The sequence below is a fragment of the Nocardia salmonicida genome (genome assembly GCF_036142455.1).
GTDB lineage: Bacteria > Actinomycetota > Actinomycetes > Mycobacteriales > Mycobacteriaceae > Nocardia > Nocardia salmonicida.
Map to the genome: position 1 here is coordinate 2,118,661 of NZ_CP108014.1, position 922,746 is coordinate 3,041,406.

Annotated in this window: 874 protein-coding genes, 1 tRNA gene, 10 pseudogenes and 2 riboswitches (2 of these 887 cut by a window edge); of the genes and pseudogenes, 433 read left to right on the forward strand and 452 right to left on the reverse strand. The window is 66.4% G+C overall.

The features are described 5' to 3' along the window. A protein-coding gene (locus tag OHS03_RS10045) for a cation:proton antiporter (protein WP_328664158.1) crosses the window boundary here: on the forward strand, positions 1-540 show its 3' end. 738 nt of this gene lie to the left of the window's left edge; 540 of the gene's 1,278 nt are visible here — the last part of the coding sequence; the start codon falls outside the window, past its left edge; it ends in the stop codon at positions 538-540. Between the two features lie 63 nt (positions 541-603). On the opposite strand, the gene OHS03_RS10050 is transcribed toward OHS03_RS10045, so the two are convergent. Beyond that, the gene (locus OHS03_RS10050; protein ID WP_328662479.1) at positions 604-1,212 is read right to left on the reverse strand and encodes a TIGR03086 family metal-binding protein; all 609 of its coding nucleotides are present in this window, start codon (positions 1,210-1,212) and stop codon (positions 604-606) included. A 74-nt stretch (positions 1,213-1,286) separates the two neighbouring features. Here OHS03_RS10050 and OHS03_RS10055 point away from each other — a divergent pair, with 74 nt between their 5' ends. Together OHS03_RS10055 and OHS03_RS10060 are read left to right on the forward strand one after the other, a co-directional pair. Next, on the forward strand, positions 1,287-1,730 hold the full coding sequence (locus OHS03_RS10055) for a MarR family winged helix-turn-helix transcriptional regulator (protein WP_328662480.1): 444 nt from the start codon (positions 1,287-1,289) through the stop codon (positions 1,728-1,730). A 129-nt stretch (positions 1,731-1,859) separates the two neighbouring features. Next, complete coding sequence (locus OHS03_RS10060) at positions 1,860-2,135, forward strand: zinc-binding dehydrogenase (RefSeq protein WP_328662481.1); 276 nt, start codon at positions 1,860-1,862, stop codon at positions 2,133-2,135. Between the two features lie 146 nt (positions 2,136-2,281). On the opposite strand, the gene OHS03_RS10065 is transcribed toward OHS03_RS10060, so the two are convergent. Beyond that, positions 2,282-2,914: an HAD family acid phosphatase gene (locus OHS03_RS10065; RefSeq protein WP_328662482.1), complete on the reverse strand. Its 633-nt coding sequence runs from the start codon at positions 2,912-2,914 to the stop codon at positions 2,282-2,284. A gap of 1,216 nt (positions 2,915-4,130) precedes the next feature. Then, positions 4,131-4,385, reverse strand: a complete 255-nt coding sequence (locus OHS03_RS10070) for a DUF1214 domain-containing protein (protein WP_328664160.1) — start codon at positions 4,383-4,385, stop codon at positions 4,131-4,133. Positions 4,386-4,567: 182 nt separating this feature from the next. Here OHS03_RS10070 and OHS03_RS10075 point away from each other — a divergent pair, with 182 nt between their 5' ends. After that, positions 4,568-5,233: a TNT domain-containing protein gene (locus tag OHS03_RS10075; protein ID WP_328662483.1), complete on the forward strand. Its 666-nt coding sequence runs from the start codon at positions 4,568-4,570 to the stop codon at positions 5,231-5,233. Between the two features lie 14 nt (positions 5,234-5,247). Beyond that, positions 5,248-5,496, forward strand: coding sequence for a hypothetical protein (locus OHS03_RS10080; protein WP_328662484.1), 249 nt, complete (start codon positions 5,248-5,250; stop codon positions 5,494-5,496). 89 nt (positions 5,497-5,585) lie between these two features. Here the strand turns inward: OHS03_RS10080 and OHS03_RS10085 are convergent, their stop codons facing one another. The 4 genes from OHS03_RS10085 to OHS03_RS10100 form a co-directional block, all read right to left on the reverse strand. Beyond that, entirely contained in the window at positions 5,586-7,706 is a 2,121-nt protein-coding gene (locus tag OHS03_RS10085; protein ID WP_328662485.1) for an acyltransferase family protein, read from the reverse strand. 209 nt (positions 7,707-7,915) lie between these two features. Beyond that, a complete protein-coding gene (locus OHS03_RS10090) occupies positions 7,916-8,329 on the reverse strand; it encodes a hypothetical protein (protein ID WP_328662486.1) in 414 nt (137 codons plus the stop codon). 55 nt (positions 8,330-8,384) lie between these two features. Further along, complete coding sequence (locus tag OHS03_RS10095) at positions 8,385-9,209, reverse strand: SAM-dependent methyltransferase (RefSeq protein WP_056819487.1); 825 nt, start codon at positions 9,207-9,209, stop codon at positions 8,385-8,387. 32 nt (positions 9,210-9,241) lie between these two features. Next, positions 9,242-10,135: a helix-turn-helix domain-containing protein gene (locus OHS03_RS10100; protein ID WP_328662487.1), complete on the reverse strand. Its 894-nt coding sequence runs from the start codon at positions 10,133-10,135 to the stop codon at positions 9,242-9,244. A 157-nt stretch (positions 10,136-10,292) separates the two neighbouring features. Between OHS03_RS10100 and OHS03_RS10105 the strand changes: the two genes are divergently transcribed. From OHS03_RS10105 to OHS03_RS10130, 6 genes are all read left to right on the forward strand, one after another. Beyond that, entirely contained in the window at positions 10,293-11,741 is a 1,449-nt protein-coding gene (locus OHS03_RS10105; RefSeq protein WP_328662488.1) for a helix-turn-helix domain-containing protein, read from the forward strand. A 184-nt stretch (positions 11,742-11,925) separates the two neighbouring features. Next, positions 11,926-12,468 (forward strand): hypothetical protein, encoded by a 543-nt coding sequence (locus OHS03_RS10110; protein ID WP_131817036.1) that lies wholly within the window; start codon positions 11,926-11,928, stop codon positions 12,466-12,468. 231 nt (positions 12,469-12,699) lie between these two features. Next, the gene (locus OHS03_RS10115; protein WP_056819493.1) at positions 12,700-13,506 is read left to right on the forward strand and encodes an LppX_LprAFG lipoprotein; all 807 of its coding nucleotides are present in this window, start codon (positions 12,700-12,702) and stop codon (positions 13,504-13,506) included. A 252-nt stretch (positions 13,507-13,758) separates the two neighbouring features. Beyond that, entirely contained in the window at positions 13,759-15,225 is a 1,467-nt protein-coding gene (locus OHS03_RS10120) for a fatty acid desaturase (protein ID WP_084465292.1), read from the forward strand. A 45-nt stretch (positions 15,226-15,270) separates the two neighbouring features. Continuing rightward, a complete protein-coding gene (locus tag OHS03_RS10125; protein ID WP_328662489.1) occupies positions 15,271-16,440 on the forward strand; it encodes a type III polyketide synthase in 1,170 nt (389 codons plus the stop codon). 12 nt (positions 16,441-16,452) lie between these two features. Continuing rightward, positions 16,453-18,288: an ATP-binding cassette domain-containing protein gene (locus tag OHS03_RS10130; protein ID WP_328662490.1), complete on the forward strand. Its 1,836-nt coding sequence runs from the start codon at positions 16,453-16,455 to the stop codon at positions 18,286-18,288. A 41-nt stretch (positions 18,289-18,329) separates the two neighbouring features. Here OHS03_RS10130 and OHS03_RS10135 read toward each other — a convergent pair whose 3' ends face one another. Then, positions 18,330-19,199, reverse strand: coding sequence for a glucosyl-3-phosphoglycerate synthase (locus OHS03_RS10135; protein ID WP_328662491.1), 870 nt, complete (start codon positions 19,197-19,199; stop codon positions 18,330-18,332). A 184-nt stretch (positions 19,200-19,383) separates the two neighbouring features. Here OHS03_RS10135 and OHS03_RS10140 point away from each other — a divergent pair, with 184 nt between their 5' ends. Next, the gene (locus OHS03_RS10140; protein ID WP_328662492.1) at positions 19,384-20,712 is read left to right on the forward strand and encodes a TerD family protein; all 1,329 of its coding nucleotides are present in this window, start codon (positions 19,384-19,386) and stop codon (positions 20,710-20,712) included. Between the two features lie 44 nt (positions 20,713-20,756). Here the strand turns inward: OHS03_RS10140 and OHS03_RS10145 are convergent, their stop codons facing one another. Continuing rightward, entirely contained in the window at positions 20,757-21,467 is a 711-nt protein-coding gene (locus OHS03_RS10145) for a hypothetical protein (protein ID WP_328662493.1), read from the reverse strand. 195 nt (positions 21,468-21,662) lie between these two features. Here OHS03_RS10145 and OHS03_RS10150 point away from each other — a divergent pair. The 3 genes and pseudogenes from OHS03_RS10150 to OHS03_RS10160 all read left to right on the forward strand — a co-directional run. Further along, positions 21,663-21,884 (forward strand): annotated as a pseudogene (locus OHS03_RS10150) (MerR family transcriptional regulator); the annotation flags it as partial. Positions 21,885-21,973: 89 nt separating this feature from the next. Continuing rightward, positions 21,974-22,585 carry a class I SAM-dependent methyltransferase gene (locus tag OHS03_RS10155; RefSeq protein WP_328664161.1) on the forward strand — a complete coding sequence of 204 codons (612 nt, stop codon included), beginning with the start codon at positions 21,974-21,976 and terminating at the stop codon, positions 22,583-22,585. Positions 22,586-22,621: 36 nt separating this feature from the next. Next, positions 22,622-24,181 carry an alpha/beta fold hydrolase gene (locus tag OHS03_RS10160; protein WP_328662494.1) on the forward strand — a complete coding sequence of 520 codons (1,560 nt, stop codon included), beginning with the start codon at positions 22,622-22,624 and terminating at the stop codon, positions 24,179-24,181. Here the strand turns inward: OHS03_RS10160 and OHS03_RS10165 are convergent. Then, positions 24,121-24,819: a response regulator gene (locus tag OHS03_RS10165; RefSeq protein ID WP_328662495.1), complete on the reverse strand. Its 699-nt coding sequence runs from the start codon at positions 24,817-24,819 to the stop codon at positions 24,121-24,123. The two genes, OHS03_RS10160 and OHS03_RS10165, sit on opposite strands and share 61 nt — an antisense overlap. After that, positions 24,816-25,988, reverse strand: a complete 1,173-nt coding sequence (locus OHS03_RS10170) for a sensor histidine kinase (RefSeq protein WP_328662496.1) — start codon at positions 25,986-25,988, stop codon at positions 24,816-24,818. Before OHS03_RS10170 ends, OHS03_RS10165 begins: the two co-directional genes overlap by 4 nt. Before the next feature lie 289 nt (positions 25,989-26,277). Between OHS03_RS10170 and OHS03_RS10175 the strand changes: the two genes are divergently transcribed. Both OHS03_RS10175 and OHS03_RS10180 read left to right on the forward strand, forming a co-directional pair. Continuing rightward, positions 26,278-27,105 carry a CPBP family intramembrane glutamic endopeptidase gene (locus OHS03_RS10175; protein ID WP_328662497.1) on the forward strand — a complete coding sequence of 276 codons (828 nt, stop codon included), beginning with the start codon at positions 26,278-26,280 and terminating at the stop codon, positions 27,103-27,105. Between the two features lie 270 nt (positions 27,106-27,375). Further along, positions 27,376-27,879 (forward strand): hypothetical protein, encoded by a 504-nt coding sequence (locus OHS03_RS10180; protein ID WP_328662498.1) that lies wholly within the window; start codon positions 27,376-27,378, stop codon positions 27,877-27,879. A 392-nt stretch (positions 27,880-28,271) separates the two neighbouring features. On the opposite strand, the gene OHS03_RS10185 is transcribed toward OHS03_RS10180, so the two are convergent. Continuing rightward, the gene (locus OHS03_RS10185) at positions 28,272-28,943 is read right to left on the reverse strand and encodes a class I SAM-dependent DNA methyltransferase (RefSeq protein ID WP_328662499.1); all 672 of its coding nucleotides are present in this window, start codon (positions 28,941-28,943) and stop codon (positions 28,272-28,274) included. Positions 28,944-29,333: 390 nt separating this feature from the next. Between OHS03_RS10185 and OHS03_RS10190 the strand changes: the two genes are divergently transcribed. The 8 genes from OHS03_RS10190 (at position 29,334) to OHS03_RS10225 (ending at position 39,815) form a co-directional block, all read left to right on the forward strand. Further along, positions 29,334-30,485: a phosphoribosylaminoimidazolecarboxamide formyltransferase gene (locus tag OHS03_RS10190; protein WP_328662500.1), complete on the forward strand. Its 1,152-nt coding sequence runs from the start codon at positions 29,334-29,336 to the stop codon at positions 30,483-30,485. Between the two features lie 397 nt (positions 30,486-30,882). Further along, positions 30,883-32,433, forward strand: coding sequence for an ABC transporter substrate-binding protein (locus OHS03_RS10195; RefSeq protein WP_328662501.1), 1,551 nt, complete (start codon positions 30,883-30,885; stop codon positions 32,431-32,433). 8 nt (positions 32,434-32,441) lie between these two features. After that, the gene (locus OHS03_RS10200) at positions 32,442-33,380 is read left to right on the forward strand and encodes an ABC transporter permease (protein WP_328662502.1); all 939 of its coding nucleotides are present in this window, start codon (positions 32,442-32,444) and stop codon (positions 33,378-33,380) included. Further along, positions 33,380-34,285 carry an ABC transporter permease gene (locus OHS03_RS10205; RefSeq protein WP_328662503.1) on the forward strand — a complete coding sequence of 302 codons (906 nt, stop codon included), beginning with the start codon at positions 33,380-33,382 and terminating at the stop codon, positions 34,283-34,285. The genes OHS03_RS10200 and OHS03_RS10205 overlap by 1 nt, the downstream gene beginning before the upstream one ends. Further along, positions 34,272-35,942 (forward strand): dipeptide ABC transporter ATP-binding protein, encoded by a 1,671-nt coding sequence (locus tag OHS03_RS10210; protein ID WP_328662504.1) that lies wholly within the window; start codon positions 34,272-34,274, stop codon positions 35,940-35,942. Before OHS03_RS10205 ends, OHS03_RS10210 begins: the two co-directional genes overlap by 14 nt. Before the next feature lie 19 nt (positions 35,943-35,961). Then, positions 35,962-37,410, forward strand: a complete 1,449-nt coding sequence (locus OHS03_RS10215) for an LLM class flavin-dependent oxidoreductase (protein ID WP_328662505.1) — start codon at positions 35,962-35,964, stop codon at positions 37,408-37,410. Positions 37,411-37,428: 18 nt separating this feature from the next. Continuing rightward, on the forward strand, positions 37,429-38,802 hold the full coding sequence (locus OHS03_RS10220; protein WP_328662506.1) for an NtaA/DmoA family FMN-dependent monooxygenase: 1,374 nt from the start codon (positions 37,429-37,431) through the stop codon (positions 38,800-38,802). After that, on the forward strand, positions 38,802-39,815 hold the full coding sequence (locus OHS03_RS10225; protein WP_328662507.1) for an aldo/keto reductase: 1,014 nt from the start codon (positions 38,802-38,804) through the stop codon (positions 39,813-39,815). The genes OHS03_RS10220 and OHS03_RS10225 overlap by 1 nt, the downstream gene beginning before the upstream one ends. A gap of 63 nt (positions 39,816-39,878) precedes the next feature. On the opposite strand, the gene OHS03_RS10230 is transcribed toward OHS03_RS10225, so the two are convergent. Both OHS03_RS10230 and OHS03_RS10235 read right to left on the reverse strand, forming a co-directional pair. Further along, positions 39,879-40,727, reverse strand: a complete 849-nt coding sequence (locus OHS03_RS10230; protein ID WP_328662508.1) for a sulfurtransferase — start codon at positions 40,725-40,727, stop codon at positions 39,879-39,881. 247 nt (positions 40,728-40,974) lie between these two features. After that, on the reverse strand, positions 40,975-41,304 hold the full coding sequence (locus OHS03_RS10235) for a hypothetical protein (protein WP_328662509.1): 330 nt from the start codon (positions 41,302-41,304) through the stop codon (positions 40,975-40,977). Between the two features lie 474 nt (positions 41,305-41,778). On the opposite strand from OHS03_RS10235, the gene OHS03_RS10240 reads away from it, so the two are divergent. Next, positions 41,779-42,000: a hypothetical protein gene (locus tag OHS03_RS10240; RefSeq protein ID WP_328662510.1), complete on the forward strand. Its 222-nt coding sequence runs from the start codon at positions 41,779-41,781 to the stop codon at positions 41,998-42,000. A gap of 298 nt (positions 42,001-42,298) precedes the next feature. Here the strand turns inward: OHS03_RS10240 and OHS03_RS10245 are convergent, their stop codons facing one another. After that, entirely contained in the window at positions 42,299-43,321 is a 1,023-nt protein-coding gene (locus OHS03_RS10245) for a MerR family transcriptional regulator (protein WP_328662511.1), read from the reverse strand. Further along, positions 43,315-43,977, reverse strand: a complete 663-nt coding sequence (locus OHS03_RS10250) for a HEAT repeat domain-containing protein (protein WP_328662512.1) — start codon at positions 43,975-43,977, stop codon at positions 43,315-43,317. Before OHS03_RS10250 ends, OHS03_RS10245 begins: the two co-directional genes overlap by 7 nt. Positions 43,978-44,152: 175 nt before the next feature. On the opposite strand from OHS03_RS10250, the gene OHS03_RS10255 reads away from it, so the two are divergent. Together OHS03_RS10255 and OHS03_RS10260 are read left to right on the forward strand one after the other, a co-directional pair. Then, the gene (locus OHS03_RS10255; RefSeq protein WP_328662513.1) at positions 44,153-44,695 is read left to right on the forward strand and encodes an MOSC domain-containing protein; all 543 of its coding nucleotides are present in this window, start codon (positions 44,153-44,155) and stop codon (positions 44,693-44,695) included. A 150-nt stretch (positions 44,696-44,845) separates the two neighbouring features. Next, positions 44,846-45,601, forward strand: coding sequence for a MerR family transcriptional regulator (locus tag OHS03_RS10260; RefSeq protein ID WP_328662514.1), 756 nt, complete (start codon positions 44,846-44,848; stop codon positions 45,599-45,601). 109 nt (positions 45,602-45,710) lie between these two features. Here the strand turns inward: OHS03_RS10260 and OHS03_RS10265 are convergent, their stop codons facing one another. The 6 genes from OHS03_RS10265 to OHS03_RS10290 form a co-directional block, all read right to left on the reverse strand. Further along, on the reverse strand, positions 45,711-47,081 hold the full coding sequence (locus OHS03_RS10265) for a lipase family protein (RefSeq protein WP_328662515.1): 1,371 nt from the start codon (positions 47,079-47,081) through the stop codon (positions 45,711-45,713). Next, entirely contained in the window at positions 47,078-48,733 is a 1,656-nt protein-coding gene (locus OHS03_RS10270) for an AMP-binding protein (RefSeq protein WP_328662516.1), read from the reverse strand. Before OHS03_RS10270 ends, OHS03_RS10265 begins: the two co-directional genes overlap by 4 nt. Next, entirely contained in the window at positions 48,723-49,721 is a 999-nt protein-coding gene (locus OHS03_RS10275; RefSeq protein WP_328662517.1) for an SDR family NAD(P)-dependent oxidoreductase, read from the reverse strand. Before OHS03_RS10275 ends, OHS03_RS10270 begins: the two co-directional genes overlap by 11 nt. 6 nt (positions 49,722-49,727) lie before the next feature. Then, positions 49,728-50,399 (reverse strand): TetR/AcrR family transcriptional regulator, encoded by a 672-nt coding sequence (locus tag OHS03_RS10280; protein ID WP_328662518.1) that lies wholly within the window; start codon positions 50,397-50,399, stop codon positions 49,728-49,730. A 119-nt stretch (positions 50,400-50,518) separates the two neighbouring features. Continuing rightward, positions 50,519-50,902 carry a histidine phosphatase family protein gene (locus tag OHS03_RS10285; RefSeq protein ID WP_328664163.1) on the reverse strand — a complete coding sequence of 128 codons (384 nt, stop codon included), beginning with the start codon at positions 50,900-50,902 and terminating at the stop codon, positions 50,519-50,521. Between the two features lie 122 nt (positions 50,903-51,024). After that, positions 51,025-51,903, reverse strand: coding sequence for a sulfurtransferase (locus OHS03_RS10290; protein ID WP_328662519.1), 879 nt, complete (start codon positions 51,901-51,903; stop codon positions 51,025-51,027). A 708-nt stretch (positions 51,904-52,611) separates the two neighbouring features. Between OHS03_RS10290 and OHS03_RS10295 the strand changes: the two genes are divergently transcribed. The 16 genes from OHS03_RS10295 to fabD all read left to right on the forward strand — a co-directional run bounded on the left by OHS03_RS10295 (position 52,612) and on the right by fabD (position 70,460). Beyond that, on the forward strand, positions 52,612-53,850 hold the full coding sequence (locus OHS03_RS10295) for a helix-turn-helix transcriptional regulator (protein WP_328662520.1): 1,239 nt from the start codon (positions 52,612-52,614) through the stop codon (positions 53,848-53,850). 286 nt (positions 53,851-54,136) lie between these two features. Then, complete coding sequence (locus tag OHS03_RS10300; protein ID WP_328662521.1) at positions 54,137-55,312, forward strand: acyl-CoA dehydrogenase family protein; 1,176 nt, start codon at positions 54,137-54,139, stop codon at positions 55,310-55,312. A gap of 29 nt (positions 55,313-55,341) precedes the next feature. Beyond that, a complete protein-coding gene (locus OHS03_RS10305) occupies positions 55,342-57,090 on the forward strand; it encodes an acetyl/propionyl/methylcrotonyl-CoA carboxylase subunit alpha (RefSeq protein ID WP_328664164.1) in 1,749 nt (582 codons plus the stop codon). Positions 57,091-57,110: 20 nt separating this feature from the next. Then, positions 57,111-58,565, forward strand: coding sequence for an FAD-dependent monooxygenase (locus OHS03_RS10310; protein ID WP_328662522.1), 1,455 nt, complete (start codon positions 57,111-57,113; stop codon positions 58,563-58,565). A gap of 23 nt (positions 58,566-58,588) precedes the next feature. Then, positions 58,589-58,915 (forward strand): TcmI family type II polyketide cyclase, encoded by a 327-nt coding sequence (locus tag OHS03_RS10315; RefSeq protein ID WP_056819517.1) that lies wholly within the window; start codon positions 58,589-58,591, stop codon positions 58,913-58,915. Next, on the forward strand, positions 58,912-60,189 hold the full coding sequence (locus tag OHS03_RS10320; protein ID WP_328662523.1) for a beta-ketoacyl-[acyl-carrier-protein] synthase family protein: 1,278 nt from the start codon (positions 58,912-58,914) through the stop codon (positions 60,187-60,189). The genes OHS03_RS10315 and OHS03_RS10320 overlap by 4 nt, the downstream gene beginning before the upstream one ends. Then, entirely contained in the window at positions 60,186-61,409 is a 1,224-nt protein-coding gene (locus OHS03_RS10325) for a ketosynthase chain-length factor (RefSeq protein ID WP_328662524.1), read from the forward strand. Before OHS03_RS10320 ends, OHS03_RS10325 begins: the two co-directional genes overlap by 4 nt. 14 nt (positions 61,410-61,423) lie before the next feature. Further along, positions 61,424-61,687, forward strand: coding sequence for an acyl carrier protein (locus OHS03_RS10330; RefSeq protein ID WP_056819520.1), 264 nt, complete (start codon positions 61,424-61,426; stop codon positions 61,685-61,687). Between the two features lie 33 nt (positions 61,688-61,720). Further along, positions 61,721-62,503: a 3-oxoacyl-ACP reductase FabG gene (fabG, locus tag OHS03_RS10335; RefSeq protein ID WP_301907172.1), complete on the forward strand. Its 783-nt coding sequence runs from the start codon at positions 61,721-61,723 to the stop codon at positions 62,501-62,503. Positions 62,504-62,533: 30 nt separating this feature from the next. Then, positions 62,534-63,481, forward strand: coding sequence for an aromatase/cyclase (locus OHS03_RS10340; RefSeq protein ID WP_328662525.1), 948 nt, complete (start codon positions 62,534-62,536; stop codon positions 63,479-63,481). Beyond that, positions 63,462-65,417, forward strand: coding sequence for an SDR family oxidoreductase (locus OHS03_RS10345; protein WP_328662526.1), 1,956 nt, complete (start codon positions 63,462-63,464; stop codon positions 65,415-65,417). The genes OHS03_RS10340 and OHS03_RS10345 overlap by 20 nt, the downstream gene beginning before the upstream one ends. Positions 65,418-65,453: 36 nt before the next feature. Then, positions 65,454-67,025: an acyl-CoA carboxylase subunit beta gene (locus tag OHS03_RS10350; protein WP_328662527.1), complete on the forward strand. Its 1,572-nt coding sequence runs from the start codon at positions 65,454-65,456 to the stop codon at positions 67,023-67,025. Beyond that, positions 67,022-67,231, forward strand: coding sequence for an acyl-CoA carboxylase epsilon subunit (locus OHS03_RS10355; RefSeq protein WP_328662528.1), 210 nt, complete (start codon positions 67,022-67,024; stop codon positions 67,229-67,231). Before OHS03_RS10350 ends, OHS03_RS10355 begins: the two co-directional genes overlap by 4 nt. Before the next feature lie 14 nt (positions 67,232-67,245). Then, positions 67,246-68,265 (forward strand): LLM class flavin-dependent oxidoreductase, encoded by a 1,020-nt coding sequence (locus tag OHS03_RS10360; protein WP_328662529.1) that lies wholly within the window; start codon positions 67,246-67,248, stop codon positions 68,263-68,265. Next, a complete protein-coding gene (locus tag OHS03_RS10365; RefSeq protein ID WP_328662530.1) occupies positions 68,258-69,475 on the forward strand; it encodes an MFS transporter in 1,218 nt (405 codons plus the stop codon). The genes OHS03_RS10360 and OHS03_RS10365 overlap by 8 nt, the downstream gene beginning before the upstream one ends. A gap of 31 nt (positions 69,476-69,506) precedes the next feature. After that, positions 69,507-70,460 (forward strand): ACP S-malonyltransferase, encoded by a 954-nt coding sequence (gene fabD, locus OHS03_RS10370; RefSeq protein ID WP_328662531.1) that lies wholly within the window; start codon positions 69,507-69,509, stop codon positions 70,458-70,460. Positions 70,461-70,489: 29 nt separating this feature from the next. Here fabD and OHS03_RS10375 read toward each other — a convergent pair whose 3' ends face one another. Together OHS03_RS10375 and OHS03_RS10380 are read right to left on the reverse strand one after the other, a co-directional pair. Continuing rightward, positions 70,490-71,299: an SDR family oxidoreductase gene (locus tag OHS03_RS10375; protein WP_328662532.1), complete on the reverse strand. Its 810-nt coding sequence runs from the start codon at positions 71,297-71,299 to the stop codon at positions 70,490-70,492. Beyond that, complete coding sequence (locus OHS03_RS10380) at positions 71,296-71,973, reverse strand: hypothetical protein (protein ID WP_328662533.1); 678 nt, start codon at positions 71,971-71,973, stop codon at positions 71,296-71,298. Before OHS03_RS10380 ends, OHS03_RS10375 begins: the two co-directional genes overlap by 4 nt. 111 nt (positions 71,974-72,084) lie before the next feature. Between OHS03_RS10380 and OHS03_RS10385 the strand changes: the two genes are divergently transcribed. Beyond that, positions 72,085-72,762, forward strand: coding sequence for a TetR/AcrR family transcriptional regulator (locus OHS03_RS10385; RefSeq protein WP_407942473.1), 678 nt, complete (start codon positions 72,085-72,087; stop codon positions 72,760-72,762). A 24-nt stretch (positions 72,763-72,786) separates the two neighbouring features. Here OHS03_RS10385 and OHS03_RS10390 read toward each other — a convergent pair whose 3' ends face one another. From OHS03_RS10390 to OHS03_RS10415, 6 genes are all read right to left on the reverse strand, one after another. Next, positions 72,787-73,731: a PDR/VanB family oxidoreductase gene (locus OHS03_RS10390; protein WP_328662535.1), complete on the reverse strand. Its 945-nt coding sequence runs from the start codon at positions 73,729-73,731 to the stop codon at positions 72,787-72,789. Between the two features lie 13 nt (positions 73,732-73,744). After that, entirely contained in the window at positions 73,745-75,037 is a 1,293-nt protein-coding gene (locus OHS03_RS10395) for a Rieske 2Fe-2S domain-containing protein (RefSeq protein WP_328662536.1), read from the reverse strand. 40 nt (positions 75,038-75,077) lie between these two features. Continuing rightward, positions 75,078-75,965 (reverse strand): TIGR03621 family F420-dependent LLM class oxidoreductase, encoded by an 888-nt coding sequence (locus OHS03_RS10400; protein WP_328662537.1) that lies wholly within the window; start codon positions 75,963-75,965, stop codon positions 75,078-75,080. Between the two features lie 16 nt (positions 75,966-75,981). Beyond that, positions 75,982-76,407 (reverse strand): MarR family winged helix-turn-helix transcriptional regulator, encoded by a 426-nt coding sequence (locus OHS03_RS10405; RefSeq protein ID WP_328662538.1) that lies wholly within the window; start codon positions 76,405-76,407, stop codon positions 75,982-75,984. A 28-nt stretch (positions 76,408-76,435) separates the two neighbouring features. Further along, positions 76,436-76,927, reverse strand: coding sequence for a nuclear transport factor 2 family protein (locus OHS03_RS10410; protein WP_328662539.1), 492 nt, complete (start codon positions 76,925-76,927; stop codon positions 76,436-76,438). Positions 76,928-77,291: 364 nt separating this feature from the next. Then, a complete protein-coding gene (locus OHS03_RS10415; protein ID WP_301907190.1) occupies positions 77,292-77,774 on the reverse strand; it encodes a nuclear transport factor 2 family protein in 483 nt (160 codons plus the stop codon). 243 nt (positions 77,775-78,017) lie between these two features. Here OHS03_RS10415 and OHS03_RS10420 point away from each other — a divergent pair, with 243 nt between their 5' ends. The 4 genes from OHS03_RS10420 (at position 78,018) to OHS03_RS10435 (ending at position 83,121) form a co-directional block, all read left to right on the forward strand. After that, positions 78,018-79,634, forward strand: a complete 1,617-nt coding sequence (locus OHS03_RS10420; RefSeq protein WP_328662540.1) for an ABC transporter substrate-binding protein — start codon at positions 78,018-78,020, stop codon at positions 79,632-79,634. A gap of 6 nt (positions 79,635-79,640) precedes the next feature. Then, complete coding sequence (locus tag OHS03_RS10425) at positions 79,641-80,594, forward strand: ABC transporter permease (protein ID WP_328662541.1); 954 nt, start codon at positions 79,641-79,643, stop codon at positions 80,592-80,594. A gap of 89 nt (positions 80,595-80,683) precedes the next feature. Then, positions 80,684-81,499 (forward strand): ABC transporter permease, encoded by an 816-nt coding sequence (locus OHS03_RS10430; RefSeq protein ID WP_327153393.1) that lies wholly within the window; start codon positions 80,684-80,686, stop codon positions 81,497-81,499. Further along, the gene (locus tag OHS03_RS10435) at positions 81,496-83,121 is read left to right on the forward strand and encodes a dipeptide ABC transporter ATP-binding protein (protein ID WP_328662542.1); all 1,626 of its coding nucleotides are present in this window, start codon (positions 81,496-81,498) and stop codon (positions 83,119-83,121) included. The genes OHS03_RS10430 and OHS03_RS10435 overlap by 4 nt, the downstream gene beginning before the upstream one ends. On the opposite strand, the gene OHS03_RS10440 is transcribed toward OHS03_RS10435, so the two are convergent. Next, positions 83,110-83,952 (reverse strand): LLM class flavin-dependent oxidoreductase, encoded by an 843-nt coding sequence (locus OHS03_RS10440; protein WP_328662543.1) that lies wholly within the window; start codon positions 83,950-83,952, stop codon positions 83,110-83,112. The two genes, OHS03_RS10435 and OHS03_RS10440, sit on opposite strands and share 12 nt — an antisense overlap. After that, a complete protein-coding gene (locus tag OHS03_RS10445) occupies positions 83,949-84,605 on the reverse strand; it encodes a TetR/AcrR family transcriptional regulator (RefSeq protein ID WP_328662544.1) in 657 nt (218 codons plus the stop codon). Before OHS03_RS10445 ends, OHS03_RS10440 begins: the two co-directional genes overlap by 4 nt. A 139-nt stretch (positions 84,606-84,744) precedes the next feature. On the opposite strand from OHS03_RS10445, the gene OHS03_RS10450 reads away from it, so the two are divergent. Together OHS03_RS10450 and OHS03_RS10455 are read left to right on the forward strand one after the other, a co-directional pair. Beyond that, positions 84,745-85,254: a helix-turn-helix domain-containing protein gene (locus OHS03_RS10450; RefSeq protein WP_328664166.1), complete on the forward strand. Its 510-nt coding sequence runs from the start codon at positions 84,745-84,747 to the stop codon at positions 85,252-85,254. Next, positions 85,254-86,696 (forward strand): MFS transporter, encoded by a 1,443-nt coding sequence (locus OHS03_RS10455; protein ID WP_328662545.1) that lies wholly within the window; start codon positions 85,254-85,256, stop codon positions 86,694-86,696. Before OHS03_RS10450 ends, OHS03_RS10455 begins: the two co-directional genes overlap by 1 nt. Positions 86,697-86,722: 26 nt before the next feature. Here OHS03_RS10455 and OHS03_RS10460 read toward each other — a convergent pair whose 3' ends face one another. Then, positions 86,723-87,697: a LysR family transcriptional regulator gene (locus OHS03_RS10460; RefSeq protein ID WP_328662546.1), complete on the reverse strand. Its 975-nt coding sequence runs from the start codon at positions 87,695-87,697 to the stop codon at positions 86,723-86,725. 99 nt (positions 87,698-87,796) lie between these two features. Here OHS03_RS10460 and OHS03_RS10465 point away from each other — a divergent pair, with 99 nt between their 5' ends. Both OHS03_RS10465 and OHS03_RS10470 read left to right on the forward strand, forming a co-directional pair. Beyond that, a complete protein-coding gene (locus tag OHS03_RS10465; protein ID WP_328662547.1) occupies positions 87,797-89,170 on the forward strand; it encodes an MFS transporter in 1,374 nt (457 codons plus the stop codon). Next, positions 89,167-89,913 carry a 3-hydroxybutyrate dehydrogenase gene (locus tag OHS03_RS10470; protein WP_328662548.1) on the forward strand — a complete coding sequence of 249 codons (747 nt, stop codon included), beginning with the start codon at positions 89,167-89,169 and terminating at the stop codon, positions 89,911-89,913. Before OHS03_RS10465 ends, OHS03_RS10470 begins: the two co-directional genes overlap by 4 nt. A gap of 106 nt (positions 89,914-90,019) precedes the next feature. On the opposite strand, the gene OHS03_RS10475 is transcribed toward OHS03_RS10470, so the two are convergent. Further along, positions 90,020-90,502, reverse strand: coding sequence for a P-loop NTPase family protein (locus OHS03_RS10475; protein WP_328662549.1), 483 nt, complete (start codon positions 90,500-90,502; stop codon positions 90,020-90,022). A 322-nt stretch (positions 90,503-90,824) separates the two neighbouring features. Here OHS03_RS10475 and OHS03_RS10480 point away from each other — a divergent pair, with 322 nt between their 5' ends. Next, entirely contained in the window at positions 90,825-91,025 is a 201-nt protein-coding gene (locus tag OHS03_RS10480) for a hypothetical protein (RefSeq protein ID WP_328662550.1), read from the forward strand. A gap of 178 nt (positions 91,026-91,203) precedes the next feature. On the opposite strand, the gene OHS03_RS10485 is transcribed toward OHS03_RS10480, so the two are convergent. Continuing rightward, positions 91,204-92,334, reverse strand: coding sequence for a GDSL-type esterase/lipase family protein (locus OHS03_RS10485; RefSeq protein WP_328662551.1), 1,131 nt, complete (start codon positions 92,332-92,334; stop codon positions 91,204-91,206). 106 nt (positions 92,335-92,440) lie between these two features. On the opposite strand from OHS03_RS10485, the gene OHS03_RS10490 reads away from it, so the two are divergent. After that, positions 92,441-92,920: a MarR family winged helix-turn-helix transcriptional regulator gene (locus OHS03_RS10490; RefSeq protein ID WP_328662552.1), complete on the forward strand. Its 480-nt coding sequence runs from the start codon at positions 92,441-92,443 to the stop codon at positions 92,918-92,920. A 51-nt stretch (positions 92,921-92,971) separates the two neighbouring features. Here the strand turns inward: OHS03_RS10490 and OHS03_RS10495 are convergent, their stop codons facing one another. Then, entirely contained in the window at positions 92,972-93,739 is a 768-nt protein-coding gene (locus tag OHS03_RS10495) for an AraC family transcriptional regulator (protein WP_328662553.1), read from the reverse strand. Between the two features lie 270 nt (positions 93,740-94,009). Further along, positions 94,010-94,222, reverse strand: coding sequence for a hypothetical protein (locus OHS03_RS10500; RefSeq protein WP_328662554.1), 213 nt, complete (start codon positions 94,220-94,222; stop codon positions 94,010-94,012). A gap of 158 nt (positions 94,223-94,380) precedes the next feature. Next, positions 94,381-94,573: riboswitch (cobalamin riboswitch) on the forward strand. A 149-nt stretch (positions 94,574-94,722) separates the two neighbouring features. Here OHS03_RS10500 and OHS03_RS10505 point away from each other — a divergent pair. From OHS03_RS10505 to OHS03_RS10545, 9 genes are all read left to right on the forward strand, one after another. After that, entirely contained in the window at positions 94,723-95,640 is a 918-nt protein-coding gene (locus OHS03_RS10505) for an ABC transporter substrate-binding protein (protein WP_328662555.1), read from the forward strand. Further along, positions 95,637-96,635: a FecCD family ABC transporter permease gene (locus OHS03_RS10510; RefSeq protein ID WP_328662556.1), complete on the forward strand. Its 999-nt coding sequence runs from the start codon at positions 95,637-95,639 to the stop codon at positions 96,633-96,635. Before OHS03_RS10505 ends, OHS03_RS10510 begins: the two co-directional genes overlap by 4 nt. Beyond that, positions 96,632-97,699 (forward strand): FecCD family ABC transporter permease, encoded by a 1,068-nt coding sequence (locus OHS03_RS10515; protein WP_328662557.1) that lies wholly within the window; start codon positions 96,632-96,634, stop codon positions 97,697-97,699. Before OHS03_RS10510 ends, OHS03_RS10515 begins: the two co-directional genes overlap by 4 nt. Beyond that, positions 97,696-98,484, forward strand: a complete 789-nt coding sequence (locus OHS03_RS10520; RefSeq protein ID WP_328662558.1) for an ABC transporter ATP-binding protein — start codon at positions 97,696-97,698, stop codon at positions 98,482-98,484. The genes OHS03_RS10515 and OHS03_RS10520 overlap by 4 nt, the downstream gene beginning before the upstream one ends. Further along, complete coding sequence (locus OHS03_RS10525) at positions 98,481-99,116, forward strand: (2Fe-2S) ferredoxin domain-containing protein (RefSeq protein WP_328662559.1); 636 nt, start codon at positions 98,481-98,483, stop codon at positions 99,114-99,116. The genes OHS03_RS10520 and OHS03_RS10525 overlap by 4 nt, the downstream gene beginning before the upstream one ends. A 58-nt stretch (positions 99,117-99,174) precedes the next feature. Continuing rightward, on the forward strand, positions 99,175-99,768 hold the full coding sequence (locus OHS03_RS10530; protein ID WP_328662560.1) for a hypothetical protein: 594 nt from the start codon (positions 99,175-99,177) through the stop codon (positions 99,766-99,768). Between the two features lie 665 nt (positions 99,769-100,433). Then, positions 100,434-101,654, forward strand: a complete 1,221-nt coding sequence (locus OHS03_RS10535; RefSeq protein WP_328662561.1) for a serine hydrolase domain-containing protein — start codon at positions 100,434-100,436, stop codon at positions 101,652-101,654. A gap of 154 nt (positions 101,655-101,808) precedes the next feature. Then, positions 101,809-103,632, forward strand: coding sequence for an exonuclease domain-containing protein (locus tag OHS03_RS10540; protein ID WP_328662562.1), 1,824 nt, complete (start codon positions 101,809-101,811; stop codon positions 103,630-103,632). Between the two features lie 196 nt (positions 103,633-103,828). After that, positions 103,829-104,542 carry a hypothetical protein gene (locus OHS03_RS10545; RefSeq protein WP_328662563.1) on the forward strand — a complete coding sequence of 238 codons (714 nt, stop codon included), beginning with the start codon at positions 103,829-103,831 and terminating at the stop codon, positions 104,540-104,542. Positions 104,543-104,557: 15 nt separating this feature from the next. Here OHS03_RS10545 and OHS03_RS10550 read toward each other — a convergent pair whose 3' ends face one another. Genes OHS03_RS10550 through cysD form a run of 5 tightly spaced genes read right to left on the reverse strand, consistent with a single transcriptional unit; the run spans position 104,558 to position 110,480 of the window. Next, entirely contained in the window at positions 104,558-105,691 is a 1,134-nt protein-coding gene (locus OHS03_RS10550) for a sulfotransferase family protein (RefSeq protein WP_328662564.1), read from the reverse strand. Positions 105,692-105,704: 13 nt separating this feature from the next. Further along, positions 105,705-106,490, reverse strand: coding sequence for an SDR family oxidoreductase (locus OHS03_RS10555; RefSeq protein ID WP_056819617.1), 786 nt, complete (start codon positions 106,488-106,490; stop codon positions 105,705-105,707). Continuing rightward, complete coding sequence (locus tag OHS03_RS10560) at positions 106,487-107,704, reverse strand: hypothetical protein (protein WP_328662565.1); 1,218 nt, start codon at positions 107,702-107,704, stop codon at positions 106,487-106,489. The genes OHS03_RS10555 and OHS03_RS10560 overlap by 4 nt, the downstream gene beginning before the upstream one ends. Further along, positions 107,701-109,575 carry an adenylyl-sulfate kinase gene (cysC, locus tag OHS03_RS10565; protein WP_328662566.1) on the reverse strand — a complete coding sequence of 625 codons (1,875 nt, stop codon included), beginning with the start codon at positions 109,573-109,575 and terminating at the stop codon, positions 107,701-107,703. Before cysC ends, OHS03_RS10560 begins: the two co-directional genes overlap by 4 nt. Further along, the gene (cysD, locus tag OHS03_RS10570) at positions 109,575-110,480 is read right to left on the reverse strand and encodes a sulfate adenylyltransferase subunit CysD (RefSeq protein ID WP_328662567.1); all 906 of its coding nucleotides are present in this window, start codon (positions 110,478-110,480) and stop codon (positions 109,575-109,577) included. The genes cysC and cysD overlap by 1 nt, the downstream gene beginning before the upstream one ends. Before the next feature lie 87 nt (positions 110,481-110,567). Here cysD and OHS03_RS10575 point away from each other — a divergent pair, with 87 nt between their 5' ends. The 6 genes from OHS03_RS10575 to OHS03_RS10600 all read left to right on the forward strand — a co-directional run bounded on the left by OHS03_RS10575 (position 110,568) and on the right by OHS03_RS10600 (position 117,397). Continuing rightward, positions 110,568-111,497 (forward strand): IclR family transcriptional regulator, encoded by a 930-nt coding sequence (locus OHS03_RS10575; RefSeq protein WP_328662568.1) that lies wholly within the window; start codon positions 110,568-110,570, stop codon positions 111,495-111,497. 177 nt (positions 111,498-111,674) lie between these two features. Continuing rightward, positions 111,675-112,961 (forward strand): DUF8017 domain-containing protein, encoded by a 1,287-nt coding sequence (locus OHS03_RS10580; RefSeq protein WP_328662569.1) that lies wholly within the window; start codon positions 111,675-111,677, stop codon positions 112,959-112,961. A gap of 42 nt (positions 112,962-113,003) precedes the next feature. Beyond that, complete coding sequence (locus OHS03_RS10585; protein ID WP_328662570.1) at positions 113,004-113,675, forward strand: GntR family transcriptional regulator; 672 nt, start codon at positions 113,004-113,006, stop codon at positions 113,673-113,675. Positions 113,676-113,732: 57 nt separating this feature from the next. Then, positions 113,733-115,118 carry an allophanate hydrolase gene (locus OHS03_RS10590; protein WP_328662571.1) on the forward strand — a complete coding sequence of 462 codons (1,386 nt, stop codon included), beginning with the start codon at positions 113,733-113,735 and terminating at the stop codon, positions 115,116-115,118. Further along, complete coding sequence (locus OHS03_RS10595) at positions 115,115-115,798, forward strand: cysteine hydrolase family protein (RefSeq protein ID WP_328662572.1); 684 nt, start codon at positions 115,115-115,117, stop codon at positions 115,796-115,798. Before OHS03_RS10590 ends, OHS03_RS10595 begins: the two co-directional genes overlap by 4 nt. A gap of 15 nt (positions 115,799-115,813) precedes the next feature. Beyond that, complete coding sequence (locus tag OHS03_RS10600; protein ID WP_328662573.1) at positions 115,814-117,397, forward strand: regulator; 1,584 nt, start codon at positions 115,814-115,816, stop codon at positions 117,395-117,397. A 34-nt stretch (positions 117,398-117,431) separates the two neighbouring features. On the opposite strand, the gene OHS03_RS10605 is transcribed toward OHS03_RS10600, so the two are convergent. After that, positions 117,432-118,280, reverse strand: a complete 849-nt coding sequence (locus tag OHS03_RS10605) for an SDR family oxidoreductase (RefSeq protein WP_328662574.1) — start codon at positions 118,278-118,280, stop codon at positions 117,432-117,434. A gap of 147 nt (positions 118,281-118,427) precedes the next feature. Here OHS03_RS10605 and OHS03_RS10610 point away from each other — a divergent pair, with 147 nt between their 5' ends. Further along, positions 118,428-119,270: a DUF5995 family protein gene (locus tag OHS03_RS10610; protein ID WP_328662575.1), complete on the forward strand. Its 843-nt coding sequence runs from the start codon at positions 118,428-118,430 to the stop codon at positions 119,268-119,270. A gap of 14 nt (positions 119,271-119,284) precedes the next feature. On the opposite strand, the gene OHS03_RS10615 is transcribed toward OHS03_RS10610, so the two are convergent. Both OHS03_RS10615 and OHS03_RS10620 read right to left on the reverse strand, forming a co-directional pair. Further along, positions 119,285-119,419, reverse strand: a complete 135-nt coding sequence (locus OHS03_RS10615) for a hypothetical protein (protein ID WP_255284391.1) — start codon at positions 119,417-119,419, stop codon at positions 119,285-119,287. Between the two features lie 216 nt (positions 119,420-119,635). Further along, entirely contained in the window at positions 119,636-121,363 is a 1,728-nt protein-coding gene (locus OHS03_RS10620; RefSeq protein WP_328662576.1) for a GMC oxidoreductase, read from the reverse strand. Between the two features lie 99 nt (positions 121,364-121,462). Between OHS03_RS10620 and OHS03_RS10625 the strand changes: the two genes are divergently transcribed. The 4 genes from OHS03_RS10625 to OHS03_RS10640 all read left to right on the forward strand — a co-directional run bounded on the left by OHS03_RS10625 (position 121,463) and on the right by OHS03_RS10640 (position 124,726). Next, entirely contained in the window at positions 121,463-122,179 is a 717-nt protein-coding gene (locus tag OHS03_RS10625; protein ID WP_328662577.1) for a MerR family transcriptional regulator, read from the forward strand. Positions 122,180-122,186: 7 nt separating this feature from the next. Then, entirely contained in the window at positions 122,187-122,927 is a 741-nt protein-coding gene (locus OHS03_RS10630) for a TetR/AcrR family transcriptional regulator (RefSeq protein ID WP_328662578.1), read from the forward strand. A gap of 84 nt (positions 122,928-123,011) precedes the next feature. Then, on the forward strand, positions 123,012-123,605 hold the full coding sequence (locus OHS03_RS10635; RefSeq protein WP_328662579.1) for a hypothetical protein: 594 nt from the start codon (positions 123,012-123,014) through the stop codon (positions 123,603-123,605). A gap of 122 nt (positions 123,606-123,727) precedes the next feature. Then, the gene (locus tag OHS03_RS10640) at positions 123,728-124,726 is read left to right on the forward strand and encodes an AurF N-oxygenase family protein (protein ID WP_062981301.1); all 999 of its coding nucleotides are present in this window, start codon (positions 123,728-123,730) and stop codon (positions 124,724-124,726) included. Between the two features lie 17 nt (positions 124,727-124,743). Here OHS03_RS10640 and OHS03_RS10645 read toward each other — a convergent pair whose 3' ends face one another. Next, the gene (locus tag OHS03_RS10645; protein ID WP_328662580.1) at positions 124,744-125,466 is read right to left on the reverse strand and encodes a TetR/AcrR family transcriptional regulator; all 723 of its coding nucleotides are present in this window, start codon (positions 125,464-125,466) and stop codon (positions 124,744-124,746) included. 38 nt (positions 125,467-125,504) lie between these two features. After that, positions 125,505-126,827, reverse strand: a complete 1,323-nt coding sequence (locus OHS03_RS10650) for a family 1 glycosylhydrolase (protein ID WP_328662581.1) — start codon at positions 126,825-126,827, stop codon at positions 125,505-125,507. Positions 126,828-127,268: 441 nt separating this feature from the next. Between OHS03_RS10650 and OHS03_RS10655 the strand changes: the two genes are divergently transcribed. From OHS03_RS10655 to OHS03_RS10665, 3 genes are all read left to right on the forward strand, one after another. Further along, positions 127,269-127,751: a nitroreductase family deazaflavin-dependent oxidoreductase gene (locus tag OHS03_RS10655; protein WP_328662582.1), complete on the forward strand. Its 483-nt coding sequence runs from the start codon at positions 127,269-127,271 to the stop codon at positions 127,749-127,751. A gap of 67 nt (positions 127,752-127,818) precedes the next feature. Further along, a complete protein-coding gene (locus tag OHS03_RS10660; RefSeq protein WP_328662583.1) occupies positions 127,819-128,808 on the forward strand; it encodes a LacI family DNA-binding transcriptional regulator in 990 nt (329 codons plus the stop codon). A 235-nt stretch (positions 128,809-129,043) separates the two neighbouring features. After that, positions 129,044-129,886: an SGNH/GDSL hydrolase family protein gene (locus OHS03_RS10665; RefSeq protein WP_328662584.1), complete on the forward strand. Its 843-nt coding sequence runs from the start codon at positions 129,044-129,046 to the stop codon at positions 129,884-129,886. A gap of 45 nt (positions 129,887-129,931) precedes the next feature. On the opposite strand, the gene OHS03_RS10670 is transcribed toward OHS03_RS10665, so the two are convergent. Together OHS03_RS10670 and OHS03_RS10675 are read right to left on the reverse strand one after the other, a co-directional pair. Continuing rightward, positions 129,932-131,134, reverse strand: a complete 1,203-nt coding sequence (locus tag OHS03_RS10670; protein WP_328662585.1) for a site-specific integrase — start codon at positions 131,132-131,134, stop codon at positions 129,932-129,934. Between the two features lie 108 nt (positions 131,135-131,242). Then, positions 131,243-131,482 (reverse strand): hypothetical protein, encoded by a 240-nt coding sequence (locus OHS03_RS10675; protein WP_328662586.1) that lies wholly within the window; start codon positions 131,480-131,482, stop codon positions 131,243-131,245. Positions 131,483-131,689: 207 nt separating this feature from the next. On the opposite strand from OHS03_RS10675, the gene OHS03_RS10680 reads away from it, so the two are divergent. After that, positions 131,690-132,190, forward strand: a complete 501-nt coding sequence (locus tag OHS03_RS10680; protein ID WP_328662587.1) for a hypothetical protein — start codon at positions 131,690-131,692, stop codon at positions 132,188-132,190. On the opposite strand, the gene OHS03_RS10685 is transcribed toward OHS03_RS10680, so the two are convergent. Further along, on the reverse strand, positions 132,160-132,858 hold the full coding sequence (locus tag OHS03_RS10685; RefSeq protein WP_328662588.1) for a winged helix-turn-helix transcriptional regulator: 699 nt from the start codon (positions 132,856-132,858) through the stop codon (positions 132,160-132,162). The two genes, OHS03_RS10680 and OHS03_RS10685, sit on opposite strands and share 31 nt — an antisense overlap. Positions 132,859-132,948: 90 nt before the next feature. On the opposite strand from OHS03_RS10685, the gene OHS03_RS10690 reads away from it, so the two are divergent. Beyond that, complete coding sequence (locus OHS03_RS10690; RefSeq protein ID WP_328662589.1) at positions 132,949-134,070, forward strand: acyl-CoA dehydrogenase family protein; 1,122 nt, start codon at positions 132,949-132,951, stop codon at positions 134,068-134,070. Positions 134,071-134,105: 35 nt separating this feature from the next. On the opposite strand, the gene OHS03_RS10695 is transcribed toward OHS03_RS10690, so the two are convergent. Further along, positions 134,106-134,546, reverse strand: a complete 441-nt coding sequence (locus OHS03_RS10695) for a hypothetical protein (protein WP_056819686.1) — start codon at positions 134,544-134,546, stop codon at positions 134,106-134,108. A gap of 199 nt (positions 134,547-134,745) precedes the next feature. On the opposite strand from OHS03_RS10695, the gene OHS03_RS10700 reads away from it, so the two are divergent. Together OHS03_RS10700 and OHS03_RS10705 are read left to right on the forward strand one after the other, a co-directional pair. Further along, entirely contained in the window at positions 134,746-135,381 is a 636-nt protein-coding gene (locus OHS03_RS10700) for a hypothetical protein (RefSeq protein WP_328662590.1), read from the forward strand. A gap of 33 nt (positions 135,382-135,414) precedes the next feature. Then, positions 135,415-135,948 carry an NUDIX hydrolase gene (locus OHS03_RS10705; RefSeq protein ID WP_063003130.1) on the forward strand — a complete coding sequence of 178 codons (534 nt, stop codon included), beginning with the start codon at positions 135,415-135,417 and terminating at the stop codon, positions 135,946-135,948. On the opposite strand, the gene OHS03_RS10710 is transcribed toward OHS03_RS10705, so the two are convergent. Further along, positions 135,924-137,231: an NsdA family TPR-like regulatory protein gene (locus OHS03_RS10710; RefSeq protein ID WP_328662591.1), complete on the reverse strand. Its 1,308-nt coding sequence runs from the start codon at positions 137,229-137,231 to the stop codon at positions 135,924-135,926. The two genes, OHS03_RS10705 and OHS03_RS10710, sit on opposite strands and share 25 nt — an antisense overlap. Before the next feature lie 400 nt (positions 137,232-137,631). Here OHS03_RS10710 and OHS03_RS10715 point away from each other — a divergent pair, with 400 nt between their 5' ends. Next, a complete protein-coding gene (locus OHS03_RS10715) occupies positions 137,632-137,844 on the forward strand; it encodes a hypothetical protein (protein WP_328662592.1) in 213 nt (70 codons plus the stop codon). Between the two features lie 18 nt (positions 137,845-137,862). On the opposite strand, the gene OHS03_RS10720 is transcribed toward OHS03_RS10715, so the two are convergent. Further along, complete coding sequence (locus tag OHS03_RS10720) at positions 137,863-138,351, reverse strand: MarR family winged helix-turn-helix transcriptional regulator (RefSeq protein WP_328662593.1); 489 nt, start codon at positions 138,349-138,351, stop codon at positions 137,863-137,865. 102 nt (positions 138,352-138,453) lie between these two features. On the opposite strand from OHS03_RS10720, the gene OHS03_RS10725 reads away from it, so the two are divergent. The 3 genes from OHS03_RS10725 (at position 138,454) to OHS03_RS10735 (ending at position 140,908) form a co-directional block, all read left to right on the forward strand. Continuing rightward, positions 138,454-139,530, forward strand: a complete 1,077-nt coding sequence (locus tag OHS03_RS10725; RefSeq protein ID WP_328662594.1) for an epoxide hydrolase family protein — start codon at positions 138,454-138,456, stop codon at positions 139,528-139,530. A gap of 90 nt (positions 139,531-139,620) precedes the next feature. Beyond that, positions 139,621-140,139, forward strand: coding sequence for a pyridoxamine 5'-phosphate oxidase family protein (locus OHS03_RS10730; RefSeq protein ID WP_328662595.1), 519 nt, complete (start codon positions 139,621-139,623; stop codon positions 140,137-140,139). 124 nt (positions 140,140-140,263) lie between these two features. After that, positions 140,264-140,908, forward strand: coding sequence for a DUF4097 family beta strand repeat-containing protein (locus tag OHS03_RS10735; protein ID WP_328662596.1), 645 nt, complete (start codon positions 140,264-140,266; stop codon positions 140,906-140,908). Positions 140,909-141,087: 179 nt separating this feature from the next. Here OHS03_RS10735 and OHS03_RS10740 read toward each other — a convergent pair whose 3' ends face one another. Next, positions 141,088-141,570 (reverse strand): TetR-like C-terminal domain-containing protein, encoded by a 483-nt coding sequence (locus tag OHS03_RS10740; RefSeq protein WP_328662597.1) that lies wholly within the window; start codon positions 141,568-141,570, stop codon positions 141,088-141,090. 150 nt (positions 141,571-141,720) lie between these two features. On the opposite strand from OHS03_RS10740, the gene OHS03_RS10745 reads away from it, so the two are divergent. From OHS03_RS10745 to OHS03_RS10760, 4 genes are all read left to right on the forward strand, one after another. Then, on the forward strand, positions 141,721-142,329 hold the full coding sequence (locus OHS03_RS10745) for a CatB-related O-acetyltransferase (RefSeq protein ID WP_328664169.1): 609 nt from the start codon (positions 141,721-141,723) through the stop codon (positions 142,327-142,329). A 10-nt stretch (positions 142,330-142,339) separates the two neighbouring features. Beyond that, a complete protein-coding gene (locus tag OHS03_RS10750; RefSeq protein ID WP_328662598.1) occupies positions 142,340-142,567 on the forward strand; it encodes a hypothetical protein in 228 nt (75 codons plus the stop codon). A 90-nt stretch (positions 142,568-142,657) separates the two neighbouring features. Beyond that, complete coding sequence (locus OHS03_RS10755; protein WP_328662599.1) at positions 142,658-144,115, forward strand: amidase; 1,458 nt, start codon at positions 142,658-142,660, stop codon at positions 144,113-144,115. A gap of 10 nt (positions 144,116-144,125) precedes the next feature. Beyond that, entirely contained in the window at positions 144,126-144,995 is an 870-nt protein-coding gene (locus tag OHS03_RS10760) for a class I SAM-dependent methyltransferase (RefSeq protein WP_328662600.1), read from the forward strand. On the opposite strand, the gene OHS03_RS10765 is transcribed toward OHS03_RS10760, so the two are convergent. Then, a complete protein-coding gene (locus tag OHS03_RS10765) occupies positions 144,961-146,196 on the reverse strand; it encodes an MFS transporter (RefSeq protein ID WP_328662601.1) in 1,236 nt (411 codons plus the stop codon). The genes OHS03_RS10760 and OHS03_RS10765 overlap by 35 nt on opposite strands. A gap of 69 nt (positions 146,197-146,265) precedes the next feature. Further along, on the reverse strand, positions 146,266-147,015 hold the full coding sequence (locus tag OHS03_RS10770) for a ferritin-like domain-containing protein (protein WP_328662602.1): 750 nt from the start codon (positions 147,013-147,015) through the stop codon (positions 146,266-146,268). 175 nt (positions 147,016-147,190) lie between these two features. Here OHS03_RS10770 and OHS03_RS10775 point away from each other — a divergent pair, with 175 nt between their 5' ends. Next, on the forward strand, positions 147,191-147,997 hold the full coding sequence (locus OHS03_RS10775) for an alpha/beta fold hydrolase (RefSeq protein WP_407942474.1): 807 nt from the start codon (positions 147,191-147,193) through the stop codon (positions 147,995-147,997). A gap of 28 nt (positions 147,998-148,025) precedes the next feature. Here OHS03_RS10775 and OHS03_RS10780 read toward each other — a convergent pair whose 3' ends face one another. Beyond that, a complete protein-coding gene (locus OHS03_RS10780; protein WP_328662603.1) occupies positions 148,026-149,468 on the reverse strand; it encodes an amidase in 1,443 nt (480 codons plus the stop codon). Positions 149,469-149,629: 161 nt separating this feature from the next. Here OHS03_RS10780 and OHS03_RS10785 point away from each other — a divergent pair, with 161 nt between their 5' ends. From OHS03_RS10785 to OHS03_RS10795, 3 genes are all read left to right on the forward strand, one after another. After that, positions 149,630-150,493, forward strand: coding sequence for an alpha/beta fold hydrolase (locus OHS03_RS10785; RefSeq protein WP_328662604.1), 864 nt, complete (start codon positions 149,630-149,632; stop codon positions 150,491-150,493). Between the two features lie 526 nt (positions 150,494-151,019). Beyond that, positions 151,020-152,177 carry a coiled-coil domain-containing protein gene (locus tag OHS03_RS10790; protein ID WP_328662605.1) on the forward strand — a complete coding sequence of 386 codons (1,158 nt, stop codon included), beginning with the start codon at positions 151,020-151,022 and terminating at the stop codon, positions 152,175-152,177. A 10-nt stretch (positions 152,178-152,187) separates the two neighbouring features. Further along, positions 152,188-152,373, forward strand: a complete 186-nt coding sequence (locus OHS03_RS10795) for a hypothetical protein (protein WP_056819732.1) — start codon at positions 152,188-152,190, stop codon at positions 152,371-152,373. Between the two features lie 4 nt (positions 152,374-152,377). Here OHS03_RS10795 and OHS03_RS34690 read toward each other — a convergent pair whose 3' ends face one another. Then, positions 152,378-153,280 (reverse strand): LGFP repeat-containing protein, encoded by a 903-nt coding sequence (locus tag OHS03_RS34690; RefSeq protein WP_407942507.1) that lies wholly within the window; start codon positions 153,278-153,280, stop codon positions 152,378-152,380. A gap of 156 nt (positions 153,281-153,436) precedes the next feature. Continuing rightward, positions 153,437-154,090, reverse strand: a pseudogene (locus OHS03_RS34695) (DUF1906 domain-containing protein); the annotation flags it as partial. Positions 154,091-154,322: 232 nt separating this feature from the next. Between OHS03_RS34695 and OHS03_RS10805 the strand changes: the two are divergent. The 11 genes from OHS03_RS10805 (at position 154,323) to OHS03_RS10855 (ending at position 165,886) form a co-directional block, all read left to right on the forward strand. Continuing rightward, positions 154,323-155,078 carry a prolipoprotein diacylglyceryl transferase gene (locus OHS03_RS10805; protein WP_328662607.1) on the forward strand — a complete coding sequence of 252 codons (756 nt, stop codon included), beginning with the start codon at positions 154,323-154,325 and terminating at the stop codon, positions 155,076-155,078. Continuing rightward, positions 155,075-155,473 carry a hypothetical protein gene (locus OHS03_RS10810; RefSeq protein WP_063893698.1) on the forward strand — a complete coding sequence of 133 codons (399 nt, stop codon included), beginning with the start codon at positions 155,075-155,077 and terminating at the stop codon, positions 155,471-155,473. Before OHS03_RS10805 ends, OHS03_RS10810 begins: the two co-directional genes overlap by 4 nt. Positions 155,474-155,478: 5 nt before the next feature. Next, positions 155,479-157,029, forward strand: a complete 1,551-nt coding sequence (locus OHS03_RS10815) for a radical SAM protein (RefSeq protein WP_407942508.1) — start codon at positions 155,479-155,481, stop codon at positions 157,027-157,029. Next, entirely contained in the window at positions 157,026-157,298 is a 273-nt protein-coding gene (locus tag OHS03_RS10820) for a hypothetical protein (protein WP_328662609.1), read from the forward strand. The genes OHS03_RS10815 and OHS03_RS10820 overlap by 4 nt, the downstream gene beginning before the upstream one ends. A gap of 69 nt (positions 157,299-157,367) precedes the next feature. Beyond that, positions 157,368-158,816 carry a S8 family peptidase gene (locus OHS03_RS10825; protein ID WP_328662610.1) on the forward strand — a complete coding sequence of 483 codons (1,449 nt, stop codon included), beginning with the start codon at positions 157,368-157,370 and terminating at the stop codon, positions 158,814-158,816. 8 nt (positions 158,817-158,824) lie between these two features. Next, positions 158,825-159,436: a maltokinase N-terminal cap-like domain-containing protein gene (locus OHS03_RS10830; protein WP_063003110.1), complete on the forward strand. Its 612-nt coding sequence runs from the start codon at positions 158,825-158,827 to the stop codon at positions 159,434-159,436. A gap of 80 nt (positions 159,437-159,516) precedes the next feature. Then, a complete protein-coding gene (locus OHS03_RS10835; RefSeq protein ID WP_328662611.1) occupies positions 159,517-160,722 on the forward strand; it encodes a GNAT family N-acetyltransferase in 1,206 nt (401 codons plus the stop codon). Between the two features lie 140 nt (positions 160,723-160,862). Then, positions 160,863-163,172: an ATP-binding cassette domain-containing protein gene (locus OHS03_RS10840; RefSeq protein WP_328664174.1), complete on the forward strand. Its 2,310-nt coding sequence runs from the start codon at positions 160,863-160,865 to the stop codon at positions 163,170-163,172. Beyond that, positions 163,169-163,756, forward strand: coding sequence for a hypothetical protein (locus OHS03_RS10845; protein ID WP_062981231.1), 588 nt, complete (start codon positions 163,169-163,171; stop codon positions 163,754-163,756). The genes OHS03_RS10840 and OHS03_RS10845 overlap by 4 nt, the downstream gene beginning before the upstream one ends. 228 nt (positions 163,757-163,984) lie before the next feature. Further along, complete coding sequence (locus OHS03_RS10850) at positions 163,985-165,406, forward strand: three-helix bundle dimerization domain-containing protein (protein WP_328662612.1); 1,422 nt, start codon at positions 163,985-163,987, stop codon at positions 165,404-165,406. Positions 165,407-165,685: 279 nt separating this feature from the next. Beyond that, on the forward strand, positions 165,686-165,886 hold the full coding sequence (locus OHS03_RS10855) for a hypothetical protein (RefSeq protein WP_328662613.1): 201 nt from the start codon (positions 165,686-165,688) through the stop codon (positions 165,884-165,886). Between the two features lie 71 nt (positions 165,887-165,957). On the opposite strand, the gene OHS03_RS10860 is transcribed toward OHS03_RS10855, so the two are convergent. Next, entirely contained in the window at positions 165,958-166,551 is a 594-nt protein-coding gene (locus OHS03_RS10860) for a hypothetical protein (RefSeq protein ID WP_328662614.1), read from the reverse strand. A gap of 332 nt (positions 166,552-166,883) precedes the next feature. Here OHS03_RS10860 and OHS03_RS10865 point away from each other — a divergent pair, with 332 nt between their 5' ends. The 3 genes from OHS03_RS10865 (at position 166,884) to OHS03_RS10875 (ending at position 169,419) form a co-directional block, all read left to right on the forward strand. Then, positions 166,884-167,711 (forward strand): alpha/beta fold hydrolase, encoded by an 828-nt coding sequence (locus tag OHS03_RS10865; RefSeq protein ID WP_328662615.1) that lies wholly within the window; start codon positions 166,884-166,886, stop codon positions 167,709-167,711. Positions 167,712-167,757: 46 nt separating this feature from the next. Further along, positions 167,758-168,186 (forward strand): nitroreductase/quinone reductase family protein, encoded by a 429-nt coding sequence (locus OHS03_RS10870; RefSeq protein ID WP_328662616.1) that lies wholly within the window; start codon positions 167,758-167,760, stop codon positions 168,184-168,186. A gap of 117 nt (positions 168,187-168,303) precedes the next feature. Continuing rightward, positions 168,304-169,419: a serine hydrolase domain-containing protein gene (locus tag OHS03_RS10875; RefSeq protein WP_328662617.1), complete on the forward strand. Its 1,116-nt coding sequence runs from the start codon at positions 168,304-168,306 to the stop codon at positions 169,417-169,419. A gap of 10 nt (positions 169,420-169,429) precedes the next feature. On the opposite strand, the gene OHS03_RS10880 is transcribed toward OHS03_RS10875, so the two are convergent. Continuing rightward, the gene (locus OHS03_RS10880) at positions 169,430-170,422 is read right to left on the reverse strand and encodes a helix-turn-helix transcriptional regulator (RefSeq protein WP_328662618.1); all 993 of its coding nucleotides are present in this window, start codon (positions 170,420-170,422) and stop codon (positions 169,430-169,432) included. A 62-nt stretch (positions 170,423-170,484) separates the two neighbouring features. Between OHS03_RS10880 and OHS03_RS10885 the strand changes: the two genes are divergently transcribed. Further along, positions 170,485-171,621, forward strand: a complete 1,137-nt coding sequence (locus OHS03_RS10885) for an epoxide hydrolase family protein (RefSeq protein ID WP_328662619.1) — start codon at positions 170,485-170,487, stop codon at positions 171,619-171,621. Positions 171,622-171,641: 20 nt separating this feature from the next. Here OHS03_RS10885 and OHS03_RS10890 read toward each other — a convergent pair whose 3' ends face one another. After that, the gene (locus OHS03_RS10890) at positions 171,642-172,652 is read right to left on the reverse strand and encodes a saccharopine dehydrogenase family protein (RefSeq protein ID WP_328662620.1); all 1,011 of its coding nucleotides are present in this window, start codon (positions 172,650-172,652) and stop codon (positions 171,642-171,644) included. Between the two features lie 83 nt (positions 172,653-172,735). On the opposite strand from OHS03_RS10890, the gene OHS03_RS10895 reads away from it, so the two are divergent. Further along, on the forward strand, positions 172,736-173,326 hold the full coding sequence (locus OHS03_RS10895; protein WP_328662621.1) for a TetR/AcrR family transcriptional regulator: 591 nt from the start codon (positions 172,736-172,738) through the stop codon (positions 173,324-173,326). Between the two features lie 10 nt (positions 173,327-173,336). Next, a complete protein-coding gene (locus OHS03_RS10900; RefSeq protein WP_328662622.1) occupies positions 173,337-173,879 on the forward strand; it encodes a GNAT family N-acetyltransferase in 543 nt (180 codons plus the stop codon). Positions 173,880-173,901: 22 nt separating this feature from the next. Here the strand turns inward: OHS03_RS10900 and OHS03_RS10905 are convergent, their stop codons facing one another. From OHS03_RS10905 to OHS03_RS11005, 20 genes are all read right to left on the reverse strand, one after another. Beyond that, positions 173,902-174,783 (reverse strand): NAD(P)-dependent oxidoreductase, encoded by an 882-nt coding sequence (locus tag OHS03_RS10905; protein ID WP_328662623.1) that lies wholly within the window; start codon positions 174,781-174,783, stop codon positions 173,902-173,904. 49 nt (positions 174,784-174,832) lie between these two features. Beyond that, a complete protein-coding gene (locus tag OHS03_RS10910) occupies positions 174,833-175,462 on the reverse strand; it encodes a class I SAM-dependent methyltransferase (RefSeq protein ID WP_328662624.1) in 630 nt (209 codons plus the stop codon). After that, positions 175,462-177,084: an NADH-quinone oxidoreductase subunit NuoN gene (nuoN, locus tag OHS03_RS10915; protein ID WP_407942475.1), complete on the reverse strand. Its 1,623-nt coding sequence runs from the start codon at positions 177,082-177,084 to the stop codon at positions 175,462-175,464. The genes OHS03_RS10910 and nuoN overlap by 1 nt, the downstream gene beginning before the upstream one ends. Next, positions 177,081-178,703 carry an NADH-quinone oxidoreductase subunit M gene (locus OHS03_RS10920; protein WP_328662626.1) on the reverse strand — a complete coding sequence of 541 codons (1,623 nt, stop codon included), beginning with the start codon at positions 178,701-178,703 and terminating at the stop codon, positions 177,081-177,083. Before OHS03_RS10920 ends, nuoN begins: the two co-directional genes overlap by 4 nt. After that, on the reverse strand, positions 178,700-180,586 hold the full coding sequence (gene nuoL / locus OHS03_RS10925; RefSeq protein ID WP_328662627.1) for an NADH-quinone oxidoreductase subunit L: 1,887 nt from the start codon (positions 180,584-180,586) through the stop codon (positions 178,700-178,702). Before nuoL ends, OHS03_RS10920 begins: the two co-directional genes overlap by 4 nt. 1 nt (position 180,587) lies before the next feature. Then, positions 180,588-180,887, reverse strand: coding sequence for an NADH-quinone oxidoreductase subunit NuoK (nuoK, locus tag OHS03_RS10930; RefSeq protein WP_056819797.1), 300 nt, complete (start codon positions 180,885-180,887; stop codon positions 180,588-180,590). After that, entirely contained in the window at positions 180,884-181,720 is an 837-nt protein-coding gene (locus OHS03_RS10935; RefSeq protein WP_328662628.1) for an NADH-quinone oxidoreductase subunit J, read from the reverse strand. The genes nuoK and OHS03_RS10935 overlap by 4 nt, the downstream gene beginning before the upstream one ends. After that, on the reverse strand, positions 181,717-183,507 hold the full coding sequence (gene nuoH, locus OHS03_RS10945; RefSeq protein ID WP_405146075.1) for an NADH-quinone oxidoreductase subunit NuoH: 1,791 nt from the start codon (positions 183,505-183,507) through the stop codon (positions 181,717-181,719). Before nuoH ends, OHS03_RS10935 begins: the two co-directional genes overlap by 4 nt. After that, positions 183,500-185,959, reverse strand: a complete 2,460-nt coding sequence (locus tag OHS03_RS10950) for an NADH-quinone oxidoreductase subunit G (RefSeq protein WP_328662629.1) — start codon at positions 185,957-185,959, stop codon at positions 183,500-183,502. The genes nuoH and OHS03_RS10950 overlap by 8 nt, the downstream gene beginning before the upstream one ends. Further along, complete coding sequence (gene nuoF, locus OHS03_RS10955) at positions 185,956-187,278, reverse strand: NADH-quinone oxidoreductase subunit NuoF (RefSeq protein WP_328662630.1); 1,323 nt, start codon at positions 187,276-187,278, stop codon at positions 185,956-185,958. Before nuoF ends, OHS03_RS10950 begins: the two co-directional genes overlap by 4 nt. Beyond that, a complete protein-coding gene (gene nuoE, locus OHS03_RS10960) occupies positions 187,275-187,991 on the reverse strand; it encodes an NADH-quinone oxidoreductase subunit NuoE (RefSeq protein WP_328662631.1) in 717 nt (238 codons plus the stop codon). The genes nuoF and nuoE overlap by 4 nt, the downstream gene beginning before the upstream one ends. Next, positions 187,988-189,301, reverse strand: a complete 1,314-nt coding sequence (nuoD, locus tag OHS03_RS10965; protein WP_328662632.1) for an NADH dehydrogenase (quinone) subunit D — start codon at positions 189,299-189,301, stop codon at positions 187,988-187,990. Before nuoD ends, nuoE begins: the two co-directional genes overlap by 4 nt. Next, complete coding sequence (locus tag OHS03_RS10970; protein ID WP_328662633.1) at positions 189,301-190,053, reverse strand: NADH-quinone oxidoreductase subunit C; 753 nt, start codon at positions 190,051-190,053, stop codon at positions 189,301-189,303. Before OHS03_RS10970 ends, nuoD begins: the two co-directional genes overlap by 1 nt. Beyond that, entirely contained in the window at positions 190,050-190,604 is a 555-nt protein-coding gene (locus tag OHS03_RS10975) for a NuoB/complex I 20 kDa subunit family protein (protein ID WP_056819813.1), read from the reverse strand. Before OHS03_RS10975 ends, OHS03_RS10970 begins: the two co-directional genes overlap by 4 nt. Before the next feature lie 10 nt (positions 190,605-190,614). Next, the gene (locus OHS03_RS10980) at positions 190,615-190,995 is read right to left on the reverse strand and encodes an NADH-quinone oxidoreductase subunit A (RefSeq protein WP_056819816.1); all 381 of its coding nucleotides are present in this window, start codon (positions 190,993-190,995) and stop codon (positions 190,615-190,617) included. A gap of 372 nt (positions 190,996-191,367) precedes the next feature. Beyond that, positions 191,368-191,769, reverse strand: a complete 402-nt coding sequence (locus OHS03_RS10985; RefSeq protein ID WP_131816457.1) for an Rv3143 family two-component system response regulator — start codon at positions 191,767-191,769, stop codon at positions 191,368-191,370. Positions 191,770-191,872: 103 nt separating this feature from the next. Then, a complete protein-coding gene (locus OHS03_RS10990) occupies positions 191,873-193,018 on the reverse strand; it encodes a hypothetical protein (protein ID WP_328662634.1) in 1,146 nt (381 codons plus the stop codon). A 73-nt stretch (positions 193,019-193,091) separates the two neighbouring features. Next, the gene (locus OHS03_RS10995; RefSeq protein ID WP_328662635.1) at positions 193,092-194,159 is read right to left on the reverse strand and encodes a hypothetical protein; all 1,068 of its coding nucleotides are present in this window, start codon (positions 194,157-194,159) and stop codon (positions 193,092-193,094) included. 86 nt (positions 194,160-194,245) lie between these two features. Further along, entirely contained in the window at positions 194,246-194,593 is a 348-nt protein-coding gene (gene trxA, locus OHS03_RS11000) for a thioredoxin (RefSeq protein ID WP_056819820.1), read from the reverse strand. Next, positions 194,593-195,075 (reverse strand): MerR family transcriptional regulator, encoded by a 483-nt coding sequence (locus OHS03_RS11005; protein ID WP_328662636.1) that lies wholly within the window; start codon positions 195,073-195,075, stop codon positions 194,593-194,595. Before OHS03_RS11005 ends, trxA begins: the two co-directional genes overlap by 1 nt. 183 nt (positions 195,076-195,258) lie before the next feature. Here OHS03_RS11005 and OHS03_RS11010 point away from each other — a divergent pair, with 183 nt between their 5' ends. After that, a complete protein-coding gene (locus tag OHS03_RS11010) occupies positions 195,259-196,338 on the forward strand; it encodes a class 1 fructose-bisphosphatase (RefSeq protein ID WP_328662637.1) in 1,080 nt (359 codons plus the stop codon). A 31-nt stretch (positions 196,339-196,369) separates the two neighbouring features. Here OHS03_RS11010 and OHS03_RS11015 read toward each other — a convergent pair whose 3' ends face one another. The 5 genes from OHS03_RS11015 to rox form a co-directional block, all read right to left on the reverse strand. Continuing rightward, positions 196,370-196,723, reverse strand: a complete 354-nt coding sequence (locus tag OHS03_RS11015; protein WP_328662638.1) for a PLD nuclease N-terminal domain-containing protein — start codon at positions 196,721-196,723, stop codon at positions 196,370-196,372. 102 nt (positions 196,724-196,825) lie between these two features. Further along, a complete protein-coding gene (dinB, locus tag OHS03_RS11020; RefSeq protein WP_328662639.1) occupies positions 196,826-198,061 on the reverse strand; it encodes a DNA polymerase IV in 1,236 nt (411 codons plus the stop codon). Between the two features lie 34 nt (positions 198,062-198,095). Further along, positions 198,096-198,569: a flavodoxin family protein gene (locus OHS03_RS11025; protein ID WP_328662640.1), complete on the reverse strand. Its 474-nt coding sequence runs from the start codon at positions 198,567-198,569 to the stop codon at positions 198,096-198,098. 105 nt (positions 198,570-198,674) lie between these two features. Then, positions 198,675-199,562, reverse strand: a complete 888-nt coding sequence (locus OHS03_RS11030) for an RNA polymerase sigma-70 factor (RefSeq protein WP_328662641.1) — start codon at positions 199,560-199,562, stop codon at positions 198,675-198,677. 81 nt (positions 199,563-199,643) lie between these two features. Then, positions 199,644-201,074 (reverse strand): rifampin monooxygenase, encoded by a 1,431-nt coding sequence (rox, locus tag OHS03_RS11035; protein ID WP_328662642.1) that lies wholly within the window; start codon positions 201,072-201,074, stop codon positions 199,644-199,646. A gap of 216 nt (positions 201,075-201,290) precedes the next feature. Here rox and OHS03_RS11040 point away from each other — a divergent pair, with 216 nt between their 5' ends. The 6 genes from OHS03_RS11040 to OHS03_RS11065 all read left to right on the forward strand — a co-directional run bounded on the left by OHS03_RS11040 (position 201,291) and on the right by OHS03_RS11065 (position 205,452). Next, positions 201,291-201,668 carry a BlaI/MecI/CopY family transcriptional regulator gene (locus OHS03_RS11040; RefSeq protein ID WP_255284383.1) on the forward strand — a complete coding sequence of 126 codons (378 nt, stop codon included), beginning with the start codon at positions 201,291-201,293 and terminating at the stop codon, positions 201,666-201,668. Positions 201,669-201,737: 69 nt separating this feature from the next. Next, positions 201,738-202,850, forward strand: a complete 1,113-nt coding sequence (locus OHS03_RS11045) for a DNA glycosylase AlkZ-like family protein (RefSeq protein WP_328662643.1) — start codon at positions 201,738-201,740, stop codon at positions 202,848-202,850. Between the two features lie 49 nt (positions 202,851-202,899). Beyond that, positions 202,900-203,979 (forward strand): NAD(P)H-dependent amine dehydrogenase family protein, encoded by a 1,080-nt coding sequence (locus OHS03_RS11050; protein WP_328662644.1) that lies wholly within the window; start codon positions 202,900-202,902, stop codon positions 203,977-203,979. Continuing rightward, entirely contained in the window at positions 203,976-204,455 is a 480-nt protein-coding gene (locus tag OHS03_RS11055) for a carboxymuconolactone decarboxylase family protein (RefSeq protein ID WP_301907344.1), read from the forward strand. Before OHS03_RS11050 ends, OHS03_RS11055 begins: the two co-directional genes overlap by 4 nt. 95 nt (positions 204,456-204,550) lie before the next feature. After that, positions 204,551-204,964: an NUDIX hydrolase gene (locus OHS03_RS11060; protein WP_328662645.1), complete on the forward strand. Its 414-nt coding sequence runs from the start codon at positions 204,551-204,553 to the stop codon at positions 204,962-204,964. Positions 204,965-204,972: 8 nt separating this feature from the next. Further along, complete coding sequence (locus OHS03_RS11065; protein ID WP_328662646.1) at positions 204,973-205,452, forward strand: hypothetical protein; 480 nt, start codon at positions 204,973-204,975, stop codon at positions 205,450-205,452. A 13-nt stretch (positions 205,453-205,465) separates the two neighbouring features. On the opposite strand, the gene OHS03_RS11070 is transcribed toward OHS03_RS11065, so the two are convergent. The 3 genes from OHS03_RS11070 to OHS03_RS11080 all read right to left on the reverse strand — a co-directional run bounded on the left by OHS03_RS11070 (position 205,466) and on the right by OHS03_RS11080 (position 223,752). Continuing rightward, positions 205,466-206,251, reverse strand: coding sequence for a MerR family transcriptional regulator (locus OHS03_RS11070; RefSeq protein WP_328662647.1), 786 nt, complete (start codon positions 206,249-206,251; stop codon positions 205,466-205,468). A 29-nt stretch (positions 206,252-206,280) separates the two neighbouring features. Beyond that, positions 206,281-207,435: a serine hydrolase domain-containing protein gene (locus tag OHS03_RS11075; protein ID WP_328662648.1), complete on the reverse strand. Its 1,155-nt coding sequence runs from the start codon at positions 207,433-207,435 to the stop codon at positions 206,281-206,283. A 78-nt stretch (positions 207,436-207,513) separates the two neighbouring features. Next, positions 207,514-223,752 carry a non-ribosomal peptide synthetase gene (locus tag OHS03_RS11080; RefSeq protein ID WP_328662649.1) on the reverse strand — a complete coding sequence of 5,413 codons (16,239 nt, stop codon included), beginning with the start codon at positions 223,750-223,752 and terminating at the stop codon, positions 207,514-207,516. A 251-nt stretch (positions 223,753-224,003) separates the two neighbouring features. Here OHS03_RS11080 and OHS03_RS11085 point away from each other — a divergent pair, with 251 nt between their 5' ends. Beyond that, positions 224,004-225,242, forward strand: a complete 1,239-nt coding sequence (locus OHS03_RS11085; RefSeq protein WP_328662650.1) for a PucR family transcriptional regulator — start codon at positions 224,004-224,006, stop codon at positions 225,240-225,242. Positions 225,243-225,420: 178 nt separating this feature from the next. Then, the gene (locus OHS03_RS11090; RefSeq protein ID WP_328662651.1) at positions 225,421-225,807 is read left to right on the forward strand and encodes a beta-sandwich lipoprotein; all 387 of its coding nucleotides are present in this window, start codon (positions 225,421-225,423) and stop codon (positions 225,805-225,807) included. A gap of 19 nt (positions 225,808-225,826) precedes the next feature. On the opposite strand, the gene OHS03_RS11095 is transcribed toward OHS03_RS11090, so the two are convergent. After that, the gene (locus OHS03_RS11095) at positions 225,827-226,408 is read right to left on the reverse strand and encodes a CGNR zinc finger domain-containing protein (RefSeq protein ID WP_328662652.1); all 582 of its coding nucleotides are present in this window, start codon (positions 226,406-226,408) and stop codon (positions 225,827-225,829) included. A gap of 103 nt (positions 226,409-226,511) precedes the next feature. Between OHS03_RS11095 and OHS03_RS11100 the strand changes: the two genes are divergently transcribed. From OHS03_RS11100 to OHS03_RS11110, 3 genes are all read left to right on the forward strand, one after another. Further along, positions 226,512-227,702 carry an epoxide hydrolase family protein gene (locus tag OHS03_RS11100; protein ID WP_328662653.1) on the forward strand — a complete coding sequence of 397 codons (1,191 nt, stop codon included), beginning with the start codon at positions 226,512-226,514 and terminating at the stop codon, positions 227,700-227,702. Between the two features lie 230 nt (positions 227,703-227,932). Continuing rightward, complete coding sequence (locus OHS03_RS11105) at positions 227,933-229,465, forward strand: acyl-CoA synthetase (RefSeq protein WP_328662654.1); 1,533 nt, start codon at positions 227,933-227,935, stop codon at positions 229,463-229,465. Between the two features lie 265 nt (positions 229,466-229,730). Next, complete coding sequence (locus OHS03_RS11110) at positions 229,731-231,011, forward strand: lipase family protein (RefSeq protein ID WP_328662655.1); 1,281 nt, start codon at positions 229,731-229,733, stop codon at positions 231,009-231,011. Between the two features lie 645 nt (positions 231,012-231,656). On the opposite strand, the gene OHS03_RS11115 is transcribed toward OHS03_RS11110, so the two are convergent. The 3 genes from OHS03_RS11115 to OHS03_RS11125 all read right to left on the reverse strand — a co-directional run bounded on the left by OHS03_RS11115 (position 231,657) and on the right by OHS03_RS11125 (position 236,096). Beyond that, entirely contained in the window at positions 231,657-232,814 is a 1,158-nt protein-coding gene (locus OHS03_RS11115) for a fatty acid desaturase family protein (RefSeq protein ID WP_328662656.1), read from the reverse strand. 141 nt (positions 232,815-232,955) lie between these two features. Beyond that, on the reverse strand, positions 232,956-234,770 hold the full coding sequence (locus OHS03_RS11120) for an AMP-dependent synthetase/ligase (protein ID WP_328662657.1): 1,815 nt from the start codon (positions 234,768-234,770) through the stop codon (positions 232,956-232,958). Between the two features lie 30 nt (positions 234,771-234,800). Next, entirely contained in the window at positions 234,801-236,096 is a 1,296-nt protein-coding gene (locus tag OHS03_RS11125; RefSeq protein WP_328662658.1) for a YhgE/Pip domain-containing protein, read from the reverse strand. Positions 236,097-236,174: 78 nt separating this feature from the next. Between OHS03_RS11125 and OHS03_RS11130 the strand changes: the two genes are divergently transcribed. Continuing rightward, the gene (locus OHS03_RS11130) at positions 236,175-236,774 is read left to right on the forward strand and encodes a TetR/AcrR family transcriptional regulator (protein ID WP_328662659.1); all 600 of its coding nucleotides are present in this window, start codon (positions 236,175-236,177) and stop codon (positions 236,772-236,774) included. Between the two features lie 23 nt (positions 236,775-236,797). On the opposite strand, the gene OHS03_RS11135 is transcribed toward OHS03_RS11130, so the two are convergent. Then, entirely contained in the window at positions 236,798-237,598 is an 801-nt protein-coding gene (locus tag OHS03_RS11135; protein ID WP_328662660.1) for a carbonic anhydrase, read from the reverse strand. A gap of 264 nt (positions 237,599-237,862) precedes the next feature. Here OHS03_RS11135 and OHS03_RS11140 point away from each other — a divergent pair, with 264 nt between their 5' ends. Next, a complete protein-coding gene (locus OHS03_RS11140; protein ID WP_328662661.1) occupies positions 237,863-238,765 on the forward strand; it encodes an aminoglycoside phosphotransferase family protein in 903 nt (300 codons plus the stop codon). Positions 238,766-238,801: 36 nt separating this feature from the next. Here the strand turns inward: OHS03_RS11140 and OHS03_RS11145 are convergent, their stop codons facing one another. From OHS03_RS11145 to OHS03_RS11180, 8 genes are read right to left on the reverse strand one after another with little or no spacing between them, the layout of a single operon-like run. Next, positions 238,802-239,218 (reverse strand): GNAT family N-acetyltransferase, encoded by a 417-nt coding sequence (locus tag OHS03_RS11145; RefSeq protein ID WP_328662662.1) that lies wholly within the window; start codon positions 239,216-239,218, stop codon positions 238,802-238,804. Between the two features lie 50 nt (positions 239,219-239,268). Next, on the reverse strand, positions 239,269-241,650 hold the full coding sequence (locus OHS03_RS11150) for an ATP-binding cassette domain-containing protein (RefSeq protein ID WP_328662663.1): 2,382 nt from the start codon (positions 241,648-241,650) through the stop codon (positions 239,269-239,271). A gap of 55 nt (positions 241,651-241,705) precedes the next feature. Next, a complete protein-coding gene (locus OHS03_RS11155) occupies positions 241,706-242,116 on the reverse strand; it encodes a VOC family protein (RefSeq protein WP_056820461.1) in 411 nt (136 codons plus the stop codon). Between the two features lie 10 nt (positions 242,117-242,126). Further along, positions 242,127-242,570 (reverse strand): helix-turn-helix transcriptional regulator, encoded by a 444-nt coding sequence (locus OHS03_RS11160; RefSeq protein ID WP_328662664.1) that lies wholly within the window; start codon positions 242,568-242,570, stop codon positions 242,127-242,129. Between the two features lie 29 nt (positions 242,571-242,599). Then, positions 242,600-243,019 (reverse strand): MerR family transcriptional regulator, encoded by a 420-nt coding sequence (locus OHS03_RS11165; protein ID WP_328662665.1) that lies wholly within the window; start codon positions 243,017-243,019, stop codon positions 242,600-242,602. A gap of 9 nt (positions 243,020-243,028) precedes the next feature. Beyond that, on the reverse strand, positions 243,029-243,574 hold the full coding sequence (locus OHS03_RS11170; RefSeq protein ID WP_328662666.1) for a class I SAM-dependent methyltransferase: 546 nt from the start codon (positions 243,572-243,574) through the stop codon (positions 243,029-243,031). Between the two features lie 17 nt (positions 243,575-243,591). Further along, on the reverse strand, positions 243,592-244,149 hold the full coding sequence (locus OHS03_RS11175; RefSeq protein ID WP_328662667.1) for an isochorismatase family protein: 558 nt from the start codon (positions 244,147-244,149) through the stop codon (positions 243,592-243,594). A gap of 19 nt (positions 244,150-244,168) precedes the next feature. Beyond that, positions 244,169-244,957, reverse strand: a complete 789-nt coding sequence (locus OHS03_RS11180) for a DUF1460 domain-containing protein (protein WP_328662668.1) — start codon at positions 244,955-244,957, stop codon at positions 244,169-244,171. Between the two features lie 247 nt (positions 244,958-245,204). Between OHS03_RS11180 and OHS03_RS11185 the strand changes: the two genes are divergently transcribed. Next, positions 245,205-246,230, forward strand: a complete 1,026-nt coding sequence (locus OHS03_RS11185; protein WP_328662669.1) for a glucose 1-dehydrogenase — start codon at positions 245,205-245,207, stop codon at positions 246,228-246,230. A gap of 18 nt (positions 246,231-246,248) precedes the next feature. On the opposite strand, the gene OHS03_RS11190 is transcribed toward OHS03_RS11185, so the two are convergent. Beyond that, positions 246,249-246,980, reverse strand: a complete 732-nt coding sequence (locus OHS03_RS11190; protein WP_328662670.1) for a DsbA family oxidoreductase — start codon at positions 246,978-246,980, stop codon at positions 246,249-246,251. A gap of 197 nt (positions 246,981-247,177) precedes the next feature. Between OHS03_RS11190 and OHS03_RS11195 the strand changes: the two genes are divergently transcribed. Both OHS03_RS11195 and OHS03_RS11200 read left to right on the forward strand, forming a co-directional pair. After that, positions 247,178-247,927, forward strand: a complete 750-nt coding sequence (locus OHS03_RS11195) for a histidine phosphatase family protein (protein ID WP_063003311.1) — start codon at positions 247,178-247,180, stop codon at positions 247,925-247,927. A gap of 46 nt (positions 247,928-247,973) precedes the next feature. Further along, the gene (locus OHS03_RS11200) at positions 247,974-249,833 is read left to right on the forward strand and encodes a Na+/H+ antiporter (protein ID WP_328662671.1); all 1,860 of its coding nucleotides are present in this window, start codon (positions 247,974-247,976) and stop codon (positions 249,831-249,833) included. A gap of 13 nt (positions 249,834-249,846) precedes the next feature. On the opposite strand, the gene OHS03_RS11205 is transcribed toward OHS03_RS11200, so the two are convergent. Then, on the reverse strand, positions 249,847-250,392 hold the full coding sequence (locus OHS03_RS11205) for a TetR/AcrR family transcriptional regulator (protein ID WP_056819923.1): 546 nt from the start codon (positions 250,390-250,392) through the stop codon (positions 249,847-249,849). A 213-nt stretch (positions 250,393-250,605) separates the two neighbouring features. On the opposite strand from OHS03_RS11205, the gene OHS03_RS11210 reads away from it, so the two are divergent. Next, a complete protein-coding gene (locus tag OHS03_RS11210) occupies positions 250,606-251,214 on the forward strand; it encodes a TetR family transcriptional regulator (protein WP_063003310.1) in 609 nt (202 codons plus the stop codon). Positions 251,215-251,225: 11 nt separating this feature from the next. After that, on the forward strand, positions 251,226-251,882 hold the full coding sequence (locus OHS03_RS11215; RefSeq protein WP_062981135.1) for an enoyl-CoA hydratase-related protein: 657 nt from the start codon (positions 251,226-251,228) through the stop codon (positions 251,880-251,882). Here OHS03_RS11215 and OHS03_RS11220 read toward each other — a convergent pair whose 3' ends face one another. The 5 genes from OHS03_RS11220 to mshC all read right to left on the reverse strand — a co-directional run bounded on the left by OHS03_RS11220 (position 251,883) and on the right by mshC (position 258,936). Then, positions 251,883-252,716: an Abi-alpha family protein gene (locus OHS03_RS11220; protein WP_328662672.1), complete on the reverse strand. Its 834-nt coding sequence runs from the start codon at positions 252,714-252,716 to the stop codon at positions 251,883-251,885. Next, the gene (locus OHS03_RS11225; RefSeq protein WP_063003309.1) at positions 252,713-254,131 is read right to left on the reverse strand and encodes a DUF445 domain-containing protein; all 1,419 of its coding nucleotides are present in this window, start codon (positions 254,129-254,131) and stop codon (positions 252,713-252,715) included. The genes OHS03_RS11220 and OHS03_RS11225 overlap by 4 nt, the downstream gene beginning before the upstream one ends. A 212-nt stretch (positions 254,132-254,343) precedes the next feature. Next, the gene (locus OHS03_RS11230; RefSeq protein WP_328662673.1) at positions 254,344-255,129 is read right to left on the reverse strand and encodes a universal stress protein; all 786 of its coding nucleotides are present in this window, start codon (positions 255,127-255,129) and stop codon (positions 254,344-254,346) included. Positions 255,130-255,230: 101 nt separating this feature from the next. Then, positions 255,231-257,570, reverse strand: a complete 2,340-nt coding sequence (locus OHS03_RS11235) for a heavy metal translocating P-type ATPase (protein ID WP_328662674.1) — start codon at positions 257,568-257,570, stop codon at positions 255,231-255,233. A gap of 127 nt (positions 257,571-257,697) precedes the next feature. Then, a complete protein-coding gene (gene mshC / locus OHS03_RS11240; protein WP_328662675.1) occupies positions 257,698-258,936 on the reverse strand; it encodes a cysteine--1-D-myo-inosityl 2-amino-2-deoxy-alpha-D-glucopyranoside ligase in 1,239 nt (412 codons plus the stop codon). Between the two features lie 295 nt (positions 258,937-259,231). Between mshC and OHS03_RS11245 the strand changes: the two genes are divergently transcribed. Both OHS03_RS11245 and OHS03_RS11250 read left to right on the forward strand, forming a co-directional pair. Next, positions 259,232-259,654, forward strand: coding sequence for a helix-turn-helix domain-containing protein (locus OHS03_RS11245; protein ID WP_328662676.1), 423 nt, complete (start codon positions 259,232-259,234; stop codon positions 259,652-259,654). Then, positions 259,651-260,493, forward strand: a complete 843-nt coding sequence (locus OHS03_RS11250; protein ID WP_328662677.1) for an alpha/beta fold hydrolase — start codon at positions 259,651-259,653, stop codon at positions 260,491-260,493. The genes OHS03_RS11245 and OHS03_RS11250 overlap by 4 nt, the downstream gene beginning before the upstream one ends. Positions 260,494-260,542: 49 nt before the next feature. Here OHS03_RS11250 and OHS03_RS11255 read toward each other — a convergent pair whose 3' ends face one another. The 6 genes from OHS03_RS11255 to OHS03_RS11280 form a co-directional block, all read right to left on the reverse strand. After that, positions 260,543-260,800 carry a hypothetical protein gene (locus tag OHS03_RS11255; RefSeq protein WP_062981121.1) on the reverse strand — a complete coding sequence of 86 codons (258 nt, stop codon included), beginning with the start codon at positions 260,798-260,800 and terminating at the stop codon, positions 260,543-260,545. A gap of 114 nt (positions 260,801-260,914) precedes the next feature. Then, the gene (locus tag OHS03_RS11260; RefSeq protein WP_328662678.1) at positions 260,915-261,466 is read right to left on the reverse strand and encodes a dihydrofolate reductase family protein; all 552 of its coding nucleotides are present in this window, start codon (positions 261,464-261,466) and stop codon (positions 260,915-260,917) included. Between the two features lie 52 nt (positions 261,467-261,518). Next, a complete protein-coding gene (locus OHS03_RS11265; RefSeq protein WP_301907406.1) occupies positions 261,519-262,316 on the reverse strand; it encodes an SCO1664 family protein in 798 nt (265 codons plus the stop codon). 7 nt (positions 262,317-262,323) lie between these two features. After that, positions 262,324-262,911: a DUF3090 domain-containing protein gene (locus OHS03_RS11270; RefSeq protein ID WP_056820470.1), complete on the reverse strand. Its 588-nt coding sequence runs from the start codon at positions 262,909-262,911 to the stop codon at positions 262,324-262,326. Positions 262,912-262,960: 49 nt separating this feature from the next. Then, complete coding sequence (locus OHS03_RS11275) at positions 262,961-263,677, reverse strand: histidine phosphatase family protein (protein ID WP_328662679.1); 717 nt, start codon at positions 263,675-263,677, stop codon at positions 262,961-262,963. Positions 263,678-263,709: 32 nt separating this feature from the next. Then, positions 263,710-264,651, reverse strand: coding sequence for an undecaprenyl-diphosphate phosphatase (locus tag OHS03_RS11280; RefSeq protein ID WP_328662680.1), 942 nt, complete (start codon positions 264,649-264,651; stop codon positions 263,710-263,712). A gap of 228 nt (positions 264,652-264,879) precedes the next feature. Between OHS03_RS11280 and OHS03_RS11285 the strand changes: the two genes are divergently transcribed. The 5 genes from OHS03_RS11285 to OHS03_RS11305 all read left to right on the forward strand — a co-directional run bounded on the left by OHS03_RS11285 (position 264,880) and on the right by OHS03_RS11305 (position 270,972). Continuing rightward, positions 264,880-265,857: an aldo/keto reductase gene (locus OHS03_RS11285; protein WP_056819960.1), complete on the forward strand. Its 978-nt coding sequence runs from the start codon at positions 264,880-264,882 to the stop codon at positions 265,855-265,857. 17 nt (positions 265,858-265,874) lie between these two features. Then, positions 265,875-266,888, forward strand: a complete 1,014-nt coding sequence (locus tag OHS03_RS11290) for a heme/hemin ABC transporter substrate-binding protein (protein WP_328662681.1) — start codon at positions 265,875-265,877, stop codon at positions 266,886-266,888. Continuing rightward, on the forward strand, positions 266,885-268,006 hold the full coding sequence (locus OHS03_RS11295; protein ID WP_328662682.1) for a FecCD family ABC transporter permease: 1,122 nt from the start codon (positions 266,885-266,887) through the stop codon (positions 268,004-268,006). Before OHS03_RS11290 ends, OHS03_RS11295 begins: the two co-directional genes overlap by 4 nt. Continuing rightward, positions 268,003-268,881 carry a heme ABC transporter ATP-binding protein gene (locus OHS03_RS11300; protein WP_328662683.1) on the forward strand — a complete coding sequence of 293 codons (879 nt, stop codon included), beginning with the start codon at positions 268,003-268,005 and terminating at the stop codon, positions 268,879-268,881. The genes OHS03_RS11295 and OHS03_RS11300 overlap by 4 nt, the downstream gene beginning before the upstream one ends. Before the next feature lie 303 nt (positions 268,882-269,184). After that, positions 269,185-270,972 carry an FAD-binding dehydrogenase gene (locus tag OHS03_RS11305; protein WP_328662684.1) on the forward strand — a complete coding sequence of 596 codons (1,788 nt, stop codon included), beginning with the start codon at positions 269,185-269,187 and terminating at the stop codon, positions 270,970-270,972. A 4-nt stretch (positions 270,973-270,976) separates the two neighbouring features. Here the strand turns inward: OHS03_RS11305 and OHS03_RS11310 are convergent, their stop codons facing one another. From OHS03_RS11310 to OHS03_RS11320, 3 genes are read right to left on the reverse strand one after another with little or no spacing between them, the layout of a single operon-like run. Further along, positions 270,977-271,987 (reverse strand): cytochrome d ubiquinol oxidase subunit II, encoded by a 1,011-nt coding sequence (locus OHS03_RS11310; protein WP_328662685.1) that lies wholly within the window; start codon positions 271,985-271,987, stop codon positions 270,977-270,979. Beyond that, positions 271,984-273,426 carry a cytochrome ubiquinol oxidase subunit I gene (locus tag OHS03_RS11315; RefSeq protein WP_328662686.1) on the reverse strand — a complete coding sequence of 481 codons (1,443 nt, stop codon included), beginning with the start codon at positions 273,424-273,426 and terminating at the stop codon, positions 271,984-271,986. The genes OHS03_RS11310 and OHS03_RS11315 overlap by 4 nt, the downstream gene beginning before the upstream one ends. Before the next feature lie 22 nt (positions 273,427-273,448). Next, entirely contained in the window at positions 273,449-274,912 is a 1,464-nt protein-coding gene (locus tag OHS03_RS11320; protein ID WP_328662687.1) for a GMC oxidoreductase, read from the reverse strand. A gap of 457 nt (positions 274,913-275,369) precedes the next feature. On the opposite strand from OHS03_RS11320, the gene zwf reads away from it, so the two are divergent. The 3 genes from zwf to OHS03_RS11335 all read left to right on the forward strand — a co-directional run bounded on the left by zwf (position 275,370) and on the right by OHS03_RS11335 (position 279,877). Then, positions 275,370-276,794: a glucose-6-phosphate dehydrogenase gene (gene zwf / locus OHS03_RS11325; RefSeq protein WP_328662688.1), complete on the forward strand. Its 1,425-nt coding sequence runs from the start codon at positions 275,370-275,372 to the stop codon at positions 276,792-276,794. Continuing rightward, complete coding sequence (locus OHS03_RS11330; protein ID WP_328662689.1) at positions 276,791-278,695, forward strand: glycoside hydrolase family 15 protein; 1,905 nt, start codon at positions 276,791-276,793, stop codon at positions 278,693-278,695. Before zwf ends, OHS03_RS11330 begins: the two co-directional genes overlap by 4 nt. Before the next feature lie 87 nt (positions 278,696-278,782). Next, entirely contained in the window at positions 278,783-279,877 is a 1,095-nt protein-coding gene (locus OHS03_RS11335; protein WP_328662690.1) for an asparaginase, read from the forward strand. 23 nt (positions 279,878-279,900) lie between these two features. Here the strand turns inward: OHS03_RS11335 and OHS03_RS11340 are convergent, their stop codons facing one another. The 4 genes from OHS03_RS11340 to OHS03_RS11355 form a co-directional block, all read right to left on the reverse strand. Next, entirely contained in the window at positions 279,901-280,965 is a 1,065-nt protein-coding gene (locus OHS03_RS11340; protein WP_328662691.1) for a CorA family divalent cation transporter, read from the reverse strand. Positions 280,966-281,029: 64 nt separating this feature from the next. Next, positions 281,030-283,108: an MMPL family transporter gene (locus OHS03_RS11345; RefSeq protein ID WP_328662692.1), complete on the reverse strand. Its 2,079-nt coding sequence runs from the start codon at positions 283,106-283,108 to the stop codon at positions 281,030-281,032. Between the two features lie 19 nt (positions 283,109-283,127). Continuing rightward, positions 283,128-283,667 carry a WKL family lipoprotein gene (locus OHS03_RS11350; RefSeq protein ID WP_056819994.1) on the reverse strand — a complete coding sequence of 180 codons (540 nt, stop codon included), beginning with the start codon at positions 283,665-283,667 and terminating at the stop codon, positions 283,128-283,130. Then, a complete protein-coding gene (locus tag OHS03_RS11355) occupies positions 283,668-284,024 on the reverse strand; it encodes a hypothetical protein (RefSeq protein ID WP_328662693.1) in 357 nt (118 codons plus the stop codon). Positions 284,025-284,191: 167 nt separating this feature from the next. On the opposite strand from OHS03_RS11355, the gene OHS03_RS11360 reads away from it, so the two are divergent. Genes OHS03_RS11360 through OHS03_RS11370 form a run of 3 tightly spaced genes read left to right on the forward strand, consistent with a single transcriptional unit; the run spans position 284,192 to position 286,546 of the window. Further along, entirely contained in the window at positions 284,192-285,199 is a 1,008-nt protein-coding gene (locus OHS03_RS11360; RefSeq protein WP_328662694.1) for a YncE family protein, read from the forward strand. Next, positions 285,199-285,459, forward strand: a complete 261-nt coding sequence (locus tag OHS03_RS11365) for a DUF5703 family protein (RefSeq protein ID WP_056820002.1) — start codon at positions 285,199-285,201, stop codon at positions 285,457-285,459. Before OHS03_RS11360 ends, OHS03_RS11365 begins: the two co-directional genes overlap by 1 nt. 7 nt (positions 285,460-285,466) lie before the next feature. After that, positions 285,467-286,546 (forward strand): quinone-dependent dihydroorotate dehydrogenase, encoded by a 1,080-nt coding sequence (locus tag OHS03_RS11370; RefSeq protein ID WP_328662695.1) that lies wholly within the window; start codon positions 285,467-285,469, stop codon positions 286,544-286,546. 4 nt (positions 286,547-286,550) lie between these two features. Here OHS03_RS11370 and OHS03_RS11375 read toward each other — a convergent pair whose 3' ends face one another. Beyond that, on the reverse strand, positions 286,551-286,946 hold the full coding sequence (locus OHS03_RS11375) for a hypothetical protein (protein WP_328662696.1): 396 nt from the start codon (positions 286,944-286,946) through the stop codon (positions 286,551-286,553). Positions 286,947-287,174: 228 nt separating this feature from the next. Between OHS03_RS11375 and OHS03_RS11380 the strand changes: the two genes are divergently transcribed. The 3 genes from OHS03_RS11380 to OHS03_RS11390 all read left to right on the forward strand — a co-directional run bounded on the left by OHS03_RS11380 (position 287,175) and on the right by OHS03_RS11390 (position 291,365). Then, on the forward strand, positions 287,175-288,653 hold the full coding sequence (locus OHS03_RS11380) for a PfkB family carbohydrate kinase (RefSeq protein ID WP_328662697.1): 1,479 nt from the start codon (positions 287,175-287,177) through the stop codon (positions 288,651-288,653). A gap of 69 nt (positions 288,654-288,722) precedes the next feature. After that, the gene (locus OHS03_RS11385) at positions 288,723-289,409 is read left to right on the forward strand and encodes a GTP cyclohydrolase II (RefSeq protein WP_328662698.1); all 687 of its coding nucleotides are present in this window, start codon (positions 288,723-288,725) and stop codon (positions 289,407-289,409) included. A 132-nt stretch (positions 289,410-289,541) separates the two neighbouring features. Next, positions 289,542-291,365 (forward strand): AMP-dependent synthetase/ligase, encoded by a 1,824-nt coding sequence (locus OHS03_RS11390; RefSeq protein WP_328662699.1) that lies wholly within the window; start codon positions 289,542-289,544, stop codon positions 291,363-291,365. Positions 291,366-291,419: 54 nt separating this feature from the next. Here OHS03_RS11390 and OHS03_RS11395 read toward each other — a convergent pair whose 3' ends face one another. Both OHS03_RS11395 and OHS03_RS11400 read right to left on the reverse strand, forming a co-directional pair. Next, entirely contained in the window at positions 291,420-291,947 is a 528-nt protein-coding gene (locus OHS03_RS11395; RefSeq protein WP_328662700.1) for a YbhB/YbcL family Raf kinase inhibitor-like protein, read from the reverse strand. A gap of 21 nt (positions 291,948-291,968) precedes the next feature. Continuing rightward, positions 291,969-293,330: a M20/M25/M40 family metallo-hydrolase gene (locus OHS03_RS11400; RefSeq protein ID WP_328662701.1), complete on the reverse strand. Its 1,362-nt coding sequence runs from the start codon at positions 293,328-293,330 to the stop codon at positions 291,969-291,971. Positions 293,331-293,509: 179 nt separating this feature from the next. On the opposite strand from OHS03_RS11400, the gene OHS03_RS11405 reads away from it, so the two are divergent. Next, the gene (locus tag OHS03_RS11405) at positions 293,510-294,466 is read left to right on the forward strand and encodes an endonuclease/exonuclease/phosphatase family protein (protein WP_328662702.1); all 957 of its coding nucleotides are present in this window, start codon (positions 293,510-293,512) and stop codon (positions 294,464-294,466) included. A 78-nt stretch (positions 294,467-294,544) separates the two neighbouring features. On the opposite strand, the gene OHS03_RS11410 is transcribed toward OHS03_RS11405, so the two are convergent. Beyond that, positions 294,545-295,267: a GbsR/MarR family transcriptional regulator gene (locus OHS03_RS11410; RefSeq protein WP_328662703.1), complete on the reverse strand. Its 723-nt coding sequence runs from the start codon at positions 295,265-295,267 to the stop codon at positions 294,545-294,547. A 255-nt stretch (positions 295,268-295,522) separates the two neighbouring features. Between OHS03_RS11410 and OHS03_RS11415 the strand changes: the two genes are divergently transcribed. The 3 genes from OHS03_RS11415 (at position 295,523) to OHS03_RS11425 (ending at position 298,603) form a co-directional block, all read left to right on the forward strand. Then, complete coding sequence (locus OHS03_RS11415) at positions 295,523-296,332, forward strand: alpha/beta fold hydrolase (RefSeq protein WP_328662704.1); 810 nt, start codon at positions 295,523-295,525, stop codon at positions 296,330-296,332. Between the two features lie 137 nt (positions 296,333-296,469). Then, positions 296,470-297,654 carry an NAD(P)/FAD-dependent oxidoreductase gene (locus OHS03_RS11420; protein ID WP_328662705.1) on the forward strand — a complete coding sequence of 395 codons (1,185 nt, stop codon included), beginning with the start codon at positions 296,470-296,472 and terminating at the stop codon, positions 297,652-297,654. A gap of 10 nt (positions 297,655-297,664) precedes the next feature. Further along, positions 297,665-298,603 carry a sigma-70 family RNA polymerase sigma factor gene (locus OHS03_RS11425; RefSeq protein ID WP_328662706.1) on the forward strand — a complete coding sequence of 313 codons (939 nt, stop codon included), beginning with the start codon at positions 297,665-297,667 and terminating at the stop codon, positions 298,601-298,603. An 18-nt stretch (positions 298,604-298,621) separates the two neighbouring features. On the opposite strand, the gene OHS03_RS11430 is transcribed toward OHS03_RS11425, so the two are convergent. The 6 genes from OHS03_RS11430 to OHS03_RS11455 all read right to left on the reverse strand — a co-directional run bounded on the left by OHS03_RS11430 (position 298,622) and on the right by OHS03_RS11455 (position 306,481). Continuing rightward, positions 298,622-299,239 carry a class I SAM-dependent methyltransferase gene (locus OHS03_RS11430; protein WP_328662707.1) on the reverse strand — a complete coding sequence of 206 codons (618 nt, stop codon included), beginning with the start codon at positions 299,237-299,239 and terminating at the stop codon, positions 298,622-298,624. Between the two features lie 38 nt (positions 299,240-299,277). Beyond that, positions 299,278-300,354 (reverse strand): metallophosphoesterase, encoded by a 1,077-nt coding sequence (locus OHS03_RS11435; protein ID WP_328662708.1) that lies wholly within the window; start codon positions 300,352-300,354, stop codon positions 299,278-299,280. A gap of 143 nt (positions 300,355-300,497) precedes the next feature. Beyond that, positions 300,498-301,724, reverse strand: coding sequence for a hypothetical protein (locus OHS03_RS11440; RefSeq protein ID WP_328662709.1), 1,227 nt, complete (start codon positions 301,722-301,724; stop codon positions 300,498-300,500). 135 nt (positions 301,725-301,859) lie between these two features. Further along, on the reverse strand, positions 301,860-302,618 hold the full coding sequence (locus OHS03_RS11445; RefSeq protein WP_328662710.1) for an HAD family hydrolase: 759 nt from the start codon (positions 302,616-302,618) through the stop codon (positions 301,860-301,862). Further along, positions 302,615-304,972 (reverse strand): glycoside hydrolase family 65 protein, encoded by a 2,358-nt coding sequence (locus OHS03_RS11450; protein WP_328662711.1) that lies wholly within the window; start codon positions 304,970-304,972, stop codon positions 302,615-302,617. The genes OHS03_RS11445 and OHS03_RS11450 overlap by 4 nt, the downstream gene beginning before the upstream one ends. Positions 304,973-305,002: 30 nt before the next feature. After that, positions 305,003-306,481 carry a sugar porter family MFS transporter gene (locus tag OHS03_RS11455; protein WP_328662712.1) on the reverse strand — a complete coding sequence of 493 codons (1,479 nt, stop codon included), beginning with the start codon at positions 306,479-306,481 and terminating at the stop codon, positions 305,003-305,005. A 201-nt stretch (positions 306,482-306,682) separates the two neighbouring features. On the opposite strand from OHS03_RS11455, the gene ppk2 reads away from it, so the two are divergent. Beyond that, positions 306,683-307,618 carry a polyphosphate kinase 2 gene (gene ppk2 / locus OHS03_RS11460; protein ID WP_056820035.1) on the forward strand — a complete coding sequence of 312 codons (936 nt, stop codon included), beginning with the start codon at positions 306,683-306,685 and terminating at the stop codon, positions 307,616-307,618. A 5-nt stretch (positions 307,619-307,623) separates the two neighbouring features. Here the strand turns inward: ppk2 and OHS03_RS11465 are convergent, their stop codons facing one another. Further along, positions 307,624-308,361, reverse strand: a complete 738-nt coding sequence (locus OHS03_RS11465; RefSeq protein ID WP_328662713.1) for an SCO6745 family protein — start codon at positions 308,359-308,361, stop codon at positions 307,624-307,626. 171 nt (positions 308,362-308,532) lie between these two features. Between OHS03_RS11465 and OHS03_RS11470 the strand changes: the two genes are divergently transcribed. The 3 genes from OHS03_RS11470 to OHS03_RS11480 all read left to right on the forward strand — a co-directional run bounded on the left by OHS03_RS11470 (position 308,533) and on the right by OHS03_RS11480 (position 310,600). Further along, entirely contained in the window at positions 308,533-309,246 is a 714-nt protein-coding gene (locus OHS03_RS11470; RefSeq protein WP_328662714.1) for an SIR2 family NAD-dependent protein deacylase, read from the forward strand. A gap of 12 nt (positions 309,247-309,258) precedes the next feature. Next, positions 309,259-309,411 (forward strand): hypothetical protein, encoded by a 153-nt coding sequence (locus OHS03_RS11475; RefSeq protein WP_328662715.1) that lies wholly within the window; start codon positions 309,259-309,261, stop codon positions 309,409-309,411. A gap of 82 nt (positions 309,412-309,493) precedes the next feature. Continuing rightward, positions 309,494-310,600: a glycosyltransferase gene (locus OHS03_RS11480; protein ID WP_328662716.1), complete on the forward strand. Its 1,107-nt coding sequence runs from the start codon at positions 309,494-309,496 to the stop codon at positions 310,598-310,600. A 1-nt stretch (position 310,601) separates the two neighbouring features. Here OHS03_RS11480 and OHS03_RS11485 read toward each other — a convergent pair whose 3' ends face one another. Together OHS03_RS11485 and OHS03_RS11490 are read right to left on the reverse strand one after the other, a co-directional pair. After that, the gene (locus tag OHS03_RS11485) at positions 310,602-311,300 is read right to left on the reverse strand and encodes a GNAT family N-acetyltransferase (RefSeq protein ID WP_407942476.1); all 699 of its coding nucleotides are present in this window, start codon (positions 311,298-311,300) and stop codon (positions 310,602-310,604) included. A gap of 94 nt (positions 311,301-311,394) precedes the next feature. After that, the gene (locus OHS03_RS11490; RefSeq protein WP_328662718.1) at positions 311,395-312,306 is read right to left on the reverse strand and encodes an NAD(P)/FAD-dependent oxidoreductase; all 912 of its coding nucleotides are present in this window, start codon (positions 312,304-312,306) and stop codon (positions 311,395-311,397) included. Positions 312,307-312,405: 99 nt separating this feature from the next. Between OHS03_RS11490 and OHS03_RS11495 the strand changes: the two genes are divergently transcribed. Continuing rightward, positions 312,406-312,903 (forward strand): MarR family winged helix-turn-helix transcriptional regulator, encoded by a 498-nt coding sequence (locus OHS03_RS11495; RefSeq protein ID WP_328662719.1) that lies wholly within the window; start codon positions 312,406-312,408, stop codon positions 312,901-312,903. A 50-nt stretch (positions 312,904-312,953) separates the two neighbouring features. Here the strand turns inward: OHS03_RS11495 and OHS03_RS11500 are convergent, their stop codons facing one another. From OHS03_RS11500 to OHS03_RS11510, 3 genes are read right to left on the reverse strand one after another with little or no spacing between them, the layout of a single operon-like run. Further along, positions 312,954-313,790, reverse strand: coding sequence for a DUF5753 domain-containing protein (locus OHS03_RS11500; protein WP_328662720.1), 837 nt, complete (start codon positions 313,788-313,790; stop codon positions 312,954-312,956). Beyond that, entirely contained in the window at positions 313,787-314,317 is a 531-nt protein-coding gene (locus tag OHS03_RS11505) for a DUF6879 family protein (RefSeq protein ID WP_328662721.1), read from the reverse strand. Before OHS03_RS11505 ends, OHS03_RS11500 begins: the two co-directional genes overlap by 4 nt. Continuing rightward, complete coding sequence (locus tag OHS03_RS11510) at positions 314,298-314,627, reverse strand: hypothetical protein (protein ID WP_328662722.1); 330 nt, start codon at positions 314,625-314,627, stop codon at positions 314,298-314,300. Before OHS03_RS11510 ends, OHS03_RS11505 begins: the two co-directional genes overlap by 20 nt. 181 nt (positions 314,628-314,808) lie before the next feature. Here OHS03_RS11510 and OHS03_RS11515 point away from each other — a divergent pair, with 181 nt between their 5' ends. Next, a complete protein-coding gene (locus OHS03_RS11515; protein ID WP_328662723.1) occupies positions 314,809-315,015 on the forward strand; it encodes a hypothetical protein in 207 nt (68 codons plus the stop codon). Positions 315,016-315,199: 184 nt separating this feature from the next. Next, complete coding sequence (locus OHS03_RS11520; RefSeq protein WP_328662724.1) at positions 315,200-315,439, forward strand: hypothetical protein; 240 nt, start codon at positions 315,200-315,202, stop codon at positions 315,437-315,439. A gap of 54 nt (positions 315,440-315,493) precedes the next feature. Here the strand turns inward: OHS03_RS11520 and OHS03_RS11525 are convergent, their stop codons facing one another. Continuing rightward, a complete protein-coding gene (locus OHS03_RS11525) occupies positions 315,494-315,808 on the reverse strand; it encodes a DUF1062 domain-containing protein (RefSeq protein WP_328662725.1) in 315 nt (104 codons plus the stop codon). Between the two features lie 288 nt (positions 315,809-316,096). On the opposite strand from OHS03_RS11525, the gene OHS03_RS11530 reads away from it, so the two are divergent. Continuing rightward, positions 316,097-316,456, forward strand: a complete 360-nt coding sequence (locus tag OHS03_RS11530) for a hypothetical protein (protein ID WP_328662726.1) — start codon at positions 316,097-316,099, stop codon at positions 316,454-316,456. Here OHS03_RS11530 and OHS03_RS11535 read toward each other — a convergent pair. The 8 genes from OHS03_RS11535 to OHS03_RS11570 form a co-directional block, all read right to left on the reverse strand. Further along, on the reverse strand, positions 316,436-316,717 hold the full coding sequence (locus tag OHS03_RS11535; RefSeq protein ID WP_328662727.1) for a hypothetical protein: 282 nt from the start codon (positions 316,715-316,717) through the stop codon (positions 316,436-316,438). The genes OHS03_RS11530 and OHS03_RS11535 overlap by 21 nt on opposite strands. Next, positions 316,704-317,948 (reverse strand): MFS transporter, encoded by a 1,245-nt coding sequence (locus tag OHS03_RS11540; RefSeq protein ID WP_328662728.1) that lies wholly within the window; start codon positions 317,946-317,948, stop codon positions 316,704-316,706. Before OHS03_RS11540 ends, OHS03_RS11535 begins: the two co-directional genes overlap by 14 nt. A gap of 89 nt (positions 317,949-318,037) precedes the next feature. Next, positions 318,038-318,325 (reverse strand): hypothetical protein, encoded by a 288-nt coding sequence (locus tag OHS03_RS11545; protein WP_056820081.1) that lies wholly within the window; start codon positions 318,323-318,325, stop codon positions 318,038-318,040. A 23-nt stretch (positions 318,326-318,348) separates the two neighbouring features. Next, positions 318,349-318,651 (reverse strand): hypothetical protein, encoded by a 303-nt coding sequence (locus OHS03_RS11550; protein WP_056820083.1) that lies wholly within the window; start codon positions 318,649-318,651, stop codon positions 318,349-318,351. Positions 318,652-318,703: 52 nt separating this feature from the next. Next, entirely contained in the window at positions 318,704-319,264 is a 561-nt protein-coding gene (locus OHS03_RS11555) for a DUF4334 domain-containing protein (RefSeq protein WP_328662729.1), read from the reverse strand. 14 nt (positions 319,265-319,278) lie between these two features. Continuing rightward, positions 319,279-320,943, reverse strand: coding sequence for a GMC oxidoreductase (locus OHS03_RS11560; RefSeq protein WP_328662730.1), 1,665 nt, complete (start codon positions 320,941-320,943; stop codon positions 319,279-319,281). Beyond that, positions 320,940-322,388 carry a flavin-containing monooxygenase gene (locus tag OHS03_RS11565; RefSeq protein ID WP_328662731.1) on the reverse strand — a complete coding sequence of 483 codons (1,449 nt, stop codon included), beginning with the start codon at positions 322,386-322,388 and terminating at the stop codon, positions 320,940-320,942. The genes OHS03_RS11560 and OHS03_RS11565 overlap by 4 nt, the downstream gene beginning before the upstream one ends. Then, on the reverse strand, positions 322,385-323,179 hold the full coding sequence (locus OHS03_RS11570) for an alpha/beta fold hydrolase (protein WP_328662732.1): 795 nt from the start codon (positions 323,177-323,179) through the stop codon (positions 322,385-322,387). Before OHS03_RS11570 ends, OHS03_RS11565 begins: the two co-directional genes overlap by 4 nt. Before the next feature lie 140 nt (positions 323,180-323,319). On the opposite strand from OHS03_RS11570, the gene OHS03_RS11575 reads away from it, so the two are divergent. Continuing rightward, complete coding sequence (locus OHS03_RS11575) at positions 323,320-323,979, forward strand: TetR/AcrR family transcriptional regulator (RefSeq protein WP_328662733.1); 660 nt, start codon at positions 323,320-323,322, stop codon at positions 323,977-323,979. Positions 323,980-323,991: 12 nt separating this feature from the next. On the opposite strand, the gene OHS03_RS11580 is transcribed toward OHS03_RS11575, so the two are convergent. From OHS03_RS11580 to OHS03_RS11590, 3 genes are read right to left on the reverse strand one after another with little or no spacing between them, the layout of a single operon-like run. After that, entirely contained in the window at positions 323,992-324,621 is a 630-nt protein-coding gene (locus tag OHS03_RS11580) for a TetR/AcrR family transcriptional regulator (RefSeq protein WP_056820100.1), read from the reverse strand. A gap of 25 nt (positions 324,622-324,646) precedes the next feature. Further along, positions 324,647-325,735 carry an NAD(P)-dependent alcohol dehydrogenase gene (locus OHS03_RS11585; protein ID WP_328662734.1) on the reverse strand — a complete coding sequence of 363 codons (1,089 nt, stop codon included), beginning with the start codon at positions 325,733-325,735 and terminating at the stop codon, positions 324,647-324,649. Then, positions 325,735-326,205, reverse strand: a complete 471-nt coding sequence (locus OHS03_RS11590; protein ID WP_328662735.1) for a DUF4334 domain-containing protein — start codon at positions 326,203-326,205, stop codon at positions 325,735-325,737. The genes OHS03_RS11585 and OHS03_RS11590 overlap by 1 nt, the downstream gene beginning before the upstream one ends. Positions 326,206-326,296: 91 nt before the next feature. Here OHS03_RS11590 and OHS03_RS11595 point away from each other — a divergent pair, with 91 nt between their 5' ends. Beyond that, positions 326,297-326,860 (forward strand): TetR family transcriptional regulator, encoded by a 564-nt coding sequence (locus tag OHS03_RS11595; RefSeq protein WP_062981020.1) that lies wholly within the window; start codon positions 326,297-326,299, stop codon positions 326,858-326,860. Between the two features lie 308 nt (positions 326,861-327,168). Then, positions 327,169-327,777 (forward strand): GDSL-type esterase/lipase family protein, encoded by a 609-nt coding sequence (locus OHS03_RS11600; RefSeq protein WP_328662736.1) that lies wholly within the window; start codon positions 327,169-327,171, stop codon positions 327,775-327,777. A 3-nt stretch (positions 327,778-327,780) separates the two neighbouring features. Here the strand turns inward: OHS03_RS11600 and car are convergent, their stop codons facing one another. Then, positions 327,781-331,239, reverse strand: a complete 3,459-nt coding sequence (gene car, locus OHS03_RS11605) for a carboxylic acid reductase (RefSeq protein ID WP_328662737.1) — start codon at positions 331,237-331,239, stop codon at positions 327,781-327,783. After that, positions 331,236-332,735: a carboxylesterase/lipase family protein gene (locus tag OHS03_RS11610; protein ID WP_328662738.1), complete on the reverse strand. Its 1,500-nt coding sequence runs from the start codon at positions 332,733-332,735 to the stop codon at positions 331,236-331,238. Before OHS03_RS11610 ends, car begins: the two co-directional genes overlap by 4 nt. A gap of 95 nt (positions 332,736-332,830) precedes the next feature. Here OHS03_RS11610 and OHS03_RS11615 point away from each other — a divergent pair, with 95 nt between their 5' ends. The 4 genes and pseudogenes from OHS03_RS11615 (at position 332,831) to cydB (ending at position 336,365) form a co-directional block, all read left to right on the forward strand. Next, entirely contained in the window at positions 332,831-333,574 is a 744-nt protein-coding gene (locus OHS03_RS11615; protein ID WP_328662739.1) for a uracil-DNA glycosylase, read from the forward strand. Positions 333,575-333,631: 57 nt separating this feature from the next. Continuing rightward, positions 333,632-333,745: pseudogene (locus OHS03_RS11620) on the forward strand (DUF488 domain-containing protein); the annotation flags it as partial. A 94-nt stretch (positions 333,746-333,839) separates the two neighbouring features. Beyond that, positions 333,840-335,333, forward strand: coding sequence for a cytochrome ubiquinol oxidase subunit I (locus OHS03_RS11625; RefSeq protein ID WP_328664178.1), 1,494 nt, complete (start codon positions 333,840-333,842; stop codon positions 335,331-335,333). Positions 335,334-335,342: 9 nt separating this feature from the next. Further along, positions 335,343-336,365: a cytochrome d ubiquinol oxidase subunit II gene (cydB, locus tag OHS03_RS11630; protein WP_328662740.1), complete on the forward strand. Its 1,023-nt coding sequence runs from the start codon at positions 335,343-335,345 to the stop codon at positions 336,363-336,365. Between the two features lie 140 nt (positions 336,366-336,505). Here the strand turns inward: cydB and OHS03_RS11635 are convergent, their stop codons facing one another. From OHS03_RS11635 to OHS03_RS11665, 7 genes are all read right to left on the reverse strand, one after another. Further along, complete coding sequence (locus tag OHS03_RS11635) at positions 336,506-337,477, reverse strand: glycine betaine ABC transporter substrate-binding protein (protein WP_063054803.1); 972 nt, start codon at positions 337,475-337,477, stop codon at positions 336,506-336,508. Next, complete coding sequence (locus OHS03_RS11640; protein ID WP_328662741.1) at positions 337,474-338,211, reverse strand: ABC transporter permease; 738 nt, start codon at positions 338,209-338,211, stop codon at positions 337,474-337,476. The genes OHS03_RS11635 and OHS03_RS11640 overlap by 4 nt, the downstream gene beginning before the upstream one ends. Further along, positions 338,208-339,488, reverse strand: coding sequence for an ATP-binding cassette domain-containing protein (locus tag OHS03_RS11645; RefSeq protein WP_328662742.1), 1,281 nt, complete (start codon positions 339,486-339,488; stop codon positions 338,208-338,210). The genes OHS03_RS11640 and OHS03_RS11645 overlap by 4 nt, the downstream gene beginning before the upstream one ends. Continuing rightward, a complete protein-coding gene (locus OHS03_RS11650; protein WP_328662743.1) occupies positions 339,488-340,129 on the reverse strand; it encodes an ABC transporter permease in 642 nt (213 codons plus the stop codon). The genes OHS03_RS11645 and OHS03_RS11650 overlap by 1 nt, the downstream gene beginning before the upstream one ends. Positions 340,130-340,262: 133 nt before the next feature. Next, positions 340,263-341,189 carry a TauD/TfdA dioxygenase family protein gene (locus tag OHS03_RS11655; protein WP_328662744.1) on the reverse strand — a complete coding sequence of 309 codons (927 nt, stop codon included), beginning with the start codon at positions 341,187-341,189 and terminating at the stop codon, positions 340,263-340,265. 115 nt (positions 341,190-341,304) lie between these two features. Beyond that, entirely contained in the window at positions 341,305-341,850 is a 546-nt protein-coding gene (locus OHS03_RS11660) for a hypothetical protein (protein WP_328662745.1), read from the reverse strand. A gap of 152 nt (positions 341,851-342,002) precedes the next feature. Continuing rightward, positions 342,003-342,761 (reverse strand): polyamine aminopropyltransferase, encoded by a 759-nt coding sequence (locus tag OHS03_RS11665; protein WP_328662746.1) that lies wholly within the window; start codon positions 342,759-342,761, stop codon positions 342,003-342,005. 199 nt (positions 342,762-342,960) lie between these two features. Between OHS03_RS11665 and OHS03_RS11670 the strand changes: the two genes are divergently transcribed. Then, positions 342,961-343,485, forward strand: coding sequence for a TerD family protein (locus OHS03_RS11670; RefSeq protein WP_328662747.1), 525 nt, complete (start codon positions 342,961-342,963; stop codon positions 343,483-343,485). 14 nt (positions 343,486-343,499) lie between these two features. Here the strand turns inward: OHS03_RS11670 and OHS03_RS11675 are convergent, their stop codons facing one another. Then, a complete protein-coding gene (locus OHS03_RS11675; RefSeq protein ID WP_328662748.1) occupies positions 343,500-345,005 on the reverse strand; it encodes a hypothetical protein in 1,506 nt (501 codons plus the stop codon). A 244-nt stretch (positions 345,006-345,249) separates the two neighbouring features. Between OHS03_RS11675 and OHS03_RS11680 the strand changes: the two genes are divergently transcribed. The 6 genes from OHS03_RS11680 to OHS03_RS11705 all read left to right on the forward strand — a co-directional run bounded on the left by OHS03_RS11680 (position 345,250) and on the right by OHS03_RS11705 (position 351,496). Next, a complete protein-coding gene (locus tag OHS03_RS11680) occupies positions 345,250-345,519 on the forward strand; it encodes a hypothetical protein (RefSeq protein WP_328662749.1) in 270 nt (89 codons plus the stop codon). Between the two features lie 12 nt (positions 345,520-345,531). Further along, the gene (glmS, locus tag OHS03_RS11685; protein ID WP_328662750.1) at positions 345,532-347,364 is read left to right on the forward strand and encodes a glutamine--fructose-6-phosphate transaminase (isomerizing); all 1,833 of its coding nucleotides are present in this window, start codon (positions 345,532-345,534) and stop codon (positions 347,362-347,364) included. 40 nt (positions 347,365-347,404) lie between these two features. Beyond that, complete coding sequence (gene pepN / locus OHS03_RS11690) at positions 347,405-349,873, forward strand: aminopeptidase N (protein ID WP_328662751.1); 2,469 nt, start codon at positions 347,405-347,407, stop codon at positions 349,871-349,873. A 109-nt stretch (positions 349,874-349,982) separates the two neighbouring features. Then, positions 349,983-350,174 carry a hypothetical protein gene (locus OHS03_RS11695; RefSeq protein WP_328662752.1) on the forward strand — a complete coding sequence of 64 codons (192 nt, stop codon included), beginning with the start codon at positions 349,983-349,985 and terminating at the stop codon, positions 350,172-350,174. 51 nt (positions 350,175-350,225) lie between these two features. Further along, positions 350,226-351,020 carry a SigB/SigF/SigG family RNA polymerase sigma factor gene (locus tag OHS03_RS11700; RefSeq protein WP_328662753.1) on the forward strand — a complete coding sequence of 265 codons (795 nt, stop codon included), beginning with the start codon at positions 350,226-350,228 and terminating at the stop codon, positions 351,018-351,020. A gap of 194 nt (positions 351,021-351,214) precedes the next feature. After that, positions 351,215-351,496, forward strand: a complete 282-nt coding sequence (locus tag OHS03_RS11705) for a hypothetical protein (RefSeq protein ID WP_328662754.1) — start codon at positions 351,215-351,217, stop codon at positions 351,494-351,496. 15 nt (positions 351,497-351,511) lie between these two features. Here OHS03_RS11705 and OHS03_RS11710 read toward each other — a convergent pair whose 3' ends face one another. The 3 genes from OHS03_RS11710 to OHS03_RS11720 form a co-directional block, all read right to left on the reverse strand. Next, the gene (locus OHS03_RS11710) at positions 351,512-354,094 is read right to left on the reverse strand and encodes a helix-turn-helix transcriptional regulator (RefSeq protein ID WP_328662755.1); all 2,583 of its coding nucleotides are present in this window, start codon (positions 354,092-354,094) and stop codon (positions 351,512-351,514) included. Between the two features lie 119 nt (positions 354,095-354,213). Then, positions 354,214-355,308 (reverse strand): catalase family protein, encoded by a 1,095-nt coding sequence (locus tag OHS03_RS11715; RefSeq protein ID WP_328662756.1) that lies wholly within the window; start codon positions 355,306-355,308, stop codon positions 354,214-354,216. Further along, on the reverse strand, positions 355,305-357,092 hold the full coding sequence (locus OHS03_RS11720; protein ID WP_328662757.1) for a peroxidase family protein: 1,788 nt from the start codon (positions 357,090-357,092) through the stop codon (positions 355,305-355,307). The genes OHS03_RS11715 and OHS03_RS11720 overlap by 4 nt, the downstream gene beginning before the upstream one ends. 294 nt (positions 357,093-357,386) lie before the next feature. On the opposite strand from OHS03_RS11720, the gene OHS03_RS11725 reads away from it, so the two are divergent. Continuing rightward, positions 357,387-358,136, forward strand: coding sequence for a hypothetical protein (locus OHS03_RS11725; protein ID WP_328662758.1), 750 nt, complete (start codon positions 357,387-357,389; stop codon positions 358,134-358,136). A gap of 156 nt (positions 358,137-358,292) precedes the next feature. On the opposite strand, the gene OHS03_RS11730 is transcribed toward OHS03_RS11725, so the two are convergent. Continuing rightward, positions 358,293-358,691, reverse strand: coding sequence for a hypothetical protein (locus OHS03_RS11730; protein ID WP_063054797.1), 399 nt, complete (start codon positions 358,689-358,691; stop codon positions 358,293-358,295). Positions 358,692-358,918: 227 nt separating this feature from the next. Here OHS03_RS11730 and OHS03_RS11735 point away from each other — a divergent pair, with 227 nt between their 5' ends. After that, positions 358,919-359,209, forward strand: a complete 291-nt coding sequence (locus OHS03_RS11735) for a hypothetical protein (RefSeq protein ID WP_328662759.1) — start codon at positions 358,919-358,921, stop codon at positions 359,207-359,209. 36 nt (positions 359,210-359,245) lie between these two features. Here the strand turns inward: OHS03_RS11735 and OHS03_RS11740 are convergent, their stop codons facing one another. Continuing rightward, positions 359,246-361,219, reverse strand: a complete 1,974-nt coding sequence (locus OHS03_RS11740) for a trypsin-like serine peptidase (RefSeq protein ID WP_328662760.1) — start codon at positions 361,217-361,219, stop codon at positions 359,246-359,248. Between the two features lie 113 nt (positions 361,220-361,332). Beyond that, positions 361,333-362,118, reverse strand: coding sequence for a Dot/Icm T4SS effector Zinc-dependent metalloprotease LegP (gene legP, locus OHS03_RS11745; protein WP_328662761.1), 786 nt, complete (start codon positions 362,116-362,118; stop codon positions 361,333-361,335). A gap of 210 nt (positions 362,119-362,328) precedes the next feature. Here legP and OHS03_RS11750 point away from each other — a divergent pair, with 210 nt between their 5' ends. Then, positions 362,329-362,802: a hypothetical protein gene (locus OHS03_RS11750; RefSeq protein WP_328662762.1), complete on the forward strand. Its 474-nt coding sequence runs from the start codon at positions 362,329-362,331 to the stop codon at positions 362,800-362,802. A 13-nt stretch (positions 362,803-362,815) separates the two neighbouring features. Here OHS03_RS11750 and OHS03_RS11755 read toward each other — a convergent pair whose 3' ends face one another. From OHS03_RS11755 to OHS03_RS11795, 9 genes and pseudogenes are all read right to left on the reverse strand, one after another. Next, on the reverse strand, positions 362,816-364,018 hold the full coding sequence (locus OHS03_RS11755) for a glycoside hydrolase family 76 protein (RefSeq protein ID WP_328662763.1): 1,203 nt from the start codon (positions 364,016-364,018) through the stop codon (positions 362,816-362,818). 160 nt (positions 364,019-364,178) lie between these two features. Beyond that, positions 364,179-364,865, reverse strand: coding sequence for a TetR/AcrR family transcriptional regulator (locus OHS03_RS11760; protein WP_063920472.1), 687 nt, complete (start codon positions 364,863-364,865; stop codon positions 364,179-364,181). Between the two features lie 31 nt (positions 364,866-364,896). Next, positions 364,897-365,145, reverse strand: a pseudogene (locus tag OHS03_RS11765) (GMC oxidoreductase); the annotation flags it as partial. Positions 365,146-365,289: 144 nt separating this feature from the next. Next, a complete protein-coding gene (locus OHS03_RS11770) occupies positions 365,290-366,615 on the reverse strand; it encodes a lipase family protein (RefSeq protein WP_328662764.1) in 1,326 nt (441 codons plus the stop codon). A gap of 119 nt (positions 366,616-366,734) precedes the next feature. Further along, complete coding sequence (locus OHS03_RS11775; protein WP_328662765.1) at positions 366,735-368,246, reverse strand: class I adenylate-forming enzyme family protein; 1,512 nt, start codon at positions 368,244-368,246, stop codon at positions 366,735-366,737. Between the two features lie 2 nt (positions 368,247-368,248). Next, entirely contained in the window at positions 368,249-369,748 is a 1,500-nt protein-coding gene (locus tag OHS03_RS11780; RefSeq protein WP_328662766.1) for a carboxylesterase/lipase family protein, read from the reverse strand. Further along, positions 369,745-370,830: an acyl-CoA dehydrogenase family protein gene (locus OHS03_RS11785; protein WP_328662767.1), complete on the reverse strand. Its 1,086-nt coding sequence runs from the start codon at positions 370,828-370,830 to the stop codon at positions 369,745-369,747. Before OHS03_RS11785 ends, OHS03_RS11780 begins: the two co-directional genes overlap by 4 nt. Before the next feature lie 9 nt (positions 370,831-370,839). Then, a complete protein-coding gene (locus OHS03_RS11790) occupies positions 370,840-371,997 on the reverse strand; it encodes an acyl-CoA dehydrogenase family protein (RefSeq protein WP_328662768.1) in 1,158 nt (385 codons plus the stop codon). Between the two features lie 28 nt (positions 371,998-372,025). After that, positions 372,026-373,060 carry a phosphotransferase family protein gene (locus tag OHS03_RS11795; protein ID WP_328664181.1) on the reverse strand — a complete coding sequence of 345 codons (1,035 nt, stop codon included), beginning with the start codon at positions 373,058-373,060 and terminating at the stop codon, positions 372,026-372,028. A 180-nt stretch (positions 373,061-373,240) separates the two neighbouring features. Here OHS03_RS11795 and OHS03_RS11800 point away from each other — a divergent pair, with 180 nt between their 5' ends. The 5 genes from OHS03_RS11800 (at position 373,241) to OHS03_RS11820 (ending at position 377,916) form a co-directional block, all read left to right on the forward strand. Continuing rightward, on the forward strand, positions 373,241-374,224 hold the full coding sequence (locus OHS03_RS11800) for a lipase family alpha/beta hydrolase (protein ID WP_328662769.1): 984 nt from the start codon (positions 373,241-373,243) through the stop codon (positions 374,222-374,224). Positions 374,225-374,241: 17 nt separating this feature from the next. Further along, positions 374,242-375,564: a TetR/AcrR family transcriptional regulator gene (locus OHS03_RS11805; protein WP_328662770.1), complete on the forward strand. Its 1,323-nt coding sequence runs from the start codon at positions 374,242-374,244 to the stop codon at positions 375,562-375,564. A 107-nt stretch (positions 375,565-375,671) separates the two neighbouring features. Then, positions 375,672-376,283 carry an RDD family protein gene (locus OHS03_RS11810; protein ID WP_328662771.1) on the forward strand — a complete coding sequence of 204 codons (612 nt, stop codon included), beginning with the start codon at positions 375,672-375,674 and terminating at the stop codon, positions 376,281-376,283. Positions 376,284-376,357: 74 nt separating this feature from the next. After that, a complete protein-coding gene (locus tag OHS03_RS11815; RefSeq protein ID WP_328662772.1) occupies positions 376,358-377,389 on the forward strand; it encodes a MauE/DoxX family redox-associated membrane protein in 1,032 nt (343 codons plus the stop codon). Between the two features lie 176 nt (positions 377,390-377,565). After that, positions 377,566-377,916 (forward strand): BP74-related protein, encoded by a 351-nt coding sequence (locus OHS03_RS11820; protein WP_328662773.1) that lies wholly within the window; start codon positions 377,566-377,568, stop codon positions 377,914-377,916. 71 nt (positions 377,917-377,987) lie between these two features. Here the strand turns inward: OHS03_RS11820 and OHS03_RS11825 are convergent, their stop codons facing one another. Then, a complete protein-coding gene (locus OHS03_RS11825) occupies positions 377,988-379,532 on the reverse strand; it encodes an MFS transporter (protein ID WP_328664183.1) in 1,545 nt (514 codons plus the stop codon). A 92-nt stretch (positions 379,533-379,624) separates the two neighbouring features. On the opposite strand from OHS03_RS11825, the gene OHS03_RS11830 reads away from it, so the two are divergent. Continuing rightward, a complete protein-coding gene (locus OHS03_RS11830) occupies positions 379,625-380,635 on the forward strand; it encodes a glutathione S-transferase family protein (RefSeq protein ID WP_328662774.1) in 1,011 nt (336 codons plus the stop codon). A gap of 112 nt (positions 380,636-380,747) precedes the next feature. After that, complete coding sequence (locus tag OHS03_RS11835) at positions 380,748-381,782, forward strand: hypothetical protein (protein ID WP_328662775.1); 1,035 nt, start codon at positions 380,748-380,750, stop codon at positions 381,780-381,782. 3 nt (positions 381,783-381,785) lie between these two features. Here the strand turns inward: OHS03_RS11835 and OHS03_RS11840 are convergent, their stop codons facing one another. Genes OHS03_RS11840 through fdxA form a run of 4 tightly spaced genes read right to left on the reverse strand, consistent with a single transcriptional unit; the run spans position 381,786 to position 384,176 of the window. Beyond that, complete coding sequence (locus OHS03_RS11840) at positions 381,786-382,160, reverse strand: hypothetical protein (protein WP_328662776.1); 375 nt, start codon at positions 382,158-382,160, stop codon at positions 381,786-381,788. Between the two features lie 3 nt (positions 382,161-382,163). Next, positions 382,164-382,820 carry a hypothetical protein gene (locus OHS03_RS11845; RefSeq protein ID WP_328662777.1) on the reverse strand — a complete coding sequence of 219 codons (657 nt, stop codon included), beginning with the start codon at positions 382,818-382,820 and terminating at the stop codon, positions 382,164-382,166. Between the two features lie 40 nt (positions 382,821-382,860). After that, entirely contained in the window at positions 382,861-383,781 is a 921-nt protein-coding gene (locus OHS03_RS11850) for a D-alanyl-D-alanine carboxypeptidase family protein (RefSeq protein ID WP_328662778.1), read from the reverse strand. Positions 383,782-383,840: 59 nt separating this feature from the next. Continuing rightward, positions 383,841-384,176 carry a ferredoxin gene (gene fdxA, locus OHS03_RS11855; protein ID WP_328662779.1) on the reverse strand — a complete coding sequence of 112 codons (336 nt, stop codon included), beginning with the start codon at positions 384,174-384,176 and terminating at the stop codon, positions 383,841-383,843. A 108-nt stretch (positions 384,177-384,284) separates the two neighbouring features. On the opposite strand from fdxA, the gene OHS03_RS11860 reads away from it, so the two are divergent. Then, entirely contained in the window at positions 384,285-385,229 is a 945-nt protein-coding gene (locus tag OHS03_RS11860; RefSeq protein WP_328662780.1) for a LysR family transcriptional regulator, read from the forward strand. 39 nt (positions 385,230-385,268) lie between these two features. On the opposite strand, the gene OHS03_RS11865 is transcribed toward OHS03_RS11860, so the two are convergent. Together OHS03_RS11865 and rph are read right to left on the reverse strand one after the other, a co-directional pair. After that, positions 385,269-386,324 (reverse strand): Gfo/Idh/MocA family protein, encoded by a 1,056-nt coding sequence (locus tag OHS03_RS11865; RefSeq protein WP_328662781.1) that lies wholly within the window; start codon positions 386,322-386,324, stop codon positions 385,269-385,271. Between the two features lie 47 nt (positions 386,325-386,371). Then, the gene (gene rph, locus OHS03_RS11870) at positions 386,372-388,990 is read right to left on the reverse strand and encodes a rifamycin-inactivating phosphotransferase (RefSeq protein WP_328662782.1); all 2,619 of its coding nucleotides are present in this window, start codon (positions 388,988-388,990) and stop codon (positions 386,372-386,374) included. A gap of 414 nt (positions 388,991-389,404) precedes the next feature. On the opposite strand from rph, the gene OHS03_RS11875 reads away from it, so the two are divergent. From OHS03_RS11875 to OHS03_RS11885, 3 genes are read left to right on the forward strand one after another with little or no spacing between them, the layout of a single operon-like run. Continuing rightward, positions 389,405-389,695: a hypothetical protein gene (locus OHS03_RS11875; RefSeq protein WP_328662783.1), complete on the forward strand. Its 291-nt coding sequence runs from the start codon at positions 389,405-389,407 to the stop codon at positions 389,693-389,695. A 57-nt stretch (positions 389,696-389,752) separates the two neighbouring features. Continuing rightward, positions 389,753-389,962 carry a hypothetical protein gene (locus tag OHS03_RS11880; RefSeq protein WP_328662784.1) on the forward strand — a complete coding sequence of 70 codons (210 nt, stop codon included), beginning with the start codon at positions 389,753-389,755 and terminating at the stop codon, positions 389,960-389,962. After that, positions 389,929-390,216 carry a hypothetical protein gene (locus tag OHS03_RS11885; RefSeq protein WP_328662785.1) on the forward strand — a complete coding sequence of 96 codons (288 nt, stop codon included), beginning with the start codon at positions 389,929-389,931 and terminating at the stop codon, positions 390,214-390,216. Before OHS03_RS11880 ends, OHS03_RS11885 begins: the two co-directional genes overlap by 34 nt. A gap of 35 nt (positions 390,217-390,251) precedes the next feature. Here the strand turns inward: OHS03_RS11885 and OHS03_RS11890 are convergent, their stop codons facing one another. Next, positions 390,252-390,572: a hypothetical protein gene (locus OHS03_RS11890; protein WP_328662786.1), complete on the reverse strand. Its 321-nt coding sequence runs from the start codon at positions 390,570-390,572 to the stop codon at positions 390,252-390,254. 168 nt (positions 390,573-390,740) lie between these two features. Here OHS03_RS11890 and OHS03_RS11895 point away from each other — a divergent pair, with 168 nt between their 5' ends. After that, positions 390,741-391,589, forward strand: coding sequence for an acyl-CoA thioesterase domain-containing protein (locus tag OHS03_RS11895; protein WP_328662787.1), 849 nt, complete (start codon positions 390,741-390,743; stop codon positions 391,587-391,589). A gap of 64 nt (positions 391,590-391,653) precedes the next feature. After that, a complete protein-coding gene (gene ilvD / locus OHS03_RS11900; RefSeq protein WP_328662788.1) occupies positions 391,654-393,345 on the forward strand; it encodes a dihydroxy-acid dehydratase in 1,692 nt (563 codons plus the stop codon). A 30-nt stretch (positions 393,346-393,375) separates the two neighbouring features. On the opposite strand, the gene OHS03_RS11905 is transcribed toward ilvD, so the two are convergent. Next, positions 393,376-394,503, reverse strand: a complete 1,128-nt coding sequence (locus OHS03_RS11905; protein WP_328662789.1) for an NADH:flavin oxidoreductase — start codon at positions 394,501-394,503, stop codon at positions 393,376-393,378. Between the two features lie 150 nt (positions 394,504-394,653). Between OHS03_RS11905 and OHS03_RS11910 the strand changes: the two genes are divergently transcribed. Then, on the forward strand, positions 394,654-395,088 hold the full coding sequence (locus OHS03_RS11910; protein ID WP_328662790.1) for a MarR family winged helix-turn-helix transcriptional regulator: 435 nt from the start codon (positions 394,654-394,656) through the stop codon (positions 395,086-395,088). A gap of 272 nt (positions 395,089-395,360) precedes the next feature. Then, positions 395,361-396,359, forward strand: coding sequence for an AraC family transcriptional regulator (locus OHS03_RS11915; protein ID WP_328662791.1), 999 nt, complete (start codon positions 395,361-395,363; stop codon positions 396,357-396,359). On the opposite strand, the gene OHS03_RS11920 is transcribed toward OHS03_RS11915, so the two are convergent. Then, positions 396,349-396,540, reverse strand: coding sequence for a hypothetical protein (locus tag OHS03_RS11920; protein ID WP_056820260.1), 192 nt, complete (start codon positions 396,538-396,540; stop codon positions 396,349-396,351). The two genes, OHS03_RS11915 and OHS03_RS11920, sit on opposite strands and share 11 nt — an antisense overlap. 252 nt (positions 396,541-396,792) lie before the next feature. On the opposite strand from OHS03_RS11920, the gene OHS03_RS11925 reads away from it, so the two are divergent. Continuing rightward, positions 396,793-398,637 carry a glycoside hydrolase family 15 protein gene (locus OHS03_RS11925; protein WP_328662792.1) on the forward strand — a complete coding sequence of 615 codons (1,845 nt, stop codon included), beginning with the start codon at positions 396,793-396,795 and terminating at the stop codon, positions 398,635-398,637. A gap of 147 nt (positions 398,638-398,784) precedes the next feature. After that, positions 398,785-399,987, forward strand: a complete 1,203-nt coding sequence (locus OHS03_RS11930; protein ID WP_328662793.1) for an AI-2E family transporter — start codon at positions 398,785-398,787, stop codon at positions 399,985-399,987. 9 nt (positions 399,988-399,996) lie between these two features. Here OHS03_RS11930 and OHS03_RS11935 read toward each other — a convergent pair whose 3' ends face one another. Continuing rightward, on the reverse strand, positions 399,997-400,434 hold the full coding sequence (locus OHS03_RS11935) for a VOC family protein (RefSeq protein ID WP_328662794.1): 438 nt from the start codon (positions 400,432-400,434) through the stop codon (positions 399,997-399,999). Between the two features lie 199 nt (positions 400,435-400,633). Next, positions 400,634-401,302, reverse strand: a complete 669-nt coding sequence (locus tag OHS03_RS11940; RefSeq protein WP_328662795.1) for a TetR/AcrR family transcriptional regulator — start codon at positions 401,300-401,302, stop codon at positions 400,634-400,636. A gap of 210 nt (positions 401,303-401,512) precedes the next feature. Between OHS03_RS11940 and OHS03_RS11945 the strand changes: the two genes are divergently transcribed. Continuing rightward, the gene (locus OHS03_RS11945; protein ID WP_328662796.1) at positions 401,513-402,460 is read left to right on the forward strand and encodes an oxygenase MpaB family protein; all 948 of its coding nucleotides are present in this window, start codon (positions 401,513-401,515) and stop codon (positions 402,458-402,460) included. A gap of 105 nt (positions 402,461-402,565) precedes the next feature. Here OHS03_RS11945 and OHS03_RS11950 read toward each other — a convergent pair whose 3' ends face one another. Continuing rightward, a complete protein-coding gene (locus tag OHS03_RS11950; protein WP_328662797.1) occupies positions 402,566-403,204 on the reverse strand; it encodes a TetR/AcrR family transcriptional regulator in 639 nt (212 codons plus the stop codon). 202 nt (positions 403,205-403,406) lie between these two features. Between OHS03_RS11950 and OHS03_RS11955 the strand changes: the two genes are divergently transcribed. From OHS03_RS11955 to OHS03_RS11975, 5 genes are all read left to right on the forward strand, one after another. Beyond that, a complete protein-coding gene (locus OHS03_RS11955) occupies positions 403,407-404,828 on the forward strand; it encodes an NAD(P)/FAD-dependent oxidoreductase (protein WP_328662798.1) in 1,422 nt (473 codons plus the stop codon). Then, positions 404,821-406,611: a hydroxysqualene dehydroxylase gene (locus OHS03_RS11960; RefSeq protein ID WP_328662799.1), complete on the forward strand. Its 1,791-nt coding sequence runs from the start codon at positions 404,821-404,823 to the stop codon at positions 406,609-406,611. The genes OHS03_RS11955 and OHS03_RS11960 overlap by 8 nt, the downstream gene beginning before the upstream one ends. Before the next feature lie 91 nt (positions 406,612-406,702). Continuing rightward, positions 406,703-407,113 (forward strand): hypothetical protein, encoded by a 411-nt coding sequence (locus OHS03_RS11965; RefSeq protein WP_328662800.1) that lies wholly within the window; start codon positions 406,703-406,705, stop codon positions 407,111-407,113. Continuing rightward, positions 407,110-407,475, forward strand: a complete 366-nt coding sequence (locus OHS03_RS11970) for a DUF4345 family protein (protein WP_328662801.1) — start codon at positions 407,110-407,112, stop codon at positions 407,473-407,475. The genes OHS03_RS11965 and OHS03_RS11970 overlap by 4 nt, the downstream gene beginning before the upstream one ends. Before the next feature lie 40 nt (positions 407,476-407,515). Continuing rightward, positions 407,516-408,280 carry a helix-turn-helix domain-containing protein gene (locus OHS03_RS11975; RefSeq protein ID WP_328662802.1) on the forward strand — a complete coding sequence of 255 codons (765 nt, stop codon included), beginning with the start codon at positions 407,516-407,518 and terminating at the stop codon, positions 408,278-408,280. Positions 408,281-408,312: 32 nt separating this feature from the next. On the opposite strand, the gene OHS03_RS11980 is transcribed toward OHS03_RS11975, so the two are convergent. Next, a complete protein-coding gene (locus OHS03_RS11980; protein ID WP_328662803.1) occupies positions 408,313-408,696 on the reverse strand; it encodes a DUF1304 domain-containing protein in 384 nt (127 codons plus the stop codon). A 121-nt stretch (positions 408,697-408,817) separates the two neighbouring features. Then, complete coding sequence (locus tag OHS03_RS11985) at positions 408,818-409,081, reverse strand: hypothetical protein (RefSeq protein ID WP_328662804.1); 264 nt, start codon at positions 409,079-409,081, stop codon at positions 408,818-408,820. A gap of 173 nt (positions 409,082-409,254) precedes the next feature. On the opposite strand from OHS03_RS11985, the gene OHS03_RS11990 reads away from it, so the two are divergent. Both OHS03_RS11990 and OHS03_RS11995 read left to right on the forward strand, forming a co-directional pair. After that, positions 409,255-409,647, forward strand: a complete 393-nt coding sequence (locus OHS03_RS11990) for an Rv0313 family protein (RefSeq protein WP_328662805.1) — start codon at positions 409,255-409,257, stop codon at positions 409,645-409,647. Positions 409,648-409,760: 113 nt separating this feature from the next. Continuing rightward, complete coding sequence (locus OHS03_RS11995) at positions 409,761-411,044, forward strand: class I SAM-dependent methyltransferase (RefSeq protein ID WP_328662806.1); 1,284 nt, start codon at positions 409,761-409,763, stop codon at positions 411,042-411,044. Positions 411,045-411,089: 45 nt separating this feature from the next. On the opposite strand, the gene OHS03_RS12000 is transcribed toward OHS03_RS11995, so the two are convergent. Together OHS03_RS12000 and OHS03_RS12005 are read right to left on the reverse strand one after the other, a co-directional pair. Beyond that, positions 411,090-411,920 carry an SAM-dependent methyltransferase gene (locus tag OHS03_RS12000; RefSeq protein ID WP_328662807.1) on the reverse strand — a complete coding sequence of 277 codons (831 nt, stop codon included), beginning with the start codon at positions 411,918-411,920 and terminating at the stop codon, positions 411,090-411,092. A 25-nt stretch (positions 411,921-411,945) separates the two neighbouring features. Then, complete coding sequence (locus OHS03_RS12005; protein WP_328662808.1) at positions 411,946-412,863, reverse strand: helix-turn-helix domain-containing protein; 918 nt, start codon at positions 412,861-412,863, stop codon at positions 411,946-411,948. Positions 412,864-413,017: 154 nt separating this feature from the next. Between OHS03_RS12005 and OHS03_RS12010 the strand changes: the two genes are divergently transcribed. After that, the gene (locus OHS03_RS12010) at positions 413,018-413,191 is read left to right on the forward strand and encodes a hypothetical protein (RefSeq protein ID WP_156677544.1); all 174 of its coding nucleotides are present in this window, start codon (positions 413,018-413,020) and stop codon (positions 413,189-413,191) included. A 19-nt stretch (positions 413,192-413,210) separates the two neighbouring features. On the opposite strand, the gene OHS03_RS12015 is transcribed toward OHS03_RS12010, so the two are convergent. Then, positions 413,211-413,705 (reverse strand): nuclear transport factor 2 family protein, encoded by a 495-nt coding sequence (locus OHS03_RS12015; RefSeq protein ID WP_328662809.1) that lies wholly within the window; start codon positions 413,703-413,705, stop codon positions 413,211-413,213. A gap of 322 nt (positions 413,706-414,027) precedes the next feature. Continuing rightward, complete coding sequence (locus OHS03_RS12020; RefSeq protein ID WP_328662810.1) at positions 414,028-414,399, reverse strand: hypothetical protein; 372 nt, start codon at positions 414,397-414,399, stop codon at positions 414,028-414,030. Here OHS03_RS12020 and OHS03_RS12025 point away from each other — a divergent pair. Next, positions 414,392-414,718 (forward strand): hypothetical protein, encoded by a 327-nt coding sequence (locus OHS03_RS12025; RefSeq protein WP_235569786.1) that lies wholly within the window; start codon positions 414,392-414,394, stop codon positions 414,716-414,718. The genes OHS03_RS12020 and OHS03_RS12025 overlap by 8 nt on opposite strands. 528 nt (positions 414,719-415,246) lie before the next feature. Further along, complete coding sequence (locus OHS03_RS12030; RefSeq protein ID WP_328662811.1) at positions 415,247-415,684, forward strand: MarR family winged helix-turn-helix transcriptional regulator; 438 nt, start codon at positions 415,247-415,249, stop codon at positions 415,682-415,684. Here OHS03_RS12030 and OHS03_RS12035 read toward each other — a convergent pair. Then, the gene (locus OHS03_RS12035; protein ID WP_328662812.1) at positions 415,615-416,499 is read right to left on the reverse strand and encodes a hypothetical protein; all 885 of its coding nucleotides are present in this window, start codon (positions 416,497-416,499) and stop codon (positions 415,615-415,617) included. The two genes, OHS03_RS12030 and OHS03_RS12035, sit on opposite strands and share 70 nt — an antisense overlap. Before the next feature lie 349 nt (positions 416,500-416,848). Here OHS03_RS12035 and OHS03_RS12040 point away from each other — a divergent pair, with 349 nt between their 5' ends. Then, on the forward strand, positions 416,849-417,307 hold the full coding sequence (locus OHS03_RS12040; RefSeq protein ID WP_328662813.1) for a hypothetical protein: 459 nt from the start codon (positions 416,849-416,851) through the stop codon (positions 417,305-417,307). Between the two features lie 196 nt (positions 417,308-417,503). Here OHS03_RS12040 and OHS03_RS12045 read toward each other — a convergent pair whose 3' ends face one another. From OHS03_RS12045 to OHS03_RS12055, 3 genes are read right to left on the reverse strand one after another with little or no spacing between them, the layout of a single operon-like run. Beyond that, entirely contained in the window at positions 417,504-419,660 is a 2,157-nt protein-coding gene (locus OHS03_RS12045; RefSeq protein ID WP_328662814.1) for an MMPL family transporter, read from the reverse strand. Beyond that, on the reverse strand, positions 419,657-419,842 hold the full coding sequence (locus OHS03_RS12050; protein ID WP_328662815.1) for a hypothetical protein: 186 nt from the start codon (positions 419,840-419,842) through the stop codon (positions 419,657-419,659). Before OHS03_RS12050 ends, OHS03_RS12045 begins: the two co-directional genes overlap by 4 nt. 3 nt (positions 419,843-419,845) lie before the next feature. Further along, the gene (locus OHS03_RS12055) at positions 419,846-420,064 is read right to left on the reverse strand and encodes a hypothetical protein (RefSeq protein WP_328662816.1); all 219 of its coding nucleotides are present in this window, start codon (positions 420,062-420,064) and stop codon (positions 419,846-419,848) included. A gap of 512 nt (positions 420,065-420,576) precedes the next feature. On the opposite strand from OHS03_RS12055, the gene OHS03_RS12060 reads away from it, so the two are divergent. Then, entirely contained in the window at positions 420,577-421,347 is a 771-nt protein-coding gene (locus OHS03_RS12060) for an oxygenase MpaB family protein (RefSeq protein WP_328662817.1), read from the forward strand. A gap of 63 nt (positions 421,348-421,410) precedes the next feature. Here OHS03_RS12060 and OHS03_RS12065 read toward each other — a convergent pair whose 3' ends face one another. Beyond that, complete coding sequence (locus OHS03_RS12065) at positions 421,411-421,635, reverse strand: hypothetical protein (RefSeq protein WP_328662818.1); 225 nt, start codon at positions 421,633-421,635, stop codon at positions 421,411-421,413. A gap of 420 nt (positions 421,636-422,055) precedes the next feature. Here OHS03_RS12065 and OHS03_RS12070 point away from each other — a divergent pair, with 420 nt between their 5' ends. Next, entirely contained in the window at positions 422,056-423,585 is a 1,530-nt protein-coding gene (locus tag OHS03_RS12070; protein ID WP_056820338.1) for an aldehyde dehydrogenase family protein, read from the forward strand. Between the two features lie 85 nt (positions 423,586-423,670). Here the strand turns inward: OHS03_RS12070 and OHS03_RS12075 are convergent, their stop codons facing one another. The 5 genes from OHS03_RS12075 to OHS03_RS12095 all read right to left on the reverse strand — a co-directional run bounded on the left by OHS03_RS12075 (position 423,671) and on the right by OHS03_RS12095 (position 428,760). After that, positions 423,671-424,315 carry a TetR/AcrR family transcriptional regulator gene (locus tag OHS03_RS12075; RefSeq protein ID WP_328662819.1) on the reverse strand — a complete coding sequence of 215 codons (645 nt, stop codon included), beginning with the start codon at positions 424,313-424,315 and terminating at the stop codon, positions 423,671-423,673. 71 nt (positions 424,316-424,386) lie between these two features. After that, positions 424,387-425,271, reverse strand: coding sequence for an oxygenase MpaB family protein (locus OHS03_RS12080; protein ID WP_328662820.1), 885 nt, complete (start codon positions 425,269-425,271; stop codon positions 424,387-424,389). Between the two features lie 158 nt (positions 425,272-425,429). Further along, positions 425,430-426,983: a fatty-acid--CoA ligase FadD5 gene (gene fadD5, locus OHS03_RS12085; RefSeq protein WP_328662821.1), complete on the reverse strand. Its 1,554-nt coding sequence runs from the start codon at positions 426,981-426,983 to the stop codon at positions 425,430-425,432. Next, entirely contained in the window at positions 426,980-427,777 is a 798-nt protein-coding gene (locus OHS03_RS12090) for an enoyl-CoA hydratase (RefSeq protein ID WP_328662822.1), read from the reverse strand. The genes fadD5 and OHS03_RS12090 overlap by 4 nt, the downstream gene beginning before the upstream one ends. Continuing rightward, positions 427,774-428,760 carry an NAD(P)H-dependent flavin oxidoreductase gene (locus OHS03_RS12095; RefSeq protein ID WP_328662823.1) on the reverse strand — a complete coding sequence of 329 codons (987 nt, stop codon included), beginning with the start codon at positions 428,758-428,760 and terminating at the stop codon, positions 427,774-427,776. Before OHS03_RS12095 ends, OHS03_RS12090 begins: the two co-directional genes overlap by 4 nt. A gap of 231 nt (positions 428,761-428,991) precedes the next feature. On the opposite strand from OHS03_RS12095, the gene OHS03_RS12100 reads away from it, so the two are divergent. After that, on the forward strand, positions 428,992-430,137 hold the full coding sequence (locus OHS03_RS12100) for an acyl-CoA dehydrogenase family protein (protein WP_328662824.1): 1,146 nt from the start codon (positions 428,992-428,994) through the stop codon (positions 430,135-430,137). Between the two features lie 57 nt (positions 430,138-430,194). On the opposite strand, the gene OHS03_RS12105 is transcribed toward OHS03_RS12100, so the two are convergent. From OHS03_RS12105 to OHS03_RS12120, 4 genes are all read right to left on the reverse strand, one after another. Then, entirely contained in the window at positions 430,195-431,292 is a 1,098-nt protein-coding gene (locus OHS03_RS12105; RefSeq protein WP_407942477.1) for a TetR/AcrR family transcriptional regulator, read from the reverse strand. Between the two features lie 247 nt (positions 431,293-431,539). After that, positions 431,540-433,210: a GMC oxidoreductase gene (locus OHS03_RS12110; RefSeq protein WP_328662825.1), complete on the reverse strand. Its 1,671-nt coding sequence runs from the start codon at positions 433,208-433,210 to the stop codon at positions 431,540-431,542. Next, positions 433,207-434,871 carry an AMP-binding protein gene (locus OHS03_RS12115; protein WP_328662826.1) on the reverse strand — a complete coding sequence of 555 codons (1,665 nt, stop codon included), beginning with the start codon at positions 434,869-434,871 and terminating at the stop codon, positions 433,207-433,209. Before OHS03_RS12115 ends, OHS03_RS12110 begins: the two co-directional genes overlap by 4 nt. Before the next feature lie 34 nt (positions 434,872-434,905). Further along, a complete protein-coding gene (locus tag OHS03_RS12120; protein WP_328662827.1) occupies positions 434,906-436,390 on the reverse strand; it encodes a flavin-containing monooxygenase in 1,485 nt (494 codons plus the stop codon). Between the two features lie 110 nt (positions 436,391-436,500). Here OHS03_RS12120 and OHS03_RS12125 point away from each other — a divergent pair, with 110 nt between their 5' ends. Together OHS03_RS12125 and OHS03_RS12130 are read left to right on the forward strand one after the other, a co-directional pair. Further along, positions 436,501-437,559, forward strand: coding sequence for an AraC family transcriptional regulator (locus OHS03_RS12125; protein ID WP_328662828.1), 1,059 nt, complete (start codon positions 436,501-436,503; stop codon positions 437,557-437,559). Between the two features lie 103 nt (positions 437,560-437,662). Further along, entirely contained in the window at positions 437,663-438,811 is a 1,149-nt protein-coding gene (locus OHS03_RS12130; protein WP_328662829.1) for an acyl-CoA dehydrogenase family protein, read from the forward strand. A gap of 67 nt (positions 438,812-438,878) precedes the next feature. Here OHS03_RS12130 and OHS03_RS12135 read toward each other — a convergent pair whose 3' ends face one another. Together OHS03_RS12135 and OHS03_RS12140 are read right to left on the reverse strand one after the other, a co-directional pair. Further along, positions 438,879-441,044, reverse strand: a complete 2,166-nt coding sequence (locus tag OHS03_RS12135) for a 3-hydroxyacyl-CoA dehydrogenase NAD-binding domain-containing protein (protein ID WP_328662830.1) — start codon at positions 441,042-441,044, stop codon at positions 438,879-438,881. Between the two features lie 35 nt (positions 441,045-441,079). Next, entirely contained in the window at positions 441,080-442,294 is a 1,215-nt protein-coding gene (locus tag OHS03_RS12140) for an acetyl-CoA C-acetyltransferase (protein ID WP_328664187.1), read from the reverse strand. 78 nt (positions 442,295-442,372) lie between these two features. Here OHS03_RS12140 and OHS03_RS12145 point away from each other — a divergent pair, with 78 nt between their 5' ends. The 6 genes from OHS03_RS12145 to OHS03_RS12170 all read left to right on the forward strand — a co-directional run bounded on the left by OHS03_RS12145 (position 442,373) and on the right by OHS03_RS12170 (position 448,571). Then, entirely contained in the window at positions 442,373-443,041 is a 669-nt protein-coding gene (locus OHS03_RS12145; RefSeq protein WP_328664546.1) for a TetR/AcrR family transcriptional regulator, read from the forward strand. A gap of 207 nt (positions 443,042-443,248) precedes the next feature. Continuing rightward, positions 443,249-444,658 carry a hydroxysqualene dehydroxylase HpnE gene (hpnE, locus tag OHS03_RS12150; RefSeq protein WP_328662831.1) on the forward strand — a complete coding sequence of 470 codons (1,410 nt, stop codon included), beginning with the start codon at positions 443,249-443,251 and terminating at the stop codon, positions 444,656-444,658. A 124-nt stretch (positions 444,659-444,782) separates the two neighbouring features. Beyond that, positions 444,783-446,012 (forward strand): acyl-CoA dehydrogenase family protein, encoded by a 1,230-nt coding sequence (locus OHS03_RS12155; protein WP_194828433.1) that lies wholly within the window; start codon positions 444,783-444,785, stop codon positions 446,010-446,012. Further along, the gene (locus OHS03_RS12160; RefSeq protein WP_328662832.1) at positions 446,012-447,160 is read left to right on the forward strand and encodes an acyl-CoA dehydrogenase family protein; all 1,149 of its coding nucleotides are present in this window, start codon (positions 446,012-446,014) and stop codon (positions 447,158-447,160) included. Before OHS03_RS12155 ends, OHS03_RS12160 begins: the two co-directional genes overlap by 1 nt. A gap of 2 nt (positions 447,161-447,162) precedes the next feature. After that, the gene (locus tag OHS03_RS12165) at positions 447,163-447,732 is read left to right on the forward strand and encodes a QsdR family transcriptional regulator (RefSeq protein WP_063055662.1); all 570 of its coding nucleotides are present in this window, start codon (positions 447,163-447,165) and stop codon (positions 447,730-447,732) included. A gap of 14 nt (positions 447,733-447,746) precedes the next feature. Further along, on the forward strand, positions 447,747-448,571 hold the full coding sequence (locus OHS03_RS12170) for an enoyl-CoA hydratase-related protein (RefSeq protein ID WP_328662833.1): 825 nt from the start codon (positions 447,747-447,749) through the stop codon (positions 448,569-448,571). A 3-nt stretch (positions 448,572-448,574) separates the two neighbouring features. On the opposite strand, the gene OHS03_RS12175 is transcribed toward OHS03_RS12170, so the two are convergent. Further along, a complete protein-coding gene (locus OHS03_RS12175; protein ID WP_328662834.1) occupies positions 448,575-450,185 on the reverse strand; it encodes a GMC family oxidoreductase in 1,611 nt (536 codons plus the stop codon). Positions 450,186-450,343: 158 nt separating this feature from the next. On the opposite strand from OHS03_RS12175, the gene OHS03_RS12180 reads away from it, so the two are divergent. From OHS03_RS12180 to katG, 3 genes are all read left to right on the forward strand, one after another. Next, positions 450,344-450,676 (forward strand): hypothetical protein, encoded by a 333-nt coding sequence (locus OHS03_RS12180; protein WP_328662835.1) that lies wholly within the window; start codon positions 450,344-450,346, stop codon positions 450,674-450,676. 136 nt (positions 450,677-450,812) lie between these two features. After that, positions 450,813-451,205, forward strand: coding sequence for a Fur family transcriptional regulator (locus OHS03_RS12185; RefSeq protein WP_407942509.1), 393 nt, complete (start codon positions 450,813-450,815; stop codon positions 451,203-451,205). 57 nt (positions 451,206-451,262) lie between these two features. Then, complete coding sequence (gene katG, locus OHS03_RS12190) at positions 451,263-453,494, forward strand: catalase/peroxidase HPI (protein WP_328662837.1); 2,232 nt, start codon at positions 451,263-451,265, stop codon at positions 453,492-453,494. Positions 453,495-453,551: 57 nt separating this feature from the next. On the opposite strand, the gene OHS03_RS12195 is transcribed toward katG, so the two are convergent. After that, entirely contained in the window at positions 453,552-453,926 is a 375-nt protein-coding gene (locus OHS03_RS12195) for a VOC family protein (RefSeq protein ID WP_328662838.1), read from the reverse strand. A gap of 131 nt (positions 453,927-454,057) precedes the next feature. Between OHS03_RS12195 and OHS03_RS12200 the strand changes: the two genes are divergently transcribed. Further along, positions 454,058-454,234: a VOC family protein gene (locus OHS03_RS12200; protein WP_328662839.1), complete on the forward strand. Its 177-nt coding sequence runs from the start codon at positions 454,058-454,060 to the stop codon at positions 454,232-454,234. A 23-nt stretch (positions 454,235-454,257) separates the two neighbouring features. Here the strand turns inward: OHS03_RS12200 and OHS03_RS12205 are convergent, their stop codons facing one another. Then, a complete protein-coding gene (locus OHS03_RS12205) occupies positions 454,258-454,623 on the reverse strand; it encodes a winged helix-turn-helix transcriptional regulator (RefSeq protein WP_328662840.1) in 366 nt (121 codons plus the stop codon). Positions 454,624-454,687: 64 nt separating this feature from the next. Between OHS03_RS12205 and OHS03_RS12210 the strand changes: the two genes are divergently transcribed. Continuing rightward, the gene (locus OHS03_RS12210) at positions 454,688-455,062 is read left to right on the forward strand and encodes a VOC family protein (protein ID WP_328662841.1); all 375 of its coding nucleotides are present in this window, start codon (positions 454,688-454,690) and stop codon (positions 455,060-455,062) included. A gap of 22 nt (positions 455,063-455,084) precedes the next feature. Here the strand turns inward: OHS03_RS12210 and OHS03_RS12215 are convergent, their stop codons facing one another. After that, positions 455,085-455,465 (reverse strand): winged helix-turn-helix transcriptional regulator, encoded by a 381-nt coding sequence (locus tag OHS03_RS12215; protein WP_328662842.1) that lies wholly within the window; start codon positions 455,463-455,465, stop codon positions 455,085-455,087. A 95-nt stretch (positions 455,466-455,560) separates the two neighbouring features. On the opposite strand from OHS03_RS12215, the gene OHS03_RS12220 reads away from it, so the two are divergent. Then, complete coding sequence (locus tag OHS03_RS12220; RefSeq protein WP_328662843.1) at positions 455,561-456,427, forward strand: alpha/beta fold hydrolase; 867 nt, start codon at positions 455,561-455,563, stop codon at positions 456,425-456,427. A gap of 170 nt (positions 456,428-456,597) precedes the next feature. Continuing rightward, a complete protein-coding gene (locus OHS03_RS12225; protein WP_328662844.1) occupies positions 456,598-457,038 on the forward strand; it encodes a hypothetical protein in 441 nt (146 codons plus the stop codon). 37 nt (positions 457,039-457,075) lie between these two features. On the opposite strand, the gene OHS03_RS12230 is transcribed toward OHS03_RS12225, so the two are convergent. From OHS03_RS12230 to OHS03_RS12245, 4 genes are all read right to left on the reverse strand, one after another. Continuing rightward, complete coding sequence (locus OHS03_RS12230; RefSeq protein WP_328662845.1) at positions 457,076-457,891, reverse strand: SAM-dependent methyltransferase; 816 nt, start codon at positions 457,889-457,891, stop codon at positions 457,076-457,078. A 260-nt stretch (positions 457,892-458,151) separates the two neighbouring features. Then, a complete protein-coding gene (locus OHS03_RS12235) occupies positions 458,152-458,364 on the reverse strand; it encodes a DUF2283 domain-containing protein (protein WP_328662846.1) in 213 nt (70 codons plus the stop codon). 210 nt (positions 458,365-458,574) lie between these two features. Further along, positions 458,575-459,198 (reverse strand): hypothetical protein, encoded by a 624-nt coding sequence (locus OHS03_RS12240; protein WP_328662847.1) that lies wholly within the window; start codon positions 459,196-459,198, stop codon positions 458,575-458,577. A 221-nt stretch (positions 459,199-459,419) separates the two neighbouring features. After that, positions 459,420-459,635 carry a hypothetical protein gene (locus OHS03_RS12245; protein WP_328662848.1) on the reverse strand — a complete coding sequence of 72 codons (216 nt, stop codon included), beginning with the start codon at positions 459,633-459,635 and terminating at the stop codon, positions 459,420-459,422. 309 nt (positions 459,636-459,944) lie between these two features. On the opposite strand from OHS03_RS12245, the gene OHS03_RS12250 reads away from it, so the two are divergent. Beyond that, entirely contained in the window at positions 459,945-461,261 is a 1,317-nt protein-coding gene (locus tag OHS03_RS12250; RefSeq protein ID WP_328662849.1) for a helix-turn-helix transcriptional regulator, read from the forward strand. On the opposite strand, the gene OHS03_RS12255 is transcribed toward OHS03_RS12250, so the two are convergent. Next, on the reverse strand, positions 461,248-461,973 hold the full coding sequence (locus tag OHS03_RS12255; protein WP_328664188.1) for an HAD family hydrolase: 726 nt from the start codon (positions 461,971-461,973) through the stop codon (positions 461,248-461,250). The two genes, OHS03_RS12250 and OHS03_RS12255, sit on opposite strands and share 14 nt — an antisense overlap. 267 nt (positions 461,974-462,240) lie before the next feature. Next, complete coding sequence (locus tag OHS03_RS12260) at positions 462,241-462,891, reverse strand: HAD family hydrolase (RefSeq protein WP_435831155.1); 651 nt, start codon at positions 462,889-462,891, stop codon at positions 462,241-462,243. Positions 462,892-463,439: 548 nt separating this feature from the next. Between OHS03_RS12260 and OHS03_RS12265 the strand changes: the two genes are divergently transcribed. After that, entirely contained in the window at positions 463,440-463,832 is a 393-nt protein-coding gene (locus OHS03_RS12265; protein WP_082843946.1) for a MarR family winged helix-turn-helix transcriptional regulator, read from the forward strand. A 42-nt stretch (positions 463,833-463,874) separates the two neighbouring features. Here the strand turns inward: OHS03_RS12265 and OHS03_RS12270 are convergent, their stop codons facing one another. The 22 genes and pseudogenes from OHS03_RS12270 to OHS03_RS12370 form a co-directional block, all read right to left on the reverse strand. Then, on the reverse strand, positions 463,875-464,744 hold the full coding sequence (locus OHS03_RS12270) for an alpha/beta fold hydrolase (protein ID WP_328662850.1): 870 nt from the start codon (positions 464,742-464,744) through the stop codon (positions 463,875-463,877). Between the two features lie 66 nt (positions 464,745-464,810). Continuing rightward, positions 464,811-465,446, reverse strand: a complete 636-nt coding sequence (locus tag OHS03_RS12275; protein WP_328662851.1) for a hypothetical protein — start codon at positions 465,444-465,446, stop codon at positions 464,811-464,813. Positions 465,447-465,507: 61 nt separating this feature from the next. After that, positions 465,508-466,227, reverse strand: coding sequence for a DUF6390 family protein (locus tag OHS03_RS12280; protein ID WP_328662852.1), 720 nt, complete (start codon positions 466,225-466,227; stop codon positions 465,508-465,510). 27 nt (positions 466,228-466,254) lie between these two features. After that, positions 466,255-467,328 carry a hydrogenase expression/formation protein HypE gene (gene hypE, locus OHS03_RS12285; RefSeq protein WP_328662853.1) on the reverse strand — a complete coding sequence of 358 codons (1,074 nt, stop codon included), beginning with the start codon at positions 467,326-467,328 and terminating at the stop codon, positions 466,255-466,257. Further along, positions 467,321-468,433, reverse strand: coding sequence for a hydrogenase formation protein HypD (gene hypD / locus OHS03_RS12290; protein ID WP_328662854.1), 1,113 nt, complete (start codon positions 468,431-468,433; stop codon positions 467,321-467,323). Before hypD ends, hypE begins: the two co-directional genes overlap by 8 nt. After that, positions 468,430-468,768, reverse strand: coding sequence for a HypC/HybG/HupF family hydrogenase formation chaperone (locus OHS03_RS12295; protein ID WP_056808971.1), 339 nt, complete (start codon positions 468,766-468,768; stop codon positions 468,430-468,432). The genes hypD and OHS03_RS12295 overlap by 4 nt, the downstream gene beginning before the upstream one ends. Before the next feature lie 17 nt (positions 468,769-468,785). Then, positions 468,786-471,134 carry a carbamoyltransferase HypF gene (gene hypF / locus OHS03_RS12300; RefSeq protein ID WP_328662855.1) on the reverse strand — a complete coding sequence of 783 codons (2,349 nt, stop codon included), beginning with the start codon at positions 471,132-471,134 and terminating at the stop codon, positions 468,786-468,788. Further along, a complete protein-coding gene (locus OHS03_RS12305) occupies positions 471,131-471,373 on the reverse strand; it encodes a HypC/HybG/HupF family hydrogenase formation chaperone (RefSeq protein WP_328662856.1) in 243 nt (80 codons plus the stop codon). Before OHS03_RS12305 ends, hypF begins: the two co-directional genes overlap by 4 nt. 3 nt (positions 471,374-471,376) lie before the next feature. Beyond that, a complete protein-coding gene (locus OHS03_RS12310) occupies positions 471,377-471,919 on the reverse strand; it encodes a hydrogenase maturation protease (protein ID WP_056808977.1) in 543 nt (180 codons plus the stop codon). A 1-nt stretch (position 471,920) separates the two neighbouring features. Continuing rightward, positions 471,921-472,040, reverse strand: a complete 120-nt coding sequence (locus OHS03_RS34700; RefSeq protein ID WP_371852078.1) for a DUF6893 family small protein — start codon at positions 472,038-472,040, stop codon at positions 471,921-471,923. A gap of 15 nt (positions 472,041-472,055) precedes the next feature. Then, positions 472,056-473,390, reverse strand: a complete 1,335-nt coding sequence (locus OHS03_RS12315; protein WP_328662857.1) for a hypothetical protein — start codon at positions 473,388-473,390, stop codon at positions 472,056-472,058. Next, the gene (locus tag OHS03_RS12320; protein WP_056815040.1) at positions 473,387-474,034 is read right to left on the reverse strand and encodes a DUF6084 family protein; all 648 of its coding nucleotides are present in this window, start codon (positions 474,032-474,034) and stop codon (positions 473,387-473,389) included. The genes OHS03_RS12315 and OHS03_RS12320 overlap by 4 nt, the downstream gene beginning before the upstream one ends. Then, positions 474,034-474,666 carry a DUF5947 family protein gene (locus OHS03_RS12325; protein ID WP_174551923.1) on the reverse strand — a complete coding sequence of 211 codons (633 nt, stop codon included), beginning with the start codon at positions 474,664-474,666 and terminating at the stop codon, positions 474,034-474,036. Before OHS03_RS12325 ends, OHS03_RS12320 begins: the two co-directional genes overlap by 1 nt. Next, positions 474,663-475,592: a NifU family protein gene (locus tag OHS03_RS12330; RefSeq protein WP_328662858.1), complete on the reverse strand. Its 930-nt coding sequence runs from the start codon at positions 475,590-475,592 to the stop codon at positions 474,663-474,665. Before OHS03_RS12330 ends, OHS03_RS12325 begins: the two co-directional genes overlap by 4 nt. A 5-nt stretch (positions 475,593-475,597) precedes the next feature. After that, positions 475,598-477,394: a nickel-dependent hydrogenase large subunit gene (locus tag OHS03_RS12335; RefSeq protein WP_056808981.1), complete on the reverse strand. Its 1,797-nt coding sequence runs from the start codon at positions 477,392-477,394 to the stop codon at positions 475,598-475,600. A 12-nt stretch (positions 477,395-477,406) separates the two neighbouring features. Then, a complete protein-coding gene (locus OHS03_RS12340; protein ID WP_063002936.1) occupies positions 477,407-478,462 on the reverse strand; it encodes an NADH-quinone oxidoreductase subunit B family protein in 1,056 nt (351 codons plus the stop codon). Between the two features lie 71 nt (positions 478,463-478,533). After that, on the reverse strand, positions 478,534-479,355 hold the full coding sequence (gene hypB / locus OHS03_RS12345; protein WP_328662859.1) for a hydrogenase nickel incorporation protein HypB: 822 nt from the start codon (positions 479,353-479,355) through the stop codon (positions 478,534-478,536). After that, the gene (locus tag OHS03_RS12350; protein WP_328662860.1) at positions 479,313-479,687 is read right to left on the reverse strand and encodes a hydrogenase maturation nickel metallochaperone HypA/HybF; all 375 of its coding nucleotides are present in this window, start codon (positions 479,685-479,687) and stop codon (positions 479,313-479,315) included. Before OHS03_RS12350 ends, hypB begins: the two co-directional genes overlap by 43 nt. Before the next feature lie 80 nt (positions 479,688-479,767). Beyond that, positions 479,768-480,487: an energy-coupling factor ABC transporter ATP-binding protein gene (locus tag OHS03_RS12355; protein ID WP_328662861.1), complete on the reverse strand. Its 720-nt coding sequence runs from the start codon at positions 480,485-480,487 to the stop codon at positions 479,768-479,770. Next, positions 480,484-481,245, reverse strand: a complete 762-nt coding sequence (gene cbiQ, locus OHS03_RS12360) for a cobalt ECF transporter T component CbiQ (RefSeq protein WP_328662862.1) — start codon at positions 481,243-481,245, stop codon at positions 480,484-480,486. Before cbiQ ends, OHS03_RS12355 begins: the two co-directional genes overlap by 4 nt. After that, positions 481,246-481,689, reverse strand: coding sequence for a PDGLE domain-containing protein (locus tag OHS03_RS12365; protein ID WP_328664190.1), 444 nt, complete (start codon positions 481,687-481,689; stop codon positions 481,246-481,248). Continuing rightward, positions 481,666-482,343: pseudogene (locus OHS03_RS12370) on the reverse strand (energy-coupling factor ABC transporter permease); the annotation flags it as partial. The pseudogene OHS03_RS12370 and the gene OHS03_RS12365, both read right to left, overlap by 24 nt. A gap of 108 nt (positions 482,344-482,451) precedes the next feature. On the opposite strand from OHS03_RS12370, the gene OHS03_RS12375 reads away from it, so the two are divergent. The 3 genes from OHS03_RS12375 to OHS03_RS12385 all read left to right on the forward strand — a co-directional run bounded on the left by OHS03_RS12375 (position 482,452) and on the right by OHS03_RS12385 (position 484,671). Continuing rightward, positions 482,452-482,850 (forward strand): low affinity iron permease family protein, encoded by a 399-nt coding sequence (locus tag OHS03_RS12375; protein ID WP_328662863.1) that lies wholly within the window; start codon positions 482,452-482,454, stop codon positions 482,848-482,850. A gap of 187 nt (positions 482,851-483,037) precedes the next feature. Further along, positions 483,038-484,270, forward strand: coding sequence for a TetR/AcrR family transcriptional regulator (locus OHS03_RS12380; RefSeq protein WP_407942478.1), 1,233 nt, complete (start codon positions 483,038-483,040; stop codon positions 484,268-484,270). 155 nt (positions 484,271-484,425) lie between these two features. Beyond that, on the forward strand, positions 484,426-484,671 hold the full coding sequence (locus OHS03_RS12385) for a hypothetical protein (RefSeq protein ID WP_328662864.1): 246 nt from the start codon (positions 484,426-484,428) through the stop codon (positions 484,669-484,671). A 304-nt stretch (positions 484,672-484,975) separates the two neighbouring features. Here OHS03_RS12385 and OHS03_RS12390 read toward each other — a convergent pair whose 3' ends face one another. From OHS03_RS12390 to OHS03_RS12435, 10 genes are all read right to left on the reverse strand, one after another. Beyond that, positions 484,976-485,470 carry a DUF6764 family protein gene (locus OHS03_RS12390; protein WP_328662865.1) on the reverse strand — a complete coding sequence of 165 codons (495 nt, stop codon included), beginning with the start codon at positions 485,468-485,470 and terminating at the stop codon, positions 484,976-484,978. Between the two features lie 54 nt (positions 485,471-485,524). After that, complete coding sequence (locus OHS03_RS12395) at positions 485,525-486,190, reverse strand: fasciclin domain-containing protein (RefSeq protein WP_328664195.1); 666 nt, start codon at positions 486,188-486,190, stop codon at positions 485,525-485,527. A 263-nt stretch (positions 486,191-486,453) separates the two neighbouring features. Beyond that, positions 486,454-487,473, reverse strand: coding sequence for a DUF5914 domain-containing protein (locus tag OHS03_RS12400; protein ID WP_407942479.1), 1,020 nt, complete (start codon positions 487,471-487,473; stop codon positions 486,454-486,456). Continuing rightward, entirely contained in the window at positions 487,470-489,044 is a 1,575-nt protein-coding gene (locus OHS03_RS12405; RefSeq protein ID WP_328662866.1) for an FAD-dependent oxidoreductase, read from the reverse strand. The genes OHS03_RS12400 and OHS03_RS12405 overlap by 4 nt, the downstream gene beginning before the upstream one ends. After that, positions 489,044-489,805, reverse strand: coding sequence for a class I SAM-dependent methyltransferase (locus OHS03_RS12410; protein ID WP_328662867.1), 762 nt, complete (start codon positions 489,803-489,805; stop codon positions 489,044-489,046). Before OHS03_RS12410 ends, OHS03_RS12405 begins: the two co-directional genes overlap by 1 nt. Next, positions 489,802-490,131: a lycopene cyclase domain-containing protein gene (locus OHS03_RS12415; RefSeq protein WP_328662868.1), complete on the reverse strand. Its 330-nt coding sequence runs from the start codon at positions 490,129-490,131 to the stop codon at positions 489,802-489,804. Before OHS03_RS12415 ends, OHS03_RS12410 begins: the two co-directional genes overlap by 4 nt. Beyond that, positions 490,128-490,481: a lycopene cyclase domain-containing protein gene (locus tag OHS03_RS12420; protein WP_328662869.1), complete on the reverse strand. Its 354-nt coding sequence runs from the start codon at positions 490,479-490,481 to the stop codon at positions 490,128-490,130. Before OHS03_RS12420 ends, OHS03_RS12415 begins: the two co-directional genes overlap by 4 nt. A gap of 161 nt (positions 490,482-490,642) precedes the next feature. Continuing rightward, the gene (locus tag OHS03_RS12425) at positions 490,643-491,611 is read right to left on the reverse strand and encodes a phytoene/squalene synthase family protein (protein ID WP_328662870.1); all 969 of its coding nucleotides are present in this window, start codon (positions 491,609-491,611) and stop codon (positions 490,643-490,645) included. Further along, positions 491,608-493,128: a phytoene desaturase family protein gene (gene crtI, locus OHS03_RS12430; protein ID WP_328662871.1), complete on the reverse strand. Its 1,521-nt coding sequence runs from the start codon at positions 493,126-493,128 to the stop codon at positions 491,608-491,610. Before crtI ends, OHS03_RS12425 begins: the two co-directional genes overlap by 4 nt. A 29-nt stretch (positions 493,129-493,157) precedes the next feature. Next, complete coding sequence (locus tag OHS03_RS12435; protein WP_405146372.1) at positions 493,158-494,294, reverse strand: polyprenyl synthetase family protein; 1,137 nt, start codon at positions 494,292-494,294, stop codon at positions 493,158-493,160. A gap of 243 nt (positions 494,295-494,537) precedes the next feature. On the opposite strand from OHS03_RS12435, the gene OHS03_RS12440 reads away from it, so the two are divergent. Then, on the forward strand, positions 494,538-496,010 hold the full coding sequence (locus OHS03_RS12440) for a phospholipase D-like domain-containing protein (protein WP_328662873.1): 1,473 nt from the start codon (positions 494,538-494,540) through the stop codon (positions 496,008-496,010). A 69-nt stretch (positions 496,011-496,079) separates the two neighbouring features. Here the strand turns inward: OHS03_RS12440 and OHS03_RS12445 are convergent, their stop codons facing one another. After that, positions 496,080-497,030: a TIGR03560 family F420-dependent LLM class oxidoreductase gene (locus OHS03_RS12445; protein WP_328662874.1), complete on the reverse strand. Its 951-nt coding sequence runs from the start codon at positions 497,028-497,030 to the stop codon at positions 496,080-496,082. Between the two features lie 203 nt (positions 497,031-497,233). Between OHS03_RS12445 and OHS03_RS12450 the strand changes: the two genes are divergently transcribed. Further along, positions 497,234-498,313 carry an alkaline phosphatase family protein gene (locus OHS03_RS12450; protein ID WP_328662875.1) on the forward strand — a complete coding sequence of 360 codons (1,080 nt, stop codon included), beginning with the start codon at positions 497,234-497,236 and terminating at the stop codon, positions 498,311-498,313. Between the two features lie 16 nt (positions 498,314-498,329). Here the strand turns inward: OHS03_RS12450 and OHS03_RS12455 are convergent, their stop codons facing one another. Together OHS03_RS12455 and OHS03_RS12460 are read right to left on the reverse strand one after the other, a co-directional pair. Then, complete coding sequence (locus OHS03_RS12455; protein ID WP_328662876.1) at positions 498,330-499,595, reverse strand: hypothetical protein; 1,266 nt, start codon at positions 499,593-499,595, stop codon at positions 498,330-498,332. Beyond that, positions 499,592-500,689, reverse strand: a complete 1,098-nt coding sequence (locus tag OHS03_RS12460; RefSeq protein WP_328662877.1) for a polyprenyl synthetase family protein — start codon at positions 500,687-500,689, stop codon at positions 499,592-499,594. The genes OHS03_RS12455 and OHS03_RS12460 overlap by 4 nt, the downstream gene beginning before the upstream one ends. 891 nt (positions 500,690-501,580) lie before the next feature. On the opposite strand from OHS03_RS12460, the gene OHS03_RS12465 reads away from it, so the two are divergent. From OHS03_RS12465 to OHS03_RS12480, 4 genes are all read left to right on the forward strand, one after another. Further along, entirely contained in the window at positions 501,581-501,898 is a 318-nt protein-coding gene (locus OHS03_RS12465) for a hypothetical protein (RefSeq protein ID WP_328662878.1), read from the forward strand. Continuing rightward, positions 501,895-502,575, forward strand: coding sequence for an enoyl-CoA hydratase/isomerase family protein (locus tag OHS03_RS12470; RefSeq protein ID WP_328662879.1), 681 nt, complete (start codon positions 501,895-501,897; stop codon positions 502,573-502,575). The genes OHS03_RS12465 and OHS03_RS12470 overlap by 4 nt, the downstream gene beginning before the upstream one ends. After that, positions 502,572-503,012 (forward strand): hypothetical protein, encoded by a 441-nt coding sequence (locus tag OHS03_RS12475; protein WP_328662880.1) that lies wholly within the window; start codon positions 502,572-502,574, stop codon positions 503,010-503,012. The genes OHS03_RS12470 and OHS03_RS12475 overlap by 4 nt, the downstream gene beginning before the upstream one ends. 140 nt (positions 503,013-503,152) lie before the next feature. Next, a complete protein-coding gene (locus OHS03_RS12480) occupies positions 503,153-503,920 on the forward strand; it encodes an MspA family porin (RefSeq protein WP_328662881.1) in 768 nt (255 codons plus the stop codon). A gap of 37 nt (positions 503,921-503,957) precedes the next feature. On the opposite strand, the gene OHS03_RS12485 is transcribed toward OHS03_RS12480, so the two are convergent. The 3 genes from OHS03_RS12485 to OHS03_RS12495 all read right to left on the reverse strand — a co-directional run bounded on the left by OHS03_RS12485 (position 503,958) and on the right by OHS03_RS12495 (position 507,919). Further along, a complete protein-coding gene (locus OHS03_RS12485; protein WP_328662882.1) occupies positions 503,958-505,127 on the reverse strand; it encodes an alkane 1-monooxygenase in 1,170 nt (389 codons plus the stop codon). Positions 505,128-505,135: 8 nt separating this feature from the next. Next, positions 505,136-505,999 carry a lipase family protein gene (locus tag OHS03_RS12490; RefSeq protein ID WP_328662883.1) on the reverse strand — a complete coding sequence of 288 codons (864 nt, stop codon included), beginning with the start codon at positions 505,997-505,999 and terminating at the stop codon, positions 505,136-505,138. Positions 506,000-506,317: 318 nt separating this feature from the next. Further along, entirely contained in the window at positions 506,318-507,919 is a 1,602-nt protein-coding gene (locus tag OHS03_RS12495; protein WP_328662884.1) for an MFS transporter, read from the reverse strand. A 108-nt stretch (positions 507,920-508,027) separates the two neighbouring features. Between OHS03_RS12495 and OHS03_RS12500 the strand changes: the two genes are divergently transcribed. Next, a complete protein-coding gene (locus OHS03_RS12500; RefSeq protein WP_328662885.1) occupies positions 508,028-508,645 on the forward strand; it encodes a TetR/AcrR family transcriptional regulator in 618 nt (205 codons plus the stop codon). Between the two features lie 91 nt (positions 508,646-508,736). Here OHS03_RS12500 and OHS03_RS12505 read toward each other — a convergent pair whose 3' ends face one another. The 4 genes from OHS03_RS12505 to OHS03_RS12520 all read right to left on the reverse strand — a co-directional run bounded on the left by OHS03_RS12505 (position 508,737) and on the right by OHS03_RS12520 (position 513,256). Continuing rightward, positions 508,737-510,332 (reverse strand): GMC oxidoreductase, encoded by a 1,596-nt coding sequence (locus OHS03_RS12505; RefSeq protein WP_328662886.1) that lies wholly within the window; start codon positions 510,330-510,332, stop codon positions 508,737-508,739. A gap of 36 nt (positions 510,333-510,368) precedes the next feature. Next, complete coding sequence (locus OHS03_RS12510; protein ID WP_328662887.1) at positions 510,369-510,992, reverse strand: DUF305 domain-containing protein; 624 nt, start codon at positions 510,990-510,992, stop codon at positions 510,369-510,371. Further along, positions 510,989-512,512: an LVIVD repeat-containing protein gene (locus tag OHS03_RS12515; protein ID WP_328662888.1), complete on the reverse strand. Its 1,524-nt coding sequence runs from the start codon at positions 512,510-512,512 to the stop codon at positions 510,989-510,991. Before OHS03_RS12515 ends, OHS03_RS12510 begins: the two co-directional genes overlap by 4 nt. 144 nt (positions 512,513-512,656) lie before the next feature. Beyond that, positions 512,657-513,256, reverse strand: coding sequence for a TetR/AcrR family transcriptional regulator (locus tag OHS03_RS12520; protein ID WP_328662889.1), 600 nt, complete (start codon positions 513,254-513,256; stop codon positions 512,657-512,659). A gap of 371 nt (positions 513,257-513,627) precedes the next feature. On the opposite strand from OHS03_RS12520, the gene OHS03_RS12525 reads away from it, so the two are divergent. From OHS03_RS12525 to OHS03_RS12565, 9 genes are read left to right on the forward strand one after another with little or no spacing between them, the layout of a single operon-like run. Continuing rightward, complete coding sequence (locus tag OHS03_RS12525) at positions 513,628-514,422, forward strand: SDR family NAD(P)-dependent oxidoreductase (RefSeq protein ID WP_328664199.1); 795 nt, start codon at positions 513,628-513,630, stop codon at positions 514,420-514,422. Further along, positions 514,419-515,006: a carboxymuconolactone decarboxylase family protein gene (locus OHS03_RS12530; RefSeq protein ID WP_328662890.1), complete on the forward strand. Its 588-nt coding sequence runs from the start codon at positions 514,419-514,421 to the stop codon at positions 515,004-515,006. Before OHS03_RS12525 ends, OHS03_RS12530 begins: the two co-directional genes overlap by 4 nt. Next, positions 515,003-516,310, forward strand: a complete 1,308-nt coding sequence (locus tag OHS03_RS12535; protein ID WP_328662891.1) for an aromatic ring-hydroxylating oxygenase subunit alpha — start codon at positions 515,003-515,005, stop codon at positions 516,308-516,310. The genes OHS03_RS12530 and OHS03_RS12535 overlap by 4 nt, the downstream gene beginning before the upstream one ends. Then, entirely contained in the window at positions 516,307-516,642 is a 336-nt protein-coding gene (locus OHS03_RS12540; RefSeq protein WP_056809046.1) for a hypothetical protein, read from the forward strand. Before OHS03_RS12535 ends, OHS03_RS12540 begins: the two co-directional genes overlap by 4 nt. Before the next feature lie 19 nt (positions 516,643-516,661). Continuing rightward, a complete protein-coding gene (locus tag OHS03_RS12545; RefSeq protein WP_062980726.1) occupies positions 516,662-517,501 on the forward strand; it encodes a TauD/TfdA dioxygenase family protein in 840 nt (279 codons plus the stop codon). 30 nt (positions 517,502-517,531) lie between these two features. Next, a complete protein-coding gene (locus OHS03_RS12550; protein ID WP_328662892.1) occupies positions 517,532-518,803 on the forward strand; it encodes an aromatic ring-hydroxylating oxygenase subunit alpha in 1,272 nt (423 codons plus the stop codon). Further along, complete coding sequence (locus tag OHS03_RS12555; RefSeq protein WP_062980724.1) at positions 518,800-519,135, forward strand: hypothetical protein; 336 nt, start codon at positions 518,800-518,802, stop codon at positions 519,133-519,135. Before OHS03_RS12550 ends, OHS03_RS12555 begins: the two co-directional genes overlap by 4 nt. Then, positions 519,132-520,376, forward strand: coding sequence for a metal-dependent hydrolase family protein (locus OHS03_RS12560; protein ID WP_056809055.1), 1,245 nt, complete (start codon positions 519,132-519,134; stop codon positions 520,374-520,376). Before OHS03_RS12555 ends, OHS03_RS12560 begins: the two co-directional genes overlap by 4 nt. Positions 520,377-520,431: 55 nt before the next feature. Then, a complete protein-coding gene (locus OHS03_RS12565; RefSeq protein ID WP_328662893.1) occupies positions 520,432-521,949 on the forward strand; it encodes an aldehyde dehydrogenase in 1,518 nt (505 codons plus the stop codon). Between the two features lie 29 nt (positions 521,950-521,978). On the opposite strand, the gene OHS03_RS12570 is transcribed toward OHS03_RS12565, so the two are convergent. Next, positions 521,979-522,581, reverse strand: coding sequence for a TetR/AcrR family transcriptional regulator (locus OHS03_RS12570; RefSeq protein WP_062980720.1), 603 nt, complete (start codon positions 522,579-522,581; stop codon positions 521,979-521,981). Between the two features lie 196 nt (positions 522,582-522,777). Between OHS03_RS12570 and OHS03_RS12575 the strand changes: the two genes are divergently transcribed. From OHS03_RS12575 to OHS03_RS12665, 19 genes are all read left to right on the forward strand, one after another. Then, positions 522,778-523,959, forward strand: coding sequence for a spirocyclase AveC family protein (locus tag OHS03_RS12575; RefSeq protein WP_407942480.1), 1,182 nt, complete (start codon positions 522,778-522,780; stop codon positions 523,957-523,959). 1 nt (position 523,960) lies between these two features. Then, positions 523,961-524,776, forward strand: a complete 816-nt coding sequence (locus OHS03_RS12580) for a CbbQ/NirQ/NorQ/GpvN family protein (protein WP_328662894.1) — start codon at positions 523,961-523,963, stop codon at positions 524,774-524,776. Further along, complete coding sequence (locus OHS03_RS12585) at positions 524,773-526,479, forward strand: nitric oxide reductase activation protein NorD (protein WP_328662895.1); 1,707 nt, start codon at positions 524,773-524,775, stop codon at positions 526,477-526,479. Before OHS03_RS12580 ends, OHS03_RS12585 begins: the two co-directional genes overlap by 4 nt. Positions 526,480-526,512: 33 nt before the next feature. Next, positions 526,513-527,352, forward strand: a complete 840-nt coding sequence (locus tag OHS03_RS12590) for an MlaE family ABC transporter permease (protein WP_255284366.1) — start codon at positions 526,513-526,515, stop codon at positions 527,350-527,352. Continuing rightward, the gene (locus OHS03_RS12595; RefSeq protein ID WP_328662896.1) at positions 527,352-528,206 is read left to right on the forward strand and encodes an ABC transporter permease; all 855 of its coding nucleotides are present in this window, start codon (positions 527,352-527,354) and stop codon (positions 528,204-528,206) included. The genes OHS03_RS12590 and OHS03_RS12595 overlap by 1 nt, the downstream gene beginning before the upstream one ends. Positions 528,207-528,210: 4 nt before the next feature. Then, positions 528,211-529,458, forward strand: coding sequence for an MlaD family protein (locus OHS03_RS12600; RefSeq protein ID WP_328662897.1), 1,248 nt, complete (start codon positions 528,211-528,213; stop codon positions 529,456-529,458). Then, on the forward strand, positions 529,455-530,492 hold the full coding sequence (locus tag OHS03_RS12605; protein ID WP_328662898.1) for an MCE family protein: 1,038 nt from the start codon (positions 529,455-529,457) through the stop codon (positions 530,490-530,492). Before OHS03_RS12600 ends, OHS03_RS12605 begins: the two co-directional genes overlap by 4 nt. A 4-nt stretch (positions 530,493-530,496) precedes the next feature. Further along, positions 530,497-531,567: an MCE family protein gene (locus OHS03_RS12610; RefSeq protein ID WP_328662899.1), complete on the forward strand. Its 1,071-nt coding sequence runs from the start codon at positions 530,497-530,499 to the stop codon at positions 531,565-531,567. After that, the gene (locus OHS03_RS12615; protein WP_328662900.1) at positions 531,564-532,667 is read left to right on the forward strand and encodes an MCE family protein; all 1,104 of its coding nucleotides are present in this window, start codon (positions 531,564-531,566) and stop codon (positions 532,665-532,667) included. The genes OHS03_RS12610 and OHS03_RS12615 overlap by 4 nt, the downstream gene beginning before the upstream one ends. Beyond that, the gene (locus OHS03_RS12620; RefSeq protein WP_328662901.1) at positions 532,664-533,764 is read left to right on the forward strand and encodes an MlaD family protein; all 1,101 of its coding nucleotides are present in this window, start codon (positions 532,664-532,666) and stop codon (positions 533,762-533,764) included. The genes OHS03_RS12615 and OHS03_RS12620 overlap by 4 nt, the downstream gene beginning before the upstream one ends. Next, on the forward strand, positions 533,761-535,023 hold the full coding sequence (locus tag OHS03_RS12625; RefSeq protein WP_328662902.1) for an MlaD family protein: 1,263 nt from the start codon (positions 533,761-533,763) through the stop codon (positions 535,021-535,023). The genes OHS03_RS12620 and OHS03_RS12625 overlap by 4 nt, the downstream gene beginning before the upstream one ends. An 18-nt stretch (positions 535,024-535,041) precedes the next feature. Continuing rightward, positions 535,042-536,049 (forward strand): LacI family DNA-binding transcriptional regulator, encoded by a 1,008-nt coding sequence (locus tag OHS03_RS12630; RefSeq protein WP_328662903.1) that lies wholly within the window; start codon positions 535,042-535,044, stop codon positions 536,047-536,049. A 137-nt stretch (positions 536,050-536,186) separates the two neighbouring features. Continuing rightward, complete coding sequence (locus OHS03_RS12635) at positions 536,187-537,644, forward strand: aldehyde dehydrogenase family protein (RefSeq protein WP_056809078.1); 1,458 nt, start codon at positions 536,187-536,189, stop codon at positions 537,642-537,644. A gap of 65 nt (positions 537,645-537,709) precedes the next feature. Beyond that, positions 537,710-538,903 (forward strand): amidohydrolase family protein, encoded by a 1,194-nt coding sequence (locus OHS03_RS12640; RefSeq protein ID WP_063002887.1) that lies wholly within the window; start codon positions 537,710-537,712, stop codon positions 538,901-538,903. After that, positions 538,900-540,327 carry a FadD3 family acyl-CoA ligase gene (locus tag OHS03_RS12645; RefSeq protein WP_328662904.1) on the forward strand — a complete coding sequence of 476 codons (1,428 nt, stop codon included), beginning with the start codon at positions 538,900-538,902 and terminating at the stop codon, positions 540,325-540,327. Before OHS03_RS12640 ends, OHS03_RS12645 begins: the two co-directional genes overlap by 4 nt. Before the next feature lie 30 nt (positions 540,328-540,357). Next, entirely contained in the window at positions 540,358-541,614 is a 1,257-nt protein-coding gene (locus tag OHS03_RS12650) for an amidohydrolase family protein (protein WP_328662905.1), read from the forward strand. A gap of 36 nt (positions 541,615-541,650) precedes the next feature. Next, positions 541,651-541,953, forward strand: a complete 303-nt coding sequence (locus OHS03_RS12655; protein WP_328662906.1) for a hypothetical protein — start codon at positions 541,651-541,653, stop codon at positions 541,951-541,953. Continuing rightward, positions 541,953-543,086, forward strand: coding sequence for an acyl-CoA dehydrogenase family protein (locus OHS03_RS12660; protein ID WP_328662907.1), 1,134 nt, complete (start codon positions 541,953-541,955; stop codon positions 543,084-543,086). Before OHS03_RS12655 ends, OHS03_RS12660 begins: the two co-directional genes overlap by 1 nt. Then, a complete protein-coding gene (locus tag OHS03_RS12665; RefSeq protein WP_328662908.1) occupies positions 543,083-544,330 on the forward strand; it encodes an acyl-CoA dehydrogenase family protein in 1,248 nt (415 codons plus the stop codon). Before OHS03_RS12660 ends, OHS03_RS12665 begins: the two co-directional genes overlap by 4 nt. Before the next feature lie 42 nt (positions 544,331-544,372). Here OHS03_RS12665 and OHS03_RS12670 read toward each other — a convergent pair whose 3' ends face one another. Together OHS03_RS12670 and OHS03_RS12675 are read right to left on the reverse strand one after the other, a co-directional pair. Continuing rightward, the gene (locus tag OHS03_RS12670) at positions 544,373-545,578 is read right to left on the reverse strand and encodes a CaiB/BaiF CoA transferase family protein (RefSeq protein WP_328662909.1); all 1,206 of its coding nucleotides are present in this window, start codon (positions 545,576-545,578) and stop codon (positions 544,373-544,375) included. Then, positions 545,578-547,095, reverse strand: a complete 1,518-nt coding sequence (locus OHS03_RS12675; RefSeq protein WP_328662910.1) for an aldehyde dehydrogenase family protein — start codon at positions 547,093-547,095, stop codon at positions 545,578-545,580. The genes OHS03_RS12670 and OHS03_RS12675 overlap by 1 nt, the downstream gene beginning before the upstream one ends. Before the next feature lie 198 nt (positions 547,096-547,293). On the opposite strand from OHS03_RS12675, the gene OHS03_RS12680 reads away from it, so the two are divergent. From OHS03_RS12680 to OHS03_RS12725, 10 genes are all read left to right on the forward strand, one after another. After that, entirely contained in the window at positions 547,294-548,100 is an 807-nt protein-coding gene (locus OHS03_RS12680) for a TauD/TfdA dioxygenase family protein (protein ID WP_328662911.1), read from the forward strand. Further along, positions 548,097-548,801: an SDR family NAD(P)-dependent oxidoreductase gene (locus tag OHS03_RS12685; protein WP_062981423.1), complete on the forward strand. Its 705-nt coding sequence runs from the start codon at positions 548,097-548,099 to the stop codon at positions 548,799-548,801. Before OHS03_RS12680 ends, OHS03_RS12685 begins: the two co-directional genes overlap by 4 nt. Positions 548,802-548,866: 65 nt before the next feature. Further along, positions 548,867-549,727 (forward strand): mycofactocin-coupled SDR family oxidoreductase, encoded by an 861-nt coding sequence (locus OHS03_RS12690; protein ID WP_056809098.1) that lies wholly within the window; start codon positions 548,867-548,869, stop codon positions 549,725-549,727. A gap of 14 nt (positions 549,728-549,741) precedes the next feature. Next, the gene (locus OHS03_RS12695) at positions 549,742-549,933 is read left to right on the forward strand and encodes a ferredoxin (protein WP_056809101.1); all 192 of its coding nucleotides are present in this window, start codon (positions 549,742-549,744) and stop codon (positions 549,931-549,933) included. A 12-nt stretch (positions 549,934-549,945) separates the two neighbouring features. Then, on the forward strand, positions 549,946-551,307 hold the full coding sequence (locus tag OHS03_RS12700; protein WP_328662912.1) for a cytochrome P450: 1,362 nt from the start codon (positions 549,946-549,948) through the stop codon (positions 551,305-551,307). Between the two features lie 8 nt (positions 551,308-551,315). Next, complete coding sequence (locus OHS03_RS12705; protein ID WP_328662913.1) at positions 551,316-552,974, forward strand: thiolase C-terminal domain-containing protein; 1,659 nt, start codon at positions 551,316-551,318, stop codon at positions 552,972-552,974. Between the two features lie 39 nt (positions 552,975-553,013). Next, positions 553,014-553,517 (forward strand): DoxX family protein, encoded by a 504-nt coding sequence (locus tag OHS03_RS12710; RefSeq protein WP_056809107.1) that lies wholly within the window; start codon positions 553,014-553,016, stop codon positions 553,515-553,517. A 28-nt stretch (positions 553,518-553,545) separates the two neighbouring features. Further along, positions 553,546-554,358 carry an NAD(P)-dependent oxidoreductase gene (locus OHS03_RS12715; RefSeq protein WP_328662914.1) on the forward strand — a complete coding sequence of 271 codons (813 nt, stop codon included), beginning with the start codon at positions 553,546-553,548 and terminating at the stop codon, positions 554,356-554,358. Beyond that, positions 554,355-555,176, forward strand: a complete 822-nt coding sequence (locus tag OHS03_RS12720) for an NAD(P)-binding domain-containing protein (protein WP_328662915.1) — start codon at positions 554,355-554,357, stop codon at positions 555,174-555,176. Before OHS03_RS12715 ends, OHS03_RS12720 begins: the two co-directional genes overlap by 4 nt. Continuing rightward, on the forward strand, positions 555,173-555,946 hold the full coding sequence (locus tag OHS03_RS12725; RefSeq protein WP_328662916.1) for an enoyl-CoA hydratase/isomerase family protein: 774 nt from the start codon (positions 555,173-555,175) through the stop codon (positions 555,944-555,946). The genes OHS03_RS12720 and OHS03_RS12725 overlap by 4 nt, the downstream gene beginning before the upstream one ends. A 42-nt stretch (positions 555,947-555,988) precedes the next feature. Here OHS03_RS12725 and OHS03_RS12730 read toward each other — a convergent pair whose 3' ends face one another. The 9 genes from OHS03_RS12730 to OHS03_RS12770 all read right to left on the reverse strand — a co-directional run bounded on the left by OHS03_RS12730 (position 555,989) and on the right by OHS03_RS12770 (position 564,969). Further along, on the reverse strand, positions 555,989-556,360 hold the full coding sequence (locus tag OHS03_RS12730; RefSeq protein ID WP_328662917.1) for a hypothetical protein: 372 nt from the start codon (positions 556,358-556,360) through the stop codon (positions 555,989-555,991). Continuing rightward, the gene (locus tag OHS03_RS12735; RefSeq protein WP_328662918.1) at positions 556,360-557,064 is read right to left on the reverse strand and encodes an ABC transporter ATP-binding protein; all 705 of its coding nucleotides are present in this window, start codon (positions 557,062-557,064) and stop codon (positions 556,360-556,362) included. Before OHS03_RS12735 ends, OHS03_RS12730 begins: the two co-directional genes overlap by 1 nt. Next, complete coding sequence (locus OHS03_RS12740) at positions 557,061-557,774, reverse strand: ABC transporter ATP-binding protein (protein WP_328662919.1); 714 nt, start codon at positions 557,772-557,774, stop codon at positions 557,061-557,063. The genes OHS03_RS12735 and OHS03_RS12740 overlap by 4 nt, the downstream gene beginning before the upstream one ends. After that, the gene (locus OHS03_RS12745; RefSeq protein ID WP_328662920.1) at positions 557,752-559,872 is read right to left on the reverse strand and encodes a branched-chain amino acid ABC transporter permease; all 2,121 of its coding nucleotides are present in this window, start codon (positions 559,870-559,872) and stop codon (positions 557,752-557,754) included. Before OHS03_RS12745 ends, OHS03_RS12740 begins: the two co-directional genes overlap by 23 nt. Further along, entirely contained in the window at positions 559,872-561,248 is a 1,377-nt protein-coding gene (locus tag OHS03_RS12750) for an ABC transporter substrate-binding protein (RefSeq protein ID WP_328662921.1), read from the reverse strand. The genes OHS03_RS12745 and OHS03_RS12750 overlap by 1 nt, the downstream gene beginning before the upstream one ends. Positions 561,249-561,485: 237 nt before the next feature. Continuing rightward, positions 561,486-561,986, reverse strand: coding sequence for an MTB12 C-terminal domain-containing protein (locus tag OHS03_RS12755; RefSeq protein ID WP_328662922.1), 501 nt, complete (start codon positions 561,984-561,986; stop codon positions 561,486-561,488). Between the two features lie 29 nt (positions 561,987-562,015). Continuing rightward, positions 562,016-562,798, reverse strand: a complete 783-nt coding sequence (locus OHS03_RS12760) for an enoyl-CoA hydratase (RefSeq protein WP_056815067.1) — start codon at positions 562,796-562,798, stop codon at positions 562,016-562,018. A gap of 10 nt (positions 562,799-562,808) precedes the next feature. Further along, complete coding sequence (locus tag OHS03_RS12765) at positions 562,809-563,987, reverse strand: acyl-CoA dehydrogenase family protein (RefSeq protein WP_328662923.1); 1,179 nt, start codon at positions 563,985-563,987, stop codon at positions 562,809-562,811. Further along, positions 563,971-564,969: an acyl-CoA dehydrogenase family protein gene (locus OHS03_RS12770; protein ID WP_328662924.1), complete on the reverse strand. Its 999-nt coding sequence runs from the start codon at positions 564,967-564,969 to the stop codon at positions 563,971-563,973. Before OHS03_RS12770 ends, OHS03_RS12765 begins: the two co-directional genes overlap by 17 nt. 175 nt (positions 564,970-565,144) lie before the next feature. Between OHS03_RS12770 and OHS03_RS12775 the strand changes: the two genes are divergently transcribed. After that, positions 565,145-565,798, forward strand: coding sequence for a TetR/AcrR family transcriptional regulator (locus OHS03_RS12775; protein ID WP_328662925.1), 654 nt, complete (start codon positions 565,145-565,147; stop codon positions 565,796-565,798). Positions 565,799-565,835: 37 nt separating this feature from the next. On the opposite strand, the gene OHS03_RS12780 is transcribed toward OHS03_RS12775, so the two are convergent. Then, positions 565,836-566,981 carry a thiolase family protein gene (locus OHS03_RS12780; protein WP_328662926.1) on the reverse strand — a complete coding sequence of 382 codons (1,146 nt, stop codon included), beginning with the start codon at positions 566,979-566,981 and terminating at the stop codon, positions 565,836-565,838. Beyond that, on the reverse strand, positions 566,974-568,410 hold the full coding sequence (locus OHS03_RS12785) for a class I adenylate-forming enzyme family protein (protein WP_328662927.1): 1,437 nt from the start codon (positions 568,408-568,410) through the stop codon (positions 566,974-566,976). Before OHS03_RS12785 ends, OHS03_RS12780 begins: the two co-directional genes overlap by 8 nt. 53 nt (positions 568,411-568,463) lie before the next feature. Between OHS03_RS12785 and OHS03_RS12790 the strand changes: the two genes are divergently transcribed. Beyond that, positions 568,464-569,228 carry an SDR family NAD(P)-dependent oxidoreductase gene (locus OHS03_RS12790; protein WP_056809136.1) on the forward strand — a complete coding sequence of 255 codons (765 nt, stop codon included), beginning with the start codon at positions 568,464-568,466 and terminating at the stop codon, positions 569,226-569,228. A 166-nt stretch (positions 569,229-569,394) separates the two neighbouring features. Here the strand turns inward: OHS03_RS12790 and OHS03_RS12795 are convergent, their stop codons facing one another. The 4 genes and pseudogenes from OHS03_RS12795 to OHS03_RS12810 all read right to left on the reverse strand — a co-directional run. Further along, the gene (locus tag OHS03_RS12795; RefSeq protein WP_328662928.1) at positions 569,395-570,162 is read right to left on the reverse strand and encodes an enoyl-CoA hydratase-related protein; all 768 of its coding nucleotides are present in this window, start codon (positions 570,160-570,162) and stop codon (positions 569,395-569,397) included. Then, positions 570,162-571,433, reverse strand: a complete 1,272-nt coding sequence (locus OHS03_RS12800; RefSeq protein ID WP_328662929.1) for an acetyl-CoA hydrolase/transferase family protein — start codon at positions 571,431-571,433, stop codon at positions 570,162-570,164. The genes OHS03_RS12795 and OHS03_RS12800 overlap by 1 nt, the downstream gene beginning before the upstream one ends. Beyond that, the gene (locus tag OHS03_RS12805) at positions 571,430-572,320 is read right to left on the reverse strand and encodes an HpcH/HpaI aldolase/citrate lyase family protein (RefSeq protein WP_328664203.1); all 891 of its coding nucleotides are present in this window, start codon (positions 572,318-572,320) and stop codon (positions 571,430-571,432) included. The genes OHS03_RS12800 and OHS03_RS12805 overlap by 4 nt, the downstream gene beginning before the upstream one ends. A gap of 39 nt (positions 572,321-572,359) precedes the next feature. Then, positions 572,360-573,505: pseudogene (locus OHS03_RS12810) on the reverse strand (CaiB/BaiF CoA transferase family protein); the annotation flags it as partial. A gap of 166 nt (positions 573,506-573,671) precedes the next feature. On the opposite strand from OHS03_RS12810, the gene OHS03_RS12815 reads away from it, so the two are divergent. The 5 genes from OHS03_RS12815 to OHS03_RS12835 all read left to right on the forward strand — a co-directional run bounded on the left by OHS03_RS12815 (position 573,672) and on the right by OHS03_RS12835 (position 580,017). Beyond that, on the forward strand, positions 573,672-575,213 hold the full coding sequence (locus OHS03_RS12815) for a class I adenylate-forming enzyme family protein (RefSeq protein ID WP_328662930.1): 1,542 nt from the start codon (positions 573,672-573,674) through the stop codon (positions 575,211-575,213). Between the two features lie 10 nt (positions 575,214-575,223). After that, positions 575,224-576,009, forward strand: a complete 786-nt coding sequence (locus OHS03_RS12820; RefSeq protein WP_328662931.1) for an SDR family NAD(P)-dependent oxidoreductase — start codon at positions 575,224-575,226, stop codon at positions 576,007-576,009. 55 nt (positions 576,010-576,064) lie between these two features. After that, positions 576,065-577,069: an acrylyl-CoA reductase (NADPH) gene (gene acuI / locus OHS03_RS12825; protein ID WP_328662932.1), complete on the forward strand. Its 1,005-nt coding sequence runs from the start codon at positions 576,065-576,067 to the stop codon at positions 577,067-577,069. A 13-nt stretch (positions 577,070-577,082) separates the two neighbouring features. After that, on the forward strand, positions 577,083-578,279 hold the full coding sequence (locus OHS03_RS12830; protein WP_328662933.1) for a MaoC family dehydratase: 1,197 nt from the start codon (positions 577,083-577,085) through the stop codon (positions 578,277-578,279). A gap of 76 nt (positions 578,280-578,355) precedes the next feature. Then, a complete protein-coding gene (locus OHS03_RS12835) occupies positions 578,356-580,017 on the forward strand; it encodes a class I adenylate-forming enzyme family protein (protein WP_328662934.1) in 1,662 nt (553 codons plus the stop codon). A gap of 12 nt (positions 580,018-580,029) precedes the next feature. Here OHS03_RS12835 and OHS03_RS12840 read toward each other — a convergent pair whose 3' ends face one another. The 5 genes from OHS03_RS12840 to OHS03_RS12860 are packed head-to-tail and all read right to left on the reverse strand — an operon-like array spanning position 580,030 to position 585,185. Continuing rightward, on the reverse strand, positions 580,030-581,136 hold the full coding sequence (locus OHS03_RS12840) for an acyl-CoA dehydrogenase family protein (protein ID WP_328662935.1): 1,107 nt from the start codon (positions 581,134-581,136) through the stop codon (positions 580,030-580,032). Then, positions 581,136-582,302, reverse strand: a complete 1,167-nt coding sequence (locus OHS03_RS12845) for an acyl-CoA dehydrogenase family protein (protein ID WP_328662936.1) — start codon at positions 582,300-582,302, stop codon at positions 581,136-581,138. Before OHS03_RS12845 ends, OHS03_RS12840 begins: the two co-directional genes overlap by 1 nt. Continuing rightward, positions 582,299-583,081: an enoyl-CoA hydratase/isomerase family protein gene (locus OHS03_RS12850; protein WP_328662937.1), complete on the reverse strand. Its 783-nt coding sequence runs from the start codon at positions 583,079-583,081 to the stop codon at positions 582,299-582,301. The genes OHS03_RS12845 and OHS03_RS12850 overlap by 4 nt, the downstream gene beginning before the upstream one ends. Then, on the reverse strand, positions 583,078-584,028 hold the full coding sequence (locus OHS03_RS12855) for an acyl-CoA dehydrogenase family protein (RefSeq protein WP_328662938.1): 951 nt from the start codon (positions 584,026-584,028) through the stop codon (positions 583,078-583,080). The genes OHS03_RS12850 and OHS03_RS12855 overlap by 4 nt, the downstream gene beginning before the upstream one ends. Further along, a complete protein-coding gene (locus OHS03_RS12860) occupies positions 584,025-585,185 on the reverse strand; it encodes an acyl-CoA dehydrogenase family protein (protein ID WP_062980646.1) in 1,161 nt (386 codons plus the stop codon). The genes OHS03_RS12855 and OHS03_RS12860 overlap by 4 nt, the downstream gene beginning before the upstream one ends. Positions 585,186-585,303: 118 nt before the next feature. Between OHS03_RS12860 and OHS03_RS12865 the strand changes: the two genes are divergently transcribed. The 11 genes from OHS03_RS12865 (at position 585,304) to OHS03_RS12915 (ending at position 598,576) form a co-directional block, all read left to right on the forward strand. Further along, complete coding sequence (locus OHS03_RS12865; RefSeq protein WP_063055734.1) at positions 585,304-586,107, forward strand: FadR/GntR family transcriptional regulator; 804 nt, start codon at positions 585,304-585,306, stop codon at positions 586,105-586,107. 513 nt (positions 586,108-586,620) lie between these two features. Beyond that, positions 586,621-588,183, forward strand: a complete 1,563-nt coding sequence (locus tag OHS03_RS12870) for an SMP-30/gluconolactonase/LRE family protein (RefSeq protein WP_328664205.1) — start codon at positions 586,621-586,623, stop codon at positions 588,181-588,183. Continuing rightward, positions 588,180-589,040, forward strand: coding sequence for an SDR family NAD(P)-dependent oxidoreductase (locus OHS03_RS12875; RefSeq protein ID WP_328662939.1), 861 nt, complete (start codon positions 588,180-588,182; stop codon positions 589,038-589,040). Before OHS03_RS12870 ends, OHS03_RS12875 begins: the two co-directional genes overlap by 4 nt. Next, the gene (locus OHS03_RS12880) at positions 589,037-590,419 is read left to right on the forward strand and encodes an aromatic ring-hydroxylating oxygenase subunit alpha (protein ID WP_328662940.1); all 1,383 of its coding nucleotides are present in this window, start codon (positions 589,037-589,039) and stop codon (positions 590,417-590,419) included. The genes OHS03_RS12875 and OHS03_RS12880 overlap by 4 nt, the downstream gene beginning before the upstream one ends. 49 nt (positions 590,420-590,468) lie before the next feature. Continuing rightward, on the forward strand, positions 590,469-592,310 hold the full coding sequence (locus OHS03_RS12885; RefSeq protein ID WP_328662941.1) for a flavin-containing monooxygenase: 1,842 nt from the start codon (positions 590,469-590,471) through the stop codon (positions 592,308-592,310). Between the two features lie 24 nt (positions 592,311-592,334). Further along, a complete protein-coding gene (locus OHS03_RS12890) occupies positions 592,335-593,261 on the forward strand; it encodes an SDR family NAD(P)-dependent oxidoreductase (RefSeq protein ID WP_328662942.1) in 927 nt (308 codons plus the stop codon). Next, positions 593,251-594,957, forward strand: a complete 1,707-nt coding sequence (locus OHS03_RS12895; protein WP_328662943.1) for a thiamine pyrophosphate-binding protein — start codon at positions 593,251-593,253, stop codon at positions 594,955-594,957. Before OHS03_RS12890 ends, OHS03_RS12895 begins: the two co-directional genes overlap by 11 nt. Before the next feature lie 7 nt (positions 594,958-594,964). After that, positions 594,965-596,395 (forward strand): aldehyde dehydrogenase family protein, encoded by a 1,431-nt coding sequence (locus OHS03_RS12900; protein WP_328662944.1) that lies wholly within the window; start codon positions 594,965-594,967, stop codon positions 596,393-596,395. A gap of 8 nt (positions 596,396-596,403) precedes the next feature. Then, on the forward strand, positions 596,404-597,231 hold the full coding sequence (locus tag OHS03_RS12905; RefSeq protein ID WP_328662945.1) for a TauD/TfdA dioxygenase family protein: 828 nt from the start codon (positions 596,404-596,406) through the stop codon (positions 597,229-597,231). Next, entirely contained in the window at positions 597,228-597,971 is a 744-nt protein-coding gene (gene fabG / locus OHS03_RS12910; RefSeq protein ID WP_056809170.1) for a 3-oxoacyl-ACP reductase FabG, read from the forward strand. The genes OHS03_RS12905 and fabG (OHS03_RS12910) overlap by 4 nt, the downstream gene beginning before the upstream one ends. After that, on the forward strand, positions 597,968-598,576 hold the full coding sequence (locus OHS03_RS12915; protein ID WP_328662946.1) for a carboxymuconolactone decarboxylase family protein: 609 nt from the start codon (positions 597,968-597,970) through the stop codon (positions 598,574-598,576). Before fabG (OHS03_RS12910) ends, OHS03_RS12915 begins: the two co-directional genes overlap by 4 nt. Positions 598,577-598,583: 7 nt before the next feature. On the opposite strand, the gene OHS03_RS12920 is transcribed toward OHS03_RS12915, so the two are convergent. Continuing rightward, positions 598,584-599,300: an enoyl-CoA hydratase/isomerase family protein gene (locus OHS03_RS12920; RefSeq protein ID WP_328664207.1), complete on the reverse strand. Its 717-nt coding sequence runs from the start codon at positions 599,298-599,300 to the stop codon at positions 598,584-598,586. 90 nt (positions 599,301-599,390) lie between these two features. On the opposite strand from OHS03_RS12920, the gene OHS03_RS12925 reads away from it, so the two are divergent. From OHS03_RS12925 to OHS03_RS12940, 4 genes are read left to right on the forward strand one after another with little or no spacing between them, the layout of a single operon-like run. Further along, complete coding sequence (locus tag OHS03_RS12925; RefSeq protein WP_328662947.1) at positions 599,391-600,935, forward strand: AMP-binding protein; 1,545 nt, start codon at positions 599,391-599,393, stop codon at positions 600,933-600,935. Next, entirely contained in the window at positions 600,932-601,975 is a 1,044-nt protein-coding gene (locus OHS03_RS12930; protein WP_328662948.1) for an enoyl-CoA hydratase/isomerase family protein, read from the forward strand. Before OHS03_RS12925 ends, OHS03_RS12930 begins: the two co-directional genes overlap by 4 nt. 1 nt (position 601,976) lies before the next feature. Beyond that, positions 601,977-603,278, forward strand: coding sequence for a CoA transferase (locus OHS03_RS12935; RefSeq protein WP_328662949.1), 1,302 nt, complete (start codon positions 601,977-601,979; stop codon positions 603,276-603,278). Next, positions 603,278-604,657 (forward strand): amidohydrolase family protein, encoded by a 1,380-nt coding sequence (locus OHS03_RS12940; RefSeq protein ID WP_328662950.1) that lies wholly within the window; start codon positions 603,278-603,280, stop codon positions 604,655-604,657. Before OHS03_RS12935 ends, OHS03_RS12940 begins: the two co-directional genes overlap by 1 nt. On the opposite strand, the gene OHS03_RS12945 is transcribed toward OHS03_RS12940, so the two are convergent. Continuing rightward, a complete protein-coding gene (locus OHS03_RS12945; RefSeq protein WP_328662951.1) occupies positions 604,648-605,826 on the reverse strand; it encodes a thiolase C-terminal domain-containing protein in 1,179 nt (392 codons plus the stop codon). The two genes, OHS03_RS12940 and OHS03_RS12945, sit on opposite strands and share 10 nt — an antisense overlap. Continuing rightward, positions 605,823-607,013 (reverse strand): Zn-ribbon domain-containing OB-fold protein, encoded by a 1,191-nt coding sequence (locus tag OHS03_RS12950; protein WP_328662952.1) that lies wholly within the window; start codon positions 607,011-607,013, stop codon positions 605,823-605,825. The genes OHS03_RS12945 and OHS03_RS12950 overlap by 4 nt, the downstream gene beginning before the upstream one ends. Positions 607,014-607,236: 223 nt before the next feature. On the opposite strand from OHS03_RS12950, the gene OHS03_RS12955 reads away from it, so the two are divergent. Together OHS03_RS12955 and OHS03_RS12960 are read left to right on the forward strand one after the other, a co-directional pair. Further along, the gene (locus OHS03_RS12955; protein WP_328662953.1) at positions 607,237-607,437 is read left to right on the forward strand and encodes a hypothetical protein; all 201 of its coding nucleotides are present in this window, start codon (positions 607,237-607,239) and stop codon (positions 607,435-607,437) included. Beyond that, on the forward strand, positions 607,434-608,327 hold the full coding sequence (locus tag OHS03_RS12960; protein WP_328662954.1) for an alpha/beta fold hydrolase: 894 nt from the start codon (positions 607,434-607,436) through the stop codon (positions 608,325-608,327). Before OHS03_RS12955 ends, OHS03_RS12960 begins: the two co-directional genes overlap by 4 nt. Before the next feature lie 63 nt (positions 608,328-608,390). Here OHS03_RS12960 and OHS03_RS12965 read toward each other — a convergent pair whose 3' ends face one another. Genes OHS03_RS12965 through OHS03_RS12995 form a run of 7 tightly spaced genes read right to left on the reverse strand, consistent with a single transcriptional unit; the run spans position 608,391 to position 615,042 of the window. Next, positions 608,391-609,539, reverse strand: a complete 1,149-nt coding sequence (locus OHS03_RS12965) for an acyl-CoA dehydrogenase family protein (protein WP_328662955.1) — start codon at positions 609,537-609,539, stop codon at positions 608,391-608,393. Between the two features lie 16 nt (positions 609,540-609,555). Then, positions 609,556-610,701, reverse strand: a complete 1,146-nt coding sequence (locus tag OHS03_RS12970; RefSeq protein WP_328662956.1) for a thiolase family protein — start codon at positions 610,699-610,701, stop codon at positions 609,556-609,558. Continuing rightward, positions 610,694-611,554 (reverse strand): enoyl-CoA hydratase/isomerase family protein, encoded by an 861-nt coding sequence (locus tag OHS03_RS12975; protein WP_328662957.1) that lies wholly within the window; start codon positions 611,552-611,554, stop codon positions 610,694-610,696. Before OHS03_RS12975 ends, OHS03_RS12970 begins: the two co-directional genes overlap by 8 nt. Continuing rightward, the gene (locus OHS03_RS12980; protein ID WP_328662958.1) at positions 611,554-612,774 is read right to left on the reverse strand and encodes a CaiB/BaiF CoA transferase family protein; all 1,221 of its coding nucleotides are present in this window, start codon (positions 612,772-612,774) and stop codon (positions 611,554-611,556) included. The genes OHS03_RS12975 and OHS03_RS12980 overlap by 1 nt, the downstream gene beginning before the upstream one ends. Then, positions 612,774-613,541: an SDR family NAD(P)-dependent oxidoreductase gene (locus OHS03_RS12985; protein WP_056809198.1), complete on the reverse strand. Its 768-nt coding sequence runs from the start codon at positions 613,539-613,541 to the stop codon at positions 612,774-612,776. The genes OHS03_RS12980 and OHS03_RS12985 overlap by 1 nt, the downstream gene beginning before the upstream one ends. Further along, positions 613,542-614,720, reverse strand: coding sequence for an acyl-CoA dehydrogenase family protein (locus OHS03_RS12990; RefSeq protein ID WP_328662959.1), 1,179 nt, complete (start codon positions 614,718-614,720; stop codon positions 613,542-613,544). It abuts the gene before it with no gap. Positions 614,721-614,733: 13 nt separating this feature from the next. After that, entirely contained in the window at positions 614,734-615,042 is a 309-nt protein-coding gene (locus OHS03_RS12995) for a hypothetical protein (protein WP_328662960.1), read from the reverse strand. A gap of 157 nt (positions 615,043-615,199) precedes the next feature. Here OHS03_RS12995 and OHS03_RS13000 point away from each other — a divergent pair, with 157 nt between their 5' ends. From OHS03_RS13000 to OHS03_RS13040, 9 genes are read left to right on the forward strand one after another with little or no spacing between them, the layout of a single operon-like run. Further along, entirely contained in the window at positions 615,200-615,733 is a 534-nt protein-coding gene (locus tag OHS03_RS13000) for a carboxymuconolactone decarboxylase family protein (protein WP_328662961.1), read from the forward strand. A 4-nt stretch (positions 615,734-615,737) separates the two neighbouring features. After that, positions 615,738-617,009: an aromatic ring-hydroxylating oxygenase subunit alpha gene (locus tag OHS03_RS13005; protein ID WP_328662962.1), complete on the forward strand. Its 1,272-nt coding sequence runs from the start codon at positions 615,738-615,740 to the stop codon at positions 617,007-617,009. Next, the gene (locus OHS03_RS13010; RefSeq protein ID WP_328662963.1) at positions 616,990-617,316 is read left to right on the forward strand and encodes a hypothetical protein; all 327 of its coding nucleotides are present in this window, start codon (positions 616,990-616,992) and stop codon (positions 617,314-617,316) included. The genes OHS03_RS13005 and OHS03_RS13010 overlap by 20 nt, the downstream gene beginning before the upstream one ends. 2 nt (positions 617,317-617,318) lie before the next feature. Further along, positions 617,319-618,530 carry a metal-dependent hydrolase family protein gene (locus OHS03_RS13015; RefSeq protein ID WP_328662964.1) on the forward strand — a complete coding sequence of 404 codons (1,212 nt, stop codon included), beginning with the start codon at positions 617,319-617,321 and terminating at the stop codon, positions 618,528-618,530. Positions 618,531-618,534: 4 nt separating this feature from the next. Further along, complete coding sequence (locus OHS03_RS13020; protein ID WP_396952615.1) at positions 618,535-618,933, forward strand: nuclear transport factor 2 family protein; 399 nt, start codon at positions 618,535-618,537, stop codon at positions 618,931-618,933. Next, complete coding sequence (locus tag OHS03_RS13025) at positions 618,930-620,027, forward strand: acyl-CoA dehydrogenase family protein (protein WP_328662965.1); 1,098 nt, start codon at positions 618,930-618,932, stop codon at positions 620,025-620,027. Before OHS03_RS13020 ends, OHS03_RS13025 begins: the two co-directional genes overlap by 4 nt. Before the next feature lie 51 nt (positions 620,028-620,078). Next, the gene (locus OHS03_RS13030) at positions 620,079-620,822 is read left to right on the forward strand and encodes an acyl-CoA dehydrogenase family protein (RefSeq protein ID WP_328664208.1); all 744 of its coding nucleotides are present in this window, start codon (positions 620,079-620,081) and stop codon (positions 620,820-620,822) included. After that, complete coding sequence (locus tag OHS03_RS13035; RefSeq protein ID WP_328662966.1) at positions 620,819-621,478, forward strand: TetR/AcrR family transcriptional regulator; 660 nt, start codon at positions 620,819-620,821, stop codon at positions 621,476-621,478. Before OHS03_RS13030 ends, OHS03_RS13035 begins: the two co-directional genes overlap by 4 nt. Before the next feature lie 36 nt (positions 621,479-621,514). Next, complete coding sequence (locus OHS03_RS13040; RefSeq protein ID WP_328662967.1) at positions 621,515-622,450, forward strand: acyl-CoA thioesterase; 936 nt, start codon at positions 621,515-621,517, stop codon at positions 622,448-622,450. 28 nt (positions 622,451-622,478) lie between these two features. On the opposite strand, the gene OHS03_RS13045 is transcribed toward OHS03_RS13040, so the two are convergent. The 5 genes from OHS03_RS13045 to OHS03_RS13065 are packed head-to-tail and all read right to left on the reverse strand — an operon-like array spanning position 622,479 to position 627,546. After that, positions 622,479-623,390, reverse strand: a complete 912-nt coding sequence (locus tag OHS03_RS13045) for an ArgK/MeaB family GTPase (RefSeq protein WP_328662968.1) — start codon at positions 623,388-623,390, stop codon at positions 622,479-622,481. Between the two features lie 27 nt (positions 623,391-623,417). Then, complete coding sequence (locus OHS03_RS13050; RefSeq protein ID WP_328664210.1) at positions 623,418-624,185, reverse strand: enoyl-CoA hydratase/isomerase family protein; 768 nt, start codon at positions 624,183-624,185, stop codon at positions 623,418-623,420. Between the two features lie 2 nt (positions 624,186-624,187). After that, positions 624,188-625,276 (reverse strand): acyl-CoA dehydrogenase family protein, encoded by a 1,089-nt coding sequence (locus OHS03_RS13055; protein ID WP_328662969.1) that lies wholly within the window; start codon positions 625,274-625,276, stop codon positions 624,188-624,190. Continuing rightward, positions 625,263-626,165 (reverse strand): acyl-CoA dehydrogenase family protein, encoded by a 903-nt coding sequence (locus tag OHS03_RS13060; RefSeq protein WP_328662970.1) that lies wholly within the window; start codon positions 626,163-626,165, stop codon positions 625,263-625,265. The genes OHS03_RS13055 and OHS03_RS13060 overlap by 14 nt, the downstream gene beginning before the upstream one ends. Beyond that, positions 626,143-627,546, reverse strand: coding sequence for a class I adenylate-forming enzyme family protein (locus tag OHS03_RS13065; RefSeq protein WP_328662971.1), 1,404 nt, complete (start codon positions 627,544-627,546; stop codon positions 626,143-626,145). The genes OHS03_RS13060 and OHS03_RS13065 overlap by 23 nt, the downstream gene beginning before the upstream one ends. Before the next feature lie 95 nt (positions 627,547-627,641). On the opposite strand from OHS03_RS13065, the gene OHS03_RS13070 reads away from it, so the two are divergent. After that, positions 627,642-628,676: a 2Fe-2S iron-sulfur cluster-binding protein gene (locus OHS03_RS13070; RefSeq protein ID WP_328662972.1), complete on the forward strand. Its 1,035-nt coding sequence runs from the start codon at positions 627,642-627,644 to the stop codon at positions 628,674-628,676. A gap of 80 nt (positions 628,677-628,756) precedes the next feature. Here OHS03_RS13070 and OHS03_RS13075 read toward each other — a convergent pair whose 3' ends face one another. The 4 genes from OHS03_RS13075 to OHS03_RS13090 all read right to left on the reverse strand — a co-directional run bounded on the left by OHS03_RS13075 (position 628,757) and on the right by OHS03_RS13090 (position 632,852). Then, positions 628,757-629,779 carry a CaiB/BaiF CoA transferase family protein gene (locus OHS03_RS13075; protein ID WP_328664213.1) on the reverse strand — a complete coding sequence of 341 codons (1,023 nt, stop codon included), beginning with the start codon at positions 629,777-629,779 and terminating at the stop codon, positions 628,757-628,759. A 68-nt stretch (positions 629,780-629,847) separates the two neighbouring features. Beyond that, a complete protein-coding gene (locus OHS03_RS13080) occupies positions 629,848-630,804 on the reverse strand; it encodes an LLM class F420-dependent oxidoreductase (RefSeq protein ID WP_328662973.1) in 957 nt (318 codons plus the stop codon). Between the two features lie 69 nt (positions 630,805-630,873). Continuing rightward, positions 630,874-631,275 (reverse strand): cobalamin B12-binding domain-containing protein, encoded by a 402-nt coding sequence (locus OHS03_RS13085; protein ID WP_056809230.1) that lies wholly within the window; start codon positions 631,273-631,275, stop codon positions 630,874-630,876. After that, positions 631,275-632,852 carry a methylmalonyl-CoA mutase family protein gene (locus OHS03_RS13090; protein WP_328662974.1) on the reverse strand — a complete coding sequence of 526 codons (1,578 nt, stop codon included), beginning with the start codon at positions 632,850-632,852 and terminating at the stop codon, positions 631,275-631,277. The genes OHS03_RS13085 and OHS03_RS13090 overlap by 1 nt, the downstream gene beginning before the upstream one ends. 95 nt (positions 632,853-632,947) lie before the next feature. Here OHS03_RS13090 and OHS03_RS13095 point away from each other — a divergent pair, with 95 nt between their 5' ends. Together OHS03_RS13095 and OHS03_RS13100 are read left to right on the forward strand one after the other, a co-directional pair. Next, the gene (locus OHS03_RS13095; RefSeq protein WP_328662975.1) at positions 632,948-633,778 is read left to right on the forward strand and encodes an SDR family oxidoreductase; all 831 of its coding nucleotides are present in this window, start codon (positions 632,948-632,950) and stop codon (positions 633,776-633,778) included. A 17-nt stretch (positions 633,779-633,795) separates the two neighbouring features. Next, positions 633,796-634,020 carry a hypothetical protein gene (locus tag OHS03_RS13100; protein WP_062980586.1) on the forward strand — a complete coding sequence of 75 codons (225 nt, stop codon included), beginning with the start codon at positions 633,796-633,798 and terminating at the stop codon, positions 634,018-634,020. A 6-nt stretch (positions 634,021-634,026) separates the two neighbouring features. On the opposite strand, the gene OHS03_RS13105 is transcribed toward OHS03_RS13100, so the two are convergent. The 14 genes from OHS03_RS13105 to OHS03_RS13170 all read right to left on the reverse strand — a co-directional run bounded on the left by OHS03_RS13105 (position 634,027) and on the right by OHS03_RS13170 (position 647,181). Beyond that, positions 634,027-634,221, reverse strand: a complete 195-nt coding sequence (locus OHS03_RS13105; RefSeq protein WP_328662976.1) for a ferredoxin — start codon at positions 634,219-634,221, stop codon at positions 634,027-634,029. 67 nt (positions 634,222-634,288) lie between these two features. Then, positions 634,289-635,125 carry a mycofactocin-coupled SDR family oxidoreductase gene (locus OHS03_RS13110; RefSeq protein ID WP_328662977.1) on the reverse strand — a complete coding sequence of 279 codons (837 nt, stop codon included), beginning with the start codon at positions 635,123-635,125 and terminating at the stop codon, positions 634,289-634,291. Positions 635,126-635,155: 30 nt separating this feature from the next. Beyond that, positions 635,156-636,433 carry a cytochrome P450 gene (locus tag OHS03_RS13115; protein WP_328662978.1) on the reverse strand — a complete coding sequence of 426 codons (1,278 nt, stop codon included), beginning with the start codon at positions 636,431-636,433 and terminating at the stop codon, positions 635,156-635,158. 128 nt (positions 636,434-636,561) lie between these two features. After that, positions 636,562-637,194 carry an Rv1363c family protein gene (locus OHS03_RS13120; protein WP_328662979.1) on the reverse strand — a complete coding sequence of 211 codons (633 nt, stop codon included), beginning with the start codon at positions 637,192-637,194 and terminating at the stop codon, positions 636,562-636,564. A gap of 46 nt (positions 637,195-637,240) precedes the next feature. Continuing rightward, positions 637,241-638,527, reverse strand: coding sequence for an MCE family protein (locus tag OHS03_RS13125; protein ID WP_328662980.1), 1,287 nt, complete (start codon positions 638,525-638,527; stop codon positions 637,241-637,243). Beyond that, positions 638,524-639,633, reverse strand: coding sequence for an MlaD family protein (locus tag OHS03_RS13130; protein WP_328662981.1), 1,110 nt, complete (start codon positions 639,631-639,633; stop codon positions 638,524-638,526). The genes OHS03_RS13125 and OHS03_RS13130 overlap by 4 nt, the downstream gene beginning before the upstream one ends. After that, positions 639,630-640,733, reverse strand: coding sequence for an MCE family protein (locus OHS03_RS13135; protein WP_328662982.1), 1,104 nt, complete (start codon positions 640,731-640,733; stop codon positions 639,630-639,632). The genes OHS03_RS13130 and OHS03_RS13135 overlap by 4 nt, the downstream gene beginning before the upstream one ends. Continuing rightward, complete coding sequence (locus OHS03_RS13140) at positions 640,730-641,740, reverse strand: MCE family protein (RefSeq protein WP_328662983.1); 1,011 nt, start codon at positions 641,738-641,740, stop codon at positions 640,730-640,732. Before OHS03_RS13140 ends, OHS03_RS13135 begins: the two co-directional genes overlap by 4 nt. A gap of 4 nt (positions 641,741-641,744) precedes the next feature. Beyond that, complete coding sequence (locus tag OHS03_RS13145) at positions 641,745-642,782, reverse strand: MlaD family protein (RefSeq protein WP_328662984.1); 1,038 nt, start codon at positions 642,780-642,782, stop codon at positions 641,745-641,747. Further along, entirely contained in the window at positions 642,779-644,044 is a 1,266-nt protein-coding gene (locus OHS03_RS13150) for an MlaD family protein (RefSeq protein ID WP_328662985.1), read from the reverse strand. The genes OHS03_RS13145 and OHS03_RS13150 overlap by 4 nt, the downstream gene beginning before the upstream one ends. Next, complete coding sequence (locus tag OHS03_RS13155) at positions 644,045-644,899, reverse strand: ABC transporter permease (protein WP_328662986.1); 855 nt, start codon at positions 644,897-644,899, stop codon at positions 644,045-644,047. Beyond that, positions 644,899-645,729, reverse strand: coding sequence for an MlaE family ABC transporter permease (locus tag OHS03_RS13160; RefSeq protein WP_328662987.1), 831 nt, complete (start codon positions 645,727-645,729; stop codon positions 644,899-644,901). The genes OHS03_RS13155 and OHS03_RS13160 overlap by 1 nt, the downstream gene beginning before the upstream one ends. A gap of 2 nt (positions 645,730-645,731) precedes the next feature. Then, positions 645,732-646,226 (reverse strand): hypothetical protein, encoded by a 495-nt coding sequence (locus OHS03_RS13165; protein ID WP_056815092.1) that lies wholly within the window; start codon positions 646,224-646,226, stop codon positions 645,732-645,734. Between the two features lie 301 nt (positions 646,227-646,527). After that, on the reverse strand, positions 646,528-647,181 hold the full coding sequence (locus OHS03_RS13170; RefSeq protein WP_328662988.1) for a TetR/AcrR family transcriptional regulator: 654 nt from the start codon (positions 647,179-647,181) through the stop codon (positions 646,528-646,530). 358 nt (positions 647,182-647,539) lie between these two features. Between OHS03_RS13170 and OHS03_RS13175 the strand changes: the two genes are divergently transcribed. Together OHS03_RS13175 and OHS03_RS13180 are read left to right on the forward strand one after the other, a co-directional pair. Then, positions 647,540-647,740 carry a hypothetical protein gene (locus OHS03_RS13175; RefSeq protein ID WP_328662989.1) on the forward strand — a complete coding sequence of 67 codons (201 nt, stop codon included), beginning with the start codon at positions 647,540-647,542 and terminating at the stop codon, positions 647,738-647,740. Positions 647,741-647,785: 45 nt separating this feature from the next. Beyond that, entirely contained in the window at positions 647,786-648,583 is a 798-nt protein-coding gene (locus OHS03_RS13180) for a SigB/SigF/SigG family RNA polymerase sigma factor (RefSeq protein WP_328662990.1), read from the forward strand. Between the two features lie 74 nt (positions 648,584-648,657). Here OHS03_RS13180 and OHS03_RS13185 read toward each other — a convergent pair whose 3' ends face one another. Next, entirely contained in the window at positions 648,658-650,298 is a 1,641-nt protein-coding gene (locus OHS03_RS13185) for a CocE/NonD family hydrolase (RefSeq protein WP_328662991.1), read from the reverse strand. Positions 650,299-650,772: 474 nt separating this feature from the next. Between OHS03_RS13185 and OHS03_RS13190 the strand changes: the two genes are divergently transcribed. Beyond that, complete coding sequence (locus OHS03_RS13190; protein ID WP_328662992.1) at positions 650,773-652,821, forward strand: sensor histidine kinase; 2,049 nt, start codon at positions 650,773-650,775, stop codon at positions 652,819-652,821. 67 nt (positions 652,822-652,888) lie between these two features. Here OHS03_RS13190 and OHS03_RS13195 read toward each other — a convergent pair whose 3' ends face one another. Then, positions 652,889-654,040, reverse strand: coding sequence for a PucR family transcriptional regulator (locus tag OHS03_RS13195; RefSeq protein WP_328662993.1), 1,152 nt, complete (start codon positions 654,038-654,040; stop codon positions 652,889-652,891). 170 nt (positions 654,041-654,210) lie between these two features. Between OHS03_RS13195 and OHS03_RS13200 the strand changes: the two genes are divergently transcribed. After that, complete coding sequence (locus tag OHS03_RS13200; RefSeq protein WP_328662994.1) at positions 654,211-655,428, forward strand: PucR family transcriptional regulator; 1,218 nt, start codon at positions 654,211-654,213, stop codon at positions 655,426-655,428. Positions 655,429-655,631: 203 nt separating this feature from the next. Here OHS03_RS13200 and OHS03_RS13205 read toward each other — a convergent pair whose 3' ends face one another. Further along, positions 655,632-656,366 (reverse strand): TetR/AcrR family transcriptional regulator, encoded by a 735-nt coding sequence (locus OHS03_RS13205; protein ID WP_407942511.1) that lies wholly within the window; start codon positions 656,364-656,366, stop codon positions 655,632-655,634. Positions 656,367-656,613: 247 nt separating this feature from the next. Between OHS03_RS13205 and mbp1 the strand changes: the two genes are divergently transcribed. Continuing rightward, positions 656,614-656,856, forward strand: coding sequence for a microaggregate-binding protein 1 (gene mbp1, locus OHS03_RS13210; protein WP_062980561.1), 243 nt, complete (start codon positions 656,614-656,616; stop codon positions 656,854-656,856). Between the two features lie 97 nt (positions 656,857-656,953). Beyond that, a complete protein-coding gene (locus OHS03_RS13215; RefSeq protein ID WP_328662996.1) occupies positions 656,954-657,394 on the forward strand; it encodes a hypothetical protein in 441 nt (146 codons plus the stop codon). 68 nt (positions 657,395-657,462) lie between these two features. Here OHS03_RS13215 and OHS03_RS13220 read toward each other — a convergent pair whose 3' ends face one another. Further along, complete coding sequence (locus OHS03_RS13220) at positions 657,463-657,714, reverse strand: hypothetical protein (protein WP_328662997.1); 252 nt, start codon at positions 657,712-657,714, stop codon at positions 657,463-657,465. A 172-nt stretch (positions 657,715-657,886) separates the two neighbouring features. On the opposite strand from OHS03_RS13220, the gene OHS03_RS13225 reads away from it, so the two are divergent. Continuing rightward, positions 657,887-658,123: a DUF2798 domain-containing protein gene (locus tag OHS03_RS13225; protein ID WP_056809267.1), complete on the forward strand. Its 237-nt coding sequence runs from the start codon at positions 657,887-657,889 to the stop codon at positions 658,121-658,123. Between the two features lie 37 nt (positions 658,124-658,160). After that, a complete protein-coding gene (locus OHS03_RS13230; RefSeq protein WP_328662998.1) occupies positions 658,161-658,661 on the forward strand; it encodes a GNAT family N-acetyltransferase in 501 nt (166 codons plus the stop codon). A 124-nt stretch (positions 658,662-658,785) separates the two neighbouring features. Here the strand turns inward: OHS03_RS13230 and OHS03_RS13235 are convergent, their stop codons facing one another. Both OHS03_RS13235 and OHS03_RS13240 read right to left on the reverse strand, forming a co-directional pair. After that, complete coding sequence (locus OHS03_RS13235) at positions 658,786-659,583, reverse strand: SDR family NAD(P)-dependent oxidoreductase (protein ID WP_328662999.1); 798 nt, start codon at positions 659,581-659,583, stop codon at positions 658,786-658,788. Between the two features lie 40 nt (positions 659,584-659,623). Continuing rightward, positions 659,624-660,193, reverse strand: a complete 570-nt coding sequence (locus OHS03_RS13240; RefSeq protein ID WP_328663000.1) for a hypothetical protein — start codon at positions 660,191-660,193, stop codon at positions 659,624-659,626. An 86-nt stretch (positions 660,194-660,279) separates the two neighbouring features. On the opposite strand from OHS03_RS13240, the gene OHS03_RS13245 reads away from it, so the two are divergent. Then, positions 660,280-660,846 (forward strand): TetR/AcrR family transcriptional regulator, encoded by a 567-nt coding sequence (locus OHS03_RS13245; protein ID WP_328663001.1) that lies wholly within the window; start codon positions 660,280-660,282, stop codon positions 660,844-660,846. A 50-nt stretch (positions 660,847-660,896) separates the two neighbouring features. On the opposite strand, the gene OHS03_RS13250 is transcribed toward OHS03_RS13245, so the two are convergent. Further along, entirely contained in the window at positions 660,897-661,547 is a 651-nt protein-coding gene (locus OHS03_RS13250; protein WP_328663002.1) for a TetR/AcrR family transcriptional regulator, read from the reverse strand. 109 nt (positions 661,548-661,656) lie between these two features. Between OHS03_RS13250 and OHS03_RS13255 the strand changes: the two genes are divergently transcribed. Both OHS03_RS13255 and OHS03_RS13260 read left to right on the forward strand, forming a co-directional pair. Then, on the forward strand, positions 661,657-663,084 hold the full coding sequence (locus tag OHS03_RS13255) for a cytochrome P450 (protein ID WP_328663003.1): 1,428 nt from the start codon (positions 661,657-661,659) through the stop codon (positions 663,082-663,084). After that, positions 663,081-663,272 carry a ferredoxin gene (locus OHS03_RS13260; RefSeq protein WP_328663004.1) on the forward strand — a complete coding sequence of 64 codons (192 nt, stop codon included), beginning with the start codon at positions 663,081-663,083 and terminating at the stop codon, positions 663,270-663,272. The genes OHS03_RS13255 and OHS03_RS13260 overlap by 4 nt, the downstream gene beginning before the upstream one ends. A gap of 162 nt (positions 663,273-663,434) precedes the next feature. Here the strand turns inward: OHS03_RS13260 and OHS03_RS13265 are convergent, their stop codons facing one another. The 4 genes from OHS03_RS13265 to OHS03_RS13275 all read right to left on the reverse strand — a co-directional run bounded on the left by OHS03_RS13265 (position 663,435) and on the right by OHS03_RS13275 (position 665,862). Next, a complete protein-coding gene (locus OHS03_RS13265; RefSeq protein WP_328663005.1) occupies positions 663,435-664,778 on the reverse strand; it encodes a wax ester/triacylglycerol synthase family O-acyltransferase in 1,344 nt (447 codons plus the stop codon). A 203-nt stretch (positions 664,779-664,981) separates the two neighbouring features. Further along, positions 664,982-665,152, reverse strand: coding sequence for a DUF8730 family Cys-rich protein (locus tag OHS03_RS34790; protein ID WP_494410482.1), 171 nt, complete (start codon positions 665,150-665,152; stop codon positions 664,982-664,984). A gap of 21 nt (positions 665,153-665,173) precedes the next feature. Next, a complete protein-coding gene (locus OHS03_RS13270; protein ID WP_328663006.1) occupies positions 665,174-665,575 on the reverse strand; it encodes a DUF302 domain-containing protein in 402 nt (133 codons plus the stop codon). Positions 665,576-665,592: 17 nt separating this feature from the next. Next, the gene (locus tag OHS03_RS13275; RefSeq protein ID WP_328663007.1) at positions 665,593-665,862 is read right to left on the reverse strand and encodes a metal-sensitive transcriptional regulator; all 270 of its coding nucleotides are present in this window, start codon (positions 665,860-665,862) and stop codon (positions 665,593-665,595) included. 285 nt (positions 665,863-666,147) lie between these two features. Here OHS03_RS13275 and OHS03_RS13280 point away from each other — a divergent pair, with 285 nt between their 5' ends. The 4 genes from OHS03_RS13280 to OHS03_RS13295 are packed head-to-tail and all read left to right on the forward strand — an operon-like array spanning position 666,148 to position 668,487. Then, complete coding sequence (locus OHS03_RS13280) at positions 666,148-666,279, forward strand: hypothetical protein (protein WP_328663008.1); 132 nt, start codon at positions 666,148-666,150, stop codon at positions 666,277-666,279. Further along, positions 666,276-666,917 carry an SRPBCC family protein gene (locus OHS03_RS13285; RefSeq protein ID WP_328663009.1) on the forward strand — a complete coding sequence of 214 codons (642 nt, stop codon included), beginning with the start codon at positions 666,276-666,278 and terminating at the stop codon, positions 666,915-666,917. Before OHS03_RS13280 ends, OHS03_RS13285 begins: the two co-directional genes overlap by 4 nt. A 17-nt stretch (positions 666,918-666,934) precedes the next feature. After that, positions 666,935-667,993 (forward strand): zinc-dependent alcohol dehydrogenase family protein, encoded by a 1,059-nt coding sequence (locus OHS03_RS13290; protein WP_328663010.1) that lies wholly within the window; start codon positions 666,935-666,937, stop codon positions 667,991-667,993. Beyond that, on the forward strand, positions 667,990-668,487 hold the full coding sequence (locus OHS03_RS13295; RefSeq protein ID WP_328663011.1) for a GNAT family N-acetyltransferase: 498 nt from the start codon (positions 667,990-667,992) through the stop codon (positions 668,485-668,487). The genes OHS03_RS13290 and OHS03_RS13295 overlap by 4 nt, the downstream gene beginning before the upstream one ends. On the opposite strand, the pseudogene OHS03_RS13300 reads toward OHS03_RS13295, so the two are convergent. Next, positions 668,460-668,813 (reverse strand): annotated as a pseudogene (locus tag OHS03_RS13300) (ATP-binding cassette domain-containing protein); the annotation flags it as partial. The gene OHS03_RS13295 and the pseudogene OHS03_RS13300 sit on opposite strands and share 28 nt — an antisense overlap. A gap of 65 nt (positions 668,814-668,878) precedes the next feature. Here OHS03_RS13300 and OHS03_RS13305 point away from each other — a divergent pair. From OHS03_RS13305 to OHS03_RS13315, 3 genes are all read left to right on the forward strand, one after another. Further along, positions 668,879-669,436 (forward strand): flavodoxin domain-containing protein, encoded by a 558-nt coding sequence (locus OHS03_RS13305; RefSeq protein ID WP_328663012.1) that lies wholly within the window; start codon positions 668,879-668,881, stop codon positions 669,434-669,436. Between the two features lie 48 nt (positions 669,437-669,484). Beyond that, positions 669,485-670,393 carry a universal stress protein gene (locus OHS03_RS13310; RefSeq protein ID WP_328663013.1) on the forward strand — a complete coding sequence of 303 codons (909 nt, stop codon included), beginning with the start codon at positions 669,485-669,487 and terminating at the stop codon, positions 670,391-670,393. A gap of 84 nt (positions 670,394-670,477) precedes the next feature. Then, the gene (locus OHS03_RS13315; RefSeq protein ID WP_328663014.1) at positions 670,478-671,464 is read left to right on the forward strand and encodes an Acg family FMN-binding oxidoreductase; all 987 of its coding nucleotides are present in this window, start codon (positions 670,478-670,480) and stop codon (positions 671,462-671,464) included. A gap of 30 nt (positions 671,465-671,494) precedes the next feature. On the opposite strand, the gene OHS03_RS13320 is transcribed toward OHS03_RS13315, so the two are convergent. Continuing rightward, the gene (locus OHS03_RS13320) at positions 671,495-672,718 is read right to left on the reverse strand and encodes a globin domain-containing protein (protein WP_328663015.1); all 1,224 of its coding nucleotides are present in this window, start codon (positions 672,716-672,718) and stop codon (positions 671,495-671,497) included. A gap of 210 nt (positions 672,719-672,928) precedes the next feature. Beyond that, a complete protein-coding gene (locus tag OHS03_RS13325; RefSeq protein WP_328663016.1) occupies positions 672,929-673,828 on the reverse strand; it encodes a universal stress protein in 900 nt (299 codons plus the stop codon). A 195-nt stretch (positions 673,829-674,023) separates the two neighbouring features. On the opposite strand from OHS03_RS13325, the gene OHS03_RS13330 reads away from it, so the two are divergent. The 4 genes from OHS03_RS13330 to OHS03_RS13345 all read left to right on the forward strand — a co-directional run bounded on the left by OHS03_RS13330 (position 674,024) and on the right by OHS03_RS13345 (position 677,510). After that, positions 674,024-674,440, forward strand: coding sequence for a hypothetical protein (locus OHS03_RS13330; protein ID WP_328663017.1), 417 nt, complete (start codon positions 674,024-674,026; stop codon positions 674,438-674,440). Between the two features lie 10 nt (positions 674,441-674,450). Beyond that, on the forward strand, positions 674,451-674,993 hold the full coding sequence (locus OHS03_RS13335) for a flavodoxin family protein (protein WP_328663018.1): 543 nt from the start codon (positions 674,451-674,453) through the stop codon (positions 674,991-674,993). Between the two features lie 95 nt (positions 674,994-675,088). Continuing rightward, complete coding sequence (locus OHS03_RS13340) at positions 675,089-675,733, forward strand: response regulator (protein WP_328663019.1); 645 nt, start codon at positions 675,089-675,091, stop codon at positions 675,731-675,733. Between the two features lie 31 nt (positions 675,734-675,764). Then, on the forward strand, positions 675,765-677,510 hold the full coding sequence (locus OHS03_RS13345) for a sensor histidine kinase (RefSeq protein WP_405146526.1): 1,746 nt from the start codon (positions 675,765-675,767) through the stop codon (positions 677,508-677,510). A 5-nt stretch (positions 677,511-677,515) separates the two neighbouring features. On the opposite strand, the gene OHS03_RS13350 is transcribed toward OHS03_RS13345, so the two are convergent. Beyond that, positions 677,516-678,463 (reverse strand): CHAD domain-containing protein, encoded by a 948-nt coding sequence (locus OHS03_RS13350; RefSeq protein WP_328663021.1) that lies wholly within the window; start codon positions 678,461-678,463, stop codon positions 677,516-677,518. A gap of 205 nt (positions 678,464-678,668) precedes the next feature. Here OHS03_RS13350 and OHS03_RS13355 point away from each other — a divergent pair, with 205 nt between their 5' ends. Together OHS03_RS13355 and OHS03_RS13360 are read left to right on the forward strand one after the other, a co-directional pair. Next, positions 678,669-679,541 carry a universal stress protein gene (locus tag OHS03_RS13355; protein ID WP_328663022.1) on the forward strand — a complete coding sequence of 291 codons (873 nt, stop codon included), beginning with the start codon at positions 678,669-678,671 and terminating at the stop codon, positions 679,539-679,541. Between the two features lies 1 nt (position 679,542). Next, positions 679,543-680,496 carry a universal stress protein gene (locus OHS03_RS13360; protein WP_328663023.1) on the forward strand — a complete coding sequence of 318 codons (954 nt, stop codon included), beginning with the start codon at positions 679,543-679,545 and terminating at the stop codon, positions 680,494-680,496. Between the two features lie 29 nt (positions 680,497-680,525). Here the strand turns inward: OHS03_RS13360 and OHS03_RS13365 are convergent, their stop codons facing one another. Next, a complete protein-coding gene (locus tag OHS03_RS13365; RefSeq protein WP_328663024.1) occupies positions 680,526-680,879 on the reverse strand; it encodes a hypothetical protein in 354 nt (117 codons plus the stop codon). 774 nt (positions 680,880-681,653) lie between these two features. Between OHS03_RS13365 and OHS03_RS13370 the strand changes: the two genes are divergently transcribed. Continuing rightward, positions 681,654-682,388 carry a dienelactone hydrolase family protein gene (locus OHS03_RS13370; protein ID WP_328663025.1) on the forward strand — a complete coding sequence of 245 codons (735 nt, stop codon included), beginning with the start codon at positions 681,654-681,656 and terminating at the stop codon, positions 682,386-682,388. Positions 682,389-682,521: 133 nt separating this feature from the next. Here OHS03_RS13370 and OHS03_RS13375 read toward each other — a convergent pair whose 3' ends face one another. Continuing rightward, a complete protein-coding gene (locus OHS03_RS13375; RefSeq protein WP_063915369.1) occupies positions 682,522-682,965 on the reverse strand; it encodes an NUDIX hydrolase in 444 nt (147 codons plus the stop codon). A gap of 552 nt (positions 682,966-683,517) precedes the next feature. Continuing rightward, positions 683,518-683,916, reverse strand: coding sequence for a MerR family transcriptional regulator (locus OHS03_RS13380; RefSeq protein WP_328663026.1), 399 nt, complete (start codon positions 683,914-683,916; stop codon positions 683,518-683,520). A 180-nt stretch (positions 683,917-684,096) separates the two neighbouring features. Here OHS03_RS13380 and OHS03_RS13385 point away from each other — a divergent pair, with 180 nt between their 5' ends. After that, positions 684,097-685,035 (forward strand): alpha/beta hydrolase family protein, encoded by a 939-nt coding sequence (locus OHS03_RS13385; protein WP_328663027.1) that lies wholly within the window; start codon positions 684,097-684,099, stop codon positions 685,033-685,035. Positions 685,036-685,243: 208 nt separating this feature from the next. After that, positions 685,244-687,190 (forward strand): potassium transporter Kup, encoded by a 1,947-nt coding sequence (locus OHS03_RS13390; protein ID WP_407942481.1) that lies wholly within the window; start codon positions 685,244-685,246, stop codon positions 687,188-687,190. A gap of 78 nt (positions 687,191-687,268) precedes the next feature. On the opposite strand, the gene OHS03_RS13395 is transcribed toward OHS03_RS13390, so the two are convergent. The 4 genes from OHS03_RS13395 to OHS03_RS13410 are packed head-to-tail and all read right to left on the reverse strand — an operon-like array spanning position 687,269 to position 689,548. Beyond that, entirely contained in the window at positions 687,269-688,030 is a 762-nt protein-coding gene (locus tag OHS03_RS13395; protein ID WP_328663028.1) for an ABC transporter permease, read from the reverse strand. After that, positions 688,027-688,839: an ABC transporter ATP-binding protein gene (locus OHS03_RS13400; RefSeq protein WP_328663029.1), complete on the reverse strand. Its 813-nt coding sequence runs from the start codon at positions 688,837-688,839 to the stop codon at positions 688,027-688,029. The genes OHS03_RS13395 and OHS03_RS13400 overlap by 4 nt, the downstream gene beginning before the upstream one ends. After that, positions 688,839-689,216, reverse strand: coding sequence for a DUF1048 domain-containing protein (locus tag OHS03_RS13405; protein ID WP_328663030.1), 378 nt, complete (start codon positions 689,214-689,216; stop codon positions 688,839-688,841). Before OHS03_RS13405 ends, OHS03_RS13400 begins: the two co-directional genes overlap by 1 nt. Positions 689,217-689,218: 2 nt before the next feature. After that, on the reverse strand, positions 689,219-689,548 hold the full coding sequence (locus tag OHS03_RS13410) for a PadR family transcriptional regulator (RefSeq protein ID WP_328663031.1): 330 nt from the start codon (positions 689,546-689,548) through the stop codon (positions 689,219-689,221). A gap of 254 nt (positions 689,549-689,802) precedes the next feature. Here OHS03_RS13410 and OHS03_RS13415 point away from each other — a divergent pair, with 254 nt between their 5' ends. Continuing rightward, complete coding sequence (locus OHS03_RS13415; RefSeq protein ID WP_328663032.1) at positions 689,803-691,092, forward strand: GAF domain-containing protein; 1,290 nt, start codon at positions 689,803-689,805, stop codon at positions 691,090-691,092. A 142-nt stretch (positions 691,093-691,234) separates the two neighbouring features. Beyond that, positions 691,235-692,938 (forward strand): alkaline phosphatase D family protein, encoded by a 1,704-nt coding sequence (locus OHS03_RS13420; protein ID WP_328663033.1) that lies wholly within the window; start codon positions 691,235-691,237, stop codon positions 692,936-692,938. A 93-nt stretch (positions 692,939-693,031) separates the two neighbouring features. Here OHS03_RS13420 and OHS03_RS13425 read toward each other — a convergent pair whose 3' ends face one another. The 4 genes from OHS03_RS13425 to OHS03_RS13440 form a co-directional block, all read right to left on the reverse strand. Next, positions 693,032-693,703, reverse strand: coding sequence for a 2'-5' RNA ligase family protein (locus OHS03_RS13425; protein ID WP_328663034.1), 672 nt, complete (start codon positions 693,701-693,703; stop codon positions 693,032-693,034). After that, positions 693,700-694,011 (reverse strand): hypothetical protein, encoded by a 312-nt coding sequence (locus tag OHS03_RS13430; RefSeq protein ID WP_328663035.1) that lies wholly within the window; start codon positions 694,009-694,011, stop codon positions 693,700-693,702. Before OHS03_RS13430 ends, OHS03_RS13425 begins: the two co-directional genes overlap by 4 nt. A 161-nt stretch (positions 694,012-694,172) precedes the next feature. Then, a complete protein-coding gene (locus OHS03_RS13435; RefSeq protein WP_056809371.1) occupies positions 694,173-694,616 on the reverse strand; it encodes a hypothetical protein in 444 nt (147 codons plus the stop codon). A gap of 192 nt (positions 694,617-694,808) precedes the next feature. Next, the gene (locus tag OHS03_RS13440; protein WP_328663036.1) at positions 694,809-695,453 is read right to left on the reverse strand and encodes a TetR/AcrR family transcriptional regulator; all 645 of its coding nucleotides are present in this window, start codon (positions 695,451-695,453) and stop codon (positions 694,809-694,811) included. A gap of 324 nt (positions 695,454-695,777) precedes the next feature. Between OHS03_RS13440 and OHS03_RS13445 the strand changes: the two genes are divergently transcribed. Continuing rightward, a complete protein-coding gene (locus OHS03_RS13445) occupies positions 695,778-696,155 on the forward strand; it encodes a DoxX family protein (protein ID WP_328663037.1) in 378 nt (125 codons plus the stop codon). Positions 696,156-696,239: 84 nt separating this feature from the next. Here the strand turns inward: OHS03_RS13445 and OHS03_RS13450 are convergent, their stop codons facing one another. Further along, a complete protein-coding gene (locus OHS03_RS13450; protein WP_328663038.1) occupies positions 696,240-697,466 on the reverse strand; it encodes a carboxylate-amine ligase in 1,227 nt (408 codons plus the stop codon). Between the two features lie 254 nt (positions 697,467-697,720). Between OHS03_RS13450 and OHS03_RS13455 the strand changes: the two genes are divergently transcribed. Further along, entirely contained in the window at positions 697,721-698,518 is a 798-nt protein-coding gene (locus tag OHS03_RS13455) for an SDR family NAD(P)-dependent oxidoreductase (RefSeq protein ID WP_328663039.1), read from the forward strand. A gap of 476 nt (positions 698,519-698,994) precedes the next feature. Here OHS03_RS13455 and OHS03_RS13460 read toward each other — a convergent pair whose 3' ends face one another. Then, entirely contained in the window at positions 698,995-702,117 is a 3,123-nt protein-coding gene (locus tag OHS03_RS13460; RefSeq protein ID WP_328663040.1) for an ATP-binding protein, read from the reverse strand. Positions 702,118-702,310: 193 nt separating this feature from the next. Between OHS03_RS13460 and OHS03_RS13465 the strand changes: the two genes are divergently transcribed. Beyond that, entirely contained in the window at positions 702,311-702,946 is a 636-nt protein-coding gene (locus tag OHS03_RS13465) for a DUF4097 family beta strand repeat-containing protein (protein WP_328663041.1), read from the forward strand. A 28-nt stretch (positions 702,947-702,974) separates the two neighbouring features. Then, complete coding sequence (locus OHS03_RS13470) at positions 702,975-704,195, forward strand: cytochrome P450 (protein ID WP_328663042.1); 1,221 nt, start codon at positions 702,975-702,977, stop codon at positions 704,193-704,195. Between the two features lie 236 nt (positions 704,196-704,431). On the opposite strand, the gene OHS03_RS13475 is transcribed toward OHS03_RS13470, so the two are convergent. Further along, the gene (locus tag OHS03_RS13475) at positions 704,432-704,854 is read right to left on the reverse strand and encodes a DUF4231 domain-containing protein (RefSeq protein WP_328663043.1); all 423 of its coding nucleotides are present in this window, start codon (positions 704,852-704,854) and stop codon (positions 704,432-704,434) included. Between the two features lie 474 nt (positions 704,855-705,328). Here OHS03_RS13475 and OHS03_RS13480 point away from each other — a divergent pair, with 474 nt between their 5' ends. The 3 genes and pseudogenes from OHS03_RS13480 to OHS03_RS34705 form a co-directional block, all read left to right on the forward strand. Beyond that, on the forward strand, positions 705,329-705,967 hold the full coding sequence (locus OHS03_RS13480) for a TetR/AcrR family transcriptional regulator (RefSeq protein WP_328663044.1): 639 nt from the start codon (positions 705,329-705,331) through the stop codon (positions 705,965-705,967). Then, on the forward strand, positions 705,967-706,398 hold the full coding sequence (locus OHS03_RS13485) for a nitroreductase family deazaflavin-dependent oxidoreductase (protein ID WP_328663045.1): 432 nt from the start codon (positions 705,967-705,969) through the stop codon (positions 706,396-706,398). Before OHS03_RS13480 ends, OHS03_RS13485 begins: the two co-directional genes overlap by 1 nt. A 75-nt stretch (positions 706,399-706,473) precedes the next feature. Then, a pseudogene (locus OHS03_RS34705) lies at positions 706,474-706,575 on the forward strand (glyoxalase III HchA); the annotation flags it as partial. Between the two features lie 56 nt (positions 706,576-706,631). Here the strand turns inward: OHS03_RS34705 and OHS03_RS13490 are convergent. Further along, entirely contained in the window at positions 706,632-707,870 is a 1,239-nt protein-coding gene (locus OHS03_RS13490; protein ID WP_328663046.1) for an MFS transporter, read from the reverse strand. A gap of 85 nt (positions 707,871-707,955) precedes the next feature. Between OHS03_RS13490 and OHS03_RS13495 the strand changes: the two genes are divergently transcribed. The 4 genes from OHS03_RS13495 (at position 707,956) to bfr (ending at position 712,419) form a co-directional block, all read left to right on the forward strand. Then, positions 707,956-708,918: a helix-turn-helix domain-containing protein gene (locus OHS03_RS13495; RefSeq protein ID WP_328663047.1), complete on the forward strand. Its 963-nt coding sequence runs from the start codon at positions 707,956-707,958 to the stop codon at positions 708,916-708,918. Positions 708,919-709,103: 185 nt separating this feature from the next. Beyond that, positions 709,104-710,504, forward strand: a complete 1,401-nt coding sequence (locus OHS03_RS13500; RefSeq protein WP_328663048.1) for a cytochrome P450 — start codon at positions 709,104-709,106, stop codon at positions 710,502-710,504. A gap of 249 nt (positions 710,505-710,753) precedes the next feature. Further along, complete coding sequence (locus OHS03_RS13505) at positions 710,754-711,686, forward strand: SMP-30/gluconolactonase/LRE family protein (protein WP_328663049.1); 933 nt, start codon at positions 710,754-710,756, stop codon at positions 711,684-711,686. A gap of 253 nt (positions 711,687-711,939) precedes the next feature. Next, positions 711,940-712,419 carry a bacterioferritin gene (bfr, locus tag OHS03_RS13510; protein WP_328664216.1) on the forward strand — a complete coding sequence of 160 codons (480 nt, stop codon included), beginning with the start codon at positions 711,940-711,942 and terminating at the stop codon, positions 712,417-712,419. Here bfr and OHS03_RS13515 read toward each other — a convergent pair. Beyond that, positions 712,416-712,625 carry a (2Fe-2S)-binding protein gene (locus OHS03_RS13515; protein ID WP_056809392.1) on the reverse strand — a complete coding sequence of 70 codons (210 nt, stop codon included), beginning with the start codon at positions 712,623-712,625 and terminating at the stop codon, positions 712,416-712,418. The two genes, bfr and OHS03_RS13515, sit on opposite strands and share 4 nt — an antisense overlap. Positions 712,626-712,798: 173 nt before the next feature. Here OHS03_RS13515 and OHS03_RS13520 point away from each other — a divergent pair, with 173 nt between their 5' ends. Beyond that, positions 712,799-714,325, forward strand: a complete 1,527-nt coding sequence (locus tag OHS03_RS13520; protein ID WP_328663050.1) for a sulfatase family protein — start codon at positions 712,799-712,801, stop codon at positions 714,323-714,325. Between the two features lie 225 nt (positions 714,326-714,550). On the opposite strand, the pseudogene OHS03_RS34795 reads toward OHS03_RS13520, so the two are convergent. Then, a pseudogene (locus OHS03_RS34795) lies at positions 714,551-714,619 on the reverse strand (zinc-ribbon domain-containing protein); the annotation flags it as partial. Positions 714,620-715,251: 632 nt separating this feature from the next. Here OHS03_RS34795 and OHS03_RS13525 point away from each other — a divergent pair. Beyond that, complete coding sequence (locus OHS03_RS13525; RefSeq protein ID WP_328663051.1) at positions 715,252-715,956, forward strand: histidine phosphatase family protein; 705 nt, start codon at positions 715,252-715,254, stop codon at positions 715,954-715,956. Positions 715,957-716,144: 188 nt separating this feature from the next. Here the strand turns inward: OHS03_RS13525 and OHS03_RS13530 are convergent, their stop codons facing one another. Beyond that, a complete protein-coding gene (locus tag OHS03_RS13530; RefSeq protein ID WP_328663052.1) occupies positions 716,145-716,291 on the reverse strand; it encodes a hypothetical protein in 147 nt (48 codons plus the stop codon). Positions 716,292-716,365: 74 nt separating this feature from the next. Further along, on the reverse strand, positions 716,366-719,104 hold the full coding sequence (locus OHS03_RS13535) for an AAA family ATPase (RefSeq protein ID WP_328663053.1): 2,739 nt from the start codon (positions 719,102-719,104) through the stop codon (positions 716,366-716,368). Positions 719,105-719,266: 162 nt separating this feature from the next. Between OHS03_RS13535 and OHS03_RS13540 the strand changes: the two genes are divergently transcribed. Then, on the forward strand, positions 719,267-720,091 hold the full coding sequence (locus OHS03_RS13540) for an alpha/beta fold hydrolase (protein WP_328663054.1): 825 nt from the start codon (positions 719,267-719,269) through the stop codon (positions 720,089-720,091). Positions 720,092-720,276: 185 nt separating this feature from the next. Further along, entirely contained in the window at positions 720,277-721,071 is a 795-nt protein-coding gene (locus OHS03_RS13545) for an alpha/beta fold hydrolase (RefSeq protein ID WP_328663055.1), read from the forward strand. A 195-nt stretch (positions 721,072-721,266) separates the two neighbouring features. Here the strand turns inward: OHS03_RS13545 and OHS03_RS13550 are convergent, their stop codons facing one another. After that, positions 721,267-721,758 carry a MarR family winged helix-turn-helix transcriptional regulator gene (locus OHS03_RS13550; RefSeq protein ID WP_328663056.1) on the reverse strand — a complete coding sequence of 164 codons (492 nt, stop codon included), beginning with the start codon at positions 721,756-721,758 and terminating at the stop codon, positions 721,267-721,269. Positions 721,759-721,862: 104 nt separating this feature from the next. Between OHS03_RS13550 and OHS03_RS13555 the strand changes: the two genes are divergently transcribed. Beyond that, a complete protein-coding gene (locus tag OHS03_RS13555) occupies positions 721,863-723,089 on the forward strand; it encodes an amidohydrolase family protein (RefSeq protein WP_328663057.1) in 1,227 nt (408 codons plus the stop codon). Positions 723,090-723,373: 284 nt separating this feature from the next. Here the strand turns inward: OHS03_RS13555 and OHS03_RS13560 are convergent, their stop codons facing one another. From OHS03_RS13560 to OHS03_RS13570, 3 genes are read right to left on the reverse strand one after another with little or no spacing between them, the layout of a single operon-like run. Further along, on the reverse strand, positions 723,374-724,594 hold the full coding sequence (locus OHS03_RS13560; protein WP_328663058.1) for an RNA polymerase sigma factor: 1,221 nt from the start codon (positions 724,592-724,594) through the stop codon (positions 723,374-723,376). Then, positions 724,591-724,962 carry a YciI family protein gene (locus OHS03_RS13565; RefSeq protein ID WP_328663059.1) on the reverse strand — a complete coding sequence of 124 codons (372 nt, stop codon included), beginning with the start codon at positions 724,960-724,962 and terminating at the stop codon, positions 724,591-724,593. The genes OHS03_RS13560 and OHS03_RS13565 overlap by 4 nt, the downstream gene beginning before the upstream one ends. 43 nt (positions 724,963-725,005) lie before the next feature. Further along, complete coding sequence (locus tag OHS03_RS13570) at positions 725,006-725,647, reverse strand: DUF998 domain-containing protein (RefSeq protein ID WP_328663060.1); 642 nt, start codon at positions 725,645-725,647, stop codon at positions 725,006-725,008. Between the two features lie 161 nt (positions 725,648-725,808). On the opposite strand from OHS03_RS13570, the gene OHS03_RS13575 reads away from it, so the two are divergent. After that, entirely contained in the window at positions 725,809-726,237 is a 429-nt protein-coding gene (locus tag OHS03_RS13575; RefSeq protein WP_328663061.1) for a hypothetical protein, read from the forward strand. A gap of 295 nt (positions 726,238-726,532) precedes the next feature. Here the strand turns inward: OHS03_RS13575 and OHS03_RS13580 are convergent, their stop codons facing one another. Continuing rightward, entirely contained in the window at positions 726,533-727,765 is a 1,233-nt protein-coding gene (locus tag OHS03_RS13580; protein WP_328663062.1) for a metal-dependent hydrolase family protein, read from the reverse strand. 307 nt (positions 727,766-728,072) lie between these two features. On the opposite strand from OHS03_RS13580, the gene OHS03_RS13585 reads away from it, so the two are divergent. Then, positions 728,073-729,311, forward strand: coding sequence for a threonine/serine exporter family protein (locus OHS03_RS13585; protein ID WP_328663063.1), 1,239 nt, complete (start codon positions 728,073-728,075; stop codon positions 729,309-729,311). Positions 729,312-730,090: 779 nt separating this feature from the next. Here the strand turns inward: OHS03_RS13585 and OHS03_RS13590 are convergent. Beyond that, entirely contained in the window at positions 730,091-731,596 is a 1,506-nt protein-coding gene (locus OHS03_RS13590; protein ID WP_328663064.1) for an alpha/beta hydrolase, read from the reverse strand. 227 nt (positions 731,597-731,823) lie between these two features. Here OHS03_RS13590 and OHS03_RS13595 point away from each other — a divergent pair, with 227 nt between their 5' ends. The 3 genes from OHS03_RS13595 to OHS03_RS13605 all read left to right on the forward strand — a co-directional run bounded on the left by OHS03_RS13595 (position 731,824) and on the right by OHS03_RS13605 (position 736,425). Further along, positions 731,824-733,008: a sensor histidine kinase gene (locus tag OHS03_RS13595; protein WP_328663065.1), complete on the forward strand. Its 1,185-nt coding sequence runs from the start codon at positions 731,824-731,826 to the stop codon at positions 733,006-733,008. Then, the gene (locus tag OHS03_RS13600) at positions 733,009-733,686 is read left to right on the forward strand and encodes a response regulator transcription factor (protein ID WP_328663066.1); all 678 of its coding nucleotides are present in this window, start codon (positions 733,009-733,011) and stop codon (positions 733,684-733,686) included. 1,401 nt (positions 733,687-735,087) lie between these two features. Then, the gene (locus tag OHS03_RS13605; RefSeq protein ID WP_328663067.1) at positions 735,088-736,425 is read left to right on the forward strand and encodes an oxygenase MpaB family protein; all 1,338 of its coding nucleotides are present in this window, start codon (positions 735,088-735,090) and stop codon (positions 736,423-736,425) included. 424 nt (positions 736,426-736,849) lie between these two features. Here OHS03_RS13605 and OHS03_RS13610 read toward each other — a convergent pair whose 3' ends face one another. Then, positions 736,850-737,530 carry a TetR/AcrR family transcriptional regulator gene (locus OHS03_RS13610; RefSeq protein WP_056820587.1) on the reverse strand — a complete coding sequence of 227 codons (681 nt, stop codon included), beginning with the start codon at positions 737,528-737,530 and terminating at the stop codon, positions 736,850-736,852. A 337-nt stretch (positions 737,531-737,867) separates the two neighbouring features. Between OHS03_RS13610 and tatA the strand changes: the two genes are divergently transcribed. The 6 genes from tatA to OHS03_RS13640 all read left to right on the forward strand — a co-directional run bounded on the left by tatA (position 737,868) and on the right by OHS03_RS13640 (position 742,377). Further along, positions 737,868-738,128, forward strand: a complete 261-nt coding sequence (tatA, locus tag OHS03_RS13615; RefSeq protein ID WP_328663068.1) for a Sec-independent protein translocase subunit TatA — start codon at positions 737,868-737,870, stop codon at positions 738,126-738,128. Positions 738,129-738,215: 87 nt separating this feature from the next. After that, entirely contained in the window at positions 738,216-739,181 is a 966-nt protein-coding gene (gene tatC, locus OHS03_RS13620; protein ID WP_328663069.1) for a twin-arginine translocase subunit TatC, read from the forward strand. Positions 739,182-739,430: 249 nt separating this feature from the next. After that, positions 739,431-739,853, forward strand: coding sequence for a MarR family winged helix-turn-helix transcriptional regulator (locus OHS03_RS13625; protein WP_328663070.1), 423 nt, complete (start codon positions 739,431-739,433; stop codon positions 739,851-739,853). Between the two features lie 82 nt (positions 739,854-739,935). Further along, positions 739,936-740,643, forward strand: coding sequence for a DUF6790 family protein (locus OHS03_RS13630; RefSeq protein WP_328663071.1), 708 nt, complete (start codon positions 739,936-739,938; stop codon positions 740,641-740,643). Beyond that, a complete protein-coding gene (locus OHS03_RS13635; protein WP_328663072.1) occupies positions 740,618-741,199 on the forward strand; it encodes a TetR/AcrR family transcriptional regulator in 582 nt (193 codons plus the stop codon). Before OHS03_RS13630 ends, OHS03_RS13635 begins: the two co-directional genes overlap by 26 nt. A gap of 2 nt (positions 741,200-741,201) precedes the next feature. Continuing rightward, the gene (locus OHS03_RS13640) at positions 741,202-742,377 is read left to right on the forward strand and encodes an SGNH/GDSL hydrolase family protein (protein ID WP_328663073.1); all 1,176 of its coding nucleotides are present in this window, start codon (positions 741,202-741,204) and stop codon (positions 742,375-742,377) included. A gap of 127 nt (positions 742,378-742,504) precedes the next feature. On the opposite strand, the gene OHS03_RS13645 is transcribed toward OHS03_RS13640, so the two are convergent. The 3 genes from OHS03_RS13645 to OHS03_RS13655 form a co-directional block, all read right to left on the reverse strand. Further along, positions 742,505-743,917: a phytoene desaturase family protein gene (locus tag OHS03_RS13645; RefSeq protein ID WP_328663074.1), complete on the reverse strand. Its 1,413-nt coding sequence runs from the start codon at positions 743,915-743,917 to the stop codon at positions 742,505-742,507. Between the two features lie 42 nt (positions 743,918-743,959). Then, on the reverse strand, positions 743,960-745,771 hold the full coding sequence (locus tag OHS03_RS13650) for a DUF3556 domain-containing protein (protein WP_328663075.1): 1,812 nt from the start codon (positions 745,769-745,771) through the stop codon (positions 743,960-743,962). A 90-nt stretch (positions 745,772-745,861) separates the two neighbouring features. Continuing rightward, entirely contained in the window at positions 745,862-747,304 is a 1,443-nt protein-coding gene (locus OHS03_RS13655) for a class I adenylate-forming enzyme family protein (RefSeq protein ID WP_328663076.1), read from the reverse strand. 161 nt (positions 747,305-747,465) lie between these two features. On the opposite strand from OHS03_RS13655, the gene OHS03_RS13660 reads away from it, so the two are divergent. Continuing rightward, complete coding sequence (locus tag OHS03_RS13660; protein WP_328663077.1) at positions 747,466-748,716, forward strand: PucR family transcriptional regulator; 1,251 nt, start codon at positions 747,466-747,468, stop codon at positions 748,714-748,716. 70 nt (positions 748,717-748,786) lie between these two features. Here the strand turns inward: OHS03_RS13660 and OHS03_RS13665 are convergent, their stop codons facing one another. The 12 genes from OHS03_RS13665 to OHS03_RS13720 form a co-directional block, all read right to left on the reverse strand. Further along, positions 748,787-750,049 (reverse strand): alpha/beta fold hydrolase, encoded by a 1,263-nt coding sequence (locus OHS03_RS13665; protein WP_328663078.1) that lies wholly within the window; start codon positions 750,047-750,049, stop codon positions 748,787-748,789. 494 nt (positions 750,050-750,543) lie between these two features. Continuing rightward, entirely contained in the window at positions 750,544-751,179 is a 636-nt protein-coding gene (locus OHS03_RS13670) for a TetR/AcrR family transcriptional regulator (RefSeq protein WP_328663079.1), read from the reverse strand. A gap of 100 nt (positions 751,180-751,279) precedes the next feature. After that, positions 751,280-753,106, reverse strand: a complete 1,827-nt coding sequence (locus tag OHS03_RS13675; RefSeq protein WP_328663080.1) for an acyl-CoA dehydrogenase — start codon at positions 753,104-753,106, stop codon at positions 751,280-751,282. Positions 753,107-753,304: 198 nt separating this feature from the next. Beyond that, entirely contained in the window at positions 753,305-754,429 is a 1,125-nt protein-coding gene (locus OHS03_RS13680; protein WP_328663081.1) for a PucR family transcriptional regulator, read from the reverse strand. 7 nt (positions 754,430-754,436) lie between these two features. Further along, a complete protein-coding gene (locus OHS03_RS13685) occupies positions 754,437-755,321 on the reverse strand; it encodes an esterase/lipase family protein (RefSeq protein ID WP_328663082.1) in 885 nt (294 codons plus the stop codon). 845 nt (positions 755,322-756,166) lie between these two features. Continuing rightward, complete coding sequence (locus OHS03_RS13690; RefSeq protein ID WP_328663083.1) at positions 756,167-756,841, reverse strand: MBL fold metallo-hydrolase; 675 nt, start codon at positions 756,839-756,841, stop codon at positions 756,167-756,169. A 28-nt stretch (positions 756,842-756,869) separates the two neighbouring features. Continuing rightward, positions 756,870-757,877, reverse strand: a complete 1,008-nt coding sequence (locus tag OHS03_RS13695) for an alcohol dehydrogenase catalytic domain-containing protein (RefSeq protein WP_328664218.1) — start codon at positions 757,875-757,877, stop codon at positions 756,870-756,872. Positions 757,878-757,963: 86 nt separating this feature from the next. Continuing rightward, complete coding sequence (locus OHS03_RS13700) at positions 757,964-758,968, reverse strand: hypothetical protein (RefSeq protein ID WP_328663084.1); 1,005 nt, start codon at positions 758,966-758,968, stop codon at positions 757,964-757,966. A 41-nt stretch (positions 758,969-759,009) separates the two neighbouring features. Beyond that, the gene (locus tag OHS03_RS13705) at positions 759,010-759,981 is read right to left on the reverse strand and encodes a TAXI family TRAP transporter solute-binding subunit (RefSeq protein ID WP_328663085.1); all 972 of its coding nucleotides are present in this window, start codon (positions 759,979-759,981) and stop codon (positions 759,010-759,012) included. Next, entirely contained in the window at positions 759,981-760,811 is an 831-nt protein-coding gene (locus tag OHS03_RS13710) for a fumarylacetoacetate hydrolase family protein (RefSeq protein WP_328663086.1), read from the reverse strand. The genes OHS03_RS13705 and OHS03_RS13710 overlap by 1 nt, the downstream gene beginning before the upstream one ends. 1 nt (position 760,812) lies before the next feature. Then, positions 760,813-761,742 carry a VOC family protein gene (locus OHS03_RS13715; protein ID WP_328663087.1) on the reverse strand — a complete coding sequence of 310 codons (930 nt, stop codon included), beginning with the start codon at positions 761,740-761,742 and terminating at the stop codon, positions 760,813-760,815. After that, positions 761,735-763,360 carry a bifunctional 3-(3-hydroxy-phenyl)propionate/3-hydroxycinnamic acid hydroxylase gene (locus tag OHS03_RS13720; protein WP_407942482.1) on the reverse strand — a complete coding sequence of 542 codons (1,626 nt, stop codon included), beginning with the start codon at positions 763,358-763,360 and terminating at the stop codon, positions 761,735-761,737. The genes OHS03_RS13715 and OHS03_RS13720 overlap by 8 nt, the downstream gene beginning before the upstream one ends. Positions 763,361-763,498: 138 nt before the next feature. Between OHS03_RS13720 and OHS03_RS13725 the strand changes: the two genes are divergently transcribed. Beyond that, positions 763,499-764,887 carry a YhgE/Pip domain-containing protein gene (locus OHS03_RS13725; protein ID WP_328663089.1) on the forward strand — a complete coding sequence of 463 codons (1,389 nt, stop codon included), beginning with the start codon at positions 763,499-763,501 and terminating at the stop codon, positions 764,885-764,887. Between the two features lie 138 nt (positions 764,888-765,025). Here OHS03_RS13725 and OHS03_RS13730 read toward each other — a convergent pair whose 3' ends face one another. From OHS03_RS13730 to OHS03_RS13750, 5 genes are read right to left on the reverse strand one after another with little or no spacing between them, the layout of a single operon-like run. Further along, the gene (locus OHS03_RS13730) at positions 765,026-765,952 is read right to left on the reverse strand and encodes a VOC family protein (RefSeq protein WP_328663090.1); all 927 of its coding nucleotides are present in this window, start codon (positions 765,950-765,952) and stop codon (positions 765,026-765,028) included. Between the two features lie 9 nt (positions 765,953-765,961). After that, positions 765,962-766,834 carry a fumarylacetoacetate hydrolase family protein gene (locus OHS03_RS13735; protein WP_328663091.1) on the reverse strand — a complete coding sequence of 291 codons (873 nt, stop codon included), beginning with the start codon at positions 766,832-766,834 and terminating at the stop codon, positions 765,962-765,964. A gap of 33 nt (positions 766,835-766,867) precedes the next feature. Then, positions 766,868-768,487, reverse strand: coding sequence for a bifunctional 3-(3-hydroxy-phenyl)propionate/3-hydroxycinnamic acid hydroxylase MhpA (gene mhpA / locus OHS03_RS13740; protein ID WP_328663092.1), 1,620 nt, complete (start codon positions 768,485-768,487; stop codon positions 766,868-766,870). Positions 768,488-768,506: 19 nt separating this feature from the next. Further along, positions 768,507-769,937 (reverse strand): aldehyde dehydrogenase family protein, encoded by a 1,431-nt coding sequence (locus OHS03_RS13745; RefSeq protein ID WP_328663093.1) that lies wholly within the window; start codon positions 769,935-769,937, stop codon positions 768,507-768,509. Continuing rightward, on the reverse strand, positions 769,934-771,013 hold the full coding sequence (locus OHS03_RS13750) for an NAD(P)-dependent alcohol dehydrogenase (RefSeq protein WP_328663094.1): 1,080 nt from the start codon (positions 771,011-771,013) through the stop codon (positions 769,934-769,936). Before OHS03_RS13750 ends, OHS03_RS13745 begins: the two co-directional genes overlap by 4 nt. A gap of 147 nt (positions 771,014-771,160) precedes the next feature. Here OHS03_RS13750 and OHS03_RS13755 point away from each other — a divergent pair, with 147 nt between their 5' ends. Beyond that, entirely contained in the window at positions 771,161-771,568 is a 408-nt protein-coding gene (locus tag OHS03_RS13755) for a MarR family winged helix-turn-helix transcriptional regulator (protein ID WP_328664221.1), read from the forward strand. Here the strand turns inward: OHS03_RS13755 and OHS03_RS13760 are convergent. After that, a complete protein-coding gene (locus tag OHS03_RS13760; protein WP_328663095.1) occupies positions 771,557-772,267 on the reverse strand; it encodes a class II aldolase/adducin family protein in 711 nt (236 codons plus the stop codon). The genes OHS03_RS13755 and OHS03_RS13760 overlap by 12 nt on opposite strands. A gap of 136 nt (positions 772,268-772,403) precedes the next feature. On the opposite strand from OHS03_RS13760, the gene OHS03_RS13765 reads away from it, so the two are divergent. Further along, a complete protein-coding gene (locus tag OHS03_RS13765) occupies positions 772,404-773,195 on the forward strand; it encodes an IclR family transcriptional regulator (RefSeq protein WP_328663096.1) in 792 nt (263 codons plus the stop codon). A gap of 159 nt (positions 773,196-773,354) precedes the next feature. Here OHS03_RS13765 and OHS03_RS13770 read toward each other — a convergent pair whose 3' ends face one another. Next, entirely contained in the window at positions 773,355-774,149 is a 795-nt protein-coding gene (locus OHS03_RS13770; protein ID WP_328663097.1) for an IclR family transcriptional regulator, read from the reverse strand. Between the two features lie 301 nt (positions 774,150-774,450). Here OHS03_RS13770 and OHS03_RS13775 point away from each other — a divergent pair, with 301 nt between their 5' ends. From OHS03_RS13775 to OHS03_RS13810, 8 genes are all read left to right on the forward strand, one after another. Then, positions 774,451-774,882, forward strand: a complete 432-nt coding sequence (locus OHS03_RS13775) for a DUF8020 domain-containing protein (protein WP_328663098.1) — start codon at positions 774,451-774,453, stop codon at positions 774,880-774,882. 73 nt (positions 774,883-774,955) lie between these two features. Continuing rightward, positions 774,956-776,548, forward strand: a complete 1,593-nt coding sequence (locus tag OHS03_RS13780; RefSeq protein WP_328663099.1) for an FAD-dependent monooxygenase — start codon at positions 774,956-774,958, stop codon at positions 776,546-776,548. Continuing rightward, complete coding sequence (locus tag OHS03_RS13785) at positions 776,545-777,810, forward strand: MFS transporter (protein WP_328663100.1); 1,266 nt, start codon at positions 776,545-776,547, stop codon at positions 777,808-777,810. Before OHS03_RS13780 ends, OHS03_RS13785 begins: the two co-directional genes overlap by 4 nt. A gap of 320 nt (positions 777,811-778,130) precedes the next feature. Further along, positions 778,131-778,505 carry a helix-turn-helix domain-containing protein gene (locus tag OHS03_RS13790; RefSeq protein WP_328664223.1) on the forward strand — a complete coding sequence of 125 codons (375 nt, stop codon included), beginning with the start codon at positions 778,131-778,133 and terminating at the stop codon, positions 778,503-778,505. A 36-nt stretch (positions 778,506-778,541) separates the two neighbouring features. Further along, complete coding sequence (locus tag OHS03_RS13795) at positions 778,542-779,048, forward strand: hypothetical protein (RefSeq protein ID WP_328663101.1); 507 nt, start codon at positions 778,542-778,544, stop codon at positions 779,046-779,048. Continuing rightward, positions 779,045-780,265, forward strand: a complete 1,221-nt coding sequence (locus OHS03_RS13800; RefSeq protein WP_328663102.1) for an MAB_1171c family putative transporter — start codon at positions 779,045-779,047, stop codon at positions 780,263-780,265. The genes OHS03_RS13795 and OHS03_RS13800 overlap by 4 nt, the downstream gene beginning before the upstream one ends. Before the next feature lie 9 nt (positions 780,266-780,274). Beyond that, the gene (locus OHS03_RS13805; RefSeq protein ID WP_328663103.1) at positions 780,275-781,678 is read left to right on the forward strand and encodes a cytochrome P450; all 1,404 of its coding nucleotides are present in this window, start codon (positions 780,275-780,277) and stop codon (positions 781,676-781,678) included. A 783-nt stretch (positions 781,679-782,461) separates the two neighbouring features. Beyond that, complete coding sequence (locus OHS03_RS13810; RefSeq protein ID WP_328663104.1) at positions 782,462-783,235, forward strand: TSUP family transporter; 774 nt, start codon at positions 782,462-782,464, stop codon at positions 783,233-783,235. Between the two features lie 241 nt (positions 783,236-783,476). Here the strand turns inward: OHS03_RS13810 and OHS03_RS13815 are convergent. Together OHS03_RS13815 and OHS03_RS13820 are read right to left on the reverse strand one after the other, a co-directional pair. After that, positions 783,477-783,704, reverse strand: a pseudogene (locus tag OHS03_RS13815) (IS701 family transposase); the annotation flags it as partial. 36 nt (positions 783,705-783,740) lie between these two features. Next, entirely contained in the window at positions 783,741-784,193 is a 453-nt protein-coding gene (locus OHS03_RS13820) for a MarR family winged helix-turn-helix transcriptional regulator (protein ID WP_328663105.1), read from the reverse strand. 94 nt (positions 784,194-784,287) lie between these two features. On the opposite strand from OHS03_RS13820, the gene OHS03_RS13825 reads away from it, so the two are divergent. Both OHS03_RS13825 and OHS03_RS13830 read left to right on the forward strand, forming a co-directional pair. Beyond that, a complete protein-coding gene (locus OHS03_RS13825) occupies positions 784,288-785,040 on the forward strand; it encodes a dioxygenase family protein (protein WP_328664225.1) in 753 nt (250 codons plus the stop codon). A gap of 28 nt (positions 785,041-785,068) precedes the next feature. Then, positions 785,069-785,566, forward strand: coding sequence for a DoxX family protein (locus tag OHS03_RS13830; protein WP_328663106.1), 498 nt, complete (start codon positions 785,069-785,071; stop codon positions 785,564-785,566). Between the two features lie 159 nt (positions 785,567-785,725). On the opposite strand, the gene OHS03_RS13835 is transcribed toward OHS03_RS13830, so the two are convergent. From OHS03_RS13835 to OHS03_RS13880, 10 genes are all read right to left on the reverse strand, one after another. Next, positions 785,726-786,547: a lipase family alpha/beta hydrolase gene (locus tag OHS03_RS13835; protein ID WP_328663107.1), complete on the reverse strand. Its 822-nt coding sequence runs from the start codon at positions 786,545-786,547 to the stop codon at positions 785,726-785,728. Between the two features lie 50 nt (positions 786,548-786,597). Further along, a complete protein-coding gene (locus tag OHS03_RS13840; protein WP_328663108.1) occupies positions 786,598-787,890 on the reverse strand; it encodes a family 1 glycosylhydrolase in 1,293 nt (430 codons plus the stop codon). Positions 787,891-788,008: 118 nt separating this feature from the next. Beyond that, positions 788,009-788,809: a crotonase/enoyl-CoA hydratase family protein gene (locus OHS03_RS13845; RefSeq protein WP_328663109.1), complete on the reverse strand. Its 801-nt coding sequence runs from the start codon at positions 788,807-788,809 to the stop codon at positions 788,009-788,011. Between the two features lie 414 nt (positions 788,810-789,223). Beyond that, the gene (locus OHS03_RS13850) at positions 789,224-790,351 is read right to left on the reverse strand and encodes a GDSL-type esterase/lipase family protein (RefSeq protein ID WP_328663110.1); all 1,128 of its coding nucleotides are present in this window, start codon (positions 790,349-790,351) and stop codon (positions 789,224-789,226) included. Between the two features lie 302 nt (positions 790,352-790,653). After that, complete coding sequence (locus OHS03_RS13855) at positions 790,654-792,249, reverse strand: GMC oxidoreductase (RefSeq protein WP_328663111.1); 1,596 nt, start codon at positions 792,247-792,249, stop codon at positions 790,654-790,656. Positions 792,250-793,368: 1,119 nt separating this feature from the next. Beyond that, positions 793,369-794,409 carry an NAD(P)-dependent alcohol dehydrogenase gene (locus OHS03_RS13860; protein ID WP_328664226.1) on the reverse strand — a complete coding sequence of 347 codons (1,041 nt, stop codon included), beginning with the start codon at positions 794,407-794,409 and terminating at the stop codon, positions 793,369-793,371. Between the two features lie 266 nt (positions 794,410-794,675). Then, positions 794,676-795,062 carry a DUF5655 domain-containing protein gene (locus tag OHS03_RS13865; RefSeq protein ID WP_328663112.1) on the reverse strand — a complete coding sequence of 129 codons (387 nt, stop codon included), beginning with the start codon at positions 795,060-795,062 and terminating at the stop codon, positions 794,676-794,678. 792 nt (positions 795,063-795,854) lie between these two features. Continuing rightward, positions 795,855-795,995 (reverse strand): hypothetical protein, encoded by a 141-nt coding sequence (locus tag OHS03_RS13870; RefSeq protein WP_328663113.1) that lies wholly within the window; start codon positions 795,993-795,995, stop codon positions 795,855-795,857. Positions 795,996-796,064: 69 nt separating this feature from the next. Further along, on the reverse strand, positions 796,065-796,382 hold the full coding sequence (locus OHS03_RS13875) for a transcriptional regulator (protein WP_328663114.1): 318 nt from the start codon (positions 796,380-796,382) through the stop codon (positions 796,065-796,067). Beyond that, positions 796,379-796,843, reverse strand: coding sequence for a hypothetical protein (locus OHS03_RS13880; RefSeq protein ID WP_328663115.1), 465 nt, complete (start codon positions 796,841-796,843; stop codon positions 796,379-796,381). Before OHS03_RS13880 ends, OHS03_RS13875 begins: the two co-directional genes overlap by 4 nt. 272 nt (positions 796,844-797,115) lie before the next feature. Between OHS03_RS13880 and OHS03_RS13885 the strand changes: the two genes are divergently transcribed. Further along, entirely contained in the window at positions 797,116-797,358 is a 243-nt protein-coding gene (locus OHS03_RS13885) for a hypothetical protein (RefSeq protein ID WP_328663116.1), read from the forward strand. A 63-nt stretch (positions 797,359-797,421) separates the two neighbouring features. Here the strand turns inward: OHS03_RS13885 and OHS03_RS13890 are convergent, their stop codons facing one another. After that, the gene (locus OHS03_RS13890; protein ID WP_328663117.1) at positions 797,422-798,420 is read right to left on the reverse strand and encodes a helix-turn-helix domain-containing protein; all 999 of its coding nucleotides are present in this window, start codon (positions 798,418-798,420) and stop codon (positions 797,422-797,424) included. A 72-nt stretch (positions 798,421-798,492) separates the two neighbouring features. Here OHS03_RS13890 and OHS03_RS13895 point away from each other — a divergent pair, with 72 nt between their 5' ends. Together OHS03_RS13895 and OHS03_RS13900 are read left to right on the forward strand one after the other, a co-directional pair. Next, on the forward strand, positions 798,493-799,182 hold the full coding sequence (locus OHS03_RS13895) for an SGNH/GDSL hydrolase family protein (RefSeq protein ID WP_328663118.1): 690 nt from the start codon (positions 798,493-798,495) through the stop codon (positions 799,180-799,182). A gap of 208 nt (positions 799,183-799,390) precedes the next feature. Continuing rightward, a complete protein-coding gene (locus OHS03_RS13900) occupies positions 799,391-799,573 on the forward strand; it encodes a hypothetical protein (RefSeq protein ID WP_328663119.1) in 183 nt (60 codons plus the stop codon). Between the two features lie 65 nt (positions 799,574-799,638). On the opposite strand, the gene OHS03_RS13905 is transcribed toward OHS03_RS13900, so the two are convergent. Then, positions 799,639-800,535 carry an alpha/beta fold hydrolase gene (locus tag OHS03_RS13905; protein ID WP_328663120.1) on the reverse strand — a complete coding sequence of 299 codons (897 nt, stop codon included), beginning with the start codon at positions 800,533-800,535 and terminating at the stop codon, positions 799,639-799,641. A 97-nt stretch (positions 800,536-800,632) separates the two neighbouring features. On the opposite strand from OHS03_RS13905, the gene OHS03_RS13910 reads away from it, so the two are divergent. Continuing rightward, complete coding sequence (locus OHS03_RS13910; RefSeq protein ID WP_328663121.1) at positions 800,633-801,208, forward strand: TetR/AcrR family transcriptional regulator; 576 nt, start codon at positions 800,633-800,635, stop codon at positions 801,206-801,208. 346 nt (positions 801,209-801,554) lie between these two features. On the opposite strand, the gene OHS03_RS13915 is transcribed toward OHS03_RS13910, so the two are convergent. From OHS03_RS13915 to OHS03_RS13925, 3 genes are all read right to left on the reverse strand, one after another. Continuing rightward, positions 801,555-802,025, reverse strand: a complete 471-nt coding sequence (locus OHS03_RS13915) for an NUDIX hydrolase (RefSeq protein WP_328663122.1) — start codon at positions 802,023-802,025, stop codon at positions 801,555-801,557. 4 nt (positions 802,026-802,029) lie between these two features. Then, on the reverse strand, positions 802,030-802,554 hold the full coding sequence (locus OHS03_RS13920) for a hypothetical protein (protein ID WP_328663123.1): 525 nt from the start codon (positions 802,552-802,554) through the stop codon (positions 802,030-802,032). Between the two features lie 114 nt (positions 802,555-802,668). After that, positions 802,669-803,607 carry an undecaprenyl-diphosphate phosphatase gene (locus OHS03_RS13925; protein WP_062989239.1) on the reverse strand — a complete coding sequence of 313 codons (939 nt, stop codon included), beginning with the start codon at positions 803,605-803,607 and terminating at the stop codon, positions 802,669-802,671. Between the two features lie 299 nt (positions 803,608-803,906). Between OHS03_RS13925 and OHS03_RS13930 the strand changes: the two genes are divergently transcribed. Beyond that, positions 803,907-804,236, forward strand: coding sequence for a hypothetical protein (locus OHS03_RS13930; protein ID WP_328663124.1), 330 nt, complete (start codon positions 803,907-803,909; stop codon positions 804,234-804,236). A 181-nt stretch (positions 804,237-804,417) separates the two neighbouring features. On the opposite strand, the gene OHS03_RS13935 is transcribed toward OHS03_RS13930, so the two are convergent. Beyond that, positions 804,418-805,305 (reverse strand): exodeoxyribonuclease III, encoded by an 888-nt coding sequence (locus OHS03_RS13935; protein WP_328663125.1) that lies wholly within the window; start codon positions 805,303-805,305, stop codon positions 804,418-804,420. 227 nt (positions 805,306-805,532) lie between these two features. Between OHS03_RS13935 and OHS03_RS13940 the strand changes: the two genes are divergently transcribed. From OHS03_RS13940 to OHS03_RS13950, 3 genes are all read left to right on the forward strand, one after another. After that, entirely contained in the window at positions 805,533-805,715 is a 183-nt protein-coding gene (locus tag OHS03_RS13940) for a hypothetical protein (RefSeq protein WP_328663126.1), read from the forward strand. 704 nt (positions 805,716-806,419) lie between these two features. Then, positions 806,420-807,307: a recombinase family protein gene (locus tag OHS03_RS13945; RefSeq protein WP_328663127.1), complete on the forward strand. Its 888-nt coding sequence runs from the start codon at positions 806,420-806,422 to the stop codon at positions 807,305-807,307. Next, positions 807,308-807,799: a hypothetical protein gene (locus OHS03_RS13950; protein ID WP_328663128.1), complete on the forward strand. Its 492-nt coding sequence runs from the start codon at positions 807,308-807,310 to the stop codon at positions 807,797-807,799. It begins immediately after the preceding gene. Positions 807,800-808,855: 1,056 nt separating this feature from the next. Here the strand turns inward: OHS03_RS13950 and OHS03_RS34710 are convergent. The 14 genes from OHS03_RS34710 to OHS03_RS14015 all read right to left on the reverse strand — a co-directional run bounded on the left by OHS03_RS34710 (position 808,856) and on the right by OHS03_RS14015 (position 833,045). Then, a complete protein-coding gene (locus tag OHS03_RS34710; protein WP_407942512.1) occupies positions 808,856-809,290 on the reverse strand; it encodes an integrase core domain-containing protein in 435 nt (144 codons plus the stop codon). Next, positions 809,223-810,020 (reverse strand): helix-turn-helix domain-containing protein, encoded by a 798-nt coding sequence (locus OHS03_RS13955; protein ID WP_407942483.1) that lies wholly within the window; start codon positions 810,018-810,020, stop codon positions 809,223-809,225. Before OHS03_RS13955 ends, OHS03_RS34710 begins: the two co-directional genes overlap by 68 nt. Before the next feature lie 21 nt (positions 810,021-810,041). Next, entirely contained in the window at positions 810,042-811,241 is a 1,200-nt protein-coding gene (locus OHS03_RS13960) for a CorA family divalent cation transporter (protein WP_328663129.1), read from the reverse strand. Next, complete coding sequence (locus tag OHS03_RS13965) at positions 811,238-812,245, reverse strand: AIR synthase related protein (RefSeq protein ID WP_328663130.1); 1,008 nt, start codon at positions 812,243-812,245, stop codon at positions 811,238-811,240. The genes OHS03_RS13960 and OHS03_RS13965 overlap by 4 nt, the downstream gene beginning before the upstream one ends. A 336-nt stretch (positions 812,246-812,581) precedes the next feature. Then, the gene (locus OHS03_RS13970; protein WP_328663131.1) at positions 812,582-814,273 is read right to left on the reverse strand and encodes a carbamoyltransferase C-terminal domain-containing protein; all 1,692 of its coding nucleotides are present in this window, start codon (positions 814,271-814,273) and stop codon (positions 812,582-812,584) included. Next, entirely contained in the window at positions 814,267-815,265 is a 999-nt protein-coding gene (locus tag OHS03_RS13975; RefSeq protein ID WP_328663132.1) for an AIR synthase related protein, read from the reverse strand. Before OHS03_RS13975 ends, OHS03_RS13970 begins: the two co-directional genes overlap by 7 nt. 1 nt (position 815,266) lies before the next feature. Then, the gene (locus OHS03_RS13980) at positions 815,267-816,778 is read right to left on the reverse strand and encodes a radical SAM/SPASM domain-containing protein (RefSeq protein WP_328663133.1); all 1,512 of its coding nucleotides are present in this window, start codon (positions 816,776-816,778) and stop codon (positions 815,267-815,269) included. Positions 816,779-817,286: 508 nt separating this feature from the next. Continuing rightward, positions 817,287-819,341, reverse strand: a complete 2,055-nt coding sequence (locus OHS03_RS13985; RefSeq protein WP_328663134.1) for a carbamoyltransferase C-terminal domain-containing protein — start codon at positions 819,339-819,341, stop codon at positions 817,287-817,289. Positions 819,342-819,392: 51 nt separating this feature from the next. Next, positions 819,393-822,374 (reverse strand): type I polyketide synthase, encoded by a 2,982-nt coding sequence (locus OHS03_RS13990; protein WP_328663135.1) that lies wholly within the window; start codon positions 822,372-822,374, stop codon positions 819,393-819,395. Continuing rightward, complete coding sequence (locus tag OHS03_RS13995; protein WP_328663136.1) at positions 822,371-825,112, reverse strand: condensation domain-containing protein; 2,742 nt, start codon at positions 825,110-825,112, stop codon at positions 822,371-822,373. Before OHS03_RS13995 ends, OHS03_RS13990 begins: the two co-directional genes overlap by 4 nt. Then, positions 825,109-828,207: a non-ribosomal peptide synthetase gene (locus OHS03_RS14000; protein ID WP_328663137.1), complete on the reverse strand. Its 3,099-nt coding sequence runs from the start codon at positions 828,205-828,207 to the stop codon at positions 825,109-825,111. Before OHS03_RS14000 ends, OHS03_RS13995 begins: the two co-directional genes overlap by 4 nt. Further along, entirely contained in the window at positions 828,204-829,241 is a 1,038-nt protein-coding gene (locus tag OHS03_RS14005) for a TauD/TfdA family dioxygenase (RefSeq protein WP_328663138.1), read from the reverse strand. The genes OHS03_RS14000 and OHS03_RS14005 overlap by 4 nt, the downstream gene beginning before the upstream one ends. After that, on the reverse strand, positions 829,196-830,671 hold the full coding sequence (locus OHS03_RS14010) for an aminotransferase class I/II-fold pyridoxal phosphate-dependent enzyme (RefSeq protein WP_328663139.1): 1,476 nt from the start codon (positions 830,669-830,671) through the stop codon (positions 829,196-829,198). The genes OHS03_RS14005 and OHS03_RS14010 overlap by 46 nt, the downstream gene beginning before the upstream one ends. 70 nt (positions 830,672-830,741) lie before the next feature. Next, entirely contained in the window at positions 830,742-833,045 is a 2,304-nt protein-coding gene (locus OHS03_RS14015) for a non-ribosomal peptide synthetase (RefSeq protein ID WP_328663140.1), read from the reverse strand. A gap of 188 nt (positions 833,046-833,233) precedes the next feature. Here OHS03_RS14015 and OHS03_RS14020 point away from each other — a divergent pair, with 188 nt between their 5' ends. Continuing rightward, complete coding sequence (locus tag OHS03_RS14020; RefSeq protein ID WP_328663141.1) at positions 833,234-835,636, forward strand: DUF8320 family protein; 2,403 nt, start codon at positions 833,234-833,236, stop codon at positions 835,634-835,636. 137 nt (positions 835,637-835,773) lie between these two features. Next, entirely contained in the window at positions 835,774-836,358 is a 585-nt protein-coding gene (locus OHS03_RS14025; RefSeq protein WP_328663142.1) for a helix-turn-helix transcriptional regulator, read from the forward strand. Positions 836,359-836,653: 295 nt separating this feature from the next. Here OHS03_RS14025 and OHS03_RS14030 read toward each other — a convergent pair whose 3' ends face one another. The 3 genes from OHS03_RS14030 to OHS03_RS14040 are packed head-to-tail and all read right to left on the reverse strand — an operon-like array spanning position 836,654 to position 839,291. Next, complete coding sequence (locus OHS03_RS14030; protein WP_328663143.1) at positions 836,654-837,862, reverse strand: hypothetical protein; 1,209 nt, start codon at positions 837,860-837,862, stop codon at positions 836,654-836,656. Further along, positions 837,859-838,719 (reverse strand): SAM-dependent methyltransferase, encoded by an 861-nt coding sequence (locus OHS03_RS14035; protein WP_328663144.1) that lies wholly within the window; start codon positions 838,717-838,719, stop codon positions 837,859-837,861. The genes OHS03_RS14030 and OHS03_RS14035 overlap by 4 nt, the downstream gene beginning before the upstream one ends. Next, complete coding sequence (locus OHS03_RS14040; protein ID WP_328663145.1) at positions 838,719-839,291, reverse strand: cytidine/deoxycytidylate deaminase family protein; 573 nt, start codon at positions 839,289-839,291, stop codon at positions 838,719-838,721. The genes OHS03_RS14035 and OHS03_RS14040 overlap by 1 nt, the downstream gene beginning before the upstream one ends. 1,223 nt (positions 839,292-840,514) lie before the next feature. Between OHS03_RS14040 and OHS03_RS14045 the strand changes: the two genes are divergently transcribed. From OHS03_RS14045 to OHS03_RS14065, 5 genes are all read left to right on the forward strand, one after another. Further along, entirely contained in the window at positions 840,515-842,563 is a 2,049-nt protein-coding gene (locus OHS03_RS14045) for a DNA/RNA non-specific endonuclease (RefSeq protein ID WP_328663146.1), read from the forward strand. Positions 842,564-843,048: 485 nt separating this feature from the next. Beyond that, the gene (locus tag OHS03_RS14050; RefSeq protein ID WP_328663147.1) at positions 843,049-845,337 is read left to right on the forward strand and encodes a S8 family serine peptidase; all 2,289 of its coding nucleotides are present in this window, start codon (positions 843,049-843,051) and stop codon (positions 845,335-845,337) included. A 320-nt stretch (positions 845,338-845,657) separates the two neighbouring features. Beyond that, on the forward strand, positions 845,658-846,494 hold the full coding sequence (locus OHS03_RS14055; RefSeq protein ID WP_328663148.1) for a metal-dependent hydrolase: 837 nt from the start codon (positions 845,658-845,660) through the stop codon (positions 846,492-846,494). A 956-nt stretch (positions 846,495-847,450) separates the two neighbouring features. Next, a complete protein-coding gene (locus tag OHS03_RS14060; RefSeq protein WP_328663149.1) occupies positions 847,451-848,671 on the forward strand; it encodes a VWA domain-containing protein in 1,221 nt (406 codons plus the stop codon). Positions 848,672-849,999: 1,328 nt separating this feature from the next. Further along, entirely contained in the window at positions 850,000-851,742 is a 1,743-nt protein-coding gene (locus OHS03_RS14065; RefSeq protein WP_328663150.1) for a recombinase family protein, read from the forward strand. Here the strand turns inward: OHS03_RS14065 and OHS03_RS14070 are convergent. Next, positions 851,721-851,808: transfer RNA gene (locus OHS03_RS14070), tRNA-Leu, on the reverse strand. The genes OHS03_RS14065 and OHS03_RS14070 overlap by 22 nt on opposite strands. A 161-nt stretch (positions 851,809-851,969) precedes the next feature. Further along, positions 851,970-853,118: an AI-2E family transporter gene (locus OHS03_RS14075; RefSeq protein ID WP_328663151.1), complete on the reverse strand. Its 1,149-nt coding sequence runs from the start codon at positions 853,116-853,118 to the stop codon at positions 851,970-851,972. Between the two features lie 280 nt (positions 853,119-853,398). Between OHS03_RS14075 and OHS03_RS14080 the strand changes: the two genes are divergently transcribed. The 12 genes from OHS03_RS14080 to OHS03_RS14135 all read left to right on the forward strand — a co-directional run bounded on the left by OHS03_RS14080 (position 853,399) and on the right by OHS03_RS14135 (position 864,379). Next, on the forward strand, positions 853,399-854,256 hold the full coding sequence (locus OHS03_RS14080) for an MlaE family ABC transporter permease (RefSeq protein WP_328663152.1): 858 nt from the start codon (positions 853,399-853,401) through the stop codon (positions 854,254-854,256). A gap of 1 nt (position 854,257) precedes the next feature. Next, positions 854,258-855,118, forward strand: a complete 861-nt coding sequence (locus OHS03_RS14085) for an MlaE family ABC transporter permease (protein WP_328663153.1) — start codon at positions 854,258-854,260, stop codon at positions 855,116-855,118. 9 nt (positions 855,119-855,127) lie between these two features. Continuing rightward, positions 855,128-856,543 carry an MlaD family protein gene (locus OHS03_RS14090; protein WP_328663154.1) on the forward strand — a complete coding sequence of 472 codons (1,416 nt, stop codon included), beginning with the start codon at positions 855,128-855,130 and terminating at the stop codon, positions 856,541-856,543. A gap of 1 nt (position 856,544) precedes the next feature. Further along, entirely contained in the window at positions 856,545-857,567 is a 1,023-nt protein-coding gene (locus OHS03_RS14095; protein ID WP_328663155.1) for an MlaD family protein, read from the forward strand. Beyond that, positions 857,564-858,595 carry an MlaD family protein gene (locus OHS03_RS14100; protein ID WP_328663156.1) on the forward strand — a complete coding sequence of 344 codons (1,032 nt, stop codon included), beginning with the start codon at positions 857,564-857,566 and terminating at the stop codon, positions 858,593-858,595. Before OHS03_RS14095 ends, OHS03_RS14100 begins: the two co-directional genes overlap by 4 nt. After that, positions 858,595-859,668, forward strand: a complete 1,074-nt coding sequence (locus OHS03_RS14105; RefSeq protein WP_328663157.1) for an MCE family protein — start codon at positions 858,595-858,597, stop codon at positions 859,666-859,668. The genes OHS03_RS14100 and OHS03_RS14105 overlap by 1 nt, the downstream gene beginning before the upstream one ends. Then, positions 859,665-860,744 (forward strand): MCE family protein, encoded by a 1,080-nt coding sequence (locus OHS03_RS14110; RefSeq protein ID WP_063005789.1) that lies wholly within the window; start codon positions 859,665-859,667, stop codon positions 860,742-860,744. The genes OHS03_RS14105 and OHS03_RS14110 overlap by 4 nt, the downstream gene beginning before the upstream one ends. Beyond that, positions 860,741-861,937 carry an MCE family protein gene (locus OHS03_RS14115; protein WP_328663158.1) on the forward strand — a complete coding sequence of 399 codons (1,197 nt, stop codon included), beginning with the start codon at positions 860,741-860,743 and terminating at the stop codon, positions 861,935-861,937. Before OHS03_RS14110 ends, OHS03_RS14115 begins: the two co-directional genes overlap by 4 nt. Positions 861,938-861,961: 24 nt before the next feature. Further along, complete coding sequence (locus tag OHS03_RS14120; RefSeq protein WP_328663159.1) at positions 861,962-862,513, forward strand: Rv1363c family protein; 552 nt, start codon at positions 861,962-861,964, stop codon at positions 862,511-862,513. A 15-nt stretch (positions 862,514-862,528) separates the two neighbouring features. Then, complete coding sequence (locus OHS03_RS14125; protein WP_328663160.1) at positions 862,529-862,873, forward strand: hypothetical protein; 345 nt, start codon at positions 862,529-862,531, stop codon at positions 862,871-862,873. 196 nt (positions 862,874-863,069) lie between these two features. Then, entirely contained in the window at positions 863,070-864,143 is a 1,074-nt protein-coding gene (locus tag OHS03_RS14130) for an oxygenase MpaB family protein (protein WP_328663161.1), read from the forward strand. A gap of 20 nt (positions 864,144-864,163) precedes the next feature. Next, complete coding sequence (locus OHS03_RS14135) at positions 864,164-864,379, forward strand: hypothetical protein (RefSeq protein WP_328663162.1); 216 nt, start codon at positions 864,164-864,166, stop codon at positions 864,377-864,379. Between the two features lie 63 nt (positions 864,380-864,442). Here OHS03_RS14135 and OHS03_RS14140 read toward each other — a convergent pair whose 3' ends face one another. After that, positions 864,443-865,135 (reverse strand): TetR/AcrR family transcriptional regulator, encoded by a 693-nt coding sequence (locus tag OHS03_RS14140; protein ID WP_235569277.1) that lies wholly within the window; start codon positions 865,133-865,135, stop codon positions 864,443-864,445. A gap of 249 nt (positions 865,136-865,384) precedes the next feature. Then, on the reverse strand, positions 865,385-866,830 hold the full coding sequence (gnd, locus tag OHS03_RS14145; protein WP_056809500.1) for an NADP-dependent phosphogluconate dehydrogenase: 1,446 nt from the start codon (positions 866,828-866,830) through the stop codon (positions 865,385-865,387). A 168-nt stretch (positions 866,831-866,998) separates the two neighbouring features. After that, positions 866,999-867,095: riboswitch (TPP riboswitch) on the forward strand. On the opposite strand from gnd, the gene OHS03_RS14150 reads away from it, so the two are divergent. From OHS03_RS14150 to OHS03_RS14195, 10 genes are all read left to right on the forward strand, one after another. Continuing rightward, entirely contained in the window at positions 867,086-867,793 is a 708-nt protein-coding gene (locus OHS03_RS14150) for a TenA family protein (protein WP_328663163.1), read from the forward strand. Its footprint overlaps the riboswitch before it by 10 nt. Next, positions 867,790-868,812: an ABC transporter substrate-binding protein gene (locus OHS03_RS14155; RefSeq protein WP_328663164.1), complete on the forward strand. Its 1,023-nt coding sequence runs from the start codon at positions 867,790-867,792 to the stop codon at positions 868,810-868,812. Before OHS03_RS14150 ends, OHS03_RS14155 begins: the two co-directional genes overlap by 4 nt. After that, complete coding sequence (locus OHS03_RS14160) at positions 868,790-869,641, forward strand: ABC transporter permease (protein WP_328663165.1); 852 nt, start codon at positions 868,790-868,792, stop codon at positions 869,639-869,641. The genes OHS03_RS14155 and OHS03_RS14160 overlap by 23 nt, the downstream gene beginning before the upstream one ends. Next, positions 869,634-870,440 (forward strand): ABC transporter ATP-binding protein, encoded by an 807-nt coding sequence (locus tag OHS03_RS14165; RefSeq protein ID WP_328663166.1) that lies wholly within the window; start codon positions 869,634-869,636, stop codon positions 870,438-870,440. Before OHS03_RS14160 ends, OHS03_RS14165 begins: the two co-directional genes overlap by 8 nt. A gap of 140 nt (positions 870,441-870,580) precedes the next feature. Beyond that, complete coding sequence (locus OHS03_RS14170; protein WP_328663167.1) at positions 870,581-871,297, forward strand: phosphodiesterase; 717 nt, start codon at positions 870,581-870,583, stop codon at positions 871,295-871,297. A 326-nt stretch (positions 871,298-871,623) separates the two neighbouring features. After that, positions 871,624-871,803, forward strand: a complete 180-nt coding sequence (locus OHS03_RS14175) for a hypothetical protein (protein ID WP_131816831.1) — start codon at positions 871,624-871,626, stop codon at positions 871,801-871,803. Between the two features lie 154 nt (positions 871,804-871,957). Then, the gene (locus tag OHS03_RS14180) at positions 871,958-872,914 is read left to right on the forward strand and encodes a YihY/virulence factor BrkB family protein (protein WP_328663168.1); all 957 of its coding nucleotides are present in this window, start codon (positions 871,958-871,960) and stop codon (positions 872,912-872,914) included. 12 nt (positions 872,915-872,926) lie between these two features. Further along, positions 872,927-873,334, forward strand: coding sequence for a phage holin family protein (locus tag OHS03_RS14185; protein ID WP_056809511.1), 408 nt, complete (start codon positions 872,927-872,929; stop codon positions 873,332-873,334). Continuing rightward, the gene (locus tag OHS03_RS14190) at positions 873,331-873,738 is read left to right on the forward strand and encodes a DUF3618 domain-containing protein (protein WP_056809513.1); all 408 of its coding nucleotides are present in this window, start codon (positions 873,331-873,333) and stop codon (positions 873,736-873,738) included. The genes OHS03_RS14185 and OHS03_RS14190 overlap by 4 nt, the downstream gene beginning before the upstream one ends. After that, positions 873,735-873,995 carry a DUF4235 domain-containing protein gene (locus tag OHS03_RS14195; RefSeq protein ID WP_056815158.1) on the forward strand — a complete coding sequence of 87 codons (261 nt, stop codon included), beginning with the start codon at positions 873,735-873,737 and terminating at the stop codon, positions 873,993-873,995. Before OHS03_RS14190 ends, OHS03_RS14195 begins: the two co-directional genes overlap by 4 nt. Positions 873,996-874,262: 267 nt before the next feature. Here the strand turns inward: OHS03_RS14195 and OHS03_RS14200 are convergent, their stop codons facing one another. After that, on the reverse strand, positions 874,263-874,448 hold the full coding sequence (locus OHS03_RS14200; RefSeq protein ID WP_328663169.1) for a hypothetical protein: 186 nt from the start codon (positions 874,446-874,448) through the stop codon (positions 874,263-874,265). 231 nt (positions 874,449-874,679) lie between these two features. On the opposite strand from OHS03_RS14200, the gene OHS03_RS14205 reads away from it, so the two are divergent. Further along, positions 874,680-875,147, forward strand: a complete 468-nt coding sequence (locus tag OHS03_RS14205; RefSeq protein ID WP_056809517.1) for an SRPBCC family protein — start codon at positions 874,680-874,682, stop codon at positions 875,145-875,147. A 126-nt stretch (positions 875,148-875,273) separates the two neighbouring features. On the opposite strand, the gene OHS03_RS14210 is transcribed toward OHS03_RS14205, so the two are convergent. Continuing rightward, entirely contained in the window at positions 875,274-875,708 is a 435-nt protein-coding gene (locus OHS03_RS14210; RefSeq protein WP_063005783.1) for an STAS domain-containing protein, read from the reverse strand. A gap of 353 nt (positions 875,709-876,061) precedes the next feature. On the opposite strand from OHS03_RS14210, the gene OHS03_RS14215 reads away from it, so the two are divergent. Beyond that, positions 876,062-877,006: an AraC family transcriptional regulator gene (locus OHS03_RS14215; protein WP_328663170.1), complete on the forward strand. Its 945-nt coding sequence runs from the start codon at positions 876,062-876,064 to the stop codon at positions 877,004-877,006. A gap of 24 nt (positions 877,007-877,030) precedes the next feature. Here OHS03_RS14215 and OHS03_RS14220 read toward each other — a convergent pair whose 3' ends face one another. Further along, positions 877,031-877,444, reverse strand: coding sequence for an ATP-binding protein (locus OHS03_RS14220; RefSeq protein WP_082843722.1), 414 nt, complete (start codon positions 877,442-877,444; stop codon positions 877,031-877,033). A gap of 287 nt (positions 877,445-877,731) precedes the next feature. Here OHS03_RS14220 and OHS03_RS14225 point away from each other — a divergent pair, with 287 nt between their 5' ends. Beyond that, positions 877,732-878,088: an STAS domain-containing protein gene (locus OHS03_RS14225; protein ID WP_328663171.1), complete on the forward strand. Its 357-nt coding sequence runs from the start codon at positions 877,732-877,734 to the stop codon at positions 878,086-878,088. On the opposite strand, the gene OHS03_RS14230 is transcribed toward OHS03_RS14225, so the two are convergent. The 7 genes from OHS03_RS14230 to OHS03_RS14260 form a co-directional block, all read right to left on the reverse strand. After that, the gene (locus OHS03_RS14230) at positions 878,085-878,546 is read right to left on the reverse strand and encodes a response regulator (RefSeq protein WP_056809526.1); all 462 of its coding nucleotides are present in this window, start codon (positions 878,544-878,546) and stop codon (positions 878,085-878,087) included. The genes OHS03_RS14225 and OHS03_RS14230 overlap by 4 nt on opposite strands. Next, the gene (locus tag OHS03_RS14235; protein ID WP_407942513.1) at positions 878,543-880,123 is read right to left on the reverse strand and encodes a sensor histidine kinase; all 1,581 of its coding nucleotides are present in this window, start codon (positions 880,121-880,123) and stop codon (positions 878,543-878,545) included. Before OHS03_RS14235 ends, OHS03_RS14230 begins: the two co-directional genes overlap by 4 nt. Before the next feature lie 38 nt (positions 880,124-880,161). After that, a complete protein-coding gene (locus OHS03_RS14240; RefSeq protein WP_328663173.1) occupies positions 880,162-881,388 on the reverse strand; it encodes a PP2C family protein-serine/threonine phosphatase in 1,227 nt (408 codons plus the stop codon). A 241-nt stretch (positions 881,389-881,629) separates the two neighbouring features. Further along, positions 881,630-882,244 (reverse strand): class I SAM-dependent DNA methyltransferase, encoded by a 615-nt coding sequence (locus tag OHS03_RS14245; RefSeq protein ID WP_328663174.1) that lies wholly within the window; start codon positions 882,242-882,244, stop codon positions 881,630-881,632. After that, positions 882,241-882,993: a PIG-L deacetylase family protein gene (locus OHS03_RS14250; protein ID WP_328663175.1), complete on the reverse strand. Its 753-nt coding sequence runs from the start codon at positions 882,991-882,993 to the stop codon at positions 882,241-882,243. Before OHS03_RS14250 ends, OHS03_RS14245 begins: the two co-directional genes overlap by 4 nt. Then, positions 882,975-883,940 carry an acyl-CoA dehydrogenase family protein gene (locus OHS03_RS14255; protein ID WP_328664228.1) on the reverse strand — a complete coding sequence of 322 codons (966 nt, stop codon included), beginning with the start codon at positions 883,938-883,940 and terminating at the stop codon, positions 882,975-882,977. Before OHS03_RS14255 ends, OHS03_RS14250 begins: the two co-directional genes overlap by 19 nt. Positions 883,941-884,002: 62 nt before the next feature. Next, positions 884,003-884,698 (reverse strand): glycosyltransferase family 2 protein, encoded by a 696-nt coding sequence (locus tag OHS03_RS14260; RefSeq protein WP_328663176.1) that lies wholly within the window; start codon positions 884,696-884,698, stop codon positions 884,003-884,005. Positions 884,699-884,945: 247 nt separating this feature from the next. Here OHS03_RS14260 and OHS03_RS14265 point away from each other — a divergent pair, with 247 nt between their 5' ends. From OHS03_RS14265 to OHS03_RS14275, 3 genes are all read left to right on the forward strand, one after another. Continuing rightward, positions 884,946-886,070, forward strand: a complete 1,125-nt coding sequence (locus OHS03_RS14265) for a DUF6670 family protein (RefSeq protein WP_328663177.1) — start codon at positions 884,946-884,948, stop codon at positions 886,068-886,070. A 186-nt stretch (positions 886,071-886,256) separates the two neighbouring features. Continuing rightward, a complete protein-coding gene (locus tag OHS03_RS14270; protein ID WP_328663178.1) occupies positions 886,257-887,183 on the forward strand; it encodes an SMP-30/gluconolactonase/LRE family protein in 927 nt (308 codons plus the stop codon). A 92-nt stretch (positions 887,184-887,275) separates the two neighbouring features. Next, the gene (locus OHS03_RS14275; protein WP_328663179.1) at positions 887,276-887,779 is read left to right on the forward strand and encodes an SRPBCC family protein; all 504 of its coding nucleotides are present in this window, start codon (positions 887,276-887,278) and stop codon (positions 887,777-887,779) included. Positions 887,780-887,820: 41 nt separating this feature from the next. Here the strand turns inward: OHS03_RS14275 and OHS03_RS14280 are convergent, their stop codons facing one another. From OHS03_RS14280 to OHS03_RS14300, 5 genes are all read right to left on the reverse strand, one after another. Beyond that, complete coding sequence (locus OHS03_RS14280; RefSeq protein ID WP_056809538.1) at positions 887,821-888,051, reverse strand: DUF1049 domain-containing protein; 231 nt, start codon at positions 888,049-888,051, stop codon at positions 887,821-887,823. Between the two features lie 34 nt (positions 888,052-888,085). Further along, positions 888,086-889,834 (reverse strand): alpha/beta hydrolase, encoded by a 1,749-nt coding sequence (locus OHS03_RS14285; protein ID WP_407942484.1) that lies wholly within the window; start codon positions 889,832-889,834, stop codon positions 888,086-888,088. A 208-nt stretch (positions 889,835-890,042) separates the two neighbouring features. Further along, entirely contained in the window at positions 890,043-891,008 is a 966-nt protein-coding gene (locus OHS03_RS14290; protein ID WP_328663181.1) for an alpha/beta hydrolase, read from the reverse strand. Positions 891,009-891,048: 40 nt separating this feature from the next. After that, positions 891,049-891,762 carry an alpha/beta fold hydrolase gene (locus OHS03_RS14295; protein ID WP_328663183.1) on the reverse strand — a complete coding sequence of 238 codons (714 nt, stop codon included), beginning with the start codon at positions 891,760-891,762 and terminating at the stop codon, positions 891,049-891,051. 130 nt (positions 891,763-891,892) lie between these two features. Beyond that, a complete protein-coding gene (locus OHS03_RS14300) occupies positions 891,893-892,909 on the reverse strand; it encodes a GlxA family transcriptional regulator (RefSeq protein WP_328664230.1) in 1,017 nt (338 codons plus the stop codon). Between the two features lie 285 nt (positions 892,910-893,194). Between OHS03_RS14300 and OHS03_RS14305 the strand changes: the two genes are divergently transcribed. Next, complete coding sequence (locus tag OHS03_RS14305; RefSeq protein ID WP_056809542.1) at positions 893,195-893,512, forward strand: hypothetical protein; 318 nt, start codon at positions 893,195-893,197, stop codon at positions 893,510-893,512. 177 nt (positions 893,513-893,689) lie between these two features. On the opposite strand, the gene OHS03_RS14310 is transcribed toward OHS03_RS14305, so the two are convergent. Next, on the reverse strand, positions 893,690-894,229 hold the full coding sequence (locus OHS03_RS14310; protein WP_328663185.1) for an AAA family ATPase: 540 nt from the start codon (positions 894,227-894,229) through the stop codon (positions 893,690-893,692). Positions 894,230-894,600: 371 nt separating this feature from the next. Here OHS03_RS14310 and OHS03_RS14315 point away from each other — a divergent pair, with 371 nt between their 5' ends. Further along, positions 894,601-895,311 carry a hypothetical protein gene (locus OHS03_RS14315; RefSeq protein ID WP_328663186.1) on the forward strand — a complete coding sequence of 237 codons (711 nt, stop codon included), beginning with the start codon at positions 894,601-894,603 and terminating at the stop codon, positions 895,309-895,311. A 100-nt stretch (positions 895,312-895,411) separates the two neighbouring features. On the opposite strand, the gene OHS03_RS14320 is transcribed toward OHS03_RS14315, so the two are convergent. After that, entirely contained in the window at positions 895,412-895,930 is a 519-nt protein-coding gene (locus tag OHS03_RS14320; RefSeq protein ID WP_328663189.1) for a CinA family protein, read from the reverse strand. Between the two features lie 145 nt (positions 895,931-896,075). Here OHS03_RS14320 and OHS03_RS14325 point away from each other — a divergent pair, with 145 nt between their 5' ends. Then, positions 896,076-896,558, forward strand: coding sequence for an NUDIX domain-containing protein (locus OHS03_RS14325; RefSeq protein ID WP_328663191.1), 483 nt, complete (start codon positions 896,076-896,078; stop codon positions 896,556-896,558). A gap of 42 nt (positions 896,559-896,600) precedes the next feature. Here the strand turns inward: OHS03_RS14325 and OHS03_RS14330 are convergent, their stop codons facing one another. Then, positions 896,601-896,936: a hypothetical protein gene (locus OHS03_RS14330; protein WP_328663193.1), complete on the reverse strand. Its 336-nt coding sequence runs from the start codon at positions 896,934-896,936 to the stop codon at positions 896,601-896,603. Between the two features lie 301 nt (positions 896,937-897,237). Between OHS03_RS14330 and OHS03_RS14335 the strand changes: the two genes are divergently transcribed. After that, positions 897,238-897,813, forward strand: coding sequence for a DUF6968 family protein (locus tag OHS03_RS14335; RefSeq protein WP_131816951.1), 576 nt, complete (start codon positions 897,238-897,240; stop codon positions 897,811-897,813). On the opposite strand, the gene OHS03_RS14340 is transcribed toward OHS03_RS14335, so the two are convergent. Then, entirely contained in the window at positions 897,814-899,085 is a 1,272-nt protein-coding gene (locus OHS03_RS14340; protein WP_328663195.1) for a PucR family transcriptional regulator, read from the reverse strand. A gap of 463 nt (positions 899,086-899,548) precedes the next feature. Between OHS03_RS14340 and OHS03_RS14345 the strand changes: the two genes are divergently transcribed. Next, a complete protein-coding gene (locus OHS03_RS14345; protein WP_328663197.1) occupies positions 899,549-900,349 on the forward strand; it encodes an adenylate/guanylate cyclase domain-containing protein in 801 nt (266 codons plus the stop codon). Positions 900,350-900,361: 12 nt separating this feature from the next. Here OHS03_RS14345 and OHS03_RS14350 read toward each other — a convergent pair whose 3' ends face one another. Continuing rightward, positions 900,362-901,615: a PucR family transcriptional regulator gene (locus OHS03_RS14350; protein ID WP_328663199.1), complete on the reverse strand. Its 1,254-nt coding sequence runs from the start codon at positions 901,613-901,615 to the stop codon at positions 900,362-900,364. A 374-nt stretch (positions 901,616-901,989) separates the two neighbouring features. Next, positions 901,990-903,429 carry an FUSC family protein gene (locus OHS03_RS14355; RefSeq protein WP_328663201.1) on the reverse strand — a complete coding sequence of 480 codons (1,440 nt, stop codon included), beginning with the start codon at positions 903,427-903,429 and terminating at the stop codon, positions 901,990-901,992. 74 nt (positions 903,430-903,503) lie between these two features. Between OHS03_RS14355 and OHS03_RS14360 the strand changes: the two genes are divergently transcribed. The 4 genes from OHS03_RS14360 (at position 903,504) to OHS03_RS14375 (ending at position 906,863) form a co-directional block, all read left to right on the forward strand. Continuing rightward, complete coding sequence (locus OHS03_RS14360) at positions 903,504-904,022, forward strand: MarR family winged helix-turn-helix transcriptional regulator (protein ID WP_328663203.1); 519 nt, start codon at positions 903,504-903,506, stop codon at positions 904,020-904,022. A gap of 65 nt (positions 904,023-904,087) precedes the next feature. Continuing rightward, positions 904,088-904,879 (forward strand): alpha/beta fold hydrolase, encoded by a 792-nt coding sequence (locus OHS03_RS14365; RefSeq protein ID WP_328663204.1) that lies wholly within the window; start codon positions 904,088-904,090, stop codon positions 904,877-904,879. A gap of 119 nt (positions 904,880-904,998) precedes the next feature. Beyond that, on the forward strand, positions 904,999-905,823 hold the full coding sequence (locus OHS03_RS14370) for a DUF1684 domain-containing protein (RefSeq protein WP_328663206.1): 825 nt from the start codon (positions 904,999-905,001) through the stop codon (positions 905,821-905,823). Then, positions 905,820-906,863, forward strand: coding sequence for an LLM class flavin-dependent oxidoreductase (locus OHS03_RS14375; RefSeq protein WP_328663208.1), 1,044 nt, complete (start codon positions 905,820-905,822; stop codon positions 906,861-906,863). Before OHS03_RS14370 ends, OHS03_RS14375 begins: the two co-directional genes overlap by 4 nt. A gap of 150 nt (positions 906,864-907,013) precedes the next feature. Here the strand turns inward: OHS03_RS14375 and OHS03_RS14380 are convergent, their stop codons facing one another. The 10 genes from OHS03_RS14380 to OHS03_RS14425 form a co-directional block, all read right to left on the reverse strand. Next, positions 907,014-908,051, reverse strand: a complete 1,038-nt coding sequence (locus OHS03_RS14380) for an aldo/keto reductase (RefSeq protein WP_328663210.1) — start codon at positions 908,049-908,051, stop codon at positions 907,014-907,016. Next, the gene (locus OHS03_RS14385; RefSeq protein WP_328663212.1) at positions 908,048-909,091 is read right to left on the reverse strand and encodes an aldo/keto reductase; all 1,044 of its coding nucleotides are present in this window, start codon (positions 909,089-909,091) and stop codon (positions 908,048-908,050) included. The genes OHS03_RS14380 and OHS03_RS14385 overlap by 4 nt, the downstream gene beginning before the upstream one ends. A gap of 17 nt (positions 909,092-909,108) precedes the next feature. Next, positions 909,109-910,446 carry an NtaA/DmoA family FMN-dependent monooxygenase gene (locus OHS03_RS14390; protein ID WP_328663214.1) on the reverse strand — a complete coding sequence of 446 codons (1,338 nt, stop codon included), beginning with the start codon at positions 910,444-910,446 and terminating at the stop codon, positions 909,109-909,111. Further along, positions 910,446-911,786 carry an LLM class flavin-dependent oxidoreductase gene (locus OHS03_RS14395; RefSeq protein ID WP_328663216.1) on the reverse strand — a complete coding sequence of 447 codons (1,341 nt, stop codon included), beginning with the start codon at positions 911,784-911,786 and terminating at the stop codon, positions 910,446-910,448. Before OHS03_RS14395 ends, OHS03_RS14390 begins: the two co-directional genes overlap by 1 nt. Then, entirely contained in the window at positions 911,783-912,973 is a 1,191-nt protein-coding gene (locus OHS03_RS14400; protein WP_328663218.1) for an acyl-CoA dehydrogenase family protein, read from the reverse strand. Before OHS03_RS14400 ends, OHS03_RS14395 begins: the two co-directional genes overlap by 4 nt. A 293-nt stretch (positions 912,974-913,266) precedes the next feature. Continuing rightward, entirely contained in the window at positions 913,267-914,172 is a 906-nt protein-coding gene (locus OHS03_RS14405; RefSeq protein ID WP_328663220.1) for a LysR family transcriptional regulator, read from the reverse strand. A 110-nt stretch (positions 914,173-914,282) separates the two neighbouring features. After that, positions 914,283-916,061, reverse strand: a complete 1,779-nt coding sequence (locus OHS03_RS14410) for a dipeptide ABC transporter ATP-binding protein (protein ID WP_328663223.1) — start codon at positions 916,059-916,061, stop codon at positions 914,283-914,285. Then, positions 916,058-916,921: an ABC transporter permease gene (locus OHS03_RS14415; protein ID WP_328663225.1), complete on the reverse strand. Its 864-nt coding sequence runs from the start codon at positions 916,919-916,921 to the stop codon at positions 916,058-916,060. Before OHS03_RS14415 ends, OHS03_RS14410 begins: the two co-directional genes overlap by 4 nt. After that, complete coding sequence (locus OHS03_RS14420) at positions 916,918-917,871, reverse strand: ABC transporter permease (RefSeq protein WP_328663226.1); 954 nt, start codon at positions 917,869-917,871, stop codon at positions 916,918-916,920. Before OHS03_RS14420 ends, OHS03_RS14415 begins: the two co-directional genes overlap by 4 nt. A gap of 3 nt (positions 917,872-917,874) precedes the next feature. Beyond that, positions 917,875-919,530, reverse strand: coding sequence for an ABC transporter substrate-binding protein (locus tag OHS03_RS14425; protein WP_328663228.1), 1,656 nt, complete (start codon positions 919,528-919,530; stop codon positions 917,875-917,877). A gap of 219 nt (positions 919,531-919,749) precedes the next feature. On the opposite strand from OHS03_RS14425, the gene OHS03_RS14430 reads away from it, so the two are divergent. The 3 genes in view from OHS03_RS14430 to OHS03_RS14440 are tightly spaced (at most 9 nt apart) and all read left to right on the forward strand, a layout consistent with a single transcriptional unit that may run on beyond the window. Continuing rightward, the gene (locus OHS03_RS14430) at positions 919,750-921,384 is read left to right on the forward strand and encodes an ABC transporter substrate-binding protein (protein WP_328663230.1); all 1,635 of its coding nucleotides are present in this window, start codon (positions 919,750-919,752) and stop codon (positions 921,382-921,384) included. 9 nt (positions 921,385-921,393) lie between these two features. After that, entirely contained in the window at positions 921,394-922,437 is a 1,044-nt protein-coding gene (locus tag OHS03_RS14435) for an ABC transporter permease (protein WP_328663232.1), read from the forward strand. Beyond that, on the forward strand, positions 922,434-922,746 hold the beginning of the coding sequence (locus tag OHS03_RS14440) for an ABC transporter permease (protein WP_328663234.1). The gene runs 572 nt beyond the window's last position; only the first 313 of its 885 coding nucleotides appear in the window; the start codon lies at positions 922,434-922,436; the stop codon falls past the right edge of the window. Before OHS03_RS14435 ends, OHS03_RS14440 begins: the two co-directional genes overlap by 4 nt.

A 922,746-nucleotide genomic window follows, 5' to 3' on the forward strand; every position in this document is an offset into this window, starting at 1 on the left:
GTCGCCTTGGCCGCGGTGTTCGCCGTCTACGGGCTCGCCGAACTCGTCGGCGGCTACGGATTTCTCGCGGTGTTCGCGTGCGCGATCGCTATTCGCCGTATCGAGCGCGGCAGCGAATACCACGAACAGATGCACAGTCTGGTCGAACAGTTGGAACACGTTCTCACCCTGGTCGTATTGCTGCTGCTCGGAGCGGCACTCACCACGGGCCTGCTTGCCGCTCTTTCTTGGCAGGGAGTCGCGGTCGGCATGCTTCTGGTCTTCGTCGTTCGGCCTGTCGCAGGGTGGCTTGCACTGCAGCGATGCGCCGGGATGAGGCCCAAGGAGCGCGTCATCACGGCCTTGTTCGGCGTCCGTGGAATCGGTTCGATCTACTACCTCGCGTACGGCCTGACCCAGGCGGACCTCCGCTCGGAAGCTGGTGCGCTATGGGCGATCGCAGCGTTCACCATCGTTCTGTCCGTGGTCGTTCACGGCGCCAGCGCAGGCTGGGTGATGCAGTACCTGGAGAACGCACGTGTCAGTAAGTCACCGACCTAGCCGAACTCCTGACGCACTGTCGATTCAGGCAATTCGTTCCGACCCGCGGCACCGCTGGCGCTGTTACGCGCGGCCCGGCCGCCACTCGGGTGAGCGGCCGAGAATTCCCACGATGCGGGACAGGGTTGCCGTCGTGTCCGCGACCTCGAGTGCGGGGCCGAAAGCAGCGCGGGGGTGAAGGCGAGCCGTGCCGGTGGGAACCGCTTCGGCGATCAGCAGGGCCGTTGGAGCCAGGTCGGAGTCCACATCGATGTCGTGGCCGACCGATCGGGCGACATCCCAGGCGTGGACGACGCTGTCGATGAGATGGAAGCCGAGCGCGGTCGCGGTGGGGAAGTGACCCGGTGGGATCTCGGGGAGAAACACGGTACGGGCCTCGCATGTGGCGAAGGCTGCGATGACGTCGTGAGCTGACCGGACATAGTCACCGATCGGATCGACGGCGTGGTGCACCACCCAGATCGCCGGATCGTTCCCACCGCGAGCGGCTGCGGCGAAACCGCGATTCTGGGTGCCCATATGTTCCAGCAGCGCACGCAGATCCCATCCGGCACAGGGTGTTTCGATCGACAAGGACGCGCCGGAAGCCGCCTCCACCGCGTCGATACTCAGTCGCACGGCACGCTCGTGCCGGGCGAGCAGCAGCCGATCTTCGTCCGAAATAGTACGCATGTGCTTACCGTACGCTCATGCTTATGATCTGCCAAGGGTTATCGATCGATCCGCCCCGGCGGTAGATTTCGACCATGCCGAAAGCGACCCGCCCGGATCTCGCGGCCATGCTCGTACTACTCGGCCGTGCGCTGACCGAAGCGGAGCGGCCCATCCTCGACCGGCACGGGCTCACGATGTGGGCCTACGTGGTGCTCCTCGGCCTCGACGAACGCCCCGTCCACACCCAGGCCGCGCTCGCCAAGGCGATCCGGGCGGACAAGACCCGGATCATTCCCGTCCTCGACGACCTCCAGCAGCGCGGCCTGATCCTGCGTGAGCCCGATCCGGCCGATCGGCGCGTCAACCTGATCAGGCTCACCCCCGACGGCGCGAATCTGCGCGACCACACCCAACGCGACATCCAGGAGCAGGAGCAGCGGCTACTGGCCGAGGTCCCCGCCGCCGATCGCCGCACCTTCCTTCGAGTACTACAACTGCTCGCCGACCGCACCGGTACCGGTAATTCGCAGCCGTGAAGAACGACATCGACCACCTCTTGGGTCATATTGGCCACGGCATCTGAACGGGCTTTCTGGGGCCACTGTCTTCCGCGGGTGCATGCGTCGAGTGCGAATCCGGTGGATGCGCTCGTACGCGAAGGTGCGGTGAATCCGCAGCCCGCCACCCGAGACGGCGGCAAGGTGACTACGATCCTCGCTCCGGACGGTTCACGCGACTCCCTGTATCAGCGCAACCAGACGCTCTATGGCATCTTCGTTACCCGGGAGCGCGCACGGCTCACCGAAATGGCCCCGGTTTTCGAACGCGGGCTGGCACGTCCGCGGATCGGGAAAGTTCTTCGCCTCGATCAGATCGCTGAGGCCCATCGACTCCTCGACGCCGGACACAACAGCGGCAAGATCGTCATCGACATCAACTGACGATACGACCTTCAAGGTAGCGGGCGTTGCGGTCACGACGGCAGCGACTCCAGCGGGCTCGCTCGGCTGGTCGGCGGGCGCCATGACGGCTCCCGGCGCCGCGCGGATACTGATCTACCCGGCGCCGGAAGGCCGCACCACGCGGATCAGTTCAGTGCGCCGTTGTAGTCCGGGAACTTGAACGTGCGCTCGGCATGCCCACCGGACAGGTCCGACGCGCTGTTGCCGATATTGGCGACGATCGTGTAGCCCTTGCTCTCGATGTCGGCCCGGCTCGCGGTCTTGTACTCGGCCAGGCCCGCATTGCCCGCCGACAGCGTGGTCGGCGCGCTGCCGTACAGCGCGTCGACGGGGTAGCCGACCGAGGTCAGGTTCGCTTGCGAGTAGGCGTTGACCAGGGCGGGCCTGCCGGTGACGAAGATGATTGCGGCGCCGTTCTGTTTCGCCCAGGTCGCCAGGCCGAGCACCGGCTGGATCGCCGGGATGATCAGGCCGGTGTTGTAAGTGGTCTCCAGCGTCGTGTTGTCGATGTCGAAGACGATCGCGGGCCGGGTCGCACCGGGCAGCCGACCGGCGAGATAGGTCTTCGCCTCGGCCACGACCGGGGTGATCTCGCCGATCCACTGCGCGTACGGCGGCAGCTCGGACCGGTTGCCCGACAGCGAGGACGAACCGCCGCCGGACAGCGACGACGAACCGGTGTCGGCGCCCGCGACGGGCAGCGGAGCCAGGAGCGCAGCCGCGACACCGGCGACGATCGATGCAGTAACACGTTTCATCTGTCGCACGCTAACAGCGGACCGAGCCACGCAGCTTCATAATCCCGAGCTGTGGGGCTGCTGCGGGGCGCGCCCACAGGATCGGCGTCGGTCACCTCGGCCCGGTTCAACCGCTGCGAGATCACCTGGCCGATGCCGTCGCGCATGGTCGTACCGAACTGTTCCGCCGAACCAGCCGAGTTGTCCCCTTCATCAGCGCCGGCATGACCGCGTCATCGACGTGGAAGGGAGCAGTCGAACGTCCACGCGACATCGGGCTGGCAGACTGCTGGGCGGTGCACAGGGCCGGACCGCGTTGGTAGCACGCCCATCAGAAACTGGGCGGTGTGGCATCAACTGTCGATGTTGACGCGCCCAGCAGCGTGGCCGCGACTACGGGTTCAACCACAGCGCTTCGCAGGGCATACGCCGGTGAGGCAGAAATCCGCCCCTGATCTCGATGGCAGTGATGGAGGGATGAGGGCGAGAAAGCCAGTCGTGCAGAAAGTTGCGCACGGCGGTGCGGCAACCGCGGAAGTCGACCACCAGGCCACCCGTGATCACTCGGAGGTGAGTGTCGGGCTCGGCGGGGCGAGGAGATACGGGCAGTGACATCAGAACTTTCCCCGGCCTTCGGGGTCAAGTACAACGACGTTGTGCAGCCACCGCGAATCGTCGGAGGCGATGTCGATACGGCGGTCAGTCCAGGTGGGTGGAGTTGACAGCGATCTGAGCGCCGACCGGGTCGAGGGCTGCCAGGAGACGGCATCCGCCAGATCCGGACTGCCGCCATCCACAGCTTTCGCCAGCGGCCGCTGGGAAATTGTCGCTGTGAGCGATCTGCGCACAGGTTCTGTGTTCATGCGTCGCCTTTATGTACGTGGTGGTGAATATGTTCGGTCGTGTGCGGCGGGACGATGGCGGCGTGACTCGCCGATCGTCGGATGATTTATCGCCGTCTAGGGCGGAAGGTTCTTCGCCCGCCATATCGACCGGAGGCAGAACTGATCTGCCACTGCGCTGTGTATCGCTGGGTTCTCCCAGGCGTAGCAGCACGGACGACAGGGTAACATGGTTATCGTTGACGGGTTCTCGCAGGGATGCGCATTCGCTGACTTTGATATCAGCGGGTCGAAAGCCTGCCCGGATTGTCTGAACAACTCGGGATGGCATCTATTAATATGGATATGCGCATCTAGGCATTGAAATTACCTACTGCACCATTGGATGGCCGATGTCAGTGACGAAGGTTGGTCGCTGTGCCATCGATATCAGGCAGGATCCAGGTGTGGTCATAGAGTTGCGGGGTGGGGCCGTAGAAGCGGAACAGGGCTTCCAAGCGGCGTCCTTCGGGGGTCGGAATCCAGTTCGACTCGCCCGCGGTGGGTGGGGTCGGTCCGAAGTGCAACTCCATGCTGCCGTCGTCGCGATTTGCAAGTTCGACTCGGTCGCGAGCATCCCTGGACCGGGGTAAACACCCCGGAGCGAAGATTCAACCCGTCGCCGGAGTTCGATCCGGCGACAGCGTCATTGGCGAACCTCCGCAAGTCCGTCAGGTCCTCAACGCGGATCAGCCGTATTTTGGGCGAATCGCCATCGCGAAGCCTCGATCCAGCGCGGCGAGATGATGTAATGAGCGCCAACGGGTTCCGATCCATCGAGGAGGCAAATCGCATGCGCTCGAGATCGATTTTCGCCGTAGCTTCCGCCCTGGTCGCGTTGCTCTCCGGGTCACCGGCTGTCGGTACGGCCGCGCCGGCTGGACCGTGCAGTCCGGGCACTCCCGACACCGCGCCGGTGACCACCACTTTCTATGACGACGACCGCCAGTATCTCGGTCCCGACCCGCTGCCGACGCAGCCACCGGTCGGTCCGCTCCTGGCTGGATATCAGCGGTTCGGGGCCTTGGATGCTGACCAGTTCGTCGCGAAATACCGTACCGAGCAGGGGTGGTGGATCTACCCACCCGAGGACGGATTCGTCGTGCGCGCCGGACACACCATGCGCCACCCGCAGGCATTGCCACCGGGTAAACGGGTCGACCGTTTCGGCTACGCGGGCGGCAAATTCCTTGCACCGCAAGGTGACTCGTTTGCCGCCCGCGCCCTACCGCCGCAGAACCTGAACACCCCGACCGGCACACCGCTGAGCAACTACCACCTGTATTGCGTGCTCAAACCGTTCCAGGTCGACGCGGGCCCGATCGCGGCGTGGTTCGAACAGCCCGGCGGCGGCACCCAGTACAAACTGGAGTCGAACTACCTCCCCGAAGCCGGTCCGGCCCTGAGTGTCACCTGGCTGCTGCAGAACGGCTACCTCGTCGAAGAACGACCTTCCTGAGCGGAGTGCCCACCATGAATCGCCATGAACTCGCCGACGCCCTCACCGCCGCCGGCTTGCCTTCCGAGTCGTTCCAGATCGCCGACGTTCACGAAACCAGTCCACCCCCCACCGACTTCTGGTTCCTGCGACCCGGCTCCGACGATGGCTGGGAGGTCGGTGCCTACGAGCGTGGACGATTCGACGTGCGGGCGAACTTCGACACCGAAGCCGATGCCGCCCAATGGATGCTGAACACGCTCACCGGCGCACCATCGAACTGACGAAAACTGCTGCCGCACCGACAATTCGGTGCGGCACCCGCTGGGTCGGCCTAGTACTGCAGCTGCACTCAGTTGAGCGAGTGGCCGCCTCACCACCACCCGAGTATCGGCTGCAGCTCCCGCCCGAGTGGTCCGGCCAGGGACCGGGAGTAGCTGGCGGTGAGGTGGTGCTCGTCGTGATAGATCAGGATGTTGCCCTCCGCCACCGCGCACAGCGTGGGCTCGCAGACCGCGTCCGTCATGTCGATCGGGAAGACACTGGGGAACGCCGAAGCCGGTTGCAGCCCTGGGTTGATCGGGTCGAGCGCGTCTTCGCGGCGCATGCCGCAGCTCCTGCGGTTCCCGCCGCCTGCCAAACAATCGGTGGCTTTGTATCGGACGGTTCCACGGCGCAGCCACGGGGTGTCGCGGATGGCGACCACGTTGAGACCACGATCCGACAGTGCCGTCCAGACGGCGAGATAGTCGGCGGGAGTCTCGTCGCCGCCTTCGTCGCGGGGCCGTGTTCCGGTGGTGAAAACCCAGTCGGGGCGGTCGGCGTCGAGGCGGTTGATCACTTCGGTTGACCAGTACCGGCAATCGGGGATGGGCTCGCCTTTGTATGTGGCGTCCTCGGCGAGCGTGAGCGGGCAGCCCATCTTCAAGTACACCTGGATGCGGAACGAGTGTTCGGTGGCGAGCACCTGGAGTGCGGGCAGCCAGTGTTCGGCGTGGGAGCTCCCGACGAGTGCCAGCGTCCGATCGGCCTCCGGGTCACCGTAGGTACAGCTGACGACGTCGCGGGTGTCCCAGTCCGCGATACACCCGTCCGCTGTGGGCGGGGGGACTTCGGTGGGCGCGTCGAAGACGGTGGGCCGCATCGGCTCGGCGGGAGTCGCCGCGCCGGAGGCCAACGCCTCCGCACCCGGGTACTTCGCCGGGTCGAGCTCCCAGACCGCGACCGGTGGGTGCACCTGGGCCACTGTGAACTGCCAACCGGCGGTGACGGTGATGGTCGCCACCAGAAACACCGCGACCGTGGAGGCGACCAGATGTCGCGATCGTGAATGCCTGACATCGGGTGTGTCGATGCGCGTAGTGCGTTGCCGCAGTGGCTGTTCGATCCAGCGGTGTGTCATCCAGGCCAGGACAACCGACAGCCCGATCACCCCGGTGCCGCCAACGAGCCCGGCGTGGGTGTTCCCGCGTTCGGCGAGGAAGAAGATCAGGATCGGCCAGTGCCACAGGTACAGGGGATAGGCGATATCGCCGAGCCACCGCATGGCCGGGTGAGCCAGTAGCCGGTTCGCCAACGGCCAGTCGGCATACCGCAGCCGCATCGCCGACAGGATCACAGCAGCCGTCGCGCAGACCGGGAGAAGGGCCGCGGGCCCCGGGAAACGGTTGGCGCCGTCGACGATGAGCCACCCGCACAGCACGACACCGAGAGCGCCGAGCACCGAGAGCGCGACACGCACCTGCCGCCACAGCACCAGCGAAGGCGCGACGACGGCGAGCCCGGCGCCGACCGACAATTCCCACCCGCGGGCGAAGCTGTCGTAGTAGTTCCATCCTTGATTCGTCGCGGTGCCATAGGCGGCGTAGCAGAAGGAGGCCACGGACACCGCGACCACGATCGCGCCGACAGCGGGGCGAACTCGACCCGGTCGTGAGAGCCGAGTACACAACCAGGCGACAGCGGCGACCACCAGCAGCGCAACCGAGTAGAACTGGGCCTGCACCGACATCGACCACAGATGTTGCAGCGGGCTGACCGAAGGATCAGCAGCCAGGTAGTCCGACCATGTCAGGGCGAGTTGCCAGTTCTGGTAGTAGAACAGCGACGAAAGAACCTGTGCCGCCCCTGTCGACCATTGCGTATACGGCAGCAACAGCACCGACGCGACGACGACCGCCGCCAGCACGACGGTCATGGCCGGGACGAGTCGGCGCAGGGTGCGGCGCACGACCCACCACGCCCAGAACGGTTCCGACGCCGCTGCCCGACGCAGCAGCAAGCCCGTGAAGAAGTACCCCGAAAGCACCAGGAAGACGTCTACACCGCCGGAAACACGACCGAACCACACATGAAAGACCACGACCAATGCGATCGCGAGCCCCCGCAAGCCGTCCAGATCGAAGCGGTACTCCCACTGACGGTTGGTTCGCGTCGCGATGGCGAGGCGAGCCTGCTCGGTCGAGTCGATCGAATCGGCGTCAACATCGGTCACAACCGCTGACACCACCCTGCCGAGATCACATCAGGCACAGGCGAGCCGGTTCCCCGGCGAACGGACGATGACGACGACATGACAACTCTCCTATCACGGTCGAAACCACCAGGTCCATTCGCGCTGGTACGCAACGAGTTACACCATCGCGGCGGTGAGCCCGCAGGCCGTTTAAGATCTGAGCAGAGCTCGACGGATCCGAGGATCGGTCACGCGGCGGGGGAGAGGAAGGTCGATCGTTCGAACTCGCGGTGGCGCACCGCGTGGACGAACGCGGTGTATTCGAGGCGATCGAAGAAGAGGCGGGCGGTTCCGGCTGATGCTCTGCACTCCGGCGCGGCGCTGAATTCGTAGAGGCCGTCGAATCTTCGAGCGACGACGAGAGCTCCCCGGATGGGCCGGCCTGCTCGGATCGCGGCTTGCAGGGCCTCGAACTGGTGGTGGTCGAGGGTCAGGCATTCATCGAGTGGGACCGGTTGCGTCGCGGTGTCGACGGGGCCGGCGAGTTTGTCGTCCCAGATGATGGTGCGGTGGTTGTCGCGGTAGACCATCACGCACGCCTGTTGTGGGGAACTGGCGGCCGCTTTACGGAAATGATGAGCGGGCGGTGTCGGTAACGACATGGTGGATCCTTTCGAACAGCGCTGTCGGCAACGTTGCCGACAGCGCGGGCGCACACTACGGCAGGCTGCCGATAGCGGCGAAATTGCAGGGGCGGGCATAGTCGTCGTAGTCGATCGGCTGGTCGGGCCGCCAGTCCGTGGCGTAGGTGATGCCAGGGTCGGCGATGGTCCACCCGTCGAAGAACGTCTGGAACTGGGCGCGGGTGCGCAGGGTGACCGGTGTGCTGGCATCGGTGAAGACCGCAGCACCGGCGGCCACCTGCGCTTTGATCTCCGGGCCCGCGTCTTCGAGGGACACATGGGTCATCGCGATGTGGCTACCGGGGGCCAGCGCATCGCGCAGTTGCGCGACGATCTTGCCGGGCTCGCTGGCGTCGGTGACCCACGGAAGCACCGAAACCAACAGCAGCCCAACGGGTTCGCTGAAGTCGATCAGGCGTTGGGTGTCGGGGTGGGCGAGGATGCGCCCGGGCTCGCGCAGATCGGCGTCGACCATCGTCGCGGTGTCGGTGACGCCTTGTTCACGCAGCAGGTCGCGGGCGCGGTTGATCGCTTCTTCGTCGTTGTCGACGTACACGACGCGGGAGTCGGGGGCGAGCTCGCGCGCGACTTCGTGGGTGTTGCCGCCGGTCGGCAGGCCGGACCCGATATCGAGGAACTGGCGAATTCCGGTGCCCGCCATGTGGCGAACGGCGCGGCCGAGGAACCGGCGATTGTGCTGGGCCCACAACGGATAGAACGGGATATCGGCGTAGAGCCGCTGGATGAACGGCAGATCCGATTCGAAGATCACCTCGCCGGTGACCATGTGGTGATAGATGCGTGCGGAGCTGGGCTTGTTGGTGTCGATGGGGCGGGGCTCGAAGTCACTGTCGGACATCGTGTTTCCTCTGCGGTTGAGGTGGGGCCGGTCTATCGCTGGATGGTCGGTCGGCTGCGGAGTCCGCGGACGAGGTGTTCCATGAACTGACGGGAGTCGTGGGGGCTCAACGCGGTCATCGTCAGGCGGTTGAAGATCTTGTCGCGGATCCCGACAGCGGGTTTGTCGTCGATGTAGCGGATCTCGCCCTGGGCTTCGATGACGGCCATCTCGAGATCGCCGGCGGCCCCCGGGGAGGGCACGCGAACCAGGATGTAGCGGTCCTCCATGCCCGCGCCGGGTGCTTGGTGGGTGAAGGGCATGACCTGGATCTGGATGTTGGGGCGGCGGGACAGCTCGAGCAGATGGGTGATCTGGGCGAGCATCACCGCGTCCCCGCCGTAGGTGCGGCGCAGGCAGGACTCCGACAGGATGGCGTGGAACTCGGGTGCTCCCCGCTTGAGCAGGATTCGCTGACGTGCGATGCGGGCCTGCACGTAGTCGTCGACGGTGACCGCGCCCGGATCGTCGGGGTCGGGTTGCAGGGGTTCGTGCAGCGCGCGGATGTAGCTCTCGTGCTGCAGCAGGCCGGGAACTATCTCGGCACCGGTCTCGCGCAGACGATCGGCCACATCCTCGAGGTCGACGAGTAGCCGTAGCTCCTCGATGTAGGCACGGCGATAACCGGAGTTCCAGAATCCGCGGCGGTGGCTGTCTTCGCGGAGATCGAGCAGAATCGCGATGTAGTCCTCGTCGGTGACGCCGAGCTTTCGGACCAGCTCGTCGAGCGCCTGGGCGCTCAGGTTGCCTGTGCCGCTGATCACCGCCGCGATCCGCGACTGGCTGACCCCGATCATCTTCCCCGCGTCGGCCTGGGTAGTTCGAGACCGCCGCAGGAGCGCGTCGATCTCGCGACCTAGCAGCACTTTTCGTGCGGTTCGTGCCATGGATCCCACCGTATCGGGCTGCTGGGCAACGGATGCCACCAGTTTCGCAATCCTGATTATCAGGTTAGATTATCAACCAAGATTATTTGGCGAACAAGTCAGAGGGTGAGTCCGGACTGTGACATACCCTGCGGCGCAACAAGAGTGGGGCCCACTCATGGACGTCACCGACTCCGAAACCCTGCGCGGCTATCCCGACGCTGGGGCCGTGAACAGCTGGGGACAGCGACTTCGGACCTATCGCCGCGCTCGATTAGGGCTCAGCCGTGGGGATTTCGCCGAGATGATCAACGATCGTGCTCGTCGCGACAGCATCAATGTCGCGTGTTCGGAACGCCATGTCGCGCGCTGGGAACTCGGCGAGGTCCGCAGGCCGAGCAAGACCTACCGCAGCCTGCTGGCTGTGCTCGGCGCACCGATACCCGAGATCGACTCCGTACCCCCGGCCCCGGCTGTCGGGATCGCTGATGCGGCGGGGTCACAGTCTCCCGAATCTTCCGGTGCCGGGACGCATCGCGGCGCGAATGCGACTCTGCTGGAGGCCCTCGCGACCGCCGTCGTAGGTTCGGCCGACATCCTGACGCCCTGGCTGCCGTCTCTCGACGGTCCCGAGAGCGTCAGCGACACAACGCAGCTCGATCTCGATGTCGTACGTAGCGCCATCGCGGAACTGCGGGAAAAGGACCAGCGACACGGGGGCGGCTCAGTCGCGCGCAAGGCTGTCGACCTTCTGAAATCGACCACCGCGCTGCTGGCTCAGTACCGCGGACACACCGCACTCGCGCACTCACTGCTGGTCGCCACCGCCGACCTGGCCAGGCTGATCGGATGGGCCTACCACGACATCGGCGATCAACATCGCGCCCGTCAATTCGCGACATTGGCCCTGGTTTCCGCGCGGCGGGCGGGTGTGGACAGCCTGGTGGCCTCGACGCTCTATGTCCTGGGTCGGATCAGCTTGATCGAGCGCGACCCACGCGTTGCCCTGCGGATGTTCCAACTCGGGCAGTTGCCCGCCCAAGACGCCGCCGGCGGTGGGGAATCGGCCCGCTTGTATGCCAATGAGGCATGGGCGCACGCCATGATGGGCGATGTCGGCCGGATGCGGACCGCGCTCTCGCGCGCCGAGGAAGCGATCGGCAGGGTCGCAGACCCCGTCGAGCCGTGGACCCGGGTGTTCTTCACCCCCGGAGAGTTCACCGGTATGCAATCGGTGATCTACAACGAGTACGCCCTGACGGCCCGCGGACAGACCGCTGAACGCTACACAGTCGAAGCAGTCGACGCCGCCCGAGCCTCGTTGGCCGCGTCCACACCGGGACGACCGGTCCGCAGCATTCTGTTCGACAACATCACTGTCGCCACCGGCACCTTCCGCCTCGGCCAGATCGATGATGCGGTCTCGTTCGCGGCGGCTGCGCTGGACATGACCGGCCAGGTCGACAGCAGGCGAGTCGGCGACCGACTGGGGCAACTGGTGCATGTCGCGACCCTCGCGTCCTCGCGATCCGATGTGCGGGAGATGTGCCAGGTGATCCGGCGGACAGTTCGCACCGACCAGCACGCTCCGCGTTCGACGCCTCGGTACCGCCTCGCGACCGCCTAGCTATGCCGGCGCGCCTCCAGGCGAGCTCGGTCGATGTCATCCGCGCATGGCGCCACCGAGGACATGTCCGGTCGAATGTCATTGTCGCAGAAAATGTTTGGGGATGTAATCGAACAATGATCACCACGACCCCTAGACGTGGCCAGCGGGACTTGGCCAGACGCCAGTGCGCCGGGTGTGTGTAATGAACGGAGTGAGGCACGCGGGCCGCTCCACCGCGACGCCTGACAACCGCGGCGTGGCCGACGTGCGGGCACGGACCGCGGAGGGATTGCTCGAAGCCCGCCAGCTACTGCTGGCCGTCGCCGGGAATCTGCAGGGCGGTTCCCCGTTGATCGAGTGGGCGCGCGAACTTGCTGATCTGCATGCGACGCTGCTCACCGCATCGGTATCGACCACCCGCCGGCCGGCGGACTTCGATGCCACCGTCACCAGCGGTCGGATCAACACCGTCATCGGCCTGATCGACGAGTGGGCGTCGTGTCACCTTCCTCGTCCCACCTCGGGCCGTCGCCACACCCATTCCCTCGGCGAGGTGATCAGCCACGTAGCCGACAACTACACCCAGGTTCAATGGACACTGCGCCACACCAAGAGCGCTGAGCACCAGCACCATGCCGTCCTGCGCTTCGCTCAAGTCCAGGAAGGCTATGCCGATCTGGTCGACGACATTCGAGCACTGCGCGTCGCGCTACCGCTGGGGCGGGGCAACCAACCTGTCCGATAACGAGGGCAACAGCACAGCATCGGGGCTCAGCGGCGCCGCCATGCGGTCGTCTGACCTGGGGTAACGAGGTTCACTGCACGGTCTCGGAGAGCCGAAATAGTCAGTGCGCGCAGAGGGTTCGCAATTCGAATTCCTCGGGTAATATCGCCGTCGGGGGGAGCACGAGATGAAGGTCTTCGGCTGCCCCTATACCGATATACCACCATCTCCAGGGGATGAAACTTGATCGACATGGCACCGAACCCCACCTCGCGTCGGCGCTTCGCGCGACGTTCCGGCATCACTTCGGTCGTCGCGGCGGCGGCGGTCTGCGCGGCTCTCGTATCCGGCTGCACGAAAGACGATTCGGCCACCACGGCGGGTCCGGCGCCCACCGGCCAGTTGCCCGAGGGCGCGCAGATCGTGAAGGAGTCGGCGAAGACCACGCAGACCCTGCACAACGTGCACCTGAAGATCAACGTCAAGAACCTGCCCGACCTGCCGGTGGAAACCGTGTCCGCCGACGTCACCAACGAGACACAGGGCTCGGGCGCGGCGATGGGCGAGGCGAAGGTCAAGCTCACCCCCGAAGCCTCCTTCACCGAGGCGAAATTCCTTGTGGTGGACAAGGTCCTCTACACCCAGACCGGCGGCCGCTACGTGCCCGCGGGCCCGGCCGAGAAGGTCTACGATCCGGGCGTCATCCTGGACAAGGACAAAGGCATCGCTAATGTGATCGCCAATATCCAGAACGCGAAGACCGAGGGCCGTGAGGTGATCGACGGCATCAACACCGTCAAGGTTTCCGGCACCATCGACGCCGCCGTGATCGACCCGATCGTGCCGCGCATCGGCCAGAACGCGGGCACCATGCCGATCACCGTGTGGATCCAGGACACCGCCCCGCCTGCCTCCGATTCCACCAAGCCCTCGGATGCGGCCTCCACCGGCGACGGCCCGAATCTTGTTCGCGCCGTAGTGAAGAAGGACCAGGGCGAGGTCACCGTCGGCCTGTCGAACTGGGCCAAGCCGGTCAACATCATCAAGCCCGCCGGCTGATATTCACCGGTAATACCGGATCAACCCACACCGGTCCGGGGTCAGCGGAACCTGGCACGCAGTGCCCTCCGCAGCCCCGGGCCGGTGTGTCGTCTGGGTGTCGTCAGCGGTAAACGAATCACGAACGCACGAGTGCGCATCCAATAAGAGAATGTTCAGCGAGATGCAAGGCGCCACAAGGACTATACGTGTCGGGACGCTGGTCGGCAGGCAACACGCATCGGAAGCCGATCGGACACGGAGGAAGAACTAATGACGATCGATGATCGACCTGATGAAGCGGAGCGCGAGCTCCCGCCACCGCCGGGCCCGGGGGGTCGTCCTCCCGTCAACAACGTATGGGTTTATAACGGAAGAGCCTACGACCTGAGCGAGTGGATCTCCAAGCATCCAGGTGGTGAATTCTTCATCGGCCGCACGAAGAATCGAGATATCACCTCGATCATCGGTTCCTACCACCGTGATCCGGAAAAAATCGGGCGGATGATTGAGCGTTACAGTCTCGGTCGCGATGCCACGCCCGAGGACATCCATCCTAAGAACAACGCCCCCGACTTCCTGTTCAAGGACGGCTTCAACAGCTGGGACGACACCCCGAAGTACAAGTTCGACAACAAGTCCGATCTGCTGCACCAGGTGAAGGCCCGGCTCAAGGAGCCCGAGCTGGCCGCGCGACTGAAGCGGATGGACCGCGCCTTCGACATCGTCGTCGGCGTGCTGATCTTCGCCTACATCGCTGTGCAGGCGCTGCGTCTCTACGACACGAGCTGGATGCCGTTGCCCGCCTTCGTGATCGCGATGGTGCTGCTGCGCAGCTCGCTGGCGGGCTTCGGCCACTACGCGATCCACCGCGCGCAGAAGGGCCTGAACAAATACGCGGTCAATGCCTTCGACATGAACTATGTCGCACTGTCTTTCGTCACCGCCGACGGCCACGCGCTGCTGCACCACCCGCACACCCAGAGTGAAGTCGACATCAAGAAGAACGTCTTCACGATGATGATGCAGATTCCGCGCCTGTACCGGGTGCCGGTGCACACGGTGCACAAGTTCGGACATCTGTTGACGGGCATGATCATTCGGCTCCTCGATGTCTGCCGGCTCACCCGCAAGGTCGGCATCAAGGACATGTACGGCAGCTGGCGCGGCGCGCTGCCGCACTTCATCGGCTCGTTCGGGATGCGGTTCCTGCTGGTGGCCGAGTTCGTGGCCTTCGCCTTCGCGGGCGATCTGCTCGCCTGGGGCCTGCAATTCGTGATCACGCTGTGGATCAGCACCTTCATGGTGGTGGCCAGCCACGACTTCGAGGTCCCGACCGAGGAACTGCACACCGAGACCGAGGACTGGGCGGTGAACCAGCTCGAGCAGGCCTATGACCTGACCGTGGTCGGCAACAAGTACGTCGACTGCTTCCTCTCGGCCGGGCTGAGCTCGCACCGGGCGCACCACGTACTTCCGTTCCAGCGCAGCGGGTTCGCCAATATCGCCTCGGAGAACGTGGTGCGTGAGGAGGCCGCGAAGTTCGGCGTGGAGTGGCTGCCCGCCAAGAGCTTCTTCGGAGATCGTTTCCCCAAGCTGTGCCGGACCTACCTGCTCGCACCTTCTCGTGCGGCCGAGGAGAACCGGTGGGGTTTCGTGCGCGAACACTGCGCACCGTCAGCGCTGAAGACCTGCGTCACCTACACCGCGCAGGGCTTCTCCGGCATCGGAACCGTCTGACCCGGCCGTTGCCACCTCTGATCTGTCTCGAAAGGATAAGTGCCCGTGTCTGTTTCCTTTGACCTGCTCCGCACGCCCGATGTCGAGCGCGGGCACGACCTGCTACCACCCACGCCGCCGACGACTGTCGGTGTGATCGAAGCGGTCGCCACCGGTTCGCCCTCGCTGGTCGTCGATCAGGCCGTGAACGCGGGCCGGGTCGCCGAACTGTTCTCCGATCCCGCGCAGCGCCAGCGCATTCCGCGGATCTACGCCAAGACCAGGATCGACACCCGTCACCTGGTGATCGACCCGCTCGATCCCGATTTCCTCGAGTTCAGCCGCAAGCCCGGCACGATCCGGGAGCGGATGAACCTGTTCCTCGAGCACGCGGTGCCGTTGGCGGTCGACGTGGCACGGCGCGCGGTCGCGGGACTGGAGAATCCGGCGGAGGATATCGGTCAGCTGATTTTCGTGACCAGCACCGGCTTCATCGCCCCCGGCGTCGACGTCGCGGTGGTCAAGCAGTTGGGCCTGTCGCCGCAGGTCGGCCGGATGGTCATCAACTTCATGGGCTGCGCCGCGGCCATGAACGGCATTCGCGCCGCCGTCGACTACGTCCGGGCCCATCCGGACAAGAAGGCGATGGTGCTGTGCATCGAATTGAGTTCGGTCAACGCCGTTTTCGACGACGACGTCAACGACGTGATCACCCACAGCCTGTTCGGTGACGGCTGCGGCGCGGTGGTGATCGGCGCCAACCAGGTACACAAGCCACTCGCGCCCGGCAGCGTCGTGATCCGCGACAGCTTCAGCCACCTGTTCGACGACGCCGAGGACGGCATCGTGCTCGGTGTGAAGGACGCGGGCATCACCTGCGAACTGGCGACCAGCCTGCCCGACTACATCTACCGCGGTGTCGACCCGGTGGTCTCGGAAGTGCTGGCGCGCAACGGACTCGGCAAGTCCGATATCGAGTTGTGGGCGATCCACCCCGGTGGTCCCCGCATCATCGAGGAGTCGGCGCGTTCGCTCGGCATCCCCGCCGAACTGGCGGCGCCGAGCTGGGAGGTGCTCGCCGAGCACGGCAACATGCTCAGTGTCTCGCTGATCTTCGTGTTGGAGCGGATGATCCGCGACGCGCAGACGGCGGCACCGATCTCGACCGGTGTGGCGTTCTCGTTCGCACCCGGTGTCACCCTCGAGGGCATCGTGTTCGATGTCATCCGCAGCTGAGAGCGCAAAGTCATGCATCTGCTCCGTTTTCTCGCCGCGCTGTCGCCGGCCAGGATCGCGGCCGTCGTCGCCGCGGGCCTGATCTGCGGCGCCGCCAACACCTACTTGGTCACGCTGATCAACGCGGTCGTCTCGCCACGCCCGCAACCGGACAATCTGCTGCTCCGCTTCGGGGCGACTGGTCTGGTGATCCTCGCCAGCGGTGTGCTGTCGCAGGTTCTGCTGATCCGGCTCTCCCAGGACGCGATCTACCGGCTGCGCAGCGATCTGAGCTCCGGAATCGTCTCCGCCCCACTGGAACACCTCGAACGGCTCGGCATGCATCGTCTGATGGCGACGCTCACCGAGGACGTGCGTTCGCTGTCGCAGGCCGTCACCGCCATCCCGTCGATCTGCGTGGATGTGGCGACGATCGTCGGCTGCTTCGTGTTCCTGGCGGTGGTGTCGGGACCGATCTTCGCGGTCACAGTGGGCGGCACATTGGTCGGCATCGCGTGTGTGGAACTGGTCCTCAAGCGGGTTCGCGGTATCTACCGGGAAGCCCGTGAGAACGAGGACGCGCTGCTGCGATCGTTCCAAGCCGTGACCCTCGGCATCAAGGAACTGAAGCTGCACCGTGGTCGGCGTCGTGACTTCATGGACCGGCACCTGCTCGGTTCGGCGGGCACGCTGCGCGATCAGAACACCGACGCGGGCTCGAAGTTCTCCTACGCGCAAGGCTTCGGCCAGGCGTTGCAGTTGGGCACGATGGCGCTGATCCTGTTCGTCATCGCGGCCGCACTGGATCTGCCGCGCGAGACGATGGTCGGCTACGTGCTGGTCACCACGTTCCTGGCGATGCCGATGCAGAACTTCATGCACCGCATCCCCGATCTGCTGCGTGGTGATGTGGCGCTGGCCAAGATCCGTGCGATGAACCTGTCGATGACGACGCTGCACGACGAGGAGTCGCTGCCGTATTCGGAGCGTCCAGCGGCAGGGGAGGCCAAGCTGGAACTGACCAACGTCAGCTACATCTATCGCGCGGAGGCGCCCTCGCAGGTGCCACCGCCGCCGGGATCGCACGGGCCGGGCGGGCATCCGCCGCGTCCGGGGATGCCGCCGCGTGAGGGCAACGGCAGGCCGCCGCATCCGCATCCCGCTCATCCCGGTGCCCATCCGGGTGGCGGTCAGGTGGATGTCAACGGCAAGAAATGGGTCGACCACGGTGGCACCGATGTGCGTCCGTTGGCTCCGCCGCCCGGACTCGACGAGTCCGACGACGCCGGGTTCCGGCTCGGTCCGATCGACCTGGTTTTCGAACCGGGCCAGATCACGTTCATCGTCGGTGGCAACGGCAGCGGGAAGTCGACGCTGGCCAAGCTCATCACCGGTCTGTATGTGCCACGCTCGGGGTCGTTGTCGCTCAACGGGGAGAGGATCGACCACGACAACATCGAGTGGTACCGGCAGAATTCGTCGGCGGTGTTCACCGATTTCCATCTGTTCGAGGACTACCTGGGTTTCGACCGCCCGGGTATCGACGCCGACGTCCAGCGTTATCTCGACGAGTTGCAGATCGCGCACAAGGTGACCGTGCAGGACGGGCGGTTGTCGACGGTCGATCTGTCACAGGGGCAGCGCAAGCGACTGGCCCTGCTCACCGCTCTGCTCGAAGACCGCCAGATCTATGTCTTCGACGAATGGGCCGCTGATCAGGAGCCACGCTTCCGTGACGTGTTCTATCACGAGATCCTCACCGATCTGAAGCGGCGCGGGAAGACCGTCATCGTGATCACCCACGACGACCGGTACTTCGATTGCGCCGACCAATTGGTGAAGCTCGACTTCGGTCTCGTCGCTGTGTAGTGCGTGAACGCCGGCCCACCCGGGGCCGGCGTTTTCGTGTGTCAGGCGATGTCGCGGTACTCGGCGATGCGGCGCGACATCGGCGGCCTGTCGGCCAGGCTCACCTCGGAAGGTGTGCGCCGCCAACCGGTTTCCTCGGGCAGGAACTGCACCAGACCGATCCCGGAATCGCGGATACCGAGTCGGTCGAGCAGAGTCGCCACGACCTGGCGGCTCATCACCGCGAGTTCGTGCGTCGGCCGATTACGGTGCACGCGGATCCCGAGGTCGACCTGGGCGATGGCCGACAAACCGCGTCGCTGCCAACAATCGAGCAGGATCCCGATCTCCGCGCCGTACCCGCCGGCAATGGAGATCTGGCCGAGAAACGCACGGGTAGTGGCACATTCGCCGCCCAGCGGCTGGATGATCTCGGCCAGCGCGGGCGCGAGCGCGGTGAGCAGCGGGCGCGCCATCAACTGGGTGACCCGGCCGCCGCCATCGGCGTCATCTGTCATCGGCCTGCGATAGAAACCCTTGACCAGGGTGATCTGCGGGTCGGTGAGCAACGGTGCGAGCAGGGTGGGCACGAACATCGGATCGGGTTCGATGAGATCCGCGTCGAGAAAGACGATCAGGTCGCCGGTACACACCGCCATCGACCGCCACAGCACCTCACCTTTGCCCGGCCGTATCGCCACGCCGGGCAATGCCTGCTCCCGCGTGTAGACCTCGGCGCCGGTGGCACGTGCGCGCGCGATGGTGCGATCAGCGGACCCGGCATCGAGCACGATCAACTCGTCGACCAGCCCACCGAGCAGCGGCTTCACAGACGCGACCACTCCGGCGACGGTGTCCTCGTCATCCAGGGCGGGCACCACCACCGAGACCCGACGACCGGACTTGCGGTCGTTCAGTTCACGGATGTCCATCCCGCCAGTCAACGACACACTCGCCCCCGCCGCCACCGGTGCGTGCCGATCCTGTGACCGACTCCAACGGTTTTCCGATAGGGGTTGGTCATACCCACAGGTCCGGGCCGGTTATCGAGTGCGGGACCGTCGGCAGTCCCTGCGGGTACCGTGGGGCTCAGTCGACTGGCGGAGGGGCGGAATCATGAGTGGGAGTGCGGCAACGATGGTCGAGGTTTCCAAAGGGTCCAAGACCGATCTCGTCGACGGGCAGTACACGGTGCGCCTGGATCTCGACAGCCCGGCCGGGGCCGTCGACATCGCCGCGGTGTTGTTGACCGCCGACGGTAAGGTGCGCTCCGATGCCGACTTCGTGTTCTTCAACAATCCGGCGGTGTCGGGTGTTCGGTTGGAGTCCGATGCTGTTGTCGCGGTAGATCTTTCGGCGCTGCCCGCCGAGATCCATCGCGTGGTGATCACCGGAAGCACCGAGGCACAGGGGATTCGGTTCGGCGCGGTCACCGGTCTGCGGGTCTCGGCTGTCGGTGCGAGTCAATCGGTGAGTTTCGTGCCACCGGGTCTGGACTCGGAGACGGTGCTGCAAGCTGTCGCGCTGTATCGCCGGGGGAGCGGGTGGCGGCTCGACGCGATCGGGCAGGGCTACAGCGCCGGGCTGGCGGCGTTCGCGACCGATCACGGCATCGTCGTCGATGCCGAGGAAGAACCGGTCGAGGCGCCTTCGAATGTGACCGAAGTGCCTGCACCCCAGCGTGTTACGCCACCCGCTCCGTCGGTCGATCTGCGCAAGGTCGATGTCGTGCTGACCAAGGATTCGCCGGATCGCCGCGCCACCATCGACCTGCGCAAGGGCGATCCCGGCTATGTCCTGACCGTCGGCCTCGAATGGGACGGGCGCGGCGCGAAATACGACGCGAACGGTCGCGTCACCGAGTTCGGCACGGGCGACCTGGACGTGTACTTCTTCTGCCGCAACGAGATCACCGGCGACTACGTGGTCCTCAGCGGCGAGAAGGGGCACCAGGGCGACATCACGCAGTGGCCGTTCATCCACCACCAGGGCGACACCCGCGGTCCCGGCGCGAACAACCTCCCCGCCACCGAACAGGTCACCGTCCGCCCCACCGAGAACGGCGACCTGCTCCTCAACGTCTACCAATCCGTGGACAACGGAGCGGGCGCCATCGACAAATTCGGCAATCCCCGAGTCCGTGTCCGCTACGGGCGTCCCGGCCCCGACGGTCTGCCCGACAAGGACGCCGACCAGATCACCGTCATCATCGGCAACGGTAAGAGCTCGTTCTGGGCCACTGTCGCCCACATCGACGTTCGCGACGGCATTCTCACCGTCGACGGCACCATCTACTACAGCCGAGCTTTCAGCGAACGCATGCCCGTTCTCGACACCAACGGCGCCTGGGTCCGCTCTGCCAAGAACGGCCCCGTCGGCCGCAGCAAGAAGGCCAGCGGTCTGGGTTTGAGCCGCTACGAAGGGCAGTGCCCGACCCCTCGCTGAGCCGAAAACAGCCCTTGAGACCCGTCGGGTGCTGGGTTACGTCGCTAGCTCGAGCCAGCCGACTCGTCCTTCGAGCAGTCCTCGCAGAGCAATCGCTTCGCTTCGACGGCCGTCAGCTGGTCCGGGGGAAAGAGTTCGGCGCAGCTCGCGCAACGCTTTCTCCGGGTCGATGGCGGCAACGGAGGACCATATTGCGAGAGAGCGGAAAGATCGACTGTCCACTCCTTCTCGGAGCGGACACGCCATTGCTCGAACTGCTCCTCGAGATAGAGATCGGTTTGCGTCGGGGTCCAACCATTCACCTCGGCCAGGTGACTGCGGGCTTGCTCTCCCCGGTCACCGGCATACTCCCGGCCTATGTGCTTGACGGCATGGCAATCCGGGCACAGCGCCTCGAGCCGGACCAACCGCTGGATCTGCTGCTGGTCATCGTATTCCCAGACTTCGTTGCAATCCGGAGCCCGCCGCCCGACACCATCGCAGATCTCGCACCGGTTGCCTGCCGCCTCGCACACGATCCCTCGAAGCCGCTTCCACTCCCTCGCGGACAACTCCGACCGCAAGTCGGCGCCCCACCTCGTCTTCGGAACCACTTCGACGGCGAGCCGTGGGGGAGAAGGGCGAGTCGTCGGCGCAGTCACCCCCACCGCTGGCGAACTCGTCGTAGTGCCGACGAATCTGCGGCGCCTGCTGCTAACCAGGGCCACCAACATGATCAGCACGGCGGATAGGACAACGCCGACGATTCGAATCATGCGAGTGATCGTGTCATTCAATCCTCAAGTTGACGTGGCAATCACAAGGATGTCGGTTCGCAAATCCGGGAAGCTCCTGGACTTTCGATACGACGGCCAGCCACCACCACCGGCCCCCGCTGTCGGGGCAACGCGTCGCGCCGCGAGATGGCGGCGCTTGACCCTCACGTGGCGTCAGGCCCCATAGTCGGTGCCGTGGAGGAGCACCTGACCGTGGGACGCGTGGCCGAGTTGGCGGGCGTGAGCGTTCGCACCTTGCATCACTACGACGAGATCGGGCTCGTACAGCCGTCGACGCGAACCGCAGCCGGCTACCGGGCCTACTCAGCAGACGACGTGGAGCGGCTACGCGAGGTACTGGCGTACCGACGCTTGGGTTTCGGGCTGCGGGAGATAGCGGACCTGGTCGATGATCCGTCGCGGCGTACTGACCCCCGGATCGCCGCGCAGATCTGGGACGGGCTCGGGGACGCGCAGACGGTGCTCAACGTCGGGGCAGGAACCGGATCCTACGAGCCCTACGATCGGGATGTGACCGCGGTAGAACCGTCGGCGGTCAGCGCGCGCAGCGCCCCGCTGGCTCGGCGCCGTGCGTGGCTGCCGCGGCCGAGAGTCTGCCGTTCGCCGACCAGTCCTTCGACGTGGCGATGGCGGTGTCCACCGTCCATCATCGGCGCGACCCCATCGGCGGTCTGCGCGAGATGCGGCGTGTGGCTCGTCGCGTGGTGGTGCTCACGTTCGATGCCTGCGAGCCAGGCTGGCAGGATCGGTTCTGGCTGACTCGTGACTATCTGCCCGAGTTCGGGGACCTTCTCGCAGACTTTCCCTCACTGGCGGCAATGGCCGAGCAGATCGGTGCTGTCGCGGAGCCGGTGCCCATTCCATGGGATTGCACGGACGGTCTCTTCGAGGCGTACTGGCGCCGACCGAAGGTGTATTCGGAGGAACATGCGCGCCGGGCGGTTTCGACTTGGACGAGGGTCGGGCAGGAGGCCGAGCGTCGAGCGGTGCGGGGCCTCAGCGACGACCTCGCCTCAGGCCGGTGGGCCGAGCGCATCGCGCTGCTGCTCTGTTCTTTCCGGAGTAGGTCGGCGGAGCCGATCTCGTTCCGACGGTAGACGACCGGGAGGGCCGCCGGAAAATACCGTCTACCTGTGATTATCTCCAGAAACGAATTCGCTGTGGCGATGGTGGCCTCGATGGTGTGTGCCGTCGCGATCGCCGGGTGCGGACCTGTCGAAATTTCCGCCCCGAAGGCCGGGCGCCAGGTCGATTTCCACGACCAGGCCATCGCATGGCACGACTGCGAGACCGGCGCGGACGACGAGGTCGGGCGGCGGCTGGCTGCTGTGGGTGCTCAGTGCGGTGAGTTCAGCGCGCCCCTGGACTACGCGTCTCCGGCCGGGAAAACGATCACCGTAGCGGTGGCACGTCGTCCCGCCAGTGACCCCGCACGGCGCCTCGGCACCCTCGTGGTCGAGACGGGTGGGCCGGGACCGTCTCGCGATGGGGTTGCGATACTGATCGATGGACCGGAAGGGGGTCATGGCGCACCGGATGTTGCCGAGCGCTACGACGTGGTCGGCTTCGATCCACGATTCTTCGGAGCCAGCACCCCGCTGGAATGTGGTTGGCCGACAAGCCAGTACCTGAGGGTGGCGCAGACGACGCCAGGCGACCGTGCCGGATTCGATCGCGCCGCCGCCGCTGCACGCGATCTGGCCATGCGGTGCGCACCCTGGCGGGAACTGTTGCCACACGCGTCCACACGCACGGTGGCGCGGGACCTTGATCTCCTGCGGACGCTGCTCGGCGAACCATCGCTGTCGTATCTGGGCTGGTCGTGGGGCACCTATCTGGGTGCGGTGTATGCGCAGATGTTCGGTGAGCACGTCGATCGCCTCGTTCTCGACAGCCCGCTCGATCCCCGTGCCGCCGGGCCCGATCTCACTCGCGACACCGCGCCCGCCGATGCTGCCGCCTTGGAAGACTGGGCTCGATGGGCCGCCGCGCAGGACCTCGGTCTCGGAACGACCTCCGCAGCGGTGCTGGGCGAGGTGGACGACCTCATCGAGCGCGTGCGCCACGCGCCGATCAGTCTTGCCGGGGTCACCGTGACCGCCGACCTGATCCCCGGCCTACTGCTCACCGTCGACGACTCCGCCGAGTCGTACATCGCCTTCGGCAGTCAAATCCGGGCATTGATCGATGCATCGCGGGGAGTGCAGGTCGAGCCGCCGCCTGCTCTGGCGATCAAGCTCGCCCTTTACGCCGACACCGGCGTGACACCCGAGTTCGGTTTCAGCGCAACGGTCGCCAATCAGTGCGCCGACCGTCCGGCCCGCGCGGTGGAGGACTACTTCGTCGACATCGAGCGGCATCGCGCCCAGGAGCCTCTGTTCGGCGCGTTGGCACGCCACCTCGGCCCCTGTGCGATGTGGCCCGCGTCGTCGAACGAGCCGGCGACCGATATCGGCAACCAGGTCCCGGCGCTGCTTGTCGGCGCCGACGGCGACCCGGTCGCACCGTCCGCGGGGCTGCGGGCGTTGCGGGCGGTCATGCCTGCGGCGCGGTCGCTGACCTTGCGACCGGCGTTCCGGCACGGTGTGTATCTGTTCGACGGGTCGGCCTGTATCGATGACGCCGTGACGGCCTACCTCCTGGACGGTGTCCTGCCGTCCGTCGACACGACCTGCGACCGGGCCGAACCATGACCGGCGAGCCCTGCTTCGTGCGCCACGATCACCGCCCGTACTCGGTCTCTGGCCGAGAGCTTGGTGAGGATATGGCGCACATGGGTTTTCACCGTTCCCTCGCCGATGCCGAGTTCTGCGGCGATCTCGGCATTGGACAGGCCCCGCGCCATGACCCGCAGTACCTCGCTCTCGCGGGCCGTGAGGGCGTCCACCAGCTGGCGTGCGGCGGGGTCGACGGGCGGGGCAAGGCGACCGAGTAATCGACGGGTGGTCGAGGCGGCCAACACCGCGTCACCGGCGTGCACCGCACGCAAGGCGGACAGGAATTGTTCGGCCGGTGCGTCTTTGAGCAGGAAGCCGCTCGCACCGGCTCGAACAGCGGCCATGGCGTAGTCATCGAGGTCGTAGGTTGTCAGCACCAGCACGCGTGGGGGTTCGGGAAGTGCCAGGACGCGGCGGGTGGCTTCGATACCGTCTGTGCCGGGCATGCGCACATCCATGACGACCACATCCGGGCGTAGCCGCGCAGCCGCAGCGACGCCTTGCGATCCGTCGCCCGCCTCACCGACCACCGTCAGGTCGAGCTGGGAGTCCACGACCATGCGGAACCCGGCACGCACCAGCGCCTGATCCTCGACCAACAGAACTCGGATCATCGATCCCCCGTCAGAGGAATTATGGCTGCCAGGTGGTGTCCGCCGTCGCGTTGGGTGAGAGTGACGGTACCGCCGTAGGACTCGACCCGTTCGCGCATCCCGATCAGGCCGAATCCGCCCGGACTGCGGGTCGACCCGGCGTGGCCGTCGTCGGCGACGTCGACTCGCAGCCACCTGGCATCGGCGCGTACCGAGACCTCGGCGCGCGCTGTGGGACCCGCGTGTTTGACAACATTGGTCAAGCCCTCCTGCACGATGCGGTAGGCGAGTAGTCCCAGCCCGGTGTCGAGCGGATCAGCGGGCAGATCGAGGGCCAGGGTGACCGACAGTCCCGCGGCGCACAGGTCGTCGGTGAGGTCTGTCAGCTCGGCGATGCCCGGGGTGGGCGCCGGGTTCGGTTCACCGTGGGTGTCTTCCCGCAGGATGCCGATGGCACGGCGGGTGTCGGCGAGCGCAGCTCGGCTGTGGTCGCCGATGGCTAGCAGCGCATCGATCGCACGACGGGGTTCGGCCTGCGCCGCGTAGCGACCGCCGTCGGACTGAGCGATGATCACCGCCAGCGAATGGGCCAGGATGTCGTGCAGATCGCGCGCGATCCTGGTGCGTTCCTCGAGCACAGCAAGTCGTGTGCGCTGTTCGCCTTCTCGCTCGAGCAGTGCCGCGTGCCGCGCCAGTGCGGCGAACTCACCCTGTCGTGACCGCTGCCATGCCCCACCGAGCCAGGCTGCCGCGACAGTTCCCGCCAGCGCCGACCCGACCAGTAGGTGGGCGACTGTGGGCATGGGCAGTTGCGGCCAGCTCCAGCCACCGAGCACGGCCCCACCCAGCCCCGCGACGAGCGCGAGCTTGCCTGCGTTGCGGCCGCCGTGTGCCGCGACGGTATAGATGACGATCGGCACGGCGAGATCGGCGGGTAGCGCGCCGATGGTGTCGCGCACGGTCAGCCATTGCGCACCCGCCACCAGCGCGACCACTGCCGCCGTGGCCGAGGGCCACCGCCGCCGGCACATGAGCGGCACCAGTAACGCCACCGTGAGCCCGAAGTACACGACCCCGCCGTTGACGAGCAGACCCATCAGCACGCACACGCCGAGCAGCGCGAACGCGGTCACCGCGTCGGCTGACATCGGATGCGCCCGCCACCAACGCACGAGCCCTTCGTCCACCATGCGCTCACCTTAAGATTTCCGACCGTACCGTCGCGTCGCCCTGGGGAGTGACAACCGGGCACCTCGACTACGACTTCGGGCAGAGGACCTGATGGGCGGCTGTTCGGGCAAAGCACAACGGGCTCGGTGGGTCGTTCGTCGGACCGTTTCAGGAGATGAACGACGACGGATCACCTAACACAGGGCATCCGATGTCGATGTCAGGGTCGACATCCGGGTTTACCTGGATGCCCAACCGGTGTGGACACGCGAAACTGCTCGCGACGCAGTCAGAAGGGAGACAGTTTCGATGACGGATGGGCTGTCCGACGGCCGCCTCGCCGCGATTTTCATAGCAGCGGTCTTGGGGATGTCCCTCGCCACTGCGAATGTCGCCGGCGGTCTCGTCTTGGCGCTGTCTCCGCTACTGGTAACCCTGGTGATGATGCTCGTCGTCACTCGTGAGGGATGGAGCAGGCGGGGATGGGAACGGCTGGGAATGCTGCGTGCGGGAAGGCCTTGGTGGGCGTTGGCAGTGGGATCGAGCATGCTCGTTTCCCTCGCTGCCGCCGTCGCCGTGGTTGTGCTCGGGTATGCGAGCTTCACCGAACCCGATTCCGAATTCGTCTCCGCCGCTGTCGCGATGGCGATCTCGGGTCCGATTCTCGCGTTCACCGAGGAGATCGGATGGCGCGGCTACCTGCAGCCACGCGTGCAGCGATGGGGTGTGAGCGCGTCGATGCTGGTCGTCGGTGTCGTCTGGGCCGCATGGCATCTGCCCTACATCCTGCTCACGCCGTACTACCACTCCGAGGGCAACCGCGTAGCCACGCTGCTGCTGTTCACGGCCAGCGCGGTGGCGTTCTCGTTCCTGTTCGGATATCTCCGGATCGCGTCGGCGAGTATGTGGCCCGCGGTACTGGCTCACTGGGCGCACAACTGGACCTTCGCGCTGCTGACGGGCTACCTCGTGCAGACCAAGCACCCTGTCGTCGTGACCGAGTATCTATCCGGCGACACCGGACTGTTCGTGCTGATCGGGACAGTCATCGCTGCTTTGATCGTTCGCCGAAACTACCGCGCCGGAATCGAGCTGGTACAGCACGCCGAGACATACGTGCCTCCCGCGCCACACTGATCGTTTCTGGCCGAGAGGAATTGACCGATGAAGATCTTGTCCGCACCTACGCGGTCGAGTCGACTGGTCTGCCTCGGCGGCAACACCGAGATCAGAGAAGGGGGGATAATCAGCGTCGGAAATTTGGTATCGAAATGCGTTGGGAGACAAGGAGGGTGCGGTCGTCTCACTACTCGGTTGCTGCCCAGAATTCGATCGCCTGAATATTCGGATCTAGCTCGTCGTTCTGCATCATCGTACGTATGGTTGATTTGAACGATCGGGGGATCAGTGACCATTGCAATATTGGCAGCCATGGCGGCGATCATCGGCGTGGCCGTTGGCCGGTTGTGGGACAGTCGCGCAGAATCGGCACGCTGGTACCGCGATCAGCGGATCGCGAGCTACCAGCGTCTGGCGGAGGCCTTCCGGACCAGCTACGACGACGCCCAACGCGTCGCCTTCGCCGACCCAAACAGTGAGGACTTCGCGGAGATGGTCCGAACGATCAACGTGCAAGGCAACCACTTCTGGCACGACGCCCTCAGCGCAGTGTGGTTTCACGGTTCACGTGGTGCTGTGGCGACGGCAACGAACCTCGATCGGTCATTGATCACTCTCCACGAGAACGCGGGTCGAGAGATGTTCAGCGCCGACGATTGGAGTCGCGATCGGATTCCCGCTCGTCGAGCCTTCGAGCAGTTCGTCGACTCTGTGCGATCCGAACTCGGTCAGCCGCAAGTGTCGCACCATTTCTACGAGGACACAGCGGCACCGCAAACAGGCCTGGGATGACTCAGTTTGTCGGCGGCGACATCGGTATCCCGGGTCGTGATCCCTTGCCCACGCGGTGGTGACCACCTCGGCTCCCAGTGTGCGGACGACCTGGATTGCAGCTTTTGATCTGGGCGCACCAGACCCGATCCGGGCACGGCACCTAGAGGAGGAAACCGAGCATGTCTGGCGCCCGACTCTCGTAACCGAAGGCCGTAATCATCTGGAACACAAAGTATTACATGCTCACAATCGAGCAGATGCGCGAGCGAGTGGGGGATCGACGACGCGCCCACACCAGCTCAGCGCACTGCGAGAACGTCAACTTCTACGGCGCGATGCAATCTTAAGGGCAGCTCGTTGCTTGAACTGTTGAACCTACTGGATCCGTCGAGTGGCTGAGAATGGAGCCATCATCTTTCGGGATCGGCGACCTGACGGTGCGCGAGGATGATTCCCCCGAGTTTGCTCTCAGCTGAGCTGAGAGTTCTGTATGTATCGACAACGAAGCCGGCGTTCTCGAGCCACGCGTGCATCTGGATGTGCTGGCGACGATGGACATAGAGGTTCATTGGGCGCCCGCCGTAGCCCTGGGTCAGCAGCTGCGACTCGTCTCCGACGTGGAAGCCGAGTAACAGCGGACCACCGGGCCGAATCACTCGCTGGAAATGTGTGAAGACCGAACGGATCTCACTGTCCGGGATGTGGATCAGCGAGTACCACGCAAGAAGGCCGGACATCGAGGCATCGGCCAGAGCCAGATTGGTCATGCAGCCGAGATCGAATCGCAGGCCGGGGTGATCACGTGTGGCCACCTCGATCATTGCGGGCGACAGGTCGATTCCGAACACGTCGACGCCCAGTTGACTCAGGTGAGCGGTGATCCGTCCCGTCCCGCATCCCACATCCACAACTGGTCCCGCGCCCTGAGCCCGCACCAGATCGGCGAACGACGCCAGGATTGCGCGCTCTTCAGGTGTTTCATCCAGAAGCTGACTCGTCAGGTCCGCATAACTATCTGCGATGTTGTTGTACGACGTGCGCGTGTCATCCCGCCAGCTGTCTGCGTTCGTTCCCATCCCCATGGCTACAGCTAAGCAGCCCAAGCGAAATGATCCCTCAGTCGGCCCGAATCGCGCACAGACTCTGACCGCCACGCAGCTTCATACGGGTCGGACTGTGGCCTCACCCCGACCTCGGTGGCGCCCTGCCTTGGGCAACGTTGTTCTGTCGTATGAGGGCGGCGTTCTGAATCGGCGCACAATCCGCTGAGCAGGGCGACGATGGCGGTGTCGACATCGTCAGCGGTCCAGTCAGGGGCCTGTTCAGTGGGATGACACGCGGTGCCGAGAGTTGTTGCACCCCAGCGGTTTCCTGTTGGAATGGTTGCCTTTCAGGACTTGGCCTAGAGTCACTTTCACCAGGACTGTCGAAAGTGAGCCGCCCAGCAGCGGTGTTTTCCGAGGAGGCGCAACGTGGAGCTCCGCTACGGCATCAACCCGCAGCAGCGAACCGCCGAGTCCGCACCGGTGGTTCCGGACCGTTGGCCCGTGAGATTGGTGAACGGTGAGCCGTCGTTCATCAATCTGCTCGACGCGCTGAATGCCTGGCAACTCGTCCGTGAGGCCGCGCTGGCTCTCGACACACCGGCGGCCGCGTCGTTCAAACACGTCTCGCCCGCCGGTGCGGCCGTGGCCGGGCAGCTCGACGAGGTCATCACCGAGCTCTATGGGGTCGGCGAGACGGTCGGCGATCTCACCAGTGCCTATGTGCGTGCCCGTGACGGCGATCCGAAGTCGTCGTACGGGGATTTCGCTGCCGTCTCGCACCCGGTCGACGACGAACTCGCTGATGTGTTGTCCCGCGTCATCTGCGACGGGATCATCGCACCCGGCTTCGCACCGGGCACCGTCGAGAAACTGAGCAGGAAGAAGAACGGTCGCTTCGTGGTGATCGAAGCCGATGACTCCGTGGCACTTCCGGATCGGGAGTCCCGCGAGGTGTTCGGGGTACGCCTGACCCAGGAGCGCGACGCGGTGCCGATCTCGCGTGAGCTGCTCGCCTCAGCCGAAACCGAGCTACCCGAGGGCGCGGTGCGCGACCTGCTGCTCGGCCTGGTGGTGCTGCGCTACACCCAGTCCAATTCCGTGGCCTACCTGCACGACGGTATGGCGCTCGGCATCGGCGCGGGCCAGCAGTCGCGGGTCGACTGCACCCGACTGGCCGGCGCGAAGGCCGATACCTGGTGGTTGCGGCGGCATCCGGTGGTTCGTGCGCTCGAGTTCGCTTCGGGCACTACTCGTCAGGACCGCATCAACTGGCAGGTCCGCTTCATCGAAGGCGACCTGACCCCGGACGAGACCGAACGCCTCGCCGCCGCGTTGACCGCGCCCGCAGGCGAATTCGCCCCCGACCAGCGGTCCGCGTGGCTGCGTGGACGAACCGGCATCTCGTTCGTCTCCGACGGAGCGCTGCCCTTCCGCGACAATGTCGACCACGCTGCCCGCCACGGCGTTTCCTATATCGCCGAACCCGGCGGGTCGATTCGTTCCTCCGATGTCGAGGACGCCTGCCGCGAACACGGCATCGACCTCGTGCACACCGGGCTGCGGCTCTTCCATCACTGAGCGGCACCGAGGACGTCGGTTCCGAAAGCCGTACCTTCCCCGGATAACGAATGCCCGGCGATAGCCAACGGCATTAGAAACACCCCTGACGCAAACCATTTCGCCCGCTGACCGGTGCGTCTACGTTCTGAGAGCGATCGCTTTCGGGTGGCTCGCGCACAGGACCACCTGTTTGCGCCGAGCCGCCGGAAGTGGATCCAGTCGACCCGGTTTCTCTCCGGACTGTTGCGTGCTTCGCCTCTGGCCTGAACGTACGGCCGAGTGCGGCACCGAGTCGATGTGGCGCCAGGGGCGCCACTTCCACCTGTCGAGGAGGTCACTCGTCAGGTTCAGCGTGCGGAAGGAGTCGGAGTTGTCTGTCGGACGGAAGAGGGGAGGATGGCGGGTAGCCGTCGCGGTGACACTCGTGTCACTGGTGGCGACCGCGTGCGGCGGGGGATCGTCGGGCGGGGACGGATCGGGTGAGCCGCAGTCAGGCGGCACCCTCAATATCGGGCTGTCCAGCGACAACAACGGTGTCGATGCGGCGGTGGTCAATCAGACCTGGCGCACGGTGGCGCGCGCCCTGTCGGACTCGCTGGTGTTCTACAACCCCGACACCAAGGAACTCGAGCCGTGGCTGGCCACCAAGTGGGAGGTCACCGACGCTCGCGTCTACCGCTTCCAGCTGCGTCAGGACGTGACGTTCCACGACGGTACCAAGCTGACCGGTGAGGTGGTGAAACAGAACTTCGAGAGCCTGAACCGGCCCGGTATCCACTCGAGTGCCAAGACCATCGTCGAGGGCATCCGCACGATCACGATCCCCTCCGAATACGAGGTGGTGGTCGAGTTCGAGAAGCCCAACGCGGCGTTCCTGACCAGCCTTTCGCGGGCACACGCGGGCATCGTCTCGGCGAAGACCGCCGCGCTGCCGGTGGCCGACAGACAGAAATCGGTCGACGGTTCCGGACCGTTCTATCTCGACAAGTTCGTGCCCAACCAGCAGATCGTGCTGAAGAAGCGTCCCGAATACAACTGGGCGCCCGCCTATTTCAAGCGGACCGGGCCTGCGCATGTGGACGAGGTGGTCTACAAGGTCATCCCCGAGGACTCGGTGCGCAACGGCGCGGTCATCGGCGGCGACGAGCTGCAGTTCATCTACTGGGTCAACGGCAAGTACGTCGACCAGCTGAAAGCCGCCGGCCTGACCATCTCCAAGACGCTGAACCCCGCCACAGGCACCGAACTGCCGGTGAACACCTCCTCGAAGTTCCTCAAGGATGTGCGGGTGCGTCAGGCGCTGCAGGTGGGCCTCAACCGCGACGAGTTCGTCAAGATCGTCTCCAACGGCTACGACCAGGCGGCCAAAGGTCCACTGAGCGAGGCCAATCCGTACTTCACCGATGTCAGCCGCTTCCTGAAATACGACCAGGCCAAGGCGATCGGACTGCTCGAGGAGGCGGGCTGGAAGACAGTCGGCGCCGACGGCATCCGCGTCAACGCCGCGGGTGAGCGGCTGTCGCTGCGTGCGCCGCAGGACACCGCGGCCTGGCAGGTGCTGCAGAGCCAGTGGCGCAAGATCGGCGTCGATCTGGTGCTCGATCCGCCGCTGGCCGCCGAGGCGAACAAGAAGCTGCTCTCGGGTGAGTACGACATCGCCTACTGGTACCACTCGACGCCGGACCCGGATGTCCTGCGCGCGAACTACGGCAAGATCACCGGATCGAACCGGTCCTTCCTGCCCGACGGCACCGAGGTCGACAAGCTGCTGCAGGAACAGAACACCGTCCTGGACAAGGACGCCCGGCAGAAGATCGTCGATCGCGCCGCCGAGCTGCTGGTCTCCGAGGCGTATGTGATCCCGGTGGTCAACGACGTGGATGTGTGGGCCTTCCAGCCCAGCGTGCACGGTCTGCAGGCCGTCGGCCTGGATCAGTACCTGTACAACACCTGGCTCGAGCGGTAGGGACAGCGATGACCCTGGTGAGGTACGCCCTGCGGCGGCTGCTCTACGCCGTCGTCGTGGTCTGGGGCGCGTTCACGGGAGCGTTCTTCCTGTTGTACATCGTGCCGGGCGACGCCGCGGGCGGCCTCACCATGGGCGCCGGCGGCGGCGACATCGAGAAGATGCTCGCCGAACAACGCGAACTGCTCGGGCTGAACCGGCCGCTGTACGTGCAGTACTTCGACGCGCTCACCAGCGCGCTGCGCGGCGACTTCGGCGAGAGCATCTACCAGCGCCGCCCGGCCACCGAGGTCTTCTTCGAATCCTTCGGCAAGACATTGGAACTGGCGCTGCTGGGGCTGGTGCTCGCGGTGATCCTCGGTGTCACGTTCTCGGTGGTGATCGAGCTGATCGATTGGAAGTGGGCACGCGAGCTGTTGATCTCGCTGCCGCCGGTCGCGGTGTCGCTGCCCCCGTTCATCGTGGCTCTGGTCGCGGTGCAGATCTTCGCCTTCCAGCTGCACTGGATCAAGGCGTTCGGTGACAAGACGACCCTGGGGCTGGTGGTGGCGGCGCTGTCGATCGCCATCGCCGGTGGCGGGCAGATCTCGCAGCTGCTCACCGTCAATCTGCGTGCCGCGCTGACTTCGCCGTATATCGAGACCGCGCGCAACTGGGGCCTGAGCCGTTTCGATCTGGTCGTGCGGCACGCGCTGCGTGCCTCGGCGCTGCCGGTGGTGACCGCGCTCGGCACCACTGTCGGCGTGATGGTCGGCGGCACGGTACTCACCGAGACGGTGTTCTCCCGGCTCGGTGTCGGTCGGCTCATCGTGGACGCGGTGGACGGCCGGGACATGCCGATCGTGCTGATCGCAGTCACCGCGAGCGCGCTGATCTTCGTCACGGTCAATCTCGTCGTCGACCTGATCTATCCGGTCATCGACAAGCGAATCCGATTGGACGCCTGATGAGTGTTGTCGAAGCCCTGCCCGATCTCGTCGCCGAACCCGCCGACGGCACCGCCGCGCGCGGTCGGTCCGCCGCGGCCGGGCGCTGGGTGCGCCACATCGCGGGATCACCGAGTCTGCTGCTGGCCTACGTGTGGGTCGTGCTGATGCTCGTCGCTGCGGTCGCGCCCCGGGTGTTCACCTCCGGCGATCCGCTGGCGCAGGACGCGGACGCCCTGCTGCTGGCACCGAGCCCGGACCACCTGTTCGGCACCGACGATCTCGGCCGTGACCAGTTCACCCGGCTGATCCACGGCACCTCACTGTCGGTGCAGGCCGCGGTCGTTGCCGTGCTCATCGGCCTGGTCAGCGGCGCGCTGGTCGGGCTGGTCGCCGGGTCGGTGGGCGGTTGGGTCGACAGCGTGCTCATGCGCGTCATGGACATCATGCTGGCGGTGCCGAGCCTGATCGTGTCGCTGGCCATCATCTCCGCGCTCGGCCACGGCGTGGTCAACATCGCGGTGGCGATCGGCATCAACAGCACGGCCGGATTCGCCCGGCTCATGCGCTCGGAGGTGCTGAAGGTCTCGGGTTCGAAATACGTCGAGGCCTCGGTGTTCGCCGGGCACGGCTACGCCTATCGACTGTTCCGCCACGTCGTGCCCAATTCCTCGCGCTCGGTCCTGGCCGCCGCGACCATGGAGATCGGCTCGGCGATCCTCACCGTCGCCGCGCTGAGCTTCCTCGGACTCGGCGCACCGCCACCCACTCCCGAATGGGGGCTGCTGGTCGCGGAGGGGCGCACCTTCATCGCCACCCAGTGGTGGCTGAGTCTGCTACCCGGACTCGTCATCACCGTCTCGGTCGTCGCCGTCTACCGGATCGGCCGATCCTTGAACCGAGGGAGAACCAGTGTCGTCGCCTGAGCCGTCCGTCACCGACACCGGTGCCCTGCTGAGCCTCGAGGACGTCGTCGTCGACTTCGACGTGCCGGGCAGGCCCCCGGCCAGAGTGGTCGACGGGGTGAACCTGAGCCTGAGCGCGGGCCGGGTCCTGGCCCTGGTCGGCGAATCCGGTTCCGGCAAGTCCACTCTCGCGCGCACGGTCACCGGAACGCTCGCCGAGAACGGCCGGGTCGCGGGTGGGCGCGTGTTGTTCGGCGGCAGGCAACTCAACGGCCTGGCCGAGAAGCAGTATCGCGCCATCCGTGGTCGCGAGATCGGCTACATCCCGCAGGACGCGCTGCTCGGACTGAATCCGCTGCTGCCGGTCGGCGTGCAGGCCGGTGAGCCGCTGCGCGCGCACCGGCTGGCGACCAAGGCCGAGCGGCGCGAACGGGTCCTCGATCTGTTCGCCAAGGTGGGACTTCGCAACCCGGACAAGGTCTTCCACGCCTACCCCCACGAGCTGTCCGGTGGCATGTGCCAGCGGGTGCTCATCGCCGCGGCCATGTCCACCGGCCCGGGTCTGCTCGTTGCCGACGAACCGACCACCGCGCTCGACGTGACCGTGCAGAAGCGGATCCTGGACCTGCTGAGCCAACTGGTCGCCGACGAGGGCCTGTCGATCCTGCTCATCACCCACGACCTCGGCGTCGCCGCCGAGCGGGCCGACGAGATCGCGGTGCTGAAAGACGGCCGTCTGGTGCGGTCGGGGCGGGCCGCGGAGGTGATCGCCGATCCCGGCGACGCGTACACGACCGCGCTGTTGCGGTCGTCGTCGCTGGGGTTCGACGGCGCCGCCGCGGCGGCACGGCGACAGGAACAACTCGGCACCACCACGAGCAAGGCGCCGATCGTGGTGCGAGCCGAGAACGTGCGCAAAACCTTTGTCGCACATCGAGGCAAGGAATCGGTGACCGCTGTCGCCGACGCCTCCTTCGAGGTCCGCCGCGGCACCACCCTCGGTGTCGTCGGCGAATCAGGTTCCGGCAAAACCACTCTGGTCCGGCTATTGGCAGGACTCGGCGCCCCCGACTCCGGCACCATCGAGGTCGCGGGCGAGCCGGTCGTGCACCATCGGCGTGGGGCGGGGCAGGGCTCGCTCTACCGCAAGGTCCAGATGGTCTACCAGGACCCGTTCGCCTCGCTGAACCCACGCGCCACCATCGGCGCCATCATCGAGGAACCGTTGCGCGGTCACAAGATCGGCGACCGGGACACGCGCCGCCGCCGAGTCGCCGAGCTGCTCGACCGCACCGGCCTGCCGGCCGACGTCGCCGATCGCTACACCGCCGAACTGTCGGGCGGTCAACGTCAGCGGGTGGCCATCGCCCGGGCCCTGGCGCCGGACCCGGAACTGGTGATCCTCGACGAGCCGGTCTCCGCGCTCGACGTCACCGTTCAGCGTCAGATCCTCGACCTGCTGGTCGAGTTGCAACACGATCTCTCGCTCACCTACGTGTTCATCTCCCACGATCTCGGCGTGATCGCCGAGATGGCCGACGAGATTCTCGTGCTGCACCACGGCGACATCGTCGAGCGAGGCAGTGCGGTCGACATCATCACCGCTCCACGGACGGACTACGTCAAAGAACTGCTCGCCTCCATTCCCGGCACGAGCGCGGCGACCGTCTCCGTCTGATCCACCGAAAGGAAGTCCCGTGGGAACCCCCGCGAAACGTCAACTCCACCTGGGCTATATGTACTGGCTCAACGGCACCCACTGGGGCGGCTGGCGGCTGCCCGAGGCGCCCACCGCCAACGCGTTCGAGCTCGACTACGCCGCCAAGGCCGCCAAGATCGTCGAAGACGCCAAGTTCGACTTCTTCTTCCTCGGCGACACCCTGCCCGGCGATGTCTACCAGGAACACTGGGGCACCACCCACAATGCGGGCAGGCTCGAACCCTTCACGCTCGCTTCGCAATTGGCGCTGACCACCTCGAAGCTGGGTATCGTCGTCACCGCGCATCCCACCTACTACGAGCCCTACATCCTGGCCCGGCTCACCGCCTCACTGGATCACCTCAGCAAGGGCCGTCTGTCATGGAACGTGGTGCTCGGCGCCTCGGATCTGGCGGCGCAGAACTTCAGCCTGCCCGACCTGGGTGGCGAGCGTCGCTACGCGCGCGCCGACGAGTTCATCCGGGTGATCCGGCAGTTGTGGGACAGCATCGAGGACGGCGCCTACCTGCAGGACAAAGGCACCGGGCACTACCTGGACCCGACCAAAGTGCACCGGCTCGAGCACAAGGGCGAGTTCTTCCAGGTCGCGGGCACGCTGCCGATGGCCCGGCCGCCGCAAGGTCAGATCCCGCTGCTGTACGCGGGCGCCTCGGAACTCTCGCGTGAATTGACCGCTCGCCATTGCGAACTCAACTTCACCGGACCCACGGGCATCGAGGACTCGATCGAGTTCAACACCGACATCCGCGCGCGGGCCCGCCGCATCCACGGCCACGACGTCCCGATCTTCTTCCTGCCCGGCATCTCCCCGGTCATCGGCGACACCCGCGCCGACGCGGTCGAGATCTTCGAACGCCTCAATGCCGGTCTGCCGCTGGACGAGGACCCCGTCGACGGCGACAAGGACGAGCAGTTCTGGACCAGCGAGGCGTGGGCGGCCATCCAGCAGTCGCGCTTTCCGCTCCCGCGCGGGGTGCGCAGCCTGCGCTCGCTGTCGGAGCGGGTCGGCGTCGACCTGCGTGCGGGCGGACTCGACGCCCTCGTCAGCACCGAGACCGCCGCGCAGTTCAACGACTACGGCAGGAAGCTGCTCGATGCCGTCGCCGCTCGCACCGACCGCACCGTCGAGAAGGGCGCGGTGCGCGCGGGCGATCTGCTGCGCAACGCCATCGGCGGCGGGTTCCCCCAGGTGATCGGCACCGCCCAGGATGTGGCCGACCGGCTCATCGAGTGGTTCGACCGGGGTGCGGCCGAGGGCTTCAACATCAACTCGCCCTACCTGTGGGACCAGCTCGAGCGGTTCACCGGTGAGGTCGTGCCGATCCTGCAGGACAAGGGTGTCTTCCGCACCGAGTACACCACCGACACCTTCCGCGGGCACTTCGGCCTGCCGGTGCCGCCCAACCAGTTCGCCAGCAATTCCTAGCTCCTCCAAGGATATTCGATGACCGACAGAAAACTCCGGCTCGGCCTTGCCGCCTACGGCACCGGCTGGGACGCCGACGCCTGGCGGCTGCCGCAGGCCACCAACTCCGGCCTGCGTGACCCCAGCGTCATCGTGGACGTGGCCCGCGCGGCCGAACGCGGCAAGCTCGACTATGTCTTCGCGGGCTCCGCGCTGGGCAGCGAGCCCGACCACCTGCAGCGAATCTATCGCTGGGACAACTTCATCTACGCCGGTTACGCGGCCGCGGTGACCAAGAACCTCGGGTTCCTGGTGTCGGTGAACTCCTCGTTCGAGCACCCGTACGCCATCGCGCGCCAGCTCGCGACCCTGGACAACTTCGCCAAGGGTCGCACCGCGCTCAATGTCGTGTTCGGCATCGACCGCCAGGGCGATCCGGCGCTCAACTACGGCAAGAACGCCATCCCGGACGAGCAGAGCAAATACACCCGCGCCCGCGAGTTCACCGAGGTGGTCAACCGCCTGCTCTACGAGAGCTGGGATCAGGACTTTCTGCTCGACGATCGCGAGAAGAACGTCCTGATCAAGCCGGACTCCTGGCACCGGATCGAGCACGCGGGCGAGCATTTCGAGGTCCGTGGGCCGCTGAACGTGCCGCCGCCGGTGCAGCAGCGCATCCCGAATGTGCACGTGGGCACCTCGGAGGAATCGCTGCAATACGGCGCCGACTTCGCTCAAGTGCGCTTCTCGCCGTACCTCGGGATCGAGCGAGGCAAGGAGGAGTACCGCGCGCAGAAGGCCAGGGTCGAGGCCGCCGGACGCGACCCGGAGAAGTTCAAGATCATCCCGGGTGCGACCTTCTACCTGGCGGGCACCAAGCGGGAGGCGCAGTCGATCTACCGCCAGGTCAACAACTTCCAGATCACCGAGGAGATTCCCGAGCAGTTCTCGATCGCGCTTGGCATCGACCTGTCGCGGGTGCGTGACAACGAGAAGGTGGCCGACGTGGTCGACCTGGACACTGTGTCGCCCAACGCCTTCGACGGCTTCCTCGGCTCGCTGGGCCGGGAGAAGCGTCATATCCGGGGCCGCGACGACCGCGAGACGATCCGCCGCCTGCTCTCCTCCATCGGGGAGGACCTGACACTGCGCGAGCTCTACCACTACGTGCAGCGCACCCGGCAGGCCGCCCAGCCCGCCCTCGTCGGTGACGCCACCACCATCGCCGACTGGGTGGAAGAGAACTTCGTGGAGCGAGTGCTCGACGGCGTGCAGTTCTTCCCGCCCTATCACCGCGGCCCCGCTGACCTGTTGGTCGACCTCGTGGTGCCGGAGTTGCAGCGGCGCGGTCTGTTCCGCACCGAGTACGAGGCCGACACCCTGCAGGGTCTGCTCGATACGGACAACGGCTGATGGCGTGGGGAACGGGGATCCCGACCGGCTACCGCCCGCTCGGGCGATCGGGACTGATCCTGTCGGAACTGGGCATCGGCGCTAGCACGTTCGGGCGCTCCGGGATGCGCGCTGTCGACTTCGATCAGGTGCAGGCGATCGTGGACCGAGCGATCGATCTGGGCGTCACCTACTTCGACCTGGCCGAAGGCTACGGTGACCGCACCGGACTGAGCGAGGAACTGTTCGCCAAGGCGCTGGGCAGCAGGCGCGAAAGCGTCATCATCGGAACGAAATTCGGTCGCTCGCTGCTGGCCGACCGCGGGCCGAGCTACGCCCTGACCGGATCGCGCAAATACATCGTCGCCTCGGTGGAGGACTCGCTTCGGCGGCTGAACACCGACTACATCGACCTGTACCAGATCCATTTCCCCGACGCGCACACGCCGATCGAGGAAACCCTGGCGGCGCTGGACACGCTGGTCCGGTCGGGCAAGGTCCGGTATATCGGAGCGTCGAACTTCAAGGCATGGCAGATCGCCGACGCCGAACACGTCGCCGCACGCCACGGGCTGAGCCGGTTCGTCTCCACCACCGACGAATACAACCTCACCTGGCGCAAGCCGGAGGAGGAACTGATTCCCGCCCTGCGGAAATACGGGCTCGGCTTCATCCCGTATTTCCCGCTGCAGAACGGTCTGCTCACCGGCAAATACCGGGCAGGTGACGCGCCGGAGGGCGCGAAGATCACCAATCTCAAGCGCTACCTGCTGAAGACCGCGCCGTGGGACGCGCTCGAACGCTTCGACGCGTTCGCCGCCGAACGCGGGGTGACGCCCTCGGCGCTGGCATTGGGCTGGCTGTTGGCCCAGCCGACGGTGACCAGTGTCATCGCCGGGGTCACCGTGCCCGAACAACTCGACGAGAACCTCAGCGCCACCCGTTGGGTTCCGAGCCCGGACGAGGAGAGGGAGCTTCGGGGCCTGTTCACCGGGGATCTCTCCGGTGGGCCAGGGGTGGTCGACAAGGGCTGACAACGACAAGGGCCGGTTCGCGTGATTCGCGAACCGGCCCTTGTCGTTTCGGCCGTGGAAAGGTCAGCCGGGGAGCGTCCCTGTGGCGATCGGGCGGGACGGATCGGTGGTCCAGTGCGACCACGAACCGGGATACAGGGCCGCGGTCACTCCGATTGTGCTCAGCGCCAGCACATCCAGCGTCGCGGCCACGCCGCCGCCGCAATACGACCCGATCGGCGCACCGGTGAGATAGGGCGCGTAGAGCCCGCGCAGGGTGTCGGCGTCGGCGAGGTAGCCGTCGCGCAGATTATCGACGCCCGGCAGGCTGTGCGCGCCGGGGATGTGGCCGCTGGCGGTGTCGTCACCGGAACCGTTGTAGGCGCCGGTTCCCCTGGCATCGAGCAGATGCCCGTCGCGGGCGAGGGCACCGGCGCTCGCGGCGTCGAGGGTCGGCAGCGATCCGAGCCGCACCCGCGCGGTCCCTCCACCACCGGCCGGACGGGTGTCGGTGAGTTCCCGGCCCGCGGCCAGCCATGCGGACAGGCCGCCGTCGAGGAACCGAACGTCGGCCAGACCCGCCCATCGCAGCACCCACCACACGCGGGACGCGCTGGACGGATGGTCCGGGCTGTATACGGCGACCACGCTGGATTCGTGTACTCCCCACTGTTCCAGCAGTTCCTGGACCTGCGATTCCTGGGGCAGGGGACTGTTGCCCGAAATGTCGGTCCGTGGTCCGACGAGTGCGGCGAAATCGACGAGGTGCGCGCCCGGTAGGTGCCCGGCAGGCACCGCGTCCGACAGCGCAAGGCGCGCGCCCGCGGGGAGGGTGTCCCGATCCCGGCGGACCTCTAGGACGACGACATCGGTACCCGCGTCCAGCGCGGCGGCGAGTTCGACAGCGGAAATTACCGGGGGTACAACGGTCATCGCGTTCCTTCCGACGATGAAGACATCTCTCACCCGACGCTAATTCGACCTACCCCGCTGCTGAACCGTTGAGCTCGCCCGGATCCTTACCCGGCGCCCCGCTGACCGAGATCACGCCGGTGCCCGCAGCGTGGATCGAAGCTGACGGGACAGGCGAGCGAATGCCAGCGTCTCCTTGGACGAGTACGGCGATTCGTCGGTGATGCGCACCAAGGAAGGCCGGGCAAATCGACCCGCCGGGAGGAGTTCAGCGGCGCCGTGGCCGGTCCTCGGGTGCGGCGGTGCGTAACGCGCGGGGGTCCGGATCCGACCGCAATGGTGTGAGCTGGGTTATCGAGGACGGGACGGGGGGCGTGTGACGGCCGGTCGGATGAGACGAACAGCCGTGGTGGCCGGTGCCGCGGGCGTTCTCGGGCTCCTCGGGTACGGCGGGCTTGCGGCTGCTCAGCCGACTGTCCGCCCCAGCGAAAAGGTCGCTGTCGTCGCAGGACTTGGCTCCACCGAGGTTCCGGGTGATGGTGGCCTCGGCACCGGCGACGCCGTCCGGTTCGTCGCGGGTCCGGGAGACCACGGTCATGGCGGGAACAACGGCAACTCGAACCCTGGCAGCGGGAACGGCAACCAGGGTAATGGTGGTGGTAATCAGGGCAACAACGGGAATCAGAACCCTGGCAGCGGGAACGGCAACCAGGGTAACGGTGGTGGTAATCAGGGCAACAACGGCAACTCGAACCCTGGCAGCGGGAACGGCAACCAGGGAAATGGTGGCGGTAACCAAGGCAACAACCCGGACCCCGGCAATGCCCCGGAGCCGCAGGCGCTTGCCCCGGAATCCGCTCCCGAAGCCCCGGCTCCAAGCGCACCGTCCATACCCGTACCGCCCGAGCCGAAGGCTGCCCAGCCGGATACTGCCGAACCCGACAGCGACTCACCCAGCGGTGGCGGCGCAGCACCGCCAGTCCGATCGGCGCCCGGGGGAGTCGGCGAGTCACCCGGGGGAATCGGCGAGTCGCCCGGATCACCAGCTCCCGGCGGAGTAAGTGGTCCACCCGTGTCCGCGCCCGGCGGCGGTGCGGCGGTTCCGGTCCACGAGGTCGAGCCCACCAGCGATACGAGCAACCTTCCCGAGCCGAATCTCCTCTCGGTGATCGGCGGTCTCCTAGCCTTGGGGATCGCCGGTGGCGGATCGGCCGCGGTCAGCTTCCAAGGCGCTGCCCAGGCTCAGGCCCGCATCGATGCCGCCCGAGCCGAGTTCTTCGGACCACGTGCGTGATCGTGGGCTGCATGCCGCGTCGGTGAGCGGGCGGGCGCTCGGCTTCGTCGGGGACCTCCCGCCGATCCGGGTGTAGATAGGACTCGGGTTGTCGGGCTGTGAGCTGGCCCGCGATCGACTGCAGCGCAGGCAGACTCACGTCGCGGCGCGCAGAACACGCATTGCGATTCGACCGGTCTATCCCGTCTCATCGTCGCGCTCCGGTGGTCGGTAGTCCAGGTTCGCAATGACAGTGTCGAATGCGTCGATATCGCCGGTTGAAGGTGGTTCCCCGGAACGGGCGGGCCGCCGGTTGTGGTCAGCGATCCTGGCTCGTCGTCCGGGAGTCGACCAGTTCGACGAAGGCGGTGGCGACGAGGGCGACAGAGTGATCGGTGTCCGCGCTCAGTGCCCGCAAGGTCGCGAGCGCGCGGGTGCCGGGCAGCTCCACCAGTGCCTGGATGAGCCGGATTCGGATGCCTGCGTCGTCCTCGTGTGCGGTCAGCGCGTCGGTCAGCGCGCTCAGAATTCGATCTGCGGATTCCGGGTCCTCCGACAGCGCGCCGAGCACTTCGCCGGCGTCGACATCGTTGGTGCCCGCGATCACCATGGCCACCAGGACCGGCTCGGCCGCGGTCACCCCGCGGGTACCGGCGGCGAGGGCGGCGGGGCCGCGGACAGCGGAGTCCGGGTCCTCGATCGCGGCGGTGAGCAGCTCGGTCGCGGCGTCGCCCGGGATCTCCGCCACTGCCAGCACGGCCCGGCGTCGGACCTCGACGTCGGGGACGGTCAGCCCGGTCGCGAGCCCGACCAGGCCGTCGTCACCGGCCCGCGACAGCGCCCAGCGCAGGGCGCCTGCCATGTTGGGTTCGGCCTCGGCGAGCACGGCCGCGGCCAGCAGGTCGGTCGGTACCGGCTCGTTGTCGGCCGGATTCAGCACCGCCTGCAGGCGACGATGCGGGTCGGTGGAGCCGAGAGTGCGCACGAGTTCGACGATGCGCAGCACATCGCGCCAGTCTCCGGGCTCGGCGTTCTCGACCGCGCGCAGTCGCTCGAGCAGTTCGCGCTCGCGCACCAGCCGTTCCTCGGTGCGTCGGATGAGATCGCTGACCAAGGTCCGCGGCGTGAACGACTGGTCTGCCAGTACCTGGGCGATCTCGCGCAGCGAGAGGCCGAGGGAGCGCAGGCTTTCCACGTGAAAGATGCTGCGGATGTCGGCATCGGAGTACTGGCGGTAGCCGCCGACGGTGCGCCCGGTGGGGCGAACCAAACCGAGCGAGTCGTAGTGGCGCAGCATTCGGGTGCTGACTCCCGAACGCCGCGCCACCTCGCCGATCAGCACGGGGCGCCGTCGAGCGCCGCGACCCGCTTCGCCGCGTCGACATCGAGATCGAAGGCGGCGTCCGGGTCGCGCAGCAACTGCTCGGTGGCCTGCGCGTGCGCTCGCACGTGCGGGTCGGTGCTGCGCGCCGCCCGATGCAGTACCGCGAGGATCACCTCGCCCAGCCCGGCCAGGGCCAGGCTCAGACTGCGCCGAACCTCCCGATCGCCGCGCCCGAATTGGGTGGACAGTTCGTTGGCCAGCGCCTCGCGCTCGGCGTCCGGCACGAGAACAACCGCTGCGCGCCACGCGCTGCGCGCCACGTCGTCGTCGGGATCGCGCAGCAGCGCCGGGGTGATCGCCGGCCAGACCGTCGGATCGCCGATCTTGGACAGTGTGTGCAGCGCCTGGCTGCGGGCCTGGGCACCGTCGGATTCCAGCTCGGCGCGAAGCCGGGGCACGGTCAGTTCGGCGGGGAGCCTGGTCAGCGCCCAGGTGAGCATGTCGCGGACGAAGAAGTCCGGCTCCACGGCACAGCGGTCGATCAGGGCCCCGAGCAGCGCCGGGCCGGGATGTGTGCCCGCGACCAGCGCGGCCTGCAGTCGGGTCGACGCATTCTCCGCGCTCAGCGCGGCGAGCAGCCGCGGATCTACCGATTGTCCTGGTGTCGAGTTCATGGGAACCACCTCCTGCCTCCAGTGAAGACGTTGTCACTGTGTCAGGGTCAAGCGCTGGATCGTGTCAGGCTGCTCATGGCATACCCTTCGGTGAGTCGAAAACCACCCGATAGTCCCCACGGCCCCGGGTTACGCTCGAATCGACGTTTCCGACAACGAGGGGACACGAAACACGATGAGCGGCACAGTGATCGCGGTGAACAGCAATGGCGAGTACTCGTTCACCAAGCCGACCAGACCCAGCATTCGGCTGTTGACCGGCCTCGGCGTGGAAGGCGATGTCCACGCCGGAACGACGGTCAAACACCGCTCTCGTGTCGCGCAGGACCCGACCCAACCGAACCTGCGGCAGGTTCACCTCATGCACGAGGAGCTGTTCGGCGAGGTCGCCGAACACGGATTCGAGGTATTCCCCGGCGATCTCGGTGAGAACATCACCACCAGCGCCGTCGATCTGCTCGCACTGCCGGTAGGCACGCTGCTTCGTATCGGCTCCGACGCGGTGGTCGAGGTAACCGGCCTGCGCAACCCGTGCGTGCAGATCGACAGATTCCAAGACGGGCTGTTGAAGCGGCTCGTCCATCACGACGCGGCAGGCACCGTTGTGCGCAAAGCCGGAATCATGGGCGTGGTCACCGCAGGCGGCGAGGTCAGGCCCGGCGACAGCATTGTCGTCGAATTGCCGCCTGATCCGTGGCAGGCGCTGGACCGGGTCTAGGCAGCGGAAACCTCTCGGCAGTCGGGGTTGATGGCCAGCCGTCGACCCTCGGATTCGGTCGGCGAATTCAGGCTTGCGCCTGACGTAGCGTCAGGTTCTACCGTCGACGATGCCGACGCACAGTGCGTCGGTGGAAGTGGGATGAAACGGATGAACCAGCGCGGAACCGGGCGTCTGTGGAAGGTCGGTGAGCTCGCGGCCGAGGCCGGGCTGACCGTACGGACACTGCACCATTACGACCGCATCGGGTTGGTACATCCCGCGGAGCGGAGCAGCACCGGTCACCGGCTCTACACCGCGAGCGATGTCGAGCGGCTGTACCAGGTACTCGCCTTGCGTCAGCTGGGCCTCGGGCTGGATCAGATCGCCGACGTGCTCGCGGGCGCCGTGGCGATGTCGCGGGTATTGGCTGCTCATCGCGACTATCTGGCCGCGCAACTGGCCGCGACCCGGGACCTACATGCCCTGGTCGCCGCACTGGCTGCCACAGCGGACAGCCGCTCGGACGCATCCACAGAGCACTTCCTGGATTTGATCAGGAGGACCGTCATGGTCGACGACACCATCAAGCAATATTTCACCGAGGAGCAGGTGACTCAGCTCGCGCTGCGCCGGGAAGAGCTCGGTGAGCAGCGTATTCAGCAAGCCGAGGCGGACTGGGCCGTGCTGATCCCACAGGTCGACGCGGCGATAGCGGCGGGAATGGACCCGACCTCACCTGAGGCGCAGCAGATGGCGGCGCAATGGATGGAGCTCTTGGAAGGGTTCCACGGCGGTGACGCGGGCCTGCGCGACAGCATGTACCGGATGCAGGCCGAGGAGTCCGAGCGCATCGAGAGCGAGTACTGCGGACCCTCACCCGCACAGATCGAGTTCATCACGACCGCGAACGCCGCACGCGGGTAGCGGTTTCGGCACGCGCCGGTGTTCTAATCGGGCACGCGAGCAACGGGGACCACTGGGGCGCGCAACGGTTCCCGCGCCCCAGTGGCAATGTCCGGCATCGTTGCCGAGGTCAGGGCAAAGCAGCGCAGTTGCTCGGTGCCGGTATGCCTGCGAGGCGTTGGGTGAGCCAGTCGTGAGCCGTGACGGTGGCGGGCAGGAATTCCAGTAGGTGGCCGATCGCGGTGCTCGGGAACAGTGGCGGGAGCCAGGCTGTCGGTTCGAACTGCACGGTCGCGCCCTGCGCGCACCAGTCGACGGCCAGTTGGCGGACCTGCGGATAGGTCAGGACGTCATCGTTGGTGCCGCCGGCGATCAAGACGGGCGCGGCGGGTGTGAGCCTGCCGATGCGCTGCTGGTCGACGATCGCGGTCAATTCCGGTGAGCCGTCGATGATCTCGGCGGGTGTGCGACCACCGGCGGTGTACCAGGTCACCGGTCGCAGCATCGTCCGGATCACTGCCTCGGCGATGCAGGTGGTGGCCAACTCGGCCATCATCTGCTTACCCGCGGGGTTGGTCGCGGCATCGATGATCGGCGCTGTCTCGGGATCGTTGGCGACGATCCCGTTGAGCACATAACCCAGTAACCCTGATGCGAAGCCACCGATCACGCCGGGCACGATCCCGTTGATCGCGGGGGCACTGAGCATCACCGCTCGCAGGTCCGCGGGCGGCGCACCGGTGTAGGTGCCGCGCATGTCGAGTTCGGGGGCGTAGTCGCTGTGCAGTTCGGCGGCAGCGGCGGCGGCACCCCCACCTTGGGAATAGCCGAAAATTGCGCTGGGGCGGGTGATTCCGGTCAGCGATTCCGCGGCGCGGATCGAATCGAGGACCGCGTGAGCTTCGGCGGCTCGGTTGACGTAGTCGTGAACCGCGGGGGTGCCGAGGCCGTGGTAGTCGGTCATCACGACCGCCATGCCGCGGACGAGCAGCGAATAGGCGGTGATCATCTCGTAGCTGACCCACACATCGAGCGGGAAGCTGTAGTGGACGAGTTCGGCGAAACCCTTCGACGGTGCGCACTGGTCGCCTTGGCCCTGCGTGCCGGGTGCGACCGCGACGAGCGGTCGGGGCCCTGGCCCGTTCCAGGGGAGGGTGGGTTCGAGGTAGGTTCCGGTCACCGCCGCGGGGATGCCATGGGTGTCGGCGCTCAGATACATGATCCGGGTGGCGTCGGCGGGGACCTGCCCGTGGCCGGGAACTGCGAGGGCGAGGGTGAACGGTTCACTGCGGAGGATCTGGCCGGGCGCCCCCTCCGGTAGCGGTGCGGGCGGCAGGTAGAAGTCGACGCCCTGGGCGGAGCCCGACGCCGAGCCCGAATCCGGTACGGTGGCGGCGGGTCCAGTGCCCACGGTCAGCGCTGCGGCGACTACGAGCATTGCCGCGCTGAGCATCGCCTCGGTTCGGATTCTGTGTTCGCCACGCTTCGGTCGCGTGTTCATGTCGGTCCGGTCGGGGTGTGCAGGCTCGCCCGCAGGACTTTGCCGCTGGCGTTGCGGGGGATCTCGTCGAGCACGATGAACCGCTTGGGTACCTTGTAGCGCTCGAGTCCGTCGCGTACATGCTGTTTGAGCGCGTTGTCGCTGGGCGTGGACGCGCTCGAGCCGAGGACGATGAAGGCGTTGAGGACTTGGCCGAATTCGGCGTCCGCGACACCGATCACGACTGCGTCGGCGATGGCCGGGTGGGCGGCCAGGCAGTCCTCGACCTCACCGGGGAAGACGTTCTCCCCGCCGGACACGATCATGTCGTCGGCGCGGCCGTCGATGAACAACCTGCGCTGCGAATCGAAGTGGCCCATGTCCCCGGTACTGACATACCCGTCGATCACTTCCTTTGTCGAAGCTTTCGCGGTCGCGTCCGGGGTGTAGCCGGTGTATTCCAGCCCACTGCGTACGAAGATCTCACCGATTTCGCCGGGGCCGGCCTCGATCCGATCGGCGCGCAGGATCCGCACCGAAACACCCAGCGAAGACCGCCCGATCGTGTCGGGTGCGGCGACGAGGTCGGTCGGGGTAGCGATCGTGACCAGACCGGCCTCGGTCGAACCGTAGCCGTTGACCACGATCGGCCCGAATGTGTCGATCAGGTCCAAAATCGTGTGCGGCGAGATCGGAGCCGCCCCGGTCACCATGACCCGCAACGCCGACCGTGCCGCTGAATTGTCCTGCAGGCCAGGCACAGCGAGGAGGCGTTGCAACATCACGGGCACCGCCATCACCACCGTGATCTTATGGCGGCCGATATCGTTGAGCGCGGTCGCGGCATCGAACCGGCGCCGACAGATCACGGTGCCACCCAGCGCCAGGGGCCCGAGCAAGGACAGCAATCCGAAACCGTGGAACATCGGTGGTGCCACCAACACTCGATCGGTCGAACGCAGTCGCAGGATCGCCATGGCGGTCAATGTCAGCAACACGATCGCATGCGGTTTGATCGCGCGCGGCACACCCTTGGCCAGACCGGTGGTGCCGGAGGTGAGCAGCGTCAGCTTCACCGCATGGTGCACCCGTGGGGGCTCCGGGTGGCTCCGGGCAGCGAGGTCGTCCAGCGTAGGAAGTGCGGCGAGGTCGGAATCGGGCTCACACCAGGCGAGTACGCGCGTGCCGGCGAAGTTCGACCGCTCGACCGTAGCATCGTATTCGTCGTCATAGATCAGCACGTCGGGGTTGTGTCTGGCCAGGACCGCCTGCAATTGAGCGGCGGGGAGTTCGGTGTTGATGAAGATCAACTCCGCACCGAGTTGCGCGCCTGCGGCCAACGCCTCGGCGAACCCGCGATGGTTGCGGCAGATGACACCCATCGACTTCGGTGCGGTGGCCCTTGTCGCGAAAAGTGCTGCGGCGATCGCCTCGGCGCGCTGCTGCAACTGTCGATAGGTCAGCTGCCCCGAGTCGTCGATGATCGCGACCTTGTCCGGATGTCGAATCGCGGTGGCCGCCAACAACATCGCAGGGGTCGGCCCGTAGCGGTAGAAACCGCGGGCCAAGGCCACGGCTTTGCGCGGCCCGACCGGGGCCAGCATGCCCGATGCGACGACCGCGGGCACCGCCGAACCCCACTGGCGCAGGCGATGGGTCAGTTCAGCGCGCATTCGTGCTCACCTGCGCCTGATCGTTGCCAGCGGTGCCGGTGACGGCGGGCAGCGCCGGTTCGACCGGAGGCTGCCGCAGCCGCGACAACGAGGCCTCGGTGTCACCGAGACCACGGAAGATCCGTTCCATCAGCACTTCCAACGGCAGCCGGAATACTGTCGCGAACACCGCCGATGGGAACCCGTAGAGGGGCGTCATCGTGCGCGGCTTCTTCACCACGGCTTTGGCCAGCACCTTCGCCGCGTCCTGCGGAGTTTGGCCGGGTAGCACTCGCATCCAGCGGCTAGGTGCGCTCATCCGGGTGTGCAACAGTCCGCCGTAGAAGGTGGTGAGGGTGACCCCGTCGGTGCGGGCCTCCATCCCGACCGCTCGCATCCACCAGTCGAAGGCCAGCTTCGACGACAGATAGAAGCCCCACTTGGGGGCGTTGGGGAACATGATCCCGACGGTGGAGACATTCACGATGTGGCCGCTGCCCCGAGCGCGCATGCCGGGCAGCAGCGCCAGCGTCAGCCGCATCGGGCCGAGGTAGTTGGCGCCGGAGGTGGCAGTGATGTCTTTGGGGCGGTCGTAGGAGAGGTGGATCGAACGGCGCAAGGACTTGCCCGCGTTGTGGATCAGCACATCGACCTCACCCAGGTCGTAACGCACCGCCGCGGCGAACTCCGCGACTGACTGCTCGTCGGCGAGGTCGAGCCGGTAGGGATAGGCATCGCCGCCGGCAGCGTTGATCTCCTCGGCGACCTCGACTAGCCGGTCCATCGACCGCGCGGCGATGACCACCTGGGCCCCGGCGGCGGCGAACCATCGGGCGGTTGCCTCGCCGACACCGAACGATGCCCCGGTGATCACGACCACCTTGCCCTCGATCTCACGCCGCAATGCGGCCTGGCTACGCAGCCCGCGTGGGCCGATGGCCCACGCGACCGCCCGTGCGAACCGCGTCTCGACGATCCGCGAGGGAGCGGTGGGCAGAACTTCAGACATCAGTGTTCACTCCGTTGTTTTCGACACGGTGGACAGAGAGCCGAGGAAGGCCAAGGCTTGGGGATCCGACAGTGCGGCATCGATAGCCCGCTGCGTCAGCTCGATGTTCGGGTCGGTGCGCAACGCGGCAAGGATCGTGCCGAACATGTTGCCGACGACCAGGTCTTTGACCTGGTCGCGGGTGATGTCGCGGGTGCGTGTCCAATGCAGCACCAGCCCCTCGATGTAGGCCACGAATCCGCTGATCGCGGCGCGCAACACCGGCGACGAGTGTGAATCGGTCACCTCCACGACCAGGGCATCGGTCAGTTGGATCCGATGACGGTCGCGAATCTGACGCACCTCCGCGTCGGCCACGTCGGCGAACAATGCCTCGAACGCCCTCGGCTGCTGCTCGGCTTCATCGAGCAGTCGGTCTATTCCGCGAGCCAGTCGGTCCAACGCGGGGCCGCGCAGGGCTAATAGATCACCCCAGAACTCCTCGGCCGCCTGCTCGAGAACGGCCAGGTAGAAGCCGCGTTTGCCACCGAAGTGATAGCTGATCGAACCTGCGGCCACCCCGATCGAACGCGCCAGGTCGACGATGGAGACCTCTTCATAGCGATCACCGCTGAACGCGACCTTCCCTGCCGCAAGTAGCGCTGCACGCGACGCCTCGCCACGTCGATTGCCGACCATCACACCTCCAGGTTCTTGAATCGAATTCAATAACCTGAGGATAGGGGTCAGCGTCCGTGCGGTCAAGAAGTTTCTGAATCAGATTCAATAACCCAGCAAAAGCCCGGCGGCCCTGGCTGTCACGCTGGATTACCGGCGCGGGGAAGGCCGACGACACCCAGATTCTCGCCCGCGCGCGTCGAGCGCAGGGCCCGACTGTGCATCGCCGACCACGGCCACGGTCGAACCAGGGCGCACCTCGGCGGCGGGTACCGCACGCGCAGGTCGTCGAGCGCGGGTACGAAGCGAGCCAGCACGTCGTTGCCTGCTTCACCGCCGGGAATCGCGACGTCGCTCCCCGTGATGTCGCTGTTGACGGCCCGGTGGACTGCCTGTTGCGCGGCATCGGATTTCAGACCCTCGAAGTCGCCCGCCGGTACCTCGTATACACCCTCCACCTCGGTGACCGGATCCCGGCGACCGACTTGATCTGCTCGGCGGTCTATCGGCTCGCAACGCGACAGAGCGGATCAGTCGACGCGACCCGACCACGGCGGTCCCGAAACGTGCGGCCTGCGTCGCACCGTGGTCGGTGAGATGTGTTCCGGCATGCCCCGTCAGCACGGGATCGACCCGAGCTGTCAGGTCAGCCGGGCTGCTCGCCCACCACGAGGGGGAGCGTGGGGTCGGCGGTCCACGCGGTCAGTGAACCGTCGTAGACGGAGACGTCGTCGCGCCCGACGAGGGCCAGCGCATGAGCGAGGGTCGTCGCCGCGACGCCGCCGCCGCAATAGGCGACAGGCGTGATCGCTGGATCCAGCAGACCCGCGGCAGCGAACAATGCCCGCAGTTCCTCGATGGGGCGCAGGGCTCCGGTCTCGGTGTCGCGGATCTGGTCGACGGGCAGGTTGATGCTTCCCGGGATGTGGCCGCGTCGAGCGAAAACGTCTGTATCGCCCCGGTAGGTCGCGGCGTCGAGAACTGCGACAGTGCGGAACTTGTCGTCGGCGAGCGCGGCCTTCACCTCGTCGGTGGATCGGATGAGGTCGGGCCGACGGCGGGTGGTGAAGGTGGCGGGTGTGAGCGTCACCGGGGAATTCGAAACCTCGCCACCCGCCGCCCGCCATGCGGAAAAGCCGCCGTCGAGGACCGCCACGTCGTCGAAACCTTCCAGGCGCAAGTGCCACCAGAAGCGGGTGGCCCAGATTCCGTCGTGCTGGTCGTAGATGACGACACGGACCCCGTCGCCGATGCCGATCGCGCCGGCGGCGGCGGCGAAGTGCTCCGATTCCGGTGCGGTGCAGGGCTGATCGGAGGCGGGATCGGCGAAGTCGGTGAGCAAGTCCGCGAACACGGCACCCGGGACGTGCGTTGCCGCATACGCGGTACGCCCCGACTCGAGTGTGAACGTTCCGTCGTCGAGCACGGTGAAGTCGGTGCTCGCGTCCACGACGAGTAGATCGGGCTCGCCATGGTGGTCGCGCAGCCAGGACGCCGACACTGTGTGGGGGACAGCCTGCCCCATGTGTGTCTCCGATCATGTTGGTGGACACTGGATTCCGAATCTAGTGAGTCCGCTGGGGCTGTCGCCAGACCACCGATCGCCATGATTGAAACCGCTACCACCCGAGCGATCGAGTTGAACCGGCGGATACAGTTTGCTGACCTTCCGAGATGACATCGTTGAACTGTCGAGTTACCGTGGATCCCGAGACTGCTCGACGAGACGAGGAGGTTACTCGCCCGGCCCCAGCCGTGCCGGGCCGCAGACGAGTCCCCGGACCCGAGGTCGGTGCCTCCGGGTGCCTCGGCGGTGTCCTTTCCTGTTGCGCGCACGATTACCATCGCATTCCGGGGTCTGGCAATGGTCGAATCTGTTCCGGTAATAGACTGTGCGAGCGTGTAATTCAGCTGTGATCGGCAAGAGATAAGATCATGGGGTTCATATGTTGAACATCACTCTGAATTGCGCTGTGTCGCTGGTACTTTGGCAAACGGAGGGGAATTTCCGCGGCCTGTGATGGCGTGGAAGCTTGGCTTGCTGCACCAGGGAGACCTCATGACCAATCGTCCTGTGTTCCGTTCGGAAGGCGCATCGTCACCGAGCGTAGTGAATGTTATGTCAGAACGTCAGAAAGTGTTGTCGACCAATTCTCCCCGAATCTCGGGATGTGTCGATCTGGCGAGATGTGGTCACGCGGAATCGACTTGGTGTGACCGTAGAGACGCGCGGTTGACCGAAAAGATCGACTATCTTTCCGGCATCGGTCGTGCCGAGGCCCGCCTCCGTTTCGGAGATGCCGAGACCTTGTGCGGCGGTGTGCAGAATATGCTTTTCGTGCACTGCGGAGTCCTGGACCGCGAGACCATCGTCCGGCGATCGGAACTCGTGCTCGACGCCGAATCCGACGAGCCGGACCCAGGGTGTCTGTGGCTGTCGCTGCTGGCCCTGGTCTACGCCGACCGATGTGCGGAGGCCGCCGCGTACTGCACCCGGTGGCTGTCGGCCGAACGTGGCGAGATCTCGTTTCGGCTCTTCGAAGCACTCACGCTCATTCGCGCCAGAATCGACGCGCAGTCCGGCCGCCCCGCCGCGGCGATCGAGGCGATGGAACCGCTGCTGCGTCGCGGTGTGTCACCCGCGCTGCGCGGCATAGCGCTGGCCTGGCTCGTCGAGGCGCTGGTCCAGGTCGGCGATCTCGGCAGCGCGCGGTGTCTGTTCGAGGACCGGATGAGCGCGGTGGAAACGATGCCCGACCACGCCCACGTGCTCGCCGCCCGAGGCGCGCTGCACCGTGCCGAAGGGGACCTCGAGCGCAGCCTGGCGGACTACCTGGCCTGCGGAAAGGTGCTGACCGCACTCAATGTCGCCAATCCGGCGATCATTCCGTGGCGATCGCGCGCCGCGCTGGTGGCGGCCGCGCTCGGCCGCTGCGACCTCGCTGCGGCACTGGCCGACGACGAGCTCGCGGCGGCCCGGCGTTGGGGCTCACCGGGGGCGGTGGGGCGGGCCCTGCACGCGGTCGGCATGGCCCGGCGCAACGGTCGGTCGGTGGGCGCGCTCGAACGTGCCGTGGAGCTACTCGAACTCGCCGAAGCGCGCTACGAACTGATGGGCGCACTCTGTGATCTGGGGCAGTTACACGCGATCGAGGGTGACGCGCAGCGGTCGCGGTGGGCGGTCGCGGCGGCCACCGAGCTCGCGGCCGCCGCCGGTATCAGACCCGTACTGCAGCGCGCGGGCTCGGTGCTCGGCGCACTGGACAACCAGCATCGGGAGACCGGCTTGACCAGGCAGGAGCGCAAGATCGCCGGCCTTGCAGTGCGCGGGCTCAGCAACAAGGAAATCGCCGAGCAGTTGTTCCTCACGGTGCGAACCGTGGAGTTCCACCTGTCCAATGTGTACCGCAAACTCGGTATCGCGGGTCGGCGTCAACTGGCCGGGGTAATGAATGCGCGCGAGTGCGCGTGAGGTAGTTTCCGGTAGTCGAATTACTCGGACGGCAGTCGTGTTCCACGCGACTGCCGTCCTTTTGTGCGTGTGCCCTCGGTTCTGAACGCGTTGCCCCGGTGATGATCCTGTGGTTCCCCCGGGGAGAACCTACGGGTCGACCGTAGAGTCGTTCCGCAGCTCTTGAATCATCACCGAATCCTGTGCGAGATTTTCGGTGATCGGTGAGCAGCGTTGTCGCCGAATAATTCTCGAACTTCTTCGATACCGCTTCGGTATTCACGATATTCGGCGAGAGGAATCGACCATGTCTACCAATCCGTCCCGTGAGGAACTCGTCGAGCGTGCCACCAAGCTGGCGCCGCTATTGCGGTCGCGGGCCCGGTGGATCGACGAGAACCGCCGCCTGCCCGACGATGTCATCGAAGCGATCGAGGAATCCTCGCTGCTGAACATGCAGGTTCCCGCGCAGTACGGCGGGTACGAATCCAACACCCGCGATTTCGTGGACGTGCTCGCCGAGGTCGCCCGTGGCAACACCTCGGTGGCCTTCTGCCTGTCGATCTACGCCTCGCTCACCTGGATGTCGGCGCTGTGGCCCGACGCCGCACTCGATGAGGTCTTCGCGACACCGAACGTGCGGATCTCGGGCACCACCGCGCCCACCGGTACCGCGACGAAGGTCGACGGCGGTTGGGTACTGAACGGTACGTGGCGCTTCAACAGCGGTGTGCTGCACGCACACTGGAAGGTCACCGTGGCGCTGCCGACCGAGCCCGGCGCCGAGCCGGTGCCGATCTTCGCCCTGGTGCCGACGGCTGATCTGCGCATCGTCGACGACTGGTACACCTCCGGGCTGGAAGGCTCCGGCAGCGTCTCGACGATCGCCGAGAACGTCTTCGTGCCCGAGCATCGGGTGATCACCGGCGAGGACTTCTACCAGAATCGGTCCAAGTCGGCGGTGAACGTGCTCAAGCCGCAGTACGCGGCACCGGTGCTGGTGCCGGTCACCGCGATCCAGACCGGTCAGCTCGTCGGTGCGGCGCGGGCGGCGCTGGCGGCGTTCGTCGAACGGCTGCCCGGTCGGCCCATCACCTACACCGATTACCCCAGCCAGCTCGACGCCCCGGTCACCCATTTGCAGGTCGGCGAGGCGGCCTTGCTGATCGAGGACGCCGAGGCGCGGGCGCGGACCTACGCCGACGTGATCGATGCGAAGGCCGCGGCGAACGAGGCGTGGACCGAACAGGAACGGGTCTGGTCGCGGGTGCAGATCGGGTGGGTGGCCCACCAGGCCAAGCAGGCGGTGGAGATCCTGGCCCAAGCCAGTGGCGGTTCCTCGATCCAGCGCGACGTGCCGATCGCGCGGTTGCAGCGCGATATCCACGCGACCTCGCTGCACGCGATGATCACGCCCAGCGTGAACATCGAGCTGTACGGCCGTTCGCTGGTCGGCCTGCCGCCCAACACCGTCTACCTGTGACCGTGACGAAGCGACAGGGAGCAGCGACCATGCGCAAGGTACTCATCGCCAATCGGGGCGAGATCGCGGTCCGCGTCGTGCGCGCGTGCCGTGACGAAGGATTGGCCGCGGTCGCGGTCTACGCCGAACCCGATCGGGACGCACCCCATGTGCGGCTGGCGGACGAGGCGTACGCGCTGGGCGGGGACACGCCGGCGACGAGCTACCTCGACGCCGCGAAACTGCTGCGCGCGGCAGCCGCCGCCGGTGCGGACGCGGTGCACCCCGGCTACGGATTCCTCTCCGAGGACGCCGATTTCGCGCAGGCGGTGCTCGACGCCGGTCTCACCTGGATCGGCCCGCCGCCCGCGGCGATCCGTGCGCTCGGTGACAAGGTGTCGGCCCGGCGCATCGCCGAGGCGGTCGGCGCGCCACTCGTCCCGGGCACGCGGGATCCGATCGGCGGAGCGGCCGAGGCGGTCGACTTCGCCGACCGGCACGGACTGCCGATCGCGATCAAAGCCGCCCACGGTGGCGGCGGTCGCGGGTTGCGGGTGGTGCGGGAGCGCGCGGAGATCGCCGAGCTGTTCGACGCGGCCGTGCGCGAGGCCACCGCCGCCTTCGGGCGCGGGGAGTGCTTCGTGGAGCGCTACCTCGAGCAACCGCGTCACGTGGAAACCCAGTGCCTCGCTGATGTTTTCGGGCATGTGGTGGTGGTGTCCACGAGGGATTGCTCGTTGCAGCGCCGCCACCAGAAGCTGGTGGAGGAGGCACCCGCACCGTTCCTGACTGACACCCAACGCGACGAGCTGTACCGGGCGTCGAAGGCGATCCTGTCCCAGGCGGGGTACGTGGGTGCGGGCACCTGCGAATTCCTGATCGGGCGTGACGGGACGCTGTCGTTCCTGGAGGTGAACACCCGGCTGCAGGTCGAACATCCCGTGAGCGAAGAAGTGACCGGGATCGACCTGGTCCGGGAGATGTTCCGGATCGCCCGCGGTGAACCACTCGGCTACGACGACCCGCCCGCGCGCGGGCACGCGCTGGAGTTCCGCATCAACGCCGAGGACCCGGGGCGTGGATTCCTGCCCGCGCCGGGCACGGTGACGAAGTTCGCCGCGCCCTCGGGTCCGGGGGTGCGGGTCGACACCGGCGTGGAGCAGGGATCGGTGATCGGCCCGGCCTGGGACTCGTTGCTGGCCAAGGTGATCGTCACCGGCGCCGACCGCGATCAAGCGCTGGCACGGTCGCGCCGGGTCCTCGCCGAGCTCACCGTGGACGGCGTCGCGACGACGCTGCCGTTCCACCGCGCGGTACTCGACGACCCCGCCTTCACCGGCGCGCCGTTCACGGTGCACACCCGCTGGATCGAGACCGACTTCGACAATCGCATCGCCGCGCAGGACATCGCGGGGGAGACGACAGCCGAACCCCAGCGGGAGACGGTGGTCGTGGAGATCAGCGGCCGACGGGTCGAGGTCTCGCTGCCTGCCCCCGACCGCATCGGCATCGCGGCACCACGCCGCAGCGCTCGCACCGCACGCGGTGGACGCGGCGCTTCCGCCTCCGATGCGCTGGTCGCGCCGATGCAGGGCACTGTCGTGAAAATCGCTGTGACAGAAGGGCAATGGGTCGATTCCGGCGACCTCGTCGCCGTTCTCGAGGCCATGAAGATGGAACAGCCGCTCACCGCGCACCGGGCGGGCATCGTGCGCGAACTGACCGCCACCGTCGGCACGACGGTGAGCTCCGGCACCACAGTGTGCCGCCTCGACGACTCCGGAAGTCATGCGGCATGAACGGAATTCAGGAGGTAACCATGGACGCTGCCGTCATCGTGGCAGGCGCGGGACCGACCGGGCTGACACTGGCCGGGGAACTGCGGCTGGCGGGCGTCGACGTGATCGTCGTCGACCGGCTGCCCGCCCGCACCGGGGAATCGCGCGGCATCGGGTTGACCCTGCGCACCACCGAAGTGCTCGACCAGCGTGGACTGCTCGGCCGCTTCGGCGCGGTGGAGACCGGTTCGGCGGGGCATTTCGGCGGGATTTCGCTCGACCTCACGGTCCTCGGCGCACCGCTGGAAGCGCCACGCGTGGTGCCCCAGTCGACGACCGAAGCGGTGTTGGAGGGCTGGGCGCGTGAGCTGGGCGCCGACATCCGGCGCGGACACGAAGTCGTCGGGCTCGACAGCGACGCCGACGGCGTCACCGTGCATTTCGCGGAGCACGCGTCGTTGCGTGCCGGCTATCTCGTCGGCGCCGACGGTGGCCGCAGCGTGGTGCGCAAGGCCGCCGGGTTCGACTTCCCCGGTACCCCGGCCACCACCGAACTGCTGCTCGCCGATGTCCGCGGAGTGGAGATCGCGCCGCGGATGATCGGCCAGCAGGTATCCGGCGGCATGGTGATGAGTGCCCCGCTGCCCGGCGGCGCCTACCGGATCATCGTCGGCGAACGCGGCGCCGCACCCCGGCGTCGCACCGGCCCACCGGATTTCGCCGAGGTCGCCGATGTCTGGAAGCGGCTGACCGATGTCGACATCTCGCACGCGGAACCGGTCTGGGTGAGCGCCTTCGGTGACGCCGCGCGTCTGGTCACCGAGTACCGGCGGGGGCGGGTGCTGGTCGCGGGCGACGCGGCGCACGTGCACCTGCCCGCGGGCGGGCAGGGCATGAACACCGGCATCCAGGACGCGGTGAACCTCGGCTGGAAGCTCGCCGCGGTGAGCCGCGGCAGGGCACCGGTCACCCTGCTCGACACCTACCACGGGGAACGTCACCCGGTCGGGCAGCGGCTGCTGGCCAACACCAAGGCGCAGAGCTTGTTCATCCTCGGCGGCGAGGAGGTCGGGCCACTGCGTGAAGTGCTGCGCGAACTGGTCGCCTATCCGGAGGTGGAACGGCACCTCGCGGCCCGGGTCACCGGTCTCGACATCCGCTACGACGTGGGCGGCGGTTCCCATCCGCTACTGGGCGCGCGGTTGCCGCGGCGCAGGCTCGTGCGCGGCGCGCACGCCACCGACACCGCAGCACTGCTGCGGCCGGGTCGGGGCGTTCTGCTCGACCTCACCGACAACCCGGCGCTGCGCCGCCGGGCCCAGCCGTGGACCGACCGCATCGACGTGGTCACCGCGACCGCCACCGAACCCATCGACGCCGACGCGCGCACCACCGCGCTGCTGGTGCGGCCCGACGGCCATGTGGCCTGGGTCGCCCCCGGTACTCACGACGACCTGCCGACCGTCCTGGACCGCTGGTTCGGGCCGGCCCGATGAACATCCGAGAGAAGGGGAAGTCAATGTTCAGCACACTGATCGTGGCCCGCATGGACCTCGCGTCCGCAGGCGATGTCGCCGGACTGTTCCGGGAATTCGACACCACCGAGGTGCCGCACCGGATGGGCACGCGCCGCCGCCAGCTCTTCCACTACCGCGGCCTGTACTTCCACCTGCAGGACTTCGACGAGGACAACGGTGGCGAACGGATCGAGGACGCCAAGACCGACGACCGCTTCGTGCGGATCAGTCAGGATCTCAAGCCGTTCATCGAAGCCTACGACCCGAAGACCTGGCGCTCACCCGCGGACGCGATGGCGCACCGCTTCTACGACTGGAACGCGCGATGAGCGGCCCGGAACGCCGGGTGGTGATCACCGGCGTCGGCGTCTGTGCTCCCGGCGGGGTGGGAACGAAGAGCTTCTGGGACCTGATCTCCAACGGCCGCACCGCGACCGGACGGATCTCGCTGTTCGATCCGGCGCCGTTCCGGTCCCAGGTGGCCGCCGAGATCGACTTCGACCCCGAATTACACGGCCTGACCCCGCAGGAGATCCGGCGGATGGACCGGGCGGCGCAGCTGGCGGTGGTCAGTGCCCGCGAGGCGGTCGCCGACAGCGGGCTCGAGTTCGACGATATCGACCCGTTCCGGACCGGTGTCACCATCGGCAGTGCGGTGGGCGCCACGATGGGCCTCGATGAGGAGTACCGCACCGTCAGTGATGGTGGGCGGCTGGAACTGGTCGATCACAACTACGCGGTGCCGCACCTCTACAACTACTTCGTCCCGAGTTCGTTCGCGACCGAAGTAGCCTGGGCGGTCGGCGCGCAGGGACCGTCGACCGTGGTGTCCACCGGGTGCACCTCCGGTCTGGACGCGGTCGGCTACGCCGCGGAGGTGCTGCGCGAAGGCGGCGCGGACGTGATGATCGCGGGCGCTACCGATGCCCCGATCAGCCCGATCACGGTGGCCTGCTTCGACGCGATCAAGGCGACCACCCCGCGCAACGACGATCCCGCGCACGCTTCGCGGCCTTTCGACGCCAGCCGCAACGGTTTCGTCCTCGGCGAGGGCGCGGCGGTGTTCGTGCTCGAGGAACTGGAGAGCGCGCGCAAACGCGGCGCGACGATCTACGCCGAGCTGGCCGGACACGCCACCCGTTCCAATGCCTTCCACATGACCGGACTGCGCCCGGACGGCAAGGAGATGGCCGAGGCGATCCGCACCGCACTCGGCCAGGCACGGATCGACGGCACCGAGATCGACTACATCAACGCGCACGGTTCCGGCACCAAACAGAACGACCGGCACGAGACCGCCGCGGTCAAGCGCGTTCTCGGCGATCACGCGTACCGCACGCCGATGAGCTCGATCAAGTCGATGGTCGGGCATTCGCTCGGCGCGATCGGGTCGATCGAGATCGCGGCGTCGGTGCTGGCGTTGGTCAACAACGTGGTGCCGCCCACGGCGAACCTGCACAATCCCGACCCCGAATGCGATCTGGACTACGTGCCGTTGACCGCGCGCGACCACAAGGTCGACGTGGTGCTGTCGGTGGGCAGCGGGTTCGGTGGGTTCCAGAGCGCGGTCGTGCTCGCCGATCCTTTCCGGAGCCGACGATGACCGCCGCGGTGGTGACCGGGCTCGGCGTCGCCGCGCCGACCGGTCTCGGGCTGGAAGAATACTGGCGCACCACGCTGGCCGGGCGCACCGGGATCCGCCGGGTCACCCGGTTCGACCCCGCGTCCTATCCCGCGCAATTGGCCGGGGAGATCACCGGATTCGAGGCCGAGGAGCACCTGCCGGGCAGACTGTTGCCACAGACCGACCGGATGACGCGGCTGGCTCTGGTGAGCGCGGACTGGGCCTTCGCCGACGCCGGAGTGCGACCCGACGAGCTGCCCGACTACGCCGCGGGCGTGATCACCGCCAGCAGTTCGGGTGGCTTCGAGTTCGGGCAGAACGAACTTCGCGCACTGTGGAGCAAGGGTGGCGAGTACGTGAGCGCCTACCAGTCCTTCGCCTGGTTCTACGCGGTCAACAGCGGACAGATCTCCATCCGCAACGGGCTGCGCGGGCCGAGCAGCGTGGTGGTCAGCGACCAGGCCGGTGGGCTGGACGCGGTTGCCCAGGCGCGCAGGCAGATTCGGCGCGGAACCACGCTGGTGGTGACCGGCGCGATCGACGCCTCGATCTGCCCGTGGGGCTGGGTGGCACAGCTGGCGGGCGGTGGACTGAGCACCGTCACCGACCCGGACCGCGCCTACCTGCCGTTCGACGCGCACGCCGACGGCTACGTCCCGGGTGAGGGTGGCGCGCTGCTGGTCCTCGAGGACGCCGAGCACGCCAGACGCCGCGATGCGCCTCAGATCTACGGCGAGATCGCCGGGCACGCGGCGACCGTCGACCCGCGTCCCGACGGGCCTGGCGAGCCGGGACTGCGCAGGGCGATCGAACTCGCCCTCGGCGACGCGGGGGTGACTCCCGCCGACATCGACGTCGTCTTCGCCGATGCCGCCGGCATCGCCGAACTCGACCGGATCGAGGTCGACGCCTTGGTCGCGGTGTTCGGTGCGCGTGGCGTGCCGGTGACAGCACCGAAAACCATGACCGGACGGCTCTATTCGGGCGCGGCACCGCTGGACCTGGCCGCCGCCTTCCTGTCCATCCGCGACGGGGTGATCCCGCCGACCATCGGCACCGATCTCGCCGCGGACTACCAGCTCGACCTGGTCACCGAGGTCAGGCCCGCACCCGTGCGGACCGCGCTCGTACTCGCCCGCGGTGCGGGCGGGTTCAACTCCGCCATGGTCGTGCGCGGCCCCGAACACCTTCGCCCCTGAGGAAAGGAAAGCCCGTGTCGACATCGTTCACACTCGACGATCTGCGCCGCATCCTACGAGAAGGCAGCGGCGACAGCCCCGGCCTCGACGGCGAATTCGCCGACATCGAATTCGAAGACCTCGGCTACGAGTCGCTGGCGCTGCTCGAGACCACCGGCCGGATCAAGCGCGAATTCGGCGTCACCCTCGACGACGACGCCGTCGTCGCCGTGACCACGCCACGCGCGCTGGTCGACCTGGTCAACGAACAGCTGCTCGAAGCGCCCCAGCCCAGCTGAGCGCGAAACCGATTGCCCGACAGGAGAACAGATATGACCAACGACGACAAGGTGGCTCTGGTCACCGGCGCCACCAGCGGCATCGGCCTCGCCTCGGTCCGTCAACTGGCCGGACAGGGACACCGGGTGTTCCTGTGCGCACGAAACAAGGAAGCCGTCGCCGACACCGTCGCGCACTTGCGGGGCGAGGGCTTCGACGTGGACGGCACCACCGCCGATGTCCGTGCGGCCGAGGACATCTCGGCGTTCGTACGGGCCGCGGTCGACCGGTACGGCCCGGTGGACGTGTTGGTCAACAACGCGGGCCGCTCCGGCGGCGGCGTCACCGCCGACCTCACCGAGGAACTGTGGTCCGACGTGATCGCGACCAACCTCAACAGCGTGTTCCTGGCCAGTCGCGAGGTGCTCACCACCGGCGGCATGCGAGAAAAACAGCGCGGCCGCATCATCAACATCGCCTCGACGGCGGGCAAGCAGGGTGTGGTGCTCGGGGCACCGTACTCGGCGTCCAAGCACGGCGTCGTCGGGTTCACCAAGGCGCTCGGCAACGAGCTGGCCCCGACCGGGATCACGGTCAACGCCGTGTGCCCCGGCTACGTGGAAACACCGATGGCGCAACGGGTTCGGTCCGGCTACGCCGCGGCCTACGACACCACCGAGGACGCGATCCTCACCAAGTTCCAGGCCAAGATCCCGCTCGGCCGCTACTCCACCCCCGAAGAGGTGGCCGGCTTGGTCGGCTACCTGGCGTCCGATCTGGCCGCCTCCATCACCGCGCAGGCGCTCAACGTCTGCGGCGGACTCGGCAACTTCTGATTCCGGCCGACGAGCAACCAGGAGACTTCCATGACGACGCAGACCACCCGCGAGGTCGAGCACACGATCACCGTGGCGGCCCCGCCGACCGAGGTGTACCGCCTTCTGGCCGAGGTGGAGAACTGGCCCCGGCTGTTCCCGCCCTCGGTGTATGTGACCCGCCTCGAACACGAGGGCAACGAGGAACGCATCCAGATCTGGGCCACCGCCAACGGTGAACCCAAGACCTGGATCTCGCGCCGCGTGCTCGATCCCGAGCAGCTGCGGATCACCTTCTGGCAGGAGGTATCCGCGCCCCCGGTGGCCCAGATGAGCGGCACCTGGATCATCGAACCGCGCGAGGACGGCGGGACCGAGCTGCGGCTGCTGCACTCCTACCGAGCCATCGACGACGATCCCGACGGGCTGGCGTGGATCGAGAAGGCGGTCGACGACAACAGCCGTGCGGAACTGCCCGGTCTCAAGGCCGCGGTGGAGTCGGTGGTGCGCACCGCCGATCTGACCCTGTCGTTCGTCGACTCGGTCGAGATCGCCGGTGCGGCAAGCGATGTCTACGACTTCGTGAACGAGGCGAACCTGTGGACCGAGCGCCTGCCGCACGTGGCCTCGGTGCAGCTCACCGAGAACACCCCCGGTGTGCAGGTGCTGCGCATGGACACCCTGACCAAGGACGGATCGAGTCACACCACCGAGTCGGTCCGGGTCTGCTTCCCGCAGCACCGGATCGCCTACAAGCAGACCACCCTGCCCGCTCTGATGGCCCTGCACACCGGCTACTGGGAGTTCCGGACCAACCCCGACGGCTCGACCACCGCGTCCTCGCAGCACACGGTGATCATCGAGGCGTCGCGGATCACCGAGATCCTCGGCCCCGACGCCGGGGTGCCCGAGGCTCGGACCTTCCTGCGCGAGGCACTCGGGGGCAACAGCCGGGCCACGCTGAACCACGCCAAGAACTATGCCGAAGCCCGTCGATGACACCGACGTCCTGATCGTCGGCGCGGGGCCGGTCGGGTTGCTGCTCGCGGGCGATCTGGCCGGGCAGGGCGTCCGCGTGACGGTGGTGGAACAGCGGATCACCCCCACCACCGAATCGCGGGCCTCCACCCTGCACGCCCGCACCATGGACGTGCTCGCCGAGCGGGGCGTGCTCGATCGGCTCGGGCCGCTGCCCGACGGCGGACCGGGACACTTCGGCGGACTGCGCCTGGATCTGACCGAAGCCGATCCGGCCCACCGGTTCTCGGGCCAGTGGAAGTGCCCGCAGGTCCGGCTGGAAGCGGTGCTGCAGGAACGAGCACTCGAGGCGGGCGCGGTGCTCCGGCGTGGGCACCGCGCCACCACCCTGACCGCGCAGGCGGGCGCTGTGCTGATCGAGACCGTCACCCCGGACGGCGAACGGCACACCCACCGGGGCGCCTACCTCGTCGGTTGCGATGGGGAACGCAGCACCGTGCGCGAGCTGGCCGGATTCGAGCTGGCGGGTCCCGAGGCCGGGCGGGAGATGCTGCGAGCCGACGTGGCCGGAATCGATATCCCGGCCCGTCGTTTCGAACGACTCCCGCACGGGCTGGCGGTGTCCTCGCGCTGGCCCGACGGCAGCACCAGGGTGATGGTGCACGTCTACGGCGCCGCACCCCGCGCCGGGGGCGGGGAACCGGAGTTCGCCGAGATCACCGACGCCTGGGAACAGGTGACCGGCGAGTCGATCGAACACGGAACACCGCTGTGGCGCAACGCGTTCGACGACACCAGTCAGCAGGTCACCCGGTACCGGCACGGCCGGGTCCTGCTCGCCGGCGACGCGGCCCATCGGCAGATGCCGGTGGGCGGCCAAGCTCTCAACCTCGGCTTGCAGGACGCCGCCGACCTGTCGGGCCGGTTGATCGCCACGATCACCGGCACCGCCGCCGAGGCCGAACTCGACGGCTATCACCGCACCCGCCACGCCGTCGGCGCCCGCACCCTGACCAATATTCGCGCCCAGACCTTGCTGCTGCTGGGCGGACCGGAGGTCGAACCCGCCCGGCAGCTGTTCGCCGAGCTCCTGCGGCTCGACGATGTCCGATCCCATCTCGCCCGCATGATCAGCGGCCTGCCAGGTCCCGGCGACCCGGCGCCCGCACCACCCGATTCCAAGGAGACACCGATGAGCCTCACGAACAAGACCGCCCTGGTCACCGGATCCAGCCGCGGCATCGGCCGCGCGACCGCCCGCCAGCTCGCCGCCAAGGGCGCGCTCGTGGCCGTGCACTACGCGGACAACGAGGCCGCCGCCCGCGAGACCGTCGAGGTCATCGAGAACGACGGCGGCCGTGCGTTTCCCGTGCGGGCCGAGCTCGGCACGACAGGTGGCGTCCACGAGCTGTTCCTCGGTCTCGAACAGGGACTCAAGGAACGGACGGGGCAGACCACGCTCGACATCCTGGTCAACAACGCCGGTGTCACCACCCCGGCAGGCGTGGCCCCCGAGGACGTGACACCCGAGGACTTCGACCGGCTGTTCGCGGTCAATGTCCGTGCGCCGTTCTTCATCGTGCAGCGCGCTCTCGGCCTGCTGCCCGAGGGCGGGCGCATCATCAACATCTCCTCCGGACTCACCCGATTCGCCAGCCCGGACCAGGTGGCCTACTCGATGACCAAGGGTGCGGTGGAGCAGATCACGCTGCACTTCGCCCGACACCTGGCACCGCGCGGGATCACCGTCAACAGTGTCGCGCCCGGCATCACCAACAACGGCAGCGCCGTGTTCGACATCCCGGAGGCGGTCGAGCAGATGGCGCAGTTCTCGGCGTTCAAACGCGTCGGCGAGGCGGTCGACGTCGCCGATGTCGTCACCTTCCTCGCCACCGACGAAGCCCGCTGGATCACCGGCGCGTTCATCGACGCCACCGGCGGGACGCTACTCGGCTGACAGCACGGCCGCCGCCGAACCACATCAGGAGATCCGATGACGACAGTGCAAGAACCCACCGGGTACACCCAACGGCTCGACGAACTCGACGCGCTCAAGCGCGCCGCCCGTCTGGGCCCCGACCCGGCGGCCACCGAACGCCAGCACGCCAAGGGCAAACTCACCGCCCGCGAACGCATCGACCTGCTCCTCGACCCCGGTTCGTTCGTCGAGGTGGAGCCGCTGCGCAGACACCGGGCCACCGGCTTCGGACTGGAGGCGCGCAGACCCCACACCGACGGCGTGATCACCGGGTGGGGAACCGTGGACACGCGCACGGTCTTCGTCTACGCCAGCGACTTCCGGATCTTCGGCGGCGCGCTCGGTGAGGCGCACGCGCAGAAGATCCACAAGATCATGGACATGGCCGTCACGGCGGGCGCTCCGCTGGTCTCGCTCAACGACGGTGCGGGCGCCCGCATCCAGGAGGGCGTGACGGCACTGGCGGGCTACGGCGGGATCTTCCGCCGCAACACGAGGGCCTCGGGAGTCATCCCGCAGATCAGCGTCATGCTCGGGCCGTGCGCCGGCGGGGCGGCGTACTCGCCGGCGCTCACCGACTTCGTCTTCGTGGTGCGCGATATCGCGCAGATGTTCATCACCGGCCCCGATGTGGTGCGCACCGTGACCGGCGAGGTGGTGACCCACGACGAACTCGGCGGCGCCGACATCCACGCCTCGGTCTCGGGGGTGGCGCATTTCGTCTACGACGACGAGCAGTCGTGCCTGTCCGATGTCCGCGCGCTGCTGTCGATGCTGCCCGCCAACAATCGGGAGCTGCCACCGGTGGCGTTCACCGCCGACCCCGCCGACCGGCAGACCACGGCGCTGACCGATCTGGTGCCGCTGGACGGCAACCGCCCCTACGACATTCGCGAGGTACTGGCCGAAATCGTCGACGACGGCGACTATTTCGAAGTACAGGCCACCTGGGCGACCAACCTGGTATGCGCGCTGGCCCGGCTCGACGGCCACGTGGTCGGGGTGGTGGCCAGCCAGCCGATGAGCCTGGCCGGGGTCCTCGACATCGACGCCAGCGAGAAGGGCGCGCGGTTCGTCCAGTTCTGCGACGCCTTCAACATTCCGTTGCTGACCCTGGTCGACGTGCCGGGGTTCCTGCCCGGCGTCGGCCAGGAACACGCGGGCATCATCCGTCGCGGCGCGAAACTGCTCTACGCCTACTGCAACGCGACGGTGCCGCGAATCTCGTTGGTACTGCGCAAGTCCTACGGCGGCGCCTACATCGTGATGGACTCGCTGTCGATCGGCACCGATCTCGCGCTGGCCTGGCCGACCAACGAGATCGCCGTCATGGGCGCCGAGGCCGCGGCCGACGTGGTGTTCCGGCGCGAGATCGCCGCGTCGGAGGATCCCGTGGCCACCAGGGACCGCAAGATCGCCGAGTACCGCGAGGAACTCGTGCATCCCTACTACGCGGCCGAGCGCGGACTCATCGACGACGTGATCGACCCGCGTGACACCCGTGGCGTGCTGATCCGCGCCTTCGCCATGCTGGCGGGCAAAGACACCGATCTGCCCCGCCGCAAGCACGGGAATCCACCGCAATGAGCGCCGAGGACCCGGTGCCCTTCCTGCGCGTCGAGAAGGGCAGCGCCGACCCGGACGAACTCGGCGCGCTGCTCGTGCTGCTGCTCGCCCGGCGACGGGCCGCCGCCGCGGCGCCTACCCCGACCAGGCCCGTCGCTCGCTGGCGGCGTCTGGAACGCCGACCCGCCTTCACCGACCCCCGCGCGTGGACCGGATCCACCCGCTGACGAACGGAGCCACCATGGACGTCGGACTGCTCTTCGACCTGCGCAACCCCGCACAGTGGCAGCGCCCGTGGGCCGACCACTACGCCCGCACCCTCGAGTTCTGTGAGGAGGCCGACCTGCGCGGCGCGGGCGGAGTCTGGTTCACCGAGCACCACCTGTTCGAGGACGGCTATCTCCCGCAGCCGCTCACCTTCGCCGCCGCGGCGGCCGCCAGAACCAAGCGGGTGCGCATCGGCACCGCCGTGGTGCTGCCCGCCCTGCGCAAGCCGGCCCAGCTCGCCGAGGAGGCCGCACTGGTCGATCTGATCAGCGGCGGCCGGCTCGAACTCGGTCTCGGCGCCGGCTACCGACTGCCCGAATACCAGCTCTTCGACACCGATTTCAGCCGCCGGTTCGCGCGCACCGGCGACAACATCGCCGAGATCCAGCGGCTGTGGGCCACCGGCGGGATCACGCCGGGGCCGATCCAGGATCCCGTGCCGCTGTGGGGCGGGTTCTACGGTCCGCGCGGCGCCCGCCTCGCCGGGCGCCTCGGCATCGGATTCCTGCACATCTCGCACCAGCTGTTCCCGCTGTACCGCGAGGGCCTCATCGAAGGCGGCCACGATCCCGAGTCCGCGCGGGTCTCCGATCTGCTGCCGATCCTGCTGGCCGATGACCCCGAGGCCGCGTGGGCTCGGGTGGCACCGCACCTCGCACACCAGATGAACTCCTACCGGCAGCTGTCGGTGGAGGGCACCGACGCGCCGGTGCCGCCCGCCCTCGAACTCGATCAGCTGCGCCAACGTCCCGAGGACGGATCCTTCGGCGTGCTCGAGATTCTCACCCCCGAACAGGCCGCCGTGCGGATCCACGAACGGGTGGCCGGTCTGCCGGTGCGGCACCTGATCTTCTGGGCCAGCATCGCCGGCATGCCCGACGATTTGGTCACCCGCCACATCGAGCTGGTGAGTGAACAGCTGCCACCGTTGCTGGACAAGCAGTTCCAGCTGAGCACCGGTGGCCCGATCTCGGTGCGCAACGGCCATGGCTGACGTACGACCAGCGGCGCCGACCTGGGATCGGCGCCGCTGGGTACTGCTGCTGGTGCTGTCGGGCAACATGATTCTCGACGCCATCGAGGGCTCCATCCTGGTGCCCGCGCTCGGCGTGCTCACCACAGAACTGAACCGGTCGATCGGGCAAACCCAGTGGCTGCTCAGCGGTTTCGCGGCGGGGTTCGCCGCGCTGCTCCTCGCCGGGCCCGCGCTGGCCGCCCGGTTCGGGCGCAGGCAGGTCTATCTCGTCGCCATGGCCTTGTTCGCTGTCGCCTCGGTGATCGGCGGGCTCACCGACGACCTGGCCCTGCTCGTCGCGACTCGCGTGGTGAAGGGCGCCGCCGCCGCGCTGACCGCACCCGCCGGGCTGGCGGTGATCGCCGCGGAGTTCCCCGCCGGTGCCCAGCAGCGCCGCGCGATCTCGGTGTACGCGGTCTTCGGTGCGGCCGGATTCACCACCGGCCTACTGCTGTCGGGTTGGCTCGCCGCGCTGAACTGGCACCTGCTGTTCGTGTTCCCCGCTCCGATCGCGCTCGCCCTGCTCGTCGCCGCGTGGCGGGTGATCCCCGACCCGCCGGTGGCCGCCCCACCGCGACTGTCGAAACCGTTGTTGCGCAATGGTTCGCTGGCACGGTCCGCCCTCGGCGCGGGAGCCCTCAACGGCGGCTACCTCGCACTGCTGGTGGTGATCGCGGTGCAACTGCACCAGTCGCTCGGTTGGGCGCCGTGGCAGATCGCCGTCGGTCTGCTGCCGGCGAGTCTGCCGCTGGCACTGTCGGTTCCGTTCGCGGGACGGTTCGTGGAGCGGTACGGCACCGCGCGCCTGATCCTCGCGGGCGCGGTGGCGACGCTGGCCGGGCACCTGCTGCTGTTCGCCCGACCCGAGATCCACGACTACGGGACCGATGCGCTGCCGGTACTGCTGCTGATCGAAGCCGGGTTCGTCCTGTCGTTCGCCGCGCTGAACATGCAATCGACCGCCACCGTGCCCGCCGAACTCCGCCCGATCGCGGTGCCGCTGTATCAAACCGGTGTCCAGTTCGGCGCGGCATTCGTGCTGCCGATCACCGTCGCAGTGGCGGTGGCCTTCGATGCCTACCGTCCCGCGGCGGCGGTGATCGCGGTCGCCGGACTGCTCGCGGTTCTCGCCGCGAGCAGCGAACTGCGCGCATCCGTGACATCCGCACCGGCGAAAGCCGTTCCATGACAACCACAGTCACATCCAGGAGGTCCCAGTCATGACCGTCGACGTCTTCATCCGAGAACAGCCCGACCAGCTGGCGACGGGCCCGAGAACCCTGGCGCTGTTCCCCGGCCAGGGCTCCCAGCGGCCCGGCATGGCCGCGTGGATCACCGACTACCCGGTGGCCGAGGAGGTCTTCCGCCGCGCCGACGACATTCTCGGCATTCCGCTGACCCAGCTGTGCGTCGACGGCACCGCCGAACAGTTGCGGGCGACCGACGTGGCCCAGCCCGCGATCGTCGCCACCAGCCTGGCCCTCAGCGCGGTCCGCGCACAGCGGGGACTGCCGCCAGCGGCGGTCGCCGGTCACAGCCTGGGGGAGTTCACCGCCCTGGCCGTCGCCGGAGTGTTCGACGAAGACACCGTCCTGCAGCTGGTACGCCGCCGCGGCGAGCTCATGGCCGAGGTCTCCCGCCGCTATGACGGCGCGATGAGCGCCGTCATCGGCCTGCCCGCCGAGCAGGTCGACGCACTGTGCGCCCGCGTCACCTCGGGCGTCGTCGGCGTGGCCAACTACAACCAGCCGACCCAGACCGTGGTCTCCGGCGCCGCCACAGCCGTAGCCGACCTCGAGGACCTGGCCCGGTCCGCCGGCGCGGCGAAAGTGGTGCGGCTCAAGGTCGCCGGAGCCTTCCATTCGCCCTTGATGGCCGACATCGCCGCCGAATTCGGCGCCGAACTCGACCGCTACGCCCTCCAGCCGCCGCTCGTTCCGGTGCTCAGCGCGGTGACGGCCGACTACGTCACCGACCCCACCGAGATCCGCGCCCTTCTGCGTGGCCAACTGCTGGCCCCGGTCCGCTGGGTGGAGACCGTCCAACGGGCCGCGAGCGACGGCTACGACGAACTGGTCGAACTGGGCCCGGGGCAGGTACTGACCGGATTCTCCCGCCGCATCGCCCCCGACGTCAGCTCGACGGCGATATCCACACCCGAAGAGCAGGGCTAGCCGATGTGTCGATCCGGCGGCTCACCCTCTCAGGATGATCGGGTCCGATCGAGGTAAGCCTGTCGTCCGACCGGGTCGAAGGCTCCGTAATCGGCACCACCGACGAATCGTTTGAGGTGCCACATGATCTGCGCGGGGATGATTTCCTCGAGCAGGCCGATCGGGGCAAGGTATCGGGGAACGGTCACCTCACCTCGGCCGTGTCCCGCGCTGTCGACGATGGCAGCGGCGACGGTTTCGGGTGCGAGGGTGGGTTGCAGGCGCAGTAACACCCCGGCGGTCAGGTCTGTTCGGGTGGCGGCCGGCATGACGGTGGTCAGTGTGACGCCGGTTCCGTCTAGTTCGGCTCGGACCGCCCGGGAGAGGGCGACCACGCCGAATTTCGACGCGCAGTAGGTCGCGATACCCGGGGTGGTGACCTTGCCCGCCATCGAGGACACGTTCACGATATGTCCTCGTCCACGGCGGATCATGTCGGGTAGGACGAGGTGCGTTCCGGTCAGCACCGCTCCCAGGTTGATCGCCAGCTCGCGCTGTAACGCGGCGAGGTCGTGATCGACGAAACGGCCCATGAGCTGGATTCCCGCGTTGTTGACCAGCATGTCGATGGGCGCTCGCTCCGACGCCGCTCGAAGGAATTCCTGGAAGCTGGCTTCGTCGGTGACGTCGAGGTAGTGCGCGTGGGCACCGAGTGCCTCGGCGGTCTCCTGTGCGGCGGCGAGGTCGCGATCACCGATCCAGACCGTGGCTCCGCGACGGGTCAGTTCCGCGACAGTGGCGCGTCCGATGCCGCGGGCGCCGCCGGTCACACAGACGTTGGCGCCGTCGAGCCCGATCACAGCGGGCTGCCGACGGGGTGCCGCAGGGCGAAGTAGGCGATGAGACGGATCTCCTCGGCCCCTGTGAACAACAGTGCGCGGCCGAGATATACGCCGGGCGTCAGTTCCACGATCTCGTCGCGCGTCTTGCGGATCGGGAAGGTGCGAACGCCGGGGTTCTTGTGCTGTGGCACGCCATAGTCCAAGGCGCGCACCGTGACTCGCGGCTCGATGAGACCCCGGTCGACGGAATGGTGGAAGTGGAACCCTTCCGCCTCGCCGTCGACCATGCGCAGTCCGAGGTAGCCGAAGGTGACCAGGGGCATCGCCAGCAGCGCGATCGGGGACAGGCGATTCAAGCCCGTGCCTGCCGCCAGATCGAAGGATTTGCCCCGCCACGTCGGGTCGACCTTCATGAGCTGGTTGGCGAGTGCGGCTTCGGGAATGCCGAACAGCTTCCCGACGATCTGGCCTTCGAGCTTGCCGTCCAGATCGCGGGGTTCGACGCCCGCGCCGAAGAGCTGTGACAGCGCGTCGCGGTCGTCTCGGCTTCCCAGCGCACGGAGGTAGGACCACGTCTCCGTCCGCGCCCGTGTCGGGCTGTGTTCGGCCAGCGCACGGAGCTCATCGAGCATCACGGTGGCGTTCGGCAGGTGTTCCTCGGGCATCTCGACGCCCTTCAGCTCTGCGGTCATCGCGCGACTTCCAATCTGGTACGTAGTGGTACCTGAATCAACTGGTACGAAACTGTGCCAGAATTGTCCGATGGATGTCAACGGTCAACCGGCTGTCGCGGAGGTGGGAGAATGCTGCGCGTGTCCTCAGCCGGTAAACGCAGCTACGGGGGAGAGTCCGCACCGGAACGCGTCCGGCGGCGGCGCTCCCAGTTGATCGATGCAGCCCTGACTGCCATGGCCGAGAATCGGTGGCGGTCCGCGACCGTCGCGGGGATCTGTGCCGAGGCGCAACTCAACAAGCGGTATTTCTACGAGAGTTTCGTCGATCTCGACACGGTGGCGAGCGAGGTGATCGATGAGGTAGCGATGGAAGTGGGTCAGGCCGCTGTCGCCGCCTACGTGGACTCGATCGAGCTGCCCCTCGCGGACCAAGCGCGCGCCGCGGTCGATGCGGTGGTCGGTGCGTTGGGAACCGACCCACGGAAGGCTCTGGTCCTCCTCGGGGGCGTGGCCGACAGTCCTACCGCCCATGCTCGGCGAGCAGATGCGATGAAGGGGCTCACCGCGATTCTCATCGGCCACGCCCGCAGCGTGCACGGTGTCGAGCTGGAAAACGACTCGCTCGCCGCGAGTGCTCCGGCCTTCGTCATCGGCGGAACCGCCCAGGCGATCCTGTCCTGGGCGGACGGGACCGCGCCCATCGACCGGAGCAGCCTCGTCGAGGACATCGCTTCGCTGTGGCTCGCCGTGGGAGAAAGCGCGGTGGGTATCGCCCGTTCGAGGCTCGAAGCAACGGGGCGGCGCTGAGTAGACGGTCGGCTACGACCGTTCTCAGAGGTCCACCTCGAGGACGGGGGAGTGGGATCGTGACGAGCACGTGGTGAACATGCCGTCGGCGCGTTCGGCGTCGGTGAGGACGTCGTCGCGATGGTCGGGTTCGCCGGCCAGTACACGCACTACACATTCCCCGCAGATGCCCTGCTGGCAGGAATAGGGGGCATCGACGCCGTTGTCCAGCAGGACATCCAGCACGCTTCGGTCGTCGGCGACCAGGTATTCGGCGCCGGTGGAGGCCAGGCGTACGGTGAATCCGGCCTGGTCCGACTCGGTGGGTGTGGTGAGCTCCGTGCCGAATCGTTCGGTGTGTAGTGCGGCGGGAGGCCAGCCGAGGGCTTCGGCTTTGCCTACGACGTAGTCCATGAAGCCGTCGGGTCCGCAGACGTAGACCGCGGTGTTCGGTCTCGGGTCACCCAGATCGCGGGTGATGTCGAGCAGTAGGGCTGGGTCTTCGTCGTCGAAGTGCAACCGAACCCGGGGGTTCTCGGTCAGTTCGTCCACAAACGCCGCGCGAGCGCGGGTTCGGGCACTGTAGTGCAGAACGTAGTCGGCCTCGGTCTGCTCGAGGTGCGTCAGCATGGCCAGCAGCGGTGTGATGCCGATGCCGCCCGCGATCAGTACATGGCTGCCTTTCTCGGCGAGCGGAAAATGGTTGCGCGGGGCTGAGATCCGCACCCGATCGCCCACCGTGAGCGTGTGCATGGCCCGCGACCCACCCCGCGAGTTCGCGACGTTCAGCACCGCCAGGCGGTATCGGCCCGGCTCGGATGGTCCGCACAGTGAATACTGGCGAACCAGGCCCGAGTCCAGCTGCACGTCGACGTGGGATCCCGCTGTGTAGGAGGGGAACTCGGTGCCGTCGACCGGGGTGAGTTCGAACACCGCGATCTCGGATGTCGCCGGGGTGCGGGTGTGGACGACCGCATCGATCCAGGTCACGGGGCTGACCCGGTCAGACACCGGCCGCAGGCACCGCTGCCACGGTCTCGTCTGCGGCGGCCGTGGCGAGGGTGAACAGACCAGCCTGGGTGTGCCGCACCGGCTCCTCGATCAGACTCACCCCCTGCGGATCACGGCCCGCCTCCACGTCGTCGATCATCGTCCGCAGCAACCGACGCAGCAGCACCACACCCCGGTCCGTCGTCGCCAAGGTCTCCTCCGAATGCAGCGCGATCGGACCCTGCGAGGTCATCACCTCGCCGTCGCCGGGGAAGCGCTGACGTTCCTGTTCGGTCAGCTCCCAGGAGTTCTTGCCGTCCTGGGTGATGCCGAACAGGAACCGTTGCACGCGTGCGGGATCGCTCGCGCGGATGGAGAAGAACGCGCGATGGCGGGTGTCGTCGATCGGGACTGCCCAGATCACCATGTCGGCCTTGGTATCGGGGGTCAGTTCGACCCAGTCCGGCAGCACCGTGGCATTGGGCAGGTGTAACTCGGCGCCCCAGACCCGCTCGGTCCGCACCCCGTCACGCTCCTTGTCCAGGAACCGGACGCCGTACTTCGCCCCGAAATCGGTGCGGTCGTAGCTGACTCGGCCCGGCAGGGTGTACGGGTCGAAGAAGTCCTCGGGGAAGCCGGTGGTGCCGGTGCCGAGGAACTGGTAACCGCTGTGCTGGGAGTGCAGCCAGTTGATGTGGACCGGGTCGATCGTGTTCTCGTAGATCAGCAGCCAGTGGAAATCCTGCTCGGCGCCGGTCACCGACAGTCCGGGGAACGGCCACTCGGCGAAGTACTGCTCGCCCTCGGCGAGGTCCTCGAGCACGTCGTAGCGCGGCAGCACGGGCTTGCGGTCGGGCGGGCCCATGTAGACGAACACCAGCCCGTAGCGTTCCTCGACCGGATACCACGGCTGACGCGCGGCAGCGCGGCGCTTGCCACGATCGGGTTCACAGGCCTGCTCCAGGCATCGGCCCTGCACATCGTATTTCCAGCCGTGATAGCCGCAGCGCAGCCCGTCGTCCTCGATCCGGCCGAAGAACAGACTGGCACCGCGGTGCGCGCACCGCTCGAAAACCACCCCCGCGCGGCCGCTTCCGTCCCGGAAGACGACCAGATCCTCGCCGAGGACGCGGGTGCGATGGGGTGCTTCGGCGGTGAGAGTGGCTGAGGTGGCGATCGGGTGCCAGTACCGCCGCAGCGCCTCGCCCATCGGCGTGCCGGGGCCCACCTCGGTCAGACGTGCGTCGTAGGACGGGGCCTTGCGGCCGTACCCGGTACCGGTGTCCACCGTGGTTCGTTCGGTCATGTCGGTCTCCTCCGCGTGCGAAAGACGGTGTGCTGCCCCGTTATCGGAGCGCCTGGATGATCGGGGCGAATGCCTCCATCTCGGGTTCGAGCACGGTGTAGTAGGTCAGGCCGAGGGTCTTGCGCCGTTCGCGCAGGGTGTCGGCGTTCTCCTCGGGTGTGCCGAACAGCAGCGACGGCAGCTCGGCGAGCTCGTCGGGCGTGAGGTCGAGCCGGTTCTGCCAGACATCGGTCACGCCGTCGGTCGCGCCCTTTGGCAGCACCTTGTGGATGGGAATGTTGAACTCCACCTGGTCGATCCGGTCGCCGAGCAGCCCGCGTACGTAGTCGATCCGGTCGGTGACCTCGGTGATGCCGCCCAGCTTCAGCCCGTCGCCGTCGCGAACCTCGGTGGTGCCGGTGAAGGCGATGATGTCGGCGTGGGCGGCCGCCAGCCGCAGGACTCGTGCCCCGCGACCGGCGATCAGGATCGGCGGGCCGCCGGGCTGTTCGAACCGGGCGTACTGGTCGAGCTCGGACTTGGGTTTGCGGAACTCGGCGACCGTGCGCTCCAGCTGGGAAACCCGTTCGCCCGCAGTGGGAAACGGGATTCCGGCCGCGTCGAACTGCGCGCGGTCGTAGCCGGCGCCCAGCCCGAGTTCCACCCGGCCGCCGGAGTACCGGTCGACCGTGGCGAGGTCGCGGGCCAGCACCGTGGGATGGTAGAAGGCGGTGTTGAACACCAGCGTGCCGATGCGGATCCGCTCGGTCGCCTCGGCGGCCAGCAGCAGGGTCGGGATCGGTGCGGGCATGCCGAGGTGGTCCGACACCGAGATGACGTCGTAGCCCAGTTCCTCGGCCTTGCGTACCTTGGCGATCCATTCCGCCCTGGTGGACGGGGTGAACAGGCAGAGACCGAAGCGGAAGGGTCGGTCGTACAGGGAAGTCATGGCGCTCCTCGCGAGCTCATTCGGTGGCGATGTTGTCGGCGATCTTGGCCAGGACCGCGTTCGCGGCGAGGAATTCCTCCTCGGTGATGCCACGCAGCGATTCGTCGGCGTGGGCGTTCACCAGAGCTTCGGCGCGCTCGTGTGCCGCCTCGCCCGCGGCGGTGAGTCGCAGCGTCGCGCCGGAGATCTCGACCCAGCCGCGGCCGACGAAGTCGTCGACGATCGGCTGGTAGGTCTGTGCGCCGTCGGAGACCAGGAACGGCTCGAACGCCGCGTCGAGTTCGGCGACGCTGCCCAGACCGATCTGCAGGGCGTGCAGGATCTGCCAGTCCCGGCGGGTGAGCTTCTGCTCGTGCAGCAGCGCGCCGGTGGCGACGTCGAACTGCTGGTGCAGGTGTAGCAGCCAGTACCCGATGCGCTTGGTCGTGTTCTTCTGGAGCATGACGAGCCTCTCTGTTGTCGAACGTCGGCTACTGCTGCCAGCCGTGCGAGTACGGGATGACCCAGTACAGGTCGAGGGCGATCCGCGCGAACCGCCACCGGCCGCCCTCACGGACGTACTCGTCGGTGAACTTGCCTGCCACGAAAGAGCTTTCGGTGTCGAAGACGACCTTCTCCTCGAAGAAGGACACGCCGGTGGCCCGGTCGCCGAGGATCTCCACGTCGTGCCCGTGCAGGAACTGCTTGACCAGCACCTGACCCGCCGGGCTGTTGTCCTCGATGAGCTGTGGCAGCCCGGCGAAGTAGGCCTGGATGGCGGCTCGACCGTCGGCTTGGCCCAGATGGCGGTAGTCGAGATAGGCATCGGCACTGAACAGTTCGCCGACCTGGTCCCATCTGCCCTCGTTGATGTAGCGGGGTAGGTCGTGACGCAAGGTGTTCAGCGCGCGGACGGCCTCGAGCGTCTCGAGTCGTTCGGTGAGCTGCTCGACCTGCTCGACCAGGTCCAGGACTTCTGACATCGCGGTGGCACCTCTCGTTTCCGGGCCGTCGTGTTTCTCGGGCCGGGCCGAAATCACCTTCGCACGCGATATTCGGAGGTCACAAGATCGCATCCGAAACCCTGCGGTTCGACCGTAGGGTTTCGGCTGTCGATCCCGCAGGGGTTGCGATTTCACAGAGGCAGCCGGATAAGTGTTGTAGCAACATCGGTGACAGTTCGATCGTGCTGCCATAATTCGCACGGTGAATTGTTGCCGAAGTCCTCGGAACACATTGTTACCGATGTGTCCGAACAATTAGATGGCCAGACGAATAGAAGTCCTGTGGCACGTGAAATCGGGCCGGACTCGGTGAGGAGTCCGGCCCGATTCGCGGAGCTGGTGTTCAGCCCGGTCCGTGCCCCGCGGCGACTCGGCCCGCGACATGGCGCACATCGCGGTGCGAGATGAGCCACTCACCCTCGTACTGCTCGAACTCGTCCTGGACCAGTCCGATGACGACCCAGTCGGCCGGTCGTCCCACGTCGGTGGCGGCCGTGCTCGAGAACCAATGCCACACGGTCGCATACGCGGTGAGCAGGGGTTTGTCGCCGTTCCACTCGATGGTGGCCTGCCCGATGACGTGGGCGACCAGGGAGCGTTGCGACTTGGGTACCCGGCTCATGTGATCGGTGAACTCGTCACGCCCGTGGAACAGCACCGGAGGGCCGGGCATGATCCGGTACTCGATCAGCGCGTCGGGGGTGAAGCACTCGCTGAACCGCTCGCTCTCCTGTGTGTCGGCGATCCGGAAGAATTTGTAGAACGTTCGGAAGATCGCCCGCTCCGCTTCGATCGTGGCGAGCAGATTGTCATGTACAGCGGTCACGTCGGTCCTTTCTCTGCCGGGCGACAACCCATCGCGCGGCGCGCCGTTCGGTAATCGACACGGTGCGAAGCTAGCACGGTGCCCGATACCGCCCGATGGTGTACCGCGCTATTCGGTGCGACGATGTATTCCGAGCGAGGTGATCCGAATTGTTGACCGGGTATTTCAAGGTGTGAAATGTTTCGTCGTGTCGCCCGCCGTGAGTCCCACGTGAATCCGGGCAGTAGACAGAGGAATTCTTGCGTGAGCAGTGTTGTGCGTTCGAAGTCGATTCGCTGTGCCGTGGCATCGGCGGCGGTGGTCACCCTGTTCACCGGTGCCTGTGGCACCGGTGGTGAGCAAGGCGGCGATGCCGGTCCACCGAGATCCGGTGGCACGCTGAAGTTCTCGGTCGCCTCCGACGCGGGCTGTGTCGATCCGCAGCAGGTGGGCAGCAGCGACACCCTGTATTCGCTGCGCGAGACGGTCGATTCGCTGACCGACCAGGATCCCACCACCGGCAAGCCGGTGCCGTGGCTGGCGCAGAGCTGGGAGGTGAGCCCTGACGCCAGGTCGTTCACCTTCCGGCTGCGGCCCGACGTGACCTTCAGTGACGGCACCCCGCTGAACGCGCAGGTGGTGAAGGCGAACTTCGACGCGATCCCGAAGCTGGGCGCACTCGCCATCCTGTCCAAGGGCTATATCACCGGCTACGTCGGCACCGAGGTCGTCGACGAGCACACCGCCAAGATCACCTTCGAACAGCCCAACGCGCAGTTCCTGCAGGCGACCTCGACCGCCGCTCTCGGCCTGATCTCGACGGCCGACGCCGCGAAGACGCCCCAGCAGCGCTGCAGCGACGGGGTGATCGGCTCCGGCCCCTTCGTGCTGTCGAAATACGTGCCCAACCAGTCGATCACGATCAGCAAGCGGGCCGGCTACGGGTGGGGCTCGCCGTTGTGGACCAAGCAGGGCGAGGCCTACCTCGACTCCATCGAGTTCACCGTCATCCCCGAATCCGGGGTCCGCGCGGGCAGTGTGCAGTCCGGCCAGCTCGACGTCGCCACCGGTCTCGGCCGCGCCGACGAAGCGGGGTTGAAGGCGTCGGGCATCTCCCTGCTGACACGGTCGCACCCGGGCGCGGTGTTCAACCTCGGCCTCAACAACTCTCGGCCGATCCTGCGGGATGTGCAGGTGCGCAAGGCGATTCAGTCCGCGGTCGACCGGCGTCAGATCGTGGAGGCGGTCTTCGTCAGCGGGACCGTGCCCGCCACGGGCATCCTCTCGCACACGACTCCCGGCTACACCGATCTGTCGGCGGATCTCGCCCTCGATGTCGCCCGGTCCAAATCGCTGCTGGACGCGGCCGGCTGGCAGGTGGGCGGTGACGGCATCCGCCGTAAGGACAACACCCGACTGAGCCTGACCGTGGTGTGGTTCAACAACTCCCAGAACACCCGGGCAGCGCTGGAACTGGTGCAGCAGCAGCTCAAGGTGGTCGGGGTGGAGTTGCAGCTGCAGGAGTTGCAGGTGACCCAGTTCCCGCAGCTGCTCGGTTCCGGCGACTTCGACGGACTGTGGGGCGGCGACCTGAGCCGGGCCGATCCCGATTGCCTGCGCACTCTGTACTCGACCCAGCAGGTCAACGCCTACCGGCTGCCGCCGAGCGAGCTCGACGGACTGCTCACCGCCCAGGCGGCCGAGGCCGATCCGGCCAAGCGCGCCCCCCTCGTGGAGCAGGCCCAGCAACTGGTCGTGCGCAATGCGTATGTGATCCCGGTGGTGGAACTCGAGACCGTGCTCGCGGCGGCGCCGACCGTGCACGGCCTGACCTTCGAGTCGTCGAGCCGGACCCGGCTGCACGACACCTGGCGGAGCTGAACCGGCATGGGACGGTACGTGTTACGCCGTCTCGCCCAGGCGGTCGGGGTGCTGTGGGCGGCGTACACCGTGTCGTTCTTCGTGCTCGAGTTCCTGCCGGGCGACCCGGTGTCGGCGATGGCGGGCGGCGGACTGAACTCCTCGCCGGTGGACCCGGCCGAGCTCGCCGCACTGCGGGCACAGTACGGCTTCGACAAGCCCATCGTGGTGCAGTACCTCGACTATCTGGGCCGGGCGCTGGTCGGCGACTTCGGTGATTCGGTGGCCACGGGCCGGTCGGTGACCGGCACGATCGCCGCGGCGCTACCGCCGACCCTGCAGCTCACGGCGGCGGCGCTGATGCTCGCCGTGCTGTTCGGCGGCGGGCTCGCCGTGGCGGCCACCTACACCTCGCGGCGCTGGCTGCGGCAGGTGCTGCTGTCGCTGCCGCCGCTGGCGATCTCGATCCCGTCCTTCTGGGCGGGTCTGATGCTGGTGCAGCTGCTGTCGTTTCGGATCCGGCTGTTCCCCGCGTTCGGCAACGCCGGGCTGGCCGGGTTGGTGCTGCCCGCGATCACGCTGGCTATCCCGACCGGCGCGCTGATCGCGCAGGTACTGGCGAAGAGCCTGCTGACCACCCTGGACGCGCCGTTCGTGCAAACCGCCCGGGCCAAGGGCGCCAGCCGGATCCGGGTCCATCTGCGGCACGCGCTGCGCAGTGCGTCGCTGCCCGCGCTCACCATCGTCGGACTGCTCGTCGGACAGTTGGTGGCCAGCGCGGTGGTGATCGAGACAGTGTTCTCGCGCAACGGACTCGGGCGGGTCATGGCGGGCGCGGTGAGCGTGCAGGACATTCCGCTCGTGCAGGGCGTTGTGGTGTTCGGCGCGTTCGTCTTCGTCGTGGTGAACCTCATCGTCGACCTGATCTACCCGGTGCTCGACCCACGGATCGTGGTCGCGCGCCCGAGGAGTTACGCGTGACCGACACCGTGCTGACCGAGGCGGCCGTCCTCCGAACCGTCGTCGACGAGTTCGACGACGAGTACCGTACGGGTTTCGACTGGCGCAGACTGCCGCGGTTCCTGCTGTACCGGCCGGGTCTGGTGCTCTCGGTGGTGACGCTCGTGCTGGTGGTGCTGGCCGCGGTGTGGCCGACGCTGTTCACCGCCCGCGATCCGCTGCTCGGCGTCCCGTCGGAGATCTTCGCGCCGCCCAGCGGACAGCACTGGTTCGGCACCGACGAACTCGGCCGTGACATGTTCACCCGCGTCGTGCACGGCACCGCGCTGTCGTTGCAGGCGACGGTGATCGCGGTGGCCGTCGCGTTCGTCGTCGGGGGAGCGATGGGCCTGATCGCCGGGTTCGTCGGCCGCTGGGTCGACGACGTGCTGATGCGCTTCGCCGATGTGCTGCTGTCGATTCCGTCGCTGTTCCTGTCGTTGGCGCTGGTGACCGCGCTCGGCTACGGCACCGTGAAGGTGGCGATCGCGGTGGGTGTGGCCAGCGTGGCCGGCTTCGCCCGGGTGATGCGCGCGGAGGTGCTGCGATTACGGCAAGCGGTGTTCGTCGAGGCCGCGTGGTCGTCGGGGGCGCGCTGGTACACGGTGCTCGGCCGCCACGTTCTGCCGAACGCGATCGGCCCGGTGGTCGTGCTGGCCACGTTGGATCTCGGAACCGCCGTGCTGGCGGTGTCGTCGCTGAGCTTTCTCGGCTACGGCGCGGTGCCACCGGCGCCGGAGTGGGGCTCGCTCATCTCGAGCGGCCGGAACTATCTCGCCAACGCGTGGTGGATCTCGACGATGTCGGGCCTCATGGTGGCGTTCGTCGTGCTCGCGACCAACCGGATCGCGCGGGCACTCGATGGAGAGTGGGCGAATCGACGATGACCGGGAATCTGCTGGAAGTGCGTGGCCTGTCGATCTCCTACCGCACCAGCACCGGGCGGGTGCGCGCGGTAGGGGCGGTCGACCTCGACATCGCGCCGGGCGAGATCGTCGCGCTGGTCGGTGAATCCGGCTCGGGCAAGAGCTCGACCGCGCATGCCATCACCGGGTTGCTACCGGCCGCGGGGCACATCGACGCGGGACGGATCCAGTTCGGCAGCAGGGACCTGGCGCGAGCGGGAGACAGGGAGCTGCGCGCGATTCGTGGGGCGCAGATCGGCTTGATCCCGCAAGACCCCGGTGTCTCGCTGAATCCGGTGCAGCGCATCGGCACCCAGGTCGCCGAGGTCCTGCTCATCCACGGCCTGGCGACCCGGCGTTCGGCGCCAGAGGCGGTAGTGGACCTGCTCGAGCGGGCCGGGATGCCCGACCCGAAGACCCGTGCCGACCAGTATCCGCACGAACTCTCCGGTGGCATGCGCCAGCGGGCGCTCATCGCGATCGCCATCGCCGCGAACCCGGCGCTGATCATCGCCGACGAGCCGACCAGCGCGCTGGATGTCACCGTGCAGCGACGCATCCTCGACCACATCACGAGCCTGACCGAAACCCTCGGCACCGCAGTGCTTCTGGTTACCCATGACCTCGGAGTCGCCGCCGACCGTGCCCAGCGGATCGCGGTGATGTCGCGGGGCCGGATCGTGGAGAGCGGGCCGACCCGCGAGATACTCGTCAACCCGCGCGATCCGTACACCCAGCAGCTGCTGCGCAGCGTGCCCGGACGTGCGGGTGTGCGGGCCAGGCCATGTCGCCCGGGCGCCGAACCGTTGCTCGCGGTCGAGAACCTGGTGAAGGAATTCCCGCTGCCACGCGCGAAGATCCGCGCGAAGATCGTCCGTGCCGTCGACGGTGTGAGCTTCTCGCTGCATCGAGGGGAGACCCTGGCACTGGTGGGGGAGTCGGGGTCGGGCAAGTCCACCACGGCCAGAATGATTCTGCGCCTGGCCCCACCGACATCGGGGCGCGTCGTGTTCGACGGCGACGATGTGACGGCCAGCAAAGGCGCGCGATTGCGGGAGCTGCGCCGCCGCGCTCAGGTGATCTATCAGAATCCGTACGAGTCGCTGGATCCCCGGTTCTCGATCCAGGACGTGATCAGCGAGCCGCTGCGGGTCTTCGGCGTCGGCGACCGCGCCTCGCGTGCGGCGCGGGCGCGCGAACTGCTCGACCGGGTCGCGCTTCCCGCGTCGACGCTGGGGCGCAGGCCCGCGGAGCTCTCCGGCGGACAGCGTCAACGGGTCGCGATCGCCAGGGCGCTGGCCCTGTCGCCGGAGCTGGTGGTCTGCGACGAACCGGTCTCGGCGCTGGATGTGTCGGTGCAGGCGCAGATCCTCGACCTGTTCGCCGAGCTGCAAGCCGACACCGGCGTGGCCTACCTGTTCATCTCGCACGACCTGGCGGTGGTACGCCAGATCGCCCATCGGGTCGCGGTCATGCGACAGGGCCGCATCGTCGAGATCGGCACCACCGAGCAGCTTTTCGACGATCCGGCCCACGAATACACCCGTCAGCTGCTGGCCGCCATCCCCGGCGCCGACCTCGTCGACGGGAGCTCAGGTGCCTGACAGCAGGCTCACCACGGGCGCCAGCTCACGCGCCGCGTCGTCGTCGAGAACGATGTAGGAGATACCGAACTCGTCGCGGAGACGGCGCAGCTGATCGGCCGCCTGAGCGGGCGATCCGGTGAGCAGGTTCGGGGCGTCAGCGGGGATCGGCGGACCGATGGTGCTCGTCGGGGTGCTGAAGCGCAGCGCCCGTTCGATGTCGGAAAGCCGTGGGCCCGCCGCATTCTCGAGCCACTTGATCTGACGGGTGAGCTGGTCGCGGGAGAAGGTGCTGAACGCGACGGTGTCGGCTTCGGCCGCGGCGAGTTCGGTCGCCCGACGCCCGCCCGCGGCGAGCAGCAGCGGCACCTTCCTCGGCGGTGCGGGAACCAGGGTCGTTCCGGTGTTCGCGTAATGGGCGCCGGTCGCCTCGACCCGCTCACCACGAAACAGTGCGTTGACGATGCCCACCGACTCGGCGAGGCGCTCGAACCGAATCCGGTCGGACTCGGCCGTGATCCCGAGTTCGCCGTAGCCGATGGCGGTTTGACCGGCGCCGAGCCCGAGCTGGAAGCGGCCGCCCGACACCAGGTCCAGGGTGGCGGCTTCACGTGCGAGAACGAACGGATTGCGGAAGTCGTTGGCCAGCACCCACGTTCCGAGGCCGAGTGTGGTCGTCGCCGCGGCGGCGTAGGCGAGCGCGGTCAGTGGCGCGGGCACCGGTGCGGGCAGGTCGGGCAGCAGCAACGCCGAGATCCCGGTGTCCTCGGCCCATCGCGCGGTCGAGGCCCATGCCTTCGGGTCGGCGGGGGACACGGTGACGAGGCCGAATCGAAAAGGTTGGTGGCTCACGAGTTCTCCGGTGTCCCGTAGGCGCGCAGGAAGGTGTCGACGGCCGAGGTGGCGACCGCGTGCATCTCGGCGGTGGAGACCTTGCGGGTGCCGAGGCGGGTGCGGCCCTCCATCGGGCCGGTGATCAATACGAGGAACTGCTCGGCGGCGATCGCCGGATCGCTCGTGCGCAAATGGCCCGACAGCGACAAGCGCGCCAACCGATCCGCGAGCGCGTCACCGAGCTGATCAGAGGTCCGGCTCACCACGACATCGATCAGATCGGGGAACTGCGCGACCTGACCGTAGGTGAGCCAGCGCAGCGACCGGGACTGTTCGGTGCAGCAGGACCGGATCAGGCGGAACGCCACGTCTTCCAGCGTGGCGCGTAGATCCTCACCGGGGTTCCGCAATCGCTCGACCACCGCCAGGTTCTCGGCGAGCACCGCGTCGCTCACGGCGGCCAGCGTGTGCCGGAACAGCGTCTCCTTGTCGTTGAGGTGGTTGTAGATGGTCGGTTTGGCGACGCCGGCGACCTCGGCGATCTCCTGCACGCCGGCCTGGGCGTACCCGCGGCGCGCGAAGACGACGAACGCCGCGTCCAGAATCGCCTGCCGCTTGTCGATGCGTCCTCGCGAGGCCGACTGTCCGGTCGGCGTTGCTGCTACTGCCATACCTGAACCATAGCGCAATCGCGCCACAACTTGACTAGCGGGTTCATTCTTATATACCCGAGTTGCGATGCTCATGTGGGAACATTAAAGTGAACCCGCAAGTTCAAGTCGATCTGTTCCACATCGGGAGAAATCTATGATGCAACCCCCAGGAAACAGCCTCGATCCGCTTGCGTGCCAGAGTGTTCGACCGAGTGCAAGCCCTCGGTCGAGTGATCGAGGCAGCGCGGTCGGTCTCCAGGCCGGGCCGTGGCTGGAGATCTTGCAGGCACCCGAGCGAAACGGGCTGACGGTGACCGAGGTATGCCGTCGGTACAACATCTCGCGCAAGAGCTACTACAGCTATCTCGCGCGCTACCGGGCCCATGGGGTGGCGGGATTGGCGCCGCGGTCGCGACGCCCGAAGAGTTTTCCCGCCCGCACCTCCGCCGATATCGAGGCCGTCGTGGTGCGAGTACGGCTGGACCGCCCGCAGTGGGGAGCGCGCAGAATCCGGGCGCATCTGCTGCGCGCCGGTTCGGGCCGCGTCCCGTCGGTGTCGACAGTGCACGCGATCCTGCGCCGTCACGGTCTGGTGGGCGCGGGATCGGCGAACGAGCAAGTGATGACCACACACCGGACACCTAGCCGCGCAGGGAGCTACACCTGATGACTACTTCGACCTCCACGCAGGACGATACGACCGAGGAGTTGTATCCGCGGCGCTGGGCCGCGATGATCGTGCTCGTTCTCGGCTTCACCCTCGATCTGCTGAACGTCACGATCGTCAACGTCGGACTACCGGCGATCCAAGCAGACCTCGGGGGAACTCCTTCGCAGGTCGGCTGGATCGCCACGGCCTATCTTCTCGCCTTCGCGGCCGCCCTGATCACCGCGGCCCGAGTGGGCGACCTGTGGGGGCGCAAACGAGTGTTCCTTGTCGGCTTGGTCTTGTTCGCGCTGGCCGGTGCCTGGTCCGCGCTCGCGAACAGTCCGGGCGAACTCATCGCCAGTCGGGCCGCGCAAGGCGCAGCCGCGGCGATTCTGGCTCCCCAGGTTCTCTCCAGCCTGTTCGTTCTCTTCCGCGGACCCGAACGAGCCACTGTCCTGGGCATTTTCGGTGTTGCCGCGGGACTCGCGCAAGCCGGGGGATTGCTGCTCGGCGGCGTGCTCGTCACCGCGGACGTCGCCGGTCTCGGCTGGCGGGCGATCTTCTGGATCAGCGTTCCGGCCGCCCTGATCCTGGCGGGTCTGGGCGCGTGGCTGATCCCGGAGAGCCGCGCCGAAGGCGCGCTGCGGCCACGATGGCTCGCGGCGATCGGTCTGACCGTGGGGCTGGTGGCCATCGTGTTCCCGCTGTTGGAAGGTCGCACCTACGACTGGGCGCCGTGGATCTGGCTGCTGCTGGCCGCCGGTGTCGCCCTCGTGGCGCTGGTCGCCATCGGTGAGAACCGCAACGCCGACGCTCGCGCGGGTGCGCTGTTGCCGTTGGAGCTGCTGCGCGCGCGCATCAGCAGCGTCGCACTCGTCGTTCAGTTGGTCGCGTTCGCGGCCTTCAGCGGATTCCTGCTCGTATTCGTGCTCTGGCTCCAAGAAGGTCAGGGCTACACCGCTTTGCGAGCCGGCGTGGTGACCGTGGCGTTCTCGATCGGCGGACTGGCGGTCGCCCCGCTGGTGGGCCGTCTCACCGTGCAGTTCGGCCGCTCGACTGTCATCGCGGGTGCCCTTTTCGGGGCTGTCGGGACCTTGGCGGTACTGGGTGCTGCTCTGACCTCGACCACAGACGTCAATCCGTGGCTCCTCGCGCCCGGTCTGTTCGTCATCGGCGTCGGCATAAACCTCGTCCAGCCGCCGTTGACGACGCTGTTCCTGTCGACAGTGCCGACGCGATACGCGGGGTCGGCCTCGGGGATCTGGACCACTGGCCAGCAATTCGGTGGCGCGGTGGGTGTCGCCTCGCTGAGCGCCATCTTCTTCGGTGTCGTGGCCAGCGACGGCTACCGCGGCGCTCTCACGGCGTGCACGCTGACGATCAGCGCGGCGCTGGTGGTCAGTGCGGCGCTCAGCCTCGCTCTGCCCGCCCCGGCCGCCCAATCGGAAACAAACGGATAGCGCTGCCCGTCGTGGGCGACAGCCGGTCAGCCGGACGGTTCCACGCGGTCGCCGAGTAGGTCGTCGCGGCGGTCGCCCACGGTGGCGCGCAGTGCCTCGACGACCGCGGCGACTTCGGGGCGGCGCAGCGTTTCCGGGCGAGTGACGAGCCAGTAGGTGAGTTGGACACGGACCTCGTCGGGCAGAACGCGGACGAGGTCGGGGTGGCGGTCGGCCATGAAGCAGGGCAGCAGGCCGATGCCCGCCGCGGCCCGGGTGGCTTCCACATGGACGAAGACGTTGGTGGAGGAGACGGATCGGCGCATGGTGGGAGCGAAGGCGAGAGCCAGGTCGAGGTCGTCGACCTGGAGGATGGAATCGATGAAGTAGACCAGCGGGTAGCGGGCGAGTTCGGCGACGGTGGTCGGGACGCCGTGTTCGGCGAGGTAGTCGCGCGAGGCGTACAGGCGCAGGCAGTAGTCGCCGAGCTCGATCGCTACGGCGCGGTGTACCTGGGGTTTACCCACCACCACTTCGATATCGAGGCCGGTTCGCTGGGTAGATGCTCGTCGGGTCGCGGCGATGATGTCGACGGCGACGCCCGGATGTCTGCGCTGCACGCGCGCGGCGGACGGCGGAGCCAAGTAGGCGCTGAAACCGTCGGTGGCCGAAATCCGCACCACCCCTTCGAGCGTGCGTTCGCCCGCGCTCGAGCCGAGCGATCGGACGGCGGCCTCGACGGCTTCGGCCGCGGTCAGCGCCTCGCGGCCGAGGTCGGTGAGCTCCCAACCACCGGTGACCCGGGTCAGTACCCGCCCGCCCATGGCGTGCTCGAGGGCCGCGATGCGCCGCGAGATCGTCGTGTGGTTGATGCCGAGTTCCTCGGCGGCGGTGATGTAGCGCCCTGACCGGCCGACCGCGAGCAGAACCAGCAAATCGTCAGCGCTCGGTCTGCGCCCCGAAGTCGAGGAAGAATGGCTCACGTGTGCAGTTTCGCAGATTGCTGCTGCGAAACTGGCCATTGTCACCGAGATGGATCTGCACGAATACTCTCCTCACGACTTGTGGGCCACGTCACAGTTGTCTGGTGATGTGGCCTGGAACATCGAAGGAGTAGTGCGATGAGCGTGCGGAACGCGATACGACCGACCGGCGACGACCCGGACGAGGCCCCCACCGGACTACGGCGGGTCGTGGCCGCCTCGATGGCGGGCACCGTCGTCGAGTGGTACGAGTTCTTCCTCTACGGCACCGCCGCGACCCTGGTGTTCAGCAAGGTGTTCTTCTCCAAGGACACCAGCGACCTCGACGCGATCCTGGCCGCCTTCGTCACCTACGCCGTCGGTTTCGCGGCGCGCCCGCTCGGCGGCATCGTCTTCGGCTACTTCGGCGACCGCTACGGCCGCAAACAGCTGTTGCAGGTGAGCCTCGTGCTCGTCGGCGCGGCGACCTTCCTGATGGGCTGTCTGCCGACCTTCGCCCAAATCGGTTACTGGGCGCCGGCGATGCTGGTGATCCTGCGCTTCGTCCAGGGCTTCGCGATCGGCGGCGAATGGGGTGGTGCGGTGCTGCTGGTCGCCGAGCACAGCCCCAGTCGCAGTCGCGGCTTCTGGTCGAGCTGGCCGCAGGCCGGTGTGCCCGCGGGTAATCTGCTCGCCACGGTCGTGCTGCTGGTGCTGACCTCGACCCTGTCGGACGCGGCGTTCCTGGGTTGGGGCTGGCGCGTGGCGTTCTGGCTGTCGGCGGTGGTCGTGCTGGTCGGCTACTACGTGCGGACCAAAGTCACCGACGCCCCGATCTTCGTGGCCGCCCAGCAGACGATGGATCAGGCCAAGGCCGCGTCGTTCAGCCCCTTCGAGGTGCTGCGCAAGTACCCGCGCGGGGTGTTCACCGCGATGGGTCTGCGGTTCGGCGAGAACATCATGTACTACCTGGTCGTCACGTTCTCGATCACCTATCTCAAGGTTCACGTGCATGCCGACACCACGACCATCCTGTGGTGGCTGCTCATCGCCCACGCCGTGCACATGGCGGTGATTCCGTTGGCGGGCAGGCTCGGTGACCGTGTCGGGCGCCGCCCGGTCTACCTGGCCGGCGCCGTCGCCGCGGCCACCTGGGGCTTCTTCGCCTTCCCGATGATGGACAGCGGCAACAGCGCGATCATCTTGTCCGCCATCATCATCGGACTGGTGTTCCACGGTTTCATGTATGCCGGTCAGCCCGCGATCATGGCGGAGATGTTCCCGACTCGGATGCGCTACTCCGGTGTGTCGCTGGGGTATCAGGTCACCTCGATCGTGGCGGGTTCGCTGGCGCCGATCATCGCGGTCAAGCTGCTCGACGAGTTCGGTTCGTCGGTGCCGATCGCCTGGTACCTGGCGTTCGCGGCGACCGTCACTGTGATCGCGGTGCTGTGCGCCAAGGAGACCCGCGGTATCGACTTGGAATCTGTGGACCTCGCCGACGCCTCCGCCGAGAAAGGTGTTGCCGCATGACCGATCTGACGGGGCGAAAGGCACTGGTCACCGGAGGTGCGAGCGGCATCGGCGCGGCGTGCGCGCGCGAATTGGCCGCGCGGGGCGCCGAGGTCACCGTCGCCGACATCGACGGAGTCGGGGCGAAAGCGGTCGCGCACGAGATCAGCGGACACGCCTGGAGTATCGACCTGCTCGAGGTCGATACCTTGGCCGAAGTGCGTCTCGACGTCGACATCCTCGTCAACAACGCGGGCGTGCAGAGCGTGAACCCCATCGAGGACTTCGCGCCGCATCGGTTTCGCGCCATGCAGACGCTGATGATGGAAGTGCCGTTCCTGCTGATCCGCGCCGCCCTGCCACACATGTACGCCAAGGGTTTCGGGCGGATCGTGAACATCTCCTCGGTGCACGGGATCCGCGCCTCGCAGTTCAAGGTCGCCTATGTGACGGCCAAACACGGGCTAGAGGGGCTGTCGAAGGTGACCGCGCTCGAAGGCGGTCCGCACGGGGTCACCAGCAACTGTGTCAGTCCCGGATATGTGCGAACGCCATTGGTGGACAAGCAGATCGCTGAGCAGGCGGCCGCGCACGGGATCCCGGAGCAGGAGGTACTCGAGAAGGTGCTGCTCACCGAGAGCGCGATCAAGCGGTTGATCGAGCCGGAAGAGGTCGCGGCACTGGTCGGCTGGCTCGCTTCCGACACCGCGGGCATGGTCACCGGTTCCTCCTATGTCATGGACGGAGGATGGAGCGCGCGATGACCGCGGTGGGTGCCGGAGAGGCACGACGCTGGACCGGTAGCCCGTCAGTCGCCACGCAGCCTGTGACTGACGGGTCACTGCCGTCGGGGGTGTCCTTTCGGCTTCGTCAAGGGGTTCGGTATGGGCGGTCGCGGATTTCGGCGAGGAACCGCTCGACGTCGTCAGGGTGTCGAAGCAGTCGCAGGTTTGCGTGGGGAGCGTGGTCGGCAATGGCGGTCGTGATCAGCGGGAGGCTGTGGCGGCGGTAGCCGATCAGCCAGCGCCAGAAGGCCAGGTTCTCGCGGGAGCGACGCAGGGCGCGCCATGCGCAGATCCAGAGGGGGAAGTCGAGCAGAACAATGGTGTCGGCGGTCTCGAGTCGCACCTCGAGTGCGTCGAAGGGGCCGAGATCGCCGTCGAGAATCCATCCTTCAGCGTCGGTGAGCCGCTGCTGGATCGCCCTCCATTGATCAGGGGGTAACGGTGTCAGGTCCGGTGGCCAGAAGTGCTTGTCGAGCTCGATGACCGGCAGTTCGATGGCGGCGCCGAGTCGGCGCGCGAGGGTCGACTTGCCCGCGCCGCCGCGACCGAGGATCACGATTCGCTGCACGCTGCCTCCGTGTCGGATTCCGCGGTGGGTGGTCGATAGTGCTGTTCGGTTCTCAGCATGACGTAGAGGACGTCGCTGCGGCATCTGGCCAGGCAGATGAGGGCGGCGTAAAAGGTGGGGTCGATCGTGGGCGGGGGCAGCGATCTACGCAAGATTCGCCAGCAAGAGCGCTTGTTGTGGACGCTTGTTCATGTTGTAATCCAGATGTTTGCTGGTGGATGTCGGCGGCGCTTCGTGACCGGTGTGCCGGAGTGGCGCCGACACTGTTCGAAAGGTGGGGGACGGGATGGCGCGACGCAGGGAAAACGGGTCGGAGACGATCGTGAGGGCCATCGGAGATCTCCCCGCGGTGGAGCTCGCGGACAGTCCGCTGACCGCTGACCGTGTCGAACAGCTGAGCTCGGCGGCCCGGCACCGGATCGCGGCGTTCGTGCACACCACCCTCGCTGATCTGGACGAGCTACCCGAGCCCTGGGTCCCTCCCATCGAGGTGACCTTGCGGTTGACCGACCGCGAGCAGTAGAGACCATCGTCGAGCGACCCTCATTCGACAGTTGGCAGCCCCGTCGGGTGCTAGCGATACAGCACACCGCCGGAATCATTCGCGATACATAGCGTGCGCGGCGAACTACCCCCGTCGGATAGCGTCGCGCCCATCACCGTGCCCTCACCGGGGAAGACACGGTGACCACGACCGAGGGTTACCGGAAGAGGGCGGTGACGTCGATGGTGGCCGCCATCGCGGCGGCGCCCTCGTCGTTGAGGTGCATGCCGTCACCGCTGTCGAACTCGGGACGGATGTAGTCGGGGCGCTCGGGGTCGGACACGGCACGGTCGACGTCGAAGACCGAGTCGAAGGCATCGGTAGTGCGCAGCCATTCGTTGACGGCGTGGCGGGTCGGCTGGGTTTCCATCAGAGGCATGCCGGGGTAGACGCAACCGGCGTACGGGCCGATGGTGGCCGCGTGGATTCGCAGTCCGGCGGCGTGCGCGCGGTCGGCCAGGTCGATGAAGCCGGCGATCAGTTCCTCGCTGGTCGCGGAGGCCTGTCCGCCCATCGCGCCGAGGATGAGGTCGTTGATACCGAAATTGATCAGGATGTCGGTGACGCCGGGGACCCGCAACGCGTCGGAATCGAAACGGCCCGAACCGGATTCGCCGATCTGGTCGGCCGTGAGGCGATTGCCGGAGATCCCGTTGTTGACCACCCAACCCCGGGTGAGACGGGCGTTGAGAGCATCGACCGAGCGGCGATTGGCGCTCTGCGTCGTACCGAAGCCCTCGAACCAGGAGTCGCCGAACGCGACGGCGACCGGCGGCGGGTCGGTGACCAGCACGTCGATCCCGGTGACGAAGAAGCGGAACGGAACCTCTTGCGCGTCGGCGAGTTCCACGTCCGCGGTGCGGTCGTCGGCGACGATGTAGGCGATCTCGCCGGGTTGGTGGGAGAAGGTGGCAAGCCCGGTCGGCGTCGGGAGGTACAGGCTGAGCAGCAGGTCTTCGCCCGCGGTGACCGGCAGGGCGATCGGATCGCTCACGAGCTCGGCGCCCGCGTCGATGGTGACCTGTGCCGCGCCGTCGAAGGTGATCTCGCGATCGGCGATGATCGCCGAGCCGGTCTTGCGCCCTGCGATGCGTGCGGCGCCGATCCGCAGTGGCGCGACCCCGTAGCGGTTGGTCAGCCGCACGCGTACCGCCTCGCCGCCACCTGTCATGTGTACGACGTGGCGCACGGTCTCGTCGGCGAACTCCCGTGACTCGGCGAGCTTGATCTGCTCGTTCGGGGCGATGACACCGGTCCGGAACCCGGCGACCCACATGTTGCGCTGCATGATCTCTCCGATATTTGCTGTGCGGAATAATGCTTACGCATAGGTCTACTCGGATGTATTCCTCGTGTCAACTATCCGCATGGCAAGTATCAGCTAAGCTGGCCTCATGTCCGTCCACGAGCTGTTCGACGACCCCCGCTTCACCATCTCCGGCTTGCTCTTCGAGGCGCACAGCGGTCTGATCGCCAAGCTCGAGCCGACCTGGAAAGCGCACGGCCTGTCCGGTCTGGACCTCAACGCCCTGCTGAGACTGAGTCGCTCCCCGAACAGCCGCCTACGGATGTCGGATCTCGCCACTCAAACCGAGCTCTCGACCAGCGGCGTCACCCGTGTGGTCGACCGCCTTGCCGCCGCGGGACTGATAGAACGCCAGCTCGACCCGACCGACCGCCGCAGCGCTTACGCGGCCTTGACCGACGCCGGCGTCCGCCGCCTCGAACAGGTCCTTCCCGGTTACCTCGCCGCCCTCGAGCAATGGCTCACCGGCCTGCTGACCCCCGAGCAACTCGACGGCTTGATCACCGGCCTGCGCGTGATCCGCGATGCCACGAACCCGGCCGCTACCGCTGTGTCCGACCGATCGTGAGGGCTGTCACGGTCTCCACAGGGCGAGCCGGGTAGCTGATCGGCCGAACTGTCATGGCGCAGGCGTGGTTTCGAGGTCGAATCGGAACCCTGAGCGCAGGGCCGCCGTGGCGGACATCCCGAACATGCGGTGGAAGGTTTCGCTGAAATGGGAGGGCGTGGCGAACCCCGCGTCCGTCGCGGAGCGGGTCAGATCGTGGCCGGCGGCGACATCACGCATCGCGTGGATGACGCGGGCCCACTGCTGATAGCGGCGGAAAGTGGTCCCGTATTGCTGGACGAACAAGCGAAGGAAGTGTGAGGTGGACAGGCCCAGGTTCGCGGCGATCGGTTCGGCCCGGAATGCCTGATCCGGGTGCTGTCGGATCGCGGCCGCCACGCGCTCGATGCGCGGATCGATCTCGGCGGGGGAACCCGCACCGGCCAGCGCCACGATTCGACCCGGGTCCGCGTCCGGTAATACGCATTGTTCGACCAGCTCGCGCTCACGGAGGTGGTCGAATCCGTACGGGCCCTCGGTGGTCGTCATCTGTCCTTCGATGGCCGAGGCATGCGACCACAGGAGCAGGATCGGTTTGTCGAGGGTGTTCACCCGGTGCACCGCGCGAGCAGGGGCGTACGCACTTCGAGTGAGGATCTCGCCGTGGGTGGCGGTCTCGAGGACGAACGGCCCGTCGAGCCCGATACTGAGGACCGCGACAGAGGTGGAATGCAGGTCGACGCCGAGTTCGGGCCCGATGTACCCGGCATGACCCGGCCGGATCCAGACCACCGGTGACCGCGCCCGACCACACGATTTCGCAAGCGCACCCTCGGTCACACCTGCCAGGGTATCGGTGCGCCGCAAGGGAACCGACGCGCGAGTGACGTGGAATCGGTCGTCGTGCGGTCGCGCTGGTGAAAAGCAGGCGGGTCGGCTTCAGGGGAGTGAATGGTAACCGGTTAAGGTGCCGACCCGCCTGCAATCACATTCGTTGACACGAACGGCACGGATGGGGTGTTCTCGAGCGGCGATGGTGAAGTCCCGCACCATAACTCGCACGAGGGACGCTCGGCTCACCGCAAGCCCGGGCCTGCGGTGTGGAGTGGGTCAGGGCAGGGGAACCCAGTTGCCGAAGAACCAGAAGCCGTGCTGCGGTGCGTCGTTCTGGTGATGCTGCGGCCGGTGCTGCTGGCCCTGCTCGGGCCGCTGCTGGTCGTGCCCGCCCGGATCCGCGCTCGCCACGCTCGCTGTCGCGCCGAGCACCCCGAGGGCCAGCGTGCCCGCCACCGCGGTCTTGGCCAGTGTCGATTTCATCCTCATGCGCGTTCCTCCAGATCGTCGATCTCACTGCCGAGATCATCGGCCGGCCGAAGTGCTCGGCCGATAGCTGAATCTTCGCGGTGGAACTGTCGAGCCCGGTGGGACGCGGCTGGGAGTCGGCTGTGTATCGGCGCCGACCCTCGACGGAGCCGACGTTGCTACAGTTCACCAGCCGTGGTGTTCGGGAAACCGGTGTAGAACCGGTGCGGCCCTCGCCACTGTGATCGGGAGTTGTGAATCGATCCGGACGACGTATGTCGTCCGGAGCCACTGGGGCACCTGCCCTGGGAAGGTGGATTCACCGCGCACTATCCCGTCAGCCAGGAGACCGGCCACGGCTACGCAGTACCCCATTCCACGAGGACCTGGAAGGCCGTCTCTTGACCCGCTCTGTTTTCGCGCGCCTACGTTCCGGCGCGTTGCTCGCCTGCACGATTGTTCTAGCCGGTTGCGGTGTGCAACCGACCTCCGATACGGGCGGCGCAGCTGTTGTCACCCGCGTGAACTGTGGGATCGACGTCGCCGTCGACGGCCCACCGCAGCGGATCTACGCGGCGTATCAGCCCTCGATCGAGATCGCGCACGCGCTCGGCGTCACCGATCGGCTGGTGGGCACAGCATTCCTGGACTCCGCCGTGCTTGCGGAATATGTCGCCGCGCAGGCGCGCTCGCCCTACGTCGAGAAGCTGCCGAGTCGCGACGAACTGCTCGCCCAGCGACCCGACTTCGTCATGTCGGGTTTCAACGGGGTGTTCGCCTCCTCGGCGCAGAACAGCGTCGGTACCAGGGCAAGTCTGAACGAGTTGGGTGTGCGCAGCTGGGTGCTGAGTCCGCTGTGCCCCAGCGCCGACGGACTCGCCGATGAAGCGATCGACCCCGATACTGTGCGCTTCGACAACGTGTACGCCGACCTGCGCGACCTCGGTGCCCTGTGGGGTGCCTCCGAGCGCGCCGAAGAAGTTGTCACACAGCTGAGTTCGCGCATCGACGCGGTCCGCGCGAAGGTCGGCAACGCCGTGAAGCCTCGGGTCGCGGTCGTCACCCCCAAAGACGACGGCTCCTACACCGTGGCAGGCGGCATCGACTTCATCACCCAGATCATCGAGGCCGCAGGCGGAGTGAATACCTTCGCCGATCTCACCGCCAAGCGCAACGTTCCCGTCGGCGCGGAAGAGCTCATCGCCCGTGACCCCGACATCATCCTGACCAGCCTGTGCTGCAAGGCGACCTACACGCGCGTCGACGGACAACCCCAGGTCGACAAGATCGTCGGAAACCCGGCATTCGCGAATCTGGCGGCCGTGCGCAACGCAACCGTGCACCCGTTCCTGTTCGCCGACCGGGCGGCAGGGGTGCGGATCGCGCACGCGACCGAACTGGTCGCCGAATTGATCCATCCCGAGCTGTTCCGGCGGTGACGCGCACCGCTCGCGGCACCGGTCTGATCCTGGCCGGCGCCGCGCTGGCGGCTGCCTGCGTGGCGTCCATCCTGATCGGTGCACACCCGCTCACCCTCGACCAGGCGGCGGTCGCGTTCACCGATTTTCAGGGGACCGACACCGACCGGGTCGTGCGCTACATCAGGCTGCCCAGAACTGTCGCGGGCCTGCTCGCGGGTGTCGCGTTGGCGCTGGCGGGCGCGGTGATGCAGGGGCTCACCCGCAATCCGCTGGCCGGGCCGGGCCTGCTCGGTATCAACGCGGGGGCGTCGTTGGCGATCGTGATCGCGATGGGTGCGCTCGGCCTCACGGCGACGGGCGGATTCATCTGGTTCGGCTTCCTCGGCGCCGCGATCGCCGCCGCGCTCGTCTACACGCTGGGATCGTTGGGGTTCGGCGGCGCGACGCCGGTGAAACTGGCGCTCGCGGGCGCTGCCTGCACCGCATTGTGTGGGTCGATCACCACGGCGATCACCCTGCTCGACCGGGCCCTGTTCGACAACTTCCGGTTCTGGGTGGTCGGCTCGTTGGCCCGTGCGGACATCGAATCCGTGTGGGGGACGGTGCCGTTCATCGCCGTCGGGTCGTTGCTGGCGGTCGTGGTGGCACGGCCGTTGAACGCCGTCGCCATCGGTGACGACATGGCGCGCACGCTCGGCACCCGACTGGTCGCGACGCGCGCGATCGGCGCGTTGAGCGTGGTGCTGCTCGCAGGCTCTGCGGTGGCGATCGCCGGACCGATCGCCTTCATCGGCTTGGTGATCCCGCACATCGCCCGATTCTTCGCCGGACACGACTACCGGTGGATTCTGCTGTGGTGTGCGCTGCTGGGTCCGACGCTGCTGTTGGCGGCCGACATTCTCGGACGGATGCTGGCGCGGCCACAGGAAATCCAGGTCGGCATCATCACCGCCTTCGCGGGCTCGCCGTTCTTCCTCTATCTCGTGCGCAATCGAAAGGTGGCCACCCTGTGACGCGCACCGAGGGCGGCGTGCTGCCCAGCGACACGTTGTTGTTGCGAACACCCGACCGGCGCATCGTCTTTCGCGTCGGGAAACGGTCCGCGGTGCTGACTGTGCTGATCACGGCGGCCGCGGTGGCGGTGGCGGCGTGGTCACTCACGATCGGCTACTACCCGCTCACCGTCGCCGATGTGATCCGGGTACTCGGTGGCGGTGGCACGCTCATCGAGTACGACGTGGTGGTGGCCGACCGGTTGCCGCGCGTGCTCACCGGACTGTGTGTCGGCGCGGCCTTCGCGATATCAGGGGCGATCCTGCAACGGATCGCGACCAATCCACTGGTGAGCCCCGAGATCATCGGGATCAACGCGGGCGCCTCACTGGGCGCGTTGGTGGTGAGCGTGTTGCTCGGCGGCGCCGGACTGGGGCTGGTCGGCGGCGCGGTGCTCGGCGCCGGGGTGGCCATGGCGCTGATCCTGGCCGTGGCCACCAAGGACGGACTCGACGGCTATCGACTCGTGCTCGTCGGTATCGGCGTCACAGCGATGCTGTCCTCGGCTATCGCGTTCATCCTGACCGTCGCCGACACCTACCAGGCGCATACGGCCGCCATGTGGCTCACCGGCAGCTTGGCCAACCGCGATTGGAGCCATGTCTGCTTCGCCGCGGCGGCTCTGGTGGTGGTCGTGCCGCCGCTGATCGTTCTCGCTCGCTCGTTGCCGCTGCTGGAAATGGGCGACGACCTGGCGAACTCACTGGCCGGGCGGCGCGGCCCGCACCGCATCACGCTCATCGTCGTCGCGGCCGCCGCCGCGACCCTGGCGACGGCCGCGGCCGGTCCGATCAGTTTCGTCGCCTTGGTGGCGCCGCAGATCGCGCGACGATTGCTGGCCGAACGCGGTGCCGGGCTCGCGCCCGCGGCGGCCACCGGGGCGTTGCTGGTGGTCGCCGCCGACCTGGCCGCCCGTCGGCTGTTCCCGGCGGAACTGCCTGTCGGGGTGGTGACCGCCATCCTCGGCGCTCCCGTTCTCATCTACCTACTCGCCCGCGCAACCCGGATCGGACACGCTGGATGACCGCACACTTGACCACCGAGGGACTCACGCTCGGCTACGGCGACACCGCGATCGTCACCGACGCCACCGTCGACTTCCCGACCGGAGCGATCACTGTCATCGTCGGCCGCAACGGCTGCGGCAAATCGACCCTGCTGCGGGGCCTGGCCCGACTGATCGCGCCGACGGCGGGCGCGGTCCTGCTCGACGGTGCCGATATCGCACCGCAGCCCGCGCGCACCGTCGCCCGGCGGCTCGGCATGTTGCCGCAACAACCCGTCGTCCCCGACAGCATCACCGTGGGTGAACTCGTCGGCCGCGGTCGTCATCCGCACCAACGCTGGTTCCGTCAGTGGTCGGCGCAGGACGGTGAGGCCGTGCGAAAAGCGTTGGTGGCCACCGACACTCTCGAGCTGATCGACCGACCGGTGGATCAACTCTCCGGCGGTCAGAAACAACGGGTGTGGATCGCGCTCGCGCTGGCGCAGGACCCCGAGGTGATGCTGCTCGACGAGCCGACGACCTTTCTCGACCTGGCGCACCAACTCGACGTTCTCGATGTCCTGCGAAACCTGTTGCCGCGCACCATCATCGTGGTCCTGCACGACCTCAACCTCGCCGCCCGCTACGCCGACCACCTCGTCGCCGTGCAGGACGGTCGCGTGGTCGCTCAAGGCTCACCCGCCGAGATCGTGCGCCCCGAGCTGATCTCGGAAGTCTTCGGCGTCGACTGCACGGTGATCGACGATCCGATGACGGGCACACCGCTGGTGATTCCGGCCGGGCGAACGGTGCGCACCGCATGACGCGCCGGTATGTCCTCATCGCCCGGCCGACTCCATCGGGCGTCGACCTCCCGTCCGTCGAAGCTCTGGCGCAGGCCTGCGGGGTCGATTACGCGCTCCTCGACCAGCAGGAGCCGACCATCCACACCGCACTCGATGGCGCCGCCCGCGACGCATCGCCGGTCACGCTGATCCCGCTCGCCGTACCACGCGACCGTTACCTCGAGACCTGGATCGCGCGGGCGGTAGCGAACTGGAAGGAAACCCGCGCGAGCGACCTCGACGTGCGAATCACCGACGGCATCGACACCGCCGCCGGATTCGCCGATGTGGTGCGTTCCAGGATGTCCGAGGACGGCGCACCGGTGACGGCGAGCCCGCGGGCCTTCCGCAGCCCGGCCTGGTCCGAAATCCCGGACCACACCGCGCACATCCTGGTCTGTCGAGGCCCCCGCTGCACGGTGTACGGCGCGGGCGAGCTGCACCGAACTCTGCGCCGCGACCACCCCGACGCCCTGATCACCCCGACCGGCTGCCTCAACCCGTGCAACCTGGGCCCGCTCTACATCACCTACCCGGACGGGCAATGGCACACGAACGGTGTACGCGGGGGTGACCCCATCGGTGCCACGCGCGATAGCCTGACGGAATGATCGAGGACGAGCTGACCACGATCCACCCCGACCGGGCTACACGGCAGTCGAGACCCGCATGCTGATCGAGAAGCAGCGTTGGGCCGGGATCCGCAGTGGGGCGGTGACGGTGCTCTTTCGCCGGTGGCGTCATCGGCAGGCCACCCAGGGCAAGATCTACCGCACGGGTGCCGGGCGTATCGCCGTCGACCAACTGTCGACGGTCACCGCCGAGCAGATCAGCATCGAGGACGCACGCGCCGCGGGATATGACGCACCCGCCGATGTGCTCGCCGATCTCCGGGGCGCTGACGAGGACCCGATCTATCTGCTCCGGATCCGCTGTCTCACCGACGAGGATCCGCGCGACGCACTGGCCGCCGACGACCGGATCGACGATCCCGCGGCCTTGGCCGCTCGCCTCGCACGCATGGACCGGACCGATGCCGAGGGCCCGTGGACCCACGACACGCTCCGAATCATCCAGCGGCGTCCCGCGACCCGAGCTCCCGACCTGGCCGAGGAACTCGGGCGTGATCCGCACCGCTTCAAACTCAACGTGCGCAAACTGAAGAACCTCGGCCTGACCATCAGCCTGGGCACCGGCTATCGGATCTCACCCCGCGGCGTGGCCTTACTCGCGGCCCTGGATTCGGCGCAGACCGGCGATTGAACGCGGCGAGTGAACCTCGGCGCCGCCTTGCCTATCAGGGGGGCGGCGCCCGGACGATCCCGTCTGGCCCGGCGAACTCGCAGCGTCCTACCTGGGGTGTGTCCCTCGAAGCCTGGGACGAGCACGGCAACCTGGTTCACCCCGGCGACTTGATCACCCGCACCGATCACGACAGCATGCCGTGGCCGATCGGTCCTGAGCCGAGTCACGCGAGCCCCGCCTGAGCGGTTCCGAGGTCGAATCGGATCCCGGTGCGCAGAGTTGCGATCGCGGACATTCCGAACATGCGGTGGAAGGTTTCGCTGAAGTGCGAGGGTGTGGCGAAACCCGCGTCCGTCGCCGATCGGGATCTGCCCTTCGATAGCAGCGGCCGGCGACGACGCTGGATCAACGAACAGCTACGCGCTGCGGGTGCGTATCTCATCGTGGGTGGCGGTCTCGAGAACGAACGGCCAGTCAATTCCGACGGTGAGTACCGGGACAGGGCCGGAGTGCAGGTCAACGCCGCTTTGGGGCCCGAGATTCCCGGCATGACCCGGCCGGATCCAGACCACCGGCGACCGCACCGGACCACACGATTTCGAAAGCGCCCCAACGGTCACACCTGCCACGGTAAAGGTGCGCCGCTTCGAACTGCAGCGGCCGACCACGAGAGGACAGAAATCGTGAAGATCCCACTGGCAATGCTGGTTGGCGTCGCCGTCCTGACCGTCAGCGCATGCGCGATGCGGCCGGCGGCCAGCGAAACAGATACTGCGCAACCAAGTTCCGGACTCGATCCGGCTGCGCTGCAATCCGCGCTGGATGCGGTCCGCGACGCGGGAATGACCGGTGTGTACATGGAGGTACGTGACGGCGACCGGGTGTGGAGTGGCACGGCGGGGGTCGCCGACGTGACCTCCGGCGAACCCATCGGCCCCGACATGGTCCACCGAGTAGGCAGCATCACCAAGACATTCATCGCGGCCGCGATCATGCAGCAGGTCGAGCAGGGGCGGATCGGGCTCGACACACCGATCGGTGACTACCTGCCGCACTTGGTCCCTGGTGAGCGTGGCGCGCAGATCACGGTTCGGATGCTGCTCAACAACACCAGCGGTCTGGCCGAGCACCTGCCGTACTCATTTCCCTCCCTCGCAGCCTTTTTCGGCGGGACGCAGCTGTCATCGGAGAGTCTGGACAAGCATCAATTCACCCAGTTCGACCCGGTCGAGTTGATCGGAATGGGCGTCGGCGCGCCGCCCGCCACCCGGGCGCCCGGAGCGACCCCCGGCGTGTACTCCAACACCAACTACTTCCTGCTGGGCGAACTGCTGGAGCAGGTGACCGGAACTGCGTTCGAGACCTATGTTGCCGAGAAGGTGATCGGACGCGCCGGGCTCGAGCACACCGCGTTCCCGGACGGGCCGACCCTGTCGGTTCCGCACCCGCGAATGTACGAGCGGCTGTTCGGAATGATCGATCCGCCGCGCGACTACAGCGTCTACAACATGTCGTGGGCGCTGCCCGGCGCCGGACTCGTCTCGACCATGGCGGACCTGAATCGCTTCTACCGCATGCTGTTCGGTGGGCACATCGTGAGCCGCGAGTCGTTGGCGCAGATGCAGCGTACGGTGCCCGTCATCGCACTGGACGGTACGCGGATCGAGTACGGTCTCGGCCTGCACCGGGTGCGGACTCCCGGCGGCGAAACATTCTGGGGCCACGACGGCAGTGTCTTCGGTGCCCAAGCGATATCTCTGACCAGCGCCGACGGCACCCGCCAGATGTCGGTCGCGACAAACCTCGTGCGGTGGAACGAGATCGGCCCCGACGGAAAGCCGAAGCCACACCCCATCGACGACGCCCTCGCCACCCTCTACCGAATCGCGATGGGCGGCGAGTGATCCTTCGGCGGCGCTCTGTGCCCCCGGCCCGTCACCCCAGTCGTCGGCGCCAACGGCCCGGATAGGGTGCCCCGACTCGGTGCCGAAGTCTCGCACCGCAACTCGCGCGTCACTGATCGTCGAGTGCAACGTTCCTGGCCCGGCGAACGATGCGATGCTCATGCAGGGGATGACGCAGGTCGACGAGCAGCAGCAAACAGCCGGGTTCGGTGCGTTCACCGTGGTGGATGTCGAGACCTCCGGGCTACGGCCGCACCAGCACCGGGTGCTGTCCGTCGCGGCGGTGACGCTGGACGGCACCGGCCGGGTGACGCGAGAGTTCCACAGCCTGATCGATCCGGGTTGCGATCCGGGTCCCGTGCACATCCACGGGCTCACTGCCGAGGTGCTGCAGGGCTCGCCCGAGTTCGGTCAGGTGCGCGACCAACTGACGGCCATGCTGGACGGCCGGGTGATGGTGGCGCACAACGCGCTGTTCGACTACGGGTTCCTGCTGCAGGAGTTCGCCCGGGCCGGGGGAGCTCTGCCGGTGCGGCGCCGACTGTGCACTTTGGCACTGGCCCGCCGCATCGCGCTGCCGACACCCGACTACAGGTTGGGCACGCTCGCGACGTATTACGGTGTGCCGCAGCAGAAGGCGCACGATGCGCTCGACGACACCCGTGTTCTCGCGAATGTTCTTCGAGCGTTGGTCGCCGACGCGGCCCATCTCGGTATCGCACCCCCTTTGCTCGACTGCGCACCTGATTCGGCCAGGCCGACGCAGTCCAGGTGGCCGGTCGAACGTCGCGGCCCGAAGCAGCCGTGTGATTTCGCCTATCCCGGGAAGCTGGCGCTGGCCGGCCGTCTGCGCCAGGGGATGAAGGTAGCGCTGACCGGAGAGACCCGGATCGAACGGGAAGAGCTCGCCGCCCGTGCCGAGGCTGCGGGGCTCGACGTCACGAGCATGGTGAGCAACCGAACCAGTGTGCTGGTCACCAACAATGCCCACGCGGAAACGAGTAAGGCGCGCAAGGCGTTCGAGTTCGGAACGCCGGTGATCGATGAGGCTCGGTTCGCCGCGCTGCTCGAGTCGGTAGAACCGGGGCACCTGAAAGGGGCGGCGGTACCTGAGGTCGCGGCGCCACGTCGGTCGACGGCACCCGCACGGGCGAAATCGGGTCCGCTGGCCGGTCGGCGGATTCTGGTGCTGGGCGGAACCCACGGCGAGGCTGCGGCGGCGCGATCGCGGATCGTCGAGCTCGGTGGTTCGGCCGCGGTCAATCTCTCCGCGACAGTGACAGATCTGCTCCTTCTCGCAGGTGGGGAATCCGACCGGCGCGCGCGAAAGGCCGACGAACTCGGACTGGCGGTCCAGGGACCAGACCTGCTCGAGCAGGGTGCGATCGCGCCCGCGGCAATCCCTGCGGCATCGACCGCACCTGGTCGTGCTGAAATCCGGCCCGCGGAGCCGACGGTGTTGTCGCGAGGTCAGGTGATCGACGTGCCGATCGCCGAGGGCGGCAATACGTGGACTCTGCGGGCAACGTGGAGCCAGCTCAGTGCGCCGACCGTGGATCTCGTCGCGTTCCTGCTCGGCAGCGATGAGCGAGTCGACGACTCCGACGACTTCCTGTTCTACAACCAGCCAGAATCGCAGGGCGCGAAGCTTTCCGAGGATGGGCCGAACGAGCAGTCGATCACCCTGGTCCTCGATGACCTGCCCGAGCACTGCACTCGCATCGTCCTCGCCGCTTCGCTCGACGGTGCCGGTCTCACCTTCGGCGACGTCGGCGCCATCGAGCTGGATTTCGCCGCCGGCACGGAATCGAGCACCGCGATACGTTCCACGCTCGACGCCGCAACCGTGGAGCGCACCCTGCTGCTCGCCGAGCTGTATCTGCGCGGTGAAGATTGGCGGCTGCGCGCGGTTGGCCAGGGCTACGAGACCGATCTCGCCGAACTGGCCAGGCGGTACGGGGTCGACGTCGACGAATGAAGCCGCACGAGGTGGCGGCCGGTCGCGCGCTGATCTTTCCGCATCATCGGGCGCAGTCGGTTCGGTCTACCGTGGGCTGATGACGATGCTTGCCAGTGGCGTGATCCGGGAGATGGGCAGCGACCCACTGAACGCCGTGCTTCGGTTCGGGTCGGAATCGGCGGCGGTGCCGTCGCGGGCGCCCGGGCAGCGGTTGTTGTTCGTCGATGATCGGCCTGCGTTCGAGCTGAGCTCTTGGTGCGGCACCTGTCCGATGCTGTTCGAGCGGAAGGAGGGGGCCAACAGAACATTGTCGGTGCCCGAATTCGCGACGCGGGTGGCTGTCGGGCTCGACGAGTTGGACGATTCAGTGATCGAAGCGTTCGGCGAATTGCTGCCCGCGGGGCGGTACCAGCCGATGTTGCTGGGTATCGAGCCGCGGCTCGTGCATCCTCTCGATCGCGACGACTATTTCGCGCACGAGCAGGTCGAGACGTGGGGTATCGACTCGTTCTGGGGGCTGCCCGCTCATCCCCGCACGGTCTACTACCGGACCTTCGAGACCGCGGTGAGCGCTGACGCGCACCTGTACGAATTCGTTGTTCCTATGGTTCCACCGACGTGGAACGACGCCACCCGAGTGGCGCAGTTCGATGAGCGGCTTCGCAGCGTTTCGACGCCAACCGCGGTGGCGGTGTCGATCCTGGACGTGTGCCAGCCGGCCGTTGCCGATGAAAGTCGCGACTACTACACGCACTATTCATTGATCCACTTCCTGCTCGACGGCCATCACAAGCTGGAGGCGGCGGCGAAGGCCGGTCGACCACTGCGTTTGCTTTCCCTGCTGTCGGTCGATGCCGGCCTCGCTGACAAGCACGACATCGCATCGCTCGCCGGCATCCGGTCGGGGATGCCCGGCGAGCGTCGGTAGCCTGACCGTTCGAGATCAGCTGCCGAAGCTTTCGGCGACCATGTTCTCGGTGAGGCCGTAGTCGGCGAGGGAATAGTGGTGGGTGGGTTTGCGTGCGCCGGTGCGGCTTTCGTTGTCGAGGGCGGTGATGGCGGTTCGAGCTTCGGGTGTGAGGGCGGCACCGGTACGGGCGTACACACGCTCGACGACGCCAAGGGGGTCAGTGCGGAGATCGTCGAAATCGATGTCGATGAAGGTGGCTTCGGGGTGTCGGGCGCGGGCGGCGGTGAATTCGTGGAGGCCGCTCGCCCACAGGTCGAGCTGTGTGCGACCGATGGTGTCGCCGGTGAAAACCGTGGACCAGCCTCGGGTGGCGTGCTCGTTGAGGCTGCAGACCGACGGGATGATGGTGGCGGGGTCGCGATGGGTCTGGATGACGATGGCGTCGGGGTAGGTCGCCAGCAGGGCATCGAGGCAGAACAGGTGGCTGGGGTTCTTGAGGACCCAGCGGCGGGTGTCGTTCATGCCGATCAGCTGCAGGTTGCGGCGGTGACGTGCGTAGGCGGGTGTCCAATCCTGACCGGACAGCCATTGCGTGTAGCCCGGGATATAGGCGAGGCATCCGTAGGAGTACGACATGCCCGATTGGCGCAGCAACTGCCAGCATTCCTCCACGTCGGAGGCGCTCATATAGTGCAGGCCCATGAATTCGGGGTTCTGGACCTGATGCTGTCGCAGACCAGCGTCGATCTGCGCGTAGGCGGGATTGTCGGCCCAGCTCTCGCGCGGTGGTCGCGGCTGCGGGAAATCGGTCAGCCACATCTCCAGCCCCTGATTGGCCGGATCGGCCGCCAGCAACCGGTGCAGTGCGGTGGTACCGGTCCGGGGCAGCCCGGTGACGAAAATCGGCTTGGTGACCGGTGTTTCGACGTAGCCGGGATTGGCCGCCCACGCGGCTTCACTCAGCGCACGAGCGACCAGCGCACCGCGCAGGAAGAATCGCGACATCTTGGAGCCCAGCTCGGTGAGCCCGGCCTCGTCGCGATACGAGTCGAGCAGAACCTGCAACGCCTCGGTGTAGTCGTCGGCCCCGAAATCGGTGAGACCGGTGAGTTTGGTGGCTGAGGCGTGCAGGTCGGCCACGGTGCCGACATCGGTGCGCACAGTCATCTTCTACAAGCTCCTAGTTGTGGTATTCGCCGCAGTTGACGTCGAGGGTCTGACCGGTGATCGCCGACGACCAGTCGGAGGCGAGAAACACCACGGCACGGGCGATTTCTTCGGGCTCGGGCAACCGCTTGAGATCGGACTTCGACGCGGTCTGCTCATAGACCTGCTCGACGGTGATGCCGTACTTCTCGGCGACCTGACCGAAATACCACTTCAGCTGATCGGTCCAGATGTAGCCGGGCAGCACACTGTTGACCCGCACGCCCTTGCCGCCGAGCTCGGTGGCCAGGGTCTGCGACATGGCCAGCAGCGCGGCCTTGGTGAGTTTGTAACTGCCGTACCGAGGTTCGGAATGACGCACGACCATCGAATTGATCATCACCACAGCGCCTTTGGCCTCGGCGAGCGCGGGCGCGAACGCCTGCGTCATCCGTAGACCGCCGAGCACCGTCATATCGAGGCTCGACCGGATGTGGTCGAAATCGGTGCGGTCGAGTGGCTTCATCGACGGCACCGAGAACGCGTTGTTCACGAGTGCGTCGACCCGGCCGAAGGTGTCGACCGTGCGCGCCACGAGATTCTGCACCGCGGCTTCGTCGGTGATGTCGGTGGGCACGCTCAGCGTGGCGCCCCCGGCGGCCTCGATTTCGGCAGCCACCTCGAGCAGTCGGGATTCGGTGCGTGCCGCGAGCACGATCGTCGCCCCTGCCGCGGCGGCTTCCAGACAGATCGACCGGCCCAGACCCGGTCCGACTCCGGAAACAACGACGACTTTGCCGTCCAACAGTGCCCCGCTCACCCGAGCATCCTTTCGGCGAAGGCCCGCTGGCGGGCCGCGATACGGTCGCGCCAACCAGCGGCGTCGATCCGGTTGTCTTCGATATGGGGAAGGTGTTGTGCGATGTCGTCGATCGGCACGACGACGACCGTCGGACCATCGGCCTCGGTCATCGGGCGATCGGTGCGCTGCCACCGGAACTGCAGAATGCCGCGGGTACGGCCGGTGGTCTCGATCCAGTTCGCGATGCCCGGATCCTGCTTGCTCACCACCATCCGGATCAGCCCGTCCGAATCGACCTGGGCCTGAGTGTGATTGAGGCTCGTCTGGTGGTTGACGTAGTCCAGGGAGATGTACCAGAGACTGCCCAGCTGGAACCCCTGGTACGGCGCATCGGACTTCGGCACGGTGATCACCAGCGCCTGGTCGTCGGCGAGATCGAAATGCCCCACCGAGGAGTACTGGGTGCTCAGCCCGCCGGGCGTGAGCCGTGGTGCGGTGAGGGTGTTCACCGGCAGATCGAGGTAGAACCACTTCGGGAAGTTGAACCAGGTGTGCACGCGGGTGAGCAGCATTTTCGCCGCCGCGCCGTACCGTTTGCGGATCCGCGTCAGATCCGGTTCGACCGGTGCGGTGCCGATGGTGTCGACCCGCTCGATCCGGATCGAGCCCTTACGCTCGGACCAGTCGCTGTAGACCTCGCGCACGGCCAGCATGGACGCGCCTTCCCCGAGCGGGAAGTAGTTCGGGCCCGCATCGGGTTTCGCGGGGCCGAAGCGCAGGGTGAAGCTGCCGTCGGCGGCGATCGGAATGCGCCGGTCGTCGAACGCGTCGGCGCCACCGGGCACATCGGTCGCGGTGTAGTCGCCTTTGAGTACTTGGAAACTCAGGTCGACGGTGCTGCCGCGCACCCCGCTCACCACGTATTCGGCGGTCGGCTCGATATTTGCGTGGTAATAGAGGGTGTCCGGGTTGTCGAGGCCCATTTTGGCGTACGGTCCGGTCGAGGACACGAAGTGCGGATGTGACGTGCCGTGCGCGCCCGAAAGACGCAGGCACGCGGCGACACTCGCCGCGAGGTAGTCGTAGCCTTCGGCGAGGTCCTGGTCACTGCGGACGAATTCCGCTGCGGCGATGAGTTCTTCGGCCTTGGCTACCGCGACGAGGAACGGCGCGGTGAGCGGTTCCGGTGGCGCGCTGCTACCGGATTCGGTGGCGGTACTGGAGTGGGTCAACGGTCTGCTATTCCTAGCTCTCGGAGGATATGGGCGGCGATCTCGGAAGGGGAACCGAGGTCGGGTGTGATGACCAGGTCGGCGTTCTCTGGTCGTTCGTAGGGGGAGCCGATCCCGGTGAAGCCGGGCAGCTCGCCTGCTCGGGCCTTGGCGTAGAGGCCCTTGGCGTCGCGGCGCTCGCATTCCGCCAGAGGTGTGTCGACGAAGACTTCGTGGAAGGGGAGCTCGCGGTCGGCGTGGGTGGTGCGGGCGTCGGTGCGCTGCGCGGCGAACGGGCTGATCACCGACACGATCGCCACCGCACCCGAATCGGCGAACAGTGCGGCGACTTCGGCGACGCGGCGTACGTTCTCGTCCCGGTCGGCGGGGGTGAAGCCGAGTCCCGCGTTGAGACCGTGCCGCAAATTGTCGCCGTCGAGCAGGTAGGCGGGGCGGCCGGCCGCGACCAACTGCCGCTCCAGCTCGACGGCCAGCGTGGACTTGCCCGATCCGGACAGGCCGGTCAGCCAGACCGTCGCACCCGCAAGTCCGCGTTCGGCGCGACTCACCGCCGACCGGTGCCAGACCACAGACGAGGCCGCGCGCGCACGGTCCGAGGTCACCGAGTCGGTCCCGGTTTCTCGCCCGGTCACCATCCCCGCGGCGACCGTTTGATCGGTGACCGGATCGATCAGGATGAAGCTGCCGGTGCGCCGATTCTCCCGATACGGATCCGACAGCAGCGGATGACGGCTGCGCAATCGAACGCGCGCGATGTCGTTGAGCGACAACGTGGTGACGTCCTCGATTCGGTGCAGGGTGTTCACGTCGAGGCGGTAATCGATGGCCGTGATCTGCGCGGACGAGGTCTGCGCGGCGGTGCGCACCAAGTATTGCGCGCCCTCGCGCAACTGAGCGCTCTCCGAGAACCAACACACCATCGCGTCGAGTTCGGTGCCGATATGGGGACGGTTGCCGGGCCGCGCGAGCAGGTCGCCGCGCCCGACGTCGATGTCGTCGTCGAGGGTCACCGAGACGGCCATTCCGGTGAACGCCTCATCGACCTTGCTGCCACCCGGACCCCAGATCTGCCTGACATGGGTCGACTTACCCGCGGGCAGCACCACCACTTCGTCGCCGGGCTTGAAGATGCCGCCCGCGACAGTGCCCGCGTAACTGCGGTGGTCGAGGCCCTCCTGCGCCCGGATGACGTACTGGATCGGCAACCGGGCATCGATGAGATTGCGGTCGGAGGCGATATGGACGTCTTCGAGGTGGCGCAGCAGCGGCGGGCCCGGATACCAGTCCATGTGCGCGGAGCCGTCGACGACGTTGTCGCCGAGCAGTGCCGACACGGGTACGAAGCTCAGATCGCCCACCGTCAGTTTGGCGGCGAACGCGGCGAACTCGGTGCGGATCTCTTCGAAACGCTCCTGCGACCAGTCCACGAGGTCCATCTTGTTCACGCAGACCACCAGGTGCGGCACGCCGAGCAGGGTCGCGAGGAACGCGTGCCTGCGGGTCTGCTCGGAAACGCCGGTGCGGGCGTCGACCAGGATCAGCGCGAGGTCGGCGGTGGACGCGCCGGTGACCATATTGCGGGTGTACTGGACGTGTCCCGGAGTATCGGCGATCACGAATTTGCGTCGTGGCGTGGTCACGTAGCGGTAGGCGACGTCGATGGTGATGCCCTGCTCGCGTTCGGCGCGCAGACCATCGGTGACCAGCGCGAGATCGGCGGATGCGCCGCCACGTTCGGTGCTGACTCGTTCGATGGCGGCGAGTTGATCGTCGAACAGGGACTTGGAGTCGTAGAGCAGCCGACCGATGAGGGTGGACTTGCCGTCGTCGACGCTGCCCGCGGTCGCCAGTCGTAACAGATTGCGGCGCATCAGAAATAGCCCTCTCGCTTGCGGTCTTCCATGCCGGTCTCGGAGATCCGGTCGTCGGCGCGAGTGGCGCCGCGTTCGGTGAGCCGGGTGGCGGCGGTCTCGGCGATCACCTTCGCCGGGGTGTCGGCGGTGCTCTCGACGCAGCCGGTGCAGGTGGCGTCGCCGACGGTGCGGAACCGGACGGTGGCTTCGAAGGTGCGTTCGCCGGGGTCCGCGGTGACGAAGCGTGTCGCCGACAGCAGCATCCCGTCGCGTTCGATCACCTGACGCCGGTGCGCGTAGTACAGCGAGGGCAGCTCGACGGCCTCGCGATCGATGTACTCCCAGATGTCGAGCTCGGTCCAGTTCGACAGCGGGAACACCCGGATGTGTTCGCCGGGCTGATGGCGACCGTTGTAGAGGTTCCACACCTCGGGCCGCTGGGCTCGCGGGTCCCACTCGCCGAAACTGTTGCGGAAGCTGAACACCCGTTCCTTGGCGCGGGCCTTCTCCTCGTCGCGGCGCGCGCCGCCGAATGCCGCGTCGAAGCGGTGCTCGGCGATGGCGCGCAGCAAGGTGGTGGTCTGCAAGGGATTGCGGGTGCCGCCCGGGCGCTCCACGGCGCGGCCCGCGTCGATGTCGTCCTGTACGCGGGCCACTTCCAGGCGGGCGCCGGTGCGCTCGGCGGTGCGGTCGCGGAACTCGATCACCTCGTCGAAGTTGTGGCCGGTGTCCACGTGCAGCAGCGGAAACGGCAGCGGCGCGGGCCAGAAGGCGCGCCGCGCCAGGTGCAGCAGCACGGCGGAATCCTTGCCGCCGGAAAAGAGCAGCGCCGGTCGCGCGAGTGTGGCCGCGACCTCCCGGAAGATGTGCACCGACTCGGCCTCCAAGGCCGCCAGATGCGATAACTCGTACCCCGTCTGCACTGTTCACCCACTTCATTCGCGCATTTCGTCGGAAAACATTCCCCGACGGGTTGCGGTGTCGAATATTCGACGCTATTGTTCGGTATTGTGACACCGACGATAAGCCGGGCCGAGCTCGCCGGTCAAGAGGCGGCCCCGGATTCGTCCGGTGATGCCGAGATTTCCGGCGCTGCGTCGCCGCCGACGCAGCGCGTGGTGAAGGTGCTCGAGCTGCTGTCACGGCGGGCAACCGAACGGCTGTCGCTGGCCCGCATCGTGCGAGAAGCGGGGCTCTCGCGGGCCACCGCGCACGCCGTGCTCACCCAGCTCACCGCCGACGGCTGGACGGTGCGTGACGAGGACGGCTGCTACGGCATCGGCTTGCGGCTACTGACAGTGGCCAGGCGTGCCGAATTGGCGTTCCCGCTGCGCCGCACCGCGGTGGCGCACCTGCGAGCGCTGTCCGAGCAGGCCGGCGTGCCGGTGTTCCTCGCCGAACGCGATGGGGAGAGCATCGTGGTCACCGAGGTCGTCGGTCATCCGTCGGCGGGCTGGATTCGCCAGGGTCGGCGCCTTCCGCTGGCACCCCCTGTCTGCCGCGAATTCATCGCCTGGGCAACGGAACCCGTCAGACAGGCATGGCTCGCGACAGCGAACTCGGCTCACCGCGAGCGCCTCGCCCGTGTACTCGCCGAGATCCGGACCCGCGGCTACTCCGTCGAACGACTGGTCGACGACTCGACGCCGATGCTGGAAGTCCTGGCGGGCCTGCGCGATACGCCGATCACCGCCGCCCTGCGCGCTCAGCTCGGTTCCGTCATCACCGAACTGATCACCATCGACTACCTGCCCGACGAGCTCGGCCCCGAGAACGCGGTGGTGACCCTCGCCGCCCCCATTCGCGATCGCAACGGTGCGGTAGTGGCAGCGGTCGTCAGCTGCCCCGACACTCGCTTGTCGAGCCGGGCACTGAGTGAGCTCGGTGCGGCGACAGTGGCGGCCGCGGACCGGATTACCGCAGGCGTACCAGGGGACTGAATCGCGCGCTGCCGGTCAGAACCTGGATACGGGTGATCACCTCTCGCGCCGAACGGGTTGTGTTCCTACGGTTTCGAGTACTCGGCAGCGGCGGTTCGCCATTACGCTGAGGGGTGGATCTGCCCGAATGCGACCCGCTCGACGGTCGCGGAGGCGGAGGGCGAGGAAGGACGGGCCGTGGCAAACGACAGTGATCGGTGGTGGGAGGCGCCCGAAATCTCAGGCTCCACCCCTGACTCCGCCGCGCAACCGGCCTGGGACCCCACCATCCTGAGAGCTCCCGGCAACCAGGGTCAGCCAGGCGGTGCGCAGCCGGCACCCGGACAGCAGCCGGGAACAGGGGAGCAGTCGCCATGGCAGCAGCCCGGTAGCGGCCAGCATCCGTACGCGCCGCCGACAGTTGTCGGGCAGCACCCGTTCGGACAACCAGGGACCGGCGAACAGCCATACGGACAGCAACCCGGTACCGGACCGCAGCCACCGTGGCAGCAGTCCGGGACGGGGCAACCGGGCAGTGGCCAGCATCCGTTCGCGCCGCCGACAGTGGTCGGGCAGCCAACATACGGGCAGCAACCCGGGGTGGGCCAGGATCCGTATGCCCCGCAACCCGGCAGTGGGCAGCCGTACCAGCCGGGAACAGGCCAACAGCCGTACGGGCAGCAGTACGGGTCAGGCCAGCAGCCGTTCGCCCAGCCGGGATACGGGCAGCAGCCCTACGGCTATGCTCCTGCGCCACAGCAGTATTCGCCCCCACCGCGTCGCAACGGCGGCTCGGGCATGATCATCGCGGTGGTGGGTGTCGTCCTGCTGCTGGTGATCGGCGTCGGGGTCGCGGCCGCGTTTGCCGCCCGCTCCTCCGACGAGTCCTCGGCGTCGGCGGGTACGACCACCACCACGAAGGCGGGACCACTGTCGGGCACGAGTACCGCACCCCTGGCGCCCGGCTCGAAAGGCGTGCTCATCGCGACCTATCGCGTCGCCTACGACGTGCCGTCGGCCTGGACCATCCACTCCGACTCCGACCCCATGTCGTTCACCTCCGCGACCGGCTCGGTGGACGGACGTGGTCAGGCCACCGAGGGAGCCGACTACTGCCCCGGCTCGGTCTACCGCGCCATGGCCGCAGTCACCTCGAGCACGGAAACCGACCTCGCCGCCGCCGCCAAGAGCGTCGCGAAAATTTCTGCGGCAGGCGGATATTCGGATCCGACCGGCGGAAAGATCAGCACGCCTACGTCGCTGAAGACCCAGAGCGGCGTCAGCGGCCAATTCGTGGAGACCTCCGGCGCGTGGACCCCCCAGACCCCGGGTTGCACGGCGAACGCCTACTCCGTGTACACCTTCGGGTTCCGCAACGCGGCCAACACCACCCTCGTGCTGACCATCCTCGTCGACCGGGGCACCACCGGCGAACTCACCGCTGACCAGGCTCAGAAGATGATCGCCAGCCTGCGCCTGGTCTAGCGGCGTCGGCACCACCGCGCTCGGTGTTCGTAGACTCGACTCATGACGGCAGCCGCATCGAATTCGTCCGATCTCCCGGCGAGTCTGGTGGAGATGACCGCCGACCACGTGCGTGCGGAGATACTCGGCGGCGCCTTGGCGCCGGGGGAGCGGGTTGGTGAGGAGGCGCTGTGCGCTCGGCTGGGTATCAGCCGAGCGCCGGTGCGTGAGGCATTGCGGCGCTTGGCCGAGCAGGGTCTGGTCGAGCACCTGCCGCGGCGCGGATACCGCGTGGTCGTGTGGTCGGCGCAGGATATCGTGCAGCTGTTCGAGGTGCGGCGGGCGCTGGAGCAGCACGCGCTGTCCGCCGCGCTCCCGTCGACGGATCTGCCGCGAAGGCTGAGTCGGGTCCGTGCCGCGTTGGCGGAGCTGACGGCGGCGGACCGGCGTGCGGACTGGGTCGCCCGCAACGATGCGCACCGTCGCTTCCACGTCGAAATCGTCGCGCTGGCAGGCAATCGGCAGCTGGACCTGGTGTACGAGCAGGTGCTGGTGAAACTTCAGCTCGCGATGGCGCGCAATCTGCGCGAGGAAACCGAGGCGGGCGCTCGTCGCGAGGGCGTGCGCAGACATCAGGAACTGCTCACCGCGCTGCAGACCAATGATCCGCTCCGGGCCGAGGCCGCGCTGCGCAGGCACGGCGAGCAAACATACCTGAAACTCGGTATCTGCTAACACGTCCGATACAGACAGATCCCACCGCCGTCATACTTTCTGTCGACAATCGACAACATGACAGGCTCTACGGTCACCGAAATTCTCACCCAGCATCAGGGTGGCAGCGGCTCCCCGACCAGAACCGCGGAACGGGTGGCCGACGCGATCGCCGCGCGCGGCGACGACGGCACCTGGATCACTCCGGTGTCGCGTGCCGAGTTGCTCGCTGCCGCAGCGGCTATCGAACGCAGGCCGGGCGCACTGACGCTGCCGCTGTACGGTGTGCCGTTCGGGGTGAAGGACAGTATCGACGTCGCCGGCTACCCGACAACGCTGGCCTGCCCCGACTACGCCTATGTGGCCACCCGCACCGCACCGGCGGTGCAACGCTTGCTCGACGCGGGCGCGTTGTTCGTCGGCAAGACCAATCTCGACCAGTTCGCCACCGGGCTCAACGGCACAAGGACCCCGTATCCGGTGCCGCGCAGCGTCTTCGGCGGCGATCTGATCTCCGGCGGTTCCAGTTCCGGATCCGCGCTCGCCGTCGCACTCGGCCAGGTGCCGTTCTGTGTGGCCACCGATACGGCGGGATCGGGCCGCGTGCCCGCCGCGCTCAACGGCATCGTCGGCTGGAAGCCGTCCCGCGGCCTGATCAGCACCGTGGGGCTCGTGCCCGCCTGCAAGTCGCTGGACTGCCTCACCCTGATGGCGACCACGGTCGAGGACCTGGATCTGGTCGCGGAGGTTATCATGGCGGTTGATCACGAGGATCCGTGGACCCGCGCCAGGGGCGGGCGATTCCCCGGCGGCTCGATCCGACTCGGGTTACCGGCACCGCAGGAGCTCGAGTTCTTCGGCGACGACGCCATGCGCGCCGCGCACCTCGGCGCGCGAGACCGGCTGCCGGGCAAGGGATTCGATTGCGTCGACACGACCCTCGCGCAGTTCCTCGCGGCGGGCGCTTTGCTCTACCAAGGCCCGTGGGTCGCCGAACGCCTGGTCGAATTCGAGGAGTTCCTGACCGAACGGCCGCACTCGATTCTGCCCGTGATCCGGGAAATCCTCGACAGCGGAAAACAGTTCAGCGCCGTGGACGTGTTCCGCGCGCAACAGCGACTGCAGACATTGCGCGCGCAGGTCCACCGTATGTGGGACGAGGTCGACGCGGTGATCGTGCCGACGATCGGCACCACGTTCACCGTCGACCAGGTGCTGGCCGATCCGATCGCGACCAATACCGTGCTCGGCCACTACACCCACTTCGGCAATCTCCTCGACCTGACCGCCGTCGCGGTTCCCGCGGGCACCACGCGTGACGGAAGACCGGTCTCGCTCATGGTCTTCGGCCCGGCGCTCGCCGACGATGTCGTCCTCGCGGCCGCCGCGCGGCTGCTCGACGAGCCGCGCACCGCGGCTCTACCCCATCACCTCGGCCCGGTATCCCTTCAGGAGCGACGATGACCGAAATCCCCGCCGACCCGACCCCCTTGTCCTTCGATCCCACGACGACGGCGCTCGTCATCATCGACATGCAGCGAGACTTCCTGCTGCCCGGCGGCTTCGGCGAAAGTCTCGGCAACGATGTGGCCCTGTTGCGTACCGTGATCGAACCGCTCGCCGAGCTACTCGCGTCCGCCCGAGCGGCGGGCATCACCGTGATCCACACCAGAGAGGGGCACCTGCCCGATCTCTCCGATTGCCCACCGGCGAAACTGCGGCGCGGCAACCCGTCTCAGCGGATCGGCGATTCGGGACGGTTCGGGCGCATCCTGATCCGGGGCGAATACGGCCACGACATCATCGACGAACTGGCGCCGCTCGACGGCGAGACCGTCATCGACAAGCCGGGCAAGGGCGCGTTCTACGCGACCGACCTGGCCACTGTGCTGCAACAGAATTCGATCACCACCTTGCTCGTCGCCGGCGTCACCACCGAGGTGTGCGTGCACACCACCGTGCGGGAAGCCAACGACCGTGGCTACGAATGCCTTGTCGTCGCGGACTGTGTCGGCTCGTATTTCCCCGAATTCCAGCGCGTCGGGCTCGCGATGATCGCCGCCCAGGGCGCGATCTTCGGCTGGGTCGCCGACTCGGCGGATGTCATCGCCGCACTCACCACCACAGCCCCCGTCACGGCCTAGCGAACAGGATCCACCATGTCCGTCGACACCTCGAAAACGACCACCGCACCAGAACCCCCCGCGCCACTGGCACTTCCGTGGTGGACCAGGGGAGACACCAACGCCTTCTTCGGCCTGGCGTTCAACATCCTGGTCAACGTCCTCACCCTGACCACGCTCACCATCGCGGTGGTCAAGATCCCCAGCGCCGATGTGCTCGGCACGGTGCTCCCGGCTCTCGGTATCGCCCTCGTGCTCGGCAACCTGTACTACATGGTGCTGGCCAGGCGCCTGGCGCGGCGCGAAGGACGCTCCGATGTCACGGCCCTGCCCTACGGACCGAGCGTTCCGCACATGTTCATCGTCGTGTTCGTGGTGATGTTGCCGATCTACCTGGCGACGGGAGATCCGTTGCGGGCGTGGGCAGCCGGTCTCGCCTGGGCGTTCATGATCGGGATCATCGTGATGATCGGCGCCTTTGTCGGCCCGTACATCCGCAAGGTCACCCCGCGCGCCGCGATGCTCGGCACTCTGGCCGGAATATCGATCACCTTCATCGCCATGCGCCCCGCCGCGCAGATGTGGGAGGTGGCCTGGATCGGGCTCCCGGTGCTGGCCATCATCCTGATCGGCTTCTTCACCGACGTGAAGGTGCCGGGCAATATCCCGGTCGGACTGGTCGCGCTGCTGGTCGGCACGGCGATCGGTTGGATCGGGGGATACATGTCGGCACCCGACGTTGCCCAGGCCGCGGGCGATATCGCCCTCGGCTTGCCCGACCTGCGCCTCGACCTGCTCTTCGACGGTCTGAGCGACCTCGCCCCGCTGCTGGCCACCGCCATCCCGCTCGGCATCTACAACTTCACCGAGGCCATGAGCAATGTGGAGAGCGCGGCCGCGGCGGGCGACAACTACAACCTGCGCAGTGTGCTGCTGGCCGACGGCTTCGGCGCTGTGATCGGCGCCGGCTTCGGCTCACCGTTCCCGCCCGCGGTCTACATCGGTCATCCGGGGTGGAAGGACGCGGGCGGGCGCACCGGCTATTCCCTTGCCAGTGGCCTGAGTATCGGAATCATGTGTCTGCTCGGGCTGTTCGGTGTCCTCGCGACGCTGCTGCCCATCCCGGCGATCGTGCCGATCCTGCTCTACATCGGCCTGCTGATCGGCGCGCAAGCCTTCCAGGCCGTGCCGCGCATCCACGCGGTCGCGGTCGTGGCCGCGCTGCTGCCCAATCTGGCGGAATGGGCGGTGACCCAGATCGACAACGCGCTGACCGCCGCCGGGACCTCGGCGGAGAAAATCGGTTCGGACGCGCTCGGCCAAGCGGGCGTGGTCTACGACGGGTTGAAGGTGCTCGGTTCCGGTGCGGTGCTGGCAGGTCTGGTGCTCGGCGCGATTGTCACGTTCATCCTCGACAAACGGTTCCGGGCGGCCGGAGTGGCGGCGCTCATCGGCGCGGGGCTGAGCTGGATCGGACTGATCCACGCGCACGCGGTCGAATGGGCCGCCGCGCCCGGTGTTGCGCTGGGCTATCTGCTCTTCGCAGTGGTCTGTCTGGCCTACTCGCTGCTGCCGTCCCCGAGCACGGAGACCCCTGTCGCCGACGAGGTCGCCGTGTGAGGTGGTCTGCCTGACCCGGCGCAGATGAGCCGGGTCAGGAGGTCTTCGGCAGGGTCGCGAGGAAATCGCGGAAGTCGGTGGCGGGATGGCCGGTCAGGTGCGGGACCGCATCGGTGACGTGCTCCAGCTCGCCCTCGGCGATCGAGGTATACGTGCTGACCCAGCCGTCGACTTCCCATTGCGGCGCGTCGTATTTCGCGCGAGAGGCATAGGCCTCGTCGACGGTTTGGTCGACGTAGCGGAACGGACGACCGAGGATTTCGGTCATGTCGGCGGTAGCAGCGCTCAGGCTGAAGGCCCGCGGACCGGTGAGGTCGAAGGTCTTGCCGAGGTGGGCGGTCGAATCGAGCACTGCCGCAGCGCAATCGGCGACATCGGCGCGAGTGACCGCGGCGACCTTACCGTCGGCCGCGGGGCCCTCGATGACGCCGTCGGCATCGGCGAAGTGCGGGATGATGTCCTGGTACTGGTTGTCGCGCAGGAAGGTGAACGCGAGGCCGGAGGCGCGGATGGCCTGTTCGGTGTGCCAGTGGTCGCGACCGAAGGTGAACGTGGCATCGGGCGCCGCGCCGACGAACGACAGATACACGATCCTTTGCACACCGGCGTCTTTCGCGGCGTTCACCACCGCGCTCTGCTGGGCGGCCCGGTCGGCGCTCTCGGTGGCGGAGACGAAGAAGAAGGTCTGCACGCCGTCGAGCGCAACGCCCACGCTGGCCGGATCGCCGAAGTCGATGGTCGCTGTGGTGGCACCATCGATGGGCGCGATGCGGTCGACGTTGCGTCCGAGCAGTCGCAGTCGCGCGCCCGACGGCGCGAGCAGATTGGCCACCCGGCCGCCGATATGTCCACTGGCTCCCGAAATCGCAATGGTCTCCGGCATCGGTCCAGACTATGGGGCGGGCGCGACAGGTCGTGCCGACACGCCCAGCGGGCAGGTCGGCGCGCGCGTCGAAGCGCGGATCCGCCGATGAGGTGGTGGAATCGGCGCGTGCGCGTATCGAGTGGAATTGCAGCCTGTGTCGCGATCGTGGCATTGGCCTTGCCCGTAGGCCCGGCCGCCGGCGCGGTACAGGACACGGCCTGCGGGTCGACCCTGTCGCAGGCCGACATCGCCGAGCTCGCGCGGCTGTCGGACACGTCGGCGATCTCCGGTGCGGGCAGCCTGGCCGGCCTCGAGGACGCGGTGGCCCGCCACCATCGGATCACCGAGATCCTCGTCGAGCATCGAGACCTGCGCGGGCTGTTCGCGATCGGGCTCGACGGCGTCGAATACGCCGCGGTGATGCCGATGCAACGCGATCCGGCGGCCTTCGTGAACCGCGAGTACGCGCACGCGATCAGCTTCGAACTGCTGCGCCGGTTCCTCGACAATCTGCATGCCGAATTCACCGGTGGCATCGCGGAACCCCACTGGGCGCACTACTTCGCGCTGGCCCGCGACTGTGGGGCATCGCGCGCTCGCACGGCCATGGCCGGATACAACGCGCACCTGACTGTCGACCTGACCTATTCGGCGGCCGCGGTCGGCACCAAGCCCGAGAACGCGCCGGACTACTTCAAGATCGTGGCGGGAATCGCCTCGGTCGGCGACGTGATCATCGACCGCACGAAGGCGGCCTATGGCGCCGACCTCGGACCACTGTGGCGGTTCTACTTCGTCGGCGAAGGACTCGACCAGCTGTTCGGCGCGGGCGTAGCCACCGAACAGCTGCTCATCGCCGCCGACCTCGGCGCGAACACGGTGATCTTCACCAACGGCCTCGCCCTACAGGACCCCGCTCTCGCCCCCACGGTCCGTACCGAGATCACGGCGTTGTGGCAGGCAGCCGATCTGGCTTTCGAAGCACTGGCCCGGATCAACGCACTCTGAACACGTCGGTGCCTTCAGGAGCGGTCGAACCGGATATCTGCCGCGAGCGGGTCATGACAGATGTCGTCGAGCTCGAGTAGCTGGTGGATCCAGGTCGGCGCGGAGACCGGATTCCGGATCAGCGCGCGCACCGTGATAGCGGCGACCACGGCCGTAGCCAGTGATTGTCCGCGCCCGCTCGCCGATCTGATGGATCCGTCCGTGGAATCGCACCAGATGCGCGCCGACCGTTCCGTATCCGCCCAAAACCAGCACCGTCATCGAACGCTCCTCCCCGTCGTCGGCACCGATGCTACGTGTCCGGGAACAGGAAAGGCCCCGGCCTTGCGGTAGTAACCGCAAGGCCAGGGCCTGATTTCGTGGAATCAGCCCGCGGTCTTCTCCGAGCTGCGGACCTCGATGATCGGCAGGATCAGCGCGGCGGGCGCGCTCGCCGGCACGACCGGCTGGTTCGGGCGAACCGGGGCGATCTTGCTGTAGCCGGCGCTCTGCTCGGGGCGGGTGTCGACCTCGCCGTTGTTGGGCCAGTAGGCGGCCGCGCGCTCGGCTTGAGCGGTGATAGTGAGCGACGGGTTGACGCCGAGGTTGGCCGACACGGCGGCACCGTCGACAACGCTGAGCGTCGGGTAGCCGTACACGCGGTGGTAGGCGTCGATCACGCCGTGCTCGCGGTCGGCGCCGATCGCCGCGCCGCCGAGGAAGTGCGCGGTCATCGGCACATTGAACACATCACCCCAGGTACCACCGGCGACGCCGCCGATCTTCTCCGCGACCCGTCGGGTGACATCGTTGCCCGCCGGGATCCACGTCGGGTTCGGTTGTCCGTGGCCTTGTTTGGAGGTCAGCTTGCGGCCACCGAACAGCCCGCGCTTGGTGTAAGTGGTGATCGAGTTGTCCAGGTGCTGCATGACGAGAGAGATGATCGTGCGCTCGCTCCAGTTCTTCGTGCTCATGAAGCGGAAGAAGGTCAGCGGATTGGACAGCACCAAGCCCAGGAACCGCAGCCATCGTGGCACCCGGCCGCCGCCGTCGACCATGAGCGTTTGCAGCATGCCCATCGAGTTGGAGCCCTTGCCGTATCGGACCGGCTCGACATGAGTATCGGGGGTGGGGTGGATGGACGAGGTGATCGCGACACCCTTGGTGAAGTCCTGGTCCGGCCCCAGCGTCCTGGTCGCCGCGCCGACGATCGACTCGGAGTTCGTGCGGGTCAGCAGACCGAGCTTGTCCGACAGATTCGGCAGCGCACCCTCATCACGCATCGCGTGCAGCAGCTTCTGCGTACCGAGCGTGCCTGCCGCGAGCACGACATGCTTTGCGGTCAACGTCTTGGGCGCCTTGCGCACCCACGCGCCGGTGCGCTCGGTGGCCACGTCCCAGGTGCCGTCGGGCAGCGGTCGCAGCGACGACACCGTGGTCATCGGAATGACCTGCGCGCCGGCCTTCTCCGCGAGGTAGAGGTAGTTCTTCACCAGGGTGTTCTTGGCGCCGAACTTGCACCCGACCATGCAGTCGCCACATTCCACACAGCCGGTGCGCTCGGGACCGACACCACCGAAGTAGGGGTCGGCCTCGGTCTCACCCGGCGTACCGAAGAACACGCCGACGGGAGTCTGCACGAACGTGTCGCCCACACCCAGGTCCTCGGCGACGGACTTGAAGATCTCGTCGGCGGGAGTCATGTGGGGATTCGTCACGACACCGAGCATCTTCTTCGCTTGCTCGTAATAGGGAGTCAACTCGGTGCGCCAGTCGGTGATCTCTCGCCACTGCGGGTCCTGGAAGAACGGCTCCGGCGGCACGTAGAGGGTGTTGGCGTAGTTCAGCGAGCCACCGCCCACGCCGGCGCCGCCCAGGATCAGAACGTCGCGCAGCGGGTGGATGCGCTGGATGCCGTAGCAGCCGAGCTTGGGTGCCCACACGAATTTACGCAGGTCCCAGCTGGTTTTCGGCAGTTCGTCATCGGCGAAGCGGCGGCCCGCCTCGATGACGCCGACCTTGTAGCCCTTCTCCACCAGGCGCAGCGCGGTGACACTGCCACCGAAGCCGGAACCGACGATCAGAACGTCGAAATCGGTGGTGCGCTCGGGCATGGGGGAGCTCCTCGATCGGTGTCGACAGTGACGCGGGTAACGCTAATGGCGACAGCCAGAGCTGTCAACGTAGGCTCCACTTCGACCTATGCTGTTCGGGTGGCCCGATATACCCGAGCGGAACTCGCCGACGTCAGCGGCGTGGCGTCGCGCACCATCCGCTATTACCACTCGCTCGGCGTGCTCCCCAAGCCCGGCCGCGCGGGTAAGGAAGTCGTCTACTCCGACGAGCATGTGGACCGCTTGCGCGACATCGTCGCCATGCAGGCGCGCGGCCTGCGCCTGGACGCGATCCGCGAGGTGTTCGACGCTGAGCCGCAGCCCGGTGATTGGCGCGTACTGTTCGATCCGCGCGCGAGCCAGGCTGCCGAACGCTCGTGCTACATCGATGACGCCGAGCTTGCGGCGATGCTGGGCGACCGTGGTACCGATGTGCTCGCGGAGCTCACCTCGGCGGGATATCTCGAGCGCCGTGACGAGCGCTGGTTCCTCGGGGACCGGTCGATGTTCAAGGCCGCGCTGGTCCTCTACGACGTCGGCATCGACATCACATTGAGTGGTGTACTGCGCACGATGATCCAGTCGCGGATCGCCGTGCTCGCCGACGAAGTGGTGCACACGATCCGCGACGCCGCGGGCACGAGCTACGGCGGCGAGAGTGTCGGTGTGGACCTGAGCCGCTTCCGCGACCGATTGCTCGCGATGGCATGGGAGGTCGGCGGTGCCACGCTCGCCGCCGAGATCGAACGCGCCGCGGCCGCCGCCGACGACGCGGCCGGGCGCCGTGCCCCGGCTCGCGCCACCAGTGGGCGATGATCGGAAGATGAGTTCCGAACAGCCGGGCCCGCGCGCATTGGCGCGCGCGCAGACGATCGTTGACATCAAACGCATCGGCCGCGAGCACCTCGCTACCCAAGGCGCCGCGGCACTGTCGTTGCGTGCGGTCGCGCGTGATCTGGGTGTGGTGTCCTCGGCGGTGTATCGGTACGTGCGCAACCGCGACGAACTGCTGACCATGCTGGTGGTCGACGGCTACAACGCATTGGGCGACGCCGTCGACGCGGCACTGATCGACGTACCCGACGACCCGGCGACCCGTTTCCGGGTCACCGCGCGGGCGGTGCGGGACTGGGCGCTGGCCGAACCCGCCTGGTACGGCCTGCTCTTCGGCACGCCCGTGCCCGGCTACGACGCACCCGCCGCTGATACCGAGGCGCCAGGGGTACGGGTGATCGCGATCCTGCTCGGCATCGTCGACAGCGCTTACCGTCAGGGGCAGCTCGACGTCCCCGCCACCGGACCGGCGATCAGCGCGCGAACGGCCGCCGATTTCGCGACGATTCGTGAGCAGTTCGGCCTACTCGCCCCCGACTCGGTGATCGCGTCAGCCCTCACCGCATGGACCACGCTGTTCGGTGCCGTGAACTTCGACGTGTTCGACATGTACGGCCGCGACACCTTCGCCGATCGCGCGGAGATCTTCGACCTGAATATCGATCAGTTACTGCATCTGCTCGGCTTCGTCGTGCCGCGCTCGGATGATGTGGACCGGTCGGTACGGTAGCGATTCGAAGGGTTCCCGCGGTATGTGGGGAGAGGGAATGTGTGAACGGCGACGACGGCGTCGCCAACGAAGGAGAGTGCCCGAGTGAATTCCCGCGAGGAGATCTTGCGCCGAGTCCGTGACGGGCTGCTCGACCTACCCGAGGACGAGCGCCGGGTCCCCATGCGTCGATCCTCCGGCAGGCACGCGTTGGTGGATCCGGACGAACGGGCCGAGGTGCTCGAGCGGTTCGTCGAACGGTTGCGCGAGCACGGGTCGCTGGTGCGCACCGTCGACATCGCGGGGTTGCCCGCCGCGGTCGCCGACGTGCTCTACGGCATGAGCGTGCAGACCGTACTCGCCGCGGTCGAGCCCGGCCCGGCGTGGTTGGACCACTGGGCCAGTGCGCCGGGACATCGGGTCGTGCACAGCGGCTCGGACTCGGACGAGTCCGGTGAGGCGGTGGTTCGCGACGCGGTGGCCGGTGACGCGTCCACCGGTTCGCTGGCGCTCGATGCCGACGGTGGTCCAGCGGTCTCCGAGGACCTGCCTCAGGTCTGCGTCGTACGCGCCGATCGGGTGTTCCTCTCCCTGCCCGAAGCGCTGGACCACCTCGATCAACGTCGCCCGCTGATCTGGCTCGGCGGTCCCGGTGATACCGAGTTGGCCCGCCAGATGGTGGTGTTGCTCGTCGAATAGCTCGTGGGGAAACGTTATCGAGCCAGGGTTGTGTGGGACTGGAGGTCTCAGTTATTCTCGGGGTAACGGTGTGACGGCGCTAACAGGGCCGTGCGCGCCGCACGCGAACCGAGGAGGCACCGATGACGCTGACCGAATCGAGCCGTGGCGGACCCATTACCGAGGAGTACCGAGAGGCGCTGGCAACCCTGTCACAGGGGTCTGTCGACCGCCATTTCGATCCCTACCTCGATATCGACTGGGATTCGCCCGAGCTCGCCCTTGACCCGAACGACGTGCGGTGGGTTCTCTCGCCCGAGATCGACCCGCTCGGCGCTACACAGTGGTACCGCGACCAACCCCTGGACCGGCGCATCGCGATCGGCAAATGGCGCACCGCCAATTCGATCAAGGTCGGCGCCGCCTTCGAGAGCATCCTGATCCGCGGAATGATGCAATACATCATGAAGCTGCCGAACGGGTCGCCCGAGTTCCGGTATTGCTTGCACGAGATGACCGAAGAGTGCAACCACATCCAGATGTTCCAGGAGCTGGTCAACCGCATCGACGTCGACGTGCCCGGCATGCGGCCGATGTTCCGCGCGTTGTCGCCGCTGATCGGTGTGGCGGGCGGCTACGCCCACACGATCCTGTTCATCGGCATCCTCGGCGGCGAGGAACCGATCGATCACTATCAGAAGGCCGTGATCCGCGCGGGCGCGACGATGCCGCCGATGGTGTTGCGCACCATGGAGATCCATATCGCCGAGGAAGCGCGTCACATCTCCTTCGCCGGTGACTTCCTCACCGCGCATATCGGGCGGATGGGCAAGTTCAATCGTGGCGTCTGCTCGGTGGCCTTCCCGATCGCGATGCGCTGGCTGGCCAGCGAGATCATGGCGCCGCCACGTTCGTTCGAGCGCGAGTTCGACATTCCGCGCGAGGTCATCGAGCAGGCGTTCTGGAAGTCGGAGCATTCCCAGCAGATCCTGTCGGGCTATTTCGGCGATATGCGCAAACTGGCCAATGACCTCGGTCTGATGAACCCGACCGCCAAGTGGCTGTGGCGCAAGTTCGGCATCGACGGGCCCGTGTCGCGCTACCGCAGCGAGCCTGAACGCAGCGCTCGGCGCGTCGCCTGAGCTGACGTCGCCGGCGATCAGTCGCCGGCGACCAGCTGGGTGATGATCTCGGTGAGTTGCTTGTCGGGGTCGAGGTTCAGGCCGTGGCGGCGGGCGACGCCGTCCACGACGTGCCAGGCGTAGGAGGCGACTTCCTCGATCAGCTGATCCCTGGTGAGCGCCGGAACGGTGTCGTTGGCCCAGCGGGTGACGGTGGCCTCGGTCATCGAGACGATGGCGAAGGTCATCGTGTCGGCCGAGGCCTCGTCGGTCACGCCCACGACACCGGCCAAGCCCGTGACGAGCGCCCTGGTCGAACCCGCGAGGGTGTCGATCAGCGCGCTCATCGCGTCGATATCGGGATCGGTCTCCGATGGACCTGTCCGCAGGAACTCGTGTAGCCGGGGATGGTCCTGGATCCAATCGACGACGCCGCCGATCGTGCGAACCAGGATTTCGTGGATCGATCCCTCGGCGATGTCCAGGGCGTCCTCGATGTCGGCGACGAATCGGTCGGCGATCTCGCTCCTGATCCGGCGATCGAGCTCGTCGCGGCCGGCGAATTGCCGGTAGACCACCGATTTCGCGAGCCCCGCGTGCTCGGCGATCTGGATGATCGGCACCTCGACGCCGGCGGGCGCCTGTTCGATCAGCTCGACCGCGGCCAGCACGATTCGCTCCCGGCGGCTGTCGTTGTGCGGCTGCCATCGGGCTTGCCTGCCGCTCACGGCGCCGGCTGGGTGTGACGCTGTGCTCGACACCCGCCCGAGTGTAGAGCAAGCATCGGTGGTTCAAACCTCTACCGGGGGACCGACACCGGATCGGTGCAACTGGCGAGCCCGTCGACGAGCGAGCACGCGGCGACGGGGCGCGTCGGCCGGTAATCGGGGGCGACGCCGCCCGCCGCGGTGATCGCACGGTAGGCGGCGACCGCGTCGGTGGGCGTGCGAGTAAGGGTCGGGTCGGTGAGAACGTCGACCGTGTAGAGGCCGAAACGTGGAGTGTAGGAGCCCCATTCGTAGTTGTCGGTGAGGCTCCAGTAGTTGTAGCCCATCAGTGGGATGCCGTCGGCGACGGCGCGCTGGAGCCAGTAGACGGTGTCGCGCAGTGAGTCCGCCCGCGTGTAGCCGTCGGCGCGGGGGAGTCCGTTCTCGGTGGGGATGCCGTTCTCGACGATGTAGAGCGGGCGGCCGGGGAACTTCCGCGCGAAGTGGTCGAGCGCGTAGTAGATGCCTTCGGGTTGCAGCGGCATCGTCCAGAGGCGGTCCGGATCGGGAATCTGCAGCTGGGTGGGGGAGAAGCCGTAGTAGTAGTCGATGCCGATGTAGTCCAGGCGCGTCGAGATCCGGTCGAGCAGTGGTCCGCTGACCGCGTCGTCGACAGTGGGGACGTAGGCGACATTGCTGGTCACCTGGGCGCCGGGGTGTACGGCGTGGATGTAGTCGTAGATGCTGTTGTGCGCCTGGGCGATTCGTTCACCCATGGTGAGAACGTCGGCCGCGCCGATGCCGCCGTGGCGCAGATCGTTGACCAGATAGAACGTCGGCTCGTTGAACGTCACCCACAGCGGGTCCGCGTCGGCGAACCGGTCGACGACCACGCGCGCGTTGGACAGCCAGTTGGTGACGATCTCCGGATCGCGCCAGCCGCCGCGGTCGGCTGCCCAGCCCGGGTACACCCAGTGATCGAGCGTCAGCATCGGCCGCATCCCCGCCTCCGTGATCGCGCTGACGACGTCGTCGTAAAACGCGAGTGCCGGCTCGTCCCAAACGCCGGGTTGTGGTTGGACCCGTGCCCACTCGATGCCGATGCGGTACACGCGCACACCGAGTTTCGCGGCGAGCGCGATATCGGAGCGGTAGCGATTCCGGAAGTCGACCGAGTTCAGATAAGGATCGTCGGTGGTCCCGGATTCGACATACCGGCGCCAATTGCTGTCCGGCGCATCACCTTCGGCCTGGAATCCGGAAGCTGCCACTCCCCAGAGGAATTCGGGCCCGAGTGGTGCCAGTTGGGCCGGCGCTGGTGGTCGGGCCAGGGCAGGGGAGGTGCTGGTCGTGAGCAGGGCCGCGGCGGTGAGAGCAACTGCGGCGAGGATTCGGCGACCAGTGGGGGAGGGCATGGCACTCCTGGGGTCTGAGGGGAGGGAGGGGAGTTCAGTGTGCGACATCGAGGTAGTTGTGCGGGGGAAGTGGGTCGGAGCGGCGGATTTGGAGCCTGACGCTATAGAAATTACATGGAGTTACGTAGATATGCGCATCTACTTATGAGTCTCCCTTTGATGCCGATCAGACCAACTCAGTTCCAGACATGTTCGAACCAAACAACCACTCACCAGCAAAGACAGGGGAGGGGTGGTCAGGTAGTTAAATCGACGGCAACTGCGCGACCGGTGTCGAACCAGTACGCATGCAGGTCTCGGCCGTGTTTGCCGACTTCCGCTTCGGCCGGGGTACGCCGAGCGTCGCTCGCGGCGATCGGTCGTCCAGCACTTCGAGTGAGTTGCCTCTCAGCGCAGCATCGTGAGTGGGCGTACTCGGTTCGCTCGAGCCAGGATTCGTGGATGGTTTTCAATCCCTTGCCGGGCTTTGCGCGCGTGTTCGCGACACAGCCCTGGGTGATGCGTGGCGCCGGCGTAGTCCTGCCGACCGAGCGGTTGTTGCGCAGGCTCAGTGGCGGTCGGTGGGGTGTACTCGACCTGGCCGGGCTCCCATCGATCGAGATCACGGTGGTCGGGCGCAAGTCTGGACAGCCGCGCACTACCTCGCTGCTGTGCGTGCCCGACGGGGACGGCTTCTACCTGGTCGGGTCGAACTGGGGCAAGCCGGAGCATCCGGCCTGGTCGGCGAACCTGCGCGCGGCCCGCACGGCATCGGCTCGCTTCGGTGGCAGCTCCGCGTTCCCGGTGACCGTCGCCGAGATCACCGGGTTCGAGCGCAAACGCGTGTGGGACCAGGCCGTCGAGTTCTGGCCGGGCTACGAGATGGAATTCCAGCTCTCGGGTGGTCGTGAGTTCCGCATCTTCCGACTCGACCGGATCGCCTGACCCCAAGACCTCGGGGATGATCTGCTCGGCGATCGCTAGCTGATACCTTGGGCGGCCAGGAGGAGCGTTGGCGCGGATCACCAGTCTGGATGTCGCTCGAGAAGCCGGAGTCTCACAGACGACGGTGAGTTTCGTGCTGAACGGCAAGAACGAGTTCGGGATTTCGGAGACCACGCGGCGACTGGTCCTCGATACCGCACAGCGGCTCGGCTACGCGCCGTCGGCGGTCGCTCGGGCATTGCGCAGCGGCCGCAGTCAGGTAGTGGTGTTCCTCTTGGCGGATGCTCCGGTGTCGGAGCCGTTCGCGCGGTTCAAACGCGAGGTGACGACCGCTTTGCAGGCGCAGGGCTTCACGTGCGTGTTCCTCGAGTTGACCGGACTGGCGGGTGGGGTGAGTGCCGTGTGTCAACATCTGGACCCGGCCATCGTCGTTTCCGCGACAGTTCTTCCCGAGGCCGACAAGCAAGCGTTGGTGAAGTCGGGGGTACCGGTCATCGATGGCGTTCTGGGGTCAGAGGATGCTTCGGTCGCCGGTCTCGATCAGCGCGAGATCGGGCGAATGCAGGTGCGGCACTTGGCCGATCGCGGGCATCAGGTAATCGGGTTCGCCGCAGTCGACGAGCCACAGGATCAGCCGTTCTGTCTACCTCGGCTGGAAGGCGCTCGCGAGCAATGCCGACTGCTCAGGCTCGCGGAGCCGGTGGTGGCGAGCATGGATTACTCACTGGACGGGGCCGCTGACGCGTTGACGCGTTGGGTCGAGAGCGAGCCGCCGGTGACGGCTGTGGCGGCGTTCAACGATGTTGTGGCCGTGGCGGTCCTGGGTGCGTGCCGGTTGCGTGGCCTCGATGTTCCCGGCGATCTGGCGATCATCGGGGTCGACAGCGAGACCATCGGCGCGCTGACGGTGCCCACGCTGACCACTATCGGCATCGATCTGACGGTTCCCGCGGGGAGTCTCGCCGGCGCCATCGTCGATCTGGCGCAAGGCGGAGCGGCTCAGGTGCGCGCGGTCGCGACGGATGCGCTGATGCTGGTGCATCGCGGGTCGTCCTAGCTTCGCCGTAGCACTGCGACCGCCCAGTCGGTGGCCGGTCGTGGCTTTTTCGTGCTCGATTCTTCCTTCGAAGATTCTCACTGACTGTTAGCCTGATCCCAGCTAATACGTATTAGATCGAATCGCCGGTGCAATCAGGCAACGGCGATTTGTCGCACCCTGATCGCGGAATCGGTAGACACCACCGCCAGATTCTGCGTCGCCCAACCATTTCGACCCAGAGGTGATCCGAACGATGCGCAACGTTGCACACCGTGTATTACTCCTTGCCGCGGCGGGACTGCTGTTGTCCCCGGCGGCGCTGTCGTCCGCCGCACCGGGGGACCCTTCTCACCGACCTGGTGCCGAATTCGTAGCGATCGGCGACTCCTACATCGACAGCGGCTCCTTCGCGGGCTCGCTCATCGGACCGTGCATTCAGGCCACCGACAGCGTCGCGCGACTCATCGCCGCGAAGATGCCACAGACCACCTTCGGCGACTGGGGCTGCGGCGGCGCTGTCACCGCCGACATCACGCAGGTATCACCGATGGGCCCGCAGGTGGACGGGTTGTCCGCCGCCACCGAGTTCGTCGCGGTGTCCATCGGCGGCAACGACGAGAACCTGTTCGTCTCGGTGATCAGCAACTGCTTCCTGGCCGCCACCTGCACGCAGGCCTTACGAGACCAGGCCGCGGACGCGCTCACGAGACTTCCGGCGCGACTGGACGCCGCGTACGCCGCGATCAGACAACACGCCCCCAACGCCGAGTTCGCCGTGCTCGGCTATCTGAATATCCTGCCCGAGGACCCCACCGGCTGCTTCATCGATGCGATCGCGGGCCCGACGGCCATCGCATTCAACATCCGCGCGCAGAAAGCACTCAACGACACAGTCGCGGCGGCCGCGGACCGAGCGGGTTTCACCTTTGTCGATCCCGACTCCGAGGGCGATCATTCGATCTGCGCCCCTGTGGGGCAACGCTATGTGTCGTTGGTCGGACTCGAACCCGGAGAGGGCGGGACGTTCTTCCATCCCACTCGACTGGGCCGGGAGTATATGGCCGCGAAAGCGTATGAGGCGTTGACCGTCAATTGATACGAGAACTGCGGAGCCGGAACGCTTGCGGGCAGTCACTCGGATTCAGAGGCCGAGTTTGGTGACGGCGTTGTCTTCGAGTGGGTTCGCGGTGCGGATGTAGCCGTGGACGGTTCGGGGGTTGGACCAGCGGCCCTGGCGCATGATCTCGCGGTCGCTGGCTCCGCCGAGGGCGGCTTGGGTGGCGAAGCCGGCGCGTAGGGAGTGCCCGGAGAACAGGTCGGGGTCCAGGCCCGCGCGGGCCGCGTAGCGCTTGACGAGTTCGGCGACGGCCCGGCCGGACAGGGCGGTGTCGCTGATCGAGCCGTGTCGGTTGATCGTGGGGAACAGCGGGCGGTCTTCGTCGGTGCTGAGGCGGGTTCCGGTGAAGCCGTGGCAGCGGTGGATCGTGGTGTCGGCCGCGAGGTTGTTCGTCGTCCAGGTGCGCGCCCCCGCGTCGCCGGTGTCGGCGTGGACTTCCAGAAGCCGGACCCAGTCGGCGAAGGCGCAGATCGGGCAGGTGCGTGGGTGTTTGCCGCGAGGCAGGGCGATGCGCTGTTCGGCGACGCCGGTCGGGTCGGTCTTCGTTGTCGGCAGGTGAACGACGAGCAGCGGTTCGCCGGTGGTGTGGTCGGTGCGCACGTGCACGTCGCTGATGCGCAGGCCCGCGAGTTCGCTGCGCCGCAGGGCGCCGGCGAAACCGACCAGCAGTGCCAGCGCGTCGCGGCGGCGCGCGGGTTCGGTGGGCCAGTCGGGTGCGGGGAGCTCGGCGAGAAGTTGGTCGAGGGTGTGCAGCAGGACCGGCCGTTTGCGGGTCGGCGGGGTGCGGCGGGTGCGACGGATGCCGCGCAGGGTGAGCCGGACGACGTCGGAACGGGTCGGTGAGGGGAGTCCGTTGGCGGCGTGGACTGCGGCGATGGCGGCGGACTTGCGATCGAGGGTGGCCGGGCTGAAGGCCCATGTGCCGTTCTCTCGTCGGGCGTCGGCGGAGGCCGCCAGGTAGACGGCGACGTCGAGTGGGTCCGCGGGGAGCGCCTGGCGTTGTTCGATCGCGCACCAGCCCGCCCAGGCGATCCAGTCTGTTCGATAGGCACGCAGGGTGTTCGCCGATTGGGACGCTTCCAGGTAGCGGCGCAGTGCGCCTGCTTGATTGTCGTCGAAGCGTTCACGGACCAGGCGTAGGGCCGCGGTGTCGACCAGGACGCTGCGCACTCCGCGGCGCAGTTCGGTGCGGACCTGTTCGGGAAGCACGACCGATGCGTCGCTCAAACCTCGCCACTCCTCGCGTGAATCGCTGTGTCGCCGATGACTCCTGGCGTTGCAGCCTAGTCGTGCGCGAGTGTGATGACGCGGGGACGCGTGGTCATGGGTGTGAGGTCACGGCATCTCTTCGAGTTCGGCGAGCTGGGTGTGGATGTAGGCGGCGAGCCGGTGTCTGGCCGCGCCGGTCAGGAAACTGGTGTCGCCGAGGCGCGGGAAGTGCTCGTCGACCTCCTCGGTCGGTGCGCCGGGGGTGGCGGGCGCTTCGCTGACGAGCTCGAGTCGTACCGGATGCTGTTGGGGCAGAGGAACACTCGGTTCGTACGGCTCTGAGGTTACTGCTCCGGTACGTACCATGAATGAACCCTAACGTTTTGGTTACGGCCGTTGCCAACATCGCGGGCCAAGTAGTGATTACTGCCACGTTTTGTTCGATTTAGTTCATGACTGCCGGTCCAGGTGCTTTCGGGCCGCCATCATGGGGCGATGCGGGTGGTCATCGGCGACACAGAGATTCAGTTTGTCGACTATCCTTTCGCGGGCGCATCGGTGTATCCCGATGGCGTGCTAGCGGTTTCGGATATCGCCGACGCCGATCCGCGCGCGTTTCCGCCGGAACTTCGCACGGTTTCGGGGGAGACGCTGTTCGTGCTCGCGTCCGATGCGCCGGCCCTCGCCGAATTCTGTCGGCGCACCGAGATCGCCGTGCGTCGGCGTAGCGATATCTGGGCCGATCTGCTGGAGCCGTTCCTCGATACCTCGTTCGACGACGACGATCAGCGCGCTACCGAGGCACGACTGCATCGGTCGGGGATCGCGCCACAGGAGGTCACCGACATCCGGGAGCGTGTCGAGCGGGCGATGATGTCGTACAACTTCGACAGCATGTTGTGGGAGTGGGTGCATCTGGGCCTGTACGACCTGTTGTCCGCGGCTAACGGCGTCCTGGTTCGGCCCTCAGCGCGAGCGACGCTCGGAGATCCCGAACAGCTGTACCGCTGGGCGATGCGGATTGCCGCGCGCACCGGTCCCGATCACGACGCGCGCGCTGCCGGACCAGGCTGACCCGTCGCGGCGACATATCCGGCGACCGGGCTCAATCGCAGGACGGCAGGCATCCGGCGGGTGATCGTGGGTGGGCCGATGAACCTGATCCGTCCGGTGTGCTGCGCGTGGGTGAGCGGCATGCGGCCCAACCACACCTCGTACAGGCCCGCGACGTCGGCGTTGATGGTGACGTCGACGGGATAGCCGGGGTCTGTTTCGCACACCGAGGCGACGCCGGATTCGACCACGATCCAGAACCGGCGGATGTCGTCGGTGAATCGGACGTGCAGCACCTGTCGCCGTCCGGGCAGCATGGAGGTGTCGAGCCTGGTGTGCATCCACCAGACCAGCAGCGCCGCGTCGAGCTCTTCTTCCTGCGGTTCGCCGAAGGTCCAGCGCGCACCCCATTCGCCGAGGCCGAACAGGATCGGCTCGAGTTGGCTGCCCGCTTCGGTGAGCAGGTGTTCGGTGCCGAGCTTCTCGATCAGTCCGGCGCGTTCGAACTGGCGCAGGCGTTTGGCGAGCAGGCTGCGTGAGAGGCCGGGTAGGCCGCGAGCGAGGTCGTTGAAGCGGGTGGTGCCGATGAACAGGTCGCGCAGGATGAGCAACGACCACCGTTCACCGAGCACGTCGAGCGCGCGCGAGATCGGGCAGTACTGGCCGTAGCCTGCGGTCGTGGTTGTCATGGTCACCTCACCGACGGGGTCCACTTTCAGGACCGGGAGAGTCCAGTTTCTGGACTATCTGGTTATCGCGGCGCTTCCTACCTTCGAAACATGACTTCCACAATTTCTGACACCATGTCCAGCACCGACCGGGTCGCACTGGCTCGCGAGATCGGTGAAACCCTGCGTCTCGAGGTCCCCGAACGGGATCGCACCGGCGAGATCTCCGTCGCCGCCTTCGACCGGTTGCGGTCGAGCGGTCTGTCGGCAGCGCTCGTGCCGGTCGAGTTCGGCGGTGGGGGCGCCTCTCATCAGGAGATGGGGCAGATCCTGCGCGAACTCGGCAACCACGATCCGTCGACAGCTGTCGCGTTCGCGATGCATTCGCACCTGGTGGCCGCGCAGGTGTGGCGGCACAACCATGGGGTGGATGCTTCGGCGGTGTTCGCGAAGGTGGCCGGCGGGGCGATCCTGGTCAGCACCGGGGCCTCGGATTGGGTCGAGTCCAATGGGCAGGCTGTGCGCGTCGACGGTGGGTATCGGGTGAGTGCGCGCAAGGCGCCCGCGAGCGGGTGTGAGGTGGGCGACGTGCTCGTCACCAGCGTTCGCTACGACGACGAGGTGCTGCATTTCGCCATCCCGTTGTCTGCCGCGGGGGTGAGCATCGACAAGACCTGGGATTCGTTCGGTCTCCGCGCGAGTGGCTCACACACCGTCGTCCTCGACGACGTCTTCGTGCCCGACGCCGCGATCTCGATGACCCGCCCCGCCGGTCCGTGGCCGCCGGCGCTGAATGTGGTGATCGGCGCCGCCCTTCCGCTGGTACTGGCCGCCTACCTCGGCGTCGCGGACGCGGCCGTCGATCTCACCGCGCACCTGCTGGCGGGCCGTTCCGACGCCCACACGATCCAGTCGGCCGGTGAAATGCTCAACGCCTACACCACCGCCGAGGACCTCATCACGGCCATGTTCACCGACTCCGAGAACCTGCACTTCCCCAACACCGACATCTACGCCGCCCGCACCCTCAGCCGCAAGACCGTCGCGTCCGACGCCCTGATCACCACCGTCCGACTGGCAATCGAAACCACCGGCGGCGCAGGCTATTCCCGCGCCTGCGACCTCGAACGCCTCTACCGCGACATCCACGGTTGCCAATTCCACCCTCTGCCTCGTGCCAAACAGACCCGCTTCAGCGGGCGAGTTCTGTTGGGGCACAATCCTCTCGGCTGAGGCGACGGGGTCATCCGTGGTGGATGGCCCCTCGGCTACCCGTACAGGTGGTCCGAGACGGTCGGGTCGTTGGCCAGCACATAGTCGACGACACTCCAGAACTCCGGAAGGCGAGGGTGGACCAAACCGTCCGCACGCGAGAGCACCACGCCGTGGACGTCGTCGGCTGAGCCGTCCAGACAGGCCTGGACCAGGGTTGCCGCAGGGTTCGGATTGTTCTGCACCGGCCCGACCCGGCAACCGAAAGTCACGTGATCGTCGGCGGTGTCGGAATCCCAGGTGCCCAGAATGACGTCGATCCAGGTGTCATGGGCCTGACCCGTGTGGTGGTAGCTGTTGGCGAAGTACGCCGCGTAAGCGATCCCGTCACGGGTGATCATGTTCCAGGTGCGCTCGATCGGCTCGTCGCAGCAGGGGCATTCGTACCGCGCGAACTGGCGCTCGTCCAGATCGGCAGCGAGTTCGGTGGTTTCCATGTCAGGCAGCCGCCGGGGTCGGTCGGTTCGCGCGGTGCGAGATGGCTCGCTCGCGGCGGGTTCGGTCGGGCATGCACACGTTTTCGGCGGCGAATTCCGCCGCCCGAGACCGCAGAAGATCTTGATTCACCGCCATATGATCCGCTACAGCGACGAATTTCGCATAGTCGACAGCACATCGACATGATTCAATCACCGGATGTTGATGTTCGCGCTCACCGAAGACGACCTCGGGCGCCGAATTCTGGACTGTCCGGGCGGTGCGGCAGGATTCGCGGCCGAAGTCATGGAACGTGGCGGTGATGTCACTGCCTGCGACACAGCCTATTTCGACAACGGCGTCGAACGTGTGGCTGCCACTGCGGTCGCCGAAGCAGACCGCGGCAACGAATACGTTCGCCAGCACGCCGACGCCTACCGCTGGACATTCTTCGCCGACCCCGACGAACACCGACGCGCCCGTCGCGAGTCGGCCCAACATTTCGCCACCCACACCCGCACGTCCCCCGAGTGCTACATCCCGGCCCGTCTCCCCACACTCCCGTTCGCCGACAACACCTTCGACCTCGCCCTGAGCTCACACCTGCTTTTCAGCTACGCCGACGACCTGGACTACACCTTCCATCGCCAGGCGATCATCGAACTGGCACGGGTCGTCACGACCGAAGTCCGACTGTTTCCCTTGACGCCCATCGGTTCGTCGGCGCGGTACCCGCAACTCGATGAGTTGCTCGCGAATCTGTCGCACTCCGGTATCCGGGGCCGAATCGTGGAGGTCGAATACGAGTTCCAGGCAGGCGCGCACGAGATGCTGGTCTGCCAGGTGCCGACCTAGTCGGCGTGCGCATCGGCGGCTACGGTCAAACGCGTGAGCGACACGCAGTGGAAGATCCTCGGCGAGCATCTGGTGGACGAGAACCGCCATATCCGACTCAAAACCGTCGATATCGAGCTTCCTGACGGCGTGAGGTTCACGCAGTATGTCGCGAAGATGCCGCGGTGCGCGATGACGTTGGTACTCAACGGATCCCGTGAGGTGCTGCTCATGCGGCGCCACCGGTTCATCATCGATCGGTGGGTGTGGGAAGTCCCTGGTGGCTATGTCGACGGTGCGGAGGATGTCGCCGCGGCAGCGGCCCGGGAGGTGGAGGAGGAGACCGGCTGGCGGCCGACGTCGATGGAGCATCTCGTCACCTACCAGCCCGCGATCGGCACACTCGACCAGCCGCAGGAGATCTACCTCGCACGCGGTGCCGAGCCCACCGGTGCAGCGCCCGACATCAACGAAGCCGTTGAGGTCCGGTGGTTCTCGCTACGCGAGGCAGAGGCGATGATCAGTCGCGGCGAGATCGTCGGCGCGGCGACCGTAGTCGGGATCTACCGGGCGCTGGCGCTCGCCTGAGCTCCTACCCGCTGACGGAATTCCGCCACTTCGGGGATCGTGTCGTGGGGTGCGAGGCGGGCGCGGACATCACGCAAGTACGCGCCGGTCCGCTTCGACTCCACCTCGGCGGCCAGCTCGAGTGCCTGGTCGCCGATATTGACAGCTTCGCGAGGGTCGTCGGCAGCGAGGCTGGACGCGAGCAGACACAGATTGAACGCGCGCTTGTGGTCACCCAGGTCGCGGAAACAGTGCGCCGTGATGGCCGACATGTACGCGGTATCGAGATAACTGAGCCACCTCGGCCGATGCGGGTCTGCGCGACCGAATGCCCGCTCAGCTGATACCAGGGTGGCGGTGCAGGTCGACCGGTCGAAGCGGGCGGCGTGGCCATGGGCTTCGGCCATCAGACACCCGGCCTCCAAGGTCGGCGAACCCGCGGTTCTGGCAGCTATCCGGGCTGCCCGAGCAAGGTCGACGGCGTCGCCTGCCCGCCCGACGTAGACCGCCTGGTGTGACATGGCACCGAGAATCTCAGCACTGAGCGCGGCATCTCCAGCAGCCCTAGCCTGACGTAGGGCCTGAATCAGATAACGCTGGGCGAGGCCGTGCTCCTCGAGGTCGTATGCCGCCCAACCCGCGAGCTTGGTCAGCTCTGCCGACGCTGCGTACAGCCGACGCCCGACATCCTCGGTGTAGGTCCCGTGCAGCATCGGCGCGACAGACGTGTGCAGATAATGCACGACAGTGGAGCGGATACGCCCGCCACCGACCCGGTTATCCAGTTCGACGAAGGCCGTGGTCATCCTCCGGACCGCATCGACATCTGCTTGGCCGATCCGGCGGTACCCGGTCGAGGACACCGGATGTTCAGGTCCAGGCAGTGTCAACCATCGCATCGTCGCAGCCGGGTAGACCGCAACAGCATAGGCAGAGTCGCGCAGGAACCTCCTGCATTCGACGTCACTGCGCCACAGGGCGGTCGCGGCGGCAGTGGCCTCGGCGAGCGACAAGGAAAATTCCAAACCGAGGTCGGCTGACTCGGATCCTGTCATCCCGCAGTCGGCGGACGTGATTCGCCGACCGGTCAACTCGCTCATCACGTCCGCGATGAGCGAGGGCGCGGGTGGAATGGGCTGCTCACCCGCGAGCCACCGTCCGACCGAGGTGTGGTCGTAGGCGAGGTCGACGCCCACCGTACGACCACGTTCAACAACGCGTCGGGCCAGACTCTTTCGGAGCACGCCCGTCTCGTCGACGAGCTCCTGCAGCTGGCGGTTGGGTTGCTTCGGGTGGCGTCCCATCTATGGAGTGTGGCACCGGGTGAACGCCGTAGCCAGGAATTCCCTCTCGCGCACACCCCCTCTGCACACATCCGCCCTGCACACGCGCCTTCCGCATTGGCGTCCTCCACGGTGTGCTTGGTTTCGGCCCAGCAATCCTGGAGCCTGCCGATCCAACGATGGGGCCTGTCACCGTGAACGTTCTCTTGTTCTGTAACCGCGACCCTGGTCCACTCACGGCCGAAAATGCGCACAAAGTGATGCAGGTCCACTTGGAGTGCGAGGTCGACACCTGCCGCGCTCGTCGGCGCGCCCGGAATACGTTGGTCGAGCTGAAGCGGATGGTGCTCGACGAGCGGGCTCAGCAAGCGAGATCTTGACGATGGTCGTCAACTCCCAGGCGCTGACGAGGTGCGAGACCATGATCCTCGCCGCTGTTGTTCTGTGGGACAAGCCGATTGCTGGTTGCACAACCGAGGATCTCGTGAAGGCTCTGCAGCACAACCGGTCTCGCACCGAGCAGTATCTGGGACAACTTCATGCCAAGGGGATGATTCGTCGTCGACACGGGCAGCGGACCGACCGATGGTGGCCGACCGCGCGAGGCATCAGCGCCCTGGAACTACCGGAGTGAAGCCCCCGTTCTGGGATATCACCCGGTTCGACGCGGCATCTCGCTGGGTTGCTCGGTTCGTTGAGTGTGGTGGTCCAACAGTTTCGACAGCAACTTCGTCAGGTTTTCTCGTTCCAGGGGAGACAGCGGTTCGAGAAGTTCTTCTTGGCTTTGGGCGAGTTGTTTTTCCAGGCGTCGCAGTTGGCGTTTGCCCGGGGTGGTGAGAGAGATGACGTTGCGGCGGCGGTCGGTGGGGTCGGGGGTGCGTTCGACGAGGTTGTGGTCGGCGAGTTCGTTGATGGTGGCGACCATGTCGCTGACGTGGATGCCGCTGCGGCGGCCGAGGGTGGCTTGGCTGGCGGGGCCGAATTCGTCGAGGCTGGACAGGAGGCGGTAGTGGTAGCCGCGGGCGTCGGCGGCGGCGAAACCTTCGGTGACCAGGCGGTGGGCGTGGTTGCCGGTTTGGGTGAGTAGCCAGGTGGGCAGGTTTGCCCACCTGGCGGGGTTCGGCTCCGGTGGGTGTTCCATGTGACAACTCTAACAAATCGTTTGTGTGACGAACGATCGCGATATCGTTGGTCACACAAACGTTAGTCGCCCCAACGTTGGGCCGACAAAGGAGTCGAGACCATGATCGAACCGTTCCGCGTCGACATCCCGCAGGCCGATATCGACGACCTCAACAACCGACTCGCCCGCACCCGCTGGCCCAACGAGCTCGCCGACGCCGGCTGGGACTACGGCTTCCCTCTGGCGCGGTTGCAGGAACTCGCCGAATACTGGCGCACCGGCTACGACTGGCGAGCGCACGAGGCGAAACTCAATGAACTCGCGCACTTCACCACCGAAATCGACGGCCAGAACATCCATTTCGTCCACGTCCGTTCGCCGAAGCCGGACGCGCTCGCGCTGATCCTCACCCACGGCTGGCCCGGCTCGTTCCTCGAATTCCTCGACGTGATCGAACCGCTCTCGCGCGACTTCCACCTGGTGATCCCGTCCATCCCGGGCTACGGCTTCTCCGGTCCGACCCATGAACGCGGCTGGGACATCGTCCGCGTCGCGCGCGCCTGGGCCGAGTTGATGCGTCGGCTCGGCTACGAGCACTACGGCGCGCAGGGTGGTGACTTCGGCTCGGGAATCTCCCAGTCGCTGGGTGCTCTGGCGCCCGAGAACGTTGTCGGCGTCCACGTCAATTACCTGCCTACCCGGCCGAACCCGGAGGTCGAACTCTCCGGCACCGACGAAGCGCGACTCGACAAGGTCAAACAGCTCATGGCGAATCGCCCGCCCTACCAAGCACTACAAGCCGCCACCCCACAGACCATCGGCTACGCGCTCACCGATTCACCCGTCGGCCAACTCGCCTGGATCGCCGAACGCTTCGCGCAGTGGACCGACCCGCGCTCGCCGATCAGCGACGACCGGATGCTCACCGACATCTCCCTGTACTGGCTCACCGCCACCGCGGCCTCTTCGGCGCGACTACACCGGGAGTCTTCGCGGGGCAGTGCGCCATGCCCGGTGCCCCTGGGCGTCGCGGTATTCGCCCACGACATCACCCAATCGGTGCGCCCGCTGGCCGAGCAGCTCTACGACATCAGGCACTGGTCGGAATTCGACCGTGGCGGTCACTTCGCCGCGATGGAGGTGCCGGACCTGCTCGCCGCAGACATCCGGGAGTTCTTCCTGCACAACATCAAGTGAGATCGGCGCGGAAAGGTGACAAGAGGTGTCAGGTTATGGGTCGAGGATGGGTTCGCCGGTTGATGCACCACTAAGAGATAGGGGACCTCCTTGCGTGAAACTTCAGCAGATCTCGCAGAGCTTCAGGCGCTGCTCGACGCCTCGCTGTCCGGCGCTACCTCGCACCTTCGCTCGATCATCGATGGTGAGAACACGCTGACCGCAGCGCAGCTCGCCCAGACCCTCACGGGCATGTGCACGCTTGCTCTGTCCACGGTGACGGCGAAGGGCGAACCGCGGATCAGCGCCGTGGACGGACACTTCCTGCACGGACAGTGGCACTTCGGTACGGCGCGCAACGCCGCGAAGGCGCGCCACCTCGCAGCGCGACCGGCCGCCAGCGTCGCGCACCTACGTGGTGAGGACTTGGGCGTGTTCACGCACGGAACGGTCGAGGTCCTCAATCCGCTGGGTGGCGAGCTATGCGCGGAGTGGCCGCAACTGCTCGCGTACTTCCAGGACTTCTACGGCGACGACGCCTTCGACTGGGACAGTGAGGTGGTCTATTACCGGCTGCGTCCGCACTGGATGACCGTCTACGCACCCGACATCACCCGGCTCGCTACCTGACTGCCGGGGCATCTGTAGCTCCGCTGAAAACTCAGGGTTGCGCTATACGTATACATCTACTTATAGTGAGAGCACGCAATGTACGTATACATCTACGTATAGCCTTCGCAACCTAGGAGTACAGATGCCTACTTTCCAGACGCCGCAGCCGATCGCCGTCGCCGTTGATGTGGCCTGCGGTGATGTCACCGTGGTCGCCGCCGACCGAGCCGACGCTGTTGTGGAAGTCCGACCGGCCGACGCGTCCAGCAAAGCGGATGTGCGTGCCGCCGAACAGATTCAGGTCGAATTCGCCGGCGGCAAGCTGACGGTCGCGTCTCCCAAGAAGTGGAAGGCCTTCACCCCGTTCGGCGGCAACCCGACGGTCTCGGTGACCGTCGAGGTGCCGATCGGCTCCGTGCTCGACGCGACCGTCGCCATGGGTCGACTGGTGAGTGTCGGCGAATTCGACCGGTGTGAGCTCGAGGTTTCCGCCGGCGACATCGTGGTCGAGCGCCCGGGTGGTTCGGTGACCGCGAAGACCGCCAAGGGCAACATCCGCGTCGACGAGGCCGCGCGCGGGGTGCTCCGACTGGAGACCTCGATGGGCGATCTCGAGGTCGGAATCCGCCCGGGCAGTGCGGCGCGGCTGGAGACCAACGCGCTGCACGGCAGCGTGCAGAACCGGATGGAACACGTGAGCCTCTCGCAGGGGAGCGGGGATTCTGTGCAGGTCTTCGCGCGCAACCTCTACGGGAACGTCACCGTGGGGCACGGGACTCTCGTGTAGCGAAGTCCGAAACCGTTGCGCCCGAAGCCATTCGCGTGTGACCTTCAGTGCCCTGAGCGATGATCGCCTGACCGACCGGCAGCACATGATGGGCCTCGGGCGCTCCGCAACTGGTGCGACAGCCGCCGACCACCCCCCGGTGGTCGGCGGCTGTTTTGTCGTCCGCGCAGGAGCTTGTGTCATCGGTTGAACGCGCCGGCGTCCGCGGCGAGCGCGGCGCTGGTGGCAGCGCGGTCGGGCAGGCGGGGGTCGGGCGGGGTGCGCAGGAGAACCAACTGGTGGTAGACCGGTGCGGTCGCGGCGATCAGGAGGGCGTGCGCGTCGACATCGGGTGGAAGCTCGCCGCGCTGGATCGCGCGCTCGACGATGACCTCGGACTGTGCGTAGCGGTCGTCCCATAAACGCCGCAGAGCTCCGGCGGCTTCCTCGGATCGAAACGACGCGGCGATCAGCGCCGCGGCGAGCGACGGCTCCTCGGTCAAGGAAACCTGGATCTCGTGGTTGAGCGCCGCGAGATCGCCGCGCAGCGAGCCGGTGTCGCGAGGGCTCCAATGCTGGTCACCCGCCGCATCGAAGAGGTCGGCGAGCAGACCGCCGACGTCTTGCCAGCGGCGATACACCGTGGCTCGGTGCACGCCCGCCCGGGCCGCGACGGCGTCCATGCTGTCGACGTAGCTTAGTGCGACAGTTGTCGTATTAACAACGGTGGGTGTGCGACCTCCACCGGCGTCCGATAGCGCACCCGCCGAAGGAGTTTCGCTGTGCCCCACGAATCCGCACCTGTTCCCGCAGACCCGACGGTGCTGCATCCGATGCCCGAGCAACCGCGAGTCGTGCTGCTGAAGCCGCTGATCGCATCGCCCCTCATCGAGGTCGGCGAGTACTCCTACTACGACGACCCCGATGAGCCGACCTCGTTCGAAACTCGCAACGTCCTCTACCACTACGGCCCGGAGAAACTGATCATCGGGAAGTTCTGCGCCCTGGGCACCGGAACGCGGTTCATCATGAACGGGGCCAACCACCGGATGGACGGCCCGTCGACCTTCCCGTTTCCCACTATGGGCGGCTCCTGGTCGAACCACTTCGACCTGCTCACCGGACTGCCGGTCCGAGGTGACACCGTGGTCGGCAACGATGTCTGGTTCGGCAACGGCGTGACGGTGATGCCCGGCGTGCGGATCGGTCACGGCGCGATCATCAGCGCCGGCTCCGTCGTCACCCGCGATGTCCCCGACTACGGCATCGTCGGCGGAAATCCGGCCGGCCTCATCAAAACCCGGTTCAGCGACGGCGATATCGCCCGACTGCTGGCGGTGGCGTGGTGGGACTGGCCCGCCGAGCACATCACCGCACACGTGCCGACGATCATGTCGGGCAGCATCGACGACCTGGAAGCCGCCGCCGAATCCGTGAAATGAGTGAGTCGAAGTGCACTCCTGGGTTCCCCAGCGGGCGATCCTGGAACGGGCCGACGCCTTCGTCACCCACGTCGGTATGGGTGCGTCGACACCGCGGAAGCCGCCGCCCACAACCTCCTTGAACGATCTGATCGGCGATCCCGAGGTCGCCCGCCGCTCAGCGCAACTGCGCACCCGAGCACAAGCCGAAGGCGGGACCATCCGTGCCGCCGATCTCATCGAAAACATGCTGGTCTGAACCGTATTTTCATCGCTGGCCGAGACATCTGTCCCTGTTGTGCAAAAAGATGTTTTATGGCTCTTGCGACCTGCGGTTAGCGTCGAATTCATGGATTGGAATTTCGCGTCGGCTGAAGAACTCGTGACCACTTTGCGTGCCGGTGAGGTGACATCGGTGGAACTGACCGAGGGGGCGATCGCCCGGATCGAGCGTGACGACGAGGCGATCAACGCGATCTGTGTGCGGGACTTCGATCGTGCTCGGGTCGCCGCGCGTCGTGCCGATCAGGCGCGTGCAGTTGGTGAGGATCGGCCGCTGCTCGGTGTTCCGGTGACGGTCAAGGAGTCCTACAACATGGCTGGGCTGCCCACGACCTGGGGCATGCCGCACAACAAGGACTATGTTCCTGCCGAGGACGCTATACAGGTGTCGCGGCTGGAAGCCGCCGGGGCGGTGATGCTCGGTAAGACCAATGTGCCATTGGGACTGCGAGATGTGCAGAGCTTCAACGAGATCTACGGCACCACCAACAACCCGTGGGATCACAGCCGGACGCCGGGTGGATCTTCCGGCGGCTCATCAGCGGCACTGGCGTCGGGATTCGGTGCGCTGTCCATCGGTTCCGACATCGGCGGTTCGCTGCGCACCCCCGCGCATTTCTGCGGTATCTACGCGCACAAGCCGACACTCGGGCTGGCGGCGAATCGCGGAATGGTCGCGCCGCCCGCGCAGGCTTTGCCGGTCGACCTCGACCTCGCCGTTGTCGGTCCGATGGCGCGCACGGCCCGCGACCTCACACTGCTCCTCGATGTGATGGCCGGCCCGGACCCACTGACGCTCGGCAAGGCGTACGACTTGAGACTTCCGCCCGCGCGCCATGAGCGGCTCAGCGATTTCCGGGTTCTCGTCCTCGACGAGCATCCGCTCATCGGGACCGGGATCGCGGTACAAGCAGGGGTGAATCGGGTAGCCGACGCGCTCGTCGACAGTGGTGCCCGCGTCGAACGACACAGCGCGTTGCTGCCCGATCTGGCCGAGGCCGCGACGATCTATATGCAGTTGCTGTTCTCGGGCTCGGGCGCAGGGTTTCCCGTCGAAGCGTACGAACAACTTCGGACCCAGGCCGCCGAACTGAGCATCCACGACCAGAGTCTCGACGCGACGCGGTTGCGCGGCCTGGTCTTCACCCACCGTGACTGGGTCGAGGCGAACAACCGCCGCGAACTCCACCGCCACGGCTGGCGCCAACTCTTCGCCGAGTTCGACGCCGTGGTGTGCCCGATCACCCCGACTCCCGCATTCCCCCACGACCACGATCCCGATCTGCTGGGACGCCGCATCGACATCGACGGCGTCGAATACCCCTACCTCGACCAGCTCGTCTGGGCCGGTCTGGCCACCATGCCCGGCCTACCCGCCACTGCCATACCTACCGGGCTGTCCCCCGAGGGGCTGCCGGTGGGAGTGCAGCTCGTCGGTCCGATGTTCGAAGACCGCACCCCGTTGCGGTTGGCCGAATTGCTGGAGCAGAGGATCGGCGGCTTCCGAGCACCCAATCGTGAGTAGGTTCGTGAGCATGGATAACGAGGGACCCAGTCGGACAGCGCTCATGACCGCCTACGATCGCGCCTACCATCAGATTGCTGACAGGCCACTGATCCTCACCGATCCGATCGCGGCACGTCTGCTCGGCGTCACTGCCGACGAACTGTCCGAATGGGCCGAGCCGACAGGTGATCGTCGCGGTGTCGAGATCAGCGATCGGGCGCGACGGCTGTTCCTCGCTGCTCGCGCCCGCTTCGCGGAGGACCACGTAGCGACGGCCGTCGCTGCCGGGGTACAACAGGTCGTGGTACTCGGCGCGGGCCTCGACACCTTCGCCTACCGCAACTCACACACGGAACTGCGCGTGTTCGAAGTCGACCATCCTGCTACCCAAGCCTGGAAGCATCAACGTCTCGTCGCGGCCGACATCGACCGCCCCGACACGTTGACCTTCGTCCCGGTCGACTTCGAAACCCAGGTGCTGGCAAAGGAACTGGAGTCAGCCGGATTCATCCGGTCGGAGCCGGCCGTGTTCGTGTGGCTCGGTGTGGTGTTCTATCTGACCCCGGGAGCCGCTCAGTCGACCCTCGACTACATCGCTGGTCAGGCCGAGCCGGTCGAGGTGATCTTCGACTACCTGCAACCGGCAGAGACCGACGAGGATCGCGCGCACCTGAAAGCGCGCGCGGATCGACTGGCCGCCCTCGGCGAGCCCTTGTTCAGCTACTTCACACCCGACGACATCACCGCACAGTTACACGCCCTCGGCTTCACCGACATCGAAGACCACCCCGCCGCAGACCTCATCGACAGCTACCTGGACGGATCCGCGAAATTCGACGGCGAATCAGCCCAGGGCCTGCGCGCTAGCCGGATGCTGCGGGCGACGAAGCGGTCATAGAGGCGACCGAAACTCGGGAGGTGAACCGAAAGACGATCGCGGCGGCTGCTCCGATAGTCGCCGCGGTGACTGCCGCTGTCGTCGGCCAGCCGAACCAGCCGACCGATGCCGCGCCGAAAGCAGTGCCGAGGCTTCCGCCGACGAAATACACCAGCATGTAGGCACTGTTGAAGCGGGCGGGGGCTGTGGGGTCGATCGCGAGAACGGTGCTCTGATTCGCCACCTGGGCGGCGAAGAGGCCGGCATCGAAGAGTGCCAGGCAGACCAGCGTCACGACGAGGTCGGTAAGTGCGAACCCGGCGACGACCAACGACGCTGCTGCTATCGACAGACCGACCATGATCACGCGCCGGGCGCCCACTCGGTCGGTCCACGCGCCGGCTACCTGCGTTGCCAGAATCCCTGAAAGCCCGGCCAATGCGTAGAGGCCGATTCGTTCCGACGAATACGAGAAGGGAGGCTGCGACAACGCAACGGCCAGACCTGCCCACATCGAGCAGAACGCGAAGAACCACAGCGCGCCCGCGATGGCCGCGATCCGCAGCGTGGCGTGGCGCACGAGCAGGCCGGGAAGCGAACGCAGAGTCGCGAGGTAGCCTCGCTGTCTTGCGCCCTGACCGCCGGGCAACATCACCAGGCAGCATCCGGCGATGAGCGCGCAAGCGGCGGCGAACGTCAGAAGTGTTCCGCGCCAGCCGATCTCGTCGGCGAGCCAACCGCCGAAGATCCTGCCCGCCAGGATCCCCACCGAAATTCCGGCGGTCACGACACCGAGGGTTTTCGCGCGTCGACGCGGGAGAGCGAGCCTGCCCGCGACTGAACTGAGGCTCGCTCCCACCGTCGAACACGCTCCGATCACCGCGGTCGTCAGCGCCAACTCCCACCTACCACCGACTGCGGCACTGAGCGCCAGAGCAACCGCCAGCACTGCGAACTGAGTCCCGATCACCCGCCTGGGTGCGAACCGATCGACCAGTGGGACAAGCAGACCCAGACCTGCCATGTACCCGATCGGCCCGCACGCGAGGGCGAGTCCGACCACCGTGATCTGTAAACCCAAGGAATCGGCCACGTCCCCGATCGCGGGCTGCAAGGGGTAGATGGTGGAGGTCCCGAGCGCGGCCGCGAGCGCCATGAGCAGCACGACCGAACCCCGCAATCGGGTGTCGGCGTGGATCTCGACGGCAGGATCTGTAGTCATATCGACCGACGGTAGAAAGTGCGAGTACCCGACGCTGGCGGGAAACCGACACAACCGTGTGCCCGCGAATCAGGTCCAGACGTATCGCTGCGGGTCCATTCGTTGCCAGCCGCGATGCATTTTGGCGTAGGCCGCCCTGCGGTAGTGGGTCCAAGTGAAGCCGCCGGCACGGAGTGCACGATGATGCCCCGCCCACACCAGGAGCATCACTACCAAGAACAGGACACGGTGGGCGAGCATGGTGAGGCGAAAGCGAGCGCGGGATCGGTTGTGCAGCAACACGGCCAGACGCTCACATTGCAATTGCACGTGCGGCACCTCGTCGGCGAGGATCTGCGCGCAGACCGCGCGCAGTACCGGCGAGCCGGTGGCTCGGCGGATCGCGTTGTAATAGACCATCGCCAGGGTCTCGACCATCACGACGGGCGTGGTCCAGACCTCGATGTCGGTGATGCTGTACCGGAGTCGGCGAAACAGGGTGTCGCCCCAATCCGCTCGGCGGCGTGGGATTCCCGCATCGTCCAAGATTCGGCCCAACAGTGCGCCGTGGCGTTGTTCTTCGCGGATGAACAGGTCGATGACGTCGCGGTATGCGGGGTCGTCGGTGGCTGTGGCGTAGCGGTCAGCGGAGGCGGACAGGTGAGCGCCGTCCGAAGTCTCGCCGAGCTGCCAGGCCTGCAGTGAGCGGCGAATCGGTGCCAGCTCCGCCGGATCGGCTCCGATGCCGTTCGTCTGCCACGGAATCGGTCGCTGTCGAGCCGCATTCTGCTGGAAGTAGTCCAGCCATTCCGCGGTGGAGCGCACGCGACGCTCACCCACCCGCGAGCCTGTGGCCGACGGACTGTTTCGTTCCCCCACGAATTTCCCCCTCTGTTCAGCTCCACTCGTACCCGAAAGTCGACGTCGCCGCCAGCGCTTGCTGACCATTCGCCGCGCAGGGCAATACTGTTGCGTGGGCATTCGCCAAAATCTTTGATGATGAGAGGACGAAGTCATGACGAGCAGGCTCCGATCGAACATGGCGGTCGCGGTCGCGGTCGGCCTGGGTGCGGGCGCGCTCAGCGCGACGGCACCCGCTCTGGCCGCCGACACCCCCACCGTGGTGCTGGTTCACGGCGCGTTCGCCGACACGACCAGCTGGGACGGTGTCGCCGAGGCCCTGCGCGCGGACGGTTACCGCGTGGTGGTCCCGGACAATCCGCTGCGCGGTCCCGCCAACGATGCCGCCGCGATCGAACGCACACTCGCCACGATCGACGGGCCGATCGTGCTGGTCGGACATTCCTACGGTGGCGCGGTGATCACCAACATCGACGACCCCGACGTGACCGCGCTGGTCTACATCGCCGCGTTCGCCCCGCAGCAGGGTGAGCCCGCCCAGTTGGCACTGGATCCGATCCGCTTCCCGGGTAGCCAGCTGCTGCCCCCGGTCCTGCAGCTCGCCGTCGTCGACGACAGCCAGGGCATCGCGGGCAAGAACCTCGACGGCTACGTCGCTCCGGCGTCGTTCCACGAGGTGTTCGCGCAGGACGTCAGCGACGCCACCGCCGCCGACATGATCGCCCACCAGCGCTCCATCGCCGTAGCGGCGAACATCGAACCCTCCGGACCGACCTCGTGGTCCCACACGCCCAGCTGGTACCTCGTCTCCGGCGCCGACCGGGTGATCCCCCCTTCGTCCCAACGTTTCATGGCCGACCGGATCGGCGCCCGCACCACCGAGATCCCCTCCTCCCACGCTTCCTTGGTCGCGCAGCCCGCTGCCGTCGCCGCGGTCATCGAAGAGGCCGCCACGCACTGACATTCGAGGTATCCGGCCTCGAGTGTGGTCAGTGGCGTGGCCTGACCCAGCCGCCGAACGCCTTCTCGAGAGTGAGGGCCGCGGCGATCGAGAGGTGGTCGCGGTTCGGGCCCGCGACCACCTGAACTCCCAGCGGCAGACCACCGGAGCCGCGGCCGAGGGGAACCTGGGTGACCGGTAGTCCCGCGAGGCTGAACGGCGCGACCGTGTTCGTACGCCACAGGCGCCCGGTGGTGCGACCGTGGCGGGGTGCGACCGTGGTCAGGGTGGGATGCAGGAGCAGTCCGTCGCCGATGGTTTCGGTGATCTCGGCGGCAGCGTTGTGCGCGGCAGCGGTGATGCGCCGGGCCATCGGGCCTGGTAGTCGTGCGGCGATCAGTTCGCCGAGTGCGAGAAGCCGGGTAGCGAGTGCGTGGTCCCCGCCCGCAGCGGTGAGCTGCCCCAGCGCGAGGATGTCGGCGCCTTCGTTGCTCATGATCTCGGCGAAACTGATGCCGGTTTCCTCGGCCAGCACGATCGAGGCGAAGAGCCCGATCATCCGCAGAGCAGGCATCGGTACACGGGTGATCTCGGCGCCGACATCGGCGAGCGCGGCCGCGGCACGGTCACGTGCTGCCAGCACTTCGCGGCCGACGCCGGGGGCGAACGTCTTGTCGAGCAGCACCACGCGAGCACCGCGTAGCGAGGTGGTCGCCGGATCGCCGAGGGTGACTTGCTGTATCAGCGGATCGGTCCCGTCGGGACCTGCCATGATCTGCAACAGCGGCATGAGATCGGCTGCACGGCGGGCGATGACCCCGTTGGAGCACAAGGCGGCGACCCCGAAGGGCGGTGGCCAGGCGCCGGTGGTCGGGAGCAGACCGGTCGAGGGGCGGTGACCGAAGACGCCGTTGCAGAAGGCGGGGATACGGATCGAGCCGAGGGTGTCGGTGGCCAACCCGAGCGGGGATCCGCCGCTGCCCACGGCGGCACCCTCACCGCCCGAGGACCCGCCTGCGGTGCGTGCCTGGTCGTGCACATTGTTGGTTCGCCCGTAGACCCGGTTGGTGGACTCGATCCACATGCACCCCTCGGAGGTGTTCGTCAGACCGAGCACGATCGCGCCGGCATCCAGGACTCGTTGCACCACAGTGGCATTGGCGGCGGGACGCAGATGCTTACGCGCCACCACCCCCGCCGTGTTCGGCAAACCGGCGACGGCCAGGGATTCCTTGACGGTGATCGGTACGCCGAACAGCGGTGGCAGGCTCGCCGGGCCGGTCGCGAGGTGGGCGTCGGCGGCGTCGGCCTGCTGTCGCGCGGTGTCGTAGCAGTCGACGACCACGGCGTTGGTGGCAGGCGCGAAGCGTTCCAGCACGGCGATGTGGGCATCGATCACCGCACGGACGGTCACCTCGCGAGCGCGGATGGACGCGGCCAGGCCGATCGCGGACTCATCAGTGACCGTCGGGGCGTCGGGGCGAAGCATCATGCGTTACAGTATTACGCACTCTGTCAAGCCGTATCTCGCTGGTCGGCAAGCGGAAACTGCCCCAATCGCGGAAGGCCGCACACGATTTCCCCTGCACCGATGACTTTCGGGTGAATCCGACGTCGTAACCACTGGGTGTACCGACAGGCAGGAGTCCAGGCATGGCGAGACCGGTTCGATTCGATCCGACCTCGGTACGGGCGAACGGGGTGGATCTCGGCATCGAGAGCTTCGGCCGCGAGGACGATCCGCTGGTGCTGCTGGTCGGCGGCACGACGATGCTGTCCTGGCCCGACGCGCTGTGCGAGCGACTCGCATCGGGCGGGCGGCGTGTGGTCCGCTACGACCTGCGTGACTCCGGCGCGTCGACGCTTCTCGACCCGGAGCATCCTGCGTATGACCTGCGGGATCTCGCGGCCGACGCGGCGGCGCTGGTCGAGGCGCTCGGAGCCCGCACCGCCCATCTCGGTGGGGTCGGCGTAGGCGGGATGATCGCTCAGGTCGCCGCGCTGGACTACCCGGACGTGTTCTCCGCACTGACCCTCGTCAGCACCCGGTCGGTGGCGCCCGGCCCGGTCGACGAGGACCTGCCCGACCACGATGGCGCGATCATGCGCGAGCTGTTCTCCCGCCCGATGCCGGACTGGACCGACCGGGACGCGGTCGCGGCGTTCGCCGCCGAGGGCGCCGCGTTGTTGGGTAACGATCCGGAGCAGGCGCGGTCGACGGCGGCCCGGATCTGGGACCGGACGCCGTCACCCGATCCCGCCGTCCACGAGGCGAACCAGCTCGGGATGGTGTTCTCCCGGATCGACTGCACCCCGCGATGGCGGGAGCGACTCAGTGAACTCGACGTGCCCACGCTCGTGGTGCACGGCCGCGCCGACCCGTTCTTCCCCGTCGGCAACGGCGAAGCCCTCGCCACCGAGATCCCCGCAGCGCGACTGCTCGTCCTCGACGACATGGGTACCGCTCTGCGCCACACCGCGGCCGACCAGATCGCTGTCGCCATGCTCGCCCTCTGACGCGCGGCGTGCTGTCCGAGCTAGGGCTGGAGCGCAGTAGCGCGCCGCGCAGGACCTGTGCGGATATGGTCCGGATCGGCTTCGTGGTCGTCGAGGAAGACGGCCGCACACAGTTCTTAATTCGGTGGGTCACCCGCCGACGCCTTCGCGGTGCACGATCACCAGCGTTGCCTCGACGATCTGGACTCGGCGGCGTTGGCCGCGTTGTGTGCGGCCGTCGATCGATCCCATATCCACGGATGGCCATGTCGGTCTGCCTCATCCGTGATATCCCGCTTTCCGTGACGGTTTGGACCGAGCACAGTTTTCGACGTGTTCCGTAGCAGTAACGTTGCGTTGGCCGTGACCAAACGTAAACGTAATAAAATCAAGGTCATTGAGAGCAGGTAGAGATCCTGACCGCCGATAATGTTCACTTATCGGCGGTCAGGATCGAGAAGGCTCGATTCGACTCCTAAAGGGGCGACACGGAATTCGTTTCGTGTATTACGTGCGAAAGTGACGAAACCAACGCTACGATTCTCCCGTGTCGAGCGTCTGCAACTACCCGGGCTGTGCCCGCCCCATCGCCCGCGCCGGTGGCCCGGGTCGTCCCTCCGAGTACTGCGATCACCCGGACCACACCCGGTGGCGAGCCTGGCGCGAAAGGCAACGGCAGCAACAGGAGTCCGAGAGTGCGGCCGCTACCGTCACTGTGACGGCTCAAGGGCCGGTGACCGTGGCGCGGTTGCGGGCCGATGAGCTGCTCGGTCAATTCCGAGGGCTGGCCGAGCAATTGGGGACCACGTTGAACGCGGCGGTGGCCGAGCTGCAGACGATCGGGGATCCGTCGGTGGCCGAAGCGCAGGTCCAGGCCGCGCAGGCCGACGCTGCCCGCCGGATCGCCGAAGCGGAGATGGCGACGGTGGCGGCCGAACAAGCGCGACGGGAAGCCGAAGAGGCACGCGCGCTGGCGGAATCGGTGGCCGAAGAGGCGGTGGCCGCCGCGGAAGCAGCTGAGCAGGCGGTGGGTGAGGCGCTCGCGGCCAGGGACGAAGTCGTCGCCTCGGTGGACGCGCTCACCAGGCAGGCCGCCGAGGACGTGTTCGCGGCGCGTAGCGATGCCGAGGCGCAAGTGCGTGCGGCGCAACGACAAGCGGCCGACGACATCGACAAGGCCAAACAGGACGCCGACGACACCGTGGCCCGCGCCGAACAGCGCGCCGACACCGAGATCGCCCACCAGCGCCGAGACGCCGACGCCCGCATCGCCGCCGCGAACGCCGAACGTGATCTCGCGATCCAGCGCGCCGCCGACGCCGACCGGGCCACCGAACGTGCCGAGCAAGCCACCGCCGAGCGAGTGGAGGCCGCCGCCGAAGCACGCGAGGAGTGGCGCCGGGCCCGCACCGAACTCGACACCGCGCGCGGCGAACTCGACCGCACCCGTACCGAGCTCGCCGAGCTGCGCCGCGCTACCACCATCGACACCCAGCAACGCCGCGACGAATCCGCGGCCGCGCTGGAACAGGTACGCGCCGAAGCCGCCGAACGATGGGCCGCGCTCGACGACGCCCGCAAACAAACCCTGGCCCGAGCCGAACGCGCCGAAGCGCAGCTCGACGAACTTCTCGCCACCACCCGCGCCCCGATACCGCCAGACATGAGTGGGGTATCGGCGGCGGTGAGCAGCGACCTGGACTAGCGTCACGCACATGACCGAGCAGCCCGGCCCTCTCGAATCGACCCGTGAGTTCGCCGCCATCGACATCGACGACATGCTGAACGCCGAGGAAACCTACACCGGCCCCACGTCACGGACGCGGCTGATCGCGATCCTGGTGGTGGCGGCGCTGGTATTGGGCGCCGGCGCCACCACCTTCGCGATCCTGTTGGCCTGACCCCTCACGCGGGCCGAGCCAACGGAGTGTCGGGGTCGCCGGAATTACGCAGTGCGACGATCTGGTCGGGCACCCAGTAGATCCGGCCGAACTCGAACGCCTGATAGACCCCGTCGTCGTGGCCGATCTCGTCGGAGGCAGGCCACCCGAGCTCGCCGTTCTGGTAACCGGCCGCTGCCCACCGCGCACCGATCGCACCGTGCACCCAGTACGCGGGTTGCCCGGCGCGTCGGTACACGGTGCCACCTTGAAACGCCTGCGTCAGCCCCGGTCCGGAACCGCGCGGGTCGGGCAGTTCGGTGTGCTCGGCGGTCGGGTAGCCCAGGGGGCCTGCCTCCCACCCCAGCTCGGCATATTTGGACATGACCGCCGTCGGGATCGCGTGGGCATCGGTGGCCGGATGCCAGTAGACGTAGCCGTGCTCGAATTCGGCGAAACGTCCCACCCCGTCCGGTGTGGGGAGTTCGCCGTCGGTGCGGCGCGCGCCCAACCACGGGGACGCCGCGGCACGAACATCGATCGCCGTCGGTGTGGTCCCACCGGCGAACGCGGCGACGTGGGCGGCGAACACATCCCACGGGAAGTTCGGTCCCACATCGGTGTGGGAGCCGATGCCGAGCGCCCTCGTGACGTACTGGTGATCGGAGATGCCGTCGCCGACGTAGTAATCCGGCTCGATCACCTCGGTCGAGTACCCGTGGCGGTGTGCGCTGCGCACAGCCAGGAACGCCGCGATCCGCAGATCGCCGTCGATGCGCAACCACTGCTCACGCGACCACGCGATCCGGCTGCCGGCGAAGCACAGATTCACGGTGAAAGGGTTCGCCGACAGCACCGACCACGACGCACGTTCCTCCGCTACCACCCGCACCACGATCGCGTCGCGCAGCGTGTAGTGGTAGGACACGCCGTTGGCGGGGTTGTTGAGGTAGGCGGCAAGGGATTCGGCGGTGCCGTTGCCTTCCTGGGTGTGCAACAGGAAGTTGGTGATGCGGGCGCCGTCACGCGAGGAGTGCGAGGGTCCGAGGCGGTCGATCTCGGTGAACTGCGGGACCGGGACCGAGCGGTCGAGTGCCCACTGCCCGAAGTCGGGGGCGAGGATGTCGTCGACATCGACACGGGTGCCGTCGATGAGAGGTCCGGGGTTGCTCGGAGTGTCGATCACCCGCTGGTAGAGCACCGCGCGCGGCTCCCGCTCGGTGCCCGACCAGGCTCGCGTCTGCCACGCCCAACTGAACTCCCCGCGCGCGCCGACCACGCCGTCCTCGATCGCCCACGCGCACACCCGCGAATGCCCGTAGATCCCGGTCCATTCCGTACCCAGCACCGCATTGACCCCGCGAAAGAACTCGACGGCGGTGCTGTTCCACTGCGAGAGCGAGATGTCCTCGTCGACGGCGAAGAAGATCGGTGCCTGTCGAGGCGCGCCCACGCTCAGATGCGTGGCCAATGCCTGTTCGGCCATGCGCCGACCGCCGTCGAAACCAGTGGTCCAGTCCGACGGCGTCGCGTCGCCGGGTTTGCCGTATTGCCAGATGGAGACGATGTCGAGCCCGGCAGCGGTGAGTGCGCGCGCGTAGTCGGCGGTGATCGGTTTGGCACCGAAGTTCGCACCCGGCCTGCTCGGTGAGATGTAGGCGAGGACCGCCGAATGACCCGCCGCGACGATCGCCGGCGGATCGATGAGCCTGGCCGCGAAATCGACAGCTGTAGACATGATTGACCCCCTGTATGACTGCGTACCCGATGGAATTCCCGAAATGGTGGAACTATCGCGATGATCTACGCTGGTACCCGAGGACCGGTACCGGGGTGAGGATCTCACCTCGCACCATTCTAAACGAAACACTCACTCCCGCACCGTCGTTCACCAACGAACAGGGTAGTACCCGAATGTGGGAGTAGTTTCACTCACGCACGCGGGCCGTCGTGCCCGCTAACCTTTGGCCATGGTGGCGCAGCTGATGTGGGGGATCCCGACGCACGGGTTCTTCGTCGCGCTCGGGGTCGCTGTCGCCGCGGTGGTGTTCGTGACCGAATGCAGGCGCCGCGACGCGCTGCGCGAAGAGTCCCTGGTCGCGGTCACCGGCGCGTTGGTCGGTGGGGCGATCGGTATGCGGTTGTCGAGTCTGGCCGAGACGCTCGATCCCTACGAGAGCTGGATGTTCGGTGCGCGCAGCGTGCTCGGCGGATTGTTCGGCGCGTATGTGGGCGTGTTGATCGCGAAGCGGATCATCGGCTATCGGGAACGGACCGGTGACCTGTTCGCCCCGGCGGTGGCGCTGGGAATGGCGGTGGGGCGCATCGGGTGCCTGCTCACCGAGGCGCCGGGACGGCCCACGAACCTGCCGTGGGGGATCCACGCGCCCGCGACGGTGCCACAGTGCCCCGGGTGTGTGGCCGGTGTGGCGATGCATCCCAGTTTTCTCTACGAAATCGTGTTCCAGCTGGCCGCTTTCGGCGCACTGTGGTGGTTACGCGACCGGATCAGCACACCGGGGGAGCTGTTCACCCTCTATGTCGGGGCCTATGCGATCTTCCGGTTCCTGGTCGAGTTCACCCGTGCCAACGACACGGTGTGGCTGGATCTGACGCGCCCGCAATGGTTCCTGCTGCCGGGACTGGTCCTGGTGGCGGTGCGCTGGACCATCGGCTATCGGCGCGGCAACTACGACGGTGTACTTCGACGAAAGGTCGCGGCATGAACTTTCCTCCCGGACCACCACCGAACATGCCACCCCCACCCCCCTATCAGGGCGGAAAGCCGCCGGGGCAGGGCGGTCAGATCGCGGCGATGGCGTTGGCGGGTGCGATGGCGTTCATCGTGGTCAACGCGATCGCGGGATTCGTCGTGTTCCTGGTGGTGGCCTCCATCAACGACGACACCGCGACCAAGGCGCTGGTCGGTCTCACCGCGGTGGTCAGTGCGGCGGCGGCCTTCGGGGGTGGCTGGCTGTTGATCCGGCGCAAACGGCCCGCTCCCAAGGGGTTCGGAATGGGGCTGATGATCGGGTGGTCGCTGGTCTCGGTGTGCACGGCGGGTTTGTGCACGGCCATCAACCCCGAGCTGTACACGGGCATGTTCGGGATGGCGCGATGACCGGGATGCCGTTGCGGGGCGATCGGATCCTGCGCTATGTCACCGCGTTCTGCCCCCGCTGTCACGACGAACACCCCGAAACGCCACTGCCCGAGGTCGCGCGACTGTCGGGGTGGCTGGCCGAACGGGACGGGAAGGTTTTCCTCGAACGCGGGTGTCGCACCCACGGCATGGTGCGGACCCTCTACGACGAGGACCCCGAGATCCTTGCCTACCTCGAAGAGTGGACGGCCCCGACCAAAGCGCACCTGCCCGACACCGTCGGCAATTTCCATCCCGTGCCCTCGGCGTATCTGCGGGGGCTGCCCGAGATGCAGACCCAGCACACCTGCATCCTGCTCGAGGACATCATCGACAGTTGCAACCTGCGCTGCCCGACCTGTTTCGCCGACTCCTCGCCCGAACTACGCGGTGTGGTGGCGGTCGAGGACGTGCTGGCCAATGTCGATCAGCGGCTGGCCCGCGAGAACGGGCGCCTGGACGTGCTGATGCTCAGCGGCGGTGAACCGACCCTGCATCCGCAGTTGGCGCACCTGCTGGCCGAGCTCACCGCGCGGCCCATCACCCGAATCCTGCTCAACACCAACGGTCTGCGCATCGCCGTCGACGACGAACTGCTGGCGCTGCTGCGTACCCATCGCGACCGGGTCGAGGTGTATCTGCAATACGACGGGGAAACAGCGCAGGCCTCACGCCATCACCGCGGCGGTGACCTGCGGGTCCGCAAACAGCAGGCACTGCAACGGCTTTCGTCGAACGCCGTCTTCACCACCTTGGTGATGACAGTGGCGCTGGGCGTGAACGACGACGAGATCGGCGCGGTGCTGCGCACCGCCATGGACACCCCGTTCGTCGGCGGAGTTTCGATCCAACCGCAATTCGGGTCCGGGCGTTCGGGAGCGATCGACCCGATGGACCGGCTCACCCATACCGGCGTGCTGCGCCGACTCGGCCCGCAGACCGACGGGCTGGTGACCTGGCGCGACCTCACCGCGCTGCCGTGTTCGCATCCGCACTGCTGCTCTGTCGGCTACCTGTTGCGCGATGACGCCGGGCAGTGGCGGTCGCTGGTCTCGCTGATCGGGCACGAGCGGTTGAAGCAGCAACTGGGCCTGGTGTCGAACCGGATCGCGGACTCGGCGCTGCCCGCCGAACTGCGGATGGCGGTGCAGGAATCGCTGCTGGGATTGCTGTCGGAGCAGTCGTCGCTGTCGCATCCGGAGATCGGGCGGGTGTGGCGCAATATCTGCGAGAACTGTGACCTGGGGATGTCGACCCTGCTGACATTGGCGTCGTCGGCATTGCCCGGACGGCGCAAGCGGTTGCGGACACTGCTCGGAGAACGGGTCGTGCGGATCACGATCAAACCGTTCATGGATATGTCGACGATGATCGAAGAACGACTCACCCAGTGTTGCGTGCATGTGGGCACTCGCGCCGACGCTGATCAGTGCGCGCCGTTCTGCGCGGTGCAGGCGTGGCCCGCGCTGTCGCGGCAACGGTTGTCGGCAGCGGCGCCGTCGGGACGGGCGTTGCTGCCGGTGGAGGTGCGGTGAGCGAGCGCGGGGTCTATTACGAGGAAGCGATGCGCGCCCAGCAGCCGCACGACCCGTTGACGTTGTGTGTGGTGGCAACCGTGGCGTTGCTGACGTGGCTCGTGGGCCCGTGGGCGGTGGTCGGGTTCGGCGCGCTCGCGTTCGTCGGGTATTGGCGGGCGTGGCGGGCCGGGTTGCGGCGCAGTCGATGCTGGTTGCGCGACACCCGCCTGGTGCTGGCCTATGTCGCGGCGATCGCCGTGGTCGGGATCGTCGGCGCGATGTGGTGACGGCGTGTCGCCGAAGCCGGTGCGGCAGAACAGTAGCGGGCGAGCGCGGGGCACGGTTGACTGGTAACCATGGCCGCCACTCGATCCAGCAGGCAGCGTCGATCAGGGGCGCCCGCACCCGCGGTCCCGCCGGGTGAACTGATCGTCATCACCACGCCGACCGGCCCGGAGATCACACCGATCGCCCTGCGCGAGAACCGATCCGTCCGCACCAGAGTCGATGAATTGCTCCCCGGCTCGGCGCGTCTGGTGCCGATCTTCGGCCCGGACAATCGACTTGCGGCCAGACTGGCCGACACACCGCAGGCGCCGGTCGCGGGAGACTACCTCAGCTACTACTCGGTGCACGGTGAACTGGGTGACCTCGGCGAACTCGCGCATCGGCTGCGCGAGGACGACACCGTGGCCGCTGCCTATGTGAAGCCCGCGGCCGAACTGCCGCTGGCACCCCTCGCCGAGAACATCGTCGCACCGCGAGCGCCCGCTGTGACACCCGATTTCCGGGTCAGGCAGGCCTATTTGGACGCCGCGCCCAACGGCATCGATGCGGTGTGGGCACACGGTCAGCCCGGCGGGCTCGGCACCGGCGTGCGGGTAATCGACGTCGAGGGCGCGTGGCGGTTCACCCACGAGGACCTGCGCCAGAACCAAGGCGGGATGATCGGTGGCACCGCGTCCGACGATCTGGGGTGGCGCAATCACGGCACCGCCGTCGCCGGTGAGATCAGCGGCGACCTCAACGCCTTCGGCGTCACCGGGATCGCACCCGAAGCCCACATCAGGGCCATCTCCGTGTTCGGCATCGGCTCGGCCGCCGCGATCCGCTCCGCGGCCGACGCCTTGAACCCCGGCGACATCGTCCTCATCGAATTGCATCGCCCCGGTCCGCGATTCGACTACCGGGCGACTCCTGATCAGCGCGGCTACATCGCCGTGGAATGGTGGCCCGACGACTTCGCCGCCATCCGCTACGCCGTGAGCCGCGGCGTCGTCGTCATCGAAGCGGCGGGCAACGGGGCCGAAAACCTCGACGACGCCGTCTACGACACCCGCCCCGGTGATTTCCCCGCCACCTGGCACAACCCGTTTCGCGCGGGCCGGGCCGACTCCGGCGCCGTCCTGGTCGGCGCGGGCGCCCCACCACCGGGCCTGCACGGCCGCGACCACGGCCCCGCCCGCTCGCGTCTGGACTTCTCCAACCACGGTGCCCGCCTCGACGTCCAAGGCTGGGGCCGTGAGGTCACCACCACCGGCTACGGCGATCTCCAAGGCGGCCCCGACGAAGACCTCTGGTACACCGACGAATTCAGCGGCACCTCCAGCGCCTCGCCGATCGTCGTCGGCGCCGTCGCCGCCTACCAGGGCATCCGCGCCCACGGCCCCGGCCGCGCGACCCCGGAACAGATAAGGACCCTGCTCCGCACAACAGGCTCCGCCCAGACCGCCGCCCCCGGCCGTCCCACCACCCAGCGCATCGGCACCCTGCCCGACGTGCGCGCCATGTCGGCGAAAGGCTGATACCCGCGATGGCAGTCATCCACCAGACCACCGTCACCCCGTCCAAGCGCGATCTCGTCGCGACGTGGTTGCCCAGCCGGCAGTGGTACCGGGGCACGACACCACACATCCGGAAGGCCGGCGGGTTCCGCCTCGACGATCCCGCAGGCGAGGTGGGCATCGAATTCCTGCTGTTCGTCGACGATTCCGGTGCCGACGAAGTGTTGTATCAGGTGCCGTTGACCTATCGTGGGGCGCCGCTGCCGGGAGGTGACGCCGCGCTCGTCGGCACTGCCGAACACGGAGTACTGGGCCGTCGCTGGATCTACGACGGCACCCGCGATCCGGTCGCGATCGGCGCCGTCGTGGATCTGCTGACAGGTCGGACGAGGGCTCAGGCTCAGAGCGTCAGCGACGCGCCGGATCCGACCGTCGTCGTGACGCAGCCCGAACACCGGTCGATCGAGGGTGATGTCGGCATCGGTCTGGACGACATCACCCACACCGACGTTCCCATCGGGTCCGCTGTCGTGCGATTCCACCGCTCGCCCGCAGCCGTACGACTCGGCGCGGCGGGCTCGGTCGCCGTGCCCTCCGCGCTGGGCCCGGTCGTGGAGCTGATCACCGTGCTCACCGACTAGCCCCACAACTGCTCCCCACCACGCCACCTCGGGTCGAAAACCAGATGTGCAGTGCTGGGGTGGCGTGGGAGGGTACGAGGATGGCATCGGCGAAGAGCGTGTGCGTTCGAGCGGCTACCCAGGCGGACTCGGCTGCGATCTTGGGGTTGCAAGAGGCCGGGTTCGGGATGCGGTACGGCGGTGACGAGGACGAATTCCGGGGCAAGGTCTTTCCGGTCGAGCGATCGTTGGTCGCGATGGACGGTGACCGGATCGTCGGGCACACGGTGGATCGGACGATGACGGTCACGGTGCCGGGGCAACGATCGGTGCGGGCATGCGGGGTATCGGGGGTCGCGGTGGCGCCGACGCATCGGCGGCGGGGGATTCTGCGCGAGCTCTATGAGGCCCAGCACGCTCGAACCGAGGCCGACGGATTGCCGTTGACGATCTTCACGGCCAGCGAGGGCACGATCTACGGACGGTTCGGGTACGAGGTGGCCATTCTCGACACCGCGATCTACATCGATACGCGGCGCGCCGAATTCCGTCCCACTACACCCGATCCGGGCGGCGTCACCCTGGAGACACTGGCCGACGCCGTCACGCGGATTCGCGAGATCTACCAACGCTGGCAGGAAGTGACCTCGGGTGCGCAGGATCGTCCGGATGCCAAGTGGGACCTGTTCTTCGCCGATGTGGAGCGCCATCGCCAGGGTGCGACGACACTGTTCGCGCTGCTGCACGCCGACGGCTACGCGCTGTATCGGCGCTCGCGGCGGGATGGCCGCGATATCGCCTCGGTGTGGGAATTCCGTGCCGTGACCCCTGAAGCGCACGCCGCGCTGTGGCGGGTGCTGCTCGGCATGGACCTCGTCGACACCGTCGAAGCCGAGATCGCCGACGACGATCCGCTGGCCCACATGCTCACCGACCCACGCGCGGTGCAGGTGACCCACCGCGGCGACGCACTGTGGGCGCGGGTCATGGACGTACCCGCCGCCCTGACCGCGCGCACCTACCGCGCCGACCTCGATACCGTGCTGGCGGTGCACGATCCGTTCCGCGGCGCCGGCGGAAATTTCGCCCTGCGCATCCGTGACGGCCTCGCCGAATGTGAGCCCACCACCCGGACAGCGACACTCGCCTTCGACATCAACATTCTCGGCGCCCTCTACTTCGGCGGGCAGCGCGCCAGCACTTTCGCCGCCGCGCACCGGATCGCCGTCGAGGATTCGAAGGTGCTGCGCGCGTTCGACGCAGCGTTCACCGCCGATCGCGCGCCGCAATTGGGCTGGCCCTTCTAGGCTCTACGCCAACGGGCGCGTTCGCCCCGAAGGTCACCGCTTCGGGAGTACGGTAGGTAGCTGTGGATTCGCACGAGGTCGATCCTTCGGTTCGGGTGCGTGGCGCCCGGGTCCACAATCTGCGCGATGTCGACGTGGATATGCCCCGAGACGCCCTGGTCGCGTTCACGGGAGTGTCGGGCTCAGGCAAGTCTTCGCTGGCGTTCGGCACGCTGTACGCGGAATCGCAACGCCGCTATCTGGAGTCGGTGGCACCGTATGCCCGACGGTTGCTGAACCAGGTCGAAGCTCCCGATGTCGACACTGTCACCGGCTTGCCGCCGACGGTGGCCCTGGCCCAGCGCCGGTCCTCGCCGTCGTCGCGATCGACCGTCGGCACCGTCACCGCGATCTCGAACACGTTGCGCATGCTCATGTCCCGCGAAGGTGACTACCCCGACACCCCGGCCAGAACCGGCCCAGGGCACTACCCGGAGGGCACCAACCGCCTCTACTCCGACGCGTTCTCCCCGAACACCGTCGAAGGCGCCTGCCCGCGCTGCCACGGACAAGGCGTCGTCCACGACGCCACCGAGGCGTCGATGGTCCCCGACCCGGCGCTGAGCATCCGCGAGGGCGCGATCGCGTCGTGGCCCGGCGCCTGGCAGGGCAAGAACCTGCGCGACGTGCTCAGCGCGCTCGGCTACGACATCGACCGCCCGTGGCGTGAACTCTCACCCGCCGCCCGCGAATGGATCCTGTTCACCGAGGAGAAACCGGTCGTCACGGTGGAACCCGTGCGCGAACCGCATCGCATCCACCGCCCCTACCAGGGCACCTACACCGGCGCCAAGCAGTTGCTGCTGCGCTCGCACGCCGAATCCAAGAGCGAGGCCACCAGGGCCCGCGCGGCCGAGTACCTGCACACCGCCGTCTGCCCGCTGTGTGACGGGCGGCGACTCAAACCCGAAGCGCTCGCGGTGACCTTCGCCGGGTACAACATCACCGAACTCGCCGACCTGCCGCTGAGTGAACTCGTCGAGGTGTTGCGGCCCCACACCCCCGGCACGGAGGCGCTGGCGGTGCTCACCCAGGACCTGACCTCGCGCATCGATGTGCTGATCGAACTCGGGCTCGGTTATCTGAGCGTCGACCGGGAGAGTCCGACACTGTCCGGCGGTGAGCTGCAACGATTACGACTGGCCGGGCAGCTGCGGTCGGGACTGTTCGGTGTCGTCTACATTCTGGACGAGCCGTCAGCGGGACTGCACCCGGCCGATACCGCCGCTCTGACGAAAGTGCTCGACCGGCTCAAGAATTCGGGTAACAGCGTGTTCCTCGTCGAACACGACCTCGACGTCGTCCGCCACGCCGACTGGCTCATCGATATCGGTCCCGGCGCGGGCGTGCACGGCGGCACGGTGCTCTACGCCGGTGAAGTCGACGGCTTGCGCGAAGTGGCCGACTCGGTCACCCGGCCCTACCTGTTCGACGAGATCGTGCGTCCCCCGCGCGCGGCCCGCACGCCCACCGGCGCGCTGCGACTGCGCGCGATCACCAGCCACAATCTGCAAGACCTCGACGTCGACATTCCCCTCGGTGTGTTCACCGCGATCACCGGTGTCTCCGGATCGGGCAAATCCACACTGCTGCACGCTGTTTCGACCACCGCCGAGGCGGATGCGGACATCGTGCGAGTCGTCGAAGTCGACCAGGCGCCGATCGGGCGCACCCCACGGTCGAACCTGGCCACCTACACCGGCCTGTTCGACACGGTGCGCAAACTGTTCGCCGCGACCGAGGCCGCCCAAGCCCGCGGCTACGGCGTCGGCCGGTTCTCGTTCAATGTCGCCGAAGGACGTTGCCCGACCTGTCAGGGCGAGGGATACATCACCGTGGAACTGCTGTTCCTGCCCAGTACCTACAGCCCGTGCCCGGCCTGCCACGGTGCGCGCTACAACCCCGAAACCCTCGAAATCACCTATCGCGACACCACGATCGCCCAGGTGCTCGACATGACCGTCGACCGCGCCGCCGACTTCCTCGCCGACGTCGGCGTCGTCGCGCGCGCTCTGCACACGCTGCGCGATGTCGGCCTCGGCTACCTACGGCTCGGGCAACCGGCCACCGAACTGTCCGGTGGTGAAGCGCAGCGGGTGAAGCTGGCCACCGAGTTGCAGCGGGCTCGGCGCGCCGGCACCGTCTACCTGCTCGACGAACCGACAACCGGGCTGCATCCGGCCGACACCGATATCCTGATGACACAACTGAATTCGCTCGTCGACAGCGGCGCGAGCGTGGTGGTGGTCGAACACGACATGACCGTGGTCGCCGGAGCCGATCATGTGATCGACATGGGACCGGGCGGTGGCGGGCAGGGGGGCCGAATCGTGGCACAGGGGACACCGGAGCAGGTGGCGGACAATCCGGTGAGCCGGACCTCGCCCTACCTGGCGGAGCGGCTGACATGACCCGCGACGCCGATCGGACCGGCACCGCGATGCTCGTGGCCGGTGGGTGCTCGTTCGGGTTGGGTGTGGCGCTGCTGCTGTGGCCGGGGCGCGACGAATCCACCCTGGCGACGCTGTTCGGGATCTCGCTGGTTCTGAGCACCGCGGTGCAGACGTATCTGGCGTTCATGGCGCGGATCGCGTTGCCGCTGAGGGTGCTGGTACTGGTCAGTGCGGGGCTCACCGGGATATTGGCCGGGCTGGTCTTCTACGGCGGCAATATCGAATTGCTCGCCCTGTGGATCGGCATCGGTTGGTCGGTGCGCGGCATCGTGCAGGCGCTGGTCGCGGCGTGGGACGACAGCATCGTCGACGGCTGGACCCACGAAGTGTGCGGGCTCGTCACCACCGCGATCGGCATCGCCGTCATCGCGATCACCTTCCAGACGGTCACGGGGCTGGCGACGATGGCCGGTGGTGGGCTGGTCGTGATCGGTGTCATGGAACTGCTCGCCGGTGGACTCTGGCGGGCGGCGCTGCACGCGGCGCACGGGTCCGCGACCGAGGAACAGAGTCGGCCGATTCGTGCCGCGACCGAGCTGTAGTAGCGAATCACACACTGCCAGTGCGCAATTCGAGGTTTACGCGAACTCGGGGACAACGCGACATTGCGGGCAGTCGAGCGCGTGCTGAACTCTGTGTGCACCCTCGCTCACAGCTGGGGTAACTGTGCTGCGCGCCGGTAGCGTGGCCCGCGGCGTGCGCACCGGGAGAGGGGCCCTGTTCGGCGCGCCGCGTCCGCAGAGCCCGATTGTGAGCCCAGGAGAATTGTGGTGTCGCGCGTAGTACCCGGCCTAGCTGCCGATGCCGTCCAGCGTGAAGAGCTGGCTATGCGGCGCATGACCGAGAGTTTGGTCGAAGACCTGTCCGAGAACGTCCCCGTCGACCAGGTGACGTCGGCGGTAGGCGCCGCGCATCATCGTTTCACCGATAAGCCGATCCGGGAGTTCGTGCCGATTCTGGTCGAGCGGATCGTGCGCCGTGAACTCGCCGATCCCGATCCGACGGTGCGGATTCCGGCGCCCTCGGCCAGCGTGCGGGCCTCCGAGGTCATCGCGCGAGAGTCGAACACGACCGAGAAGCAGACCGAGCGGCTGGTGAGCAGGCGGGCGGTAGTGCCGTTGTCGCTCGGCGCGGTCGTGGTGGTCGCCGCCGTCGTGGCCGGGGTCGTGCTGTTGCCCGCAGGCGCCGATGCTCCGGCCGCCGCTCCGGCCGCCGCGGCGGCTGTGGTGCGCGGTGTCGTCGGGTCGGAGAAGATGTCGTTCTTCGCTGACGAGCGCGTGGTGAAGGTGCTCGCCGACAACGGCATCCGCGTCGAGGTCGAACCGGCCGGTTCACGCCAGATCGCGACCACCGTCGATCTCGGCGCCTTCGATTTCGCGTTCCCGTCCAGCATTCCGGCCGCGGAACGAATCCAGCGCCAGCGCAACATCACCACCAAATACACGCCGTTCTCGTCGCCCATCGCCATCGCCACCTACCGGCCGATCGCGGACCTGCTGACGACGGCCGGCGTGATCAAGCCGGGTCCGGTCGCGACGTTCGACATGAACAAGTACCTGGAGTTGGCAGGCACCGGCGTGCAGTGGGACGACCTGCCCGACAACACCACCTACCCGGTGGCCAAGAACATCCTGGTCTCCACCACCGACCCGCGCAGTTCCAACTCCGCGGCCATGTACCTGTCGATCGCCAGCTACGTCGCCAACGACCACACCATCGTGCGCGGGGCCACCGCCGAACAGCACGTGTTGCCCGCCCTGTCGAAGCTGTTCCTCGCCCAGGGTTACACCGACAACAGCAGCGAAGGACCGTTCAACCAGTACCTCACCAACGGTATGGGCCCGACCCCGCTGGTCTGCATCTACGAGGCGCAGTTCGTCGAAGCGGCGGGCAAGGGCCGGATCAAGCCGGACATGGTGCTGACGTACCCGACCCCGACCGTCCTGTCGAGTCACACGCTGGTCCCGTTGAATCCCACCGGCGACAAGATCGGCAAAATCCTCACCGACAACCCCGAGCTGCGCCGTCTGGCCGCCGAACACGGTTTCCGCACCGGCGACACCGCCCAGTTCACCTCGGTCGCCGCCGAGCGCTCGGTGCCGGTGGCCGCCGATCTGATCGACGTGGTCGACGTACCGGCCTACGAGACCCTCGAGCACCTGCTCGACGGGGTCGCCAACTCCTACAACTGAACCTGCCTCACCCTGGTGCCGTGCAGCTCTCGGCTGCGCGGCATCGGCGTTCGTTCGCTCGTTGCCGCGGTAGTGCCGGTGCTCGTCGGTCGAATCGCTGCGTGCTCGCGTGTTTCCGGGTGAGAACTCAGCATGCGAAACCCCTTGACGCATGGACTGACATGCGGGAATCGTAGTCACCGCGACCCGGGGGGCTTGACACGTATTCAGTGCACGACTGTACACTGAGCTTTCCAGGTGATACCAGCTGGTTTGCACTGCGAATGGAGTCCCACCGAGATGGACAAATTCGAACCCGGCCGAGAACTGCTCAACGAACTGTCCATCGCGGCGCGCCGAACAGGTACCACGCTGGCGAGCATCGTGAGCGACGCGGGACGCAAGAGCGCCCGCGAAGTGGTCGATCTGGCCCACGAAGGTCGCGAACTGGTCGCCGCGACACTGCGCGCACGCGCGGACGAACTCCGCCGCCGCCGTTAGCTCGACCACGCACGTCAACGGCTTGCGACAACACCTGAGCGCACATCGGGACGACGTCTCTCAGTGCTGCCTTACGCCACGCGGGCCGCGAGACGCGCAAGCAGCCGATCGCCCCCGGCGCCGAAACGGTCATCGAAATCGCGGGCGAGTTCGATGACCTGCAGGGCGGCGAAGCTGCGCTCGTCGAGTTCGGGATCAGCGTCGTCCGCAGAGTGCAGCCAGATCCACACGTCATTCCCCGCGGCATCGCGAAACTCGCAGTCCGCCCGCATCTGCTGGATCGCGCGCACGATCCGGTTCTCGTATTGCCCCCGGAGCGCGGCGTAGGCATCCGCCTCTAGCTCTTTCCCGGTCCCATCGATGATCGTATGAGTGCCAGAGAGCGACCAGATCTCGCGCGTTACGCGACCCGGCGCGGCGTCGTCCGGGTCTTCGGCGAGAAGCGGCCACTCCGATGGACTCCAGGCCGACTCCGCCCTACCCGCATTCGTCCCCTCCAGCCCGGCTACCCAAGTCGCACCGGCTCCGGCAACGAAGAACCCAGTGAGGTCTTCGACCATGCCGCAGGCCACCATCGCGAGCGAGTCGTCTGCGGCACGGAGTTCCGCGACACAGACGCGGAGCGTATGGAGGACCGCCGCGTCGAGGCGTGCAAAGTCGAACACGGGCTCACCGTAACACCAGGTGACGGCGCCGTCCCGTCGTCGGCTTCGCCGCGAATGGTGCTCGCTACCCCTGCGCTTGACCTGTGGGCGACGGAGTTCGGGGTCAGCATGTCGGTCGGACCGAGGCTGGGAGGGACGCTGTTCGACCGGGCCGGGTGGATCGTCGTCGCCGGTCGCGTGACCGTTGTTGCCCTGGCCCGACCTTCGCCATCGAAAGAACTCTGACCTGCGACAAAGGTTATGGTGAAAGAACATTCGCAACGACCGATGAGTTCTCACATTCCGCACCGTCTGTATGAGTGCTACCTGTAGCCGAGATCCGGGAGAGCCTCATGACCGCCAGTTCCGCCGTCACCACCGGCACCCTCGTGGTGCCCGACGCCCGCCTGTATTACGAGGTCCGTGGGGCGGGACCGTTGCTCGTCCTCGTCGGTGCCCCGATGAACGCCGCCTCGTTCGCCGCGGCAGCCGAACAACTGGCCACCACCAACACCGTCCTGACCACCGACCCGCGTGGCCATTTCGGTAGTCCCCTCGACGATCCGAACCAGGATTCGACGGTGCTCGCCCGGGCCGGGGACCTCGCCCAACTCATCACCCATCTCGACGAGGGGCCGGCCGTGGTCTTCGGATCCAGCGGCGGCGCCGTCACCGCGCTGGCTCTGGCTCAGACCCACCCCGATCTGGTCACCACCGCCGTGGCCCACGAACCGCCGCTGCGCGAACTCCTGCCCGACGCCGATGCCCAGCGCGCGCTCACCGCGGACATCGTCGCCACCTACGCCACCGGCGAGGTGATCGGCGCCTGGCGAAAGTTTTTCGCCCAAGCCGAGATTCCCATCCCGGACCCGATGCTCGAACAGATCTTCGGCGGCGACCGCGATCCTCAGCAGGTGGCCAGCGAGCGCTTCTGGTTCGCCCATGAACTAGGCCAGACCACCGGCTGGGTACCGGACCCGCCGTTGCTGCGCTCGATCCCCACCCGCGTCATCGTCGGAATCGGCGCCGAGTCCACCGGCCAGTTCTGCGATCACACCGCACGAGAACTGGCCTCTGCGCTGGGCGTGGAACCGGTCCTGTTCCCCGGCGATCACACCGGATTCGTCAACGACCCCGTCACCTTCGCCGCCCGACTACAAGAAGTACTCGACGAGCCGTGAGCGTGGTTGCTCGCACACGGGGAGGCCGGGAGAGAAGATGCCAGGCATGAGCGAATCTCAGGACTGGAACAGCAAGATCATCGCCGAGTTCCGCGACAACGACGGGCGAGTCGGTGGGCCCTTCGAGGGTGCGCCGATGGTGCTGGTGCATCACCGAGGGCGGCGCACCGACCGGCAACTGGTGTCTCCGATGATGTACCTGGCCGATGAGAACGACCCGAAGGTCATGTATGTCTTCGCGTCCAAAGCCGGTGCCCCCACCAATCCCGACTGGTACTACAACCTCGTCTCGGCGGGCAATGCAGAGGCGGAGGTCGGTACCGAGACCTTCGCTGTCACCGTCACCGAAGTCACCGGCGCCGAACGTGACCGCCTCTACGCCGAGCAGGCGCGACGGTATCCCGGTTTCGCCGAATACGAGGAGAAGACAAAGGGTGTCCGCACCATCCCGGTGCTCGCATTGCGTCGGAACTGATCCGATGACGTAGTGGGGCAGGGCGACCGGACCGCCCTGCCCCACTACCGCAGTCCGATGTGGCGGTAGTACCGCAGTCCGATGCCTGTGTGGGCCTGCGCTTCCTATCGTTCGATCATGCGTTTTGGAATCTTCACCGTGCCGATCCTCACGGCCGCGCTGGTCCTGTCCGCCTGCACGACGAGTGAGGCCGATCCCGTCGCGGTCGCCCGGGCGGAGAGCGTGCGGGGCGACCTCGATTCGATGGTCGGCTCGGGCGCCGTCGGGGCCATCGCCACGCTCACCGACAACGGCGCGAGCACCGTCGTCGGCTCCGGTCTGGGCGATGCGGTCGCCGTGACTCCGATCGTCACCGACGTCGCCCAGCATGTGCGGATCGGCAGCGTCACCAAGGCCTTCACGGCCGCGATCATGCTGCAACTGGTCGCCGAACACCGCGTCGACCTCGACCGGTCCGTCGACACGTATCTGCCCGGTTTGCTCACCGGTGACGGCGTGGACGGTCGCGCGATCACCGTTCGTCAGATCCTGGGCCACCGCAGTGGTCTGCCCGAGCCGGCTCCATCCCCGGAGCTCGACGAACACGAAGCGGCCAGGAACGGTCGCACCTTCACCCCGGCCGAGGAGATCGCACTGGCCCTGGAGAACCCCGCGAAGTTCGCGCCCGGCAGCCGGTTCGAGTACACCAACATCAACTACATCGTCGCGGGCATGCTGATCGAGGCGGTGACCGGACATCGCTACACCGACGAACTGCGCGACCGCATCCTGATTCCGCTCGGCCTGTCGAATACCTACCTGCCCGCCACCGGCGAAACCGGGCTGCGCCTGCCCCATCCCGCCGGTTACACCGCGATCGACGGGACCGTCACCGACACGACACCGATGGAGCCGTCGGTGCCGTGGACATCCGGTGCCCTGGTCAGCACCGGCGCCGATGTGAATCGGTTCTTCCTCGCGCTGCTGGCCGGTCAGGTCGTGCCCGAGCCGCAACTTCGGCAGATGCTCGACGGAATCGACATGGGCAACGGTGACGGCATGTCCTACGGTCTCGGTCTCGGCTACACCCCACTGCCGTGCGGTGCCCAGTTTGTCGGCCACATCGGCGGCGTCCACGGATTCTCCACCGTCGCGGGCGCCACCCGAGCCGGGCGGGCGGTCACCATCGTCTACACCGGCACATCGTCGGCTGTCGATCTCGGCGGGATGCTCACTCACGCTCTGTGTGACTGAATATCGCGCCTCAGGGCGTCGGTGGCACGGTATGCAAAGTTGCATCGGGTGCATTCACGATCGCGTCACGGCAGCGCTCGCTGACTGTGCGCAGCGCGCTGATGAGCTCCGGTGGATCGGTGACGGTGAACTCGGCGTCCAGGGCGGTGATCATCCAGGCCAGCGAGGCAGGGGAGTCGGCACCCAGATGCAGCAGACAGCGGGAGTCGTCGACCGCTTCGAGCACACCCATTCCAGGCCAGACGCGATCGGCCAGCGCGGTGGCCGATTCGTGCAGGGTGACGACAGTGCGCCACGGCCACGATGCGACCGACAGCCTGCGCGACAGATAGGTTGCCGCGTCGCCGTCGGGCAGTGGGCGCGGGGCGAATCGTGGGCCCGTCGGCACGCGCGGCTGGAGCCGATCGATGCGGAAGGACCGCCAGTCCGCCCGGTCGACATCCCAACCGACCAGATACCAGTGCCTGCTCACATTGACCAGCGAATCGGGTTCGACATCGCGGCGAGACGTGTGACCGGCGTGGTCGGTGTAGTCGAAACGCAGACGTTCGTGGCGACGGCAGGCTTCCGCGATCGTCAGCAGGGTCTCGGGCGCCACCCGCGGTGCCTCGGCGGCGACCCGCACCATCGACTGCTGCAATGTCGTCAGCCGATGCCGCAGCCGCGACGGCAGCACCTGTTCCAGCTTGGCCAGTGCGCGCGACGACGCGTCCTCGATGCCGGTGACGGTGCCGCCCGAGGTGGTGCGCAATCCGACCGCGACGGCCACGGCTTCCTCGTCGTCGAGCAGCAGCGGCGGCATCGACGCACCGGCCCCCAGTCGATAACCCGCGCTGCCCTGCAAAGCCCGCACCGGATAGCCCAGTCCACGCAGCCGTTCCACATCGCGGCGGACGGTGCGGGCGGTGACATCGAGCTCGGTCGCGAGTTCGGCGCCGGACCACGCGCGGTGGGTCTGCAGCAACGACAGCAGACGCAGCATCCGGGCAGAGGTGTCGGACATCTGTTCATCATGCCGCGAACTTAGGAACGATACTGACCTAAGCGGAACCTAGCGTTGTCGGTATGAGCGACATCGACACCTTCCGGATCGAGATTCCGCAGTCCGATCTCGACGACCTGTACGAGCGGCTCGCCCGCACCCGCTGGGCCGAGGATCTGCCCGGCGTCGGCTGGACCTACGGCCTGCCCACCAGCTACCTGCGCGATCTCGCCGACTACTGGCGGACCGGGTTCGACTGGCGCGCCGCCGAAGCCGCACGCAACGCCCACCCGCAGTTCGTCACCGAGATCGACGGACAGCGCCTGCACTTCACCCACGTCCGCTCTGGCGAACCGGACGCGCTGCCGCTGGTGCTCGTGCACGGCTGGCCGTTCACCGACTTCGGCGCGACGATCGGACCGCTGACCGACCCGCGTGCGCACGGCGGCGACCCGCGCGACGCCTTCGACCTCGTCATCCCGGTCCTGCCCGGTTTCGGCTTCTCCGGACCCACGCATCAGCCCGGCCAGGCCGCGACCGAGCGATCCGCCGAACTGATCGCCCGGCTGATGAGCGAACTCGGCTACGAACGCTATGGCGCGCAGGGCGGCGACGCGGGCTCGTTCATCGCCCCGCAACTGGGTCGCGTCGACACCGCGCGCGTCGCCGGCGTGCACCTCAACGCCGCGATCACCATCCCCGCCTGGAACGACGACGGCGCGGGCTACACCGAAGGGGATCAGGAAAAGCTTGCCGCACTCCAGGATTGGAGTAGCAACGAAACCTCGGCCTACGCGGGTGTCCACGGCACCCGCCCCCACACCCTGGCCCACGCGCTCACCGATTCGCCGGTCGGCCTGCTCGCCTGGATCGTCGACGTCGTCAACACCTACAAGGACCCCGCCGCCGCGCTGCCCGAGGACTCCCTCGACCGCGACGCCATGCTCGCCGAAATCGCGATTCTGTGGTTCACCGGCACCGCCGGATCCTCGATGCGCCTGTACAAGGAATCCCAACAGTGGGGCGCCGACCTGCCCAGCTCCGGTGTCCCGACAGCGGTCGCGGTCTTCCCCGGCGACTCCACGATTCGCGGCATCGCCGAGAAACAGAACAACCTCGTCCGCTGGACCGAATACGACCGTGGCGGGCACTTCGCCGCGATGGAAGCGCCCGACCTGCTGGTCGAGGATGTGCGCGAGTTCTTCCGCTCGATGCGGTAGAGCACGTCGGCCTCCGGGACTCACGGCCTGGGGGCACCGCCGTCTCGATGCCACACGGCACCGATCTCGCTCAGTCGCTCGACCGCGTAGGCGGGGTCGACCAGTGCCTCCGGGGTGTGGATGCCCGGTGCGGGACGATCGCCGCGCAGGCCGAGCAGCCTTTCGACGCCGAGCGCGATCCCGAGGGCAGTCAACGGGCGCTGCCCATCCCGATGGACGAGATGCTGTGTCCTCGCGATCGGTTCGCCGGTCGAGTCGGTGCCGACGAGATCGGTGCTGATCTCGAGGGAGGCAGGTTCGCCGCGACGTCTGGTCGGGGTCTCACCGACGGCGAAGTCGACCCGGACATTCGGTGCGCCGGTCGCGAGGGCCAGGCTCGGCACATCGAGAACCGGGATGCTCTGACCTGGCAGTGCGGTGCCGTCGACCGTGTAGACGTCGGCTCGTGCGTCGGCCTCGGTGAGCCAGGTGAAAACGCCGTCGCGTCGCACCAGGCCTGCCGAGGTGACGGCCGACCAGCGCTGCAGGTCCGCGATTCCCGCTGGTCCGCCGGTGTCGGTGTCGTCGAGGGCGACACCGACACGAACCGAGTCGACGCGGTCGAACTCGCGCGCGGAATCCAGTACGGCGAGAACGATGATTCCCGCCATCAAGTGGCTGGCGATCAGAACCGGTGCCGCACTCGACCTTTGCGCGCCCGCGACGATCTCCGGGCCGATGTCGAGCAGGCCGCTGGAGATGCTGAGGTAGGGCAGTCCGTGGTCCTGCGCGTAGTGCAGGCCGTTGAGTCTGTCGTCCCACAGTGTCGCGACCACCGCCGAGTAGGCGGCATCGGCGAGACCGAGATCGCGGCGGGACAGATCGATCGTGACAGCGGTCGCGGAGCCGAGTTCGTCGGCCACACGTTGCGCCCGGCCGAGATCACGACCCGCGATGGTCAACGGCAGGGTCGGATACCAGCGGCGTAACAGGGCGGCGGTGTCGGAGCCCGCCTGCCCCGAACCACCCATGATCAGTACCGATTTCTCCATGGTGAATTCCTCTCCGCCTGCTAAGCTACAGTTTGTAACTTACTCTTTGTAGCTAAACTGGAGGAATGGCGCAAGGGAGGACGATGACCACCCGATCGGCTCGGTTGGCGAAGCCGGCCAGGCGCGAGCAACTGCTCGATACAGCCTTGACGTTGGTGCGCGAGCACGGCACCGACGGCCTGACCCTGGCCACCCTCGCCGAAGCCGCGGGAGTGAGCAGGCCGATCGTCTACGACCACTTCGGCACCCGCCCCGAACTGCTGCTCGCGCTCTACCGGCAACTCGACGAACGCCACCGCCTGGCCTCGGAACAAGCCGTCCGCGACGCCACCCCGACCGTCGACGAGATCGCACGCGTCATGGGCGCCGCCTACTTCGCCTGCGCCACCGACATGCCCGAGTTCGACGCGATCTCCGCAGCGCTGAAAGGGAACCCGGACGTCCAGACGATTCAGCACGACATGCTCGACGGCTACCGTGACTGGATGGCGGCCACGCTGCAACCGTTCTCCGCACTCACCACCGCGGCGCTGCGGCTGCGCTGTGTCGGCGTGCTGGGCGCGGCCGAAACGCTGGCCGCGGAACTGAACCTGGGCGCGACGTCGGCCGAGGAGGCAGTCTCGGCGCTGGCCGATCTGATAGTGGGGAGCATCGGTGCGAGACAGCGGAACTGACGGTCCGGGTGTGCCCGCGTTGATCGCACCCTCCGTCGAGCTGTACAGCGCGTGGCGCGAGGCGCATGCGGAGTGGGGTCCCGGTGCCCACGAGGACGGTTTCGGTCTGCTGTCGAGTGACGACGTCGACTCCGTGGCGGGATTCGAGGTCTGGGTGGCGCGGCTTTCTGCCGCGTCGGCGGAGAGTGGCGACCGGCGCTGCTCGTATCGCTGGATAGTCGAGGGTGATCGTGTACTCGGTGGGATCGCGTTGAGGCACGGGACCGGTGACTTCGTGCGGAAATTCGGCCATATCGGTTACGGGATCCGACCTTCCGCGCGTCGACGCGGACTGGCTACCTGGGCGTTGGGACAGATCATCGCCGAGGCGAGAACGGCGGGCATGGACCACGTGTCGGCAGTCTGCGCGGCCGACAATCGCGGGTCGGCGAAGACGATCGAACGCCAGGGCGGCGTACTCGAGGGCATCGAGGACACCGAACTCGGTCCGGCGCGGCGGTATCGGATCACAGTTCCGGGGCACAGCGGCACTTCTGGCGTGGAGGGGCGCTGACGTAGCGCCCCTCCACGGCCGATCATCGACGGCCGAAGTGTTCGACCAGTCGGGAGTAGCTGTCCTGTCCGTGGCCTGCTGCGATGGCCTCGGCGACCAGGTTTCGCGTGTAGGTGGGCAGATCTGTATCGATGCCTCGGGCCTGGCTTTCGGCGATCAGGTCATCGAGGGAGGGCAGGTGGTGGTTCAGGTCGCCGAAAGGGGTAGCGAATCGGCCGTGGTCTATTTCCTTCGCCAGCATCGGGAACAGGGTCGGCAGGACCGCCAAGGAAGGCAGCGCCTGCTGGTGGAACTTGTCGATCCGAAGCCCCGCATTGCCGAGAAGTGCTGCGGCATGGAGGAATCCGTTCAACAGGCCCCACATGATGTCGTGCACGGCCATGCCGTACAGCGCCGGTACGCCCGGGTCGGTAGAGACATAAGTGGCGCGGCCGCCGAGAACCTGGAGCAAGGATTGGTACTGGTCGAAGGCATGACGGGCGCCGCCGTAGAACACCAGCGTCTCGGGGGAGCCGATACCCGGAGCGATCGTCATGATCTGGCCGTGCAGGTAGTCCGCGCCGTATTCGTGCACCAATTGCTCGGTGGCAGTGGCCTGTTCGGAGGTCCCGTCAGTCAGGTCGACCACGGTTCGCTCCGCGAGCCGCGACCCCGCCGCGCGCAACAGTTCCGCTGCCACCGCGCCACCGGTGACATTGACGATCACCACCTCGGCTGCGCCGACCGCCTCCGCCGGTGACGCGGCCCACCGGGCCCCCTTGGCCACCAGCGGATCCGCTCTGTCCGGCGACCGGTTCCACACGGTGACAAGGTGACCACTCTCCACGAAAGCTGCGGCCAGTGCCGACCCCATCTCGCCCAAACCCAGAACTGCGACTGCCGGTGTGTTTTCGTGTCCGCTCATGAAACGGACACTAGAACCTCAACTTCTCTCGAGGTCAAGGCCGAAGGTCTTACCTACGCAGGACGGTCGCGAGCCAGGCGGGAGTGGAATCGCTGAAGCGGGTTCGCAGGTGTTCCGGAACGATGTTCGCCAGCCGCCATGCGGGACTGTCGATGAAGGGGGCGGCGAGGGCTTCCTTGCTGACCGGATGGGGTCCGGTATCGGCTCCGATGTCGCTGAAGCACAACACATACAGGGCGGCGCCGTCGTCGGCGACCGAGGCCAGACTCGCAACGTATTCGACGCGCTCGACCTCGTCGAAGGTGTGGAACAGACCGCAGTCGAGGATTGTCTCGAAGCGGCGGTACAGACGTTGCAGGTGCAGGGCGTCGGCAATGGCGAAGTCGACGTCGACAGCGCGGTCATCGGCTGTTCGTCTGGCGACGGCCAGGGCCGCTTCGGCCACGTCGACGCCGAACACCGGCAAGCCGCGGGCGGCGATGAACAGTGCGTTGTCGCCGGTGCCGCACCCTACGTCGAGGACCGGTCCGCAGAATCCGCCTGCCTCGGCCAGACGGACGACCGCCGGTTGGGCATCGCCGATGTCCCAGGGCGCGGGGCCGTCGAGATAGGACGCGTTCCACGGTTGGCCGGATCGGCGTTCGTGACTGGTCGGTGGGCGAGGGTCGGGCTGGGGCATCAGCGGATGAACAGCGCGGAGCGGTCCGCGAGGTCGAGAACCGGCTGGGGGAAGATGCCGAGCAGCAGGGTGGCGCCCGCGCTGAAGGCCACGACCAGCGTGGTGGCGAAGGGGGCGGTCACGATGGGGGCGTCGGAGGGGGGATCGGTGAAGAACATCAAGACGATGACGCGGACGTAGAAGAAGGCGGCGATGGCGCTGCACACGACGCCGATGATGACCAGTGGGGTGTAGCCGGCACCGGAGGCGGCCGCGAAGACAGCGAACTTGCTGACGAATCCACTGGTGAGGGGCAGACCGGCGAAAGAAAGCAGCAACAGCGCGAATGCCGAAGCCAGCCAAGGGGATCGGCGTCCGAGTCCTGCCCATTGGGACAGCGCGGTCGCTTCGTCACCGGAAGCGTCGCGGACCAGGCTGACCACCGCGAACGCACCGACGGTGCCAAGACCATAGGCCAGCAGGTAGAACAGCACGGCCGCGACACCGGCGGTGTCGGCGGCGACGATACCGACGAGCAGGAAACCGGCGTGGGCGATCGAGGAGTAGGCCAGCATGCGCTTCACGTCGGTCTGGGTGATGGCCATGATCGCGCCGACGACCATCGTCGCCACCGCGACCGCGGCGATGACCGGGCGCCACTCCGAGCTCAGCGCGTTCACTCCGACCATCAGCACCCGCATGGTCGCACCGACGGCGGCGATCTTGGTGGCGGCGGCCATGAAGGCGGTGATCGGTGTCGGCGCGCCCTGGTAGACGTCGGGAACCCAGGCCTGGAACGGGACGGCACCGATCTTGAACAGCAAACCGACAGCGAGCATCCCGATGCCGAGCAGGGCCAGGGTCGCGTTCTCGGGCTGCTTGTCCAGTGCCGCACCGATGCCCGGCAGTGACACCGTGCCGGTCTGCCCGTAGAGCAGTGCGACGCCATAGAGGAAGAACGCGGAGGAGAACGCACCGAGCAGGAAGTACTTCATCGCCGCTTCTTGCGAGAGCAACCGCCTGCGGCGCGCCAACCCGCACAGCAGATACAGCGGCAGCGACAGCACTTCGAGCGCGACGAACATCGTCAGCAGATCATTGGACGCGGGAAACAGCAGCAGACCACCGACCGCGATCATCGTCAACGGGAACACCTCGGTGGTCGAGACGCCCGAGCGCACCGCGGCGAGCTCGTGCGCGCTGCCGGGCACCGCGGAAGCCTGCGGGGTGAACGCGTCGACCCCTCGATCCAACGCGGCCGCCGCCCGACTCCACGTCCCCGGCCCGCTGCGCGCCCGCGGCACCGCGCCGCGCTCGGCGATCAAGAGCAGACCCAGCAGCGCGACCAGCAGGATCGTGCCCTGCAGGAACAACGTGACCCCGTCGATGGCCACCGCACCCACCACCGCCGTGCCCTCGGTACCCGCGAGCAGCACCACAGCCACCAGCGCGCCGATCACACCGGCCACCCCGAGCGTCAACTGCGTCGGATACCGGTACGGCCGTGGCGCGAACGCTTCGACGAGCACGCCGACCACACCGACCGCGAACACGATCAACATCGGGGCGAGCAGGTGGTATTCGATGCTCGGTGCGGGCGCGATGGCCGCGAGCTCGGTGATGGTCACGGAGTCCGTCCTCATTTGTGGCCGCCTGCGGGCGGAGTGGCCGCACCTGCTTCGGGAGCGGGGACCGTCGGAGCGGGATCGTGCTTACCGATCGTCGACAGGGTGTGTCCCACCGCGGGATCCACCAGATCCAGGATCGGTTTCGGATAGAACCCGAGCACCAGCAACGCGACCAGCAGCGGCACCACCACGGCCAGCTCGCGCGGCACCAGATCGCGCAGGTGCTCGTTGCCCTTCTTCAGCGGGCCGGTCATCAACCGCTGATACAGCCACAGCACGTAGATCGCGGCCAGCACCAGCGCACCGGTCGCGATCACCGCCGCCACCTGATACTTCGGGAAGGTGCCGACCAGGACCAGGAATTCGCTGACGAACGGCGCCAGCCCGGGCAACGAGAGGGTGGCGAGGCCCGCGATGAAGAACGTGCCGGCCAACACCGGCGCGACCTTCTGCACGCCGCCGTACTCGGCGATCATCCGGGTGCCGCGCCGGGAGACGAGGAATCCGGCGATGAGAAACAGTGCGGCCGTGGACAGCCCGTGGTTGACCATGTACAGCGTCGCCCCCGATTGGGACTGGCTGGTCATGGCGAAGATACCCAGGATGATGAACCCGAAGTGGGAGATCGAGGTGTAGGCGATCAGGCGCATCACATCGGTTTGGCCGATCGCGAGCAGCGCCCCGTAGAGGATGCCGATCACGGCCAGGGTGATGACCAAGGGCGCGAAAGTGTCCGACGCCAAGGGAAACAGCAGCAGGCAGTAGCGCAGCATGCCGAAGGTGCCGACCTTGTCGACCACCGCCATCATGAGCACCGCGCTGGACGGGGTAGCCGAGACCGCCGCGTCGGGCAGCCACGTATGCAGTGGCCACAGCGGTGCTTTCACCGCGAAGGCGAACATGAAGCCGAGGAAGAGGGCGTTGAGAACCGCGGTGCTGCCCCCGAGTTCACCGTTGTTGGCCGCGGCCACCACGACGCGCAGATCGAAGGTGCCCGCGGAACCCTCGCCGAGGCCCGCGGTGGCGGTCAACACGTACAGCCCGATCACCGCGGCGAGCATGATCAGCCCACCGAACAGGTTGTAGAGCAGGAACTTCACCGCGGCGCGCGAACGTTGGGAGCGGATCGCGGCATCGGTGGTGCGGGTGCCGAAACCGCCGATGAGGAAGTACATCGGGATCAGCATCGCTTCGAAGAACACGTAGAACAGCAGGATGTCGAGGGCGAGGAACGAGATCAGCACCATCGACTCGACCAGCAACATCAACGCCATGTAGATGTGGGTGGTGCGGCGTCCGTCACCGGTGGCGGTGTCGTCGTTCCAGCCTGCCAGGATCAGCAACGGCACCAGCACCGCCGTCAGCAAGACCAGCGCGGTGGCGATGCCGTCCAAGCCCAGGGTGTAGCCGACACCGAATGCCGGGATCCACTCGTGGGATTCGACGAACTGGTACTGCGCGCCGCCGGGCTGGAACCGCGTCGCGATGACGACGGCGAGCGCGAGCACGCCGATCGAGACCACGAACGCGATGGCGCGCGCCACATTGCGCCGGGCGGCGGGCACGACGAGCACCACACCCGCGCCGATCGCGGGGGCGAGCCAGAGTGTCGTCAGCCAGGGAAACGAGTTCACCAGAACCTCACCGCCAGCAGGGCAGCGGCCACCAGGGCCGCGCCGGTGAACATGGACAGGGCGTAGGAGCGCACGAAACCGGTCTGCACCTTGCGGATTCGCGCCGACAATCCGCCGATCCCAGCGGCCGTCCCGTTGACGATCCCGTCGATGCCCTTCGCGTCGACGAACACCAGTGCCCTCGTGAGATGGCGACCGGGGCGTTCGAAGACCGCTTCGTTGATCTTGTCGCCGTAGAGATCGGCGCGCGCGGCCGTGGTGAGCACACTGGCCGGCTCCGGGGCGAGCTCGGGGATCGGGCTCTCGGCGTACTTGCGGTAGGCGACGGCCACACCGATCGCGACCGCGGTCAATGCCAGACCGGTGACCACCGCCGCGGGGATCACGGGCTCGCCGTGATGGGACCCGACGACAGGTTCGAGCCAGTTCACCAGCGAGGACCCCCACACGAACAGTCCGCCCGCGAAGACCGAACCGAACGCGAGCAGGATCATCGGCCCGGTCATCACCGCGGGCGACTCGTGCGGATGGGTGTCGGGCTTCCAGCGGCGCTCGCCGAAGAACGTCATCAGCATCACCCTGGTCATGTAGAACGCGGTGAGTGCGGCGCCGACGAGAGTGACCACGCCGAGCAGGATTCCGGTGGCTCCGCCGTAGTCGAAAGCCGCCTCGATGATCTTGTCCTTGGAGAAGAACCCGGACAGCGGTGGCACCCCGATGATGGCGAGATAGCCGAGGCCGAAGGTGATGTAAGTAATCGGCATCAGCGTGCGCAGACCGCCGTAGCGGCGCATATCGGTTTCGTCGTTCATCGCGTGCATCACCGACCCGGCGCCGAGGAACAGTCCCGCCTTGAAGAAGCCGTGGGTGAGCAGGTGCATGATCGCGAACGCGTACCCGGCGGGGCCGAGGCCGGCCGCCAGGATCATGTACCCGATCTGGCTCATCGTCGAGGCGGCCAGCGCCTTCTTGATGTCGTCCTTGGCGCAGCCGACAATGGCGCCGAACAGCAGTGTCACCGCGCCGACGGCGATCACCGCGGTCCGCGCGTTCGGGGCGAGATCGTAGATCGGGTTGGAGCGGGCGATCAGGTACACACCGGCGGTGACCATGGTGGCGGCGTGGATGAGCGCCGAGACCGGAGTGGGGCCCTCCATCGCGTCGCCGAGCCACGACTGCAGCGGCACCTGCGCGGACTTGCCGCAGGCGGCCAGCAACAGCAGCAGCCCGATCGCGGTGAGGGTGCCTTCGCTCGCGTCGGGGCTCGCCGCGAACACGGTGCTGAAGTCGAAGGAACCGAACGTCGTGAACATGACCATCATCGCGATGGCCAGGCCCATGTCACCGACCCGGTTCACCACGAAGGCCTTCTTGGCCGCCGTTGCGGCCGAGGGCTTTTCGTACCAGAAGCCGATCAGCAGATAGGACGCGAGACCGACGCCTTCCCAGCCCAGGTACAGCACGAGGAAGTTGTCGGCCAGGACCAGCACGAGCATGGCGGCCACGAACAGGTTGAGATAGCCGAAGAACCGGCGCTTGCCCGGGTCGTGGCTCATGTAGCCGATCGAGTAGAGGTGGATCAGCGACCCGACACCGGTGATGAGCAGCGCGAAGCAGATCGACAGCTGGTCCAGCTGCAGGCTGAAACCGACTTGGAGATCACCGGCGGAGACCCAGTTGAACAGTTCCTCGTGCACGGCCCGGTCGGCGTCGGCGCGCCCGAGCATGCCGACGAACGCGACGACGGCGACAGCGAACGAGGCCACCGCGGCCGCGGTGGCCAGATACGGGCCGAAGCGGTCGGTGAAACGGCCGAACAGGAGCAGGACGATCGCGCCTGCGAGCGGGAGGGCGGGCAGCAGCCACAGCGTTGCGGTACCCATGTCAGAACTTCAACAGGTTGGCGTCGTCGACCGAGGTCGACCGGCGGGCACGGAAGATCGTCATGATGATGGCAAGGCCGACAACGACTTCGGCGGCGGCGACCACCATGGTGAAGAACGCGATCACCTGCCCGTCGAGGTTGTCGTGCAACCGGGCGAAGGTCACGAACGCGAGATTCACCGCGTTGAGCATGAGCTCCACGCACATGAACACCACGATCGCGTTGCGGCGCAACAACACTCCCGCGGCGCCGATGGTGAACAGCAGCGCAGACAGGAACAGGTAGTTCTGGGGGTTCACCGCTTGCCTTCCTCGTCGGCCGTCGGGTTGTCGTCGCTGATCTTGTCCGCGTGCAGCGTGCCGACCGAGGCCACGGCGGCTTCGGTGTGGGCGCGGGTGCGGCGGTGACGCAGGATCGTGCTCACCGAGAGTTCGGCGAAGGAGCCGTCGGGGAGTTGGGCGGGGCTGTCGACGGCATTGTGTCGCGCGTAGACGCCCGGCGTCGGCAGCGGAGTGGCCCGTTCGCCCGCGGTGCGGAAGCGGTCGCGCGACATTTCGCGCTGCCCGCGTTTAGGGGTGAACTGTTCGCGGTGGGCCAGCACCATCGCACCGATCGTCGCCGTGATCAGCAGTGCGCCGGTGAGTTCGAAGGCCCACACGTAGCGCAGGAAGATCAACTCGGCGAGTTCGGCGATCACGTCACGGTCACCGAAACCCCGGCCGGGGAAGTTCGTTGCGCTGTCGCGCAGGGCCGCCCCGATGCCGCCGATGAACAGCAACCCGAATCCGACCCCGACGATGGCGGCGGCGATGCGCTGCCCGCGCAACGTTTCCCGCAGCGATTCCGCGGAGTCGACGCCGACGAGCATCAGCACGAACAGGAACAGCATCATCACCGCGCCCGTGTACACCACGATCTGTACCACGCCGAGGAACAGCGCGCCCTGGGCGATATAGAACACCGCGAGCGCGATCATCGTGGCGGCCAGGCACATCGCCGAGTGCACGGCCTTGGCCGCGGTCACCATGCCCAGCGCGCCGAGCACCGCGATCGGGGCGAGCACCCAGAACAGCACGGCCTCACCGGTGGAGGTGTCGGCGACTTCGGCGGCCAGTATGTGTGCGGTGCTCATCGCAGTACCTCCTGCTCCGACGGTGCCGGACCGACCCGGCCCAGGTAGTAGTCGGCCGCGTCGGTGCCCGGTGCCATCGGGTGCGGCGCGGGGGTCATCCCCGGCTGCATGGGCGCCATCAGCTGGTCCTTCTCGTAGATGAGATCGGCGCGGTTGTCGTCGGTGAGTTCGTATTCGTTGGTCATCGTCAGCGCGCGCGTCGGGCAGGCCTCGATGCACAGGCCGCAGCCGATGCAGCGCAGGTAGTTGATCTGGTAGACGCGCCCGTACCGTTCACCGGGGGAGAAGCGTTCCTCCTCGGTGTTGTCGGCGCCTTCGACGAAGATCGCGTCGGCCGGGCACGCCCACGCGCACAGCTCGCAGCCGATGCATTTCTCGAGTCCGTCCTCGTAGCGGTTGAGCTGGTGGCGACCGTGATAGCGCGGTGCGGTCGGCACCTTCTCCTCGGGGTAGGACTCGGTATTGGGCTTTTTGAACATCGTGGCCGCGGTGACCGCGAAACCGGCGAGCGGTTCGAACAGGCTGATCTGGGGTTGGTCGTTCGCGGGCCGCGGCGGCATCGGCGGGACCGGGAAACCGAGGAACACCGACGAGGTCGATGGCTCCTGCGGCGGCAACGGCGGCAGCCCCTTGCTGCGTCCGGCGCGTAGGAACATCGCGATCATCGCCGCGGTGATCACCACACCCACACCGACCAGGATGAGGTTCTGTCCGGGCAGGCCTTCGAGGTCGAGCACCCGGGCACCGGCCACGATCATCACCCACACCAGCGAGGTGGGAATGAGCAGTTTCCAGCCGAGGTTCATGAACTGGTCGTAGCGCAGGCGTGGCAGGGTGCCGCGCAGCCAGACGAACACGAACAGGAACGTCCACACCTTGAGGGTGAACCACAGCAGCGGCCACCACCCGGAGTTGGCGCCCTCCCACAGGCTGATCGGGAACGGTGCCCGCCAGCCGCCGAGGAACAGGGTGGTCGCCAGCGCCGACACCGTGGCCATGTTCACGTATTCGGCGAGCATGAACATCGCGAACTTCAGCGACGAGTACTCGGTGTGGAAGCCACCGACCAGTTCGCCTTCGGCTTCGGGCAGGTCGAAGGGCGCCCGGTTGGTTTCGCCGACCATCGACACGCAGTAGATGAGGAACGAGGGCAGCAGCAGGAAGACATACCAGGTGCCTTCCTGCGCGCCGACGATCTCGGAGGTCGCCATGGTGCCCGACAGCAGGAACACCGTGGCGAAGGTCAGCGCCATCGCGATCTCGTAGGAGATCACCTGCGCGGTCGAGCGCAGGCCGCCGAGCAGCGGATACGTCGAACCCGACGACCAACCGGCCAGCACGATGCCGTACACGCCGATGGAGGTGATGGCGAGGATGTAGAGCACGGCGACCGGCATATCGGTGAGCTGCAACGCGGTCTGCGTCCCGAAGATCGACACCTCCGGGCCCATCGGGATCACCGCGAACGCCATGAACGCCGGGATCACCGAGATGATCGGGGCGAGCACGAAGATCGGCTTGTCCACGATCGCCGGGATGATGTCTTCCTTGAGCGCCATCTTCACGCCGTCGGCGACCGACTGGAGCATGCCGCCGGGGCCGATCCGGTTGGGACCGACCCGCATCTGCATCCACGCGACGACTTTGCGCTCGGCGTAGACCGCGATCAACGGCACCAGCATCAGGTAGACGAACACGCCGAGCGCCTTGACCACCACCAGCCACAGCGGGTCGGTGCCGAAGACGGGTCCGGCTTCGGCCGCGAGGAATAGCACGCGATCACTCATGACGGTGTTCCTTCATCCTGTCGTCGGCTCGACGCACGCGCACCACGGCGCCGGGTGTCACACCGAGTTCGGCGGCGACCGTCGAGCCGGGCGAATGCAGCGGCAGCCACACCACCCGGTCGGGCAGGTCCGTGATCATCAGCGGCACCGAGATCTCACCGCGGTCGGTGGAGACGATGACGTGATCGGCATCGTCGGCTTCGATCTCGGCGGCGGTCGCGGCTGAGAGCCGAGCGACCGGCGGGCGGGCGATGCCGGCGAGGTTGGGTTCACCGTCTTGCAGTCGACCGGCGTCGAGCAGCATCCGCCACCCGGCGAGCACTGCTGTTCCGGGGCCAGGGGCGGGGCGGGTCTGGCTGGTGAGTTCCGGCGCCGGGATGGGTTCGCCCGTCCACGGACCGAGCGCGTCGAGTTCTGCGCGCGCGGCGGCGGGGTCGGGCAGGTTGATCGAGACGCCCATCTGCGCGGCCAGTGAATGCAATACCCGCAGGTCCGACAGGGGAGCGGCGACGCGGCGGGTGGTGTCGAGCGAGGCCGCGGTGAAGGGGCGCGGACGTCCTTCCCAGGTGCGGAAGGTGCCGGACTTCTCCATCGCGGTCGCGACCGGGAAGACGACGTCGGCCCGTTCGGTGACGGCACTGTGCCGCATTTCGAGGCTGACGACGAACCGGGCCGCGTCGATGGCGGCCAGCGCGGCCGCCGGGTCGGGCATATCGGCCGGGTCGACACCGCCGATCACCAGCGCACCCAACTGGGCGGCGCTCGACAGGATCGCGGTGGCGTCGCGGCCTACCGTGACCGGGAGTTCTCCGGACTGCCACTGGTGTCGAACCTGTTGGCGCGCGGCGGGATCCACCACGGGCCTGCCGCCGGGCAACAGCGCGGGCAGTGCGCCCGCTTCCAGCGCGCCGCGTTCGCCCGCGCGGCGCGGCACCCAGGCCAGCGCGGCGCCGGTGGCATCGGCCAGCCGGGTCACCGCCGACAGCGCGCCAGGGCTGCCCGCGAGCCGTTCGCCCGCCATGATGACCGCGCCGGGGGTGTTCAGCAGCGTCATGAGTTCGGTGGCATCGGCCGATGTCTCGGCCATGATCGAGGTGAGGACATCGGCTTCGCCACAGGGCGGGGTCTGGATGAGCGCGCCCGACATGCGTTCGAGGCCGCGGGAGGCGAACGGCGCCAGCGAGACCACCCGCTGCCCGTGCGTGCGCGCGGCCTTGCGCAGCCGCAGATAGACGATCGGCGATTCTTCTTCCGGTTCGAACCCGACCAGCAGGACGACAGGAGCCCGGTCCAGCGCCGCGAAGTCGACCTGGATACCGCGTCCGGCGATGCGGGCGGCGAGAAAGCGTTCTTCCTCGTCCGAGTGCACCCGGCTGCGGAAGTCGATGTCGTTGGTAGCGAGGACCATGCGCGCGAACTTGCTGTACGCGTAGGCCTCTTCCTCGGTGACTCGGCCGCCGACGAGTACCCCGGCATTGCCGATCGCGGCCTTCAAGCCCGCGGTGGCGGCGGTGAGAGCTTCGGGCCAGGAGGCCGGGGCGAGGACACCGTCCCAGCCGCGCACCATCGGTGTGGTGAGGCGGTCACGTTCGGTGGCGTAGGCGAAGGCCCAGCGACCCTTGTCGCAGTTCCATTCCTCGTTGACCTGCGGATCGTCACCGGCCAAGCGGCGCAACACTTTTCCCCGGCGATGGTCGGTGCGTTGCGCGCAGCCGGAGGCGCAGTGCTCGCAGACGCTGGGTGTGGAGACCAGATCGAACGGGCGGGCCCGGAAACGGTAGGAGGTGCCGGTGAGCGCGCCCACGGGGCAGATCTGCACGGTGTTGCCGGAAAAATAGGAGTCCAGTGGCTCGGCCTGGGCGGTGCCGACCTGTTGCAGCGCACCACGATCCATCAGTTCGATGAACGGGTCACCGGCGACCTGTTGGGAGAACCGGGTGCAGCGTGCGCACAATACGCACCGCTCCCGGTCCAGCAGCACCGCCGTGGACAGCGGGATCGGCTTCGGGTAGGTCCGCTTCTCCCCGTCGAAGCGGGATTCGGCGCTGCCGGTGGACATCGCCTGGTTCTGCAGCGGACACTCGCCGCCTTTGTCGCAGACCGGGCAGTCCAGCGGGTGGTTGATGAGCAGCAGCTCCATCACCCCGCGCTGGGCCTTTTCGGCGACCGGCGAGCTGATCTGGGTGCGCACGATCATGCCGTCGGTGACGGGGATCGTGCACGAGGCGACCGGCTTTCGCTGCCCTTCGACTTCGACGAGGCACTGCCTGCACGCGCCGACGGGGTCGAGCAGAGGGTGGTCGCAGAAGCGGGGGATCTGCACGCCGATCAGTTCGGCGGCACGGATCAGCAGGGTGCCGACGGGCACCTCGATGGTGGTGTCGTCGATGGTGACACTCACCATGTCGGTGGGCACCACACCGCTGCTGTTGCCTGGTGCGATGGCTGTCATCGGTCCTCTTTCGCTGGTGCCCACACGGTCGAGGCGGCCGGGTCGAACGGGCAGCCGCCGAGTCGCTGATGCGCGAGGTATTCCTCGCGGAAGTACTTCAGCGAGGAGAAGATCGGGCTGGCCGCGCCGTCACCGAGCGCGCAGAACGATTTGCCGTTGATGTTGTCGGCGATGTCGGCGAGCTTGTCCAGGTCGGCTTCGGTGCCTCGGCCCGCTTCGAGCCGGCGCAGCAATTGCACGAGCCAGTAGGTGCCTTCACGGCACGGTGTGCACTTGCCGCAGGATTCGTGGGCGTAGAACTCGGTCCAGCGAAGGACAGCGCGTACCACGCAGGTGGTGTCGTCGAAGATCTGGAGGGCTTTGGTGCCCAACATGGATCCGGCGGCGGCGACGCCTTCGTAGTCGAGGGCCACGTCGAGGTGTTCGTCGGTGAACATCGGTGTCGACGAGCCGCCGGGCGTCCAGAACTTGAGGCTGTGCCCGGCTCGCACGCCGCCCGCGTAGTCGAGCAGCTCACGCAGGGTGATTCCGAGCGGGGCCTCGTACTGGCCGGGGCGGGCGACATGTCCAGACAGGGAGTACAGGGTGAAACCGGGTGACTTCTCGCTGCCCATCGAGCGGAACCATTCGGTGCCGTTGCGCAGGATCGAGGGCACGCTGGCGATGGATTCGACATTGTTGACCACCGTCGGGCATGCGTACAGGCCCGCGACGGCGGGGAACGGTGGGCGCAGTCGGGGCTGTCCGCGCCTGCCCTCGAGGGAATCGAGCAGGGCGGTTTCCTCGCCGCAGATGTAGGCGCCCGCACCGGCGTGCACGATCAAGTCGAGATCGAAGCCCGAACCGAGGATGTCGTGGCCGAGCAGGCCCGCCGCGTAGGCCTCGGCTACGGCGGCTTGGAGTCGGCGCAGCACCGGCACCACTTCGCCGCGAACATAGATGAACGCGGTCGCGGCCCTGATGGCATACGCGGCGATCACGATGCCTTCGATGAGAGTGTGCGGGGTGGCCAGCATCAACGGAATGTCTTTGCAGGTGCCGGGTTCGGATTCGTCGGCGTTGACGACGAGGTAGTGCGGTTTCGTCGTGCCGTCGGGGCCGGGGCCCTGTGGGATGAACGACCATTTCATCCCGGTGGGAAAGCCCGCCCCGCCGCGACCGCGCAGACCCGAGTCTTTGACGGTCTGGATCACCTCGTCGGGCGTTATCCGCAGGGCGGCGCGGAGTCCGTCGTAGCCGCCGGTGGCGCGGTAGCTTTCCAGGGTCCATGACCGCGGGCTGGCCCAGTGTTCACTGAGGACGGGGGTGAGCGTCGTCATCGCGGTCCCCCTGCCGAGTCATTCTCTGCCGCAGCAGCTTCGAGCCCTACCAGGGTGGGTGCGCCCGGTGCCCCTTCGAGGGCGCCGGGGCGTTCGTCGGGGAATCCGGCGAGAATTCGAGCGGTCTCGCGGAACGTGCACAGTGGTGCGCCGCGGGTCGGGCGGACCTGGTGGCCCGCGCGGAGTGCGTCGGCGATGGCGAGTGCCGATTCGGGGGTCTGGTTGTCGAAGAATTCCCAGTTCACCATCATGACCGGGGCGTAGTCGCAGGCGGCGTTGCATTCGATGTGTTCGAGGGTGATGGCGCCGTCGGAGGTCGTTTCGCCGTGCTTGACATCCAGATGTTGTTGCAGCGCTTCATAGATCGCGTCGCCGCCGAGGATCGCGCAGAGGGTGTTCGTGCACACGCCGACGTGGTAGTCGCCGGTGGGGGTGCGCCGGTACATCGAATAGAACGTGGCGACCGCAGTCACTTCGGCGCCGGTGAGGTTCAAGTGATCGGCGCAGAAGTCGATGCCGGTGCCGGTCACGTAGCCTTCCTCGGCTTGCACCAGGTGCAGCAGGGGAAGGAGGGCGGAGCGGGGGTGCGGATAGCGGGTGATGATCTCCTTCGCGTCCAGTTCGAGACGTTCGCGCACATGCGGCGAATACGGTTCGGGACGGGTGCTGAGGCTCAGGAGAATCGGTGTGCTGGTGGGGTTTTCAGTGCTCATCGGTCTACTCCGCCCATGACGGGGTCGATGCTGGCGACGGAGGCGATGACGTCGGCGACCATGCCGCCCTCGCACATCGCTGCCACCGCTTGCAGGTTGGTGAACGAGGGGTCGCGGTAGTGCACCCGGTAGGGCTGGGTGCTGCCGTCGCTGACCATGTGCACACCCAGTTCCCCGCGCGGGGACTCGACCGCCGTATACACCTGCCCCGCAGGCACTCTGATGCCTTCGGTGACGAGCTTGAAGTGGTGGATCAGCGATTCCATGGAGGTGCCCATGATCTTGCCGATGTGCTTGGGTGAGTTGCCGAGACCGTCGGGGCCCAGTTCCAGGTCGGCGGGCCAGGCGATCTTCTTGTCGTCGATCATCACCGGGCCGGGCCGCAACTTGTCCAGGCACTGTTCGACGATCTTGATCGACTCGGTCATCTCGGCGACCCGGATGATGTAGCGGCCGTAGCAGTCGCAGCCGGTGGTGGTCGGGACGTCGAATTCGTAGTTCTCGTAGCCGCAGTACGGATCCGATTTGCGCAGGTCGTGTGGCAGCCCGGTGGCGCGTAGGACAGGGCCGGTGATGCCGAGGGCCATGCAGCCGGTGAGGTCGAGGTAGCCGATGTCCTGGGTGCGCTTCTTCCAGATCGGGTTGGCGCTGAGCAGATGCTCCATATCGCGGAGCCGACCGGGCAGCAGGTCGAGGAGTTCGCGGACTTTGGTGACGCCGTCGTCGGGCAGATCCTGGGCCAGTCCGCCGGGGCGGATGTAGGCGTGGTTCATCCGCAGGCCGGTGATGGTTTCGAAGACGTCGAGGATGAGCTCGCGTTCCCGGAAGCCGAACAGCATCGGGGTGAGCGCGCCCAGTTCCATGCCGCCGGTTGCCAGCGCCACCAGGTGCGAGGAGATGCGGTTGAGCTCCATCAGTAGCACTCGCACCACGGTGGCGCGTTCGGGGATCTGCTCGGTGATGTCGAGCAGTTTCTCCACGCCGAGGCAGTAGGCGGTTTCATTGAAGAACGGGGACAGGTAGTCCATCCGGGTCACGAAGGTGACGCCCTGGGTCCAGTTGCGGAATTCCAGGTTCTTCTCGATACCGGTGTGCAGGTAGCCGATGCCGCAGCGGGCCTCGGTGACGGTTTCGCCTTCGATCTCGAGGATCAGGCGCAATACCCCGTGCGTGGACGGATGCTGTGGGCCCATGTTCACCACGATGCGTTCTTCGGCGCCGCCGTCGATCACTTCGCTGACCTGGTCCCAGTCTTGGCCTGCGACGGTCACTACCGGTGGTTCGTCGCGGCGGAAGTCGGTGTCGGTCATCAGCTGTAGGTCCTCCGCTCGTCGGGCGGCGGTATGCGCGCGCCCTTGTACTCCACCGGGATCCCGCCGAGCGGGTAGTCCTTGCGCTGCGGATGGCCGCGCCAGTCGTCGGGCATGGTGATGCGGGTCAGGGAGGGGTGCCCGTCGAAGAGGATGCCGAAGAAGTCGTAGGTTTCGCGTTCGTGCCAGTCGGTCGTCGGATAGACCGAGAACAGCGACGGAATGTGCGGATCGGCATCGGGCGCGGACACTTCCACGCGCACGCGCCGACCGTGGGTGATCGACTTCAAGTGATAGACCGCGTGCAGTTCGCGGCCTTCGTCGTCGGGATAGTGCACGCCGTCGACACCGAGGCACAGCTCGAATCGCAGGGTGCTGTCGTCGCGCAGCGTGCTCGCGACGGCGACGAGATGTTCGCGCTTCACGTGCAGGGTGAGTTCGTCGCGGAACACCACGATCTTCTCGATCACGGTGTCGAAGGCGATGACTCGTCCCACGAGTGCGGCGCGCAATGTGCCGACGAAAGCGTCGAACCAACCGCCGTACGGGGGCGGGGTGCCCGCGGGCAACGCGACCGGGGTGACCAGGCCGCCGTAGCCGGAGGTATCACCGGTGCCGGCGACGCCGAACATGCCGCGGCGGGTACCGATCACCTCGTCCTCGGCCGGTTTCGGTTGCGGCTGTGCGGGTGATTCCTCCGGAACTTCTTGTCCCGGCGGGTTGTCGGTGCTGTCGGGGGAATCGAAGGTCATCGCAGCAGCCCCTCCATCCGGATGGTCGGCGTGCTGGCCAGCGCGGCGGCTTCGGCGGCGCGGATAGCTTCCTCGCGGTTGACGCCCATCGGCATCTCGGCGATTTTCGCGTGCAACGCCAGGATCGCGTTGAGCAGCATCTCCGGGCGTGGCGGGCAGCCGGGCAGGTAGATGTCGACCGGGACGATGTGGTCGACACCCTGCACGATGGCGTAGTTGTTGAACATGCCACCCGAGGACGCGCAGACCCCCATGGCCAGCACCCATTTCGGTTCGGTCATCTGGTCGTAGACCTGCCGCAGCACCGGCGCCATCTTCTGGCTCACCCGGCCCGCCACGATCATCAGGTCGGCCTGGCGCGGTGAGGCGCGGAACGCTTCCATGCCGAAGCGGGCGATATCGAATCGTCCGGCACCGGTGGCCATCATCTCGATCGCGCAGCACGCCAACCCGAACGTCGCGGGCCAGACCGAGCCCTTACGCAGGTAGCCGGCGAAATCTTCGACCGTGCTCAGCAGGAACCCGCTGGGCAGTTTCTCTTCGAGACCCATTTTTTCCCACTCATTCCCAGCTGAGGCCGCCGCGACGCCACTCGTAGGCGTAGGCGACAGACACATTGACGATGAACAGCGCCATCGCGGCGAGACCGAACAGCCCGAGCGTGTCGAAATGCACTGCCCACGGGTAGAGGAACACGATCTCGATGTCGAAGATGATGAACAGCATCGCTGTCAGGTAGTACTTCACCGGAAAGCGCTGTCCTGCTGCATTTCCCGGGCCACCGGCGATGGCGTGCGGGGTCGGCTCGATGCCGCATTCATAGGGTTCGAGTTTGGCCCGGTTGTAGCGTTTCGGGCCGATCAGCGACGCCATGATGACGGAGAACACCGCGAACGCCGCGGCGATGGCGCCGAGTACGAGTGCGGGCACCTCGATGTTCACGACTGCACTTCCCCTCCTCGCTGGAGCAGGCCGAGCCGTGTGGCCCGGCCGCGGACGGCAGCTTTCGGCGAGACGGGGCCGACAACGTTGTCCGCCGAACGGGGGCTCGCGCAAGGCTGTGCAGCGATGGCGGAGCGTTATACAAGTGCCCGTGCTCGTGTGAGCTAGAGCACAGAGTACCGCCGTTTCGGGGCTCCGCCGCACGTTTCCGGGGTGGGGTTTGATCGATATCGGTACCGCGATTCATGAGCGATACGGGGGTAATCGCCTACGGGCATGCGGCAGCGAACCGCTGGCGTTACCAGTGGTGATAGGCAGAAAGGTACGAAGCGAACTATCCGACGGTTCGGGACGATGTCCGGCCGCTACCGGTCAGCGGGCGAGCAGGACCGCCGCGACCGCGTTGGTGAGCTGCATGGCGTCGATCGGGTGCGAGACGGCGGCCTCGGCACGCGACCAGTTGGCCAGCCAGGCGTCATCGGGGCGACCGGTGAGCACGACCACCGGCGGGCACTGGTCGATCTCGTCCTTGAGTTGCTTGGCGATGCCGAGGCCACCGGTCGGGGCGGATTCGCCGTCGAGGATGGCCAGATCGATCCCACCGGCATCCATCTGCTCGATGACCACCGGCGCGGTGGCGACCTCGAAGAAGTCGAGCTCGGGTAGATCGGCGCGCGGCCTGCGACCCAGCGCCAGGATCACCTGTTGGCGGGTATCGGCATCGTTGCTGTAGACCAGCACACGCAGAGGGGTGGAACCATTGGATTCGGCCACGCTCGGATCGTACGTCCGGGGGTGGCGCCACCGTGGCAGGTTCGTCGGATCGACCAGTCGCGCAGTGGTATAGGCGGCGATCAGCGCCTGGCCGGGTCTGCGCTCACGACCGTCGCGGGGGTAGCTCGAACTCGCGACGGATGCCGGTGAACAAGCTCTCGACGTGTGCGCCGTAGGTGATCGCGGCTTCGTTGAGCGCGGAGAGCGCGCCCTGTAGCGGATCGGCATGTCGCGCGTGAAAGACCGTGTTGAGCGCGAAGTGTGGGCGACTGATCTCACCGTGGTCGTACGGGTTCGGTTTCGGGGCGGGGTCCGTGGATCGCTCCCACACGACGGTGCTCTCGAAGCGTGCCTCGTCGGGTCCGTACTGGTCTTGGTCGAGCCGTGCGAACGCGGCGCTGTTGTCGTGGAAGGGTTCGGGCAGGGGTGCGCCCGATCGGAGCGCGTCCAGCGCTGGGCGCACCCAGGGACGATCGCTGAGACCTGCCATGTCGTAGGCACTCTGGGCGCAGTACTGCGCCAGTCGGCGCAATTGGGCGGCGTTCATGGCCGCGATCGACTCCGCCAGGGCACGGTCGTAGCCCGCGAGTTCGCGTCCGTTATAGGTATCGGCAAAAGCTGCAATCGGGTCGCCACCCCATGCTGCCCGGTCTCTGGCTTCGGCCTCGGTGCGGAGTTCCTCCTGCCAGTTCGATTCGGGCTCGGGCAGATTCGGGGCAGGCGCAGGCGGTGGTGGTTCGCTGTTTGCGGGGATTCCGTAGCCGGGCATGTCCCACTGTTGGGCCGGCCGAAGCGCAGTGCCGTCGTCGGGCCACAGCCGGATTCGCCAGCGATCGCCAGGGGTGGTGTCGCCGGGCCAGCCGTAGTTGACGAAACCCGTTCCGGCGATCTCGGCGATGTAGTCGCCGCGCGGCACGGGTGCGTCGGCCCAGCCGTCGATGGGTGAACTGATGTTCAGTCCGTGCTCGGCGATGTGTAGTCGGGCTTCGCTGACCTGTTGCCAGTCGCCCTCGTCGGCCGGTCGCCGATCCCACACCTGGACGTGGATCGGCATGTCGAAGTTGTTCTGGTGCGGGCTGAGGACCACGACGGTGTGCCCGTCTCCCGCCGCCGGTCTGTCCGCCAGCGCGGCGTCCAGCAGTGCGAGTTCGACGTCTTCCTCACCCTCCCCGCCGTGCAGGGTGAACTGGCCGTAATCGAGCGCCAGGACTAGGCGATGCTCGGCGAGCAGGTGTGAGGGTTCGGTCATGGGCGAGATCGTGGCACACGCCACCGACAATGATCGAGGGGTTTCGCGTGAGGCGCGGGGTCGGGGTGCGGTGCTACCAGTTGCCGTCCTTCACGGCGTTGTCGCCCAGTGGAATCACCGGAAGGCCGTATCCGATGGGCGGATCGGGGTGTTCGTCGGCGAGCCAGTTGCCGGTCGGTTTCACGTCGGCGAGCTCGGTCGAGGGTGGTAGGTCGTCGGCGTCGGCGGCGTAGTAGTCGAACCACGGCAGGCCGTTCGCGGCATACGCCTGGGCGGTGATCGGGGTCGGCGGCGCGGGTTCGCCGGTGATCTGCTGCCATTCGGCGGCGGAGGCGAGATGGACGAAAACCCTGCCGTCGGCGTCGGGGCGGTAGTCGTCGACGGGGCGGGTATCTGCGTAGATCTCCTGGCGCATCGTGCCACCGGCGCCCAGGCCCATCTTCCTGGCCACGGGCAGACCTGCTGGCGCTGCGCCCCGCGGAGGACCGCCGGGCGCGCTGACGGGCGTCGGCCCACCATAGGGCGCTGCGCCGTAGGCGGCTGACGACGCCCACGGCGGTTGGGCGACCGGGGCCGGTGCGGCTCGCAAGTGCTGCTGCCGTGCGCGCTGCTGCTGCTCCCACACTTCTCGCGCGGCGTCGGCCAGCCCGTGCACCGACAACTGCACCCCACCCCACTGTTCGACGCCGGTGACCTGACCTTCGACGGTCGCGCCGAGACCCATCGGCACCGCGACGAACTGGCGGACGATTCCCTGTCCTGAATTGATTCCGTCCAGCCACGGCTGTTCGGGCAGCGCGAGGTAGTTCTGCGGATCCTTCGAGAGCGTGTCGCTCCACGGCTTACCCGAGACCGCGCAGACTTTGCCGACAGCGACCTTCAGCGCGGTCGGTGCAGGGGCGGAGAAGCGCAACCACATGGCTTCGCGCTGGTAGACCGGCAACATCACCCCACCGCGTTCGCGCCATTCCTCGGGCACAGTGTCGGGATAGTCGGCGACCCGTCGCAGCGGGAAGGTGCCGAGGCCGGGCGGCAACGGGTAGGTTCCGGTCTCCGGCAGTCGCAAGGTCCGCACGAACGTCACCCGGACACCGCCTGGCAATTCGAGCGCATCCCCCGCCAGTTTCACCGCAGTTGCCATGTCCCACCCCTTCATTCGACTGTCCCCAGGCGGCGACCGCGCCTGGCGACGACCGTACCGACGGCGCCGACAGTCGTCTACTGGGATCAGCGGCTCACTGCGTCGTCCAACTCGGTGAGGAGCCGAGCCTTGGATCGTGCCCCGACGAGGGTCCGCAGCAGTTGGCCGTCGCGGAAGAGCAGCAGCGTCGGCGCCGCCATGACTTGGTAGTTGCGCGCGGTGAGCGGGTTCTCGTCGGCGTTGAGAGTGCGAACGGTGAGGGTGTCCGCGCGTTCGCGGGCGACCTCGGCCAGCACCGGCGCGATCATCTTGCACGACGGGCACCACGTGGCCCAGACATCCACGAGCACGAGGCCGGGGTGGGCGAGAACGTCGCGGTCGAATGTTTCATCGGTGACCGCGACGGTGTCGGCGATCGCAGAACTCTGAGTCATCATGATTCCTTCGGTTCGGTGGGGTGGTCGTGTGGTTGTTCGACGTGGCCGTCGATCGTCCCGTCGCGGCCCGATGGAGGCTGCCGCGCAAAGACCGCCTCCGGCCACGGGAGCATTCGAGTGGTGGTGTGGCGGTGGGCGGCGTCGCGGAGTCGACCGGCGAGGGCGTCTCTGCGGGCGGTCAGTGCTTCGATTTCGGTGTTCAGCGCGTCGATGGTGCGCTGGTACTCGGCCAGTGAGGCGGGGCAGTCGTCTACATGTTCGCTGCCGGTGGCCAGGCAGTCCAGGAACGGGCGTGTCTCCTCCACCGGGATTCCCAGGCGATTCAGGGATCGGATTTCCTGCACCAGTCGGACGGTGTGGTCGTCGTATTCACGGAAGCCGTTGGGGTGGCGTTCCGGCGCGACCAGCCCCAAAGCCTCGTACCGCCTGATGGCCTTGGGGCTGAGCTGAGCCAGCCGCGCAAGCTCTCCGATCCTCATGCAGCGAATGTAAACGCTGCCCCCAGGGGCAAGGTCAAGCACGAAGGCCGATCGAGATACAGCGACTTGTGCGGGATGGGATCGCGGGTGGTGTCGGGAGAGTTCACATTGATTGTGGGCGGGTTGTGAGCCATTCTGGAAAGGGCAAGGGACACACCGGATTTCGCAGGGGGTTGTTGCCGAATGCCGAATGGGCTGAAAACGCTTACTCGCTACACGATCGAGGAAGAACATCGGCATCCCGGTTCGTCGGGGGAATTCTCCGCGCTGGTCAATGTGGTGGCTACGGCGGCGAAGATCATTGCCAATCAGGTGACGCGTGGGGCGATCATCGGGTCGGGGGTCGACGACGAGTCATCGGTGAGTGGGCGGCTCGATGTGCTGACCGACGAGATCATGGTGGGGCAGACGCAGTGGTCCGGGCATTTATCGGGGCTGTTGTCCGAGCAGCACGCGACGGTGTTGCCCGCTGCTCAGCGGAGGGGAAAGTATCTGCTGGCCTATGACGCGTTGGACGGGTCGAGCAACATCGACGTGAATCTGCCGGTCGGTTCGATTTTCAGCATTCTGCGGGCGCCGGACGCGGTGGTCGCCGGCGACGCCGAACCCACCGAGACCGACTTCCTGCAACGGGGCGTGGAGCAGGTGTGCGCGGGGTTCACGCTGTACGGGCCCGCGACCATGCTGGTGCTCACCACCGGCAGCGGGGTCGACGGGTTCACCCTCGATCGGGAGATCGGGGCGTTCGTGTTGACCCACCCGCAGATGCGAATCCCGCAGGACACTTCGGGATTCGCGATCAATGCCGCCAATGAGCGGTTCTGGGAGCGGCCGGTGCGCAGGTACGTACTCGAGTGCCTGGAAGGTGTGGAGGGCCCGCGCGGACGCGATTTCAATATGCGGTGGGTGGCGTCGCTGGTGGCCGACACGTTCCACATCCTGACCAGGGGCGGGCTGTATCTATACCCGCGCGATACCCGCAATCCCGCGCTGCCGGGACGTGTTTCGCTGCTGTACGGGGCGAATCCGATCGCGTTCATCGTCGAGCAGGCGGGTGGGGCGGCAACCACCGGACACGAGCGGATGATGGAGGTTCCCCCGGCCGAGGTACATCAGCGGGTGCCGTTCATCTTCGGTTCCCGCAACGAGGTGCTGCGCATCGAGCGCTATCACCGGGAACCGGACGCGGGCAAGCGGTTCGACAGTTCGCTGTTCGGGACGAGGTCGCTGTTCCGGGCGGCCAGACACGACCAGCGCACCTAGATCCGCGACCGGCCAAGCGCTTTTCGGGTGATCAGGCCGGGTCCTGGTCGCGTTCTTCCTGTTGCCTGCGGGCTTCGCGACGTTGTTGTTCGGCACGCTCGCGCAGGCCGCGCAGGAAGGCCTCGTCGTCGTCGGGATTCGACGCCACCCGGCGGCCCGGACGGTCGTATTCGCCGAAAGAGGTATTCGACGCAGGACGCGACTCCCCGACCGGCCTGCCCGCGAACAACCACAGCAGCGCGCCGATCGTGGGAACGAGAACGACGACGATGATCCAGCCCATCTTCGGAAGGTGCCGGATGCCCGCGTCGGGGCTGGTGATGATGTCGACCAGGCAGTACACCCACAGGGCAAGGGTCAAGAAGCCGATGACGGCGTAATGCATCGCGGTTGTCCTCTTCGGGAATCGATGGTCGGAGGACAGCTGTCGCCGAAGCCCCCCGGGCAGTCAGGATGCCGCACCTTGGGCTCGAGCGCGAATTCGGGGTCAGTCGGGCAACATCGGGACCGAAATGCCTTCGCCGCTGCGCAGAAGTGCGGCGCGGGTGACGGCGGTGGAGCCGAAGCGGCGGCGCAAGTCGTCGAGGGTGGCGTCGAGGGTGTTCTCGGCGCGCGCCTCGAGTGGCAGGGTGAGTTGCATGGTGTCGGCGTCGTCGAGGTTGGTCAGCGAGAAACCGATCAGGGTGATGCCGCGTTCGGTGATCAGGGGTTGGGCGGTGTGCAGGAGCAGGCGAGCGGCATGGCGGATCGCGGTGGAGGAATCGGTGGCTTCGACGAGTGTGTGGGAGCGGGTGGCCCTGGTGAAGTCGTCGAAACGTAAGCGCAGCACCACTGTTCGGCAGACGCGGTCGGCGGCGCGTAGGCGGCGGCCGAGTCGGTCGGTGAGGCCGTCGAGGTAGGCGGCGATCTCCTCGGGCGCGCGGGGGCGGCGACCGAGGGCGCGTTGAGCGCCGATCGAGCGGCGTCGTTTGCCGGTTTCCACGTGGCGTGGATCGCGCGCCCAGGACAGCGCGAACAGGTGACGGGCCGCCGCGGGACCGAGGATCGCGCGCAGATGCGGTTCGCCGAGTTCGGCGAGCTGGCCGATGCGGGTGATGCCGTTGGCGTGCAGGGTCGCCGACGTGACTTTGCCGACGCCCCATAATCGCTCCACCGGCAGTGGGTGCAGGAAGTCGAGTTCTTTGCCGGGTTCGACGAGGCGTAATCCGTCGGGTTTGGCGACGGCGGAGGCGACTTTGGCGAGGAACTTGTTGCGCGCGATGCCCACCGAGATGGGCAGGCCGACCTGCGCGGCGACCTGCGCGCGCAATCGGTGGCCGATCTCGATCGGCTCCCCGCTGATCCGGCGTAGCCCACTGACGTCGAGGAACGCCTCGTCGATCGAGATCCCCTCCACCACGGGAGTGGTGTCGTGGAATACCGCGAAAACCGCCTTGCTCGCCTCGGCATAGGCCGACATCCGCGGCGGCACGACGATCGCGTGCGGACACAACCGCAGCGCCTGCCCCGCGTTCATGGGAGTGCGGATACCGAACGCCTTGGCCTCATAACTGGCCGCCAGCACCACCCCGCCGCCCACGATGACCGGTTTGCCGCGCAGCCACGGCTGATCACGCTGTTCGACCGAGGCGTAGAACGAGTCGAGGTCGGCGTGCAGGATCGAGGCCTCGGCGCGGGACTGGATACGCGGGGGACGGGGGGCGACGGAATCGGACACGAACATATGTTCGCATCGGGGTATGACGAGTTCGGTCGGGTCAGGGCGCGGCGGTGGTCTTTGCGCGCAAATTTTCGGCGAACGCGCGGGCGGCGGTGAGGTCGGCGGCGTCGGGGTGGCCTTTGTGGATGCCGCCGACCAGGCGCAGCGGTAGCCAGGTGTCGAAGCCGCGGCAGTCGAAGGCGTCGATCACGTCGAAGCCCTTGCGCTCGATGTCGCGGGTCAAGGTGGTGACATAGCGGCGAATCGGCGTTTCCGGGAATCCGCTAGTGCCGAAGACGAACGCCTTGCCCTGGTGCCCGCTCGGCAGCGCGGCGACGAATCGGCGCAGTTCCGGGTGGAAAGCCATGGTGTAGATACCCGAACCGAAGCCGACGAGGTCGCAGTCGGCGAGCTCGGCCGGGTCGACGTCGGCGGGGGCGAGGACCCAGCCGCCGAGCACCTGGTTCATGGCCTCGGCGACGCGCTGGGTGTTGCCGTGCGACACCGACTTGCACACGAGGATGACCTTCATGGGGATGGTCCTTTCGTTCCGCTGCACTTGCTGGACACTCTCGGAGACACCGCCCGGGGTTCGAGCGTGACACGGCAGCGTTGTGCCCTCGGTCACAGCACGCGATCAGGGCAGGCCGGCGGAGATGTCGAGGGACCGGATGACATCGACCGTCTGCAGTTTGTCGGGATTGCGGACCGCATAGAGGCCGGTGATGAGGTCGTCGATCATCTCGACCACCAGCACCGTGTCCAGGTCGCCGTCCGTCGACCGGACGAGCACCGCGGGTTGGGCGTTGAAACTGCCGAATTCGACAGTCGCGCCCGCCATCGAGTTCTGTGTCAGCCCGATCATGAACCGCGCGACGGACTCGGCGCCGATGATCGGGCGGCGTGCGGCGGAGACGCGGCCGCCGCCATCGGAGATCTCGACGACGTCGGGCGCGAGCACCTCTAGCAGGGCGCCGACATCGCCGGTGTGGGCGGCGAGCAGGAAACGGCCGATCACCGCCCGGCTGGTGTCGGAGTCGGGTCGGAAGCGTCGGCGCCGAGCCGCGACGTGCGCGCGGGCTCGGTGAGCGATCTGCCGCACGGCGGTGTCGGATTTGTCGATCATGTCCGCGATCTCGCGGTGGCTGTGCCCGAACACCTCCGACAGGACGAACACCGCACGCTCGGTGGGACCGAGGGTTTCCAGCACGAGCAACATCGCCATCGACACCGACTCCGCCAGCAACACGTCGTGGCCGGCATCGGGCGTGGTGCGGATCGGTTCGGGCAGCCAGGTGCCGACGTAGTCCTCGCGGCGCCGCCGGACCGAGCGGAGATGGTTGATCGACTGACGGGTGACGATCTGCACCAGATACGCGCGCGGATGCGTCACCTCCGTCGCTTCGCGCCAGCGAAGGTAGCTGTCCTGCAACACATCTTCGGCATCGGCGGCGCAGCCCAGGATTTCGTAGGCGATCGTGAACAGCAGTGGCCGGAAGGTGGTGAACGTGTCGAGCTCGGTCATCGGGCCACCCCTGCCAACCTCATACGCCGATGATTCCGGGCGACAGCGACTCTGCGCAACCACGTCGACACGCACTGATGGTCAAGAACCTTCCGCCCCGCCGAACCAGACCGGCAGGTGGGCGAGCAGGTCCTGTTGCTCGTCCCCGACCCACGCCACATGCCCGTCCGGGCGCAGCAGTACCGCGGGGGCGTCGAGTTCTTCGCTGACATCGACGATGTGGTCGACACGATCCGCCCATCCCCGCACCGACAGGCGCCCGGTCTGGTCGAGCAGCAGCCCGCGGCCCACGTGCATCTGCGCGTAGAGGCGACCACGTTTCAAGGCGATGTCGCGCAGTCGCCGACCGAGCAGGGGATCGCCCTCGCCGAAGTCGTAGCGGATGCCGATGGCGATGATCTTCTCGGTGAGATAGCGGCTCACGTCGTCGAAGTCCATCAGTTGCGACACCAGCCTGCGCACCGCCTGCGGACCAGGGTCCAGCGACATCAGCTCCATCTGAGCGCGGGTGTTGTCGAGGACGTCGGCGGCCACCGGGTGACGTTCGGTCTCGTAGGTGTCGAGCAGGCCAGGTGGCGCCCATCCGTTGATCTGCGCGGCCAGTTTCCAGCCGAGGTTGAACGCGTCCTGGACGCCGAGGTTGAGGCCCTGCCCACCGGCGGGCGGGTGGATGTGGGCCGCGTCGCCTGCCAGCAGTACGCTGCCGACGCGGTAGTGCTCGGCCTGACGGGTGCCGTCGCCGAAGCGCGACAGCCACCGTGGTGAGTGCACCCCGAAGTCGGTACCGGCGGTGGCGACGAGCTGCTGTGTGAATTCGTCGAAGGTGGGTGGAGCCGTCCGATCCTCGGCGACGCCGTCCGCGGGGGCGACCACGCGGTAGACCCCGCCGCCCAGCGGCATCGCGCCGAAGCGCAACTGGGTCTTGCGGACTTCGGCCATCACCTCGGTGATCGTTTCCGGTGACGCGGTCAGTTCCATTTCGCCGAGCAGTGTCTCGACTCGGCTCGGCTCACCGGGAAACGCGACGCCGAGCAGCCTGCGCACGGTACTGCGGCCGCCATCGCAACCGACGAGGTAGCGCGCACTCAGCTGTGTGCCGTCGGCCAGTTCGACCGTGACCACGTCGTCGTGCTGCCCGAACCCGACCACTTCGGCGCCACGCCTGATCTCGACCCCGAGCTCGGTGGCGTGCTCGCTGAGCAGCTGGTCGGTGAGAGGTTGTGGGATGCCGAGAACGAACGGGTGGGCGGTGTCGAGTCGCTCGGGTGCGGGTTTGGGGATGCCGGCGAAGAAGCCGCCGACCGGGTGCTTGCGCCCGAGTGCGAGAAACCGGTCGAGCAGGCCGCGCTGGTCCATGATTTCGATACTGCGCGCGTGCAGACCGAGCGAACGAACGATCTTCGTCGGCTCGGCATCCTTTTCCAGCAGCACCACCTGTACCCCGTGCAGCCTCAACTCGGCGGCCAGCATCATGCCGGTCGGTCCACCGCCTGCCACGATCACGTCGATCATCGAATACTCCCCTTCGACCAGATTTCCGCAGGTTGCGGGCTCGCCGAGAGATTGTGCAGCACGACCGGGGCCTTGCCGCAAGCCCCGGGGTGCGCTATAGATTAGAGGTGGCAAGGAGTGGTTTTCCCTCCTTGCCATTGCCATGCTCGCAACTCTCACCGATGGCGTGCCGGTACTGTGAAGCCGGTTCGGGCAAGGTGAAGGAGTCGGTCGGCGGTGCGTGGTTTCGGGGATCTCGAGGCAGTGCTGATGGATCGGCTGTGGGATCGCGATGTGGACACGACCACGGTGCGCGAACTGTTCGACGAACTCGCGACCGAGCGCGACATCGCCTACACCACCGTGATGTCGACCATGGACAATCTGCACCGCAAAGGCTGGCTGGCCCGCGAGCGCGAGGGGCGCGCGTACCGGTACTGGCCGACGGTGACCCGCGAGGAATACAGCGCCCGGCTGATGCACGAAGCGCTCGGTGTCGGCGGTCGGTCCGACCTGGTTCTCAATTTCTTCGTCGACCGGATCAGCGAGGACGAGTTCGCGGGATTACGCGCGGCCTTGCGCCGCGTCGCCACCCGCCGCAGTGAGGCGAGCTAGCCCGACCGTGTCGGAGTGATCTGATCTGATGGGCAGATCCAACGGGATCGGTCACGGGGACGGGGACGCATGCTGAGTGTCGGATGGGATCAGGTGTTCGCCTGGCGGCTGGGTCGTCAGTACGTCGCGGCACCGACCGGGGGCTCCGCGGAGGCTGTCGCGGCCAGATTGGCCGGGGTGCAGGCGCAGGTGGCGTCGGCGGCGGAAACGGCTGTCGCGGTGCGAAGTTCGGATGCCCGCGCCCTCGGTGTCGGCGAGGCATTGGGTGTGGGCACGCTGATGAAGACCTGGGCGATGCGCGGCACGCTGCACGCGATGGTGCCCGAGCAGGCGGCGGCGGCGCTGTCGCTGATCGGCTCGGCTCGCACGTGGGAGAAACCGTCGTGGCAGAAGACTTTCGGTGCGACCCCTGAGCAGGTGGCCGCGCTGGTGGAGGTGGTGTCCGGGGTCCTGGCCGATCAGGTCCTGACCCGTGACGAACTGGTCGAGGCGGTGCTCGCCGAACCCGGCTTCGCCCATCTCGGCGAGCAGTTGCGGTCCGGGTGGGGTGCGGTGCTCAAGCCGTTGGCCTGGCAGGGCGCGCTGTGCCACGGTCCCGCCCGCGGCAGCAAGGTCACCTTCACCGCACCGGCCGGCCTGACTCCCGGATGGAAGGGCTTACCCGAACCCGAGAGTGCCGCACCGACGCTGATCAGCGCCTATCTCGGCGCGTACGGTCCCGCGACGCCGGAGGCGTTCGACGCGTGGCTCAGCCGCAACAGCGTGCGCAAGACCGTGGTGCGTGGCTGGTTCGCGGCCATGGGCGAGGCACTGACCGAGGTCGACGTCGAGGGGCGGATCGGTTGGATTCCGAGCGAGTTCGCCGACGATCTCGCCACGGCGACCCTCGACGGCGGCGTCCATCTGCTCGGCCCGTTCGACCAGTACGTGCTGGGGCCCGGCACCGGCGACACCGTGCTCCTGCCCGCCGAGCAGCGGTCGAAGGTGAGCAGGACGGCGGGCTGGATTTCCCCGCTGGTGCTGCTCGACGGCCGGATCGCGGGCACCTGGGAACAGGTCGACGACGAGCTCCTGGTGTCGCTGTTCGACGGTCGCACAATCCCGAAGCGCACGCTGGCCGCAGCGGTCAAGCGGTTCGCCGAGGCGACCGGCGCACGCGGGCTCGGCCTGCGCGTGGACTGAGATTTCGGATACTCCGGACGCCGAACCAAGCGCTTGCTACGGTGACTCGATGATCCCCACGATCGTCTGGGGCACGGGAAATGTCGGCCGCGCGGCCATCCGTGCCGTGGCTGCCCATCCGGCGCTCGTTCTCACCGGGGTGCTCGTGCACAACCCCGACAAGGTCGGCCGAGACGCGGGCACGCTCGCGGGCCTCGACACCGAATTGGGGGTGGCCGCCAGCGACGACATCGACGCGCTCCTCGCGACCGGTCCGCGGGCGGTGGTGTACGCGGCTTCCGGAGAGATCCGGCCCGATGAGGCGCTCGCCGACATCGTGCGAGCCATCCGCGCCGGGGCTGTCGTCGTCACCCCCGCGCTCTACGCCCTCTACGACCCGCGCAACGCACCGGCCGAAATGCGCGAACCGGTGCTGGAAGCCATTGCCGCGGGCGGTGGTTCACTGTTCGTCTCCGGCGTGGATCCCGGCTGGGGCAACGATGTGCTGCCACTGTTGATCAGCGGGCTCGCCGCCACCATCGATGTGGTGCGTTGCCAGGAGATCTTCGACTACTCCACCTACGACCAACCCGACTCGGTGCGCTATCTCGTCGGCATGGGACAGCCGATGGACTACCAACCGCCGATGCTCATGGCGAGCGTGCCCACGATGGTGTGGGGCGGCCAGATTCGGCTGATGGCCAGGGCATTGGGTGTCGAACTCGACGAGATCCGCGAAACCGTCGACCGGCGCGCCCTCGACGAGACGGTGCAGACCACCCGGATGGGAGCCTTCGACGCGGGCACACAGGGCGCGGTGCGGTTCGAGGTCCAGGGCATCATCGACGGGCAGGCGCGCATCGTGATCGAGCATGTCACCCGCATTCATCCCAGCTGCGCACCGGACTGGCCGACACCACCCGACGGTGACGGCGCCCACCGGGTGATCATCGAGGGCTCGCCGCGCATCGAGGTCAGCGTGGAAGCGACCGACGAGGGCGGCAATCGCGCGGCGGGCGGAAATGCCACGGCGGTAGGACGTTTGGTCAATGCCATCGACTGGTTGGACGAGGCGCCGCCCGGTCTCTATGACGCACTCGATGTGCCGCTGCGTGCCGCGGTCGGCAAACTCGGAAGGACACCACGATGATCATCGATATTCCCGAGGGCAAAGATCCCATCGGTTACGTGTGGGGCGAGATGGTGCCCGGCATCGGCGTCGCCGCTGCGGCGTTCTCGCTGTCGGTCTACGAGCACTCCACCCTCGGCCTGCGCGAATTCGAAGCGGCCCGGCTGCGGATCGCCCAGATCAACGGGTGCCTGTTCTGTCAGGACTGGCGCACCGAACGCGACGGGCAGAAGGTCGAAGCGGAATTCCCCGAGGCGGTCACGCACTGGCGTGACACCGACCGGTTCGACGAACGCACCCGGCTGGCCGCCGAATACGCCGAGCGCTACGCCACCGACCATCACGGCCTCGACGACGAATTCTGGGTCAGGATGTTCGCCGAGTACTCCCAGGCCGAAGTGGTGGAGCTGAGCATGAGCATCGGTTCCTGGCTGGCGTTCGGACGCCTCAATCGCGTCCTCGGGCTGGACACCGTGTGCGTGCTGCCCGGGCACTGACCGTCGCCTGCGCCAGACATCGCACCGCGTTCCCACCGGCTGTGTGCCAGACGCTGAGCAACACTGTCGCACCGATCCCGGTTAAGCTGCGGGCCGTGGTGGAACCTGCGCGACAGCAGCTCATCGATACGGTGGCCTGGGTGCTGATCGAGAACGGTCGCATCCTGTGCGCCCGTCCACGCGGCAAGGACGTGTTCTTCATTCCCGGCGGCAAACGCGAAGGCGCCGAGACCGACCTGCAGACCCTGGTCCGTGAGGTCGCCGAGGAACTGACCGTCGAACTCACGCCGGACAGCGCCGTCCACGTCGGCACCTACGAGGCCGCGCTCGCCGACGGGCACGACACTGTGGTCCGGATGGCGTGCTACACCGCCGACTACCGCGGGGTGCTCACGGCCAGCAGTGAAATCGAGGCGCTGGCCTGGTTCGGGTTCGGCGACCGCGATCTGGTCCCCCCGGTCGACCAGTTGCTGTTCGACGACCTGGCAGCGGCCGGGTCGCTGCGGTGATCGGCGCGGTGGCACGGTCGGCGTTCTATGAACTGCTGGCACTGCCACTGGCATTCACGCGGGTACGGACCCGGCTGCGGGTGCCGCGCCTGCTCCTGCGCGAACCGGTCGGCGCCCACCATGTTTCGCTGGGACGCTGCCTGATCCACTCGGTGCTGTCGGGGGGACTCGGGCTACTCGGCTGGTTCCTCGCGATGCTCAGCGCGCTGGCTCTGGTGCGCGGTGTGGCTTATCCGCTCGTCGCCGCCGATGGGTACGCGAACTCCTGGGGCGGACCCACCTTGGCGGGAGCGTGGGCGGTGCACGCGGCGCTGGGCGTGCTGATCGCGCCGGTGTTCGTCGGCTCGATCGCCCTGTTCGGCCGGTTGCAGCTGCGGGTGATCCGAACTGTGCTCGGCGGTGATCGCTCGTGGTGGGCGATTCCGATCGTGGTGGTGCTCGCGGCGGCGGGCGGGCTGTTCTTCGTGGCGTGGGTGCATCAGATCTGAGGGTGGCAGCGCCTCACCGAGAGTTCTGTCCGGGAATCCGTACACCCGCGGCACGCAGTTTCGTTTCGACGAGCGTGGACATCCGAGCCGCGGTCGATTCCGGCTCTTCACCGTGGTGCCGGATCAATGTGTAGCGTGTCGCGGCCTCTGTGCCGGCTTGTAGCCCGGTCACGATCTCGAGGTGATCGGGGTTGGCGAGATAGTGCTCGGCCACCGCGGTGGCGAGGTCCTCGATCCTGGGGTCGTCGGGCTCCCAGCTCATCGCCTCGGAGGCGCGCCGATACACGGCGAGGAACTCGGGGTCTTCGATGGCGTTCTCGATATTGGCCAGGTAGTCGTCGAAGCCTTCCGGAACGAGAGCTCTGGCCAGCACCCAGCCCTCGCGGGCGGCGGCGATGTCTGCCTGGCTGATGCCGAGTTCGGGCAGGCGGGCGAGCAGCGTCACCGCACGGTCGGGCAGCAGCGTTCGGTCGCCGTCGGCGAGGCGGTGCAGGGTGTCGCGGCGGGCGATCAACTCCTCGATCCGTTCGGTGAGGCGCCGCTCGACGTCGGCCAGCTCGGTGGCGAACGATGCCGCGTCGGCGTCGAGCAGGGCGCCGATCTCGGCCAGCGGCACCCCGGCACCGGCCAGGGTTCTGACCTGCACCAGCCGCAGCAGCGCGGCCGAGCCGTACCGGCGGTAGCCGGAGCTGTCGCGCGCTGGTTCTTCGAGCAGACCGTTCTTCTCGTAGTGCCGCACGGTCTTGATCGTGACGCCGGCGAATACCGCGGCCTGGCCGATCGTGACGCCGTTGTTCATCTGCTCAGTCCGCCCTGCTCGGGGTAGTCCTACTGAGAAAGTTGACCTTGATGCGAGGGCGAGGTCAAGTCCTCGGCGCCGAACACCTCGTCGACCAGCCGTTGCGTGGCAGCCTGGAACACCGTGGACAGCGACAGGTCGGCGTCGTCGACATAGTTCATCGCCGCGGTCATGGTTTTGGTGCCGTCGGGTGTGCTGTACATCAGTGCCGCGTGACCACCGTGGCCGCCGTTGTGGGTGATGACGGTGCCGGTCGCGGTCTTCTGCACGAACACCCCCAGGCCGTAGCCGACCTTGGTTTCGGGCGTGAGCATCTCGGCCAGCAGCGGGGCGGGCAGCAGCTTGCCGCTCAGCAGCGCGGAGATGAAGGTGTGCAGGTCCTTGCTGGTGGAGATCATGTCGCCGCCGCTGGAGATCCAGGAGGGGTTCTGCACGCTGACATCGACGGTCTTCTCCACACCGGCGTCGTCGTAGCGGTAGTACGCGTGGGCGTGCGGTCCGCCGATCTCGGTGGAGGTCTCCGGCACCACGGTGTCCGACAGTCCGAGCGGACCCAGGATCAGTCGCTGCATCTCCTCGGCCAGCGGGTGGCCGGTGACCGCCTCGATGAGCAGCTTGGCCAGTACGTAGTTGGTGTTGGCGTAGCTCCAGTCGGTGCCCGGTTCGAATCGGGCAGGCTGGGCCAAGGCCAGCCGCACCAGTTCGTCGGCCTCGTGGGTCAGGAAGCGGTTGTCGACCCATTCTTTGCCACCCCAGGCGACGACGCCCGGCGCGGTCGTCCCGTCCTCGTAGACCTCGCCGGTGAAGTTGAAGATCCCGCTGGTGTGCTGCAACAGCATCCTCACCGTGATGCGCGGGTCCAGTGCGAACCGGGGCAGGTAGTCGACGGCGGGGGTGTCCAGAGCGATCTTGTTCTCGGCCACCAGCTGCAGGACCACGGTCGCGACGAAGGTCTTGGTGTTGCTGCCGATCCGGACGCGCCCGTTGATCGGCGGGGTCGCGGGCTCGCCCAGCACGCTGCGCCCGGCGCTGCCGACCCACTCGCCGCGCTCGTCGTCGACCCGCAGTTGCAGGCCGACGAAACCGGTGTCGACGATCTCCTCGATGGTCTGCTGAAGATTCGGATAAGCCTGTGCCGCAACAGTTTTGGTGGCGTTCGCTGCGATGTTCGAGTTCGAAGTCATGAGATGAGCTTCCACCTTGACCCGAGGTCAACCTCAAGAGTGATCCGGGTCACTCGACGTGCCCGGATCCGGTTTCGGCTAGCCCAGCGTGTCGGCGATGACGGCGAGGGCGCGGTCCTCGGTCATGCGCCAATGGGTTGCGTCCACGGGATGGTTGTCGACGGAGCCGGTCACTGCCTGGGCCCACGACGACGCACCGGCGGTCCCGGTCGGATCGTCCTGGGCCGCGGTGAAATAGGTGATCGTGCCGTCGAACCGGCGGGGGCGATAGGCGGCGTCGAGGGCGAGCGAGGTGATCGCCGCGTCGACGATTCGGTCGATGCGGGCGGGGTCGAGCGGTGTCTGCGGGGCGGAGCGTTCGAACAGGGTCCGGGCGAGTTGGTGCAGGTCGACGGGTTCGGTGAGGTCCACCTCGTCGGCGCCGACGAACCCGCCGAGCAGATCGGCAGCGGTCGCTGGGGTGGCGACGGCCGTCGACGCCGACGACAGGGTGCTGTCCAGCATGGCCAGCACCGCGACGTCCTCGCCGTCTTCCTGTAGCTGCACCGCCATGGCGTGCGCGATGACGCCACCGAGGGACCAGCCGAGCAGGTGGTACGGGCCTTCGGGTTGCACCGCACGGATTTCCTTGAGGTACAGCAGAGCCCATTCCTCGATCGAATCCGGGAGGGGCTCGACCGAACTCAACGCCGGAGACTGGAGTCCGTAGAGCGGACGGTCGAGGTGGGCGGCGAGGCCGCTGAAGGACCAGGCGATGCCGCTGATGGGGTGGACACAGAACAGCGGCTCGCCGGTGCCCTCGGTGCGCAACGGCAGCAGGACGTCGAAGGCGGCGTCGGTGCCCGCACTGTCGGCGCCCTCGGCGCGCAACGCCGCCACGATGCCCGCCGGAGTGGGCGTGGTGAAGATCCAGGTGACGGGAACGGTCGCGGCCGTCGCGGTGCCGAGCTGGGTGGACAGGCGGGTGGCGCTCAGGGAGGTGCCGCCGAGTTCGAAGAAGTGGTCGTCCATGCCGACGCGGTCCAGGTGCAGGATGTCGGCGAAAATGTCGCAGACCGTGTGTTCGACGGCCGTGTCCGGGGCGCGGTAGCTGCGGGTAGCGAGTTCGGGGGCGGGCAGGGCGGCGCGGTCCAGTTTGCCGACGGTGGTCAGGGGGATGTCGTCGAGGACCATGATCGTGGTGGGGACCATGTGGGTGGGCAGCGATTGGCTTGCCCACCGCAGGAGGCTGTCCACGTCGACGTCGCGACCGTGCGCGGCGACCACGTAGGACACCAACACTGTTGCCCCGGCCTGGTTCTCGCGACCGACGGTGACGGTGGCGCCGACGTCGGGGTGCGAGCCCAGGACGGCGTCGATTTCCTCGAGTTCGATGCGGAATCCGCGGATCTTGATCTGGAAGTCGGTGCGGCCGCGGTATTCGAGTTCGCCGTGTCGGTTCCATGCGGCGAGGTCGCCGGTGCGGTACAGGCGGGTGCCCGCCTGGAACGGGTTGGCGACGAAGCGTTCGGCGGTGAGGTCGGGGCGGCCCAGGTAACCGGTGGCCAGCTGGGCGCCTGCCAGGTACAGCTCGCCCGGCACACCGACCGGGACCGGGCGTAGTCGTGCGTCCAGGACATAGACCTGGCTGTTCCAGACCGGTCTGCCGATCGGGACGGTGGTCGTGTCGGCGGCACTCACCCGGTGGCTGGTGATCGAGACCGCGGCCTCGGTGGGGCCGTAGACGTTGAACAGCGCGATAGTCGGTGCCACGGTGGCGAATCGGCGAGTCAGCGCGACCGGGAGGGTTTCGCCGATGGCCAGCACACGGCGCAGTGACGGCGCGAGCGTGTCGTTGAGCAGGGTGTCGAGCATCGACGGCACGACGTGCAGGGTCGTCACTTCTTCGCGTCGCATCAGCTCGGCGAGGTAGGTCGGGTCCCGGTGACCATCAGGTGCGGCGAGCACCAGTCGACCGCCGCAGACCGCCGCGCACCAGAACTCCCAGACCGACAAGTCGAACGTGGCAGCGGTCTTCAGCAGCACGCTGTCCTGGGCGGTGAGGCCGAATTCGGTGGTCTTCCACCGCAACTGGTTGACGATCGCGGCGTGGGAGACGGCCACACCCTTCGGGCGGCCCGTCGATCCCGAGGTGAAGATCACGTAGGCGGTATTCGCCGCGCGCAAGGGGGCGCGGCGGTCGCGGTCGGTGATCGGGGCGGGGCTGTGCGTCGCCAGGTCCAACTGCTCGACGCACAGCACGGAGGTTCCCGGCGAGTCCGTCGCGGCAAGCCAGGTGCCCGTGCTGGTGAGGGTCAGCAGTGGCGACGCGGTATCCAGGATGTGTCGGGTGCGTGCCGGTGGTTGGTCGGGATCGATGGGGACATACGCGCCGCCTGCTGTGCTGACCGCGTACATCGCGACGACCAGGTCGACCGATCGGCGCATGGCCAGCGCCACGCGGGATTCCGGGCCGACGCCTGCCGCGATGAGATACCGCGCCAGACGGTTCACTCGCGCGTCGAGGTCCGCGTAGGTCAGGCGCACATCGTCGGCTACGAGGGCTTCGGCATCCGGTGTCGAGGACACGGTCGCATCGAGCATCGAGACCAGGGTGGCGCTCGGGTCTGCTGGCCGGGCGGTGTGATTCCAGGTGTCGAGAAGCTGTCCCCGTTCGGCGGGGGCGAGCAGGTCGAAGGTGTGCAGGGGCGCGCCGGGGTCGGTGACCACCGCGGTGATGAGACGGGTGAGCCGGGTCAGGAATCCGGCTGCCGTGGCCGCGTCGAACAGGTCGGTGGCGTAGGTGCAGTAGCCGCTGATGCCGGCGGGCGAACCCTCGGCGGTGTAGCGGTCGGCCAGGATCAGGTGCAGGTCGAACTGGGACAGCGCACGGTCGAGCTCCACCGACGACACGCTCATCCCGGGCAGGTCCATCCGCACCTCGGCGAGGTTCTGGAACGACAGACCGACCTGGAACAGCGGGTGGCGGGCGGTGGAACGGGCCGGGTTGAGTACTTCCACGAGCCGTTCGAACGGGATGTCGGCGTTGGCGAAGGCGGCCAGGTCGGTGTCGCGTTGGCGGGTCAGCTGTTCGGCGAAGCTCGCATCGGCGTCGACTCGGGTGCGGAACACCAGGGTGTTGACGAACATGCCGATCAGGTCGTCGAGGACGGCGTCGCCGCGACCTGCCACGGGGGTCCCGATGGCGATGTCGGTGGTGCCCGACAGTTCGGCGAGTACCACCGCCAGCGCGGTGTGCACGGCCATGAACAGGGTCGCGCCGTGGGTGCGCGACAGTTCGGCCAGGGCGGCGTGGGTGGCGGTGTCGACGGTGAAGGGGACACGGCCGCCCGCATAGGACTGGATCGCGGGTTGTGGCCGGTCGCGGGGTAGTTCGAGCTGGTCGGGCAGCTCTGCCAGGGCTTGCTGCCAGTAGGCGAGCTGGGCCGCCGATGTCGAGGTGGGGTCGGTTTCGTCACCGAGCAGGCTTTGCTGCCAGATGGCGTAGTCGGCGTACTGGACGGGCAGCGGCGCCCAGGCGGGGGCGTTTCCTTCGGTGCGTGCGGTGTAAGCGGTGACGAGGTCGCGGGTGAGGGGTCCACCGGAGAAGCCGTCACCGGCGATGTGGTGCACCGCCATGGCGAGTACATAGTCATCCGGGCCCAGTTCGAACAGGGTGGCGCGCAGCGGGACCTCGGTGGTGACATCGAAGACCGTGGACACCAGTGCTGTCACCGCCGCGTCGTCGCCCTGCGTGGTGACCTGCAGGCGTGGCACGTCCGGATGGTCGATCGGCAGCACGATCTGTGCCGGGGCGAGGTCGACGGTCGGGTAGACCGTGCGCAGGATCTCGTGGCGTGCGACCAGATCGGTGAACGCCTGCCGCATCGCGGTGGTGTCGAGCGCGCCGGTCAGGCGGAGCACGACCGGAATGTTGTAGGCGGCGGTTCCGGTGTCGAAACGGTTGAGGAACCACATGCGCTGCTGGGCGGGCGAGAGCGGGATGTGGTCGGGTCGTGGGCGCGCGGCCAAGGCTGGGCGGTGGGCCGCGCGGGTCAATCCGGCGATCTCACGGGCACATTCGGCCACGGTGGGTGCGGCGAACAGCACGCGCACCGGCACCCGGATGTCGACCGCCGCACCGAGCCGTGCGGTCAGGCGGGTGGCGAGCAGGGAGTTGCCGCCCAGGTCGAAGAAGTTGTCGTCGGCACCGACACGTTCGGCACCGAGCACCTCGGCGAACACGTCGGCGACCGTTCGCTCCAGCCCGGTCGCGGGCTCGCGGTAGGCGCGGGTCGCGAATTCCGGTGCGGGGAGAGCATTTCGGTCGATCTTTCCGGCGGCCGACAGCGGGATACGGTCCAAGACGACGACCGCCGCCGGGACCATGTGCGCGGGCAGCATCGATGACGACCACCGTGTAATGGCGCCGGGATTGATGTCGCGGCCCGTCACATACGAAACCAGCGCGGTGTCGCCGGCGGGGTTCTGGGCGCCGATGGTGAGGGCGAAACTCAGCTGGGGATGCCGCAGCAGGACGGAGTCGATCTCGCCGGGCTCGATGCGGAAGCCGCGGATCTTGATCTGGAAGTCGGTGCGGCCCAGGTACTCCAGCTCGTAGGTGTCGCCGTGCACCCAGCGCACGAGATCGCCGGTGCGGTACATGCGTTCGCCGGGGCCGGCCCACGGGCAGGCGACGAAACGGTCGGCGGTGGCGGCCGCGCGGCCACGGTAGCCGCGTGCGAGTGCGGGACCCGCCAGGTACAGCTCACCGGTGGCGCCCACCGGTACCGGGTGCAGGCGGGCATCGAGGACAACGGCACGCACACCCGGAACGGGGCGACCGATCGTGACGCGGTCCCCGGCGCGCAATGCCGAGTAGGTCGCGCCGATGGTCGCTTCGGTGGGGCCGTAGCCGTTGAGGAAGCTGCGGCCGGGTTGCCAGCTCGCCAGCAGTTCGGGAGTGGTGGCTTCACCGCCTGCCGACACGCACTGCAGATCGGGCAGGGCAGCCGGGTCCAGGGTGCTCAGCAGGGCGGGGGTGATGATCGTGTGCGTCACCTGTTCGGCGCGCAGCAGATCGTCGAGATCGGTGCCGCCGAGGGTGTCCGGTGGTGCGATGACCAGGGTGGCGCCGTGATGGAACGCGGTACCGAGTTCCTCGATCGACTGGTCGAAGCTGGGCGAGCACACGTGCAGCATGCGGTGGTCGTGGCGCAGGCGCATCAGGGCAGCCGAGTGCGTGAGGAGAGCGCCCACTCCGGCGTGGGTGACCGAGACGCCCTTGGGTGTGCCGGTGGAGCCGGAGGTGTAGATCACGTAGGCGATGTTGGTGCTGCGCAGGGGTGCTCGGCGGTCGCGATCACGCACCGGGGTCGACGAACAGGCGGCGATGCGGGCCTGGGTGGTCGGCTCGTCGAGGATCAACCAGCGCAGGGATTCCGGGAGTCTGTTCGCCTTGGCCGCGAGGGTGAGGCCGATGGTCGCGCCGGAATCGTCGAGCATGTGGCGGACCCGGTCGTCGGGGTAGTTCGGGTCGACCGGCAGATACACCCCACCGGCTTTGGCGATGGCCCAGAAGGCGAGGATCGACTCGTAGGAGCGCGGGACGGCCGAGGCGACGACTGTTTCCGGGCCGATTCCCTCGGCGACGAGGACTCGGGCCAGGCGTGAGGAGTCGGCGTCGAGGATGCCGTAGGTGTAGGCGTTCGTGTTCTCGCGCACCGCGATTCGATGCTGGCCGTAGCCGGTGCCGCGTACGAGCAACTCGGGCAGGGTGCCGGTCGTCGAGGGAGGTGTGCCGTTGCCGAGACGGGTCAGGAAGGTGTACTCGGCGTGGTCGAACAGGGGTAGGTCGCCCGCCGGGGTCTGCGGTCGGTCGGCGACGGCGGTGAGCAGCCGGACCAGACGGCGGACGAAGGTGTCGGCCTCGTGGTCGTCGAAAAGGGTTCGGGTGAAAGATATCTCGATCGCCGTGCTCGACTGGCCCTCGAGCACCGTCACGGTCAGTTCACCGGCTGTCGGGGCGTCCTCCTCCGGTGCCGCAGCGTCGGCGGACCGGACTTGCAGGCGCACCTGTCCCAGAGAACGGGGCTCGACGCCGAGCAGGTTCGCGAAGTCCGCGAGTGGGATTCCGGCATGAGCCAGCGCCTGGGACTCGGTGTTGTGTGCTTGGGTGAGCAGGTCGAGGAACGGTGCGGTGGAATCGATCATGTTGCGTAGCAACAGATCAGGAGTGCCGGTTCTGATCACGATGTCGTCGGAAGCCGTCAGTCGTGCGAGAAGCACGGCTACGCCTGTGCGGATCAGCGTCTGCCGGCTCACGTTCGCGGTGTCGGCGAGGCGGCCGAGGTCTCGGTGCACCGCCGCCGGGACTGCGAATCGGGTGCGGCCCTGTTCGGTGGCCCCATGGTTAACCGATTGCCCGCTGCGCGAGTGTTCGGTGGGCAGGACCAGTCGGGCAGGCAGATCCGCCAAGGTCTGGCGCCAGTAGCGGGATCGGGTGATCGGGTCGGTCGGGTCGGCGGCGAGCAGTTCGGCGACGCGGACCGCGGGCGTGGTCGGGGTCGCGATGAGGTTGTCGATAGCCGTGCGGAGGCGGTCGGTCACGGCTCGAGCCACCGCGTCGGAGACGAGATCGCGGCGGTACTTGATCTGCACCTGGGTGCGAGCGCCCAGGAAGACCAGCACCGTGATCGGGTAGTGGGTGTGGTCGGCGCCCCGCAGGTCGTCGATGCTCAGGTTGTCGAGTGCGCCGCCCGCCTGTTGCAGTCCTTCGACATCGACGGGGTAGGACTCGAACGCGAGCATGGTGTCGAACAGCTCGCCCAGTCCCGCGACCCGCTGGATCGCACCGAGACCGAGGTGGTGGTGATCGAGCACGGAGGCCTGCTCGGCCTGGACGGCGCGGATCAGGTCGTCGGCGCTGTCGGCGGGATCGATCCGCACGCGCACCGGAACCGCGTCGACGAACAGGCCGATCATGTCGCCGACGCCGTCGAGCTGTGGCGGGCGCCCGGACACCGTGGCGCCGAACACCACATCGTCGCGTGCGGTACTCGCGGCGACGACCAGGCCCCAGGCCGTTTGGAACACGGTGTTCGCGGTGACCTCGGCGGCCGCGGCGAACGTGGTCAGTTCCGCTGTGCGCGCGGCGTCGAGTTCGAACTCGCACAGCCCGTAGCCGGTCCCGGTCGCGGGCGGCCAGGTCAGCTCGGGGGCAAGCATGGTCGTGCGCACACCGTCGAGGACCTCCGACCACGCGCGCTCGGCGGCGGTGCGGTCCTGGCGGGTGAGCCACTCGAGGTAGTCGCGGTAGGGGCGCACCGGCGGGAGCGGGGTCGCGTCGCCGTGGGTGGCGTAGAGGACGAGCAGTTCCTTCATCAGCAACGGCATCGACCAACCGTCGAGGAGGATGTGATGGCCCGTCAGGACGAGGTGGCTGCGCCCGGAACCGGTGATGTACACCGTGAATCGCAGCAGCGGCGCGATCGTCGGGTCGAAACCGGCCTGCTGATCGGCAGCGAGCAGAGCGGGCAGCTCGGCGTCGGCGGCTTCGACGATCCGCAACGGTGCTTCCACGGCGTCGGCGACGAGCTGGACCGGGGTGCCGTCGGGGGCGGTGACGAAGGCCGATCGGAGGTTGGCGTGCCGGTGCAAGACGGTCGCGGCCGCGCGGCGTAGCCGGTCGGTGTCGAGTTCGCCGCTCAGTTCGGCCATGAGCTGGATGACGTAGGCGTGGACCGACTCGTCGAGCATGTCGCCCAGTGCCAGCAGCGAGTGCTGCAACGGTGACAGCGGCAGCACATCCGACAGGCCCGGATGGGTTCGGCGCCAGGTGTCGAGGTCGGTTTGCGAGACCTGGACCAGTGCGACGTCGGACGGGGTCAGCCCGCCCGCGGACGGGTGCAGGGTGTGGTCGGCCAGGGCGGTGAGCCAGCTCGTCCAGTCCTCGGCCAGTTCCTCGACCTCGGCCTCGGTCAGGATGCCGGTGGCGTAGCGGAAGTTCGCCTGCAGTTGCAGACCGGTGTCGGTGGTGACGGCGATCGCGTTGATGTCGAGGACGGTGTGCGCGGGCAGGGCGGGGTCGTAGTCGACTTCGATCTCGCCGAGGTCGGCGGTGGGCAGCCACGCGACATCATCGGTGGGCAGAGCGCCGGTGGTGGCGCGGCCCAGGTAGTTGAAGCCGATCTGACCGATGTTGCCGGACAACCGGTTTCGGGTTTCCGGTGCCCTGCGCAGCAGGCCGAAACCGATGCCGTTGTCGGGCACAGCCAGGAGCTGTTCCTTGACGGTGCGCACCGTCGCGGCGAGGGCTTCGTCGTCGAAGGTCGCGGGTGTGATGGCGCGCAGATCGAGGGCGACGGGGTAGACGGTGGTGAACCAGCCGACGGTGCGGGTCAGGTCCGCACCGGGGACGGCGTCCTCCTGGCGGCCGTGGCCTTCGAGTCTCAGTCGCAGAGTGGCGGAGTCGATGCCGCGACGCGCACGCCAGACCCGCACGGCCAGGGCCAGCGCGGCGAGCAGGGGGTGATCGGCGCCTGCCCGGTATTGCGCGGGCAGGGTCGTGAGCAGGGGTTCGGTGATCTCGGCGGGGATCTGCACGGTGATCGACCGCATCGTTGCCTCGGTGTCGAGGCCGCTGTCGAGCGCGCGGGCGCCGAGCAGCGGGTCGGGGGTGGCCAGGACTCGCTGCCAGTGGTCGAGTTCGGCGGTGCGATCGGCGGTGGCCAGGCCGTGCGCCCAGCGGCGGAACGAGGTCGCGACCGGCGGTAGGGCGATCTGTTGACCTGCGTCGTACTGGGCCCACGCCAGGACGAGGTCGGGCAGCAGGATGCGCCAGGAGACGCCGTCGATCACATAGTGGTGGGCGGCGACCGCGAGCACATCGCGAGCGCCGTGGCGGCGGATCCAGGTGAAGGCGATCATGCGCGCGGCAGCGGGATCCAGTGCCGAGAGCGCTGAGTCCATGGCGGCGCTGCCGATTCGGGTCAGCTCATCCGGTGCGGTCGCGGCCTGTGGGGCGTCGATTTCGGTGATCAGCGAGTCCACATCGATGGCGTGGGGCGCCAGGACCTCCCACCGCCACTCGTCGCCGTCTCGCCGCAGCCGGGAACGCAGCATGTCGTGGTGGCGCAGGACCGCGGCGATGGTGGCATTCAGGCCGGCACGGTCGATGTTGTCAGGGAGTGCCAGGACCATGGTTTGGGCGAAGCGGTCGCTCGAACCGGTGGTCAGGAAGTCGGCCAGTACCGGTGTCAACGCGACGTCGCCGATGCCGCCGCCGGGCAGTTCGGCCAACACGGGCGCGTTCGGGCTGTCGAGGGCGGCGATGTCGGACAGCTTCGCCACGGTGCGGTGTTCGAACACGTCACGGGTGGTGAAGACGATGCCTGCCGTGCGGGCCAGGGAGACCAGCTGGATCGACAAAATGCTGTCGCCGCCGATCGCGAAGAACGAATCGTGCACGCCGACCTGCGGCACGCCCAGGACGCGGGCGAACAGCTCGGCCAGCAGGGTTTGCATTGTGCCCGTCGGTGCTGCGGCGGGCTCGGTCGCGGTGGCCGGTTCGGGCAGGGCGTTGCGGTCGAGTTTGCCGTTGGCGGTCAGGGGCAGGGTGTCGAGGACCACGATCGCCGACGGCACCGCGTGCGCGGCCAGACGATCTGCGGCGTACTCGGTGAGTGCGTGCGGGTCGGCCGAATGACCTTGTGTCGCGAGCACATAGGACACCAGCGTCGTCGAACCGGAGCGGGTCCGACGTCCCACGGTGACCGCGAATTCGACGCTGGGATAGCTGACGAGCACGGCATCGATCTCACCCGGTTCGATCCGGAAACCACGCACCTTCAACTGGGTATCCGCGCGGCCCAGGTAGTCGATGTCGCCGGTGTCGCGGCGGCGCACCAGATCGCCCGTGCGGTACATGCGGGTGCCGGGCGCACCCCACGGGTCGGGGACGAATCGGACCGAGGTCGTCGTCGGCTGATTGCGGTAGCCGCGGGCCAACGCCGCACCGGTCAGATAGAGCTCACCGGTGACGCCCGGCGCAACCGGATGCAGGCGGGCGTCCAGGATCATCGCGTGCGTGCCCTGCACGGGGCTGCCGATCGAGATTGGTTGTCCGGCGGTGAGTTCGGCGTAGGAGGAGATGATGGTGGTCTCGGTGGGGCCGTAGCCGTTGAGGTAGCGGCGACCGGGCTGCCATTTCGCGAGCAGTTCCGGGGTGGTCACATCACCGCCGACAGACAACGATTCCAGTGCGTCCAGACCGGCCGCCGGGTCGAGGGTGCCGAGGACCGCGGGGGTGATGATGGCGTGGGTGACGGACTCGGTGGCCAGCAGGTCCGAGAGTTCGACGCCACCCGCGATCTCGGACGGTACGACGACCAGCGTCGCCCCCGTCGCGAAGGCGCACAGCCATTCCAGGACGGAGGGGTCGAACCAGGGGGCGCAGATGTGGAGGAAGCGGTGGTCGGACTCGAGGTGGTAGCGGCGGACGGCCTCATCGACCAAGGGAGCCAGCCCGGCGTGGGTCACGGTGACGCCCTTGGGCAGACCCGTGGAACCGGAGGTGTAGATGATGTACGCGGGGTGGTCGACACGCAGGGGTGCGAGTCGGTCGGCGTCGGCGATCGGCATCGTCGGGTGTGTGGCACCGGCTCGGTCGAGGTCGTCGAGCGTCAGCCAGGTCAGGTCGTCGGGCAGGTCCTCGAGGTGCGCGTCGGCGCTGATGCCGAGCTTCGCACCCGAGTCTTCGACCAGGTGCCGGAGCCGCTGGGCGGGATTGCGTGGGTCCATCGGCACATACACGCCACCTGCCGCGGCGACGGCGAGTGCGGCGGCGACCATCTCGAAAGAGCGTGGAAGGGCAACGGCGACAGCGACTTCGGGGCCGACACCACGGGCGATCAGCTCGCGCGCCAGTCGCGCGGTCTGCTCGGTCAGCTCGCCGTAGGTGATCGAGCGGTCCCGGTACCGGACGGCGACCCGATCTGGACCGTGGGTCGATCCGCGCGAGACCAGTTCGGGGAACAGCGTGGTGGCGGTTTCGGGATCGGCGTCCCGCGCGGTCAGCGCCGCGTGCTCCGCCGCGTCGAGCAGCGTGAGGTCACCGACGGGGGTATGGGGGTGCTCGATCGCCGCTGCCAGCAGGAGGATCAGTCGTTGCGCGAGGACCGCGACTGTCGACTGGTCGAAGAGAGCGCTGGCGTAGAGGAATTCGGCGGTGATGGGGTCTTCGTCAGCGGCCGGGTGGTGCGCAGAGTTCAGGGACAGCACGAGATCCCGCGCGACCGTGTCCACCTCCGGGGATTCGTTCGATACCAGCATCACCCGTACGAGAGGCTGCTCGTCAAGTTTGTGGTCCAGCGGCGGCCTGTTTCGCGTGAATGCCCGCCGGGACACCGTGGTCGCCTCGGCCAGTAGTTCGTCGACAACGGTGTTGCCGCGCACCGGTAGTCGTAACAGCAGGTGGGGGGTGTCGATCGCGATGTCCTCGGTGCCGGACAGCCGGGCGAGGAGCACCGCGAAGACCGTGTGCACGAGGCTGAATACCGTCGTGTCGCGGGACTCGGCGAAGTCCCGCATGCGCCGATGGAGATCGGCCGGAATCTCGAAGCAGACGCGCGCGTCTGCCACGACGGGAGTTGCCGGTCGGGCGCGGTCGGTGGGGAGATCCAGTTCCTGCGGGAGGTCGGTGAGGACCGAACGCCAGTAGGTCGACTCCGCGATCGGGTCGTCGAGTCGATCCAGGGTGTCCAGGAGTTGGGCGGTGGTGTGTTCCGGCGTTCGGACGAAAGCGTCGAGGGTGGCACGCAAGCGGTGCGCGAGAGCTTCCGCGATGCCGCTGTCGATCACGTCCAGGCGGTACTGCACACCGACGCGGATTCCGTCGCCGACCTCGACACCGACCGCCACCGGATAGTGGGTCGCGTTCGCCGCTGTCACATCCACGATCTCGAGGCCGTCGATGGAGCTGTGCGCGCGCCGCATTCCCTCGGTATCGACGGGGTAGGACTCGTAGGCCATCAGCGTGTCGAACAGCTCGCCCGTACCTGCTGCGCGCTGGATCTCGGCGAGGCCGAGGTGATGTCCGTCGAGTAGTGCGATTTGTGCGGACTGCAGCTGCGACAACATGTTTCGCAGCGGCTGATCTGTGTCGATGTCGACTCGAACGGGGATGGTGTTCGCGAAGAGTCCGACCATGCCGTCGACACCGTCCAACTGCGGCGGGCGGCCCGAGACCACCGCGCCGAACACGACATCGTCGCCACCGACCGCACCGGCCAGCACCACACCCCACGCCGCCTGGAACAGGGTGTTGACCGTGACGTCGTTGGCTGCGGCACAGACCGCCAGTTCCTCTGCCTCGGCCGGTGACAGCTCGACGGTGCACATCCCGTGCCCCTCGGTCGGCGCGGTCGGCGCGGAGATCGCTGTGGTGAGCAGGCTCGGCCGGTGTCCGGATAGCGCCTCGCGCCAATTCCGCAATGCGGCAGACCGGTCCTGGTCTGCGAGCCACGCGAGGTAGTCACGGTAGGGACGCACGCGCGGGAGCACGGTGGGCGCGCCGTCGGTGGCATAGCAGAGGAGCAGTTCCTGCATCAGCAACGGCATCGACCAGCCGTCGACCAGCAGGTGATGCGCGGTCAACACCAAATGCATGCCGTCGGCGCGCCGATACAGCGTGAACCGCAGCAACGGCGGCGCGGAGAGATCGAAACCGATCCGCGCTTCGGCGGCCAAGAACTCCTCGGCCTCGGCACGGTCGGTGTCGACTATCTGCCACGGCACCGTGACACCTTCGGCGACGAAACCGACCGGCGTACCCGCCGCCGACGAGCCGAAGGCTGTGCGCAGGATCGCGTGACGGTCGAGGACCGCTTGGGCCGCTCGGCGCAGACGGTCGGTGTCGACCTCGCCCGCCAACTCCACAGCCAGCTGGACCAGATACGGATCGGCCGGAGACACCTGCGCGAGGAACATCAAACCGAGCTGCAAAGGCGCCAACGGCAGCACATCGGTCAGACGCGGACGTTCGCGATGCCAGGTATCGAGTTCTGCCTGGGTGACCTGGACCAGCGGCACGTCGGCGGGCGACAGGCCACCCGCTGCCGGATCGCGCAGGTGTTCGGCGAGGATCGACAAGGCCGCTGTCCAGCAGTCGGCCAGTTCTCGCACCGACGCCTCGTCGATGATCTCGGCGGCGTACGAGAACGACGCGCGCAGTTGCAAGCCGGTGTCGGTACCGGTGGCGAGTGCGTTGATGTCGATGACGGCGGCCGCGGGCAGCTCGGGGTCTTGTTCGGCGACGGGCTCGCCCCAGTCGGCGGTGGGTAGCCAGCTGTGGTCGGTTGCGGCGACATCGCCCGCGGAAAGACGTCCCAGGTAGTTGAAGCCGACCTGACCCAGGGGGCCTTCGAGGTCGGCCGCAGATTCCGGGTCCAGGTGGCGGAGCATCCCGAAACCGATGCCCTTGTGCGGCACCGCGCGAAGCTGTTCCTTGATCGCCTTGACCACGGCGGCCGTGGCATCGCCACCGTGCCACGCGGCGTCGTTGTCGACCGCGCTCAGATCCAGCGCGACCGGATACATGCTGGTGAACCAGCCGACGGTGCGCGTCAGATCGGCACCGTCGACCGCGGATTGCTCGCGGCCGTGGCCTTCCAGACGGACCCGGGTGGCGGGAGCGTCGACGCCACGTCGGGCCCGCCACGTGCGTACGGCCATCGCCAAGGCGGCGAGCAAGCCGTCCTCAGCACCCGCGCGGTACATGGTCGGCAGGTCGGTCAGGACCGCCTGGGTGATGTCGGTGGGCACCTCGACGCTGATGGTTCGCACCGTCGATGCGGTATCGAGAGGACCGAGCGGACGATCGCCCAGCAGCGGGTCTGGCACCGACAATGTTTGCCGCCAGTGGTCGAGTTCCTCTCGCTTGCTTGCCGCCACGTCGGTCAGGCCGTGCGCCCAGCGGCGGAACGATGTGCCGACCGGAGGCAAGACGACCCGCTGGCCGGACTGGGCCCACGCGGCGACCAAGTCCGACAACAGGATTCGCCACGAAACACCGTCGATCGCCGCGTGGTTCGCCGCGACGACCAGCCCGTCCGGGCCGTCCTCGCGAGCCAGCCAGGCGAAGCCGATCATCCGGTACGCCTGCGGATCCAGCGACGCGAGCACGGAATCCATCGCGGTGTCGGCGATTGCGTCGAGTTGGGCGGTGCCTGCCGGGACATCGACGCGGATGAGTAGCTCGTTCACATCCACCGCGCCCGGCGGCAGCGCGTGCAGCTCCCACTTCCCGTCGACCTGACGCAGACCCGCCCGCAGCATGTCGTGGTGGTCGATCACCGCCGTGAGGGTGTCCACCAGGGTGTTTCGATCGATCCCGGCAGGCAAGGCAAGGACCATCTGCTGGGTGAACCGGCCGAAGACACGTCCCCCGGCCAGCGCGGCGGCCAGCACCGGCGTCAACGGCATCTCGCCCACGCCACCGCCGGGGAGTTCGGCCAGGGTGGGCGCGGATTCGGCACCCAGCACCGCCACCCGCGCCAACCCGGCGACAGTCCGGTGCTCGAACACCGCCTGCGGGGTGAACGAGATGCCGGCATTGCGTGCTCGCGAGACGAGCTGGATCGACAGAATGCTGTCGCCACCGGCGGCGAAGAACGAATCCTCGGCACCGATCTGCTCCAGGCCGAGGATCTGGGTGAACAGTTCGGCGATGGCGGTCTCGACCGGACCTTCGGGCGCGCGGGAACCGACCGCACCGAAAACCGGTGTGGGCAGCGCATTTCGGTCGAGCTTGCCGTTGGGGGTCAGCGGGATCTCATCGAGGACCATCAGGACGGTCGGCACCATATGGGCAGGCAGCGACGTGCCGACGAAACGGGCCACTTCCTCGGTGTCGATCGAAATACCTTGCCGGGGTAGCACATACGACACCAACACCGTGGCGCCCGAGTCGGCCTTCATACCGAGGGTGACCGCGTACTCGATGTCGGGATGGGCGGTGAGGGCGGCGTCGATCTCACCGAGCTCGACGCGGAAGCCACGGATCTTCACCTGGAAGTCGGAGCGGCCGAGATACTCGAAATCACCGTCGGCGGTGCGTCGGACCAGGTCTCCGGTTCGGTACATGCGGGACCCGGAGAAGGGCGAGGCGACGAAGCGTTCGGCGGTGAGAGCGGGCCTGCCCTGATAACTCTGTGCCAGTGCGGGGCCGGACAGATACAGCTCACCCGCCACGCCCGCGGGAACCGGGCGCAAACGTGAGTCCAGCACGGTCGCACCGAGGCCAGGGAAAGCCGAACCGATCGTGATCGGCTGCCCGGGGGAAAGCTCGGCGGTGCCGGTGGCGAGGATGGTGGCCTCGGTCGGGCCGTAGCCGTTGAAGAAGGCGCGGCCGACAGCCCAGCGGTCGACGAGGGTCGGGCCGAACGCGTCGCCCGCTACGACCACCACCCGCAGGGCGTCGAGGTCGTGCGCGTCGACAGATTCCAAGGCCGCCGGGGTGATCAGCATGTGGGTCACCCGTTCACGGCGCAACAACTCGGCGAGTTCGGGGCCACCGAAGACCGAGGGAGGTGAGATCACCAGCGTGGCACCGGAATTGAACGCCACCAGCAGCTCGAGCACGGAGACGTCGAAGTTCGGTGAGCACACGTGCAGGACACGGTCGCCGGCGTCGACCGAATAGCGTTCTCTGGCGGCTGCGACCAGCGCGCCGAGACCGGTGTGGGTGACGACGACGCCCTTGGGTCGGCCCGTCGAGCCCGAGGTGTAGATGACATAGGCCGGGTGCTGATCGGTCAGCGGGCGGACGCGATCGAGGTAGGAGATCGGGTGGGCGGGGTGTGCCGTGATGCGGTCGTGGTGGGTCGGGGTGTCGATGTCGAGCCAGTCGACGGATTCGCCGAGCTTGTCCCGATGCGCCGTGCAGGTGAGTCCGAGGATCGTGCCGGAGTCCTCGAGAAGGTAGGCGATCCGCTCCGCGGGCAGCGCCGGGTCGACGGGGACATACGCGGCACCGGTCTTGGCCACCGCCCACACCGCCGCCACCGATTCGATCGAACGGGTGAAACCGAGCGCGACCACATCGCCGGGGCCGATCCCGCGCTCGAGCAGATCCCTGGCCAGTCGTGAGGAGTACTCGTCGAGTCGGGTGTAGGTGAGTTCGCGGCGTTCACCGTCGACGGGGGAGTACGACACGGCCACGGCATCACCCGCGGTGTCTACTGCGGCGGTCAGCAGCTGAGAGAAGAGCGGAGTACTCGACTTTCGAATGCCTCGCGGCGCACGGCGAGCTTCACGTCCAGAGGTGCGCGCTTCACGCATTCGAGTACAACATCCTTCATCTGTCCGGCCCACATCTCTGCGATGACCCACGAACCCTGTCGGATTCGGCCTACCGGGGCGGACCAGTGTCGAACAAGCAAGAAGGAGTCGATATCGGGGCGTTCGGCGACCATGACACCACATGTAAGCCTGTCACGACCACATGACCGGTTTGTTTCTCGGCGCCCAGACCGAATCGATCAGAAATTTGTGCGGATGGCACAATGTCGTCGATGTTTTTTGTTCAACGAATGGAAGCGCCCGTGGCGGCATACGGATCCCTGATATGGGTGGGACAGGCCCTCGGCCCGCGTGTCGAGGCCATCACCGAAGACCTCATCCGCGTCACCGAGCAGATGATTCCGCTCAACGACGTGGCCGCCGACCTGGCCGAGATGCGAGCCGCCAGCATCGCGGAGAACATCGCCGCCGTGCAGCACGTCCTGGCGAACGGTATCGATCCGTCCACCGTCAGCCCGCCTGCGGGCGCCGCCGCCTACGCCCAACGCCTGGCCCGGCGAGGTGTACCGCTGACGATCCTGCTGCGCGCCTACGGGCTGGGGCAGTACCGCATCCTCGACGCGGCGATCGGGCTGATCCTCGCCGTTCCCGGCCCCGACCAACCCGCCCGGATCGCGGAGGTCCTCAAGTTCGCGGGGACCTACCTGGATCGGCTCAATTCGTCGATGGGGCGAATCTACGAGGCGGAACGCGATCGCTGGCTCAGCAGTCGCCAAGCCGCACGGCAGCAGTGGATCGCACGTCTGCTCGACAACGAGGATGTCGACGTCGCGGCGGCCGAAGAAGTGCTGAACTACCGACTCGACCAGCGACACCACGCGGCCGAAGTATGGTCGACAGCCACCGGCACAGACGCCGTGCGCGCGCTCGAGCAGGCACGACAGCTGCTGTCCGCCGCGATGCGCACCCGCGGCTCCGAATTGGTCGCAGCGTCGGGGGACCGCGCCATGTGTCTGTGGTTCCCGATCGAGGAGCCGTGCGCGCTCCACGAGCTCACCGAACAGGTCGAGGCCTCCGGCCTGCCGGTACGAGTCGCTCTCGGCCCGATCGGCGAAGGGCTGCCCGGGTTTCGACGCTCGGCCCGCAGTGCGGCACGAGCGAAGGCGCTGGCCATTTCGGCGGGGGAGTCCGCACCCACCGTGGTCGACTACGACGCGATCGCGCCCTTCGCGTTGCTGACCGACGACCCGGACGAACTCGCCGGCCTCGTCCACCGCGTCCTCGGCCCCCTCGCCGGCGACGGCACCAAGGTGGAGCTGCTGAGGAACACCCTCGAGGTGTTCCTCGCCGAAGGCGCCAGCTACTCCCGAACCGCCCGCGTCCTCGACGTCCACCGCAACACCGTCCAGTACCGCATCCAGCAGGTCACCGGCCGCTACGGCATCGCGGTCGACACCGACACCTTCGAACTGCGCTTCGCCCTCGGTATCTGCCGCTGGTACCGCCACGTCCTGACTCGGACAATCTGAGTCCAGGTGGTTTGTGCATCCCGCACAGCTGATCGACAGCCGAATCCGCTCCATGACAGTGCCGCCGCGGCGGCCGGAGAGCCGAAATCCGCTTCGGGCGGAAATCCCTTCTGACAGTGGCGAGCTCGACCGCTGACGCCCATGATGGTCAGTAGAAGGATCGAAGTGAGGTGGGGGAATGAACAACAAGCTCATCGCCGCTGTTGCGGCTCTGTCAGCGGGGGTCATCGCGGTGACCGGTTGCTCGAGTGACGCCGACGTAGTGTCGAAGAACCTGTCCAAAGAATCGGACCAGTTCAAGATCGACCGCCGGGTGGTGTTCTTCAACGGAATCACCGACAAGTATCTGCTGTCCATCGAGGGCAAATGCTCGATCAAGGACGAGAACAACCAGCTCGAGGTGACCTGCAAGACCGGTGACGACGAATACAAGAAGCACTTTCTCGGGCTCTCGGACAACGTGAGCTACTTCGTCGAACAGCTCGAGGGCGCCGAGGTGAGCCGCTACCACTACAAGGTGATCTTCAAGCCCGAAACCATTATCGCCGACGTCGACCGTCCCTGACCCAGGGAGCGGAACAGGACTAGCGATCGCTCCGCTGATCTGGGGTCTTACGCTGGTTCGCGTTGAAGCGCGCCTTCTTCTGACGATTCCCGCACGTGTTCATGTCACACCATTTGCGGGTGCGGCTCTGGCTGGTATCGAAGAAGGCCGCTCGGCACGTCGGCGATGCGCACAAGGCCAATCTTCCGTCTCGTTCGCCCGCGATGATGCTGATCGCGTCGGCGGCGATGACGCCCAGGGCATCTTCTACGCAAGAAGCTGAGCTGAGTCGCCATTCGCGATTGCTCTCGGGCGTCAGGATCGCCGCCGCCCGCCCTTGAATGCTGCGGTCATTGATGACTCGGACAGCAGACACAGGGGGAGGGTCCTGGATCGCGGCCGCTGTCGCGGCGGCGTGAATTGATTCCCGCAGTGTCCGAGCGAGTTCGAGCTGGGCGGTGGTGCAGGAGTCGACGGCCAAGCCGCTCACTGCGAGCCAGTCGACGAGTCGCTGCGGCGTGGGAATGCGTTCCACGGCGTCGCCGTGACGCTCCGTCAAAGTCGCCGTGAAGCTGGTAGCCAGCACACTCCCGAGGCGGAAGTCAGGGAACTCGGCACGCATGGAACCACCTTAGCCGGTTGCGCATCGGAATCGAGGCGTGTTAGAACCGTCTTAGCCGGTTCACGACAAGCGGTAGCCGGTTCCGCGACGGCAAGGAGGTCTCATGCCCCGCCCGACCAGCGATGTACACGCATTCGAAGGCCACGCACCTGACGCTGACCTCGACGATCTGCGCGCGCGATTGGCCGCGGCGCGCCTACCGGAGGCCGAGACGGTCTACCGCGCCGCGCCCGACCCTCGGCGATGGGAACAGGGAGTCCCTCTCGCGGACCTCGTCGACGTCGTGAATTACTGGCGCACCGAGTACAACTGGCGATCGTTCGAAGAGCGCCTCAACCGGATCGGCCAGTTCCGTACGACCATCGATGACCTGGGAATCCACTTCCTGCACCGCCGATCCACGCGCGCGGACGCCACTCCGCTGATCCTGACGCACGGTTGGCCGGACAGCATTGTTCGATTCATCGATGTAGTAGACGAGCTGGCAGATCCGAAGGACGCAGACGCACCGGCGTTCCACGTCGTAGTCCCGTCGTTGCCCGGCTTCGGCTACAGCGACAAGCCGGCCACCACCGGGTGGGGGACCGAGAAGATCGCGGCCGCCTGGGTGGAACTCATGGGAAGGCTCGGCTATGGCCGGTTCCTGGCCCACGGCGGCGACTGGGGCGGCAACATCACCACGGTTCTCGGCGGCAGGTTCCCGGCGCACGTCCTCGGCATCCACACCACATTCGCGGAGGGACCGCCCGGGTTGACCACCGACGGTCTGACGGCGGTCGAGCGCGAGTGGGCAGCGGAAACCCGCGACTTCTGGCGCCACCGCGCGGCGTACGCGAAGCAGCAGGCAACCCGACCGCAGACCATCGGCTACTCGCTCGTCGACTCACCGGTCGGGCTGCTCGCCTGGATCCTCGACAAGTTCGCCGAGTGGACCGATACCGACGACAGCCCGTTCGAAACGATCTCCATCGACAGCGTTCTCGACGATGTCACCCTGTACTGGCTGACGCGGACCGGCGCCTCCGCGGCCCGCATCTACTACGAAAGCCACAACGCGCTCGACCCAGAACTTCGCGTAGACGTGCCGTCAGCGATCACCATGTATCCACGGGACGTCGAGAAAGCGCCACGGGCATGGGCGCAGGAGCGGTACCGACAGATCGTCCGTTGGAGCTTGCCCGAGAGCGGGGGACATTTCCCCTCGCTCGAGGTTCCCGAGTTCTTCGTCAAGGACCTGCAGGAAGGCCTCGCGGAAGTACTGGCGGCTGCGAATGTCCGATTGCCGTCTTGTTGACCCTCTTGGAATAACCGGCAACTTTGTGTCCGAGGTATCGCCACCGAGTGCCCCGCACCTGCGCGAAGACACGACATCACAGCTATAAATCGGCCGGCCACGATGTCGCCCCGGTGACGCACGTGTTCCGGAATCGCCGGAACCACCGTTCACTTTCGGCTACTGTCCGGAACGGGGCCACCCGCTCGAGCGGACATCGCGATATCCGCTCCGTTCTACGAAGGAGCAGTATGTATCCGGGCGCACACGTCGACCGATTCCCCGACAAGGTTGCCATCGTCATGGCCGAGAGCGGTGCCACGCTGACCTATCGGCAACTGGAGGAGAACTCGATCCGGCTGGCCCGTCACCTCCACGATGCGGGGCTGCGCAGAGGCGATCATGTGGCGCTGCTGTCGGTGAACGACCCGAAGGTATACGAGGTGTACTGGGCCGCACTGCGTTCGGGGCTCTACATCACGGTCGTCAACTGGCATCTGACTCCCGCCGAGATCGGCTACATCGTCGACGACTGCGGGGCGCGCGCGCTCATCGTGTCCGCAGCGCTGGCCACGACCGCCGAGCAGGTCACCGCGCATACGCCGCAGGTGGAGATCCGGTTGGCCTTCGACGGTCCGGTCGAGGGCTTCGAATCCTACGAGCAGGCGCTCGCGGCGGCCTCTCCCGAACCGTTGGCCGATCAGCCGCGCGGAGCCGACATGCTCTACTCCTCGGGGACCACGGGCAGACCCAAGGGCATCAAGCTACCGCTGTCCGATCGTCAGGTCGGCGATCCGCCCGGTGACACCTACACCGCGATCTTCGGCCCGCTCTACGCCTTCGAATCCCAGAGTGTCTATCTCTCACCCGCACCGCTGTATCACGCGGCGCCGTTGCGTTTCGGTGGCGTGGTGAACGCGCTGGGCGGCACCCTCGTGGTGATGGAGAAGTTCGACGCGGAGCTGGCGCTCGCCACGATCGAACGGCACCGGGTCACCCACAGTCAATGGGTGCCGACCATGTTCGTCCGGATGCTCAAACTCGACGAATCGGTGCGAGCCCGCTACGACGTATCGAGTATGCAAGCCGCCGTACACGCCGCCGCACCGTGTCCGATCGCGGTGAAACAGGCCATGATCGACTGGTGGGGGCCGGTGCTGCACGAGTACTACGCCTCGACCGAGGCCAACGGCGCCACCTTCATCGACAGCGAGCAGTGGCTGCGTAAACCGGGCTCGGTCGGTACCGCGGGCCTGGGTGTCATCCGGGTGTGCGACACCGACGGCGCCGAACTGGCGTCCGGCGAGATCGGCACCATCTATTTCGAACGCGAAGAACTGCCGTTCAATTACCACAACGATCCCGCCAAGACCGCCGAGGCGGTCCACCCGAACCATCCCACCTGGACCACCACCGGCGATATCGGCTACATCGACGAGGACGGCTACCTGTTCCTCACCGACCGTAAGGCGTTCACGATCATCTCGGGCGGCGTCAATATCTATCCGCAGGAGATCGAGAACGCACTGGCCCTACATCCGAAGGTGTTCGATGTCGCGGTGATCGGCGTGCCCGACGAGGAGATGGGCGAATCGGTGAAGGCGGTCGTGCAACCGGCGGCCGGGGTCGCGGCAGGGCCCGCACTCGCCGAGGAACTGCGCGAATTCCTCGGGGCGAGGATCGGCGCCTACAAGGTGCCACGCACGGTCGACTTCTCCGACGATCTGCCGCGTACGCCGACCGGAAAGCTGGTCAAGGGCAAACTCCGCGCCCGGTATCTCTGACCGACGGGGCCACCACCGATGCCGAAGCAGCACCCTACGCAGCGATGCCGGCCTCATGACATAAGCTGACCCCGGCACCGCGATATCCGTGCCTGGTTCTGCGCTTGACAGAGATGCCCGCAGTTTCGATCTAGATCTCTCGGATCGAATAGCACGCTTTTCTGCTCACGATCCGCTGACAAGCGGAGTTGCGCTCTATCCGTGGCGATTGTGCTGTTCGGTTCGATAGCTGCCCTGGACAGACCAACTCGCACGAAGGATCGGTATGAAGAGCGGAAAACGCGCCTGGATCGCAGCACTCACGGGAACCCTCGTGGTCGTCGGCACCGGGGTCGTGGCCACATCGACGGTAGGGGCCCAGCCACCGCAGTTACAGGTGGCGGGGGGTGACGTTATCCATGCCGACGGTGCTGCGACGGCGATCACGATTCCCGGCGCGGCCGGGCCGATACCGGCACGATCCACCCGGCTGGTCTACTCCAGCAACGACACCCATGGCGCGCCGAACACGGTGGTCGGCACCTATCTGGAGCCGAGTCAGCCTTGGACCGGCCCGGGCCCGCGACCACTGGTGGCATACGCGGGCGGCGCACAGGGGCAGAGCGCTGAATGCGCGCCGTCGGCGATGCTGGGGCAGGTGGTCCGGTACCAGCCGCCTGCCGACGTGGTCTTCGAATACGACATCATCGCGATCTATCAACTCCTGGCGAGCGGGATGGCGGTCGTGATGACCGACTATCACGACTTCGGGGTACCGGTAGTGCACAACTTCCTGAACCGCAGGACTCAGGCTTACGCAGTGCTGGATTCCGCGCGGGCCGCGCTGCGGCTGCCCGGTTCGGGGCTCGGCCCGGACTCACCGGTCATCATCTACGGCTACTCCCAGGGCGGGATGGCCTCCGCTGCCGCCGCCGAACTGCAGGCCGAGTACGCACCCGAACTCAACGTGCGCGGAGCTTACGTGGGCGGGCCGGTGGCGGGGCCGCAGGACTTCATCGCGCGCAGCGACGGCACCCCCGGCGTCGCGCCCGCCATCGCGTGGGTGCTCAACGGAATCGCCGCCGACTACCCCGAGACCCGCCCGGTACTCGATGCCGAGCTCAACGACACCGGTAAGACGATCCTGCGCGACTCCGCCGGCACGTGCGGGGGCGGTCTCTCCGAGATTCTCGTCCAGCCCCAGGACACGGCCCGGTGGACGACCAGTGGACGGCCGCTGACGGCTGTAATCGACGGTTCCCCCGAGTTGAAGCGGGCATTCGACGAGCAGCGGCTCGGCGGGACCGCCCCTGCGGCGCCGGTGCGCGTCTACTCGGCCATGCACGACGACAAGGCCACCTATCCCGCGGCGCGCGATCTTGCCGCGCAATGGTGTGGCGGCGGCGCGGCGGTACAACTGGAAGCCGACGGCACGGTGCCCGCGATGTCGGGCTTCTTGGGTACCCATGATCTGGCCTTCTTCCCGTCGCTGACGAGTTCGCAGCCCTGGATGGTCGATCGCCTCGCGGGCGTGCCCGCTCCGGTGAACTGCGCGTCGTTGCCCTGACAACGCCGGTCTCCATCAATCCTCGGGACCGCAGGGGAGTGCCTTCGAACCGTCTGCCGTGGCAGGAAGCGTCCGACATCAACCACACTGAGCGGACGCAGATCTCGGCAGACGGTTCGGGGCAGGTGCACCCGCCCCGCGGTCGACAAGAGGGTGGCCAGATGGATTGCAACCGGACACGAATCGCTGAACGCAGCTCGGGGTGTCGAGGTAAGGGGTTACTTGACATAATGTGCATTATCGGCGTTTGAAGGCGGCCGGTCGGGAGGGGTATTCGCGTTCTGCGGATGCTTGCGGCGTGTGCCGAGTTACACCGAGTGCAGACAGACATCTCAGGATGTCTGTCTGCACTCCCATTTTGTGCGCGCAGACAATTTACACGGACCGCTGCACGACATTTCGGCATCTGGGACGAAATCCGACGAAATTCGGACAATTCTCGGATTGTCCGATTGATGACCGTTCGCGCTGAATGCGCTAATCGCCAGATCTGGGGCCTGGATCCACGGAAAGCTGATTCGACCACCTGAAGGGTGGCACTCCCCCTCCCGCTTCCCCGCCCTTATTTCGTCACAGTGACGAAGCTATCGCGGGTTCCCCGACGGCGCACCGCATCGCCGAACTCGAAGTGATGCGCACCGAGGATCAGACGAGAACAGGGGTCAGGCGTCGGGACTCGGTGGCCTTTTCGGAGCTGGTCTCCGGGGCTTCGTCGGCGTCGGCGGTGAGGTACTTATCGGGCAACGACAGTTTCGCGATGGTGCGCAATGTCAGACCGTATTGCCGGACCAGGCTGCCGGTGGTGTAAGGCAGGCGATATTCGGCCGCCAGTTTGCGCACTTCACGTTGAATTTCGGGAAGTCGGTTGCTCGGCAGATCCGGGAACAAGTGATGTTCTATTTGATGGCTGAGCGTGCCCGACAGAATGCGCATCAGGGGACCGACTTCGATATTGGCGCTGCCCAGATATTGGCGCAGATACCATTCGCCGCGAGTCTCGTTCTCGATATCGCGTTTGGTGAACTTCTCCGCACCGTCGGGGAAATGCCCGCAGAACGTGATGATCTGTTCCCACACGTTCTTGGTGAGGTTGGCGGTGATGTTCGCGCGGATCGTCGATTTCCAGTTCCTACCGGTCATCGCCGGGAAGATAGCATAGTCCTTGAGCAGCTGCTTTCCTGCCTTCTGGACAATTTCGTCACGAGCTTCCCGGAACTTCTTCTTGTCCTTCTTGCCCGCCAGCACGCGCGGGATCTCCAGGTGGTACACGCACATGCCCAGTTCATAGAGCAGCGAGACCGGGACGAGGTAGACGAAGTTGCCCAGGTGGTAAGGACGCCAGCGACGGTCGCGGGTGATGCGGAGCAGGCCGTAGCCTTCGTCGGGGTCCATGCCGAGCACGTTGGTGAAAACGTGATGGCGGTAATTGTGCGCTTCTTTCCAATGCGCGGCGGGCATGGAATGGTCCCATTCCCAGGTGGTGGAGTGGATTTCCGGGTCGTTCATCCAGTCCCACTGGCCGTGCATGACATTGTGCCCGATCTCCATGTTCTCGAGCACCTTCGACAAGGTGAGTAGGCCTGTCCCCCACCACCAACTGCTTTTCCGACCCGAGTCGATCAGCACGAGTCGAGCGGCGATCTCGCACGCTCGCTGAACGCGGATGACAGTCTTGATATATTTCGCGTCGCGCTCGCCCAAGCTGGATTCGATCTGTCCGCGCAACGCGTCCAGGCGTTGCCCGAACTCTTCGATGTCGGTCGGCGAGAGATGTGTGTACGCCTCGACGTCAGATATAGCCATCTGCTGTGTTCAACCTCTGTTCACGGGGCCGCGCGCCGGGCGCGGTCCTGGTGAGGATACGAACTAGAGGGGCCGATGCGGAGCAGACTGCGTTATTTAGTTAGACATAACAGCCGGGTGTCCTGATTTGGGTGCTACTAGCTACTGGCCACTGGCGGTGGAGGATTCGTAGATCTTGTCCACCTCGGTGGCGTACTTCTTCATGACCGCCGCTCGCTTGAGCGACATCTTCGGGGTCAGTTCGCCGGTGGCCTCGGTCCAGTCGACGGGCAGAATGCGGACCTTCTTGATCGCCTCGGCATGGGACACCTTCTTGTTGGTGTCGGCGAGGGCCGAATCGATCTCCGCGACGAGATCCGGGTTGTCGATCAGGGCCTCGTTCGTGGTGTCGGCGGGCAGGTTGTGGCTTTGCTTCCATGCCGGGAGTACTTCGGGGTCGAGGGTGATCAGGGCGCCGACGAACGGGCGGCCGTCACCGACCACCATCGCCTGGCTGATCAGCGGGTGGGCCCGCAGAGAGTCCTCCATCAGTCCCGGGGAGACGTTCTTTCCGCCTGCGGTGACGATGATTTCCTTCTTGCGACCGGTGATGGTGAGGTATCCGTCGCGGTCGATGGTGCCGAGATCGCCGGTCTGGAACCAGCCGTCGGCGAAGGCGTCCTCGGTGGCCTGGGCGTTGCCCCAGTATTCGTGGAATACGACAGGGCCGCGCAGGAGCAGTTCGCCGTCGGCGGCGATCTTGACGGCGTGGCCTTCGGTCGGGCGGCCGACGGTGCCGACGCGGGTATCGGCCGGGGTGTTCACGGTGATCGCCGCGGTGGTCTCGGTGAGCCCGTAGCCCTCGTAGATCGGGATGCCCGCACCGCGGAAGAAGTGACCGAGCCGAGCGCCCAGCGGTCCGCCGCCGGAGACCGCCGCCTCGCAGCGTCCACCGAGCACCTGGCGTAGTTTGCGGTACACCAGTGTGTCGAACACGGTGTGGCGCAGTCTGAGCGCGAGACCGGGTCCCCCGGTGTCCAGCGATTCGCTCCACGCGATGGCGGTTTCGGTGGCCAGGTCGAAGATCTTGCCCTTACCGCCGGCGTGCGCTTTCTGCTTGGCGCCGTTGAAGACTTTCTCGAACACTCGCGGCACCGCGAGGATGAAGTGCGGTCGGTAGCTGCCGAATTGGTCGACGAGGGTCGACCAGTCGGAACTGAACGCGACGACCACCTTGGCATCGAGCGCTGCCAAGGTCACCGCTCGTGCGAAGACGTGGGCGAGCGGCAGGAACATCAGTGTCTTGTTGCCCTGGGTGACGAACTCGCCCAGGGCGATGCGGTCGGATTTCGACTCGGCGTAGAGGTTGCCGTGCGTGAGAATGACGCCTTTGGGGCGGCCGGTGGTGCCCGAGGTGTAGATCAGGGTTGCCGGGGCGCTCGCGCCGACCTCGGCTCGGCGGGTGTGGACGGCCGCGTCGTCGAGTTGGGCGCCGCGAGTGGTCAATTCCTCGACGACGCCTTTGTCGATCTGGAGGATTTCTCGCAGCTCGGGCAGTGCGCGATCGTCGATTTCCTCGATGATCGCGCGGTGTTTGTCGCTGTCGACGATGAGCAGTGTCGTCGCGGAGTCCTGCAGGATCCACGTGGCCTGCTCGGCGGCGGAGCTGTCGTAGATGGCGACGGTGCAGGCGCCGGTTGCCCAGATCGCGTGGTCGAGCACGACCCATTCGTAGCGGGTGGGTGCCATGATGGCCACGCGGTCGCCGGGTTCGATGCCCGAGGCGATGAGGCCCTTGGCCACGTCGGTGACCGTTCGTGCGAACTGGGCCGCGGTGATGTCGGTGAGTCCGCCGCTGCCGTTCGAGACGTTGAACAGCACCGTGTGCGGCGAGTGTTCGGCGTGCAGGAACACGCTGTCGGAATTGTTCGCGTGTTCCGGAATCGTGTAGGAAGCCGGGGCTTCGAACTCAGACATCACAGGGGCCCTTCCACGTGGGTTGATCAGTTATCGCGCGGGCGCGTGCTCGATGCCGAGACGCAGCAGTCCGCGCAGGTCGTAGGCATTGGTGGCCACCGCACCGACGACCAGGCCGATCGCGAGTCCGGCGAGGGTCATCGACAGGCCCTGTGCCATGCCCGCTTCGAGGTGTCCGTCGAAGAACAGGATGGCGCGCACGGACAGGTAGATCTGATGCATGGGTTCGAAGGTGGCCATGTCGGCGATCCAGCGCGGTGTCGCCTCGAGCGGGATGGTGCCCGACGACGACGGGATGCCGAGCACCACGAACACGATGAGATTGATCATCAGGCCTGCCGTGCCGAAGGCGGCCATCACCGACAGGGCGGTGACCGCGATGGCGGCGACCGCCAGTGTGCCATAGAGAAACAGCATCAGTGGTCGCTCGATCGACATGTTCAGCAGGGTGCCGACGCCGAGGAACACTCCGGATGCCAGCGGGGCGCTGATCGTGGCGATTGCCCATTTCACGAGCAGGGTGCGCCATCGGCTGATCGGGGCCGGGGCGGTGGTCTTGTGCCATGGGCCGTATTCGGCGGGAATGTAGCCGAGGGAGGCGTCGACCAGCGAGTTGATCATCATCGCGCCGCTGAATCCGACGATCAGCAGCACCAGGGTGTAGAAGAACGCGGCCAGGCCTTGGCCGGTGCCTTCGGGCAGTGGGTGGTAGGCGCTGACCATGACGTCGATCGGCTCGGTGAGTTGCAGCTGGGCCGCGCCGCTGAGTGGGGTGGTGCCGATAGCGGCGTTGACCTGCTCGGCGAGTTGGGCGCCGACGGTGCTGTTCACCTGTGTCATGGCTTGGTCGGCGACGGTGTTCATGATCTGTGCGGCGAGAGTGCCTGCCCGTGGATTGGTGAGCACGGAGATGATCGGTTGTTCGACCTGGCCGGGGACGATCGATGCGGCGCCGAGGATGGCGACGCGCTTGGTGAAGTCGCCGGGGATGACGATGGCGCCGTATACCTCGCCGTTCTGCAGCTGTCGCTGGGCTTCGTTGATGCCGACTGGGCGCAGGTCGATCTTGTCGGCGGGGATGTTGTCGCTCAGCGCCGTGGTGATCTGTGCGCCGATGTTGGTGGGTGTGCCGCCGACGGTGTCGCCGACGTCCTGGTTGACCAGGGCGATCGGGAAGTCGTGGAGGTGCTTCTCGGGGTCGGCGGTGTAGCCGAGGTACATGGTGCCCAGCAGCGCCGCCAGGATGGTGACCAGGGTGATCGGGGCCAGCCATTCGCGGATCGGCATGGTGCGCTGCTTGCGGGTGGGCGCGGTGTTGTCAGTCATGGCCTTCGCCAATGTAGTCAGCGACAACAAAGTAGTCAACGCAAACATTGGGCGGGCGTCGGATATCCTGCTCGTACCATGTCCCTGCACACCCCTTACCACCACGGCGACCTCCGTGCCGCGCTGCTGACGCGCGCCGAGGCGACACTGCGCGAGGCCGGTGTGGACGGGCTGTCCCTGCGTCAGCTGGCCCGCGACACCGGTGTGAGCCATGCGGCGCCGAGTCGGCACTTCCGCGACAAGCAGGCACTCCTCGACGCACTCGCCGTGACCGGGCTCGAACGCCTCGGCTCCTGTTTCGAACAAGCTGTGATCGAGGGACCCATCACGGCACGCCTACAAACCGTCGCCTACGCCTACCTGCGATTCGCCGTGGACAACCTCGAACTCTTGCCACTGATGTTCGCGCGCCGAAACAACTCCACCTCCGCCGATATCCAGCAGGCCGCCGACCGGGCGTTCGCGGTGCCGATCACCCTCATCGCCGAAGGTCAGGCAGCAGGCGAGATCGTGGCGGGTGACCCGAAACGGCTCGGTGTCACCGCCCTGGCCGCCCTCCAGGGGTTGGCTACCTTCGTCGGGTCCGGCTATACCGCCGACTACGACTCCGAACAGCTGCTCGACGACCTGGTCCGGCACCTCACCCTCGGCCTGCTCCCCCGGCCCTCCCCCAGCTGACGATCACAGCCCTCGACGACTGCTCAATTGGATCCGGCCAGGATTACGGGCCGACCGTTGCGCGGCTGGGTGGGTCGATTGCTGTGTGGGAACAGCGCGCGGTAACTGTCGACATCGCGGACCGCGACCGACATAGGGTGGCGCAGCACGATCCACTCGACGCCTTCGGTGCACGGGGGTGTGGTCAGGGAGCCCTGGTAGCGGAACTGGGCGAAGTCGGCCGGGAGGAACTCGCGCGGGTCGACGGTGGTGACAGCGCGAGTGAGTCCTGCGCGGCTCGGTGCGGCGGTGAGTATGCGACTCAGCGGGCTGGGGTCGGTGTGCGCGTTCAGGAGGACCGCGAGAACAGCCAGCCGGCCAGATCGGGCGGTGTGGACGAAATGCAGTTCCATGGCGGTCTCGGCGCCGTCGACTGTGTGCTCGCTGGGGAGATGGAAGTGGAATTGGGTCAGGGTGAACGGGGTTCCGTCGACGACGATGCGGTTGCCGGAGTCCGCTGGGGCAGCCACCTGAACGGTGTGTCCGTTGTTGAGCAGGTCCACCGAGGCGATGGGGCGGTAGTCGATCTCGATGTGGTCGGACGGGTGTAGTTCGGTGGGGCTGTCCAGGTCGATCGGCGATTGGGCGTGGCCGACTCGGCAGGCCGAGTAGCCGCGGTCGAGGTCGGCCCAGTGCTCGGGGCCCTCGGCGTCGTAGTCCCAGTGCGGCTTGCCCGTGGTGGCCGCGACCGAACCGCCGCACCCGGCGGCAGCGAGCAGTGCCAGTGCGGCGAGTGCGCCGCGGCGGGTGATGACGGGGCTGAGGTCTGTGTGACGAACCGGCACCGGTGTAGCTCCTTGCCATGATTCTGCCGTCGGCCCGGATGTACACGTCCCGGGACGGCAGGGTGCGCGCGTCGAAATCAGCGAGACGCCTACCGAACCGACGGTGTCCGTTTTGCACCGAATCGTCTTCTAGTGCAGTCGATTTCGCTCCTGCGCGGGGTCTCAGGCTATGCCTGTCGTCATTGCGGAGAACAGACTAGAGGGCGGCGAGATACGTCACATCGGTGGTGGCCGCGCCTCGAGGTAGACGCCTAGGGTCGGATCATGATCGAGATTCCAGAGGCCTTCGCCCGCGAAACGATCGGTCGCGAAGGCGAACCTGGGCGGGCATGGATCGAGGCACTGCCCCTCCTGGCGGAGGAGTTGCTGCGACGGTGGTCGTGCACCCCCGACGGACCGGTCATGCACGGCCACGTCGGGATCGTCATACCGGTACGGCGCCCGGATCTGCCGCCCGCGGTATTCAAGGTCTCGTTTCCGCACCCGGGCAACGTGTTCGAGCCGGACGCGTTCGCCACCTGGAACGGACGAGGTGCGGTGCGATTGTTCGACCGCGATGACGAGCGGTTCGCGATGCTGCTCGAGCGCACAGGACCCAAAACTCTGGCCGACATCACCGACTTCGACGAGGCAGTCGGCATAATCGGGCAGCTGTCACACCGCTTGGCTGTCGACGCCCCTACCGGACTACCGCGCTTGAGCGACCTGGTCGCCGACTGGGCCGACGAGATCCGCACGACGGCCGCCGAACTGGGCGACCCACTCCCCTGCCGCGTTCTGGATGCCGCGGCGGAGACCTTGCGCGACCTCGGTCCGGGGCAGCCCGAGACCCTCGTCCACGGCGACCTCCATGATGCGAATGTACTGGCGGGAGAACGGGAGCCCTGGCTCGCGATCGACCCCAAGGGGTATGTCGGCGACCCCGCCTACGACACGATCACCGTCCTTCGCAGCTACCGGTTCGCGCCGCTACTGTTCGCCGCCGATCCGGGCGCCGGAATCCGGCGCGGACTGGACTTGTATTGCGAGGCAGCGGGGATCGACCGTGATCGTGCCCGTCGGTGGGCGCAGGTGCGCGCGGTCAAAGCTGCGCTCTGGGGACGGCGTCACGGTGATCCCGACTGGTTGACCCGAGCGACCGATCAGCTGGCCGAGATTCTGTTGTGAGGGTGATGTCGTAATCAGCCGACCCCGACGAATTCTTCAAGCGGGGTTGGTCGGCCAGTTCTTTTCCATCCACTGATCCGGCTTGGGGTGGGCGGTGAAGCCATAGGGGCGGTACATGTCGTGGGCATCGCCGGTGGCCAGGGCCATACGGCGCAGTCCCCAGTCGTCGGCGTCGGCCATGATCCGGTCCAGCAGGAGTTTGCCGACGCCTTTTCCGCGCTGGTGACGGTCTACGTAGACGTCGGAGAGCCAGGCGAAGGTGGTGCGGTCGGTGACCAGGCGGGCGAAGGCGATCTGGGAACCGTCGTGGAACACGCTGTAGGGCAAGGAGTTCTCGACGACGCGGCGGACGCGTTCGCGACTGCGGCCGAGGGCCCAGTAGGCGTCGGTCGACAGGCGGTGGTGGAGCCAGTCGAGGTCGACGGCGGCGGGATCGGTGGAGATCTCGAGCATCGGTCCAGGATATGTGCGGCCGGGCTCAGGGTGAGCCCGGCCGCACGACGTCAGGCGCCGACGTAGGTGGCCAGGTGTTCGCCGGTGAGGGTGGAGCGCGCCTCGACGAGCTCGGCGGGAGTGCCTTCGAAGACGATGTGACCGCCGTCGTGGCCCGCGCCGGGGCCGAGGTCGATGATCCAGTCGGCGTGAGCCATCACGGCCTGGTGGTGTTCGACGACGATGACGGACTTGCCGGATTCGACGAGCCGGTCGAGCAGGCCGAGGAGCTGTTCGACGTCGGCCAGGTGCAGCCCGGTGGTCGGTTCGTCGAGGATGTAGGTGCCGCCCTTGTCGGACATGTGGGTGGCGAGCTTGAGGCGCTGGCGTTCACCGCCGGACAGGGTGGTCAGTGGCTGGCCGATGGTGAGGTAGCCGAGGCCGACTTCGGTGAGGTGGGTGAGGATCTTGTGGGCGGCGGGGGTGCGGGCTTCGCCGTCGCCGAAGAACTCACGGGCTTCGTCGACGGGCATCGAGAGCACTTCGCTGATGTTCTTGCCCGCGAAGGTGTATTCGAGGACTTCGGCCATGAACCGTTTGCCCTCGCACACCTCACACATGGTCGACACACCGGCCATCATCGCCAGGTCGGTGTAGACGACGCCGGCGCCGTTGCAGTTCGGGCAGGCGCCCTCGGAATTGGCGCTGAACAGGGCTGGTTTGGCGCCGGTGGCCTTGGCGAACGCTTTGCGGATGTGGTCGAGCAGGCCGGTGTAGGTAGCGGGGTTGCTGCGGCGCGAGCCCTTGATCGGGGTCTGGTCGATGGAGATGACGCCTTCGTCGATCGGGATCGAGCCGTGCACGAGCGAGCTCTTGCCCGAGCCCGCGACGCCGGTGATCGCCACCAGGATGCCGAGGGGGATGTCGACGTCGACTTTGTCGAGGTTGTTGGCGGTGGCGCCACGAATCTGCAAGGCGCTGGTGGACTTTCGCACCGAGTCCTTGACCGAGGCGCGGTCGTCGAAGTGGCGGCCGGTGACGGTGTCGCTGGCGCGCAGCCCGTCGACGGTGCCTTCGAAGCAGATGGTGCCGCCCTTGGAGCCGGCGGCGGGGCCGAGGTCGACGATGTGGTCGGCGATGACGATCGTTTCGGGCTTGTGCTCGACGACGAGCACGGTGTTGCCCTTGTCGCGCAGGCGCAGCAGCAGGTCGTTCATCCGCTGGATGTCGTGCGGGTGCAGGCCAGCGGTGGGCTCGTCGAAGACGTAGGTGACGTCGGTGAGCGAGGAGCCGAGGTGGCGAATCATCTTGACGCGCTGGGCTTCACCGCCGGACAGGGTGCCCGAGGGGCGCGACAGCGACAGGTAGCCGAGGCCGATCTCGACGAACGAGTCCAGGGTCTGGCGCAGCGACTCGAGCAGCGGCGCCACCGACGGGTCGTCGACTTCCTTGACCCATTCGGCGAGATCGGTGATCTGCATGGCGCAGGCGTCGGCGATGCTGATGCCGTTGATCTTCGACGAGCGGGCCGCGGCGGACAGTCTGGTGCCCGCACAGTCGGGGCAGGTACCGAAGGTGACGGCGCGTTCGACGAAGGCGCGCACATGCGGTTGCAGCGAATCGATGTCCTTGGACAGCATCGACTTGCGCAGTTTGGGGATGAGTCCTTCGTAGGTGAGGTTGATGCCCTCGACCTTGACCTTCGTCGGTTCCTTGTACAGCAGGTCGGCGAGCTGTTTCTTGGTGTACTTCTTGATCGGCTTGGCCGGGTCGAAGAAGCCGGAACCCTTGAAGATGCGGCCCATCCAGCCGTCCATGCTGTAGCCGGGGATCTTGAACGGGCCGTCGTCGAGGGAGAGATTCTCGTCGTAGAGCTCGGTGAGGTCGATGTCGTTGATCTGGCCTTTGCCCTCACAGGTGGGACACATGCCGCCGGTGATAGCGAAGCTGCGGCGTTCCTTGACGGTGACGCCGTTCTTCTCGACCTCGACCGCACCGGCGCCGCTGATCGAGGCGACATTGAACGAGAACGCCTGCGAGGACCCGATGTGGGGGTCGCCGAGGCGGCTGAACAGGATCCGCAGCATCGCGTTGGCGTCGGTGACGGTGCCGACGGTGGAGCGCGGGTCGGCACCGAGTCGGGACTGGTCGACGAGGATGGCGGTGGTCAGGCCCTCGAGTACGTCGACGTCGGGGCGCGCTTGGCTGGGCATGAAGCCCTGCACGAACGCGCTGTAGGTCTCGTTGATCAGGCGCTGCGATTCGGCGGCGATGGTGCCGAAGACCAGGGAGCTCTTGCCGGATCCGGACACGCCGGTGAAGACCGTCAGCCTGCGCTTGGGGATCTCGATGCTCACATCGCGCAGGTTGTTGACCCGCGCGCCGTGCACGCGGATCAAATCGTGGCTGTCGGCCGGCTCTATGGTTGTGCCGGTCTTCTTGGCCGTGCTCATGGGTCTCCCTCGATCAGTCGACATCGCCGGATACCGAATCTACCGGCGCGATGGCTTACTTGGTCTGCTGGATGCGGACCATGTTTCCGGCGGGGTCGCGGAAGGCGCAGTCGCGCACACCGTAGGGCTGATCGGTGGGTTCCTGGACGACCTCGATGTCTCCGGCCTGCAGCTTTTCGAACAGGCCGTCGAGGTCGTCGGTGGCGAGGTTGATACCGGCGTAGGTGCCCTTGGCCATCATTTCGCTGATGACGCGACGTTCGTCGTCGGTGAGGCCGGGGTCGGCGGCCGGTGGGTGCAGCACGATGGAGGTATCGGGCTGGCCGGTGGGGCCGACGGTGATCCAGCGCATCCCGTTGTAGCCCACATCGTTGCGTACCTCGAAGCCGAGCGCGTCGCGGTAGAAGGCGAGCGCGGCGTCGGGATCGTCCTGGGGCAGGTAGCTCTGGTGAATGGTGAGGTTCATGCCGACCACGCTAATTGTCGGCCGGAGCGGAAGCTTCTCGATTCCTGATCGGTCTGGTCACCTTCTTGACCACGCACGACGGCATGCCCGCGGTCTGTTCGTCCTGCTGCTGTTTGTAGATGCTGGGCGGTACGCCGACGAGTTCGGTGAAGCGGGTACTGAAGGTGCCCAGCGAGGATGAGCCGACCGCGAAGCAGACATCGGTGACGCTCAGGTCGCCGCGGCGCAGCAGTGCCATGGCGCGTTCGATGCGGCGGGTCATCAGGTAGGAGTACGGCGATTCCCCGTAGGCGAGGCGGAATTGTCGACTGAGGTGTCCGGCCGACATGTGTACGCCGCGGGCGAGCGCTTCGACGTCGAGTGGCTGGGCGTACTCGCGGTCGATGCGGTCGCGCACACGACGCAGCAGCGCGAGGTCGCGCAGGTGCTGTGGTTTCGCGGGTGTGCCGGTCACAGGGGCGATCGTCCCACGTCGGGCGGGTTTCAGGACAGCGGCCGCCCACCTCGGGTGTCGAGGACCCCGTCGAGTTCGGCACGGAAGTGCGGGCAGGTGCGGAAGTCCTCGGCATCGCACTCGAGTACGTGGGTGACGGCGTCGAGGGCGGAGCGTGTGCGGGCGATCTGGTCGGCGAGGCGGTCGCGGTGGGCCTCGAGTACCTCGCGGCGGGTGGCGCGGTCGGGAGCGCGGGTGAACAGGATGGCGAGATCGTCGAGGGACAACCCGGCTTTCTTACCGAGGACGATCATCGCGACGGTGTCGATATCGGTGCTGCGGTAGTGGCGGCGTCCGGCCGAGTCACGCGGTGGGCAGAGCAGCCCGCGGTCCTCCCAGTGGCGAAGCACGTGGGGCGCCAGACCGAACTGTGTCGCCACCGCACCGATCGTGGTGTGTTCCTCGGCCATCCGCCGAGCCTATGCGGTGACGCGATAGCAGGTGAACACGGCGACGGGATGCCATGGCAGGCGCACTGCTTCGGTGTCGACCGCACCGAAGACCGCACCGAGTGTGTGCCGGATCTGGCGGGTTCGCGAGAAGCGGAAGTCATAGATCCCGGCACCGCCGCCGGGGCGCAGCACTCGCCGCAGTTCGGTGACCGCGGTCGGCAGGTCGGGCCATTCGTGCATGCTCAGGCTCGACACGGCGAAATCGATGCTCCCGTCGGGGTGAGGCAGCTCGGCGACGTCGGCCACGGCCAGCTCGACCGGCTGCCCGGCGAGGGTGCGGCGGGCGATGTCGATCATGTGCGGGGACAGGTCGATGCCGTGCAGGTGTAGGTCGGGGCGACGAGTTGCCAGGTGCGACAACAGCTTTCCCGGACCCGTACCGAGATCGACGACCGTGGCCGAGTCGGTGGTGCGGGTATCGATGTCAGTGGCGATTCGGCGGTACAGACCGGCGAGGAGTCGGGTGGCGCGCCGGTCGTAGCCGATGCTCTGTTCGTATCCGAAGGTGGTCATGAGACCACCGTGCTTGCTCAGGTCGACCTGAAGTCAAGCTCTTCGGTCGGGCGGACCGCCGCGGCACGACCGGGCGCTTGCTGGAACTGCCAGTACAGGTTCGTGTGAGCGATGACGTCTTCGGGTTTCGGTGCGCCCCAGCGGGTTTTGTCGCCGGTGGTGTGCGCGTCGCCGACGAGGGTGACGTCGTAGCCGCGTACGAAGGCGCCGTGGATGGTCGAGCGGATGCAGGCGTCGGATTCGGCGCCGGTGACGATCAGGTGACCGGCACCCACAGCGGCGAGCAGCCCCTCGAGCTCGGTGTCTTCGAACGAGTCGCCGTAGCGCTTGTGAACCAGCGGTTCGGTGTCGGCGCGGGTGAGTTCGGGGACGTAGCGCCAGGGATCGCTCTCTTCGACGAGGTCCTCGGAGGAGTGCTGGATCCAGATGATCGAGATATCGGCGTCGCGGGCACGCTCGACGAGGGTGGTGATGTTCGCGACGACCTCGTCGCGACGGGGCGCTTCGTCGACGACACCGTTCTGGACGTCGACGACGAGCAATGCGGTATTCGGACGGTCGGGAAGCGTGGTCATGGCGAATCCTTGGAGTCGGTCAGAGCGGGCGCAGGACGACGATGCCGGGGACGGTCCGAAGGTAGTCGCTCAGGGGTGTGTCGACGACCTGGTTGTTCGCGGCGAGGGAGGAGGCGTTGCGGAAGACGGGACCGGTGGGGGTTTGCACGACGAACCCGACATGGGTGACATCGAGACCGGCCTCGGGGGTGTAGGCACCGAGGTAGTCGCCCGTGCGAAGCGCGCCCGACACTGCCCCGTCGACAGCGCCCGAGGGGATGTGGGTGACGGCGCGGTCGACCACGGGGACGCCGGGCAGGTAGGTGCTGCCGTCGGCTTTGGCGTTGAGGTGTTTGGTGGTGGTGACGGCGGCGGGGCTCAGACTCGCGGTGATGTCGGTGGCCGCCAGGCGCTCCCGGGTGGCCCAGTCGGTGAAGAAATGCTTGCGCTGGGCGAATTCGACCCGGCCGTCGATATAGCGGGTGGCGATCAGGTTGGTGAGGAACTGGTCGCGGTCGGCGGAGCGGGAAGCGGCGTCGATGTAGTCGAGGTAGGTGAAGCAGTCCACGCGGCGCAGGTCGACGACGAGCTGTTCGGGTTCGGTGGCCGAGCCGATCAGCATGTTCGCACCGTAGGGGGTGCCGAGCAGGCGTGCGGAGAGCCGTTCGATGAGTTCACCACGGCCGAGATCGCCCGATTCGGCGCGCACGCTGAGCAGTTCGTCGATCTTGCGTGTGGTGGCCTCATCGACCGACGGAGCGGCCGAGGCCGGTGCGAGCGCGCACACGAGTGCGGCGAGCACGAGCAGGATCCGGACGATGATGCGCAAGACGCCTCCAACTGGCCACGGGTCGATCGGTGCGAGCGCTGTCCACCGTAGCCGAGTCGACCGACACGACTGATGTCTCGGCGTTCCTCTGGTGTTCGCGTACCGTTGTCGCAGGTAGTCCGAGTTCGCGGCGAGTTCGCGATGGGGTTGCTCCCCCGGGTGTCGTGGATGTGGTTCGTGCAGACGTCGACCGTTGGCCCGTCCGGGCGGAAGGGATGCCGAAATGCGTGCGTTGACAGTGATTCCCATGCAGAAGCAATCGCTGCGTGTGGAGGATGTCCCCGATCCGGTCGTCGGTTCCGGCGAACTGCTCGTCGACGGGATCTCGCTGGGCATCTGCGGCACCGACCGCGATATCGCGCAGGGCAACTACGGCTGGCTGCCACCGGGCAAGCCACGGATGGTCCTGGGGCATGAATCGCTGGGCCGGGTGAAGACCGCACCAGAGGGCAGCGCGTTCGCCCCCGGCGACCTCGTGGTCGGGATCGTGCGCAGGCCGGATCCGGTGCCGTGCGGGGCATGCGCGCGCGGGGAGTGGGACATGTGCCGCAACGGAATGTACGTCGAGCGCGGGATCAAGGAGATCGACGGCTACGGGTCGACGGCCTGGGTGGTGCCCGAGGACTTCGCGGTGCGGCTGGATCCGGCGCTGGAGAAGGTCGGGGTGCTGTTGGAGCCGACGACGGTGGTCGCCAAGGCGTGGGATCAGATCGAGAAGATCAACCACCGCGCCTGGTTCGATCCGCGCACGGTTCTGGTCACCGGCGCAGGCCCGATCGGGTTGCTGGCGGCGTTACTCGGCCGACAGCGCGGCCTCGACGTACACGTCCTCGATCGCACCAGTGGCGGGACGAAACAAGAGCTGGTCGAGGCGTTGGGCGGCACCTTCCACACGGGGACCGCGGCGGCGGTCGCGGAGGCGATCCGGCCCGATGTGGTGATCGAGGCGACCGGTGCGCCCGCGGTGGCCTTGCAGGCGATGGAGATCGACAACCCGGGCGTGATCGTCTGTTTGACCGGAGTGTCTACGCCCGGTGTCGACACCGATGTCGATGTGGGCGGGTTGAACCGCAATATCGTGCTCGACAACGCGCTGGTGTTCGGTTCGGTGAACGCGAACCGCCACCACTACGAACAGGGCGCGCAGGCGCTGGCCGAAGCCGACGAGTCGTGGCTGGAACGGTTGATCACCCGGCGACTGCCGCTGGATCGGGCGATCGAGGCGTTCGATCCGGGTGGGTCCGATATCAAGGTCGTCATCGACCTGGCCTGACTCGGGAAACCGCGGCGGTCAGTTGCTCGCCGCGGACTCGGTGGCGGGGACCGCGCAGCCATCGGGACCACAGGTCTCGCCGTCGGCGATGAGCTGAGGGGCGGGTCGATCGTTCCAGGCAGTGTTCAGCGCCCGGGTGAACGTTTCGGCGGGCTGAGCGCCGGAGACCGCGTATTTGCCGTCGAAGACGAAGAACGGGACACCGGTGGCACCGAGCGCGGCAGCTTCGGCTGCGTCGGCGCGGACCGCGTCGGCGTAGGCGTCGGGGTCCGCGAGCACCGCACGCACCGAGGTCTCGTCCAGACCCGCGCGCACGGCCAATGCCACGAGACGTTCGGGGTCGCCGAAGACGGGTTCGGTTTCGGCGAAGTTGCCCGCGTAGAGCGCGTCGAGCATGGCGTCCTGTTTGCCCTGGTCGAGGGCGAAGTGCAGGAGCCGGTGCATATCGAAGCTGTTGCCGGAGTCGCGGCCGACGGTCTGGTAGGGCAGACCCATCGCCGCGGCCTGGGCGCCGATGCCGCGTTCGTTGGCGGCGGCCTGCTCGACGGTGATGCCGTATTTCTCGGCGATCGCCGGGATGACCGGGCGCGTGGAACCGGCGGGCAGCGTCGGATCGAGTTCGAAGGACCGGTGCACGACCTCGACGTCGTCACGGTGCGCGAAGTCGGCCAGGGCTTGTTCGAACCGTGCTTTGCCCAGGTAGCAGAACGGGCAATTGATGTCGGTCCAGATCTCTACTCTGGTGGACAAGCGGGGCCTCCTGCGGCGCATCACGGGGTGCGGCGGTGGTCCGCCGGACGGTACTGGACAGGCGTTCGAATTCGGGGTGTGTAACGCCGGCGATGAAGCCGCTATTCCCTGGCGCGTCCGGGCACGACGGGACGAGCACGACGGGACGAGCACGAAGGACATCGATGGGGTTCGAACAGCGGAGGGGGTGGGTGCAGATGCCCGAAGGACTGGTGGTGCCGCGCGCGCTGGGCGGGTTGTGGGCGGTGCGCCACGCACAGAGTGAGGCCAATGTGTGGTTCGCCGACCCGGCGACCGGACAGCGGCCGATGCGCGGGACCGACTCGGCGGTGGAATTGACCGCGCACGGGCAGTGGCAGGCGCAGCGTCTCGGTGACTGGCTGGCGGGGTTGTCCGGTGTGCAGCGGCCCACGCTGGTGGTCTGCTCGCCCTACCTGCGCACCCGAGTCACCTGGGCGGTGATGGCCGAGGCGGCCGCCACCCGCAACCGGCAACTACGCCCGATCCGCACTCTGGTCGACGAACGGTTGCGTGATCGGGAGATGGGGGTGTTCGAACTGCATCCGTACCGGGCGATCCGGCGGCGCGCGCCCGAGGAGGGTGCGCGCCGTGAACTGGTCGGCAACTGGGTGTATCGCCCGCCGGGCGGGGAATCGCTGGCCGATGTGGCGTTGCGGGTGCGCAGTTTCCTCGACGAGTTGGATGTGGTGGCCGCGGGCGAGCAGGTACTGGTGGTGACCCACGATGCGGTAGTGGTGTCGTTGCGCTACATCCTCGACGGACTCGGCGCGCCGGTGCCGGATTCGCTCGAGCCGGTGCCCAACGCGTCGGTGTCGCAGTGGCGACGCGAGGGCCCGCGCCTGGCATTGCGGGTGTGGGGCGCGGTCGAGCACCTCACGACCGACGAGCAGACACGACAGGGCTCCTGGGACGAACAGGCTGGTTGAGGCGGCGCCAACGGACTGACCGGTTCGTGGATGACAGAATGCGCGAGTGGATGTCGCAATCGGTCTGGTTGTCCTCATCGGCTCGGCGACCGCGCTGGCGGCGCTGGCGCGGCGATTCGGGGTGTCGGAACCGCTGGTGCTGACGTTGGCCGGCGTGGCCGCGTCGTATCTGCCGATGGTGCCGCAGGTGCATCTCGAGCCGGAGGTGGTGCTGCTCGGTTTGTTGCCGCCGTTGCTCTACACCGCCGCGCTGCGCACGTCGCTGGTCGATTTCAAGGACAACCTGCGCACCATCGCGTCGCTGTCGGTAGGGCTGGTGCTGTTCAGCACGTTCGCGGTGGCGTTGGTGGTGTGGTGGTTGCTGCCGGTGCCGTTCGCGGCGGCGGTCGCGTTGGGTGCGGTGGTCGCTCCCCCGGACGCCGTGGCCGCGACCGCGGTGGCACGGCGCACCGGGATGCCGCGCAGCATCGTGACAGTGCTCGAGGACGAGTCGCTGTTCAACGACGCGACCGCGCTGGTGGCATTGCGTTCGGCCATCGCGGCGATGGCCGGTGCGGTGACGGCGTGGCAGGTGGGCGGAGATTTCCTGCTCGCCGCTGTCGGCGGCGGCGTCATCGGGGCCGTGGTGGCGGCGGCGTTGGCGATGTTGCGCAGGCGGATCACCGATCCCGTGCTGGATACCTCGGTCTCGCTGCTGGCCCCGTTCGTGGCGTATCTGCCTGCCGAACATTTTCACGCTTCCGGCGTGATCGCGGTCGTGACGTGCGGGATGATCCTCGGACACGGCGCGCAGCGATGGCAGGGGGCGGCTTCGCGCGTCGCCGAGACCACCAATTGGCGCACCATCCAGTTCATTCTGGAGAGCGCGGTGTTCTTGATCATCGGCTTGCAGGTGCGCTGGATCGTCGAAGGCGCCTGGCACAGCGGGTTGGATCACGGCACCCTCGTCGTGGCGGCGGTGGGTGTGCTGGCCGCGGTGATGCTGGCTCGCCCGGTGTGGGTGTTCACGCCGGTGTTGGTGGCCAGGCTGTTCGGGCGCGCGAGCGAGCCGTTGAGTCACGCGGCGGTGGTGTCGTGGGCGGGGATGCGCGGGGTGGTGACCTTGGCGGCGGTGTTGTTGCTGCCCGAATCGACACCGCAGTTGCCGGTCTTGGAGTTGCTCGCGCTGGTCGTGGTGGGTGGCACGCTGCTCGTCCAGGGCAGTTCGTTGCCGTGGCTGGTGCGGTGGCTGCGGTTGCGCGGGCCCAGCCGCGAAGAAGACGCGCTCGCCAAAGCTGATCTGCTCCAACAGGCTTCGACCGCGGGCCTGGCCGAACTGGACCGCCGGATCGGGCCGAACACCCCCGAGCCGGTGATCGAGTCGCTGCGTCAACGACTGATCTGGCGTTCCAATGCCGCGTGGGAACGGTTGGGTCGCCCCGAGGCGGAACTGGTGACCCCGACCGCGGAATACCGGCGGCTACGGCTGGCGATGCTGAGCGCCGAACGCGACGCGGTACTGAAGGTCCGCGATGCGGGAGCCGTGGACTACGAAGTGCTGCAACATGTGCTGGCCCGCCTCGATCTCGAGGAGTCGATGATCGACCGCTTCGACGAACGCGATGACGCGCGCGGGGTCGAAACGCTGTCGACCGCGGCCGGGGCACTGGGGTGCGCGCATCTCGACGAGGCTCCGCTCTTGCTGGAGCCACCTGCCGGTGAGCTGGTGTGCCAGACGTGCCTCGACGAGGGTCTGCGCTGGGTGCATCTGCGAATGTGCACCGACTGCGGGAACATCGGCTGCTGCGAGTCCTCGATCGGAGACCACGCCAGCGCCCACTTCCGCACCTCGACGCATCCGGTGATGCGCAGTGTGGAGCCGGGCGAAGCGTGGCGCTGGTGCTATGTGGACCAGCTGCTCGGATGACCCGGCTGCTCGGTCAGCCGCGGTGGGAGTAGATCAGGCGGGCGTACTCGGCGAGCAAGTGGTCGAGTTCGGTGGGTTCGCCCGCGGCGGCGAGCTGTTGGTAGCCGATGATCATGGCCATGCCGAATTCGGTGACGACGGTGGCGGTGGCGGTGTCGTCGACGACGCCGTCGATCACGCGGTGCACGGTGCGCCGGCGTGACTCGTCGACTCGCTTGACGGTCACATGTACCGATTCGTCGTTGGCCGCCCAGGCGCGCAGCGCGGCCTCGGCGCCGTGTTCGAGTCCGCTGGCGAGCACCGACATGGCGCGCACGTCGGCGTCGGCGTCACCGTGGCCGACATCGAGCGCGCGTAGCTCGACCATCTGACGGTTCTCCCAGTGTTCGAGCAGGGTGTCGACGAAGCCCTGCCAGGAGCCGAAGTGGTGATAGAACGAGCCACTGGTAACACCGAGGCGACGGCAGAGCACCCCGATGTTGAGACCTTTGAAACCGAACTCGGCGAGCACCGCCACCGCGGTGTCGAAGTACTGCTCCTTGGTGACCACTCGGGACATCGCGATGCCGTTCTGTTCGTGCGGGCAGGGCCGAAGAATCCGAACAGTACCCCATCGTATCGAGCCCTCGCGCGTCCATAGCGTTGTCTATGCTGTGTCATATTCGGCCGATTTGCCGACGAAATGCCAAGTGGTGGAACGAAATACGTGCACAACGGCCTGAAAGTGCATCCGAATGGAATAGCGGAGCGCACGCTCTGTAAACTATTGTTCATGCCGAGACCGCGCACTCACGACCCACAGACGGTTCTGGACGCCGCCGAAAAGCTCGCGGCCCGTTCCGGACCCGCCGCTGTCACGGTGCGCGCAGTCGCCGCCGCTACCGGAGTATCCAATGGCGCGCTCTATCACACATTTCAGTCTCGCCAGGTTGTGCTGGCGCGCACCTGGTTACGCGCCGCGCACCGATTCCTGGCCCTGCAGTCGGCCGACATCGACCGCGCCGTCGCGGCAACCGACCCCGAAACCCGCATCGACGCGGTCCTCGACGCCGCGCAGGCCCCGGCGCGGTTGGCCGAGCAGCACCCCGACTCCGCGCGCCTGCTGCTGCTCGTCGATCGTGCCGAATTGCTCGCCGGTGACATCGCCCCCGCTCTGGCGCAGGAGATCGCCGACACCGAGAAGGCGCTCGTCGCCGCGCTCAACCGGCTCTCGCGTGCCCTGTGGGGTCGCGCGGACCGGCGCGGCGTCGCCACCGTCACCACCTGCCTGGTAGATCTGCCCACCGCGCTGCTGTTGCGCCGCGACCGGCTCACCGATCCCCTGGCCCGCGCACAGCTGCGTGCTGCCGTGCGAGCCGTCCTCGACCTCGGCCCCCACTGAAAAGGAACCCCGTGCCCACACTGCGCCACCATGATTCGATCGCCGTGCTCGACCTCGGCGACGGCGAGAACCGCTTCTCCCCCGACTTCCTCATCGAAGCGCAGACCCACCTCGACACCGTCGTGGCCGAGGGCGCGCACGCGTTGGTGACCACCGCGACCGGCAAGATCTTCTCCAACGGCCTCGACCTGGACTGGCTCACGGCCAACGGCGACCGGGCCGCCGAATACGTCGCAGCGGTGCACACCCTGTTCGCCCGGGTCCTCACCTTGCCGATGCCGACGGTCGCCGCGATCGGCGGACACGCCTTCGGTGCGGGTGCGATGGTGGCCATGGCCCACGACTACCGGGTGATGCGCGCCGACCGCGGCTACTTCTGCTTCCCTGAGGCCGACATCCGCATCCCGTTCACCAACGGCATGGCCGCGCTCATCCAGGCGAAGGTGCCCCCCAAGACGGCCGTCGCCAGCATGACCACGGCGCGGCGCTTCGGTGGCCCCGACGCACTCGCGCTGGATCTGGTCGACGCCACCGCCGCCGAAGGCGAAGTCCTCGATGCCGCACTGGCTTTGGTCGCACCGCTGGGCGGCAAGGATCAGACCACGATGACCGCGATCAAATCGGTGATGTTCGCCGATGTCCTCGACGCGCTGCGCGGGCGGGACTGATCACGGCAGCCGGGGGCCCTTGCCCAGGTAGATGTCGCCACGGTCATCGCTTGCCCAGCCGCCCCCGGTGTAGTCACCCAGCACGAAACACGCGTGGCAGAACTGCTTTCCGAACACCGTCAGGTAGATGCTGCGGTACGAGCTGATCGCCCGCATCTTCACCGACTTGTAGGCCGCCTGTGCCGGGGGCTGGGCTTCGAGGAACGCGTAGCGACGGAAATCGGCCACCGGTTCGGTGGAGAAGCGGATCAGCCCGAGACGACTGAGGTTGCCCAGATAGTGGTGGTCACGGTCGGGCAGCGCGCACCCGGCCATCGCCGCGATCATGTTGATACCGTCGGCCAGCCGTTGCGAGCCGATCCCGAACGGCGCCTTGGTGCGGATGTCGATCGAGGGCTGCGGTCCGGCGACGGCGAGGAAGCGCAGGATCCGCGCTTCGTCGGGTGTCAGGTCGTGCAGGATCGGTACGAACGACGGGTGCAGGTCGCGCGGTTGCTGCGCGCAATCCCAGCCCTCGGTGATCATCGCATCGCCCATCGCTTTGAGATCGTCGGCGTCGACCTCGGTTTCGACCGCGCCGTAGACGCCGGTGGCGGTGCTGGACAGACCGAGCGCGCTCAACGCGGCGCGACGGAACAGATCCACGCGTTCGTCGAAGATCTGCGATATCGGTTCACCGGAGCGGAGGTCGTCGACGAGATCGGTGGCGGTGTGCACCGCACCCTTGGTCACCGCGCCGACGATGTGGCGCAACGACTGTCCCGCGATCCGCGCCAAGCCGAGCAGATCGGTGGGAATGCCGGGTTCGCGATCAGGGGTGGGCTCCATGCTCATGCTCCGAAGATCAGCAGGTGGAGGGCACCGATGCAGGCACCCAGCACGCCACCGTGCAGATACAGCAGCCAGGCGTCCTGTTCGATGGCGGTGTAGAGCATTTCGACGAACTCCTCCGGGGGGAGTTCACGCAGCTTCTCGGTGGCGAGCCGGTCGACGCTGGCCGCGGTGGTCTGGGAGAACTCGATGTCCTCGACCAGCCACGGCTTCATCTCGGTGGCCAGGTTCGCGCCGGCGGTGGCCTGGATGGCGTCGAAGTGGCGCGGCCCGATCGCGAGCCGGGTCACCGAGCGCAACGGGCCGAGGATCCGGTCGATCTCGGCCTCGAGGAAATGGGCGATCACCGCGCGGGTCTTGTCACCGCTCGGCCCGTCGAGCAGTTGCTCGGCGACGACGTCGAGGGTGACGATCTGATACCCGATCGCGTGTCCCAGATCCGCCGCGGCCTGGTACTGGCGTTTCGCGAATTTCGCGACCCGCCACGGATATCGGTAGCGCGGCTGCGGCACCGAGGGTTCGAACACCACCTTGATCGCGATGATATTGACCAGCACACCCACCGTCGCGCCACCGACGAGCACCCATGCCCACGCGGGCAGGAAATGCAGGATGTCGTAGAGCCAGCCGGGTAGCGAGATCACCGCGGGGCTGTCGCCGTGCGGTGAGCTGTAGTGCAGCAACGACAACCACAGCGCCACGATGACCCCGAACGGGAACCCCAGCACCCCACTGCGGATCATGAAGCGCAATTCCGGGGCGCCGAGCCCGTAGATCACATCCTTGAGCAGTTCGGGCCGACGGCGCAGGTAGCCCACGACCATCAGCTTCACATCGAGGAGCTGGTCGATGTTCTCGCCGATGAAGTCGAACGCGCGATCGGTGATCGCGGGCAGCTCGGCCTCCACCCGCGTGTAGATGGCTTCACGTGCGCGCGGCGGCATGTCGGCCCACAGTCGCGGGTGCTCGGCGTCCATGATCGAGTCGACCATCGAGCGCACGTTCGGCAGCGCCACCAGCGCGACCTGCTCGGAGATCTTGCGCGGATCCATCTGGTCGAAGAAGTCCTTGGCGGTGCCGATCTTGGCGACCGCGTTGTCGACCATCAGGCTCGCCATCTTCTCCGAGCGCGCCGGAATGAAACCCTGGAAGCCGAGGATGCCGCCGGGGGCGAAGGTCGGCAGGATCTGCACTTTGCGCGGCAGCAGCGGAAAGATCGTTTTCAAGCCCGGCACGTAGAAGCCGGTGAAGCGTACCGGCGCGAACAGCATGATCACCCCGGTCCAGTTGGTGATCAGACCGGCCATGGCGCTGAAGATCGGAATGGTGATCATGTCGACCCAGAACCTGCTCAGACCGGTCGTCTTCTCCCAGTCCAGCAGGCCGAAGAACCCCGCCGCCTCGATTCCAGCATTCATCCGGCGTCCACTCCGTTGTGTGGCGAACATCGCGCGTACGGACATCATAGGCGACCGAACTCCGCGTTTCTGGCAAGTTCAGCCGTTACCCGCTATACCGGAGCAAACATTTGATCGGGACCGGATACGGCGTTCTCGGCGCGCGCCACGTGGCGCGGAGCCCGCCGGCAGCATCGCCGGGACTGCGCGACCTCGACTCATGGGCCGAGGAATCAGTGCGTGGTGTTGACCAGCAGCAGGTTGGTGTCGATGTCGTGGGTGACCTTGTTGGCTACCGAGCCCAAAAGGCGCGCGGGCCCGCTCATTCCGCGGTTGCCGATCACGACGAGGTCGTATTTCCAGGCCGAGTTGCAGATCGCCTCTGCCGCGGGGACCCCGGTGAGGACATCACGCCCGAACAGTTCCGGGTCCTCGACCGCGAGCTGAGCTTCCACGTCGATCAAGGTGTCGACACCGTCCTGGTCCACTTTGGCGGAGGTCACCAGGAACGGGCGCGCGGCCAGCGCGAGGGCCAGGTCGTAGCCGCGACGGACCGCGGTCAGCGAACTCGCCGATCCGTCGGTGGTGAGACCGACCGTGGTCCATCGTTTGGGAACCTTGCTGGTGAACACCACATCGGTCTGACTGTGGTGTGACACGTGATTGGCTGTGGAGCCGAGCAGACGCGCCTTGGAACTGCCCAGGCTGCCCCCACCGATCACGAGCAAGGTGCCGGGTTCGCGTTCGGCGATCTCGAGCAGTAACGCGCCCGCCGCACCGTCGAGTTCGATGCCGACGACCTCGGCCACACCGGCTTCGAGGAGAGCTTCGGCGGCCGTGCGCGTGTTGTCTTCGGCCCATTCGGCATCGGTGCCCGATTTGCGCCCCGCGTCCTTCCATACGCTCACCGCGGTCACCGGAATACCCAGGCGCACCGCGAACTCCCCCGCCACCGCTACCGCCGTCTGCGCGGACTCCGAGCCGTTGGTTCCCACGATGATGTGCTGGTAGCACCCCATGTGACGCTCTCCGATCGACGGCAGGTCAGCTGCGCTGTGGCCCCACAGTATAAGCGCAGCACACTGCGGGCAACCGGCACCGATGGGCACGCCGCTCGGTGCTACCGGTCCGCCGACGGCAGTGACAGGCGTTTGAGGTGCAAGGCGTTGAGGGCCACGATCAGGCTCGACCCCGACATGGCCATCGCCGCGATCTCCGGGCGCATGGTCAGACCCCACGGAGCGAAGACACCGGCCGCGATCGGCAAGGCCAGGCCGTTGTAACCGACTGCCCACCCCAGGTTCTGGTGTTCCTTGTGGACGGTGCCACGGCCGATGCGCAGGGCCGTCGACACCGCGTACGGGTCCGAGCGCATGAGCACGACGTCGGCGGTCTGGATGGCCACGTCGGTGCCCGCGCCGATGGCGACACCGAGGTCGGCGCGGGCCAGGGCTGGCGCGTCGTTGACGCCGTCGCCGACCATCGCGACCAACTTGCCGCTGCGTTGAAGATCCGCGATCCGGTCGGCCTTGTCTTCGGGTAGGACATCGGCGATCACGGTGTCGATGCCGAGATCGCGCGCGATACGTTCGGCGGTGCCTTTGTTGTCGCCGGTCAGCATGATCACGCCGACGCCCAGCTCGTGTAGCGCCCGCACCGCGTCGGCGGCGGTCGGGCGTGGGGCGTCGGCCAGCGCGATCACCGCTTGCGCGCGCCCGTCGACGGCGACCAGGACCGCCGTATGGCCCGAGGCCGCCAGCTCGTCACGATGTTTCGCCAATTCGCCCAGTGCGATGTGGTCGGCATCGAGCAGGCCGCGGTTGCCGACGATCACCTGCTGCCCGTCGACGGTGGCCTTCGCGCCGCGCCCTGCCACGTTCAGGAAGTCGGTGGCCGAGAGAATCTGCACGCCATGGGCTTTCGCGTAGTCGACGACGGCTCGGGCCAGGGGGTGCTCGGAGTCGAGTTCCACCGCCGCGGCCAGTGCCAGCACCCTGTCGGTATCCACGCCGTGCGCGGTGATCACGTCGGTGACCTCGGGTTTACCCTTGGTGAGGGTGCCGGTCTTGTCCATCACCACCACGTCGATGCGCGCGGCGTCCTCGAGTGCTGTCGCATTCTTGAACAGCACACCGCGTGCGGCGCCGAGCCCGGTGCCGACCATGATCGCCGTCGGCGTCGCCAATCCCAGCGCGTCCGGGCAGGTCACCACCACAACCGTGATCGCGAACAGCAGCGCCTTGCTCAACGACGCACCGACGAGCAACCACACCACCAGCGTGGTCAGGCTGCCCAGCAGCGCGACCAGGGTCAGCCAGAATGCCGCCCGGTCGGCCAGTCGCTGACCCGGCGCCTTCGAATTCTGTGCCTGCTGCACGAGTTCGACGATCTGGGCCAGAGCGGTGTCGGAACCGATCTTGGTGGCCTTCACCCGCAGGCTGCCGGTGCTGTTGATGGTCGCGCCGATCACCGGAGAGCCCGGTTCCTTGTGTACCGGCATGCTCTCGCCGGTCACCATCGATTCGTCGACTTCGCTGGAGCCCTCCAGTACGGTGCCGTCGACGGCGATCTTCGAGCCGGGCCGCACCAGCAGCACGTCACCGACTCCTACCTCGGCGGTCGGCACCTCGATTTCCTTGCCGCCGTGCAGCACCACAGCTTTCGGTGGCGACAGGTCGAGCAGGCTCGTCACCGCGTCTCCCGCGCCGCTGCGCGCGCGCATCTCGAACCAGTGCCCCAGCAGCACGAACGTCGCCAACATCGTGGAGGCCTCGTAGAACACCTCACCGCCACCGGTGAACGTCACAGCCAGCGAATAGAGCCATCCCGTGCCGATGCCCACCGAGACCAGCACCATCATGTCCAGCGTGTGGGCCCGCAACGCCGCCCATGCCCCGGTGAAGAAGATGGTCGAGGAATAGAAGATCACCGGCAGGCTCAGGACCAACATCCAGATATCGGCGCGCAGCCCGAACGGAGTGGGCAGATGCAGGCCGAGCATGTGCGTGGCCATCGGCGACCAGAGCATCACCAGGGCGGAGAAGACGAGCGCGACGAGGAACCGATTGCGCATGTCGCGGGCCATGTCGTCCATCGACAGCGACGCATGCCCGCCGTGCGTGTGTGTCGCCTGCGGCGGGTCTCCGGGCTGTGCGGAGTGGCCCGAGGACTCGACATGGTGCGGGGTGGTCGGCTCGCTCGTCGGGTCGCAGACGTGCCTCGGTACGGAGCGTCCCGCGCAGTGGTAGCCACAGTCGCGGACCCAGGTGCGCAGATCGGCGACGGATGTTCGCGTGGGATCGTAGGTGACGGTCGCCGTTTGGGCGACGGGGTTCGGGTCGACAGCGAGAACGCCGGGACGGTGGCGCAACCCGTTGGTGAGTACCCCGTGGGAGCTGGCGCGCAGTTGCCCGCCCACGTGCAGGACGGTCGTAACGGAGGCCGGTTGATTCTGGGGCATCGTCGCTCCTGTCGCCGGTCGTCCGCACGACGCGACAGCGCCCCGCGCCTCACTTCCAGGCGACTCTACCGGCGGCTGATCACAAGTCGACGCAGCTCGAGCGGCGCCGCGGTGAGCCGCGACGGCGTCAGAGACTGATACCCAGCAGGGCGTCGACGGCGGTGCGGACCAGGGTGGGGGCTTCGGTGTCGGTACCGCCGTAGGCGATGGCCTGTTCGGCCCAGTTGTCGATCGTGTCGAGGGCTTTCGGGGTGTCGAGATCGTCGGCCAGGTGCTGACGCAACCGGGCGATGGTGTCGGTGGCCGAGGGGCCCGCGGTCAGCGACACCGCTTCACGCCAGCGGTCGAGGCGGCGCTGCGCGGCGGTGAGGACCTCGTCGGTCCACATGCGGTCGGAGCGGTAGTGCCCGGCGAGCAGGCCGAGGCGGATCGCGGCGGGGTCGACCCCGGAGCGGCGCAGCTTCGACACGAGCACGAGGTTGCCTTTGGACTTCGACATCTTCTCGCCGTCGAGGCCGATCAGCCCGGCGTGCACGTAGTGGCGGGCGAAGCGGCGGGCGCCGGTGGTCGCCTCGGCGTGTGCGGCGGAGTATTCGTGGTGGGGGTACATCAGGTCCGAGCCGCCGCCCTGGATGTCGAACTCGGCGCCGAGGCGGTTGAGTGCGATCGCCGTACACTCGATGTGCCAGCCGGGGCGGCCTGCCCCGAAGGGCGCCTGCCACGACGGCTCGCCGGGGCGCTCTGACCGCCACAGCAGGGCGTCGATGGGGTCACGCTTGCCTGCCCGGTCGGGGTCGCCACCGCGTTCGGCGAACAGCGTCTCCATCGTCGCGCGGTCGTACCCGGATTCGTAGCCGAACTGCTCGGTGGCGTCGGTGCGGAAGTAGATGTCGGGGTACTCGGCGTCGTCGACGATGTAGGCGGCGCCGGCGGCGAGCAGCTTCTGCACCAGCTCCACCACCTCCTCGACCGATTCGATGGCGCCGATGTAGTGCCGCGGCGGCAGCACCTGTAGGGCGGTCATGTCCTCACGGAACAGGTCGATCTCGCGGCTGCCGAGGTCGCGCCAGTCGATGCCGTCGCGGTCGGCGCGTTCGAACAGCGGGTCGTCGACGTCGGTGACGTTCTGCACGTAGTGCACGTCGTGGCCCGCGTCGCGCAAGATCCGGTTGACCAGGTCGAACGTCAGATAGGTCGCGGCGTGACCCAGGTGGGTGGCGTCATAGGGGGTGATGCCGCAGACGTACATCTTCGCGGTCTCGCCGGGGGTGACCGGGCGGATCTGACGATCGGCGGTGTCGTACAAACGCAACGGCGGCCCTGTTCCGGGGACGGTCGGCAGGGAGATATCGGACCAGGACTGCATGTCTTCGAGGGTAGAGCCCCCGCGGATGCGCTCGGCTCGCGGCCCGGCCCATGGGGTTGCTCGCGGTGTCGCGGCACGGCCCGCTACCTGCACACAAACGTGTCGCGGCGCCACCGTCAAGGTTTGCGTTCAGGCAGATCCCCTGGTCACAGCGGTAACGGGTCGAATCGGGCGTGTCGTGCCCATTGTGCGTTCCGACCTGGGCGAACGGTTGCCATCGCGATCATTGTCACAGTCCGCAACTACCTGAACTTCCCTATTGATACTTATCTGCACGTTCGTTTACGGTCGTTTTATGACGGATCGTCTCTATTCGGTCGAGCAGGTTGCAGAACTTCTCGGACTACATGTCCGCACCGTGCGCAGCTATGTGCGCGACGGCAAACTGCCCGCCGCCCGCATCGGCAAGCAGTACCGCATCACCCACGAGGACCTCGAGGCGTTCACCGGGCTGCCGATCACCACGCCGCAGACAGCGCCCCATCGCCATGCCGAGTCCTCCTGCATCGTCGAGATCGACGACATCGACCGCGCCACCGTCGACCGGATCACCACTCTGCTCACCGCCACCGCCGGAACCCGAGGCGCGGGCGGTCAGCGCATGCGCGTGGAAACCAGCTACGACCCGGCCCGCAATCGCCTCAAAGTCATCCTGCTCGGCAGCCTCGCCGACAGTTCCCGCCTCCTCGACTACCTGGACGGAATCCTCACCTCATGATCTACAAATCCGACGAAGGCCGAGAGCTCATCCACCGGCGCTACCGCGAGCACCTCGACGCCTGGCCGGTCCCGCGCGAAGAACGGCGGATCGACACCGAGGTCGGAGAAACATTCGTCGTGGTCTCCGGACCCGTCGACGCACCGCCGCTGCTGGTGCTGCACGGCTCAGGAGCCAATGCGAGCACCTGGCGCGCCGACATCGCCGACTGGTCGAGAAGTTTCCGCGTGTACGCGGTGGATCTGCCCGGCGAACCAGGATTCAGCGTCCCTACCCGGCTGCCACTGGACAGCGACGCGACCGCGAGCTGGCTCGACGAGGTCATCGACGCACTCGGCCTCGACACCGTGGCGCTGGTCGGCATGTCACTGGGCGGGTGGACCGCACTCGATTACGTGCTGCGCAGGCCGGGTCGGGTCACCACACTGGTGCTGCTGTGCCCGGGTGGACTGGGCAAGCATCGCTACGGCTGGCTGGTGAAGGCGATCGGCCTGCGGATGATCGGTAAGCACAGCGCGCGCGACATGGCCCGCGCCGGTCTGGGTCTCGACGGTCCGGAAGCGGACCCGATCATCGACGACATCGAGCTGACATTCGCCCATTTCGCGCCGCGCCCAGTCAATGTGCCTATTTTCCGCGACGAACAACTACGCAGGGTGGACATCCCGGTCCTGGTAATCGTCGGCGAACGCGATGCCCTGTTCGATTCGGCGCGTACCGCCGAACGCGCCCGCGGCGCCTTCACGCGAGGCGAGGTGCGTGTGCTGCCCGGGGTCGGACACGCACTGCTGAATCAGACTGCGGCGGTGAGCGAATTCGTGCTCACCCACCCAGGATGAGCTTCGGTGCCACCGCTCCCCGACGTGCGGCGACACCGAACAGATCACATCAGAGTTCGCGGCACTGCATCTGCGCCGCGTCCGGGCCGAGCTGCTGCGTCGCGTAGTACGCCGCACCGACCTCGTTGCCCGCCTTCACCGTAACGTCGGGCAGCGGCGCGCCGACCTGGTTGGTGGAGGAACACACGTAGGTCTTCTCAGCCCACCACCCGGCGGGGAACGCCTGCGCGGGTGCGGCAACGGCAGCGGCAGCACCGGTGAGCAGCAACGCGGCAGCGGAGGCGGTAACAATAGAACGGGTCGACATAGGTTTCCTCAGATCTCACGGGGACAACGAAAGTGCTTGGAGCACACTAGCACCGGGGCTGACCAGGCAACAGAGCCCCGGCATCCCCGAAAAGACCTCGGTGGTGGCGCCGGCTCAGTCGACGAGGTAGCGCAGCAGCACCGCGGTCTCGAAGCGCCTGGTCTCGACCAGGCGGAGCCTGATGCGCTTGTCCAGCAACGGGAACATCGGTGTGCCGCCGCCGAGCACCACGGGCGAGACGAACACCTGATACTCGTCGATGAGACCGTGTGGCATCAGCGAGGCCGCCAGGCTCGCGCCGCCGACCTCCATGACGCCGTCACCGCCTGCCTTGAGCCTGCGGACCTCCTCGACCGCGTTCGCACTGACCAGGGTGCTGTTCCACTCGACCTCGGTGAGTGTGCGGGAGAAGACGACCTTGGGCTTGTTCGTCCAGAACTCGCCGAATTCGCGCTGGATGGGCGGTGCGTCCTCGGGCACGTGCGGCCAGTACTCGGCCATCAGCTCATACAGCCGACGACCGTTCAACGCGATGTCGAGCCCGCCGAACCTGTCGTTGTGGAACTGGTGCAGCTCCTCGTCCGGTTCGGTCCAGTCGATGCCGCCCTCGCGGTCGTTGACGTAGCCGTCCAGGGATACGCCGAATCCGTAGATCAGTTTCCTCATGACCGTGTAGACCTCCCACGCGCTCGAAACTCACCGGTGTGCGGACGTGCTGTCAGAAAGCGGGCCAGGGAATCGGTCGCGAGGAGTTGGGCACCGGCATCACCGGGTGTTCGAGTAGGGCTTTCGCGCGTTCGGTGAGCGCGGTGATCTCGGCGTCGGTGATGTGGACGGCCAGCGAATCAGCGACGGCGCCGGGCAGATTCGCGGCGAAGGTGGAGATATCGGTGATCAGCGACTCGTGCACCGGGCGCCCCGCCCAACCCCACAGCACGGTGCGCAGCTTCGGTTCGGTGTGCAGGCAGATGCCGTGGTCGACGCCGTAGACCTGACCGTCGATACCTTCCAGCGCGTGCCCGCCTTTGCGATCGGCGTTGTTGAGCAACAGATCCAGCACCGCCATCCGTTGCAGACGCGGATCGTCGGCGTGGATGAGTGAGACCTCGTTGCCCTGCTCGTCGAGGGCGCGCAGAACCTCACAGAATCCCTCGGGCACGGTTCCGGGCGTACACAGGTCGACCAGGTCCAGGCGCTGACGGGCGTCGGTGCGGTTGTCGACCGAGGTGACCCAGCGCTGCACCATGCCCGGCCCCAAAGGCCCGTCGCGCAGCACTGTTTCGGGGATCACGCCCCAGCCGAGGTGCTCGGAGATCAGATACGACGCGACTTCACGCCCGGCCAGGGTGCCGTCGGGGAAGTCCCACAGCGGTCGTTCACCGCGTACCGGCTTGTACACCACCCGCAGCGGGGCACCGTCGGGTTCGGGTGCGGCGATCTCACAGACCAGCGTGAGATTGCTGGCCACGCCGATCCGGCCGACGATGTCGAGATCCCCTTCGGTGAGTACCGGCACGCCGAGATCACTCCTCTTCGAGTTCGGCGGCGCCGAAGATCTCGCCGCGCTTGTACCCGTTGGTGCGCACACACATGTGCCCGCGCGAGGACAGCGGTTCCCCGCACAGCGGGCACGGTGGGCGCCCTGCCGCGATCACCCGCGCCGACCGCAACGCGAACTCCCGCGCTTGGATGGGGGTCAGGAACACGCGCACCGCGTCGGGTCCTTCGTCGGTGTCGTCGAGCACCACCGATTCGTCGACCTCGGTTTCGGTGATCGCGAGCAACTCGACCACCACGGCGTTGGCGTCGGAATCCCAGCCCAGACCCATGGTGCCGACCCGGAATTCGGTGTCGATGGGGGTGACCAGCGGCGCGACATCGCGCACGTCCTCACCTTCGGGCGGCACCTCGGCGCCGAAGCGGCGCGCTACCTCGTCGAGCAGCAGACCCATCCGGTCGGCGAGCACTTTCACCTGCTGCTTCTCGAGCAGCACACTCACCACCAACGGCTCCTGCACGGCCTGCAGGTAGAACGAACGATCGCCCGGTTCACCGACGGTCCCGGCGACGAAACGATCGGGGGTGCGAAATACATGGATTGCGCGTGACACATGCACCTCCTGATACGTGACCCTGATCGACACTCACGAACACACTCCTCTAAGGAGAATCGCGGTGCCCCGCATTCCCATTATCCGCGTTCGCGGCCGTCGGCACCTCTCCACCGGGTGTCGGTGTCGTCGGTGCGGCCGCGGCCAGCGCGGAAAGATCGGCGCCGGTGTCGTTGAACTTCCACACCGACGGCCCGTGCGTGCCGTAGCGGACGACGCTGATCGAGGCCGGCTCCACCGCGATCCGCTGGAAGCTGTCCAGATGCAGGCCCAGAGCGTCGGCCAGGATCGATTTGATGACGTCGCCGTGCGCGCACGCCACCCACAACACATCCCGGCCCGCCTTCTCGGCCAGTGTGCGTTCGATATCGCGGACTCCGGCGACCGCACGCTGCTGGACCTGGGCCAGGCCTTCCCCACCGGGGAACACCGCGCCCGAGGCGTGACCCTGCACGACCCGCCACAGCGGTTCGTTGAGGAGTTCGGCGATCGGGCGCCCGGTCCAGTCGCCGTAGTCGACCTCGATGAGTCGTTCGTCGTGCTCGGGTTCGAGACCGAGTTTCTCGGCCAGCGGCGCCACGGTGCGCTGACAGCGCAGCAGCGGCGAGCTGGCGATGTGTTCGATCGGCAGCATCGCGAGCCGGTCGGCCACCGCGGCGGCCTGTTCGGTGCCGCGCTCGGTGAGTTCGACGCCGGGTGAGCGCCCCGCGAGGGTGCGCGCGGTGTTGGAGGTCGACACACCGTGCCGGAGCAGGATCACCGTCATGGGACCAGCCTAACCATGGGTTGACTTCGGGATCAGGTCGCGGAGACGACGCCGGTGGCCAGCAGGCCCAGCATCGTGACGCCGAGGATGATCCGGTAGCCGACGAACCAGTAGAACGAATGCTTGCCGACGAACTTCAACAGCCACGCCACCGAGGCATAGCCGACGATGAACGCTACGAGGGTGGCAACCAGCAACTGCGGCCCACTGGCATTGAGGCCCTCACCGGCCGGTTCGAAGGCGTCGGGCAGGCTGAACAGGCCCGATGCGGTCACCGCGGGGATGGCCAGCAGGAACGAGAACCGCACGGCCGCTTCACGCTCGAGGCCGAGGAACAGACCCGCGGTCGAGGTGGCGCCGGAGCGGGAGACGCCGGGGACCAACGCCAGACACTGCGCAAGACCCATCACGATGCCGTCTTTGGTCGTGAGCTGGCTCAGCGGCCGAGCCTTGCTGCCGAAATGCTCACCCGCGGCGATCACCAGCGCGAACGCGACCAGCATGAACGACACCAACCACAGGTTGCGGGCCCCGGTGCGGATCTCGTCCTTGAACAGGAAGCCCAACACCCCGATCGGGATGGTGGCGATGATCACGTACCAGCCGATGCGGTAGTCGAGTTCGCGCTGGGTGTCGCGTTCGTGGGCGTCGCGGGCACTGCGGTCCATCACCGGCAGCTTCGTGGTGACCCGGTCTCCCACCGCGACCTCGCGTTGGGACCGTTCGCGCCAACGCATCCCGAGCGTGGTGAACCAGGCGACGACGATGCGCTGGATGTCCTTGGCGAAATACACCAGCACCGCTGCCTCGGTGCCGAGCTGGGTGACCGCGGTGAACGACGCGCCCGCGTCGTCGCCGAAGAACACGCCCGACACGATGCGCAGGTGCGCCGAGGACGAGATCGGCAGGAACTCGGTGAGTCCCTGCACTAGTCCGAGTACCAATGCCTGGAACCAGGTCATCGCCTCGCCCACCACGTCCTCCTGCTGACTCGCGCCCGAAAGACCGCGTCCTCCTGGGCTTTTGCTACATATCCGGCCGTAACGGCCACGATCTCGCAGCGACCCTACCTGTCGGCGCCCTCGGTCGTCGCCCGCCGGTCGCCGAGATCGGGTTCTGCCGCGCCGCGGCACGGGTCGCCGAGTGAGGTTGCGGAGGCGCGCACATTAGGCTGTCGCCGTGACGAATGCGCGGGCGCGGTGATGGAACAGCGAACGGTGGGACGCAGCGGACTTCGGGTGTCGCGAATCGGGTTGGCGACCCATACCTGGGGGACACATACCGATGCCGACGAGGCATCGGTGCAGTTGGCGGCGTTCACCGAGGCCGGTGGCACGCTCGTCGACATCTCTCCCGTCTACGGCGAGGGGGCGGCGCAGCGGATCCTGGCGGATCTGCTCGGCGACTTGGTCTCGCGTGACGAATTGGTCCTCAGTGGCAGCGCGGGGGTGGTGATGCACGCACCCGGCGCCGGGGTCGGTGACTCGGTGCCCGCGCCCGCGGCGGTGGGTCCGGTGGTCGACTCGTCGCGGCGCACCCTGCTCAAACAACTCGACCGCACCCTGCTCGAACTGGGCACCGACCATCTCGACATCTGGAGCATCGCCGCCTGGGATCCGTACACGCCGCTCGACGAGGTCGCGGCCACCCTCGACACCGCGGTGCGGACCGGCCGTACCCGGTACGCGGGTGTGCGCGGGTTCGCAGCGTGGCAGTTGGCCAGTCTGGCCGCGATCGCGCCGATCACAGCCGCGCAGACGCCGTACTCGCTGCTCGCGCGTGGTACCGAGAACGATGTGATTCCCGCCGCTCGCCATCACGGGGTGGGCGTCATCGCGTCGGCACCGTTGGCCGGTGGGATCCTGACCGGCAAGTATCGCGACGGTGTTCCCGCGGATTCGCGGGGCGCCGACGAGGCGACCGCTGCCGAGATCCGGCGCAGGCTCGACGACGATCGCGCGACCAGAGTGGTCGACGCGCTGGTCACCGCCGCCGACGGGCTCGGCACGTCGCCGTTGGCGGTGGCGCTGGCCTGGATCCGTGATCGGCCCGGCATCACGAGCATGATCGTGGGTGCCCGCGACATCGGTCAGCTCACCGGAGTGCTGGCCGCCGAAACCCTGGAGTTGCCGCGCGCGATCGCGGCGGCATTGGACGATGTGAGCGCCCGTTCCGAATGATGGCTAGCCTTACCTACATGAAACTGCGTGGTGTGCTGACGGCGATGCTCGCGGCGACGGTGCTGACCGGCGCCGTAGCGTGCACCGCGAGCAATCCTGCATCGACTGCCAATTCCGGCGGACCGGTGACGGCTCAGCTCGCTGACCTGGACCCTGTCCCGATCGGGCCCGCACCGACGCCACGGTTGCCGGTGACGGTGAAGTCCTACGACGGCAGCGACGTGACGATCGCCGATACCTCGCGCATCATCGCCGTCGACCGGTACGGCACCCTCGCCCAAACCGTGTGGGCACTGGGTCTGGGCGCGAACCTCGTCGGCCGCAGCACCTCCGCCTCGTTCCCCGCCATCGCGGCCGTGCCCAATGTGGCAGGCGGCAACGGCAGCCTCAGCATCGAAGCGGTCCTGAATCTGCGCCCGTCGGTGTTCCTCACCGATACGACCAGCGCCGCCCCCGCCGTGCGTGAGCAGTTGCGGGCCGCCGGGGTGACCGTGGTCTACTTCGACCCCGATCGCAGCATGGCCGGTGTCGTCCCGCAGATCGAGTCGGTGGCCACCGCGCTGGGTGTTCCCGAGGCGGGCAAGCAACTCGGCGCGCGCACCGCCGACGAGATTGCTGCCGCGACAGCCCGCGTGCCGAAGCAGGATCCGCAGCCCACGATCGCCTTCCTCTACCTGCGCAGCGCCGCGATCACCATGATGGCCGGCCGCGGCTCGGGAGCCGATTCGCTGATCACCGCGATCGGCGGCGTCGACGCGGGCACCGCCTCCGGGGTGAACGAGCCGTTCGTGTCCATCACCAGCGAGGCGATGATCGCCGCCGCCCCCGATGTGCTGCTGGTGATGTCGGACGGCCTGAAATCGGTGGGTGGCCTCGACGGGCTGGAGAAGGTGCCCGGCATCGCCCAGACGCCGGCAGGCCGCAACCGGCGCGTGGTCGACATGTCCGACGCGGTGATCCTCAGCTTCGGCCCCAACACCGGCCGCGTCGTCTCGGCACTGTCCGATGCCGTCTACGGCAAATCGGCATGAGCGATGCGCCCGACCTGACCAAGTCCGCGGACACCCCGCGGATCACCGACGCCACCCCCGATCCCCTGCCGCCCACAACGCACCGGGGCACGCGCGTGACAGTCGTGTTCGCTGTCGCGCTGCTCGCCCTGATCGTGCTGGCCGTGGTCTCGGCCGTGCTCGGACAGGTCCCCACGACGGCCGCCGAGGTGCTGGGCAGTGTGGCCCACCGGATCGGCCTCGATATCGGGCCGATGCCCGCGCATCCGGCCGGTGAGGTGACGCTGTGGGAGGTGCGGTTCCCCCGGGTGGCCCTGGCCGTCCTGGTCGGAGCTTCGTTGGCGACGGCCGGTGCCCTGCTACAAGGAGTATTCGCCAATCCGCTCGCCGAACCCGGCGTGATCGGGGTGTCGGCGGGTGCCGCGGTCGGGGCGGGCACCGTCATCGTGGTCGGTGGCGCGTTCGTCGCCTCGTGGTCGGTGGCGGCCGCGGCCTTCGTCGCGGGATTGATCACCACCGCGCTGGTCTATGTGCTGTCGAGGTCGGGCGGGCGCACCGAGGTGGTCACCTTGATCCTCACCGGTGTCGCGATCAACGCCTTCGCCGGCGGGTTGATCGCGCTGCTGTTGTTCGTCGCCAGCCCCGCCGCGCGGGATCAGATCGTGTTCTGGCAGCTCGGCAGCCTCAACGGCGCCACCTGGCAGTCGGTGGCGGTGGTGGCGGTGCTGGCGTCGGCCGGCATCCTGGCCGCGATCCTCATCGCACCACGGCTGGATCTGCTCGCACTCGGCGATTCCGCGGCCCGCCACCTCGGCGTCGACGTGGAACGGTTGCGCAGGCAGGTGATCGTGGTGGTCGCCGTGCTCACCGCGGCGGGTGTGGCATTCAGCGGCATCATCTTGTTCGTGGGTTTGATCGTGCCGCACCTGGTACGCATGATGGTCGGCCCCGGCCACCGGGTGCTCGTGCCGCTCAGCGCGATCGTGGGCGCGGTGATGCTGCTCGGTGCCGACGTCGTGGCCCGCACGCTGGTCCACAACGCCGACCTGCCACTGGGCATGCTCACCTCCCTGATCGGCGGCCCGTTCTTCTTCTGGCTGCTGCGCCGCACCCGCGCCCGGGCAGGAGGCTGGGGATGACCGAGATCGACACCGCCGACACCGCACTGCACCGCCGGGCCTCCTGGCGTTCGCTGTTCGCCCGAACCCCTGAGGTGCCCGCCCGCCCCGAACTCGGCACCGTCACCCTGCGGGCCAGCGGGCTCACCGTCCGTCGCGGCACGCGAACTGTCCTCGAAGCTGTCGACTTCCAGGTCGCGGCAGGAGAGATCGTCGCGCTCGTCGGCCCGAACGGTGCGGGTAAGTCCAGCCTGCTCGCCGCCCTCGCCGGGGAGCTCGAACCCAGCGCGGGCACCGTGAAACTCGAAGGCCACGCGCTCTCGCACTGGACCCCGGCCGACATGGCCCGCCGCCGCGCGGTCCTGCCCCAATCCCACGCCGTCGGATTCCCTTTCACCGCCCGCGAGGTCGTCGCCATGGGTCGGGCCCCGTGGCTGCACACCCCTGCCGCCGACAACGACGACGCACTCGTCGCCACGGCACTGGCCGCGACCGATGTCACCCACCTCGCCACGCGCGTCTTCCCGTCGCTGTCGGGCGGCGAGCGCGCCCGCGTAGCCCTGGCTCGCGTCCTGGCCCAGGACACCGCCACCCTGTTGCTGGACGAACCGACCGCCGCCCTCGACCTCGGCCACCAGGAAGCCGTCCTTCGCCTGGCCGCCACCCGCGCCGCCGAAGGCGCCGCCGTGGTGGTCGTGGTCCACGACCTCGGCGTGGCCGCCGCCTACGCCGACCGCGTCACTGTCTTGGACGAGGGCCGCGTCGCCGCCGACGGCCGCCCCCGCGAGATCCTCACCCGCGAACTACTCACCACCGTCTACCAGCACCCCGTCGACGTCTTCGATCACCCGACCACCGGCGCCCAACTCGTCCTGCCCGACCGCGGCCGCAACTGACGCATTTGCCGGCGTCCTGATCGCACGCGGCTGCCGCAGGGAAAGACGGTGTCCTCACCTGACCGACTGGGACCCACCGACCCCGGTCGAAGCCGCACACACGGGTTCTGCACCGGACCACGGTCGCCGAGGGCAATTCGTGCCCGGTCGACAAGCGCACCCGGTGGCGACAGTGACCTTCCACAGTCGCGAGCCGTGGACGACAAAGACAGCGGCGTGTCTCCTACTATCGGTCGCGGCGCCACCCCGTTCGACCAGTTGCTCGGGCTGCTACGAAGTTTATTGTCCCGCAGAGGAATTGACATGCCGCCCGCACAGCAGAGCTTGCCCAACCTGAGCCGCCGACAACTGCTGGCAACCGCCGCCGCGGCCACCACGCTGAGCGCACTGAGCTTGGGCCGCGCATCCGCCGGACCGGCGGACGACGCCGACGTCATCGTCGTCGGTGCCGGACTCGCCGGGCTGGTGGCGACGTCGGAGCTGGTCGCCGCCGGTCGCCGCGTACTGCTACTGGATCAAGAGCCCGAGACCGGTCTCGGCGGTCAGGCGTTCTGGTCGCTGGGCGGGTTGTTCTTCATCGACTCCCTCGAACAGCGGATCGCCGGGGTCCGCGATTCGCTCGAATTGGCGCGACACGACTGGTTCGACACCGCCGGTTTCGACCGCGGGCCCGACGACCCGCTCGGCGAAGACTACTGGGGCACACGCTGGGCCGAGGCCTACCTGCAGTTCGCGGCCGGGGAGAAGCAATCATGGCTGGCCGGGCTCGGGATGCGCTGGGTCCCTTACGTCGGGTGGGCCGAGCGCGGCGACAGAAGTCCGGGCGGGCCGGGCAATTCGGTCCCGCGTTTCCATCTGACCCTGGGAACCGGTCCCGGTGTCATGGAACCGTTCGAGAAACTCGTGCGCGACGCGCAGTCCCGCGGCGCGGTCTCGTTCCGGTTCCGCCATCAGGTCGACGGGCTCATCACCACCGGTAATGCCGTCACCGGCGTCCACGGCAGCGTGCTCGAACCCAGCGACGCGGCCCGCGGCACACCCAGTTCCCGCACCGAGATCGGCGAGTTCGAGCTGCACGCCCCGATGGTGATCGTCACCTCCGGCGGCATCGGCGCCAACCACGATCTCGTCCGCCGCAACTGGCCGACCCGCCTCGGCGCCCCGCCCGCCCGCATGATCACCGGTGTACCCGCCCACGTCGACGGCCGCATGCTCGCGATCAGCGAAGCGGCCGGCGCCCGGCTGGTCAATCGTGATCGGATGTGGCACTACACCGAAGGACTCATCAACCACACGCCCATCTGGCCCGACCACGGCATCCGCGTGCTTGCCTCCCCCTCCTCGATGTGGTTCGACGCCACCGGCCGCCGCTTCCCCTCCCCCGGTATCCCCAGCTTCGACACACTCGGCACGCTGGAACTGATCATGCGATCGGGCTACGACTACTCCTGGTTCGTGCTGAACAAAAAGATCATCGACAAAGAGTTCGTGCTCTCCGGATCCGAACAGAATCCCGAACTCACCCGCAAAGACATCCCCGGCTACCTCCTCAGCCGCCTGACCAACAGCACACCCCTGCCGACCAAAGCCTTCATCGACCACGGCCCCGACTTCGTGACCGCCGACGCATTACCAGAGCTCGTCGCGGGCATGAACCGGCTCACCGGCTCGGACCTGATCAACGTCGACGACCTGCACGCGCAGATCTCCCTGCGCGACGAGCAGGTCGACAACCCGAACAGCACCGACCCCCAGATCATCGGCATCCGAAATTCTCTCGCCTACATCGGCGATGCCCTGGTCCGCACCACCCCGCTACATCGAATCCTCGACCCCGCAGCGGGTCCCCTCATCGCGATCCGGATGAACATCCTCACCCGAAAAACCCTCGGCGGCTTGCAAACCGATCTCTCCGGCCGCGTCCTCGACGCCACCGGCAATCCCATCACCGGGCTCTACGCCGCGGGTGAGGTCGCGGGCTTCGGTGGCGGCGGTGTCCACGGCTACCGCGCACTGGAAGGCACCTTCCTCGGCGGCTGCCTGTTCTCGGGCAGGCAAACCGGCCGTGCCGCCGCCCAGGAAAGCGCTTGATGCCTCAGTTATCGGCGCCTTCCTCGGGTAGCAGATTCCTCTGGTCGAGGACGTAGAGCAAGATCAACGCTGGGATGACGATCACCACCAACGCCACGGTGGCGACCAGTAACGCCGCCAATGTCCCGCTGGGCGCGGCCGCCTCGTCCACGGTGGTGGTCTCCGGCAAGAGATAGGGCCATTGCGCGACGCCCCAGGCAAGAATCAGGGCGATGAGCGTGACGGCGGAGGTCGCGCGCCCGAATCGGTCGTCGCGGCGGTAGACCAGTACCAGCGATGCCGCGCCTGCCACCATGGACACGATCACGAACGGCAGTGCACGAGAGGTGAGTCCGTCGAACAGGTGGTCCGCCGAGTGGGCGAGAACCGGAATCGCTGCCGTGGCGAGGATTCCGGCCACCACCGCCGACCCGAGTGCGCGGCGGCGGAAGTATGTCGTCATCTCCTCGTCGCCGAGGCGATGGGCGTCGCAGGTGAGACGCACGGCTGCCAGCCAGGCGAAGATGACGACGGCGAGCACCCCGCCGAGTATCGAGACCGGGTTGATCCAACTCGAGACGGAATCTCCTGCTTTTCCGCCGGGCGGTACCCGTCCGCCGACGATCGCCCCGACCACGGCCCCGAAGCAGAAGGGCACGAGCACCGAGGACAAGGCGAACGCCGCGCCGAAGCGGCGTTGGTCTCGCGTGCGCAGCACGGCCTTACGGAAAGCGAAGCTCGCTCCGCGCGCCACGATGCCGAGCGCGGCGAGGGTCAGCGGCACGAACAGGGTCAGGGTGATCGAGGCGTACACGGTCGGGAACGCGGTCCACAGCACCACGAAACAGAAGATCAGCCACACATGGTTGGCCTCCCACACCGGTCCGATCGCCCGGTCGATCGTGGCCCGTGGCCGCTCGCCGCGGATCGCACCGCCGGCGACCAGGTCCCAGAATCCGGCGCCGAAGTCCGCGCCCGCGAACAGGGCGTACGCCGTGATCGCGGCGAACAGGACAACCGCCACCGCATCGGTCATTCGATCGGCCCTTTCGCCGGCACGAGGTTCTGCGGGTTGGGGCCGTAGGGCACGTCGTCCTCCGCGAAACCGGCGGGTCCGTCGCGGGTCTCGCTGTCGCGGAATCGTCTGCTCATTCCGCGCAGCACCAGGATCGTCGTCACGCCAAGGCCGAGATAGAGCACGAACACCGCGATGAAGGTGATCCACACGCCGGTGTTGCCGGTCGCGGCGTCTTCGACCTTCATGTAGTTGTAGACGATCCAGGGTTGCCGCCCGACCTCGGTGACGATCCACCCGGCTTCCATGGTGATCACCGACAGCACACCGCAGCAGGCGGCGACTCGCAGGAACCATCGGCTGCGAGGCATGTCGCGCCGAAACACCCAGGCGGCGGCATACCAGACGGCGATCAGGAAGAGCAGCGTGCCGAGTCCGACCATGATGTCCCAGGACAGGTGCACGATGTTCGCCTGGGAGACCGTCACGCGATCGGCTTCCGGGAAACTGTCCAGGCCCTGCACGACAGTGGCCTTGCCGGAGGACGGGTCCGACAGCCACGACGCCAGGCCGGGTATCGGTATCCCGCCTTCCACGGTGCCGTCCTCATCGAGGTGGCCGAGCAGGGTCTCGGGCACGTCGCTGCTGGTGGTGGGAACGAGTTCGATGGCGGCGAACTTCGCGGGCTGATTGTTGTACACCCACCGGGCAAGCGAGTCCCCGACTGCCATCTGCGGGACGATCGCGGCGCACGCGACCGTGAACGCGATCAGGAATCCGGTGCGGTGGTAGCGGTCTCGCCGCCCCCGCAGCATGCCCACCGCGTAGACCGATGCGACGAGGAAGCCGCCGACGACGTACGCGGCGAGGATCATGTGCGCCGACTGCAGCGGCATCGACTTGTTGAAGATGACACCGAGCGGGTCGACCTCGGCGACGGCGCCGGACGAGTCGAGTGTGAATCCCGACGGTGCGTTCATCCACGCGTTCGCGGCGACGACGGATGCGCTGCCGAGAATGCCGGCCAGCACGATCGGAATGCCGGTGAAGAAATGGGTCCACGGTTTCAGACGCCGCCACCCATAGATGTAGATGGTCAGAAAGATCGCTTCGGTGAAGAAGAACAACCCCTCGAAGGCGAACGGCACCCCGAACGCCTCGCCCCACTTGCCCATGAAACGCGGCCAGAGCAAACCGAATTCGAAGCTCAGCACCGTGCCGGTGACTGCGCCGACGGCGAAGGTGACGGCCATGTATTTCGACCAGCGTTGAGCGAGCAGCAACGCGTCGGCGTCGTCGTGCTTCACAGCTCTGTAGTTCGCGATCAACGTCATGAATCCCCACGCAACACCCAACGGAACCAGGATGATGTGGAACGCCAGCGTGAACGCCATCTGCGAACGCGCCCACGGCACCGGATTCACCTCCGGCATCGACAACAACACCTGGGCGGTGCTCATGACACCACCGGGTGCGCGCGGTTCATCCGAGACGCTCGATCAGGTGTTCACCGACACGGATGGCGTTGGCCATCGCGGTGAGCGCGGGGTTCACGGCCCCGATACTGGGGAAAAAGCTGGTGTCGACGACGTAGAGGTTGTCGAGTTCATGAGCCTTGCAGTTCACATCGAGCACGGAGGTGGCCGGGTCGTCGCCGAACCGGCAGGTTCCGGCCTGATGCGCACAACCGGCGACCGGGATGTTCATCTGCATGTAGAAGTTCTTCGCGAGCACATGATGCTGGGACATCCCGACATGGTTGAGCAGTTTCTTCAGTTCGTGGTACAGCCCAGCGGCTTCGGTGTCGTTGTTCGAGGTGTAGCGCAGGTGGACTTGCCCCTGCTCATCGATGGTCACGCGGTTGTCGGCGGCGGGAAGGTCTTCGGTGGTGAGCCAGAAGTCGACAGCGTGGCGAGCGACCTCGTCGAGGCTCCAGTGCGGGGCGAGCAGCGTCAGTCGGGGTTCTTCGCCCTTCATCGCCCAGCCGTTGGACTTGCCGACCATCTGGATGTTCCCCAAGGGGAACTCGCGCTCACCATCGGCGAGGTAGAAGTCGTTGATACCCAGGGTCTTCTGGAACACGGTGTCATTGGGTTCCTTGGCCAGCGCCACGACTGCCTTGGAATTGTGGAACATGTAGTTGCGGCCGACCTGGTCCGAGCCGTTGGCGAGCCCGTTCGGGTGGTGGTCATCGGCCGATTGCAGCAGCAACTTGGCACTGTTGGCCGCGCCGGCGGCGACCACGACAATGTCGGCTTCGTAGCGTTCGATGGCGCCGCGGCGGGACACGACGACCGAGCTGACAGTGCGGCCGGTCGGGTCGGTGTCGAGCTTGACCACCTCGGCTTGGACGAGCAATGTCACGTTCGGTGCGTCCAGCAGGGGCCGCACCGCGATCGTCTCGGCGTCGGACTTCGCATGTACGAGGCAGGGGTAGCCATCGCACCACGAGCAGCGGATGCACGCGCTGCGAGCCCGGTCGGCTTCGTCGAGCAGGATTCCGCACGGGGCCGGGAACGGATGATAGCCACCGACTGTGAGGCTGTCGGCGAGCTCCTGGATTCGGGGTTCGTGCGAGACCGCCGGCCACGGGTACTCCTTGGACCAGTGCCCCTCGGTGGGATCCGCGCCGTGGTCGCCGTGAACCTGGTAGAGCCACTCGGCCTTGGTGTACCAGGGTTCGAAGTCGTCGTAGCTCAGTGGCCAGGCCGGGGAGATGCCGTCGACGTGGGTGATCTCGCCGAAGTCTTGCGGCCGCAGCCGGTACAGCGCCGCGCCGTACATCTTGGTCGCCCCGCCGACGAAGTAATGGACCTGCGGCTGGAACGGTGTCCCGGCCGCGTCGAACCACGTATCGGGCGAGATGTAGCGCCCATCCACGAATACCGGCGCGGGGTCCCAGTTTTCGGTCTCGCGCGGCAGGAAGTCACCCCGCTCGAGTAGCAAGATCTGCTTCCCCGCTGCGGCGAGGGTATGCGCTAGCGTCCCCCCACCGGCCCCGGTCCCGATAATGATTACGTCGTAATGATCACTGGCCGGCATCGCGCTCTCCTCGGTGTTGCAAACCGTTCGAACCTGCGGCTAACAATCGATGCGGAAACTCGGACAAAAAGAAGCAATCGCCGGGGGCGATTGCCGATGCAATTCGAACAGTACCAGCCGGATATGGCTCGAGATAGATGCTTTTGGTAGAAAATGGATTCGACCGAACCGGACATAGACGGCACGTCATGTCCAAATAGACTGTCCCTGTAAAGCTTTCGAAATAGCACTCTCACAAGTCGAACATTCGACAGGCATTCACGATTTACCACGAATTCATATCGATTGCCCGGCGCCCCGACAGGAGGGTTGTAGGGTGAGGAAGTCTGGGCGGCCACCGACCTCCGAAGGAGACGTGCCGATGAGCACGAATGCTGTTTCCAGTTCCACCACCGAAGGGGCCGAGCATTCGAATGCCGATGCGCTGGTGATTTTCGGAATAACCGGCGACCTGGCGAAGGTGATGACCTTCCTGTCGTTGTACCGACTCGAGCGGCGCGGCCTGATCGACTGCCCCATAATCGGTGTCGCAGTAGATGATTGGACGGTCGACGATCTGAATAAACGCGCCCGTACCTCGATCGAAACCGCCGGAAAAGAGCCGGTCGACGAGGCGATCTTCGACCGGCTCGCGGCGCGATTCGATTACGTCAGTGGCGATTTCGGCAAGCCTGAGACATTCACCGAGCTCGCACGACATCTGAGCGGAGTCCGCAATCCGGTGTTCTACCTCGAGGTCCCGCCATTCCTGTTCGCGACGGTGATCAAAGGACTTTCCGATGCGGGCCTCACGAACTCGGCACGAGTCGTCGTGGAGAAGCCCTTCGGCCACGACCTCCAATCGGCCCGCGCACTCGCCGCGGAGATTCACCAGTACATCGATGAGTCGCAGCTGTACCGGATCGACCATTTTCTCGGCAAAAAGGGATTCTCCGAAACGCTGTACCTGCGCTTCGCCAACGCGATCTTCGAGCCCATCTGGAATCGCCAGTTCGTCTCCGAAGTCCAGATCACCATGGCCGAGAGCTTCGATGTCGCCGACCGCGGCCACTTCTACGATCCGGTCGGCGCACTTCGCGACGTCGTGGTCAACCACATGATGCAGCTTGTCGCCGCCGTGGCGATGGAAGCGCCGTCGGCGTCGCACGCCGCAGCGTTGAAGGACGCGATGGTCAACGTGTACCGGGCCATCCCCGCAGCGGATCCCGCGCATTACCTCCGCGGGCAGTACGAGGGCTACCGCGACGTCGACGGGGTAGCACCGGACTCCAGCACCGAAACGTATATGGCGCTGCGGTTGGAGGTGGACAACTGGCGCTGGTCCGGTGTGCCGTTCTACCTACGCACGGGCAAGTGCCTCCCGGTGACGCAGACCGAACTGCGACTGGTCTTCCGCAGCCCGCCCCCGGTGTGGTTCTTCGACGCCGCACATCAACCCGAACCCGCGCAACTGGTGATCAAACTCGATCCGATGACCGGCATCCGTATCGAAGTCGAGGCGCAACGCGGTGAGGGCAAACAACCCGGACCGATCACGCTGGACATGGAATTCGCCGACGAGGGCGGCGAAGGCGCCACACCCTACGAGGTGTTGCTGCGCGCAGCGTTGGTCGGGGACAGCGCGCGCTTCACCCGCCAAGACGGTGTCGAGGAAGCCTGGCGGGTGATGCAACCGCTGCTCGATGGGCCACCACCCGTACAGACCTACCCGAAGGGGTCGTGGGGGCCACCGAATCAACTGCTGCCCGGACAGGACCGCTGGTACGAACCCTGGTTGCCCGCATGAGTCCCGCCGAGGCCGACGACACCGCCGCTGCCCGCCGGCCACAGAGCGCGGCGGCACCGTCCGCGTTCCCGCCGATCGCCGACTACGCGTTCCTGTCGAACTGCCATACCGGTGCGTTGATCGCCGCGGACGGAGCGATCGACTGGCTCTGTATACCGGCATTCGACTCGCCCAGCGTGTTCGGTTCCCTGCTCGACCGCGAGGCCGGTGTCTTCCGGCTCGGTCCGTTCGGCATCAATGTGCCGGCCGCCCGCCACTACGAGCCCGGGACGAACACCATTGTCACCGTGTGGAATACGCCCACCGGGTGGGTGGAGATCCGCACCGCTCTGACGATGGGACCGACTCGCGGGGAGGACACCACCACACCGCACACGCGACCTTCCACCGACGAGGACGCCGATCACCTGCTGGTCCGTATGGTCCGGTGCCTGTCGGGAAGTGTGGAGATCGAGCTGGTGTGCGAGCCGGTGTTCGACTACGGACGTACGGAAGCCGCATGGGCGCTGGTCGACGAGAGTCGTCAGACCGCGGACGCGACCGGCGCAGGCCAGACGCTCCGGCTCCGGACCGACATGGCCCTTGGCATCGAGGGCGGCCGGGTCCGCGCCCGGCACACCCTCTCGAAGGATGAATCGCTGTTCTGTGCGCTCTCGTGGGCCGACGGCCTCGACGGGCCGGAGAATGTCGAGGAGGCACTCGAACGCCTCGATGCGACCACCGAATTCTGGCGGTCCTGGTTCGGACGCGCACGCTTCCCCGATCACCGCTGGCGCGCCGCGATCCAGCGGTCCGCCCTCACCATCAAGGGCCTGACCTACCTACCCACCGGCGCGACCGTGGCCGCGCTCACCACCTCGTTGCCGGAAACTCCTGGCGGGGAACGTAACTGGGACTATCGCTATACCTGGATGCGTGACTCGACGTTCACCCTGCAGGCGCTGCACTACCTGAACCTCGACGGGGAGGCCAATGATTTCATGCAGTACGTGGCCGACCTCGAACCGAATTCGGATGGCGCGCTGCAGATCATGTATGGCATCGACGGCCGCCGCGACCTCACTGAATCGATCCGCGAGGATTTGACCGGTTACGCGGGTGCGTATCCGGTGCGCATCGGCAACGGCGCCTTCGATCAGCGCCAGAACGATGTGTTCGGTTCCGTGCTCGATTCGATCCTGCTGCACACGGTACGGAGCAAGCGGCTCCCGCGTCGGCTGTGGCCCATCGTGGAGACCCAGGCGCAATGCGCCACCGACGTGTGGCGCGAACCCGATCAAGGCATCTGGGAGGCACGCGGTGCGCCGCAGCATTACGTGTCCTCGAAACTCATGTGCTGGGTGGCCATGGACCGGGCCGCGAAGATCGCCGACATTCGTGGTGACCGCGCTGCCGAGGCCAAGTGGCGCGCGACGGCCGAGGAGATTCACGCCGACATCCTTGCCAAAGGTGTCCGCGACGGCGTCCTACGCCAGCACTACGACACCGAGGCACTCGACGCCTCCACCTTGCTCGCGGCGGTCTTCGGTTTCCTGCCGGCCAACGACGAGCGGCTGCGTGCTTCCGTCGAGGCGATCGCGAACGACCTCACCGAGGACGGCTTCGTGCTGCGCTACCGCACCGGAGAAACCGACGACGGGATGTCCGGCAAGGAAGGCAGCTTCCTGATCTGCTCGTTCTGGCTCGTGTCCGCGCTCGCCATCGTCGGCGAGACGCAGCGCGCCCGGGACCTGATGGATCGCCTGATCAGCATCGCCTCACCGCTTGGCCTGTTCGCCGAGGAATACGACACCAGCACCGGCAGGCATCTGGGCAACTTTCCACAGGCCTTCTCCCACCTCGCCCTCATCGAGGCGGTCGGCCGAATCGTGTTCTCCGACCTGGCGGCGGAACTGTCCTGAGACATCTCGCGCAGTACCTCGGTATCGGATCGAGGTACTGCGCGAGAGTGATGTGGTCGTGTACCAGCCGTTCATAGCGTGAGTCGCATGTCCACAGTCTCGAAAGTCGCCGCCGCGATCGCTCTCGCCGGAACGGTCGCCTGTGTCGGAATCGGTGTCAGTTCGGCGGATTCCGCACCGGCGGGACCGGCGCCGCGGGTGGCGGTGATCGGTCTCGGCGGCACCATCGCGGGAACCTCCGACCGGCGCACCGATCTGGAAACCTATCGGCCCGGCACGCGGCCGATCGCCGAACTCGTCGACTCCCTGCGCCCCGAGATCGGTGAGATCGCCGCCGTGTCGACCGAGGACTTCGGGCAGAAGGGATCCGGCGACTACACCGTCACCGACCTCTACGATCTGGCCCGCCGGGTGGAAAGCCGCCTGCGAGATCATGATTCGGTCGTGGTGAGCACCGGTTCGGCCACCATGGAGGAGCTGAGCTACTTCCTCGACCTCACCGTGCGCAGCACGAAGCCGGTGGTCGTGACCGGTGCGATGCGACCGTGGACCGCGATCGGCAGTGACGGGCCGGTCAACCTGTACAACGCGATCCGCCTCGCGGCGAGTAACCGGACCACCTGTTTCGGTACGGTCATCGCCCTCAACGACCAGATCCTGCCCGCCCGCGACGCCACCAAATCCGACTCGACCCGCGTGCACACCTTCACCACCCGCGAATACGGCGACCTCGGCACCATCGACCAGGCCGGAATCCGGCTGCAACGCGCCCCCGCCCGTGTCCAACGCTGCGACGACCCCGCCCGCTGGCTGACCCCGTTCGACCTGACCGCGATCAACCGCGACACCCTCCCGCGCGTCGACATCGCCCACAGCTACCTCGACGCGCCCGCCGAGTCCGTCTCCGCGGCCGTCGACGCGGGCGCCGAGGGCATCGTGTTCGCGGGCACTCCCTCGCCGAAACAGGCGAGCGCCGCGCTGGCGACCAAGGGCGTGGTCCTGGTCGCCACCAACGCCTACGGTTCCGGCGCGATCACGGTAGACCCCGCGATGGGTGTGGTCAGCGGCGGTGACCTCGCGCCCAAGAAGGCACGCCTGCTGCTCCTGCTGGCACTGGCCACAACCGCCGAGCACGACCAGATCGTGGCCTGGTTCCGCGATTACGGCAATCAGCAGTTCTGAAGCCCGAAGTTGTCCCGCGGCGGCTAGGGAGGAGGCTCGCTCAGTCGGTTGAGGCCGAGTCGTCGCACCATTCGATGGATGAGCGACAACGACAACGCGACGCTGACCAGCGGCACCAGCACGGCCAGCAGGATGAAGCTCCATAGCGTGGTTTGCGCGTACGAGGTGAGGATCGTGAAGTTCATTCCGAAGTAGCCTGTGATGAACGAGAGCGGGAGGAAGACAGTCGCCACAATCGTGAGTCCATTGATCACGACCGCCTGTCGGCCCGCGACCGAGGCAGAGTAATGGCTCAGTGCGTCCTTTGTCTCTTCACGGATTTCTCGAGCGTTCTCCTTCATGCGAGTGACGCGCTTGCGGTGCTGCTCGAGGTGCGCATGGGAGTCAGGGCGCATGCCGGGTAGCCCGTCCAGGTCCGCCGCGATGTCCTCGAGATCGTGCGAGTACCACCCGAACTCCTGGATGCCATCGGTGAGGACGCCCAGCATGTTGACCAGCTCATCGTGAACTTCTGGCGCGCCGCCTTGGAGCATCTCCAACTGCACCTCGCCGAGCCGGTCGTCGATTGCCAGCAGTAGCGGCTTGAAGCTGTCGATCAAAGAATCCAGGATCAGAAACAACAAGTGTGGGCCTAATTCTCGCCCGTCCTGGTCCTGTCTGGCGTCAATACTCCTGCGGGCCCGACCCAGCGGCTCACAGGCCCTCGCGTGAACGGTCAGCAGGAACCGATCCGTCAGGACCATATTCAGGTAGCTGGCGCCGCCGTGCGACGCACGCCAATCGGTGCCGGTGACCCACCGAAGCGACACCACCACGGCGGTCTCGGTCGGGGCAAACCATGATCGCGGTCTACCGTGCGCGACGATGTCCACGAGCTCTGCAGGGAGCTGGAGAGCTCGGCAGAAGTCCGACAGATCCTCGTTTCCCATGGCCTCCAGGTCGAGCCAGAATGATGTGTCCGTCGAGAAATGCCGGGCGACGTCGTCCGGAGTCGCTACGCCGTCATGACCTTGCGCATCGACCAAGCGAGCGACAGCTGACGACGCAGAACGGTGCGGTGACCTGGATGGATCATTCGGGCTTGCCATCTCTGCTCCTTCTGGCCGCTACAGCTCCGCGAGTCGACACCGTTCGGCGCGCAGGTCGAATCGGCTATTTCCAGATGATTTTCAGCAGGGCCGGGGTGAGCACCATCCGGATGATCGTGGCGTCGATGATCAGTGCCACGATCATCCCGTAGGCGATGTATTTCATCAGCACCAGATCCGAGAACCCGAACGCCCCGGTCACCACGATCAAGATCGCAGCCGCCGAGGTGATCACCCCGCCGGTGTGGGCGACGCCGTAGCGGATCGACTCCTCGGCCTCGGCGCCGGCGGCCCGTTTCTCGGCGATTCGCGACAGCAGGAACACCTCGTAGTCGGTGGACAACCCGAAGATCACCGTCACGATCAACGCCACCACCGCGAACATCAATGGTCCCGGTGTGAACTGGAATGTCCCTGCCCCATGGCCTTCGACGAAGATCCAGGTCAGCACGCCCAGGGTCGAGACCAAACTGAGCGCGCTCATCGCGACGGCCTTCACCGCCAGGATCACCGACCGGAACGCCACGATCATCAGCGCCAACGCCGCCGCGATCAGGATCGCCAACAGCAGCGGCAGCCCGTCGATCAACCCGTTGATGCTGTCGCGTTCGAGCGCGGGGATACCCGCGACCATCACCTGCACGCCCGGTGGCGCGGGCAACGAACGCAACGCGTCGATCACCTGGTCGGCGTCGCGTTTGTCGCCGAGCCCGGCGGAGAGCACATTGACGTTGTCCTTGGTCGCCGCCGCAGGCTCGAATCGCCCGGTCAGCCCGGGAACCTGATTGGCCTCGAACCGGATATCGCTGAGTTGCTGGGGTGAGGCGCCGACCACGATCAGCTTCAACGGTTCGGTGCGGAATCCGGGAAACAGGTGGTCGAAGTCTTCCTGGGCCACCCGCGCCGGATTGTCGGCGGCCAGATATTTCTCGCTGATCCCACCGAACTCGATGTGGCGCAACGGAATACTCAGTGCCAGCAGGCCGAGCACGATCGGGATGACCACCGCCCACGGCCTGCGCATCGCCCACTGTGCCAGCCGGGAGAAGAACCCGGCATCGATCTGGGCTTCGGTCTTGCTGCGTGAGAAGCGTTTCCAGCCCAGCCAGTCGATCTTGTGTCCGGCGATACTCAAGGCGGCGGGCAAGGCGGTCACCGACAACAGCGCCGCCAGCATCACCGCGGAAATGCCGCCGTAGGGCACCGAACGCAGGACCCCGTTGGGGAAGATGAACAGCGCACCGAGGCTCAAGGCGATGATTGCCGCGGAGAACAGCACGGTGCGCCCCGCGGTGGCGACGGTCCGTGCGGTCGCGTCCTCCACGGAGCGACCGGCGGCGAGTTCTTCCCGGAACCGGGTCACCGTGAACAGCCCGTAATCGATCGCCAAGCCGAGCGCGACCAACGTCATCACCGCGCTGGCGAACACGTTGACCTCGATCTGGGCAGTGAGTACCCGCAGGATCCCGGAGGTGCCCAGGATGGTGAGTCCGCCGATCAGCACCGGCAGCAGTGCGCCGATCACCCCGCCGAACACGAAGTACAGCAGGATCGCCACGATCGGCAAGGCGATGATCTCGGCGCGCTTGATGTCGTGCTGCATCCCGATATTGATGCCCTCGACCACCGGCTGCAGCCCCGCCAGCTGCACCGTCGTCCCACCGGGCCCGGCGCCGGGTGCATCGGCGTTCAGGTGTGGTTTCAACGCGAGATAGTTGTTGACCGTCGCGGTCCCGCCGCCGCCCGCCAGCCCGATGCTGGCGAACGCGTGCTGTTTGGTCGGGTCGGAGGCATTCGCCGAGAACGGGCTGTCCCAGTAGCTGTCGATCTTGTGGATCCGCTCGCCGTACTGCTTGCGCAGGTCGGCCAGTGCCGCTGTCACCGGGCCGCGCACGGCGGGATCGTCGACGGTGGTGCCGGGTGGGGCGGTGTAGATGACGATCAGGTCGCCGTCGGTGTCGCGGCCGAAGGTGTCGTCGGCCAGCTTCGACGCCGCCACCGACTGGCTCGACTCGTCGAACCAACCCTCCTGGGTGTAGCGGTCGGCCAGGTCACGCCCGAACCACCCCGAGGCGAGCACGGTGATCACGAAGAAGCCGAGCACGAGGAACCGGTGGCGGTAGACGAACCTGCCCCACCGCATGGATCGAGATTCGCGCATCTCAGCCGCAGGCGGCGGTGCGATAGTCGGCCGAGCGCAGGATGCCGCACAGGTCGGTGCGCGAGATCTTCCACTTACCGTCGAGCAGCACGAAATGCACGATGGTGGTGCGCACGTTGGTTCCCGAACCGTCCTTGTCCAGTCGCATGGTCGCGGTGAGTGTGCCGTCACGGTTGTCGAAGACCGGGTCGACGACGCCGTACACCGCGTGGGGGTTGTCGCGCAGCGCCTTGTACATGTCGGGGATGGCGTCGGAGAACGCCGCGCCGTCCTCGATCAGTTCGGTGCGTTCGACATCGGGCAGGCTCGGGTCGAGCGCGCGTTTGATCTGCGCGTCGAGCTCTTGGGCATTCGGCAGCGGCACCTTGGCCTTGCTGACCGAGGTCGCGACGGAGGAGGCGAGGGAAGCGTTGGCCGAAGACCGTGCGGCGTCGACCGAGGCCTCGTCGGTGGTTCCCCCGCACGCGGCGAGGGCGACGAGAGCCGTGAGGCAGGCGGTGGCCGCAGCGGCCCTGGCGGAAAGTGTGGAAGGCATCACCATCTACATACCATCAATGACTGCACTGATCCGTCCCAGGATGGCGCGAACTGTGGAGATGTCACTGGAAGCGGGCGCCTCGACCGGGTCGGCGTCAGGGAGCAGATCGCGCACGAAGGCGCTGACGCTGCGTTCGTCGCCGAGGTCGATGTCGGTCACCTGAGCCTGGGCCTGGGCCACCACGTCGTCGGATCCGGGTACCGCATCGCCGAGGTCGGCGCGGTAGATCTGCACGGTCAGCGTGGCGCGGTGGGTGCGGAAGGCGAAGGGACGGCCGTCATCGGTGGTGCCGAAGCCGTGGGCGAACGGTCCGACGGAGATGTCATCGATGCCGAAACCCGCCTGTGTCCGGTCGGTCATCGTGGGGATCTCCTGCCGCTGTGTGGCAATCAATTAGTCGACGCGTCAACAGTAACGCGCGTCACCGACACCTCCGACGCGAGCACCCGGTCGAAGCTACTGGTGAGTCATCATGGTCAGATGGTGATCAAGGGAGTCACCTCGTGCGGATTGAAGGAGTTCGGTGCATGCGCCCTCGTGGCTCGGTCGCCTCTGCGTTGGTCGGCGCGGCGGTTTTGGTGTTGTTGACCGGGTGCGGCGGTGAGGACGGCGGTTCCGATGTCCCGACCAGGGCCCCGGCCACCGCAGCGGTTTCTCCCGCTACCGCGAACCCGGTCGGTCAGGTCTTCCCGGCGGCGGCGACGAAAGCTCTGCTCGCCGAGAGCTCGACCGGCCGCCTCGCCGCCCTGGACACCGCGGGCACCGCACTCTCACTGATCGACCCCGCCGCACCGACCGCACCGCGCACGGTCGGCCTCCCCGCCGTCGGCGCGTCGCTGTCGCAAGGCAAGCCTGGCGAAGTGCTCGTCGCCGCCCCCGACCGGGTACTGCGGGTGGACGTGACCACCGGCACGCTCACCGAGACCCCCGTCGACGGCGACGTGCGTAGCGTGCGAACTCGCACCGACGGCACCCTCGTGGTCGGTACCGCCGACGGCACCGTGCGCGAACTGACCGCCGACGGCGCGGTCACCCGCACGATCACCGGCCTGGTCTCCGCCGACGAGATCGCGTTGACCGGTGAGAACATCACCGTCCTCGATCGCAAGCAGACCGCCGTTGTCGCCGTGGGGCAGGACGCCCTGGGCCTGATGCTGCGCGCGGGCGACGGCGCCACCAACGCCATCGCCGACCAGCACGGCCGCATCATCGTGGCCGACACGACGGGCGGCGAACTGCTCGTCTACTCGGCCGGTCCGCTCGTGCTGCGCCAGCGTTTCCCGGTATCATCATCGCCTTACGCGCTCGCTTACGACCCGCGTTCGGACACGGTCTGGGTGAGTTGCACGCAGAGCAACGAGGTCGTCGGCTACGACCTGTCGACCGGCATCGGTGTCGAGGTGGCCAGGCTCGCGACGCTGCGCCAGCCCGACGCGATGACCGTCGACGAACGCACCGGCGACCTGTTCGTGGCTTCGGCTGTGGGTGATGGCCTGCAGCGGATCGGCGCGGACGAGCGGAAGAGAGGGCAGTGATGGCTACAGCTCCCAGGCCTCGTAGTTCGCGCTCGGCGATACCGCCGAGCTGGGAAACCAGCAACGACGACTACGAATACGTGCCCCTGCGGCTGCCACCGGAGGTCAACCGGGTCACCGCCTCGATGCGACTGGCCATCCAGGCCGAATTCGGTGGCTGGGAGTTGTCCCGGGTGCGTGCCTACACCGACGGCAGTCGCCGGGTGCTGTTGCGCCGCCGCAAGAACGCCGTCCTGCCTGTGCCCGAACCCGGATTGTGAGCCGACCATGTACGCCCTCCTGTTACGCCTGATGTTCCTGATCCCGCCGGAGCGAGTGCATCACCTGGTGTTCGCCGCGTTGCGTTTCGCCACCTGGTTCCCACCGACCCGCTGGCTGGCGCGCAAGCTCACCGTGGTCGAGGACCCGATCCTGGCCACCACCGCGTTCGGTGTCGCCTTCCCCGCGCCATTGGGTCTTGCCGCCGGTTTCGACAAGAACGCCGATGGTGCGAATGCCTGGGGCACACTGGGTTTCGGTTTCGCCGAGATCGGCACCGTCACCGCCCACGCCCAGCCCGGCAACCCCACACCGCGTCTGTTCCGGCTGCCCGCCGACCACGCCCTGATCAACCGGATGGGGTTCAACAACCACGGTGCCGCCGCCGCGGCCGCCCGCCTGCACGGCGCGCACCCCACCGTCCCGATCGGTGCGAACATCGGCAAGACCAAGATCACCGAACCCGATGCGGCCGCGGGCGATTACGCGACCAGCGCCCGACTACTCGGCCCGCTCGCGGACTTCGTCGTGGTCAACGTGTCCTCGCCCAACACCCCCGGCCTGCGTGACCTGCAAGCCGTCGAATCGCTGCGCCCGATCCTGCAGGCCGTGCTCGACAGTGTCTCGGTGCCGGTCCTGGTGAAGATCGCCCCCGACCTGTCCGACGACGACATCGACGCCGTCGCCGACCTCGCGGTCGAACTGGGTCTGGCCGGCATCGTCGCCACCAACACCACCATCCGCCGCGACGGCCTGGATACCCCGATCCCCGAGGTCGAAGCCATGGGTGCGGGTGGGCTGTCCGGCGCCCCCGTGGCCGAACGGTCCCTGGAAGTCCTGCGCCGCCTCTACACCCGCGTCGGCGACCAGGTGGTCCTGATCTCCGTCGGCGGCATCGAAACACCGGAGCAGGCCTGGGCCCGCATCCTCGCCGGCGCCACCCTGCTGCAGGGCTACACCGGCTTCATCTACGGCGGCCCGTTCTGGACCACCCGCATCCACCGTGGCATCGCGGCCAACCTGCGCGCGGGTGGCTATGCCCGGCTGTCCGAGGCGGTCGGCGCCGAACACCGCACCCACTCGGTCTGAGATCTCAGCCGTAGTACGCCTGGGGCGACCGATCCTCGTGCATCGGTCGCGCCGGGCGTAGCCGGGACAACGGCGCCGGTGGATCATGGAACGACTCCCCCACGGCCGGGTCGTCGCCGCGTTGGCGGGCGTCGATGCGCTTGGCGAGCTTGATCAGAGCCTGTTGCCAGATGATGCCGAGCAGGTCGGCGCGGGCACTGATCTCAGCGTGGGCGATTCGGTCGTGCACGGAGTCCGGATCGCTGACGAGTTCATCGAGTTCCATGCCCGCCCAGGCTTGCTCACGACTGAGGGTGTATTCGGGCAACCAGCTCAATCGCCAGCCGCCGGTGTCGGTTCGCTGGGCGAATTCCGGCGTGCGGTCGCTGCGTAACGTGTCGTCGGTGCCATGAATAGCCATCGTGGACCTGCCTTCCCCGGTGGGGGCGCTGCGCCCTCCCCGAGCGTCTGGCGGGGCATCTACTCCCCGTAATCCAGTGTGGCATTTGCCATTTGTCTTGGTCAATTGCCATTGTTAGTAGGTAATTGCCAGATTTCGGGCGTGGCAAACCCGGCAATGTGGCGATCGCAGTGCGGCGTCCGCCCTGCTCGGGTGCATGGCGATGTCGAGAAGTTGACGGGAGGCAGCATGTCGATGGTTCCCCAGGATGCCCGCGTCGCCGCGATCCGCAGCATCCTGGCCAGGCTGGGCAAGTACGCGGGCTTGAACGCAGAACGCTTGCGCCACACCGAGATCGACGCTGCGCCGCTGCTGGAGCTGCTGTCGGTACGCCGACACGCCCGCCGCACCGGGGTCTCCGTCGAGGCATCGATCCTGCCCGTGGTGCGCGAGGTCACGCAGTGGCTGGCACCGACGGACCGGCTGATCGTGGACGCGGCGCTCTCGCTGGGACTGTTGCGGGACCGGTCCGGCGTGGGTATCGATATCGAACGCCTGTATGCAGATAACCTCGGGGAACGTCGAGAGGCCTTGACCGAACAGTGGGTTGCCCTGCACACCCTGCTCGATGTCGACCCCGTTCCCGAAGCTCCCACGGTCAAGCGGTTGCGCACGGTCTCCGAACACAGCGCCTTCACCGCGCTGGCCGGGCTGCTCGCCACCGATTCCGGCTACCCCATGGCCGCGCCGTCGGCCACACAGCCCACCGCCGCGCCCGACCGGCACGGTGTCGTCACGGTTTTCGGCGACGCCGTCATCGATCATCTCTACCGGGTCGACACCTTCCCCGATGCCGACAACGCCGCCGGCGGCACCTTCACCGGCCACCCCGGCGGCAAAGGGCTCAACCGGGCCGTCGCCGCGGCCCGCCTGGGCGTCGGCGTGCACCTGGCCTGTGCGGTCGGCGGTGACGAATACGGCCGCCGCATCCTCGAATTCATCGAAGCCGAGGGGGTGCACCTCGACCTGGTCAAGGTCGTGCCGTTCGCGACGTCGCTGGTGACCGCGGTGGTGATCACGCCCAACGGCGAGACCCGCATCATCGGCTGCCGCGACAGCCGCGTCCAACTCCAGGACGAAGACCTGCACCGCTCGGAACTGCGCGCCGCGCTGGAAGCCTCCGACGCGGTGATCCTGAGCTTCGAACCACCGCCCTCGGTGATCGAGCAGGTGCTGTCGGTGGTGTCGCAGATGCGGCCAAAACCGCCCGTCATCGTGTGCCCGACGCCGTCGATGCCGGTGCCGCAGAGCCTCTACCAGTACCTGGGCGCGGTCGACTATCTCGTCGGCGCCGCTGCGGATCTGGACGCGCTGCTGCCCGATGTGCCCGCCGAATCCGCCGACGACATCGCCCGGCTGCTGCGCGGGCTCGGCGTCGGCACCGTCTGCACGGTCGAGAACTTCCGCTGCGTCGTCGCCTCCGACACGGTCGAAACCGTGATCGACTACTTCCCGCAGGTGCTCAAAGCCTCGGTCGGGGCCGCCGCCGCCTTCACCGGGGCGCTGGCCTATCGGCTCGTCAATTCCCGAACCCCGCTCACCGCAACCGATTTCGTGTGGGCGACCGCGGCGATGATTCCCACCCAGAATCTGGGCGCGGTGGCGGTGTCGATGCCCGGTGTCGCCGAGATCGACCGCATCGTGCGGCTGTACGCGCCGTCGGGCTGATCCGGGGGTAAAGTCGCGCCGTCGAGGCTCGCCCCTGTCCGGTATCGCCTGTCCACGCACGGAGGATCGTTGACCATTCTGTCGTTCGGCAGTGCCAGAACCGGGCAAGCCGGTGCCGACACCGCACACCGGTTGGGTCGCCACGGCGCACAACTGCTGATCCGGGTCATCGAGATCCCCGACCCCCGCGACGGTGGACACCTGCTCGTCTTCGGCGAACCCAGCGACGGCTGCCTGGTTCGAGTGCATTCGCGCTGCCTCTACGGCGAGGGCTTGGGTTCCGACGACTGCGATTGCGGCGGGGAACTCACCGAGTCGATGGACCGCATCCAGGCCGAGGGCGCCGGTGTACTCGTCTACCTCGAGCAGGAGGGTCGCGGGGCCGGCTTGATCTGGAAAGCTCGCGGCTACCGCGAAAGCGAGCAGTCCGGCGCCGACACCTTCGACAGTTACCGAAGCCTCGGCCTCGACCCCGACACCCGCCGCTACGACCCCGCCGCGCGCGCACTGCGCGAGCTCGACCTCACCCGGGTCCGGTTGCTCACCAACAACCCCGACAAGTGCCGGGCACTGACCGAGGCCGGAATCACCGTCGAGCCCATCGCCCTCACCATCGCCTTGCAATCCTCGCGCGGCAGGCAATACCTGCAGGCCAAACGCCGCCAACGTCAGCACACCATCCCCGCCGATCCGCTCGCCGACGACGAGCGATCGGGGCAGGTGCGGTCGTGGTGGCGGCCACGGGCTCGCCGGTAACCGTCCTCACGATCCCGTATGTCCGGTTACGATAAGTGAGCCACGCCACTGCTGACGTCTTCGTCTCGAGATAACGAGATGGTTTCACTCGCATCGGCTCGGTATCCAGCTCGGCCTATGGGAACAAGGGATATGACTGACATCGGTTTCGCGCACGCATCCGGGGTCACGGTGCACACCGTGCCCGCCGCCTTCCAGCAAACCGCCGCGTTGCGGCCCGACCAGATCGCCTTGCGCACGGTCGGTGGCACCCAGGAGATCACCTGGGCCGAGTATGCGACGAGGGTGCGTGCACTGGCCGCGGGGTTGGCCAAGCTCGGTGTGCGCCGCGGCGACACGGTCGGCATCATGCTCACCAACCGTCCCGAGTTCAACCTGATCGACACCGCGGCCCTGCACTTGGGCGCTGTGCCGTTCTCGGTGTACAACACCAGTTCCACCGACCAGATCGCGCACGTGTTCGCCAATGCGGGCAACAAGGTGGTCATCACCGAGCAGGCGTTCCTCGACACCCTGCGCGCGTCGGGGACCTCGGTCGAGCACACGGTCGTGGTCGACGGCACCGCCGAGGGCACCGTCACCTTGGCTCAGCTCGAATCCGATCCCGAACCGGACTTCGATTTCGACGCGGCCTGGCAGGCGGTGCAGTCCGGCGATTTGGCCACCCTGATCTACACCTCCGGCACCACCGGCCCGTCCAAGGGTGTCGAGCTCACCCAGAGCAATGTGATCGCCCAGGTCGTCGGCCTGGTCTCGGGTCCGCTGCCGGTCGGTTTCGACGACCGTGCCGTGTCGTATCTGCCCGCCGCCCACGTCGCCGACCGCATCTCCGCGCACGCGATGAGCCTGCTCACCGGCATCCAGATCACCACTGTCACTGATCCGCGCGAGATCGCCGCCGCCCTGCCCGATGTCCGCCCGACGGTGTTCTTCGGCGTGCCGCGGGTGTGGCAGAAGATCAAGGCCGGTATCGAGAACAAACTCGCGGTCGAGCCGAGCCCCGTCAAGAAGGCGCTCGCGAACTGGTCGATCGGTGTCGGTGTCGCGCAGGCCAAGGCCAAGCTGGCCGGTGAGAGCTCACTGCTGCTCGGGGTACAGCACAAGATCGCGGACGCGCTGGTGCTGTCCAAGCTGCGCGAGGCACTCGGATTCGCCGAGCTGAAGGTCGCCGCGTCCGGTGCCGCGCCGGTGCCGCCGGAGACCCTCGAATACTTCCTCGGCCTCGGCTTCGCCGTGAGCGAGGTGTGGGGGATGTCCGAGACCGCGGGCGTGGGCACCTTCACCGAGATCGACAAGCCGCGCCCCGGCTCGGTCGGACGCGTCATGGACGGTGTGGAGCTGCGTCTGGACGCCGACGGCGAGGTCCTCATCCGTGGCCCGATCATCACTCCCGGCTACCGCAACATGCCCGACAAGACCGCCGAGGCGATCGACGACGCGGGCTGGCTGCACACCGGCGACATCGGCACCCTCGACGCCGACGGCTATCTGCGCATCGTCGATCGCAAGAAAGAACTCATCATCAGTGAAGCGGGCAAGAACATCGCCCCCTCCAATATCGAGAACGCCATGAAGGCGGCCTCGTCGATGATCGGCCAGGCCGTCGCGATCGGCGAGGCCCGCGCCTACATCACCGCCCTGATCATGCTCGATCCCGATGTCGCGGCATTGCGCGCCAAGGACTTCGGCGCCACCGACGCCACCCACGCGGAGCTGGCCCGGCGCAAGGAGATCGTCGACGAGGTCAAAGAAGCGGTGCTCGCGGGCAACCGCAAGCTCTCCCGGGTGGAGCAGATCAAGCGTTTCGTGATCGTGGAGAACCTGTGGGAGCCCGGCGGTGACGAGCTGACTCCGAAGATGTCGCTCAAGCGCACCCCGATCTCGAACAAGTACGCCGAGACCATCACCCAGCTCTACGCCGCGACCCCGCCCGAGCATGTCGTCAACGTGAAGTAGTGACGACAACAGCGGTGGCCCTGGAAGTCTCAGGGCCACCGCTGTTGTCTGTTGTCAGTTCTGTTCGTAGGTACCGATCAGGGTGGCTCTGCCCAGGGTGTGGGAGAACAGGTTGAACCCGAGGTAGGCGGGCGACGCGTCGGTTCCGACCTCGAGTGCGGGGACGTCGACGGCGTGTACGACCACGAAATACCGGTGCGGGCCATGGCCTTTCGGCGGCGCCGCGCCGACGAAGCCGGGAAAACCACCGTCGTTGCGCAAGCTCACCGCACCGGCGGGCAAGTTCCCACCTTCGCTGCCCGCGCCGGCATCGAGGGTGGTGACCGACGCCGGAATATCGGCCACGGCCCAGTGCCAGAACCCGGACGCGGTCGGTGCGTCGGGGTCGTACACCGTCACCGCGAAACTCTGGGTGCCCTCGGGGAATCCCGACCAGCTCAGCTGCGGCGAGATGTCTTTGCCGCCGGCGCCGAACACCCCCGACACCTGATCGTTGGCCAACGGCTGACCATCGGTGATGTCGGCCGAAGTGACGGTGAACGACGGCACCGTCGGCAGCGCGTCATACGGGTTGTAGCTCATGAAGGACCTTTCCAGTCGAGGTCAGCTGTGCAGAAGGAAGTGTTCCAGCACCCGGGTGCCGAATTCCAGTGATTGCACCGGAACCCGCTCGTCCACCCCGTGGAACAGGGCAGTGAAGTCCAGCTCGGGCGGCAGCTGCAGCGGCGCGAAACCGAAGCAGCGGATTCCCAAGCGCGCGAACGCTTTCGCGTCGGTGCCGCCGGAGAGCATGTAGGGCACGGTGCGCCCGTTGGCGTCGTGGGCCAGCACCGCGTCGTTCATGGCGTCGACGAGGTGGCCGTCGAAGGTGGTCTCATAGGAGTCGAGCTTGGTGATCCATTCCCGCTCCACGTCGGGGCCGATCAGCTCGTCGACCTCGCGTTCGAACGCGGCCTGCCGTCCCGGGACCACCCGGCAGTCGATCACGGCTTCGGCAGTCTGTGGGATGACGTTGGCCTTGTATCCGGCCTGCAGCATCGTCGGATTCGCGGTGTCGCGCAAGGTGGCGCCGATGATGCGCGAGATGGTGCCCAGCTTGGCGAGCTGGCCTTCGATATCGGGTCCGTGCGGGTCGAATGCCAGCCCGCTCTCCTCGCTCACCGCGGCGAGGAATTCGGCCACCGAATCCGAGAGCACCACCGGGAAGGTGTGGCGGCCCAGGCGCGCGACCGCTTCGGCGAGGATGGTGACGGCGTTGTCCTCGTGCAGGAACGATCCGTGTCCGGCGCGGGCCTTGGCGCGCAACCGCATCCAGCCAAGGCCCTTCTCCGCGGTCTCGACCAGGTAGAGCCTGCGTTCGGTGCCGTCGGGGCGTGGCACGGTCAGGGAGAACCCGCCGACCTCACCGACCGCCTCGGTGACACCGTCGAACAGATCGGGCCGGTTGTCGGCCAGCCATTGCGAGCCCCATTTGCCGCCGTTCTCCTCGTCGGCCAGGAACGCGAACACCAGATCCCGTGGCGGGACCGTGCCTTCGGCTTTGAACTGGCGGGCCAGGGCGAGCGTCATCCCGACCATGTCCTTCATATCGATCGCGCCGCGCCCCCACACGTAACCGTCGCGCACCGCACCCGAGAACGGGTGCACGCTCCAATCGGCGGCCTCGGCCGGCACCACGTCGAGGTGCCCGTGGATCATCAGCGCACCGCGACTGGAATCGGCGCCCTTCAACCGTGCGAACACGTTTCCGCGTCCGGGCGCACCCGACTCGACGTATTCGGTCTCGTAGCCGACCTCGTGCAATTGTCGCGCCACCCACTCGGCGCACTCCTTCTCACCTTTGGTGGTGGACAGCTCGCCGGTGTTGGAGGTGTCGAACTGGATCAGCTTGCTGACCAGCTCCACCACCTCGTCCTCCGCGCGGGACCGCCCGTTCGAACCAGAATTCTCGCCAGATGCCGACACGCCCCCTTTCCTACCACCATTCGCGCACCCCTCGCGCCACCTGCCCTGCTCGCAACGCTTGCGCCGCTGCTCGCTGCCACAGACTCGGGGTGAGCAGAACTCCGCCGGATCCGCCTTCGCGGCCGCCGCCAGTGGAGGACGAATTCGCCTGCGTCCCCGTCGCGTGCTTGGCTGGCGCGGTGAGAGCGCAGATTGTTCGGGGCGGTGTCCGCCTGGTGGCAGCGGCGGCGACGCTGGCCGCTGCCGCGGGGGTGGCCTTGCATTTCACCCGGTGGCCAGCCGAACCACTGGTCCTGGCAGCGTCAGGGGCGCCCTATCTGATGGGCGGTGCGGTGCTCGGCGTCGTCGGTTTCGCGGCGACCAGGCAGTGGATCGCGACCGGGGTGGCAGTGGTGGTGGCGGGCGCGGGGATCGCGACCCAGGTACCGCTGTATGTGGCCCAGACCGGTGGTGACGGGCAGCCGATCATGGCGATGCAGGCCAATCTGCTTTTCGACGGTGCTGATCCGAGCGCGCTCGTCGACCAGGTGCGTGCCCGTGACATCGCGATTCTCACCGTCAACGAGCTCACCCGCCCGGCCGTCGAGAGCCTGTCCGGTGCCGGCTTGGACCAGCTGCTACCCCACCGCTACCTCGCTCCGGGTCAGACGGCCAGCGGCACCGGAATCTGGAGCCGATTCCCGTTGTCGGACACCGTCGAATACGACGGCTATGTCCTCAACCAGATCTCGGCGACCGCCACCGTCCCCGAAATCGGACCGGTCGCGATCTACGCCTTCCACCCGGTCCCGCCCGTCTACGACACCGGCGTCTGGGCCGACGAACTCGCCCGCCTCCACGAAATCCTGCGCCGGTCCCCCACCGACCGCCCCGCGATCGTCGGCGGCGATTTCAACGCCACCTATGACCATGCCCGTTTCCGCGCCATGGCATCCGGGCGTTTCGCCGACGCCGCGGTCCAAGCCGGTGCGGGGCACCTGGTCACCTACCCGACCGACAAGACCATTCCACCGCTGGTGGGCATCGACCATTTCCTGCTCGCGAAGGCGCGGGCCACCAGCGTCGAAACGGTCGCCCTTCCCGGCGCCGATCACCGAGCGCTGGTTGCCCGGATCGTCCTCACAGCTGACCGCTAGACACCCGGTATTCGGCTGTCGCAGAGCACTTTCCTCGCGAGGGAGACGACCCGGCGCACCGTGGTGGGACGGTCACCACTATCGTTCGGCGCTCCGTTCGGCCAAGCGCACTCGCCACTGTTCCATCGCCTGCCGCAGTGCCGCGCCGACGATGGCGACGAACTCGGCGGATTGTTCGAAGCGGGCACCCGCCGGAGTGTCGGGGCCGAGGATCTCGACTCCGCGCCGGGTCATGGCGGACAACGAATTCTGCATCTGAACCGAGGCGACGAGGTTGCGCAGCCAGATGTCGTCGTCGACGAGGTACCGTTCGCGCCGTTCGCCGGGGACCAGCTCTCGTCGCAGCATGCCCTGCTGTTCGAGGAAGGCGACCGCGTTCGAGATCGAGGCGGGGCTCACGCGTAGTCGCGCGACCAACTCGGCGGCCGTGAGCGCCCCGGAGTCGGTGATCTGCAGGCAGGCGAGCACTCTGGCTTCCATCCGGGGCAGACCCTGTTCGATGAGCAGAGCGGTGAACGATTCGGTGAAGTCGGCGACCGCGCGGGGGTCGCGCCCGTAGCCGGCGTCGGGAATCGGTGGCGTGGCGGGCTGGGTCTGCTTGTGGCGGCGTGCGCGCTGTTGGGTGGCTGCCTGCGCGCGTTCGGCGCGGTAGTCGCCGGGGCCGCCGTTGCGGGTGACCTCGCGCATGATCGTCGAGGCGGGGCGTTCCAGCTTCCGCCCGATCTCGGCGTAGCCGAGTCCTTGCGCGAGTCCCGCGGCGATGCGCTGACGGTCCGCGTCGGTGAGTCTGCCTCCGGGCATCGCTGCTGGTCACCTCTCTGTCGACCGGTACGTAGCGGGTGGCCCGCACCACGCACAGTATGCATTCATCCTCAGTTCATTGCAAAGAGCAACGCAGTATGCTCATTGCATTCACGCCCATGATCATTGCACTTGTTCCGATACACTCATCCCTAACAGGCATTTTCAACGCTATTTACTGTTGACAGATCAGTGAACGCAATTTACCGTTTAGTCATCAGTAAATCCCGAACGCCGCAACGCAAGGACATGGCAATGACTTCCTCGAACCCCACCAGCGCCGCCACCGCCCCCTGGACCGGGATGGTGCCGATCGACGACACCGAACTGGCCCTCACCGACACCGGCGGCACCGGCACCCCGGTCGTCTACCTCAACGGCCAGTTCGCCACCCAGGGCTACTGGCGTCGGGTCATCGCCGACCTCGGCCCCGGCTACCGTCACATCACCTTCGACGAGCGGGCCCGCGGCAAGTCGAAGAAGTCGGCCGACTACTCCTTCGACACCTGCGTGCGTGACATCGACGCCGTCCTCGCGGCCAGGGGGATCACCGAGAAGCCGATCCTGGTCGGCTGGTCCTACGGCGCCTACCTCGGGGCGCACTGGGCCAGCCGTCATCCCGACAGCACGCGCGGCGCGGTCCTCGTCGACGGCGCGTTCCCCTACGACTGGCTCGACGAGGCCATGGAGCTGCGGATTCGCACGCTGTTCAAGCGGTTGAGCTGGGTGCTGCCGTTGGCTCGCCCGACCGGCCTCGCACCCCGGTTGACCGCGCAGCAGCAGGCCGACAGCAATATCGAACTCGGCAAGCTCTCCAGCGTCGCCGCACTGAGCCCGGTACTCGATGCCACCACCGCCCCGGTGCGCTACGTGGTCGCTTCGGGAACCTCGTTCGGCAGCCGTGGCGGCGAGCAGGAGAAGATCCGCGCCGGCCTCGACGCGGTGCTCGACCGCAACCCCAACATTCGTATCAGCGCCAAGGTCGCCAGCAACCACGGTGCGATCCTGCGCAAGGACTTCCGCGCCATCGCCGACGCGGTCCGTGAGATCGAGACCATCACCTAGTCGACCCCCTGACTCAGATCCCGAGGAGCGAACCACCATGTCCGCTGATCTGATGTGACCCACATCACAGGTTGATGCTGTCAGGATTTCGGCGGCTGTCCCGTTCAGAAACCACGCGAACCAGACAGGAGCCACTCATGAAGCACCGCATCGTCGTCCTCGGGGCCGGTTACGCCGGGGCCTTCTCCGCCGGACTACTGGCCCGCCGACTCCATTCCGACGACTTCGAGATCACCGTCGTCAACGCCGACCCCGATTTCGCCGAGCGGTTGCGCAATCATCAGCTCGCCGCCGGGCAGGATCTGCCCCGGCGGCCGCTGGTGGAAGTGTTCGCGGGCACCGGCATCCGGCTTCACGTAGCGCGGGTGACCGGCGTCGACGTCGAGCACCGGACTGTCACGGTCACCGACAGCGAAGGCATCGACACACTCGAATACGACACCCTGCTCTACTCGCTCGGCAGTACCGCCGACATCCACAGCACCGTCGGCGCGGCCGAGCATGCCTTCCATGTGGCATCGCGCCCGGCGGCGCTGCGGTTGCGCGCCCGCCTGGACGAGCTGGGCGCGAAGGCGAAGGTCCTGGTCGTCGGCGGCAACCTGACCGCGATCGAGGCGGCCACCGAGATCGCCGAATCCCATCCTGAGCTGGCGGTCGGTCTCGTCACCCGCGGTGAGCTCGGTGGTTGGCTGGGCGACAAGGCCCGCGGCCACCTGCTCGCTGCCTTCGACCGGCTCGGCATCACGGTCGACGAGTACACCACCATCGAGCGGGTCGAGACCGCGGGCGCCGTGGCCGCCGACGGCACCGTTTTCGCCGCTGATGCGACGGTGTGGGCCGCCGGTTTCGCCGTGCAGCCGATCGCCGTGGCCAGCGGTCTGGCGGTGGAGCCCAACGGACAGATCACCGTCGACCGGCAGATGCGCTCGGTCTCGCACCCCGAGGTCTATGTCGCCGGTGACAGCGCCTTCGTCATCGGCGACAACGGTTTGCCGTTGCCCATGTCGTGCGCTTCTGCGGGATTCACCAGCATGCAGGCCACGGCCACGATCGTCGGGGACCTGACCGGGCGCACGATCTCGACGACCTCACTGTCGTATGTGGGCAACCACATCAGCCTCGGCCGCAAGGACGGGATCTTCCAGGTGGTCGACGGTGACGCGCGATCGAAGTCGTGGGCCCTGCGTGGGCGCACGGCCGCCCGCCTCAAAGCCGCGATCCTCGGGGTCAACCCGTGGAGCCTGAGCCATCCGACCTTCGGGATGCCGAGTCGCCGGTACCGCGCGAACACCGATCGACCCCACGACGTGGTCGCGACCTAGAGTCGTGCTCATGGACACTGCCACCGTGGCGCGTTTCGAGGCCAGCCGTCACCGGCTGGCCTCGATCGCCTACCGTCTGCTCGGCTCGGCCGCCGACGCCGAGGACACGGTCCAGGACGCGTTCCTACGGTGGCAGGCCGCCGATCGCGACTACGTCGAGGTGCCGGAGGCGTGGCTGACCAAGATCGTCACCAACCTGGCGCTGGACCGGCTCCGTTCGGCGAAGACGCGCCACGAGCGCGCGGTCGGCACCTGGATGCCCGAACCGCTGCTCGACGGTGACCCGATGCTCGGCCCCGCCGATACCGTCGAGCAGCGCGAATCGGTGACCCTGGCGGTACTGACGCTCATGGAACGGCTCTCACCGACCGAGCGCGCGGTGTATGTACTGCACGAGGCCTTCGCGTACCGGCATGCCGAGATCGCCGAGATCCTCGACCTCACCGTCTCCGCGAGTCAGCAACACCTCCACCGTGCCCGTGGACGAATCACCGTCGCGCGCACCGGTACCGACCTCGATCACAGCGCCGCGCGCCGCGTCGTCGAAGCGTTCGTCGACGCCGCCACCTCGGGTCGCACCGATCGGCTGATCGCGCTACTGACCGACGACGCGACCGGGGTCTCCGACGGTGTCGGGGGGCTGGCCACCGAGCTGATCCGGTACGCGAGCCCGCAGCGCCTCGCCGGCGCGGTGCGGGCCGGGTTCGCACCGACGGAAGCCAAGCGCCGCCTCGCCGGTGGCTCACCCTCGATCCATGCCGTCGTGGTCAACGGCTGCCCGGCCGTGCTCGTCACCCTCGGCGATCGAGTCCTCGGCGTCGCGATCCTGGAGATGCGTGCGGACAAGATCGCGGGCATGCGCAGCATCGCCGCACCGCACCGGCTGGGCCGTATCACCGACGCGTGGGCGCGGAGCGAACACGACGCTCCGCTGGTCGAATCGTGGTGATCGGCCTGCCTGTCGAGCTCAGCGACGTCCCGCGACGCCGAGGGACAACGCCGCCAGGGCTTTCGGGGCGCCGGGCTGGTAGAACCGGTCGAGGTCGGTGATCTCGAAGCCCGCGTCGATGATCAGGCCGACGATGTCGCGATTGAGGTGACAGCCGCCGGCGATCTTCTGCTGGATCGGGTCGAGCCGGTGCTGCCAGATCTGCACCGACTCCTCCGGCGCGAGTCCGTGCTCGACGAAGTGCAGGGTGCCGCCAGGTCGCAGCACCCGGCGGATCTCGGCGAGTGCGGTCGCGACATCGGGGATGGTGCACAGGGTGAAGGTGGACAGGGCGGTGTCGAAGCCGGCGTCGGGGAACGGCAGCGACTGACCGTCCAGACCGGCGCGTTCGATCGGAATCGAGCTTGCCGCAACACGTTTGGCCCCGATGTTCCACGCTGTCTGCGCGGGCTCGACCCCGGCGACCCGCTCCACCGCGGCGGGATAGAACCCGATGTTGTTGCCCGACCCGAAGCCCACTTCGAGCACGGTGCCGTGTAACCCGGCGCAGGCTCGCTCGCGCAGCGGCCCGTTCTGGGCGACGCCACAGACTTTGTCGACGATGTGCGGGAGGATCCGGTCGGTGTAGAAGCCCATCCGTCGATCATCCTCCCGCCGTCACCGGCGGTCGAGCTTCAACCGAGTCGTCGGTGGAAGACCTCGGTGCTCGCGCCCGAGGCGGGGTCGACGGTGAGCACTGTCAGGTTCACCGAGTCCGCGGTCAGGTCCATGACCATGAACCCCAGTTCGTGCTGGGTCTCGAACAGCGCGCTGTGCGCACCGGTCGTCAGATCCGGCTGACCGCCCGCGGTCTTGCCCGCCGCGCCCGACACGATCTGGCGGGTGCCCTTGGTCGCCGGCGTCGGTTCGAGCACCTGCAGGGTGTGGTCGTGGCCCGAGAGCAGAAACGACACCTTGCCCAGCACATGGTCTTCGAAGAAGCGTTTGGCGTGGACGCCGTTGATCGGCTCCACCGGCAGACCCTCGTAATTGCCCGCGTCACCGTGCGGACCGTTGCTGATGTAGGCCTGGTGGGTGCAGGCGATCTTCCATTGCGCGGTGGACTCGGCGAGCGCGGTGTCGAGCCAGGCGCGCTGCTCGTTCATGTACGGCCCGTCGACGGCCCAGTACGGGTCAAGGAACGGCGGGATGTAGGCCGCGAGGGGATTGATGTCGAGCACGAAGAACTCCACGACCGGGTTCTGTTCGGGCACGCGCACCGAGTAGTAGCGGCTCGGCATCCACCAGCGCGGCGACTTTGCGTGATAGGCCACCTCGAAGTTGCCACGCGCCAACCAGCCGCCATCGCCGGGGAACACCGAGCTGGTGTCGTGGTTGCCGAGCACCATGGCCCACGGAAAGTCCAGTCCCGCATTGGGATTCTCGAATTTCGTGGCGAACTGCTCGTCGTCGGGGCCGTTGGGCCCGGTGTCGTAGATGTTGTCGCCCAGACCCACCGCGAGCGAGAACGGGCGGCGTGCGTGGAATTCTCGTGCCGCGTCGGCCACCGCCCACTGGGTGCGGGTGCCGGTGCCCGCGTCACCGGTGACCAGCACCCGGACGCTGCCCCCGGCCTGGGGCGCGAACTTGGGCACCTCGGCGGGCACCGCCGCCGCGGGCGTGAGCCCGACCAGCGACAATCCCGCGACGACACCGGCGGCGCCCGCCAGAACTTCACGACGGCCGATTCCGGACGAGAACTGATCGTGCATGGTCACCTTCTGGGTTGTGGCTCTATTGGACAACTGACCTGATCGAAGCACAGTGACATGATCGTGACGCCGCCGCAGCCTAACGGGCGCACCGGCGAAGCGATCGTCAGCCTCGTGCGCATGTCGGCGACGCGGAGCTTCGCCTAGACCGCGCACATCGATTGGATGACACCGCGCACGATCGGCGCGCCGTAGTCGGTCGGCGCGAACACCAGTTTCTGCACGATCGACAGCGGCGTGGTGACCGTGTCGGCGACGCCGGCGAACCCGGCGACGCTGGTGCCCGCCGAGAACAGCAGGCTGGTGATGTCGAGGGTCAGGGTCGCGAGGTCGAAGGCGTTCTCGACCTGGACCTGCGCCAACGGGACCGTGTCGAGCGCCGTGCCCGCGGCGAGGTCGGCGCCGAGGTTGGCCAGGAAGGTCAGCGGACCCAGATCCAGGGCCTCGACCAGCGGGCCCAGGTCGTCGGCGCGACGCATCAGCATCACCTTGGCCACTCGATTGCTCGCCAGGAACTCCTGCAGCGCGTCGGCGGCCTCGTGCATCGCGACGCGGTCCACAGCCACGGCCCCACTGTCGAGGAAGGCCCGTGCGCGCTCCACGACCGTGGCCAGGGTCAGTTCCGCGACGGGTGTGCAGGTGCCGTCGGCGTTCATGACCAGCGCGGCCAGGTCCTCGATCGGCTGGGGTACGTGCACGGGCTCGATGACGGGTTCGCCGAGTTCGAGCGGCGGGTACACATTCGGCGCCACACAGCCCGCGTCGATCGAGTCCTGCACCGCGCGCGCCAGCGCCTTGGTCCCGGTGAACATCGCCCCGACCACCGGCTTGAGGAATATCCCGACGGTGGGCACCATGCCCGCGACGAGTTTGGCCGGGATCTTGACGATGCCGGTCGCCAGGATGAATACCTCGATGGCGTCGTTGACGGTCAACTGCGAGACCGACATCGTCTCGTCGATGCGCCCGGTGCGCACCGCGTCCAGGCCGTTCACCAGGTAGGTGACGATCGGATCGTCGAGTTCGGCGGGCCGCGTGCCGACCTGCTCGGGACGCATGGGCAGCCCGTCGCGGTGCACCCGCAGCGCGGCGATCCCGGCCCGGAAATCGGCGACCTGCTGGTCGTAGGCGAGCAACTGCGCGGGCCCGACGGTGCCGCGCAGCACCGATGCCGCGGCGGTCACCACATCGTCGAAAGTCGGTGCGCCGCTGACGCACAGGGTCGCACCGTCAGTGATCGGCGTCGCGGCCAGCGTCTGGGAAACGTCTGCCTGTGCGGTGCCGGGTGCGAGCAGCATGCCCGTCACGAGGGCCAGTGCGGTGAGTGAACCAACGCAGGGCGTGGCGCGGTGGCGCAGGGGTATTCGCATGAACGGTGATCTCCGACCAAAGGGCGACAGGGTGAATCGTGCGATCCGAACCTATTGCCGCCTGGTTTCCGAAACATCCCCGTTCACATGAACACTTGCCCAATTTGGACACACGTTCAGTTTACGTCGAGTAACTCAACTGTTCCCTGACACCGCTGAACTGCGCCGATCTATCCGATCCTCGAGCAGATCCGCCAAGTCGCTGACGACGACGTCGGCGCCCACAGCCCGCAACGCCGCCGCTCCGATCCCCCGGTCGACACCGATCACCCGGAATCCGCCCCGACGCCCCGCCTCGACCCCCGCCACCGCGTCCTCGATCACCACCGTGCGCACCGGGTCCACCCCCAAAACCTGTGCGGCCGTGCGGAACATGTCCGGCGCCGGTTTGCCCGCGAGATGTTCGTCCTGGGCGACGACACCGTCGACGACCACCGCGAACCTGTCCAGCAGACCCGCGGTCCCCAACACCAACACCGCGTTGCGCGAGCTCGACACCACCGCCATCGGGATACCGGCCGCGTCGAGCGCGTCGACCAGACGCAACGACCCGTCGAACACCTCGACGCCGTCGCTGCCGATGATCTCGGTGAAGTAGATGTTCTTGCGGTTGCCCAGCCCGTACACGGTCTGGGCCTCAGGCGGATCCGCCGATGTCCCGTCAGGCACCGTCACACCACGAGAGCCGAGCACCGACCGCACCCCGGACGCTCGCTCCTTGCCGTCCACCAATGCGAAGTAGTCGGCGTCGGTGTAGGGGGCCGCTTCGGGGGCGACCCTCGGCAAGAACTCGGTGAACAGCGCCGACCACGCCCGCCGGTGCACCGCCGCGGTGTCGGTGAGCACGCCGTCGAGATCGAACAGCACTGCCTGCGCGTCGAAGACGCCCGTCATGAGGCCTCGACCTCGACCACGACACCGGGTGCCAGTGTCACCGGCTTGCCCCACACGGTGATCTGCGCGGCGGGACCGTCGCCGACCAGCTCGAATCGCGCGTCCCGGTTCCCGAGGTCGGCGCGCACCGTGCGCCCGCGCCAGTGCACCGAGAACCGTAATCGTTGCCACGATGTCGGCAGCGCGGGCGCGAAACGCAACCCGTCGGCGGTGGCCCGAAAGCCCCCGAAGCCGTGCGTGGCGACCTGCCAGGTGCCTGCCGCCGACGCGATGTGAATTCCCTCTTCGGTATTGCCCTGGTTGTCGTCGAGGTCGACGAACGCCGAGCGCCCGAAATACCGTTCCGCCGTGCGGGAATCGCCCACCTGCAAACCCACGATGGCATGGATCGACGGGCTCAGCGAGGACTTGTGCAGCGTGCGCTGCTCATAGAACTCGTAGTTCAGCCGCCGGGTTTCCAGCGAATATTCGTCGGGCAGCATATGCAGCAGCATCACCACATCGGGCTGTTTGAGCAGTGAGGTGGCCTCGCAGTCGAACGGGGCGTAACCGAGGGGGTATCGCGGCATATCGTTGTCGTCCCATTCGACGATGGGCACGACCGTGCGCTCGAAATAGCCGTCGAACTGTTCGATGACACCGCAGTCGGGATCGGTCGGTGCCCGCAGCCGGTCCGCGGCGGCGAGCCACTGCGCCGGTTCACCCTCGTCGAGCCCGATCGAGGCCATGAGCTCGCCCAGCTGTTCGGGCCGTTCTCGCGACATCCGCTCGTAGACCGCCGTCGCCTGCTGCAGGTGCCAGTGCACCAGCTTGTTGGTGAACGCGTTGTTGTCGACGTGGGAGTGGAACTCGTCCGGTCCCATCACCATCCGGATCACGAGCCGATCGCCCTCCTCGGCGCACCGCTGCACCCAGAAGCGGGCCGTCTCGAACAGGATCTCGGCGCCCTCACCGAACAGATAGTCGTCGTCGCCGGTGACGGTGGCGTAGCGCATGATCGCGTAGGCCACATCGGCGGTGACGTGGAGTTCCTCTTCGCGGGTGTAGAAGCGGTCCTTGCCGTCGGGGGTGTACTGCGGACATTCCTCGCGTCCGGTATCGGCCGATTCCCACGCGAAGCGCGCGCCCCCGGTTCCGTTGTCGGCGGCCACTTCCCGCGCACCGGGCAGGGTGTGGTGGCGGTAGCCCAGCAGCGCGCGGGCGGCGCGCGGCTGGGTGAACAGGAAGAACGGCAGCAGCATCACCTCGGTGTCCCAGAAGACATGGCCCCGATAGCCTTCGCCGGACAGCGCTTTCGCGCCGATGCTCACGGTCGGGTCGTCGGGGTCGGCGGCGATGAGCAGGTGATAGATCGCGAACCGCAGCGCCTGGGTGACCCGATCGTTGCCGAGCACTTCGCAATCGGCGACGGCCCATACCTGATCCCACGCCGCCTGGTTCGCCGCGGCGGCGGCATCGAAGGAGCTCGTCCGCGCGAGGGTGGCCATTGCGCGCTCCCGCGGCGGGGTCAGCGCCCGGTAGTCGCGGCTGGTGGCGATCCCGACCAGCTTGTCGACCCGCGCGGATTCGCCCGCGCCGGTGTCGAATTCCCATTCCATCTCGATGGCGTCGTGTCGGCAACGCTGCCGGCGCCGTCGACCGGTTGCCGAGCAGGTGAAGGCATAGGCCAGATCCACCCCGCTGTCGATGGTGCGGCTCTCGACGATACCGACTTCACCGGCGAATCCCGCACCGACCGACACCAGGTGGGTGGACTTGGCCCACTTGTCCCACTTGCGTTCATGGCCGAAAGTGGCCTGTTCGCGATAGATCGGCAACCGTTCGAGGTTGCGTCGGTTGGCATCGATACCGGTTCGCACCGTCACCGTCGCCGCCCGATCCAGACAGCTCACCTCGATCCGCAGACAGCACAGGTCACGATCGGCGGTACTGGCGAACCGTTGGGTCCGCAGCCGTACCCGCGCACCGTCGGTCAGCGCGAACACGGTGTCGCGGTGCAGAACTCCGTGACGCAGATCCAGTTCACGACGGTGCTCGACGATCCGCGCCGACTCGGTGTCCAGGCGCACGCCGTCGACGAAGACCTCGCTGTCGAGCCAATCCGGCGCGTTCACCAGATCGATGACCGGCGAGTCGTGAGCGTCGTAGACACCGGCGAGGAAGGTGCCCGGCAACGCTCCGGTGTGGCGTTCCTCGAGCGAGCCTCGGGTTCCGAGGCGCCCGTTGCCGACGGTGAAGATCGACTCGAAGTAGTTGGCGCGCGCGGGGTTCCAGCCGTCCTCGACCACCGACCAGTTCGCCGGGGTGGGTCGGGCCTGTGCTCGCCGCGCGCCGTCGGGACCGAGAAGATACATCGGGCTGCCTTCCTCGTCGGGCGGGTGGGGTCAGGCGCTGGCGGTGGGGCGTTCGAAGCCGGTGGCTTCGTCCATGTCCTCGAGGGTCATCCCCTTGGTCTCGGGCACGAACTTGGCGACGAAACCCAGCGAGAGCAACGCGAACACCGCGTACATCCCGTAGGCGAACCCGAGCGAGAAGGTCTTCAGGCTGGGGAAGGAGACCGTGATCGCCCAGTTCGCCGCCCACTGACCTGCCGCGGCCAGCGACAGCGCGGCGCCCCGGATCCGGTTGGGGAACATCTCACCGAGCAGCACCCACACGACCGGGCCCCAACTCATGCCGAAGAAGACGACGAACAAGTTGGCCGCGACCAGTGCGATCGGGCCCAGCGCGCCGTTGAGGTGCGGCTCCATGACGCCATCGGCATCGGGCACCTGATCGGCGCTGCCGAAGCAGATCGCCATCGTGGCCAGCGTGACGGTCATGCCGATCGAGCCGGTCAGCAACAGCGGTCTGCGCCCGACCTTGTCGATGAGCATGATCGCGACAATCGTGGTGGCGATGTTGACCACCGAGGTGAACACGCTGATCAGGAACGACGCGGATTCCTCGAAGCCGACAGCCTCCCACAGCACGTTCGAGTAGTAGAAGATCACGTTGATGCCCACCGCCTGCTGGAACACCGACAGCATCAAACCCACCCAGACCACCGGGTAGAGCCCGCCCGTGGGACGGCGCAGGTCCTTCCAGGACGGTTTGGTGTCGCTGCGCAAGCTCTCCTCGATGCGGCCGATCGTGAGCTCGAGGTTCTTCTCGCCGAACAGCATCGACAGCACGCGCCGCGCCTCGGGGATCTTGTGGGTGGCCACCAGGTAGCGCGGCGACTCCGGAATCGTGGAGGCCAGCACCCCGTAGACCACGGCGGGCACCACCATGGACAAGAACATCCACCGCCACGCCTCCAGCCCCCACCACAGCGTCTCGCTCGCACCGCCCGCGAGGTGGGCGAGCACGTAGTCCACCAGCAGTGCCAAGAAGATGCCGAGCACGATGGCGAGCTGCTGCAGGGACCCGAGCCTGCCGCGGATACGCGCGGGCGAGGTCTCGGCGATGTAGGCCGGGGCGATGACCGAGGCCACGCCGACACCGACACCACCGATCACGCGGCCGATCACCAGAATCCAGACGTTGGGTGCGAGAGCGGTGACCACCGCGCTGATGAAAAACAGGACCGCGGCGATCTTCATCACCTTGAGCCTGCCGATGCGATCGGCGATCCGGCCCGCGGTCATCGCACCGGCGGCGGCACCGAGCAGCGCGGAGGCCACCGCGAAGCCGAGAACGGCGTCGGCGACATCGAACTCGGATTGGATCGCCGAGACCGCGCCGTTGATCACGGCACTGTCGAAGCCGAACAGCAATCCGCCCAGCGCCGCGACGGACGCGATCCGGATCACGCGGCTGCTCGACGATCCGTCGCCGTCGGGAGGAACGGGCTGGGCGGTGAAGGCGCCTCCATCGTGCATCGGCTTCATCCTCTCCACGGCAGGCATCATTGCCTCGCGAGTAGCAGCGTGAATCAGCTCACAGTGTCCCCCGAACAGGGTGCCATCTGCAGGAACGCACGATATCGAGCCCATATCGCCGTGTTGCCGTCGTGGGGGCTTCGCTCCGGCGGGCACCGCGTGTTCATCTGAGCGACACGCACACCCTTTAGCGTCGCAGGGATGACCGATGTCGAGATTCGCCCGATCCCCCGTGATGTCAGCGAGATCGCCGATCTCGCGACCGTCGTGAACCTGGCCGACACCACCGGATTCACCGTCGACGACAGCGACGACGACGATCCGATCCTGCTCACCGAACCCGGCGGGCTGCTCGTCGACACCTGGCGCGAGGGCTACCCCTACGACGAGCGTCTGTCCCGCCTGCAGTACGACCTCGACAAGCGGCTGCTGCAGATCGAATTATTGAAATTGCAGAACTGGGTCAAGGCGACCGGTCGCCGCGTGGTCATCGTGTTCGAGGGTCGTGACGCCGCGGGCAAGGGCGGCACCATCAAACGGTTCATGGAGCACCTCAATCCGCGCGGGGCCAGGGTGGTGGCCTTGGAAAAGCCCTCCGTGCGCGAATCGACCCAGTGGTATTTCCAGCGCTATGTCGAGCACCTGCCCGCCGCGGGTGAGATCGTGCTGTTCGACCGTTCCTGGTACAACCGTGCCGGTGTCGAACGGGTGATGGGTTTCTGCACGCCGGAGCAGCATCGACGGTTCCTGGCGCAGGTGCCGCTGTTCGAGCGGATGCTCGTCGACGACGGCATCGACCTGGTCAAGTTCTGGTTCTCGGTGTCCCCACTCGAGCAGCGCACCCGCTTCGCCATCCGCCAGGTCGACCCGGTGCGGCACTGGAAGCTCTCGCCGATGGACCTGGCCTCACTCGACAAGTGGGATTCCTACACCGCGGCCAAGGAAGAGAACTTCGAGCACACCGATACCGACCACGCGCCGTGGATCGTGGTCAAGAGCAACGACAAGAAACGCGCCAGGCTCAACGCGATGCGGCATGTGCTGAGCGGGTTCGACTACGACAACAAGGATCTCGAGATCGTCGGCACCGCCGACCCACTGATCGTGGGCCGCGGGCGCGACGTCATCGGTTCCTGAACGTTCTAGCGGCTCAAGGCCACTCGGTGCGCGTGCAGCATCAGTGCGCTGAGTTCGTCGCGTTCGGACTCGTCGAGGACCTCGAAGCAGGGTGCGATCAGTTCGTCGGTCAACTTCTCGGCCGCCTCCCAGCGCACCCGCACATCGTCGGTGACCGTCTCGAACGGTTCGGCCCAGCCGAGAAATTTCGCGTGGCCGGGTCCGTCGTAGATCGGTGATCCCGCGACCAGGATCGCCTGCAGTGGGGTGAGCCCGTTGGCCATCACCGCGATCAGGTGCAGGCCACCGCGGAGTTCGCGCAGTACGTGCGTGAGCTGCAGGACCGCGGCCCGTCCGTCCTCCGGCACCGGCAGCGCCCGCCACCCGGCGAACAACGGCACCCCGGTGCAGGGCGCGGCGTCGACCACGCGTCGCAGCAACTCGGCGAGCCGGTCGGCGTGTTCGAACGCGGCGAGCTTGCGCTGTCCGAAATCGCGACACGCGAGCATGTAGCCCTCCGCGGCGTCGGCGGCAGGCATCGGCACCGATTCCCACGCCGCCCGCACGCCCGTGGGTTCGAAGAATCCGAACGCCGCGGTCACCACATCGGCGTCGACATCACCGAGTACCCCGCCGCGCCCGCGCGTGTAGGCGCCGTGGAACCCGGCCACTCCGGTCGTCTCCCCGAACACCCTGGCCTCGCGCGAGATCATGAATGCCCCACCGAGTTCGAGTACCTGCTGTTTGACCGCTGCCGACGTCATTCGCCTGCCACCTTCCGCTGTAGTCCACTCCAGGCAGACTTTAGCGTCCAATAGTCAGACGCGACAGCCCTTCGCCGCCATCACGACCGAAATCCCGTCGACCGCGGTGTTCGACCGGCCCTACGCTGGAGCCCATGACCAACCAGCTCGTCGCGATCCTGTCCGGCGCCGGTGTCTCCACCGACAACCGACAGCGGAATCCCGGACTACCGTGGCCCGGCGGGCCTGTGGCAGCGCGACCCCGACGCCCAGAAGCTGGTCACCTACGACTACTACATGGCCGATCCCGATATCCGCCGCCGGTCCTGGCTGATGCGCGGCGAACACCCCGCCTGGCGCGCACGGCCCAATCCCGCGCACGAGGCCGTCACCGCACTGGCCGCGACCGGCACGGCGGTGCGTGTGATCACCCAGAACGTCGACGGGCTGCACCAGCTCGCCGGCCTGCCCGACCGCAAAGTCCTCGAATTGCACGGCAACGCCCGCACCGTGCTGTGTACCTCCTGCGATGACCGCACCAGCACCGAGCAGGCCCTCGACCGGATCGCCGCGGGCGAACCCGACCCGGCCTGCCTGCGTTGCGGCGGCATCCTCAAAACCGCGACGGTCATGTTCGGCCAGGCACTGGATCCCGAGGTGCTCGGGCACGCCATGGCGATCGCCCAGGCCTGCACCGTTTTCATCGCCGTGGGCACCAGCCTGCAGGTTCAGCCCGCCGCGTCGCTGGCCGGTGTCGCCGCCGAACACGGCGCCCGCCTGATCATCATCAACGCCGAACCCACCCCCTACGACGACCTCGCCGACGAGATAATCCGCGAACCCATCGGCACCGCCCTGCCCGCCCTGCTGGCAACGCTGGCCGCGACCGGGGCCGAGCACCGCTAGGCCTATATCTCGGTGCTGTTGAGCGCCGCGGCGGGGGTTCTGTTCGCGATCCGGTACCAGCGAACCCGCTCGCTGCTCACCACCTCGGTAGAACACGCCCTGTACGGCATTCTGGTGTTCACGGTCAGCCTGGGCGACTTCTTCTATCACGGCGCTGCGGCCTAGTAGTCGTTGAACCATCGGTGCGGCGGCCTCGTATCACTGGGACAGGCCGAGCCCGCGGCCGCCAGACGATGACGGAGACCGGATGCGAGTGCTGTTCGTGGCCATGCCGTTGATCGGGCATCTTTTCCCGATGATGCCGCTGGCGCAGCAGTTACGCGAGCGTGGGCACGAGGTCATGGTGGCTACCGGCGGCGATGCCGCCGCGGTGGTGCGCGCGCAGCTGCCGGTGGCCGATGTCGCCCCGCCGATCGACTATCTGCGTGCCGCGGTGCGCGGGCTGGGCGGCCATCCGGTGCTGGCGTGGCGCTCGGGGAAGGGGATGGCGGATGCGCGCGGCGGTGCCCACGTTTTCGCTGTCACCAATCGGCCGATGATCGAGCCGCTGCTGCGTACGGCCACCGAGTTCAGGCCGGAGGTGATCGTGCACGAGCCCTTCGCCTCGGCGGCGGCGGTCGTCGCCGATCGGCTCGGGGTTCCCACGGTGCTGCACAACATCGCTCTCGACAATGGCACCGTCATCCGCCGTGAACTGCTGCGTCTGCTCACCGACACCGCTCCGCCGGCACCGGTGACCACGTTGTCCATCGCCCCGCCCAGCATCGTCCGCGTCGAGGGCCGCCCGCTGCGCTACACCCCGTACTCCACCCCCGGTGCGACCACGCCCGCGTTCCTGCGCGAACCGTCGACTCGTCGACGCATCCTCGTCACCCGTTCGACCATGCTCGGGGACGGCCCGGACGCGATGCTGAGTGCGATCGTGCGTGCGGCCCCCTATGTCGATGCCGACATCGTGATCGTGCGGCCGGATCGAAAGACTGTGCGTACCACCACCCTTCCCGCGAACATCCACACGACCGGCTGGATCGCCCTGCACGAAGCCCTGCCCCACTGCACGGCCATGGTCAACCACGCGGGCGCCGGTTCGGTCTATGCCGCCCTGCACGCGGGCGTACCCCAGATCGCCACTCCCGCCCCCGGGGATCGCGCCTGGAACGCCCTCGCGGTGCAACGACGCGGCGCCGGACTGTCGGTGCCTGCCCGCTCGATCACCGCCGACCATCTCAATACCCTGATCGACGATCCCGACCTGGCGCGCAACGCTCGCGCGGTCGCCGCCGAGATCGCCGCGATGCCCGATGTCAGCGAGATCGCCGACGAACTGACGCAATTGGCCATACCCACCCATTGAGCTACGGGGCTTGGACCAGCGTCAGCTTCGACTTCTTCCGTACGGTGAAACCCAATGTCTCGTACAAGCTGATCGCCGAGGTGTTGTGCGCGACCGCATGCAGAAACGGCGTCTCACCCCGTGCGCGAATCCCCGCCCCGACCGCCCGAATCAACCGCGACGCGAACCCACGCCCCCGGAATTCGGCGTCGGTGCACACCGCGCTGATCTCGGTCCATCCCGGCGGATGCAGCCGCTCCCCCGCCATCGCCACCAACCGACCTTCGACCCGCAACCCCAGATAGGTGCCCATCTCGATGGTGCGCGGCGCGTACGGCCCCGGTTCGGTCCGCGCGATCAGCTCCAAGATCTCGGGAACATCAGCGGCAGTGAGTATTTCGAGCTCGGGATCGACGGCGACCCGCAACCCCGCACCTTCCATCTGCACCGTGTCGAACTCGGCGAGCACCGTCCACTCCGGCGGCAGAACATGCCCCAACCCGCGTATCCCGGCACTACCACCCGACCCGAGCGCAGTCCCCAGATCAGCCCAATCCTGCCCGTCCAGGACGGCCGGATGCCCGACGAACCGCGCCACCTCCGGCTCATACCGCCCGATCCGACCCGTCCAGTGCGCGAACCGACTGTGCTCCCCACGCAACGAGGCCCGCACCGGATCATCCAGCGGATGCACCGCGATCTCGACGTCGACCGTCACCACACCCTCCTAGCACCGAACCCCGACCGCCGAAACGTTAGCCGAACACACAATCATCAGTCACCGGTTGCACTCAGCACGATTCCGACCCCACCGCCTACGACAGTGCGCGCTGGATGTCTTGTTCGAGCAGATAGTGGTTCACGGCCACCGCAGCCCTGGATCCCGCGGCCGCGGCATGGATCAGTTGCGCAGGCGAATCGACGACATTGCCCGCCGCCCAGATGCCCGGCACGCTGGTGCGGCCGGTGGCATCGACCACCACCCAGCCATCCGCGCCAACCGTGCACCGCAACCGGATCAGCAACTCGTCACGAGGGCTGAAACACGGCCCGACGAAGACCGCCGTGCGTGTAATGACTTGCCCCGACGCGATTTCCACGCCGTGCAGTTCACCGTCCCGCACGACAACTTGCGCAATATCTCCCTCGACGACTCGAATGCCACGCGCGGACAGACGGCGACGCTCGTCACCGGACAGGTCGATCTCTCGCGGGAAGAAGGTGACATCGTCGGACCACTGACGCACCAGCGAGGCTTGGTGCACGGAGAACGCCCTGTTGGCGCCACCCAGTACCGCAAGCGGTTGGTCTCGCACCTCATATCCGTGGCAGTACGGGCAGTGCAGGACCCCCTTGCCCCATTGCTCACGAACTCCCGGAATCGCAGGCAGTTCATCGCGCAAGCCGGTCGCCACGACAACCGACCGCGCCGTAATGACTTGCCCAGTCTCGGTTTCGACCGCAAAGCCGGTGGCTGCCTCGGCTATGCCGACAACTCGACCACCCAGCAACTGCGCGCCGTATCGGAGCACTTCGGTCGTGCCGACCGCCAGCAACTCGGTCGGTGTCGCGCCGTCGCGGGTCAAGAACCCATGTGCGGTCTCGGCAGCCATGTTCCGAGGCGCACCGGAGTCGATGACCACTACCTGGCGGCGAGATCGGGCCAGAACCAGCGCTGCGCCGAGACCTGCTGTGCCCCCGCCGATCACCACTACGTCGTGAAGCATGGATCCCCCTTGTACCGACTCGCCCCACAGGGCAGTGTCGCCATCGGGGTACGCTCCTGAACGTACCGAATTGTTAACTAGTTTACAAAAGGGGCGCCGATGGCCGAGCGATCACTGCGAGACCGAACGTGCGATCTCTGGCGCGACCGAAATCCCGAGCTCGACACCTCCGCGATGGTGGTGGTGGCCCAGGTCAAGCGCATCTCCGCTCTGCTCGACCGGGCTGTGGAGGACATTTACACCGAGGCGAACATCACCGCCGCCGAGGTCGGACTCCTGGTCCCCTTGCGCTATGCCGAGCCACCACTCACCGCGATCCGACTCGCAGAACATCTCGGAATGTCGCGAGCCGGCGTCGGCAAAACACTCACCAAACTCGAGCGCCGCGGCCTGATCACCCGCGCCCAGAATCCGACCGATCGACGATCAACCTCGATCCACCTCACTACGGCCGGAATCACCCTGATCGACGAGGTGTTCCCCCGCGAAATCGAAGCCCACACACAACTCCTGGCCGACCTGAATCACGAACGCCCAACAGTGCTGCAGGGCTTGGATCGCCTCGCCCGAAGTCTCGAAGCTCGAAGCGACCGCTGAGTCCAAGCCCCGAATACGACCTGGGCTGAGGTCGACGAGCGGCAAGACCGCTAACGGCGCGCCCGGACAGCCTCACCGATCAACTCACGGGCACCGTCACCGAACACAGCCTGGTCGTTCAACACCGCGAACATCCGCTCGTACAAGGCGATCTCACGCGGCTGCGTCACCGACAGTTCCGCGGTGACCGTCTCGACCTGAACGAGCCGCTGATCGAAGATCGCGAACCCGTTCGTCGCTGGGCCCTCATACGATGAGTTCATCGGCACCACACCCAGAACGACACGTGGCAACGACATCACCGTCAGCAACCGATCCAACTGCCCCAACATCACCTGATCGTCAACGATTGTCGTGTGAAGCACCTGCTCGGCAATGATGAACGAAAACCGGCGGTTGCCGCGATACAGCACCCGTTGACGTTCGACCCGCGCTGCGACGCCGTCGGCGAGGTCATCGGGAATGCCGTAGAAGCTGATGATCTTCGACAGGATCCCCTCCGCGTACTCGGCGGTCTGCAACAGTCCAGGCATGATCGTCGGTTCGTACCAGCGCATCGACCGGGTGTCGCCTTCGAGTCTCACCGACATCTTCTGTCGGCGCCGTGTACCGGCGCCGAGCAGGCGTTTCCACTCCATGTAGGCGACTTCGATGTTGCGCAGGGTCGCAATGAGGTCCGGGAGTTGGTCGGGGCGGCCGGTGTGTTCACACCATGCCTGCAGGTCGGATTCGGACGGGGTTTGTTTGCCGTACTCGGTGCGCGAAACTTTGGATTCGTGCCATCCGGCGAGCTGTGCGAGCAGGCGAGCTGTAATGCCGGCGTCGCGGCGAAGCTCGCGGAGCCGGAGCCCGAGAGCTTCGCGCGCTTCATCGACCGAGTTGGTCACCGAGCACCGAGGGTGAGGTATTCGGTGTGCGGAACCGCCGCTTCCCACACCAGGTCCCGCACCTGCACGCAGTAGGCCACGATTCTCGGGTCGGTGGTCAAAGCACCGCCACGCCATCGTCCGCCGGATTCGAATACGGTGAACGCCACCGAGTTCCGGTCGAACAGCCACCAGTCGTCAACGGTCAGTTGCTCGGGGTCTATGTCGTGACGGGACAGGTACCGGATCTGTTCGCCCGCGGCGACGTTGTGGTGGGAGACCTCGAGGAGCCAGCGGGTGTAGTCGGTGTGCGGGACCGTGACGACGCGCGCCCGGCGAACGGCCACCCCACGAGCGGTGGTCGCCTCGACCAGGTTCAACCAATCCTGTAGCCACGAATAGTCCTCAGCGGGAACGCCGTCGAGGAAGTCGCGGAATGGTTGCGTCTCGTCGGGGGTGTTGTAGGTGTCCTTCACCTCCAGGTGAAATGCCTCCTGGCGGGCTGACCGGAGGAGGTCGTCGAACGCTTCACCTTCCAGCAGGAGCACCGTAGAACTTCCTCTCGCACTTCGGGACCTCGATCGCGGTCTCTCCGGGCGCGAGGTCCAATTGGTCCAGGGTGGCACGGTCGATCACCGGGCGACCGGTCAGGGTGAATGTTCCCCGCCCCGTGTCGGTCATGGTCGCGCCGACGAATGTGTCGGGCTCGGCGAACCCGAGGAGCAAGTGCGGGATCTCGATGACGGCGGGATCGCCGGTCTCCCATCCTTGCACGATGTAGGCGCCCTGGTCGGTTGCGAGCAATGTGGGGCATCCGCCGCCTCCGCTACCGCCGTTGCCGAGAAACTCCAACTGCATGACGTACCGTCCCGTCAGTCGTATGCGCGAACTTGCGTCGCACCGATTTATCGTCGCTGATCTGGTTGTTAATTGCTAGATGTCAACAACATTCGCGCAAGTTGGCGCAAGTTGATGGTGTCGCCGTCCGCCTGCTTCGTAGCTTGGAGCCATCCCGCTCCGACACACCCGAGGTGACCCGATGAGTACCACGCTCGAAGCCAAGATCTTGGCCGCGCTGAAACCAGGCGGCATGCTCACGATTGCCACGATCGCCCGCAACGTGCAGATCGCCGAAGGGGAGGCCAAGCGTGCCGCACTCGAGTTGCAGCGCAGGGACTTCGCGTTCGAGAACCTGCGCAACGAGTGGCAGATCACGCCCGCAGGCCGCAGGGCGGCGACCCGGTGAACGCACTGCTGTTGTGTGGTCGTGACCCCGGCCCGCTCACGGCGGCGCAAGCTCATCGGGCGATGCAAGTCCATCTGGAATGCGCGGTCGATACCTGCCGGAGTCGGCGCCGCGCCAGAAATACGTTGGTGGAACAGAACCGGATGGTCCTCGACGAACGCGCACAGCAGGCAGGGGGCTCGTGATGAGCGAGGATCACCTGACCCACTGCCAGGACTGGATTTTGACCAGCTTGTGCCGGTTCTCCCCGACCACACCGATCACCACATCTGACCTGGCGTCGAAGTCGAGCCACTCGGTACGCCGCACCGAGGTCTACCTGGAACAGTTGGTCGAAATGGGATTGGTTCGTGTGCACCATGTTTCGGGTGAACCGGCGTGGCGGCCGTCCAGCGACGGCCTCACGATCGGCACCGTCGTGTGAGCACGGCGGTCGGTCCGACATGTCCGAGCCCGCCGCACCCAGCCACCAGAAGGCTCAGCGCTTCAGGGTGAAGGTGAAGGCACCGGAGAGCTTGCCGCTCAGGCGAACTGCTGAGACAAGACTCCCCTCGGCGATCAGTGTCTCGACTTGGCCTCGCGAGATCCCGAAACCGTCAGCGATCAGTCGTACCGGTCGCAGAGGGATCCGCGCCGCGAAGAGAACCGACACATCGATGAGCTCGCAGTCGAGGTGGTCGGACCCGCCGGTGTCGAGGCGCCAGGCATCGTCCCAGTCCAGAGAGATGCGATTGCGTTGAGAAGTCCGCAGCAAACAACCGCGCGGCGGCAATGCGCGGCGCGTGAAATTCACTGCTCGGGAGGTCTCACAGGATGTACAACGGCACGTCCTCGGCTAGATGACTCGGTTCGGCAGCATCGTAATGACGCACAGCGGTGTTGTTCCACCGGTTTTCGAGCAGACGCGCGACTCGTTGCCTGCCCGGTCGTGCACGGCCGTCCGCGAGACGAATCCCTACCTCCCCCACCGATTTCCGACCGCCGACCACTGTTTGACTCTGCGCGAGGCGGGCATTCGCACTGAGCTAGGACAAACCTCTACCGGAGGGACCGGGTCGTGTTCACACATCTACGAGGGGCCATGTTGATCGGGCTGCTGGTTGTTGCCGGCTGCGCCACCAGCACCGAGGCGCCGGATCCCGGGTTACCGCCGTCGCCCGCGGGCGCACCGGAGATCTCCGATGCGGCCGGCGCGCACCTGTGCGAGATGCTGGCGCCGGATCTCGATAATTGGCGTCAGCAGGGGTTCAATGTCGCGCGGGTGTCGTTCAACGCCACGGTGCAGAACTGGGCGGCGCGTAGTGGCGGCATCAATATCGCGGTGGTTCGCAATCGCGAGGTGATCGATACGGTCACGCTGAAGCACTGCGTTGATGTGCGCCAACAGGCTTTGCAGGCTCTGGATGTGCCGAATCTGGCCTCAGCGCTCGCCGGAGCCTGAGGCGCCGGCATCGGAAGCCGCGGCGGCCGAGGTCTCCTCGATACCCTCGGTCCCACGGCGCCGGTCGCGCCAGACCAGCACGCCGGCCGCGACCGCCCAGATCACCGCGAACGCGACCGCGCGCATCAGACTCCAGTTGACCATCAGCATCACGAGGGCGACACCGCCGAACAGCGTCAACAGCCGACCGGTACTCGTCTGACCTTTCATCGCCAGATCATCCCACGAACCCACCGACCCGCCGCCCTCAGCTTTCGGCATGCACGGGCGAACTCTCGTCGCGGATGCGTGGACGGCGAGTGGTCCAGGCCAGCGCGGGCACGATCAGCAGCGCGATCCCGGCACCGAGCAACGCCAGACCCGGGTAATCGGCGAATGCCACGATCACACCGGATCCGAGCCCACCCCCGGCCCCGGCGATAGCGATTCCCACATCGACAGTGCCCTGCGTGCGCGCACGGGTGGCGACCGGCGTCGCATCCGCGATCATCGTCGTCCCCGCGACCAACCCCAGATTCCAGCCGATCCCGAGCAGCCCGAGCGCCACCGCCAGCGCCGCCACCGAACTCGGCGGGGCGAGCGCCGCGGCCGAACCGGCGGCGACCAGCGTGCCCGCGGCGGCCACGGCCACCAGCCCCGACCCGAATCGATCGACGAGCGCTCCCGACAGCAACGACGGTAGATACATCCCCGCGACGTGTACCGCGATCACCAACCCCGCCGCGCCGACACCGTGCCCATGATGCTGCATATGGATCGGGGTCATCGTCATGACCGCGGCCATGACCAACTGCGTCACGATCATCACCGTCGTCCCGGCCACGATCGGCGCCGACCACCGCGTCGGACCATCCGGCATAACAGCCTCGCCGGGCGGCTCGACGAGGCTGCGGGCGAGCACGAGCGGATCCGGGCGCAACATCACCCACAGCACCAGCGCCGCGAGCACATACGCCGCCCCGGACAGCACGAACGGACCCGACAATGCTGGAATACCCCATCGCACAGCCATATTCGACATCGGCGTCGTGAGATTGGGCCCGACCACCGCACCCACCGTCGTCGCCACCAAGACCGTGCTGATGGCACGCGCCCGATGTGCGGGCTGCGCCAGATCGGCACCGGCGTATCGCGCTTGCAGACTGGTCGCGGTACCCGCCCCGTAGACGATCAGCGAGACGAACAGCAGCGGCAGGCTCTCGGTCACCGCGGCCGCCACCACCCCGAAACTTCCCAGGCCACCCGTCAGATACCCGAGCGTGAGGCCCACCCGACGCCCGGCCCGCTGCGAGATCCGACCCACCCCGACCGCGGCGGCAGCCGACCCGACGGTGAACATCGCGCTGGGCAACCCGGCCAGCCCGGTGGACCCGAGCATTTCTTGCGCCAGCAGCGCGCCCACGGTGATTCCCGCGGCAAGCCCCGCGCCGCTGAAGATCTGCGCCGCGACCAACACCGCCAGCGTGCGCCGTTGCGCGGGATGCTCACTCATGGGCATCACACTGCGGCATAAGTGGACGCAGGTCCAGTTGTTAGGACGCCGAAGTACCGAGCGCGTCCCGCATCACCGAGACCCCGCGATCAACGCAAGTAGGGTCCCAGCGCGATGTTCACCTCGGACCCGACATCCTCGATCGAAATGATCGGCCAGATCCGACCGGGCAACATCGTCCCCGCGGCCGTAGCGTAGCCGACCACATCCAGCGCCGCGCTCCCGTCGTCGTCATGCAGAATCCCCGCCTCGGTGCGCACACCATCGGAGAACACCACGTCGAACTCGTCGGCTATTCGATCGGCGCGTACCACCACGCCGGGGAACAGATGCGAATAGTCGACGGTGATCCGTCCGGGCTCGACACATTCGTCCATCGGCGTCCTCTCGTTGTCCGACGTCAGTGACCACACGGATCCGTGAGATGCAGTCCCTCACCCACCTTGATCCGGCGATGCTCGGCGAGCACGATCCCGATACCGAGCAGCAAACACACACCAGTGAGGATTCCGGCGATCACCGCCCATCCGACAAATCCGGAACCGGCGGCCGTCAGGGTGGCCGCGAGCATCACGATGCCGATCCCGAGAAGCAACAGCCCCGGCCAATTGAGCGAGTCCTGGACCAGCTCCCCCGCGTGCGAGCGCGTCGTGCGTTCGGTATCGGGAAACTTGTGTTGATGGGGATCTATGTAGTCAGTCATGGCACGGCCTCCTTTCGATGAGGGTTCTCCCCATCCGGCGCGTACCCCCGATTCACTCGGGCAAACGACCACCATCGTGCGTGTTCTCGCGAGCGAGCACGAAAAAGTACGGCTCAGGGAAATCGCGGTAATCCATCAGGCCCAAGACTGTGTTGTCGTCGACCCGGCGGAACACATCGATGATCGCCCGATGGTCGTACACCATCGCCGTGGTGACAACCCCGCGATGCTCGATCGAGCGCAACCGCGCCCGATAGTCGCGAGCGCGCAACGCCGGCTTCAACACCCCGAGCAGTCCGCGACCCCGGTCCACAATCGAGGTCGGCACCTTGCCGACCAGACCCAGCGGCACCTTCTGCGGATCGACAGCGAAGATGTCGCCCGTCCGGTCACGGAACAGCAGCGGATGCACACTGTCGAGGCCGTCGAACTGCTTGCCGTACCAGCCCGACGCCACGAGCAGGCCGTCCATCGGATGCCCGGTGGCCAGCTCGCGACCGTGCCAGCGGCCACTGAGCTGGGACGCGGGCACCGGCGGCAGACTGTCGAACAGCGCCAGCGCCGCCTCCCGGGAACAGACGGGTTCGAGCGCGGTGAGTTGGTCGATCGTCATGAAGATCCTCTCTCTCAGGCAGGCAGTCGGAGCGCGCCGGGCGCGGTCGCGGGCACCGCGGGACGTTCCGGGGCGACCGGACTGATCCGCTGGTAGGCGGCACCGAGATCAGGACGCGGATCCGGCTCACCCTTGTTGGGCCAGAACGCCATCGCACGCTCGGCCTGCGCGGTGATGGTCAGCGACGGATTCACGCCGAGATTGGCGGTGATCGCGCTGCCGTCAGCGATATGCAAGCCTGGATAGCCGTAGACGCGCTGGTAGGGATCGATCACGCCGGTGTCGCGGGAGTCGCCGATGGTGCAACCACCGATGTAGTGCGCGGTCGCGGGGATATTGAAGATATCGGTGGCGATGTTGCCGGTGATGCCGTCGGACTCGGCCGCGTAGCGCCGGGCGATATCGTGCGCCATGGGAATCCACTCCGGATTCGGCTCACCACTGCCCTGTTTGGTCACCAACCGCTTGCCCTTCAGATACGAAGTCAGCGAATTGTCCAGCGATTGCATGACCAGCAAGATCACCGACCGCTCCGACGCACCGTGCGCGTTCTGCGAACGCAGGAATTGCACCGGATGCAAAAGAATCGTCAGCAACAGCCGCAGGAACCGGAACGCCCCGCCGTCGATCATCGGCACCGTCTGCACGAACAGCGCGTTCTGCCCCTTGCCGTAGGTGCACACCTCCACGTGCGTCTGCGGTTCCGGGTGAATGGACGACGTGATCGCCACACCCTGGGCGAAGTCGTGGCGGGACTTACTGGTGACCCCGATAATCGCCTCGGAATTACTACGCGTCAGCTCACCGAGCCGCGAGGACAACTCCGGCAGCGTGCCGTCGCCGCGCAGCTTGTGCAGCAACTTCTGGGTGCCGAGCGCCGCCGCCGCGAACACCACCTGCTGAGCGGTGAACGTGCGACGGTGCTTGCGCACCCAACCGTTGGACTGCACCGTCTCCACGCGATAACCGCCGTTACCGTCGGGGGTTACCGACGTCACCGTGGTCAACGGATGCACCTGTGCGCCGTTGCTCTCGGCCAGGTGCAGGTAATTTAGCGTGGTGGTGTTCTTGGCATTGTGTTTGCAGCCGGTGAAGCACTCCGAGCAGTGGATACACCCCGCCCGGCGCGGACCGGCGCCGCCGAAGTACGGGTCATCGACCTCCACGCCCTCGGAACCCTCGTTGAAGAAGACACCGACATGGGTGCGATGGAAGGTGTCGGCGACCTTCAGATCCCGTGCGACCTGCAACAGCACGTCGTCCTTCGGCCCGATCCGCGGATTCTCCACCACGCCCAGCATCCGCGCGGCCTGGTCGTAGTACGGCGCGAGCTCGGACTTCCAATCGGTGATGTGGGCCCAGGCGCGGTCGCGATAGAACTCCGGCAGCGGTTCGTAGAGCGTGTTGCCGTAGATCAGCGACCCGCCGCCCACGCCCGAACCGCTGAAGACCAGGCACTTACCGAGCGCGCTGATCCGCTGCGGCCCGGTCAGACCCAGACGCGGCGCCCAGATGGCCTTGGGAATGTTCCAGTTGGTCTTCGGATAGTCCTCGGCATTCCAGCGCCTACCGGATTCGAGCACACCTACCCGATAGCCCTTTTCGGTCAGCCGCAGCGCGGTCACGCTGCCACCGAAACCGGAACCGACGACGATCACGTCGTAGTCGTAGTCGTTCATCGTGACACCACCTCATAGTCGGCGGGATCGAACCGCGCCTGTTTCTTGTATTGGATTCCGAGCAATGGCCAGTTGGTCGTGATGCGGCCGTCGGCCTGGCGATACCACGACGAACACCGGGTCCACACGCTTCCGGTGAGCTGCGCCTGGATCCGCTCGTCGTAGGCCTGTTCCACGTCCGGACGAACCGTCAGCGCGCGACCGGACGCCGCGAGATGGGCGACATAGTCGCCGAGGTACTTCGCCTGCGCTTCCAGGAAGTAGATGATCGAACCGCCACCGGTATTGGTGTTGGGGCCGTACATGATGAACAGGTTCGGAAACCGCGGCACGGTCATCCCGTAGTAGGCGTGCGCGCCGGTGTCCCACTCCTGCGTCAGTTCCCTGCCCTGCGCGCCCGTGATGGTCATCGGGGCCAAGAACTCCGTGCTGGTGAAACCGGTGCCCCAGATGATGACGTCGACCTCGTGGTCACGCCCGTCCACGGTGCGCACGCCCGAGGGGGTGATCTCGGCGATCCGCTCGGTGGTCACCTCCACGTTCGCTTCTGCCAGCGCCGGAAGATAATTGTCGGAGAACAGGATTCGCTTGCACCCGACCGGATAGTCCGGCCAGACCTTCTCGAAAAGACCCGGCTTGGCCTTGGTCTGCCTGCGCATATGCCATTTCGACACGGCCTTGATCGCGGCGGCGAGAGGTTTGGAATACACCCAGGCGACGCTGAGTCCTTCGACCACGCTGTACCAGGTTGCGCGTTCGGCGAGCTCGGTCACCGGCACCTTCTCGAACACCCGGTGATGGCGCTCGGAGAACTCCCGATCAGGGCGCGGGATGATGTAGGGCGCGGTCCGCTGGAACAGGGTCAGCTTCTCGACCCGCTGCTGCACCTCGGGAACGAACTGGATCGCGCTCGCCCCGGTGCCGATGACAGCCACACGCTTACCGGTCAGGTCGATGTCGTGGTCCCACTCGGCGGAGTGGAAACTGCTGCCGCCGAAGCTGTCTCGACCGTCGATCGCCGGCACGGCGGGCCGCGACAGCTGCCCGACCGCCGACACCAGCACATCGACCACCACGGTGTCCCCGCCACTGAGCCGGACGGTCCACTTGCCGGTCGCGTCGTCGAACGCGGCTCCGAGCACCTCGACACCGAAGCGGATATGGCGGCGGACATCGTATTTGTCGGCGACGTGCCCGATGTAGTCGAGAATCACCGGCTGCCGTGAGAATCGGTGCGGCCAGCGCGGATTCGGTTCGAAAGAGTACGAGTAGAACGGGGACGGCACATCACACGCAGCACCGGGATAGGTGTTCTCCCGCCAGACGCCACCGACATCGTCAGCCTTCTCGAACACGACGATGTCATCGAAGCCGCGCTTCTTCAGTTCGATGACGGCCGCCAAGCCGCCGAACCCGCTGCCGATGACTGCAATGGACGGGGTCATGAGGTCCCTTCGAGAACGATGCGAGCACAGGTATCGGGGTCGTCGCTGAACGGGAGGTGCCCGCAGCCGGGAAGGTCGAGATGACGCGCGAACGGCAGCACCACGCGCGCACGCGCGCTCTGGGTGCGGTGCACGAGCACGACGTCGCGGGTGCCCCACGCGATCGTCACCGGAATCTCACCCAACGAGCCGCGGTCGTCGCCGGGATCGAGGACGTAATTGCCGAAGTCGTCGCGGGCGGCCGCGAAGGAGGTGGCACCGGCCAGTCCCGCCAAGTCGCTCCGAGCGGCATCGGGGTCGACGCCGACCGGGTGACCGAACATGCTCGAGAGCAGGATCCTGCGGCCCGCGGGGTATTCGACCAGCCGGTCCAATGTCGGTCCGGCGGTACGGGCGGCTCCACGCATGCTGGTGAGCAGGACCTGAGTCCACCGCCGTCCGACGGGCCCGTAGAAGCCGACCGGTGAGAACGCGGTGACCCCGGACGCGACTCCGGTGCGACCCAGTTCGATGGCGATGCCACCACCCATGGAGCTGCCGACCACGTGCGGGCGTCGAATTTCGTTGTCCGCCAGCCAGCGCGTGAGCCAGGCGGCGTACCCGCGCGGACCCGGCCGGACATCGTCGAGCGCCGGCGAGTCGCCGAAGCCGGGCAGGTCGATCGCGATGACCTCGTGCTGATCGGCCAGTTGGTCGATGATCGGCGCGAAGACCTGCCAGCGACTGCCGAGGCCGTGCACCAGCACGATCGGCGCACCACTACCCCGGCGGAGGTGAGAGATCTGCGTCATCGCAGCCTTTCATCCAGAGAAACAGTTACTGCGTACGGTATGTTGATTGCACCAGCTCGATCCACCGTCGTCAAGTGGTGACCGCCGACACATTTCACCTAATCTACCGAATCTTGTCGGCAGGACGTACGATTTCTCAGGTGACCGTGCAACAACCGCGACGCACCCAGGCCGAACGTCGAGCATCCACCCGCGCCAGAATCTTGGCCTGTACTGCCGAATGCCTGCTCGAACGCGGCTACGCGGCGACCACCGTCAGCGCGGTCCAGGAACGCGCCGGGCTCGCCCGCGGCACCGTGCAGCACCACTTCCCCACCAGAGCCGAACTGCTCATCGCCGCCACCACCGAGGTGGTCGACATCCGGCTCGAGAAGTTCCGGCGCGAAGCCGAACTGCTCCCGCCCGGCCGCGACCGACTGCAGTCCGTCGTCGACCTCGCCTGGCGCGACCTCAACAGCCCCGCCTTCTTCATCGCACTCGACCTCTGGGTCGCCGCGCGCACCGACACCGAACTCCGCGACCAGCTCGTCACCGAGGAACGTCGCGTATTCACCGAAATGCGCAGGCTCTACCTGCAAGTACTCGGCGAACCCTATGCCTCCGACCCGCGCGCCGAAGTCCTCGTCGAATTCACCATCGACATGCTCACCGGGCTCTCGATGACCGCCATGCTCACCGGAACACTCGGCGAACGCGAGGCAGTGCTGCGCCGATGGAAGCGCGCGCTGGCGGTACTCGCCGGACAGCTCCCCAGCGATGAACTCCTCGACGGAAGCCCGCTGCCCATCGGCGCGAGCTGACCACTCGCGCGTCTAGTCGCCCGTAGTCTCCACGCCCGACAAACCGTTCCAGCACAGCGCCACGACAGTGTCGACAGCCTCGACCATCGGAATCGGACGACCCGTGTCGAGCCACTGCCGAGCCGCGAGGTGGCTGGCGCCCACCACCCCGAACGCGCACGCGTAGGCACGGACGTCATCCATGCCCGCGGCGCGCAGCTCCGCGCTGACCAACACCGCGCATTCGCCCATGGCATTGCGCACCCGCCACCGCACACACGGCTCACTCGGCACCGGCGACTCGAAGACCAGGGTGTGCCCACCGGCGTCCTCGTCGACGAAATCGAAATAGGCCAGCACCGCGCGCCGCACCTTGTCCTCTTGACCGTCGGCGTCGGCCAGCGCGTCCCGGATACCGTCGACCATCCGGTCCAGATAACCCTGCAACACAGCGAGATAGAGATCGAGCTTGCTCGCGTAATGCGTGTACAGCACCGGCTTGCTCATCCCGGCCCGGATACCGATGTCGTCCATGCTCGCCCCGTGGTAGCCGTGGGCGACGAAGACCGAACGCGCGGCGCTCAACACTGCGAGTCGTCGCTGGGTGCGGGCAGCCGTCTCGGCGCCCTCGACAGCAGGGGCGTCGTCGAAGAGAAGTGTCATGGGGTATCCGAGGATTCGAGGGTGCTCACCATGTGAGCACCGGTTTGACGACAGCGCCCGCGCGCTGGTCGGCCAGCGCGGCACCGACCTCGGTGTGCGGGTACCGGGTGATGAGGCGCTCGACCGGGAAGCGACCGGCGGCGTACAGATCGAGCAGCTGGGGAATGAAGGTGGCAGGCACGCTGTCGCCTTCGAGGCAGCCACGAATTACCTTACCGTGCAGCACGAGATCGCCGATGTCGACCGGTGGCGCGCCACGGCCGAGACCGACGGCCACCACCGTGGCACCGACAGCGAGCGCGGCGACGGCATCGCCTAGAACAGCGGCGACACCGGTCGTATCGAGCGCGTGGGTCGCACCGCCGTCGGTGAGTTCGCGGATGCGTGGCGCGGTGGGCCCGTCGGCGGGATCCAGCGCCGCGTCAGCGCCGAGCTCGACAGCCAGTTCCCGCCGCGCGGCGGATGTTTCGACGACGACCACGCGCACGTCGGGAATCGACCGAGCAGCGAGCAACCCCGCCATCCCGACCGCGCCCGCCCCGTACACAGCGACCCACGCACCCGGCTCCGGGCGCAACGCGTTCAGGACAGCGCCCGCGCCGGTCTGGAACCCGCATCCGAACGGCGCCGCTACCGCGAGGTCGATCGCGGGGTCGATCACGATCGTGTTGTCCTCGGTGGTCAACGCGTAGCCGGCGAAACTCGACTGACCGAAGAATCCGTCCAGCACCGGAGAACCGTCGACAAGCGCCCGGGGTGTGTCGTCCGCGCGCCGTCCGAATTGGTTGAGCGCGGTGGCGCGGTGGCAGTAGGCCGGACGATCGGCCGCGCAGTTGCGACAGGTCCCGCAGTGCCGGAAGGTCAGCACAACATGATCGCCGGGCCGGACCGTGCGCACCTCGGACCCGACCGCCGCGACGATGCCCGCACCCTCGTGTCCGAGCAGAATCGGACGATCCGCGGCACCCGCGCGGCGACTGACCAGATCGGTGTGGCAGATCCCGGCGGCGGCGATCCGCACCAGGATCTCCCCGGCACGGGGCTCGTCGACCTCGATCGGCTCGATCGAGAACTCCGCCGACGGATCGCGCGACAACACCGCCGTTGTGCGCATCAGGAGACCCGTTCCAGCAGGAAGTAGAAGTATTGGCCGCGCGAGAGCACCAGTTCGGGGCGCCCGTTCATGATGCCCATCAAGGTGGTGTCATCGAGCCACTTGAAGTGGTCGAACACCGCGCGGCCGTCGTAGACCATCGTCGCGGTGACCTCGCCGCGGAACTCGACATTCCACAGGGTCGCTTCGCCCTGTCCCAGCTCGACATTCGAGAACAAGGTGCCGTCCTCGGCTCTGCACATCAGTGGCTTCGCGTCGTCGAGAGCGAGGAAATTCTTGCCGTACCAGCGGCTGGCAGGCAGCGCGCGACACAGCGGGTGACCGGTCTGGAACGCGTCGCCGCGCCATTCACCGAGGATCTCCTCGGCGCGAGCCGGGCGTAGCCGGGTCCACAGCTGGTCCAGATCGGCGGTATCGACACCGTCTGTCTGCTCCCTGAGCTGCTGCCACCGTGGTTTGTCCGCGCTCATCAAGCCTCGTCTCACAGAGTTCAGAACCGTCCGGTTCACATGGGACCATAGTTCCGAACCAGATGGTTCGGCAAGGGGTACGCTTCGGCTCATGCGGGCAGCAGGTCAGGCAACACGGGAGCGAATACTCACCGCGGCGAAAGCGGAGTTCGCCGAATTCGGCATCGCCGGTGCTCGGATCAACCGCATCGCGGCCGCCGCGCACGCCAGCAAAGACCGTCTCTACGCGTATTTCCCGGGCAAGAACGAGCTCTACGCCGCTGTCACCGAACGCTGGACCACCGAGACCAGTAGCGAAGCCGCGATGTCCGCCGACGACCTTCCCGCCTATGTGGGCCGCCTGTTCGACCACTTCATCGCCCACCCCGACAACGCCCGGCTACAAGCCTGGTCCGAACTCGAGCCGTCCGGCGATATTCCCCAGGTCCTGCGGCGCACCATCGACGCGAAACTCGTCGAACTCCGCCGCGGCCAGCACGAAGGACTTGTCACCACCGACATCCCGGCCACGATCCTGCTCCACATGCTCACCGACCTGGCTCGCACATCAGCCGCCCACGCCCGGGCCGGAACAGTCGTCGCCGGCCGCGACCGCCTGGCAGAGCAGCGCTCGGCGATGGTGTCGGCCGTCGCGCGCATTGTGACTCCTCGCTAATAACCGGTACCCACGGAGACCAACCGGCTAGGAGCTCCCCCAGCCTCCTTGTTTTTTGAGACGGTGTGTTCGTGCGCAGGTCGGGATGATGGATGGGCGGAATACATGTATAGATGCGCATATCTGCGTATCGGCATTAAATAAATCAGGAGTTGTGGCACCCAAGATCGTCGACGTGGCCCTCGACCACCCGAACCGGAATGACCAGGACGATTCAAACCTGTACCGCCCCTTCGTAAACGCGCTCCCCCACCACCGGCCGGACCGGGTAACACGGCCCCGCTCCCCCACCTCGTACAGTTGCCGAAATGAACGAGGATCTACGCATCTGCTTCATCGGGGACTCCTTCGTCCAGGGCATCGGTGACCCGGAGTACCGCGGCTGGGTCGGCCTCGTACTCACCGCGACCGGCCCCGGCATCACCGCGTTCAACCTCGGCATCCGACGCAACACCTCCGACGATGTCCTGCGTCGCTGCTGGCGCGAAGTCGATCCGCGCGTGCTGCCCGGCGCCGACAATCGCCTGGTGATCTCCTTCGGCAGCAACGACGCGGTCGTGGAGGACGGCAGCGTCCGGGTCGGTAAGGCGCGCTGCCTCGACAACCTCGCGACCCTCCTGGCCGAAAGCCGCGAGCGCGCGATCCATCCGCTGGTGATCGGCCCACCACCTGTCGTCGACGGCGGCGAGGAGCATCTGCGCCGAACGGTCGAACTCGCCGACGACATGGCGAAACTGTGCGGCGCGCGTGACGTGCCCTTCGTCGCCACCACCAAGCACTTGGCCGAAGACCCGATCTGGGCCGGCGAAGCCGCGTCGGGCGACGGCGCCCACCCCGGCGGTGCCGGTTACCAGCGCTTGGCCGAGCTGATCCTCGATGGCGGGTGGCACTCGTGGATCGCCCGGCCTCGCCTGTGAGTGCTATTCCAGAATGCCGAGATGCTTCAGGTCACGGACATATTTGGCGATGAGATCTGTAGGCAGGTGCGGGATGTCGTTGTCAGGACCTATCTGTGCGGCGCGGACGGCGGCACGGAAGCCGTCGGCGGGCAGAGCCGAGCCGCGCAAAGGACGGCCGGGCTTGCGGTAGGCGTCGAGGAGCGGGAGCAGGGTGTGCTTGCGCTGGGGTTCGGGCAGGGCACGCAAGGCGGTTTCGAAGCGGGCGAACCAGTCGTCGTAGCTGTCGATGCGATCGATGCGGTGGCCCGCTTCGATCAACCAGTCGACGAACACGTCGAGGGAGATCCCGTCGTCGTGCGGGTTGAGGACGTCGTAGGTGCGGTATCCACTCGAGGCAGCGGCGCCCAGTTCGGTGATGGCCGTGGCGACGAAGTCGGCAGGTAGGCCGTCGTAGTGGGCGCGCTGTGGTTGCCCGTGGGAATCGGTGCGGTAGAACGATGTCGGCGCGAGCCCGGTGACGAGCACACTCAGCAGCAGACGGGTGAACACGTCGGGCACATTGAGCTGGCCGCGGAAGTGACTGTGCGCCAGGATCATGTCCGAGCGGAATACCGCGACGGGCAGCCCGAACCGCTCGGCAGCCTCGCGTAACAGAACCTCGCCCGCCCACTTGCTGTTGCCGTAGCCGTTGGCGTAGGAATCGTCGAGTCGGCGAACCGGACTCATGGTTCGCACGTCGCCGTCCTCGGCGAAGGACTCCCCCTGCGCCGCGACAGCCACCGTCGACAGATAGCTCACCGGCTTGCGGGTAGTCGTCAGCGCCAGCCGGATGATCTCGGCCGTGCCGACCACATTCGGACCGAACAGCTGCGCGTACGGGAGCACATGGTTCACCAGTGCCGCGGAGTGCACGATCAGATCGACCTCGCCGGCCAACCGATCCCAGGTCGGCTGCGGCACACCGAGATTCGGTTCACCGATATCACCGGGCAGCACTTCCAAGGTGTCCTTCGCGAGAACCTGGAAGTGTATGGCCAGCTCACTGTCGCCGGTGTCGAACGCCGCGTCGAGGCGCTCTCGGGCGGCGACCTCGTCACCGCCACGGACCACGCAGATCACCTTGCCGCCCTCCGGGGCGAGCCGCTCGAGCCAACTCAGCAGCAGGAACCGCCCGAGATATCCGTTCGCGCCGGTGATCAACACCGTCTTCGCCGGCGTAGCGGCAGGTAGGCGCGCGGCGGTGCTGACATCCACGAACTTCTCGAGCGTCAGATCCGCCGCGCGGATCTCGGTAGCGCCCTTGCCGTGCACCGCGTCGGAATCGGTTCTGTGCGTGCCGGGTTCACGCTCACGTCGCACGTAGTCGGCGATCCGCGCCAAGTCGCTGTCCGGTCCGAGCAGCACATTCACCGGCACGTCCACCGCGAGCAGTTCCCGCAGCAGCGTCGAATACGACAGCGCAGCCAGCGAATCACCGCCGAGATCACCGAATCGTGCGTCCGGACGCAGATCCGCCGGATCGCCGCCGAGCACAGCGCGAGCGGCGCGGGCGACGGTGTCGTACACCGGCAGCCCGGGTGCGTCGCGACGCAGCCGCTGCAGTTCGTCTTCCTGACCCCGTGCGAGGTCGGCATAGAGCTGCTCGAGACGCTGCCCGTAGCGCTTTTTCAGCTTGGGCCGCAACAGTTTCCCCACCCCGGACAGCATCCCGTCGGCTGTCGAGAACGGTTCGGACTCGATGATGAAGTCACGCGGAATCTCGTAGGGCTCGAGTTCGGCCGCGGCGGCGGCGCGGTGCAGCGACGCACTCACCGCGGCGCGCAACTCGTCGGCAGGCCCCGCGAGCGCGGCCTCGGTGGGCACTACGACCGCCAGCAGATATGCGCGTTCACTGCTGCCGTACACATAGATCTGGCGCACCAGGTCCGCGCCCGCGAACACCGCCTCCAACCGCGACACCGTGACGAACTCGCCCTGGGAGAGCTTGAGGACATTGTTGCGGCGGTCGACATAGGCCAACCGGTCGGGCGCCAACTCGACCACCACGTCACCGGTGCGGCAGAACCCGTCGGCGTCGAAGACCTCGGCGGTCACCTCGGGGCGGCGGTAATACCCGGCGATCATGGTGGTGGTCTTGAGCAGTAACTCGCCGCGCGGATACGGTTTGTCGGTGCCGAAATAGCCGAGCTCCGGCACATCGACGAGTTTGTAATCCAGTACCGGCGGGCGCATCACCTTCGTATCGAAGATCACCCCGCCGCCGGTCTCGGTGGAGCCGTAACCGTCGTGTAGGCGCAGGTGCAGTACCGACTCGACGAAGGCACGCAGGTCGGGTGCGATCGGCGCGCTGCCGCACAGCACCGACAGCAGCCGGCCACCCAGGAACCGTTCGCGCAGTTCGGTTTTCACGGTGTCGATCGCCGCGTCGCCGCGCTCGGCGACCGCACGCTGGAAGCGCTGCAGGATCATGTCGCACACCCGGGGCACCAGGAAGATCTCGGTGGGCCGCACCAGGGAGATGTCGGTGAACAATGTCGACAGGTCCGGCGCCGCCGCGAAATACGCCGTGCCGCCACGGGCGAGCACGCTGTTGAGGGTGAGCCGAGCGGCGATATGGCACATCGGCAGGAAGTTGACATTGATCGCGGTCAGCGGCCGCGCGGGCTGCCAGCCCACCGCGACCAGGCGCTGGGTGTACATCGCGCCTTTGGGGGTCCCGGTGCTGCCCGAGGTGTAGATCAGCAGTGCGAGAGGGTCCTCGCCCTCGGCGGGCACGCTCAGCGGAGCCGCGTCGGCGCGGCGACCCTGCTCGATGGTGTCGTCGAGGGTGCCGAGCACGAGACCCGATCCCCCGGCCCGAAGACGGGAGCGGGCCGCGTCGAGGGCATCCCGGTGATCGTCGTCGTCGGCGTGATGGTCGAACACGATCAGCGAACGCGGCGTGACGCCTGCCAGTACCGCGTCCACGGCGATGTCCAGGTGCGCGGTATCGACCGCGAACACCGTCGGCTCGGTCTCGTCGAGAATCGACCGCAACTGTTCCAGACCCGCACCCGCCTGCAACGGCACCGCGACCCCACCCAGGTGGATCGTGGCGAGATCGAGCACGGTGTAGTCGGCACTGGTGAACCCGAGCACCGCGACGAAATCCCCCGCGACGACACCGTCGCGATGCCAGGCCGCGGCGAGCGCGCGAGTGCGCTCCCACACCTGCCCGTAGGTCAGCAAGTCGAACTCCGGCAACAGCTTTCGCGTCGACCGTCCGCCGTTCTCGACCAATTCGGTACGGCGGGTGCCCAGTGCCGGGCGATCGGCGTAGGCGGTCATGACGGTCTCGACGATGCGCGCCGTCGCGAGTCCGGGAGTCGTCACGATGGCGTGCACATCCTCGACGGGCCGCGCCGCACGGATCTGCTCATCTCGGGCGTAGAGCGCCTTGATGCGGTCGGCCAGCTGCCCCGCGGCGAGCTCTACAGTCATGCTTCACACTTCCGAATGCCTTGCCACGCTTGACGTTGCGCGGACTCGGGGTCGACCAAGACGCGCGGCGGATGGTCGATGATGGAGGTGGTGCGGCGTTCGGCGGTGTAGGGCGACCACGGCGCCAGCGGTCGGCCGGTGCGGGCGAAGCTGAGCCAGTTGTCCTGGATGTAGTCCTGGACCGCGAGGAAGGCCCGCCTGCCACCGGCTGCGGTCATCGCGCGCCCGACGGGGCCGTCGACCCAGCCGAAGACGGGGACCAGGTCGAGCGCGTGGGTGGCGCCGAAGCCCGCCAGGTGCAGCGCGCGCGGGGCGTAGTCGTACCGGTAGGCGTAGGTGGGGGCGTATCGGCTGTGGCCTTCGAGCACGGCCAACGTCGGACGTAGGAACAGGTGGTCGCCGCCGACCCGTACTGCGGTCCGTGCTGCCGGATAGCCGGGGTAGCTGCTGGTCACCCGCTTTTCGGTGCCGGGCTCGTAGCGTTCGAAGATGGTGCTGAGCTGCTGAGGGGTGTGTGGCACCGACTTGGCGAAGCGCTGGAACAGTGTCGCCTCGTCGCGGTTGGTGCCGATGATCAACGGCACCGGATGCGCGCGGCCCGCCGCTATGGCGTCCAGAGGCATCTCCGGGAGGAAGTCGCCGTCCGCGACAGGGGCGTAGGGAAAGCTGCCTGGTTCCTCGCGCAGCGAACGACCGAGCGCGCGGTCACCCGCCCGGCACAGCTCCTTCGCGGACACAGTGTTCAGCACGGTCGCGGCGTCGGCAGGGGTCGCGCCGAGCCGGTCCAGGCAGCGACGGGCGAAGCGGTGCGCCTCCTCCGGTGTCGAGGTCCAGTCAGCGGGGGCGCTCTGCGCGATCGCTCGATGGAACAGGCCGCGCGCGGCGGGCGTCGCCAGCAAGCTGACCACCGCGTGCGCACCGGCCGATTCACCGAAGATGGTGACGTTGTCGGGGTCACCACCGAACGCGGCGATATTGCGACGCACCCATTCCAGCGCCGCGACCTGATCGCGAAGTCCGAGGTTCGACTCGAAAGGTCTGTCAGCCGTGGAGAATTCGCTGAAGTCGACATACCCGAGCGCGCCGAGGCGGTAGTTCACCGACACCACGATCACGTCACCGCGCGCGGCCAACCGTGCGCCGGAATACATGCTCGACGTGCCGATCAGGTATCCGCCACCATGGAAGAACACCATGACCGGGCGCGGGGTGGCCGACGGCGTCGCCGGCGCGGTGACATTGAGCGTCAGGCAATCCTCCCCGGTGGGTTGCCAGGTCCGCGGGCCGATGCGGGCACCGTTCGGATTCTGCACCGCGGCGTAGCCGAACTCGGTCGCCGACCGGACTCCCGTCCACGGTCGAACAGGCTGGGGCGCACGCAACCGCAACGCTCCGATGGGTGGGGCCGCGTAGGGCAGGGCACGCCAGCGGGCGATTCGACGACCCGCACGACCGCGCACGACTCCGTCGGCGCTCACGATCTCGGTGGACAACATCCCTCGAATGTACGTGGTACCGACGGTACCGCGCAGCTGGTTCGGTCGGCGAACTTTTCCGAAGCCGCATCGACACCGCGGACTAGACTGAGTCGATGACCGGCGAGGATCCGGAAAAGGCCCCGTGGGCGGCGGAATTCACCCCCGATATCGCCGCACTCGATCGCTTGGTTTCCACCTGCCGTGCCTGCCCCCGGCTCGTCGCCTGGCGCGAAGAAGTCGCGGTCGTCAAACGGGCAGCCTTCCGCGACGAAGAGTACTGGGGTCGGCCGGTACCCGGTTTCGGGCCCGCCGACGCTCGAATTCTCGTGGTCGGCCTCGCCCCCGCCGCTCACGGCGGTAATCGCACCGGGCGCATGTTCACCGGCGACCCGAGCGGCAATGTCCTGTTCGGTGCGCTACACGCGGTCGGCTCGGCGACCGGCGCGCATCCGGTGAGCCTCGACGACGGCATCGAACTGGTGGATACCCGGCTCACCGCGCCGGTGCACTGCGCCCCGCCGGAGAACAAGCCGACACCCGAGGAGCGTCGCCGCTGCGCGCCTTTCCTCAGCCGGGAACTGGAACTGATCGGCCCGACGCTTCGGGTGATCGTCGTCCTCGGAGGCTTCGGCTGGCAAGCCCTGTTCACTGTCCTTTCCGCAGGCGACTGGACTGTGCCACGTCCGCGTCCACGATTCACCCACGGCGCGCAAGTCGCCATCACCCATCCCGACGGCCGATCGGTCACCGTGCTCGGTAGTTACCACGTGAGCCAGCGCAATACCGCGACGGGAAAAGTAAGCCCCGCGATGATCGAAGACATACTGCTGCGGGCGAAGACGATCGCCGAGTCCTGACCGGAATTCGCGGCCTCGTCACCTAGGATCGAGCAGTGCTGACGCAATGCGTCGTTCCGCGCGTACGCGAATTACCTGCAGACACCGGAATTCGCCGCGGGCATCGACGAGCTCGTCGACCTGCCGGGCGAAGCGACCACCGCCGTCATATGCGCCGAAGCGGTGCCGTAGCACGTCAGCATCCATTTCATCTCGACTCGAACAGCAAGCGGTTCGGCAACAGTTCACTGCGATGGCAGGAGATCCGACGATGAGTTCGCTGGCAATGAGCACACTGGATGTCTCCAGATGGCAGTTCGGTATCACCACGGTCTACCACTTCATCTTCGTCCCGCTCACCATCGGACTGGCACCGCTCGTAGCGGGAATGCAGACGGCGTGGGTGATCACCGGAAAAGAACACTGGTATCGGCTCACGAAGTTCTTCGGGAAACTGTTCCTGATCAACTTCGCCATCGGCGTCGCCACCGGCATCGTGCAGGAATTCCAATTCGGGATGAACTGGAGTGAGTACTCCCGATTCGTCGGCGACGTCTTCGGTGCGCCGCTGGCATTCGAAGCGCTGGTCGCTTTCTTCCTGGAGTCGACATTCCTCGGATTGTGGATCTTCGGCTGGACCCGATTGCCCAAACTCGTTCACCTCGCGACGATCTGGATCGTCGCCTTCGGCGTCAACGCCTCGGCGTACTTCATCATCGCGGCCAACTCGTTCATGCAGCACCCGGTCGGCGCGAAGTACAACCCCGACACCGGACGCGCCGAACTGGACAGCATCTGGGCGCTGCTCACCAACAACACCACCCTCGCGGCATTTCCACACGTGGTCGCCGGCGCATTCCTGACCGCGGCGACCTTCGTCGTCGGCGTCGCCGGGTGGTTCATGGTGCGCAACGCGCGCAGCAATGATGCCGCGAAACTCGATGAAGCCAGGATCATGTGGCGACCGGCGGCCCGCGCAGGGATGTGGGTCATCGCCGCATCGATCGTCGTGGTGGGGGTGACCGGCGACATCCAGGGCAAGATCATGTTCGATCAGCAGCCGATGAAGATGGCGTCGGCGGAATCGCTGTGCCACACCCAGACCGATCCGAAGTTCTCGATCCTCACCGTCGGCACACACAACAACTGCGACAGTGTCACGCATCTACTGGAAGTTCCGTACGTGCTGCCGTTCCTGGCCGAGGGCAAGTTCACCGGCGTCACGTTGCAGGGCGTGGAGGATCTGCAGGCGTCCTACGTGCAGGACTACGGGCCCGGAAATTACCGGCCGAATCTCTTCGTCACCTATTGGGGCTTCCGCGGCATGATCGGCTTGCTGGCCGGACCTGCGCTGTTGCTGCTCGCCGGTCTCTGGATGACGCGCGGTGGCCGAGTACCCGACAAGCGCTGGTTCTCCTGGCTGTGCCTGATCGCCATCCCCACTCCCTTCCTGGCCAACAGCGCGGGCTGGGTCTTCACCGAGATGGGACGCCAGCCCTGGGTGGTGGTGCCGAATCTGACCGGCGACACGACCATTCGGATGACCGTGGCGCAGGGTGTCTCCGATCATGCGCCGGGCACGGTGATCTTCTCCCTCGCCGTCTTCACGTTGCTCTACGGCGCACTGGCCGTGGTCTGGTATTACCTGATGCACCGCTACACCGTGGTCGGGCCCGAGCCGGGGCCGACGGCGTCCGATGACGAGTCCGGTCCCGATGACGACGGCGGTGGCGGTAGGCACCGCGCCGAACCCGTCGAGCCGCTGTCCTTCGCGTACTAGGAGACGACGATGAGTCTGCAGCAATTCTGGTTCGTGTTGGTCGGCGTGCTGTTCACCGGCTACTTCATTCTCGAGGGCTTCGACTTCGGTGTCGGCATGCTGATGCCGATCCTGGGCAAGGGTTCGGATGCGCGCAGGCGCGTCGTGCTCAACACGATCGGCCCGGTCTGGGACGGCAACGAAGTGTGGCTGATCACCGCGGGCGGTGCGATGTTCGCGGCGTTTCCGGAGTGGTACGCGAGCTTGTTCTCCGGGTTCTACCTCGCCCTGCTGCTGCTGTTGGTCGCGTTGATCCTGCGGATCTGCGCCATCGAGTGGCGATCGAAGATCAACTCGCCGAAGTGGCGGGCCTGGTGCGACGTCGGCATCGGCATCGGCTCGTGGATTCCGGCACTGGCTTGGGGCTGGGTCTTCGCCAACCTCGTGCGCGGTGTGCCGCTGGACGAGAAGCGCCAGGTCGTCGGCTCGGTGTGGGATCTGCTCAGCCCCTACGCGCTGCTCGGCGCGGCGACCACGGCCATCCTTTTCGCCCTGCACGGCGCGATCTTCCTGGCGCTCAAGACCGGTGGCGAGGTCCGTGACGATGCCCGCACCTGCGTCCGGATCCTGTTCGTGCCCACGGTGGTGATCGTCGGCGGGTTCGGGCTGTGGACCCAGCTCGCCTACGGCTCCGGCTGGACCTGGGGCGCTCTCGGCGCCGCGGTACTCGGCCTTGTCGTCGCCGGTGGCGCCACCGTCGCGGGCCGTGACGGCTGGGCCTTCATCGGCACCACGCTCACGATCACCTCGGCCACCGTCCTGCTGGTGGGCTCGCTGTACCCGAACGTGATGCCCTCCACCATCGACCCCGCCTTCGACCTGACCATCTACAACGCCTCGTCCAGTCACTACACCCTCCAGGTGATGAGCTGGGCAGCGGTGCTGTGCACCCCGGTGGTTCTGATCTACCAGGGCTGGACCTACTGGGTCTTCCGCAAACGTCTGACGGTGGAACAGATTCCCGAACCGACCGGGCTGCCCCTGACGAAATAGGCCTTCCGCCCACAACATCCGCCGCGCGCGTCATGGCACCGACAGTGCCGTGGCGCGCGCGGTGCGTTGTCGGCGCCCGCATCGACCTCGCTGCAATCGCTTCAGTGGTGGCCTGGGTCGCGGAGCCGGGCGACAGAGCGCTATTCGATGAGGTTCGCGCTCTTCAGCCAGTCGTAGGCGACGTCGGCGGGGTCTTCTCCGTCGATGTCGACGCGGCCGTTGAGTTCTCGCATCAGGTCGTCGGTGAGGAGCTCGGAGATGGTGCCGAGAAGCTCGCGCAGTTCGGGGTCGGCGTCGAGGACGGCGCCGCGGACGACCGCGGTGCCGCTGTAGGGGAGGAAGAATTTCTTGTCGTCGTCCAGGACGACCAGATTCAGGTTCTTGACGCGGCCGTCGGTGGTGTAGACCATGCCGAAATGGCAGGGCTCGCCTTTCGCGGTCGCGGTGTAGACCACGCCGGCGTCCATCCGGGTGACGTTGCCCACGGGGACACCGTTGGGATCGTTGTAGGGGATGCCGTACTTCTGCAGCATCGGGATGAAACCGTCCGAGCGACTGAAGAATTCGTCGTCGACGCAGAAAGTCCGCTCGGCGACCGGTAGTGCGGCCACGTCCGAGAGCGACTTCACGCCGAGTCGCTGCGCGGTCGGCGTCGACGCACCGAAGGCGTAGGTGTCGTTGAAATTGGCCGGTGGGAGCCACTCCAGGTTGTGATCACGCTTTTCGACATCGTGGACGCGCTGCCAGAGCTCCTGCGGGTCCGCGATCGTCTCGGTCTCGTTGTGATAGTTGACCCAGCCGGTGCCGGTGTATTCCCACAGCACGTCGGCGTCGCCGTTGAGCTGGGCCTGCCGAGACGAGGCCGAACCCGGGGCGCCTGTCAGGTCGGTGACCGAGGCACCCGCGGCGGCCAGGTAGGTGGCAGTGATCTTGCCGAGCACCACACCCTCGGTGAAGCTCTTCGAGGTGACGACCAACTTCGCGCCGTCGAGGGGACGTTCGCCACCGGGCAGGCTCGCCTCGTGGAAGGTGCCCGACGAGCTCACCAGCCCACAGCCGACGAGCAGCGACATCGTCGCGACCAGCGCGGAAATCAACGGGACTCGCCTCATGAGACACCTCGTGGGGTCGCGGCCAGTTCGACGAGTCGGCCGAGCCAATCGATGATCAACGCCAGCAGGCCGACGAGCACGGCGCCGGAGATGAGCAGCTTGGGCAAAAACAGGGTGACGCCGGTCGTGATCAGGGTGCCGAGGCTGGTCGCACCGATGAAGGTACTCAGCGTCGCGGTACCGACCAGGATGACCAGCGCGGTGCGCACGCCGTTGAGGATCACCGGCACCGCGAGCGGCAACTCCACCAGCACGAGGGTCCGTCCGGCCGAGAAGCCGATACCGCGCGCGGCCTCGATGGTGCGATGGTCCACCTGTCGGAGTCCGACGATCGTGTTCTGCAGGATCGGCAGGATCGCGTAGACGACGAGACCGACGACCGCCGTGCGGAAACCGGTGCCGAGCCAGAAGGTGAACAGCACGAGCAAACCGACGGCAGGCGCGGCCTGGCCGACATTGGCGATATTCACGGCGATCGGCTCGAACCGCTGCAACGCCGGCCTGGTCAGCGCGATACCGAGCGGAATCGCGACGACCACCACGATCAGCGTGGCGACCACGGTAAGCCGGATGTGATCGAGGATCGTGGTCTGCAGATTGGCCCAGCCGAGCGAGGCCTGTTCGGTCGGGGTGAATGTCGAGGACTGATACCAGAACACGTACCCGATGCCGATCACCACGATGATGAGCGGTTCGAACCATACGTCGATCGGGACCCGGCGCAGACGGTTCATGCCGGTTCGACCGATCCGGGTTCGTCGTCGGCGGCGACGACCGGCGTGGGCGTGGGATCGGAACCGTCGACATAGGTTTCGTAGGACGAGTCCTCGACCGCGGCGTGCCCCTCGGCGAGCTTGGTCTGGATCACATCGGTCACCGAGCCGATGTTCAGCGAGCCGACGACGGCGCCGCGACCATCGGTGACCAGGGTGGCGCCCTGACTCGCCGCGAGCATGGCGTCGAGCGCGTCGTTGAGCGTCGAGGACTTGGCCACCACGGGCAGACGGCGGTCCAGATAGTCCGAGACCTCCGGCTTGCTCGCCACTTCCGTCAGTGACGGCCACGACCGCGGCCGACCCGACTCGTCCACGACCACCACCCAGGTGTGTCCCGCGGCTTCGGCCCGCCCGATCACGACCTGCGAGGATTCCCCGATCCTGGCGGTGGTCACCGGGTCGACCTCCACATCGCGCACCCGAGACACCGTGAGATAGGCCAGCTTCGCGCCGGATCCGACGAATTCCTCCACGAACGGCGTCGCCGGGTCGGTGAGGATCTCCTCCGGTGTCGCGTACTGCTCGACGTGCCCGCCCTCGGACAGGATGAGCACCTTGTCGCCGAGTTTGGTGGCCTCCTCGAAATCATGGGTGACGATCACGATGGTCTTGCCGAGTTCGTGTTGGATCGCGATCAGACTGTCCTGCAGGCGAACCCGGGTGATCGGGTCGACCGCGCCGAACGGTTCGTCCATCAGCAGCACCGGCGGGTCGGCCGCGAGCGCGCGGGCGACGCCGACGCGCTGCTGCTGGCCGCCGGACATGTCCTTGGGCAGCCGGTCGGCGAACGTCGCCGGGTCCAGACCGACCAGGTCGAGAAGGTATTCGGTGCGCTCGGCGATCCGCTTCTTGTCCCAGCCGAGCACCCGGGGGATCGCGCCGATGTTCTTGGCGACCGACCAGTGCGGGAACAGGCCACCGGACTGGATGACGTAGCCGATCGACTGCCGCAGCTTGTCGGGATCCTCCCGGGTGACATCGCGGCCGCCGATGAAGATCCGCCCCTCGGTCGGCTCGATCAGCCGGTTGATCATCTTGAGCGTGGTCGTCTTGCCACACCCCGACGGTCCGACGAACGCGACGATGTCGCCGGCATCGATCTCGAGGTCGAGGCGCTCGACAGCGGGCGTGTCCTGGCCCTTGTACCGTTTGACGACCCCGTCCAAGGTGATGGAATCACCGGTCACATTGCGCTGCCGGGCCGTCGGCGCGAGCTGGCTGGTCACGTCGGTCATCACAGTCCCTTGGCAATCGTGAGGCGTCCGAGCAGGACGAGGAGCGCGTCGAAGACCAACGCGATGGCAACGATGAGAATGGTTCCGGTAAGCGCCATTTCGAGGGCATTGGCGCCGCCGAGGCGAGACAGACCGTTGAAGATCAGCGAGCCGAGGCCGGGCCCGAGAACGTAGGCCACGATCGCGGCGACCCCGACGATCATCTGGGTCGAGACCCTGATGCCGGTGAGAATAACCGGCCAGGCGATCGGCAGTTCGACGGTGAGCAGGATCCGCCACCGCGAAAGTCCGATGCCGCGCGCGGATTCGACGACCGTGGCGGGCACCGAGCGCAGCCCGACGATCGCGTTGCCGATCACCGGCAAGGCCGCGAAGAACGCCAGCATGATGAACGACGGCACGACACCGAGACCGAACGGGACGAGCAGCAACGCCAGCAGCGCCAGCGAGGGAATCGTCAGCGCTACCCGACTCGAGGTCAGGGTCAGTGCCGAGCCCAGCGGCAACCGGTACACCGCCACCGCGATCAGGATCGCGACGACGGTTCCGACCAGCACTGTCTGAAAGGCCAGTGACGCGTGCTGATAGGTGAGGAAGGTCAGTACCTCTCCCCTACCCCGGACGTAGTTCCACAAATTCACGGCGTTCCCATCGTCGGACCGGGCCAGTGGGTAGCTGTTCGCGCGTGCGCAACCGTCGGATGTGCCGTCGCAGAATAGTTGATCTCGAGTGTCGTTCCCGGGACGCGCGCGCGGTCGTGGCGGTCGATGATGGCTATGCCGCGCGCTCGAGCGGAGCGGCGTAGGGCTCGGCGTCGCCCGCGATCACCGTGCTCGCGGAGCCGTCGACACCCACGGGCACCGGCCCGCCCAGCGTGATGCGAGTGAGCCTGCGGTGCTCACTGCCGTCGTAGTCGTCGATGGCGTAGTGCTGGGTGGCCCGGTTGTCCCAGATCGCGACATCGCCCAGCGACCAGTTCCAGCGCGCGGTGTGCTCGAGACGGGTGACCCGGTCCTGGAACAGCCGGAACAGCGCCCGTGACTCGCTGCTCGACACCCCGACGATCTCCTTGACGAAGCAGCCGAGCAGCAGGGCTCGCTCGCCGGTCACCGGGTGCACCTCCACCACGGGGTGCTCGGTCTCGAAATAGGTGGACTCGAACTCGCGACGATAGGCGCGGTCGATATCGGCGGATCGGTCCTCGATCTCGGCGGCGTAGTCGTATCGGTTCGAATGGCGCGCGCGCAGGCTCTCCGCGAGTCGCTTGAGCGGCTCGGGCAGCGCGTTGTAGGCGGCGACGGTCGAGGCCCAGGTGGTCGAACCGCCGTAGCTGGGCAGCGCCACCGCGCGCAGGATCGAGGCCTGCGGGACACGATCGACGAAGGTGACATCGGTGTGCCAGACATTGGAACGGGTCTGGTGCGAATCGATGGCCAGACTCTTCGCCCCGGCCGAGGTCACCGTCGGGTGCGGAGTCGTCGGATCGCCGAGCAACTGCGCGAACTCGTACTGACCGTCCTCGGACAGGTGGTGCTGGCCACGGAAGAAGATCACCTTGTGCTCGTCGAGCGCGGCGCGGATGGCAGCCACCGACAGCGCGTCCAGGTCACCACCGAGCCGGACACCGTCGATCTGCGCGCCGATGTGGGCGCCGAGCTTCACCACCCGTACTCCTGGGGCGGCTGCGTCATCGACGGACATACGGTGGCCTTTCGCTCGAACCTGGACGATCTGGTCACACGAAACCACCAGGAACGAGGCGCGACCAGCATTGAATTCAGGCTGAGCCGAATCGCCGCGTCGACTTCAGCGGGAACTACGGAATGCGCAGTTCCGCCGCCTCGTGCTCAGGGGCGGCCCACTTGCTGAATCGCATTTCGGCGGCTTCCGCCGAGGGCGCGCCGATCACTCGGGCAACCGCTTCCCATGACGCCCCGGACGCGCGCACGAACCGGACGGCTTCGACGAGGCGCTGCTCTGCCGACGCCGTGTCCGCGAATGCCAACCGCACCGGGATCAGGGCCTGCATCTCGAGCTGGTGGTAGTCCCATTCCGCGAGCACCAACCGGGCCAGGTCCGTGTCGAGTCTGCCGGCCGGGCAATGCAGGACCCGCGCGGACGGCGCGTGGTCGGCGCTGCGGTCGGCGCGTAGCCAGGTTCGCCCGTGCCAGCTGTCGCAGGAGCACAGTGCGCGCCACCCGATCACCTCCTCCGGTCGGCGCGAGTGCCGATCTTCGGATGACAGCGGTGGGGCGTCGATCGCGAGTGTCGCCCTGGGGCCGGGGGCGTCGATATGTCCGTACAACCCGTCCGCGAAGATATCGGCAACCCATCCGCGGTGGTTTTCGAGCAAGCTGTTCATCCTGACTCCGATGTCGAATCCGAAAAGCTCGATCCCGAACCGGCCTGTCATGAAGCGCTTACCAGCGGTTCGGTGTGTGGGACGAATACTCCCACATACTTACGATCGACCTTGTCGACGCCATCGGCAATCACTTCGCCGCATTGTTGTACCTAGTCACATATTGCCTGGTTGTGACCTGTGCCCCGCAAGCGATCGGAGCGAGTCGCGAGGTAGATCGTCGCGCCGGATTGTCCGCGGGTCAGCGGGTTGTCGAACACGATCGACTGCGCCTGGACGTCGACGAAGGCGGATTCGAGTGTCGCGCAGAACTCGTCGTCCGGTGCGTCGTCGGACCACATCGCGAAGGTGCCGCCGTCGACCAGGTGGTTCGCGACCGCGCGCAGGCCCGCACCGGTGTAGAACGCGGCGTTCGAGCCGTGCAGGACGTGGCGTGGCGAGTGGTCGATATCGAGCAGGAGTGCGTCGTACTTGCGGCCGGGGCGGGTCGGATCGAAGCCCACCGGACCCGCCGCTGCGGCGAAGAAGTCCGCGCAGACGAGTTCGACCCTGCGGTCGGCGGCCAACCCGGCGGTATCGGGCAGCAGATCACGTCGATGCCAGTCGATGACCGCGTCGGAATATTCGATAATGGTGAGTTCACGAATTCTCGGGTCCACCAATGCTTCTCGCGCGGTGTACCCCAATCCGAGGCCGCCGACGACCACATCGAGCCGATCGCCCGGTGTCCGAGCCAGCCCGAGTCGCGACAGCTCACGTTCGGCGACGGTGAACAAGCTCGACATCAGGTACTCGTCGCCGAGCTTCACTTCGTAGACATCGGCACGCACCGTCGGATCGAACCGTCGACGCAAACTGATCTCGCCGATCGGGGTCTGTCGCCAGCCGAGTTCTTCGAAGCGTGCGCTCATCGCCGTCACGGTAGTCCTGCGATGACAGGAACCCGGCCGACAACGGCCCGCGGCGCCATCAGAATTTGCGGTGGCCGTTGCTTTTACGGCATGTTTATGGGTCGACGAGTCGGGAAGTCTGGTCGACAACCCGGCTCGAGCCCGATCGAGTGGGGTTCTACCGGTGACGGGTACGCATCCGTTCAGCCAGGAGTACCGCATGACGCACGCACTCACTCACCTCAGCATGGGCCTCGGTTGGGATCCCGCCCACGGCTACGGAACACACCCCCGTCGCAAGGACATCGATCTCAACGCCGCCGCGCTGTCGTTCGCCGGCGACAACTTCGTCGATGTCGCCTATCACGAGCAACTGATCTCGCGCGACGGCGCGCTGCGCCACCTCGGCGACAGCGTCACAGGCGACGGGCACGGCGACAACGAAGTCATCGTGGTCGACGTGTCCCTGCTCGATCCCGCCGTCACCACGATCGTATTCCTCGTCACCTGCTATACCGGCCAACGATTCGACCAGATCGTCAACGGGTTCTGTCGTGTCGTCGACAATGTCACCGGCATCGAATTGATCCGCATCGACCTCGACAGCGTCGGCGCTCACACCGGCATCGTCGTCGGCAAACTGCATCGCCCCCACCAGGATTGGGTCTTCACCATGATCGGCCAGCCGATCATCGCTCAGCATGTGGTCAACGCGGTTCCCCAACTGGCCGTCTACCTCGACTGAGGTCGACGGTTGTCTCACTCCGACAATCGGTCGCGGGCCCGTAGTCGGGTCTCGAGTGCGTCCAGGACGTGCATCACGTCCGCGTCGAACTCCTCGGCCAGCATTTCGAGCAGCGCCGCACCGATCAGCAGCAGTGTGCTGAAGACGACGGGGGCAATGGGTTCGGTTGCCTCGAGCAGAGGTCGGGCCCGGGGCGCTCCGCCGCGATGCCAGGCGTCGAGCAGGGCCAGTGCGCCCTGCAGGTAGATCGGCGGGTCCGGTCGAGTACTCAGTGCGGGGATCGCCCGGTCGGCGGCTCGGCGCAGGATATCGTTCGTAGCCTCGATACCCGGCGCCATGGATTCCACCGCGCAGCAGGCCAAACGCAGGGCACCGTCCAGATGTAGCGGCGTATAGCGGGCCGATTCCGGGATCTGATCCCAGGGCAGACGCAGTACGTGCAGCAGCTCGGCGGTGATCGCGGTCGACGACGGCGCCTGCACTGCCGTCGGGGCAGAACCCGACGCGTAGTCGACACCGAGCATGATCTCCAGCCCGATCGCCGAAGCCATGAGATCGCTTCGGCTGCTGCGTGTTCCGCGGCGATGGCGGCGATCCTCGACCAGTAACCAGCCGACCGTCTGCGCGTCGTCGGTCCGCAACAGTTTCGCGTCGGCCTGCCAGCCGTTCGCGGTATCGCACCGCGACAGCGCGCAGACGAGGTCAGCCATGACGTGATTGCCGGTGACCAGCGTCGGCTGATGCAGTGGACGGCGCGACACCACCGGAAGATCATCCAGCCTGGCCGACGAGGAGACGAACGACATCGCGGTGAGCGCCGCCGCCGCCATGCGCGCGGCGGATACGGCGTCGGCGGCGTTGGTGCGCAGCACCGCGCGATGGATCGAGTCCGCCAGCGGCGCGACGCCGAACTCCGCGTAGTGCAGCAGCAGCCAGGCCAGCGGCATCTCGCCGAGCACCGGGGCGAGCCGTTCGTTCAGCTCGTACAGCAGCGCGGCCGACTGCTCCGGCCGCCGAGATCGCGGCGCCTCCCCGGTGAGGTCACGCCATTCCAGCAATGCCAGATAATTGGGGAGCAGCAAGCTATCGACCAGCTCACTCACCTGAGCGATCACGAATTCGAAATCCAGCTCCGTCATCGTGCCCGGCCCGACCGAATTCTGGACGGGATTGCCGTCGAACGGATCGATACCCGAATCGCTGAGGGCGAGATCGAACAACAACTCCGCGTGCCCGAGCCTGCCGACGACCCGGCCGACAAACGGCACCACCCCACCGTCTTCGACGGCTGTGGCCGCACCGAGAAGGCAATTCACCATTGCCCCTTCGGCTTTCGCGTGCGCGCAGAATCTCCGCAGCCGCTGGTGCACGGTATCTTCGGCATCGAAACCCGTCCGCACGATCTCTTCGGCAATCGTCACGATCGCCGCGTCGACGACATATTCGGGTCTGCCGCCGACACCCTCCGAGGCCGACGCGGGGCCCGCGAAATAAAGCCGATCACCGAATGCGTCGCCCATTCGTCGCCTCACCACAACCTCCACTCGGATGCGCCGTATGCCGTCCCCTTCGACAGCCTTCCAGCAAATTGTTCGCAAGTCGCGGCTCACACCTCACAAGGCGATAACAGGATGAGCTCCGCACGCCTCGGCCGGACCATCCGGCGCGCAGGACGCGGCCTGTCGATACCCTGTCCGGACACTATTTGCCCGAATTCGGGCAGGGATGTTGGAGAACCCGGTCGGGCGAGGCAAGATCGTGCGAGTGAATGACGGGGTACCCACCGAGCTCGTCCGCTACGTCGTGGCATCCACCGGCCTTCCCGAACGCGTGGCCGCCCGGGTCGTCGCCGATATCGTCGGGTACTTCGACGAGACGGCCGAGCAGTTCGTCCGGCGCAGGCACGCCGAGCTGCAGTCTCGGGAGATGCGCAACGCCGAGATCTGGCGACGGCTCGAAGCCGAACTCGCCGAGCGTCCGGTCGCGGCGCCGTCATTCACCGAACGGCAACTTCGTCGCATCGTCTACGGGTAAGGGGTTCACGCCATGTGTGGAATCGTCGGATACATCGGTCACCGGCAAGCTGTTCCCGTGCTGCTCGAGGGCCTGCATCGGCTCGAGTACCGCGGCTACGACTCGGCCGGGTTGGCGCTGTCGCATCGAGGGAAGGCGCGCGTCTGCAAGACCAAGGGGCGGGTGCAGGATCTTCGCGACAAAGCCGACGCCACCGCGCTGCGCGGCACCGTCGGGATCGCGCACACCCGCTGGGCCACCCACGGCGAGCCCAGTGATGCCAACGCACACCCGCACACCGATGTCAGCGGGCGAATCGCGGTGGTACACAACGGCATCGTCGAGAACGCCGAACAGCTGAGGGCCGAGCTCACCGCACTCGGCATCGACCTGGTCTCCGAAACCGATACCGAGGTGATAGCCCACCTCGTCGCCCGCGAATTCGAGGCCACCGAATCGCTCGAGGACGCCGTTCGCCTCGCGCTGCACCGAGTCCGAGGCACCTACGGACTGCTGGTGCTCGACGCGCGCCGCCCGACCGAACTGGTGGTGGCCCGCAACGGCAGCCCCATCGTGCTCGGCGTCGGCGACGGCGAGATGTTCGTGGCCTCCGATGTCGCCGCCCTTGTCCACCACACCCAGCGCGTGGTGTTCCTCGACGACGGCGAACTCGCCACGGTCCGCGACGGCGAATTCCGCACCAGCACACTGGGAGTCGAGTCCGAGCAAACCGACAAGATCCCGACCACCATCGACATGGTGGCCGAGGACTACGCGCTCGGCGGTTTCCCCGACTTCATGCGCAAGGAAATGGCCGAGCAGGGCGAGGCGGTCCGTAGAGCACTCCGTGGCCGCCTCGACGACCGCTTCGCCACCGCCCATCTCGGCGGGTTGAACATGGACGCACGTGAACTACGCAGCATCAGCAAGGTCGTTTTCCTCGGTTGCGGCTCGGCCTATTACGCTGGCCAGCTCGGCGCCCAGCTGATCGAAGAACTGGCGCGCATCCCGGCCACGGCGGAACCCGCATCGGAGTTCCGCTACCGCAATCCGGTCGTGGACCCCGACGCGCTCTATGTCGCGATCAGCCAGTCCGGCGAAACCCTCGACACTCTCGCCGCGGTGCAGGAGCTACAGCGCAAGGGCGGCCGCGTGATCGGTGCCGTCAACGCGGTGGGCAGCGCGATCGCACGCCAGTGCGGGGCAGGAGTGTTCCTGCACGCGGGCCCGGAGATCTCCGTCGCCTCGACCAAGGCGTTGACCAACATGACCGTGTCGTTCACGATGCTGGCCCTGTTGCTAGGCCGGGTACGCGACCTCTCGGCAGCCGACGGCAACCGGATCGTCGACGGGCTGCGCGCCCTGCCCGACGCCATCGACCAGGTCCTCACCGACGAAGACGACATCGCCGAGATCGCCCACCGATACGCCAAGGCCCGCAGCATGTTCTTCATCGGCCGGGTTCGGGCGTGGCCGGTCGCCCGCGAAGGCGCACAGAAGCTCAAGGAGGTCTCCTATGTGCATGCCGAGGCCTATCAGGCCTCCGAGCTCAAACACGGTCCGCTCGCGCTGATCGACCCGGAGATGCCGAGCGTGGTGATCGTCCCCGACGACGAACTGCTCGCCAAGAACATCAGCACCATCGAACAGATCAAGGCCCGTGGCGGGCCGGTCATCGCCGTCACGAACGCGGACCTGCCGCCGAATGTGGCCGACGACGTGATCCGGGTCCCCAGGGTCGCACCGGAATTGGACCCCATGCTGCTGACGATCCCGCTCCAGCTGCTGGCCTATCACACAGCGCTGGCCCTCGGTCGCGATGTCGACAAGCCACGCAACCTGGCCAAGAGCGTCACCGTGGAATAGAAACTCCCGTAGCCGACCGTGCGGCTGGCAGGATCGAGGTATGTACTCCGCGAACCTGACCCGCTCCGAGACCGCCGCGCGATCGGCGGCGGTCACCGTCCGCGACTACCGCGTCGACCTCGACCTGTCGGAGGCCACGGACCAGACCCGGGCCGGTTTCGCCACGACGACGACCGTCGTGTTCGATGCCACTGTCGAGCAGACCTGGCTCGACTTCATCGGCCTCGCGGTGGAGTCGGTGACGGTGAACGGTGCGGAGGTGGCGGTCGAGTACGACGGGGCTCGGCTCACCGTCGGTGGGTTGACCGAGACCAATGTCGTCGTCGTTCGTGGCACCGGTGCCTACAGTCGTTCGGGTGAGGGACTGCACCGGTTCCTCGATCCGGTCGACGGCCTGACCTACCTCTACACCCAGTACGAGCCCGCGGACGCGCGCCGTGTTTTCGCGTGCTTCGAACAGCCGGATATGAAGGCGCCGTTCACGTTCGGGGTGACGGCCCCGGCCGACTGGCAGGTGGTGTCGAATCGGCCGTACGCGGCGATCCAGAACAACGGTCTGATTCAGAACGTCGTGTTCTCCCCCACGCTGCCGATCTCGACCTATATCACCGCGATCGCGGCCGGACCGTACCACCGTGTCGAATCCTTGTGGACGCGAGGCGAACTCACGATTCCGCTCGGAATCTACTGCCGCGCCTCGCTGGCCCGCTATCTGGACGCGGACACGATCTTCGAGGTGACGAAGCAGGGACTGGACTTCTTCGCCGAACACTTCGACTACCCGTACCCGTGGGGCAAGTACGACCAGGTGTTCGTTCCCGAGTACAACCTGGGCGCCATGGAGAACCCCGGGCTGGTCACGTTCACCGAGGCCTATGTGTTCCGTGGTGCGGCCACCGCCGCGCAGTACGAGGGCAGGGCGAACACGATCCTGCACGAGATGGCGCACATGTGGTTCGGCGATCTGGTCACGATGGTGTGGTGGGACGACCTGTGGCTCAAGGAGTCCTTCGCCGACTACATGGGCGCGCTCGCGAGCTCCGAGGCCACCGAGTGGACCGATGCCTGGGTGGCGTTCGCGAACCGTCGCAAGGCCTGGGCGTACTCGCAGGATCAGCTGCCGACCACGCATCCGATCGTTGCCGACATCACCGATCTCGAGGCCGCCAAGCTCAATTTCGACGGCATCACCTACGCCAAGGGCGCCAGCGTGCTCAAGCAGTTGGTAGCCTACGTCGGCCGTGAGGAATTCTTTTCAGGTGTGCGCCGATATTTCCGGACACACGCCTTCGGCAATACGACCCTCGCCGATCTACTGACCGAATTGTCGGCGGATTCCGGCCGTGACCTGGCGGGCTGGGCGCGGGCCTGGTTGCAGACGACCGGGGTCTCCACCCTGACCCTCGACGAGGGTGAGATCGTCCAAACCGATCCGCGTCCGCACCGACTCGCTGTCGGGCTCTACGACTTCGATGCCGACGGCAACCTGGTGATACGTGACCGCGTGGAGTTCGACATCGTCGACGAACGCACGCCGGTTGCCCTCGCATCCGCTCCGCTGCGCCTGCTCAACGACGGCGATCTCACCTATGCGAAGGTTCGTCTGGATACGGCTTCGCTTGCGACCGTGGAGGGTTCGCTGAATCGGGTGACCGACCCGCTGGCGCGCGGACTGATCTGGTCGGCGCTGTGGAACGCGACCCGCGACGGGGAACTCGACGCCGAACGCTACCTGTCCATGGCTCGCGATTTCGCGCCCACCGAACCGAACATGGCGCTGCTCACCGCGGTCCTGGCGAACGCGTCTTTCACGATCGGCCATTATCTGCCCGAGTCGACGCGGGATCGGTGGCGTGGCGAGTGGCTCGAATCCAGCTGGGCCACACTGCATTCGTCAGCACCGGGTTCCGGCGCGCAGCTGGCGTTGGCGCGTGCGACCGCGGCTGCTGCCACAGTCGACGGGCGCCGTGCCGCCGACATCCGGGCGATGCTGCTCGACCGGGCGCCGCAAGGTCTGGCGCTGGATCCGGATCTGCGCTGGGCGCTGTGGACGGCACTGGCCGCCACCGGAGCGGCGGAGGTCGCCGAACTCGACGCCGAACTCGAACGAGACAACACAGCATCGGGACGAACCGCCCACCTGCGCACGCTCGCGGCGCGACCGGAACCGGAGGTCAAGGCCTCGGCATGGGATTCAGCGCTGGGCGATACCAGCCTGACCAACGATCATCTCGATGCCGTCATCGAGGGATTCCGGGCCGGGCAACGCCGTGACCTGACAGCGCGCTTCGACGACGAGTATTTCGCGGCGCTGCGCACGGTGTGGGATCAGCACAGCATCGAGATCGCCCGCCGCATCGTGGTCGGGCTCTTTCCCGCGGCTGATTCGCTCGACGGGGTCGACCGCTGGCTCACGGCGAACGCGGACGCACCGGGGGCGTTGCGCCGCTTGATCATCGAACAGCGCGACCACCTCGCCCGAGACTTGCGCGTGCGCGCCGTGAATTGATCCTTCCCATTTCACGGCGAATTAAACATCGAAACCGAAATTATCACTCTGTCAAGACCTGTCGACCGATAACGGTTTAATAACCACCGAGATGGTGAACCCTTCATTCATGACCTACTCACGTAATCGGACACCGAGTACGCCGAGCATGGATCTGACCAGCACCACCATCATGTTGGCCACCTGCGTGTTCTTCCTCTTCGGCCTGACAGCACTCACCGCATCGCTGCCCGCCGCGATCTTCGGCGCCGTCAGCCTGGGCGCGGGAATGATGATGACCTCCAGGATGCTAGGCCTTTAGCTCACCTCCCCGCCGAACCGAAGCACACTTGAAGGCCAGGAGCTGATCTGCATGTCCAAGACCACCGACCGCATCACCTACGAACATGCCGAGCCCTTGTTCGTGCACTTGTCGCTGACCGATCCCCGCAGCCCCGAACACGACGCCCTGCGGGAGGAGATCATCGAGGTCTGCCTGCCCCTGGCCGAGCACATCGCTCGTAAGTACGCCAACCGTGGCGAGATCTTCGACGATTTGCTCCAGACCGCGCGCCTCGGCATGGTCATGGCGGTCGACCGCTACGACGTGACCACCGGATCACCCTTCCTCGGCTTCGCGGTGCCCACCATCATGGGTGAGGTACGCCGCCACTTCCGCGACCACATCTGGCCGCTGCACGTTCCGCGTCGCGAGAAAGAACTCCAGGGCAAGGTACGGGCCGCGAGCGAGGAGATGAGCCGTCGTCTCCAGCGCTCGCCCACCGCCCACGAACTCGCCACCGAACTCGATGTGCCGGTCACCGACATCGCTCGCACCCTGGTGGCGGCCAACGCGTTCCAGACCCGCAGCCTCGACACTCCCGCACGCGACAACGACGGCGATCCCAGCATGACCGTCGCCGACACCTTCGGCGCCGACGATCCCCACTACCGTCTCGCCGAGGACACGATCACCGTCGCACCGCTGCTGGCGCAGCTGCCGCCCGAAGACCGGCAATTGTTGATCTGGCGGTTCTACGACACGCTGTCCCAAGCCGAGATCGCCGAACGACTCGGCGTCTCCCAGATGAGCGTGTCCCGCAAACTCACCAGGCTGCTGGGCAATCTGCGTGCCGAAGCCGCCGACGAGCAACCGGTACCCGCCTGAACTTCGGCCCGCCCGCGCCGTGTCGGGGCGGTAACGGTGCGTGCTTCCACCGGCACCGTCCATTGACTCTGCGTCTACCGGGCTGCACTGTTGACGAAACAGAATCTCGCGCGTGTCGTGGCAGCGCCACCTGGTCGGCGCTGTTCACATGGTTCAACAGTGTGGTGCTCGCCGGTGGGAAGGGTGCGATGACGATGCGCGGTCGACGGAATCGACGTGATCGAGAAATTCGTGAAGTACGAGAAATCCGGGCCAGTCCGGCCCACCAAACCGCCAAGTTCTTGTTGTCGGTGCTGATGCTGGCCTGGTTCGGGTCCGGGCTCGTGGCCGCGATGCAGCGAGACTATTTCACGAACACCCCGGTCAACTGCGGTGATCTGGGCACGATCGGCCTCACGGTGCTCGCGGGCCCGCTCAACTACCTCGGCATGAACCCGAGGGTCACCGAGTGCCAGTTGCCGGAGCCGAGCCCATGAACACGCAACCGCGTCTCAGATGAGTTCGGCGAGTTGGTCGCGGTCGGTGGCGTCGAGCTTGATGCAGGCCCGGTAGATGTGCCCCTCGACGGTGCGGACCGAGACGCAGAGGCGTTCGGCGATCGCGCGGTTGGACAGTCCACGTCCGATGAGGGCGGCGATCTCGCGTTCGCGTTCGGTGATCGGCAGGGGGCGCGCGGCCGCGGTGATGGCGGGCGTGCCCGCACCGTCGCAGCGGGCGGCCATGGCCGTAGCACGGGCGGCGGCCTGGGCGCTGGGTCGGCGCTGTCCGGCACGGTCGTAGATCGGCACCGTCTGCGCCTCGGCATCGGCAGCGGACAACAGCAGGCCCGCGGACTCGAACTCGCGGCTGACCGCGGCGAGCGCGCACGGATCGGCATCGGCCAGGGCCGCGGCGTGGCGGGCGTAGATCGCCGCGACCGGGCCCTGCACGCGATCGGCGACGGTGGCGAGCCGGGCGGCGAGGGTGCGGTCACCGAATCGGGTGGCGTGATGCAGTGCTTCGGCTTCCAGCGCGTATTGACCGGCGCTGTGGGCCAGGTCGGCGGCTTTGCGGGCCAGGTCGACCGCAGCGTGCGCGCTGTGTTCGGCGGCGGCCAGCCAGGCGCGCGCGATGATCCGCTGCGGCTCGTGCAGGGCCATGTGTGGCCCGCTGTGCTCGTCGGCATCGTCGAGGACCCGCTCGGCTTGGTCGACCTCACCCAGGGCCGCGTAGGCACGGGCCAGCAGCAGCCGCGCCGGCAGTTTCCACGGTAGCGAGGATTCGGCGTTGAGCGCTGCCAGCGACTGCTCGAAGGCGGCGATCGCTTCGCGGAACCGACCGCGGTAGGTGGCGACGACGCCGTCGGCGATTCGCGCGATCGCCCAGCCGACGAATTGGCCGGCCGAGGAGAACTCGCGATATTCGGTGGCGCGCCGCTCGGCGAGATCGAGGTCGCCGATGGTGGTCAGGGCGAGGACGTCGCCGTAGCGGACCATCACCCGGATGATCCCGTCGGTGGACTTCTGCTGCGCTCGGCTGCGTGCCGCGATCGGCGCGAAGTCGGCGCCGCGTCCGGCCACCGGCAGCGCCAGACCCAGGGCGAATGCGGCGAAATCGACGGCCTGCCGCGGCGAGTCGGGGTCGGCGATCACCCGCTCGGCTGCTTCGATGCCCGCGGCGAGGTGGTTTTCGTGCACCGCCATCGCCGCCGCCGCGGCATCCACGGTCAGGCGCAGTGCCGGATGCTCGACGCGGGCGCGCAGCATCTCGACCAGGTCGCGGGCATGTTCGACATCGCCCAGCGACCAGAATCGCAGGCTGGCCCGCACCACACCCCACTGGACCAGTTGCAGCGGATCGAGCCGGTCGGGATCGAAGCGGGCCAGGATCTCGTCGGCGTGCTGTGGTCTGCCCTGCCACAGCAGCGCACGGGAGAGCAGTTCGGCCGCGCGCAGCCCACCGCCCCGCTCACAGGCGGCGCGCGCGAGTCGTTCGCCCAGTGGCAGATTGGCCAGCGACACCGCGTCCTTGGCCGCGTCGATCAACAGGACGATGTCGATCGGCCGGTCGCTGTCGACGCACAGCCGCGCCAGCCGGATGCGATGTGCCGGTGTGCTGAGGTCCCGATCCTGCAGCGTCTCGACGAGGCTTCCGCACCGGGCGCGCGCGGCGGCGGTGCCGACCCGGCAGCGCACCACCTCACCGAGCAGCGGATGGCTGAACCGGACGTCGGCGACACCGTTGTGGCTCGTGACCCTGATCAGACCGGTGACCTCGGCGGCGTCCACCGCGTCGGCGCCGACGAGCTCGCTGAGGATGTCGATGTCGAGCGGCTCGTGCACGGCCAGCGTCTCCAGCACGTCGAGCACGGGCGCGCCGGCCCTGCTCAACCGCTCGTCGAGCAGCTCGACCAGACCCGAGGGCACCGCGGTGGGCCCGCGCAACTGCCAGACGCCGTTGACGTCGGTCAGGGTGCTCGCCTCGACCCCGCCCTCGACCATATTGCGCAGAAACAGCGGGTTGCCACCGGAGGATTCCCACATCACGTCGGCGCTGAGCCCCTCCAGGGTCCCGCCGAGCACGGTCTCGACGAGGTCGGTGCACTGGGATTTGGTGAACGGCGCCAGCTCGATTCGCTCGAGGTAGCCGTCCTTCCACAGTGAGGTGACCGCGTCGGGCAGCGGTTCCCCGGTACGGACGGTGGCGATGATGCGGGCTCGGTGGTCGACCGCGATCTGGTGCACCAGCGTCGCCGAGAGGACATCGAGCAGGTGCGCGTCGTCGACGCCGATCACCGTGTCGGGTTGGGCGAGCACGTTTTCCCTGGCCGAGTGCAGCAGCGCGAGCGGGTCACGCGACGCAGACGCGGCGATCCAGGGCGCGAACGCACCGAGCGGGATGGCCTGCGAGGACGCCGTGCAGGCCACCCAGCGCACCGGGTCCGACAGCACCGCGGTGACCAGCCGGGCCAGCGTGGTCTTGCCGACGCCCGCGGCGCCGACCAGGATCACGCCGCCGGTGTCGGGGTCGGCCAATGCCCTACGGACGGCGTCGTATTCGGTGGGGCGATCGAGCAGCTGCCAGAGTCCGCCCATGCATGAAAAGTGTAGTTGTCCTGCGGCGACGTCACAACGAATCGACCCGGCGACACGGTTGGCGCGCCGGTGGTCCGGCGCGGCGGGCGGGCGCGCCGGACGTGCGAGCGGCGTGGGGGTCATGGCGGGAGCTCTGTGGCGTCGCGCGGCTCGACGCGCGGCGCGTTGTTCACGTCGTGGCGGTAGTTGCTCGACGCCTCGTACACCCGCTTCTTGAGCCGGTTGATCGATCCGAGCGGCCGGTGCGCGTCCAGGCCACGCCAGGAGTTGAACGAGAGCACGTCGTCGCCGTAGGCCCGCCGCTGCGGGGTGTACGGATCCTGTACATCGAAGCGGATGGTCGCGATGGTGCGGTGTGGCGACTCGTCTTCCGGCCACGGCACGGTCGCGTCCTCGATCGGCATGGTCGCCGCATCCGTGCACAGTTGCGCGCGCAGTTCGTAGGTGGCGCTGTGCCCGGCGAAGAAGTCGACGATCAGGTCCTGGTGCGCGTTGACGCCGGCATCCGGGTCGACCGGTTGTCCTTGCAGCGCGACGACTTCCGACGACACCGGGACATAGAGCAGCTTGGCCACGTAATCCCCGTATCGAAGGGGCGCAGAGGTGAAGAAGGTCTCGCCGAGAATGCGGGTATTGGGTGCGACGAAGACACCGAGATTCGGTGGCACGCTACGCCCGATCCGACGCAGGACGTGCGTGTTCAGCGCGGCGACGAGGTCGCTCCCCGCACGCAGGGCAAGGTCGGGCAGCCGGGCCAGCGCCCAGGCGGTCGGCATGCCTTTGGTGAGGTAGGCGTGCGCGTCGGCGAAGAGGAATTCCCGATGGGTGACCATGATGAAGTCCTGGGTGATCGCCTCGTCGTCGGGCATCGCGCGCGGCCCGTGGATGCCGAGCACCTTGATCCCGAGTCCGCGGACGCCGCGCAGTTGATCGCTGCGGATCACCCCGGACGTGCTCGACAACCTCGCGATCACCGGATAGGTGGCCGGGGTGGCGAACATGCCCTGCGCCAGTTCGGGCGCCAGGCCCGCGGGCACCGTCAGTTCGCCGCGCAGGATGCCGTGACTCTTGGCGTGCGCGTCACGCAAGCCACGCTTGTACTTGCGGTAGGCGCGTTCGTTGTTGTGGCGCAGCACCGCGATGATCTTGTCGATGTCGCATTCTTCGTCGAGGCGAGGTTTTTCCAGGTCGTCGCGGTAGCGCAGGTAGCTCATCGCGGACTCCTCCACGGGGCGAACGGATTCGCGACGCCGTCGAGCGCGGGCGCCAGGGTCGGGAAGTGCCGCAGCAGCACGCTGCGCATCGTGGTGTCACGCACCCAGGCCATGCCCGCCTCGGTGTAGATCTCGGGCCGGAAGTCGGTGGTGAAGAACCGGTCGGCCGACAGCCGCCTCGACGCCATCAGCACGAATACGCGAAAGGCGGTGTCGCTGAAGCCGAAACCGGGCGGCTTGGGTTCGGCGTAGAGGCCGATCATCAGATCGACGTCGTCCACGTCGCCGTAGACCCCCTCGAGTTCGCGCGCCCACCGCGGATCGTCGGTGAGCTCGTCGAACGAGGTGATCGGCGGCAGCCGCAGTTGGCGGCGGAATTCGTTGTAGCGCGGCACTCCGCGCTCGCGGACCCGCAGGATGTCCACGGTAGCGAGATCGAGCAGCGGCTGGCCGGGGCGCTCGAGCTGCTGTAGGTGTGCGGGGTAGTTGTGCAGCGTCAACGCGCCGGGGTTGGCTCGGCCGAAGGAGTAGAGCAGGGTGTCCATAGGCATCTCGGCGAGGCGTTGGCGGATGTGTGCGACGCCGAGTTCGGAAAGCGGATGCTCGGCCAGCACGGTGTCGTCGCCGAGGCTGCGGACGACGAGTTCATCGGGAATCAGTGGATGCATGCGGTACACCGCGACGAACTCCTCGGTGAGCGAGTACGGCACGCCGCTGTCGTCACGCTCGGAACCCGGTATGCCACAGAGCACTTCGTTGCCGATGAGATCGCCGAAGCGACGCGATACCCGCTCCCCCAGTACGCCGAACCAGTTGGCGCGCATGGCGGCGACGGTGGTGGGATGGGCGATCACCGCCGGTGTCCAGTCGACGGTGTGGATCTTCGCGATCAGCGCGGAATTGACCAGTCGCGCGGTGTCGTAGAGCTGCTGGTCGTCCATGTCGGGGTAGCGCCGGGACAGGCGGGCACAGATCGCGTTGTGTTCGCGCAGGAACAGCGAGTGCAGCAGCGCGAGGCCGACCCACGCGTTGGTTGCCTCCGGCTCGAGCGCCACCAGCCGTTCGGCATCCAGTGGCGGCAGTCCCAGTTCGTCGATCACGAGCTGGCCGTGCTTGCCCGAGCGCAGGGACGCGGCGAATTCGGCGGTGCTGCCGTAGATCTGGGAGGCGTCCCACCAGTGGGTCTCGCCGGTGACGTAGGTCGGCGGGTCGGTCGGATCGGGGGCGGCCACTTTCGCCGTTCGCGGGATGGTCATCGGGGGGTGCGGCCACTGATCGTCGTCGTCCAGGGTGACGGTGAAGGGGTCGCGTTCGGCAGGCTCGTGGACGAACCAGTCGTGCACCTCGAACTGGATCCAGGCCGCGGCCAGCAGATTCAGGGTGGTGGCGGGCTGGAATCGCTCGCGCGTGAGCAATTGCCTGCTGACCGTGCGCGGGTTGGGTTCCATGATCCGCGACGGCCCCTCGGGGTAGGTGTTATCCAGCGGGAAATTGCGCCCGAAGCGGCAACCGATCGACCCCGCGCGGGGGTCGTCGGGGCTGTTGTAGGTGCCGTCGACGGTGCGCGCGCGCTGGTGCTCGCCGGTGACATCCGACGGCAGGGGCCCGGCCGGGTGCGGGCCGGTGTCGAAGAGGTTGCGCGACCGCAGACGGCTGCGCAGGCCGACCAGTACGGCCAAGCCCAACGGGGTCGGCAACCGGAACCAGCCGACGCGGCGGTCGAGCGCCTCGGCGGCGGCGACCAGTGCGCGGGTGACCAGGGTCTGCTGCTGTGCGTCGACCATCGAGAAACCTCCACGGGAGTGCGCCTGCTCGGCGCCTACCGGACCGATCGATTCCAGTCTCCGACACCTGGTCAGAGCTGTCACGAGTAGTCGACTACGCGCGGACCCGAGCGGGCCGCGCATCGTCGCCGATGCGGGGCTGCCGTCGTCGATGGTCGTCCCGCGACCCGGACGCCCTACCTGATCGGGTAGCGCACTACGCGCGCGCCGCAGCCGGTCGATGGGCGAATCTGAGTTCCAGGGCGCTCGCGCACCGCGGGCGGTACCCGTCACTGCGACCGGAAGGGGGCTCGAGTGATCACACCGATCGAAATCAAAGTGAATCTCGACGGAGATGTCGCGGGCGCACTGCAACGCATCCGATGTAGCGACACCGGCGCGGCCTACCGCGACATCTGGTTCGCCGAGCCGCTGCACCCCGGTTCCACGGGCGCGCCGACCCTGCTGTCGAGCCGCATCGTCATCCGGTTGCGCAGCGGCGACGAAGACGATCTCACCGTCAAGCTGCGACCGTGCCTGCGATCCCAGTTGGCGGGTCGCTGGGCGGCGCCCTTCTCCGGGCCCGGCGTCCGATACCGCATCGAAAGCGATTGGTCCGGCGACCGGCGGATGCTGTCGGCCTCGGCGGTCAGCCTGCGGTCCCCCGGTTCCCTGCGCGCTGCCGTGGCCCGAGGTATCGATGTCACCGACACGCTGACCTCGGCCCAGCGGCAGTTCCTGGTGAGCTGCACACCTCCCGGCATCGCGGTCGATCATCTGTGCGCGATGGGCCCGGTCGCTTCGGCACGGTGGGCCGGGGTGCCGGTGGGAAATCTGCGGGCCGACGTGGAACGGTGGACCGCCGCCGGTCTCGATCTGGTCGAGTTGTCACTGACAGTTGTGCCCCGACAGGGCGATTCACCTGTGGATCTGCATCTGCGCGCGGTCGACGCCCAGCGCGAACTCGAAGCCGCGCTGCACGCGCTCGGGCTGACAATCGCGACGGGCGGTACCAAAACCGAGCAGGTGCTCACCGCACTGGCGGCAGCACGTAGGCCCGGGTAGCTCTCTCGGCAGGGGGGTCGATGGCCGGTCCTGGTCGACTTCGTCGGCGACGCAGACCCGCCCTGCGACTGTCACGGGCCCCGGATGGTCCGAATCGACCACGCTGTCGATTCGGCTCGGCATCGGACCGACCCCTGGCACTGCCATCGCGGCTGTTCAATTGGCGATGATGAAGTTGAACAGCACTCTGATATTGCTGTTCCAGCCGACGTGATACCGCACCGTCATGGTTCCGTCGGCGTGTGGAACAACGTTCATGACCTGCGTGGTGGCCGGCCCGAGAAACGGGGTGTTGTCGGTATCGATCTCGGTGAGGCTGACCGAGACCTGGCTGTCGGCGCGCACGTCGGCGCTCGGGAATCCGAATACCCAGGCACCCGTTCCGTGGGTGCGCAGAATCTTCTGAGCCCAGAAGATCGAGGTGATATTCGTCTGGCCGATCGCCCGCACAGCTGCCTCTTCGGCACCGTAGCCGGTTTTCGCCGACTCGAACCTTTCCTCTTCGGTATCGGCGCTCGCTGCCACGACCGCGTCCTCCGTATCCATCTCCAACATTTCGTTGCCTTTCTCAGCGAAAACACTGTATGGAGCTATCCTCGCGCGCGATCACATCCGCGCGAACGCGTAATCCACTACGCGAATACGCGCGGGTTCGGTGCCGACAATTTCGCATTCGAGTAGTCCGCCACGCTATCGAGTTCCGCACGGCCGCAGCAGGATCGAGGGGCAACGAAGTGAGCGCTCACCTCGGGCGATCATTATCTCTGGATGGAGGAACGGCAGTGAGCGGATATTCTGTGCATATCGGATTGAACCGGGTCGATCCCGCCGCCTACAGCGGCTGGGTCGGCGCACTCGCCGGCTGCCAGGATTCTCAGCTGTCCTATGACGGACCGGTCAACGGGCAGTTCACGGGCTCGCTGCTCGAGGTCTGGGGCAACGGTGCCTTCACCGCCGGGTATTCCCAGTTCCACCGGCAGATCATGAATATCATGCCGCCTGATCAGGTTCCGAACCTGTTCACGATCAACGCGGGCGCCGATCTCCTCGACCAGCGCCCGTTCACGCCATAACCAGTGAGGGTGTCGGGGTATGAATTGCCTTGTCGCTCAGGCGGACAGCACATGTCCGATCGTGGCAGCCACCGCGGCATGGGCGAGGTATTCGGTGATGTCGTGCGCCCGTTCCTTGGGGTTCTCGACCGGGAGGTCACGCAGATCCGGACCCCAGGCCTGACGCAGCGGGCAGCCGATGGCGATCGGGTCACCGGCGTACCAGGTGTTGAGCCATTCGCCGACCCGTTCGGGCCTGCTCGCGCCGCCACCGAGCAGCTTGCGGTACACCCCGTCCAACCCGAGCGGGCTACCTGCCGTCACCAGCAGGCGCACGTTCAGTTCGCGGGGCAACTGGGTGAGCAGATCCATCGCGACCACGGTGCCGAGACTGTGGCTGACCAGGATCAGTTCGCCCCCGGTGGGCGTATCGATGAGCACCGTGTCGAGCACACTCTTGCGGACCCGCTCGTTGTCGAGATAGGCGGCGACGTCTTTGAAGATGGCGCCGATGAGCGCGGAGTCGAGGCCGCTGCGGGCGGCGATCCAGCTGAGCTGGTCGCGCAGTCGCCCCAGAACCACCGCACCGAATCCGCCGAAGAGCTCCCGCGCCTGCGGGTCGGCGGGCACTTCGTCGACGTTCGGCATCCCCGCACGGTGCGCCGCCTCGGCGACCAGGTCCTCGTACAGTGCCGGACCTGCGGCGACGGCCTCGCGGGTGTCCATGCTCTCGACGAGTTGGTCACCATAGAAGGGAAAGTAGACGTCGACAGGGTCGATGGGGCTCAGACCGGCGAGGGTGAGTCCCTTGTTCAAGCCGGCTGTCCAGTTGCGGCGCAGCTCGACCGGGTCGCGACCCTGTTGTCCGCGCCCGTGCAGGAACAGCACGCTGCGGCGACCGCCGAACGCGGTCGACTTGCCACGCAGTCCGCGCACCATGCTCTCGTCAGCCGAGGTCGGTTGCGGCACCGGCATTGTCGCCGCTTCACGCGGTGGGATTGCCGCGAGCCCGAGTTCGTCGAGCAGGGCACGCTGTGCCGGATCGAACTGGCGCGATCCCAGATCATGGAGCAGCACGCTCACCCGCGCGCCTTCGTTGGCAATCCAGTCGATCGCGTCGTCGCCGTCTCCGGACTGCCACAGCTTGCCGTCCTTGCGCAACACCCGGCCTTCGTCGTCCTTCTTCGGCACTCCGGCGTGGTGCAGCGCGACGATCTCCCACTGGTCGTTGAACACCGGCGAGCCCGAGTTCCCCGGCTCGGTATCGGAGGCGTAGTGCAGGAAGTCGTCGAGTTGCAGGTCGAGGCGGTTGTGCCGGATCGAGATTTCCTTGAGCCGCCCCGAGGGATGCCCGACGACGTTCATCGCCTCGCCGATCACGATCTTGCCCGGCTTGGCGATCAGCGGGTTCCAGCCGAACGTCGTACCGGGTGCGGCGCCGTCGGGTCCCGGTGCCACCCGGACCACGGTGTAGTCGAGGTGTTTGTCGGTGACGAAGAAGTCGGCGGGCGCGAGCCGAAAGCGCGTCGTCGGTCCGGGAACATTGTCGATGTCGGCCTCCGCGCGGAACTCGATCACCACCGATTCGGCCGCCCCCGGCGTGGGCAGCACGTGATTGTTGGTGAGCAACAGTTGTGGTGACACCAACGAACCGGTGCACATCGGAACCTCACGCCCGTTGTCGGCCAGCGAGATTCGCGCCACCGCCGCGGCGGCTCTGGCACCGCGGGTCAGGAAGTTCACGGCCTGTAGTTCGTTGGCGAAGCCGATGACCCGCTCGAGCGAGCGGATGCTGCCGACCGGCTCCTGCCTGCCCAGTTCGATCACCGCCTGCGCCGGGACCTCACCAGTGACGAGCAGTCGGTCGGCGCGGGCGAGAATCTGCTCCTCGGTGTCGACGACATCGGACTCGCTCACCTCACGGCGGCGGGTCACCTCGTCGCGTTCGGCCTCGGTGTCGTCGAATCGCCGCGATGCGGCATCCATCTGTTCATGCCATGCGGCGGTGCGTGCTTCACTCTCGGTATCCATGGGTCACCTCGCCCGGAGAAATGTGTGCTGGGTATTCAGCGTGGGCGCGGGCGCGGTGTCGGGCACGAGTAGTGGACCACTCGACTTCACCGAGCAGGTTACCTGCGCCGATGTCACGGGTAGATCGCGTGGGCGGCGTTCACATCACCTGCCGAGAGCGCGGAGCGCTGGCCCATCGTCACGCCGGGCGGCAGGGGAACGCGCGCGAGGATCGTCGGCTGCCCCGTGGTGCTGAACGCCGTCGCGGGGTAATGCATGATCGAGCCGAAGTCGTACCGGCCGACGTCGTCGCCGTCGCTGATGTGCTGGTCGAAGTTGTGCCGGTGGGCCGGATCGACCCGGTCCAGCCGCACCGCGACGAAATTGCCGCGGTCCTCCCTGCTCTGTTCGTGCCAGAGTCCGAGCGCGTGCCCCATTTCGTGGACCACGGTGCCCACCGGTGCGGTGGCGGCTAGTTCGATCGTCTGGCGTCCACCCTGCCGCCCCACCGGCGACCGACTCGACATGCTCGGCACGAATCGCACGAAGTCGCCGTGGGCGCCGGTGCGCGGGACGAATCGGATCCTGGTGCGTGAGTTCCACTGGGCGATCGCGTCGAAAACTCGCTGTGGGCCGGGCAGAGCAGGGTCGACTTCGAAGGGGACCACGGCATTCGGCCAGCGGAATACCGAGCCGGAGATCACCACGCCTTCCTGCCGACGGCGGGCATCGATCTCTTCGACGGTGCCGAGCACGACGTCGCCTTCGAAGATCGCGAGATCGTCGACCGCCGCGTAGCGCAGTTCGCGCACACCATGCGTGACGCTGCCGATCAACGTCGATCCCGCCTCCGGGCCGGAATGGAATTCGCCGGTGTCGATGGTGTCGACGGCCGACGGAACAGTGTCGTCGATGATCACGGGACTCGCGCTTCCTGTGTCGGGTTCGACGACGGCGGAGTCCGTCGCCCCTCTGGGAAGCGTGGGCCGAAGACCCACCCCCACGCGCGAGTAGCGGGCTACCCGATCACGCGCACCGTCATCGGGTCGGCACCGGCCGCTGACTACGCTGACGGCATCCCCGGACGAAGTCTGACGGGGCCGTGCGCCGACCCGCGAGGAGAACTACCCATGTGGCCGTCCGATTGGCCCTCGTCAGCCCGCGCGATCGCGACCGCCATCGAGGCCGCCGTCACCGCGGCGAAGGCGGCCGACGAATCCGGGTTCCGTGCGACCACCGCGGACCTGTCCGAACTCCCCGCCGATCAGGTCACCTCGGTGCTGGCCGCGATCGTCAGAGAGCTGCTCGAGACCGCCCATCCGGACGGTCTCACCGGTGACGATGTGCGTGCCGTGCTGGAAGCAGTGGTCCGGCGATCGGCTCCGTGGCTGTCCGGACTCGATGTCACCGCGGTCGTCAGCGCGCTCACCGGGGCGCTCGGGGTCGACGAGTCCGCGGAAACGGACCGCGCTTGGACGAACCCCCAACCCGCCGCGGTATTGCTGATCGAATACCTCGCCGATCTGGCCCGCACCTCGCCGCAGCAATCCATTCAGCGCGCCATCAACGAGATCGCCAGAGCCGAGACAGTCGAAATGCCTTGATGGGCCCGTGAGTTCAGCGGCCCGCGGCGGTGAGCCGGTAGTCGGCTTCGAGCAGCATCCATCCGCTCAGCTGCACCGACAGGTCGCGGCTCAGATTCGCCGACGACGCGGCGGAGGTGTCGGCGAGCTGGAGGAAGACTCCCGGATGGTCCGGGACCACGACCGGACGGTTCCAGTCGGTACCGAACAGCGGCAGACCGTCGACTTCGGCGCGATGCGCCCAGGCCGCCTGGGCGGAGGCGTGCACGATATTCGCGGCGGTCGTGTTGCCCAGTGCCAGTGCGGTTTCGGCGAGATAGCGCGCGAGGATTCCCATGAAGAGCCCGGAGTCGTTGCCGGCGGACGCGGCGATCACTCCGGTGTCGGTGAGCCGGTGCTCGACCGCGGTCACGAGTGCCGCCGCACGGTCGCGGTGCCCCGATTCGCCGGTGCGCACAGCCAATTCGGTTTCCAGCCCGATGGTCACGCCCTGGCAGTAGGTGTGGACGGTGCGATCCACCTGGCCGCCGGGCTCGTGGACACCATCGTGGATCAGGCCACTGTCGGTGTCACGCAGTCGAGTGTTCAGGAAATCGGCGAGTTCACCGGCGCGGGACATGTCGCCGAGGCGAGCCATCGCGAGACCGGTCGGACCGATCGCCGCGGTGTTGTAGAAATCGTCGCCGGATCGCCACGGCACCGCGCCCACGTCGGGGTTCCATCCATCGTTCAAAGCGCCCCGCAGATCGCCGATCGCGTCGTCGAACCGGATATCGAGTAGTCGGTCGGCCCGTTCCAGCGTCAGCGCCAGCCACGCCATATCGTCGTAATACCGATTGGTCCATCCGGTGACATTGCGGGTTCGGATTCCCCGTGCGAGTGCGACCACCCGATCGACGCGGTCGGGGGTAGGTGCGCGGTGGGTGGCATCCACCGCGCAGTCGAGCAGATGCGCCTGCCACCAGTAGCACCATCGCCCGAATGCCCGTTCCGCCAGATCAGCCGGCCACACCAGCGCACCCAACCGGCGCTGCGGCAGCCCCCAGAGCGAGCGCACATGTCGCGCCACGATCGCCTGTTCCGCCAGATCCGCCCGCTCCCCCGCACCGAGGTCGCGGGAACGGCCCCGGATGATCGTCCCCGCCGGTGTCGGCGGCGCCACCGCCGCCAGCGCGATCGCCGCCCCCGCCGCATACAGCACACTGCGCCGACTGAACTCGTGGTTGCGGCGATGCATCCGCTCGGGCTCCTCCTCGTGGACATCGGCGTCGGCGCCGAATCTCCAGGATCCCGTGTCGGGATTGCCAGAGCCTGAACTGCTCCGGTGAGCCGCGGAAACGTTTGCGCAACCACCAGCCGAACCTGCCCGAGCCACCACCCGCCCGGCGGTTCCCGGGCTAGGACTCGCCGGTCTCGGTCCCCGGGGAATACGGCGAGCTGAAGCCGGAAATCCATTCGAACGATGTCGCACCCGGTTCGGCGACCCGGTCGGCAGCCCCGGCGAACGGAGCGTTGTTCTGCGTCAACCGGACGATGGCACGTTCGAGTGCGGGCAGGATCTCGGTGATCGCGATATCTCCGTGCGCGAAACGTCCCAGCAGGGCGTAGACCATGTTGGTCAGCACGAGGGCGAGATCGGCGGCGTAGTCCTCGTCGAGACTGGCGAACATCGTGCCGACGGCGGGCAACACCGCGGCGAAACCCTGGGCGTCGAGTCGCTGCCCGCCTGGACCGGAACGAGCATGCGAGTAGGCGGCCAGCATCCGGGGGTGACGCTCCCACGGTTCGAACACGTAGCGGGTCACCCGTATCAGCACATCGGCGAGCGATTCGCCGACTCGCGGCGGGTCGAGTTCGGTGTAGGTGTTGGTGGCCATCCAGTGGGCGACCGCCGTGAGGACGAGTTCGTCACGGGTGGGGTACAGCTTGTAGACCGTGGTCAGCGATACCTGCGCGAGGCGGGCCACCCGGCGCAGCTGAACCGCGTCGTAACCTTCCGATTCGAGCAGCGACAGGGTGGTTTCGGTGATTTTGCGCGCAGGATCACCTTCGCCCTTTCTGGCCACCATGTCACAGTAGTCCATCCACTTGTCCTGCCACCGAAGCGATCCGCCCTCAGATGCGGATGCCCACATCCTCGGCGACGAGATTGTCCACGGCCCGCTCCGCGACCGCCGCGATGGTCATCGACGGGTTGCATGCGGCGGCGCTGCCCGGCAGCAGCGCAGCGTCGAGAACGTAGAGACCCGGCTGGTCGTGGACGCGCCCGTTCAGATCGCACACCGAACCCATGCTCGCCCCGCCGAGCAGATGCCAGGTGGAGGGGAACAGCGTGTTGGTGTCGAGCAGTCCGGCCGCGGGGCCCACCCTGCGGCCCACCGAATTGCGCGGTCGGGTCATTCCAGACGTAGATGCGGTCGGCGTTGATGCCCCACTGCTGACCGAGGCCGTCCGGCAGGTGCTGAAAACCCGACCCGATCACCACATTCGGTGATCCTCATCCCTTGTTCAGTCGATACTGCAGCCGGAGACCGGCTTGTCCGCAAGTCGATCGAGAAGATAGGTGAACGCGTTGTCAGGACCGAAACCGTCGATGATCTCCGGCCCGAAGTGATTCGGGATGGTGGTTCCGGGCAGGATCGGCGGCAGATCGTTCGTGCGGAAGGTGACCGTCGCGCCCTTGGCGCACCAGTCTTCGGCGAGTCGGCGAGCCTGCCCGTACGGGACGGTGTCGTCGTTGAGACCGCTCGTGATCAGGACCGGCGTGGCCGGGGTGGAGTTACCGATGCGCAGTTCGGCCAGTACCGGTGTGGCTTCGGGCAATTCGGCGAGATGGGCGGACAACGGTCGGCCGTCGTTGGTCAGCGATGAGGTTTTCAGGAACGGGTGGTAGGTGATCACGTCCGCGATGCAGGAATTGCTCAAGGTCTCGAGCATGTCGCGCCCGGCCTGGCTGGTGACCTTGTCGACCGCACGGTGCAGTTCGGGGTAGCGCGCGAGCATGCCGTTGACGGCGAATCCGATCGCGCCGCCGATCAGCGCGCCGTCGATCTTGTCCAGGATCGCGGTCAGGTCGGCGACAGGTCCGCCGGCCCAGGTGCCTTTGAGATTCAGTTCCGGCGCGTAGGTCGGAGCCATCTCCGCGGCGGCGGCGGTGGCGCCACCGCCCTGGGAGTAGCCCCAGAGCACGGTAGGCGTCTCCGGCCCGACACCGCCCAGATTGTTGGCCGCGCGAACACCGTCGAGAATCGCGTGTCCGCTGTCGAACCGATTGGCGTAGGTGTGCATGCCGGGTGTGCCGAGGCCGATGTAATCGGTCACCAGCACTCGCGCGCCCAGACCGCTCCACACCACTGACGACGGCAACTCCTGGTTGGCCGACACCCCCAACGGCTGGGTGGACACTGCCAGCCCGGTCGAGAACGCCACCGACATCGCGCAACGGTCGGCCTGACCTGAAGTGCCGGGGCCGATCACCACCGTCGGGCGCGGTCCCGCGCCTTGCCACGGTCCGGTCGGCTCGATGTAGGTCCCGCTCACCGCGACCGGGGAACCGTCCTGCAGTCGCGACGTGTACATCACATGCTGCGCGCGGCCCGGCCACCCCTGTTCGGTGGGCGGTGTGACAAACAAGGTCATCGGCTGGGTTTTGATGATCGCGCCCGGTTCCTGCGGAATCTGGTCCGGCGGCGTGTAGAACGAGCTCATCGGCTCGGCCGAGACCTCACCGGCATCCGTCACCACACCGGCCACCGCCGTGGCACAAGCCAAGACCAACACCGCGACGATGCGCCCGGCCTGCGGCCACATCTGTCGAAGATCCTGTCGCTTCATCGAGAACCTCTCAGTCGACACCACTGACCGGCATCGTCGCCGCAGTGACTCAGGTCGCCGGAGAAGCAGATCATGATGCCTGTCACACCAGCGCCCGGTAGAGAGTAACATTGTTACTGTCAGACGATTCCACCGAGGGTTCGCCGGTCGATGGCCCGCTTGAGGATCTTGCCCGTGGCACCCTTGGGCAAGGCGTCGACGAACTGGATCACGCGCGGGATCTTGTACGCGGAGAGCCGTTCTCGCGCCCACACCGACACGTCGGCGGCATCGAGCACGGACTCCGGGCGGCGCACGACGACGGCGGCGACCTCCTCGCCGTAGTGGTCGTCAGGAACACCGATCACGGCCACCTCGACGATATCGGGATGCGCGAACAGGATCTCCTCGACCTCGCTCGGATAGACGTTGTACCCGCCACGAATGATCAGGTCCTTGGCCCGGTCGACGATGCGCAGGTCACCGTCGGCGTCGACGGCGCCCAGGTCCCCGGTGCGCAACCAGCCCTCGTGATCGAGAACGTCGGCGGTGTCCGACGGTCGCTCCCAGTAACCCTTCATCACCGTCGCGCCGCGGAGGAATATCTCGCCGATGGTCGACGGCGGGCACGGGCGGCCCGCCTCGTCACGGACCTCGATCCGGGTGAATGGTGTCGCGCCACCGACATAGCCGACCTTCGCACCCCGCTCGATGTCGGTGAAGGTGCCCATCGCCGTGGTTTCGGTGAGCCCGTACCCCTCGAGCAGGGTGCAGCCGAAGCGCGCCTGGAATTCCCTGGTCACCGCGACGGGCAATGACGCGCCGCCGGAGACGGCGATCCGCAGGTGGGCGAAGTCGGCGGAGTCGGCGTCGCCCGCGGTGTGCAGCATCGCGTTCCACATGGTCGGTACGCCGACCATGACGGTGAGCCGATCGCGGCGCAACATCGTTGTCATCGCCTGCGCGTCGAATCGGGAGAGCAACGACAGCGACCCACCGGCGGTGAAGGTTGTCATCATCACCGAGGCCTGGCCGAAGACATGGAACAGCGGCAGCGCTGTGCCCGTGCGGTCCGACCGCGTCGAACGGCTGCACGCGACACCGATCTCGCCTGCGGACAGCAGATTCGACACGGTCAGTTGCGCGCCCTTGGGACGACCGGTGGTGCCCGATGTGTAGAGGATCGCCGCGGTGTCGTCGGGGTCACGGTCACGAACCTCCGTCGACGCGAGACCCGCATCCGCGCCGGGCCTCAGGTTCCAGACCTGCACGCCGCGCGCCTGTGCCGCCGACGAGGCGGCGGGACCGAGTGCGTGCCAGGCGATGACGAGCGCGCAGCCCGCGTCGTCGAGGACGTAGTCGACTTCGTGCCGGGTCGACATCGTGTTGATCGGTACCACCACGGCACCGGCCACCTGAATCCCCAGGTAGGCGACGACGAATTCGGGCACCGACGGTGCGACGAGCAGAATGCGATCACCGACCCGCAGCCCCGACGCGACCAGCGCCGCGGCGTAATTGATACTCCTCGAACGCAATTGGTGATAGGTCCACGCGGCGAAGTCGCCGGGGACGGAGCTTTCGCCGCGAACGGCCACCGTGTCGGGGTGGGTATCGGCATGTCGCCGGACGGGATCGAAAAGATTTGCCATGGTCAGTCCTGTCGTCCTTGGTGGGGCGTCGCGTTTTCCTCGGCACGCGGATTGCCGACCAGCTCCGAGGAAGGCTCGCCGAAGGTCATGACCAGCTTGTCCTCGACGTAGCGGGGCCAGCCGGGGTCACCATGGGTGGCGAAACCGATCCAGGCCGAGTGCATTTCGTCAGCGATCCGCTGTGGCGGATTCGGACCGGTGATGCTGGTCGCCGCGGCCAAGGTGTCGAAGACGAAGGGCACCTCGAGTCCGTGTATCGCACCCAGATCCGCGCGCCGCCACCCGAACTCGTACAGGAACGCCGGAGTGTCGACAGCGGTCTGCGATTCGACGAGTTCCCTGGTGGGACCACGGAATACCGCGTCGGTCACCATCGCCGCGAACAGGTCCCCGGCAGTGGCCTCGGGACGGTTGACGGCGTACGGCCTGATCGACGAAGCGCCGATACCGAAGCGTGCGAGCGCGAACGGCAGCGCGTCGACAGTGATCGCGTCCCCGAGTCCGGTCGGCACCGTGAACAGCCGGAACTCCTCGGTGGTGCAGCCCGCGAGCAAGGCGATGCCACGGGCAGATCCCGCCGCGATCGCTTCGACGGGTACCGCGGGAAGAACATCGCCGTCCACGACCGGAAAGAAGCTCATGCCGGCCCCTGCGACCAGCACCGACTCCCCCCAGCGCGCCGGGTCCGGATCGCGGGCCAAGGCCGCACGGACCGACTCCTGCGCGGCCAGCAGCGCCGACGGTGGCACTGCCGCGAAGGCTTCCGCGGTCGCGGGCACACCCAATGCCTCAGCGAGTTCGCCACTCAGCACACGAGCATCGTCGACGGTCGCCGCGACGCCGCCGTTGCCGCTCTGCATGATCGCCCGTGTGAACAGCCCGGGGGCGGCGGGCGAGCTCAGCAACGAGGCGATGCTCATCGCACCCGCCGATTCGCCGAACACCGTCACGTTGTCGGGATCTCCGCCGAACGCCCGCACGTTCTCACGCACCCAGGCCAGCGCGAACAGCTGATCGAGCAGGCCGCGATTGGCCGGTGCACCGTCGAGCACGGCGAAGCCCGCAGCACCGAGCCGATAATTGATCGCCACGAGCACCACCCCGTCACGGGCGAAGGCGGTTCCGTCGTACGCCGGTACCGCGTTGGACCCGTGCACGAACGCACCTCCGTGGATCCACACCATGACCGGCAGGCCGCCCCCGCCGGGGTCGGGCGTCCAGATGTTCAGGTTCAAGCATTCCGTGCCCGCCACCAGATACGTGCCCAATATTTGTTCGATAGCGGGCGCGTAAGCGCCCTGCAGACACGTCGGCCCGAACGCGTCCGCTTCTCGAATCCCCGTCCAGCCCACCACCGGTGCGGGCGCCCGGAAGCGAGCCCGCCCCACCGGGGCAGCTGCGAAAGGCACTCCGAGAAACGCGCTGACACCGTCGACGGTCCGGCCTCGCACCTTGCCGCCGGTGACCTCGACGACCGGTCGCCCGGTGACCGCGGGCTTCACAGGTCGACCATGTCGTACTCGGCGACCCGGTCCATCAGGAATCGCAGATGGTCATCAGAGTTTCCGAGCGTCTGTTCGATGGCGGTGAGCCGCGCGAAGTAGCGCGATATCGGGTGTTCCTCGGTCATTCCGATGCCGCCGTGCAGTTGGACAGCTTCTTGACCGACGAACCGTGCCGACCGCCCGACACTCAGTTTCGCCCGCGAGGCCACGGTCTGGTCGATCAGGCCGTCGGCCATCGCCGTCGAGGCGTAAACGGACATGCCGTGGGCGAGAGCAACCGCGATGTGCATGTCGGCGGCGCGGTGGGTGAGCGCCTGGAAGCTGCGCAAGGGAACACCGAACTGTCTTCGGGTACAGAGATATTCGGCAGTGATACGCAAGGCCTCGGTCATCGCGCCCACAGCCTCGGCGCACAGCGCGGCCTGGGCCGCGACCTGGGCGGCTTCGATGGCCGAGTCGGCACCCAGCGCGGCCAACGGCTCGGCGGCGGCCTGTTCGAAGACGATGTCGGCCACGCGCATACCGTCATGGGTGGCACTTCCACGCCTGGTCACGCCCGCGTCGGCCGGGTCGACGAGGAACAGGCCGATACCGTCGGGCCCGGTCGCGCTGACAACGAGCAGGTCCGCTTCGGCACCGTAGAGAACGGGCGACTTACGCCCGCTCACTCGCCACGAAGCGCCCCGCCGGACCGCAGCCGTCGAGCAGGTTCGCAGTGGCCAGCGCGAGCACAGCTCCTCGTGTGCGAACGCGAGCCGCAGGTCCCCCGCCGCGACCTTCGGCAGCAGTTCGCGGCGCTGGCCAGGACTGGCCGCCTCGACCAGCAGGCTTCCCGGTAGGTAGGCGCAGTCGAGTACCGGAATCCGGGCCGGGCAGGCGCCGAGTTCCGACATCACGATCATGGCCTCGATCGGACCCGCACCCTGGCCACCGTCGGATTCGGGAAAGGTCAGCCCGAGCAACCCGAGGTCGGCGAAGGTGGCCCACAGATCATCCGACGCTACGTGCGCAGGGTCGGCCAGTATGTCGCTGACGGTCTCGCGCAACATCGTCTGTTCCGCAGTCGGTTCGAAATTCATGGTCTTGGCTCACAGTCCGAGGATCGTCGAGGCGATGATGCCGCGCTGCACCTCGGTCGATCCTCCGTAGATGGATGTCTTGCGGCAGTTGAGGTAGGCGGCGGTGCTGCGGCCCGTCCATCGGTTGTGGTCCGGCAGGAGCGCGCTCGGACCCGCGACCTCCATCATCAGTTCGGTGGCGGCCTGCTGGAGTTGGCTGCCACGGAGTTTCAGAATCGATGCCGTCTGCGCCGTCCGGTCTTGCTTCGCTCCGGCGATCGCGCCGATCTGGATCAATTCCAGTGCGAGCGTTTCGTTTTCGAGTTCGGTGAGCCGCGCGGCGAACAGCGGGTCGTCGAGCAGCGTGCCCTTGCCTACCCGGGTGTGACGGGCGCGCGTTTTGATCGTCGACAGCCGGACTTTGGTGCGTCCGATCGCGGCCATGCCGGTGCGCTCGTTGCCGAGCAGGAATTTCGCGTAGGTCCAGCCTTGATTCTCCTGTCCGACACGAAGTTCGGTCGGCACGCGGACGTCGTCGAGGAACACCTCGTTCACCTCGCGGCTGCCGCCGATGAGCTCGATCGGCCGCACCGTGACCCCGGCCGCATCCATCGGGATCAACAACAGCGAGATTCCCACTTGCTTCTTCGCCGCACCGGGGTCGGTACGGACCAGGCAGAACATCCAGTCCGCGTACTGGGCCATGCTGGTCCAGATCTTCTGCCCGTTGACGACGTAATCGTTGCCGTCGCGAGTCGCGGTGGTACGCAGGGAGGCGAGGTCCGAGCCGGCCTCGGGTTCGGAAAACCCCTGACACCACCAGATGTCGAGGTTGGCGGTCGGTGGCAGGAACCGGGCCTTCTGTTCCTCGGTGCCGAACCGGGCGATGACCGGGCCGATCATGTCGACATTGAAGGTCAGCGGTTCCGGTACCGACGCGAGCGCCATCTCGTCGTGCCAGAGATGGCGTTGAATCGGGGTCCAGTCCCGGCCACCCCACTGTTGCGGCCAGTTCGGCACCGCGATGCGGTTGGCATCGAGGATGCGCTGGGTGGTGACGAGCGCCTCGCGGCTGAGCTCACGTCCTTCCCGCACGCCATCGCGGATCTCGGGCGGAACTTCGTTGCGATACAGGGACCGCAGATGATTGCGGAAGGCGATCTCATCGCCGGTCAGTGCCAATTGCATGGTGGTTGTCGTCTTTCTGCGCTGGTGATCAGATGCCGGTAGCGGTGGCCACCACGTCGGCGAGCTCGACGAGGTGATCGATCTGTTCGGTCGTCGGAGCCCCGGCATGGGTGCTGTTGTCCGGGTTGTCGAGGGTTCGGCGCCGCACGCCTTCGGCGATGATCGCCAGCTTCCAGAGCCCGAGTGCGTGCCAGAAAGCCAGTGCCGCGGGGTCACGTCCGGTGTGGTCGAGGTATTCGTCGACGAGTTCCTGCCTGCTGGGGAACCCCGGCAGCGTGGTCATCTCGAATCCCGCGACCCCGGGTTCGCCCGGTTCCGTCCAATAGGCGAGCAGGCTGCCGAGGTCGGCGAGTGGGTCGCCGAGGGTGCACAACTCCCAGTCCAGAACCGCGGTGATCGAACCGTCGCCGGGCGCGATGATCATGTTGCGCAGGTGGAAGTCGCCGTGCACCAACGTCCGTTCCCGCTGTTCGGGGATCGCGACGGTCAGCCGATCGGTGAGCTGATCCACCAGCGGGAGATCCCGGGTTCGGGACTGTTCCCATTGCCTGGACCAGCGGCGGATCTGACGTTCGGCATAGAGACGGTGTCCGGCCAGGTCGGTCAGTCCGGTGGCGGTGAGGTCGACGGCGTGCACCTGCGCGAGTGCGCGGACCGACGCCAGCGCCGTGGCCCGACGCTGATGGGGCGTGAGCTGCTGCGCGACAGACATGTCCTCGATGACCTGCCCCTCGACATGCTCGAGCAAGACCATCGGGACGCCGTCCTGAGCACCCACGCCGAGAATCCGCGGCACCGGCACGTCGGTGTCGAACAAGGCGCCCATGACCCGCGCCTCGCGGACAACGTCGTGGGCAGAGGCGAGCAGCTCGCCCAGCGGCGGCCGGCGCAGCACCCAGCGACGGGCGGCGGTGTCGGTGACCAGGAACGTCAGGTTGGAATTGCCCCCACCGATGCGAGCGACCTCCACCGGGCCCGCGCACCGCAGACCGAGCGAGATCAGCCATTCGCGCAAGTGGACGCGGTCGATGGTCAGTTCGGCAGCACTGCCGGTGTTGTGCATGGATGCCGGGCACACGTCAGACTACTCCTTGAATGGAACGAATATGATTAGACGTTCCATCAAGCCCGCCGTCGTGTCAACCGATCTCTAGCAAATACGCGAGTTTTGCTCGAAATAGCTTTACTTGCAGTAAAGCCATGCTAGAACTTCTGGCAGTACAACGATGTCCTAGGAGTGCTCATGTCTTCTCCCGCCCGAACCACCGACCGCCGACGCCCCGGCGTCATGAAACGGCTGATCCTGGCCGCGACACTGTGCTGCGCCGCCGCTGCCGGTGCACCCGCCACCGCGCAGGCCGCTCCGCAGTACCCCGTCCCGTACGGGCTGATTCCCGGAATCGTCCACTTCGTCGACCGGGCCTCCCCGCCCGGAGCCAACGACTGGAACTGCCGCCCGAGCGCCGAACATCCGGAACCGGTGGTGCTGGTGCACGGTCTCACCGCGACGATGGCCGCCAACTGGACGACCATCGCCCCGCTGCTGGCGAACAACGGCTACTGCGTATTCGCCCTGAACTACGGCCTCGACCCGGCCGCACCGGTGCCGTTGAACCTGATTCCGGGCACGAAGTCGATGCGGGAATCATCGGCTCAGGAGCTCGCACCGTTCGTGGATCGCGTGCTCGCCGCTACCGGAGCGCAGAAGGTCGACCTCGTCGGCCACTCGGAAGGCACCGTGATGCCGCGGTGGTACATCAAGTACCTGGGCGGAGCGGCCAAGGTCGCCAAGTCGGTGAACCTGACCCCGCTCAACGACGGCACCAGAGCCGGCGGTCAGGCGCTGATCGCCCGCGCCCTCGACCTGCTCGGAGTATGGGACGATCTCCAACTCCGGTCCGAGGCATTCGGATTCGGCGCGAGCCTGCAGATGACGAGCGGCTCCGACTACCTCGACGCGGTGAACTCCGGTGACGCCTACCCCGCCGACATCGACTACACCTTCATCATGACCCGCTGGGATCAGGTGGTGGCTCCGCATACCAGCGGCATGGGACCGATCGCCGCGAACGTCACCAATATCGTCGTGCAGGACCAGTGCCCGCTGGCGATCTTCGAACATGCCGGCGCCGCCTCGGATCCGGTTGTCGCACAGCACATTCTCAACGCCCTCGATCCAGCCAACCGCGTGCCGGTCAACTGCTTCGCCCACCCGCGCAACGGCTGACGGTAGTCTGCTGCATCATGACCAGGTCCGATTCGGAGTCGGCCGACGACCGGCCGCGCCGCCGTTCCACGGCGGTGCGGCCATCCGACGACACGCTGCTCGACGGAGTGCTCTCGGTATTCGCCGCGCACGGCTTCGACAACGTCACCATGGAGCAACTGGCCACTGCGGCCGAAACCTCCAAACCGACGCTGTACGCGCACTTCGGAACCAAGGAACAGCTCTTCGACGCGTGTGTGCGCCGCGAGGCGGCGAGCCTGCTGGAGTGGATGCGGGAAAGCTACCGGCGCGCAGAGGGTTTCGATCTCGACCGGCACATCGCGACGACAACGCGAGCACTGTTCGACTTCGCCGCCACCCACGCCGAGGGCTTCCACGTGCTGTTCGGAGCGCCGACGGCGGGACGATCACACGAAGTACGGACCGCCACGATCCAGTCGGTCGCCGACACCGTCGCCGAACTGATCCGGCACGAATACGGTGGCGCCGACCTGCAGTGGGGCGCCAGCGCCGATTTCTGCGCGGCGGCGATCGCCGACATCGGGGTGCGCGGGGTGCAGCAAGCCATCGCCCAGCACCTCGATTTCACCGCGGCCGCGAACCTGACGGTCTCGATCATCGTCGCGGCGATGCGCCATCTCGATCCGGCCGCCGTGCGCGGGGTCGACGCGGGCACAACACCGACCGCAGAGCCATCCCTACCCGATGAGCCGACCGCGCCGGGCGACGCACCGCGGCCCCGCGATACGCAGTCGGCTCCGCTCCTGTCCTCCACCGCACCCCCCAATGATGTGCTCGACACCGCGATCCGTACCTTCCTTCGCGGTGAACGTCTGGAATTACATGCCGTAGCAACGGAACTCGGCATCAGCCGCACCACCATCTACCGCCGATTCGGCACCAGAGAAGACCTACTAGGTCTCGCCATAGCCCGTCAGTTCGAACGCCTCCTCAACGCGATCGACAGCGAGTGCGACAGCCGCGGCGCCCACCGCATCTCCGAAGTCTTCGATCGAATACTGCGCCGCCTGGCGGCCGACCCGGCACTGCGCACCTATCTCCAGAACGAATCACCGGCGGCCCTTCGACTGGTCACCCAGGCCGACGGACCGGTGCATCGCGGCAGCGTCGCACTGGTCGAGCGACTCATCCAGCGCGCCCAGGAACAGGACGGATACCGCCCTCCGATCGACCGAACAACCCTGGCTTTCGCCCTGGTCCGCCTCGGCGAGAGCTTCCTCTACAGCAACGCCGTCGCCGACACCGAAGGCGACATCGACCACCTTCTACAGGTGCAAACGACCCTGCTCGGAGTAGCCGGCCCGGTCGGCGGATCGTGAGTTCGGCGCTTCACACCGCGCGGAGTCGCTAACCTTGGTCGGGCGGCCACAGTGAAAGCGCAAGCGGCCGAGCAGGTTCGACGACCATCGGTTCGCTGTGAGGTCAGATGCCGTATCAAGCCGCTCCGTTCCTCCGCCGACTGGCCGCGAGACTCATCGACCTCGCGGTTTGCCTGGCGCTCACCTTTCTCATCGCCTTGCCGATGAGCCTGCCAGTGGTCCTCACGGCGATGGCGATCGGCGAGACGCACGAGAACGTTGTTTACAGCGTCGGTGCCTGGTTGTGCTATTTCGCCGCCTATATCGGGCCCGAGGTCTTCCTCCTGGTTCGCCGAGACGGACAGACGCTCGGCAAAGGCCTGCTCGGGCTACAGGTGGTTCCCGCCGATGCCTGGGCTCGACCTGGACTCGGCCTACGTCAGGCTGCCGTCCGGATGCTGATCATCTTCTTGCCGTTCTTCTTCATGTCGGTCGCGGGCAGCAACCCGGACTCGTCGGTGTTGAATGCGTTGGCGCTGATCGGATTCGGCATATTCGCGGTCAGCTGCGTGCTCGCGATGGTCACCGAAAACGGTCGTCGAGCGGTCCATGATCTGGCGACGGGAACACGGGTGGTTCGGGCCGCGACGCGCAGGATCGAGGTCAAGAAGGATCTACTGATGGTCCTGCCCGGCCGCGTCGATCTGTCCAAACGACGCCTGGACGGCTCTTCTCGATAGCACGCCCGGACTGCGGTGAAAGCTGTTCCAGCAAATCATATTTCAGACCGCTTCGTCTGTGGGATGGTGCCGGAATGCTGATCGAATACGGAGTGTGGGGTTCGCGATTGGTACTGGCTGGGGCCTTCGGACTGTCGACGTGGGGGAAGTTGGCGGACGGGCCCGCGACACGGAAGGCGGTGGCGGATTTCGGGATACCCATCAGGTGGGTTCCCATCGTGGCGATCGGACTACCGATAGCCGAAGGACTGGTGGCAGCCGGGGTGCTGTTGCCATGGACGGCCGCGGTCGCGGGCGGCGTGGCGTTGCTGCTGCTCGCAGGGTTCACCGCGGCGATCGTGCGGTTGCTGCTGCGGGGTGAGCATCCGAACTGCTCCTGCTTCGGGGCGGCGAGCGCGGGGCCGATCGGGGCCGCGACTTTGGTGCGCAACGGACTGTTGATGGCACTCGCCGCCCTGGTCACCGTGGGGGCGCTGCGATATCCGCGGGTTCCGGCCGGTTTGCCCGCCGAGGCCGCTGCCGGGCTGGCACTGATCGTGATCTTGGCGGTGGTGCTGCTCTGGACGCTCGGGGAGCTGCGCGCGCTGAGTCGGCGAGTCGACGAACAGGCGCTGTCGACGCTCGGCGCCGAGGGTCTGCCGGTCGGTGCGGTAGCGCCCGAGTTCGAGTTGCTGGCCGTCGAGGGTGGGCGGATCAGCTTGGAATCGCTCCTGGCGCCGGGCAAGGCAGTACTGCTGGTGTTCGTTCATCCCGGCTGCGAGATGTGCGCAGCGCTGGCTCGTGAGTTGCCACGGTGGCAATCACGGGCCCGGGAGATTCTGACGGTCGTGCTGGTCGGCAATGGTGATCTCACCGAACATGCCGCCTGGGGCCGCGCGCAGGAGGTGGGCGACATACCGGTGCTGGTGCAGCAGGGCAACGAGGCAGCCCTGCGCTACCGGGTTCGGGGCACGCCGTCGGCCGTATTGATCGGCGCGGACGGGCGGGTCGCGGGCGCTGTCGCGCGAGGTGCGATGGCGGTGCGGGAGTTGATCACCACGGCGAAGGCGGATTCCGGACGGCAGTCACCGCGTCGAGACGAGCTCGCCTCAGGGACGCGCCGATGAGCACTCCCCCGTTGCCCCGTTTCACGGACAGAAACCGACCGCTTCCCTAAACCGCTTGTTTCCCAACAGATTTCATTCACAGATGCGCTCATGCGCGCGCGATTCTGCCGATATACTCGGCCTCGCAACACGCTCGACTCCCGCTCGCTCGAAACACATCGACAAGGGGAAATGTCATGGCGCTCTTTGCATTCACCGACTACAGCGGAAAAGAGTTCATTTTCCAGCTGAACAACGAACAACGTATCGCGGAGGCGCGGCGGATCCTGTCCGGCGATGAGACGATGTCCATCCACGTCATGGGCAGAATCCGCAAGACCGCGCAGAGCTACAACCCCGGGTGGAACTTCCACCTGGATCCCGACACCATCACCTTTTTCACCATGGCCATCGAGGTCTGCGACTCGAGCATCGTGTACACCGAGGATCACCTCGACGAAGCATGCGGACCGTTCTTGCCCGGCTGCTTCTGGTGTCCCTGGTCGTCGCGACTGACTCGTGAAGTGACAGCCTCGGTCAGCGCCTGATGTCGGTTCCGGCCGACGCACAGAGCGTCGGCCGGAACAGCCTCTGCGAGTTAGTGATTCGTACCTCCGGATCAGGTGATATCCGCACGGTGCCGTGCCGCGTCGAAGGCGGTGAAGGCCGCGGCGGCGAGAATCATCAACGCCGAAACGAGCAGCGCCACGTCGAGTCCGTGATGGAAGGCCGCTTTGCCCGCGTTGAGCACCTCGGAAACCTTCGACAGGTATTTCAGGTACGGGCCGATGTCGACGCCCTCGGGAATCTTCCCGAGTTCCACCGCTTGGATGGCGTCGGGCTGTAGCGAAGTCGGCAAACCCAGTTCGTTCATGCGCGCCTTCAGGTCCGCGGACAGGAATCCACTCACCAGCGAACCGAGGACCGCGACACCGAACGCCGAGCCGACCTGGCGCATCGTATTGGTCACCGCGGCAGCCATTCCCGAGTGTTCGGCCGGGACGCCCGACATCACGGCCGACGTCAACGGCACCACCGCGATCCCGAAGCCGAAGCCCGCCACCGCCATCGCGGCCGACAGCGAAGGATCGTGGATTTCCCCGGACAGCATGTGGCGGGTCAGCAAGATCCCGCCCGCGCCGACCACGCAGCCGAGAATCATCGGGGTGAGCGCACCTCGCCTCGCCACCCAGAGTCCCGCGAGCAGCGAACCGATCACGATCGCGACGGCCATCGGCGCGAAGACCGTGGCCGTGCGCGCACCCGAATACGACTGCATCACTTGCAGATACAGCGCGGTGAAGAAGAAGATCGAAAAGATACCGAAATAGACGGCGAAGGCCACGAGCAGTGCGCTGCGCACGGCGGGAAAGCGTAGGTAGTGCAAGTCGAGCATGGGTGCGCGCGCTCGTGTTTCGACGGCGATGAAACCGACGAATGCGAGCACACCTATCGCGAAGAACGCGAGCACCGACGGCGCGGTGTAGCCCCGGTCCTGACCGGAGATCGCGGCATAGATCACCGACCCGAACGCAGCCGCGCCGAGCACCGCGCCGGCCCAGTCGATGGGCTCCGGACTGGGATCGGCGCTTTCCGGCACCGACCACAGCGCGATGACGAGCGCCACCGCCGCGATCACCAGGTTGAACCAGAAGATCGAGCGCCACCCGTACGCGTGGACCAGCACGCCGCCCAGCACCGGTCCCGCCGCCAACGCCAGCCCCGATACCGCCGCCCACACACCGATGGCTTTGGCGCGAGTCCGATCGTCGGGAAAGACATGGCGCAGCACAGACAGCGTTCCCGGTTCCGACGCCGCGGCGCCCAGTCCCATGATCGCGCGGCCCGCGATGAGCACCGCGACACTGCTCGCGAGCGCGGAGACCACCGACCCGGCGCAGAAGATCACCAAACCGACGATCATCACCCGCTTGCGCCCCCACCTGTCCCCCAGCGAGCCACCCGCCAGCATCAACCCGGCGAACACCACGGTGTAGGAGTTGACCACCCACTGCAACATCGTCACGTCGGCACTCAGATCGCGCCGGATGTCCCCCAGCGCCACACTCACGATCGTGGTGTCGAGGAACGTCACGAAAACCACCACAGCGACCGCGGTCAGAGCGATGCGTGGTCGCGCCGCCCCGCCCGGCGCTTTGCCCATCGGTATCACGGGCCACAGGTTACTGGCGGGTTCGTCCGTATGCGAGCCGAAGGGTCGACTCGCCCGGCGCGTGGGTGTGCGAGACTGAGGCGGTGAGCGATGCCGGTGCGGGCACCTACGTCGAGGCGGGCGAGTTCCGTCGCGACACCAACTACATCACCACGCGGATCACCGCCGACGGAGGTGATGGATACCCCGTCGAAGCTGGTCGCTACCGACTCGTCGCGGCCAGAGCCTGTCCGTGGGCGAATCGCACGCTGATCGTGCGGCGGCTGCTCGGGCTCGAGCCGGTGCTGTCACTGGGCCTGTGTGGGCCCACCCACGACAAGCTGAGCTGGACCTTCGATCTGGATCCGGGCGAGGTCGACCCGGTCCTCGGCATCCACTACCTGCGCGACGCCTATCTGGCCCGGTTCCCGGACTATCCGCGTGGGATCACCGTGCCCGCCGTCGTCGAGATCGCGACCGGGCAGGTCGTCACCAACGACTACGCACAGATGACCCTGGATTTCTCCACGGAATGGACCGCGTATCACCGGCCGGGCGCACCGCAGTTGTATCCCGAACCGCTGCGCGCGCAGATCGACGAGATCAACCGGGACGTGTTCCGCGACATCAACAATGGCGTCTACCGGTGTGGTTTCGCCGGCGATCAGGACGCCTACGATGCCGCGTACGCTCGGCTCTTCGCCGCCCTCGACCGGATCGCCGATCGACTGAGCACGCAGCGCTATCTGGTCGGTGACACGATCACCGAGGCCGACGTGCGGCTGTTCACCACGCTGGCCCGTTTCGATCCCGTCTATCACGGCCATTTCAAGTGCAACCGCACCAAACTCAGCGAGATGCCGGTGCTGTGGGCGTATGCCCGTGACCTGTTCCAGACCCCCGGGTTCGGCGACACCATCGACTTCGGGCAGATCAAGGAGCACTACTACGTGGTGCACCGCGATATCAACCCCACCGGAATCGTTCCCGCGGGGCCAGACCTGTCGAATTGGCTCACCCCGCACCATCGCGAGGAACTGGGTGGGCGCCCCTTCGGCGACGGCACCCCGCCACCTGCGCCGGTTTCTGCTGAACAGGTACCCCCGATCGGCTGAGACCTTCACCGACAGACGGTCCGGATAGTCAAGCGCGGCAACAGCTTCCGAAGACCGGTTCACGATCTGCGGGACGGAATCGTGTCGGTGGTCATCGCTAGCGTGCTCAGGTATGGACACCATGCCCGACGGACGTTTCACCGACTTGCTGACGCAGTTGCGTGCGGGTGACTTCCGCACGTTCGTCCGAGCCGACGTCGAACGGGTGTGCCGCACCGCGGGATGGACCCTGATCAGCGACGGTTCTGTCGACATCCCGCACACACCCTCCGGTGGCCGAATTCGCGACGACCACGATCCGTATGCCGAGAGCGAGCGGATGCAGCTGTCCATCGCCGTCGCGACCATCGAGGCCGAACAGTTCCGTCGCTACCTGGACCTCGCGGTGGCGACATGGGGTCCGCCCACCTGGTATTGCGGTCTGGCGGATCTCGGTGTCGGCTGGGTCGACGGCGATACGCTGCGTGCGCTCGAGTTCTCCGAGTGGGGAGGCTTGACCGTGCGGGTCGAGTCCACCGATTCCGATGCCAACAGCAGGTGGTGGCACTGGAAGACCCAGTACCACTATCCCGAATTCGGCGACGCGGACGACCGGATTCCGGTTGACGAGCACGATATCGAGTACAACAGCGCCGACGACTACGAGGTCAGCTTCACCTGGTCCGCCTCACCGGCCGGTTCGGACGGCCGCGGCAGCGAGATCTGGAGCGTCTATACCCTCGGTCATCTACGCGGCCTACTGACCGATCTGCTGCGCAGCGTTCACCTCGCCATGCGCGCGCTCGGCCCCGGCCCCGAGCCGCTCGTGCTGCACTTCTTCGACCGCGACAAGACACCGGAGCGATACGCCCAACTCGAGTTGTCCCCGACCGAGATCCGCCTGCGCGCCTTCACCACCGAATCCACCCGCCCACACCTCGACGAGCTCGGCTTCGTGGACTGTGGCGACGGCAGCTCCACGCGGATGTGGCCGACCGAGCGCGACCAGGCACGAGCCGCCGCCACCGTCACCACGGTTTTCCTGCACCGAATCGGGCTCGGCACCGAGAAGCTGACGATGGCCGAGTCGGGCAAGCCACTGTCGATCGACAACTTCACGGTGGATCTACAGGTCGATCTGGAAGGCGATGACGAGGATCTGAGTTGACCGTCAGCTGTCCTGCACGCGCTCGAACGGCCCGTCCGACAGTTCGGGTCGGTGCCCGAGGCGGCCGATCAGCGCGGCGAGCAGGAGCAGGGTTCCCAAGATCACGACGTGTGCGGCGAACAGCACCAGCATGGGTAGTGCGAAGCCCTCGTCGGTGAGGACACCGCGGTCGCTGACGCAGTACAGCGTGTAGTTGGTCGAGGTTCCTTCGGAGTCGTGGAAGGTGTCGGAGACGACCACGGGCTCGGTGGCCGGAGACGAACAGAACAGCGGTGCGGTGAGTTTCGCTTCGCCCGGCCAGACGGCGACGGCAACAATAATTGTCAGAAAAGCGGCGGCGCTGACGAGGGAAACCGCTGCTACCAGTACGCGTCGCATGCGCTACACCTGCTGTGCTCGGAGGAATGTGCCGGTGCGGTCGAATTCGACGACCATCTCCGAGCGCGGCGACAAGACGTTGGCGACGATGCGGATCTCGCGGCCGAAACGACTCACCACGATGACGGTGACCTGGCCGTCGGGCAGCTCGCTACGGGCGAGGGCGGTGTCGACGATCTCTTCTACCCGCGACAGGCCGGGCACCTCGCTGACGGTGAAATCCTCGCCGTCGAGATCGTCGAAGGCGGAAACCCGGACCGGGCGTGGTGCGCTCAAATCCCCGAGGGTGAAGGAATAGTCGTCGAGTTGCCGCGAACGATCAGGTGGCCGCACACGCAGGCGGACGGTGGGTGCCCGAGCGGCCAGCACTGCGTCGTCGGCCATGAACCGCGTGATCTGGGCGGGTTGATCGTCCAAGGTCAGGCGGAACTGGGTCGAGTTCGGCGGAGTGAGGATGATGAGGTTCGCTTCGACGTCGGTGACGCCGGTTCGCTGGGTGAGCGCCGCGATGGCGTCCTGCGGCAACGCACTCACCAAACCGCCGCCACGCGTTCGGAGCTGATCCTCGAATTGCGCCCGGTCCACCGCACCCACGCAGCCGCTGGTAGTGCCGAGCACGATCAGGCAGACGAGGACCCGAAACCATCTGCCACCACGCATATCCCGAATGCTAGGCGTTGCGCTCGGATCGCGCCGGTCGTCAGCCTCCGATCGGCTGCAGAACGCGCAGGATCGGGTCGTAGGCCCAGTTCAGCATGCGCTCGGCGTCCTGCCTGGCCGCTGCGCTGCTGTGGTCCGAGCTGTGCAGAACCACACCGATCATCGGGATGCCCGCGCGAACCGTCTCGAACATCAAGCAGTGACCCGCCGCGTCGGTGTTGCCGGTCTTGATACCGATGGTGCCGGGATATTCGTCGAGCATGCGGTTCGTTGTTTCCCAGTGGTGCTCACGGTTGGCAGGCCCGGCCGGAACGTGGAAGTTCCTCGCGCCGACGATCTCACGGAACAGCGGCAGGTTCATCGCGCGCACACCCAGCGCCACGAGATCTGCCGGTGTGGAATAGGTGGAGTAGTCGGTGGGGTACGGCATGCCGGCCGGGTCGCTGAAATGTGTTCCCGCCAAGCCCATGACCCGCGCGGTGTCGTTCATCCTGGCGAGGAAACCGCCCTGGCCGGGCCCGAACGACTCGGCGACGGTGTAGGCGGCGTCGCAGCCGGACGGCAGCAGCAGCGCGTACAGCAGTTGGCGCGCGGTGAGCACCTCGCCGGCGACCAATCCCGCGGTGCTGCCGTTTTCCCTGGCGCAGTAGGCGCCCGCTTCCTGCGGCACCGTCACCGGCCGTTCGAGGTCACCGCCGGCGATCACGACCACCGCCGTCATCACCTTCGCGATACTGGCGATCGGGACCGGGGTGTTCGCCTCGCGCGACCACACCACCATCCCGGTGAGCCCTTCCGCCAACGCCGCACCCGACGCGTTCACACCGTCCGGACCGGCGGCCGGCCACGGCAGCAGACCGTCAGCACTCCCGGTGGGTGCGGCATCGGCAACGCCGTGACCAGCCACGACGATCAGAACCCCGGCAGTGACGGCGTGCACCATCTTGGCGAATGTCCGCATGGCGACATTCTGGCGTACAACTACGCCGACCTGCGGGATTTGCCGCCTCGATTCGAGAACTACGCCTCGAACGCCCGCACATAGGCCGTATCGACGCCGAGGACACCGACCGATGTCGCGCCGCCCGGATGACCGAGGGGCTCGACTCTGCCGGGCAGCGGTTCGTGGAAGAAGCGGGCGTTCTCGGTGATGAACTGCTCTTGGCCCGATGGCAGATCGTCTTCGTAGTAGATGGCTTCGACCGGGCAGGCGGGTTCACACGCGCCGCAGTCGGTGCACTCGTCGGGTTGGATGTAGGCCATCCGATCGCCGATGAAGATGCAGTCGACCGGGCACTCCTCGATGCAGGCCCGATCGAGGATGTCCACGCAGGCGGCGCCGATCACAAACGTCACGTTGTTCTCCTCAGCTGTGCTGAACCGCGACTTGCGGTAGTGCTGATCCTGGTGCGAGCGCCCACCGCCGAGTAGACCCCGATTTCCACCACCTCGTAAGGTTTCCTTATGAGCTTGCCGCCGGGGACTCCTGATCTGGAGGTCCTCGATCTGCTGGTGTCGGTGGCCGAACTGGGCAGCCTCGGCGCCGCCGCGCGCCGACACGGCATCAGCCAACCCGCGGTCGGCATGCGCATCAGCGCGCTGGAACGGCGACTGCATCTGCGGCTGCTCGATCGCGGACCCACCGGTTCGGCGTTGACCGATGCCGGTTCGGCCGTGGTCGAACTGGGTCGGCCGGTGCTGGCCGCGAGCCGTGCCTTGATGGAGGGTGTCGCGGTCCTGCACCGCGAGCTGTCACCGCAACTGCATGTGATCGCCTCGAAGACCATTGCCGACCACCGGATCCCGCAGTGGCTGGCGGCATTGCGCAAGCTTCGACCCGAGCTCGCCGTCGAGCTGGATGTAGCGAATTCTCACCAGGTGACCACGGCGGTTCGCGATCGCGACGTCGCACTCGGCTTCGTCGAGGGACCGCGGGCGCCCTCGGGATTGGGTAGCCGGGTACTCGTGGCCGACGAGCTCGTTGTCGTTGTCGCACCGACCCACCCGTGGGCTACTCGCGGTAGGCCGGTGAGCCCACGCGAGCTCGCCGAGACGCCACTGGTGTGGCGCGAGAAGGGTTCCGGAACCAGGGACACGGTCTGGGCGGCGCTCGAGATCCACGGCACCCCCGCGCGACCCGCGGCCGAACTCGGTTCGGCCGCGGCGATTCTCGCGACCACCCGCAGCGGCCTCGCTCCCGCGGTCGTCAGCCGTCTGATCGTCGCCCACGAACTGCGTGCGGGCACCCTGCACGAGGTGGACCTGGCCGATTCGATAGTTCTGACCCGGAAATTCCGCGCCATCTGGCACCGCCGCACCCCACCCTCCGGCCCTGCGGCCGATCTGGTCGAGCTCGCCGCCCGCATCGAATCGGCCCGTCCGACAGCACGACGATCGCCGCGAAACTGAGCCCACCGCACCTCGGTCCACCCGACAGCGAATCTCCGCTCACAGCACCAGGTTCGGCATCGATACCGGGCGCGATCCCTCCCGCAGCGAGCGGGCGCCCACAACACCGACCAGCGAAGCCGCTACCGCCGGGCCGATCGGTACGAGCGGTGGCGCACCCTCCTCCACGCACGCCCGGAAGCCTTGCAGGATCCGGACCGTGCCTTCGGCTTTCGGTTCGACGAGCGTGCCGTCGGAGAGGGCCATCGGCGCGGGCCTGCGTTCCTCGTCGCGGGTGACGCCATCCCGATCGGTCCAGCCTTCCTTGCGCACGCGCACCGACCACGCACGCCCGCCGGGCGCGCGGACCGATTCGGCCGGGCCCTCGGTGCCGCGCACCGAAACCCGACTCCAGTGGCTGTCCGGTTCGCCCTGCAGGAATCCGTGCCGGGTGATGGCCGATCCGCCGCCGCTGAGCCGGACCACCATGACCACGGCGGCCCTGGCATCGGCGGAGTCGACGTGAAAGGCCGTCACCTCGGTCGGCAGCTCCCCGGTGAGGGCGAGAATCGGCGACAGGGTGTGGGTGTAGTACGCCGTCGGTTCGATGCGGCCTCGCCAGTGGCCGGGATCGCCGATCAGGCTCGAGACGTCATCGGGTGACATCCCGTGCAGATAGTCCGCTTCCACGAGCGTCACCCGACCGATCTCCTTGGCTTCCACAGCGTTTCGTATGAGCTGAACATGGGGATGGAAGACGTAGTTCTCGGCGAAGGAGTACGTCGCGGACGAGCGACGTTCGGCGTCGAGCAGCGCGGCCGCTTGCCACTCGTCCACACAGGCGGCGGATTCGGAGAGCACGTGGATACCGCGTTCGAGGAAGGCGATGGCCAGGGGCGCGTGCTGATCGAAGTCGTTGGCGAGCACCACCGCGTCGAGGTCGTGTTCCAGCAGGGCATTCCAGTCCTCGAACACGCCCGCCTGTGGCAGGAGCTCGGCCGCCTCGGTCCGCCGGATGGGGTCGCGATCGCAAGCGGCCACCACCTCCATGCCCAGTCGGCGACACCACGTCGCCAGGTACATCCCCATTTTCGAACCGACCACACCGACGCGCACGTCCACCATCCTTCCCAGCAATCGATCTCACGGCTCGAAACCTTTGACTACGGCTGCGACAGGATCTCGACGTAGCCGTCGGTGCCGTGCACCCGGATGCGCTGCCCGTCGCGGATCAGCTCGGTGGCGTGTTCCACGCCGACCACGGCGGGCAGGCCGTATTCGCGCGCGATGACGGCACCGTGGGTCATCAGGCCGCCCACCTCGGTGACCAGCCCCGCGATGCCGACGAACAGTGGGGTCCAGCTCGGATCGGTGTAGGCGGTGACCAGGATGTCGCCTGATGTGAGGTCGGCTTGCGCGATATCGGAGATCACGCGGGCGCGGCCTTCGATCGTCCCGGCCGAGACCGCCAGGCCGGGCAGCGCGTCGGCGGGCAGGTCCTCGCGCCGATACGCCCCGGTGAGCGCTTCTCCGTCGGAGGTGAGCACTCGCGGCGCGGTGAGCGACTGATAGGAGCGAAACGCGTCTTTTCGCGCGGCGACGAGTTGCTGATCTGCCCGGTGCGTGCGAACCACCTCGTGCAGCTCATCGAATCGCAGGAAGAAGATGTCGTCGGCCTCGCGCAGCACACCGGACTCCACCAAGCGTTCGGCCTCGCGCAGCAGTGCCTGCTTGTAGACGAAGTAGCGACTGACCATGCCGTACTTCGGGTACTCCCGATAGCCGGAGAACGTGCGCACGCGCTCGATCATCTGCTCGGTCTCGACGGCTTTCTGTTCCCCGTCGGGAAGAGCCCGTAGAGCTCGCAGAATCTGTTGTTGCTTCTGCCGCGCATCGCGAAGGCCGTCCTCGAAACGCTGCCTCCCCGCGCCGGGCCCGAAGTTCTTGATATTGCCGAGGATTGTCGACACCAACGTGGCGGGGCTCTCGCTCCACCGCGGCCTGGTGATGTCGATTTCGCCGACGCAGCGCATGCCGTATTCGACGAGGAAGTCCTCGATCGCGGCTCTCGTCTCGTCGCCGCCCGGAAAATCGGCCAGACCGACCAGGAAATCGTCGTCCTCGATCTGCTCCAGGTACGCCACCACCTCCGGGTACGGTCGGATCACATCGGCGACGTCCAGCAGCGCCAGACCCATTTCCGATGTCACGTTCCCGGGAACCGACTGGGTGAGGGCGTCAGCGGCGTTCTTCTCGCCCAGCCATTCTCGCAGCTGATCGTTGAGCCACTCCGTGGCGTTCATTGCGGCCATGATCACCTGTAAACTGCGGGGTGCGAACAGAACCCGGCGCAGTTCCTCCTGGATATCGGCCCGGATGTAGTCGAGCAGCGCCGGTCCGGACAGGTGTGCGATCTCGCCTTTCAATGCCGTGAGAGAAGCCTCGCTCTCAGCGATCAGTTCGGTGACGATGTCGGGATCGGTCTCGATCTCCTCGGCTGCGATGCCGAACGGTGCGGCCGGTGCGCCGGAATCCTCTTCTGGCACTTGCCGAACGAAATCACCGCGCTCCAGTACTGTCCGCAGCGCGTCTCCCATCAACGGGTCGGATTTACCGAGGCCCGCTACCAAGGCGGCGCCTTTCGCAGGTGCGGACACCATCGCGGTGACGTCGACGAACAAGCGGCCGCCCGCGTCGCGCATCGGCGCGTTACTCGTCAGCTGCCACACCGAGATCCCCAACGGCTTCATCGCATCGGTCATCATCTGCTGATGGCCGACCGACACATAGACGTGGTTCTCCCCGTCGGCGGCGACGGGGATCGGGAACAGAGTGGTGATCGGCCTGCTCTGCACGATCCGGAAGCCATCACCGTCCGAACACCATTCGATGTCCTGGGGGCTGCCGAAATGTGCTTCGATGCGACGGCCGAGCCGCGCGAGCCGCAGCACCTGGTCATCGCAGAGCACCGGCTCGTTTCGGTGCTCCCGCGCGATCTCGTTCACCTGGGTACCGCCCGTCGGCACCGGCTCGACGGCGACTTTCTTGGTGGCGATCGCCTTGCTGGTGATGCGGTCGTCGCGAACCTGGTAGACGTCGGCATTGACGAGACCTGATACGAGAGCCTCACCGAGGCCGAAACCGGCGTCGATGGAGACCACGGTTCGGTCGGAGGTGACGGGGTCGGCCGTCATCAGAATGCCTGCGGCCCGCGCGAACACCATCCGCTGTACGACGACGCTCATCTGAATCTTCTTCTGGTCGAAGCTGTTTCGCAGTCGATAGGTGACGGCTCGCTCGGTGAACAGCGAACCCCAGCACCGGCGCACGTGCTCGAGGATCGCCGCCGCTCCCACGACATTGAGAAAGGTGTCCTGCTGACCGGCGAACGACGCGGTGGGCAGGTCCTCGGCCGTCGCACTGGACCGCACGGCGTAGGCGCCGTCGATTCCGAGCCGAGCATGCGCGGCGAGGATCGCCTCCGCGACCTCCGCGGGAACGACCAGCTCCTCGACCATGCGCCGCAGCTGTTCGCTCAGCACGGAGATCGCTGCCCGATCCCCCGGCTCGAGGCGCGACAGCTCGTCGAGCCGATCGTCGAGCCGATCGTCGAGCGACGATGCCCCCGCCACCGTGCGCGCGAAGGCCTCGGTTGTCACACAGAAGCCGTCCGGCACCTCGACACCGTCGATTCGCGACAACTCACCGAGGTTCGCCCCCTTACCGCCGACGATCGCGACCTGCGTCCGATCGACCTCGTCGAACCCGAGCACAAATGCCATCTCGCTACTCCTCACCTGGTGGTTTCGGTTTTCGCGAGCGATTATGGACCAAGAATTGATGCCTCATGAGGGCCCGGAATCGTGTATACAGTAGAAGGGGGAACAACGACGGGCGCTCGTACGCCCGGCTCCGGCGTCATATCCGCCGACCCTCCCGACTTCCAGTCGACCGAAAATCCGATCGGTGACGAATCATCAGGGTTGCCGAATTCTGAGCTGCCGCACTACAGGCCGTCCTCTTCCTGTTGCCGATCGATTGCGGATGCCGAGATTTTCACCTCGAGCGCCGATCCGGGCCGTCTGCGACCCCGAATACCTGACAGCTCAGCAAGTACGCAGCATCCCGCCATCGGACGCACACGACGCGGTGTCGACCGTTCCAGCCGCACTAGCGGCTTTGCCCGTGAGGACACCATGGTCAACGAGAACCCGCTCGACGCCCCGCCCACCCAGGCCACGGCCGACGCTCCAGCTGAGCCCGGCCCACCGTCGTGGGCAGCGCCGGCCCTGCTCCTGTCGGTACTGATGCTCGGCCTGGACCTGCTGGCACTGATTCCGCTCGGTGCCTGGATGCGCGACTACGGTATCGGCCTGATCGGCACGATCTACCTGATCCACGTGCTGGCATCGACCGCGGTGGCCGCCTGGACCCTCAGCTGGTTCCCGCTCCTTCTGGATATCGAACCTGATCAGCAGAGCTCCTAGCGCTCCGGTGACGCGGGTCTGTACCTGTTGGAAGTGCTCGCATCGCTCCTCGCGCCGATGCCCGAGCGTGCCATTCGCGCGCTGGGACGCTGGGTCGAAGCACCGGATTCGGTCGGCGGTCTCGTGCTCGAACGGGTTGCCCAGCCGGTGGTTCCGGGACGGTTCCGCACCGACGCCGCCGCGATCGTCGTCACCACACCGCCGCTTTCGTTGCCTACGGTGCTCACGGCTGGATGCTGCTTGCCGCGATCGGCTGCCGCGCGCTGATCATCTCGCTGTCGGACACCGCCTACCACTACGGTACCGAGCTCGAATCACCCATGGCGGCAATGAATCTGCGTCTGCCTCGCGGGGTCGAGCGATTCGCACTCAGCTTCGACCTGCACGATGTGCACCATCGACACCCCGGGCTGCGCTGGTACGAGTTGCGCTCCCGATTCGACGCGGAGGGCGGCCGCTACCACCTCGGCTGGTTCAGCGCGGTGGCTCGCCAACTCCGCGGGCCGATCGAACCGACCTGAAGTCGCGTGATCCCGCCGGGCCGAGTGAGGCACGGTCAAGGCAGGTCGAGGTCGGTGACGGTCTCGGTGCCGAGGGCGATGCGAGCGTGCCAGGTCGGCGGCTCCCACGGATCGGCGAGTACTACGTCCTGAAGTGGCTCTACGGCAACGCGATTCGACGTTGCCGGTGCGGCTCCTGCCCTGCCGCAACCGGATTGACCGCGCGACAGCGCGTTCGCCGTCACCGAGACCGAGGTGGGTTGTCCGGACCCCGGTGTCGCCCCGGTCGACCAATGAGGTCGGGTGTCCTCGTCGTATCCGGCCATGAGCTCGATGATCGTGGCTGCTTCGGCGCCGTCGATCGTGGCGCACAGCACCGTCCCGTAGCCGCCGACCCCCTGTGATCTTCTCCAGCCGAGTGGCCGCCCACTTCCGACCGAGGCATCATTGATCCATCGCCGACTCTCAGATCTGGGGCATCTGTCAGTCGCGTGCCACCGGTGCCGCGCATCAGGCGAGACTGCCCGAGTCCTAGGAGTCCGCCGGTGAGCCAGGCATTCTTTCGCGCACAATCCGATCCGACCGATCGCACGGAAATCCTTCATCCCGAGCCCGAGGCGAGCAGTGGATGGATCGGCGGGCAGCTGCGCGGTATGGCCGTCGGGGCGGTTCTGGCGCGCGCGGTGGAACGAGAACCGATCGTTCGCGAGCGGACCGACTTGCGACCGGCGCGGTGGACGCTCGACCTGTTTCGCCCAGTATTGATGCGTCCCTGTACAACTCGCGTCGAGGTGGTGCGAGACGGCCGTCGGCTGTCATTGTTCGATGCGACCCTGATCCAAGACGACCGACCCGTCGCACGAGCCAGCGCGCTGTACCTGCGCCCCGGACCGGCACCGGACGGCATCTGCTGGTCGCCGGATACGATCGCGGACCCTCCGCCGACCGAACGGGAACCTTCACCCGATCAGGATCGGGTGTACTTCAGCGAGGAACAGGGGTGGACCCCTGATGCCCGCACACATCACAACCCCGCACGCACGGGGATCTGGCACCGTCCGATCGCGGTCGTGGTCGGTGAGCAACCGACTCCCTTCCAGTTCGTCGCGGGGTTGGCCGATGTGACGAATGTGGTCACCAATCTGGGCAGCAACGGCCTGGAATACATCAATGCCGACGCCACCCTGACTTTGACCCGGCTTCCGGAAGGGGAAGAAGCCGGACTGGTCGGCCTCGACCGGATCACCCAGGACGGGATCGCGGTCGGCACCGCGGCGATGTACGACCGCAAGGGCGTATTCGGTACCGCGACAGTCAGTTCCATCGCCAACGCCCGGGGTCCCGCGGACCTGGGCGCCATCGGGACTTCGTCGTCCTCCCTCGCTGTCGGGTAGGCCCGCACCGATCACAGCGGTGCCGTCTTGGCGTTTTCGCGAGCCGGGCTCGTAGGCTTGCGCTATGGCACACGACACCGAACAGCCCGTCGACATCAAGCCACGCTCCCGCGATGTGACCGACGGGCTGGAGAAAACTGCCGCCCGCGGCATGCTTCGCGCTGTCGGCATGGGTGACGAGGACTGGGTCAAACCGCAGATCGGGGTGGCCTCGAGCTGGAACGAGATCACCCCGTGCAATCTGTCGCTCGACAGACTGGCCAAGGCGGTCAAGCGCGGCGTCCACGCCGGGGGTGGCTACCCGCTCGAGTTCGGCACGATCTCGGTGTCCGACGGCATCTCGATGGGGCACGAGGGGATGCACTTCTCCCTGGTCAGCCGCGAGATCATCGCCGACTCCGTCGAGACCGTGATGATGGCGGAGCGTCTCGACGGTTCGGTTCTGCTCGCGGGCTGCGACAAGAGCCTGCCGGGCATGTTGATGGCCGCCGCGCGTCTGGACCTGGCGAGCGTGTTCCTCTACGCGGGTTCGACCTTGCCCGGCAATATCGACGGCAAGGACGTCACGATCATCGACGCTTTCGAGGCTGTCGGCGCCTGCATCAAGGGGCTGATCACCCCGGCGGAGGTCGATCGCATCGAGCGCGCCATCTGTCCGGGCGAAGGCGCGTGTGGCGGCATGTACACGGCCAACACGATGGCCTCGGCAGCCGAGGCACTCGGGATGAGCCTGCCCGGCTCGGCCGCACCGCCCGCCCCCGACCGTCGCCGTGACGAGTACGCCGAGAAGTCCGGTGAGGCCGTCGTCGGGTTGCTGCGCAAGGGGATCACGGCCCGCGACATCATGACGATGGAGGCGTTCGAGAACGCCATCACGGTCGTCATGGCGCTCGGCGGGTCGACCAACGCGGTGCTGCATCTGCTGGCCATCGCCCGTGAAGCCGGCGTCGGGCTCACCCTCGCCGACTTCAACCGAGTCGGTGACAAGGTGCCGCACCTGGGCGATCTCAAGCCGTTCGGTCGCTACGTCATGAACGACGTCGACAAGGTCGGCGGCATCCCCGTGGTGATGAAAGCCCTGCTGGACGCCGGTCTCATGCACGGCGACGTCATGACGGTCACGGGCGCGACCATGGCCGAGAACCTCGCCCATATCGAACTCGGCCTCGACGGCGACGTGATCCGACGGCTCGATCGGCCCATCCACCGGACGGGCGGACTCACCATCCTGCACGGCTCGCTCGCACCCGAAGGCGCCGTGGTGAAGAGCGCCGGTTTCGATTCCGATGTCTTCCGTGGCACCGCTCGGGTGTTCGACGGCGAACGCAACGCGATGAACGCCCTCGAAGACGGCACGATCGTGGCCGGCGACGTGGTCGTCATCCGCAACGAGGGACCCAAGGGCGGGCCCGGCATGCGCGAGATGCTCGCCATCACCGGCGCGATCAAAGGCGCCGGCCTCGGCAAGGACGTGCTGCTGCTCACCGATGGCCGATTCTCCGGCGGCACGACCGGTTTGTGCGTGGGCCATGTCGCGCCCGAAGCCGTGGACGGCGGGCCCATCGCGTTCGTCCGCGACGGCGACCCGATCGTCCTCGACGTCGCCAACCGCATCCTCGACGTCGAGATCGACGAGAGCGAACTCGCCGCGCGCAAGGTCGGCTGGGAACCGCTCCCACCCCGGTACACCTCGGGGGTGCTGGCCAAGTACCGCAAGCTCGTCAGCTCGGCCGCGCACGGCGCCGTCACAGGCTGACGTACCGCGCGCGGCCCGACATCGAGTCGCTCAGCTGAGAATCTTCAGCGCCGCCCCGTCGTACGGCTTCACCTCGTCGATCCGCCCCGCCAGGACCTTGGATGCCCATTCCGGGTCCTGGAGAAGGGCGCGGCCGACGGCGACCATGTCGAATTCGTCGCGCTCCATGCGGTCGAGGAGGTTGTCCAGGCTGCCGAGTTCGGCGCCCTGGCCCGAGAACGCGCGCAGGAAGTCACCATCGAGGCCGACCGAACCGACGGTGATGGTCGGCTTGCCGGTGAGCTTCTTGGTCCAGCCCGCCAGGTTCAGATCCGAGCCGTCGAACTCCGGGAGCCAGTAGCGGCGGGTGGAGGCGTGGAAGGCATCGACACCGGCCGCGGCGAGCGGGGCCAGGATCGCCTCCAGCTCCTGCGGGGACTCGACGAGCCGCGCGTCGTAGGCCTCCTGCTTCCACTGCGAGTAGCGGAAGATCACCGGGAACTCGGGCGAGACAACCGACCGGACCGCTGCCACGATCTCGGCGGCGAACCGTGTCCGGGCCACCGCGTCGCCGCCGTAGGCATCCTCGCGGCGGTTCGTCCGAGCCCACAGGAACTGGTCGAGGAGGTAGCCGTGCGCGCCGTGCAATTCGACGCCGTCGAAGCCGATGCGCTCGGCGTCCGCGGCCGCCTCGGCGAAGGCGCTGATGACATCGTCCAGGTCACGCTGGGTCATCGTCTTGCCGAGGCCCTCGGTGCCGTCGACGCGGATGCCGGAGGGGCCGACGGCGGGCGCGTCGGCATAGGGCTCGTCGCCCTGGTTGCGGACCATGCCGATGTGCCACAGCTGCGGCACGATGGTGCCGCCCGCCGCGTGGACGTCCTCGACGACCTTCGCCCACCCCGCCAGCTGCTCCTCGCCGTGGAAGCGCGGCACACGATCGCTCTGCCCGGCCGACTGGTGGCCGACATAGGTTCCCTCGGTGACGATCAGGCCGACACCGGCGGCGGCGCGACGGGCGTAGTACGACCGCACATCGTCACCGGGGACACCGCCCGGCGAGAACATGCGTGTCATCGGCGCCATCACGATGCGGTTCGGGATGGTCAGTCCGTTCAGCGTGACGGGCCGCGACAGGATTTCGGCCGTGCGGGAGGTCTCGGACGGGGTGACGATCACTGCATACTCCTCAGAGCTACTTGACAACATCGATGGTTGAGAACTTCAAGCAATGCCCACACGCTAGAGGCAGATATTTGAGATAGTCAAGTTTCTACGGATAAGGTGGCTCGTATGGAAGAAGCTCCGTGCATCGATAGAGCCCAGCTCATGGAGCTGCTCTCGGTGGCGCTCGGCGTCTATTACGGGGACTTCACCGCCGCGGCGGCGAGTGAGAACCTCACCGCCAGCCAGGGCAAGACACTGACCGTGCTGCGCCGAGGGCCTGTCACGATGCGCGCCCTGGCCGCGAACTTGGCCTGCGACGCTTCCAACGTCACCGGGATCATCAACCGGCTGGAGAAGCGTGACCTCGTGCGCCGCGAGACCAGCGCATCCGACCGGCGCGTCACCAATCTCGTCATCACGCCCGAGGGCGAGCGTGTCACCGACACGATCCGGGCGAGGATGCACGCCACGCAGGACGGCCTGAAGAAGCTCAGCGACCGAGACCGGGACTGCCTTTACGCCCTCTTGGAACGCGTTTTCGTCGATGCGCCCAGCGACCGAACTGTTCGCCTACCGGCCGAAACGTCAGAAGCCTGATCCGGAAGGGTCTGCACGAACAGCTCGTTGGATCCGGCCTGTCGTCTGAGCCCCTTGTGTAACGACCTTGCCGCTAGTTTTCGAATCCGCCCACCATTGTTGCCCTGGTGACGGAGGCTTTCGCCACCAGCGCGGAACTGGTAGAACCGGATCAAACACGAGGTGCCGATCTCAAGCGACAAACGTTCGACGGACTCTCCCCGTCGGGCAATGTCTGCAGCTGATGAAGCCGCGACCGCTCGCAGATCGGCATGCTGCCCCGAGGAGACGTCATGGCTACCGACCAGAGTTTGCTGCACCGTTTCGTCATCTCCCAGTTCGGCGCTGCCGGGCTGGATCGTGCGCAGCTGATTCGCGATACCGGGGTCCCGGATTGGTCGATGACAGGCAATGACGTGCACCTTCCCAGTGCGACGTTCTCCCGGCTGTGGGAGGTCGGCGAACATCGTCTCGGCGCGGATGTCGCCCTGCAGGTCGCCCAGCGCTACGAGCTGTCCAGCCTGGGCTTGTACGACTACCTGTTCGCGTCCGCCCCGACGCTGGGCTCCGGGCTGGCTACCTGCGGTCCCTACATCACCGCCGTCACCACCAATCACAGGTTCGACCTGGTCGAGGCCGAAGAAGAGTCGACCCTCTACCTCGATATCCTCGATGGCGAAGGCCGGGGACGCGATCACACCCAACTGTGGGGACTATCGGCCGTCCTGAGCCGGGCGCGCCGCGTCGTGGACGCTCCGTTGAACCCGGTGCGCGTCTCACTGCGCCAGGCCGCGCCCGCGCACGTCGAAGGCTTCCGTGCGGTGTTCGGTACCGCCACACTGGAATTCGACGCACCCACCGACTCGATGACCTTCCGCACCGCAGACCTGGACCTGCCGCTGACCACCGCCGATCCGGTGCTGGCCGCGGTCCTGCAACCGCTGGCCGCCGCGCTGGCACCCCCGCCGACTCTCGCCTCGGCCTGGCCGAGACGAGTGGCCGACGCCTTGGACCAAGCCATCGAGGCCGGGGAGGTTTCCCTCGACAGCGTCGCCCGGATCCTCACCGTCAGCCCTCGAACCCTGCAGCGGCGGCTGACCGAATCGGGCACGACCTGGCGGGCCGAACTGGATCGGGCCCGCAGTGCGCGGCTGTCGGAAGCGGTCTCCGCGGGGTCACTCAGCGGCGCCAGGCAAGCCGAGCTCCTCGGCTACTCCGATGCGGGCTCGTTGCGCAGGGCAGCCCGGCGCTGGTCATCGGGTTCTCACCCGATCGGGCCCGTTACGTCCTGAGGTAGGTCGAGGCGATCTGCCAGAACGTATCCCGCTCCAACAGGCGGAAATCCCACCCGTCGATGATGTCCCGGAACGCGGCGACTATCCCGGCGACATCGAAATCGTCCCGGGTCGCGGTCCCCTTCGCCTCCAGCGCGGAAATCACGTAGGCGGTGGCGCTCTCCCTGGTAACCGACACCGCAGGCTCCTATCGTTCAGACACCGACCATTTGAACGTAAGTCTCGAATCCCCTCGCGGCCACGACAAGTGCAGAACGCGCCAACCTGCTGCCGAACGTGCCAACCTCGGGGCCGATCGGTCGACATGCGGCTTTCACCGGCGCCGACCTGGAATCTGATTCACCCGTTCCGGATGAGGTCGGCGCCGACGTTCGCTGGTTGACTGAAACTCGCCGACCGCACGAACGGCGGTCCGAGGCGAGGAGCGTTCGTGAACACGTACCCGCCGATCGACGAGCACGGCATCGTCGGCGATCTGCAGACCGCGGCGCTGGTGTCGTCCGCCGGAACCATCGACTGGTGGTGCGCACCCCGGTTCGATTCGCCGAGTCTGTTCGCCTCGCTGCTCGACAGCGAAAAGGGCGGACATTGTTCACTCGCCGTCGAACCCGCCGGCAGCGCGGCGACTGTGCGGCAGCTGTATCTGCCCGACACCGCGATCCTGTTGACGCGGTTCTCCGGGCCCGACGGAGTGGGCGAGGTCGCCGACTTCATGGAACCGATCCTCGGCACCGAACCCGCCACCCGGCACAGGTTGGTGCGAGTCGCGCGAGTGGTGCGCGGAACGTTGACGTTCGCCCTCGAGTGCCGCCCCCGGTTCGACTACGCGCGCGCCACCCACACCCTCGACCGAGTCGACGAACGAACCGTCGTCTTCCGTTCCGCCGACGCCGATCTCCACCTGCAGGCCACCGACCCGATCGCGCTGCACCCCGACGGCGACGACATCACCGCGCGATTCACCCTGTCCGCCGGTGAGCGAGCCGCGGTCGTGCTCACCACCGCCCCCGCCGGGGCGGATGTCTCGTCGGCACCGATGTGGGCAGCGATCGCCCACGAGTTCGACCAGTGCCGTCGCTTCTGGCAGACGTGGTTGCGCTCGTCCACCTATCGCGGGCGCTGGCGCGACATGGTCAACCGTTCCGCGATCACCCTCAAACTGCTCACCTACGCCCCGACCGGCGCGCCGATCGCCGCGGCCACCATGGGGTTGCCCGAACAGATCGGCGGCGAACGCAATTGGGACTATCGCTACACGTGGATTCGGGACGCTTCGTTGTCGGTGCGAGCACTGGTCGACCTCGGTTTCACCGAGGAGGCCTACGCTTTCCGTCGCTGGCTGCGCGAACGGGTCGAAGCGGGCGGCACCGCCTCGGGCGAACCGTTGCAGATCATGTACCGCGTCGACGGTGACCCTCACCTGGACGAAATAATCCTGCCGCATCTGGAGGGGTACCAGGGTTCGGCGCCGGTGCGGGTCGGCAACGGTGCGGTCGACCAGATCCAGCTCGACATCTACGGCGAGGCAGCCGACGCGCTGGCGCAGTCGACCGACATGGCCGCCATCGCCGGCTGGCGGACGTTCACCGGCCTCATCGACTGGCTCGCCGACCACTGGGACCGCCCCGACGAGGGCATCTGGGAAACCCGCGGCGGCCGCCAGGAATTCACCTTCAGCCGACTGATGACCTGGGTGGCCTTCGAGCGCAGCATCCGCATGGCGACCGAGCACGCCAGGCCCGCCGACGTGGTGCGCTGGACCGCCGAGCGCGACGCGGTCTTCCGGCAGATCATCGAACGTGGCTGGAGCGAGAAACGCCGAGCCTTCGTCCAGCACTACGCCACCGAGGTACTGGACGCTTCACTGCTGCTCATGCCCCGGATGCGATTCCTGTCCCCCACCGACCCGATGTGGCTGAGCACGCTCGACGCGATGGATCAGGAGTTGGTCAGCGACAGCTTGGTCTACCGATACGACCCGGAGGCTGCGCCCGACGGCCTGCAGGGCACCGAAGGCACTTTCAACCTGTGCAGCTTCCTCTATGTCGAAGCCCTGGCCCGGACCGGTCGCGTGCAACAGGCCCGATACGCCTTCGACAAGATGCTCACCTACGCCAATCACGTCGGTCTGTTCGCCGAGGAGATCGGCCCGTCGGGCGAGCAGCTGGGCAACTTCCCCCAGGCTTTCACCCATCTGGCCCTGATCGCCGCCGCCCTCGCCCTCGACGAAGAACTCGATCGTGCCGAGGCCGAGCCACCCTCGACAACGCACTGACCCGGTGCACGCGCTGCCTTTTTGCACAGCATGCCATTCTGATCGACAACTTCTGGTGTCACCGAATCCGACCGCCGCGGCCCGATTCAGGCGCCATGCCGACCGGTCAGGGCACCGCGGACCCGGCGAGCGTGCCAGACTAGCGACGTGAGCGGGCCGGTGAAGGAATCCAGTGGGGCGCAGCCGAACGGAAAGCCGTCGCGTGATCGCGGGGACGTGATCGGCGGCGGGGTCCTGTGGCTGGCGAAATGGTCGCTGTGCATCGTGGCGATCGCGGCGGGAGCGTGGGTACTCGGCACGATCACCGCCCGGCTGTGGGTGGTGCTCCTGCCTGTCGCGCTGGCGATCGTGGTGACCACCATCCTGTGGCCGCCGACCCGCTGGCTGACCCAGCAGAAGCTGCGGCCCGCGTTGGCCGCTTCGATCACCCTGCTGACATTCGTCGCATTGTTGGCCGGGGTCGTCGCGCTGATCGTGCCATCGGTGGGCGATCAAGCGCCTCAGCTCGCCGACAAGGCCACCGACGGGGTCAACCAAGTACGCGACTGGATCCAGGGACCACCGTTCCGCGTCCGCGACGAGCAACTCGATTCCGCGGTCGACGCGATCGTCGGACGGCTCCAATCCAGTGGTGCGCAGATCGCCAACGGTGTGTTCACCGGCGTGTCCACCGCCACCTCGGTCCTGATCACCGTGTTCTTGGTCTTGGTGCTGGTGTTCTTCTTCCTCAAGGACGGCCCCCGTTTTCTCCCTTGGATGCACGGGGTGCTCGGCAACCGCAGCGGCCGCCACGTCGAAGCCGTCCTGGCACGGGTCTGGGCGACCCTGGGTGGGTTCATCCGCACCCAGGCGATCGTCAGCATGGTCGACGCCGTTCTGATCGGCGCGGCACTGTTCATCCTCGACGTTCCCTTGGCGCTGGTGCTGTCGGTGATCACCTTCATGGGTGGATTCATCCCGATGGTCGGCGCTTTCGTCGCCGGCGCACTGGCTGTCCTCGTCGCGCTGGTGGGCAACGGGCCGACCACGGCGTTGATCGTGCTCGGCATCGTCATCGCGGTGCAGCAGCTGGAAGGCAATGTGCTGCAACCGGTCCTGCAGAGCCGCAGCATGGAGCTGCACGCCGTCATCGTGCTGCTCTCCGTCACCGCGGGCGGCTCGCTCTACGGCATCACCGGCGCCTTCCTCGCGGTACCGGTGGTCGCGATGATCGCGGTGGTCATCCGCTATATCGGCGAGCAGATCGACCTGGCCACCGGACGACAACCAGAGGCCGACGATCCCGATACCGGCGAGGTGGTGACAGCGCCGTCGCCCGATTCCGGCGCAGCACCCGACCCCGGCGCCTAGGTCGGCCTGTCAGCGGAGTTCCTGGACCAACCCGATGATGATGCCCTCGGGGCCGCGAACGTAGCTGTACCGGTAGATGTCTTCGTATCGGGCTACCGCGCCTACGAGTTCGGCGCCGTGCGCACGCAGGCGGTCGAGAACGTCGTCGACATCGTCGACGACGAAGGTCAGGCGAGGGATCCCCGGGGTGTTCACCGAGGCTTTCGGCGCAGCGCTGGTGGTCGTCGGCGAGAGGAACGCGGAGAGCTCGACCCGGCTGCGACCGTCCGGCGTCCGTACGACGGCGATGTCGGCCCGGACGCCGTCGAGTCCGAGCAGATCGTCGGCCCACTGACCACCGACTGTCGCCTCACCCTCCAATTCCAGGCCCAATTCGACGAAGAACGCGACAGCAGCCGCGAGATCCTCGACCACGATGCCGACGTGATCCATCCGGTGAATCGTCATGTTGTTCTCCTCAGGTTTCGCTTCGGCCCGTTCCGGCCGGTTCGACAGGTTCGAGCGTGCTGCTGGATCAGCTGCTCGCACCACTGGGACGGATCCACTCGAGAGTTCTCGACATCCGCGGCGCAGAAAGTCCAGCCACTCGGAACGCTGGTGCTCACACGGGAGGCGATGCGAGGTTCACCTCTGACGGCGGAGCATGTCAGTCGGTCGGCTTCACGCCCGCGACCTGCAGAACCCCCGAGTTGTCGGTGAGCAGCAGCAGTCGGGCGATGAGATCGGTGAGGTGTTCTCGGGTGGCGGCGAATTCCCCGCGCATCCACGCGGCGACCAGCTCGAGAGTCCCGCTGACTACCGCGTAGGCGGCCATGTCGGAGTCGAGGGGATCGACGACGGATTCGGCGACGAGTTCGCGGCCGACCGCCGACATCGCCCGGGCGATCGCGTGCTGAGTGGTGAGCCGCGCCGCTTGCAACGCCTCGGTGCTGTGCGCGTCGAGCAGCAGGGCCTGTCGTCGGGGGTCGGCAAGCAGGAACCCGATCGCCGCGTCGGCGGCGGCGTAGACCTGGCTGTGGAGATCATGGTCGGCCTCGTGGGCCGCGGTCACCACCGCGACGATGCCGAGTTCGGTGTGCTCTTCGACGAGCGCGGTGAGCAATGCGTCGCGGTCGGTGAAGTGGTCGTAGAAGTAGCGGTCGTTGAGCCTGGCTCTGGCGCACACCGCTCGCTTGGTGACAGCGGGCGCGCCGCCTTCGGCGAGCAGGTCGAGCGCGGCGTCGACCAGCGCGTCACGGCGGCGGGACCGGCGCTCGTCGGCTGCTACCCCGCCGTAGGCGCGCGGCGCCGCCGCGACATCAGCGTGCTCACGCATGCGCTCGATCGCCTCCGTTCCGATGCCCGCCAACCGCAGCCGCGGTTGTGGAGCTGTAGTGCACCAGACTAGTGGATAAGGACTCTTGACCGTCCGACAATTCTGGTGCACTCTGACACCACACGCATTGTGGTGCCATGCAGCACCACAACGAGTGTTGGCGGGCTCGACACGACACAGCCCCCAACGGCGGAACAAAGGAGTTCACCGATGACCTGTCCCGTGCCACACCAGGAACTGCGTGCCGACAATGGCGCAGCCTCGGCGCTCGAATCGAACGCTGCCGTCGAACGATTCGAGCGCGTCGGCGGCTCGGTCCTGTTCAGCCTGTTCGGCGTCGGACTCTTCGATCAGCCGATGCTGCCACCGGTCTCGGCGGCACTCGAGGCGACCGGGCGTTCCCGATATGAGCCATGGGGACGCGCGATCCGCACCGCCGCGGCCGACCAGTTGATCTACCACGGCGAGGACATCGATCGCGACGCCGAGTCCCGCCGGCTGATGCTGCTGCACCGCGACGTCAAGGGCGTCGGCCCCGATGGTGAGCGCTATTCCGCGCTCAACCCGCACGCGTGGAACTGGATCCTCTACTCCACCTTCTTCGTCCAGCGCAGCGCCTACGTGGTGCTCACCGGCGACACCCCGTCGGCGGCGGACAACCAGGCGATCTGGGAGCAGTACCTCCACAAGACGAGCGGGCTGCACCTGCCGGGCAATTCGGCGCCCATCGCCGACTACACCGAGCTGGTCGCCCACTACGACCGGATGGTCGCCGAGCTGCGCGCGACCCCGGCACTCGAGGCCGCCACCAGCGAGGTGCGGCGCTCGGTGCGACCGTATTTCCTCCCCGCCGTCACCGAACCGCTATGGCGGCTGAGCGCGCCCCTCCTCGGCCATCTCGCGATGATCCTCGGCTGCGGCATCATGCATCCCGAGGTCCGCGCGAAGATGCCGATCACGTGGACCAGCCGACAGGATCGGGAATTCCGGCTCCTCAGCGCGATACTGCGGATCGCCTTCGCCCGGTTGCCCGCGGCAGTCACCGACTCCCCCATGGCACGCAATCGCCGCAAGTATCAGCAACTGGTCGGCAAATACCGCGAGGTCGGCTTGACCTCGTTCGCGCCCGATCCCGCCATCCGCTCGATACGGCGCTGACGAGGGTCTCGATGCCCTGCTGTCTGCTGACGGGTTATCTCGTCGCAGGAATCCGACGCCGGGGACCGGCTCGACGAACGACGGAGTCCACGCGATCAGCGCGAGCTACGGCGCGTCACCGTAGATGACGAGCCAGATCGCGCGTCCGAGCGAATCAGCCAATTCCTCCTCGCCGATACCGGTTTCGACGGCGAAAGCGACCGAGATCGTGCGTTCGACCATCGACGTGAGAACCAGCGCGGTGGCCCGCGGGTCGAGCCGCGGCGCGATGTGGCCTTCGCGCTGTTCGGCCTCCAGCCGCGCACGGACCAGTTCGGCGAACGTCGCCACCCTCGAACGCCAGTAGGCACCGACTTCCCGGTCGTAGGAACCGACTTCGGTGAGGGCGAGCAACAGATAGCGATGATCACGGAAACCGCCGATCATCGCGCGCATGGCACCGACGACCCCGGCCTGCTGATCGGTGTGCTCGGCACTCCACCACATCTCCGCCGCCGCGAACAGATCGGTGGTCGCCAACTCGGCCATCCGGATCAGCAGCCTGCTCTTGTCCGGAAAGTAGCGATAGAAGGTGGACCTGGCCGACCCCGAGGCCGTGGCGATCTTCTGCACGGCGATCTCGGTGAACGGCGTTCCGTCGGCGAGCAGGTCTTCGACCGCGGCCAGGACGCGGCGCTCGAATTCGGCCCGCCGATCGTCGGCGGGTTTGCGCGCCGATCGCGGGACACGGGTCAGCGAGGGCATCGGCGATCTGTCGCCGAGGCAGCAACTGGTGCGCTGGCATTGACCATGTGCCCATTGTGCCCGTAGTGCGGCACGCCGCCGCGTCGGCGTGGTCCAGGCCACGCCAATCCCCCTGTCCAGGTTCGCTGTTGACACCTGTACGCGGCCCACCTCATCATCAATCGGACATACTGTCCGAGACTTAGTGACCGAGGTGGTTCCCATGGTCGATTCCGCTGCCACCACGGTCGAACGGGCCGACGTCGCCGTGGTCGGCGCGCGCTGCGCGGGATCGGCCACCGCGGCGACCCTGGCGAGGGCGGGGCGCAACGTCGTCGTGCTCGACGCCGCCACCTTGCCCTCGGACACGCTGTCCACCCATCTGCTCTGGCCCGGCGGACTGGCCGAACTTCAGCGCCTCGACGCGTTGGCGGCCGTCGAAGCGCTCGGTGCGCCGCGACTGACGAGGGCCTACGCACAGGGCGCCGGCTACGGCATCGGCTCCCCCTTTCCCCCGGTCGACGGCATCGACTACGCGATGTGCGTGCGTCGCACCGGGCTCGACGCCGCACTGTTGGCCACCGCGGTAGCCGCCGGCGCCGAGGTGCGGGCGCGCTGTCGGGTCACCGCAGTGCTGTGGGACGAAAACCGTTGCGCCGGTGTGCGTTATCTCGACGCCGCGGGCCGGATCGTGGAGATCCGCGCCGCGTTGGTCGTCGGCGCTGACGGACGGCGCAGTACCATCGCCCGCGCGGTGGGCGCCGAGCAACCGTTTCTCACCGTGCCGAGCGGGCGCGACTGCTACTTCGCCTACTGGCGAGACACCGTCGACACCCACCGCCACATCGCCGCCCAGTGGCGGGTAGGCGCCGATCTCGGCACAGCCTTCCCGTGCGATGACGGCCTGGTGCTCAGCCTGGTGCAGCCGCCTTCGGTCAGTGAACCCGGACGCGGCCCCGGCGAGGCCGAACGCCGCTACACCGAGGCCCTCGCCCGGATTCCGGACCTGACCGACCGGCTGAGCAGCTGTGAGCGGGTGGGCCGGGTCCGTTCGGCCACCGGCATCTCCTCGTACTTCCGGCGCTCCGCGGGCCCCGGATGGGCGCTACCCGGCGACGCCGGGCATTTCAAGGATCCGGTCACCGCGCAGGGCATCCGCGACGCCCTGCACTACGGACGCACACTCGCCGAATCGGTCGCCGACGTTGTCGATGATCCGCGCGCACTCGATGCGGCACTGGCGCAGTGGGAGCGCCGTCGCGTCATCGAGTGCCGCGAGATCTTCCACTGGACCAATCGGCTGGCACGCGGTGAGACCATGCGGCCCTTGGAGATCGAGCTCTACCGCACCGCCGCCGACGATCCGGAACTGGCGCGGATCACCGCGGGCATCTTCTCCCGCACCCACCGGCCCGCCGAGCTGTACACCCCGTCCCGCGCGCTGGGTCTCGTGGTCCGCGCACTGCGCCATCAACGCGCGCATCTGCCCGCCCTCCTCACCGACGTGGCGCGCGAGATCCGTGACTCGACCAGCGAATGGCGCACCACGCGAACAACGTTGCGTGGCACCACACCACACGACGCGGCACCGTCCGCGCCGCGCTCCACCCTCACCACCGCAGGTCCAGGAGAACACCATGCCTGATCAGCCGACACCGTTGTCAGCACCGATCACCCGGCGCACCGCGTTACGTGCCGGACTCGTCGCCGGAGCCGCACTAGCCGTCGCCGCTCCGAGCGTTGCCGCCGCTCCGAGCGTGCGGCGCTCACCACTATTGCTATCCGGCGGTAAGGCGGTGGCGATATTCGGTGGCGGCATGGCCGGTCTGAGCGCGGCGCACGAACTGGTCGAGCGCGGATACGACGTCACCGTCTACGAACCCGCGTTCCTCGGCGGCAAGGCGCGCAGCATGAGTGTGCCGGGGACGGCGTCGCCCGGTCGCCAGGAACTGCCGGGTGAGCACGGATTCCGCTTCTTCCCCGGCTGCTATCAACACGTACCCGACACGATGAGCCGAATCCCGTTCCCCGGCAATCCGAACGGCGTGCGCGACAACCTGGTGCGGGTCGAGGGTACGGTCGCCGGATTCCAGGACCTCCCGCCGATCTTCGCGCCGGTCGAGCTCGGTGGACTGAGCCAGATCACGCCAGAGCTGGTGCAGAACAGCATCATCGGCGCGCTCGGCTTCATCCCCGACCTGCCGCCGCACGAGTTGGCGTTCTTCGCCAAACAGATGCTCGTGTGGTTCACCTCCAGCACCGAACGCCGCTTCGGCCAGTGGGAATACGTGACCTGGGAACAGATCATGCAGGCCGAGGGGAAGTCGCCCGCGTACCGGAAGTATCTGGTGAACGCGCTCACCCGGATCACCGTCGCCGCGAAACCACAGACCAGCTCGGCCCGCACCATCGGCACGATCGGCGAAGCACTCGTCCTCGCCGCGTCCGGCACGATCCCGCAGTTCTCCGGTGGCGTCGACCGTATCCTCAACCGCCCGACCAATATCGCGTGGATCGATCCGTGGGTCGGGTACCTACGATCGCTGGGTGTCCGCTTCGTCATGGGACAGGGGCTCGCCGCGTTGCAGATGGCCGGAGGTCGCATCGCCTCGGCGACGGTGCGCGGAACGAGTGGAACCACGACGGTGACAGCCGACCACTATCTGTGCGCGATGCCGGTCGACCGCGCTGTCGATCTCCTCGACGACGACATCATCGACGCCGATCCGCGCCTGGGCGGCCTGCGCGATCTGGTCACCGACTGGATGGTCGGCATCCAGTTCTACCTGCGCCGCACGACCGACATTCCCGAAGGACACATCGCCGCACTCGGCTCCCCCTGGGCGCTCACCGCCCTGCGCCAAGCCCCCATGTGGGTGGGCGATTTCCCCGCCACCTACGGCGACGGCTCGGTGCTGGAATGCCTCTCGGTCGACATCTCCGACTGGGACACCCCCGGAATCCACTTCGGCCGCACCGCCAAGGAGTGCAGCGCATCCGAAATCGCCACCGAGACCTGGGCCCAGCTCAAAACCTGGCTCAACACCGGCACCGACTGGCTCCGCGACGAGGACATCCATTCCTGGCACCTCGACCCCGGCATCACCTGGTCCGGCGGCGCCATCCATAACCAGACCCCGCTGCTGGTCAACACGGTCGGCTCCTACGACCATCGCCCCGACGCGCACTGCGCCATACCGAATCTCTACTTCGGCGGCGACCACGTCCGCAACCACATCGACCTGGCCACCATGGAAGGTGCCAACGAATCCGGCCGCGCCGCCGCCAACGCCATCCTCGATTCCGCCGACGACCCGAGCCCCCGCGCCCAGATCTTCCCGCTGGTCTCGCTCCCGGCGTTCGCTGCGGCCAAAGCCATCGACGCGGATCGCTTCCGCGCCGGCCTACCGCACCTGCTCGACGGCTGAACCCCTCCGATCACCGGCCCCAGCAGGTTTTCGGAAGCGCCGACGTTGCACTCGGTGTGAGGATCGCCAGACGACGATCCGAGGAGAAACTATGCGACGACATGCTGGGTCGGCCTTGTTGGCGGCCGCGGGGTTGCTCAATACCGCACCTGTCCTCGGTGCGCTGGCACCGCGGAAAATGTACGCGGCCTACGACATCACTCCGGCAGGGCCCGATCTCGAGGTGGTGCTGCGACATCGGGCCGTACTGTTCGCCGTCGTCGGTGTCGGTCTGGTGGTGGCGGTCTTTCGGCCCGCGCTGCGACCGATCGCGATAGGCGCCAACGCGATCAGCTTCGGCAGCTTTCTCGCCCTGGTCATCGCTGACGGTTCGGTCGGCCCGGGGCTGATGCGTGTGGCAGCTGTCGACATCGCGGGCCTGGTAGTGCTCGGAGCCGGCGCCGCGCTGGTCCGGGACGAGCACGCTGTCGAGCAGGGGCGCTCGGTGGTGGAAACTCGATGAGAACCGCTGTGCTCTGCCTTGTCGGTGTGCTGTTCGTGGGGATGGGACTGTACGCGCTGGCCGCCCCTGCCGCGCTGGTGCGGCCGTTCGGATTATCGGTGCCCACAGCGGCAGGCCGGTCAGAGATTCGCGCCGTGTACGGCGGTTTCGGCTTAGCTGTGGCAGGGGTGTTGTTCTGGTCGGCGTTCGGTGCCGACGACCTGCGCACCGGGGCAGCGTTGACAGTGGGGTTCGCGTTGGCCGGGATGGCGGGTGGCCGCGTCATCTCGAGGCTGGTCGACAGCGGGGTCCGCTTCTATCCGATCTGGTTCTACTGCGTGGTCGAGCTCGTGGGCGCCGTGCTGGTGCTCGGTGTCGCCTGAGATGCCCGTGCACGGCAGGTCTACTGCGATGATCACGCCTATGGCAGTCGAACCGGGCGAGCGCACCCTGTGGCTCTGGCAGGGGCACGCGGCGTTCCTGGGCCCGTCGTTCCACCTGGACACACATTCGACACCGGTTCAGTGCTTCGTTCTCGGCGTCGACGAGATGCTCACCGTTCGCACATCCGACGGTGAGCGGCGGCGGCGCAGCGTATTGATCCCGGCGCGCACGGCCCACAAACTCGAATCCGACGGACGCGTCCTGTTCTACTATCTCGATCCCCGCTCAGCCGCGGCTGCCCGCCTGCGAGCCGCGATGAGCGAACCGCCGACGCCTGTGGCGGCGGGACACCGCGACGAGGCGACCTTGACCGCCTACCTGAATCGTCCCGACCCACCAGACCCTCGAGAGCTGCGCCGGATCATCGCGGGCCCCGAGGCACCGGCGACGATCGACGAACGGATCCGAGCGGTGATGAACATGATCGTCGACGATCCCGCCGGGCAGGCGGGCGCCGCCGAGTTGGCCGCCGACCTCGGGATCTCCACTTCCCGTTTCCTGCACCTGTTCTCGGCCGACGCCGGGACCAGTTTCCGGCGCTATCGTCTGTGGGCACGGCTGTTGTCGGTCGCAGGTGCCGTCGCCGAGGGTGTCGACCTGACCCGCGCCGCGGCCGACGCGGGGTTCGCTTCGGCCAGCCATTTCAGCGACACCTTCCGAACACTGTTCGGGCTCACCGCGACCTCGGTACTCACCCAGGGCGTGCGCATCGTCCTCGTCCCCGACACAGCGCAGATCCCATAACGGGACAGCTGCCGGGCGAATACCGATCGTGCTCAGAGCCGGGCGATCACCAAGGCGACACAGCCGATCAGCGGAGGAAGCAACTGGATCAGTGCCGGACGCGCCCTACCTGGTGACGACGCCAGCAGCACCGCACCCGCCGCCACCATCGACCCGGCCCCGGCCAGCACCAGCGCCAGCCCGATTCCCTTGTCGCCGAACGCGGTGAACCCCATCCCGATCGCCGCGACAACGGCCAGGAAAAGATTGTAGAACCCCTGATTGAAGGCCATTTCCTTGGTGGCCTCCGCCTCCGCGGCCGACATCCCGAACGTCGCTCGCGTCCGCGGAGCCGTCCATTGCAGTGACTCCATCACGAAGATGTAGCCGTGCAGCAGCACAGCCACTCCGGTGAAGACCAATCCGATCGCGGTCATCGATCCGCCTCCCGCCACCGCCCGGCACCTGCCGAGCTTTCGCGGCGATTATCACCCATCGGGCCCCGCGCTCGGCTCCGACTCGCGGCTCGTCCCGAAACGCTCTGTGGGCCTGGTGTATTCAGTCGCCGCTGTTCTTTCCTTTACCTTTCCCTTTCCCTTTGCCCTCACTCTTACCTTTGCCCTTGCCCTTACCTTCGATCCCTGGATCGTCGGCACTTTCGTCCTTGTCCCCGGCAGGAGCGAACTCGGCGATGTTTTCGTTCCCGGCGACCTCACTGTGTTGGTGCCGCAGGATCGGTGCCGATGGTTGAGCGGTGACGGTGCCCGCGGCCAGGAAAGCAGTGAGGATGCCGGCGGCGACGGCGAACTCGAGATTCGACAACGTGTGAGCCCCTTCTCGTGGTGGAAGTGCTACGGCTGCTGTGATCAACCTACGAGCCCTGCGGATATGTCGGTGACGCGACGCGCACACAGCCGAGCGCCGTCGTGGCGAAGCGGCCATTTCGCGAGGACACTGTGGACAGACACGCCAACTCGTCCTCAGGAGGACACGCGATGGCAAACACCGGGCCATTCGGCATCGATCCGGAAGATTTCGAACGTGCACTGCGCGGGACGGGCGCCGAGCTCAGCGACCTGTTCGGGAAGGCAGGCGGCTACCTGGATCGGATAGATCAGGCCGGCGTCGGCGCACTGTCATCGCTGCTCGGACAGTTCGTCCAGCCGCAACGCCCACCGTCGACAGCACCCGAGGGCGAAACCACCGGCGAGACCGGCAGCGGAGTGTGGGCGATCTACACCGCCGACGATGCCGGTCAGGCCAGGATCGACCAGGTCTTTCCCAATGAGCTGGAGGCCTTACGCGCCCACCGCGACAACACCGACGACCGCCGTCGGGTGCGCTTTCTCCCCTATGGCGTCCCGGCGAGCGTGCTGGACTCGCTCTGATCGAAGCAGGCGCATCGACGGGGTGACCGATCAGCGCGCCACGGTAGGCGGTCACCGAAGATGACCACGCGTCGTTCCCACGCAGGCAGCACGACGCGGCCCATAGTGGACGAATGGGTAACAAGGCCGCGATCTCCGCCGCGTTCGAACCTCTGCTGCGAGCCACCCTCGGCCCGCGTCCCGCGGTGGGATTCGAATTCTGGGACGGCAGCACGATCCAACCCGACGGTGACAGCCCCGGCACGATGCGCGTGCGATCCGAGGATGCGCTGCGCCACCTCGTCTGGGCACCTGGCGAGCTCGGCGTAGCGCGCGCGTTCGTCTCCGGCACGGTCGACCTCGACGGCGACATCTTCAGAATGCTCAGAGCACTCCAGTCGACCGCGCCGAACGACGCCCGCCTCGGCCTCGGTGCGGCCTGGCAGGCCATCGGCGCGGCACGGCAACTCGGGGTGCTCGGGCGCCGCCCGTCACCACCACCGGAGGAAGCGCGACCAGCGCGCGGAGCCTTGCACACCAAACGTCGCGACGCGGCGGCGATCAGTCATCACTACGACGTCAGCAACGATTTCTACCGGCTGGTGCTCGGATCGAGCATGACCTACTCCTGCGCGCGGTTCGTGCCCGACGACGACGGCTCACTGGAGCACGCCCAGCGCGCCAAGCACGACCTGATCTGCCGCAAACTGGGGTTGGCCGAGCGGTCGGGGATGCGCCTGCTCGACGTGGGCTGCGGCTGGGGGTCCATGGCGATGCACGCGGCGTCGACCTATGGCGCGCAGGTCGTCGGCGTCACCATCAGCAGTGCCCAGGTGGAACTGGCCCGCAAACGAGTGGCCGAGGCGGGGCTCGCGGACAGTGTCGAGATCAGGCTCACCGATTATCGGGACCTGCGCGGCGAAGAGTTCGACGCCATCTCCTCCATCGGAATGTTCGAACATGTCGGCTCCAAGCGTGCCGCGGAGTACTTCGACACCCTGCGCGCGCTGCTGCGCCCGCACGGACGGCTGCTCAACCACGCCATCTCCTCGCCGGGCGGCTCCGTCATCAGCAATCGTTCCTTCATCGGGCGCTATGTCTTCCCGGACGGCGAACTCGTCGATGTGGGCGAAGTCGTCCTGGCTATGGAACGCGCCGGCTTCGAGGTGCGTGACGTCGAGGCCCTGCGCGAGCACTACGCGCTGACCCTTCGCCAGTGGGTCGCGAATCTGGAAAACGCGTGGGAACAAGCGGTTTCACTCGTCGGTGAAGGGCGGGCACGCATTTGGCGGCTCTATATGGCCGCCTCCGCCTTGGGCTTCGAGGACGGCGGACTCGGGATCCACCAGGTACTCGGCGTGGTGCCGGAAGCAACGGGAAACGCCGAGATGCCCGCAACACGGCATACTTGGGGATAGACCTCCGCGCGTCTCCTCGCTATCGCTCGACAGCTGGTCCAGGACTCAGGGTTTGCGGCCGATACCTGCCCAGTACCAAGCACTTTCGGCCTCGGCGACGGCGACGGGGCGGTCGACGAGTTCGGGTCGCCACGCGGCGACGGGGGCCAGACCCGGTTCGATGAGGGTGGTTCCGGTGAACAGTTCGCCGGTTTCGGAGTTGCTCCGCGGGTTGAAGGAGATCCCCGACGCTTCCGCGGCCGCCTTGACTCCGGCCATCGCCTCGGGTGCGAAATCCGCGGTGGGGTGCGTGATCACGACATAACTGCCGGAGGGGACGGCATCGAGCAGCGTGGCGATGATGTCCTGGGGGCGGTCGCTGTCGGCGAAGTACATCATGATCGCGACGAGCATGATGGCGACCGGTTCGTTCAGGTCGAGGGTGTCGGCGATATCGGGGTGGTCGAGAATGGACTGCGGGTCGTGCAGGTCCGCGTGAATGAATCGGGTGCGACCTTGCGGAGTGCTGTCCATCAACGCCCGGGCGTGGGCGAGCACGATCGGATCTTTGTCCACGTAGACGACCCGCGCGTTGGGATCGAGCTGCTGGGCGACCTCGTGCGTGTTTCCGGCCGTGGGTATTCCGGTGCCGATATCGAGGAACTGGGTGATCCCGGCGTCGGCGACCAGATGCCGGACCGCACGACCGAGGAAGGCGCGGTTGGCGCGCGCCATCGTCTTGATGGCAGGGACGTGCTCACCGATGGCGTCGCCGAGCGCCCGGTCCGCCGGGTAGTTGTCCTTGCCCCCGAGCCAGTAGTCGTAGACGCGGGCTTCGTGGGCGATGGTGGTGTCGACGTCGGTGGACAGTGGGGCACCGAAAGCGTTGTCTGACATCAGATCTCTGTTCTTGTCGGGTTCGCTAGAAGGAGGGGTCGACAGTAGCGGGACTCGTTCGCAGCGTGTCCAACAGCTCAGCGGTCCGCCCGGGCGGAAGAGCACAGACACAGAGGCGATCCCAGACCGCGTTGAATCGGTCCAGCTCGCCGGGCTTCTCGAGGAATTGGGGGCCGGACAGGTGCAGAAAGTGCGCGATATCGCTCAACTCGGGCGCCGCGAACCGCAACATGGTGAAGGGGGTCGCGCTGATGGCTGGGCCGCCGATGTGATCGGGCAGCACCTGCACGGTGATATTGGGGCGCTCCGCCAACTCGGCGAGATGTTCGAGCTGCGCCTGCCAGATCGCGGCTCCGCCGATCGGTCGACGAAGGGCGGCTTCCTCGATGACGAACCACGCCCGTGGCGGGTCCGCGCGGGTGAGCAGTCGTTGCCGTCGGGCCAGCACTTCGATGCGGTGCTGGATCTGTGCGGCCGGTTGCTGGTCGGCGATCGCGAAGATCGTGTGCGCGTAGGAGGGCGTCCACACCAATTCGGGCATCAAGTTCGGTGCGTAGCAACGGATCAGCGCCGCGGCGTCCTCGAGTGCCAGGTAGGTGTCCAGTCGCGCGACCGTCAGATCCGGGCCGGCCTGCCAACGTCCGGTCCCGTTGGCCCGCTGCACCAGGAGCCGGTATTCGTCCCGCAGATCGGCATCACGCACCCCGTACGCGGTCAGCAGATCGTCGACGTCGGCCACCCGGAAGCTGACCCGACCGGCCTCGAGGCGACTGATCTTGGAATGTGAGGCACGAATCATCCGGCCTGCCGCGTCCCCGCTGATACCCGCCGCCTCACGCAACCGCCGCAGACGCACACCGAGTACCCGACGCAGCAGAGCAGGGTCTTCATCCGGATCCGGCCCGGTGCAGGCACCGACGACGGCGGTCACATCCTCACTCACGGCCACTCCTGTCAGCATCGAACTTCGCGAAGCTGAGTGTGCCACAACCTGTTACATGGCACAGTCCGATGCCTTGCACGTGCAGATGCACGTGCAACACGTTAGGCTCCGGAAGGGAATCGGTACGGATTCCCGATTGGGGGTTGCAATGAGAATGAGTGACACAGCCGCAAGATTCGCCTCCGCTCCGTGCGGCAGAGTCGGTATCGCCGACGTCGTGCGGTCCTATGGCATCGACCGGGTACACAACCGGATCGAGCAACTGCGCGGCACCGGGATGCATCACGCGGCGGCAGCGATCGAGCGCGAGCTGAAGGAGCTCGGCTGATCATCGATCGGCCCCGCTCCTACTGCGTGATCCGACAGGCGTCATCGAGCGGTCTGGTGATCGCCCACAACTGGTGAAACTGGCAGGTCGCGATCTTCCAGTGCCCGTCCTGCACCCGGTACTCGTCGGCATATTCGCCGGTGGCAACGGTTTCGGTGCGCTCGACCAGGTTGACCTGACGAAAGCGCAGCGTCCACCGGCCGCTCGCAGTGCCGTCCTCCCCCACCGTGATGTCGGGGTGCACACCGTGGTGCATATCGAGGATCGTGTGCTTGCCGTCCACCTGCCGCAACGCGATCGAAGCGAAGACCGCGGCCATGCCATCGGCATCCATGACTCCGAGGTGGCCGTAGTCCAGCACCGAGCCGACCGCGACGAAGCAGTCGCGGAACCCGACGGGATCCTTGGCGTCGCAGGCCCGGAAGTAGCGGTGCTTGAGCGCGATGATCGACTCTGTCGCCGCCAACCGCGAGAGCTGCCGAGCAATGTCGTCGGGGCGCAGGGCTGTGGACATGGAGCTCCCTTGTTCGATCGCTACGTCACTACGCGGGAGAGTCACGGACGCACCACCGCGGCACCGCGTCCTCGCCTCTACCCGTGACCACCACCGTACGGCCGAGACGATGTCACTGCCCGCACATCCTCCCTCTCATCGGGAACGCGCGAATCCCGTCCGAGCTGATGACGGCATACGTACCGCACGACTATTTATTTAGCGACCGACCACGTAGAAACTTTTCCGGAATTAACTATCCGGAGTAAATATCTAATAGCGGATAATGATATTGTCAGCACTCTTCTATTGACGATTTCAACCACAGAAATGCGAGAACAGGTTATATTTTTTGAACACCCATTTTGCGGTTCGACTTCTCGTCATACCGCTGCTCGACATTCCTGGAGTTCGCCATGAGATCGACCTCGTCCCTGTTTCGTGCCGACCTTATCGCTCCGGTGGCCGTCGCCACCGTCTTCTGTTTGGCCGCACCGGCAAATGCCGTCCCCATCAGCGTGAACTGGAGCTGTAAAGGCACCGTCTTCGGCATCGGCCAAACCTCGAGTATGACCACATCGGTCACCGGCACCGCACCGGGCTCCGCAGCGTCGGGCTCCGCGGTGGCCATCACCATCACACCGGGCGCCTCGTCGGTTCCCAGTTCGGCTGCCGGCTTCACCGTGAACAACATCAGCAACCTGAAGATGACCATTCCGACTCCGGCGAATTCGACCTTGGTCTCGGCCACCGCCTCCGGGGGCACGGTGGCAGGCACCGTCGCCACGTCAGGTGGGAATGTCGTGCTGACCGTGCCGGGTCCGATTGCCGGCGGCACCAGCTTCACCCCGCCCGCGGTGACCATCAATGTCACCGCAGGCGCCGCCGGAACATCGATCACCAGCAAGTACGCGGGGACCAGTTACACCAGTCCCGGCATGACCATGACGACCAACGTCTCCTTTGTCGGCAACGTCGCGACCTCGTGCTACCCCAACCCGTCCCCGACCCTCACGACCACATCTGTCACCTAAGCCCGCGGACAGGCGCCACAGCACGACGGCCGGTATCCGCCGGTGCCTGTGGTGAACATGCGGACCGGGTTGTGTCAGCAACCCGGTCCATCCGGAGCTGGTGTCCGCCGATGCCGATAGTGGTTGCCACGCTTCAGGTTTGATGTCGTTGCAGCCACCTCGACCGAATAATTCGATGCGCAGTATCGCATCGGCCGCCGTGTCGTACAGTGCATGTCTGACACAGCCACGTTTCGCTTCGACGGCCGGTGCGGTGCCGCTTTCGTGATGTTCGACAGGAGCCGAGATGCCATCCATCGAGACCACCGATCTCTCTGACTACCGGGACCGAATCGGGCGCTCGACACCCGAGGCCTCCTGATCGGTGACCTCTGCTGAGCGGTTCTCTGTTTCAAGTGATCGATGGGAAAGCCTGTGTGCCCGACGACAAGCGAACCCGCCCGGATCTCGGTCGAGCTCAAGAGGGCGCTGGAGTTCTATCACGGAACCGTCGATGATCTGATCCGGGAATTGGTCCGAGTGCTCGGCGTGAACGAGACCGATCGGCGCGCACTGGAAATCGTCCTGCTCGGGGAAGAAAAGTCCACGACGCCGGGAACGCTGGCCGAACGGCTCGGCCTCACCGCTGCCGGCGTCACGATCATGCTCAACCGCCTGGAGAAGCAGGGCTATATCGCCCGCTCGCTGCACCCGACCGATCGTCGTCGCGTCATTGTGGTCGCCACCGAACTCGCAGCCCACCGCATACAGGAACTCGTCGTACCCATGATCGTCGAGAGCTACAAGATGTTGCTGAGTTATTACGACTCCACCGAACTCGAAATAATCGCCGACTTTCTCACCAGAGCGGGCGAGCTGCAACGAATCCATTCGAAACAGCTGCGCGAAGTGGATCCCTACTCGCGACCCCAAAAGTCTCGATCACATAAGTTCCCGGCGCGTCGCGAGGGAGAAAGCAGGAGTTGAATGCGAACCGTCGACAACAGCGCCGCGGCGCCATCGCCCGATCGGTTCCGGCGGCAGACGTCGTATGCGGGCGTGGCGACTGCGTTGGTCACCACAGCGATCGGGATAACGCTCATGGTAAGGGCGGATTCGAGTCCGCCGCTGCGAACGAACAATGCGGAGCCGCTCTCGTCCGAATCGACGATGAACACTTCCGAGTACAGCGCCGTCCCGAGCCAGGCCGACCTGACGGAGACGAGCACGACATATGTCCTACCGAGCGAGGTCCCCGTACCGGGCGACATCTCGACCGCCGACACGGCTACCGTTCCCGGGACCGCCCAGTCGACCGCCGACGCCACCGACCCTGCCACGAGCACGGCCCCTGTGCCGGAAACGCCGGCGGCCGTGACCGCGGATGCCTCGCCCGAGAACTCGGCGGCGATATCGGTGAGCGCGAGTTTCTCGGCCACGGTGAGCTTTCCGGCTCCGGACACGTCCGGTGCACAAGACCCGAGCACGGTCGCCTCGACCTCGATCTCCACGGTGACCGTCACCATGCCCCCGACGGATACGTCGACGGTCACGGTGACAGCCGACCCGAGCACGGTGACGGTGTCGGCTGATCCCTCGACCACCGAGGTGCCGACTACCACCACGACAACCACGATTCCGACCCGCCCGACCACGACAGCCACCAAGCCAGTGGTGTCGACAACACCCGCGTCACCGACAACCACATCGACTCGGCCGACGACGACACCGACGACGACCAAGCCCCCGGCCACGACGAAGTCGACGCGTCCGACCCCGTCGCTCGCACATCCACCGACCACAGCACCGAAGGTGGCGTCAACCGGTTCTCCCCACCCCGAAAATCGTTAGCGCACCACAGCACTCCCCGGATAGCTTGGTCGAGATCCATATGAGCTCTGGGGAGGAGCGAAAGATGTGGAACTGGGGAAGATCTGTCGCAGAACATGCAGCCGCTGCCGGATGGACGACGTGGCCACCGGCCGATACACGACCGACCGTCGTCGACCCTCCGACGTGGCGTCAGGCGCCTGACGAGGACGAAGATCAGAGGGCGCGCCCGCCGGAGCAGTTCGCCGACGGGTCAGGACACGAATCTGCGCCCGGCCCAACTCGATCGAGCCCTGAGCGAGGCAGCATTACACTGCTCCCATGACTGTCGGCTGGATCGTCTCCATGGTCCTCGTCATCGTGGCCGTGGCACTCGCGGTCATCATGCTCGTCACCCGATTCATCCTTCGCGCCATCCGCCGGACAGCCGAGGCGGCCATCGCGGCGAACTTCGCACCCGGTGAAGCCGTGCGCAGCGACCCCGTGGCCAACTACTTCGGGCGAGGCTCGAAGCGCGGGCGGCAAGTGCGCGGCAACGGCGCGCTCGTATTGACCGAGACGCGACTGTGGTTCCGTCGAGCGGGCTCGGATGACGCACTGGAGATTCCGCTCGCCTCGATCACGTCGGTGGACCTCGTGCGCTCCCACGCCGGAAAATCGATCGGTCGCCCGCTGGTCAGCGTGAGCTTCGACGGTGACAGCGCCGCGTGGTACGTGCGCGATTCGACGCAGTGGCGCGACGACATCGCGCGCAGGTGCCCGGCAGCAACTGATCACTGAGCCGTCGTCGCGCTCGGCGCACTGATGTGGCAGATCGCCCATCGGCGACCGGCCCGGGCATTGTTCCCGCACTTGGTGATGGACGCCGCGACGGCCGTGATGGTCTGGCAGGCGCTGAGCGCCTGACCTTCGTTCGAGACGGGTCGCGCCCAGGTAGCGCAGGAGTAGGGGGCCGGCGCTACCTGGGCGATCGACACTATTCGCGCAGCCGAACCTTCTCGAGGAACGGCTGCGCCCCGCGCGGTACCCACCAGTTCCAGGTGCCCGCCAGTCGCATGAAGGCGGGGACCAGAATCATGCGGATCAATGTGGCGTCCACCAGCACAGCCAGCGCCAGTCCGACGCCGAGCATGCGCATGATGGTGACCCCGCTCGTCGCGATCGCCGCGAAGATCACGATCATCATCGCCGCCGCCGCGGTCACCACCTGCCCGGAACGGGCGAGCCCGACCGCGACTGCCCGATCATTGTCGGCCCTGGTGTGCCCAGAGCTCTCCCATTCCTCGGTGAAGCGCGCGAGCAAGAAGACCTCGTAATCCATCGATAGCCCGAACGCCACGCAGAACAGCAGGACCGGGACCGTGGCGACGGTGAAACCGGTGATCTCGGTGCCGAATCCACCGAGGTGTCCCGACTGGAACACCCAGACCAACGCACCGAAGGTCGCCGTGAGCGAGAGGACGTTGAGCGCCAGCGCCTTCAACGGCAGCAGGAAGCTGCCGGTCAGCAACATCAGCAGGATGAACGTGGTGACAGCGATCCAGGCCAGGGCTTTCGGGAAGGCAGCCGCGATCCCGGCGGCCGTGTCGCGCTTCTGCTGAGCCAAACCGCCGAACACCGCGTCGCCGGGTGCAGCGACCGCATCGAGCTCGTCGAGTTGCCGTGCGGCGGCAGGTGAGTACGGATCGAGTGAGGTGGCGATCGTCAGATGGGTACTGTCGGCGCGCGCCGCGCCGGGATCGCCGGGCCCCACCGGTTGCCCGCCCGCATAGGTCCCCGACGGCGCAAGCACCACATCCACCTCGCGCACCCGAGACAGTGCGGCCGCGTACTCTGCCGTCGCAGCGTCGGCACCTTCGCGGTGGACGATGATATGGACGGTGCCGGTGGCATTGGCGTCGAACTGCTCACGGATCGTGTCACCGACCTGACGTGCCTGCGCGGCGGCAGGCAGGACTCGATCGTCGGGCAACCCGACCTGGAGTCCCAGGACCGGCGCACCGGCGATCAGCAGAATTCCCAGCACCGGGAGCGCGATGAGAACGGGGTGCTTCTGCACCGCCACCGCCAGTCGGTACAGGAACATCGACTCGACCGCGGCCGCCTCTCGCAACGGCTTTCGGGTGATCCGCTCACCGAGGAGTGCGAGCAGGGCGGGCACACACGTCAGTGCCAGCACGACCGACAGCGCGACCACGGCGACGCCCGCGTACCCGATGGAACGCAGAAAGTTCATCGGGAAGAACGACATTCCGATCAACGCGATCGCCACCGTCACACCGGAGAACAGCACGGCCCGCCCACCGCGGCGCATGGCCAGCGCGATCGCGGTGTGCTGGTCGTGACCACGAGCGATCTCCTCGCGGAACCGCCCGATGATCAGGAGTGAGTAGTCGATCGCCAGCGCCAGCCCGAGGGCGGTGGTGATGTTGAGCGCGAAGACCGACAGGTCGATGACGAAGGTCAGCACGAACAGCACCGCGGTGGTCGCGACGATGGCCAGCACTCCCACCGCGATCGGAATCGCCGCGGCGACCACACTGCGCAGGAACCAGATCAGCAGCAGAAATGTCAGCGGGATCGCGATCGATTCCGCCAACGCGAGGTCGTGCTCGGCGCGTTCGTTGATCTCCTGGAACGCCATCGCCTGTCCGCCCGCGGTGACGGTGATCTCGCCCGTGGACCCGGTATATCGGGTTGCCAAGTCGGCCGCGGTCTTCTGCGCCTGGCCGTCGTCGCCGGCCAGACCCGCCACGATCAGTCCGACGTGTCCGTCCCGGTCGGTCAACCGGGCGCGGCTGTTCGGGTCGGTCCACGGCGAGTCGACCGACAACACCCGGTCGTCGACGCGCAGATCGTCCACGATGTCGCTCGCGCGATCGGCCCCGGCGCCGGTGAGTACGTCACCGGGCGCTTCGACAGCGAAGATCAGCTGCATTCCCGCGATATCGAAGTCGCGGGCCAGTGCTTGCTCAGCCTGTGAGGACTCCGCGTCGGGGTCGAGAAACCCGCCCGCCGACAAGCGGTCGGTGACCTGCGCACCGAGCAGACCGAACAGCACGAACGCGATACCCGCTACGGCGAGAACCAGTTTCGGCGTTCGGATCGCGATCGTGGCGAACCGTTCGATCATCGCAGGACCACGCGATCACCCGGGGTCCACGCGACCGGCGCCAAGAGGGCCGATCCTGCCCGACGCGTGGAGCGCGGACGGAGTTCGTTCCAGATCGCGTCGTCGGTGAACGCGTCGGCGAGCACACGCGCGCACTGTCCTCGCTGCCCGCGCTCGACGTTCGACGGCATTGTCGGTTGCATATTTCATTTCCCCTTCACTCCCGCCGCCAACAGCAGCGCATGGCGGGCGTCGTCGATCACCGCGTCGTCGGCGGCGACCGGTGCGCCGAACACGACGTAGGCCTGGGCTTCGAGCAGATGGTCCTGTGCGGCAAGACCTTCCATCAGGTCGCCGGGCGGCAGTGCCGACGCGCCGCGGACACGGCCGCTGACGACCGGCCACGGCAGTTCGAGCCCGCGCAAACGCGGCGTCGGCGCAGTCGAACGCTTCGGTGAGCACCGCGTCGAGATCGTAGTCCGGGCCCGGCGCGAACGAACTCGCGGAGCGCCGGGCCGGAACGAATCGCGCGAGATTTCCGGGAATCGGCGGCACCTCGTCGAAGAACACAGGCCTTATAACCCCTCGGCACGAGGGGGGAGACCACCCCGAGAACCTGCATTATGTTAATCAACATTCTTCCTTCAGATCGACCGACAGCCAAACCCCTCAACGGGATTCGACTTGTTAATATCATCCACTACCAGCACATACCGATCGCCATATGTTGTGTGTCACAACAGTTTTCACGACCCACCGGAAGATTGATTCTTCACTCCCGCACGAAGGACGATCAACCGTTGACAGGCGTTCGAGGCAATGAGAGACTTCAAGGATCAGTCTCTCAGACTGCTACGGTATCCGCCAGTATTCGAACGGGGTCAACGATGACCACACCACTTCCCCTACCCGCCGCACCGCACTGCAGGATGCGCGGTTGAGGAAGTCATCGATACACCGCCAACGAGGAACCTCGCTGCTGCGCCGGTACGTCGGCGATCGACGATTCCTGCTCGCGTTGCCACGCGCGGTGGGACTACAGATTCTGCACCCGGCCATCGCGACAGCTCTCGACGAGCACATGGCGATGCGGCTGTGGTACCACAAGGCGCGGACCGTCTCGCAGACGATCGACATGGCCTATGACGAGCGGGACCAGCGGCACCGCATGGTCAACATTCATGGGCACATCAGCGGAATCGACGACCGGGGCACGCGCTTCCACGCGCTGAATCCGGACGTGTTCCACTTTCAGCACGCAACCTACGTGGAGACGCTGGTAGTCGCGATCAATACCTTCATCTCGCCGATGTCGGATCTCGACCACGAACGCCTGTACGCGGAGTGCTGCGAATGGTATCTGCGGTTCGGGGTGTCCGCGCGGGCCATGCCACCGGACTGGGCGAGTTTCGGCGACTATTTCGGGCGCACCTGCGCGCAGGAGCTGCGTCTCACCCCCGCCGGTCGCACGCTCGCACCCGAGGTCTTACGTCCGACCAGCTGGGTTCCGCGGCTGCTGCCGTCCGTCGCCGTGCGCGAGTTGCTGCATCCTCGTACCAGGAAACTGCTCGGCGTGCGAGCGCGACCGGGAGATCGGGCCGCGTTCCGCTCCTACGCCACCGGCCTGCGGATGGCGGCAACGATCGCGCCGTCAGGGATTCGCTTAGTTCCTTCGGCTCGCGCGGAGAGGTCACCGCGACCCGCGTAGAAGGATGATCCATCCAGCCCGCAGAGTCCGGGCAGACGGAGACCGCGCCCGCCCGGTCCCGCGCTACAGCAGCGGCGTCGACTCGGAAGGGCCTTGGCGATACCTGGTCACCGTCAAAGTCTGCGGCTGCGCGTTGCATTCCGAGATGGGCAGCGGGAACCAGAAACTGCCGTCCAACCACACCGGCGCGGGCAGCCCGAGCGCTCGTGGGCCGATCACCCGATTCGACACACCCCAGCCGGCCGCCCCGTTGTGGTCGACCATGTCGGGAGCACCCTTGACGTTCATCGTCATGGTCTGCCCGGCAGTGAAGGTGGGCCGCGAACCCAGCAAAAGCCGCCACGGCTTGCCTGATCACCATTTCGGTCCCACTTCCTCTTCGTTTACGAGAGAATGCTCGGTAACATAAGGCAGTCAATCACGGCTGCCACCTTCCCGAATATCGCGAGGCCCGAGAAATAGCCCATGAACATAACCGATCTACCCTCCTTTCACGGGCAGGGCCAGAGCTCCGCGCCGGGCGGTCGCAGCACCTGAACGGCAGCTCGACGGGCGCCCCAGCTACCGGCGTCACCAGATGCCGCTTCGGCGAGCCCTCCCCCACCCGACAGAACAACAGCATGATCCATCTCGTGACAGAGTGATATACAAAGCATCTCACTCTGTCTAAGGTGGTCTGTAGACCGATACGGCTATCCAGGAGAAAATGTGTCTGAATCCGCAACACCCACCGTCGACGCCACTGAACTGGCTGTTCGCAACCCGGCATCCGGAGAACTGGTCGGCACCGTCGCCGTGTCGACCCCGGAGGAAGTAGCCGCAGCCGCCTCCGCGCTGCGCAAGGCGCAGCCGCGGTGGGCTTCGATCAGCGCGTCCGGACGGAAGCAGTGGCTGCTCAAGCTGCAGGATTGGGTGCTCGACCACACCGACGAGCTGGCGGATTCGATTCAGGACGAGTCGGGAAAGCCCCGCGTGGAGGCCGAGGTCGAGGTCGCGTTCACTGTCGATCTCCTGGGCTACTACGCCCGCAACGCCGCGAAGTTTCTCGCCGACACCGCCGTGAGCCCCCACACCCCGCTGATGCGGATCAAGAAGTTGACCACCACCTACACGCCGTATCCGGTGGTCGGCATCATCACGCCGTGGAACTTTCCCCTCGCCATGCCTGCCTCCGATCTCGTTCCGGCGCTCGCCGCGGGTGCCGCCGTGCTGCTCAAGCCGTCGGAGGTGACCCCGCTGACCCCGCTCGCGCTCGCCCGCGGCTGGGCCGAGATCGGCGCGCCGCCGGTGTTCACGGTGGTCTCCGGCGCCGGAGCCGCCGGTGCCGCGGTGGTCGAGAACGCTGATTTCATCCAGTTCACCGGCTCCGGCAACACCGGGCGCCGCATCGCCGTCGCGTGCGCCGAACGCACGCTGCCCTACAGCCTCGAGATGGGCGGCAAGGACCCGGCGATCGTGCTCGCAGACGCCGATCTCGACCGTGCGGCCAACGGCATCGCCTTCGGCGCGCTGACCAATGCCGGACAGCTGTGCGTGTCGGTGGAGCGGGTGTATGTCGAAGCTCCGGTGTACGACGCGTTCGTCGACAAGCTGGTCACCCATGTCAAGTCGCTGCGGATCGGCCGCGACGATCGCAGCGGAAACATCGATATCGGCCCGCTCGCCAACCAGGCCCAGCTCGACATCGTTACCCGCCACGTCGACGACGCGATCGCCGGCGGAGCGCGCGCGCTCACCGGCGGAAAGGCCACGGGCGAGGGGAACTTCTTCGAACCGACGGTGCTGGTCGACGTCGACCATTCGATGTCGTGCATCACCGAGGAAACCTTCGGCCCGACCATCCCGGTCATCAAGGTCGCCGATGAGAACGAGGCGATCAAGCTCGCCAACGACTCCGAGTACGGACTGTCGGCCTCGGTGTGGACGGGCAACAAGTCCCGCGGGCAGTCGATCGCGCGGCGCTTGACCGTCGGCGCGGTGAACATCAACGACGCCACCATCAACCTGTTCAACTTCGCGCTCCCCCACGGCGGTTGGGGACAGTCCGGCACCGGCTACCGATTCGGCGGCGCGGACGGCGTGCGCAAGTACTGCCGTAAGCAGGCAATCACGGCTCCGGCACTGCCGACGCAGAAGTCCGAACTGGTCTGGTACCCGTACAGCCTGAAGAACTTCGGATTCATGCGCAACGCGATGCGCGTGGCCGGTGCGCGCGGTCGACGCCGCTTCGGCAAGTAAGTGAGCTGCGCCTCGGGTGGATGTGTCACCGGTCGGTGACACATCCACCCGAGGCGAGCGGTGTTCTCTGCCCCACGCGTGGGGTCTAGCGAGGCACGTCCAGCGGACGGAATCCCGGAGCGATGTGATCGCGGGCGAACTTGCGTGCCGCGACCTCGTCGTCGAGCGGGATGACCGTCGGCTTGGTCAGCACCAACGACAGCGCGGTGCGAGCCACCAACTCGGCTACGGGCAGCGGGTCGTAGGCGGGGAGCTTGCCTGCCTCCTGCAAGCGGGTGATGAACTCGGCCAAGAAGTCTCGACCGAGTTCGATCACCGGCGCCCCACCGGTGGTGAGGTAGGGCAGCACGGTGGCGGCGTCGGTGGCGAGCAGGCGGTCGAGCAGCGGGTTCTCCCGCAGGCCGAGGGCGAAGGCGACGAACAGTTCGACAATCTGGTCTTCGGCGCTGGCGCCCTCCTCCGCCTGCCGACGCATCGAGGAGTCGGCCTGATCCAGCAGGTGGCGCACCTGCCAGAGCCCCACCGCCTGGACCACGTCGGTCTTGCCACCGAACCGGCGGTACAGGGTCGCCAAGGACAGCCCGCCACGGCGGGCCACCTCGCCCATGCTGGTGCGCTTGATCCCGAAGTCAAGAAACGCGGCCAAGGCGCCGTTCAGGACATCGGCGTTATCGCGTTCGACACCGCCGTGCCCGCGAATCCGGGCCAGCAACCTGATCGACTCGGCCATATCCCATTCCCCTCAGCTGACAAGAGCCCGAACATAATGTGGTCTGGCGGTGGCCCGCAACCTCGCTGCTCTCAGACCAACGGGCGGCCGAGTCGGTGGCGGCGCCGCATGTCGCGGAGCACGGCCGAGTACGGTTCGATCCGCGCGCGGACGGGTAGCCGTCCGTAGACGGTTCCGATGGCTCGGAACATCAGCCTATGCCGTCGCTCCTGCTCGTCGGTCCACGGAAGGTAGAGCTGCGCGCGCATAGCCTCGGGTAGCAGACCGGAGACGGCGAAACGATGAATATTGGCGAGCACGCGCGGCCTGGGCACATTGCGCAAGCCGACCAGCTTGCGCAGGTATTCGGCGACCACGTCGTCGATCTGCATGCTCGCCAGTCCGGCTTCGAAATAGCTTTCGAAAGCCGCCAGGTCGGTCGGCCACATGTCGGGCTTCATCTGCAACCCGGTGCCGAACTTGGCCCCGTACTGCACGAAGACCTCCTTGGTGGCCCTGTCCAGTGGCCCATAGAGGCGTTCGTGAAGATCCATGACCCCCCAGCACAGGCAGACCGCGACCCACTTCTGCAGCTCGGGATCGAACGCGTTGTACTTCACCTCGGCGCCCGGCGCCGAACGAACGTGTCGATGGACGCTACCGACGGCCTGTCGATACACGTCCCGGTCGTCCTCGGTACCCAGCATCGCCACCGCGATGTAGGTCAGCGTGGTGCGCAGCCGCTTCCACGGATGGACATCGGCGCGGCCGGAGTCGACGGTGCTCTGGACGACGCCGTACCCCACCGGCCGGTTCGCCAGCTGCACAATGACATTCGCACCGGCCCCGGCGAAGGCGCCGATCCCGTCGAGAAATCGCTCGATATCGAAATCCTCGACAGTGCCGTAGCGGCACCTCAGGACCTCGCCGAGATCGTCGACCATGACGGGATCGCTCACCGTTGAAACTTCACGCATAGTCCTGCGTCTCCTTCTTCTGAGCCACGAAGGCTTGATACATTGAGATGATATTCGACTAATCAACTCAAGGGAAGCCTTCGATGCGTACCGCTACGCACCGACGCCCCGTAGCGCCGATGCGCTACGGGGCGTCGTGGTCTCCTGCGGGATCGCTATCAGGCGTGTTCCTTGCGGAGCAGGTGTTTGATCACCTTGCCGCCCGCATTGCGCGGCAGCTCGTCGACGACGATCAGGTCCTTGGGGTGCTTGTACCTGGCCAGATTGGCGTCGAAATGCGGCGCGAGGGCGACGAGGGTGAGCTCGGCGTCCGGCTCGGCGACGACCACCGCGATGGCGACCTCACCCCACTTGTCATCGGCGCGCCCGATGACAGCGGCTTCGCGCACGGCGGGGTGGGCGAACAGGACGTTCTCCACCTCGGCGCAGTAGATGTTCTCACCGCCGGAGATGATCATGTCCTTCTTCCGGTCGACGACGTAGACGAATCCTTCCTCGTCTCGGCGGACCAGGTCACCGGAATGGAACCAGCCGCCTTCGAACGCTTCGGCGGTCGCCTCTGGCTTGTTCCAGTACTCGCGCATCATGGTCGGGCCCCGGTAGACGATCTCGCCGATCTCGCCGGGGGCGACATCGTTCATCTCGTCGTCGACGACGCGGGCGGCGATGGTCGGAATCGGCTGTCCCACGGAGCCGAGTTTGCGGATCGCGTCCTTGCCCTCGAGGACACAGGTGATCGGCGACATCTCGGTTTGCCCGAAGACCGCGATGTTCAAGGCGTCGGGGAACGTGTCGGCCATCGCCTGCAAGACGGTGTCAGAGGCCGGAGCCGCGCCCCAGCTGATCACCCGCAGGCGCAGATCACGCTCGCGCACAGTGGGATCGGCGCACACGATCTGCCACTGCGCCGGGACCAGGAATACCGAGGTGGCCTTCTCGCGCTCCCATGCGTCGAGTACCTGACCGGCATCGAAGGCGAGCAGCGGATGCAGCACGGTGAGGGTGCCGAGCACGAAACACGGTGCGATACTGCCCAATCCGGCGATGTGGAACAGCGGCGCCGCGCAGAAGGCGACATCCTCGGTGGTGTACTGCATCGCGCGGATACAGGTGAGCGCCTGGGCCTGCATATTGGTGTGGGTCAGGACCGCGCCCTTGGGGCTGCCGGTCGTCCCCGAGGTGTACATGATCAGCGCGGCCGAGTCCTCGCTGACGTCGACCGCGGGATGGGGTGCACCCTCTTCGGCCAACAGTTGCTCATAACCCTGCGTGCCGTCACCGGTTTCGCCGCCGACGACGACGCAGGTGGTCAGGGCATCGGTCTGTGCGCGCACCGCCGCGACGAGAGGGGCCAAGGCGGTGTCGGTCACGATCGCCTCGGCGCCGCTGTCGGCGATCAGGTACAGGATCTCCGGTGGGGTGAGCCGGAAGTTCACCGGCACGGCGATGGCGCCCAGGGTATTGATCCCGAACACCGCCTCGAGGTATTCGGTGCTGTTGAGCATCAACACCAGGACGCGGTCACCGAAACCGACACCGCGGCGGGCGAGCGCGTCGGCGAAGGCTTCGGAGCGCTCGTGCAGCTGGCGCCAGCTCGTGTCGACCCCGCGAAACCGCACGGCGGCGGCGTCGGGTTTGACCGTCGCCTGCAGGGCGACCTGGTTCATCCAGTGGTTGCGGCGCGAACGGATCGGTTCCACGTCGAGGTTCATTCGTTTCCTTGCGGTGCGTCGGTGAATCGGGGAGCACGCTTGCCGAGCATGGCCATGGTGCCTTCGTAGAAGTCGGGTGAGACGAGCAGTTCGATCTGGGCGGTTGCCTCGCGGTCGAATGCCGGTTCGAGTCCGCTCAGGGTCGCGGCGTTCACCGCGGCCTTGGTCAGCTCCAGTGAGCGGCGTGGCCCGGCGGCGAGGCGGGTGGCGATGGCGTACACGTGTTCGGTCAGCTCGGCGTCGGGCACGGCCGCGGTGATCAGACCGGCCGCGGCGGCCTCGGGTGCGGGCAGCCGGTTGCTGAGCAAGGCCATTTCCATCGCGCGGGCGCGACCCATCCCCGCGGGGACCAGGGCGGTGGCGCCGCCGTCGGGCAACAGCCCGATGGCAGTGAAAGGCAGTAGGAGATAGGTACTTTCGGCCGCGTAGTGCAAATCGGCGGCCAGGGCCAGCGACGCGCCGACACCCGCTGCCGGACCATTGATCTGGGCGATGACCGGGATGGGCGCTTGGACGACGGCGCGGATCATGCGCGCGGCTTCTGCCATCACCGTTTCCGGGCTCGCCTCGTTGCCGCCGGACGCGGCGGCCGCCGCGAGATCGGCGCCCGTGCAGAACGCACGCCCCTCGCCGGTCAGCACGATCACCCGGATGGTGGAATCGGCCGCGGCGCCTGCGATGACGTCGGCCAATTCGCTCATGGTGGCGAGGTCGATCGCGTTGAGCCGGGCGGGCCGATTGATGCAGATCCGCAGTATGCCGCCCGCGAGGGTGGTCTGGACCGACTCGCTCATGAGGCCACCGCCGTCACGACCGACCCGGCCAGCGATTCGGTGATCAGGGCCTGCGCCTCGGCCATGATGTTCGCGATCAGGTCAGCACAGGTGGGGATGTCGTGGATCAGGCCCTGGCATTGCCCGACGCTCCAGATACCGGCGTCCACGTCGCCGTCTTCGTACACCTTGCGTCCGCGCGCACCGGACACGAGATCGCGCACATCGTCGAAAGTGCCGCCGTTGCGCTCGATGTCGACGACCTGACGGCTCACCGCGTTGTCCGCGACCCGTGCGGTGTTGTGCAGCGTCCGGAAGATCAGCTTGGTGTCGAGCTCGGTATTGGCCACGATCTTTTCCTTGACCACGTGCGCGATCGGCGACTCGACGGTGCACAGGAATCGCGTGCCCATATTGACCCCGTGCGCGCCGAGCGCCAGTGCCGCGACCAGTCCGCGACCGTCCGCGAAACCGCCCGAGGCGATCATCGGGATCTCGATCTCCCTGGCCGCCGCGGGAATCAGTACTAGGCCCGGAGTGTCGTTCTCGCCGGGATGCCCGGCACATTCGAAGCCGTCGATGCTGATCCCGTCCACACCGACCTGTTGCGCCTTGAGCGCGTGCTTGACGCTGGTGCACTTGTGCAGCACCTTGATGCCCGCGTCCTTGAAATAGGGCAGGTGGGTGGCCGGGTTGCCGCCCGCGATCTCGACGATCTTCACCCCGCTGTCGATGATCGCCTGCCGGTATTCCGCGTAGGGCGGGGGCGTGATCGAGGGCAGAACCGTGAGGTTGACCCCGAACGGCTTGTCGGTGAGGTCGCGGGTCCTGGCGATTTCGTTGCGCAGCTCGGCCGGGGTCGGCTGGGTCAGGCCGGTGATGATGCCGAGCCCGCCCGCGTTGGACACCGCAGCGGCCAGCGGGGCGCGGCCGACCCACATCATGCCGCCCTGGACGATCGGGTGCTCGACACCGAATGCCTCGGTGAATCTGGTGCGCAGCATGGAGCCTCTCTCCGCTCGGGAGTTCCGCACCGGTCGAAACGAAACCCTCGGGCCTCTTTGCTTCCGGCGAGAATGGTGATTAACTTAACGAGAATTGCAGTTAACTTATCTGGGTAGGGGCTGCTGTGTCAACGGCCACACTCCCCACCTCGACTCGGTGGATCCTGCGTCCGCGCTCTCGCGCGAGCGACCTGGCTCTCATCTGACCGAAAATCGAAGGAGAACTTCACTATGGGCGTCGAATTCAGCCCGGAACAACAGGATTTCGCGGCGGCGGTCGCCGCGTTCGCCAAACGCGAGGCAGGTACCAGGGAAAAGCGTGACGCGCTGACCGAACACGACGCCGAGCAACACAACCCCGGCCTCTACGCCAAGATGGCCGAACTCGGCTGGCTGGGCCTGACCGTGCCCGAACAATACGGTGGCTCCGACGCCACGATGGTCGACATGTGCATCCTGCTCGAGGAATCCATGCGCGGACTGCTCCCGATCGGTGCGATCGGACCGACCCTGATCACCGGTGGCGCCTACGCCAAGTTCGGTACCGAAACACAGAAAGACACCGTGTTGCGGGGCATCGTTCGTGGTGCGTCGCAGTCGATCTCGATGTCAGAACCCGAAGCCGGTTCCGACGTCGGTAACATCACCACCCGCGCGGAGAAGACCACCGACGGGTGGTTGATCAACGGGCAGAAGACCTGGTGTTCCAACGCCCATATCTCCGAGAACATCCTGCTCGTGGCCCGCACCGACCGCAGCGGCGGCAAGCACGAGGGCTTGACCATGTTCCATGTGCCCGCCGGCACCCCGGGGTTGAAGATCAACCCGATCGAGTTGATGGGCAACCAGAAAGAAACCAACGACCTCTACTTCACCGACTGCCTACTGCCCGAGGACGCGGTCGTGGGTGAGGTCGGTAACGGGTGGCGGCAGTTGATGACGGGGTTGAACTTCGAACGGCTGATCCTGGCCGCGATGAGTTTGGGTGCGGCCGAGCGCGCGTTCGACGACACCGTGCAGTTCGTTTCCGAGCGTAAGCAGTTCGGTCGGCCGATCGGGACGTTTCAGGCGTTGCGTCACCGCGTCGCTGACCTCGCGACCGAGATCGAGTGCACCAAACTGTTGGTTTACAGCGTCGCTGCCGCGGTGGATGCGAATCCGTCCAAGACCTTCGCGCGGGAGGCGTCGATGGCCAAGCTCAAGGCCACCGAAACCTCTAAACAGGTCGCGTTGGCCGGGATGCAGATGATGGGTGGTTACGGGTACGCCCGCGAGTTCGACATGGAAAAGCATGTCCGTGGTGCTTTGGTCTCGACCATCTTCGGTGGCACGAGCGAGATCCAGCGCGACATCATCGGCAAGACCTACGGTCTCTGACGTATCAGGCGCCCGGCCGTGCGGTCGGGCGCCCTCGCCGTCGCCCGCGGCTGGGCACTAGCGGGGTAACGGCTGACCGAGGGCGACCGTCTCGAGGAGCCGAATCACCTTCTCCTGCGGGCAGATCTCCCCGTCGCCGAAGATGCGGACGAGGTCGACGACCAGGCTGAAGCAAGCGTGCACGAGGATGCGCGCCTCCCCCATCGTCAGCTGCGGGCGCGCCCCGACGACCAGCTCGGCCCACTCGGTGATGATCAGTTGCTGCAGGTGTCGCAGCGCGAGCTGATCGGCGGGGTCGATGTGACCGAACTCGGCGTAGTAGACGAAGGCCAGGGCACGTTCGGCGAACGAGTCGCGAACGTAGAGGTCGATCAGCACACCGAGCGCCTCCGCTGGGGTATCGGCCGCTAGTACCGCGGGGGTGATCGCCGTCGATACGCGATCGGCCGCCAGCCGGAACGCGGAGCTCAACAGATCGCTCTTGCCACGGTAGTAGCGGTATATCGCCGATGCGGCCGACAGGTTCGCCGCGACGGCGATATCTTCCATGCTGACGTTCGGGTAGCCCCGCTCGTGGAAGAGCGTGACCGCCGCGCGCAGTAGCTGCTCGTGCTTGAACAGCTGCGGGTCGGCGTCGGGCTTCACCTCGTCCGCGCAGATCCGCGGCGGGGTCAGATCGGCGTCGATGACCGCCCAGCAGGCAGAACGTAGGAGTGCGGCCAGAGCGTGCGCGGGCACGCTGACATGGTGGTCGCCGATGCTGCTGGTCAGCGCGAAGATCGACACCGCGCGGACCGCGCGATCGTGCCCGTTCAGCTCAGGGTGTACCTGGCCGATCAGGGCTCGCAGCACGCGGATCGACGAGGTGAACTCGGCGATGAACAGCTCGTAGTCGGCAGGCTCGAGGTAGCGACGGTCCCACCGGGCCAGCCCGACTGTCGTCCGATTGGTGATCGTCATCGTGATCATCGAGTCGAGGAAGTGGTCGACGCGCTCGCGCGGGGACCACTGCTCGGCGTCCTCGGGCAGCTCGGCGGCACGCACCATGAGCCCCGCCAACCGGAAGAGCTCTTCCCGGAACAGCGCGTACTTGCTGGGAAAGTGCCGATACAGCGCGGTCGGACTGATATCGAGCCGCTTGGCGATGTCGTCCATGCTGACACTGTGATACCCGTGCGCGCCGAACGCCGCCGCCGATTCCGCCGCGATCTGGGCGCGCCTGTTCTTCGGCCTGCGCCTGACCTGGCGCCGCTGCGAGCCCGCCCGTGGCCCGTCTGCCTGTGTGCTCGTCGTCTCGCCCTTTGTTCGACGCGCTGCGTGCGAGTTCGTCTAGCCCTCGCTGACATGATATGCCCGCGTGCACGCAGCGCCGATGTGGCGATCGTCGAACGATGACGAGACCTCAGCCCCCGAGCGAGTAGCGCAATGCGGCGGGCGCGGTAGCGGGGACAGCGGGCTGGTTCGGCATGACCGGTGTGACGCGGACGTACGCCGACCCCAGCGCGGGACGGGGGTCGGCCTCGCCCTTGTTGGGCCAGAACGCCATCGCACGCTCCGCCTGCGCGGTGATGGTCAACGACGGGTTCACCCCGAGGTTGGCCGTGACCGCACTGCCGTCGGCGATGTGCAGGCCCGGATATCCGTAGACCCGCTGCCATGGGTCGACGACACCGGTATCGGCAGAGTCGCCGATCGTAGCGCCGCCGATGTAATGCGCGGTGGCCGGAATGCCGAGCAGGTCGGTGATCAGATTTCCCGCGTCACCGTCGATTTCGGCGGCGTACTCGCGAGCGATGTCGTGCGCGATCGGGATCCACTCAGGATTCGGTTCCCCCGACCCCTGTTTGGTGACCAGACGTCGCCCTTTGAGATAGGAGGTCAGCGAGTTGTCGAGTGATTGCATCACGAGCAGCACGACCGAGCGCTCGGCGGCGCGATAGACATTCTTCAGCCGGATGAATTGAAGCGGATGCGCGAGCACCATGAGCAGCAGCCGCAGCACCCGGAAGGCGCCGCCGTCGATCATCGGCAGGCCCTGGGTGAACAGCGCATTGTGCCCTTTGCCGTACGAGCACACCTCGATATGGGTTTGCGGCTCAGGATGAATCGAGGAGGTGATCGCCACGCCCTGAGACATGTCGTAGCGACTACGACTGCAGACGGCGACCACCGCCTCGGAATTGCTTCTGGTCAGCTCACCGAGCCGTGGCGACAATTTCGGCAGCACACCATCGTTTCGCATGCGGTGCAGCAACTTCTGGGTTCCCAGCGCGGCCGCGGCGAAGACGACTTGGCCCGCGGTGAACGTGCGCCGATCCTTGCGGACGACACCGCCCGAACGCATGGTGTCCACGACATAGCCGCCGTCGCCGTCGGGCCGCACCGAGGTGACCGTGGTGAGCGGGTGTACCTCGGCGCCGTTGCGCTCGGCCAGGTACAGATAGTTCACCGTGGTGGTGTTCTTGGCGTTGTGCGTGCACCCGGTCAGACATTCGGAGCAATGAATGCAGCCCGCGCGCGTCGGCCCGGCGCCACCGAAATACGGATCGGGCACCTCGGTGCCCTCCTCGCCCTCGTTGAAGAAGACCCCGACATTCGTGCGGTGGAACGTGTCGGCGACCCCGCGTCGCTCGGAAATCGTCAGCAGCACTGCGTCTTTGGGTCCCACGCGTGGATTGGTTCGCACGCCGAGCATCCGTTTGGCCTGGTCGTAGTACGGCGCCAACTCCGACTTCCAGTCCGTGATGTGCGACCACGCGCGATCTTCGTAGAACGCGGGCAGCGGCTCATAGAGGGTATTGCCGTAGATCACCGACCCTCCCCCGACCCCCGACCCGCTGAAGACCGCGCACTTGCCGAGAACGCTGATGCGCTGCGGTCCGGTCAGGCCGAGTCGGGGCATCCACAGCGACTTGCGGATATTCCAATTGGACTTCGGGAAGTCCTCGGGATTCCACCGCCGCCCGGATTCGAGAACACCGACGCGGTAACCCTTCTCGGTCAGCCGCAGGGCCGTGACGCTGCCGCCGAACCCGGAACCGATCACGATCACGTCGAAGTCGTACTCGGTCATGACTTCGCTCCTTGCCCCACAGGCCCCTCGACGACGTACTCGGTCAGCGCCTTGCGCACGATCTTGCCGGTGGGATTGCGCGGCATCTCGTCGAGGAACACCACGTCACGGGGCACCTTGTACCTGGCGAGATTGTCCTTGACGTAGTCCTTGATCTCCTGCACGTCCGGCTTGTGGTCGGTGGCGGGAACGACGAAGGCACGCAATCGCTGTCCGAAGTCCGCGTCGTCGACACCGATCACCGCGACGTCGGCGATATCGGCGCGACCCATCAGCAGATTCTCCACCTCCAGCGGATAGACGTTCTCGCCGCCGCAGACGACCATGTCGTCGTCGCGGCCGTCGATGAACAGCAGCCCGTCGGCGTCGAAGTGGCCCATGTCCCCGGTCGACATGTACCCGTCGATGATCTGTTTGGTCTTCCCGTCGGTGTAGCCCTCGAACGGGGCGACGGTGCGAGCGAAGATGCGCCCCGAGACGTTCGCCTCGGTGATCCGGCGATCCTCGCTGTCGTAGAGCGCGATGCGCGCGGTGACCGGCGCCCGGCCGACAGTGCCTGGCGCACGCCGCAATTCGTGCGGCTGGGCGACGGCGGTGATCGCGACCTCGGTGGAGCCGTACCCGTTGTAGAGCACGTCGCCGAAGGCGTCCTGCCATCGGGTCGCCAGGTCGGGTGGCAGCGGTGCGCCGCCGACGAAAACGGTGCGCAACGTCGAGGTGTCGTACTCGGCGATGGTCTCGGGACCGAGCGCGAGAATGCGGTTCAACTGGGTCGGCACCGCGACCAGCATCTGGGCCGAATGCTTCTCGATCGCTGCCAACGTGGCTTTCGCGTCGAAGCGGCGCCGCAGCACGATGTGTGCGCCGAGCGCGCTGGCTATCGTCCAGGTGCCCATACCCGTGGTGTGAAAGACCGGGGTCGCGATCATCACGACCCCGCCGCGCGGAAACGGCACCCGGTCGACGACGAGTGCGGTGGCGAACGGAGATACCTTGGTCCGCGGCGCACCCTTGGGCAGACCGGTGGTCCCGCTGGTGAGTATGATGAAGCCGGCGGGCCGGTCCGGCGGGGGCAGCGGGTCTCTGCTGTTCGCCGACACCAGCATGGCGATGGTCAGTGCGCCCGGCGGCAGCGGGTGTTCCGCATCGACCCAGCTGAGAATCCGTGGCATGTTCGCGGGCAGCGCATCGACCAGTCCGGCGAATTCGCTGTCGAACAGAATCGCGCGAACCTTCTCCCGCACAGCGACTTCGGTGAGCTGCGGCTTGGCGAAACTGGTGTTCAGCATGGCCAGGCGCAACCCGGCCTTGCCCGCTGCCACCATCGCCAGCACCAGGCCACGATGGTCACGCGCCAGCACGCCGATCACCTCGCCGCCGCGCAGGCCCTGCCCGAGCAAACCGTGGGCCAGGGCGTTGGACTGCTCGTCGAGCTCGCGATAGGTCAGCACCCCGCGCTCGTCGGTCAGCGCGGGTTCGTCGGGCCGATCGGCCGCCCCGGCGATGATCATCGCCGCCTGCGGGCCGTAGGAGTTGTTGAGCGCGATCATGCGCTTGATCCGGCGCGGTCGCCATAGGTCGATCAGGCCGGTTCGGTGCAGTCGGCGCACCGCCGTCAACTTCTCGCGTACGTCGGCCACAGCGCCGTTCGTCAGCTTCATCGATGATCCTCTGGTGAGTTCTGGTCGGCGAATTTCACTGGCCCGCGGTCGTTGTCGTGCCGGGGCGCAGGTGATAGTGCTCGGGGCGCAGTGTTCGGGTCTGCAGTCGATAACTCACGACCGCGCCCGGCCAGTTGTTGGTGATCCGGCCCGCGGCGTTGCGGTACCAGCTCGAGCACAGACCCCACGGCGTACGGTCGAGCCGGGCTTGCAGCTTCACGTCGTATTCCTCGGCCACCGCACGCCGGACATCGAGCGTGTGCGCCGGATTGCGGGACAGTTCCTGCATCCCCTGGCGGATGTAGCGAGCCTGCGATTCGATCATGTAGACGATCGAGCCGACGCCCAGATTCGTATTGGGCCCGTACACCATGAACATATTCGGAAATCCCGGCACCGACATGCCGTGATAGGCGCGGGCACCGCCCTGCCATTCGTCCTCCAGCTTGCGCCCGTTCGCGCCGTGGATCGTCATCGGCCACAGGAATTCGGTGCCCTTGAACCCGGTTCCGTAGATGATCACGTCGACCTCGTGCAGCACACCGTCGGCGGTTCTCACCCCGGTCGGCACGATTTCGGCGATCTCGGTCGTCTCCACCCGCACGTTCGGCTGGGTCAGCGCCGGATAGTAGTTGTTGGAGAACAGCCCGCGCTTGCAGCCGGGTGCGTAGTCGGGCGTCAGTTTCGCGCGCAACTCCGGGTCGGTGACCTGCTTGCGCAGATGATTCACCGCGATCTTGGCGACCAAGCCCCTGATCGCGGGGACATCGGCGATGCCGAGCGACAGGAACTCACACAGCGCCCAGACCGCGAACCGCTCGGCCAGCCGGACCGGCGGCACCGCCGCGAACATCCGGTGATGCCAGGGCTTGTACTCGACATCGGGCTTGGGCAGCACCCACGCCGCCGAGCGCTGGAACAGCGTCAGCGCCGCCACCTGCGGCTGGATGGCGGGCACGAACTGGATCGCGCTGGCGCCGGTACCGACAACGGCTACCCGCTTGCCCGTCAGGTCGATGCTGTGGTCCCACTCCGCGGAGTGGAACGCGGGTCCGTCGAACGAGCCGATGCCCGCGATGGTGGGCAGCGCGGGCCGCGACAGCTGGCCGACCGCGGAAATCAGCACGTCGGTGGTCACCTCGTAGCCGTCGGCGGTGCGCACCGTCCATGTCCCGCTCGCATCGTCGAACTCGGCGTCGGTCACCTCGGACTCGAACCGGATCCGCTCGAGCAGCCCGTTGTCGCGCGCCACCTCACGCAGATAGGCGTAAATATCGGACTGTCCCGAAAATCGCTTGGGCCAATCGGATTTCGGCACGTAGGAGTACGAGTAGAGCGGGGACGGAATATCGCAACCGGCGCCCGGGTAGGTGTTCTCCCGCCACACGCCACCCACGTCCGAGGCCCGCTCCAGGATGACGAGGTCATCGAAACCATGGCGCAGCAGTTCCATCGCCATGCCGAGACCACCGAACCCGGTGCCGATGATGACAGCGGACGGCGTTGTCCGAATGCGCATAGCGAAGCTCCTCGAGTCATGGATATCTCGGGTCAACGGTAGGTCGCCGTCGACGCGGTGACGAGGACGCGCGCGGACAGAAAATTGACATTTCAGGCCATAATGAGGGCATGCGCGCGCGGCAGGAGCCAGAAGTGGACACGTGGGACTTCCCACGGGGTGTCGCCAGTGTCGCCGTGATGTATCGGTTCGCGGTCGAGCACGGCGCCGATGCCACGTCCATCCTCGGCGGCACCGGTCTGTCCGTCGCCGACCTCGACTCCGCCGACCGCCAGATCGATGCCCGTACGGAACTGCTGGTGGTTCGCAATCTGCTGCGCGAACTCGGAACCAGGCCCGCGCTCGGCATCGAGGTGGGTCGGAGTTATCGCATCAGCGCCTTCGGCATCTACGGCTACGCCTGGATCACCAGTCCCACCCTCGGCGAGGCGATCTCCTTGGCGCTGAGCTACTTTCAGTTGAGCTTCGCGTTCTGCACGCCGGTCGTGGAAGTCAACGACCAGCAGATGATCGCCCGGATCCGACACGATCGGATACCCGATGACGTACGGCAATTTCTCGTCGAGCGCGACACCTTCGCGATGCATCGAGTGCTCGGCGACCTCCTCGGGCGACCGGTCGACATCCACCATGCGCGGTTCGCGTTCCCCGAACCCGACTATGGGGACCACATCGCGGCAATCTTGGGCGTACAGCCCCGATACGCGCAGGCCGAAACCAGCATGTCGATCTCCGCCGAAACCCTGAACCAGCCACTGCCGCAGGCGAATCAGGCCACATTGGCACTGTGCCTGGCGCAATGCCGTGAGCTGATCGACCGCCGGACCACCCGCACCGGGATAGCGGCCAACGTTCGCGACCACCTCCTGGCAGGCAGCGGTAGCGCGGGGATCGCGAGACCGCCGTCGCTGGACGCGGTCGCTCACGACCTCGGCATCACCAGCCGCACGCTACGACGATATCTCGCCGCGGACGGGACCAGCTACCGCGTCTTGCTCGACGAGGCACGGCGCGGTCTGGCCGAGGACATGTTGGCCGCTACCGCGCTCTCGGTCGAGGAGATCTCCGCGCGGCTCGGCTACACCGAGGCAGGCCCCTTCATCCGCGCCTTCAAACGCTGGACGGCCACCACACCGGCCGCCTACCGGCGCACCCGAGGTCGCCGCTGATCACGCCGACCCAGGCCGCGCACGACGCACTATTGACGTTCTGCCAATATATCTGACAATCTGTTTTCGCAGATTGAGGCAGATGGCGTCCTGGGAGGCACTGATGACCGCACACGCGGGCTGGGTAGACGATGAGATCGTGGCTGTTCGCGAACTCGCGACGAAGTTCTTCGAGAAGGAGGTGCTTCCTGGCGCCGAGCGGTACAAACAGCAGGGCCACCCCGACCGTGACCTGTACCGGAAGGCAGGCAAGCTCGGTTTGCTCGCCCCGTCCGTGCCGGAAGAGTACGGCGGCGGCGGCGGCACGTTTGCCCACGAGGCGGCGATCATCGAGGCCCAATCCCGGGCAGGCGATACGTCCATGGGCATCTCGATCCACTCCGGGATCATCGCGCCCTATCTCGTCGAGTTCGCCCCCGAGGAGCTCAAGCGGCGCATTCTGCCCCAGGTGACCAGCGGCGAGTGCCTGCTCTCGATCGCGATGACCGAACCGGGCACGGGCTCGGACCTGCAGAACATCCAGACCAGGGCGGTGCGCGACGGCGACGAGTACGTCATCACCGGTTCGAAGATGTTCATCAGTAACGGCGCGCTCTGCGATGGGGTGATCATCGCCGCGAAGACCGACCCCGACAAAGGCGCCGCCGGAGTCTCGCTCATCTTCGCGGAGGTCGGTGACGACACCCCCGGCTTCACCCGCGGACGCACCCTGTCCAAGATCGGCGGCACCGGCCAGGACACCGCTGAACTGTTCTTCGACGGCCTGCGGGTGCCGGTCGGCAACCTGCTCGGCGAGGCCGAGGGGCAAGGCTTCTATCAGATGATGACGCTGCTCCAGCAGGAGCGACTCGTCTGCGCGGTGATGGCCGTGGCGTCGATGGAGGCCGCGGTGGCGATGACCATCGCGTACACCAAGGATCGGCAGGCTTTCGGAAAGCCGCTGCTCGGCTTCCAGAACACCAAGTTCGAGCTCGCCGAGTGCGCCACCATAGCCCGAATCAGTCGCGTCTTCCTCGACGACTGCCTCACCCGACACCTGGCGGGCGAACTCGACGTGGCAACGGCGTCGATGGCGAAGTACTGGCTCACCGATCAGTTGAGCGTGGTGGCCGACCGGTGCCTGCAGTTGTTCGGCGGGTACGGATTCATGACCGAATACCCGATCTCGGAGATTTTCACCAGCGCGCGGGTGCTTCGCATTCTCGCGGGAACGAACGAGATCATGAAGGAACTGATCGCCCGTTCCCTGTAGCCGCTCCGACACAGAACTCCCGCCGCCCGGGAAAACCGGGCGACGGGGGTTCTGTTCGTCGTATAGGTCAGTCGAGCGTTTCCCCGGCAGCGGCCTTGACCCGCAACGACTCCGGGACCTCGAACCGCTCGCCGTAGGCGGCCCGCAGCTCGTCGGCCCGCGCGACGAATCCGGCCAGGCCGCCCGCGTACTGGTTGATGTACTGGATCACGCCGCCGGTCCAGGCCGGGAACCCGATGCCGAAGATCGACCCGATGTTGGCGTCGGGCACGGTGCGCAGCACGCCCTCGTCGAAACACCGCACGGTATCGAGGGATTCGGCGAACAGCATCCGTTCCTGCATGTCGATGAACGCGATGCCGTGATCGTCACGGGTGTACTTCTCGACCAGTCCCGGCCACAGGCCGAGCTTCTTGCCGTCGGCGTCGTATTCGTAGAAGCCGCGGCCCTCGAGTCGGCCCGGTCGCTCGAAGTCGTCGACCATCGCGTCGACAAGCGGGTAGGCCTTCGAGTCGACCCACTCCTTGCCTTCGGCGAGCAGGTTCTCCTTCAGGCTGCGCCGGATCTTCTGCGCCAGCTTCATATTGATCTCGTCGGCCAGCGCCAACGCACCCACCGGGTAGCCGGCCTGCGTGGCCGCCTGCTCGACCGAGGCCGGGTGCACGCCCTCGGCGACCAGCGCGATGGCCTCGTCCATGAACTGGCCGATGACCCGGCTGGTGAAGAAGCCGCGGCTGTCGTTGACCACGATCGGCGTCTTCTTGATCGCCAGGGTGTAGTCGATGGCGCGGGCGATGGCTTCGTCGCTGGTTTCGTCGCCGACGACGATCTCGACCAGGGGCATCTTGTCCACCGGGGAGAAGAAGTGCAGACCGATGAAGTCCTTGGGCCGCTTCACGCCGGTGGACAGGTCGGTGATCGGCAGGGTCGAGGTGTTGGACCCGAGCAGGGCATCGGAGTTCACCAGGTGTTCGATCTCGCCGAACACCTTCTTCTTCAGGCTCGGATCCTCGAACACCGCCTCGACCACGAAGTCGCAGCCCGCAGCGTCGGCCGGGTCCGCGGACGGGTGGATGCGACCGAGGATCTCGTCGTATTTGTCCTGCGTGACAGCACCCTTGCGCAGCGCCTTGTCGAGCAGCTTGCGCGAGTAGGCCTTTCCGCGCTCGGCCGCCTCGATGGTGACGTCCTTGAGCACGACCTGCATGCCGGCGCGGGCCTGCACATAAGCGATGCCCGCGCCCATCATGCCCGCGCCGAGCACGAGGACCTTCTCCGGCGTACGCACGGGAAAGCCTTCAGGGCGGCTGCCGCCCTTGTTGATCGTTCCCAGATCGAAGAACAGGGACTTGATCATGTTCGTCGAGACCTGACCACAGATCAGATTGGCGCAGTAGCGGGTCTCGATCGCGAACGCGGTGTCGATGTCGACCTGCGCGCCCTCCACCGCGGTGGCGAGCACCGCGATCGGTGCGGGCATCGGCGAACCTTTGAGCTGCTTGCGCACGTTGGCCGGGAACGCGGGCAGGTTCGCCGCGACCGCCGGGCTCGACGGGATGCCGCCGGGGATCTTGTAGCCCTTCACATCCCAGGGCTGCGCGGCCTCGGGGTTGGCCGCGATCCAGGCACGGGCCTGCGCGAACATCTCGTCGCTGGTGGCGGCGACCTCGTGGATGATCCCGACCTGCAACGCCTTGGCGGGCTTCATCCGCTGGCCCTGCCCGACGACATTGAGCACCGCGTTGGTGATGCCGAGCAGCCGCACCGTCCTGGTGACGCCACCAGCGCCGGGCAGCAGCCCGAAGGTGACCTCCGGCAAGCCGAGCAGGCTGCCCTTGGCGTCGAGCGCGATCCGGTGGTGGGTGGCGAGCGCGACCTCGAAGCCGCCGCCGAGCGCGGTGCCGTTGATCGCGGCGACCACCGGCTTGCCCAGCGTCTCGAGCCGACGGAACGCGGCCTTGTAGGTGTCGAGGCCGAGCGCGATCTGCGGTGCGGTCTCCGGTGTCGCGTTCATCAGCAGGTTCAGGTCACCACCGGCGAAGAAGGTGTCCTTGCCCGAGGTGAGGATGACGCCGTCGAAGCTGTCCTTCTCGGCCTCGAGCCGGTCGACGGTCGCGGTGAGGTCGCGGGCGAACGCCTCGGTCATCGTGTTGGTGGACTGGTTCGGGTCGTCCATGGTGAGCACGAGCACCCGGTCGGCGCCGAGATCCCAGGCAATCATGTTGTCAGTCATTGCTTTTCGTTTTCCTTCGGTATCGGATCCGACGCTCAGACGCGCTCGATGATGGTGGCGATGCCCATGCCGCCGCCGATGCACAGCGTGATCAGCGCGCGACGCGCCCCCCGACGCTCGAGCTCGTCGACCATGGTTCCGGTGATCATGGCGCCGGTCGCGCCCAGCGGGTGGCCCATGGCGATGGCGCCGCCGTTGACGTTGAGCTTCTCGTCGGGGATGTTCAGCTTCTTCTGGAAGTTGAGCACCACCGACGCGAAGGCCTCGTTGAGCTCGAACAGGTCGATGTCATCGACCGTGAGCCCCGCCAGCGCCAAGACCTTCTCGGTCGCCGGGACCGGCCCGGTCAGCATGATCGTCGAATCGGCGCCACTCACCGCGGCCGCGACCACCCGGGCGCGCGGCGTGAGACCCGCGGCGACACCGGCGGATTCACTGCCGATCAGGACCAGCGCCGAACCGTCGACGATGCCGGAGGAGTTACCGGCGTGGTGGACGTGGTCGATCTTCTCGACGTGGTGGTACCGCTGCAAGGCGACGGCGTCGAATCCGCCCATCTCCCCCATCACCGCGAATGACGGGGGCAGCCCGGCCAGGCTGTCCACCGTGGTGTCGGGACGCATGAACTCGTCGTGGTCGAGCAGCACCGCGCCGTTGATATCGCGCACCGGGACAATGGATTTGGCGAAGTACCCGCCCGACCAGGCCGCGGCGGCCTTGCGCTGCGACCGCACCGCGAAGGCGTCGACGTCCTCGCGGCTGAAGCCCTCGATCGTAGCGATCAGGTCGGCGCTGACGCCTTGGGGCACGAAGTAGGTGCTGTAGTTGGTGACCGGGTCCATCGCCCACGCGCCGCCGTCGGAGCCCAGCGGAATCCGCGACATCGACTCCACGCCGCCGGCGATGACGAGCTGCTCCCAGCCCGAGCGAACCTTCTGGGCGGCGGTGTTGACCGCCTCGAGGCCCGAACCGCAGAACCGGTTGAGCTGCACACCGGCGACGGTGTCGGGCAGGCCGGCCGCCAATGCGGCGGTCTTGGCGATATCGGCGCCCTGATCGCCGACCGGTGACACCACGCCGAGCACGATGTCATCGATCGCCGCGGGGTCGAGTCCGGGGTGGCGGGTCTTCAGTTCGTCGATGAGTCCGACCACCAGATCGAGCGGCTTGACGCCGTGCAGGGCGCCGGTCTTCTTGCCGCGCCCGCGCGGGGTGCGAATCGCCTCGTAGATGAATGCCTCGGTCATGATTCTCTCTCCTCGCTGAAATCTGACAATAGAATGCCGCAGATTTGGAAATCTGACAAGGCTTTGTGGCAGACTCGGCGCATGGTGAAGGATCGTGCGTATGCGGGTGTGCCTGCCGAACAGCGGCGCGCCCAGCGTCGGACCACGTTCCTGGAGGCCGCCCGGGAGATCGTCGGCACCCAGGGCTCCGCTCGACTCACCGTCGGCGGTCTCTGCCGCCAGGCCGGACTGACCGAGCGATACTTCTACGAGAGTTTCACCAACCTGGACGCCGTCGTCGCCGAGGTCTACGACCAGGCCATCGGTGAGCTGACCGACCTGATCGCCGGCCGGGTGCGCGCGGCCCCCGATCCCCTGCGCGACAAGGTGCACGCGGCCATCGCCGCGGGTCTGCAAGCGGTCGCCGACGATCCGCGGCTGATCCGCATCGCCTTCACCGAGGCCCAGCTCAATCCCGTCCTCAACGAGCGCCGCACCGCGACGATCCGCAGCTTCGCCGTCCTGGTGTTGGCAACGGTGAACAAGCGACTAGCTCCCGAGAACGCCGCGACCGCAGGGGCATACGGCGAGCTCGCCGCGATGCACCTCGTCGGCGGGCTCTACGAGACCGTCTACGGCTGGCTCAACGGAACACTCGACTTGACCAGAGACGAACTCGTGGACGAGTCGACCGAGATCTTCCTCGTCGTCGTCGAACAGATCCTGGGCCCCGACAGTCTTCTGCGGCGCAAGCGCGTAACCCGACCCTGATCAACCGGGCGGATCAGTCCCCTCGAACCACGCACGAGGTGCCCTCGTTCGCCCGAGAGCACCTCCCCCTCAATCGCGACTCATCATAAGGCGAATTCCGTTCCGCACGAGCGGGTTCGGCTCTGTACGAACACGTCGACGCTGTGCGAGTATGACGAGAATATTCTCTCATTCATTCTCGCATTCATCGATTGTCCGGAGGTACCGATGGGGCAGCAAGAATCCCCGCACATCCTGGTCGCGGGCGCGGGCCTGGCCGGATTGGCCACCGCGGTCTGGCTCGCGGAGGCAGGCCATCGGGTCACCCTCGTCGAGAAGCGGGGACGGCTCGGCGGTCGCACGATCTCGTTCGAGGTGCCCGGTATCGAAGGCAGAGTCGACAACGGCCAGCACCTGTTCGCTGGTTGCTACGACGCGCTGCTGCGCTACGTCGACACCATCGGCACGCGAGATCAACTCCGCTGGGACGCACCACCTTTCGCGATCAGGACCGGACCCGACCGGCTGCTGACCCTGCGCGCGCCCACCTGGTTGCCCGGCACGCTGCGTCGCGCCGTCGGACTGTCCTGGATGGTGTGGCCGCCGATCCCACTGCGCGAGCGCCCCGCCGCCCTACGCACCTGGGCGCGGATCGCCCGCGCCGCGCTGCGCCCGGCACCGGAACTCGACGATCTGACCGTCGATCGCTGGTTCACCCAGATCGACGCGCCGGCATCGTTGCGCGCGTTGGTGCTCGACCAGTTCGTCATCGGGCTGCTCAACGAGAAGACCGAGCGGGTGTCGGCCTCCATGTTCGTCCAAACCCTGCACTGGATCGGCACACGCGCGCTGTCGGGCAACACCAGGGCAGGCGACGCGGTCTGGCCGCGGGTGAGCCTGCACGAATTGTTCGTCGCGCCCGCCGAGCGCTATCTGCGGGCGCACGGTGGCGAGATCGTCGTCGGTGCCGGTGTCGCCGATATCGAGATCACCGACGACGGGCTCACCGGCGTACAACTCTCCGACGGGCGCGTCATCGAGGTCGACGCGGCGGTCCTCACGCTGCCGCCGTGGTCGCTGACAACACTCCTCGATCGCGGACGGCTCGGGCAGTACGACCATTTCACCCCCGTGCGCAAGATCGAGCCCGCCCCGATCTCGAGCGTCTACGTCTGGCTGGATCGCCCACTGAAGATGCGCAGGCTCGCGGAGAATCTGCGCGACACCACCATCGAGTGGGTCTTCGACACCACGGGCATGCACGGCGTCGAGACCGAGGCGGGGCACTGCTATTCGCTGGCGGTGAGCGCCTCGTGGGATGTCGTCCATCTGCCCAACGCCGAATTCACCGCGGCGGCACTGGAATCGTTGACCAAGCACTACCCCGAGGTCGCCGAGGCCGAGGTGCTGCGCACCCATGTCATCCACCAGCCGCAGGCGACCTTCTCGGCGCAGCCCGGTTTCGACGAGTTGCGCCTGCCGCAGCGCACGCCGATCGACGGCCTGTTCCTGGCGGGCGACTGGACCGAGACCGGGATGCCCTCGACGATGGAAGCCGCCGTCGAGAGCGCGGTCCGCGCCGTCGACGCCGTGGGCGAATACCTCGGCACCCGCAGCGGCGTCGCCGGAGCTAAGTGAATCACCATTCTGGGCAATAACGCTTCATCGGCAGTTGATTCCGCGCTGAGACAGAAGTACATTGTGTCTCACACAGCCGCAGGTCTGCACGGACGCAATGGCGCACATCCCTCCGGGAGGGTTGATGGATTACGACTGGTCAGCGGCCGATATGGCCTTTCGAGACGAGGTTCGGGCCTTTCTCGACGAGAAGCTGACACCCGAACTACGCCGCGCCGGACACTTGGCGACAAGCGTCTATCCGGATCACGAAGCCAGCATGAAGTGGCAGCACATTCTCCACGAGCGAGGCTGGGCGGCACCAGCGTGGCCGGGTGAATACGGTGGCTGCGACTGGAGCCTCACCCAGCACTACATCTTCGGCCGGGAGTTGATGCAGGCCGGTGCGCCCGCGCTGTCGCCGATGGGCATCAGGATGGTCGCGCCCGCGATCGTCGCCTTCGGAACCACCGAGCAGAAGGCGTACTACCTGCCACGGATCCTCACCGGCGAGGTGTTCTTCTGCCAGGGGTACTCGGAGCCGGAATCCGGCTCGGATCTGGCATCACTGACGATGGCCGCCGTCGACGACGGTGACGATTTCGTGTGCACCGGAAGCAAGATCTGGACCACCCACGCCACCGAGGCGAATTGGATCTTCTGTCTGGTCCGCACGTCACGCGAGGGAAAGAAGCAGCAGGGCATCACCTTCCTGCTCATCGACATGACCTCACCGGGCATCGAAATCCGCCCGCTGGTCATGACCTCCGGCGAGCAGGTCCAGAATCAAGTCTTCTTCGACAGCGTCCGAGTGCCGAAAAGCAATGTGCTCGGCCAGATCGACGACGGCTGGACCGTGGCGAAATATCTGCTCGTCCACGAACGTGGTGGGGCGCTGTCGCCCATGTTGCAGGTCATGGCCCAGGAAGTCGCTACCGCGGCAGCCGGGCAGACCGGTCCGGACGGCAATCCGCTCATCGATGACGCCACCTTCGCGGCGAAGTTGGCCGAGGCGCGGATTCGCACCGAAGTACTCGAGATCCTCGAGTACCGAACGCTGTCGGTGATGGCGCAGGGCAAGAACCCCGGCCCCGCCTCGTCGATGCTCAAGATCCTGGCCACCGAACTGAGCCAGAAGATCACCGAATTGGCGCTAGAGGCAGCAGGTCCGCGCGGTCGGGTGTACCAACCGCACGCGACGAAACCCGGCGGTCCGATCGCCGAATTCCAGCCACCGGCCGACGGCTACCGCAGCGGCGAAGAATGGCAGGCCGTCGCACCGCTGCGCTACTTCAACGACCGGGCAGGCTCGATCTACGCGGGCAGCAACGAAATTCAGCGAAATATCCTCGCCAAGGCAGCATTGGGGCTCTGATGGACTTCACCTTCACCAAAGAGCAGGAACTCCTGCGCGATTCGGTGGCCCGATTCCTCGGTGCCCGCTACGACCTGGAGAAGAGTCGCAGCGCGGTCAAGTCCGACGCGGGATGGCAGCCCGCTGTGTGGCGCGGTTTCGCCGAGGAGCTGGGCATTCTCGGTGCGACCCTGCCCGAGGATGTCGACGGTATGGGCGGTGGACCGATCGAGATGATGGTCATCGCCGAGGAACTCGGACGCGCGCTCGTCGTCGAACCGTATGTCGACACGGTCGTCGTCGGGGCGGGTCTGCTGAAACGCTCCGGCGGCGCGGCTGCCGATGCGCTGCTGCGCCAGATCGTGGACGGGACGGCGCGCACCGCGTTCGCCGCACTCGAGCCGACGTCGGGTCACGCGATGCGCGATCTGTCGACGACCGCGCGCCGCGACGGTGATTCGTGGGTGCTCGACGGCAGCAAGACCGTCGTGACCAGTGCGCCGTTGGCGACCCATCTGATCATCAGCGCACGCACCGCCGGTGCTCGGCGCGACGAATCCGGTATCTCGTTGTTCCTCACCGAATTCGATGCGGCGAATCCGCCGGCCGGGGTGGAGATCCACTCCTACCGGACGATCGACGATCGGGTCGCTTCCGATATCACCTTCACCGAATTCCGCTTGCCCGACGCCGCGCTGCTCGGCACCGAAGGCGACGCATGGTCCTCGATCGCGGCCACCGCCGATGAGGCGATCGCGGCGATCGCCGCGGAAGCGGTGGGCTGCATGCGGAAGGTGCTGGCCGATACCGTCGAATACGCCAAGCAACGTCAGCAATTCGGTCAGCCGATCGGCAGCTTCCAAGTTCTGCAACACCGCATGGTCGATATGTACATGGAGCTCGAACAGGCTATTGCCGCAGCATATTTAGCGATCCACTCGTTGAACGCGGCACCGGCGGACCGGGCGCGGGCGGCATCGGCGGCCAAGGTCACCGTCAGTCGTGCCGCTCGATTCATCGGCCAGAACTCCGTCCAGCTGCACGGTGCGATGGGCATGACCGAAGAACTCGCTATCGGTCACTATTTCAAGCGACTGACCGCGATCGAGCACGAATTCGGATCCACCGACCACCACCTCGCCCGCTACGCCGAGTTGACGAGGCCGTAGTCGTGACCAGCGGCACGGTGCGCGAGGACATCATCGACCTCGCGCACCGGTGGTTTCTCGAGGGCCGCCGCATCGATATGCAACAGCTGGCCCGCGAATCGGGGATCGGCCGCGCCACGCTGTATCGCTGGTGGGGTAGTCGAGAAGTCGTGATCGGTGAAGTGGTCTGGCGGATCATCGCGGAGGCGATCGGTCGCGTCGAGGCGCGCGACGCAGGCGTGTCCGATGATCCCGCCGGACGCTTCGTGCGCAACTTCGGCACACTCGCGGATACCGTTCGCTCCTTCGAACCGCTGACCCGATTCGTCGCCGACGACCCGGAATACGGCTTGCGCGTGCTGACTTCGGGCTACACCGTCGTCCAGGGCCGAATGATCGACTGGGCCGCGTCGCGACTGACCGACCTGCCCGATCTCGATCCACGCATCGAAGTTCGCGATCTCGCCTATGCGATCGTGCGCGTCGGCGAAGCTTTCGTCTGGAGCGACATCATCACCGGTGACCCGCCACAGTCCGGCAAGGCCGCCGCCATGGTCGAGTTACTCGTTTCCGCCGCATCCGGCAGACGCTGAACCAAGGAGTCGAATTGACTTACAAGACCATCGATTACAGCGTGGATACGGCCGTCGCCACCATCACGCTGAATCGTCCCGAGGCACGCAACGGTTTCACCACCGAGATGGCCGACGAACTCGGCGCTGCCTTCACCGAAGCCGACCGCGACGACGATGTTCGTGCGGTGATCTTCGCCGCCGCGGGGCGAGACTTCTGCGTCGGCATGGATCTGACAGCGGGTGGATCCGATGAGGACGTCACCGACCCCGAATGGGTCGAATGGTCGACCCGGGTCGTGCGCCCGATGACCGACCTGAACAAACCCGTCATCGTCGCCATGCAGGGCGCCGCCATCGGCGTCGGCCTGTCCATGACCCTCGCCGCCGACTTCCGCCTTGCGGCAACCGATTCCCGCTTCGGATTCGTGTTCGCCCGCCGTGGCCTGTTCCCCGAGGGTGGTTCGCTCTGGTTCCTGCCCCGCATCGTCAGCCTGGCCAAAGCCAAGGAGTGGATGATCACCGGTCGCGTTTTCGGCGCCGACGAAGCCCTCGCCGCGGGCCTGGTCACCAGCCTGCACGCCACCGAAGACCTCCTGCCCGCCGCCCGGGCGCTCGCCGCCGAACTGACCGCCCAGGTGGCCCCCGTCTCCGTCGCCGCCATCCGCCGCGGCCTGGTCGCCATGTCCGGCGACAAGACCCCCGACGACGTCTTCACCCTCGACGCCCGCCTCATCTCGTACGCCTTCTCCAGCGCCGACCTGCGCGAAGGCATCATGTCCTTCCTCCAGAAGCGCCCACCCCACTTCACCGGCAAGGTAGCCACCGAACTCCCCCACCTCGACGACTGGCTGTCCTGACGCTCAGCCGTTCAGGATCAGGTCCGCGCATTTCTCGCCGATCATGATCGTGGGCGCGTTGGTGTTGCCACCTGTCACGCTCGGCATGATCGACGCGTCGGCGACGCGCAGTCCGTCGATTCCGCGCACTCTGAGTTGCGGATCCACGACCGCCCGCTCGTCGATACCCATTCGAACCGACCCGACCGGGTGATAGACGGTGTGGATGCGATTCGGCAGTTCTTCGCGCATCTCCGCGTCACCGGTGAATTGCGCACCCGGAACGAGTTCGCCCTCGTTGTCGCCGGTTCCCGCCATGATCTCGCGAACCATGGCGATGCCTTCGAGCAGTACCTCGGTGTCCTTCGGCGCCGTCAGGTAGGCCGGATCGATCAGCGGCGCGGCCGTGGGATCTGCCGATGCCAACCGCACGGTCCCCCGGCTCTCGGGGTAGATGAGCGCGGGGAAAACGCTTTGCCCCGGCCGTTTGGTGGCCGGGACTACGCGCTTGTCGGAGTCCTGATTCGGTGACGGATACACCCAGAAGAGGCTGAGTAGTTGCAGGTCGGGAATCTCGCGCGCGTGCGAGGTGCGCACGAAGGCGACGGACTCGAAGGAGGAACCAGCCGCCCACGACGACCCCGGACGCACGCGTTCGGTCGCCAGTCCACGCAGGAAGTACGGCGCCGTCGGCCTGCGCAACGCTGATTTCATCGTGAACGAGAGGGGGACGAAGAGGTGATCGTGCAGATTGTCGCCGACCGGCAGATCCGCGTTGACGGCGATGCCGTGCGCTGCCAGGTGCGCGGCCGGGCCGATCCCGGACAGTTGCAACAGCTGAGGCGACCCGTACGTGCCAGCCGACAGGACGACCTCGCGTGATGCTCGGATCACCCGCTTGCCGCCGTCGACCAGGATTTCCACGCCCGTCGCGCGGGAGCCTTCGATGACTACCTCGGTCACCCTCGCCTTCGTGAGCACGGTGAGATTGGGCAGCGGATCCTGATGGAGGTAGCCCTCGGCGGTGGAGTACCGCCGACCTTTCGAGGCGCTCTGTTGAAAAACCGCGACGCCTTCCTGACTCTCCCCGTTGTAGTCGTCGAGCTTCGGCACACCCAGGCGCGTCGAGGTGGCGTCCATGAACGCGTGCGCCGCGTCGGTGAGGGTGTGCTGGCGAGTGACCTTGATCGGACCGCCGGACCCACGCCATTCGCTCGCGCCGTCCTCCCAGTCCTCCATCCGCTTGAAGTACGGCAGGACGTCCTCGTAGGACCATCCGTGACAGCCTTCGCCGGCCCAGTCGTCGAAGTTCTTCCTGTTGCCCCGCACGAAGAGCATCCCGTTGACCGAGCTCGATCCGCCGAGCACCCGACCGCGCGTCATCGGGATCTCGCGGTTGAGCGCGTTGCGCTGCGGCGTCGACTTGTCGCCCCAATCGAACAGTTTCTTCAGCTGCGGCGTCGAGTGCATGACATTGATCGCCCCCGGGATCTGGAACAACATCTTCGCCCAGCCCTTGTTGTCCGCCCCACCGGCTTCGAGCAGCACCACGGACGCGCCGCTTTCGGCGAGCCTGCGCGCGACCACACACCCCGCGCTGCCCGCGCCGACAACGATGTAATCGGTCTCGGCCATGGTGTTCTCCATTCGGGAGTCGACCCATCACAACACCCGAATAGTAGCGTGCGCTACGTCACACCGAACTGTGCAATCCGTGGTCCACCGGGCCGCGGATTGAGCCTCGGCGCATCGGGTACTGCCGACCCAAAGCCGACCAGCTGGAGGGAACAGTGATGACGTCTTCGAATCAGCACCATGGCCCCGTAGAAGAGCGCTCCGCAGTGTCCGGTGGGGAGTTTCCCGACGACGCTCGCACAACCCGTAGTCACGCAGGCGAGGGCCTCGAGGACGGCTACAACTTCCCCGGCATCATCCTGTGCGCGATGGGAATCATCGCGCTTGGTCTGTGTCTGACCGCGACTGGATACGGCTTCGCCGGCTGGGCCACGATCGCGGGCATCGCCGCGGTGATCTTGGCTGGAGGCGGCGTCGCGTGGCTGTTGCTCGAGCATCGGCGGATCAAGGCCAAGGAAGGTCTGGCGCTGACAGATCCTCGGGGGCATTGATCAGTCGGGTGGTTCCTATACCCGTATTCGGCCGATCCATCGGACCGCGAATGCAACGCGGCCCGGTCCGATAGTTGTCTGAAGTCGGAAAACGAGGAAAACTGCGAGCGTGCCCACGGACGTGGAGTTCCAGAACATGCTGCGGGGAGTTTCGGTGCGCGTGACGGCACCGAGGGTCGCCGTGCTGAGCGTGGTTCATGAACATCCGCATGCCGACACCGATTCGATCATCCGTGCCGTGCGGTCCCGCCTGTCGGTGGTGTCGCACCAGGCCGTCTACGATTCGTTGCGCACTCTCACCGCCGCGGGCCTGCTCCGCTGCATCCAGCCTCGCGGCCTGCTGGCCCGTTACGAGACCCGGGTCGGCGACAACCACCATCACCTCATCTGCCGGGTGTGCGGGTTGATCGGCGATGTCGACTGTCAAGGCGGCGAAGCACCCTGTCTGACCGCTTCCGACGACCTAGGCTTCGCGATCGACGAAGCCGAAGTCATCTACTGGGGCCTGAGCCCTGATTGCGCGAACTGATCGCCCACCGACAATGACGCCACTCGCAGCCTGTTAGCCCGTCCAGGAAGGAATATCGTGACCTCCGATAGCCGCCCGCCTGCTCCTGACAACGACACGCACAGCACCAGTGAGAGCGAGAACCCGGCGATCCCCTCGCCCACTGCGAAGCCCGACCAGCGCCCTCGGACCAACAAGGACTGGTGGCCGGAACAGATCGACGTCTCGGTCCTGCACGCGCACTCGTCCAAGTCCAACCCGCTGGGCGAAAACTTCGACTACGCATCAGAATTCGCCGGGCTCGACGTCGATGCCCTCAAAGCCGATATCGCCGCGGTATTGACCGATTCGCAGGACTGGTGGCCCGCCGATTACGGCAACTATGGTGGCCTGTTCATCCGGATGAGCTGGCACGCGGCGGGCACCTACCGGATCGCCGACGGTCGTGGCGGCGGCGGTCAAGGCGCGCAACGTTTCGCCCCGCTCAACAGCTGGCCCGACAACGCCAATCTCGACAAGGCTCGTCGCCTCCTGTGGCCGGTCAAACAGAAGTACGGCAACAAGATCTCCTGGGCCGACCTGCTCGTGTTCACCGGCAACGTCGCCCTCGAGTCGATGGGGTTCCAGACCTTCGGTTTCGGCTTCGGCCGACCCGATATCTGGGAGCCGGAGGAAATGTTCTGGGGGCCGGAGGACACCTGGCTCGGCGACGAACGCTACAGCGGCGAGCGCGAGCTGTCGGGGCCGCTGGGCGCGGTCCAGATGGGTCTGATCTACGTGAACCCGGAAGGGCCGAACGGCAGGCCCGATCCGGTGGCCGCGGCCCACGACATCCGCGAAACCTTCGCTCGCATGGCGATGAACGACGAGGAGACCGCCGCCCTGATCGTCGGCGGTCACAGCTTCGGCAAGACCCACGGCGCGGGCGACGCCAGCCTCGTCGGCCCCGAGCCCGAAGCCGCCCCGCTGCAGCAGCAGGGCCTGGGCTGGAAGAGCGGCTACGGCACCGGCAAGGGCAAGGACGCGATCACCAGCGGCTTGGAAGTCGTGTGGACCGCCACCCCGACCTCGTGGAGCAACGGCTTCCTGCAGAACCTCTACGGTTTCGACTGGGAGCTCACCAAGAGCCCCGCCGACGCCTGGCAGTGGAAGCCGAAAGACGGTGCGGGCGAAGGCCTCATCCCTGATCCATTCGGTGGTCCCGCCCGAACCCCGACGATGCTGACCACCGACCTGGCCCTGCGCGAGGACCCGATCTACGCCGAGATCACCCGCCGCTGGCTCGAGCACCCGGAAGAGCTGTCCGAGGCGTTCGCGAAGGCCTGGTACAAACTGCTGCACCGCGATATGGGTCCACTCAGTCGCTATCTCGGCCCCTGGGTGCCCGAGGCGCAGCTGTGGCAGGACCCGGTTCCCGCCGTCGACCACGCACTGATCGACGAGCAGGACATCGCCGCGCTGAAGAGCACTGTCCTCGAGTCCGGTCTGTCGATCGCGCAACTGGTCAAGACGGCATGGGCGTCGGCGGCCAGCTTCCGCAGCACCGATAAGCGCGGCGGCGCGAACGGCGCCCGGATCCGGCTCGAGCCCCAGCGCAACTGGGACGTCAACGAACCCGCCGAGCTGGCGAAGGTGCTGCCGGTCCTCGAGCAGATCCAACAGAATTTCAACGCCTCGGCCACCGGCGGCAAGAAGGTGTCGCTGGCCGACCTGATCATCCTGGCCGGTTCGGCGGCGATCGAGAAGGCCGCAGGCGACGCCGGTCACCAGGTCACCGTGCCGTTCTCCCCCGGGCGTACCGATGCCACCCAGGAGAACACCGATGTCGACACCTTCGATGTACTCGAACCTCGGGCCGACGGGTTCCGCAACTACGTACGCCCCGGCGAGAAGGCTCCGCTCGAGCGGCTGCTGCTCGACCGCGCGTACATGCTGGACCTGACCGCGCCGCAGCTGACCGTGCTGATCGGCGGCCTGCGCGCGCTCGGCGCCAATTACGGAGGCAGCGCACACGGCGTTTTCACCGACCGGGCGGGCGTGCTGTCGAACGACTTCTTCGTGAATCTGCTCGATCAGAGCACGGAGTGGCAGGTGTCGGAATCGTCGGAGAACGTCTACGACGGCGTCGACCGGCGTTCCGGCGAGAAGCGGTGGACGGCCACGGCCAACGATCTCGTCTTCGGCTCGCACTCGGTGCTGCGCGCGGTGGCCGAGGTGTACGCGCAGAAGGACGCGGGCGCGAGGTTCGTGAACGACTTCATCGAGGCCTGGGTCAAGGTGGCCGACAACGACCGGTTCGACCTGCACTGACCTGTCCCGAGCCCCGGTCGATCCTCGGATCGGCCGGGGCTCGAGCTGTTCCCTCAGCTATCCCCCACCAGGCGGGACGGTAAGGCAGAAGGGATGACCAGAAGGGTCGATGAGCACCCGCCACCGATCGGGTGATGGCTGAAAGTCGGCTTTGACCGCACCACACTCGATCGCCGCCGCCTCGGCGCTGTCGAGCTCGGTGACGAACAGATCGAGATGCATCTGCTTGGGCACCTCGTTACCGGGCCAATCCGGCGGTACATGATCCGCCACGCGCTCGATGGTCAGCATCACCCCCTTGCTCCCCAGCACCACCACATCGTCTGATTCGTAGCGGATCTCGCAATCCAGCAGTGCTCGATAGAACTGTCCGAGAGCATGCGGATCCCCGCTGTCGAGCGAAATCGCACCCAGTCTTGCTATCGCGGTCATTACTCCCCCGAAGTCGTGGCCCCGGCACCGCACCCGGGCCGCTGATACCTACCATCGATATCACAACTCGAAGGCCCACCACCCGCCGTGAAAACGGCACGATCATCACCGAGGAGCGGTTCTTCCTGTCCGTGCGCGGCGAGACCGTCGACGAGGTCGGCGCACTGTGGGAAGGCCTCGCCGAGGGCACGACGGTGATCGAGGCATTCGGCCCAGCGCAGTGGGCGCCCGCTTTCGGGATGCTCAGTGACCGCTTCGGTGTCACCTGGATTCTCGACGTCGCGGCGGCCGACTACATTCCGGCGTGAGCCGTGCTGTGCCGCTCGATCGGTCAGCGCGGGTCGGCGGTGGGATGCGCGGCGAGGAGTGATTCCAGATGCGTGCGTGACCAGCCACATAGTTCGTGCACGGTCGCGAGTAGGTCGATTCCGGCCGCGGTGAGCGAATAGTCGACACGGGGGTTGGCGGAGTGGTGGTCGTAACGGGTGACGATTCCGTCGGCCTCCAACCCCCGCAGGGTCTGGGTGAGCATCTTGTAGCTGATGCCGTCGACCGACCGATGCAATTCGGCGAAGCGCCGTTCGCGTGTTCCGATCGCTTCGATGACCGTCAACGCCCACTTCGTCGACAGCGTCGCGAAGATCCGGCGCGCGACCGCGGCCGCCTGCGCTTGCTCGACGGATTCACTGGCGGCCATGGGGAGCCTCTCACCTCGAAGTGCGTACTTACCCTCGACAAATATCGACCGTACCGTCGTGCCGGTGAAGATCCTCAAGACCTACGCCCGTCTGTTCGTCACCGACCTCGATCGAGCCCTTCCCGTCTACGAAAAGCTCGTCGGAGCCCCAGCGGATCTGCGCTTTCGCTTCGAGCAAGCCGACATCGCGGCGGTCGGGGACTTCCTTGTCATCGCCGGGCCGCAGGACGCCCTCAGCGCGTACCGCGACACCGTCGGACCGGTGATCGTCGACGACCTCGACGCGGCCCAGCGATTCGTCACCGACATCGGCGGCGCGATCACCCGCGGACCGGTGGTCTCGGCGACAGGTCGGGTGGTGTACGCGCGCCACCCCGATGGTGCGCACGTCGAATACGTGGAGTGGGCGGCCGACATCCGATCGCACGTGCTCGGCTGACAGCGGCGGGTTCACCGGACAGCTACGTGGCGCTGTCGGTGGCCGCGTTGGCCAGGTCGATCTCGGGCATGTGCGTCTCGGCCCAGGCGCGCAGCGCGGCCAGCGGAATCTCCAGCGACAAGCCGAGTTCGGTGAGTTGGTAATGCACGCGCGGCGGTACGGTCGGCTCGACCCGGCGAGTGGCCAGGCCGTCACGGATGAGGCTGTGCAGTGTCACCGACAGCATCTTCTGCGACACTCCCGGCATCCGCCGCCGCAAGTCGGCGAACCGCACTTCCTGCGGCGCGGCGTCCGCGAGCACCTTGACCGCCATCGACGTCCATTTCGTCCCGATGCGGTCCAGTAGCTGACGCGTCGGGCACTGCGGATCGAAGACATCGCCGCGCTCTGGTCGGGTGGTCACCTCGACCTCACCACCTTTCGGGAAAGTGCCTTCTTGGCAGCCCAGCATAGGTTTCCTACCGTTTGCTGGTAACCAATCGTAACCAGGAGGCCTCGATGCTCGATTCCCCGCCCGCAGGCGTCACTCTGCACAAGATTCCCACCAACGGCATCTACGCCAACGTGGCGACAGCGGGTTCCGGTCCGGCTGTCGTACTCCTGCACGGCTTTCCACACACCTGGCAACTGTGGCGCGAGATCATCGGCCCGCTGGCCACAGACCATCGAGTCATCGCACCGGACCTGCGAGGGTTCGGTGACAGCAGTCGGGCGCCGAACGGGTACGACGCGGGCACACTCGCCGCCGATATCGAAGGAATCCTCGACGCTCTCGACGAACCGTCTGCCGCCGTCGTGGCCATCGACGCGGGCACCCCGGTCGCGTTCTTGCTCGCCATGCGACGTCCGGACCGGATCCGCCGCCTGATCCTCATGGAATCGCTACTCGGTCGCCTCCCGGGCTGCGAGGAATTCCTGGCAGCGGGCCCGCCGTGGTGGTTCGGCTTTCACGCCGTCCACGGCCTCGCCGAATCCGTACTCACCGGCCACGAAGCCGAGTACATCGACTGGTTCCTCGGCGCGGGAACACGTGGAAACGTTGCACCACAACATCTTCGAGATGCCTTCGTCGACGCCTTTCGGCAACCGGAAGCCCTGCGCTGCGCCTTCGACTACTACCGCGCCCTCCCGATCAGCGCTGGTCAGATCGAAGACGCCGTCGCCACCGGTCCACTCACAGCGCCGACACTCGCCATCGGCGCGCACCCGGTCGGCGCCACTCTCGAGCGTCAACTCCGCCCGATCGCCGCCGACCTGACCGGCCACCTGATCCCCGACTGCGGCCACATAATTCCCCTGGACCGGCCGGCCGAGCTGCTCCGTCTCGCCGTGCCTTTCCTTGCCGCCGACGGGGATTCGTGGTGACCGCCCGAGGGGAATCCCTGAGGCAAAGCTCCGGGGCGGGACCTGATGTGCCCGGCACGCCCCGACGAGACCATTGAAGAATGGAAATCGTTGGTAATAAGACTATTTCAGCAACCGTTCGACGACGTCGCGGGACAGCCGCACTGGCATCGGTCGTCACGGTAGCGGGCATGCTCGGACTCTCGGCGGGAGTCGCGTCCGCGGACACCGCAGGGACCTGTTTGTGGGCGGACACCTCGTACGCACAGGGAGCCACCGTCGGCGCCGGCGGCTGGACTTTCACCTGCGGCCGATCACTGACCGGAGATGTGCGCTGGGATCGCGGGGCATCGGCACATCCGACGAGCAGGGCCGCCAATCCAGGCGCCGCCACCGATCCCACCGGCCGTTTCAGCGCGGGAGCCATCCAGCCGGGTACCAGCTACAACGACTACTGCGTGGGCGAGCAACTCGTCAGCGGTCGCGATTCGGTCTACGAAGCCGTACCGGACGGCCACGACCTGCGCTGGCGTCCAGCGGGTTCGATCACACAGTGGCGTTTCGATCAGGGCGACGGCACTGCCCCGACCGCACGGTCCGTAAGCGAGTGCCGGGCGGATCCTCAATACTGAGCCCGACCACCCACCGCACTTGCAGCGGGGTGGGCGGTCACCGCTGGAGCTGGCCCACTGCGGCGTATGCACTCAGATCCCACGCCGTGCGGGGTCGTGGTGTGGCGAAGAGCGCGCGCACCTCGTCGCCGCTGACGGAGATGGGCGGCCACTGGTGTGGCGCGACCAGGCCTGGCGTGACGAGTCGGTACCCGGTGAGCATGGCCGTGATCTCTTCGCGTCCGCGTGGGTGGTAGGCGATGCCCGAAGCGCGCAAAGCTTGCGCGGCTGAGTGGATCTGATGGCCGTACACCTCATCGGTGATGTGGGTGAACACGGTCCAGGTCCCAGCCGAAAGCCGGTCGGTCAGCGCCGCGAACACGGCGGGAGCGTCAATGATCAGTTCCGCGGTGCCCGACACGCACACCGCGATCGGTCTCGCCGTGTCCATCACGGCACTGATATCGCCGAGGACGGTCGCGGTATCGGTGATATCGGTATCGGTGAAGAACCGGTTCGGTCCGGCCAGCATCGCACGGCCGTAGGCGGCGACCACGGGGTCGTTGTCGATGTAGAGGATCCGGGTGGTGCCGTTCCGGTGTCCGGCGATGTCATGGATGTTCGGGGCGTGCGGGTAGCCGCAGCCGAGTTCGACGAACTGGGAAACGCCGTGATGGTCGATCAGGTACTCGACCGCGCGCAGGGCAAACCGCCGGGATTCGGTGATCGCGAGCGTGATCTTGTTTGTTGCCAGAGTGGCGGCTAGCGCCTGGTCGGGAGTGTAGTGGTCTTTCCCGCCGAGTATCGCGTTGTGGAGGCGTGCGGGGGTGGACCGATACGGGTCGATCAGTGCGGACGGGTCGGTGGTGGTCATTGCGGGCTCCTGCCGCGTCTAGCGTCGACGATTGTGATTGCTGTTGTGGTGCAGCAGGATTGAATGCCGGTCGAGGTGACGCCGCCGCAGTCGGGTGCGGGTTCAGTTGGTACCCATACCCTGGTTTCGATCGGCCGAGGACGGCCTCGACGTCGACCGCTGTCGAATTGTTGATGGCTCAATTTGTTGCGAAGCAGCGGGTTTGAGGTTGGAAGGAAGTGACGCGATCTCAGCTTGATCGCGGAAATGGAGCCCGCGACTCAGCCGAGCTGCTCGGCTGCGCTGAGCGCCTCGGCGGGGATAATCGCTCGTGCGCCGATGATCTCGATTCCGAGCAGTAGATCATCGGAACTGAAGTCCAGGACTATATCTGCCCCTTGTACAGTGACGGTCTGCTGCCGCACAGCTTCCCCCGCTCCGATACGGCCTTCGAGGTAGATCATCGCGGCGTTCGCTTGCGCGTCAAAGGTCATTCGCACGAGTACGACTCCTGTCGTGACTGCGCTTGCTGGCGACCGTGTTTGGTAGAACTGGCCACGCTGCTGCACAGATTGATTCTCCCAATGTTCCTCCACACCAACGGCGCGGAAGTCCCTTCAATGACTTAGACGGCGCGAACGTGTATTCGGTTCCCTTGCAGTGGATATCGGTTCAGAGCGAGTCCCGAGTCGCCGGATCAGGGGTCAGGGCAGCAGGTACAAGCGTTCGTTCGGTAGCCGTGGCAGCCCCGCGCAGTGCCTGAAATCGACGACGACTGTGCCGGGCCGACGGGCTGTCACATCACATACGAACACCAACGCGGCGGTCAGGCACGCGACGAACTCCACTCGAACGCAGGAGAACTGGATCGTGAGGTGGATATCGGGCTCGTCGGGACGCGGTGAGCGACCGTCCTCATTCACCGGGAGTTCGACCGTGGCACGCAGTCTCGGACGCATTCGAGAATGACAGCCCCCGATGGCCGGAACTTGCTGATGGCCGGAGATACCCAGGTGCGAACCATCAACGTGTCCGGCGCTGGGGACGGTAGGGGCGATGTCGCCGTCTCGGATCACCACGACCCGCGCTTTCCACAACCGAGCCACGTCGGCCGGGTCTCCGATCGGCCGGATATCGGAGCGCACCAGAAACGTCCACATGCGGGCGCGCGGGTGGCCGATGATCGGCAATGGTGCCAGGCCACGAAAGTCGAGTGTGGATTTGACCCGCTGGGCGAGGTCGGTGGGCATCATCACCGCACCGACGAACCCTGCCTGCATCGTGATCCGGCCCGTCGCCGGGTCGATCACGGTGGGCAGCGAACACACGCGACGATAGAACTCGCAGCGTGACCGCGGGGTTTCTGCATAGGCGGGTGGTCTGGCCTGAGTCATCGACTCTCCCCGGGCAACTCGGTCACGGGAGCACGTGGGCTGCTCACCTCGACCATGGGTGAAGCGGGCGCACTTGTGAGCCACCCGGCTTCGCGCATAGCCTCGAGCATGCTGACGAGTTCGCTGATCGACGGGCGTGGCGGGGGTGAGGTAGCTCATCGCGCACTCTGCCTTTCGGGCCGACGCTGCCCGGCCGCAATCTGCCACTCGGCCTGCCTGTTCTGGAAGGCATCGCCGTTGCGGCGCAACGCATGCAGGGCGCGCACCACACGCCACGGCGGTACGTCCAGGTTGCGAGCGATCGTGTCGGCGGTCAGCAGTCCACCGGGTCGGAGGATGGCGAGAACCTCAGCATCCAGTGTGGTTGTCATCGGGCCACCTCAGTTGACTCAGTAATCTGGCGGCAATGCTCGGCTACGGCAACCTCACGAATGCGGTCATCGGTCGGTCTCTTGGGAGCCCTACCGGTGGCGCGCGCTGGGGCAGCTTCCTCTAGGTGCACGCCGCGTCGGGCAGTAGTTGCCATCGTTCGGTCTCCGCTCGATCCGGGCCGGGTGGTTCCGTTACCCACATCTAGGAAACGGGCTACCTACACTGGCCGGAAAGGTGGCAAATGGTGAGGCAAGCGATTTGCCATAGCTGCGCGGTAGGCCCGAACCGACCCGCAAGTGGAGGGGCACATGACAGATCCGACGACCGAGCCCGAGCAAACACCGGGTGACATCGCGAATCATCTTGCGCGGGAGATTAAACGCCGACGCCTCGATGCGGGGTTCAGCCAGCGCGGACTGGCCGCCGCGACCGGCTACACACGTCAGTACGTCTCAATGGCGGAGTGGGAAGACGCCAATCTGCCGTCTCAGGAACTGATCGCCGCGATCGACACCGCAGTCGGCGCGAAAGGCGACCTCGTTGCCATCCGCGCCGAAGCCAAAAGCACTAGACACCGATCCCGCCAACGTTCGAATCCGGTGGTCGCCGAGCCGCAAACCGGTTCGGCCGGATTGCCGGCCTCTTCCGAGTTGGGTCCAGACCGAGCGTTCGATTCCGGTTCGCCCACATCGCTGATGCGATCGCACGCTGTATCGGAAAGGTCCATCAGCAGTTTCACGGCCCTCACCGATCTACTGGCTGAGCAGCGTCAAAGCATCGGCCCTGATGCCCTGATCGGACCGATCGAAGCTCATCGAGACGCCGTAGCCGCCCTGTTCCGTGCTGCGACAGACGATCGAAGCAAGCAGCGCGCGGGGGCGCTCCTAACGGAAACATCGGTTGTGGCGAGCCGGGTTTGGAACGCCATCGGTGACAGGTCGATGGCTCTCACACATTGCGCATTCGCCCGAAAGCTCGCAGACCAGTTGCAAGACAAAACGATGGGTGGGATCGCGCGCATATTCGAAAGCAACCTGCGATCCGATGCTGCAACGTTGATCAGCTCGGACGGTGATGTGGCTATCGGGCTCCGAATGCTGAAGGAGGCCGCCAACGTCTCCGATTTTCTACCGCCCGCCGCGCGAGCACGGATCGGGGCTGAGCAGGCGCAAGCCTATGCAGTGCTGGAACTGCGGGAGGAATGCGAGGAGGCGCTGGTTCGTGCCCAACGTGCCGCCCAGGACATCGATGAGAACGATCGTGCGGGGTTGTTCAACGACTGGAACACCACTCGCATTCAGGTCTATGTCGGCACGTGCCAACTCCTCCTCGGCCAACCTAAGCGCGCGATCGCGGCACTCACCGAAGCGTTGAACACACCTGAGGGGAACAGCCCTAACGTCGATCTCGCCACGCGAGTAGACCTCGCCAGCGCCTACGTGCTGTCCGGCGAACTGGAAGAGGGCTGCCGTCTTCTCGGCGACACTTACGACGCACTGGCGGCCATGGGTAATCATCGCGGCCTCGAGCGTGCGCAAAGAGCGATCGAGCGGATGGCTCCCTGGCACAATGAGCGGCCCGTCCTCGCGATGCGGGAACGGGTCGACAGCATCAACGGCTACTGATCGACCTCAGGGTCGCGCGGATCGCCTGCAAGACCATGTCCGGTTCCAGTCGGTCGACGATCGCATCGGGTGAATGCTCCGACAGCGCTTCGGATGTCAGTCTGTGTGCGACGGCGACGACACCGAATCCCGCGTGACGCGCGGTCGCGATGTCGTTCGGCGCGTCACCGATGATGACTGTTCGTGTCGGGTCGAGCGGATACCCGAACCTTGCTCGGAATCGGTCGGCAACGAAGGCGGGCAGGTCGAACCTGTCTCGCGCATCCGAACCGAAAGCGCCGATGTCCAGGTCGAGATGTGAGTCAAGGCCCGCAACCGCAAGTTTGAATTCGGCTGAGACCCGCAGGTTTCCGGTGAGCGCCGTCTGGACGTACCCGTGTTCCGCCAAAACTGTGATGGTGCGAGCAGCGCCGGGATACGCAGGCTGGTCACGGGCAAGTTCCGCCTCACCTTGTGACATGACATCCATCAAGACGGCGGGGTAACGGTTGAATCCGGCTTCCGCCGCCTCTTCAGTGACCCCGGAGGCAATGGCGGTATCGACGACGATCGATTCGTCGGTGTAGCCGTGCACGCGCGAAGCGGGGAAGACGACGTCGGACTCGTCAAGGTGGTATGTGCTCGCCACGGCCCGCCGGAGCCAGCGCAAGTCTGCGGGGATCAGTGTTCCGTCGACATCCCAGACAACTAGTCCCGCGTGTGTCTCACCCATACTCACGGATTCTTGCAGACCGTGTCGCCTCCCGCAGCGCGCCTTCAATCACTATGGGTGCTCGTAACTGGGCCTTGGCGGGTGCAGGAGGGCAGACTGATTAGGGCCTTCCGGTCGATCCGTGACCTGCGTCGTGTCCCCGATGGGCGCAAAGGTCGAGCGCTGTGGGCCTGTGCTTCGCATTCGGGGTGGCTGCCGGGTGTCGCGTCTCCACCGCGTACGCGTTGATCCCGCGATCTCAGCCTCTGGGGAGGATCTGGGGTAAGGCTAGCGCTCAGCCTTCACGATGTCGGGGAGCTCGGACAGGCTGAGGATTCGCCAGTCCGAAAGCTCCTTCACATCCTGCCGATCCTTGTGAATCCAGCCCCATGGCCCGCGCTGGATGTAGGCGGTTCGCATCCCGACCCTCATGGCCGGGGTGATGTCGTTGTCGATGCGGTCACCGACGTAGATGATCTGTTCAGCCGAGCATCCGGCGGCCTCGACAACCTTGTCGAAGAACGCGACATCGGGCTTTGCCACACCCCAATCATCGGAGGTTGCAATGAAGTCGGTCGGCAGATCGAGCCCACGCAGCAGGCCGCCCGCGCGTACGGTCTGGTTCCCGACGATGCCCACCCAGACACCCAACTCGCGGAGGGCCGACAGGGCAGGACGCACATCCGGATAGAGGTCGTCCTCGCCGAACCATTCGGGCTTGCCTGCATCCGCGCGGGCCTGGCGCTGCTGATCCAGATCGAACCCTGGCTTGAACACTTGGAAGGTCTCTCGGTAGTCCAGACCTCGGGCGATCACCGCGCCGAACACGGAGACGAAGGTATGGCGGGGTACGCCCAACCAGTCCGCCCAGGTGCCGTACTCCCTCGTCTCGTCCACAAGGGTCTCGCCGACATCGAACACAACAGCCTGGATCACCACAGCTCCTACCCCAACCGAAGACAGCGGGCACCGCTGTGCCGAGACAGTCTAGGGCGCGCGGGATATACACGCGCCCAGCATCAATGACTGTTGATCGACCCGATGGGCGCGCGGATGGCCTGAAAACTCGTGTCCGATTCCACGGGCGACAATCGTCTTCCCCCACTCCGGCGCGGCGGCGTCGGACGCGCTGTCGCGTGATCCGAGGGCGACACCCGCTGCCACCATGGCAAATACGGTCGCGCGGCCATCCGACAAAGTACTGATCAGACAGTAGAATTTCCGAATCACGTGCACACACAACCGTTCTCGAAGGCACCGAGAAACGTTGTACGCGACGACAGAGGTCGGTCAGGCCGGCTGTTGCCGGGAGCTTTCCGGTGCGCACCACGGCCTCGGGTTCGGTCTCTTCTCAGCAGCGAGCAGCTCAGGAGATGGTCACGACTGTCCCCAGACGGGGACAGCGGGCACTTTTGTTCGTAAAGTTCATGATTGTGTCACCGAACTCGAATACCGCGGCTGTGGCCGGAGCTCTGTCCTTGCTCGCTATGAGGCTCGATCGCCTACTGCGCCTGCACCACGCCGACTCGCAGATCTCGTTGGTCCAGCGCTCGGCGCTCACCACACTCGTCCGCGACGGCGCGATGTCACCGGGTGCGCTCGCCACCAGAGAACGGGTGCGGCCGCCGTCGATGACGCGGACTGTCAACGCGTTGGCCGAGCTGGAACTGATTATGCGCAGCCCCCATCCGTCCGACGGCAGACAGGTCGTGGTCTCGGTCACGCGAGCTGGTCAGGCGCTGGTGACCGATGAGGTCTCGGCCCGTGATTCCTGGCTGGCTGGGCAGTTGAGCAAGCTCTCCGATGAACAGACTCTCCTGCTGAGGCAGGCTCTCGTGATCATCGGCCAAATCGGCGAGGCGGAAGCCGTGCCCGGGTGACGGAGTCTGGCGAGCCCGCTCCCCCGGCACCGGCCGCGCGCGTCAGCTCCTCGGGTCGAGAACCTCACGCAGCTTGTGCGCGAACGCTTCTGGTTGGCCGGGGTAACCGAATTCATCGCCGGCGAAGCCGCCGTGGTGACTCGGGAACACCGTCGCGTGCTGACCGAGAAGCTCGGCCAGCCCCACCGCGGTGCGGGCGGTGAAGGTGCCCGAGGATTCCTCGCCCACCGCGACCACGATCCGCGTCGGGGCCGCGGCGAGCGCAGCGAGGTCGGGGCGATAGCTGCTCACCGCCCAGGACAGGTCCGAGAGCAGCGGGTCTTCGCGCGCGCCGTCGTCCTCGGTCGGCAGGCCGAACAGGGCGGGATCGGGATCGGGCTGGTCGAAGTAGTCCTCGGTGAACTCGCCCTGCCATGAAGTCATCGCGATGAAGCTCGCCATGCCCGCGCCGAAGCCCTTGGCCACGTAGGCATCTCGATAACCGGCACGAGCACGCTCGGCGGCCGCGGCGTCGGGAAGTACCGGGATCAACGGTGGCTCGTGTGCCACCAGCGTCGTCACGTCCGTGGGGTAGGCGGTCACGAGCGCGAGCGCCACGACCGCACCGCCACTGCTGGCGAACATCTCGACCGAATCGACGCCGAGTTCGCTGATGATGTCGTGCACATCCTCGGCGTGCACCGCGGGCACGTTGTCGATCCGACCGTCGGTACGGGTGCTACGGCCCAGACCGCGCGGGTCGTAGGTGATCACCGTGCGATCGCGGAAGTACGAGGTCAAGGTGGTGAAGCCACTGGCGTCCATCGGCAAGCCGATCATGAACAGCGGCGGTCGGCCGTCGGTAGTGGGCAGCGGCCCGTGCACGTCATAGGTGAGGTTGCTCTCGGCCGTGGCGAGCGTCTGTGTCGTCATGCCAGTACTGACGTCGCACGCGTCCGGAAATCATCGCAGGCGTCCGGGTCCGACAAAGTCCCCCGCTCAGCTCCCGGCGAGGACAGCGGCATCGACATACCGTGGATCACGCGCGATCGCGGTGAAACTCGACTCGCCGCCGACCGATTCCTCCACCTTCGCCAACCGGACGAGCAAATCGAAGTAGCTCGCCTCGGCAGTCCGTAGCTCCGCGATCGTCGCCGTGAGATCGATATCGGCGGCGAACCGCGCCCCGTCGACACCCACCAGCAGCGTCGCCAGCCACCCGTCCGAATCGGCCGCGAACATCGACCCGCTGGTCTCGGCCCAGAACAACACCGTGCTCGGCGCCACCTCGGAGCTCAACCGCCCCGCCGCGGCGAGCATCACCAGCGCGGTATAGATGTTCGACTCACAGAACCCGAAGTGCATCAGATACGCCTCGAGCGCTCCCGCCCGATACGTCAGCACATAGGTCAGCCCGCCGGCGTCCTCTCCGAAACAATCGGCGAAATACTCCCGTGGCGTCACCCCCTCCTCGGCCTGCCGCCAATCCGGCGACTTCCCGTCCCAGAACCACCGGTCATACATCGCGCCGTGATTCTCGATGACCTCCGCCCCCGGCGCCGGCGTCTCCAGCCATCGCTCGAATGCCTCCCGCCCCATGGGAATTCGAGCGGCAACGACAAACGTGTCCGACACAACCTGCTCCTCATCGACCTCGACGGCACCCGTCGTCACGGACCGTCCTCACTGAAAACGACTACCGCCGAACGGTACGCGCGGTGTCGGACAACCGGCGGTTGGTCACCCGCAGTTGCCGTGCGGTACTGGTGGCCAGCGCCCGTGTCTGATCGGCATCGAGGCGGCCACACACGCGCTCCCAATGCACGGCGACCCGGTCACCGACCGCCACCTCGGTCGCGAGGTGATCGTCCACCTCGGCGCGGTGCAGTACTGGACCCGACAACCGCAGCAGCGGACCGTCCAGGACCAACCGCCGACATCGAACGGAAGCAGCGCCGCCTTCGCGGGCCTCCACGGTTCCCCAGGTGATGCGGCAGCTGTCCAGGATGCGGATCGGGTGCTCGTCGGCCCCACGACCCAGCAGCCGGGTCCACGGATACACACCGAACACATGGAATCCGTGGTTGGCGGCGGCTTCCTCGGCGAGGTCGGCGTTCAGATACGACCAGTAGTGTCCGGCCATCGGCGCGATGATCGCGAGCAGTTCGGAGGTGAACGCGCCGGCGTCGAGGTCGGCGCCGATCCCGCCACCGAGCCAATAGGACTCGACTAGACGCCGGTCGAGCGGATCTGCGATGCCGGTCAGTCGCGACATCGCTCGCAGGTAGGGCCAGGCTCCGGAGAACTGCCTGGCCAGCGCGCGGATCTCGGCGGCCGAACCGGTGTGCAGCGCCCGCGCGTCAGCGGGACCGCAGTAGCCGAGCCGATTGGGCGCGTAGGCGTAGCGGGCGAACATCTCGGTCCCGTCGATGATCGCCTCCTGTCAGCAGATCCGTGGCAGTTGTTCTCCGGCGGGCAGATCCACCACCCGGGTGCCGCCGAGGGCGGTGCGAGCGACCACCATGCCCGGATGCTCCTCCACGCACACGCCGATGGCTTCGGCACGAGAACCCAGCGGATGCGCCCGCATCGCCGCGAGCACCCGGTCGGCGTCCTCGGGGGCGACGAAGGCGACCAGCTTGCCCTCGTTGGCGACATACATCGGATCGAGCCCGAGCAACCCACACGCATCGCGGACCGCATCGGGCACCGGAAGCTTCCTTTCATCCAGTGCCACACCGACTTTCGCGACGCTGGCGATCTCGTTGAGCGTGGCCGCGACCCCACCGCGGGTCGGGTCACGCAGCACGTGCACATCGGCGCCGGTGGCCAGCATCGCGGCGACCAGACCGTTGAGCGGGGCGGTGTCGCTACAGACCGTGGTGCCGAATTCGAGACCTTCCCGGCAGCTCATCACCGCGACGCCGTGCACCCCGATATCACCGCTGACGAGGACGACGTCGCCGGGGCGGGCACGCTGCGGGCGGATGTCGACGCCGTCGTCGATGATGCCGATGCCCGCGGTGTTGATGAAGATGCCGTCGCCGTGGCCGGAGTCGACGACCTTGGTGTCGCCGGTGACCAGCTTGACTCCGGCCGCGAGGGCGGCAGTGCCGACAGCCTCGGCGACCCGGGCGATCTCGGCGAGTGCGGTGCCTTCTTCGAGGATGAACGCCGTGGACAGCACCATCGGCCGCGCGCCCGCCATGGACAGGTCGTTGACGGTGCCGTTGACGGCCAGGTCCCCGATCGACCCGCCGGGGAAAGCCAGGGGTTTGACGACGAAGGAGTCGGTCGAGAATGCCAACCGCACCCCACCGACGGCGAGCACCGCCGAATCGCCCATGCCCGCTTCGGCCGCGGAGCCGAACGCGGGCAGGAACAGGTGCTCGATCAGCTCGCCCGACATCGCTCCCCCGCCGCCGTGGCCCATCACGATGGTCGGTGAGTCGCGCAGCGGCATCGGGCACACCCAGCTGTCCATGTCGACTCCGGCCGCCACGTTGTCCTCACGCATGAGCCACCTCCGAGGGCAGGTCGAGGCGCCGGTACAGGTAGTACGCCGCGCAGGCGCCTTCGGAGGAGACCATGGTGGCCCCCAACGGGTTTCGCGGTGTGCACTGCTTGCCGAAAGCGGCGCATTCGTGCGGCTTGATCAGTCCCTGCAGTACCTCGCCGGAGCGGCAGATCGAGGACTCCTCGGTGTGCAGGTCGGTGACCGCGAACCGGTGCTCGGCGTCGTAGGCGCGGTAACGTTCCGAGAGACGCCAGCCGCTGTCGGGGATCACGCCGATGCCGCGCCAGGCACGGTCGGTGACCTCGAAGACGTCGGTGAGCATCGTCTTCGCGGCGAGGTTTCCTTCGGCGCGGACCGCACGGGGATAGGCGTTCTCGAGCTGGTGTCTGCCGTCCTCGAGCTGAGTCACGGTGCGCCGGATGCCTTCCAGGATGTCGAGCGGCTCGAAGCCGGTGACCACCATCGGCACTCCGTACTTGTCGGCCAGCGCCGGGTACTCCTCGGTGCCCATGACACTGCAGACGTGCCCGGCGGCCAGGAAGCCCTGGACCCGGCACTTCGGCGATTCCATGATCGCGGCGATGGCAGGTGGGACGAGCACGTGCGAGACCAACAGCGAGAAGTTCTCGATGCCCAGCTTTTTGGCCTGATAGACAGTCATCGCGTTGGCCGGTGCGGTGGTCTCGAAGCCGATGCCGAAGAACACCACCTGCCGATCGGGGTTCTGTCTGGCGATGGTGAGCGCGTCCAGCGGTGAGTACACCACTCGCACATCACCGCCTTCGCTCTTGACCCGGAACAGGTCGCGTTCGCTACCCGGTACCCGGAGCATGTCGCCGAAGGAGCAGAAGATCACCCCGGGCTGCGCGGCGATCTCGAGCGCCTTGTCGATCACCTCGAGCGGGGTGACGCACACGGGGCAGCCGGGGCCGTGGATCATCTCGATCTCGTCGGGCAGCAGTTGGTCGATGCCGTGGCGGATGATCGAATGGGTCTGTCCGCCACAGACTTCCATGATGGCCCACCGCTGGGAGGTGGTCGCGCGGATCTGGTCGAGCAGCTTCTTCGCCAGGTCGGGATCGCTGAATTCGTCGAGATACTTCATGACGTCACCTCCGTGTCGTCGCCGGAGTCGGTCGCTGCCGGTTCCGCCGTGGGATCGGGGAGCCCGGATTGTTTGGCGGCGAGGGCGAACCCGTCGCCGAACTCCTCGTTGAGCACACCGAGGTGCTCGAATTCGGCCAGTGTGCGCAACGCCGATTCCTCGTCGAGGCGCTGGATGGCGAAGCCGACGTGGACCACGACATAGTCGCCGATCGCCGCGTCCGGAATGTATTCCAGGCACACGTCTTTGTGCACGCCGCCGAAGTCGACGACCGACATCATGGTGCCGTCGCGTTCGTGCAGGCTGAGCACCTTTCCCGGGACTGCCAGGCACATCGCTGCTCTCCTTTCGCTCAACCCGCACCGGCGGCGAGTAGTTGTCCGAACGCGAGACCACCGTCGTTGGGCGGCAGTCGGCGATGGGTGATGACGTGGAATCCGTTGTCGCGCAGCGTGGTGCGTGCTGCCGAGAGCAGCAACGCGTTCTGGAACACCCCGCCCGAGAGCGCGACGGTCGTCGGGCGCGGTGCGAAATCCAGAGCCAGGTCCAGGACCAGCGCCGCCACGGCGTGATGGAAGCGCGCGGCGATCACGGCGGCCGGGACGCCGTGATCGGCATCGGTGACCACTGCCGCCACGACCGGGGCCGGGTCGATCACCGCCGGGTCGGCGGTGTGGTCGAGGCCGAACCGGTAGGTGCGCGAGCCGGGGTCGGCGGCGCGCGCGAGGGCCTCCAGTTCGATCGCGGCCTGGGCTTCGTAGTCGACGGTGTGGCGGACCCCGGCCAGCGAGGATACGGCGTCGAAGAGCCGTCCCATGCTCGACGTCGGGGTGCACCCGAAGCCGGAGCCGAATTGGTGTGCCAGCACCGCTCGTTCGTCGGCGGGGCAGGCGGCGACCGAGGCGATCGTGTCCGACCAGTCCAGTCCGGCCGACCACAGGTGCGCCAGCGCCATTCGGTAGGGCCGGTGCACGCTGACATCCCCACCCGCGAGCGGCACGTACTTCAGGTGCGCGAGCCGCCGGTAGCCCTTGTAGCCGGCGGCCAGGACTTCACCGCCCCAGATGGCGCCGTCGGGCCCGAATCCGGTGCCGTCGAACGCGATCCCGGTGACGGTGTCCGAGGCGCCGAGTCCGTGTTCGCCCATGACCGCGGCGATGTGGGCGTGATGATGCTGCACGGTGTGCACCGGACGGCCTGCGGCGTGGGTGCGCGCCCAGGTGGTGGATCGGTAGCGCGGGTGCGCGTCGGCGACGAGCTGGGTGGGTCGGACCCCGGTCAGTTCCGCGAGGTGCTCGGCGGCGGAGTCGAAGGCGCGCAGGGTGGCCAGGTCGTCCATGTCGCCGATGTGCTGGCTGAGCCAGGCGTAGCGGCCCTCGCCGACCGCGCAGGTGTTCTTCATGTCTGCGCCGACAGCGAGCATCGGCGGTACTGGGACGGGCAGGGTCAGCGGGAGGGGTGCATAGCCGCGCGAGCGCCGCAGGGGTAGTTCGATGCCGTCGACGACACGCACCACCGAGTCGTCGCAGGGGGTGAGGATGCGGCGGTCGTGCGACAGCCAGCCGTCGGCGAGTTCGGCGAGCCGGGTGCGGGCATCGGAGTCGTCGAAGCAGATCGGTTCGCCGCCGAGATTGCCGGAGGTCATCACGAGCACCCGCGGGGCGGGCCGGTCGCCCGACAAGCCGAACAGCAGCAGGTGCAGCGGTGTATAGGCGAGCATGACGCCCAGGTCGGGGTTGCGGGGCGCGACCGAAGCGGCCAGTTCGACGGTCTCGCGATCGAGCACGTCGTGCGAGTCTGTGTCGGATGCCGCCCCGGCGGGGATGCGGACAGGGGCCCTGCCGGCGAGCAGGACGATCGGGCGCTGGGGGCCCGTGAGTAGCACCGCGGCGGTGTCGTCGACCTCCGCGATCGTGCGCGCGGTGCCGAGGTCGGGAACCATGACGGCGAAAGGCTTGTCGCCTCGCCGCTTTCGTTCCCGCAAGGTGGCCACGGCGCGCTCGTTGGTGGCATCGCAGGCGAGGTGGTAGCCGCCGATGCCCTTGACCGCGAGAATCCCGCCCTCGCGCAACAAGTTTCGCGCCGAGTCCAGTGGCCCATCGGCGAGCGGGGCGGAAGGACCGAGGTAGGACAGATGGGGACCGCAGTCCGGGCAGGCGATGGGTTGGGCGTGGAAGCGGCGGTCGGTGGGGTCGGTGTATTCGGCGGCGCAGTGGTCGCACATCGGGAAGTCGGCCATCGACGTGCGGGATCGGTCGTAGGGCAGTTCGGCGATGATGGTGAACCGGGGGCCGCAGTTGGTGCAGTTGATGAAGGGGTGGCGGTACCGGCGGTCGGTGGGATCGGCGAGCTCGGTGGCGCAGTCGGCGCAGATCGCGACATCGGGTGAGGCCAGGGTGCGGCCGCCGCCGTCGCGGGTGGTGTCGGCGATGCGGAATCCGGTGCCGCCGTGCAGCGCGACGGTGGTCTGCTCGACCGATTCGACGACGGCCAGCGGCGGTGGGTGCTCGCGCAGGCGTAGCGCGAACTCGTCCAGATCGGCAGGGGCGCCTTCGATTTCGATTATCACCCCAGAGCTGTCGTTGGCCACCGACCCGGACAGGGACAGTTCGGCGGCGGTGGTGTAGACGAAGGGCCGGAAGCCGACGCCCTGAACCACGCCGCGGACCACGAGGCGGCGGCGTTGCCGGCCGGCGGTCATGGCTGTTCACCTCGTCCGAGCAGGTTCAGCCCGGCCAGCGCGGTGGCCGCCCCGGCTTCGTCGGTCTTCTCCACGGCCAGGCCCATGTGGATGATCACCCAGTCGCCGGGACGGACCGGATCCTGCTCCAGCAGGCCGATGTTCACCTTCCGGTTCTCGCCGGAGACCGTCACCAGGGCGAGTTGACCGTGGTAGCCGTCGAGGATCTCCACGACCTGTCCGGGGATGCCGAGGCACATGGTTCACCCCTCCGATCGGTTCGACGGCGCGACGGGCCCGTGCGAGTCGGTGACCGGCTCAGGCGGGTCCGCGATCGACTCGTGCGGATCGGCGACCAGTCGCGCGAGGACCGCTATCACCGCCTCGACAGCAGGATCGACCGCGGCACCTACCGGATCGGACAGGCCGATGCCCTCCTCCACCGAGTCGACCTGGCAGCCGACGACGACGGTCGGTGGCAGGGTTCCGCCCAGCGCGCGAACGCTCGCGAACACCGCGTCGGGGTTCATGGCGTGCGCGTCGAGCTGCGCCGCGCCCGCTGGGTCGGGTTCGGCGTGGAAGACCGCGAGGGTGCCGGGCGCGCCGCGGTCGGGGACGGCGTCGACGAGTACCAGCGCGTCCCACGGATCGAGCAGGTCGTAGGCCAGGTGCATGCCGCGGATGCCGTAGTCGACCACGCGCACGGTCTCGCCGTGCGGCGGTAGTCGCCGCACCACTTCGGGCCCGAAGCCGTCGTCGCCGAGGAAGATGTTGCCGATCCCCGCAACGAGCACCCGCGCCGTCATGTCACATCCGGCGCATCTTCAGGTAGCGCTGGACGTCCGGTATCGAACGCACGCCGAGCACCGCGGCGGCGGCTGCCGCCACGGCGGCGAGCGCCACCGCGATCATTCCTATCGTGGCCATGATTGACCTCTTCTCTCATTCTCGTTGGCTGTCGAGTGGTTCGATCTCCTCCGGGGCGAAATACAGGTACCGGCCATACCATTCGTGCAGTTCGGCGGCGGGGTCGTCCTCGATGACCACGCCGACGTGGGATTGCCCGTCGACATCGGCGTGCACCGAGACGACCTTGGCGGTGCGGCCGTCGTAGAACAGATCGTGGGCATCGGCGCGCCGAGACGGGTGCAGGCGCACCCTGCTGCCGTTGCGGACCCGGACCGCGCCGACCATGATCGCGTCGGTATCTGGGCGAACAGCGTTGTCGGCCAACGGGTCCCACCAGTCGACGCCGTCGGGCACCTCGGGGATCAGCGCGGCCTGCTCGGCGTGCGGATTCCGCAGGACACCGTGCAGCTGCTGCAATGCCTCCGGTGTCATCGCGTCGCAACGGTCGATGATCTGCGCCGCCCGCTCGTCGGTCGCGCGGGCCTGGGCCTTCTCGTCGTCGGTCATGGTCATGACGCGCAGGGTGAGGATCTCGTCGATCTCGGTGGAGTCGAACAGCGGTCCCTCGCTCTGCTCGGCGATCTCTGGGTGGTCGTAGAGGATGATGGGCGAGATCAGCACGATGCTGTGGTCGCCGGGTGGCCCGGCCAGCACCGGGAAACACCGGTGCTGGGCGCATCGGGCGACGGCCGCTTCAGCGTCGGGTGGCGGTTCGAGCAGGGAAACCCATTGGCCACCGTCGGTTTCGGCGATGATATGCGCGCCGATCAGGGAGCGGGCGATGGCGTCGTACTGGTCGGTCGAGGGGGTGCCGGTATTGCGAAGGGTGAGGTTCAGACGCAGAAAGCGCTCGTCACGGTCCACGGTCAGCTGGACTTCCGCGTCGAGGTGGGCGCGGTGTCGGACCAGTCGTCCGGCCGGTGCGCCGTCGGGGCCGGGGATCGTCTCGTAGTCGGTGCCTGCCGGAATCGTCAGTCGCGCGGTCGAATCGGTCAGCGGCAGTGGACCGATCGACTGCTCGCGCTCGACCGCCTCGTCCCAGCTGATCCACGATCGGCCGTCGGCGACGAGCTCGGCGACCGGTGTGTTCCCGGCGTCCTCGACGGTCCGACGCTGCAGCTGCAGGAACCGCACGGTCAGCGTGACCGAGGCGGACTCGTCCGCGTCGAGCAGACACTGGGCCGACAGTTCCGGGTCCTCGCCTAGTCCGGCCGCGGCCGCCCCGGTGGGGCCCAGGACACCGAACTGCCAGCGCGACTGGTTCTTTCGCGAGTTGGCCCGGTACGGGTACAGCAGGTAGCCCTCGTAGAGCACCGCGTCGGCGACCGCGCGTGCCCTGACCTGCGACCTGGTCGGCTCGATGCTCATGGGTCCTCCTCGGCAGTGTCGAGCAGGCGCAGTACCGCGTCGTCGAAACCGAGCATCCCGTGGCTGGATTTGTACGCGGCGAGCGCGTCGAGAGTCTCGCGCCGCAACCGCACCCAGCCCGAGTTCGGGAAGTTCGTGGCCATCATGTCGTCCCAGACCGAGACCGGCATCTCGAACTTGTCCTCGCGGTCCCAGGGGATCTGCTGCACCGCGAAACCGGTGGAGCCCCGGATGAAGACAGTGCCGCTGAACAGGAAGATCAGCGGCACGGTCCCCTCGCGTAGGGCGTGCAGGTATTTGGAGCCGCTCACCTCGAAGTCGTAGGTACACGGCATCGGCAGGTCCACTTGAGCGCCGCCGTGGAAGCCGGGAACCATGGTGGCGCAGTGCATCCAGAGGAAGGAGCGCTGGGTGTCGCGCCAGCGTTCGCGTGGGCCGAACAGGTCGACCAGGCCCGCGCTCTCCTCGTCGGTGTAGCCGCGGCGGTGCGGTTCTATCCGCACCTGCGCGCGCAGGGCGATGGCGTGCACCGGTTCCTCACCGAGTACCGCGATGCCGATCCGGGCCGACAGCGTCGGTGTCGCGGCGTAGGGCTCCGGCGCGATGTCGAGCACCGCAAAGGTCGTCGAGTAGGCCGGGCACATCACACACCACCCGGTCGCGCACGCGCCGAGACCGCGGCGAAGAACTCGTCGAGATAGCGGTGCACATCCTGACCGCCGTCGAATCCGCGCCACAGCATCCGCATCCGGCCGACGAATTCGTAGCAGGTGTCGATGGGCAGCAGCAGGCAGGCCGCCTCGGCGGTGCCCCGCTCGGGGACCCGGATCATCAGTGCCTCCACGTCGGGGACCGCGACAGCGATCTCCGGGTGCCGCTCGAGCACCGTGCGCCACTGGTCGAGGGGCAGTTCGGATTCGGTGGCGCCTGCCGGTCCCGGATAGAACGCGACGGTGCGGCCCAGTGCCGAGTTGTCGAAGAAGAACGCCAGGCCCACCGGGATCTCGAGCGCGTCCCATTCGCCGTGGCCGATGGTGAAGTCAGGGAAGCGCAGGTACCGGTCGGGCACGGCGCGGTATCGCAGGACCGCGTTCTGGTCGGTGAACAGCAGATAGCAGCCCCGGCACACGCACAACAGTTGGCGCCCTTCGACATTCACCACGTGCTGATGCTCTTCGGCGATGGCCTCGGCGCACATCTCACATCGCTCGCCCGCAGGGACGGCGGGTTTGCGGTCGACGGTGAGGCGCCGCAGCACCCCCAGCCCAGAACTCACCCGGCCACCCCCACGGGCACGGCCACCGAGAGCTCCCCGGCGCGTACCAGCACCGGCAGTGGTTCCAGATGTCCTTCGCCGTCGACTCTGGCACCGGCATGGACGGCGTCGTAGTGCGCCCGGCAGGTCGGGCAGCGCAACACGGCGTCACCGACCGGGAAACCCATCCGGCGATGCAAAACCGCGCCGGCGAGCGAGTTGTCGCAGGCGGGACAGTGATCGCGGTAGACGAACAGATCGTCACCGACCCGGCAGGCGAGCACGGTCTGCCCGCCGATGACGAAGCCACCGACCTCGCCCGCACCGAGTTCCCCCAGTTCCGGGACCGCTATCCAGCTCCCGTGCTGCGACTCGACCGGGTGGGCGTCGGCGTGTACCCGGGCGAACAACGAATCGGCGGGGATCAACGAATCCGTCGATTCCGGTTGCGCGGCAGCCACTTCGATCGACTCGATCTCCGGCGCGGCGGCGCGCACCGCGTCCTCCACCGCCAGTTCCAGGGTCACCGACGACGAGGGGCAGGTGCGACAACTGCCCGACAGTTCGAGGCGCACGACGCCGTCGACCACGCCGAGCAGTTCCACGTCACCACCGTGGGACCCCAGGTAGGGGCGCACGCTGTCGAGTGCCGCGCGGACCCGGGTGTGCACGTCGTGCGGATGCAGGCCGTGCACCAGCAGCAGACTCGCGATCAGATCGTCGGCGACGAGCCGCTCACGGATGCCGCCGTCGACCAGTTCCAGCACGCGCGCCAGCCCGGCGCCATAGAGGTCGGCGACCTCGCGCACCAGTTGCTCGGCCCGCTCGCGAGCGACGACGCCACCCGCCGAACTCGCGTTCAGCAGGGTCTCGATCCGGTCGCCTGCGCCGCGCCACCGGTCCGGGTCGAACGCCGCCTCGTCGTGCTCCCCCGGACGATCCGGCATCACCGTTACTCCCCGGTGAGTGTCTGTGTCGGCGAGTGGAGTTTGTCCAGGGACTTGCCGTTGCCGAGGTACATGTGCACACCGCACGGCAGGCAGGGATCGAAGCTGCGCACAGTACGCATGATGTCGATGCCCTTGAAGTGCTCGCGGTCGTTCTCCTCGAAGATCGGCTGGCCCTGCACCGCGTCCTCGTAGGGTCCCGGCGTGCCGAAACTGTCGCGGGGGTTGGCATTCCACGGCGTCGGCGGATACGGATGGTAGTTCGCGATCTTGCCGTCCCTGATCACCATGTGGTGGGACAGGACCCCGCGCACCGCCTCGGTGAACCCGCAGCCGATGCCCTCGTCCGGTACCTCGAAGTGCTCCCACGTCTTGGTCCGTCCCGCTCGGATCTCTACGAGCGCCTGCTCCGCGAAGTGCAACGCACTGGCCGCGGCGTAAGCCTGGAAGTAGGTGCGGGCGCGGTTGCGTTCGATGGTGTTGCTGCCGAACGCGGGAATCTGCCATTCGAAGCTGACCGGGCCCTTCAACGCGGTCTTGGGCAGGTTGATCTGCACGCTGTGCCCGGTCGACTTCACGTAGCCGATGTCGACGAGCCCGGCCAGCGCCGTCGACCACAGCCGCGCCAGCGGCCCACCGCCGGTGTCGAGGGCCAGATGGTCGGTGCCGTCGAACCAGCGCGGCGACATCACCCAGCTGTACTTGTCGTCCATGTCGCGCTTCTGCGGCTTGGGGTTGGTGTGCTGGTTCCAGGGGTGACGGCGGTCGACCGGATTACCGAGCGGGTCGGTCTTCACGAACATCTCCTGGTCGGTCCAGTCGTCGTAATACGAACTGCCCAACAGGATTCGGATGCCGAGATTGATGTCGACCAGGGACGTGGTGACCAGTTTTCCGTCGACGACCACGCCGGGGGTGACGAACATCCGCCGACCCCACTCCTCCATGTCCTTGTACTCGAAATTGCACACCTCGGGGTCTTGGAAGGAGCCCCAGCAACCCAGCAGGGTGCGCCGCAGTCCGACCTGTTCGTAGCCCGGCAGTGCCTCGTAGAAGAAGTCGAAGAGATCGTCGTGCATCGGCACGACCTTCTTCATGAATTCGACGTAGCGCATCAGGCGCGTCATGTAGTCGGTCATCAGCTGGATCGTCGCGACAGTTCCCACGCCGCCGGGATACAGCGTCGACGGGTGCACATGCCTACCCTCCATCAGGCAGAACATCTCCCGGGTATAGCGGCTGACCTGCAGCGCTTCCCGGTAGAACTCACCGGTGAACGGATTGAGCGCGCGCATGATGTCGGCGATGGAGCGATAACCGTGCTCGGCCGAATGCGGTGCGGTGGTCTTCTCCGCCTGGGCCAGAACGCCGGGGTTGGTCTCGGCGACCATCTTCTCGCAGAAATCCACGCCGACCAGATTCTCCTGGAAGATGTTGTGGTCGAACATGTATTCCGCGGCCTCACCGAGATTGACGATCCACTCGCCCAGGTGCGGCGGTTTCACCCCGTAGGCCATGTTCTGGGCATAGCACGAGCAGGTGGCGTGATTGTCGCCGCAGATCCCGCAGATGCGACTGGTGATGAAATGCGCGTCGCGGGGGTCCTTGCCCCGCATGAAGATCGAGTAGCCGCGGAAGATGGACGAGGTGCTGTGACACTCGACCACTTCACGGTTCTCGAAATCGATCTTGGTATAGATTCCCAGGCTGCCGACGATGCGGGTGATCGGGTCCCAGGCCATTTCGACCAGGCTGTCGGGATCGATCCGCTTGTGTGACGGCTCGGGGATGATGGCAGTCATTCCAATCGCCTCCTACCAGGTGCGGGTGGCGCCGGATTCCAGCTTCTCGCCCTTGTGCCGCCAACGCGGCTCCTTGTCCACCGTGCGTCCGGTGATGTGGCGCAGACTGCGGATCACCGACCCGTACAGCCCTGATGCCGTCGCGGAGATCTTGCCGCCGGGCGGCTCGTCCATGAACGGCATGAATTTGTCCGGAAATCCCGGCATGGTGCAGCCGATGCAGATGCCGCCCACGTTCGGGCAGCCACCGACGCCGTTGATCCAGCCCCGCTTGGGGACGTTGCATTTGACCACCGGGCCCCAACATCCCAGTTTCACAATGCATTTCGGTGAGCCGTACTCGTCGGCGAAATCGCCTTCCTCGTAATAGCCCGCCCGATCACAGCCTTCGTGGACGGTGGCGCCGAACAGCCATTTCGGGCGTAGCGCCTCGTCGAGGGGAATCATCGGGGCCTGTCCGGTGGCCATGTAGAGCAGGTAGGTCAGCGTTTCGGACATGTTGTCCGGATGGGCCGGACAACCGGGCACGCACACGATCGGGATTCCGGCCTTGGATTTCCAGTCCCAGCCGAGATAGTCGGGCACACCCATCGCGCCGGTGGGGTTACCCGCCATGGCGTGGATGCCGCCGTAGGTGGCACAGGTGCCGACCGCGACCACCGCGGTGGCCTTCGGGGCCAGCCGATCGAGCCATTCACTGGTCGTCATCGGCTGTCCGGTGGCGGGATCGTTGCCGAAACCGCACCAGTAGCCCTCCTCGTGGAGTTGTTCGTTCGGGATGGAACCTTCCACCACGAGCACGAACGGTTCGAGTTCACCACGGTCGGCTTTGAAGAACCATTCGAGGAAATCGTCGGCGCCGCCGGTAGGACCGCATTCGAAGTCGATCAACGGCCAGTGGACCGCGATCTGTGGGAGGCCGGGAAGAGCGCCGAGCGCGATCTCCTCGATACTTGGCTGCGTCGCGGCGGTCAGCGCGACCGAATCACCGTCACAACTGAGGCCCGCGTTGATCCACAGCACATGGATCAGGGCCTGTTCTGCTTTGATTGCTTCCTGGGTAGGCATGGGCTGCGCCACTTTCTGAAGCGAGATCGCAGGCTCGCGAGAACCTACGCTGTGATCCTGATCACGTCAGTCTATGTCGCCGGTGAGTGATCCTCAATAGTTGCCGATCGCTGCCGACGGAGCCAGTCGTACCACCGCGCCATGCCGGAACCGCTGGTCACCGACAGGGGCAGGATCTGCGCGTGCGGGTTGATCCTCGCCACGTATTCCCGGCATTTGTCCAGGTCGAAGTCGACATAAGGCAGCAGGTCGATCTTGTTGACGAGGACCAGAGAGGCTGCGGCGAACATGTGCGGATACTTCAGCGGCTTGTCGGTGCCCTCGGTCACCGAGATAACCACAACTTTGCCGCGTTCGCCGAGGTCGAACAATGCCGGGCACACCAGGTTGCCGACGTTCTCGACGAACAGCAGCGTGCCGGGTGCGGGATCGAGGGACTCCAGCGCGCGGTAGGTCATCTCGGCGTCGAGATGACAGCCCGCGCCGGTATTGATCTGCACGACCCGACAGCCTGTCGCCCCGATCCGCTCGGCATCGAGCAGGGTTGCCTGATCGCCCTCGATCACCGCGATCGGCACTTCGGTGAACTCGCGGATCGTGCGTTCGAGCAACGTGGTCTTGCCCGCGCCGGGCGAGCTGGTCATGTTCAGCGCCAGGATGTCGCGGGCGGCGAGCCATTCGCGGTTGCGCTGGGCCAACAGGTCATTTTTGGCCAGGACTTTCTGCTCGAGGGTGATGGTCTCGGTCACCGGCAGGTGCACGTGATCGCCGCCGTGACCATGGCTGTGGCCGTGCGGCTCGTGTTCGTGTTCGTGTTCGTGTTCGTGTTCGTGTTCGTGCGGGAGGGTGATCACCGCGGCGTCGTCGTCGCCACATCCACAGGTTGCGCACATTCTCGGCTCACTTCCATCGAGCGGATTCGGAGTTCGTGCCCGGCTCTGATCTCGACATCGGCGCTGCCGCACTCGCACAGGGCGATCGGCTCGAGCACAGCGAATTCGGCGCCACAGCTTCGGCAGGCCGCCCGGCCGGGCACCACGTCGATCTCGAGGCGCGCGCCCTCGGCCAGGGTGTCCTCGGCAGCGAGTTCGAAGCAGAACTGCATCGCCTCCGGAACGACCGCGCACAGCACGCCCACCTCCAGGAGCACGCTGTGCACCTGTGCACCCGCCGCGTGTTCGCATACGGCGTCGATGACACTCTGGGTGATCGCCATTTCGTGCATCGCAGTCTCGGCTCGTCGAGGGTGAACCCATCGCTCAGGTTACTCCTGAGCAACCCACCCACGCGATGGTCGGCACATGCTCAGCTGAGCCGGTGCGCGGCGAGCAGCGCGGCATCGCCGAGGATGTCGGCGGTGGGGCCGTCGGCGACGACTTCGCCGGCGTCGAGGATGACGGCCCGCTCGCAGATCCGTTGCGCGTAGGGCAGGTCGTGGGTCACCACGAGCATGGTGGTCGGCAGCGACAACAGGATCTCGGCGAGTTCGCGGCGGGCCACCGGATCGAGGTTGGCGGCGGGCTCGTCGAGGACGAGGACCTCCGGTCGACACGACAGCACCGTGGCCAGCGCGGCCCGGCGGCGTTCGCCGAGCGACAGGTGCGCCGGTGAACGCCCGGCCCGATCCGTCATCCCCACCCCGTCCAGTGCCTCCCGTACGTGTTCGGCCAGGGCGTCGCCGCGGACACCGAAGTTGGCGGGCCCGAACGCGACGTCCTGTTCCACGGTCGGCATGAACAGTTGGTCGTCGGGGTCCTGGAACACCACCCCGACCCGTTGCCGAATGGCGCGAACACTGTTGCGGTCCAGCCGCATCCCGCCGATGTGCACCTCCCCCGAGGTAGCGGTGAGTACCCCGTTCAGATGCAGCATCAGGGTGGATTTGCCCGCGCCGTTGGGCCCGAGAACGGCCACCCGCTCCCCTGGCGCGATCTCCAGGTTCACCCCGTTCAGCGCGCCGGTCCCGTCGGGATAGGAGAACGTCAGGTCGACCACACGCACCGCCGGTGCCGTCGGTTCGGTCACCGCACCATCCAAGCACCCGCGCAGACCGCGATCGCGGCGGCCGCGGGCAGGCAGCCGAGCAGCCATTGCCCGCGGGTGGCAGGCGGGGTGCCGACATCGGGCACGGTGCCGTCGAATCCGCGCGACAGCATGGCCAGATGAACTCGTTCGCCGCGTTCGTAGGATCGCAGGAACAGGGTGCCCGCGCCGCAGGCGGTCGCACCGGCTTGGCGCAGTGTGCGTGGGTCGTCGCCGCGTGAGATCCGTGCCAGCCGCATCCGCGCCGCCTCGTCGACCAGCACGTCGACATAGCGCAGCATCAGGACCACGATCATCACGATCGTGCCGGGAACGTGCAGCCGCGTCAGCCCTTCGGGCAAGGCACGCACGCTCGTCGTCGCAGCCAAGGTCAGTGAGATGCCCACGCCGATAGTGCCTTTCGCGATAATGCCCCACGCAGCGTAGAGGCCGGTCACCGACAGCGACAGCCCGAAAACCTCGGTGCGGGGTTGCCCGGCGGCGAAGGGCAGCAGGATCGCCAACACGACGAACGGCAACTCGATCAGCAGACGCGGCGCGATCCAGCGCAGCCCGATTCCCCACCACCGCCACAGCGCGACCAAGCCCAAGGCATAACAGCCGAACGGCCACAACAACTCCCGTGGCGTCGCCACGACCGCGAACACCGTAACCACCGCGCAGACGATCTTCACCTCGGTCGGCGCCCGATGCGCCGGTGAATTCCCCGCCAGATACAGCCGGTGGACGGAGGCGCTCACCTACTCCCGCTCCGTATCCGACCGCGCCGCGACCTCACCCGCGCGGGCCGCAGGGCGCGATCCGTTTCGGCCGACCCGGATCGTGCGAGCCACCGCGAACAGCACGGCGAAGGCGGCTCCGACACCGACGACGCCTGCCGGACCGGCCAGATCGCTGTTGCCGTCGATCGCGTAGTCCGCCAGCGGAGAGCCGACGAACCGGTGCTCCTCGGCGCTCTGCGCGATGCACTCACCGTGCAGTTCCTCGGCCCCGTTCACCTCGACCGTGGAGCACCCGCGTCGAGTGGTGGCGTCGAGCCCGTCGGGCTGTGAACTCGCGGCATAGGACAGCACCCCGGCAACGAGCACCGAGGTCGCGGCGAACACCCACAGGAAACCGGTGAAGGACAACCGCACGCGAGCGGGAGACGCTGTCGCGGACACCGGACCGGCAGCCCGCAGCACATAGACCAGATCGGGTCGTACGCTCACCACCGCCACCACGGTGATCGCGGTGATGATGCCTTCGCCGACCCCGATCAACGTGTGGGTGACGAACATGAACCCCGCGACCGCCCCGACCGTGGAGCCCGCAGCCCCGCCGATTGCGTATTCGACGACAAAACCCATTGCGGCACACAGTGTTCCGATGAAAGCGGCGACGAACGCCACGACACCCATCCCGGTGTCGCTCCGCCGGCGCAGCAGCGCCGTCCCGGCCCGAGCGACGAGATATCCCACGCCGACGCCGATCAGGGCCATGTTCGTGATGTTGGTGCCGAGTGCGGTCAGCCCGCCGTCGGCGAACAGCAGTGCCTGCACGACCAGCACCACCGCCACGCACAATGCCCCGAGAGAGGGCCCGACCAGAATCGCGGCCAGCGCCCCACCCAGCAGGTGCCCACTCACACCGGGCAGGATCGGGAAGTTCACCATCTGGACCGCGAAGATGAACGCGGCCACCAGCCCGGCCATCGGCGCGGCACGCTCATCGAGTTCAGCCCGTGCTCGCCAGCCCGCGAGCCCGAGTCCCACTGCCGCGATCCCCGCGAAGATCAGCGACGTCGGCGCATCGACGATCCCGTCGCTCATATGCATTGCCACGGTGCTGCCGTTCACCTTTCAGAACACTACGCCCTTTATCTGTCCAAGTGAACAGATGAAGGAATGTCCGACCGCGACATCGGTCCGGCTGCGACAGGGGTGGGATGGGCCTAGAATTCGATGATGGAGCGCCGCAGTGAAGCCGCGCGCAGCCGTGGCGGAGGTGATCGCCGCTCGCCTTTCGACCGGTTCGTCGAGCAGGCCGAGCTGCGAGTGAGTCAGGCTCCGTTCTTCTTCGTCTGCGCCGGAATCGTCACGGCGTGGCTGATCAGCTTGCCGTGGTGGACGGACCTCAAAACGTGGCAGGTCGCCATTCACACCGTTGCGAGCGTCTTCACGCTGCTGTTGGTGGTACTGCTCGAGAACGCCGGCCGCCGCGCGAGCGAGGCCGCGCAAGAGAAACTCAACGTCATCGCCGAGGCATTGGCCGCGCTCCTGGATTCCTCCGCGTCCACCGATCCTGAACTGCGAGCGGCCGCGGACCGACTGCGAGACGCCGTCGGGCTCGAACAGCGCCACTGAATGACAGGATCAAGTTACCCATACTTCTGATGCGTGGGCCGACGTTCCTAGACCACGTGGACCCATAAGGTGCAGACTGGATGGTCTTTTTCCGGTGGGGAGATTCCCATATGTGACCTTCGATTCAGTTCCTGCGCAGATGCCGTTGAACCCGCTGCGGAACGTGTTCCACCACTACTGTCGGGGCATGGCCGTTGGTAAAGTTCACACAGCAAAGACAGCGCCTGGTCCCCAACCGAAGCCCAGTAGCCCTGCGCCGATCCGGCGGAGGCCGGCCGACCGTCGTGAGCACATCGCACGGGTCTCCGCCGAAGCATTCGGTGCACGAGGACTGCACGGCGTGAGCATGAACGAAATCGGCGCCGAGTTGGACATCAGCCACGCCGCTGTGTATCGGCATTTTCCCAGCAAATACAGCCTGTTCCGGCAGGAGACGCTACGGCTCAGCGAACTCGGAGTGCGGGTGGTGCGCCTGCCCGAAGCTGCGAGGAACTGGGATCCTCAGCGCAAGTTCGACTTCACCGTCGACGCCATGATCGGTGCCGCGCTCGCCAACCGGGGCTGCGGTGCGCTGCTGCGATGGCAGCACCGCTACCTCGACGACGACGACCGGCGAATCCTGCTGGATCAGGTCGCCACCACCGAAGCCGCATTGCGCGATCGGATCGAGCAGATGCGACCCGAACTGTCCGACGCGGAACGCTCCGTCATCACCAGTGCATTGATGAGTGTGATCACCAGTGTCTGCGACCACCGCACCCGCGTCCCGGCCCCCGAGCTGGCCGAGATTCTGGCAACGACCTGCAAAACGATTGTCGGCACGACGCTCCCGACCATGGTGCCCGCCGACACCGACCTTCCTGCGGTGCGCAGGCACCACCACGAATTGGTGCTGTTCCGAGCTGTCGAACTGTTCCGTACACGCGGTTACCCCGTCGTCAGCGTCGAGGACATCGCGACAGCGTCCGGGCTGCCTTCCGCGTCGGCGCTCTACCGCTATTACCGCAGCAAAGGTGACCTGCTCACCGCCGTATTCCGTCGTCGTCTCGACCGAATCACGACCGCCGTGACCGCTGCTTCCGACCGCGACCCACATGCCGCGCTGACCCAGCTGATCGAGAGCTATGTCCAGGATTCGATCTCCGAGCCCGGACTGTCTTTCGTGTACCACGCCGAGATCGCCAATCTCCCGGCTGCCGACGGCGCGACGATGAACCACCGTCAGCGACTCGCCATCGAGGCCTGCGCCCAATTCGTCACCGCCGCCCGGCCTTCCTTACCGCCCGCGCACGCCCAAGTCCTCGTCCACGCAGCACTCGCACTCGTCGTCGATCTGGAGCAATTGATGGGAACCGACCATCCCGAATGCGGCGCTGCCCGAATCGAGCACCTGATGTCCGATATCCTCCTCGGCACTTAGGGTGCGACCACGCAGTCCGTGGTCGGAAGGATCGGTTACCGCGATACCCGTGTCGGACGGCGCGCAATGGCGGCACAGGAGGAATTCGATACGCGGAGTTGGAATTCGTCATCGATTCAGCGATCGAGGAGTGGGCCCGAGCATGGGTCGTCGGAGTGCCAACTGCGTTGCAGCTACGCCGGTCGACATTTCCGGACTGGGCCGATCTGCTCGGTCTCGGCGGTCCCGACTTCTCGATCGATACAGCACTGGTGGCGCTGATCGACCGCGCAGCCGCCGACGACGTGATGCGCTTTCCGTGCCAGGGCGTGGTGGCGACGGCATTCTCCAGTCGCCATCCCTACACCGAACTCACCGACGGAGTCGGCTTCGGCTTCTATCGGACGACACCGACGAGCTGATCGTCCACGGCTCGGCCGCAGTGCGATACGAGGATTTCGACAGCAGGCCTGAATACGGTCCGGGTGCCGTCGTTGCCGCGATCCGGATGGTGCACGATACGTTCCGACAGGCTCGACCTGGACATACGCAGCCTGGAAGATATTGGTAGCCCGCGCCTCCGTCGCGCTGCGCGCACCCTAGGGGCGCGTGCAGCGCGAGGATTCGCGCGGCTCCCGATGACATCTACCGAGCCCACAGAGGCTGGCGCGCAACAGGTTCGACGCGCGAGTAGTGGTATCGGCTACCCACCCGGTCGTTTACGGGTCACCCGAGGGAGACGCAGCCTTGCAGTGTCTGGAAGTCACCGGCCAGCGCCGGGCCACCCACGCAGGTCGGCGTGGTCTTCCCGTCGATGGTGACACTTGCACCGGCACCGGCGATCCCGAGCGCCAGTCCGGGCCGCACACCGCTGGCGTCGACCGTCGATCCTGGACCCAACGCGAGCGCGGCCGGCCCGGACAGGCCCTGTGCTTGCGAGGTTGCCGCGCCTCCGCCGACGCCGATCGCGAGAGCGAGCGCCTGTGGCCCCGCCGACGCCGCGGCGGATCCATCGACTCCGAACGCGGCAGCGGCACTTCCGCCGACGCTCGACGCGGCGCATTCCGAAGTGTCCGAGGAATTCTCGATCGTGCCCGCTCCGGGAACGCGGCAATCGACAGGCGCTGCGCCGGCAGTCGGCGCCATCGCGATCACACCCGCGATCGCGATGGCCGCGCCGAAGCCGATTCCTGCTGCTCGCCCGTAATGGTGAATCTTCATGTCAATCTCCTAGAGAGGTGTTCACTGTGTCTCGTCGAGATATCGACGAGATTCTCACTGCGGCATCAGAACCGAATCAATCAGGTAGACCGTGGCATTGGCGGTATTGATGCCACCGCAGAGCACTGCGGCGTCGTTGACTTTCAGATTGTCACCGGAGCCGGTGACCGTCACCGTGCCACCCTGCACCGTTGTTTGCGTACCGACGATGGCGTCCGGCGCGATCCGGCCCGGCACCACGTGATAGGTAAGAATCTTCTCCAGCGTGGGTGTATCGGTCTTCAAGCTCTCGATGGTGGCGGGATCGACCTTGGCGAAGGCCGCGTCCACCGGAGCGAAGATCGTGAACTCGCCGCCGTTGAGCGTGTCGACCAAGTTGACCTGGGGATTCAGCTGGCCCGATACCGCAGCGGTCAAGGTGGTGAGCAGCGGATTGTTCGATGCCGCCACCGTCACCGGTACTTCGGCCATACCCTCGACCGACCCCGGCCCGGTCGGGACTTGCGCGGCATACTCCGCACAGCCCGGACCCACCAGGGTGTCGCCTGCCGCAGCACCCGAAGTCGGCGCCATCGATTGTGTCGACATCGATGACGTTGTCGCCATCGACGTCGATGTCGAGTCCGATGACGAATCGTCTGACGAACACGCCGCCAGACCGAACATCGCCATCGCTGCCACCCCTACCGCTGCCACGGTAACTCTCGTGTTGCTTCTCATCGTGTTCACTCGCTTTCTCCTTCCGACGAGGCGGCGGGGTTCGCCACCACGATTTCCGACGGTCATCGAACTTTCGTCCAGGTTGCCGACGGCCAGAGGAGAAGATGCACCCAAGGCTCGTACGGGCTGGTGCGAGGGCAATTCCGTGAGCTGATCAGGAGTTGCCGAGTGGTCGCCGACATGCGGTTGTCACCTCCAGTGATCCTAGGAGCGAAACGAAGGTCCTCGAGCAAATGATGCAAAACTGATGCACACTTTCGTGTTCACCCGCTCGGGTGCCGAGTGCGCAATTGGTAGCGACGCTCCGCGTAGGAGAGATCGTCACGCCACAATCGGGTCGCGGCGTGTGCCATCAGCGGCCGCAGCGCGGCGCCGGCGTGTCGGGCTACGCGGAAGCCACGCCTGCCGCTGTCCGCGACCACTGCTTCGATAACTGCCGTGCGCGGCTGTCCGTCAGGTCCGACGCCCAGTGGAGTGGCATGGGTTTCGACGACACTGCCCTGTCCTTCGCCGTCGATGATGCGCATCGTCAGCGTTCGTGGTTCCGGGCTGATGAACTCGGCGTGTACGGGGACGCCGAGCCGACCGCCGACCCGGAAGGTGACCGCGACGACGAACCGTTCGACAGAGTCGGCGGCGCCGGGTTCGGACGCAGGAGATTCGAGCACCTCGAGATGGGCGAACGAGTAGGGGTGAAACCAGGACCCGTGCCAGGGATCGAGCCGGTTGGCGATGATGTCGGCGGGCTCGCACACCCCGGTCACAGTGGCGACCGCCGAGATCGCGCGATTCGAGGCCGGACGAGCACCGATGACCGGCGCATCCAACGGCGGTTCGGCGCCGATGCGGTCGAGTCGGACCCAGACCAGAACCCCGTCGTCGTGGCACGGCCACGTTGCCCAGCCTGGTCCACCGTCACCGCTGAGCCGTAGGCCGTGCCAGCGGCACACCAGCGCCCCGCAGTCGACTCTCGCCTGGGCGAGCGGCGCACCGAGGTGCGGACATGCGCCGGGTCCGACCAGCAGCCGCCGCTGCTGGTCGCGCCAGGCCACGAGCTCTACGCCGGCGACAGTGGCACCGAAGGGCCGATCGTTTCGAACGTCACGGCTCGCGCCGAAGACGTACCAGTTCCCGGAAGGACGGTTCTGCGACCGTTCGAGTGCTGCGCCGATGACAGCGGGGTCGGCGTCGCGGTAGGTGGGATTCTGGGCAGACCACCGTTCGGAATCGACAGGCTGCACCGGCCAGCCGGTGGGCCAGCGCCGAAAGATCTTGTCGCTCATACAGATTCCCCTTGGATCGCCGCTTTCGACATTTCGCGCGCGGCGAGACGGCGCAGCACCGCGTGTCGTCCGGTCGTGGGCACGGTGTACAGGTCGTGCCCGGACAGGCCCCATTGCGTGAGCAGGGCATTCGCCGCGGTCCAGCCGGTCGTGGCGGCACGTTCCATCAACGCGACAGGCAGGTCGATACGGATGCCGTCCCCGGCCAGCATCAGCTTGTCGTGCGGCGTGCGAACCGGGGGGCGGGCGGCGTGGTCGCCGACTCCGAACAGGGGGCAATCCTGTCGCCACTGCACCTGTTCACCGACGATTCGCGCGTCGGCTGTCTCGGGATACAGGTGGTGCAGTCGAGCGAGGAGCTGTGCGCGGATCTCACTCTCGAACTCCGGTGTCCGAACCTCGGACAGTGCGTAGGCATGCAGTTCGACCACCGCACCGTTGTGCCGCTCGGCCCAGGAGCGGGCCTGATCCTCGTAGCGGTCGAGGACGCTGATGTTGTCCAACGGAGGCATACCGCCGGTGGCGAGAAACGCCGGTCTCTCCTGCGCGACCGGCCGATCCAGCCACAGGCGATGGACGAGGAACGGTGGGGCGCTGCGCAACGCCTGGATCCGTGAGCGCCAGTCGGCATCGCCGAGATCCGGGGAGTCGGCGACGATCCGACGCAGCCCGGCGACATCGGTCGCCAGCACCACCGCATCGGCATCGACGACGCCGCCGACATCGTCGTGAACTCGGAAGGTTCGGTTTCCGCCCGTCCGCACCCGGGTGACGGTCGTTCCGGTGCGGATCCGGGCTCCGCGCGCTGTGAGGTACTCGCTCAGCGGCGACCACAGTGCGGAGTCGTAGTTCGACGTCGGCACGTCGAAGAGCAGCCCTTCGCTGGATCCGAGGAAGTAGATGTGGAACATGGCAGCCAACTCGGCGGCCGACATCTGCGTCGGCGGCGCGAAGAAGCTCCGGGAGAAGACCTCGAAGGCGAGATGTCGTGCGGCGACGGGAAATTTGATCTTCCGCAGAAACGTTTCCGCGTCCACATGATCCAACTGCTCGTAGATGGCGGGCACCGACACCATCGCCAACGGGGCCGCGGCCCTGGCATCGAGTCGCCACAACTCGTGCAGCGGAAACGTGCGACTGCGCGCCGCGAAGGCGAGCGCGTTCCATGGTGGGGTGAGCGGCAGGCGACGGAACGAATCGCGTCGGCCTTCGGCATCCACCAGCGGATAGTCGTCGACGCGCGTCATGCGCTGCAGTAAGGGATCGGTGCGGCGCAACAATTGCCGCAGGTTGTAGTACTGCCGGAAGAAGGCATGGAACCCACGGTTCATGGCGATCGTGGTGCCGTCGGATAGGGCGTCGGTCCACCCGCCGACGCGACCGCCGAGATATTCCTGGCCTTCGATCACCTCGACCTCGATACCGCGTTCGGCGAGCCCGGTAGCGGCGGCCAGCCCGGCGATGCCCGCGCCGACCACAACCACGTACGGGCGGGTGCCCGGCTCACGACCGACAGGACGGGCGGCGGCATGGTGAACGATGCGCCGATCGCGGCCGATAGCTGCGTCCACTAGCGCTCGACTCCATCCAGGTACTGAGAACGATGGGTGGTCGCCAGGAACGTGTGCACGATGCCGTGCTGCCAGCCTGGGACGGTTTCGCTGCAGACAGCCGTGAAGCCGTTCTCGCGCAGCCGTTCTCGGAATCGGGACGTGCTGTCGAAGGAGACGACGCTTCGTTGGAGGTGTCGGTACAGCGTGGCGTCGCGGCTGAGCATCCATCCGGCGGGCACGATGATGGTGCGGCACACCGTGTTCCAGACGATGCGGGCCGACTTCGATTCCGCCACCGAGTATTCGTGCACCCCCAGTGGGGCGCCAGGGCGTAGCAGCGCGGCGAACGCGCGAAGCTGTGCGTCGGGGTCGGCGAGATTGCGCACGAGATAGGCGGCGAAGATGCCGTCGAAGGGTCCGACAATGCCCGCGGCCTCGATATCCTCGATACGGCTGTGCACGAACCGGACGGAATCGGGCCATGTCTTGGCACGCGCTCGTGCGAGCATCTGTGCCGATCCGTCGACAGCGACGATCTCCGCTTTCGGGGCGACCGACAACAACGCGGCGGTGGAAGCACCTGTCCCGCAGCCTGCGTCGAGCAATCGAAGCCCTGCCCCGCGGTCGGGAAGCTGCATCCGGCGCGCGGAGGTGCGCAGGTGTTTGTGATAGCCGGGATTCACCGCGACGAGGCGGTCGTAATCGTCGGCGACCGCGTCGAAGGCAATCGGGACCTCGTCGCGAGATAGCCCGTCGACACCGATTCGAGAGTCGTTCACAAGCGCACACCTTTCCGATCCCGGATTCGTTCGCGTTCCCACAGCAGCAGGACCGCGGTGACCATGGCGAAGCCGAACAGGTAGTCCTCGACCGGGATGTCCCACGGGAACCGGATCCCGGTGATGTGTTCGGCGTCGTAGAGAACCAACGGTGCGGTGAGTTTGGTGAGCCAGCCGTCGACCAAGATCTGGAAGCCGAGCACGATGATCATCGACAGCCAATAGCCGGGCCGACGGAACAGCCCTGTCCGGAGGAACGCGAGTTCCCATCCACAGACGAGGACCACCGCGACCAGTGCGGGCAGCGTATAACCGAGGCCGGTCACCGGGTCCGCTCCGAGGGTGCCGAGGGTGACTCGGTGGGGTGCAGCCGCTGCAGAATCGTCTCGACCGCGTTGTAGGTGAGTAGAGCGCACACCGGTATGACGAGGAAGAAGACCAGTTCCTCGACCGGTATCGCCAGCGGCAGCGTCCAGCCTGTCAGATAGCGCGGGCTGTAGCTCCAGACGTCGGCAGCGATGGCCATCGCGTCCCAGACGAGGAACACGGCGGCCACGGGGAGCACGCATCGGGCGAGCCGGGCGGGGCGCCGATAGACCCCGCCACCGAAAGACTCCAACGGCAGGGTCACCAGCAGGCAAAGTCCCATGACGATCAGGTATTGCCAGCGTTCCATCGTGTCACCTAACTCTCGGTCAACAACACGCGGTCCAAACGGCGAAACCATCGGTCCATCTGCTCAGGGATCCCGAGGCATCAGGACTCACAGCACAAACTAGTCCCGGATCCCGCCGAGTTGGATGACCCGCACCGCCTGTTTTCGCCGAGTTCGAGAGATCACGTCAACCCTTCGGCTTTTGTCAGTGAGCGTGCGCGCCCGCCTCGCCGCGCCCACAACGCGCGAGCCAACGCCGAACCGGCGACCCTGGTGCGACGCGCGTTGCCCACGGTGGCGCGTGCGGTGAACACCGCGAACTCGGTGTCCTCGATGCGGTCGAGAATTTCCGAGTACAGCACAGCCGCGGTGGCGACACAGGGTCGCGACACCGGGTGCAGCAGCTCGATTCCGGCGTCGGCGTATCGGTACAAGTCTCGGGCGATCGCATGTTGTGCGGACAGGGCCGATCGCACCCTGGTGTCGGTGCGGCGATTCGTCCGGCACCACTGCAACCGGGCGCGGTCCACATCGAAAGCGGCCAGCTCGTCGGCAGGCAGGTACACCCGACCACGGTCGAGGTCTTCGGCGATGTCTCGAAGGAAGTTGGTGAGCTGGAACGCTTTTCCCAGCGCCGCGGCGTACGGGGCGGCATCGGCTTGTGCGCCCACGGTGCCGAGTACCGGCAGTACTTGCAGCCCGATCACCGCTGCCGAACCGTGCATATACCGATCCAGCGCGGCCCGGTCCGGGTAGTCGGTCACCGTCAGATCCATGCGCATCGAGTCGAGGAAATCGTCGAACAGGACGTGGTCGATCCGGTATCTGGCGGCGGTATCGGCAAGCGCGGCAAGGATCGGGTCGTCTCCGGGGGTCCCGGAAAGACTGTCGTGCATGTCCTTCGCCACGGCGTCCAGTCGTGCCGCCGCAGAGCCGGCGGCGGCGTCGGCCGGTGGTTCGTCGACGATGTCGTCGGCCCACCGGGCAAAGCCGTAGAGCGCGTGGATCGCGGGTCGTTGGGCGGGCGCGAGCAGCCGAGTGGCGAGGAAGAACGTGCGTCCATGGCGCGCGTTGAGGTCCCGGCATCGCTGATAGGACTCCCGCAGCCCCGCAGCGCGGATGCCGGCGGCGTCGAGTTCGGTGTGCATCATCGTCGATCACTCCTGGTCGCAGTCGAGGTCCGCGAGGTCGACACCGTGCCGGTGACGCGGTCGGCGGCGAGACGGCCCGACAACAGGGCCGTCGGCACGCCGACGCCGGGCACGGTGCCGCAGCCGGCCAGCACCGCATTGGCCGTGCCGCGTGGCATGTTCGCGGGACGAAAGGGGCCGGTTTGGGCGAAGGTATGCGCGAGTGAGAACGGAGTGCCGGCCAGCAGGCCCTGCCGTTCCCAATCGGCGGGAGTATCCACGTGCATGATCTCGGCGTTTTCGACGAAGCCCGGGACCACACGGTCCTCGACGATCGCCGCGAGCTCCTCGCTGTAGGCGGTGGCGCGACGATCCCAGTCCAATTCCTTGCTGCGGTAGAGGTTGGGTACCGGAGCAAGAACGGTGAACAGATCGCGCCCGTGCGGGGCGAGGTCGGGGTCGGTCGCGGTGGGCCGGGTCACCAGCAGCGACGGATCAGACATCAACTCCCCCGCACCGATCAGCTCGTCGAAGGTTTGCTTCCACGCTTCGCCGAACACGAGGTTGTGATGTGCTGTCGGCACCGTGGCAGGCATTCCGATATGCATGACGACCGCAGAGGGCGCCGGGCGCCAGCGGATCGGACGGCGCGGTGCGCGATCGAGCAACTCGTAGGCGGTGGGCAGTTCAGTCGCCAAAACAACGGCATCGCAAGGGATTCGACGACCGCTGTCGGTGAGCACCGAGGTGATCCTGGAACCGCGCCGTTCCAGGTCGTGAACTGTCTCGCCGTAACAGAACGTCACACCGGCATCGACAGCGGCGGCGGCCAGGGCCTCCGGTAGCGCGCGCATTCCTCCGCGCGGGAAGTAGACCCCACCCACCGTGTCCATGTAGGAGATCACCGCATACAGCGCCAACGCTCGTTGTGGCGACACCCCCGCGTAGAGCGATTGGAAGGTGAACACTCGGCGCAGTCGTTCGTCGGTCAGAAAGGATCCGATCGCCCTGTCGAGGCGTCGGAATCCGCCCAATGCGATCAGCCGCGCGAGCGCCGGTGTCAGCAACGAGAGGGGGGAATCGGCGTTCGCGGCGATGAACCGATCGAATTCGACACGGTACAGCTCGCTCATCCACGCGCGCATTCGGCGATACCCGTCGACTTCCCTGGGTCCAGCGAATGCCAGGACCGATTCCTCCATCGCCGATGCGTCGCTATGAACATCCAGCCCGCTGCCGTCGGCGAAGTGCGCGCGGTAAGCGGGAACGACCGGCAACAGGTCCAACCGGAAGTCGAGATCCTCACCCACCGCGGCAAGGGTGTCGGCGACGATATCGGGCATGGTCAGCACCGACGGCCCGGTATCGAGCAGATAGCCGTCGACATCGCGGCGTCCCGCTCGACCACCGGCGAACATCTCACGCTCCACCACCGTGACAGTGCGACCGCGTCCGGCCAGGTGCAACGCCGCGGCCAGACCCGCCAGACCCGCACCGACGACGACCACCTCATCGGTTCTTCCCGAGATCGTTCGCATCGTTACCTTTCAGTCGGTGGTGACGGCGGTCAGTGCGTGCGGTGGGTGCACAACAGCGCCATTCGGTGCAGAGCATCAGCCACCGATGGTTCGAGATCGGCGACGTCGAGCAGCCGACGCGCATGGTCGACGCGGTCGCCGATCATCTGTTCAGCGCACTGTGCCGCGCCACTGTCGGTGACCATCGCCTGCGCGAGCGCCACGTCGCGCTCATCGATGACCTTCTTCGTCCAGAGATCTCGTAGCCGGGCGCGGTCCGACGGCTCGGCCAGCTGATCAGCCAGCGCGATCACGGTGGTCGCCTTCCGTTCTCGGACGTCGTCGCCGGTCGGTTTGCCGGTTGTCGCGGGGTCGCCGAAGATGCCGAGCAGGTCATCGCGAATCTGGAATGCCTCTCCGATCACTTCGCCGTATTCACCGAGAACGCGCATCACCGTCGCGTCGCAGTCGGCCATCGCCGCACCCAGTTCGAGGGGTCGGCGCACGGTGTAGTTGCCGGACTTGCGGCGCGCGATGTCCATTACCGCGTCCAGGGTCGGAACGCGGTTCGCGTCGTTGGACAAATCCGCGAGCTGACCTACCGCCAGTTCGCTGCGCATCGAGTCATAACGTGGCCATGCGCGATCCAACGCGGCGGCACCGACGCCACTTTCACGCAGCATGCGCTCGGCCCACACCAAGTACAGGTCGGCGAGCAGGATCGCCGCCGACTCACCGAATCGGGCCGACGATCCGGACAACCCCTGATCGCTGTGCCACGCGGCGAGCCGCAGATGTGCCGACTTCCGCCCCCGCCGGACCTGGGACTCGTCCATCACGTCGTCCTGCACGAGCGCGAACGCGTGCAGGAGCTCCGCGCTGGCGGCCGCGCGCAGCGCGGGTTCGGACTCACCGAGACCACCACACAGCCAGCCGAGATAGACGAACACCGACCGTACGCACTTGCCGCCCGACGCGAAGTCGATCATCAGCCGACCGGGGAGCGAGAACCCTTCTGGGTCCAGTTCCGCCATGCAACGCGCCCGGACGAACTCATCGACGTGATCGCGTACCGAGCGCTGCGTACGGTCGAGCCACCCTGCGAACTGCGCGGAACCGTCCTCGCTCGGCGACGCTCGGCAGTGCTGGATCGCGATAGCTGCTCGCTCTGCATCCACATCTCCCATTGTGGCATCAACTCCCGCATTTTGCATCGTTTATGCATCGAATACTGGGTCCGAGATTGATCACGCCTGGGTACAACACCCAAGATTCACACGGTTCGGCCCCGACATCAGGCAGGCACGCACCAACGGCGACGTGTCGTCGCCCGAGGCGGCGGGTAGCGGCCCCGAGCGGTCGGCGGCCCACCCAGTATTGTGAATCGTTCACCTGCGGGGACGGGTGCCGAACGACGGGACTGACGACACATGAGCGACGAGCGACAAATCCTCACTCCCGGCGAAACCTGCTGGCAGATCGCCCAGGCAGATCGCCTGGCCTGCATCATCGACGCGGCGGACTACTTCCGCTACGCCAAGGCCGCGATGCTGCGGGCGCGCAAACGCATCGTGCTGATCGGCTGGGACTTCGACACCCGGATCAAGTTCGAACCGCAGGGCAAGACCCTCGAAGGGCCCGATCGACTCGGCAAATTCCTGTCCTGGCTGCCGAAGCAACGTCCGGATCTCGAGATCTACCTGCTGAAATGGAATGTCGGCGCGTTCGCCGCGATCGGCCGGGGGATGACACCGATCTTCGTCGTCAACTGGATGACCGACCGACGCCTGCACTTCGAAATCGACGGCGCGCACCCCGTCGGCGCGGCGCACCATCAGAAGATCATCGTGATCGATGACCAACTCGCGTTCTGCGGCGGCATCGACATGACCGTCGACCGCTGGGACACCAGCGACCACCGCGACGACAACACCTACCGCACCGCGCCGAACGACGCCCGCTACGGCCCTTGGCACGATGCGACCACCGCCGTGGACGGCGCCGCGGCGAAGGCGATCGGCGAACTTGCCGCCGCCCGATGGAAATCGGCCACGGGGCAAGAGCTGAGCCCGGTCGACGAGGTCGCCGGGGACACGCCGTGGCCGGAAGACCTGGAGCCGACGATGCGCTCCGTCGACGTGGGGATCGCCCGAACTCTGCCCGAACTCGCCGACCGCACCGAGGTCCGCGAGATCGAGGCGCTGTATCGCGCGGCGATCGCGGGCGCCACCCGCGCGCTGTACATCGAGAGCCAGTACCTGGCGTCGCGCACTCTCGCCGAGGCGATCGCCGCGCGCCTGCGCGAACCGAACGGCCCGGAGATCGTGCTGGTACTCCCCCGCAACGCCGACGGTTGGCTCGAGCAAGCGGCCATGGACGGCGCCCGCCGACGCCTCCTGCATCTGCTGTGGAAAGCCGACATCCACCACCGGCTCGGCGTCTACTACCCGGTCACCGCCGCCGGTGCGCCCATCTATGTCCACGCCAAGGTGCTGGTGATGGACGACCGCCTGCTGCGGGTCGGATCATCGAACCTCAACAATCGATCGATGGGCTTCGACACCGAATGCGACCTCGCCGTCGAGGTCACCCCGACAACCGCCGACGGCGAAGTCCTCCGTGACACCATCCTCGGCATCCGCCGCCGCCTGCTCTGCGAACACCTCGACGCCGACCCCGCGAAATTCGACGCCACCCTCGCCGAAACATCCTCGCTCGTGCGCACCGTCGACGCGCTGCGCGGCGAAGGCCGCACCCTGGTCCGATTCGACCCCGACACCGTCGTGGACGAGGACAGCGTCCTGGCGGAAAACGAACTGATGGATCCTGAACGCACCCCGACAAAACTGTGGGACAGCCTCTTTCCGAGCCGAGACGTTCGCCGCACGAGGTCGACTCGATAATCACGGCGACTTCCTCGGCGGGGCATCAATCCGCGCGACGCCCTGCCTGCCGGACGGAACAGCCGCGACTCAGCCGTGGACCAGCGGGCTCAGGGCCTTGCCCGCCAGTTCGAGGATGCCCGGCTCGTGGCCGTTGGCGACCATGTTCACGATGAGGCCGTCGACCCCGTGATCGAGGATGCGGCGCTGGACCTGCTCCGCCACATCGTCGGGGGTGCCGGCGAACACGCTGTCTTCCGAGATCACCACCACGACATCGCGCTGCATGAACTCCTGCGCCAGCTTGCGCGCGCGGTCGCCGTTCTCGTCGACGACGACGACCGCGCGGAAGCTGGTCTCCAGGGTCTGTGGGTCGCGCCCGGCCTCCTCGCAGCGCTGTCGCAGTGTGGCCAATTTCCTCGGCAGGTCGGTGGTGTGGCAGAGGAGGTTGAGGTGGTCGGCGTATCGCGCGGCCAGGCCGAAGGTCTTCTTCTCACCGCCGCCACCGAGCAGGATCGGTAGGTCGTCACGCACCTTCGGCTCGTTGATCGCGTTCTCGGCGCGGTACCACTTGCCATGGAAGGTCGGCCGCTGCCCGCGCAGCATCGGCGAGATGATCTGCAGGGCCTCGTCCAGCCGCTGGAAGCGCTCGGTGAAGCTGCCGTATTCGAAGCCGTAGCCGAGGTGCTCCTGCTCGAACCAGCCCGCGCCGATGCCGAGGGCCGCGCGGCCGCCGCTGATCACATCGAGCGTCGTGACGATCTTGGCCAGCAGCGCCGGATTGCGGTAGGTGTTGCAGGTCATCAGGGTGGCCAGCTGGATTCGCTCGGTGACGGTGGCCAGCCCGGCCAGGGCGGTGTAGGCCTCCAGCATCCAGTCGTCGGGTTGCCCATAGACCTGATAGAAGTGGTCCATGAAGAGCACGGCATCGAATCCGGCCGCCTCCGCCTCCTGCGCCTGCGCGATGACCTGCGGGAACAGTTCGCGCGGGGAGGCCGCGTAGCCGAAGTAGGGCATCTGGTATCCGAGACGAATGCTCATGTTCGACGACCCTACGGCCGTTTCCGGCGTCGACAGCGAGCGATAGCCCATGGCAATCAACCGGACCTCACACGGCAATTGCTCGGAGATTCACCGCACGCAACGGGCGCGCGACTATGGAGCTTTCCCAGTGAGCGGGACCGTATAGGTCGATTGTCCAATTTGCTGGGTGTCGTAGTCGCTCGGCAACTACGGTGCCGCGCATGTCTCGTACTCACCGCATACTCGCTGCCGCCGCCTTGGCCGCTGTCCCCTTCGCCGCGGCAGCGCCTGCCCCTGCGGCTCCGGTCGTGAACAAGGTCGTGGTCATCGGCATCGACGGCACACTGTGGAGCGAGGTGTCGGCGGCCGATGCCCCCAACCTCGACCGCCTGGCCGCGGAGGGCACTCTGGCACGCACCTCCATCGCCCCGCACACCACCATGTCGTGCGTCTCGTGGGCAACGGCGCTGACCGGCGTGTGGGACACCAAGCACGGGATCCAGGACAACGGATCCACGTGCAACGCAGGACCTTTCGCACAGTATCCGACGGTGTTCACCCAGGTGGAGCGGGAGCGTCCGTCGTTGTCGACGGCCTCCATCGGGACCTGGGACAAGATCGGCATGATTGCGCGCACCGGCAGCCCGCAGGCCGACCGGGTGGCCGTCACGCAGATCGATCCCACCGGTGCGGGGGTCTGTGAGACCACCGCCGATTCCCATGCCACCGCGGAGGTTGTCGCGGCCATCACCGCGGAAGGGACCGATCTGCTGTTCACGCACCTCGATCAGGTGGACATCGTGGGTCATACGCTGCGCGGAGTCTGGCCGCAGGCGTATCGCGATGCCATCGGCCGAGTGGACGGCCTGGTCGGGCAGATCACCGCCGCGGTGGACGCGCGGGCGGCCGCGCATTCGAACGAGCGGTGGACGATTCTGGTGACCACCGACCACGGACACAAGCCGGACGGGGGGCATGGTGGGCAGAGCGCCTACGAGACAGCCAGTTTCGTGATCGCCCGGGGAGCGGGGTTCGCGGCGGGAACGCAGAACAACGGATACACCCTCGCCGACATCACACCGACCGTTCTGGATCTGCTCGATGTCTCGGCTCCCGCGAATCTCGACGGCGCGTCGATGTTGACGGGCGGCTCGGGCAACCCGGCAGCACCGGTGCCGAATACGCCACCGGTCGACTCCGGGATCACCGGTTCGTCGTCCGGTTCGGCGCAGGCGGCCATGGTGGCGAATCCGTTGTGCCTCCTGGGTAGTGGATCGGCGAGCGGTTCGTCCGAGAAATAGTGCGTTGAAAGCTGGTCTACCGATCGCCCCCGCCGGTGTCGAGGGCGCCGAGTTGGAGTTGTGTGGCGAGGGCTTGCAGTGCGTCGGGGTCGTGTGGTGGCACCCGTTCCATCGCGCTGAAAGCCAGGTGGTCGGCGATCAGCATGGTGCGTACCTCGGCGTCGGTGAGCTCGCCGGTCAGCGCGCCTTCGGGCAGGGTCTGCACCATGGCGAAGGTGGTGTCGACGATCAGCGGTACCAGCGAGGTCGGCATCGACAGCGGGTCGCCCACGACGAGCGCCTCGGTCGCCGTGTTCGTCCCGGCGCCGAACTCCGGAGAGTCGTCCAGCATTCGGTGGACTGCCACGTCGACACTTCGCCGCACCCGATCCAGCATCCTGGTCCAGTACTTCGACGAGGCCGCCGCGAGGAGCGCGGCGGCGACCTTGCGCCGGAAGGGTGGGGGCGCGTCGACGGCACCGCACAAAAAGGCGGTCGTGGTGATGGTCATGTGCGCCATCGCCGCCCGCGCACCGAAACTCGGCGTGGCGGGACCGAGCCTGGCCAGCAGGGCGAAGCCGCCCAGCGCCGGCACCAGAAGCTGGAGCATCACCTTCCGCTTCAGTTCCGCGCGGTCGGCGACGCCGTAGATCTCGAGCTCGTTGTCGCGCAGGTCGTTGGCGGACTGGGCGATGATGGCCAGACAACCGGCCAATTCGCGCAGATCTGCCTCGGGCACAACGGGTTCGGTGACGAGTTCACACGCGTAATAGGTGACCCGGCCGAGCACACCTTCGCTGTAGGCGACCCGCGGCAGCGGCGAGTCGATGTTGCGTGCCATCACCCGTGCGATATCGATGACCACCGCGCCGACACGCTTGCGCCCGGCCGGTGACAGCGCTGTGAGCAGAGCCCTGATGTCGCCGATGCGCTCGGCCAGAAGCCGGTCGACCGCTTCGCTGTCGCGGGCTTCCGCGCTGACCGATGGCAGTGCGGGAGGCTTCGTCTCGGTGTTGCCGTTGAGATAGTCCGCAGCGTCCAGCACGGCGCAGCTCGCGATCGCGCGGTCACTGAGATCCTCGAAGGCGTCGAGAACTCGGCAAGCCAGCAGGGCGGCGGTGGCCTCTGCCTGCAGATGCGTGGGCAGGAAGCTCACCGAGATACCCAGGTTGCGACCGGCGGGGATCAGCGCCAGCCGGGCAAGCTCCTCCGGTGAGGAGGCGGCCCGTAGCGCGGCCATGTCCGGTGCGCGGCGCAGGTGTCGAAATCCATGGGCGAGTGATCCGATTCTGGTCTGTCTCATCGGGTGATCACTTCCTGTAGCAGTGCATGGAGGTCGTCGCGAGCAGACGATGACGGGAAGATGTCGAGCGCATCGCTCGCCTTCTGTGTGGCGTCGAGGGCAACCGCGCGCGCGGCTCCGGTGGCCCCGCTGTCGATCAGATCGGCTTGCAGGGTCGCGCTCGAGGTGTCCGCGGACAGCCACATTTCCCGCGCCCCGGGGCGCATCTCGAGCCATTCGATCACCGGCCAGGTCGGAACCCGTCGTTCCAGGTCACCACCTGCGTCCTTGCCCAGCTCGGGACCGCCCTCGACATCGCGGACGTCGTCCATGATCTGGAACGCGAGTGCGAGCTCATCGGCGTATGTCATCAACGCTCGCAGGCGATCGTGATCGGCACCGCCCGCGGTGCCGCCGTAGGAGCAGGACAATCGGAACAAGGTGCCGGTCTTGGCGCCGGCGACGAGTCGGTAATGACGGCGCAGCGCGGTCGCCTCGACCGCGGGCGGCAGCATCTCGATGAGCTGGCCGAATGACAGCTCCGACAGCCCGTCGGAATACGTCACGCCGGGCAGTTCACCCAGACACGCGAACGCTCTCGGGTTGTCGGCAAGCACCTGCGCGATCAGTTGCACCGCAGCACCGGCTATGTGGAATCCCGCTCTGGCGGCGATGCGCACACCGAACGCGGCGGGCACCGAGGTCGCGCCGCGGCGCAGCAGCGAACCGTCACAGATATCGTCGTGCACCAGCGAGGACTCGTGCAGCATGTCCATCGCGCAGGCCAGATCGAGGGCGGCGCGACTGGGTTCGGACGCGTCGGTCACGAGCAGACCCGCACTCGCGAGAACCAGACGTGCCCGCACCCGCTTGCCGGGAGCGGCGAGGATGTGCCTGCAGATATCGTCGAATTCACCACCGCTGATGAGGATCTCGTACAGTCGCGCGTTGACCGGCGCGAGCAGTTCGCGCGTCGCGGAGCCCTGGTATTCGGCGATCGGCTCAGTCGCACTCGGATGTCTGAACATCAGCGCGACGGGTTCGCCCTGGTGCTGCGGGTTCCCTGTCGGACGAGCATCGTTACGGCGGACTTCGGGTAGCGCGGGGTTGTCCATAACGCTGAATTCCTTTGGTGCGGCCACATGGCGGTGAGATCCCCGGATGGTTCACTGGGGCTGACAGGATCGAGACGGGTCGGTTGACCTCCCCCCTGTACTGAGGCCTCGAACCTCACGCCAGGAACCTGCGGACAGATCCGTAGCGTCGTGGCACGTAGGCAGACGGTGCGCTGATCTTGCACTGGAACGGTGAGTTCGGACGTCACGATCCGTGGATGGTCACGTCGACACGACGGGGACAATGTGGGTACGGCCGAGAAACCTGCACAGACCGTTCACGAAACGCCATTGTCCGGCGATCGGTCATCTGAAGAGAACGACTTCGCTGTGTCGACGACTCTACGTCGTCAATTATGTTGCCGCACAAGCGATTCAGCGCTTTGTAACATTCCACGGGACCGATCGCGGATATTTGGATTCTACCCAATTCCCCGGCCACGACACGACCGTGGCCACGCCGGTCCGAGGCGGCACTACCGGGGTCTGCCCCCGACACGAACCCCCTGACGGTTCCTCGAATACTGTTGCGCCACAGTGTCTTAACTCGACACCGGGTACCGACTGCCCAGAGCTCGACGACAAGGGGTACGTGCGATCGCGACCCCGTGAAATGGCCTGGGCCCGCTGGCGAGACCGCCCCCGTTACGGCCGACCACCGGCCTGTGACGATCGTCCTCGCCGAAGAACTTCCCAGCAGGACTCCACATACGGGAGCACATGCTCCATAACAAACAAGAGCGCATGCTCTAATTAACCGGTGAGAAACGTCACCGGGTCCGTCTCGACGCAGCACGAGACGTTGACCTGGGAAAATGCCACCAAAAACGCACCGTCGGAGCAGTTATCACGCCTTCCCCCGCCGAATTTCTTGTGCAGCAACCGGTCTCAGTGCGTTTCCTGCTGACCGTGCCTCGCCGGGAACTCCTCGGTTCCAGCGAGATCCCTGACGACATCGCCGAGGAGCTCCGCCGACTCGATCAGACCCTGTCCGAGCTGTTCGTCAATCTGTCGCGCCGCGTGTTCGACCGCGCCCACCTCGAGGCCGTGGCCGTCATCCGCGATTGCGTGGTGGAACTGCCCACCGCGCTGCTGCTGCGAGGCCGCCGAAACCCCGATCCCGCAGTGCGCCAACGCCTCGCGCGCGGTCCTTGCCCAGCCTCTTTCCACCACCACTCCCACCACAACGAAGTGAAGGAAACACCATGACCGCCAACCTGCACTACCAGGACAAGATCGCTGTACTGACCCTCGGAGTCGACGAGAACCGGTTCTCCCCGGACTGGCTCGACGCCGTCAACGCCCACCTCGACGGCGTCGAGCGCGATGCTCATGGCTTGGTCACCACCGGCAGCGGGAAGTTCTACTCCAACGGCCTGGATCTGGACTGGCTCATGGCCAACGGCCATCGCGCCGACTGGTACGTCGGGCGCGTTCAGGAACTGTTCGCCCGCATCCTGACTTTTCCGCTGCCCACCATCGCCGCGGTCAACGGCCATACCTTCGGTGCGGGCGCGATGCTGGCCCTGGCCCACGACTATCGCGTGATGCGGGAAGACCGCGGCTACTACTGCTTCCCCGAGGTCGACATCAACATTCCCTTCACCCTCGGCATGGCCGACCTCATCCAGGCCAAGCTCAGCTCCCAAGCCGCGGTGACCGCCATGACCACCGGGCACCGTTTCAGCGGACCGGAAGCGTTGGCCGTCGGTCTCGTCGACGCCACCGCCCCCGAAACCGAGGTCCTCACCACCGCCGTCGACCGGATCACCCCTGTCCTCGGCAAGAATCCGGCAACGCTGGCCGCCATCAAAACCACCATGTACAGCGCCGTCACCGCGACCCTGCGCCCACATAAGAGGATCAGCGATAGCCTCGGGGCATGACTGACAACGATCAGCCTGCACAGAGGCATCGGCGACCCGTCGGCGTCGACTCCCCGACAGTGTCAGCGGTCGGCAAGCTGTCGGAGGCGCTGGAGACGACCGAACGGGCTCGCGGGCATCTCTACAGCTTCCACCAACTCACCGGCGGTGCCGATCTCGCTCTCGGTGAGGCGGTGGACATGCTGCGCGAGGCCGGCCACCATCGGCTCGCCGAGAAGCTGTCCGCCGAGCTCGTCGGCCGCAATGTGCTGCCCGGCCGGTGGACTTTCCAGATCGTGGAGGAATACGACGAGGGCTACTACGCGCGGTTCCGGCAGATCGAGCGTGAGATCCGCGACGAGCTCGTCGACGGCCGCACCCACCTGTACGAGGCCGAGATGAAAGAAGCCCGCCGCTCCCATGGTCGTCCTGGGCACGAGGCCGGACCGGACAGCTAGTCCGGGCAGCGACCACGATGTCGATCGACCGAACCGGTGTGGGTGCCGGATGAACAAGGGAACAAGAAGCTGCATCGGTCGGGACACGCGCCCGCGTGACGGAGGGGAAACGGTCGTCGGTGTCACTAGTGTCCGGGGTCATGTTGCGAATCATCCGGAGAGTGAGCTGTGCCGCCTCAGCGCTGGCCATACTGTCGCAGCCGACCGCACATGCCGATAGCGTCAATCTGCCACCGCACGAGAAGACTTTCGAGTCGGCTATAGGCAGCTTCACCGTCGGCACACACGACGAGGTCATCTATCGAATCGCGCCGTTGAACAACTCCCCCATCAGCCGTGAAGCGTTGGTCTCCACTGTCGCCTACGGACGGCTCGACGGGCAGGCAGAGGGCGTGCTCAAGACCGGATACTCGGTCGGCTGTGCGGCCAGGCTCGATACTGTGGTCCCTGGCGTCGATCCCACCACGGAATTCGGGCTCGAGGGGCCGCAGCAGAACTACGCGACGGAGCAGGCGCAGCGCCAGGCGACAGAGCAGGCGCAGTCGCGGTCTGTCGAGCGGTCGAGTTCCGGCGAGTCGGTGGAGATCGAGACGCAGGAGTCCGGGCAATCACAGGAGTTCGAATCGGGACAGGTGCAGGAGTTCAACGGCATCACCCCCTCCATCGCGGTGGACCCAGGTCTGTTCCTGGAATTGCAACTACAACCCGGCGACATCACCAACATCGAAATCGGTGACGGCAAGCCGCTCATCCCGGGCAAGACCGTGCAGATCGTGGCCCGCGACTTCCACATCAAAGTCGACAACTGCGTGGGCCCGGCCACCATCCGCCAATACACCTACGTGCAAACCAGAACACCCGAAGTCGACGACAGCGGAGCGGTGTTCGGCGATCCCACCAGTCTGTAGTGAGTCCCGCACCGGGCGGTGACAGCCTTCTTCGTGATCACTTCGACCCGCGCCTCGAACGCTGAACGCGGCCGGGCATCGTATTGGCGCGGGTGAGGTCGCCGTCGTAATGCGCCAGGACCCGATGATCCATAGTGCGCCGCCACAGTGCGGGCACCGACGCCATAACGATCATGGTGGCATAGCCCGCGGGTAGCTGCGGCGCCTCGGGCGCGGTGCGCAGGGTTTGATATCGGCGCCCGGGATTGGCGTGATGATCGCTGTGCCGCTGTAGGTGGAACAGGAAGATGTTGGTGACAAGGCGGTCGGAGTTCCAGCTGTCGGCCGGCGAGCAGCGCGCCCAACGACCGTTCGGCAATCGACGTCGCAGCAGGCCGTAGTGCTCGACGTAGTTCACCGTCTCGAGCAGCCACACGCCCATCACCGCCTGAATAGCGAGATACGGCACCACACTCGGCCCGAACGTCGCGACGAGCCCGCCGAACAGCACCAGCGTCATCGCCCACGCCTGCAGAATATTGTTGCGCGGGCCCCACCACGAGCGTTGCTGGCGGCGCAGCCGCTCCCGCTCCAGTTCGAGCGCTGACCGAAAGCCCCCGATCACGCTACGGGGCAGGAATTCCCACAACGACTCCCCGAACCGCGCGCTGGCCGGGTCCGCCGGTGTGGCAACCCGAGCATGATGGCCCCGATTGTGCTCGACGTAGAAATGCCCGTACCCCGATTGCGCCAACGCCGCCTTCCCCAGCCACCGCTCGAGCCGCTCGACCCGGTGACCGAGTTCGTGCGCGGCGTTGATACCGATACCCGCCAAGAAGCCGACGGTCACGGCCAGCCCCAGCTTGTCGACGAACCGAAGTTCCGAACCAGCCCACAGGTGGCAGGCGATCGCCAGAGCAGCGACCTGAATCGGCAGGAACAGGTAGGTACACCACCGGTAGAAGCGGTTGGCACCGAGTTCTTCGTAGTCCTCGTCGCTGGGATTGTGGCCGTCTTCACCGACAAGTCGATCCAGCACCGGAATCACGAACAGCACGATGATCGGTTCGATCCACCAGAAGATCGACAAACCGGTACGCATCACCAACTGCGAGGGCAGCAGCGCGCACACCGGCGCCAGCAATCCGAATGCCCAGAGAAGTCGTTTCGGATCTGCCGCCGGCATCAAGTACCGCTCGAGCAGGTGCCGCGGTCGCGGCACCCGCATCGACATCCTCATCGAAATGTCGGAGTCAAGGCAGCCTCGGGCAGTTGGTCGGTGCGGGATGACCCAGCTGCGCACCACTGCTCCACCGTCGAACGGACTGTGCCGTACGGCGGTACGTCATCGTTGCGGCTCGACGCTACGAGCACCGGCACCGCCGGGGCCTGATTCCCGAGCTGCAGTTCGGCGGCAGCACCCGTGGCCGAACCGCCCTGGGAATACCCGTACAGCATGACCGGAGCACCGGCACCGATGCCGTTGCCTGGCAGCGCCGATGCCGCCCGCGCGGCGTCGAGCACGGCGTACCCTTGCGACTTCCGGTTGAGGAAATCGTGCACGGCGGGCGTGCCGAGACCTTGGTAGTCGGTCATCACGACCGCCATTCCGCGAGCCAGCAGCGCGTACAACGCCAGCACGTCGAACTCGACCATCACATCCATCGGCGGCTGGACGTCGACGAGCTTCGCGAGCAATTTCGACGGCGCACACTGATCGCCCTGCCCCTTCGAACCACCCGCGAAAGCGACCCAGGGTCGCTCACCCGGCCCGGTCCATGGCGCTGCGGGTTCCAGATACGTCCCGACCACAGCGCTCGGCTCGTCATGGGTGTCGTTGCTGCGATACATGATTCGCGTCGCCGATGCGGGAATCATCTCCGGCTGACCCGGAACAGACAGGGCCAGATGCGCGGGCTCCGTCCGGATGATCGCTCCCGCCGCCACATCGGGCAGTGGCATCGGCGTGCTGTAGAAGTCGCCGACGGCCACCTCAGCGGTCGGCAACGACGATGCCCCCGGCGCCGATACCAGCCCCGCACCGACCGCGACGACCGCTCCTGTCAGAACTGCGGACCACTTGCATATTCGCCTCCCCAAGATTGCACCCCTCCGTGATGTACAGCACTCGAATACCTGAACGGGATAGACCGTACACACAAGGTTCGGCGGGGGATGCCTTCGGCAGAAAATACGGGATAATCAGGCGTTTTATCCCAAAAATCCCAGTTCTCCAGGCTTACACCGAAGTGCCCGAGATCTGCGATAGGCGCGCTCGAGATCTGCTTTTATATAGCCTTAGGCTATGAAATATCACCGGCGACACCCGTTCTTCGATAGAAGCGTGCCCCACGTAGACAGGCGGCCTTCGACGAACGACAACACTGGTTCTTCACCGAGGGCCGGGCAGAACGCGCCTCAACTCCTCTCGGAACCCGAAGACCCACTGTTCGCCCCGGACTCGATGATGACCTCTCGGTGCGAATCGTCAGGTTCTGTGGCGACGGGCGCGGCGGCGCGGCGGCGGCCCGGCGTCCAGACGGCGATGAGAACGGCCGCGCCGATGGTCAGAAAGCCCAGCACTGTGGCGGATTGGTGCATGCCGTGGATGAACGCGGACTTCGCGAAATCGACAAGTGGCTGCGCCGGTGGACCCGCACGCTCGGCGACCTGCAGCGCCGCCGCGAGTGAGTCGCCGACGGGTTCGCGCGCGGCCTCGGGGAGATTGGGCAGTGCGGGGGCGATGCGCTGGCCGTAACCCGCCGCGAGCACACTTCCCGCTATCGCGATACCGATCGCGGCGCCGACTTCGCGGGCCGCGTCGTTGACCGCCGCGGCGACACCGTGCTTCTCCACCGGGGTGCCGTCGACGATCGCGGCTGTGGCGGGCGCGGTACACAACCCGATCCCCGCGCTCATCAGCAACAGCGGGCCGAGTAGATCCAGGTAGGAGGTCTGGGCGTCGACTTGCGCGATCATGAGCAGACCACCGCCGATTGCCGACAATCCCGTGAAAGTGGGGATTCGCAATCCGATCCGCTCCGCCAGCCGGGGTGCGAACGCGGAGATCACCACCATCGGAATACCCATCGGGGCAAGCGCCAGTGCCGAAATCAGCGGCCGGTAGCCCATGATGAGCTGAAGATGCTGCACGATCAGCATGAACAGGCCGAAGGTCACCAGGAACTGCAATGTGACTATCGCAGTGCCGCTACCGAAGCCTCGGTCGGCGAAGAGCCGGATGTCGATCAACGGATGAGTGACCCGCTTCTCGATGACGACGAATGCGAGAGCGAGGGTCAGCCCGATCACGGCAGCGGCGATCACCATCGGATCGAGCCAGCCACGCGCGGGCACTTCGATCGCCGCGACCACGATCGCGCCGATTGCCAGGGCGCTGGTGACCGCGCCGAGCGGGTCCATCGCGGGCCTGGATGTGTCCACCGATTCGGGCACGGTGAAGGCTGCCACCGTGAGCACCGCGCCGGCAACGGCCATCCCGACGAAAATCGAGACCCAGGACCAACTTTCGATCAGGATGCCCGAGCCGAGGATACCGAGAATCGCGCCGACGCCCGAGACGCCTGCCCACAGTCCGATCGCGCTGCCTCGCCGTTCCACCGGGAATCCCGCGGTCAACATCGACAGCGTGGACGGCATGACCAGCGCGGCGCCGACTCCTGTGAGGGCTCGCGCGGCAATCAGCCAGATCGGGGTGTCGAGGATCAGCGGAGCCGCCGAGGCGAGCGAGAAGATGAACAGTCCCACGACGAGGACCACCCGCCTGCCGTACCTGTCGCCCATCGCACCCGCAGGCAGGACGAGGCAGGCCAGCGCCAGGGTATATCCGTCGACGATCCAGGTGAGTTCGGCCTGACTGGCACCCGTGGCTGCCGCGATCTCCGGCAATGCCGTGTACAGCGCCGCCATCGAGGAGGTGACGAGAACGACCGCCAGACAGGACAGTGTCAGTAGCCAGCGCTGGGCCGCGGACAATCGCACACGTCCGGTGGAATCCATCGGGCCTCCGATACTATTAGTATTGCTACGCTACAACTTGTAGCACAACCACGCTGCTGGAGGCAGGCCGATGCGGTTATCTGCCTGGACGGAGGAATACTGGGCTACATGAGCGGATCCGACGACGTCGAAGTCGACCCACGCAAGGCTCGCTCGCGCGCCCGCCTGCTCGATGCCGCGGCCGACCTGTTGCAGGCCGGTGGAGTGGAGGCGGTGACCATCGAGGGCGTCACCAAGTTGTCGAAGGTCGCCAGAACCACCCTGTACCGGCATTTCGACAATGCGATGCAACTGCGGGCGGCCACCATCGAACGTTTGCTGCCACCGGTGCTGGAGACTCCGCCGGAAGGCCCGCTGCGGGATCGGCTCATCACTTTGCTGGAACGGCAGGCCGACGCGATTCGTGATGCGCCACTACAGGTGTCGACATTGGCGTGGCTGGCGACCGGGGCGGACCGCAACGCCGACAATCCGGCCATCACCTCGCTCAGCCAGCGCATCATCGACCAGTACCGGGTGCCGTTCGACCAGGTGCTCGATACCCCCGATGCCCGTCGACAACTGGGCGACTTCGACACCTACTTCGTTCTGTCGCAATTGGTCGGTCCGCTCGTTTTCGCGAAGCTCATCGGCTTGCGCACCTCGACTCACCAGGATTGCGCCCGCATCGTCGACGACTTCCTGGCGGCACGTGCCGCGACTGCGCCGATGGAACGTCAGGCGTAGCACCGCGGTATCCGCGCCGAACGGGCCGTTCGTCCCCCGTACAGGTCAACGACGATCGCCCCGCCGGCGCTTGTCCGCGTCGGCGCCTCGCTCAGATCACCACACCGACATCAGTGCGCACCAGGACATCCAATGCGCGTTCGGCGATCGCGGCGATGGTCATGGACGGGTTGCACGCGGCGGTGTTGCCGGGCATGAGGGCTCCGTCGAGCACGTAGAGCCCCCGCTGGCCGAGCACCCGGCCGTCCAGATCGCACACACTGTCCATGTTCGCGCCGCCGAGCGGATGCCAGGTCGACGGGAAGATCGCGTTGGTGTCGATCAGTTGCGCGTCCGGTCCCGCGATTCGGCGAACAGCGGGGTCGATGTGGCCGTCCTGGATCGCCCGATCGCCGTCGGACGGCCAGCGCAGTGTCGCGGTGTCGGAGCCTGTGTCGTAGACGAATTCGCCGCGTCCCTCGCTCACGCCGTAGCCGACCAACATGGTGCTGCCCGCGTCCAGCGACAGCGGCGGTAGAGAGGCCTGGATGACGGTGAACGCCGACCGCGGATCGTCCCAGTTCTTGCTGCCGTAGACCACCGGACCACCTTGCGGGGAGCCGAAATTCGCGCCCGGATCACGCCAGACGTAGATGCGGTCGGCATTGGTGCCCCAGCCCTTGCCCAGTGCGTCGGGGAGATCCGGGATCGCACCCGTGGCCCCGGCCCGCACCAGCAGGCGCGTGGTGTTGAGGCTGCCCGCGGACAGTACGAGCGTGCCCGTCGTGATGACCTTGTTCTCCTGGACAACGCCGTTGGTGTCGACCCGGTCGACGCGCACCACCCAGCGGCCATCGGGAGCACGTTCGATATCGGTGACCTCGTGCAGGGTCTGCACGTCCACTTTTCCGGTCGCCTCGGCGGCGGCGACATAGGTGACGTCGACGGTGTGCTTGCCGCCGTTGTTGACGCCCATCGCACCGTCACCGTTGGTGTAGGACGGTTTCATCTCCCCACGCAGCTCGGCCAGCGCGTAGTCCCAGTCGATCGGCATCGGGATCTTCGACAGCGGCATTCCGGCGCCGCGGACTCGCTCGGCGAAAACCCGTGCGGCGGCATAGGGCCCACTGTTGACCAGTTCATCCGGCGCGGTGGCCAAGCCGAGCATGCGCGCGACGCGGGGGTAGAACACCTCGTCCATCCGCTTCCAGTCCAGCCCGGAGGGGAAGTGGGTTTCGAATACCTCGCGGGTCGGCTGCAGCGACATACCCTGGTAGACCAGCGATCCCCCGCCGAGTCCGGCAGCGCACAGTGCTGTCATTCCGGCACCCGGCACCGCTTCGACCAGGCCGGTATAGGGCTCGAACAACAGTGGCGTACCGAACAGCGTCGGGCTCGAACGATGCCAGAGCAACCGCTTGTCCGGCTGGGTGGCCCGGGGGAAGGTCTCCGCGTTCGGGCCGGTGACCCAGCGCTTTCCGCGCTCGAGCAACAGCACCGGCACCCCGGCCTGGGCCAGCCGTAGCGCGGTGACTCCGCCGCCGAATCCGGAACCGATCACCACCACGCGACGTTCTTCCTCGGTCAGCGGGACACCACCTGTGCGGGCGGCGATGGGGTTCTGCGCGGCGGCGCCACGGGCCGAAGCGAGCAGCAACCCCGCAGCGGCGGCACCGCCGAGTAGTGAACGGCGTGTCATCGTAGACATAGCAATACCTTCATCGTGTGTTGTCCGGGGCACGGGTCAGTTCCCGCGCCGGTCCAGCAGTAGCGACATCAGTCCGATCTCCTGCCCCTGGGTGCGCACCATCTCGCGGGCAGAGCGTTCGACCTCGCCGCCGGTGAGCAGGGCGTCCGCGGCGGCGGCCATGTCGACGCCGCCGGCGTGATGGCGCCGCATCAGGCGCAGGAAAGTGATCTCGGCCTGGCTGCCGCGCGCGGCAGCCAACTCGTCCAGCTCGGTAACCGAGGCCGTCCCCGGCATTGTTCTCCCCGAGTGATCAGCCGAATGCCGGTGTCCGTCTTCGGAATCCGGCATCCATGCCATCGGGCGCTCGTTGAGAACGGGCGCGCCCGCCAAGCGGAGCCAGCCGAGCAGCATGCCCAGTTCGGTGCGCTGACTGTCGGCGATCTGCCGTGCCAGACCGACGACGAACGGATCGGCGTCGGCGTCGAGTCGCTGGGTGAGCAGCAGCGCCTGGCTGTGGTGGGTCACCATGTCTTGGACGAAACCGATCTCGGTCTCGCTCAGGACCGCCGGTGCCGTGGTGCCGACCGGCAGCACGGGCCGCAGGGCCGCGCCCATCGCGAGCAGCAGCAGTGCCAGCCCACCCAACGCGGCGAAGCGGAAACCACTGCGCCAGCTCATGATCCGGTGGTCGAGTTCTGGTCGAGCGGCGGGGTGTAGACCTGCGGTGACAGCTCGAGCGCCAGGAACCCGTTGTCGGCGCAGGTGGTCCAGAGCTGATTTCCGCGCCACTCCGGAGGCGAGAAACACCAGTCGGTCGACAGGTCCCCGAAGGCTACCGTGCCGGTCCGTGGGCTCAGCGCCTGCTCCGGATCGAATTCGCCCCGCAAGATCGCCTGCGCGACCGAGGGCGCCGACAGCAGCGGCAGGCCGATGATCGAGGCGAGCGCGTGCGGCGAGTTCGACAGTGCCGCACTTTCCCCGGTGCGGGCGGGTGGGTTGAAATAGCCGATCTCGGTCACCTTTCCGGGATCCCGCACATCGAAGACGCGGATTCCCGACGAGGTCCAGCCACAGGCCAACGCCGTGGGATCGGCGGGCCGGTCGGCGGCACAGTAGTGCGCGTCGTAGGAGAACAGCGACCCGCCCGCCGCCGAAGCGAGCATGGCGTCCTGGTGTTCGGGCTGGTTGATCTCGAGCTTGATGGAGCCGGTGATCCGCGGCTGACGATCGTCGGAGACGTCGATGAGTTTCACACCACCGGACCCGGCTTCGTCGACGGCGAACACATGGGGCACTCCCCCGTACGTCACGGGGACGGTGTGCTGTGTCGCCCAACCATCCGACCACGTCATATCAGCGAGCTCGGGCACCTGCGGTGCGGGATCGCGCCGCTGGACCGCGCTGATGTCGAGGATCTTCATCCCGCCCAAGTTGTTCGCCAGGTAGAGGCGGTTGCCGTCCGGCGAGACGCCGATCCCGTGCATGGAAAGGCCGGGCAGCCCTTGCCACACGACCCGCGGGTTCGCCGGGTCGGTCAGGTCGACCGCGCTGAGCAGGCCGGGCGCGGTACCCGAGCTCCAGTAGGTGCGGCCGTCCGGGGAGAAGCCGCCCTCGTGGGCGGTGATCGGCAGCGGCAGGGACAGATCGGTCCCGGTGCCCGGGTTGAGCAGGCGCGGATGCGCGCAGTCGCTGATGTCGTAGACCGAGAGCAAGCCCGCACCGACCAGGGCGGGCACGCCCGCGCCGACCAACAGCTTGCGGGTCTTGTTGACCTTCAAACTCTCCCAGGTTCCCGCCAGCATCGCGGGTTCGGTCAGTGTGGCGGTGCGCACGGGTGCGGCCGGATCGCGCACGTCTAGGACGTGCACGCCGGCGTCCGGACCCCGCAGATCACCGGAGAAGAACGTGCCGACGTAGGCGCAGTGTTCGAAGGTCACCGACGTGATGCCACCGCCCCGCCCGCCCGCGGCACCGAGTAAGCGCATGTTGCAACGGAATCCGTCCCGAGAACGACCGCTGTCACGGTCGGCGGCGGGGACGTCGCCCTGTAAACCGGATTCGGGCGCCGAACCGGGCAGACAGTCGGCGCGGGTCGCGGGCGGCGCGGAATGGGCGCTCACCGCGCCCAGCGACACCAGCAGCGCGGCAGCCAGTGTCAGTCCGGCGCGTCGATGCGCACGGGCAGAAAAAGTGATCATAAGTGCAGTTGTCGCCCCGACGAGAGGGCGCCTTTCTCGAGTAGTAACCGTGTTACTGGTCGCAGACGGTACCACTAGAGGCGGGCCGGGAACCGGAATCGGGCGATTCGGTGAAGAGCGCCCGACACCGCTGCTCACCCCGGGCTACCGCGCCCGGCCGGGCCGCTCCCCTTCGACCTCACGCAGGAACGATTCGATGAGATCGACGACATCTGCGTGGCCGGTGTCGACGTCGAAGGCTTCCTCCATCCGCAGAAAGCGCGAGATGCTCGACATCAGCAGCACGAGAGCGCCGGGGGTGTAGCGGGCCGCGCTCGCGCCGTAGTCGGCGAGAATCTTTGCCACGGCGTCGAGTTGGAGCGAGCGGAATCGGCGCGAGGAATCGGCGATCTCGGCCCGGATCGTTTTCCTGTGGTTTGCCAAGGCGACGAATTCCATCGTCAGAGCGGTGTGTGACTGGTCATGAATGGAGTCCCACAGCGCCCACAGCGGCTGCGCCGATTCCAGCGCCTGTAGCTGACGTTCGTAGCTGCGGTCGGCCCCTCGACGGAACAGCTCGACGAAAAGGTTGTCCATGTTGTCGAAGTAGTAGTAGACGAGGGCGGGGTTCACCCCGGCTCTGGTTCCGAGTCGGCGTGAACTGACGGCGGCGTAGCCCTCCTCCAGCATGATGTGCTCGGCCGCGTCCAGCAGGGCGGAGCGGGAGGTGGAGTTCTCGGCGTCAGAGCTGCGCTCGGGCTTCACATGGAGACCTGTCTGTCGTGCGAGAGGCGCTCGGCCTGCCGCGTGGATCGCGATTCATGATCGGACGGCGCCCGCGGTGTTGGGGTTCACCAGTTTACGGCCGCGTGGGCCGTGATCGTCAGCAAGGCCGGTTCGCGATTCCGACTCTTGACAGTCGTGAGCGCCGTCACGTATATCTTAATCACTCGCTCAAATTGAGCACTCGATTAATAAAGGAACAGGCCTCGTCGGTCGTTCCGGCGGCCCCCGACGGCCGGCCCATCGCGACCACCCCATTCCACGGAGGAAGTGCCTCCCCCGCGCCGACGACGGCGCCATCGCGCGCCCTGGCGGCGATCGCCCACCTTGCCGACGAGCAGAGGAACACGGATATGAGCAGCACAGCCACTACGGTTTCGGAGCCGGTACGCGGCCGATCGACACAAGCCAGGGTTGCGGTGGTGACCGGCGGAGCGTCCGGTATGGGCGAGTCGATCTGCGTGGGGCTCGCCGATTCCGGACATCGAGTCGCGGTTCTCGATATCGACGGCGCGGCCGCGCAGCGAGTCGCCGAGCAGTTGCGCGCCACCGGTGCGACGGCAATGGCCTGCGCGGTCGATGTCACCGATCGCGACGCGGTCCGCGAGGCGATCGGCAAGGTTCGCGTCGAGTTCGGCGCGATCGAAATCCTTGTCACCAGTGCGGGTTCCGTCGATTTCGCGCCGTTCACCGAGATCACACCGCAGGCGTGGAATCGCGTCGTCGACGTGAACCTGAACGGGGTATTCCACTGCACCCAAGCCGTGGTCGCGGACATGGTCGCGGCCGGCTGGGGTCGCATCGTGACGATCTCGTCGTCGAGCGCGCAGCGCGGCTCGCCGGGCATGGTGCACTACACCGCGTCCAAAGGCGCCGTTCTCTCGATGACCAAGGCCTTGGCGCGCGAATACGCCGCCGCGGGAATCACGGTCAATACGATTCCGCCGTCCGGCATCGATACGCCCATGTCGCGCCAGTCGCAGGCCGCCGGGCATCTGCCCGACAGCGCCCAGATGGCCAAGGCGATCCCGGTCGGACACCTGGGAACCGGCGAGGATATCGCCGCCGCGTGCGTCTTCCTGTGCTCGGAGCAGGCCGGCTACATCACCGGGCAGGTCCTCGGAGTGAACGGCGGGTCGGTGATATGACACATTCCACCGTTCCTCGACTGGCGCCGCTGCCGGTACGGGAGTGGGACGAGAACACGCGAGCCGTGTTCCGCGGACACGTGAAATCGGCCGATCGGTACCTCTCCGGAGCACCCGACGCCCCAGCCATGCCGGGCATTCTCGGGGTGCTGGCCCATCACACCGAACTGGCGGGAGCGTGGCTGGCCTACAACGGCCTGCTGATAGAGCGCCCCACGGTCGACCCGCGAGACCGCGAACTGGTGATCCTGCGGGTCGCGTGGCGCAGCCGGTCGGATTACGAATGGACACAGCACGTTCGGATCGCCACGGCCCTCGGCCTCACCGAGGAGCAGATCGCCGCGGTGCGCTCCGGACCGCGGGCACCGGTGTGGTCGCCGGTGCAGCGCTCGCTACTGGCGATGACCGACCAACTACTGGAAGAGCATCGCGTCGACGACGCCACCTGGGCACAGCTCGAACTCCATTTCGACAATCGGCAACTGATCGAGCTGTTGTTCGTCGCCGGCTCGTATCTGTGCCTGGCGATGGTGTTGAACAGTGTTGCCCTGCAACCGGACCCGGAACGGGAGGAACGATCATGAGCAAAGTCGTAGACGAACCGGCTACGCCCCATCAATGGCCCAGACCCACCGAAGGCAGTTGGACCAAGCACTACCCCGAGCTGGGTACCTCGATGATGTCGTTCGAGGATTCGGTGTCGCCGGAGTTCTTCGAACTCGAGCGCGAGGCCATCTTCAAGCGCGCCTGGCTCAATGTGGGTCGGGTCGAGCAAGTGCCGAAGACCGGTAGCTACTTCACCAAGGAACTCGATGTCGCGCGCACGTCGATCGTCGTGGTGCGCGATCGTGACGGTGCCATCAACGCGTTCCACAATGTGTGTCGCCATCGCGGCAACAAACTCGTCTGGAACGAGTTTCCGCGGGAGGAAACCGCGGGGACATGCCGCCAGTTCACCTGTAAGTACCACGGCTGGCGCTACGGACTCGACGGCTCCCTGAGCTTCGTGCAGCAAGAGGGCGAGTTCTTCGACCTCGACAAAGCGGAGCTCGGTCTGGCTCCGGTGCACTGCGACGTGTGGGCCGGATTCATCTTCGTCAATCTCGATGCCACGCCGCGGCAGACGTTGCGCGAATTCCTGGGCCCGATGATCACCGATCTGGATGGCTATCCGTTCGACAAGATGACCGAATGGTACGAATTCAAGGCTGACAACCAGAGCAACTGGAAGTTGTTCGCCGACGCGTTCCAGGAGTATTACCACGTCCCCGGCCTGCATTCGCAGCAGGTCCCCAGTGCCGTGCGCACCCCCGGGAAAGGTTTCGAGTGTGCGCATTTCCAGGTCGGCGGCCCCCATCGGATGGTCTCCACCGGCGGTGCGCGACGGTGGACGATGCCGGCGGAGTTCATGTATCCGATCGAACGGATCACCCGCAGCGGCCTGGTCGGCCCGTGGGAGTCGCCGGATCTGGGCGAGCCGCCCAAGGGTTTGAATCCTGGTCGGGTCGAGCCGTGGGGCATCGACAACTTCCAGATCTTTCCCAACATCGAGATCCTCATCTATCGCGGCTGGTATCTGCTCTACCGCTATTGGCCGACCTCCTACAACTCCCACCGGTTCGAGGGCATGCTGTGCTTCCAACCGGCACGCACGGCCCGTGAGCGAGTCGAACACGAAGTCGCCTCGGTGGTGTTCAAAGAGTTCGCCCTCCAAGACGCCGGCATGCTCACCGGCACACAGACCGCGCTCGAATCGGCATATCGCACGGCGGGCATGACTCATTTCCCGGTCAATGATCAGGAAATCCTCGTGCGTCATTTCCACAAGGTCGTCGCCGACTGGGTCGATGAGTACCGCCACGATCTCACCGGAGCCGGTGAGCGATGACATCGACAATGCTGCCGCCTGCCTTCGCCGACCTCGAACGGTTCGCCGTCACGTGGTGTCTGAAGACCGAATCCGAACGCTACGCCCGCCGCCTTGCCAGTCCCATGCAAGAGCTGATCGGCTTCTATGACGCGTGCTTTCCGCGTGTCGAGGACGCTATCGCCTACTGCGACAAATTCCCCCTCGAGGAATTACCCGAGGACGCCATACACCTGCTTCATCTGGTGTATTCGCTGGTCATGGTCGCGATGGCAGTCGAGATCTTCCAACAACCCAAGCCCGTCGACAGCGCCGACGCCGAACTCGCCCGCGTCACCGGGCCCTGGCCGTAGGACACGAAGGAACTCCACCATGACGATTACCATCGAGAAACTCGGCCACGCCGTCGGAGCAGAGGTCATCGGCGTACGCCGCGAGCAGTTGCTCGACGATGACCGCGTCGCCGAGACCGTGATGACAGCCCTCGAGGAGAACGGGGTGCTGGTCTTTCGTGATCTGCATCTCGACCCGGAAACCCAGGTAGCGTTCTGCCGCACGCTCGGGCAGGTGGATACCTCACCCGGACATCATCCGGTGGAGGGCATCTATCGGGTCAGCCTCGACGCCGCCAAGAACTCCTCGGCGAGCTACCTGCGCGCGACCTTCGACTGGCACATCGACGGCTGCACGCCCGAAGACGACGCGTATCCACAGATGGCGACCGTGCTCACGGCCAAGGCCGTCGCCGCCAGCGGCGGTGAGACCGAATTCGCCAGCACCTACAAGGCTTTCGACGACTTGACCGCCGCGGAACGAACATCTCTTCGGTCCCTGCGTGTGGTGCATTCGCTCGAAGCGTCGCAGCGTGGCGTGACCGCGGACCCGACACCGGACCAACTGGTGGCGTGGCGCAGACGTCCGACCAAAGAGCACCCACTGATCTGGACCCACAAATCCGGACGCCGATCGCTCGTCCTCGGCGCCTCGACCGACCACGTCGTCGGGATGCCCGCCGACGAGAGCAGGGCACTGCTCGACGGACTGCTGGGCCGCTGCACCGCTCCGGACCGCGTCTACCGGCACACCTGGGCTGTCGGCGACACCGTGATCTGGGACAACCGTGGGGTCATCCATCGCGCCGCGCCGTACCCGGCAGGTTCTCCGCGAGAGATGTTGCGCACCACGGTGCTCGGTGAAGAACCGATCGAATAGCCCACCGATACAGCCTTTCAGGAGTACATCATGGCTCGTTGGCCCAAACCCGCAGAGGGTAGTTGGACTCAGCACTACCCAGAACTCGGGACCGACCCGATGTCCTACGAGGACTCGATCTCCCCGGAGTTCTTCGAACTCGAGCGCGACGCGATCTTCAAACGTGCCTGGCTCAATGTCGGTCGCATCGAACAGCTGCCGCGCACCGGCAGCTATTTCACCAGGGAGATCCACGCCGCGCATTCCTCGATCATCCTGGTGCGCGATCGCGACGGCAGCGTCAACGCCTTCCACAACATCTGTCGGCATCGGGGAAACAAGCTGGTGTGGAACGAGTTTCCCCGCGAGGAAACCGCCGGTACGTGTCGCCAGTTCACCTGCAAGTACCACGGCTGGCGCTACGGACTCGACGGCTCCCTGAGCTTCGTGCAGCAGGAAGGCGAGTTCTTCGACCTGGACAAGGACAACCTCGGGCTCGCGCGCGTGCACTGTGAGGTCTGGTCGGGATTCATCTTCGTCAATCTGGCCGCGCAACCGCGTCAGACACTGCGAGAGTTCCTCGGCCCGATGGTCACCGGTCTCGAGGGATACCCGTTCGACCAACTGACAGAACGCTATTCCTACCGGGCCGAGGTCGGCGCGAATTGGAAGCTCTACCTGGACGCTTTCCAGGAGTTCTACCACGCACCGATCCTGCACGGAAAGCAGACGCCGGACAATTTCTCCGTCGCCGCGCAGCAGGCCGGATTCGAAGCACCGCACTACCAGCTCGACGGACCGCATCGGCTGGTCAGCACTTCCGGTGTGGTGACCTGGGAACTCGACGCCGCGATGCGTAAACCGATGGAAGACATCACCCGCAGTGGCTTGTTCGGTCCGTGGGACGTCCCGGATCTCGGTCCGATGCCGGCCGGGCTCAACCCCGCGGGCTGCGAACCCTGGGGGCTGGATTCGTTCCAGCTGTGGCCGAATTTCACCATTCTCGTCTGGTCCGGGGGGTGGTATCTCACCTACCAGTACTGGCCGACCTCGCACAATACGCACATCTTCGAGGGCAACCTGTACTTTACGCCCGCCCGCACCCCGCGCGACCGCGTCGCCCACGAAATGGCCGCGGTCACCTTCAAAGAGTATGGGCTGCAGGATTCTTCGACGCTGGAGGCTACCCAGCTCATGCTCGAATCCCGCGCGGTCACCACATTCCAGCTCAACGACCAGGAAATCCTGCTTCGGCATCTGCACAAGGTCGCGGCGGACTGGGTCGGCGACTATCAGCGCGAGGGCACGGAGGCCAAGCGATGAGCACACCTCTACTGCCGGTCGAGTTCGCCGACCTCGAGCAGTTCGCCTCGGTGTGGTGTCTGCCCTCCGAAACCGAACGCAACGACCAGCGCCTGAATTCCACGATGGTCGACATGCAGCGGTTCTACGACGTGATCGCCGCGCGGGCCGAAGACGCGCTCACCTACTGCGACAAGTTCTCGATCGACGATATGCCCGAGGACGCGAAGAACCTGATGTACCTGCTGTATTCGATGATTCAGGTGTCCTTCCCCGTCGAAGTGTGGCGACAGCCGCGCATACCCGACACCGGGGCCGCGTCGTTGACCTGTGTCATCGAGCCGAGCCTATGAGCGGGCAGGTCGTCGTGCTGCGTGCCGCGGCGTGGGTCGAGGTCGAGACCGGGCAGCGGCACACGCCGGCGGTGATCGTCGTGGACGGCAACCGGATCACCGCGATCAATCCGGTCGAGGTACCTGCGGGCGCGCAGGTCATCGATCTGGGTGAGCTCACGCTGCTGCCCGGATTGATGGATATGGAGGTCAACCTGCTCATCGGCGGGCCCGACACTCCCTCGGGGTTGCCGAACCCGATGCACGGTGTGCAAGACGACCCGGTGTATCGAACATTGCGCGCCTCGGTGAACGCCCGCGTCACCCTGCACGCCGGTTTCACCACGGTCCGCAATCTCGGCCTGATGGTCAAGACCGGTGGCTATCTGCTCGATGTGGATCTGCACCGCGCGATCGAACAGGGCTGGCTCGAAGGCCCGCGCATCGTCTCGGCCGGACACGCCATCACGCCGACCGGCGGCCACCTCGATCCCACGATGTTCCAGCGTCTTGCCCCGCACATCATGCCCATCACGGTGGAGGAAGGCCGCGCCAACGGCGTGCCGCAGGTCCGCGAATCTGTGCGTTACCAAATCAAATACGGTGCCGAGGTCATCAAGATCTCGGCATCGGGCGGGGTGATGTCGCACGGCACCGTCGCCGGAGCACAGCAGTATTCCGACGAGGAGCTGGCCGCGATCGTCGACGAAGCGCACCGCGCCGGTGTGCGCGTCGCCGCGCACGCCCACGGTGACGCCGGAATCCGCGCCTGCCTGCGGGCCGGGGTCGACTGCATCGAACACGGTTCCCTCGCCGAGGACGACACCATCGCGCTGATGGTGGAGCAGGGCACATATCTGGTACCGACGAGTTATCTGTCGGAGGGCCTCGATGTCTCCAAAGCCGCTCCCGCACTGCAGAAGAAGGCCGCCGAGGTCTTCCCGCGGGCGCGCGAGACGCTGCGCAAGGCGATCCGTGCCGGGGTCAAGATCGCCTGTGGCACCGACGCACCCGCGGTCCCGCACGGCAGCAATGCCAAAGAACTGTGGGCACTCGTCGACCGCGGCATGACGCCGGCGCAGGCGCTGCGCGCGGCCACGATCACCAGCGCCGAACTGATCGGCGTCGACGACCGTGGGCGGCTGGCACCTGGATTGCTGGCCGACATCATCGCCGTCTCCGGCGACCCCACCGTCGACATCACCACTCTCGACGATGTGCGGTTCGTGATGAAGGACGGCCGCGTCCACAAGAAACCGTGACCAGCGAAAACCGTTCGCCCGCACTTCGAATGCGCGCATCAGATCCGAGGTAGCAATGTCGCCACGTCATCAGCTCTATATCGGTGGGCAATGGGTCGACCCCGCCGCCGGCGAGACGATCGAGGTGATCTCGCCACACACCGAGCAGGTCATCGCGCGGGTCGCCGACCCGACGACCGCGGATGTCGATCGTGCGGTCGCGGCTGCGCGCGAGGCATTCGACACGGGGCCATGGCCTCGTATGGACCCACAGGCGCGCGTGGCGATCGTCCGCGAGTTGGCCCGGTGCTACCGCGCACGTGAAGACGAACTCGCACAACTGATCACCACCGAAATGGGTGCGCCGATCACCTTCTCGCGCTCGGCGCACGCGAAGCTGCCCGGCATCATGATCAGCGCTTTCGCCGACATCGCCGCCGGTTTCCGCTGGCAGGAGACCAGAGCGGGGTTCCTCGGCCGTGACGTGGTCGTCGGCCACGAACCCGTCGGGGTCGTGGCCGCGATCATTCCTTGGAACATGCCGATGTTCCTGCTCGTGGGGAAGTTGATTCCGGCGCTGCTCGCCGGATGCACGGTGGTGCTCAAGCCGTCTCCGGAGACGGCGCTGGACGCGCACCATATGGCCGAGCTCCTCGACCAGGTCGGGTTGCCTCCCGGGGTGGTCAGCATCCTGCCCGCGGGGCGCGAAGTCGGCCAGTATCTGGTCTCGCACCCGGGCGTGGACAAGGTCTCGTTCACCGGATCCACCGGGGCGGGTAGGCAAGTCGCCGAAGTATGCGGTGCGGCACTGCGCAGGGTCAGCCTCGAACTCGGCGGCAAATCCGCCGCGGTGGTACTCGACGACGCCGATCCCGACGCCGTGGCCGCCGGCATGATGGTGGCCGGGCTGATGAACAGCGGACAGGCCTGCGTCGCCCAGACCCGCGTGCTGGTCCCCCAGCGCCGCCGAGACGAATTCGTCGACGCGCTGGCGAGTGTGATCGAAAACCTCCCGGTCGGAGACCCGTTCGATCCAGCGACCCGAATCGGTCCGATGGTCTCGCACCGCCAACAGCAGCGGGTTCTGGAGTACATCGACCTGGGGCAGCGCGAAGGAGCCCGTCTGATCGTCGGCGGCACCGACCTGCCCGAGAGCGTCGAGCACGGCTGGTACGTCCGGCCCACCCTGTTCGCCGACGTGGACAACTCGATGCGGATCGCGCAGGAGGAGATCTTCGGTCCCGTTCTGAGCGTGATCGCCTACACCGACGACGAACACGCGGTCCACCTCGCCAACGACAGCGAGTACGGGCTGTCGGGTTCGGTGTGGTCATCCGACATCGAGCGCGCCACGGCGATCGCCCGCCGAGTGCGCGCGGGCACCCTCGGCATCAACGAGCCCTACAGCATGGATCCGGTGGCACCGTTCGGCGGAGTCAAGAACAGCGGCATCGGCCGCGAGTTCGGAACCGAGGGTCTCGAAGGCTACCTCGACACGGTGTCGCTCTCGATTCGCTCGTCGACGAATGCCACAGTGCCGCATATCGATTCCGCCCGCGCTGCCGCCCCGCCGAGCGGAATCCGCAGCTCGTGAACGATCGGGGCGGAGGCAGGGATGCGCGGTCAGGGCAGCTTGATCGCCGACATGTACATCTCGAGAATCGGCCCGTAGAGGTCGACACTGTCGAGTTCGGTGCCGAGTACGACGGAGGGCGTCGTGTGGATGAGCACCCTCGCCATCGTCATCGGCGGGATCAGCGAGGTCGCGCCCAGCCGGTCGAGATTCTCGATGATGAACTGCCCCAGAGCTTCTACGGTCTCTTCCCGCCGGACTGCCACCCGTGCCCGAACCTCGGGGTTGCGCAGCAGATACAGGGTGAATTCCATACCGAGGGCGGCATGGTCGGTACCGCGGTCGGCGCCCAGCCGGCGCCACAGCTCACCGACTCGGTCCAACTCTTCGGTTCCCACACTCGAGGCGGCCGCCAGCACTTCGGTGAAGGTATCGAAGTAGCGCTGCATGTATCGATCGTTCACCCCGAGGAACAGTTCTTCCTTGGTGGCGAAGTGCTTGTAGATCGCGCCTTTGGTGTAGCCGGCGGCGTGGGCGATGTCATCGAGTGTTGCCGCCGCGAAACCCTTTTCGGCAAATACTTCTTCGGCGGCCTCCAGGAGCAGCCCCCTGGTGTGCTCGAGTCTCCGCTCTCGGGTCCAACGCTCAGCCATATCAGCGATTATGCCACGAATCTTAGAAACCCCCTAGTATCTCAGATTCTCGGTGGTATATTTCGAGTCGTACGGATACTTCAGGAGAGTGACCGATGACTCCCTCATCGACTTCCACGGCCATCGCCGATTCCATTCCGAGTTTCGAGCGTATCGACGCGCGTCGGACCCCGACCATTCACCGAGGAGGTGCGCTGTGAGCGGACCGTCGGAGCCGAAAAAGGGCACCACCGTCACCGAGCCGCTCGGCAACGTGGCCACCCTCGGCGCAAAAGTTCAATCGACCAGCAATGCGGTCAAGATCTGGGCCACCCTCGGCGGGTTGATCCTCGCCCTGCAGATATATGTGTGGCTGCGCTGGATCACCGGCCCCAATTTCGAACGTGTGCCCACCGGACCGAGCGATCCGCCGACTTTCATGAAGGTGATTCTCACCGTCTGGACCGCGGTGATTCTGCTCGGTCTGCCGATCGGCATGTATTTCTTCATCATCCGGCCGTGGCTACGGGAGCGGCGAATAACCCTCGACGGCATGCTGTTCGTGGCCTGCGGCCTGATGTTCTTCCAGGATCCACTGCTGAACTACTTCAATACGTGGAGTACGTACAACACCTGGATGTTCAATCGGGGCTCGTGGGTGCAGGATGTGCCGGGCTGGCAATCCTATGGCGAACCAGGCGCCATGATGGCCGAACCGATCCTGATGAACGCACCGGGCTACTCCTACGGCGTCCTGCTGTGCACGATTCTCGGATGCTGGGTGATGCGAAAGACCAAGCAGCGGTTCCCGAATATCAGCACTATGGGATTGATCGGCGTGCTGCTCGTCTGGACATTCTTCTTCGATCTCGTCATCGAAGGTTTGTTCCTGATGCCGATGGGTCTTTTCACCTACCCCGGCGCACTCCAGGAATGGTCGATCAACGCCGGCACCTATTATCAGTGGCCGCTGTATGAAGGGCTCATGTGGGGTGGAGTTCAGGCCGGCCTCTGCTCGCTGCGCTATTTCACCGACGACCGTGGCCGGACCATTGTCGAGCGTGGCCTGGATCAGATCCATGGCGGATTCGTCAGACAACAGTTCACGCGCTTCCTCGCGATCTTCGCGGCGGTCAGCACATTCTTCTTCGTGGGCTACAACCTTCCCGCTCAATTCTTCGCCCTGCACACCGATCCGTGGCCCGAGGATATCCAGAAGCGCTCGTACTTCAACATGGGTATCTGCGGCGAAGGAACCGACCGGCTCTGCCCCCATCCTGATCTGCCGGTTCCCTTCCGGCACAGCGGCTACATAGATTCGACCGGCAAACTCGTCCTGCCCGACGGTGCGGAGCTGCCGAAGATCATTCCCTTCGCCGACACCGACAAAGGAAACTGACATGACCAGTCGATCCAGCGCTGTACTCGACGTTCCGCAGGCACCGTTCTACCGCGCGGTCGGTGACGAAGTAGCGGTGTTTCGCGCGGCGGCCGTCGGCGGGCTCCCGCTTCTCCTCAAGGGCCCCACGGGCTGCGGTAAGACCCGCTTCGTGGAAACCATGGCCGCGGAGCTCGGCCGGGACCTGATCACCGTCGCCGGCCACGAGGACATGACCTCGGCGGACCTGGTGGGCCGTTTCCTGCTCAAGGGCGGCGAAACGGTCTGGGTGGACGGTCCGTTGACGCGCGCCGTGCGGTCGGGCGCCATCTTCTATCTGGACGAGGTCGTGGAGGCGCGCCAGGACACCACCGTGGTGATCCATCCGCTCGCCGATCACCGCCGCGAACTTCCGGTCGACCGGCTCGGGGTGACATTGCCCGCTGCACCCGGGTTCCAGCTGGTGATCTCCTACAACCCTGGTTACCAGAGCGTTCTGAAGAATCTGAAGGAGTCGACTCGGCAGCGATTCGTCGCTATCGAACTCGGCTTCCCTCCCCCCGAGATCGAGCGCGAGGTGGTCGCGCACGAAGCCGGGGTCGACGAGGAGACCGCGCGGGCACTGGTCGCGGTCGGCAGCGCCATCCGCAACCTGGACAACTCGCCGCTGCGCGAGGTGTCCTCCACGCGAATGCTGATCCTCGCCGGTGGCCTCGTCGCGGGCGGGCTGAACCTACGCACCGCCGTGCAATCGGCGGTGGTGCAGGCGCTGTCCGATGACGCGGATATCGTTGCCGCCCTCGGCGAACTCGTCGACGCTGTGCTGCCGCGGCCATGATCGACAAGGATCCGAGCGGGCCGGAGCGGTACCGGCTCCTCGCCACCTACCTCGCCGGCAGGTCTGTGGGTATCGCAGAGCTGCCGGCGGGCGGGACGCCGTATACGAACGGGCAGATCGTGTTCGTTTCGGGCGACGGCACCGGCACCGGCACCGGCACCGAGCAGCGTCGCGAAGTACTCGTGCAGAGCGCGCTGCTCGGTGCCGGGAGCCTGGATCCGGCACTGGTGAGGTCACTGCGGGGGCGTCCATCGACAGCGCGGCGCTACCTGGCCCTAGAAGGCCGTCGGGTGCTCGCAGAACTGGCTGGGCGGCTTCCACTCGCCGCCGGACTCGATCTCGAGGGAGAACCGAGTACAGCGAGCGCCGCGGAATCACTCGCGGCGGCCAAGGGAAAGCGGAAAGTCGACGAGCCACCGGAGTGGTTCGGCACCATCAAACCCTCCCAGTTGGTGGCGTCGGATCCTGGCCCGGGCGGGCGGGCGAGCGACGGAGAGCTGCGCCTGGAATTCGATCTCAGCGAGATACCCGAGGCCGACGACGAGGTCGAGGACAACGTCGAGAAGTCCGAGGAGAGCAAGATTCTCAAACTCTTCGAGAATCCACTCTTCAGCGGCAAGTCGGTGATGGATTTCTTCCGCAAGACGATGGGCAACTCACGGTCCGACGGAGACGGGCCCGCCGGCGCCGAAGCGCCGGTCAGTGCGGTGCGCCGGGCGCGGATGGTCGGACCGAATGCCCGGCCGCTGCCCACCCGGATCAAGTTCACCGATGCCGACAAGCCCGGCGCCGCCGCCGGAATCGGCGGCGCCCTCTATCCCGAGTGGGACGTATTCAACGACCGCTACAAACCGGATTGGTGCCGAGTCGTCGATTTCCCGCTGACGGTCCCCACGGATATCTCGGCCGCACGTGTGCCCGAAGACGATGTGCTCCGACGGCGGCTGGCTCGGGTGGGCCTTGGCCCGAAGGTGCTGCGCGGGCGCCCCGATGGTGACGAACTCGATATCGAGGCGCTCATCGATCTGTTCGTCGATCTGCGTTCGGGATACTCGCGCCCGGAGAACGTGTACCTCGAACACCGCAAGCTCGAGCGCAATCTCGGCGTGATGATCCTGCTGGATGCGTCCGGATCGGCCACCGATGCCGATCTGGAGGGCCTGTCCGTGCACGACCATCAGCGGCGGGCGGCCGCGACCATGGCCGTCACGCTCGAAGAGCTCGGGGACCGTGTCGCGGTGTACGCCTTCCGCTCCGAGGGCCGCCACGCGGTGTACCTGCCCGCGATCAAAACCTTCGATCAGCGGTTCGGCGCCGTCGGACGAGCCAGACTCAATCAGCTTCAGCCCTCGAACTACACCCGGCTGGGCGCAGGCATCCGCGGCGCGGGCGAGATTCTCAAAAACCGAGCGGGTACGCAGAATCGGCTGTTGGTCGTGCTGTCGGACGGCTGTCCCTACGACGACGGCTACGAGGGTCGCTACGCCGAAGCGGATGCCGCGAAGGCACTCGAGGAACTGCGCGCCGAGGGCGTGGCCTGCCTGTGCCTGTCCATCGGCTCCACCACGCCCGCCGACGCCCTCGCACGCGTCTTCGGCTCCGCGGGCCATGCCAACGCCGCGACCCTGAGCGAACTGAGCCCGCACATGGACGAACTGTTCCTGTCCTCTCTTCGCGAACTCGCCGCGCCCACACCGCGCTAGCGAGACATCTACACCGGAAAGAGGAGGTTCGCTGTGGAACCCAACGCATCCGCGGTCACCGAGATCAAGGATTGGTCGAAGCAATACTCCCGGCGACACCCGATCGCCTCGCTGCACACCGTCGGAAGACAGGTCGAACTCGGCCGGGACGCATTCCGCTATCTCGCCACCGACATCGTGGCGCGGCGCTTCCCCTTCGACGAATTCGTCGGGCAGGCGGCGTTCATGGTGAAGACCTCCCTGCTGCCGACGGTGGCCGTGGCGGTGCCGATCAGTGCGACCCTGTCCATCCAATTCGGTTTGCTGGCAGGACAAGTCGGTGCGACGGCACTGGCCGGCGCCGCGAGCGGCCTGGCCGTGATCCGCCAGTCGGCGCCGTTGGTCACCGCGATTCTGCTGGCGGCAGCGGTGGGTTCGGCGCTGTGCGCCGATCTGGGCTCGCGCAAGATCCGCGAGGAGATCGACGCCATGGAGGTGATGGGGGTCTCGGTGCTGCGCAGGCTCGTGGTGCCGCGACTGGCCGCCGGGATCCTCATCGCGATGGCGCTCACCGCAGTCAGCTGTTTTGTCGGATTTCTGGCCGGCTACCTGTTCAATGTCTATGTCCAGGACGGAACTCCGGGCAGCTACATGGCGACCTTCTCCTCCTTCGCCACCTCCGGTGATCTGTACCTGGCGATGGTCAAGGCCGCGGTGTTCGGCGTGATCGTCGTCGTCATCGCGTGCGAGAAGGGCCTCAACACCCGGGGTGGGCCAGGTGGCGTGGCGAATTCGGTCAATGCCGCCGTGGTGGCATCGATCGTGGTGCTGATGGTCGTCAATCTCGGATTCACCCAGATCTACACGATGCTGTTCCCGAGGACGACCCTGTAATGGCCAGCGTGTATCGCCCTCCCGGAGTGCGGGTCGCGCTCAGGGTGGCGGCCGGGCCGTGGCACGGTGTCATCCGATTCGGGCATATGGTCACCTTCTTCGTGCGCGCGGTGGTCTCGATACCCGTTGCCCTGCGCCACTACAGCCGCGAATCCCTGCGCATCCTGTCCGATGTGACCTGGGGCAACGGCTCGCTCATCGTCGGCGGTGGAACGGCGGGAGTGATGATCATCCTGGGCGCCGCCGCAGGCGGGATCGTCGGCATCGAGGGCTTCAACGCGTTGAAGCTGCTCGGCATGGAGCCCGCCACCGGAATGATCGCCGCGACCGCGGCGACCCGTGAACTCGCTCCGATCATGGCGTCGATCGCCTTCGCCGCACAGGCGGGGTGCCGGTTCACCGCCCAACTCGGCGCGATGCGGATCGCCGAGGAGATCGACGCCCTCGACGCGATCGCGATCCGCCCGATCCCGTTCCTGGTCTCGACGCGGTTGATCGCCTCGATCGTGGCGGTGATCCCCTTGTACCTGGCCGCGCTGGCCGCGGACTACCTCGCCGTCGAGCTGTTCGTCGGGCTCGTCGGCGGACAATCGTTCGGTACCTACGCCCATTATTTCGACCTGGTGCTCAGCGGCACCGACGTCGTGTTCTCACTGTTGAAGGCGATCGTGTTCGTCACCATCACCACCACGATCCAGTGCTACTTCGGCTACTACGCGCGCGGCGGGCCGCAAGGAGTCGGTGTCGCGGCAGGTCGGGCGATGCGCGCGAGCATCACCGTGATGATCTCGGTGAACCTGTTGATGACGTTGGCGCTGTGGGGATTCGACGCCGGCTCCAGGATCAGTGGGTAGCGCGATGTCGATAGTGTTCGAATCCGACGACAGGCACCTGAGCAATACCAAGTTGTTCGTGCGTGGGATGGCCGCGCTGACCGTCGTCGTCGCCACCGTCGCGGCGATGGTCGCCCGCTCGGAAGGCGCGTTCGCGGAGACGGTCGCGGTGACCGCGATGCTCGTCGACGTGGGCGATGGGTTGCCGAAACGATCCGACGTCAAATATCACGGCGTGCTGGTCGGGAGTGTGCAGGACGTGGTTGCCTCGGACGGCAGCCACCCCAACAAGGTTCACATCGAACTGATCCCCTCGCACGCCGCCGCGATTCCGGCGACGGTGACGGCGCGCGTCGTCCCCAGCAACGTGTTCGCGGTGCCCTCGGTCCAGCTCATCGACAACGGACCGGGCCCCGCGCTGAGGTCAGGAGCGTCGATACCGGAGGACCACAGCAAGGCCAGCGTGCAGTTGCAGACCTCGCTCACCGCGTTGAGCCGCATCGTCGACGCCGTGGGACGCCCCGACGCCGATCCCACCGTCGGGATCTTGGAGACCGTCGAACGGGCGACCCGTGGCCGCGGCGCGGACGCGCTGGCAGCGGCCGCCCAGCTCGCGCGCATCGTGCGGGCCTACCAGGGCGAATTGTCGGGCGTCGCCGACTCCCCCGCGCTGCTCACCGGACTGTCGGAGGCTGTGCACGGACTCCAGGAATCGGCACCCGATCTGCTCGCCGCGCTGCACAGCGCGGTCGGGCCGATGCGCAGCGTCGCCGAGCAGCGAGTCCGCTTGACCGAACTGCTCACCGGCGGCATCGCGACCACCGAAACGGTCGGCACCGCGCTGAACAACCGCACCGAGACCATCATCGACCTCAACTCCAGGCTGGGCCCCGTGCTACAGATTCTCGCCGCGGGCAGCGGCAACTTCGTCCAGATGACGACCTCGCAGACCCGGATCGCGCACGTGTTCGCGCACGACTTCTGGCAACCCGACACCCAGACCGGCACCGCCAAAGTGATCGTCGAACTCACTCCGCACAAGCAATACACCCGGACCGACTGTCCGCGCTACGGAGAACTCGCTGGTGCGAGTTGCGAGAACGGACCCGCCGCGGGCCCACCGGTCATCGGCGCCGCCGACCAACCGGTGAACACGCTCGACCAGCACGACATTCTGGCCGAAAGCCTCGGTCTGCCACAGGAAGCCGCCGGCCTCGCCGAGCTGTTCGGTCTGACCGTGCCGGCCCCACCAGCCGCCGGAGAACCACGGTGAAACACAAACGCGACCTCGCCGGACTGACCGCTTTTCTGCTCGTCTCCGCGCTGCTGATCTGGATGGTCCGGGTGACTCTGCAACGCGACATCAGCGGCGACACGCACTCCTATTCCGCTGTCTTCAGCGATGTCTCGGGACTACGTGTGGGTGACGACGTCCGGATCGCCGGAGTACAGGTGGGCCGGGTCGACTCCATCGACATCCTCGGCCCGAACGCCGAGGTCGACTTCCGGATCCAGCGTGGTCAGCCCGTGTACGGCAACACCATCGCCTCGGTCATCTATCAGAATCTGATCGGACAGCGCTACCTCGGGCTGAGCAGAGCCGAATCCGGCGATCCGACGCCCATGGCGCCCGGCGCGCGGATCCCGATCGATCGCACCGAACCGTCCTTCGATCTGTCGGGGCTGCTCAACGGATTCCAGCCGTTGTTCAGCGCCCTCGACCCCGCGGACGTCGACAATCTGACCTCCGCGTTGATTCGAGCGCTCCAGGGCGACGACGGCGCGGTCGCCGCGCTGATCACCGAGACCGCGACCCTGGTGCAGTCCTTCGCCGGGCCCGACCAGATCCTCGGCGCGCTGATCGACAACCTGTCGGCGGTGATGACCACGTTGGCCGGGCAGAGCGCCGGGCTGCAGACGACTTTCACCCAGACCCGCAAGATCTTCGACGCACTCGAATCCCGGCGCGACACACTGCTGGACCAGACCGCGCAGATCTCCACCGTCGTCTCCGACGCCGCCGCTGTCATCGACGGCGCGGGCCCGTCGCTGACGGAGTTCATGAATCGCGAACCCGGCTTCGCGCGTCATTTCGTCGACGGCAAAGAACGTTTCGCGTTCCTTGGCTTCAATCTCCCGCAGCTGTTCCAGTCCATGATCCGGGCCACCGACGCCGGTTCTTTCGTCAACGCCTATGTCTGCGACATCAGTTTCAGCATCATCCCGGGCATCGATCCCGTGATCGCGCAGATCCTCGGCGCCGCCTCCCCGACCGGCCGACCCCAGCACTCCGCGATCTGTAGGTAGGACCATGAAGAATCCACTGCGCGCCCTCTCCTCTCTGTTGCCACGCCCGGGCGCCGCCGGTTCCGGCGCGATCGCCACCGACAGGTCGCTACGGACCGGCCTCATCGCCGTGCTCTCCGTCGTGCTGGTGTTGCTCGTGCTGGTCGTGGTCAACTCGCTACACCTCGGCACACGCACTGTGCGGGCCGATTTCGCGCAGGCCGCGGGGATCGCCGCCGGTGACCCGGTGACGTGGGCAGGCATTCCCGTCGGCACGGTGACCAGCACCCGGCTCGCCGGCGACCATGTCGAGGTGAGCTTGTCGGTCGACGACGAGGTCGCCCTCGGCGCCGATGCCGCGGCCGCGATCAAACTGACCACGCTGCTCGGCTCGCGCTATATCGAGTTGCGCTCGTCCGGCAACGGCGAACTGCGCGACGATCGGATTCCGTTGTCCCAGACCACTGTTCCCTATGACCTCGAGACCGCCCTGCAGGACGCGACCACCACTTTCGACGAACTCGACGCCGACCAGATCGCCGCGTCGATGACATCGCTGTCGCAGGGGCTCGACGGCCTGCCGTCGCTGGTTCCTGGCATCCTGCGCGATATCCGGTCGCTGTCGAATGTCATCGCGACCCGACGCGACCAGATCGGCACCCTGCTCACCAGTACCGACCAGGTCAGCACCGTGATCCGTACCCAGCAGGCCGAACTCGGCTCGGTGGTGGGGCAGGGCGGCACCGTGCTGCGCCAGATTCTCGCCCGCCAGGACGCGTTGCGTCGACTGCTCGACGCGACCACCACGCTGGTCCAGCGACTCGAACCGATCGTGGTCGGTGAGAATGCCGAGATCGAACAACTGCTGACCGATCTGCGCGACATGACCGCGATGATGGCGGGCCACGACGACCTGCTGCGCAGCATCTTGCAGATCCTTCCGGTCCCCTGGCGCATGTTCGCCAATGCCACCGGCACCGGCGCGGAACTGAACGCCAACGCCCCCGACGGCGCTTTCGTCGACTCGTGGATGTGCGCGTTGAGTGCCGTCGCCGTCGAGTCCGGCCGAGCCCCCTATCTCCAGGACTGCCGATGAACACACTGCTGTCCAGCCTGAAACTGGCCGCGATCGTGGTAACCGCCGCCTGCCTGACCAGCTGCTCGGTCGGGTCCGACACGGGAACCACCACCATCACCGCCGAATTCGCCAATGCCAACGGCCTGTACGAGGGCAACCCGGTCTCGGTGCTCGGAATGCGTGTCGGGCGCATCGTTCGGATCGAGGCCCACGGCACCGAGGTCGAAGTCGAGATGCGAATCGACAGCTCGATCCAGCTGCCCGCCGATGTGCAGGCGGTGACGATCTCGGACTCGTTGCTCACCGACCGCCACATCGAACTCACCCCGGTCTATCGCGGCGGGCCGACCCTGCCCTCGGGCGCGGTGCTCGATCCGGCGCGGACGAAGTCGCCGGTCGAGTTCGATGCCCTACTGTCGATGGCGCAGAAGTTGTCCACCTCACTGGGTGGTGACGGCAACGGCGCGGGCCCGGTCGCCGACCTGATCGGCCTGGGGTCCGCCGCGACCCGAGGCAACGGCGACGACATGCGGGCCGCGCTCGGCGAGCTCTCCCGTGCGCTGCGACTGGGTGCGGACAACGGGACCGCCACCCGCGATGCGATCACCACCGTCGTCACCAACCTCGACGAGCTGACCGCGGCCGCGGCGCGCAATGATCAGACGCTGCGCGAATTCGGCGGTGCCGTAGCGCAACTCAGCGATTTCCTGGCCGATCAACAGCTGGGAACCGGCGCGACCGGCGCGGCGCTGAACCGGATCATCGGCCAGGTCACCGAGCTGCTCCGGCGCCACCAGGGCACTATCTCCGGCCTCGTCACCAACGCGAACACCGTCACCGGTTCCCTGGCGGCCTACGACTACAACCTCGCCCAGTTCCTCGACGTGTTCCCGATGGTCGTCGACAACGCCTACAACTCCGTCGACCCGAATGTCCGCGCGCTACGCGCCGGTGTGGACGTCAACCGGCTGCTGCTCGACGGCCAAATGGTCAAGGAGGTCTGCAATCTGCTGCAACTGCAGAACCACGGATGCGCCACCGGCACCATGCGCGACATGGGACCGGATTTTGGTATCACCGCCATCCTGGCGGGAATCGCGGGAAGGAGCGGTCGATGACACCTCGGAACCGGACAGTGCTCAGGCTCGGGATCGCCGCCGCGCTCACCTTGTCGGCCACCGGATGCGCCGTGGGGCTCGACCAATTGCCGCTGCCCGCACCGGGGCTCGGTGGGGACACCTACACACTCACCGCGACCTTCTCCAACGCCCTCAACCTTCCTGTCAAGGCGAAGGTCACGCTCAACGGCGCCGACATCGGCCAAGTCGAGTCGATGTCCGCCCACGACTACACGGCTGAGGTGACGCTCCGCATCACCTCGTCGGTACAGCTGCCCGTCGGCACGTCGGCCCAATTGCGATCTGCCACACCGATGGGCGATGTCTTCGTGGCGATGAAGCCGCCGCCGACCGTCGAGCCCGGCACCGCCATGCTCGGCGACGGCGGCGCGATCGCGCTCGAGTCGACCTCGGCGGCCTCGACGATCGAGGAAATGCTCACTCGCGCATCGCTTCTGGTCAACGGCGGCACGATCCAATACCTCACCACGGTCGTCGCCGCGCTCAGCGACCACGTCGGGGGCCGCGGCGACCGGCTCGCCGCGCTGCTCGACGAGACCCGAGCACTGCTGGGCAGCCTCGCCGACCGCACCGACCAGATCAACGGCGTGCTGCACGCCGCGGCCGACCTCAGCGGGACCGTGGCCGCCCAGCAGACCACCCTCGCCGACACCGTCGCCGCGGCCGGACCAGCCATCGAAGTCCTCGCCGAGAACACCGACTCGGTGATCACGCTGGTGGATCGCGTGCACACGATCGCCACCCAGCTGGCCCGGTTCCCCAGTGTCGCCGGCACCAACACCACGAGCATGGCCGCCAACATCAACCAATTGGCCGCGGGACTCAACGCCGCGGCCATCAATCCCCAGGCCGACCTCAACGAGGTGAACGACATGATCAAGATCGTGCTCAAGATGATCAGTGGCCCCAACGGGCACGTCGCGGCCGACATCACCCAGCTGGCGATTCCCGATCCCGCGAATCCGGGCGGATCCGGCGGCAGGGCTCCCGATATCACCGACTGGACCGCCTTCGTCGGCTCGCTCCAGCACATGATCGATCGGCTGGGCGGTCGGCTGACAGGAGCACCACGATGACCCCGCGGAGCATGATCGAACCACCGGCCCGCGTACTCGTCGAGGTCGTCCGCGCCGCGCATCGCCATCGGTCCGCGGTCTCGCTACTCGGACTACTCGTCGTTCTCACCGGCGCCTGTTCGCACCTGGTGCTGTCCACCTTCGGCGTCGATCCACTCGATCACCCGTATCGCGTGCGAGTCGAACTCGCTCAGTCGGGCGGATTGCTGCCCGGCCAGGAAGTCACCGTGCGTGGTGTGCGCGTCGGGCGCGTCGACTCGGTTCAGGTGGTGGACGAGAAGGTGGTCGCCGTCGCCGCCATCGACGAAGATGTCCGTATCTCGGTGTCGGGGCAGGTGCGCGCCGCGGCGCTGTCGGCGGCCGGCGAGCAGTATCTCGATTTCCTGCCCGCGAGCAACGAGGGCCCTTATCTGAGCGACGGCGCGCTGGTCACCGCCGACCGCACCTCCACCCCGGTACCGATGTCGGACATGCTGCAAAGCCTCAGCGGCACCCTCGCCCAGATCGATCCCGACCGGCTCGCGACCATCTCGCGGGAACTGGGTGCCGGTCCGGCGGGCCCCGACAAACTGGCGGCGATCATCGACGGTGGCACGTTCCTCATCTCCACGCTCGACACCGTGCTGCCGAATACCGTGAACCTGCTGCGCAACAGCCGAGTCGTGGTCGCGACCCTGCACGACGGGCGCACCGCGCTGCGGTCGACGTCGGCGAATCTCGCGGGCGTGCTCGGCGGCATGGCGTCGATGACCGACGGCTACGAACAGCTGCTCGCGCAGACACCGCCGATGCTGACCGAGCTCGACACCATCCTCGCGCAGAACTCTCCGACGATGGTGCAGTTGCTGGGCAACCTCGTCACTGTCTCGCAGGTCGCCTATTCCCGCATCCCCGCGCTCGACGAGTTCTTCTTTCCCCGCCAGCGCGCCGGATCGGCTCTCGACGCGGTGGCCTCGGCGTTCCACGACGGCGGAGTCTGGGCGCTGGCCAGCATCTACCCCCGCTACGCCTGCGACTACAACGTGCCACGGCGGCCCGGCTCCGTCCCCGATTACGCGCAGCCGTACGTGAACGCGGACTGCACCGACCCGGATCCCACACTCATGCCGCGCGGCGCGCGCAACGCTCCGCGCCCGCCGAACGACCCCGTTCCCGCCGCACCGCCCGCCGACCCCCTGCAGACCGCCGAGCCGGCCCCGGTGGGACCGCAGACCGTTCCCACTCCGTACGGCGGCCCCTACACGCCGGGTCCGCGGTGACGGTGCCATCATGAGTCCATGGCCGCTCCCGCTCCCGATCGTGACGCGACGAACGTCGGGAAAAGCGCGCGGCCCACCCACGCCGACGTCGCCCGGCTGGCGAACGTGTCGACCGCGACCGTCAGCTACGTCCTGAACAACTCCGCGGGCAAACGGATCTCCGCTCGTACCAGAGAAGCGGTCTACCGTGCCGCCGGACAACTCGGCTATCGCACCAATGTCGCCGCGCGTAATCTCGCGCGTGGTGGGAGCGGGGTGGTGCTCTCCGTGCTGCCACGGGTCGCGGTGGGCGACATGCCGATTCAGGCGGGCAGCCTGATGGCCACCGCACTGGCACAGCACGGTTTGCTCCAGGTGCAGATCTTCGAGACCGAGGACCACGAGCGAGTCATCGACGCGATCGACAATCTCGATCCGATCGCGGTAGTGAGCCTGTTCCCGTTGAGCAGTGACGCACGCGGCAAGGTGCAGGCCGCGAAGGTGCCCTTGATCGAGATCGGGCTGCTGCCCGCGCTCGGCGACCCTTTGCTCACCGTCGGGGCGTTGCGCGTGGATCACCTGGTCTCGCGTGGGCACCGCAGGATCGCGTTCGGGCGCACCGACGTCGCCAAATGGCGTGCCCTCGGCGACTATTGGCTCCAGGGAATCGTCGACGCTGCGCGTGCGCACGACCTGCCGCCGATCACGGTGGACGAGGTCACCGCGAGCAGCGCGGCCGAGGTGGTCACCGGCTGGGTACGCGACGGAGTGACCGCGGTCTGCGCGCAGAGCGACGAGATCGCGGGTCTGGTGTTGCACGGTCTCCGGGAGGCTGGTTTGCGCTGCCCGCACGACCTCGCCGTGATCGGCATCGACGCCAATCCCATGGGGGCGCTGTGTGATCCGCCGCTGACCACGGTGGAGTACAACCCCGCCGCGGTCGCCGACGCCGCGATCGCCGCTGTCCTCACCGAACTGGGATATCCGGCACCGCCCGCTCCCCAGCCGACCGATGTCGCCCACCTGATCGTGCGGGCCTCCACCTAGCTTCCCGGTTCCTCACCAGAGGCCGTTCGGGGTCTGGACACCCTGATGGTTATGCGCTTAACCTAGCGACGACGGTGGATTGCGCGTACCGAATCCGTTGCGCTCGAGAACACCGCTGACACGCGAGGAGCTACACCATGACCGTGCAGAATGTGCTGGACGAAATCCGCAACCGACCGGGCACCGGAGACGCGATCCCCGTCGTCGATCCCGTCACCGAGGAACAGCTCACCGAATTCACCGACGGCGGCGCCGAAGCCGTCGACGACGCCGTCGCACGGGCGAAAGCGGCGTCGAAATCCGGCATCTGGAAGAACCTGGCGGGCAGCGAGAAAGCCAAGATCCTCTGGCGCGTCGCGGATCTGATCGACGAGAACACCGAGTTGCTGGCCGACCTCGAATCGGCCAATGCCGGAATCCCGCAGAACCAGGCCGCGCTCACCGTTGGCATCGGTTCGGAATGGTTCCGCTACTACGCCGGTTGGTGCACCAAGATCGACGGCATCGCTCACGACGTGAACGCCGGCGGGCTCACCGGCGTGGAATCGCGACAGCACGGCTACACCCTCAAGGAGCCCTACGATGTCGTGGGGCTGATCTTCCCGTGGAACGGGCCGGTCTTCAACTACTGCGCCAAGGTCGCTCCCTCCCTCGCGGCCGGGTGCAGCAGCGTGGTGAAACCCGCCGAGGAGACTCCGCTTTCGGCGCTGGTACTCGACCGGCTCCTGGCCCAGGCCGGCGTACCGGAGGGCGTGGTCAATCTGGTCAACGGCCACGGACACACAACCGGCGCGGCGATCACCGCGCACCCGGACGTGGACAAGGTCGCCTTCACCGGCTCCACCGAAGTCGGCCGGGCGATCGTGCAAGCCTCGGCGGCGAGCAACCTCAACAAGATCACCCTCGAACTCGGCGGCAAATCACCGGTGCTGATCTTCGACGACGCCGATCTCGATATGGCGATCATGATGGCCGGATTCGGCGCCTTCGTACATTCGGGCCAGGCGTGTGTGTGCGGTTCGCGCGTCTTCGTGCAGCGCGGCTCCTACGAAAAGGTCGTGGCGGGCATCGCGAACCTGGCCGACAACATGAAGATGGGTGGGCCCAAGGAAGAGGGCACCATGGCAGGCCCGCTGATCAGCGCCAAGCAGCTCACTCGGGTATTGGGTTATGTCGATCAGGGCAAATCCGAGGGCGTGGAGTTCGTGGCCGGCGGTCAGCGTCTCGATCGAACCGGGTACTTCGTGCACCCCACCGTGGCCACCGGTGTCGACCCCGCCACCAGCCGCCTCTACCGCGAGGAGATCTTCGGCCCGATCGTCACGATCCTGCCTTTCGACACCGAAGAGGAGGTCGTCGCGATGGCCAACGACAGCACCTACGGCCTGGCCGCCACCGTCTGGACCAAGGACCTCGGCCGTGGCCATCGACTGGCCAAACAGCTGCAAGCCGGCACCGTCTCGTTGAACTGCCAGATGGTGTTCGACCACTCCATGCCCTTCGGCGGCTACAAGCAGTCGGGCTGGGGCTACGAAGCAGGCAAGGCGGGACTCGAGGCCTACCTGCAGACCAAGACGGTATGGGCGCAAATGTAGCTATCGAATATTGCCATGCGCATCTTGTGAGAATATGATTCTCATAACCCAACAAGGAGGCTCTCATGACGCAGCTGGATCTGCCGTATCAGTTGTTCGACGCGGACAACCACCTCTACGAAACCAAGGAGGCGCTGACCAAGTTCCTCCCCGCGGAGTACGAGGGGACCATCAAGTACGTCGAGATCAACGGGCGCACCAAGATTGCGGTCCTCGGCCAGATCAGCGAGTACATTCCCAACCCCACGTTCGAGGTTGTCGCCCGTCCCGGCGCGATGGAGGATTACTTCAAGAACGGCAATCCGGAGGGCAAGAGCAAGCGAGAGATCTTCGGCAAGTCGATGCGCTCCATCCCGGCCTTCCGCGAGCCGGGCGCGCGCCTGGAGCTCATGAACGAGCTGCAGTTGAATCGCTCGCTGATGTTTCCCACGCTGGCCAGCCTCGTCGAAGAGCGGATGCGTCACCACCCCGATCTGATCCACGCGGTGATTCACTCACTGAACCGGTGGTTGCTCGAAACCTGGGGCGAGGACGGCAATTTCGTCTACAAGGACCGCATCTTCACCGTCCCGGTGGTGAGCCTGCCCATCGTCGAGAAGGCGATCGAGGAGCTCGACTGGTGCGTCGAGCACGGCGCCAAGGCCATTCTGGTGCGCCCGGCCCCGGTCCCCGGTCTGCGCGGGCTGCGCTCGTTCGCGCTGCCGGAGTTCGACCCGTTCTGGAAGCGGGTGGTCGAGCACGACATTCTCGTCACCATGCACTCCTCCGACAGCGGCTACTCGCGCCACAACGCCGAGTGGGAGGGCTCCAGCCTGGAGATGCTGCCGTTCCAGACGAACACCTTCCGGATGACCACCGAATGGCGCCCGATCCAGGACGCGGTGGCGTCATGGGTGTGCCACGGCGCGCTGTTCCGCTTCCCCGAGCTCAAGGTGGCGGTCATCGAGAACGGCGCGTCGTGGCTGGCGCCGCTGCTGGAGAATCTGGCCGATGTCGCCAAGAAGGCGCCGGAGGGCTTCGGCCATCAGGACCCGGTCGAGGCGCTCAAACGCAGTATCTTCGTCAGCCCGTTCTGGGAAGAGGATCTCGGCGGGATCGCCGACCTCATCGGAGTGGACAACGTCCTGTTCGGCTCCGACTACCCGCATCCGGAGGGCCTGGCCGAGCCCGCGCGCTACATCCATGAGATCAAGGATCTGAGCCTGGAACACCAGGCCAAGATCATGGGTGGCAACCTCGCGAGGCTGCTGAAGGTATGACATGGGAGACCATCCCGCAGATGGTCCTGAGCGCCGGCGATCGCTTCGGGGATGCCGAAGCGATCGTCGACGGACCACTGCGGTTGAGCTTCATCGACCTCGCGGACCGAGTGCGCAGGGCCGCGGGCGCGTTCGCGGCCGCGGGCATCGAGAAGGGCGATCGGGCGGCGATCTGGGCGCCCAACTCGGCCGAGTGGATCATCGCCGCGTTCGGGCTGGTCACCGCGGGGGGCGTGCTGGTACCGATCAACACCCGATTCAAGGCCGAGGAAGCCGCCGACGTCGTGCGGCGCAGCGGCGCCGAGCTGCTGTTGGTGCAGCAGGGCTTCCTCGGGACGGACTACACGGGCCCGCAGGGCGTCCCGGTGATCGATCTGAAATCGGACTTCCTCGCCAGCGGTAAGCCTTTCGAACGGACGATGAACGGCACCGACATCGCCGACATCATCTACACCTCGGGCACCACGGGTCGCCCCAAGGGCGTGATGATGAATCATCGGCAGACCCTGCGGCTGTACTCGGAATGGTGCGATCTGGCCGACCTGCGCGAGGGTGACCGCTATCTGATCGTCAACCCGTTCTTCCACACCTTCGGCTACAAGGCGGGGGTGATCAGCTCGCTGATCCGCGGCGCCACCATCCTGCCGGTGCCGGTGTTCGAGATCGATCGGGTGCTCGAACTCGTCGAACGGGAACGGGTGACGATGCTCCCCGGGCCACCCACCCTGTATCACGCCCTGCTCGACGCTCCCGATACCCACGATCTGTCGTCCTTGCGGACCGCGGTCACCGGGGCCGCCGATATTCCGGTCGAACTGATCCGGCGGGTCAAGACCGAACTGCCGTTCCAGTCGATCATGACCGGCTACGGGCTCACCGAAGCCGGAACCGCGACGGCATCCCGTCCCGGCGACAGCTTCGAGCAGGTCGCGACCACCGTGGGAACCCCGTGTGACGGTGTGGAGGTGCGCATCGCCGAGGACGGCGAAGTGCTGGTCCGCGGATACTCCGTCATGCAGGGCTATTTCGACGATCCGGACGCGACCACGGCGACCATCGATGCCGACGGATGGCTGCACACCGGCGACCTCGGCAGTCTCGACCTGGACGGCCGCTTGCGGATCAACGGGCGCAAGAAGGACATGTTCATCGTCGGCGGCTTCAATGCCTATCCCGCCGAGGTCGAGGCCTTCCTGCTCGAACACCCCGCCGTGGCCCAGGTCGCTGTGGTCGGCGTGCCCGACGAGCGGCTCGGACAGGTCGGCCGTGCCTTCGTCGTCGCGAAAAGCCCGGTGTCGGAGGCGGAACTGGTGTCGTGGGCCCGCGATCGGATGGCCGGCTTCAAGGCACCCCGATCCGTGCGGTTCCTCGACGAGTTACCGCTCAACGCCACCGGCAAGGTCATGAAAGACCAACTGCGTTAACCGTATTCGCCTGACTCCGAGGAACCCTCCATGAACTTCACCGACATGATCCTGGTCAGCATCGATGACCATGTGGTCGAGCCTGCCGATATGTTCGCCCGGCACACGCCCAAGAAGCACGCCGAGTACATCCCGAAACTGATCACCAATGACCAGGGCGTCGATCAGTGGGTCTATCGAGGTAAGCCGGTGGGTGTCACCGGTTTGAACGCGGTGGTGGGGTGGCCGAAGGAAGAGTGGGACAAGAATCCGGCCCGCTACGCCGAGATGCGTCCGGGGGTCTACGACATCCACAGCCGGGTGGCGGACATGAATGCCAACGGCATCCTGTCCTCGATGTGCTTTCCGACCTTCGCCGGCTTCAGCGCCGGACACCTGAGCCAGTTCAAGGACGAGATCACCATCGCGGTGATCTCGGCCTACAACGACTGGCACATCGATGAATGGTGCGCCACCTACCCCGGCCGGTTCATTCCGAATGCCATTCTCCCGCTGTGGGAACCGGCGCTGGCCGTCGCCGAGATCAACCGGGTCGCCGCCAAAGGATTCCGTGGCGTCACCATGCCCGAACTCCCCCACATCGACGGACTGCCCTCCTACCACGACGGCGAGTACTGGGGCCCGGTCTGGGCCGCGCTCGCCGATACCGGGCTGGTGATGAACCTGCACATCGGACAGGGTTTCGGGGCGCTGCGGTTGGCACCGAACGCACCGATCGACAACCTCATGTGCCTCGCGCCGACGGTGTCCCAGATCGCGATCCAGGATCTGCTGTGGGGTCCGGCGCTGCGTACCTATCCCGGTCTCAAGGTCGCGCTGTCCGAAGGTGGGATCGGGTGGATTCCGTTCTACCTGGACCGCTCCGACCGCCATTACACCAATCAGAAATGGCTGCGCCGCGACTTCGGTGGGCGGATGCCCAGCGATGTGTTCCGCGAGCACGTCATGGCCTGCTATGTCACCGACCGGAATTCGCTCAAGATGCGCCACGAGATCGGCATCGACATCATCGCGTGGGAGTGCGATTACCCGCATTCGGACTCACTGTTTCCCGATGCCCCGGAATTCGTGCTGGAAGAACTCAACAGCGCCGGCGCCGATGACAGCGACATCCATCAGATCACCTGGCAGAACGCCTGCCGATTCCTCAACTGGGATCCCTTCACCCATATTTCCCGCGAGGAGGCGACGGTCGCGGCACTGCGGAACAACGCCCGCGATGTCGACCTGACCATCCGGCCTCGCGCGGAATGGGCCGAACGCTATGCCGCCCAGCACATCAGCTGATCACCCGAACCAAACGAACAACCGAAGGACATTGCCATGCACCTGATCGTTTTCTCCAGTCCGCGCGCGGGCATGGACGAGGAATACAACACCTGGTACACCGAGGTCCACATCCCCGACATGCTGGAGATACCCGGGGTCAAGTCCTGCAACCGATTTCGTGCCCAACCGGTCGGCGGGCAGCCCCCGGAATTCGCCTATCTGGCCGACTACGATATCGACGGCGACGCCGGTCCGGTGCTGAAGGAAATCCAAGCCCGCTCCGCTGACGGGCGCATCCAGCTCAGCCCGTCCATCGACCCGGCAGCCATGAAAGTGACTGTCTGGGAATCACTCTGATGGACTTCGAGCTCTCCGGTGACCAGCGGCTGTTCCGCTCGACCACCCGCGAATTCCTCGCGAAATCCGTTCCCCTCGACGTCGTGCGCGGCCTCGCCGCGTCCGGCGTCGGGTTCGACCGCGAGTGGTGGCGGCAAGGTGCCGAACTGGGTTGGACCGCACCGCTGGTCCCGGAGCGGCTCGGCGGCGGATCGGTTTCGGCGGTGCCGATGGCCGACCTCGCACTGGTCGCGATGGAGTTCGGGCGGGCCTGCGCACCGGGCCCGCTCGTCACCACAAGTGCCGTGTTGACCTCCCTGGTCAGGGAGCAGAACCGATTCGTGGACCTACTCGCCACGGTGCTCAGTGGTGACACCATCGCCGCCTGGGCACATTACGAGCCGGGGCACGGACTGGAGGCCGCGGCGGTCGACACCCTCGCGGTGCCCCAGGGCACCGGCTTCCGGATCTCCGGTGTCAAGGATCGGGTGGAGTGTGGCGATCAAGCCGACGTGTTCCTGGTGTCTGCCCGCGGTCCCGACGGACCGGTCCAGGTCCTGATCGCGGCCGACGCACCGGGTGTCACCGTCATCCCGACCTGGACGCTCGACCTCGTACGCCGCACGGCGAAGGTCTCCTTCGTCGACGTCGTGGTCGGCGACGACGCGGTGGTCCAGCGCTATCCGGGCGAGACCGCCGCGGCACTGGATACCCAGGTACAGGTCGCCGCCGCGCTCACCGCCGCGGAGTCGACCGGCGCGACCGAGCACGCCTTCGAACTGACCGTGCAGTGGATGTCGGACCGCTACACCTTCGGTCGGCAATTGGCGTCCTATCAGGCGCTCAAACATCGTGCGGCAGAACACAAGACCTCACTGGAGGCCTGCTGTGCCACCGCATGGGCCGCTGCCAACGCCTTCCACGGCGACCCGAGCAGAACCGCCGAAGCCGTCAGCGTCGCGAAGTCCTATATCGGCGCTGTCGTCCCCGGCCTGCTCCAGGATTGCGTGCAGATCCACGGCGGTATCGGGGTGACCTGGGAACACGATATCCATCTCTACCTGCGGCGGGTCACCCTCGGGCGCGCGTTGTACGGAACGCCGGAGGAGCATCGGCGTCGCCTCACCGATCTCCTGGACAGGAAGGTCGCATGACCGAACAGAGCACCGCCGATCTCGAGCCCGTCGACGAGTTCCGCGTTCGCGCCCGACGGTGGTTGTCGGACAACCTCACGCCCGCACCACCGAACCAGCACGGAGAGACCAGCAAGTCCGAGGCCTCCTGGCAACGCGCCAAACAGCTGCAACGCGTCCTGTACGACGGTGGCTTCGCGGGGATCTGCTTTCCGAAGGAGTACGGCGGGCTCGGCCTGACGCCCGCGCACCAGCGGGTGTTCAGTGAGGAGTCGCGCGCCTACGAAATGCCGCTGGCACTCAACATCCCGACCCTGACCATCTGCGCGCCGACGATTCTGGACATCGGCAGCGAGGAACAGAAGCGCACCCATCTCTCGGCGGTGCTGCGTGGTGAGGAACTGCTCGTGCAATTCCTGTCCGAACCGCGCGGTGGCTCGGACCTGGCCGGGCTGACCACTCGCGCCGAACGCAGGGGCGATACCTGGGTTCTCAACGGCGCCAAGATCTGGAGCTCGGGGGCATACGCCGCCGACTACGGTCTGTGCCTGGCCCGCACCGACTGGGGGGTGCCCAAACACGCCGGGCTCACCATGTTCCTGGTTCCGGTACACGCGCCGGGTGTCACCGTCCAGCGGATCACCCAGGTCGACGGGTCGCAGGAGTTCTGCCAGGAGTTCTTCGACGATGTCGTGCTGCCCGCCGATGCGGTGCTCGGCGAGGTCGACGCGGGCTGGGCGACCGCGAACCGGCTGCTGAGCCACGAGCGCAGCGCTGTCGGAGGCGCGTCGCCCTACGCCAGCGGTGTCCAGACCCACAGTGGGCGCGACGTGTCCGCGCTCGTCGAATTGGCAAGACGGACCGGACAGTTGGACGATCCTCGGGTCAGGGAGGACATCGGCGAGGCGCGCGCACTGAACATGGTGCACGATCAGCTGATCGCCCGCGTGACCCGCGGCATCGCGGCCGGGGCGCTCGTGCCTGCGGCCGGATCGATGGTCCGCCTGTTCAGCGCCCAGAATTCGTGGCTGCAAGCCGATATGGCGGTGCGGATCGCGGGCGCCGCGGCCGCCACCGGTGCCGACGTCGAGGACGCCGGAGCCGGCCGGGCCGGACAGGACTACCTGATGCGGCAGGCGTGGAGTCTGGCCGGCGGCAGCACCGAGATGGCTCGCAACATCATCAGCGAGCGGGTACTCGGCATGCCCCGCGAGGCGGCCGCCGACCGGGGTCTGCCGTTCGATCAGGTCCAGCACGGCCGCTAGACGGCTCCGGCGGCGACCGAACGGCCGCCGCCGGAGATCGCCCTAGGTGATCGCGCCCGCTGTCTTGAGGGCAATGACCCGTTCCCAGTCCAGCCCGAGTTCGAGGAGGATCTCCTCGGTCTGCGCGGCGAACTCGGGGCCGGGGGCCAGCTCGGGCGCGGTGACGTCGAATTGCACCGGGTTGGAGACCAATTCGAGCTCACCGGCTCGTACCAGGTATTCGTTGGCTCGGATCTGCGGGTCGTCGCCGACCTGCAGGCTGTCCTGCACCGGCGCCCACGGTCCGGACAGGGTGGTCAGACGCTGGGTCCACTCGGCGAGGGTTGCGCTCGCGAACGCCTCCCGCAGGATCGCCACGGCCTCCTGCGTATTGGCCGCGATATCCGCGGCGGTGCCGAACCGGGGGTCCGCCGCCAGCTCCGGACGGCCGATGTGACGGCACACGTCGGCCCAGAATTTGGTGGGCTGCAACATCACCAGCGACAGGTAGCGACCGTCCGCCGTGGCGTACAGGCCCGAGAGCGGATTGGTCGGCGCGCCATGGGCGCCCGGCACCGGTGCCACCATCGGCTGCCCGAGATGCGCCGAGAGGGCGATGGTGTGGCCCAGCGCCCACAGGCCGCTGCCGAGCAGCGAGACATCGACCACCGACGGCTCGCCGGTGCGTTCCCGCTTGAGCAGCGCCGCCGCGATGCCACCCGCGAGGTTCGTCCCGGAGATGGTGTCGCCGAAGGCGGGACCCGGGGGCGAGATCATGCCCTCGGTGCCCGGCGGGGTGATGGTGGCGGCGACCGCACCGCGGCACCAGAAGGCGGTCATATCGAACCCGCCCTTGTCCGACTCAGCGCCGCGTGGGCCCAGCGCACTGCCTCGTGCGTAGACGATCTTCGGGTTCACGGCGCGGATGTCGTCCACGTCGATCCCGAATTTCGTGCGCGCCTGGGGCAGAAAGCTGGTGAGGAACACATCCGCACCACGGGCGAGCTCGTGGATCACCTCGCGCCCCTCTGGCACCGACATGTCGACGCCGATGCTGCGTTTGCCCCGATTGGCATGTTCGACATTGGGATTGGGGTCACCGTCGACCCGGAAGCGCCCGATCTGTCGTAGGCCGCGTTGCGGATCGCCAGTGACCGCGTGTTCGACCTTGATGACATCGGCGCCCCAATCGGCCAGCACCGCTCCCGCCGACGGCACGAAGCCGTACATCGCGACCTCGAGAACGCGAATTCCCTCCAGCGGCCGCACTACTCGGCACCGCCCGACGCTTCGCTCAACCCGACGACCGCGGCGTAGGTCTTGCTCTCCAGGAATTCCTCGAGCCCGGCGACCCCGCTCTCCCGGCCGATCCCCGACTGCTTGAAACCACCGAAGGGGGCGTCCGGCGAGAAATAGTTGCCGCCGTTGATGCTGAAGGTACCGCTGCGGATCCGCCGGGCGAGCGCGAGCGCACGGTCGGCATCGGCGCTGAAGATCGCACCGGAGAGTCCGTAGATCGAATTGTTGGCGATGCGCACAGCATCGTCGTCATCGTCGTAGGGAATCACGACCAGCACCGGCCCGAACACCTCTTCCTGGGCGATCTCACTGTCGGGGTCGACACCGGCGAGCAGAGTCGGCGCGTAGAAGAAGCCCGGGTCGACCTTGGTGCCACCGGTGACCAAGGTGGCTCCGGCGGCGACCGCGCGTTCGACCAGGCCGTGCACCTTGTCGCGCTGTTTCGCGCTGATCAACGGCCCCATATACGTTTTCGGGTCACTCGGATCGCCGCTGCTGACCCAGCCGAGATTGGTGGCGACCAGTTCGACGATCTCGTCGTGGCGGTCTCGCGGTACCAGCAGCCGTGAGGTGAGCGCGCAGCCCTGTCCGGCGTGCGTGCAGATGGTGAACGCGGCGAAGACGGCCGTAGTGGCGAAGTCGGCGTCGTCGAGCAGGACCATGGCGGATTTGCCGCCCAGCTCGAGGAAGACCCGCTTGAGCGATTCACTCGCCGCCGCCATGATCTGGCGCCCGACCGGGGTGGAGCCGGTGAAGGTGATCAGGTCCACGTCGGGATGGGTGGTCATCAGTTTGCCGACCGCGACATCGGCGGCCGACAACACGTTCACCACGCCGGGCGGGATGTCGGTGTGCTCGGCGATCAGTTCACCGAGCGCGAGCGTGGCCAAGGGGGTGTCGGGAGCGGCCTTGAGCACGACCGTGCAGCCGGCGGCCAGGGCGGGCATGAGTTTGGCCAGGGCGAGCTGGTGTGGGTAGTTGTAGGCCACGATCGCCGAAACGACTCCGGCCGGTTCCTTTTCGATCCAGCGCCGGTGGCGCTCACCACGGATCTCGAGCTCGCCGAGTTCCTCGGTCAACGAGTACGCGGGCAGGAGATCGGCGTAGTAGCGAGCGATCTCGATCGGGAAGTCGAGTTGGTTGCCGTGGGTGAGGCGCCGGGTGGCGCCGACCTCGGCGATGGTCAGTTCGCGCAGGTCCTCCACGTTGTCGAGCAGTGCCCGATGGAGTTGGTCGAGGCAGCGGGCCCTGAACGCGGCATCGGTCGACCAACTGGTGGTGTCGAAGGCTCGACGGGCGGCGGCGATGGCCGCCTCGGTCTGTTCGAGCGTGGCTTCGGGCGCGTAGCCGTACACCTCGCCGGTCGCGGGATCGAGCGAGGCGAACGTGTGTTCCGCCTCGACCAGCTGTCCGTCTATCAGCAACCGCTTGGTGACTGCCGTGGTCGGCGCCGACGCGCCGACCGAGTCCGTGTCCTGGGATGACATCCCGTCTCCTCGCTGAGCGTTGGAAATGTGATTCTCACTTCAAGAGAACAATATATCCATACACCTCGGCGCGTATCAGCCGAATGCCGCGACCCACACCCCGATCAGCAGCACGCCCTTCGCAAAAAGGGCGATATCAGGCCTTGCGAAGGAACTCTCAGCGAGAGTACGGTTCTCGCAACTGGAAGGGAGATTCTTGTGATCCACACTACAGCGCTGCGTCCCACGATCGGGGTGGAAGTCACCGGCGTCGCCGATCTGCACGACGACACGGTGATCAGCCGGTGCCTCGAGGCACTGAAATGGCGCGGTGTGCTGGTCGTGCGCGGTCTGCACCTCGACGACGACGCGCAGCTCGCGTTCTGCCGCGAGCTGGGCACGGTGTTGGCCCCCGGCGGCCGGGAGATCTTCACGATCACTCTCGATCCCGCGAAGAACCGGGCGGCCAAATACCTGGAGGGCACGTTCTTCTGGCACATCGACGACACCACCAACGAGGTGCCGGCCAAGGCCACCGTGCTCACCGCGCGCCATGTCGCCATGGAAGGCGGCGGCACCCAGTTCGCCAGCACCTATGCCGCCTACGAGAACCTCCCCGAAGCGGACCGCAAGCGCTACGAGGGGCTGCGGGTGGTGCACAGCTTCGAAGCGTCGCAGCGACTGGTGCACCCGGATCCGACACCCGAACAGGTCGCCGACTGGCGTACCCAGCCCTCCCACGAGACGGCCCTGGTCTGGCAGCGCGCGGACGGCCGCAAGTCCCTGGTGATCGGCGCCACGGCCGATCACATCGTCGGCATGGATCCCGAGGAAGGTCGGGCGCTGCTGGACGAGTTGCTCGACTGGTCGACGCAGGAGCGCTTCGGCTACACCCATGACTGGTCCGTCGGCGACCTGGTGATCTGGGACAACACCGGAATCCTGCACCGAGCGCTGCCCTATCAGGCGTCCTCCGAACGCGAGCTGCACCGGACCACCCTGGCCGGCGAGGAGGCGTGGGCGTGAAAACCGCAGTGGTCACCGGCGGCGGCTCCGGCATCGGACTCGCCATCGCGCAACGACTCAGGGCAGACGGATATCACGTCGCCACCCTCGATCTGCGACCGACCGAAACCGAATTCGCTCACGCCGCCGATGTCGCCGATCCCGAGCAGGTCCGCGCCGCGCTCGACGCGGTCCGCACCGCGCTCGGTCCGGTGACGATCCTGGTCAACGCCGCGGGGCTCGACGGCACCGGCCGATTCGTCGATATCGACTTCGCGCAGTGGCAGCGGGTGGTCGACGTCAACCTCAACGGCGTCTACCACTGCATCCAAGCTGTGCTGCCCGACATGCTCGAGGCCAAATGGGGCCGCATCGTCAACATCTCCTCGTCGAGCACGCATTCGGGTCAACCGTTCATGGCGCACTACGTCTCGGCCAAGTCCGCGGTGAACGGGCTGACGAAGTCGTTGGCGCTCGAACTCGGTCCGGTGGGCATCACGGTCAACGCCATCCCGCCCGGCTTCATCGACACCCCGATGCTGCGCAAGGCCGAGTCGGCCAAGTTGCTCGGCGGCACGATCGACGACCACATCCAGCGCACCCCCGTGCGGCGAGTCGGACAACCCGAGGACATCGCCGCCGCGTGCTCGTTCCTGATCTCCGAGAGCGCCGGGTACATCACCGGGCAGATCCTCGGCGTCAACGGCGGACGCAACACCTAGCCGTACCGAACCGAAACGGGCTCACCACCTTCCGGTGGGCACCGCATACATCGAAAGGAATCCCCGTGGGACGCGTCGAGGGCAAGGTCGCCTTTATCACCGGAGCCGCACGAGGCCAGGGCCGCAGTCATGCGGTGCGTTTGGCCGCCGAGGGCGCCGACATCATCGCCGTCGATATCTGTCAGGACATCGACTCCATCGGATACCCGCTGTCGCGTCCGGAGGACCTGGACGAAACGGCCCGACTGGTCGAGAAGTCGGGGCGGCGCATCGTCACCGTCCAGGCCGATGTGCGCGATGCCGCACAGATGCGCGACGCCGTCGCGCACGGGGTGCAGGAGCTGGGCCGCCTCGACATCGTGGTGGCACAAGCCGGAATCGCCGGGATGAAGGGCGAGCCGCAGTGGCAGGCCTGGACCGATGTGCTCGACACCAACCTGACCGGCGTGCTCAACGCCATCCACGCCGGGCTGCCCCATCTCGAAGCCGGCGCTTCGATCATCGCCACCGGCTCCCTCGCCGCGCTGATGGATATCAGCAAGGTGGACCAGCCTGGCAAGGATCCGGGCGGCGTCGCCTACATGGTCGCCAAGCGCGCGCTGTCGATGATCGTGCACGAACTCGCCACCCACATCGCGCCGAAGAAGATCCGCGCCAACGTCATTCACCCGACCAACTGCAACACCCCGATGTTGCAGAGCGAGCCGATGTACCGCTCGTTCCGTCCCGATCTCGAGCATCCGACCCGCGCGGACGCCGAACCCGCCTTCCACACCATGCAAGCCATGCCGGTCCCCTATGTCGAGCCCGAGGACATCAGCGACGCGGTGCTGTTCCTGGCATCCGACGAGTCCCGTTTCATCACCGGCACGCAGTTGCGGGTGGACGCGGGCGGATATCTGAAGTGGTACGACTACCACGCCTGAAAGGAATTCCCGCCGTGAAGGTTCGAGTCGATTCAGAGCGCTGCCAGGGCCACACCCTGTGCGCGATGACCGCTCCCCAATCATTCGAGTTGAGCGAGTTCGACGGCCATTCGTCGCCGGTCAGCGAGGATGTCTCGCCCGACCAGGAGGAGCAGGTGCGCGAAGCAGCTCACTCCTGCCCGGAACGCGCCATCGCTATTTCCTGAGAGGACACCGCCATGAGCGTCAACGATGTGGCGACCGACGAGGCACGCAAGAAACCGAATTTCTCGTTCGATCGATTCGCCCCCGAATACCGCGACGCATTCGTCGCGACCACCGAATCCATGCAGGAGCAGTGCCCGATCGCCTGGACCGACACCCACGACGGGCACTGGGTCGCGGCGGGCAACCGTGAAGTCTTCGAACTCGCACGCTGCCCGCACATCTCCAACGACCACGATACGGCCGGGGTGCGGCGCGGCTACAAAGGCATCTCCATTCCGAAAGCCCCACGGGCCAGCGGGGTTCGGGGCGGCATCCTGGAGATGGACGAGCCCGAGCATCGCGAGGTGCGTTCGGCACTGAACCCCTACCTGTCCCCCGCCGCCGTCGCCCGCTGGATCCCGTTCATCGACGAGATCGTGCGGGCCGCGATCGACGAGAAGATCGAGTCGGGCCGGATCGATTTCGTCGACGAGCTGGCCAATATCGTGCCCGCCGTGCTGACGCTGGGCATGTTGGGTATCCCGCTCGCGAATTGGACGATCTACAACGAGCCGGCCCATGCGTCGGTGTACACCCCGCCGGACTCCCCGGAGTATCCGCGGGTGGCGGAGATGCACCGGACGATGGGAATCGATCTGCTGCAGAATCTGTTCGAGATCCGGGAGAACCCGCGACCCGGCCTGATCGACGCGATCAACAACGCGACGATGAACGGCGAACCGCTTCCCGATATGGAAATGCTCGGCATGCTCGGGCTGCTCATCGGCGGTGGCTTCGACACCACGACCGCGCTCACCGCGCACGCCCTGGAGTGGCTGTCGGAGAACCCGGATCAGCGCGAGACGTTGAGCCGGGATCGAGACGAGCTCCTCGATTCCGCGACCGAGGAATTCCTGCGGTACTACACGCCCGCCCCGGGTGACGGGCGCACGATCGCCGAGGATTGCGAGGTCGTGGGCACCGAGTTCAAGGAAGGCGACCGGGTGTGGCTGTCGTGGGCGATGGCCAATCGTGATCCGGCCGTCTTCGACGACCCGAACGAGGTCATCCTGGACCGACGGCGCAACCGGCACTACAGCTTCGGGCTCGGCGTTCACCGGTGCATCGGTTCGAACGTGGCGCGCACCGTGTTCAAGCGCATGCTGCTCGCCGTTCTCGACCGGATGCCGGACTACCGCTGCGATCCCGAAACCACGGTGCACTACGACACCATCGGAGTCATCCAGGGCATGCGGCATCTTCCGGCGACGTTCACCCCCGGACCACGCCTCGGGCTCGGACTCGACGACACGCTGGTGAAACTGCAGAAGATCTGCGACGAGGAGCAACTCGCGGCACCCGTCACGGCCCACCGGGACACCAGTACACAGTGAGGAACGAGATGTCCGAGGCATCGGGGCGGCCACTGCCCCTGGTGACCGCGGAGAACGAATTCTTCTGGACCGCAGGCGCCGACGGTCGCCTGCGGATCCAGGAGTGCGGTTCTTGCGCGGCCCTGATCCATCCACCGCAGCCGGTGTGCCGGTACTGCCACGGGCACACCCTCGGTGTCCGCGATGTCTCCGGCTTCGCCACACTCATCGGCTTCACCGTCAACCAACGGTTCAGCGTGCCGGGGCTGACCGCGCCGTATGTCGTGGCCCAGGTCGCGGTCGAGGAGGATCCCCGGGTCCGGCTCACCACCAATGTGGTGGGCTGCGATCCGGCCGACCTCGTGCTGGGGATGCGGATGGAGGTCGTCTTCGAACAGGACGCGGACGTGTGGTTGCCGCTGTTCCGGCCCACCGCCGAACAGCCGGAACCCGCGCCCCTGCCCACCGACGAGATCGAGCCGCACCGGTTCGGCGAGCACGTGCGGCCGATGATCGGCCGCGACAAGTTCGAGGACAAGGTCGCCCTCACCGGTATCGGCATGTCGGATATCGGTCGGCGCCTGATGGTTTCGCCGCTGTCGCTGACGATTCAAGCGTGCGAGCGCGCCGTCGCCGATGCCGGTCTCACCATGGCCGACATCGACGGCCTGTCGACCTATCCCGGTGGCGGCAATGTCGGTGGTTTCGGCGAGGGCGGGGTGAGCGCGCTCGAGGCCGCGCTCGGTCTCCGACCGACCTGGTACAACGGCGGTTTCGAGACCTTCGGTCCCGGCGGGTCGGTGATCGCGGCGATGCTGGCCGTCGCCGGCGGTCTGGCCCGGCACGTACTGTGCTTCCGCACCGTGTGGGAGGCGACGTACAACGAGCTGATCCGCACCGGCAAGATCACGCCGACGGGCGGCCGGACCACGAGTTGGATGATGCCCTTCGGCGCCACCTCGGCCGCGCATACGTTGGCGCAGAACGCCCAACGACATTTCCACCGCTACGGCACCACCAGGGAAACGCTGGGCTGGATCGCACTGAACCAACGAGCGAACGCCGAGCTGAATCCTACTGCGGTCTACCGCGATCCACTCACGATGCAGGACTACCTCGAGGCCAGACCGGTCACCACCCCGTTCGGACTCTACGACTGTGACGTGCCCTGTGACGGAGCTGTCGCCGTGCTGGTCTCGGCGATCGACACGACACCGGATCTGGCCAAGCCGCCGGTGCGGGTGGCCGCGGTCGGTACCCAGATCCTCGAACGGATCGAGTGGGACCAGAGCACCCTCACCCATGAACCGCAGGTCCTCGGCCAGGCCGCGCACCTGTGGTCGCGTACCTCACTGCGCCCGGCCGATGTCGATGTCGCCGAACTGTACGACGGATTCACCTTCAACTGCCTGTCCTGGATCGAAGCCCTCGGCTTCTGCGGGATCGGCGAGGCCAAGGACTTCCTCGACGGCGGCAAGAACATCGCCCGCGACGGCCTGCTCCCCCTCAACACCCACGGCGGCCAGCTCTCGCACGGCCGGACCCACGGCATGGGGTTGTTGCACGAGGCGGTCAGCCAGCTGCGCGGGGAGGCCGGTCCGAGACAGGTCACCGGTGCGCGGGTCGCGGTGACCAGCAGCGGTGGTCTGACACCCAGCGGTGTGCTCCTGTTGACCAGCGAGAACTGATTCGATCGAGCCGCGCAGTCGTGGCTCAGGAGGTAACCCATGGATGTCACCGATGTGGCCCCGACCCTGCTGCGGCTGGTCGTCGGCGCCACGATGATCGCGCACGGACTCAATCATTGGCTCGGTGGCGGCCGGATCGCGGGCACGGCCCGCTGGTTCGCCGGCCTCGGCCTGCGCAACGGGGTCTTGCAGGCGTGGGCGAGTGTGCTCACCGAGGTCGGGGCAGGCGTGCTGCTGATCCTCGGCCTCGGTACGCCACTGGCGTGCGCGGCGGTGATCGCGGTGATGCTCGTCGCCGGGTTGCTCGCGCACCGGGCGAACGGATTCTTCGTGTTCAAGGAGGGGTACGAGTACGTGCTCGTCCTGGCGGTGGTGGCGCTGGCGCTGGCCTTCCTCGGACCGGGGCGGCTGTCGATCGACCATGCCGCCGATATCACCGTCACCGGCTGGGCGGGCGGCGGCATCGCCCTCGGCGTAGCCGTCGTGTCGACCGCGGGACTGCTCGCGCTGTTCTGGCGTCCACAGCCCGAACAGACTGCGTGAGCGGCACATTCGAACTGGAGGTGCGCTGATGCGCGTCGGATTCATCGGATTGGGTAGTCAGGGCGCGCCGATGGCGCAGCGGATCGTGGCGGCCGGGTACCGGACCACTCTGTGGGCCCGTAGACCCGCCACGCTCGAGCCTTTCGCCGAGACCACGGCCGAAGTCGCGCACACACCGCGCGCCCTCGCCCAGGCCAGCGACTTGGTCTGCCTGTGCGTGGGCAACGACGCCGACATCCGCGACGTCCTGACCGGCCAGGACGGGGTACTCGGCGGACTGGCTCCGGGCGCGATCGTGGCCGTGCACAGCACGATTCATCCCGACACCTGCCGCGAACTCGCCGACAAGGCCGCGGCACAGGGTGTCACGTTGATCGACGCGGCGGTCAGTGGTGGCGCGCCCGCGGTCGCCCAGGGGCGTCTGCTCGTCATGGTCGGCGGCCCGACCGAAGCGGTCGATCTGTGTCGACCGGTGTTCGGGACCTACGCCGATCCTGTTGTGCACCTGGGCGATATCGGGGCAGGCCAGGTCACCAAACTGCTCAACAATCTGTTGTTCACCGCCAATCTCGCGACCTCGGCGAGCACCCTGGCGCTGGGCCGCGACCTCGGTGTCGACGAGGCCAAGCTCGGCGAGGTGATCGCGCACGGGTCGGCGAACAGTTTCGCCCTCGGCCGCATCCTGGCGGGCACCATGGCCCGGATCGGCGAGCACGCCGGGCACACGTTGCGCAAGGACATCCAGCTACTCGCCGATCTCGCGACCGGGTCCGACGCGGACACCGGGGTGGCGCTGACCGCGGCCGATGCCACGCTGAACCTGATCGGTCACGCTCGGTGACTGCCCTTCGGGTGGGGTTCGTCGGGGTGGGGCGAATGGGCGCTCCGATGGTGCGCCGCCTTGTCGCGGCCGGACACGAGGTGCGCGCGCTCGGGCGGTCCAGCGGGGCGCGCAAGCGGGTGACCGCGTCGGGCGCCGAGCCGGTGTCGTTCACCGCGGCGGTCGGCACCGGGGCCGCCGCGGTCGTGATCTGCGTGTTCACCGATGATCAGGTCCGTGAAGTCTGTCTCGACACTCCGTTGCTGTCGAGCATGCCCGCCGGGTCGGTGCTCATCGTGCACACCACCGGGAGCCCACGAACCATCGAAGATGTCGCCGCGCTGGCCGCTACTCGCGATATCAGCGTCGTGGACGCTCCCATCAGTGGCGGACCACCCGATATCGAGGCGGGCGCCCTCACCCTGTTCGCCGGCGGCACCGAGAAGGCCGTCGCCCGTGCCGGACCCGTGTTGCGATGCTACGGCGACCCGGTGTTGCACGTGGGCCCACTCGGCACGGGGCAGCGGGTGAAGCTGGTCAACAACGCGCTCTTCGCGGCCCAACTCGGCCTGGTCACCGAAGCCGTCCAGTTGGCCGCCCGACTCGGTGTGGACGAATCGACCGTACTCACGGCCCTCCAACACGCCAGCGGGGCCAGCCGCGCCGCCGCGAGCGTCGCGGCCAAGGGCTCGGTGGCCGCGTTCAGCGCCTCGGTCGGCGAATTCATCCGCAAGGACGTCGCCGTGGTGCGCATGCTGGCCGCCGAACTCGGCGCGCCCATGGGCGCACTCGACACCGCCATCGACGCCCAATTCCTCGATTCGGAGCGCAGGCCATGACCTCGGCCGACGGCGCCGAGCTCCTGCTCGGCCGCCACGGCCATGTGATGATCGCGCGCCTGAACCGGCCCGCGTCACGCAATACCTTGACCCGCGCCATGATCGACGGGCTCGGCGCGGCGCTGATCGCCGCCGAAGCCGATCCCACGGTGCGGGCGCTTCTGCTCACCGGGGCCGGAGATCGCGTCTTCTGCGCCGGCACCGATCCCCGAGCCTTCACCGACGGCGCCGAGTTCCTCGCCGGTCCGCGGTACGCCGCGTTCGTCCGACTGGCCATGGGCCGGCCCAGTATTCCTGTGGTCGGTGCGGCCAACGGCACCGCAGTGAGCGGCGGGCTGGAACTGCTGCTCGGCAGCGACGTCATCATCGCCTCGGCCACGGCGAAGTTCGGGTTCCCCGCGACCGGTCGCGGATTGTCCCCTGGCGGCGGCAATGCGCGGGTCGGCACCAAGATCGCGCTCGGCCCCGCCGTGGCGTTGCTGCTCAGCGAGGAACTGATCACCGCGGAGCAGGCGCTCCGGGTCGGGTTGGTCGCCACGGTCACCGCGCCCGATGAGGTCTTCGAGACCGCGGTGGCGCTGGCCGAGACGATGGCCGCCGTGCCGCCGGACCCGGACGCTGTCGACGAACCGGCACGGGTGGCCCGCACCGACACCGCCCGCGACACCCGCAGACTCAGCCATTGGCAGTCGGTGCTCGGCACCGAGTCCGATGCCGATGGCATCCTGTCGTTCCTCGACGAGCGGGAACCCCGCGGGGAGGACCGCTGATCCGGGGGCGCCCCCCACCCCGGGGCGCTCCCGATCAGATCCTCATCGAGCCGCTGCGGCCGTATCGTCGAGTTGAATCCGGTTCTCCGACAGTCGATCCCCGAGCCGGTCGAGGTCGTAGGACTGGCGCGCCATCCAGAAGCGAAGAACACCGGTCAGCGAGTAGCGCACGAACAGTGCGGCGCCGACGACGCTGCCCGCCACTCCGGTGAGCGCCAGCGCCAGCGCGTCGCGCTGGGCGAGCGGATCAGAGGTGTTGTGCGCCAGGAAATAGGCGATCACGGCCAGCGCCGGGCCCGCCACCATCAGGACGGCGCCCAGGCGCAGCCACAGACTGCCCCGGCCCACGGCCGGATCGGGGATCTTCAATTCGGCCAGTTCGCGGGCGAAGCGGTCGGCACGTGTTTCGGTCATCATTGACTTCCTAGGTAGAGGTTGGCCAGTTCGCGGCGGAGTTCGCCGTCGGCGGGCCCCTGGTATTCGATGCGGCCACGCACCAGCACGGCCGCGTGATCGGCGATGTCGAGCACGGCGGCGGCGAACTGCTCGACCACCAGCACCGCCACGCCTTGCCGAGCGATCTCGGCGACCTGCTCGTAGAGTCGCTCGACCACCAACGGGGCCAAGCCCATGGACAGTTCGTCGAGCAGCAGCACGGCGGGATCGGTGGCCAATCCTCTGGCAAGGGCGAGCATCTGCTGTTCGCCGCCCGACATCGTGCCGGCGATCTGATCGGCGCGCTCGGCGAGAATCGGGAATCGGCTGAACGCCACCTCCTCGATCTCGGCGTGGGTCTTGCCGGTGAAAGTCATCATCAGCAGGTTGTCGCTCACCGACAGGTTGGGGAACACGCCGCGGCCCTCGGGGATCAGGCAGACCCCGGTGGCGGCGAGATCGCGAGGGTCGGCCCCGGTGACGTCTCGGCCGCCGAGCACGAGTCGGCCGGTCGTGACCGCGTGCACCCCGGCCGCGACGCGCAACGTGGTCGTCTTGCCCGCACCGTTGGGCCCGAGCAACGCGACGACCTCGCCCGCGGCGACCCGCAGGTCGAGCCCGTGCAGCACGGTGATCGCATCGTAAGCCGCACGGACACCGTGTAGTTCGAGTGCGAAGGTCATCCTTCTCCTAGGTAGGCGGCGAGTACGGCGGCGTCACGGCGGATCACCTCGGGCGGACCGGAGCTGATGATCTTGCCGAGGTCGAGCACGTAGAGCTGATCGCAGACGTTCATGACCAGGCCCATGTCGTGCTCCACGAGCAGAACCGCGACACCGTCGTCGGCCAGCGACCGCAACAGCGCGGCGAACCGCTCGGTTTCGGTGTGGTCGAGGCCGGCTGCCGGCTCGTCGAGCAGGACCACGCTGGGCCGGGCCGCCATCGCCCGGCCCACCTCGACCAGCCGACCGGTGCCGGTCGGCAGCTCGTCGGCGGTGGTGTCGGCGACCTCGTCCAGGCCGAGCCTGCCGAGAAGTTCGTCGACGATCCCGGCGGCGGCGCGCCGATGTCGTCCGAGCTCGGCGGCGACCAGTAGATTGTCGCGAACGCTCAAGCGCCCGAACAGTTCCAGCCGCTGAAAGGTCCGTGCCAGCCCGTGCCCGGCCCGGCGGGCGGGCCCGAGCCGGGTGACATTGCGGCCGTTCATCGTGACCCGGCCGGTCACCGGTCGCCGCAACCCGCAGATCACGTCGAACAGGGTGCTCTTGCCCGCGCCGTTGGGACCGATCAGGCCGGTCACCCGGCCCGCCTCGGCGCACAACCCGGCCCGGTCGAGGGCGCGGTGACCACCGAAGGTCACCGAGACGTCCTCAACTTCGAGTAGTGATGCCACGATCGAGCATCTCCTTGTCTGCTGTGGTCCACGGCCGTTCGATGCCGAGCCATTCGACCGGCACCTGCGCGGGCGTGGGCGGACGGTTACGCCGATTCGCCCAGCGCGGCACGACGATGGCGGCGATCAGCGCGCCGGCGGTGAACACGTAGCCGTTGACGACGTCGCCCACGCGCAGCGCCCACAGCAGGGCCAGGCCACCGATCAGCACCGCCATCGCGACTCGATCACGCAGTGCCGCAGCCCATTCGCGGCGCATATGCGCCAACGCACCCTGGCCGAGGAACCCACCACTGAACGCGATGCCACCCAGCGCGGGCAACACGTGGACGAGGTTCGTCAGCGCCGGGAACAGCACCGGAATCGCGTTGAGCGGTCCCGAATAGACGGCGCCGGTGAACAAACCGCTGCCGACCGCGCCGAGCCCGGCGATCACCACGATCAAGAAGATCGGCAGGCCGGCGACGAATCCGAACTGTTCGGCGGTCACCGACCGCAACTGCATACCGTAGAGCGCCCCGCCGAGACCGGCGATAGCCGCCGACAGCGAGAACACCAGCATCTTGGCCGCCAGCAGGTTCCCTCCGAGAGTGGCGTAGGCGGCCTCGCTGTCGCGCAGGGCGATCAACCGTCTGCCGAGTCGGCTGCGGCGCAGCATCGCCACCCCGAATCCGGCCAGCCCGAGCACGACGGCGGCGAAGACGGTCACCTGCGCGGTACTGGTCAACTGGATCCCGAACAGGCTGGGGCCGACCAGATCCACCGATCCTTGATCGAACAGGGCGATCCGCACGCCGAACACCTCGAACGACGGCAGGGTGAAGATCCAGCGGTCGAGCACGACCGCGAACGCGGCCGTGCCGAGCGCGAGATACACCCCGGACAACCGCAGCGCAGGCAATGCGATCAGCGCGCCGACGGCGCCCGCGATCGCCATGGCGGCGAGCAACGCCCACCATTGCCCGTCGGCCCCCAGATGCGCGTAGGCGACCGCGCCGATCCCGGCGATGCTCAGCTGACACAGCGAGATCTGGCCCGCGAAACCGGCGAGCGGGACGAACGACAGCGCGATCACCCCGAAGGCGAAGATCAGGCCGTAGGTGATCAGATCCGCTTCGCTGAGCACAGTGGCGAGCATGACCCCGACCACCGCGACGACGACCGCGAACACAGCCGAACCACGCACGGTCGGCAGCGGCACGGGGCTCAACCGCCGATCACGCCCACGCAACCGCCCGTGCGGGAACAACAGCAGCGCGACGAGCAGCAGCAGCGCGGGCGCGGCCAACCGCAGTCCGGGCAGATACTCGTTCTGCGGCAGGTACCCGGTGAGGTAGCTCTCCAGACAACCGACGACGACCGCACCGAGAAACGTCATCGGCAGACTGCGCAGCCGTCCGAAGATCGCCGCGCTGTAGGCGCTGACGATCAGCAACGACAGCTGCGCCGCGTCCAGGGCCACCATCGGCGCGATGAGGATGCCGCCGACGGCCGCCAACTCGATGCCGAGCATCCAGGCCACCCGGTTGGCGCGCTGCGGGTCGGCGCCGGTGAGCCCGACCAGGGCCCGATCGTCGACGGTGGCCCGCATTTCCGCGCCGGTTCTGGTCCGGTACAGCAGAATGCGCAGTGCGACGGCCACGGCCACCGCGACGACCATGGTCAACGCCTGATGCCAGGTGATGGTCACCGATCCCAGGTGCAGCGGTCGTTGCTCGGCGAAGAACCGCGGCAGGGTGCGCGCCACGTCCGGATTCCAGATCCAGCGCGCGGTGAGCATCAGGCCGCTGAGCAACGCCACCGTCATGACCAGCTTCTCGGCATCGCCGAGCCCCTGGGTCGGCGCCAGCGCCTGCGCGAACGCCAACCCGAACAGTGGCGCGAACACCAGTAGCACCAGGGCCACCGAGATCGGCGTCGGCACGCCCCAGCCCACCGTGAACTGCCAGTACACGAAGGCCGACATCATGCCCGCCGCGCCGTGCGCGAAGTTGAAGACACCGGTCGTGGTGAAGGTCAGGACCAGGCCGCTACCGATGATGGCGTAGATCGCGGCGGTACTGAGCCCGACGATGCCGAAAGCGATGAACTGCTCCATTATTTGACGTCGCTCATGCTCTTGCCGACGTCGGCCAATGTCAGCGGGCGGCCGTACTCCTTGGTGTAGACGTAGGGCTTCATGTCGCAGCGGAACGGGCCGGTGTCGGGCTTGAAGTCCGCGATCGTCCAGCCCTGCGCGGTCGCCTTCATCACGTTGAAGCACTTGGGCGGCACGGTGTGGGTCGACATGTCGGCGGGAGCCTGCAAACCGCCCGCGGTCCACGCGGTCTCCTTGCGCGCGGTCTCCACGACGCAGGTGCGGGTGAGGTTGTCACCGCAGCTCGAAGCCGCCTTCGCGAACAACAGCCACTGGATCAGCGAGCGCAGCCCGTTGTAGGTCAGTTTCCCGTCGGGTGCGTACCGGGCGTACAAATCCTTCGCCCGCTGCACCGCGGGGGCACTGTCGGCGGACTCCAGCGGCACCGTCCCCGACAGGTCGGCGAAGTTGTTCTGGGCGGACAGGGACGTGCGGGCGAGTTCGAGGAACGCGGGGGTGTAGGCGTTGCTGGTGACGTCGACCCAGTCCAGCTTGTAGTCCATGCTGGTGAGCACATCCTCGAGCTTGGCGAGGCTGCGGAAGTCGCCGAGGAAGATCAGACCCTTCACGCCCTTGGCCTTGATGGACTGTGCGTAGGGCGTCCAATCCGAGACGCCGGCCGCCGGGTAGAGGTCGTTGTAGATCAGGGTCGCGCCCTCGGCGGGCAGCGACTCCCCGTATCGATCCGCCATGGATTTCACCACCGGCGAGTCGGCCACGACGATGCCGACAGCGGCCGCCGACGCCGGGTACGCCTCTTTGAACAGCCACTGATGCATGCCCGCGTAGGTGTCGTAGGGGCGCGCGGAGGAAGCGCCGGACCCCACTTGGAGATCCGAACCGGTGTTCTCGGCCTGACTCACCTGTGAGGGGAACTCGGGCAGCGTGCAGGAGAGCCGATCTTTGACCCCGAGGGAATCGAGTGCGGCGGAGCCACCGACCAGCGCGAAGTCCTCGCGGCAGGCTTCCAGCATCCGCTGGCGGACCTCGAGCAGTTTCGCGTCACGGATGTTGAAAGCCAGCTTGCGACCGTTGATTCCGCCGTTGTCGTTGCACCAGGAGGTGAAGACCTTGGCGGCATCGACCAGTTCGGGGTTCTTGGTGAAGCCCATGTCGGTGAACACACCGACTTCGATCTGCTGCGGCGTCACCCCCTGCGCGGGCGAACTCGTCGACGCGCCGGACTGACAGACGCCGGTCAGATCACCGAACTCGCTCGTCACCGCCTTGCCGCCCGGTGCCGCGGTCTCTTCGACGCCACTGCCGGTGCGGCCGCTACAGCCCGCCACCAACAACGTAGTCGCCATCAAGGCGACGAATATTCGCTGCGATCTCACCGATGTCCTCCTGACACAAGCTCGGCGGCCGAGCCCTGCTCCTCATCGAACGAAGCGCCTGTGGTCGACGCTCTCCATATCGGAAATCATCTTCTCACTCAGAGAGAATAAAGTTAACACTTTGGCGAAAGATCGATGGCGAATCCTTGCCGCGGTGGTCGACAGCGTTCGCCACACCCCGCGCACACGTGTGGCGCCCAGCGGAAAACCGCTGAGCGCCACACTATTTCGGCTACCTCAACAAGCCGGCGAGGTACCGCCCTGAATCGCCATCAACGCGCAGTAGGTGGCCGCGGCGACCTTCCACTGGCCGCCCTCACGCACCGCCTGACCGGTCTGATCGGGAAGCACCGGGGTGCCGTTCATGAGCAGCGAATAGGTGACGTCGGCATTGTCGGCGTCGATCAGCTTCACCCCGCCCACGGTGACCGAGGTGCTCTGCGCCTGCGGGTTGGCCGCCTGGGCCTGCAGCAGCGGGGTGAACGCGGCACCCTTCTCGACGACCGCGACCTTCTTGTCCGCCGGCGCCTTGCCGTCGAAGAACAGCACGTAGGCATCGGTGATGGATTTGACCGCAGCCGGGTCGGCCGCCGCGGTCGCGGCCGAGGTGGCGACCGCCGATGTGGTCGACGAACTACTGGACCCCTCGTCGTCGGAGCCACAGCCGGTGACCGTGACGACGGCGATCAGCACGAGACCGCAACAGGCCATCGCCTTGTGGCGCAGTGTATTTCGCATTGGTGGTACCTCTCTTCATGAGCGACGGATCACTCGATCTTCTGTTTCATCTCGTCCAGCGCCATCAGGATCGGAAAGCCGTTCACGCTCAACGCGTTCCCGTGACCGGTCGAGTGCACGTCGAAGACGGACTGAATGGCGGCGTAGAAGCCCTGGACGTCGAGCGTCTGGTTGACCGCGCGTTTGGCCTGCCGCAAGCCGAACGACGGCATCGCGGCGATCCGGGTCGCCAGCGCGCGGGTCTGCTCGTCGAGCTCCGCGCGCGGCACCACCTTGTTCACCATGCCGACCTGTTCGGCCTCCGTCGCGGTCACCGCGCGGCCGGTGAACAGGATCTCCTTGGCCTTGCGCGCGCCGAGTTCCCAGGTGTGCCCGTGGTATTCGACGCCGCCGATGCCCATGAGCACTACCGGGTCGGAGAACAGCGCGTCGTCGGCGGCGACGATCAGGTCGCACGGCCAGCACAGCAGGAGTCCACCGGCGATGCAGCGTCCCTGCACCGCGGCGATCGACGGCTTGGGCACATTGCGCCAGCGCAGGGAGTATTCGAGGTAGCGTCGGCTCTCGTTCTGGTAGATCCACTCCAGGGTGATGTCGTCGGAGGAGGGCCAGCGATCTTTCAGATCATGACCGGCCGAGAAGTGTTTACCCTCGCCGCGCAACACGATCACCGCGACCTCGGGATCCTGAGCGGCGCGGGTCCACGCGGCGTCGAGTTCATCGAGCAGGTCCGAGTTCTGGGCGTTGGCCGCCTCCGGCCGATCCAGGGTGATGGTCGCGATCTTGTCGGCGACTTCGTAGCGGATGTACACAGCGAGCTCCTCAGCTCCGAGGGAGACCGAGCACACGCTCGGCGATGATGTTGCGTTGGATTTCCGAGGTGCCGCCGGCGATGGTGCCCGCGAAGCTACGCGCGTAGCGCTCGAACCAACTGCACGAGAAGTTGTCCAGATTCAGCGGATTGAACGGCGCGGTCATGGCCGGGTGTACGAGCCCGTCCGAGCCCGCCGCGAGCAAGGTCTGCTCCGCCGCGCTCTGCACGGCCTCGGAGCCGAACACCTTGAGCACCGACAGCGCGGCGACGTCCTGGTCGCCGCGGGCCGCGCGAGCCAGTGCCGCCGAGCCGAGCAGGCGCAAGGCCTGGTTGTCCATGACCATCGTCGCGTAGTGGTCGCGCTCGAGCACCGTGCTCGGTCGGAAGTCTTCGATCAGTTCCCGCAGCCGCTCGGCGAAGCTGAGCCACAGCAGCGTGCGCTCGTGGCCGAGGGAACCGTTGGCCACACCCCAGCCACCGTGCAGCGGGCCGACGAGGTTCTCCGCGGGCACCACCACGTTCTCGAAGAACACCTCGTTGAAGTCCAGGTCGTGCGGTCCGCAGATCGAGGCGAACGGCCGCCGCGTCACCCCCGGGGTGTCGGTCGGGATCAGCAGCACGCTGATCCCCTTGTGTTTGGGAAGGTCCGGGTCGGTGCGGACGAAAGTGAGCAGCACGTCGGCGTCGTGGGCGCCGGAGGTCCAGACCTTCTGCCCGTTCACGACGAAGTGGTCGCCGTCGAGCACGGCGCGGGTCCGCAGACCGGCCAGATCGGACCCGGCGCCCGGTTCGCTCATGCCGAGCGCCGCGGTGATCTCGGCGCGCAGGATTCGCACCGCCCAGTTCTTCTTCTGCTCTTCGGTGCCGAAGGACAGCAGCGAGGCGGCGATGATGCCGAGCCCCTGGGGATTGAAGCTGTGATACATGTGCCGCTTGGACAGCTCTTGCAGGTGCACGTACTGCTGCACGAGGGTCGCGTTGCGGCCGCCGTATTCCGGGGCGTTGCCGGGAAGCAGCCAGCCGCTGTCGAATTGGCGACGCTGCCACTCGCGAGCCCAGCCGGGAATATCGGCGCTGGAACCAGCCCGGTCCGCTCCCGCGACCGCCGCGTCGGGCAGGTTCTCGTCCAGGAAGGCCACGAATTCGGCCCGGAAGGCTTCGACGTCGGCGTCAAAAGTCAGTTGCACGGTACTCCTCGGCGATCAGCGCCCGATGCGTGTGCGCGCCGCCGAGCAGCAGCTCGCCGGCCTTGGCCCGCTTGAGCGCGAATTGCAGGTCGTTTTCCCAGGTGAAACCCATGCCGCCGAACAACTGCACACCGTGGCGGAACACCAGGGACTGGCATTCACCGGCGGCGGCCTTGGCCATCGAGGCCGCGATCCGGCGGCGTGGATCATCGGCGGCGATGGTCAGCGCCGCGAAATAGGCCAGCGCCCTTGCCCGTTCGATGGCGATCTCCATGTCCGCGGCCTTGTGTTTGACCGCCTGGAACGAGCCGAGCGCGACACCGAACTGCTGACGCGTGCGCACATGCTCGAGCACCAGGTCCAGAATGCGCTGACAGGCACCGACCGTGGTCAATGCCAGACCGGTCAGCGCGAGATGGCGAGCGCGTTCCGGCACGCTGGTGACACGGCGGTCATCGCGCACCCGTACCCCGACGAAGCTCACGTCGGCGAGGTGCAGGACCGGGTCGAACACCGCTGTGCGCCGGGCGATCGCCTCGGAAGCTTCCACGACGAACACCCCGACATCGGTGACGACCGCGAACTGCTCGGCTCGATCACCGTCGAGGACATGGTGGCCGGTGCCGTCGAGCACCCAGTCCGAGCCGTCGCGTTGCACCGTGACACCGGTGAACACGGCCGTCCCCGAGCGAGGGCCCTGCGCGAATTCCGCCGCGAGCGGGGCGAACTGGCTCATCGTCGCCAGATAGGGCGTCGGGTCGGTGGCCCGGCCCAGCTCTTCGAGCACGATAGCCAGTTCCACCGCGTCGGTGGCGTCGGTCAATTCGGTCCAGCCCAGCTCGACATAGGTATGCCACAGCGGGGCCGGATCGGCGTCCTTGTCCGCGACCGCACGGATCAGTGCGGGCGGACACTCCTTGGCGAGAACGGCGCGGACAGTCTCCTGCCACAGCCGTTGATCGGAGTCGAACTCCACGAGCATCCGGAGGGCCTCCTTGTCGGCTAATGTCGTTAACAACACGGAGAATAGCATTCTCTTATGAAGAAAGTAATGGTCTCCAAGATCGCGGACACGCAGGGCTGACCACCGATGGATATGACGTTCTCCGGTACAGTGCATCCATGTTCTGCACACATAACCGAGGATGGAGGCGACCGTGACCAGCGTCAGCGAAGAGCCCGCCTGGAAGCAGCGGGCCGTCGAGCGGTCCATCCGCGGGGCGAAACTGCGGGCCGAGCAGCGGGTGCAAAAGTTCCTCGACGCGGCGCAGGCCATCATCACCGAAAAGGGCACCACCGACTTCACCGTCCAAGAAGTGGTCGACCGTTCGCGTCAGTCACTGCGCAGCTTCTACCTGCAGTTCGACGGCAAGCACGAGCTGTTGCTCGCCCTGTTCGAGGACGCGCTGAACCGGACGGCGGATCAGCTGGCGGCGGCCGCCGAGGGCAAGACCGAGCCGCTGGACCGCCTTCGGGTCACCGTCGAATTGCTGTTCGAACTGTGTAGGCCCGACCCGGTCGCGCAGCGTCCGCTGTTCACCGATTTCGCGCCGCAACTGCTGGTCTCGCATCCCACCCAGGTCAAGATCGCGCACGCGCCACTGCTGAGCCTGTTCAGCGACCTGATGGAACAGGCCAAGGAGGCCGGTGCGCTGCGCGATGACCTCAACCCGCGCCGCATGGCCGCCGTGGTGATGCAGACGGTCATGTTCACCGCACAGTCGGCGGGCGGCACCGACGAGGACACCGCGCACCCGATCACCGCGGGTGAAGTCTGGGACTTCTGCGCGTTCGGGTTCGCCAAAGCATGAATCGACCGGGTGGCCGATGCGGCCACCCGGTCCCCGATCACGGCGCGGCTACCTCGATGACTGTCGCCGAACCCATTCCGCCGCCGGCACACAGCGCGGCGATGCCGAAACCGCCACCACGCCGCCGCAATTCGTGCACCAGGGTGGCGATCATCCTGGCGCCGGTCGCCGCGACCGGATGACCGAGCGAGCATCCACTACCGCTGACATTGACCAGGTCCGGGTCGATGTCGAGTGCCTTGATCGTGGCCAGCGGCACCACGGCGAACGCCTCGTTGATTTCGAACAGACTCACCTGGGACAGCGAAATACCGGCCCGGGACACAGCTTTCGCGATCGCCTCGATGGGCGCCAGCCCCGTGACAGCCGGGTCGACCCCGACCGATGCCCAGGCCCGGATCACACCGAGCGCGGGCAGCCCGAGACGATCGCTGGCGATGGCCAGCGCCGCGGCGCCGTCGTTGGCGCCCGCGGCATTGCCCGCCGTGATGCTGAAACCCTCGATCTCCGGGTGCAGAACCTTCAACCCGGCCAGCTTCTCCAGCGTGGTGTCGCGCCGTGGGTGCTCGTCGACCTCGAACAGGCCGTGCGGGGTCTTGATCGGCACGATCTCGTCGGCGAAACGCCCCTCGTCGATGGCGGCGATGGCATTGCGGTGCGAGCGCAGCGCCCAGGCGTCCATTTCCGCGCGCGAGATACCGGCTTTGACCGCCGCGTTCCAGCCGACAGTGATGGACATGTCCAGATTCGGCGCATCCGGACGATCGGGGTGACTCGGTGAGGTCCAGGGCTCGAGCCATTCGTCCTCGCCCACCCGGAAACGCAGGCGCGGCGCGGTGGAGTCGGAGTTCACGCCACCGGCGATGACGAGCCGGTCCATGCCCGCGCGGATGCTCGCCGCGGCGGACTGCACCGCCGCCATCCCCGCCGCGCAGTGGCGGTTCGTGGCGAGGCCGGGCACTGTGGTCAGCCCGGCGGTGACCGCGGCGTGCCGGGCCAGCACTCCGCCGCCGTAGCGGCCTTCCCCGAGAACGACGTCGTCGATTCGGCTCGGATCGAGGCCGTCAGCCACGGCGGCGACTACATGATCGGCCAGCGTGAAGGCGTCGGTATCGCGCAGTGTCCCCTTCCGTGCGGTCCCGATGGGCGTGCGTAGCGCGGAGACGATGACTGCTTCAGGCACGGGTGTCCTCCAATTCGGCAACAAGGTTGCGTCGCAATAGTTTTCCGGTGTCGGTCTTGGGCAGCTCGGTGCGGAACACGATGACGTCGGGTGTCTTGGACGAGCGCAGCCGCTCTTTGACCCACTGTTTGATCCGCGCTTCGTCGCCGACCCCGACCACCACCGCGACCAGGCGCTGACCCCATTCCGGATCGGGCACGCCGACGACCGCGGCTTCGGTGATGCCGGGGTATTCGAGGAGCACGTCCTCGATCTCGGCCGGTGCGATGTTCTCCCCGCCTCGGATGATCGTGTCGTCGGCGCGACCCTCGATGAACAGGTAGCCGGCGTCGTCGAGCTTGCCGAGATCGCCGGTGGGAAACCAGCCGTCGGCGTCGAGGGCGCTGCGTCCGCCGTATTCACCCGAGATCTGTTCACCACGGACGAAGACCAGCCCGGGCTCCCCCAGCGCTACGGGTTCATTTGCGGCACTGCGGATCTCGAACTCGATGCCGGGAAGGGCACGACCCACCGAGCCGAGCCGGTCGCGGACGAGCGGGTCGTCGGAGGTGGCGGCGGCACGGTGATCCTCCGGCCCGAGGACCGCGACGGAAGACGCGGTCTCGGTGAGTCCGTAGGCGTTGACGAAACCGGTCTCGGGGAACACCCGAAGCGCGCGGTCCAGGACCGGGCGCGGCATCCGGGAGCCGCCGTAGGCCAGCGTCGCCAGGGTCGGGGTGCCCGCGTCGGGCCCCTCGACCTCGCCGACGATGCGGGCCAGCATGGTCGGCACCAGCATCGCCTGCGTGATCCGTTCCCGGCGAACGGTCGCCAGCCACTCGGCGGGGTCGAACGCGGACAGGTAGACCACCCTGCGTCCGGCGTAGAGGTTCGAGAGCAGATTCGTCAGCCCCGCGATGTGATACGGCGGCACCGACACCAGCGTCGCATCGGTGGTCGCGGCGGCGCCGAATTCCACGGTATTGAGCAGGTAGGCCATCAGATGCCGGTGCCGCAGCAGCGCCGCCTTGGGCGCGGAGGTGGTGCCGCTGGTGTAGAGGATCACCGCCACCGAGTCCGCGTCCCACGGTGTCGGCAGCTCCAGCGGGCCCGGCTGCGCGGGGTCGACGGCCACCAGGGCGTCGAGGTCCTCCGGTCGCAAGATCAGCGCGCCCGGATGTCGTTCGAGCAGTGCGCTCAGCTGGGCATCGCCGAGCCGGTAGTTCAACGGCACGAACGGCACACCGGCCAGCACGGCGCCGAACAGGGCTACCGGATAGGCCAGATGGTTCGTGCCCAGATACAGCACCGCGGGGTGCTCATGGAAGCGAGGGGCCGCTCGCCGGGCGCGGTCGAGCAGGTCTGCCGCGGACAGCGAGCGGTCGTCGACCGTGATCACCGATCGACTCCCGGCCGAGGCGGCCATGTCTAGGATCATGCCAATGTTCATGAGAACATTATTCTCACAGCAAGAGAGTGTTAATTTCAAGAGAGGGAAACAACATGGATATCAGTGGTAGTTCCGCCATCGTGGTCGGCGGCACCGGCGGGCTCGGGGCAGCCACCGTCCGTCGCCTGCACGCCGCGGGGGCGAAGGTGGTCGTCGCCGACGTCGCCGACGACAAGGGCAAGGAACTCGAGGACGAACTCGGCATCCGCTACGTGCACACCGATGCCACCAGTGAGGAGTCCGTTCAGGCCGCCATCGAGGAGGCGCAATCCCTCGGCCCACTGCGGATTTCGGTCGACACGCACGGCGGTCCCGCCAGCGGCGGACGACTCGTCGGCAAAGACGGCAGCCCCCTCGCGCTCGACGGCTTCCGCACCACGATCGAGTTCTATCTGACCGCCGTGTTCAATGTGCTGCGACTCTCGGCCGCCGCCATCGCCAAGCAGGAACCACTCGACGAAGGCAGCCGCGGCGTCATCATCAACACCGCCTCGATCGCCGCCTACGAGGGTCAGATCGGTCAACTCCCCTACGCCGCGGCCAAGGGCGGCGTGGTCGGGATGACCCTGGTCGCGGCCCGCGACCTGTCCCCGTTGGGCATTCGCGTAGTCACGATCGCCCCCGGCACCTTCAACACTCCCGCCTACGGCAAGGCGGCCGAGCAGCTGGAGGTGTACTGGAGCAAGCAGGTACCGCATCCCAAGCGGATGGGGCAGTCGCCGGAATACGGGCAGCTGGTGCAGTCCATCATCGAGAACGACTACCTCAACGGCGAGGTGATCCGCCTCGACGGCGCACTGCGATTCCCGCCGAAATGACCACGGTCGGCACGCCTTGACGCTCGCGACGGTCGATGGAACGACTACCGAGGGCATCCGAACCGGGCTGAGGGAACCGCATTCCCCTCGCCCGGATTCGGCCCACGGGCACGTGCCGAATTTCCCGGTGCACCAGCCGAATTGGTCATGGCATCAGCCGAATACCTCAGCGGCCCAGCCAGATCGGGGTTCGCTTCTCCGCGAACGCGCGCGGACCTTCCTGCGCGTCGGCACTGTCGTAGCACTCGACGGCGGCGGTCTTGGCGGCCCGCAGCGCGTCGGACCGCCCCATCTCGGTGGCCAGCATGACCGTGTCCCGCGCCGCCCGCACCGACAGCGGCGCGCCGCGCAGGATCTCGGCGGCCAGTTCCAGTGCCGCCGTCAGGACCGCGCCCGGCTCGGCGAGTCGGTTGACGAGGCCGACCTCGTAGGCGCGTCGCGCGGTGATCGGCGCGCCGGTGAGCAGCAGTTCCATCATGATCCGCTGCGGGATCATATGAATCAGCGGCGCGGCCCACGGCGAGCTGCGCCCTACTTTGACCTCGGTGATCGCGAACGTCGCCGCCGTGCTCGCCACGCACAGGTCGCAGGCCTGGGCGATCATCCAGCCGCCGGCGAACGCGGCGCCGTTGACCGCGGCGATCGTGGGCTTGGACAGCTCGACGGTGTCGTAGGGCAGCGGGAACATCTCGGGTGGCGGCACCCGCATCCCGGTGTCCACCATCTCCTTGAGATCGCCGCCGGCGCAGAACGCCTTGTCACCCGCGCCGGTGAGCACGGCGACGCGCAGCGTGGGATCGCGCTCGAAACGATCCCACGCTGCGTACAGGCCCGCGCGCACATCGGCGGCCAGACAGTTGCGGGTTTCCGGTCGGTTCAGGGTGATCACGGCGATGCCGTCGGCCCTGGCGTCGAAGAGCACGGCGTCGTTCATCAGAAACCTCGCTGCTGGATGAGGTGGGCGGCCCGGTCGAGCTCCGCCCGGAAGTCGGGATGGGCGATGGCGATCAGTCGGCGCGCACGCTCGGCCACCGACCTGCCCGCGAGTTCGGCGGCACCGAATTCGGTCACGATCACATCCACCTCGCTGCGCGCGGTGGTCACCGGCCCGGACAACCGCGCGGTGATCCGGCTGACCGTTCCGCCTTTCGCGGTGGCGGGCAGCGCGATCACGGCGTGCCCACCCGGTGAGCGCAGGCCGGCGCGGACGAAGTCCACTTGACCACCGGTGCCGCCGAGATAGGCCGATCCGCTCTGTTCGGCGTTCACCTGGCCGGTCAGATCCACCTCGAGCGCCGAATTGAGCGAAACCAGATTGTCCAGGGTCGACAGCACGGCGGCGTCGTGGGTATAGGAGGTGGCGCGCATGCCGATCAGCGCGTTGCGGTGGGCGAAGGAATAGAGCCGTTCGGTGCCGATCAGCGCCCCGGTGATCGACACTCCTGGGTCGATGCCTTTGCGCGCGTTGGTGATCGCGCCCGACTCGATGAGATCGGCGACGCCGTCGCCGATCATGCCCGAGTGCACGCCGAGATCCGTGCGATCGTGCAGGAGTCGCAGGACCGCGTCCGGCACCGCGCCGACACCGACCTGCAGGACGGTGCCGTCGCCGATGTAGTGCGCGGCGTGTCCCGCGATGGCGTCGTCGGTCGGATCGGCGGCGGTCGGCGCGACGGCGACCGGCGACCGCGAAACCCTGACGGCACAGTCGATGTCGGAGCTCGCGAGCAGCGCGCCGTGGGTGTAGGGCACCCGCTCGTTCACCTCGGCGACCACGACACGCGCCTTCGTGACCGCGGCCCGGACGTAGTCGCTGATCAGCCCGAGACTGTGGTTGCCGTGCGCGTCGGCCGGGCTCACCTGGACGAAGGCGATGTCGCACCCGATCGTGCCCGCCTCGATCATCGGCGCGACCCTGCCCACGTGGCACGGGATCACGGTCAGCTTGTGCGCCTTGGTCATCGACCGCAACGTGCCGATCGCTCCCATGCTCGACAGGGCGAAGCTGTCGGCCGTCTCGGGGGTGAACAGTCCCGAGAAGCTGGTGGCGATGAACGCCGAGAGCCCGCCGATCTCGCGGCCGCCCGCGATCAACGCTTCGACCAGGGTGGTCGGCTCACCACACGCCTGACCGATGACGATGCGGTCGCCGTGGCGCAGGTATCGACCCAGATCCAGATCCGTCACCTCGGCGCGGACGCTCACGCGCGTCCGCCCGACGCCAACAGCGCCTGCGCGCGGGCCAGGTGCGGACGATCGAGCATGGCGCCGCGATGACCGATGGCACCGACACCGGGATGGGCGGCGAACAGGTCGACGATCTCCTGGGCCGCGGCCAATTCCGCGGCCGACGGGGTGAACGCCGCGTTGATCACCTCGACCTGATCGGGATGGATGGCGAGCATGCCGCTGTAACCGTCGCGGCGCACCCGCGCGACTCTGGCGCGCAGTCCCACCAGGTCGCGGAAATCGCCCTGGATGGTCTCGACCGCCGCTACCCCGGCGGCGGTGGCGCCGAGCAGACACAGACTCCGCGCCAGCTCGTAGGTGAATCCGTAACTCCCGTCCGGGTTTCGGTTCTCGGCGGCGCCGACCGAATCGGCGAGATCCTCCGCGCCCCAGGTCATCGCGACGACCCGGGGCGCTCCCCGGTAGGAGCCGGTGGTGAACATAGCTTCGGCGGTCTCGGTCACCAACACGATGACCTTGGTCGAGCCCTGTTCGATTCCGGCGGCTGCCTCCAGCGCGCTCAGATAGTGGTCGAGGAGTTCGACATCGGCACGACCGCGCGACTTGGGCAGCATGATGCCGCCGGGCCCGGCCGGGACGACGGCCGCCAGATCGGCCAGGGTGTGCGGACCGTCGAGCGGGTTGACCCGCACCCACAGCCTGCTCGCGTCCGCGGGGCGGGCGGTGAGCAGATCGGCGATCATCGTGCGGGCCTGGCCTTTCGCCGCGTCGCGGACGGCGTCCTCCAGGTCGAAGATGACGATGTCGGCCGCGCTCGCCGCGGCCTTTTCCATCTTTCGCCTGCTGTCGCCCGGTGCGAAGAGCCAGGAACGCGCGCGAAAGGCTTCTCCGATACTGGTCATTGCTTCTCCAATTCCTCGGTCGATTCGATGGGGCTGTCTCTCGTCGAGTACTTCCGTGGTGTGGGCGCCGAGTCCGGGCGCGCCGGCGGCGATCCGGCCGGGTGTGCGGGAGAACCAGGTCGGCGGGCCCGGAAAGCGGACGGCGCCGTACTCGGTCTGGACCGTCTCGAAGAATCCGGCCGCGTTCAGGTGCGGATCGTCGAAGAGTTCGTCGAGAGTGCGGACCGGGGCGGCCGGGATGTCCAGCGCGTGCAGCAGATCGAGCCATTCCTGCGTCGTGCGCTCGGCGAAGGTCTCGCTCAGCAGGCCGTAGACGGTGTCGATCCGGGCCGCGCGCTGGGCGAGGGTGGCGAAATGCGGTCCGGCCCACGGCGGCTGGACGGCGTCGACGAACGCCGACCACTGCTTGTCGTTGTAGACCAGCGCGCAGACATAGCCGCCGTCGCTGGTTCGGTAGGGCTTGCGATTCGGCGTGACAGCGCGGGGGTAGACGGCGGGACCGAGCGGTGGGCTGAACAGCGCGCCGTTGGCGTGTTCCACCAGCATGAACGCGGCCATGGTCTCGAACATGGCGACTTCGACCTCTTGGCCCTCCCCGGTCCGCTCCCGATGGAACAGCGCCATGGTGGTGGCGTACAACGCCGTCAACCCGGCCACCTTGTCGGCCAGGATGGTGCCGACGTAGCCCGCCGTTCCGGTCAGCTGCTCCTGCGCGGAGAGCAGGCCGCTCTCGGCCTGGATGGTGTCGTCATAGGCGGTGAAGTTCGCGTAGGGGCCGCGCCGACCGTACCCGTAGCAGTTGGTGTAGACGATCGACGGATTGATCGCCGACACCGCGGCGTAGTCGAATCCGAGTCCGGCGATCGCGGTGGCGCGCATCGAATGGACGAACACGTCGGCGTCGACGATCAGTGCGCGCAACGCGTCCTTGCCCGACTCCGATCGCAGATCCAGGACCACGCTGCGTTTGCCCCGGTTCACATTGACGAACACCCCGCCCATCGTCGGGTCGGGCCCGACCGAGATGTAGCGGGTGTTGTCCCCGGCGGGCGGTTCGATCTTGACGACGTCCGCGCCCATGTCGGCCATGATCTGGGTGCAGTAGGGGCCCATCACCATCGCGGTCAGATCGAGGACACGCAGCTCGGACAGTGGTCCGGAGCGCGTCGTTGTTCGAGGTGCCATCACGGCTCGACCTCTCCTCCGTCACAGGGAACCGGCAGCCGGGAGACGTTGGCGGCCGGGAGGATTCGGCATCGGCGGAAGCCATGTCCAGGAGCTCGCGCGCACTCCGGGACAGCGGGACCGAGCCTATAGTATGAATCATTATAAGAATAGTGAGGAAAGAATCGTGGACGACATCGACAGCCATGACCCACCGAGCTCCCACCGGCCGCGGCGCACGACCGGGACCATCGCCGCGGTACTCGACGCCGCCCGCCGCGACCGCCCAGACGCCGCGGCGGTGGAAGCGGTTTCCGGTGTCTGGACCTATGCCGAACTCGACGATCGGGCCGACCGGGCCGCGGGGGCGCTGTGGTCGCTCGGTGTGCGCCCCGGCGACCGGGTCGCCGCCTGCCTGCCCAACGACCTCGACATCGTCGCGGCGTTTCACGGCGCGCAGCGAATCGGCGCGATATGGGCGGGGATCGGCGAGGCACTCACGGCGAGTGAGCAGCGCTACCTGGACGACCTCTGCGCTCCGATGGTCGTACTCGCGGGGGCACAGTGCCGAGTGACCTCGTCCGCGTGCGTCGATTCCGACCGATGGGCGGAGCTGATGACCACCGGCGCGGTGGCACCGCCCGTCGAGACCGAGGTCGACGCGCCTGCCGCCATCGCCTTCACCAGCGGCACGTCGGGACAGCCCAAAGCCGTGGTGCACAGCCAGCGCAACCTGCTCCTGCCCGGCGCGGCTCTCGTCGCCACGCGTGGCTGGGGCCCCGAACTGCGCAAGGGCGACAGCTTTCCGCTCACCATTCTCAACCTCATGGTCCTGTCCACCCTGCTCACCGCACAGGCGGGCGGCTGCGCAGTGGTGATGAACCGCCGCGACGTCGACGGCGTCGCCGATTGGATCGCCACACGGCGGATCACCGTGTGGAACGGCGCGCCCGCTCAGCTCTACGATCTCGCCCGACGCCCCGATCTCGATCTCAGCTCACTCACCGAGGTGTGGAGCGGCGGCGGCGACACCCCGGAATCACTGCGCCAGGCGTTCCACGCGGCGCACGGGCTCCTCCCCCGCGTCACCTATGGCCTGACCGAGGCGCCGACCGTCGTCTCCATCGACCCGCCGCGAACCCCGCCGCGTCCTGGAACCTGCGGGCAGGTGTTGCCGCAGTACACCGTCGCGGCCTACGACGACGGCCACCGGCTCCCGGCGGGCGAGCTCGGCGAATTGCACCTGAGCGGCACCACCACCGGACCATGGGCCGATCAGTGGCGACCGATGCTCGGCTACTGGGAACCCGAGGGCATCCGAGCACCGGACCCCGGTCCGATCCCGACCGGTGACATCGGAACCGTCGACGCGGACGGCTGGCTGACGGTGCTCGACCGTAAGAAGCTCGTCATCATCCGGGGCGGGGCGAACGTCTATCCGCTCGAGGTGGAACGAGTCATCGCCGCGCACCCCGCTGTCGCCAAGGTCGCGGTCTGTGGCATCGCCGACGACCGGCTCGGCCACCGCGTCGCCGCCGTGGTCGTGAGCGGCGGTGTCGCGATCGATGTCGCGGAACTGACCGCACTGTGTCGACGGGAGCTCTCGCCGTACAAGGTGCCCGAGATCTGGTCCGTGGTCGACGCCCTGCCGGTCAACGCGATGGGCAAGGTCGAGCGGACGAAACTGCCCGCACTCGCCGCCCGACGACCACACTCCACGCAAGCCTGAGGACACCGTCATGACACCCGATCGCGATACGGCCGCAAGACTTTTCGACCTCGACGGCCGTGTGGCGATAGTGACCGGCGCGTCGTCGGGACTCGGCGCAGCGGTGGCATCGACGCTGGCCGCACTCGGAGCCCGGGTCGCGGTGGTGGCCCGGCGTAGGGACCGGTTGACCGAAATCGCCGACCGGATCGACGGATTCGCCGTCGCGTGCGATCTGTCCGAGCTCGACGGCGCCGACGGACTGGAGGCGATCGTTCCCGCGGTCGTCGCCGAACTGGGTCCACCGGAAATCCTGATCAACGCCGCAGGCACGATGTTCACCACCGAACGCGCCGAGGACGAACCTGTCGACGCCATCCGCGCGACCATGGACCTCAACCTCGTCGCGCCGTTGCGGCTGTCGCAGCAGGTCTTTCCGCATATGCGCACGCTCGGGCGCGGCACGATCGTCAACATCTCCTCGATCAGCGGTCGGGTCGGCATCCCCGGCATCCCGCAGGCGTCCTACGCCGCGAGCAAGGCCGGATTATCCGGGCTCACCGCCGAACTCGCGGTGCAGTGGGCACGGCATTCGATCCGGGTGAACACGGTGGCGCCGGGCTTCTTTCGCAGCGAGATCACCGGACCGCTCTACGAGAGCGAGCGCGCCGCGGCGTATCTGCGGCGCAACACTCCGCTGCCGAAGGAGGGCACCGCCGAGGACATCGTCGGGGCCGTTGCCTGGCTTGCGAGCGACGCGGGCAGCTACGTCACCGGCCAGACGATCGTGGTCGACGGCGGCTGGACCGCACGCTGACCATTGAACAGTTAAGCATTGCTATCCTTAATAGGATTGAAGTAATGTGCTCGCCATGGACGACACGATGGCGGCGATGTTCTCCGCGGTGCTGATCGAAAAAGACGATGCGGGACGAAGAGTCGCGCTGACGAGCGTGGCCGAATCCGCGCTCCCGGACGGCACCGTCGACATCGAGGTCGAGTACTCGACGCTGAATTACAAAGACGCACTGGCGATCACCGGCAAATCCCCCGTGGTGCGCAGCTTTCCGATGGTGCCCGGCATCGACCTCGCCGGCATCGTCACCGACAGCGCGCACCCGGACTGGACCAAGGGCGACCGCGTGGTGCTCAACGGCTGGGGCGTCGGGGAAACCCACTGGGGCGGCCTCGCCCAGCGCGCCCGCCTCGACGGCGACTGGCTCGTACCGCTGCCCGCCGCGTTCACCTCCCGCCAGGCGATGGCGATCGGCACCGCGGGCTACACCGCGAGTCTGTGCGTGAGCGCTCTGCTCGACCACGGCGTGCGACCCGAGCAGGGCGAAGTCCTGGTCACCGGCGCGACCGGCGGGGTCGGCGGCATCGCGATCGCCTTGCTCGCCGCAGGGGGCTTCACCGTGGCCGCCGCGACCGGAAAGACCGAGGAGGCCGACTATCTGCGTCACCTCGGCGCGGCCACGGTGCTCGACCGTGCCGAACTGGCGGCGGGCGGCAAGCCGCTGCAGAAGGAACGCTGGGCGGGCGTCGTCGACTCGGTCGGAAGTCACACCCTGGCCAACGCCTGCGCCCAGACCCGCTACGGCGGCGCCGTCGCCGCGTGCGGGTTGGCGCAGGGCATGGACTTCCCGTCCTCGGTCGCCCCGTTCATTCTGCGCGGGGTCACCCTGTACGGCATCGACAGCGTCATGGCGCCGCGGTCGCGACGAGACGCCGCCTGGTCCCGGCTCTCCCGAGACCTCGCCCCGGAGGCCATCGAGGAGATCGTCGAGGAGATCGCCCTGGCGGACACGATCACCGCCGCCGAACGGCTCATCGCGGGCACGGTGCGTGGTCGCATCGTCGTCGACGTCAATCGATAGTTCAGGAGCAGTTGTGAGCACAAAGCCGAGCCGACCCGCGATCACCGAACTCGACCTGTCCGACGTCGATCACCGGGTCGGCCAGCCGATCGGCGGCGGCCAACTGTGGGATCCGTGCAGTACCTCCGACATCCGTCGCTGGGTGATGGCGATGGACTACCCCAATCCGGTGCACTGGGATCACGAATTCGCCCGTGAGTCCCGCTTCGGCGGACTCGTGGCGCCGCAGTCGATCGCCGTCGCCCTCGATTACGGGCACGGCGCGGCGCCCGCGTGCGTCGGCCACATTCCCGGCAGTCACCTGATCTTCGGTGGCGAGGAATGGTGGTTCTACGGCTGCCCGGTTCGCCCCGGCGACACCCTGTTCCAACAGCGCCGCTTCCACGACTACAAGGTCGCCGACACGAAATTCGCCGGGCCGACCATGTTCTCGCGCGGCGACACCACCCACACCAATCAGCACGGCGTGCTGGTGGCGCGCGAACGGTCCACCGCGATCCGCTATCTCGCCGCCCAGGCCGCCGAGCGCGGTCTCTACGAGAACCAGTACGGCACGGTGAAGAGCTGGACCCCTGCCGAACTCGCCTCGGTCGACGCGCTGCGCACCGACTGGTTGATGTCGAATCGACACGGCGTCTCGCCGCGTTTCGACGAGGTGAAGGTCGGAGACACCCTGCCGCGCAGAGTGATCGGACCGCACACGGTCGCCAGCTTCACCACCGAGTACCGGGCGTTCCTGTTCAACATCTGGGGCACGTTCGGCTGGGTCGCCCCGCCCGGCATCGCCGACCCCTGGGTGTATCAGGATCCGGGCTGGGTGGAGGGCTTCGCCTTCGACGAGGAGGGGGCCAGGATCGATCCGCGCAAGCGCGACGGCCTCTACGTCGGACCGTCGCGTGGCCATATCGACGCGGGCAAGGCCAGCGAGGTCGGGATGGCACGCGCCTACGGCTACGGCGCCACCATGGGCGCCTGGTGTACCGACTATCTCGCCTACTGGGCCGGCTACGACGGCATGGTTCGCCATTCCAAGGCGAACTTCCGCCTGCCCGCCTTCGAGGGCGATGTGACCTACTTCGACGCCGAGGTGATCGGTAAGGACGCGGAGTCGTCGTGGGGCGTTCCGATCGTGCAGATCAAGCTGCGCCTCACCAATCAGGACTTCGGCGTGCTGGTGGACTGCACCGCCGAGGTCGAGCTGCCGTTCTGACGGCGCCGAGACATACGCAGAGAGGCCGATGATGGGCGTGGAGTCCGAAACCGTATCCGCACAGGCTGTTTCGCTCGTGACGGGTCCCGATCTGAGCACCGAACCGGGACTCGGACCGCTCACGCTGCCCGGGTTCCTGCGGGAGGTGACCCAGCGATATGGCGACCGCGAGGCGGTGCTCGCGCGGACCGCCGACGGCGACATCCGCTGGACCTACAGCGATCTGTGGGAGCGGGCCGTCGAGGTGGCCATGGCGCTGCGCGCCTGCGGTCTCGGCAAGGACGGCCGGGTCGGTGTCCTGATGACCAACCGTCCCGAGTGGATCGCCGCGGTGTTCGGCACGGCGCTCGCGGGCGGCGTCGCCGTCGCCCTGAGCACCTTCTCGACGCGCGCCGAGCTGGACTTCCTGCTGCGGGAGTCCAGCGTCTCGGTGTTGCTGTTCGAGCGCACCGTGGCCGACAAGGACTTCGCGGCGGTGCTGACCGAGCTGGAACCGAAGATCGCCGTGGCGACGCCGGGCGCCCTGCACTCGGCGGAATACCCCTTCCTGCGCGGACTCGCCATGATCGGCGAGGCGGCGGCGGGCACCGCGATCGACACGTGGGACACGTTTCTCGACCGTGGTCGTGGCACCGCTCGCGAACTGGTCGAGGCCACCGCCGCGGCGGTGCGGCCCAGCGATACCGCGGTGCTGTTCTTCTCCTCGGGCTCGACGAGCACCCCGAAGGGCATCCTCAGCGCCCATGCGGGGGTGACGATCCAGATGTGGCGTTTCCAGCGCCTGTTCGGCTTCGGGCCCGCCGACGACGTGCGGTGCTGGGCCGCCAACGGTTTCTTCTGGTCCGGCAATTTCGCGCAGGCGCTCGGCTCGACGCTCGCCGCGGGCGGCGCCCTCGTCCTGCAACCGACCTTCGAGGCCGTCGAGGCGCTCGAGCTGATGGCCGCGCGGCGGGTGAACTTCCCGGTCGCCTGGCCGCACCAGTGGGCCCAACTCGAGGGCGCGCCCAACTGGGACACCGTCGATCTGAGCGGCATGCGGTTCGTGGACTTCCACACCCCGATCGCGCGACACCCGACGGTGTCGACGAAGTGGTTCGAACCCGGCCGCGCCTACGGGTGCACCGAAACCTTCACCATCGCCACCTGTTACCCGGCCGATACGCCGACCGAGGTGCATGCGGGCAGCAGCGGTATCGCGCTGCCCGGCATGACGATCAAGATCGTCGACGCGCTCACCGGGACCCTGACGGCGCGCGGCACGCGCGGCGAGATCTGTGTCAAGGGCGCCACCCTGATGCTCGGCTACCTCGGCGTCCGCCGCGAGGAGACCTTCGACGCCGACGGGTACTTCCACACCGGCGACGGCGGCTACCTCGACGAGACGGGTCGGCTGTACTGGGAGGGCAGGCTCACCGACATCATCAAGACCGGCGGGGCCAACGTCTCGCCGCTCGAGGTCGACGCCGCCCTCATCGACCATCCCGGAGTGAAGGTCACCCGCACCGTCGGCGTCGCTCATCCGACGCTCGGCGAGGTCGTCGTCGCGTGCATCGTGCCCCATGACGACGCGAGTCCGCTCGCCGAGGAGATCCGTGGCTTCCTGCGAGACCGGCTCGCCAGCTACAAAGTGCCGAGGCACGTGCTGTTCTTCGACGACGCGGACATCGCGCTCACCGGGAGCGCCAAGATCAAGTCCAGCGACCTGCGCGAGCTGGCAGAGGCCCGCCTGCGGTCGTGAGCGACTTGCCGTTCAGGCGCCCCAACGGTGCGGCGTCTGAACGGAATACCGCCGGGCCAGCCGGGCGCGATGCTGGGCGGGCGAACCGAACAGCGACCGGTTGAGCGCGGCCCGCTTGAGGTAGACGTGGATGCCGCTCTCCCAGGTGTAGCCCATTCCCCCGTGCAACTGCATCGCCTTGCCCGCGATATCCACCGCCGTCGCGCACGCGTAGGACTTGGCCATCGAGGCCGAGGTCGCCGCATCGGCACCGGAGGCACAGACTGTGTGGGCCCGCACCGCGGCGTCGACCAGCTTCGCCGCGACCGTCACCTGAACGAGCATGTCGGCACACGCGTGCTTGACGGCCTGAAAAGACCCGATGGCGCGGCCGAACTGTTCTCGCACCGCGACGTGGGCGACGGTGGCGTCGAGCATCGCCCGGCTCAGGCCGAGACTGTCGCAAGCCACCGCGACGGCGGCCCGATCACGCAACCGGCCCAGCGCATCGCACCGATAGCCGTCATCGAAGTGCCACAACGACTCCGGCGACACCGCGACATCCTCGGCGACGATGTCGCCGAGGCGCCGGGTCGCGTCGAGCACCGGTCGCTCGGTGACGAACAGCCCGCGCGCACGAGGGTCGAGGTCGACGAGCACGACCTCGCCCGCCGGATCGACGGCGGGGACCAGCAGCCGCCCCGCGCCGGGCGCGTCGAGGACGAAATCCGCCGCGCCGCGCAGCAGCGGCCCACGCGGTGAGTCCTCGATCCGAAACAGCTTCTCCTCCATGCCTTCTGCAGCCAGCGCCACGATCGGGACGACGGCGCCCACAGCGGTCTCGCGCAGGAGTCGGTCCCTATCCGGTGTCGGCACAGCCTGATCGAGAGCTCCGACAGCGAGCGCCGCGACCGCCGGGTACGGGCCGGACGCGGCGGCCCGACCGATCTCGGTGAGAACCACGGCGACCTCGGCGAAGCCGGCGTCGGCACCGTCGAACGCCGCCGATACTTCCAGCCCCGGCCAGCCCGCTTGCGCGATCGTCGCCCAGCGGGGTGCGGAGTCGGCGAGCAGCTCCCGCGCTACCGCGGCCACCTCGGCGTGCAGCTCGGCGAGGTCGTCGGTGTGGTTCGAGTTCATCATTTCCCTCTGGGCTCGCGAGGTAGGCCGAGGCCGCGCTCGCCGATGATGGTGCGCTGGATTTCGCTGGTGCCGCCCGGAATCGTCCACTCCCACGAACCGAGGAAATCCAGCATCCAGGCGCCGGACTCCCAGCCGCTCGACAGTGGCTTTCGCAACTCGGTGTGCGCCGCGAGCCCCGCCACCTCGGTGCCGAAGTCGGTCATGCGTTGCAGCAGCTCGCTGTAGTACAGCTTCACGATCGAGGCGTCGGCCGGGCCGGGCGCGGCCTCGGCGACGAAGTCGGCGCACAGGGCGCGCAGCCCGGTGAGCTCGATCTCGAGTGCCGCGAGACGGTCGAGCACCACGGGGTCGTCGAGCGGACAGCTCTCGACCAGTCGGCCGAAACCCCCGTTGCCGAGTCGCTCGGCCAGTTCCAGCATCGTCATGCCGCGTTCGGCGCCCAGGGTTCGCTGCGCGACCTGCCACCCGGTGTTCTCCCGGCCGACCAGACGGTCGGTCGCGATGACCACGTCGTCGAGGAAGATCTCACAGAAGTGCGACTCCCCCGTCGCCTGACGGATGGGCCTGACCTCGACGCCGGGTGACCGCATATCCAGCAGAAAATACGAAATGCCCTGTCGCGCGGGCGCATCGGGATCGGTGCGGGCCAGCAGCAGGCACCACTCCGCGTACTGCGCGCCGCTGGCCCACAGCTTCTGCCCGTTGACGACATAACCGTCGGGTCCTCGGCGCGCGGTGGTGGCGAGCGCGGCCAGGTCCGAGCCCGCGCCGGGCTCGGAGAAGCCCTGGCACCAGATCTCGCCGTCCAGGATGGCCGGAAGGTGACGTCGGCGTTGCTCGTCGGTCCCCGCGGCGAGCAGCGTGGCCGCCGCGTGGTGGATCGAGACGAAAGCCAGTACCAGCCGGGGTGCGTCGTGGGCGGCGAGTTCCTGATAGAGCACCACCTGCTCGGCCGACGACATCCCGCCGCCGTATTCCCTCGGCCAGTGCGGCACCGCGAACCCGCCTGCCCGCAATCGCTGGAACCAGGACTGCTGGAACTCGACGAACTCCCGGTCCGAGACGCCGGTCTGGGCTGTGCGCCAGTCGACGGGAATGTTCGTCCGGCACCACTGTCGGACCTCGGTGCGAAAGTCGTCGAGGGTCCGGGACTCCCTCGTCACCGGCTGCGCGCCTGCTCGTGCAGCGCGCGCAGCCGGTCACGGTGCGCGGCGGACTCCATGGTCGCGACCTCCGCCGCGAAACCGGCCTGCATCGGACCACCGAGCGCCTGGGACAGATACATGTTCACGATCCGTTTGGTACCGCGCACGGCCTCGGGCGCCAACGCGGCCAACCGTCGGGCCAGCGCATGCGCCTCGGTGAGCAGGGCGTCGGGGGCGGTGCTGCGGGTGGCGAGCCCGAGCTCGACGGCGGTGGCCGCGCTGATCCGATCACCGGTGAACAGGAACTCCCGTGACCGCAGGATCGGCGTGAGCAACGGCCAGAACGCGGCCCCGCCGTCCCCGGCGACCAGGCCGACCGCGACGTGCGGGTCGGCCAGATATGCCCGCTCGGAAATGAGCACCACATCGCACAGCACCGCGAGGCTGCCGCCGAGCCCTACCGCCGGTCCGTTGACCGCCGCGATCACCGGCAGCGGGAAGCGCAGCATCTCCTCGATGATCTGTGCCCCCTCTCTGATGCTCTCGTCGCGTGCGAGCGGATCGTCGAGGAACGAGGTGATCCAGTCGAGATCGCCGCCCGCGCTGAAAGCCCGGCCCGCCCCGGTCAGGATCACGACCCCGGCTTCGGGATCGGCGGCGAGCTGCCGCCAGACATTCGCGAGCGCCCAGTGCAGAGCCTTATTGACCGCGTTCAGCTCACCGGGTCGGTTGATCACCACGGTGCGGATCGGGCCGTCGCGTTCCACGATCAGTTCGTCGGGCAGGTCGTAGTTCACCCGGTCACCGCCGCGGGGTCCTCGTCGAACAAACCGGTCAGGCCGGTGCGCCCGATGCGCCGCGTCAACGCGTCGCCGGTGCCCGACAATCCGAGCGGCAAACGCCGCAGCGGCAAGCTGTAGCGCGAGAGCCACGACAGCGTCGACTCGTCGCAGAAGCCGATCGCGCCGTGCAACTGGTGGGCCACCCGGAAGACGATCTCGGCCGCCTCGATCGCGGCCGACCGCAGTGCGAGCGCGTCGTCGAGTGCCTCGGCGCGACCCACCTGGATGCTCCACAGCGCGTACTTCGCCAGCACGTCGAGACCGGTGCGCTCCACCTCGGCTTCGGTGAGCTGGAACTGCACGCCCTGCAGTTGCGCGAGCGGCTTGCCGAACTGCTCACGCAGCAGTACGTGGGCGCGGGTGAGATCCATCGCGCGGTCGAGCATGCCGAGCAATGTCCAGCACGGCAGCACCAGCCCGAGCGCCACGTCGGCCGCGCCGTCGTCGTCGAGATATCCCAGCTCGAGCGAGGTCACGAACGACGAGCCGCGTGGCGGTCGCGACGGTCCTACCGCCACACTGCTGCGGCGGCCCGACAATGTCACTGCCGCCCACCGCAATTCGAGATCGGCGACGGGCGCTTCCGGGCGGTGGTCGGCGATCACGAGCAGGCCGTCGACCTCGAGATCGACGGGCCGCGAGAGCCGTTCGGCCAGCGGATAGGGCACAGCCCAATAGCCCGCGCTACGGCACAGCGCAGCCGCCGCCTCCAGCTCGTCGGCATCGTTGCGCGGGTCGAGATCCCAGGCACCCAGTCCACTCAGCACCGGCGCGACCAGACTCGCGCGCCGCCCCGGTTCACGCTCCGCGAGCTGAACCAACTGGTCACCGCCCGCCGCTTCCAGCGCGCGCGAGGCCTGCGAGCCGAACTCGAGCGCATCCGCGCTCAGATCGATGTTCACGACACCGCCAGCAATGCTCGAGCCAGCAGAATCCGCTGCATCTCGATACTTCCCGAGGCCACGGTCGCGGCTTGCGAATAGCGCCAGTGCTCCTCGGACTCGCGGCGGAACCGTTGAAGCCCTTCATCATTCGAGGATTCGGTCGATCCGGCGTAGGCGGCGATCTCCACCAGCACCTCGGCGCTGTCCTGGTCGAGGGTGGTCACCGCGATCCGATAGGCCGCGGCGTCGCTGGGACGTACCCGGCCGACACGTTGCAGCGCGAGCACCCGATAGGCGAGCAACCGAGCCCGCCGGCAATGGGTCAGCATGCGCGCCCACCGGCCACGCAGTTCGGCGGGCAGTTCGTCCCACCGGTCACCGAGCGCCGTGGGCGCGGCGCGCAGCAGACGTTCGCACCGGGCGTAGCGGGCGATACCCACCCGCTCGAAGGCCAGCACCTCCTGGACCACTTTCCAGCCCTCGTCGACCGGGCCGAGCACATCGGCTTCGGTGACCCGCAGATCGTCGAAGAAGACCTCGTTGAGGTGGTGCGGGCCGATCATGGAGCGTATCGGGCGAACGACGATGGCCGGGTTGGACATCGGGACGAGAAAGATCGTCAGACCGGACTGCTTGCGTTCCCCGGTCGAGGTCCGGGCCAGCAGGAAGCACCACTGGGCCATCGCGGCGTAGGAGGTCCAGACCTTCTGACCGGAGATCCGCCAGCCGTCACCGTCGCGGCGGGCCGCGGTGCGCAACGACGCCAGGTCCGAGCCCGAATCCGGCTCGCTGAAACCCTGACACCAGATCACCTCCCCGCGCGCGATCGGGGGCAGATGGGTCCGCTGCTGGGCCGCGGTGCCGTGTCGCATGATCGTCGGCCCCACCCAGTTCACGCCCATGTATTGCGCGCCGCGGGGCTCGTGATGCGCCCACATCTCCTCGCGCACCACGGTCTGTTCCCAGAGCGAGGCATCGCGGCCGCCGAACTCGGCGGGCCAGGCCAGACAGAGCAGACCCCGTTCGGCGAGCAGACGGGAAAACCGCTGGGCAGCAGCGAAATCGGCCGGATCGTCGGTGAAGGCGCCCAGAAAATCAGCCGGGACGTGCTCGTCCACCAGTCGGCGCAGCTCCCCCCGCAGGTCCGCGGCAGCCGTACCCATCGTGAAATCCATGATCAGACTGTAGTTAATCCTCATAAGGATAGCAATATTTGACACGATAAGGATAGCAATACTTGAATGGTTGACCCGCGATCAATTACACTCCCGGCATGGACGATCGGCGGGTTCGTTGACCACCCCGAGACGGGGCCGGGTTCCGCAGCGCCGCATCGCGGAAACCGTCGCGGCGGAACTGCGCGACCACATCCTCTCCGACGACAACTACCGTCTCCCGACCCAGGATCAACTGGTCAAGGACTTCGGCGTCAGCTATCCCTCGATCCGGGAATCGCTGCGCATCCTGGAGACCGAGGGCCTGGTCACGGTCCGCCGAGGCAATGTCGGCGGCGCCGAGGTACACCGACCCGACGAGGTCTCGGCGGCCTATCACCTCGGCCTCGCCCTCCAGGGCGCCCGGGTGACACTGGGCGATCTCGCGTCCGGACTACAGGCGCTCGAGCCGATGTGCGCCGCCGAATGCGCCCGGCGCGAGGACCGCGCCGAGGTGGTCGTCCCTGCCCTCGAAGCCGCGGTCGACGCCTCGGCCACCATGGTCGGCGACGGCGTGGCCTTCACCCAATCCGCCCGCGAGTTCCACGATCTCGTCGTCTCGTTCACGCCGAACGTGACCGTCCGGTACGTCGTCAGCACACTCGTGGCCCTCTGGTCGGCACAGGAGCAAGCCTGGGCGGAAGCGACGACTCGACGCGGCGAGTACCCCTCCGAGGCCGACGCGCAAGACGCTGTGCGCTTCCATCGCCGGCTCGTCGACGAGATCGCCGCGGGTCGAGCGGAGGAGGCCGAGCGGCTGGCGCGCGCACACCTGGCCGCGACGCAGGCAGTGGTGCTCGAACGTTTCGACGGCGGCGTCGTCAACGCCTCGTCGGCCATGTCGCGCCAGTCGATCCAGTCCAGCCACCGCGCACGCATCTAGCCGCACCCGCGGCCCGGGTCGGACTCCCTCGACTTCACGCGTTCGAATCAAGGCCGATGCCGGTTGCCGGATCACGGCGGGGCACAACAACATTCACCCCTGCCGTGCCGTCGCTAGCGCCACGACGCTCAACGGCCGCACGCCACCGCGTTCACCCCGGCTGACGGACACCAGCCTCGCCTCGCCGCCCTTGCCGCCGGACTCGGCGCTCACTCACGCCCATATCTCCTGACAGTTCTCCCCAAAAGCGCACGTCAACAGCGGTAGAGTGCGACTTGCAAGGAATGAGATTGCGATTCTCTCTCGTCGCGCATGCTAAACAATCCTTACAAGGATAACAATACTTGTAATGCTCACCACTTACTGGCAGGCTCCGATCCACCGACGAAGTGGTCCGCATCACGATCCGGCGATCCGGCCGAGTGCGACGCCACCCCTCGCGGACCCCGACGCTCTCACCCCGGAGGAGGCCCCACCGTGACGCAAGGGGCGCGCTACATCAACACCACAGCAATGAGCCTCGCCGAAGGGTGGAGCTTGGAACGCCTCACTCCGCCGAGCCGGCTCTTCGGCGCGAACGGTCTGCGCACCGGCCCCGACGGGCGCGTCTATGTCGCCCAGGTGACCGGCAGCCAGATCAGCGCACTCGACATCACGACCGGTCGACTCGAGACGATCAGCGCCAAGGGCGGCGACATCATCGCGCCCGACGATCTGGCCTTCGACGACCACGGCAATCTGTTCGCCACCGAGGTGATGGACGGGCGCGTCAGCATGCGCGGCGCCGACGGCCACACTCGGGTTCTGCGCGACGACCTGCCGAGCGCGAACGGCATCACCGTGCATCAGAACAGGTTGTTCGTCAACGAATGTCGTGTCGGCGGGCGACTGATGGAACTGTTCACCGACGGCAGCGAGCCCCGCGTTCTCGCGGAGAACCTCGCGATGCCCAACGCCATGGAGGTCGGTCCCGACGGGCTCCTCTACTACCCGGTGATGGGCACCAACGACATCTGGCGCATCGACCCGCTCGGGGGCGAACCCGAACGAGTGGTGGGCGATCTCGGTGTCCCCGACTCGGTGAAGTTCGACGCGGCGGGCAACATCGTCTCCACCCAGGTCAGTACCGGCGAGGTGCTGCGCATCGATCCCCGCACCGGCGAGCGCACCGTGCTGGCCACGCTGAACCCCGGTTTGGACAACTGCACCTTCGTCGACGGCAGGCTGTTCGTCTCGAACTTCACCGGCGAGATCACCGAGATCCTCGACGGCGGCCGGACCCGCACCACCCTGCCCGGCGGCCTGAACTGGCCGCTGGATCTCACCGTCGACAGCGACGGCGAACTCTACGTCGCCGACGGCACCTACTTCTATGTCCTGCGGCCGGGGCGCGCGCCCGAGTCGGCGGGGATGCTGTTCAGCCCCGGCTATCCGGGCTTCATCCGCGGCGTAACAGCCGTCGGCGCGGGCGAATTCATCGTCACCACCTCGGGCGGTCAGATCACGCGCTACCGGCCCGCGACCCAGGAGAGCGAGGTGCTGGCCGACGAACTCGACCAGCTCTACGGTGTCGCGGTCGCACCCAGCGGTGACATCGTCGCCGCGGAGTTCGGTACGGGCCGGGTGCTGGCCGTGCGATCCGGCGGCCGCGTCGAACAGTTGGCCGCCGACCTGCACCAGCCGATCGGCGTCGCGTTCACACCGGACGGGACCTACCTGGTCGCCGAATCCGGTGCGGGACGCATCGTTTCGGTGAGCAGCGCCGGCGTCGACACGGTGGTGGACGGACTGGAGCAGCCCCAGGGAATCCTGGTGCGCGAGGGCGCGCTCTATGTCGTCGATGTCGGCAGCAAGTCGCTGATCAGCGTGGATCTCGCGACCAAAGTGCGCACCACGCTCGCTCAGAACCTGCCGGTCGGCGCTCCGCCCGGAGTCACACCCAAGCCGCTGCGCGGATTGCCGCCGTTCTCCGGACCGCAGGGCCCCTTCGCCGGGATCACCGCCGGACCCGACGGCACGCTGTATCTGTCGGCCGACGCCGAAGGCAGCGTGCTCGCGCTGCGGCGCACGACATGAGCCGGGCCGTGCCGACCGATCTCACCGGACGCGTCGTCGTCGTGTCCGGTGCGGCGGGCGGCGGGATCGGGACCTCGGTGGTCGAGATGGTCGCCCGAGCCGGGGCCACCGTGATCGCGGTGAGCCGATCTCCGGACAACCTCGCCACCCACCTCGATCCACTGGTGGCGCAGGGGCTCTCGATTGTTCCGGTGGCCGCCGACGCCTCGACCGACGACGGCATCGCCACGGTACTCGCGCAGATCCGCGAGACCGAGGGCGAGTTGCACGGGCTGGTCAATGTCGCGGGCGGCGCCGCGCCGGCGACGTGGATGCCCGCGCTGCGGGTGAGCCGCGCGGATTGGCGCGCGTTGTTCACCCAGAACCTGGAAACGATGTTCTTCATGAGTCAGGCTGTGGCCGCCGAACTGAAAGCACGACAGCGCCCCGGCTCGATCGTCTCGATCTCCTCGATCAGCGGGATGAACACCGCGCCCTTCCATATCGGCTACGGCACAGCCAAGGCCGCGCTGGTGGCCGCGACCCGGACGTTGGCCGTCGAACTCGCCGCCGACGGAATCCGGGTGAACGCCGTGGCCCCCGGAGTGACCAAGACCCCGGCCTCGGCCACCTATGTCGGCGAGGACGCCGAGCGGGACCGCCGGGCCATCGCCATGGGTCGACGCGGTCGACCCGACGAGCAGGCGGGCGCGATCTTGTTCCTGCTCTCGGACCTGTCGACCTACATCACGGGCCAGACCCTGCTGGTCGACGGCGGGCTCGACCTCAAGTGGACCCACCTCGACGCCGACCACACCTCCCTGTTCCTCGAGGACGCCGCGTTCCGAGCCGCCATCACCCGTGAGGAGAAGCCATGACCGACACTGTCGACAACATCGAATCCGCGGTCGCCGCAACCGAAGAAGCGCTGTCGACCCCGAGCACGATCGGCGTCGAGGCCTATCTGTCCGAGGAGTACGCCCGCGCCGAACGCGACAAACTGTGGGCCAAGGTATGGCAGCAGGTCGGCCGGGTCGAGGAATTGGCGAAGGTCGGAGATTTCCTCACCTATGACATCCTCGACGACTCGATCATCGTGGTGCGGTCGGCGCCGGACACCCTTCGCGCGCACTACAACGTCTGCTCGCATCGAGGTCGCAGGCTGGTCGACACCGCCCCGTACGCGCGCCAGACACGCGGCAGCTGCAAGCAATTCGTCTGCGGCTTCCACGGCTGGCGCTACGACCTGGACGGCAACAACACCTTCGCGGCCGAGCAGCAGGACTGGCCGCGCGGTCTGACCCCGGACAAAACCAAGCTCTCCGAGGTCAGGGTCGACACCTGGGGCGGGTGGATCTGGATCACCATGGACCCCGACGCCGAACCGCTACGGGACTATCTGGAACCGGCCGCGGGCCTGCTCGATCCGTTCCAGCTGGAGAACATGCGCTACCGCTGGCGGCGCTGGCTGGTCTTCGACTGCAACTGGAAGGTCGCGCTGGAGGCCTTCATGGAGACCTACCACGTGCCCTACACCCACCCCGAGTTCATGAACTTCGGCAACTTCCTCGGATGGTCGCGCGCCCAGGGCAAGCACAGCAACATCGGCTACGACGCACCGAAAGGTATGGAGGAGAACCAGGCGAAACTGCGACTCGGGGCCGGGCCGGACGCCCGCATGTCCACGGCCGAACTACAGAACTTCACCTGGGAGAACGCCAACACCAACACCACGAGGACCCTGGTCGACGCCGCGAATCGACTGGTAGCCGAACTGCCGGAGGGCACGCCGGCCGATCAGGTGCTCAAGCACTGGCTGCAATCGGCCAGGAACTACGACGCCGACCGCGGAGTGGTGTGGCCGACGGTGGACCCACAGGTGGTCGCCGCCGCCGGTACCGCATGGCAGATCTTTCCCAACTTCCAGATCGGTCACGCGCTCAACAACATGCTCTGCTACAGCGCCAGACCCTTCGGCTACGACCCGGACAAGTGCATCTTCGAAGCCGCGGTCTACGAACTGTTCCCGGCGGGCCAGGAGCCGAAGACCGAGTGGGAGTACACCGCCGAGGACGATCCGGCGTGGCGCACGGTGCTGCCCCAGGACTTCTCCAACATGGCCGCGGTCCAACGGGGCATGAAGACGCGCGGGTTCTCCGGACCCAAGCCCAACCCGTATCGCGAACGCAGCGTCGTCAACCTGCACCACAACCTGGCCACCTACATGGGCACCGGCGCACCGCGCGATCTCGCCTGAGTCCCGTGCCCGCTCACCCGAAACACCGCATCACACCGAGGAATTCGCCATGCACACCTGCGAACCGACGCAGACGCCCGAGGTCGATCGCGACGCGCTCCGAGCGAGGTATCTCGCCGAGCGCGACAAGCGGATCCGCCCGGAGGGCCAGCAGCAGTACGTGGAGGCCGAGGCGGAATTCGCCGAGTACCACGAGTCCGATCCCTACACCCCGGTCGTAGCGCGGCCGCCGATCTCGCAGGACATCGATGTCGCGATCCTCGGCGGCGGACTGGCCGGACTCGTCACCGCGGCCCGGATCACCGGTGCCGGGGTGGAGAACTTCCGCATCATCGAGCACGCCGGTGATTTCGGCGGCGCCTGGTACTGGAACCGCTACCCCGGCATCCAGTGCGACACCGACTGCTACTGCTACCTGCCGCTGCTCGAGGAAGTGGGCTACATCCCCCAGCAGAAGTACTCCTTCGGCGACGAGGTCTTCGAGCACTGCCAACGCATCGGCAAGCACTTCGGCCTCTACGAGAAGGCGATCTTCGGCACCCTGACCCGTTCGATGACGTGGGACGCGTCGATTCAACGCTGGCGGATCGGCACCAACCGGGGCGACGAGATCCGCGCGCGCTTCGTCATCATGTGCCAGGGCCCGTTCAACCGGCCCAAGCTCCCCGGCATCCCCGGGATCGCCGATTTCGCGGGCCACACTTTCCACACCGCGCGCTGGGACTACGCCTACACCGGCGGCGACATGCGCGGCGGCCTGGACAAGCTCGCCGACAAGCGGGTGGCGATCATCGGCACCGGCGCCAGCGGGGTGCAGTCGATCCCCCACCTCGCCCGCTCCGCGCAGCACCTGACCGTTTTTCAGCGCACCCCGTCCTACATCTACGAGCGCGGCAACGTGCCGACCGACCCCGCGTGGGCACAGACCTTGCAGCCGGGCTGGCAGGAGGAGTTGCGTCGCAACTTCCACACCGGCGCGTTCGAAGCCTACGGTCCCGGTCAGAACGATCTGGTCTGCGACGGATGGACCGAGGTCAGCCGCAATGTGCGCGATCACCTCGACCGCACCGGCGGCTGGGCGGACCTGACGCCGGAGAAGTTCATGGAGCTTCGGGAACTGCTGGACTATCAGGCGATGCAGCGGGTGCGCGACCGTGTCGATGCCGTCGTCACCGATACGGCCACGGCCGAAGCGCTCAAGCCGTACTACCGATTCCTGTGCAAGCGGCCCTGTTTCAACGACGACTATCTGCCCACCTTCAACCGCCCCAACGTCACCCTCGTCGACGTGTCGGGCACCAAGGGCGTCGAACGGATCACCGCCGGGGGCATCGTCGCCGACGGTGTCGAACACGAGGTCGACTGCATCATCTTCGCCAGCGGCTTCGAGATCACCACCGACCTCGACCGGCGCTTCGGCATCGCCCCGTTCGCGGGCCGCGACGAGCTCTCGCTCTACGACCACTGGGCAAAGGGATATCGCACCCTGCACGGCACGATGACCACCGGCTTCCCGAACCAGTTCTTCACCGGCTTCGTCCAGGGCGGGGTGACCGCGAGCACGACGGCGATGTTCGAGCAGCAGGCCACCCACATCGCCTACATCATCAAGGAAACGCTGGCCCGTGGCGCGACCACGGTGGAACCCACGGCCGAGGCGCAGGAGCAGTGGTGCACCACCGTGCGCGAGAGCGCGATCGACAACAGCAACTTTCAGCGCGAGTGCACCCCCGGCTACTACAACAACGAGGGCGAGCAGCAGATCCGATCCCACCTCGGTGACCCGTACTGGCCCGGCTTCTACGCCTTCGAGGATCTGCTCCAGGCGTGGCGCGACACGGGCGAGCTGCCCGGCCTCGCCCTCGGCACCCCGCCCGAACCGGCCCGATGAGGCGCGCGGTGAACGGAGCGCACCATGTCTGAATTCGGTTTCGAGGGCAGAGTCGCCGTGATCACCGGCGCCGGAAGAGGATTGGGCCGCGCCTACGCGTTGCTGCTCGCCGCGAAGGGTGCCCGGGTCGTCGTCAACGACCCCGGCAGCACCATCAGCGGCGACAGCGGCGACGCCGGGGTCGCCGAGGCGGTGGTCCGCGAGATCACGGACGCCGGCGGTACGGCGGTGGCCTGCACCGATTCGGTGGCGACCGCGCAGGGCGGTCAGGCGATCGTGCGGACCGCGCTCGACGCCTTCGGCCGGATCGACATCATCGTCCACAACGCGGGCAACAACCGGTACGCGCCACTCTCGGAGATGACCTACGAGGACTTCGACGCCGTGCTCGATGTCCACCTGCGCGGCGCGTTCCATGTGGTGCGGCCCGCCTTCCCGCTGATGTGCGCCGCCGGATACGGCCGGGTGGTCCTCACCTCGTCGATCGGCGGGCTGTACGGCAACCACCGGGTCGCCAACTACGGCGCGGCCAAGGCGGGTCTGATCGGACTGTCGAACGTGGTCGCGCTCGAGGGCGCCGAACACGGCGTCCGCTGCAACGTGATCGTTCCCGCCGCGCTCACCCGCCTCGCCGAAGGCATCGACACCTCGGCCTACCCGCCCATGGACCCGGAGTTGGCGGCGCCGGTGGTGGGGTGGCTCGCGCACGAATCGTGTTCGATCACCGGCGAAATGCTGGTGTCGATCGCCGGACGGGTGGCGCGGGCGTTCATCGCCGAGACCCCAGGGGTGTACCAACCGTCCTGGTCGATCGAGGAGGTCGGCGCGCGGATCGACGCGATCCGCGCGACCGAGAACCCGTGGATCCTGCCGGTGGTTCCCTCCGGCCATCTCGACCACATCACCAAGAGCTTCGCGACAGCCATGGAGGGCAGCACGCATGTCGGTTAAAGTCTACGAACGCATTCTGCAACTCTTCGAGGCCGAAGGGATCAACACCCTCTTCGGCATTCCCGATCCGAACTTCGTGCACATGTTCCACCTCGCCGAAGAACGCGGGTGGCAGGTGGTGGCCCCGCACCACGAGGAGTCCGCCGGTTTCATGGCCGAGGCCGTCTCCCGGATGACCGGAAAAGCAGCGGTGTGCATCGGCACGCTCGGCCCCGGCGTCGCCAATCTGGCCGGCGCGATGATGTGCGCCAAGGTCGAGAACTCGCCGGTGATCTTCCTCGGCGGGCAGCGCGCGCGGATCACCGAGCAGCGGGTGCGGCGCGGCCGTATCCAGTTCGTCAAGCAGGCCGCGCTGTTCGAGCCGTCGGTGAAGTACTGCGCCAGTATCGAATACGCCGACCAGACCGACGAGGTCATCCGCGAGGGTCTGCGCAAGGCACTCTCCGGCACCCCGGGTCCGGTGTACATCGAGTACCCCTCGCACGTGATCCAGGAAGAACTCGACGTCGCACCCGCGCTGGCGCCCTCGGCCTATCGCCTGGTCGGGCAGACGGCAGGGCCGGACCGGATCGCCGAGGCGGTCGAGTACATCAGGGCGGCGAGCCAGCCCGTGCTGCTCGTGGGGCACGGCGTGCACACCACGCGCGCGGGCGCGTCGGTCCGCGCGCTCGCCGAGGCCATGGCCTGCCCGGTCATCCAGACCTCGGGCGGCACCTCCTTCATCGCCGGGCTCGAGGACCGCACCTTCCCGTACGGTTTCTCGGCGGCGGCGATCGACGCGGTGGTGAAATCCGATCTGTGCCTGGCCATCGGCACCGAATTGGGCGAACCGGTGCACTACGGACGCGGCAGGCACTGGGTCGCCAACGAGGCCGCCCGCAAGTGGATCCTCGTCGAGCAGGACCCCGAGGCCATCGGGGTGAACCGGTCGGTGGACGTGCCGCTGGTCGGCGACCTGCGCGCGATCGTCCCGCAGCTGGTCGAGGCGCTGCGCGAGACCCCGCGCACCCCCACTCCCGAGCTCGCGGGCTGGATCGAACAGGATGCGGCCCAGCTCGCCGAACTGGCCGAGACCGCGCCGTCGGGGATGTCGCCGGTGCACCCGGCGCGGCTGATCGTGGAAGCGACGAAGTCGTTCCCGGCCGACGGCATCATGGTGCGCGACGGCGGCGCGACCACCATCTTCGGCTGGACCTACTCCCAGGCCAAACCCCATGACGTGATGTGGAATCAGAACTTCGGGCATCTGGGCACCGGCCTGCCCTACGCCGTCGGCGCCGGTGTGGCCGACGGCGGCAAGCGGCCGCTGATGCTGATCACCGGCGATTCCTCGTTCCAGTTCCACATCGCCGAACTGGAAACCGCGGCGCGGCTGAACCTTCCGCTGGTCTGCGTGGTCGCAGTCGACTACGCGTGGGGGCTCGAGGTCGGCGTCTACAAGCGCACCTATGGACAGGGTTCGCTCGAGACCGGCGTCCACTGGAGCACGAACACCCGCTTGGACAAGGTCGCCGAGGGTTTCGGTTGCTACGGCGAATATGTCGACCGCGACGAGGACATCGCCCCCGCCATCAAGCGCGCCTACGCCAGCGGACGACCTGGCGTCATCCACGTCGCGGTCGACCCCAAGGCGAATTCGGAAGAAATGCCGAGTTATGACGAATTCCGCACCTGGTATGCGGAAGGAACTCAGTGAGGAAATCATGCGTGAATATCTGACGTTCTATATCGACGGACAGTGGATCGACCCCGCCGAGCCGCACACCATGGATGTGGTGAACCCGGCCACCGAACAGGTGTGCGGCACCGTGGCCGTCGGCACCGCGGCAGATGTGGATCGCGCGGTCGCCGCCGCGCGCGCCGCCTTCCCCGGCTGGTCGAGCACCGATCCCGCGCAACGGATCGCGCTGTTGCGCGCCGTCCTCGCCGAATATCAGAAGCGCGCCCCCGACCTCGGGGCGGCGCTGATGGAGGAATTGGGGGCACCGGCCGCCCTGGCCAACGGATTCCAGGTGGATCTGGGGGCGGGCCAGCTGAGCACCACGATCGACATTCTCGAGCGGTTCCGCTTCGACGAACAGCGCGGCGCCTCGCTGATCGTCAAGGAGCCGATCGGGGTGTGCGCTCTGATCACTCCCTGGAATTGGCCGCTGAACCTGATCGCGGTGAAGGTGTTCCCGGCGCTGGCCACCGGCTGCACGATGGTGCTCAAGCCCTCGGAACTGTCACCGTTCACGGGGCAGATCTTTGCCGAGATCCTCGATGCCGCCGGTGTTCCCGCCGGGGTGTTCAACCTGGTGCAGGGTGACGGCCTCGCCGTCGGCGTGCCGCTGACGAGTCATCCCGACGTCGACATGGTCTCCTTCACCGGGTCGGTCAGGGCGGGCATCGACATCGCGCGCAACGCGGCGGCCGGGGTCAAACGGGTCACCCAGGAGCTCGGCGGCAAGAGCCCCAACATCATTCTCGACGACGACGCCTTCGCCGAGAACGTCGGCAAGGGCGTGGTGAGCATGATGCTCAACTCGGGCCAGACCTGTAGCGCGCCTTCGCGCATGCTGGTGCCACATTCACGGATGGCCGAGGCGATCGAGGTCGCCCGTGGCGCGGCCGAGGGGGTCACCGTCGGTGATCCGCTGAGTGATTTCGCCATCGGCCCCGTGGTATCGGGCGCGCAGTTCGACAAGATCCAGGCGCTGATCCAGAAGGGCATCGGCGAAGGCGCGACACTGGTGGCGGGCGGGCCGGGGCGGCCGGAGGGCCTGAGCACCGGCTACTTCGTGCGGCCCACAGTCTTCGCCGAGGTCACCAACGACATGACCATCGCCCGCGAGGAGATCTTCGGGCCGGTTCTGACGATCCTGGGCTACGACGATCTCGATCACGCCGTCGACATCGCCAACGACACCGACTACGGGCTGGCCGGCTTCGTCGCAGGCACCGATCTGGTGCAGGCGCGTGCGGTGGCCCGCCGGATCAGAGCGGGGTCGGTCTCGATCAACGACGGGTTCGACTTCGAGGTTCCCTTCGGCGGCTACAAGAAGAGCGGCAACGGCCGCGAGTGGGGCGAATTCGGCTTCCACGACTACCTCGAGATCAAGGGCGTACTCGGGTACGCACCGCCGGAGGAATGAGGAGCGCGATGCCAACCCTTGCCACGAAGAAGCTGAGCGACACCGTCGGCGTCGAAGTGCTCGACGCCGACATCGACCGGCTGCTGACCGACCCCGATGTCCCCGCGGAGTGCATGGCGGCTCTCGAGGAGCACGGCGTCCTGCTGTTTCGCGAACTGCACATCGGCGACGAGGCGCAGGCGGCGTTCGGTCGCCGCCTGGGCGAGCTGGTGCAGTTCCCGCTCTACGCGAATCCCGATGTCATGCAGATCAGTTTCGACCCGGACAATCCGAACGCCGAATACTTCGCCAGCAACGATTTCTGGCACCTGGACGGGGCGCTGGACGCCATCCCGGCGAAGGCGTCGATGCTCAGTGCCCACGTGATCGCGACCCAGGGCGGCGAGACCGAGTTCGCCAGCACCTACGCCGCTTACGACACTCTTTCCGACACCGAGAAGCGGGATTTCGCCGGACTGCGGGTGGTCCATACCTTCGAGGCCATCCAGCGGCTGACCTACCCGGAACCCACCGCGGAACAGCTGAGCGAGTGGGCCTCGCGGACGGTCCGTGAACATCCGCTGGTGTGGAAGCACGAAACAGGGCGTCGCTCACTGGTTTTCGGGGCGACCGCTTCGCACGTTCTCGGCATGGACACCGAGGCGGGCGGTGCGTTGCTGGCCGACCTCCAGGAGCGAGCCACGGCCCCGGATCGTGTTCTGCGCCATGCCTGGTCGGTCGGTGACCTGGTGATCTGGGACAACCGCGGCCTGGTCCACCGGGCCTGCGCCTTCGACCGGCGCGAACCTCGCCGAATGCACCGCACCACCCTGCGGGGCGAGGAGGCGATCACATGAGTTCTCGCACAGCCGTTGTCACCGGCGGCGCCTCCGGGATCGGCGGTGCGATCAGTACCCGGCTGGCCGCGGACGGCGCTCTCGTCGCCATCTTCGACATCGATGGTGCCGCGGCCGAGGCGGCAGCGGCGGAGATCGAGAACGCCGGGGGCAAGGCCATCGGCCTGACCGTCGATGTCACCGACCGCACGGCCATCGATGCCGGTCTCGCCGAAGTACGCGCGCGCCTCGGCCGCCCGACGGTGTTGGTGAACAGCGCCGGACTGACCCTGGACGGCCCGTTCCTCGACATCACCGCGGCGGCCTGGAGCCGGGCCCTTGCGATCAATCTCACGGGGACGTTCGACTGCTGTCAGGCGGTGATCCCGGACATGATCGAGCAGGGCTGGGGCCGCATCGTCAACATCTCGTCGTCGAGTATCCACAGTGGCGCAGCCGGTTTGGCGGGCTATGTCTCGGCGAAGTCCGGCGTGGTCGGCCTGACCAAGGTATTGGCGCTCGAATTCGCCAAGCGGGGGATCACGGTGAACACCATCCCGCCGGGTTTCATCGACACACCGATGCTGCGCCGAACGGAGGAGCGCGGGTTCATCGACGTCGACGCCCAGATCGCGCGCACCCCGGTCGGCCGGATCGGCACTCCCGCCGATGTCGCCGCCACGTGCGCGTTCCTGGTCAGCGAGGAAGCCGGCTATCTCACCGGCCAGGTCATCGGCGTCAACGGCGGGCGCAACACATGACCGCGACCGACGATCCCGCGCAGCCACGCATCTCGCCGCTGCCGACGGCGGAATGGTCCACCGAGATGACCACCTTCCTGGCCGGATTCCGCACCGCGGCCGCCTCCGGGGCCGAGCCGTCCGGCGGCCGCCAGAGCGGCGCCAATCTCCTGGGCACCCTGGCCAGGTATCCGGCGCTGGCGAAACCGTTTCTAACCTTCACCGGGCACTTCCTGTCCGGCTCCACGCTCACGGCCCGGCAGCGGGAGCTGCTCGTGCTGCGGGTGGCGGCGGTCCGGCGGTGCGGCTACGAGTGGGCACAGCACGTGATCCTGGCCGAGGGCGCGGGTCTGGGACCCGAGGAGATCACCCGGATCTCCGAGGGCCCGGCCGCACCGGGGTGGTCGGCGACCGATCGGCGGTTGCTGACCGCCGTCGACGAACTGCTCGCCGACGGCGTGGTGCGCGAGGACACCTGGAACGCCCTGGCGACCGAGTTCGACGAACACCAGCTGATGGATCTGGTGTTCGTCGTCGGCACGTACACGATGCTCGCGATGGCCCTGAACTCGTTCGCGGTGCCCGCCGAGGCCGCGCTTGTTCCGTTTCTGCCCGCCGACGGGTGATCGTGGGCTAGGTGCGCCGAGTGAGCACCGCGTCGGCGGCGACCCAGTGCTCATCGGCCACCCACAACCGAGCGAAGGCGTCGACGGCCTCCTGTGCCGACACCCCGGCGACGACTCGCTTGATCTCGCCGGCCTGCGCGGTCGCCAGCGATCGGGCCGTCGCGCGCCAGCCCGCCTCGAAATCGGCCCGTGGCAGCACCCGGTCCACCAGCCCCAGTCGCTCGGCCTCGGCCACCGCGAGAATGGTCCCGGCACCCGCGAGCAGCAATGCCCGACTCTTGCCGACCAGGGCGGCGAGCCGCTCGGCCCCACCCCAGGCGGGCATGATCGCCAGGGCGGACTGGTTGAATCCGATCTTGATGTCGTCGGCGGCGATCCGGATGTCCGCGGCGACAGCGACTTCGGCACCGCCACCGAGCGCGTGCCCGTTCAGCGCGGCGATCACCGGGGCGGGGAAATTCGCCAGCCGGTCGCAGATCGACCGCATCCGCCACGCCATCGCGGCGGCCTGTTCCTCGGTGCGCAGCGCGCTCAGTTCTTTCAGGTCGCCGCCGGAGACGAACGCGCGGTCACCGGACCCTCGAATGACCAGGGCGCGCGCGCCTTTCGCCTTGTCGAGCGCGTCGTCGAGCTCGTCCATGGTGCTCGGCGCGATGGCGTTGCGGGCCTGTGGTCGATCGATCGTGACGACCGCGACACCCTCATCCAACTCGAGGTCGACCATCTGAGATTCTCCCATCGCGAGATTGTCATTCTTGATTTCAGAGAATAACATAATCGCCGCAGGACCTCGGATCGGGCATTGGAGTCTCACGTGCGCAGCATTCCCGCCGACTTGATCGAGCATTACCGAACACAAGGGTGGTGGACCGGCGAATCGATCGGCGAGTTGCTCACGCGCGGTCTCGCCGCCGCACCGGACACCGAGTTCCGGGTGCACTCGGCCGAGCGCCCCTGGTCGGGCACCTTCGGCGAGGTCGAGCATCGGGCTCGGCGTCTCGCCGCCGGCCTGCGTGCTCGCGGAGTCGGTCCCGGCGACGTCGTGGCGTTCCAACTGCCCAACTGGATGGAGGCCGCGGCAACCTTCTGGGCCTCGGCCTTCCTGGGCGCTGTGGTGGTGCCCATCGTGCACTTCTACGGCCGCAAGGAACTCACCTACATTCTCGAGGCGGTCGCGCCACGGGTGTTCATCACGGCCGAGCGGTTCGGGCGCCTGGAGTACCAGGCCGATCTCTGCGCCGACATCCCGATCGTCGGCGTCGTGGGACGCGACTTCGACGAGCTGCTCGCCGATGATCCGATGCCCGGGTTCCTGGCGACCGATCCGGCGGGCCCCGCGCTGATCGCCTTCACCTCGGGGACCACCAGCGCGCCCAAAGGCGTGGTGCACAGCCACGAAACTCTCGGTCACGAAACCCGGCAGCTGGCCGCCTGGTACCCGCCCGCACGCGGTAAACAACTCACCGCGGCCCCCGTCGGGCACTTCATCGGCATGGTCAACGCCTTCCTGATTCCGGTGCTGGACGGGTCACCGGTGAATCTGACCGATGTGTGGGATCCGAAGCTCGTCCTGGCGCTGATGCACAGCGACGGACTCACCGTCGGCGGCGGCGCGACGTACTTCGTCACCAGCCTGCTCGACCATCCCGATTTCTCCGACGCGCATCTGCCCCGGATGAAGTACGCGGGTTTGGGTGGGTCATCGGTGCCCGCGGCGGTCACGCGCCGGCTCGACGATCTCGGCATCACGGTCTTCCGCTCCTACGGCAGCACCGAACACCCCTCGATCACCGGGTCACGGGTCACCGCCGCATCGGACAAACGTCTGTTCACCGACGGCGACGTCCTACCCGGCGTGGAGATCCGATTGGCCGAGGACGGCGAAATCCTCAGTCGCGGACCGGAACTGTGCCTCGGCTACACCGACGACGCCCTGACCGCCGCAGCCTTCGACGCCGACGGCTGGTACCACACCGGCGATATCGGCGAACTCGATGCGGACGGGTACCTCACCATCACCGATCGCAAGGCCGACATCATCATCCGCGGCGGCGAGAACATCAGTGCCCTCGAGGTCGAGGAGATCTTGCTGACCATGCCCGCGGTCGCGGAGGCGGTCGTCGTCGCCGCGCCCGACGCCCGCCTCGGCGAACACGCCGCCGCCGTGGTGCGGCTGCGCACGGGCCAGCTGCTGCCGACCATCGACGAGATGCGGGCACATTTCGACCGGGCCGGTGTCGCCAAACAGAAGTGGCCCGAGGAACTGCACCAGGTCGAGGACTTTCCACGGACCGCGAGCGGCAAGGTGCAGAAGTTCCATGTCCGACGCACCCTCGCCGACCGGCAGCCGAGTCGATGATCGATCCGCTGCTGGACGACGGGCTCGCGCTCTCGCATTCAGGAGCGCCGACCAGACCGCTCGTCGTGCTCGAACTCGACGACCTCGGCGCTGCGTCCCCCGAGTCGGTGCTGGCGGCGGCCGCTCGAATCCGGGAGTCGACGTCGCTCGTCGTCGGGGTCCTGCGGCGACCACCTTCCGTGACCGTCTGGCCCATCCTGGCCGCCACCACGCTGACCTTGACCGACCGGCCGACCTCGGCCCTCCGTTCGGAGGTGGTCTGCGTGGCGAACATCGATGCCGCCCTTGCGTCGTTGCGTGCCGCTGTCGCTCGATCGCCGCGGGCCGCGCTCGTCTGCGGCCATCTGCTTCGCGCGAGCATCGAACGCGACACCACGCCCGCGCTGGCCGCCGAGGCCGCGGCCTACTCGATGCTGCTCGCCGGCCCCGAATTCGCTCGATGGCTCGTCGAACGCGGGCCCGCCGAGCCCGCACCCGCTACCGATCGCCCTCTGGTTCGACTGCGGCGCAGCGCGGACCACCTGTCGATCGTGCTGGATCACCCGCAGCGTCGCAATGCGCTGGGCACGCGGCTTCGGGAGGAACTTCTCGCCGCCGCGCAGGTGGCAGTCGCGGACCCGAGCATCGCGACGGTCGAACTCAGTGGCGAGGGCCCCGTGTTCTGCAGCGGTGGTGATCTGGCCGAATTCGGCTCGGCGACAGACATAGTCGCCGCCTATCTGGTGCGACTCGATCACGCACCGTGGCGGGCGCTCGATCGGATCGCCGACCGTCTCGTCGTCCGCGCCAACGGTCCGTGCATCGGTGCGGGTGCCGAAATCGCCGCGTTCGCGGGAACGGTCACCGCGACCCCGGATACGTCCTTCTGTTTCCCCGAGGTGCGGATGGGCTTGATACCCGGCGCGGGCGGCACCGTCAGCGTGCCGCGCCGGATCGGGCGCTGGCGCGCCGCATGGCTGATGCTGACCGAACAGCGACTCGATGCCTCTACGGCACTGAACTGGGGCCTGATCGATCAGGTGGCCGATGCGGAGCGCTGACGTGCGATCAGATCCCCAGGCGGACAACCGAACACCACACGCGGTGGTAGACGAGTGGATCCGCACCCTGACCACCCACACCGTCCCCGACGACTTTCCCGCCGAGCTGGACTGCCCTGTGCTGGCCTGGGCGGGTTCCGGTGCGATGGCGCTGACCGGCCACGACGCCGCACCGGTCCTGTCCCCCGCGCCTGCCTTCAGCCTGTTGCGCGCAGCGCTGCGGGCGCTGTCGTGGATCACCGACGACCTCGGCGACCGCGTCGACCTCGACCCGGCGGTCGCGTTGACCGGCAGGGCTCGGCGAGCGGGACTGCGGCGAGCGGGGCGCAGGTCGACGAACGGCATGAGCAGGCTGCTTCGTACCACTGACGGCTGGTGCGCCCTGACGCTGAGCCGCCCCGACGACATCGACGCCGTCCCCGCGATTCTCGGTGGGATCGTCGACGGAGATCCGTGGACCGCGCTCGAGGCGGCAGCGGCACGGTCATCGGCGGTCGACCTGGTACAACGAGCGCAACTGCTCGGCGTTCCGGCATCTGTGCTCACTATGCCGCGAAAAGTGCTGCCGTGGAGCGTTTCTCGCATCGCCGAACCGGTCGCCGCGCGATCGCTGCGTGGTGTCGTTGTCGTCGATCTGTCATCGATGTGGGCGGGTCCGCTGTGCGCGCGAATACTCGGTCTGGCCGGAGCGCGGGTGATCAAGGTGGAGGGTGCGCACCGGCCCGACGGCGCCCGCGTCGGTGATCCCCGGTTCTTCGACTGGCTGCACGCCGGACATGAATTCCGCACCATCGACTTCCGCTCCGAGGCGGGCCGAAAAGCCTTGGGAGAACTGCTCGATTCCGCCGACATCGTGCTCGAGGCGTCCCGCCCACGGGCGTTGGCTCAAGTCGGCCTCGCACCCGAGGACCGCCCGCACCGCGGCGGGCAGATCTGGTTGAGCCTCACCGGCTACGGCCGGTCCGAACCGATGCGGGTGGCCTTCGGTGACGACGCCGCGGTAGCGGGCGGCCTGGTCGGGCGCCACGAGGGCGAGCCGGTCTTCTGCGCTGACGCGATCGCCGATCCGCTCTCGGGTGTCTGCGCTGCGCTGGCGGTGGCCTGCGCACGCCACAGCGGTGGTGGCGTGCTGATCGACCTGTCCATGCAAGCCACGGCGGCGGCTTTCGCGGCCGCGCCGCCGATCACGCACGGACCTCATTCGGTCCGCGGACACGGCGACGAGTGGATCGTGGAATGCGCACCGACACAACGACGCAGCACCGTCGCCGCACCCGCGCCACTGTGGCCGGGTGATGCCTGATGCTCATCCGACGAGCTCGGATATTCGGGACCGAACACACCGATGTTCGGTGGCACGGTAGGTCGATCACCCAATGTGGAACCGGGCTACGACCGCTTCCCGGCGAGGACGACATCGACGCGGACGGCGGGTGGCTGCTGCCCGGCCTGCACGACCACCATGTGCACCTGCGTTCCCTGGCCGCGTCCGCCGATTCACTCCAGCTCGACCCCCTGGCGATCCACACCGTCGACGATCTGGCGGTTCGGCTGCGGCAGGCGGACGCGACATTGCCGAAGGGAGTGTGGATCCGCGGCGTCGGCTACCACGAGTCGGCAGCTGGGGAGTTGGACCGGTGGGCACTCGATCGCTTGATCCCGGGGCGGCCGGTCCGTATCCAACATCGCTCCGGTGCCCTCTGGACGCTCAATTCGCCTGCCTGCGCAGCGGTAGAGCTGGAGCGCTGCACACAGCCAGGGGTGGAACGCGACCTAGACGGCCGGGTCAACGGCCGACTCTGGCGGATGGATGCCTGGCTCGGTGCCCAGATCGCCACCCGGCCCGTCGATCTCACCACGGTCAGCGCGCGCGCTGCGGCACTGGGGATCACCGGCGTCACCGACGCTACCCCCGGCCTGCGGCAAACCGATATCGATGATTTCGCCCGTGATGTGGCCAGTGGCCGCATTCAGCAACGAGTTCATTGCATGGCACCGCCCGCCATCACTTCCCCGGGGATCCTGCGGTTCTCCCTGGGGCCGACCAAGATTCTGCTCGACGACACGGCCCTGCCGACCCTCGATCAGTTCATCGCTCGCCTCCGCGAGATCCACGCCGCGGACCGATCGGTGGCCGTGCATTGTGTGACCAGGGTCCAACTGATTCTGACGATGACCGCCCTCGACGCCGCAGGCGTACGTCTCGGCGATCGCATCGAGCACGGTGCGATCATTCCGGTCGAGGCGATGGCGTGGTTGCGTGCGAACCGGGTACCGGTAGTGACCCAGCCACATTTCCTGGTCGAACGAGGTGACCAGTATCGGCGTGAGGTGTCCACCCAGGATCGTCCGGATCTGTGGCGGCTCGGGTCCCTGCTGACGGCGAAGGTGGGTGTGGCCGCGGGCACCGACGCACCGTTCGGTGGCGCGGACCCCTGGCGGCTCATCCACGCCGCCGTCAACCGGGATTCGGGTCGCGATGTGGCAGAGCGTCTTTCACTTCGATCGGCGGTCGGCCTGTTCTTCGGCCGACCCGAACGGCCTGCATCGCCGCGCACCGTCGCACCCGGCGAGGTCGCCGATCTGACGCTCTTGGCGGTGGCACCCGGGGATGTGGCCGCGATCCTGCCCAGCCCACCGATCGCGGCCACCGTCGTCGACGGACGGATCGTCTACGGCTGAGACGCGTCGCGCGTGTCCGGCCCGGCCAGGATCGTCACAGCCGCCACCGCGGTGGGACCACCGATCGAATGCGCCAAGCCGATGCGCGCTCGATCGACCTGGTTCACCGCGTCGCCGCGCAACTGCTCGAACAGCTCGACGCACTGAGCGACGCCGGTGGCGCCCGGCGGGTGCCCCTTCGACTTCAAGCCGCCGCTGGGATTCACCGGCAGTGCGCCGCCGACGCTGGTGACTCCCGCTTCGACGAGCTTGTGGGCCTCGAACCGGTCGGCGAACCCGAGATCCTCGTAGCTCATCAGCTCGATGCCGGTGAAGAAGTCGTGCACCTCGGCGACATCGATGTCCGACGGCGTCAACCCAGCCATTCCGAAAGCCTGCTTGGCCGCGCGGACCGTGGCGGGGAACGTCGTCATGTCCCGCTTGTGCTGGTGCATCACCGAATCCATGCCGAGGCCCACCCCGCGAATCCACACCGGGCGGTCGGTGTAGCGATCCACCACGTCCTCGGCGGCCAGCACGAGAGCTGCCGCTCCGTCGCTCTGCGGCGCGCAATCGTAGAGTCCGAACGGGGTGACCACCGTCGGGGCCGCGAGGGCTTCCTCGATACTGATCTCGAAGCGCAACCGCGCCTTGAGATTTCGAACACCGTGCTTATGATTCTTCACCGCGACCATGGCCATGTGCTCGCGGGTGGCAGGCGATTCGTGCAGATACCTGGCCACGTGCAGCGCGAACCCGGCAGGGGCGACCAGCCCGAGCGGATAGTCCCAGGCCATGTCGCGGGTCATCGCCTCCCACTCCCACAGCATGTCCTTGGACGCCGACTCGCGCAGCTTGTCCGCGCCGACCACCAGGGCGACGTCGATGGCGCCGGAGGCGATGCCGAGCAGGGCGTTGCGGACCGCGTCGTGCCCAGTTGCACAGGCGTTTTCGACGCGGGTCACCGGAATGTCGGGCAGGCCGAGGGTGTCGGCGAGAATGCCGGAGGCGAACCCGTCGGCGGTCCCGAGCTCGCCGAACCAGGCGGCCTGGATATCGGACTTGCGCAAGCCCTTGTCGATGCTGCGCGCGCAATCGGCGAAGGCCATCGGCACCAGATCTTTGATACCGAGCGCGAAATGCTCGGCGAAGGGCGTCATTCCGGCGCCGACGATGGCAACTCTTCTCATGCTGCCGACTCCTGTCGTTCGAGGGTTTCCGGTTCGAAGGCGTAGCCGTAGTCCGGCACTCCGGACCGCACAGCCACCCGCCGCAACACCATGCGGCCGCGGTCGCCGATGGCCACCGAACCCGGTTCGGCGCTGGTCACCTTCACCAGCGCGCGCACACCGACCTCGTCGAGTTCGACGATGACCAGCGAATACGGCGTCTTCAGCCCTGGCACCGGCACATGCACCGTCACCGACGTGTAGACGACGGCGGTCCGGGGCAACGGCACCAGGGTGTAGTCGGTGCGCAGCGCACCGTCGTCGTCGACCCGATATCGGGGCGGGAAATCCAGTTCGTCGGTGTCGGCGTGCCGACCGGCGGCCCAGCGCACTTTCGCCTCGAAGGCGCGCTCGTAGGCGGCCAGGGAGATCGGGATGTCGGCGCCGGGCACGAACGTGGCCAGGGGTTTCCCGCGCGGCTCCGGTTCGTGCCGATGTACCGGCACCAGGCCCGCCGCGACCGTGACAGCGGACAGACTCCCCTGCTCCACGCCGACCAGCGGGCCCGCCTGCCCCGCATCCACCATCGCCGCCAGCGCGAACAGTCCAGAACTCGCGCCCAACGTCGGCAGCGGCGGCGGGGTACCGACACACAGGTCGGCGGCTTGTTCGTGATCGACGCCTGCCACCGCGACGGGGGTGTCGAGCCAGGAGGCGGCCAGTGACCCGAGTAGTCCACGTTCACGCAACAGTCGGGGGTCGCCGTAGTCGTGCACGACGCCGGTGGCATAGCGAGCCCGGACCGGCAGGCTCCGTGCGACGCGCGCCACGGTCCGCACCTGTAACCCCCGTTCGCCCGTGACCGCGGCGGCCGCACCAGCTGGATCGAGGTCGACGCCGATCACCAGAGTCCGCGGCCGCGCCGAACCGAGGGCGTCCAGGGTGGCGGGTGCGCCGCCGAGGCGCTCGGTCACCTCGAGTTCGGAATCCAAGCCGAGTCCCGCCAGCAGCACCGCGGCGTTGCCGCCTTCCAGCAGCGGGAGATCCCGGCTGACCAGCACGACGTGTTCCACCCCGAACCCGGCGGCGATCGCGGCCCGACCCGCCTCGACCGCGAGCGTGATCGCGTCCTCGTCGTCACCGGGTACGCGCTTTTCGGCGTTACCCCAGCACGGCAGATAGGTACCGACCGAAGCGATCAACGGCATCGTGCTCTCCCGACCTAGATGGTAATCTCATTCTCATATTAGAGAATGCTTTCTGATAGCGGCCCCGATTCGATCACATTGCGGTGTCGCAACCCGACACTACCGCAGCTTCAATGAAGCGGAAATGCCCTCTTCCGGCAACCCTAACCGCATGTCATTGCGCTCTCTTGCGCGCAAAACCGGCGCGAGAGTAGGGTTCTCCCATATTGAATGGAGAGTCTCCATGATCGAGATGCATCCCCCATCGCCATCGCCGACAAACGGCGACGTCACCGTCGCACAGCGCCTGCGCGCGAGCTTCTTCCATTACGCCAAGGCGGTGCTGCCCGACATGACGATCGCCGCCTGCGCCGTACTGGTCTCGGCGGAGGCCGGCCATCTCACCGTCGTGCCCACCCTCTGCGAAAGTGACCCGAAGCTATGACCAGTACCGGGTCCGATCTGGTGCGGCTGCCGCACGACGTCCCGATCAGCTCCCACACCGTCGATATCGACGGTGTCCCGATGTCTGCGCTGCTGGCCGAGGCCGCCGATCCTCGTGCCGTCATCGTCGCGGTGCACGGGGGCGTGACCACCTCCGCCTACTTCGACTGCCCCGGCCATCCCCGACTGTCGCTGCTGCGGACCGCACCCGCGCTCGGGTTCACCGTGCTCGCGATCGACCGCCCCGGCTACGGCAGTTCGGCACCGCACGCGAGGGAAATCGCACCGGCCTCCCGACGCGTCGACCTCGCCTATGCCGTCGTGGAGCGGATACTCGGGACGCGGCCCCGCGGTGCGGGTCTGTTCGTCCTCGCGCATTCGGCCGGGTGCGAGTTGGCTGTGCGCATGGCCGCCGACGAGCGCGGCGCGACGTTGCTCGGTATCGAACTGGCGGGCACCGGCCGAGAACACCATCCCGATGCCCTCAGTAGCCTGACGGCAGGGGGACCCGGTCGAGGCGACCGCCTGCGCGAACTGCTCTGGCAGCCCAGCCATCTGTATCCCACCGAGATCTTCGGCGGTGCGGCGATCGCGTCACCCGGCCCCGCCTATGAAGCCACCGTGATGCCGCGGTGGGCGACGCACGATTTCGCGCGCCTCGCCGCGAACGTCAGCGTTCCGGTCCAGTTCACCGTGGGCGCCTACGAGAGGGTATGGCGCACCGACCCGATCGCGTTGGGTGAGGTCGCCGCCCTGTTCACGTCCGCGCCGCGCGTAGTGCTCAACGAGCAAGCCGACAGCGGCCACAACCTGAGCATGGGGCACTCGGCGACCGCGTATCACCTCAAGGTCATGTCCTTCATCGAGGAATGTGTGATCGCGCGCCGGTGACATTCTCGGTCAGCGGGATCTGCCCCACGACTACGGTGGTCGTGGGGCAGATCCGCTCATCCCTTACAGACCGAGGGATTTGGCGATGATCACCTTCATGACCTCGCTGGTTCCGGCGTAGATGCGGGCCACCCGCGCATCGGTGTAGAGCCGTGTGATCGGGTACTCGGTCATATAGCCGTAGCCACCGAACAGTTGCAGGCAGCGATCGACCACCCGGCCTTGCATTTCGGTGGTGAACAATTTGACGCGGGCGGCGTCGGGGCCGGACAGTTCGCCCGCCACCAGGTCGAGGACGGCACGATCCACCATGGTCTGCGCGGCCTCGAGTTCCGCCGACATCGCGGCGAGTTCGAACTTGGTGTTCTGAAAGGACGAGACCGGTTTCCCGAAGGCCTTGCGCTCTTTGACATAGTCGATCGTCGCGGTGATCGCGGCCCGCGCCTGGGCGACCGAGCCGACGGCGACCGTCATCCGTTCCTGCGACAGATTGTTGCCGAGGTAGCCGAAAGCCGCGCCCTCGACCCCGAGTCGATTCGCCGCGGGGACTCGGACCTGGTCGAACGACAACTCGACGGTGTCCTGCACCTTGCAGCCCATCTTGTCGAGCACCCGCCCGCGCTCGAATCCGGGCATGCCGTCCTCGACCACCAGCAGTGTCAGACCCGCGCGCCGGTTGTCCGGGTCGGTCGAGGTCCGTGCCACCACGATCACCAGGTCGGCGAGCAGGCCGCCGGTGATGAAAGTCTTCGCGCCACTGAGCAGATAGTCGTCGCCGTCGCGAACGGCAGAGGTGCGCATTCCGGCCAGATCGGAGCCGGTGCCCGGTTCGGTCATCGCGATGGCGGTGAGCAACGCGCCGCTCGCGAGACCGGGAAACCAGCGTTCGCGTTGCTGCTCGTCGGCGTATTCCAGGAAGTAGGGCAGGATGACGTCGAGTTGGGTGCGCACCGTGCTCAGGGTCACCAGCGCGCGGGCCGCTTCCTCCTGCAGGACGGCGTTGTAGCGATAGTCCCGCAGCCCCGCTCCCCCGTACGCCGACGGGATCGCGACGCCGAGAATACCTAGCGCACCGAGCTTTTCGAAGATCTCTCGCGGCATCTGCCCGGCCTTTTCCCACTCGGCGTAGTGGGGTGCGATCTCCTTCTCGATGAATTCCCTGGCCAGCCCGCGGAAAGCTTCGTGGTCCTCGGTGTAGATGTCTCGGCGCACCGATGTCTCCTTGTGGTCAGGCTGCCAGTTCGACGATGGTGGCGTTGGCGGTGCCGCCGCCCTCGCACATCGTCTGCAGGCCGTAGCGAATTCCGTTGTCGCGCATGTGATGAACCATCCGGGCGAGCAGGCCCGCTCCCGAACCGCCGAGCGGATGACCCAGCGCGATGGCACCGCCGAGCGGATTGACCAGTTGCGGGTCGGCGCCGGTTTCGGCGAGCCAGGCCAGCGGTACCGACGCGAACGCCTCGTTCACCTCGAAGACGCCGATCTCTGACAGATCCAGACCTGCTTTGCGCAAGACCTTCTCGGTCGCCGGGATCGGACCGGTCAGCATGAGCACCGGGTCGGCACCGGTGACCGCGCCCGCGCGGTAACGCACCAGCGGCGTCACCCCCAGCTCGCGGGCGCGCTCCGGTGTCGTCACCAGCACGGCGGCGGCACCGTCGGAGATCTGGGAGGAATTGCCCGCGTGGATGACCCCGTCGTCCTGAAAGGCTGGTTTCAACCTGGCGAGGGTCTCGGGGCTCGTCCCGCGGCGCACGCCTTCGTCGGCGGTCACCGTGGCGCCCTCGGTATCGACGGGCACGAGCTGTGCGTCGAACGCGCCTCGATCCTGGGCGGCGGCGGCCAGCTCGTGCGAGAGTGAGGCGAACTCATCGAGCCGATGCCGCGTCAGACCCCACTTCTGAGCGATCAGCTCCGCGGAGATGCCCTGGTTGAACGAGAAGTCCGGGTAGCGCGCAAGGGCTTTCGGACCATACGGAGATCCGCCGGCTTTCGCCGAACCCAGCGGAACCCGGCTCATCACCTCCACCCCGCCCGCCACGACGACATCCTGTTGACCCGACATCACCGCCTGCACAGCGAAATCGACGGCCTGTTGGCTCGAGCCGCAGGCCCGGTTCACCGTCGTGCCGGGAATGCTCTCCGGCCACCCGGCGGCCAGCACCGCGTACCGTCCGATATTGCTCGACTGGTCACCGATCTGGGAAACACAGCCCCAGATCACGTCATCGATGACGGCCGGGTCGATCCCGGTGCGCTCTATCAGTGCGTTGAGCACGACCGCGGACAGGTCCGCCGGATGGATCCCCGACAGGCCACCGTTGCGCTTGCCCCACGGCGTGCGCACCGCTTCGACCACTACTACCTCACGCATCGCGCTCTCCATTCGAACTAGTCATGGTTGGTTCGGCCTGCCGGGCGAGCGCCCAGCGGCCGGTGAACTCCGGCTCCCTGGCGGCGGCGAATGCCGCGAACGCCTCCGGTGCGTCAGCGGTCGCGAAGTTGACCCCCTGTGCGCGAGCCTCATTGGCCAGTGCGTCGCGCAGGGTGCGGTCGGCGCCCTCGTTCAGCAGCGCCTTGGTCTGGGCCAGCGCGACCGGCGGTCCGGCGGCAAGCCGTTCGGCGAGCTCGACGACGAAGGCATCGAGCTCCGGCTCCGCGACGACCCAGGTCACCAGGTTCAGCGCGTGCGCCTGCGCGGCGTCGATCGTCTCGGCCAGCAGCGCCAGCCGCTTGGCCTGCTGCAGCCCGACGAGTTTGGGCAGCAGCCAGGACCCGCCGAGATCGAGCGACAGCCCGCGGCGGGTGAAGATCTGCGAGAACCGCGAATCCGGTTCCGCGACCACCAGATCGCAGCCCAGTGCCAGATTCCAGCCCGCCCCGACCGCCACCCCGCGCACCTTGGCGATGGTGGGAATCGGCAACTCGTGCAGCAGCAGCGCGACCTCGGTGAGCGCGCGCAACTTGTGGATCGGATGACTGGGGTCGGGTGTGGAGATATCCGCACCCGAACAGAACTCCCCGCCCGCACCGGTGAGCACGAGCGCGCGGACGCCGCGATCACGGCCCGCCGCATCCAGCGCCACGCGCAGCGCCGCCCACAGTTCCCGGTTGATCGCGTTCTTGCGACGCGGGCGATGCAGGGTCAGCGTGCGCACCCCGTTCCGATCTTCGGACAGCAGTACCTGCTCGTCGAGCCCGTCACTGTCCTTGTCCCCCACCGTCATCAGGGCACGGCCGACGTAATGAGACCGTGCAGGCGCAGCAGTCCGATCTCGTCATCGGTGAGACCGAACTCGGCGAGCACGGCGTTCGTGTGTTCGCCGAGCGCGGGCACCGCACCCATGGGCGGGTCGAACCCGGTGATGATCGGCGGCGGTAGCAGCGCCGGGATCGGGCCGACCGGGGTGTCGATCCGGCGCCAGCGATCACGGTCGGTCAACTGGGGATGGACCAGCACTTCGCTCGGGGTGTTGTAGCGGGCGTTGCCGATGCCCGCGGTGTCGGCGGCCTGCTGGAGGAAGGCCAGGTCGTGGCGGGCGCACCAGGCGCCGATCTCGGCGTCGAGTACCTCGCGGTGGCGAACCCGGTCGGGATTGGTCCGGAACCTCGGATCGACGGCGAGGTCTTCTCGCCCCAGCAGTTCGCGCGCGAACCGTTGCCATTCCCCGTCATTGGTGGTGCCGAGCACCACGGTCTGCCCGTCACCGGTCGGGTACGCGCCGTAGGGCGCCACCGCGGGCGAACTCATGCCGAGTGGCTGCTGATCGATACCGGAGTGCCGGGTGTAGGTGAGCTGGTAGCCCATCACCTCGGCCATCGTGTCGAACAGGCTGACACTGACCGCCGCACCCCTGCGACCGCGCTGATCTCGCGCCGACAGCATGGCCAGAATCGAGATCGCCGCGTACAGACCGGCGCAGACATCGGCGACCGGTGGACCGGGTTTGGCGGGCGCGCCCGGTAGCCCGGTGACGGCGCACACCCCTGATTCCGCCTGTGCCAGCAGGTCGTACGCGCGTTTGCCCGACAGTGGACCACCGGCGCCGAAACCGTCGATCTCGACCGCGATCAGGTCGGGATGCTGTTGCGCCAGGTCGGTGGGTGTGATGCCGAGCCGAGCAGTCGCGCCGGGGGCCAGGTTGGAAACGAGCACGTCGGCGTGGTCGAGCAGCAGGTGCAGCACTTCCATTCCGGCCGACGATTTCAGGTTCAGCGCCACCGATTCCTTGCCCCGATTGACCCAGACGAAGTGCGCCGCGAGGCCGTCGACCACATCGTCGTAGTGGCGTGCGAAATCACCGCCGTCCGGGTTCTCGATCTTCAGCACCCGCGCCCCGAGATCAGCCAGGGTGCGGGTGCACATCGGCGCGGATACCGCCTGTTCCAGCGCCACCACGGTGACACCGGCCAACGGCGCCGGGTCCGTCGCCGCGTGTGCGGCCATCACATCACCATGCCGCCGTCGACCGGCAGCACCTGCCCGGTGACGAAGGAGGCCGCATCCGAGGCGAGGAACACGAACGCGCCCGCCACCTCGTCCGGTTCCGCCCAGCGCCGCAACGGGATTCGGTTCAACATCTGCGCGGAGAACTTCTCGTCGGTGCGCAGGGTGCTGGTCATCGGGGTGGCTGCCAGCGGGGCGAGCGCGTTCACCAGGATCTGTTTGCGGGCGAGCTCGCGCGCCAGGGATTTCGTGACGCCGATGATCCCCGCCTTGGCCGCGGAGTAGTTCACCTGGCCGAGCGTGCCGACGATGCCTGCCGAGGAGGTGACGTTGATGATCCGGCCGGTTCCGTCGGTCGCCAGTTTCGCCAGCGCGGCCTGGGTGCAGCGGAACGTACCGAGCAGGTGGATGTCGAGCAGTCGCAGCACCGATTCCTCGGTGGTCTGGGCGAACATGGCGGGATCGGTCACGCCGGCGTTGTTCACCAGAATGTGCAGGACTCCCCCGGCCAGCTCGGCCGCCGCCGCGACGGCGACATCCGCGGACGCTCTGTCGCGCACGTCGAGGGCCGCGCTGCGGGCGACGCCACCCTCGGCCACGATCTTCTCCGCGACCACGGCCGCGGCGGCGCCGTCGACATCGGTGACCAGCACCGCGGCGCCCGCGGTAGCCAAGGCCCGCGCGACCGCGGCGCCGATGCCGCCTGCCGCACCCGTGACCAGGGCCGATCGACCGGTCAAATCGAAAAGTGTTGTCTTGTCAGTCATTCAGTAGCTCCTCGGCATTCCCAGCGTGTGCGATCCCAGGTAGTTCAGGATCATTTCCTGACTGATCGGCGCAATCTTCATCACGCGCGCCTCGCGGAAGTAGCGGGCGACGTTGTACTCCTCGGCGTAACCCATCCCGCCGTGGGTTTGCAGCGCGCGATCGGCGGCGGTGAAACCCGCTTCCGCGCAGAGATATTTGGCCGTGTTCGCCTCGCGACCGCACGGCTGGCCGTTGTCGTAGAGCCAGGTGGCCTTGCGCAGGACCAGCTCGGCGGCGTCGAGATGGGTCAGCGAGTCGGCAAGGGGGAACTGGATGGCCTGGTTCATCCCGATCGGTCTGCCGAAGACTTCGCGGTCACCGGCGTAGCGCACGGCCCTGTCGAGGGCGACCCGGCCGATGCCGAGCGCTTCGGCGGCGATCAGCATCCGCTCGGGGTTCAGTCCGTCCAACAGGTACTTGAAGCCCATTCCCTCTTCGCCGACCCGATCCTCGACCGGAATCCGCAGATCGTCGATGAACAGTTCGTTCGAGGTGACGGCGTTGCGGCCCATCTTGGCGATCGGCCGGATCTCGACTTTGGTGCGGTCGAGATCGGTGAGGAACAGCGTCATCCCGTCGGTCTTCTTCGTGACGTCGTCGTAGCGGGTGGTGCGGGTGAGCAGCAGGATCTTCTCCGACTCCATGGCCTTGGAGATCCACACCTTGCGCCCGTTGACCACGTAGTGATCACCCTCGCGCCGGGCGAAGGTACTGATCCGGGTGGTGTCGAGGCCCGCGCCCGGTTCGGTGACCCCGAAACACACGTGCAGATCACCGCTGACAATGCGCGGTAGGGTCCGGCGCTTGAGCTCCTCGGATCCGTGCACCACCACCGGATGCATGCCGAAGATCGACAGATGAATCGCGCTGGCGGCGTTCATCCCGCCGCCGGAGCGGGAGACCTCTTCGAGCAACAGCGACGCTTCGGTGATCCCTAGACCGTGCCCGCCGAACTCCTCCGGGATCGTGATGCCGAGCCACCCGCCGGCCGCGATCGTGTCGTAGAACGCCGTCGGGAACTCGTGCGCCTGATCGCGCTCCATCCAGTACTTGTCGTCGAACTTCTTCATCAGCTCGGCGACCGAGTCGCGGATCAACTGCTGATCCTCGCTCAGCGCGAAACTCATCCCGCCGGACATGTCGAATCCCCCATCAGTCCGAGGCAGGCAGCGCTTTGGCCGCCTTGACCGTCATCGGCTCGCCGTCGCAGCTCAGCGCGCCCGCGCCCGCCGCGATGCACAGCACCTCGACGTGCTCTTCGGCGTCCACATACCGCTTGCCGATCAACGTGACCGGCGTGCCGTCGGCTACGACAGGCCGGGCGCTCGCCGCGGGGACCATCGGACTCGCGCCGCAAGCGATTGCGGGCGTCCGGTTGGCCGGTACCCGGATCACGACGACCCTCGTACCGCAGACGGTGCTCGCGAGTTGATCACCGGGACGCAGTGGCACTGCGGTCATGGTGGATCTCCCTTCCTGAGGTTAACATCGCTCTCTCTCAATGAAAACTAGCTTCTCTCTCAGCGAGAATCAATGATTCGTTGACTATCCGACCAACCCGTGGAAATCTTACAGTTCAAATGTGAGAATGTGATTCTCCGAATCGAGAGGAGGACGTATGCGCCTACCCCCGCTGCCGGCGGACCGATGGGACGAGCAGGTTCAGCGCGCCCTGTCCGGTCTGCTCCCCCGGGACCGGCAGAACCCGGCAGGCGCCGGAAACGCACTCGCCACACTGGTCCGCCACCCCGACCTGACCAAGGCCTACCTGAGTCTCGGTGTGCACCTGCTGTTCCGGTCGACGCTGCCGGCGCGGGTACGCGAACTGGCGATTCTGCGCGTCGCCCATCGACGCGGCTGCGCCTACGAATGGGCCCACCATGTGGAGATGGCCGGCGAGTCCGGCGTGACAGCCGCCGATATCGCGGCGGCGCAGGGCGGCACCCCCACCACCGAGTTCGACCGCGTGATCTTCGACGCGACCGACGAACTCGATACGACATCGAACCTGTCCGACGCGACCTGGGCCGCCCTCGGCGCGCACCTCGACGAGCGGCAGTGCATGGATCTGGTCTTCACAGTCGGCGGCTACGGCATGTTGGCCATGGCTTTCAACACCTTCGGCGTCGAAGTCGAACAAACGGAAAGGTAACCCCTTGTCCCACTTCACCAAACCGACCGCGGGTAGCTGGACGGAGCACTATCCCGAGCTCGGCACCGAGCCGGTCGACTACACCGACTCCATCGACCCGGACTTCTACGAGGACGAGCGCAACGCCATCTTCAAGAAGACCTGGCTCAATATCGGTCGCGTCGAACGACTTCCGCGCGTCGGCAGCTACTTCACCAGGGAACTGCCCTCGGTCGGCACCTCGCTCATCATCGCCAAGGGCACCGACGAGGTCGTGCGGGCGTTCCACAACATCTGCCGCCACCGCGGCAACAAGCTGGTCTGGGACGACTTCCCGAACGAGGAAACCTCGGGTACGTGCCGCCAGTTCACCTGCAAGTACCACGCCTGGCGCTACAGCCTCGAAGGCGAGGTGAACTTCGTTCAGCAGGAGAAGGAGTTCTTCGACCTCGACAAGCAGCTCTACGGTCTCAAGTCGGTGCGTTGCGAGGTGTGGGAGGGGTTCATCTTCGTCAACCTCGACGAGGACGCACCGCCGCTCACCGAGTACCTCGGCACGCTCGTCACCGGCGTCGAGGGGTATCCGTTCCACGAGTTCACCGAGGTCTACAGCTACCGGGCCGAGATCGGCAGCAACTGGAAGCTGTTCATCGATGCCTTCGCCGAGTTCTATCACGCGCCGATCCTGCACATGAAGCAGGCGGTCAAGGACGAGGCCGACAAGCTGGCCGGCGTCGGCTACGAGGCACTGCACTACGAGTTGCAGAGTCCGCATTCGATGATCTCCTCGTGGGGCGGCATGGCCCCGCCCAAGGACCTGAACATGGTCAAGCCGATCGAGCGCGTGCTGCGCAGCGGTCTGTTCGGACCGTGGGACAAGCCCGATATCGAGGGCCTGGATTCGCTGCCGGAGGGGATCAACCCCGCCCGCCACCGGGCCTGGGGCGTCGACGAGTTCGAGATCTTCCCGAACATGTCGCTGCTGTTCTGGGAGCCCGGCTGGTACCTCACCTACCACTACTGGCCGACCGCGGTGGACAAGCACATCTTCGAGGCGAACCTGTACTTCGTGCCCCCGAAGACCGCGCGCGAACGCCTGGGCCAGGAGCTGGCCGCGGTCACCTTCAAGGAGTACGCGTTGCAGGACGCGAACACCTTGGAAGCCACCCAGACGATGCTGGCCACTCGCATCGTGTCCGAGTTCCCCCTCAACGATCAGGAGATCTTGCTGCGCCACCTGCACAAGGTCGCCAAGGACAAGGTCAAGGAGTACCGAGATGCCACTGCTGCCCGCTGAATTCGCCGATCTGGAGCGGTTCGCCGACTGGGTGCTGCCCACCGAGCCGGAGCGCTACGCCAAGCGTCTCGCCTCGAGCATGCCGGCGATGCAGGAGTTCTACGACATCGCTTTCCCCCGCCTGGAGGACGCGATCGCCTACTGCGACAAGTTCCCGCTCGACGACCTGCCCGATGACGCCCGCGCGCTGCTGCACCTGATGCAGTCGCTGGTGAACGTATCCTTCCCGATCGAGGTCTGGAAGCAGGCGCGGGTGCCCGACTCCGGCGCCGCCATGGTCCACCTGATCCGGGAGCCGGTGGTCTGATCATGCTGACGCTGTTGGCCGCCGGGTATCTCGACATCGACACCGGCGAGATCGTCCGACCTGGAGTGATCCGGATCGACGGTGATCGGATCGTCGGTGTCGGCGGTGCCCCCGAGGGCGAGATCATCGACCTCGGTGACGCCATCCTGCTGCCCGGCCTGATGGACATGGAGGTCAATCTCCTGATGGGCGGGCGCGGCGAGACCGGGCTGGGCTCCAGCGTTCAGGATGATCCGCCGCTGCGGATGATGCGCGCGGTGGGCAACGCCCGCCGCACGCTGCGGGCCGGGTTCACCACCGTGCGCAACCTCGGATTGTTCGTCAAGACCGGCGGCTATCTGCTCGACGTCGCGCTCGGCAAGGCCATCGACGCGGGCTGGGTCGACGGCCCGCGCATCGTGCCCGCCGGGCACGCGATCACCCCGACCGGCGGACATCTCGATCCGACGATGTTCGCCGCGTTCGCGCCGCATGTGCTGGAACTGAGCATCGAGGAGGGCATCGCCAACGGTGTCGACGAGGTGCGCAAGGCGGTCCGGTACCAGATCAAGCACGGCGCGCAGCTGATCAAGGTCTGTGTCTCCGGCGGGGTCATGTCGCTCACCGGAGCGCCAGGGGCGCAACACTATTCGTCCGAGGAACTGCGGGCGATCGTGGACGAGGCGCATCGGCGCGGGTTGCGGGTCGCCTCGCACACCCATGGCGCCGACGCGGTGCGCGCTGCCGTCGAAGCCGGAATCGACTGCATCGAGCACGGTTTCCTGATCGACGACGACGCCATCGCGCTGATGGTCGAACGCGGCACCTACCTGGTGCCCACCACCCGACTGGCCGACGCCATGGATGTGTCCAAGGCGCCACCGGAACTCCAGGCCAAGGCGGCCCAGATGTTCCCGCGCGCCCGCACGTCGGTGCTGGCGGCCTACAAGGCCGGGGTGAAGATCGCGGTGGGCACCGATGCCCCCGCGATCCCGCACGGCCGCAACGCCGACGAGCTGGTCGCGCTCGTCGACCGTGGCATGAGCCCCTTGGATGTGCTGCGCGCTGCGACCATCACGGCCGCCGAGTTGATCGATGTCACCGACCGCGGCCGACTGGCCGAGGGACTGCTCGCCGACATCATCGCGGTCCCCGGCGACCCACTCCAAGACATCACCGTCACCCAACGGGTGCGGTTCGTGATGAAAGGCGGGAAAGTCTTTGTCCAGAAATGACGACGTGATCGAGCTCGAACAGCTGCTCGCACGGTATGCGGTCACCATCACCAAAGGTGATATCGAGGGCCTGATCTCGGTGTTCACCCCCGACGGCAACTACAGCGCCTTCGGCGACACCTATCCGCTCGACGAGTTCCCCGATCTCGTCGCCGCCGCGCCGAAGGGGTTGTTCCTCACCGGAACTCCGGCGCTCGAGCTCGACGGTGACACCGCCAGCGGCACCCAGCCGCTGTGCTTCATCGACCAGTCGACCCACGACATGCGCATCGGCTACTACAGCGACACCTACGCGCGCACCGACGAGGGCTGGCGGCTGCGCACCAGGGCCATGACCTTCATCCGTCGCAACGGCGACCACGATTCCGGCCGCCCGCACGCCTTCGAACGACCGAGTGCGTGAACCGCACCGATTTTCGGGCCGGCCTGCGGTCCTGGCTCGACGACAACGACCTGTCCGCAGGCACGGACCACTCGCTCGACGCGCAGGTCGCGCAACTGGCCAGAGTCCGGCGCGCGCTCTACGACGCGGACTGGATGCGGTACGGCTGGCCCGCCGAGGTGAGCGGCCTCGGCGGGCCTGCGGTGCTGCGCGCGATCCTCGGCGAGGAGGTCGCCACCCGCGACCTCGCCGAGCCCGGCATCTATTCGATGATCGAGGTGCTCGCGCCGACGATGATCTCCTACGCCACACCGCAATTGGCGGCGCAGATGGTGCCGCGGCTGCTCAGCGGTCGTGAGCAGTGGTGCCAGGGGTTCTCCGAACCCGGCTCCGGCAGCGATCTCGCCTCACTGAGTACCAGGGCCGAACCCCGCGGTGACCATTGGGTGGTCTCGGGGCAGAAGGTGTGGACCAGCCTTGCCCAGTACTCGGCGCGTTGTGTCCTGTTGACCCGCACCGGAATCGGCCACGACGGGATCACCGCGTTCTTCGTCGACATGGACTCCCCCGGTATCACCGTGCGGCCGTTGCGGACGATGCACGGCATCGACGAGTTCGCCGAGGTCTACTTCGACGACGTCGTCGTCCCCGCCGACCGCATGCTCGGGCGACCGGGCGACGGCTGGCGGGTCGCGATGGATCTGCTCCCGCACGAACGCTCCACCTGTTTCTGGCACCGAATCGCCTATCTCTACACGCGTTTCGACCAACTGCTCGCCCAGACCCCCGGCGGCGACGCGGGCGACGACGCCGACCTCGGTGCCGCCTATCTCGCCCTGCACACCATCCGCTGCCGGTCGCTGGCGACGCAGGAGCGCCTGGCCGCGGGCGGCAAACTCGGGCCGGAGACCTCCATCGACAAGGTGCTGCTCGCCACCGCCGAGCAGCAGTTGTTCGACACCATCCGCGACCTGTCGCCCGGTGTCATCGAGCTCGCCGATTCGCCGTTGCGCGCGGAATACCTGTACTCGCGCGCCGCGACGATCTACGGCGGCACTGCCGAGATCCAGCGCAACATCATCGCGCGCCGACTACTCGACCTCGGGAAAGAGTGAACCGTGGATGCTGCCGAACTCGACCTGTTGGCTCAGACCTTGCGCAAGACGATGCGGGACGCCTCAGGTGCCGACCTCTACACCGCGCTCACCGAGCTGGGTTGGCACGACATGCTCGTCGAGGCGCCCGATTCCACTGTGCCCCTGGTTTTCCGGCTACTCGGTGAGACCGGTGCGCACGCCCCACTGCTCAACGACGTCATCCATGCCGCCGCCGGTCGGCCTGCCGACGGGCCCGTCCCCCTCCCCTTCGCCGGGGGCACCTGGGTTCAGTGGGAACACAACGGCTCATCCCTTCCGGACTCGACGCTCCTCGACGCCGAGCTGTCGATCCGGCAGATATCGACGGGCGCCGAGATCCCGCTCGCCGCGGGCCGTCGGGCGCTGGGCTGGTGGCTGACCGGCGCGAGCCGGGCGATGCTCACCCTTGCCCGCACCCATGCCGTCGACCGCGTCCAGTTCGGTCGTCCGGTGGCCTCGTTCCAGGCCATCCGGCACCGACTCGCCGAAACCCTGGTCGCCGTCGAAGGCGCCGAAGCGACCCTCGTGGCCGCCGCCGACGACCTCGGGTGCCTGCTCGCCAAAGCCGCCGCGGGCCGGGCCGCGCTGACGACCGCCCGGCACTGCCAGCAGACCCTCGGCGGCATCGGCTTCACCGCGGAACACGATCTGCATCGCCACATCCGGCGGGTCCTGGTCCTCGACGGATTGCTCGGCAGTTCGCGCGAACTCATCCGCGAGGCGGGCGCGACCGTGCGTGCCGCGGGTTCGGCCGCACGACTGGTGCAGCTATGAGTGAGCGCGTGGAGCCCGCCTGGAAACAACGTGCGGTGGAACGCTCGATCAAGTCCACCCGGCAGCGGGCCGAGCAGCGGGTCCAGCGTTTCCTCGACGCGGCACAGGCGATCATCTCCGAGAACGGCAGTACGGACTTCACCGTGCAGGAAGTGGTCGAGCGGTCACGTCAGTCGCTGCGTAGCTTCTACCTGCAGTTCGACGGCAAGCACGAGCTGCTGCTCGCGCTCTTCGAAGACGCGCTGCTGCGCACGGCCGAGCAGATCCGCGACGCTGCCGCGGGCGAGGCCGACCCGTTGGCGCGACTCGGGGTCGCGGTGCGGCTGCTGTTCTCGCTGTGCCGCTCCGATCCGAGCGACCGCCACCCACTGTTCACCGATTTCGCACCGCGACTGCTGGTCACCCATCCCGCCCACGTGAAAGTCGCGCACGCGCCGCTGCTGTCGCTGTTCGTCGACCTGGTGACCGACGCGGCGTCGGCGGGCACGCTGCGGCCCGGTCTGAATCCACGCCGGGTCGCCGCCATGACGATGCAGACCGTCATGTTCACCGCCCAGTCCAGTGGCGCCCAGGATGATTCGACGATGCGCCCGGTCACCGCCGAGGAAGTCTGGGACTTCTGCGCATCCGGCGTCACCGGCGCGCTGAGAATATAATTCTCATAGTGGTAGAAGATGAATTACAATTCGGGCATGGCCGATCTTTGGAACAATCTGCTCGCGAGCCTCGATCTCCGCGTGTCACCGCTCACCGGGAGCACTGCCGCAACCGAAGGCACCGTCGCACCTGAAAACGCCCCCGGCACCACGGTTCCCGGTGAGCCGCCGACTGTTTTCGAAGGTCCCAATCTGCCGTTGAACTACCGCAGGCTCTTCGGCGGCCAGATCCTCGGGCAGTTCGTCCGCGCAGCCGAACTCGCCTGTCCGGACAAGCAGGTCAAGTCCGTCCACACCCTGTTCGCCAGGGAAGGCAGCTACGACGAGCCGGTCCGGTACGAGGTATCCAGCCAGCACCAGGGCCGGTCCTTCGCCACGCTGTCGATCCTGGCCAGGCAATCCACACGCGTGGTCGCCAGTGCCGCGGTGTCGATGCATGTCGCCGAGGACGGCCCGCAGGCCCAGCATGTCGACGACGTCGCCGCGCTTCTCGCGCCCGAGTACCGGGTCACCTTCGACCTGCTGCCCTGGGAAACCCGCGCGTTCGACGATCTGAACTCCACCGCGGCCGCACCGCCGGAGTACGAGTTCTGGATGCGAACACCGGCGGTCGCCCCCGAACTCGCCCCCGCGCTGACCGCCTACGCCACTGATCTGAACCTCATCGGCACCGCGCTGCGTCCGTTCGACGGGGTGAGCCAGCGGGGCAACGGCACCGCGTTCACCTCCGCCGTCACCGCGCACACCCTGTGGTTCCATCGCCCGTTCCGCACCGACGACTGGCTGCTGCTGCGCCAGCACAGTCCAGTGGTGGCGCATGGACGGTGCTTCGGCCGTGGTGACGTACTCACCGCGGCGGGTGAACTCGTCGCCTCGTTCGCGCAGGAAGCGCTCGTGCGGTTCGATTCCGAGGCGGCCCAGTCTGTTTCGGCACAGGCCGCCTCGACGGCACCGGCAGCGCAGCGCGGGTGAGCACCCCGACCCGTCGCGGCGAGCATCCTCACCGCGACGGGTCGACGGCCGGGACGGCGCTCGCCTCGGCCAGTAACTGTTCCGCCGCGGTGTAGGGGTCACGGCGACCGGCGGCCACGGCGGCGGCGAGGTCGGCCAGACCGGAGTGACCGCGCAGCCGCGACTGCGCCAGCGACAGGATCTGCGCCCGCGCGCGGGCAGCGCCACGCGCCGGGGTATCGGACCGATGGTGCGTCTCGATCGCCTCGATCAGCTCCTCGACTCCGGTGCCGCGAGAGGCGACCAGCGTCAGGATCGGCAGCCCGGTCTCGATGTGCAGTTCCCGCGCGGTCTGCGCGGCGCCGGCGCGGTCGGCCTTGTTCACGACCAGGATGTCGGCGACCTCGAGCAGACCGGCCTTGGCGGCCTGAATCGCGTCGCCCGCACCGGGATTGAGAATGACGACGGTCGGATCGGCGACCGCGGCGATCTCGATCTCGGACTGCCCGACGCCGACCGTCTCCAACAGGATCAGGCCGTAGCCGAGCGCGCCGAGCAGCCGGATCGCCGCGGGCACGGCGGCGGCGAGCCCGCCGAGGTGCCCGCGGGTGGCGACCGAGCGGATCAAGACGCCGGAGTCGTTGATATGCGCCGACATTCGGATGCGGTCGCCCAGGAGCGCACCCCCGGAGTAGGGCGAGGACGGGTCGACGGCGAGCACCGCCACCCGCAGCCCGCGCGCGCGATAGCCCGCGACCAGCACCGCGATGGTGGTGGACTTACCCGCCCCCGGCGGCCCGGTCACCCCGATCACCCGCACCGGGACGGACTCGAGCTGCGCGAGCACGTGTTCGCGCTGCGGGCTCTCGACCAGACTCAACAGCCGCCCGGCGGCGCGGATGGAGCCCGCGCGCGCCGTGGCGATCAATTCGGTGATGTCGTTCGACAGTGGACTGTTCATCGGCCACTCCCCCGACACCTCGGCCGACTACTTCTTTCCCGCGGTGAGTCGCTCGATGGTGGCCTGGAAATCCGCCGTCTGGAACGACAGGTCCTCGGCGGTCGTCGCGTAGTCGAGACTGGCCAGTACCGCCCGTTCCAGGTGCAGATTGAGCAGCCGCTTGGTGCTTTCCACCGCCTGCCTGGGCAACTCCAGAATGCGCTTCGCGCAGTCCAGCGCCTCCGCCATCGGATCGGCGACGACGTGGTTGACCAGGCCCATCTCCCTGGCCCGTTCGGCCGGGATACGCGCGCCGGTGAGCGCGTACTCCTTGGCGAAGAGCAGGCTGGTGTGCAGCGGCCAGGTGAGCGGGCCACCGTCGGCGGCGACCAGGCCCACCTGCACGTGCGGGTCGGCGAGGTAGGCCGTCTCGGCGATGTAGACGATGTCGCTGAGCGAGACCAGGCTGCACCCGAGGCCGACGGCGGGACCGTTGACCGCCGCGATCACCGGAATCCGGCAGCGCGCCATGCCGAGCACGATGTCGCGACCGTGCGCGATCGTCTTGGCGCGTAGATCCGCGTCGCGGCTCAGCTCGGCCAGATAGCCGAAGTCGCCACCGGCCGAGAAGGCTTTGCCGCTACCGGTGAGCACCGCGACGCGGGCCTCGCGGTCCTCGCTCAGTCGCGGCCACAGGTGCGCGAGTCCGGTGTGCAGGTCATCGTTGACCGCGTTGAGCGCGTCGGGCCGATTCAGCGTGATGATCCGCAGCGGGCCCTCGGCGCGAACGTCGATTTCGGCAGGCAGGTCGTACATGGTCATGCTCCCAATCCGAGAATGCGCGAGGCGATGATGTTCTTCTGAATCTGTGATGTCCCGCCCATGACGCTCTGCGCGCGGCTGTAGAGGTAGGCGCTGAGCAGTTCGGGATCGCGGGTGCCGCCGACCGTCAGGGCCGCGTGGCCGACCGACTGCTCCACCCAGGTCATGAGCAATTTGTCGAGCGAGCCCTCTGGCCCGTGCGAGACACCGTCGAGCTGTTCGGACAGTCGTCGGCGCACGTGCAGGCGCAACATCTCGGTCTGCACCGCGGCCCAGGCCAGGTCGGCGGGCAGCGGACCCGAGGTCCTGGCCGCCAGTTGCCGCACGAGCTTGCCGTATCGCGCGGCGTAGCCGAGCGTCGACGGCTCGCGTTCGTGCCCGACCACCGTCATCGCCAAGGCCCACCCGTCACCGGGCGATCCGACCATCTGATCGGCGGGCACGCGGGCGCCGTCGAAGTGCACCTGCCCGAATTCGGTGGTGATCCCGCTCATCATCCGCAGCGGTCGCTGCTGCACGCCGGGTTGCTTCATCGACACCACAAAGGCCGAGATGCCCTTGTGCCGTGGCACTTCGGAGTCGGTGCGGGCCAGCAGCAGACACCAGTCCGCGACATCGGAATAGCTCGTCCAGATCTTGTGCCCCTGGAGCACATAGAAGTCGCCGTCGCGGGTGGCCGTGGTCCGCAGCGCGGCCAGGTCCGAGCCTGCGTCCGGTTCGCTGAACCCCTGGCACCAGCGCTGTGTCCCGTCGATCATGCCGGGCAGGAAGCGTTGTTGTAGTTCCTTGCTCGCGTGCCTGCCCAGGCCCTGGATCAGGTAACCGAGGCTGGGTCGCGGCGGTGCGCCGGCCAGAGCGAGTTCCTCGTCGAGGATGACGTCGTAGACCGGGGGCAGTTCGTGGCCGCCGTGTTCTCGCGGCCACGACAGCCCGAAGAACCCGGCTTCGTGTAGGGCTCGGTGCCATTCACCTTGCTTGGCCCAGTACTCGTCCCCCGAGGTCGGGAACTGACCCGCGACACCGGACAGCCACTCGCGCAGGCGTTCTCGGAACGCGGCTTCCTCCGGCGAATCACGAAAGTCCACGGTCGATCTCCTCCAGGCTCGTGGGGAACAGCTCGGTGGACGTCAGCGTCCGCCGTAGATACAGATGCGCCAGGCACTCCCAGGTGTTGCCGATCCCGCCGTGCACCTGCACCGCGGTCTCGCACACGGTCAGTGCCGCTCTGGCGCAGTAGAGTTTGGCGATCACGGCCGCCTGCACGGCTCGCTCGGGGTCGAGCGCGTCCACGGCCCACGCCGCGTGCCGCAGCACGCTCACCGAACCCTCGATCAGCGCGAGACCCTCCGCGAGCAGATGGGCGACGGCCTGATAGGAGCCGATCGTCTTGCCGTATTGCGCACGGACTTTCGCGTAATCGGTGGCCAGTGCGTGCGCGCCGCGCGCGGTGCCGACCAGATCGGCGCAGGTGGCCACGAGCGCGAGCGCTCGCCACTGGGTGACCTGCGCCGTGGACAGTTCGCCCAGCAGTTTCGGAACGCCGGTGAGCGCGGCCTCGGCCCGGGTCTGATCGGCGCCGGTCGAGGCGGTGGCGACCGAGCTGGCCAGCATCGACTCGCCCCGCACGATCAGGGCGCGCCGGGCGCCTCGCGCGTCGATCGCGCGGTCGTCGACGGCGACGGTCCAGTGCGGTACCGATTCGGGGGCCGACCAGAGGTCGTCGGCGAGGAGCGGACCCAGGAACGGCACGTCGACCAGCCCGCGGCCGAATTCCTCGGCGACGATGGCCACTTCGACGCCGGAGGCGCCGTCGGAGCGCAGGGCGCGCCAGCCGGTGCTCGCGACCGTCTGCTCGAGCCGCGCGATCCGCTGTTCGTCGGCCAGGTCGTTGACCGAGCCGGGGCCGAGGTCGTCGGCCAGTTTGGCAGCGGCGTCGCGCAGCTGCCGCTGTTCAGAGGTCAGACGAACGTCCATGACGCTCCTTCAGTACTCGGCGCAGCACCTTGCCGGAGGGCAGGCGCGGGATTTCGGGCACGAACACCACTCGGCGCGGCCGTTTGTAGGAGGCGAGACGGGTGCCGACCAGGGCGATCAGTTCCTCGGCATCGACCGGTTCCGCGGTCGCGACGGCGGCGACGATCGTCTCGCCGTCGGCGGGATCGGGGACGCCGAACACCGCGCAGTCGGCGACCGCCGGGTGTCCGTGCAGAACGGCTTCCACCTCGGCGGGCGCCACTTGGAAACCGCGCACCTTGATCATCTCCTTGAGCCGGTCGGTCAGCCGCAACCAACCGTCGTCGTCGAGATAGCCGACATCGCCGGTGCGGTACCAGCCGTCGGCGTAGGCCGCCTCGGTCGCGTCGTCGGGCAGGTACCCGGCCATCGACGACGGAGAGCGAGCTTGGATCTCGCCCGTCTCGCCGGTCTCGACTTCGTCGCCGGTGGTCGTCGAGACCACCCGGACTTCGACGCCGGCCACCGGGCGGCCCACGCTGTCCAAGCGCGCGCCGTCGAGCGGATTGCACGCGATGACCGGAAGCTCACTGGCACCGTAGGCGGGCACCCACGCGACTCCGGTACGGCGCGTGACGGTCTCGGCGACGCTCGGTGTCACCGGCGTCGCGCCCCACATGATGTAGCGCAGCGAGGACAGGTCGTAGGACTCGAGGTCGGGATGAGACGCGATCGCGAGCGCGATCGGCGCCACCGCCATCTCCACGGTGATCCGGTCGGCCTCGATGTGGTGCAGCATCCGGTCCAGGTCGAACCGGCGATGCAGGCGCATCCAGGCACCGGTGCGCAGCGCCAGCACGATATTGAGCAGCCCGAGGATGTGCGAGGGCGGGGTGGCGATCTGAATCCGATCGTCGCCGGTGAAGCCGAGCGCCACCCGCCAGTGTTCCACCGCGGCCGCGAAGGACGCGTGGGTGTGGCGGACGGCTTTCGGCAATCCCGTTGTGCCCGAGCTGAACACGAGCACCGCGTCGTCCTGTGCCACGGGCACGGGGAAGGTAGCGGCGCCGGGCGTGATCGGTGCGTCGAGTGAGAGCATCGGCATCAACTCCGCCAGCACCGGTTGGTCGCCGACGGCGAAGGCAGGCCGGGTGACAGCCAGCGCGTGCTCGACATCACCACGCTTCCACGCCGGGCTGATGAGCACAACCGCGCCGCCCGCCAGCCAGATCGCGCGCACCGCGAGCACGAATTCCGGTCGGTTCGACGCCATCAGCGCCACCCGATCCCCCTGGCGCACACCGCGATCGGCCAAGGTCTCGGCCAGGCCCGCGGTCAGCCCGTCCAACTCGGTGAGTGTGTAGTGCCGATCGTCGAAACTGAGTGCGATCCGGTCGTTCATCTCGCCTCCGCGGCCGGGATTGAGAAGATCCCATCTTGCGAGAGAGAATAGTATTCTCTTTCCATAAGAATCTTCATACCAGAAGGAGCCGGTCCATGGCGAGAACTCCCCTGTTCCAACGCGCGACGGTGACCCGGATCATCAAGGAGACAGCCGATGCCCGCACCTTCGTGCTCGCTCCACACGAGGGCCCGGTGTCCTACCTGGCCGGCCAGTTCTGCACATTCCGGGTGCGGGTCGACGGCGTCGAGCTGTTCCGGTCGTACTCCATGTCGAGCGCGCCCGAAACCGACGCCGAGCTCATGACGACGGTCAAACGGGTCGTCGGCGGCCGGGTGTCGAACTGGCTGATCGACAATCTCGGCGAAGGCGACGTGGTCGAGATGAGCAGGCCGGCAGGCAAATTCTGTCTGCGCGAGAGCGAACGTCCACTGCTCGGCTTCTCCGGCGGCAGTGGCATCACCCCGGTCCTCTCGCTGGCCAAGAGCGCGCTGGCAACGACCGATCGGCGGGTGCGCCTGCTCTGTGTCGATCGCGACCGGGCGTCGGCGATCTTCGACGCGACCCTCGACGATCTGGTCGCGCGCTATCCCACTCGGCTCGAGGTGCTCCGGCATCTGGATGCCGACAGCGGGTTGCTCGATCCCGCTACCGTCCGCGCTTTCGTCGGCGCCGACACCGTGGGCGACAGCTACATCTGCGGGCCGGAGGCGTTCATGGCGATGGTGGAGACCGCCCTGCCGGGGCCGGGCGCCGTCTACAGCGAGCGATTCGGCGCGGCCCAACCGATCCCCACGGCCGAACCGATAACCGGGATCGAGCCGGAACCTGCCACACCGGCGCCCCCCGCCGACACGGCGGGCACGGTCACGGTCATCCTCGGCCGCAAGAAGGTGACGGTGCCGCGTAATGCGGGCGAGACGCTGCTGGAAAGCGCGCGACGCGGCGGCCTCACCCCGCCGTTCTCCTGCGAATCGGGCAACTGCGCGACCTGCATGGCCGTGCTCACCCATGGTTCGGCGACGATGCGCGTCAACGACGCGCTCACCGACGACGAGGTGGCCGAGGGTTATGTGCTCACCTGCCAGGCGATCCCCGACACGGCCGAGACCACCGTCCGCTACGAGTAGCGACGACGGACCCCGGGACCTGTCCAGGTCCCGGGGTCCGGCTCCCCCTGGCTCCAAGAATCTCCGAGTTCGGCGGGTGTTCAGTCGTTGTGCTCGCCCAAGCGGGGTGGCGGACCGTACGCGGGCTCATACCCGGCGATCCGAATCGGACTGCCCACCAGTCGATGTGGCCCCGCGTGTACCAGCACTTCCGGCGTGGCCTCCAACGCCTCGGGCAGAGTCCGGACAGCGGCCGCCGGGATGCCCAGCGGTCGCAGCCGCGATTCCCAGCCCACCGCGGTGTCCGCCGCGAGCGCGGTGGTGACGACGGCGAGCACCTCCTCGCGCCGACCCGCCCGCTCGGCCATGGTGGCGAATCCCGTGACCGCCGCCTCCTCGGCGAAGCGCTGCCAGAAACCGTCATGGGTGATGAACAGCGCCAGGTATCCGTCGGCCGTCGGAAAGATCTGCGCGGGAACGTAATACGTATGCGCGCCGAACGGGCGACGCAGCGGTGCCTTGCCGTCGTTGAGATAGGCCGAGGCGTGGTAGTTCAGTTGTGAGAGCATGACATCGCGCAGCGACACCTCCACCTGGCCGCCGACACCGGACACGATCTTCGCGAGCAGGCCCAGCGCCGCGGTCAAGCCGGTGGAGTTGTCGGCCGAGGAGTAGCCGGGCAGCGTCGGCGGGCCCGCCGGGTCCCCGGTGAGCGCCGCGATGCCGGTGGCCGCCTGGATGACGTAGTCGAAGGCCGGGTCGTCACCGGCGTCCAAGCCGAACCCGGTGATCGCCACACAGACGATGCGCTCGTTCCACCGCCGCAACGCCGCATAGGTCAGGCCGAGCCGGTGGATCGCCGACGGCTTCAAATTCACCAGCAGCGCATGCGCGTTCGTCACCAGCGCGCCGAGCTGGTCCTGGCCCTGCTCGGTGGTCAGGTCGATGCTGATGCTGCGTTTGCCCCGATTGAGGCTGGCGAAATAGCTGTCGCCCACCTGCCGTGAGATGTCGCCGCCCGCCGGTTCCAGCTTGGTGACCCCGGCGCCGAGATCGGCGAGCATCATGGTGGCGTACGGACCGGCGAGCATGGTGCCCACCTCGAGTATCCGAATGCCCGACAGCGGCCCTTCGGTCGCGCCCGGCTCGACGCGCCCACCCGTTGACCCGACGCGCTCGCTCCGCGCCCCGATCACCGTAAGTCCTTTGCCAGGGAGGCGATCATCTCCCTGGTGCGCCGTTTGGAGGCGACCAGCTCGTCGCGGGTGTCGCCGATCGGCAGCAGTCGCACCGACAGATCGGTGGCCCCGGCGTCGCCGTACCGGCGCAGCCCCGCGGCGATGGCGCTCTCGTCACCGGCGAGGCAGATATCGCCGATGTCGCGAGCGTCGCCGGTTTCGAGCAGTCGCTGATAATTCGGCGAGACCTCGGCTTCGCCGAGAATGCGATTCGCCCGCGCCTTGGCCTCTTCGACTTCGGAGGGACGACACAGGCAGACCGGGAGACCCGCGACCACGCGCGGCGCGGGACGGCCCGCCTCGGCCGCCGCCTTCGTGATCCGCGGGACGACGTGGCCCCCCACCGCGCGTTCGTCGGCCATCCAGAGAATGGTCCCGTCGGCCTGCTCGCCCGCGATGCGCAACATCACCGGACCGAGCGCGGCGATCAGCACCGGCACCGGAGCCACCGGCCCGAGGTCGAGCGGATTGTGCACCGTGAAGGTCGAGTTCTCGACGTCCACCGTGCCGGGCCCGCGCAATCCCGCGTTGAGCACCTCGAGGTAGTCCGCGGTGTAGGCGGCCGGCTTGTCGTAGGGCAGCCCGAGCATGTCGGCCACGATCCAGTGGTGTGAGGGACCGATACCCAGCGCCAGCCGTCCGCCCGCCGCGGCCTGCGCCGACAGCGCCTGCCGGGCAAGGGCGATGGGGTGCTGGGCCTGTAGCGGTACCACCGCGGTACCCAACTCGATCCGGGTGGTCGCCTGTCCCATCAACGCGATGGTGATCAACGCGTCGAAGTCGGTCGGGATCTGGGGTATCCACGCGGTGTCCAGTCCGGCCGATTCGGCCCACGCGATGTCGTCGAGCATCCGCGACAATTTGCGGGCCGCATCACCCTTCTCGGGCCCGATCATCACTCCGATACGCACGAATTCCTCCGTCTTCCACTACTTTTCGCGTGACCACGATGGTCGACGCCGCTGCGACCGACTCGACCCTCAGGTCGGGGACGGGGTATTCGTGAGCGCCCGGATCTCGGTGACAAGGGTGTCGAGCGAGGTGCCGGTCGGGAACACCGCCGACGCTCCGACTTCGAGCAGCCGCGCGACATCGGACTGCGGAATGGTGCCGCCGACGATGACGGCGATATCGCCCGCGCCGGCCGCCCGCAGCGCCTCGACGGTGCGCGTGGTCAGCGACACGTGCGCACCCGAGAGAATGCTCAGCCCGACGACGGCGACATCCTCCTGCAGCGCGATCGACACGATGTCCTCGATGCGTTGACGGATGCCGGTGAAGACCACTTCGAACCCGGCGTCGCGCAGCGCGCGGGCGACGATCTTGGCCCCGCGATCATGGCCGTCGAGACCGGGTTTGGCGACCAGCACGCGAGCGGTCATCAGAACACCACCGGCTGCTGGAACTCGCCCCACACGCTCTTGAGCGCGGCGGTCATCTCCCCCACCGTGCAGTACGCGTTCGCGCAGTCGATCAGGTAGTGCATCAGATTCTCATTTCCTTCGGCGGCCGTGGACAAGGCGGTGAGACAGGACCGGACAGCCACGCCATCGCGTTCGGCCTTGACCCTGGCGAGCCGTTTCAGCTGCAGGTCACGGCCCTGCGCATCGAGTTCGTAGGTCGCGATCTCTGGTGCGGGCTCGTCGGAGACGAACCGGTTCACCCCGACGACCGGCCGGGTGCCCGCCTCGACGTCTTTGTGGAGCTGGTAGGCCTCATCGGCGATCAGGCCCTGCAGGTAGCCGTCCTCGATCGAACGGACCATGCCGCCGTGCCGCTCGAGATCGTCCATGATCTCGATGATGCGAGCCTCGGTCGCGTCGGTGAGCGCCTCGACGAAGTAGGAACCGCCCAGCGGGTCGGCGACCCGGGTGACCCCGGTTTCGTAGGCGAGGATCTGCTGGGTGCGCAGTGCGAGCGTGGCGGACTCCTCGCTCGGCAGCGCGAAGGGCTCGTCCCAGGCCGCGGTGAACATCGACTGCACCCCGCCCAGCACCGAGGCCATCGACTCGTAGGCCACCCGGACCAGGTTGTTCTGCGCCTGCGGCGCGTACAGCGAGGCACCGCCGGCGACACACCCGAAGCGGAACATCGACGCCTTGTCGGTGGTGGCCCCGTAGCGCTCGCGCACGATCGTGGCCCACCGTCTGCGTCCCGCACGGTATTTGGCGATCTCCTCGAAGAAGTCACCGTGGGTGTAGAAGAAGAAGGAGATCTGCGGGGCGAACTGGTCGATCGTCATCCGGCCGCGTTCGAGCACGGTGTCGCAGTAGGTGACGCCGTCGGCGAGGGTGAACGCCATCTCCTGCACGGCGTTGGCGCCCGCGTCGCGAAAGTGCGCGCCCGCCACCGAGATCGCGTTGAACCTCGGCACCTCGGCAGCACAGAATTCGATGGTGTCGGCGATCAGCCGCAGCGACGGTTCCGGCGGCCAGATCCAGGTGCCGCGCGAGGCGTACTCCTTGAGAATGTCGTTCTGGATCGTGCCGGTGAGCTTTTCGCGAGGCACGCCCTTCTTCTCGGCCGCCGCCACGTAGAACGCCAGCAAGATCGCGGCGGTGCCGTTGATCGTGAAGCTGGTGCTGATCTTGTCCAGCGGCATGCCGTCGAAGAGGACTTCGGCGTCGGCGAGGGTGTCCACCGCGACGCCGACTCGACCGACCTCCTCGGTCACCTCCGGATCGTCGGAGTCGTAACCGCATTGGGTCGGTAGATCCAGGGCAACCGACAATCCGGTTCCGCCCTGGTCGAGGAGGTAGCGGTAGCGACGATTGGACTCTTCCGCCGTGCCGAATCCGGAGTACTGGCGAAACGTCCACAGCCGCCCCCGATAACCGGAGGCGAAGTTGCCGCGCGTGAAGGGGTAGCCGCCCGGTGCGGGCGGTTCGGCGGCTCGGTCCGCCGGTCCGTAGACCGGCGAGAGCGGGATGCCGGACGAGGTCTGTATCGGATCGTTCATCAGTGAATACGGTACTTGCAAAAAATGAGAATGCCAATACCATCGAAGAGGAACGCTGCGTAAATCAGCGGAATCACCCAGCACTGAGGAGACCGATGTCCAGCGAGAACGCCGTACTCACCGACCGCACATTGGTCATCTCCGGCGGCTCCCGCGGGATCGGTCTTGCGATCGCGCTGGCCGCCGCGAGACAGGGCGCCAATCTGGTTCTGCTGGCCAAGACCTCGCAGCCGCACCCCCGGCTACCCGGCACCGTGCACACCGCCGTGGCCGAGGTGGAGGCCGCGGGCGGAAAGGCTGTCGCCGTGGTCGGCGATGTGCGCAACGAAGCCGATGTGCAGCGCGCCGTCGACCTGGCCGTCGAGCGATTCGGCGGCATCGATATCTGCGTGAACAACGCCAGCGCGATCGGCGTCGAACCGACCGAGAGCCTCTCGGTCAAGAAATTCGACCTGATGCAACAGATCAATCTGCGCGGCACGTTCCTGCTGACCAAGGCTTGCCTGCCGCACCTGCGCTCTTCGGCGAACCCGCACATCCTCACCGTGTCACCGCCGGTGAATATGAACCCGTACTGGCTCGGCGCCCATCCCGCCTACACACTGTCCAAATACGGGATGACCCTGCTCTCGCTCGGCTGGGCAGCCGAGTTCGCCGACGCGGGCATCGCGGCGAATTGCCTGTGGCCCCAGACCTATATCGCCACCTCGGCGGTCGCGAACATGGCCGACGGCGAAAGCCTGATCTCGTCCGCGCGCAGCCCCGAGATCATGGCCGACGCCGCGATCGAGATCCTGTCCCGGCCTGCCCGCGAGACCAGCGGGAACTGCTACATCGACGCGGAGATACTCACCGCGTCCGGGGTCGAGGACCTGTCCGGGTACGGCGGTGGCGCTACTCCGACACTCGACCTCTTTCTCGACTGAACGACTGGAGGAGAACCGTGCACCCGACCATTCACATCAGCGTCCGACCGATCCTCGACTACTACGGAAAGTGCCAGAGCTGCGGTTATCCCGCGGGTGCGGCGGAGATGGTGCGCAAGTCGCTCGACGGCCGCGTCGAACGCCTCGTCGTGGCGACCTGTGAGCTGCCGTGCGGGTGGTCCGGGCCCGCGACCCGCACCACCATGACCGGTGGCGCGGTCGCAGACGGCACCGCCGCCTGAGCGGATCTAGCTCTCGCGCAACACGATCGCCATCGTCGGGCAAGCCGACGCCGCCGAGTGGACCTCGGATTGTGTTGCACTACCGGGGTTCTCGTCTACCACCACGGCCAGGTCCTCGGCGTTCACCTCGAACACCGTGGGCGCGATACCCGCGCACAGGGCATGGCCTTCACATTTGGTCTCGTCGACCGACACCCTCATGACCGTTCTCCGTCTTCGTTGTTTCTCGGGGCCGCGCCGACCACCACGGTCGGCGCGGCCGGGGTGACTACTTGAGCATTCCGCCCGCGTCGATCGGCAGGGGCACACCGGTGACGTAGCGAGCCTCATCCGAGGCCAGGTACAGCACCGCGTTGCTGACATCCTCGGGCTCGATCCAGGCCACCGGCAGCGTGTGGAACATCCTGGCGATCGGCTCGAGGTCGGCGGGGCCCGGGCTCTCCAGGTCGGGACGGAACAGCTTGTAGGTGCCCTCGTTCATCACCATCGGTGTGTTCACATGCGTGGGGTGCACCGAGTTGACGCGAATGGAGTGCTGCGCCAATTCCACCGCGAAGGTCCGCATGAGCCCGACCACACCGTGCTTGGCGGCGACATAGTGGCCGATGTTGGGGTATGCCTTGAGCCCGCCCACCGAACTCGTCAGGATCACCGAGCCGCCACGTTCACCGGCGATCATATGCGGGACAGCGGCTTTCACCGACTTCCACACCCCGCCGAGGTTGACGTCGATCATGTCGTCCCACAGATTCTCCTGTAGATCGATCAGCGCGCCGCCCTCGTTGCCGATGCCGGCGTTGGCGACGATGATGTCGAGCCGCCCGAGTTCGGCGACCGCCCCGTCGACCGCGGCTTTGAGTCCGTCGTAGTCACGCACATCCACCTCGGCGGTGACCACTCGCCTGCCCTCGCCCCGAACGAGATCGGCAGTGGTCGCCAGATCCTCCGGGGTCGACATCGCGAACGGCACATTGTCGAGTTGTTTGCAGACATCGATGGCGATGATGTCCGCGCCTTCCTGCGCCAATCGCACCGCGTGACTGCGGCCTTGACCGCGCGCCGCTCCGGTGATGAATGCGACTTTGCCTTCGACCCGTCCGGTCATCGTTACCTACCTCTGTCGTTGTTGTCGTGGTCAGGAATGGGGAGTGAAGTTGATGTGCAGTTCGCTGAGTCCGCGGAGCAGGAACGTGGGTTCGTAGCCGTAGGTGCGCGCGCCGACCGGTCCGTGTTGATCGGCGTTGATCTCGATGTCGAGCAGGCGGTCCAGGATTCGCTCGATCGAGACCCGGCCCTCCACGCGCGCGAGCGGACCGCCCGGGCAGGTGTGCACGCCGCGGCCGAACGCGATGTGCTCGCGGAAGTTGTCGCGGTCGAGGCGGAACTCGTGCGGATCCTCGAATCGCCGCGGATCCCGATTGGCCGCGCCGGGGCAGAACATCACCAATCCGCCGGCCGGGATGTCCACCTCACCGACGGTGGTAGCGCGGCGCGCGAGCCGGAACCCGCTCTTGACCGGCGCGTCCATCCGCAGGGTTTCCTCGATGAAGTTCGGGATCAAGCTGCGGTCCTCGCGCAATCGCTGCTGCACGTCGGGGTGATCGCCCATGAACCGCACCGCGGCACCCAGCACTTTGGCCGTGGTCTCCTGCCCGGCGGCGAACAAGAAGGTCGCCGACCGCGCCACGTCGAGGACCTCCGGTGTGGTGCCGTCCGGATATTTCGCCAGCGCCAACGACGTCAGCACGTCCTCGCGTGGCTCGTTTCGGCGATCCGAGATGTAGGAAACGAATTTCTCGTCCAGCCAGGCCAACGGATTGCTGGAAAGCGCTTCGTTGTCGATCGCACCGGGTCGGGCGCCCGGCTGGGGCGCGCCGAGCACGACACGGAATTGTTGGTGATCGACTTCGGGAACGCCGAGCATATCCGCGACGACCAATAGTGCGAACGGCTTGGCGTACTGAGAAAGGAATTCACAGTGGCCCACATCGGCGAATTCGTCGAGCTGCTGGTCCGCCAGCCGCCACATGAATTCTTCGTTTTCCTTCAAGCGGGCCGGTGTGAGCAGACGATTCAACACCGACCGCGCGAAGGTGTGCTGCGGCGGGTCCATCGTCACCATGTGCTCGTACATCGGCAACTCGGTCCGATGCTGTTCGATCAGCTCGCTGATATCGTCGCCGACCGGCGTGAACGGCAGCGGCGGGAAAGGTCCGCCGACCGCGACCGCCGAGGAGAAGATCGACGAATCCTTCAGTACCTCAGCCGATTCCTCGTATCCGGTGACAGCGTACACACCGTAGTGCGGCTCCTGGGTTACCGGGCACTTCGCCCGCAGATGATCGAAATAGGGATGTGGATCAGGAATGAGATCCGGGTCGGTGAAATAGTTCACGGTATCGAAATCGGTCACGGAGAACTCCAGACGATCGGGAAGCCGCGACAAAGGCGCGTACTTCGAGGGTAACAACCATATTCATTTTTGAGAACCCCATTCCCACCAGGCAGCACGGAAGACCGCGCTATCGAGGGGGTAGGGAGTTAAGGCAGGTAGACCCGGCTGGCCAGCCAGCGTCCGTCGACGAGTTCCATCGTCATCTGGACCCGGCTGTGGTCGACGCGGGGATCGGCGGCGGCGATATTGGTCACCGTCTGATCGATGAACAACAGCACTTCGACCTTGGTCTCGGATTTCGATTTCACCGCGGCGTCGAGCACCGTGCCGGTGCCGGTCGCCTTGTTCTCCAACAGCAACTGCCGGAGTTGACCGCTCGACCGGGTGTACATGTCCTTGAACTCGCCGGTCGACCCGTCCAGCACCGCCGCGAAATCACGATCGAGGTGGTTGGAGTCCACGCTGGTCAGGGTGACGGCGTAGGCCCGCGCCGCCGCGAGCCCGGCTTCGGCGGCGGCATCGGTGTCGGACCTCTGGTCCAGTTTCCAGCCGAAGAACCCGGCCGCCAGCAGCGCCACCACGGCGGCCGACACCGTGACGGGCACGGCGATCCGACGGGCGATCCCCACCAGCCGGTGCCGGGTCGTCGGCCCGGCCTGCTCGGGCTCATCGGCTACCGGCGTCTCGCCCGGATCCGTCGACGACTTCGCTGCCTTCGGCTCGAGAATCTCGGTGTCGGTGTCGGTGTCGGTCTTGGTCTTGGTGTCTGTGTCGTTCATAGCGCTTCCTTGCGTGGTGGTGTGCGGTGCGAGTCCCTGAGCCCGGTCACCGCGGTACCGGTGTCGGCAGCTCCGGTCCCGCGAAGGTGAGCGGGATGGACCATGGACCGAGTGGAGTCGGGATCGCCTGGGTGTCGGCCGCCTGCCCCGGCGGCGGCGCTCCGGGGATACGTGCGCCCGGTGGACGTGGCGCGTTGCGCGCGCCACGGATGAGAACGGACGGGTCCTCGTTCGGGCAGTAGGTGTAGAGGTACGGCTCGGGGAAGTCGGGCCGCGACGGCGAATGCCGCGGCAGGTTGTAGTCACAGGAATAGCGGGGGTAGAGGTTGACCAGCCCCCAGAGGCCGCCGTCGTGGAACGCCGCGGTGAGATTGCCCAGCGTCGACCCGGCGCGTTCTGTCGGGAAGAAGAACTCCTGCAGCGCGGGCACTCGCGAATTGGCCATGTCCGCCACCGTGCCGAGATTGCCGAGCAGGTCGACCACACCGCGCGAGTTCTGCGCCATCACCGCGTCCAGCGCGCCCAGCGTGCCCGGGGCCGCGCCGAGCAGATCGACGAATCCCCCGGTCTTCGCTTCGACGCCCGCCATCAATTCCGCCGCGTCGCCGGCGAATTCACCGAGCCCCGGTGCCGCATCGGCGGCGGTGGCGAGCACCGTCCGGCTGTCTCGCAAGAGGCTCACCGTCTGAGGCAGCACCGAATCCAACGTAGAGACGAGGAAGATTCCGCCGTCGATGATGTCGGCGAGCTTGCGCGGACCTTGCTCGCTCACCCCGAGTTCCTCGACGATCGCCGCCAGCCGCGCCGGATCCACCTGTGCGAGCGTGGTATCCAGCTGGGCGAGGGTCTGCCACAACGGTACCGGCGTCGAGGTCCGTTCGACCGAGATCTCGGTGCCGTCGGTCAAGTACGGACCACCGTCCCCATCCGGGCGGAAGTCGAGATACTGCTCACCGGCCAGTGACAGACTCGCGACGCGTACCGCACCGTCGGCGGGCACCAGCGCATCCGCGTCGATCGCCGCGGTAGCCACCAGCCCGGTGGAGGTCAGCTCGATCGAGGCGACCTCGCCGATCGGCACCCCGCGCAAGGTGACGTTCTGCCCGGCCAGTAGCCCACCGGACTGCGCGAGGTGTACCCGAACGGTCATGGTGGCCGCCGTCGGGTCGACACCGAGCGCACCGAACATCAGATACGCGATGCCGACGACCAGGGTCACCAACAGCGCGCCGCTCGACAGCGGCGAGCGATACCTGCTGCCGAACCTGGCCGACGCGACGACTACGCGAGCGGGCACGCCGAGCACCTGTCTAGTGCGCTCCGGGACGTTCATCGCCCCGCTCCCGTCACGCGCTGCTGCAGTTTGAGCAAGGTGTAGGTCAGAGTGCCGACGAGGGCCTGCCAGTCGCTCGCGTCCGGTACCCGGCTTCCCGGATCACCGGGGTGCGCCGGATCGGGCAGCGCACCGATCGTCACGTCCTGCAGATCGGCGTTCACGTGCGCGGAGGTGCCGTTGGTGACCTTGATGATCGGTCCGAGTATCGAATTCATCGCCGCCAGACTGGCGTTGGGATCGGTCGAGGCCGCATTGAGCCCGGCGGAGATCCGGTTGATGTCGGCGACCATGCCGACCGCGGCGGTCCCGTCGATGGCGGGGAACTTCGCCAGTTCCCGGCTGATCTGATCGACCTGCCGGATCAGCGCCAACGCCTGCTGGGAACTGTCGGTCATGATCGTGAGCGCCGGACCCGCGACGTCGACCAACTCGCCGAGCGGGCGACGCTGATCCTGCAATTGCCGGGTGAGCTGGTCGACCTCGGCGAGTGCCGTGCGGATGTCGGCTGATCGCGCGGCGAGGGCCTGCACCACTCTCGTCGATCTGTCCAGCAGCCCGGCGAGATTCGCGCCGCGGTCGCCGACAGCCTGTCCGAGGCCGTTGACGATGTTGGTCAAATTCCGGATCACACCACCGTTGACCAGCAGCGACGCCGTCGTCAGCAGCTCCTCGATGGTGGCCGCGGCCTGGGTGGCCGACAGCGCGATGGTGTCGCCGTCCTGGAGAAGTGGCCCCCCGGGCGCGGCGGCGTCCGGTGGGGTGAGCGCGACGAAGACATCGCCGAGCGGTGTCGCGGTGCGCAATTCGGCCCTGGTACCCACCGGCAGGATCACCCCGTGCTGGATGCGCATCGTGACCACCGCGGTGTAGTCGCGCGCCGACATCCGCTCGACCTGGCCGACGTCGGCGCCGAGCACCCGTACCTTCGCCTGCTCGGGCAGGTTCAGCGCATTGGCGAAACCGGCGTGAATCGTATAGCTGGCACCACCGACACCGGGAGCGGGCAAGGGCAGATCGCCGAGGCCCACCGAGCAGCCGGGCACGGTCGCCAGCACCACACCGGCGAGCAACACAGTCCACGCGGACGACCATCGTTGTCTCATCGCGGCAACCTCGACATCGCCTCGAGCATGTCGGTGATACCGAAGTCCGGCCCGAAGTCCTGCAATGTTCCTGTGCTGCAACCGAGTTGGCGCAGACCGAGAACGTTGCACACCTCCTTCACCAACTGGCCGTCGAAGAACACCTTGTCCAGCAGGGCATGCACCCGGACACCGCGGTAGTCGACATCGATGGCGTTGTAGGCGTTGTTCAGCAACAGCGGCGTCACGTCGATGAACTCGGCGACCTCCTCGCGGTAGTCCGCGAGCGCGCGGGTCACCGTCGTCGCGTTGTTCACGGTGGAACGCAGGCTGTCGCTGTTCTGGGTGAGCAGGTCGTCGGTCTGCTGCATGATCTGCACGATCTGCGCGCCGGTGTCACCTGCGCCGATCCCGAGCTCGGCCAGCACCGCACTCAATTGACCTGTGGCACTGCCGAATTCCCGGATCACCTGGTCGTTGTCGGCCGCGGCGCGAACCAGGATCGCCAGATGTTCGACGATGTCGGTGATCGCCGCCTGGGTCCGGGCTCCCTCGTCGTCGCCGAGTCGTAGTGCGCCGGAGAGTTCGTTCATGGTGGCCCGCAGCTCCGGACCGCTGCCAGAGGCGATCTGCGCGGACACATCGAGCAGCCGCGCGATCGGACCGGTATCGGGACTCGCGCCCGCCAACTGCGCGGCCATCCCGTCCGCGGCGCCGAGCAAGCGGTCGAAATCGATGGGGGTCCGCGTGCGGTCGAGGCCGAGCTGCGCGTGATCGGCCAGCGTGGCGCCGCCACGATAGGCCGGTGTGAACTCGACGTGGCGATCGGTCAGTACCGAGGTCGAGACGGTGACCGCGGTCGCGTCCGCCGGGATGAGCACCTCGCCCTCGACACGCATGGTGACCTCGACGTGAGAACCGCGCGGGGTGATCGCGGTGACCTCACCGACGGGCATCCCGAGGACGGCGACGGCATTACCGACGTAGAGTCCGGCGCCGTTGTCGAATCGGGCCGTCACGGTGATGGCCCGATTCGTATCGTCCGGGCTGCCCGCGCAACCGGCGAGCGCGCCGAGTGCGAGTATCAGCGCGATCCTGACCAGTGTGACAAGTCTTCTCATTTGCAATCCTGGAAGTAGGGTGCCAGCGCGACCTGGTCGGCTCGACCGCTCAGCGCGCACATCCAGGAGTCGATCAGCGGCCCGGCCGGCGCGGTGAAGTCGACCTCGTTGGCCGTGCCAGAGGCGTTCGCGAAATTGCGGATGGGGACGGGCAGGATCTGCAGGATGTTGCGCAGCAGGTCGTCGTGGCGGGCGAGGCTGCCGAGCAGTCCGTCGAAACCGCGCAGCAGTTCGTCGATCTTCGGCCGGTCCTCGACGACCAAGAGCCTGACCTGATCCGCCAGGCGCCGCGTCGAGTCCATCAGGGTCTGTAGCGCACCGCGGCGGGCGAGGATCTCGGTGACCAGGTCGCGGCCTCTGGTCACGATGGCCGAAAGGTCACCCTGTTGGGCGTTGACCACGGTGGTCAGCTGTTGCACGCCCGTCAGAAGAGCGCCGAGCTCGTTGCGGCGGCTGCCGAGCAGCGCGGCGAGCGAGCGCAGATTGCCCAGCAGTCCGGGCAATACTGTCGGCACGCCGTCGAGCTGGTCGGCCAGTGCGTCGAGCGAGGTAGCGATGCGACCGGCGTCGATCTGTTCGAACGTCGCGGTGGCGTTGTCGAGCGCTTGTTGCAGATCGTAGGGAACGGCGGTGTGGGTCAACCCGATCCGGTGATCGGCGATCTCACCCTCGCCCGCCGGAGTCAGTTCGACGTAGCGGGCACCGAGCAGGGTGGTCAGTTTGATGGCGGCGCGGGTGTCGGCGCCGAGCGCGGCGGACCGGTCGACGCTCAGGGTGACCAGCACCCGGTCACCGGCCAGCCGCTGACCCGCGACCGTACCGACCGAGACGCCGGCGACGGTGACCCCGTCCCCGACGCGCAGACCCGCGGCTTGCGCGAACTCGACGTCGTAGCGCTGCTGCCCGACGCCGAGGGAATTGAATCCCACCGCCCCGGCGACGACGGCGAGCAACAGTCCGAGCGCGATCAGCCCCAGCATGCTCTTCGACGGATGTTTCGATGTCATTGCCTCACCTGCAGATCGGTGATTGTTGGATGGTGCCGGTCGGCGAGGCCAGCGCGACGATGGTCGGCACGAGGGTGGCGAGCGCGGGCAGGAAAGTCACTCCCATGTTGCACAGGTAGGTGTTGAGGTAGGACCCTTCCTGGCTCGCCCTGGCCAGCCCCTTCAGCAGGGCGGGCAGGTTGAAACCCAGGTAGGCGAAACTGTCCTTGTTCTGCTCGAAGTGCTTGGTGAATCCCGGTTCGCGCGTGAGGAATTCGTTCAACTGTGGCCGCACGTCGTCGACGACGGTCGCGAGGCGACCGGTCACCGCCGCGACGGTCGTCAGCGACCCCATCAGCTCGTCACGGTGGCGCGAGAGCCCGTCGATGATCGACCGTGATTGGGTGAGCAGGGTGCTCACCTGGCCGCTGTGCGCAGCCAGATCTCCCACCACCTGGCTCAGGTTCGTGATCACCGCGCCGAGCACCTGATCCGGCCCCGCGACGGACTCGGCGAGGGTGGAGATCTGCGCGATCAGCAGAACCAGCGAGGTGTTGTCGCCCTGGAGCGCGGTGATCAGCGCACCGGTCACATTGTCGACCTGCTGCGGGTCCAGTCCGCCGAACAGTGGCTCGAACCCGTTGAGCAGCACCGAGATATCGAACGAGGGTTCGGTGTGCGCGAGCGGAATCTTCCCACCGGGCGACAACTCCTGTGGCTCACCGAAGTCGGCCAGCGCCAGGCCGAGGTAACGCTGGCCGATGACGTTCTGATAGGTGATCGAGGCCTTCGTATTGCCGAAGACTTTCTGTTGTTCCTCTACTCGGAACCGCACCTCGGCGCGATTACCGACCAGCGCGATCCCGTCGACGCGGCCCACCCGAACTCCGGCCATCCGCACGTCGTCACCGACACGCAGGCCGGTGACATCGCTGAAGACCGCGGAATACGTTCTCGCCGTGCCGTCCACGCCCCGGTGCAGCGTGACGAAGGTGACCCAGATCAGTCCGAGGGATACGATCAAGAACAGGCTCAGCCCGATCAGTGAACGACGAAAGCTCATCGGCCGCCCCCGAACGGCAGTGGAGCGTCGGAGAGCAACTGGGCCAGCACCGATTCCGCGGCATTGGCCTCCCCGCCCAGAATCCGCCGGATCAGGTCCTGCATCTCCGGACTCAGCTGGGGCACCGGATACGACTGCGGATTCATGCTGGGCGACAACTCCTGTTCGGGGATCGCAGTCGGCGCGGTGGCGCAACTCGGCGCGGCCAACTCGCCGTATCGAGGACAGTCCGCGCGGGTGTAGGCGGTGTGTGGGCTCAATCGGAACTGAAATTTGCCGGTGCCCATCTGGGTATCGGAGTTCCAGAACTCGGCGAACCAGAGATCCGAGATCGTCTTGATCCGGACCACGATCGGCGCGAAGCCGGCGGCGCCCTCGCCCACCACGTCGAGAACCGGAACAAGATCATTCGTCACGGTGACGATCTGATCGGTATGTCGGGTCAGGCCGCCGCCCACCGCGGACAGGGTGTTGTTGCCCGCCGAGAGCAGGTTCAGAAGTTCACCCTCCCGCTCGGCGGCCGTGCGTAGCGGAAGCACGGCGGAGTGCAGGGCATCGAGCAGATCAGGGGCCGCCGCGTTCAGACCGTGCACCGCCTCGGCCATCGCGCCGAGGGTCGAGGGACCACCGTCGGGCGTGAGGAGCGCGTCGAATTCCTTGGTGATCCGGTCGAGTTGGCCACCGGCGCGCACGATGTCGCCGCCCCGCCGATCGGTGGCCTGAGCCACTGCGGCGAGCATGCCGACGGTGCTGTCGGATCCGACCCGCCCCGTGGCGGCGATGATCTCGCGCAGCTTGGTCAGCGCGGTCTGGAGTTGGACGGTCGCGAGGCTGCGGTCCTGGGCGATCTCGGTATCGGCGGTCAGCGCGGGGCCGGGCCCGTTGTCCACCAACTGGATCGAGGACACCGCGAAGACATTGCTCGGCACCACCCGCGCGGTGACCGTGCTAGGCACGCTCGACGCGTAGGCCGGGTCGAGCAGCAACTCGACCCGATTCGGACCGCCGTCGGCGGCGAGCGTCACCGCGGCCACGGTGCCGATCAGCAGACCACGGAACTTCACGTCGGATCGGTCGGGTAGGCCATCACCGAGCTGATCCAGCATGGCGACGACTTCCACCTTGGCGTCGAAGCGGCCCGTCGACTTCATCAACAGCGCCGTGACCACAGCCACCGCGAGCGCGATGAGCAGCACGCCACGCAGCAGCAGCGAGAAGCCGCCTGGACCGCGCCCGTCCTTCTCGAACAGAGTCGCCGACATCTACCCTCCCAGCCGCGCGCTGGAACCGATGCCCCACAGACCCACGGTCAACAACAGATTGACGAGGATCATCACCGAGATGGACGCGCGCATCGCCCGGCCCGCCGCCGTGCCGACGCCCTGGGGACCGCCTGCGGCGTAGAAGCCGTAGTAGCACTGGATCGTCGAGGTGAGGATCACGAACAGAATCGCCTTGATCAGCGAGTACACGATGTCGGGGCCGTTGAGCACCAACTGGAAGTAGTGCTGATAGGTGCCCGCCGACAGACCGCCGGACAAGCCGACCACCACTTCGACCGCCAGATAATTGGCGGCCAGGCACACCAGATACAGGGGAAACATCGCGACCACCGACGCGAGAATCCTGGTGCTGACCAGATAGGGAATGGCGCGAATGGCCATCGCTTCCATCGCCTCGATCTCCTCGGCGATCCCCATCGCCCCGAGCTGCGCGGTGAACCGGCAACCCGCCTGGGCGGCGAAGGCCAGCGAGGCCATGATGGGCGCCAATTCCCTGGTCGACGCGGTCGAGGCGATCAGCCCGACGGTGGGTTCCATGCCGAGCAGGTGCAGCGCGTTGTAGCCCTCCAGGCCCACGATCGCGCCGCCCGCCGCGCCGAGCACGATGATGACGCCCGCGGTACCGCCGCCGACGACGATCGAACCGTTGCCCCAGGTGATGTCGGACAGGATGCGCAGAAATTCCTTGCGGTAGTGCCGCAGCATCACCGGGATCGAGAACAGGGCCCGAAACAGGAACGTCCCCATGTGTCCGACGCGCATGACCCCGGAGCCCAGCCGGACCGCGGCTCGGTAGATCGGCCTGACCCCCGGCGGATAGTACTGCGCGGCCATTACAACCCCTGCCGTGGCAACAAGATCATGTACAGCTGGGTGAAGGCGACGTTCACGATCATCAGCAGCAGGATCGAGGAGACCACTGTCGAGTTGACCGAATTCGCCACGCCCGCTGGTCCGCCTTTGGTCGTCAGCCCTTTCTCGCAGGCGACCACGGCGACGATCGCTCCGTAGACAACGGCTTTGATCATGGTCAGCACCAAATCGTCCACGGTCGCGAAGGAGGAAAAGGTCGCGACGAAACTTCCCGGTGCCCCGCCTTGGACGAAGACATTGAACAGGTAACCCGCGAGAAAGCCGACGAAGCAGACGATTCCCGTCAGCGACACCCCGATCAGCACCCCGGCCGCCAGCCGGGGCACCACCAGTCGCCGGATCACCGAAACGCCCATGATCTCCATGGCGTCCAACTCGTCGCGGATCTTGCGCGAGCCGAGATCCGCGCAGATCGCCGAGCCGACTGCCGAGGCCATCAGCAGCGCCGCGACCATCGGCGCTCCCTGCCGGATCACCGCGAGCCCGCTCGCCGCGCCGGCGAGCGAGGTGGCGCCGACTTGTCCGGCCAGCAACCCGAACTGGATGGACAGCGTCACCCCGATGGGCAAGGCGACAAAGATCGTCGGCAGGGCCGCTGACGATGCCATGAACGCGGCCTGCCGGACGAACTCCTGGAACGCGAATCGGCCGGTGACCATGTCGATGGCGAGAAACCGCAACGCACGCGTACCGAGGACGAATTGGCCGCCGACCGTTTCCAAGGCGGCGATCGGGTGCCGGCGGAGGTAGCCGCGCGCCCAGTCGGCTATCTCACGATCGGCCGTTGCCATAGTCAACTCGTGGGGACCAATCCAGCAGTGGCCCGCGGCGCGCTGACGCGGAACACTTCGGTGGGGCCGACTTCTTCGGCGGGGAATCCCGCCGTTGCCAAGGCGCATGCTTTGAAAGCGCGCGCAGCGCGGCTCACTCGATGGTGTGTGATTCTCACCCGATCCTCGAGTTCGGCCGGAAGCGCCCCGCCCCACAGCGACAGCTCGGCCGAACGATGGTCGAGACAGTCCAGAATTCCGTCGCGAACACGACAGTCCTCGAACATCTGGGTGGGTACCGCCACAGCATGCGGCCACGTGTCGTGTTTCGGTGCGGCCAGCGACTGTTCGATATCGAGCACTGTCGCACCCAGGATCTGCAACGGGCGATCGTCGGAGTGGTCGTCGACCAGTACGGTCACCTCCCACCCGGCGGTCGTCCGATCGAAGAGCCAGCCCCCGGCGTAGCGAACGACTTCCAGGGCATTCGGCGCGACGATGGCCAGGCGATATCGCAAGGGATGTCGGCGGGCGTGGGCTCTCCAGTGCGCGGAATCGACGAATTGTGCGGCCATGGGCTTCCCATCCAAACTTCGAATCTGAAGATCTCGACAGGTACGCCCCCGCGCCCGAAATGCGACCGCTCGGAGCCCCTGCCGACCACACGGTAATCCGGTTACTCCCAATGTGACAGCAGTCTCACTCAACTAACTTGTGATCTACATCACAGCGATTGCGCATTGACGCGCGGCGCCTGAAATCGTTTAACCGCAGGTCAGTAGGGTTATGAGCACGGGCATCTGAGATACCAGCTGGTATCTAGCGGTCCGGTCCGTAGGGACCGGCCAGCGACGGATACACCGGGAACGGCGAGCCTGCCGTGCCGTCGGTCGCGCGGACGCTCTCCGGCGGAGCCACGCTATTGCTCGTCAAGCGGTCGATCGCTCGCTCCAGCGTAGGCAGGATCTCGGTCACATCGAGTTCCTTGTCGACGAATCGCCCGGTCAACGCGTAGATCATATTGGTGACGATCAGTCCGATGTCCTCGACGTAAGCGGCGTCGTAGCCCTCGAACAACATCGCGGCGACCGGCAGCACGGCGCTGACGCCCTGGGCGTCCAATTGACGGCCACCGATGCCCCGGCGCGCGCGGTGGTAGGCCTCGAGCATCCTGGGATTGCTTTCCCATGGCTCGAAGACGTGTCGGATGACGCGGACCAACCCGTCGCGCAGCGATTCGCCCGCGACAGGCAGCTCCAGCTCGGCGTAACTGTTGATCGCCATCCAGCGTGTGACAGCGGCGACGATCAGCTCGTCACGGGTGGCGAACTTCTTGTACACCGTCGCGAGCGAAACCTGGGCCCGACGAGCAACCTCCTTGAGCTGCAGCTCGTCGTACCCGTCCGACATCAACATCTCCATCACGACGTCGATGATCCGGACCGAGGAATCCGTTTCCGGTGACCGTTTCACCACCTAAAGGTATCGCCGCTGGTCGATCGCCCCGCTCCCGCTCCCTGGCTGATCGACGCGACGCCGCAGATCTGGCCGTATTCGTCGATGAACCCGGGCCACGCCGATCTCGACGGCACCACCGCCGCCAGCAACCCGCCAGCTCGACGTGGGCACGGTCCGCGTCGCGATCGACAGCACGTTCGCGCTCGCCGATGCCCGAGCCGCGCACGAACGCTCCGGGCAGGATGGGGCGAGACATGAACTGACGCCTTCCCATTGGACGGGTGTTTCAATCCCGAATTCCGAAACTGTCGCCGTCTCAACATCATCGACATATTCCGGTTTATTCGCCTCCACGGCGGTCAACCCTGAGCTCATGACCGACTCACGTCATCGGGCACCGAGTACGCCGAGCATGGACCCGACCAGAACAGCCATCGTGTTGGCGACCTGCGTGTTGCTTCCGTTGGGCCTGGCCGCCTCGACCCAGTCGCCGACCGTCGCCTCCCCGGGCGCCGCCGGCCTGGGCGCCGCGATGACGATGTCCTCCAAAATGCCGGGCCTCCACAGCCTTTAGTCACCTCCCCCCGTTGAGCATTACGAACATCAGGAGCTGATCCGCATGTCCACCACCGCCACCCGCCCCACCTACGAACACGCCGAACCCTTGTTCGTACACCTGGCGCTGACCGACCCGCGCAGCCCCGAACACGACGCTCTGCGCGAGGAGATCATCGAGATCTGCCTCCCGCTCGCCGAGCACATCGCTCGCAAATACACCGGCCGCGGTGAAGTATTCGAGGATCTGCTCCAGACCGCGCGGCTCGGCGTGGTCATGGCGGTCGACCGCTACGACGTGACCAGCGGGTCACCGTTCCTGGGTTTCGCGGTCCCCACCGCCATGGGTGAAGTGCGCAGACACTTCCGCGACCACATCTGGCCGTTGCACGTTCCGCGTCGCGAAAAAGAGCTACAGGGCAAAGTCCGGGCAGCGACCGAAGAGTTGACCCGTCGACTCCATCGCTCCCCCACCGCCCAAGAGCTCGCGACCGAACTCGATGTTCCGGTCACCGATGTCGCCCGCACTCTGGTGGCGGCCAACGCCTTCCAGACGCGAAGCCTCGACACCCCCGCCCGTGACACCGACGGCGATCCCAGCATGACTATCGCCGACACTTTCGGCGACGAAGACCCCCGCTACCAACTGACCGAAGACACGATCACCGTCGCACCCCTGCTGGCACAGTTGTCGCCGGAAGACCGCCAGCTGCTGATCTGGCGGTTCTATGACACCCTGACCCAAGGCGAGATCGCCGAACGCCTCGGCGTCTCCCAGATGAGCGTGTCTCGCAAACTCACCAGACTGCTCAGGGATCTGCGTGCCCAGACCACCGACGACCAACTCGTGCTCGCGGGCTGAATTCCGCCTTGGCCCTTCGGGGCGACTGATTGCCCGAGACCGCGCTGTCCTGGGGCAATCAGTCGCCGAAGCTATCAGTCGGCTATCGGGATATCGATAGCTGCGGCACCGTGGAAGGCGGACAATGTCACCACGGTGCCGGGTTCGGTTTCGCCGGCGTACAAGGGGTCCTCGGTGGCGAGGATGACAGCAAGTCGGTGGTCGGCGGGAACTCGATAGTCCGTGGCCTGCAAGCGCAGTTCGACCGCGGTGGGATGTTCCGGTACGACGTTGCTCACGGTGGTCGCGGCGTGGGTGATGATTCTCAGGTTGCCGGTGACCACGTCCAGGTCGAAGAGGTAGGCGACGACGGTGGCGGCCTTGGTGGTGGGAGTCACCGTCACACAAATTCGCGGGATGCCCGCGATGTGGTGCGGCGACGGGAGCGGGGCGCTCGTCCACACCGCTGCGGCGGATCGGTCGACCTCGGCGAGCTTGTGACGCACGGGCATGAGTAGCCGTTCACGGAAGCCGTCCATGACCAGTTGATTCACGGCGCGGATATTCGGGTCACCGGAACGGACGCTCCGACTGAAGTCCGAGGGCGGGTCGAGCACCAGCGCACCATCGCCGGATCCGCTCGCAGGTGCGGCGAGGTGGTAGGTGCGGATCGGGTTGGACGACCAATCTTCCACACCGACCGAGGAGGAGACGGTGAAGCTGTGCATAGTCTCGGTGTGCACGACACCATCGTCATCGATGCCGTTGTCGACACCGTTGAGATAGTGGTCGAGCCAGTCGTATGCGGCCTCGGTGGTGCGGGTGTACACGCCGAGCAGCAAGCCCGGGATCTCCACTGCCCCATGATCTCCGATGGCCAGATCCAGGCGCTTGGGGCCGGGGAACTCGGCGAAGTAGCTCAGCAGCTGGTTCTGGGGAAAAATGGTCTCGTGCCAGTAGCTGGTGAAGAAGGTCGGCACGGGGCGGCGCTCATCCGGAATGTGGGCGGGTGAGCGCCGTCGCGCGTAGTCCAGCACACCGTCGATATCGGTGTTCGTCCGGAAGTCCTCGAGTACCTTCACCAGTTCGGCGCTGGGGTTCTCGCTGATCGCGGCCAGCGCTTCGGCGGCGAGGATGTGTCGGGTCCGGTTGTCGTACAACGCTTCGCCGAGATCGGCCCACGTACTCAGGGCGACAACCGCTTTCACGCGCGGGTCGGACTGGGCAACCAGCTGGCCGATACCCGAGCCGTAGGAGATGCCTGCCAGGCCGATACGCTCCGGATCTGCCTGGATTTCCGGGTGATCGAGCGCCCAATCGATGACCAGCGAGCCGTCTGCGACGTCTTCGGGACCGGCCACCGTCAGCTCGCCACCGGAACCGGGCAAGCCGCGCTCGGTATAGGCAACGACGGCGTAGCCGCGAATGAGCAGCCTGATCAGCGCCCCGGAGTACATTTTCCAGCCCGCCGGGTCCAAGCCGGCGGGAAGCACGACAAGCGCATGGGGGCCACCGCTGGTCGGCCAGGCGGCCATCCCGTCGAGCAGATCGCCGTCGTAGCCGGGAATCCGGACCTGAGCGAACCGGCACCGCCCGCGGACGGCGGCGATGTCATCGACCAAGTAATCGGGGACACCGGCCGCGTTCCCGGTGAGCAGATCGGAAACGACGGCCGACGCGGCGGCTTCCTGATCGGGGGCGAGCAGACGCAGGCGGTTCGGGCGAGCTTCTGGCATGGCGATCTCCTGTCGAATTGGTGTATTTCACGGCAGCAGAACAGTTTCGCGACAAGCAAGGGAGCCACTGCGGGATCAGATCCGAGCCCCCCGCTCGCCAGTTATGCTACATCGACATCAATCACCTGTGTGTTGTGTTGCGACAGTTGGTATCCGGATCTCCCACCCCGCGCTCGTTGACTGATCATGTTCTGCCCCAACGCTTCACAACGTCGAGCGGTCCAGCGCGCTGCTCTGTCCCGCGCGAGCCGGTACTCGAGGTAGCCGACGCCACTTCGCGAATTGGCCGAAGTGACCATGTCGTTCCGTGACGGTTTGGACGAAACGTCCTATCGGCCCAGGTCAGCTGGAGGTAAGACTGCGCGAGGATTATCGGCACTCGTTCCGGATTCACACGCCGGCGATCGGATATTGATGGTGATTACTAGAAGGACCCTCCGAGGTCGGCTCACATGGCGGTCCGAAAGCACGGCCGTGACAGGCAAATTCGGCGTTCGCGCCAGTTTGATCGCGATCGTTCTGGTGCCCAGTCTCGCGCTGCTCGCGGTGGGGGTCGGCGCGGCCGCCTATCTGGTCGCGGCGGGGCGAGATGCCCGGCAGTGGGCCGAATTGGCCTCCGGCACCACCGGTCCCGCGGTGCAGATGGTGCAGGCATTCCAGGAGGAGCGGCGCTTGTCGGTGCTGCACATCGCTGGGGAGCCCACTGGCGGAGGATCGCTGATCGCGGCTCGTCAGCGGTCCAACGGCACGCTGGGGGAGGTCAAGTCAAAAGGTCAGGAAGCCAGCCGCATGCGGGCGGACTTCGCTACCGATATCGCCGGTTACGACAAGCTGTACGCCTTGTTGCCGGATCTACGCGCACAGATCGACTCCCGCAAACTGCCGGTCGAGGCGGTGGTCGCGACGTTCGGGTCGATAGTCGACGTCATCGTGGCCGCATCGGTGTTGGCCGCGCGCGCCGCACCGTCGTCGGATGTGTCCATCGAGCTGTTCAAAGGCGTCGCGGTACTGCGAGCCTCGGAGGCGCTGTCGCGGGCCAATGCTCTTGCGACCGTGGCCGACACCATGACCGGAGAGCAGTTCATCGAGTTCGCAGCGGAGGTGGGAGAGCAGCGTTCGGAAGCGGCGTTCGCCACCGCGATATTGCAAGATCAACAGCTCGGCGAGCTGCAGGCGATCATCGCCGGACCAGCCTGGGGTCTATTGACCCGGCACCAGCAGGAAACGCTGCTCGCCGGACCGGCGGAGTCCGCTCCCGGCGGCAGGTCCGGCGTGCGCTCCACCGCGGCGACGGTCCGCGCCGAGGTGCAGGCCGCGGCGGTTCAGGTGGGATCGGAACTGGCGGTGTTGTGGGAAGCCCAATCCCGCCGAGCACAGGCGATCGCGGTGCACGACGCGGACCGAACAGCGCGAGATTCGTTGCTCGGCGGGCTGGCGGTTCTCGCCGCCGCGGTCCTCGGCTTTCTTGCCGTGGTACTGGTGGCCAACCGGCTCATCGGCCGTATGCGTCAGTTGCGTGCGCAGACCTTGGCATTGTCGGACGAGCATCTTCCCGAGGCGATGCGGCGGCTCGAAGCCGGTGAAAAGCTCGACATGGACGCTGAGCTACATCGACTGCAGTTCGGGACCGACGAAATCGGGCAGGTGGCAGACGCTTTCAACCGGGCGCACAGTGCGGCGGTGACCGCCGCGGTCGCCGAGGCGAAGTTGCGTACGGGCGTCAATACCGTGTTCGTCAATATGGCACAGCGCAGCCAGAGCATCGTGCAAAAGCAGTTGGAATTGCTCGATCCGGCCGAGCAGAGTGAGCAGGATCCCGCCCGGCTCGATGTGCTGTTCAGACTCGATCACCTCGCCACCCGTGCGCGGCGCAACGCGGAGAACCTCATCATTCTCGGCGGCGGGCAGCCGGGACGGCGGTGGCGAAACCCGGTGCCGCTCAACGACATAGCGCGCGGTTCTGTCGCGGAGAGCTTGGACTACCGGCGGATCACGGTGCATCGCTTGCCGCAGGTCTATGTCGTGGGTGCGGTGGTGGCGGACCTCATCCACGTCCTAGCCGAACTGATGGACAACGCTACCGCGTTCTCGCGTCGCCAAACCGAGGTGGAGGTCACGGGTCGAATCGTCGGCAACGGCGCGGTGCTCGAGATCATCGATCAGGGTTCAGGAATGACCGGCGACGAGCTGACCGCGCGCAATGCTCTCTTGGCCGAGCCCGCGAGTTTCAGCCTCGAGACGCTCGCTGAGAACGGTCGCCTCGGGCTGTTCGTCATCGCCTCGCTTGCCGCGCGGCATCAGATCTCTGTGCAGTTGAAGGAATCGGCCTACGGTGGCGTCCACGCCCTGGTGTTGATTCCGTCGAGATATCTCACGAACGAGCAGGCCGGCGCAGATAGATCGGCTCGGCACGCTATGGCGCCGCTCCCGGCGGCGCCGTCGATCCCGGTCGCGACCTTCGGTCTCAACGGCCCACCGAACTCAGCCCACCCACCGTTCGGTGACACCCGCAACGGGCATTAGTGCTGCGCGCTGTCGAACTGATGTGGCGGCCCCCGGAGGGCCGCCACATTCGACATCGGTCCGATCCTCAGCTGGTGGCCCGTTGATGTTTGATCGCCCACCAGACCCGAGCGGCCGTCACCGGAGAACGCAGGTCGGCGTCGGCGAGCTCCTCGAAACGGCTGATCCGATAGCGAATCGTATTGGGATGGACCACGAGCATCTCCGCGGTGGTCTCGATGTGCATGCCGGTGTCCAGATGGCGTTCGACCGTGTCGATGATGGTGCGCGCCGCCGAACCCGCACCCACCGGCTCCAAATAGTGTTTGACCAGTTCAGAGCCTATGTCGGCGTCGCCGACTACGGCAGCCAGTAGCCCGACCCTGGTCAGCTCGGTCGGTCCTTGTAGATCGAAGACGTCCGCGGTCAGCAGGAGTCTGCTCGCCAGGCGGAACGAGCGTCCGAGATCTTCCAGTCTGCACGCGGGCCCGAGCCCGAGCGGGGCCTCGGTGCGCAGCGTCGCGGGCGCGGAAGTGAACCCGGCGATGTCATCGTCGATCGTGCTGGTGAAGACAACCTTGAGTCCGTCCGACCGCAAGAGCTGCAATAGCTCGGCGTCGGAATCACGCGATTTCGAACGAGTGCGAAACGCCTGATAGCTTCCGTCGATGTCGAGGCCGTACTGGTGGGCTTGAACCCGGATTCCGGCGGGGCCGAGCGTGCCGTGCAGTACCCGCCGCACGAACTCGGCGCGCACCTGGTGATCCAGACGCGCGATCTCGAGTTCCACTTCGCGATGGCCCTGGCCGTAGACGAGTGCGGCCTGATCGACCAGGTCCAGCATCGCGTGGCTCAGTTCCAGCAAGACGTCATCGGAGACCTGATGGGCTCGGCCGTCAGCTACCAACGCGGCACGAAATCTGCGCAGAGCGATTCTCCAGCCGTGTTGCACATCGACCAGCGAGATACCCTGCTGAGCGCGAGCTTCCCCATATTCACGCAATTCGCGGCAGTCGTCGCCGTTCAGGTCACGTTCGTCGGACAGCGCCGCAAGCATCCGCTCGATGAGACCGGCCGCATACGTCGTCACGGCGGCGTGGCCCAACGCCGCGTAGGAGGGCATCTGCGCTCTGGCCTCGCTGACGATCTCGCCGGTCACGTCGGGGATGCGGTCCCTGAGGCGGGAGACGACGTGGTGGCGAGCGGAAATCAGCGCCGGGAACGCTGGAATATCGGTCATGAACGACAGGCCTTCGATCTCCGTTTTGGAGTTGATCACAAATCGTGGGCAGCAGATTCGACATGAGGTCCATGGCGTCGCGATGCTGCCCGTCACTAGGGTTCAGTAACCTACCGCACCGGCTCCGGCGAGGGCGGTGTCCACTGCCTGGCTCACCCTCGGGGGGGGAAATGACGACGTTGACCGTGGGGTCCGAAGCCGAAGCCTGGCTTCGTCGTCTGGTGCCCGATCTCCTCGACAGCAACCAACTCGAGTCGATCGTCAGCTACACCGATACCCAGATCCTTCGGGACGTGCCAGAGATCGACACCTACGTTCTGCGTACCGATCTGCACGCCAGTTCCGCGGCGTTGGGGCGGGTCATGCTGCCCTCGCTGATCACCGGCGTCACGCCCAGTGAGCTGCCGGACGAGGCGCACGTGCTGGCGGAGTCCATCGCGTACGGGGGTCTGGATCTGAAGGTGTTGTTGCGGATCTATCGTTCCGGGCAGCAGGCGATGATCCGGACGCTGTCCGAGCAGATCGAGCTTTCGGTATCGGCGGTGGGTGAGACGCGTGAGCTGCTGATGTACTCGGCCGCCTGTGTCGCGGACTGGTCCGGTACGGCGGTCGAAATACTCAGTGGCACATTCGCTTTCGATCAAGACCCCGACCCGGCCGGCCGCTTCTCTCGTCGACGCGAGACGGTGCTTTCGATCATCGCCGGTTCACCGGTCGATCCGGCGACCGCGCAGACGCGGTTGGGCTACGTGCTCGATGACTCTCATCTGGCATTCGCGCTGCGCCTCGAGGACAACGCCGCTGGTGGCCTACCCGACCTCGAGCGGGCCGCGCAGCGCATCGTCGCGCATCTGGAAGCTCGCGGCAGCTTCACCTTGGCGTGCGGCCATCGAACCCTGTGGGGCTGGGCGCGTACCCATCGCTCGCCCACCGCCGAGCTCTCTGTCTGCTTGGCGGGTGGCTCGATCCATGCGGCCTTCGGGCTGCCCGCGCACGGGGTGGCGGGCTTTCGGCGTAGCCATCTGGAATCGCTTGCCACACAGAAGATGTCACACAGGATCACTCGGCCCGGCCGACTCGTGGCCTATGACTCGATCGAGCTGGAGCATCTGATCAGCCAGGACCAGGAGTCGATGGACTCGTTCATCGAGCGAGAGCTCAACGGACTTCTGGGAGCGGACGCGAACGCTGTGCGATTGCGCAAGACCTTGACCTGCTATCTGGACTCGATATGCAGTGTCGAGGCGACCGCGCGCGAGCTGGGCGTGCACCGAAACACTGTGCGATACCGACTCGAACGTATCGAGCAACTGCTGGGGCATCAGGTCGCGAGCCGGCGACTCGAGTTGGAGGTCGCGCTCAGATTGGCTGCGGCACTGCACAACTGACACTGTCTTCGTCGCCGACGCGGGTTCGAGATCGCTGAGACCTACGCGGTATTCGCGCCGGCCGCCGCACCCGAACATCTCGACGTCCACGCCCCCACCCACCAAATCCCCGGGCGCGAAAGGAAGCCCACGAACTGCTCGATCTCGCCGAAAGGTTGCACCGGCCCGCAGACCTCTATCGCATCACCGGTATGGACCGCCGCTCAGGGGCTGTGTCGGGCGCGGCGCATCGCTTCGAGTCGATCGAGCAGTGCCTCGAGAGATTCTTCGAACTCGTCGGCCGCGCGATTGGCTGCCAGTTGGCGCTGCAGGCGATAGACGTGGGGGTAGTCGGCCAGATCCGACGATTCGTGCTGTCCGGGCTCGGCGGTGGCGATCGGGCTCAACTCGACCCCCATCGTCGCTACCTCGAGAAGGAGGTGCCCGAGCAGGAACGTGGCGAAAGACCGATAGATCTGGACTGCCTGACGGTCGTCGAAGCCATAGTGAAGCATGGTGTCGAGGAAGGTTTCCATCCAGTTCAGGCTGCGCAGCGGCGGGCACAGCCAGGGCGCTTGCGGTGGACTCGCGGCCATCAACGGGAAGACCTCGGGATGCTCGATGGCGACGCGGCGCACACCGTGCGCGAGGCGCTGCAGATAGCCCTGCCAGCTGCCGCCCTCATCGTCGGGCTCCATCAGGTTCTGATCGTAGAGCTGGTCGACGAGGTGATCGACCACGCCGGCCAACAGGTCGTCCCGCCCGGAGACGTACCGGTACAGGGCCATGGCCTCGACGCCGAGCCACGAGCCCAGACGGCGCATCGTGAGATGCGCCAAGCCTTCCTCATCGATCAGCGCAATCGCTGATTCCAGGATCAAGACGCGATCCAGCCGCGGGGAGCGGCGAGCGCCCCCGTCCCGTTGACCGTTGTCGCGCAGCTCGGCGCCCGAGTCGATCGTGTCCTCGCTCAGGGCTGAGCTCCTGTCAAAATCTTCGGCCCTGGCTGTCCAGCACGCCGCTATAACCCCAGAATACCGGCAAGTTCCGACTGATTTCAATGCGCCCCGTCGCGTAGCGATCGTCACAAGGGTTTACAAGGTAAACCGAAATATGTTTATCTTGTAAACGGCAGCCGTGGAGCTGCCGACCCCGGGTTTCGCTCGCGTCACACGGGGAAGTGCTGGGCCGATCGAAGGGACAGTCGTGTCTGACAACGACAGCGGAGTAGAGGCCGGAGTCAAGGGCGTCGTCGAGGGCGTGAAGGGCAAGGCCAAGGAGGTCGCGGGCGCCGTGGTTGGCAACGACTCGTTGCAGCGCGAAGGCCGTGCACAGCAGGACAAGGCCGATTCTCAGCGTGAGGTCGCGGAGAAGGAAGCCGAAGCCGAGAAGGCGCGACTCGAGGCGTCGGTCAACGAAGCGCGTCAGCGCGCCGCCGAGCAGGACTGACAGCTCGCGCCAGCGGCCCGGCCGGGGGAACCGGCCGGGCACCGCCGGCTCACCGATAGTCACGAGCCACTCGGCTCGGAAAATGAGGAGTGACGTGATGGAAAAGCCCGCGATGCTGCGGTTGGACAGCACGGCGCGAACGACGCCCGGGTGCTCCGACCGGCAATGGGCTGCGCGCGAGGCGGTGCTGAAATGGGCACACAACGAAGACCTCCTCGACAACCCGGTGCCGGTGCTCGGCGCCTTCGTCGTCGGGGCATCGGTCTGCTGGCCGGGTGAATCGCTCACCGAGGACGAAGTAGTTCGCGCGTCACTGTGGTTGACGAGAATGGGGCTGTTCAACTCCATCGATCTCGACCCGGCATTCGGTCACCGCGCAACCATCTACCGTCCTCGGATCACCGCCGAAGGAATCCGCGTCGCGCGCGGCCCCGGTGGAGTTCGCGGCGTTTCCTGGCCAGGCGTCACGATTCGCTTGCCCGGCCGGCCGACACCGCCGCCGCGCGATCTCACTCCTCCCCCGCAGCAGACCGCGTAGACGACGGCTACCGATTCTGCATAGCGGACGACAGCATGTCCTCCGGATACCTACGCAGATGCCACGGTTCAGCAGCCAACAGCATCAGCGACCGCATCGACGAAGTCGTCGATGTCATCACTGCCAGGAAGCAGAATCCACAACTCCGGACCACCCTGCAGCGAATCGAGTTCGGCATGGACAACGTCGTTCTCGACCCACAATCTCAACGCGACTCCGTTGAGGAAGGCGAGTTCCCCTGTGGCGGAATCGCTGTGGGCGACCCGCTCCGCGAACTGGCCTGCCAGCTGCCTGTACAGCGTCTCCGAGCTGTGCAACATAAGCTCCCTACGCCGGGCTGAACGAGCACCAGGTCTTGACCATTGCGCTCGCCCTCGGCCTGTGTTTAATATCGACATCGCGATCTCACATCGCCGTAAGCGTTCACGTCAATCAACGCTCCGGCCCACCACCCGGTGGTGCCGTTGCCTGATGGCCGTTTACGGAGTAACGATGTCTTCCTTCAAACTTCCCGCCCGCGCCGCCGGTGTGGTTCTGCCACTGCTGCTTTCGCTGCTCATGACCTGCCTGGTCTCCCTGATCAGCACCCTCATGAGCGACGGCATGAACGCCGTCCTGTGGCTGCGCTCCTGGGCGGTATCCTGGCCGATCGCGTTCCCCATCCTGCTGCTCGTCCTGCCGATCGTCCGCCGACTCACCGCGCTACTGGTCCGGCCGGCACGTCCATGATTGCCGGGCCCGGCGATCGTCGACCATGCTCGACCGTATGCTGATTCGCACAGGTGGCTCCGCCGACGCTGCGGCCATCGCCGCTCTCCATACCGCCAGTTGGCGCATCGCCTACGCGGGCATCTTTCCTGACGAGTACCTCGACGGCCCGGTCGACGCGGATCACGCCACGCGCTGGCGCACGTTGTTGTCCGAGCCCGTCACCGCGGGTGTGTTCGTCGCCGAGAAGGATTCCACCGTCGTCGGTTTCGCCTATTTCCGTCCGACCGAAGACGGCAGAGTCCTGCTCGACAACCTCCACGCACACCCCGATGCGCACGGCGTCGGTATCGGTACCGGCCTCATCGAGTCGGGCCTGAGCTGGTCGACCGCTACCTACCCCGACCGCCCGGTCTACTTGGAGGTCCTCACCGCGAACACACCCGCCATCAAGTTCTACGAGAGTAGAGGCTGGCACCGAACCGGTTCCGGCACCGTCACCTTCGAGGCGGGATTCACTGTCCCCGAATACGAATACACCTGGCAGCCGACGAGGTGAGCAGCGTGCGAGAGCATCGGCCTCTGACGGGTGCACGTGCGGTCCGTGTCAGTACACCCGGAAGTTCGTGTCACCGCGGGGTCGGTCAGGTGGCCAGGCCGTCACTCACAGCGAGTGAGCGGCGTCAGCTGTTCTTGAAGGGGTTGAAGGTCTTGCCGATGAGGTAGCCCAGGCGGTTGGGCAGGGGCTTCATCGCGGCGGCGGAGATCTTGTTGACGATGCCCGGGACACACACGGGTCTGCCTTTCATCACCGCATCCCAGCCCTCGGTGACGACGGCTTCGGGCTGCTGCCAGAGGATACGGGGCAGATGGTCGGCTTTGTCGCGGGTGCCCATGACATCGTGGAATTCGGTGTGGGTCAAGCCGGGGCACAGGGCGGTGACGTGGATGCCGTGTGCTTTGAGTTCCATGTCGAGGGCTTGCGAGGTGTTGAGGACGTAGGACTTGATGCCGGTGTAGAGCAGGCCGGCTCCGGGTGGAGCGAACGCGGCGACCGACGACAGGTTGACAATGCGGCCCCAGCGGCGCTTCTTCATGCCGGGGATAACCAGGTGGGCGAGTGCTGTCGGGGCGGTCACCATCAATTGGATCTCCCCGGCCAGGGCGTCCCATGGGGTGTCGGCGAACGCGGTCTTGCCCGATAGTCCCGCGTTGTTGATCAGGACGTCGACATCCAAGCCCTGCTGGTCGGCGTATTCCACAATCGCGGCGGGTGCGGCGGGGTCGGTGAGGTCGGCGGCGAACACCTCGCAGCGAACATCGTGGCGTTCGGTCAGCTGTTCGGCGAGTTCCTGGAGACGATCGGCGCGGCGGGCGACGAGCAGCAGTTGGTAGCCGTTCGCGGCCAGGTGATGGGCGAACGTCGCGCCGATGCCGGCGGACGCGCCGGTGATGAGGGCCGTGCGGGGGGAGGTGGTCATGGGTCCTTCGTTCGGATGGTGGCAGACAGGTGGGCGGTGTTCAGGCGGGTGGGCCGGGCAGTTCGCGGGGGCCGGGTGTGAAGTCGCGGCGGGCTTCGCCGATGTCACCGCGGTACGGGCCATACGGGCCGGTTAGCAGGAAGGGGCGGGGGATGCGGCGCTGGGCGTCGGTGAATCCCCAGGTGCCCATGCCCAGGTAGACGCCGGGTGCGGCACGGCGCACCTCGTCCACCATGTTGATCGACCCGCACAGCGAGGTGTATGCGCGATAGATGAGCGTGTAGGCCGGAGCACCGTCGTAGCGGGACGGGGCCAACTGTGTGCGCATCGGGTAGCGCTGCCGGACCTGGCCGGATTCACCGAAAGTGTTGTAGCCGCGTCCGCTGTTCTCATCGACGGGCCGGAACGCCTTGCACAGCCACGGACGGAGCGGGTTGGCCACGGCCACTTTTCCGGTCACCACGGCGAACAGGTTCGGCTGGGCCAGCAGAGCGGCGGCGTACTCGCCGTCGATCTCGGCGATCGCGGGGGCTTCCAGAGTGGCGAACAGGGCGAGCAGCCCGCTGGTATCGAGCCGTCGCAGCTCGGCGACCGCGTTGTCGGTGTCCATAGGAACCAGCCTCATCTCGTGATCTCTTGAACGTCGCTCAAGAAGCCTAACGATTTCTTGAGCGATGTTCAAGATAGGGTGGTGAGGTGCCAAGGAATCGACGCCCGCAGGACCGCGCGGAGAAGCGCGAGGAGATCATCGCCGCCGCGCAGCGCCTGTTCATCGATGACGGCTTCGAATCGGCGTCCACGGCGCGGATCGCCAAAAGCGCGGGAGTCACGGTCAATACGATCTACTGGTACTTCCAGGACAAGGACGAGTTGCTCATCGCGGTCCTCGACCGCATCCTGGCCGAGGCGCTCGCCACCTACGCGGAGATCGACGGCCTGTCGTTGAACGAGCGGCTGCTGTGGGTGGTCGACCAGTTGGAACAGCTGCACGGGCTCGTCAACACCGTGCACTCCCGCGCAGTGGCCTCCCCCGCCATCGACGTTTGGCATGCCGGTTTCCACCAGGTGGCCGACGCGCTGTTCGCCGACAACCTCCGCGCGTCCGGAGTCACCGAGACCGACCTCGCCGCCATGTCCGCCATCGGCACCTTCGTCATCGAAGGACTCCTCACCCACCAGCGCGACGACGCGGGCAAGCGAGCGGTCATCGACTTGCTCGTCCGGAGCCTCACTGCCGCCTCCGGTCAGTCCGGGCCGAACTGACCAGAGCCGGGGGCCTAGCAGCCCAAGGCTCCACCGTCCGGTGCGCGCACTCAATGCGCCAATCGGGCGGCCATCGTGGTCAGGTTGTCGGCAAAGGTCAGTACGAATTCGACGCACAGGTTGATCAGTTCGTCGCGGCTGATGTCCATCCCGCCGTCGAGCCAGGCCAGGACCAATTCGGCGGCGCCGCCGGTGATCATCAGCGAGACCGCACTGACCAGGGTTTCACTGCCGGCCGGCGGGTCGAGCAGTGCGCGTTCCTGTTCGGCGACGACGTCGGCGATAGTGCGCATGGCGGCGGCGCGGCGGCGCATCAGGATTTCGCTGCCGTGCGCCTCGGCGAAAGCGATGCGGGCGCGGCGGGGATCGTCGACGACGGATTCGAGGATGGCGGTGACGGCTGCCCGCGTTTTGGCTGCGATGCCATCCGGTGCGGCGGCGAGTGCGTCCAATGAGCTGCGGATCGCGGTTTCGATGATCTCGTCGTGTACGGCGGCGGCGAGTGCGTCGAGGTCGTCGAAACTCTCGTAGAAGAACCGCGGACCGACCTTGGCCTGTTCGCAGACTCCGCGCACGGTGGTCGCGGCCCAGCCCTGGGTGCCGATGATGTCGAGGGCAGCGTCCATCAGCCGCTGGCGGCGTTCGTCGCGTCGCTGTTCGGCCGAGGTGCCGCGATAGATACCGGTCGCTGCCCGTGTCACAGCCCTCAGTATGCCGCATAGGAAACAGGAATCAATCGTTTACGGAAACGACTGATTCCTGTATGTTCCAAGTCACACCACATCGCAACGGTGCGAGAGGACAACGAACATGATGTCGACCCTGGGCCGACGGGCCAAATCCGCCGTATCCGCTCTTGCCGAGCGATATCCTTCGCAGACCCGCGCGCTGGCAGACCCGCTGCCCGGCAGCGGATTACGTCCGATCATGGGCGATTACGGTGTGCCGCTCATCGGGCACGCCATACCCGCGATGAGCGACAGTCTCGATTTCGCCCGCCGCCGTTTCGACAAGTACGGGCCGGTGCACTGGGTCGGACTCGTCGGGCGACGCGTTGTCATGGTCGCCGGACCGGAGGCCACCGAAGAGGTACTCGCCGACCGCGACAAGGTGTATTCCGCACGGCGCGGCTACACCTTCTTCATCGGCCCGTTCTTCCACGGCGGCATCCTGCTGCGCGACTTCGAGGAACACCGCTACCACCGTCGGATTCTGCAGCAGGCCTTCACCCGGCCGCGGTTGGTCGGCTATCTCGATATCACCAGCCCGGCCATCGAGCGCGGCATGCGCGACTGGACACCGAATCACGATTTCCAGCTCTACCCGGCGGCCAAACGCCTGCTGCTCGGCTTGTCCTCGGAAGTGTTCATGGGGGCGAATCTCGGGTCGGAGGCCGCCGGGCTGGAGCAGGCGTTCATCGATGCGGTGCGTGGCGGCCAGGCGCTGGTGCGCACGAATCTGCCCGGCGGTCTGTGGGCACGCGGACTGCGCGGGCGCGAGGTGCTGGAGGATTATTGCCGTCGCGAACTGCCTGCCAAGCGCGCGGGAGATGGCGAGGATCTGTTCAGCGTGTTGTGCCGCACCGCGTCCGAGGAGGGCCATACATTCACCGACCAGGACATCGTCGACCATCTGATCTTCGTCCTGCTCGGCGCGCACGACACCAGCACGATCGCGGTGTCGATGATGGGGTACCAGCTCGGATTGCATCCAGAATGGCAGGACCGGCTGCGCGCCGAATCGCAGGCGTTGGGCAAGGAGTCACTCGACTATGCCGATCTGGATCGGCTGCCGACCCTGGATCTGGTCTTCAAAGAGATTCTGCGGATGTACTCCCCTGTCGGGCAGCAGGTCCGCGAAACCGTGCGGGATACCGCCATTCAGGGCCAGTTCGTCCCCGCTGACACCTTGGTGATGATCGGCTCGTACTCGGCCATGCGTCAGGCCCGCTGGTGGAACGACCCCGACGTGTTCGATCCCGAACGGTTCACGGCCGAACGGCACGAGGACAAGGCTCACCGCTATACCTGGGCCCCGTTCGGTGGTGGCGCGCACAAATGCATCGGACTCTATTTCGGCGGTATGACAGTCAAGGCGATCATGCACCGCATGCTGTTGCACTATCGCTGGACCGTGCCCGCCGACTACACGCCGCCGATGGGCTGGGCGACCGGCCCTGTCCCCCTCGATGGCCTACCCATCCGACTCGAACGCCTCGGCGCCTCGGTGTCCGCATGAAGATCGCCGCCGACCGCACCCGCTGCGAAGGCCACGGCATGTGCGAAGCATTGCTGCCCGACATCTTTCGGGTCGACGACGAAGGCACCGTGACGGTGCTGACGGACCAGGTACCCGAAGCCGAACTCGACGACGTGCGGCTGGCGGTCGACAGCTGCCCGGTGGAGGCTCTGCGCCTGTCCGACTGAAACACGCTCGCGCCGGGTTTTCGATGATGTCGCCGCCACAAACCCTGATCGGTCGCCACTTCGCTGCGATCGAAGCTGGAATCGACCCGTATGTGGTCGTCGCGGTATTGCACTCCGTGCAAGCTCACAAGGCCGCCACGGGGCAGGCACCGGCCCGGAAGGTCAGCGAGGATCGGATCGGATCGCTTGTGCCGATAGTTCGGCGATCTCGCGTTCGATGCCGTCGGCGATGTTGTCGATATCGGGTGTGGTGTCGTAGTCGCCCGTAATTCCGAAGACGAGGCGGTCGCGATAGCTGAGGACGGCGATCGTTGTGCGCAGGCGCATCGCGAGGGGGACACACGGCAGAATTTCGAGCACCTCACGCCCCTGAAAAGTCAGTCGGCGGCGAGGCCCGACAACATTGGTCACCAATGCGGCGACACTGCGCTGCGGGAAATGCCCCGCCAGCCGGAAGGTCCACCCCACCAGGGCATGGGGCACCCACTCGGCCATCGCCAGCAGCGAGCTCTGCGCACCGGCCTCCCCCCGGGCGCGATGTCGCGCGATGCGTTCGTGGACAGCGGTCAGCCGCTCGATGGGGTCGGCCAGCTCGATCGGCAGATACGGAATCATGGCCGACACGCGATTGTCGGTGATCTCCTCGGCGCCGGGAGCCCGCACCGACACCGGAACCAGAACACGGACTTTGCCCGCCGTCGACTCCTCCCCACGCTGTGACAGCACGGTGCGATAGGCCGACGCGACAGCGGCCAGCACCACGTCGTTGACGGTCACGTCGAAACTCGTGCCGATCGCGTGGACATCTGTCAGTGACGCTCTGGCGATCGCATAGCGTCGCTGTCGGCCGATAGGACCGTTCAACGACGACGAAGGCGCCGACGAGACCGCGGCGCCCACCACCGGAAGCAGCCCGCGCGCCGTGGTCAAGGCGAAGCGCGGCACCGCCCACGGCTCCCGCATGCCCCTGACCAGGAGATCGACAAGGCCGATGCCAGAACTGCGGGACGCGACAGTGCGTTTCGGGACACTGTCCTCGGGCGGATCGCACAGTCGCTCGAACAAGCTCATCCCCGAGACGCCGTCGACCATGCTGTGATGTGCCTTGACGATCAACGCCCAGCGGCCGCCGGACACGCGGTCGACGACCACGCACTGCCACAGTGGATGGTCGCGGTCGAGTCTCTCCTCCAGTTCGGTAGCGATGAGTTCACGCAGCGTCGGCTCATCACCCTCGCCCGGCAGCGCCGTCCAGCGAACATGGTGTGCCAACGCGAAGTCGGGGTCCTGCTCCCACACCGGCGCGGTCAAATCCAGCAGTGACCGGCGGACTCGCTGGCGAAGTCGGTCATTGCGATCGACCCCCTCGGCGAGCATCGCATCGAACGCCGAACGGGTCGGCACCGGCCCCGCCATGATCGCGACGGCACCGATGCCGAGGCTGATATGCCGATCGGTGTCCTCCAACTCCATGAACCCCATGTCCAGTGGACGTAGCTCTGTCATCAGTCGACCTCCGAAGTGGGCGGTCGTGACAGCTCGTCACCGTGGATGGGACTGTGGCACTGCCACTAGGTCGATCCTTACGCACCGTCGTGGTCACGGGAAGGGCAGATAGTCCGTCGCCGGCCGCCGAAATACCCCGACATGAACCCGTTCACTGACGAAACGGCACGAACGCTACCGAAAAGTTCATGCCGGGGGTTCGGTCATCGACCGAAGATCGACGCGAAGAACCGGGATTTCGCCGGACGTGAAGAATTCTCGGTGCAGGTGCACCGGTCGGTCGCGGCGACGGATTTCATCACACTGTCGACGTGTTGTCCGCATCCGCCCCAGGTCGTCTTCCGGCAACGCGAGCAGGTTTCGGGGTAGCACATGGTGTCTCGGTGGGCAGCGACTCAGCTGTCGGCGAGCGCGTCGATCGCCGCGCGCAGGCGCGTGGTGGCCTCGGCGACGACGGGATCCAGAGCGGGCTCGCCGGTGACGCGGGCCATCAACTCGGGGTTCATGGCCTCGACGATGACAGTGTCCGCCTCGGTGCGGTGACTGCGCACGACAACGTTGCAGGGCAACAGCAGGCCGATCTGGCGGTCGATGTCGACGGCGCGGTGGGCCAGCGGCGGATTGCAGGCGCCGAGGATTCGGTAGTCCTCCATCTCCTCACCCAATTTGGCTTTCATCGTCGCGCGCATGTCGATATCGGACAGGATGCCGAACCCCTGATCGGCCAGTGCCGTCCGGGTGCGTGCGATCGCGTCGTCGAAGGTGGTGTGCAGCGTGGTCGACAGAGCCAGGTCCATGACCGACTCCCCTTTCGTCAGGCTAAGGCGAGAAAAAGCTTCTCGAGTTCTATTTCGGTCATCGGAGCCCGACCGTCTTCGGTCTCCCCGCTCATGCACTCGCGCAGGCCACTGGCGACGATCTTGAATCCGGCCCGATCGAGGGCGCGCGAAACTGCGGCCAACTGGGTGACCACGTCCTTGCAGTCGCGACCGGCCTCGATCATGGTGATGACCCCGGCAAGCTGGCCGTGCGCGCGCCGCAACCGATTGAGTACCTGAGCAATGCTGGCTTCGTCGCCGACCATGATTTTCCCTTCTCGTTCCCTGCCTCCAACATACCCGGCGGGGTATAGCCGAGGAGGGAGGTGTGAGTCAGCCCCACACCCGAGACATGACCGGCCCATTCGACGAGTGGCGCGTCATGATACGAGGACCGCTGCCCTGTCGAACCGACCCTGAGCCAGATCGGACAGTGCTCGAAAGTAGGTCCGATCGGCCCTTGTGTCGAGGACCTACGCCAGCAGTACTCCGGCGCGGCGATTCCTACCGTCGAGGTATCCGCACCGCACACGTCGATTGGGGCACTCATCATGAGCACTCATCTCAACGACTACCCGCACGAGCTCGCCACATTCGCTGTCGTCGTCGGCACCGACGGATCGGAGACGGCAGACATCGCGTCCGGACTGGTCACACACCCGGCGGTCGAGGACCCGAGATGAAGAACACCACGGCTCTCGTCATCGGTACCGCGACCTACGTCGCCGGACTCGGGCTCGGATATTCGGTTCTCCTGCGCAAACGGATCGTGACCTGGGGCGCGACCCGCGACGAAGCGGAGCGAACAATGCCCGGCGACGAATTGCTCGCCAACCCTGATATTCGAACAACCAGGGCGATCACCGTGGCGGCCGACCCGGCGGCGATTTGGCCGTGGCTCGTGCAGATCGGCCCCGGGCGCGGCGGCGCGTATACCTACGACTGGATCGAGAACCTGCTCGGCCTCGACATGCACAGCACCGACGAGATCCTGCCCGAATTCCAGCATCCGGCACTCGGCGATGTGATCGCGCTGGGCACGAACGGCCCCCGGATGCGTATCGGAGTGCTCGAACCCGACCGGTCGCTCGTGTTCGGCTCCGAGGACGGCAACTGGGTCTGGTCGTTCAACCTCTACCCCGAACCCGCTGGTACCCGGCTGATCAGCCGCAATCTCATCTCGCTGACCGGAGCATCGCCGCTCTCACGGTTGTTCACCCGGCTCGTCGGCGAACCGGGCAGCTTGATCATGGAGCGAAAGATGCTCTCGGGCATCCGAACCCGTGCCAAGCGCATGGTCATGAGTCATAGCGCATTCTGATCCGAAAGGAGTCTTCGATGTTCGCCATGGTCTACGACGGCCCAGGACGTCCGCACCGCCGCGAGGTCCCCGATCCGGTGATCCTCGACAGCACCGACGCAGTCGTCACAGTCGACACCGCCACCATCTGCGGGACCGACCTACACATTCTCCAGGGTGACGTGCCCGAGGTCGAGCGCGGACGGATTCTCGGTCACGAGGCCGTCGGAACCGTTGCCGTCGTCGGCAGCGCTGTGCGCACCCTCCGGGTCGGCGATCGCGTTCTCGTGTCGTGCATCTCCGCATGTGGAAGCTGTGCGTCCTGCCGCGAGGCCCGCTACGGGCTGTGCACCGGCGGCGGCGGATGGCTGCTCGGCCACGAAATCGACGGCACCCATGCCGAATCGGTGCGTGTGCCGTTCGCCGATATGTCGACCCACCCGATCCCGCCCGGTATCAGCGACGAACAGATGCTCATGCTGGCCGATATCCTGCCCACCAGCTACGAAGTCGGCGTCCGCAACGGCAGGGTGCGGCCCGGCGACACGGTTGTCGTCGTCGGCGCGGGGCCGATCGGCCTGGCCGCGGTCATGACCGCGCAGCTCTACAGCCCGAGCCGCATCATCGCCATCGATCTCGCCGACACCCGGTTGGCGGCCGCGCGCGAACTCGGTGCCGAGCCGGTGCTCAACAGCCGCCGCGACGATGTGCGCGCCAGGGTCGCCGAGCTCACCGGTGGTCGGGGTGCCGACGTGGCAATGGAGGCAGTCGGTGTACCCGAAACCTTCGAACTGGCCGTCGATCTCGTGCGTCCCGGCGGTCACGTCGCCAATATCGGGGTGCACGGTGCACCCGCGTCGCTCCATCTCGAGAACCTGTGGAGCCGGGACCTGACCATCACCACCGGGCTGGTGGATACCGACTCGACACCGCGCCTGATCGAGCTGATCCGATCCGGGCGGCTCGACCCCACCCCGATGATCACCCACCGTTTCGAGATGGGCGAATTCGCCGACGCCTACGACACTTTCGCGCGTGCCGCGGAAACGGGCGCGTTGAAAGTCACCGTCACCCAGGTGAAGGCAGGACAGCCATGACCACCGCGACGTCGAGTGTCACCTTCCGCGAACTCCGCCCCACCGACCGAGACTCGCTGCTCGAACTCCACGCCGACCTCGAGGGGACCGACAGCTATTTCCGGCTCTTCGCACCACCACCCGAGGACCTCGGCCGAGTGGTCGGCACGATCGCGTCGACCGACCGCGCGCACTGTGCTGTCGGAGCCTTCCTCGACGACCGTCTCGTCGGCGTAGCGAATTTCGTCGTCCTCGACGACGGCGTCAGCGCCGAGCTCGCCATGGTCGTCGCCGCCGGTCGACAACACCACGGCATCGGCACCGACCTGTTCCATCGGCTCGCCGAGCGGGGCCGCGCCCGTGGCCTCGACCGGTTCATCGCCGAGGTGCCGACGAACTCCACAGCCATGCGACTCATCGTCGAATCCGACCTCCCGATCTCGGCCCACCGCAGCGATGACGTCATCCAGATCGCCTTCCACCTGCGGAAGCGTTCGACCAGGAGCGCACAGTGAACGGCGGGCGTCTCACCGCCGGTGATGCCCGGCCAGAGCGTGACTTCCCCCGGTACACAGTCGAGCCGGGCGTGGACCGAGACCGCGTCGGCCCACGGATCGCGCCCCAGCACCCGTACCGTGCCCGCATCGGCGCGAATCAACCCGAGCAGAACGCGAATAGTCGTCGTCTTCCCCGCGCCGTTGGGCCCCAGGAATCCGTGCACCTCGCCGACGCGAACGGTCAGGTCGAGGGCGTCGAGCGCCCGCGTGCGGCCGAAGGATTTCGTCAGCCCGGAAATGGAGATGGCAGCGTCGTCGGTCATCACTGCCGCCTGCGGTGCCATTGGTCCCTTCGTTGCGGGCATGACGGCACTGATCCGCGGCTGTGCAGTCGCGCGATGCTGACACCATGACCACCACGCCCACACCCCGCATCGCCGTTCTGTACGCCACCGCCCATGGCTCGACTCGCGATATCGCCGAGTTCGTCTGGGACGATCTCGTCGCCCGTGGCGCTCGCGCCGAACTGCACGACATCGAACACGCTCCCGACCTGTCGGGTCTGGACACTCTTGTCATCGGTAGCGCGATCCACAACATGGATCTGCTGCCCGAGGCCTCCGCTTACCTTCGCAACAACCGGAACACCCTGGTGGACAAGGACATCTGGTTGTTCAGCGTCGGGCTCGGCCCCGCACTTCGCGGACCGCTCGGGCGCTGGGTCGGACGGCAGGTCCCACCCAAGATCGCCGCCGCGATCCGCACGCTGCGTCCACGCGATTACACCCCCTTCGCCGGCCAGTACGAACGCGAGGGTGTCTCGTGGCGCGCCAGGACCATGTACCGGATGCTCGGAGGCGCCCGCTACGGCGACTTGCGCGATTGGCAGGCAGTGCGCGAATGGTCGACCAGGATCGGTGACGCGCTCATGCTGGAACGCGCCCCGGTCACTGTCGTCCATCCCTGATCGCGCTCCCCCGCCGCACCGCACCGCACCGCACCAGGAAGGCAACACATGACCGAGCACAGCGAAACCCCGCACCGCGACGCCGCCGCGGCGGTCGTCGTCGGAGCCGACGGCTCGCCCGGATCGATAGCCGCGGTGCGCTGGGCCGCCCGCACAGCCGCCGATCGCGGGCGGGCGCTGCACATCGTGCACTGCACCGGGCCGATCGCGCAGGGAACTCCGCGTAGCGCCTACGACGCGTTCATCTTCGCCACTATGCAGGATCTCCAGCACGCTGCCGAGAAGGTGATCGCCCTCGCCGACTGCGACGCGCGAGAGGCCGCACCCGAGGTCACTGTGACCACCGAGCTCGCCCACGCCAACCCTGCCCGTGCCCTCATCGCGGCATCGGCGCAGGCGAACCTGGTCGTGGTCGGGGCGGCGGCATGGGCAGGCTCGATCGCGCACCTGGGTTCGACACTGCTCGCGGTGGCCTCACACGCGCACGGGGCCGTGGTCGTCGTGCGCGGGCCTGACCCGAACCGGCTGACCGGGCCGGTGGTCGTGGGTGTCGACGGTAGCAGCGTGGGAGAACCCGCCATCGGCGCCGCGTTCGCCGAAGCTTCGCTACGCGGCGCCGAGCTGGTCGCCGTGCACGCCTGGAGTGATCTCTCGCGCGGTGAGTTCGGCGGCTCCAGCTATCTGTCGCTGCCGATCGCCGATTTCGAGACCGCCGAAGCCGCCCTACTGGCCGAACGGCTGGCCGGTTGGAGCGAGCAATTCCCCGACGTCACCGTGCGGCGTGACGTCGAGGTCTTCGGGGCCCGCGAACGGCTGGCCGAGTGGTCGAAGACCGCGCAGCTCGTGGTCGTCGGCAGTCGGGGACGGGGTGGATTCCGCGGCCTGCTGCTCGGTTCGACCAGCAACTGGCTGGTGCAGCACGCCGAGTGCCCTGTGATGGTCGTACACCAGGACTGAGACGCCGATGAGGGCATTAGGTCACCGTCGAACAGGCGCAAAGACCGTCTCGGCAAACACCCGGCAAGGACGAGACTCGATGCCATGAACGATGAACCAGTCCCCGAAGTCCCTGACCATCCCACGATCCGCGCGGCGATCCGTCTCGGGTGCCGCGCGCCGTCGGTCCACAACACTCAACCGTGGCGGTGGGTCTTCGACGGCGCCCGGCTGCACCTGTTTCGTGACACCGACCGGCAACTCACCGCCGCCGATCCGCACGGACGTCAGTCGGTGATCAGCTGCGGCGCGGTCCTGCACCACGTGCGGACCGCGTTCGCGGCCGAGGGCTGGCGCGCCGACACCCTCCGGTTCCCCGACCCGACTCGGCCGGATCTGCTGGCCACCCTGGAATTCCTGCGGTGGACGGACCCGCCGATCGGTGTCTTCCGTCGCGCCGATGCGATCTCACGCCGATTCTCCGATCGGCTCCCGATGACCGAACCGATCGGTTGGGGTTCGGTCCGCCTGGCACTCGAGGACCTCATCTCCGCCTATGAGGTCACCCTTGATGTCCTCGACGAGGACGCGCGCGCCCGACTCTCCCTCGCGTCCGAGCAGTCCGACGCCCTGCGCCGCTACGACATGGAGTACCAAGCCGAATTGCGTTGGTGGGCAGGCCATCCGGGCACACCCGAAGGTGTTCCACCCTCGGCGCTGATCTCGGAGTCCGAGCTCGCCCGAGTCGGGGTGGCTCGGAAGTACCCGACACCGGGACCTTCGGCCCGACGCGGCGAGATGCACGACCACGCACGCCTGGCCGTGCTCACCGCGACCGGCGAGACGCCCGCGACCTGGCTGCGTACCGGCGAGGCGCTCTCGGCGGTCCTGCTCGAATGCACGGCGTCGGGAATGGCTACCTGCGCACTCACCCATATCACCGAAACAACCTCGGGCAGGCGGCTGCTGAGCAGCTTGATCGGTCACCCCGGGATACCCCAGGTCGTCGTCCGGATCGGCACCGCACCCGACGAGCAGCGACCGGAGTCCACTCCACGCAGACCACTGGCCGACGTCCTCACCGTGCGATGACCCATCGGCTTACCGATCACATGGCCGCCCCTAGGTCAGGGCGGGCGCCCAGCGGTCCGGTCCGAAGACCTCGTAGTGGATGTTCTCGGACGCGACGCCCTTGTCCAGCAGTACCTCTCGCACGTCGAGCATGAAGGGCAGTGGCCCGCACAGGTATGCGCGGGTGCCCTCGGCGACGGTGATCTCACCGAGGTCGGCGCGGCCTTCCCGGAGTCCGTTCCCGGGACTCCGTGCGCCGAGATCCTCGTACCAGCGGTGCATGACCGCGAACGGCAGCCGGTCGACGAGCTCGGCCAGTTCGGCGCGATGGGCGTGGCTGCTCGGCGCGCGATCGGCGTGGATCACCGAGATCGGGCGCGGGTCGGCAGTCTCGGCGAGGTGGCCGAGCATGCCCATGATCGGGGTGCATCCGATGCCCGCGGAGATCAGCAGCAGCGGTGCGTCGTCGTCGTGGAGCACGAGATCGCCGAACGGGGTGGTCACATCGAGCACATCGCCTTCGAAGACGTTGCGGTACAGGAAGTTCGACACTTCGCCGGCCGGAGTGGTCGAACCGTCCGGCCGGACATGGGCATCGACCCGCTTGACGGTGATGCGCCAGTCCCCGCCCGCCGGTGCCGAGGAAAGGCTGTATTGGCGGATCTGGCGCGCGCCGTCTTCGAGGTGAACGCCCACCGAGAGGTACTGCCCCGGCGAGAAGGACGGTAAGGGAGCGCCGTCCAGCGAAGTGAGGACGAAGGAGACGGCGTCGTCGGATTCCTGACGCCGCTCGCGCACCCGCGCCTGTCGCCAGACGTCACCGTCGACGACACCCGCCCGCCGGTAAAGCCCCCGCTCCATCACGATCAGCGTCTCGGCCATCAGCCAGTACAGCTCGTCCCACGCCGCGGCGACCTCGGCGGTGACGGCGTCACCGAGCACCTCGACGATGGCCTCGAAGAGGTACTTGTGCACGATCTGGTACTGCGCGGGCTGAATTCCCAAGGAGGCGTGCTTGTTCGCGATCCGCGACAGGATCAGATCGACCCGTGCCTGATCGGGTTCGAGCTGCAACGCGGCGAAGGCGGCGATCGCGCCGGCCAGCGCCTTCTGTTGGTCACCTTGATGCTGATTGCCGCGGTTGAACAGGTCACGTTCGAGTCCGGGGTGAGCCGCGAACATCTTGTCGTAGAAGAGGGTCGTTATCTCGCCGATCGCGGCGCCGACGGCAGGCAGTGTGGCCCGGATGGTCTCCTTCGTGGTGACCGAGAGCATGTCATTCTCCATTCGTTGCGGCGGTCTCGTAGCTCGGGCTGCCCACCCGGGGTAGGGCGAGTAGCACTGTGCGCGTGGGGTTTCGGGTGAGGTCTTCGATAGTGAGGGTGTCCGGGGACGCGAAGAAGGCTTCCTGTACGTTGCGCAGCGCCGACCGCCGCACACAGCCTCACCGTGCGATGACCAGTGGGTTCCGATACAGACCTGGATTCACTGCTGGGTACGTACCACGACCGTCGGGATCTCCACCGAGTGCAGCAGGGCGTTGCTCGTCGAACCGAGCAGCATGCTCGAGAACCCGCCTCTGCCATGGCTGCCGACCACCAGTAGCTGCGCCGACGCCGATTCGTCGACCAGCGTGCGGACCGGGCGATTGGCGACCACGATCCGTCGCACGGGTACGTCCGGATACTGCTCGGCGTGACCGGCCAGCGCCTCGGCGAGATCGGCCTCGGCCGATTGCCTGCCCATCTCCCAACCGAACGCGGGGAGATCGAGCTCGCTGGCGTCGCTGAACGCGTGTACCGCGACCAGCTCCACCTTGCGACGTGACGCCTCGTCGAAGGCGACCTCGATCGCGGGCACGCTGTTGGGGCTGCAATCGACCCCGACCAGCACCGGCTGCCCCGCCGAGACCGGATCGATCGCGGCGATGCCGTGGATCACCGCCACCGGGCAATGCGCGTGCTGGGCGGCCGCGCGGCTGACCGAGCCGAGCAGTCCGCGCTGGAACGCGCCGAGCCCACGGCTGCCGACCACCAGCATCCGCGCCGATCGCGAACGTTCGATCAGCATCGGCGCGGCCAACTCGAAACTGACCTCGGTGGTGATCGCGAGATCTTCATCGGGCACAGCGGCGCGGGCCACCCGCTCAGCCTCCCCGACGACCCGCTCAGCGTCCACGCGCAGCCACTCGAGGTCGGCCTCGCCCAGTGACATGCCTGGGCCGAACCCGGTCTGAATCGCGCCCGAGGTGAGGATGTGCAGTGGCAGGTGATGCAGGGCAGCTTCGGCCGCCGCCCACGCCGCAGCCTGGTAGGAGTTCGCCGAACCGTCGACCGCGGCGAGCACCGACCCGCGTCCGCTCGTCCCCTGCTTGTTGTCAGTCATCGTCGATCCTCTCGTCGTCGCGACTGTGGGCCGGTCGCGCTCTCGGATTCAAGGATCGTCCGGTTCAGCGCACGGCATCAGGGGACAAGGTCATTGCGGAGCCGGGCCTATCGGCCCCGGATCGGGACTCGGGTCCCTGGTGCGCGGGACCTTCGGCCCTGCCGGTGACCGGCCCGAACGCGCGAGGCTGTACCCATGATGTCCACCTACCTGCGACGGTTCGACCCTCGTCGATCCGTCCTGTGCCTGATCACCGGCATCTTGGCGACGTGGGCGTTCGCAGGGTCGTCGGCCCTCATCACCGGAGCGCTGACACTGGGGCCGACAGCCGAGAGCCGGCTGCCGTGGCAGAGCCCGATCCTGGCCGGGGTGCTGCTGGCCCTCGTCGTCGGCCTGCCGATGACGATCGTCGCCCTCACCGCCGCCCACGAAGACCGCGACCTCTCGCAGTCGGCGATGGTCGCCGCCTGCGCACTGATCGGCTGGATCCTGTTGCAGCTGTTGGTATTACGGGAATTCAGCTGGCTGCAGCCGGTGTGCGTGATCCTCGCCGTCGCTGTCGCCACCCTCGGCGCTCCCCCGCTCACCCATCGCACCCCGCGTCACCACTGAGGACTCACCGATGAAAGGGAACGGCATGCGCGCACTGATCGTCTATGAATCCATGTTCGGCAATACCGCCGCGGTGGCCGAAGCCATCGCCGACGGTCTTCGCCCCGACTACGAGGTGCAGCTGTGCCCGGTCGCCGACGCGGTGAATCATCGAGCGCCACAGGTGGATCTGCTCGTCGTCGGCGGGCCGACCCACGCCTTCGGGCTCAGCCGCGCCACGACCCGCCAGGACGCGGCTACTCGGACAACGGCCCCGATCGAGACCGAGATCGGTGTTCGTGAGTGGCTCGACGCCGCCCTGCCCGTTTCGTCACCGTCCCCGGCCGCCGCGTTCGGCACCAAGGTCGCTCGTCCCCCGTGGCTGCCGGGTTCAGCGGCGAAAGGCATCGGCAAACGGCTGCGGAACCTGGGCTACCGGCTCGCCGTCGCACCCACCGACTTCCATGTCAGCGCCATGACCGGCCCGCTGACACCGGGAGAACGCGAGCGGGCGACCGCGTGGGCCACGAAGCTGGCCGCCACCCGACCCGAGCTACCGAAGGCAACGCGATGATCGTGGTGCCGCTCGAGCAATACAGTGATCTATCGGCCGTCGAAGCAGCGGATGATGGGGACAAAGGCCCACACCGATGCGAGAAAGAGTCACCGATGATCAAGGTGTTCCTGGTCGACGACCACGAAATCGTCCGGCGCGGCGTCAGCGACCTGATCGCGCTCGAACCCGACCTCGAGGTGATCGGCGAGGCAGGATCGTGCTCGCACGCACTCGCGCGGATCCCCGCACTGCGCCCCGATGTGGTGGTGCTCGACGTCCGACTACCCGACGGCAACGGCATCGAACTGTGCCGTGAGCTGCTCTCGGCAGAGCCCGACCTGCGCTGTTTGATCCTGACCTCGTTCACCGACGAACAGGCCATGCTCGACGCCATCCTCGCGGGCGCGAGCGGCTACGTCGTCAAGGACATCCGGAGCCTGGAGCTGATCAGCGCCGTACGCGAGGTCGGCGAGGGCAAGTCTCTGCTCGACAACCGCGCCGCCGCTGCCCTGATGTCCAAACTCCGCTCGGAGGCCGCGGAGAAGACCGGCCCGCTCTCGACCCTGACCGACCAGGAACGCACGTTGCTGTCGTTGCTGGGTGAGGGTCTGACGAACCGGCAGATCGCCGCGCGCATGTTCCTCGCCGAGAAAACCGTCAAGAACTACGTATCCAGGCTGCTGACGAAGCTGGGCGTCGAGCGCCGGACCCAGGCCGCGGTGATCGCCGCCGACCTACGCCGTGAGCAGCGCGAATGATATTCGTCGCCACCGACGGCCCCGTGGAAGAATGCGCCCTATGGACATCACAGCGGGGGCGAGTGGTCGGCTTCCGGTGACCGAGACCCTGTCCCAACTGCGGTTACGTGAACTGCTCGCCGAGGTGCAGGACCGGATCACCCAGATCGTCGACGTCCGCGACCGGATGGACCGGCTGATGGAAGCCATGCTCGTGGTCACCGCGGGCCTGGACCTGGACAACACCCTGCGCACCATCGTGCACTCCGCGATCGAACTCGTCGATGCCGGTTACGGCGCCCTCGGCGTCCGAGAAACCGACAAGACGAGCAACCAACTCTCCGAATTCGTCTACGAGGGAATCGACGACCGCACCCGAGTACTCATCGGCGATCTGCCCCGCGGACACGGCGTACTCGGCGTACTCATCGCAGACCCGAAACCCATTCGGCTGTCCAATCTTTCCGATCATCCATCGTCTGTCGGCTTCCCTGCCAACCACCCGCCGATGCGGACCTTTCTCGGAGTCCCGGTCAAAGTCCGCGACGAGGTCTTCGGCAACCTGTATCTGACCGAGAAGGCGGGCGGTCTGGAATTCACCGAAGACGACGAAGTGGTGGTGCAAGCGCTCGCCGCTGCGGCGGGAATCGCGATCGAGAATGCCCGCCTCTACGAAGAATCGCGCGTTCGCCAGCAATGGCTGGAGGCCATCCGCGACGTCGCCACCGAGTTGTTGGCCGGCAGCCCGACCGATGGCGTACTCGAACTCGTCGCTGAACGCGGACACGCCCTCACCGGTTCGGCCTGCACGTTTCTCGCGCTGCCCGAAGACCCCGATGTCCCCGAGGACGAACTCACCGAACTCGTGGTGGTCGCCGCCGCCGGTGTCGACGCCGACAATCTGATCGGCAAGCACATCCCCCTCGATGATTCGCACTCGGCCGAGGCATTCCGGTCCGGGCGCACCGTCGCCGCCGATACCCCCGCCCACAATCCGATCTTCGACTCGGTCGCGAATTTCGGGCCGGTCCTCACCCTGCCCCTACGCGCGAACGGCTCGGTCACCGGCGTCTTGACATCGGTGTTTCCCGCCGGCGCCGCGCAGCTCAGCGCGATCGACCAGGCACTGATGACCACCTACGCCGACCAGGCGGCCGTAGCGCTCCAACTGGCCGACACCCAACGCCGAATGCGTGAACTCGACGTCTACGCCGACCGCGACCGGATCGCCCGCGGACTGCACGATCACGTCATCCAACGACTCTTCGCCGTGGGGCTGTCGCTGCAGGGCACGATGCAGCGGGCCAGATCGACCGAAGTGCGCGGCCGGCTCGACGAAACCATCGACGACATCCAGGCCATCGTCCAGGACATCCGTTTCTCGATCTTCGACCTCCAGAGCAACACCGCCACAGACTCCTCGACCTATCGAAAACGCCTGCACGACATCATCACCGACATGACCGCCGACACCGGCCTGCGCACCACTGTGCGGCTGGCCGGACCGGTCACGGTACTCGAACCGCCACTGTCCGACCACGTCGAAGCCGTCCTGCGCGAGGCCGTCAGCAACGTCGTGCGACACGCGAAGGCGAGCACTGTCGGGGTGGAACTCATTGTGCGCGACGAGGTCTCGATCGAGGTCACCGACGACGGGACCGGCTTCGATCCCGAGACCGCCCGCCGCAGCGGCCTGGCCAACCTGGCCGCCCGCGCCGCGGGGATGGGCGGCACCTTCACCATCGCACCCCAGGCACAGGGCGGCACCAAGATGCGCTGGACAGCACCACTGGACTGAGCCGTTCAGTCCTTCGCGTGCACGTCCGCCATCACCCTGGCATCGCGCAACGATCGCCAGTAGGCCGACGGCAGTTCCGCCGAATACCCGGTGGTCCGGTCGATTTCGCGCTGCAACAACAGTCCGTAGGTGAACGTCGACTCCCCCGCGTTCTCCGCCTCCCTGGTGATCTGGATCAGGTGATGTTTGGCCACCACCGCGTCCTGGTGTTCGCCGAGCAGGTCCTGCACAACCCGCAGGCCGTCGCATGCCTGCGCGGTGCGCGACGGAGCGAGATCGTGGACGCTCTCGAGGTAGTAGCGCGTGCGTCGGATCGCTTTGCGTAGTGCGTGGACCGCCGCGTCGCGGGCGTCTTCCTCTCCGGCGGATTCGACCGCGCGCCTGCGCGATCTGACCCGACCGAGCAGCGCGCTCAGCACCACCGCGTTGTCGACGTCGTCGATCCCCATCACGATGCCGCCGCGCAGCAACCGTTCTTCGGCCATCAGGTCCTCGATCATGGCGGGAAATCTGGGCGAGCCGAGCAGGTCGCGTGCGGCGAGCCACGCGAGTCTGGTTCGCTCCCCGAAGTATTCGGTGATCCTGGCGGACACCGGTCCGCGAACATAGCGCGGACGCAGCACATCTACAGCGGCATGCAATCGCGCCGACTGCGTTCGCAGCTCGTGGGCCGCGCCGACGCTGATGCCGAACCAGCGCAGTTCCTCGATCAGTCTGCGCACCTCCGGCTCGGCATGAACCGTTTTCCGGTGCGCACTCAGAGCGCTACGGGCACGCCTGGACGCGATCACCATGTCGGGCACCGAGTCCGGATCGTCGTGCGCCTCGACAGCGATCTGACCATCCAGGATCGTCTCGCGCTGGGTGTGCAGGTACTCGGCCAACAGTGTGCTCGCCGACGCGGGACCGGTCGACGTGCGGGCGTCGACGTCGATCGGGATTTCGGTTTTCATCGCAAACCTGCCTCGGTGAGTGGGTGAACGGGTCCTATGTCCACCCTGCGCGCGACGACACTGCCGGCCCAGGGTCGTTGGCCCCCGTCGGTCCCCGATCCGGGTGTTCTCGACGACGACCTAGTGCCTCTCGGTGTGTGCCATCCGGCCCTGCTGGGCACCGAGGACCCCGGCGCACAGTGGAGGAAACAGAAAGGCCGACGCTATGTTCATTTCCGAAAACCCGAATCAGCCAGTAGTGGTCGGCGTCGACGGATCGGAACAGTCCCGTGTCGCCTTGCGCTGGGCTGCCGAGTTCGCCGCGCATCACCGTGCGTCCTTGCATGTCATCTACGCCATCGACGTCCCGATCGAGTACGGCCCCGGTCTCTCCGGGCCCCTCTTCGATGCCGAACGGCTGCGCGCGCACGGCGAGTCCATCGTCGCCGCGGCCGCAGCGGAAGCCGCCGAAATCGCGACCCCGCGCGCAGAGATCGCGATCTCGAGCGCCGCGCTGACAGGTTCTCCGGTTGCGGTGCTGCGCGAGCACAGCAAAACGGCACGTCTGCTGGTTGTCGGTAGTCGTGGACTCGGCGCACTGCGTCGCACGCTGCTCGGTTCGGTGAGTACCTCGCTCGCCCGGCACGCCGAATGCCCGGTGGCGGTGATCCCGGAAACCGTGTCCGACACCGGCGCGGTGGTGGTCGGTGTGGACGGTTCAGCCTGCAGTGCCGACGCCATCGCCCTCGCCTTCGACGAGGCCTCCCGACGGAGCACACATCTGGTGGCAGTCCACACCTGGTCGGAGTTCTATCACTATGACGCACGCACCACCATGCAGGCCCAGGCCGAAGCGGTGCTGTCGGAAAGCCTGGCCGGATACTCCGAGAAGTACCCCGAGGTGTCCGTCGAGCGCGTCGTCGCGGAGGAGGTGCCCGCCAAGGCGATCCTCCTCGCCGCGGCCACCGCACAGCTCATCGTCGTCGGCAGCCACGGCCGTCGCGGGTTCGCCGGCATGACGCTGGGCTCCGTCGCCCAGGCGGTACTGCACGGCGCCGAATGCCCGCTCATCATCGCCAGGCCCGCCACCGGGAAGTGAGATGACCGCACCCACAACCCGCCCCGTCGTCGTGGGGGTCGACGGTTCCGAATCGGCATCGAGCGCGGTCCGTTGGGCGGCGCGCACCGCGATGCTGCGCGGCGCGCCACTGCACGCCGTCCACGCGATGAGTTCGGGCTGGGACCTGGGCGACCATCTTGGCGTGTTCACTCTGCACCACCAGGGATTCCGCGATGCGGGCGAAGAAGCGTTGGCCGCGGCGAGAGCGGCCGCGCACGCCGAGACGGCACCGTATCCGCTGACGGTGCGTACCTCGCTGGTCAGCCCGTCACCGATATCGACGTTGCGCCGCCGCGCACGCCACGCCCAGCTTCTGGTCGTCGGCGCTCGCGGGCTCGGCGTATTCGAGCGCACCCTGCTCGGTTCTGTCAGTGGCGCGCTGGCCCGCCGACCGCGCTGCCCCTTGGCCGTCATTCCAGGCCCCCAACCGCCCGAGTCACGACATCTGCCGGTGTTGGTCGGCGTGGACGGTTCGCCCGCGAGTCACCGCGCTGTCGAGTTCGCGATCGGCGAGGCATCTCGCCGCGGCGTCGGGCTCGTCGCGATCTCACTATGGAACGATCCGCACCCCGAACCTCGCTCAACCGAGTTGGCCGAGACCGCGCAGCGCATGCTGACGGAAAGCCTCGCGGGCTACCCGGAGGAGTTTCCCGACGTCGATGTCACTCGGCTCGTCGCCCATGACGAGCCGGCGCACCGATTGGTGCAAGAATCCGCCGGAGCACAGTTGATAGTCCTCGGCAGCCACAACAGTGGTCTCACCCGGGTCACCCGCAGGTCGGTCCGCGGCGCGGTCCTAGCCGTAGCGAAGGTTCCGGTCGTCATCATCGGTCAGCAATCTCGGCACAGGACACCGCACCAACCAGAAAACACTTCGGCGCGATCATCGGAGCGGGCTGTTGCTGTTCGGCGCGCGAGTAGGCCACCGTCGTAGCATCCTGGCGAATGTATGTGCGGTTCGTGTCAGTACACCCGGAAGTTCGTGACGCTCGGGGTGTGGGGGAGGTCGGTGGTGAGGGTGAATTCGACTTGGCCGGGGCCGGTTACGAGGCGGAGGTTGCCCACTACGGGGGCCGACCAGAAGAAGGGTTGCCAGGCGCCGAGGGCGGTGGACGCTTGGCCGGTGGCGCCGGTATCGAGGTTGCGCCAGTGGACCGTGGGGGCGAGCGTGCACCAGGGAGCGGGGACGCCGAAGACCTTCAACCAGCCTTTGAGTTGGAGGTCCACTGTGCCGGGGACGTCGCCGTCGGGGTAGACATTGCCCACTGCCCAGACGTCGCCGGAGCAGCCGAGGCCGTAGGCGCCCGTGGTGGTCATAGGGAGCTCGACGGGGATGTAATTCGAGGCTGCCGCAGGGGCACTGGTGGCGATGAGGGCGGCTACTACCGCGCTCGCGGCAAGGGAGATTTTGGCAAGTTTCCGGTGGGACATGTCAGCCTTTCAACTGCGATTGCTGCAAGGGCGATTGCACGAGATGGCTTCGAATTGATTGTTCCATCGGCTAACCGGTTACTGTCGTTACCCCGGCGCCCCGCGCGGCGAGCCGGTGTGGACCCGCCGCAGCCCGGTCCCGGGCCACCGGTCGAGAGCTGGATTTCCCTATCCTGCAGACGATCACCGTGACCGGCGGGCGGACCACCGAGATCCGACCTTTCTATTGGGACACCGCGACAATCGCCGATGCCTGTTTGCCGTCTACTCGTGAGCTCGACGGCGCCACATAACCGAACACACGGAAATGCCGCCTACCGAGTGATCGCGAATGTCCACATCTGCCGATGAGCATGCGTTTAGCTGAACACTTCGTACAGAGTGGCTCTATGCGCCCTTGTCGAGGAGGTTCACCCACGAGGCGATGCGGGGACCGTCGACCTGGTCGGTCGGCGACCGAGTACGTCCAACTCGGAGCCACCGCAAAAACCCGTTGGCGAACGACTGCGACCACTGCTACCTTTCCGGAGTCCGTGCCAGGGAATGAGGAGGTGGTACCCGTGAACGCAGTATCGACATGGGTGCTCCCCCCTGGGGTCACGGTCGGGCGATAGGTCGTCTGGGAGCGCCGTTCAACAGCACTCCCCGAAAGGCACGACCATGCAATTCATTACCGAACAGCGCCTCGACGACGACATCCTCGAACGCGAATTCGCCCTCGGCGAGATCCCCGGAATCCTGTGGACGCCGGGATCCGCATCCGTACCGATGCCGCTGATCCTGGTCAGCCCCCCTCCCCTCGGAATGCGCACGGCGTACCCGCGACTGCTGGCCCGGGCCCGGCACTCCGTGGCGGAGGGCTACGCCGTGGCCACCATCGAGCTCCCCGGCAGCGGTGACCGGCCACGTTCGGCCGCCACCGATCAGGCCCGCACCGACCTGCAACGGGCGGTGGCGGCTGGCGAGCCGGTCGACGACGAGATCGTCGACCGGCTCGTCCTGCCGCTAGTCGAAAAGGCCGTCCCAGAATGGCAGTCCACCCTGGACGCCCTTCTCTCGCTGCCCGAGATCGGTGGCCCGGTCGGCTACTCGGGCGGGGTGATCTCCATCGGCACCAGGCTGGCGGTGGTCGAGCCGCGCATCGCGGCTGCCGTTCTGTTCGCCGGTAGTTTCGTGCCCCGCGCCATCCTCGAGGAGGCCCGGCAGGTCACCATTCCGCTGCACGTCCTGCTGCAATGGGACGACGAAGGCAACGACCGGCAAATGGCCCTGGATCTGTTCGACGCCTTCGGGTCCGAGGAGAAGACGCTGCACGCCAATATGGGTGGGCACACCGGCGTCCCGCAGCACGCCGGCGAGGAGGCGAACCGGTTCTTCACCCGGCACCTGAAGTGATGCCGGACGGTCGGGCCGACTCCAGACAATAGAGCCGTCGGCCAGGAGCCGCTATCGAGGACAACTCGCGGTCCTCGATAGCGGTGGCCGCACTCAGCGCACTGACCGGCACCCGCCGTCCGATGTCGGTCGCTCAGGGGGCGGGGAGAGCCTTGTATGTCCCGAGGATGTTGCGGATCGAGGGCGTGACGAACAGCTCTCGGTCCAATGACACCCACAGATACCCGGCGTGCTCCGAGAGGCGGATGGGACTGGTGGCTTTCACGTCGACGGCGAAGTGTAGACGTCGCACCGGTTTTCCGGCTGGGGACAGATAGTCGAAGTCGCCGACGTGATGTCGGATGTCGGTGACGGTCAGGCCGGTTTCCTCGCGGACTCCCCGCACGAGCGCCTGGGCAACTGATTCTCCGGGTCCCACCGTGGCGCCGGGGAGTTTGTGGGTGAGGCGGATGGGGCCGGTGCTGTTGACTTCCAGGAGCAACACTTCTCCGCCACGGTCGATGATCGCGCCGACGCGTAGTCCGAATCCATCGCGTTCGCCGCGCGGTAGGACCTCGTCGTACATAGGTATCGCCATCGGTGGATTCACCAACCTTCGGTCTGGCAGCGTAGCCGCGTGTCGTCGGAGCCACTCGGTGGTGGCTCCTTCTCAATTGTGCTCGGTGCCGGGCTCATCCGGCGACAATCGGCTCCAAATATCTTCGCGAACGCGTCGAGATCTACGGCGGTACCGAGCCGACTGTGCTCGTTACCCCAAAGGCAAAGGCCTGGTTCCCGAGCACAGCACCGGATTCCGCCCAGCAGCCGCGGAGGAAACGGGCCCGTTTCCGCGAGGTCGTCGAACTGTCCCGATGGGCTGAAGACGTCGGTTACGACGCGTTCGGCCGACACCACGCGACCCTCGACCATCTCAGCGACGAACGTCTCGACCTGATCATCGGCAAAGGCGGCGACGCGGTCGCCCCGGTCCGACTGGCATGGCGGGATGTTGTTGAAGGAAACCGCGTTTGGCCATCCGCGCCCACCGATGACGCACACGGCACCGTGATCGGCCTCACCGCCTACTCATCGAACTGTCGACCAAAATCCGCCGAGACCTTCGCGACCTCAGCACCCCGCATCGACACGCCTAGGTCCCGTTCCACCCCTGTGCCCGGGTTTCTCGACCGCACACTGCGCCGGTGCTCACATTGGCCGAAACAGCGGAGATGACCGAATCAAGGTGTTGTTCGGTGCGCTCCAGTTCGATGATGCTCTGGCGCAAGTGATCACGCTCCACCTCGAGGCGGCCGAGAAGGGCGGGGGTGGCGCGGCCGTTCACCAGATGCGGCGTGAGCTCGCCGATGGTTCGACTGGACAAGCCCGCGGCATACAACTGCTGAATCAGCAGTACCTGATCCACGGCGGTGTCGGAGTACTGGCGCTGACCGCCGGAACTACGCTCGGCACGCAGCAGGTTCTGCTGTTCGTAGTACCGCAGGGCCCGGGCTGAAACCCCGGTCCGGCGAGCCAATTCGCCGATACGCATTCGAACCCTTCGCGTGATCCATGACACGACTGCTTGCCTCTGACACCGACGTCAAGTTTTAGCGTAGTCGAGGTACCCATCCGCAACGGAAGTCCTGGCAGCTCACCGTCGGCTACCTGCCCGAAGCACGCACCCGCGATCTAGCGCGCCGCGTGACCGAACCGAAAGAATGTGTCACTCATGGTCATTCACCCCGCAACCGGCCTGGCCGACCCCGCACCCACACCGACCGTCACCGTCAAACCGCTCAGGGTGCCCATATCCGGCCGTGGTGAAGACCTCCAGGTGCGGGTTTCCGCCCCGGTCACCGGCAATGACCTACCGGTCGTGCTTTTCGCGCACGGATTCGGCTCCAGCATGGATGGCTACGGGCCGCTGGTCGACTACTGGAGCTCGCACGGATTCGTGGTCATCCAGGCTACGCATTTGGACTCGAAGCGGTTCGCCCTGGCAGCCGAGGATCCGCGCAAGCCGCGACTGTGGCGTCACCGTGTGCAGGACATGACGCGGATTCTCGACGATCTTTCCGTATTGGCGGCATCGGTGCCCGGTTTGCGCGGTCGAGTCGACCACGACCGGATCATCGCCGCGGGGCATTCCTTCGGTGGGCAGACCGCGGGAATCCTGGTCGGCTTGCGCGTCACCGACCCGGAAACCGGGATCGCGGAGGACCTCTCGGACCCACGAGTCATGGCCAGTATCCAACTCGCCACCGCGGGACGCGGCGGCACAGAACTCACGACCTTCGCTCGCGAACATCTTCCGTGGCTGCGAGACCAGGACTTCTCGCACATCAACGCCCCAGGCTTGGTGATCGCCGGCGACGACGACAACCTCCCGCTGACCACCCGCGGGCCGGCTTGGACGACCGACCCTTACACGCTGAGCCAGACGAACAAGAGCCTGCTCACCGTGTTCGGCGGCCAGCACTTCCTGGGCGGTATCTCCGGCGAACACGTCAGCGAGACCACCGACGAGAACCCCGACCGGGTCGCGCTGATACAGCAGGTCACCCTCGCCTACCTCCGTCACGTCGCCGGTCTCGATCACAGCGGCTGGACCACCGCCCAGACCGTACTCACGCCCGCGCACCCGCTGGGACGGCTGGAATCCGAATAGCAGTGTGCTGCGTGGTCGCGAACAAGCTCGAAACCAGACCCGACTCCGGTCGTGTGGTGGCAGGTGACGTTCGAGTCGTCGAACACGACGGCTGAGTCGATCCGCAAAGATCGTGAATAGTTCACTTGTCGCACGATCGAATCGAGGTCACAGGCGATATCGTCACGACCGCGTCGCCCGTCGGGTGCTCGCTACGGAAGGACGGCCTGTGACCGAAACATCGACCACCGCCTCATCGGCCCCGACCGGACACGGGACCGGGCGTGAAGTCGTGCGCCTTGCGGCGATCGTCGCCGCGCTGGGTGTGGTGTTCGGTGACATCGGCACCAGCCCGATCTACACCCTGCAGACGGTGTTCGATCCGGCGGACCCGCATCCTGTGCCGGTGAGCCAGAACAACGTGTTCGGGATCGTCTCGCTGATCTTCTGGTCGGTGACGGTGATCGTGACGATCACCTATGTGACGCTGGCGATGCGGGCCGACAACGACGGCGAGGGCGGCATCATGGCGCTCATCACGCAGTTGCGGCGCTGGAGCGCGCCGGGCGGTAAGCGGACCGCGGCTTTACTCGCGGCACTGGGGATCTTCGGTGCCTCGTTGTTCTTCGGCGACTCCATGATCACCCCGGCGATCTCGGTTCTCTCGGCTGTCGAGGGATTGAAGATCGTCGAGCCCTCGTTCGAGGAGTTCATCATCCCGATCACCGCGGTGATCATCGTGATCCTGTTCCTGGTGCAGCGCAAGGGAACCGCGGTCGTCGGACGGGTATTCGGGCCGGTGATGATCGCGTGGTTCACCGCGATCGGGGTAGCCGGGATCGCGGGCATCAGTGACAATCCGGAGATCCTGAAGGCGATCTCACCGACCTACGCGCTGGGATTTCTGTTCGGCCACTTCGACATCGCGTTCTTCGCACTCGCCGCGGTGGTCCTCGCGGTGACCGGCGCCGAAGCCCTCTACGCCGACATGGGTCATTTCGGGCGGCGACCGATCGCCCGAGGTTGGCTGTTTCTGGTGTTCCCGGCCTGCATGCTCAGCTATATGGGCCAAGGCGCGCTGATCCTGTCCGACCCAGCGAACATCACCAGCCCGTTCTTCCTCCTCGTCCCTGGCTGGGGTCGACTCCCGATGGTCCTGCTGGCCACCGCCGCGACGGTCATCGCCGCTCAGGCCGTGATCACCGGCGCGTTCTCCGTCGCCTCCCAAGCCGCTCAACTCGGCTATCTGCCGCGACTGCGGATCGTGCACACCTCCGAATCCACCATCGGTCAGATCTATGTCCCGTGGATCAACTGGCTGCTCATGGTCTCAGTCCTGGTCCTGGTCTTCGCGTTCCGCAGCTCCCACGCCCTCGCCTACGCGTTCGGGATGGCGGTCACGGGCACCATCACCATCACCACGTTGCTGTTCTTCTATGTCGCCCGCGCACGTTGGCGTACCCCGTTCTGGCTGCTCGCGCTCGGTGCGGTGCCGCTGCTGGGGATCGATCTGCTGTTCGTCGGGGCGAACCTCACCAAAATCGTGCACGGCGCCTGGCTACCGCTGCTCATCGGCATCATCGCGTTCACGGTGATGACCACCTGGCAACGCGGGCGCGACATCGTCACCGCGGCACGCGAACAGCGTGAAGGTTCGCTGCAGGAATTCGTCGACGAACTCCGCGAAGGACAGCCTAGGACGGTCGAGGTCCCCGGCACGGCGATCTTCCTCAACCGGGGCAAGAAGACGACCCCGCTGGCCATGCGCGCCAATGTCGAGAACAACCACATCCGACACGAGCACGTCGCGATCGTGAGCATCGCCACCGACCCCGTTCCCCGTGTCCCGTTCACCGAACGGCTCACCATCGACCACCTCGGGCACGGCGACGACGGCATCATCCACGTCACCGCCCGCTACGGCTACGCCGAACGTCCCGATATCCCCGCGGCGTTGCGGCATCTCGATGCCTCGGCGACAGAAGGAAGGCTCGACCTCGATCGCGCCTCCTACTTCGTCTCCAAGATCGAACTCCGTCGCGGCGACCAACCGACCATGGCGACGTGGCGCAAACGACTGTTCATCGCCACCTCGCACATCACCGCCGACGCCGCCGACTACTTCTCCCTACCCCGCGATCGCACCGTCATCATGGGCTCCCACATCGACGTCTGAAGCTCTGATCGTCAGCCCGCGAATTGTGTTGGATGCACAGTTCCTTCGACATCGCTCGAGCGTTCAGCCGCCCGCGGGTCAGGAGACCTTGCGGCGATAGGTAGCCGTGGCGACGAAGTAGGCGACGACGAGTATTCCGGCACACCACCCCAGTGCGACCCAGATACCGGCGCCGACGGGCTGCTGGGTGAACAGGTCCCGGATCGTATTGACGATGGAAGTCGCCGGCTGATGTTCGGCGAAGGCTTGCACCGGACCGGGCATGCTGTCGGTGGGCACGAACGCCGAGCTGATGAACGGAAGGAAGACCAGCGGATAGGAGAACGCGCTCGCACCGTCCACGGACTTCGCGGTGAGGCCGGGGATGACCGCCAGCCACGTCAAGGCCAAGGTCACCAGCCCCAGGATCCCCGCGACCGCGAGCCACGCCAGCACTCCCGCCCCGGACCGGAAACCCATGAGCACGGCGACCACCACGACGATCGCCACCGAGATCAGATTGGCGACCAGCGAGGTCAGCACGTGTGCCCACAGGATCGACGACCGTGCGATCGGCATCGACTGGAATCGCTCGACGATGCCGTTCTTCATATCCAGGAAGAGCCGAAAGGCCGTGTAGGAGATACCCGATGCGATCGTGATGAGCAGGATACCCGGCAGCAGGTAGTTCACATACGATTCCGACCCCGAGTCGATCGCACCACCGAACACATAGACGAACAGCAGCATCATCGCGATCGGCGTGATCGCAGTGGTGATGATGGTGTCCGGGCTGCGCGCGATGTGGCGCAGGGAACGACCGAGCAGGTAGCCGGTGTCGCCGAAGAATCGGGTGTTCATCGCTGTTCCTTACTTGTCGGCGCCGACGCTGCGACCTCGTCGACGTCGACGGTGCTGTCGTCACCGACGATGGCGAAGAAGACGTCCTCGAGTGTCGGTTGCTTCTCGACGTATTCGACCTTCGCGGGTGGCAGCAGTCCCTTGAGTTCGGCGAGGGTGCCGTTGACGATGATCCGCCCCTTGTGCAGGATCGCGATCCGGTCGGCGAGTTGTTCGGCCTCGTCCAGATACTGCGTGGTGAGCAGCACTGTCGTGCCGTTGTCGGCGAGTCCCTTGACGGTCTTCCACACCTCGATCCGTGACTGCGGGTCGAGCCCGGTCGTCGGCTCGTCGAGGAAGATGACCGGCGGGTTCCCGATGAGACTCATGGCGATATCGAGACGACGGCGCATGCCGCCCGAATAGGTCGCCACCTTCCGCGCCCCGGCCTCGGTCAGCGAGAACCGCTCGAGCAGCTCATCGGCGATCGCACCCGGGTTCGCGAGGCGGCGCAGATGCGCGATCAGCACGAGATTCTCACGCCCGCTCAGGATTTCGTCGACGGCGGCGAACTGGCCGGTGAGACTGATGGACTCGCGCACATTTTCCGGCTGCGTGGCCAGGTCGAAGCCGCAGACCGCGGCCGCTCCCGCATCGGCTGTGAGCAGCGTGGACAGAATTCTCACGACGGTGGTCTTGCCTGCCCCGTTCGAGCCGAGCAGCGCGAAGATGCTGCCCCGCGCCACGTCGAAGTCCACGCAGCGCAAGACGCGCAAGTCCTTGAAGGACTTCTCCAGACCCCGCACGCGAATTGCCGGTTGTGTCGACATCAGCGCGACCCCCCTTCTTCTTCCTGCTCGACCCGTTCGATGGCGGCGGTCAGTCGTCGCCGCTCGGTGTCGATCCACTGACCGTCGGAGTAGTTCGCCAGGAACGTCTCCGCAAACTCCACCGGGTCCTCGCCGACGATCGCCCGAACCGGAACGCCGGCTGCGGCGTTCTGCTCGAACAGATCGGCGAGGTCCTCTGCCATTTCCATCAGGACGTCACCGTTGGTGATCGCCCCGCGGTACATCAGGTACCGGTCCAGTGCCTCGACCGTCGTGCGATAACTCGGCGGGAGTTGCTTCACCCGTTCCTTGTACTGCCGGTAGCGCCGCTTGTCCTCGAACGGTCCGGTGACCTTCTCGATCCAACGTTTGACCATGTCTACTTCCCTCCTTCGCGGAGCTGCTCCAGCCGTCCTGCGAGGAAGCTCCACGTCCCCCAGAACTCGTCGAGGTATTCCCGACCCGCTGCGTTGAGGGTGTACACCTTGCGCGGCGGCCCCTTCTCCGACGGAACCTTCTCGACGTCGACCAGATCGCGCTTCTCGATCCTGACGAGCAGGGCGTAGATGGTGCCCTCGGCGATGTCGGAAAAGCCCTGACCACGCAGCCACGCGGTGATTTCGTAGCCATAGGCGGACCGCACCGACAAGATCGCGAGCACTATGCCCTCGAGCGTGCCCTTCAGCATTTCCGTCATCTGCTTGCCCACGACGCACCTCCTCTACCTACTCAGTGACACTAACTACCAGTAGATAGTAACGCCGACTACCAGTACTTAGCAACACTCAATAGGGGGTGGCATCGTCATAGGGTTGGCGGCCGCGATGATCCCGCACGACCTGCTGACTGGTCACGCGACCACCCCATTGGCAACCCTGCGGCAAGCCCGGTAGCGTTCGGCACCGGTGGTGCCTCGTCGATGCCGGGTGATCAATCCACTCTTCCGCAGACGAGAGGCACGTAGTGACAACCCCCGCCCGAAGCCGAACCGAACCCGATGCCCGCGTGCTGGATTCGGCGAGCGAGCAGGACCTGCGGGAACTGTTCGGGCAGTCCACCGCGGTATTCGTCTCGCTCGCGGGCCCGCAGCACCTGGTCGATACGGCAAACCACGCGTTCTTCGCCGCGATCGGAAAAGACCCCGCACACACCGGGATTCCGCTCGCCGAGCTGGTGCCCGAACTGATCGAGCACGGTGTTCTTGCCGTCCTGGATCAGGTCTATCGCACCGGTGAACCCCACACCAGTCATGCCGTTCCGGTCCTGCTGGGCGCCCGCGCCCACAAGGTCCGGTCCTCCTTCGATTTCAGCTACGAACCACTGCGCGACGACGAGGGGTCGGTGACCGGGATCCGGTTGATCGGTGTGGAGACCACCCAACTCGAACACGCGCACCGGCTGATGGCCGAGCAGCGCGCCTTGGTCGAACAGATCGCCCGCCAAGCGCCCCTGGCCGAGGTTCTGGACGGCATGGCGCGCGCGATCGAGGATCTCGCACCCGAACAGGTACTGGTCTCGGTGCTGCTCGCCGACCCGGACGGGCGACATCTACGCCACGGTGCCGCGCCGAGCCTGCCCGACTTCTACAACGAAGCCATCGACGGGATCGCCACCGGCGAAGGCGTTGGCTCGTGTGGCACCGCCGCGCATCGGCGCGAACCGGTCATTGTGACCGATATCTGCACCGATCCCTTCTGGGACGACTTCCGGGCGCTGGCCGGGCGCGCGCAGTTGGCGGCGTGCTGGTCGACGCCGATTCTGGCCCGCGACAGCACCCTTCTGGGAACCTTCGCCATGTATCACCGCAGCCCGCGCTCCCCGCAGGACAGCGATCTCGCGCTCGCTCGGGTCTTCGCCGACACCGCGGGTCTGGCCATCGAGCGCCATCACATCGAGCAGGCGAAAGCAGCTGCCGAGGCACAAGCCGAAGCCGCGCGCGAAGAGCTGGCCACAGCCCTGCGCACCGAACACCAGTTACGTACCGAGGCCGAGCAGCGCGCCGAAGCGGCCGCCGAACTCAGCGCCCGAATGCACAGTGCCGCAGCCGCGCTGGCGGCTGTGCCGCGTCCTGAGCACTGCGAGCTCGGCGGGTCAGCGGGGTGTAGCGAACCGGCCGAGATCAAGGTCGCTGATTCCTGGGGTGACGCGGCGTGGGGTTGCCCCGACCACGTCGAACACGCCCTGCTCAACGTGAGTTCGGTATTCATCGCCAACGAAGATCTCGGTGGCCTCGCCGCCTACCGCAACCGCTGATCGCGCTGAATCAGCCCGCACCACTGGTTGCCATCGTTCCGACCGCAGTCGTAGCGTTGGTCGGATCCGACGGATCCCGCCCGGCAAGAGATGAGGGGCGAATGCCCCGCTCGACAGCCGGTTTACGACATAGTCTGGACTGATGGCACGACTGCCGGAAAGTAAGGCCGAGCTGGTTCTGGGTCCGTTGCTGCGTCACGTCGGCGAATGCGACGCCACCGTCTGGGTCGAGACGTCGGCACCGTGCACTGTCGAGGTCCTCGGCCACCGCGAACACACCTGGACCATCGCCGGACACCACTACGCTCTCGTCCTGATTACCGGACTGGCGGCCGGTTCCGTCACGCGGTACGAGGTCAGTCTCGATGGGGATCGCGTCTGGCCGCTGCCCGACGCCCCGTACCCGTCCGTTATTCGCACGCTCAGCGGCGACGCCGATCTGATCCTCGCCTTCGGCTCGTGCCGATTCGCCACACCGACGGCGACGCAGGACGACGACAACTTCGACGCCGACGCTCTCGACGCCTATGCGCGGCGAGTCATGGAACGCCCACCCGAAGATCTGCCCGACGCATTGGTACTGCTCGGCGACCAGGTTTACGCCGATGAGCTGTCCCCGGAGATCCTCCGTCGCATCGACGAGTTGCACGACCTCGACCAACCCCCGGGCGCCCAGATCCGCAACTTCGAGGAGTACACGTGGCTCTATTCCGAGTCATGGTCCGACCCTCAGGTGCGCTGGCTGCTGTCCACAGTTCCGTCGTCGATGATCTTCGACGACCACGACGTCATCGACGACTGGAACACCTCCAGATCGTGGCGTGACGAGATCAAGACCACCGACTGGTGGGAGGAACGCATCGTGGGCGCGTTGTCGTCGTACTGGATCTACCAGCACCTGGGCAACCTCTCGCCCGCAGCCCTGGCCGACAACGAGCTCTACCAGCGGATCCGATCCGAGGGCGGCGACTGCGCGGAGCTGCTCCGCGATTTCGCATCCGCAGCGGACGAAGAAGCCGACGGCGCCAAGGGGGCGCTGTGGTCGTATCGCCGCGATCTCGGCACCACCCGGCTGCTCGTCATCGATTCACGGTGCGGTCGAATACTCGGCGGCGGCACGCGGTCGATGGTCTCCGAACCCGAGTTCTCGTGGATCGAACAACAGACCGAGGGCGATTACGACCACCTGCTGTTGGGGACCTCGCTCCCGTGGCTGCTGCCGCGCGCCCTCCACGACCTGGAGTCGTGGAATGAGCGCATGGTCTCAGGGGTGCGGGGCCGACGTGTGGCCGGATGGTCCGAAAGATTGCGGCGTTCAGCGGATCTGGAACATTGGGCCGCCTTCCGAGATTCGTTCGACCGGCTCGCCCGGCTCATCGCCCGCGTCGGGCGTGGACAGTGCAGCAGCCCGGCAGGACGGGCGCCCGCCACGATCTGCGTGCTGTCCGGCGACGTTCACCACGCCTATGCCGCGCAAGCGCAGTTCCCCGACGCCGTGAGGTCGCGGGTCTACCAGCTGACCTGTTCGCCGATGCACAACTACGTTCCGACCGCCATGAAGGTGATCTTCCGCGTCTCGTGGAGTCGGGCCGCCGAACGGGTGACGCGTTTCCTCCTCAACCGGGTGTCCACCGTTCCCCCGGTGTCGGTCGAGTGGAGTCGGATCACCGGCCCCTTCTTCGGCAACCAGATAGCGACGCTGCATCTGCGCGGTCGGACCAGCCGCCTCGTGCTGGAGCAGGTGAGCACCGACGGCGGCCGTCCACATTTGACGACGGTCGCGGATGTGGTGCTGTCGACCGAGACGGACGGCTCGCCCCGAAGCGACTTACGCCGAGATCCATGAAGGACCAGGTCGGGGCCAGCCGGCCCTCATCGTGCGGTGACCGGATTCCGATGCACAGCACGCGCTGCGGCGACGTCGTGGTCATCGGGCACCCTACGGAAAGGGTCGACGGCGCATAACCGGGAATCCCGCTTCAGCCAAACGGCTTCGGCTGCCCCGACCCAGTTCGATCCGTTCGATGACATCCCACGTATAGGAGTTGTCCCGAAGTTCGAGTGAAACCAGCGCAGCCTCGGTGGTCACAACATCGAAGCCGTGGAGAGTAGTGCCAGCCGTCGCTGCGGCCGCGGCAGCCATTTCTTCCAGTCCTTCGAAAACTGGGTCCGCGATCGTCACATGGGGATCCGACACAGATTCTTCCAGCGACGCCTGCGGCAAAACGGAGGTCGTTGCCGCACGCAGCGCGTCACGAAGTTCCGTCACCGGCGCCGCGGGTGAGATAACGAAGCCGATCGCACCACGTATGTTGGTCAACCGATCAACGGACAAGCTGAACGGCCGCAGGTTTCGGCAGGCACGCTGCGCAGCTACTGCAATAGCAGCACGTTGTTCGAACGTGCACGTGTAAGGGCGAGAAATTCGATCCAACGTCAGGTGAAGGCCGTCGATCGGCGTGGTCTTGAAGTACGCCGGATCGATAGCCTGCTGGCATTCTTTGATCCGCGAATGAAGCTCCGAAGCATGATCGAAGGTCAGGAACCAATAATAGCCGAGCGGGCCGTTTTCGAGCGGACGGGGACGAAGGCTGTCCACATTTCCGGTCACTTCTCAACGTCCTTACTGGCCAACGCATCCCGGACGCCCTTCAACTGCGAGGCATCCCGCCACCTTTCGGCCACGTCGATCATAATCAGCGACCTTCCCCAAGGAGAGTTCGTATTGTTCATGCCCGCCAACGCGAGCTCGGCATCCTGCTCGACCTTGTTCGGCATCGCCAACGACAGATATGATGTCGCGACATTTCCTGCCACCTGTGCAGCACTGTAGCTTCCCAACGAGATGCTGCGTAGCACTCCATCCGGGGCATTATCACTCGTGACCAGATCGTACGCCTGGTCCACCATGCGTCGCACACCGTCATTATCGCCGAGTTTTCCCCTCGAACGATCCAACGTTCACATCACCGTCACCCTCGAAGCCCTGCATTGGCAAGGAACCGCGCCTCATCCAATCACGAACGGCGCCTCCGGAATTCCGGGGGCGCCGCTCGGGCACTTCACACTGCGTCAGCGGATCAGGCTTCGCGCACCGCCGTGACGATCGCGACGACCGCCGCGGACAACGCCCCGATCACCACCCCGCCGAGGACGACCGCGGCGGCGGCGACCGTGAACTGATCCCAGCCCACCATGAGCGCGGCCACGCCGAGGACCACGAGGATCGCATCGACACCGACGGCGGTCAGGACAGCATCGTCGCGGCTCAGTAGCCGAGGAGTCAGCGCAACGGTGGCCAGGCCGAGCAAGACCGACACCAGGCCGACCACGACGAAGACAGGCACGGCCATTCCGGTGCCGACATCGGTCCCCAGGATCAGCGTGGCCAACGGGACGAGGCCGTACAGGACGCGGATCGCGCCCACACCGCGCAGCGTCCACGAGGACACATCGACGGGGGCACCCCCGGTGGAGGTCTTGGTCGCGTACGCCATGCGCACAGTTGCCACCTGGCTGGTCATATCCCGCTCCTTCGACATTTTCACACCTTCGTGCAATTGCACGTAGCTGTGAAACTACGTCTATTGCACACCGATGTGCAAGAACTCGTGAAGGGACTCACACCCACCCGGGTTCGTGCCGGACAGCACACCTTGGATCCATTCGCGGACAGCATGTTTCAACGAGCGATCGCCCGACGAGCGCACCTGCGATCAGTGCTGCGCGGCCTCGGCGGCGGACCGGGCTATCTCCGCGGCACCGGAACGGTCGACGCCGACCGCGATCAGGCAAGCCAGGGCAGCGTCACGCGCGGCTTCGGCACCGCCCCATTCACCATCGCTGTGCGCCTTCAGCAGCTCTAGCACCAGCGCCGTGAGTACCCTGGCCAACGCCGCGGGGGGAAGGTGACCAGCGAAGGTTCCGTCGGCTTGACCAGCCGCTATCAACGTGACCAACCGGGCGCGGACGGGCGCGAGCCGGTCGGCCATCCGGGCCCGCGACCCGGCTTCGTCCAGACGCAGCAGCAGCTGGAACTCGTCGCCGACAGCCCACAGCGCGACCGTCATATCCGCGGTCGCCCGGGCGGGCGGTTGCGCGGTGTCGATACCGTCGAGTGCGCGACCGACCTGTTCGAAGGCCTCGTCGAGCATGCCGTCGATCAGCGCTTCCCTGGTGGGGAAATGACCGTAGAGGGTGCGGCGGACCATCCCCGCGGCAACGGCGATGTCTTCCATACTCGCCAGGGGATTTCGCAGCAACTCGTCCCCGGCCACAGCGACGATGCGTCGCCGGTTGGCCAGTGCGCGCGGCCCGAGGCCGACGGTGGTCGAGTGCGTCGTCGCAGTCACGTCCGTCATTTCACCCACCACCATCCCACACCTGCGCAAAGGTGTGCAAAAGGTCGTTCGCGGCTCATCGGCTTGATGATCGGCGACCACAACGAACGCAACACTCTGCCGCACCTGCGGGTCGACCGAACAGGCACAGCCGACAGTGCAAGCGCAGGCACCCGCTCACAGTGACCGGCATGTTCTCTATCCACAGCCGATGAATTTGCCGCCTTCGAGAACTCCATCGATTGCCGTCCCGCGCCGCAGTACGATGAGAGCGCGAACCTGATACTCGGATCAGGTCGAGGCCTGGGTCGGCGCCCCGCTGCCCTTGCAGACCGGAGTCGCGGCATGAATATCGTCGTCTGGATCGTTTCCGGCCTGCTGGCCGCGATGTTTCTCATGGCCGGTTCGATGAAACTCGCCAAAACCAAAGAACAGCTCATCGCCGACCCAAAAATGGGCTGGGCCGAGTCATTCCCGGAAGGCCTGATCAAGTTCATCGGCGCGGCCGAAGTCGCCGGTGCACTCGGCCTGATCCTGCCCGGCGTGTTCGACATCGCCACCTGGCTGGTGCCCGCTGCCGCCATCGGCCTCGCGGCGATCATGGCCGGCGCGGCCATCACGCACGGACGCCGCGGCGAATGGTCGAACGTCGGGATAACCATTGTGCTGCTGGCACTGTCGGTGTTTGTCGCGGTGGAACGAATCGGCCCGCAAGCATTCTGAGTCGTCGCGATCAGCTGTCGGCGTTGACACGAGAACCGTGACCATCGGGCAGCACTCCGAGGGGTTTATGTGGGTCGGTCGGCTTCAGGACAGTTCGCTCATCACTGCAACTCTCGGGCTGTCCGACCACACGGAGTAGACGTCGGCACCGCTGGACAGGGCGGGCCCGCCGAATTGCAGGGTGCTCCGCGCGGCCATCGCGGTCACATCGCTCACGTCGTTGCGGCTGCGCAAGGCGCGGCGTTGCCGGCTCGCTCCGTTACCACAGCGCAGGATCTCGGTCAGCATCGTCACCGCCGCGCGGTATTCCCCCAGTTCTTCCAGGGCGGATCGGACATGGCAGATCAACAGTCCGAGCAGGTCACGCGCCGCAATCACGCGGTCCGAGGCCACATCGATCCCGCGCCCGGTCAATCCCTCGCGGGCGGCCATGGAGTACCCAGCGTGCAGCGAGGCCGCGGTGGTTTTCGGGGCGCACTCACCCCTGCTGATGGACCGCAACGCCGTCATCACCAGCGCACGTACCAACGTCGCGAGCAGCACAGTCTCCTCGACCGTCGCGGGGACGTCGCTGACTCGCACCTCGATGGTCGGCAGATGAGCTGACGGCCGCACATCCCAATTGATCATCCCCGCATCGAGGATGACACCACTCCCGATCATCTTCTCTACGACCGCGTCGTAGTGCTCGACCGAGGCGAACCACGGTGGGGGCCCCGAACAGGGCCACCGCGCGAGCAGGATCGACCGCCAGCTCGCAAACCCGGTATCGACGCCGCCATGGATGGGGGAATTGGCGGTCAGGGCCAGCAGCGCCGGTAGCCACGGACGCACATAGTTGCTGACCTGTACTGCGGTTTCCCGGTCGGGTACGCCCACGTGGACATGGCTGGCGCAGACTCCCCGCGTCCCTGCAAGATCGTCGAACCTGCTCGCTATAGTGCGGTACCGACGAAGGTCTGTGATCGGCAACACGGCGGAACCGAGCACTGGCACGCCCACCGCCAGCAACTGCGCGCCGCACTGCGCGGCAGCATCGGCGGCCGCCGACCGCATTTCGGCCAGCTGTGTCCGTAGTTCGCGCGTGTGCCCGCACACCGCCGAGTTGGTCTCGACCTGACACTGGGTGTACTCCAAGTGAAGCCGGACACCGCGCCTTTGCGCCGCCTCGACAACCGCGAGGCTGGACATGATGGGGTGCCCGGACGAGGGATCAACGAGCAGAAACTCCTCCTCCACCCCCATCGACGGGTGGACACCACCGTCAGACATGACGGTGCCGACCTTCTCGGCTCGCTCGTGCTCTGCCATGTCGGTCCTTCTCTCACCTGTCGCGACGGCAAGCCGGGCAGGCATGGCGCGTGCTCGATGATCGCACTGATCACCCGGGAGTCGGTATACCGGTGGTCGGGGGTAGTGGCGCGCAGCCGACCGAGTAGTCTGGCTCCGCGCTGCGGGCCCGTGGCCTGCCGCGGCATCCGTACCCGACGGCATCGGTCAACGGATTGCGATCAGCTCGAGCTGGACCGCTCACCGACGAGCCCGATGTCATTAACGTCGAGCACGTGGATCTGAGACTGCAGGGAAAGCGCGCGATCGTCACCGGCGCCAGCAAGGGAATCGGGCTCGCCATCGCGCGCGGGCTCACCGCCGAAGGCGTCGACGTCGTGCTCGCGGCGCGCTCGCCGCAACCGCTCCAGGCCGCTGCCGACAACATCGGCCGGGATTCGGGACGGCGCGTGATCGCGGTGCCGACCGACACCGGCGACGACGCACAAGTCCAGCATCTCGTCACGCGGACGGTCGAGGAACTCGGTGGTGTCGACATCCTGGTGAACTCCGCGGCGACCCCGTGGAGTGCGGGCGCGAACACCGATCTGCAGGCCACCACCGACGATATCGTGCGACGCGAGATCGAGATCAAGGTGCTCGGCTATCTACGCACCGCGCGGGCCGTCGCGCCGTACCTCGTCGCGCAGGGGTGGGGGCGCATCATCAACATCAGCGGATTGGGTGCGCGGCAAGCGAATTCGATCGGCCAGACCATCCGCAACGTCAGCGTGTCGGCGCTGACCAAAAACCTCGCCGACGAACTCGGCCCGCACGGCGTCAACGTCACGGTCGTACATCCCGGACTCACCCGCACCGAACGGCTCGATGACCGGCTCCGCACGCAGGCCGAACAGGACGGCGTCGATATCGCGACTCTCGAGGACCAACTGGCCAAGAACTCGATTCGCCGGGTGATCGACGCGAGCGAGGTCGCCGATGTCGTGACCTTCCTCGCCTCCCCGCGCAGCATCGCCATCACCGGCGACGCCGTCGCGGCAGGCGGTGGCGTGCCCGGACCGGTCTTCTACTGAAGCGTTTGCGCGAGCCCCGCACTGTGGAGCCGACCATTCAGGATCCTCCACCGCATACGTCAACCCACCACCATCGATGCCTGGCGAGTCAGATGATGTATGCAGTACAGGATTGCCTGATGGTCGACCAGGTAGATCTGCCCGGAATAGCAGTACTTGTTGCCACCGGCCGGGCCGCTCTTGTCCGGGGCCGGTCAACGACTTCTCGATCGCCATATCTGCGATGTCACGCCAGTTCTTTCCCCCGATGTTGGCCAGGTTCTGCCATTCATCGAGGTGGCGGGCCTTGATGTACATCTAGCTTCCCCTATTCTCGACCGGAGTCGAACAGCGCAGCTTTCGCGGCTGGACCCTGCGCCGTGCCCGATACCAGCTGTGCGCCAACATCACTCGGCGGTACATACGGGTTGGACGCGACACCACAAATTCGGTATCCACAGTGGTGACGGACTTGATTGGGTGTTCCTCGGCCAGGTTCAGGAAGCGAGTGCGGCCGTAGCCAATTCATGCCAGTCCGCCTGCGCACCCTGCCTTGTCGCTGCGGTGAATCGTGCCTCCCCGAGGCGACCGAGCGCCTGCTGCTCGATCCGGGCTATGTCCGGGTGAGAGCGGTCGGTCAGTCCGCGAACGCCCGCGCCGGCCGCGAGCAATCGCGCGGCCTGCTCGTCGTGATCGGCACGCAGCGCGAGGGCGGCGACACCGACGAGGATCTGGGCGATCAGGGGTGCGTGACCGGCAGCGGATGCCGCGTGGAAAGCGGCAGTGTGTTGTGCACGGGCTTCGTCGATATCTGCCGCGAGATAGCCGCGCAGATCGTGCAGTACCGCACTGACATTGGGCTGGTCGGCGTCGGCGCCGAGCATGGTTGTCGCGACGTCGATGTGCCGGTAGGCCTGCTCGACGTCGCCCTTCCAGCGGGCAAGCTCGGCCTGCGCGAGTGCCAGCTCGGCCAGTGAGCCCGGCCACGCGGCCTGATCCGCGCACCGCTGCGCCTCGGCCATCGTGGTCGCGGCCGCCTTGGCGTCGCCGCGCAGCCAGTACAGCTGGGCTTGTCGCGCCCGCATCCGGACGAGATCGTCGATCGCGCCGACCTCGGTGACCACCGCGGTCGCTTGGTCGAAAAGTTCGCAGGCAGTGGCGAACTCGCCACGCATGGCGCACCGATCCGCGAGCTCGGTCAGCGCGAACGATATCCCCCACCGTTCGCCGATCGCGCGGAACTCGGTGAGCGCCGCCTCGAGATACGCGTCCGCCTCGCTTCCCGTCAGCCCGAGCATGATCCGCATCTTGCCCAGCTGCAGCCGAGCCAGCGCGCGCACCCACGGATCCTCGTCGGCGAGCAGTGGTTCGAATGCCGTCAGCACCGCGTCGGGTCCCTGCAGCAGGCGTTCCAACGCCCCGATGAAACCCAGCAGCGGGTAGCGGGCATTACCACGCTGACCGAGTTCGTGCGCCTTACGGATCCACTCTGCCACCCGGTACTCGTCATTGCGCGTCGAGCTCACGAAATGCACCACCAGCGCGTACACCATGGCCCGGGTTCCGTCGTCCACTTCGCCGGGCATATCGGCCGCGGCGGTGATCAATTCCAGACCCTCGGCCTTGTGCCCACCGAGCCACCAATACCAGCCCGCGGCCGCTCCGAGTCGCACAGCGCCGACCGCGTCGCCGACCGCGAGCGCGGTCCGCATCGCGACGGCGACGTTGTCGTGCTCGGCATCGAGCACAGCGAGCCACTCCAATTGCTCGGCGCGGCGCAGATGCGGTTCGGCGGTCTCGGCCAGCTCGGTGAAGTACGCGAGGTGCGCGCCGCGGGCCGAATCCGAATCACCCGACTCCGCGAGCCGATCCTTGGCGTACTCCTTGATCGTCTCGAGCATTCGGTAGCGGGTGCCGCCAACCATGACCAGCAGCGATTTGTCGGTGAGTGCCGCGAGCAGCTCGAGCACCTCCCACGGTTCGCCCCCGCAGACCTGCTCGGCCGCCGACAGACTCACCCCGCCGGAGAACACCGAAAGCCGGCACAGCACGCTCTGTTCGGCATCGGAGAGCAACTCCCAACTCCAGTCCACCACCGCACGCAAGGTGCGGTGCTGCGCGATCGCGGTGCGGCTGCCACCGGTGAGCAGGCGGAACCGATCGTCGAGACGATGGGCGAGCTGGTCGAGTGACATCGTGCGCAACCGGGCCGCGGCCAATTCGATGGCGAGGGGTATTCCGTCCAGTGCCCGACACACACGAGCCATATTCGACAGCGCCGCCGCGTCGGTCGGCAGGTCCTGACGCACCGCGCCCGCCCGCTCGCGCAGCAGCACAACAGCCGGTGACAACTCGATCTCGCCGGGGTCGGCGTCCTCGGCGGGCAACACCAGAGGCTCGACCTGCCACAGCGCCTCACCGGTGATGCCGAGCGGTTCCCTGCTCGTGGCGAGGATCCGCAGTCGTGGGCACTCCCCGAGTACCCGGTGGGCGAACGCGGCCGCCGAGTCGATCACGTGCTCGCAGTTGTCCAGGATCAGCAGTGTTTCGCGGTCACCGATCGCCGCTACGACTCGGTCGAGCGGTTGCGCCTGCGGTGCACTGCCGAGCAACGAGTCGCGCAGTCCGAGCGCGGCCGACGCCGATCGGGCCACGTCACCGCCGACACCGATCGACGCCAATTCCACCAGCCACGCGCCATCGGGGAGGTCGTCGAGCAGAGTCCGCGCGGATTCCACCGCAAGGCGGGTTTTGCCCGATCCACCGGGGCCGGTCAAGGTCGTGAGCCGATGTTCGGCGATGAGTTCACGTACGACCGCGATATCACCGAACTTGCCGACGAACTCGGTCAGTTCGGCGCGCAGGTTCGTCCGGCGGTCGTCCTCGCGCGCGCCGACTTCGCCGCGAAGCAGCGCCACGTGCAGTGCGGACAGCTCGGGTGAGGGATCGACGCCCAAGGTGTCGGCGAGCGCTTCCCGCGCCCGCTGGTACACCGTCAGCGCCTCCGTGCCCCGTCCCGCGGCGGCGAGCGCCCGCATCAGCGCTACGACCAGCCGTTCCCGCACCGGGTGCCGGGCGACCAGTTCGGTCAGCTCGGCGACCAGCTCAGGGCCACAACCGAGGCGGATCTCGGCTTCGTAGCGATCCTCGATCGCGGCCAGGCGCAACCCCTCGAACCGGGCGATCACCGCGTCGAACGCCGCGCTGTCGGGCAGGGCGACGTCCTGCATGATCGTGCCGCGCCACAGGTCGACGGCCTCGCGGAGCAGCGGCGCCCGTTGGGTATCGGCACCGCCGCGAGCCTGCTCGAGAAGCTGTTCGAACCGCACAGCGTCGACGGCGCCGGGTCGAACCGTCAGCCGGTACCCGCCGGGCTGTCCATCGAGGGATCCCGCCGGCAGTAACTTCCGCAACCGAGAAACCAGCGCCTGCAAGGAATTCGCCGCGTCGGCGGGCGGCTGCTCACCCCAGATCCAGTCCACCAGTGCCGCTTTGGGGACAACGAGGCCAGGTTGGAGTGCCAGGGCGACCAGCAACGCACGCAACCGAGCACCCGGCACATCGATCGATACGCCGTCATCGGTGTGGATCTCGAGCGGCCCCAGCATCCTGATCTGCACCCGGCCATTCTGCCGTCGCGACCGACCGCACGCTGCCCCTCCCTGACGAAAGAGCCGAATTCGCCTGGGAATTCTGCTCTCTGGCAGGCATGACGCGGCGTCAGCGGCGGTGTCAGCTCGGTGTCAGTGCCGCATCAGCGTGACCCGCGACAGTAGTTCCTGTCAGCAACACAGCATTCGAAGGAGCACCACAATGACCACGTTCCAGACCCCCGCCCCGATCGCCGTCACCATCGAGGTCCTCGCGGGCAACGTCACCGTGATCGCCACCGACCGCACCGACACCGTCGTCGAGGTCCGGCCCGCCGACGCATCGAAGAAGGCCGACGTCCGCGCTGCCGAACAGACCCGAATCGACTTCACCGCAGGCACTTTGACCGTGCACACGCCCAAGAGCTGGCGCACCAACACCCCGTTCGGCGGTAACCCGTCGGTCGAGGTGACCATCGAAGTGCCGACCGGCTCCCAGCTGACGAGCACCACCGGCGTCGGCCGCGTGCTCGGCATCGGCGAACTCGGCCGGTGCGAACTCGAGGTCTCCCTCGGCGACATCACCATCGAGCGCCCGACCGATTCGGTCACCGCCAAGACCGCCAAGGGCGATATTCACATCGTCGAAGCCGCCGATGGCGTACTGCGGCTGGAAACCTCGCTCGGCGAGCTGTCGGTGGGAATCGCGCCGGGCAGCGCGGCGCGGCTGGAAGCCGACACCCAGCGCGGCACGGTGCACAACCAGCTCGCACCCGCCGGATCGTCCGACAAGACCGTGCACATAGTCGCGCGAAATGCCCTCGGCAACATCATCATTCAGCACGTCGTAGCTGCCTGATCAACCTCCTCGACACGAAGGACATTCGATGACGATCCCCACCCCTCATGGCCTCCCCACCGAGCGCGACGCCGGCCCCTTCGACCCGCCGAGCGCAGTCAGCACCCTGCGTGACGTTCGCCCGGTCAGTCCGCTGGCCTTCCCCGACGGACACCAGGGCTGGCTCGTCACCGGCTACGACGCCGTTCGCCAGCTCATGGCCGACACCCGATTCAGCTCACGCCAGGACATCGGCGTACTGCACACGGTGGAAGACATTCCCGGCATGCCCGCCCCCACCGAACCGTCCCCGCAGATCCCGGGCATGTTCATCACCATGGACGGCGCCGACCACACCAGGTTGCGGCGCAAGCTCGTCGGCGCCTTCACCGTGAAGCGGATGCGCGAGCTCGAAGAGCACATCGGTGACATCGCCGAACAGCAGCTCGAGCTGATGGCACAGCTGACCCCACCTGTCGACCTCGTCAAGGTGTTCGCATTGCCGGTGCCGTCGCTGGTGATCTGCGAATTGCTCGGTGTCCCCTACGCCGACCGGGAAACCTTCCAGGTCAACTCCGCCCAGTTCCTGGTCAAGGACCAGGCGATCGAACAGAAGATGGCCGCCTACATCGCGTTGAGCACGTATCTGGCCGAACTGGTCACGAGCAAACGTACGGCCCCTGACGAGGACATCCTGTCCGACCTGGCCCGCGACGACGAACTGACCATCGACGAACTGACCGGTGTCGCCTTCCTGCTCCTACTCGCCGGCCACGAAACCACCGCCAACATGCTCGGATTGGGCACCTTCGCACTGTTGGAACACCCCGAGCAGCTGGCCGCGCTGCGCGCCGACCCGGAACTGTTGGCCGGCGGCGTCGAAGAGCTCATGCGCTACCTGTCGGTAGCCGACATCTTCTACCGCTACGCCACCGAGGACATCGAACTGGCCGGCGAGACCATCGGCAAGGGCTCGACCGTTGTCGTTTCCCTTCTCGCCGCCAACCACGACCCCCGACGCTTCGACGACCCCGACACACTCGACGTGCACCGCAATGCCCGCGGCCACCTCACTTTCGGCCACGGCGCCCACCACTGCCTCGGCCACCAGCTGGCCCGCATCGAAATGCGCGCGGGCTTCGCGGGGCTGATCCGCCGCTTCCCGACGCTCCAACTAGCCATTCCCGCCGCGGAGGTGAAGCTCAGAACCGACATGAATATCTACGGCGTCCACGAACTGCCTGTCACCTGGACACAGACTGCCCGGTGAGCCTCGCATGCCGCGGGCGGGGACGTCCGCATGAATCCCCGCCCGACAGGCATACAGGTCCCGCTTTCCGCCACCGAAGGCGCACGCTCGATCGGAAAGGACGGAGGTGCCTGCGAACGGAGACCCATCCGCATCAGCAGAAGCGCAGCAACCAAACGTGTCAGACCGTGTACGCCTCGCAAGTCGTTGTGTCGTCCGCGAACTCACTCTGTGACGGTTCAGCGCGAGAGTGGCACTCATTTGGCGGGCTTCGGAGGCACAGACTTCTCTTGAAGACTGTTGTACGACAGGCGAAGAGCCGTCCAGCCCTCGCATTCAGCAGCGCAGATCTGCTCGACGGTGTCGACCAGCACGGCCTCTGCACCAGCCTCGGCGTACCTGTCGTGCTGTACAGCGAAGAGCGCGATCTCCCTCTCGATCGCGTAGCGTGCCCGCGTCCTGCTCGTCCAGTTTTCCTTATAGGCGGTCAGTGCACGAAACCCGTTGATCAGCACCGCAAGTGAGCCGAGGGCAGCAATGATCCTCACATCGACCGAAAATGCTGCAAGCACGGGGATCGATGCCACCACTACCAGGCTCGATAACTCGAGGGCGTAATGACGCAGATTGCCCTGGACCGGACGCGACGACGTCGCCGAAGCAGATCGGGGCCCCTGCAACCGAACCCAAGACTACGTCCGCAACGCCACCAAGAACACGCAGGTCGCCGATACGATGGCGGTGCTGGTCAGCGCGGCTCGGCGGAGTCATGGCGGTCGACCGCTACGCCGTGACCACCGGATCAAGATTCCAGCGACCAGCTTGGGTGTTCGCGTTGAGGATGACTTCGTGGTCCCAGGATTTCGCGGTGCGGGCCAGGCCCGGAATGCGCGAGTGGTGCGGGGTGAGACATTCGACGGCGACGGCGTTTTCGCTGACCGCCCAAATGCCGATGTCCGGGTACTGGGTTACCGCCTTGGAGCTGATCGGATACGTCGAGTCATAGACCCCGTGTGACCAGTTCCCACCGATCTCGGTGGTGGCGATGACTACCCCTAAATGCTACAGTTAATGTAGCTACATTGAGTGTAGCATTTGGTGGCACACTGGCAGATGTCAAGCAGCGCCGAGCACAGAGAGGCGAACAGCCCCCGATGACCGACCGCAAGAACCGCCCCTACGCATCGCGAATGGCGCCCGAAGAACGCCGTGAACAAATTCTGGATGCGGTCTTGGACGTGATCGTCGAACAGGGCGTCCACAAGGTCTCCATCGACACCGTCGCCAAACGCGCCGACGTCAGCCGCCCGGTCATCTACAGCCAGTTCTCCGACTCCGACCAGCTCCTCCGTGCCAGCCTCGAACGAGAAGAAGCCGCGGTAGCGGCCCAGATGAGCGCCGTTGTCCCCCGAGCCCAGCCCACCGAGCGCGCGGATCGGGCGATAGTGCAGTCTCTCGACATTTTCCTGTCCGCAGTGCTGGCCGCGCCCCAACGGTGGCGCGCGGTGTTTCAACTCGCCGACTCGAGCACCCCGGCCTTCCGTCGCCGCGTCGAGCGTGGCCGCAACGCCCTGATCGCCGCGTTCACCACATTCGTGCAGACCGCGACACCCTCCCCCCAACAGGGCTCAGTCGACGCCGAACTCACCGGTCGGCTGATGTCCGCCGTGTTCTGGGAAGCGGGACGCATCGTCCTGGCCGAACCCGAAGCCTTTCCCCCGCAACGGATTCACGACTACGCCCAAACCTTCATACCCGCCCTACCCGGCTTCCACGACCAGACGAGGACTTGATGAGCGACCTCTACCACAACATTTTGCGCGCCCACCGCTGGATCTATGAGACCACCGACGGCTTCCTCGGCCACCGCCTGCTCTTCGGCAACCCCACGCTGCTGCTGCGCACCACCGGTCGGCGCACCGGCCTACCGCGCACCACCGCGTTGACCTACGGGCGCGACGGCGAGAAGACCTATCTCGTGGTCGCCTCCAACGGTGGCTCCCCCAAACCCCCGGCATGGCTGGCCAACCTGAAAACCGAGCCACTGTGCACGATCCAGATCGGCCGTCGCCGCCATACCGCCACCGCCCGGCCCACTCTTGCCGACGATCCCGACTACGCACGACGCTGGAAGATCGTCGATGAGGCCAACAAAGGCCGATACACCCAGTACCAGCAGCAAACGAGCCGACCGATTCCGATTGTCGAGCTTCGGATCAACTGATGACCGCGGTTCGCGATGCGCCGCATCACACGGAAGATAGGTAAGCGAGATGCCTAACGACACAAGTGATCTCAGCAAGCGCCAACTGGGGATGCTGCCGAGGACAACGCGTCCTTTCCGTCCCCGTACTCACTGAGTCAGTACACCTCAGCGACAACCAATTTCCATGGGGACCAGCGCAAGGACGAATAAAACGGTGGCAGCCGCCGCCCCCGGGTTCGGACAGGCGCGGACTATGACGAGGAGACCAATGGCGTTGTGTCGGTGGTGTTCACCACGGCGCGGTGTCGAGTGAGGGCGAGTGCCATGGTCGCCAGCGAGGTGACGACGATGCCCGCGCCGAAGATCTGGATGGTGTGCGCGGCCCCGAGGTGGCGAGCCGTATAGCCGGCGCCGATGGTCGGTATGGAGATAGCCGCGTAGGCGACGATGTAGAACGCCGCCATCACCTGGGCTCGTCGATCCGGCGGGGCCGCGGCGCCGATCGTGCGCAAGCAACCGAACATTCCACTACCCATGCCGAATCCCATGACGACACCGGAGACGAGGAATCCCACCGCGGTCCCGTCGCCGGTCACAGACCCGGCCAGCCCGAGGATGCCCGCCGACATGATCGCCATACCCCACGCGATCTGGGCCGTCGGTGCCGTCTTCTGGGTGAGCACCGCGGCCACCGCGCCCGCGCAGCCCATCACCATGATCGAACTACCGGCGGGTAGATTACTGCTGGTGTGCAGCAGCGCCGGGACGATCGCCCCGACCAGGCCGAGGAAAAGGCCGATGATCGACCACGCACACGCGATCCCCAACCCCGCCAAGATGAACGGCGCGAGGATCGTCCGCGGCACACCGGGTGCGGTGATCCGGAATCTGTCACGCGACACCACGGTTTCCGGCATCAGCACCGTGCCAAGCAACAGGAGCGTTACCAACACCGCGAGCAGGACGAACGGCGTTACCAGCGGATGGGCCACGTACTGCACCAGCAGCGCTCCGACCATGCCACCTGCTCCGACCCCGAGCGAGCTCGCGACGACGTTGTACAGACCCGCCTTGGCGGGATCATCGCCTCGGTACAGCTCCATCAACGCCGCACCCGCAGCGCTGATGGCGACACCGGTCGACAGCCCTTGCACGGCGCGGGCGAGAAAGAGCCAGATCACATCGGAGGCACAGCCGAACAACACCATCGACGCGAGCAGACCAGCCAGTCCGGCAGCGATCACCGGGCGACGGCCGACGGCGTCGGAGATGCGGCCGACCACCAGCAGGGCGGCCAAGACTCCGAAGCAATAGGTGGCGTAGATCAGCGTCACCGTCGAGGTGTCGAGGTGCCAGATCGTCGCGTACAGCTTGTAGAGCGGCGAGGGCACAGCGGAGGCTGCCAGGCAGAAGCCGATCACCGCCGCGGCAAGGCCGAATGCCACTTCATGAGGCAGCCGAGGAATGCGCGAAACATCAGTCGTAGTCACACGATTCAGATTCGTCGAGGGAACGATCCTCGACGAGAGGCAGAAATGACTACCTTGATGAAGATCCTGCCAGTAGGCTGGGGTTGTGGGTAACCTGGGAGTCGTCGCGGTCGCCGTCACCGACGGTATGCCGATGTTCGAGATGTCCATTGCTACACAGGTATTCGGGATCGATCGGCGCGATATCGTCGATCCGTGGTACCAGCTGCGCATGTGCGCCGCCGATCCCGGCAAGACGCGTATCGCGCACGGCTTCGTCCTGGACACACCACACGATCTGCACGCCCTCGAGAGCGCGGACACGGTGATCGTGCCCGGACTGGACCCCGAGGACGTATCCGCAGGCACTGTGGATCCGCGATTGACGGCCGCCGTAATGACCGCGCACGAACGCGGCGCCCGTATCGTCTCGCTGTGCACCGGCGCGTTCGCGTTGGCCGCGGCGGGGCTGCTCGACGGGCGGCGGGCTACCACCCATTGGCGCTATGCCGACCTCATGCGGACTCGGTATCCGCGCGTCCAGCTCGATGCGGCGGTCCTCTACGTCGATGAAGGCAGCGTGCTCACCAGCGCGGGCGTCAGCGCTGGTATCGACCTGTGCCTGCATCTCGTCCGCACCGATCTCGGCGCGGACGTCGCAAATCAGGTGGCGCGCCGGATGGTTGTCCAAGCCCACCGCGCGGGCGGTCAGGCGCAATATATCGAGCAGCCGATGCCCCGATCCGACGGCGATGGACTGGGACCAGTATTGCAATGGGCGAGCGAGAATCTCGACCAGCAACTCACCATCGCGCAACTGGCCCGCACCGCCGGGCTCAGTACCCGCACCCTGGCACGCCGCTTCGCCGAAGCCACCGGCACGACGCCGCTGCGCTGGCTGCACGCTGAACGCCTCGCCCGCGCCCGCCAGCTGCTCGAGACCACAGATCTGTCGGTGGAGCGCATCAGCCAGCTCTGCGGCATGGGCACCGCCGGCAACCTCCGACACCATTTCATTCGTGCGGTCGGCGTCACGCCGATGCTCTACCGCCGGTCCTTTCAGCGCTGACAAGGCGCCGCGGATCGTCCGAACGATAAACATGCGCTGCCGCACGCTCTGGATGTGCACGAGCGTGCCTCATGTGGCGGATCGAGATCCGGTAACAGCCACCGATCCAGATGAAGTAGTGGATTACTCGCGCTTTTGTTGCCTGGGCGGGCGAGGATCGATGTAGCCGATCTGAGGAGTCGTCGATGAGCAACGATGTGACGCATCTGATGGAGCCGAAGACCGCGTCGGGCGGGTGGCTGCTCGGCTCCACCCGGGAGTTTCTTCGCGATCCACTCGGCCTGGGTACACGCGGTTTCGATGAGTGCGGTGAGGTGGTGCGCTACGTCTTCGGACTGCCCGGGATGCGACGCGAATACTTCATCATCAGCGATCCCGAGGGCGCCGCCCAAGTATTGCTCGCACCTCATGACCGCAATTTCCGCAAAGACAGCGGGTTCTATCAACCGATGCGTGAGCTGTACGGAAACGGTCTGGTCACCAGCCAAGACGAGACCTGGCGACGCCAACGGCGGTTCATCCAACCCCTGTTCACCGCCCGCAGCGTCGATAGTTACACCTCGGCGATGGCCGAAGAAGTAGACGACCTGACAACCCAATGGCGGGCACGCCCAGACGGTGTGCTGGATGTGGGTTCGGAGATGACTCGACTCACCCTGTCGATCGTGGCGCGGGTGCTCTTCGGCGAGGACTCGGCCCGATTGGTGCCGATCGTGCGATCCACCTTCCCTGTCCTGGGCCGCGCGGCGCGGTGGCGCGGCATCTCCCCCGCGCCGATCCCCTTGAACTGGCCATCGCCGGCGAACCGGCGCATCGCCCGCGCGCAGCAACACATCCACGCCGCATGCGACGAGATCATCGCGCATCGGCGAGCCGCGGCCGAACCCGGTTCGGACCTGATCGGCCGGTTGGTCGCTGCCCGCGACGGCGATGACACTCTGTCCGACAACGAAATTCGCGACCAGGTGAAGATCTTCCTGTTCGCCGGCCACGACACCACCGCGACCGCGCTGACCTTCGCACTACGCCTGCTCGGCAGCGCGCCCGATGCCCAAGCCCGGGTGCGCGAGGAAGCCGACCGAATCCTGACAGGCCCCTCGCCTACCGCCGCCGACGTCCACGCCTTGACCTACACAGCCATGGTGCTGAAAGAAACCACCCGGCTATACCCCTCAGCACCGTATCTGTCCCGCAGAGCGGTGCAGGACGCTGACGTGTGCGGCTTTCACATCCCCGCCGACGCCGACATCACGATCGCACCGTGGGTCATCCACCACCGTGCCGATCTGTGGCCCGATCCCTACTGGTTCGACCCGGACCGGTTCGACGCCGATCACGATGGTCAACGGCACAAGTTCGCCTGGTTTCCCTTCGGGCATGGACCGCGAGGATGCATCGGACAACGCTTCGCCATGCTCGAAGCCGCCTTGACACTGGCCATCCTGGTTCGCGAGTTCGAATTCGAAACCCCACCCGGCGACATCGCACTGACCACCGATGTGGTCCTGCACCCGATCGGCGAAGTCCCCTGCCACGTCCGGCGCCGCACGCAGCCGAAGACCACCGTCACTATCGACGCCGAATAGCTGTCCGCGATCGTGAAGCGTTGCGCTACAACATCAATCGATCCACCAGCAACCACGGGCATCCATCGATGAAGCCCTCGACCTCAGCAAGGCGCCGGCCCGGGCAGCGGGGCGCTCGGCGGCGCCGGTCTTCCTCCACAGCGAGCGTGACACCATCCCGCTCAGACGATCACGGTGCCCTCCTACAATGACGGTGGCCGCCGCCGGCGGGAGTGGAACAATGAGCCACCCGACATAGCGAGGTACCGAGTGCAGGCCCTACGTCGAATTGTCCTACCCATTACAGCAGCGGCGTTCATTGCCGCGACCGCCCTCTCCGCACCGAACGCGCAAGCTGCCGCCGACTGCCCGGGCGCCGGTCAGTCGGCGGTGCAGGTCGGCGCTGTGTCGGGTGCCCTGGAAGGCCTCACCGTCGATTCGCAGGGCCGCGCGTACGCCACAGACCTCGTGAGCGGACACGTCTTGCGGATCGACGCCCCCGGCGCCCCCGCGGTAGTCATCGCCACCGTGCCCAGCGGCGGCGCCGGTGCGCTCGCCTGGACCCGAGACGGCAAACTGCTAGTCGGTTACGGCGCGGACGCCCGAGTCGTCATCGGCGACCTGGTCCAGCTGGCGGGCATCGTCGAGGTCGACCCCGATACCGGTGCGGTGACACCGTTCGCCTCGGGCCTCAGTGCCGCCAACGGCATGGACGTCGCCGCCGACGGAACCGTCTACGCCACCAACGACTTCGGCAATCTGGTCGGCCGCGTCAGCCCGAATGGCGCGGTGCAGGCGGACTGGGCGAGGTTCCCCAGCGCCAACGGTGCGGTGCTCGACGCCGACGACGAATACCTCTATGTCTCACGTACTTTCGTCAACCCTGGCGTCAGCCGGATACCCACCGCGAATCCCGGCGCACCACAATCGCTGCTGGACCTGTCCGGCACCGACACCTTCGGTACACCCGACGGGCTGACCTTGGACTCACAGAATCGACCCGTCGTCCCCTTCAACCTCTCCGGCCGCATTGTCCGCATCGACTCACCCGGCCGGTACTGCGTCCTCGGCACCGCAGCCCCGTCGACCAGCGTCCTCACCTACGGCCGCGGTACCACCGGCTTCTCCGCCGGCCGCCTGTTCGCCGCCACCTTCACCGGCGCGATCTACGAAATACCAGGTGCCTTCGACTCCAATGCCTGAACCGCCCTCTGATGGCTAGTGCCTCGTCCAGAAAATTTGTCTCGGTAACAGGTGTCGCGTTGATCGCGTGTCCACTTCGGATCTCGAGATCGCGGTTGGTCGATGAGCACCGAAAGGGCTTGCGAATCGCGTGATTACAGCGTGTGTCGGAGAGAACGCGCGGCCGCGACCAAGTGTGGACTTACTGGACTGCGCCGCGCCGCGCTGCGATGATGCGCATCGCCCCGATTCGTTTCCGGAAGGAGTTCGGCCCATGCAAGGCGATCCTGAAGTGATCGAGTTTCTGAACGAACAGTTGACCGCGGAGTTGACCGCGATCAACCAGTACTTCCTGCACGCGAAGATGCAAGAAAATTTCGGCTGGACCAAGCTCGCCAAGTACACCCGCTCCGAGTCCATCGACGAGATGAAGCACGCGGAGCTCCTGACCGACCGGATCCTGTTCCTGGACGGTCTGCCCAACTATCAGCGGCTGTTCCATGTTCGTGTGGGGCAGACCGTGACCGAGATGTTCCAGGCCGACCGAGAGGTCGAAGTGGAGGCCATCGACCGGCTGCGGCGTGGGATAGAGGTGATGCGCACCAAGGGAGATATCACCTCCGCCAATATCTTCGAGTCGATCCTCGCTGATGAGGAGCACCACATCGACTACCTGGATACGCAATTGGAGCTGGTGGAGAAGCTCGGCGAACCGCTCTATATAGCGCAGCTGATCGAGCAGCCCAACACCTAAGCAACCTCGTCGAGGTTCTCGGCGCCGGATTCGTACTCGCGGTGCAAGGCGGTGCGGGCGAGCAGCGCTTGGATACGGCGCACGCACGATCCGCAATCAGTGCCCGCTTTGCACGCCGAGGCGATCCTTCGAGGTGTGCACGCGCCGTCGGCGATGTGTCGGCGGACGTCCTCCTCGGTCACCGCGAAACAGTTGCAGACGTACACGGGCGGCCTCTCCGGACAAGCTCGGGATGGAAGTAGCCCTTCCCGATGTTCGGTGAGGCTAGCCTAATATTAGCCCACAGATGCCGGGTTTGTACAGATCCGTCACATGGCCGTGTTACCAGCGCCGGACGCGAAGAAACAACACCCCGTTGCCCCTCTCGAGGAGAAACTCAATGCGCGCACGTCGCTTGTCGCGTCGTTTCCTGACCGCGGCGGCCGCGGTCCTGCTCACGGTGACCGGGTGCGTCTTCACGGCGTCGGCCTCGCCGGTGGCCGGAGACCGGCGGCCGAACGTGGTGATGATCCTGGCCGACGACCTGGACGCGGTCACCACCCCGGTGTGGCAGGCGATGCCGCGCACCGCGGAACTGATCCGTGACCGCGGCGTGGAGTTCACCGACGGCTTCGCGCCGATGCCGATCTGCTGCGCGGCCCGCGCTTCCATCCTGACCGGCGAATACGGGCACAACACCGGTGTCCTCACCAACGCCGGCGAGGTCGGTGGCTTCGACACCTTCCGCGCGGGCGGCAACGAATCCCACACCATCGCCACCACCCTGCACGACGCCGGATACCGCACCGGCATGGCCGGGAAGTACCTCAACGGCCTCGAACACGACCCCGGCCACATCCCGCCCGGCTGGGACGACTGGAACGCCGGAGTCGACAACTTCCTGTACTCCGGCTACAACTACACCCTCAACGAAAACGGGACCCGCGTGAAATACGGTGTGGCACCGGCCGATTACCAAACCGACGTGATCCGCGCCAAGTCCGAGCGGTTCCTCACAGACGCCGCCGCCTCCGGGCAGCCGTTCTTCTGGTACGCCGCCTCCACCTCCCCCCACTTCCCGATCCCGCCCGCACCCCGCCACCTGACCGGCACCCAGCCCACCTTCGCCCCGCGGTCACCGAACTATCAAGAACCCGACGTGTCCGACAAACCCTCATGGCTGATCGACACCGCCGACGCGAGGGCCGCGACCATCGCCGCGACCAACGACATCGATTACACCAATCGCCTCGGCGCTCTCAAATCACTCGACGAAATGGTCGCCGGAATCGTCGAAACCCTCGAACGAACCGGCGAACTCGACAACACCTACCTGGTCTTCACCTCCGACAACGGCTACAGCCTCGGTGCCCACCGCCTCACCCAGAAAATGGCCCCCTACGAAGAATCCCTGCGAGTGCCCCTCGCGATCAGCGGCCCCGGTATCCGCCCCGGCCGCAGCGACGCCATGGCCCTGTCGATCGACCTCGCACCCACCCTCTACGACTGGGCGGACATCCCCATCCCTGACCAGGTCGACGGCCGGTCCCTGACCCCCGTACTGTCCGGCGACACCATCGGCTGGCGCACCGATTTCGCCGCCGAATACGGTGGCAACGGAGACGACGGCCGCAACGGAATCGCCCAGGAACAAATCCCTGGCACCGACACCCCCGTCATGTACGCACTCGACATGCCGTCCTGGAGCGCCGTGCGCAACCGCCGGTACCTCTACGTACGCTGGTACGACCGAGAACGCCCCCTCGACCAGCGCGAATACGAACTCTACGACCTGCAGGCCGACCCCTACCAACTCACCAACCTCATCAAAACCCCCCAAGGCCGCGCGGCCCACGCCGACATCGTCACCGACCTCGACCACCGCCTCGGTGAACTGACCACCTGCACCGGACGCTCCTGCCGGTGACAACCTCACCTACACAGACCCCACCGCCGTTGCGCAGGGTCGCCCGGGGGCGAAGCACTGACCGACGCCCCGCTGGTGCGCCAATTCTCTGGCGGCGCTTCCGATCTCACCTGCCTCGTGCAATACCCGAGCGCGATCTGATCCTACGCGGGCCGCCCGATCAGGCCGCTGGCGTGTGGGCGCGGGTGCTCTCGCCGGTGGCGTGATCACACCCGATCGCCGCAACTATCGGGCGCGACCGCAGTTCGCACAGAACAGCGCGCCTGGATCGACCTGCGAACCGCAGCCTCGGCAATAGGCGCAGGTGTCGAGCGCTCTGCCACCAACGGTCTGGCTGTGTGGTCTCCACCTGCATCAGCGTCCGTTCTACGCGGTCGGCTGCGAAGATCTCAGCGAGCAAGTCATCGAGAGGGGTTCGATGAGGAGGTCTTTGAGAAAAGCATCGGTGGGGTGTTCGAGATGATTCGCGAACGGCATATTCACGGGGTAGCAGGCAGCGGAAGAACGCGGCGCCGTGAAACCAGTTGCCTTGCATCTTGGTCCCTAGGGTCTCTGTGTGCCCTGCCGCCGGACAGGCTCGTCGCGGCCACTCAGCAGCCAGTTCAGCCATGATCCGCCTGAGCGGGACGGAGCGATCCTCCCAGGTCGCCTGACGGGATCGGAGGCATCGAAACGGCCAGGTGAGCGGGTCGTGTGAGTCGACATACCGCTCGCACCTCCGCTACCGGTGGTTCGCCTGCGCGCGGTCCAGTGCGCGAAAGATCCCGATGAATGGGAGATCCCGTATTCGATTCGGGCAAATAGCTGCTTCTGTGAGATGCGACACCCCAAATTCCGGTTCTTCGACATACCTGAATTGGCGTTCGCCACGATGAAAGGCATTCCCACCCATGCGAATCCGATCTCTTCGATTGTCCATTGCGGTGATGGCGGTCGCGGCTACAACCGCTACCACCGGCGTCGCGTCCGCCGATATCGACCTCGGAAGCTCCGGCAGCAGCTCCGGCAGCAGCGGCGGCGACATGGTCATCACCCTGGTGCGCCATGCCGAGTCCCTCGGGAACACCTCCGGCCTGATCGACACCAAGGTGCCCGGACCCGACTTGACCTCACGCGGCCGGACACAGGCAGACAATCTGGGCATCCAGCTGGCCGACAAGAATTACGACTGCGCCTTCGCGTCCAACATGGTGCGTACCGAGCAGACTGCGGCACCGACCGTCGCCAAGCAGGACCTGAGCCTCAACGTTCAGCCCGGTTTCCGGGAGATCGAGGCAGGCCAGTACGAGGGCACCCCGGAGGCCCAGGCGATGTCCGGGTACCTACAGGCGCCGATCAAGTGGCTCTCCGGCGACCTGAACGCACGGATTCCAGGCTCCATCGACGGCAACGAATTCGACGGACGCGTCGATCAGGCATTGCTCGATGTGCAGCGCCGCGGCTGCGCCAACCCGGTGATCTTCTCGCACGGCGGCACCATCATGTTCTGGTCGATGATGAACGCCGACAACGCCGACACGAGCAAACTCGGCACCGATCCGATGCGTAACGGCGGCCGCGTCGTCCTCGAGGGCAGCCCGCAGAAGGGCTGGACGATCATCGAGTGGGTCGGCCACCCGGACCTGGGCTGATTCACCCTTCCGCGCCCCGGATGTCACCGACACAATCGCTGGCACCGGGGCGCGGTTGTGTCCCTGCCCACCGGTCGCCCGCGGAAGCTTCCCGCACCAGCGGCTGCTGTGCGTATGGTCAAGCGCGGAGCCGCAAACGCGCCCGCCCACAGACGGAACGGGCGAGAGCGCACTGGTAGCGGCAGAGATCAGTACCAGGTGACTTCTTGGTTGGCGTCGTCGATACCCCGACGTGGGTAGATCTCGGGGACTCCGATGGCGCCGGAACCGACCGGGAACACCGTGTTGTCGCCCGCCTCCCCATCGAACATCTCCTGCTGTGTCGGCTCGTTCATCCCGAGCTGATCGACGACGGACCAGAATGCCGGGCCACCGCGCCGGGCAGCGCGCTGCGACTCTGTCGAGCCGCTCAGCCGACCGTGGAGAGGGCAGCGACGAGTTCGACTCGGCTGGTGATCCCCAGTCGGGGATAGATGCGGTAGAGGTGCGAGCCGACCGTGCGGTGGGACAGGTAGAGCCGTTCCGCGATCTGGCGGTTGGTGAGTCCCTCCGCCGCCAGGTTCGCGATCTGAAGTTCCTGGGCAGTGAGCTGATCGCGGGCCGTGGAGGGACGCCGGGCGCTGGCTTCGCCCGCGGCCCGCAATTCGTTCCGTGCCGCTCGAGCCCAGGGGTCGGCACCTAGAGAATCGAAGATGTCGCGGGCCTCGCGCAGCGGTTCGCGGGCTTCGGCGGTGCGGCGTAGGCGCCGCAATCGGCGGCCGTGATGGAGTTGCAATCGGGCGCGGTACAGCGGCCACGTGCCCGCCTGACCGTGGAGTGCAGCGGTGTAGGCGGCATCGGCATCGGTATCATCGGCGAGGACAGCGCGGCTGTATTCGTCGACGACGAGCAGCATCGAGGCGGGTACGCGCTTCGCCAGCTGCGGTAGGTCGGCCAGCAATTCCCTTGCGGCACCGATATTTTCGGAGGCAACAGCGGCGTCAGCGAGTTCAGGGGCCACCCACCAGCGTTGCATGGGGTGGCTCACCGGGTCGGTCGGATCGAAGACCCGCGCCAGCGTCGCGAATGCATCCTCGGCTCGCCCGGACAACAGCAGGAGCATCCCGCGAGTCTGCTGCGCGACGATCTGGATACAGCGCATCCCGGTGGACAACGGGCTGGCGCCGATCGCGCGGAGATGCTCGGCAGCCAGTTCGGGTTCGCCACGCAACGCGTCGACCATGGCCAGATTGGCACGCCCGGTTACCGCATAGAACTCCTGGCCGTTTTCCTCGGCGAACGTGCGGGCCTCCTCGGACTCGGCACGGACCTTGTCCCAGTCTCCGAGCCAGATACGAGTCCAGTTCCCGGCGCCGAGAATGCCCGAGAGCAATCCGAGCTGTCCCTGGTTGCGGCTGACCGCGGCGGCGTCGTCGATGTATGCCGTGCCCCGACCGAAATCGCCGAGGAACAGCGCGGCATAGCCGAGCAAACGCAGTGCGGCGGCGTCAGTGCGATCGGGATCGAGCTGTGCAAGGTGCTCGAGAATCCCCGAACCGCGCTCCCACGGCAGGCTGAGCGCGCCGACCGCGAGGACTCGGGGGTCGTGTGGGGGCAGACCGAGGGAATCCACTTGGGCGGCAATGCCTTTGCGTGAAACATCATCGGCGTCCTGCGACGAGCATCGTGCGGCGGCACACCACAAGATCCCCGCTGCCAGATCGGTGTTTCCTGCCGCGTGCACATCGGCGGCGATGCCGACGAGCTCTCGGATGCGGTGATCGGAGTCGCCGTATCGCTGAAATGCGACGACTTCCTCGACCGCTGCCAAGCGCGCCCGTTCGATCGGCCCCAAAACGCTGAGGTCGGCCCGGTTCAGCAGGTCTACGGCCTCGCGCCGGGCGCCGGTCTCGCTCGCCAGTTCCGCGGCTTGTAGGAGTAGGGCGGTTGTGTGATCGGGTCGCTCGGCTAATTCCGCCGCACGGTCCAGAGCGGCGACCGCGGCCATGACGGCCCCACGTGCGCGCGATCGCTGGGCATAGTCTTCGAGCTGCGCGGCGATGGCGTCATCGGTACCGAGCGTGGCGGCGGCACGATGCCAGAGTTGTCTGTCCGGGAAGTCCGAGAGAACCTCTGCCAGGATCGAGTGCGCTCCGAGCCGTTGGGTCAGCGGCGCCCGGACATAGGTGGCCGAACGCATCAGCGGATGCCGGAAGCGCAGGAGGGGACCTGCCATCTCGATCAGGCCCGCGTCGATGGCTTCTTGCAGGTGTGCGGGACCGACCGGGGCGCCGACGAGGGCGGTGGCCGCCCGCAACAGCCTGCCCGCGTCGCAGGTGACATCGGCGGCGAGGACGACGAGCAGGGTCCGGGCCGGGTCGCTGAGCTCGGCCGACCGTGTGGCGAAGGCTGCTTCGAGCCGGGCGGTCAACGGGAAGTCCTCGATCACCCGCTCCGTAGTCTGACGCATCGCACGCGGTAATTCGATGAGCGCCAACGGATTTCCGGCGGCTTGACTGAGCAGTCTTTGTCGCACGGTGCTCGACAGCGTTGGCGCTTGCGCCGCGAGCAGGGCGGCGCTGGCCTGTTCGTCGAGCGGTTCGACCACAATTTCCGGCAGCCCCGCCATTCGCGCGGAATCCTCTGATCCAGCACGTACGGCGCCGAGTACGAGGACTGCGTCACCGCCGATCCGGCGTGCGAGGAAACTGAGTACATCGGCGCTACAGCTGTCGAGCCAGTGCAGGTCGTCGAGGATCAGTACCGTCGGACGGACTGCGGCGGCCTCACCGACCAGTTGCAGTGCGGCCAGCGCCACGGCATACAGGTCGGGGGTTCCGTCTTCCAGTCCCAATGCCGCGCGCAGAGGGCGTTGATGAGAAACGGGAAGCTTGGCCATCTCCGAATGGAGGGGACGCAGAAGCTGGTGCAGCGCAGCGAACGGCAGGCCTGCTTCGTTCTCGACACCGACCGCGGCGACGACGGTCAGGTGCTGGTCAGTTGCTGCCTCCCGAATTGTGTTCAGCAGAGCCGACTTTCCGATACCCGCGGCCCCACGCAGGATCAGCGTCGAGCCGTTTCCGGCGACCGCCCCATCCAGCAGGTCGCCAAGCAATGTCGAATACCGGTCTCGGCCGACCAGGACCATCTGGGAACTCTCACCGATCACCGCGCGATTCTGACAGAAACCGCACGGTTTCACAACGCGACGACGCAGGTAGAGGCAGTAAACCGGGGGCTGACTGAGTCATCGGCCGACACCATGACTCAGTCGTCTGTGCAGTCATTCGACTGATTCGCACGGGGTGGGTTCGCTCGTAGTTTTGTCGGCATGACAAACACTTTCACCACCTCCGACGGCGCTCAGATCTTCTTCAAAGACTGGGGCACCGGCCAGCCGGTCGTCTTCAGCCACGGCTGGCCGCTGAGTGCCGACGCCTGGGATGACCAGGCCCGCCTGGTCGCCGAGCACGGCTACCGCGCCATCGCCCACGACCGCCGCGGTCACGGCCGATCGAGCCAGACCTGGGACGGCAACACCATGGATCGCTACGCCGACGACCTGGGCGAGCTGATCGAGCACCTGGACCTGCACGATGCGGTGCTGGTCGGCCACTCCACCGGCGGCGGCGAAGTCGCTCGCTATCTGGGTCGACATGGTAGCGGTCGAGTTGCCAAGGCGGTGCTGTTAGGCGCGGTGCCCCCGGTGATGGTGAAGTCCGAGACCAACCCCGACGGCACTCCGGTAGAGGTATTCGACGGGATCCGCGCCGGTGTCGCCGCGGATCGGTCGCAGTTCTACTGGGATCTGAGCGAGGCCTTCTATGGGTTCAACCGGCCGGAGGTGGCCGCCTCCGAAGGTGCGCGCCGTGCGTTCTGGCGGCTCGGCATGCAGGTCGGGGTCCGCGCCGCCTACGAATGCGTCGCCCAGTTCTCCGAGACCGACTTCACCGAGGACCTGCTCGGGATCGACGTGCCGGTGCTGGTCGCCCACGGTGACGACGACCAGATCGTCCCGCTCCACGACTCGGCGATGAAGTCGGCCGAGTTGATCAAGAACGCGACGCTGCGGGTGTATCCCGGTGCGCCGCATGGCCTTCACGGCGAATTTCGCACGGCGTTCGAAGCTGACCTGCTCGCTTTCCTCGCGCACTGACCACCTCAGCACACCTTCAGGAGTACACCCACCGTCGTTCTTGTCCACGGCGCCTCAACACCTCTGTCGCCGCGCACCGATAACCGAACGTGTCGGCTCCCGCGCCACGATCGAAGCCGTTGCCGACCGACCGAGTCGCACACCATTTCTCCGCTCACCCGAACAGCTCTCTCTAGGAAACCACTATGCGTATCACCACCATCGTCAAGCTCACCGCCGTCGCGTTGGGTCTCACGGCCACCGTCGCCAGTGCGGGTTGCGCCGGCGCCCAGCCCGCCCCGGTCGAGCCGACCATCGTTCTCGTCCACGGAGCCTTCGCTGAGTCCAGCAGCTGGAACGGCGTGATCGACCAACTCGACCAGCAGGGGCTGACCAGCATCGCCGTCGGCAATCCACTTCGCAGCGTTTCCGGTGACGCCGACACCGTTCGCAGCGTGGTGGCCTCGATCGACGGCCCGATCGTCCTGGTCGGGCACTCCTACGGCGGGCAAGTCATTTCCCAGGTCCACGATCCCAAGGTCAAGGGGCTGGTCTACGTCGCGGCCTTCGCTCCCGAAGAAGGCGAGACCATCGGGGAGCTCTCGGCCAAGTTCCCCGGCAGCACGCTCGGCGACACTCTGAACAAGGTGGCGCTGCCCGACGGCAGCACCGACCTCTACATTCAGCCCGCCAAGTTCCACCAACAGTTCGCAGCCGATGTACCCGTGACCCAGGCCACCTTGGACGCCGTGACCCAACGCCCACTCAACGATCGCGCTCTCAACGGGAAGTCCGGTGCGCCGAACTGGAAGTCCGTGCCGTCCTGGTTCGTGTTCCCGGACGCCGATTACAACATCCCGGTTGCCGCACACCGCTTCATGGCCGAACGGGCAGGCTCCCGCGCCACGGTGGAGATCAAGGGCGCCTCGCACGCGCTCACCGTCTCTCAGCCCGCCGCCGTAGCGAAGGTCATCATGGAGGCCGCTACCGCGAGCCGCTGACTTCCTCGCCCCTGCTGTGCCGCGTGGTTCATTCACGCGGCACAGCAGCAGGATTCGACATCTTCGCTCCCCGGGGTCGCCGCAGCGCCCGCTTCATTCGTGACCGAATTGTCAACCGGGAGCCGATCTGATGTGGTGAGCTAACAGGAAACGGACGCCGAAGCTTTGCACGGTCGACGTCGCTACGTCTCCCTGTCAGTCGGTCGTCTCGATGTTCACCGGACCCTTGTCGCGATGGTGTCGCCGCGTGGACCAGTCGCTGGCATCTCGGCTGTAGCGGATCAATAATTGGGCGAATTGCCTCCGTTCGACCAGATCCCATTCCGCGGTGATCTCCTCGAAGGTCTGGCGTTGCTCGCGGGCAAAGCGGTACCGCTCCGCCTCGCCGACGTCGGTGAGCTCCAAAACAGTGCGCCGGCCATCTGTTTGGGAAGCGGCCCGCCGTAACAATCCGTCTGTGATGCACGCAGCGATCGTTCGGCTGGCGACGGGCTGGGTCACACCCATCTCGATCGCGATACCCCCGACTGTCATCTCTGCAGCGGCGTCCGCGATCACGTTCAGGACCAGGTTGCGCGTGAGATCACCACGGCCACCCGAAGTTCGCCGTCGCAGTCGCGACAACGCAGGCCCGATCTGGTCGAGCAGGCTGCTCCCATCCCCCGGTTCCGGGACCGCACTGCTCATACGAACAATCCGGATCGATTGCGACCAATAAACATACCTTGAAGCATTTCCATAGCTTGTAGTATACATTAACCACAGGGGCCCACCAAGGATCGAGGCGCACTATGTCTACGACAGCCATCACCAATGCACAGGTCTTCGACGGCGAGAAGGCGCTGGGTATCGTCACTGTCCTCGTCGAGGACGGCAAGATTCTCCGCGTCGGTGGTGATATCCCCGACGGAGCGGAGATCATCGACGGCAGTGGAGCGACACTACTGCCGGGCCTGATCGACGCCCACGTGCATACCAGCCGGGACGCGTTGGCTTTGGCCCTGAGGTTCGGGGTGACCACAGAACTGGAGATGCAAGGCACCAATACTCGGCACAACCGCGCAGGCATCAGCGACGACGACACAGTCGCCGACGTACGCTCCTCCGGTTTCGGAATCACTCCGCCGGGCGGGCACCCGAGTGAGCTGTTCCCCGAAGGCTTCCGCCCCGGCCCACCCCCCGGAGCCAAGCCTGTCGGCGAGCCTCCGCTCATGCCGTTTTCCACCACCCCAGCCGAAGCTGTCGCGTTCATTCCGCAACTCATAGAACGCGGCTCGGACTACATCAAGTTCATGGTCGACGACGGCAGCGTCGAAGGCCACCCCGGCCTGCCGATGCTCGACCAGCCAACCTTGAACGCCGGAGTGGCCGAGGCAAAGCGACGCGGAAAACTCACCATCGCCCACACTCTGACCATCGACGCGACCCGCATGGCCATCGAAGCAGGAATCGATGGCCTGGCTCATTTGTTCATGGACCGACCACACACCGACGAGATCATCGATCTGATCGCGAGTGCCGGGGTGTTCGTGACGCCATGCATCGTTCTCAACGCCTCCATGATGGGGATCAACGGCAGTGAACTCGCCGACGACCAGCGTGTCGCCTCGCGCCTCGATTCCGACTGGGACAAGGCACTGCGCTCGAGCTTCGGCCACTACCCTCGAGGGCGGATCGAAGATGTCCTAGCCACCGTCAAGGTACTCAGCGACATCGGCGTGGACCTTCTTGCGGGCACTGATGCCTCCCTGCCGCTGCCCTTCCTGGGCGGACTTGCCCACGGCGCCAGCGTCCACCACGAACTCCAGTATCTGGTTCAGGCTGGCCTCTCCCCCACTCAGGCGCTGCGCGCCGCCACCGCCACCACCGCACGCCGATTCGGACTCGACGACCGCGGACGGATCGCCGATGGCCTACGCGCCGATCTCCTCCTCGTCGACGGCGACCCAACCACTTCCATCTCCGACACCCTCAACACTCGTGCGGTCTGGCGCCGCGGCACTCGCCTCGCAGCCTGACCGACGCCGCACAACCGCCGCGCAGCCACCACGGATCTCCGCGCGCTCCTCCTCGCGGTCGCGAGGACGTCTGTTGCGAGGCATATTCAGACCTGACTTGTCGCCAACGTCGGCCCTAACGCTATCGGGGATGCCAGCGAAGGCATTGCAGTCATCATGAACGCGCCGCCCCGCTCGACCAGGCCTGGTAGGTGGCTCTCAGAATGAACCAACGGGCAGGTTTCCGGCCCGTCGCGGTTCATGCCCTGGGAAGGGAACTGCTCCGCAGCAGCAAGGGACTGTGGTCAGTCCGGGTGGTCGGCTTTCGCGCGTAAGTAGCGTTGTTCGACTTGGTTGGCGGTGAGGTCGGCTGCTCGACGGAAGAGTGGGGCCGCTGAGGTGTGGTCGCCGGTTTGTTGGAGAAGGTGGGCGCGGACGGCGTGTTCACGTTGTTGGGTGAGCGGGTTGTGGTCCAGGTGGTGGCGGCGGTTGAGGTCGTCGAGTAGGGCCAGGCCGCGGGCGGGGCCGTAGGCACGGGCGACGGCGACGACGCGGGCGAGTTGGACAAGTGGGGTCGGGGTGAGGCGTTCGAGCCACAGGTAGAGCAGGGCGATCTGGGGCCAATCGGTGCAGCCCGGGTCGCCTGCGGCGTGGACTGCGGCGATGGCGGCCTGGATTTGGTGGGGGCCTGCCGGTGCACGGTTCCAGACGCTGTCGATGAGTGCGGTGCCCTCCGCGATCAGGTCGCGGTTCCAGCGGGCGCGATCCTGCTCGTCGAGGGGTACCAGCTCGCCTGCGTTCGTGCGGGCCGCGCGGCGGGATTCGGTGAGCAGCATCAGCGCGAGCAGGCCGGTCACTTCCGGGTCGCCGGGGGCGGTGGCGTGCAGCATTCTGGTCAGTCGGACGGCTTCGGCGGTGAGGTCGACCCGGACCAGTTCGCCGCCGGTGGTCGCGGTGTAGCCCTCGTTGAAGATGAGGTACAGGGCGCGCAGGACAGCGGCCAGGCGCTGGTCGCGGTCGGTGTCGGTCGGTGGAGTGAAGCGCACCCCGGCTTTGGCGAGTTGTTGTTTGGCGCGGCTGATCCGCGTGCCCATGGTGGCCCCGGATGTCCCGTAGGCGTGCGCGATCTCGGCCGTGGTGAGTCCACCGACCGCACGCAGCGTCAGGGCGACCTGGGCGGAGTGACCCAGTGCGGGGTGGCAGCACAGCAACAGCAGGGTCAAGCTGTCGTCGATGTCGCTGGGTCGCGCTGTCCGCATCGGTTCGGCCGTAGCGACCGCGTCGATTTCGCGGCGGCGCCGCGCCTGATCCGAACGCAGCATGTCGATCATCCGCCGGTAGGCGATCCGGATGAGGCGGCTGCGCGGATTATCCGGGATGCCGTCGACCGGCCACGACCTGGCCACGATCAGCAGGGCTTCCTGCACCGCGTCCTCGGCGATGTCGAAGTGCCCGAAGCGGCGCACGAGCGCCCCGAGGACCTGCGGCGCTTCCGCTCGCAGCAGGTCCTCGATCGCGGGGGTCACTCGGCGAAGTCCGCACCCATGATCGGGCGGATCTCGATCGGTTCACCGAGGGCCTCGACGATGCGGGCGGTGATCTCGACAGCGCGCTCGTGGCCTGCGACATCGATGACAGCGAAACTGGCCAGGACCTCCTTCAGCTCCGCAAAGGGCCCGTCGGTGGCGACCACACCGTCGGCGGTCTTACACATGGTGGTGCTCACCGCCGGATGGCCGAGGCCCTCGCTGCCGACGAGCTCCCCAGAGGCGATCAGTTCTTGCTCGAGCCGCTGATAGGTGGCGAAAGCCGCCAACGCCTCCGCCGAGGGGGTGTCGGCGGATTCGGCATCCCACGCGGCGGCCGGGGTGTAACCGAGCAACAGATATTTCATTGGTCTGCCCTCCCGATGGGTAGTCGTTGCGACGCTAGCCCGGTCAGGCGAGGCGACGCATCCCGATCGCCAGCACAGTAGTCCAGGTGAACGCGACCAGGCCGTTGACCGCGATCTGGATGCTTATGTACTCGGGCGACATCGGTACCAGCAGAACGAGTCCGGCCAGCCCGCTCGCCGCCGTGGGCAACACCGCACGCCGACGCAAGCAGCGCACGCTCAGGACGAGAGCCGCGATGGCGAGCGCGGTGAAAGCCACTGCGGCAGCCACCGAATGGGCGATGCTGTGCCAGGACATCTGCGCGACCGGCTCATCCGGAGTGCCGGCCGGAAACCCCTTTTCCGGGTCCATCGTGAACACCCCGGCCGCGATCAACCCGGCTCCGAACACGCCCACCAGCACAGGCAATGCCCGCCGCCCGGTTCCCTCGGACAGCGTGCGGCTCAGGCCCACCGCCAGCGCCACCGCGCACGCACCGGCGGTCACGAACGTCACGATCTGGATCCAGGCGAGGCCTCCGGTGGCTAGCTGGCTGATCGGATGCCGGGTGATGTCGAAGCCGTCGCGGGTGAGCATCTGGGTAATCGCCGAAGCGAAGAACAGCGGTCCGGCGGCGGCACCGGCGAGCAGCAGACGGTCGGAAACCTGCCTCGGCGCGCGCCCGGTGGTAGCTGTGAGAGTCATCGTTGTGTCCCTTCCTCGATCGGGGTTTTGCTGCTACCTCGGAGCCGACGGCGAGTTCTCGACACCCACCGACAGTGATTCAGATCACAGACGGTTGGTGTCGAGACCGGCACCGCGGCTCCGAGGTAGCAGCGAACCAACCCCCCACCGAGGAGAACGAGATGATCGAGACCCAGCCGCAGCCCACGCCCGAACTGCGGGCATTGGACCGCCTGGTCGGTACCTGGCGAGTCAGCGGTGGCGCGCAAGGAACGGTGCGCTACGAATGGATGGCGGGCCGGTTCTTCCTGCTCCAGCACATCGATCTGGCCCAGGACGGCTACCCGGTCACCGGCATGGAGGTCATCGGGAACCTGCGCCCGTTCGGTGAACCGACCGGCGCGGATGTTGTCTCACGCTATTACGACTCCGTCGGGCGCAGCTTCGACTACGTCTACGACCTGACCGGCGATACCCTCACCATCTGGGCCGGAGCCAAAGACAGCCCCGCCTACTACCGCGGAACCTTCGATCGCACGGGGACAACTGTCACCGGCGAATGGGTCTACCCCGGCGGCGGCGGATACGCCTCCACGATGACCCGCGCCTGATCCTGCGGTCCGGAGCCGGTCACGGCCGGCTCGGACCGCGGGCCGGAGCCGATTCCTCACCGTCAGAGCAGGCGCCCACCGGGCGGGAGCGAACAACGCCACCAGTACTGCCACGCGCCTGCTCGGCACGCGAGGACAGATCGGCACCCTCGCCCCGAGCACGCACGCGGACATGCTGGTGCCCAGCGCCGATCCCGGTCCAGGATCTCGCGTTCCTCACCGCACCGGGCCGGACCGGCACTTACGTCACGTGATCCACGGCGACGCCGTCACCGATATCGCGACAGCCGTGCCGTCAGCCCGCTGAGATCAGGTCCTTGACCAGCTTGCCGTCCTTCATGATGACGACCAGGTTCTCCTCGGGATCGGTGAGCACCTGGATGTCGGCCACGGGATCGCCGTCGATGAGCAGCAGGTCGGCCCACGCGCCTTCCTTGATCACACCGAGCGGCGCAGGATACGGATTACGTGGGCCCGCCAAGGCGAGCATCCGACCGTTGTTGCCGGTGGCCTGGGCGAGGACCTCACCATTGGTGAACCATTTCGTCCGGTGGACGAACTCGTCGCCGATATCGGCGATCGCCTGGGGGTTGGTGATGATGTCGGTACCGAACGCGATATCGGCGAAGCCGAGCTTCTTCGTCAGATCGAACATCTCGTCCAGGCCGTCCCTGGCCTGTGCGAACTTCTCCATCTGCGCGGGAGCGAATCCGTGCGGGTCGACGACATAGACGCTGACCTGCGGGCTGAGCCAGACCTTCTTCTCCTTCATCAGCGCGAGGGTGGGCTCGTCGATCAGGTTGGCGTGCTCGATCGTCTTCACGCCCGCTTCGACGGCCCGGCGGATACCAGTCGTGTTGTAGACGTGGGTCGCGACGTAGGTGTTCCAATTCGCCGCGGCCATGACCGCGGCCTCGATCTCGTCGGGAGTGAACTCCACGACGTCCAAGGGATCACGCTCGGAGGCACACCCGCCACCGACGGCGATTTTGACCTGCGAGGCACCGCGTCCCAGCACATAGCGCGCGGCCACCAGCATCTCCTGTACACCGTTGACCACGAGAAGGTGCCCGATGTCCTGCATCTGGTCCCGGTTGCCACCGACCAACGCACAGGGCTCGTTCATCGGGGTGAAATCACCGTGACCGGAAGTCTGGGAGATGATCGGTCCCGACGGGTAGATGCGGGGGCCTTCGACCCGCCCCTCGTCGATGGCACGTTTGAGCGAAAAGGTGTTGCCGCCGGTGTCGCGCACGGTGGTGAAGCCCCGCGACAGGTACAGCTTCGCGATCTCGGCGCCGCGGTAGGCGTGATAGAACGCGTCCGTGCCGAGCAGGTCCGACACGACCGGCTGCAGCATCAAATGACAGTGGGCGTCGATGAATCCCGGTGTGAGGGTTCGCCCTTCGGCATCGATCACCCGGGCGCCGGCGGGGACCTCGACGTTCTTCCCGATCGCGGCGATCTTTCCGTCGTCGGTCAACACCGTCGTCGGCGCGGACAGCTCGTGGGACACACCGTCGAACACACGAGCATTCGTGAAACAGACGGCGCCAGAAGTCGACGATCCGCGTGGAGTTGCACCGGGAGAATTCATGGCGACGCCCTTCCGTTCGACTGACAGAAGACACAATTTCGATGAGCACCGCTAGCTTGAGAAATCGGGAACTGAGCGCCCGACACCATCGGGCAATGCTCTGGCAAACTCTATCGAGGACGATCTTCACCCGCAATGGATATCGTTGCGGGCGAGTCTCCGAGCGCCACCGACAGGGCTATCGTGCCGGGTACAGCGATCTTGGGAAGTTCGAACGACAGCGACCGGGAGATGGGCTATGACTGCCGAGCAGCTCAGCCACACCGCAGCATTGACGTTCTTACGTGAAGCGACGATCGCGATGTGTAATACGGGCGTTCCGACGTCCTATGTCACCGATCGCATGCAAGCGATTGCGGCGGCGTTCGGCGTCGAGGCGACCATTCTGGCGTTGCCGACCGGGGTATTCATTCAGCATCCCGACGGGACGATCAATATCGGCCTGGCCCAGGGAACGGTCGCCGGTAGCAATTCGTTTCAGCTCGATCAACTGGCCGACCTGCAAGATCTCCTCGATGACGTCACCGTAGGTCGATGCGAGCCCACCGAAGCACTCGCTCGACTACACACCATCTCCGCGACCGAGCCCCGCTACGGCACCATGGCGGTCCTGGTCGGGCACGCGCTGTTCGGCACGGGTTTCGGGCTGCTGCTCGAACCGACCTTGCCGGCTGTTCCTGTCTACGCCCTGGTGTCGACGGTGATCGGCGGCCTCGGGATCCTCGCCGGCCGCCGCCGCATGGCCGCGGCGGTGTTTCCAGCGCTCGCGGCGTTTCTCGTCGGCGTCGTCATGAATCTCGTGGCACCACACGTCGGCGAATCGCCGACCCCCGCGATTGTTCCGCCACTGGTTTCGTTGCTGCCCGTAGCGGCCATGACTTTCGCGGTGCTCGACCTGTCCACCGGCGACGCGATCGCGGGCACCTCCCGACTGGCCGTCGCGCTACAACGACTGCTACTGATGGCCTTCGGCGCCTACGCCGCCAGCAATTTGGTTCCCGCCACCGCGCCGATAGCGCACCATATGTCCCTGACCTGGGGGCCGTGGCTAGGCGTAACGGTCTTCTGCCTCGGATGTGTGCTGACCCAGTCCGCGCCGTTGCGGACGCTGCCGTATCTGATGGTCATCGCATACGTGACCTTCGCGACGCAGTATGTGACAACGCAGTGGGCCGGCCCGATCCTCGGTGGATTCTCAGCCGGGGCAGCCAGCGTCCTGGCCGCGTTGTCGCTGCGGCGTCTACCTCAAGCACCACCGTTCTACGCCGGCTTCGCCCCGGTGCTGTGGCTGATCGTTCCCGGCGCCGTCGGACTGCAAGGCGCGGTGAACCTCGGGCAGAACGGTGGTGCTGCCGCCGCAGGGCAGATCGGGCTCACCGGGATGATCTTGGTCGCCATCGCAGCCGGAATCCTCGTCGTCACCGCCTGCCGATCGCTGGTCCCGCAACATTCACCGCCATCGAGCAACAACCCCTGAAGTCGCACCCGCTTGCCTGGCTCCCGCCACTGCCCAATAGTGCTCAACATGAGGCCTTTCGCGACACCAATCCAGACGATCGTGGAACCGTTCCGGTTGTGGGTTGCTGTCGGCGGGCCGGGGTTTGTCTGCCCGATGCGGTGACCAAGTCGACCAGAGTAGATGCCCAGGTTACCGGCTAAATAGATGGAAACAGTCCGTACCGACGGACCGGCATCGTCAGATCGGATAAATCCGCGATGACCAGGTGACCTCCGGTTGGCCATGTTTTCGTGTCCTGCCACGACACTCCGCCGGGCTTCGAGATCTGCCGCAACGTCTCACAACACTGCTACCAGCTTCGACAGGCTCTACACACTGAACGGACACCCCAAATCTCGGGCAGCACGGGGCGATCTGACAGATCCGACCACGTGGCGCTTGATCGGTCTTCGTCGGCCTGCCCCCACTCCATTTAGGCGGGTGCCTCGAATCCGTGAGAGTTGAAGTCGTGGATCACTTGCCGGACAAAGGGTTCCGACACCTACCTCAACTTCGCGACCAACCCGACCGGTTGATGCTGTGCGATGCCATCACTGCCACCGCCCGACGCACCCGCATCTTGCTGCGACGCGCGATCTGCGCCAGCTTGCGGCCTTCCTCTGGAGTCACCGCTCTGACAAACACCTCTGCCTTCCGCGCCACTGACACCACCTCCACCAGGCAGCATCACCGGTCGCCAGCCGCGGATCAACCCGCCACCCCAACGAATTGACGCATCAACGTCCCCGGACGAGGCACTAGCCCGCGCGACAAGTCATGTCGTGTTCGGGCATGGTGCCGTCCACCAGGTAGCCGGTGACGACGTCGAACGCGCAGGGGTTGGTGCCGAGAACATAGACCCCGTGCCCACTCCCGTCGACAGTGACCAACCGGGACCGCTGACCGAACTTCTCGTCGAGCAGCTCGCCGCCACGTAGCGGGGTGACCGGGTCGCGCTGATTCTGCACGATCAGCACATCGGCCGGGCCGGTGTTGTCGATCCGCACCGGTGGCTCGGACGGCCCGAACTTCCAGTAGGCGCACGGCATGACGTTCGCGGCGGCCGCGCCGTAGAGCGGGTACCGCTCCCGGTCCTCGGCGACGGCACGCTGGTAGGTTCCGATATCCGCCGGCCATTCGACATCGTTGCAGGTCACGGCCAAAAAAACCGACCAGGCGTTATCGTTCGGCGAAGCCGCGCCGGTTCCTGGCGGACGGCCGCCCGCGGGCCCGGGGCGCCCCGTTTCGAGCAACGATTTCCAGCTCTCGGCCGCCGACGCGAACAACGCCGGGCGATAGAGCGTGAAGAAGGTGCCGAACCGGAAGAGGTTGCCGTCCATCCCGTCCACCGGGTTCGCGTCGAGTCGCTCGGCGAGGGTGACGTAGGTCCGCCGCACCTCTTCCGGTGTGCGGCCCAGACCGTAGGTGTCGTGGCGGGCGGCCGCCCATTGCGCGAAGTCGGGAAACGTCTCTTCCATTCCGAGGCCGTACCGCCGCATCCCGTCGTGGTCGAGATAGGTGTCGCCGATATTGCTGTCGAGCACGATGCGGTCGGCCTGCTGCGGGAACATCGAGGCGTAGGCCGCGCCCAGCGCTGTGCCGTAGGAGTAACCGAGGTAGCTGGCCTTGTCCTCACCCAGCGCCGCCCGTATCCGGTCCAGATCACGGGCCATATTCGCCGTCGACACGTACCGCAATCGGCCCTCGTGGTCGTTGGCCGCGCACTGCTCGGCGACCCTCTGGGCGACCGTGGCCCGCTCGGTGACCGCCGCATCGTTCACCGCATAGGGCGGGATATTGCCGAAGTACGCCTGATCATCGGTGAACCCGCAGCTCACCGGTGCCGAATGCCCTACCCCGCGCGTATCCATACCGATCACGTCATAGCTGTCCAGTACATCGGCGGGCAGCCCATGAGCAGCCAGGAACTTGGGCTGGTCCAACCCCGCACCACCCGGACCGCCGGGGTTGAGCAACAACACTCCGCGACGCTTGTCCGGGTTCTTACTCGCCAGCCGGGAGATCATGATCTCGATCTGCGTGCCCTCTGGCTCGCTGTAATTCAAGGGCGCCGACACGGTGGCGCATTGCAACTGGACCGGCCCGGCCGCGGGATCTTCGACCCCCTCCGGACATGCGCCCCACTGCACCTGCGCTTGGGGGTATTCGGCCGGCTCTGCGACCACGATGGGTGCCGCAACCAGCGCTGCGGTGAGACCGAGCACGGCCAGCAGGCTCAGGCTTCGGGTCCGTTGTCGATTCATACGCTGCTACTCCCCGACGAAATGGCGCCTACCACGAGCACACCGTCCGCTGGGCTCGTGTTCGGCTGGTACATGAACGAGTCTGGCGAGCCCGCCCCGCCCGGCACATCGGTCCTGCGGCGGCAATCGTGTTCGACGAAAGTCGAGGCGGCGATTCGCCCTGGGTCGAGCGCACCTCAACCGCTGGGCTGCTGCTTTCGGCCGGTCGGTGTCGCGATAATGGCCGGGTGGACACCGACAGCGCCGCACGACTCGGGGCATGCCAGCAGATCTGGCGGCTGACGGCGGCCGCGGTACTCGGCACAGCCTTCTGGTTCTCCGTCGCCACGGCGCTGCCGGCGGGCTGCGCGGCCGATACGTGTTCCTGGTTCGTCACCGGCGATCCGCTGATCGCACTCGGCTGCTTGACGGTGCTGCTGTGGCGGCGGCGGTTCCCGTTCACCGTCGCTCTGACGGTCGTGATCGCCTCGGCCGCGTCGGCGCTCGCAACTGGTGCCGCGCTGCTGGCGCTGTGTTCGCTGTCCACTCGCCGCCGTCCGGTCGAGATCGGTGTGGTCGTTGCGGCGTATGTGACCGCGGCGCAGTTCACCGAAGACCTCTACCCGATCGACACGCTGCCCGCCCCGATCTGGCTGCGACTCGCGCTGCCGCTGGCGAGCGCGGGCATCGCGGTGGCAACCGGTGTGGCCATCGACGCCCGTCGCGTCGAAGTGCGATCGTTGCGGGACCGCGCCGCCGGCGCCGAACGCGAACAGGCCGCTCGGGCGGCGCACGCACAGGCCACCGAACGCAACCGGATCGCCCGCGAAATGCACGATGTGCTCGCGCACCGGATCTCGCTGGTCGCCATGCAAGCCGGCGTCCTGGATCACCGTGACGACCTCTCGACCGAGGAGAAGCGCACACTGATCCGCGGGATCGTCGACGGTTCCCGCCAGGCGCTGGAAGAACTCCGCGACGTCCTCGGTGTCCTTCGCGCCGACCCCGACCGCCCCGAACCACCGCAACCCACCCTGGACCGGATTTCGGAGCTGGTGGCCGACGCCCGGTCGTCGGGTCTGGACGTCACGCTCGCCAGCACGGTGACCGCTACCCCACCCGAGACCGTTGGCCGGACCGGCTATCGGGTAATTCAGGAAGGGCTGAGCAACGCCGCGAAACATGCCCCGACCGCGGAAGTCAACGTCACCGTCGACGGGACGCCCGGCGGCGAACTGCGTGTCAGCGTCCGCAATTCGGCGGCCGCCACCGCCGTGGCCCGGCCACCTGCCTCGGGCTTCGGTCTGCTCGGCCTCACCGAACGAATCACCCTCGCCGGCGGAAAACTCCACCACCATCGCACGTCCGACAACGGATACGTTCTCACCGCGCACCTTCCCTGGCCGGAGCACGACCACGAGAAAAGAGCATGAGTGCACAATGATCAGGAGACGGTGCGCGTTGTCATCGTCGACGATGACCAGCTGGTGCGGATGGCGCTACGACTCGTTATCGACGGCGAGCCGGATCTGACCGTCGTCGCGGAGGCCGCCGATGGCGATAGCGCGATCGCGGTGGTCGACGAGCTGCGACCGGACGTCGTGCTGATGGATGTGCGGATGCCCGGCCGCGACGGCGTCGACACCACCCGGTACCTCCAGACCGTACCGGCCGCGCCGGCGGTACTCATGCTGACCACCTTCGACTCCGACGAGCTGGTACTCGGTGCCCTACGCGCCGGGGCACTCGGCTTCGTTCTCAAAGACACCCCGCCCGCCCGGATCGCCGACGCGGTGCGCACCGTCGCGGCCGGCAACCCTGTGCTGTCCCCCACCGTCACGGCGCGGGTGATCGCCGCGGCCACCGGGCCGGGTTCCACCGAAGCCCGCAGAGCCTCCCGCGACGCCGCGCGAAAACGACTGGCTGCCCTCTCCGAACGTGAACTCGATACCGCGCGAGCGATCGCGGACGGGCTGGGCAACCCGGAGATCGCCGCGCGGTTACAGGTCACCGTCGCCACCGTCAAGGCGCACACCGGCAATCTGTTCATCAAGCTGGGCGTCGGGAATCGGGTACAGATCGCGCTACTGGTCCGCGACGCCGAACAATGACCCAGGCAGCCGGACACTCGACACCTTTCGTGAAACCCCACCTGCTACTTCGACACGGACCTTAGGTGCCAGTCGTTCGCGCCGTTCGTGAATGCCGTGTCCTGTGTAGGAGACCAGCAGCACGTCGGTAGCTTCTCGTGCCGCACGGCTGACAGCCACGCAATGCAGTACCTAGATCGCACCGCAGGAGGTCGAACGCGCCGGCTACTTGGTTGAACCGGCGCGTTCTCGATCTCTGCATGTTCCCGGGAATATGCGGCGATCTGCCGTGACGATACCCGCAACGGGCGACCCGAAACCGTGCGTCCTCACCAGTCCGACAGGTGCTAGGGCTCGACTGTGCGCGTGCTCGATTGGCCGTCCCACTAATGCCGAAATTCGTTCGCATCTCGCGGCCTCCGCATCGACGAAGGTTGTCGATATTACGAGCAAACGGTGTCCGCTTTCGATCACATGCGCAGCAGATGAGAGCCATTGCCACAGTTCCAGCCACGGTCTCCAGTCTATTGCGTGAGCGCTACGAGTAGCCTCCGACAAGGTCGTCGCGGTATTCGGCGAATCTGTCCTCGATCTCGCGTGGCTGAAAACGCCCACGGCATCACCGTCGAGACCAAACGACGCTTCGGCGATAATCCCTTGCTGCGCTTGCCATATCGTACATGCGACATCCCGAACCGACCCCGCTCGGGAGCCTTCGCATTGCGATAGAAGTCGATCTTGGATGCCTCACCACAACGAAGTCCCCACGCATAGATCACCTTGAACACAGTCGCATTTCGATAAGCAGTCAACGCCCCCTTGCGGCCCCGCCTCATCGCCAGTTCCACTCGGTGTTCCGCGAAATCGAAGAACTGTTGAACCTCTTCCCTGATCATCGGCCGCCGCACCGGCCGACCCTCGTAATCGACCAGATGGGCCGCGGTGTTCCACTCGTGGCAGACCTGAGTCGGATGTGTGCCGCACCGCCGCTCGCATTCCTCGACCCACTGGCAGTAGGGCGGTGATGTAGTCACAGAACATCCGCAACGATGCCTGGCAAAAGCGAATAATGCTCTCTGCCAACTTTTTTGCGGCTACCAGTTCCGTCATTGACTAGTCAACCAGCCCGACCGTCCTGATGCACCCCGACCCTTTCACCTAGTGCATGTTTCATGTATCCAACCCAACATAGACCTCAAAGATGCTGGCATGGGGCTATTTTCAGGAAGTTCTGACGCGGCACTGGAACAGACGAAGTGGTCTCCGAAGATGCACACCGAAATTAGTTGGGGGCACTGTGAATTGACCCAGAGTACTCATGACGTCGGCCTGATCCGCTCTCGCCCGATGATAAAAAGGTACTGCACTTGCCTCTGCGTATCACTGCAGCGGCCGCACTGCAATTACTGAGGACGTGAGTCTATGAACAACCTGAACAGACGTGACGCATTGAAGGCCGGCGGGATGCTGGCAGGGATCGGGGCGCTGTCCCTGTCGTTGTTCACCGCCCCGCCACGAGCGCAGGCGTGGAGCTGGTCAGCCAGCGGCTCGATCGCCGGCTCCGGCGACGGGGTCGATCCGATGACCGTGTGGGATCCGGCAGCCGACCAGGTCATAGCCGAGATTCTCGAGAGCGGCCAGGTGCCCGCGATCAACAAGATACTGGCTACCTGGACCACCAACAACCAGCCCACGCCGTCGGGCCTGCCCCCGAATCTGACCGCCTTCATCGAGCAGGCGCGCCAGCTGCCGGCCTGGACCGATCAGTCGAAACTGACTGCGGCGGACGACTTCAACTTCAAGCAGGGCCCGTTCATCGGCACCGCTTACGGGTTCGGGGCCGGCCTGTTGGCGACCGTGATCCCGCACGAGTCACGCGCCGTGTACTACTCCAAGGGCGGCGCTGATCTCCAGGATCGCATCGCCAAGACCGCCAAGCTCGGCTACGACCTCATGGCCCAGCAGCCGTTCGGGCCCAACGGCAATCTGATCGTGACCTGCGTCAAGACGCGCATGGTGCACGCGGCAGTGCGGCACCTGCTGCCCACATCGGCGCCGTGGCTGCAGGTAGCGACCGAGTCTCCCAAGATTCCGATCAGCCAGAACGACATCCTGGTCACCTGGCACAGCCTACCGACCACCATCATGCAGAAGCTGAAGGCTTGGAAGGTACCCATAACCGACGCCCAGTCGGCCGGCTTGCTGCACTCGTGGCAGGTGACCGCGCACCTGCTCGGCGTACAGGACCAGTACATCCCCGCGACATGGGACTCCGCGAACGCTCAGTCCAAGCAGGTGCTGGACCCGGTTCTTGGCCCCACACCCGAGGGCACCAAGATCGCCGACCACCTCCTCACCATCGGGCCGGTACTGGCTGCTACCAGCTTCATCACCAAGCCGATGCTCGCCTCGTTCACCAAGTTCGTGCTCGGTGCCCAGGTCGCCAAATGGCTCAATCTGAAGACCGACGGTATCTGGGACGGCATCTTCGCGACGTTGTGGGGGCCGTTCGTCCAGCTCTACCAACTCGGCAAGATCGTCCCTGGTGTCGACGCGATCTACTTCCAATTGACCGAGTTCATCAAGGTAGCCGCGCTGTTGTACCTCAATAGCGGCGGTCTCAAACTGGAGCTCCCGATCCCCACCACCAACAACCCGTCGATCACCGGCACACCCCCCGTCACCACCACCCCATACGCTACGACGACTACGACACCGCCCACTACGACAGCACCCGCGACGACGACACCTCACAGCTAGCTTCGCCCAGCCACGCCCATTGAGCTGTTGTAGTCCTCGAATGGCGAAAGGCGCTCCGAACTGGGATGATTCGACTTGTCCAAGGTTGAATCAGCAGTTCGAGGAGCGCCTTTCTGGTGAGAAAGTCTACGTGGTGGTACTCCGTCACCTCCGCATGATCCACTCGTCCATGCGGACAATATGCAGGGACTGCTACGGGTTCGTGACGGCGGGGTTCGTGCCCCGTATCTCCGTGAGCAGATGGCGATCAAATGCGGTGGTTCCGATCAGCGCCGAATCGAGAATCTATCCCTGTTCGTCGGATTCTTCAGTCGGTTCAGTCCGAAGCTCATCAGGATTGTCGGCTCCAACGTGGTGATGCTCGATGTTCAAACCTGGATTCATACGCAGAACGCGATCATCTGGGCCTGGCCCTACTGGTCGATCAGTCCCCGGAGGTCACCGGATTCAGCATCGGAACGAGAAATTGTCGAGCGATCGTGGCAAGTTGAGCATCGTTGTCGAGGTCGACGACATGGCTGGGGATCGCCACGAAGGAGGCGCAGACCCTGACCATCAGTTCGGCTACCAGATCGGCGTCTACCCGGCTGTGAACATTGCCGACAGCTTGCTCACGACGAAGCTGACCGGCGACGAATTTCTGGACTGCGGCGATGTTTCGACCTCCGTCACCGATCATCGAGCTCGCAAGTCGGTCTGGCTCGACGGCGATCATGCCATCGATGAGGGGGTTGTGCCGAATAGCGCGTAGCGAGCTCACGAACCCTAGTACGAGCCGATCAGCGACTGTCTCCGCATGCTCGATATCGAGAAGAAACTGGCTGAAATATCGCCTGTACTCCCGCAACAGCACCTGCTCGACCAGTACGTCCTTTGTGGCGAACCGTCGGTAAACCGTGATACGCGAGAGATGGGCCCGCCTGGCCACGTCCTCCATCGTGGAACGTTGGATACCCATCCGGCAAAACTGTTCGTAGGCAGAATCAAGGAGTCGCGCGCGGATTTCGTCCACATCGGCAACATCGTCGACCGCCTCGAGATACGCGCGTTCGAGAAGAGACGTCTGCTCCGAGGTCCTCGGTCCGGTCGGCAGAACGGGTTCCACAATTTTCCTCCTGGCGCGGTTGCTCCTTCGTCACAGTGGCCTCTGTGTGGAGTCACATCCCCCTTTTATAGCAGACTCGGGCCACCGTGTGTTCCTATTGAGATACGCAGTCACGCAATCGGTTTCAGGACATCTCGAGATGCATTTCAGTCTCGAGGAGTTACAAAATATGGGCGTTGGGGGCTGTAGGAGCACTGGCCGTGGCGTCGCCGACTCGCGCGGAGCCTTGGACGTGGTCACCCGAAGCGTCGGTTTACCTGCGCGCCGGGAGCGTACGAATCTCGGGCCGGAATCAAATTGATTCCGGGCCCGAAACCTGCAAGTTTCGGAGGCAATCATGGGTCAGTTCAGCGTGTGGCATTGGGCGATCGTCGCAGCGGTCTTCCTACTGTTCTTCGGTGCCAAGCGGATGCCGGACGCCGCTCGCGGCCTGGGGCGTTCGCTACGCATCTTCAAGAGCGAGGTCAGCCAGATGCAGTCCGAGACAGAGAGCTCCACGCACGACACCCCAGCTCAGCAAACCGCGAAAGTGTTGCCGCCGACCCAGTCGTCGGCACCCGCGGGCAGCGAACGAGTGTTTCTGTCTAAGTCGCACTGAGCGTCGTTCCGGTACCGAAGTGAGCCGGCGTTCACTTCGTGCACGCGATATCGCCCGCCGGGTGACACCTTTGAGGTCTGACATATCATGCGAAATCTATTCCATCGCGGCCGCAGCGCACGTCGGGCAAATCCAGACGGCACCATGTCGATCGTTCAACACCTGCAGGAGTTGCGCACTCGACTGTTGATCTCGGTAGCCGCGATCCTGGTCACGACGGCGTTCGGGGTCTATTGGTATGCGTATTCGGTCCTCGGACTCCAGAGCCTGGGTGATGTGCTGCTCGGACCGTATTGCTCACTCGATCCGTCTGCACGGGCAACGCTGACCCCGGACGGTTCATGTCGGCTACTCGCGACCGGTCCGTTCGAACAATTTATGCTCCGCCTGAAAGTTGGATTCACCGCAGGGGTGGTGCTCGCCGCGCCGATGTGGCTGTACCAGTTGTGGATGTTCATCACGCCGGGCATGCATTCGAAGGAGCGTAAGTATGCGGTCGGATTCGTCGCTGCTGGCTCCGTGTTGTTCGCTATGGGCGCGGTGCTGGCGTACCTCGTCGTCGCCCGCGCTCTGAGTTTCTTGCTCGAGATCGGAAACAACGCACAGATCACGGCTTTGAGCGGTTCGGAATATTTCAGCTTCATCATCCAGTTACTGATCATCTTCGGAGTCAGTTTTGAAACGCCGGTAATCATCATCGGATTGAACGTTATCGGGGTGCTCACCTACGAGAAACTGAAGGCGTGGCGACGCGGAATCATCTTCGGTCTCTTCGTCTTCGCCGCAGTGGCAACCCCGCAGGATCCGATCTCGATGATCGTGCTCGCCGCCGCATTGACCGTGTTGTTCGAAGCAGCGGTACAGTTCGCTCGAATCAAGGACAGCAGACGCGCGCGGCGCGAGATCAACGAGGGTTACGCTGCGCTCGATGATGAAGAAGCTTCGGCCCTCGGTGCCGCCGATCCGATCGACCCTGCCGAAGCATCGGTGAAGTCACCGGAGAAGGTCACGCGATCGGTGCGCGATGTTTCGATCCGCTCCGATGACCGATGATCCCGCTGAAATCGGCTGGCCGATCACCGGTGGTTCCCTTGCCCGGGGCCACCAGCCGGAAATCAGCGGCGGCGGCGGGCGAGTTGGTGATGGCGGCAACAGGTGGGCCGTTCTCGCAATCGCCTCGAGATCGCGCTCATCGACCTGGGCAGCCACCACTTCCCGGTCGACGCTCCAGAGAGCACGACGAACCTTCCAGCTGACGTAAGAATGAATGTTAACCAGGCAAGATTCTGATACGTTCGGCCTGTGGACGACGGACTCGGGGACTTGCTGCATCGCGTGGTGTACCTACTCGGAGAGGCCGCACGCCGGCGCGTGGACGACTCAGCGGCGCTGACGTACAGCCAGATACGCCTGCTGGGGACATTGGAAGAAATCGAGCCGGTGACCCAGCACCAGCTGGCGCAGGCGCTGGCAGTATCGGACCCGGCGGTCAGCCGGGCCTTACGCCCGCTGGAAACAGCCGGATTCGTCGCGGTCGAGCCCGACCCCGAGCACGGACGACGACGACTGGTCAGCACCACCGAGGCAGGTCGCAACGCCTTCCACGGCAGCGACAGGCCGCTCCAGAACGAACTGCGCGACGCGCTGCTGAAAGCGGGCTTCCCGTACGAACGCTACCTACACGACACTGCCACGCTGGCCAAGTTCCTCGAGCCGAGCCGATAGTTCGATCCGGTACTTCGGAGTCCTACACTCTCGGTAAACTTAGTCTTGCATGGTTAATATTAACCATGCAAGACTGAGGGGCATGAACGAGATGTCCTACTTCGCCCAGTCGGCTTTTCCCCTGGTTTGGATAGTGATCGCGGTTGCGGGCGCGCTGATCCGAACCCGGCACAGCCCCTCCCGTGCAGCCGCCCTCGAAACCTGGCAGCGGTGGTGGGCCGTCGCCGCGCTCGGCTGCGGCAGCCTGTGGATGACGATCGCCTTCCTGACCATCCCCGACGTGATGGCCACCGCGATCGGCTTCGACCGGACCCCGTTCCAGTTCGAGATCGCCTTTGCCAACCTCGGGCTCGCCGTCATGGGATTCCGCGCCGCCTCGGCCACCGCTCGCGAGCGCATCACCATCGGCCTCGGCGCCGGCATGTTCCTGTGGGGTGCGGCGATCGGCCACGTCTACCAGTGGTTCGCCCACGGCGACCACGCACCCGGAAACACCGGTGGAGTGCTGGTCTGCGACCTGCTCCTCCCCGCGGTCATGATCGTCCTCGCACTGCGGTCGCAACAGCTCTCCATCCCCGGGCGGCGTACCCTCGCACCCTCTTCTCGAGAAGCCACCCGACGCCGCTTGACCGCCGTCCTGGCGCGAGAGAACCCAGACCGCCAGGGTGGGATGCTCGGCGCTGGTGAGGATGGTCCCGCCTGCGGTATTTGCCTACAGCATGTAGGTAGTTGCATAATACTAGTAGCCGGATTGGAGAATGCTGATGGTTCGAGTGGGCTTGACCCCTGACAGGCTGACCCTCGCGGGCGCCGAGCTCGCCGACCAGGTGGGTTTCGAGCAGGTGACCGTGTCGGCGCTCGCGCGGCACTTCGGCGTGAAGTCCGCGAGCCTGTACTCGCACGTGAAGAGCACCGAGGACCTGAAAACGCGGATCGCGTTGTTCGCCCTCACGGAACTCGCCGACCGTGCCGCCAACGCGGTGGCCGGCCGGTCCGGCAAGGACGCGCTCGCCGCGTTCGCCGATGCCTACCGCGACTACGCGCGTGAGCATCCCGGCCGTTTCGACGCCGCCCGATTACGACTGGATCCCGAGACGGCGGCGGCGAGCGCGGGTGTGCGGCACGCGCAGATGATGCGCGCGATCCTGCGTGGCTACGACCTGACCGAACCCGATCAGACCCACGCGGTTCGCCTGCTGGGCAGCGTCTTCCACGGCTACGTCACCCTCGAGCTGGCCGGTGGGTTCAGTCACACCGCCGTCGACTCGCAGCAGTCCTGGGAGTGGGTCGTCGACTCGCTCGACATCCTGCTGCGCACCCAAGCAATCCCTGCCACCGAGAAGTAGGAATGATGAAGGCCGACACCATGTGGGTGACCACGCCCATCACCCCTGATCTGCTGCGCGGATTCCTGGACCTGGAACCGACCCGGCACGGGGTGCTGCCGCATCGTTTGCCCGCGGCGGCGCGCAGACAGATCCCCGACAGTCAGCTCGCCATGGCCGAGGCGCAGCCGTCCGGAGTGCGGCTCGTGTTCCGGACCCGCGCCACCACCGTCGAACTGGACACCCTGCCCACGAAGCGGGCCTACCGCGGTATGCCCGCGGTGCCAGACGGGGTCTATGACCTGCTGGCCGACGGTGAACTCGCCGCGCAGGCGACAGTCGACGGCGGCAACGTCCGTACAATCACCGACCTGCGCACCGGGGCCGCCGAACTGGCCGAGGGGCCGACGGGCACCGCGCGGTTCACCGATCTGCCCGCCGGTGACAAGCGCATCGAGATCTGGATGCCGCACGCGGAGATCACCGAGCTGATCAGCCTGCGTACAGACGCCCCGATCGAACCGATTACCACCGACGGACGGCGGGTGTGGCTCCACCACGGCAGTTCCATCAGCCACGGGTCCAACGCCGCGTACCCGAGCAGCATCTGGCCCGCGCTCGCCGCGCGGCACGCCGGCGGGGTCGAACTGATCAACCTCGGCTTCGGCGGTAGCGCGCTGCTCGACCCGTTCACCGCCCGCGCCATGCGCGACACTCCAGCGGACCTGATCAGCGTCAAGGTCGGCATCAACATCGTCAACACCGATACCATGCGGTTGCGCGCGTTCGGTCCGGCGGTGCACGGCTTCCTGGACACCATCCGTGACGGGCACCCGCGCACTCCACTGCTGGTCGTTTCGCCGATCCTGTGCCCGATCCAGGAAAACACCCCCGGCCCACTGATGCCCGACTTCTCGACCGGCAGCATGCGGTTCAAGGCCACCGGCGACCCCGCCGACGTTGCGGCGGGTCGCCTGACGCTCACCGTGATTCGCGACGCGCTGACTCGGATCGTCGAACAGCGGGCCGTCGACGATCCGAACCTGCACTATCTCGACGGCCGGGACCTGTACGGGGACAACGACTTCGCCGAGTTCCCGTTGTCCGACGCACTGCACCCCGACCCGGACGGCCATCGCCGAATCGGAGAGAACTTCGTACGGCACGTCTTCGGGGCCGGGCGCCCGTTTGCGGGCTGAGGTCATCTCGGCGCCGAGGGAAGCAGTAAGGCACCTCAACTGCTGCGACGGAATGTGAGTCGGACCGCAGCCAACTGGACGGCAACCGGTGACCCGGAGCAAGTGCAAGCCGAGGGAGAGCCATTCCTCAGCGCACGCGCTGTAGTGCTCGTTCTGCGGCGTTGGCCCCGCACATGCCGTGCGCGCCGGGGCCGGGCGGGGTCGCTGCCGAGCACAGATAGTGGCCGGGCAGGCCGGTGTCGTAGGGCTGCAGGGTTTTTCGGGGGCCGAAGACCAGTTGGGGGATGTTCTTGGCGCCGGTCATGATGTTGCCGCCGACGTAATTGAGGTTGTAGTCGGCGAATTCTGTTGTGGTGCGGGCGGTCAGGCCGACGACGCGGTCGCGGAAGCCTGGTGCGAAGCGTTCGATCTGGGCGATGATCGCTTCGGTGGCGTCGCCGGTGTAACCGTTGGGGACGTGGGCGTAGGTCCACACGGGATGCACCGATCCCGTGGATCGCCGAGGGTCGGCGAGGTATTGCTGGCCGACCAAGACGAAGGGGCGCTGTGGCATTCGACCGGCGTGGATGTCGCGTTCGCCCGCGGCGACCTCGGCGAAGGAGCCGCCGAGGTGCACTGTGCCCGCGCGGCGGGCAGCCTCGCTGGTCCATGGGACGCCGCCGTCGACGGCGAAGTCGACCTTGAAAGCGCCGGGGCCGTACCGGAATCGGCGGTAGGCGCGGGAAATTCGTGTCGGGAGCCGGTCGCCGAGGATTTCCGCGACCGCGGTGGGGGCGAGATCCCAGATCGTGATGTCAGAGGGCGGTAGGTCGGCGACAGAGCCTACGCGGACGCCGGTCTCGACCTTTCCGCCGTGGTCGGCCAGCACCGCGACCATGCTGTCGGCGATCTGCTGGGATCCGCCGACCGCGACCGCCCAGCCGTATCGGTGCCCCGCCGTCAGGATGCCGAGCCCGATGCTGGCGCTCAACGGACGCTCGAGGGGATGGAAAGCGTGTGCGGCCACGCCGCCGAACAGTGCCCGTCCCGCTTCGGTGCGGAAGGCTCGCGCCAGCAGCGTGGCGGGGGCAGTCGCCGGAATACCGAAGCGCGCCAAACGGATCGGATGTCGGGGAATCCGCAGCAGTGGGCGCATGATGTCGTCGCCGAACTCGTCGTAGTTCGCGACCGGGCGTTCGAACAGCGTGCGCCACAGCCGTTCGTCGGCGCCAAGGCCCGTGGCGGTCTCGGCGACCGAGCGATGCAGCACTGCGGCGGTGCCGTCGTCGAGGGGGTGGACGCAGTCGAGTTCTGCCCACGCCCAATGCAATCCGTATCGTTCCAGGTCGATGCGCCGCAGAAACGGCGAGCCCACGGCCATCGGATGGATAGCCGAACAGTGGTCGTGCAGCAAACCGGGCACGATCGCCTCGCTCGAGCGGGTGCCGCCGCCGATCGTGTCGGCGGCTTCGAGCACCGTCACCTCCACGCCCGCTCGGGCCAGGGTGATGGCCGCGGCCAGTCCATTGGGACCGCTGCCGACCACTGTCGCCGTTGTCATCGACTTGCCTTTCTCTTGCTCGAGATAGATTCAGGTACTCGGCTATTCGGCCGGAGCAACCACGTCCTGGTGCGGCGCGGCGATCGCGCCGGTGACGTCTTCACGCCGCCAGGTCACGGTGTGCGGAATCGGCCCGTCCGGCAGCCACGGCATCGCCTCGACGGCGTCGGCGACCTCCCATGTCCCGCGTTCGATGACACCGAGCGCCGCGTCGACCACCATGTATTCCTGGGTGCTCTTGTGGACCGGTTGCGATTCCACCCACACTACGATCCATTCTCCCGGCGCGAACCCGACCCTGGCCTGGACCGCGTCGATCAGGTCGAGGTTGTGCAGGTGGCCGTCGCCGAAGTTGAAGCCGATCAACGAGTTACAGGCGAACTCGGCTTCACGCACGGTCCAGCGATCGATGTCGGGAAGGTGCCTGTACAGCAGCGAGAACAAGCCGCGGCCCTGACTGTGCATGGATCGCCACGCGATGGTCTGCTGCATGGTGATCTCGGCGACCGCCGGCGGGTAGCCCATGGCCAGCAGCTGGTCGACCTGGTTGTCGGCGGGGCGGTGCGCGATGGTGTTGAGCTTGGCTTCCGCTCCCGGCGCGAAGGCCCACAGCGCCGAGGCCCAGTTGCCGGCGTACTGACGCATGGACGGCAGGAACGACACCAGGTCGGGGCGCAGATTACCCAGCACGGGGAAGAAGGCGAGCCCCGCCGCGATCGCGACCGTCAACCACGGCGACGACATGTCGAAAACGCCGTACCCGGCCGAATTCGGGAAGCCCAGGAACAGGAACACGGTGAGGTAGGCGAACAGGATGTTCCACTCCAGCGGCACGGCCAGCGGGAAGGTGGAGGTGATGAACAGGTGGAAGATGACCATGATCGCGACACCGGCCAGGGTCAGCCAGTGGTTCGTCGAGAACAGCAGCACGATCGGGGTGAGCACTTCCACGGTGGTACCACCGACATGGGCCATGAACGAAGCGACGCGTGAGGGTCGGATATCGCGGGGGAAATCGCGGTAGTGGGCCCGCTTGATCGACCGGAACGGCATCGATGGGCTGTTGGACACCATCGGGGGCACCACATTGGTGAAGTGCTTGCCGAACTTGGAGACTCCCGCGCCGACCCACACGATCACGATCAGCAGTTTGGCCGCGATGATCATGTCGGTGAACGGCAGCACCGCGAAGAACAGCAGTGCGGGCAGGTACTGCTCGCCGCGAGCCGCCAGGAAGATCGTCTTGTCCCGCAGCCCGCACAGGATGTAGAGCACGATCGGCGCGATCAACAGCACCGGCCGGACCAGCCCGGAAGTGTTGTCCGGCAACGCTTCCAACAGTGCGGCGGTGGTCCGCCCCGGCGCGACGACGGCGATCACCAGCGAGGCGAGAAAGCCGAGGTACAGCACCACATCGACCGTCGTGCGTGAATCACCATCGGTGAACGGCACCCGATACCAGGGCCGCAATCGGATGCTTCCCCGTCGGGCGAAGTACAGAATGCCGCCGGTCATCGGCTTGAACTTGCCCGCCAGCGGACCCCAGGAGCCCGCGACGCCGACAGCTTCGACCAGCACCGTCCACAGCACCAGCTTCTGATAGACGACCGGCTGGTTCCACCACTGCGCCACATCCCAGAACGGGCCGGTGCCCGACGTCGCCGTCGCGATCGCGACACCGCCGATGACGTAGAGCACGAGCACTTTCGCGAGATACACGGTATGGATCATCTTCGGCGTGCCGAATCCATATTCCGCCCAGTGCAGTGCCAATGTTCGAATACGTTCGCGCAGTGGCAAATCCAAGAATGTCTCGGTGTCCACCGGCGGGAAATCTCCCGTCTTGAATCCCATGGCTCGATCCCTTTCTTCCTGCTTCCGGGCGCGAGTGACCGCGACCGAAAGGCTGTCTTTCGTTCGAATTACATTGCGGCGCGGAACCGCTCAGGTGCGCGCGGCCATGACCCGCAGCTGCTTCTTGTCGATCTTGCCGACCGGATTGCGTGGCATCTCCGCTGTCAACACGATCGAGGCGGGGACCTTGAATGCCGCGAGTTCCGCACGGCAGTGCTCGGTCAGCTCTTCGACGGTGACGGTGGCCTGTGGCGCCGTGACCACGTGGGCGACCGGTACCTCGCCCAGCACGGCGTCGGGCACACCGACTACCGCGGCTTCGTGGACAGCGGGGTGCCGGTAGAGCGCGTTCTCGATTTCCTTGGGGTACAGGTTCTCGCCGGCCCGGATGATCATGTCCTTGATCCGGTCGACCAGGACCAGGTAGCCGTCGTCGTCGAAATAGCCGATGTCGCCGGTATGCAGCCAGTCGTCGACCACGGTCGCGGCGGTCTCCGTCGGCTTGCCGAGATAGCCGCGCATTACGTTCGGGCCGCGGACTACCACTTCGCCGGGTTCGCCGAATACTGACAGCTGGCCGTCGGGGTCCATGATCGCCACTGTCTGGCCGGGCAGCGGAAGCCCGACAGTGCCCGGCTTCCGTTGACCCGCTACCGGATTGAGGGTCGACGCGCAGGTTCCCTCGGACAGACCGTAACCCTCGACGATCGGCACACCGAAGCGCTGCTCGAAGCGGGAGATGAGCTCGGCAGGCATGGGGGCAGCACCGCAGATCGCCAGCCGCAGCGACGACGTGTCAGGGCGCTCGCCGCCGGGCTGGGCTACCAGCATCGCGTAGATGGCGGGCACCGCCGAGAAGTAGGTGGGCCGGACCCGTTCGACGGTGTCGAAGAACCCGGACGCGGAGAACTTGCCCGCGATGGTCGCGCGCCCGCCCGCCAGCAGCGGGGAGAGCACGCTGACCACGATGCCGTTGACGTGGAACAGCGGCAGAATCAGCAGGCTGTGATCGTTCTCGTCCATGACCAGAGCGTCGATGATCATCGTGCACATTGCGGCGAGATTCTCGTGGCCGAGCACCACACCCTTGGGTCGGCCTGTGGTCCCGCTGGTATAGATGATCAGTGCCGCACTGCTGGACTGCGCCGCGACCGCGACCGAGCCCGCCGGCTCAGCCAAGGCGGCGACATCGAGGGTGACCGCGACCCGATCGTGTTCACCGATCACGACCTCGGCGCCGGAATCCTCGATCTGGTAGGAGATATCGTCGTCGGTGAGCCCTGGGTTCACCGGGGTAACCGCAGCGCCGAGCCGCCAGGCGGCGAACAGGGTCACTACCAGTTCCACCCGGTTGGGCAAGACGACCGCGACGACATCGCCCGCACGCACGCCCGCCTCGTACAGGACCGAGGCGGCAGCATCGACGCGCGCCCGGAACTGCACGTTCGACAAGGCGACGGTGTCGTCGGCCACGCTGTGCCCCTGCGGGTCGGCGGCAGCTCTGACGTCGGGCAGTTCGGCGATGTATCGCATGATTCCCCATCGAAGACGTATGTGATCTGGATTACATATCCCAAGCTAGAGCTCGGAGACGAAGCCAGCTACGGGCCACCGAACCAGCGTTGCGGCAACATGTTGTGCCACGAGCACAAACGGAGCCGCCCCACCGCGCACCGGGGGTACTGTCTGCGCCCATGGCTGTCGACAACGATCCGCTGATGCGGGAGGTAGCGTCCCGGATCAAAGCCGACCTCAATCGGCTGGCACCGACGATGATTGCGATGTTCGTCGAAGTCATCCCCGAATTCCGGCACGACGATGAAGCTCGTAGGCTGATGGTCGCCAGCACCGAGTCCAACCTCACCGCAATCCTGGACATGCTGACCTTGGCCATCGGCCTCGACGACATCACCGTGCCGCCCGCGGCCGCCGAATACGCCCGCCGCTTCGCCCAGCACGACCTGTCGCTCGAAGCACTGCTGCGCGCTTACCGGCTCGGCGAGAACATGTTCGTCCAGTGGACGATGACGCAGCTGATCGAGCTGAACCCCTCCACCGAGGTCGCCCTGGCCACCGCGGCGCGGATGGCCGACGTGGTCAACAGCTATATCGATCAGGTGATCGAAGGCTTGATCGACATCTATGCCGGCGAGCGCCGTCGCTGGGACGCGCGCACCGACGTAGCCCGCGTCGCGCAGGTGCGCGCCGTCCTCAACGCTGATGACCTGGATGTGGCTTCAGCCGAACAGATGCTGTCAGTCTCTCTGCGCGGCTGGCACCAATTCGCGATGCTGTGGACGCCGCCCGAAGCCAGCGATCCCCGCGCATCACTCCGCGCAGGCACCGCGCTACTCGCTGCCGCGACAGGCACGACGCCGATGACTGTCGAGGTCGACGACCACAATCGGTGGGTGTGGATCTCCTCGGTGGCGCGCCCGGTGCTCGACACCGAACAGCTCGCCCGAGACCTACGCGCTCACTCGAAACTGTCCATCGCACTGGGCGATCCCGCGACCGGCCTCCAGGGATTTCGCCAGACCTACCGCGATGCTCAGCAGGCTCGTGCGGTCGCGCTGACCGGGCACGGGCACGGCCTCACCGCTTATGCAGACGTGGGGTTGGCCGCCTTGTTCGCTGACCGTATCGCCGACGCGCAAGCATGGGCCGTACGCGTCTTGGGCGCGTTGATCGGCGCCGACGAGACCGCTGCCCGGTTGCGCGAGACCGTTCGCGCGTTCCTCGCCTCCCGCGGCAGCTACACCGATGCGGCCACCCGACTGCATGTACACAAGAACACCGTCCACTACCGAGTGCGCAAGGCCGAAGAGCTACTGGGGCATCCGCTCAGTGAGCGCAGACTCGACATCGAGGTCGCTCTTTTGACCTGCGCACAACTAGGCATACCTGCGATGGGCCACGACCACGTCGATCCAGGCCACGGCTAGCCTGGCTGCCCGCTCCCACCTCGGAGAGCTATCACGTGCATCAGCGCCATAGTCTTGCGGGCAGCAGAACCTAGGCCGCCCTCTCAACCGGGTGGTGTCCGCGTGCAGCGATCGGCGCACCGATCAGCGGCCGCCCGGTTGCCACCGCCAGCACGGTACCGACAACACCGACCAGTCCGCGCCGGCTCGGCGCCGAGATGCTCGACGACAGCACTGTTCGCGTGCTCGGCGGAGCCAAGGGCTTGGCAGCGATACGGTCCGCCAACCAGCCCAAACTCAGTGGAGTCGACAGCGGAAGCAATGTGAAGTGGTCACTCATGCGGTCGCGTACGTAGGTGACGTGTGTGCCCGCGGCCCGGTACCGTTCGACCTGCTCGTCCACACTGCCGCAATGGATCACCTGATCATTGACCGGCTGCATCACCAGCAACGGGCAGGCCGGAGCGGACAAACCCAACCGCAGATCGTCGAGCACCGCTCGAACCTTCGGCTCGGCGAGAATTTCATGGAGCGGACGTCGTAGATGGTCGTCGAAACTCTGCCCCGACATGCGCAGCAGCGCGACAATCGGCGGTAGCTTCTCGACGGCTGCCAGCAACGCCTGACCCGCGGGCAAGATATCAGCATCGAGGGCAGCGTCGAGGTCGGGATAGAGCCGACGCAATGCCGCCACGACCATCAGTGGAAAACCGGAGAATCGGCTTCCGTGCAGACGAAGGAACACCTCACCGGGATCGCCGACCGGTGCGCCGAGCACCGCACCGACCAGGTTCAACTCGGGCGCGTAACTCGGAGCCATCTCGGCGGCCCACGCGCTGGCCATGCCGCCACCCGAGTACCCCCACAACGCGATCGGCGTGCGCGGATGCAGGCCGAGCGGCGCGAATGACAGCGTTGCCCTTGCCCCATCCAAGCTGCGATAGCCCGGTTCCCGCGGTGCGCCGAAACTTCCCTTCATGCCACCGTGATCGGCGATACTGACCGCCCAACCACGACGGAGCGCATTCGCGATCAGGGGCCATTCGAGCCGGGTGATCGAACCCGGCGCCCGCGTATGGTGGCGCAACACGTAGGACGGCGCGCAACGCTCGGTCACCGAGTCGATTGCGGACTGGAACAACAACAGCGGGCGGTCCTGGTCCGGGACAGCCCCAGCGGGGAGCACGACGGTTGTTATCGCGATCTCCGGTCGCCCGAACAGGTCATTGCTGCGGTAGGCCAATTGCCAGGCTTGGACCTGCTGCCGGACTGATCCGAACAGTGACAGTTCGACGCGCCTGCTCCGGATCAGCGAGCCCGGTGCGTAGGTGGCGATATCGGTGGGACAGCGCATGAAGGGGTCGTGAGAGGGGAGCTGCGGGACACCCCGGTGCGGTGCTGTAGTCCTCGGCCCTCGCGAATGATCAGTTTCTGACACGATTTCATGGGTCTTTCTGGGTTCGATAAACGAGCTGTGCGATATCGGAGCCCAGGTCCACAGACCTCATCTCACAAACGGTCGAAGGCGACCTTGCCCACTACGAAGCCTAGGCAGCTCCCACCCACTTCGTGTGCCGCCGGACATCAACTGTGTTACATCACAACATTTTTAGCGAAGCAGTTGTATCGCGACGCACGTTTATCCACACGGCAGTCTCGCGTGTCCCTTCTTGATGGAGCACTCACGACTCGACGACAACACAACACCTATCCCGCCTACAGCATGGGACGCGCCGCAGAGATCGCCGGCATCACCCAAGCGTTCCTGCGTGGCGGCCTCGACACGGCCCAGCTGCTGACTCCGCAACGCTCCGACGGCGCCGACCCGTCGATCGAGCGTGAACAGGTTCAGGCGCGGTCCCTGCCTCGGCCTGTCTGGCTGCGTAACCCGGACCAATACCATTCGGTCATCGTTTCCACGGCTTGATGTATCGGGATCGGCCGCCCGGCTTGTCGCCAGTGACGTGCGGCGGTGAGGCTCGCGCCGAGAAGCGCCCAAGCGAGCAAACGCGCGTCGGCTGCTTCGCGGTTGTGCAGACGTATCCGTGTCGCGATGGTGGTGGTGCATTCGGTCATGGCTGACCGGATATGCCATTCAACGGACGGCTCATCCGGGACGGAAGCCAAGAGAAGATCATGGACCGCGATGTTGTTTCGGTCGGCCAGGTCGAAGAGTACGGACACCGTGGCGTGGATGCTGTCGAGTTCGGTCTTGGTCGTCGCGAGGACCTCGCTCAAGGTAGTCGTCAGATCGTCGAGCGACTGCTGAACCACTGCGAGGTAGAGGTCGAGCTTGGTTGAAAAATGTTGGTAAAGAATGGGTTTGGTGACCTTCGCGAACGCTCCTACGGTGGTCATGGTGGCGCCGTGGTAGCCGTGGGTGGAGAAGGCCGTCCGGGCGGCGTCGATGAGCTGATTGCGGCGGATCTGTCGGCCTGTCGCAGATGACCCTGCGGTTGTTCGCGATGTCGTGGTGGTAGCCAAAATTCATTCCTGAAGGAGGTCGGGTCCGTTGCGTACGCCTCCGCGCCGTACTGCGTGTGAGCAATCGAGCAGTCGCACGGTGGGCAGCGGGTCGCTGAGGTCAGAATCCGGCTTCGTTCAATTCCATCACGGACAGATCGGTTCCGGCGAGGACAGCCCGTTCGGCAGTGACATGAGGGAGAACGGTGTTGGCGAAGAACGAAGCCACCGCGATTTTGCCTTGGTAGAACGCGATGTCTTCGACGGATTCCGTGGCAGCCAGGGCAATTTCAGCGGCGACGATGAGGCGCCAAGCCACGAGCAAGTCCCCGACGGTCAGCAGGAACCGCACGCCGTTGAGACCGATTTTGTAGAGTTCGGCCGGATGCTCGGCAGCGGCCAGCAAGTGTGCGGTGAGTGTGCCGGTGATCTCCTGCACGTCTTCGAGAGCATGGGCGAGCAATATCTTCTCGGTCTTGAGTCGTCCACCGTCGGCGTCGGAATGGACGGTTGCCCGCACCTGGCCGAGCACATGAGTCAGGGCGACTCCGCGGTCTCTAGCGATCTTGCGGAAGAAGAAGTCCTGGGCTTGGATCGCGGTGGTTCCCTCGTAAAGGGAGTCGATCTTGGCGTCGCGGATGTACTGCTCGATCGGATAGTCCTGAAGGAAGCCGGAACCGCCGAAAGTCTGTAGGGACTCGGTGAGGTACTGATAGGCACGTTCGGAGCCGACCCCTTTGACTATGGGCAGTAGCAGATCGTTGACCCGCGCGGCAAGGTCGGCGCCAGCGCCGGAGATGTGTTCGGCGACAGTGGGATCCTGATGACCGGCGGTGTAGAGGTAGATCGAACGCAGGCCTTCGGTGTATGCCTTCTGCATCATCAGTGACCGGCGTACATCGGCATGGTCGATGATGGGCACCTTCGGTGCCGACTTGTCGGAGGCTCGGATGAGGTCTGGTCCCTGGACCCGGGACTTCGCGTACTCCAGCGCGTTCAGGTAGCCGGTGGACAACGTGGCGATAGCCTTTGTTCCGACCATCATCCGGGCTTCCTCGATGATTTTGAACATTTGGGTAATGCCGTTATGAGTCTCGCCGACGAGATAGCCGACCGCGGCAGTGCCGTGTCCGCCGAACGTCAGCTCGCAGGTTGCCGAAGCTTTCAAGCCCATCTTGTGTTCGACGTTGGTGACAAAGGCACCGTTACGGTCTCCGAGCTCGCAGGTCTGGGGGTCGAAACGAAACTTGGGGACGACGAACAAGCTCAAGCCCTTGGTTCCCGGTCCGGCGCCCTCGGGGCGGGCCAAAACGAGATGGATGATGTTTTCGAACAGGTCGTCGGAATCGGCGGAGGTGATGAAGCGCTTCACTCCCTCGATGTGCCAGGAGCCGTCCTGCTGCGCGATGGCCTTGGTCCGACCGGCGCCGACATCGGAACCGGCGTCGGGCTCGGTCAGCACCATGGTCGCGCCCCAGTTACGCTCGACAGCCTGTGCGGCCCAACGTCTCTGCTGTTCGGTTCCGATGCCGCCGAGCACGTCGGCGATCAAGGGACCGGTCAGGTACATGTAAGCCGCCGGTTGTGCGCCGAGCACCAGTTCGTTGATGGCCCATCCCACCATGGATGGTGCGTGTACACCCCCGACCACCTCGCTCTTGCCTACTCGCCACCATTCGCCGTCTTGCCATGCTCTGACTGCGGCCTTGAACGGTTCCGGGAGCCGAACGGAGTGGGTCGCGAGTGTGAATACCGGAGGGTTACGGTCGGTTTCGGCGTAGGGCTCGGCAACGGGGCCTTCGGCTAGGCGCGCTGCCTCGCCGAGCATGGTCCGCACGATGCCTTCGTCGAGATCGCCGAAGGCGCCCGAGTCGAAGAGGGCACCGAGGTCGAAGATCTCGAACAGGTTGAACTCCAGGTCACGAACGTTGCTCTTGTAGTGGCCCATCGGACCCTCACCTCTCGACTGTGCCCGCCTCGAACGGGCCAGGCAATGAATGGGCGCGATGTGCGCCTGCGCAGTCATAATGTCTCAGCCGTGCGGTCCTTGCAACCATAAGTAATTGGTTAATAAATTGGAATGTGAGCTATCTTTTGGCTTCGAAGTGCGGTTATCCAATGACTGTTAGTCGCAAGTCACTACCAGCTACTCGGTCGTAAGCGGGGGATCCTCTCTGCGTCCTTCTAGGCCGAGATATTCGCGTACGGTCAGCGCTGCCCTCAATTTCCAGATGAGTCCCGGATCGTGGGAATCGAGGCGGGCGAGCCGGTAGATCCGCTTCAGGCGGTAGTCGACCGTATTTTGATGGATATGCATTTCCCGTGCGGTGAGTCGACGATTCAAACCATTGTTGATATGCGCACGGAGGGTCGCGACCAATCCTGGGTCTTCCCACACCGCGTCGAGGGCGGTCTCGAGACGATCGCGACCGGGCCCGGGGCGAGTCAGCTGATACTCGATAGCAAGGTCGTCGAAATGGTAGAGGCCGGGCGGTCGATGGAGTCGGCGTACAACGTCGATCAGTTCGTGTCCGTCTTCGGTCGCGGATGGGATCCGGTCTCGATCTACCTCGATCGCCACTACGACCAGTGCTGTCCGGTTGACAAGTTTACCGATTTCCTCGGTGTCGGGGCAGCCTTGGATCAAGATTGTGCCTCCGAGGTCGCTGTGCAGTGCGGACATCGGTTGTCCCACACGGTCGGCCAGCATCTCGAGGAAGCTGCCGGGTGAGACCGCGCCTCGGGCAGAAGTATCAGCAGCTACTGCGAGAACGGTGTACTGGTCGGTGAGTGCGATGCCGCATTCTCGGGCGACGCTGGTGGCGTGGCGTCCGCTGAGCAGGGCACGGGCGAGGGCTTGGTGTCCGCTGCGTCCAGTGGCCGAGGACGCGACCTCGAGGTATGCCCTGGAGACTGTCGCGTTCACCGTGTGCATTGCGTCCATGACGTGGTTGATGTTGTTGTGGCGCAACAATTTCGTGGCGTGGTCGTTCAGGTGAAGCCGGAACCCGGTATGGACGAGGTGTTGGACGGTGTCGATCGGTACCCCGGTGGCTGCCCAACGCGCAGCTGCGGGGTGGAGAGCTGCTCGCGAATCGAGCGTGCGCGCACCATCGGCATGTTCGAGGTACTCCACGACAACGGCGCGGATCTCCTCCCGCAAGACGTTGCCTTGGATACTGCGGGCAGGGATCGCGCTGAGGACCCCGTCGACGATGTGCTGGGTCGCCCGCGGCGGGGTCGCGGGCGACTCGAGCTGGGTGGGACTCATCGCGGTCTCACAGTGTGCCGGTGCCACCGATCAACCACGGGTTGAACGTGCAGTCCAGCTTCGGGTGGTTGACGGGATCGAGGGCGTTGAGGGTGATCGATGCCGCGCGCGGCGAGTACATGATGGTGAGGTGGTCGGACAGGTCTTGTTCGCACCCTTCTTGCAGGGTGATGTTGCGAACGGTGGCGCCCACTCCAGCTTTGAGGAAGGTCAGGTCGTAGGGGTTGGTCACCTCGTCGTAGCGAGATCCGACTGCTGTGTAGTCGACGCCGGCAATCGTATCGCCTCGGGCGTTGAGCGTGGCGTAGAACGGGGAGCCGATGACCTGTTGGATGTTGGAGATCCCGATGATCGGTTCGTAGAAGCCCAGGATGTCGATTCCGAGGTTGTTGATGGCGCGCCCGAGTGCGGCGATCCCCAGAAGGGTCGTGCCGTGGTGGGTTGCCCCGAAGCTGATCAGCTTGCCGACTTTGCCGGCGCCGCCTTCGAATTTCAGATAATGGTTCGCGACTGTGCCGCCTTGTGAGTGGCCCACGATGTCGACCTGGTTCGCCCCAGTCGTGGTGCGGACACGTTCGATGAAGTCGGCGACCTGACGTGAGGAGTCCTCGATGGGGCCCACGCCGTAGCGGCCGGGGAGAACGCCGGCAAGACCCCCGCCCTCGATGAGTCCGGAGCGTCCGAAGTTGAGAGCGAAGACGCAGAACCCGGCGCGCGACAACTGCGGTGACAGGGCGCTGAAGGTGTCGAAGGCGTTGAGCCAGCTGCCATGTAGCAGCACTACCGGGCGTGGGTGGGCTGCGCTGGGCTTGCAATCCCAGTTGTTGGCGCCGACTGGTGCGACGTCAGGATTGGCGAGTCCGTAGGCGAACGCGGCCAACGGGGCAGTCAATTCCGGACCTTGGCCTGTCGGGGCGGCCGCAGTGCTTTGTCCCCATGCGGTGCCGCTGCCCGACGAGCCGGAACCGCTACCTGCGCCACTGCCCGTGCCGGTCCCTGAGTCAACAATCGCCTTGGGTTGTCGGCCGTCGGCCGAAGGCGTCAAACCGGCAGTAACCGAATCGGCAAGGCTCTGCAGGTCCGAGGCGGCAGGCTCCGCACTCGCCGATGTAGACGCCAGCCCGCACGCGACCGCTAGACCCGCGACGAGCGCACTCGCCATGGCAGTCCGCCGAATTCGTTGCTTCGTTGCAAACAATTGTGGAATTCCCATCTGATCGCCAACCTGCTCGACAGCTGCTGTGATGTGAACCACTATCACGGGAGGATGTGATTCACATCGCTGCATTGCGGTGGTGAGGAAAGTCTGAACCGCGCGGTCTGCTCAGTCACTCCACTGGGGGACGAATTCGTGCAACACATGTTGTCAGCGACGCTAAACCGGCATTTCCACGGCCTGGGATCGCCCAGGCGGCGGGCGCATACCGCTTGTACTCGGAGCAGAATTTCCGGCACAGAGCAGGGGCAAACACCGAACGCGTGCACCGCACCCACGACCCTCGGGTCCTGGTAACCCATGTGCTTCGAGCCCGACGATCACTGTGACTGCGCGGGCGTAATGCGACCTGGCGAGAAAGGTCAACTTCTCACCAGTGGTCGAACCAGGTGAGGGAGCCGCCATCCCTTGCTGTCGATACCGCCGGGCAGGCAACCGCAACAGATCAGGATGAGGCGTTCCTGATTCGGCCCGCGGTCAGTGCCGATGTAGGGCAGCACTGACCCCGAGTCGGAGGGGTGTCAGATCGAAAGGTCGTGTGGTGTTGCGTGTTCCAGGACAAGTACCTCAGAGCCCTCTGGCGCGAGGTTCCGCAAGAGCTGGCAGTGCATGTTCTGGTGCGCTTCGGCCAAGCCTGCCTGGTGGATCGGAACTACTGTCCGCGGCCCGATAGATCGGACGTAGTCGATCCCTTCACCAATTTTCATCCAGGGCCCACCGATCGGAAGTAGCAGCACGTCGACCGCGGTGGGGACTTCGTCGAAGGCATCGCCCGGATGGAAAATGCTGCTGTTGAGCAGGTATCCGAGATTCTCAGACGCAGGCAGTGCCGCATGGATGCAGGCGTGCTCTCCCCCTGTCACGACGATCTCGACCCCGTGGAGCGACAGCTTCTGTCCCGGGACGACGACATGCTGGGGCTGTCGCATGGAGTTCGGATAGGCCGGGTCGTCCAAAGCCGACAGAGTTTTCTCGCCGACAACCAACTGCGCGTCAGGATTGGCGGAGACCAGTGCGGCCAATCGGTTCAGATCGAGGTGGTCAGGGTGGGCGTGGGTGATCATGATCAGGTCCACGTCGCGCAGGTCTTCGAATCCTTGCGAGTAGGTGCCAGGATCGAAGAGAACTCGAGTCGAGCCTACGGGGCCGGGCAGGTCTACGAGTACGCAGGCGTGCCCGTAGTGGGTGAGCTTCACGGCTGAGCGCCTCCTATGTTGTCGGTGGTCAGGGGTTGACGACGGTCATCCACATGGGCTCTTTCCGATTGATCATCGCGTCGACCGCGGTGGCGACGTCGGCCAGCGCGAATCGCTGAGTGATCAGCTCGTCGACCGTCAGTGCACCGGAGCCGAGCAACGCCAGAACCTGCTCGGCATCGGAACGGGTGCATGCGCGGGTACCGACAAAGCGCCAGCAGTTGACCATGAGCGCGCTCGATGGCACTGCCAACGGGGTGGCGTTGCCGCCCATATGGGCAAGTACTCCCCCGGTACGCAAAGCGCCCATGGCCTGAGCGGTCGCAGCGCCGGTCGGGATGAAGTCGGCTACAGCGTCAGCGCCCGCCGGTACCAGCTCCCGCAAGCGACGAGTGAGCCCGCCGGTGGACTCCCAGTCATCGGGCAGGTCGTCGAGAGCCACCGTATCGACTGCGACGCTGCCTGCGAGTCGCGCCACCGGTTCGAGTCGTTCGGCACTACGAGCTACCAGCACAAGCCGGGAGATACCGAAGTGCTCGGCGAGTTTGACTGTCGCCGTGCCCATTGTGCCGGTGGCCGCCGTCGTGACTACGGTTGCCCCGAGCGGTAGCTGGGCACATTTGAGGATCCGGACCGCGTTGGCCAGGTCGTGGACCTTCGCGGCCACGTCGAAGCTGACAGTTGCGGGCAGCTGATCGATCAGCCAATGCGGTACTCGCACGTACTCGGCGAGTCCACCGTCGTGGTAGCGCTCGTAGAGCGGCATAGCGACGGCCCCGAAGCCGGCGTGCCCGATCATGGCCTGCTGGGCGCACATCATCTCGCGATCGGTGCGGCAGTAGTCGCAGGTGCGGCAGTTCAGGTTGGGGTGTACCCGCACACGATCGCCGATGGCGACGTCGGTGACCTGATCACCTACTGCGGCCACGGTACCTGCCGCTTCGTGCCCGAGGGTAGTCGGAAGATGCTTGAACGCGCCCCTTTTCAGCAGGGTCATCATGCCCGGCGCCAATCCGGCCGAGACCACCCTGACCACGACATCCAAGGGTCCAGGCTCCGGGATCGGGATCCGTTCGAGTGTTAGTGATTGAGAGCCTTGGTGGGCGCGGGCAGCGAGCATGGTCATCGCGAGCTTCTTTCGCCGGTGAGGGATGCGAGGTATTCCGGTGAATAGGGTTGCGCTGTGCGCGCGGTGTCGGCGACCTGCGGCAGTTCTCGATGGGAGAGCACACTGATGTAGGCGCCGGGTTCGTGCCCGACACTGGCATGGGCGATGCCGAGGGGTACGCGGACAAAGTCTCCTGGCTCGAGCTCGACGATCCCGCGCTGTGTCAGCAATGTGCGGCGTCCGCTGATCTGGTACTGGATCTCGTCGGCATCGAGCGTGCGCCGATAACGGCGAACGGCGTCCGGTTCAACGGCGAATATTGTTGTTCCCATGCGGAATTGTTCGGCCTGGTACAGCCATGTCGAGCCCGGGGCTTTCGGTACGCCCAGGACCTGAATTCGATCGTGCTCGTGGTTGACCCGGTCGAGCAGTGCCTGCTCATCGACGGGGAAGACAGCGATGTCGTGACCGGCCGTTCCCATGCACTGGGTGACTGCCTCGTTGATCTGGCCGGGTGCCCAGCCGGGAAACGGCGGCATGACTCGCTCCGAGGTTCTGGCAACCGGACAGGTTTCGACAGCCGGGGCCGGCACGTAGAACAGCAGGTGGCTCTCGGCCCGCCCATAGTTGTCGTGTGACACGCCCCGAGGGATCCGGGAGAACTCGCCGGGTCGGTGTTCGATGACGCCGAGCTCGGTCATCAGGGTGCGCTCGCCTTCGACCTGATATGAGATCTCGTCGACGTCACAGTTGCGGTGGTAGAACGGCTGGCGATTGTCCATCGTCTGCCACTCGATGCGGATCTGCTCATTCTCGTAGACACCGCGCGGCGGCGCGAACGGCCGCGGCTGGTACTCCTGTGGAAAGTGCGCGACGGTCAGGGGCGGATGATCGCGCCACAGTTTGACGGGCATTTTGCTCGGGTGCGGCGCAGTGAGCAGGTTGTGTTCGTCGCGCTCGATGCTGCGCAACGGTTGGTCCGACGTCATGATCGTGACGTCTTCGATGACAACACTCATGGAGACCTCCTTGTCTCGGGGTGCTGGGTGCCCGACGTGTGTCAGGGAACGAGTTCGGCAGCAGGCAGTGCTCGGTAGTAGGAGGCGGCACCGGCATGCAGTGGAACCGGCGAGATGCCCATGGTCGGTGGGTCGAGCGGGTAGGTGATGGGGCTACGTTCCGGCGCCAGGTGCAGGTATTGGGACTCGATGAGATGGCGGGTCTCGCCGAGAATCCACGCAACCGCGTAGGCCACGTCCTCGGGCAGGTCGGCGCGGGTCACGACAAGGAAGTCGGAGAAGTCCAGCGTGCGGAAGGACGGCTGGCCAGGGAAATATCCGTCGGACACCGTTGCCGCGGGCCATCCGAAGTCGGTCTCGAGTGATTCGAGGACATCCGGCTCGACTTCGAGAAAGCGATAGTCGGCCCCGAGCTTCTGCCAGTGCGGAAGCATGACTGCTTCGTGCACGATCGCGTTGGCGCGTCCTTCCAGTACGTGGTCGAGCGATTCGAAGGGCCGCTCGTCGGACAGGAATTGCCCGCCCCAGTCGAGCACGTCCACGCCCGAGCGCGCCAGGATCTCGTGCGCGGCCAGGCCGACAGCGTTGACCCCGTCGTTGACCGAGGTGGCCACGCGCAGGACCGGTTTCAGCTCCCGTAACTCGGCGAAGGTTGTGACGCCCAGCGAGGAATGGACCGCGAATACCAGTCGATCTCGTTGCGGCACAACACCCAATGCACGCAGGTCCGGGTAGAACTCGTCGCGGTAGGTGCCGCGCCCGTCCAGCGCCGCGACGGTGAACGCGGTGGGTGTGGTCAGGGCGATATCGACCTCACCGCGTCCGACGGCGCGGACGTTGTCGGAGAACCCGCGCCCGTTCCAGATCCCGACACGGGTGTGCGGTCCTGCCCGATCGGTCAGTTCCTGGGAGATCCAGCCACAGACCCGATGCAGGTTGGCTGTTCCCCAGTCACCCTGTAGTTGCAGTCGCAGTGATCGATCGATCTTCGGTTCTGCGGGTCGTGCACTCATCAAGAGCCCTCCTGTCGGCGAATCAGGTTGCGCACCACACCGACTCCGTCGACTTCGACGCTGACCTGGTCTCCATCGCCCAGGAAAAGCTGCGGGTCCCTGCGGTAGCCCACGCCGCCGGGGGTACCGGTCAAGATCACGTCTCCGGGAGTGAGCTCGGTGAAGGTCGAGATCTCCGCGATCAAACGCGGGATGGAGAAGATGAGCATCGAAAGGTCGGATTCCTGCACCTTCTCACCGTTGATCACTGTGCGGATTCCGGCTGTCGACAGGTCGACCGACTCGGGCGTGACAAGGGTTGGTCCGATGGGAGTGCTTGCGTCCCAGGCTTTTCCCTGCATCCACTGGTGGGTCTTGTACTGGAAGTCACGCATAGTGATGTCGTTGGAGACCGAGTAGCCAAGCACATGGTCGAGGGCGTCAGCTTCGGTGATGCGCCGGCCTGGTCGGCCGATGACCACCGCCAGTTCGCCTTCGTAGTCGACCTGTGTCGACTCCGGCGGCAAGAGGATGTCGTCATAGGCGCCGATCAGGCTGGCCGCGAATTTGGGGAACAGCACCGGGTACGTCGGAAGCTCACGCTTGGTTTCGGCGACGTGCGCGCGATAGTTCAGGCCGACGCAGAACACCTTTGCCGGATTGGGAACGACCGGCAGGATCCGGACGGACTCCATCTCGACGCGCCCACGCGGGTTGCGGTCTGCGCCGGCCAGGACCTCAGGTGTGGTCTGGGTGCCGATTTCGGTGAGGCCGTCCAACGGAACGAGTTCCGAGCCGTGTACTTCACCGACCCTTCGAACGCCGCGGTGCTCGTAGGTTGCGTACGCCATGTCAGTTCCCTTCGCTTGTTTTGCGCCACGAGGCGAGCTGACCGCCCCACAGGTTCACCGAGTTGGGGATCGGCTTCCATCGACGCGGTACGTAGGTCACGCGGTCGTCGTGGAACTTCTCCATCTCCGCGGAGAGCTCGATGTGATTGCCCGCCGGGTCGTCGAAGAAGATGAACAGGTTGTTGCCCGGTCCGTGCCTGCCCGGACCCCAACTGACATCGACGTTCTCGTCGGTCAGCCGGTCGCACCAGGCTTTGAAGTCCTCCCATTCGGCGAGATCGTAGGAGTAGTGGTCGATGTCGCCTCCTCGGCCGACATTCACCACCGCCAGGGTGTGATGGTCACGATCGCTGCGCAGCCACGCGAACCGGCCGTCCTCGAGCTGATCGGAGATCCGGAACCCGACTACGTCGACGAAGAACTCGATCATCGGTACGACATCGTCGGTGCCCAAGGTGATGTGCTGATACTTGATCGGTCGGCGACCAGTATCGGCGGCGTTCTCACCTTGTCGCTCAACAGCGGTGTGAAAGTGGACGGGAATACCGGCGGGATCGGCGACGACGATGCCGGTTGGAACTCCCAAGGCCCCATCGAGGTATGACGCGTCCAACGGTTCCACGGCGTGACCTGCCGCCGTCAGCCGCGTGCTGATCCCGGCGACTCCGTCGAGGTCACGAACCTCGAATCCGTAGTGGTGCAGCCCCTTTTCACCCTCAACGAGGTCGATGACGTGATGGCCGGCACCCCACCCGAGGCGCACGCCACCATCGGGAAGCTGTTCGTGTACCCGCAAACCGAGCACTCGCCCGTAGAAAGCGGCCGTTGCGGCGACGTCGGGTACGGAGAAGCCGATGTGGGAAACGGTGGTGCGGGTGAGCGTCCCGGCCGCATCGCGTTCCTGCAATACGATCCGCTGGGGTTTATCCATGACTCGGGGCCCTTTCTGTCGATGCTGTTGTTACCGGCTGCGTAGTCCAGGCCGAGATCGCGGCAGCGACCTCGGCGGTGTGGTGCGGTGGCCAGGTGGCGGCAACCACCCGGTCCGGCCGAATCAGGACGAAGTGATGGGGGAAAGACTCGAATTCACGTGCCGCCGAGCCATCGACGTCGATGAGTACGCGGCGACCGGTTCGGGGTAGGTACTCGCCCAATGCCAGCAGAGCTGTCGTAGCGCCGAGCCTGTCGACAAGTGACCGGACCGCCTCCCAGTCGGCGTCGTCGACGTCGACACCGATCAGTGCCCAGCTGTCACCGAGCACATCGTCGAGGCGCCGGACCGCGTGATCAGCGGTGTCGAAGACCAATGGCTGGCCGATTGCGGTGCCGACCCCGTCGTGTCGGTCGGCGGCGAGAACGAGTCCGTCGGTGAACCGCTGAGTCGGCCTATAACGCATCTGTTCGAGATAGGTTCGTCCTGCGTCAGTACCCAGTGCCCGCTCGACCACAGCATCGCGGCGATCGGCAAGGCGGTTCGAGGTGGTCATGACGACGCGGCCCATACGCTCAGACATCCGGACGGTCGCCTTGACGTGGGGAGCCCGCTCGACCTGGTAGCTGGCCAGCACCGACGGTGCGAGCCGCCCCTCGAGCACATCGGCGATCTTCCAGGTCAAGTTGGCGGCGTCACGGATACCGGAATTGAGCCCCTGGCCTGCGAAGGGGGGCATCATGTGCGCGGCATCGCCCAGCAGGAAAGAACGACCGATCATCCAGTCGTCAGCGATCACCGCATTGAACCGGTAGTTCACCGCTCGCTCGATCTGTGCCGGGGTCAGTTCCCGATAGGGAGCGACCAGGGCGCGGATCAAGTCGAAGGATGGTGTCTGCGAGGGAGTACCTTCGCCGTCGAAGAGCCGGAACTCGTAGCGGCAACGGCCGTCGAGGCCCGGCACGATGACATGCGGTCGTGCGGGATTGCCGTGATGCATAGCGAAACGTTCGGTATGCGGATCGTCGAGCGTATCGGCGACGAGCCAAATGTCGCTGTAGCTGCGCCCGGTCATCTCGACGCCCTGGCCGAGGCGGGTCACCGACCGGCCGCCATCGCAGCCCAGCACATAGGCCGCCTCGAAAACAACCGGTCTGTCCTCAGACACCGCGTACACGGATACCGAGTCAGCGTGCTGATCGAAGCCAGTGACTTCGGTAGCGAAGTGCACCGTCACATTCGGCATGGCTGAGAGCGCATCGACCAGCACACGCTCCAGATCTGGTTGCGCGAAGGGGTTTTTGAATGGATAACCCAACCGGAACGGACGTGGGCCGCGCGCATGAAACAGCGGCATCCCGTGTCGGTCGTAATACCTGGTACCCGTGCCCGGAACCACGATCGGCAGCACGTCATCGACGATGCCTGCACGCTGATAGACCCTCAAGGACTCGTCGTCGATGCTGATCGCCTTGGGTTCGTCGCTGGTCGATCTATTGCGCTCGACCACCACCACCTCTACACCGCGCGCGGCGAGCAGGGCAGCGGCCGTCAGACCGACCGGCCCCGCACCACAGACCACGACATCGGCACTGTCTGGCGACTTCACCGGCGCCATCACCTCACCTTCTCCGCTTCAGAGGAACTCGATAGCTCAACCATAGGCACGTGTCCTGCATTACAAAAGGCATGTCCTGTAAAATAGGACTAACGCCCGCAAGCGATATCACTCTAGCAGTATAGCTATACTGCTAGAGTGATATTCAGGCCTCGAACCCTCGCCGGCAACTCGGACACGACACTGTCGGCGCTCAGCTTCCTACGCCACCCGAAGAATTGGTTGATCCCCAGCGTCGTACTGACTGCGGCGATCTTCGCGATCACCGTGGTATTCACTGGCAGCGCCGCGAATCCAGCAGCAGATCTCCATCACGCGCCGATCGGCCTGGTCAACCTCGACGAAGGCGCGGCCACTCCCGCGATGAACCTCGGCGCACAGGTTGTTGCCGGCATCGAGTCACAGCCTCAACAGCCTGCCGAGGCAGTCAGCTGGCGCCGCTTCGACTCGCTCGAATCAGCGACTGCCGCGAGCGCGGACAACGAACTCTTCGCCGCTGTCGTCATACCGAGCGACTACACCCCGAAGCTCCTGTCGCTGCTGACATCGACCCCGCAGCGCCCGGAAGTCACTGTGCTCACCAATCATGGTGCGGGCACCATGGCCGCCGAACTCGGCACGCAGATCGCCGAGGGCGCGGCACGCGGCGGATCGGTCGCGGCGGCCGGCCAGCTGCTCGCTCACACCACCGATACCGTCGCGCCTGCCAATGCGGTATTACTCGCCGATCCGGTCACCCTCACCGCACACCAGGCCGTGCCCTTCGGCAATCGCACCGGCAACGGCATGACCGCCTTCTTCGTCGCACTGTTGCTGATGATGGTCGGGTTCCTCGGCGCGAATGTCATCAACGGACTCGTCGACTCCGAACTAGGTTTCGGCGCCACCGAGATCGGACCGAAGCGCCGCATGTTGCCTCCACGCCACATCAACCGACTGCACACTTTCAGCGCGAAGTGTCTGACTCTGTTCATCGCGTCGATCCCCGCTGCCACAGCAATCCTCGCCGCCGCCATTTTCGTTGTAGATCTGGACCTTCCGAACGGTGGGCTGCTGTGGCTGTTCGGCATCCTCGCCATCAATGCGATCGGTGTGGGAACACTGGCGGTGGTGACCCTGCTCGGCCCGATCGGCATCGTCATCAGCATGATCTTTTTCATCGGCTGGTCGATCCCCGTCTCCGGAGGAGCGATCCCGCAACAGGCGCTCCCGCCGTTCTGGCGTTTCCTCGGGTCCTTCGAACCGATGCGCGGGGTGTGTGATGGCGTCCGCGCCATCATCTACTTCGACGCACATGCCGACGCCGGCCTGTCCCGCGCGTGGCTGCTTCTGGTGGCCGGTCTGGTTGCGGGGCTCGTGCTCGGACTGCTCGGAAACGCGGTCTATGACCGGTTGGGCATGCACCGTATCCATCCGCGAGCTATCCCGCGGATTCAGGAGTTCCTGCGAAACGTGCCCCATCACCGCGATCCGACCCCTTCGGCCGCGGAATCGGTCGGCGATCGTCGTGGAGCACATCGCCACTGATCAACTGCGGATCTCCGCGTCGGTCGGCAGGCCGTGGGAAGGCCATCGCACTCACGTCGAACTTTCCCTCGCGCCGGCCGCGCTGGAGATTCCGGCCGCACAGCCTGACGCGGCGGTGCGGCCGGAGACCTCCGGTCCTCAGCCCCGAGTCGAATGGGCACCGGTCATGAGCGCGGCCAGGTCGTCGGGTTCGAGGAACGAGGGCGGAGGAGGAGGGCCCCAGGCGTAAAGCCCTTGCAGCCCTTCGAGAACCGCCGGAGACCACAGATCGTCCTCGGGCACCGTGTCCATGTCGGAGTAGTACTCGGAGAAGTTGCCCGCGGGATCTTTGAGATACCAGAAGAAGTTGGCGCCGGCATAGTGACGACCGAGTCCCCAGATGTGGCGTTCCGGGTGGCCTTCGAGCATAGCTTGCGCACCGCGACCGACCTCGTCGATATCGTCGACTTGCCAGCTGGTGTGATGCATGAAGTTCACCGGGGCAGCCAGGACGAGCACATTGTGGTGTTCGACCGAGCAGCGAAGGAAAGCCGCCTTCTCCCCCATGTAGTCACTCACTTTGAAACCAAGGCCATCGACGAAGAACCGCATGGTCGAGGCCAGGTCTGTGCTTCCGAGTACCGCGTGCCCCAGTTTGCGGGGCTGGACCGGTTCTGTGCGGGACAGGAACGGCGCCCGGCCCCAACGATCTATGCGTCCGGGGCCGTTGTACAGGGTGGAAGGGACAGGTGGTTCGACGCTGATTCGGGAACGCACCACGACGCGCACGAGGGTACCGGTGACCGGTTCGACAGCACATACTGTGGTCGGATCCTGCTCGCTCGGTATTCCGAGTGCGGTCAGTCTGCTGGCGACCGAGCCCAGATCGTCGCGGTCATCGGCGGCGACGGTGAGTTCCACCAATCGCCGCAGCGGCGAATGCACAACCTGTAGCTGTTCGCCGCCGTCGCGGGTGGCGAATCGACCGTCGCCGAGGTGAGCCAGGCCGAATTCGGAATAGTACTCGATTGTTTCCGCTGGGTTCGGCACGCCGATGGTGACCTTGCCCAGTCCATGCATTGCCATGGCTGATACCTATTCTGCCGCGGTGAATGTCTGCCGGAGCGTGCCGATGCCTTCGATCCAGGTGTCGAGGCGTTCGCCGGGCCGCAAGAACCGCTTGGGGTCACGGCCCAGGCCCACGCCTGCGGGGGTGCCGGTGAAGATGACATCGCCGGGGAACAGCGTCACGGTGTGTGACAGTTTCGCGACGAGGGTCGGCACCGGGAAGATCAGATCCCGAGTACGGCCCTTCTGCATCTCTTCTCCGTCGATCGAGCACCCGAACTCCACATCGTCGGGGTCGGCGAACTCGTCCGGGGTGACGAGCCACGGCCCTTGCGGCGAAAAGCCCGGGAAGGACTTGCCGAGCCCGAATTGTGGTGCCGGGCCACGTGTTTGGGAGATCCGTTCCGAGATGTCCTGACCGGCGGTCAGTCCGGCCACCGCCGGCCAGACTTGAGCTGGTTCTGCCCGGTGCAATTGTTGGCCGATGATCACTACGAGTTCGGCCTCCCAATCGACGTTGCCGCCATCGGGGATGGTCACGGTGGTGTCGGGGCCGGAAAAGCTGGAGACGTACTTGGTGAACACCGGCGGCAGGTGCTCGGGAACCTCGAACCCCGACTCCGCGGCGTGCGCGCGATAGTTCAGGCCTACCGCGAACACCTGCCGAGGCGACGGCGACGGCGCGCCCAGCTGAGCGCGGTCCAGCGTGAACGAGTAGTTCTGCAGGCGCTCGGGCGACAGTTCGGCCACCCAATCGCGCAGGGCGGACCAATTCAAGTAGATGCTGGCGAAATCGGGGCCGAAGCGGCCGCTGGACGCTGTTGCGATATCGGCTGCCCTTTCGTCACCGTCTTTACCGAAAACGATGACACCGCGGCCGTGCACATTGGCGATACGCATGAAGAGTTTCTCCTCTGGATGGTGTTCGATACGTCAGGAGACGCCGGAAGTAGGGGCTGGCATCGCGTTGCCGGTCATCAGGCAGGTCGCGTATTCGGCAGCCAGCGAGCGGGCTTCGTCGATCGTCGAGACCGCGCCGAAGATGTAGTGATCGGGCCGTATCAGAACCGCAGCGACCTCGTGGGCGGTCATCCACTGCGACCACGCGCCGCTGTGGTCGAAAAGATCGGGACTGCCGCTAGCAGCAATGGTCGCCGGAGCGACTTCGCCGGCCGTCAACGCCTGGTGCACCGACTCGCCTACCACCGTGACAGCCGGTTCATCGGTCGCGAGCAGAAGCAATGCGCCGTATCCGGTTGCCGCATCGAGCAATTGCCGAGTTCGATCGGCAGTGACCGAGAACTGCGGGGCCAGCGTGCCTGCCAGCCCGTCGCCGACGCGCACAGCGCCGACGCCGAGAACAGGTCGGGCCGCGACCGGCAGCACTACCGCGGGATCGGCCCCGCCGGCGATCATGCGCGCATCACGGTGGGCGGCTTGCTCAGGGTCGAGCACACAGATCACCTTTCCCAATTCCACGGACATGGCGATCGCGTGCTGAAGATGCACACTGCGTTCGCTGGTGTAGGTGTCGAGCAGTTCGGGTTCCGAGACGCCGCGCAGTACGCGGTCCAGTTTCCAGGTGAGGTTGGCCGCATCCCGCAGGCCGGAGCACATACCCTGTCCGGCGAAGGGTGGCATCTGGTGTGCGGAATCACCGGCGATCGCCAGTCGCCCCGCACGCCAACGATCTGCCCAGCGCGCGGCAAAGGTGTAGATCGCGTGCCTTTCCAACTCAGTGTTGGCCGGCGTTCGACCCCACGCGTCCAGCAACTCCCATGCCTTGTCGAGCGTGCCGAGCTCAGCGGGGTCTTCGCCAGGCAGGCGCATGAACTCCCAACGGCGCCGACCTGGACCACCCGATACGATCGTGGTGGGGCGTGCCGGGTCGCACAGCTGCCAGTTCTGCGGTGACCAGACCAGGTCATCGGTCGGGATAGTGTCGACGATCAGCCAGTCGAAGAAGAAGCCCTGATCGTGCAACGAGGCGCCCATATGCCGACGTACCAGGCTGTTCGCGCCATCGCAGCCGATGACGTAGCGCCCGGTGAACGTGCGCGTCACCGCAGTCGCCTGAGTGAGCTTTCCCGGTGTGGCGATCACCGTGTCAGCTGCCCCCACGACGACAACGTCGGCTCGTTCTTCGATATCGACAACATCGGCACTGCGGATCAGCGTCACATCGGGCATGTTCTCGAGCGAGGCCGCCAGTACCTGCTCGAGCTGAGGCTGGGAGAAGAAATTGGCCGTGGGCCACCCGTTCGGCCCACGGCCGGACCAGTCGATGCGCAGCAACGCTGCCCCCGCCGCGTTGCGCCATTCGTAGTGGTCAGGCACAGCGTCCGAGACCGCTTCGATCTCTGCGGTCAGATTCATCGAACCGAAGACCCGTCCGATCTCGTCGTCGAAATGTACCGCTCGCGGGAGCGGGTAGAGCTCTGGCCAGCGTTCCACTACGGCGACGTTGTGGCCACGGAGTCCGAGCATGCGCGCGGCCGCCAGTCCGACCGGACCCGCGCCGATGATCACCACGTCGTGATCCGAATTGTGCATTGTTCCTCGCTACAGTCCGTTACTTGCCTTGGTGGACAAAGTGTTTGAGCTCTTGGAATTCTTCTAGGGCTCGATGACCGTTGAGTCGACCGACGCCGCTGTGCTTGAATCCCCCCTCTTCCATCTGGTCGTGGGTGACGCCCCAGGTATTGGTCCAGACGGTGCCCGCATCGATCTGGCGCCCCAGACGCAGTGGTCGGTCGACGTCGCGGGTCCAAATCGAGGCGGCCAGACCGAATTGGGTGGCGTTGGCACGATCGATGGCGTCGGACTCGTCGTCGAAGATCTCGAAGGTTGCCACCGGCCCGAAGACCTCGTCTTGGACAATCGGCGTGGACAGGTCGGCTACCTCGATCAATGCGGGGCGAACGAATGCGTCGGAGCCGACCGGGTTGATCAGGCCCCCGCGTACCAGCACCTGGGCGTAGTCGGAGGCGTCACCGATCGCGCGGTCTACCCGCTCTGCGGCCGCACGATCGATCAGTGGTCCCATATCAGTGTCCGGGTCGGTTCCGGGACCGACCCGGACATGCGACAGGGAATCGACCATTCTGGCGCGGAGCTCGTCGGAGATGCCGCGCTGGACAAGGATTCGGCTCCCCGCCATGCAGAATTGCCCGGCGAATGTGGTGATCGCCGCGGTCAGGACCGGGACGACCGCGTCGAGATCGGCATCGTCGAACAGGATCATCGGGGATTTACCGCCGAGTTCGAGGGAGACTCGCTTGAGCCCAGGTGCAGCGGCCGCCATGATGGCACGGCCGATATCGGTCGACCCGGTGTAGCTGATGACATCGGTGTCGGGGTCCGAAACCAGCAGTGGGGCACCCTCATTACCTGATTCGGTGAACGCGTTGAGTACACCGGGCGGCATGGTTTCGGCGATCAGTTCGTAGAGCAGCCCATTGGTGAGCGCGGTTTGCGCGGGCATCTTCATGGCCACCGTGCACCCTGCGGCGAGCGCGGGCGCGAATGATCGCACAGCCAGGATGACCGGCGAGTTCCACGGGACGATCACGGCAGCGACGCCGATCGGCTGGGGCAGCAGCATCGAGTACATTCCCGGAGCGATCTCTGCGGCACGGCCGGTATCGGTGAGCGCCAGGGCGGCGCTGTAGCGCAGCTTCGGGATCGTCGAGTCGATTTCCATGGCGGCGTCGGCCAGCTTCTTACCGTTCTCCCTGGACAACAGCTCGACCAATTCGTCGCGGCGGGCGGACATAGCGTCGGCGAGTGCGAACAGCGCGTCGGCGCGAGCCCGGCGGTCGAAAGACCAAGCGGTGGTGTCGAATGCCTGACGAGCGGCATCGATGGCGGCACGAGCGGTGACTTCGCCGGAATCGGCGAAGGTACCCAGCTGCTCGCCCGTCGCCGGGTCGATGCTCGAGCCGACGGCGTGGCCCTCGCGCCATGTGCCATCGATCAGGTTGCGAGCGTGCGGAATTGTCATGAGGCCTCGAATCGGATGACGGGTTTGATGGTGATGCCGCTGCGGGCGTCGGCGACAGCTCGGTCCAACTCGGACGGTGGATAGAAGCGCACGAGCCGATCGATCGGCAGTCGGCCGGCGCGGTGCAGGTCGATCAAGGCAGGAATGAAAGTGGTGCGGTCACTGCCGCCTTCGGTCACGCCGAGCAGCGTGCGACCGTCGATCATGGCGTTGACGTCGACACCGATGCGTGTACCCGCCGGGGGTGCGCCGACGATGGCCACCGTGCCGCCGGGTCGAACTGCTTCGAGACCACGTTCGAGAAGTTCGGGTACACCCGTTGTCTCGATGACGTAGTCGAAGTCGTGCAAGCCCTCCACGCTGCGTGCCGTGGCGGTGGCACCGAGTTCACGAGCCAGGTCGAGTCGGGATTCGACCCGATCGACGGCGACTATGTCCGCCGTGCCCGACAGGGTCGCGGCCATGACTGCGGACAGGCCGACGGCGCCTGCACCGAAAACCGCTATCCGGCTGCCTGGTTCGGGCTCGAGCAGATTGAGTACAGCACCCGCACCCGTCTGGATTCCACAGCCGATCGGAGCGAACATGGCCAGCTCGTCTTCGTCGCGGACGGCAACAGGGACCACGCTCTGCTCGGATACAACGGCGTAGGAAGCCAAGGACGACTGACCGAAGAACAGTCCTCCGATAGGCGCCCCCGCGTGATCGCGAATCGGTGTACTCCCGTCCGGTCGTGCAGCACCGAAGTAGTAGGTCGGACACTGGGTCGGCCTACCGGTACGACAGCGCGGGCAAGCGCCGCAGGAGGTGAAGGACAGTACGACTCGGTCGCCGGCCTGTGTGGTGGATACCGCCTCTCCGACGGCTTCGACGACCCCCGCGCCCTCGTGTCCGAGAACCGCTGGCAGCGGTGTCGGTAAACGCCCGGCCAGAACAGACAGATCGGTATGGCAGACACCGGTTGCCACCAGGCGGACCAGCACCTCGCCGGGGCCGGGGTCGTCCAGGACTACTCGCTCCCAGGAAAAGGTGTCCGCGCCGACGCGCGCAACACCAGCGGTCGTATCAATCGGCATAGCCGTCACGCTACGACAGTGTCCTGCATTACAAAATATGCATCCTGTAATGCAGGACACAACGAGAGCCAAAAGCATCTATCGCTAGAGGTAAGCTGCAGTGTGCCCAGATCCCGCGACGACCTGCCCGCAGACCTCACCCGCACGATGTGGGCGCTGAACCGAGCGCTCCGCCAGAGCCAGGGGTCACCACAGGGAGAGACCCCCCGCCCTCTCGCTCAGGTCGAGGTATTGAGGCTTGTCGATGGCAAACCCGGGATCACCGTCCGCGAGATCGCCGAGGCGCTGCATATGCAGGCCAACAATGTCAGCACCTTGGTCTCCAACCTGACCAAGGACGGCTTCCTCGAGCGGCGCGGCGACCCCGCCGATGGGCGCGTCGTGCAGCTGCATCCGACGCCGAAAATGCTCGCCGCCAGCACCGAACTCGCAGACAGGCTGGACGCGGGCGTCTCAGGCGCGCTTGCGCAACTCAGCGAGCAAGCACAGGCAAGGATTGCCGCAGCACTGCCGGATCTACGCGCGCTCGCGACGGCACTCACTTCATCGGCTTAGCCCGTCCTCCGGGCCGATTTCGACTCGCCTGGTCAGGTACCGCCAGCCCGCGTCGAGCTGCGCCGAGTTCCAGACTTGATCGCGCTTGAACCGAACTTCGTCGTCATCGGACCACACCCGCGGGCCACCGGCCCCGGCGGCGAGAAGCTGTGTACGGCAGGCTCGTTCGAGGAGGACCGCATACATCACCGCAGTGCCCACATCAGCGCCGACGGTCACCGCACCATGATTGGGAATGAGAACCGCGTTCGCCTCGCCCAGACTGCGCGCGAGCGCTGCGCCCAATTCGCGCGTCGCGATGAGAGACCCGGTTTCGGTGAAACGGGGCAACTGCGGACAAGTGAACGGGACCGCGTCATGAGAGATCGGGAGCAAGTCGCAATCAAGCGAGGCGAACGCCGCCAACGTCGGCGCATGCGTATGCACCACAGCGCCTACATCGGGGCGAACGCCCATGACCTCTGTATGGATCGGAAATTCCAGATGGCGAGGCCCCGCGCCCTCGACCACGTCGCCGGACGGGGATACCAACACGACCTTGTCGCGGTCCACCTCCTCGAACCCCCAGCCGGACGCCTTCATCCACACGCCACCCCCGTGCGGGTCGCGCACCGAGGCATGTCCCCAGACCATGTCACCCAGGCCGCTGACGGCCAACGCTCGACTCGCCTGGACCACTGCATCCTTGACGTCTTCCATGACTTCCCTTCGATGAACGTGCGGGCACGAGTGGAGCCATCTCAGCTGCTCCAGGACTCACCGTAGAATCACAGTCCTACATATCAACAGCAACATCCTGTTTTACAGGACATGATATGCCGTCTACCGTGTCGTCATGACCGAACGCAACGTGCCGTCGAACAGCACCTACCGTGAACGAAATTCAACCGCGGATCGAGCACTCGACATCCTGCTCTTGTTCTCGGCCGACAAGCCGGTGTGGACCGGCAGCGAAGTTGCCACCGAACTGGGCGTCGCGCGGTCGACAGGTTATCGCTATCTACAGAGCCTCACCACCGGCGGCTTCATCGAGGAAGCAGCAGGCGGATTTCGATTGGGACCGAGAATCTTCCAACTCGCCCGGCTGGCCCGCGCTGGTCTCGGGCTATCCGAAGCCGCTTTACCTGTCATGCAATCACTGGCAGCGCAGATCAACGAGACCGTCCTGCTCACCCGCCGCTCCGGACGGTCTGTGGTCTGCCTCGACCTCGTCGAAGCCCAACAGGCCGTGCGGTTGTCCTACGAACGCGGCCAGGTGTTGCCGATCAACGCCGGCGCTGCCGCCGAAGTCTTACTGGCATGGGCCGACCCCGCCGAAGTAACCGCAGTACTCGAACTGGCACCACTCGAACGGTTCACCGCCAAGACCCTCACCGAGCCCGACCTCTTGCGAAAGCGTCTGGCCCACATCCGCAAGGTCGGCTTCGCTGTCTCACAGGGCGAACTCGATCCGCATATCCTGGGCGTCGCCGCCCCCATTCGCAATGCCAACGGGGCAGTCTGTGCAGCGGTCAGCATCGCCGCCCTCGCTGCCCGAGTGCCGCGAACACAGCTGCGCGATGTCGAAAGCGCAGTCTGCGATGCTGCCGCCGAGATCTCCCGGCAACTCGTACTCCGCGACGCTTGAACACGGCCTTTACCAGACCTGCGATTCAGGACATGCAACTCGGCCATCCCGCTGGTTTCTGATTGCCTTCTCGTCACTACACAGCACAATCTTGCCGACCTCTGTGACGCGGGCAGTTCGCACGTCCGCAACATCACCGTCGCAGTCGTCGTGGTTTTCCTAAGTCGACTGGTCGGCATCGCGGTGACCCAGCTGACGAGAGATCGCGCGAGCGACCGCGACCACGGCCGGCCGCAGGGATCCCGCATCGACAGAACCCGTCGGCGCCACCACCGATAGCGCCGCAACCATGACCTTGCGCGCCCCGAGAATCGGCGCCGCGACAGAGACCATCGGGTCCGGGTAAGGGCGCATGGTCGTCGCGATCCCCTCAACACGCACCCGGGCAAGAATCCTGCGTAGCTCTGGTGGCGTTCTGACGAGGTTCTCCGGCTGCAGGGTGAGGTCGCCGCGCAGAATCTCCTCCTGCACCTCGCCCGGCGCATACGCCAGCAGCGCCAAGCCCACCCCGGTGGCATGCAAGGGCATTCGCCCGCCGACCCGGTACATCACACGTCCCGCCCGGTGCGCCGAGAGCCGCTCGATCAGCACTGCCTCGTACCCGTCCCGAACCGCCAACAGCACGTGCTGGCCGGTCGCCAGGTGCAGATCCTCCATATACGGCAACGCCAGAGCGCGAAGCCCGTGGCTGCGCGGTGCCAAGGAGGCGATCTCGTAGAGCCGCAAGCCGATGACGTAGTGCCCGTCGCCGGTGCGTTCCATGGCGCCCAATTCCACCAACCTGCCAGCCATCCGCAGCGCGGTCGATTTAGGTAGCCCACTGCGCACGCTGAGCGAGGTCAACGACAGGCGCTCCTCGGCTGCGGAGAAGGCACCCAGCAGCCGGAAAGCACGGTCGAGGACCGGCTCTCCGGTGTTCTTGGCCGGTACATCCGGATCATTGTCGAGTCCCACGACTTCGCTCCCATTTGTGCCACTGAGTGGCATGCAACACCTGTGACAGCCACCACTCGACAAAAGATAAGACATCGATTCGAGGCCGGCCCCTGACACCAGCTCGATCGCCCGGCTCACTCGAAGCCGATTCCTGCATTCGATCTATCCGGAGTCTGTCGACGACCGATCACCGCGCTGCAACACGCGGCATTCACAGCGATGAGAAGCCACCGCGGACTCCCGACCATTCAGATGAAGGGCGCAATGATGCGCATCGCCAACTACACCGAACGGGCCACGCTACTCGCCGGCACCCGTGATGAAGAAGATGATCGTCACCTCCGTCCTGCTCACCACCGTGCTCGGCGCTGTCCCGGCACTAGCCTCGGCAGAACCCGCCGACGCCGCGGTGCACTTCTCGACAACAGCGACGGAGAAATCCACGCAGATCAGCCTCGATTCCGGCGCCATCGTGGTCGACCGCGGCGTTCTCGCCATCAGGTCGGCGAACGGAACAACGGTCGCCGGCACCGAATTGTCCTTCCGAGTAGACGATTTCGTGTTCCCGATCACGGCAGAGGTCAAGGACCGTACGGCGACCCTCACGCCCCGGTTCGACGCCGAGAACGCCCTCGGAACCCTCACCGGTCAGCTGCTGGTCACGGCACCAGTCGCGATCATGGCGGCCGTGCAGTACTTCACGACCATCACCCAGCCGGCCCCCTCCCCCGCACCGGCGCCGGCGAAATGACCGATCAGCATTCGACAGCCATGTCACCGATCTACGGCAATCCTCGATCACCCGAGCAGCGAAGGAGCGATGCGTGTCCGAGCACATCCCGGTCCTGATCGCGGGCGGCGGCCCCGTCGGATTGGCGACCGCAATCGAACTCGCCCACCACGGTGTACGTTCGGTCGTCGTCGAGCCCAGAGCGGAGGTGTCGTGGTCACGTCCGCGCGCCAAGACCACCTCCGCACGCACGATGGAGCTGTTCCGCCGGTGGGGCCTGGCCGACACCGTTCGTGCCCGCGCCGCGATACCGGTCTCCTGGTCCGATCAGGCGGTGTTCACGACGGGACTGCTCCATCGCGAGATCACCCGCTTCCACGGCTGTTTCGGCCTGGACCTGACCGGCGACGACCTCGTCGCCGAACCGGGACAGCAGGTAGGGCAACCCACTATCGAGATGGTTCTCAGAGAGGCGACGACGGCCTCGCCGTACGCCGATCTACGCCTCGGTTGGACGGTGGGCACCGTCGCCGAAGATGTTGAGGGTGTCACCGCGGCGCTGTCCGGCCCCGACGGCACCGTGACCGAAATCCGCGCCGACTATCTCGTCGGCGCGGACGGCGCATGGAGCACCGTCCGATCAGCGATGGGGGCCCAATACCAAGGCAGCGCCGATGAACGCCCCAACTTCAATATCGTGTTCCGCGCACCAGGGCTCGCCGAGCAGGTCCCCCATGGACCCGCGATCCATTATTGGGTGTTGCACCCACAGCAGCCGGGTCTGATCGGCCGACTCGATCTCGACGACACCTGGTGGTGCATCGCCCAGGGCGTCACCGCGGCCGAGGGTGAGCGCGATCCCTTGCGCATCGTTCGAGCGCTGGTCGGTGCAGATATCGATGCTGAGGTCATCGCCACCGATCCGTGGAAGGCCAAGCTGCTGCTGGTCGACCACTACTCCACTGACAGGGTCTTCCTCGTCGGCGATGCCGCCCACCTCAATCCGCCCTGGGGCGGGCACGGGTTCAACACCGGCATCGGCGACGCGGTCAACCTCGGCTGGAAGCTGGGTGCGGTACTCAACGGCTGGGCACCGCGCTCGCTGCTCTCCAGCTACGGTATCGAACGCAAACCCGTTGCGGCGCAGACAATTGTCGAAGCCGCGCGAAATATGGCAACCCTGGCGCCCGAACTCACCGACCCCCGGTTGGTCGGAACCGACGCCGAGTTCGACACGATCCGACCCGCCGTCGCCCACGCTGTCCAGCAAGCCAAGGACAGCGAGTTCCACAGCTTGGGCCTGGTCCTCGGTTACGGCTACCAAGGATCGCCCGCGATCATCGGCGAGGCAGGCTCTCGACTGCCGCATCGATGGATCGGGCCGGGTGATTCTCTCTACGACCACCTCGGCGACGGCTTCACCCTCGTGGGCGACCTCACCAAGCCGATCGTCGCGGAATTCATCGAAGCTGCCCGAGCCGAAGCTATTCCGCTCGATCTGGTCGAGCACCCCGGCACCGGTCTCGCTCTGGTGCGGCCCGACCAGCACATCGCCTGGACCGACGCCGACCCTACCCGCGCGCGCGAGGTATTGCGGCAAGCGATCGGGCACCCACCCCGCGTCGCACAGCACCTTCTCTCCACAAGTTCGTCCGCACACCAGGTCACAGACAAGGAAGTCCCATGACCGCAACCACCACCCCACCCGCGACCCGCAAACAGGCCGGCGTCCTCGCTCTGGCCTGCCTCATCTTGTTCGTCGACGGCTACGACCTGTTCACCCTCGGCACCATCGGCCCCAGTCTGCTACACGATCGGGCGTGGGGTGCGAGTCCGTCGACCCTGGGCACACTCGGCAGCATTACCGCGCTCGGCATGCCCGTCGGTTCCATACTCGCGGGCTGGGCAGCCGATCGGTGGGGACGGCGCATCCCGATGGTCGCTGCGGTGTCATGGATCTCGATGTCGATGCTCCTAGCCGCCTTCGCACCCAACCTCGACATGCTCAGCGCCGCCCGGTTCTGCACCGGAATCGGCGTCGGTGCTCTCGCCCCACTGGTGAGCGCCTTCGTCACCGACGGCGCCCCGGCACATCGGCGAACCATGCACCTGGCGATCGCCCTGGGCGCCATCGGCATCGGCGGCACAGCCTCGGCGGTGCTGGGTCGAGTATTGCTGCCGGACATGCACTTTCAGATATTGTTCCTGATCGGTGCCCTGCCGATTCTGCTCGCACCGGTGATCTGGCGTCTGGTCCCCGCCGGCCCGACACATCGGGTCCACACCTCGGCACCCGAAGGGGTCGGCAAACTACTGACTGCCCATTACCGACGCGACACCATCCTGTTCTGGATCGCAACCTTCATGAGCATGACGCTGGTCTACAGCACCACTGCCTGGCTTCCGACCATCATGATGAAGAGCGGCTACAACTTGAGTTCCTCACTCGAGTTCCTGATCGCTTTCACCATCGGCGCCAGTTTCGGCGGTCTCGGCGCCGCCGCGCTGGCCGACCGCGGGCATCTGAAGCTGGTCACCATGGGAACCTTCCTGCTGGCCGCGGTGTCGTTGCTGGTCCTGAGCACCAACCAGCCGCGACCGTTGCTGCTGGTGGTTTCGGCGCTGGCGGGCCTGGGATCTTTGGGCTGCCAAAGCATGGTCATCGCCTGCATGACCACCTTTTACCCCCCGTCGCTGCGGGGCACCGGGCTCGGATTCGGGCTCGGAGTCGGCCGGCTCGGCGCGATCGCAGGGCCCACGTACCTGTCGATCGCCACGACCACGTTCGCCTCGTCACGGGTCGGGTTCTTCACCTTCGTGGTGCCTGCGATATTGGGGGCCGCGACCGTGTCCTTGCTCCCCCGCACGCTTACACCGCCATCGGAGCCGACTGACGACCCTGCTCTGCTTCGAGCACCCGCCACAGGCAGCACTACTTCCCTGGGCTGAGACCAACCGGCATGGCCGAGCCTGCTAGACGCAACACTCCGGGCTTCATCGACCGGAGTGTTGCCGTCGGCGTTCGCCGACCTAGTCCAGCATGTACTGACCCCCCTCCACGTCAGTACACATCCAGACCGAGTGACATGTACTGATGTACACGAACCGACTGTGTCATGCACGCTGGTACATGTCAATGGCCGTCTATTGTACTGTGGTGTAAACGGCCGTATTTCGCAGGAGGGGGGGGAACAGTGGACGGGCAACAGCACGAAAACCCCGAGAGCCCAACCGATTTGGCCGCGAAGATCAATCGGTTGTTCGAGGTGATGCGCAAGCCATCGGTGCCGCCGCTGTCCAATGCCGCTGCCGCGGCCGCGATCACGGAGGAGACCGGGGTGTCGATCAGCCCTGCGTATCTGTGGCAACTTCGGTCGGGCATGAAGTCCAACCCGACGGTGCAGCATCTGCGCGCGATCGCGCAGTTCTTCGGAGTGTCCGCGTCGTATCTGCTCGATGCCGAGCCTGACGAGTCGACCGCTGCTCAGCTGAATCTGCTGCAAGCGATGAAAGATTCCGGGGTACGCGGCCTGGCGTTGCGGGCATCGGGGCTTACGCCTCGCACGTTGGACAGCATCGCCGCTATCGTTGATCGTGCGCGCGAGATCGAGAATCTGCCTCCGATCGAGTCGCAGGATCGCTGATCTGGGGGTGGACGTACCGGTGGGGACTACGGCGTCATGAGGAATTCGACGAAGCGAATCGACAAGCTGGTTACCCGGCTTCCGATTCCCCGGCCGTGGCACCGCACTACGTTCGTCGAGAATGTCGCCGCGCTGCGCGGTCGGCCCATCACCCTGATCTCGACGGCCGACCTAGAGCTGCCGGTGACGCCCGACAGCGCGTGCGGCATCTGGCTGATGCGCGACAGCGAGGACGTGATCATCTACGAGGCCGCGACCTCGGAGTATCACATCGATCAGATCGTGTGCCACGAACTCGGTCACATGCTGCTCGGTCACGATCGCGCCGCTGGCACTGCCGAGAACGCGCGAGCCCCTGATCCGTTGCTCCACTCGGCTTTTCCAGACCTCGACCCGGCGACGGTGCGAGCGGTGCTGGGACGCTCGGATTACGGTGACCGCCTGGAGCGCGAAGCGGAGACCTTTGCCACCTTGGTCATGGTCGCGGCAACCGCCGACCGCCCTAGCCAGGGTCTGCGCAATGTTCTTTTCAGGCAGCAATGACCTCGGCGGTATCGGCAACGATCGCATGGCCGATCATCGTCGCGATGACGCTGGTGGTGTGCGCACGTTGGCGCTGGTTCGCCAGCAGCACGCCCGAACGGTATCTGAACACGACCCTCACCATCATTCTCGCGACCCAACTGCTGCGTGAACGCGCAGTACAGCACGCGATCGCCGAGCACACCCCGCTGAGTGTGACCGCGATTCAGCAATTGACGCTGTGCACGATCGTCTGCTCCATCGCACCGTTCCTCTGCGTGGTCGGCATGTTGTCGGGCTGGAATACCAAACATGCACGGCAACAATGTCTTCGGTTTGCATCCGTCGCTGTCGCGTTGTCGGCCCTCATGCTCATCGCCGGTACACGAGCACGACGCGCCCACATGCCCGTCGAAATAGCCGGCGGTTGGGACGGGGTGCTGGTGTGGGTCGGTTTCTCGGTGCTGCCGACCTACCTGGCATATGTGATGGTCAGCCGGTGCCGCACCGAATACCGGCAGCCCGGCGTGATCCGCAGCGAGAAGCTTGTTCTCGCGGGCATCGCGGCAGCCGGAGCGACCATCGGAGTCACCACCGCTATCGCGCTGGTGCTCGCGGTCCTACAGGAACTGCACCTTCTTGATTCCGTCGAGTACCGGATGCAGACCCATCCGCGGAACTTCTTCTGGATCGCTGCCGTCATAGTGGCCGTGTCAGCCGCGCCGCCACTACGGTCAGCGACGCGATGGCTCGGCTACGACACGACAAGCAGGCAGTGGCGCCAGTTACGTCCACTATGGCAAGCGATGGTGGCATTGTTCCCCGACAGTCGACTTCCGCTTGGGCCGCGCCAGTCGGAGCGACGGATCACTACCTTGCAGCTACACCGTGCGACGGTCGAAATACGAGACGCCATGCTCGGGCTGCGCTCCTTCGCTCACGACGTAGAACCCGACATGTTCGCGACTTTCACTGCGCGAGAGCATATTCCCAGATCCGAATGGGGCACAGCCACCCTCGCACTGCAGTTGGCGAGGGCCGCCCACGATCGTCTCGAGGGGATCACACCGCGTGCCGAGACGGCAACGCCGCTACCTACCTCGACCTCAGCGAACCTCGCAGACGAGGTATCGGAGTTGTTGCGACTGGCCAAGTGGTGGTCGCCTGCCCATCGGTTCGTCGCCGCCGACCGGTCCGCTTCGCACCGACCAGCCGAATCACCGACCCAGAAGACGTAGGGACACAACATGATCGAGACGACCACCGCTACAGAGCTATCCGCGAAGCTACCGCATCCCCGCTTTCGGCTACCGCTGCTCGGCGACGTTCTGACCACCGATTTCGCGAAGCCATGCCAACGCCTGGCCGAGCAAGCTCGGGAGTTGGGGCCGGTCTTCGAACAGAAGCTGTTCGGTTACCCCGCGATCATCGTCACCGGGGTCGAGGCCGTCGAAGAAGTCAACGACGAGTCGCGATGGGAAAAACACGTCGGACACGCGCTGATCAAACTGCGACCGCTGGCTGGCGACGGATTGTTCACCGCCTACAACTCCGAGCCGAATTGGGCCACAGCACACACCATCCTCGCCCCCGCCTTCACCAAATCGGCGATGGCCAACTACCACGGCGCGATCACCGACACCGTCCGCGAATTGACCGACCTCTGGTCGACGACACCGGAATGGATCGACGTGCCGGCGACGACGAACAAGCTGACGTTCGAAATCATTGCGCGCGCGGGGTTCTCGCATTCCTTCGGTTCGCTGGCCGATTCGAACAGCGGTTCGTTCGTCGAAGCGATGGTGCGTGAGCTCGCCTACGCCAACCGCCGCACCGATGTACTCCCCCTGTTCGACAGGGTCTTCCGCCGCGACGACCACGATCGACACAACGCCGACCTGACACATGCGCACGCTGTCGTCGACGACATCATCGAAGCCCGCAAAGGCGATCCCCATCGTGAGTATCGCGACATCCTCGATCTCATGCTCGACAGCGTCGACCCAGAAACCGGGGAACGTCTCGACACGGTCAACATCCGAAACCAGATCCTCACCTTCCTCATCGCGGGCAGCGAGACCTCCGCCAACACCATCGCCTTCGCTCTGCACTATCTCTCGACCCACCCCGACATCGCCGCGACCGTCCGCGCCGAACTCGACGAGCGTTGGCCCACAGCGCAATTCCCGGACATCCGCTACGACGACGTGGCAAAACTGCGCAGTCTGCGCCGCGTCATCGACGAAACCCTGCGGCTGTGGCCGACCGGCCCCGGGTACTTCCGCCGGGCCAAGCACGACACCACGCTGTGCGGCCGCTATCGATTCGCCAAGAAGGACTGGGTACTGGTGCTACTCCTCGCCGCCCACCGAGACCCCGCCGCCTGGGGCCCCGATGCCGATCAGTTCAACCCAGACCGGTTCCTGCCAGACAACCTTCGCGGCCTACCGCCCCGCGTCTACAAACCATTCGGTACCGGCCCCCGTGCCTGCATCGGACGCCAGTTCGCGTACCACGAAATAGCGGTCACCCTCGCGGTGCTTCTACACCAGTTCGACCTGGAATCCGACCCCGGCTATGACCTCGACGTCCGCGAAACTCTCACCCTCAAGCCTGCAGGTCTCCGGCTGCGCGCACATAGCCGCCGCTAGGCATCGCCAGCAGCGGCCCGCCTAGCGCGACCGCTCGTCCAAGTCCACGCTGTTCGAGTTGGCGGCGGTGCTGGGGAAGGAATTCGGGGGTGGTGACGAAGACCGGGCAGGTCAGGCAGGCTTCTCTGAACTACGCAAGGTGGCGCGTCAGACGGTGCGGAAGTTCGTATCGGAGAAGTACCCGGTTGCCGAAGCCGCTGGCCGAAGTCCGCCGCAGTCCGCTATCGCCAGGCAACAAGTGGCCGACGCCTTCGGCGCCGACGATCCCCACTACCGTCTCGCCGAGGACACGATCATCGTCGCGCCCTTGCTAGCGCAACTGTCCCCGGAGGATCGCCGGTTGTTTGGTCTGGCGGTTCTACGACACGCCTTCTCAAGGCGAGCTCGCCGAACGACTGGGTGTCTCCCAGATGAGCGTGTCCCGAAGCTCGCAGGTTTGCGCGCCGAAGCTATGCACGAACCCTTGCTGCCGGTGGCCTAAAAATCGGGCACCGTCCCAGCCGCAGCGCTCGCTGACCACGTCGACTATCGGAGAGCTCATCCTGGGAGACGACATGGGTGTCCGCGATGATATTTCCAAGGTCCTCGTAGCGTTGCTACCTTCGAAATGCCTACGATGACCCGGGGGCGAGGACGACCGAGCCAATCGACGGGCCCGCCCGTCTGCGGGGCGGCTTCGCGGTCAGCATGCCGGTCAGGTCGGTGAGCACCGGCAACCATTCGGTGAGCCCGGTTATAGGGTAATAGTTTCGGCCCCACCCCGGAGCTGGGATAGTTTCGTGGGTGAATGTGCTGGTGGCGGGGTTCGTGGCAGGGCTGGTCGTCGCGATGCTGACCGCTCCGGTCGGGGTATCGGGCGCGGTGTTCCTGCTACCGGTACAGATCAGTCTGCTGGGGGTGCCCAGCCCGGCGGTGACTCCGACCAACTTGCTGTTCAATGTGATCTCGATCCCGGGTGCGCTGTGGCGCTACAGCCGACGAGGGCCGCTACACAGCCCGCTGACTCGAATCCTGTTGGTAGGCACCCTGCCCGGTGTCGTCGTCGGTGCGCTCGTGCGTGTGTTCCTGGTTCCCAGTGCGGCGATGTTCAAGTTGATCGCGGCGGCACTGCTGTTGCCGCTCGGGGTGTGGTTGTGCCTGCGGACCGCAAACCGAACCGTGATCGGCAGGCCCCGGCCGTCAAACCGATTCATCACCACGGCTGCGCTGTTGGTCGGTGTCGTGGGCGGAATCTACGGCATCGGCGGCGGATCATTGCTGAGTCCGATCCTGGCCGGCCGAGGTGTTCCACTGGCCGAAGTCGCCCCGGCCGCGTTGACCTCAACGCTGGTGACCTCGATCGTGGGTGCGGCAACCTACCTTGGTATCGCCATCGCTACCGGTGGTACCGATATCGCCCCAGCCTGGGCGATCGGACTGAGCTGCGGAGTTGGTGGGCTGGTCGGCGGATATCTCGGTGCGCACCTGCAACCACGGCTACCAGAACGCGGACTGCGCTTCGCCTTGGGCGGGGTGGCCATAGCGACCTCGGGGATGTATGCCGTCCAAGCGCTCTGAGGCATGTTCCGAACGCACTGTATTGCCGCTGGGCGCACGGTCGCGAACGTCCGCATCTGCCGCGGCCCGTGCGATCCCGAGGGCCGCGGCACCAGCTGACGAACGCACGCAACTGCCGATTTCCGCGCAGGTCCGGCAAGGAAGTCGCAGTCCTTCAAACGGTCTGCTCGACTTGTCAGACAGCTCTTCGACACGACACGCTTCTCAACATGTTCGCCTCCCGTCACTCCGAAGGCGATGCTCTCAGCCTGTCAGTATCCCAGTCCGCCCGCCGTAGCAACCGCCGCATCCCGTCCGGACCGACTTCACCGGCCCGCTCGGCCAACGTCCACCCGTTCTTGCGCTCCAGTCCTGCGATCGGACCCGTCCCATACTCTCGGGCCCTGGCCCGCGGTTCCGACCGCGTGAACCGTCCACCGATCCTCGCATGCAATGAATCAAGTTCGGCTGCAACAACATCCATGATCACGCAGGCAAGATACTGAAACCGAGTGCCGTTGCAGTACTAGTCGATCAACCGTGCGGTGACCGCGCCGAGCCCCTCGGCGATGGCCGCACGCTGGGCCGGATCGAGCACATCGATGAACACCCGGCGCACGAGTGCGACGTGGCTGGGCGCGACCTCGGCGAGCCGGGCCCGACCCTCGTCGGTCAGAACGGCGTTGACCCCGCGCACGTCGGTGTCGTGCTCGACCCGGCGTACCAGCCCGGCTTCCTCGAGCTTGCCCACCTGATAGGTGAGCCCGCTCTTGGAGGTGTAGAGGGCCGCGGCGAGGTCGGTCATCCGCATCGCGGCGTCCGGAGCGGCGGCCAGGCGGACCAGCACCTCGTACTGGGTGTGCGAGAGGCCCTCGGATTTCAGGTGCTGGTCGACTGCGCGATCGACCAGGGCGCCCGCGGCGAGGAATCGGTCCCACAGGCGCATTTCCGCGTCGTCGAGCCAGCGGGGTTCGTCCATGCGGCAACCCTAGCCAGCGGCGGAATATCCGGGCAAGCTTAGTTGTTCAAATTTGAACAAGACTAGAATCGACCCGAAGGAGACGACCGTGACGATGCCGGTGCTCTACCTGTCCCATGGCGCTCCGCCACTGATCGACCACGACACCTGGCCCGCCGAGCTCGCAGCCTGGTCGGCCGACCTGCCCAGACCACGCGCGATCCTCATAGTCTCCGCACACTGGGAGTCGGCGCCGGTGAGCATCGGCGCGATCAGAACCGTGCCACTGGTCTACGACTTCAGCGGGTTCGCTCCGCACTATTACGACGTGCGCTACCCCGCACCCGGCGCTCCGGCCTTGGCCGCGCGGGTCCGCGCGCTGCTCGGCGGCGCGGTCGCCGACGCTCCCGAACGCGGCCTCGACCACGGCGCCTACGTGCCGCTGACCCAGATGTATCCCGACGCCGACATCCCCGTTCTGCAACTCTCGATCCCTACACTGGATCCGCAGGACCTGATGAAGTTCGGCCGCTTACTCGCCCCACTGCGCGACGAAGGCGTACTGCTCGTCGGCAGTGGATTCTTCACCCACAACCTGCGAGCGCTGACCGCCGACGACCAGCACGTGCACTCGTTCACCGCGGAGTTCGACGACTGGGGCCGTCGAGCGCTCGACGACCGCGATCTCGACACGCTGCTCGACTTCGAGCACACCGCGCCCGCCCCCCGCCTGGCCCATCCGCGCACCGAGCATTTCGCCCCACTGTTCTTCAGCCTCGGCGCCGGCCTCGACGACATCGACTCCCTACGCACCGTCATCGACGGCTACTGGTTCGGAATGGCACGACGCTCGATTCAGATCGGCTGAGCCGAGCAAACACGAAAAGGACAACATCATGACGACAACATCGACCACTGCCACCAGCGCCGGCCTGCTCGTGCTCCGCCTCGGCCTCGGGGCGACGATGGCCGCGCACGGCACCCAGAAGCTGTTCGGATGGTTCGACGGCGGCGGCCTCGACGGCACCGAACGCTTCTTCGCCGCCAGCGGCTACCCGTCAGCGAAAGCGTTCGCCGTGCTGGCCGGCGTGAGCGAGACTCTCGGCGGCATCGGCTTGATCCTCGGGCTGATCACACCGCTGGCCGCCGCGGCGATCCTCGGCACGATGCTCAACGCCATCTCCGTGAAATGGGGCGGCTTCTTCAGCCCCAAGGGGGTCGAATACGAAACGATCCTGGCGGTAGCCGCGGCGAGCCTGGCCCTTACCGGCGCCGGCGGTTTCGCACTGGACCGGTTCGTGCCCGGCCTACGCGACTACAAGATCGGCTACGGCCTCGCGGCGATCGCACTGGCCTTTGTCGCCGCGGGAATTACCCTACTCATCCGAAATTGACCGACAAAGGAAATCTCACTTGCCAGCGCTCTTTATAGGTAGGCGCTGCACCGGCCAGGCGCTGGAACCGCGTTCACGATCGGTTCGGGTCGAACGCCTGACCATGCGCGAAGCGCGCCCTGCCGACAATCGTGTTCGCATCCGAAGTTATCGAGGCGGTCACTGGCGTTGGAGCTTGTGCCTCACCCAATCCACGACGGGTCGCTGTTGAGGAAGGGTGGGGTGCTGGAACGCGGAGCCGGGCCACAGTTCATCGGCGTATCGATTCTCGACACCGGGTTCTTCGATGAACGATGCTGTCCCGCCGGGGGATACAACAGCGTCGTCGCGCAGGGCGAGAATGTGGTAGTTCACGCCGGTTGCCGCGAGCGGGGGTTTGTTGTTCTTCTGCCTGTATGCCGAACCGGTCGCCATGTCCGCGCAGGCCGGGCAGGCAGTGGCGCGCAACATGTCGTCGACGGTGGCTTCGATGCCCAAACCGTGGAGTAGGTCGGTGGTTCCGCTGAGACCGGCGCCGTGGGTGGCCGGTGCCAGCAAGACCACCGTGTGTACGCCGCTGGGGCCCAGTCGCCGGGAGAGAGCACCGGCGAGCAAGCCTCCTTCGGAGTGTCCGACAAGGTCTACTCGGGCGGATTCGGTGTGAGCACGAACCTCATCGACGAACAGTGACAGCTCGTCTTCGGACTGCGCCAAGGGTGCGAGCCCGTTGAGTGCGTATCCGGTCGAGGCATGCGCACCGTAGTTCTCGGCGAACACGCAGGCGCCGCGTGTGGTGAGGTCATCGATCTCCGCTCGCCAGTCCTCGATGTCGCCGAAGATGCCGTGGATGAGGACGATCGGCCTGGGAAATGCACTGTCGGACAGAGGTTTACAGTTCCAGTTGTTGACAGACGGGATCGGCTCCGCTGTCGCGGTGGCCGAGACCGGACTGGTGAGCACCAGGGCCGAGCAGGCCAGTGTGACCAAGGACCGATGTTTCATCAGGGATTCTCCTGCTCAGCCCGAACGTGGTGGTGGGTGTCGAAGACTCGTCAGCGCGGCTCGACCGACACCGGCTCGCCGCAACTGTCTGGCAGCGCGATCAGTGAGCACGGTGCCGGTTGGCGGGTCGGCCGGTAGGTGGAGGGCACCCCGTGGTGTTCGGTGATCTCGCGGTAGGCCGCCACCGCGACTGTCGGTCGGCGGGTCAGGGCAGGGTCGTGGACGGTATCGACGCTGTAGAGACCGAATCGGGGACCGTATTCACCCCACTCGTAGTTGTCGGTGAGGCTCCAGTAGTTGTAGGAGACGATGTTGATGCCGTCTCGGCGTGCGCGCTGAATCCAATAGACGGTGTCGCGGAGGTGGTCGTCGCGGCGGTACCCGTCGGCACGGTTCTGATCCGCGTCGGTAGCCAATCCGTTCTCGATGACCCGCAGCGGCTTGTTCGGATATTTGCCGGCGAAGTAGCGCAGCACGTAATATATGCTCTCCGGCGATTGCGGCAGATTCCAGAACAAGCCGCCCGAGGTCACGAACGAAGGCAGTTCCGACGGCGCGATCGAGTAGTACTGGTCGACGCCGATGAAGTCGAAGGAATCGACCATACGGTCGGAGAACACGGCTTCCAGCGCCGGGTCCACCCCGGGCAGGGGGATGTAGGCGATGTTCGAGGAGACCTGACCACCGAGCTGGACGGCGTGGATGTAGGTCGTGATCGCGCGATGAGCCGCGATGATCCCGTCGATCATGGTCCCGGTGTTGGCCGGCGCCAAACCACCGTAGGTCAGTTCCCGCCGGACGTATTCGCTCGGCTCGTTGAACGTTATCCAGATCGGCTCGGCCCATGCGTAGCGATCAACGACACGTCGTCCGAAAGCGGTGAGGGCAGCGGCCATGTCCGGGTTGTTCCACCCCCCACGATCGACCGCCCAACCGGGATGGACCCAATGATTCAACGTGATCATGGGGCGCATGCCCGAGGCCACGATGCGACCGATCACCGCATCGTAGAACGCCCAACCGGCCGGGTCGTCGACACCGGGCCGCGGTTCGATGCGCGACCACTCCACCGACAAGCGATAGTTGTCCACCCCGATCGAGGCCGCCCTGTCGACATCGCCCTCGTACTGATGGAAGAAGTCCACGGCGTTTCCCACCGGCTCGTGCAGCTTCCCCTCGTTGCCGTAGCGCAGGTAGTTGGAGTCCTGGTTGAAACCTTCGGACTGGAAACCGGATTGAGCGACACCGAACTCGAAGTCCGCCGGTAACGCGGGAAGGTCGTCGGCCGCTGCGGGCGCCGCAAGGACGGTGAGAGCCAGCACCGAGACCACTGCGGACAGCATCGCGGTGACAATTGATGATTGACGCATAACAACTTTCTTCTCGACGACGAGCGGCGCACTTGCGACCCGTAGGTCGAGCTCGTAGGTGGGTATCCGCGGTGGCTCGGTACGTCCCGGCTCAGTGACCGGTGTAGACGCCGGCGCGGCGCTCTTCGAACGACCGGACGCCTTCGGCCGCGTCATCGGTACCGACGATCTCGGCCCGCAGTTGGGGAGTGATGTCGAAGGCGGCCCGAACCCCCGCCTCGGTCGCCCGGCGGGAGACAGCCAGCGAGTAGCGAACGCCCATCGGCGCCGCTGCCGCGATCTCGTTGGCCAGCTGAAGGGCCCGATCGAGCAGTTCTGCCGCCGGAACGACCTCCTGCACCAAGCCGATCCGGTACGCCTCCCTGGCATCCAGGTGGTGGCCGGTGAGGAGATACCGCTGCGCGTTCGCGTAGCCGACGGTCTCCACCCAGCGCGCCGCGCCGCCGAAGAAGGCGAAGACGCCGCGCAACACCTCGGGCTGACCGAACAGGGTGCCTTCGGCAGCGACGACGAATTCACCGCTCAGGGCGAGCTCCAGCCCTCCTGCGAAACAGACGCCGTGCACGGCAGCGATCAACGGCTTCGACAACCTGACACCCGCGATACCGAAAGGGTCGTAGTCCCCGTCGCCGTAGACAAGCGCGCCACTCTCGACGAGTTCGCGCAACTGCGTCATATCCACGCCCGCGCAGTACACCCCACCCTCGCCGTAGAGCACCGCACAGCGCAGACTGTCATCTCGGTCGTAGCGCTCATACGCCTCGGCCAGCGCCTGGAACATCTCCCCGGTCAGCGCGTTCTTCTTCTCCGGCCGGTTCAGCCCGATCAGAAGCACGTTCCCGCGCACCTCGGTCTTGACGACGTCGGACTGCATGCTCGTCGTTTCGGACACCTGCTGTCGCTCCTTCTTCGGGATGAGTCGCCACCATATGGAGGCAAGCGCTGATAGATGAATGCGTCGTCAAACCCGTTGTCTGCGCGGCAACCTCGTGCGGACGTAGACAACGCCACCGTCGAAGAATCGACACCTGCTAGCGGGCGGGGTGACCGTCGCGCAATTCGCCGCTCTGGTGAGCCGGACCCGCGCTGTCGGCCTATCACCGCTGACACGCCGGCACCGGAAACGCGAAGCTGCCGTCGCCGCTCGGATCGTCGGAGACATCGAGGGGCTTCACCCAACCGGGCAATGTCAGATCAGCGAGCTCGGGCACCTCCGGTGCCCGGCATCCAGGGTGGTGAGGGGCCTGCGAATGCCGACGATCCCGCGGCCTCACAGACGCATGTGCCAGTGCGCGCGTCGGCGGGCTCAACAAACGGGGGGACGAGTATCCGCGAGCATGGACAGTTGGATCGCTTCCGCCATCGCCCGATAACCGGCGGGGTTGGGGTGTAGGTGGTCCGGACTGGCATAAACGTCTTGCAGGACTGCGGGATCAGCGGGATCACGGAGGGCAGCGTCGAAGTCGACGATGCCGTCGGCAAGGGTTTGGCTGCGAATCCACGTGTTGATCTGCTGACGATCAGCCTCGCTACGGGGGGCCAACATGACGCCGTTGACAACGGCGTCGGAGGCTGGGAGCAGTGTGCCGATCCAGATCTTCTTGCCGTGCTGGCGTGCTGTGGTGATGAGCTGCTGATATCCGGCGATCATTGCTGCCGCGTCGGCGGGTGGGGGCAGACCGAGGTCGTTGATGCCCTCTTGGAGAAGGACTCCGCCGACTCCAGCTTGTTCGAGCACGTCTCGCTCGAACCGCGAAAGGCCACTGGGGCCGAGAAGGAGCGGTTCGCCGCTGGTCAGGAGTCGATTGCTGCCGATCCCGGCGTTGACGACCGAAAGGGGAATGCGAGCGGCGTCGAGTCGCCGTTGCAGCAAGTCCGGGTAGCGTCCGTTGGTGTCGGCCACCGCGCGGTCAGCGGGGACCGCAACCGGAGTGGTACCGACGAAGCCGTCGGTGATGGAGTCGCCGAACGCGACTATGGCTCGGGTCTCGGCGGGTGCGAGCACATCCAGGGCATTGACGTAAAACCAGGCGTTGGTCGTGGAGGTGAACCGCGCGGGGTCGGATTGTCCTGCCAGGTCGCCGCTACCGGCGGGGGAATAGTAGGAGGTGGCGTTGGAATTCCAGTGTTTCGTCGGCGGACCGACTGAATCGGCGACGTGGATACTGACCGCCAACGGATTGAACGAGGCGACGGTGAACGGCACTGGGTCGCTCAGCGCATCGGCTCCGGCAGCGAGCGTGGTCGAAGACTTGCCGTCGAACAGAACCGGTGCGATGTTCGCTGCGGCCGCACCCGACACCTGATCACCGACGCTGACCGTGGCGAAGGTGACGGGTGTGAGTCCGAATCGGTTCGTCAGACGGACACGAAGCTGTGTGCCGCCCAGATGTGGGGTGATGACCATACGGAAGGTTTGATTGTTCACGGTCATCGGGACGGGTCCACCGGATGCATCCAACGGCGTGACCGAATCGGTAGGGCTGGCCGCCCAGGACGCTACGAAATGTTCTCCACCACAATCGTATTCGCGAGCTTGTGCGAGGGTGGGTTGTATCGCGCCCAGGACCATGGTGCTTGCTGTAGCGACAACCGCGAAGGGTACGTGCCGGGCCGATGAGGTCCGTTGCCGAGGGGGGCGGGTTGTCATATCGGAGGATTTCATCATCGAACTCGCGCTTTCGGCCGATCGTCCAAGGGAATTTTCACGATTGCTTGGTTCCCGGTGTTCATGGGTCAGATGAGGGTGCCGATATCGCGGGCGACGATATTGTCCAGTGCCCGTTCGGCGACCGCGGCGATGGTCATCGACGGGTTGCAGGCCGCGGTATTACCGGGCATCAGTGCGCCGTCGAGGACGTAAAGTCCGGGTTGGTCGTGTACGCGGCCGTCGAGGTCGCAGACCGCGCCCATGCTCGCCCCACCCAAGGGGTGCCAGGTGGACGGGAACAGCGCGTTGGTATCGAGGAGAATGCCGTCAGGTCCGGCGATGCGGTGCACGGCGGGGCTGATGTGAGCGTTCTGAATGTAGCTGTCCCCGTCGGCGGGCCAGTGCAGGATCGCGTCGTCGCGACCCGAGTCGTAGGCGAAGGCGCCGCGGCTGTCGCTGACTCCGTAACCGACCATCATCGTGCTGCGCGGGTCGAGCGACAGCGGCGGCAGGGACGCCTGGATGACGGTGTGCGCCGAATGCGGATCGTCCCAGTTCTTACTGCCGTAGACCACCGGACCGCCCTGAGGCGCACCGAATTCGGCCGACGGGTCGGTCCAGACGTAGATTCGGTCGGCATTGGTCCCCCACCCCTGCCCGAGTCCGTCGGGGAGATCGGGGATCTGCCCCTTGGCGCCCGCGCGAACCAGCAAGCGAGTCGTGTTGAGGCTGCCCGCGGCCATGATCAGGGTGCCTGCGGTGAGGATCTTGTTCTCGACCACCGCACCGGTGGTGTCCAGGCGCAGCACGTGCACGATCCACCGGCCGTCGGCGCCGCGTTCGACGTCTGTCACCTCGTGCAGCGTCTCGACCTTCACCAGCCCGGTGGCCTCGGCGGCCGCGATGTAGGTGACGTCGACCGAATGTTTGCCACCGTTGTTCACCCCCATCGCCCCGTCACCGTTGGTGTAGGACGGTTTCATCTCCCCGCGCAGTTCGGCAAGCGCGAAATCCCAGTCGATGGGCATGGGGATCTTCGACAGCGGCATACCGGCGCGCTGTACACGTTCGGCGAAAACCCTTGCTGCCCGGTAGTTCTCGCTCGCGACCAATTCGTCGGGAGCCTCGGCCAGTTTCAGCATCCTGGCCACCCGCGGATAGTGCACCCGATCCATCAACGCCCAGTCGAGTCCGGCCGGGAAGTGGGTGTCGAAGACTTCCCTGGTGGGCTGGAGTGACATCCCCTGATAGACCAGGGAACCGCCGCCCAGGCCCGCCGCGCACAGGGCGGTCATGTTCACTCCCGGCACGGCTTCGACCAGGCCGGTATAGGGCTCGAAGATCATGGGGCGGCCGAACAGGTTCGGGCTGGAGCGATACCAGAGAAGTCGTTTGTCCGGAGAGGAGGCCCGGGGGAAGGTTTCGGCGTTGGGGCCGGTGGGCCAGCGCAGTCCACGTTCGAGCACCGTCACCGGCACCCCCGCCTGCGCCAGTCGCAGGGCGCTGACACCTCCGCCGAATCCCGAGCCGATGACCACGACCCTGTGCTCTTCTCTCGTCATCGGGACAGTACTGGGCTGCGCGGCGACCGGGGCAGCCGAACCGACCGAGCGTGCGCCGAGAGCGAGAGCGCCGGCCGCGGCAACACCGCCCAGCAGGGAGCGGCGCGAGAATGCGGGCATCACGAGATCCTTCATATTTATCTGACCAAACAGGCAGAGTGGGTTTGGTTGTTCGGGACTTTCTTACGTTCGGCGAATCGCGTCCGCGGCCACGTGTCGGCCACCCGAAGGTGGAGCGGGTGAGCGGCTACGCAGGAATGGTGGGAGGCGTGTCGGCGGTGTCGGCCCCGACCGCCGACACCGCAGTCGCAGGGCGAATAGACACCATTACGCCGAGCCGTCCTGCCCTCGCGAACTCGCGCTGACTCAGCCGACCCATACGACACGCTCCATGTACGTCACCCGCTTGCTTCATTGCTTCGGTGTGCTCGTTTGCTGTCGACCATGAGGTGCGTCACAGCAAAGCCGTCGTACAGTAACACGGTTACTCACCGTATTCCAGGTGTAGCGCACCACCTGCATCGTCGACTTGCCTGATGGGCCGGTTGAGTAGTCCGGGGTCAGCTCCGCCGTCGCCTGCCGCGGAGATCGAGTGGGCTGACCGATAACCCGTCGGCCGCCCTTCAAGGTCGACTTGCTGGTGATGCGTCTACCCGACCTGGTCGCCGTTCGCGGGCTTAGCTCAACAAAGTTGTGACGACAACGTGCTGTGAGAGATTGTTGAAGTCGACTTGTCGGAAGCCCCATTCCCATCCGACGAGGCGAGGAACCTGATTCGATGCTGATCGGCGTCGACCCACAAGTCCAACCGCACCGCCACTGCGGTCGATCCCGGGATACATTCCGACCTGGGTCGATCCGAATCGACGCAGCGGTGTCAGTTCCAGGGCTGAGCGGAGCGATTCCCGTCAGCGCAGCGGCGAGGTCGAGAAATCCTTGGTGGATGTCGGTGCGGCGTTCCCAACGGACGGCCGAGCGCCGGTATTGGTCCAACGGCCGGCGGTCACCTTGTCGCGGGTGCCACGGCGTGGGATGTTGCCGGTGATCCGTCGTTGCTCGAGTTCGTCCTAGACCCGGGGATAGTCGTAGCCCTTGTCCGCGATCAGGGTCCGGCTTCCGATACAGCCGCACTGCCCGCGCCTACACCTCGTCCGGGTACTTTTTCAGTGCTGCCACGAATGATGCCTTTCGGTCCTATCGGACCACAGTCGGAGCCCTCCGAGAAAGCGAGGCGAATTGTCAGGCTTGGGGCAGAATCACGGCCCGGCCCCGCACCTTCCCCTGGCGAAGATGCTCGTAGGCGGTGGGAGTGTCATCGATGGGATAGGTCTCGGTGTGCACGGAGATGTGGCCCGCCCGCGCCAACTCGAACACCTCCAGCAGTTCGCTTCGGCTGCCCCAGTACGGTGCGGCGACCGCCGCGTCGTAGGGCAGTGAACCGAAACCGACCGGCAGGCTACCGCCGCCGATTCCGACGATCGTCACCCTGCCCTCCACACCGACGCACTTGCCCGCGATGGCGACCGTCGGATCCGCACCAACGAAGTCGAACACCGCCTCCGCGCCCTTCCCGCCCGTCGATCTCCGCACATGCTCGGGCGCGTCGTCATCGGACAGCAACGCATCATGCGCACCCACCTCACGGGCCAGGGCCAGCTTCGCCTCACTCACATCGAGCGCGATGACATGTGCGGAGGTGAGCGCCCGCAACAGCTGAATCGCTATGTGGCCCAGTCCCCCTGCCCCGATCACCACCGCCGTCGATCCGGGGACCAATGTCGGCAATACCGCCTTGATCGCGTGGTAGGGCGTCAACCCCGCGTCAGTGAGCGGAGCCGCGTCCACTGGGTCGAGACCGTCGAGCGGGATCAGGTGCCGATCGCTGTCAACGATCAGGTACTCCGCGATGGCCCCGGGTGCTCCCAGCCCCGGTGGGAAGATCCCCAGTTCACCTGCGCGCAGACAGTAGTTCTCCTTTCCGACCGCGCATTTCGCGCATCGGCCGCAACCCCACGGTCCGTACACGGCCACCTCGTCGCCGACCCGCACTGTCCCGACTCCCGCGCCGAGTTCCACGACTGTGCCGACGCCTTCGTGCCCCAGAGTGAGCGGAAGCGGGAACATCAACTCCTCGGCCTGAAGCCCCATGACAAACATGTCCGAGTGGCACAGACCTGCCGCTGTCACTTGCAGCAACACCTGCCCTGGTCCGGGAGCAGGCTTCGGAATCTCGACGACCTCCGGCGCTGCCCCCACCTCGCGGTACTGCACGGCCTTCATCTGCTCGATCACCAGCGGCTCCTATCCAAGTCGCGCGTACATAACGGCAATCTGCCCGGGCCATTCAGGAATCTGCTCAATGGCAATGGTCTGAATATCGCGCAGCCGTCCATCCAACAGGAGCCGACGCGCCGATGGCCGCAACGTCATTTCGCCGGGTCGTGGGATCACCTCCAGTCGGGTCGAACTTCTGCTCGCGACTGCGCGCGTCAACCCGATCGACGCGGGCATGCGCTGACTGTCGTCGCTCGCCCTGTCGTGGGTAGTCAGCGCGGCGGTGTGATACCGAAGTCCAAGGCCGCGTCGAGCCAGCCCGCGGTCACGATCCGATCGACCACCGAATCATCGGTGACCTTGATCTGGTGAGTCCACTTGCCAGGGTAGGTCTCCGCGACGCTGCCGATCAGCGGATCCGACAGTGGACTGCGGGTGTCGAGGGTCAGCATGAGCAGATCCTGCACGCTGCTTTTCGACCGCGGGACCGGCCACAACCACGCGAACTTCCGGTCGGCGGCATAGGACACCTGGGATTTGGTGATCACCATCGTGATATCGCCGAGCCGCTCGATCCGCGACGCGAGACTGTGAAACAGTCGCAGCGCACCCGGGCGCTCGGCGAAAAGCCGCTCGACGGTGTGCCGTTCGGTGCTCACGTGCCTCCGACCGACCGACTATCCCGGCATCTCAGGCGGGTAGATGTGGTGACACGGCTGTCAGAGTTCCAGCTGTCGGCTGGCGAGCACCGCGCCCAACGACCGTTCGGCAATCGCCGTCGCAGCAGGCCGTGTGCTCGACGTAGTTCAGCGTCGCGAGCAGCCAGACAGACACCCATCACCGCCCGAAACGCGGGATAGGGCCAATAGTAGGCCCGAACGTCACGACCAGCCCGCCGAACAACCCCAGCGTCATCGCCCACGACTACAGAGTATCGCTCCGCGGGGGTCACCCCGTCCGCGATCCGGGAGAAGCCAGCCGATTCAAAATCGGTACCGGATCGCGGCCGGAATAGGTGCCTGCAAGGAGCGGTCCGCTGGAGCGGTCAATGCTTCCCGTTCCGGGCAGGGAGCGGACTGGCCGAAACGTGCCTTCTGGTCGCCGACCAGGGTACTGAAGCCCGAGTCTCAGGTTCGATTCCCCAGAGTGTCGACATCTATGCCTTGACTCGCAAGATCGCCGACCTGCCGCGAAGGAGTACGGGTATCGGTGTGCCGCAGGGAATTCAGCATGCAGTGCCCTGGCCCAGCGGGCCCGGAACTCGACAAAGCAGTATCTCTTGCCTACCTGCAGGGTCTCGCCAGTTTCGGGGCCAACATCCGGTCATCGTGGTGCTGCGCACCACGTCCGATGTTATCGCCGCCTATGAGGCTGCGTCCGCATAGCGCAGAAAGTTGGTCGGGACAAAGACGGCGCATACGCGACCAGGTGCCCAGTCAGCGGCGTGGTAGTCAGCTTCCGCTACCGCCGCCGGTATAAGCGCCACCCAGCAGGCGACGGCGCCGACGGCGCTTGACGTCCAGGTCGGGCCGAGGCTGCTCAGCGGCCGACTGCAGCTCGGGGTCACGCTTGGTTTTGCGGAAAATTCCCACGTCATGCTCCTGTTCGGTAGTGCGATACGAAGCGATCGGCGAAACTCGTTCTCGCCGAGCATTTTCGAATCAGGACGGTGTTGGCTGGCTCACCGATGTCGCGGCGGCGACGATTTCCTGCAGGGCGGCGACGTGCCCGGTGAAGGCGTGCCGCCCACGCTCGGTCAGGTGAGCGCGGACCTTGCGCCGACTGCCGTCCAAACGACGATCAGTGATGACGTAGCCAGCCGCCTCCAGGGTCGCGAGCTGCTTGGACAGGGCCGAATCCGACAGCCCCAGGCGATCTTTGAGGAAGGCGAATTCCGCCCAATCAGCGGCTGCGAGCGTCGCGACCAGCGAGAGCCGGGTGCTGGGGTGGATGAGTTCGTCGAAGCGGGCTTGCGTCACGCGCCGAACCGATGCCGCAGGACACGAAGGACGTCCGGACCGCCGAAGCCGATGATCGCCGCCACCAGCACAGCCGCCCAGATTCCGGGATTGCGGTCACCGTCGGAGTCCAGGACCATCGCCACAGCGATAGTGAGGGCGACAAGCGCGAACAGCATGCCCACGACCACGAACGGGGTGCGACGCCCGGCCACGGCCGCGCTGACGTGCACCTGATCGGTGCGGCGACGCCCGCTGAGCAACCGCGAGGCGACGAACGCATGCCCGGCACCGAAGCTCACAGTCGCGGCGGTGATCAGCCATGCCGGCCCGAGGTCGCCGATCATGCCCAGCATGACCCAGCCGGCAGCCATCGCCCACCAGTACGCGCGCGGCAGCCCGACCTCCTCTGCCACTCGGCTGCGCGCCCGTTCAACCGCCTCCAGCGCGGCTCGCGCCTGGTCCGGAGCAACATTTTCCATAGTCAACTCACTTTCCTGCTTGGAAAGTAAGAGTCCCACTTTCCCGCAAGGAAAGTCAAGACCCGCAAGTCGGGACTCAGACGAGGCATCGGAGCAAATCGCGGCGCCCTGGGGCACCAGTCGAGGAGAAGGTCCAACGTGGATCCGCGGAAACCCGGCGGCCCCTGCACCGAATCCTCGGTACAGCACCAGTTTTCGTCAGTTCGATGGTGCGCCTATGAGAGTGGTCAGCATCCATTGGGCGGCATCGGCTTCGGTGTCGAAGTTCGCCGATGCTGGCCAAGCCCGGACGGCCACGACAGCCGCCAGGTGGCTGGTGCGCGGAAATGAAATGGGACGGCGTCCGCGCGATCGCCCACCGCACCCCGACCGGGATCAGCTTGTGGAGCCGCAACTTACGCGAGAGAAACAACGCCGGGATCATGCCGATGGGCTGCTTCGTCGATGAAGGCGACCTGGTCATCGACGCGATCGTCAACGTCAACGGCTTCCTGGACGTCGGCCTTCTAGGGTGACCGTGGCGGCTGCGCGAGCAGGGCGAGGGTGGGCAGCGGTAGCTGCGCCACCATGGCGAAAGGTTAACGGGCGGGGGACGCATCCCGCGTGAGTGAAACTGCGCCCGACTCGGTCGCACGTGCCGACGTCACGGCGGAGAACGTTCGCCGATAGGCGTCGGGGGTGGTGTCGATTGCCTGCCGGAAGTGCCGGCGAAGTACCGCCCCGCTGCCGAGGCCGACCTCGGCAGCGACGGTGTCGATCGGTAAGTCGGTTCGTTCCAGCAGTTCCTGCGCGCGTCGAACCCGTTGCTGCTGCAGCCACGCGAGGGGGTTGGTGCCGAGTCGTGCCTGGAAGTGTCGATGCAGCGTGCGGGTGCCGAGGTGTGCGCGGTTGGCGAGGTCTTCCACGGTGATCGGCTCGTGCAGATGTGCCAGTGCCCAGTCGAGGACCGGTGATAGTCCGTCTGCGGATCGCCGCGGAACCTGGTGGGAAATGTACTGCGCTTGGCCGCCCTCGCGATGCGGTGGGACGATCAGCAGCCGGGCGATCTTGTTGGCGACCGCGGCACCGAAGTCGCTTCGCACGACGTGCAGGCACAGGTCGTGACCGGCCGCCTTGCCCGCCGACGTGAGAACTCTGCCCTCGTCGACGTACAGCACGCCGGGATCGACCGTCACCGCTGGGTATCGCTGTACCAGGGTGTCCGCGTACATCCAGTGCGTGGTCGCGCGGCGGCCGTCGAGAATCCCCGCGGCAGCCAGAACGAACGCGCCGGTACAAATCGACATCACTCGTGCTCCCCGGTCATAGGCGGCGCGCACGGCGGCCACCAGTGGTCCCGGCGGCCGCAGGTCGGCACAAGCCGGAACAACCACCAGGTCGGCGGTGACGAGATCGTCGTAGGTGTAGGGCGTCGACGCCGCGAACCAGCGGTCGACGCGTGCGCCGGGCGGACTGCAAACCCGAAGGTCATACCAGTCGTCGATGCCGCGCGGCGCCGTGGCACCAAAGATCGCGCACGGCGCGGCCAGCTCGTAGAGGGGCACTCCGTCGGAGATCGCCAAGGCTACGACATTCATGTCTGAAATCATACGCATGATGGCCGATCAGACACTCGTGTCCAGGTAGTCGGGCAGAGAAGTCTGGATGGCATGACCACTGATTCATCGATCGACGCTCCCGCCCGCACCGAGTCGACGGACCCCTACTGCCTTTCCGACGAGACGGCAGCGGCTCTGCTCACCGGTGCGCCGTGGATGCGCTTCGCGTCCATCGGCGACAGCTTGTCCGCGGGTACGAGTGACCCCAGCCCGGGGCACCGGACCTTGCCGTGGCCCGAGCGTGTTCGAGGCGTACTGCAGTTGGTGAACCCCTCGATCGCCTACCTCAACACCGCCGAAATCGGCGCGACGACGCGCAAGGCGGTTGCGACCCAGGCGGAGCGCATCGTCGAGTTCGGACCCGACCTGCTGCACCTGCCATCCGGTGCCAATGACATCTTTCGTCCTGAACCGTCGTATGAACGCATCGAGGACGACCTGCGCGAGCTGTACGGGATCGCGGCAAGCACCGGCGCGACACTGACCGTGTTCACCCTCGTCAAGCGCTTCGTGGTCCCGCGGATCCCCGACTTCGCCGAGCGGGTCAGCCGTGTCAACGCCATCACCCGACAACTGGCCACCGAACACGGCGCCCTCCTGATCGACACCTGGGACCATCCCATCAACAAGCGTCCAGACCTGTTGAGCGAGGACCGGATTCACCTAGCCTCGGCTGGTCAGGCCGTGCTCGCAGCGGAAGTCGTCCGGGCACTCACCAGCGCATTGAACGGTGTTCGATGACGGTCGATGCCGCCGCCGATGCGGCATCGACCGGTACGTCGAATGCCTACGATCGCTCGAACCTCGTTCTCGGACGGGCGTTTTCGCCCCGGAGTACGAACCTGAGGCAGTATCGACATCATCGACAGGTTCCGGTTTATTCGCCCCTACGACGGTGAACCCTTCACTCACGACAAACTCACGTCATCGGGCATCGAATACGCCGAGTATGGATCTGACCAGCACCACCCTCGTGTTGGCGACCGGCGTGTTCTTCCCGCTAGGCCTGGCTGCCTTGACCGAGTCGCTGACCGTCGCCTTCTTCGGTGCCGTGAGCCTCGGTGCGGCGGTGACGATGTCCTCCAAAATGCTCGGCCTCAACAGCTTCGAGTTGACCTTCTCCCACCGTTGAGTACCACGAACGCCAGGTGGAATTCTGCTTCACCTATCTAGAAGGCGGAGAAGAACTTTGCGCGCTCAGATGCCGGTGATGAACTCCGTGAGAGCCGCGGCAGTGACCTCGGGTTGCTCGAAATGTGGGAGATGACCGACGCCTTCGAGGAGGCGGACATCGGCCTGGGAGAACACGTCGGTGACCAGATCGCGGCTCGGCACCGGAGTGATCTGATCGTTGGTGCCCCAGAGGATCTGCAACGGAATACCGCAGGTGTCGAGGTCTCGGTACAGGTACTCGGCGTCGTGGACCGGCACGTTGCGCAGCGCTGACCGCAGTGCCCGCTTGAACCCTCGGTACCGAAGCTCAGGCCGGAATCGTGCTGTCAGATGGGCGATTATGCGATCATCGTCGGAGTATCCCGGTATCCGTGAGATCAACGCGCGATTGCCGATGATCGCGAAAAACGGTCGGCCGATCACGGGCAGCATGGCGATCTTCGGTCCGAGACCGATCGGCACCCCGAACCCGTCCGGGGCGATCATGCACACCCGTGCGACCGATTGCGGGTTGCGTAGGGCGAATTGGGCGGCGATGGGCCCGCCGAACGCCAACGCGACGATCGTGATCGGACGATCCACGCCGAGCCGGTCGAGCAGTTCCAGGATCTGGGACTCGAACAATTCGTAGTTGTAGTCCGCATCTGGCCGATCGCTATATCCCATACCGTAGCGGTCGTATCGGATCACCCGCGCCGATGCCGCGATTCGCTCATACAAGCCGTCCCAAATCCACTGCGGCAGTGTCGCTCCCGCAATGAACAGAACTGGCTCGCCCTCGACTGGACCAGCGAGTTCGTAGTGGGTAATGCCGTGACGCAGACCGACGAACGATCCGGGCGCGTCCCGCCGTGCTGTCGGCCCCATCGGCACCGGCTCGTCGCGCAGATACCTCACCAGCGTCCCCTTACCCAGTGCCATCCTGGCAGCTCCTACTCGAAAATTCCTTGCACAGTCGTTCAATAAACTGTGCCGCTAAGCTAGCACGACTGTTCAAAGAATCCGAAGGATGGGGCGAATGGCACGGCCGGTGGACCACGAACGACGGACCCGTCTCCTCGAAGCCGCGGGCGACTACGTCATCGAGAACGGCTTGTCAGACCTGTCGCTACGACCGCTGGCCCGCGAACTCGGGGTAACAACCACGACCCTGGTGCATCACTTCGGCAGCCGAGACCAACTCCTCACCGCCATCATCGGCCAGGTCCGCGACCGGATGCGCCGAGCCGTCGACCCGCAGGGCGCAACCGACAGCCATCCCCACGCCCTGATGTCCCGAGCGTGGCAGTGGATGTCGGACCCCGAGCACGCACCCCTGTACCGGCTGCTGTTCGAGATCTACGGCAACGCTCTACAGCAGCCGCAGAAATTTCAACCCTTCCTCTCACACATCGTCGAGGACTGGCTGCCCATCCTGACCGACACCTTCGAAGCCGCAGGCGACGACCATGACACCGCGGTTGCCAAAGCCACCCTGGCGATCGCCATCGCCCGTGGCCTGTTGCTCGATTTGCTCACCACCGGCGACACCGACCGCATCACCACAGCATTCGAGACCTCCATGACCGCCCTCAGCCAGCGTGACCACGGATGACAATCAGGTGCGCGAGGCCCTCACTAGCTGGCTATGAGCCAGATTCGAATAAGACCGTCGCGCCGCGGGTTTCACGACGCACCGACAGGGACTCGGCCTAATCCAGCTCCAAGAACTCTCTCGGAGACCACCAGCAAGACGTACTTATCAGTGGTTAGAAATCGGCTACTGGACACAGCGATTGACCACCTCGAGAATGCGCCGAACGGGCGCGCGTCACGTCACACGAACTGACCCGCGCGCACCGGCCACCTTCGAGGTCGGGCAGCTGACACGCGCAGCTTCTACCGTCGCGAGCAATGCGCTCGGCCATCTGGCGCACTCACGCGCGGTTGTCGCCGAATCGTCAGCCGAGATATGGCGCGCTTCGCCCCTCGAGGTAGTGGGTCAGCCTGAGCCGCTGCGTGTGGTGCATGTCGAGGCTATCCAGTTCAGAGGGGGCTACGAACCGCAGCTCTGTGGACTCATCGGAGATGGCGAGGTCGCCCCCTATGATGCGAGCCAGGAAGCACACGTTGAACTGGCGCCGGACCTCACCGTCGCCGTAGGCGATCACGTGACGCGGATCGGTGTAAGTTCCGACGAGACCGGTGATTTCGATGTCGAGTCCGGTCTCTTCCTTGACCTCTCGCACCGCGCAGCCGGGCAGACTGTCGGTGATTTCCATCCCGCCGCCAGGTAACGCCCACAGACCGCTGTCGGTGCGGCGTTGCAGCAGGATGCGGCCGACGTCGTCGCACACCACTGCGGACGCCGCGACCACAAGGCTGTTCGGCTCCGGTGCGGCTGGGTCGTCATAGTATTCGGTACGCGCCATCGGCTCAGCCTTTCACCGGTCGGCCGGTTTGCCAGACCGCGTTGAAACTGTCGGTGTAGGTGTCGAACAGGCCACCGTCGACGGTACGGCGCAGGTGCCAGACGGGTGCACCGTATGCGTTCACACCCCACACGTGGGCATTGACATACATTTCGTCGTCGGCGCGGAAGATGCTGTTATAGAGCGTCGTTGCGTGGGTCCGCAGCTCGATGCCCGGCGTTGCTACCAACGCCCGGTAATGCATCAAGGCCAGACGACAGCGCGATTCGATGCCGTGCCCGAATCTCTCTTCCATGCCGCGTTGTTGGACGTTAGCGCTGTCGGCGTCGCCCACCGCGATCCGTATCGCGCAACCCGCTTCGGCGCGCTCGGTCAACAGATCGTTGAGCCGCGGATACGCCTCGTGGAGGAAGACCGCCGCATAGACCAGGATGTCGATGTGGGCTCGCGCCGGCGCGAGCAGGTTGACGAACATCGACGCCGACACATCTGCTCTCCGGTCGTAGAGGGCAACGAGTTCGGGGCTCACAGCACGCGCCGTGCGAGCCTGCCGTAGGGCAGGCCACAGGGCGTGGACGTCCTCGCCCAAACACTCGGCGGCCTGGATCGCGGTGCGCCGCCGAGGAACTCGACCGAGGGGACCTCAGCCGAATCGGATGATCGACAGCACCCCGACGACCACGCAGTAGACGGCGAAGGGCAGCAGTGTGCGGGTCTGGAAGTACCGCTCCAGGAACCGCACGGCGAGCCACGATGACAGTCCGGACACGATGGCTCCGACGAGCACCGGACCACGGATGCCCGCCGTCGCCGGGCTGATCAGTTCCGGGGTCTGCAATAGTCCCGCGCCCAGAATCGCCGGAGTCGCGAGCAGGAAAGCGAATTTGGCCGCGTGTTCGTGTTCGAGACCGCGCCACAGTCCGCCGACCATGGTCAGGCCCGCCCGGCTGAACCCGGTCAGCAGCGCGCCGAGCTGGGAGAAGCCGATGCCGATCGCGTCACCGAATCCGAGGGCCGCCAGTTGCCGATCGGACTGGCGGCGCGACGGCGCGGTCGCGGTGAGGACCCCGGCACGAGCCTGCCGGTAGGCGAACCGCCGCCCGTATTCCGTCAGCGTCGGCTCGTTGCGGCGGCGTAATCCCTCGCCGACGATCAGCACGATGCCGTTGGCCACCAGAAAGACAGCTGCGCATATCGGTGCGCCGAACAGCGCGTGCAGCGGATGTTGCAGCAACGGACCGAGGATGGCGACGGGAACGGTGGCGACCAGGATCAGCAATGCCAGCCGCTGGGACACGGTGTCGAGGCTCCCCGTCCGCACCGTGGTGACGAAACCGGTGACTATGGCATACCAATCCCGCCGGTAGTGACCGAGCAGCGCGACCGCCGTTCCCACATGTAAAGCCACCACGAACGCCAGATACGGTGTGCCTGTGCTCGACTCGCCCTCGGTCACCAGATGTTGCCAATCGCCCCCGAGCCACGCCGCGATCAACACCGAATGCCCGAGACTCGAGATGGGAAACAGTTCGGTGACACCCTGCACGGCGCCGATCACAGTCGCTTGGAAGTAGGTGAGCATCGCAACGAGTCTCGCATGCGCGCAACGGCTACCCGGAGCAACCCCGGATCGGTCCGATATGCCCGAATCACCTATCCCACAGTAAATTTCGTCCGTTGTGCGTCGATGTCGAACGACGCTACAGCGCTCGGTAAAGAAGGACGCCAGTTTCGGGCTGGCCGTCCGGCGTCTTCAGACGTATCGGCACCGACCATCCCGCCCCGGACCCGATATCGCAGGCCGCGCCGATCGACTGGGTTCAGGTCGGACGTGACGACCATGCCAGCGGTGAACCACCAGGCCCCGCACTGAACTCTTCTGTGCGCGAGGCCATCGCGGGGATGGCGGTCGGTGGCGACGCGGCCGACATCATGCGGCGCTTCCTCGACGGATGGAACCAGGCACAATCCCTGCCCGACATCGCCACCGCGATGGCGGACAACGCAGAGGTCGCGGCGGCGATCGGCCCAGTCACCACAGCACGGTCGATCTCGATCGCCACCGACCTCTACGACACCTACGGCGACTTCGACGACATCCTGAGCACCACACAACTCGACACCCTCGAAAGGCTGCGCCTGCACCCAGACTCATCCGACGGGCGATCACCGGCGATAAGAGCTGGTTTACGGGGGCCAGGACCGGAATAGCAGGTCAGGCCCAGTCATTGACTGGGCCTGACCTGCTATTCCGGTGGAGCGAAGGGGACTCGAACCGCTGACCCCCGCGCAGCGGTTGGTGCTGGAGCTCAGATCGAGTAGCCATCGACTATGACCAGGCGTTTTCCAGTTGCCCATGTTTTTGTGTGTCCTGCCGAGGGCACCAGAATTCTCAGTCAGGCATTGCCGAGTAGGTCACCACGAGTGGGGCGTGATCGGAGAGCCGCTCAGCGGGTGACGGTTCCTTGTCGACAACGACAGACGTGGCGAGGCGGGCGAGACCGGGTGTCGCGAATTGGTGGTCCACTCGCCAACCCACATCCTTGGCGAACGATTGCCCCGCCCAACTCCACCAGGAGAGTGGCCCCGGGCGATCGCCGTGCACCTGTCGCACCACATCGACGAGCCGACGCGTGCCCAGAACCGAACTGAACCACTCGCGGTCGGCAGGCAGGAATCCGTCCATCGTGCGGGCGGCACGCCAGTTGGTCACATCGTGCCGGGTGTGCGCGATGTTCAGATCCCCGGTGAGGACGAACTCGCGTCCCGCGCTCAGCGCCGCGAGCCGGTTCCGGTGCACTTCGCGGGCGAACGCCGCGAGAAACCTCTGCTTGCGTTCGTACTTGACCCCACCATCGGGCCGTTCGCGCATCGATCCCGGGCGCTGGAGATGCGCCGGCAGACCACCCTTGGGGAGATAGAGACAGGCCACCGTCACCGGTCGGTCGGCCAGGTCGACCTCGATATAACGTCCCTGTGCGGCGAACTCACCGAGTCCGCGGGCCCTGGGTGGGTGGGTCACCCACGTCCGCACGGCAGCGGCGGAAACCCTCGTCAGTACGGCCACACCGTTACGACCTGCCACGGAACCCACGTCCACCGCCGCCGAATAGCCCGGGAAGGTGCCCACATCAGATGCGGGACAACGCAACTCCTGCAACGCGACCACATCGACCGACCGCGCCCGCAACCACTCGTCGAATCCACGACGACGTGCCGCGCGGATTCCGTTCACGTTGAATGTGGCGACAGTGAGAGAATCAGCGACCGACGAACCCATGGCAACACTGTGCCGGAGCCCCCCGTCACCCGCTCGGGCAGCTCCGGTACGCGACCTCGGTGGGGCCGGGGAGGTCGGCAAACTGGTTTCCTCGCGCAAGCCGATGGAGGGGACCGTGTGTTCTCGCCTCCCCCCAACGGCACCCGGTTTATCGACGCCGAAGCACTGGCAACGTCGAGGAGGGCACGGCCCGCGAACTGGGCGTTCCGCACGGCTTCCTCGGCGGCATGCGCGAGATCAAGGGCGGAATCATGAACCCCGGGCAAGCTCTTGCGTGGCCTGCGCCGCGCGGTGCTCGCCTCGACCGTGCGGGTCTTCGAGAGTCGAAGGTCGTCGATATCGTCCGCGTCGACCCGGTACCCAGCCTTCGCGAGACGGTCAAAATTTTCAGCCCACGTCTCGATTACTAGCGCACCGAGACGATTTCACCCGATTGACTACTCGCTGGTGGATACCGAGAAGCTCGTGATAGCAGCCAGTAAGACCCCCTTATCGGCGGTCAGGCTGCCTATCGCCCCACCGTGGGCATTCGATCCGCCGATCCCTTTTCCCTGTCCGGTTCTTCAGCCACGCAACGCCGAACGCCCCGAGCTCGCTGGTAATGAGTTCAGGGCGTTCGTGATTGGGTAATCGGCCGCGCACAGGCTTGATGCAAGCTAATGGTTGGCGTTTCACAGTGCACTGGCACGAGCCCGGCACTGTGGAGCCGACCGATTCAGGATCCCCCACCGCATACGTCAACCCACCACCATCGATGCGCTGGCGAGTCAGATGATGTAGGCAGTACTGGATTGCCTGAACGGTCACCCGATAGCGCGGTTGGGGTTGCACCGCGTGAATTTCCTGGCGCCCAAGCGAGAAATTCAGGTTTCATAGAGAGAGGAAGAGCCGCTGACAGGAGACAGGAGCCCGTCGTGCCCTCTTCCGATCCACCCTCGTCGCCGAACCCGGCTAACCACCCGGTCGAGCGAGATGACGGTGCCGCCTCCGACGCGGTCCATGTGATCAGTCCTCGCGACATACCCATACTCAATCCCGCCGCAGCGGCTGCACTCTTGCGTCTTCTGCAGCGGATTCGGCGCTCAGAGCCAAACAACGAGAGTACGGAGAGGCCATGACCCAGATCAGGTTCGCGCTCGCCGGACGCGTCTCGACAGAGGACCAACAAGACCCAGAAGCCTCTCGCAACTGGCAGCTAGGGCGCGCCAATGCGCTGATCGAGCGCCACGGCATGGTTGTCGCCGAGTTCTTCGACATCGGCCAGTCTCACTCGATCCCGTGGAAGCGACGACCCGAGGCCAGCCGACTTCTCGAACTACTCAGCAACCCCGACCGAGGCTTCGACGCGGTCGTGATCGGCGAACCACAACGCGCCTTCTACGGCAACCAGTTCGGACTCACCTTCCCCGTCTTCGCCCACTATGGCGTCCAACTCTGGGTACCCGAAGTCGGCGGACAGATCGACCCGGACTCCGAAGCCCACGACATGATCATGTCGGTCTTCGGTGGCATGTCCAAGGGCGAACGCAATCGGATCAAGATCAGAGTCCGCGCCGCTATGGCAGCACAGGCGCAGATCGAGGGTCGATACCTCGGCGGTCGACCGCCCTACGGATACAGACTCGCCGACGCAGGCCCACACCCGCATCCGGGCAAGGCTGCCGACGGCAAACGATTGCACCGACTCGAACCCGACCCCATCGCAGCACCGGTCGTGCAACGAATCTTCAGCGAATACCTTTCTGGTGTCGGCGTATTCGCGCTCGCGCAGCTGCTCACCTCCGCCGAGATCGATTGCCCCTCAGCACACGATCGTGCACGCAACAGCCACCGCGAAGGGGCGGCGTGGTCGAAAAGTGCCATCCGGGCGATCCTCACTAACCCGCGATACACCGGGTATGCCGTCTGGAACAGGCAACGCAAGCAGGAAACACTCATAGATGTCGAGGACGTCGCCCTTGGCCACGAGACACGACTCACCTGGAATCCGAAGTCGCAGTAGGTGTTTTCCGATCAGCTCGCGCATGAACCGCTGATCGATCGATCGGTGTTCGACCAGGTGCAGCTCCGGTTGGCCTCACGTGGGCCGCAAGCCACAGGTCGGGCGACCCAGCGGCGTAAGCACCCCTACGCTTACAAAGGTCTGTTGTCCCACGAAACCTGTGGTCGCTTGATGCAAGGCACGTGGAATCACGACAAGCCACATTATCGTTGCCGTTATCCCTCCGAGTACGCCATCGCCAACCGGATCGACCACCAACCGTCGGTCTATCTCCGCGAGGATCAGTTGACTGAACCCCTCGACCTCTGGCTAGCCCAGGTCTTCAACCCAGAGCAGATCGAGGTCTCGCTGGCAGCTATGGAGGGCGCACAACCTAACCGATCGCCCGAGCTCGAGACGACGAGACGGCTCATCAGCGATTTCGATCGAAAGCTGGCCCGGTACCGTGATGCGCTCGACGCGGGCGCTGATCCTGTCACTGTCGCAGGTTGAACCAGACAGACACAGGCCGAGCGACAGGTCGCGGCGAACAGGCTCGCGACGTTGGAGCAAACTGCCGGTCAGTATCCGCGACTGACTCGTCGAGACATTCGGGAGCTGGTTGAGGGTCTCGGCGGGATGCTCGCGGCCCTGCGTCGAGCTGAGCCGGACGATAAGAATGTGGTCTACCGCCAGCTCGGGCTCAAACTCACCTATAGAGACAAAACACGGGTGGTGATCGCCGAAGCGACCCCACCCGTGGGCGTACTGGTTGTGTCCGGAGGGGGACACACTCGCTATCCACAACCGTCCGACTCAACGTTGGTCGCAGACAAAATAACGCCGCAATACCCAGTACCAGCCATGCCGATCAGGAAAACCCACTGCGGCACAGTCGGTTCAATGCATACACGCGGCCGCGAATCGGTCGAAGTAGCGTTCGAGCTCATCGGACGTGTCCGGCTGATGAGCTCGGACTACCAGACCACACGTGGTGGACCATTCCGACGGGAACGCTGACGCGGACGTGGCGGGCGCCTCAAACAGCCTGCTCGACCGCGCTGCGACGCGTCGTGCGACAAAGCCGACCACACCGGTCAACGACGCAAGCATCTCTGCGCGGCGTCCCAGCTGCCGCGCTAAGCCTCGGACAATAGTCTGGCTAAATCGGGTGCAGCCGAGGACTTAGCGCAGTTGCGGCGCAAACTGTGGCGAGGGGTCGGGATTGGGCAGCGGAATGCCAGCGAGTCGATTCGGATCGAGTACGGGTGCGAGACGTAGATTTGTCGCTCGGCTGGGGCTCATCCCCGTTCGCGCGGGGAGCACTCATGTGCCCTCGGGTCGTCCTTGTCTGAGCTGGGCTCATCCCCGCTCACGCGGGGAGCACACTAATCCACCCGCACGTTTTGCATGACAACCAACCGATTTACATTCACTTCCAATCAATATCCACCGCCTTCGCGAACACCGACACCTAAGAGCCGCCTGTGCCGCACCCTCGGAGCAAACCTCAGTACCGAGCTTAGGTCTCCGACCGCCACGGACTGTATGCACGCCACCAAGCCCATCTCATAAGCTGACGGCTCGTATCTGACTCGCCCACAAGGAGAATGACGCTATCGCCTGAGATCGAACAGCGCTTGGAAGTCCTGGCCGCGACGAACCGGTCCGCGCCGCAGGGAGGCGGCTGGCTGGTGGCCGGTTTCCAGCGGCAGTGTGTGGTTGATGGTAGTTATAATGGATGTTCCAGACGGCCAGGGCGTTGGTGCGGTGGTATTCACTGGCCCACTCGCGGGCGTAGAGGAATTCCTCGGCCAGGATTCCTGGTTGTAGCGCTCGACTTTGCCGTTGTGGCGGGGTGTAGGGGCTGATGCGTTGATGTCTGGCGCCGAGCAGGATCTTGGCGAAGTCGTGGGCTCGGCAGCAGGAGCCGTTGTCAGTGACGATGCGTTCGATGTGGGTGATGCCGTGCGCGGCGAAGAATGCCCGTGCCGGAACATGAATCCGATAGCTGTGACGGTCTTTTCGTCGGGGAGTGCTTCGCGCTAGGCCAGACGGGAGTAGCCGTCGGCTGCGGAGTGCAGAAAGATGTAGCAACGCGTTCGCCGCGTGCTTTTGCGGCATAGTTGGCCTTGTGCTGGGCGGAGTCTCGGCCGTGGACACGCCAGCCACCGCCGTCTCGGATGCGGTCGACCTTATTGATGTCGACGTGGATCATGTGTCCGGGCCGACGGGCGATGATCGGCCTGCTGGCTCGATTGGTGTCACCGGTCGGGTCGAGGAAGCAACGCCGGTTGAGTCCCAGTCGTACCAAGTGGCGGCCGACGGTGCGCACCGACACGTGCGCGCCCTCGGAGGCCAGCTCGGCCTGGATGCGTCGTGCCGACCATTTCCAGTTCCGGCGCAGGGCCTCGACCGGGGTCACGACCTGTGTCGAGATCGCGGTCGGGCTGCGGTGCCGGGTGGACGAGCGGTCCCCCAACCCGAGGTCGCCATAGCGGCGGAAACGGTTGACCCAATTGGAAGCACACTGGCGTGAGATTCCCATCTCCGCGGCGACATGGGCGGAACTGGCAGCGTCGCACGAGGCGTCGCCGCCTTTCCTCTGACAACGGGGCATTACGGTGAGACACGGTGGGTCTTTGTAGCTGGAGGATAAAGGATTGGCGTTTCTCATCCTGCCGCTGAAAGACCCGCCTCTCAGCTCAGGTCTGGTGGACGTCACCAATGTCATGTCCACAACACCTAGGCGAACTCATAGGTGCCTGCCTACCCTCTTCTGCCAGGGCCGGAAGATGAAGGCCGCCAATGCCAGTGCAACGCCGCATAATACCAAAAAGGATATCCAGATCACAGGATCCAGATGCAGTATCGAGGCTGGGCGATCCAGTCCCCCTTCTACCACAGTCATTTCACGTATGTTGGCCCCAAGGAATCCGACCCATAGGGTCGCGGGAAGCAGGACAACTGTCAACAGTCCAATCACCGTCGCTGTGCGCTGATTTGCCTGAGCGACCCGCGCTTCACCATGGGCGAGATACGTATCCAGCCTGGTCCGCAACCTCTGAATCGCCGACTCGCATTCGCGCAGTTGCGCGCTGATCCCAACACGGCTCCACACTTCCGAGGCGAACGCGTACGGGCGAGTGTCGACCATGAACACACCCTCCGGTGAGGCGGACTCGATCAGGGAGCTCAACCGAACACTTGTCTCGACGAGGATCAGGCTCAAATCTTTCGCGGAGTCAGCAATGCTTCCACCAGGATCTTCGGCATATACCGAACTTATCGTACTGCGGATTTCTTTTATGATACATAAAGCTGCAAGTGTCTCAGCGATGGACTGTCTCGCATAATCGATGATGTCGTCGCCGTGCCCACCCATCAGGCAGCTATGTCCGGTAATCACACCGACCTGCCCGCGCTGCCTGTTCAGTTTCGGCGGAGCTCCAGACACTTGCGTAAAGACCGATTCCCGCGTGACCCGGTCTCGCATCACCAGATTTCTGGTGGTTTCATTAGATCGCTGGTCTCCACCGCCGTCGCCGTTCAGCATCTGGAACCTGATTGGACTGGCTCTGAAGTACTGAAAGTCCTCAGTTGGAATACCGAATTTTTGGTTTAAGTGCGCCGAAATCTGCGTTCTGGCTGCGTGATCGCAGTAGACCGGCTCCCAGCAAAACAAGTCCGGGAGTCGCGAGATCTCCGCAGCCTCCGACTCCGGATCAATATTGTCGACCATTTCACCAACCACGACACCACGTGAGGACACCCAGATATTAAGAGTTATCTCAGAACGCAGGCCGCCTACCTTGACCATTTCTACAGTCGGTGCGGTATATAGCTCCGGCGCAAACAAATACCGAGTCCTGGCGTCGTCGCCGCGAGGAGAAGGCCGATCGAGTGCCAAGGGCTTAGATGTAATGCCCAGCACCTGAAATGAGTGCACCTTCATCTTCCACCGATCTGCTGCAGCCCACGCAACGCCTTTAAGGCGTCCGTCACGGGATATGAGAAAGCAGGTGCTGGCTTCCAGGGCCTATCGAGGTCTACCTCGATTCCTGTGACCAGCGCGTCGCGCCGGTCAACCATTTCACCTATTACAAAAACTTCCCTGTCAGCATTCTCGACTCTGGACTCGAAATCCGCGAGAAGATCGGGGGGGATAGAGAACACCAGTCGCAGATCTCCATGCGGGTGCCCCACCAAATCGTGCACGGAAGGAGGATCCGGATACGCCTTCCCCACTTCTTTCACCAGCTTCGGATCCATTGCAACGGTAAGTCCGGAGGCCCGAGCTAGGTCGTGACAGCATTTGAAAACACAGTCGTTCGCGTCGATCGCCGAAGTTACGCCGGGCATAGAATTCAACATGCGCCCGAAATGCAACTCCGGGAAGCCTCCCAGCAGTGCTTCGCCAAGGGAGAACCTGCCGATGTCGAAATCTACGTTCCCATTGTTCAGTCCCTGTAGGGCGACATTGAACATTCCGAAGACTCCGGATACAACGATTAGGTCACCCGCCAATCCTGCCCGACCACGCGGCGACACACTACGTGTCGTCCCGTTGGCGGCAACCGACAGACTCCAGGGGCCCACTCGAAGATTGTTCCCGTTCGCGATCTCGGCGCCAGCGCTGTCGACAGCCGTCCGAATGCCTAACGCAATGCCTTCCAGATCACCCGGTCGGATTTCGCTTGGAACGGTCAGATCTACGTGAATGCGGACCGCGTCGGCACCGCCTACGGCGAGATCGGAGATCGCCGCAGATACGATCCGGAAGGCCCAGATCGAGATGGGCTCTCCTGGAAGGGCATCCGAGTAATTGCCACCGTCGACGGTCGACAGCCAGCGCTGGTTCTCACTGCACCCAGGCCACTGGTCGTAGTCCTGATCGACCTGACCTGCCAATCCAAGATGTTCTTTGAGCGTGTCGATACGCCGCCACTCCCGCGTCACACCTCGCACTTGAAACCCTCCAGCTCTTGCGACTGATCAGCGACCCCCGCACAGCGTCGATACGTGCGTGACATGGGCTCGATCTTACAGGTATTCCGCAGCTGGAAGGATCGAAGGTGCCCGAATTGCTTACAGCGACATCGGCGTTCCCGCTGACCTACCGTCCCGAACACAAACACTGCGAACTCGCGAACGGACGAACGTCCGGTTTTGTCGACGGTGATGCAGGTGTCAGTGCATGCTGAGCTGAGCGAGGGCGCGCATTTGCATAGACCGGCCAGCGCTCGCGACCGCGACGATCGGTGGAGGCGCACTGGAGAATCCTGAGCCTCGACATCAGACCTTGGTCACCAGGTCGTTGTCCAGCACCAGCGCATCGAGTTCCATGTCCGTAAGGCACGCGATCGCATCGATTCGCGTGCCCACGGTCGGTGAGCCTTTCGAATTCAACGAAGTGTTGATCAAGATCGGTGAGCCGGTGAGCCGTTCAAACTCGTCGATGACTTGTTCGATGAACTGATCCTGGCCAACTTCGACTGTCTGCATCCGTGTGGTGCCGTTCGTGTGCACGACGACCGGGGCAAGTTCACACAACTTGTCTCGCGCACGAAGAGCCGCGCTCATGTACGGCGTTCCATACCGGCCGAGTTCGACGAACTCGTCTGCCTGCGAAAGCCGGGTGATTGGCGCGAACGGGCGGAAAAGCTCTCGCTTCTTCACTCGCAGCGCAAGACGATGGCGGACCCCCTCCACGCGAGGGTCTGCGAGAATCGACCGGTGACCGAGCGCGCGGGGACCCGCTTCGGCGGGACCACGGTAGACACCGATGATCTCTCCGCCCGCAATTCGACGTGCACACTCGCTCGCGAGTGCAGCCGTGGGCATGTTCTCGAAACGCAGGCCTGCCGACAGCAGCGTCGCGATCTGCGGCGGCTCCGGCGTCGGACCCCAATATGGGTGTGCCGGTATCGAGGCGAGTTCACCGTGCCGTTCGAGCAGGCAACCGACAGCAGCGCCGAGCGACGTGCCTGAGTCACCTGGCGCGGGCGGAACAAAGAACTCCACGTCGGGCCATCGTTGCCGCAACAGACCGACTGCGACACAGTTCGTCGCGACTCCCCCACTGATCGCCCGGAGGCTGGCTGTGCTATTTGCGCACAGCGATTCAAAAACCTGCCCAGTACGTTCTTGGAGCGCCGCGGCAAGGTCAGCATGGACAGCCTGTATCGGGTCTGCGGCTGCCCTGCGTCCGACAGTCTGGTGGGTGAAGAGGGACGTGAGACGGTTTCCGGAGTCACCGAAGACACGTTGGTGCACGTATTGCGGATCGAGGCGGATGCCGCAGGTATCGATCTTCAGAATCCGCGAAAACAGCGTCCGGAAACGCCTGGGGTCGCCACCTGCAGCGAGCGCCATGACTGTGCCTTCCTCATCGCGCATCCGAAAACCGAGATGGTCAGTCACGGCTCCGTACAGGTAACCAACCGAGTCTGTGTCGAATCCACGCGGTATGAGGTTAAGACTCTTCGTGACTCGGTCCCATCGTCCGATCGAGGTCGTGACGGCTTCGCCGATACTGTCGATAACGAGAACGTCTGCGCTCCGCCAGCCGGCAGGCGCCACCGCTGAGTATGCGTGTGCATTGTGGTGGGGCACTTCGACGACAGCGGCGCTTGGGAATGAGTCGCGCAACCGCGCCAATGACCGACGGTGCTGATCCGAGATCCGATCATAGGACGCCACACCACGCGCACGTCGCTCAAGAGGCCCGGGACGCCTATTCGCGGCCGCACGGCCGAGCTCATAAAGAGTCGAGTCGAAAGGATACGCGACGGCCCCCACCTCTCCTCGGCCTATACCAGCAGATCGAAGAAGTGCCGCAATCGCCAACTCCGGAAATGCGTTCGTGTGTTTCAGCCCTGATAGGCGATCCTCCTCTAGGAAGCCGACGAGCTCACGTCCCCGAAGGAGCGTGGCTGATGAGTCATGGGTGAAGGCGCAGATTCCGAGGATAAATTCGTCTACCATGCTCGGCCCCGACGCATCTCAGCCCTAACTGTATTGGCAGGATAGGTCCCTGCCGCGTCTGTGAGCCATATGGCGCTGATCAGATCAAGCTGGTCAGGCGTCATCCCGTCGATCCGTACGCAGGGACTGCCTTCTGCACAGATACCTACCACTGACGGTCGCCGCCCCAGTTGCAGAAATGCTTCTTGCGTCGCTTCCAACCTGTCTGGCCGCACCGTGGCAACAAGAGCGAGGTCCCCTGACGGCGGCTTGAGGATTGTCTCAAGCCGCGGTGACCAATCCAGCGTCTGAGCCTCAGCTTCGATCTGGCCCCTATCGAGTTCGATCGCCACACCTGAAGCCCTCGCGAGGTCTCTCAGTGTGAGCAGCAGACAGTCGTTGGCATCAATCAGGGTGCTAACAAGTTCACGTTCGACGAGGATCCGTCCAAGGTCTAGCTCGGCTACTCCTCCGAGAAGCGCCGACGCGAGCCAGTTGGTGTTCTCGTTTATTGACACGAGGTCGAGGGCGCTGTTGAACCGTCCGGGAAGCCGAGAGCAAAGTACATGGTCACCGGGACGCGCACCTGAACGCCCCGGGGGGCGTGGGTGAACTGGCCGCACTCCGTGTACCGCCGTTGTGATCCCCAAGGGACCCGACGTGGTGTTGTTCCCATTCAGCAGCTTGACATCGAGCCAATCTAGCGCCGCGCGCACACCTTGACCGATGAGCACCACTTCTTCGGTTGTCACCCCAGCAGGAACCTGCAGATCAATCTGCGCGTAGCATGACGTTACGCCACCACAAGCAAGATCAGAAACTGCGGCATTGATTGCCCTGAAAGCCCAAATATCAAGCGGCTCATTTGACGGCGCCGCCCCATGTTGGGCCCGATCAATGCTGAACACAAGTGCCGTGAGAGCCTCGACGTCATGCTCACCGAAGTCTGCGTCGGGCTGGTTTCCGAGTCCCAGGCCTGTACGCGCAGCGGCGATCACCTCTTTCTCCTGCATGTCAGTCGTTGGAATGGTGGCCGATAGAATAGGAAAGTGAGTTCGGTATCGCCCCGACATTTCCCATCACACGCCGGCGTTCAGCGTCGGTCACCACAAACCATGTTTCCCGTTCAGCTCGCGCAGCACCGCCGGCAAGCTCGAATAGGTCCTGGATCATGAGCTCATTGAAACGCTTTGTATACCTGCAGCTTCGGTCGTCAATCGCCATCTCATCGCCGTGATTAACATACGCGTCATAGGCGCAGCCGTTCCCGCACATTCCCCGCGCCGCGCACCCATCGCAGTGGTCGTAGTAGATGGGCGATCGCTTTCGCCACTTACTCAGGACATTCTCCGAGTAGTCGGATCCGTCGAGGTCATCGATGGCGAGTCGATCCATCACGAGGAAGGACTTGCATGGACCAACCTTGCCCTTTGCATCTAGATTTATGTTCGCACCCCCGGCTGCTCCGCAGTCATGGAACCTGTACTGACGGCTTACGAACGGGTCGAGCTTTCGATGAACGAGTTCCAGGAAAAGTCCTCGATCGCGCCAAGTCTGATGGATGCGATAGAGGGTCTCGGCGTAGTCCTCACCCTCGATCAGGTAGGCGTAGTCGCGCTGCTCGGGTGTAGGCGGTTTCATAAAGTTCACACCCATGCCTGTTGGTGCGTACTGCTCCATGAAATACTCGATGATCTGTTCTGCGATCGGCAGATTATGCTTTCCGAATACCGCAGAGATTGACACCTCGACACCGGCATCTTTAAGCAGCCGGATTCCTCGATCCACCTGCTTCCAAGACCCACGATTCGCGTGATTGGGTCGCAGAAGGTCGTGCACCTCCTCGGTTCCGTCCATCGAAACTATGCACTTCACATTGTGGTCGGCAAGCAGCTTCGCGCGTGCCGAGGTGATGAGCGTCGCGTTGGTTCCGATCACGACCCAGCAGTTCTCACCTGGTCGGGAAAGTCGATGCTTCTCGTTAAGGAGATGCTCGACTTCAGACCAGTGCAGCGTCGGCTCACCGCCAGTGCAGTGGATGATCTTGGGCCGTTCCGCCGTGGAGTTCGCGAAGAAATATTCGACCACTTCCGTAAGTCGCTCCAGGCCGGTGGGGGCCTTTTGGGGAGCAGCGACATTCTGGACGACTTTGCAGTAGTCACACTTCAGGTTGCAGAAGTCTGTCAAAAGGACGCGGAGCAGTGTGAAGTCGACATCGCCATCCACACGTGCAGACTCTCGTTCGGCCAGTTCAGCACGGAAGGCATTCTTGTCGTTGCCCGCTTCAACGAGGAACCCTTCAGCGAGGAGCACTGATCGGAGTCGGTTGTCCCGGAGAGTCAAGCCAGACCGCAAGCCATTTACGGCGTCACGCAGTTTCGAGCCTCCGTAGACCTGACGCTGCCGCAGAGCGTGATTGAGGCAGTAATTACCGTCCTGCAGGCTGATGAGTTGAACATCGTTTTCCAGCTCGCCAACGTCCCGATCCGCGAGATCGCGTGGAATTGCACCCAAGACTTGCGTCATGGGTTGCGTTACTTGTGGCGGCCCCACAGTCAAGGCATTTAGAGGGACAAAAGCTCCCTGGCCGACTGACTCGGAACCGCATCCGCTGCCACACCCCATGATTATCCTCTCGAAGCAACGACGTCTACGACGTGTCGATCATATCGTCGCGGTGGCGTTCAGGTGGGAAATTAGAATATTTCCGGCAGCAATTCGTCTCCGCTGCGCACCAACATCTTTCGGTGTAGCGAACCGGCAATGGCTCAGCAATAATTCCGAACATTTTACCGCCCTCGAAGCCCCTGGGTCGACGCCATCGAGGTCGCGCACGACGACAAACTCACAGGAGGCCTGATCAAACACAAGTAGGTCAGGAACCGGAGGCATCCTCCTGCGCTTGTGGATCGACTGGCACCCGCCGCCGGTGAAAGCGTAATCCGACTGCGCTTCACGTGCGTAATTTACCTAGGGCGGAGTCAAACCGAACCACTATACGCAAGGAGGACATATGATGGACCGGGGCATCAAATCACGCTCCGCTTGCCAAGTGGGCCACTAGCCCCGCCCTCCGCAGCGGGTCTGCTATTTCAATCAAATTTGCCATACTGATCCCCAGCGATATCGCAATATCCTCGTAGTTTCGACAGCCGTCGCATAGTGCTAGGAACCTGTATGCGGCGGGTTCAATCTCAATTGATTCAGCGGTGTCGACGAATCTTAGAGTTGGCGCCACAGAAGAATTTTCGATGCCGCTGATCGGCATGTCGGACAAGTCGTACACCAGCGATAATTCCCGGATTCGTCCACCGATCAGTGGTACGTCGTCGGCTTTCAATGTGGATCTACTGCTTCGATCCCTCGAGTCGATGGAATGTTGTCCTGCCTTAGTAACGACAATGTCACCCAATACGAGCACGTCCAAGCCACCCTCCAGAAAAAGCGCCACAGCTTCTTCCGGGGTTTCGACAATCGGCATCCCACGCTTGTTCATCGACGTGTTCAGCAGGACCGGACACCCGGTAGCCGCCTCGAACATCACGAGTAGGTCGTGATACAATGGATCACGTTCCCTGCTGACCGTCTGTAGTCTGGCGCTCCCGTCCCGATGCACGACATTACCCAGCCTCGAGAGCCATTCGGCCCTCGTATTGAAGACAAAAAGCATGTACGGGTAGTCATGTCCTGTGCACTCGAAGATTTCTTCAGCCCTCTCTGCGAGAACGGACGGCGCAAAGGGCCTGAAGTCTTCGCGGAACTTGATGCGCAAGTTCACGAAATCGCGCAATCCATCAATTCCCGGATGGGCCAGGATGCTGCGGTGCCCCAGGGCACGAGGACCGAACTCTGCGCCTTCCTGGTACCAGCCGACCACCTTTCCGCTGGCCAGAAGATCGGCGACAGTGCTGAGCATGTCGGAACTCTCATTTGTAAGGTCGCTGACTTCCACGCGGTCGGAGACGTTCTGAAGCGCCGACTTGATTTGTTCTTTCGCATATGTGACGCCGAGGAATACAGATCCTGTCGCGCGGACACGCTCTTGTCCGAGTACCTGCATCCAGCCATAATAGGCGCATCCGAGCGCGAGGCCGTTGTCGCCGGCTGCTGGCTGTACGAAAAGTCTTTCTACGTCGGTTTCTTGCAGAATCCTCCTGTTCGCTACCGCGTTCAATGCGACCCCGCCGGAATATGACAAGTTTCGCGAAGGGGAATTGGCGATCCGGTCGCGCACCAGATATAAAAGTGCTCGTTCGACTTCGAATTGCACCCAACGAGCGATGTCGGCAAAATGGTCGAAATTCTGCTTCAGATGGTCCGGCGAACGCGCCGGAGTGTTGAAATCTTGAAGGCTGTCACGCCGGACAAAGATGCGACCTCCTTCAAGGTCGAACAGGGGTTCGGTATACCTGCCGAGACGGCCGTAGGGAGCCAATCCCATGAGCTTGCCAGCGTCGTCCATATTTCCGAATACGTACTTGCTGAAGCCGTTGTAGAGGCCGCCGATAGAATGAAGCGTGGTCGGCGGACCGACGGCACTGCCCTTAGCCCCCCACTCCGAAAAGTCCTTTGCGACGGCGGTCAGGCCATTTCCGGCAGAGTGGTAATAGCTGTCTTTTTCGAAGTACAGGTGCTCGAGCGCCTTTGGCACGTCACAGCGAGAGGTACCGGGAGCGATATCCATGCAGTCCTCGTAAGAATTTCCGCAACCATCGACAACCAGGACGGAAGTGTCGTCAAACGGACTGGCTCCGAAGGCACTGTATGCGTGGGCGAGATGATGCGAGATAGTAACGACCCTAGTATCCTCGGTAAGGAGCCTTTCTTCACCGGAATAGTATGTGTTTCCGTCGTGGAACATGCCGAAATTTTCGTTCTGAACGACGACAGCTACATCGTCAAGTGAAATCCCGGCTGCGTCGAGAACGTACTGCATCGCGCTGCGGTCGCCGTAGCCGTCGTGCTTGACGCGGGTGAGCCTCTCTTTTTCGATGGCGACCTCGACGACGCCGTCGACGAGCAGGCACGTGGACCCATCATGCGAAAGGCCAGTTCCGATTACGTATGTAGGGCCGGTTCGTTTGCTCACCACGTCACGCTTCCAGTCTAGTTCTGTTCGGTTTGCATATGGCTGCGTGGATCATTCGGCCAATTCCGCTACGTGGTCCAGGTTCATTAATTTCTGCGCCAGACCTGCTGTATTCGGTGTGTCCAGTACCGTTCTCGGGTCGATGTGATGGTCGAGTTCCTCGGCGAGCCGAGATGTGAAGGACATGGCCAGCAGTGAGTTCCAGCCGAGTTCGAAGAAGTCGTCGTCGACCCCGATTCCATGCGTGTCGAGCATGGTCTCGAGGAGAGTGATAATCGTCGACTCGAGCCGGCTGTCAGCGGCTCGATACGGAGTCGCCATCGGTGGGCGCGGATGTCGTGTTCCACGGGGACGGCCTGGTGCGGGGGCCCCATTGTGTGCATGGTTGTTGGCGCGTTCTCGGTCAACGGTGGGGTGCGGTGGCCGCGTGGCAGGCATGCTCTGTGCGGGCAATACCGTAGACCCCAGAACATAGTTTCGTCGCTGAAATGGATAGTGGGGAATCGCGATGTGCCGACTTGTGCTGGTCCAGTTCACGTTGGCGCCGCAAGCCCACGCTTGGGCTACTCCATGCAGTGGTGGAAGGTTGTCGCCGACTACAACGGTGGCCGCGGCACGGCTACGTCTGAGATTCGACCCGGCCATGCGTCCCGGCCCGAGCTGTACGAAGGTGGACGTGCCCGCCGAGATCGCCGTCTGAATGCCCTCAGCGAACCGAACGGTCCCTCGCAGATGACGTACCCAATAGTCGACCGAGACAGCCTCATCGGCGGTGATCCACGTTCCGGTCACGCAGGAGATGTATGGGCGCGTCGGCGCAATCCGCTCGATCCGGTCGACGATCGCGGCGAATTCATCGAGGATAGGGTCCAGCTGGCGAGAGTGGAAAGCATGCGCGACATCGATGGCCATGATTCCAACGCCGGATGACCGGAGTTCGGTCGCGATGTCGTCCAGGACCGATGCATTGCCTGCCAGCACGCACTCGTCGGCAGCGTTGTGCGCTGCCAAGTCCCACCCTTGGTGGCGGTGCAATCGTGCCTGTAGCTTCGCTGGTGTCAGCCGGACGGCCAGCATTGCGCCGGGGCCGGTCTCGGCGACGAGCCTGCCTCGGGCCGCCACCAGGCGCATGGCGTCCTCCGCGGAGAAAATCCCTGCTAGGCAGGCGGCGGCGTATTCCCCGACGCTGTGACCGATCATCCCGGTCACCTCAAGGCCGTGCGCCTGCCAGCATCGGGCCTTTGCGTACTCGGTGGCGAACAAACCCGGTTGTGCGAGCGCCGTGCCGCGCCCGGTGTCGTCGACATCGAGTAGATACTTGCGCAGTGCGCTCCTGTCGTCCGCGGGCAGGTAGTCGAGGCAGTTCTCGACGTGGCGCCGGAACTCCGCATCGGCGTCGTACAGATTTGCCGCCATTCCGGGGTGCTCGGTGCCTTGTCCCGGTAAGATCAGCACCGTGGCGTCACTGTCCGCTGCTCGGTGGTGCTCGAGTTGTGGGGAGCGCAGTGCTGCAGCGAGCTCGCTGTGGTTGCGACCGGCCACAGCGCTGCGGTAGGACATCGCCGTCCGCGAGCTCAGCGTGTGGGAGACATCGGCCAGGTCTGTGTCGTGATGGCGTGTGAGCCAGTCGGCCATCTGGTCTGCCACCGCAGAAAGTGCCTCGGGGCTGTGTGCCGACAGTGGCAGTACGTGCAGTACTTCGGTATCGGCTGGCGCGGCGTCGGGTACGCCGGGGGGCGTTGTCACGACGACGTGAGCGCCGCTTCCGCCCATGCCGAACGAGCTCACTGCCGCGATTCGGCGTGCATACGCCTGTGGCCAAGGCTCCAACTGTGACTGGATCTCGAGTTGCCCTTGTGCCAGGTCCAATTCGGGATTGAGTCCGTTTTCCAGGTGCAAGCTAGGAGTGAGCTCGCCATGGCTCACGTTCAGGACGACCTTGATCAGGCCCGCGATACCTGCCACATGGTTGAGATGACCCAAGTTCGATTTCAGCGAGCCGAATCGGCAGGGCTCGCTGCGATCGGCGACACCGTAGACGGCGGCGAGTGCCCGCGTCTCGATGGGATCACCCAGCCTGGTGCCGGTGCCGTGGGCCTCGATGTAGGCCACGTCGGTGACTTCGACGTCGGCATAGCGCAGTGCGGCCTCGATGATTTTGCGCTGACCCTCGACTCCTGGTGCAGTGAAACCTATTCGCTGGCTGCCGTCGTTGCCGATCGCCGAGCCGAGGATGACCGCGTAGATCCGATCTCCATCGGCGAGGGCATCGTCGAGGCGACGCAGAAGTACGCCCGCCGCGCCGTCCGCCTCGACTGTGCCGTCGGCGTCTGCGGCGAATGCGCGGCAGTGTCCGTCGCTGGACAGCACTGAGCCGGGTTGCCTGTGCAGTCCGCGGTCGGCCGGAAAACGAACCGATGCGGCGAGAGCGAACGCGGTGTCTGCGTCGCCGGACATCAAGCTCTGGCAGGCCAGGTGAACAGCGGTCAATCCGGACGAGCAGGCTGTCGACACTCCGATGCTAGGGCCCTCCAGGCCAAGCTTGTACGCAATGCGCGACGCTGCAAAATCGGCGTCGTTGCCGAGTTGGAGTTCGAGCGGATCGACCCCTGACGGTGTTTCGAAGGCGGAGCAGTAGGTCGGCTGGGCGGTGGCTGCGAACACCCCGACGCGGCCAGGCATCTCGTAAGGCCGAAGTCCGGCGTCTTCTGCTGTGTGCCAGGCGGTCTCGAGCAAGATTCGTTGCTGGGGGTCCATCAGCTCGGCCTCGCGTGGGCTGTAGCCGAAAAATGGTGCGTCAAACCCTAATGGGTCGGGCAATGCGCCTCGGGAGGCGACGTAGTCCGGGTGGTCGAGTTCGTCGGTGCTGACACCGCATGCCAGGAGAGCTTCGCGGTCGTAGTGGGTGATCAATTCGTTGCCGCTGCGCAGTGCCTGCCACAGTTCGTCGATGTTGCGGGCTGACGCGAAGCGACCAGCCATGCCGATGATGGCGATCGCGTCGGCGGGCAGAGGGGGGATATTCTCGTTCATTTTCGCCCACGTTCCCGGCGGGCGCTGACCGCGCTCGGCCGTTGTCGACCGCCGAGGGGCGGGATGATCGTTGTCTGGTCAGCGGGCTTGTTGAGCCGTTTGCTCAGTGACCGAATGGTGGGGTGGGCGAACAGATCGGTCATGTCGATGGTTGTCCATCCCAGCTTCTTGAGGTCGGAGAGTACGGCGAAGAGCATCAGCGAGTTGCCACCCAGATCGAAGAACGGCGTATCAAGGGGGACTTCGCGCACGGCGAGGACCCGCGACCACATCTGACAGATCTCCGACTCGACTCGCAACTGTTGGGGCCCTTTCGAAATCGCGGTGGTATCTGCGAGCACGATCTCGGGCACGAGGGCCTCAGGCGAGGACGATCGCAGGAACCTGGTCAGCCGCGGCCCGGGGATCTGTGCATCATTCGTACCGATGACCGCTTGCAAGGTGTGGTCGTCCTGTTGCCGTACAACGCACGACGTGACGCCTGGATAAGCGAGCAGCGGTAGTTCTATGTCGGCGGAATCGACGAGAATTCCCTCCACCTCGAGCAGCGCCGCAGGCCCGTTTCGGTTGGCACTGTGGGCGCTTTGCCCGATACGGTCGCCCGCGGCAGACCAGAGGGTGATCTCGGTGTCGGTTCGCGTCGCAACCACGAGTCGCCCTCGGCCGCGAATGATTTCGGCGAGGTCACAGACCTCGTTCCGGGTACTGCCGACCACCGCTATGGATTCGTTTTTGGTGACCCGGGCGAACTTGTCCGGGTCGTGCTGGATACCCGGTGCGATAATCGTGCACCCGCCTTTGAGCGGTGCCGCCCACATCTCCCAGGGAGCGGCGGCGCCTGTCGCCGGCCGCGTAACCAGCCACTCGTCGCCCACCGTGAGCCGTAGGAGGTCTGCGAACTCGGTCGCCGTACGGAGCACTGCGTCATGGCTGTACGCCGTCGATGTCGGCCGCAGCGCTGATCCCGTGCCGTAGACCACAAAGGCGGTTCCCACTCGGCCGGAGCAGGTTTCGGGGATTTCTCCTACCGAAGTTCCCCTGAGTAATTCCGAGATCGACAGGGCATGCAGATCAGCCCACTCGGGTCGGGCGTCGGGTTGCGAGGTCAGCACGAACTGCACTGTCTCGGTCGAAAGGACCGCAGCACGGTAGGGCGCTGGATGACGAGGATCGAGGGCTATCAGAACCCCGCTTGCCATGAGTGTCGCAAGGATGGCGACGGCCACGTGAACGGAGTCGTCGACGAGTACACCGACGCGATCGCCGACGCACAGGCCCTCGGCGTGGAGCCGACAGGCGACTCGCTGCGATGATTGGTAGAGCTCCTTGAGTGTGAGATGGGTCGAGGCGTCACGAAAAGCCAGGCGATCTGGGTGTTCATCGGCGAGCGCACCGATGCGCTCGGGCAGGGTCCGCCACGGAGCTGCCTGGTTCACAGCACCGAGCAAGGCCGTTACCGGCATGTCTGAGGGCAAACCAGAAAGCGCGTCCAGGGTGGCGGCCCACTGGTTCAGCAGTGCGGTAGCGTCCGACGCCGCAATCCTTCGAGTATCGAACGTGAGCTTCAGGTGCGGCGACCCTGCTGGGACGCCTGCGGTCAACGCGTACTGGGTGGACTCTCGTACACCGAGGTACCGGACTCTCAGCGCATCATCTCCGGTGTCGGGATCAATCAGTCCTTCTTGCGCGTAGCCCTCGACTGCGAGCACGTATTGGAACGGCACGCCTGAGGCATCTCTGCTCCACGTTCGGTGCTCGGCGAAATTCGTCGCTGCGTGCTCTTCACTGTTGGCTCGATCTCGTCCGATTCCGCGCAGCCAAACCCCCACCGGCCTGTCGTCGAAGACGACTCTGAGTGGAACTGTCGCGATGCACAGCCCGATAACGTCGCTGCCGTTCAGCCCGCGTGTGTCGGCGACTGTGCCGAAGACCAAATCGTCCAGGCCGAGACCATTTCCGCGCAGGGTCAAGGCCCAGCCAGCGTGATAAAGGGTAGACAAGGTAACCCCGTGTCGGCGCGAAGATTCAAGCCACCGATCAAGCTGGTCCGCAGCGACGTTCAGCTCGCGCTCCAGCCACGTAGCGGCAGTCGGCGCAGAGCGAGGCCGATCGAGTGTCAGGCGCGCTGTACCGCTGGTGATCCGATCCCGCCAAAACACCTCGTTGCGAACCTTGTTTCGCTCGGTATCGGCGGCGAGTGCTGAGACGAACCCGCGGAAGGGTAAGGCCGCGGGCGGGGTTGCACAACCGGCATACGCGCTCCACAGTTCGGCCATCAATCGAGCAGTCGACCAACCGTCGAGGATGGCGTGGTGATGCGTCCACACCATTTCCCACTTGTCTTGCCCGAAGATCAGCAACGTGATCCTCGACAGCGGTGCCTGCTGCAGATCGAACCCGCGTCTGCGGTCCATTTCGAGAAAGTTCTGGACCGCCGTCGAGCGCACGCAGGCGTCGAGTCCGGCCAGGTCGAGATCGTCGACGGGCATCGCAGCCTGTGTCATCACCACATTGACCGGCTTCGACACCTGATCCCACACAATCCCAGTGCGCAGCACGTCGTGGCGAGCGGTCAGCACACCCCAGGCATGTCGCAGTCGACGACGATCGAGTTGCCCGGCCAGGGCGAAACGCATCTGAACGATGTAAAGGCCGGGTTCTGCTTCGGCGAGCGTACTGACCAGCAACCCTGCCTGCGCGAATGTCAGGGGATAGATGTGGGCGATTTCGCGGGTCATCTGGGTGCACCGCCACCGGAATCTGCGACCCGGTCCATCACCGCAGTCAGCTCCGCGTCAGATAGCCCACTGTCTGCGAAGCGGATCGTCTGATCAGCCACGAGGACGTCAGCGATCGTGGAGAGCCCTAGTCGGACCTGATCGGATAGCGCCTTGATGGTGTGTGTCGGGTAGCGGGCTCCTGCGCGCCACTCCCAGGCAATGGCGCCGTCAATGGTCCACGATTGAAACTCCAGGACATACGGTCGGCGTCCGGTAGGCGGTGATTGGGATCCCGGCGGCGGGTCCACGACAGTCCAGCCGAGTCGGTGGTCGAGGACGCGGTCACGCTCGCCGAGGTAGTTGAAGAGGATCTGCGATGCGCGCGACGGTGCTGGCTGCGAGGATCGCAGCAGGCCGAATTCGGTGCCGTGCCATTCCAGAGCGCGCAACGTGTCTCGGGCGGACCGGATGAGATCGAGTGTGGACACACCGGTAAGCGCGACCGGGAAAACCGCAGTACACCAACCCATCACCCGGCTGGCGTCGACACCTGATCCATGATTCAGGCGACCGTGACTTTCCACGTCGACGCGCGGCGGATCGATTCCGAACATCGTTGTAAGCGCGGCAACAACGACCCCGAGTAGGGCCTCGTGCACACCGACGTTGGCCATGTCCGTCGCGGCGCGCAGCTTGGTGGTTGTTGCAGTGTCCAGACCGTCGCGTCGATAATGTTCTGCGCTGTAATCGTCAGATTCATCGCTCACACCAGGCAGGTGGCCCACTGGCGTGGCGAGAACCTCGTCCCAGTATTGCTGGCGGGCCCGCACATCGGAACGCTGGGCAAACCGCGCGAGATCAGTGCGCCAATGCGCGAACCCGGCTATCGGCGGCTCCGTCCGCGATGAGCTCTTCGCACCGTACTCGTTGACAAGATCGTCAAGGAACACATGCCAGGAGACCTCGTCGACGATCAGATGATGGGAAACGAGCACGATATGATCGGCGTCGCCGCGGACCCGTGCCATCACCACCCGAAACAGGGGTCCGTCTACCAGATCCAAATCGGTGTTGGCCTGGTGCACTGCGCCGACGAGTTCGGCGAGGTCGGCAACTGTGATCTGCTCGAACGCGATCGCGGGATCACCTCCGACGTGGACTTGCCGACCGCCGCAGTACCGGTAGCGAAGTACCTCGTGCCGCAAGGCAACTCGCAAAACCGCGGCACGGAGTCGTTCGTTGTCGAGCTCGTCTCGTGCGCGGACGACAACGTTGTAGTTCCAGTGGGCGGCGTTGGGTAAGTCGAGCGAGTGAAAGTCGCGCTGTGCGGGCGTCAGTTCGATTTCCGTACCTACCGGGACTGCGAAGGGCTGGCCCGATGCGGTTCCGCGTTCAGCGATCAGGGCAGCGAGGGCCGCCGGGGTCGGGTATGAGGTCACGTCCGCAGCGCGCACATCATGACCAAGTCGACGCAGGCGAGCAACGAGCCGGATCCCGCTCATCGAGTCCCCGCCCGAACCGTAGAAGTCGGTATCGGGCGTGGCGTGTACGCCAAGGACCGCGCCGAACTCCGACACGACTCCAGCGGTGAGTGGATCTGTCTGTTGGTTCGCGCCTACGGTGTCCTCGTCGAGGAGAAGCGCTGAGACAGCGGCGGTATCGATCTTCGCGTTGGGTGTGGTCGGCAAAACCGAGGTGCGCACAAGACGCCCTGGCACGACCCAGGTCGGTACTCGACGAAGAAGGTCTGCCCGAATCGCATGCGGCTCGGCTTCGCCGGTGTACACCACGACGGTGGTGACATCGTGGTGTATTCGTAGAGCGCATGCTGCAGCTTCGACCACGTTCGGAGCTGCCCGGACGGCAGCTTCTATTTCACCGAGCTCCACACGCACGCCGCGGACCTTTACCTGTCGGTCGCTGCGGCCGTGAAACTCGAAAACGCCGTCGGGTCGTAAAGCCGCCAGATCTTGTGTCCGGTACATGCGTGCGCCGACCTCGCTGAACGGATCGGGCACAAATTTCGCGGCAGTCTCTGTCGGCTGCGCGAGATAGTAATTGTCGGCCGAAGGACCTGCGATGAACAGTTCCCCGACTTCCCCGAGCTCGCTCTGATCGCCGTTCTGGTCGAGTACATACAGGCGAGCTCCCGCGATTGCCCGGCCGATAGGTACGGTCGGGCCGAGTCCGCCTGTGGCGTCAGGAAGCACGGTGAACGTGCTACAACCAACCACGGTCTCGGTCGGGCCGTATTCGTTCACGACCGGGATCGGGCAGATGTCGATCCAGCGTTTCACCGTGGCGGTATCGAGTTCGTCGCCGCCGACGATCAGACGCCGGGCGGCCGACTCGAGGCGTTGACCGTCGAGGAGCTCGGTCAGCAGGCGCACGTGATGAGGTGTTGCCTTCACGAAGGAGAAGTCGGGGGCGCGCCGAAGCATCTCCGCAAGATCGACAATCGAATGGTCCTCGTCCAACACGGTGATCGAGCGCCCTACCAGGAGCGGACCGAACAACGTCGTCAACGTCGCGTCGAAGGCGATCGATGTGAACAACGGGGCACCCGAACCCGCGCTCATCTGATACTCCATACAGGCCCAGTTGAGATAGCGGTGCAACCCCGCCGATCCGACAACAACCCCTTTGGGATCGCCTGTGGTTCCCGACGTGTAGAGGACATAGGCAGCTCGATCTGCCTTCGGCACACTCGCCGCGGTGGCACCGTAGGCCTGCAGGTCGGCAATGGTGACCACCTGAGATCGCCCATTCTCTGGGTGAACATGCTGGTTCCTGTCATCGGTGATGACAAGGGCAGCAGCGCAGCTGTCCACGACGCGCAGCACTCGGTCGGCAGGCATGGCGGCATCGATCGGGACGAATGCGGCTCCGGCGCCCAAGATGCCCAGCAGGACGGGGAACAGGTCGAGGCCTCGGGCCATGTGCACCACGACGCGTGAGTGCTCGCCGATACGGTGCGCAGCCAAATATCCCGTCACCACGGTGGCAAGGTTGTCGAGCTCGCGGTAGGTCAGCGTGTGGGAGCCAGATCGTATGGCAACTGTGTCCCCGTCGCAGACTGCGGTGCGTGCGACAGCGCTCCGAAGGTCGGTCATCGCGAGACCTTCACCGTCTCGTGACCCACACGCCCGGCGAATTCGTGCTCGTCACCGATCGCCACCAGGAGCCGACGCGCGCCGGTGTACGGCTCGCGGGCGTGGGCGGTGAGGACGTTGTCGATCGCGAGGACGTCACCGACCTTCCAGTCAAACGAACGCTCGATCGACTCGTAGGCGTCGAGGATCTCGCGCATCATCGAATCCGGAATGATGGCACCGTCACCGAATTGGCAGTCACGCGGCAGTCCGTCGTGACCGAACACCTCCAACATTGCCTCGCGTGTTTCCATGTCGAGGCAGGCGGGGTGCCAATGTGCTGGCTGTGCGAACCAAGCGAGCTCACCAGTGAGCGGATGCGCGACGACGGCCGGTCGAACGGCGCGAGTCGACAGCGTCTGATCCGGTCTCCAGTCGAGTTCGACTCGGTCGGTTGCGGCTTGGTCGTCGACTTCGAGCCGACTGTGCGTGCCGAAGACTCGCTGCCACGGCAGTCCGACGCTTGTGCCGAAGCGGCGGATGTAGGCGATTCCGCGGTCGCGAAACCGCGCCACGATCGCCGGGTCGAGGATCTTCAGGAGTTGTCGTGAGTCGGTCAGTGGAGTGCGCCCCCCGACGGGTGCGATGACTGTCGGGCTGAACAGCAGTGTCAGCGGCCAACGCCGGTTGAAGGAGTTCTCGTTGTGCCACAACAGCTTTTGCTGAGGGCTGAAAGGGACTGGGGTCTGGACCATGCCTGACACACCGACTCGCTCGTGCTCGCTGTTGTCGCTAACGATGTCGTCGAGTAGTGAGACGGCAATGGTTGCGAACTCATCGACGCTGAGCGTGTCGAAGCCGCGCACGAGTACTGCTCCGGTTTCTCGGACGGCTGCCCGTATTTCGGGGCCAACGTCTGCAATAGTGGCGGCAACATCGCCAGCGCAAGCACCGATGATGGCTACGCTGGCTGCGGTGGGTTCAACGGCGCTGGTGGGATGGTTGGGCATCACAGCGCCTTCGCACGCAGACTCAGCGGCCGCAGGTCTGCCCATACAGTGCCGATGTGCTCCAGGCAGGCTGACTCGGTTCCCGCGTATCCGGTGGGAGTCCAGCCGATCGGGATCGCTCGATGCGCGTTCCAGATCGAGTACTGCTCTTCGGCATTGATGACTACGAGAAACGTCGTGGGTGCGGGTCTGGCTGCATCGTTGAGAACCTGGTCGCGGTTGTCAGACATCGCGTCTTCCTTTCTGAAGCCTCGATCGATCGCGGGCTGGTTCGCGGGTGGAGACGTTTGCTTTGGCGTGGGTGGTACCAGCAATGCTGTCGCCGGTTCGGCTGGTATGAGCGAGGTGTGCAACGAGCTTCCGACGGCGTCTGGTGCTGTCTTTCGTTTGCTGCGAAATGCCCGCCATGCGTGTCCCAGTCGCCGCACTGCTTCGACCAGCTCGGATTCTTCGGTCGCTGAGAAGCACAGGCGCATGGCCAGCGAGTGGGGGTCCGGACGCGGCGTGAACAGCGATCCGGGGTCGAACGCCACCCCGTGATGCATTCCGGTGCGCAGCCACTCTTCGTCGTCGTTTGGGTGGTCGGCGCGATATTCGGTCTCGGCGAACAGCGCAAATCCGCCGGCCGGATCCTCGAATCGCCAGTCGGGAAGAATGCGCCTCATCGCCGTGCTCAACACCGTCGCACGCCTCTGATAGAAATCCCGTATGTGCACCAGACGCTGCTCGAAATCCTCAGCGGCCAGGTAGCGCTCTACAACGATCTGCGACAGGGTCGAGCTCTGCAGATCCGTCGCGAACTTAAGGTGAACGGCGCGTTCGACCATGTGCCGCGGCGGTATCAACCAACCGATGCGCAGGCCCGGACTCAGAGTCTTCGACAGCGATCCGACGTGCCAGACGCGATCGGGTGCATCCGCCATCAGCGGTGGCAAGGTGAAGCCGTCGAAGTTCAAGTCCGCGTAGGCCTCGTCGACGATTAGAGCAACATCTTCTTGAACCAGCCGAGCACGTGCCGCTGGGGCCGGAACCGATCCCCGCGGATTTTCGATTCCATCCATGAAGTAGACGCAATCCGCGGCGTCCTCATCGCCTACCAGGTGGGCCTCGCGTCGACGAAAGTGCTCGAGCGCAGCCGGATAACTCGCCGCTGAAACTCGGACACGCGCACCCAGCGGTAGCAGAAAATGAGAAGCGAGCGCTATGCCTTGCTGTGCCCCGGCGGTGATGATCACGTCACTGCTGTCAACGCATGCTCCGCGATGCTGCAGACGCCGCGCAACCCAGTCTCGCAAGAAGACCTGGCCCTCGGGCCAGTCGTATTGAAGGGCCGCACATTTCGGATCTCCAAGCGCATCAGCAAACGCATCGGTGAGTCTGGCGCGGGGGAACAGCTCCGGTGCCGGCAGCCCGCCTCCCAACGAGATGACGCCTGCACGGATGGCGCATTCTCTGATCAGGGCGTCCATGCTCATGTGTCGCACCGCAGACGCCGACTCGTCGGCATCGAAGGATTTCTAAGGCTGTTCATATGCACGCGCGCCGCTAGTTTCCCGCTGATGCCGCGACGAGCGGATTTGATGTGAGTACTGTTCGGTCGATTTTTCCGCTCGCGGTACGTGGCAGCGACTTCAGCTGGTGGAATACTGCGGGCACCATCGCCTCGGGAAGAGCCCTGCGAAGGTGGCCGCGCAAATCTGCCGACGCCGGTGCCCCGCAGACAAAGGCAACCAGATGTGCGCCCCGGCGTTCGTCGGTGTGCACGACGACGGCGCTCTCGGTGACGCCGGGATATGTGCCCAACACTCGTTCTACCTCCCCGGGCTCAACACGCACGCCACGGATTTTGACCTGTGCGTCAAACCGACCCAGGAACTCGAGCACACCCGGCTCGCACCACCGCACACGGTCGCCCGTGCGGTAGAGGCGCTCGCCGCTCCCCCATGGGTCCGCGATGAACGCCTGACTCGTCAGACCTGGTCGGGACGCATAGCCACGAGCCAAAGCGACGCCGCCGATCAGCAACTCGCCTGGCACTCCGACGGGCACCAGGCCGAGGTTCTCGTCGACCACGCGCAAACGAACTCCCGAGATCGCACGTCCGATCGGGACTCGGCGTTCGTCGGGACCACAGACCCACGACGTCACGTCGATGGCGGCCTCGGTGGGGCCGTACAGATTGTCCACTGATGCACAGATGCGCAGAGCTTCCTTGACGATAACCGCCGTCAGCTCTTCACCACTGCACACGATCTGTCGAAGAGATGACCCGCAGTCCTGTGCCTCCGACTGTGCGGCGAACAGTCGAAGCATCGACGGTATGAAATGGATGACCGTGACAGCGTGCGTGCTGATCGAACGAGCCAAGGCCGCCGGGTCCCTGTGTATGCCAGGTTCGGCGATTATCACCCTGGCCCCCGCGGTCAGCGGCCATAGCCATTCCCACATCGCGACGTCGAACGCGACCGGAGTCTTGTACAGGACACGGTCGTCGGGGGTGAGCCGATAGGTGTCCTGCATCCAAGCGATGCGGTTGGCGATCCCTGCCTGGGTGTTGACCGCGCCTTTGGGCCGTCCAGTCGAACCTGAGGTGTACACGGTGTAGGCCGAGTCTTGCGGGCCCACTAAGTCAACGACCGGTTGGTAGGTCCCCGAGCACGTTGAGGTGTTCGTCAGCTCCGTGACGACATCGAGGACGGGCAGCAGGTTCCCGAGGCCGATGGCACCGGAGTCACCCGCGAGAACCAACTGCGCGTGCGCATCTGACAGCATGGCGTCCACGCGGCGCGGTGGCTGTTCGACATCGACCGGCAGCAGCACCGCGCCCAACGTGAGGACAGCGAGTTGGGATACGACGAGCTCGACGCTGCGTTCGATGGCCACAGCGACGACGTCGCCGCGGCGAACGTCGTATTGCCGTACCTTCTCAGCGAGATGGTTTGTGAGGTGCCCTAATTCACGGTAGGTGAGTCGATCTGCCCCGAACTCAAGTGCGACCGCGTCGGGACATTGTTCGCCCCGCGTGGCGATGAGTTCGCTGACCGGCGTGAACGATGCCCGTTCTGCAGTGCGGTCGCCTGCAGCCAGGAGTGACCGGCGTTCCTCGACCGCCATCGACTCCAGATCGCCGAGACGCCGACTGGGATCGTGGACCATTGCTACCAACAATCGCTGCCACTGCGCGGCGAACTGTTCGATAGAAGTCTTGTTGAACAGGGCTTGGTCGTAGTGGAATACGCCTTCTAGTTCTGGCTCGTCTGCTTGCTGTCGAACGCAAAGGACGAGGTCGAGCTGCGATAGGCACACCGGGATGGGTAGGCGCTCCCTGCACAAAGCGAGGACGGTCATTGCCTGGGTATCCATCGTGAATCCGATGCTGACCCGCTGTTCTTGCTCGATGCTCTCGAACGTGCAGTCCTGGTCCGCGAAGGCGCGCATACAGGTCGTATGGGCCTCTTGCAGAATGTCTTCGACCGATGACCGTGGATCGATATGGAAGCGCAGGGCGATCATTCGGGCACGGGAGGCGAGTGTGTCCTGGATTCCGTGTTCGGCACCGTCGGAGGCTGAAGTACCGACCACCACGTCATGAGTCCCGGTCCACCGGGAGCTCACGATGGCGAGTGCAGTTTCGAGGAGCACAACCAGCGACGTCTGTGTGTCGCGACCGAGCCTGCGCATGCTCTCGGCGGTCGAAGCGCTCAGCACGGTCCGGACTGTGTCGGCCTTGCGAGTTGGGGCGAGATGCTGTGCGCGATCTGCCAAGAACCGCGCTTTTGCGGTCGCGGTCGCGCCCTGCGATCGTTCGCCTTCCATGATCCCCACTTCGGCTACCCCTGCCTTCGCCATAGTTTCAAGGCTGTACGAGGTCGGAAACTAGTGCCCCGCAGGTGTGTTGCCCAGCCGTCACGGATTTGGGAACGCTCACCACACAGTGCCCACCACGCTAGCTTGTACGGGATGGCGCGAGTAGTCTTCAGTTCTTGGTGACAAGATTCGCGGTTCGAACGAATCATATTGACTTGCAACAGGACTGAGTGACGTTGCCGCACAGAGCAGAGGCTGCACCGCAGGGCGTCAAATCGTTCGACTGCGCTGGGGAAACTGGTCAGGCCGCGCAAGAATTCCCGAAGCCACCCCAGGCCTTGATGCGCGTCCAGATCCGGCTGACGGTTTTGGTGGCCGGTCTGGCAGGGGCGTACTGGATCTTGTTCCGAGAGCAGTTCCCCATACACACCTCGCACCTGGCTGGCTGGTGGGCACCAGCGGCAATCGCCACCGGGATCGGTACCCTAGCCGCGCTGACGATCGCGGCCATGGCGAAGTCACTGCGAGTGATCACCACCAGTGCAGCAGTCTTCGCCATGTCGTATCTGTTCATGTGTGTGACGTGGTTTGCCGCGGTGGACGGGCACCGGATCCCGATACCCGCTTCGACCTGGATCGAAGGATTTAGCACCATTCCCGCAATGGCAGCAGCGATCAGCTGGCGGATGAGAGTCGCGCTCGTCTACGCCTTCGTGACGTTCGGGCTGTCCCGGGCGATTCACTACCTGAACATGGGGTCCGTTGAACTGCGGTGGGCAGTGGTGAGCATCGCAGGAAATCTGCTGCTGACAGTCGTACTGACGGTTATGTCCCGGGTCGCGATAGAGGCTGCTTCTGCGTTGGACTCGTCGTGGGTACAACTACATTCCGAGACCGCGTGGCAGGCTGCACAACAGGCCCGTCTCGATGAGCGCGATCGAGTCGGGGACCTTCTCCACGACTATGTTCTCGCCGCCTTACTCGCCGCAGCCAAACAACCAGACAGCCCCGAGGTGCGGCGCGAAGCGGCCCTGGCAGTACACGAACTCGATACCGACCCGGCAGTCTCGGTTGCATCTGCAGTCTCGGCGTCTGAGGCTGTCAGGGCAATCGCTGCTCGATGCCGGATCCCACACACAACAGCGGCGCTCTTCCGGGAGATCGACCCGACCGACACTAGCTATCCTTCAACAATTGTCGATGCGTTCGCCGATGGCGCCCGCGAAGCCGTCCGCAACAGCCAGCGCCACGGCGGCCCCAAGCCGAAAGTCATTGTGGCAGTGCGGGCGGCGGCCAATCGATTGGAGGTCGAGGTCGTCGACAGCGGCCCTGGGTTCGATGCCACACAGCAATCTGGCTTCGGGCTGTCTCGACTTCAAGAGCGGATTCTCGCGATACCGGGAGCGACGCTGAGCATCGATACCGAGTCCGGAACCAGGGTTCGCATGCTGTGGTCTGCGCCCCGAACCACGATTCGCTGTGCCGACAACAAATTTCGGGACTTGCTTCAGATCAGCACCTCGCAGTCATGGAGTGCTGCGGCAGCGTTCACGGTCGCTGCCCTAGCCTCCGCAGCAGCATTCGCAGGATCGACCACGCCGATCTCCACTGAACTCGTCGCCGTCACTGTTGCTGCTGGCGCGGCGATAGTGCTCATGGTCGATCGCAGCGATCCACTGCGATGGTCCGCCACGACATTGTTGGCACTGGGACTGCCCGCAGCGAACCTGCTCGTCGTAGCGTCATCATCGCCGCCGATATCGAGCCAGGTGGCCTGGCCCGGCTACCTGGTCGGGTCGTTTTCGCTCGTGCTCGGTGTTCGCGGCCGGCTGGCAGGTGCCACAATCGCCACCGTCGGATGTTTCGCCTCGCCGATAGTGCTGGCGTCGCATACCGGGCGGCCGCTGAGCTATTGGATATCGGAGTCGATCGCCGCGCTCATGGCGCTGCTGTTGTGCGTCTTCTACTCCCACGCGATCCGTCCTGCCATGCGCAAGATCCAGCAGCTTCGAAACTACTCGATCCAGCGTCACGCCGAGAACGCCGCACGCAATGCGCGGACAGTCCAGCGGCAGCAGCACCTGGCTACCATCGAGCGCCGCGCACGACCACTCCTGCAGCGAATCTCCACGCAAGGTCTCTCCCCTGTAGAACGCAAGACTGCGGCTAATGTCGAAGCCCGCTTGCGCGCCACTCTCCGCGCCCCCGGGCTGAGTCACCCCGATCTCGATGACTCGGTCGACGCCGCACGCAATCGCGGAGCACACGTCGTCTTGATCGACGACAGCCCGGCCCCGCCATTTGCCGACGAGCAGGCTTTCGATCGCTTCATCGCACTAGCGGGTACTTTCCTCGACAAAGCTGGGGTCGATCACACGATCACCGTCCGGCTGACCCCGACGCATCATACACACCGCGCAACGATCGTCATGACCAAACGTGGAGTGACAGTTGACCGCGCCGCGATCAACGTCCACGGTCGGCAAGCGACATTCGAATCTCACTCCGCCACAGGAGAAGTGCACGGAATTGAAGGTAACCGCGCCCTTACCCCACGAGATGCTGCAGCCGATCCCCAACAATCGCAAACAGAGATGTGCAAAATTACCGACGCCCGCCGCCGGATCGCCTGAACTACGCCCACCGGCTTCCATCGACCGAGAGGGATCCAGTGCCGAAAGAAGCGGACTCGCCACTCGACATCGCCATCGTCGAGGACCACGCGATATGGGTGCGAGGCCTGTCCGCAGCGCTGGCCGAGTTTCGGGTGATGGCGACCATCACCCATCACCGATCGGTCGCCGAGTTCCTCGCCGCGTCACAGCCGCCGCAGTTGGTGATTCTGGATCTACAGCTCGGTGACTCGACCACACCCGCCAACAGCATTGCTCTGCTGGCCGCCGCTACCCACCGAGTCCTGGTCATCACATCAGGCGAGCGCCCTGACCTCGTCCGCGAGGCTGCCCACGCCGGAGTACTCGGCGTCGTCTGCAAGTCCGAACCAGACGCTGTGATCGCCGAAGCAGTCCGGACCGCGAGCCGGGGCGAGGTCGTTGGATCAGTGGATTGGGCTGCCGCCATCGATAGCGACGCTGCCTTCGTCCCCAATCTAAGCCCGCGTGAGCGCGAAGTGCTGTCTTTGTGGGCATCGGGCGAGACAGCCAAAGGCGTCGCCGAGATGCTGAATCTGTCTGTCAACACGGTCAATGTGTACCTTCGCCGGGTCAAGGAGAAGTACGAAGCCGTTGGCAACCCCGCCCGCACCAAGGGCGAACTCCGGGCCGCAGCTCAGCAAGCCGGCTTGGTTCCGAAAACCTGGTGGGGCAGAGCAATCAGACAACATCATGGGCCATAGGAGTAGGACACCAGCATGTACTCACTGTTCGCCGATCCGGACGCGGCAGGCTGAGCATTTGCACACCCGCACTGCCATGCGCAGGTTGTTCGCTGTTGCAGGCTTGATGCTACGTAGGGCCGTTAGCCGACTGCATCATCACTGATGTATTCACTCCGGACGGGGGACGGGACGTCCTCCGACGCTGCGATGGTGATGCTCACACCATTTCACCGCAGAGAGCACAAGGCCGGATCCGGCACTACATGTCTGCACGAACCCTGGCGTCGCCTGACGACGATGTCGACCACAAATGTCACCGAGCAGCATCGAGGCTACAAATGGAGACTACACAACGGTCGCCGTCGGACTCGAATCGTGTGCGGCGGCCTTGCATGGCCGCCAGTACCTCATCGGGGACATAACAGAAGCGGAATCCTCGGCGCCATCTGATGGAGGGCAGAAGCTCGCTCTCGTGTGTCAGTCTGAACCCTTGAGAATTTGAGATGTACAGAACGTCCGCTTTGCCCCCGTTGGACTCGACTAGTTCGTCCATCACATGACCTCGCTCGGGGATCAGGCAAAAATTCGCGGCAGCATCCGGCACAAACGAATCCAGCTCGATGCTGAACGCACCCCATACAAACCGCGTTCGCCACACCTCGCGCCAACCACCGACTGCAGCACGGTCTGCGGAGCCAAGCTGCTGGGCGTCGGTGGCGAACCGGTCGAACGGCCGATCCTGCGGACTCGGCCTCATCTGGAATGCGACAACATGCTGTGTCGAACTCGCCCATAGACCTTCGATGTTCCAGTTCCCGTGTGTGATTCCTGTCGATTCGGCGGCGAAGGCTGCCAGGTCGCGACACACTGTGGCTAAGTGCGCGCATCGATTCGGCTCCGACAGTCGAGCATCCTCACCGATGGTTTCACAGTAGGTGGCGCTCAGACCCTCAGCGGGAAACACGATTAGCATTTTGGCCTGCTGCACTCCCAGTAGCTCGATAGCCACGGTCGAGAGTCCATAGACGTAGGCATGAAAATAAACAGCCGTATGCGCAGGGACAAGGTGCTGTCCGAGGACACCGCGAACATCGTCACCGAGCGCACGAACTGAGTTTGACAGCCGGGAAACTTCTCCAATGGTGAGGCTGAGTGCATGGTTCGACTTCGATGAATTCGCTCCCCGGGCGCTGCTCGGACTGAACGATTCCATGGTGCCGGAGACCTTTGCCATCAGGCCCGTACAACCGTGCGCCACTGCCGTGTCGAGCCAGGAGTCGAACTTCCCCTCAGCAATTTCGCGCCGGGTGAACAAGTGCCACGGCGGAATCGACACGTGACCCTGTTGCAGCCGGCAATAGGCAGAAATGATCGAGAAACCGATTGCACTTCCGCCCACTTCATCATGCAATTCCGCGAGGGAGCGCGCGGAGGAGCGGCCGCCGCAGGAGTGGTCGCGCAAAGCAGCGGAAATCTGCCCCAACCCGATCTGCTGATCACTGCCCCTGTTTGGTGGCGTCACCGTTTCACCCCGATGATCTCAGCGACAGAGTGATAGTGCGGACTGCCATGGGACGTGTCGAGCTTTCGGTATTCTCGTTCCTCGACCATGGTCAGATCACTGAAGAGCGTCACCAACTCCCCTTGGTTCAGATAGCTCTCAACATGGTCAGCGGTTTCGCTATGATCGTCGGATTCTCTGATTGCGCCCGGATCATCGGAGAGAAACGCAGTCGCTACAAGCACCGCGCCAGGCCGCATCGCTTCGGTCAGTGTCGCGGCCAGCGCACGCCGTTGCACGGCGGCAACATGTTCGAGGACGGTGATCGCCACGACGGCGGAGTAGTCCGTCGTCGGCTGCCATGCGCACATGTCGGTGTTGAGGATGCGCACTCGATCGGCAACACCCAACTGTGCAGCTTGATCAGCAACAAATCGGCATCCCGCCACGCTCTGCTCGACGAGATCGACTGTGGCACCAGCCATTGCCGCGACCAGCCCATTGCGGCCGGTTCCGCCGCCGAGGTCTAGCACTCGACTGCCTGGGCCGAACCATTGTGGATAGCGGCAGAAGGCAGCCATAAACCGCTTGTTCGGGACGACGTAGTAGCCGTCGACACTGCCTACGTACTCGGGATAATGCTCATCGGTCATCGTCGCCTCGAAACGACTGCGATAGTCGCCCTGGTGTCGCGACCTTCGCTCAAGAGCCTCGCTGACGCGGGCGAGTACACGGTCGGCCAACGAGTCCCCACAGCCGTAGTGCTCAAGGCAGTACCGCACCAGGGGGATATCAAGCGTCCCGCAGGCATCATCTAGAGAGGTCGCGACAATGGCATCGATGACCTCGTCGTTGAACCTGTTGTCGATACCGTTCATCAGGACTGATCCTCTTTCTGCAACGAAGCAACCACTCCCGCCGCATAATCCGCATGGCGGCTGTCGGGGTTCTCCGAGACGAACCGCTCGAACACGCCGCCGACGAATCCGGGTGATCCGACTCGCACGAGCCGTGGGCCGACCTCACCACCATGGCTTTTGGCGACGCCTTGGCCTACGCCGTCGCCGAAAGCCGGAAGTACATACCCGATCACATCGACTGCAGCCGTCGCGGCTGCGGCGAAGCACATCATGCACGGCTCCACTGTCGTCACCAGAACGACCGGTCTCGTAAGTCGCCGGAGCCCGTAACCCATGCTTCGCAACAGCGCTATCTCTGCGTGGTCGATCGGCGATCGCCGATCGGAGGCGGGAAACGAAGACGCCACATGACGGCCACCGGCGTAGAGATCGGCAACGATCGGGACCGCCCAGCTGATGACCCCGATGGGGTCGCCGTCGTTCGACCGCCGCGTGTCCACGGTCAACTTGCCCCACTGCGCATTGACCACATAGTTCTGGCAGGTCGGAAGAATTTGCGCTCGTGCCGAACCCGGCTCGACCAACCCCATTGCGAGAATCCCGAGAAGCAACGCGCAGGCCCGAACGGGCCGACTATTCCGAATCATGCTGTGCCCCCATGATTTTCGGTTGCGCACCGAGCGTTTCGGTGCGTCACAGGGCCTGACGGGACACGCCCGAGACCGGTTCCCCAAACTATCGGTGACTTGAATCACATTCGACCGCTGATTGAAGTCGTGCGAACAACCACATGCCAGCACACGCCCTGCCGCTCGACATGAACCTGAGATCCCTGCAACTGGGCGCTACATCGACGACTCCACATCACCAAGGGACCGATGCTCAACCACGACCTCGATCTGAAACTCCTCAACCACGACCCTCGGACGCCTGGACTTCGCCCTCCTGGCCGAATTCCCTCGGCACGACAGCCTTGCCGCCGTCTCGCCCAACCGGCCAAGACCGCTTGCCACCTCGCGAGAGCACTGACCGAATCAGGAGATCGTCATACGAACGAGCCAGGCGTATGAGCTCGTGTCCGGTATACGTCCACCGGACAAAACACGGGATACGCTGGTGCCGAGGCCACCGCCGCACGCTCGGCCGGTCCGTCGGATGAGTCGAAAACTATTCCAGTCCTGAATTTTCGGCCTGCTCGAATACGTCGAGTCCGCGACGCAGCACAGGAGGAGCCCATGGTGTCGCACACACCCGAGGCGGTTGTGATCGACATCGTGGACCAGATAGACGACGAGACTGTGACGTCGCAGCCCTGATACCTCAACTGTCTACTACCGCAGTACCTTTGACTCGTGAGCGCTCGGAGGGGTCATCGGTTCCCCCTTTGATGCGGCTGCTCACCGCACGTGTCGATGGAGCGATCGAAGCGCATGCGCTACCGGGTGTCCTCGTCAGCGATTCGGATCGTTGCGCACACCCGGGCGCCGTCGCGCAATTTCGCTCCACCATGAGCAGAGGGCTGCGTACGGGGCAACCGAGCCGAAGTCGGCTCGACAACAACGGCCCTGGCTCTCACTCAGCGGCGTATTCGATGTCCACCAGCGATCTTCGCGACCGCCGGTACGTGGCAGAGTCAGTAGCTGCGATGGCGTGTGCACACCAGACATGCTGTCAGTCGCCGTTCTGCACCGACGAGAACGTCGCCTGACCACCGGGGATGCGGGCCAACGGAACCCACTGCAGCGCTTTCCCTTTCCCAGGACACTTTCGCCGAACCGAGCAAGACCACCCACCGTCGTAATACTGTCTCGCTATGGATATTTCTGAGGGTGTCCAGGCTCGGCTCGCGCACCACAACGCCAACATCGAAGACAACGACGATGAACTACGTGCCGAACTAGCCGAGACCCGCGCCGTCACCTCTGAGACCGAACTGGCGGCAGTTTCCGACACCCTCGACGACGGCGAGCCGTCGTCGAGCCCTGCGCAAGAGTTCGACGGCGCGGGCTTCCACACCGAGACGATCGTCGTGCGCACCGGCCGCCCCGTGTTGACCATCCATCGTGACGCCGCACAGCTGAGCTTCACCGATCCCGACAGCGAAGTCTGGCGGACCCGCTTGAGCGCGGCTTCTGACTCCCTGATCCGCGCCGCGCGCGCCGTCGGCAGGATCGAGGTCACCGGCCACGACGCCTCCTGGCTTGGCACCGGGTGGCTCCTGGCACCGAACGTGATCGTCACCAACCGCCACGTCGCCCAGGAATTCGGTCGCGCCGCCGGTGGCCAATTCGTTTTCCGTCAGGGCTTTTTCGGTCCGATGACCGCCTCGATCGACTTTCTCGAGGAGGCGAATCGTCCCGAAGACCTGACCTTCGCGATGACAGAGATCCTGCACATCGAAGACGACGCCGGCCCCGACATCGCGCTGTTGCGGGTGGATCAGACCGGTCCGGGCACACCCGCGCCGATACCGATGTCCCAAGACCCGGTAGTGGACGACTTTCTCGCGGTGATCGGATACCCCGCACGCGACAGCCGGATACCCGATCAAGCGCTCATGGAACAGATCTACGGCAACCTCTACGACAAGAAGCGCCTGGCGCCGGGGCGACTGACTCGCAAGCAAGGACCGGTGATCCTGCACGACTGCACCACACTGGGCGGGAATTCCGGGTCGGTCGTGGTGTCGTTGACCACCGGCGAAGCGGTCGGGCTGCACTTCGCCGGACGCTTCCTCGAAGCCAATTTCGCGGTCGCTTCACCGGTGGTCCAACAGCGCCTGACCGCAGTACTGGGCAGGCCGGTACGACCGGCGACTCCCGCGGTCACCGTTGACACTGCCGGTGCCGGCACGTTCGACAGTGCCACACCGACCACAGGCAGGCCGGCGCGGTTCAGTGCTGTCGTACCTTTGCGGATCACCGTCGAGATCGGAGATCCCTACGCGGACAACCTCTCTGCGATCTCTGCTGCAGCGCCCACGACGGCCGCTGCCCCTGCTCCCGGGATCTCGACCGAGGACCTCGTCGTCGAGGGAGTCGCCGCGGATTACCTCGGCCGCAGCGGATTCTCGGAAACATTCCTGGGCTCGGACGCGGCAGTCACGCTGCCGGTGGTCAACGATCACGACGATGTCCTGGTCTTCGATGACAACGGCCGCGACGGCACTGTGCTGAACTACGAACACTTCTCGGTCGTGATGAGCAGAACACGCCGCATGTGCCTCTACAGCGCGGTCAACATCGACGGCAAGCAACGAGCCAGGGCCGATCGAACGCAGTGGCGCCGCGACCCACGCATCCCGAACCACGCCCAGATCAGCAAGGAGTGCTACGGCCCGGCACCCAAGTTCTCCCGCGGCCACATGACTCGACGCGAAGACCCGGTCTGGGGTCCGCAAACCGTCGCCGCACGCGCCAACAACGACTCCATGCACGTGACCAACGCTGTCCCGCAGATGCAAACCTTCAACGCCGGAGTCTGGCTCGACCTCGAAAACTACGCCCTGCAGAACGCACGACGGGACCAGATGAGGATCTCGGTGATCACCGGCCCCTTCCTCCACGACGACGACCCGATCAAGTTCGACGTGCGAATTCCCGTCGCGTTCTGGAAGGTGATCGTCTTCATCCACGACACCACCGGGGCACTGTCCGCGACCGGCTACAGCCTGTCGCAAGGCGAGCTCCTCTCCGAGCAGGAGTTCGTCTTCGGTCAGCACAAGACCACCCAGCGCCGGATCGAGTGGATCGAGCAGAAGGCAGGGCTGTCGTTCGGTGACCTCACCGCGTTGGACCCGTACCGCGAACCGGAAAGCCCTGACACCCGCCTCGACACCGTTCATCAGATCCAATTCGTCTGATGCCGGTTCATCCGCTGCGTCAACTGGCTGATTTCGTTACCTCCTTTCCAGCGACGAGGACGGCTGACAGCGATACACCCGATCTCCCTCCACACCGACGAGGCTGGAGGGAGATGGTCGTGTTCGAAGCCCCCGCTTTCTGCGGGGGGTGTTGACTTGGGGCGAGGCAACCGAAGCCGGCGTCATCAGAACCACGGCGCGGACAGCGTTGGCGCCGCTGCACAGGATCCGAGTAGTCGGGTACTCGTGCGCACAGCACGGCCCAGGACCATCATCGAGGTGACCTTGCCGGGCAGAGGTTTCGACCGCATCCCCGGTGGACGAGATGAGCAACCGGGCGTTGAGTTGGGAGAAACTTAGGAGCCGGGAGTGCGAACCGGCCGCGACAGAGGTCCCAGCAGAGCTGGCCGCACTGTTCCATCCGGAAAGCGGCACAGCGGGAGCGTCATTCAGCTCCGGACAAACATTCGTGGAGGGAGTCGGACATGGACCGCACGCTCAAAGTGATCGCGAACAGATCTGAGCAAGCCGCGCTCGCACGGGATCACACCGTGACAGCCAACTACGACGCGTTCGCGCTGGTGCAGGTCAACGAGGCCCAAGCGCGAGAGTTGAGCCAGCGCTACCTCGTCGAGGACATCACCGCGCAATACGAAATTCCACTCGGACCGACCGCGGAAGACTCGATCGACACCAACCTGCCACGGATCACCGGCCCAGCACGGCCTTCGGCCCACCCCGCCTACCAGCGCACCCGGCGCCTGGACGCCGGGCCCCACCACTACCTGATCCAGTTCGTCGGTCCGATCAAGCCGCAATGGCGCTCAGCGGTCGAGAAGGCAGGTACCTCGATCGTCGACGCCCGTGCTGGTTTCACACTGGTCGTGCGCGCGACGGCCGAGCAAATCGCGGCGATCGCCGCGCTGCCCGAAGTGCGCTGGGCCGGTCACCTGCCCGACCGCGCACGCCTGGACGTGACCACCGAACCCGTGCTGCCCCGAACAAAGCTGCTCCCCGACGTCCTCACGGTCGAGTTCTTCACACCGGCGACCGCACGCGCGGGCAAGGCGAAGATCCGCAAACTCGGACTCAAGATCATCGGAGAGGGCGCGGAGACGCTCATCGTCGAGGCGTCAGCGGGCACCGATGCCGCTCGGCGCAAGCAACTGGCCGCCCTGTCGGCCGTCCATGGTGTGCGCATGGTCCGCAACCGACCGATCAACCGCATCAGCAACGACGTCGCCGCGACAATCATGCGCGGGACCGCGGCAACACTGAATGGGGTCTCCACCCTCGACGGCGACGGCGAGACGATCGCCGTGTGCGACACCGGATTCGACACCGGCACCACCTCCCCCGTACACCCCGATTTCGCCGGCCGCGTCAAAGCAGTCATGAGTTTCCCGATCACCTCGGAATACGCCCAGTACATCAACAACGCCGGCGCCGATGACGGAGCGTCCGACCTCGACTCCGGCCACGGCACCCACGTCACCGGATCGGTACTCGGCGACGGCGCCGCGAGTACCGCGGTGGCGGGGCAAGCGGCGATCCGCGGTCTGGCCACCAAAGCGAAGCTGGTGTTCCAGGCAGTCGAGCAAGCCTTGGACTGGAAGAACCACGCCTTCGTTGCCAAGTACGGGCGCTACCTGCTCGCAGGAATTCCAGTGGACCTCGCCGACCTGTTCACACCCGCCTACAACAAAGGCGCACGCATCCACACCAATTCGTGGGGCGGCGGCGACCCCGGAGTCTACGACGACCAATGCCGCGCCGTGGACAAGTTCATGTGGGACCACCCGTCCTTTTGCATTCTGTTCGCCGCGGGTAACGACGGCAGCGACTCCGACGGTGACGGACAGATCAACCTTGGCTCGGTCACCTCGCCCGGCACCGCCAAGAACTGCCTGACTGTCGGGGCGAGTGAGAACCTGCGGCGCTCCTTCGACAGCCAGCGGTACGGCAACTGGTGGCCGGGCGACTACCCAGCACCGCCGTACAAGAGCGCTTCGATGGCCGACGACCCCGATCAGGTCGTCGCGTTCTCCAGCCGTGGTCCTACTGCGGACGGGCGTATCAAACCCGACGTCGTTGCCCCGGGCACGTGGATCCTGTCGACGAAGTCGACGATGCTCAGCCCCACCGCAACCGGCTGGAAGCCCTTCCCGGGATCTTCGAAGTACTTCTACATGGGCGGCACAAGCATGGCCACGCCGCTGACCGCCGGTGCGCTCGCGCTCCTGCGCCAATACCTTCGCCGCGACCACAGCGTCGCGACACCGTCGGGTGCGCTCCTCAAAGCGGTAGTGATCGCTGGTGCTCGTCGCCTGCCGAGCACCGCGCCCGCGGCCACCGTGGCCGATAACCACCAGGGCTTCGGATGCGTCGATGTGTCTGCTGTTGTTGCCCCCACTGCGCCGTCGACGCTGCTGGTGCGCCAAGGCAAGAAGGTCTCGACCGGACAACTCCACACCCTCGAGATCGAGGTCACCTCGGCGGCTGTTCCGCTGCGGGTCGTGCTCGCCTACAGCGACTTTCCCGGCGAGACGTTGGTCAACAACCTCAATCTCGTTGTCCGGGGGCCGGACGGAGCGCCCAGGGCCGGAAACAGCGGGCAGGGCGCTGGATTCACGATGGACTCGACCAACAACGTCGAGGTCGTCGAAGTCGGCACACCCACGGTCGGTACCTGGAGGATCGACGTCATCGGCTCGAACGTCCCGCAGGGGCCTCAGCCCTACTCACTGGCGATCCTCGGCGCGGCGGCTGGCTAATCCCTAGGACAGCCACCGCCTCTGACGTTCTCTGACCCCGACACCATATCCACGGGCGATCGGTGCGACCACCTACACGCCCGCGTTGACACGGATCAATGGGGTCGCGGGCTCGCGTCGCGGTCAGCTGTTGCTCAACACCTTGGAAAATCGCGGTCTGTCGGTGCGCGAAACGGCTGCGCACCGCCCTGATCGTGGCGGTGCCGCCCGAGGCGGTCGAATGTAGGTCGGCCCGGGCATTTTCCGCCTGTGGGTGGATGTGGGGAGAAATGCGCGCCGCTACCCTCCACGGAACACTGTTTCATAGATTGGTTTCGATCATGGTCAAGAACGAGATCCCCGTACGGCGCATCCGGTTCGGTTACCCCGAGGCCAGTTCGGACCGGCATTTCGTCGACGGCGATCTGGTGATGGGCCATGCTGTCGCGTTCCTGTCCTCGGTATTTCCCGAGGGTGAGGAATTCTTCATACGGTCGGTGCGGGAGTTCGACGCACAGATCACCGATCCCCGACTGCGGCAACGCGTGAAGGGCTTCATCGGCCAGGAAGTCACCCACGGCCGCGAACACTCCGAGCTCAATGATCGGCTGCGCGCCATGGGCTACCCGATCGGTCGAGGCGAGCGGGCCACGCGTCGCTTCAACGCGGTGATGGGCCGTCGGTCGCCACACGCGCGCCTCGCTGTCACCGCCGCACTAGAGCACTTCACCGCCGTACTCGCCGAAACCCTACTGGCCGAACCACATGCGCGCGCGGCCCTCGGCACCGGCGATGCGCGGCCGATCCTGCTGTGGCACGCACTCGAGGAGTCCGAGCACCGCAGTGTCGCCTTCGATGTCTATCGTGCCGCGGGCGGTTCGGAGCGGATCCGGATCCGGGCGATGCGAGTCCTGATGTTCACTTTCACGTTCAACACAGCCGTGCACACCATCCTCTCCCTCGCCGGCGACCGCGCGGCATACAACCCGCGGCGCCTGTTCGCCAGCCTGGCCGCGCTGCGCCACTCACCCTTTCTCGCGGCCGCCGTCCGCAGCCGCCTACTCGACTACCTGAGCCCCGGCTTCCACCCCGACGACGTCGACAACACCGCGCTGCTCGCTGACTGGAACCTCCGCCTCTTCGGCCCGGACGGCGAACTCACCCCATTGACTCGCTAGTTCACGGTTGCCAGCGGCGACTCAGGCGGGGCATGGAACCAGCTCACCGCCTATTTCCTTGCCATCGGCGTCCCGGGTCGATGACCGCGTCGAATGCTTCGACCACCGCGAGAGCGGCCACCAGGTGATGGGTGTTGGTGAATTGGCTGGCCTGGTTCGCCACGATGTTCGCGGATCGCGCCGCGGGTGCGGGGCCGACAACGTGGAAACACCGGTGACAATCGGGTGACGGACCATCCCCGCGAGTGCGGGGACCACTGAGAGCGAGTTGATCCATGAGATCGAGCCTGTGGACCATCCCCGCAAGTGCGGGGACCACACTTTTTCACCTGCAGATTTCCGAGCAACCCAGCCCGATTTCATTCACTTCGAATCCACGCCACAAGCGTGCCACACAGATCCCGCATCCCTAACCTTAGGCATCGACAGCGGCACTTGACCGGAGCCGCAACGCGGCGGTGCCGACTGACATCAGGCGGATTCTTCACTGACTCGGCACCCACCCCGACAAGGAAGGTGTCCAGGCGATCGGCGCGGTGACCCAGTTAGGCATCAACTCCGCGACCGATCCTGCTCAAATACACTCGGCCACAGGATGTCGTCGGCGCCAGGGTCCTGCCGACGCGGGAGCCGAACTGGTACCCCTCCCCCGCGCGCACCGCGGTGGTTCGCCGCATCGCACGGTTGATCGGTGCGGGCGACCTGAGACAGAAGCTGGGATGACCGGCCCTAATGCAGGTGGGCTCCACGCGTCGTCGATCCTGGATGTGTTCGAGCAACAGAACTTCTCGACCGAGTCTGCGCAGGTATCCGATTCCGAAGCGAACGGCGCGCTACCGCAGTATTGCGAATTCGAGGTCTCGGAATGCGTTGTGCCATAAAATCACTCGCGCTCGCTCGTGATGCCACTCCGGTCCACGCCGCTCAGCTGGACAACCGTTGAAGGGAACGACTGCATGACTGCAGCATTGCTGCGAAAAGGCGAGAACGCGGTTCTGACGTTTGGTTCGCTCACGTGCACGGTCGCACCCACAGGCGGGCCGGTCGACGTCTCCGCACTCCTTGTGGCTACGAACGGAGCGGTCCGCAGCGACAATGACCTGGTGTTCTACAACCATCCATCACAGGATGGCGTCTCGGTGGCGGGCATGACCGTGACCGTCGAGTTGTCGCGCGTGCCGCGCGACGTGGACAAGATCATCATCGTCGCCAGCGCCGACCCATTGCATCCCGGCACGGTGTTCACGACTGCTCCCCTGTTGACGCTGAGATCGACCGCCGGACCTGAACTGCAATTCACCGCACCAGATTTCAGCGCGGGAGAGACAGTGGTGCTACTCGCTGAGATATACCGACGTAGCGATAGCTGGAAGGTGCGCGCGGTAGGCCAGGGCTATTCCTCCGGTCTCGCAGGCCTGGCCACCGACTTCGGCGTGACCGTCGACGACGAGCCTGCCACCGCGCCGCCGCGCACGAACGGTCCGACTTCCCACGCTCCTGCGGCTTCCTCGGTCGAGCTGACGAAGGTCGCCAGTCAAGCTCCTGCGTTGTTGGCGCCAGCCCGCCAAGCGGGGCAAGCACTCGCCAGCAGTGGGCTCGCCAACTGCCGTGCTGCCGTCTATCTCGTCCTCGATCACGACTACGACATGAAAGACATGTACGAGTCGTTCGCCATCCAAGCCTTCGCCGAGCGGGTGCTCGCACTGTCGGTGAACCTCGACGACGACGGCATCGTCCCGGTGATCTTTTCCGGCGAGGACGAACCGTTCCTCGAAGAGATCAGCCTGACCAACTATCGCGGTCGGATCGGCCAGCTCCACACCCAGGTCGATTGGGGCTGGGGCAACGTCACCCAGGCGATGCGTCGAATCGTGAGCCACTATCAGGAATCCGGTAGCTCCGACCCGGTTTTGGCGATCGTCCAGGTAGGTAGCGAACCCTACGACAAAGCCGAGATCCGTTCCCTGCTGCAGAACACCGCCTCGATGGGTGTGTTCTGGCTGTTCGTCGGGTTCGGCCGCGGCAAGCTGGCCTTCTACAAGAACCTCAACGCATCGGCATCCGCCACTTTCAGCAACGTTGCGTTCTACGACGCCGGCAAGAACCCGGGCGCGGTCCCGGGAGAGCAGTTTTACACCGGTTTGGTCGACGCGTTTGGCGTGTGGGCGCGCCGGTGAGCAGCATGGCCACGGCGCGATCTGGTAGTCGACCCTCGCCGAGCACGAGATGCGGTGCGATGAGGGCTACCAATCAGACCGTGAGGCTTGCGTTCTCGATCATTGCCACGCCCGCATCTCCTGGCGCCTCGTCGACGTAGGGGAAACGCTGCGCTGGCATCGTGCCGAACAAGATTGATTCCCGTATCGAGATTCCATGGGCAAGAAGCGATTTCGTGTAGCGCGGGAAAATCTCGCTCAGGAGCGGGCTTCTTGCGCAAGGTAGCCTTTAGCAAGGCTGTCTGAAGAAGTCGTCGGCCAGACGGCCCGGAATATTCCGTTTTCCGATTCGATCGAACGACCCATCCGAGCACAATAGGTTCAGAACACCCGAGGACGGCAGGGCTCCGGGGGGTGACCTTCCCACCGGCGGCCAGACCCAGAATTTATTCCGACCAGACCACTGTTCCCACACGCCTGGGCTTGTGATCTGCATGGTCCCGCCGCAGCCGAGGTAGTTGGTGTGGTCAGTTCGCTCAAACCTCTCGTTCTGACCACCGGCAGGACCCCCTTATCGGTGGTCAACGCCGCCCGATGGTTCGGGCACGTGTATTCGATCGTCGATCTGGTCCAGCCTTCTTGGCCACGCAACGCCGAACGCCCCGAGCTCGCCGGTAACGAGCTCGGGGCGTTCGTGATTGGGTAATCGGCCGCGCACAGGCTTGATACAAGCTAATGGTTGACATTTCAGAGTCTAGAGCAGCAGAGCAAACGTGGGAATCGGTCAGTTCTGGTGGCTGCTATGCGGGTGTTTCCGACCCAAGAACAGTTTCGCCTCACGCCGTCCATCGGCAGGGTCGTCGGCTGCTCCCGAGCCTTGCGCAACAGCCCCGGACCTCAGTCGCAACGGGGGTTCGGGCCGAGGGTTCATGGCGAGGATTCTGCAAACGTAGCTACACTCGAAAGCGGAAGAGCCGCTGACCGGGAACCTAGCAAGTAGGTGACCCGTGACTGCTGTGCAGCTCCTCTATCCATTCTCGACTTTCCCGTCGCCTGGCGTGGTTCACACGAGCCATCACCGCAAGCCGACGTTCAGATGGTGACGCGCCGGATTCGACTCGCGCTCAGCAACAGTCATCCCGACACGCCACCGACAGAGACGTCTCGGTATGCCGGATGAACACTCGGCCCGGCAACACCGTCCCGACCATCCCCCCCAAGCTCGAAATCATCTGTCCAAGCGCGCCACCAGAGCTCAACAGGCCTGCCGCGCTGGCGTTGTTGCGCCTGCTCCGTCACCACTCACACACCGGCCATCTCTTGGAATCACCCGACAGCAAGGAGTCCTGATGTCCGCCGATCAGACCGAATGGGCCGTCCTCGACGACCTCCTCGGCTTGGAGAAGGCCCCCACGTTCGACACGAGCCGCGAAGAGCTGGCCTTCTACGGACGTTGCTCCACCGAGGACAACCAAGACCCCGAAACCTCGTACCGGTGGCAGCTCGGCAACGCCGAGAAGTTCGTCGACGGCACGATCGTCACCAGCTACTTCGATATCTGCCAATCACGCTCGGTCCCTTGGCATCGCCGCACCCACGCAAACCGACTGCTCGAGGATCTCCGCAACCCCGACCGGGGGTGGACCGGAATCGTTGTCGGAGAAGGCACCCGCTGCTGGTTCGGTAACCAGTTCAGCCTCGTCGCTCCCCGCATCCACGCCTACGGCGTCTCGATCTGGGTGCCCGAACTCGGTGGCAGGTTCGACCCCGACAACGTCACCCACTCGATGATGATGAACATGCTCGGCGGGCTCAGCGAGTCCGAACGCCAGCACGTTCAACAACGCACCCGTGCCAGCATGGACGCCCAAGTCCTCAACGAAGGCCGCCACGAAGGCGGACGCCCGCCCTACGGCTACCTCGTCGTCGATGGACCACCACACCCGAATCCGAACCGGGCCGCGGACAATCTGAAGCTGCGGATCTTGTCGATCGACGCGGCCGCGGCACCGGTCGTGCAGCGTATCTTCCGCGCCTACCTCGACGGTCGCGGCGACAAAGCCATCGCCACCGAACTCAACCGCGACAACATCGCCTGCCCGTCGGCACATCGACCAGAACAGAACAAGCACCGTTCCGGCGACGGCTGGCAAGCCTCCACCGTCTCGGCGATCCTGCAAAACCCCCGCTACACCGGCTACGCGTTCTTCGGACGCTGGACCAAACACGAAGTTCTTGTCGACCCCGACGACGTCGCGGCCGGGCACATCGTGCGGTTCAAACGCTCACCCGCACACCGGGTCGTCCGCTCCCGGCGACCGGCCCACCCCGCGATCATCTCCGTCGAGACCTTCACCCAAGCCACCCTGCTCCGCAAACAACGTTCCGGGGTCAGCAACCGCTCCCGCGCCCACCTCGAACGCACCAGGCCGATCAACACCGCCAACACCTACCTCTACCGGGGCAAGATCTACTGCGAGATCTGCAACCGGAAAATGCAAGGCGAAATGCTGCGGCAGTCGATCTATTACCGTTGCCGCGCACGAACACTCGCACCCGGCAGCCCCGTCCAGGCCGCCCACCCGCCGACAGTCAACCTCCGCGAAGCCGACATCATCGAACCCATCGACGAATGGCTGTCCACGCTCTTTCATCCCGAACACATCAACCGCACCATCGCCGCGCTACTCGATGCGCAGCAAGACCACGGAACCGACACACGCCGAGCGGCCCTAAGAGGGCGCATCGAGCAAGCTGGAACGCGTATCGGACGCCACCTCGCCGCGATCGAGGCCGGCGTCGACCCACAAGCCGTGGTCGACGCACTGAACTCGGCCCAAGCAGACAAAGCCGCCGCACAGGTCGAACTGAACAACCTACCCAAGGAGGAAAAGTTCACCGAGACCGAGTTCCGCAAGCTCATCGGATCACTGGGAAACGTCCGCTTGATCCTCGCGGGAGGCGCTCCTGAACACAAGCAAGAGCTCTACAACGCAATAACGCTCCAGGTTCGCTATGCGCACCTGGAGCGTCAAGTTACTATTTCGGCATCCCTTGTTGGGGATAGCACTGGTGTCCGGAGGGGGACTTGAACCCCCACGCCCTAATACGGGCACTAGCACCTCAAGCTAGCGCGTCTGCCATTCCGCCACCCGGACTTGCTGGTGTGCCAAAAGATTATCCGACGCGCTGTCGGAAACCAAATCGCCCAGTTGACCTGCTGTTTTTGCGGGTCGGCATGCCTCGAGGGTGTATCCACATTTGCTTGCGACCCGCCGAGATCGAGGCTTTGGGCCGAAGCCATCCGTTGGGACGCGGTTCAGTCCTCGGTCGGTGCGGTCGTTGTTCGTTTGCGGCGCGGGGTCGTCTGTTCGATGCGCGGATCCTCGGTCACTGAGAAGTGTTTGACGTACTCGGACAGGAACGCCTGCACTGTCGCGGTGGCCGGGATGGCCAGTAGCGCACCGACTGCTCCGAGTAGCGCGCCGCCGGCGAGCACCACCAACAGCGCGACCGCGGCATTGACGTCGACGGTGCGCGCGGTGATCCGCGGTTGTAGCAGATAGTCCTGTAACCACTGGTAGACGATCGCGAACAAGATGATCCACACCGCGTCCATCGGATCGACGGTCAGCGCCACGAACACCGGAACGGTCGCGGCGATGTAGGTGCCGATGGTCGGGATGAACGCGGAGATCACGCCGAACCACACGCCGAGGGCGATGGGGTTGGGGATGTGGAGCAACGCCAGGAACGCTCCGTGCGCGACCGCGGAGACGATCGCCAGGAGCACCCGCGAATACAGGTAGCCGCCGGTCTTGTCGATGGCGAGGTCCCAGGCGTGCAGGAAGGTCTGCTGACGGGAGGGCGGAAGCAGAGAACAGACGGTGCGCCGCACCTTCGGACCGCCTGCGGTGAGGTAGACGCTGAACAGGGCGATGCTCAGGATCTGGACCAGACCGCCCAAGACGGTGGTCGACACGCCCCAGGCATTGTCGGCGGCGGTGTGGGCGTAACTCTCGAGCAGGTCGGACTCGCGCATCAGCCGTTGACTGAGGTCGTGCATCGTGAAGTGCTGACCGAAGATGTGATTGACCCGGTCGACGCCCTCGTTGAGCAGGCGTGGGGATTCATGGACCAAGTTGGTGGCCGTCTCTACCAGCAACGTCACCAGCGCGGCGAGAAAGGCCAGCACACAGGCGAAGGTGCCCACGAAGACCAGGCCGGTGGCGAGCCCGCGCGGGAGACCACGTCGCACCAGCAGCGCTACGGCCGGTTCCATCGCCAGGGAGATGAAGAACGCGACCACCAGGATGATCAGGATTCCGGTCAGTCGGTGAAACGCCCAGTTCGCGAGCAGGAACAGCCCGAACAACACCAGGGCCAGCGCCATTGCCCGAGGCAGCCACTTCGGCATTTTGGTAGGCGCGGGCGCCGGCGGGACGTTGCCAGGGGAGTCGATGTCCACGACTTCCAGTGTGGCCCCGGACCAGCCCATTTCCCGGCTCCGACGCGGCCGTTCGCGCTCGCGGCAGGCTGCTCACCGTTGACGCGCGTTGCCGCACATCCAGCATTTGCACACTCATTACCCGATCATGCATCGATTCGGCGGCGTTCGGAGCGTCGGCTTGCTACAGTCCCAGACAGCTGACTACGGGTGCGTAGAAATTGTTTATACATCCGTGTAGATCAGAGGGTCGGATCCGGTCGAGCAGCTCGGCGACCGCATTGAACACGGGGTGATCGAGATGGTATCGATAGACGATAGATCTACTGCAACAACCGATTTAGAGCTCATTGTCCGGTTCTGTCTCGACTGGTGGCGCGACCATCCGCGACAGTCCGTCGAGACCGCGGGCCGACAGGTCACCATGGCGTGGCATGCCAGCGCCGAGCTGGTCCGAGCGCTGGTTCACCGGCGATTTCCGCTGTCGGAATTCCTCCGTCAGAGCTCTTTCATGGCAGGTGTCTCAGCCACCCCGACGCTCCTGGTCGCCATCCCTATCGCGGCCATCGTGTCGATCCAGATCGGTTCGCTGGTGAGCCAGGTCGGCGCGACGACCTTCATCGGGGCGGTCAACGGCCTCGGCATCATCCGTCAGGGTGCGCCGCTGGTCACCTGCCTGATGATCGCGGGCGCGGTCGGTTCGTCGATCTGCGCCGATCTCGGTTCCCGGACGATCCGCGAGGAGATCGATGCCATGCGGGTGATGGGCGTCGATCCGATCGGCAGGCTGGTGGCGCCGCGTCTGCTCGCCGCGGTGCTGGTGAGCATTCTGCTGTGTGGGTTCGTGGTGTTCGTCGGGTTCGCCACCGGCTACGTGTTCAACATCTTCATTCAGGACGGCACACCCGGTTCCTACATCAGTACCTTCGCCTCGTTTGCCGTCGCGAGCGACCTGCTGGTCGCGCTGGTGAAGGCAGCGGTATTCGGCGCGCTCACCGCGATCATCGCCTGTGATTGCGGCCTGAACACCAAAGGTGGCCCGGGCGGTGTCGCGAACGCGGTGAACTCCGCGGTGGTCAGTTCGGCGATCGTGTTGTTCGCGGCCAATATCGCGCTCACCCAGATCTACAACACCGTTTTCCCTTCCAAGGTGCTCTGAGATGACCGATTACATACCGCCCCTGCTGCGTCCGCTGCGCGCTGCCAAGGCCGCGACCACCCCGCTCACCGAGGCGAACGCGAGATTAGGTCACCAGGGAGTCGTTTTCGTCGAGTCGTTGCTGGCCATTCCGTTCGTCCTTCGGCACTACCGCAAAGAGGTGGTGCGATTGATCATCGACGTCACCTGGGGCAACGGCGCGCTGGTGGTCGGTGGTGGCACGGTCGGGGTGATCCTGATTCTGTGTGGCTTCGGCGGCATCACCGTGGGAATGGAATCGCATACTGCCTTGGATCTGCTGACGATGAGCCCGCTCACCGGCGCGATCTCCGGCTTCGCCACCACCAGAGAGCTGGCCCCGCTGCTGGCCACCATCGCCTTCGCCGCTCAGGCGGGTTGCCGGTTCACCGCCCAGATCGGCTCGATGCGGATCGCCGAGGAGATCGACGCGCTCGAGTCGATGGCGATCCGCCCACTCCCCTACCTCATCACCACCCGCATGCTGGCCGCCGCGGTCGCGATCCTGCCGCTCTACAGCGTCGGCATGGCCACCGCCTACCTCGCCACCAAGGTCACCGCGTTCTTTTTGGGGGACAACGGCATCGGCACCTACGACCACTACTTCCACCAGTTCCTGGACCCGGGCGACATCGTGTACTCGGTTCTCAAGGCGGTCGCGTTCGTGCTCGTTGCCACCTTTATCCAGTGCCACTTCGGCTATATCGCCGCGGGCGGGCCGGAAGGCGTCGGAGTCGCGGCCGGCCGCGCGATCAAGATGACGATCATCGTCGTCGTTTTCCTCAATCTGCTTCTCACACTAGCGATCTGGGGCGTCGACTCCGGAATCCGAATCTCCGGATAGGAGACCGAAATGTATCCGGATCCCAGTGGACGCGGCTGGTCGCGCGGGCGACTCAGCGTGGCCGGTGTGGCGATGGCGCTGAGTCTGTCCGGTGTCGTCGCACTGCTCGGGCTGCGCTACGCGGGCCATTTCGAGGAAACCGTCGCGGTGACGGCGCTGATGACCAGTACCGGCGACGGGCTGCCTGCTCGCGCCGACGTGCGCTTTCGCGGGCTGCTGGTCGGCACGGTGTCGGCGGTCGAGATCGCCGAGAAGGGGCTGAGCCAGCGGGTGGGCCTGGACCTGGAGCCTGCTGCTGCCGGGGCCATTCCGGCTTCGGTGACGGCCCGTGTCGTGCCTGCCAACATCTTCGGAGTCACCTCGGTCGAACTCGTGGACAACGGCCCGGCCGTGACACCGTTGCGGGCGGGCGCTGTCGTCGAGCAGGACACCAGCCGCGCCACGGTAGCCCTGCAGACCACGCTGACCACGTTGCGCGATGTCTTGAATCGCATCCAGCCCGCCAAACTCGCCCGTGTGCTGGCCACCCTGGCCGAGGCACTCGACGGTGATACCCGAATGCCCGGTTCCACGATCGAACGGCTCGACCAGTGGATCACCGAGGTCCGCGCGCTGCCCGGCATCGGTGATCTGCTCGGCGATCTCGGGGCGGCCACCGCGGCGGTGAATCAGTCGGCGCCCGAACTCGCTGATGCCCTCGGCAAATCGGTGCAGACGGCGCACACGATCACCGTTCGCCGCAACCAGGTGATCGCACTGCTCACCTCGGCAGGTACTGCCACCGACGCGACCCAGGCTCTGTTCGCACGGAACCCGGACGCGGGCAAGGAGCTCGTCGTCGGACTGGACGAGACATTCGGCGCGCTCGCGGCGGATCCGTCGGCGTTGAGCGAAACCGTCACCGCACTCGGTGATTCCCTGAGTCGCCTTGCCACCGTGTTCAATTGGGGACCCAGCAAGCAGATGCAATGGGACGTCACGGTCTCGTTCACCCCGTTCCGCCAGTACACCGCGGCCGATTGCCCGCGTTACGGCAGCCAGGCCGGACCACGGTGCGACACCGGCACCATCCCGGATTCCCCAGCGCCACAGTCGTATCCGGCACAGCTGATCCCGGGCTGGCTGTCCTCCGCGGGGCCTGCGCCGATTCCCACCGTGGCGGCACTGCCTACCCTGCCGAATATTCCGGCGCTGCCGAACATCCCAGGACTCTCGCTGCCCGGTCTGGTGATTCCCGGCATCACCGCCCCGGCAGGTTCTGCCCCACCACCGCCCGGCCGAGCCGGACCAGTCGCGCTGACCGGCCCCGCCGCGGTGGCCGCGTTCCTGGGCAAACGCCCGAACACCACGCAGCAGCTCCTGCTCGGCTCCGTGCTCACCGGTGCGACCGTGACGGTCGCCCCGCCATCCTCAGGAGGTCACTGAGATGCGCACCCGCAACACGTATTTCGGGCTCGCCGTCTTCGTCGCGCTGTCCATGATCGCGACCTACACGATCTGGTCGACCTTGCAACGTTCGGTGCCGGGCGACACCCATCGCTACAGCGCCACCTTCACCGATGTGCTCGGCTTACGCACCGGCGACGACGTGCGCATCGCCGGAGTGCGCGTCGGCCGGGTCGACGCGATCGATCTGGTCGACCGCCGCCACGCCGAGGTGACCCTGTCGGTGCAGTCTCGCCAGCACCTGAGCACCACCACCAAGGCGATGATCCGCTATCAGAATCTGATCGGACAGCGCTACGTCGCGCTGGCCGTGGGCGAATCGGCGGGTGAACCACTCCCCGCGGGCGGCTCGATTCCCCTGGAACGCACCGAATCGTCGTTCGACGTCTCCGCCATGCTGTCGGGCTTCGAACCACTGTTCAGCCTGCTGCAACCCGACGAGGTGAACTCGCTGTCGGAAACCCTGGTGCAGGCGCTGCAAGGTGACGGAGTGTCGTTGTCGGCCTTGATCACCCAGGCCGCCGCACTGGCCGCGACCTTCTCCGAACGCGATGAGATCCTCGGCGCGGTGATCACCAACCTCAGCGATGTGATCACCAGCCTGGCCAATCGCAGCGGTGAGCTGGAGACGCTGATCACCCAGTCCCGGGCGCTGGTCAGCGGGCTGTACGAACAGGGTGCGGTACTCGAGGAATCGGTCACGGGAATCGCTGAGTCGACGACGAAACTCACCGACCTCATCACCAGGGTCGCACCGGGTATGGCACAGGCACAGCGACAGGCGAGCGAAGGCGTCGACCTGCTGCTGTCCAATGGTGCGCGGCTGGACCAGTCGGCGATCGAACTACCGCTGATCCTGGCCGGTCTGGCCCGGATCAGCGGCAACGGCACCTACATCAATACCTACGTCTGCAGCCTGGACGTCTCGTTGTGGGGCGTGCTGTTCCCCCGCGGACTGTTCTCCCAGGTCGGCGGCAACGAACACTCGGAGGTCTGCCGATGATCACATTCCTGTTCTCCCTTGTCCGCACGACCCTGCTCGATGCGTTCCGCAACCGGTACTTCGCCCTCGGCATCGCGGCGGGGGTCACGGTGATCGTGCTCGTCCTCGGCTCCGGGATACTCTCGCGCGCCCACCTCGGTGAGGACACCGTCCACGCGGAATTCGCCCAGGCCGCGGGCCTGCGGACAGGCAACAGCGTCGACGTGGCCGGGATCGAAGTCGGCACGGTCACCGCCGTGCGGCTCGAGCGGGATCGTGTCCTGGTCACGATGAGTGTGCGGCCCGACCTCTCCGTGGGTCACGACGCGAAAGCGGCGATCAAGATGTCGACCATTCTCGGCAAGATGCACGTCGAACTCGATCCGGGGGCCGAGGGGCACCTGCCTGGCTCCCGAATCCCGTTGTCGGCCACCACCGTTCCCTACAACCTGGCCAAAGTCGTGAACGATCCGAAATATCGCAATTCCTTCGAGCATCTCGAACGACTCGATCCGAACGCGTTGCGCGCCGGCCTGGACGCGGTGAGCACCCAGCTGGGCGATTCACCGGCGCTCACCGCCCAGGCGCTCGACAGCGTCGGCGCGCTGGCCAAGGTGATCGCCTCGCGGCGCGACGAGGTGGATCAGCTGCTGGGCAGCATGGATCAGGTCTCCGGGCTGATTTCCGACAACCAGAACAGTGTGCTGGTGTTGCTGACCAATGGTCAGGCGATCGGCGACTCCGTCGTCCGGCGTCGCGATCTGATCAGAGAGCTACTCGACAACATCGCCGCAGCTTCGAAAATCCTGCAGGACATGGGCATCGACGACGGCGGCAGACTCGGCCCGCTCATCCACAACCTGAACACCATGTCGCAGGGTCTGGAAAAGAATCGCGAGCACCTCGACGCGCTGTATCAGGTGATGCCGGTGGCGGTTCGCCAATTCAACAACTCGTTCGCCCAGGGACCCTACGGCGACATCTACATGCCGTGGTTGTTCCCGGACAACTGGCTGTGCCTGGCCGACGCGGTAGAAGGGTGCAAATGATGCGGGGGTTGCTGCAATGCCTGGCACTGGTGATCATCACCGGCATCGGTGCGGGCTGTTCGTCGATCCCGGTGTCGCTTCGCCCCGGTGCCGTCCACGTCACCGCGGACTTCGAAGGCGCCGCGGGCCTGTTCGTCGGCAATGACGTGTCGGTCCTCGGAGTCCCGATCGGGCGGGTCGACGCGATCGAGCCCAAGGGCGCCTTCGTCGAGATCGCGATGACCATCGAGCCGGGCGTCGAGCTGCCCGCGAACGTCATGGCCGCTCTGGTCTCCCCCCAGCTCATCACCAACCGTCATGTCGAGTTGACTCCCACCTATACCGGCGAAGGGCCCACACTCGCCGACGGCGCCCATATACCGTTGGCGCACACCAGGACTCCGGTGGAGCTCGATCGTATTCTGCGAAACTTCGAACAACTCGGCGAGGCGCTGAAGGGCGACAACGCGAACGGCCCGATGGCCAGCCGGGTGCTGTTTCCGATGCTCGACGGCAACGGTGACCGAATTCGCGAAACCCTCGACGCCCTCTCCACGACGTTCGAGGTGTCGCTGGCCAATCGCGACCAGATCTCGCGCACCATCGTCGAACTCAACGAGCTCACCACGATGATCGCCGGGAACGACCAGACGGTCCGCGACTTCAGCGGCCGACTCACCGAGCTCGTCGCCCTGCTCGCCGAACAGGCGCCGGGCTTGGCCGCGGTGCTCACTCAGGTCAACGACTTCATCGCCAACACCTCCACGGTGTTGGCCGAGAATCGCGCGCCACTCACCGATGCGGTGAGCCGGCTGGTCACCATCACCGGCCAGATGCGCGACAACGCACGCGGCCTCACCGAGATCGTCGATGTGACGCCGCTGATGGCCGACAACTTCGCCCGCGCGGTCAGCACCGACCAGCAGGCGCTGCGGCTCCACCTGCTCACCGATAAGACATTGCTGGACAACGAGACTCTGTCGCTGCTGTGTGCGCGGGTCGCGTTGCGCGCCGACGGCTGCCGGACGGGCAAACTCATGGACTTCGGTCCGGACTTCGGTCTGACCGCCGCGCTCCTCGGACTGTCCGAATGAGCAGAGCCGCCCGCCTCACCGTCACCGCGCTGGCCGCGCTCAGCGTGTGCTCGTGCACGGTCACCGTCGACAATGTCCCGTTGCCGCGCCCCGGTGTCGACGGGCCGTCCTACCGCTTGCACGCGGTGTTCGACAACGCGCTCAATCTGCCCGAACGGGCCAGGGTCAAGATCGGCGGCACCGACGTCGGGGTGGTCACCAAAATCGATACGACGAACTTTCTCGCCGATGTCGAGCTCGAGGTGCGCCGCGATATCGCGCTACCGCGGGGCACCCGTACCGAATTGCGGCAACCGACCCCGCTGGGTGATATCCACGTCGCCATCGTGCTGCCGGAACACCGGCCAGGGACTCCATTGCTCGCCGACGGTGATGTCATCGACCGCGAGCACACGTCGGCGGGCGCGTCGGTCGAAGAGCTGATGATGGCGATGTCGATGCTGCTCGACGGCGGTGCGATGAATCAGGTCGCCCGCATCACCTCGGAACTGAACGCGATCGTCGGCGGACGCGGGCCCCAGCTGTCGCACCTGCTCACCGAACTCACCGCGACGCTGGGCGCGTTGAATCAGCGCACCGGCCAGATCGATTCGGTCCTGCACGGACTGGACGGGCTCGCCTCCACCCTGCGCGCCCGCAAGGCCGAACTCGGTCAGGCGGCCGACACCTTCCCCGATCTGATCGCTGTGATCGCCGAGAACAACCGCGCCATCACCGATCTCACGACGAAGGTGTCCACGGTGACCGCCGCGCTCGGCGACTTCACCTCGACCACCGGTCCCGAATTCCTCAGCCTGTTCGACAGCGTGCAGGCATTGATGACCGGATTCACTCGGATGGGGGACAACTTGGGCACCACGCTGGACAGGCTCAACACGCTGGGCCCGGTGGCGCGGACGTCGATGCAGGGGTCGAGTCTGGCTGTCGCCGCGCGGATCTCGTATCTGGACATCGGCGCGCTCACCGACACCGAGGGCAGCAGGTTGCCCGACGGCACCGACGTCACCGCGTTCGTCGGCAGCCTCGCCCAGGTCCTGGCTCGGGTGCTGGGCCGGCTGCAGGGAGGCCATCGATGATCCCGCGCGCCGCCACCCTCGTCGTCCGGCTGGCACGCTGGGCCGAACGCCACAAGACCGCCGGGGCCATGCTCGGCATGATCGGGATGCTCGTCATCGGATCCGGCTACATCGCCGTCGACGTCGTCGGCGTGCGGCCACTGCACACGACCTACACCGTGCGGGTCCAGCTCCACAGCTCCGGCGGCCTGCTCCCGCACAGCAACGTCACCGTGCGCGGGGTGCGGGTGGGCGCGGTACGCGCGATCGCGCTCGACGGCGTCGGCATCCTCGCCGAGGCCGAGATCGACAGCGCCACATCCATTCCCGTCGGAACGCCGATTGCGATCGGGCGTCTTTCGGCAGCAGGCGAACAGTATCTCGACTTCCGGCCGACCACCGGCGCGGGACCCTACCTGGCCGATGGTGCGACGGTGGCTGCCGACCAGGTGAGCACCCCGGTCACCATCGACTCGTTCCTGGACAACACCGGATCCCTCATCGCCGGGATGAACCCGGATCGGCTCACGGTGATCGTCGACGAACTCGATCGCGCACTACTCGGCGGCCCCGATGTGCTACGCACTGTGATCAGCGGTCTCAGCCAGGCGATGACCGGCCTCACCGGTCTGCTCCCGCAGACCACCGAGCTGATTCGCAATCTGCGGGTCATCGCCGACACCACCGCGCATGCCCAGCCCGACCTCGCCACCCTGGTTCGCGGGTCGAGCGCGCTGTTCGACCAGATGAACGCCGCCGACAACGAGGTGCGCGAACTTCTCGACGACGGTCCGGGCAGGCTGGCCACCCTCGGCGGTGTGCTCACCGAGACCAGCGACCCGCTGACCAGCCTGGTGACCAATTTCGTCGCCATCACCCGAGCGGCCCGATTGCGGACCCCGGCCATGACAGCGCTGTTTCCCGCCTTGCGCGCCGGTGTGGTCGCCCTCGGAGTCCCGGCCCACGACAACGCCTTTCACACCATGGCGGACATCTGGCCGCGTCCCACCTGCGAATACGAGACCATCCCGGTCTCCCCCGCCGGGGTCTCCGACGGCCGTGGCCGCCTCTACAACTACTGCGTCACCAGCCATCCCGAACTGCAGGTCCGTGGCTCGGCCAACGCGCCGCGCCCCGCCGGACCCGACAACGGATCGGGCCCGCCTCCCGGCGTCACCGGCGACGAGCTCTCCGTCCCCCTGCCCGCCAACTGACTCCTACCGCCGAAGGACGTATCCATGACCACCGACGACTCGCACTCCGAGACCACCGAACCGACCACGGAACTTCGGCGAATTACCCTGCGCCGCTTCGTGGTCCCGGCAGCAGCGATGATCACGATCGCCGCTGTCGCCGCCGCTTCCTTCCTCGCCGTGGACAACCACCGCATCCGCGCCCGTGAACAGGCGCGCGACTCCGCACTCGCGGCGGCCTGCACCTACGCCCCGACGCTGGCTCGCTACGACGCCAAGGACCTCGACACCTATTTCGCCGCCGTGCTGGCAGGCGCCACCGGCAGCTGGAAGACCGAATTCGACGCCACCAGCAAGGATTTGCGCGACGTGCTCACCCAGGGGCAGGTGGTCTCCACGGTCGGCAACGTCACCTGCGCCATCGAGTCCGCCGACGAGACGTCCGCGACGGCGGTGGCCGTCATCAATCAGACCATCACCAGCCTCGGCACCAAGGGCGAGCCCGCTCCCGGACAGCTCTCGGTGAGCATGTCGCTGCGCAAGGACCTCGACCGCTGGCTCGTCAGCGAAGTCAGCACCCCGACGCTGTCGCGCTGATCGAGAGGATGACCGATGACCGACCGAACCGCTTCTCCCCGTACCGAATCGCTCCTGGCCGGTGTGTTGCCCAGCTCTACCGCGCGCCGATACCGGCGACGGAGCGCACGCCTGGCGACCGCGCTGGCCGGACCGCTGCGACTGACCGTCGTGGCCGGACTCGCCGTGACGATGGCAGCACTCATGTCGACCCTCGGCGGAATATTCGCCCTGGCGGCCCTCGTCCGTGGGCTGGAACAGGTGCTGCCCACCTGGGCCGCCTACGCCGTGACTTCCGTCCTGCTACTGACCTGTGCGGCGATAGGTATAGCGATCTGCGTGTGGCTACTCGCCCGCGCGATGAGCGCCGTGCGGTCCTGACCCCCTGCCGAAAATGTTCTGCCGGTTGAGGAATGGCGCACCCGTTCGGCATTCACAGCCGAATTTCGGTCGAGAACACAGCGCGAACCGTAGCGGCCCGTGGTACGGACTGCTATCGTCTTACTTGAAAACTACGCGCGAGTAGTAATTGAATTGATAGCTCGCGACCGACAGCAAAGAATATGGGGAGAACCGCATGGCAGCATTACGCGCATGGTTGTCGCTACCGGAGGTCACGCCGGCCGAGGACTACGGATTCTTCGGACCCGACTCCGTCGCCTGGCGGGTATGGAGTTACCCGACCGGGTTGACCATCGGCTTCCAGCGAGCAGTCGTCATCGAGGAACTCGACCCCGCACTGATCGCGGCCGTGGACACCACCGGTGCGATCTACAGCCGCCCCCGCACTCGCTACGACCGCACGCTGCGCTATTTCGCCATGGTGATGTTCGCCGACAGTCGGTCGACGGCCAGCGCGGCCGACATCCTGGTCAAGATCCATTCCAAGGCCGTGGGAATCGATCCGGTGACCGGGAAGTACTACGACGCGAATGACCCGCAGTCACAGTTGTGGATTCACCTCACCGCCTGGCACTCCCTGCTGATCGCCTACGAGAAGTACGGACCGGGGCGGCTCAGCGCCGACGACGAGTCCCGATACTGGCACGAATGCGCCCGAGCAGCCGAACTCCAAACCTGCGATCCGGCAGATGTCCCCCGTACTCGCGAAGGCGTGGCGCGGTACTTCGAACGCATGCGCCCGCAACTCATCGGATCCGATATCGCGAAGAAGGCGATGAATCATCTCCTCGACGCCGAGGTGATGCTGCCACCGATGCCGCTCGTGCTGCGACCGCTGTTCATAGTCGTCGCGGCATTCCTGCGCCGCGGAACACTGGCCACGATGCCGCGCTGGATGCGGGAAATGGCCGGACTACCGACCGGACGCGTTCTCGATCTCCTCGTCCTGCCCTGGCTGAGCGCGGCGATGACAGTGGTCAGCTTCAATACTCGGCTGCAATTGCTCCTGCTGCAGCTGATCTCGCCGACGACAGTGCCGGTGGCGGCACCGGTGCTGCTCGAATTGACGCCGAACAATCCGGTGACGACGACGCCCCGGCAGGCTCAGAAGAAATATGGATACGACATCCCGTCGCAAGCCCACCACGCACTTCGCGCGAAACAACGCGACCGCGTGTTGACGAACGGCCTCGCCCCCTCCGATGAGGGCATCATCGAATCGCAACCGATCCTCGGCGACATCGCCTGACAACGGAATAGAGAACGACAATGGTGACAAAGCTACTGGAACGCCGGCTCAGTATCCGTCAGATGATGTACCTGGCAATCGCAGGCGGCATTCCCTATATTGCGATCGGTGTGGTCTGGTTGATCACCCACGACAGCCATCTGAGCGACCTGGACGGGCTCGACCGATTGTTCTCCGCGATCGGCCAGATAATCGCTTGGCCCGTGCTGATTATCGCCGATATCGAACTGCGGTAGTCACCCGGTAAATCCGCTCACCTGTGTTCGGTGAGCGGATTTACCGACTTCTCGACCTCACACTCAATCGGGCTGAGCATCGCTGTCCGCATCCCCGGATAATTCGGCCCCCGGCCTGTCCGGCAACGTTCGGATCATGGACCGGACAGTGGGGCGTAATCGTTCGGGCGGAAAGCGTTGCGGATCCGACAGCACCATTCGTCCCAGCACTTCGGTGAACCCGAGCATGACGTGGGCGATCAATTCGACATCGACCTCATGCGGGCCACCGCGCACAGCAAAACCCGCGGTCAGCAGATCGACACACTGGTCGAGGAGCTTGTCGCGGGCCGCGCCGAGCAGTTCGCGATAGTCGGTCGGCGCACCGTCGCTGTGCAGCAGGATCAGGCGCCAGCGGGTCGGGGCGGCGGCGACGGATTCGAGAAACGCCATCACTGCCGCGACGTACTCGCGATCAGGATCGGATTCTTGCAGGTCACGCGGCATAGCAGCGGAGACCTGACCCATTCCCCGTGCGTGTTCGCGGTGCAGCAGGTGCGCCATCAGCTCCGGCGCGGTGGGATACATCGCGTACAGCACCGGCTTGGCTACGCCGGCTTCCTTGGCAACCGCCTGCATGGTCAAATTCGCGAGTCCGGCATCGCCGACGACACGCAGCGCGGCGTCGAGCAGCTGCGTTCTACGCTCGTCCGGCGGAAGTCGGGGCCCGTTGCGACGCTTCGGGCGAGCGTTGGTCTGGATGCTCTCGGTACTCACCACTGCATTATCTCCCACACCCGCAGCGGTCGTCGGCAATCCTCTGGAAAAGTTTCCGCTGAACACTGTCTCAATTAGTTCATTCAGCAGTAGAGATTTCATATCGCTGCACGCACGCGAATCAATAGACGTGCAATCCCTAATTCGGTTCGGGCATCCAGTTCCACTGCCTGTACCGCTGCGCGATTGCTCCGCGCAGCGGTACAGGACAGGTTCACCGTCAGTCCCTCACCGCACCCTGGTCAGAGCTCAGTCCGCGACCACTTCGCTGCGGTCACCGCTCCACAGCGTGTGGAATTTGCCCTCTGCGTCGACGCGCTCGTAGGTATGCGCGCCGAAGAAGTCGCGCTGGCCCTGGGTCAGCGCGGCCGGCAGCCGCTCCGCGCGCAGTGCGTCGTAATAGGACAGCGACGACGCGAACGCCGGTACCGGAATCCCGAGCAGGGTGGCGGTGGAGACCACGCGCCGCCAGCTGTCGATGGCCGTCTCGATCGCCTCACGGAAGTACGGTGCCAGGATCAGGCTCGGCAGGGCGGGGTCCTGCTCGTAGGCGTCCTTGATCCGGTTCAGGAAGCGGGCGCGGATGATGCAGCCGCCGCGCCAGATCGTGGCCAGGTCACCGGGGTGCAGATCCCAGTCGTACTCGGCGCTGCCCGCGGCGATCTGGTCGAAGCCCTGCGCGTAGGCGACGACCTTGGAGGCGTACAGCGCCTGCCGGATGTCCTCGGTGAACTGCTCGACATCGGTGGGCTTGTCGGCGAGGGTGCCCGACGCGAGCCCCACCGCGGCTTTGCGCTGGGCGCGCGAGCCCGACAGCGCCCTGGCGAACACCGCTTCCGCGATGCCGGTCACCGGCACACCGAGATCGAGGGCGGACTTGACCGTCCAGCGGCCGGTGCCCTTCTGCTCGGCGGCGTCGACGATGACATCGACCAGCGGCTTGCCGGTCTTCGCGTCGGTCTGGGCGAGCACCTCGGCGGTGATCTCGACCAGGTAGCTCTCCAGGTCCCCGGAGTTCCACTGCGTGAACACGTCCGCGATCTGCTTGGCGTCGAAACCGAGTGCATCGCGGAACAGGTGGTAGGCCTCGCCGATCAACTGCATGTCGGCGTATTCGATGCCGTTGTGCACCATCTTGACGAAGTGCCCGGAACCGTCGGGGCCGATGTGGGTGCAGCACGGGGTGCCGTCGACCTGCGCGGCGATCGACTCCAGCAGCGGGCCGAGCGACTCGTAGGACTCCTTCGGTCCGCCCGGCATGATCGCGGGACCGTTGAGCGCGCCCTCCTCACCACCCGAGATGCCCGCCCCGACGAAGTTGAGGCCGCGTTCGCGCAGGGCGGCCTCGCGGCGAATCGTATCGGTGTAGAGGGCGTTGCCGCCGTCGATGATGATGTCGCCCGGCTCCATCGCGTCGGCGAGTTCGGCGATGACGGTGTCGGTCGCCTCACCCGCCTTGACCATGATCAACACTCGCCGCGGCTTCTCCAGCGCCGCGACGAACTCCTCGACGGTCTCGGTGCGGACGAAATCGCCGTCACCGCCGTGCTCGGCGAGCAGCGCGTCGGTTTTGGCGACGGAACGGTTGTGCAGCGCGACGGTGTAACCGTGCTTGGCGAAGTTACGGGCAATATTGCTGCCCATCACGGCCAGGCCGGTCACACCGATGTGCGCACGCGCGGTAGAGGTCGACATTGAGATCAGCTCTCTTCGTTCGGCGGGTTCGATGGAGGCGAAAGACGGACTCCTTGGCAGGCAAGTTACTGGGTGCCGGTCCGCCGCCGAACACCTACCACCGTGACCGGGGCTACACGCGGAACCGCGCCGAGCCCGCGTGTCGGCGGGCGCTGCTAGTGTCGGTCGAGTTCTGACACGGGGTGTCTCGCGACCGCGAGGCTGAGAACAGACCCGCCGAACCTGTTCAGGTAATGCTGACGAAGGGATGTCACGGTGTTGCACGCCCACACCACGAAGACAGACTTGTTCACCGACCATCTGTGGGACCGGACCAAGGTCCTGCGCGGTGCGATCGACGACTTGGAATTCCTGCGACACCTCGGCGAGGGCACTTTGCCGCTCGAGGTGTTCCGCACTTACATCGAACAGGATTCGCTGTATCTCACCGGGTACTCGAAGGCGCTGGCTATTCTCGCCGCGAAGTCGCCTGACCCGCAGACCGCGGCTTTCTGGGCGACCTCGTCCGCGAACGCCGCCGCTGTCGAGTCGGCCATGCACGATCAGATGCTCACCGGTGGCGCGCTGCCTCCGCGGCAGGGCGAGCCGGAGCATTCGCAGACCTGCCTGGCCTATGTCTCCTACCTGATCGCCGCCGCCGCGACCGAGTCCTACGCCGTCGCCGCGGCGGCCGCGCTGCCCTGTTTCTGGATCTATGCCGAAGTGGGGCGCGACCTGGCCGAGAGCGCCGCGAAGGTGATCGCCGCCGACTCCGCCCACCCGTACGCCCAGTGGGTCACCACCTACGGCGCAGCGGAGTTCCAGCAGTCCGCGGCCACGGCCCGATCGCTGGTCGACGCCGCTGCCCAGTCGGCGAGCGAGCGCGAGCGGGCGGCGATGGAGAAGGCTTTCATCCTCGCTGTGCGCTACGAGTTGATGTTCTGGGACACCGCCCTGCATCCGCAGCCCTGGCCTGCCGCATGAGCGCGCGTCTTCGCCGCGGGCTCGCGGTCATGGCAACCGTCGTCGCGACCCTGTCGCTGCTCACCGCCTGTGGTTCGGGCGGCGACTCCGATCGAACCATCCGGTTCGCGCTGGACTGGACGCCGAATACCAACCACGTCGGGCTCTACGTCGCGTTGCAGCGCGGCTACTTCGCCGACGCCGGTTTGGATGTGCAGGTCCTGCCGTACAACAACACCTCGGTCGACACGATGGTCGATGCCGGAAACGCGGAATTCGGGATCAGCACCCACAATTCGTCGACCTTCGCCCGCGCCTCGGGTGCGCAGGTCAAGTCGGTGCTCGCCCCGCTGCAGCACTGGGCCACAGGCATCGGCGTGCGCGCCGACCGCGCCGACCTCGCCAGACCGAAGGACCTCGACGGCAAGACCTACGCCGGCTTCGGCGACCCGGGCGAGCGGGAGGCACTGCAGCAGGTCATCCGCAACGACGGCGGCACCGGGGATTTCACCTCGGTGATGCTGGGTTCGTCGGCCTATGAAGCGGTCTACTCCGGCAAGGCGGACTTCACCGTCTCGTATCTGGCGTGGGAAGGGATCGAGGCCGAACACCACGGCACCCCGATGCGGTACTTCCGGTACACCGACTTCGGTTTCCCGGACTCGTACGCGATCGTGATCGATGCCAACGAGGGCTGGCTGGCCGAGAACCCCGACCGCGCCGCGAAATTCGTGCAGGCGCTGCAACGCGGATACCAGTTCGCCGCGGACAATCCGGACGCGGCCGCCCAGGATCTCATCGATGCCAATCCCGGCGCGTTCAACGACGAGGCGCTGGTCTTCGAGAGCCAGCGCATGCTGGCCGCGCAGTTCATGAAGGACGCCGGCGGCAAGGTGGGCACCCAGACGGTGCAGCAATGGTCGGCGAACTCCAGCTTCCTGTATCGGGGCGGTCTGCTGACCGGCTCGGATGGAAAGCCGCTGACCACCGAACCCGACTGGTCGACCTATTTCACCAATGAGTACCTCGCCACCCCGTGAGCTGTCCGTAGCCGCGTCGCCGCTGGTTCCCACCGGCGACGACGGCGGGACGGCTCGCTGGGCCGGCATCCGATGGGCAGTGCCGTCGTTGGTCACGGTGGCGGTGCTCGTCGCGATCTGGCAGGTCTACGTCACGAGCAGCGGTGTCCGTCCGCAGGTGCTGCCGTCACCGCTGCGGGTCGTCCAGCAGGGTTGGGCACACCGGGACGAGATCATCTCGCATGCGGCCGCCACCTTGCAGGTGACGCTTGTCGGGTTCGCGGTGTCGCTGACGCTGGCGTGGGTGCTGGCGGTGATCGTGGACTTCTCGCCCTGGCTGCGGCGTGCGTTGGTGCCACTGTTCGTCGCGTCGCAGACCGTGCCGATCGTCGCGATCGCGCCGCTGATGATCATCTGGTTCGGGTTCGGTCTCCTGCCGAAGATCTTGGTGGTCGCGCTGGTGACCTTCTTCCCGATGGCCATCGGCCTGATCGAGGGCTTCGCCGCGGCCGACCGTGACGCGGGCGCGCTGCTGCGGAGTATGGGCGCTTCCCGGCTGCAGGAGTTCCGTTATGTGCGACTGCCGTCCGCGCTGCCGCGGTTCTTCACGGCGCTGCGGATCGGCATCACCTACGCGGTCGTCGGCGCGGTGTTCGCCGAGTATGTCGGCGCGAGCGTCGGCCTCGGCATCTATATGAGCCTGCAGAAGAACTCGTTCCGCACCGACCTGGTCTTGGCGGCGGTGCTGGTCACGGCACTGCTGAGCATCACGCTGTACCTGTCGACGTTCGTGATCGAACGCCTCGTCGCGCCGTGGTCGCGCGAGCAGAACAGGAGCCGACGTGACTGATGCCGAGGACGACCGCATCGTCGTAGACCACCTCACCAAGTCGTTTCCTCAGCCCGGTCGGCGCAGCCCCGACCTCGCGGTGCTGGGCGGGGTTTCGTTCACTGTCCGATCGGGCGAGTTCGTCACCGTCATCGGGCCGAGCGGCTGCGGCAAGAGCACCGTGTTCAACATGCTGGCCGGACTCGAATCCCCCGACTCCGGCAGCGTCGGCTTCCGCGCGGCCGACGGCGAGGACACCGCCGCGCACTGCGCCTACATGCCGCAGAAGGACCTGCTGTTCCCCTGGCGAACCGTCCTCGACAACACCATCCTCGGCTTGCGGGTGCAGGGTGTTCCGAAAACGGAGGCCCGGCGCCGCGCCCGCGAACTGTTCCCGGTCTTCGGCCTGTCCGGTTTCGAGGACGCCCGCCCGTCGCAACTGTCGGGCGGAATGCGACAGCGAGCCGCACTGCTGCGGACCGTCGTCCAGGAGCGTGAACTGTTGCTCCTCGACGAACCCTTCGGCGCGCTCGACTCACTGACTCGCACCGAGATGCAGTCGTGGTTGCAAGAGGTCTGGCAGCGCTACCGCTGGATGGTCCTGATGATCACCCACGACGTCCGTGAGGCGGTGTACCTGTCGGACCGGGTGATCGTCCTGTCGGCGCGCCCGGCCACCGTGCGCCACGAACTGCGCATCGACCTGCCGCGGCCGCGGGGGTTGTCCACCATCACCGCCCCGGAATTCGTCGCGCTGGAAGAGGAACTTCTCGCGATCCTGCACGAGGAGTCTCGTCGGGCGTTCACGGAACAGCGGTAGCTCGAGCGACGCCGAACTGTTGTGCCGAAGCGGCGAACAGCGATTGGCCGCCGTTTCCCTGGGTAGGCGCACCCTATGGGCTCGTCGTACCGCGCCGGGCACAAGACCACCGCCACCACCGTGACAGGAGACCAGCGCCGATGATCGATAGGCACAGTATCGCCGAACTGCCGACCACCGCTGTCCGCACCGCCTTCCAGACAGGGGCGCGGATTCGGCACGCACGGGTGTTCCACCCCCGCGGCATCCGCCTGGCGGGCCGGTTCCATGCCACCAGCGACTACGTGCCGTGGTTCGGCCCCGGCGACCGAGCGGTCATCGCCCGGGTGTCGAAAGGCGTCGGCAGTCCCGGCGGAGTGCCCGATGTTCTCGGGCTGGCGTTCCGGGTACTCGATCGCGACGAGCGCCCCTGGGACTTCGCGCTGGCAACGACCGGCACCAGCACGCTGGGCCGGTTCGTGATCACCCCCGCCCGCGCCTGGTCCAGCGCCCGTTTCGGCACCCTCCTGCCCTACCGATTCGCCGACGCATCACCGGTCTGGCTGTTCGCCGAACCGCTCGACGCCGACGACCTACCGAATACGGCGTCCTTGCGAGCCCTCGACGATCACCTCGACGACCAGGTGATCCGATTCTCGCTCGTCGCCGATGGGATCGGCCGCCCACCCGAGATCGTCGGCGAACTCGATCTGCGGCGAGCCGAGCCCGGCGAACACCGCACCGACTTCTTCGATCCGATCCTCAACCGACCGGCCGACGTCACGATGATCCCCCAGGCAGTGAACTGGCTGCGCGAAAGTGCCTACACCGGCAGCCGTCGCGGCCGCACCGACGACAGCGCCCAGCCCGCGACCTGATATCTCGCAGGACGATCTCCGATTCGGCTCCCGAGACGCGGGCATTCGACCGGTGAACCACCTCGTGTTCCCGGATGAAAGAGAGCCCAATGCTCATGAGACGAGCCCACCGTCGCGTCCACCCCGTGGGTCGCGTCGCCTTGTTGGGCGTTCTCATATCGGCGGGTGTCATTGCCTGCGCGACGACCACCGAATCGCGAGGCACCGGCGGGGACACGGCGTCTGCGAACGGGCTGGTGATCGGTCCAGCCGCCGGTGCGCGGTTATGCGACACGTTGTGGGCCGATCTCGCCAGCTGGCGCCAACAGGGCAGTGCCATCGCTCGCGTGAGGTTCAACGGTGTGGTCCACATCTGGGCACTGCGCAACGGTGCGATCAATATCGCCGTCGCCCGCGACCGCGACGCGATCGACGCTGTCACGCGCGACCAGTGCCCCAACGCACGCCAGCAGGTCACACAGATCATCGACACCGTGGATCTGGCCTCGGGACTCGTCGGATTCTGAATCGCGGGTGGGCACCGTGCGGCACTCGGCAGGTACCGCCGTGCCGTTTTCGTTGTGAAACCGGTTGGTACACAGACGAACTCGCGGACGGATCGGACCACCGTTTGACCCCTCGGATACCGGGTAAGCGGCCGACGATCAGGAGGATATCTGGATGACGGAGAGTGTTGCCGAGCGCGAGCCCGTGGCGCAGGACTGGTCGCAGGGCCCGTCGGCGCTGCGGTGGCGGTCGTGGTGGGGCGTGCTGCGCCGCACCGTGGCCGAGTTCATGGAAGACAATGTGACCGATTGGGCCGCCGCGCTCACCTACTACAGCGTGATGTCGATTTTTCCCGGCATCATCGTACTCACCGCATTGCTCGGGCTGCTCGATCCCTCGGCGACCGCCTCCTTCATCCAGACCATCGAGCAACTGGGCCCCGGTCCCGGCACCGAACTGCTCGTCGACGCCATCCGGGAGTTGCAGGGCTCCCGCTCGCTGGCGGGCCCACTGGCGATCGTCGGTGTGGTGACGGCGCTGTGGACGGCTTCCGGCTATATCGGGGCCTTCATCCGGGCCTCCAACACGGTCTATGACACCGAAGAGGGCCGCCCGATCTGGAAGACGCTGCCGCTGCGTGTCGGGCTGACCGCGGTGATGGTGCTGCTGATCGCGGTGTGCGTGGTCGGGGTGCTGTTCACCGGCCGCTTCGCCGAAGCGGCGGGTGAGTGGCTCGGCATCGGTTCGGTCGGCGTGCTGATCTGGGACATCGTCAAGTGGCCGGTACTCGCCGTGCTCGTCAGTCTCGGAGTGGCCCTGCTGTATTGGGCCGCGCCCAACGCGCAACAGCCGGGATTCCGGTGGCTCTCGCCCGGCAGCGTGCTCGCGGTGCTGGTGTGGATCGCCGCCTCGGCCGGCTTCACCCTCTACCTGGCCGATTTCGGTTCCTACAACAAGGTGTACGGCTCGCTGGCCGGTGCCGTCGTCTTCCTGGTGTGGCTGTGGCTCAGCAATGTCGCGGTACTGCTCGGCGCGGTATTCGACGCCGAACTGGCTCGCGGCCGCCGCATCGAACAGGGCCAGGACCCCGACCACGAACCCGTCCTCCCCCCGCGAGATTCACCCGAATAAGGAGGTAATGCCATGGCTGACACGCACACCGGACCACCCGATCGCTCGGTGGCCGAACTGGTCGACGACGCCACCCAGCAGATCACCCGCCTGGTGCGCGACGAGATCGCGCTCGCCCGCGTCGAGATGCAGGACCGCACAAAAGGAATCGCTCGCGGCGTCGGAATCGCCGGCGCCGGAGGACTCGTCGCCTTCTACGGCGGCATCGCCCTCACCGCCGCCGCTGTCTTCGCGCTCGCGCTCGTGCTGCCGAACTGGGCAGCCGCCCTGATCGTCGGCGCGGGGCTGGTCGTAGTCGGCGCGGGGCTGGGACTGCTCGGCAAAAAGAATGTCACCGAAGCCGCGCCGCCGGTGCCGAGGGAAGCGATGCAGAGCGTCAAGGAAGACATCGAGATCGTCAAGGACGGGAGTAAGCGATGAACGAGCCCAACGATCCGGAGGCACTGCGCCGGGACCGCGAACAGGCACGGCAGGAGCTCGGCGAGACCGTCGCCGAGTTGACCGACAAGCTGGACGTCCCCGCACGCGCGAAGGACAAGGTCCACGACGCGGCCGACGCGGCCAAGGACCGGGTGACCGACGCGAAATATCAGGCACTGGCCGCCGCCGACCAGGCGCGGGACAAGGCAGAACAGGTGCAGGCCGTCGCCAAGGAGAAGACCCGGCACGCGGCCGAGAAGGTCGAGTCCTCAGTTCCCGAGCCGGTGACCGAACGTGGCAAGCAGGCGGCCGAGGTGGCTCGCCGGAATCCGATTCCGGTGGCCGCGGCCGCGATCTCCGCCACGGCACTGATCTGGTGGCTGGCACGGCGGCGGCGGTCATGAAGACGCTGTATCGCCCCCTCGGCATGGCCGTCGGGGTGCTCGGTGGCATCGCCGCCGGGGCGGTGTTCAACCGGGTCTGGGGTGTGGTGGCCGGCGGCGAACAACCGCCATCGGCGACTGCCCGCGACCACACCTGGCGTGAGGTTCTGCTCGCCGCCGCGCTGCAGGGCGCGGTCTTCGGCCTGGTCAAGGCAGCAGTGGACCGCGCGGGCGCGACCGGCTACAAGTCTCTGACCGGGACCTGGCCTACCGATTAGCACCCACCTGACGGCAAGTCCGGTGGATTCGGTTTGGACCCGATGCGCTCGGGTATCTGCCGGTTTGCAGATCGAACCACAGACCGCCGCCGGGGACGGGATGGCCGAACTCCTGACCGGCCGGCGGGCGGTTGCCGGGGCCAGCGCGTCCCGTCCGGACGCTGACCCAGTCGACGGTCCCGGCAACCGCCAACCACCCGAGGCGCGCCGACTGGTCGGCCTCACGCACGAATCGCCTGAACCGCTTTCGACCTGACTGACGAGGTCTCAATCCTCGCCGTGAGTCCCGGTACGTCGATCGGATTCGTCGTTCTCGGTGGTCAGTCCATGCTGCCCCTCGACCCCGATCACCGCCGCCACGTCGCCGTGTAGATGCCGTACGGCGGCGTCACCGTCGTTATCGGCGATCGCGATGTCCCGACGCCACTGAGCGACAATGTCCAGGCGGTCCATGAACTCCTCCTTCGACGATATGGTGAACGGCTCGCGGCCGACGGCCGCACCGTCGTGTTACCTCGAAATCCGCATCCCAAACAGCCGCGCCTGAGCGCCGTACTCCTGTTTGCGCTTTCGGGCCCCGGGTAGGCAGTCACTGGACGAGTTGCAGGGCCTCGAAGGCTTGCAGCTGTAACCGAATCCAGTCTGTGACGGCGAGACGCAGGCAGGCTGGGGAAGGAGTACCCGTTGAGCACGGTAGCCGCAACTGTCGATGTAGACGTCCCGATCCGTACGGCCTACAACCAGTGGACGCAGTTCGAAACCTTTCCGCAGTTCATGGAAGGAGTCGAGCAGGTCAGTCAGCTCGACGACCGCCACACCCACTGGCGCATCCACGTCGGCCCGTCGACACGAGAGTTCGACGCCACCATCACCGAACAGCACCCGGACGAGCGAGTCGCGTGGAAATCCGACAGCGGACCCGACCATGCCGGAGTCATCACATTCCACCGGCTCGACGACACCCATACCCGCGTCACGGCGCAGATGGATGTCGACCCACAGGGTTTCGTCGAAACCGCTGCCGACAAACTGGGCGTGCTCGAGCACCGAGTGAACGGTGACATGAAGCGCTTCAAGCAGTTCATCGAGAGCGAGGGCCACGCGACCGGTGCGTGGCGCGGCGACATCCCGCGCCCCGACGCTGGGATCTGACCCCTGACACTCTGACGGCAGCGGCCAGGACTCCCCTGTGCCCTGTGCACGAACGGAACGCCCCGCACTCGGAAAGAGTGCGGGGCGTTCCGTCTGCATGGCCGATCGAGCCCAGCAGCACCAGGATCAGGTGTCGGAGCGCGGACCGGCGGTAGCGGCGAGGGCCGTGGCGAGGTCCCGGTGGATCGAAATCCACTCGGTCATTCCGGCGAGGTCGATGACGCGCGCGATGGTCGTGGCAGCACGCCCGTCGGCGAGATGCATTCCGATGCCGCGTCGGTCCAGATGCTGGGCTAGATCGGTGAGGACCATCACGGCACGTACCGACAGGAACGTGACCTCGTCCAAGTCGACGACGAGATGTCCGCCCTCGGCGGACTCGGGGACAGCGGACTCGAGCAGGCTGCGCCAGCGTGGGAGGGTATAGGCATCGATCTCCCCGCGAGCATGGAGCACGATGACCTGCCCTGCGGATTCCGAGACGGCATCCAAGCGGCGGCAGAGATCGGCAGCCGGGTCGTCGGCTGCGGGCGAGCGGGTTTCGTCGGGACGATTGTTCAAAAGACTCGATTCTTCAGCACCATGGAGCAGTGCATTGCCAACAGTCCTGTGGGCTCAAGATCGGGCCGGCTACCTATTCCAGCACGCGGCCCGGCAAACCGCATGGCTCCGGAGCCGTCCTGGTACCCAGTTGTTCGCAATCGGTCCTGAATCGCGGTGACCCGCTTTCGTATTTCGTCTCTGCGACCCATGCGCCGCACCCGCGACACGCGGTGCGCCGAGGGCAGAACAACGGGTGCGTCGCCAATTCTCGAGCCGGTAATATGGAGGGTGAGTAGCCATCGGGCGCGGTTGTCCGGCGCCCCGCCGTCTCCGCCGTGCCCCCGTCATCGTGTGTCCACGGAGGGAGCGTCGTGCAGAGCCTGAATTTCGAGAGCGACGACCTGGCGGTGACCGAGGAGTTCCTCAACAACGCCTACACCAGGGTGCAGATCAGCAATCACGGCCCGCACCAGGTTCGCACTCGGATCCGTCGCGAAGTGCTCGGTTCGATCAACTTCGACCAGCTCGAGCTGGGTTTCGACATGGCCTACGACGCCGACCCGCTGGGCCGGGTCTGCCTCGTCACCGTGCACAGCGGCCGGATCGAAGAGAACTATCACGATGGCGGCCCCGACACCTTCACCCCCGGGCAGACAGGCCTGCTCACCCCGCATGACCTGCCCTACTCGGGTGTCATCCGAACCAGCCGCTACGACATCACCATGTTCGACCCCGCGGTCCTGGACCGCGTCGCCACCGCCGACGGCGGGGCACGAGTGCGGGTAGACGGGCACCGTCCGGTCACGGTCGCGGCCGGAAACCGGCTGCGACGGGTGATCACCCATCTGCAGCAGATCGCCGCCGACCCCGACGCAGCGAACAGCCCGCTCACCGTCACGGCGGCCTCGGATTATCTCGCCGCGACGGTGCTGGCCACCATGCCGACGACCGCCGAGAACGAGCCGAACGCCACCGATCGGCACGACGCTCACCCCCACACCGTGCGCCGCGCCATCGCCTATATGGAGTCGCATCTGGGTGAAAGAATCGCGATCACCGATATCGCGGCGGCAACCTTTGTCACTCCGCGCGCCCTGCAGCTGGCCTTTCGTCGTCATCTGGACACGACGCCGCTCGAGTACCTGCAGCAACTGCGGCTGGCGGCGGCACACGAACAACTCGGCGCCGCGCTGCCGGGTGACGGCCAGACTGTCGCGACCATCGCCTACCGGTGGGGCTTCACCCATCCCGGCCGCTTCGCCACGGCCTACCGCCACCGCTACGGTCGACCACCGAGGCAGACCCTGCGCGAATGAGCGCTGCGTAGGTCCAGGGCCGTCTCAGGCCCGAGCGAACCGCATGTCCACCACGGTGCCCGCCGCCGATGTACTGACCTCGAATTCACTGCTGAGGGCACGCATGATGCCCATCCCACGCCCACGTGACTGATCGGTGTCCGGGTCGGGTGTCAACCAGCTCCCCCCGTCGGTCACGACGGTGTGGACATGGGTCTCGGTGAGCACGGCGGTAACGCGTACTGTGCCGCCGTCGCCACGGTGACCGTGCTCGACGGCGTTGGTACACGCCTCACCGACGGCGAGCACGATGTCGTAGGCCGCGTTCGGGTCGACCGGCACCTCCGCCAGCCACGCCTGCAGCGCGTGACGTACTTCGGCCAATCGCGCGGCGTCTGCCGAGAAATCGATCTCGAACGGCTTCACGGCGCTCTTCTGCCGAGATGGGTGCGTCGTCACCTGATGCCTCCCTCTTCATCTCGACGTCCAACGAATCCGCGAGAACCCCCGCGCCATTGGCAGTACCCGTGCAGTACTCGGGTATGCCACTTCCGGGCGTGAGAATGCCCTCTCACAGCGGCCGGGCGGATACGTCCGAGCCAGGGTACCCCGGTGCTGCGCAACGGTTTGTGGCCCGAGTGGATGGGGTAGGTTGCTGGGGCAAGAATCGCTCGCACATTCGCCGACCCGGCGAAGCTAGAGGTAAGAGGTAGAAAAGTGGCGAATCGCAACCGGGGAGACCTTCGGTGAGTGTAGAAGGCGGCTTCCGAGACCTCGACGTGCAGACACGGGCACAAGACGACTTCGAAATCCTTACCGTTCGTGGTGAGGTGGACATGGCCTCGGCGCCCCAGCTGCAAGCGGTGCTGGAGAAGGCACAGCAGGGCGGCAAGACGCTGGTGGTCGATATGACCCAGGTCGGCTTCCTCGGCTCGGCCGGGCTCAGCGCGTTGCTGGTCGTGTCCAAGGCCGCGCCCTATCAGCTGCGCGTGGCCGCCTCCCGCGAGGTCGCGCGACCGATCGAACTGACCGGGCTCGACAAGCTGCTCGCGGTCTACGGCACCCTGGAAGCGGCGATCGCCGCGGAGCCGAACGCGCACTAGGTCCGAGGTCGCGGCTCCCGCACTCGCGGGAGCCGCACGACCTGCACGAAGAACTCATCGATCTGCCTGATCGCGGCGATGAACTGGTCGAGATCCACCGGCTTGGTGACGTAGGCGTTCGCGTGCAGTTTGTAACTGCGCAGAATGTCTTCCTCGGCCGCCGATGTGGTGAGCACGACCACGGGGATGTGCGACAGCTCCGGATCGGCCTTGATCTTCTCCAGCACCTGCCTGCCGTCGTACTTGGGCAGGTTCAGGTCCAGCAGGATCAGATCCGGCCGTGGAGCGTCGACGTACGCGCCGGTGCGATAGATGAAGTCCAGCGCCTCCTGGCCGTCCCTGACCACGTGCAGCGTGTTGCCGATCTTGTTGTCCTCGAAGGCTTCCCGCGTCATCAGTTCGTCGCCGGGGTCGTCTTCGACGAGCAGGATGTCGACCGGCTGGCCGGGATCGGTCATGCGAATACCTCGTTCTCGATGGATACAGCGGTGGTCGCGGGCGCGGCCGCCCGCAGGGTGAAGCACAGGCGGGTGCCGTCACGATAGTCGGTATCGAGCCAGATCCGGCCGCCGTGGAATTCCACGATCTTCTTGCACACGGCCAGTCCGATCCCGGTGCCGCCGTAGGCATCTCGCGGATGTAGGCGCTGGAAGATGACGAAGACCTTCTCCGCGAATTCGGCCGCGACGCCGATCCCGTTGTCCGACACCGAGAACTCCCATTCCTCGGCGTCGTCGGCGTTGGGCGCACACGTCACCCGGACCACAGGAGTCAGGTCGGGCTTGCGGAATTTGATCGCGTTGCCGATGAGGTTCTGCCACAGCATGGCCAACAGGGTCGGTTCCCCGACGAGCTCCGGCAGTGCCTCCGGGCGCTCGATCACGGCCTCGGATTCCTCGATGGTCGCCGACAACGCGGCCACCGCCTCGTCCAGGGTCTGATCGAGGCCCACCGGCTCGGTGCCCTCCGACATCCGGCCGACGCGGGAGAAGGTGAGCAGGTCGTTGATCAGCACCTGCATGCGTTTGGCGCCGTCGACGGCGAAATCGATGTACTGCTTGCCGCGATCGTCGAGTTGGTCGCCGTAGCGCTTCTCGAGCAGCTGGCAGAACGAGGCCACCTTGCGCAGCGGCTCCTGCAGATCATGGGACGCGACGTAGGCGAACTGCTCCAATTCGGTGTTGGATCGGCGCAGTTCCTCGGCCTGGACGTCGAGATCCTGCTTCTGCCGCAGCAGTACCGCTTCCTGGACGCGTGCGGAGTCGAGCTCGGCGACGATGTGGTGGCGCATGTTCTCCACCGCCTCGCACACCAACGCGATATCGGAAGGGCCGACGGCATCGATATGGGCGTCGAACTCCCCCGCGGCCACCCGCCGCGACGACTCGGTGAGATAGCCCAGCGGCCGAACCACCAGTCGCCGGACCAGAACGGTGAGCAGAACCCCGGTCAGCAGGAAGACAGCGACGATGCCCGAGAGCACGATGTTGCGCGTGGTGCGTGCGCTCGCCAGTTCCGCGGAGTCGCTGTCGACGACCGCGGTGAGATGGTCGTTCTGCACCGCGAAGGTCCCGCGCACGGCGTCGAAGAGCGCTTTTCTGCGCACCGCTCCCGTGGCGGCGTCGAGACCGATGCCCGCGCGAGACGACACCGCCCCGGTACCCGGATCGGTGAAGTCGGCTTGCCACCGCTGGGCGGCGAGGTCGACCGCGGCGAGGTCGGCGAGCAATCCCGGATGGCCGACGAGCAGCTCCCGCAAGCGGTCCGCGGCGCGGGTCTGCTCCTGGCGTCCTCGGTCGTAGGGCTCGAGGAACTGCGGGTCGCCGGTGATGGCGTAGCCGCGGATGCCGGTCTCCTGATTCAGCAGCGCACCCTGCAGCCGATGGGCTTCGGTGGCCGCGGGCAGAGTTTCGGAGAGCAGACGATCGGTGACCCGGCCGGTGTGCGCGATGACCTGCGCGCCCGCTGCGGCACCGAAGATCACCACCAGGATCATCAACACGAACACGAGCTGGAACCAGCCCTGTGCCGTCATCCTGCGGATCGATCCCGACCGGGCCGATGTACCACTTGTCACGTCATCCGCCTCATCGCATCACTCCACCGCAAATACAGGATGGCCACATCGTCATCCAAACCGCCTGCCGCCGAAGACAGCTCCGCGACCTGTCCGATCAGCGCGTCGACGAAGGTCTCGGGTTGCTCGGTGGGCAGTGTCTGTGCCAGTTCGAACAATCCGTCTTCGCCGAGGCGGGTGCTGCCGTCGCCGACACGTCCCTCGAACAAGCCATCGGTGAACAGCATCAGCCCCGCGCCGTCCGCGAGTGCCACCTCGTGCGCGGGCCACTGCGCGTAACCCGGGACGAACCCGAGGGCCGGTCCGCCCGGCACCTCGATCCAGCTCAGTCCGGTGTCGGTGCACCGCAGCATGCCGGGATGACCCGCGCGGCGTACCGACACCTGTCGCGTCGCCGGATCGAGGACCAAGCTCGTCGCGGTGGCGAAGGTCTGCTGATCGGCGCGTTCGGCGAGCAGCACTTCCTCGAGCAGGTTCAGTTGCCTGGCACCGGTGACGCCGCTGAGCACCAGCGTGCGCCACGCCAGTCGTAAGGCGACCCCGGTCGCCGCGGCATCGGGACCGTGGCCGGAGACGTCACCGATGATGGCGTGCACGATGCCGGTCGGGTCCTGGACCACGTCGTAGAAGTCGCCGCCGAGCAGCGAGTGGTCACGACCGGGTCGATACCGCGACACCACCTCGACCGCGGGGTCGGCGCCCAGCAGCGGAGTCGGCAACAGTCCGCGTTCCAGTCGGGAGTTCTCCTGCGCCCGCATCTGACTGGCCTGCAGGGCCGCGCTGGTGAGTTCGGCCTGTTTGCGCTGGATCGCGTAACGCACTGCGCGCCCGAACAATTCCGGGTCGACTCGACCCTTGACCAGGTAGTCCTGCGCGCCGGAGGCCAACGCGAACAGCCCGGTGCGCTCTTGGTCGAGTCCGGTCATCACCACGACAGGGACCTGGTCGTTGCGAACGCGGATCCCGGCCAGCGCCTCGAGTCCGTCCGCGTCGGGGAGATGCAGATCGAGCAGCACACAATCGGGGACGTCGGTGCGTAGGCGCTCGCCTGCCTCGGTCAGGGTGCGTACCCAATCCAGGTGCGGGCGCGGAGACAGGTCCGCGACCATCTCCTCTACCAGCAAAGCGTCGCCGGGATCGTCCTCGACCAGCAGTATGTGGAGTTGACGCCGCGATCCGGGCCCGGCCGCGAAGAGATCGGCGTTCAACGCGTCACTGCGCACCACAACCACCGCCGGCACAGCCGAGAGTCGCCTGCTCGCACCACATCAGACCTACCCCTCCCCACCTGGACAGCACAGAACCCAGGGTGTGCACGAAAGCCTCCGATCACAGGCGCCCACTGCGCGAACTGACTCCGCCGGCCGGTTGCTGGACCGAAAGTAGTACCGGGGATGCTATCCGATCGCGCCGACACCCATGCCCGCGCGGGATTCCCCGCCCGGCTGCGGTAATTCGACTGGATCAGAGGAGGCCCTCGACCTCGGCCACCGAGGGTGGAATCCGGGTCGACGCCGCGAACACGTCGATGAGCAGGTCCTCGTCCTCGTAGTGGGCCGAGGCCGACAGGCCCGCGGTCTGGCGGGCGATGGCGTGGACGTCGTCGCCGGTCAGCGGGTAATCCGCTACGACGTGGCGCCAGTGCGCGCACAGCAGGGTGCCCCCTGGCTCGAGGTGCGTCACGGCTTGCTCGAAGACGTCGCGCAGACTCGCGGCGTCGAGGTAATAGCAGACTTCACTCAGGACGATGAGATCGAAATCCTCTGCCTCCCAGGGCTGCCCCAGACCCCACAGCCGGAACTCCACCGGTGCGTTGATCAGACGCGATCGCGCGGCGTCGAGTGCACGCTCAGCGATATCGGTACCCACCAGATGATCGCAGCGACCGGCGAGCTCCTCGGTGAGCACACCGATGGAGCAGCCGGGCTCGAACCCTCGTCGATAGTGCGCCTTCGGCAGCATCGCCATCGTCAACGCACGTTTGCGCTGCTCGTACCAGCGGGTGGTGAAGCGCCACGGGTCGTCGTCGTGGGCATACATCCGATCGAAATAGCCCGGCGGCATGGGCGTTTCGCTCACTGGAAGAAGACCTCGTCCGGTGCGGTGAAGCGCTGGAGGACATGCGCGGGCAGGACGGGACGGTCCGCCGGATGATCCGACAGCGGGCGGATCTGAGTGCGATGCTGCGCCATCGCCCGCGCTTTGGCCGCGACCGCCGACGGCGACAGCGGTAGTGCGCGGGCATTCTCCGAGGTCACTCTCGGATGCTCCGGACTGCCCCAGTGCCACATCCACACCGGGTACTCGAGCAGCTCGGTCGCGGTGTCGGCGCAGGCCGTGGCGGCGGCGCGGCCGACGGCTTCGTGGTCGGGGTGACCGTCGTGGCGCCAGGTGGCCGCGCACCGCACTCCTGGTCCACCGAGGTGGGACAGGACATAGGTGAGCAGATCGGTGAGCTCGGTCTCCTGCTCCGCGAGACCACCGTCGCGCATACCGAGCCGCATCGGCGCTCCGGTAGCGAGCTCGTAGGCCGCGTTCTGCGATTCCTCGATACGCAGAGCGGCCAGCTCGGCAGGGGTGTGGGTGGGTGAGCCCGGATGCGAGGCCTCACCGTCGGTGACCGCGATCAGCGTGACCGGGATGTCGGCGGATCGCAGCTGCGCGATGAGCCCGCCCGCTCCGAGCACCTCGTCGTCGGGATGCGGCGCGACCACGACGAGGTGCCGCCAGCCGTGGATCGGGAGTTCGGGTCGACTCGCCCGCCACCGCGCCCAGACACCTTCGTCCGCACCGGGACCTTGCGTATCGATCAGCGGCCGGGTAACCATGAGAACTCCTTTTCCGCCTGGTCACGGCCGAGGGCGGCCAGATCGCGTTCGGCATGACTCTGGCGCAGGTACACGGTCAGGTCCGCGACCCGGCGGGCATGGGCGCTGTCGCCGCACAGCGGTCCCGCGCCGAGCGCGCGCCCGACCCGGTCCAAGGTTTCGGTCGCCGCCTGCTCGACCACCGCACGCACGGTCCGGGCCCGGACTCGACCGTCACCGGCGGTGTCTCGCGGATCGGCGTCGATCGCGTGCGCGGCGGCGGAAAGGCTGGTGCGAGCGGCGGACAGCGCCGAGGTGACCGCGCCCAGGTGGGCGAGCGCATGGTCGTCGGCGCGTCCGGCGGCCGCGTGCCGATGCAGCGCTTCGGCGACCGCGCACGCGCTGCCGTACCAGCAGGCGGCGACGCCGATCGCGCCGTGCCAGAATCCGGGACGGCTCAGATACTCGCCGGGAGCACCGACCATCCTGGCCGCGGCGTTGTCGAAATCGACAGCACCGGAGTCGGATTCACTCATTCCGACCGCACGCCAGGTCTCGGGCACCGGCTGGGCGACAGCACGGGCGAGTGGCACCGCGAACAGCGCTCGCTGCCCGTCCGCGACGGCCGTGACCAGTGCGTGCGTGCACATGCTCGCACCTGAGCACCACAGCTTGCGTCCGTCCAGCACCCAGCCGTCGGACATCGTGCGTGCTCGCAGGACAGGGGAAGGCGGTTCCGCGGCCCACACGCCCCAGATCTCGCCGGACGGCGCGGCGCGACAGTCCGCGTCCACGCCACCACCGCCGAGCTCGGCCATGATCGCCACGGCATCGACGTGCGCCTCGGCCAGTCGGCCGAGAACTGTGTCCTCATAGGCGATTTCAGCCAGGGCACGCCATCGATCGAGAGTTCGTCCCGAGCCCGGCAACGGCAGATCCAGCCGTCCCGAGCTCGCGAGCGACCTCATGGCCGCCGCGATCCGCGGCTCGCCTGTCGCGCGTGGGCCGACGACGGAACCGTCCACGGACGTCACGAGACCTCCTGCGGCTCGTCTCGTCCCAGCCTGCGCAGATGCTCGGCGAATCCGTGTGGCGCGCGACCTCTTCGCCGGGCCGAGGTGGTGACGCACACGTCCTCTGCCCAGGCGATCCTGGCCCCGGCGGCTTGCAGCCGAACGGCCAGATCCACGTCCTCACCGGTGCGCAGCGCGCGGAAACCCCCGACTCCCCAGTACGCGTCGGCCCGGAAGCCGAGCGCGGCGCCGTGCAGATGACCGTGACCGTCCGGCCCCGGCACACGGTATTCGTGCTCGTAGATCCGTCGGGCCTGCACCGAGTGCGCGTCCCACTGCCGCACCGCCACCACGCCCGCCACCACCTCGAAACCCCTTCGCGCGTAATCGAGTTGGGCCGACAACCAGGATTCTTCGACCTCGGAGTCGGCGTCGGTGGTCGCAAACCAGGTGCGGCCGTCGCACGCCGCGCCCGCGTGCTCGAATCCTCGCCGCCGTGCGGCCCCGACATTGCGCTCGCTGACCGTCAGTACCTCGGCTGTCGAAGCGACCTGTGCCGAGCCATCGGTGCAGGCGTCGAGCACGAGCTGCACCCGAACCGGCACGTCGACTCGGCGCACGGCGCGTTCCAGAGCCGCGAGACACCGAGGAAGCAGCAGCTCCTCGTTACGGGCCGGAACCACCACGATGACCCCGTCTATATCACCGCTCATGACCTGGAACTACACACCGCGACCAACGACTGATTCATGAGATACGTCTACCCGCCTTTACCCAGGGCAAACAGCCACGAGCAGGTCGATCGGCGCGGCCGGATCGATGGCGGGACTCTTGACGGCTCGGCCTCTCGCGCGTAATTTACCAATCAGTCAATTGTAACCGTGACCATAAGTAACACATACCTGTGACCCGGACCGACAGGCACGAGCCCGGCGGTCCAGCAAAGGAGCAATGGCGCTCATGGAACACTCCACGGCACTTTCGCAGCCTCCCGCCGCCGACCGTCGATCGCGCGTACTCGATCGCCTCGCACGCCCGATCGTCGACGCCGTCCTGCCGCGTATCGACTCGCGCATTCCGGGGTCGACCATGGCATTCGAAACCCCGGAGATGATGAAACCGCACACCGGGTCCCGGCGATGGGCATGGACGCACTACGGGGTGTTCCTCCCCGAGCTACCCGGCCCCCACCGCTACCTGAACACGATGACCTTGATCGGCGCGACCGGTGCGCTGGCCTTCGACAACGACTACCTCGCTGCCGATGATGCCCGCGACACGGCCACCGTCCTGTCGTCCACCGCCGCCGACGGACAGCACCACTACCGCGCCTACGACACCGGCCGTGAGTGCTCTTTCGCCGATGACGGCTCCCGCCTCGACTGGGGCCGCGACCTCAGCATCACCGGCGCCTTTCCCCACTTCCACGTCCGCGGTCACTACGACAATTTCGAGGTGAGCCTCGATATCCGAGCGACGGAACAGGTTTCGTGGTTCGTTCGTACTCCGCTCTACGACCACCTCAGCCTGCTCGCGACCGCCACCGGAACCCTGACCGACAACACCGGCGCCACCGTTGCCATCGATCAGACGTTGTGCACGTTCGAATACGCCCGTTGCATGTCACCGCAAGCGCTGACGGCCCAGGCACTCTCGACACGACGCAAGCTTCCCGTCGACTTCTTCACCTATCAGATCATCAACCTCGACAGCTCGACCCAGGTGCTACTGACCGAAGTACGCGCCGCCGGCGCGGTCGCCTGCTTGCTCGCGTACGTGCGGTGCCTCGACGGAACAACGCGCGTGTACGACGATGTCGCCATGACGGTTCTGTCGTATCAGGAGCACCCACTGGTCGATCCGCTCGGCCGCACGATGCGGGTCCCCCGGCAACTTCGCTGGCGGGTGCGCGACGCGGCCGGTGCGGAGATCCTGACTGTCGACGCCGACGTCGACAGTCCGCTCCGCTACGGGCACGGCCGCGGCTACGTCGGCGCCTACACCTACCGGGGAACCTGGCAGGGTCAGCGTCCGATCACGGGCAGCGGTTACATGGAATGGATCGACTGCGCAGCGGGGCAGTAGGAACTCTTCACGGACGTCCCGTCGTGCGCACCTCTTGTTCGGGTGAGGTCGCGTCGAGAGCACGGTCGGCGCCCATTTCCGTGCGAGTCCCGCGGTAACCCCCATAGGCTGGGCCGATCCCGTCGACAACGCCGCCTTCGTCGGTGGCAAAGCTACCCGGGCCACCGGCTCGACCCCGAGGAATCGATGACTTTCTCCCGTACCGCGTCTCGTGTGATCACCGCGATGGCGGTCACCGCGACAGCCGCCGTCCTGCCCACCGCGAATACCGCCTCCGCCGAAGCGGTTTCGTGTCCGCAATGGACTCGCCACACCGTCGCGGCGGGTTACGGGATACTCGAGAACCTCGGGTTCGACGGTCGCGGAAACCTGCTGCTGGCCGAGCAGTCCGCCACCGGATCGGCCGGGTCCCTGCAACGCCTCGGCGCTGACGGCGCGCGATCGGTCGCTGTCGACGGTATCGACGGCCCCGGCGCCATCCTGACCGTCGGCGACACCGCGTATTTCACGACGGGCAACACCGCCACCGCCGCACTCACCGGCCGCACCGACGGCACCATCAAGGCACTGCACCTCGCCAGCGGCGCCGTGACGACGGTGGCCACCGGCCTGACGATGCCGAACGGGTTGGCCCAGTTGCCGAACGGCGACTTCGTCGTCAGCAGGGACATCGGCGCGGGCACCCTGACCCGCGTCACCGACGACAGCATCGCGACACCGTACGCACCGTCGCTGAGTTCCACCAACGGCCTCGCGTTCGACCGACAACGCCACCGGCTCATCGTCTCGACGACGTTCGACCCCACCTCGGTGGTCGCCGCCGTCGACTACGCCGATCCCGACAGCCCACCGCGACAGGCGGTGATTCCGGGCGCCGGACCACTGAACTCGGCCGATGATCTGACCGTCGGCCCGGACGGCAAGGTCTACGTGGCACTGAACGTGGCGGGCAGTATTGCGCAGGTCGATGTGGACACCGGCCAAACCTGCGCGATCGCGGCCGGTCTGCCTTTGTCCTCGTCGGCACGGTTCGGATCCGGACCCGGATGGGACCCGAACGCGTTGTACGTCACCAGTTTCCTCGGCACGGTCACCGAGCTCACGCGGCCATGACGTCACAGCACCTCACCACGCAGGATCGAACTCGAGCGAACTGACACCCGCTCTCGTCGGGAGCACCCGCTCGGTCGGATAGGTTCGAGTCCATGAGTCGCACCACGTCCGTTTTCGACAGCATCGACATCGCTGCCGACCCGGTGTCTGTTTATCAAAAGGTCAGCGATCCGACCCTGATGGGTCGGTGGAGTCCGGAGAACCGCGGAGCACGGGTCACCCAGGCGCGTGAGTCCACCTATGTGGGAATGGAATTCGAAGGGTTCAACAAGCGGGGCTTCGCTCGCTGGGTGACCCGCTGCGTGGTGATCGCGGCAGAGCCAGGGAAGATGTTCGCGTTTCGCGTCGAGGCGATCGGCGTGCGACGGCCATGGCTTCGCGGGGGTATCGCGACCTGGGAGTACCGATTCGAGGCGGCCGACGGTGGTACCCGGGTCACCGAGACCTGGCACGACGATCGCAAGACCTGGCCGAACGCGGTGGTTCAAGTCTTCGACCGGATCGCCACCGGCGGCGACACCTTCGTGCAGTTCCAGCGCAAGAACATCCACCGCACCCTGCGCAACCTCAAGCAGCAGCTCGAGTCGACCGACTGAACGGCGCCCGGTACCGCCGACACCAGCGGCGCCGCGAGAATTCATTGACGGGCGCGACGGGTGGTGAGAACTCCGGCGACCCAGCCGACGATGAACATCGTCAACAGGATCAGCCACATCGGCGAACTGATCGTGATCAACAGGAACTCGACAGATACCTTTCCTCTGTTCTCGAAGACGAAAATGATGGCAAGGATGCTCATTCCGATCGCGACCCATTGCGTCGGTGAGACGCGACGCAGCAGGGACGGCTTGTCGGCGGATTTGTTCATCGCAATCCTTCTCCTCTTCGGTATCGGATGGTGTTCACTCGGTGCCTCGCAGGATCTCTCGTAATCGTTCGGTGTCGGTCGCGGTCCAGTCGGGGGGTGCCAGGATCGCGGCCCAGGCATCGGCGATCACAGCCTGGAAGGTATGACCGTGTCCGTCGGGCACGTCGACCGAGACAGCCATATCCGCCGAGACCTGCAGGAACGTCACCACGGGGATCCAGCGGGTGCTGGGCAGGACATCGCGACCACGTTCCTCGTCGAGCCAGTCCGGTTTCTGGAACAGCAGTTGCGGTGTCCACCAGGTGATCGGGTCGGAGGCGTGCTGGAGGTAGACCACTCTGGGCGAGCCCCACGCCAGTTCGGGACGGGCGAGGTCGGGTGCGTCGGCGACGAATCGCACGGTATTCCCGTCGCGGTAGATCGGCAGCCATTGCGGGGAACCCGGGTCGCGTCGCGCGGTGGCGTCGCGCCACACCGGGTTGGTGGCGGTGGGGCCGACGAACAAGACCCCGTCGGTGCGGGCCGCCATGTCCTGGATACCGGAGAACGCCGCTTCACCACCGAAGGATCCGAGGCTTTCGCCGAAGACCACCAGCTTGGGCCGGCGATCGACTGGCAGTGTGTCCCACTCGGCGTGAACAGCCTCGAACAATGCGCGGCCGGCTCGGCGCGCACGTTCCTGGTCGACGACAAAGGACAGCCAACTCGGCAGATAGGAATACTGCATACTCACCAACGCGCTGTCACCGCCTGCCACATATTCCAAGGCCGAGGCAGTCGACTCGTTGATCCACCCGGTTCCGGTGGTGGTCCCTATTCCGATGACCGAGCGTTCGAATCCACCGGCACGTCGCAATTCGGCAACCGCGAGATCTGCTTCAGCACTGAGGGTCTCGGCGGATTCCAGTCCGGTGTAGACACGGATCGGCGCACGCGCGGGCTTTCCACTGAATGCGGTCAATTCGAGCGCGGTCGGCCCGTTGGACACGAAGATCTGCCCTTGCCTGCCCAGCGAGTCCCACGCCACCAGCGAGCCGGGACCGCCGGAACGCTCCGCGACAACAGGTTCTTCCGTATCCGGCGCACTCTTGTCGTTGACGGCCTTGAACGTTTCGTTGAGCAGCGACATCGCGACGTCGGCCACCACCCCGTTGACCGCGAGCACAGCCACCACGACGACCACCACACCGCCGAGCACCGCGGCGACGCGAGTGGGCATCACCCGCCCCAGGAGCCCACCGACCCATCGCGACAACGCCCAGCACCCCCTCGCCACCGCGATCAACACCGCGAACGTCACGACGGCGATCACCACGATGATCGGATAGGCCTGCCAGGAAAGCCCGCTCACTCCCATGAGCGAACGCAGGTCGCGTTGCCAATCGGCGAACCAGGCGAGGGCGGCCGTCGTACCGAGGGCGGCGACGATTCCCAGCCCCCACCACAACCCACGAGGCGTCGGCCTGGGCTCGCGGTGCAACATCCACCGCAGCAGCGCGGCGACTGCGACGCCGAGACCGTATCCGAACACCGCCGCGGCGCCGGTGACGATTCCTTGGAACAGCGGCCCTCTGGGCAGCAACGACGGCGTCAGCGACAACCACACCAGCACCAACGCTCCCACTGCCCCACCGAAGGTGAGCCCCCGACGCCGAAACGCAGGTTTCGCGGGCTCCCAGCCCCGTCGCGCGACCGGACCTTCCTGGTGGCGGTCGGCGGCTGTGTCGCGCGACGGGGGATCCTCAGTGGTCCGATGTCGGTCGTGCCCACGCGTGGAATTCATTTGTTCCCCTGTGATTCGACCAACGATTCACCGGCACACGCATTCACTGCCGAACCGGAGCCGCGCTACAGCAGTTCGATGATGATACGACCGAATATCATCGCGACCCGGGATTGACGGGGATCGACACCGGCAATTTCCGCTGACCACCGGTAAATCAGGAAGTCCCTTCCGGTGCAACCACTGGGCAGAACTATTGCGAGGACGGCTAGGCGATGTCGAACGCGGCACGCAGGGTCGCGATTGCCTGGGCCACGGCCGCTTTGGCGGCATGGGTGTCGTGCATCGAGTTGACCATCACGAAATCGTGGATGATCGCCCCGTAGCGCACCTGGGTCACCGCTACGCCTGCCGTGCGCAGCTTTGCGGCGAAGGCCTCGCCCTCGTCGCGCAGGACATCGGCTTCGCCGGTGATCACGAGCGCGGGCGGCAGCCCGGCCAACTGTTCGGTGCTCGCCCGCAACGGCGACGCGGTGATCTGGGCGCGGTCCTCCGTGCTGGTGGTGTACTGGTCCCAGAACCACTTCATCCCCTCACGGGTGAGGAAATAGCCTTCCGCGAACTCCTGGTAGGAGCCGGTGTCGAAATTGGCGTCGGTGACCGGGTAGAACAGCACCTGCTGCACGAAGGAGACGTCGCCACGCTCCTTGGCCATCAGGGTCAGCGCGATGGCCATATTGCCGCCGACCGAATCGCCCGCGATCGCGATGCGCGACTGGTCGAGCCCCTTCTCACCGCCATGAGCGGCGACCCATGTCGCGACGGCGTAGGACTGTTCGTTGGCCACCGGATACCGCACCTCGGGAGAGCGGTCGTATTCGGGAAACACGACGGCCGCGTGCACGCCGACGGCGAGGTCGCGCACCAGCCGGTCGTGGGTGTGCGCGTCACCGAACACCCAGCCCGCGCCATGGGTGTAGACGATGACGGGCAACGTCTCGGTCGAGCCACGAGGCTTGACGATCCGCACCCGCACCGAGCCGGTCGGGCCGCCCTCGACGGTGATCCACTCCTCGTCGATCTCGGGCTTGGAGATCGGCGAATCCTGAACCGAATCCACCGCCTTGCGCCCCTCTTCCGGGGTCAGTTGGTACAGGAACGGCGGTTGCGACGTCGCATCGACGAACTCCTGTGCTGCCTGCTCGAGCGAGATACCCAACGGATTGCCTGACATGATGACGCCCTTCTCTCGTAGTGGTGAACGGTGGTGCTGGTCAGCTCAATTCGGCGACAGCGTCGGTGATCACTTTCGTGACCTGCTCGGGGTGGGTCTGCATCACCAGGTGCGGTGCGTCGATCTCGATTACCGAACGCAGGCCGGCCCGCTCGTATCCGAAGCGTTCGACCTCCGGATTGATCGTGCGGTCGGCGCTGGACACGATTCCCCAGCCGGGCTTCGTCTTCCACGCAGCGGCGGTAGCGGCTTCGCCGAACGCGATGGCCGAGAGCGGGCGCTGGGAGACCGCGAGCACCTGCGCCTTCACGGTATCGAGGCCTGCGGCGAATACCGCGCCGAACGCGTCGATGTCGACCGACACGTCCGTTCCCGGTGTATCGCCGTCGGTCGGGTAGGGCGCGTAAACCAAATTGGCCGCCAGATCGGAATCCGGAAAACCGCCCTGCAATTGGCCGAGACTTTCGCCTTCATCGAGTGCGTATCCGGAGACATAGACCAGACCGACGACATTATCGGCGACACCGGCGACAGTGATGACCGCACCGCCGTAGGAGTGCCCGACGAGCAGTACCGGGCCCTCGATCTGCTCGACGAAGGACTTGATGTAGGTCGCGTCGGCGGACAAGCTCCGGTTGAAGATCGGCGGCGCCAGCACCCGATGACCGACGGCGAGTAGCCGCTCGGTGACCGGGGACCAGCTGGACGCATCGGCGAAGGCGCCGTGTACGAGAACAATGGTCGGCGATGACATCGGATGGGGCTCCAATACTGGGCTTACGTGAAGGGGTGAGCGATCCCGTCGAAGCGGTTGCTGTACCCGAATCAGTCTTCACCGGTCAACCCGTCACGCGCCCCCCTCAACAGGCCGCAAAAGCCTCCGATCAGGACACGGCCCGCGTATCCGCGACCTCGACCAGGGCGGTGGAGCTGGTGGATCGGAACCGTTGCTGATATTTGCTGGGCGATATGCCCAGCCGTGCGACGAACGCGCGCCGCAACGCTTCACTGCTGCCGTACCCCGCGGCCATCGCCGCCTCTGTCACGCTGCAGCCGGTATGCAGTATGTCCCTGGCCATGCCGAATCGGATGAACGCGACGTATTCGGCGGGTGAGCGTTCGAGTTCGGTACGGAACAGCCGGGTCAGGTGCCGAACGCTGACCCTGGCATGGGCCGCCAGACTCTGCACGGTATGCGGAAAAGCGGGATCCGCGCAGATCAGATCGACAACGCCGCGCAGCAACGGGCTGCGCGGGGTCGGGCCGCTCAGTGACGCCGAGAATTGCGATTGCCCGCCCGCCCGCTGCATGTACACCACCAGCGACTGCGCCACCTGGCGGGCTAGATCGGCTCCGTGGTCCTCCTCGAGCAGCGCGAGCGCGAGATCCATACCAGCCGCCACGCCCGCCGAGCTGTACAGGTTGCCGTCGCGGACGAAAATCGCATCCGGTTCGACCGCGATCGCGGGGAACCGTCTCGCCAAGTCGCCCGCGAACTTCCAGTGGGTCGTCGCGCGCCTGCCGTCGAGTAGTCCGAGCTCTGCCAGCACATACGCCCCGCTACAGATCGATGCCACGCGCCGGGTCTTCCCGATCAGTTGCCGCGTCGCTGCCAACAACTCGGATGTCACGAACTTCTCGGGCGGCAGTTCACTGCCCGGTATGACGACCGTATCGAACCGGTCGGCATCGGCCGCGGCGCAGCCGACCTGAACGCGCGCCCCGATCGAGGTCTGCACATCGCGACCATCCGCCGAGATCAGGACTACTTCGTAGCGCGGCACGGCTTGATTCGCTTCGACGAACACCTCTGCGGGCCCGACGAAATCCAGCATCTTGACGCCGTCGAACACCAGAACGCCGACCCTCTTGCGGGGCACTTCAGCGAATATTGAGGACATGGCAACCATTATTCTGCAGTCACGCCTGACGCGTACGACGGCCCTCGCCGAACCGGGGGCCGAGAGCACGACCTCGCAAACGAACTGGGCCCGGCGCTCGCAGTAGCGTGTGGCAAACATCCCTCCATCTCTCTCGACCGAGTCGGAAATCGACGGACCATTCGATTGAATGACCAGCTGAAAAGGTCTATGCAACGGACACCATGGCGCCATCGCGGATGTGTCGAGTAACACTTCAAATCAACTAGCGATCTTTCAGACAACATCGATTTCAGGAGGTTCGACATGCTTTCTGCGAAGAGACTCGCTGCTGGCGCCGTTGTTGTCACCGCCACTGCTGCCGCTGCGCTCGTCGGTGGCGGCGTAGCCCAAGCCGACGTACCGGTGTGGCAGGCCAACTGCCACGTGTACAACGTCTTCAACACCGGCGGGATGGCCAACTGCGAGCTGCCGACCTGGCATCAGGTGAAGCTCACCTGTGTCGCGTGGCCCGTTCCGTTCGTCTACTGGAAGTACGGCCCCGCGCAGTACGGGCAGAACCAGTCCTGGGCAAGTTGCGACTCGCTCAACGCGATGGTGGGGATCGAGGTCATCCAGGCGTAGTTCGGCTCAGCCGACCGAGGCAGCGAATGCGCTTGCCTCCCGCGCCGCTGTCTCAGCAGGCCCGATCGGTATCGGACTGCGCGAAGCGGGCGACGGCGCGGGCGACGGTCGATCGATCGATCGATCGAGGAAAAGGATGTCGGCGTGGTTGCCGACTCCAGATCGAGCAATCTCGCTTCAGGCCAGCCGGTGCGTGCCGTCGGCCAGAACCCGTCTCACCCGGTCGGCAGTCTGCGCGGAATCCAGGCCCCCGGTGTCGATCGCGTGCTGCTCGAGGTCTCCGATGTCGGAGAACGCGCCGTGCAAGCCACTGATCGCTTCCAGATCCTTCAACTCGTCTCCTACGCGTTGCCTCGCGCGGGACACCGTGGTGGCCAAGTCAGGTCGCAGGACCACATAGGAAATGGCCGGCCCACCGTCGTCGGCGAGCGCCCGAAACTGTGGCAGGAACCATGGCCCCACAATCCCGTCGACGATGACGTCGTAACCGCCGCGTGCGTAGGCCGCGACTGTCACGACGATCGCCTCGATCACCACCTCGTTCTGTCGGTGCGCTTCTGGAAGGAACGGCAAGACGAATCCTGTGCGGATCGACCGGTAGAACAGGTCGGTCTCCAGATGCACTGTCGGAGCACCCGCCGCATCGGCGAGAAGGCGGGCGACAGTCGTCTTTCCCGCAGCGGGTGGGCCGGTCACGATGATCACTTCGCCACTCATGCACACGGACCCTAGCCAGCCCACCCGGCAAGAACCAGTCTTTTTCTTCTCCTCTTGTCCGAAAACAGAATTCGTGAATTGCCCAGGTGCCGCGGGTAGTAGTAAACGTCGCACTACAAGCGTAGGCTCGATTCGGCTCTCCAGCAGAGGCGAGAATATATTCGCCTCCCGAAACTGTCATTCGTAAATATCTCGGCAGCAACGGATTACAGCTGGTGGCGGCCCGATCACTGCGATCGCCCGTGAATGCGCCGCGACGCGCTGGGCATTCACCTTGATTCCGACCGTATCGGCCGATCGATGATGCGCGCGCCCCCGATGGCCGATTTCGCTATATCGGCCGCAGCGTTCGACAATAGAGGAGCATTATTGTGCCAAGAACTCGCAGCGCACGGACCTGTATCGCCGCACTGTTCGGCGGTCTCGTCCTGACCACCAGCGCCATGATCGCCGTGGCACCGCCCGCATTCGCCGCCTGCAACACCGTGAACGGCGCCGATGGCGCTCCCGGCACCGCCTCGCAGCCTGCCGGTGGCAGTGGCGGCAACGGCAGCCAAGGCACCGAGAACTGCCCGGGTGGTCACGGCGGCAACGGCGGCATCGGCTACGGCGGCGGCGCGGGCGGGGCGGGCGGCAACGGCGGCAGTGGTGGACTCGGCGTTCTGGGTGCGGGCGGGCTCGGCGGAAACGGCGGACTCGGTGGTCCCGACGGCGGATCCGGTGGCGCAGGCGGCGAAGGCGGCAACGGCGGTGCGGGCGCGACCGGCGCCACGGGCACCGACGGGGCGTCCGGCGGAAACGGCGGCGACGGCGGCGACGCTCTTGCCGTCGATACCGGCGGCGCGGGCGGCAAGGCAGGCAACGGCGGCGACGCCTCGGGCGCGAACAACAGCGGCGGCGCGGGCGCGCACGGCGGCACCGGCGGCACCGGAATCCTCGGTACCGGCGGGGCCGGAGGAGACGGCGGCAACGGCGGGGCCCAGACGGGCAACGGCACCCTCGGCGCTTGCGGCACCGCGGGCAGCGGCGGCGCGGGCCTGGTCAACGGCGCTCCCGGAAACGCGGGCACCGGCGACTGCTGACAGCCGACCCGTCCCGAACCACACCCACACTCGCGCGGGTGTGGTTCGGCGTCGGGATGACGGACCGAAATCCGAAGGGTTCCACAGGCTTCCGCCGGTCTCAGGGTTGCAGCTCAGGCCCGGTACCAGCGCCCGACGGCGGGTCGCCGTCAATGTCTTGCGAGTGAACCGCTTTCGCCATCGACAGCAGCAACTCGATCGCGTACTGCACCGATAGAGCGACAACATCCGCCGGATCACCGTCGTATTGCCGGTGACTCGCCCGCGCATCGCTGCGCGAAACCACACAGAACCACACCGAACCGGCAGCCTCGCCGTCCTGCGGATCAGGGCCGCCGACACCGGTGGTGGCAACAGCGATGTCCGCGTCCATCAGCGATCGCACTCCCTCGGCCATCGCTCTCGCCGCGGTCTCGGACACCACCGGCACATCAGGAACCCCGAGTACGTGCCGTTTGACCTCTGCGGCATAGGCGACGACCCCGCCACGAAACCACACCGCGGAATCCGGTGCGGCCCCCAACGCCGTGGCAACGTTGCCCGCCGTCAACGATTCGGCGACAGCGACCGTCACCCCACGCCGTTCGGCAACCTCAGCAAGCTGATCTGCCACGACCATGATCCGCTTCTCCCTTCGCGCGCACTCTCGCTTCGATCGTCACCGTGATTCCGAGGTTACGTCGCTTCTGCAAATCGTTGCCCATGACCTTCGGCGAGTTCGACAGCAAACCTGCGCGTAGTGAGCGCGGATAGCGTTGTGCCTCATGAAGTCCGAACGAATTGAAGACATTGCGAAGTTCCCACGCAAACGGATGGGTACCGGTGTGTTGTTCGTCGACGAGTTGAACCGGGTACTGCTCGTCGAACCGACCTATAAGGACTATTGGGAGATTCCGGGCGGTGTCGTGGAGGCCGGCGAATCGCCCTATACGGCCGTTGTCCGTGAAGTCCGCGAAGAACTCGGCCTCGACGTCACGCCAGGGCGGCTGTTGGTGGTGGATTGGGTTCCGCCAGGCCTATATCCCGATGACGGCGTAATGATGATCTTCGACGGCACAGTGCTGACCGCCGACCAGATCTCGGCGATATCGCTTCAGGACGACGAACTTCGAAGCTGGGCATGGTGCGACGATGCCGAGATCGCAAAGCGGTTGCCGGACATCATGACTCGCCGCGTGGCAGTCGCACTTCGAGCCCGTAACCAGCGGTCATCGGCGTATCTGGAAGACGGATACGGTGTCGCCTGAGACCGAGAACCGGCCATGTGGGTACGACTGCCGAGGTCGTCGTCAGGTAAGCGGTGGCTGTAGGTGGTCCTTCGCGAATGCCGCGGTCACATAATCGACGAGATGAAGACGGAGGTCGGTGTGCCAGTCGGCGGAGAAATCGTCGAGAACCACACCGAGCGCCTTTTCGACTTCGTTCAATACGAAGGGAAGCGGAATGCGCTCCTGCGAACAGACCTGTACCGCGTATTCCAATTGATCCACAACGTCGCGCAGATGAGCGGTCTCACTGTCATATGACTCGACATCTAAATCCGAGCCGCGTTCGACAATCCGTCCTACCTGATCATCGTCTTCGCCGTCGAGCGATCGCGGGGTATTGCTCATGTACTCGTCCATCGACCCCCCTGTCGAACTTGTTCTGTGCCGGTGGTCAACCTACCGAATATTCGCAGAAAACGGTTGGCTACCGAGGAAGTTATATGGCTAATTAGCGGCTACTAGTGGCGCATTTGTGAGCCGTACCAGCGAGCATGCCACTTGTGTGAGATAGATAACTGTCCGAAGAGGCCGAGTGAGGACTCGCACCCATCCATGTACCAGGGCACAGCGAACTCCGTCGGCGTTGTGAGCGTTGACCAACCCGTTGCGGTGGGCATCGCACGCGACCCGCAACAGCGACGACCATCAGGAGGATCTTGTGACCAGTGCACTCGACGAGGTAGCGATAGCCAGTGTCCTCAAAACCGGCGAACGGGAGCTGCGGGTAGAGATCGCCGATCCCCACCAGGACCACACGACGCAACGCTGGCAGTGCACCTACCACGTCGAAGGTGCCCGAGCGCGCAGAGCCCACGGCCCGGACAGGTTGGCCGCCATCTACGCCGCACTGATCGATATTCCGAACGCGGCAGCCCGAGTCGGCTCGGCAGTCCGACCGACCGACGCGGACCCGTCGAGAGAACCTGAGGCTCCTCCCCTACGTATCGGCGAGTCCGCAGGATCCGCGGCGAAGGCCAGGGAGTTCGGTTCGCAGCTGGGGGCACGGGCCGTCAACACGGCCGCGGGACCGGTGGTGATCACGATCGGACGGCCCCGCCAAGATCCCGATCGCCCCCAGACCTACCTGTGCCCGTTCCGTATCGATGAGCGCACCGAAGCGTTCGCGCAGGGATTCGACGGGATCCACGCGGTGATGGCGGCGATCCGCGATGTGGGCGCCATCCTGGGGATACCGCTTGACTGGCCTATGCCGAGCGCACCGACCCGCAGGTGATCAGCAAGCCTGCGCGGCGGGCGCGGCCTGATCGGGGTCGCCGCGCTCGACCGGCTCCTGCTCGCCGACACCGACCATGCGGGCCACGAGGGCAGAACGCAGGCGCCAGAGCCCGTCGGAGTGCAGCGGGTCCAACCCGGTGATCTCGGCGATCTTGTTCAGCCGATAGTCGACGGTGTTGGGGTGTACGTGCAGTGCATGCGCCGTGCGCAGGCGCGTGGAGCGGGTCGTGAGGTAAGCCTTCAACGTCTCCAGCAGCACCGGATGCTTGTCGAGTGGGTCCAACGTCGCGGCAAGGTGCCGCCCCGCCGCGCCCGGCCTGGACAGCTGATACTCCAGCGACAGGCCCTCGAAATGCTCGAGCCCGTCTCGGCGCAGGCGACGCATGATGTCGAGTACCGCGTGCACGCGCTCGACCGCTTCGCGAATGCCACCGATTTCCACCGACACGAAGGTGGCACGTACCCGCGTCCGCGCCGCCGCGACGAGGTGCTCGACGAACTGCTCTGCCGCTGCGGGGTCGAAGTGGTCCTGCGGAATCAGCAGGGTCGCGGTGCCGACTCCCATCTGCATCAACGCGTGGTCACCGCCATGGCGCGACACCTCGGCTCTGACTCGGCGAACTGTTCGCTGGGAGATGATCTGGCGATCCAGGTGCGGCTGCGCCTCTTCCTGGTGTGGCACGAACGCCACAGCGAAGACGACGTAGTTCTCGGCCAGCCGCACCCCGCAGGCACGGGCCATGGCCGGTGTCGCGTTCCCGGCCATCACGGCCGCGGCCAGAGCGTCGACGTCGTCGTCCACGGCCGCTCGCGTCTCCCCCGAGTACGCCTGTGAAATCGCGGTAGCCAATCGGCTGGAGAGCCCGGCGAACACGTGCGCCACGTCGGCCACGGCCACGTGATCCCCGGCGGACCCGGCTTGTGCGACGAGATGGTCGAACACCATCCGAGTGCCGGTGTGCACTGCCTCGAGCATCGCGTCGATGGGGACACCTTCTTGCGCCCATTCCATGACGCCGAAACGCACATCGTCCAACGGTTTCGAAGCGTCCGCGTCGGTCAGCAGCCGCGCGGTCAGCTCCAGGCATGCCTTCACCATCGCGGTGACATCGCGACGCAGGGCCGCCAAGGGCACTCTGGCGGGCAATGCGCTGTCGACGACGAATCGGCTCATGATCTTGCCCGAAATCGTTGACGCCGGGGGAAGGCAGTCGACCGCGGGTCGACCTCCCACCGTCACGATCCGGGCCGACAGGACGCTGTCGGGCACATTTCCTACTTTCCGGTGTTTGCGCTCCATCGTGCGGTCTCGGCACCCCGCGTTCCAATGGCGATTCGCACCCGAATCGAATCCGCGTTGTGCACTATGCATCACCGGTCGCCGATCACGGACACCACCTGTACACCGAGATCGTACCGAACCGACCCGATTGCCGCGGTTCACGTCGCGTCGGACGCAACCTCCGGCACGGCTCGCAGTAGCGAGGCACACCGCCACCGAGTTCGCACAGTCAAGGCATTACAGCTGTACAAGCCTTGGGTTCGGGGGAAGGAAGGAGAGCGACCGTCCACGCTGCGTAGGCGCTCACCTCATGCTCCGCACCGCTGGCGAGGACCGAACACACCGTTTCGAAATTCGAGTGAACGCGTGTGTACTATTTTGCCGTGACCAGCTCGGGCGCGCAGCCGCTACAGGGTTCGACCAGCTACGCTATTCCGCCGAGGTTCGCCCGATGACTACAGTCGTGATCACCGTGCTCGCACTCGTCGCCGCCGGTGAAGCCGCCGGCTTGATAACTCTGTCGATCCTGCTTGCCCGCAGTCGGCGAAAGCGCAGATCCCCGCGTCGGTCGACGACCACGCAGCGATTGATGGTGGGCGGCCGCGAGGCGGTACGGACGGCCTGGCAGGCCGCGGACCTGGTGCGCGCCAAAGGCTTTCGAGCCGCCGTGCTGACCTCCATCGAAGACCTCGCCGGCTGGGCACGGGTCGAGCGCCCCGACCTGGCACGGCTGACACCGGACGGCAACGTGGTGATCATGTTCTCCGACATAGAGCAGTCGACCGCACTCAACGAACAACTCGGCGACCGCGCCTGGGTCAAGCTGCTCGATCGCCACCACCGTCTCGTCGAGCGCTGCGTGCAGGACCAGGCCGGCCATGTGGTCAAGAACCAAGGCGACGGGTACATGATCGCCTTCGCCGCGCCGGAGCGGGCAGTCTCCTGCGGACTCGCCATCCAGGCGGCGCTGACCAAGGACGCCGAATCATCGCGCGGCCACACCGATTTCAGAGTCCGGATCGGCATCCACATGGGTTCCTCGGTCCGCCGAGGTGACGATCTGTTCGGCCGCAACGTCGCCATGGCCGCGCGCGTCACCGCACAGGCCGAGGGCGGCGAAGTCCTCGTCAGCGAGCCGGTACTGGAAGCTATCGGCAGCACGACAGATCTCACGATCGGGATCCCTCGGGACGCCACCCTCAAGGGCCTGCGCGGCACTCACCGCCTCACCCCGGTATGCGCGGCGCAGTAATCCACGCCGGGTTCACATCGGCTGTGGCGTGCTCTGCCGCCAGTACAGCGCATCCAGCGCGACCGCGACGTGCACGCTGTTGTCCGCCAAGGGACGAGGCAGTAACTCGTCCGCGCGGGCGAGCCTGCGCAGAATCGTGTTCCGGTGGGTGAACAGGCGGGCCGCGGCGCGGGTGGCGTTGCATTGCTCGTTGATGTAGACGAGAACCGATTCGCGTAGTTCGCTGTCGGCATGTTCCAGCTCGCCGAGGGTGTACTTGATGAAACGGTCCGCCTGAGCGCCGTTTTCGGTGATCAGCGAGGTCAGTTGCACTTCGCCGAAAGTGACCAGACGGCGCGTGCTGTGCGGGCGGGCGAGGATTCGGTGCGCGGCCTGGGCGTCGAGGTGACTCGTCCGGAAACCCGCGACGTTTCGACCGGTCGAGCCGATGGCGATACGCACGCCGGGGATGTGGTCCATCGCATCGGTCAGGATCGCGATATCGGGAGGAGTGGGGCCCGGCACCCACACCCACAGGGTGGCCGCGCTGGCGAGCAAACTCAGTGCCGTCGCCGCACCGGCGGCCTGTGCGAGTGCCCTGGTCACCCGATGCGGTTCCTCCAGTTCGGCGCCGGGAATGCCACTCCAGGCGATGGCGGCGGTATGGGTCGTATCGAGCCGGTATCCGAGCCTGATCGAAGCACGCTCGACATTGATCGGTTCGCCTTCGAGAATGAGCGAGATCATCTCTCGCCGTTCGGCATACGAGCCGCGGGCCAGCTCGTCACGCTCGTCGTCGATGACCTCGGTGATCGCCTCGATGGTGCCGTCGACGAAGCCGGCGATCGACGCGGCGGAAACTTCGAAGACCTCCTGTAGCTCGAACGGGTCGGTCGTCAGGATGAAGATGATGGACATCCACCGTCGCCAGGCGACGTCTTGACCGACGCGATAGGCCTGTAGAGCGGCCTCGTTCAACCCGCGGCGGACCAGGTCGCGCACGATGGCGATCTGGTCGGCGCCGAGGTTGATCGGCACCGGCATCCCCGGATCGGCCACATTGGCCGATGCCCAGTGCAGCAGGTTTGCACGATTGACGCGCCGGACCGCCTCGGCCAGCAACGGATCCCCGGCGATGACGCGAAGGCTGGTCTTGAGCAGCGTGGCGTCATAGAGCTCGTCGAGCCATTCATCCGGCGCGTTCAACGCGATCTCGGCACCTTGGCGGATCACTTCCCGCGCGCGGTCGGACAGGCGTCGATCGAACAGACCATCACCAGAATGCACCACGTCATTATGCAACCCACGGTCTGAATTCCTGTGAGCCGAATTGCGGCACCGACGAGCCACCCGACGCCGCTACGTCGCCGACGGCCTGGCTGCCGCATTCGAGGTGTCCGACGACGCCCTCGGCCCCATGCTCAGCAAAGATCCGTTCCAGTTTCGGCGGAAAACGCGCGCGGGTCGGGTCCACGACAGTGGGCAACCGGTGCCCACATCCCGGCGGCATGCGCGGACCGCACCCCTGTGGGGCTTGGTATGTACCTGGTCCTTCGCGTGGTCGAGTTCGTCGAAGAGATTCGCTCGGTCCTGGGTACTCGCTGAAACGGTCATCGTGGTAATCCTCCGCCCGGTCGTGGAATGAATCACGCACTCGAGGCTTACGTAAAGGATGTCGGCAGGTGCTGCCGATCCGTGCGACTGATGGTCACGGCCGCGACGACGACACCCACCGTGACGCCGATCAGTGTGTCCACGATCCGGCTGACGCCGATCTCGGGCGAGAGGTGTGTCCCGAGGCCGACCATGAGCAACGCCATCGGTGTCACCGAGAGCGAGGTGAGTGCGTAGTTGCGGGTGGCCATCAGTTCGGCGGTCACCTGCAGAACCACGATCATGACCACCGTCTGCCAGTACCCGAGACCGGCCGCGATCAACAGCGCCCCGATGATCGCGCCTCCGACGTTGCCGAGCAGACGCTGGATCGCCCGTTGCACGGTCAGCGCGTACGAGACGCCCTGCATGGCGGCCATCGCACCCATCGACGCCCACAGCGGATGGTCGAGACCGGCCGCCGCGGCGAACCACCCCGCGCCGGCCGAGGCGAGGGCGATGCGCGCCGCGTTGCCGAGAACCATGCGCGAGCGCAGTCCGGACAGACCCGTTGCCACGAAGCCCTCCGGCCGCGGCAGCGCGGACACCTCGACCGTCGCGCCGTTGCCGAAGATCGCGCTGCGACGCTTGATCTTGCGGAGTTCGGCCTCGTGACCGGCAACCTCGAACAGCCGTTCCGGGTCCCCCGCCGCCCACTCGTCGACCGCGGTTTCCACCTCGTCGAGCAGCGCGATCAGATCACGGTGGTGCCCCGAGTCATTTCCGCGAACGCCGCTGAGCGCCAACTTCTCCCGAGCCTGGGCGATCGCGGCGCGGGCGGGTTCGACAGACCCGTCGTGATCGAGTGCGGCCGCGGCCGAGAGCGCCCGCGCCACGGCCAGCCGGGCCGGGCCGAGCGGCAGCACCAGCAGCGGCGCCGCTTGCGCGAGCAGTCCCACCGCGGCACCGATCGCCGCGGCCAGGCACACCCGGGCGAGATCGCCGATCGCGGTCACATAACCCACGGCCGCGGTGGCCGCGAAGACGAGAATCACCGGGCCGGGGCCGGTGATCCGGAAGGCCGACACCGATATCGCCGCGACGGCGGCGCCGACCGACATCAGCGCGACCTCAGCCCAGATCGGCACGTGCGCGAGCGCGAGCAACCCTCCGCCTGCGACGAAAGCGACAAGCATCCCGCCGACGAGACTCACCTTGGCCACGACCCGAACCATCGGCTCGTGCCGAGCGAAGGCCGACGCCAGCGCGCCGAGTACCGCGAAGCCGGCGTACTGGCGCAGATCGAGGAGACCACAGCCGACGAACACCAGCGCGGCGGCGGCGCCGACGCGCATCGAGACCGCCACGGTCGCGTCGGCAGCCCGCACCTCGAGCGCCCGCCGCCACGTGGAGACGGCGACCGAGTGCGCCAGCGCGCCACCGGAGTGCCGCAGCCGGGCAGATGTGGCCACGGTCGAGGTCTGCAGGTCGGGAGTCGCGGTAGGCACGGCTCCATCCTAAATGTATTTTACTTGTAAAACATATCTTAAATAATGTGAACCTGGTCGCCTAGGATGAGCGCATGGGCGACACCTCCCCCGACTTCGTCGACGGCGTCCGAGCCGAATGGGCCCGGACCTATCCCGAGATGGACACCTCGACGATCGAGGTGCTCGGGCGCATCAACCGGATCAGCTCGCTGGCGCTGCACCAGCTCGATCGGGCGCTCGCCCCGAGGGGCGTCACCCGCGGCGACTTCGAGATTCTGTGCGTCCTCGCCCGCGCCGAGCGCCCACTACGCGCCAGTGAAGTGACCTCGCGGACCATGACCAGCGGCGCCGCGACCACCAAGCACGCCGACCGGCTGGCGAAAATCGGACTGCTCGAACGTCTACCGTTCGAACGGGACGGCCGGGTGGTACTGCTCCAGCTGACCGCGGCCGGACGCGAACTCGTCGATGCCGAACTGCCCAGCCGCGTCGAACGGGACCGTCGGCTACTGGAGGGACTCGACGAGCAGGAGCAACAGACCCTCGTGGCTCTGCTGCGTCGCGTGTCACGCAACACCGACGCGGCCTCCTGGCCCACCGCCGAAATTTGAGACCTCACCCCAGCGGTCGTCGGCTGACCGCGTGCGCTGCCTCTTCACCGATCCGAAGGACGACCATGCCCAGCAACACCCCACTACTACTCCTGCACGGCGTCACGATGTCCGAACGCGCCTGGGCCGAGGTGGTTCCGCTACTGGCCCCACATCACGAGATCATCAGCCCCACCGCACTCGGCCATCGCGGCGGTCCGCCCGCGGTTCTGCGCCCGGCGCGATGCGCCCACCTCGTGGACAACGTCGAACGCGACCTCGACGCCAGGGGCCTCGACCAGGTCCACATCGCCGGCAACTCCCTGGGCGGCTGGATGGCCATCGAACTGGCGCGCCGCGGCCGTGCTGTCACCGTCTGCGCCTTGTCCCCGGCCGGGTTCTGGGACTCGGGCAGTACGACTCATTCCGATTCGACCGCCAAGATCGCGCACGGACTGACACTTGCGAAGCTGGCACGACCGCTGGCACCCCTGGGGCTGCGTTCATCCCTGGTTCGACGGATCGTACTGCGCGACATCGCAATTCGGGGCGGCCGCGCCACCCCCGCAGCCGCCCTCGACATCGCTCGCGATCTGCTCGAGTGCACGGTGACCGCGGACCTGTTGAGCACCGACGAGCAGATCGCGCCGCTCGACCCACTCCCCTGCCCGATCACGCTCGCCTGGTCCGAACACGATCGAATTCTGCCTGCCGCGATCTACGGGCCCGTCGCCCGGCAACGCATACCGGGCGCGCACTACCGAACCCTGCCAGGTGTCGGTCACGTCCCGATGGTCGATGATCCACACCTTGTCGCCGCGACGATCCTGGAGACCACCGGCGCGACTGCCGACCGCGGTATCGATTCAACGAGGTGAGTGGTCCTCCGATCGCCGACGGGTAACAGAGCGAAACGAGACGGGCGCTGATCGGTGACTTGCGTTCGGGATGAGCGCAATTCTGTTCGGCGGCGTTGGTGTCGGGTTGTATCGATGGCATGGCTACACAGGAAACCCCGGTCGCCGAGGTAGACGCTTTCACGGCCGACTGGCAGCAGTGGCACCGTCAGCAGGAGGCGCGCCTGTCCGACCGGCACGGATTCCTGGCCATCACGAACCTGCACTGGCTCACCGAGACCCCGGAGCGGTTCACCGATGCGCCCGGCACCTGGTCCACCGGTGTCGACGGTGTGGTCGTGGTTCTCGACGAGGGTGAAGAGTTGGTTGTCGACGGGACGCCGGTGCGCGGCCGTTACGAGTTCGGCGTGATCGCCGAGCGCGACGGGGTGAACGCCGTGTGGGGTGATGCGGTGATCGAGGTCGCCCGCCGTGGCGGCAACGACATCGTGCGTCCTCGGCACCCGAACAACCAGTTGCGCACCGACTTTCGGGGCACGCCCGCGTACGCACCGGACCCGAAGTGGGTGGTGACGGGTCGTTACGTTCGGTTCGAGCAGCCGCGACCGACCACGGTCGGCGCCTCGGTCGAAGGGCTCGAGCACGTCTACGAGGCACCGGGGCAGGTCGTGTTCGACATCGACGGTCAGCCGTTGCGACTGACCGCCTTCCCCGGCAGGAACCCCGGCGACCTGTCGGTGCTGTTCACCGATACCACCTCCGGAGTCACCACCTACGCCGCCAATCGCATCGTGCAGGTATCCACTCCGGCGACTGACGGCACGGTCGTGCTCGACTTCAATCGAGCGGTCAACCTGCCGTGCGCCTACACCGATCTGGCGACCTGCCCGCTGCCGCCCGCCGAGAACCGACTCCCGATCGCGGTCGAGGCAGGAGAGAAGATCCCCTACGAGCGTCAGGCATGAGCGCACCGCGCATCAGAACATTGGCGTTCCTGACGCCGGGCAACTACCTCGACGACGACCCGTACACCGGGTTGGAGGACACGCTCCAACTGTTCGAATTCGGGGAGCGGCTCGGCTTCGACGGTGCGTGGATCCGGCAGCGTCACCTCGAGCACGGCGTGGGTTCGGCGGCGGTCTTCCTGGCCGCCGCCGCCCAGCGCACCAGCCGAGTGGAGTTGGGCGCCGCGGTCATTCCGATCGGCTACGAGAGCCCGTTCCGGCTGGCCGAGGACCTGTCGCTGGCCGATGTGCTGTCCAAGGGTCGGCTGCAACCCGGCTTCAGCGCAGGAACCCCGCCGCACGCCGACCTCATCGGCGATCTGGTCTTCGACGGCGACTGGCGTAACTTCGACCTGTCCTACGGCCGCGTGGCCCGTCTGCTCGAGAACCTGCGTGGCGACTACCTCGGCGACGCCGACACCGTCATCCACTCGCCGGGCAACACCCAGCGTCCCCGCCTTCAGCCGCACAGCCCCGGCCTGGCCGATCGTGTGTGGTACGGCGGCGGGAGCATCCGATCCGTGCACTGGACCGCGGAGAACGGACTGAATCTACTCAGCGGCAACATCGTTTTCGGCGACGCCAGTGACGATTTCACCACCTCCCAGCTCACTCTGATCGCGGACTATCGCCGCCTGATCGACCCGGCTCGACCCGCCCGTGTGGCGGTCGGACGCGTGATCGTGCCGTTCGACAGCGCCGACCACGCCGCCCGCGAGCGCTACCGCGCCTACGCCGCGAGCCGCCACGACCGCACTCTCGGCCCGCAGGGTGAACGCCGAATTCTGTTCGCGCCGGACATCGTCGGCACCGCGGAGCAGATCCTGGAACAGCTGCGAGCCGACCCGGTACTCGCGCAGACCTCTGAGCTGCGCCTGGAACTGCCTTACGAATTCCACCGTGAGGATTACGAGCAGATCCTGCACGACACCGTGCACCTGATCGCTCCCGAACTGGGCTGGAAACCGACGTTCACGAACGCGGCGCCGACGTCGGCGTGACCCGCCGCTCGGTGCGCTTGTCCACCGGCACGGCCTCGAATCGCGGCGGTGATCTCGTGTGCCGGGCGAATGATCAACCGAAGCCGGTGCCGCAACCCGGTGATCGCTGAGGGAGAAAGGATTACGACTCCCTCAGCGATCACCGACGGGTCAGGCGGCGCGTCTACGCAGGGCGGGGTCGGCCAGCGCGTCGGGGATCTTGCCGGTGTCACGGTCGGCGAAGATCGTGCCGGGCGGGACGATCTCGTCGATGCGGTCGAGGATCTCCTCGCTCAGGACGACGTCGACCGCACCCAGGTACGCGTCGAGGTGCTCGCCGGTACGTGGGCCGATGATGGCGGCGGTGACATCGCGGTGAGCTAGTACGAAACCGATCGCGAGCTGGATCAGCGTGAGGCCGGATTCCTCGGCGAGGACCGCGAGCGCGTCGGCGGCGGCGAGTTTGTCCGCGTTGGCCGGTGCGTCGACATCGAAACGGCCCGGGATCAGTTCGGCCCGATGGGAACTCGGCTGAGGCGCGCCGAGTCGGTACTTACCGGAGAGCCACCCCGCGGCGAGCGGACCGTAGGTGATGACGCCGAGGCCGTACGTGCGGGCGATCGGCAGGGTCTCGCGTTCGATGCCGCGAATCAGCGGTGAATACGGAACCTGTTCGGTCGCAGAGCGATTGGCCTTGGTCCGGTCAGCGATCCACTGGGCTTCGACCAGTTCGCCGGGCGAGAAGACCGAGGTGCCGTAGTAGCGGATCTTGCCTGCGCGTACGAGATCGTCGAGGGCGGCGACAGTGTCCTCGAGTGCGGTCACCGATTCGGGGCGGTGCACCTGGTAGAGGTCGAGGTGGTCGGTGTCGAGGCGGCGCAGGGAATCCTCGACGGCGCGGGCGATCCAACGCCGGGAGTTGCCCCGGTGAGTGGGGTCGTCGTCGACGGCGTTGTGGAACTTGCTGGCCAGGATCACCTCGTCGCGCCGGTCGCGCAGCGCCTTGCCGACGATGATTTCGGATTCGCCGCGCGAGTAGGTGTCGGCGGTGTCGATGGTGTTGATTCCGGCGTCCAGCGCCCGATGGATCAGCGCGATCGATTCTTCGTGGGTGGTGCCGCCACGGGAACCGAAGTTCATGGTGCCGAGTACATACGGGCTCACCCGGACTCCGGTTCGGCCGAGCAGGCGCAGGTCGGACAGGCTCATCGGGTGACTCCGATCGTGGTGCGGCGGCGGACGGCCGCGTCGGTGAGCGAGGGCGGCAGGTAGCCCTCGTCGGCGGGGCTGAGTGTGGTTCCGGGCGCGACGATCTCGTCGATGCGGTCGAGCACCTCGGTGCTCAGCCGCACATCGACGGCGCCGAGCTGGGTCTCGAGGTGGGCCAGGGTGCGCGGCCCGATGATGACGGTGCTCACCGCCGGATGCTGGAGCACGAACGCCAACGACAGATGCACCAGCGAAATGCCCGCTTCGTCGGCGAGTTTCGCCAATTCCTCGGCGGCGGCGCGCTTGCGCTGGTTGGCAACAAGTTCGGGGTCGTGCCGGTGCGGCTGCCGGGTGAGCCTGCTCGACTCGGGCGCGGTCTCCCCGGCCCGGTAGCGGCCGGAGAGCCAGCCGCCCGCGAGCGGACTCCAGGTGAGTACGCCGAGGCCGTGCCGCTCGGCGATCGGCAGGGTGGCGCGTTCGGCGCCACGAGCCAGGATCGAGTACGGCGGCTGCTCGGTGACCGGGCGCGCCAGGTTGCGGTCCTGCGCCACCCATTGCGCCTCGACCAGCTGATGCGGTTCGAACGTGGTGGTGCCGTAGTAGCGGATCTTGCCCGCGCGCACCAGATCGTCCAGCGCGCGCAGTGTCTCCTCCAGCGGGACGTCCGGGTCGGGTCGGTGCACCTGGTAGAGGTCGAGGTGGTCGGTGCCGAGGCGGCGCAGCGAGTCCTCGACGGCGCGGATGATCCAGCGCCGGGAGTTGCCGCGACTGTTCGGGTCGGTGCCGATCTGGCCGTGGAACTTGCTGGCGAGGACCACGTCGTCGCGGCGGCCACGCAGGGCCTTACCGACGATCTGTTCGTTCTCGCCCTGGGAGTACACGTCGGCGGTGTCGACGACGTTGATGCCCGCATCCAGGGCACGGTGGATGATCGTCGCCGCGTCGTCGTGGTCGGGGTTGGCCCAGGCGCCGAAGTTCATGGCGCCCAGCGTGAGTGGGCTCACCAGTACGCCGGTGCGGCCGAGGTGTCGCAGTGTCATGGAGTGGGTTGTCACTTTCAGGTTGTGGAAACGGTTTCGCGGGCAAAGGAGTTCGCGGGTTCGGCCAGGCCGAGGTGACCGCGCAAGGTGGTGTGTTCGTATTCGCGACGGAAGAGCCTGCGTTCGCGCAGTTCGGGCACGACCTGGTCGACGAAGTCGGTGAGGTAGCCGGGCAGGACGGCGGGGATGATGGTGAAGCCGTCGATGCCCGCGTCGCGGTGCCACTGCTGGATGTGGTCGGCGACCGTCTGTGGTGTCCCGATCACCACGCGGTGGCCGCCGAGGAACTCGGTGAGCAATTGCCGCACGGTGTGGCCGGTTTCGAGCGCGTAGCCGGTGAGTGAGGCGAAGAAGCCCTGCGGGCCGATCCGGTCGGCGGGCAGCGTGGTGAGCTGGTGCGGCAGGGGGGAGTCGAGGTCGAGTTCGACGTCGGGATAGCCGAGCCAGCGGGCGAACTGGCGCACCGGAGCGCTGTCGGGGTGCAGCCGCCCCTGCAACTCGTCGAACCGTGCGCGGGCCTCGGCTTCGGTGGACCCGATCACCGGGACCAGGCCGGGCAGGATCCGGATCGCGTCGCCGTCGCGGCCGGAAGCCACTGCTGCCGAGCGGATCTCGGCCGAGAAGCTACGCGCGGCCGAGAGGCTGAGCTGGGTCGTATAGATCGCCTCGGCGTGGGCGGCCGCGAAGGCCCGGCCCTGCGGGGAGGCTCCGGCCTGCACGAGAACCGGGCGACCTTGCGGAGAGCGCAGCACATTCAGTGGCCCGGCTACGGAGTAGAACTCGCCCCGGTGGTCCACCGCGTGTACCCGATCCGGATCGGCGAAGACACCGGCTTCCTTGTCGCCGATCAGTGCGTCGGATTCCCAACTGTCCCAAAGCTTCTCGGTCAGCGAGACGTACTCGCCCGCACGCCGGTACCGTTCGTCGCGCTCGGGCAGCTCGGCGATGCCGAAGTTGCGGGCGGCGTTCGGTTCGAACGTGGTGACCACATTCCAGCCCGCTCGGCCCCCGCTCACGTGGTCGAGCGAGAGGATCCGCCGGGCCAGGTTGTAGGGCAGGTTCAGCGAGGTGGTCGCGGTGGGGACCAGCCCGATGCGCTCGGTCGTCACGGCCAGCGCCGAGCTGAGCAGGATCGGATCGATCGTGGCGGCGGGCGCCCGGGCGATGCCGGGCTGCTGCACCGGGATGTCCGGGAACAGCAGGCCGTCGAGTCCGCCACGTTCGGCTTCGGCCGCGACCCGCTGGTAGTGCGAGAGCTGGATGAACGCGTCGGCGGGCAGGGTCGGTTCGAGCCAGGCGGCCGGGTGGTAGCCGGCGCTGCCGACGTTGACGAGGAAGTGCAGTCTGCGTGCCATCAGGCAGCCCCTTCTGCGATGGTGCCCGGGTAGGTGGGGACTGGCAGGCCGAGGTGACCGCGCAGGGTGGTCGCCTCGTAGTCGGTGCGGAACACGCCGCGCTCGCGCAGGATCGGCACGACACCGTCGACGAAGTCGTCGAAGCCGCCGGGCAGGACATCGGGCATCAGGTTGAAGCCGTCGGCGATGCCCGCCTCTACCCAGTCGATGATCGCGTCGGCGACCTGTTCCGGTGTGCCGGTGACGATGCGGTGGCCCGCGCCGCCGCCGAGGCGGCGCAGCAGCTGGCGCACCGTCAGGTTCTCGCGCCGGGCGAGGCCGAGGGCGATCTTGTAGAAAGTCTGTGACCCGCCCGCCTCGTCGGGGTCGGCCAGCAGGTGCCACGGGAGCGGGCCGTCGAGGGTGAGAGCGTCGCGGTCGACGCCGAGCTGGGCGGCGAGCCGGTCGAGCGCGTAGTCCGGTGGCACGAGTTCGGCCAGCAGTTCGCGGCGCTGGGCGGCCTCGGCTTCGGTGGAACCGAGCACGGTGGACAGGCCGGGCAGGATCAGGACGTCCTCGGCCCTGCGCCCGTAGCCGACCGCACGCTCCTTCACGTCGCGGTAGTACTCCCCCGCCTCGTCCGCGGTCTGGGCGGCGGTGAAGATCACCTCGCCGACCCGGGCGGCCAGTGCTCGACCGTCTTTCGACGCGCCGGCCTGCACGACCACCGGTTCGCCCTGCGGCGAGCGCGGAACATTCAGCGGACCGGCCACGTCGAAGTGCGGGCCGTGATGATCCACGGCGTGGATGCGGGTGTAGTCGGCGAAGCGGTGCGTGGCCTTGTCGCCGATCAGCGCGTCGGGCTCCCAGCTGTTCCAGAGCGCGCGCACCACCTCGACGAATTCGGCGGCACGTTCGTACCGCGCGCCATGGGCGGGTTCGGCGTCGAAGCCGAAGTTGCGCGCCGCGTCGACACCGGCGGTGGTGACCACGTTCCAGCCGGTGCGACCGCCGCTGAGCAGGTCGAGCGAGGCGAAGCGGCGGGCGACGTCGTAGGGGTCGTTGTAGCTCGACGACAGGGTGGCGATGAGGCCGACGCGCTCGGTGGCCGCGGCGACGGCGGCCAGGATCACGGTCGGTTCGAGGCTGTTGAACGGCCGGTACCGGATGTCCTCGCGGATGGCGGGCCCGTCGGCGAGGAAGATCGCGTCGAACTTGGCTTCCTCGGCGCGCTGGGCGATGCGCACGTAGTGGTCGAGGGTGAAACTCGCGGCGGGGTCGGTGCCGGGAAAGCGCCACGAGCCGCCGAACACGCCGGCGTTGAGAATGTTGACATTGAGGTGCACCTGTCGGCGGGTCACGGCTGTTCCTCCTTGGCGCGGCCCGCCGCCAGCGCGGCGCGACCGAGATCGGCGAGCACGAAATCGCTCTGCGGGAAGTGGATTCGCCCGACCATGGCATCGCGATGGTGGCGTTCGAGGGGATGTCGGCGGTCGAGGCCGGGGTTTCCGGTCAGGTCGAGTGCGGATTCGGTGACCCGGATGGCGGTGGAGGTGGCGACGTGTTTGGCCAGTGCGGGCAGGCGCCCGTGCTCGTCGTCGGCCAGACTCGCCACGCCCTGGCGCACCAGTGCGCGGCTGGTCTGGATCCAGGCTTCGATCTCACCCACACGGTCGTGGAAACGCGGCACGGTGGCCAGCGAATCACCTAGTGCGGTGGGCACTCTGGTGTGCAGGTAGCGCACCAGCCAGTCCCGCGCGGCGATCGCGACGCCGTTGTAGTTCGCGGCCAGTAGCAGGGGCAGCGATTGGCGTCCGGCTCGGCGAATCTTGGCGGTGCCGCCGTTGGGGTCGCGCAGGTCGACGAGCCTGGCATCGGCGACGACCGTGCCGTCGAAGACCACCGACTGGGTGTCGGAGGCGCGCAGCCCCAGGTGATTCCAGGTCGGTTCGACGTGCCAGTCGGTGGCGGTGCGGTCGAGCAGGAAGGTCGCCACACGCGGGCTCGGTTCGGCGGTGCTGGTGGTGACGGTGAACCAGCTCAGCCCGGAAATACCGGTGGCGTAGGCCTTCTCACCGTCGATACGCCAGTCCCCCGACGGCAGCCGGGTGGCGGTGGTGGCCGGGATGCCCCCGCGGGAGAGGCTGCCCAGTTCGCGTTCGACGGCGAGGCCGTTGATCAGCGCGCCGTCCGATGCGGCCGAGCGCAGCACCAGTTCCTTCAGCTCGGCGGGCCACGGACTGTCGTCGCGGAGCAGGCTCAGATGGTTGGTGTAGTTCCACTGCAGGATCAGTCCGACCGACGGGTCGGCGGCGCCGACACGTTCGATCACCTCGACCGCCTCGACGAGACCCGCACCGAGACCGCCGTATTCCACCGGAACCGTGAGCGCGGGCGCGCCGATCGCGCGCAGCGCCTCGAAGGCGGCGAACGGAAAGGCCCCCGCCCGGTCGTGTTCGGCGGCGCGATCCGCGATCAGCGCGAGGGCGTCGGCGAACGCGTCCTCGTCCAGACCGTGCACGGTGTGTGCTGGTGCCACAGCTGTCATGCGGATGTCACTCTCCTGGTCGCGTCACGACCGCTCGGCGGCGGTCGAACGCAGATCTGTGCGGCGCACCGAAATTCACCGGAAAGGGAATCGGGGCGCGATGAAGTGGATCGTCGAAATCAGCGACGACAGGGCGGAGCCGTGGCGGCGGCCTCGATCCGGATATTCGGCAATTCCACGAGACCTCCTTTCCACGTTCGGTCTCCGCAATCCAGTATCGGAACCTCCGATGTCACCGAACAAGACAGCCGGTCTACCGGATTCGTTCAGTTTTTCTCGATCCTCGACCGCGATCAGGACGCCAACTGCTCGGGCGCCGCGATGGTGCGCAGCATCCGAATGGCCGCGGCGACAGCGGGCCTTTCCAGGGAAGCTTGCCGGTAGGTCACGCCGACCTGGCGCGACCCGTTGGCGATGGTGCAGGCGACCAGGTGCCGGTACTCCGGTGGTACCGACATCTCCGGCACCACCGCCACGCCCAGCCCGTGGTCGACGATCTCGGCCATTCCGGCGAAGGTGCCGCTGCGATGCTCGATCCGCGGGGCGAACCCGGCCTCACGGCAGGCGTACATCACCGACACGATCGACGGCGCGCCGTCGCGGGCGGCGATCCAGTCGGCGTCGCGCACCGCGGACAAGCCCTGCTGGCGGGCCCGTTCCCGCAGGCCGGGTGGGGCGAGCAGCACGAGCGGATCGTCGAACAGGAACTCCGAGGACAGCCCGAGCGGCAGATCCCGAGCCCGGAACGAGTACGAATAGGTGATCGCGATGTCGACCTCCTGCTGGCGTACCGCGGGCACCGCGTCCACCGGAATCAGGTCGACAACCTGCACCCGTAGACCGGGGTTCTCGTTCATCAGTCTCGCCGCGGCGGGCAGCGCGAGCCGGGTCTGCGCGGTGCGGAAGGTGGCCAGGGTGAGTACACCGGTGATGGCCTCCGCGGTGGCGGCCACCGCGCTCTCGGCTTCCTCGAGCGCGGTGATGATGCGTGAGGTGTAGTCCACCAGCACCCGGCCCGCATGGGTCAGGCGCAACACCCGGCCTTCACGGCGGGTGAGCACCGCGCCCACTTCCTCTTCGAGAATGCGCAACTGTTGCGAGACCGCCGAGGTGGTGATCCCGTGCAATTCCGATACGGCGGTCATGGTGGTTCGCTCGGCGAGATCGCGCAACAGGACAAGGCGTCGAATGTCGTACATGAATTCCTCGCTTCGACCGGTTGGCGTCCGGATTCGCCCATCATCCGCAGTAGCGACATTCCAGGAAATCCTTACGATCAGAGCGATTCTGTGCAGCTCTGCTTCGCCGATCACGCCACCACGGCAGCGACGGCGACGGGCGTGCCCGTACCGACCGGTACCGCGTCGAGCAGTCGTCGGGTGTAGTCCTGAGTGGGATTCTCGAAAACGCCGGTGACAGAACCGGATTCGACCACCGCTCCCGCGCGCATCACCGTCACCTCGTCGGCGACCAGCCGCACCACACCCAGGTCGTGGGTGATGAACAAGTACGTCAGGCCCTGCTGGTGCTGGAGATCGACCAGCAAACGCAGGATCTGCGCCTGCACCGAGACATCGAGGGCCGAAACCGCCTCGTCGAGGACGAGAACTCGCGGCCCGGCGGCGAGCGCGCGGGCCACCGCGACGCGTTGACGCTGACCACCCGAGAGTTCGGCCGGCTTGCGCGCCAAGTGTTCTCGCGACAGGGCTACCTCGTCGAGCAGTTCGCGCACCCGATCGCGGCGTCGCGGTCCACGCGGGAGCAGGCCGAGCGCGACGAGCGGTTCGGCGATGATCTGCTCCACGGTGAACTTCGGGTCGAGCGACGAATACGGGTTCTGGTAGACGAATTGGATCTCGCGACGGATCGGACGAAGCTTCCCGCGCGAGAGCCCGTCGATGCGGGCACCGTCGAACCACACCTGACCCGAGTCCAGTGAGGTGAACCCCGCCGCGATCCGGGCGACGGTCGACTTGCCCGCCCCCGATTCCCCCACCAGCGCGTGCGTTGTTCCCGCACGGACGGCCAGGGAGACGTTGTCGACCGCGCGCACGCCACCGTGCGCGAAGGTCTTGGTCAGTTCCCGGACCTCGAGCAGCGGCCTGGTCGCTTTCGGCACAGGCGTCGCCCGCCCCGGCGAGGAGCTGATGGCTGTCGGTGCCGACCGCGCACGCACGGCCGACGATCCGGTCCCTGTCGACGAAGCCGATCCTGCGGGAACCGACGCCGGACCGCCGGCGGATGGGCCACGTGGTTCGAGACGGGGTTCGGTGCTCGTCAGACGGGTGCTGTGCTGGGTGGGTGCCGCCGCGACCAGTCGGCGGGTGTAGTCGTGTCTGGGGTCGGCCAGGATGCGACCGGCTGGGCCCTCCTCGACGATGCGGCCGTGTTGCATCACGATCAGGCGGTCGGAGCGTTCGGCGGCCACGCCCAGGTCGTGGGTGACCAGCAGGACGCCGAGGCCGAGGGTGTCGCGCAGGTGGGCGAGGTGGTCGAGGATCACCTTCTGCACGGTGACGTCCAGGGCCGAGGTCGGCTCGTCGGCCACCAGCAGCGCGGGGTCGTTGGCCAGCGCGATGGCGATGAGGACCCGCTGTTTCATGCCGCCAGACAGTTCGTGCGGGTACTGCCGGTACACCCGTTCCGGCTCGCGCAATCCCGCCGTGGCCAGTTTCGCCACCGCGAGTTCGCGCCCCGGGCCGGATTCGACGCGCCGGTGCAGCCGCAATGCCTCGAGCACCTGGGTGCCGACCCGTTTGACCGGGTTCAGCGAGGTGCCGGGGTCCTGGGGCACGAAACCGACGAACGGGCCGCGCAATCGGGCGAGTTTTCGGTCGTTCCAGGACGCGGTGTCGTGCCCGTTCAATGCCAGCGCCGTGGCCTCGACCCGCGCCGACGCGGGCAACAGATGCAGCGCGGCATGGATGGTGGTGCTCTTGCCCGACCCGGATTCGCCCACGATCGAGACGAATTCGCCCCGGCCCACCGTCAGCGACACACCGTCGACCGCGGCCTGCCCGTCCGCGCCGCGGGCACGGTAGCGCACGGACAGGTCCTCGATCCGTAGCAGGGTTTCCTTCTCGCTCATCGCTTCTCTCCCAATGCTCGCCCGATTCGATTGGTGGACAGCACGACCACGGCGATCACGATGCCGGGCAGCAGCGAAATCCACGGGTAGGTGGCCAGAAAGTCCCTGCCCTCGGAGACCGCGAGGCCCCATTCCGGGTCCGGCGGCGGTGCGCCGTAGCCGAGGAAGCCCAGCGCCGCCACGGCCAGCACCGCCGTGCCGCATTCGAGCGCGGCCAGTGACAGCACCGCCGAGACCGAGTTCGGCAGCACGTGCCGCACCACGACCCGTCCGAAACCGGCCCCGGAGCCGTAGGCGGCCTCGACGTAGTCGGTGCCCGCGACCTTGAGCACCTCCGAGCGCATCACCCGCGCGAACGCCGCCACGGCCGAGATACCGACGGCGACAGCGATATTCACTGTGCCGTAGCCCAGCGCGGTGACCACGGTCATGGCCAGCAGCAGGCTCGGGATGGCCAGCAGTACGTCGACGAAGCGCATGATCACCGCGTCGACCCGGCCACCGAGGAACCCGCTGAGCAGACCGATCGCCGATCCGATCACGAACCCCAGGGCCACCGCGAGCAGGGTCGCGGTGAGCGTGGTCGAGGTGCCGTAGATGGTGCGGGCGAGCAGATCACGGCCGAGGCGATCGGTGCCGAACAGGTGCTCCAGACTCGGCGCGCTGAAGCTGGCGTCCGAATCCCCCTCCAAGGGTGAGTACTTCGTGAACAGGGACGGGACGAGCGCCCAGGCGAGCACGGTGGCGATCACCAGCCACGCCAGGGTCAGCCCCGGCGCGGCGGTGATCACCGCGATTACGGTGCGCACGCGATCGGGAACCGTCGGTGCGGTGCGGATGTCGTTGTCGAGGACGGTCATGCGGAGGTCCTTGCTCGCACACGGGACCGCAGCCGCGGATCCGCCAGCGGATAGACGAGATCGACGAGGAAGTTCACCGTGACGAACACCAGCGCGGCGAACACCACCACCGCCTGCACCAGCGGCACATCCTGGGTGCGCACCGCCGTTTCGGTCAATCGGCCCAATCCCGCACGGGAGAACACAGTTTCGACGATCACCGCGCCGGCGAGCAGATTGCCGAAGGTGACACCGGCGATCGTGAGCGCGGGCAGGGCGGCGTTCTTCAACACCTCCCGCACCAACACCCACAGCCGCGTCGCGCCCTTGGCCACCGACACCGTGACGTACCCGGCGTGCAGTTCGGCGTCGAAGTTCTTGATCAGCAGCTGCGCGATCGGCGCCGACACCGGAATCGCCAGCGTCACCGCGGGCAACACCAGCGCGCCGAAGCCTTCGTTGCCGATCGGCGGGAACCAGCCCAGCTGGAACGAGAACACCTGCAACAGTGCGAGTCCCACCAGGAACACCGGCACCGACACCCCCGCCGCGGGCAGGGTCGCGACCAGGTCGGCAACCCATGTGGTGCGGGTGTAGCCCGCGGTGGCGGCGATGGCGAAAGCCAGCGCGACGGCGAGGACCAGCGCGGCGCCCGCCAGCAGGGCAGTGTGCGGCAGGACCGACACAATCAGCGGCCACACCTGCTCACCGGTGCGGGTCGAGACCCCGAAGTCGCCGGTCAGCGCGGCGAACAGCCGGTGCGTGTACTGCCCGACCAGCTGCTGGTCCAAGCCGAAGTACTCCCGCGAGTTCTGTTTGTCCTCCTCGGAGATCAAGTCGCCCTGCGACGGGTCGAACAGGAAGTCGACCGCGTCGTAGGGCAGCACGAACAGCAGCACGAAGGTGAGGGTGTAGGCGCCCCACACCACGAACACCGCCTGTCCCAGTTTGGCGAGCACATAGCGCGACATCGGTTACCTCGGCTCGATCCAGGTGTCGTAGAAGACGTTGCGCGACTGCGCTTCATAGCCCACGTTGTGCACCCGAGGGGACGCCGCGGTCACCTGCGCCGGGTTGTACACCGGCACCGTGAGCACCTGGTCCACGAGCAGGAACCGCTGTGCCGCCTCGGCGGCCTCGGCGCGCTTGCCCGGGTCGAGGGTCTTGCTCACCGCACTGAGCTTGTCGATCGCCTGCTGGTAGATCGGGTTCTCCGGCGCCAGCTTCGAGGAGTTGGTGTACTGCGGCGAGTACACCTGCTCGAGCACCGCCACATCGGCGCGACTCTGGTTGGCCACCTGGATGTTCCAGCGTTTCTGCTGAGTGGCGGCGGCGGTGTAGTCCGGGATCGGCAGCACGTCGAGTTTCAGGTCGATGCCGATCTTGCGCAGATCCTGTTGGATCAGCTCGTAGGCGGGCTTGTTGTTGACCAGGTTGTTGATGCCGAGCAGGGCGAGTTCGAGTCGACGGCCCTGCGCGTCCACCCGGATGCCGTCGGAGCCCTTCTTCCAGCCCGCCGATTCGAGGATCTGTTCGGCCTTGGCCCGGTCCTGCTTCAGTTCCGCGGAGAAGTCGACGTGGCCGGGCACGCGCGAGGAGATCACCGAGCTCGACACCTTGTAGCTCGAGGTGAGCACCGTCTTGGCGAGCGCGTCGCGGTTCCAGCCCAGCTTCACGGCCTCCCGCACGGCACGGTCGTCGGTCGGGAATCGGTCGGTCTTGAGGTCGAAGGAGATATCGCGCCCGGGGATCAGCTGCGCAACGATCCGGTAGCCCTCGGCTTTCAGCGGCGCCTCGTCGGTGTTGTTGACGTCGAGGATCGCGTCGACCTGACCCGCGCGCAACGCACCGGTGCGGACCGCGGCCTCGGGAATCACCGAGATCTCCACGGCATCGAGGTATGCCTCGCCGTTGTGTTTGCGGCTCGCGGGCGCCCAGTTGTATCCGGGACGCTTCTTCAGCACCGTTTTCTGCTGGTAGACATGCTCGGCGACGACGAACGGACCGGTGGTCACCAGATTCTGCGCCAGCGAGCGCTGCTCTTTGGTCAGCTGCAGGGTCGAGTGACCGACGATGCCGGAGAAGTACAGCGAAAGCGCTTGGAGGAAACCGGCATTCGGCCGATTGAAGACGACCTTGACCGTCGTCGGGTCGAGCACGGTGGTGCTGATGTAGCCGACCCAGTACGCGGTCACCGGCACGATGCCCAGCGCCTTGTCACCGAATCCGAGCAGGTCGAAATTCTCTTTCACCGAATCGGCGGTGAATTTCGAACCGTCGGTGAAGGTGACGTCGTCGCGGAGCCGGAAGGTGAATTCGGTCAGTTCCGGGTTGATCTCCCAGGATTTGGCCAGCCACGGTTCGATGGCCCCGGTTTCGGGATTCTGGTAGGTCAATTTGTCGGTGATGTTACTGGTGATGAGCGACTCCGGATACGAGCTGCCCGAATGCGGGTCGAGGTTGGCGGGTGCGTCGAGGACGGCGAAACGCAGGGTCCCACCGGCGACCGGCGGGCCCGCTTCGTCGCTGCCAGCGACCCGGTTACCCGAGGCAGCGCAGCCCGTCAGCACGGAGGCGACGAGGGCGACGGCCACGAGCACCGTCGCCGCGGAGAATCTTTTCGATGACATTTCGCGAAGTCTGCACAACGACAAGTCCGCGAACAACCAAGTTGCACTTCGTGATTTGTTCAGTTTTAGTGAATCGGGCCCGCCACCCGATCGTGAAGCGAAACTTCAATAATGGTGTAGGCATTCTTGGCGATCCGAAATCGCGGAATGTGACGGTCGCGGACTTAACCTCCGGAGTGTAAGCAACACAGTCCGCTCCGACGAAAGACCCACGACCACATGAGGAATATTCGATTCCGTCGACTTCTGGCCACCGGTACCGCGGCCATCGCCCTCGCCACCGTGCTGGCCGCGTGTGGTGGGCCGTCGTCGCAGAGCGAGGCGGCAGGCGACCCGGTGTTCGGTGGCACGCTGAACTTCTACGATCCCATCGAGTACGCGGCGTGGACGCCGGTGAACTCGATCTGGTCCAACAGTCAGGTCGCCAACAACCTCGCGGAGCGCCTGACCTGGCAGGATCCCGAGACCGGGGAGATCAAGCCATGGCTGGCCAAGTCGTGGGAGGTCAGCCCCGACAAGCTGAAGTACACCTTCCGCCTGCGCGAGGGAGTCACGTTCAGCAACGGTGACGCGCTCGATGCGGCGGTCGTGAAAGCGAATTACGACCAGCACGCTCTCGGCGACAAGGCGCTCGGCATTCCGCCGGACCGGTTCTTCTCCGACTACCGGGCCTCGACTGTGATCGACCCGCTGACCGTCGAGGTGGCGTTCACCAAGCCCAATGCCGGTTTCCTACAGGTGGCTTCGTTCTACCGGGCCGGGTCCATTCTGGCAAAGCAGTTCCTGGAGCGAGATCTCAACGGGCAGAGTCAGGCCAAGAACTGGATCGGGTCCGGTCCGTTCGTGGTGGAGTCTGTCACCGGCAACACCGGCATCACCCTGAAGCGGCGCGAGGACTACAACTGGGCTCCGGCGGGATCGGGCCATCAGGGCAAGGCCTACCTGGAGCGGGTGGTCTTCAAGACCGTGCCGGAGGCCGGGACCCGGGTCGGCGCGCTGCAGTCGGGTGAGGCGCACATCGCGCGCAACATCAGCCCTTATGACGAGGAAACGGTGACCGCCAACGGTGGCCGGATCGAGGCGTTCGCGGTGCAGGGGCAGACCAACAAGCTTTCGGCGCAACTGGATTCGACCGGGCCGATCGTGGACAAGCAGGTGCGACTGGCATTGCAGGCAGCCACCGATCGCAAGGAGATCAACGAGACGGTCCTCTCGCCGAGCTACCCGATCCCGAACAGCATCCTGGTCGAGGGCACTCCCAACCGCGGCGACGCGAGCAAGTACCTGGGTTATGACCTGAACAAGGCCAACTCGCTGCTCGAGGGAGCTGACTGGAAGAGGGGTGGCGACGGCATCCGGGCCAAGGACGGCAAGCGCCTGCAGTTCGAGGTGTGGGTGGCACCGTTCTACCAGGTGTCGCAGCCGGTGCTGGAACTGCTGCAGTCCCAGTGGAAGAAGGCGGGCGTCGATCTGGTGATCCACACCGTGTCGCAGACCGAATACGAGTCGATCCGCAATTCCCGTCCCGACAACTGGGCGCTGGTGCAGGGCCAGACTTCGCGCGCCGAGGCCGACGTGCTGCGCACCGCGTTCGACAGCACCGCGCAGAACGAGTTCTTCGCACCCGTGCCGGACGCGACGCTCGACGAATTGGTGCGCGCGCAGGCCTTCGAGTTCGACCCGGCCGCCCGCACCAGAGCCATCCAGGCCGTCGAGGACCGGGTGTTCGGCGAGGGCTACGCCATTCCGCTCTACGACGAGACCCAGGTGTTCGGCCTCGCGCCGACCGTGCACGGTTTCACCACCGAGTCCACGGCCCGCACCTGGCTCTACGACACCTGGATCACCGGGTAGGGGCCGACGATGCGCAACTACGTCTTGCGGCGGCTGGTCCAAGCGGTACTGGTCCTCTGGGCCGCCTACACCCTGTCGTTCGTCTTGCTCAGCGCGCTGCCGGGAGATTCGGTGAACAACCGGATCCAGGACCCGGAAGCGCAGATCACGCCGGAGGCGGGCCGGTTGATGCTCGAATTCTACGGGCTCGACCGGCCGGTCTGGGAGCAGTACCTGCACGCGCTGTGGGCACTGTTGCACGGTGACCTCGGCTTCTCGCTCACCTCGGGGAGGCCGGTGACGCAGGCTGTCACCGAGGCGCTGCCCTCCACGCTGACGCTGACCGGGCTCGGCTTGGTGTTCGGGCTGGTGTTCGCCGCCGTTGTCGCCGTGGCGGCCAACTACGCGCCGTGGGCGTGGCTGCGCGGCGTCTTCGATTCCGCGCCCGCGCTGTTCGCCTCGGTTCCCACCTTCGTCGTCGGTGTGCTGGTCCTGCAATATCTTTCGTTCCGCTGGCACCTGATCCCCTCGGTCGACAACGGCACGGTGCTCGCGCTCATCGCACCCGCCGCGACACTGGGGCTGATCGTGGCCGCGCCGCTGGCACAGGTGTTCGCCACCTCGGTGCGCACGACCCGGCAGCGACCGTTCGTGCACGTGGTGGCGGCCAGGGGCGCGAGCGAGGGCTACATCTTCCGCAAGGACGTGCTGCGCAATTCGTCGCTTCCGGTGCTCACGCTGCTCGGGCTGGCCTTCGGTGAGCTCATCGCGGGCGCGGTGGTGACCGAGTCGGTGTACGCGCGTCAGGGCATCGGGCAACTCACCGTCGGCGCGGTCGATACCCAGGACCTGCCGGTGGTGCAGGGCGTGGTGTTGCTCTCGACGGTGGCCTATGTGCTGGTGAATCTCGCGGTGGACCTGGCTTATCCGTTCATCGATCCGCAGGTGCTGGTGGACGGGCGCACGCACCGGGTCACCCGGTCGCGGTCGGCCGTACGCAAGCAGGCCACCGTCTCCGTTCCGGTCGTCGCGGCGGTGCCGCGTCGGCTGCCTGCCGAGGTGGCGATGCCATGACGACACTCGAAAAACTCGAAGGCCTTCCAGCACAACTCGATTCGGCCGCCTCGGCGCGCCGAGCACGGTACGCGCTGCGATGGACTCGTCGACACTGGACGGTCGCGCTGGCATTGCTGGTGGTCGTCACCATCCTGGCATGGGCGATCGTGCCGCAGCTGTTCACCGGTTACGACCCGCTCGCGGTGAATCCGGCCCAGAAGCTCGAGCCACCCTCGGGCGAACACTGGTTCGGCACCGATCAGCTCGGCCGGGACCTCTACGCGCGCATCGTCTACGGCGCGCGGGCCTCGCTCTTGGGTTCGGCGA

Coding starts and splice junctions, on each gene's coding strand:
- OHS03_RS10050 (WP_328662479.1), bottom strand. CDS start 1,212: ATGCGTACTATTTCGGACGAAGATCGGCTGCTGCTCGCCCGGCACGAG.
- OHS03_RS10055 (WP_328662480.1), top strand. CDS start 1,287: ATGCCGAAAGCGACCCGCCCGGATCTCGCGGCCATGCTCGTACTACTC.
- OHS03_RS10065 (WP_328662482.1), bottom strand. CDS start 2,914: ATGAAACGTGTTACTGCATCGATCGTCGCCGGTGTCGCGGCTGCGCTC.
- OHS03_RS10075 (WP_328662483.1), top strand. CDS start 4,568: ATGCGCTCGAGATCGATTTTCGCCGTAGCTTCCGCCCTGGTCGCGTTG.
- OHS03_RS10080 (WP_328662484.1), top strand. CDS start 5,248: ATGAATCGCCATGAACTCGCCGACGCCCTCACCGCCGCCGGCTTGCCT.
- OHS03_RS10090 (WP_328662486.1), bottom strand. CDS start 8,329: ATGTCGTTACCGACACCGCCCGCTCATCATTTCCGTAAAGCGGCCGCC.
- OHS03_RS10095 (WP_056819487.1), bottom strand. CDS start 9,209: ATGTCCGACAGTGACTTCGAGCCCCGCCCCATCGACACCAACAAGCCC.
- OHS03_RS10100 (WP_328662487.1), bottom strand. CDS start 10,135: ATGGCACGAACCGCACGAAAAGTGCTGCTAGGTCGCGAGATCGACGCG.
- OHS03_RS10105 (WP_328662488.1), top strand. CDS start 10,293: ATGGACGTCACCGACTCCGAAACCCTGCGCGGCTATCCCGACGCTGGG.
- OHS03_RS10110 (WP_131817036.1), top strand. CDS start 11,926: ATGAACGGAGTGAGGCACGCGGGCCGCTCCACCGCGACGCCTGACAAC.
- OHS03_RS10115 (WP_056819493.1), top strand. CDS start 12,700: ATGGCACCGAACCCCACCTCGCGTCGGCGCTTCGCGCGACGTTCCGGC.
- OHS03_RS10120 (WP_084465292.1), top strand. CDS start 13,759: ATGACGATCGATGATCGACCTGATGAAGCGGAGCGCGAGCTCCCGCCA.
- OHS03_RS10130 (WP_328662490.1), top strand. CDS start 16,453: ATGCATCTGCTCCGTTTTCTCGCCGCGCTGTCGCCGGCCAGGATCGCG.
- OHS03_RS10135 (WP_328662491.1), bottom strand. CDS start 19,199: ATGGACATCCGTGAACTGAACGACCGCAAGTCCGGTCGTCGGGTCTCG.
- OHS03_RS10140 (WP_328662492.1), top strand. CDS start 19,384: ATGAGTGGGAGTGCGGCAACGATGGTCGAGGTTTCCAAAGGGTCCAAG.
- OHS03_RS10145 (WP_328662493.1), bottom strand. CDS start 21,467: ATGATTCGAATCGTCGGCGTTGTCCTATCCGCCGTGCTGATCATGTTG.
- OHS03_RS10165 (WP_328662495.1), bottom strand. CDS start 24,819: ATGATCCGAGTTCTGTTGGTCGAGGATCAGGCGCTGGTGCGTGCCGGG.
- OHS03_RS10170 (WP_328662496.1), bottom strand. CDS start 25,988: ATGGTGGACGAAGGGCTCGTGCGTTGGTGGCGGGCGCATCCGATGTCA.
- OHS03_RS10175 (WP_328662497.1), top strand. CDS start 26,278: ATGACGGATGGGCTGTCCGACGGCCGCCTCGCCGCGATTTTCATAGCA.
- OHS03_RS10185 (WP_328662499.1), bottom strand. CDS start 28,943: ATGGGGATGGGAACGAACGCAGACAGCTGGCGGGATGACACGCGCACG.
- OHS03_RS10200 (WP_328662502.1), top strand. CDS start 32,442: ATGACCCTGGTGAGGTACGCCCTGCGGCGGCTGCTCTACGCCGTCGTC.
- OHS03_RS10205 (WP_328662503.1), top strand. CDS start 33,380: ATGAGTGTTGTCGAAGCCCTGCCCGATCTCGTCGCCGAACCCGCCGAC.
- OHS03_RS10220 (WP_328662506.1), top strand. CDS start 37,429: ATGACCGACAGAAAACTCCGGCTCGGCCTTGCCGCCTACGGCACCGGC.
- OHS03_RS10225 (WP_328662507.1), top strand. CDS start 38,802: ATGGCGTGGGGAACGGGGATCCCGACCGGCTACCGCCCGCTCGGGCGA.
- OHS03_RS10230 (WP_328662508.1), bottom strand. CDS start 40,727: ATGACCGTTGTACCCCCGGTAATTTCCGCTGTCGAACTCGCCGCCGCG.
- OHS03_RS10235 (WP_328662509.1), bottom strand. CDS start 41,304: ATGACCGTGGTCTCCCGGACCCGCGACGAACCGGACGGCGTCGCCGGT.
- OHS03_RS10250 (WP_328662512.1), bottom strand. CDS start 43,977: ATGAACTCGACACCAGGACAATCGGTAGATCCGCGGCTGCTCGCCGCG.
- OHS03_RS10255 (WP_328662513.1), top strand. CDS start 44,153: ATGAGCGGCACAGTGATCGCGGTGAACAGCAATGGCGAGTACTCGTTC.
- OHS03_RS10260 (WP_328662514.1), top strand. CDS start 44,846: ATGAACCAGCGCGGAACCGGGCGTCTGTGGAAGGTCGGTGAGCTCGCG.
- OHS03_RS10265 (WP_328662515.1), bottom strand. CDS start 47,081: ATGAACACGCGACCGAAGCGTGGCGAACACAGAATCCGAACCGAGGCG.
- OHS03_RS10270 (WP_328662516.1), bottom strand. CDS start 48,733: ATGCGCGCTGAACTGACCCATCGCCTGCGCCAGTGGGGTTCGGCGGTG.
- OHS03_RS10275 (WP_328662517.1), bottom strand. CDS start 49,721: ATGTCTGAAGTTCTGCCCACCGCTCCCTCGCGGATCGTCGAGACGCGG.
- OHS03_RS10280 (WP_328662518.1), bottom strand. CDS start 50,399: ATGGTCGGCAATCGACGTGGCGAGGCGTCGCGTGCAGCGCTACTTGCG.
- OHS03_RS10290 (WP_328662519.1), bottom strand. CDS start 51,903: ATGGGGCAGGCTGTCCCCCACACAGTGTCGGCGTCCTGGCTGCGCGAC.
- OHS03_RS10300 (WP_328662521.1), top strand. CDS start 54,137: ATGTCTACCAATCCGTCCCGTGAGGAACTCGTCGAGCGTGCCACCAAG.
- OHS03_RS10305 (WP_328664164.1), top strand. CDS start 55,342: ATGCGCAAGGTACTCATCGCCAATCGGGGCGAGATCGCGGTCCGCGTC.
- OHS03_RS10310 (WP_328662522.1), top strand. CDS start 57,111: ATGGACGCTGCCGTCATCGTGGCAGGCGCGGGACCGACCGGGCTGACA.
- OHS03_RS10315 (WP_056819517.1), top strand. CDS start 58,589: ATGTTCAGCACACTGATCGTGGCCCGCATGGACCTCGCGTCCGCAGGC.
- OHS03_RS10320 (WP_328662523.1), top strand. CDS start 58,912: ATGAGCGGCCCGGAACGCCGGGTGGTGATCACCGGCGTCGGCGTCTGT.
- OHS03_RS10325 (WP_328662524.1), top strand. CDS start 60,186: ATGACCGCCGCGGTGGTGACCGGGCTCGGCGTCGCCGCGCCGACCGGT.
- fabG (WP_301907172.1), top strand. CDS start 61,721: ATGACCAACGACGACAAGGTGGCTCTGGTCACCGGCGCCACCAGCGGC.
- OHS03_RS10340 (WP_328662525.1), top strand. CDS start 62,534: ATGACGACGCAGACCACCCGCGAGGTCGAGCACACGATCACCGTGGCG.
- OHS03_RS10345 (WP_328662526.1), top strand. CDS start 63,462: ATGCCGAAGCCCGTCGATGACACCGACGTCCTGATCGTCGGCGCGGGG.
- OHS03_RS10350 (WP_328662527.1), top strand. CDS start 65,454: ATGACGACAGTGCAAGAACCCACCGGGTACACCCAACGGCTCGACGAA.
- OHS03_RS10355 (WP_328662528.1), top strand. CDS start 67,022: ATGAGCGCCGAGGACCCGGTGCCCTTCCTGCGCGTCGAGAAGGGCAGC.
- OHS03_RS10360 (WP_328662529.1), top strand. CDS start 67,246: ATGGACGTCGGACTGCTCTTCGACCTGCGCAACCCCGCACAGTGGCAG.
- OHS03_RS10365 (WP_328662530.1), top strand. CDS start 68,258: ATGGCTGACGTACGACCAGCGGCGCCGACCTGGGATCGGCGCCGCTGG.
- fabD (WP_328662531.1), top strand. CDS start 69,507: ATGACCGTCGACGTCTTCATCCGAGAACAGCCCGACCAGCTGGCGACG.
- OHS03_RS10380 (WP_328662533.1), bottom strand. CDS start 71,973: ATGACCGCAGAGCTGAAGGGCGTCGAGATGCCCGAGGAACACCTGCCG.
- OHS03_RS10385 (WP_407942473.1), top strand. CDS start 72,085: ATGCTGCGCGTGTCCTCAGCCGGTAAACGCAGCTACGGGGGAGAGTCC.
- OHS03_RS10395 (WP_328662536.1), bottom strand. CDS start 75,037: ATGACCGAACGAACCACGGTGGACACCGGTACCGGGTACGGCCGCAAG.
- OHS03_RS10400 (WP_328662537.1), bottom strand. CDS start 75,965: ATGACTTCCCTGTACGACCGACCCTTCCGCTTCGGTCTCTGCCTGTTC.
- OHS03_RS10405 (WP_328662538.1), bottom strand. CDS start 76,407: ATGCTCCAGAAGAACACGACCAAGCGCATCGGGTACTGGCTGCTACAC.
- OHS03_RS10410 (WP_328662539.1), bottom strand. CDS start 76,927: ATGTCAGAAGTCCTGGACCTGGTCGAGCAGGTCGAGCAGCTCACCGAA.
- OHS03_RS10425 (WP_328662541.1), top strand. CDS start 79,641: ATGGGACGGTACGTGTTACGCCGTCTCGCCCAGGCGGTCGGGGTGCTG.
- OHS03_RS10435 (WP_328662542.1), top strand. CDS start 81,496: ATGACCGGGAATCTGCTGGAAGTGCGTGGCCTGTCGATCTCCTACCGC.
- OHS03_RS10445 (WP_328662544.1), bottom strand. CDS start 84,605: ATGGCAGTAGCAGCAACGCCGACCGGACAGTCGGCCTCGCGAGGACGC.
- OHS03_RS10450 (WP_328664166.1), top strand. CDS start 84,745: ATGCAACCCCCAGGAAACAGCCTCGATCCGCTTGCGTGCCAGAGTGTT.
- OHS03_RS10455 (WP_328662545.1), top strand. CDS start 85,254: ATGACTACTTCGACCTCCACGCAGGACGATACGACCGAGGAGTTGTAT.
- OHS03_RS10460 (WP_328662546.1), bottom strand. CDS start 87,697: ATGGCCAGTTTCGCAGCAGCAATCTGCGAAACTGCACACGTGAGCCAT.
- OHS03_RS10465 (WP_328662547.1), top strand. CDS start 87,797: ATGAGCGTGCGGAACGCGATACGACCGACCGGCGACGACCCGGACGAG.
- OHS03_RS10470 (WP_328662548.1), top strand. CDS start 89,167: ATGACCGATCTGACGGGGCGAAAGGCACTGGTCACCGGAGGTGCGAGC.
- OHS03_RS10485 (WP_328662551.1), bottom strand. CDS start 92,334: ATGCAGCGCAACATGTGGGTCGCCGGGTTCCGGACCGGTGTCATCGCC.
- OHS03_RS10490 (WP_328662552.1), top strand. CDS start 92,441: ATGTCCGTCCACGAGCTGTTCGACGACCCCCGCTTCACCATCTCCGGC.
- OHS03_RS10500 (WP_328662554.1), bottom strand. CDS start 94,222: ATGAGGATGAAATCGACACTGGCCAAGACCGCGGTGGCGGGCACGCTG.
- OHS03_RS10520 (WP_328662558.1), top strand. CDS start 97,696: ATGACCGCACACTTGACCACCGAGGGACTCACGCTCGGCTACGGCGAC.
- OHS03_RS10525 (WP_328662559.1), top strand. CDS start 98,481: ATGACGCGCCGGTATGTCCTCATCGCCCGGCCGACTCCATCGGGCGTC.
- OHS03_RS10530 (WP_328662560.1), top strand. CDS start 99,175: ATGCTGATCGAGAAGCAGCGTTGGGCCGGGATCCGCAGTGGGGCGGTG.
- OHS03_RS10540 (WP_328662562.1), top strand. CDS start 101,809: ATGCTCATGCAGGGGATGACGCAGGTCGACGAGCAGCAGCAAACAGCC.
- OHS03_RS10550 (WP_328662564.1), bottom strand. CDS start 105,691: ATGACTGTGCGCACCGATGTCGGCACCGTGGCCGACCTGCACGCCTCA.
- cysC (WP_328662566.1), bottom strand. CDS start 109,575: ATGCGCCGCAATCTGTTACGACTGGCGACCGCGGGCAGCGTCGACGAC.
- OHS03_RS10585 (WP_328662570.1), top strand. CDS start 113,004: ATGACGGCAGCCGCATCGAATTCGTCCGATCTCCCGGCGAGTCTGGTG.
- OHS03_RS10590 (WP_328662571.1), top strand. CDS start 113,733: ATGACAGGCTCTACGGTCACCGAAATTCTCACCCAGCATCAGGGTGGC.
- OHS03_RS10595 (WP_328662572.1), top strand. CDS start 115,115: ATGACCGAAATCCCCGCCGACCCGACCCCCTTGTCCTTCGATCCCACG.
- OHS03_RS10600 (WP_328662573.1), top strand. CDS start 115,814: ATGTCCGTCGACACCTCGAAAACGACCACCGCACCAGAACCCCCCGCG.
- OHS03_RS10605 (WP_328662574.1), bottom strand. CDS start 118,280: ATGCCGGAGACCATTGCGATTTCGGGAGCCAGTGGACATATCGGCGGC.
- OHS03_RS10620 (WP_328662576.1), bottom strand. CDS start 121,363: ATGCCCGAGCGCACCACCGATTTCGACGTTCTGATCGTCGGTTCCGGC.
- OHS03_RS10630 (WP_328662578.1), top strand. CDS start 122,187: ATGAGTTCCGAACAGCCGGGCCCGCGCGCATTGGCGCGCGCGCAGACG.
- OHS03_RS10640 (WP_062981301.1), top strand. CDS start 123,728: ATGACGCTGACCGAATCGAGCCGTGGCGGACCCATTACCGAGGAGTAC.
- OHS03_RS10650 (WP_328662581.1), bottom strand. CDS start 126,827: ATGCCCTCCCCCACTGGTCGCCGAATCCTCGCCGCAGTTGCTCTCACC.
- OHS03_RS10655 (WP_328662582.1), top strand. CDS start 127,269: ATGGTTTTCAATCCCTTGCCGGGCTTTGCGCGCGTGTTCGCGACACAG.
- OHS03_RS10665 (WP_328662584.1), top strand. CDS start 129,044: ATGCGCAACGTTGCACACCGTGTATTACTCCTTGCCGCGGCGGGACTG.
- OHS03_RS10675 (WP_328662586.1), bottom strand. CDS start 131,482: ATGGTACGTACCGGAGCAGTAACCTCAGAGCCGTACGAACCGAGTGTT.
- OHS03_RS10685 (WP_328662588.1), bottom strand. CDS start 132,858: ATGACAACCACGACCGCAGGCTACGGCCAGTACTGCCCGATCTCGCGC.
- OHS03_RS10690 (WP_328662589.1), top strand. CDS start 132,949: ATGACTTCCACAATTTCTGACACCATGTCCAGCACCGACCGGGTCGCA.
- OHS03_RS10695 (WP_056819686.1), bottom strand. CDS start 134,546: ATGGAAACCACCGAACTCGCTGCCGATCTGGACGAGCGCCAGTTCGCG.
- OHS03_RS10700 (WP_328662590.1), top strand. CDS start 134,746: ATGTTGATGTTCGCGCTCACCGAAGACGACCTCGGGCGCCGAATTCTG.
- OHS03_RS10710 (WP_328662591.1), bottom strand. CDS start 137,231: ATGGGACGCCACCCGAAGCAACCCAACCGCCAGCTGCAGGAGCTCGTC.
- OHS03_RS10715 (WP_328662592.1), top strand. CDS start 137,632: ATGATCCTCGCCGCTGTTGTTCTGTGGGACAAGCCGATTGCTGGTTGC.
- OHS03_RS10720 (WP_328662593.1), bottom strand. CDS start 138,351: ATGGAACACCCACCGGAGCCGAACCCCGCCAGGTGGGCAAACCTGCCC.
- OHS03_RS10725 (WP_328662594.1), top strand. CDS start 138,454: ATGATCGAACCGTTCCGCGTCGACATCCCGCAGGCCGATATCGACGAC.
- OHS03_RS10735 (WP_328662596.1), top strand. CDS start 140,264: ATGCCTACTTTCCAGACGCCGCAGCCGATCGCCGTCGCCGTTGATGTG.
- OHS03_RS10740 (WP_328662597.1), bottom strand. CDS start 141,570: ATGGACGCCGTCGCGGCCCGGGCGGGCGTGCACCGAGCCACGGTGTAT.
- OHS03_RS10745 (WP_328664169.1), top strand. CDS start 141,721: ATGCCCGAGCAACCGCGAGTCGTGCTGCTGAAGCCGCTGATCGCATCG.
- OHS03_RS10755 (WP_328662599.1), top strand. CDS start 142,658: ATGGATTGGAATTTCGCGTCGGCTGAAGAACTCGTGACCACTTTGCGT.
- OHS03_RS10760 (WP_328662600.1), top strand. CDS start 144,126: ATGGATAACGAGGGACCCAGTCGGACAGCGCTCATGACCGCCTACGAT.
- OHS03_RS10765 (WP_328662601.1), bottom strand. CDS start 146,196: ATGACTACAGATCCTGCCGTCGAGATCCACGCCGACACCCGATTGCGG.
- OHS03_RS10775 (WP_407942474.1), top strand. CDS start 147,191: ATGACGAGCAGGCTCCGATCGAACATGGCGGTCGCGGTCGCGGTCGGC.
- OHS03_RS10780 (WP_328662603.1), bottom strand. CDS start 149,468: ATGATGCTTCGCCCCGACGCCCCGACGGTCACTGATGAGTCCGCGATC.
- OHS03_RS10785 (WP_328662604.1), top strand. CDS start 149,630: ATGGCGAGACCGGTTCGATTCGATCCGACCTCGGTACGGGCGAACGGG.
- OHS03_RS10795 (WP_056819732.1), top strand. CDS start 152,188: ATGACCGAGCAGCCCGGCCCTCTCGAATCGACCCGTGAGTTCGCCGCC.
- OHS03_RS10805 (WP_328662607.1), top strand. CDS start 154,323: ATGGTGGCGCAGCTGATGTGGGGGATCCCGACGCACGGGTTCTTCGTC.
- OHS03_RS10810 (WP_063893698.1), top strand. CDS start 155,075: ATGAACTTTCCTCCCGGACCACCACCGAACATGCCACCCCCACCCCCC.
- OHS03_RS10815 (WP_407942508.1), top strand. CDS start 155,479: ATGCCGTTGCGGGGCGATCGGATCCTGCGCTATGTCACCGCGTTCTGC.
- OHS03_RS10825 (WP_328662610.1), top strand. CDS start 157,368: ATGGCCGCCACTCGATCCAGCAGGCAGCGTCGATCAGGGGCGCCCGCA.
- OHS03_RS10830 (WP_063003110.1), top strand. CDS start 158,825: ATGGCAGTCATCCACCAGACCACCGTCACCCCGTCCAAGCGCGATCTC.
- OHS03_RS10835 (WP_328662611.1), top strand. CDS start 159,517: ATGGCATCGGCGAAGAGCGTGTGCGTTCGAGCGGCTACCCAGGCGGAC.
- OHS03_RS10840 (WP_328664174.1), top strand. CDS start 160,863: ATGCCCCGAGACGCCCTGGTCGCGTTCACGGGAGTGTCGGGCTCAGGC.
- OHS03_RS10845 (WP_062981231.1), top strand. CDS start 163,169: ATGACCCGCGACGCCGATCGGACCGGCACCGCGATGCTCGTGGCCGGT.
- OHS03_RS10855 (WP_328662613.1), top strand. CDS start 165,686: ATGGACAAATTCGAACCCGGCCGAGAACTGCTCAACGAACTGTCCATC.
- OHS03_RS10865 (WP_328662615.1), top strand. CDS start 166,884: ATGACCGCCAGTTCCGCCGTCACCACCGGCACCCTCGTGGTGCCCGAC.
- OHS03_RS10870 (WP_328662616.1), top strand. CDS start 167,758: ATGAGCGAATCTCAGGACTGGAACAGCAAGATCATCGCCGAGTTCCGC.
- OHS03_RS10875 (WP_328662617.1), top strand. CDS start 168,304: ATGCGTTTTGGAATCTTCACCGTGCCGATCCTCACGGCCGCGCTGGTC.
- OHS03_RS10880 (WP_328662618.1), bottom strand. CDS start 170,422: ATGTCCGACACCTCTGCCCGGATGCTGCGTCTGCTGTCGTTGCTGCAG.
- OHS03_RS10885 (WP_328662619.1), top strand. CDS start 170,485: ATGAGCGACATCGACACCTTCCGGATCGAGATTCCGCAGTCCGATCTC.
- OHS03_RS10890 (WP_328662620.1), bottom strand. CDS start 172,652: ATGGAGAAATCGGTACTGATCATGGGTGGTTCGGGGCAGGCGGGCTCC.
- OHS03_RS10895 (WP_328662621.1), top strand. CDS start 172,736: ATGACCACCCGATCGGCTCGGTTGGCGAAGCCGGCCAGGCGCGAGCAA.
- OHS03_RS10905 (WP_328662623.1), bottom strand. CDS start 174,783: ATGAGCGGACACGAAAACACACCGGCAGTCGCAGTTCTGGGTTTGGGC.
- OHS03_RS10910 (WP_328662624.1), bottom strand. CDS start 175,462: ATGCCCCAGCCCGACCCTCGCCCACCGACCAGTCACGAACGCCGATCC.
- nuoN (WP_407942475.1), bottom strand. CDS start 177,084: ATGAGGACGGACTCCGTGACCATCACCGAGCTCGCGGCCATCGCGCCC.
- nuoL (WP_328662627.1), bottom strand. CDS start 180,586: ATGGGTACCGCAACGCTGTGGCTGCTGCCCGCCCTCCCGCTCGCAGGC.
- OHS03_RS10935 (WP_328662628.1), bottom strand. CDS start 181,720: ATGAGCACCGCACACATACTGGCCGCCGAAGTCGCCGACACCTCCACC.
- nuoH (WP_405146075.1), bottom strand. CDS start 183,507: ATGAGTGATCGCGTGCTATTCCTCGCGGCCGAAGCCGGACCCGTCTTC.
- OHS03_RS10950 (WP_328662629.1), bottom strand. CDS start 185,959: ATGACAGCCATCGCACCAGGCAACAGCAGCGGTGTGGTGCCCACCGAC.
- nuoF (WP_328662630.1), bottom strand. CDS start 187,278: ATGACGACGCTCACCCCCGTCCTCAGTGAACACTGGGCCAGCCCGCGG.
- nuoE (WP_328662631.1), bottom strand. CDS start 187,991: ATGAGCACTGAAAACCCCACCAGCACACCGATTCTCCTGAGCCTCAGC.
- nuoD (WP_328662632.1), bottom strand. CDS start 189,301: ATGACCGACACCGACTTCCGCCGCGACGAACCACCGGTAGTGACCGTC.
- OHS03_RS10970 (WP_328662633.1), bottom strand. CDS start 190,053: ATGACCTTCGATTCCCCCGACAGCACCGACAACCCGCCGGGACAAGAA.
- OHS03_RS10975 (WP_056819813.1), bottom strand. CDS start 190,604: ATGGGTCTCGAAGAGAAACTGCCCAGCGGGTTCCTGCTGAGCACGGTC.
- OHS03_RS10990 (WP_328662634.1), bottom strand. CDS start 193,018: ATGACCGAACCCTCACACCTGCTCGCCGAGCATCGCCTAGTCCTGGCG.
- OHS03_RS10995 (WP_328662635.1), bottom strand. CDS start 194,159: ATGGCAACTGCGGTGAAACTGGCGGGGGATGCGCTCGAATTGCCAGGC.
- trxA (WP_056819820.1), bottom strand. CDS start 194,593: ATGACTCAGAGTTCTGCGATCGCCGACACCGTCGCGGTCACCGATGAA.
- OHS03_RS11005 (WP_328662636.1), bottom strand. CDS start 195,075: ATGAGGATCGGAGAGCTTGCGCGGCTGGCTCAGCTCAGCCCCAAGGCC.
- OHS03_RS11010 (WP_328662637.1), top strand. CDS start 195,259: ATGCCGAATGGGCTGAAAACGCTTACTCGCTACACGATCGAGGAAGAA.
- OHS03_RS11015 (WP_328662638.1), bottom strand. CDS start 196,723: ATGCATTACGCCGTCATCGGCTTCTTGACCCTTGCCCTGTGGGTGTAC.
- dinB (WP_328662639.1), bottom strand. CDS start 198,061: ATGTTCGTGTCCGATTCCGTCGCCCCCCGTCCCCCGCGTATCCAGTCC.
- OHS03_RS11025 (WP_328662640.1), bottom strand. CDS start 198,569: ATGAAGGTCATCCTCGTGTGCAAGTCGGTGTCGCACGGCAACACCCAG.
- OHS03_RS11030 (WP_328662641.1), bottom strand. CDS start 199,562: ATGACCGAGCTCGACACGTTCACCACCTTCCGGCCACTGCTGTTCACG.
- rox (WP_328662642.1), bottom strand. CDS start 201,074: ATGATCGACGTGATCGTGGCAGGCGGTGGACCGACCGGCATGATGCTG.
- OHS03_RS11045 (WP_328662643.1), top strand. CDS start 201,738: ATGCTGAGTGTCGGATGGGATCAGGTGTTCGCCTGGCGGCTGGGTCGT.
- OHS03_RS11050 (WP_328662644.1), top strand. CDS start 202,900: ATGATCCCCACGATCGTCTGGGGCACGGGAAATGTCGGCCGCGCGGCC.
- OHS03_RS11055 (WP_301907344.1), top strand. CDS start 203,976: ATGATCATCGATATTCCCGAGGGCAAAGATCCCATCGGTTACGTGTGG.
- OHS03_RS11070 (WP_328662647.1), bottom strand. CDS start 206,251: ATGAACAACGGCGTCACGATCGGCCAGGCCGCGGTATTCGCCGGCGTC.
- OHS03_RS11075 (WP_328662648.1), bottom strand. CDS start 207,435: ATGACTTCGAACTCGAACATCGCAGCGAACGCCACCAAAACTGTTGCG.
- OHS03_RS11080 (WP_328662649.1), bottom strand. CDS start 223,752: ATGCGTGAAGCGCGCACCTCTGGACGTGAAGCTCGCCGTGCGCCGCGA.
- OHS03_RS11085 (WP_328662650.1), top strand. CDS start 224,004: ATGGAAGCGCCCGTGGCGGCATACGGATCCCTGATATGGGTGGGACAG.
- OHS03_RS11090 (WP_328662651.1), top strand. CDS start 225,421: ATGAACAACAAGCTCATCGCCGCTGTTGCGGCTCTGTCAGCGGGGGTC.
- OHS03_RS11095 (WP_328662652.1), bottom strand. CDS start 226,408: ATGCGTGCCGAGTTCCCTGACTTCCGCCTCGGGAGTGTGCTGGCTACC.
- OHS03_RS11100 (WP_328662653.1), top strand. CDS start 226,512: ATGCCCCGCCCGACCAGCGATGTACACGCATTCGAAGGCCACGCACCT.
- OHS03_RS11105 (WP_328662654.1), top strand. CDS start 227,933: ATGTATCCGGGCGCACACGTCGACCGATTCCCCGACAAGGTTGCCATC.
- OHS03_RS11110 (WP_328662655.1), top strand. CDS start 229,731: ATGAAGAGCGGAAAACGCGCCTGGATCGCAGCACTCACGGGAACCCTC.
- OHS03_RS11115 (WP_328662656.1), bottom strand. CDS start 232,814: ATGGCTATATCTGACGTCGAGGCGTACACACATCTCTCGCCGACCGAC.
- OHS03_RS11120 (WP_328662657.1), bottom strand. CDS start 234,770: ATGTCTGAGTTCGAAGCCCCGGCTTCCTACACGATTCCGGAACACGCG.
- OHS03_RS11125 (WP_328662658.1), bottom strand. CDS start 236,096: ATGACTGACAACACCGCGCCCACCCGCAAGCAGCGCACCATGCCGATC.
- OHS03_RS11130 (WP_328662659.1), top strand. CDS start 236,175: ATGTCCCTGCACACCCCTTACCACCACGGCGACCTCCGTGCCGCGCTG.
- OHS03_RS11140 (WP_328662661.1), top strand. CDS start 237,863: ATGATCGAGATTCCAGAGGCCTTCGCCCGCGAAACGATCGGTCGCGAA.
- OHS03_RS11145 (WP_328662662.1), bottom strand. CDS start 239,218: ATGCTCGAGATCTCCACCGATCCCGCCGCCGTCGACCTCGACTGGCTC.
- OHS03_RS11150 (WP_328662663.1), bottom strand. CDS start 241,650: ATGAGCACGGCCAAGAAGACCGGCACAACCATAGAGCCGGCCGACAGC.
- OHS03_RS11155 (WP_056820461.1), bottom strand. CDS start 242,116: ATGAACCTCACCATTCACCAGAGCTACCTGCCCCAGGACGATCCCGAC.
- OHS03_RS11165 (WP_328662665.1), bottom strand. CDS start 243,019: ATGGCCGAGGAACACACCACGATCGGTGCGGTGGCGACACAGTTCGGT.
- OHS03_RS11170 (WP_328662666.1), bottom strand. CDS start 243,574: ATGACCACCTTCGGATACGAACAGAGCATCGGCTACGACCGGCGCGCC.
- OHS03_RS11175 (WP_328662667.1), bottom strand. CDS start 244,149: ATGACCACGCTTCCCGACCGTCCGAATACCGCATTGCTCGTCGTCGAC.
- OHS03_RS11185 (WP_328662669.1), top strand. CDS start 245,205: ATGCAGAAGCAATCGCTGCGTGTGGAGGATGTCCCCGATCCGGTCGTC.
- OHS03_RS11195 (WP_063003311.1), top strand. CDS start 247,178: ATGCCCGAAGGACTGGTGGTGCCGCGCGCGCTGGGCGGGTTGTGGGCG.
- OHS03_RS11205 (WP_056819923.1), bottom strand. CDS start 250,392: ATGTCCCGAGTGGTCACCAAGGAGCAGTACTTCGACACCGCGGTGGCG.
- OHS03_RS11210 (WP_063003310.1), top strand. CDS start 250,606: ATGCCGAGACCGCGCACTCACGACCCACAGACGGTTCTGGACGCCGCC.
- OHS03_RS11220 (WP_328662672.1), bottom strand. CDS start 252,716: ATGAGCATGGAGCCCACCCCTGATCGCGAACCCGGCATTCCCACCGAT.
- OHS03_RS11225 (WP_063003309.1), bottom strand. CDS start 254,131: ATGAATGCTGGAATCGAGGCGGCGGGGTTCTTCGGCCTGCTGGACTGG.
- OHS03_RS11230 (WP_328662673.1), bottom strand. CDS start 255,129: ATGGGGTGCTACCAGCACATCATCGTGGGAACCAACGGCTCGGAGTCC.
- OHS03_RS11235 (WP_328662674.1), bottom strand. CDS start 257,570: ATGCCCCAGAATCAACCGGCCTCCGTTACGACCGTCCTGCACGTGGGC.
- mshC (WP_328662675.1), bottom strand. CDS start 258,936: ATGCAGTCCTGGTCCGATATCTCCCTGCCGACCGTCCCCGGAACAGGG.
- OHS03_RS11245 (WP_328662676.1), top strand. CDS start 259,232: ATGACGGATCGTCTCTATTCGGTCGAGCAGGTTGCAGAACTTCTCGGA.
- OHS03_RS11250 (WP_328662677.1), top strand. CDS start 259,651: ATGATCTACAAATCCGACGAAGGCCGAGAGCTCATCCACCGGCGCTAC.
- OHS03_RS11255 (WP_062981121.1), bottom strand. CDS start 260,800: ATGTCGACCCGTTCTATTGTTACCGCCTCCGCTGCCGCGTTGCTGCTC.
- OHS03_RS11260 (WP_328662678.1), bottom strand. CDS start 261,466: ATGAGGAAACTGATCTACGGATTCGGCGTATCCCTGGACGGCTACGTC.
- OHS03_RS11275 (WP_328662679.1), bottom strand. CDS start 263,677: ATGACGGTGATCCTGCTCCGGCACGGTGTGTCGACCTCCAACACCGCG.
- OHS03_RS11285 (WP_056819960.1), top strand. CDS start 264,880: ATGGAACAGCGAACGGTGGGACGCAGCGGACTTCGGGTGTCGCGAATC.
- OHS03_RS11290 (WP_328662681.1), top strand. CDS start 265,875: ATGAAACTGCGTGGTGTGCTGACGGCGATGCTCGCGGCGACGGTGCTG.
- OHS03_RS11295 (WP_328662682.1), top strand. CDS start 266,885: ATGAGCGATGCGCCCGACCTGACCAAGTCCGCGGACACCCCGCGGATC.
- OHS03_RS11300 (WP_328662683.1), top strand. CDS start 268,003: ATGACCGAGATCGACACCGCCGACACCGCACTGCACCGCCGGGCCTCC.
- OHS03_RS11305 (WP_328662684.1), top strand. CDS start 269,185: ATGCCGCCCGCACAGCAGAGCTTGCCCAACCTGAGCCGCCGACAACTG.
- OHS03_RS11310 (WP_328662685.1), bottom strand. CDS start 271,987: ATGACCGATGCGGTGGCGGTTGTCCTGTTCGCCGCGATCACGGCGTAC.
- OHS03_RS11315 (WP_328662686.1), bottom strand. CDS start 273,426: ATGAGCACCGCCCAGGTGTTGTTGTCGATGCCGGAGGTGAATCCGGTG.
- zwf (WP_328662688.1), top strand. CDS start 275,370: ATGAGCACGAATGCTGTTTCCAGTTCCACCACCGAAGGGGCCGAGCAT.
- OHS03_RS11330 (WP_328662689.1), top strand. CDS start 276,791: ATGAGTCCCGCCGAGGCCGACGACACCGCCGCTGCCCGCCGGCCACAG.
- OHS03_RS11335 (WP_328662690.1), top strand. CDS start 278,783: ATGTCCACAGTCTCGAAAGTCGCCGCCGCGATCGCTCTCGCCGGAACG.
- OHS03_RS11340 (WP_328662691.1), bottom strand. CDS start 280,965: ATGGCAAGCCCGAATGATCCATCCAGGTCACCGCACCGTTCTGCGTCG.
- OHS03_RS11345 (WP_328662692.1), bottom strand. CDS start 283,108: ATGCGGTGGGGCAGGTTCGTCTACCGCCACCGGTTCCTCGTGCTCGGC.
- OHS03_RS11350 (WP_056819994.1), bottom strand. CDS start 283,667: ATGGTGATGCCTTCCACACTTTCCGCCAGGGCCGCTGCGGCCACCGCC.
- OHS03_RS11355 (WP_328662693.1), bottom strand. CDS start 284,024: ATGACCGACCGGACACAGGCGGGTTTCGGCATCGATGACATCTCCGTC.
- OHS03_RS11360 (WP_328662694.1), top strand. CDS start 284,192: ATGCGCCCTCGTGGCTCGGTCGCCTCTGCGTTGGTCGGCGCGGCGGTT.
- OHS03_RS11365 (WP_056820002.1), top strand. CDS start 285,199: ATGGCTACAGCTCCCAGGCCTCGTAGTTCGCGCTCGGCGATACCGCCG.
- OHS03_RS11370 (WP_328662695.1), top strand. CDS start 285,467: ATGTACGCCCTCCTGTTACGCCTGATGTTCCTGATCCCGCCGGAGCGA.
- OHS03_RS11375 (WP_328662696.1), bottom strand. CDS start 286,946: ATGGCTATTCATGGCACCGACGACACGTTACGCAGCGACCGCACGCCG.
- OHS03_RS11380 (WP_328662697.1), top strand. CDS start 287,175: ATGTCGATGGTTCCCCAGGATGCCCGCGTCGCCGCGATCCGCAGCATC.
- OHS03_RS11390 (WP_328662699.1), top strand. CDS start 289,542: ATGACTGACATCGGTTTCGCGCACGCATCCGGGGTCACGGTGCACACC.
- OHS03_RS11395 (WP_328662700.1), bottom strand. CDS start 291,947: ATGAGCTACAACCCGTATGACGCGCTGCCGACGGTGCCGTCGTTCACC.
- OHS03_RS11410 (WP_328662703.1), bottom strand. CDS start 295,267: ATGCCCGGAGGCAGACTCACCGACGCGGACCGTCAGCGCATCGCCGCG.
- OHS03_RS11415 (WP_328662704.1), top strand. CDS start 295,523: ATGACTTCCTCGAACCCCACCAGCGCCGCCACCGCCCCCTGGACCGGG.
- OHS03_RS11420 (WP_328662705.1), top strand. CDS start 296,470: ATGAAGCACCGCATCGTCGTCCTCGGGGCCGGTTACGCCGGGGCCTTC.
- OHS03_RS11425 (WP_328662706.1), top strand. CDS start 297,665: ATGGACACTGCCACCGTGGCGCGTTTCGAGGCCAGCCGTCACCGGCTG.
- OHS03_RS11430 (WP_328662707.1), bottom strand. CDS start 299,239: ATGGGCTTCTACACCGACCGGATCCTCCCGCACATCGTCGACAAAGTC.
- OHS03_RS11435 (WP_328662708.1), bottom strand. CDS start 300,354: ATGCACGATCAGTTCTCGTCCGGAATCGGCCGTCGTGAAGTTCTGGCG.
- OHS03_RS11440 (WP_328662709.1), bottom strand. CDS start 301,724: ATGCGAATACCCCTGCGCCACCGCGCCACGCCCTGCGTTGGTTCACTC.
- OHS03_RS11445 (WP_328662710.1), bottom strand. CDS start 302,618: ATGACGGGCGTCTTCGACGCGCAGGCAGTGCTGTTCGATCTCGACGGC.
- OHS03_RS11450 (WP_328662711.1), bottom strand. CDS start 304,972: ATGTATCTTCTCGGTCCCGACGGCGCGCGGCGAGCACAGGCCCGACCC.
- OHS03_RS11455 (WP_328662712.1), bottom strand. CDS start 306,481: ATGCACGATGGAGGCGCCTTCACCGCCCAGCCCGTTCCTCCCGACGGC.
- ppk2 (WP_056820035.1), top strand. CDS start 306,683: ATGACCGATGTCGAGATTCGCCCGATCCCCCGTGATGTCAGCGAGATC.
- OHS03_RS11465 (WP_328662713.1), bottom strand. CDS start 308,361: ATGACGTCGGCAGCGGTCAAACAGCAGGTACTCGAACTCGGTGGGGCA.
- OHS03_RS11480 (WP_328662716.1), top strand. CDS start 309,494: ATGCGAGTGCTGTTCGTGGCCATGCCGTTGATCGGGCATCTTTTCCCG.
- OHS03_RS11490 (WP_328662718.1), bottom strand. CDS start 312,306: ATGCTTCACGACGTAGTGGTGATCGGCGGGGGCACAGCAGGTCTCGGC.
- OHS03_RS11495 (WP_328662719.1), top strand. CDS start 312,406: ATGGCCGAGCGATCACTGCGAGACCGAACGTGCGATCTCTGGCGCGAC.
- OHS03_RS11510 (WP_328662722.1), bottom strand. CDS start 314,627: ATGCAGTTGGAGTTTCTCGGCAACGGCGGTAGCGGAGGCGGCGGATGC.
- OHS03_RS11515 (WP_328662723.1), top strand. CDS start 314,809: ATGAGTACCACGCTCGAAGCCAAGATCTTGGCCGCGCTGAAACCAGGC.
- OHS03_RS11520 (WP_328662724.1), top strand. CDS start 315,200: ATGAGCGAGGATCACCTGACCCACTGCCAGGACTGGATTTTGACCAGC.
- OHS03_RS11530 (WP_328662726.1), top strand. CDS start 316,097: ATGTTGATCGGGCTGCTGGTTGTTGCCGGCTGCGCCACCAGCACCGAG.
- OHS03_RS11535 (WP_328662727.1), bottom strand. CDS start 316,717: ATGCCGAAAGCTGAGGGCGGCGGGTCGGTGGGTTCGTGGGATGATCTG.
- OHS03_RS11540 (WP_328662728.1), bottom strand. CDS start 317,948: ATGAGTGAGCATCCCGCGCAACGGCGCACGCTGGCGGTGTTGGTCGCG.
- OHS03_RS11545 (WP_056820081.1), bottom strand. CDS start 318,325: ATGGACGAATGTGTCGAGCCCGGACGGATCACCGTCGACTATTCGCAT.
- OHS03_RS11550 (WP_056820083.1), bottom strand. CDS start 318,651: ATGACTGACTACATAGATCCCCATCAACACAAGTTTCCCGATACCGAA.
- OHS03_RS11555 (WP_328662729.1), bottom strand. CDS start 319,264: ATGACGATCGACCAACTCACCGCGCTCGAACCCGTCTGTTCCCGGGAG.
- OHS03_RS11560 (WP_328662730.1), bottom strand. CDS start 320,943: ATGAACGACTACGACTACGACGTGATCGTCGTCGGTTCCGGTTTCGGT.
- OHS03_RS11565 (WP_328662731.1), bottom strand. CDS start 322,388: ATGACCCCGTCCATTGCAGTCATCGGCAGCGGGTTCGGCGGCTTGGCG.
- OHS03_RS11570 (WP_328662732.1), bottom strand. CDS start 323,179: ATGACGCAGATCTCTCACCTCCGCCGGGGTAGTGGTGCGCCGATCGTG.
- OHS03_RS11580 (WP_056820100.1), bottom strand. CDS start 324,621: ATGACACTTCTCTTCGACGACGCCCCTGCTGTCGAGGGCGCCGAGACG.
- OHS03_RS11585 (WP_328662734.1), bottom strand. CDS start 325,735: ATGCGCACAACGGCGGTGTTGTCGCGCGATCCGTCGGCGGAGTTCTCG.
- OHS03_RS11590 (WP_328662735.1), bottom strand. CDS start 326,205: ATGAGCGCGGACAAACCACGGTGGCAGCAGCTCAGGGAGCAGACAGAC.
- OHS03_RS11595 (WP_062981020.1), top strand. CDS start 326,297: ATGCGGGCAGCAGGTCAGGCAACACGGGAGCGAATACTCACCGCGGCG.
- OHS03_RS11600 (WP_328662736.1), top strand. CDS start 327,169: ATGAACGAGGATCTACGCATCTGCTTCATCGGGGACTCCTTCGTCCAG.
- car (WP_328662737.1), bottom strand. CDS start 331,239: ATGACTGTAGAGCTCGCCGCGGGGCAGCTGGCCGACCGCATCAAGGCG.
- OHS03_RS11610 (WP_328662738.1), bottom strand. CDS start 332,735: ATGTTGTCCACCGAGATCGTGAGCGCCGACGGAGTCGTGCGCGGTCGT.
- OHS03_RS11615 (WP_328662739.1), top strand. CDS start 332,831: ATGACCGGCGAGGATCCGGAAAAGGCCCCGTGGGCGGCGGAATTCACC.
- OHS03_RS11625 (WP_328664178.1), top strand. CDS start 333,840: ATGAGCACACTGGATGTCTCCAGATGGCAGTTCGGTATCACCACGGTC.
- cydB (WP_328662740.1), top strand. CDS start 335,343: ATGAGTCTGCAGCAATTCTGGTTCGTGTTGGTCGGCGTGCTGTTCACC.
- OHS03_RS11635 (WP_063054803.1), bottom strand. CDS start 337,477: ATGAGGCGAGTCCCGTTGATTTCCGCGCTGGTCGCGACGATGTCGCTG.
- OHS03_RS11640 (WP_328662741.1), bottom strand. CDS start 338,211: ATGAACCGTCTGCGCCGGGTCCCGATCGACGTATGGTTCGAACCGCTC.
- OHS03_RS11645 (WP_328662742.1), bottom strand. CDS start 339,488: ATGACCGACGTGACCAGCCAGCTCGCGCCGACGGCCCGGCAGCGCAAT.
- OHS03_RS11655 (WP_328662744.1), bottom strand. CDS start 341,189: ATGTCCGTCGATGACGCAGCCGCCCCAGGAGTACGGGTGGTGAAGCTC.
- OHS03_RS11660 (WP_328662745.1), bottom strand. CDS start 341,850: ATGAACAGCTTGCTCGAAAACCACCGCGGATGGGTTGCCGATATCTTC.
- OHS03_RS11665 (WP_328662746.1), bottom strand. CDS start 342,761: ATGAGCGCACGCTTCGAAGAACTCGGCTGGCGACAGACCCCGATCGGC.
- OHS03_RS11670 (WP_328662747.1), top strand. CDS start 342,961: ATGACGCACGCACTCACTCACCTCAGCATGGGCCTCGGTTGGGATCCC.
- OHS03_RS11675 (WP_328662748.1), bottom strand. CDS start 345,005: ATGGGCGACGCATTCGGTGATCGGCTTTATTTCGCGGGCCCCGCGTCG.
- glmS (WP_328662750.1), top strand. CDS start 345,532: ATGTGTGGAATCGTCGGATACATCGGTCACCGGCAAGCTGTTCCCGTG.
- pepN (WP_328662751.1), top strand. CDS start 347,405: ATGTACTCCGCGAACCTGACCCGCTCCGAGACCGCCGCGCGATCGGCG.
- OHS03_RS11695 (WP_328662752.1), top strand. CDS start 349,983: ATGACCTACTCACGTAATCGGACACCGAGTACGCCGAGCATGGATCTG.
- OHS03_RS11700 (WP_328662753.1), top strand. CDS start 350,226: ATGTCCAAGACCACCGACCGCATCACCTACGAACATGCCGAGCCCTTG.
- OHS03_RS11705 (WP_328662754.1), top strand. CDS start 351,215: ATGCGCGGTCGACGGAATCGACGTGATCGAGAAATTCGTGAAGTACGA.
- OHS03_RS11710 (WP_328662755.1), bottom strand. CDS start 354,094: ATGGGCGGACTCTGGCAGCTGCTCGATCGCCCCACCGAATACGACGCC.
- OHS03_RS11715 (WP_328662756.1), bottom strand. CDS start 355,308: ATGAGCTACCTGCGCTACCGCGACGACCTGGAAAAACCTCGCCTCGAC.
- OHS03_RS11720 (WP_328662757.1), bottom strand. CDS start 357,092: ATGGTCGACGCACAGCAGCAGACCCTGGTCACCCGCGCACTGGTCGCC.
- OHS03_RS11730 (WP_063054797.1), bottom strand. CDS start 358,691: ATGTTGGAGATGGATACGGAGGACGCGGTCGTGGCAGCGAGCGCCGAT.
- OHS03_RS11740 (WP_328662760.1), bottom strand. CDS start 361,219: ATGGATACCGAGAGTGAAGCACGCACCGCCGCATGGCATGAACAGATG.
- OHS03_RS11750 (WP_328662762.1), top strand. CDS start 362,329: ATGTGGCCGTCCGATTGGCCCTCGTCAGCCCGCGCGATCGCGACCGCC.
- OHS03_RS11755 (WP_328662763.1), bottom strand. CDS start 364,018: ATGCATCGCCGCAACCACGAGTTCAGTCGGCGCAGTGTGCTGTATGCG.
- OHS03_RS11760 (WP_063920472.1), bottom strand. CDS start 364,865: ATGGACTACTGTGACATGGTGGCCAGAAAGGGCGAAGGTGATCCTGCG.
- OHS03_RS11770 (WP_328662764.1), bottom strand. CDS start 366,615: ATGAAGCGACAGGATCTTCGACAGATGTGGCCGCAGGCCGGGCGCATC.
- OHS03_RS11775 (WP_328662765.1), bottom strand. CDS start 368,246: ATGGCAAATCTTTTCGATCCCGTCCGGCGACATGCCGATACCCACCCC.
- OHS03_RS11785 (WP_328662767.1), bottom strand. CDS start 370,830: ATGAATTTCGAACCGACTGCGGAACAGACGATGTTGCGCGAGACCGTC.
- OHS03_RS11790 (WP_328662768.1), bottom strand. CDS start 371,997: ATGCAATTGGCACTGACCGGCGATGAGATCGCCTTCCGCAATCATCTG.
- OHS03_RS11795 (WP_328664181.1), bottom strand. CDS start 373,060: ATGCACAACACCGGCAGTGCTGCCGAACTGACCATCGACCGCGTCCAC.
- OHS03_RS11800 (WP_328662769.1), top strand. CDS start 373,241: ATGTCTTCTCCCGCCCGAACCACCGACCGCCGACGCCCCGGCGTCATG.
- OHS03_RS11805 (WP_328662770.1), top strand. CDS start 374,242: ATGACCAGGTCCGATTCGGAGTCGGCCGACGACCGGCCGCGCCGCCGT.
- OHS03_RS11810 (WP_328662771.1), top strand. CDS start 375,672: ATGCCGTATCAAGCCGCTCCGTTCCTCCGCCGACTGGCCGCGAGACTC.
- OHS03_RS11815 (WP_328662772.1), top strand. CDS start 376,358: ATGCTGATCGAATACGGAGTGTGGGGTTCGCGATTGGTACTGGCTGGG.
- OHS03_RS11820 (WP_328662773.1), top strand. CDS start 377,566: ATGGCGCTCTTTGCATTCACCGACTACAGCGGAAAAGAGTTCATTTTC.
- OHS03_RS11825 (WP_328664183.1), bottom strand. CDS start 379,532: ATGGGCAAAGCGCCGGGCGGGGCGGCGCGACCACGCATCGCTCTGACC.
- OHS03_RS11835 (WP_328662775.1), top strand. CDS start 380,748: ATGGACACCATGCCCGACGGACGTTTCACCGACTTGCTGACGCAGTTG.
- OHS03_RS11840 (WP_328662776.1), bottom strand. CDS start 382,160: ATGCGACGCGTACTGGTAGCAGCGGTTTCCCTCGTCAGCGCCGCCGCT.
- OHS03_RS11845 (WP_328662777.1), bottom strand. CDS start 382,820: ATGCGTGGTGGCAGATGGTTTCGGGTCCTCGTCTGCCTGATCGTGCTC.
- OHS03_RS11850 (WP_328662778.1), bottom strand. CDS start 383,781: ATGCGGACATTCGCCAAGATGGTGCACGCCGTCACTGCCGGGGTTCTG.
- OHS03_RS11860 (WP_328662780.1), top strand. CDS start 384,285: ATGAGCTTGCCGCCGGGGACTCCTGATCTGGAGGTCCTCGATCTGCTG.
- rph (WP_328662782.1), bottom strand. CDS start 388,990: ATGGCATTTGTGCTCGGGTTCGACGAGGTCGATCGGACGCAGGTCGCG.
- OHS03_RS11875 (WP_328662783.1), top strand. CDS start 389,405: ATGGTCAACGAGAACCCGCTCGACGCCCCGCCCACCCAGGCCACGGCC.
- OHS03_RS11880 (WP_328662784.1), top strand. CDS start 389,753: ATGCCCGAGCGTGCCATTCGCGCGCTGGGACGCTGGGTCGAAGCACCG.
- OHS03_RS11885 (WP_328662785.1), top strand. CDS start 389,929: ATGCTGCTTGCCGCGATCGGCTGCCGCGCGCTGATCATCTCGCTGTCG.
- ilvD (WP_328662788.1), top strand. CDS start 391,654: ATGGCACACGACACCGAACAGCCCGTCGACATCAAGCCACGCTCCCGC.
- OHS03_RS11910 (WP_328662790.1), top strand. CDS start 394,654: ATGGAGCTGCTCTCGGTGGCGCTCGGCGTCTATTACGGGGACTTCACC.
- OHS03_RS11915 (WP_328662791.1), top strand. CDS start 395,361: ATGGCTACCGACCAGAGTTTGCTGCACCGTTTCGTCATCTCCCAGTTC.
- OHS03_RS11935 (WP_328662794.1), bottom strand. CDS start 400,434: ATGACGATTCACCGGATGGATCACGTCGGCATCGTGGTCGAGGATCTC.
- OHS03_RS11940 (WP_328662795.1), bottom strand. CDS start 401,302: ATGCGTGAGCACGCTGATGTCGCGGCGGCGCCGCGCGCCTACGGCGGG.
- OHS03_RS11945 (WP_328662796.1), top strand. CDS start 401,513: ATGACCTGTCCCGTGCCACACCAGGAACTGCGTGCCGACAATGGCGCA.
- OHS03_RS11950 (WP_328662797.1), bottom strand. CDS start 403,204: ATGCCCTCGCTGACCCGTGTCCCGCGATCGGCGCGCAAACCCGCCGAC.
- OHS03_RS11955 (WP_328662798.1), top strand. CDS start 403,407: ATGGTCGATTCCGCTGCCACCACGGTCGAACGGGCCGACGTCGCCGTG.
- OHS03_RS11960 (WP_328662799.1), top strand. CDS start 404,821: ATGCCTGATCAGCCGACACCGTTGTCAGCACCGATCACCCGGCGCACC.
- OHS03_RS11965 (WP_328662800.1), top strand. CDS start 406,703: ATGCGACGACATGCTGGGTCGGCCTTGTTGGCGGCCGCGGGGTTGCTC.
- OHS03_RS11970 (WP_328662801.1), top strand. CDS start 407,110: ATGAGAACCGCTGTGCTCTGCCTTGTCGGTGTGCTGTTCGTGGGGATG.
- OHS03_RS11975 (WP_328662802.1), top strand. CDS start 407,516: ATGGCAGTCGAACCGGGCGAGCGCACCCTGTGGCTCTGGCAGGGGCAC.
- OHS03_RS11980 (WP_328662803.1), bottom strand. CDS start 408,696: ATGACCGCGATCGGATTGGTCTTCACCGGAGTGGCTGTGCTGCTGCAC.
- OHS03_RS11990 (WP_328662805.1), top strand. CDS start 409,255: ATGGCAAACACCGGGCCATTCGGCATCGATCCGGAAGATTTCGAACGT.
- OHS03_RS11995 (WP_328662806.1), top strand. CDS start 409,761: ATGGGTAACAAGGCCGCGATCTCCGCCGCGTTCGAACCTCTGCTGCGA.
- OHS03_RS12000 (WP_328662807.1), bottom strand. CDS start 411,920: ATGTCAGACAACGCTTTCGGTGCCCCACTGTCCACCGACGTCGACACC.
- OHS03_RS12010 (WP_156677544.1), top strand. CDS start 413,018: ATGAGTGACACAGCCGCAAGATTCGCCTCCGCTCCGTGCGGCAGAGTC.
- OHS03_RS12015 (WP_328662809.1), bottom strand. CDS start 413,705: ATGTCCACAGCCCTGCGCCCCGACGACATTGCTCGGCAGCTCTCGCGG.
- OHS03_RS12025 (WP_235569786.1), top strand. CDS start 414,392: ATGACCATTCCGACTCCGGCGAATTCGACCTTGGTCTCGGCCACCGCC.
- OHS03_RS12020 (WP_328662810.1), bottom strand. CDS start 414,399: ATGGTCATCTTCAGGTTGCTGATGTTGTTCACGGTGAAGCCGGCAGCC.
- OHS03_RS12040 (WP_328662813.1), top strand. CDS start 416,849: ATGACTGTCGGCTGGATCGTCTCCATGGTCCTCGTCATCGTGGCCGTG.
- OHS03_RS12045 (WP_328662814.1), bottom strand. CDS start 419,660: ATGATCGAACGGTTCGCCACGATCGCGATCCGAACGCCGAAACTGGTT.
- OHS03_RS12050 (WP_328662815.1), bottom strand. CDS start 419,842: ATGCAACCGACAATGCCGTCGAACGTCGAGCGCGGGCAGCGAGGACAG.
- OHS03_RS12065 (WP_328662818.1), bottom strand. CDS start 421,635: ATGAACGTCAAGGGTGCTCCCGACATGGTCGACCACAACGGGGCGGCC.
- OHS03_RS12075 (WP_328662819.1), bottom strand. CDS start 424,315: ATGGCCGAGTCGATCAGGTTGCTGGCCCGGATTCGCGGGCACGGCGGT.
- OHS03_RS12080 (WP_328662820.1), bottom strand. CDS start 425,271: ATGCGTGAAGTTTCAACGGTGAGCGATCCCGTCATGGTCGACGATCTC.
- fadD5 (WP_328662821.1), bottom strand. CDS start 426,983: ATGAACCTCGACGTGGAACCGATCCGTTCGCGCCGCAACCACTGGATG.
- OHS03_RS12090 (WP_328662822.1), bottom strand. CDS start 427,777: ATGAGCGAGTCGGTCCAGACCACCCTCGCGGGCGGCATACTGCGGATC.
- OHS03_RS12095 (WP_328662823.1), bottom strand. CDS start 428,760: ATGCTGCGCACCAGATTCACCGAGGCATTCGGTGTCGAGCACCCGATC.
- OHS03_RS12100 (WP_328662824.1), top strand. CDS start 428,992: ATGGGCGTCGAATTCAGCCCGGAACAACAGGATTTCGCGGCGGCGGTC.
- OHS03_RS12105 (WP_407942477.1), bottom strand. CDS start 431,292: ATGGACGACATCGCCAAGCGGCTCGATATCAGTCCGACCGCGCTGTAT.
- OHS03_RS12110 (WP_328662825.1), bottom strand. CDS start 433,210: ATGACCGAGTACGACTTCGACGTGATCGTGATCGGTTCCGGGTTCGGC.
- OHS03_RS12115 (WP_328662826.1), bottom strand. CDS start 434,871: ATGAAGCTGACGAACGGCGCTGTGGCCGACGTACGCGAGAAGTTGACG.
- OHS03_RS12120 (WP_328662827.1), bottom strand. CDS start 436,390: ATGCGCATTCGGACAACGCCGTCCGCTGTCATCATCGGCACCGGGTTC.
- OHS03_RS12125 (WP_328662828.1), top strand. CDS start 436,501: ATGCGCGCGCGGCAGGAGCCAGAAGTGGACACGTGGGACTTCCCACGG.
- OHS03_RS12130 (WP_328662829.1), top strand. CDS start 437,663: ATGACCGCACACGCGGGCTGGGTAGACGATGAGATCGTGGCTGTTCGC.
- OHS03_RS12135 (WP_328662830.1), bottom strand. CDS start 441,044: ATGACTGACAACATGATTGCCTGGGATCTCGGCGCCGACCGGGTGCTC.
- OHS03_RS12145 (WP_328664546.1), top strand. CDS start 442,373: ATGGTGAAGGATCGTGCGTATGCGGGTGTGCCTGCCGAACAGCGGCGC.
- hpnE (WP_328662831.1), top strand. CDS start 443,249: ATGGGGCAGCAAGAATCCCCGCACATCCTGGTCGCGGGCGCGGGCCTG.
- OHS03_RS12155 (WP_194828433.1), top strand. CDS start 444,783: ATGGATTACGACTGGTCAGCGGCCGATATGGCCTTTCGAGACGAGGTT.
- OHS03_RS12160 (WP_328662832.1), top strand. CDS start 446,012: ATGGACTTCACCTTCACCAAAGAGCAGGAACTCCTGCGCGATTCGGTG.
- OHS03_RS12175 (WP_328662834.1), bottom strand. CDS start 450,185: ATGGCCGAGACCGATTACATCGTTGTCGGCGCGGGCAGCGCGGGGTGT.
- OHS03_RS12180 (WP_328662835.1), top strand. CDS start 450,344: ATGACGTCTTCGAATCAGCACCATGGCCCCGTAGAAGAGCGCTCCGCA.
- OHS03_RS12185 (WP_407942509.1), top strand. CDS start 450,813: ATGCTGCGGGGAGTTTCGGTGCGCGTGACGGCACCGAGGGTCGCCGTG.
- OHS03_RS12195 (WP_328662838.1), bottom strand. CDS start 453,926: ATGACCGCGATAGCAAGACTGGGTGCGATTTCGCTCGACAGCGGGGAT.
- OHS03_RS12205 (WP_328662840.1), bottom strand. CDS start 454,623: ATGGCCGCCAGTGAATCCGTCGAGCAAGCGCAGGCGGCCGCGGTCGCG.
- OHS03_RS12220 (WP_328662843.1), top strand. CDS start 455,561: ATGCTCGATTCCCCGCCCGCAGGCGTCACTCTGCACAAGATTCCCACC.
- OHS03_RS12225 (WP_328662844.1), top strand. CDS start 456,598: ATGCTCGGACTCTCGGCGGGAGTCGCGTCCGCGGACACCGCAGGGACC.
- OHS03_RS12230 (WP_328662845.1), bottom strand. CDS start 457,891: ATGACCACCACCGACCCGTCCGCACTGATCGACCCGTATCGGTCCACC.
- OHS03_RS12235 (WP_328662846.1), bottom strand. CDS start 458,364: ATGACCTTTGACGCGCAAGCGAACGCCGCGATGATCTACCTCGAAGGC.
- OHS03_RS12245 (WP_328662848.1), bottom strand. CDS start 459,635: ATGACAACCACACTGGATGCTGAGGTTCTCGCCATCCTCCGACCCGGT.
- OHS03_RS12250 (WP_328662849.1), top strand. CDS start 459,945: ATGACAGATCCGACGACCGAGCCCGAGCAAACACCGGGTGACATCGCG.
- OHS03_RS12255 (WP_328664188.1), bottom strand. CDS start 461,973: ATGGGTGAGACACACGCGGGACTAGTTGTCTGGGATGTCGACGGAACA.
- OHS03_RS12265 (WP_082843946.1), top strand. CDS start 463,440: ATGAGGCTCGATCGCCTACTGCGCCTGCACCACGCCGACTCGCAGATC.
- OHS03_RS12270 (WP_328662850.1), bottom strand. CDS start 464,744: ATGACGACACAGACGCTCGCCACGGCCGAGAGCAACCTCACCTATGAC.
- OHS03_RS12280 (WP_328662852.1), bottom strand. CDS start 466,227: ATGTTCGCCCGCTACGCCTACGCGCCCAATCGGCTCGGCTACTGCGGT.
- hypE (WP_328662853.1), bottom strand. CDS start 467,328: ATGCGTGAGGACAACGTGGCGGCCGGAGTCGACATGGACAGCTGGGTG.
- hypD (WP_328662854.1), bottom strand. CDS start 468,433: ATGAAGTATCTCGACGAATTCAGCGATCCCGACCTGGCGAAGAAGCTG.
- OHS03_RS12295 (WP_056808971.1), bottom strand. CDS start 468,768: ATGTGCCTGGCAGTCCCGGGAAAGGTGCTCAGCCTGCACGAACGCGAC.
- hypF (WP_328662855.1), bottom strand. CDS start 471,134: ATGACCGCCGGCCGGCAACGCCGCCGCCTCGTGGTCCGCGGCGTGGTT.
- OHS03_RS12305 (WP_328662856.1), bottom strand. CDS start 471,373: ATGTGCCTCGGCATCCCCGGACAGGTCGTGGAGATCCTCGACGGCTAC.
- OHS03_RS12310 (WP_056808977.1), bottom strand. CDS start 471,919: ATGACGGCGCGGGTGCTCGTTGCGGGGATCGGCAACATCTTCCTCGGC.
- OHS03_RS34700 (WP_371852078.1), bottom strand. CDS start 472,040: ATGGCCACGATAGGAATGATCGCGGTGGCGCTCGCCGCCGTGGCGGCA.
- OHS03_RS12315 (WP_328662857.1), bottom strand. CDS start 473,390: ATGAGCATCGAGCCGACCAGGTCGCAGGTCAGGGCACGCGCGGTCGCC.
- OHS03_RS12320 (WP_056815040.1), bottom strand. CDS start 474,034: ATGTGCCCGGCCTACTCGACGACCTTTGCGGTGCTCGACATCGCGCCG.
- OHS03_RS12330 (WP_328662858.1), bottom strand. CDS start 475,592: ATGCCGGATCGTCCGGGGGAGCACGACGAGGCGGCGTTCGACCCGGAC.
- OHS03_RS12335 (WP_056808981.1), bottom strand. CDS start 477,394: ATGACTGCCATCATCCCCGAGCCGTCACACAAGCGGATCGATCCCGAC.
- OHS03_RS12340 (WP_063002936.1), bottom strand. CDS start 478,462: ATGCCTACCCAGGAAGCAATCAAAGCAGAACAGGCCCTGATCCATGTG.
- hypB (WP_328662859.1), bottom strand. CDS start 479,355: ATGTGCGCAACCTGTGGATGTGGCGACGACGACGCCGCGGTGATCACC.
- OHS03_RS12350 (WP_328662860.1), bottom strand. CDS start 479,687: ATGCACGAAATGGCGATCACCCAGAGTGTCATCGACGCCGTATGCGAA.
- OHS03_RS12375 (WP_328662863.1), top strand. CDS start 482,452: ATGGAGCGCCGCAGTGAAGCCGCGCGCAGCCGTGGCGGAGGTGATCGC.
- OHS03_RS12380 (WP_407942478.1), top strand. CDS start 483,038: ATGGCCGTTGGTAAAGTTCACACAGCAAAGACAGCGCCTGGTCCCCAA.
- OHS03_RS12390 (WP_328662865.1), bottom strand. CDS start 485,470: ATGAAGATTCACCATTACGGGCGAGCAGCAGGAATCGGCTTCGGCGCG.
- OHS03_RS12395 (WP_328664195.1), bottom strand. CDS start 486,190: ATGAGAAGCAACACGAGAGTTACCGTGGCAGCGGTAGGGGTGGCAGCG.
- OHS03_RS12400 (WP_407942479.1), bottom strand. CDS start 487,473: ATGAGCGACAAGATCTTTCGGCGCTGGCCCACCGGCTGGCCGGTGCAG.
- OHS03_RS12420 (WP_328662869.1), bottom strand. CDS start 490,481: ATGGAACGCTGGCAATACCTGATCGTCATGGGACTTTGCCTGCTGGTG.
- OHS03_RS12425 (WP_328662870.1), bottom strand. CDS start 491,611: ATGATGCACACCGAACTCGACGCCGCCGGCATCCGCGCTGCGGGGCTG.
- crtI (WP_328662871.1), bottom strand. CDS start 493,128: ATGCGAACGATCTCGGGAAGAACCGATGAGGTGGTCGTCGTCGGTGCG.
- OHS03_RS12435 (WP_405146372.1), bottom strand. CDS start 494,294: ATGGGAGATGTGGATGCAGAGCGAGCAGCTATCGCGATCCAGCACTGC.
- OHS03_RS12440 (WP_328662873.1), top strand. CDS start 494,538: ATGAGCGACGAGCGACAAATCCTCACTCCCGGCGAAACCTGCTGGCAG.
- OHS03_RS12445 (WP_328662874.1), bottom strand. CDS start 497,030: ATGAGCATTCGTCTCGGATACCAGATGCCCTACTTCGGCTACGCGGCC.
- OHS03_RS12450 (WP_328662875.1), top strand. CDS start 497,234: ATGTCTCGTACTCACCGCATACTCGCTGCCGCCGCCTTGGCCGCTGTC.
- OHS03_RS12455 (WP_328662876.1), bottom strand. CDS start 499,595: ATGAGACAGACCAGAATCGGATCACTCGCCCATGGATTTCGACACCTG.
- OHS03_RS12460 (WP_328662877.1), bottom strand. CDS start 500,689: ATGGACAACCCCGCGCTACCCGAAGTCCGCCGTAACGATGCTCGTCCG.
- OHS03_RS12470 (WP_328662879.1), top strand. CDS start 501,895: ATGACCGCCAACCTGCACTACCAGGACAAGATCGCTGTACTGACCCTC.
- OHS03_RS12475 (WP_328662880.1), top strand. CDS start 502,572: ATGACTGACAACGATCAGCCTGCACAGAGGCATCGGCGACCCGTCGGC.
- OHS03_RS12480 (WP_328662881.1), top strand. CDS start 503,153: ATGTTGCGAATCATCCGGAGAGTGAGCTGTGCCGCCTCAGCGCTGGCC.
- OHS03_RS12485 (WP_328662882.1), bottom strand. CDS start 505,127: ATGCGGGTGCCGCGACCGCGGCACCTGCTCGAGCGGTACTTGATGCCG.
- OHS03_RS12495 (WP_328662884.1), bottom strand. CDS start 507,919: ATGGATTCCACCGGACGTGTGCGATTGTCCGCGGCCCAGCGCTGGCTA.
- OHS03_RS12500 (WP_328662885.1), top strand. CDS start 508,028: ATGAGCGGATCCGACGACGTCGAAGTCGACCCACGCAAGGCTCGCTCG.
- OHS03_RS12505 (WP_328662886.1), bottom strand. CDS start 510,332: ATGTCTACGATGACACGCCGTTCACTACTCGGCGGTGCCGCCGCTGCG.
- OHS03_RS12510 (WP_328662887.1), bottom strand. CDS start 510,992: ATGAGCTGGCGCAGTGGTTTCCGCTTCGCCGCGTTGGGTGGGCTGGCA.
- OHS03_RS12515 (WP_328662888.1), bottom strand. CDS start 512,512: ATGATCACTTTTTCTGCCCGTGCGCATCGACGCGCCGGACTGACACTG.
- OHS03_RS12525 (WP_328664199.1), top strand. CDS start 513,628: ATGAGCAGCACAGCCACTACGGTTTCGGAGCCGGTACGCGGCCGATCG.
- OHS03_RS12530 (WP_328662890.1), top strand. CDS start 514,419: ATGACACATTCCACCGTTCCTCGACTGGCGCCGCTGCCGGTACGGGAG.
- OHS03_RS12535 (WP_328662891.1), top strand. CDS start 515,003: ATGAGCAAAGTCGTAGACGAACCGGCTACGCCCCATCAATGGCCCAGA.
- OHS03_RS12540 (WP_056809046.1), top strand. CDS start 516,307: ATGACATCGACAATGCTGCCGCCTGCCTTCGCCGACCTCGAACGGTTC.
- OHS03_RS12545 (WP_062980726.1), top strand. CDS start 516,662: ATGACGATTACCATCGAGAAACTCGGCCACGCCGTCGGAGCAGAGGTC.
- OHS03_RS12550 (WP_328662892.1), top strand. CDS start 517,532: ATGGCTCGTTGGCCCAAACCCGCAGAGGGTAGTTGGACTCAGCACTAC.
- OHS03_RS12555 (WP_062980724.1), top strand. CDS start 518,800: ATGAGCACACCTCTACTGCCGGTCGAGTTCGCCGACCTCGAGCAGTTC.
- OHS03_RS12560 (WP_056809055.1), top strand. CDS start 519,132: ATGAGCGGGCAGGTCGTCGTGCTGCGTGCCGCGGCGTGGGTCGAGGTC.
- OHS03_RS12565 (WP_328662893.1), top strand. CDS start 520,432: ATGTCGCCACGTCATCAGCTCTATATCGGTGGGCAATGGGTCGACCCC.
- OHS03_RS12570 (WP_062980720.1), bottom strand. CDS start 522,581: ATGGCTGAGCGTTGGACCCGAGAGCGGAGACTCGAGCACACCAGGGGG.
- OHS03_RS12580 (WP_328662894.1), top strand. CDS start 523,961: ATGACCAGTCGATCCAGCGCTGTACTCGACGTTCCGCAGGCACCGTTC.
- OHS03_RS12585 (WP_328662895.1), top strand. CDS start 524,773: ATGATCGACAAGGATCCGAGCGGGCCGGAGCGGTACCGGCTCCTCGCC.
- OHS03_RS12595 (WP_328662896.1), top strand. CDS start 527,352: ATGGCCAGCGTGTATCGCCCTCCCGGAGTGCGGGTCGCGCTCAGGGTG.
- OHS03_RS12600 (WP_328662897.1), top strand. CDS start 528,211: ATGTCGATAGTGTTCGAATCCGACGACAGGCACCTGAGCAATACCAAG.
- OHS03_RS12610 (WP_328662899.1), top strand. CDS start 530,497: ATGAAGAATCCACTGCGCGCCCTCTCCTCTCTGTTGCCACGCCCGGGC.
- OHS03_RS12615 (WP_328662900.1), top strand. CDS start 531,564: ATGAACACACTGCTGTCCAGCCTGAAACTGGCCGCGATCGTGGTAACC.
- OHS03_RS12620 (WP_328662901.1), top strand. CDS start 532,664: ATGACACCTCGGAACCGGACAGTGCTCAGGCTCGGGATCGCCGCCGCG.
- OHS03_RS12625 (WP_328662902.1), top strand. CDS start 533,761: ATGACCCCGCGGAGCATGATCGAACCACCGGCCCGCGTACTCGTCGAG.
- OHS03_RS12630 (WP_328662903.1), top strand. CDS start 535,042: ATGGCCGCTCCCGCTCCCGATCGTGACGCGACGAACGTCGGGAAAAGC.
- OHS03_RS12635 (WP_056809078.1), top strand. CDS start 536,187: ATGACCGTGCAGAATGTGCTGGACGAAATCCGCAACCGACCGGGCACC.
- OHS03_RS12640 (WP_063002887.1), top strand. CDS start 537,710: ATGACGCAGCTGGATCTGCCGTATCAGTTGTTCGACGCGGACAACCAC.
- OHS03_RS12645 (WP_328662904.1), top strand. CDS start 538,900: ATGACATGGGAGACCATCCCGCAGATGGTCCTGAGCGCCGGCGATCGC.
- OHS03_RS12650 (WP_328662905.1), top strand. CDS start 540,358: ATGAACTTCACCGACATGATCCTGGTCAGCATCGATGACCATGTGGTC.
- OHS03_RS12655 (WP_328662906.1), top strand. CDS start 541,651: ATGCACCTGATCGTTTTCTCCAGTCCGCGCGCGGGCATGGACGAGGAA.
- OHS03_RS12660 (WP_328662907.1), top strand. CDS start 541,953: ATGGACTTCGAGCTCTCCGGTGACCAGCGGCTGTTCCGCTCGACCACC.
- OHS03_RS12665 (WP_328662908.1), top strand. CDS start 543,083: ATGACCGAACAGAGCACCGCCGATCTCGAGCCCGTCGACGAGTTCCGC.
- OHS03_RS12675 (WP_328662910.1), bottom strand. CDS start 547,095: ATGTCATCCCAGGACACGGACTCGGTCGGCGCGTCGGCGCCGACCACG.
- OHS03_RS12700 (WP_328662912.1), top strand. CDS start 549,946: ATGAGCGTCAACGATGTGGCGACCGACGAGGCACGCAAGAAACCGAAT.
- OHS03_RS12705 (WP_328662913.1), top strand. CDS start 551,316: ATGTCCGAGGCATCGGGGCGGCCACTGCCCCTGGTGACCGCGGAGAAC.
- OHS03_RS12710 (WP_056809107.1), top strand. CDS start 553,014: ATGGATGTCACCGATGTGGCCCCGACCCTGCTGCGGCTGGTCGTCGGC.
- OHS03_RS12715 (WP_328662914.1), top strand. CDS start 553,546: ATGCGCGTCGGATTCATCGGATTGGGTAGTCAGGGCGCGCCGATGGCG.
- OHS03_RS12725 (WP_328662916.1), top strand. CDS start 555,173: ATGACCTCGGCCGACGGCGCCGAGCTCCTGCTCGGCCGCCACGGCCAT.
- OHS03_RS12730 (WP_328662917.1), bottom strand. CDS start 556,360: ATGACCGAAACACGTGCCGACCGCTTCGCCCGCGAACTGGCCGAATTG.
- OHS03_RS12735 (WP_328662918.1), bottom strand. CDS start 557,064: ATGACCTTCGCACTCGAACTACACGGTGTCCGTGCGGCTTACGATGCG.
- OHS03_RS12745 (WP_328662920.1), bottom strand. CDS start 559,872: ATGGAGCAGTTCATCGCTTTCGGCATCGTCGGGCTCAGTACCGCCGCG.
- OHS03_RS12755 (WP_328662922.1), bottom strand. CDS start 561,986: ATGCGAAATACACTGCGCCACAAGGCGATGGCCTGTTGCGGTCTCGTG.
- OHS03_RS12770 (WP_328662924.1), bottom strand. CDS start 564,969: ATGCTCGTGGAGTTCGACTCCGATCAACGGCTGTGGCAGGAGACTGTC.
- OHS03_RS12785 (WP_328662927.1), bottom strand. CDS start 568,410: ATGAACATTGGCATGATCCTAGACATGGCCGCCTCGGCCGGGAGTCGA.
- OHS03_RS12790 (WP_056809136.1), top strand. CDS start 568,464: ATGGATATCAGTGGTAGTTCCGCCATCGTGGTCGGCGGCACCGGCGGG.
- OHS03_RS12795 (WP_328662928.1), bottom strand. CDS start 570,162: ATGAACGACGCCGTGCTCTTCGACGCCAGGGCCGACGGCATCGCCGTG.
- OHS03_RS12805 (WP_328664203.1), bottom strand. CDS start 572,320: ATGACCAGTATCGGAGAAGCCTTTCGCGCGCGTTCCTGGCTCTTCGCA.
- OHS03_RS12820 (WP_328662931.1), top strand. CDS start 575,224: ATGACACCCGATCGCGATACGGCCGCAAGACTTTTCGACCTCGACGGC.
- acuI (WP_328662932.1), top strand. CDS start 576,065: ATGGACGACACGATGGCGGCGATGTTCTCCGCGGTGCTGATCGAAAAA.
- OHS03_RS12840 (WP_328662935.1), bottom strand. CDS start 581,136: ATGAACTCGAACCACACCGACGACCTCGCCGAGCTGCACGCCGAGGTG.
- OHS03_RS12860 (WP_062980646.1), bottom strand. CDS start 585,185: ATGGATTTCACGATGGGTACGGCTGCCGCGGACCTGCGGGGGGAGCTG.
- OHS03_RS12870 (WP_328664205.1), top strand. CDS start 586,621: ATGAGCCTCGCCGAAGGGTGGAGCTTGGAACGCCTCACTCCGCCGAGC.
- OHS03_RS12875 (WP_328662939.1), top strand. CDS start 588,180: ATGAGCCGGGCCGTGCCGACCGATCTCACCGGACGCGTCGTCGTCGTG.
- OHS03_RS12880 (WP_328662940.1), top strand. CDS start 589,037: ATGACCGACACTGTCGACAACATCGAATCCGCGGTCGCCGCAACCGAA.
- OHS03_RS12885 (WP_328662941.1), top strand. CDS start 590,469: ATGCACACCTGCGAACCGACGCAGACGCCCGAGGTCGATCGCGACGCG.
- OHS03_RS12890 (WP_328662942.1), top strand. CDS start 592,335: ATGTCTGAATTCGGTTTCGAGGGCAGAGTCGCCGTGATCACCGGCGCC.
- OHS03_RS12895 (WP_328662943.1), top strand. CDS start 593,251: ATGTCGGTTAAAGTCTACGAACGCATTCTGCAACTCTTCGAGGCCGAA.
- OHS03_RS12900 (WP_328662944.1), top strand. CDS start 594,965: ATGCGTGAATATCTGACGTTCTATATCGACGGACAGTGGATCGACCCC.
- OHS03_RS12905 (WP_328662945.1), top strand. CDS start 596,404: ATGCCAACCCTTGCCACGAAGAAGCTGAGCGACACCGTCGGCGTCGAA.
- fabG (WP_056809170.1), top strand. CDS start 597,228: ATGAGTTCTCGCACAGCCGTTGTCACCGGCGGCGCCTCCGGGATCGGC.
- OHS03_RS12915 (WP_328662946.1), top strand. CDS start 597,968: ATGACCGCGACCGACGATCCCGCGCAGCCACGCATCTCGCCGCTGCCG.
- OHS03_RS12920 (WP_328664207.1), bottom strand. CDS start 599,300: ATGGTCGACCTCGAGTTGGATGAGGGTGTCGCGGTCGTCACGATCGAT.
- OHS03_RS12930 (WP_328662948.1), top strand. CDS start 600,932: ATGATCGATCCGCTGCTGGACGACGGGCTCGCGCTCTCGCATTCAGGA.
- OHS03_RS12940 (WP_328662950.1), top strand. CDS start 603,278: ATGCTCATCCGACGAGCTCGGATATTCGGGACCGAACACACCGATGTT.
- OHS03_RS12945 (WP_328662951.1), bottom strand. CDS start 605,826: ATGAGAAGAGTTGCCATCGTCGGCGCCGGAATGACGCCCTTCGCCGAG.
- OHS03_RS12950 (WP_328662952.1), bottom strand. CDS start 607,013: ATGCCGTTGATCGCTTCGGTCGGTACCTATCTGCCGTGCTGGGGTAAC.
- OHS03_RS12955 (WP_328662953.1), top strand. CDS start 607,237: ATGATCGAGATGCATCCCCCATCGCCATCGCCGACAAACGGCGACGTC.
- OHS03_RS12960 (WP_328662954.1), top strand. CDS start 607,434: ATGACCAGTACCGGGTCCGATCTGGTGCGGCTGCCGCACGACGTCCCG.
- OHS03_RS12970 (WP_328662956.1), bottom strand. CDS start 610,701: ATGCGTGAGGTAGTAGTGGTCGAAGCGGTGCGCACGCCGTGGGGCAAG.
- OHS03_RS12975 (WP_328662957.1), bottom strand. CDS start 611,554: ATGACGGTGGGGGACAAGGACAGTGACGGGCTCGACGAGCAGGTACTG.
- OHS03_RS12980 (WP_328662958.1), bottom strand. CDS start 612,774: ATGGCCGCACACGCGGCGACGGACCCGGCGCCGTTGGCCGGTGTCACC.
- OHS03_RS12985 (WP_056809198.1), bottom strand. CDS start 613,541: ATGACTGACAAGACAACACTTTTCGATTTGACCGGTCGATCGGCCCTG.
- OHS03_RS12990 (WP_328662959.1), bottom strand. CDS start 614,720: ATGTCCGGCGGGATGAGTTTCGCGCTGAGCGAGGATCAGCAGTTGATC.
- OHS03_RS12995 (WP_328662960.1), bottom strand. CDS start 615,042: ATGACCGCAGTGCCACTGCGTCCCGGTGATCAACTCGCGAGCACCGTC.
- OHS03_RS13000 (WP_328662961.1), top strand. CDS start 615,200: ATGCGCCTACCCCCGCTGCCGGCGGACCGATGGGACGAGCAGGTTCAG.
- OHS03_RS13010 (WP_328662963.1), top strand. CDS start 616,990: ATGCCACTGCTGCCCGCTGAATTCGCCGATCTGGAGCGGTTCGCCGAC.
- OHS03_RS13015 (WP_328662964.1), top strand. CDS start 617,319: ATGCTGACGCTGTTGGCCGCCGGGTATCTCGACATCGACACCGGCGAG.
- OHS03_RS13030 (WP_328664208.1), top strand. CDS start 620,079: ATGCGGGACGCCTCAGGTGCCGACCTCTACACCGCGCTCACCGAGCTG.
- OHS03_RS13035 (WP_328662966.1), top strand. CDS start 620,819: ATGAGTGAGCGCGTGGAGCCCGCCTGGAAACAACGTGCGGTGGAACGC.
- OHS03_RS13040 (WP_328662967.1), top strand. CDS start 621,515: ATGGCCGATCTTTGGAACAATCTGCTCGCGAGCCTCGATCTCCGCGTG.
- OHS03_RS13045 (WP_328662968.1), bottom strand. CDS start 623,390: ATGAACAGTCCACTGTCGAACGACATCACCGAATTGATCGCCACGGCG.
- OHS03_RS13050 (WP_328664210.1), bottom strand. CDS start 624,185: ATGTACGACCTGCCTGCCGAAATCGACGTTCGCGCCGAGGGCCCGCTG.
- OHS03_RS13060 (WP_328662970.1), bottom strand. CDS start 626,165: ATGGACGTTCGTCTGACCTCTGAACAGCGGCAGCTGCGCGACGCCGCT.
- OHS03_RS13065 (WP_328662971.1), bottom strand. CDS start 627,546: ATGAACGACCGGATCGCACTCAGTTTCGACGATCGGCACTACACACTC.
- OHS03_RS13070 (WP_328662972.1), top strand. CDS start 627,642: ATGGCGAGAACTCCCCTGTTCCAACGCGCGACGGTGACCCGGATCATC.
- OHS03_RS13085 (WP_056809230.1), bottom strand. CDS start 631,275: ATGACCGCTCGCGTGCTGGTCGCCAAACCCGGTCTCGACGGCCATGAT.
- OHS03_RS13090 (WP_328662974.1), bottom strand. CDS start 632,852: ATGAACGATCCGATACAGACCTCGTCCGGCATCCCGCTCTCGCCGGTC.
- OHS03_RS13095 (WP_328662975.1), top strand. CDS start 632,948: ATGTCCAGCGAGAACGCCGTACTCACCGACCGCACATTGGTCATCTCC.
- OHS03_RS13105 (WP_328662976.1), bottom strand. CDS start 634,221: ATGAGGGTGTCGGTCGACGAGACCAAATGTGAAGGCCATGCCCTGTGC.
- OHS03_RS13110 (WP_328662977.1), bottom strand. CDS start 635,125: ATGACCGGACGGGTCGAAGGCAAAGTCGCATTCATCACCGGAGCGGCG.
- OHS03_RS13120 (WP_328662979.1), bottom strand. CDS start 637,194: ATGAACGACACAGACACCAAGACCAAGACCGACACCGACACCGACACC.
- OHS03_RS13125 (WP_328662980.1), bottom strand. CDS start 638,527: ATGAACGTCCCGGAGCGCACTAGACAGGTGCTCGGCGTGCCCGCTCGC.
- OHS03_RS13130 (WP_328662981.1), bottom strand. CDS start 639,633: ATGAGACAACGATGGTCGTCCGCGTGGACTGTGTTGCTCGCCGGTGTG.
- OHS03_RS13135 (WP_328662982.1), bottom strand. CDS start 640,733: ATGAGAAGACTTGTCACACTGGTCAGGATCGCGCTGATACTCGCACTC.
- OHS03_RS13140 (WP_328662983.1), bottom strand. CDS start 641,740: ATGACATCGAAACATCCGTCGAAGAGCATGCTGGGGCTGATCGCGCTC.
- OHS03_RS13145 (WP_328662984.1), bottom strand. CDS start 642,782: ATGAGCTTTCGTCGTTCACTGATCGGGCTGAGCCTGTTCTTGATCGTA.
- OHS03_RS13150 (WP_328662985.1), bottom strand. CDS start 644,044: ATGTCGGCGACTCTGTTCGAGAAGGACGGGCGCGGTCCAGGCGGCTTC.
- OHS03_RS13155 (WP_328662986.1), bottom strand. CDS start 644,899: ATGGCCGCGCAGTACTATCCGCCGGGGGTCAGGCCGATCTACCGAGCC.
- OHS03_RS13160 (WP_328662987.1), bottom strand. CDS start 645,729: ATGGCAACGGCCGATCGTGAGATAGCCGACTGGGCGCGCGGCTACCTC.
- OHS03_RS13175 (WP_328662989.1), top strand. CDS start 647,540: ATGACCGACTCACGTCATCGGGCACCGAGTACGCCGAGCATGGACCCG.
- OHS03_RS13180 (WP_328662990.1), top strand. CDS start 647,786: ATGTCCACCACCGCCACCCGCCCCACCTACGAACACGCCGAACCCTTG.
- OHS03_RS13185 (WP_328662991.1), bottom strand. CDS start 650,298: ATGCCAGAAGCTCGCCCGAACCGCCTGCGTCTGCTCGCCCCCGATCAG.
- OHS03_RS13195 (WP_328662993.1), bottom strand. CDS start 654,040: ATGACCGATATTCCAGCGTTCCCGGCGCTGATTTCCGCTCGCCACCAC.
- OHS03_RS13200 (WP_328662994.1), top strand. CDS start 654,211: ATGACGACGTTGACCGTGGGGTCCGAAGCCGAAGCCTGGCTTCGTCGT.
- OHS03_RS13215 (WP_328662996.1), top strand. CDS start 656,954: ATGGAAAAGCCCGCGATGCTGCGGTTGGACAGCACGGCGCGAACGACG.
- OHS03_RS13220 (WP_328662997.1), bottom strand. CDS start 657,714: ATGTTGCACAGCTCGGAGACGCTGTACAGGCAGCTGGCAGGCCAGTTC.
- OHS03_RS13225 (WP_056809267.1), top strand. CDS start 657,887: ATGTCTTCCTTCAAACTTCCCGCCCGCGCCGCCGGTGTGGTTCTGCCA.
- OHS03_RS13230 (WP_328662998.1), top strand. CDS start 658,161: ATGCTGATTCGCACAGGTGGCTCCGCCGACGCTGCGGCCATCGCCGCT.
- OHS03_RS13235 (WP_328662999.1), bottom strand. CDS start 659,583: ATGACCACCTCCCCCCGCACGGCCCTCATCACCGGCGCGTCCGCCGGC.
- OHS03_RS13240 (WP_328663000.1), bottom strand. CDS start 660,193: ATGGACACCGACAACGCGGTCGCCGAGCTGCGACGGCTCGATACCAGC.
- OHS03_RS13255 (WP_328663003.1), top strand. CDS start 661,657: ATGATGTCGACCCTGGGCCGACGGGCCAAATCCGCCGTATCCGCTCTT.
- OHS03_RS13260 (WP_328663004.1), top strand. CDS start 663,081: ATGAAGATCGCCGCCGACCGCACCCGCTGCGAAGGCCACGGCATGTGC.
- OHS03_RS13265 (WP_328663005.1), bottom strand. CDS start 664,778: ATGACAGAGCTACGTCCACTGGACATGGGGTTCATGGAGTTGGAGGAC.
- OHS03_RS34790 (WP_494410482.1), bottom strand. CDS start 665,152: ATGTGCTACCCCGAAACCTGCTCGCGTTGCCGGAAGACGACCTGGGGC.
- OHS03_RS13270 (WP_328663006.1), bottom strand. CDS start 665,575: ATGGACCTGGCTCTGTCGACCACGCTGCACACCACCTTCGACGACGCG.
- OHS03_RS13275 (WP_328663007.1), bottom strand. CDS start 665,862: ATGGTCGGCGACGAAGCCAGCATTGCTCAGGTACTCAATCGGTTGCGG.
- OHS03_RS13280 (WP_328663008.1), top strand. CDS start 666,148: ATGAGCACTCATCTCAACGACTACCCGCACGAGCTCGCCACATTCGCT.
- OHS03_RS13285 (WP_328663009.1), top strand. CDS start 666,276: ATGAAGAACACCACGGCTCTCGTCATCGGTACCGCGACCTACGTCGCC.
- OHS03_RS13290 (WP_328663010.1), top strand. CDS start 666,935: ATGTTCGCCATGGTCTACGACGGCCCAGGACGTCCGCACCGCCGCGAG.
- OHS03_RS13295 (WP_328663011.1), top strand. CDS start 667,990: ATGACCACCGCGACGTCGAGTGTCACCTTCCGCGAACTCCGCCCCACC.
- OHS03_RS13305 (WP_328663012.1), top strand. CDS start 668,879: ATGACCACCACGCCCACACCCCGCATCGCCGTTCTGTACGCCACCGCC.
- OHS03_RS13310 (WP_328663013.1), top strand. CDS start 669,485: ATGACCGAGCACAGCGAAACCCCGCACCGCGACGCCGCCGCGGCGGTC.
- OHS03_RS13315 (WP_328663014.1), top strand. CDS start 670,478: ATGAACGATGAACCAGTCCCCGAAGTCCCTGACCATCCCACGATCCGC.
- OHS03_RS13320 (WP_328663015.1), bottom strand. CDS start 672,718: ATGCTCTCGGTCACCACGAAGGAGACCATCCGGGCCACACTGCCTGCC.
- OHS03_RS13325 (WP_328663016.1), bottom strand. CDS start 673,828: ATGACTGACAACAAGCAGGGGACGAGCGGACGCGGGTCGGTGCTCGCC.
- OHS03_RS13330 (WP_328663017.1), top strand. CDS start 674,024: ATGATGTCCACCTACCTGCGACGGTTCGACCCTCGTCGATCCGTCCTG.
- OHS03_RS13335 (WP_328663018.1), top strand. CDS start 674,451: ATGAAAGGGAACGGCATGCGCGCACTGATCGTCTATGAATCCATGTTC.
- OHS03_RS13340 (WP_328663019.1), top strand. CDS start 675,089: ATGATCAAGGTGTTCCTGGTCGACGACCACGAAATCGTCCGGCGCGGC.
- OHS03_RS13345 (WP_405146526.1), top strand. CDS start 675,765: ATGCGCCCTATGGACATCACAGCGGGGGCGAGTGGTCGGCTTCCGGTG.
- OHS03_RS13350 (WP_328663021.1), bottom strand. CDS start 678,463: ATGAAAACCGAAATCCCGATCGACGTCGACGCCCGCACGTCGACCGGT.
- OHS03_RS13355 (WP_328663022.1), top strand. CDS start 678,669: ATGTTCATTTCCGAAAACCCGAATCAGCCAGTAGTGGTCGGCGTCGAC.
- OHS03_RS13360 (WP_328663023.1), top strand. CDS start 679,543: ATGACCGCACCCACAACCCGCCCCGTCGTCGTGGGGGTCGACGGTTCC.
- OHS03_RS13365 (WP_328663024.1), bottom strand. CDS start 680,879: ATGACCACCACGGGCGCCTACGGCCTCGGCTGCTCCGGCGACGTCTGG.
- OHS03_RS13370 (WP_328663025.1), top strand. CDS start 681,654: ATGCAATTCATTACCGAACAGCGCCTCGACGACGACATCCTCGAACGC.
- OHS03_RS13375 (WP_063915369.1), bottom strand. CDS start 682,965: ATGGCGATACCTATGTACGACGAGGTCCTACCGCGCGGCGAACGCGAT.
- OHS03_RS13380 (WP_328663026.1), bottom strand. CDS start 683,916: ATGCGTATCGGCGAATTGGCTCGCCGGACCGGGGTTTCAGCCCGGGCC.
- OHS03_RS13385 (WP_328663027.1), top strand. CDS start 684,097: ATGGTCATTCACCCCGCAACCGGCCTGGCCGACCCCGCACCCACACCG.
- OHS03_RS13395 (WP_328663028.1), bottom strand. CDS start 688,030: ATGAACACCCGATTCTTCGGCGACACCGGCTACCTGCTCGGTCGTTCC.
- OHS03_RS13400 (WP_328663029.1), bottom strand. CDS start 688,839: ATGTCGACACAACCGGCAATTCGCGTGCGGGGTCTGGAGAAGTCCTTC.
- OHS03_RS13405 (WP_328663030.1), bottom strand. CDS start 689,216: ATGGTCAAACGTTGGATCGAGAAGGTCACCGGACCGTTCGAGGACAAG.
- OHS03_RS13420 (WP_328663033.1), top strand. CDS start 691,235: ATGGCACGACTGCCGGAAAGTAAGGCCGAGCTGGTTCTGGGTCCGTTG.
- OHS03_RS13435 (WP_056809371.1), bottom strand. CDS start 694,616: ATGACCAGCCAGGTGGCAACTGTGCGCATGGCGTACGCGACCAAGACC.
- OHS03_RS13440 (WP_328663036.1), bottom strand. CDS start 695,453: ATGACGGACGTGACTGCGACGACGCACTCGACCACCGTCGGCCTCGGG.
- OHS03_RS13445 (WP_328663037.1), top strand. CDS start 695,778: ATGAATATCGTCGTCTGGATCGTTTCCGGCCTGCTGGCCGCGATGTTT.
- OHS03_RS13450 (WP_328663038.1), bottom strand. CDS start 697,466: ATGGCAGAGCACGAGCGAGCCGAGAAGGTCGGCACCGTCATGTCTGAC.
- OHS03_RS13465 (WP_328663041.1), top strand. CDS start 702,311: ATGACCACGTTCCAGACCCCCGCCCCGATCGCCGTCACCATCGAGGTC.
- OHS03_RS13470 (WP_328663042.1), top strand. CDS start 702,975: ATGACGATCCCCACCCCTCATGGCCTCCCCACCGAGCGCGACGCCGGC.
- OHS03_RS13480 (WP_328663044.1), top strand. CDS start 705,329: ATGACCGACCGCAAGAACCGCCCCTACGCATCGCGAATGGCGCCCGAA.
- OHS03_RS13485 (WP_328663045.1), top strand. CDS start 705,967: ATGAGCGACCTCTACCACAACATTTTGCGCGCCCACCGCTGGATCTAT.
- OHS03_RS13500 (WP_328663048.1), top strand. CDS start 709,104: ATGAGCAACGATGTGACGCATCTGATGGAGCCGAAGACCGCGTCGGGC.
- bfr (WP_328664216.1), top strand. CDS start 711,940: ATGCAAGGCGATCCTGAAGTGATCGAGTTTCTGAACGAACAGTTGACC.
- OHS03_RS13520 (WP_328663050.1), top strand. CDS start 712,799: ATGCGCGCACGTCGCTTGTCGCGTCGTTTCCTGACCGCGGCGGCCGCG.
- OHS03_RS13525 (WP_328663051.1), top strand. CDS start 715,252: ATGGCGGTCGCGGCTACAACCGCTACCACCGGCGTCGCGTCCGCCGAT.
- OHS03_RS13530 (WP_328663052.1), bottom strand. CDS start 716,291: ATGAACGAGCCGACACAGCAGGAGATGTTCGATGGGGAGGCGGGCGAC.
- OHS03_RS13540 (WP_328663054.1), top strand. CDS start 719,267: ATGACAAACACTTTCACCACCTCCGACGGCGCTCAGATCTTCTTCAAA.
- OHS03_RS13545 (WP_328663055.1), top strand. CDS start 720,277: ATGCGTATCACCACCATCGTCAAGCTCACCGCCGTCGCGTTGGGTCTC.
- OHS03_RS13550 (WP_328663056.1), bottom strand. CDS start 721,758: ATGAGCAGTGCGGTCCCGGAACCGGGGGATGGGAGCAGCCTGCTCGAC.
- OHS03_RS13555 (WP_328663057.1), top strand. CDS start 721,863: ATGTCTACGACAGCCATCACCAATGCACAGGTCTTCGACGGCGAGAAG.
- OHS03_RS13565 (WP_328663059.1), bottom strand. CDS start 724,962: ATGAAATATCTGTTGCTCGGTTACACCCCGGCCGCCGCGTGGGATGCC.
- OHS03_RS13570 (WP_328663060.1), bottom strand. CDS start 725,647: ATGACTCTCACAGCTACCACCGGGCGCGCGCCGAGGCAGGTTTCCGAC.
- OHS03_RS13575 (WP_328663061.1), top strand. CDS start 725,809: ATGATCGAGACCCAGCCGCAGCCCACGCCCGAACTGCGGGCATTGGAC.
- OHS03_RS13585 (WP_328663063.1), top strand. CDS start 728,073: ATGACTGCCGAGCAGCTCAGCCACACCGCAGCATTGACGTTCTTACGT.
- OHS03_RS13590 (WP_328663064.1), bottom strand. CDS start 731,596: ATGAATCGACAACGGACCCGAAGCCTGAGCCTGCTGGCCGTGCTCGGT.
- OHS03_RS13605 (WP_328663067.1), top strand. CDS start 735,088: ATGAACAACCTGAACAGACGTGACGCATTGAAGGCCGGCGGGATGCTG.
- tatA (WP_328663068.1), top strand. CDS start 737,868: ATGGGTCAGTTCAGCGTGTGGCATTGGGCGATCGTCGCAGCGGTCTTC.
- tatC (WP_328663069.1), top strand. CDS start 738,216: ATGCGAAATCTATTCCATCGCGGCCGCAGCGCACGTCGGGCAAATCCA.
- OHS03_RS13630 (WP_328663071.1), top strand. CDS start 739,936: ATGAACGAGATGTCCTACTTCGCCCAGTCGGCTTTTCCCCTGGTTTGG.
- OHS03_RS13635 (WP_328663072.1), top strand. CDS start 740,618: ATGGTTCGAGTGGGCTTGACCCCTGACAGGCTGACCCTCGCGGGCGCC.
- OHS03_RS13640 (WP_328663073.1), top strand. CDS start 741,202: ATGATGAAGGCCGACACCATGTGGGTGACCACGCCCATCACCCCTGAT.
- OHS03_RS13645 (WP_328663074.1), bottom strand. CDS start 743,917: ATGACAACGGCGACAGTGGTCGGCAGCGGTCCCAATGGACTGGCCGCG.
- OHS03_RS13650 (WP_328663075.1), bottom strand. CDS start 745,771: ATGGGATTCAAGACGGGAGATTTCCCGCCGGTGGACACCGAGACATTC.
- OHS03_RS13655 (WP_328663076.1), bottom strand. CDS start 747,304: ATGCGATACATCGCCGAACTGCCCGACGTCAGAGCTGCCGCCGACCCG.
- OHS03_RS13660 (WP_328663077.1), top strand. CDS start 747,466: ATGGCTGTCGACAACGATCCGCTGATGCGGGAGGTAGCGTCCCGGATC.
- OHS03_RS13665 (WP_328663078.1), bottom strand. CDS start 750,049: ATGCGCTGTCCCACCGATATCGCCACCTACGCACCGGGCTCGCTGATC.
- OHS03_RS13675 (WP_328663080.1), bottom strand. CDS start 753,106: ATGGGCCACTACAAGAGCAACGTTCGTGACCTGGAGTTCAACCTGTTC.
- OHS03_RS13680 (WP_328663081.1), bottom strand. CDS start 754,429: ATGAGTCCCACCCAGCTCGAGTCGCCCGCGACCCCGCCGCGGGCGACC.
- OHS03_RS13700 (WP_328663084.1), bottom strand. CDS start 758,968: ATGAGTGTTGTCATCGAAGACGTCACGATCATGACGTCGGACCAACCG.
- OHS03_RS13705 (WP_328663085.1), bottom strand. CDS start 759,981: ATGAGTGCACGACCCGCAGAACCGAAGATCGATCGATCACTGCGACTG.
- OHS03_RS13710 (WP_328663086.1), bottom strand. CDS start 760,811: ATGGCGTACGCAACCTACGAGCACCGCGGCGTTCGAAGGGTCGGTGAA.
- OHS03_RS13715 (WP_328663087.1), bottom strand. CDS start 761,742: ATGGATAAACCCCAGCGGATCGTATTGCAGGAACGCGATGCGGCCGGG.
- OHS03_RS13720 (WP_407942482.1), bottom strand. CDS start 763,360: ATGGCGCCGGTGAAGTCGCCAGACAGTGCCGATGTCGTGGTCTGTGGT.
- OHS03_RS13730 (WP_328663090.1), bottom strand. CDS start 765,952: ATGGCAATGCATGGACTGGGCAAGGTCACCATCGGCGTGCCGAACCCA.
- OHS03_RS13735 (WP_328663091.1), bottom strand. CDS start 766,834: ATGCGTATCGCCAATGTGCACGGCCGCGGTGTCATCGTTTTCGGTAAA.
- mhpA (WP_328663092.1), bottom strand. CDS start 768,487: ATGCACAATTCGGATCACGACGTGGTGATCATCGGCGCGGGTCCGGTC.
- OHS03_RS13745 (WP_328663093.1), bottom strand. CDS start 769,937: ATGACAATTCCGCACGCTCGCAACCTGATCGATGGCACATGGCGCGAG.
- OHS03_RS13750 (WP_328663094.1), bottom strand. CDS start 771,013: ATGCCGATTGATACGACCGCTGGTGTTGCGCGCGTCGGCGCGGACACC.
- OHS03_RS13755 (WP_328664221.1), top strand. CDS start 771,161: ATGTGGGCGCTGAACCGAGCGCTCCGCCAGAGCCAGGGGTCACCACAG.
- OHS03_RS13760 (WP_328663095.1), bottom strand. CDS start 772,267: ATGGAAGACGTCAAGGATGCAGTGGTCCAGGCGAGTCGAGCGTTGGCC.
- OHS03_RS13765 (WP_328663096.1), top strand. CDS start 772,404: ATGACCGAACGCAACGTGCCGTCGAACAGCACCTACCGTGAACGAAAT.
- OHS03_RS13775 (WP_328663098.1), top strand. CDS start 774,451: ATGAAGAAGATGATCGTCACCTCCGTCCTGCTCACCACCGTGCTCGGC.
- OHS03_RS13785 (WP_328663100.1), top strand. CDS start 776,545: ATGACCGCAACCACCACCCCACCCGCGACCCGCAAACAGGCCGGCGTC.
- OHS03_RS13790 (WP_328664223.1), top strand. CDS start 778,131: ATGCGCAAGCCATCGGTGCCGCCGCTGTCCAATGCCGCTGCCGCGGCC.
- OHS03_RS13795 (WP_328663101.1), top strand. CDS start 778,542: ATGAGGAATTCGACGAAGCGAATCGACAAGCTGGTTACCCGGCTTCCG.
- OHS03_RS13800 (WP_328663102.1), top strand. CDS start 779,045: ATGACCTCGGCGGTATCGGCAACGATCGCATGGCCGATCATCGTCGCG.
- OHS03_RS13805 (WP_328663103.1), top strand. CDS start 780,275: ATGATCGAGACGACCACCGCTACAGAGCTATCCGCGAAGCTACCGCAT.
- OHS03_RS13820 (WP_328663105.1), bottom strand. CDS start 784,193: ATGGACGAACCCCGCTGGCTCGACGACGCGGAAATGCGCCTGTGGGAC.
- OHS03_RS13825 (WP_328664225.1), top strand. CDS start 784,288: ATGCCGGTGCTCTACCTGTCCCATGGCGCTCCGCCACTGATCGACCAC.
- OHS03_RS13830 (WP_328663106.1), top strand. CDS start 785,069: ATGACGACAACATCGACCACTGCCACCAGCGCCGGCCTGCTCGTGCTC.
- OHS03_RS13835 (WP_328663107.1), bottom strand. CDS start 786,547: ATGAAACATCGGTCCTTGGTCACACTGGCCTGCTCGGCCCTGGTGCTC.
- OHS03_RS13840 (WP_328663108.1), bottom strand. CDS start 787,890: ATGCTGTCCGCAGTGGTCTCGGTGCTGGCTCTCACCGTCCTTGCGGCG.
- OHS03_RS13850 (WP_328663110.1), bottom strand. CDS start 790,351: ATGACCGTGAACAATCAAACCTTCCGTATGGTCATCACCCCACATCTG.
- OHS03_RS13855 (WP_328663111.1), bottom strand. CDS start 792,249: ATGCCCGCATTCTCGCGCCGCTCCCTGCTGGGCGGTGTTGCCGCGGCC.
- OHS03_RS13860 (WP_328664226.1), bottom strand. CDS start 794,409: ATGAAGGCCGTGCAGTACCGCGAGGTGGGGGCAGCGCCGGAGGTCGTC.
- OHS03_RS13880 (WP_328663115.1), bottom strand. CDS start 796,843: ATGGAAAATGTTGCTCCGGACCAGGCGCGAGCCGCGCTGGAGGCGGTT.
- OHS03_RS13885 (WP_328663116.1), top strand. CDS start 797,116: ATGCTGGCCAAGCCCGGACGGCCACGACAGCCGCCAGGTGGCTGGTGC.
- OHS03_RS13890 (WP_328663117.1), bottom strand. CDS start 798,420: ATGAATGTCGTAGCCTTGGCGATCTCCGACGGAGTGCCCCTCTACGAG.
- OHS03_RS13895 (WP_328663118.1), top strand. CDS start 798,493: ATGACCACTGATTCATCGATCGACGCTCCCGCCCGCACCGAGTCGACG.
- OHS03_RS13900 (WP_328663119.1), top strand. CDS start 799,391: ATGGATCTGACCAGCACCACCCTCGTGTTGGCGACCGGCGTGTTCTTC.
- OHS03_RS13905 (WP_328663120.1), bottom strand. CDS start 800,535: ATGGCACTGGGTAAGGGGACGCTGGTGAGGTATCTGCGCGACGAGCCG.
- OHS03_RS13910 (WP_328663121.1), top strand. CDS start 800,633: ATGGCACGGCCGGTGGACCACGAACGACGGACCCGTCTCCTCGAAGCC.
- OHS03_RS13915 (WP_328663122.1), bottom strand. CDS start 802,025: ATGGCGCGTACCGAATACTATGACGACCCAGCCGCACCGGAGCCGAAC.
- OHS03_RS13925 (WP_062989239.1), bottom strand. CDS start 803,607: ATGCTCACCTACTTCCAAGCGACTGTGATCGGCGCCGTGCAGGGTGTC.
- OHS03_RS13935 (WP_328663125.1), bottom strand. CDS start 805,305: ATGGGTTCGTCGGTCGCTGATTCTCTCACTGTCGCCACATTCAACGTG.
- OHS03_RS13940 (WP_328663126.1), top strand. CDS start 805,533: ATGCGCGAGATCAAGGGCGGAATCATGAACCCCGGGCAAGCTCTTGCG.
- OHS03_RS13945 (WP_328663127.1), top strand. CDS start 806,420: ATGACCCAGATCAGGTTCGCGCTCGCCGGACGCGTCTCGACAGAGGAC.
- OHS03_RS13955 (WP_407942483.1), bottom strand. CDS start 810,020: ATGACATTGGTGACGTCCACCAGACCTGAGCTGAGAGGCGGGTCTTTC.
- OHS03_RS13960 (WP_328663129.1), bottom strand. CDS start 811,241: ATGAAGGTGCACTCATTTCAGGTGCTGGGCATTACATCTAAGCCCTTG.
- OHS03_RS13970 (WP_328663131.1), bottom strand. CDS start 814,273: ATGGTAGACGAATTTATCCTCGGAATCTGCGCCTTCACCCATGACTCA.
- OHS03_RS13975 (WP_328663132.1), bottom strand. CDS start 815,265: ATGCAGGAGAAAGAGGTGATCGCCGCTGCGCGTACAGGCCTGGGACTC.
- OHS03_RS13980 (WP_328663133.1), bottom strand. CDS start 816,778: ATGACGCAAGTCTTGGGTGCAATTCCACGCGATCTCGCGGATCGGGAC.
- OHS03_RS13990 (WP_328663135.1), bottom strand. CDS start 822,374: ATGAACGAGAATATCCCCCCTCTGCCCGCCGACGCGATCGCCATCATC.
- OHS03_RS13995 (WP_328663136.1), bottom strand. CDS start 825,112: ATGACCCGCGAAATCGCCCACATCTATCCCCTGACATTCGCGCAGGCA.
- OHS03_RS14000 (WP_328663137.1), bottom strand. CDS start 828,207: ATGACCGACCTTCGGAGCGCTGTCGCACGCACCGCAGTCTGCGACGGG.
- OHS03_RS14005 (WP_328663138.1), bottom strand. CDS start 829,241: ATGGGCAGACCTGCGGCCGCTGAGTCTGCGTGCGAAGGCGCTGTGATG.
- OHS03_RS14010 (WP_328663139.1), bottom strand. CDS start 830,671: ATGAGCATGGACGCCCTGATCAGAGAATGCGCCATCCGTGCAGGCGTC.
- OHS03_RS14015 (WP_328663140.1), bottom strand. CDS start 833,045: ATGGCGAAGGCAGGGGTAGCCGAAGTGGGGATCATGGAAGGCGAACGA.
- OHS03_RS14025 (WP_328663142.1), top strand. CDS start 835,774: ATGGCGACCATCACCCATCACCGATCGGTCGCCGAGTTCCTCGCCGCG.
- OHS03_RS14035 (WP_328663144.1), bottom strand. CDS start 838,719: ATGAACGGTATCGACAACAGGTTCAACGACGAGGTCATCGATGCCATT.
- OHS03_RS14040 (WP_328663145.1), bottom strand. CDS start 839,291: ATGGGGTTGGTCGAGCCGGGTTCGGCACGAGCGCAAATTCTTCCGACC.
- OHS03_RS14045 (WP_328663146.1), top strand. CDS start 840,515: ATGGATATTTCTGAGGGTGTCCAGGCTCGGCTCGCGCACCACAACGCC.
- OHS03_RS14050 (WP_328663147.1), top strand. CDS start 843,049: ATGGACCGCACGCTCAAAGTGATCGCGAACAGATCTGAGCAAGCCGCG.
- OHS03_RS14055 (WP_328663148.1), top strand. CDS start 845,658: ATGGTCAAGAACGAGATCCCCGTACGGCGCATCCGGTTCGGTTACCCC.
- OHS03_RS14060 (WP_328663149.1), top strand. CDS start 847,451: ATGACTGCAGCATTGCTGCGAAAAGGCGAGAACGCGGTTCTGACGTTT.
- OHS03_RS14065 (WP_328663150.1), top strand. CDS start 850,000: ATGTCCGCCGATCAGACCGAATGGGCCGTCCTCGACGACCTCCTCGGC.
- OHS03_RS14080 (WP_328663152.1), top strand. CDS start 853,399: ATGGTATCGATAGACGATAGATCTACTGCAACAACCGATTTAGAGCTC.
- OHS03_RS14085 (WP_328663153.1), top strand. CDS start 854,258: ATGACCGATTACATACCGCCCCTGCTGCGTCCGCTGCGCGCTGCCAAG.
- OHS03_RS14090 (WP_328663154.1), top strand. CDS start 855,128: ATGTATCCGGATCCCAGTGGACGCGGCTGGTCGCGCGGGCGACTCAGC.
- OHS03_RS14095 (WP_328663155.1), top strand. CDS start 856,545: ATGCGCACCCGCAACACGTATTTCGGGCTCGCCGTCTTCGTCGCGCTG.
- OHS03_RS14100 (WP_328663156.1), top strand. CDS start 857,564: ATGATCACATTCCTGTTCTCCCTTGTCCGCACGACCCTGCTCGATGCG.
- OHS03_RS14105 (WP_328663157.1), top strand. CDS start 858,595: ATGCGGGGGTTGCTGCAATGCCTGGCACTGGTGATCATCACCGGCATC.
- OHS03_RS14110 (WP_063005789.1), top strand. CDS start 859,665: ATGAGCAGAGCCGCCCGCCTCACCGTCACCGCGCTGGCCGCGCTCAGC.
- OHS03_RS14115 (WP_328663158.1), top strand. CDS start 860,741: ATGATCCCGCGCGCCGCCACCCTCGTCGTCCGGCTGGCACGCTGGGCC.
- OHS03_RS14120 (WP_328663159.1), top strand. CDS start 861,962: ATGACCACCGACGACTCGCACTCCGAGACCACCGAACCGACCACGGAA.
- OHS03_RS14125 (WP_328663160.1), top strand. CDS start 862,529: ATGACCGACCGAACCGCTTCTCCCCGTACCGAATCGCTCCTGGCCGGT.
- OHS03_RS14130 (WP_328663161.1), top strand. CDS start 863,070: ATGGCAGCATTACGCGCATGGTTGTCGCTACCGGAGGTCACGCCGGCC.
- OHS03_RS14135 (WP_328663162.1), top strand. CDS start 864,164: ATGGTGACAAAGCTACTGGAACGCCGGCTCAGTATCCGTCAGATGATG.
- gnd (WP_056809500.1), bottom strand. CDS start 866,830: ATGTCGACCTCTACCGCGCGTGCGCACATCGGTGTGACCGGCCTGGCC.
- OHS03_RS14155 (WP_328663164.1), top strand. CDS start 867,790: ATGAGCGCGCGTCTTCGCCGCGGGCTCGCGGTCATGGCAACCGTCGTC.
- OHS03_RS14160 (WP_328663165.1), top strand. CDS start 868,790: ATGAGTACCTCGCCACCCCGTGAGCTGTCCGTAGCCGCGTCGCCGCTG.
- OHS03_RS14170 (WP_328663167.1), top strand. CDS start 870,581: ATGATCGATAGGCACAGTATCGCCGAACTGCCGACCACCGCTGTCCGC.
- OHS03_RS14180 (WP_328663168.1), top strand. CDS start 871,958: ATGACGGAGAGTGTTGCCGAGCGCGAGCCCGTGGCGCAGGACTGGTCG.
- OHS03_RS14185 (WP_056809511.1), top strand. CDS start 872,927: ATGGCTGACACGCACACCGGACCACCCGATCGCTCGGTGGCCGAACTG.
- OHS03_RS14190 (WP_056809513.1), top strand. CDS start 873,331: ATGAACGAGCCCAACGATCCGGAGGCACTGCGCCGGGACCGCGAACAG.
- OHS03_RS14195 (WP_056815158.1), top strand. CDS start 873,735: ATGAAGACGCTGTATCGCCCCCTCGGCATGGCCGTCGGGGTGCTCGGT.
- OHS03_RS14200 (WP_328663169.1), bottom strand. CDS start 874,448: ATGGACCGCCTGGACATTGTCGCTCAGTGGCGTCGGGACATCGCGATC.
- OHS03_RS14230 (WP_056809526.1), bottom strand. CDS start 878,546: ATGACCGATCCCGGCCAGCCGGTCGACATCCTGCTCGTCGAAGACGAC.
- OHS03_RS14235 (WP_407942513.1), bottom strand. CDS start 880,123: ATGACGGCACAGGGCTGGTTCCAGCTCGTGTTCGTGTTGATGATCCTG.
- OHS03_RS14250 (WP_328663175.1), bottom strand. CDS start 882,993: ATGGTTACCCGGCCGCTGATCGATACGCAAGGTCCCGGTGCGGACGAA.
- OHS03_RS14255 (WP_328664228.1), bottom strand. CDS start 883,940: ATGAGGTCGCTCGCGAGCTCGGGACGGCTGGATCTGCCGTTGCCGGGC.
- OHS03_RS14260 (WP_328663176.1), bottom strand. CDS start 884,698: ATGAGCGGTGATATAGACGGGGTCATCGTGGTGGTTCCGGCCCGTAAC.
- OHS03_RS14265 (WP_328663177.1), top strand. CDS start 884,946: ATGGAACACTCCACGGCACTTTCGCAGCCTCCCGCCGCCGACCGTCGA.
- OHS03_RS14270 (WP_328663178.1), top strand. CDS start 886,257: ATGACTTTCTCCCGTACCGCGTCTCGTGTGATCACCGCGATGGCGGTC.
- OHS03_RS14275 (WP_328663179.1), top strand. CDS start 887,276: ATGAGTCGCACCACGTCCGTTTTCGACAGCATCGACATCGCTGCCGAC.
- OHS03_RS14280 (WP_056809538.1), bottom strand. CDS start 888,051: ATGAACAAATCCGCCGACAAGCCGTCCCTGCTGCGTCGCGTCTCACCG.
- OHS03_RS14285 (WP_407942484.1), bottom strand. CDS start 889,834: ATGAATTCCACGCGTGGGCACGACCGACATCGGACCACTGAGGATCCC.
- OHS03_RS14290 (WP_328663181.1), bottom strand. CDS start 891,008: ATGTCAGGCAATCCGTTGGGTATCTCGCTCGAGCAGGCAGCACAGGAG.
- OHS03_RS14295 (WP_328663183.1), bottom strand. CDS start 891,762: ATGTCATCGCCGACCATTGTTCTCGTACACGGCGCCTTCGCCGATGCG.
- OHS03_RS14300 (WP_328664230.1), bottom strand. CDS start 892,909: ATGTCCTCAATATTCGCTGAAGTGCCCCGCAAGAGGGTCGGCGTTCTG.
- OHS03_RS14305 (WP_056809542.1), top strand. CDS start 893,195: ATGCTTTCTGCGAAGAGACTCGCTGCTGGCGCCGTTGTTGTCACCGCC.
- OHS03_RS14310 (WP_328663185.1), bottom strand. CDS start 894,229: ATGAGTGGCGAAGTGATCATCGTGACCGGCCCACCCGCTGCGGGAAAG.
- OHS03_RS14320 (WP_328663189.1), bottom strand. CDS start 895,930: ATGGTCGTGGCAGATCAGCTTGCTGAGGTTGCCGAACGGCGTGGGGTG.
- OHS03_RS14325 (WP_328663191.1), top strand. CDS start 896,076: ATGAAGTCCGAACGAATTGAAGACATTGCGAAGTTCCCACGCAAACGG.
- OHS03_RS14330 (WP_328663193.1), bottom strand. CDS start 896,936: ATGGACGAGTACATGAGCAATACCCCGCGATCGCTCGACGGCGAAGAC.
- OHS03_RS14345 (WP_328663197.1), top strand. CDS start 899,549: ATGACTACAGTCGTGATCACCGTGCTCGCACTCGTCGCCGCCGGTGAA.
- OHS03_RS14360 (WP_328663203.1), top strand. CDS start 903,504: ATGGGCGACACCTCCCCCGACTTCGTCGACGGCGTCCGAGCCGAATGG.
- OHS03_RS14365 (WP_328663204.1), top strand. CDS start 904,088: ATGCCCAGCAACACCCCACTACTACTCCTGCACGGCGTCACGATGTCC.
- OHS03_RS14370 (WP_328663206.1), top strand. CDS start 904,999: ATGGCTACACAGGAAACCCCGGTCGCCGAGGTAGACGCTTTCACGGCC.
- OHS03_RS14375 (WP_328663208.1), top strand. CDS start 905,820: ATGAGCGCACCGCGCATCAGAACATTGGCGTTCCTGACGCCGGGCAAC.
- OHS03_RS14380 (WP_328663210.1), bottom strand. CDS start 908,051: ATGAGCCTGTCCGACCTGCGCCTGCTCGGCCGAACCGGAGTCCGGGTG.
- OHS03_RS14385 (WP_328663212.1), bottom strand. CDS start 909,091: ATGACACTGCGACACCTCGGCCGCACCGGCGTACTGGTGAGCCCACTC.
- OHS03_RS14390 (WP_328663214.1), bottom strand. CDS start 910,446: ATGGCACGCAGACTGCACTTCCTCGTCAACGTCGGCAGCGCCGGCTAC.
- OHS03_RS14400 (WP_328663218.1), bottom strand. CDS start 912,973: ATGACAGCTGTGGCACCAGCACACACCGTGCACGGTCTGGACGAGGAC.
- OHS03_RS14405 (WP_328663220.1), bottom strand. CDS start 914,172: ATGTACGACATTCGACGCCTTGTCCTGTTGCGCGATCTCGCCGAGCGA.
- OHS03_RS14410 (WP_328663223.1), bottom strand. CDS start 916,061: ATGAGCGAGAAGGAAACCCTGCTACGGATCGAGGACCTGTCCGTGCGC.
- OHS03_RS14415 (WP_328663225.1), bottom strand. CDS start 916,921: ATGACCGTCCTCGACAACGACATCCGCACCGCACCGACGGTTCCCGAT.
- OHS03_RS14420 (WP_328663226.1), bottom strand. CDS start 917,871: ATGTCGCGCTATGTGCTCGCCAAACTGGGACAGGCGGTGTTCGTGGTG.
- OHS03_RS14425 (WP_328663228.1), bottom strand. CDS start 919,530: ATGTCATCGAAAAGATTCTCCGCGGCGACGGTGCTCGTGGCCGTCGCC.
- OHS03_RS14430 (WP_328663230.1), top strand. CDS start 919,750: ATGAGGAATATTCGATTCCGTCGACTTCTGGCCACCGGTACCGCGGCC.
- OHS03_RS14435 (WP_328663232.1), top strand. CDS start 921,394: ATGCGCAACTACGTCTTGCGGCGGCTGGTCCAAGCGGTACTGGTCCTC.